The following is a 922,746-nucleotide window of genomic DNA, read 5'->3' as shown; positions in this document are numbered from 1 at the left end:
GTCCATGAAGCTGGCGGCCGACTCGGCGGCAAAGTATCCCTGTTCTGCGAACTGAACATCGACGCTGCAGTGCTCTCACGGCGGGGAGACAGCACATCGGCTGACCTCTACCGAAATGCGTCCACGGCTCTCGAGGGACGCTTGAGGCAACTCCTCACAGAGCACCGCGTGCGACCGGCGGAACTTGTACGTCCATCCGAGCCGCGAAGCCGCGCGGCGTGGCATGTTCTGCATACGTTCAGTGACGCGGTCACCGATGCACGCGCTGGCCTGCCCCCGGTTCCCGACGAGGACGTAGTTCCTGGAGTCCTGGCCGCACAAGTCGGCAAGTGGGTGCGCTTTGTGACTGGCGAAGGCTCCTCGCACTATGACCTTCCCTGGGACATGGTCCGTGCCGCTGGTCTATCGATAGGCGATCCAGCCGTCTTTTGCCGCGAGCTGCTGCCCAACAGCAATGTCATCCTTCGGCTGCGCGCAGGACTGCGGCTGGAGCCAAGCAATCTTCTGGGTGCTTCAGATGAGGGGACCAGCCCACTGGAGCGTCGCGCGCGACAGCCAGTGGATCCTGCAATGCGTGCAGCACTCCTTGAGACGCTTGCCGCTGATGAGCCACTCGTAAAGCGCATCACAGGATGAAGGGCTCCCTCTCCGGCCTTGCGGAGCGACACAGCCGGAGAGGCTGCCCGCTTGCCACTCCACAGAGGGCTCTCCCTCACCACAGTGCTGACCGAGTACCCGCGACAGCACGGCAGGCCACAACTCCCACGGGATCTCCGACCCTATACCCGACCAGCGGAAACGCAGTCCTCAAGTCCGGAAAGACAACAGCTTCTTACCTGACCGCCTGCCGGACAGCCCGCTTCATGAAAGCGCGAGGTTAGGCCAGTGCTGTGCGGACAGCGCGGGCCATGGCTTCCTGGCGCAGGTACCGCCGGGCCGCGTGAGGGTCGTCACCGTTGTCGACCTGAATGTCTTGGACGCCTGTGGCTTTGCCTGACAGCCCCTGTCCAGCGGTGATGGGGTCCTTGGGGTCAAAAATATTCACCCAGGTGATAGAGGCCGGTAGCTGGAACTCACTGGTGACATCGAGGTGTCGCTTGACGGGGGGCCAATTGAGAGGGCTTCCACAGGTGATCAGGGTCCCCACGCCGCCACCGTTGGCGCCGGGCGCGGGGATCTCGCCCCTTTGGGACATGTCGTAGATGATTACGCTGCCCAGGGAGTGAGCGATCACCAGCCGCACGTCCGAGTCGGTGAGGGAGCCCACGATGCGCTGGCGCGCCTGCTCGGCCGCGGTCGGATTGTGGAGGTAGCCGTAAAGCTCGCGGATGCGCGTCACGATGGTCTCGCCCGCACCGCGCCCCCACTTGCCGTCCAGTCCTGCGAGCCATTGTGTAATCCGCGGCCGGACCCTGGGCGGAACGCCCAGGGTGCCGTCGGGCTCGGGCAGGTCCAGGTCGGGAGCGTATTCCTCCAGAGTCTCGACAACGAAGTTGATCTCGTTCGGGTCGGTCAAGTCGTCCAGGCCCGGCTGGCTCAGTTGGAACCGCTTCGTCTTGGGAAAGACGTCGCCGTAATAGGGAGTGAGCAGCCCTGGCACGTGAGCGGCTGCGCCGAAGTAACGGGTGATGCCGTAAGCGAGTGCCGTGCGCCAGTCGGTGCCCAGCTTGAGGGCGTTGGTGTCCCACTGACGAATGCCATGCACACCGACGATCTGAATGCTGCTCACTACTCCCCCATCGTGCACGTGACTGAGCTATCAATGGTATTGATGCGGCGCCCAACGTGTACCTGTTTTGGTTCCCGCCGCCCGTGCGGGACCGAGTGCCAGGGTCGTACAGTACGGAGATTGATCCCTGTGCAGAAGGAATGGGATGAGCGGCACGCCTTGTAATCGTCGGCGTCTGATCGTGATCGCTGTCAGCGACTACGGAGAGAATGACGAGTCATTCAAGAAGGCGATCGAGCAGCAGGTCGCCGTCGTGGCTGGCTGGTGGACCTCGACTGAGCTTGAACCGGACCGCCGTTTCGAGGTGGAGACGCCGCCGCAGAAGCTCTTGTCGCTGCGTCAGGTACGGGCGTTTCTACACGACAGCGATCTTGCCGAAGCCGACGATGACGACGCACTGGTCATCTATATCACCGGTCATGGCGAGCGGGGCGTGTCAGGTCGCCACTACCTTCGCCTCGCGCTGACCGAGGACGAACGGCTCCCCGGTACGGCGTTGACGACAAGCGAAGTAATCAGCGCAGCCCTGAGCAGCCGTTCCAGGCACGCCCTGATCATGGTGGACTCGTGCTTCTCGGGGACCTTGCGCAGTGAACTGAACAACCTTCTGGACGACCTCGGAAAGTCGCGGCGTCGACTCAACTCACTGGCGGTGGTCACGGCAGGGGACTTCGAGGACAGCCCCAACGTCGGCTCCTTCACCGAGCTAATCCAGCGTGCCCTGGCCAAGGTCGCGGACGAGCCGGCGGGCTTCGCTGATCCCTACCTGTCCTTTGATCAGTGGGAGGGCCTGCTTCAGGAGGCTCACGAAGAGCAGACGGGGTCTGCCGAGCCGTTGTGGGTGTGGCCGACCAGGCTCACCCAAGACCCGAGCCCGTGCCTGCCCAACCCACGCTACCGGTCCGACCAGCCCCTGTTCAGCCCAGCCCTGCAGGAGCTGTCAGTCCCGGCCGCTCTCTCCACGACCTACTGGCAGGACCGGGCGTCCGGCCGCGCCAGCAACGAGGACACCGGCTGGTACTTCAGAGGCCGTGCGGAGGCGATGCGGACGCTGTCCGGGTTCCTGCACGAGGGCGTGGGAACGCTGGTGGTCACCGGCGCCGCAGGCTCGGGAAAGTCGGCCCTGCTGGCGCGGCTGGTGACACTGACTGACCGGCTGTTCCTGGAGAACCCCCGGTACGCGGAACTGGCAGGAGAGGTCGCGCCGCAGGACCGCCCGGCGGTCGGCACGATCGACGCAGCCGTGCTCGCGCGCGGGAAGACTTCGCTCGACCTCCTGACCGATCTGCTCCAGACGTCGGGCGCAGCCCCGCCGCTCCCAGGGGAGGCTCCCCTCAAGGTGCTGCTCGACCACATTGAGCAGTTGGCGGACGGGCGTCCGGTGACGGTGGTCATCGACGGCCTGGACGAGGCTCAGGAGCCAGGAGCATGCCTGAGCGATGTTGTACTGCCGCTCGCACGTCTGCGCGACCACCGAGGCGTAGGGCTAACACGTCTCCTCCTGGGGATGCGCAGCTCCCCGACTTTCGGGAGCGCGGCCGAGCGCTTGCAGGACGGGCGCGCCGATGCGCTATTGGACACACTTCAGCGCGCCCTCGCCGATGATCGCGAGCCGGTGCCAACTCTGCTGCTGCGCACCGACGGCCCGGACTGCGAAGAGGACATCGCCGCCTACGCCGAGGCACTGCTGCTGGCCGGCCCCTCCGACGCGTACCGCGACCCGGCCACGGCGCGGGCCACGGCGGCCTCGATCGCTTCCGCGACGGTCCCCTCCTTCTTGGATGCGCGCCTGGCCGCTGACCAGTTACGCAACATCAGCGAAATCCAGAACCTGCAGGCACAGCGCTGGCAGGCCCGGCTGGCTTCCGGCACGGTCGCGCTATTGCGTGAGGATCTGCGTGACGTGGCCCTCAGCGGGGGGGGTGTCGGCGGATGTGCTGCTGGCCGCGCTTCGGGCGACCGCCTTCGCGTTCGGCGCGGGTCTGCCATGGGACAAAGTGTGGCCAGCCGCGGCCCGGGCTCTTCTGCCTGACGGCACGGAAGCGGACAGGGAGACGCTGGACGCGGCGATTCGCCTGATCAGGTCGAGTCGGCTCGACGGATACCTCGCCCGCGGCGAAGAAGACGGCCGCACCGTCTACCGGCCGGTTCACCAGCGCGTCACCGAGGAATTGCAGTCTTCGCCCAGGTCGTTCGCACTCTCGGCGCCGGGCTCAGCTTTGGTGCAGGTCGGCTCCCGCGCGCGCCGCGCGCGCCGGCGTATCGCGGAGGCGAGCCACCAGCGCATCACCCAGGTTCTCGCTCAGCTGGTCAGATCCGGCCGCCAAGAGACAGCGCATCCGTACATCCGGCGATACTTGGTCGCCCATGCCGATGCGGGTCATATGCTGCGGGACGAATGGCTACCCGTGCAACTGCTCAGCCAGGAGACATCGTTGACGTTGCGGTCCCGGCTGGGACTGCCGCTCCCTGCCGACAGTCCTTCACAGTCGTATCTGGCCGCAGCCGCTTTGATCGAGCCCTACATCACTTCATCGGTCGACTCGGGCTCGCGCGCTAGTAGCATCAATTTCCACATGTCGGCCTTTGGGCGGACCCGCCGTCTGGGACCGGGGACCGGGCCTGCAGTGCCCCAGAGCGTTTCGTGGGAGGCCGCGACCAATGTGTTGGCCTCGCCGCCGGGCGCCATCAAGACGCTGACACCCCTCGAACTCAACGACGGCAGAACGCTCCTGGCGGCGGGGACCAAGCACAGTGTGCACATCTGGGATGTTGCCTCGGGTCATCATCTCGTCGACCTTGACACCGGGATGGCGTTGGGGATGCGCCCGATCCGCGGCCGCAGCGGACGAGTGTTCCTCGCCGTCGCAGGCGTGCGGGGCGCTGCTGTGTACGATCCCCTGTCCGGTCTCCAGGTCGCCGGTACAGAGGACCTGCACCCTGTAATGGATCTGCAGGTACTGGCGGACGGGGACCAGCGCTGGCGTCTGCTGCTCCATACTCGCGACCAAGGCCTGCAACTGTGGCTGCCGGATCTCGGCTCACGCTTGCAGGCTCTCCCCAGAAGTGGCTTCCAGAGCGTAGTCATCCGCGATCACGACGGGCGCTGGCTCATCGTCCATAAGACCCGGACAGACTTCCGCGTGAGCGGTCTCGATGAGCCGTACGTCGGACCCAACCCCGGCCTGCCGCCAGACCGCCTGCTGCGGCTTATCCCCCGCGAGGGGGCAGCTGACCTGCTGATGGCTTATGGGGCGGGGCGAGGTGCGCTCCTCTGGGATCCACAGAGCGGCCATGTCAGCCAGATGTCAGGCGTTCCGCGGCACGTTCACTCGGTCCCTGACCGTGATGGGCCAACGTCGCTGGCAGGACTGAACGACGGCGGCTTGGCCGTCATCTGGCAGCAGCAGGGAGCTGACTGGCGTCCAGCCGCAGCAATGCGGGTCGGCCCCGTACACGCCGTGACAGCGCTGCCGAGCCGTCACGGCAGTTGGCGGCTGGCAACCGCCGGCGAGGACGGCATCCGGCTGTGGGAGCAACCAAAGGGCTCACGCCCAGCCAGTGACCAGATCCCAGCGAGGCGGCCCCGAGTCGATCGCGATGTGCGAGCCATCAGCCTCGGTTCGCTTGTCTATGGCGGCGAGCAGGCCTGGGCTCTCGGCACGATCGAGGGCGTGCAGCTCCTACGACGCGCCGACCTGCGGCTCATCCACCAACTAGGCGGCCGTCCCCCGGTCTACGACGTCTTCCCAGCTACCCCCGAACGAAACTCCGACCTTCTGGCGGTACGGACCGAGACCGCGATCGAAGTCTGGGACATTGCCAGCAACGAGATCACCTTGACTGTGCCGGTCGACCAACGGGCCCGGGCGTGTGCCGTCGAGCTCCGGCCCGATCCGCCCCACCACCTGACGGGCGGGCCCGCTTTGTGCGTGTCCACGCCGCAGGAAGGTCTGCGCGTGCACCAACTGCTCCCAGACACGACGCTCCCCGAGTGTTCCTTTGGCCTCTCGTCACGGATCACAAGTCTTGCTCCGGTGCCTTCTGAGGACCGCACACTCGTGGCGATCGGGGCCAGTCGATGGGTCTACGTATGGAACCTCGACCGCGACGCGGCGACGGCCCGGCTCAGCACAGGCACCCCGGCCCCCGTTGAAAGCTTGTGCACGCTCAACAGCCCGGACGGCCTTCTCCTCGCCGCCGCGAGCAGAGACGCGATTCATGTCTGGCACACCTCCGACTGGCGTCCGGTGGCAACCATCACCGCACTCGGCACGAAGAGGCTCAGCTACCTGGTCGGTAAGGACGGTGCCTCGCTGCTAGCGTCAGGCGATGGCCACAGCATCCGCATCTGGGATCCATGGACCGGCGCACCAGTCCATACTCTCCTCACGGCTGCGTCGGTCTACGCCCTCGCGGGCAATGAGAAAGATGGCACCCTGGCCTTCGGCGGCCCGGCCGGCTTTGCCGTCGTGGACTTTAGCGCCCTCGCACCCTAACCTTGATCTTTCTTGACGGTCCGCCGACTCCGTCGGCGGACCGTTTCGCTTTCTGTGGCTGATGGTGGGCAGGCCGACAGCGCGAGTGCCGCGTCGGGTGGGCGCCGGGTTCCACTGCTCCGGTGTGGTGGTGCGGGTCGTCGGGGTGGTCGGTGTGGCTGGTCAGCCGGGGCTCGGCAGGGCCTTGAGCCGGTCGATTGCCCGGGTGATCTCGTCGGTCCATAGCACCAGCCTGCACCTTCGGGCACTGGCGGAAGTGTTCGCCTTTACCCAGGCGGAGGGCGTCGAGCGACGTCTGTAGGTCCCCGAGGTGCAGGTCCGCAGGCTGCCTGCCGGGCCGGAGCGGATGGCCTGCCTTCGAGGCCAGCGAGAAGAGGCTGAACACGATGAAGGCCACTGCTATCGCCGCGACCAGCTGGGTCGCGCGCTATGGGGAGGTATTCTGCGGGCCCGTACGAATGCAGTAGCAGGAACCGTGATCCCGAACCTTTGTCGCGTGCGGCGGCCACAACAACGCATCGCCAGCTAACGTCGCCCGAGTCAGAAGCCAGCCTGCGCCAACGGCCTGTCCCTTTTCCCCGGCCGCAGCTTCGGGCCTACTTGTAACTCCCTCGTGCTACACGCGGGCCACTGGCGCTCAATCGACACTTGCTGCCATGCTTTTCGCCAATGGCGGCTAGCTTTCTCATGCCGACTGCCACTCAGGGGAGGGGGCAAGGTGCGAGGGCGTGTGCTGGGAATGGCCGTACTTGCCGGGACGGGAACAGTGCTTGCTGCGTTCTTGGGACTGGCAGCCAACAAGGCCACATCGGATGAACAATGGCCCGGACCACTCGATCTCTTACGGCAGCATCCATGGCCCTGGGTCGGTGTTTTGATAATCCTGTCGATTGCCGGGATGACGGTGACCGTGCGGATTCAGGAGGAGCCTACGGCAAACTGCGCTGACCCACCTGCACCACCCGTGATTCCGGGCTGGTTCGTGGACCGTTCCGAAGTCCACGAGACAGTGCGGGCGGTGTGTCGGGGCGGACGATCCGTGGCTATCACGACCTCTCTGTGGGGCGCGGGAGGGTTTGGAAAGACGACCCTCGCCACAGCGGTATGTGCGAACACGCGCGTCCAGCGGCACTTTCGCTCTCGCGTCTACATCGTGACGATCGGGCGCGATGTGCGCGGCCGCGCGGCGATTGCATCCAAAGTGGCAGAGGTTACCCGATTTGTCACTGGAGACCAGACCGCCTTCGAAGACCCGGACTTGGCGGGCTCGCACCTCGGTCGCCTACTCGACAGGCAGCCAAGGACTCTTGTGTTCCTGGACGATGTCTGGGAGGAGGCGCAGCTTCGTCCCTTCCTCCTCGGTGGTGAGCGTTGCGTGCGTCTGGTCACCACGCGCAACCCGGAACTGATCTCTCCTGATGCGCCGCGGATCCACGTGGACCAGATGTCGCTTGAACAGGCTTTTGCCGTGCTGACCTGGAACCTACCGCCTCTCCCGGCCGTTCTGGCATCGGATCTATTGCAGGCGACTGGTCGTTGGGCCCTGCTTCTACGCCTGACCAATCGGCTGATCGCCGAACAGGTTGCCACCGCGGTCGGTGTCACACAAGCGGCTACCGAAGTCCTGGAACAGCTGCGGTCCCAGGGGCCGAATGCCTTCGCAGATCCGGACATGCCCTGGGACCTAGATGATCCTCAGATGCGCAGTCGAGCTGTCCGGGCTTCCATCGAGGCTGCCACCACCCGACTCCCTTCCGGAGGGGATCGGCGATTCGCCGAGTTGGGCATATTCGCCGAGGACGAAAGCATCCCTGTCCCCCTCGTCATTCTGCTCTGGAAGACCACTGGTGGACTGACCGAGCAGAAGTCCCGCTCTCTCTGCCGGAAGATGGAACGACTGTCCCTCCTGACTATCACTCCTGTGGACGACGGCCGGATCCGTCTCCACGATGTCATCCGGGACTACCTGCGCAGCGAGCTCGGCGACAGTGCACTGACCGACGTGAACGCACAACTGCTAGACGCGGTCGGTGACACGCTCCCCCAGGCCTCACCGCTCACTCCGGCAACCCTGGCGCCTGAACGGGCCTGGTGGGAAAACAAAGACGGATACCTCCGAGACCATCTCATCTCCCATCTCCTTGCGGCTGGCCGCGATACTCAGGCGCTGTCCGTAGCCGGGGACCTTCGCTGGATCGAATCGCGCCTCGTCTCCCGGGGCGCCAACGCCCCCCAAGGCGACCTCGCACGCATTCCCGTCGCCCGCGCTCAGGCCCTGGCCTACGACCTCACGCTCGTGGCCCACCTTCTGACTCCCACAACGCCCTCTAAGGCTGTCATCGCAGTGCTGCACAGCCGCCTGCCGCCTCACTCCCAGTGGCGCGACCAGATCACAGCCCGCCAACAAGATCCGGCACTGCGCCCACTCTTGGCAAACCGATGGCCGCCCCCGGACTACGCAGGCACCCGGCTCCACCACCCCGACCGCGCCAAGCCCGTCGAGGCGGTGGCCATCTCTGCCGACAACACGTGGCTCGCTACCGGGGGTTTCGACCGATCAGTACGAATCTGGCACCCTTCCACAGGCAACTGCATCGCGCTCGGTGACCACTACGCTGCCATCGATCCAACCCGCCGGAGAGGTCACGCAAGCACCGTTCGCGCTGTAGCAATCGCCCGTAGCGGAACCTGGCTCGCCACGTCGAGCGACGACAACAGTGTGCGTATCTGGGACCCAGGCAGCGGAGACGTCTCTGCGGTTCTGCGTCACACCAGCGCAGTAAGGGCCGTAGCCATTGCGCCGCATAGCGCGTGGCTCGCCACGACAAGCGACGATCAGACGGCTCGGGTCTGGGACCGGAGCACACAAAGCATTCGCAGTGCCTTCAACGGCCATGCTGGCGCGGTGCGTTCAGTTGCGATCTCACCTGACGCTACATGGGTGGCCACCGGAGGCGACGACGCAACCGTACAGATCTGGGACCCGTCCAGCGGAGAGGTATCCCTGGTCCTCGGCGGCCACACGGGCGCCGTACGGTCCGTGGCGATCTCACCCGACGGTGCATGGATGGCATCGGGCAGCGAGGACACGACCGTCAAGATTTGGGACCCGCGCAGTGGACAACTCTCCGCGAACCTGGAGGGCCACTCTGGCGCCGTGCGGTCCGTTGCCATCTCACCCAGTGGCACCTGGATCGCGACCGCAAGCGATGACTGGTCCGTGCGTATCTGGGACGTAGCCTCAGAGTCTCTTATCTCACTACAGCGCGCCAACAGGCCATTCCATAGCTGTGCTTGGGGTTCAGAGGGACTCGTGGTTGCCGGCGGAGCCTTGGGTCTCTACCTCTTTTCTCTCCTCACCTGACGAGCATCAAGGGTGTGACGCCTGCCACGGCTGGCCGCGGCTGCTGCCCTTCGAGCCTGCCGCGGCCCGAGGGCAAGCAGTGCGACGAGTACCCCTTCGCCTCGACCTGGGAGGGGGCCAAGACCAGCGGCAGTTACAGTCGGCGATGATCACGGCACCGCAGAACGAAGGCGGCGGCCGGGCTCTGGGCAGCTTCTACTTGTACAACCGCATCATCGAGAAGGACCGGTTCCTGGTATGTATGGGGGTTTCCCCTGGTCGTGAACACCTTGGACACTGGATCTATGAAGTTCCAGAGATCAGGAGTTCCCGTTGGGGACCTACAAGTACTCGGCTGAGTTCCGGGCCGACGCCGTCGCGCTGTACCGCGCCAGCCCGGGGCGTCCGGTGACGGCCGTAGCCAAGGATCTGGGCGTGAACCACGAGACGCTGCGCCCGTGGATCAAGGCCGCCCGAGGAGTCCGAAACGCCGTCAGTGCGGGCTGAGGCGGACAAGGACGCCGAGATCGCTGCCCTGCGCGGGCAGGTGCGCGAGCTGGAACTGGAGCGCGAGATCCTGCGCCGGGCGGCCAAGTATTTCGCGGGCGAGACCAGCTGGCGAGCCGCTTCCAGTTCGTCGATGACCATCGCGACACCTTCGAGGTGAAGCGGCTGTGCAGGGTCGTGGAAGTCTCGCGCTCCGGCTACTACCGGTGGCGGGCCGCCACCGGCGCCCGCGTCGAGCGGGCTCTCGGCGATGCCGAGCTGACCGGGAAGATCCGCGAGATCCACACCGAATGGGACGGCACCTGCGGCTCCCCGCGCATCACCGCCGAGCTGCGGGCCGAGGGCTGACGGGTCAACCACAAGCGCGTGATGCGCGAGGCCGGCATCGTCGGCGTGCACCTGCGCAAGAAGGTCACCACCACCGTGCCCGCCCCGCACGCGGCCCAGGTCCCCGACCTCCTGCAGCGTGACTTCACCGCGAGCGACCCGAACACCAATTACGTCGGCGATGGCCAATTCCTCTACCTGGCAACGGTGTTGGACCTCCGTTCAAAGCGCCTGGCGGGCTGGGCGATCGCCGATCACACGCGCACCGAGCTGGTCACCGACGCGCCCGAAGCCGCCGCCCGCACCCGCTGCGGCGACCTGGCCGGGGCGGTCTTACGGCGGCAACGGAGCCCAGTACGCCTCGCAGGACTTCGCGAACGCATGCCGCAAATTCCGCGTGATCCGCTCTCGCGGAGCGGTCGGGACAAGTGCGGACAACGCCGCTGCGGAGAGCTTCAACGCGGCCCTGAAGCGGGAGACCCTGCAGGGACGGAAACGCTGGCCAGGAGTACGCAAGGCCCGCCTCGCAGTCTTCCGCTGGATCACCTGCTGCAACACCAGGCGAAGGCATTCAGCGATCGGCCAGGTCAGCCCGATCGCCTTCGAACAACGAACGGTTACGCTGACCTCTGCCGCATAGCAAACGGTGTCCACGGCTCAGGGGAAGCCCCGTATGTGCGGGGTGACGTTCTTGCCGGCCAGGACAGGGCATTGCTCCGCAGCCGCGGGCAGGTACTTGCGGAGGAGGTCGGCAACGGCATTCGGCTCACGGCGAAGGGATGAGCAACTTGGACGCGTGCCGCGCGATGGGCGTCAAGGGCACGACCTGCTACCGATGGAGCTACGAGTGGAAGGGCATCAACGGCACCCGCCGGCTTCCCGCGTGCGAGGTGCATGACACGCCTTTTCTGCCGCAGAACCCTCGAAGCCGTACCTGGCCTGAAGAGATTCGCGATCACGCGCCAAGACGTCTCCGTCGCCTGAGGGCGGGGCTAGTACGCTGACGGTGTACCGGACCGAGAGCTTGTGGAACAACCCTGTTGGGTTGTGGGGCACCTCATGGGGGCCGGCGCCGTATGCGTCGCTCAACCCGTGGTGAACCGCCAGGGTATGACCGAAATTCATCCAGAGGTCGGTGGCGTGACGTGGTGGCGAAGGTGCCCGAGTCACGTCGAGGAAGAAGGTTCCCTCGTCTGGTGGGATTGAAGTCCACTGGCCGTTGCGTGGCACGTCGATGTAGCGGTTCAGTCCCCGGCGGTCGTTCTGGAACTTCGTGAGGCTGGCGAGCATCTGAAGGGTGCCTTGGCCGTCTGCGGCCTTGACCTCGTCGATGGTGATTTTGAGTGTGCGGTACGGCGACTTCACGTGTTCCGGCACCACCATGCGGTGCAGGATCTTGCTGAACGCGATGTGGCCGGCTGCGTTGGGGTGGGCGGTACCCTCAGCGTCGCCCTGCGTCCTCAGCGAGGTTTCCAAGCTGGTGAACCAACTCGGGGTCGCGCAGTAGGCATGCGGAAGGAAGTCGTGCTCCAGACGGTCCACGAAGTTCCACCGGTACCCCATACGGTCGAGCATCGTTGCCATGTTCTCGATGTGGCGGTTGAGTTGGTTGCCATAGACATTCATCTCGCTTTCCTCCACCTCGTCGATCCCTATGCCCGGTTCCCCGAGCAGTCCGCACCCCCCGCCCTCGAAGACTTCGCCCGGGTAGTCGTTGATGTAGACCTCCCTGGCGTCTGGAAGCTCGCGTTTGATGGCAACCGCAAGGTTGAGGTACTTCACGGGGAGGGTATTGATCGCTTCCGCGATCCCGCCTTTCGTCACGCACTTCTCGGAGTCGCGAGAGAGGTTGTTGTTGAACGCGCAGCGCCCGATGATGGAGCTGAAGTCCAGGTCGTTGATCCCGGCTGAGAGCAGCAAGGAATCAATGGGCCGGGGGTCGCCGTCAGAGTTGGGACCGAACAGACTCGCCACCGCGCCCACCTGCCCGAGCACCTTTTCGTCTGGCCGAGGGATGAGGTCGGCTACCGTCGCGCCCGAGCAGGCGACACTGACGAAGGTCACAGATGTCTTGGGATCCGCGTCCTCGAATGCCTTGGCCGCCTGTGACGGTCCGCTCTTGGCCGACCGGTGACAGCGCCGGTCCTTCCACACGGCGGCTCGCTTCGTGACGACATGTGCGGGCGGCCAAGCGAAGTCGGGGTCGAAGGAATACGACCCAGGGACGTCGGGGGTGCCCTCGCCCGATGCTAGCGAGTCCCCCATCGACACGATCAGATAGTCGCGGATGCCCACGTTCATGCTGACGGATGCGCTCACGCCGTCAGCCGCCCCCCAGTCGGTGTGCAAGGTCAGGGTCGCCTTGTACAGGCCCTGGGCCGGTAAGATCTTGGGGATCTGGAGTCGGCACGACGTGCTGTTGAATGTCCGCTGCCAGGGCTTGCCCGTCTGGCGAACTGTGAACGTGTATTTCTGGATCCGACGCACAGCGGTCGACGCGCAGCCGTCGAGGTTCAGGCCCCACGAGTTAGGCTTCACGATTCCCTGATCGTAGGTCGCGCTGGTCTCGTTGTAGGCTGCCCAGCTGTCTTCGAACCGACGCGGAACACTCCAATCGAGGACTGGCTTGGCGGTCGAGTCGAAGATGAGGTCGCCCGGGGGGTCGTCGGGCGTGCACGACGACAAGGCGGGTACAGCGAGGGCGGTGGTTGCGGCGAGAGCGACCCAGCGTGCCCACCTGAGTGGTTGGTCCGTTGGATGGGTTTCTCGCCTCTTGCGGATAGTGGTTTTGAGCACGAGGTCCTCCGTCAGCGGGTGGTGTGCGGTGGCCGTCTCGGCCTGGACCGGTGTGGCGGCGTCAGGCAAGACCTAGGTGGTGAAACCAGGGACGACCGGTGGGATGGTCGCCAGGGTCCGTGGAACGTGCGCCGAGGCCGGGGCCGCACCTGCTGCGGACGATGTCGTCGCTCTCCGCGTCCTTCGTGGCCAAGCTGTCTTCGCTGCCGCTGTGACCGCTGCCGGATGTAACCGGCGGTACGGCGTTGCTCGGATTGCGGCTGCGCAGGCGGCTGTGATGGCGCGGCGTGTTACCAGGCGGATGTGCTTCATGGCCCCCCACGGGGTTTGGACACGGCGTGGATCTGCCGCGCCCACGGTGGTACAGCAGCCACATTGCAGTCCCGGTGTCCTGGGCCGCATGGGGCGAACGTCCCGGACGCTCGGGCACCTTGGCCGGCGCTGGCTCGGTTCAGTCGAATGGGAGGGTGAGACCCGCGTTACGGGCCTGCTGTCCGGCCTGAGCACGGTCGCGGGCAGGGAGCTTGGCCAAGATGGCCGAGACGTGATTGCGCGCCGTCTTGCCACTGATCCCCAACCGCTGAGCAATGGCCTGGTTGGAGCAGTTGGTGGCCAGCAGGGCGAGCACCTGGTGCTCTCGGTCGGTCAGTTGGGGGAACGGTTGGCGCCGTAGGTGGTCTGAGGACAGACGGGCTCGTATCCGGTCGCTCAGCCTCGGGTCGAAGAACATCGCACCGCGGGCAACGGTGCGCACTGCCTCCAAGATGGTGGCCGGCTCGGCGTGCTTGGACAGGTAGCCCAAGGCGCCAGCGTGCATCGCAGCGGTCAGCCGTTGGTCATCCTCATGAGCTGTGAGGATCAGCACCCGGACCGGCGGCTCCAGGCGGTGGAGCTGTCGGGCCGTCTCGATGCCGTCCTGGTCAGGCATCTCGATGTCCAAGACGGCAACGTCGGGACGGTGTTCCAAGGCTGCCTGCGCGGCCTGCAGGCCCGTGCGGACAGTCGCCACCACCCGCATGTCCTCGGTGGCCGAAAGTCGGGCGGCGAGCCCGTCGAGGAACACGGGATGGTCCTCAGCGATCAAGACGGTTATCGGCCTGGTGTTCATGGCGCCTGCCGGGTGAGGGGGTCTGGCGGTGGGCACGGCAGGGCTGCCTGCACGATGGTGCCGCCGCCGCGCCGGCCGTGGATGGTGCATCGCCCGCCTAGTTCCTCGGCGCGTTCGCGCATCGACCGCAGCCCAAATCCCCGGTCGCGGTCGTCGATCGTGTCCGGGAACCCGACACCGTCATCGATCACGTCTAGGTGCAGCCGCGGCGTTTCCTCACCGAGCGCCGACGGACGGGGCAGGTCGGGCGTGGCGGTGACGGTGATGCGCACCAGGCATCTCGATGCGTGCGCGTGGCGGATGCAGTTGGCCATTGCCTCTAGCGCGATGTGATACGCCGCGACTTCGACGGCGGCCGGCAGCCCGACGGCCTGAGCAGGGCCTTCCACCTCTAGGCGCACCGTGTCGGCAGCATCTGCCGACAGGTCGTGCGCCTTGACACGTATTGCCCCCATGAGGCCGAGGGAGTCCAGCGCGGGAGGCCGCAAGCCCTCGACCAGCAGACGCAGGTCGTGTGCGGCGGCACGCATGCCGGCCGCGCTCTCGCACAGCAGACGGTGGGCGCGCTCGAAGCGATCCTGCTCGACGTGGTGCGAGACCAGCATGCTCGCGTCCTCATCAGCTGGCGGCACGGAGGCGGCGTGGCCGCGCCAACTGTCGAGCAAGGCGAGGGCTGCCTCGGTCTTCAAGGACAGCCCGGTCAGCGTAGGGCTGAGCCCGTCGTGGAGATCTCGGCGCAGCCGTCGGCGTTCGTCCTCGCGAGTGGCAACGGCAGCGGTGCGCGAGCGCAACACCTCATCATGCAGAGCCACTGCCTGCACGGCTGGGCCGAGTTGCGCGGCCACTTCGCCTAAGAGAGTGAGATCAGATGCGGACAGCGGCTCGTCGACCTCGCGGGCCGAGACGGCCAGGCGGCCCACGGTGCGGCCGTGGTGATACATCAGCTGGCTGTAGTAGGCGCCAACCGGGGTGCCCAGGTGCTCAGCGGTGCGAAAGCCGCCCGGCGCGGTCGGATCGGCGAACTCGACGGCTGCGTAGGGCAGCTGTAATGCCCGGGTGACGGCAGCCACCACATGAGGCAGCGCCTGTTGGGGAGACGGAATCTGGGCCAACGCTCGGCCCAGCGCACGCAGTGCCTCAGCAGGTTGCTCCCGTCCACCGAACAACCGTTGAGCGGCACCGCGGCGGATCGCTTCGCGTAACGGCAAGGCAAGCAGCGCTACCGACACCGCTGCGGCAGCGGCGACGGTGGTGTCGGACGCCGCCGTAGTTGCTGCCGCTACGGTGACCGACATGTAACAGCCGAACAGCATGGCCGCCAGGACGGTGTAAGCCACGGCTCGGCTGACGAAGCGCTCGATGGCGTACAGGTGATAGCGGAGTATCGCAACGACGATTCCGACTAGGATGGGCAGGCCAGCCAAGCCGACCCACGCGATGGTGGTGGGCCGGTGGCCGACGACGATGTCGGGGACGAGCCACAGCGCGAACAAGCCCAGTCCGGACAGCAGCCCGCCACCGAGCACCCAGCGAAGGGGACGGCGGCGCTCGGGTCCCGCCTGGCGGTAGACGCGCAGCGCGAGGTATCCGGCCACGATCCAGCATGCGACGGTGATGGCTTCCTGCCCAGCGTGGATCAGCCCGATCGCCGGCATCCCCGACGGGCCCAGGACCAGTACACTCCCGGTCCAGCTGGCGAGCAGTAGCAACGGCCCGCCGTAGGCGGCGGCGCGAAGCCAGCGATAGTTGCCCGACCAGTGAGTTCGCAGGGGAACCAGGGCAAGGGCCACCATGGATCCCCAGGCGAGCGACCCGCCGCCGACGGTTGCGATGTGGTACAGCCAAAACAGTGGACTCCCAGTCGCCACATCCAGCGCTGACATCCCGACCGCTGGCCCGGCGATCAACCACGCGAACGTGCCGGCGAATCCGAGAAGCAAGGGGGCTCCCGTGGGGGCTGTCGGCCGACGGGCACGCAACCATAAGGCCAGCACACCCAGAAAGCTCAGATAAATCAGAGGCCCGGAGAAGGTGATCAGCTGCCTACCCAATGGCGGACGAGCTAAGGACAGTTCTACCTCCGTCGGCGCTCCGTCCCGCAACAGCTCATAGTGCAGCACCGTGCCGGAACGCAGTGGCTGATCTGGCACCGAGCCCAAGCCTTCGGCCAGGGAGTATCCCTCGATTGCGATGACCACGTCGTCGTTTCTGATCTGTTCCGCGTGGGAAAACCATTGGCCCACCACAAGCCCTGCAGGCAGCCAATCGGCGCGCGAATACCGCACATCTGTTCCATCGCATGGAGTATCCAAACGGAGGGCGAAGCCCCAGCAGCCCAAGGCGACAAGGGCTCCTGCCAGCACCGTGGCGGATGGAACCCGGGAAGGCAGCGCGAAAAAATTTAGCGCCCGCACGCTCACATGATGAAGCTGTCAGCATGCCGCCGCAACACCCCTACAGACGTGCGTACTTAGGTAGCCACGCCGCGCCGATCAAGTTCAAGGTGAAGAGCCTCCCGTAGAAAGCCGAGCGTAGCTGCAACGACCGATCCGTCAGCCACCGTCAGTGGCCCGGACGAACTCCCCCACCTGCTCCGCGGTCAACTGCCCCGGAGCCAGCCCGTTGCGTTCCAGCCAGCGGCTCAGGTCCGCCAGTACGTAGGCATGATCCTGAGAGGACCGCGGCGTGAACCCGCGCCGCACCAACTCCAACCGGAACGGATGAACCGACAGGGCCAGCGGCCCCGCCACCCGCACCGGATACCGACCATCCGTCGCCACCGAGGAGATCCCCCGCCATCATGTTCACTCCCGAGGAACAAACCGCACTCGCCGCCCACGCTGCCGCTTTGAATCTCTCCGCCACTGAGTACATCCGGCAGACGGTGGCCGACCGAGCTCTGTCCTGGCACCGTGAGCAGGACACCTTCCGTGCGATCGCGCAGCGGCGCGGCTGTACCGTCGAGGAGCTGCTGCAGCGCGGTTCCCTCACCGACGACAGCCTCTGAGCAGTTCCAGCAGCACCCACCACGTCTGGTGCTGGTAGCCCAGCGCGCCGGCCGCAGCACTGTGCGCAGGCTCACCCATACAGCCGCCCCCTCCCCCGGATCCTGCACGGCACCGGATCGCTTGCCGTGTCCGGGAGCCTCCTGCACGACGGCCCGGCCGGAGTGCGGGCACCGCAGCACATTGCCGGAACCGAGCCGAAGAAGGTCTGGTTCTCGGGCATTTCGGTATACCGGCAGGCCACCGAGGAATGGTGCTGCCGTGCGCTGCATCCCGCGAACGGACGGATGACAGCTCTGGGGCCTCCTGCCTCGTGAGAAGGTCAGCGGTTGGATGTTCCTGCACACTCGTGCGTGCGTGCCGGACAGGCGCACGGAACAGGGAAGAAGACGGAGCACGGGTGTACGTCACACGGGTACGGCTCACTGACATCAGGGGCTTCAGCGGCAGCCGGGCCGTAGACCTGAGGCTGCCGGGGCGCGGCGGCTGGATCGTCCTGGCCGGCCGCAACGGCTCCGGCAAGTCGGCCCTGCTGCAGACCGTCGCTCTGGCGCTGTGCGGCCCGCAGACCGCACTGGCCCTGAATGCGGGGGTGGCGGGCATGGTCTCGCGTGAGGCTTCCAGCGGCCAGGCCGTGGTGGATGTCCAGGTCGACGCGGAGGCCGATGAGTTCACTGGTCTGGAGAGGGACGGGGACCTGCCGCGAGAGCTCCGACTGGGCCTGATGTGGAAGGCTCTGCCGGCCAGGCCCCGTGGGCCGGGGCATCGGCCGACGAGCATGCTGACGCCAGGTCTCAGCGATGCCGAGGCCGTCGAGAGCGGTCCGTGGTCGCCTGCCGCCTCAGGATGGTTCTGCGCCGGGTACGGGCCGTTCCGGCGGCTGTCAGGGGGCCTGTCCGGCGGATACGCCCGCGATGATCTAGTGGCCAGCCACCTGGCCACGCTCTTCCACGAGGACGCTGCCCTGGGTGAGAGCGTGGGGTGGGTGATCGATCTCCATCACCGGTCGCTGGAGGAACGGACAGACGACGCCAGCACGGATCCGGGTCCCGCCGCACGGCTGCTGGACATCGTGCTGAACCTGCTCAGTGACGGCCTCATGCCGAACGAGCTGCAGGTCAACGGGGTTTCGGCCGACGGGCTGTGGGTGTCGACCAGCGACGATGATGTCGGCTTCGCACTGCGCGCGATGAGTGACGGCTACCGGACGGTGGCCGCCCTGGTCCTGGACATCGCGCGGCACATTCACGAAGCGTACGGCCAGCTGGATGTGCAGCAGGACGAGGACGGGCGCGTCACCGTCCTGCAGCCGGGCGTGGTGTTGATCGACGAGGTAGAAAATCATCTGCACGTGAGCTGGCAGCAGCGGATCGGGCACTGGCTGCGCGCGCACTTCCCCAACATCCAGTTCATCGTCACCAGTCACAGCCCCTACATCTGCCAGGCCGCCGACGAGGACGCGCTGATCCGTCTGCCCGGCTGGGACGAGAACGAGCCGCCCGCCGTGGTGGATAAGGATCTCTACCGGCGGGTCGTCTTCGGCAGCGCGGACGACGCGGTGCTCTCCGAACTGTTCGGCCTGGACACTCTCTACTCCGGCCGCGCCGAGGAACACCGCCGCCGGCTGGTGGAACTGGAACGCAAGGTGTACGCCGCCACCGCCTCGGAGGCAGAGGTAGCCGAGTACCGGGAACTGAGCCGTCTGCTGACCAGCTCCGTGCAGAGCAGGGTGGCAGAAGTCGCCGCACGGCTGGAGCCGGAGCCGGAACGGTGATTCCGCTCCAGCACGTGCCCGCCTGGTGCATCAACAACCGGGCGATCGGTGTCGTCCCAGCGGTGTCAGTCATAGGGCGGGCGCTCAGGGACGCTTCGTCAGTCATCTGATGGGGAGAGCAACCGGTCGCGCAGTGCCACTGCGGCCTGCTTTACCTCGGCTGGCTGTTGCTCGTTGCAGAGCCGGTCGAGCTGGACGAAGAATGCGCGTGTCTCGTCTTCGGACGAGGCCGTCGGTTCTTCGTGCAGGGGGCCAGACGAGGCGTTACCCGTCTCGAAGTGGGGATCTGCTTCCTGGGGCGGTGCAGGCGGAGCAGTTTGTTGACCTTCCTGCGGCAGTTGACCGTAGATAAGTTCACGGATTGCATCCTCGATGCTGACGTCGGCTGTGCCACCTTCGGCGACGCGTTCTACACAGCCCAGGAGCAGGGCCAGTGCCGCTGTGCCGAAGATGCAGCGTTCCTTTGATGTATCGATGCCGACCAAGGCAGGATTGCCGATTTGGCGCAGCGCGTACCCGGATGCCAAGGCAGCGAGCATTCCAGCGAAATCGTCCAGGGTCACGTCGGGACGCAGTCGTAGTCCGCGAGCGAGGAACATCTCCTGGTACACCTGCTTCCAGGGTTCCATAGCGCCCTGGTGGTTTGCTGCCAGAGCCTCCTGGATCACCTCGTCGCCCTCGGCTGCGGCCGTGGCGACGAGCTCGAGGCGGAACGTCGGCCCGTCGACGACAGTAGTCAGATCGTAGTAGCACAACCGATGAGCTGCCTCGACGAACTCCGGCCCCTCAAGGAGTCGTTCGGTGTCAGGGCCGATCCGCGAGTCGTATAGCGCCGGCTCGTGAAGCGACCACAGTCCAAAGCTGAGCAGGTCGGCGATGTAGTCCGAGTGTGACCTCCAACTGCACCGAAGAGTGGCGGTAGACCCCACGCGAGGGAAGGGCGCCGGATTGTTGGCCAGTTCGGCCACGATCGCTCGCTGGGACAGAAAGCTCAAAAGAGGACGTCCAAGAGAGTTGTCATCTTCTGGATCGTTGAGCACTCTCTGCGCGCCGGGCCCCAGGTGGCGTCGAATCAACTGCATGCCGGCGAGCACGTAGGCGGCGGTCACCGGATCGTTGGCCAGTCTCTTCCTGCTGAAGGGTGTGCGCCGGTTCATCCGGCGCAGCACACCAGAGAGGTCTTGGTTGTAGGGGTAGGACAGGTGGTCCTTGAGAGTTCGTTCCTGTTCCATGCGGCCATCGTCGCGGCAAGCAGCGCTGCGCAATAGCGCGCAGGTGCGCGGTAATCGGCGCGCCCCCGCGCCCGCGCCTGCTCAACAGCGCCGACGCAACGCGCCCGGTGTGCGCAGCAATCGAATCGCCTACAAAAGTTCATACAACCGGGACGATACGAAGCCAGCAGGGGGCTAGCGATGCTTGATCCGACCACCTCAGACTCTCCGCCTCCACACCGAAGGGACATCCTCGCCTGGACAGTGTTCATCACCGCTGTGTCGAACCTGATCAATGCAATCCACGGATGGTGGTAGATGGGTCGTGACCGGCTCGCCGAAGACGCCCTCTTAGGGCGCGGGCGGGAGAGTGTCGGGCTGGCTATCGCGGCCACGATGGCCGGTCTTTCGATGGCTCCAGTAACTGCGCCACCAGTGGAGGCGGTGGACAGACTCCTGCGGAATGAGGGACTGGAGTGCGGACTGGACTAGGACGACGAGCAGGCTTGTGAGGGCGAGGGCGAGAACCATGGGCCAGGGTGCACCGGCGAGACTAACGGTCAGGACTCCGACGCTGGAAAGGCCCGCGCCCGCTAGAGCGGGCACACGGCTGGGGCGTGCCGGGGTAGGGGCCTGCGGAGCATGGGACGGAACGGGCATGGTGGGCTCCTGTAGCCGGTATCGATCGGGGGTAACCCACCGTTCAAGTTGCGATATTGACGCAGAACGAGATCGGGAATAGGTCCCAGGAGAAAGTAGCGGCGCATGCGAAGGCGAGGCCGCCGCGCTTGACGCTTTTCGGGACCGATGCGCCGCTGTGGCGGTACATCAGTGCGGTTGCCGGCGCGACGAGAAGGCCAACCAGAAGCGCGGTCAACATGGGCCCGGCTTCAGGGCCTGTGTTCCCGAGCGTTTCCACCTGGGCGTGAGTGTCTGCTAATCCAATGGTGAGATGCGAACTCATCACGACTCCCTGGCCCTTGGGCCCGTGCGGCGTCATGGAACCGCAAAGGCGTATAGGAGGAGAGGTCAGCACGTCTCCGTCCGCTCTGCACCGGACGTTTGGCCGTTCTGCCGTGAGCTCCCTGGTCAGGCGCTAAGTTCTGTTTCTCCGACTCGGGCGACTCGGCCCGACTCGTGCCGTGCCAGGCAAGGAGTTGCGGGTGGCGCGTTCTCAAGAGCCGACCGGGCAGGGCCCGTTCACGGAGGCTCTCGCCAGGCTGTACGGACTCGCAGGCGAGCCGACGACGAAGGGTCTGGAGGCGGTGACGAGGGTCAGTGCCACCACTATCGAGGGGTGGTTGAAGGAAGGGCGTACGCCGCGAAACAGGACAGTCGCCCTGAACGTCGTCAAAGCGCTCCTCCAACGCGGCGGCCAGCGGGTTCCTTTAGAGATGCGGCTGGACGAGTTCTGGTTGGATCGGCTGCGCGAGCAGAAGAAGAGGGGGGCATCGCCGAGCACTCAGAGGAAGGGCGGCCCGGCTGCGGCCGGGTCAGCGACTGGCGTGACCCAGTCGGCCGTGCCTGCCGACGCGGTCGACGCCGCCGTGTCCGATACGGACCCGGCTGGCCGCCGGCCTCGGTGGTCCCGCCCGAGAGGGATTGTGGTGGGAATAGCACTCGTCGCACTGGTTGCGGGGGGAGCTGTGGGCGCGTACGAGATGTCCCGTGCGTCGGCGGGTGACGGCTGGCAGTCGTCCGCAGACGACTCTCCGAGTGGCAGGCAGTCAACCGCGCCCCTGACCTTCGTGGCTGACTCCCCGAGCTGGCAATGCGGCGACGCAGTTGTGGTTCCTGGGACGATCGGTGCATCACAGATGGTGCCCGGTCCCCGGCCGGCTGACGGCGTCTCGGCCTCGAAGACGGGCCTGGGCTTCACGGTCCAGGGCAAGGAAGGACAGACCGTAACCCTCCTCGGTCTGGCTGTGGAGGTCGTCTCCAAGCACGAGCCGTTACGAGGGAGCCGGGTGCCCGTGGTGTGCCAGGGCGACCCACCGAACCGCAACCTCTCCGTGAACCTCGACCAGGCACGTCCTCAGGTGGTCAAAGCCGCCGCCCGTGCAGGCGACGGGGGCAGTGCGTCCGACACTGGCTGGCCGTACACCGTGAGCGGCAGCGACCCGGAGCACTTCGTCGTGCAACCGTCCACCCACGCGCACGACGTGACCTTCACACTGCGGCTGCAGTGGGCATGGAACGGGAAACGGGGCGAGCTTCGTATCGACGACCAGGGCAAGCCCTTCCGTACGACGGCCGACCGGAACGCGACGTGGCTGTGTCCGGACTCAACCAGCACCCGCCTCGTGCGGCTGACGGATGGGAAGACATGCGCCTCCTGAACCATCGCCTCGCCACGGCACACAGCGCCTTCGCCTGCCTGGCCGCGCTGTGCCTTCTCTCGGCGTGCACCGAGTCCGGTTCCGACAAGCCCCGGCCTCTATCGAAAGCGCCGGTCTGGCTGAACGTCCCCGAGGCCGAACTCCCGGCGGACTTCGTCGACTTCTACCCGTCGTCCATGTCCTCGTCCAGCAAGGCCCTCTTCGCCGCGAGCGGCTATCTGCCCATCACCTCACTCGATGTGCCCCAGAAGGTATTCGCCAGTCGGGACGGCGTCGGATGGCGGGACCGTACGCCGGAGGGGATGAGTACGGCGGCCACCGTCCAGTCCCTCGCAGCCTACGGATCGACCACCTGGCTCCTGGGCGGCAGCGGGTTCTCGACTGCCCGCGCGGCGCTCTGGACCACAGACAACGACGGGTCGTCGTGGAAGAGCCCCATGTTGTTGCCCCGGTCCCCGGACACGGAGATACCCGTGGCGGTGGCGGCCGGAGAGAGGGGGGCCCTGGTGGTCACCAAGGTGACACCCGGCAGAGCCAAGCCCGACGAGCAGCAGGCAAGTCTGCGAGTGCGGCTGGTGGAGAAGACCGGGCACCCCACCACACTGTTCGAGACACCCTGCGGTGGCCACGAGGGCGACGAGGCGAAGGCGGAGGTGCTCGTCGCCGATGACGCCTTCCATCTACTGACGAACTGCACCACCGGTGACTTCCAGCCCGCGGACCAGCTCTTCACGTCCCATGACGGAGGCAGATGGAAGAAGGAGCCCTTGCCGGACAACGGGAACGAGTTCGGCCACCTGGCGCGCAATGGCGACACCATGGTGCTGACTGGTGGCCTGGCCGACGACGACGTCGAGCACACCACCGAGCCTCGCACGTGGTACAGACAGGGCAATGACAGGTGGCATACCGGCGCGCCGCTCGACGTGGGACGTCTGCCGGACGCCGGCGTCGTCCCCCGCAAGGACCAGGAAATGCTCGCCGTCACACCGGCAGGCAGCGGCTTCGTCGCTGTCGGGTCCGCCCGCGCGGCCGACAACTCCGCGGTCGGCGCCCTCTGGTTCTCCGCCGACGGAAAGAAGTGGATCAAACAACCGACCCGGGCCAACGGGTTCGACAACCTGAGATCGCTGGCAACACTCACCGTATGGAAGGAGAACGTCGTGGTTCTCGGTTCCCGCCGGGCCTGGGAGACCTCCGACCCCGCACATGCTCGTATCTGGATCGGTGACCTCGCCCGCAGTTCCCGCAACCCATCCCCGTCGGCCTCGCGTCGACCACTGGCACAGTTCGTCGGGACCTGGACCTGGTCCGGCGCCAGCATCACCATCAGGGCCGACGGCTCATTCTCCTACCGCTATCTGACCATGGTGCAGTGCTCCGAGCACGCCCCTCCCTGTGACAAGGGCACCGAAATGGGAGGCGGGGCCTCCGGGACCCTTCACGAGGGCCGCACCGCCGACAAAGCCTCCGGCACGGTGGTCGACGCACTCCCGAACGACCCGGCGGGCTCCTCCATCACGATCACCCGTGAGCCCTATATGGCCATCGACATCACCATCAACAAGAGGGGATACGGCCTGTTCTGTGAGCCGGGCGTGCACCGCTGCTCCGGCCATGTGGGCTCAGGGTGAAGGCCTTCCTTGGGAAGCCGCGCCCTGTGCACGAGGGCTGAGCACTCAACTCCGCTGCCCGGTCTAGAGTTCACGGCTGTAGCCTGGTCCCGACCGCGCTCTGGACGGGCCCGGGCTACCTGCCGCGCGAGCGGCGCCCGAAGAACGCCCCGCGCAGCAGATCTCGCGTGCATCGATGCCCGCCCGCTAGGCCCAATGCCGTTGCTTTATGGGTCCCGCGTGCTCACCTACCCAGCCTGCGCTCCTCACGCGATGCACCATGAGCGGCCGCCCGGCACAGCGCCGCTTGCCAGCTGCCAGCATGCCGCCCAGCACCATCACATGCTTCAGGCGGCATCCTGCAAAGCGCTAAATGGCTTTCCTCAGCTACCAATGAGCCTTCTCGCATTCCGCCTGCCAATCCCGCTTTTTTCCGCCGGTTCGTCTGTGTCCGTCAGATTCCGCGAACGTCGTCCGCTGGTGCTGGTGGCCGACGCGACGCACCCGACCGCCTGGTTGCTCCCTCCGCGAACAGGCCCGGAAGAGCGCGCAGGGCTCTAGCCGTCACGCCACCGACGATCGGCGGGATCCCAGGTGCCAATGGGCTCGCTCCCCAGCAACGGGGGGAGGAACTCGGCGGCGGCCGTTTCTGCAGCCTCCCAGGTCGCACAGTCCTTGAGGCCGCTCACGTCACGGGCAGCCCGGGGATAGCCAGTCCGCCAGGACGGGTGCGGTGTCTTGAAGGAGTCAGGCAGCTCGAGACGGACTTTGCCCCTGGCGATCCGCCGGGCGGCCTCTGTGCGGAGCGCGTGGCGCGCCTGTACGCCGTCGACCACTTCACGCTGGCTGATCAGCAACAGGTCCGCCAGGTCGCGGAACCGGCTTGAGGGGATGGTGCCGTGCCACTCGTACATGGCGCAGATCTTGTCGGCCAGATGATCGACCACAGGGTACAGACGCACCTCTGGCCAGTCGTCGGGCCAGGGCATCGGTACCGCCGGCTCGATACGGCGCACCTGGGGAATGGCCGTGGGGGTGCGCCCGACTACCAGGTCTACTCGGATGGATTCGGATTTGCGGGGCCCCAATTGAACTATGAAGGCCTGGTTGGCGCCGCCTTCCTCGTCGCCGTGCATGGTCAGCCCGGTGGGAACGAATGTGAGATGGTCCCCCAGGTCCACAGCTGCCGCAGCCTTCAGAGCCTGGACTGCCTCCTCGATGCTCGCCTCGCTGTCCGCACGCAGGATGTCGATGTCCTTGCTCAGGCGGGCGTCAGTGGAGTAGCGCAGCAGCAGCGCCTGCCCACCCTTGATCATCCAGCCGTCCGGGTCGGCGACGAAGACGCGCGCCGCCAGCCGCTGGAAGAAGAACGCACGGCGCAGCGCCCCGACGTCTTTGGCGTTTTTCGCATGCTTCTTGGCGTGGTGCTTGAGCGCGGTATCCAGCGCTCCCGGAGTGGCATAGCCATCGTTCATCGTGCTCCTCGCCGGGCCGTCTTCGGAGGAACCGACCCTACGGGCGCGGGCCCGGCAGGGTCAGTCAGCTTCTTCTTCATCGTGCTTGGCCCTCTCAAGCGCCCGCGGCCGGGGCGTTGTCTGCTCCAGCACAGGCCGCCATACGTCCAGGCCCTTCAGAGGCTGGCCCAGACCGCTCGAAGCTTTCAGGAAACGCAGGGCAGGCGAGTTCTGCAGGATCTTCTCCACCGCGCTCTGCCCCTGCAGTACGGACTGACGGCCAGCCGAGTCCTGCAGGATCTTCTCCAGGGGCGTCGACCCGAGCCTCTGCAGAACCTTCTCCAGCGCAGTCGGCTGAGCAGCCATCGACCGCAGCAGGGACTGACGATCGGCCACGTCTTGCAGAATCTTCTCCAGGGGCGTCGAGCCGAGCCTCTGCAGGATCTTCTCCACCGCGCTCTGCCCCTGCAGTACGGACTGACGGCCAGCCGAGTCCTGCAGGATCTTCTCCAGGGGCGTCGACCCGAGCCTCTGCAGAACCTTCTCCAGCGCAGTCGGCTGAGCAGCCATCGACCGCAGCAGGGACTGACGATCGGCCACAGGCATGTTCTGCAGGACCTTCTCCAGCGCGGCCGAGGCGTCCAGTTCTTCCAGTGCGCTCAGGGCGGAGGCGAAGCCTGCTGCGACGGCCTGTTCGGTTTCGTGGCGGCGCAGGCTGCGGCCTGCCTGCTGGCACAGGGCCTGCAGCAGTTCCTCCCCCGAGGCAGTGGCGGGAAGGCCGTAGCCGCGGACGAAGGGAACCACGCGGTCGGCAAGGTGGTCGACGTCGATCAGGCCTCTGCGGTCGGCATCTGCGATCACTGTGCCGATGTGCGCGCCGTCTGCACGCGAGCGCAGCAGATCGGCAATAGTCCGCTCGGCCGTGGTGACCGGCAGTCCGTCCACCACGGTGACGTCGTCGGCCTCCAGCGCCAGGCGGTGCAGCAGCACACTGTCGTCCCGGGTGGTGCGCCGTATCGGGACAATCAGCTCCACCCTGTCGGCGGGAAGATCGCCCAGTCCGTGGAGCTCGCAGGCGGACGCGTGGGAAACGACGCCCGCCCACTTCTGCGCACTGCTGCGCTGCCAGGCCGGCGTCTTGGGGTCCAGTCGCAGCCAGGCCACCTTGGTCTCCAGATGCTCCGGCGGAGCCCCGGCCGCAATCCGGTAGACCCCGCGCCCGACGCTCTCCAGCAGGCCCGCGCGCTCCAGCCGCAGCAGATGCACCCCCTGGACACCGTCCAGCTTCGCCTGGGCAGCAGTCACCAGCCCCCACTGGTCGGAGGCCCTCTCCCCTAGCTTCCTCAGCACGTCAGCCTGATTCATGCAGCAATTATTACACCTTTCAGCAGCGTTGTTTACATCAATTCTGCAAATTTCGCTGCACTGACACCGGAAGGGTTGTAACTTTCGCTGGCATTGCCGGTCCTCACTGTTCCGCTTCACGTGGCCTACCGGCATGGCCGCTGCCACTTACCCGAATGCCGCATCGCGAAGAAGGCCCCCGCCTCTGACGATCGCGGCCTGCGCTCAGGGCCAGGTCCGGGGCGCAGCCCCAGACCGGGGCGTACGTGGCGTAACTGCGGCCCGGTGGACGGAGATTTGCAGGGCCCAGACGTCGCTGATGTGCTCACCACTGACGACGCGTCCCAGCAGGGCGGCGCGTGCGACGGCGGGAGCGCGTCAGCGATTCCTCGCCAGTAGGCACGGTCTGGTGTTCGGCGCTGGTGGCGGCGGGGTGCGCAGCGGCTTGCTGTGCCGGCGACCGGGCGCTGGCAGCCGTGGAACGGCGCGCAGCAGACGAGACGAGATCAGGCATGCGCCCTCCTCGCGAAGGGCCAGGACCGCGCTCCCGCGGGGGGCAAGGTAGGACAAACTGAGAGGCCGTTTCGTCGTGAGAGCCCGACCGTGAAAAGGCCCAGGGCCGCACATCCCACCAGGGCGAAGGAGAACGAAAGGGATGTGCGGGCTACCAGCAAACCCATCGACAACGGACCGAGGGAGTACGCCACGAAACTGACCGCTCCCACCCAGGCGAGCGCGAATCCCGAACGGCCGGGGAGTAGTCTGCCCGCCGCCGAGTAGCCGAGCGGCGCGACCGGTGACTCGAAGAACCCGTACAGCCCCAGGGCGGCAATGGCAACGAGACCCGAGGGTGTGAAAACGAGTACGGCCACGGAGGAAGCCATGCCGCAGGACGCCGCGACCAGCACCCAGCACCCAGCACCCGTATGTCGGGGCCGCCTGGTTGCTCGACGCGCCCGAGCTCGTCACGCCCGCCGGGGTCGTCGGGACCCGGCCCGACGGGGAGTTCAGCTGGATCGAGGCGCGGGCCGAGTGGGCGGCATCACGGACGTTCCACCAGAAGGCACCGTCGCCGAGGTCGACGATCTTGCCGTCCAGGCCCAGGGAGAGTGGATCTACGCCTGGGCCTAGAAGGACGAGGCCACCGGTGCCGCGGCCCTCCAGCTCACCGCCGCACTGGGACGTGCCCTGAACCTTGTCCAGGGCTCCGGCTCCCAGATCCTCACGGCTCCGCAGCCGGGGGGGATGGGTGGAGATCGGCGGCCGGGTGGCCCTGGAGCGCTGAGGCCCTATGGACGGCTCCGGCGGTTCCCGGCACTGTGGCCGGAGCAGTCGGAGGGGGAGGGTGGAGCGTGGCGTTCTTTCTGCTGAGCTCGGCGGTGGTGCTGCTCGCGCTGGTGTGGTGGTGGGCCGGGCGGTTTCCCTGTTCCTGGGACGTGCTGCGAGCTGCCCGGGGCGCGGAAGGGCGCGAGACCCGGCAGCGTCTGCGCACTGCCTGGGACGAGCTGCGTGAGGGGCGCCGGAAGAGCGCGCAGATCACGGAAGAAGCGCGGGCTCAGGTCGAGAAGGCCAAGGCGGACGCCGACAACGGCCTGCGCCCGTGGGACGAGCGCTTCCAGAACCTGAGCACTGAACGGGAGGCCCGGCTGAAGCAGGCCGGGGAGTGCGGCGACCCGGTGGGTGCACCCCTTGAGAGGTCCGAACAACACCTGGAGCGGCTCCAGTTGCACCAGCACGCCCTGCTGCCCTGGAAGACGGTGACGTCGGAGGAGGGGGAGGTTCGGGAAGAGGACGGCGAACCGCTGGCACTGTACGGCCTGCGCGTCGAGATCGACTCGCTCTCCCACCACCTTGTTCTCCGTGTGACCCTGCCCCGGGACAGGAACCCCGTGCGGGAGTGGCTCTATCCGAATGAGAAGCACTGGGAGGCTGCTCTCCATGCCTTCGTCGTCAAGGTCCGTGACCAGCAGGAGCGGGACGAGGTGTTCCGCGAGGAGCTGCGGTCCCGCGTTGCCGGGATCGACGACGAGATGCGGCAGGTCGAGACTCGGCGAGCCAAAGTCGCCGAGGAGAACGGTCGGATGATCGCCGACGCGGATGCGAACCTGCGTTCGGCCTCCGACCGGGCCGCGGCCGTCCTGGAGAAGGCGTACGACGCCTGGGAGAAAGAGGCCCACCGACGACCCCGGCGGTGACCCGGGCCGGGTTCCGCCAGATTTCCGGTTGCCGCATGTGACGGGTGACGCATCCGACGCTGACATGATGGTGTCTTCGATGATGCGCCACGGCGACTCCGAGACGCCAAGCAGGGTGCCGTGGTTCACACCGGCAGAAGCGCCAACAGCGGAACAAGACGGGGCAGTTGACCGTTCATCTACATGTGGCTGCGGAGGGGACAGTGTCCCCGGGCCTCACCCCTAGCCCATGGGGACGATCATCCGGCTGAAGCCCCATGGAGCACCCCGCCGAGAGGCGACCGCCCTCCGCACGCCACGCCACGGCCCCGGCTGGTCTCCCCCGTCCAGCCGAGGCCCGTTGATCCCGATGAAGTCCAGGATCTCGTCCATCCAGCCAGGCAGGACGTAGCCCATCCCCCGTCAACCCCCCTCAAAACTACGGCCACTTCACGCACACCAACCCAAAGCGCACGCCCCCGTCACCCTAACCGGCGGCTCGCCTGCGGATCACCCCCGGCCACACGGCTGCGACCATGCGCGGGCGTCCTCCATCCCTTGGAGCGCACACTGCGGGCCTTCAATGCCGTCCGGGACTGCTGCATACCGGTGGCAAACGAGCGGCTCGTTGGGTCTTCAAGGATGCGGGCGCGGCTTCAGTCGGTATGGCGTTGGGTGGGGTCGAGGCGGCTGAGGATGGCCCGCACGAAGTCCCGGCTGTAGGGAGGAAGGGGTGTGGCCGTGCCGTGTGGAGTGGGCGGGTGCGGCGGATCTGCGGAACCGGGCCCCTTCGCGTGGGTGCTGCCGTATTCGTCCCAGAGCAGGTAGCTGATTTTGGCCCACTGGCGGAAGTTGCCGTGGCAGGCCACGTCGTCGATCCAGAGCAGTTCGTCTGCGGGTACGTCCGCCCACAGCGGGTGGTACTCGGGGATGACGGTGAGGACTTCGGTGGGTGTGAGGGGCTTGTAGCGTTGCCAGATGAGGATGCGGGAGTCCAGCGCCGGACGGTTCTTGATCTTCTGGTAGCAGGTTTCGGCTCCGACCAGGACGACGGCGAGGCGGGTGTCCTCGTCGTCCCAGAGCTCGCGGATGAATTCGAAGGCCCGGGTGTCGAGCCACTGGGCTTCGTCGACGACCAGGACGCGGGGGGTCTCGGACAGGGTTTCCTTGAGGATGGCTTCGCAGCGGGTGCTGTTGAGGGGGGCTTCGCCGGGCAGGCCGAGCTTTTTGTACAGGGCGGCGCGCAGGGCCTGGATTTTGGCGGAGCCGACTTTGATGCGCAGCGTGGTGTGGGGGGCGAGGTCGTCGAGGTGGCTGTTGACGGCGAAGGTCTTGCCCAGGCCGACGCCGCCGTGGACGCACATGATGGCGCCCTTGCCGGCGTCGGCGTTGAGGGTGGTGACGAGGTTGGCGTAGGTCTCTGCGCTGGCGTTGGTCAGCATGGCGCGGGCGCCGGGCAGGCCCATGTAGTGGTAGCCGGAGCCGGTGGTCGGCTGGCTGTCGGGCGTGGTGGTCATGGAGCGTCCTGGGGCTCGGGGGCGGGCAGGGGCTTGGTCCAGCGGGTGGAGTCGGGCTTGGGCCGGTTGAGGAGGTCGGGTCGGGACTCGGCGTGGAGGTCTGCTTCTGGTGTCTGTAGCTGGCGTAGCTGGGCGGTTGCTTGGCTGGCGGTGAGCCGGTTGAGGGGCTCGGGCGTGGCGGCGACACTGGTGGCGGCGTAGCGGGGTTTGGCGTTCTTGCGGGCCCGGCGGGCTTTGGCGGCGTAGCGGTCGGCTTCGCGGCGGCGGGCGTTGCGCAGGGCGCGGGATTGTCGGGGGCTCATCTCGTCGCTGCGGAAGGCGGCGCCGCGGTAGGTGAGGGTGTCGGCGTCGTAGAGCTCGATGCGGTGGTAGTGGTGTGGTTCGTGGCGCAGGCGGACCATCTCGCCTGCGCTGCCGTGGCCGTGCATCCAGTCGCCGACGTAGTAGGCGCTGTTCCAGCGGACGCCTTTGCTGGTGATCTTCCGGGGTGGGCCGCCGTCTTTGAGGGTGTAGGTGTGCAGGTCTTCGGGGTCGAGGGTGTCGATGGGGGTCAGGTCGGCGTGCCAGGCCTGGGCGGGGGTGCGCCGGTGGAGGCGGGCGATGGTGTGGTCGTTGTTCCACCAGTCCACCCAGTTCAGGACGATGGTGATGAAGGTTTCGTAGTCGAGGAGTTCGTCCAGGGCCCACAGGGGGTGGCCGCGGCGGTCGCGGCGGCTTCGGGGGGTGTGTGCGTAGCCGGGCAGGCCCTTGAACAGCATGTGCTTGGCGGCGCCGTTGACGGCTTCGACGGTGCCTTTGAGGTGGGGGCTGTAGGGCGGCAGGACGATTATTTCGGTGCCGAACTTCTGGAAGGCCTCGGTTACGCATTTGCCCAGGAAGTCACGGCCGCGGTCGACTCTCAGTTTGCGGGGGATGCCGCCGAAGGGCCGGTGGTGATCGGTGTGGAGGATGGCGTCGCGGGCGGCGGCCAGGATGGCGTCCTGGCTGGGCTGGTGGGGGGTGATGGCCACGCCGCAGATGACGGCGGTGGCGTGGTCGATGAACCAGGTGATCCAGGGTTTGGTTCGGCGTCCGTCGACGTTGACGAAGACACTGGCTTCGACGTGGTCGGTCTCCCAGACGTCGTTGCGGTTGCCGCGCGGGCGCAGGGCGTGGACGTCGTGTCGGCGGCGTGCTGCTTCGCCGTTCTTGAGGGCGGCGCGTTGCCCGGCGCTGAGTTCGCGGTTGACGGCGCGGTAGAAGGTGGCCTGGGAGGCCCGGGGCGGGGTGCCGAGGTGACCGTGAGCGACGAGTGCGAGGTAGGCGCTCGCCACGTTGCCGTGCCATTGGACCAGGGCTTCGTGCATGGCCGGGGTGAGGGCGAAGTGGGGGCGGCCTTGGGGGGTGTAGGTGCCGTGGTGGGAGTCGGCGTTGTCGATCCAGCGACGCACGGTGCGCCAGTGGACGGTGAAGGCGGCGGCGACGGTACGCACGTCGTGGTGGGTCAGGCGGTCGGCGACGCGCAGGCGCAGCAGGCGGCGTACGGCGGCGGCGCGCAGGGTGGTGGTGTCGTAGGGGCCATCGGGTGATGGTGTGGCGGGCACGGGGGTTTCCTTGAGGGCGGCGGACGTCGGGGGCTGGTGGGTCAGGCGGGGGCGAGGCTGAGCAGTCCGGCGCCGTACGGTTTGCCGCGGCCGATGCCGGCGAGCAGGGCGTGGCACAACTGGCTGGGGTCGGTGATGGTGGCGACGCCGTCGAAGCGGGTCAGGACGTGACGGAAGACGTGCGGGGCACTGTCGCTGGTCTGTTTTTTCGTGGAGGGGCTGCGGAAGGCGCCGACGGGGGTGAGGTCGGTGCTGGTCGGGGCCAGGCCTGCGTGAGCGGCTTTGCGCTGCCACCAGGCGAGGGCGTCGTCGCCGTACAGGGGGATGTCCTTGTGGCGGGGTCGGGTGTCGAAGAAGGGGTCGCCGTCGAGGACTTTGTGGCGGGTGCTGGCGTTGGCGGTGATGCGGTAGCGCACGCTTGTGCCGGTGGCCAGGGCTTGGAACATGGGGGTGAGGTCGCGGGTTTCGGTGGTGCCGTAGGCGTGGGGCAGGCGGCTGAAGTCGGGCGACAGCTGGGACTGGATGAGCAGAGTGGGCGGGGTGTGGTGGGTGGCCTGTTCCAGACGGAAGAGGAGTCCGGCCTTGTGGCGGGGGCTGTCGCCCAGGCCTTCGGGGGCCAGCAGCATGACGGTCTTGTGGAGGCTGGTGGAGCGGGCCAGGTCGCGGCGTACGTCGCGGCTGTTGCGGTTGAGACGGATGCGGGTCAGCGTCACGGTGGCGGGTGTGGTCGCCAGGGGCGGGGTCATGGGGTGTCCTGCTGGATGTAGGCGGTCAGTGCTTCGATCGGGGGATGGGAAGCGGCCAGGGTGGCGGGGAGCTGTTCGGTGGTGCGCCATACGCGGCGGGTGTGGTGGAAGCGCCGGGTGGGGGTGAAATCGACTGGGACATCGGCGAGTTCCCGGTGGACGTCGGCGGCGGGCACGTGGGCGGGCGGCGCCTCCCACACGAAGTCGACCGGCACGGTGTCCTGCCGGGGCGGGGGGCCGGCTGCGAGGCTGAGCGGCACCCGGTGCAGGAGTTCTGCTACGGGATCAGGGTGCGGTGTGCGCAGGAGGAGGGGCTCGTCGAGGATGCAGGCGCGGCGGCCCAGGTAGAGGGCGAAGGCAGGCTGTTCGAGCCGTTCGGTGATCTCTTCCAGGAGCCGGTCGGGGCCGCGGACGGCGACGGTGAAGACGGCGTCGGCCAGGTAGACGCGATGGCTGATGAAGGTGGATGCCTTCTGGGCGCGGTGCTCTCCACTGCTGGTGTGCAGGCCTTCTTTGTGGGGGCGGCCGCCGCCGGCGGTGTGGTAGTCGGTGTGCCGGTGGCCGGGCCGGTCGATGCGGACGGTGAAGACCAGGTCGGTGTACGGAATGGCGCCGGTGCCCGGATCGGGGGCGAGGGCTTCTTCTCGGGAGCGTCCATCGGCGGCGGCGAACATGCCGATGAGCGCGGAACGGGTGGGGAAACCGACTGTGTCGCGGTAGCGGAAGGCTGCGTGTTCCCCGAACGACATCAGCGGAGCGGCCAGGCGCAGCAGGATGCCGTTCACGCGACGGCCAGGGAGGCGGCGGGCTGGGCGGCGGCCTCGGTCAGCGCGTCGGTGAGTTCCTCGAAGGAGGCGTGGGGGGTGCCGAGGTGGTCGACCGGGGTGTTCTGGTAAGTGGCGTAGCCGTGGGCGATGCGGCGCCGGCTGCCCAGTAGTCGGCCCAGGGCGTCGGCGTGGGTGGACAGTGCCTGGACGGCGGGGAGGGTGTAGCCGCCGCCGGGGGCTGGTTTGACGGGCTGTTCGAAGGCGGCGGCGTAGGAGACCGGGCGGCGCTCACGGACGGCGTAGTGGACCAGGTGCGGCAGGGTGTGGGGGGCGGTGGACGTTTTTTTCGCCTGGGGAATGCTCTCGATGAACATCTCGGTGAACAGGGCCAGCAGCCGCAGCGCCTGGTCGTGGTCGCCGCCCAGGTTGCGGATGAGTTCGGTGAGGTTGACGGTGGCGTAGCGGTAGAGGATGCCGGTGGTGAAGAAGCTGGTCTGCAGGTGTGCGCTGCCCGCTTCACCGGGGGCGGACCAGTCCTCGACGGCGGTGAAGTAGTCGGGCTGCGGGTCGCTTTGGTGCACTGTGAAGGCGTGGGCCATCTGTACGGCGCCGTCGACGTGGGCGTCGGGGAGTTCGGCGAGCATGCGGCCGAACAGGTTGATGGTGGCGGTGCGCCGCCGGATCAGTGCGGCGACCGTGCGGGTGGGCAGGACGGCGGGCACTGCGCTGTCCTTGGCCTTGCGTCTGCCGTTGGGCTTGGGAGCGGCTGCTGCGGCGGCGGCAGCGGCCTGTTGTTGTGCGAGGGTCTCTTCCAGCTGCGGGCGGTGCTCGTGGCACAGCTGCACCATGTCGGAGCGGACATCGCGCGGCAGGTAGAGGAGGGCCGAGGTGATGCCGCCCTGTTGTTCTTCGGTCTTGAGGCCTTCTTTGGTGGCCGAGCGGACGATCTGGGCTCCGGCGAAGGCGGCCAGGTCCTGGGGCCAGCCGGCCTCGCGCAGTGCGTCGGCCACGCGCAGGGGCAGGTTGCGGGTGCGGGCGGCGTGTTCGTCGAGTTCCGCCTCCATCGGGAGGCGGATGGCTCGCTTCCAGGACTGGGAGGAGACCATGGCGCGCATCGCGCCGCCGAACACCAGGGTCTTGGGTTCGTTGTCCTCCCCACGGTTGAGGAGGGAGGCGGGCACGGGTTGCAGGGCGTGCAGGTCGATGTAGCGGGCGGGCGCGTAGGCGGCCATGTCAGTCCTCCTGGGACACGAGACGGTCAAGGGTTTGGAAGTAGGACTCGCGCCAGCGGTCGGCGATGTGCAGCTGGTCGTAGTCCCACCGGGCGAGGTCTTCCAGCAGGACGGCGAAGTCGAGGCGGGCTGCGTCGCGGTTGGCCAGGCGGGAGGTGAGTCTCCACAGCAGGGGGTGCAGCAGCGGGGAGGACAGTCTGGTGAGGATCTTGACCTGGTCGTCCATGCGGTGTTGTTTGAAGCCGTGCCGGGCCACGGCGATGGCGAGGCTGGAGCCGAGATCCGGGCGGGCCCGCCAGTGCCGCACCGCTGTCCTCTCCCCTGCCACCGGGCCGCCTGCAGGGCTGCTGCCCGGGACAGGTGTGTGGGCTGGTTCGTCCAGCGGACTGTCGCTTTCCGCAGCCGGCAGGCGAGCGGCCTCGGTCGTGCTGTCGTCGGGGGCGGGGACGGCGAACTCCGGGGTGTAGAGGCCGTCTTCGTGGACCAGGTGGCGCTGCATGGCGATCAGGCTGGCGACGGTGTAGTGGGCGCGGCGGGCTCCGTAGCGGGAGACGCGGGCCACGAGGTACTGCTGCATGCGTGCCCCGCATTCCTCCAGGGGGCGTCCTCGTCCGGAGGCGAGGTCGGAGCGGATGCTGTTGGTGGCGCACAGGTCGAGGACCGCGGCGACGAAGTCGTCGTAGTGCTCGCGGCGTTGCGCGGTGGTGAGGGTGGGCGGCAACGGGGTCTCCGGCATCAGGGGGCAGGGCGCGGCGGGCGGCGGCCTGGCGGAAGGTGTCAGGTGGCGCGGCGCCGGGCGGCGGCTGGCCGGCGGCGCAGTGTGGCCACTGCTGTGGCGATGGCTGGTGCGGCGCGGAAGTGCTGGGAGATCGCGGGGCGGGCGGCTTCCCGCAGGGCGGCGGCGGCTTCGGCGGCGAACGCCGCCCGCGCATCGCGTTCCGGGGTCTCAATAAGGTTCCAGAAGACGGTCTCGGCGCGTGGCCAGTACGCGGCACGGACCCGCTTCGTCCAGGGGGGAAGCCTCTTGGGCGGACGGGAGCCGCGGGGGGACGCCCCGGGGGGTGTGGTGACGGTCCGCCAGGCGTCTCTGGAGACCTTGTCCAGCAGGACGCCGATGGCCTCGGCTTCCTTGCGGCATTCGGCGACCCGCTCGGCCGCGGCGGCATCGTGCTCCTGCATCCAGGGCCAGATCGGCGGGGTCAGGGCCGTGTACCAGGTGCGATTGGTGGTCCAGCCGTCCTGGTCGAAGCCGTGTACGCGGACGCGGAGTTGGGCGCGCAGATCGGCCGGAAGGTCGTTGAGGGTGGTGAAGGCTTCGGGGCGCTGGACGGCTGAGTCTTCGTCGCCGGCGAGCAGTAGGGCGTCCAGGTCGCGCCACAGGGCCCGGTCGGCGTCCGCGCTGCGGGGCTGGTGCCGCCGGGTGACAGGTTGACCCGGGTTGTCGTGATGGACGAGGAAGGGGTCGGTGGCGAGGAGTTTGGTCTGGGTGGCCCAGGTCAGGTAGGCGTCGGTGACCTGTCGGCCGTCCGCGGAGGGGATGAGGAGGATGGCGTGGCGGGAGCGGCCGGTCAGCAGCCGTCCGGGCCAGGTCACCGGCGGGGGTGCAGCCAGCGGGTCGGGCAGGTCGGGCTCTTCCCACGGGCAGTGGTCCTGGGCGCCGGGCCAGTCCTCGTCCGGTTTGGGCAGGCCGGCGAGGAGGGTTTCGTACAGGGTGCGGCCCAAAGGGTGGAAGGAGAGCGTGGTGCGCAGCGGCCCGGCTTTGGCACTGCCTTGGTCCTGGCCGTCGACGGTGCGGACGGAGCACTGGCCGACGGCGCCGTAGTAGTGGTGGATGAGCATGTGCCACAGGGCCTGCTCGCTGGGCACCGGCTGGGGGTCGGTGTCGGCGTGCGGACTCAGCCAGGCCAGGTTGTTGCCCTCCGGGCGGCCGAAGACCAGTTTGTTGACCCCGGCGCGCTTCTTGCATTGGACGGCCAGCCGCGGGTCCTGCAGGAAGGGGCGCACGGGGTCGAACAGATCCCAGACGTAGGCGGCGAAATAGCGGTGGACCGTGTCGGCGTCGAAGCCGTCGGGTTCCTTCAGCAGCCTGCGGCGGCGGGCCGCCCACTCCCCCGCGCCCATCTCCGGATCGTCCAGCCCGGTGACCCGGGCGGTGATGGCGATGAGGACGCGCAGCACGGCGGACGCCGCCGGTGGCAGGGGAAGGGCCAGGTCCTCGATCTCGTGGGCGCGCAGCAGTACGTCGCGCCAGCCAAGGAATTCCTGGTGCCCGTCGAGGAAGAGGACCGGAATGCAGGGTTCTTTGTCGGTTGCGTAGAGAGGTTCGGGCATAGGGAAGCTCCAAATGCCAGACAGGGAGGAAAGGGGAAGAGAAAGAGGGAAGGAGCGTGAGCGGGCCTCCTGCTGACGGCACGCCAGGACGCGGCGCTGTGCCGGGGCAGCGGCAGGCAAAAGTTACGAGCCCGGCTCAGGAGGCATGCGGCCAGGTCAAGCCATGCCCACAGGGTCGGAGTTGCTTCGCGCCGGGCACCAGGGGGTGCAGTGCTCAACGTCGCAGAAGCACAGGAGGGGGTCACGAAGAAGCGGTCGAACGTATGTCCGTCTTCGTGTTTCTCATAGTAGTCACAGAAGCGGATCTCCTCGAACCACTCTGACCCTTATTCAATTACCGGCCAGTTACTCTTTTTTCGGCTTTCCGAATCGACTGCTTTCGATGGCGGCAGGATTTGTCGTGCACCGGCCAGTAAATGGTCCGCCGATGTCGCGGTAAAGGGCTGGGGGTCATTCGCCGTGCTCGGCCACCAGTCCCAGCACGGGGTCGAGGCGCAGGGTGTTGCGGCCGAAGCGCACGCCCGCGCCGGGGTCCGTGGCGTCGTGCGGCAGCAGGACGAGGTCGGCGAGCAGGGCGTGCTTCTTCCACAGGGCGGGGGCGTGGTGTTCGCGGCGGCGCTCGGCGACCCAGGCGGCGGGGACAGGCAGGGTGTGCTGAAGAATGGTGCGGATCATCGCGGTGGTGGGCTCGCGGTCCAGGGACAGCAACCGGGTGCCGGCCGGATCGAGGGCGAGGCGGCCTTCGGGGGTGCGGTAGAGGGGCAGGAGGCGCCGCGGCATGGCGCCCAGCCGGGTGGCGGCCTCGCGGGCATGCAGGCGTTGGCGGTGCAGGTCGGCGAGCGAGAGCGTGTCCCGCCAGGTGGGGACGAGGTGGAGGGCGCTGAGGTGTTCCTCGCCGCGGCGCCTGCTCTGGTAGGCGGTGTGATGCTGTGTGAGGTCGGGGCTGGTGCGGGCGAGTTCGGCGGCGCCGGCGTGAACGGTTTCGACCAGGTGCTGGACGTCGTCGGGCAGCGTGAGAGTGAGGGTGCGCTGAGGCAGGCCGGAGAGGCGGCCTGCAGCGGCGTGCGTGAAGAGGGCCGGTTCCAGGGTGCGCCAGGCGGCCGGGATCAGGGTGCGGCCCCGGTGGTCGGTGGGCTGCAGGATGCTGAGGCGAGGCACCCCTTGCCGGCGCAGCCAGGCGGGCCTGCGGTCCGCGCCCGCCCCCCACAAGTTCTCGAACCGCCACAGCCGGCCCAGGCGTTGCAGCAGCTTCTCGAGGGAGGCGAGGTCACTGACAAGGACGTCGACGTCGATGTCGAGACTCATGTCGAGGAGGCTGGTGGTGACGATGACCAGGCGGGCGGGGCGCTCGCCGGCGGAGCCGAGCCGGTCGCGGATCAGGCGGGTGAGGGCCTCGCGCTGATGGCCGGGCAGGCGTGCGTGCAACAGCAGCAGTTGGCCCTCCGGCCCGCCGGGCCAGGGCAGGGTGTCGTGGAGGTGCTGGTAGGCGGCCTGGGCGTCGGCCATGGTCGCGCACGCCACCGCCGCGCATCCCCCGCCCTGGACAACGGGGGCGATCTCGGCGCTGATGCGCTCCAGCCGGCTCTCCCGCGCCGGGGCGTCGTCGGGGTCGGTGTACGACGAATGGCGCACCGGGTACAGGCGCAGGGAAGCGGTCCGGCGGTGCCGTTGGGCGTGGGCCTCGCCCGCGTGCGGGTCCATACGGGTCAGGGAGGCGTCGGCGGCCGCGGCGAACAGCCAGCCCGGGTAGGCGGGTGCGCAGTCCAGACCGGCGGTGCTGCTGGGCCGGTGGCCTGCGCCGGCGAGGTAGCTGCGCACCAGGTCGGTGCTGACGCGGGCCGGCATCGTGGCGGAGAGCAGGACGACTGGGCAGCCCAGTGCGCCCAGCCAGTGCAGCAGCCGCCCCAGTAGCTGCTGCATGAACGGGGTCAGGGCGTGGGCCTCGTCGACGATGACGGTCCGCCCGGACAGGGCCAGCATGCGCAGCGCGCTGAAACGGACCGGGAGCGCCGCCATGAGGGCCTGGTCGTGGGTGGCGACGGTGAACTGCGCCAGCAGTGCCCGGTCCCAGCCCCGCAGCCAGCCGTCCGGTACGGTCACCCGCTCCTCAGGGCGCTGTGCCCCGTCCGGGCCTCCCCGGCCGTCGGGCTCCTCGGGCCAGAATTCGTCGGTGGTGGAGGCCTCGTCAGCGGCGATCTGGCGGTCGGAGTAGGCGGAGTTGTTCCAGCTGTGGCTGTACACCAGGGAGACCGGAGCCCGCTCGGGGCGGTGCGCGGCCACGTACCGCTCAAGGATCTCGTAGGAGGCGTCCGCGGTGGCGGTGGTGGGCAGCAGCCACACGATGCCGGCGGTGGCGCCGTCGGCGTTGAAGATGCGTGCGGCTTCCAGGCCGGTCACGGTCTTCCCGCCGCCGGTGGCATCGGTGACCACCACGATGCCCGGCCCCTTCTCCCCCACCACCTTGGTGAGCTGCCTGATCAGGGAGGCCTGCAGGTCGTTCGGCGCGGTCAGACCGCGGTGGGCCTGGGCGAAGGGCGCCGGAGGGAGTGTGACGCGGGCCAGACCGGACCCGTCGAGCAGGGCCGGGGCGTCCTTGACGGCCTGCGCGTAGTGCTCGCCGGCGCTGAAGGCGGGTGCTTGCGCCTTCAGCAGCCAGTAGTGGCGCTGGCTGGCCAGCCGGTCCGCGATCACTCCGACCCCGGTGATCAGTACCGCGGCCGGCACCGACACCCGCGAGGGCACCATGGTGGCGCCGGTCAGATGACGCACCAGGGCGAAGTAGCGGCGGCGCAGATCCTGCCACGCGGGGCCTCCCAGAACGAGGTTGACCCGGGACGCTCTGGCCGCACCGTCAATGTCGAGCTGCAGGAACCGGCCGTGGTGCCCGCCCAGCATCTGCGTCACCAGCACCCCCGCACTGTCCGATGTGTCCGCCTCGTAGCCGGCCTCCGCCAGCAGCTGCAGCACACTGTGCATGGAGGCCCGCTCGTGCGGCATGCTCCGCCAGCCTTGAGTGTCCGCCCGCAGCACCTCACTCACTCGTGCCCAGGGATGCGCCTCCCGCTCCTGGAAAGATGTCAACTTTCCCAGATCATGCAAACCGGCGAAAAACATCACCAGGCACCGGGCCTCCGCCACCGTCACGCTCAGCCCGTCGGCGATCAGCCGCCGCTGACCACGCGTCAGGAACCGGTCCCACACCTCACCGGCGACCGCCGCCACATCCAGCAGATGGAACAGCAGCGGATACACCGCCAGAACCCCCCGGTCGAACTTCCCCCACGGCGTCAAGTCGATCCCGTCGAACCGGGCATCCTCCCGGACTCCCACAACCACTCCCCACACCCAACTACCCCACCGTAAAGGGGTGTTGACACCATCCTGCCGCATCCGATCACCAATTTCCGCAGGCCGCCTCCCGGAACTGCCAAAGCGGGAGGCGGTGCTGCTCTCCCGCGTAGGAAGGCGTACGCCCATGGGCCCACCGTCCGTCGGACAGATACCACGGACGACTGCGGAACACACCGGCAGATATCCCGGCCCGGCCGGACGCCACAAGCTCGCCATATTGCCCAACCGGCCCGGTACCGCAGCGTCTTGTGAAGTGGGGACAGTTGAAAATGGTCTCCCCCATTCCGCGTGGGCCGTGCTCAACTGCCAGCCCGGCAGTTCGGTGCCGCCGTGGAAGCCGCATCCCGGCACGACCACCACACCGGACCCGGTAAAGTGAATAAAAACTGCCCCTCGGGTCAGAGAACCAGCAGGCCAGCAAGGGTCCTCCCCGCACGCGTGGGGGTCTGTCCGAGGTATCGGTCGACCTTGCCGCACTGGCAGAATCCTCCCCACCTGCGTGGGGGTTTGCCCTACAACCGGAAGCTCTACCGCCAAGACTGGATGCATTCCCCACGTGCGGTGGGGGTCCAGGGAGTTGATAGTGCCGAAGGTACGCTCGACACACCCCCATACACATGGGGGTCCGTCCTTCACCCAACAGGGCCGCTCCACCGGCTTCCTGCGCTCCCCACGCATGTGGGGGTCTGCCGTTCCGGGGCTGGGCGCACTTGACCGCCCAAGGGCATTCCTCCCCGCGGACATGAGAGTCAGTCGTTCCCTGGTGCAGCAGGACCGTACTGAAGCACATTTCCCCATATCCGTGGGGGTCTGTCCATGTCTTCCGGTTTTTCTCTAGGTTGGAGGAAGCCTTCCCCACATGCGTGGGGGTCCGTCGTAGCCGCCGGTGCGCCGGTACAGTTCGACGGCACCCTCCCCAAAGATGTGGGGGTCTTCCGCACGCGGCGTTCATCGGGCAGTACCCGGTAGCTCCCTCCCCATAGATGTGGGGGTGTTTCGCGGATACCGCGGTCGGTGACGGCACGCCAACGATGGCCCCACCTCACGTGGGGGTAAGTCCCGGCCAGCCACCGCGCATTCGCCACTACCGTCTTCCCCACACACGTGGGGGTCAGTCCTTCTGCCAGATGAAGATGCGCGATGCCAGCATGTCCTCCCCATGCGGGTGGGGGTCTGCCCAGCTCCTCGCGGCTGCCGAGGAAGTAGTTGCCGTCTTCCCCACGTACGTGGGGGTTCGTCGGTGAATTGCGCACACCCGGTCCAGCCCACCTTGGCTCCCCACATGCGTGGGGGTCAGCCTTCGGTGGTGAGAGTCTTTGCAGTGGCGGCAGGCTTCTCCTCCCGTACGGACCGCCCAGAGGGCGGAATCTTCCCCACATACGTGGGGGTCCGTCCGAGGTCGTCGACCTGGACGACGACGCACTCTCGTCTTCCCCACACGCGTGGGGGTCCGTCCGGCACGAACGCGCACACGCCGACCATGGCGAGGCCTTCCCCACACGCGTGGGGGTCTGTCCTACCGCGCTCTGCGCACAGGCCAGCTCACTGAGCCTTCCCCACACGCGTGGGGGTCGGTCTGGCTGATGGATATGGTCCTGGTGAATCCAAGGCCCCACACACGTGGAGGTCTCTCCGCGACCGAGGCCCGTACGGAGCTCTTCACCCTGCCTTCCCCACACGCGTGGGGGTCTTTCGGTGAACTGGGCCCACCCGATCCAGCCCACCGCGTTCGACGTCACCGTCGCCTTCCCCGCGCACGTGGGGGTCTGTCCGCGAATTGGGTGACGATGGGTTCAGTCTGGAAACGCTCCCCGGCCCCGTGGGGGCTGCCGGCTTGCTACCCGGAGGCCGGTGGGGTCTCTTCGAAGCGATGGCCGGCGGCGTTCCTCCACCGCCGCGAGGAGGCAGGCGACTGGGCATTACGTGAGCCGCTCAGGGTTCGGTAAACGTCAGGGCCTGTGCGTCGAGGTCGAGTTCGAGGTGGCCGCCGCCGTGTTTGCGCAGCTGCCGCCAGGCTGCGTAGCCGGTCATGATGGCTTTTTCCCAGTCGGCGGCGCGCAGGACACTGACTTCGAGGTGGGCAGTCATGTGGTCGATGGTGATCAGTAGTTCGTGGTCGACGTGGCGGAGGTTTTCGAAGTAGTGGTGGCGGCTGGCGTAGGAGAAAACCAAGGCGCTGATGCCTTCTTCGATGGCGATGGCGCGGCCGCCGTCTTCGGCTTCGTCGATGCCGGGGCGGCTGCGGCGCTTGCGGTCGAGCAGGAAGCGGCTGACGGGTGACCAGCCCAGGACGGCTGCGTGGGCGAGGTGGAAGGCGTCATGGAAGCGGTAGTCGTCCTCAATGTGGCTGGCGCTGGTCAGTGGATCGCCGGCGGGGGTTCCGTCTTCGCGGGCGAGGGTGATGACGGTGCGACCGTCGGGCTGGGGAGTGGGGGTGAAGGTGACGGTGGTGCGCCGGGGCAGCTGTTCGTGGGCGGGGTAGTCGGCGTCGAAGTGGGGGCGTTGGTCGTTTGGGGTGGTGCGCCAGCGGTCTTTGGTTTTCTCCAGGCTTGCGGCGGCGATGTCCTCGAGGTCGAGGCCGAGCAGGTGGGCGAGGGTGGCTGTGTACCAGAGGACGTCGCCGAGTTCCTCGCGTAGTTGCTGTTTTGAGGGTCCTGCGTCGGCTCCGTCGCGCAGGCGTTTTTTGTAGGCGGTGATCACTGAGCCTGTTTCGCCGACGAGGCCGAGCAGGGGTATCAGGACGGGGTCGGTGCCGTCGGTGGGGGGTTGCAGGGTTTTGAGGGCTGCTTGCTGATAGCGGGCGAGATGCACACGCACTCCCATGAAGGATCTTCCAACAAGTCTGTCGGATTTCCCGACATCGCTCTACAGTAGGTCACGTCGGGCTGCCTGTCCGGGAGTTGAGTGAAAGGGGGGAATCCAGAGCATGCCGTCGCAGAGCGTCCAGGAGATCGTGGACATCGTGGTCGATTTCCTTGCCGAGTACCAGGACAGGCCGGTCCAGGAGGTGTACGAGGAACTGGCGGCCCGGGGGCAGGACTTGCCGATCGACTCCGTACTGATCATGGAGATACTGGCGCGCGTCGAGGAGCACTTCGGTGTTCGTGTACCTGCCGACGCCAAGGCCGGGCGTTCTTTGCGTTCGGTCTGGGCGTTCGCCGAGACCGTGTACGACACCATGCAGCAGGCCAAGGAGCACCAGCCATGAACGACAACGCCCCCTTCTCCGCCGATGACGCCGGCCAGCGCGCTCGTCTGGGCCAGCGACTCAAAGGCACGCGCGAGTATCTCGGGCTGTCGCAGCAGCAGGTCGCCGAGCGCACCGGCATCGTGCGCTCGGCCGTCAGTGACATCGAGCGCGGACTGCGCAAGGTGGAGGTGATGGAGCTGCAGAAACTCGCCCGTCTCTACCGGCTGCCGGCCTCCTACTTCCTGGACGAGGAGGAGTCGGCCGACGCCGGAGAACACGCGCTGGCCGGACTTCCCCGCACCGCGAAGCCCTTGAGCGAAGGCGACCGCATCGAGGTGGCGAAGTTCGTCCAGTACCTGCAGGCCCGGCGCCAGGCCGAGGAAGACCAGCCGGGCCTGACGCCCCGGGCCCGGGAGGGGGGTGCGTGAGCTGGAACAACGCGCACGGCGCCGCGATGATCGCGGCCGCCCAGGCCCATGAGGCCCTGGGCACGAGCAACGACGGATACATCGACGTCTTCGGCGCGCTGGGCCGCGCCGGGGTGGAGGTGGTGGGACGCAGACTGGGCGGTCTGCTCGGTCTGTACATAGACCGGTACGCCGGCGGGCCGGCGTGCCTGCTCAACACGGGCCTGGAAGAAGTGAGCATGCGGCACACCGCCGCGCACGAGCTGGGCCACCACCGGATGGGGCATGGCAGCAGCATCGACCATGAGGAGCAGTCATCGGGGCGCTGGGGTGAGGGGTGGCCGCAGCATGAGAAGGAAGCCGAGGCCTTCGCCTCCTGGTTCCTGATGCCCCGCCCGGCCGCCCGTGCCGCGCTGGTCCGCTGCGGCCTCACACGCCCCGGCTCCCCGCTGGACGCGTATCGGACGGCCCGCTGGCTAGGCGCGCCGTATGCCACCACAGTGCGCCACCTGGTGCGGCTGAAGATGATCGACCGGCCTACCGAGGCGGTGTGGCTCAAGCCCTCCCCCGCTGCCCTCAAGGCGGACCTCACCGGCGGGCTGCCGGTCGGACCGCGCGCGCACGTCCACGTCCTGGCGCCCGCCGCGCACGACGCCCTGCTGCATGTGGCCGCTGGAGACTGCCTGCTGCTGGACATCTCCTCCGCAGCCTTCGAGCACCTGCCCGCCGGGCTGTCTCTCACCCCGCCGGACACCGGTAGCCAGATGCCCCTGCTGGACCTGTTCCCCGCCCCGCAGCAGCCCAGGGCCGTATGGGTGAGCGAGGACATGACGAGCGACACGGTCGTGACCGCCACGGCCCATGCCGGTGAGCTGTTCCGGGTGACACTGCGGCGCACGCCCGGCCGCGAGGGCTCCGACGCCTTCTGGTCCTGAACGCCGCCTCTTTGCCGATAAAGGAGCGAGCCGATGCACACGATCACCGTCGACGCCACGGACGTCTCCCGTGCCTGGCTGGAAGCCTGCACCCGCCTGTCGGAGATCCCGGGCAACAAGGCCTTCCACACCATGGTCCGGATCGCCCGCCCCCTGCACGAGGACCCCCATCTGCGGGCCGAACTCGACCGGCTGCGCGCCGCCCGCACCACCAAACCCCTGTATCCCATCGACACGGTCGTCAACACGCTCTTCCCCACCGCACTCGCCGCGACCTGCACCACTCACGACGAGCTCACCGCCCGCTACCGGGCCCTGTATCCGCGGCTGCAGGAAATCCACCGCAACGTCCACGGCACCTACTTCGGCCGGCTCGTCTCCTATCCCGGCACCCCCGACAAGCCGCAGCCGGTCGACCAGCTCGCCCGGGTCATCAGGCGCCTGGACAAACTGCGCACCTCGGCGAAGTGGAGCGCGGTCTACGAGGCCGGCACCGCCCATGTCGCAGACGATGACGCGAGCGAGTGGGAGGAGGACGAGCCGGCGCAGAGCGCCGCCGGGTCCGAAGCCGTGATCCGAGCGGCCTCGCTCGACACACAGACACTGGATTTCCCCTGCCTGAGCCACTGTTCCTTCCAGCTCGACAGCGCCACCAACACCGTGCACCTGGCCGCCTACTACCGCAGCCACTACATGTTCGACCGTGCCTACGGAAACTACCTCGCCCTGGGCCACCTCTGCGCCTGGGTCGCCCGGCATGCCAACCTCACACCCGGCACGGTGAGCGTCATGTCCGGCTGCGCCCGGCTGGACTGCACTAAATCAGAACTCGGCGCACTCCAGGATGCCTTGACCACACCACTGTTCGGGCTGGGTGCCTGAGCGGGCACCCGGCACCGGCCCGCAGCGCCCGTCTCTAGGCGTTCAGGCCCCACTTGGGCGGGAACCAGGCCCGTACCGGAGCAGCGTCCTGGCGGTAGACCTGCTTGATACGGCTGCGGCCGCTGATACCGGCGATGTCCGGGTGGGCAACACGCGCGTACTTGTCGACCTCGCAGAACAGGTTCTGGCAGTCGATCAGCTGCAGCGGCCGCCCCCCCAGCCCGGTGAAGGACAGCCCCAGACGGGCGAAATGCTCGTCCTGGGAAGCAGCCATGTAGCGGATGACCTCGGCCTCGATGCCATCGGCTGCCGGACCGAAGCATTTACGGATGCCGTCACGCGCTCCCGGCCCGGGAACCACGAAGTCCATCTCCGAAAACGTCAGCTGCGGAGCGTAGTTGAGGTCGATGGTGAACTGGTAGGCGAGGAACGGGCCGAGTGCCGGGTAGCCGAGCAGTACCTCGTAGGCCTCCCGCATCGTCGATGCCCCCGCAACGCGCTCCGGGGCGCCGGTCGTCATCATCCTCTCCAGCAGCCGCAGATGATTGCGGTGCTTGCGGCTCTCCCCCAGCTGCGGCGGCGGAACGATGTAGGCGGCCGAGTACAGCCGCTCCCCCCGCGCGAAGACCGCTGAGAGCACCCGGTCGTACGCGTCGAAGGCATAGCTGCCCCAGCGCACCTCGCCCAGTTCGCGGTTGAGCAGCCGCCAGGTGGACTCCTTGTTGAAGACCTTGAACAGCAGGGTGCGGAAGAACACGTCCTCCCAGTCCTGCGACCCCTGGTAGATCACGTCCGTGATCAGGACCTGGCTGACGCGGTCGGCAGCCCGGTAGCAGTTGGTGAACCGGTGCCCGGCCAGGATCGGATCGTGGGTCCACGGCCGCGCCCGGCCCTCCAGGCGCGCCTCATAGACCGCCTGCCGGGCGGCGGCGAACCGCCAATAGGTGTCGAACACCGGCGTCGGCCGCAGTTCCCGCCCCGCCACCCGCAGCATCTCCGGCACCGTGTCCCGGCCATCGATCGTCTGACGGTCTTGCAGCAACGTCACCATGTGCGCAATATATATTTGTTATAGGTCAGCTGTCACCGAGGGGGAGCCATGGAGTTGCTGCACCATCAGCAGCAGCGCCGTACGACCTCGGTGCAGTGGCCCGAGGACGTCGACCGTCGTCTGAACATCCTGGTCCGCGCCGCCACGGCGGCCGGCGAACGCACCTCACGCGCCGAGTTGCTGGCCGCCCTGGTGACCACTGCCGAAGCCCAGCCCGAGCAACTGGCCCTCCTGCTGCACCGCTACCGGGGCCTGCCCGAGGACGCTCTGGCCGACGACGCCGGCCGCAACGACCTCCCCCACGTCCGCACCCCCGGCCCGCGACGTACCACACCCACCTGAACGATCGGCTTCACAGAAGGTCACCGAGGAGGATCCCCGTCCGGGAATCGGCAGGGCATCGACGGCAGACAGGGGTGGAGATGAACGGGCAGCCGCAGGGAGCAAACAGCGGACGCCCTGACGGCCGGGAGGCAGATCACACGACTCTGCGTCTACGGGCAGCCACCCGGGCCCTGCGGATGCACCTTGACGACCTGTCAGCGGTATTCCACTTCGACGGGGCGGGCGACCAGTTCCTAGCCGAGTCGGCATTCCCTTTCGCTCGGTGGCGTTACGCGTGCGCGGACTCGCTGCTCGGCTCGGGAACGGGCAGTAACCCGTAACCAGGTCCGGGGGTGATCCAATGTTTGCCACAGGTCCGGCAGGAGTTTGGTCATGGCCTCGTGGGCGGCGTCGGCCGCTTCGTAGGCGGTGGCACCCTGGTGCATCAGGAACACCGTGACCGCGCTCATCTCCCGTGTGTAGAAGGCATTGAAGTCATCGCGCCGGATGAGGGCAGGCTTCGGCGGGGCCTCTGCGGCCGTAGCACGGACAGGCGGGGGCGACTGTTCGATGGTCATGTCGCGCATCACCTCGCGGGCCGGGCGGCAGCCGTGCTGCCGATCAAAATATCGACGTCGTGATGCGCCGTCTTCTCGATGAGGCGGCTGCCCGGCGGCAGCGACCGGGCGCGTTCCGACAGCCCTTGCTGGTGGAGCTCCACACGCCGGATCTGCGCGCGGAGCCTGATCCAACGATGGCCAAGGCGCAGAATGTACACGCTCGCGGCGACTCCCGCCGCGGCCGTTGCCGTCAAGGGATCCATACCCCACCCCCGGTTTCCACGGCGGCGTCCGTCACGCCGCGCTCCCCTCTATAAGCAAGGAGAGCGCCTCGTTGTGACATAGGGCCAAGAGCCTGTGGTCCGCCAAGACCACTCCCCCGGCACGCCGAACAACTGCTCGGTATCTACGCCAACACCCCCTCACCGGCACAGCCAGCCCGTGTAAAGTAAGCAAAAAATAGTCTGTCGATCTTCAAGCCCGCTGGCCAGTAAGAGCCTTCCCCACACATCTGGGGGTCTCTCCTATCCACAGGCCTCCATTCCCAAGATCGGCCCGCCTTCCCCACACACCTGGGGGTCTCTCGCTCTACCAAGGCGGTGACTACATGATCCGGGTGCCTTCCCCACACACGTGGGGGTCTCTCCTTCTGGATCATGATCACGACGACGAGGACGATGTCTTCCCCACCTGGGTGGGGGTCTACTGATGATCTCGGCGTCATGTCGCCGGACGGTCGACGAGATTCCCAGCTCAGAGACTCCGCGTCGCGCGACATCACGCACGGAATCTCAGTAACACTACGGACGAACCGTCGGAGCACCATGCTTACGTGCTCCCACTCGGTCCCAGCCCTCAGCAGGACGGTGATAGCCGATCGGCCAGCCGACGGACACAGCAACCTGCAATGCCCGGTCACAGCGCTCGGGTTCATTCACCCAGCGACGGTCCTTGAGGATCAGACTTCTCGGCCACCACGCACGGCTCTCACCTAGCAAGGTCAAAGCACAAAACGGCAGGTCAGAGAGCCACTCCTATGGCCTTCTCATCTCAGTGCGCTGGGAATTCTCACGCGATGTCACCAAGACTTCTCACTTGATGTCACCAACTCTGCGCTTCGACCAGTAGAGATGCATGACATCCAGCTGAGAACCACCGGTGACACCAAAATGAGAAGTCGCAGCGGGCCGCCGCTCTTCTGATCGGCAGCATCCTGGTCCTGCTGCCCACCAGTTCGGCTCTGGCGTCCGACGCGCAGGCCGCGCCGGACACCACCGCATCCCGCGTCCCCGGCCAAGTGACAAAAGCCCCGCAGGTCACCGAAGCCGAACAAGCCTCGGCGTCCGCCGCGGGTACGTCAGCGTCCCGCACGTCGTACACGGTGCGCGAGACGCGGCCCGCGGAGAGTCTGTGGGGCATCGCCGAGCGGGAGTTGGGGGACGGTGAGCGGTGGCGGGAGATCGCCGGCCTGAACGAGGGCCGGACCATGACGGACGGCCAAGTCTTCCGCGCGAACAGCTTTCTGCAGCCCGGCTGGCAGCTGGAGATGCCCGCTACCTCCGGTGCCGCGGGAGGTGTTCGTCCGCAGTCGGGTGACAGCGCTGCGGCTGCCGGGGAGCACACCGCGCACGTGGTCACGGTCCAGCCGGGCGACTTCCTGTCGAAGATCGCGCAGGAGGAGCTCGGGGACGGTGACGCGTGGCCGCAGCTGTTCGAGGCCAGCCGGGGCACGCGGCAGCCGGGCGGCCTGCCCGCCATCGCCGACCCGGACGTCATCTACGCGGGGCAGCAGGTCACGGTGCCTGGTGTCCAGCCCGACGGGCCGTCCAATGATCGCGACCAGGGCGATGAGCGGGCCCGCCAGGAGACCGCTCCCCCGGCACCCCACAAGCCCGATGCCGGGCAGGAGCCGGGCGGCGGCAACGGGGAAGAGCAGGCGCCCGTACCGAGCCTGACCACCGCGCCCGCACCAGAGTCGTCAGCCCCCAGCACACCAGCGAGCCGTCCGGCCCAGCAGCCCGGACAGGAGCAGGCGTTGCCTTCTACACCGGCTTCCGTGACGCCCCGGCCCGGTGCCAGCGTCTCGTCCTCTACAGCGCCCCCTTCGACGGCGGAATCGTCCGGCTCTGGCGCATCCTCTGCGACCACGGCGTCCGAGCCCCCTGCGACGGCTCCGGCCAGTAGCCCGCTGAACCTGCGCACGGTTTTCGGCGCCGGCGCGCTCTTGGCCGCCGCCATCACCGGCGCCCTCGCCCTGCGTAGGACGCTGCAGCGCCGACGCCGCAAACCCGGCGAGAAGATCGCCATCGCATCGGAAACTTCTCCGGCCGAGGCCCAGTTGGCGGCCACCGCCGAGCCGAGCGGAGCGGCCCGCCTCGACATCGCTCTGCGGACCCTGGCCCACCAGCTGTCCCCACAGCCTGCGGACCCTGTCCTGCCTCCCCCGCCGCTGCGGGCGGCCCGGCCATCGGCAGCACCGAAACGGACAGCCTGCTCCTGCTCAACCTCGCGCACGTGCCCGCGCTGCTCCTGGACGGCAACCCGGTCCACATCACCGAGGTGTGCACGTCACTTGCTCTGGAGATCGGGATGAGCCCGTGGGCGAGCGACGTCGAGGTCGTCACCATCGGGTTCGGCGAGGACCTGCCGCAGCTGCTGCCCACCACACGGATCGCCCACATGCGCAAGGCCACCCACGCGCTGCGTGATCTGAGCGAACGGCTGCTGGAAGCACACCAGCTGCCCGAAACCCGGCATCAGCCGTATCTGCTGTTGTGCGCGTCCCCCCTGGACGCGGACACCGCCTGGCAGTTCGCCGAGGTCATCGACAAGTCCGGCAGCGTCCCCGTCACGCTGATCGCACCCGCCAGTTCAGCAGCCTCCCACTTCCCCGACGCGGAGATCCTCAACGCGTCCCTCAGCCGGCCGCAGAACCTCAACCACGCCGGCACCGCCATCACGGTGCAGCGCCTGGAACACGCCGCGTACGTTCAGATCACCACGGCGCTGAAGGTGTCCGGGCAGCCGCCCCACCCGGCCGAAGGCCCCTGGCAGGAGGTCCCGGACGAGCCCGACGGGATGCGGCAGTGCGAACAGCCCGCGCCGCAGCAGCCCACCCCCGCTGCCGCACGTCCCTCACCGACAGCGGTGACAGACGTACGCGGCGGGGTGTTCCCGGCCCTGCTCGCCGCCACCACAGATCCGTCCGGACTGCGCCTCCTGCCGGCCGCCACGACACCGTCGGAGGCCGGCGCCGCGCCTGGCCGCGACGGCCAAGCAGCACCCCCGGCAGCCGGACAGGCCCCTGCCAGCGAGAAGACCACGGCGGCCGACGACGACAAGGACTCCAGCGAGGACGGCATGAGGCCGGAGGCCGAACAGCGCCAGGCACATGACCTGCACGCGCCGGAGATCCGCGTCCTGGGCCCGGTCGAGGTGACCGGCGTGGACAGCACCGGCCACGGTCCCCGCATGGCCCAGCTCGCCGCCCTGCTGTTCTTCCGGCCCGGGCGCAGCGCGGACGCGCTGTGCTCCGACATGGACCCCGCCAGCCCCTGGTCGTCCAGCACCCTCAACGCCCGGCTGCAAGGCCTGCGCCGCTCCCTGGGCAACGATCCCGCCGGCCACCCCTATGTGCCGCGCCGCCGTTCCGGCGACGACCCCTACCGGCTGGCCCCCGGCGTGCGCTGCGACTGGAACCGCTTCCTGCAGCTCACCGAACGCGCCCTGCCACTGGGGCCGGCGGGACTGACCGACCTGGAGAAAGCACTGACACTGGTACGGGGCCGCCCCTTCGGGGGAAAACCCCTGCCCTGGGCCGAGCCCAACCAACAGGAAATGATCACACGCATCATCGACGTCGCGCACACCGTGGCCACCCACCGCACCCCCGCAGGCCCCCACCACGACCTCAGCACGGCCCGCCAGGCCATCGCGACCGCCCTCGACGTCGACGACACCGCAGAGCTGCTCTACCGGGACTGGCTGCGGATCGAGCACGCGGCCGGCAACCGGCAGGGCCTGCACACCGCCATCACCCGCGTACAGCAGATCAACCGGGCGCTGGACTGTTCAATGGAGGCGGCCACCGAGCATCTCATCAACGAACTCCTCACACCGGCCCGTCCCACCCCCGTCGAGAACGTATGAGCATCGCCCGGCTCCCCCAGGACACCGCGCCGCAGCCCCGCCGGCCCTCCAGGCACAGCGGGCCGGACCCGGATGCCGGACCGCTTCCCGCCGCGCCCGCAGCACAGACCGAGCCGTCACCCGCGCACACCGGGCTCTGATCGGCGTGGCCGTCGCCGGTGCGGTCGTCATCGCCGGGATCGGCTTCGCGGGTTCGTACGCCGCCGTCCGCGAACTGGCCCTCACGAAGGGCTTCGGCACCTTCGCGTACGTCTTCCCGATCGGCATCGACGCGGGCATCTGCGTCCTGCTCGCCCTGGACCTCCTCCTCACCTGGATCCGGATCCCGTTCCCGCTCCTGCGCCAGACGGCATGGCTGCTGACCATGGCGACGATCGCGTTCAACGGCGCGGCGGCCTGGCCCGACCCGCTGGGCGTGGGCATGCACGCCGTCATCCCGGTGCTGTTCGTGGTCTCGGTGGAGGCCGCCCGGCACGCCATCGGCCGCATCGCGGACATCACCGCCGACAAGCACATGGAAGGCGTCCGCCTCACCCGCTGGCTCCTGGCCCCCCTCCCCACGTTCCTCCTCTGGCGCCGCATGAAGCTGTGGGAACTGCGCTCCTACGACCAGGTCATCAAGCTGGAGCAGGAACGTCTCGTCTACCAGGCCCGCCTCCACGCCCGCTTCGGCCGCGGCTGGCGCCGCAAGGCCCCGGTGGCATCCCTGATGCCCCTGCGCCTGGCCCGCTACGGCATCCCCCTCACAGAGAGCGCCCCCTCGGGCCTCGCCGCGGCGGGCATCGGGCCCGTACTGCCGCCCCCCGCCCCGCAGTCGGCAGACGCGCCCGCGAGCAGTCGGACCCCCGAGGCGGCACCGGCCGTACGCAACGAGACGGCACCTGCCGGCGAACAGCGTCCAGACCTGGATGACAACGAACCCCCCGAGCAGCCGGAACATGTTCAACACCCGGGGCCGGACGCAAGCCTGTGGTCCGACGATCTGCTACAAGAGGGCGGCTACGACCCCGGATACGACCTGGAGGAGTACACCCACGGAGACGAGGAATGGGAGTGGGATGAAGAACCGCCTGCCCTGCACACCTCTCCGCATCAAGCGGCTTTCAGCTCCAATTCCCCGGCCCCGGAAGCCGCAGAAGCACTCCGCCCCGGACACTCCGCAGACGCCGTGCCTCCTCCGCGAAATGTGCAGGCCCCGCGTTCCGGCCAGGAAACAGAACCCAACACCGTGATTCCGCCGGGCGAGTTGACGCCTGATAAGAAGACAACACCCCCTCCGCGCAGCCTCACGCCTGTCGACCGCTACTACCTGGCCTGGCAGGACCTCCAGCAACAGCACAAGACAGAGCCAGACGCGACCGAGCTGTCGGCGTATCTCGCCAGCCAGGGGATCCTGGACCGCGAAAACCAGCCCCTCAGAGCAAAGACACTGGCCCGCTACTTCCTTCAGTTCCGGATCTACACCATCTGGGCCCAGCACCGAGCCATCGATGACCATCCAGCCCCCGACCGCGTCGCCAAGGACCTCGCGCAGCACGGCATCACAGCGCAGTACAAACAGCCCATCCACACACACGACCTCGAAAAACACCACAGCAACTTCGAACGCCGCTGGCAAGCCCTCCACCGTCAAGGAACGTTCTGATCCAGGCAAGCGTGGCCTGATCGTTCCGTTTAATGACAGTGAGGTCACCCCCGTGCCAAGGCCGGGTGTGTCACTTTTACACTCCCCCGGTGCCCCGTGCTTCCGCTGCCCGGGGTCTGCCATGCCGTCCTGGCAAAGCCCCGGACGTGAATCGCATACCAACCAACGTCCCCAGTCGCGTACACCGTTGTGCACGAAGTCGTGCACCAACTCTTCGATGGGGACGGCTTGCGGTCAGCGGTTGCCCGTCCAAACGATCCGGTCGGCGAAGCCGCCCCGCTCACTCGCCTTGGTCTCACGGATCTTCTCCATCTGATCCGCGCCGACCCCCAGGTCCGCAGCGAGCGCGCGCACGACCTCCAGCACGTCCGCGAGTTCCTCCGGCGCCGAGTCCTTATCCGCCCCAAGGAACTCGGCGACCTCCTCGCCGAGCTTGTCCCTCAGCCGACTGCGGTGTTCCTCCCGGCCAGCTGTATAGGTGACCGGCTCGGCCCCGGCTTCCCGGATGATCTGCGGAATCCGGTCCCGCACCAACTTGCCGTGCCTGCTGTAAGGCTCCACCCATGCTCTCCCGCGCCGTCTTCGTGAGGCGGTCGCCGGACGCCGCCCCTTCATGCCGCCGCAGCCTAGAGAAGTCGTCTCACAACTCGCCACGCGAACCGCCAATCCCACCCGTTCGGAGTGCCGATCTGCAAACCGCTTGCACAGCCTGAGAGTTGACCACCACGGCGCTCCGCAGGGTGGTGACCTTCCCCTAAACCCCGCGGGGCCCGCAGAAGGAGGACAACAGACATGGCTACCGCCCTGGAGACCCCCGCTCCTGCACCGGCCGCCGGACCGGAGTCGTCCCCGTTCACGGACCCGCACTCGCACATCACCCCGGAGCTGTGGAACAAACAGGTCGCGCTCCTGATGCGCGACTACCCCTACGACGACGTCATGGCCACACGCGTCCTCGGCCAGGCGTACGCGTACATGCTCACCGCCATGGCCAGCCGCGGCAGGGGACAGGCAATAGGCCCCGGTCACATCGTCGACATCGGCGTCCACACGGTCATCCTGGACACCGTGGCGTACGCCGAGCTGTGCGACCGGTACAACGATGGCGTGTTCCTGCACCACGTGCCGCTCGTCGGCATGAAGACCGACAGGTCGGTCGTGCGCACCGCGCACCAGATCGCGGCGCACGGCTTCGAGGTCGACCTCCCGCTGTGGCAGGCGGACGCCGCCAAGTGCAGTCCCTGCCACCCGGGCAGCGACAGCCACTGCCCCACACCCCTGGCGGGCCCGCTCTTGCGGGGGCGGGCCCGACCGTTGCCCGTACAGCGGCCGGGCCCGCCCTGCGGGTGAATCGGGCGGGATAGCCTCGGCGATCACTCAACGCCCGCCAGGATGGGGCCGTGACGCTCTCCCCGTCCTCAACGGCCGCCGCAGACAGCCCGCACGCCATCGTGGACCGCTTCCACTGGGACTGGTACCAGCGCGCGGAACCCGGTCCGGAACTCCTCCGCGACCTCACGGACAAGGCCGTGGTGGAACTCGGCGCCGGCTCCGGGCGACAGGCCGCCTACCTCGCCCACACCCACCAGCCCGCCCGCGTGGTGGCCGTCGACCACGACCCCGCCCAGCACGCTCGCGGCCGTGAACGCTTCGGGAACATCTCCCGCCTCGACCTGGTCCATGCCGACGCAGCCACGTACATGGCCCAGCACCCCGGCGCGTTCGATGTCGCGTACTGCGTCTTCGGCGCCCTGGATTTCACCGACCCCCACACCCTGCTGCCGGCGATCGCCGAAGGACTGCGGCCCGGCGGACTGCTCGTCTTCTCCACCCTCGCGCACCACCGCAACGGCCACCCTCCCGCGACGGAGCCCCGGCCCGCCGAGATCTCCACCCGCCGGCCGGACGGCACACCGGCCACCATGCTGCGCTGGGTCCTCGACACCCCGGTATGGCACAAGCTCTGCGACGAACACGGCTTCGACACCACCCACACCGACGCCATCCACGACCCGGGCAGTGCGAACGAACCACCCATCGCCACAAGCGTGTTCCGTGCCGTACGACGAAGAACAGCCTAAAGTCACGCCCGTCGGACCGAGGGGATATCGACGCCCCTCTACTGGCGCATCGGGTCCCGCACCATCGTCGCGAAGCCCTCGCTTGTACGGCACGGGGCCTCGAAACGCCGCCGTGGGCTGCAAGACCCCGATCGGCAGCGGAACTTCAGCCCAGAGGAACCTTCGCAAAGGATTCCCACTCGTACATCTGATTGTCTCGGTGGATCAGGATGAGCTCTGCGGTGGTGATGCGAGCCTGCGCCGGCGTGAGGTTGAGGTCAGCGAGAATCCGCGCGACCGGCTCAGCGGGCCCGTCTCCGGCGCTGTAGGCCACCGAGACATGTGGTGTGAAGCCCTCAGCCTTCTCGGGGACCTCACCGAGAACGTCCCCGATGGCTTTTCGGATGGCGTTTCTGACAGCTCGGGCAGGGCCGTCGGGGTGGACATGCAGGAGCACTGCCTCGGAGTCCAGTACCGCTGGCCCGATCTGGACGTCGAAAGCCGGAACGGCGGCCAGACGAGTGTGGGCTGCATCCACGATGCTGTGGACATCCTGCTCCTTGGTGTCACCGACGAAGCCGATGCCTTGCATCGTCAGGTGCAGCCATTGGTCGGGGATTGCGGTCAGAGTGTCTCCGAGAGGTGCGAGTGCGGAACGGTACTCGGCGGCGAGCCGGTGCACGTCGTCCTGGCCTTCGAATGTTAGGTGCCAGGTATAGAAACGGCGGCCCACGGTCCAGCCCGGCCGCCACCACCAGTGGTTCCGCATGGTCTCGGGTTGAGTCGTCATGTCTGAAATCAAATCAGGCAGAGCCTTCCCCTGGCGAGAGTGCCAGATGCCGTGGAGCGGAGTCCACGCAGAACTCTTCGAGAGCTTGACGCAGCCCGACAGCAGCGGTGCCGCTGGTGCGGGGGTGCCCGATACTCACGCACAGTTCATTGAGCCGGCGGGTGACGGGCTCCAGGCGGTGGTCCGGCGGAAGTGCGAGGACAGGTACGAGGGCTTCGAGGGCGCCGTCGGCTTCGCCATTCGCGAGGTGGGCCGCGGCTCGGCTGATGTGGATCTGCGCCTCGGTGCCGTACGCCCTAACTGGCTGTACAGCCAAGAGTGCGAGGGCGTTGTCTGCGGATCTCAGGGCATCGGCGGGGCGCCCGATACGCAGCTGGACGGCGGCGGCATAGTTCTCCTGCCGTGCGGGCTGACAGGCGAAGATGCCCCCGATCTCGTCTCCGCCGCTCATAGCGGCGCGCGCCTGTTCGGCATGGAAAAGCGCCGCCAAGGCCTTGTCCTGGGCACCCAGTTCGGACCAGGCATCAGCTTCCTGGCAGGCGAGGAGCACTGCCACCGAGCCAGTTGTGCGGTAGGTGGCGCCGTGACGGGCGAAGTTGATCGCTTCCCGTAGGCGTCCGTCCCAGAAGGCCACCTTCGAGCGCGTCGAAAGCACCCAAGCGCGTAGGTCGTTGTGCCCTCCGAGCTCAGCGCACAGCCACGCCGTGCGGCCTTGAGTATCCGCATCGCGCAACTGTCCCAAGTCGGAGGACATCCATGCCAGGAGCCCGCAGAGGTAACCGGCCGCGACGTACAGGTCAGTCGACTGGCGGGGGTACTGGTGGCCTTCGAGGAGAGCGAAGACGCGATCGCGTAATGCTCGGGTTCGGACGAAGAGCGCGATGGGCTCGGACGTGAGGTAGTCCGAGGCGAGCGCCCGTGCTTCGGCCATCAGTTGCTCAAGGGCGATGTCGCCGACGTTTGTGGCCTCCGCCCATTGCGCCCACGTGGCGGACTCATCGGCGGCGAGACGGACGAGGTCGGTCCCGGTCGGCGCAGGCGGGGGAACGGCAGACGACAGGGCCGGCGTCTCGACGGTTGTTGGACGATGGGCGAGCAGGTGTAAGTCCCCTTTGGGGAGCGCGTGCCGGTCCTCCAGGTCCAACAAGTCCGCCACGCGGCACGAGAAGGCTTCTGCCATGGCGAAGAGGACCGAGAGACTAGGACGGCGTGAGGAAGGGCCTGGCCACTTCTCCCACTTGCCCACAAGGGATGCGTCAGCGGCGACGGATTCACCGGGGCGTCCGATACTCGCCTGAGTGATTCGATCCGCTGCCTCCTGAAGCGTCCAGCCGTGGGAATGCCGCCACGCTTCTCTGGGACGCATCCTGAAGCGGGTGCGCATCTCGATAGCGATATCCGCGAGGGGGCATCCGACGGCAACCATGCCTTGCCGGAGGGCCTCCCGGTCTGCCTTGGAACCGGGCTTCAAAGGGGAGTTCATGGGCGTGCTCCCTGTGCAGTGTGGTGGCCTAACGGTAACTGCGGCATCGCTCGATTTGGTGGGCGTGACCTGGAACATCAGGTAGCGACAGCCCAACTGGTTGTCTAGAAAGTGGGATTGTCCCTGGTCGGCGTAGAGGCGCGTGTCCAGAAAAGTTGGTCACGGGCGCCCGTGACGACAACTGCCTTGATTGGAACGGTAGGGGTACCGCATTCGAGGCGCTCAAGAACACGGATGGCAACACCTCAAGGTGAGGCCTGATGCCTGTTTTCTCGGCCCAAGCGTTGACGGATTCGGAATAGCAGGCCCACACCTACGTCGTGTCCGCCGAACCAAGGAGCTCCCTCCCGTGAAGCCGGAGAAGCAGCGCATCGCAGTCTTCCTCGTCAAGGTACGGGGGATGGAACGGTTGATCCCCGCCGCCGTGGCTTGCCACGTCGAGCGAGTGGTGACGTGTCAGGCGTCCGGAGCCTCCGGATATACGGAGGGTTCGGCATGACACCGACTGCGACCATTGTCCGGACGGAGCCCCGAATCCCTCCTAGCCTCCGCGTGTACACCGGATTTGATATGTCCTTTGCCCGCGGAAGTGGCTCCACGGCCGGCGCCATCGCGATAGCTGACAGAGCTGTGCCATCTCGGGTACGCCTCATCATCCGGGCCGGGCTGAAGTACTGGCGCCTGCCCGACCTCACTGAGTCTGCCGAGCTACTGGCTACCGAACTGGTCACCAACGCGTTCAAGCACGGCTGCGGTGATGTCGGGGTACGCCTGTACCTCACGGCTAGTCACCTCCTGATCGAGGTGAGGGATGGGTCTCACGACCTTCCCGTGCTGGGCAACGCCGCTCTCGACGATGAGGACGGCCGTGGCCTGTTCCTCGTTGCCTCCATCGCCGACGACTGGGGCGTCAGCCTCGACGGTACGACGACCTGGTGCTCCCTCCCCTTCTGAGGAGGAACGAGCCGACCGCTTGTCCCTCTTCTTGCCCTCTTGCTGGAACGGACTGTTGAGGAATCCCATGTCTGACCGCGTGTCTCCCGCTCGGCAGGTCACGCACCGCCGTAGACGGGGCCGCCGCCCCCGTGTGGATCGCTACCTCCTCGATGAGGTCGCCGGTGTGCTGGTCGCGCCGCTGGTGTGCATCGTTGGCGTGTGGAGCGTGTCCGTTCTGGCCGCGTGGGGGTTCCGGTTCACGTTCACCCAGTTTGCGAGCGCTCTGGGTGGCGGCGTGCTCATCGCGGCGCTCGTCGGCGTCATCCGGGTACAGGCGGTGGCGGCCTCTCTCCAGGGCCATCGCGACGCCGAGTTCCAGCGGGTCGCGGAGGCCGCGCATGCCGCTGAGCAGACCATGGTCTGGACGGCACATGAGCTGTGCCGGGGTGCCCGGCCCCCGCTCCCGGAGGATCCGCAGGCGGCGGGCGGCGACATGCTCGACAAGGTCATCGAGCTGATCGGGAACCTGAAGACGCAGGGGGCGGGCTCCCTGATACGGGTGCATGACGAGTCTCAGGCGGCGGTGCTGGTGGAGATGCATCGGACTTTGTCCCGGCGCCAGCACAGTCTGATCGGCGAGATGCTGGAGAATCTGAGCGGCCTGCAGAACGCGACCGAGGACCCGGAACTCCTTGACTGGAGCTTCAAGATCGACCATCTCGCGATGCGGCTGCGCCGCATGGTGGAGAGCGTCTCCGTGGTGCTGGGCAGTCAGTACCTTCGCGAGATGCGCGCTCCCGTCGAGGTCGTCACGGTGCTGCGCGGCACGAAGTCCGAGGTGGTCAGGTATCCGCGCGTCAAGATCGCGGTGGGTGAAGTCGGTGACGCGTTCGCGCTGCCGGCGCATGTGCATCCCGATGTGGCGCATCTGCTCGCCGAGCTGATCGACAACGGTCTGGAGCACTCCGATCCGGCGACCCATGTCGTCGTCCGTGCGCAGCAGGTGGCGCACGGTCTGCTGGTCGAGGTCGAGGACAAGGCGACTTTGCTGATGGAGCCGGAGCAGCGGGAGATGCTGAATCGTCTCCTGGCGCACCCCGGGCAGGCGGATGTCGCGGGCCAGGTCCGGGCGGGGCGCCTGGGTCTGATCACCAGTGCGAAGATTGCCGAGAAGTACGGCCTGTCGGTGTGGCTGACGATGAACCCGATGGGCGGGACCACCGCCCACGTCTTGGTTCCGGCCCGCTACCTCGTCCCGGTCACCCCTGCTGTCGCCGCCGTCACGATCTCTGCGGCGCCGGAGCCGGTTGCCGCTTCGCAGCCCGAGCGGACGGGCGCCGTAGAGCAGTTCGTCCGTCCGGCGCAGGGCAGCCCTCCCGTGAACGCGGGCGGCGCAGGCGATACGGCTCCGTTGCCGAAGCGCAGGCGTGTGCGCAGACCCGTTGCCGGCACCGCTGCGCAGGCTGAAGTGCCGGCCCAGGCCGCGAATCCCCGTGCCGGGGGCGACTGGCGGACGGGCCTGCGCGCCGGGCTGGGCGCCGAGCCCGCCCCTGGCGCGCCCCCGATCAGCCAGCCCTGACCTTGTACTTCCCCGCAACTTCGCATGGAGCGAATCGACGATGACTTACGACATGACCGGTGCAGTGGCCCCCGCGGCTTCCCCCGATGCGGTCAAGGGGCAGATGACGCGCCTGCTCGACGACTTCGTGGCGGGCACGGTCGGTGTCAGCCACGCCTTGCTGGGCTCACGCGACGGCTTGAAGCAGGTGTTCTCCTCTCACATGGACCCCGACTGGGCCGACGAACTGGCCGCCACGTTCTCGGGAATGTCGGGGCTGGCCAAGGGCGTCACCGGGCCCACGGGCAAGCAGGTGCCGGCGCAGCAGATCCTGCTGGAACGGGAAGACGTCATGTTCCTCGTCACCAATGCCGGCGTCGGCAGCACGTTCCACCAGAGCGGGAAGACTGTCGCCACGGTGCTGGTCGTGCTGGTCGCCACGGACGCGAACATCGGCGCCGTCGCGTTCGAGATCGGGCGGCTGGTGTCACGGTTCGCGCCGTTCATGACCACGCTCGTCCGTGACCGGGATGCCGATGGTGAGGCTGCGTCATGACCTCCCGGCCACCACAGGAGCCCTTACCCAGGGCTGGAGACGACACGTCGGGCATCGTCCGGCTCTACACGCTGACCGACGGCCGCACCCGTCCCCGACACCACCTGAACCTCCAGACCGTGCTCGGACCCGGCCGCCGTCAGCCCGCTCCCGGGCTCTCGCCGGAAAGCGCCCAGATCATCGGACTGTGCCGCCAACGGCGGCGTCCCCTCGCGGAAGTGGCCGGCACCACCGGTGTGCACGTCACCGCGGTGAAGATTCTCGTCTCCGACCTGATCGATGCGGGCGCCCTGATGGTGCCCGTCCCGCAGACGCCGGGCGACCGCTCCGACCTTCAGCTCCTGGAATCCCTCAGCGCCTTCCTCAAGACCAAGTTCCCCGACGCGGTAGCGAAGGCCGGGTGACACCTGTGACGCAGTTCCCTCAGCCTGCCGGGCGCACAGCCCTGAAGCTGGTTGTCGCCGGAGGATTCGGCGTCGGCAAGACCACCGCGATCGGCGCCATCAGCGACATCAAGCCGTTGAGAACCGAAGAAGTCCTCACCGCGCACAGCGCGGCCACCGACAGTCTGGACGGTGTCGAGGCCAAGACGACCACGACGGTCGCCTTCGATTTCGGCCGTGTCGGCTGGGACGACCCTGAACACCTGGAGCTGTACCTCTTCGGCACTCCGGGACAGCCGCGGTTCTGGAACCTGTGGCACGACCTCTCCGCGGGGGCCTTCGGCGCCGTGGTCCTGGCCGACACCCGCCGCCTGGAGAGCAGCTACCCGGCAGCCGACTTCTTCGAACAGCTCGGCCTGCCCTTCGTCATCGCCGTCAACCGCTTCCCCGGGGCTGCCCCGCGCACCCTGCCCGAGATCCGCGAAGCCTTCGACGTAGGCGACAACATCCCCGTGATCTTCTGCGATGCCCGCAACCCCCATTCCGTGGCCGGCGTCCTGCTCACCCTGATCAGACACGCACTGGCCCTGGCCACCGACGACTCAGCCCTCTTGGACGCGAGATGACCTCCACCCCCAGCCACCCGAGCCCCGCTCCGCACGTCCCGGCGCTCCACGCCGTGCACCACCGGATCGAGACCTTCACCGACGACCCGCAGACCGAAGCCGCCCAGATGGCCACCCGCCTGACCAGGTTCGAGCAGCTGGGCATCGGGACGGAGGGCGTCGAGGTACTGGACGAGATCGCCCACGACATGGGCGAGCGTGCCGACTTCCTCTACGCCATGGTGAACGCGTTCGGCGCGCAGCAGACCTTTCTCGGCCTGCGCAACCCGCCCCGCGACGCCGGCTATCCCATCGTGGGCCGCACCATGAGCCGCAGTCACGGATGGTGCCCCGAGGTCGTCCGGCGCAAGCTGTCGCTGCCTCTGCCGAATGTGGCCGCCTCCCCGCGGTTCGCCAGCAACCTCGTCGTCGACGCCATCGGCATCCAGAGCTACTTCGGCAGCCCCGTCATCGACGCGCACACCGGCCTCGCCCTGCTCACGGTCTGCATCATCGACCCCGAACCGCGCACCCTCCATGACGCGAGACGGGTCCTGGCCATCGTCAAGGACACCGCGCGCACCGCAGCCGACACGCTCCAGATCGTCACCCCGCCTGCCCCCTGACGTAGCAACTGCCCGCGCACCCCCGCGTGCAGCCGGCCTCAGCCGTCATGTGAGCCCATCAGGGAAAGGGGACGTTCATGTCCGCATCCAGCACACCCCGCGCGCCCCGCGTGCTCGACACGTTCCTCACCCCCCGCCACCAGGCCCTGTGGGAGGACGTCGACGCCTTCGCCGACGAGGAGATCCGCCCCCGGGTGACCCACATGGAAAGCGCCCGCTATGTCGACCGGAAGGTGGCCCGGCTCCTGGCCGCCCGCGGCTGGTTCGGCGTCACCGTGCCCAAGGCGTACGGCGGCATGCAGGCCGGGCATGTGGCCAAGTCCATCCTCATCCACCGCCTTGCCCGGGTATCCGCCGCCGCCGCGGCGATCCTCCAGGCCAGCCTGATCCCCGTCGCCGCCCTGCTCCACTTCGGCACCGAACGACAGCGTGCGGAACTCCTCCCGGGCGTCGCCGACGGCAGCGTGCTGCTGTCGATCGCCGTCACCGAACCCGACCAGGGCGGCCACATCGGCGGCATGACCACCACAGCCGAGTGGGACGGCAAAGCGTGGATCCTCACCGGCACGAAGGCACACATCGGGAACAGCCAGATCGCCGACATCCATGTCGTGGTCGCCCGTACCGCACCGCCCGGCACCCGCACCTCCCAGGCCCTGACCGCCTTCCTCGTCGCCGGCGAGCGCAGAGGCGTCTGCGCCAACCGGTACGTCGGCGCGTTCGGCCTGCGCGGCTTCGGCTTCGGCGGGCTCGGATTCGACCGCGTACGCCTCCCCCCGGAGAACGTTCTCGGCGAGGTCGGAGGGGGCCTGGCCGTCGCCCAGTCCAGCAGCATCCTCTACGGACGGCCCAACCTCACGGCCCTCTCCCTCGGCCTGCACGAAGCGGCCCTCGACCTCACCACCCGGTACACCGCCAGCCGGCCCCGCTACCAGGGAACGCTCTGCGACATCGGCGTCGTACGCGACCGTGTCGGCGCGATGACGGCCCGCCTGCACACCGCCCGGATCCTCACCTACCACGCCGTCGACATGCTCGACCACGGCACGGACTGCGACGACCAGCTCATCACCGCCAAGACCTTCGGCCACGAAGCGGCCCGCGACTCCGGCCGGGACGCGATGGAACTGCACGGCGCGAACAGCCTCGACACCTCCGGCGAGATCTCCCGGGTCTTCCGTGACATGCAGACCACCTACGCACCCGCCGGCACCGGCGAAGTCCAGCGCCTGCGCCTGGCCCAAGCCGCCCTGCGCGAGCACAGACCCAGACCCGCCCCCCAGGACGAGACAGGGCACATTCCGTGGTCGGTGCGCTTCGCCGACCACCTGCGGCACATCGAGCCCGACCCGACAGCCGTCTGACAACCCCCGCGCACGGCACCCCCGTGAAATCCGCATCACCGTGCGCGGGCCCCTTGCCGTCGAGCGGGAATGGGGGTTCCCCGCCCGACGACAGGACACCAGCACCCTTCGCTCCCCCGGGCCCGTGACGGCCGGGGGGGGCGGGCCAAGAGCCAAGCGGCCCGGCCCGGCCCGGCACAACCCATCACTTCTGGACAGGACCCATGGTGCCGACCTGCATGAACGTCTTTGTGCCCGGCCGCCTCCGGCCGACGCCTCCGGTTCCGCGTCCGCCTGATACATCCACTGCGCCCGCCTTCCCGCGCTGCTCCGTCCGAGTCGACGCACAGCAGCCGCCTCCGCTGCCGGGATCGGGCGACGGTTCAGCGACCCACAACTGCCTCACCGTGCGGGACGGCATCCAGACCTCCGGACCTGGCCGGGCAGACCGCGCAGCTTGTTCACCGGGGGGCGCCGACGGTGACGGACGGCATGGCGTTCCTGCACCGCGACGGCAACGCCCCCGTCCTGTACGAACTCCCCGCCGGGGCCCGCCGCTTCGGCGGCTGCGTCCAGCAGCGCGGCGGGACGGCCAAAAATGGGGCTGGTCCACCGGCCGTCCGCCGCCTGTGCGGCAGACACCTCCCGCATGCCGGCCGCCGTGCCCCCCGAGCCGGACCTCCACCGCCTCCCCGGACTCCTGGGCGAGGGGCACCTGGTGACGGCCTGCGTCGCCAAGAAGACCCGCCCGCCCGCACACGATCCGGAGCGGCGCGGCGGCCACCGCGTCCTGGCCATCGGCCACACGGACGGGACAGGTCGTCTTGCGCACCCCGTCCCAGACACCATCCCCCAGACCCTGGCCCCGGTCCTGTCCCTGGACCGCTTCGGGGACTTCTTCGCCGGACGCGGTGTCCGGCCCGACCTGCGCCGCACCGTACGGCTGCCGGCTGCCCGGCCCTCCACGGCCCGCCCGGCAGCGTCCCAACCCACCACCTGAGCAGGGAGAATCGCGTTGCATCCCATGTCCTTGACCAGCATCGCCGCCGTCGTCGGCGGCCGGCTCGCCAATGTCCTCGACCGCAAGGCCCAGGTCACGCAGCCCGCCCGCGTCGACTCCCGCGAGATCGTCCCCGGAGCCTTGTTCGTCGCGCTGAAGGGCCAGTACACCGATGGCCATGACTACGTCGAGGCCGCCATCGCAGGCGGTGCGGTCGCGGCCCTCGTCACCCGGCCCGTGGGCTTCCCCGCGATCGTCGTCGAGGATGTCCTGACCGCGTTCGCACGCCTCGGCCGCGCCCTCCTCCACGACCCCCTGGCCACCGCCACGGTGGTGGCCGTCACCGGCTCGGCCGGCAAGACAAGCACGAAGGACTTCATCGCCCAGGTGCTGCCCGGCACCGTGGTCTGCACCCCGCAGTCCTTCAACAACGAGACCGGCCTGCCGCTGACCATCACCCTGGGCGACAAGACCACCGACTACCTCGTCCTGGAGATGGGAGCCCGCCACATCGGCGACATCCGGGACCTCACCTGGATCGCCCCGCCGGACATCAGCGTCATCACCAACGTCGGCACCGCACACCTCGGCGAGTTCGGCAGCCGGCAGAACATCGCCCAGGCCACGGGCGAGATCGTCGAAGCCCTCCAGCCCGACGGACTCGCCGTCCTGAACGCCGACGACGACTTCACCGCAGCCATCCGCCTGCGCACCCGGGGCAGGGTCGTCACCTACGGGCTGAGCGAACAGGCCACCGTCCGCGCCGTCGACGTCACCACCGACGGTCAGGGCCGGGCCTCCTACACCCTCACCGCCCCCGAGGGCAGCGCCCCCGTCCACCTCCAGTCCGCCGGCGACGTACAGGTTCCCAACAGCCTGGCCGCCGCCGCCGTCGCCCGCGAAGCCGGACTCCGCGTGCAGGAGAGCGCCGCACGCCTGTCCCAGGCCCTCCCGCGCTCCCGGTGGCGGATGGAGACGACCACCCGCGCCGACGGCGTCACGATCGTCAACGACGCCTACAACGCCAACCCCCACTCGATGCGCCACGCCCTGAACGCACTCGCCTCCATGACCGGCGGACGCGACCAGCGCTCCATCGCCGTCCTGGGCCGGATGAACGAACTCGGCGACGACGCGCGCACCTCCCACGAGGAGATCGGCCGCCACGCCGCCGAACGGGACCTGGACCAGATCATCCTGGTGGGAGAGGACGAAGCCGGATGGATGCAGGACGGCGTGCGCAGCAGCGGCGGGACAGCCCTCCACCTGCCCGACCAGGACACCGCCCTGGACCTGTTGCGCAACACCCTGCGCTCCGGCGACGTCGTCCTGATCAAAGCCGGCCGGGACGTCCAGCTGCAGCAGCTCGCCGACGCGCTGCTCCAGCCCAGCCCCCATCCCACCGGCGCCTAGGCCGCGGCGGGGGCCAGCGCGGCCCGCAGCAGCGGCCCCGACTCGACGATGTCACCGGTCCCCATCAGGATCACCACATCACCCGACCGCGCCCCATCGGCAGCGGACACCACGGCCTGCGCCCGGTCGGGCACCACATGCCCCGCGCTGCCGCCCGCACCGGTGATGCGGGCGGCCAGCGCCTCCAGCGCCCCGGCGACGACGCCCTGACCACTGTCCGTCAGCACCACCCGGTCACAGCCGGCCAGCGCCTTCGCGAAGGCATCGCCGAACATGTCCAGCCGGGCCTGGCCAGGCGACTGGAACACCACGATCACCCGGCCGCCGGCCTCCACCAGGCAGCGCGCGGCAGCCAGATCCACGCCCACCTCGTCGGGATGATGGGCGTAGGAGTCGAAGACCAGCACCCCGGCCGCCTCCCCCGACAGCGTCATACGCCGCCGCACACCGTCGAAGCAGCCCAGGGCCTCCACGGCCAGGTCGCCCTCCTGGCCCAGGGTGTGCAGGGTGGCGACGGCCGCGGCGGCGTTCAGGAGCTGGTGGACGCCGGGCACCCGCAGCACGAGATCGAACTCCCTACCCCGCGGACCGTGCAGCACCGCCGTGGTGCTCCCGCCCGTACTGACCGCCTCACTCACCCGCCAGTCCGCGGACGACGAGAGGCCGAACGTCACCCTCCGGGGCCCGTCCCCCCGCGCGGCCAGCCGGGAGGCGAGTTCCCGGCATCCGGGATCGTCGGCGCTCAGCACCAGCGTGCCGTGCACGTCCAGACCGGTACGGACACACCGCTCGTAGGCGCCGACGTGGTCGACCGCCGCGGCATAGTTCTCCACGTGGCCGTGCCCGATGCTCGTGATCACCGCCACGCCCATCCGCACACCGATATGAGTGCGGTCCGACTCGTCGACCTCCGCGACGAAGAAACCACCCCTGCCCGCACATCCGCCACTGCCCGGCACATCAAGGTCGCCACCCAGCACGTACGAGGGCTCCTGCCCCATGCGGGCGAGCGAGAACGCCAGCATCCCCGACGTACTTGTCCTCCCGTGCGTCCCCAGCACCGCCACCACCGCACGGTCGGCCGCCATCAACGCGTTCAGCACCGCCGACCGGTGCACCAGCGGGATACCGCGCCGGCGCGCCTGTGCGATCTCGGGATGGTCCTCACCCACTCCATGCGTGAACACGACCGCGGTCGCGTCCGCCGGGACCTGCCCGGCCGCGTGCCCGGTGTGCACCACCACACCACAGCGGACCAGTTCCTCCAGCCCCTCCGACACCCGGACATCACTGCCCGACACCATGTATCCCCGCTCGGCACACACCCGCGCCACCGGCAGCATGCCCAGGCCGCCGATCCCCACGAAATACGGGCGCCTCACATCCACCGGACCACCGGCCGGCACCGTCGGCGTGATCGTAGGGACTGCGGCTTCCGCCATGACACACCCTCCTCCAAGGCGGCCCCAGCCACCTCACCAAGCACCACACGCCCACCTGGTGGAAGGCACACCACCACCGTCCCGCCCGGCCCCCCACACCGTCTACGACCCGCGGTGCTGCGAACCCCTCCGCAACACGATCACGCCCCCCTGCCAGCCCACACCACCCGGACGGCACACACTGAAAAACCCGAACTACACCCTCGCACTCGCCCTCGCCCAGGCAGGCTGGAACAACAGCGAAACCGCCCGCCGCATCAACCACCGGGCCGAACAAACAGGACAACGCGGCATCGCCGTCGACCGCTCCCGGGTCAGCCGATGGATCCGCCACGGCGAAAAACCCCGCCACCCCGTCCCCGAACTCCTCGCCACCCTCCTGACCGAACACCTCACCCAGCCCTACACACCGCGACTACTCGGCATCGCTGCGGACCACAGCCTCCACATCTCCATAGGAGAAACCCAACACCACACCCTCCAAGCCAAAGCCGCAGCCGCGAACATGCCAGCCGAGGACTACGCCCGCGCACTCCTCCACACCGCACTCTCCGATACCTGAACAGCCACCGAACCCGACCCCCGCGCCCCCCCACAGGATGTTCCCCAGCCTCCGCCTCACGCCCGACAGGACCCCTCCCAACTCCCGCACACACTCACGACTTCGCGGCCCGGCACGCACAGCACAGCCAGCGGTGCCGGCGTACACGTCGACGTGGCTCTGGGAAGTGGCTCTGGCAGAGGTACAAGCGAGCGTGGTCTCGGAGACGCCCGGCACCACCATGGAGACCATCACCGTGTTGTTCTCCGTGGTCGCCTTCGTGTTCTACGGCACCGAGGCGGTCTTCGGGCTCAAGACGGCGCCTCGAGGCTGCAGTCGACCCTCGCTCGCTCTCCACCGGCATCTGTCTGCCTCACGGGCCTCGCCAATCGGATCCCACCCCCCGGTCCGCTGCGGTGCCCGGCGTGTCAGGAATCTGGGCGCAGCGAGAGCAGCGGGAAGCGATCTCGTTGCGGTGCGCTGTTGTTGTGTGGTAGCTGACGTCGCTGACCTGCGAAATGTCACAAGTCCTGGGACTGGACGCTTAAGGGGGTAATACGGCGCCTCGGGAGGCGCCGACGACTTGGGGAGTTCGTATGGAGCCCGTGACGATCACCGCAGGGTTCGCCGCTGCGGCCGGAGCGCTGCGGCTGGTGTACACCTGGATGAGCGCGCGTTCGTGCTGGCGCCGTGTGGAGAGGGAGATCCGCAGGGCTGAGCAGCAGCGGGAGACTCCGATCGACACGATCGGCCATCTGCCGCCCGGCAGCGAGATCACGGAGATTCTGCCCGACGGTCGGCGCGTGACCATCAAACTCCCGCGCGGCGAGGCAGCCTGACATGAGCGAACTACCGGCTCCGGCCGGGCACACCGGGCCGCGCCCTCAGCAGGTGCGGTCCTTCGTGCCGTCCCCCGCCGTGCACCGTGAGGACTTCGACACCTTCTACGTTGCCGAGAAGAAGCTCTTGACCAAGTTTCTGATGTATCAGGGCGCGAGCGAGTTCGAGGCCGACGACGCCGCGCACCAAGCTCTCCTCGCCGTGCTTCCTGATCTCTGGACGAGATTGGAGTATCCCGGGGCCTATCTGCGTACGGCGGCCCTGCGGTTCTACTGGCGGCAAAACGACCGGCGGGAGCAGTCCACCGGCGAGGTACCAGATATGCCTGGCGGCATCTGCCCCGTCGCCAAGCTGGCGCTGTCCGAGGAGAGCCGCACCGTCATTGACGCCATTCGTCAGCTGCCGCCCGCACAGCGAGATGTCCTCGCCTGGTCATTGGACGGTTTCACCGCCGAAGAGATCGCGGCCGCGCTCAGGCGGACTCCCGCTGCCGTACGACAGAACCTGCACCGCGCCCGACGTCAGCTAAAGATCAATCTCGGCCTTGAGGAGGGAGAGACCCGTGAGTGACTTCCCGCATGACCTGGACGACGACCGTACTGCGGCTGACGACCGGCTGGACCAGATCCTGGCGTCCACCGACGCCGAGCTCCTGGAGGCCATCAGCGTCGCTCAGACCGGGCGACACTCCCCTGGCGGCCCCGGCATCGCTCGGGTCTCGCCCCGCCGGCTGATGCCGTCGGATGGGCTGCCGTGGCAGAGGGACGGGGCCGGCCACTGCGACAACAACCCTGTAACGCGAGCCCTGCTTTCCCTGGAGGCCCTTTCTGCGCAATTGGATGCCTTCTCCAGGCACTTCGTAGCTGACGGCATGGCGGCCGCCTCCGGCACGGCATATGCCATGAACGAGGTCGCTCAGTTGTCCAGGCTCCTGAAGCTCAGGGCCTTGACCAGGGAAGAAGCACTGCGCCGACTCGATCTCGTAGGGAAAGTTTTGGATCTTGTCTCCGGGTATGAAAGCGCCCGGACGTTTGCGAGTGTCAATGCAGCATGGGCGCAGGCCCGGGAAGCGGTTTTGGTCCTCTTCCATCACTCCGACGACCATGAGGAATGCCCTGTTTCCTCGCCGCGCTGATCGCCGAGTTGCGCTCGGGGCTACTGGCACAGACGGATCCATCGGCCTGCGTGCAGAGCCCGTGTGGCCTGCGGCGCTCTCCCGGGCGGTCGCGGACGCGGGGGCTGAACCGGAGACAGGGCACGCCGCCGGCCAGGAGGCCCGCGGCGTGTTCTTCTCCGAGACGACCGTGCCGTCCGCGAGTTCACGAACGGCGGGTTCCGGAAGACCATTCGGGCCCACCGGCGGGAGACCCGCCGCCGGCGCCAGCGGCGGGTCTCCCGCCACAGGATGAGCAGGGTCACCGCGCAGGTGCTGGCAGAGCCGCCGGCCGCGCAGGCAGCACCAGAAGTAGGAGCGCACGATGGGCTGGAACCCAAGGAAACGCCGGCACCGCACGGCATTGGCATGATGGCGGTGCCGCCGTGGCGGGAGGACCTGGTTGCTCAGGCGTTGCCGGACGTGTACCGGGACATCGTCGAGATCGTCGCAGACGCTCCCAATCCGCTGCAGGCCAAACAGACCGAGCCGCGGATCGGACCGGAAGCCACCACAGCGAAGACCGACGGGACCCGGGGGAAACTGAAGCGTCTGGTGGAGCGGGGCTGGCTGGACGAGGACCCGCCGCCGGGACGGTTCACCCCCGCCCGCCATGACGGGGACGCCCGCCGCGCCAACTCCCCGTGACCAAAGAGCTCCTCTGCGTAGATCCGGAAGTACCAACCGAACGAACCGCAAGAAGAACCGAAAAAGAGCCCCAGACGAAACCCCACGACACCTTGCCCGGGCCAGATGCGCATGCCGCCACCCGCAATGCCCCCGAACGCCTCGCCACAACGCCGGCCGGCGACCCGGCGCGGGGCACGGCCCATCACGAGCTGGAAGGACTGCCCGAACAGCAAGAACGCGCATTGCTGCGCCAGTTGATGCAGCATCTCACTTCAACGACCCCAACCCACATCCGGCAGTGACGGACAGCCACGGAACAGACCCCTGGTTGAACCGCGTAAGCACTCCCCCGGAACCTCACTTCCCACCCAGAACGAACACACCACCCGAACACCAGCCACCCACCCGGGCCGGACACATCACGAACACCATCCAACATCACCTTCCATCACCACCCGACGTGAGCCAGAACGGTTGAAGTGACCCACCCCGGAGGTGCGGTACATCACCGCACGCTCACGCAACTCCAGCGAGTGCTTTCCGGGAGCGGCCATGGCCGGTGTTCCTCTCGTCAGAACCGTCTGCCCCTCTGTCAGCACACTCCGTATCTCGGGGGGGAACCTGATGCCGGCCGCCCGCGACGAGCAGGGTGCTGGGGAGGCCTGAGAGGGGGCAGCCCCCTCTCAGGCCTCCTGCCGGACTCCGCGTGTCAGGGCTCAGGGGCTACCGCTGGTTGATGGGCAGTGCCAGGTCGGTGACCTGGAACTTCTTCGGGAAGGCGCCGCTGTCGGTGGCCTTGCCGTTCAGCAGGTTGACGCGGTACAGACGGGAGGTCCCCGTGGTCTTGATGACCGCGTAGCCCTGGTTGGTCCCGGTGGCCGGGTCGTAGTAGATGTCGAAGCCGGCGTCGGGGTCCGCGTCGGTTCCGAGGCTGCCGGCGGGCGCGAGGGTGCCGGTGTTGGCCGGGGACTGCACCGAGACCCGGTCGGCCATCGTATCCAGGTCGAACAGGGTCGTCGCGGTCGCCGTGCTGAGGTCGTTGTTGGTGTAGGCGGCGCCGGTCACGCCGATGGCGGTGGACGGCGGGGTGGTGGGGTTGGTGAGGGTGGCGTCGACGGTGGTGGCCAGCGGGGCGGCCGGGTCGTCCATGTTGTGCCGCAGGTTCTGCCCGCTGCCGGAGACGACCCGCAGCCGGTTGGCGGCCGGGTTGAAATCGACCCCGAACGCGGTCCCGGACAGGGCGACCGTCAGCTGCGACACCTTCATCGCTTGCGCGTTGCGGGTACTGAAGGTGTAGATGCCGCCCCGGTCACCGACTCCGTACAGCTTTCCGTTCTGCACCCGGAAATCGATCCCCACCAGCCTGGTGTCCCCGGACAGTCCCCAGACCCTGCCCAGCGACCAGACGCCCGCGGGACGACGGACATCGAACACGACCAGCCGCTGATCACTCGTGAGACCGATCGCCGACAACCCGGCCTGCTTGACTCCAGCCGCGGTGTCGCCGGCCGCGAGCGCCGGCCCGGCACACGAAGCGGCCACCAGCAGACCGGCCACAGCGATGATGCGTTTACGCATGTTCACTCCCAGATTCACACGCCTCGAACAGGACCGCCGAGGTCTCTGAAAGCAATCCGTCACCACCACCACCACGGACAGGCGCCAGCACCGAAAACCACCCGGACAGCCCACCCCACAGCACCCCACCAACCCGACAACCCACCAACCCGACAACCCGACAACCGTGAGGCGTGCCACGCCAACACCCCCGACCCACGTCCGGCGGTGACGGACAGCCATGGGAAGAACGTCTGGCCGAACCGCGTGGGTACTCCCCCAGGACCTCGTTTCCCGCCCGGGGCGAACGCACCGCCCGGGCGCCGGCCTCCCACCCGGGCCGGCCACATCACGAAAAACATCGAACGTCACTTTCTGTTGCCACCGGACGTGGGTCGGGGCCACACAATTTGACACACCCACACACCGACGTGTGTCCGCGTCGTTCCTGCCGGCGCGGACACACGGTCGGGTTCTGGTGGCCTGGAGGGGTCAGGGCTGCAGCGGGAGGTCGCTGCCGTCGCTCGATTCGACGAGGCCGGCCGGGGCGGCGCCGTCCTTGCACAGTGCCGTGTCGCTGCCGTTGTGCTTGCGGGTGTGCGCGGCGATGGCGCCGGCGTCGTTGAAGCGGGGTGCGTCGAGTGAGAGGTTGCGCACGGTGATGTCGTCAGCGCCGATCTTGGCGACCAGGGTGCCGGTGATCTTGGCACGCTTGCTGTCGTGGACGAGCCAGCCGGTCTCGCCGGGCGGGATGACCAGTGTCGTGGTGGACGCGAAGGATCCCGTACTGGTGATCTTGAATTCTTCGCTGAGTGACGCCGACACCTTCATCTTCTCGAAGAGCGCGCCGAGGGTGAAGGTGGCCTCGGTCTTCTCTCCGATCGTCCAGGCGTGGCTGGTCTGCATCTTCCACTCGATCGCCGTCGTGGTGTTGGTGCTGCTGCAGTTGACCCACTTGCTCACGGCCTGCGAGTCGCTGATCAGGTTGAAGTCGTCCGGTGCCGCCTCGGCTGTGACATTGGTCCAGTCGCAGACCGCGCCCGAGGCCGTGGGGTTGTTGCAGTCGTTCATGATCTGTTCCGCGCGGGCCGGGTCCGTCAGGGCGTCCACTTCCAGCGTGGCGGCGGAGGCGGGGTTGCCGGTGGTGGCCAGGAGGCCTGCTCCGACGACCGCGGCGAGTCCCAGCCCGATGGTTCCGGTGAGGGCGCCTCGTTTCCTGCGCCTGTTGTTCGACATGACGGTGCCTTTCGTGTTGCGGTGGGGGGTCGGCCGCCGAGCGGCCGGGGGTCGGTCGTGCGGAGGCCGGGCCCGATCCCGTTGGCCTGTTGGCCTGTTGGCCTGTTGGCCGACGGCGGACCGGGCTTCTCGGCCTTGGGCGCGATCTGTTTACGGGTCAGTAATCCGGTCGCCTGACGGCGACGCCCTGTGTGCGTGAAAATCGGTGTGTGGTCGTCCGGCCGACGCCGTATCGCCTTGGCGCGTTCCGAGCCCGTGGGTCAGGGGGTGTCGGGCAGGTCGCTGCCGTCCGCCGCGATCAGGGCACCCGTCTCTCCCGGCCCCGCGGGTTCGGCGTTGTTGGCGCAGATCTCCTTGTCGGCGGCGGTGTGCTTGCGGGTGTGGGTGACGATGGACCCGCCCGCTTCCTTCGCCGGTGAGTCGATCTCGACGTCCTTGATGAGGAATTGGAGGAAGTCGCCCGGTGTGTTGGCCCTCAGCTGCAGGTCGAGGGTGCCGGTGCCCTTGATCCGCTTTTCGGCGTGGGTGATCCAGCCGGTTTCGCCGGGCGGCACCTCGACCGTGGTGTTGTTGGTGTAGGTCCGCTCGAACGTCCAGGCGGTACTGCCCGTGATGGTGCCGGACGCTTCGAAGGCGGCGATGAGGAAGCTGACCTCGCCCTTGAAGGCGACGCTGGCCGCGATCGTGACGGCGGTCTGGCTGCCGCGGGACCACGACACGGTCTCGCGCAGGGTTCCCGTTCCGCAGTTCACGAACTTCTGCGCGTTGTCGTTGTCGCCGACGATCACGCTCTTGCCGTCCACCGTGGTGACCTTGATGTCGGTCCACTTGCAGTTCGAAACAACATTTGCCCCATTCTGCTTGTCCCTTATCAGCCCATTGCACTCGTCGACGCGGAAGTTGACTTCCTTCGTGTCCGCCGGGTCCACCACCGTACTGCGGACGATTGCCGCAGATGCGGAGTTGTTCAGGACGGCGATTGCGGTGATACCCAGAGCTGTGGCGAGGGCCGCGCCCGCGGTCCCGGTCAGAATTCCGCGCTTTTTGTGGCGGCGTGCTGCAGACATGTTCTACCTTTCCGAGTGAATACATGAGGGTTTTCGTGTTCCGTGGCGCGTCAAGGCGCACGGAATCGATGAACGCTGGTTCCGGGCGGGGCATCCGTTTCAGGCGGCGGCCGGGAAACGCTGTTGCGCGCGTCGACAACCGGCCCCGGCTCCACGGTCTTCCGATCCGGCGGAGAGGGGGACGCACCTCCCGCCCGCTCCACGATCCGTTGCGCAGTGTGATGCCCGGCGCCGCGGCTCGCCGCCCCCGGAAGGCGGACCTGCCGCCCCTTCCACCCCACAGCGCCGGCGGCGTTGGCGGCCAGGAGGCCCGGCGCCGACCACCCCCCGCCGACCGGTCCCGGTGAGGGTGAACGTTGCAAGCAGGCGTGCGAGCGGCGGCGAGGCCGGGGCGACGTCATGGCCCGTGAGCTGCCCGGACCGGACGCATCCGCGGAACTTTGGGTCCGCGGGCGGGGACAGGCATCCCGGCCGGCCGATGCGGCGGCACGCCGGCCGGGCGGCCGGGAACCCGTACAGGGGGCAGGCCCACGCGGAACACTCACCCGTGCTCACGCACACCGTCGAACCGCCAGCGCGGACTCCCTCGGCCTGCGCCACAGCCACCACCTCCCGTCCACAGAATCCCTCTGCCGCTGCTCCGGTCATTTGACGAAGCGTCACCAGACAATCCGCCTGCAGCTGCCCCGCCGCCTATCGCAACGACCAGGCCGCTTTACGATTACTTTACGACTCGAATTTTCGCTTCCGGTAGGGTCAAATATCCCTACCGGTGAGTATCCTTTGAAGTTCAACCTGGCGATTTAAGCCATTATGTCCACCCTTAAGCCAAACGCTTGTTCGGCCTCCCTGTAACCCGCCGGCGGATTTGAGCTGGAATTGAGGATTGCCCGGCTCCACGACACGAAGAGGGCAGTTCCATGGTTGCGCAACCATCCCGGAAGGGCTCGCAACGCGATTCTGACCGGCATTTCCCGAGGTGTTCCCCGCGGCGTTTCCTGCGGACGCAGAGGCGGCCGGACCGGCGACTGCCGCGCATGCGAACATCCGCTCGACGACGAAGCGGAGTCCGCCCGTGCCCTTGACCGCCGCCGAACAGAAAGCCGGAGCAGCGACAAACGACGTCAGGCCCCGGCGAAGGATCTCCGGGGCGACACGAGAAGGAGCCCGGGCCGAGACCCCGTCCTCCCGGGCCGACGCCGGAGTCCTGTCCGCACACGCCGGTCAGCGCGCGGCGGGCCACTGCGCGCGATGCCGGGCACCGGACGACGGGGATCGACGGGGAATCCGGCCTGCCGCCCGCGCGCGGAAAAGGACGGCGGCGAGGCGGACACGCCGCGCACACGCACTCATCCCGAGACCCCGTGCCGGTACGACGGGAGTGCGCCCCGGAGCCCAGGGAACGCAGCGGCCGCTCAGCCGTCCGGTGATCCTGGACCGGTGCCGTCCGCCGCGGGTGCGCGGCGGCACGGAGGCAGGAGCGGCAAGCGAGAGCGGGACGACCGGGCGAAAAGCCCGGTTCGAGGTCCACATCGGGCGGGACAAAGAGCGGCCGGAGTGGTTCACCTACGCCGGACGCTCTCTCCTGTACGAGCGGCCGGGGCCGGGGCCGCGCCCAGCCATCGCAGCACCGCGTCCGTACTCCCCCGGGCGTCCAGCTTGCCGTAGATGTTGCTGAGGTAGTTGCGGACCGTCTTCTCGCTCAGCCGCAGCCGCAGGCCGATCTCCTGGGCGCCCAGACCGGTCGCCAGCAACTCCATGATCTGCCGCTCCCGCGGCGAGAGCCGACTGCGCATCCGCTCGGCCGCCGCCCCGGCCCTGGCAGGGGACGTGTCCCCGAGCCCCTTCCCGGACGCCCCCCGCTCCCCCTCCGCCAGGGCCGCGCACGCGGCCGGCGAGAGATAGCTGTGCCCGATCGCCGCCGCCACGACCGCCGCGACCAGCATGCAGCCGCAGTAGTCCTCAGCGACCAGATAGCCCGCTCCGCTCCGGAACACCTCCACCACGGTCCGCGTGTCCCGCCGGGGACTGACCACAACCACCGGAACACGCACGGCTCCCATGGCGCCCGTCAGTTCCCCAAGCGCCCTCGCCGGATCCTCGCACCGCAGGACGACGACGTCCACCGCGCCCGGCTCCCCCAGCTCACGGTAGGGCGGGACCACCCGCACCACCCGCCCGTCCCGCCCGCCGTCGGGGTCCGGCCGCCCCCACAGCGGCCACTGCCCCTCGGCACCGGCCAGCGCGACAGACAGCCCGGGAAAGACCGAGGGCACCGCCGAGGAACAGACGACGACTGGGGAGACGCACACCGTGTATGTCCTTCCACCGGAACCGTGACACCCCTAGGTACGTGTCTCATTCTGGATCTGTTCAAAAACTCGAAGACATCCAGACTGATGTCAGGCGGATCATCCTCCGACCGCACGCGGCCTCCGCCCAAACCCCCGCAGCCCGCCGCCCGGCCGTTTCCCGGCCGCTCACTCCGCCCTGGCGCCGCCGGACACGGACTGGTCCGACGCGAACACCCAGATCTCCCCCGCCACCCCGGACCTCGTCCTGACCACGACGTCCGCCCCGGCACGGAGCGAGGCAGGCACCACGGCCAGCTCGCCGCCCCCGTGGGGCAGCAGCTCGCCCCGGACGGTGAGGTCGTAGCGGACCCCGTCGGCGTAGGCCCTGACACAGCCGGAGAGAGCGACGTTCCCGTCGTCGGCGCGGGAGTCCAGGCACAGGCTGGGGTCGGCGACGCTGCGCAGCAGCCCGTCGTACTCGTACGACCACCGCTGGGCCCCGGCGGACGAGCACACCGCCAGCCGGGTCCCCGCGCCGGCCACGACCCTCTCTCCCCGGACGTCCAGGCACAGACCCGTGGCGACATGGCGCAGCCGGCCGCGTTCCGCCACCCGGGAACGGCCGGCGGGAGCGGCCGGCGCCGATCCGTCGGCCCGCGGCGGGAAGGCCGGCCCGGGTCCGGCGGAGCCCGGCGAAGCGGGAGCCAGGCCGGCCGAGTAGCCGCTCGCCTCGCCCCACGTGGCCGCCGGCACCGTGTTCCCGTCCGACCAGCCGCGGGCGCCGAGCACGCTCGCGAGCAGCGCGAAGGATATGACGCCGACTCCGACGGCCACGGCCCGTCCCCGTCGCCATGGCCCGGCGGACCGCCCGCCGGGCCATGGCAGACGGGCCCCGACCCGATGACGGCCAACGCCACCGGTCCGCCCGCCGTCCTGGACCGCCTGGTCGCGCAGGAAGCTGCCCCGGCCGCCGCGCCCCGGGCGGGAGTAGAGATAACGCCGGGCTCCCCGGCCCAGGACCGCCTCGGCAAGGACAGTGCCGAGTTCGCTTCTGGAACGGCCGAGCTGGTCCGCGGTGCAACGGCAGTGAGGGCACGTCGACAGATGCTGCCTGACATCGGGCAACAGGGCGCCGCCCCGGCGGATCAGGACGTCGAGGAGACGGCTGTAAGAGCGGCATTCATCGGTCGGCGCAAGTTCGCGATGGGCCTGTACACAGGACGCCCAGAACTGGTCGCGGGCCTGCTCCAGCGCCGCCGAAGCACTGGCGGCGTCCACCCCCACCAGCCTGGCCGGTACGCGCAGAGGCTCGGCCTCGACCTCGGTGTGCCACAGCAGGCACTGGGCCGCTCTCGGCAGAGCGCCAAACGACCGCTCGGCCAGTTGCCGCCTTTCAGATGCCCGCGCCTTCTCCCCACGTGGACCACGCGCACCGACGGGCTCGCGGAGTTCCGGAAAGCGCGCCGATACACCGTCCCCGGCAGACCACTCCCGGACCGTTTCCCCTACCGACACGAGAAGTTGGGGCCGCAACGCCCGATTCGACCCACCGCGTTCGAGTACCCCCAGTACGCGATAGAAGGCCGACGTGGCCACCGTGGCGGCAAGGTCTCTCTCGGCCTCGGCCGCGAGGCAGATGACCGCGTAGTCGTACGCCGCCTGCCAGTGCCGCGCCAGCAGCACCGCGACAGCGTACGCGCTCTCACCCTCCGCCCCTCCACGCAGCCGCGCGGCGAGGTTCATGTCGGAGTCGGACGGGCCCGCGCCAGGACGCGGAGGGCAGGACGGACGCGGGGGGTGGGGGGATCGCACAGAACCCATTCCTTCCAAACGGCAGGACGGCACCAGGAAAATTGCGCGTCCACCGGAAAGCAGGTACATGATTGGCGCATACCTACGACTCGTCAGTTGTGGGGACTTCGGGTCGGCCCGGCATGGAATCCCGCACGGGAGAAAAGGTGGGTCGGACCTTCACCCGGCACGAGTCCGATCACAGTCGCACAGACATCCGACAGCAAACAAGCAGTTCAGATGATCAAAGTTTGACATGGCGTCAATCAATGCGCGTCACCCGACGATATTCGCACCAGCATGCGACATACTGACTTCGGCGTATTAGGGTCCGTCCGGTCTGTCGAGAGCGAGCCCTGTTCCGGTGAGGAATCCGCCGAGGATGCTGTGCCGGTACTGCAGCGCCTTGAGCCGCCTGCGGAGCAGGGTCTCCAGCTCGTTGAGGGTGCGGGCGGCCAGGTTGGCGAGGCTTCGCTTGATGTGCGCCCACAGGCCCTCGACCGGGTTGAGGTGGGGCGCATACCCGGGCAACAGGATCACTGTCAGCCAGCCCCGGCCACGAGCGTCTTCATCGTCTTGGAGGTGTGGGTGCTCAGCCGGTCCCACACCACGATCAGCGGGGCCTTGAGCAGGTGGTGGGCGCCGTCCAGCAGGCGGATGTAGTCGCTCTCGCCGAGCGAGCGGCGCTCGCCCTTGCGCCCGGTATGCCGGCGCAGCCGGTAGCACATTCGGGCGGGCAGGCCGGGCCGGTAGCACAGCAGCCCGGCCACCGAGAGCCGCCCCCGGCTGCGGCCGGACACCTTGACCCTCGGGGTGATGCCGCGTCGGCCCCAGGTACGGCCCTTGGGCGGCCGGCCGGTCACGCCCGCTTCGTCCTCGAAGCAGAGGAACGCGCCGGTCGCCGCCCGGAGGGTTTTACCTCCCGCCAGGTCGCCTCCCGCCATGCGGTGACCGCGTCCTCGTCGCGTTCGGCGGCGGGCCGGGCGGGCATCTGCACGCTGGAGCCCATCCGGTGCAGCAGCCGGGTCACTCCGGAGACGCTGCAGGAGAGGTGGAGCTTCCGCCCGATCAGCGTGCGGACCCTCGCGGCGGTCCACACCTGGTCGTCCGCCCAGCCAGGCGTGGCCGGCCCTTCTTCCAGCCGGACGGCGAGCTTGGCCCGCAGATCGGGGCCGAGCCGGCAGTCGTAGCCCGGGGGCCCCTGGGAACGCAGCGCGTCCCGCCCGCCCCACACCCAGGCGCGGCGCCACTGGCAGACCGACTTCTCACTCACCCGTAACTCCCGGGCGACGCACGGGACTTTCACGTATCCCTCGAAGAGGTCAGCGGCCCGCATGCGTACCTCTTCGCGGCGCTTGCGCTGCTCGGCGGTCAGCCCGCCCCCGTCCGGATACCGCATACTTCCGGGCCACCAGCCAAGACGGGCCCTGCCACCAGACCCGACGAAGACCCAGACGCTAAAACGCCAAGGTCAGTACACACCCCGCCCAGGCTCCGGGCTGCATCCAGGAGCACCCAGGCGGCCGAGAATCCCCCGGCATGCGGAAGGCACCGACCAGCCGGTCAGCCGGTCAGGGCGGGTTGACAGGGATTCACGTTCGTTCGTTCGGCCGCTGCCCGCCCGGCGCAGCACTTCTCCTCGAACTCGACGGGACCGAGGCAGCCCAGCCGTTTCCGGACACGCCGGCTGCCGCAGAAGCCGTCGACACACCCGAAGAACGCGAGGCTCGCCCCACCCCGCGTGATGAAAGAGCGGCCACGGATGCATTCAGCATGGATGAGCATCCACAGGCTCTCCACGAAGGCACTGCCGCACAAGCCCCCCGACAGATCCCATACAAACCTCAACACCCACCCACAGAACTCAAGTTACCCGTCTCACGGACGCGCATGGACACCCGCGGCCGGCATAGCGGACGAGCGTGCCAGGCTCGACCCCGCGGAACACGAGGACGTACTCGAACATGGTCAGCACCAGGCCGGCATCCACCCGGGCAGACGTCTCCCAGGCCACAACCCAGGGTCTTTGAGAAATGATCTTGTGTCCGGGTTCGTCATGCCAGCCCGAGGGCGGTGAGGGGCCGTAGGTGGTCACGGGCGGTGCGGCGGAGGGCGGCTGCGATGTTGGTGTGGCCGTCCTGGCGGTGGATACCTATGGAGAGGTTGCGCAGGCCGGCCATGACGCGGGGGGAGGCGGCGGGTGCGGGTCTTGGAGGCGTCCTCGTGGAAGGTGCGGTCGCGGACGTGGTGCAGCTGGTTCTCGATGCGCCAGTGGCCACGGATCCAGGTGGCGAGTTCGCTGCCCGTGGCCGCACCGGGTGGCAGGCTCGTGACCAGGTAGATCCGCTCGATCGTCAGTTTGCCCGTGCCCAGATCGCGTCTCCAGCGCACGACTTGGAGGGCCTGGCGGGCGTGGGGGTAGTCGAGGTGGGCGAACGTGGCGGTCTTCAGACGGCGGATCTCGTCGCGGTGGTGGGCCCGTCCGCGTTCGTAATGGTCCAGGCGGACGTCGCGCCAGGGCAGGCGCCGGACGCTCTCGTGGAGAGCGGGGTGGTTCCTTTTCACCACGGCGAGGTAGTGGGCTCCGCGTTTGTGCAGGTAGGTGGCGTGGTCGTGCTGGGTGTGCAGGGCGTCGGCGGTGATGACGGCGCTGGTCAGATCGATGCTGTCCAGGAGTGGAGCGAAGGCCGGGATCTCGTTGCTCTTCCCGTCGATCTGTCGTTGGGCGAGGACCTGGCCGCTGTGCATCATCGCTGCGATCAGGGCGACGGCCGGCTGTTTCGTGGTGCGGGAACCGCGGACAGTCCTGCCGTCGATGGCGATGATCTTCCGTCCCGAAGCTGGGGTCTTGCGTTCCTGGAGGAAGTGTCCGATGGCGCGGTCCAGTGCGTCACCGTCCGCGGCGGCCAGGACGAGGCGGATGGTCGTGGCATGGGCGGGCGGATCAGGCCGGTCAGCGGATCGGGCCGGAAGCCGAGCAGGGCCAGGACGCGCTGTGGGCCGTCGGCGACCCACTCGCCGATCGCTGTGATCGAGGCAGCGCCGGCCAGAACGGCGGCGGCCGCAGCGGTGAGCAGGGCTGTCCATGGGTGACGGATACCTCGACGGGCTCGCGGGTCAGGCACCGTGGCTAGATAATTCCGCAGGTCAGCGACTGTTTTCAGTGGGGCAGGGTCGGAGGCGTCCCCCAGTTGCTGGAGACATGACGGCATGCGGGAAGATGGGCGCGCAGTCATGGACTCGCTCGGTGGTCATACGGACTCGACACCCACATGATCACCAGCATCCATGCCTGTCCTGCATCCAGGGTCGCTGCCGACAGAAGCTGACAAGACGTCACATCCGTCGCTCAGCAGGCGAACCACCCACCTCAAGATTTCTCAAGGGCCCTGCCTGCTGCACCAGGCACGCAGCCGGACCTCCGGCACAGGTCCTTTCAATGGCCCGCCAGCGATGCGAGAGAAACGGCCTGAGGTGAGAGCTCCATTCGAAGAGAGCCGGTTACGATCTTCACTTCTGCAGTTTCGATCCCAGGTCGATTTACAGGACTCGTTCCGGCCCGTTCGGATTGATTTCCAGTTGCCTCTGATTTCCTGTTGCGAGGGATTTATCAGGACAACCCTACGGACTCCCTGTCCGGAAATTTCGTGGCCCCTCAACAGGTTCTTCGACGAGCTGATCGGTCTGCGCTCACGTGAGGGTATGGCGGCCGTCGAAGAGGACGCAGAACTTGTTGAGTCCAGTCTTCCAGCGGTTGCTCCAGCGTCGGCGTCGGCGGCCGGTGGAGGGCGACGGCGGCCCGGCAGGGCGACGGTCTCGTTGGGAAAGTGTCCGCACGCCCGGGCCGCGCGCCGGCGATCGAGCTCCTCCCGGCGACGCGGCGGGCCCCCGGCTCGCCGCTGTTGAGCAGCGGATTCCGGTTTCGCGCGTGTCGCGCCGCAGGCACGGTCCAACTGCTGCCTGACCAGGGCCGGCCTCAGCGCGGGGGTCGCCGGCGTTCACATAAAAGAACTTCGGAAGCGATTCTACGTTTGACAGCGTAGCCTATTCGTGCTCAATTAATTTCGATATCTTGCCGCTCGATCACAAATCCGTCGCTCATGTCAAGCGCGAAAACAATCACACGAGGGAGGGCGCCCGTCGCCGAGAACCGAGGTGTTACTGTTCATTCGGTCCCGAAACGGGCTCGTATGCCGCATGCGACTCCATCAACAATCGCGCAACAGAGCTTGACAACAACGCCCGCAGTTATACCCATCCCACTGTCTGGAATCTCCCGGACTTTCAATTTAGGTTCCATTCAGGCGGGTGCCGATGCGACGGGAGCTGTCCAGGCAACTGACACCTCGGCATCGCGGTCATCGTGATCGCCGCGGCCTAACTGATGATGGTCCTCGACAACACCATCACCAACATCGCCCTGTCCTCCGTCCAGAGCGACCTCGGCGTCTCCGACGCGAATCCAGCCTGGATCGTCAGGACGGCCAAAACGAAGTGCGGCGCGAGGCATCGCGTCGTGATGCCAAGCTCCCACGGAGAAGGGACAGCCATCATGAACACCCCGCGCTGCACTGAGCGGGAGCACCGGTCCGGCACACTGCGGCTGCCCGAATCTCTTCTGGCCGCTGATCAGGCCCTCGCCCATCTGGGCAGGCCCTGGAACAGCCTGGTCATCGCGGCCTTGGCCAAAGGGCCAGCCGACTTCGCACAGGTTCGCGATCGAATCCCCGGCATCGGCGACCGCATGCTCGCCGAACGCCTCAGGGAACTGGCCACGGTTGACCTCGTGACCCGAACTGTCGCACCGGACCCGTCCTCGCCAACCCTCTACGCACTCTCAGTGCACGGCAATGCCTTTCTCATTCCCCTCGCTGCCGTGCTCGTGTGGGCGGAGGACCACTTCCCTACAACCGGCACACCAGCGTCGGACTAACCATCGTGCAGATCGTCATATTCCATTACCGCGCAGGGGCAGGCCGCGGCGGTTCCGGGAGCGGCGACAGTGCGACATCCACAGCCGACCGGTGCCAGCGCTCCAGCGCGTTGCACGCGCCAGTGACCTGGCTCTCCGCTCTGTACACAGACGCCTATAGGAAAACCGGCCCCCGGGCGGCTGCAAAATCACCCCCGAAAGGGAAATCCCGCCATGCGTAAAGCGACACTGCTTTCCCGCACCCTCATCGCTCTGGCACTCTCGGTCATGGCCGGATGCGCCGACAACGCGTCGGAAACGGCTCCGGCCCCGAGCACCGGGACGGCGACAAGTAGCCCCGGCGGGGCGCACGCCGATGACGGCACCGGTTCGGCCCCTGCCGGTTCGAAGAGCACCTCGGGCTCAACCGCGACCGCTGTCGGCGGCCGTGACACAGCACTCACCATCGGCAGCAGTTACAGCACGCGGGCCACCGACTGCACAGGCCGCGACATCGTCATCGAAGGCCAGGCGAACTCCATCGGACTCACCGGACGATGCGGAACGGTCACCATCGGCGGCAGGTTCAACATCGTCACCGTCGAGACTGCCGACACTATCAGGATCACGGGCAACTCCAGCACGGTGATCACTGAGACAGTCGGCGCCATCCGTCTGGACGGTGCCACCTTCGTCACCGTGCGCTGGGTCAACGGCACCGACGGCAAGGAGCCCACTGTTTCCGGTAACGGCAGGTCCTGCACCGTGGCCAAGATCAGCGGACAGGAGTACGAGAGCCGGATCAGGCCCTGACATGATCAGGGCACACGACTGTGCAACTCCGCGAGGACCAACGATCCTGCTGAGCTTATCCTACCTTTCAAGCGTGGGTCTGAGCTGGTCCTTCGTAAGAAGCCGTATCTCAACCGATCATGGAACGTGGGGGTCGAACAGGTTTCCCGCCGGGGTGATCTTCCCGTTGTGCGCGCATGAAGACACGGCCTCTCGGTAGCTCGGGGATGCGAATCTGACCGAGCAGTGCCGGGAGGCCCTGGTGTCGTTGTTGTACGCGTCCGAGCCCGTCCAGTTCAACTCGGCTGCACCATCGTGTGACTGCCTCGCGCACGTGTACGGCAACGCGGCAGATCATCCTGATCGGGTGCGCCGGTATCCGTCGGACATGACGGACGAGGAATGGACGGCCGTCCGGCCGTTGCTGCCGCTGCCGGCCTGGCTGAAGGGCAGGGGCGGGCAGCCCGAGGGCTACTGCCACCGCCAGCTGCTGGACGCGATCCGCTACCTCGTCGCGGGCGGGATCTCGTGGCGGGCGATGCCCGCGGACTTCCCCGCATGGGGCCGCGTCTACGCCTTCTTCCGCCGGTGGCGCGAGCACGGGCTGATCGCCGAGTTCCACGATCGGCTGCGCGGACGGGTGCGTGAGCGGGAGGGCCGTGAGGCCGGGCCAACGGCGGGGATCATCGACGCGCAGTCGGTGAAGGCCGCGGCCTCGGTGCCGGCCGCCTCACGCGGCTGGGACGGCGGGAAGAAGGTGGACGGTCGTTATCTTGAGCCCGCACAAGCGTGTCCTTCATGTGCGTGAAGCACTCTGAAAGTCCCCCAACTCCCGTGGTGGATGCGGTTATCTGCCGCCGTCCAACACGGAAGGGGCGGATGCGCGATGCGCGTACAGAGGGTGCTGGCACCCGGGTCGACGACGGAGTCGTGGACGCTGCTGGGGGATGATTTGCGGCCGGTCGATCCGGTGGAGTCGTTCCTGGCCTACCTGACGGCGGTCGAGCGGTCGCCGAACACCGTCAAGGCGTACGCCCATGACCTGAAGGACTGGTGGGTCTACCTCGACGGCCGCGGCCTGGGCTGGAAGTCGGTGGACCTGGAGGCGGTGGCCGCGTTCGTGGCCTGGCTGCGGCTGCCGCCCCTGGCCCGGAGCGGGGGCGGTGGCGGTGCTGCCGACGGTCGAGCATCACTGCACGGCTTCCAGCGTGAACCGCAAGCTCGCCGCGGTCAGCACGTTCTACGAGTTTCACGCCCGCAGCGGCATCGAGGTCGCCGACCTGCTACAAGCCGTTCCTGCAGTACATCGCCTCCGGCAGGCCCGAGCGGACCAGGACCATCAAGCTCAAGTCCGGCCGGAAGCGTCCCCGTGTCCTGACCCCCGTCCAGGCCCAGAAGATCCTGGACGGTTGCGAACACCTGCGGGACCGGCTGCTGTTCGCCCTGCTGCTGGACACCGGGGTCCGCATCGGCGAGGCCCTGGGGTTGCGGCACGACGACATCGAGATCGCCGAGAAGCAGGTGACCGTGGTGCCGCGGGCCAACGACAATCGGGCCCGCGCGAAGGCCGGTCGCACGCGATCCATCCCGGCGAGCGCGGAGTTGATGCGGTTGTACTCCGACTACCTGCACCGCGAGTACGGCGCCCTGGACTCCGACTACGTCTTCGTGAACCTCTTCGCCGAACCCCACGGCCACCCATGGGCCTACCCGGCTGTCTATGACCTGGTCAGAAGGCTGCGGAAGACCACCGGTATCGCGTTCGAGCCCCATCAGTACCGCCACACCTACGCCACCTGGCTTCTGCGTCGCGGCGCCGGCATGGAGAGTGTCAAGGAACTCCTCGGACACGCCTCGATCAGCACCACGATCGACACCTACGGTCACCTGACCGTCGAGGACGCCCGCCGCACCCTGGAGGAAGCTGGCTGGTTCACCGGACGGGAGGTGAGGCTGTGACCCTCAATGCCTTGCCTGCCGGTCACGGCCGGGCCGGACTGCTGGAGAAGCTCCTGGCTGCAGTCCGGGCCGAGTTCCGCACCGAGATCTACCGTCCGGCCCCCGACGACCCGGTGTTTGTCGCTCCGGCCTGCAGTGTTGCCGACTGCGACCGCGTCGTCAGCATGCGCGGGCTCTGCAACGGCCACGTGATCCGCTGGCGCCACCGCGGCAGCCCAGAGATGGATGACTTTCTTGCCGATCCCGGGCTGCCCGTTCGCGGGCGCCAGGCCCTGTCGGTCTGCAAGATCGCCGGTTGCCGCTACGGGAACTTCGGCAAGGGCTTGTGCTGCAAGCACTATGACCGGTGGGTTCGGGCCGGACGGCCCAGTCCGGACGTCTGGGATGCGCCGAATCTGATCGTGCCCGATGCCGGGCCGGCCGAGTGCCGACTGTCGTTCTGCACCCTGTGGGCGGAGGGTCCGCAGAAGATCTTCTGCCGCAGTCATCACGAGCGGTGGACGAACGCCGGCCGCCCGGATCCTGAACGGTTCGTCACGGACTGCGAGTTGACCGGCAGCCCGCACATCGACCTGCGCGACCTGCCCCGCCAGCTGACCTTGGAATTTCAGTACGGGCTGCAGTGCCGGGCCGACGCCCACCGCCGCACGACACCGCCCCGCATCGTGGCACAGGCCGTCCGGCTCGCCCGAGCCGCCGATGTGTCCTCCCTGCTCGACCTCACAGAAGAGCAATGGCGGCACGACGCGGCCTCGGGCCGGGTCCGTGAGCCGGTGCTCTTCCTGATCGAGGTCCGTGACGCCGTCGAGGTCTTGCGCGACGGCACAGGCTGGGAGAGTGAGTTTCCGAAGGATGTATGGCGGCTGGAGCGGCTCCCGGGCATCACCACCCCGGCCACCGCCACCGCCCCCAGACCACGAGTCCGGCTGCACTTCGAGCGCATCGGACAGCTGTGGCTGCGTGACTTGGCCAAACGATGGCTGCGGCTGAGGCTGACCAGCGGGCTGAGCACCACCGCGGCCCACACCGGCCTGGACGCGCTGGTCTGCTTCGGCGACTTCCTCGCACACGTCGGCGTCGGCCGTCTCGCCGACATCAGCCGGCCGCTGCTGGAACGTCATCTCGCTCACGTCGCTTCCCAGCCTGGCGGACACGGTCTGAAGAAGGGCCGGATCAGCAACCTGAACCTGTTCTTCCAGGCCATCCGGCAACACCGCTGGGACGACTCTCTGCCAGGAACCGCCGCGTTCTATCCCGGCGACATCCCGCCGGAGCCGGCCGCCACGGTCTCCCGGCGGCTGGCCGAGCACGTCATGGCCCAGGTCGAATCCGAGGACAACCTGGACCGCTGGGACAACCCGTCCGGCCGCCTGATCACACTCATCCTCATCCGCGGCGGTCTGCGGATCTCCAGCGTCATCTGCCTGGACTTCGACTGCCTCCTCCACGACGGCCAAGACGCCCCCTACCTGCGGTATTTCAACACCAAGATGAAGCGCGAGGCAGCCGTCCCGATCGACGAGGAGCTCGAGCAGGCCATCCGTGACCATCAACAGCGGGTCCTTCAACGCTGGCCCCAGGGCACCGGCGTCCTCTTCCCCCGGCCACACGCAAACGCCTCGGGACGGCTGCGGATGTCCGACGGCAGCTACCGGCAGATGCTCCGCCGCTGGCTGGCGACCTGCGACATTCACAACGAGCATGGCCGCCCCGTCCGCTTGACGCCCCATCAGTGGCGGCACACGTTCGCCTGCCGGCTGATCAATCGGGACGTCCCTCAGGAAGTCGTACGGGTTCTCCTCGATCACGAATCGTCACGGATGACCGCCCATTACGCGCGGATCACCGACCAGACCGTCCGGCGCCGCTGGGAAGCGGCAATGAAGGTCAACATCAAGGGCGAGCACGTCTCCCTCGACGTCAACGGGCCGCTCGGTCAGGCGCAATGGGCCAAGACCCGCTACGGCGTCGCCACCCAGACCCTGCCAAACGGCTACTGCGGGCTGCCTGTCCAGAAGACCTGCCCTCATGCGAACGCCTGCCTGACCTGCCCGGTCTTCCTCACCGGGCCCGAGTTCCTGCCCGAACTCCGCGATCAGCACACCCGCACCCTGACGCTGATCGACAACGCCACCGGCTGCGGGCACACCCGCGTCGCCGAGATGAACCAGCAGGTCGCCGACAACCTCGACCGCATGATCCACGAGCTGGAGGACGGCCAGGACGAAGTCGAGGAGGCCGCGGATGCCGGCCGACAACTCTCAACTGATCGTCGCCGCGGCCCGTCGCCGGTCCGCGGCGACCCGCCGACGGGCAGTCTCCGCCCTGCGGCGGATGGACGCCACCGGCACCACGATCACCTTCGAGACCGTCGCCCGAGAAGCGGGCGTCTCCCGGTCCTGGCTCTACAACCAGCCGGACCTGAGAGCCGAGATCGAACGCCTCCGGGCCCGGCACCGCGTCCCCGCGACGCGGCCCGTTCCCGACCGGCAACGGGCCTCCGACGCCTCTCTACTGCGACGTTTGGAAGCCGCCACCAAGCGCAACCGGCAACTGGAAGCCGAAAACAGGGAGTTGCGCGAGGCACTCGCCCTCGCGCTCGGGGAACGACGCACCGCCGACCTGCCCCGCCACCCCGGCGACACGCCGAAAAAGAAGTCTTCCTCCGTCATCGGACCCTGCTGACAGGAGCGTCGAGGACAACGTCCACCACACATCACCCCAGGTCAGCAGGCCACAGGTCACACCAGCTCAAGATAACGGCCGCAAACGGCACGTCGTGGTCGACACGCTCGGCCTGCTGCTGGGCGTGATGGTCACCGCCGCGGATGTCGGCGACCGCACCGCCGCCCAGGTCCTGCTGCGGCAAGTCACCGACGCGCACCACCGGTTGGAGCTGGTCTGGGCCGACGGCGGCTACACCGGCAGCCTCATCGCCCACTGCCTCACCGCGCTCGCCCTGGTCCTGGCGATCGTCAGACGCAGCGACGACATGCGCGGCTTCGTGGTCCTGCCCAAACGGTGGATCGTCGAGCGCCTCTTCGCCCACCTGATGCGCACCCGCCGCCTGGCACGCGACTACGAACGCCGCACCACCAGCGCCGAGGCGATGATCTACTGGTCGATGACCCTGCTCATGACCCGCCGCCTGGCCCGGCCACACCCCCAGCGAGCGTGAACCGGCCCGGCGCGGGCTCGGCCAGCCAGCCCCGCGCGACCAGGCGTTTCGCCTTCGACCGCAGTGCCTCCACCCGTGCCGGCACCACGTCCATGCCGAACACCGCGGCCATCTCCCGGCAGGTCAGCGGCCCTTGATGGAGCCGGACCCGGTTGTCGGCGTACACACGATCGTCCCCGGTCGCGTACGAGTGAAAAGGGACGCTTGATGGTGCGGTGAATCGTGGTGCCCGGCACTCTTCTGCTCGTCCGGTGAAGGGTGACGGAGGGTGGTGACGCGGTGGTTTTGGACCCGCAGCGCTGGCTGGAACTGCGGCGGTTCCGTGCTCTGGTCGAGTCAGGGGCGGTCAGTCTGACCGAGGTGGCCAAGGAGACTGGGCTGGACCGCAAGACGGTCCGCAAGTATCTATCGAGCACGGCGGCGTCGGTGCCGCCGAGGCGGACGTCGAACGGCCGGCCCCGGAAGAAGGTGGTCGACGAGGTCGCCCCGTTGATCGACGCGATGCTGCGGGCAGAGATCCTCATCAAGGGCGCTGTGGTGCACGAACGCCTGGTGAAGGAGTACGGCTCGACGATCAACTACCAGCGGGTCAAGCTCTATCTGCAGGAGGCCCGGCCGCGGATCGCGGGTGAACTGGGGATCGAGCCACGGGAGTTGGCGGGTATGCACCGTCGCTTCGAGGTGGTTCCCGGGGCCCAGGCTCAGGTCGACTGGGGCGATGAAGGCAAGATCCTCGCCCACCTGGGAATCCCGAAGGTCTACTCGTTCCATATGGTGCTGTCGTACTCGCGCGATCCGTTCTGCTGCTTCACCACGAGCCAGGACCTGCAGACCTTCTTCGACTGCCACCGACGGGCATTTGCGCACTTCGGCGGGGTGCCGATGTCGATCGTCTACGACCGGACCAAGACCGTCGTGCGCCGGCACGTCGCTCCCGGTGAGGCGGTGCCGCTGCATCCGGAAGCGGTCGGTTTCGCCGGCCACTACGACTTCGACATCGACGTGCTGGCCGCCTACCGGCCCACCGGGAAGGGCCGGGTCGAACGCCAGGTGTTGATCGTGCGTGATCACGTGCTGGCCGGGCGGGCGTTCTCCTCACTCGAGGAGCTGGATGCCGCGTTCATGGCGTGGGTGCCGCAGCGACGCGCCCGCACCCACGCCACCCACCACGAGGTCATTGGACACCGTGCCGCCCGGGATCACGCCGCCCTCAAGCCGTTGCCATCCTCGCCCTATCTGGTGGCCGAGCGGCATCTGCGGCCGGTCGGCAAGGACTGTCTGGTCGCGTTCGGCGGAAACCTCTACTCGGTGCCCGCCCGCAAGGTCCGCCCGCGTCAGCTGGTGGAGATCAGAGCGACGAAATCCCAGGTCATGCTGCACACGACCGTCCCCGATGCCAGCGGCGAGACATTGCTGTCCAGCCATCCGCGGGCGGTCGGCCGCGGCGTGGTTGTCAAGCAGGATGAGCACTGGGACGGCCTGCCGACCGGCAAGAACCGCCGCACCACGACGGGCGACGAGCCGCCACCACCGCGGAGCGAGTCCTCCGCGTCCGGTCGCATCGGGCCGTTGCAGGCCCTGTTGAACCGGGCCGCTGCAACCCAGATCGAGGTCGGGAGGCGGCCGCTGTCGGTCTATGACGAACTGACCGGCACCCGGCCCTTCACCACCAACTCCACGACGAAGGAGTCGTCTTGAGTGAGCTGACCGGCAACCGCATCCGCACCACGGCCGGCAAGCTCGGCCTCCCCCACCTGGCAGAGACCATCAACGAATACGCCCGCCGGGCCGACGAGGCGAAGATGGGCTACCTCGACTTCCTCGACCTGGTCCTGTCCGAAGAACTCGCCGTCCGCGACGACCGCCGCTTCCGCCAGGGCCTGCGGCTGTCGAAGCTGCCGCACCACAAGACGCTGGACGAGTACGACTTCTCGTTCCAGCCCGAGCTCGACCCTCGCAAGGTCAAAGACCTCGCCAGCCTCTCCTTCGTCGACGGCAAAGCGAACGCCGCGCTGCTGGGGCCGCCCGGGGTCGGAAAGACACATATCGCCGTCGCTCTCGCGGTCGCGGCCTGCCGGGCCGGCTACTCGATCTACTTCACCAGCCTCGACGACATGGTCCGCAACCTGAAGGCCGCCGAAGCGGCAGGCCGACTGGTCAACAAACTCGGCACCTACCTGCGGCCGAGCGTCCTTGTGATCGATGAGGTGGGCTACCAGCCCCTCGAACGCGCCGAGGCGAACCTGGTCTTCCAGGTCATCTCCAAGCGCTACGAGAAGGGCTCCATCATCCTGACCTCGAACAAGACCTTCAGCGAATGGGGACAGGTCTTCGGCGACGAGGTCCTCGCCACCGCGATCCTCGACCGCCTCCTGCACCACTGCGAAGTGATCGCGATCAACGGCCCGAGCTACCGGCTCAAGAACCGCCTCCAGGCCATCGAGCGGGAGAACGAAGTGGCCTAACAACTGGGGACGTTCAAACGTACAGGCCCGGCCCGAAGGGAGAGTACGCCGACACCGGTCCGCGAGTGCCCTCAGGATGCGCTGGTAGTCGGCCGAGAGCACCGACCAGGAAAGGCCCTCACGCCACACTGGAACCTGCGACTTCGTCTTCGCTGCCTCCGGCAGCTGCGGCGTCTTTCCGGACTGCTCCTCGGCAGCCGGCGCGGTCCCCTCGGCCCGGGCGGGGTCCTGCCCGCTCTCGTCCACGGGGGCCAGCACCTCGCCGACCCGCGAGCGGGCGATGGCCCACTCCTTCCATTCCCGCTCGGCCACGGCCAACTCGGCCTGGACGCGGTCGGCCTCCTCCCGCAGCTCGTCAACACGACGGCGAGCACCCAGCTCACGCTGTTCCAACAGCCCAACCACCGACGGCATCCACAACCTCCCGGGCAACGACAGCACGACAGGCCACAACTCCCACGGAATCGCCGACCCTATGCCCGACCAGCGGAATCGCAGTCCTCAAGTCCGAAAAGACAACAGCTACTTACGCCGCTGACGAGGCAGCGAGCCGGGGCGGCGGACTGTGTGTGGTCAAACTGCACACCGACGGCTCGGTGTCGGTGAAGGATGACGGCCGGGGAACCGACACTCGGGTCGACGAGCACGGCCAGGTGGTGAAGAAGCCGGTCATGGCCACGAAGGATCTGCGGTTCTTCGACCTCCCGGAGGCGGAGCGGCTTCCGGACGGACATCCACGTCGCGGCATGTCCGTCGTCGCAGCGCTCAGCGAGTGGCTGATTCATACCAACCGCCGCCTCAACGGATCCTGGAGCCAGCGCTATGAGCACGGCGTCCCGGTGACCGATCTGCAGCCCGTCGAAGCCGACGAGACCACAGGGACCTGCGTCCGCTTCCTGCCGGACGAAACCCTGCGTTCGCGGTGGTCGTTGACCGCGGGCGATCCGGCTCGGTGGTCCGAACACTGGCCCGACCTGACTGTCCGCCTCGACGATCAGCGCCACGGCGAGGACCAGTCACGTCGGTGACCACGGGACGGCACCACCGCGCTCCGCCGGGGAGAGCGGCCCGGTCGGCTCCCGATCCTGCGGGCCCGATGCTCGACCTCGGTGACCTGGAGGCGGCAGGAGTCCGAGCCAGTCTGATCAGGGTGCACTTGAAGTTGAGCCGCACCCGCGCACGGGATTCGTCCAGATAGGGGTTCACGTGGGTCCAGAACAGTGGGGACAGGGCCCGCCGGTCGGCGTCGGTGAGCCGCTTCTGCCACTTCTCCTCGCTCAGGATGTCCTGGAGGAGCAGGGTGTTGACGTGCACCAGAGCGAACTGGAACAGGTGCGGAGCGAGCATGGACACCCCCTGGGACTCCTTGTCGGAGCCGGTCAGGTCGCCGTCCTTGCCGTAGAACAGGTCGTGGTTGGCGGAGTTCCAGTTCTCCACGACCTGGAGCCCGTCGTTGATCTCGCGCCGCAGGTCGGCGTCGGCGAGGTAGTCGCAGATGAAAGCCGTACGCACTGCCCGCCCGAGTTCCTCAATCGCGCGATAAGTGGGGTGCTTGGGCCCGCCGCGGGGTGAAGCGACGCAGGACCTGCTCAGCCTCGGCAGTGCCCAAGCGCAGGGCAGTGGTGTACTTCACGATCTGCTCGTACTGCTGGCGGATCAGGTCCCAGTCGATCGTCTTGGTCGACAGCACCGGCGCCAGGTGCGGCCACTTCTCGTCCTCTCCGGCCGCCGACCGGTACAGCCGCGCCGAGGCGACGTTCTTCAGCCTGGGGAGCAGGTTGAAGCCGAGCATGTGGGCGAAGGCGAACTCGACGATGGAGGCGCCGTGCGTGTCGGTGTGCTGCCGGTCGATCTCCACGTCCCCGTGATCGATAAGCGGATGACGTCTGAGTTCAACGTTCAGCCTCCCTGGGAACGGTGCGCGGGGACAGACGTGAGGACAACATCACCAGCAGAGTCATGCCGTTGTTTTAGTCTGCAGGCGTACGCTGCTGCGTAGTGCTTCCCGGGGGTGGTGCGGGTGTCTGCGGATGCCGGCGAGTTATCGGGGCTGGGGCTGCTGACGTGGGTGTATCGGCCTGGGCTGGTGGATCGTGTGGTGGCTGCCTGTGGTCGTGCGGAGCATCGCAGACGTCTGCTGCCGGCCCGGCTGGTGGTGTATTTCGTGCTCGCCCTTGCCCTGTTCTCGCCGGCACCGTTGACACCGTATCTGGAGGTGATGCGGCATCTCGTCGAAGGCCTGCGGAGCCAGGGGTTGTTGGGCGAGTGGCGCATCCCTGCGAAGTCGTCGCTGTTTCGGGCTCGGCAGCGGCTGGGATCGGAGCCACTGCAAGTGCTGTTTTAGCGTGCCGGTCGTCCCGGGAGGCTGTGGGCAGCGCGGGTGACTGATCCACGGGCTGGCTGTTCCTCACCATTCCGTCGTGGCAGCCGGCCCCGGCGGCAGAGACCGCCCGGCTCCGCTTCGGGCCCGGACGGCCGGTGTTGGCTCGTGCTCGTCATGTCCGGTCGGCGTCGAGGTGGAGGGCCAGGCGGGGGCAAGCTGCGACGGCCCGGCGGGTGTGGGTGTGCAAGTGGTCGGGGACATCCCTGCCTTTGATGACGGGATAGCCCCATTCGTCGAGGTCGATCAGTTCGGGGAGCAGTTCGCCGCACAGGCCCTGCCCGGTGCAAGCGATGCGGTCGACGCGCAGGGTCTTGGCGGGGGTCATCGCCAGGTCTCCGGGGGTATGGCGGGCGGCACGGGGATGAAAGGTGACCGGTGGCCGACGGCGGCACAGGGGCCGTGGGTGAGGTGGTGGTCGACGTCGTCGGCGAAGGCGCTCAGGGCGGAAGCGGCGAGATGGGCGGCGCCGTCGGGGTGGCGGCAGGCGCCCCGGTCCGCCAGCAGGCCGGTCCTGCGGTGCAGCCGGGGCAGCAGGTCGGCATCGGCGTGTCCGGCGGCCAGCGCGGTGAAGTCGTCGGCGGCGGCGGGCAGTCCGAAGTGGCAGGGGCCGCACTGGCGAGCGCTGTGGGCGGCGAGGTAGGCGAGGATGCGCGCTGTCTCGATCAACCCGCAGGCCGAGTGGGCAAGGGCGACCAGCACGCCCGCCCCGGGTGCGGCGCCCAGGGGGGCCAGGTCGCGCCGGCTGAGGGGGGTGTGAAGGTGTTCCGTGGGGAGCCAGCTGCCGGCGAAGCCGCCGAGCAGGACCGCCCCCAGAGCTTCGGTGGGCCCTCCGGCGCGGCCGAGGATCGTGGCGAGGGGGGTGCCGAGCGCGACTTCCTGGACGCCGGGGGTGGTGACGGCACCGGAGACGGTGACGAGTGTGGTGCCGGGCTCGTCCGGGGTTCCCGTGCGCCGAAACCAGTCGGGGCCATGGCGGGCGACCAGCGCCAGGTGGGCGAGGGTCTCAGCGTTGTGGATGAGGGTGGGGCAGCGGGCGACGCCGCGTTCGTGGGCGCGTGGCGGGCTCCCCTGGGGGCGGGCCGGGCCGCCGTTGAGCCAGCGCACCAGCGAGGTCGACTCGCTGGAGACGTAGGCGTGCGGAAGGGCGTGCAGGCGCAGCCGCACCGGGTCCAGGCGGGCGCGCCGTCGTTCGGCCAGGGCCTCGCTCAACTGCCGGTACTGGGCGGTGCGGGTACGGGGCAGACATATGTGGATGGTGTCGGCTCCGACCGCGGTCGCGGCCAGGACGGCACCGTCGAGGACGAGGTGGGGTGCGACGGCGAGCAGGAACTGGTCCTTGCGGCTGGCCGGTTCGCTCTCCATGGCATTGACGACGACCACGGCCCGGCCACCACGTTCCGCCACAGCTCGCAGCTTGCGCGCGGTGGGGAACCCGGCGCCGCCGCGCCCGGTGAGCCCGGCAGCCTCGACGGCCTCCCCCAGCGGTATCGACATCCGGCTGCCGAGAGCCGTGGCGGCAGGAGGTTGCCCGTGGCGCCGGAGGTGATCGGTGAGGTCGGCCGGTCGCCCGGTGGCGTGCCATCCGGCCAGCAGTCGGGCGGCGGAGTCGCCCGGCCCGGCCGTGTGTTCGAGGGGTGCGGAGGGCGCCGCAGTCCAGGAGTTCATCGTCCGCCCCCGTGCAGGATCACCGTCGTGGCGGCACGCTGGGCCCAGCCCGGCTGCAGCGGCCCTGTGGCAAGGAACATGGCTAGCACCACCGGCACGGTGGTCGCGCCCAGGGCGGCCACCAGGCGTCCGATGACCCGCCCCCGACCGGCCTTCGCCACTCGCCACCACACGGCACCGACCAACGACACCAGGCAGGCGGCATACAGCCACAGCTGGAGGGAAAGCCGGGTGTCGGTACCGGTCCCGGCGCTGTGGAAGACAGCGAGCGGCCAGGCGGCGTAGGCCAGCCAATGCACGGCCTTCCAGCGGCGCACCCCGAGCCGGCGCCGTAGCCCGCTGGTGACCAGCACCGCGAGCAGCAGGTCAAGCGCGACTGTGCCCAGTCCGAGCCAGAGCGGCCGGTAGGACGCCGACAACGGCACCACCGTCACCGCCCAGCTCAGGTGCACGAACGGATCGAGCACCGTGGTCACCACGTGGACCGCGAGGAACACCAGGGTGAGCAGGGACAGGTTGCGGTGCAGCAGCCCGACCTCGAACCTGCCGATCCGCCGCGGCGCGGTGCGTCCGCCGGAGGCGATGCCGAGCACCACGGTGACGGTGAGCAGGATCAGGGCGAGTGTGCCGCCCGTGCGGCTGGCGTACCACAGGGGGCTGCCGGTCAGGGCGAGTGTCGTCATCGCGGGCCTCCGGGGGCCGTACCCCGGGAGCCTGCGGGGGCTGGAGCGTGGCCGTCGGGCGGCCAGCCGCCCACGCGTACGACGGTGCCGTCGAGGCAGGTCAGCCGGGCGGGCAGGGCGGTGCCTCGCAGCCAGTCCAGAGCCCGGTCGCCGAGCACGATCGACGCCGTGCTGACGGCATTGGCGTCCACGCAGGTGGCGGCCGCGACGGTGACCGTGCACCACACGGGTGCGGCGGGTTCGCCGGTGATCGGGTCGACTATGTGGTGCAGGACCCGTCCGCCGCGCCGCCAGGTGCGCACCCGGATGCCCGAGGTCGCCAGCGCCCCGCTGGTCACCGCCACAGCGGGACCGTCTTCCGGGGCGGGCCGTGCGTGGTCGTCGGCGAGGGCGACCCGCCAGCCGCCCTCGGGTGCCGGCCCGGCGGTCGCCAGGTCGCCGCCGAGGCTGACCAGGACTCCGTAGCCGGTCACCGCGGCGACCTGCCGGGCGGCCCGGTCGGCGGCCAGGGCCTTGGCTGTGGCTCCCAGGTCGAGGCGGGTGCCCGGGGGCAGGCGCAGTCGGCGAGTGCGCAGGTCAAAGGCGATCCTCCGCCAGCCGGGCGCCGGTCGGGCCACGGGCACGGGTCGGGCGTCCTCGGGCGAGAGGGAGGTAAAAGTGCGGTCGTAGCCGAGCGCGATCACCGCGCTGCCCACGGTCGGGTCCACGGCGCCGCCGGTGAGACGGGCGGCATGCAAGGCGGCCTGCAGAGCTTCGGCGAAGTACTCGCTGACCGTCGTCCCGGCACCCGCGCGCGCATTCACACGCGTGAGCTCGGAGTCGGGCCGGAATCGGCTGCAGGCGGTGTCGACGGCAGCCAGCTCGGCGCGCAGCACCGCTTCTGCGGCGGGCAGGGCGGCCGGGTCCGTGACCAACAGGGCGGCCGTCGTGCCGAGGGCCGGGAAGACAACCTGAGAGGGAGAGACGGCCGGGGTGTGCGTGGTCATGACGCCCCCGTCGTGGTCTGCGGCTGCTGCTGGGTCGCGGCGGGCGGCTGGGCCGGGGGCTGCGGAGCCGGCTGCGTAACGGCAGCCGCGCCCTGCTCGTCGTCATCCTCCTCGTCGTCATCGTCGTCCTCGTGACCGTGCGGATCCTCGCGTCCCTCGTCGTCCTTCTCCACCGTGGCGGCAGTCGACGCCACGGGCTCGTGGACCGGTGCGTTCACCGGCGCGGGAGGGGCCGAACCGTCCGGCAGCAGATGTGTGTAGACGCCCCCCAGAGCCGCCGTGCCGGCCGCGGCCGTGACCGCGATCCACAGCGTGGTGCGGCGGCTGCGGCGCAGACCGCGGTCACGTGAGTGTGAGGAAAGAGCGGCAGCGGGTATCGGCGGGAAGTCGTCGGGCGAAGGGGCCATGGCAGCGCTCCTGGAGATCGGCGGCCCGGATCGGCTGCGTGCACATCCAGGCTGTACTCACGGCACCCTGGAACTCGCTCACATCTCCTTCAGAACCGGTAAAGATCTCGACGCCTCGCCCCGATCGGGCCCGCCCTCCTGCCACAGGGGCAGATCCAGTACGACGGTCAAGCCGCCACCGGGCGTGTCCTGCAGCCGTGCCGTACCGCCGTTGACGGTGACCAGCCGGTGCACGATGGCCAGCCCAAGGCCCGCACCCCGGGCCTTGGGGTTACCGAACCGGCGGAAGGCGACCGCCTTTGCTTCCTCCGTCATCCCGGGACCGTCGTCCCGCACGAACACCCGGACCGTGTCCCCCACCGTCCCACGGTCAAGACCGATGCTTCCGCCTTCGGGCACAGCATCCACGGCGTTGGCGATCAGGTTGTCGAGGATCTGCTCCAGATGCCCCGCACCCAGCGCCACGGTCGATGCCGACTCTTCGAAAACGGCGGTCAGCCGGATATCGCGTTCCTCGGCGACGGGCGACCAGGCGGCCACCCGCTCGGCCACCACCTCGTCGACCACCACTGGGGTCGGACGCGGTGTCGTCTGCTCGGCACGCGCGACCGCCAGCAGCCCGTCGACCAACCGGGACAACCGTGCGATCTCCTCCTGCGCGGCGCCCAGCTCCGCAGCGGTGTCACCCTCGGCACCGGCGGCCAGGACGTCGAGGCGCAGCCGCAGTGCGGTCAGCGGGGTGCGCAGCTGATGGGACACATCCGCGATCACCGCCCGGTGACCGTGCACCAGGGCTTCCGTGCGGGCCGCCATGGTGTTGAAGGTCGCGGCCAGCCTCCGCACCTCCGGCGGACCTGGCCCGACGTCGGCCCGCTCGTCGAGGACGCCCTCGCCCAGTCGCCGGGCGCTGGCGTCCAGCGTCGACAACGGACGGCTGACCCAGCGGGCCAGGCGCACAGACAGCAGCGCGGACGCGGCCAGCCCGGCGACGCCGATCGCGGCGGACCAGCCCCAGATAGTCGCGAAACGGGCGTCCAGCGGGCGGGCGGAGCGGGCCAGGACGACGGCTCCAGCGGGCCGGCGCACCTCACCGGCCGGTTCCGCGGCCACAAGCCATCCCTCGTTCTCCGGTGGCTCCGGCTCGTGCCCGGCCAGCACGTCCTCCACCAGCTCCTCCGCCTCCTCACCCCGGGCCGCCGTACAGGACGTACTGGCCACCACGCGCCCGGAAGTGTCGTACACAGCGGCGCAGTCCCCCGCCCGCGCCGCGGCATCCAGCTCCTGGCGCATGACGGTCGGCGGCTTGTTGTCGGAGAGGTGTTCCTCGGCCGCCGCGGCGATCACCCGTGTGGCAGCCCGCTGGCTGTCACGGTAGGCGACGCGCTCGCGCGCCGTCAGCGACACCGCCAGCGGTACCACCGCCAGCACCAACAGCACGAACATGAGGACCAGGAGCGTCCAGGTGATCCGGCGCGTCACGGCTGCTCCTGCGACTCCTGGACCGTCCCGAGCCGGAAGCCCTGCCCGTAGACCGTCTCGATCAGCCCCGGCATGCCGAGCTTGCGGCGCAGCGCGGCCACGTGCACGTCCAGCACCTTCGTCGGCCCGTACCAGTGGGCGTCCCACGCCCGTTCCAGGATCTGCTGCCGGGTCACCACCCGGCCCGGGTCCGCGGCCAGGCACTCCAGAATGCCGAATTCCTTCGGCGTCAGCGCCATCGCACGTCCGTCGACCGAGACCTGCCGGGTTCGCAGGTCCAGCGCCAGCGGCCCGTGCCGCAGGATCTCCGGCTCTGCGGGACGCCGGCGGCGCAGTACGGCGCGGATCCGCGCCAGCAGCTCGGCCAGCCCGAAGGGCTTGACCAGGTAGTCGTCGGCGCCCTCGTCCAGGGCCACCACCCGATCGGCCTCCTCCCCCCGAGCGGTCACCGCGATGATCGCGGCGTCCGACCGGGCACGCAGCCGCCGGCACACCTCGACGCCGTCGATGTCCGGCAGCCCCAGATCCAGCAGGACGACATCGGGTGTGGGCGCCGCCAGCGCCGCCCGCCCGGTCCGGACGGCTTCGACTCCGTAACCGGCCTGCCGAAGACCGCGTACCAAGGACTCCGCGATACCACGGTCGTCCTCAACGACCAACACCCGCGTCTCCTCCGCATCACCCCTGGTCTGGGCGTTCATACGGGTCGCCCGCCTCCCGGGTGAGGGGACCTGCTGCGCTCACTCCCCCAGAGTGCGTCAGCGCCCCGTGCTGACGGTAGGGGCCAACCGTCCCCGTCGACGCGAACAGCGCCCACGTCGACCGGACTGCCGCCCCAGTAGTCGGCGTGCGGGAGACTCCGCCCCGTGCACCCCGCCCCGAACGGAGGCGATGGCTTCCCACCGCTGACGCAGCGTGGCGCCGGCGGCCGTAAGCTCCCAGGCTCGCTCGGTCACCAGCGCACCGATCGCGGCACCGAGCCCCATCGGCTCGCGCCCGCCACGCCGCACCGTACGGACCGGCTGGGACTTCCGCTTCTGCTCCTGCTTCGCTTTCTGGCCGCTGCCGTTCCTGCGCGCCGCCTCCATCACGGCCCGTAGCGCGACCCGGGCCAGATCGACCCCGGACAACCCGCCCCCACTCATAACCATCACGGCCACGGGCTGACCCCGGCCGGGAAGAAGGTCTTCGACAAGCAGTTGCCCAACAGCGAGCCGAAACTGCGGGCCGTGTTCGACAAACTGGCCGCGAAGTTCGGCACCGTCCTGGTGATCGTGGACCAGCCCGCATCCATCGGAGCCCTCCCGCTCACGGTCGCCCGGGACGCGGGCTGCAAGGTCGCCTACCTGCCCGGACTTGCGATGCGGCGGATCGCCGACCTGTATCCGGGCGAGGCGAAGACCGATGCGAAGGACGCCGCGGTCATCGCGGATGCGGCCCGCACCATGCCGCACACCCTGCGCTCGCTGGAACTCACCGACGAGATCACCGCCGAACTGACCGTCCTCGTCGGCTTCGACCAGGACCTCGCGGCCGAGGCCACCCGCACGTCCAACCGGATACGCGGCCTGCTCACCCAGTTCCACCCATCGCTGGAGCGCGTTCTGGGCCCCCGCCTCGACCACAAGGCCGTCACCTGGCTCCTGGAGCGCTACGGCTCGCCCGCCGCACTGCGCAAAGCCGGCCGCCGCAGGCTCGTCGAGCTCATCCGGCCCAGGGGGGCTTCCCCCGACCTCCAGGCGGTGGCGGTCACCCGCTACCGCTACAGAGGCAACACGATCCCCAACCCCTGGACACACCTCAACCACGCCTGAACGGCAGAGTCCGTGGAGAGCCCGGTACTCGGAGACGGGTACGCCGGGTTCGGCGAGCGGCACGGAGAAACGGACTGGTGGCAACACCGGCACCGCGCTCCGTGCCGACTCAACAGGCACGATATCCGCGCAGCCACCCACCCCGGCCCCGACGCAGGTCCCGGACCGATCGAACGCACCCACGCCCGCCTCGGCGCCCGCGAGATCACTCATCCTCCCCCGCAGCCGCCGGGCCAGGCTCGTCATGGCAGGTGCGATCGCCCTGGCGGTGGCGGTCACTATCGTCTCCGTGGTCCTCGCCAACACCGGCGGAAGCTCCGACTCGAACGACCTCGATCAGCCGGCTATGGGCGGCGCGATCACGCCCGCCAAGACGCTCAGCGCAGCCGGTACGCAGATCGAGTTCAGCTCCGACGGCAAGACGCTGGCCACGGACGACGGTCAGACCGTACGGCTGTGGAGCGGGGCCATGACGAAGCCCGCCGCCACGCTCAGCAAGCAGAGACTCAGGGGATTCAGCCCGGACGGGAAGATCGTCGCCAGCCAGGTCGGTACAGGGACGTCGGACGGCGTCGAGGTTCGCCTGCGGAACGTGGCCACGGGCAAGACCGTCGGCGTCCACGCCAACGGGGGCAACGTCGTCACGGCGTTCAGCCCAGACGGCAAGACCCTCGCCACGGCAAGCACGATCGTCGCCCAGGAGTCCGGCCGTGACGTGCCGGTGCAGGTCTGGAACGTCGCCGACGGCAAACTCCGCACCACCCTCACCGGCCACACCAACGGCGTCGAGAGCATGGCCTTCGCGCCCGACGGAACTCTGGTCACCGCGAGCACGGACCACACGGTGCGGCTGTGGAACGTGACCACGAAGAAAGCCACCAAGACCCTCGGCGGTGGCGACGACCTCTCCGTCTACGACATGGCCCTGAGCCCCGACGGCAAGGTGATCGCCACATGGGCCGGTGACAAGCAGCCGGTCCGCCTGTGGAACACGGCCACCGGCAAGCTCATCACCACTCGCAGCGCCCTCTAGCCCGGGGGCGTGTTCAGCCCCGACAGCAAGCTCTTCGCCTACGCGGACGCCACCGGCGTACAGCTGTGGGACCTCACTGCGGGAAAAGTTGCCAGGACCCTCGACGGTGTGGGTCCACTCCGGTTCGGCCCAGACAGTAAGACGCTAGCCGCGGGCACATGGCACACCCCCTCGATGGCGGTGCTGAGGAACGTGAGCACAGGTAAGGAATCGGCCGTCCTCCCGGTGCTGGGCGTGACCGACGCCCTGACGGACTTCGTGTGTTCAGTGAAGACGGCGGAACCCTCGCCACGGCCGACGCGAAGGACACGGTACGGCTGTGGAACATCTCCTCCAGCTCATGACCCCGCGAGCCCGATCTCGGCCCACACCATCCATCCGACGTTCCCGCACATGACGGCGCTGGAGAACGTCATGGAGGCCCCGGTCCAGGTCAAGGGCGTGGGCAAGGCACAGGCCCGTGAGCGTGCGGGCCAGCTCCTGGAGCGCGTGGGCCTGGCCGACAAGGCCGGCAACTACCCCTCGCAGCTCTCCGGCGGCCAGCAGCAGCGCGTCGCCATCGCCCGGGCCCTCGCGATGGACCCGAAGCTGATGCTGTTCGACGAGCCGACCTCGGCGCTGGACCCGGAGCTGGTCGGTGACGTCCTCGACGTCATGCGGGACCTGGCCGAGTCCGGTATGACGATGGTCGTCGTCACCCACGAGATGGGCTTCGCCCGCGAGGTGGGCGACAGCCTGGTCTTCATGGACGGCGGCGTGGTCGTCGAGTCCGGCAACCCGCGCGACGTCCTGACGAACCCGCAGCACGAGCGCACGCAGTCGTTCCTGTCGAAGGTGCTCTGACACCGGCAGAGACGGCAGCGGACACGCGCAGGGGGCGGTACGAGATCTTCGTACCGCCCCCTGCGTGCTGTTCCTACGCCTGCGCTACCGCTTGTCCTTCGGCAGCAGCTTCGGGTCGAGGGCCAGTTCGCGCAGCTGTTCCTTGTCCAGTGGCGGGGAGTCGAGGGGTTTGCCCAATGACTCACCGCCCGTGAAACCGAGCGCACTGTCGACCTGAAGGTAGCCGCCGCTCTTCAGGTAGAGCGTGGCGCTGAGGTACTTGCCCCACCGTTGGATCTTGTTCGTGTCGACGAGGACGTTGACCTGGTCCCAGCTCTCCCGGAACTCCAGGACGTTCCCGTTCGGCAGCCGTTCGAAGCTGCAGTTCCTCTCGGCGCCGTACAGCACGACGCGTTCCGCTGTGCTCCAGTTCTTCGCGGCGTCGGGCCGCCAGGTGCAGGGTTTCTTCCAGCCCGTGGACCGAGTCTTGCTGAACGCGCCCTCGACCCTCAGATATCCGACGCCCCCCTCCTTGTTGACCGCGTAGTCGCCCGCGTACGGCCCGCTCGCGCCGGCCTGCACATACTGCGGCGTCCAGAACAGGTCGCCGGGACGCAGCTCCACTTCACGGATCTCGCCCACGCCGTCCGGCAGCAGCTCCGCGAAGCGCGCCGCGTCCCGCGTGGCCTGGCCAACGGGCTGGGCCGTCCCCACGTTCGGCCCAGCCTCGTCGTACGTCAGCCACCCGGGCCCGGCCGCCACCCCCACCGTGACCCCGGCCGCCGCGACCGCCGTCGCCGCGCCCCACCGTCGCCGCCGCACCCGCGCCGCCCTCGCGAACACCGCCTCCGTACCATCCGCCGTCGGCACGGAGACCCCGCCCAGCGCCCGTCCGAGAAGCTCGCGCCCCTCCAGCCAGGTCTCGGCCTCGTCAATGTCGGTGCTCATACGTGCTCCTCCCGCACCGCGGCCCGCATCGCCGCGATTCCCCTGGCCGTGTGGCTCTTCACCGTGCTGACCCGCATGCCGAGCAGGTCCGCGGTGTCGTTGACGCTGAGGTCCTCCCAGTAGCGCAGCACCAGCACGGCCCGCTGCTTGGGCGCGAGCTTCGCCAGCGCCGCGCGTACCATCAGGCCCGTGTCGTTGTCCGCCGGCGCGGCGGCCGTCTCCGGCAGTTCGCCGTACGCGTGTTCGCGCCGCCAGAAGCGCCGGCGCCCCGCGATGAAGGTGTTGATCAGCGTCTGCCGGGCATAGGCCTCGAGGTTGTCCAGCCGCCCGTACCTGCGTCCTCCGAGGACGACCTTCACGAGCGTCGTCTGCACGAGATCCTCCGCCTCGTCACGGTTGCCGCAGAGCAGATAGGCGCTCCGGAACAGCGCCGTGCGTCTGCCCTCGACGAAGGCGTGCAGAGCCGCGTCCGCGCCCCGCATCATCCTTCCCCCCTCTCCCGGTCCCCTGGTCGAAGACCGTCTCACCCTCACCAGTGCGGTGGGAACCCGGGCAGGACGCGGCGCGCACGGAAAAGGCGGTACGGATTTCCCGTACCGCCGAACATTCCGCCCCTGTGGGCTACGTGAGCGCGCGCAGCAGTGAATCCGACGGCGAGCACCACCCCGGCCGTGCCTCCGCGAACCCCTTCTCGCGCAGCACGCGCGCGTGCCACCCGGCGGAGGGCATGTCGCCGTCGGCGTGCTCGCCGTAGATCTCGAAGCGGCGGGCGGTCGGGCCGGCGAGGGCGGAGTCCTGCGCGACGAGCCGCCACCACTCGGGTGAGCAACAGTCCCCGTACGACGACACCTACTTCGACCAGGCCCGCGCCCTCGACATCGGCCACCTGGTCCCGCTGACCGGATCCTGGGACTCCGGAGCCTGCACCCGGACCACCGCCGAGCGCCAGGCCTACGCCAACGACCGCGGAGATACCCGCGCCCTGATCGCGGTCTCCGCCACCAGCCGGTCCAAGTCCGACCAGGACCCCGCCATCTGGCAGCCCCCGGCAGCTGGCTACCGCTGCACCTACGCCACCGGCTGGATCGCCATCCAAACGCGCTGGCGCCTTACCGTCGACCCCGCCGAGCAGACCGCGCTCACCGACATCCTCAACGGATGCCCGAACACGCCCGTTGCGGTCACCCGCGCTCGCTGACGCGGCACGCCCCGGTGTCGAGGCCAAGAGTTCCGTGCCCGCAGAACCCGTACCGGAGAAGGCGAACGGCCCGCCGTCTCGGGGGAAAACGGCGGGCCGCACTGACCGTCAGACTGCCACACCCGTTGGCGCAGCGCACGCCGGAACGGTGAAAGCGAAACCGCCCAAAATACTGACGCCGGGAAACGAACAGGGCCCGTCCGGCGTACGGACGGGCCCCATGCATCGAGCGCCGGGCAGGCCTTGCACCTGCATTTCCCCGCAGGAAGCGGGACGTCTTTCCTTGGACCACCAACGCACAACCAGCCACCCCGAGTTACGGCGACCAGCTCAAGATCAAGTCTAGCGCATGCGGCCGACCCTTTGTGGTCCAACTTCCCTCCGTCCTCGAGAGACCCGCTCGCCACCTGGCCGGTGCTTGCCTGAGGGAAGAGGCGCAGGCCATCACTCATCACGGGCTCGAAGGGGAACGGCGCCCTGCTCGATCTCGAAATCCGTGAAGCCCCTACTCACCTGGTACCCGTAGGTCTTCGCTGGCGCGTGACCGGCAACGGTATCCCCATCAACCTCGGCCGAGCTGATCCGACCGATACCGTGCGTGTCGCGCACCGCGACGTCTGTGCAGCCCGTCCCCGTCACGACGTATCCAGGCTCCTGGCTCACTGGCGTACCACTGCTGGCCTTGCGGCCGCCCAGGCCGAACTGTAGGCCCTGCAGCCAGACGCCTCTCATCTGCGCAGCAGCCCCAGCAGGATGGAGGTGCGCAACGTCGCCTGCCCCCGGTGCGGCGCCGTAGCCGGTAGGCCTTGTCGCGATCCCGCCGGCGCCTCGCGGTAGGTCAATCACCGAGAGCCCGTCGCCGCCTTTCACACCCACCGCTACCGCAGCACGCCCGGCCCGAGGATCGGCGGGCGGAGACGACTGCAGCCGCCCCGCGAACAGAGGTCCGTACCGTTTCCCTTCCCGCGCTGCTCTGCTCCCGCCCAGACACCATGCACCTGCGCCAGGGGCAGGGAACGCACAGTCCACCACTTCGAGCGCGTCACCGTGTTCAACGCTTCAGCAACGCCTGTCAGGGATTCATGGGGTTCAGCGGGCTGACTCCGGTCCCGGCGTACAGCTCGGGGTCCAGGGACAGCAGCGTTGCGTCGACTCCGGTCTGCTCAGCCACGACAACCGAGGAAGCCGAATGGAGGATCCGCCAGTCCGCCTGCCGCCAGGCGACCGCTGTCAGGGCATGGGCGTGTGTGAAGTCGGCAACCGTGGTGAAGCGACGGTTGAGGATATCCCGGCCGGATCCGGGCCTGGCGCGCTCGGCGACCACGGCGGACAGGGCGGGAATCACTATCTCGGCATAGCCGTAACTGGCTTCGACGTACAAGCCGTTGAGGAACTCGTCGCCTTCGGCGAGCGCCTGGATGCAGGTGTGGTCGAGCAGAACGCGGATCACGCGGCGTGGTGCTCCTGTCCGAGGTTCTGCAGGAAGGTGCGAGCCCGAGCCCGGGCGTCTTCGGAGACAGTCACACCGGTGGCCTGCCGGACCTCTTCCAGTGCCTGCTGTGCGCGGTGTTCCTTCTCTTCCTCGGTCAGCTCACGCGTGACCAGCTCCGCCAGGAGCTCGTTCATGGTGGTGCCGCGTTCGCTAGCCAGGGTCTTCAGACGGTCGCGCACGTCCTTGGTGGTCTTGATGCTGGTGTCCTGGTCTCCCATAGAACCTACTCTACCGCCAGTAGAGCGGCTGAGCCCCGGCGGATCCTCACGAGGCACAGGCCGTGCTCGTCAGCCGGTAGGAACGACCGGCTGGCGGGGCGTTCTGCCCCGGCGACCACAGAGACAGGGTCAGCGAATCCCCGCGGGTACACGGCGTCGCGTGTGGGACTTGGGTTGCCCCACCGCCCTGCTGGTGGGCTCGCATTCGTCAATGAGACTCCGCCAATCCTGATTCCGTAGTTCAGTGAGCGATTCTGTCGGGGATCTTGGTTTGCCTTGATCACTGCCCTTGGCGCCACCAGCGGGGGCTGGGCAGCTCGTGGGCGTCGAGGTACTGCTGGAACGCCGTCGGCGGTCGAGGCCGGTAAGCGGAGTCGTCTGGTTCCTGGGTGCTGAGACGCTCGATGTTGACAGCGATCGCGGTCAGCACGTGCTGGAAGTGGATGGCCCTGCGGATCGGCGCGTCTCACTCGTCGCTGGTCCTGCATGCCCGACAACTTTCCTCGTAGAGCCGTCATCGGTCGATGCCTCCGGCGCCCACGTGGACCAGAAGACCGAAGGACACGAGAACGGAAATGTTGTGATCGGCTGCGGTCCGGTCAGGATTTTTGGATCAGTGCCCCGTGGATGACTGGTCCGGGTGGGACGACCCCGCCGAGTTACGGATCCGGCTCGACGTCGCACTCGAGCAGATCGCCGAGCTCACGGAGGAGAACCGGCGGCTCCGGGAACGCCTCGGAATGCCAGCACCCGACACCGTGCCCGAGCGGCCCGAGGCGGTGGAAAGGCAAGCACCGCCCACGTTGCCCAAGATGCCGTCCGGCAGTGGCCTGCCCTACGCGGACGCGGCCTCCGACCCGCAGGCCAAGGTCGCCCTGTTCCGAGCACTGTTCGTCGGCCGCGTGGATGTTTACGCGAACCGGTGGGTGAGCGCGAAGAACGGCCGGACCGGATGGAGCCCGGCCGAAGAGAACCCCTGGGGCAAGGCCAAGTCGGAAGCTGAGCGGGTGTTCTTCCCGCTCACCGACCAGGTGATCTTCCGGCACCTGAGTCCGCCCGAGCCGGGACGACGCGAGCTGCATGTGGGCCTGTACCCGATGTTCCCCGACGACACGACCCAGTTGCTGGCCTGCGGCTTCGACGACAAGGACTGGCAAAGCGACGCCGCCGCCTACGTGGCGGCCGCACAGAAGCCGGAGTCCCCGCCTTGGCGAAGGTCTCCCGCTCCGGGACTGGCGCACACGTGTGGACCTTCTTCACCTCGCCGGTACCGGCCGGCCTGGCCCGCGCACTGGGCATGGCCTTGCTGCGGCGCGCGATCGACGCCCGCGACGGGATGTCCCTGGCCAGTTACGACCGGCTCTTCCCCGCACAGGACTTCCTTCCCACAAGCTCCAAGGGCGGGGCCCGGTTCGGGAATCTGATCGCGCTGCCGCTGCACGGGGTCTCCCGCACCGCGAGCACCACACTCTTCTGCGACCCTGCCACCTGGACATCGTACGAGGACCAGTTCGCCTACCTGTCGCGCACCGAACGCCTCACGCCTGGGCAGGTACAGGAGTTGGTGGAAGCGTTGGGCCCGCTACAGGCCGGCCTCAGTCCGACCACGCCGGTGCTGCCGGCCCGGCCGCGCCGCAGCGCGCTGGGCAAGGCCCCCAAGACGGTCAGGGCCAAGGCAGGAGCGAGGCTCCGCATCTCCACCACCGGACTGCCGCCGCAACTGATCGCGGCGCTCAAGCACGCCGCGTCTTTCCACAACCCCGAGTTCTACCGACGCCAGAACCAGCGGTTCTCCACCTTCAACACCCCACGCCTGGTCTGCTGCTTCGACGCCACCGACCCGAAGTGGATCGCCCCGCCCCGAGGGCTGCGCGACGAAGCCGCCAGCCTGATCACCGCCGCCGACGGCACCTTGAAAGTCACCGGCACCTTCCCCGACCGGGCCCCGATCGGTGCCCGGTTCACCGGCGAACTCACCGCCGTACAGGCACAGGCCGTCGAAGCGATGACCGCCCACCCCACCGGAGTCCTGGTCGCCCACCTGATCGGGCAAAAGCAGCCCGGCCCCTACGACACCGCCGTCACCCTCCTGAAAGACCTCCGCGAGGTCCACAAACGGGCGGGCACCCCCGAGGAGTTCGCCCGGCGCCGCCACGACCTGCGCGAACAGCACCGCGCCAAGTCCTCGCTGATGCGACGCCTCACCAACGCCGGCCTGACCGCCCGCTGAGGCGCACTCAGATCTGGCCGCGTGAACCCTCGGTCAGGAGGCGGAAGGCGGCGAGAGCGGTAGGGCGGCCGGTGGAGCAGCGGTGCATGAGGGCCAGCACCCGGACGTCGCGGCGCGGGTCGAGGCCGAATTTCCGCGGGATCCGCCTGGCCACCTCGTCGGCGTTAAGACCGGCCGCGTTGTCGGTGTCGTCCTCCACGAAGACGAAGAAGTCGGGCAGGCCGTCTGTCAGCGGGGGCAGGCCCTGGCCGGCCTCACCCTGCCCTGCCACAACGGCCGCACCGAAGGCGTCAACACCCGCGCCAAGAGGATCCATGAGACAGATGCATGGACATGCCGGATTCGACCTTCTCCGGCATCGCATCCTCCTGCCCTGACGGACACCCAGCGCTACCACCGACTACGGGCCAGAGCCGCTCGTTTGACAGACTCAGTCTGGCAGTACAAGAGCTTGTGCTGCCGGGAGTTCCTCCGGTTCGGTGCCGGGTGCCTGACCGAGGCTTGTGGTCAGGCACCCGACTGTTCGAACTGACGCTCACTTCTTGACGACGGACTCCACCCAGTTGATGAAGTTCGTCGTCGAGTCACCGGTGCGCTCTGCCTCTGTGTGCCCTTGGCCCCACACGGTGGCGAAGTCGACGTCGCGGACGCCGTAGTTCCGCAGAGCCAGCGCGACGTTGATCTCGGTGGTGCTGGCCGTGTCACCCTGCATGATGCCGGTGCGGATACGCCAATGCCGCGCCACCTGCGACCGTCGGTAGCCGGCGAAGGCGGGTGAGAGGAAGTACAGCGGGTTGTAGGCGTCGCCCCGCCAGGCCATGTCCTTGCCGACGCTGTCCTTCTGAGCGAAGTCGCTGTCATAGGCCGAGGCGCCGTAGGCCGAGTTCCAGTCGGAGTACGTGGCGTACGTCGCCTCGTTCGCCTTGACGACGTCACGCGTCAGCGGTGCGAAGTGCGACGGAGCGTTGAGCCCCATCGCGAAGACGGTGTTCTCGCCCTGCCCGCGCGAGTACCCGTCGAACGCGCCGACCGGCTTGTTCCCAGTCTTCTGGCTGTTGACGAAGCCTTCGAGGCCGGACACCGTAGCGGTGTTGGTCGTGGAGTCGTAAGTGACCCAGGCACTGTCGGTGTTGAGGTAGGCGATGTAGTCGGCGACCGTCTCGTAGGTGGTCGAGGACCCTGTCGAGCCCGATCCGGGCGGGCCGCCCATCGTCGTGACGGTGTACGGGAAGGTGGTGTCGGCCAGGAAGTTGTTGAGCGAGGTGGTGATCACCCCGATCAGGTGGTCGTAGTAGCTGCCGGCCAGGTAGACGCCGCTGCTGGACTCGGCCAGCTTCAAGCGCCTGCCGTGCTCGTCGCGCAGACCCAGGCGGTTGAGGTACTTGGGCCAGGCTTTCGCCAGGTCCGTCGAGTAGGCGCTGGTCCAGGTCCCGGACGCGCGGGTGCCGGTCGAGGCGAACTGGCCCATGTTCCACTCGTAGGAGAGGTTGGCCTCGTGCAGGTTGGTGATCGGGCACCAGGCCATGACGCCGGCGACCGCGTCGCTGAGGGACCGGCCCTTGGCGTCCTCCATTGCCGCGCCGATCGTGCGCAGGTATGGGTAGTAAAGGGGGCTGTCACCGGACGTGCCGGCCACGGTGTCCTGGGCACCGCCGCCGCTCATGCCGAACAGGACGATGTCGTCCGTGCTGCCGGGCAGGACGCTCCGGTTGTACCGGAGGAACCGGACAGCGGCCTTGAGGTCGGTCACGCCCCAGGGGGCGGCGTCGGAGCGGGTGCTGGTCGAGCTGTCTTTGCCGCGCAGGCCCGGCCACACGTAGATGAGGCCGGCCTTGAGGTATTTCGACACGCTGCTGTAGTTGTACGACGTAGCTGGTTTCTGCGCGGCGTAGCCGGGGGTGTTGACCGGGATCACGATCGGCGCCGTGCGTCCCGAGTACGCGCCGACGGTGCCCTTCCGGTTGACCGTCGCGGTGTAGGTGGTCCCGTCGCTGTTCGCGGTGGCCGTCAGATAGGCGCCCGGCACGTAGATCGACAGGTTTTCGTAGTCAGTCGCAGCCGGGTTCGCCACGTACATCTTCCCTGTCTGGTAGTACACGTCATTGGTCGAGTCGTACGACCAGGCGGCGGAATCGAACTCCAGCGAGTACGCCGAGGACGTGCTGGACGAGCTACTCGACGACGAGGTACTGGCGAAGGCCGAGCCCGACGCGCCCTCGGCGACTCCGAACGCCGCCAGGGCCGCGACGCCCGTGGCGCTCCGGATAACTGTTCTGCGGTTGATGTCCATCCGTAGACCTCCTCATAAAGCGGGTTACGTGGTCACACCCCGGCGCTACCCCGGGCAAGCCAGGCTGTGCGGCACACGCGAGTTCCAGACTGTAGGTCGGCACTGTGAAATGAGACCAGAACTGTTAACAATTTTGATGATAGTTACGTTAGAAAGAACAGAGCGCAAGAGACCAGCTCAGTACGTCACATGAAGGCACACCGCCAAGGCGCGCCCGGAATGCCGTCGATGGCATCGAACAACGGGGGGAGTCACTTCGTGACACTCCTACATGATCAACATCACTGCATTGGGAGCCCCCGCATCCGTTGCCGGGCCTGTCCTGGAAGGAAAGATCCACCGGTTTGGGCCGGGAATGGTGCATCCGGTCCGAGCGCGCGTAACAGTCATGGTCGCTGCGGACGTGCATGGTGGTGTCCGTCCTACGATGCGATCAGCTCTCCCGCCCCTGGTCCGGGGGCGGTGTGAGGGCGTATCCCGCAGCAGAGCGAGCCTGCGGCATCACCAGCGCCGGGCTCGTCTTCCACTCCCGCGGAAGCCGCCGCCAGCCCGGACCGTCCCTCGGGGCAACGATGCCGGAGCACGCCTGGCACGGTTGCCAGGAGGGAGTGCTTCAGTGGCCGGACAGGGGACGCCACGCTCACGGGCACGCGGCCGCCGCCTCGGGCGGCGGCCGCCGCCCGTTGCGCATCGCTTCCCGGCAGCGGCTGATCCACGGATCCGGCACAGGGCAATCCGCCCCCAGGTGTTCGGGCTGACAGCCGCCGACCTGGAGACCCTGGCCGAAGGGGATCAGGTCGTGCTGGGCGACGCGGGACAGGAACGGCCGACGTTTCCTTGAGGATGCGGGATTCGTTGCCAGTTCATGGAAGCGAAGGAGAACAAAAGTCGGGCCGTGCTGCCGGAGGCCTACTGGCTGATGGACGATGCACAGCTGCGGTGCCGTCCGGGATGTCCGGGGTGCGCTGCCCGCCCGAACCTGTCTGCTAGAGACCTGTCGGCGGGCCGGGGTATGGCCGTGCGGACCGTGATGGTCGCCCTGTCGGCGCTGGTGGTGCTGGCCGCGCTGGGAGCCTCGCTGTCGGCAACCGGCTGACTGACCCCCGTGGTCGCGTCCTTCCCGCGCCTCACCGCGCGGGCGGGAGGAAGGACATGCTGCGGAGTGTGGTCAGGGGCCCAGGCAGTAGCCGAGGACGATCTCGGCCGTGATCTGGACGACATGGTCAATGGCGACGTCGTCCAGGAAATGAGCAGCTGCTGGTAGCGGGCGACGTCCAGAGGATCGGTGACCATGCGGGCCCGGCTGGTGACCGTCACGCTCCAGCCGGTGCGGGCCTCAAGATCGATCTGGTCGGCTTCGTAGACCACCACCTCGGCCGGCGCCGGATCGCGCAGCAGCGCCGACCCGGTGTGCGTGCGGATGACGATGTGCCCGCCGTCGACGAGGTGGCTGGCCGGACGGATGACGGGCAGCGCCTGGTGGGAGAGACCGACCCGGCCCAGCGGGACACCGGCCAACAGCGCCAGGGAGTCCTCCCGGCCCAGCTCGGTCATCCTGGCCCGGGAGAAGTCCGCGAGAGGACGGGGCATGACAGGCTCCTGAGGACGTGAGGTTCCTGACGACCTGGAGGCCCGCCGCCCACTCGACGCACTTGCCGGCCGGGATGCCGAGCCGCTGGCCGCACGGCTGCGCGGCCACCCCGAGGTGGAGATCATCTGTCGTGACCGGGCCTACGCACGGTGCTCGTTCCGGAGCCCCGCAGGCACAACAGATCGCGGACGGCCGGCATCTCTGGCACAACACGGCGCTTCGCCCGCGCGCAGAGTCTCAACGAACTCCTGGTCAAGGCGGTCAACCGGAACTCGATTCTGGACGCCTGCAAGCCCTGCCTGCACCGACGGTGGAACGAGGGCTGCCGCGACATTCCCCAGCTCCACCGCGAACTACGCCAGCAGGGCTTCGGCAGCGACATCCAGTGCGTTCGCCGTTGCTTCCGCCCCTTCAAGAAGTCCCGTAGCCCCAGGTCGAGGCAGCCGCCAGCACCTCCTCCCGAACCGCGGCCGGCACCGAAGCCCCGCCGAATCGTGCGCTGGATCATGACGACCCCCGGGCACCTCGCCGACGTCGGCGCGGCAGAACTCAAAGAAATCAGGGCCGCCTGCCCACACCTCGACGCCGTCGCGCAGCACGTCCGCGACTTCGACGACATGATGCGTGATCTGCGGGGCGACCTGCTGCCCGCCTGGATGGACCGCGTCCAAGCCGACGACCTGCCCGCGCTGCACTCCCTTGTCGCGGGGCTCCGCCGCGACCAGGACGCCGTCGTCGCCGGCCTGTCCACTGGCTGGAGTTCCGGGCAGGTCGAAGACCAGGTGACAAGAGTCAAGCTGATCAAGCGGAAGGGCTACGGTCGCACCAACCTCGACCTGCTCCGCCGACGCATACTCGTCGCGGGCTGATCCTGCCCGTGCCCGTCTCACAGACCATCGACCAGTAGCCCACCTCGCGAAGTCAGTCCCACCATGAGACGACAGCAAGGCCCCGCTTCGAGGCTCCTGCATAGAACTCACGAAGAGCATCGAAATGGTCCATCAGATACGTTCTGGGCCCGTCGATGAGGCCTTCGGCTCCGTGGCCGATCAGCGCTCCTGCCTCACGGATGTCGAGCGGCACCACAGCCAGAACGGCCTGGAGGTCGATCTCCCCGAGCAGACCGGAGACTTGCCTGACTGCCAACGGTTCAAGGGCAGCCGGTGCAGGCCCGAAGGGCCCGATGGCATGAGGGTGAGCGTTGAGGAAACCGACATCCATCGCCAGGCCGCCGTCGGTGGCCTGCCTGAGCGCGGCGAGGTGCAATTCGCCGACTCCGGCGATCTCGCACGCACGATCCAACATGGCTGGGACCCAGTCGAGGTCAAGGCAGTCAGCTGTCGGCGGGTCCCACTGGTGATCACCATCGAAGGACTCCTCGGCGCGTGTCCGGCAGGCGGCGAGATACTCCGCAGAGACTCGGGCAAGCTGCTGGGTGACGGCCACGACAACCAGTATCCCGGGGGTGTCCACCCCTTTTTCGAGCACCCCGTTCGTCACAAGATCTTCGCCAGAGCCGAATAAGGCGATCGTCCACAGGGGCCTGCGCACCAGCGGTGGGCGGCTCGTCCTCGTCGCGCTCGGCACGTTCCTGTCCGCGCGTGGCGATGTCCTGCGCACCATCGTCACCGGTCTGCTGGAAGGAGTGCGGGACGTGTCTGTCGTAGTGGTGGCGGGCGAACGGACCTCGGCACTGGCCGATCTCGCGGGTGACCGGGTCGTGTTGGCGGGCTCGGTACCGCAGCGTGCGCTGCTCGACCACGTGGACGCCATGGTGCATCACGGCGGCAGCAATTCCTTCACCGAGTGCCTGTGGGCGGGTGTACCCGCGGTGGTACTGCCCTTCTCCAGCGACCAGTTCTCTGTGGCGCGGGACGCGGAGCGCTCGGGCGCCGGTGTGCTGCTCGACCCGAACACCCTGTCGCCGGCCGGTGTCCCCGCCGCTGTGAAAACAGCGTGGACCACCCTGGAACCACACGTCTCCGGCCTGGCCGCGTCGGTTCGACGGCGCGGTCCCCGGCGGGCAGCCGGTGAACTGCTGGCAGCCATGGGCCGTGGGACGTCGCGGAACTGATCCCGATGTCGTCGCACCGCCGCAGGCTCAGTGGCGGGTCAGAAGAGCGCTGAGCCGGAGCCGAGCAGGGGCACGGGGGGTCCGAAGCGCACCGGAACGCCAGGAGCGTACAGCACGCTGACGGGCTCCCCTTGCGGTTTCGACAGGCCCGCAGCCGGGATCAGGCCGTCCTCCCACCCCAGGAGGGCGCACTCGCGGAACGACCAGGAGGGGTGCGCGTTGGGCAGGTAGTAGGTACGGCCGAGGAACTGCTCATGCAACCCCCACCGCTGGGTGAGGAACTCCTCCAGAGGCCCGGCCGCCACGGGCCTGTCCCCCACGTCGATCCACACCCGTGACCCCGAACGGCCGCCACCGCGGCGCCTCGTGTTGTAGAGCAACCGGCTGTCGAACCACTTGCTGCTGATGCGGGACCATTGATAGGGCAGACCGAAAACCCATCGCGCCGTAAGCACCGGCAACAGTCGGTCGCAGTCGAGTGAACGGAACACGACACCGCGCCGCCCTGCGGCATCACGGCTGTACAGACGGACGTTGACCTCGCTGAAGCTCCCCAGGTACGGCAGCGCCGGCGTCCGGCCGAACGCGAGGTCGTCCATGCGGAAGAAAACCAGGCCGACATACGCGCGTCCCTCGTGAAGGTCGGGCACGGTGCCGGCCAGCAGCAGCCGGGCCACCTCGAACGGATCGGCAGCCCAGTGCAGGAACACCAGGTCCCGCCAGCTCTGCCGGAAGAGCACGCGCCGCACCGGACGGGGAGCCAGCCTTGTCAGCGCTTCCACGGGCCTGGGCCGGTGGGCCGACGCGCTGGGGCCGGGTCGTCTTCTCTCCATGCCTGCCCTACCGCCCCACTTCATGCGCCGCACCGGCACCGCGGCAAATCATTCTCGCCTCCGAGGACATCGCCTCCACGGCCTCCTGAACGGGAAGCCCCCTGGGCAGCGGCGACGCTTCGCCCACGACGGAGCGCGCAGCGAAACCGGTGTCTGTGTGAGGCAGGTTGATGTCAAGCACGGCCACACGCATGCGCCTGTGCGAGCGGCGGACCGCCGTCAGCCAGGTGGCCATCGCCGCTTTGTCGACAGCGTAGTCGGCCATCCCCAGGGGTGCCGCCTCGGCCACGGCGTCGTCGACCTCACCGTCCGAACCGAGGGCGGCGACACCTATGTGCACGACGACACCGTCCAGTCCGCCGGCGCCCAGCCGACGGTTTTCCCACAGGCGTCGAGGTCCCAGGCGCCCAAGGTACGGACGGGAGCGTTCGCGCAGGCCACCGAGACACCGGCAAGGACGTCGCTGTCGCGGCCGACGAGTGCAAGTACGGGCGCCCGGGATGTGCAGCCGGACGGCGAGGGCTCGACCGGTCTTGCCGGTGGCGCCGGGGATGAGGATCCGTGCGCCTCGTAGGTCCATGCCTCGCCTCCCGAATCCACTGCCGACCTGGTGCTACGTGTCTGGTTCGGCGGTAGACCGTCCGTCGGATGCAGCGTGTGGGGCCTGAGGGGGTCAGTTCAGTGCGGCGCCCGGAGACGCGGGCCCGCAGCGATGGAGGCGGGGGGGGTAGGAGATCGCCGCCCACGCGTGCCCGGCGAGACCGCGTCCCTCTCCATCCTGTCGGCGAGACCCGACGACCGATCCAGCTCGGGACAACGGATTCTGAACGATCGCGCACCGATGCATCCGCCGGCTGCGGCAGCACGGAAGGAGAAGATGTCGGGACCAGCGCGTGTTCCGGCGGCCGGATGTCGAAAACGGAGGCAGTTGTGATCGAAGTCGAGCGTGTCATGACACTGGACCATCCGTTGCGCAACGTGGTGGGCTTCCTCGCGGACTTCTCGAACGCCGAGCTGTGGGATCCGGGCACCATCACCTGCGACCGGGTCGGCACCGGAGGTCTGTCGGTGGGATCCGAGTGGCACAACGTCTCGGAGTTCCGGGGCCGCCGTACCGAGCTGCTCTACCGGCTGGCCCGCTTCGACACCGATCACCTGACCTTCGTGGGACGCAACAAGACCGCCACCTCGACCGACGACATGCGATTCGAGGAGCACGACGGCCGGACACGGCTGACCTACCGGGCGCACGTCGAATTCAACGGGCTGGCCCGGCTGGCCACTCCCCTGCTCAAGCGGGAGTTCGACCGGCTCGGGGACGAGGTGTCCGAGCGGTTGCCCCAGGCGGTTGACCGTGCCCTGCGCGTTCCGCCCTCAGGCACAGGCCACCCCCAGTGACCGGCGAAATGGACGTGACCGAGCCGGATGCGGTGCTGCCGCCGGAAGCCGGGGTGAGCACCGGTTCCCTCGCGAGACGGGTGGGCGTGTCACCCACCACGCTTCGTTCCTGGGACCGCCGCTATGGCCTCGGCCCCGCGACCAGGGCGGAGGGACGCCACCGCAGGTGGACATCCGACGATGTCGCCATGGTCCTTGAGATGTGCCGTCTGACGGCCGCCGGCATCCCGCCGGGCGAGGCGGCGAAGGTGGCCAAAGACCACAGTGAAGGACGCGAAGCCGGGAACGACGTCGCCTCTTCTGCCAGGCCCTCGGGCGGTGTCATCACTCCGTCGCAGGCCGACTCGACGTCCCCGTACGCTTCGCGGTCCGGCAGCGGCCTGCCGTTGGGAAGCGTGCGGCAGGAGTGCAAGGGCCTCGCCCGCGCGGCCGTACGGCTGGACGGCGCCGCCGTGCAGGATCAGCTCGTCTCGGCGGTGCGCAGCCACGGACTGGTCGTGACGTGGGAGGAGATCCTGGGTCCGGCCCTTCAGGCCGTGGGGCGCAAGTGGCAGTCGGCGGGCGAGCGCTATGTGGAGGTGGAGCACCTGCTGTCCTGGCACATCTCCGCGACCCTCCGTCATCTCTACGTGAGTGCCGTGGCCGCGCAGAAGTCCTCACGCTCAGCGCCCGTGATTCTGGCCTGTCTGCCCGGCGAACAGCACACGCTGCCGCTGGAAGCACTCACCGCCGTTCTCGCGCAGCGGGGTGTCCCCACTCTGATGCTCGGTGGCGATGTCCCCGCGGACGCCCTGGTGGCGGCGGTGCAGCGGGTCGGTCCCAGTGCCGTGGTCCTGTGGTCGCAGTCCACGTCGACGGCGAGCGTCCCGCTGGCGCACCATGTCGCCGCCACCCGCTGGGGCGTCCGCGGGGCGCGCGCGCAGAGCCGGGTGCTGCTCACGGGCCCCGGTTGGCGGCGGGCGCAGCACTCCGGTCTGCTGCGCCCGCAGGGTCTGCACGAAGCCCTGCTCATGCTCGATGGCGAACTCGCGACGTCACCCACCCCCTGAATCGCCTCACCCGGGCCTGCTGCCGGGGGTACGCACTGTCCGCGGCACGATCCGGCTCCACCGGTTCGCCGTCCCCACCCGACGCGGCGCGGCAAGGCGGGGACGGCGAACCAGCAGGGTCTCTCACGCCATCAGTCCTCGCGCTGCGCGTTCGTCGCGGGAAGCGCCCGCCCCGCACTCGCGCCGCCCGCGGGCAGTGACGGTCTCGCCCCGTGGCCCCGGCGGCGGACCGCGAGGGATTCGCGGGCAGCCTCGCGGGCGTGCCGACGACGCCAGTACGGGTTGTCGTGCGGCAGCTTGCTCGATACGCGCCCGTACATGCCGAAGGTCAGAATGACCAACCCCATGATGAAGCTGAACAGGACGTTGGTCATCCCGAAGTCCAGGATGTTGGCCGACCGGTCCAGGATGAAGAGGTGGACGAACCCGCTCAGGAGGAAGAGCGTTCCGACCACCATGTTGAGTGTCGAGGCGAGGTTTCCGCCGACGATGCCGCCGGCGATGAGCACCAGGCCCACGACGACGGAGATCACACTCAGCAGGCCGTTGGTCGACATGCCGGCGATGTGGTGCCCGTGGGTGTTGAACGGGCTCAGCTCATCGACGAATCCGAGGATGCCGAAGACAAGCAGGGTGAGTCCGCACAGTGCGGCGCCGTAACGGTAGACCGTGGCCAGCTGATGGTCCACAGGCAGCTCGTCGCTCAGTCTCATGACGAATCCTTTCCGATGCGCGAACGCTTCGCGGGCTTCCGTGGAGCAGCCTCCGAGCCGACCACTCAAAAGAACATTCACGATAAAAAGGCCATACGGTTGCGCTCCCCCGGAATTTCGACCGGCCGGCGCACCGGCCGCGTCGCACCACGGACCAGAACGCCGTGAGCCGACCTCCGCACGTCACGACCGCCGCAGACACGCCATGCCCGACGCCGTGATCCGGTCGACGGCGGTCACGGCGAAGCGTGCTCCCAGGTGATCCGAGACGACGGCACGGCCGCTCCCCTGGCCGGTACCACCGATCGGATATCCACCCGCAGCCCCGCCACAGCGCGGGACGTCATACCGGAGGACAGGAGGACAGGAGGACAGCCTGCCGCCCTGCCTCCCGTACGGCCAGCACGCTCAGACAGCTCGCTCGGCCCGGCAGAAGGGCGGGATGAGCCGAGTCGCGCGGAACGACCACCAGTCGGCCCCGTGGTCCACGGGCGAGCAGCACATCCGCGTCGGCGACCGCGCCCACGGCAGCCGCACTGGGACGCAGCAGCCCGAACCCCAGCGCTGCGACGAAGGGCTCACCGTAGTCCGGCACAGGCGGCACGCAGATCATCGCGCAGGTCACGAACGCCTGCCCCGCAGGAGGCACTCGGCCGTGATACGGATCGAGGCCAGCGCACGGGCACGCGGTACCAGGTCGCTCAGTGCCACCCGGACACGCACATGGGTGACACTGCCGCTCTCCGAGGACTGGGCGCCCCGATGCAGTCCCAGGCTCACGGACACCGCACCGCACCGCACCGCTGCTCCCCAGCGGTGCGGAGATGCCCGTACTGGACGGCCGCGACGATCTGGCGGGTGGACTCGACGACGATCAGCGGGTGCTGTTCCACGACGTCGGCGCGCCCGTCCAGCGGATGCACCCGCGGACACTGGCACTGTCCCTCAAAGGAGCGGTCTCCCCGTCGACACAGCGAGACGAGCAGTATGAAGGCCACTGTCTCAAGTCCCAGGGTGCGCCAGGTCAGCTCACCGTGCACACCCTCCGGGGTCCCTCACCCACCGGGTCCGGGACGCCCCGGGGCAAGCGGCTCCGAAGACCGGCGCCTGGGGCACTGCGCTGTCAGACATGGACCCTCCTCGCTTCACGGACAGGTCTCCTTCGACCGCACCGCACCGCACTGGGTCTTCGCACCGGGTCGCGCCGGCGGATACCCAGCCGTGCCGCTTCTTTCCATCTCTCGGCCAGATGCGCTCGACCGGGTCAGACGCAGGGGGCCGCCGTTGCGCGTACGTGCGCGGGAGCATCCCGTTGAGCTTGGCGATGGTCTCCGTGAGGTGCTGCACGTGGGCTTCGGGAACGCCACTGGGAGGACAGCCGCGATGCCTTTCCGGCTTCGGCGACAAGCCACCGCCGGAGCCGGGACCCGCGTCGCCGGGTGAGTCACGCCCCAGGACGATGGCGGACCGGGCCCACAGCACCGGCGACACACATGGCGGAGTCGACACGGCACGATCCGTCCGCGCTCCCCCCGACGGAGATCTGGAGTCAAGCGCTCCAGCCCAATGCCCGCGTGGGCCAAACGCCATAGGAGCGACCACGGATCCACCGCTTCCGAGATCGCGCCGACGCTGCATGGCCACGGCCGGCGGTCGGCCCCATCCCGGGCGCTGGTGCATCCGGGGCGCCGCGCGAGGCGGAAGGAGAGGTGACCATGGATGTGATCAGGAGTGCCTGCTCTGTCAGGCGCGCCGGACGGGAGGCGTCGGTTGACGGGTGGGCGGACATCTCAGCGGTGGGACGCGGTCGTGGTGGGCGCCGGCCTGGCCGGGCTGGCCTGTGCGCGCGATCTGAGCGCGCTGGGGCTACGGGTGCGGGTGCTGGAGGCGGGCGACCGGGTCGGTGGCCGGATGCGCACCGACCGGGTGGAGGGCTGTGTGGTGGACCGGGGGTTCCAGGTGTTCAACACCGCCTATCCGCAGGTGCGTGCCCGTCTTGTGCTCCGGGAGTTGCGGCTGCGCGCGTTCACACCCGGGGTGCTGGTGCACGACGGCGGACGGCGGCTGCGGTTCGCCGACCCCACGCGCGCACCGCAGCAGGCGCTGTGTGGCGTGACCGATCGCCTGGCAGGGCCACGTGATCTTGCCGCGCTGGCGGCGCTGACCGGCTTCGACGCGCTGGCACCCGCAGCACTGGTACGGCGACACAGCGACACCTCCACGCGGGAGGCGCTGGCAGCGGCGGGTTTCACCAGGGGTTTCGTGGAACGGTTCTTCCGTCCCTTCCTGTCCGGCGTGTTCCTGGAGGAGGATCTGGCCACCTCCAGCCGGTTCTTCCACCTGGTGTGGCGGAGCATGGCACGCGGCACGCTCTGCCTGCCCGCGACGGGCGTGGGGGCCGTACCCGAACTGCTGGCTTCCACGCTGCCACCGGGGACAATCGCCCTGGAGTCGCCGGTGACAGCTCTCACCGACGAGGGCGCTCTTCTCGGGGACGGGCGAACGGTGCCCGCGCGGACCGTGATCGTGGCGACGGACGCCCTTACGGCGGCCCGGTTGGGACCGGGCCTGGCCGTGCCGTCGTACCGAACGGTCACCACCTACTACCACCTCGCGTCCCGCTCGCCACTGCGCGAGCCGACTCTCGTGACGGATGTCCGAAGGCGCTTCGTCAACAGCGTCGTGCTGAGCGAGGTCCACGCCGGATACGCGCCGCGCGGGTACGCGCTGATCGCCACATCGGTGCTCGGCGACGACCGCGAGGGCCGGGAGCAGGCGACGCGGACTGCGCTCGCGGAGTGCTACGAGACCGACACGGCGGACTGGGACCTGCTCACCGTCCGGACGGTGGCCGACGCGCTGCCGGCCATGGAACCGGGACTCTCCCTCAGCCGCCGTACCCGGGTCGCCGCAGGACGGTACGTCTGCGGCGACCACCGGGCCACCGGCTCGGTGCAGGGTGCGCTCGCCTCAGGGGCGCGCGCCGCCCGGGAAGCGGCCGCCGACCTGAGCTGAACCGGACGGGACGACTCACGCGCCAGGCGGACCTGGTGGATGGGCCACCGCCGGAAAACGGTCGTAGGCGTCAGCAGTGGCCACAGCCCGCTGTCCGGGCTGCTGCACGACCGCGACACGGCCTGCGCAGCGGTCACCAACCGGCGATCCCACTCCCCGTCCTGCACCGCATCCTGGCCACGGCCGCGACAGCCGTGGCAGCCCGGCACTGAACACCGACACCCCGCACGGAGGTTGTGGCCGTCCGACGCCGAACTCCGGCACCCCTTGCCGGCCGCCCCCGCACCAACTCCGCGAGCACCCCCGCCCTACCCGGTCGCACGTGTCCCGTCTCAGCTTCAGAGTCGAACTGAGAGACGCACCCGACCTTTCCGCACATGGGAGGCACTCGTGCATCGGCCCCGGCTTGCCCGGATGTGCTCAGCCGGACGTGATCAGTCGATGTCCGGAATATCGGACTCTTCGAGGAGTCGGGCGGCAAGGTCGTCGGCCCACTCCACCGCCCAGGCGCGAAGAGCCGTAATGGTGGCTTCGTCGAGGCCGTAGGCGGTGAATGCTTCGTCGTCGGTCCACTCCGCGCCTGTGAGATTTGCCCGCAGGTCCTCACGTTCGAAGCGGCCGCGGGCATGACGGCACCCGAACTCCTCAAGCTCGGCGTTGGTCCAGCGTTGGGAAGCGGCGAACACGTCGATCAGATCGCGGGGCGCTCCGCGGTCGGCGAGGGCACGTACCTTGGTCCCGATCACGTCCTCCTCCCCGAGAACGGGCCCGTACGGGCTCTGGGTGACCGGCCGCCAGAAGATCTCCTTGAGGATGTCGACTTCGCAGTCCAGTCCAGTGGCGGGGTCGGACACGGTGAAACGGGCTGACAGCGGGGCGGTCTCCAGCGCCTGTACCTGCCAGCCCCGCGCTTCCAGGCCGCTACGGAGCGTCGCCGCAATGTCCGCCATCGGTGCCGGGTTCTCGGTGGCGACGTCAAGGTCCTGGCTGGGGCGGTTCACGAGGCGGTGCGCCCGCACGGCATATCCGCCGGTGAGGACCAGCGGATACGAGGCACCGAGGGCGATGACATCCGCCAGGAGCCGTGCGTGCAGCTCCGGCATGTCCGTCACGCAGCTGCCCGGGTGCGGGAGGCGAGCTCGGGGAAGGCGTCTTCCCATACCGTGCGCACAGTGCGACCGACGAGGGTCCGTAGCACAGGCCACATCTGGAGCAGCAGGTCCCGGTTGAGGAAGCGGGGCAGGTCGTCGTGCAGGCCCTCGTGCAGGACCGTGCGGTACAGGCCCATGCGCTGGCGCGGATTGCCCATGTCGTACGCGGTCATCCCGGACCAGGCCACGTGCAGCGGCAGCTCCACGACCCCATCGGTCGGGCCGCGCAACTCGTCGAGCGACTCCGGCAGACGCCCCCGGAACTTCTCCCGGTACAACGCGAGATCCTCGGCTTCCGCACCCGCGAGATTCCTCGACGCGGGTGCCGGGTGCTGTGAACTGGAAGACATGTCGTCATTATGACGGTCGGCGAAGTCGCCTGGGGCATGATGCGCGAGCTGGCGTCCGGAATGGCGGTCGTGAACCCATGCAGGGTGAGCCGGTTGCGGCAGCGTGTTCTGCCCAGACCAGGGCGAGACGGTTCTGCGCGTCGGCCACTTGTCGCAACAGGACCCGGACGACGGCGCGATCACCGGTGCCCACGGCGGTGACCCCCACACTCAGCAGCACACCGAACGTGTCCACCACGACGTGCCGCTCGCGACCCCTATCTTGAGCTGTCACGACTCGCGGCCTCTTGACCTGGGGACCAGCCCCATCAACGCCGACACCAGCTGCGGGTCCAGATCCTCGGCCAAGCGTCGGCCCCCGCCAGATCTCCTGACCCGCCCGTCCGGGAGCGGATCTTCGTCGGCCTCCAGCTCGAACACTCTGTTGCGGACAGTGGTCTCGCTGACCAGGGCCGCCCGCGCCACCGCCCGCACCCCGCCGTGCCCCAATAACCGGGCCTCCTGCGCCAGCACCAGCCGCTGCTGCTGTTCGCTCAAGTGCGGGAACAGCACCGTGAACCGCAGCGCGAGCTGCCCAGGGACTTCCCTCGATATGCCCATGCCAGCTCAACGAGTCCCACGAGGAAAGACAACATGTTGAATCTTTACGACCCCACAAAACGGCAAATGTCCTCGACAGCCTGCCGAAGTCGGCGCAGCCCACGGCTGAAGCGGTCAAGGCGTTCGCGAGGCAGTACGGGGCGAAGTTACCCAAAACCGTCAAGAAGATCCTCGACGACGAGGACGAGCTGCTGGCGTTCTACGACTGTCCCGCCGAGCACTGGATCCACCTGCGGACGACGGATGTAATCGAGTCGACCTTCGCGACCGTCCGGCTACGGTTGAAGGTCACCAAAGGCGCAGGCAGCCGAGCAGCGGTACTCACCGTGGTCTTCAAGCTCGTCGAGTCCGCGCAGGACCGCTGGCGAGCGGTCAACGCACCCCACCTCGTCGCCCTCGTCAGAGCCGCAGCTATCTTTCACCACGGCAAGCTTCCCGAACGACCCGAAGACCAGCGTCCGCCCGAAGCGGCCTGAGAAAAATCACGTGGCAGCCAGGACGTTGTAGGTCCCGAAGAAAGGCGAGCAGACGTGCAGATCGTGGTCGATGACCTCTCCGGCCCGCAGATCGTCGAGTTCCTCGACGCGCACGTTCAGGAGATGCGGTCCGTCACACCGCTGGAGAGCAAGCACGCCCTCGATCTCGACAGCCTCCGCAGCCCTGAGGTCACCTTCTGGTCGGTCATGGACGGTGACACCCTGGTGGGCTGCGGCGCGATCAAAAGGATTGACGCCGTCCACGCCGAGTTGAAGTCGATGCGCGCAGCGTCGGCACGGAAACGGAGCGGGATCGCGTCCCGTCTGCTGGACCACATCGTCATCGAGGCTCAGCGCATGGGCTTCACCCGGCTGAGCCTCGAAACCGGCGCGGACGAGTTCTTCCTGCCCGCCAGGAAGCTGTACGAGAAGTTCGGGTTCGAGTACTGCGAACCGTTCGCGGACTACCGACCCGACCCAAACAGCGCGTTCATGACGAGGAAGCTCTAGAAGATCTTGATCCACAGGACTTGTCCATCACTCGTAGATGCGCCGGATGCCGTAGAGGGTCAGCAACTCGCCGAAATTCCCGGCCCTGTAGAGAATTGAAATGCGCCTCCGCCCGGGTGGTCGTCAAGGGGCCGAAGGTGTTGGTGCTTCATCGGCTGGTCCTCACAACCGATGACTGCGCCCGCGAAGCTGGAAGCGTGGCCCAAGGTTTCCGGCTCTCGAGCAGGCACGTCATCACTCATGACAACCACGCTGCCGCCCGACCACCTCGACCAAAGACATAGGGGCCCCGGACGAACCACGGGGTGTTGTCCAGGCGTACGGTCCCATCGCTCAGGTACACGGCCCACAGGCTCTCGACCGGCGCCGGAGGCCAGCCACCCTCGTCCACTTCCATTCGGAAGTGAACCTTCACGTGGGCATCGCTGATGTTGCTCATCTCGGTGGGTCAACTGAGGCCCGCCACCGGGCGTCCGCCGTCTGAGCCCGGGACGGCGACAGGACAGCTCACAACGCCTTGAGGGCCTCACGAAGCTCGGCCTGCCGGTCCTGCGAGGGGACGTCCAGTGCGTGGAGCACCGCGATGGGCACCGCTCTGGGGTCCCGGTCAGCCAGGTCCAGCACCAAGTCCTGGACCTCCTCCCACACCGCACTGTGGGGAAAGCGTGCCAGCCAGGAGACTGCGCAGCGGAGCACGCCGGTACGCGCGTCGTCGGGCAGGTCGCTCCGAGGCAACAGGACGCTCAAGGCGCAGTAGCCGCTGGTGTGGCGGACGGGGCTCAGTCCGGTCAGCCAGTTCGCGAGAAGTGCGACCATCCGTGCGGTCTCGGCAGCGGGCAGGCCCGGACGCCGAAGCAGGGCGCGCGCCACGAACGGGGTGGGGCCGGGACCGTCCCCGTGCTTGCTCAGCCACTCCGCCGCTCCTCCGCGCAGCAGGAGTTCCCTGACCCGGCTCAGGTCGTCGAGCGCGAGCAGCACCTCGATGAGATTGCCCGCCTGCTCCTCCGTCGGGTGATCGCGCAGCCACTCGACAGCCTCGTCCACCAACTGTTCCCGTCGGTCGTCCGGAACCAGGTCGAGCCGGCGGAGAAGCGCGCTGAGCACCAGCCAGCGCTTGGCCGAGTCGGGAACCTCGTCCAGCCACTCCAACGTCCGTCCCAGAGTCGACGTGGCCACATCGGCAGAAAGGTCGGCGCGTACCAACAGCACCCACAACAAGCCGGGTTCCTGTTCGTGCCCCCGGAACTCGGTCAGCACGGTGTGGCCCAGGGCGAGGCACTCCGCGGCCCGGGACCCCAGGTCGGTTCGTTCGAGCAGAGCGTAGACGACGTTGTTGGCATGGCTGCTGGCGCTGTTGGTCCCGAGCCAGGTCACAGCCTGCGCGACGGCCCTGTCGCACAGTTCGGGAGCCAGGTCTCCGCGGTGGGCGAGGACTTCGGAAAGAGCGGCGGCGCCTGCCGAGGACTCCGGGTTGTCCCGCACCCACTCCAACGCACGCTCGGCGAGCACGGCGACATCGGCCAGGTCGAGGTCGGTGCGTTTGAGCAGGGCCTGCAGGTAGTAGGGCGCGCCCTCTTCCTCCAGCCAGTCCTCCGCCATCACGGCCAGTTCCCGGGAGGTCCGTCCGTCGACGTCCTCGGTGACGTTCTGGTGCCGCAGCATATGGCGGCGCAGCAACAGGGTGTTGAAGTTGTAGGGGTGATGGTCGAGCGCGTTGTGTATGTGCTTGGTGAGTGCCTCGCGCTCCTCGTCGGTCAGGGGCAGCGAAAGCATCATCCGGATGAGATAGCCGGCCGAACGCTGCCGGATGTGGCCGATCAGCCAGCCGAGGCTCGCCTCGATCAGCCGGCGCAGCGGTGCGGGGCGGCCACGATCCGGTTCCTTGGCCTGCGCGGGCAGGGTGGTGAGCATGCGTTGACACATCAGTCCGGTGGCCTGGGCACCCGGATGCGCCTCCACCCAGTCCAGTGAGAGCTCCCAGAGGCGAGCTGTTTCCCGCGAGACATCCTCAACAGCCTCGGACCGCTCCAGGAAATGACGCAGTTCCTCGAGTAGCCGATGTGCGTCGTCCTGGCCGAGCAGGCCCGGCAGCAACGCGAAAACACTGTCGCCCAGGTGTCGGCGCAGGGGTGCCCCGAGGAGGCCGGAGCCGCGAACCAGTTTACCCAGCAGGGCGACGGGTTTGCACTGGGGGTTACAGGCGACCCAGTCCAGGGCCAGCAGCACGGTCTCGGCCCGTGGCGCATGACCCCAGGTCTCCGGGGCGTCCGCGGGCCAGCGGTCGAGTGCCTCAGGCAGGTCGCGCAGCAGGAGCCGCGCGTCCCGCTGGTTCAGGTTTCCGTGCACCCAGGCCAGCGCAGCCCGGCAGACGGGCACCAGGATCTCCGGATCGGTCGGCTGGCATCGTTGCAGGGACTGGATGACGGCCGCCGCCGCGTCCACGAGGGGGTACTCGCGCAGCCATTCGAGCGCCTCGCGGACGGTGGTCTCTGTCACTGCGGGGTCGACACGGCGGTTGCCCAGGATGTTCGCCAGGGCGTAACCCGCCGCACTGGGCACCCCGCCACCGCGGCGGGTGTCGTCGAGCCATGCCAGGACCGTTTCCGCCATGCGCGTGGCGGTCTGTTCGTCGATGTCGCTGTAACCCACGGTTCGACTCAGAATCACCGGCGTGAGATCGTGCCCCGGATTCTCCCGGTGCCAGTTCATGACGTGTCCGCACAGCCGGAGGGCCTGCGCCGGCGTGAGGTCGAGCGAGGGTGGGCTCACCAGCGCTTTGAGGACGTAGGGGGCGCTCGGGAGAGGGGTGTGGCGCCCCAGCCACTGCAGACACCGGTCCACCGGGTCGTCGATCCCCGTGAAGACCTGCCGCCCGTCGAGCAGTGCCTGGAAGAGGAAACCCGCCTCCGGCAGGGCCTCGTGACGGAGCAGCCAGCGCCCTACGACTCTTTCCAGACGTCGCATCCGCTCCGTGCGCTGCCCCCCGGCCTCGCGGTGGTGACGCAGCAGGGCGCAGATGATCCGTCCTGCGGCCGGATCGCGTCGCTTCGCGGGCACGGCTTCTAGACGGTCGAGCGTCTTGTCGGTGACTTCGGCCGACTGCTCCGCGGTGAGCCGGTGGCCGAGGAGGGGGACCAGCACGAAGGAGGCTGAGCGGGAAGCGGGGTGGGCGGCAAGCCAGTGAAGGGCGTAGGCAACGGCGTCTTTGGCGTACTGCTCGTCCTTACGGACGACCTTGAGCAGTCGGTGCAGGACGCGGTAGGCGTCGCTGTTGTCCTTGGTCTCGGGTCGAAGGGCACCGCTCGGGCTTCGATCGGCGTTGAGGTCTCCCGCCAGCCAGACCAGAGCGATCCGCACTCTATCTCTCATCCGGTCGTCGTCGTGCCGATCGGTCAGTACTTCGGCCAGCAGTCGGGCCTGCCGACTGGGCGTGCTGGCTCCGAACCAGGGCTGGACGACGGCGTTCCACTCGGCCAGGACAGGTTCCCGCCACGGGGTGTGGTGCAGGAGTGTGTACAACGCCCGGCCGCTGTCGGGGCCGTCCAGCATTGCTCCGAGAGAGGCCGCGTGTTCGTGGACCCACTCGGCGCACACTGCGGCGACGGCCTTCTGGCGTGTGGCGTCGAACTGGTCGTGGGCGGCGGCGACCCGGGCTCCGAGCCAGCCCAGCGCACGGGGGTTCGCCGCGGCGACATCGAACAACAGCTGGGCCGCCCGTCGGTCGATCTCCTGTTGCCCCAGCGGGAAGAACACCTCGTTCAGGAGCACCGCGGGAAGCGTGGCCGTGACCGGCTCCAGCCGCCGCACGGCGACGTCCTGCCTGGCCGGGGCCGCGGAGTCGCGGCCTCTGCGGACGGTCGTCGGCCGCGAGGCGCTGAGGGTGAGGAGTCCGAGGTCGTGGACCAGTTCGTCGACGAACGCCTGGCCCGTCGGCAGTTCCCGGCTGCCGAGGGCCTCGATCGCGCGATCCGCGGTGCGGACGAGGGCTTCCTCGTCGGCGGGTGCGGTCGCGGCGACCGCGGCGAACACCAGCACCCGGGGCGCGGCCTCGGCACGGCTGAGCGGGTCCCGGGGAGGCATGGGGATCAGCCGTTGTCTCTGCAGCACCTGGCGCACATAGCGCCACTGGCGGCTCCCCACGACCACTCCCGGACTCGGCCCGCCGGCCTCGCGTATCGCGGCTTGTTCCTGGAGCGCGGCCGTCAGGGCAAATCCGGGCCGGCCACCGCAACGTTCCCGCATTTCCGTCATGCTGAGCTGGGCAAGGGCGTCCGGGGCCACGAGGCGAATGATGGCGTCGGCGATCCGAGCCCCGTACTCTGCGTCGAGCCGGACTCGCAAGGTCCGTGGCCCGCCGACCGACTGGCCCGGCCCTGTGCCGCCGGGCACCGCAGGGCCACCGCGGACGGTCACGAGCACGGCGAGGCGGGTGCCGGGTACGTCGTCGCCGGACGGGTGGCTGTCCCTTTCGTCCTCCGATCCGTCCTCCACCCGGTCCGTTAGACGGACCAGTTCCTCCTCAGTGAGGGCGATGGTGTCCGGGTTGTCGAGGACCACCAGAGTGCGGGTCCCGGAGGTGACCCGGCTCAGTACCGCCTCCGTCAGCGACCCGTCCCGGCCCGGGAGGGTGGGGTCGCGCCGGTCCAGATCGGCGGTGAGCACCTGCCAGTCGGCGGCCTGTGCGCGCAGTGCTGTTTCGTAGCACAAGCGGCTCATCCCGGATCCGGGCGGCCCGGCGAGCTGGACGACCGTACGCCCCCCGCGCAGCAGGCCGAAGATGCGGTCGGGCGAGGTGTCGTCATCCGGGTCGTGGAAGACGGGGCGCTGGGCCGCGCCGTGGCGGAAGTCGTAGGGTGCGAGGCGCTCGTCCACCGGTTCGTCGGGCAATGGCCGGGGCAGCACGCCGTGATCCCAGCGGGCGGTGCAGATGTCGACACCGAAATGGATCTCCTTCTCGGCCAGGATGCGTCGGCCCAGGTCGACGGCGTGGTCGAAGCTCAGCAGTCCGTCGGTGCGCAATGCGTGGTCGAGGCCCTGCGAGGAACGGGTGACCTCTGCGAACCCCGTGCAGTCGACCGGCAGCAGATGTCCGTCCGCGACCAGGCGACGGATCTGGTCCGGCTCGAGCAGGCCGTCCTGGGCGAGGGCGGCGGCACGTCCTGGGCGGTCGGGCACATCGTGGTCGCGGCTTTCGTGCGTGGTGGAGACCAGGACCAGGGCATGCCCCTGGACGACGGCGAGGTAAGGAATCAGTCCGCGTACCAGGAGCATTCCCGCGTAGAGCAGGGACAGGTCGAGGCAGGTGCCCGACCGTGCGTCGGTGAGCAGCCGTCTCGGGTCGCGCACCACCTGTCGGCCGACGGCCCGGGGGTCGAAAGGCGCGCTGCCGTCGTAGGTGAGCCGCTGGCGGGCCAGGGTGTCGTAGGCGGACGCGGCGATCGTTCGCCGGGCCCGAGGGGCCTGCGGTACCTCGGAGGGGGCGTCGCCGTGCGGGGTGGTGATCCAGCGTCCGGGCGCGTCGACGACGAAGGAGGCCAGAGAGACCCGCTCGGCCCGGACCCACTCCCAGCTCATGGCGCCTCCGATGCCAGGACGCCGTCGGCCGGTCCGCCCGCGGAGAAGGGTCCTGTGACCCGGAAGACCTCGCTCACCGGGTCCGGCCGTGGGCCGACGCCGCACGGGGCGACGGTCATCCGGTAGAGCCCGGGGGCGAGATCCCGAGCCAGGAGGGCCCAGCCGTCACCATCCGGTACGACGTCGGCCTCCCGTGTTGCGAGCCCGCCCTGCCCCTGGGGAACGCCCTCTTCCGCAAGCTGTTCCACCATCGCCCTCACGCCCTCGGGCGCCTCGGCGCCGGCGGGCGTGACGTCGGCCAGCACCGGTTCCCCGTGGGCGTATTCGTAGGCCACCTCCAGCGTCAGTCCACAGGCGGGTACTGCATCCAGCGGGTCCGCCGACTCGTCGGGCTCCCCGCGCAGTTCCTCCAGCCCATGAGCCTGAGTGAAGGTCAGGCGCCCCAGCATCTCGCGCGTGAGGCGCTCGTGGGAGGGCAGCGAGCCGTGGCGCCCGGCGCCGATCGTCCCCTGAAAGTCCAGGGACTGCTCGACAGGGACGGCCGAGGCCAGGGGGACCGTACCGTCACCGTGCAGCGCGGGCTCACCGAGCCAATGTGTGGAGCCGGGGGCCGGGCTGCGCAGCAGCCGCAGAGTCTCCCCGCCCGGATCTGCGGGCACCACCTCCGCCGACTGCCACGTACGCTGAAAGGTTCCGGCCAAGGTCATGTGCTGATACGACGGCGCCCCGTGCTGCCGATCCACGGCGTATGTGATCTCCCGTAGAAAAACCAGCCCGTCGCGCGCTCTCTCGGGATCGATACCGGGCAGCACGGGAGCCTCGGCCGGGCGGTACCACTCTCCTGCATGGCACACCGCCGGGTACATGGGCAGCAACTGGTGGACGGAGGGCAGGGAGCGGATCAGCGGGCGCAGGGATCGGCGTAACGCACCCGGGCCGTCGGCGAGCCAGCCGAGTGTTTTGACCGCCCCGCGGTGCGGTGTGCCGAAGGTGACCAGGATCCGGCATTGATCGCGGCCACCAAGGACCTCCAGCCAGTACCTGGCCACCAGGCCGCCCATGCTGTGAGCCAGCAGAATGACCCTGGCTTCCGCATATCCGGTGGCCGCGCGCCAGTTATGCAGACGCTCCGCCACGAACTCGCCGAGCGCTTCGGCACTGATCCGGTTGTCCAGGCGCCAGTCATAGGGAAATTCAAGCAGGTTGCCGCCCGCCCCGGAGACGACCTGGAAACGCTCGGAAAGCCGCCATCGAAGTGTCCCGTACCCGCCGTGGCGGAGCATTCCCGCGATCACCTGTGCGGACCTGATCATGACCGTCGCGGTGACGGGTCCGTCCTGGGAGTCGTTTCGCGGGTCGAGCGACGAAATAGGGGCAAGACCCGCAGAGGGTGGCCAGATCCGGTGTCCGTCGCGGAAGAGGGCGCTGCCCATCAGCCCAGGAACCACGATCACCAAGTCCCGTAAGGGAAGACGTCTGTCCAAGCCCAACACCCCCGTGTATCGCCTGCAACTCCACCGCTGCAACCCCTCGATACCAGTGAGAGCCTGCGCCCGGTCCCGTCCTGCGCTGCGCATGATACGGAGAAGCGATGATACCCGGATGGATTACACAAAAACCCCGGCCGGAACCGCGCACTCACGGCATCGACGGGACTTGTCCCAAGGCCAGGTAGTTAACGTTTTCGGATGTCCCGCAAGGGGTGGGGTCCATGCGGTGCGGGACGCCGAATTGCACCCTTGCCTAGAGCACACTCCACGCGACTAGCGTGCAGTCCATGAAGTACACGCAACTTGGACGCACGGGCCTCAAGGTCAGCCGGCTCGTCCTCGGCACCATGAACTTCGGTCCGCAGACCGACGAGACCGACAGCCACGCGATCATGGACGCCGCGCTGGAAGCCGGCATCAACTTCTTCGACACCGCGAACATGTACGGCGGGGGCGAGAACAAGGGCCGTACCGAAAGCATCATCGGCAACTGGTTCGCGAAGGGCGGCGAGCGGCGCGACAAGGTCGTCCTCGCCACCAAGGTGTACGCCGACATGCGCCCGGAGGGCGCGGTGTGGCCCAACCACGAGAAGCTGTCGGCGGTGAACATCCGGCGCGCCGTGGACGCGTCCCTCAAGCGGCTCCAGACCGACTACATAGACGTCTACCAGTTCCACCACATCGACCGGGACACCCCGTTCGATGAAATCTGGCAGGCCATCGACGTACTGGTCCAGCAGGGGAAGGTCCTCTACGTCGGGTCCTCCAACTTCCCGGGCTACAAGATCGCCCAGGCCAATGAGACAGCCGCCCGTCGCGGCGGCACCATCGGCCTCGTGAGCGAGCAGTGCCTCTACAACCTGTACGAGCGCCGCGCCGAGATGGAGGTCATACCGGCCGCGCAGGAGTACGGACTTGGCATCATCCCGTGGTCGCCGCTGCACGGCGGTGCGCTCGGCGGTGTGCTGAAGAAGCAGGTCGAGGGGGGTCGGCGCAGCGAAGGGCGAGCCGCCGGCGCCATGTCCGGCCCCGAGGTGCACGCGAAGATCCAGGCGTACGAGGATCTGCTCGACAAGCACGGTCTGGAGCCCGGTGAGGCCGCCCTGGCCTGGCTGCTCACCCGTCCTGGTGTGACCGGCCCGATCGTCGGCCCGCGCACGGCGGAGCAGCTCGAATCCGCTCTGCGGGCAGTCGAGTTGGATCTGAGCGAGGAACTGCTGGCCGGGCTGGACGAGATCTTCCCGGGGCCGGGACCGTCTCCGGAGGCCTTCGCCTGGTAGTGGTCGCCGGCCGCATTCGTTCGCAGTCGCTGCCACCGTCGTCGGGACGGGGGCAGCGCTCGGCGCTCACCACGCCCGGCAGTTGGGTGACCCGGCGGTCTCCACCGTAGCGGACTGAACGCACGTCGGCCCTGGGGACGTCCGCGGCCTTGCGGCTCAGCTCGTCCCCAGGGCGTCGGGCGACTACGCCGTGGCGAGTACCTGGACGGTGTCGCCCACGGTGTCCGCCACTTCCTTCCACTCGGTGAGGGAGATCGTCAAGGGGGGCAGGAGCTTCAGTACATGCCCCGACCCCGAAGCCTCGGCGACGATGCCGGCGCGGAACAACGCCTCCCGTATCCGTTCGGCCGTCCCCGGAGCGGGGAATCTCAGTCCGCTCATCGCTCCCTTGCCGACGACTTCGGCGGCGCCCACCGGGAGTGCGTCGGTGATGCCCGCGAGGCTGGTGCGGATTGCGGCGGCCAGTTCGGCGGCGTGGTCGGTGAAATGCGGGTCGGTCCAGTGGTCCAGTGCCGCGGAGCCCGCCACGAAGGCGAGGTTGTGGCCGCGGAACGTGCCGTTGTGCTCGCCGGGGGCCCAGCAGTCGATCTCGCGCCGGATCAGCAGTGCCGCCATCGGCAGTCCCATTCCGCTGAGGGACTTCGACAGGCAGACCATGTCGGGGCGGAGTTCGGGGGCGTCCTCGAAGCTGAAGAAGGTACCGGTGCGTCCGCAACCCGCCTGGATGTCGTCCACGATGACCAACGTGCCGGAGGCGTCGGCGAGTTCGCGGATCCGGGCCAGCCACGCGCGGGGAGCGGTGTGCAGTCCGCCCTCGCCCTGGACCGTCTCCAGCAGGACCGCGGCGGGCGGAGGCGTCGCCGCGCCCGGGCCGAGTGCGTGTTCCAGGGCGGCGAACGGATCGGGCTCGGCCGCGTCGCCGTACGGGAGGATCGTGACGTCGGTCAGGGGTACGCCCGCCGCGCCGCGCAGCAGCGGGGAGGTCGTGGCGGCGAGGGCGCCGAGGGACGCGCCGTGGAAGCCTCCGGTGAAGGCGATCACCTCGGTACGCCCGGTGACTTTGCGGGCCAGCTTCAGGGCGGCCTCGACGGCGAGCGTTCCGGCCGGTCCGGGGAACTGGACGACGTGGTCGCCGAGGCCGCGTGGCTCAAGGACGAGGCTGGTGAACCGCTCCAGGAAGTCAGCCTTGGCCGTGGTGTGCAGGTCCAGGGACTGCACCGGGCCGCCGGCCGTGAGGTAGGCCGTCACCCGTTCGACGATCTCGGGCGGGTTGTGGCCGTAGTTGAGCGAGCCGGCCCCGCACAGCAGGTCCACATAGCGGCGCCCTGAGGTGTCCCACAGGTGGTGGCCGGCGGCTCGTTCGAAGACCACCGGGAAGTCACGGCAGTAGCTGCGTACGTTCGACTCACGACGTTCGAACACCGCCAGGGGCGTCCGGTCGGTCTCGGCCATGTCAGCACGTACCTTTCAAGTCAGCGGTTCTCGTACCGCGTCGCGGGCCGAAGCCACATGGGGCGTTCACTTGACCAGCACCATTCCGTCACCGGGACGGTGGTCGCGGGAACGGCGCAGGTTGCTGAAGGCGAAGGTCCGCTGGAGCCAGCGGTCGCGGCCGTCGTAACGCGGGGTGAAGGCGGAACGGCCGTGCAGGGTGATCCTGTTGTCGACGACCGCGAGGTCGCCGGGGCGCAGCAGCACCCCGGTGTACGTGCGGTGCGCTACCCCGGCCAGTTTGGCGAGGGCGGCTCGGCCTTCGGGGGTCACCGCCTTGGTGGCCGCCTCGTCGAAGCACCAGTCGGGGTCGTCCGGGTCGCCGGTGAGCACAGCATGCGCGGTGCCTTCACCGGCCGGGCCGAAGGAGGGCGGTGCCTCGGTGATGTACTCGGGCCTGCCGAGCGCCTCGCGGGTGCCGGGTGTCAGCAGCGGCAGGACGCGTCGGGCGCAGCTGGTGCGCAGTTCGGCGACGCTCTCGTGGTCGGGGCGCAGGCACAGCAGCATCACGTGGTCGGGCCGGTGGGGGTGGAAGGCGTTCTCGGTGTGAAAGGTGAGTTCGACCGAGCCGACGTTGCCCTGGACCTTCTCCTGGCCCGGCACCGGCACCACGTCCTGGACGAGGGCACCGGACTTCTCCGCCGCGAACGCGGCCGGGTCGCCGAGCCCGGCCGCGAACAGCAGCAGCATCGCCGCGGGCAGGGACGGGCCGTGCTGGACCGAGTCCTTCACCATGGGGGTGGGCGGCAGGTGCACGGCACCGATGGGGAGCCTCCTGAGGACGAGGGCGCCGTCGGGGCCGGAATGCCTGCGGAACTCCCGGACGGTGCGCCGTATTTCGGCGGGGACGTCCTCCCAGGCGTGCCGGGCGAGGGCCACCCATGCCGGGTCGTCGACCCGGTCGTTCGCCTGGTCCAGCAGTTCCGCCGCCACCTGGCCGAGCCGGGCCAGGGTGGGGGCGTCGTACCGCACCGTGCCGTCGGCGTTCGCCGGGGCGTACGGTGCCTGCGTCGTGTCGACGCTGCTCACGTGTGTGTTCCCTTTCGTCCGCTGCGTCCGCTTCACTCGCCCATGGCCCGGACGAGGCTCTTGGGGCGCAGGTCGGTCCACTCGCGCTCGACGTATTCCAGGCAGGCAGTGCGGCTGTCCGGGCCGAAGACGGTTGTCCAGCCGGAGGGAACGGCGATGAAGTCGGGCCACAGCGAGTGCTGGCCTTCGTCGTTGGTCAGGACCCGGTAGGCGCCGTCGGGGTTCTCGAAGGGGTTGGTCATGTCGGGTCGGTGGTCCTTTCGGGAGCCGGGAGGCGCTTCGCCTGCCGGTGTGGGAGGTCGGGCCACGGTTTTGGCCGGTGGTCCGGGTGGTGTGGCCGCTCATCAGGAACTCGCGCCGGCCGACGGACGGTTCGAGTGGCGGAGGGATGCTCGGAGGAAGCCGGGCCACGGAGGTCGGTTCGTGCGGCTCGCCTCACCGTTCGACGAAGTCCCAGTAGCGGGAGATCGCTGCCTCGTCGATGTCCGGGATCGCGACCGCCAGATCCCGCAGGCGCTGGAGCGTCCTGTCGTTCTCGAACTCCAGGGTCGGCCGCCGTGGGTCCGGCGTGTTCCTCGCGTGCTCTTCGAGGTACGCCCGGTAGGGCAGGATCGGCAGGTTCTGTCCCCGTTCGCCGGCGCGCCGCAGGCGGTGCAGCCACTCGGTGAGCGGGACCGCTTCGGAGACCGTCCCGTGCCTGCGGCCGTAGCCGCTCATGAAGACATCGGCTCCGACCCTTCGCGGGTGGTGGAGGTGGTGCGCACAGCCCGTTCCCGTCCCGGTCAGGATCAGCCCCACGACGGCGCGGGCCAGGACATCGACGGGGAGCAGAGCTTCCTCCAGATCCGGTCCGACCGGATGGCAGCCGAGCGCGGCGCAACTGGTGAGCAGTCGGGAGAACATGTCGTCCGGACTGACCGCGCCGGTCGAGGTGTGCGCCCAGATGCGGCCGAGCCGGTGGACGGAGCCGGCGGCGCCCCGTTCGAAGGCACGCTCCACGAGCCGGTCGGCGACCCATTTGCTCGCCGCGTACCCGTTTCCGAACGGGTGTTTCTCACCGTCGGTCGATGAATCCTCCGTGACCAGCCGGGAGTCCTGGCCGAGGGTGAACACACCCAGGGTGGAGAGGTGGTGAATCGCTTTCGGCCGGCCTTCGGCGGCCAGGCGCAGCAGGGTCCGGGTGCCCTCCACGTTGGCCGGTTTCAGCCGGGTGTACGGCGAGAGGTGATGGACGTGTGCGCCGCTGTGGACGATCGTGTCGACCCGTTCGCGCAGCCTCGCCCAGTCCGCGGGTTCGAGGCCGAGGTCGACTGCCGCCAGGTCCCCCCGGACGACATTCAGCCGCGGATCCGGCGTCGGCCCGAGGTCGATGCCGTAGCGGCGCAGCGCCCCGGTCAGCCGTTCGCCCGCCTCGGCGTCGGTCCGCGCACGGACGAGGCAGTGCACGCGCGCCGATGTGCGGTGCAGCAGCTCGGTCAGGAGGAAGGCGCCGACGAACCCCGTGGCCCCGGTCAGCAGGATCTCTTGAGGAACACCTGCGTGCGGGTCGGCATGCCGCACGTCGGGAGGGCCGAGGGGAGATGTGCCGGACGTGAAGCGCAGGGCGGGACTCAGCTCGGCTTCCGAGTCCGGCACCCACGACGAAGCGTGCGGGCCGCCCTCCGTGAGGTGGCGGGCCAGTCCCGCCGGGGTGGGTGCTTCGAGTAGCGCCGACAGGCTGAAGCGGACCGCCAGCGTCTCACCGATGCGGTCGGCCAGGCGGACGGCGAGCAGGGAGTGGCCTCCCAGCGCGAAGAAGTCGTCGTCGGCGGAGACCTCGGGCACGCCCAGCGCCTCGGCGAACAGCCCGCACAGCAGGGCCTCCCGTTCGGTCCGCGGCGCCCGGCCGGTGCCGGCGGCGGTGTCCGGCGGGGCGGGCAGTGCCCTGCGGTCCAGTTTGCCGTTGGCGTTCAGCGGGATCGCGTCGATGTCGACGAACGCGGACGGTACGAGGTGAGCGGGCAGGACGGTGGCGAGCCGGACCTTCAACTCATCGGCGGCCAGCGGTGTTTCGGTCACGAGGTACGCCACCAGCCGTTGGTCGCCGGGACGGTCCTCGCGCGCGATGACGGCGGCTCGCGCGACCCCGTCGAGCGCGGTCAGCGCGGCCTCGATCTCACCTGGCTCGATCCGGTATCCCCGGATCTTGACCTGGCCGTCCACGCGTCCGGCGTACTCCAGCACCCCTGCGCGGTTCCAGCGGGCCCGGTCGCCCACCCGGTACATCCGGGTGCCGGGCGAGCCGTACGGGTCGGCGACGAAGCGCTCGGCACTCTGGCCGGGCCGTCCGGCGTAGCCGCGGGCGAGTCCGGCGCCGGCGAGGTACAGCTCGCCCCACACACCGTCGGGGACGGGCTGGAGACGCTCGTCGAGGACGTACACGCGGGCGCCTCCGATGGGGCGGCCGATGGGCACCGGCCCCGCCCCCAGCGCGTCGTGCGGTTCGAGCCGGTGCACGACACAGCCGACCGTCGCCTCCGTGGGGCCGTACTCGTTGATCACCACGGCTTCGGGGTGCCGCTCGCGCCACGTCTGGAGGGCGGTGCCGTCGAGTGCCTCGCCGCCGATGACCAGGTTCCGGGCGTCGCTGACGCGGTCGGGCAGCGACGCCAGCAGCCGCAGATGGCTCGGGGTGACCTTGAGCAGGCCGGGGGTCGGCGTGTCCTCGTCCAGTTCGCCGAACCGCACCCGGCCACCCGTGACCAGCGGCGTGAACAGCGTGGTCACCGGCATGTCGAAGGCGAGGGAGGTGTGCACCAGGGACTCGCCGGACGCGGCCGGGTACATCACCGCGGCCTCGTTCAGATAGGCGGCGAGCGACCCGTGTTCGACGACCACTGCCTTCGGGCGGCCGGTCGATCCGGAGGTGTGGATCAGGTAGGCGGCCTGGTGGGGGTGGACCCGGACGCCCGGGGCACCGTCCGCGAGGGTGTCCTCAGCGGTGCTGAGCGTGTCCTCGGTGAGCACGATCGTGGCGCCCGCGTCGGCGATCAGAGCGTCGATCCGCGCCCGCGGGTCGGCGGGGTCGACCGGCAGATAGGCCGCCCCGGTCTTCAGGACCGCGAGCAGCGCCACGACCACGTCCGGGCGGCGCGGCAGCACCACCGCGACGACCGTCTCCGGTCCGGCCCCGAGCCCGGTCAGGTGCCGGGCGAGCCGGTCGGCTCGGCGGTTCAGCTCGTCGTACGTCAGCTCCGTGTCGTCCGCGACGACGGCCACGGCGTGCGGGGTGCGCGCCACCTGTGCCTCGAACATCTCCGGCAGCGACGCCTGCGGCAGCGGCGGGGTGGTTTCGTTGCGCCGGACGACCAGCTCCTCGTGTTCTGCGGGAGTGAGCACGGACAGGGCGTGCAGGGGACGGGCCGGGTCGGTCGTCACCTCGTCCAGGAGACGCAGATAGCGGGTGGCGACGTCCTCGGCGGTGGCGCGGTCGAACAGGTCCGAGGCGTACTCGACCGATCCGGACCAGCCGCCCTCGCCGCTCTCGGTGAGCGTCAGCGACAGGTCGAACTTGGCGAGGTCGCCGTGCAGGTCTTCGACGGTCACCTCAAGTCCGGGCAGCGTGGGTGCGACCGTCTCCTGATTGACCGTCAGCATGACCTGGAACAGGGGGTGCCGGGAGCGGGAGCGCGCCGGGTTGAGGGCCTCGACCAGTTGCTCGAACGGAACGTCGGAGTGGTCGTACGCCGTCACGTCCGTCGCTCGTACCCGGTCGAGGAGTTCCTCGAACGTGGGGTCGCCGGAGGTGTCGGCGCGCAGCACCAGCGTGTTGGCGAACAGCCCGACGAGGTTTTCGAGCGCGGTGTCCGGGCGGCCCTCCACGGGCGTTCCGATCACGATGTCGTCGCCGGCGCCCAGCCGGGTCAGCAGGGTGACGAGTGTGGCGTGCAGCACCATGAAGGCGCTGGCGCCCCGGTCGCGGCCGAGCGCGTCGACCTGGCGGCGCAGTCCGGCAGGCACCGTGAAGGGCACCGCTCCCCCGCGCCGGGACGCGACGGCGGGCCGGGGCCGGTCGGCGGGCAGTTCGAGCTGGTCGGGGATCCCGGCCAGCTCCCTCGTCCAGAAGTCGAGCCGTTCTGCGGGCAGTTCCCGCTCCCACAGCGCGTAGTCGGCGTACTGCACGGGCAGCGGAGCCCAGTCGGGGGCGCGGCCGGCGAGGCGGGCGGCGTAGGCCGTGGAGAGGTCTTCGGCGAGGGGCCGCATGGACCCACCGTCACCCGCGATGTGGTGCAGGAGCAGGAGCAGGACGTGTTCACGTGCCCCGTCGGTGAACAGCGCAGCCCGGATCGGCAGTTGGTGGTCCAGGGAGAACGGCGTCCGGGCGGCCTCCGCCACCCCCGCGTCGAAGTCGGCCGGGTCGAACGAGCGGACCGTGAAGCGCGGCTGCGTGTCGACGACGACCTGGTGCGGCCCCTGGGGTGCCTCGGCGATGACCGTGCGCAGCACTTCGTGGCGACTCACCAGGTCGCCGAAGGCGGCCCGCAGGGCGTCCGGGTCGAGGGTGCCGGCCATCCTGAGGACGACGGGGATGGTGTACGTCTGCGAGGGGCCGTCGAGCCGGTCGAGGAACCACATCCGGCGCTGGGCCGCCGACAGGGGTACCAACTCGGGCCGTTCGCGCCGGACGAGCGGGGGCCGGAAGGGGGTCTGCGTCGGGCGGTCCGACAGCAGTTCCGCGAGGCCGGCGACGGTCGCGTGTTCGAAGACCTCCCGGACGGACAGCTCCACTCCGAGGCCGACCCGGATCCGGTTGACCAGCCGGGCGACGAGCAGGGAGTGGCCGCCGAGGCGGAAGAAGTCGTCGTCTGCGCCGACCTCGGGCACTCCGAGGACGGTGGCGAAGAGGTCTGCCACCCGGCGTTCCGTGCCCTCGGCGGGTGGCCTGCCCGGCCTCTCGGCGGTGCGACCGGGCGCGGGCAGCGCCCTGCGGGCGATCTTGCCGTTGGCGGTCAGGGGCAGGGTCTCCAGCACGACGAACGCGGCCGGGACCATGTAGTCGGGCAGGACCCGCGCCGCTGCGGCGCGCAGAGCGGCCAGGTCCGCCGGGTGGCCCTGTTCCGGTACGACGTAGGCGACGAGGCGCTTGTCGCCGGGGGCGTCCTCGCGGACGACCACGGCGGCGGCGTCGATGCCCGGCCGGGCCGTGAGGACGGCCTCCACCTCGCCGAGTTCGATGCGGAATCCGCGGATCTTCACCTGGTCGTCCACGCGGCTGACGAACTCCAGCCGCCCGGCGGCCGTCCAGCGGGCCAGGTCGCCCGTGCGGTACATCCGGGACCCGGGCGGGCCGAACGGACTGGCGACGAACCGTCCGGCGGTCAGGCCGGGGCGGCCGTGGTAGCCGCGGGTGACCAGGTCGCCCGCGACGTACAGTTCGCCGGCGGTGCCGACGGGTGCCGGGCGCAGCAGCGCGTCCAGCACGTACATCTGCGTGTTCCAGGCAGGGGTGCCGATGGTGATGACGCCGGGCGGGACGGGGTCGCCGGGTTCGATGCGGAACAGGCTGCAGCCGATGGTCGTCTCGGTCGGGCCGTACTCGTTGAGGACGGTCACTCCTGGGTGCCGGGTGCGCCAGGCGTCCAGCACGTCGCCGAGGAGGGACTCGCCGCCCAGGACGAGCTGTCCGCCCGGTGAGTACTCCTCGGGGACCACGCCCAGCAGGTGCAGATGGCTGGGGGTGGCCTTGACGAAGTCGGGCCGGGTGACGCGCGCGTCGGGGTCGGGGCCGCTCGCGTTCCAGCCGACCAGTTCGACGGTGCCGCCGGAGATCAGCGGGCCGAACATGCCGGTCGCGGTGAGGTCGAAGGAGACCGGCGAGTGCACCAGGACGCGTCGGCGCAGGCTCTCGTACTCGTGGGTCGCCCACGCCAGATAGGCGACCAGCGAGCGGTGTTCGACGACGACCGCCTTGGGCCGGCCGGTGGAGCCCGAGGTGAAGATGACGAACGCGGCGTGTTCGGGCCGCCGGACGACAGCGGTGAGCGGGCCGGCCGCCCGCTCCGCGATCGCGGGATCGTCCGTGAGCACGACCGGGGCATCCGTCGACGAGTGGACGGCCGCGGCCAGTTCGGCCGTGGTGACCACGGCGACCGGCGCGATGTCCGCCAGCATGAAGGCGAGCCGGTCGGCCGGGTGGGCCGGGTCGAGCGGCAGATAGCCGGCGCCGGTCTTCAGGGCGGCGAGCAGCGTCACCGGGATGTGTTCGGACACCGGCATCAGCACGGCGACGTAGCGCTCCGGACCGGCCCCCAGGCCGATCAGGTGCCGGGCCAACCGGTCGGCGCGATCGTCGAGTTCGGCGTACGACAGTTCCGTGTCGCCGAAGACGACGGCGGGCTCGTCCGGGGTGCGGGCGGCCTGGGCCTCGACCAGTTCGGTGAGGGTCCGGGACGGCACCGCGTGGTCGGTGGAGTTCCACTCGGTGAGCAGCAGTCGCCGCTCGTCCGCTTCCACGACGTCGAACTCCCCGACGGGGCGGCCGGGTTCGGCGGTGACGGCGGTGAGCAGGCGGGTGAAGCGCTCGGCGATGCGGGCGGCGGAGTCGCGGTCGAACAGGTCGGTGGCGAACTCCAGGAGCCCGTGCACCCCGCCCTCGGGCCGCTCGGTGAGGAAGAACGACAGGTCGAACTTGGCGGCGGGCGAGGCGACCGGCCGCACGCGCGCGGTGAGGCCGGGCAGGTCGACGGCGAGGTCGAGGGCGGCCTGCTGGTCGGCGTTGTTGAAGTTGAGGCCGGTCTGGAACAGCGGGTGCCGGGCGGTGGAGCGCGCCGGGTTGACCACCTCCACGACCCGCTCGAACGGCACGTCCTGGTGCGCGTAGGCGGCCAGGTCGGCGGCCCGCACCCGGCGCAGCACCTCGGTGAAGCCGGGGTCGCCGGTCAGGTCGGTGCGCAGGACGAGGTTGTTGGCGAAGAAGCCGACCAGGGGTGTCAGGGCGTCGTCCGTGCGGCCCGCCACCGGTGAGCCGATCACGATGTCGTCGCCCGCGCCGAGCCGGTGCAACAGGGTGGCCAGAGCCGCGTGTACAACCATGAAGACCGTCGTGTGGTGTTCGCGGGCGAGCCGGACGAGGGCCTCGTGGACCTCGGGCGCGACCGTGAAGGGCACGGTGTCGCCGCGGTGGGTGGGCACAGCGGGCCGGGGCCGGTCGAAGGGCAGCTCCATCTGCTCGGGCAGCCCGGTGAGCGTCGTCCGCCAGTGGTCGAGCTGACGGGACAGGGCGCTGTCCGGGTCGTCTGCCTCACCCAGCGAGCGCCGCTGCCAGAGCGCGAAGTCGGCGTACTGCACGGGCAGTTGCGCCCAGGTGGGCTCCTCTTCCCGGCTCCGGGCCGCGTACGCGGTGGCGAGGTCGCGGGCGAGCGGGGCCATGGAGGCGCCGTCGCCGGCGATGTGGTGCAGGACGAGGAGCAGCACGTGCTCGCCCGCGCCGAGGTCGAACAGGGTGGCGCGCCACGGGGGTTGGACGGAGAGATCGAAGGGAGTGCGGACCGCGTCGGCGACGCGCTCTTCGAGGACGCCCTCGTCGACGCGGACGACGGTCATCGGCGGCACGGAAGGCAGGACCACCTGGTGGGGGCCGTGCTCGTCCTCGGCGAAGACCGTACGCAGTGCCTCGTGCCGCAGGGCCAGGTCGTCCAGGGCGGCGGTGAGCGCGGCCACGTCGAGGTCACCGGTCAGCCGCAGCGCGACGGGCAGGTTGTACGTCGCGGACGGGCCCTCGAAGCGGTGCAGGAACCACAGCCGTTCCTGGGCGTACGACAGCGGCAGGCGCCCCTCACGCGGCTGTGCGGTGACGCCGCCGCGGCGCGGTCCGCTCCCGGCGAGCCGGGACGCGAGCTTCGCCACTGTCGTCGCCTCGAACAGCACCGACAGTTCGAGGTCGACGTCCAGCGCGGCCCGGATACGGCCGGCCAGCCGGGTCACCAGCAGGGAGTGGCCGCCGAGCGCGAAGAAGTCGTCGTCGATGGAGACCTCGCCCACCTGGAGCACCTCGGCGAACAGCCCGCACAGGATCTCCTCCTGCGGGGTGCGCGGCCCGCGCCCGGAGGCGTGGGTCTGCTCCGGGACGGGCAGTGCCCTGCGGTCGAGCTTGCCGTTCGGGGTGAGCGGCATGGTGTCCAGCTCGACGATCTGGGCCGGGACCATGTACTCCGGCAGCCGTGCCGTGAGCCGGTCGCGCAGTTCTTCGGCGTCGACCGGGACACCTTGGGCCGCGGGCACGACGTATCCGACGAGCCACTGCCCGTGCACGGCCGCGGCGGCCTGGGCGACGGCCGGGTGGTCGGCCAGCGCGTCCTCGATCTCGCCGAGTTCGACGCGCAGGCCGCGCAGCTTGACCTGGTTGTCGGCGCGGCCGAAGTACTCCAGTTCGCCGTCCACCGTCCAGCGCACCACGTCCCCGGTGCGGTACATCACCGACCCGGGCGGTCCGTACGGGCTGGCGACGAACCGTTCGGCGGTCAGAGCGGGCCGGTCCAGGTAGCCGCGGGCCAACTGGACGCCCTCGACGTACAGTTCGCCGGGTGCCCCGGGGGCGACCGGCGCCAGTGTCGCGTCGAGCACGTAGGCGCGGGTGTTGGCGACGGGCCCGCCGATCAGCACGGTCTCGGTGCCGGGCGGCGCGACCCAGGCGGTGACGTCGACGGCGGCCTCGGTGGGACCGTAGGCGTTGAGAAGCACGGCGGCCTTGTTCTCCGCGTGCTCGTGGAAGCGGCGGACCAGCTCGGCGGGCAGGGCCTCGTCGCCGGAGACGACCAGACGTACGGAGCCCGGCAGCCGGGTCTCGGCGAGATAGGCGCCGAGCATGGACGCGCTGAGGTGGACGACGGCCACGGAGTCCTCCCGCATCAGCCGCTCCAGCTGGAGCGGGTCGCGGTGGGCCTCGGGGCGGGCCACGACGAGGGTGCCGCCGTACATGAGGGTCCAGAAGACCTCCCACACCGACACGTCGAAGCTGACCGCAGTGGACTGCAGCACCCGTTCCCCGGCGGCGAGCCGGTGGTCGCGCTGCATCCAGTACAGGCGGTTCGCCATGCCCGCGTACGTGTTGACGGTGCCCTTGGGGCGGCCGGTGGAGCCCGAGGTGTAGATGACGTACGCGGAGTTGTCGCCGCGGGCCGTCACCCCCGGGTTCTCCGCGGGCTCTCCGGCGTCGGGGGTGATCCGCTCGAAGCCGTCGACGTCCCGGTCGGAGATCAGCAGCCGGGCGGCGGAGTCGGCGAGGATGTACGCGATCCGGTCGGCCGGGTAGCCGGTGTCGATGGGCACGTACGCGGCGCCCGCCTTGAGCACCGCCCACAGGGCCACCATCAGGTCGACCGAGCGCGGCAGCAGCACGGCGACCCGTGACTCGGGCCCGACACCCCGCTCGCGCAGCGCGTGGGCGAGCCGGTTCACCCGGGTGTTGAACTCGCCGTAGGTGAATCGCTCTTCCTCGAAGCGGACGGCTTCGGCGTCCGGGTGCCGGGCCGCGTGCCTCTCGAACAGTTCCACCACCGGCATCTGGTCGTCGAACCGTACGGCGGTGTCGTTCCAGCCCTCCAGCACCAGGGCGCGTTCGTCGGCGTCGAGCACGTCGACCTGGGACAGCCGCAGCGCCGGGTCGGCGGTGACGGTCTCCAGGACACGGACGAAGCGGGCCGCGAAGCTCTCGGCCGTGCGCCGGTCGTACAGGTCGGTCGTGTACTCCAGGCGGCACAGCAGCCCGTCGCCCTCGACATGGCAGTCGAAGTGCACGTCGAACTTGGAGGTACCGCTGGTCACCGGTCCGGGTTCGGCGCGCACGCCGGGCAGGTCGATCCGGGCCTCGGTGAGGTCCAGCCAGGCCAGCATCACCTGGAAGAAGGCGGCCCGGGACCGGGACCGCTCCGGGTTCAGCTCCTCCACCAGGCGTTCGAACGGCACCCCTTGGTGCGCGTAGGCGGCCAGCCCGGTTTCGCGGACGCGGTCCAGCAGTTCCTCGAAGCGGGGGTCGCCGGAGGTGTCGAAGCGGTAGACGAGGGTGTTGATGAACACGCCGACCACGTCGTCGAGCACCGAGTCGGGCCGGTCGGCGATGATGCCGCCGAGCGGGATGTCCTCGCCCGCGCCGAGCCGGGTCAGCAGCGTCGACACGGCCGCCTGGAGGATCATGTACGGAGTGGAGCGGGTGCGGCCCGCCAGGTCGAGGACCCGCTGATAGAGCTCCGGTGCGACGGAGAACTCCACGTGGTCGCCGCGGTGTGTGGCCACCGCCGGGCGCGGCCGGTCTCCGGGGAAGGTGACCTCGGGCGGCAGCCCGTCCAGGTTCTGCTTCCAGTAGTCGATCTGCCGGGGCAGGTCTCCGGCCAGGGTGTCGCGCTGCCATACGGCGAAGTCCGCGTACTGGACGGACAGTTCGGCGAAGTCGGGTGCGCTGCCGCCGAGCCGGGCGCGGTAGGCGGCGGACAGGTCCTCGGTCAGCGGGCGCAGCGAGGCGCCGTCGGTGGCGATGTGGTGCACCACGAAGAGCAGTACGTGGGTGTCCGGGCCGGTCGGGTGGAGCGTCGCCCGCATCGGCAGGTCACGGGCCAGGTCGAAGGGCCGCCCGGCGGAGGCGGCCAGGTCGGGGGTGGGGCCGGCGTCCCGTACGACCTCCATGGCGAAGGGCGTGTCCGGGGGCAGCACGACCTGGTACGGGCCCTCGTCGTCCTCCCGGTAGAGCGTGCGCAGCGCCTCGTGACGGGCGACCAGGTCGGCGAACGCGGCGCCGAGCGCGTCCGGATCCAGGGGGCCGGTGAGCCGGATCTGGATGGGCACGTTGTAGGAGCCGGAGCCGCTCTGGAGCCGCTGCAGGAACCACATGCGCTCCTGCGCGAACGACAGCGGGACGCGGGCCGGCCGCTCGTCCGCCGTGATGCGCTTGGCCTGCGGGCCGATGTCCGACAGCCGCCCGGCGACCCCGGCGACGGTGGGGGCGGCGAACACGTCCCGCAGGGACAGATCGACGCCGAACTCGTCGCGCACGCGGTGGACCAGCCGGATCATCAGGATCGACGTGCCGCCCAGCGCGAAGAACTCGTCGTCGACACCGACGTCCTCGACGCCGAGGACCTCGGCGACGATGCCGCACAGGATCTCCTCCTGCGGCGTGCGCGGAACCCCGCCCCGCCCCGGCCCGGTGCTCTCCCGGCCGTCGGACAGGTCGATGGCGCGGTCGCCCATGATCAGCAGCCGGTCCTCCTCGGACACGGCGGTCCACTCCCCCACCGGGACGTCGAGTCCGGCCACCGCCTCGCCGAGCAGCCCGGTCAGGCGGTCCGCGAGCCGTGTGAGGGCCTCCGGGCCCAGGACGCTGCTGCGGTAGCCCCACAGCAGCCGCAGCCGCTCGCCGGGGAAGACGTACAGGCTGACGGTGTAATGGGTGCGCTCGGCGAGGTCCGCGTGGGCCAGGCGCAGTCCGCCGGCCTCGATGCCGTCGGTCGCCGGGTAGTTCTCGAAGAAGATGATGGTGTCGAACAGCGACTCGAAGCCGGCCGAGCGGGTGACCTGCGCCAGGGAGGCGTGCTGGTGCGGCCGCAGCGCCTGCTGCTCCCGCTGCAACCGGGCCAGCAGCGCCGCCAGCGGCTCGTCCCGCTCGAACCGGACCCGGGCCGGGAGGGTGTTGATGAACGGCCCGATCGTCGACTCCACGCCGGGCAGCTCGGGCGGGCGGCCGGAGAGGGTCGCGCCGAACACGACGTCGTCCCGTCCGGTCAGCCCGCGCAGCAGCAGTGCCCACAGGCCCTGGAAGACGGTGTTGAGGGTGAGCCCGCGTGCGCGGGCCACGGAGGTCAGCTCTTCGGTCAGCGCCTCGGGCAGGACGACCTCGTGGGAGCCGTATCCCTCGGGGGTGTGTCCGGCGGGGGCGATTAGGGTGGGTGCGGCCAGGCCGGCGAGCCGCTCCCGCACCGCCTCGGCCGAGGCGTCCAGGTCCTGCTCGGCGAGCCAGGCCAGGTAGTCGCGGTAGGCGGGGGCCGGGGGCAGTTCACCGCCGCCGTACAGCGTGAACAGTTCGCGTACCAGCAGCGGCAGCGACCAGCCGTCCACCAGCAGGTGGTGGTGGGTGACGACGAGGCGGTCGCCGAGCGCGGTGAACCGGATCAGCGGCGGCCTCACGACGCTGAAGCCGCGCGCCCGGTCCCGGGCGAGGAACTCCTCCAGGACGGTCCCCTCCCGTTCCTCCTTCCACGCCACCTTCACGTCGGCGGGAACGACCTGGACGGCGGCGCCCGTCGGGCGGGTGCGGAAGCCGGCGCGCAGGTTCGGGTGCCGGTGCAGCAGCGCCGCTGCGGCGGCCTTCATCCGGTCGCGGTCGAAGCCGCCGTCGATGTCGAGGACGAGCTGGCCGACATAGGGGTCGTCGGGCTCATACAGCGCGAGGAAGAGCAGGCCCTCCTGGAGCGGGGAGAGCGGCAGGACGTCCGTGGCACCGCGGAACCTGTCCAGTTCCTCCTGGGTGATCCGGACGAGGGGCACGTCGGAGACGGTGAGTCCGCCTCGCGTGTGCGCGGCCAGTTCGGCGAGGGCTCCCGTCCACGCCTCGGCGAGGGCGCGTACGTCGGTCTCGGTGAGGACACCGGCGGGATAGGTCCACTCGGCGGTCAGCTCGCCGTCGCGGACGTGGGCGTCGATCTGGAGGGTGTGGGTGAGTGCCAGGCCGTCGTCGGCGAGGAGTTCCACGGCCGTGGCGCCGTGGGCGAGCTGCCAGCCGCCGAGGTCGGTCGCGTCCAGGCGGCCCAGGTAGTTGAAGGAGATCTGGGGTGTCGGCAGTCCGCCGAGCCGGTCGCGCAGCAGGTCGTGACCGCGACCGCCGTGCGGGATCGCCCGCAGTTCCTCCTTGGTGCGCTTGATCAGGTCGGCGCCGGTCCCGGTGCCGGGGCCCAGGCGCACCGGGTGGATTCGGGTGAACCAGCCGACGGTGGTGGACAGGTCCATGCCGTCGGGCAGGTGGTCGCGGCCGTGGCCCTCCAGGTCGACCAGGACCGGTCCCTCACCCCGGTGGCGCTGTACGGCCGCCGACAGCGCGGCGAGCAGGATGTCGTCCGGGGTCGCCCGGTAGGCGGCCGGCAGGCTGGTCAGCACAGTGGCGGTGAGGTCGGCCGGGACGGTGACGGTGACCGAGCGGGCCGTGCCGTGGCAGTCCCTGGCCGGGTCGAGGGGGCGGGTGCCGAGGACGGGTTCCGGGGTCGACAACAGGTCGGTCCACAGCGGGAGTTCCTGGTCGGGGGCACGGAGGTGTCCGGCCCAGCGGCGCAGCGAGGTCCCGCGCGGGGACAGCTCCCCGGCGGTGAGCGCCTCGGTGAGGTCGCTCAGCAGGATGCGCCAGGACACGCCGTCGACGACCAGGTGGTGGAGCACGAGCAGCAGCCGGCCGGAGTCGAACCACACCGCCCGCACCATCACACCGTCGTCCGGCGACAGCGCGCGCCGGGCGGCCTCCTTCTGCCCTGCCACGTCCTCGTTCCGGGCGCGGGTCAGGCAGTCCTCGGCCCGTACGGCGCCCACGGGCAGGATGTGCCGGCCGCGCATGCGCAGGGCGTCGTGGCGGTCGAGCACCTGCTGGAGGGCGACGGACAGCCTGTCGTACGTCAGTTCCGGCCCGGCGGCGAGGAGGAGGGACTGGGCGTAGCCGGTGGTGGGGCCGCCGCGTTCGGCCAGGCGCCGGGACATGGGTGTGCCGGGGAGGTCGCCGACCGGGTCGTCCTCGACGGGCGGGGCCGCCGGTGCCGTTGTGGCGGCGAGGGCGAGCCGCGCGACCGTCGGGTGGTCGAAGACGTCCTGGGGGGTGAGGCGCAGGCCCTGTCGGCGGGCACGGCTGACGAGCTGGATGGCGTGGATGCTGTCCGCGCCGAGGGCGAACAGGTCGTCGTCCACGCCCAGTTCGGGACGGTTCAGGAGTGCGGCGGCGATGCCGTGCAGGAGGAGCTCGGTGGTGGTCGCGGGGGTACGGCCGCTCACCTGCCGGGCCGGGGCGGGCAGGTGGGCGCGGTCGGTCTTGCCGTTGGGGGTCACCGGGATCGACGGCAGGAGGAGCACGCTCACCGGCACCATGTGCGCGGGCAGCAGGGCCGCGAGGTGGGCGCGGGGATCGGTCCGAGGGGTGCCGGTCACATAGCCGACGAGTTGCCGGGCGCCCGTCGCGGAGTCGTGGACGACGACCACGGCCTGTTCGACGCCGGGCACCGACGCCAGGACGGCCTCGACCTCCGCGGGTTCGACCCGCTGTCCGTTGATCTTGATCTGGTCGTCGGCGCGTCCGACGAACTCCAGGTCGCCGCCCGCCCGTCGGCGCACCAGGTCCCCGGTGCGGTACATGCGGGTGCCGGCCGGGCCGTGGGGGTCGGCGACGAAGCGCTCGGCGGTCGGGCCGGGCCGGTCGAAGTAGCCGCGGGCCAGCTGGACGCCCGCCAGGTACAGCTCGCCGGTGACGCCGGTCGGCACCGGCCGCAGGGCCGGATCGAGCACGTAGGCACGCGAGTTGTGGGTGGGCGTGCCGATCGTGACGGGGTCGCCGGGTACGCAGGCGTGGGAGGTGGCGGTCACCGAGAACTCGGTGGGCCCGTAGGAGTTGTGCAGTGGGACGCCGCACTCGCGGTGGAAGCGGTCGGCGAGTCCGGCGGGCAGTGCCTCGCCACCGCAGCTGACCATGCGCAGCGCGTCCGTGGGCAGGTACGGGTACTCGTCGAGGAAGGGGCCGAGCATCGCGGGCACGAAATGGATGACGGTGACCCGTTCGTCGCGGACCAGCCGGGCCAGGTAGGCCGGGTCGCGGTGGCCGTCGGGGCGGGCGACGACGAGCGTCGCACCACGGGTGAGGGTCCAGAACACCTCCCACACCGACACGTCGAACCCGACCGGCGTCTTGTGCACGACCCGGTCCGCCGGCGTGAGCCGGTACTCGTCCTGCATCCAGGCGAGCATGTTGGTGATGCCGGCGTGGGTGACGACGGTGCCTTTGGGGCGGCCGGTGGTGCCCGAGGTGTGGATGACGTACGCGGCGTTGTCCCCCCGCGGGACAACGCCGGGGTCGGTGGCGGGTTCGCCGTCGCCGAGGGAGCGCACGTTGTCCGCGTCGATCACGAACGACACGCGCGAGTCGGCGAGGACGTACGCGATCCGGTCGGCCGGGTAGCCGGTCTCGACGGGCACGTACGCCGCACCGGTCTTCAGCACCGCCCACAGCGCGACGATCAGGTCGGGCGAGCGGGGCAGCACCACCGCCACCCGAGCCTCCGGTCCCACGCCCCGCCCGCGCAGGGCGTGCGCGAGCCGGTTGACGCGGGCGCCCAGTTCGCCGTAGGTCAGCCGCTCGCCCTCGAAGACGACGGCCTCGGCGGCCGGGTCCTGGGCCTCGAACAGCTCCACCAGGGAGCGCGGGTCGCTCGCGTGGCCGGTGTCGTTGTGGGCACGGAATCGTTCGTGTTCCGCGTCGTCGAGCAGATCGACGGTGCCGATGGGCTGGTTCGGTCGCTCGGTGACGGCGGTGAGCAGGCGTACATAGCGTTCGCGGTGGGCGGCGGCCGTCTCGGGGGTGAAGCGTCCCGGGTGGGCGTTGACGGTCAGTTCGATGCCGTCGCCCGCCTCGGGGTCGCCGTACGCGTGCAGGGCGAGGTCGCGCACCGGGCCGGAGGCGAGCTGGTGGGCCTCGGCCTCGGTGGTGCCGAACGGCAGGCGGGCGGCGGCGAAGGAGAGGACGTTGACGGACGGCCCGCTCAGGGTCCCCGGATGGGCCGGGGCGGAGAGGTCGCGGCGCAGTTCGTCGTGCGGGTAGCGCTGGTGGCGGCTCGCCTCGGCCAGGCGGGCGGCGACGCGGTCGAGGAGTTCGGCGAAGGTGGTGGAGCCGTCGACGGCTATCCGCAGCGGGACGTCGTTGACGAGCATGGCGGGTGTCGCCAGGGCGTGCGGACTGAGCCGGGCGGCCATGAAGACGCGGACGAGGACGTCGTGGGCGCCGGTGACGCGGTGGGTGTGGGCCGCCATGGCGGCGATCACCGGCAGGGACCAGCGGGCCCCGCCGAGGCCGCGCACCCGCAGCGCGGTGTCCTCGGGCAGACGGCCGGTCGTGGCGGGCAGGCTGGGCGCCAGTCCGGTGGCGCCGGAGCCGAGTTCGGTGGACTGGGGCAGATCGGCGAACTCCCGCTGCCAGTAGGCGCTGTCGCGCTTGCGGCGGGCGGAGCCGAGGTAGGCGCGCTCCTCGGCCAGGACATCGCCGAGGGAGCCGAAGCCGCTCTCGGGCGGCTGCTCGCCCGCGGCGAGTGCCGTGTAGACCTCCAGCAGCCGGCGGCAGTGCAGGACCTGTCCGTAGCCGTCGAGAAGGATGTGGTGGTAGCGGAAGTGGAACCAGTGCCGGTCGGGTCCGAGCCGCAGCAGGGTGTGCCGGAACAACCGGTCGTCCGTGACCGTGACGGGCCGGGCCTGGTCGGCGTCGATCCATGCCCGGGCGGCCCCGGCCGGATCGGCCTCGCCGCTGAGGTCGACGTACTCCAGCTCGCCGGTGGCGGACGGGTCGACCGTCTGACGGACCGTCTCTCCGTCGTCGTGGAAGCGGACCCGCAGGGCCTCGGTCTCCGCCACGGCCCGCTCCACGGCGTGGGCGAGCAGGGCGCGGTCCACGTGTGCGGGGACGTCGTAGTAGATGCCGCAGGTGTACTGCGGGCTGTCGGGGGCGAGTCGCTGGGCGACCCACACGCCGTGCTGGGCCGCCGTGAGCGGCAGGTCCGGGTTGGTCGAGGCGGCGTCGTTCATGGTCAGGCCTGCTTCTCGCTCGCCGGGGCGGCCTCGGGACGTGCGCCGAACAGCTCGGTCAGGGCCGCGCTCAGCGCGTCGACCGTCGGGTGGTCCCAGGTCAGCGCGTCGTCGACGGTCACCTCGAACTCGTCCTCGATGTCGGCGGTGATGGCCAGCGCCGTCAGTGAGTCCAGGCCGTAGTCGGCCAGCGGGACGGACGTGTCGATGTCCTGGGGTGAGCGGCGCAGGTAGGTCGCCACGCGCTCCGTCAGCCAGGTGTGCACGTCGTGGTAGCCAGCGGTCATGAGGGGGGTCACTTTCTTGAGCGGGGGGAAAGGAAGCCGGAGCGCGGATGGCGGCAGGGCCGGATGCGGGATGTCCGACGGCGCGGGGCCTACGGCTGGTGGGTGGCTCTCGGGCGACGCCGACGGCCGGGGCTCAGACGGCGAGCGGTCTCCCGGTCAGGCCGAAGGAACGACCGGTGGCCCGGCGGTCCAGGAGTTCGGCGAAGAGCGCCTCCTCGACCTGGGCAGGCAGGGGGCCCGGCCGATGCGGGCCCGGCGCCGAGCGGCACAGGGCCGCGCGCAGCCAGGCGGGGTCGGCCAGGAAGCTCTCGGACGGAGCGTCCCGCCACACCCGCGCACAGGCGGTGCGGGACAGGAGGCGCACATACCGGGTGACCAGGTCGTAGTGCTCCGGGCGGGCGTCGACGCCGAGGTCCACCGGCGACAACCGCGCGCATACGGCGGACAGTTCGGCCAGTTCGGCGTGGTCGCCCCGGAGCACGGCCCGCAGGTCGTCGTGCTCGGGTGACCAGGGCGCGTCGGCCAGGGCGGGCAGGGAGCCCATGACCGGGTCGCGGCCCGCCGCGTGCAGGGCCAGCCGGTCGTAGGGCAGGGGTGGCAGCGGCAGCGCGAGCGCGAACAGGTCGGCAGGCGCCTCGGCGCCGGGACGGGCCCAGGTGCGGCGGGCCAGCAGGGGCAGCTGGGGCAGCAGACTCATCTGGCAGGCGGCGCGCGCGATGTGCCCGAAGCCGACGGGAGCGAGATCGCGCAGCAGCTTCTGGAACAGCGCGGTCGGTCCCTCGCGCAGATAGAAGTGGGCGCCGAGGAGTTCCGCGAGCCGGTCCATGGCCGACAGCAGCAGCCGGGACACCTCGAACTTGACCGCGGAGGCGTACACGCTCGCCGAGCCGGGCACCACGTGCAGCGCACGGGCGCCCACCGCGCCGAGCGCCTCGGCACGCAGCAGGTCGGCGAAGACGCCGGCCAGCACCGAGCGGACGTGCGGGAGGGCGGTGGCCGGGCCGCCGTACAGCCGACGGCGTGTCAGGTGGTCCACCGTGATGCGCAGTCCGGTGTCGAGGATGCCGCTGGCCATCGCGGGCAGGACCGTGCGGGTGATCTGGAGGGCCTTCAGCGCTGTCTCCAGACCTGAGCCGGCCGGGCCGAGCAGCGCGGAGGCGGGCACCGGCAGTTCGTCGAAGGCCAGGCGGCCGAGTTGCACCCCCCTCATGCCGACGGTGCCGAAGCGCGGCAGGTCGGTCAGGCGGGCGGGGTCGGCGCTCGCGCGGTCGACGAGGACCAGGGAGTGGCCGCGCGGACCGGGCCGGGGGTCGGTGCGGGCGAGGACGACCAGGGCGTCGGCGCGTCCGATGTTGGTGACGACCTCCTTGCGGCCGCTCAGGCGCAGTCCGTCGGGTGCGGCGGTGGCGGTGAGTTCCGTGCCCGCCATGTCGTTGCCGTGGGCCAGTTCGTGGAAGGCGATCGCGATACGCCGGCCGTCCAGGAGCAGGCGGGCGGCATGCTCGGTCTGCTGTTCGTCGCCGGCTGTCCACAGGGTGACTCCCGCGATGAGCGAGCTGGCGCCGTAGCCGAGGCCGAGGGCCGGGTCGCGTCGGTAGAGCGCGCGCATGACCTCGGCGAGGTGGTCCGCCCGCGCGAGCCGGCCGCCCAGCGCGGGGGGTACGAACTCGGCGTTCAGCCCGTAGGAGTGCAGCAGCGACTCTCCGGCGGCGAGCATCTCCGCCTGCTCGTCGGCGGCGAGAATGGCGGCGGTTCCCGTGGGATTGGCAGGATCGGAGAGGCTGCCGAGCAGCTGTTCCAGCTCGTCGGCGCGCTTGGGTGCGAGGCACTCGTCGGATGTCATACGGCCTCTCCCCACAGCGTGAACTCCCGTGCTGGCGTGCCGAGTACGACGTCGGCCAGGTCGCAGAACAGGTCGCTGTCGTCCTCGCCGAGCAGGTCGGTCAGGCAGGCCCGCAGCCACAGGCCGTCGGAACCGAGCCGTCCCGTGCGCAGCGGCGGGTTCTCCAGCCACAGCAGCAGACAGGCTGCGGCCGCGTAGGCGCGTTCGTAGCGTTCGGCCAGGTGGAAGGCGGTGCTGGGCAGTCCGCCCGTCATCGGTACGAAGGTGGCCGACTCCCCCTCCAACAGGGCGAGGTCGCTGAGCAGGCGGGCGATGAGCGGGCCCGCCTCCGGCGGCCCTTCCGCCTCCATGCGCGCCGCCATGTCCGGCAGTGCCTGCACGGCGCTGCATCCCGTGGCGGAGCGCAGCGTCAGCCGCTCGCGGTCGAACCGAGGGAGGGGCGCGGTGAGGTCGGCGGCGGCCCGCAGGCCTTCGGCGTCGAAGCGGCCGCGGCTCAACTGGCGTGCCAGGCGCGGCAGCTGGGCGAGGAGGGCTGTACGGTTGACGACCGTGCTGCCGTCGAAGATCGAACAGATGCGGTGGTCGCGTTCGAGTTTGGCGAAGCCGTCGCCGGGCGGCGAGGTGAGGAAGCCGCGGACGCCCAGCAGTTCGCCGAGCGAGCCGAGCGTCTCCTGGGTCAGCGTGGGGACGTACGCCTTGGTGATGGCCGAGATCACGCTCAGTTCACCGGGCACGGTATGCACCGAGCGGGCGGAGAGCGCGCTCGCCGCTTCGGCGGTCAGCGCGGCGGCGGCTGCCCGGCCGAGGATGCGCCGTATGTGCGGAACGTCGGCGAGGCGGCGGCCGTACAGTTCGCGTCCGGTGACGAAGTCGCGGGCCAGCCGCAGGGCGTGGTCGGCGGCCCCGAGTGAGAGTGCCGTGCAGGCGACGCGGGTGAGCTGGAGCGTTCTGAGCACCACGGCGATCCCGTCGCCCTCTTCGCCGACGAGGGCGTCGGGGGGCACCGGGGCGTCGTGGAGGGCGAAGCCGCTGATGTCGGCGCCGCGGATGCCGTGCGTGCGGACCTTGGGCAGGTTGTGCCAGGCGCCTTCGGGCAGCCGGCGCTTGTCCACGAGGAAGAGGCTGAAGCCGCGTCCGCCGCCGGCCGGGTCGGTGCGGGCCAGGACGCAGGCGAGGGTGGAGCGGGTGGCGTTGTTGATGAGCCACTTCTCGCCGGTGAGCCGCCAGCCCGGACCCACCGCACCGCCATTGGTGCCCGCGTCGGTCTCGGGCACCGCCGCGAACTCGCTCGCGAGCAGGTCGGCGCCGTGGTCACGCTCGGTCAGTCCCCAGCTGACGGCCTCGCCGCCGCGCACCCGCTCGGCGAGCCGGGCGGCCTGGTCGGGGGTGCCGGCCACCCATACCGGGGCCGCCCCCAGGAACGTCTTGCCGTGCGCGATGGCCACGGTCAGATCGCGGCGGGCGACCGTGCGCAGCAGTCGTAGCGTCTCGCTGAAGTCGCCGTCCGGGGACAGGACGTAGTGGGCGGGCATCCCCGCGTCGTCGAGGAGGCGGACAGCGCTGTCGGGAAACTCCTCCAGGGCGTCGAGCGCGTCGAGCGCGTCGGACGAGAAGGCGTCGTTCTCGTGGGCGGCGAGCAGGATCTCCAGTGCGGCCGCGGTGGTCATCGCGCGCTCACCCGCCGGTGTTCGGCCAGGGCCGCGGTGAGCAGCCGGTCCTCGCCGAGGTGCAGGGTGTCCAGTTCTCCGGAGAGGTAGAGGCCGCGCATCGCCGAGCGTTGCACCTTGCCGCTCGTGGTCCGCCGGACGCCGCCGGGCCGCACCAGCGCGACTGCCGCTACGGGGACGCCGAACTCCCGGGCCACGGTCTGCTTCATGCCGACGGCTATCTCGCTCAGCCGCTCGGCGCCCCAGTGGGCGCGGATCTCGTGCACGGCGACGACGGCGGGAGCGGTGTCCGGCCCGTCGTCGTTCCCGACCATGAAGACGGCCCCGTGCAGGCCCTCCAGCTCCTCGTGTCCGGAACGCAGTTCGTACTCGATGTCCGCGGGGTGCAGATTGCGCCCGTGCAGGACGAGGACGTCCTTGCGGCGGCCGGTGATGTAGACGTCACCGTCGAGCAGGCCGCCGAGGTCACCCGTGCGCAGGTACGGACCGCGTCCGTCGCGGGTGCGGGCCCGGAACGTGGTGTCGGTGGCGTCCTCGTTCTCCCAGTAGCCCGCGGTGACGCAGGGGCCGCCGAGCCAGATCTCGCCGATCCTGCCCTCGGGCTGGGCCTCCCCGGTGTCGGGATCGACGACCAGGACGTCGGAGCCGGTCGGCGCCCCGCATCCGACGAGCATGCGGGACGGCTGCGCACCGTCGGCCGGTCGCAGCATGCGGCTCTCCAGCGCCGAGGCGTCGACGGCGGTACGCAGGGGTGCCCGCCCTGTGGTGGCCGAGGCCATCAGGGTCGCCTCGGCGAGGCCGTACACGGGGATGAGCGCGTCGGGCCGCAGCCCTGCGGCGGCGAACCTGTCGGTGAAGGCGGCGACCACGTCGGCGCGGACCGGTTCCGAGCCGTCGGCGGCCTTGACCCGGGACAGGTCGAGCGTGGCGAGCTGCTCGTCGGTGACCCGCCGGACGCAAAGTTCGTAGCCGAAGTCGGGGGCGGCGGTGAATCCGACGTCACAGGCGTCCAGCATCCGCAGCCAGTGGTAGGGGCGGCGCAGGAAGGACATGGGGTCCATCTGGACGTATCCGTCGCCGGACAGGAGGCCGGGCAGCATCAGGCCGATCAGCCCCATGTCGTGGTACAGGGGGATCCAGCCACCGTACGTCGTACCGCTGTCGTTGCCGAACGCGTCCGCCATCCGCTCGACGTTGGCGACCAGGTTGCCGTGGGTGACCATGACGCCCTTGGGGTCGCCGGTCGATCCCGAGGTGTACTGGAGCAGTGCCAGGGTTTCCGGCGACACCTCGGGAGCGGTCCAGGCGTCCGGGTCTCCGTCGCCGGCGTCGACGGCGTGGCAGACCACCCCGACGATGCCCTCCTCGGCGATCCACTTCTCCACGTCCGGCAGATCGCTCTGCTGCGTCAGGACGACATTCACCCTCGCGTCACGGGCGATGGCGGCGAGTCTGCGGCGCTCGTGCCGGTAGCGGCCCGGCAGAGGGGAGGGCACCGCGATGACGCCGGCGTAGACACAGGCGGAGAAGGCGGTGGTGAACTCGATTCCCGGCGAGTGGACGAGCAACGCCCGGTCGCCTGCGGAGAATCGTTCCTGGAGCCAGGAGGCAATGCGCCGGGAATGCAGATCCAGTTCCCCGCGGTCGCGAGCCGCACATCTGAGATCGGTGAATTCGGAGACGAATGTTACCGCAGGCCGCCGCGGATTACGCGCCGCCCGCTCCCTCAGGTTCGTCAATAATTCTCGCACAGCAGGAAACGTACGTGATCACGATTCACAGTCCGGCAGCGAAATCTCCACGCAACAGCAAAGCAATACCATCGAACGTGCAAGTGGTCTTTAACGTTCCATGATCGACTTCGGTCAACGGCGAGCGTAGAACGGACTTGTGCCTACCCCCACCACGTCCGCCGTCGCTCTCTACGGCCTGCACAAGCACTTTCAGGACAGCCCTGCGTTAAGCGGCATCGACCTGGAGGTGAACACAGGTGAGGTCATGGGCCTCCTGGGTCCGAACGGAGCCGGCAAAACCACTCTGGTGAAGATTCTCACGACCCTCCTCAAGCCGGATTCCGGACATGCTTTCGTGAATGGCTGGAATGTGGTGGAAGCACCGGAAAAGGTCCGTGCCACGATCGGAATGGCTGGCCAGTATTCGACGGTCGACAGCTTACTTACGGGCTTCGAAAACCTTTTTCTCCTCGCGAAACTGCGCGGTCTGGGCCGTTCCGCGGCCCGCCGCGCCGCCGACGACCTGCTGTCCCGGTTCCGGCTCACCGACGCCGCGGGGCGCCCCGCCGGCACCTACTCGGGCGGGATGCGGCGACGGCTGGATCTGGCCGCCGCCCTCGTCTGTTCCCCTCCACTGGTCCTCCTCGACGAGCCCACCACCGGCCTCGACCCCGAGAGCAGGTTCGACACCTGGGACGCGGTCGGTGAGCTGGTCGCCGGCGGCACCACGATCCTGCTGACGACCCAGTACCTGGAGGAGGCGGACCGTCTCGCCGACCGGATCACCGTGATCGACCGGGGCCGGGTGGTGGCGGTGGGCACCAGCGACGAACTGAAGGCAGCTGCCGGAGACCGGCTCGTCCTGTGCGTCGCCGAGGACCACCAGCTCGACGTGGCGGCACGCGCCGCCGCACGGGCCACCGGCACGCCCCCGACAGTGGACCGCCGAGCCCGGCGCATCGAAGCGGCCACCACCGACGGCCGAGCCGCACTGGGCCGCGCCCTCACCGCACTGGCGGACGAAGAGGCCGACGTACTGGAGATCGGGCTCAGCCGCTGCACCCTCGACGACGTGTTCCTCGGCCTGACCGGCCGCGCGCGGCACGAGGCGACACGATGACCGCGCCCACCGACGTCCACAAGACCGGCACCCCGCACCGGGGCGCACCCCCCACCGGCCTCGTCCCACCCGCGGCCGTGACCAGGGCCCGGCGCACTCCGGGCCTCCGTGTCGTCACGGAGAGCACGGACCTCGCCCTGCGCAACCTGCTGCACCTGCGGCGCACTCCGGGACTGCTCATCTCCTGCCTGGTCGAGCCGGTCGTGTACGCACTGCTCATCGGGTACATCTTCGGCAACAGCCTGGGCGGCACGGCCTACCGCTCGTACATGTTCGCCGGGCTGATCGCCCAGACCGTCGCCTTCACCACCACCTTCACCACGGTCGGGCTCTCCCGCGACCTGGACCAGGGCATGGTCGACCGCTTCCGCACACTGCCGATCTCCCGCGTGGCCCTGCTGCTCGGCCGGACAACCTCCGACCTCACGACCTGCGTGGCCAGCCTCACCGTCACCACCACCTGCGGACTGCTCATGGGCTGGCGCACACACACCGGCCCCGTCCAGGTGGCCGCCGGCATCCTGCTGGTACTGCTGTTCTCCTTCGCGATGTCGTGGATCGGCGTCTTCGTCGCCCTCGTCTCGCCGAACTCCCAGGTGGCCGGGAGCCTCGGAGTGATCTGGCTGTTCCCGGCCACGTTCATCTCCTCCGGGTTCGTCTCCGGAGCCACCCTCCCCGGCCCACTGTCCACGGTGGCCGCCTGGAACCCCATCACCTCGCTCGCGAACGCCCTGCGCAAGCTCCTCGGCAACCCGCCCCCGCCAGGCTTCTCCGTCCAGCACGGCTGGCCCGCACACCACCCGGAGGCGTACACCGTGGGCTGCTCGGTGCTGATCATCGCCGTCTTCACCTCCCTCTCGACATGGCGTTACCGCACCCGCACCAGCCGCTGACCGCGGCCACGACCGAGCCTGGTGCCCCGACCGTCCCGCGCCCTCAGCAGGAGTACCCATGACCGTTCCCACCCTGCGTCTCGGCCTCAACCTCGGCTACTGGGTCGGCGGCAACGACGCCTCCAACCTCCCGCTCGCCTCCCTGGCCGAGGAGCTCGGCTACTCGGCGGTGTGGGTCTCGGAGGCCTACGGGTCCGACGCCGTGACCGTGCTGTCCTGGATCGCCGCCCGCACCTCCCGCATCGACGTCGGCAGCGCGGTCCTGCAGATCCCCGCCCGCTCACCCGCCATGACCGCGATGACCGCCGCCACCCTCGACACCCTGTCCGGCGGACGGTTCAGGCTCGGCCTCGGCGTATCCGGCCCCCAGGTCTCGGAGGGCTGGCACGGCGTCAGATTCGGCTCACCGCTGGGCCGTACGCGCGAATACGTCGATCTGGTGCGCCGCGCCCTGCGCCGGGAACCCCTGGAGTACGAGGGCAGGCACTTCACCCTTCCGCTGCCGGACGGCCCCGGCAAGGCGCTCACCCTGACCATCCGGCCGCCCCGCGAGCGCCTCCCCGTCTACCTCGCCGCCCTCGGCCCGAAGAACCTGGAACTGGCCGGGGAGATCGCCGACGGCTGGCTGCCGGTGTTCTTCTCCCCCACCCACGCCGCCAAGCAGCTCGACCCCCTGCGGGCCGGCCTCACCAGGTCCGGGCGCACCCTCGACGGGTTCGACATCGCCCCCTGCGTACCCCTGGTGACCGGCGCCGACTGGCAGACCTGTGCCCGCCGGGTACGGGGATACGCCGCGCTGTACCTCGGTGGCATGGGCGGCCGGGAGGACAACCACTACACCCAGCTGGCCGAACGCATGGGCTTCGGTACCCAGGCCCGTACCGTCCAGGACAGGTTCCTGGCCGGTGACTTCCCCGGCGCCATGACCGCCGTACCGCTCGAGTTCCTCGACGCCACCTCTCTTCTCGGGCCGCGGGAACGGATCGCCGAGCGGATGACGGCGTTCGCCGAGGCCGGCGCCACCACGCTCAACCTGATGCCCGTGGGCCCCGGGCTGCCCGGCGTGGACCGCGCCGCCGACGCGATGCGTGTCGCCGCCGAGGCCGCGCAACTCGCGGGCCTGCTCGCCCCCTGACCAACCCCGTAAAGCCCCCGCTCACACGGCTCACACGGCCTGCTCGCCTCCGGCCCCGACCCGCGAACCCTCCCGCGCCCCCAGAGCGCACACGACCAACAAGGAGACACCCACACTCATGACCACCCCTGACACGACCAAGCTGATCTGCCTGCCGTACGCCGGAGCGGGCGCCTCGTTCTACCGCCCCTGGACGGCCCTCGCCGGGGACTCGCTGGAGATCGTGGCGCTGCAACTGCCCGGCCGGGAAAGGCTGATCGACGAGGAGCCCTACCGTGATGTGCAGACGGCCGCGGACGGACTCCTGGCCCAGCTGAAGGAACGGCTCGGCGACGGCGACGGCCATCGAGTCGTCCTGTTCGGGCACAGCCTCGGTGCCGTGCTCGCCTACGAACTCGCCCACCGGCTGGACGCCGAACCCGGCATCGAGCTCGTCCACCTGTTCGTCAGCGGATCCCCGGAACCCTCCAGTGGACGCGAACAGCACGCCACCGGCCTCTCCGACGAGGACTTCCTCTCCCGCGTCGGCGAGTTCGCGGGCTATCACCATCCCGCGCTCGACGACCCGGAGATGCGCGCCATGATCCTGCCCACCCTGCGCGCGGACGTCGAGATGCACGAGGCCTACACGCCCAGCACCGACCTTCCGCTGGAGGCACCGCTCACCGTCATCCGGGGCGAGGACGACGACCTGGTCGACTACGACGACGCCGAGGCCTGGAGCAAGGCCGCCGGCCAGGACTTCGAGCATGTCGAGTTCCCCGGCGGCCACATGTACCTGGCCGACTCCTCCCCCTCGCTGGTCCGCCTGATCGTCTCGTCGGTGCTGTAGCCCCCTCTCCCCTCCTCAACACGACTCTCACGACTCTCACGACTCTCACGACTCTCACGACTCTCACGACTCTCACGACTCTCCCAAGGAGCATCCGATGCGTTTGCACGGCAAGTCGGTCCTGGTCACCGGCGCTGCCCGCGGGCTCGGTCGGGCCGCCGCGGTCGCCTGCGCGGCCGAGGGCGCCGACCTCACACTGCTGGACATCTGCGCCGACCTGCCCGGCGTGCCCTACCCGCTGGGCACCACGAGCCAGTTGGAGCACACCGCCGCACTGTGCCGCGAGGCGGGCGCCGCCGTCCTCACCGTCGAGACCGACATCCGCGACCTGCTCGCCGTACGGGAGGCCGTGGCGCGGGCCGAGGACCGGTTCGGCCGGATCGACGTCGCCGTCAACAACGCGGGCATCGCGGCGCCCTCCGGCAAGCCGGTGCACGAGATCGACGAGGACGAGTGGTCCCTGATGATCGACGTGGACCTCTCCGGGGCCTGGCGGGTGATCCGCGAGGTCGGCAAGGCGATGAGCGCCCGGCGCGGCGGCAGCATCGTCAACGTCGCCTCCACCGCCGGTCTCGTCGGCTACCGCCACTTCGCCGGATACGTCGCCGCCAAGCACGCCGTCGTCGGCCTCACCAAGGCCGCCGCCCTCGACTACGCGCCGACCAAGGTCCGTGTGAACGCCGTCTGCCCGGGATCGGTGCGCGACGACGCCTCGGGCGAGGGCCGGATGCTCGCCGAGATCGCCCGTGCGCTGGAGGTGCCCGTCGACGAGCACGAGAAGACCTTTGTCGAGGCCCAGCCCATGAACGCGCTGATCGAACCCGAGGACGTCGCCGCCGCGATCGTCTTCCTCGCCTCCGACGAGTCCCGGCAGATCACCGGCTCGGTTCTCACCGTGGACGGCGGCTTCAGCATCCGCTGAGCGGTGCGCACGCCGTTCCGGCCTCCTCCGGACAACCTCGACACCCCTGAACAACAAGGAGTACCCCTCGTGCCAGGCTCTCTCCTCCCCGCGGCGCGCTGCCATGCGGTACGCGTGCGTTCGGACCGTTCCCCGGACTCGGCGGCCCCTGCGGGGCTGTGGACGGAGGACGTACCCGTGCCGGCGGCGGACGCGCTCGCCGAGCGGCGCCGCGCCGTCGAACTCGCCCGGCCCGCCTCCGGACCACGCAGGGTCCTGCTGCGTTACGCCGACGGCCCGTGCGACCTGATCGTGGTGGCCCCGCGCGACCGGTGGGACCGCACGGCCCTCGCCCGTCTGGCGGCCGGCGAGGCCGTGGAGTCCGCCGAATCCGGCGGATCCGGCGATGCGCACACCCGCCGCCCGGCCCCCGAGGGACCCGCGCTCGCTCCCGCCCCCGCGTGGGGGCTCGGCCACGACGGCCACACCCTCCCTCACCTGCTCTCCCTGGACGAGGGGGGCGACGAGGCGAGCTGGCTCGCGGCCCTCGCCGTCACTCTGCGCCGCTACGACCCCGAGACCGCGCCGGTCGTCGGCACGGACCACGGCTTTTTCGCCATACGGGAGGCACCCACACTCGGTGAGCTGAAGCCCATCGCCGCCGATGGGCCCGCACTCGTCGGCCTGCTCTTCGACGACGCAGAGCTGCCGGGCGCGTACGTGCCCTGCCTGGCACCTCCGTTCCCGCTCACCCTCTCGGTCTTCCGGGACGCCGGTGGCCTACGGCTGCGCTGCGACCACCTGGGCAGCCACTTCTCCCCGGAGATCGCCGCGCAGTTCGTACGGCACCTCGCCCACGTACACGGGCAGGTCCTGCGCTCCCCGCAGACCCCGCTCGACGACGTCGAGCTCCTCGACGAGGCCGAACGCGCCCGCACTGCGGCGCTCGGCCGGCCGACCCGCACCCTGGCGACCACGGAGGTGAGCATCCCCGAGGCGGTCGCCCGCGCAGCGGCCGCGACACCCGACGACATCGCCGTGACCGAGGGGGCGGCGGGCCTGACCTATCGCGAACTCGAGGAGCGGGCCGACCTGTTGGCCCGCGGCATGCGAGCCCGTGGAGTCGTCGGCGGCGACCGGGTGGGCGTGTGCCTGGAGCGCTCCGCCGAACTCGTCGTCGTCCTGCTCGCCGTGCTGAAGGCTGGCGCGACCTACGTCCCCGTCGACCCCGCCTACCCGAAGGACCGGATCGCCCACACGGCGCAGGACGCCGAGCTGGGGGTGGTGGTCACCCGGCTGCCGGAGTTCCCGGCGGTGCCGGGCTGTGTGGCGCTGACCCCGGACGAGCTGCTGGACGCCGCACCTTCCGGGACGGACGACGCCGCTCTCCCGTTCCCCTCCCCGGACACCGCCGCCTACGTCATCTACACCTCCGGCTCCACCGGCCGTCCCAAGGGTGTCGTCGTGCCGCACAGCAATGTGATCGCCCTGATCGACGCGACCCGCGTCGAGTACGGGTTCGGCGCCTCGGACGTGTGGACCTGGTTCCACTCCAGCGCCTTCGACCTGTCGGTGTGGGAGATCTGGGGCTGCCTCGTGACGGGCGGGCGGCTGGTCATGGTGCCGTACTTCGTCTCCCGCGAACCCGACCGCTTCCGCGACCTGCTCGTCACCGAGAAGGTCACCGTGCTCAGCCAGACCCCGTCGGCCTTCGCCCAGCTCCTGGGCGTCGACCACAGCGACGTGTCCGTCCGGCTCGTCGTCTTCGGCGGTGAGCCCCTGGACGCGCGGATGCTGCTGCCCTGGTTCGACCGGCACCCCGAGTCGGCCTGCCGCATGGTGAACATGTTCGGCATCACGGAAACCACCGTCCACGTCACCGAGCAGACCGTCACCCGGAAACTCGCCCTGGCCGCCACCCGCTCCGTGGGACCCGCCCTGCCCGGCTGGCACCTGTACGTGACGGATCCGGCCGGACGCCTGTTGCCGCCCGGAGTGATCGGCGAGATCTGCGTCGGCGGCGCCGGAGTCGCGCTCGGCTATCTCGGCCGACCGGACCTGACCGCGCAGCGGTTCGTACCGGACCCGTTCACCGGCGGCACCATGTACCGCAGCGGCGATCTGGGACGCCTGCGCCCCGACGGCTGTCTCGAACACCTCGGGCGCATGGACAACCAGGTGAAGATCCGTGGCTTCCGCATCGAGCTGGACGAGATCCGCTCGGTCCTGCTGGAGGACCCGGACGTGCGCACGGCGGCCGTCGTCGTACGCCGCGTCGATCCGTCCGACGCCGCCACAGCCCGGATCGACGCGTACGTCGTCCTGTCGGCCGGGGGCGATCCGGGCGCCGTCCGCAAGCGGGCGGCGGGCATCCTGCCCGACCACATGCTGCCCACCACGGTCACCTCCCTGGACACGCTCCCGTTGACGGCCAACGGCAAGCTCGACACGGCAAAGCTCCCCGCACCCACCGTGCCCCGCACGCCGGCCCAGGACACCGTGCCCGTCACGGGCGACGCCGACCTCAGCGAACGGTTGCGGGAGATCTGGAGCGAGGTGCTCGGCGTACCGGTCGGCCTGGACGACGACTTCTTCGACCTGGGAGGCAACTCCCTGTTCGCCGTCCGCATAGGCGCAGCCCTGCGCGCGCGGGGCCTGCCGTCGCTGCGGCTGAAGGAGTTGTACCGCCGCCCGACCATCCGGGGAACCGTCAGCAGCCTCACGGACCCGGGCGACTGACACCCGCGCCGCAGGAGGCGGAGGCGGTGGCGCGCTCACCGCCTCCGAGCCGGGCCGAGCCGATGACCGCCCGGAGCGGCCCACTTGTCGTGGGGCGGCTGCGCATGACAGTTACGTGGTGTAACACGCATGGCTTGAACGCGTCGCGAGCCGTTCAGGTCGTCTGCCGAGCCACGCGCCCAGGGTCCGCGACGTCTTTGCGCGTCACAGGCAGGTAGACGACCAGGCCGAGGATGACCGCGAGGAACAGCGCGCTGGTGACGACGGTGCCCAGACCGATTCCGCCGTCGCCGGTCTGCTGGGAGAGGTAGTCGCCGATCGAGGCCCCGAGCGGGCGGGTGAGGACGTAGACGATCCAGAAGCTCCAGACGGCGTCCAGGCCCAGGGCGAAGTGCGCGACCGCGACGGCGCCGATGGCCAGGGCGAACAGGACGGCCGCGAGCCAGTAGCCGAGGTCCATGCGCTCGGAGACCAGGTCGCCGGCCGTGGTCCCGAGGGCGAACGTGAACAGTACGGCCAGCCAGTAGAACGATTCACGGCTGCTCGTGTCGATGCTGTGGATGGACAGGGTCCGCTCACGCCGGTACCAGACGACGAAGACGACCACGAGGAGGAGCGCGCGGCACGCCCATGTTGCCGGTGAGGTTGTCACTGATCAGCGTGCCGACCACGCTGATCAGGGCGACGGCGTGCCAGTAGACGCCCGCGCGGTAGGTGGTCGTACGGAACTGCACGACAAGGACGACCGCGAGCAGAGCGTCCGGCCTGATCACGATGGGCCGATGCACACCCGCGCCGCGTTCTGGCTGCGGCACCGGCTCGGCCGTGCCGTGGTTCTCGCCTATCTCCTCGCCCTGTTCCTGCCCGGACCCGGCCTTTGGCTGCGCCGCCCCCACCTCCTGCCGCTGACCCACCTGACGCTGAACACCGCACGTCCGACAGCTCGTCGACCGCGGGACCCCGATCGAGTCCGCCTGCCGGATCGTCATCCTCGAAGACCAGCTCGACGAAGCCCCGCGCATCAACGCCGAATACCGTCGCGTCGCCGCGTCATCCGCTCCGTCGGCGTCAGCCTGAGACAGCGAAGACCTGCAACTGCCCAAGTGGCTTCGCGGCTGGTGCCCGCACATGATGCCCGGGACGCTCCGGCGTCCCGGGGTCTTCTTCACCATGGCTCCGGCCCCACCGCAGCCCCCACTGTCACTGCGGGGCTGCGGCGGCCCCCTCCTGCGGGGCGCTCGGGCCGTGCACCGCCTTCCACCCCGCCCTGGCGCTGGAAGGGCACAGACCGTTTACGCGGAAGGGGTGAGTTCGGCGCGGCCGAACAGCAGCGCGTACCCGGTGGGGAGCTGGTACAGGATGCGCGTGATGAGGTCGGGGTCGGCGTGGGCGGCGACGGCCGCGAAGACGGAGCCGGTGTCCCACCGGGTAGTGGCCAGGGAGGCGCCGGAGCGGGCGGCGAGGTCCTTGACGAAGGCCCATCCGGTCAGCGGCTGTGTGTCGGGGATCTGCGCGGTCAGGACACGTGCGGCCTCCAGGGGCAGGCAGGCGGCCAGATCGACGCGTTCGTCGCCGGTGAGCTGCCGCCCCAGGCCCGAGAGGACCAGGCGGACGGCTTCGTCGGCTCGCTCACGGGTGGGGTAGGCGCCTTCGTAGCGGACCTTCTCCAGCATCTGCTCATATGCCGTCGAGTACGAGAGCTGGTGCTCAAGCGGTGCGCGTACGTCGGTGATCACTGCGGTGCATGCCTTTCATGAGAGCAGGGTGCCGGTGTGCGGCACCGAGGTATGGGTCAGGTGGGCTGGGGGCGGCCGAAGAGGAGGTCGTAGCCGACGGGGAGCTGGAGCAGGATCTCCCCCAGCAGGTCATCGCCGGCCGTGTCGGCGACCGTGGACAGCACGGCGCTGACGTCCCAGGTCGCGGTCTGCTCGGTGGCGCCCTCGACCCAGGCCGCGGTCGCCCGGACGAACCGCTCAGGGGAGAGCGGTTCCGCGCTCTGCAGCGGGTTGAGCAGGATCAGGGCGAAGCCCTCCGGCAGGCGTGAAGCGAGCTGGGCACGGACCTCGCCGATCAGATGCGCGCCGAGCAGGGCGAGCACCACACGGGCCGCGCGCTCGGCTTCCTCCGCAGTGCCGTATTCGCCGCGTTCCTTCACGTGGTCGAGGAACGCTTCACGTCGCAGAGTCATCTCGGCCGCCACCCCTCCTTGTTCTTCGGACCGTCCACGGAGTGCGGAGGGCGGGTGAGGGGGAGATCGGATGCCCGCCCTCCGCACCTGTCCGGCCGGTGTCAGCCGGAGATCTCCTTGTTGCCGGTTGCGACGCCGATGGAGATCTTGCGCGGCTTGGCCCGCTCGGCGATCGGGATCCGCAGGGTCAGCACGCCCGCGTCGTAGTCGGCCTTGATGCGCTCGGTGTCGAGGGCGTCGGCCAGCACGATCTGGCGGGAGAAGACGCCGAGCGGCCGCTCGGACAGCTCCATCTGCACGTCGTCGGCCTTCGCCACCGGCCTGCGCTCGGCCTTGACCGTCAGCATGTTCCGCTCGACGTCGATGTCGATCGCGTCCGCGGTAACGCCGGGAAGGTCGAAGGCCACCACGTACTCGTCGCCCTCGCGGTAGGCGTCCATCGGCATCGCCGACGGCTTCGACCAGGTGCCCGGGCCCATCAGCTGCTGCGCCAGCCGGTCCAGTTCACGGAAGGGGTCAGTGCGCATCAACATCGTGAAAACACCTCCAGCAGGTTCAGGCAGTTACTGCCAATGCGCCTCACTGACACCGTTGTAACATGTCATCCAATGGATGACAAACATGATGTCGTCTACCTGATGACAACCTGAGGGAGGTGTCCGTGACCGCGGCAAACCAGCCGTCCCCGCCCAGTACCGACGCCCACAGCCCGGTGTCGTTCCTTGCCGCCGCGGCGGCCCTTGACGCCATAGACAACGCCCTGCGTGAGGCCCTGCACGAGACCCCAACCTCCCCCGCCCCCGGTCCGGAACAGGCCCTGGCGTCCTTGTCGCTGCTGCGGCAGGTACGCGAGCAGCTCGCCGGATGGGAGACCGGCCTGATCGAAACGGCCCGAGAGGCGGGCGCCAGCTGGGCCGATCTCGCCCACCCCCTCGGCGTCGCCAGCCGCCAGGCCGCCGAACGCCGCTACTTGCGCGGCCGCCCCGGGCCCGCCGGGACCACCGGCGAACAGCGTGTCCAGGCCACTAGACAGGCCCGCGCCGCCGACCGCACCACCGCCGCCTGGGCCCGCAGCAACGCGGCCGACCTGCGCCGCCTCGCCGGCCAGATCACCGCCCTCACCGACCTGCCCCCCGCCGCCCGCCGCCCGCTCACCGAGCTCCACGCGGCCCTCGCCCACGACGACCCCGCCCACCTCATCGCCCCGCTGACCGCTACCCGCCCTCACCTGGCCGCCGTCCGCCCCGACCTCGCCGCCCGGCTCGACACCCTCGCACCCCCCTGACCCCCGACCGGCGCACCGCAACAGCGGCCCGGTCAGCCTCCGCCCCCGGGCGAACGAGCGGAGACCTGGAACCGACGCGGCCGGCCTGCGGGCCATCTGACCCGCTCCCTCACCGAGCAGGGCCTCCGCTGCTCGGCGATCGGGACCGACTGCGCGTACACGGCGATCATCGGTCATTTCCGCAGTTGGGAAGGGTGACGCATGCGGTGAACTCCCTTGCCGCGGAGGTCGGTTCGCCCCCTCCGGGCGTGCAGCTACCTGACTTCGACGCGGTACGCGACGCCGGGGAACTCCCATCCGTCGGTGCCTTCGCCGATGTCCTCGACGATGACGTCATCGACGAAGTGGTCCTCGAACTCGTCGTCGGTGAGCTCGCCCGCGAGCCAGAGCTCCTCGATCTGGTCCCAGTTGCCCCGGCTGCCGTCGATGCGCAGGGGCGCGGCGCCCAGGGTGCCGCGCGTACGTTCGTCGTCCCCGGTTTTGACGACGCCGCTGATCTCGTACTGGCCCCGCCTGATGTGGTCGGGGATCGGGCCGGCGGGGACGATGGCCGTGTTCTCGTACGCGGTGTGGATGACGTCGCGGTAGTTGCGGCGGACGTTGTACTCCGCGTCGGACAGCCAGCTGACCAGAGTCCTGGTCGTCACGTGGAGTCCGGCGTCCTCCAGGGCCTGCAGCCCGCGATGGGTCGCGGTGAGCTGGCTGAGCTGGGCATGCCAGTGCTTGGCGGTGTACGACGACAGCCGGTGGCGGGGGGTGACCTGGGAGCGCAGCAGGTCGCCCAGGGCGGCGCCCAGGCTGCCGCCGCGGCCTGTGGGGCCGGCCATCAGTCGTCGCCTTCGAGGATGATCTCGCCGGACTGGACGAACTTGGCCTTCACTTCGCCGAAGCCGGTCCCGATCCGGTAGGTAGCGGGCGGCGTGCCGGGCGCAGTCCAGAAGACGGCCTGGTCGACGTTGCGCAACGCGATGAGCGTGTGCCCTTCCTGGACGGCCTTGAACGCGACAGTCCAGTGGCGGACGGATGCCTCGGCGACCATGCTCATGCGCCAGTCCGGCCGCCAGAACGGGGACCGCTGTGCGGGGCGCTTGGGCCACAGCAGGCGCAGCGCGATGGACAGCCGGGTCTTGTACGCCTTGTAGGGGTCGCCGCCGATCTGGACGAGCTCGGTCCGTGCCTTACGGGTCGCCTCGTAGAAGGGCTTGAACAGCGACTCGTTGTACTTCCCCGTCCAGGAGTCGTGAATGGCCGGCATGGCGCCGAGATGGCGCTCCCGGACGAGTCTCTCCAGCTGTTTGATGTGGGGGGTGGTGACCCACACCCGGCCGTGCTCGTCGGGCCGGTCGATGATCCGCCCCAGCGGGTGCGGCATGTCGGTGCGGGTCCATTCCGGGATGTCGATGAGATAGATGCCGGCCTGGGTCTTGTCGTACGCGTCGAGCGGGCCGGTGTGCAGGAGCTTGTTCGGGGCGAGGGGAACGGCCGAACACGCGGAGGGGAAGCTGCCGTTGCGGTCGATCAGGCACAGCACGCCCGCGCCGAACGGTCCGGGCACGTCGATCTTGTCGCGGCGGACGCGCTTTCCGTTCGCCCTGACGTGGGGCACGCGGGCGGCAGTGACGTCGGGGTGGACCCAGCGGGGTTCGCCGTCCATGTGCTCGCTGATCAGCGGCCACGGGCCGCTGTCACGTTCCTCGGTGCGGATGACGGAGATCGGGTGCATCTTCGAGCGGCCGACCGCGTCCTTGAGGATCTTCAGGGCAGGGAAGACGTGGCCCTCGGGCTCGTCCTCCTCATCTCCCGGCGCCAGGCCGTCCTCGTCGCCTTCCTCATCCTCCGCCGCCGTGTCGACCCGGGTCTGTCCGCTGCCCGGCGGGGCAGGAACGGGCAGACCGTCAGCGGCAGCCTGACCGGCGCCTGCGGCGGTGTCGGCGGTGTCGGCGGACATGGCCTCGCCGTAGGGGCGCAGCGCGGCGGCGAGGCGGTACCCCTCGTGGGTGTCGGGCATCTCCCCTACCGCCGCGGCGGCCCGCAGCAGCGACGGCAGGATCTCCTTCAGGGCTTCCTGGTCGCCGCCTGCGACCGCGCTCCGCCATGCCGCCAGTTCCCGGGTGAGCGCGGCGGGGATCCCCCGGTGTCCGCCGGACGTGTAGGCAAGAGCGGCTTCGGCCAGTTCCAGCGCCGCCGTCGCCCCGGCCGCCGAGAACCCCGGGACCGCCGGGATCGCCGGGCTCTCGGCACGGCCGAGAGGGGCGGCCCCCGCGTCGAGGAAGCGGGCGTGGATCAGGTCGGGCCGCAGGTACGCCGTGCCGATTGTGCCGACATCACGTTCCGTGACCGTCACCTGAACCTTGTCCGGGTCCGCGGTAGCGGTGAGCGTCACCAGGACATCGGCGTCCAGGAGCCCCAGAAGCGCGGGGTCGTCGCTGTCCACGACCGCGAGCACCGCTACCGGTACGGAACGCGCGAGGCCGGCCAGGACCTGGGAGGCCTCCGGCAGTCGGTCTCCGGACAGCGGCAGACGGGCGTTGTGCGCGGCCTGGAGGCGGTCCACGACCACAAGAGCCAGACCTTCCATGTGCGGCACGGTCTCCGCGATGTCCTCGGCCCTCAGATGGGTGCCGTCATCGATGAGCAGCACGTCACCCGCCTGAACCAAGGCGCGGGCGACCTCCTGCTCATGCGCGGTCAGGCGGCCCTGCTTCAGGCGCGCGTAGTCACCCCCCGTCTCGGCGGAGACGATCCGGCGGAAGATGTCGTCCCTGTTCGGCCCCGACGCCGCATACAGGACCGTCCGCCGCTCGACGAGCGCGCTCTGCCGCGCGGCGGCCAGACCCAGCAGACTCCCGCCGACATTCGGAGCGGCCGCCACCAGCGTCAGCCGGCCCGGCTGCAGACCACCCGTCGCCGCGTCCAGACCCGGCAGCCCGAACAACGGGCCACCGACCGGCACATCGGTGAGCACGGAACCGATCGCGTCGCCCAACGTGGCGAGCCTACGCGGAGCACTCCCGGAGTCCTGGTCACCTTGCCCGTGCACCGCACCTCCTGCGGACGCCGCACCCTGCGCGGCCATATCGGACGAGAGAGCACTTGAAGCGGGGTCGGCGGGGAGCAGCACCGCGACCGGCGTGGTGTTCCTCAGCAGCACCTGCGGTCGGCCCTGAGCCGCCAGCGTGACAAGATCACCGAAGTCGCGCTGCGCCACGCTCAGCACGTGGGCCGGGAAAGCACCGGCCTTACGGGCCGCCGGGAACCGGTCCAGCGGCGCCAGCAGAGCACGCACCCTGTGCTTGGTGACCACCACGGTGCGCCCCTCCTCCTCGGCGGACTTCACCAGCGCATACAGATTGTTCCGCGCCGTCGTCACATTGATCGCACCCTCATCCCGTGGCGACCGATCCACTCACCCTCCCAGAGCATTCAACTAGCCATCACCATAATAGAATTCACCTCTTCAACCCAGGAAGCCACTACGTTTCTGCAAACTCTCACCCACTATCAGCGACTACGCACCGCCGGTCCGGCCCGTGTGGCGAAGATCAGACAGAGCCTCCACCAGGTCCCATCTCACCTGTGCAGTCGGCTGTACACCGAACTCGGGACAGACCATCCCGGCCCCTCACCGAGGCGTCGTGGGAGGCCCTGGTCCCGATCAGCGCGGCTTGGCACGAGAACCCATGGCCGCCGGAAGGAATGAGAGAGCTGCTCCCGGTCAAGCCTCCTCGGTGACGGTCAGTCCGAGCGGTGCTGCAGGAATCGCGGCTTGTCAGCGGTCACGCATTTACGTGACCGTCCACACAGGGCCGCCCAGGCCCGAAGAGTCACCGCGAGGTGATCAGTCCTTGCTCTCCCCGGTAGCGGTTTGTGCGCCGTGCCGTGTCAGGTCAGCTGTCGAGGGATCAAGTCCGTCGGCAGTACGGGCCCTCCGGGTGGGAGAAAACGCCAGCACGAGTGCCTGGACGACTGCTCCGGACAGTCCGATCCACAAGGCGAAGCGATAGCTGACCTGGTCGGCGAGTACGCCGCCCAGTGGTGCACCCACCGCTACCATTCCCCAGTTCATCGAACGGATCGTCGCGTTCATCCGCCCGCGCAGCCGATCGGGTGTCACCGCCTGGCGGTAACTCATCTCCACCGGGCTTTCGGCGCCGATGGCCAGGGACACGAGGAAGAAGCCGAGGGACACGGAGGCAAGCGCCCACGATCCACGTTCGGCCAGGACCAGGGGCAGCCAGCCGATGGCAGCGAGCAGGCGGAAGGCGATCAGGGTGGCGCCGACGTCCAGTCTTCTGGCCACGCGCCCGGAGAGCGCACCGCCGAGTATCACACCGACACTCGCGCAGGCGTAGGTGACCCCCAGACCGAGTGCCCCGATCTTGAGGCTGTGCAGGGCGAAGACCACGAAGACCGTGCTCACCATGCTGTTGAAGAGGAGCATCGCGTGCGAGGTCAGGGCGATGGACGCCAGCGTGCGATGCCGGTAGACCCAGGCCACGCCCTCGCGCAGTTCTCTGCCCAGGCTGCGCCGTGCGCTTCGATCGGGGACGGGGTCGGGTGCCTTCACAGAGGCGAGAAGCAGGCCGGATATCAGATAGGTGAGGGCGTCGACCAGCACGGCAAGCGGCGCTCCCATGATCTTGATCAGTGTCCCGGCGATCAGGGGGCCGGTCGAGCCTGCCACTGCGTCGGCCTGTTGCACACGGGCGTATCCCGCGTTGAGCAGCTCTTTGGGTACCAGTTGTGGCACGTACGACTGGTTGGCCGCCTCGAACAGCAAAGACAGCACCCCGAACACGAAGACGAACATGCACAGTGCGGGGATGGTGAGCCGATCGAGCGCATACAGCACGGGTATCGCACCGAGCAGGACTGCCCTTCCGAGGTCCGTGGCGACCATCATCGGCTTGCGCCGCCAGCGGTCCACCACGACGCCGGCTATGAGTCCGAAGAGCAGATACGGAACCCAGCGGGCGGCGTTGACGATGCCGACCTCCGTAGCGGATGCGCTCAGCGCCACGGCGGTAAGGATCTGCAACGCCAGCCCTGTGACCTGAGAACCGAACGCAGATACGGCCGAGGCGGTCAGGAAACGTACGTACCCAGGGACTTCCACCAGGCGCGGCATGACCGGACCGTATCAGCGAAGATCACCGGCAGACGATGGCGGAACAGGCCACCCGACGACAGCAGACACGCGCCACTGTTGTCGGCTCTCATCGATATTTCCGACCGCTCTGATCGTTGAGTGCTGCCCGAAACCAGCGACAGACGTTGCCCACACCCGCCTACGAAGCCACCCGTTACTGGGGAGCACCGGCAGCACAGCACGTCTGCCCACTCCCCCACCTGGTCGGCGCACGCCGACCGGATTTCCTCCAGCAGCTCTGGGTAGTGCTCGCCGTACGTGCCCACCGCGTGCCACACCGCGTCCAGTGCCGCCTTCAACGAGTCGGGCTCGGCGGCAGCGAGCACAGCGGGAAGAGCGAAGTACAGCTGTGAGATCCGCTCGGGGCCGCGCACAGTGCCGGAGGCGTGCGCCGCCGCCGCGCCGTGCCCCGCACCCCCGGTCGGTGGCTGGTGTGATGCTATTTGACTCCACACGGGGCGGCTCCAAGTGGCCCCGTTTTGGGGACGATTCAGGAAGATCAAGCGTCGTGAAGTGGCCCCGGAGGGCGGCTTGTTCTGGGCCAGGGGCTTCGTGAATGGACGCCGGTAAATGTGTCGCGTGTTACTGAGGGTGTCGGGATACTGCCTCGGTGACTCTTACTGCGCTGCCTCAACTGCTTCGGCCTCGTGCCCTGAGGCCCGGAGATCTCGTCGCTGTCGCAGCGCTGTCCGGGCCGCTCCATGCCGCCAACGAGCCCGACCTCGAGCAGGCGGTGGTCGTGCTCAAGCGGATGGGATTCCGGGTGCGTCGGGCACCGCTCCTTGCAGGGGGGCGGCACCATTGGTGGAGCGCGGCTAGGCCGACGGAGATCGCCGAAGAGCTCAACGCTCTTCTGCGAGATCCCGAGGTACGCGCGGTCATCGCGCATGACGGCGGCCAGACGGCGCTCGGATACCTCGATCTGATCGACTTCGAGGCGATCACTGCCGACCCCAAGCCGATCCTCGGTTTCAGCGACATCTCGCTGCTGCATCTGGTGTTCTACGCGCGCACGGGTCTGGTCGGCTTCCATTCCGACCTGGCCACCCCTGGACTCGGCGGACACTGGCAGCGCGCGACTGCGGCACGCAGGGCGGAACTCGAGGAGCTCTACTCGACGTTGCTGACCGGAACCGAGCCGATCGGCCCGCTGCCCGCCACCCCGACGTGGGAGTGCTGGCGTGCCGGTCGCACCGAAGGCCGGCTGATCGGCGGAGTGATCAACCGCATTGTGCTGAACCAGGCGACGTCCTACGCGCTGCCGCTCGAAGGGTTCGACGGCGCGGTGCTGTTCTGGGAGGAGGCGGGTGGCCTGGCAGCGCATGTGTGGAGCTACCTGCAGGTACTGCGACACGCCGGCATCCTCGATCGGATCTCCGGCATGGTCGTGGGCATCCCGGACGGGATCGACGGCCTCCACTCGCCCGACGCGTCCCCGACCCTGCGCGAGATCGTCCTCGATGTCCTCGGCGACCGTGACATCCCGGTCCTGGGCAACGTCGAGTTCGGACACGCCGGCCCGAATCTGCCGATGCCAGTCGGTATCCGCGTGGCCCTCGACGCGGAGCAGCGGACATTGTCGCTGCTCGAACCGGCAGTACGCCCGCTCACGAGAAGCCTGGCGGGCAGCTGAAACATGCGGATCGCGAACCGACAGCCACGACTGGAGTCACTGCGCTGATTGTGTCGGTGGGAAGCGGCAGCTCGTGCTGGTGAGTGCCGGGAACACTTGATCGCCAAGTGGCTGTTTGGGTCGGATCGGGTGGTGGTTCTCGCTCGCGGATCCTGAGAGATCCGGCAGGGGGAACCGGGGCGCCGGAGCGGAGTACTCAGGAGGGCCACGCCTTGAAAATGCGATGGCTCGCCACCAGGCGCGCTGCCACGATTGCGGGCGTGATCACTCCGGAGACTCCGGACTGCCTGATCGTGACGGGGATACCCGGGGCCGGGAAGTCGACGGTGACCAGACTCGTCGCCGAGCGCCTGCCACGCTCCGCCCGGCTGGACGGCGACTTCATCAACAGGCTGATCGTCAGCGATCACGTCCGGGCTCTTGGTGAACCTGCCGACGAGGCGGCGCGGCAGGTGGAGCTGTGCAACCGCAATCTGTGCACGCTGGCGAACAACTTCTCCGACGCCGGCTTCACGCCCGTGATCGATTGGGTGATCCCCTCACTATCCAGACCCAAGCAGGACTGGGCGCTGACCTACATCCACGACGTCGAAGTCTTCCTCACCGAGTCGCCCAGGGCCCGGAAACGTCAACTGGTCGCGCTCGGGCAGTTGTCGACGTACTCCTGTGACTGCGCCACCGAGTACGGAGATATCTGCACCAGCGTGAGGGCGGGACGGCCTGGATCATCTCGCGGGCATGGCGGGGGTGGGGAGGTGAACCTCCAGCACGACTGCGCCGCCGGCCACGGTCCGGTCTTCGTGCATGTTGATCTGCTGGCCGGTTTTGACGTGCGTCCAGTGAGTGGGAGTGAGGGGAACGAGGCGGACAGTGGCCCGGCCGCCAGGCTCCAGAACGGGCATGTCCTCAACCCAGAGCCCGGCGATACTCACCGAAGCGGCGCCGGTGGGTGAGAGGTTCCCGATGTCCCACATGGGTCGCAGAACACCGTGGCCGGAGATTGGTGTCTTGCGTCGGGCCTCCGTGGGTGGACGAAGCGCCAGATCCGCCCGGATCATTCCGTTTCGGATCTCGGAACGCCGCCAGTGGCACCAAGCCGCGCTCCGCTCAAGGCCGAGTTACTCAGCCGCCTCGGCAAGCTGCTCCCAGAACGTCAAGGGCAGCGGTTTGCCCGTCTCCGAGCTCCTCCAGGACGCTCAGAGCGATCTGCCATTCGTCGTGGGCGAGGTAGTCCCAGACGTCTTGCACCGAGATGTTGTCAATCCCCTCGGACTGTGGAGATCTTCTAAGCGGCCAGCTCCAAGGCGGAGTTGGCCCGGTGGTCGTGTTCGTAGTCGATCGGACTCTGATATCCACACACGCTGTGTAGCCGGTGCGTGTTGTAGAAGCCGGTGATCCAGGTCGCGATCCGCAGCCGGGCCTCGGTGCGGGTTGCGAACAGGTCGCTGTGCAGAGCAATGCCAACGAGGTCGTCCGTGGTACGAACAGCACGCACAGGTACGTAAGGAGCACGATGCGCCGGATGACCGGGGTCAGGTTGTCATAGCGGACCTGCCCGGCCGACACCCCTCAAATATGCAGGTCTCGAAGTCAAGGCCCAGAGCCCTTGCGGAGAGAGCGTCGTTTCACCGGACGTGACGAGCCGCGGCTGCGAGGTAGGCATCGATGGCTGCGCGTGCAGCGTGATCCCGGTCGCGACGGTCGTCGTCGTCCTGAGCCCAGTGGATGGCTCTGGTTGTCCGATATGCGTTCTGAGCGGTCTGTACGAAGTCGGAGTCGTCAACAAGGAGTTGCAGCTCCGCCAGCGCCGCCCATGCAGCCGGGCGGGTGCTTCTCGATAGTTCATCAGCTCGCGTGGCATCAGCCCCCTCGGAGTCCTGCTGTCGACTCAACCATTGATCAAGTTCAGCTCGACGGAGGCTATGGAGGGTCTGTGCCAACGTGCGGAAGGCGGCCAGCCGTAGCTCGCGCATTCGCTCGCTCTCTTGAACACGTCGAATGCGCTCCGCTGAACGGGCCTGCAAGACGTAGGCAACGACGGACCCCAGCAAGGTCCCGACCATAGCAAGGACAGCAGACAGGAACCCCCACATAGGTCAAGGAGAGCACGGCTACTGCCAGGAAGGAATTGTGGCCGCTAGGCGCGTTGTCCTTCGCGTAGAGGCTGCCAGGCACGCGGCACCTCAGCTGGCTTGCACATCGAGGCGTGCAAGGATTCCGTCGAAGATCTGCTCGCGTGCGACCTGCCCCTTGGCGGCCGCGTCGTCTCGCTGGCGTTCAAGGGTGGACCGGAACTCGATCGTGACTCTTCGGACAGGACCAGGTCGCCGAAGTCGAGATTACCCATCTTGGCCTCCTTCGACCGGGCGACGTACTCCCCCCGGGGCCTCGGCGAGGTGCGGCACGCCGAGCTGCCCGGCCGTGGTGCGGATGCGCTTGCTGGTCAGCTCGCTCAACTCAGGTAACCACAGGCGATGTTGCCGCCCAGTCCCGCCGCCGGGAGGGCCCGGGTGATGAGGATCGGCCGCTGATGGCCTTGTTGAACCGCCCTCCGGTGTCGGCTTCACGGTGACGGGGCGGGGGCCGGTCAGTTCGCCAGGGACCGAAAGAGGCCGATGGCCGACCTCGATGCGCACGGCAGCCGCCCCATCCGTCGGTTGTCATCCTTTGGCAGCCCGTCCCAGTGCCCCTCGTTCCTGATGACGGCACCGCGGCCCGCTGCCCGGGCATGGGTGGCAAGAGGCGTCTGCCCATGCCGGCCAGGGGTGGTGGCATGCAGCACGATCTGGGACTTCGTGGCCCTGCTCTCGACTTCACGTCGGCACCCTGGACACTGCGGTCGGCCACGGCAAGCGACACCCAGCCCACAGTCTCGATCCGGTGATCCGTCGCCGTACTCATCAGGTGGCTCCTTCGGGGAAGGTCACACCTGATTCATGGCACCCCCCTCACGGCCGACGGTAGGGCTCGCGGTACAGATCAGCGTGGACCTCCGCACGGACCTCGGTACGGATCTTCCGGAGGGCAGTGCCGCCGACGTACCGCTGGGTGCGGGCGTGGCCGACGGACTCGACGAGGTCCAGGCGGCGCAGGGTACGGAGGTCGGCGAGGGCCTGGTCGCGGGTGAGGGATTCCTCGGCCTGGTAGGTGGTGCGCCGCAGGTGCCCCTCGGCGGCGGCGTACAGGGCCGAGACGGTGCGTTCGCCGAGACGGTGCTGCTCGGCGAGGTGTTCCAGACGGAACCAGAGCCGGGCCGCCGCTTCGAAACGGCGCTGCACCTCCTGGGCCTGGAGGTGGTGGGCGGTCAGGCAGAACCTGATCCAGGAGGCGGCGTCGCGCTCCGGCTGCCAAGAGCCGGCTTGGACATCGCGGAGGGCGCCGTAGTACTCAAGGGTGTTGTACGTGTCCGCGCCGAGCCACTCCTCGATGCTGGAGAACTCGGGGGCGAGGATGTCCTCGCGCCCGAGGACGAGGGTGTGGACGGCACGGGGCATCCGGCCGTTGCCGTCGCGCCAGGGGTGGATGGAGACCAGGTTGAAGTGAGCCATGGAGGCCCGTACGAGGGCCGGGGCGTCAAGGTCCCCTTCGGTGAGCCAGTGGACGAGCTCGTCCATCAACTCGGGCACCTGCCCAGGGTCCGGGGCCGTGTACACCGGCGGACGGTTCGGGCCGCCGGAGACCCCCACGCCGCTGGTGCGGTACTCGCCGGGGCGCACCTCCCGGTCGACACCCCGGGCCATCATGAAGTGCAGGGCCGAGAGCAGGGTGTGGTCCCAGGAGAAGATCTGGAAGTTCGCGGCATGCTGGATGTAGGTGAGGGCGTCGCGGTAGCCCGTGACGGCGTTACGGGTCGCCTCGTCGGTCTCAGGAGAGACGTCCCCGCCGGCGATCAGGGTCTCGGCGTCCTCGGCGCTGATCGTGTAGCCCTCGATGTGGGTCGATCCCCGCACAGCGGCCGCGGTGAGCGACCGGCGGAGTTGCCCCTCCCAGCGCCGAGGCTGGGCGAGCCGACGACGGAACTCGGTACGGAGCGCCTCGATCTCGTCGATGACGCGGAGGTCGTCCGAGGTCAGGGAAGGCGTGGCGAACAGCAGCCCTCGACACTACGACCCACGTAGGGTCGCCGCGTCCGGTCAGTCGGGGTAGTGGGGTCAGGTAAGGGCGAGGTCGGACAGGAGAGCGGGCAGGAGGCGTTCCTCCATGACCGCGCTGCCCGATTCCGCCATGGCCGGCGCCAGTCCGGGATCCCAGGAACTGGCAGCGGGTGGTCCCACGAGAGGTGTGGACTCGCCCTCTCCGAGGGCCGCCGTGTAGTCGGCGGTGGTCATCCGCCAGGGGTGGGCGCCGTGGCGGACCACGGCGTCCGAGGTGATGCGCAGGCCCGCCCAGTCGAAGTCGGCGCGCCAGTACAGCCGTGCTCCGGCGCGTACGGCGTCGCCGAGCAGTTTGTGGCAGGCGGCGGACGGGACTCCCTCGGTGCAGACCAGGGCGGCGCCGGTGTTCCGCAGTTCGCCGGCCGCGGCGCGCAGGACGGCCGGGTTCTCGCAGACGAAGATGGTGTGGGCGGCAGGGACGACGGGGTCGGTGGTGAGCTGGTGGAGGGTGAGCCGGAACGGTATGCCGAAATCGGCGGCGTCACGCAGCCAGTCGCAGACGACGGTGTCTCCCCTGGCTCCGATGTTGAGGACGAGGACCTGGCTGGCGAGGTCGTCCGCGATGGCTCCGACGCTCACCCAGAGGGCGCGCCGCCCGGCCCGGTCGCGCGGTACGGCCGGACCATCGCCGTTGCGCAGGGTGAGGGCGCGCAGGACGAGCTGTTCGAGCGCGGTGCCGGGCACGAGGGCTTTGGTGTCGCCGGTGGCCCACTCGGCGAGGACGGGAAGCGGCAGGACACCGGCCGAGGACCCGGGAACCGATTCCCCGAAGAGTCGCTCCAGGACGTGCACCGCCGCGTCAAGGAGCCGCACGTCCCCCCGGCGTACGAGACGGGTGAGGGTACCGTCGGCGGCGATCCGGTCCAGCCAGGCGGCGAACCATCCTTGTCCGGCGAGCCGGCTGGTGTGGGCGGCCTTCAGGGCCCGGTCTCGGTGGGCCCCCTCGTCGGCGCGTTCTGCCGGCCGGTCGCGCAGCGGGCCGTGCATCTGGCCGAGGGTCTGGAGGAGACCGGTGCCGTAGCGGTCGTAGAGATAGCCGTCCAGGTCGCCCAGGGGTACGGCGAGACGTTTGGCGGTCTCGGGCCGGTAGCGGCCGGTGACGCCGATGACGGTGCGGCGCTCCGCCTCGCTGGGCGTCGTGAGTCCTACGTCGCCGTCGAGGGCACCGCCGGTGCGCTCCAGTCTGCGGCGGGCCGCGGCGAGCAGCCGGGTCCAGCCCTCGCCCCGGAGTTCGTCGTACGCCGACGGATCACGCTCAGTGGACAACCTCCGCCTCCTCGGGCACCGGAACGCGCCGGGTGCCGGGCGAGCCGAGGGCGGCGGTGAGGTCGCCGGTGTCGTCGGCGAGGAGCCGGTCACCGTCCCAGACCAGCAACAGCGCGGAGACGGTGTGGTCGACGGCGGTGTGCGCGAGGTCGTAGTGGGCGGCGGCGGACACGGAGGCGTGGGCGGCCCACAGGTCGTAGCCGGTCATGAACAGGTCGAGGTCGAACTGCGCCGCCAGCGACATGAGTTCGCCGCGCCCCGTGTCGTCCACGCCCGCGAAGGCCTCGTCGAGGGCGAGCAGACGCGGGGCGTGCGGGTCGGCGGAGTTGAGCATGGCGTGGGCGGCGGCGAACAGCGGCAGGTGCAGCGACACGGACTGCTCACCGCCCGACAGCCGGCTGTGCCGGGCGCGGGTGAGCCGCTCCTCGCTCCTGTCGGGGCGGACGAGCTGGAACGCGAACTGCCGCCAGCGCCGGTAGTCGAGGACCTCGGCGAGCAGCTCGCGGTAGGTCTGGTCACGGTGGCGGGCGCGGGCGGTCTTGATCTGCGCCGCGAAGTGCGTGCGCACGCGGGCGAGTCCGTCGGGGCCCAGGCGGGCGGCGTCGGCGTCGAGGAGGCCGCAGACCGTGCGCTGTTCGTCGTCGAGGTGGTCGGCGAGCAGCCAGCTCACCCCGACCGTCGTCCCTGAGGACATCTGCCGCTTGCGCATGTCGCTGTTCATGCGCCGGATCAGGTCGCGGGCGTCGACGGTGCGGTCGTGGATCTGCTGGGCGAGCCGGGTGAGCAGGGCGTCCTCCAGGATGCGCTGCTCGGACTCGGAGAGCAGTTCGGACTGGTCCCGGCGGTGGGAGGAGATCTTCTGTGCGAAGGCGGCGACGGGCAGCGGGCCCTCTTCGTCTGCCACGCGGACGAGAATGACACCGTCGGAGCCGTCCCATTCGGGCCGGTAGTCCTGTCCGGCGGCGGCGAGCTGTGCCTGCAGGTCGTCCAGGGCCTTGGTGAGCCGGGTGACGGACTGCTTGAGGCTGGTCTCGGTGGGGGTGAGGTCGCGGGTCGCGGCGAGGATCGCCTCGTGCACGGCGACCACGGCCGGCGGGAGTGCCTCGCCGGCCCAGTCGGCCTCCTGGGCGGGCCAGGCGAGGCCGGGCGGGCAGCGCAGGATGTCGAGGAGTTCGCGGGCTGCGTACGGACGCAGGGAGCGGGCGGTGTCCTTCTGCTCCGTCGCGGCGACCGCCCCGGCCTCGTCGGCGGCCGTACGGCGGGCTTCGGCCGCCGCGGAGCCCGCGATCGCGGCGTGCTGGGCGGTGCGGGCCGCCTCGGCCTCCCGGGCCAGGGCGTCGATCCCGTCCTCGGCTTCCTTCACCTGGCGCATCACCTCCTGCGCCTCGGCCCCGACAGCGTCCTGGAGGGCCTCAAGTCCCGCGGCCTCCTCGGTGTGCCGGCGCCGCGCGACGCGCTCGGTGTCCAGCGCCGCCTCCTCGTCCTCGGCGGCGGCGGTGAGCCGGTCGGCGCCCGCCTGGGCGGCCTCGGTCTGGCGGGCGTGCTCGCGGCGGCGGGCGGACAGTTCGCGTACCGCCGCCTCGAAGGCGCGGGTGGCGGTCTCCACGGCGTCGACGCGCTCGACCTCGATGCCGTGCTCGGCCGCGGTACGGCGCAGGGCGCGCGCGGCGATCGAGCAGGCGGCCACCGACTCGTCGTACGTGGCCTGGGCTGCGTCGGCGGCGTCGCGGGTGGCACGCAGCCGCTCCGCTGCCCGGTCGAGGTCGCGCAGGGCCTGCGTGATGTCGTTGGTGCGGGGCAGGGCGGCCCGGGCGGCGGAATACACCTCCAGGGCGGCTTCCGTACGGGCCCGGGTGCGCGCCAACTCGTCGAGCTGTGCGGAGAGTTCGGCCAGCAGCGCCTCGCAGGCGGCGATCCGGGCGGCCCGCCTGCGGGCGCGGGCGGTGGCGCCGACGTACTCGGCGTACTCCTTGCTGTGGGCACCGGCCAGGACACCGGCCGCGTACCGGCCGTCGGGGCCGATCCGCGGGGTTGCGGTGTCGAGGTCTCCGGTGACGGCGACGGAGCGCAGTACGGCGGTGATCCGCGCGGCCGGGATCGCGGCGGGGTCCCCCGGGGCGCCGGGGTTGTCGGGCCGCAGCAGATCGGCGAGGCTCGGTCCGCTCACCGGGGCTCCGGCCCGGAGGTAGGCCTCGCTGTGCCCGGCCTCCACCGGGGTGTCCTGCGCTGTGACGAGGGCGTCGAGGAGGCCCGACGCCTCCAGGGCCGCTTCCAGTCCCGCTCGCTGAGTGTCCGTCAGCTTCTCGTCGAAGTCGACGAGTTGCCACAGTGGTGTGCCTTCGTCGAGCCTCCGGGTGGCGGTGCGTGCCCGGGCCGGGGGCGGGGCGTCGTCGTGTTCGGCGGCGATCCGGTCGCGTTCGGCCTCGGTCTCGGCGTGGCGGCGCTCGACGTCGGTGCGCTGTGCGCGCAGGGCGGCAAGGGTGTCGCGCTGTTCCTGCACGGCGGGAGCGGTGGCCTCGGTGAAGGCGTCGGCGAGCGTCACCGCATCCGTCTCGCCGGTGAGTTCGAGGGCTTCGGCGAGCCGGGAAGCCCCCTCCTGCGTCAGCAGCCGGCCGTGCGCCTCCGTCCACCGGCCGAGCGCCGTACGGGCCTGTTCACGGGCGGATTCGAGGGCCGACTCGGCTGCGGTCTCCGCGGTTTCGGCCGCGGTGACGGCCTCTTCGGCACGGTCGAGCGAGACGCGGGCGAGGTCGCGGGTCTGCTCGGCGCCGCGTGCCGCCTGCTGAGCGGCACGCACGGCCCGCACGCCTTCGTACCGGGCCGCGGCCAGCGCGGCGGAGCGTTCGGCGAGGCGGACGGGTTCGGCGTCGGCCGGGGTCCACGGAAGGCCGGAGGTGTGGGCGTGGTCGGCGACGGCGGCGGCGTCCCGGGAGACGGCGGCGTCGAGTTCGGCAGCGATCCCGGCGGCGTGTTCGGCCTCGGCGCGGGCGCGGCCGGTGGCTGCCGTACGGCGTTCGCGTTCGGCGGTGGCCTGCCGGGCGGTCTGCTCGCAGGTGCGTACCAGGCGTTCCAGGTCGGCCAGTTGCTCGACGGCCTGGTAGGCGGCGGAGGAGCGCAGCTGGTCCAGGCGGGCGCGCTGGGCGGCGAGCGAGGCGTCGGCCGACTCGGCGCGGGTCTCGGCGGCGGCCTGCTGCTCGCGGGCCGCCGCCAGCTCCACGGTGGCGGCGCGCAGTGCCGCGGCGCGCTCGGCGGTCTCGGTGCGGCGGGCGGTGAGCCGGTCCGCGGCGGAGCGGGCGTGGACGCGCAGGTAGGTGGAGTAGCTCGCGAGGAAGGCACGGGTGGCGTCGTCGGCGGCCACCAGCCCCTCCAGGGTGCGCTGCACGGACTCCATGTCCTCGAAGGAGCGGGCCGCCTCGGCGATCAGGTCGTCGTCGAGCGGGCGCAGACCGGCGGTGAGGGTGTCGGAGAGCCTGGCCGGGTCGAGGTTCTTGGCGAGCTGCGGGCGGCGCAGCGTGAGGATCAGGGTGAGCAGTTGCTCGTACCGCTCCGGGCCGAGACCGAACAGGCGCCGGTCGACGGCGGCGCGGTAGTCGGCCGTGGAGGCGATCAGCTCGCGTCCGAGTTCGGCGGCGAGCTGCTTCTTCGTCATCGGCCGGTCGTCGTGGGTGAGGAGCGAGAAGTCCTCGCCGACGCGGCCTTCGGCGACGAAGTGCCAGCGGGCGGGCGTGTCGCGGTGCCGCTGGGCGTGCAGCCCGATGCCGCAGGTGACGGTCTCGCCAGTCTCACGGTGGGTGAACTCGATCCAGACGTAGCCGAGCGCGCTGTCCTGCCCGCGGAAGAGCAGGTTCGACTTCATCGTGCGGTCCTCGGCGGCGAACGGGTTGAGCCGCTTGGGGTCGATACGGCCGTCGAGGACGAACGGGAAGAGGACTTCCAGCGCCTTGGTCTTGCCGGACCCGTTGGGACCGCGCAGCACCAGCCAGCCGCCGGCGAAGGAGAACTCCTCGTCCCGGTAGTCCCACAGGTTGATGATCCCGGCGCGGGTAGGGACGTAACGGGCGGCGGGGGTGGGAGCGGGGGTGCTCACGGAGTGGGATCCTTGGCGGTGTCGTCGGCGAACAGGTCTGTCTGGACAGGCAGTTGGGCCACCGTACGAGTTTTCACCCGGGCAGTGACCCCGCGGTAACGGGCGATCAGGGGAAGAGCGAGGGCTCCGCCGTCGACCCGGACGATCAGCGACATGGCCGCGAGCAGGTCGAGAGCCTGACCGAGCAGCCGGTCCGGGTCGCCGCGCAGATCGGCGGCGAAGCCCGCGCCGTACTCGACGGTGATCTCCCTGAGCCTGCCGCGGAGCCAGGAGTCCGTGACGAAGGGGTAGCGGGTCTCCGTGGGCTCCTGCCTCTCGTCACCGGGCGTCCCGACCACCGACTCCTCACCCGGCCCGGCGAGTTCGGCGACCAGCCCGCGCGCGGGCAGGGCACCGTCGATCCGCCGGGCACGGGCAGCGAGGCGTTCGGCGGCGGTGGGCGCGGGCAGCAGTTCGAGGGCGTGCCGTCCGCCGCGCTGCACGGCGGCACTGATCCGGGCGGCGAGCAACAGCGCGGCCTGCGCGACGGTACCGCCGCCGGGGAAGCGCGTGTCGGAGAGCCGGCCGGAGGTGTCGACGAGCGCCACGCCCTCGGCCCGCCGCTCCACCGCCAGCCCGGTCAGCCGCTCCAGGTCCTCGGCGAGGGCGGGGGCCCGCAGCTGGCCCAGGAGTTCGGTGTCGGCGTCGGCGTAGTAGGCGACCGGGTTCTCCAGCACCAGACGTCGGGCGCGGCGGGCCTGGTCGCGGCGCTGGGCGGCACGGCCTGCGGACAGGCCCAGCGCGCCCCCGGAGTCGAGCAGCGCGGTGACGGAGGTCAGGTGCTGGAGGACCCGGGTCGGGTGGTGGACGGCGAGGAGAATCTCGCGGTCGATGTCGTACAGGGCCTCGGCTCGCTCGGGATCGCCGGCCCAGGCGGTGGCGGAACCGTCGGCGAGGGTGAGCGCGCCTCGTTCGGTGAGCCAGGTGACGGCGTCGACGAACGCGTCGCGGTCGGGCTTGCGCGCGGTGTCGAGGCCGAGCCCGTCGATGCGTACGGCGTCGGCGGCGACCGCGTCGGCCAGCTCGCCCAGCGCCACCTGCGCGCCATGGCGGCCCAGGGCCGCGAGAGCGAGCACGAGGTAGGCGTAACGGCGGCGGTCGAAGGGGCGTCCCGCGCGGGTGAGGGCCGGGCGGGTGGCGTCCAGAGCGTCCTGGGCACGCTGGAGCCGGGCGGTGTCCGCGGTGGTGACGAGACGGTAGCCGAGCGTCTCCATCAGGTCGGTGCGCAACTGGTCGGCCCAGCGGCGCACGGTCGCCAGCGCCCCACGGTCCGGGTATCCGGGCGTGACCAGCGGATGACGCAGGACCAGCCGTACCGCCTTCTGGTAGTCGGCGAGTTCGAGAGGGGAGACGCCCTCGGCGACACCGCTCATACGGCGACCCCGCTCACGACGGTCTCACTCACGACGACCCTCATGCTGTGACCTCCAGTCGCAGCCCGTCAAGGTGAAGCAGGCCGCGCACGGTGTCCACGGTGGTGGAGCCCTCGGCGGGGGTGAGAGTGAGCCGTACCCCGTGGGCGGACCCGGAGGCGGCGGTGACCAGACGGCTGGCGGGGACACGGGCGGCGAGGGCCACGTCCAGCAGAGCGAGCAGCGCACGCGTCTCGGGCTCGTCGAGCGTCCGGCCGTACACGCCGTCCGACGCGAGGGCGTTCGCGGCGCCACGGCGCTCGGCCTGGTCCCTCAGCTGCCCGGCGCGCAGCAGGGCCCGCCGGTCCTCGTCGCGTTCGATGCGACCGGGGCCGTGCAGGGCGGGGGTGCGGCCGGACTGGACCAGTGTGCGGGCGAGTTCGACCGGTTCGGCCTCCCACCAGGACGTACGCCCCGGGATCTGCTCGGGGTCGGCGTACGGGACGGCGATGTGGCGGGGCGCCCCGAGCCCGAAGACCGCCTGGAACAGGGCGTGCGCGTCCTCGTCGCTCTCGCAGGAGGTGAACCACCCGGCGAGATGGCGCAGTTGACTCTCCCGGCTCACCCCGCCCCGGCGCGCCTCGGTGACCCGGCGCAGCAGGGCGAGGACGGACCGGATCGCGGTGACGGTGGCGTCCTGCAGCCGCTCGGTCTCACTGTGCTCGCGCTCCGCGAACCAGTGCACGATGCCGTCCCACCGGTGCCGCCAGTCCGCCAGCCGCTCGGCGGGGCTGCGGAAGAGCCGTTCGTCGGCCTCGGCCGCATACTCGATCATCCGGTCCACACCGGTGGCCGCGGCCTTCTCCACGGCCTCGGCGAGCAGCGGGGCGTAGCGGCCGAGTTCGGCGGTGAACTCCCGCATGTGCGCGAGAAGGGTGTCCTTGTGGGCGAGGAACACCTCGGGCCGGGTGTCGTTGGTGCGCGCCAGGTCGCCCAGCATGAGGTAGAAGCGGGCGGCGCGCTGCGCCATCTCGTTCAGCACCGAGTCGAGCCGGCCCAGCTTGCGGTACACCTCCTCGCCGTCGCCCGCGGTACTTGCCTCGGCCAGCGCGCGCAGGTCGCCGAGGATGTCCGGGAAGACGAGACGGGAGAGCTGAGCGTCCTCAAGACTCGCCCCGAGGACGTCCTCCACAGCCCGGTACGCCCGGTATCCGGCCTGGGTGAACTGATACACGTAGTGGCGGTTGCGGTACTCGGCCAGGTTCGCGGCGCGCGTCCCGTCGTACGAGCGGTCCAGGACCTGCCACTCCGCGAGCGCGTCGAGCAACGGCTGAACCCCGGCCGTCCCGCCGACAGCGCCCGCGCCGGGATGGTCGGCGGCGAGCCGCTCCAGCAGCCCGACCGCGTCCGAGGCGTGCAGCAGCACCTGGTAGTTGGCGCGTCCGCGGTCGAAGGCCCGCAGCAGCCACAGGTACTCGTGGCGCTTCTCGGCGGCGGCGAAGTGGAACAGCCGCAGCCGGTCGTCGAGGGAGAACGCGTCGATACCGAACGCGCCCTCGTCGACGGGGACCGGGGCGTCGGGCTCGTCACTCACGGATCCGTGGGCTCCCCTTGCTTCGGCTGATACCCGTCCGGCCGGACATCAGAGGACCCGCACCAGTCTGCCGCACCCCGACCAGTGCGTGTGAACCGCTCCCCCGCCCATGCCACCGGTGATACCGTGCGCTCCCCTCCCCCCGCCGACGGGCCGGCCGCGTCAGCGGGCTACGGGAACGGGGTGGTCTCTTCCCGTCGCCGTGCAGGCTGGTGATCGCACCCTTCCGCAGCCGGACCACCGAGCCCGGTGGGACCGCCACCCGGATCCCGGCCCCCGTCCCCCGACGGTCCACGCGAACGCCAATGACGCGCTCCGTAAGCAGGGCACGGCAGCGGCCCGGGGCCAGGGCACAGTCGCTCGGCGATGTCGTTCCGTTCCAGTCGCGGGCGTCAACGGGACCGCACACGAATCACCGGACCAAACGCTCAGTCAGAAAGGCTCGACCATCCCGCCCTCGAACACGACCCTCAGCAAAGCGCGGGTGCGTCAATTTTGATTTGCACTCCCGCAGCACGCGGGAGTTGGTGTTTCCATCGTGCGGGCGAAAATTCGCTCAGGACGCAGGCACCGCCCAGGTCCTCACCACCTTGAACCGCGACGCCGTCGAAGTCGCCGACGCCACAGATAGGGCACCTCCAGGGGACCTCAATGAATGGGGCACTGATCTCAGCGCGCCTCGGCCTGGTCCACCTCGCCGCCGCTCTCGCCCGCGCCCTCAACACCGACATCACCGTCACCGTCAAACGACAGCGAGTCGCCGTCGGCGACTGAGGCACCCACACCGCCGACGTCGCCACCCGCATCATGAAGGAGCACCCGTGAACCTCCACCACCGAACCCCCGCCCCCACTCCACGCCTCGCCTTCCGGCAGATGACCCCGGACGACCTCGACGATATGGCCGTACTCCTCGGCGACCCGAACGTGATGCGCCACTACCCCCGCCCCAAGACCCGGGAGGAGGCACTGGCCTGGATCGAATGGAACCAGCACCTGTACCAGCGAGAAGGACACGGACTCTGGCTGGTCACCCTGCGGAACACCGGCGAGTTCGTCGGCGACTGCGGCCTGACCCCCCAAGAGATCGAAGGAGTCACCGACCTGGAGGTCGGCTATCGCGTCCGGGCCGACCTCCAGGGGAACGGCTATGCCACCGAGGCCGCGGCCGCCTGCCGTGACCACGCCCGCGACGTCCTCGGCGCACAGCGCCTCATCGCGATCATCCGACCAGACAACCAGCCGTCGCAACGTGTCGCCGAGAAGATCGGCCTTCCCTTCGAACGCGACGCCGTGTCACGGTCGGGCCTGCCTGTCCGCATCCACGCCACGACTCTGTGAGAGCCGCAACCACAAACCCATTCGGGCAGTTGCCTTACCCGGCTTCCCCGTTACGGATCGCCGACCGCACCGTCACCGACGAGTACTTCGCCGTCTCGGAGTAGGTCGAGGCACTCTACGACTCCCCCGTCAGTTGCCGGCCGACGCCGTCGGCACGGAGATGGCCAGGCTTCGCTGGGAGATGCACCGCCGGGTGCTCGGCAACGGCTACTCTGCTCGCCCCTGCGGGGACGCGGGCGCCGGGCTCTCGCCGGGAAAGCGCGGTCGATGGCCGGCATCGTGGCGGGCGATGAGATGCGCAGTGGTCCCGGCTGAGCGTCGGCGTTGTGCCAGTTGTTCGGCGAAGCGGAGAGAAGGCCACATCGCGTCGTCGCCACCGGCAACGAGCAGCAGATCGGCTCGGGCCCTTTCGACCGGGATCTCCGCCTGAGGGAGCAGGTAAACGAAGCTCCGCTCGCTGAGTTCGTACCAGCCGCGGATGGCGGCCGGACCGCTACCCGGGTTGACCGGAGTCCAGGAGTCATCCATCGGAACAAAAGGCAAGGCCCGCCCCTGCCAGGTCCAGGAAGAACGATACGGGCGCTGTTCCCCATCGCGGCCCGGACCCACATTGCACCAGACTCGCGACGTGGGCGACAGCGCGATAACAACGTCCACGCGCAGGTCGCGCACAGCCGTGAGAAGAGCTGCTTCAGCCCCCTTGGAGACACCGAGGATGCCTAACCGAGTCCTACCGCCTCGCTCACACCAAAGAACAGACAGAGCGCGCAGAGGCGAGGTGAAGCAGTTCCGTCGGCGGGAACGGTGCGGGCGGCTCTCCCACCGCTGGCCGAGAGAGAGCCACCAAAGAGCGTATCTGTCCCGTGGCCGGTGCGGCGACGTAGCGGCTGGACGCTGCGGTCAGGGCGCCGCCTGGACCGCAGTGGCTGAAGGGCCCCGCGTGTGTGAGCTTTCAATTTCTTCATTTAACGGTCAACAGCGAACTTAACCGCTGCCTGAGGAGCCGGCGTTTCTAAGGTCGTCCTTCAGACGACCCCGTGCAGGGGCAGAGAGGCGGGGGAATGTTGGAAGACGGTGCGGCGGACGGCGGTGAGCCCGCTCCGGCAGTGGCCAGGAGCGCGGAGCAGGGGTTGGGCAGGCTGAAGCAGGCTCTGGCGGTGGCGGCCGATCTGCCGGCCGTGACCGAGACGCTGGCGCATGCGTGCGTCTGGATGGGTCTGGTGGGCTGGGCGTTGATCCTTTACCAGGAGGACGGCACCCACCTCTTTCCCTGCTCCGTGGCCGGGCTCGGCCGACTGTGGCAGCCACCGCTGCGGCCGCTGGCCACCACCGAGTCGTGGCCGGTCACCCGGGCGGCCCTGGGCCAGGAATGCACCGGCTGCGACCGTACCGGCCCCTACCCGCTGCCGCCCGGTGGCGAAGCGGCTGCCTGGAGTGCGCTGCCACTGTCCGAGGGCCAGGGTGTCCTGGTGGCACTGCGGCCCGGCACGATGCCCTTCAACGAGGCTGAGCAGGAGTTCCTGCGGCACGCGGCACAGCTGACCACCCGGTACGTGCCCCACATGATCTCCACGGCCGCCGCGCCTGCGCCGACCCCGCACCTGCGAGACCTGCACCAGGGCGCCTTCTTCCTCGACCTGGCCACCGACACACTCGACGTCGACGAAATGTTCGCCCGGCTGCACGATCTGCCCGGTCCCGGCCGCTACCCGCTCACCAGGGTCCTGGCCCAACTGCCCCCAGGCGACCTGACGGACATCCAGCAGCTGCTGGGCACCCTGCGCAGCCGCCACGGCACCTATGAAGTGGCCTACCGGCTCGCCACCCCGGCCGACCGACCGCGCCACCTGCAAGCCCGCTGCACCACCACCGGAGACCCCACCGCTCCCCCCGCCCTGCTCTGCGGCCACGTCACCGATACCACCGGAGAAACAATCCGTGCCACGCAACGGGAGGAACACTTGCGTGAACAGCTGCGCCGCGCTGACCGCATGATCACTCTCGCGTCCAGTGCCGCAGGTGCCACCGGCACCTCGGAACTGGCCAAAGCAGCCTGCGAGGCACTGGCCGTCTTCGGCGCCGACGCCCTGGTCCTGGCCGAGGCCCACCAGGGCCGCACCCGCATCCTGACCACAGTCGGCTACGACGACGAACACCGCGCCGCCGTCACCGGCATCGCCCTGGACGCCCGCGCCCCCCTCACCGACGCACTGCGCGAGCAGGAACCGGTCTTCACCCCCTCCCACGAAGACCTCGTGGCCGCCTACCCCCACTACGCCGCCACCCTGCCCCGCCTCAAACGACACGCATGGGCCGCTCTGCCCCTCCCGCTCGCCCATCCCCAGACCACGGCGGCGTGCATGTTCTCCTTCGACCGCCCCCACGCCTTCGGCCCCTCCGACCAGGCCCTCCTCATCGCCGCGGCCGCCCTGCTCGGCCGCGCCCTGGACCGCTGCCGCGACTACGACACCGAACACGACCGCGCGGTCCAACTCCAGCGCGGACTCCTGCCCGCCTTCCTGCCCCAGCACCCCCGCCTGCACCTCGCCGCCTCCTACCATCCTGCCGCCCCCGGCGCCCACGCCGGCGGCGACTGGTACGACGCCTTCCCCCTCCCCGACGGCCGCATCGCCCTGGTCATCGGGGACGCAGAAGGTCACCACACCAAAGCAGCCATCCTCATGGGGCGCCTGCGCATCACCATTCGCGCCTACGCCGCCACCACCTCCGACCCCGCCGCCATCCTGCGCCGGACCAACCGTCTGCTCACCACCGACAACGACACCGACCCCGACCACGCCCTGCTCGCCACCTGCTGCATCATCGCCCTCGATCCGCACACCGGGCAGCTGGAATACGCCACCGCAGCCCACCCCGCCCCCCTCATGCACATCCCCGACGCCGTACTCACACCCGAGACGCTCCCCGGGCTTCCCCTCGGCATCCTGCCCGACACCGCCTACCCGTCCACCCGCCTCACCCTCCCTCCCGGCGGACGCATCCTCCTGCACACGGACGGCCTCACCGACACCCCCGACACCGACCCCGACGACGCCCTCCACCGCCTGCACACCGCCCTGCAGACCACCGCACAGCAGCCACCCGCCCTCGCCCTGCACCACATCACCGCCACCTGCTTGCCCACCCCCACCCCCCACGACGACTCCGCCCTCCTCCTGGCACACCGCACCCACACATGACGCCCCGCCCCGGCTCCAGGACGCGGGCACAACACCCGTCGCTCCCAAGTGACATCAAAAGTCGCCGCTGTTGGCCAAGGAACACAGCTCACAGCGACACTCCAAAACGCATCGAAACGACTCCCAAAGCGAGGTACACAGCCAGGGGCCAGGTCTTCGGCGACGAGGTCCTCGCCACAGCGATCCTCGACCGGCTCCTGCACCACTGCGAAATCGTCCCGGTCAACGGCCCCAGCTACCGGCTGAAGAACCGCCTCCAGGCCATCTCGCGCGAGACGGACGTGCCCTGACAGGTGGGGACGAGGAAAGGTACGCGACTGGATCTGAGTCCGTGCGCCGACACCGAGTTCCAGGCCATGGTCCCTTGCCGTGTCCGTGTGCCGGAAGCAATAACTGACCGTCCGGCGCACGGACCTGACGGCTCGTCACGGCCAGATGGACCTCAGCCGCCACGCCTGCATGCGGTTGAGGGCGGCGGTGCCGTCCTCGGCGAAGGTGTCGACGCCGGTGCTGGAGGGGTCGGGGAAGATCTGGTCGGTCAGGGTGACCTGTTCGCCCCGGGTGTTCTGGGCATAGACCTCGACGGAGGAGGCGTCGACGAGTACGTGCAGAATCAGCCGGCCGCCGTGGAGCGCGAGGGGGGCCCGCTGAACGCCGCCGAAGGTGGGGTCGAAGTCGGTGGCACCGGCGGCGGTGCGGTCGATGTAGACCTCGCCGGTGGTGGTGTCGTAGCCGATGCGGGTGCGCTGCCCGGCGCCGGTACGGACGTCCAGGCCGGAGCGGTCGGCGGTGCCCGGGGTCAGGTCGGCCTGGAGTTCCAGGCCGCTGCCGTGCACCGCGAGCGGGGTGGTGGTGTTCGTGACGCGGGTGCTGGGCACCCGGGTGCCGGCGCCGCGCAGGCCGGTCAGTTCGCGGACCGGCTGCTGGATCAGCTGGACCTTGCCGTTCACGGTCTTCAGGGAGAGCTCGCGGGGGAAGGAGTCGGCGCTGCGCCACGGGGTGGTGGGGATGGCCTGCCCGTAGTTCCAGTTGTTCATCCAGGCGGTCATGACGCGGCGGCCACCGGGGGTGTCGGTCCACGTGTTGGCCGCGTAGAAGTCGGCGCCGTAGTCGAGCCAGCGGGCACGCTGGGTGGTGGACAGGGCAGGCTTGTCGGCCGCGGTGAACTGGTCGGCGAGTACGTGTCCCCAGCCGCTGGAATTGGCGTCCACGATCTGGATCTGGACCTTCTCGCCCTTGTAGGCGCTGGTGTTGAACGAGGCCCAGTCCAGGTTCTCGGAGTCGGCGCCGGTGGCGCTCTGCACGATCTTGCCGTCCACCAGGAGGTTGACGCCGGTCTCGTCGGAACGGGGCTTGGCCTGGGTGTCGGAGAGGACGACGTGGTCGAGGTTGAGGTGGCCCCAGCCACCGGTGTTGTCGTCCTCGACCTTGATCTGGGCCCGCTTGCCCTGCAGATCGGACAGGTCCCAGGACGCCCAGTTCAAGGCCTCGGAGTTGGGACCGGTGGCGGAGCGCACCACCTTGCCGTCCACGATGAGCTCCACTGCGGTGGGCGCTTCGGAGCTCTCTGCGTGGTTGCCGCCGCCGATGAGGAAGTCCAGGTACTTCTTGTCGATGGTGAAGGTCGGCGAGGTGAGCGTGCCGGTGGAGGCGTCGCCGTTCAGGAAGCTGTTGGCGAGGCCGTCTCCGAGGTAGCCCGTGACCTGCCCCTGGCCGGGGAGCGTGCCCTGGGCGGGTCCGGTACCGAAGGCGTCGCCGGTCGTCGTCCAGTCGCCGATGGGGCTGGAGTAGGTGCTGCCCTCGAAGTCGGCGAGGGTTGCGCCTGTGGGTGCCGGGCCGTCGCCCAGGACGGAGCCGGGCCGGTGCGGGTGGTTGCCGCCGCCGACCTTGAAGTTGATGTAGTCGCTGGTCACGGTGAAGGCGGGTGAGGTCAGGGTGCCGGTGGAGGCGTCGCCGCCGTGGAAGCTGTTGGCGAAGTCCTTGCCCTCGAAGCCGGTGACGGTCTGCTGGCCGTCCACCGGTCCGGTCGCCGGTGCGCTGCCGAACGCGCTACCGGTGGCCGTCCAGTCGCCGAACGAGCCGGACTCGAAGTCCTGCACGACGGTGCCGCTCGGCGGGGTGTAGCTGCCGTTGTCGTCGGAGATGAACTCCGTGCCGTCGAAGTCTCCGACGAAGTACTGGGCGCCGGAGCCGCCCGCGATGCCGCCGGGGTTGAGGTTGACGGCCAGGACCCACTTGGTCTTCTTCGGGTTGCCGTCCACGGGCAGCGGGAACAGGTCCGGGCACTCCCACACCCCGCCGGTGGCGCCGGCGGGGCCGAAGTCGCTGAGGTGCGTCCAGTGCTTGAGATCGGGAGCGCTGTAGAAGGCGATCTTGTGCTGGTCGGCGAGGGCGACCGCCATCAGCCAGCTCTTGGTGGGGGCGTACCAGAAGACCTTGGGGTCACGGAAGTTGGTCGAGCCGATGTCGAGGACCGGGTTTCCGGAGTACTTCGTCCAGGTGGTGCCGCCGTCGGTGCTGTAGGCGAGGGCCTGCTCCTGCTTGCCGGTGGCCTTCTGCGCGCTGGTGTAGACGGCGACCAGCGGCGGGTTCTTCTTGGTGCCGAAACCGGTGGTGTTGTTCTTGTCCAGCACCACACTGCCGGAGAAGATCATTTCCTGGTCGTCCTGGGGGATGGCCACCGGGAGTTCCTTCCAGTGGACCAGGTCGGTGCTGACGGCGTGGCCCCATGACATGTTGCCCCAAGTGTTGCCGTCCGGGTTGTACTGGAAGAACAGGTGGTACCGGCCCTTGTAGTAGATCAGTCCGTTGGGGTCGTTCATCCAGTTCTGGGCCGGAGTGAAGTGGAACTGGGGCCGGTACTGCTCGTGGTACAGGGTGTCGGCCATGGCCGGGGAGGCGGCGACCAGGCCGAGCCCGGACAGGACGGCCAGCGCGGCGAGGAGTCTGCGACGCGGACGAGTCGTTCTGGACATGGCGGCTCCTTGCAGGCATGCGGGCTTCGGTCCAGCCGTACGGGGTTCTGGCGCGTGACGAGTGACGCTTGAGGCATCCCGGGTGCAGGTAAAGGCAGCGGCTCCGCCGTGGTCCCGTCCGAGGCCATGGGCGGGCCCGCCTGACCGGGACGGCACGGTGCCGGCGGTTCCGGTCAGCCCTGGAAACGTTTCGCCGAACGTAGGGGCACCATGTCGCCGAAGTCCAGACCCTGCGCAGGAAAACTCCCGAATGCGAGGATGAGGACGGCTTCACCGCGCCATCGACCACAGGGGGAAACGTTGCCCAGCGAGCAGAACGGCACAGGCCGACGAGCGGCGACCATGCGCGACGTCGCGACCGCCGCCGGGGTGGGGCTCGCCACCGTCTCCCGGGTCGTCAACGGCAAGCCCGTCACTCCCGACCTGGCGGAACGAGTGACGCGCGCGGCCGAGTCGCTCGGCTACCGCCTCGATCTGACGGCCAGCAGCCTGCGCCGGGCCGACCGCCGCACCAGCACCCTCGGCCTGGTCCTGGAGGACGCGGCCAACCCCTTCTCCGCCGCGCTGCACCGCGCGGTGGAGGACGCCGCCACCGAGCGCGGCGTGCTGGTCCTGGCCGGGTCCACCGACGAGGACCCGGTCCGCGAACGCGGCCTGCTCAAGACCTTCACCGGCCGCCGGGTCGACGGCCTGATCGTGGTACCCACCGGACAGGCCGACGCCGACCTCGACGCGGCCCGCCGCGTCGGCACACCGGTCGTCTGCGTGGACCGCCCCACCACAGCGCCGCAGGTGGACGCCGTGACGGTGGACAACCGCGCGGGCCTGCGGGCGGCGGTGAAAAGGCTGCACGCGGCAGGCCACCGGCGCATCGCCTTCCTCGGAGACCTCCGCACCATCTGGACGGCCGAGGAGCGTTACGCCGGGTTCGCGGAGGGGCTGACGGAGACGGGATGCGTCCTGCACCGCTCCCTTGTGAGGCGTGGCCTGCACGGTGCGGAGGCCGCCCAGGTAGCGACCCGAGAGCTCCTGACCCTCGCTCATGCGCCCACCGCGCTGATCTCCGGCCAGAATCTCCTGACCGTCGGGGCCCGCATGGCCCTGCAGGAACTCCGCCTGCAGCACCGGGTGGCGCTGATCGGCTTCGACGACCTGCCGTTGGCCGCTCTCCTCGAACCCGGCATCTCGGTGATCGCCCAGGATCCCGCCGCGATCGGCCGGGAAGCCGCCGACCTGCTGTTCGACCGTCTCGACGGCGAGCGCGGCTCCGCCCGCCACCGCGTGCTGACCACCCGCTACCTCGCCCGCGGCTCCGGCGAAATCCCCGCCGCGGAGGACCGCTGACGACCGTCTCCGGCACGGCGTCCCGGGTACTAGCGGGGTGTCCGGGGGCTCGGAAATTCTCTGTAAACGAATTGATTCCGATGTGTTGACGGGCTGAGCCGCTCGGTGCTTCACTGCCGGAACCGGTACCGAAACCGGTTCCGGAACCGCTCCCGGTATCGGTTCCGCGAGTCTCTGTACGATCGGCCCTCGGTGCGGGAGGACATTCCCGCCGCTACATGGAGAGGAGGTGGCATGGGAGTCACCATCGCCGACGTGGCCGCCCGGGCCGGCGTCAGCAAGACGACGGTCTCACGCGTGCTGAACAGCAAGGGCGAGATCAACGAGAACACCGTCCTGAAGGTCCGCAAGGCGATCTCGGAGCTCGGCTATGTGCCGAGCGCCGGTGCGGTCGGCCTCGCCCGCGGCACGACACAGATAATCGGCATGCTGGTCCCTGACCTGGCCTGGGCCTGGGCCGGCATCGTGCAGGCGGTCGTCGAGACGCTGGAGACCGAGGGCTTCGGACTTCGCATGCTGACCTGGAACCACGGTGAGGAGTCACTGCGCCGCCTGGGTCTGCAGGTCGCCGCCAAGTCGTTCGACGGCCTGCTGGTGATTGAACCCGAGGGCGCCATGGGCTACATCACGGAACTCCACGAAGCAGGGCTGCCGGTCGTGCTGATAGACGACCGCTTCCAGCGGCCGGGGTTCCCCTACGTGGCCACCACCAACCGGGAGGGGGGTGCGCAGGCTGCGCGGCACCTCCTGGAAATCGGGCGCCGTCGCCCCCTGGTCGTGACCGGCCCCGATGCGTTCGGCTGCACCCGGGAGCGGCTGGGCGGCTTCGTCGATGTCTATGCGGAAGCCGGGATCGAGATCGACCAACGCAGCATCATCGGCGGCGACTTCCAGTTCGAACGCTGCCGGAGCGCGATCGCGGACGCTCTCGCGGACGGCCTGGAGTTCGACGCGGTCTTCGCGCACAACGACCCCTCGGCGGCCGGCGTGCTCACCGCACTGCACGAGGCCGGTCTGTGGGTTCCGCAGGATGTCGCCGTGGTGGGATTCGACGACGTCGAGATGGCCTCGTACACCTATCCGGCACTGACCACCATCCGCCAGCCCATGCGGGAGATGGGTGCGGCGGCGGCGCGTCTGCTGCTGGATCACGTGCGCGGAGTGCCGAAGGCGGCCCCGTCGTGCGTCATTCCCACCAGTCTCGTGGTCCGGGGCTCGACGTTACGGCCGAGCCCGAACTGACGCCGTGTCATCACGATGCTTACGGCGTCGGCGTCCCATCGAACCGTCCGTCTCCGCCGCTCCTGTCCAGCCCCGCAGGCGGAGACGGACCCCATCCCGACACAAAACCGACCCCACCGGATCTCGCGCAGGCCGGTAGGCCGTCCAGCTCGACCTGAAGCCGGTGCACGTACCGGCACGACCGGCCCCTTCGTCCTTCGGCCGGCCTCACCACCCTGCACGCGCAACCATGTTCACGCGTCACCGCCGAGGTGCCCTTTCCGTCTGCACCTCCCCGACCCGGCACACCGAGCGGCACGTCTGGCCTCTCACGCCCGGCCGCTACCGCTGCGGGACGGACGCTCCGGCCGCGACCCGCGGCTGACCGCCGGTGCCAGGCAACCGCGGACGGTCTCCACGTAACGAGCCGGCCCATCCGGACGCCCGCCCGCTGCCACTTCCTCTCCGCCGCCCCCCGCGCCTGTCTCGCTCAATGGCAAGGAGCCGCAATATGCGTACCCCTACTCGTCACACCGTCAGAACAGTCCAGGTCCTGTGCGTCACCGTCACGGCAGCCCTGGTGGCGACCGGCTGCGGCCGCAGCGCCGACTCCGGGCCCGGCACGGACGCCCCCGCGACGCTGGGCAGCGGCAAGGCAACCGGCAAGGTCATCATGTGGTCCATGGGCGACCCCGACAAGTCCCTCCAGAGTCTGGCCGAGAAGTTCGAGCAGCAGAACCCCGGCGTGAAGGTCCAGATCACCCCGGTGCCCTGGGCCTCCGCCCACGACAAGCTCACCACCGCCATCGCCGGCGGCAACACACCCGACATGTCAGTGATCGGCACCACCTGGATGGCCGAGATGGCCGGCATGAACGGCTTCCAGGCCACCCCGACGTCGATCAAGTCGTCGGACTTCTACCCGGGTCAGTGGGACACCACGAAGTACAAGGACACCTCCTACGGCGTCCCGTTCATCGCCGACACCCAGGCGGTCTACTACCGTAGCGACCTCACGGCGAAGGCCGGTATCAAGGGCGCCCCGGCAAGTGACTGGGCCGGTTACCTGAAGGATCTGAAGGCCATCCAGGCCACCGCGGGCAAGCAGAACCCCAAGCTGCGCCACGCCAGCGGGCTGTCGATCGGCTTCAACTCCTGGATCTTCCTGCTGCCGCTGGTCTGGCAGCAGGGCGGCGACATCTACGACCCGAGCACCAAGAAGTTCACCTTCGACTCGCCGGAGGTCGCCAAGGCACTGGAGTACTACGCGAGCATCCCGACAGAGGGCTTGGCGCCCACGGACAAGACGGACAGCCTGCAGGCTTTCCAGGACGGACAGATCGCCGTCTACAAGGACGGCGCGTGGGTCAGCGGCAGCCTCCGCAAAGACGCCCCGAAGCTGGACAGCAAGTGGAAGACCATGCCGCTGCCGAAGGGCACGCAGGCGGCCGGGTTCGCCGGCGGCAGCGACCTGGCGGTGTTCAAGGACGCCAAGAACTCCGACGCGGCATGGAAGTTCGCCAAGTTCCTCACCGAACCCGCCAACCTCGCCGCCTACGCGAAGGCAACGGGCTCCCTTCCCGCCACACCGGGAGCGTGGGACGAAGCGAAGCTGAGCGACGACGAGGCGATGCAGGCGTTCGCCGAGCAGCTCAAGGTCAGCAAGGCGCCGCCCGCCATCACCACCTGGCAGCAGGTCGCCGACGCCATCGACTCCGAACTGGAGAAGCTGAGCCTCGGCAAGGCCACCGTCGCCCAGGCGCAGAAGGACCTGCAGTCCAAGGCCACCGGCATCGGCACAGGCCGCTGAACGGCCGCCACGTGAGCACCCCTCGTACGGACGGATGACATCCATGTCCACGAAAACACTCCCCGGGCGGGGCGACACCCACGAACCGACCACCGCACGGCCCGTGAGAGGCGCCGGCCGTGGGAGAGTCGCCCTCCGCAGCACCGCGCGCGGCAGGCAGACGCGGGCCGCGTGGATCCTCGCGGCTCCCTTCCTCGTCCTGTTCCTGGCGTTCATGCTGCTGCCGGTCGTCTGGTCGCTGCTGATGAGCCTGACCGACACACAGAGCGTCGACCTGCGGACCCCGTTGAACGTGTCCTTCACCGGCTTCGACAACTACGTACGGCTGTTTGAGGACGAGCAGTTCGTTCATGCTCTGCGCAACACAGCCGTGTTCGTCCTGGTCGGTCTGCCGCTGACGCTGGCCACCGGACTCGCCGCGGCGGTCGCCCTCAACAGCGGAATCGGCCGCTTCCGGGCCGTCTTCCGGGTCGGCTTCTACCTCCCGGTGATCACCAGCGTCGTGGCGGTCGCAGTGGTATGGAAGACGTTGCTGGAGCCGCAGGCGGGGCTGGTGAACACGGTTCTGGGATGGTTCGGGATCGACGGTCCGGCATGGCTGGCGGACACCCGGCTCGCTCTCCCCGTCATGATCGTCATGGCCGTGTGGCGCAACCTCGGCACCGTGATGATCATCATGCTGGCGGGTCTGCAGTCCGTGCCGCAGTCCCTGATGGAGGCGGCCGAACTCGACGGTGCAGGGGCCTGGCAGCGGTTCTGGCGGGTCACCTTCCCGCTCCTGCGCCCGGCCCTGCTGCTGACCGCGGTCACGACCGGTATCGGCTATCTGCAGTTCTTCGACGAGCCCTTCGTGATGACCGACGGCGGACCGCTGGACTCCACTCTCTCCGCCACGATGTACGCCTACAACCAGTTCGGCAACGGCAACTACGACGTTGCGTCGGCCGCCGGTTACGTCGTCTTCGTCCTCATCATCGCGCTGACCGTGCTGCAGTTCCGCGTGCTGCGAGACAAGGACTGATACCCCATGAGCACTCTCTCCGCCCTCCGGACGGCCGGGCCTGGCACAGACCGGACTCTACGACGGCGCCGTATCCGACAGAAATGGGGCCATCCCTGGCTGTATCTGCCGCTGTTCGGCTGCCTGCTGCTGATGGTCACGCCGTTTCTGTGGATGCTCTCCGGCTCCTTCAAGCCCGAGGCGGACATCCGCAAGGTGCCGCCGGTCCTGGTCCCCACCGCGCCCACGCTGGCCAGCTACCGGCAGCTGTTCAGCAGCCTGGACTTCACCACCATGTTCGCCAACTCGGTGATCGTGGCCCTGGCCGTGACGGCGGGCAACCTGCTGTTCTGCTCCATGCTCGGCTACGCCCTGGCCAAGCTGGACTTCCGCGGCCGACGTGCCGTGTTCAGTCTGGTCATCGGCACCCTGATGGTGCCGGGCCTGGTCACCTTCGTACCCCTGTACGTCCTGGTGGCCAACATGAAGCTGACCGGCTCCCTACTCGGGCTGATCCTGCCGTTCCTGGCCGCTCCGTTCGGGGTGTTCCTGATGCGGCAGTTCATCTCCACCCTGCCCGACGAACTCATCGACGCCGCCCGCGTCGACGGCTGCCGTGAACTGGCCATCTACTGGAAGATCATCCTGCCTCTGACCAGGCCGGCCCTGGCCACGCTGGGGATCATCACCTTCCTGGGTTCCTGGAACAACTTCCTGTGGCCCCTGGTCGTGGCCCAGAACGAGGACCAGTACACCCTTCCCGTCGGCCTCGCCCTGGCCAGCAGCGGACAGGACTTCACCCGCTTCGGCGTCCTCCTCGCCGGCGCTGTCGTCGTCCTGCTCCCCGTGATGGTCGTCTTCCTCCTCTTCCAGCGCCACTTCGTCGCCGGCATCGCCACCACCGGCCTGAAGTGACCTCCCTCGCCTGCCCCCGTCACCTCTCTGACCTGTGACGACTCATGACTTGGAGACCATAGTGGGACACCCGGTCCGCTCTGCCGTGTACCTGGATCCGGACGCGTCCGTGGAAACGAGAACCGAGGACCTGCTGTCCCTGATGACCTTGCAGGAGAAGGTCGGACAGTTGCTGATGCTCGACGCCCAGCACGGGGACCTCGACGACATCGTGTCGGCCAAGCTGGCCGGGTCGGTCCTGCATGTGACACCCGCGCGGATGCCGGAGGCCATGGAACGGGCCCGGCGGACACGGCTCGGTATTCCGCTGCTGACCGCCGACGACTGCATCCACGGCCACTCCTTCTGGCCGGGCGCGACCATCTTCCCCACACAGCTCGGCATGGCCTGCACCTGGGATCCCTCTCTCATCCACCGGGTCGCCCGTGCGTCCGCGACCGAGATCTCGACGACCGGGATCCACGGGACCTTCTCCCCGGTGCTGTGCATCACCCGCGACCTGCGCTGGGGCCGGATCAACGAGACGTTCGGCGAGGACCCTTACCTGATAGGCGAGTTGGGGGCAGCCATGGTGCGCGGCTACCAGGGTGAGGGCCTCGGCGACCCGACCGCCGTACTGGCCTACGCCAAGCACTTCGCGGGCTACTCCGAGACCCTGGGCGGACGCGACGCCAGCGAGGCGGATCTCAGCCCGCGCAAGCTGCGCTCGTGGTTCCTGCCCCCGTTCGAGCGGGCGGCCCGGGCCGGCTGTCGCGGCTTCATGCTGGGCTACCAGTCGATCGACGGTGTGCCCATCACCGCCAACGAGTGGCTCATCAACGACGTGCTCAAGGGCGAATGGGGCTTCACCGGCACGCTGGTGACCGACTGGGACAACGTCGGCCGGATGGTCTACGACCAGCGGACCTGCGCCGACTACGCCGAGGCGGCGGCGGTCGCCGTCAACTCCGGAAACGATCTGGTCATGGCCACGCCCGCGTTCTTCGAGGGCGCCCAGGAGGCGGTCGCCCGCGGCCTGGTCGAGGAGAAGCAGATCGACGACGCGGTACGGCGGGTGCTGCGGCTGAAGTTCGAACTCGGGCTCTTCGAGGACCCCCGCGCCCCCGACCCCGAGCGGCAGGCGCAGGTGATCGGCTGCCGCGAGCACGCCGATCTCAACCTCGAGACCGCCCGACGTTCCCTCGTACTGCTGCGCAACGAGGGGATCCTGCCCCTCGAAGGCGGGCTGACCGCTGACGGAACCGGCCGCGCCACGGGCCAGGGCACGCCACGCACGATCGCGGTCATCGGCCCCAACTCCGACAGCCCGGAGGCCATGCTCGGCGACTGGGCGGGGGCCACCGGCCAGGTGCCGTGGATGCCCGACGGACATCCACGCGAGTTGGTGGAGACGGTGCTGGACGGCCTGCGCGCCGTCGTCCCCGCCGACTGGACGATCACGCACGCCCGCGGAGCCGACATCGAAAGCCCAGCCTTCGACCCCGACCAGTGGGTCGCCGGGCCCGACGGCCAGCCGCAGCCGCCCGTGTTCCTCCCCGCCCCGGCCGACGAGGCACAGCTTCGGGAGGCCACCGCCGCTGCCGAGGCCGCGGACTACGCCGTCGTGGTCGTGGGGGACACCAAGGCCCTGACGGGCGAGGTGCGCTCCACAGCCACCCTCGACCTCCAGGGAGGCCAGATCGCGCTGCTGGACGCGGTCGCCGCCACCGGCACGCCCATGATCGTCGTACTCGCCCAGTCCAAGCCGAGCACCCTCCCCGACTCGGCACTGAACGCGGCAGCGCTCGTCGAGGCGTTCAACCCGGGCATGCGCGGCGGCCGTGCCGTCGCCGAACTCCTCCTCGGACTCACCGAACCCAGCGGCCGGCTCCCGGTCTCCTTCGCACGCCACGTCGGGCAGCAGCCGGTCTACTACAACCAGGTGCGGGGCCAGCACGGTCACCGCTACGCGGACCTCACCCAGGACCCCCTGTTCGCGTTCGGCGAGGGCCTGAGCTACACCACCGTCACCTACTCCGGCCTCACCGTGCACGAGGACGAGGTCTCCGCCGACGGCACCGTCCACGCCACGGTGCGGCTCACCAACAGCGGAAGCCGTCCGGCCCTGGAGACTGTCCAGGCGTACGTCAGTGACCTGACCACCAGCGTCACGTGGGCCGAGCAGGAGCTGAAGGCGTTCACCCAGGCCGAAGTCCCGCCCGGCGAAACCCTCGCCGTCGACATCAGCGTCCCTGCCGGACACTGCTCACTCGTCACCGCCGACAACCGTCGCGTGGTCGAACCAGGCGAGTTCATGCTCCGCGTCGGCCCCAGCTCACGACGGGAGCACCAGCTCAGCGTGGGATTCCGCATCCGGGCCTGAACGCCGTTTGCGGGACATGCGAACGCTGCTCGAAGCCCCCGCCCAGCCGATCCCTGACCCGGCTGGGCGGGCACCTCTGAACCACCGAAAGGCACGCGTGTGTCCACCACACCCCTCGATCCGCACCACCCCGTGGCGCACCTGCGCCCGCCCCGCAACTGGATCAACGACCCCAACGGGCTGGTCTTCCACGACGGCCACTACCACCTCTGCTACCAGTACAACCCGTACGGAGCGACCCACGCGAACATGCACTGGGGCCACTTCCGCAGCCCCGACCTGCTGAGCTGGGAGCCGCTGCCGACCGCGCTGTCCCCGACGCCCGGTGGCGTGGACGCCGATGGCTGCTTCTCCGGCAACGCCGTCGACGACGGAGACCGGCTCGTCGCCTTCTACTCCGCACACCGCGAGGACCGCTCGTTCCAGCACCAGCCGGTCACCTCCGCCGTCTCCCACGACGGCGGCCGGACCTTCCGACCGCGGGGCGAACTGCTCATCCCCGAGCTGCCCGAGGGCTGCACCATGTACCGCGACCCGTACGCCTGGCGGGACGGCGACAGCTGGCGGATGCTGGTCGGCGCCGCTCTCGCCGACGGCCGCGCCGCCGCCCTCCTCTACGACTCACCCGACCTGGAGAACTGGACCTACCGAGGCCCCTTCGCCACCCGACACCCGGAGCCCATCGGCGGCACCGAGCAGCTCACCGGCGAGGGCTGGGAGTGCCCCCAATACCTCCCGGCAGCCGGCGGAAGAGGCGCCCTCCTCGTCAGCACCTGGAATCACCACACCGGCCCGCAGCGCGTCGCAGCCCTGATCGGCGAAGAGCACGACGGTCGTTTCAAGGCCGACGCGCCGGTGTGGGCAGACCACGGCCCCGACTTCTACGCACCCGCGCTCCTGCGCGCACCTGGCGGCAGATGGCTGCTGTGGGGCTGGTCATGGGAAGCCCGCGACCAAGCCTGGACCGTTACGGACGGATGGGCCGGCGTCCTCACCCTGCCCCGCGAGATCCACGTCGGCGACGACAACACACTGCGCCAGCAGCCCGCCACCGAACTGCTCGCCCTGCGTGGCGAACACACCGTCCACGCCCGGGGCGAGACACACGGCCCCCAGCCGGTGGACCTCGGCGACGTGGGCCGGGCCTTCGACCTGACGGCCCGCCTGCAACCCACCGCGGACGCCGCTCTGCGACTGCTCACCAACCCGGACGGCTCGGAATACCTCGACATCCGCCTCGATGCCGAGGCCGGCGAACTGGTCGTCGACCGCGAGGACGCCTCGCTGGACACCCGGGCCCACGGCGGCTCGTACCGGATGCCCTGCCCCACCGGTCACCCCGTCGATCTGCGTGTGGTCGCCGACCACTCCATCGCCGAGGTCTTCCTGACCACCACCGGCCAGGTCCTCACCCTGCGCTTCTACCCGACAGGACAGGGACCTTGGCGCCTGCAGGCCCGCACCGCGTCAGGTGCGAGTCTCGGATTCGCGGTCGACGCGTGGCAGCTGCACCCGCTCGTGATCAAGGAGCCGAGCACCGGCGCCGCGTAGTAGGCAGGCACTGACGCCGACGGCGTCGCCCGGGAGCCGACTCGAAACCGCTCCCCCTCCCCCACCTGGCTTCAAGCACCCGACACACAGGTCCGAAGGAGGATCTTCGATGAGCTCGTACGGTCTCGGACGACGCCAGTTTCTCACCACCGCCATCGGCGTCGCCGCCGCCTGGACGCAGGTTTCCGAAAACGCCGTCGCCGCCACGCTGCGGGAGGAAGCCTCACACGGCAACTCCGTGCGTGTCTGGCTGACAGACGTCTCAGCAGAGAAATGGGTCGCTCCTCAAAGCGCCGTGCGTTTCGAAACGAAGCGCACGGCCAACCCGCTCACGATCAAGGTAGACGACAGCGTCAAGTACCAAAGAGTCCAGGGGTTCGGTGCGGCCATGACCGACTCCGCAGCCTGGCTCATCAACAAGCTGCCCAGCGCCGGTCGAACCAAGTTGATGCAAGAACTTTTCGACCCCTCAAGGGGCATCGGCCTCAGCATGGTCCGCTCCCCGATGGGTGCCACGGACTTCAACGCATCCGGAAGCTACTCCTACGACGACATGCCTGCGGGGCAGACGGATCCGGCCCTGTCCCACTTCTCCGTCCAACATGACGCGTCGTACATCATTCCCGCCCTGCGGCAGGCTCTCGCGCTCAACCCGTCCATCAAGATCCTGGCCACCCCCTGGAGCCCGCCGGGCTGGATGAAGACCTCCGATTCCATGGTGGGAGGCACCCTCAAGAGCGAGTGCACCGCCGAACTGGCCGACTACTTCGTCAAGTTCATCCAGGCGTACCGCAAGGCCGGCGTGCCGATCTCCTACATCTCACCGCAGAACGAACCGATGGGCACGCCCACCTGGCCGGGCATGTTCCTGTCCGCCTACCAGGAATCCCAGGTGATCCAGGAGATCGGCGAGGCGTTCGAGGCCAACGGTATATCCACGAAGATTCTGGCGTGGGACCACAACTGGGATGTGCCCTCGTATCCCGAGACGATTTTCAAGGATCCCGCGGCCTCGAGGTACGCCGCCGGAACCGGATGGCACATCTACAGCGGAAACCCGAGTTACCAGACCCTCGTCCACAACGACTATCCGGGCAAGGAGGCCTATCTCACGGAAGCCACCGGAGGTCTTTGGCAGGGCGACAACCAGACGGCGTTCAACGAAGCACTGGGCACGTGGATCATCGACAGCATGCGCAACTGGGCGAACGGCGTGATGCTCTGGAACATCGCACTGGACCCCGGCATGGGCCCGCTCAACAGCGACACCGACGGCATCCCCATGTGCCGGGGACTGGTCACGATTGATCCGGCCGGCGGCAAGGTGTCCTACAACGTGGACTACCACGCCCTCGCTCACGCCAGCAGGTTCGTCAAGCCCGGAGCGCATCGGATCTACTCGAACAGCTTCGGGGAGGGAAGCATAGAGAACGTCGCCTTCCGGAACCCGGACGGTTCCAAGGTTCTGATCGCCTACAACTCGGGGAGTTCGGCGAAAACCTTCAGCGTCGCGGACAGAACACAGTCGTTCGACTACACCCTGAACGCCGGCGACGCCGTCACCTTCACCTACTCGGGGCTCACGCAGAGCGGCAGGATCCCCGCCGCGGCCAAGGTCTCGGACCCGACGCACGACTTCACGTTCAGCTCACCGTCCGGTCCCGTCACCATCACCTACGATCCGGCACTACTGCCCTACCAGAACACCATCCACGCCGGAAACGACCTGATCACGTACTCCCTGCCGATCGGAGCTTCCGTCCGGACGACGGGAGGGGTGCTGAGCCGTGACGAGTGGACCGCCACGGCGTCGGCGAGCGCGGACTGGGGTGTGGCCGCGAGCGCGATCGACGGCGATATCAACACCCGGTGGAATCTCGGGCACGGGATGACGAGCGGCGACTGGTTCCAGATCGATCTGGGCAGCTCCACCAGCTTCAACAAAATCGTCCTCGACACCGGGAAGGACAATTCGTTCGACTACATCACCAGATATCAGGTGTATGTCTCGGACGACGGTGTCGACTGGGGCGCCGCGATCGCCAGCGGCAGCGGCGGCATAGGAACGGTGACCGTCACGATACTGGCCCGGAAGGCGCGGTACATCCGCGTAGCCAGTACCGCGACATCCGGCTTCTGGTGGTCCATCGCCGAAATCGATGTGTACGGTTCTCCGCGTGGAACCGGATCGATGACGGCTCCGGCCGCGGTGTCGAAGGGCCTTGAGCTGAAGACCTGGACCAGCTCGGAAGGGTCGCACGTCACCGTGGTGTTCAACAAAACCGCCAGGAGCCAGAGTTTCCCGGTGTCCGACGACGGCTCCTATGTCTACGAACTCCCCAGTGGGACGTCGGCGATGTTCACGACCAAGAAGTTGTCGAGTCTCCCGGTGCCCGTGTTCAGCGGTGTGACGCCGAGCGAAGGCATGCCGCGCTCCAGGTTCACGATCAGCGGTTCCGGTTTCGGTGACACGCAGGAGCTGGGCACCGTGTATTTCGGATCAGCCTTCGCCGGCATAGACAGCTGGTCGGACACCAGAATCAGCGCTTATGTTCCGGATGGAGTTCCGTCAGGGAAACACACGATCTCCGTGAACGCAGCGGGCGGAGTCGCTGCGGGTGGATCTTCCTTCGACGTCATGGATCTGGCCTCCGCGCTGCCCCGGACGGGATGGGTCGCGACGGCATCGGATGCGAGTTCCGGCGACGCCCCCGGAAAGATGCTGGACGGTGACTCCGGCACTCGGTACAGCTCCGGAACAGGGCAGTACAGCGGCCTCTGGATCCAAGTCGACATGGGCCAGACGCAAACCTTCGACAAGATCGTGCTGGATGTCGGCAGCAGCACTGGCGACTACGCGCGAAGCGCAGACGTATACGCGTCCACGGACGGAACCGACTGGACCAAGGTTTCTTCCGTAACAGACGGCCAACGCGTCCAACTGGTCTCCTTCCCGACGCAGTCGGCTCGCTACATCAAGGTCGTCAACACCGGCGACGTCCCGAGCAACTGGTGGTCAATCGCGGAATTCAACGTATACGGCTGACCTCGGGCGAAGCCCCGTCGTGGTTCGGCGCCAGGACGCTGCCACGTGAGGCAGGACAGGTGATCGAGCTGCGCCTCGTGCCGATGCCCTGCCTCTGAGGCCAATGTGCGATCACTCTCGGCAGGCAGCCCGTGGCGGCCGCCTGCCGAGCTTGGCCTCGGGTCCAGCTGCGGCCGTACATCGTTTACGGCGCAGCATGTGCTGACAGCTCCACAGGTACGTCGGAGCGCAACCCGGTCGCACGCACGCGACGGGCGGCGTTCCCAGCGCGAAGAGCCGACCTTCACTCTCAGCCCGGCACCATCAACAGCGCAGGGCGCGCCCGCGCGTGCTCCCACTGCACACACCGCGTCCACTGCTGCCACCACCCCATGCCGCCCAAGACAGCGAAGACGACCACGCCGAGCAGCAGTCACCAGTGCGCGAGCAGCCAGTTGACCACCATCACCACCAGTCCGACCGCCACGACCACAACCAGGACGGTGATCGGCGCGTCCTGCCGGCTACGCCGACCGCTGGGACGCCGGGTCATCGTCCACCTCCCAGGACAGAGAGGTCGATCGGGTACGACACCGAGGGCATGGGCGGACGGCGGTCCGTTCCGTCCGCAGCCGAGGTGTTGTCGACGCCGAGAACGGCCAGGCCGAAGAGAGCGAAGACGGTCATCTCCCGGCGTGCGCCCGGCGCCCACCAGATGTGCCCGCGCACTGAGCGACTCTGTCGGGAATCTTGAGGACGGCAGTTAACGATCGTGACGTTGCGTCAGGCTCGTTGTAACGTCCCGCCCTCGTTCCCCAGGAGCCCGATGTGTCCCTCCAACCTCACTCCGGAGCCGAGATCCCGCCGCTGACCGCCCGGGTTGCCCGCGCGGCCAACCCCAAGGGCACCACCGCGATGTGGATCCGCGACCGCCTCGATGGCCTCTGGCGTGACGAGGACTTCACCGCCTGGTACCCGCGTGACGGCCGCCCTGTGCTCTCACCCGCCCAGCTCGCCACCGTCTGCGTGCTGCAGTACGCGATGAACCTCTCCGACCGCCAGGCCGCCGAGGCGGTGCGCTGCCGAATCGACTTCAAGTACGCCCTCGGACTGGACCTGGACGATCCCGGCTTCCAGCACAGCGTCCTGTCCGACTTCCGCGACCGGCTCGCCGAAGGCGACCGCGCCGACCGGCTGCTGGGCCTCGCACTCACCCGGATCCGACGGGCCGGCCTGCTCAAGGGGCGCGTCACGCAGCGCACCGTCTCCACCCACGTCCTGTCCGCCGCACGGGAGTTGACCCGCCTGGAGCTGGTGGCCGAGGCGGTCCGCGCCGTGCTGGAAGAGGTGGCCCGCGACGCGCCAGAGGTGCTGGATGAGCTGGTCACCGCCGAATGGGCCCAACGCTACGGCCGGCCGGTGCGCCTGTGCTCCCAGCCCAGCCACCCCGTTGCCCGCCTGGAGCAGGTGGGCAACGACGCCCGCGAGCTGCTGCAACGCCTTGACGCCCGGTTCCCCGGCGGCGCTCCGGCGCAGGCGAAGGTGCTCCGAACGATCCTGGTGCAGCACTTCCTGGTGGATGCCAAGGGGCGGTTCAGGCCGCGCACGAAGCGCGACGGCCGGCCGCCCTCCCGGATTCAGATCGAGTCGCCGTATGAGACCGAGGCGCGCTGGACGCGCCGTGGCGACACCCACTGGACCGGCTACCTCGTGCACGTGACCGAGACCTGCGACGACAAGCGGATCAACGTCATCAACGACGTGGCCACCGCCGTCTCCAGCGCGGACAGCCAGGCGCTGCCCGGCATCCACGCCCGCCTCAGGCGGCTGCGCCTGCTGCCGGACCGGCACCTGGTCGACGGCGGCTACACCTCCGTGGCCGGCATGGACGCCGCCGCCCGCCTGCACCGCGTCACTCTGATCGGGCCGCTTCCGCCCAGCACCACCCCGCAGCACCGGGCCAACGACGGATTCGGCCGGGAGAACTTCATCATCGACTTCGACCAGCGCGAGGTCACCTGCCACAACGGGCAGGTCAGCGGCAACTGGCAGGACCTGCCGGTGGCCGAGCCGACCAAGGTCACAGTCCGGTTCGACGCCCGCCAGTGCGGCCGCTGCCCCGAGCGGGCCAAGTGCACTCCAGGCCCGTTTCGCAGCCTGTACTTTCCCACCCGCCGCCTGCACGAACTCCAAACCAAGAACCGCGCCGACCAGCAGGACGCGGACTGGCGCCAACTCTACGGGCGACGCTCGGGGGCCGAGGGCACCATCGAGGAGTTCGCCAACGGCCACCGCGGACGCCGGTGCCGCTACCGTGGCCTGGCCAGGACGCACGTCCAGCACGTCCTGACCGCACTCGCGATCAACGTCGAGCGGCTGAGCCTTCAAGAACCCGCCGACGACTCGTACCGGCCCCGCCCTCCCACAGCATTCCAGCAGTACCTCGACGCACGCGACTTACCCCGGCCACTGTGGTGGCGCCAAGGGAAGTGACGCCCGTCCTCAAGATTCCCGACAGAGTCGCTCAGTGGTCTGCACCGACGACCGTGTCCATCCACCCCGGCCGGACCAGAGCCAGCGCGACAAGGGCGATATCGATCGTGATACCGAAGACGAGCCGGGCATTCCAGAACAGCAGGAGGAGCATCGCAGAGACCAGGCTGGCCACGATGGTGATCACCGGCCACGAGGAGACCAGGCCCGGCACCCCCCAGACCGACAGGACGAGAGTGGCGAAGCCAGCCACCGCCAGCGCCATCAGGACCACGCCGAAGGGCTGGCGTGCCGATTCAGGTATCAGCCGCGAATGGTCCAGGGAGAACTCGGGCACATCCGGGGCCACATACAGCAGGTGAACAAGGCCGTGCGCCATCAGCAGCAGGCCCAACACGATCCGGACCACGACAATCATCGCGCCCCTCCGGCATGTGATAGGGCAATATGCACAGCGCCTGTGGGCTGCCTTCAGGATCCCGCCCCGGCGCGGCTGGCGGCGAGGGGCCATCCGCCCCATGGTGCGGGGCGAACGGCCCCCGGTCCACACCGCACTCCGCGTCCCGGCCGCGTCATGACTGGAGCGGGCCGCAGGACATCATTCGGGTGCCGGCTCTCCGGTCAGCGTGGCCGGGAGGAACCACCTTCGCCGGCCTTCCCGCCATCTGCATCCCCTGCGGTATTCCCGGCACCCGCTTCACCCGTGGCGGTCTCGGCTTCCTGCTCGTACAGATGCCGCGGCACCCCCTGGTCCCGGGACGAGCGCAGCGGAACCCCGCAACCGGCTCCGCCGAGACGGCAGACGATCTTCACCATGGGCACCCGCCGCCGACCAGGCCGAGCACGGCGACTCACCCGCACACCAGCCCATCGCACCTGCACGTTTCACGATGCGCAGTGCTCACTGACGTTCCGTCGGAGCACACGTACGGCCGGACAAAAGGCATGTGCTCCTTCCCCAAAAGCTCATGAGTTCCCTGCGATCACTGTCATGCTGGTGGGCGCCGCTGACAGTCGATCAACCCAAGTGCCGCAACTCGGCTGCTTTCAGACTGAGTTCAGGACAGGCCGAGCGGACTGCCCTGAAGTCGGGGCCCTTTCTGCCTGAGCGCGGTGGCCGGGTTGCCGAACGGGCTCGGGTCCACGGCGCGGGGTCACGGAAGGCGGCTTCACGGGGAAGCCGAGTCACGCCGACCTTCACTGCACAGGCAGGAACCACGGCTGCATGCCGGTCAGTGTCAAGCAGACGAGCGGCTGCAGACGTCCTGGCTGAGGATGGAGAGCCGCTTGATGATGTACTGCGTCAGTGGGTGCTCCTCGTCGCCCATGACGTCGAGGATTGGTCGTTCACCGACCTCAAGCCTGTGCTGGAGGCCCCAATCAGTTGGAGTGCTGAGCCGACCCTGCGACCTGAGAGGACGTTAAGTCGTAGCTGTTCAGCAGGGGCGACGGCATGTCAGGGCGGCCTGCCCAGCGACGTTCCGTATGCCGAGAATCGGCCTCATTGAGGCCATAAATCCCCCGATGTGGGGATTGCACCGGTTCATCACGTTCTGCCGCACGGATCAGGCGTGCGATCTGCGCGCGTCCGCGCCTGCTGAACAGCTACGTCCGGCGCGCACCACGTACACCACCCTTCAGACGCGCGCAGCACGCCATCCCTTTACCCGATCGTCACCTTCTCATTGCAACCCGTCCCGTCGCCGCCCCGTCTTCCCGGGCAGCACTCGGGGGACAACCGTTTTCTCAGAAGGGAATGACCCAGTGACCTACAAGCAACTCCTTCAGCGAATGGCTTTACCGGCGACGATAGCAACCGCCATGGTGGGCAGCGGTCTAGCTGCCGCGCCTGCCGCGAGTGCCGCCCCCAGTGACTGCCCTGACCACTATGTATGCATTTTCCAGAACGTAGATTACGGGGGGCGCTGGATCGGCAATCTCGAGGGTCATGACCGTCCCAATGTCGGTGACTACATGAACGACCGAGCCAGTTCCATCATCAACAACACTAATTACTCGATCACCTTTTACGAGCACGCGAACTATGGAGGGGCTAGCGTCTCGGTGGGTCCGCGCATTCAGGTTCGTAGCCTGGGAAGCTGGAACGACAGCATCAGCTCATGGCGAAACCTTTGCGGGTGGCACCCCACCCTGTGTGGGTAGCTGTTCAGCAGGGGTAACGGCATGTCAGGGCCGCCTGCCCAGCGACGTTCCGTCTGCCGAGAATCAGCCTCATCGAGGCCGGAAATCCCCCGATGTCAGGATGGCGACGGTTCTTCCCTTTCTGCCGCATGGGTCAGGCGTGCGATCTGCGCGCGTCCGCGCCTGCTGAACAGCTACATTAAAAGAGAGGGAGCCTCGCGGATTCCGGACAGGCTTCTGACCGTCTGTTTCATGCCACGATTCGCAACTTCTCGTACTCGGCGTGGACTTCGCGCGGAGGACGGTAACCCATCACCGAGTAGAGACGTTTGCAGTTGTTCCTGAATTCGATGTAGCGAGCGATGTCCTGCCGGGCGGCCTCGCGAGTCAGGTAAGTCACCCTTGATACGCGCTTGTTCTTCAGGGCGCCGAAGAACGATTCGGCCATGGCGTTGACAGTCGGAACAGACCCCGTGCAACCGGAAGATCTGCGGAGCCCGAACCGGTCGAGCGTCTTCCTGAACTCGACTGATATGTAGTTGACGAATTCAATTGGTCATTGCAACACGGGACTTGTGCAGCGAGCGTACCTGCTCTTCGAAGACCTCGACCGGCGTCCGCCAACCGAGGCTCTTGCGGGGCCGGTTATTGATCGCCCTGGATATCAGTGGGGTTTGATAGTGGTCGTCCATCGCGTAGCCGATGACTTCCTTCGTGCAGCAGCCGATGACCGTCGCGAGGTACAGCCAGCCTTCCCGATCGCGATTCAGGAAATGTCACCGACGAGCCTTTCACCGGGCGCATCCGCAGTGAAGTCGCGACCGGCGAGGTCTGGCACCGGGCCAGCCGCAGCCTGAGTGAGGTTGAACCTCTTCGGCCGCGGCTGGCAGGGAACCAGGCCCAGTTCACGCATGAGGCGGCGGACCGGGCCCAGGCCGGCGGTGACGCCCCAGCGCTCCAGCTGGGCCTGGACGCGCCGGTGCCCGTAGGTGCTGTCGGACATGGCGAAGACCTTCTCGATGAGCAATTACAGTTCTTCGCGCCGCTGGGCTGTCGCGGATTCCGGGCGGGAGCGCCAATCGTAGTAGCCGGATCGGGGTACACCCAGCCGATCGCACATGAAATCGCCGCTGTATGCGTACTCCTCTGTGTCGAGCGCATCGCCCTGGTCCTCGCGGATCCCTTTCGCCAGGCCCTCCAGCGTCGGATGTCCGCAGGTGGCAAGCTTTTCGAGCCAGCAGGGCAGTCCGCTGGCATCGCGCTGGTCCAGCACAGCGGCCCGCGGGGGGCGTGCGAAGCACGAGGCGTCGCCAGAGGGCTTGGACGGCCCTGGTGACGTGCGCCGTTTCCAGGGCGAGTGCGAACTCGTGCCGTGCCATCCGCGACCTCCTTTTCACCTGGTGTTCGCCCCTGAGGAGACTTCCTGTTGAGGGGGGATCGGTCGCGGGGCGCCTGACGGCTTGGCCTGCCGACGGCGCGGTGGTCGTTCGTCAGTCTTCCGTCTTCCCTCTCGGGCTCGTGCCGCCTGCGTTTTCATCGCTGCCAGAACCAATCCCCGGCCCGCGCAGGATCGGATTACGTCCGGAGATGTCCCAACCACGGAGGGCGTTGTGAGAGAAGCCGTACATATCGGCAGGAACCCATCGATGGAGCCGGACCTGGAAGAGCTGGTGGGCCGCGTGGCTCTGGGGGATGAGCCTGCGTTCGCTTCTGTCTACGACGCCGTCGTAAGTCCGGTTCTCGGTGTCGTCCGTGCCGTGCTGCGTGATCAGGCACAGTCCGAGGAAGTGGCCCAGGAGGTTCTGGTAGAAGTGTGGCGCACCGCTCCCCGCTACCGTTCCGACCGCGGCACGGCGATCAACTGGATCCTCACCCTCGCCCATCGCCGGGCCGTGGACCGCGTCCGGCACGTGGAAGCCGTGGCCGCCCGGGACCACAAGGCCGCCCTACTGGAGCGCACCCCCGAGTACGACGAGGTGACCGAACAGGTCGAGGCACGGCTGGAACGGGAACAGGTGCGGCGCTGTCTGCGCACGCTGACCGACATCCAGTGCCAGGCGGTCACCCTGGCCTACTACCGCGGACTGACCTACCGCGAGGTCTCAGAAGCACTCGCCCTCCCACTGGGCACCGTAAAAACCCGCCTGCGCGACGGACTGATCCGGCTGCGCGACTGCCTGGGGGTGACCGCATGACCACCGCCGAACTGCACCTCATGACCGGTGCCTACGCCCTACACGCCCTGTCCGACGAAGAACGCGACGCGTTCGAGCGACACCTCTCCGCCTGCGAACCCTGCACTCAGGAGACCGCCGAGCTCTGTGCCACCACGGCCCGTCTGGGACTCGCCGTCTCTGCGACGCCTCGGCGGGAGATGCGCGAACAGGTGCTGCGCCGCATCACGACCGTCCGTCAGGGCTCCCCCGGCGAGCCGACGCCGATGCGTTCGGGCCGTGCCCGACTGCGGGCACGACAGCTGTCGCGGTGGACGCTGGCCGCCTGCCTCGCGGCTGCTGCCGCGCTCGGCGGCACCACGGTGTGGCAGCACCAGCGGGCCGAGGCCGCGCTCAGCCAGGCGCGCCGGGCCGAGCAGGGAACAGCGCGGATCAGCGCGGTGCTCGCCGCGCCGGACGCCAGGACCCGGGTCGCGAAGCTGGCCGACGGTGCCACCGGCACCGTGGTGGTATCGCACGAGCGGGACCAGGCGGTGTTCCTCGCCGCCGGGATGGCGCGTCCGCCGGCGGGGAAGGTCTACCAGCTGTGGTTCGACGACGGGGGCACCATGCGCTCCGCTGGTCTGATGGACCCCGGCCGCAGCGACCAGGCCGTCCTGCTGCAGGGGGGCGTGGACGGGGCGTCGGGCATGGGCGTCACCGTTGAACCCGCGGGCGGCTCGAAACAGCCCACCACCAGCCCGCTCACCCTGGTGCACTTTCCCGCCTGAGTTGGTGTGGCCCCGCCCTTCGCTTCGCGGCGGGGCCACACCAACTCAGGCGGGGCCGGCGCGGGCCGCGTGCTGAGCGTATCCGGGCCGCTGTGCCATGTGCCGCTTCGGCAGACGCTTCCCGCTGCCCCAGATCAGCGGACGGTTCATGACCAGCGGCTACACGACCGTCACGGCGGTGGCGCAGACGATCAGCAGCGGTCCCCACCAGACGCAGAGGTCGCCGAAGTAGTTGGGATGACGGGTGTTGCGCCACAACCCCTGGTCCATGATCCGGCCTTTGTAGGAGGAATCCGCTTTGAACCGGGAGAGCTGGGTGTCCCCGACCGCGTCGAAGCACATACCGAGTACCACGAGTCCCGGGCCGGCGGCGGCGAGGGCGGTCATGGGACCGGGCACGTACGGCACGGCCTGGACCGGCAGCGACAACAGCCACACCAGAGCGCCCTGGACGGGGTAGACAATGCGCAGGGCGTAGAGGTTGCGGCTGCCAGGGGTCGCCTTGCCAAGCAGTTGGCAGTGGAGCGGGCCCTCGCCGTGCCCGCGGCCGCGCCGGGCGATGTGCCCGGCCCGCCGCAGACCACAAAACGCCGTCAGTATGGTGCCCAAGTAGCGGCGGCCCGGATCGCCCTCACCGGCCGGGGCCGCGCAACTACTCGTGGCGGCAAGCGAGAGCCCGGCGACTCATCCCAGATTCACCGCGAAGGTGCCCCGTTCGAAGCCGCTCACGGCCGGTCCGGTCCCGCGTACCAGTCCCGAGGCGTCGCAGGCATGCCGGCATCCCCGCCGGGTGTCGGCCGCACGCTCAGGATCTGGTCCACTCCCATCCGCCGCTCCTCGAATGCCAGGGCTGCACCGACCAGGTACAGCCGCCACACCCGGGCCGTCTCCTCGCCGACGAGCCGCACGAAGTCCTTCCACCGGTCCTCAAGAGTTCGATGCCAGGCGGCGACGGTACGAACGTAGTGTTCGCGCAGCGATTCGGTCGAGCGGACCTCCAACCCGGCCTCCTCCAGCAGGGCGACCGTCTCCCCGAGCGGGCGCATGTGCATGTCGGGGGCGATGTACGCCTCGATGAAGGTGCCGCCTCCCGGCGCCTTCGTCCCTCGGGACATCTGCTGCACCAGCACGCGTCCCCGCGGCCGGACCAGGCGGTACAGGGCGGCGGCGAACGCCGGGTACTCGGCGTCCCCGACGTGCTCGCCCATCTCGACGGTGGAGACGGCGTCGTAGGCACCGCCCGTGATGTCGCGGTAGTCCTGGCACACCACCTCGACCAGGTGTTCCATGCCGCGCTCGGCGACCTGTTCGCGGACGTGGGCCGCCTGCTCCTTGGCCAGGGTGACGGCGGTGACCTGCGCCTTGTACTGCTGTGCGGCGTACAGGGTGAGCGAACCCCAGCCGCAGCCGATGTCCAGCAGCCGGGCTCCGGGCGTCAGAGCGAGTTTGCGGCAGATCAGCTCCAGCTTGGCAAGCTGGGCCTCGGCGGGGGTGAGGTCCGGCTCGTCGCCGGTCCAGTAGCCGCACGAGTACGCCATGGTCTCATCGAGGAGGAGGCGGTAGAAGTCGTTGGAGAGGTCGTAGTGGTGGCTGATGGCGGCCCGGTCGCGGGCCCTGCTGTGGAGACCACCGCGCAGCCGTGCCTGGGAGGCGGGGGCGGGCGGCCGTGGTCCGGCCGCGCCCAGCAGCGCGGCGGTTCCGGTCGCACGCACCAGGCCGGCGAGGCCGAGCCGTGGCGGGTGCAGGCGGCGTTCCCGTGCGGCTGCCCACATCGCGCGCAGCCCCTGCGCCAGGTCTCCCTCCACGTCGATCTCCCCGGTGACGTACGCCTGCGCCAGGCCCAGCTCTCCGGGCTGCCACAGCAGGCGGCGCAGGGCGCGCCGGGAGCGGACCACGACGACCGGTCCCCCGGTCGGGCCTGCCTCGCTGCCGTCCCAGGCACGCAGCCGCAGCGGGAGAGGCCCGCCCAGCGCTGTCTCGGCGAGTGCGGCGAGCCGCTGGGCGGCGCCGGTCCGTACAGTGGGAATGGTGTTCATCGGGCGGGGTCCTCCTTGGTGAACAGGTACTGCTGGACGTCGAGGTGTCCGGAGCGGAAGCCGGCCTCGGAGTAGGCGAGGTAGAGCGTCCACATGCGGCGGAAGGTGTCGTCGAAGCCGAGCGCGGCCACCTCGTCGGCTCGCTCGGTGAAACGTTCAAGCCACAGCGTCTCGCCGTAGTGCGCTCCGAAACCGTCCCGGCGATCGGTCCGCGACCGGGTGTGGTCGTTCGCGGCGTCGGCCACCGCCTCGACGGAGGGCAGCAGGCCGCTGGGGAAGATGTACTTCTGGATCCAGGTGAAGGTGTCCCGGCTGGCCAACATCCGCTCGTGCGGCATGGTGATGGCCTGCACGACGACGCGCCCTCCGGGCGCCAGCCGGTCGTCGATGGTGCGGAAGTAGTCGGGCCAGAACTCGGCGCCCACGACCTCGATCATCTCCACGCTCACGACCGCGTCGTACGTGCCGCGGACCTCTCGGTAGCCGCACAGGTCGATGCGGGCCAGGTCGCGCTGTCCGCGGGAGAGGGGGAGCGAGTGGTGACCCGGGCACCGCGCGCGGCGGCGCGGATCGCAGGTTCGCCCCAGCCGGTGCCGATCTCCAGCACCCTGCTGCCCGCCCCGACCTCGGCGAGGTCCAGCAGCCGATCGATCTTGCGGTGCTGGGCCACGGCCAACAGCTCCCAGGTGGCGGGCAGGGCCCGGAAGAGGGCCGCGGAGTAGGTGAGGGTGTCGTAGAGGAAGAGGGCGAAGGGGTCGTTCAACAGGTCGTAGTGGCGGCTGATGTTGGCACGCGCACCGGCGGGGGTGTTGCGCCGGGCGTGCGGCCGGCGCAGCGCCCCCAGCCCGCGCAGCCGCTGCAGCGCGGCCGGGATCGGAGTGGCCGTGTGGTGGGCGAGCACCGTGAGGACGGCGACCAGGTCGAGGGCGTCCCACTCGCCGGCCATGTACGACTCGCCGAAGCCGATCAGCCCCTGGCCGCCGACGCGGCCGTGGAACGCCGTCGGGTCGTGGATCTCCAGAAGGGGGCCGCCCTGCCCGGCCATGGTGCCGTCGGCGAACTGCACACGCAGCAGCAGGCGTTCGAAGGTACGGCGTAGCACAGCCGCTGTGACGCCCCTGCGGGCGATGATGGTGGTCGGCGGTGCGGCCACGTCGGGCCAGCGGGCCGGGCCGACGGCGGGGCTTCGGGACGGCGGGGCGTGTCGGCCGTACGGCGGGACGGTGTTCGGCGGTCGTCATGACGGGTTCTCCGGGGCGTGGTGGTGGGGCGGCGCTGGACGGCAGTCGTCGCAGGTACAGGCGGATGGTGTGCAGGCGGACACGGCGAGGGTCGAGACGGATGGCGTGCGGCCAGCCGCAGCAGCGCGAGCGGTGTGACGTCGTGGCGGCTCCCGCGGACGGTCGCGGTGAAAGGCCTGACGCCGGCACGTTCGAGGTGCACGGTCAGGTCGAGTCGCTCGCCGGGCGGGGCAGGCACATACGGTAGTGGCCGTCGACGGGGAAGAGCGGCGAGACGTAGAACTCCTTGTCGGCGCGTGCCGTGTCCTTCCATCGGGAAACAGCAGGTAGCTATGGCGTTCGCCGATGGTGTTGTGGACCTCGGCGACCACGCATCGCGTGATGCCGTCACGGTCGTGACACCAGCAGACGCCACACCACTGCCTACGACAGCGACGCTCCACCACCCGCGACCGCCGTCGGCCGCCTCCCGCTGCTCCCGCGCCCAGTCCCCTGGGACGACTGGCATCGCTTCTCCTCCCGGTCGGCCGCGGACACTGGTTTCGCGCGTAATCCGAAGCCGCGGCGGGAGCGGATTGGCCACATGGCCGATCTTCCGTCGAACCGGTGAGGCGCACCCGACCCGACCTGAGCCTCGTCATGCGTTACGGCATACGGGTGCAATCGGGATGCCCTGTGATCACATGACCTGGTTGCCGGTTGTCATACCGTCGTGACGATCAACCTTCTGCCCCAGCACCCCATGCCGTCCCACCCGCGCCGCAGCGACGGAAAGGCACCTCTGCCCGCGCCCGAGGAGCGCGCCCGCTTGCGCCGGGCGTGGCAGCTCACCGACGAACAGGTCGCCGCGTCATTCGGCGTGACCACGGCGACGGTGCGCTCCTGGGAAAGTGGCCGCACCACCCCGACCGGCCTTCGGCGGGCCGCCTACGCCGCGTTCCTGAGCGGCCTGTCCCAGGGACTGGCACCCGCCGCGGCCGGGACCGCAGCCCCACCAGTAGCGGTACACCCGACCCGCCGGGCCGCGAGGCGCCGCCCACGGCGGCCGGCCGACCGGCCGCAAGCCCGTCCGGCACGCCGCCACGGTCCGCCGACGCTGTCCGCGACGCCCGAGGTCGCACCCGGGAGAGCCCCGGTCTCGGTCGCCCTTCCCGTGGGAGCAGGTCCTGATCCCGTCACACCCGCGCGCCGCCGCAGACTGCGAATCATGGCAGCCGCGGCCTGCGCCTGGACCGTCTTCCTGCACCTCATGATTACCTCTCCGCCGCCGCACCTGTAGGCCGTCGCGCGGACAGGACGCAGGCAGCAGGTCAGACCAGGCCGGTGACGGTGACGCTGACCTGCGCCGGCGTCGTCTCCGCAGGAAACAGCGCGGCCACGCGCTCCTCGCCGGCGTGCCGGGCGGCGCGCGCGACATCCACGCCGCGTATGTGACGGAGCGCGACGAGACTGATCTCGACGCGCCAGCCCTCGGCGAGTTCGCTCCTCCCCCACCGCGCCAGCTGATCACGCACATCTCTGCGTACCTGACCCAGACCGTCCTGCGGCGCGAGCGCGAGCCCTACAGAAGAGCACTTCATGGCAGATCATCCCTTTTTATTCTTATAGGTGATCCGATGCAGACACGATGAAGGGTTGGTCGCAGGCACCAGGATTTCACTTCAGGAAGCGGCACTCGACCATGCCGCGGCAGCAGGGAAACGAGGAGCCTCATCTGCCCGCCCGGCAGGAAAAGGCGGAATACGACGTAACTTACATCCGTAGCCGAGGCAAGCCTGGATTGGTCTGAGAAAAAAATTCATCCGATCGGGCAGACAACCAATCCGCCGGGCTTTCGGAGCCGGATTCCCCACGTGACCGACGACGAGAAGAAAACGTGGCAGCACCTCGGCCGGGCGCTGCCGGCTCTGGGCGCCTTGAGCGGCATTTTGGCCGGCTTCGCCTCGCTCGCTGCCGCTGAGCTGGTGTCGGCTGCGGTGCGTCCGCAGGCCAGTCCGGTCGTGGCGGTCGGCGGCGCGGCGATCGACCGCACCCCGGCCGCTGTGAAGGACTGGGCTATCCGTCATTTCGGCACCAATGACAAGTTGGTTCTCCAGCTCGGAATTCTCACATTGCTGGCGCTTTTCGCACTGGCACTCGGAATTTTCGCACTGCGATTTCGGCGCACCGGAGCCGCCGGTGTCCTGCTTTTCGGAGCGGTCGGTGCAGCCGCAGCCATCACACGGCCGGATTCCACCAGTCTCTCCGATGCGCTGCCTTCCGTGCTGGGCGGAATCGCGGGAGCCGTGGTCCTCTACGTGCTGCTCGGCTACCTCGCACCCCGGATCCCGGGACCGGCCGCCGAACGAGCTGCCAGCGAACCAGAGGGTCCGGTTTCCGGCGCCGGTTGGGACCGCCGCGGCTTCGTGATCGCGGCCACGGCCGCTGCCGCCGCGTCCACCGGGGCCGGGATCCTCGGCCGGACAGTGAACAGCGCGAGCGGCCAGAACGCGGTCGCCTCACGCAACAAGGTCGTCCTGCCCCGCCCCGCCTCCGCAGCCGCCGCCATTCCCAAGGGTGCCCAGCTGCGGATCCCCGGGATCAGCGCGTTCACCACGCCGAACGGTGACTTCTACCGAGTGGACACCGCCCTCGTGGTGCCCAAGGTGAACGCCACGGCCTGGCGGCTGCGCATCCACGGCACGGGTGTACGACGCCCGGTCTCCCTCTCCTTCGACGACCTGCTGCGGCGCGATCTGGTCGAGCGGGACATCACTCTCACCTGTGTGTCGAACGAGGTCGGCGGCCCCTACGTCGGCAACGCCCGCTGGATCGGCGTACGACTGGCGGACCTGCTGGCCGAGTGCGGGGTGAAGCCACCCTCGAAGGGCGGCCCCGCCGACCAGTTGGTGGCCCGTTCCGTGGACGGGATGACGATCGGCAGCCCGGTCGAGGATGTGATGGACGGCCGCGACGCGCTGCTCGCCCTCGGCATGAACGGCGAACCGCTGCCCTTCGAGCACGGCTTCCCGGTCCGCATGGTGGTGCCCGGCCTCTACGGCTTCGTCTCCGCCTGCAAGTGGATCAAGGACATCGAGCTCACCACGTTCGACTCCTACGACCCCTACTGGGTCAAGCGCGGCTGGGCCCGCAGAGCGCCGATCAAGACCGAGTCCCGCATCGACACCCCCAAGCCGTTCGCCCGGCCCAAGACCGGCAGGGTCATGGTCGGCGGAGTCGCCTGGGCTCAGCACCGCGGCATCGACAGGGTCGAGGTCCGGGTCGACGACGGCCCCTGGCAGGAGGCCCGGCTGGCCGCCGAGGACACCCGCGACACCTGGCGTCAGTGGTCCTTCCCCTGGCAGGCCACCAAGGGCGGCCACACCCTCACTGTCCGCGCCACAGACCGCACCGGCCAGGTGCAGACCGAGAAACGCACACAGACCATCCCCGACGGCGCCAGCGGCTGGCACTCCGTGGTCGTCACCGTCGACTGACCCCACAAGGCTTCTTTCCCAACCCCTTTACACACGCGACCCAGGTCGCAGCAACCCCATAGGAGAAACACCATGAGCACCCGTATCAGCCGCATCGCCGTGACCGTAGCCGCCGCGGCCGTGCTCCCACTGGCCCTCAGCGCCTGCGGCAGCAGCGACAGCGACTCGGCGAAATCGGACTCCTCCACCAAGGCGTCGGCCTCCGCGGCCACCTCGGACGACAGCATGACCGGTTCGACCGCCGCCTCGGCGGACCAGCCGTTCGGTACCGCCTGCGCCTCGGTCCCCAAGAGCGGTGCCGGCTCGTTCGACGGCATGGCCCAGGACCCGGTGGCCACCGCCGCGTCCAACAACCCGGCCCTGTCCACACTGGTGGCGGCGGTGACGAAGGCCGGTCTCGTCGACACCCTCAACAACGCCCAGAACATCACCGTGTTCGCGCCGACCAACGACGCCTTCGCCAAGATCCCCAAGGCGACCCTCGACAAGGTCCTGAACGACAAGGCCCAGCTGACGAAGATCCTCACCTACCACGTGGTGGGCCAGAAGCTCACCCCGAAGGACCTGGAGAAGGGCTCCTTCGACACCCTGGAGACGTCGAAGGTGACCACCTCGGGCTCCGGTGAGTCCTACACCGTCAACGACTCCGCCAAGGTCGTCTGCGGCAACGTGAAGACCGCCAACGCCAACGTCTACATCATCGACACCGTCCTCATGCCGACCAGCTGACGGACCGTCACTTGCCGGGCGCCCTGCGGTGAGCGCCCGGCAGCCCGACTCCTGTGACGGGCAGAAAGCCAGGGGGCCGGGGCGCTCGCCCCGGCCCCCTGGCACACCACTACGTATCCCCCTCATCCCCGTCCGGTGAGCCGGCACACGAGCATCACAGCCCGACCCCCGCGGTCGTGTCCCACTCCGCAGCCGCGGTTTCACCACTACAGGTACGGACCTTCCAGCTCGACCGCCCAGGAGTGAACGAGCTCATGAGCCTCCACACCGATCTGCACACTCTTGTCGGCGCCTACTCACTGCACGCTCTGCCCGACGACGAACACGCCCTGTTCGAAGCACATCTACGGGACTGCCGGGCCTGCGCCGAAGAGGCGGAGAACCTCACGGCGACTGCCACCAAGCTCGCCGCCGCCATCACGTCCCCGCCTGCAATGAGCTGAACCGTCACCACACCGGCCAAGCCCTGGTCCTGGCCGATTCCGCCACCGCTGCCTCGACCGTCGGTCTCACCGCCGAACCCTTCGGGGGATCCGCCCACCACACCTCGGGTCTCCTCACGCTGCTCACCCTGGCGACATATCCGAACCTGCTGGCCGGAGACAAGGGATCGTGCCCGTACTCTTCCGTATCCGTGTCCTCGCCGTCTGCGGCACGCGGCTGTGGTGCGCCGGGGCAGGACCCGTAACCGCAGCCACCAGCCGCGCCCTGCACGACGAGCTGACCGAACGGTGCGCCGGGATGGCCGTGGTTGGACTCGACCTGCGCGAACTCCGCCTGCCCACCCAGGCGTTCCTGCCCACAACACCCTGGCCGGACGGGCCCCACACCATCCACCTGCTGGCACCGGACCTGCTGCGCTCCCACACCGCCGACGACCAACGCGTGCAGTGGCACACAGATCTGCCCACCGCCTGGCAGGCATGGTCCGCCACTTCGCCCTGACACCCGGTACCCAACACCGAGGACGGACTCGGCAGACCTGACACTGCCATCCAGGCAGAGTGCGACAGTGGAGCTTTCGGTCCCGGCCTTTCACGGAACGCCGCAGGGAGACACCTGCCTGTCCGAAGTGAGCACGCCCTGACAGCTCCAGGCTCGCCGTGCCTGTTCCAGCACCGCGCAGTCGGCCCTGGCCCGTGTCACACCGGTGGGCACGTGCCCACGGGACGATGAGGCGCCGAGTCCGTCCAACCCGTTCCTCCCTCCCACGGTCGGGACACTTCCACGCGACATCCGGCGTCTCAACCGACAACGGCGCCCCTCCCCGACGGCCGGGATGCCACCGCCCACTTGGTCGCCTTCGCCCGAAGCCACTGCCTGGACGTGGATGTCCTCCGGCCGCCCGGCACTCGACACCACCCGGTGTCGGCGTACGAGTTGACGTGGTCGGGTGGCCCGGGGGAATTGCACCCAATGCCAGCAACTTAGGCGGATCACTGTCCGTGATGGCCTTCGTTCGGCTGGCGCTCCGGGGGTCCGCCGAACACAACGAAGCTACTCGGCTACGACGGCCGCAGCCGTACAGCTTCCCACCTCCCGCCGCGACGCCGTCACCGCCTGCGCCCGCTATCTCACCGGTCACCTCGACCAGCTTCACTACGACACCGCTCTGGCGGCCGGCAGGCCGATCGCCACCGGCGCCGTCGAAGGTGCCTGCCGTCACCTGATCGCCGACCGCCTCGACATCACCGGCGCCCGCTGGAGACTCAACGGCGCCGCAGCCGTCCTCCTACTCCACGCACTGATCACGAACGGCGACTTCGAGGCCTACCGAATCTTCCACGCTGCCCGTGAACATCAACGCCTCTACCCCAGCCCCGACCAGCAGAACTACAGCCTCACTGCTTGACCCCGACCGCCACTTCAGAAGATCCGCACCCTGCTGCCTTTCCCACCCCAACGAAGTGACCGTCGGCCGCCCTACACGACGACGGGGACCGGACTGGCCCACGCCCGGTGAGGCCCCTGCGCCTGCGGCTGCGACATCTGACGAACGGCTGATGCGGCGGTGCGGTGCCACGTGCTGGCCCGCCGCATCATCCACAGACCACCACGCCGGACGACCACCGCCCCGGCCCGGGCGCCTGTCGTGCGCGCACGCTCCACATAATTCGACGCCTGCGCACAGGCAGCCGTGCCGTCGTCCCCCTGGACCAGCAGAATGCTCCGACCTGCCAGGTGCGCGACAGGTTCCCCCACCGGGAGCCATGGTGCCAGCGCCACCACGCCCCGCACCTGGGGATGCACGGCGGCCCGCAACGCGACACGAGCGCCCATCCCATGCCCAAGCAGGACCACCGGGGCGTCCCCGGCCAACCGGCCCAACTCACTGAGGGCCCGCAGCGCATCATTCTCCGCGTCGCCGGCGTTCCACCCGCGGCATCGATAGCGCACCTGCCCCAGCAGCGCCTCGTCCAACGACACGGCCGACGCCGCAGACCGCAGGATGGGCCGCATCCGCAAAGCCGCCAGCTGCCAGGGGCGCGCGGGCCGATGACCGACGGCCGGGCCATCGTGCAGCACCACCACGGCCACGCATGACTGCTGCGGCAGATGGCGCACCCACAATGCCGAGTCCGGCACCGACTCCCACCACACCGACATGACGGCTCTCCCCTCGGCAAACGCAGATTCTCGTTCTCTACGGGGAATCCGTCGCCGCCGCGGTGATTGTTTGCCCGCGCTCCGGACTCAATCGGGTGAACCACCTGGAGCGGGGCGATCCATCAAATCTTCACACAATTAAACATCCCCACGCCTTTGCGTTGAACATGCCAAAACCTGCCGTCGGGATTCTTGCCCCCGCCGACCTTCACTGCACAGGCAGGAACCACGGCTGCATGCCTGTCAGTGATCAAGCAGACGACAGCAGATCAGAACACTTCGGCGCACAACATCCAAGTGGCGAAGAAAGAGGCGCGCCCCAATCAGCTGGAGTGCTGAGCCGACCCTGCGACCTGAAGCTGACCAGGCCAGCCCGACGATCCGCTTCGGGCGCGGCCGGGGGTCCGCCCCGGGGACCCCGCTCGCCTTCCTCCCTCGCCGCGGCCGGTCTCCTTCAGCTGATCGGCTGGCGAAGCTCGGCCCGGATCCGTCGGGTCCGCTCGGCGAGGCCCGCCAAGTCCACGTCCTTGGCGTCCCCGGAGGCGACCGCGGGGTTGATCTCACCGATCAGCGCGCTGGTGTTGCCGTCGTTCCAGGCGCACATCGGCACGATGATCCGCATATTCAGGTCCTCCTTGGCGATCACCTGGCAGGTGACGGTGACGTCCGAGCCGGAGGGACGGAAGTCCTCGGGTGCCCGGGCGACCGACACTCCGTCCGTGTCAGCGGCGTCCTTGAGCATGGTGTCCCGGGCGTCGTCGGCGTCCCTGAACCGGCCGTACACACCGCTGACATTCAGCTGGCCGCCAAGGTTCGCGGGCTTGTAGATCGCGACGGCCGCCCGGACGTCACGGCCGCCCAGGGCGGTCTCGGCATGCTGTATGAAACTGTCCTGCGGAGGGTCGGAGAAGTCCTTCTCCAGTTCGTACTCACCGCTGAGCAGGGTCTTGGTCACGGTCAACCGGTACCGCGCCTCGGGAAAGTCTCCGCCGGTGCCGACCTTGCTGACCATGACCGCAACCACGGCGACGATCAATAGGGCCATGACCCCGCCTGTGACCCCCAGGACGACACCGGCCCGGCTCTTCTTCGGCGGCGGAGGCGGAGGCGGAGGCGGCAGGAGGTACGGCTGCGACACGGGGGGCTGCGGCGGCGGAGGCGTGGACACGTCATGAAGATACTGCACGCACAGCTCGCTCAAAGCGCTGCATCTCCTCGACCGCCACCTCTTCACTCAGCTCCTTGAGGACCACCTCCTCCTGGTCGCTGTCGTCGGCGACAGCTGTGGCGACTGCGGAATCCGGCTCCGGGGCAGGAACGACGACGGCCGGGCGGGGTGCGGGCAGCACGACCGGGCCGACGACGGCAGCAACGACCACGCGGCGCTGGTCGCGGCGGCCTGCCTGCTCCTCCGCACAGCGCGGGCAGTCCTGCCCGGAGCCGAGCAGCAACCGGTCTTCGCACCGCACTTCGCCGCACCGCTGGCACGCTGCGGCAGGGCCAGACCGATCAGTCAGCACACCAGAACCGTGATCGGACGGCCAAACCGCATCTGGTTCTCCAGGTGCCGGGCAAGCCGGTCGTCGTGAACCCCCGGCGCACGGCCGTCTGCCATGTCCTGTGGTTGAGGGGCGGCGTCCCGGGCGGTCATCATGATGGGCCATGAGGGCGGGTGATCGGGAGCGTGAGCGAAATGTTCGACGGGGCCATGGACGTATGCATCCCGGCCGTGGGGCTGGGGCGGGGGTGGCAGCGGTGAACCGGTCCGTTTCCTGGAGTGAGGCGGCGCTCGTAGCCGCGGTCTGCTGGACGGTCAGCGGCCTGGGATACGGTGTGATCGCCGCCCTCGACGAGCCGCAGCTGTCCGTCGCTCCCCTCATCGGGCTGGGGCTCGTCCAGTGGTTCTGGGCGCGCCACCGCTCCTGGTTGGCCGGGGCCACGGCAGGTCTTGCCGGGGCTGTCGTGCTGTTCGGGCTTGTCGACATCCTGCGGCCAGAGTTGGGCCGGTATGCCGCGGACGCCCTGTCCACGGGGGCCGCGGCGACTGCTGTCGTGGCCATGCTCGCGCTGGTGGGGCGTGGAAGGGGCCGCTGTGACGACGCGACAGGCTGATCCGCTCCGGGGCCACCGCCTTGGCCTGCCGTCCGAGCGGGGCGGAGTGCGGCGGCGTACCGTCTGGCAAGGGATGGCGGCTCGTGGCGAATGCTGTGTGCCTGGGGTGAGCGGACAACGATTGCGCCGGGTTCTGTGCCCGCGAAGGAACACGCTCATCTGAGCTTCGAGAACCCACCCGCGTTGCCTCACGAGGTGGTGGTCGAGACGTTGGAGCGGGCGCTTCGCGACCGCTCGCACGAGGGTGAGGCGGCAAGTGTCCTGGGCAGGAGCGCGTTGAACGACGAGGACCGGGAGTTCGTCGAGCACTGGTGCGTGCAGGTCGGGACACGGGCCGCGCCGGGGAACCCGTTGCTCGGCCTGGCGGGTCTGTGCCTTGGACATGCCGCCCGGCGCTTCGGGTATCTCAGTGGCGAGGCCCTTGCGCTAGTGGAGTCGCTCGCGGCGCGTGCCGAGATGGATCCGAAGGATGTGGACGGTCGGGCTCTTGATGGCTTTGACGACGCCCGGAGCTTCCTCCATCTGTGGTGAGGAGATCTGTCCGAGCCGGAGTCAGGCAGCGTTCGCCCTGGTCACGACGTCGTTGAGGCGCCTGTCGGTGGCATGCCTGTTCCGCCAGATCATGCAGCGGCGGATCATGCTGCCCTGGGATGTGTGGTGGTGAGCTGCACCGGACGGCCCTGGGCTCGCCGGCGAGTTCCACCGTGCCCGTCGCGTCGGCGCGACGTACCAGGCGGCGTCGTACGGCAACGGGCTGGCTGCCATCCTCGGCGTACTGCCGATGGCGGCTTACGTCCTCTTTCGTGATCGGCCCGTCCGGGCCCGGTTCCGCGCCGTAGGCTCTCGTCACGGGCCCGGCCCGGCCGACGACGGTGTAGGGGGCGAAGTGCGGTTGTCGCTGGTGGAGTTGATGGACCTTCGGATTCCGCCTCCTGAACTCACCGTCCCGGTGCTCGGGCCCATCCGGGACCGAGCCGCACTGGGCCCGCCGGAGGATCTCGCGCCGCACGACCGCCAGTTGTGGTACGCGATGGCTGGCGCGGTCTGCGAACGGCTGGGCGACCCGGACGGCACCGTGCGCCATTTCGGCGCCGCGCTGGCCGAGCTCGACGACGACAGCGACGACCGGCCCGACGCGCAGTTCCGGCTCGGCGTGGCTCTGCACTCCCGCTTCACCGCAGGCGGGCGGCCCGGCGACGTCGACGAGGCGATCCGCCTCTTCCGCAGCGTGCTGGCCGTGGCCGACCCGGGCAGCTGGCCGCGTCTGATGGCCGCCGCGCACCTGGGACGCTGCCTGGCCGACCGGTTCACGGCCGCCGGGGATCCGACCGACCTGACTGCGGCCACGACCGTACTGGAGGAGGAACTCGACGTGGCGGGCCGGCCGCCACGCGCGGCCGCCGGCCATGACCCCGAGGAGGTCCGTACCTGGATCTCCGCGTTCGACGTGCTGGGCGAATGCCTGCGTGAGCGGGCCGAACTCGGCCACGACGAAGGCCTGCTGGCCATGGCACTGGACCGGGCGGGCGAGGCGCTGGACATCGCCGGCGACGATCCCGGGCTGCGCGCGGCACCGGAGAAGGGACTGGCGCGCACTCTGCTCGTACGGGCGATGTGGACGAAGTCGTGCACGGACCTCGACGAGGTGATCCGGCTGCTCGACCCCTCGGCGCCGCTCGCCCAGGCGGAAAACCCGGCGGCACGGGCAGTGAACCTGGGCATCGCCCATTTCGAGCGCTACCGGATGCTGGGTGATCCCGGCGACCTGGCACAAGCACGTACGGTCCTCGAAGAGGCCCTGGCCGCACTGCCCCTGGGCTCGGTCGCGCGCGCCGGAGCCCAGGTCAACCTCGCGGTCGTGCTGCGGGAGACGGCCGCCGCGGCGGCGGACGCGCCAGCGCTGCTCAACCGTGCCGTGGAGCTGGCCGAGGAGGCCGCCGACGCGGCCCAGCCGCGCTCGCCGCTGTCCGTCGCGGCGACCGCCACCGCGGCCGAGGCACGCATCGCCCGCCAGGCCCAGGGCGCGGGCGGCGGTGCGGCGGAGCTGGAGAAGGCCTGCCGGCGCATGGAGGCGGTGGCACCGTATCTGCCGTCCGGTGGCGGCATGCTCGCCGCCTCCTTCCGCGACGCCTGGGGCAGTGCCCTGGTCAGGGTCGCGGGCCTGACGTCTTCTTCTTCGGCCCTGGACCAAGGGGTGGGGCTGCTGCGCCAGGCGCTGGCCGACCCGGGCGGACTGCCCGACCGGCCGCGTACGGCGGGCAATCTCGCCTCCGGTCTGTACGAGCGTTTCCTCGCCCTCGGCGGAATGGGTGACCTGGACGAGGCGATCGCACTGTGGCAGGAGGCCGTGGACTCTCGCCGGGCCGGCGATCCGCACAGTGTCATGGCCCGCAGTGGACTGGCCGTCGCCCTGCACCAGCGCTACGACCGGCGGGGAACGACCGCCGATCTCGACGAGGCCGTCGAGCGGCTGACGGCAGCCGCCACTCTGCGTGCCGACCCGGCTGAGCGGCGGGCCGTCCTGACCAACCTCGGCCACGCCCACCAGGCTCGCTATGAGATCACCGACGACCCCCGGGAACTGGCCCGGGCCGTGGCCGCGCAGCGCGAGGCCCTCGCACTGCGCGAGCCGCAAGCGGGCTCCCCGGTCAACGCCCGCATCGGGCTGGCCCTCGCGTTGGGCACACAGGCGGAACGCCTAGGTTCGCTCGTCTTGGCGGAGGAGGCAGCGGAGCACGCCGAGGCGGCCCGCGCCGAGGCCGAGGCGGCGTCGCGGGCGTGGGTGTCGGCCGTGTTCGTCCTGGCCGGACTCACTCGCCTGCGCCACGCGCTGACCGCTGCTCCCGAACTGCTCGGCCAAGCCGAGGAGTTGTACGGGCGGGGGTACGAGGCGGCTCGCACGCGGTATCCGGCGGCAGCCGCGGAAGGCGCCGTGGAGTGGGGCCTGTGGCAGGCCCGCCTTGAGCGGTTTGCGCAGGCGGTGGCCGCCTTCGACCTCGCCGAGCAGGCAGTGGGCAGCCTGGTGGCCGGACAGGGACAGCGCGCCGCCAAGGAGACCTGGCTACGGACCTCGCGCGGTCTGCCCGCCGCGGTGGCCGTGGCGGCCTGGCGGGCAGGTGACCTGACCGGCGCGGTCAGCCGCCTGGAACGCACCCGCGCCCTGCTGATGGCCGAACGCCTGCGGCTGGGCGAGACCACCGCCGACGCCACGACCGACAGCCCACTGCCCGTCGGCACGGTCGTCTACCTCGTCCCGGGCGACGAGACGGGTGTGGCCTTCACGGTCACGGACGAGGGCGTGAAGGCCATCGCACTCGACGGCCTCGGGGCCGGCGCACTCACCCGGTGGCAGGACGAGGCCTGGAGCGCCGCCCGTTCGCTGGAGCCGTTCGCCCGCTGGGCGTGGGAGAACGTCCTGGGCGAGGTGGTGCCCGGTCCGGGCACGCCGTTCACCCTGATCCCCGTAGGCGAACTGGTTCACCTGCCCTGGCAGACGGCGTGCCGGATGTCCGGCACGGACCGTCCGCGCCGGTTCCTGCTCGACGACCACGCCGTCGGCTTCGCGCCCTGTCTGCGCGTGCTCCCCCCGGCCAGGAGCGCCTCCGGCATGCCCCGGTACCTCGGAGTGGCCGTGGGACGCGGCACGGGCCTGCGCGAACTCACCTTCGCCGAACAGGAAGTGAGGGCCTGCGCCGACCGATTCCCGCAGTCCTTGCTGCTGGTGGACGAGGAAGCCACGCCCGAGCGGGTCCTGGAGTGGCTCGGACAGGGCGGCGGGGTCGCTCACTTCGCCTGTCACGCCGAGACCGACCCCGCCGATCCCCTCTCCTCCGCGCTCGTCCTCGGCGGCGGCGCCCGTCTCGCCGTACGCGATCTGCTGGAAGTGCGCGGCGGACTCGACCTCGTCCTCCTCTCCGCCTGTGCCACCTCCGTGACCGGCCGCGAACTGCCCGACGAGGTGGTGGGCCTGCCGGGCACCCTCATCGGGGCCGGAGCCCGGGGCGTGGTCTCGGCGGCCTGGCCGGTCAACGACCTCGCCGCCTGTTTGCTGACAACCGACTTCATCGGCAGGTGGGCCTGCGGGACGCCACCGGCCGAGGCGCTGCGCGCCGCCCAGACACAGCTACGGGACCTTCCGCACAGCACACTTGCCAGACGACTGCGGGTCCTGCGCGGCCCGTCCCCCGCCCAGGCGCCCCCGGCCGCGAGCCCACCGGCGCCCGCGCGCCCCTTCGCAGCGCTCGCCGACTGGAGTGCGTTCACCTACACGGGACACGCCGGTTCCGGCGCCCCACAGGCACACCTTCGACGGGACCGCACGGGAGAACACGCATGAGTACGACACCGTCACTGCCCTACCGGTACGGCACGGAGGATCAGTTCGCCCAGCGAGCCGCGGCCACCTTCACCCTGGAAGACTTCGGCTCCGCACTGGTGCTCTCCGGACCCTGCCCGCGCTGCGGTCAGCCGATGGACTTCACCGTCGTCGAAGAACTCTTCCGCGCCGCCCCCGGAGCGGCCCCCGGGCCCGCTGCTCCGGTCGTCATGTACTGCACGGCTGAGACCGTCTACGAGGGTTCCCCCGAAGGCCATACCGGCTGCGGCGCGTACTGGAGCCTGCTGTTGCCCTCCGGAGCCGGCGGATGAGCGGCCCACTGCTGCCCGGCCCCGCGCCGACGGCTGCTCAGGTTCGCCGTGCCCGGTCGCTGCGGCGGGCCCTGGAGCGGGAACTCGGCCGGGTGCGCGAGGTCGCCGTGGCCTGGCGCAACGGCCTCGGCGCGCTCCTCGCCGGGCTCATCGGATTCGGCCTGATCAGGGGCCGTAGCGATGTCGGACAGCTCGCCCCCGGCTGGTCCGTCGCTGCCGGCGTGATGCTGGTGGCCGCCCTGTCCGTGGGCGCGGTCGGAGCCTTCTGCCTGCTGCGCGCGGCACATGGCCGCCCCTACGCCCGTCGACTGTCTGCGACCGGCGACGCAACGGGGCGGCCGGTCGAGGTCGAGGACCACGACGAAGCACTGGCCAGCGCCCGCGTTCTGCGCGCAGGGATCACCCTGACGTGCCTGTGCACGGTCCTGCTCGTCACGGCGGTCGGCGTGACCTGGTACGCCCCTCCCAGGGACCCTCCCGGGCTGATGATCCGGCAGGGCACCACCACGCTGTGCGGGGAGGTCGTCTCGGTACGCCGGGGCAAGGTCGTGGTCAAGATCGACGGTGTCGCCATGACCGTCGACCTGTCCCGGGCCGAGTCCGTCACCCCGGTGGCCTCGTGTCCCGTCGCGTCCTCCGGCGCCGGGTAGACCAGGGCTTGTTCCTCTTCGGGACCACCGTGACGTCACGGCTCAGAAGGTCCTGCTGCGGAAACGGATAGCGGGCCTGGGCTGGTTGACCCCGGACATTCTCGCGTACCTGGACGACATCCCTGACTTCTACCTCGACCAGGTCGCCCAGGTGGTGATGGACCGCTGGTCGAATGGACGGGTGGCGTTGCTCGGGGACGCGGCGTTCAGCTCGTCGCCGATGTCCGGGCAGGGCACCGGGCTGGCACTGGTCGGCGCCTACCTGCTGGCCGGAGAGCTGGCCGCTGCCGGATGGGATCCCGACGCCGGGTTCGGCGGGTACGAGGCGCGGATGCGCTCGTTCGTCGAGGCGAACCAGGAGATCGGCCGGTTGAACGCCCGCAGTCGTGACGTCCCCGGGCAAGACTCCGGGCCGGGTCCCGATTTCGCGAGCGAATGGTTCTCCGAGCTGGTCGAGCGAGCGATCAACGGCGTCGAGCTGCCCGACTACGCGGGGGTGCCGGACTCCGCGACCCCGGCCGGATCGCCGATCACCTCGTCGGCCAAGCCGTAGGTGCCGCCTAACGTGTCGAGAGGGACCACACTTCGGTAGGACACCGCCGGACGGCCTCCGCTCATACCGCCGGGTACGCGTTGGAGCGCCCGTTCAGCGGCTGGGCCACGTTCCGATGAGGCGTTGTTGGCTCGGAACACTGACAGGATCGATGAGAGTCCACCGCGCGGGGTCTCTGTGGTTCTGTCACCTGCCTGGTCGGCGCTCACCGGAGCCGAGAAGACCATTGAGATATCGACATCGACCCCGTGACGTCCAAGTCCTTTGATTCCAGCCGGATCGCTCGCCCGTCCGGATCGCTCGCCCGTGTCGTCTCAAGGCAGTTGTCAGTGCGCGGCTCGCCGCCATGGCTCCCTGACCCGACGGATGAGAACGGACAGCGGCCATCACGTTGATGACGAAGCGACTCACCCGCCGCAGGGCCCTCCCTGCCGAACGCGCGACGCCACCCCGTACTACCTGGCAGCGGCCAACTGAGCGGCGGTCCCCGACCGACTCATCACTCCGGCGGCCAACAGCGCACGGCCGGCGCGAGCCGCCCTCCCAGATGACTCAAGGCCGCCGTTCCGACAGTGACCGGCTCGCCTCAACCTGAACAGCAGGAACGGCAACCTTTCGTGACTGCCCCCTGGTCCCTCGTTCTCAGGGCCATTCACACCGGGGCGGACTCCCGCCCGCCCCGGCCGCCGCGAGGACGATCCCGCGTGAGGTCCTCGCATCAGGCACCAACGCAAGGACTCCACGCCGCCGGCCGCCCCGCTTGTCGCCCGGCAGACGGCGGCCGTCAAAAACAGGGGGGTGCCCGCACAGGTGCGGGCACCCGGCGGCCGAGCTCCCGCCCACGTCCGCCGCGGTCCCAACAGCGCCGACCCTGTCCGGACCGCCCCAGGCGAAGCACCGCGGCCTCCCCGCGCCGAGAAAGCGGGGGCCGTCCGATGCCTCGCCGCCTGCACCCTGTCCGCGAGATCCTCCCGCCCGCGCCCCTCGACCGGCAGGGGCCGGGCGGCCCGGCCCGCCACGGCCACACAGCTCCTCTTCAAGGCCGGTCGGCCTCTACCGGCACAGCACCGCAGACAGCTCGCAGAGCACGACACGGCCACCGCGGTGACGGCCGGCGACGGCGCTGATCCACCACAGACGCCCCATCGACCCTGCTGGCGGGAGAAGACGGAAAGCAGCCGCCTCATGCGGTGAGGCACAGGCCGGTGACCCGCTCGGGACGAATACGCACGACGAGGTCCAGCGGCTTGTCCACCCACGGCCGCAGACGACTGCGGAGGCTGTCCAGTTCGGCCGGGTCCGTGACCAGGCCGGCATAGCCGGTGACGACCACACTCCAGCCGAGATGGCTGACGGAGTCGATGTCGTCGGCTTCGTACGCGAGCACGGTGTCAACACCGGTGCGACGGACGTACGCAGCCAGCGCAGACCCCTGATGAGTGCCCACGATGACATCGCCACCGACCACTATGTGGTTCACCGGGCGGATCACCGGCAGAGCATGCCGGGAGAACACCACCCGCCCCAGCCCCACACCGCCCAGCAGGCGCAACGCCTCGGCCTCATCCAGCTCCACCGCCTGCCGCAGCCGGACGGCAGCACCCGAATCCCGCTGATGGGTCCGCAGGAGATACCGGACGGATTCGTCACTCATCGAGCCCCCAAGGGTCGGGCCTCGTCACTCTGTACGTCAGAAAGACCGAGGCTGTCGGTGATGCCCACCAGTAGACGAGGCCCGCCCCACAACCCGATAGGGCCACCCGGACCATAAACGTCCCCCACACACAGGACGACCGTCATGAGATGGATGCCTCAGGAACAGGCGCTGTACTTGCTCCTTATGGTTCGAGTCGGATTCGCTCAGTGATGCTCTCTGGTCACTTCACGGATTCGCCTATGTCGTGTCAGGTATCGCGCCATCGGCTTTTCAAGCCAAGTGGCCTGCTGGGTCCGGGCGTTGAGGGATTTGGCGAGGGCCGGACATGGCGCCCGTCGGCGGGCCGTGGCATCGGCAGACCGGCCGGCACCTGCCGCAACCGGGGACGTCCACGTTCCCGTGGCTCAGCGCCTCGTACATCGTGCCGTGCCCACGCCGGTGCACGGCCACCGGCGTGCGCAGCAGACGCGCCTTCGCGGCCTTCGTCTCGACCGGTGCACCTTGGCCGGAGCAGATGATCAGACGAAGGCCCCCGGCGCCGCTCGAATGCCCAGCTGGGCTACCCAGTTCGATACGCCGTTCGACGTCAGTCAGGCAGCGCCACGGTGAGATCCACCTCGACGAGCTGTCCCGAAAAGCCCAGCTGGGCGACGCCCAAGAGCGTGCTGGCGGTGGTGAACGCCGGACCCAGCGCAGACTCGGTGAGCCGACGCCATGCGGCTCCGAGAATGTCCCTCTCACCGCTCCGCACATAGATCACCGAACGCACCACATGTTCAGGCTGGGCGCCCACCGCCACCAGGGCAGTGAGCGCGTTCGCGACAACCTGGTCGACCTGCGCCTCAAGAGAACCGGAACCGACGAGACCACCATTCCGATCAAGCGGGCACTGCCCCGCCAGATAGGCGGTACGGCCTGCCTCCACCACGGTGATGTGATGGTAGCCGGGTGTCTCATGCAACTGCTCGGGGTTGATGCGGGTGATCTTCTCAGTCATGTCAGCGAGTCTGACCAGCGGCGTGCACACCCGCACCACATTTTCCCCACCGGCAAGCACTCCGCAGCGACGTGAGTTTGTCCGGCCGGGCTGAACAGGCGGAACCGCAGGCGGCGGGACTTCCAGAGCCGGGCCTGGTCGTTCAGTGCAAGCATCGGCATCCATGCCAACAGGTCGAGTGCGATCAGGACGATCTCCAACCAGAACCCGTTCTGCGCGGCGTCGTGCAGGAGCAGGTTCCGCAGGCCGGTCGCGCGGGCAGCTCGGACGCGGTCCTCGGCCCCTGGCCCGCAGGCAGCGGTGAAGTTCGAGCTTGCCGATGGGGCGGCCGGTGGCGCTGATGACGAAGCACGTGAAGCGCATGCCCTCGGCATCCGTGATCCTCAACTGGACGCCAGGACCCGGCCGTTCCTGCCGGACGATGCGAAGCATGCCCTTCGGCCAACCGTCGAGCATGCCGCCCATGAGTTCGGCGACCCAGGCCCCTTCACAGATCTCTCCGCCCGGCACAAAGCCCCCTGAACTGCACGAGCGTCGGCAGACCGTCGACAGCCTCCTCAACTCACCGCCTCCGCACCCCGGCAACCATGACTGCGTTCCGGCCAGGAAACGTCACGTAAGGACACTTCACTTCAAAACGCCCGCCCGCATGGGAGTCGATGCTGAGATATGCCATGGAATCAGGCGCAGACGCGACGCACCCCCACACGATCCCCGTGGCTGAGGAACCGTTTCGCGCACTGCTGGAGGCGGCTCCCGACGCGATGGTGATCGTGGACGACGGCGGCGTCATCCGCCTGGTCAACGCCCAGACCGAAGCGTTGTTCGGCTATCCCCGCCACGAACTGCTAGGCCGTCCCATCGAGATACTGGTCCCGGAACGTTTCCGCGCTCAGCACCCCGGTCACCGTCTGGGCTATTCCGCCAACCAGCAGGTCCGTCCGATGGGTGCCAGCCTGGACCTGTACGGACTGCGCAGGGACGGGGGCGAGTTCCCGGTCGAAATCAGCATCAGCCCGCTGCAGACCCCTGACGGACTGCTGATCTCCGCCGCCGTGCGCGACGTCAGCGAACGCAAGGCCGCCGAAGCGCGCTTCCGCGCCCTGCTGGAAGCCGCCCCCGACGCCATCGTCATCGTCGACGACACCGGCACCATCCAGCTGGTCAACGCGCAGACCGAGGCCCTGTTCGGCTACCGGCGGGAAGAACTCCTGGGGCAGCAGGTGGAAATTCTGGTACCCCAGCGGTTCCACCCTCACCACCCCGCCCACCGGCACGGCTATGTCGACAACCGGCGGGTGCGTCCAATGGGCGCCGGGCTGGAGCTGTACGGGCTGCGCCGGGACGGGGTCGAGTTCCCGGTCGAGATCAGTCTCAGTCCGCTGGATACCCCGGAGGGCACGCTGGTCTCCGCCGCCATCCGTGACGTCAGCGAACGCAAGAAGGCCGAGGCCCAGCTCGCCGAACTCTACGAACAGCAGCGCCATGTCGCCCTGACCCTGCAACGCAGCCTGATGGGATCACCTGCCCCCCTGGCCGGCATGGACACCTCCAGCCGCTACTTCCCCGCCCGGCAGGGGCCCGGTGTGGGCGGGGACTGGTTCGACCTGATCGCCCTTGGCGGCGGACGCATGGGCGTCCTGATCGGCGACGTCATGGGCCGCGGCCTGGAAGCCGCCGCCGTCATGGGCCAGTTGCGCTCGGCCTCCCACGCCCTGGCCAAGACCGGTATGCCGCCCTGGCAGCTGATGCGAGCCCTGGACGCGGTCGTCAGTGAACTGCCCGACCAGCTCGTCACCTGCTGCTACCTGGTCCTGGACCCCGACGAGAGCGCCCTGACCGTGTGCTCGGCCGGGCACTTGCCGGTGCTGGTGGTGGATACCACCGGACAGGTCCGTCGGCTCCCGGTCGATGTCAGTGTGCCGCTGGGCGTCGGCGACGTGCCCCACCAGGAGACCCGGATCACCGTGCCGCCGGCCTCGGTGCTGGCTCTCTACACCGACGGCCTGGTGGAGACCCCCACCAGCGACATCGAACTTCAGATCGACGCCCTCGCCATAGCCCTGGAAAAAGCCGTTGCCGACACCACCTGTCTGGAGCGGGCCGCCGACTCTGTTCTCACCGCCCTGCTGCCCGACCCCCAGGACTACAGCGACGACGTGACACTGCTCCTGGCCCGCATCCCGCTCTCTCCGGTGACCGCCGTGTCCGCGCCCCTCCCGGCACAGCCCATCAGCGTGCGGGAAGGACGCCGCTTCCTGCGCCACACGCTGCAGGACTGGCACTGCGAGCCCCTCACCGACACGGCCTGTCTGCTGGCCTCCGAGTTGCTGTCCAACTCGGTGCGCCACGCCTGCGACCCTCTGCGGCTGCGACTGCGCCGAACCCGGGACGAACTCCACGTCGAAGTCTGCGACGGCAGCCCGGTCCTGCCCCGCGCCAGGACCGCGGGCCTCGACGAGGAGTCGGGCCGCGGACTGGCCCTGCTCGACCAACTGGCCTCCGCCTGGGGCACCCTGCTCACCGAGGAAGGCAAAGCCGTGTGGTTCTCGCTCCCCCTGCCCGGCACTCCTGACCGCCAGGACGAGAGCACGTCGGAAGACGCGAGCGGCGCTCCGGAGTAAACACTCCTGCCCCAGGCGTCTCCCCCTGTCCTCGCGGAGCCGCCCTGGCGCGTGCCGAATCCGGCGAAGTCGAGGAACGACAGCAGGGCGGCGGACGACGGGGAGACAGCGGACTCGCCTGCGAGGTGGACGGAGACCGCGATCATGCCCCATCCGCGCGGCCGGACGCCTTCATGCCTCCGCAGGGCCGCCGAAACGCGACTGTCGGCCGCATCCGGGCAAGGATTCCTCCTTCACCGTGATTGAAGGAGGAATCCCGTCTGCACATCGACAGGGGTTCCGGATACTGGGAGGCGAGTCCAGCCAGTACCCACCGGTCAGCTCGGCCGATGCCCCCGGCTGCCGGGGCGGACCATCATTGATCTTCACACTTCATCAACGAAAACCACACCATAAGGTCACACGGTGCGGGCGCCTACGAGTCCTTCGGCCTTCAGCCGCACGTGCCCCTCACAACGGGACCCACGACAACGGGTGTCCCCCGCCACAGACGCGGTAGACGTTGAAACTGCCCGGGACGGCCTCGTATCGCGCCAGCGAATACGTACCGGCAGAGGCGAGGAGCACTGCGCGTCGGCTGAGGGATGCGTGGCCGTCCGTTCCATGGCGCGAACCTGCCTCCGGGCGGCAGTCGCGTCGGCCCGGTGTCATTGTTCTCGGCCGTCAACAGCCCGTTAAGACGTGCTCCGGCCCGGGCCATCGATGGTGGAATGGTCGACGGCCGCCGCCGCGCGAAGCCGAACACGGGCGGCGGCCGTATGCGTGAGGACGGCACCAAGGGTCCCCTCCCTCGCCGTCTCACACTGACCCGTCCTCACCACCCCACTCGGGGCATGCGGGAGTACGCCCCGGTCTCGAACAGGGCTGGGAAGGACGATGGGCTGGAGCTGCGTTGTCGGCGATGCGGCTCCAGCCCCCTCACAGTGGTCGGAAAGTCACTGTGGCCCGGGGGCAGGGGGCCGAAAGACGAAAGTTCCGGGTCGGCAACTCTCCACCGGATACAGGTGGTGAGACGTGCGCGAGCCTTGCCGCGGAGCCTATACCGGGCCCGGTGCCGACGACAGTGGGCGACAGGGAGGGCGGCGGGGCGGGACACCATCGCCGAGGGCCTGCGTCACCACGGACGGGACATGACCCGGCCGCTGACAACCCTCGGACTCACACGATCATTTCCCGCCGGATGCCAGACCCTTGTGACAGGCACAGGAAGAGTACGACAGACCTTCGCGACCAGAGCGTTGCCTTTCAACGATCCGTGGTCGGCACAGAGTGAGACGTGAATCCCGACGAACTCCTCGCCGAGGTGCTCGCCGAACGCGACGCGGAGGAATGGCAACAGGGCCTGGAAGCAGTGGCCAGCCTGGACCAACTCGCCCCCTACCTCAGCGAGCTCATACGTCATCACCAGAGGGCGCCCGAGCTGATGCGCCTGTGGATCGAGCTCGCCGCCGCGGCCTCACGTCCGGATCATCCCGCCCACGCCTACTTCGTCGAACACTACGAACGCGGGCGCGCGCAGTTCGCCGAGGGACTCGACAACGAGGCCGCCCGCAGCAGGCTGCGCGAGGGCGTCAGCCCGGAGAGCGCGGCGGCCCTCTTCCATGCCGTGCTCAACGGGCTCCAGTTGCAGTGGGTGCTGGACCAGGACCTCGACATCATCGGGCCCGTCACCGACTTCGTACGCCTACTCTTCGACCACGACCGCGCGGCGGAGTGAAGGTATCGCCGCGCGACTCGACGCCGCGGCACCCGTGGGACTCCGGCCACGGTCGGAGCTGGTCGCCGACCAGCGCGCGCCGCACGCTCTGGAGGTGCCCACGCCTGCCTCGCGGGCCGTCCGAGGATCCCGCCCACGGGCGGCGGCGACGATCTGCTCGCGCCCGTCACAGCAGCATCGGTGCCATTTCCGATGGAACGTGCACCGGTGCGGTCCGCCCTGCTCAGGCTGACGGTGAAGCAGTGATGCGGCGCGAGGCCACGCCCCCCTGTGCCTGGGCACGGCCCAGGCCGTCCCTCACCTGCGTCTGCTGAGCCGACGTCCCGAAGTCGCCCGCGGCGCCCACCACAGGATCGCGGTTCCGGCGGCATCGGCCGCCATGCACGCTCCGGATTCCCCGGTCCCGCAGCACTGCGGGACCACTCGGCGGCAGGGACTACTTCCTGCGGCTGATGATCGCCAGCTTCGGCGGCTCCCTGGCCCTGATGGTCCCCCCTCTCCTACTCGCTCGCGGTGCGGATCGACGACCTGGCACCGGGACACGAGGAGCGCCTCGGGTACGTCACCGGGTCCGCCCAGTTCCTCTACCTGATCCTCAGCCCCCTGATCGGACTCTGGAGCGACCGGACCCGTTCCCGGATCGGCCGCCGGACCCCCTTCATGGTCGGCGGCGGCCTGCTCGGCACCGTCGCGCTCGTCGGGGTCGCCCTCCCACCGTCGGTCCTCCTGCTGGGCCTGGCGTGGGCCGTCGGCATTGATCGGCTGGGCCACGGCCGTACAGAACGTCCAGGCGGACCGGGTGCCCGAGGAGCAGCGCGGCCGGGTCTCCGCCCTGACCAGCGTCATGACCCAGATCGCCCCCGTGATCGGTATCGGCCTCGCGTACGGCGTGGCCTTCAGCACGTTCCTGGTGTTCCTGGTCCCGGTGTTCAACCCGAGGGCGACTCCCGCGCACTCGTGCACACCAGCGGCGTGACCCTGAACAGCATGGTCGCCAGTTACGGCTTCAGCCCGCGCAAGTACCCGGACTTCGGCTGGAACTGGCTCGGCCGCTTCGTGTTCTTCATGGGCCTGTACTTCAACACGACGTTCGGCACCTTCTTCTACGCGCAACGGCTCGACCTGCCGGTCAAGGAGGTCGCCGGGATCGTGGCGGTCATCGGCACCATCGGCGTGGTGGCCGCGGCGGGCGGCGCCATCGGGGGCGGTTTTCTCTCCGACAAGCTCGGCCGGCGCAAGCTGTTCACCCTGATCGGCTCCACGGTGTTCGTCGCCGGGGCCGTCACCGAGGCGTTCGCGCGCTCGCTGCCCCAACTGGTCGTCGGCGCGGTGCTGATGCAGTTCGCCATCGCGGTGTTCAGCGCCGTCGACCAGGCGATCGTGTTCGCCGTCCTGCCCGACCGGGCGGAGGCCGGCCGCTACCTCGCCGTCGTCGCCTTCGCGCAGAAGATCCCCAGCGCCGTCGCCCCGCTCGTCATCACCCTCGGCGTCAGCGACGGCGGCGAGAAGAACTACACCCAGCTCTACCTGCTCGGCGCGGTCCTGGCACTGGTCGGTGGCCTCATCGTCAAGTTCAAGGTCAGGTCCGTCCGGTAACACCGCCTCCCGGTCGGCGTCCCGAGAAGCTTCCCGTTCCAGTGAGTTCCGAGAAGGCACAGCGTGCTCAACGCACTGTACGACCTGGGTATCGACAGCGGCGGGGACGCCTTCTCCGTGTCAGGGCCCATGCCCTGGCGGGCAACAGGTGGGTCGCATGGTGGCCCACTCGGAGATGCGTACGCGGTGGACGCGCCGGGCGCGGGAAGCCACGTGCTCATCGCCTCCGCGGAGGGCTTCCAGTCGCAGTCGCAGTCGTCCGCGGTCGTGGTCGTGGTCGTGGTCGGCGACGAGCCGGTCTCGTACGGCATCCTGCTCCAGTACTGAGCCCGCCGGCTGGTCGTTGAACCGGTCGGACACCCCGGAGCGCAGAGCCGCAAGGCAAGGCCGCCTCTGCGGTCCCGGGACGGCGGCTCGCCGCTCGAACCGGCTGACACTCCTCAGAGCAGCGGCGCGCACGGCGGTGTCCCCGCTGACCCTACGGTCAGCGGGGACACGGCCCCTGCGACTCCTCAGGTAGGCGCACCGTGAGCTGGACACCCACCCCAGGTCGTCCGCGGCCTTCCTGGACGCCTCCGGCGTATGGGCCTCGACGGCGGTGTACACCGCCGTCGAGGCCCATACGCCCTCTGCCGCCCAGCGGTTCGCAGCCCTGGCCGAACAGACCGCAGCCCGCCTTGTCCGCGGACGGGGAGCTGTCGCCGGCGCAGTGCGTGCTGTACGCGGGCGTTGCCGGGCTCTGCCCTAGAAGGTCAGGTTCCAGGCGTCGATCTTGCCTGTGTCAGAGGCGGCATTGTCGTTGACGCTCAGCTTCCAGCTGCCGTTCGCGACCTCCGAAGAGGCGTTCACGGTGTAGGTCTGGGCGATGTTGTCGGCGCTGCCGCCCGTGTGGTTGTGCAGCGTGTAGACGGTCCCGTCCGGCGCCACCAGGTCGACCTTCAGGTCACCGATGTAGGTGTGCTTGATGTCCACACCCACCTTGAGGGTGGCCGGGGCGTTGCCGGTCACGCCGGTGACGGCGATCGGGCTCTCCACGGTCGCGTTGTCGTTGATGGTGAAGTCCGCGAGGTTCTCGAAGTACTTGCCGGGCGGCGGGGTGGTCCCGACGGCCTTGAGGGCGTCGACCTGTCCCTCGCCGAAGAACGAGTTGTTGGCCGTCGTGCCCGTGCAGCGGCTGTCCGAGGGGCAGGCGATGTCGTTGGCCTGGGTGGCCAGCTTGGCGCGGATCTCCGCCGGGGTGATGCCCGGGTTGGCGCTGGCGATGAGTGCCGCCACGCCGACCACGTGCGGGGTGGCCATCGAGGTGCCGCTCTTGCTGCCGTAACCGCCGCCAGGGACGGTGGAGTACACGCTGCTGCCCGGCGCCGCGACGTCGATGACGCCCTGCCCGTAGTTGGAGAACGAGGCCTTGGTGACGCCCGTGCCGTTGGCCGCGACCGTGACCACACCCGGCAGCTCGGTCGGGATGTCGAGGCAGGCGTTGGTGATGGTGCGGGTCACCGGCGTCGAGTCGTTCGGGCTCGCGGAGTCCGTCGTCTTGTGGGCGAGGTCGTAGTTCTCGTTGCCCGCCGCGGCGATCTGGAGGGAACCCTTGCCCTCGGCGTACTCCTGGGCGCGCTTGACGCCCTCGATGATGGCGGCCTGGTCGATGTTGTCCGGGCAGTTGAACTGCCACGGGTCCGTGTAATAGCTGTTGTTGGTGACCTTGAAGCCGTGGTCACCGGCCCAGACGAAGCCGCAGATGGTGTTCTCGGCGAAGAAGAAGGAGTTGCCAGGCTCGGCGACCCGGACCGCGGCGATCTTCACCCCGGGTGCCACGCCGACGACACCCTTGCCGTTCTTGGCCGCGGCGACGGTGCCCGCTACATGAGTGCCGTGCGTGTCGACGTCCCGCCAGGCACCGGCACGGGTGTCGGGCTTGCCGTAGGCGCAGGAGACCGAGTCGGCCGCGTCGAAGTTGGGTGCCAGGTCCTGGTGCTGGTCGTCCACACCGGTGTCCAGGATGCCGACCTTGACCGAGGCGGAGCCCGGGTTCACGGCCCAGGCCTGGTCGGCCTTGATCTGGCTCATGTCGGCCCGGACCGGTTCTCCGGCCGCGGTCGAGGCCTGAGCCGGATTGGCCGGGAGCGCCGGGTTGTAGGCGTCGGCCGGGACGTCCGAGGTGCGCGTGGCGCCGACCTGCTGCACGCCGGCGACACCGCGCATGGTGGCGGCGAATCCGCTGGACGCCGAGTGGGCGACGATCACGCCGATGGCGTCGAAGTTCGAGAAGACGGTGCCGCCGTTGGCCTCGATCGCGGAGCGGACCGCCGAACTGTCACCGGGGGCCGTGATCACGAGGTAGGCGCGCGTACCGGCCACCCAGGTCGCACTCTGGGAAGCCGGCACGGCGGCCGGAGCGTGGGCCTTGGCGGCCGACGCGGTGGAGGGGACGACGGGGAGCGTGCCCGCGAGGGCGCCCGGGGCGCCGAACGCGAGGGCTCCGCCGAGCGTGGCCGCCAGCACCAGCGTGCGTCTGGATCGGCCGGATATGTGGGGTATCAATGCGTCCTCCGAAGACGGCCCGACCGTGCTGGTGGCACCGGCCGGACCGTACGAAACGAGTGGTGGATGCAAGATGTCAGACAGGTCCTCCTGTACGGAAGTACCTTTCCCCGCCGCGACGTTGTAGAGGCATGGCTGAAAAGCCCCGCTGAGCATGCTGGCGCACTACCGGATGGTCACCACCGAGCAGACGCACCTGATGATCGCTCCCTCCGCGTAAATCGAGCGGACCCGGCGGCGGCCGGCCCGGCCGCGCGTTGAGGGCTTGGGGCTTGGGGCTGGTCGACCGCAACACCCTGCCGCAGACCGGACGGACCCGTTCCGGCGCCAGGTGGCCCAAGACCGAACCAACATGCCGGAGGCGGTAGCACCGCTTCAGACGGCTCCCGCAGACGTGGGCTCTTCTCCCGCCGCGCGTCACCGGCGAAGTCCGCCAAGAACAAAGTTGCCGCCTGGAGCCAGAGGACCCTCTGGAGCAGCACTTACGGCGAACGCTTGGCTTGCGGTACTCCAGCCGCAGATCGCGGTGCCGATGGTCCACTTCTGGCCGGTGGCGCCGGCTGGGGTGGATGAGATGGTCGCCCTACCTGAGGGTCTGGTGAGGGTCGCCGTTGCCGCCCGGTCGGGCGGCGCCACCGGAGCCGTGCCGTTGGCCGGGTGTTCGGGCCAGGGGTGATCCTCTGCTTCACGATCATCGGCGCGTGCGGGGTCGTCGGCATCACCGACCACCCGGGCATCCTCATGGTGCTGTCACCGATGTACGCGCTGGGCTTTCTGTTCGGTCACTGGGGTACGGCGTTCTCCGCGCCGGCATCGGTTGTGCTCGCGGTGTGGGGTTGTTTCTCGGCCCCAAGGTGTCTCAGGCGGCGCAGTTCCCATGGATGGGACGTGCCGGGCATCGCTGCCACGTGCCGCGACGGGTCGCTCAGAGGTGGTCGTCCAGGAGTTTCCGTAGCTCGGTGATGGTCGTGGGCCCCGTGCCGTGCGCCACCGCCTCTCCCTTCTTGAGCAGGACGTAGGACGGGGCTCCGGTGATCCCGTATCGCTCGGTCGCAGCCGGACAACGTGTGATGTCGGCGCGGACGGCCGTCAGGCGGCCCGTCCAGTCGTCGGCGATGCCTCCCACTACGAGGTCCATCACCCGGCAGGGCTCGATCGCCTTGGGCCATGTCCCGGTGAAGTATGCGAGGACGGGAACTTCGCTCATCCCGAGGATGAAATCGAACTCCGCGTCCTCACGGGGCTGGTGAACCCGCTTCGCCATGGAAGCTCCTGATCTCACGTTCCGTCATTTCATCCTCATCATCTCTCGCGTGGTCTGCCAGGACGGCCCGGTCGGTCGTCCGGTTGGCCTGTCGAAAGGGAGGCAGGGGGCCGTCGCAGAGCCACGGTGGTCCCTGGCGCGAGCGACCCGGCCCCTCTGCTGCTCATGGTGACCCGCTCTGGCCGCCCCGACGGCTACTCGGCTGCTGCCCGCCGAGCGATGTTGGGTCAGCTCGTGCCAGGACAGTGCCCTCCAAGACGGCATGAAGGCCGTTCTCCAGGGCAGAAAGGCCCAGTTCATCGACCAGTTGGTCGATGAGCACGTCGACGGGCGGGCCGGTGCGCCTCGTCCACCGGATCCGGGCGGGCCGTATCCGCCATCGCGCTTCTCAGGGACAGCGTCCCCCGCAGGCTTCCCGAGGCCTTGTCCGGTCTTCGCGTCAACCCCCGGTCCCAGTCGGCTGACGCCGTTCTCCCCCGGGCCGCACAAGCCGGCTGATGACACCGGGAACGGGGCACGATTCCTGGACCGCTCGCGGACGGTAGTCGTGGATGGCCGGCGTACGCGTCAGCTGACCCCGAGACCGACCGCCAGAGTCAGCTCAAGAACCCGCTGTGGCGATGCGAGATCCGGAAACAGCTCCCGCAGCTGCGACATCCGGTACCGGACCGTCTGGGGATGGACGAACAGCGCCGCCGCCACCTCGTCGCGCCTGCCCTGGTGCAGCAGCCACGCCCGCAACGTCTCCTCCAGCCGCCGGGCGGTCGCGGCAGGCAAGGTCCGCAACGGTGCGAGGGCTCGGGCACGCAAGTCGGCGAACGCGTCCGCGTCGGCGCTCAGCACCAGCTCGGGCAGGTGGTCCTCCGTGTCGCGGATATCGGAGGAGAGGGAGCGCGCGCGTACGGCTCGTGCGTACGAGGCGGACGCACGAGTCCATGGCCGGGCCGGGCCGACCACGGCGGTACGGTCGGTCAGCTGCCGCAGGAGATGTGACCGGTCGGCGTCCGGGACGAGCAGCACACCGGTGGCGTCCGGCAGATCGTCGAGGACGAGGGTGCCCGGGTCGAGTGCGCGGTAGGCGGGCCGGGCCTGGGCGGCGGGCAGCAGGACCGCGGTCAGCGAAACCGGAGGCTGCCATCCGGCCCGTTGAGCAGAGGCCAGCAGCACGTCCGGGTTCGCGCCGGCGAGGAGATCGCGGGCCAGGTGTTCCAGGTGGCGCTCCTGGGCCCTGCCCCGGGCGGCCAGTTCGTCGGCGTGGCCCGCGGCGCTCGCGGCGGAGAGCTCGTCGATGTAGGCGAAGGTCAGCTCGGCGAACTTGGCGACCTCGGCGGCGGGCAGACCTGCGGGTACGGCACCCGCTGCCAGGCCTCGCCAGGCCACGCGGGCGCCGACGCGGTAGGCGCTGAGCAGGGCGTCCATCGAACGGCCGTCACGCACCTCGCCGCGGCCCAGCTCGTAGGCTGCGTCACCGGCGTCGCCACCTGTGGCCTTCCCGCTCGCGAGGTCCAGATAGTGCCCCAGGGCGGTGCGGACGGCTCGGCGGATGGTGGCACCCATCCGGCCCGAAAGGGCGTTGGCGTAGGGAGGGACTTCGTCGATGACCGCCTGGACGACCTCGTCGGCGGTGCTCCTCAGCGCGGCCCGCAGTGCGGTGACCGTCGTCTCATCCAGGGCCAGTTCGCTGGCCCTCTGGATTGCATGGCTCACGTTTCTATTCCCTGCGAACAATTCGGCCGACCAGATTTACGTCCTGTGGTCAGGACTTTACGCCTTGAGGCGCAGCAAGCTGGAGTCATGACGAGTACAGCCCTCCGCACCAGGGCGTGGAAACTGCTGGAGATGGTCACGACGCCGCTGTTGCCGTCGGACTACCTCGACCTGGTCAGCCCGCTTCGTGCGGGCGCCGACCTGCGTGGGCGCATCGAGGCCGTGCACCCCGAGACCGGTGACGCCGCGACCATCGTGATCAGGCCGGGACGGGGCTGGCGCGGCCACACAGCCGGTCAGTACGTGCGGATCGGGGTCGACGTCGACGGGGTGCGCCTGTGGCGTGCCTACTCCCTCACCTCGCCGACGAACCGCCAGGACGGCCGCGTAACGATCACAGTGAAGGCGATCCCGGACGGCAAGGTCAGCAACCACCTGGTCCGCAGGGCGCAACCGGGCACCCTGATCCAGCTCGACCAGGCGACCGGTGACTTCGTGCTGCCGCAGGCCAAGCCCGCCAAGGTGCTCTACCTGACAGCCGGCAGCGGCATCACTCCCGTGATGGGCATGCTGCGCGACACCGAGTTCGACGACGTCGTCATGGTCCACTGCGCGCCACAGCCGCAGGACGTGATCTTCCGCAACGAACTGCACGACCTGGTCGCGGACAAGAAGTTGCAGCTCACCGAGGTGCACACGGAGACGGACGGCATGCTCGACATCGCCCGCCTCCACGAACTGGTGCCCGACTGGGCCGAGCGCGAGACCTGGGCCTGCGGGCCCGGGGGCCTGCTCGACGCCGCCGAAGAGCACTGGACCGAGCACGGCGTACAAGAGCGCCTGCACACCGAACGCTTCCGCCCCAGTGTCGTCGTCACCGGCGACGGCGGCGAGGTCACGTTCAGCGCCACCGGCAAGACCGTCGACGCGGACGGCGCCACGCCGTTGCTGGACATCGGCGAAGAGGCCGGCGTGCTCATGCCCTCCGGGTGCCGCATGGGCATCTGCTTCGGCTGCGTCACGCCACTCAAGGCGGGCGCCGTCCGCGACCTGCGCACCGGCGAGATCACCGAGGCCGAGCCGGGCGTCCTCATCCAGACCTGCGTGTCCGCCGCGGCGGGCCCCTGCGACATCGAACGGTAGGAGCACCTTGACCGCCACCGACCCCACCGCCCACCTGACCACGGAGCAGATCGAGGAGCTCGGCCGCGAGCTGGACGCGATCCGCGACGAGGTGATCGCCGACCGCGGCGAGAAGGACGCCGCCTACATCCGCAAGGTCATCTCGGCGCAGCGCAAGCTCGAACTGGTCAGCAGGGGCGTGCTGCTGTTCTCGATCTTCCCGCCCGCGTGGCTGATCGGCACCGCCGGCCTGTCCGTGGCGAAGATCATGGACAACATGGAGATCGGCCACAACATCCTGCACGGCCAGTGGGACTGGATGCGGGACCCGAAGATCCACTCCACCACCTGGGAGTGGGATCACGTCTCGCCGTCCGAGCAGTGGAAGCACTCGCACAACGAGCTGCACCACACGTACACCAACGTGATCGGCAAGGACAACGACCTCGGCTACGGCATCATGCGCGTCGACGAGGACCAGAGGTGGCACCCGTTCCACCTCGGCCAGCCGCTGTGGAACTTCATCAACGCCTGCTTCTTCGAGTACGGCATCGCAGCGTACGACCTGGAGCTCGGCAAGAACCTGCACAAGCGCCGCCGCAACAACCCGGAGTTCCGCGCGCGGGCCAGGGCCGTGGGCCGCAAGATCCGCAAGCAGGTACTCAAGGACTACGTGATCCACCCGCTGCTGTCGGGCCCGTCGTTCCTCACCACGCTCGCCGCCACGTTCACCGCGAACCTGGTCCGCAACGTCTGGACCCACTCGGTGATCATGTGCGGGCACTTCCCGGAGGGCGTGCAGGTCTTCGAGCGCCGATCGATCAAGGGCGAGACACGCGGCCAGTGGTACCTGCGCCAGATGATGGGCTCGGCCAACATCAGCGGCAGCAAGGCCATGCACTTCATGACCGGCAACCTGTCGCACCAGATCGAGCACCACCTGTTCCCGGACCTGCCGAGCAACCGGTATGCCGAGGTCGCGGTGAAGGTACGCGCACTGTTCGACAAGTACGAGCTGGAGTACGTCACCGGGCCGCTGCCCAAGCAGGTGTTCTCGGCGTGGCACAAGGTCTTCCGGCTCTCGCTGCCGAACAAGAAGCCCAAGGTCAAGACCCCGGACCGCGAGCAGGAGCTCGTCGCGGCCTGACCCCCGGTACTGGTACTGGTTCAGATCTTCCGGCCGTACCGGCGCCACCGCCGGGTTCAGTGAGATCCGTTGCCGACGGCGGACGGCGGGCAGCGGGTGGCGGGTGGTTGCGGCATCGGCCCGTACGACACGGCATCCTGGCAGCTCGGCGTCCGGCTGCGCTGCCTGGACGGGGCGAGGGGACCGGGCAGCGCACCATCGGCCTGGTCATCAGTGCGGGAAGCCACGGGGTGGGCGAGTGACTGTGGACTCGCGGAACTCGACTATCCGCGAATGGACCTGACGCATCAGGTGGGTGTCCTCGATCCGGTCCAGGTAGAGGCAGCGGGCTGCCAGGCCCGGGAGTTCGAAGGCGAAGTACAGGGACATCAGCGGGTTCACGAACAACTCGCTGCCCCGGGTACGGTCAGTGAACCTGACATCGCCGAACGAGCCGCGCACGGCCGCCGCGATGGAACCGTTGACGATGCTGGGGTGCTCCGGGGTGTGGTACTGAGCGTGCGTCACCGCGTCAAGGTAGAGAGCGCCCTCACGAGTGGCCCGCGGTATCGAGAACGCACCGAGGTAGGCGCCGTCGCGCTCCAGCGCAGCGATGTTCTCCAGCACCTGCACGTGGTTCACGCCGTGGTAGGCGTCCACACCGAAGCCGACTGAGACGACGAGGCGGATCGGTATGTCGTCCAACGCGGCCAGCGCCGCCACGCTGGCCAGGTCCTCTTCCGGAGTGCCGAGCCCGGCTTCGTCACCGCGCATCAGAATGTCCGTACCACCGTCGACCAGCACCACGGCGTCGATGCGGTGCAACTCGATCAGCGCTTGGTAGGCGGCGCGCAGCGGGCGTACCCCGGTCTGGGGAAAGGCGTAGACGGTGGATGGGTAGCCGTGCCGTCGCAGCCACTGAGCGAGGGTCCGCTCGGGGAAATAGCTCTGGTGCAAAGCGGAGTCGGGAGTGATCGCCGCCAGATCGGGGGCGACCCAGTCGTCGAGCGGAAGACCCTCAAGGGCACTGAAGGAGAGGTTCGCGAGATGCACCTCCTTGCCCTGGTGCAAGAGGGAAAGGGCCAACGGCAGACCGGAGTAGATGTCGAATCCGCCACCCGCGCCCGCGACGAGGATCCGTTCGGCATCGGCGAGTCGAGTGAACAGCGGGTTGGCCTGGAGAGACGTCATGCCAATCATTGTCCCGGGCCCCCGCATCGGGCGCTCCCGAGTTCTCACCCGACACCGCGGACCAGCCGCAGCGGCGTCGATCTGCTCACCGCGGCCGTCGGGGTTGGGGACCAGCGTGCGCCGACCCGGCCTGCCGGCATCACCGCGAGACATTCGAATACTTCCTGCCGGCCGGCACTTCGCCGACCGCGCTGTCGGCGAGCCGACGTACGTACCGGCTGGCACCCGAGCCGACAGCGTCCCGCACGCCGGGCATGCGGCCCGTTTCACGGCCGTCCGCGCCCGCACGGTCACCCCCAACGCACCGTAATCGCCCGTCGCAGGGCCACCCGACCCGGCGATGATTATCGGACCTCCACGAAGAAGGAACGGGACGCTTCCCTCGCGCACTTTGAGAAGCGCAAGGTCTCCATCGGTACCTGTTGAAGGACTCCGGGTCGGCCTGGCTGGAACCGAAGGCAAGCTCCGCCGGATCGATCGGAGGAACGGGCTGCACACGGCCGTGGACCTTGGCATCCTCACCACGCGGCGCGAGCGATGAACCCGCGGAGGTGGATGGTCCGCATGGTCCTCGGCCAAGAGCTGGCGCGGGTTCAAAGAATAGAAGCGTGTATCAGACGCCCTTCAGAACACGATCAAGTGCCGCCCGGCCTACAGGTCCCCAGTTCGGCTTGCCGCCGGGAAGGCCCCGATCTCCGTTCTGCCCCATGAGTATCAGGAAGAGGCATTTCACAGCGGCCAGCCCGCGGGCGCGCCGGATCGCCGCCTCGTCTGCCTGCGCGTACGTGTCGAAGAACCGCGAGGCCACGCCGGCGGGAAGCAGCAGCCAGGCGGCTGCGAGGTCCCACGCCGGATCGCCGGCGAACATGGAATCGAAATCGATCACGCCCGAGAGTGTCCCGTCCGTGACGACGACATTCGCGGGATGGAGGTCACCGTGCAGCCATACCGGTGGCCCCTCCCACTCGGGGGCCGCGACAGCATCGTCCCAGACGGCCCGGACGGCCGGGGTGTCGGCGGTAAAGCCGCCGGGATCAATGGCTTGCAAGAAATTCTCGAAACCGTCCGTGCACTTCTTGGGGTGACCGCCGCGGTCCAGACTGGCCGGCGCCTCAGCGGGTGCCTCCGCATGGAGCGCCCGGAGGAAGCCCGCCAGAGCGTCGGCCGCATGGTTGCCGCGGCTGATCGTGGTGCAGTCGAGTGGCTCGCCGGGAACCCACGTCATGACGGCCCAGGGCCTCGGGAAGCGCGCGGACGGTTCGCCGATCCGCACAGGAGTCGGAACCGGGAGCGGAAGACGCGGGGCCAGGACAGGCAGCCAACGGCACTCCTTCCGCAGGAGGTCCGGTGCCTCTTCCGTGCGCGGCATGCGTACGGCCAACTCATCCCCGACGCGCCACATCTGGTTGCCCCAACCGCCCGCTACCTCCCGGATGGGCAGCCCCGCGAGGTCCGGATGCTGGTCCTTGAGAAGGTCGCGCACCAGCTCCGCGGTGATCTTCATATCGAAGTCGGTCATGCGGAGCCACAGTACGGGAGACAGGCTGCGTCCGGTCTTCACTCCTCCGGCCCGAGCCGTCCCGGCGAGGCCGTCTGATCGAGATCCGGGACAACCTGCTCGATCGGATCGCCGGACGGTCCAGCAGCCTCTGATCGTCCCTCGCGGAACTCGGCAGACGGACAACCCCGGTGAGCTCCGAAGTCAACGGCACAGACACACCGAGTGCCGTGACTGCCTGGAACGGCGGATTCTGCCCGGCCGGTACCACGTCGGCATCGCCCAGGAACATCTGGAGGCGGCCGATCGACACCGCCCCCGTGGCCGCCGATGCCGGCGCCAGACGCGGGTCAGGCACGTGGAAGTCGCCCACGGCGCGCACCGCTCAACGTGGAAGGCCGGCAGCACAGGGAGAGGCGGACAAGCACGTCACGGCGCCCGAGAACACAGCACGCGTAAGGGACTGCACATGAATTTGCCCACTGGGTGGCGCCGACCTTGGGCGATGGAGCCTTTACCCGTGGTGACGCCGCACCGACCCGACACACTCGGCAGGCCGGGGGTGCGGGGGCCGCCGCCGTCTACGAGGCCGACGTCATCGACCCCGACACGCACACCGGTTGGAGCGTGGTCGGCACCGGCTAGCCGTGGCTGGTCACCGATCCGCGCGAACGCCGTCAGTCGTGCGGCACCACCGCGACCGGTGCCACCGCGTGCTGGAGGACCGTGCTGGCCACCGGACCGATGCGCGAGCCGAGCGCGACCGTGCGGTTGCGGCGCCCGACGACGATCATCGAGGCGTCTTGCGAGACGTCCACCAGGTGCGCACCGGCATCGCCGATGACGGCCTCTTCCGTCACCTCTACGCCAGGAAACTTGTCCCGCCAGGGGTGGAGCACTGCGGCCACCGCTGTCTGCCCGTCCTGGGCCGGACCGGCGTCACCTGCGAGAGCGGAGGGGGAGATCACGCCGCCCCAACCGTGGATCACCCGCAGCCTGGTGGCACGCCTGGACGCGGCGTCGAACGCGAATTCCAGGACGTGGTCGTCGGGAGCGCGCAGGTCCAGTCCCAGCACCACATCACGGTACGGGGTGGCCGCGTCGGCCTCCTCGAACGCTTCCGGTCGACCTTCCGGCCCGATGTCCTCCATGGCACGGACCAGGACGACCGGCCGCTCGGCTCGGGCGACCACGGCCAGCGCCACGGAACCGAGCATGGCTCCCGCCACCTTGCCCAGGCCCCGCGATCCGAGGACGAGGACTTCGGCCTCCCCCGCGGCGGCGATCAACGCGTTCACCGGACGGCCGGCGATCTGCTCGGCAGTCACTTGTACACCGGAGTGGCGGTGGGCCAGCCGGGCCTTCGCCTCGGCCAGCAGGCGGGCGGACCGGTCCGTTCCCGGCAGGGGAATCCGCTCGCCCGCGAACGGCACGTACTCGTGGGGCTGTTGTTCCCCCGCGTGCACGACACGGAGGGGAATCCCGTACATCGCGGCCTCACGCGCGGCCCAATCAGCCGCAGCGAGGCTTTCGTTCGAGCCGTCAAGACCAACGGTGATGGTACGGGACATGAGTGGGTCTCCTTCGAAGATGTGGTCCTCCCACTCTTGTGTCCTTCGCGTCTGCGGCACGAGGGACCGAAGGTCCCAAAGAGCCGGCCAGCGGTCCCTGTGGCGGAAGAGTTCTGCGCCTCGACTCACCTGTAGCCCCGGGTTCGCATGGTTGTCGCTCATGGCCGTCATCGGAGTACCGGACGACCCGCTCGCTCCCCCATCCAGGTCGGGCACGATTTCGTACACCTCCGACGGCCAGGCGTGGCGACACGGCGGCCTGGGAGGGCATCGTGCCGTGGTCGGGCCGGCTGGTGAGCCGGTCATGCCCTGGATCCGCGCGGCCGAGCAGCCGGCCGTCGCCCGAACCCGTACAGAGCGGCCTCCAGCGCTGCCTCACCGGCCGGCCCCAGGGACCGAACAGCCGTATACCTCGCCGAAGGGTTCCAGGAGCCGCTCGGCTTGAGCACCTCCGTCACCGGGGCGCCGGGGCAGGGCGTAGCCGTACGGTACGCGTCCGAGGCGGAGGATCACCCGCGGGAACTCTCCCGCGCGCAGTGTCCGGCGCACGTGCGCCCGTAGCTCCGGACGTTCGAGGGGCTGGGTGTGGAACGCCGCCATCACCCCGTGGGTAGCCGCGTACAGCAGGATCCGCTCCAGAGCCTTGCCTGCTCGGAGCCAGTCCGACCGGCCGTCGCGCTCCGTGCTCAGCACAACGAACAGGCCCGTCCGCGCCGACCAACGCCGTGGTGACGACAGGAACATCCGGGCGAGGTCGGAACAGTCCCGTACGGCGCACGATGTGCTGTCCGAATGCGTGCTGTCGGCGGGAACCGCGTCGGCGCGCTGCTGCACGAGCCGCCCGGTCCAGCGGCCCCGTTCGGCGGCGCACCCCGGATCGGACGGTTGGGCGTCCTCACCGGCCCGGACCAGCTCGCGAGGTGACGTCGGCCCGCGCGATCGTCGACTCAGTGCGGGGCGGCGCCTCAGCTGACAACAATTTCGCGGCCGTGCGGGTCCGTGTGCGTGAGCCGACGGTGACGTCCGCGTGCAGTTCCAGGCCTCTGTCCCCGGCCTCGGCGACGAAGGTCCACGGTTGGGTGTTGTACAGCGAGGGCGCGGTGACGGCGGCGCGGACGAGATGGACGGACGCGTGGCCGAGGGACGTGGACAGGACGGGCATGACGGGTGCCGCCCTTCTCTGGCTTCCTGCTCTCAGGCTCGTTCTCTCGGACGGAACAACGCATGGGCCGCAGGTCCCTCACCAGGGCCGGACGGCCCCCGCCACCCGCAAGGGCTCTCACCAGGGCCGCGAAATGCGCCGTCAGTCGTGGGGCACCAGGACGATCGGGCGGTCGACGTGGTGGATCAAGGCGTTGGCGACGTGGCCGGTGTGCGAGCCGACCGCGGCACGCCGCCTGCGGCGGCCCACCACCAGCAGGCCCGCCCCGTTGGCGGCCCGCACGAGGACATGGGCCGGGCGCCCTTCGTAGAGGGTCTCGCGGACGAGTACGGAAGGGTACTTCTCGCGCCATGGCTGGAGCAGCGCCGCGAGTTCCCGTTCCGCCTCGCCCCGCATTCGGGCGTGTTCCTCGTCCCCCGGGATGCCGTGGCCGAGCGGCACATGCCAGGCGTGGACGGCCCGCAGCGGTGCGTCGCGCAGATCGGCGGCGTGGAACGCGAACTCCAGTACGTCGTCGCGCGATCCGTCGGTGTCGACGGCGACCGCGACGTCACGGTGCGGCTCACGGACGGACGGCTTTCCGGCGGAGTCCGGCAGGTGCTCGTCCGCCGCGGTGAAGCCGGCCCGTACGAGGACGAGGGGTTGCTCGACGTGGGTCATGGTGGCCAGCGCGACGGAACCCAGGAGGAATCCGCCTGCGCCGCTGGGCTCCTGGCTCCCGATGACAAGGAGTTCGGCGTTCTCCGCCTCGGCAAGCAGAGCGGCGCCGGGCTGCCTGGGCACCTGCTCGGCGGCGACGTACAGCCGCGGGTACCGCTCGTGCAGGAGTTCCAGTGTGGTGCGCAGCACCCGGCGTGGGTGGTACTGCGGTGCCCGCGGTTCGGGCAGGGTCGCCTCGGTCCCCTCTTCCGGCAGGCCCTCCCAGGCGTGCACCAGACGGAGCGGGAGCCTTCGGCGCAGGGCTTCCCTGGCCGCCCAGTCGGCCGCGGCGATGCTCTCGCGCGAGCCGTCCAGGCCGGCCACAACCGGCCTCGTCATGACCGTCACCTCATCTCGTTTGCCGTGTGTTGTCGCTGGTCTCGGCGGTGTCCGTGCGGTGGTGCCGCAGGGCTCCGCTGTCATCCGTCGGGTACGCCGGCCACCGGGCGGCCGACGTGGTGGATCACCGCGTGGGTGACAGGTCCGGTACGCGGGCCCACCGGCCGCTCCGTCAGACGGTGCCCGACGACAAGGAGACTCGCCCCGGATGCCGCCCGGAAGTGCGCGTCGGTCGCTCCGCCCTTGACTACCTGCTCCAGAACATCCACGTCGGAGTACTTGTCGCGCCACACCTGAAGCACTGCGGAAGGCGAACTCGATGACCGCGTCGCACGAGTCCGAGACGTCGACGCCGAGCACCACGTCCCGGTGGCCGGTCCGCGTGGACGCGATCCCGTCGGGCGCGGCAAGGTGTTCGCCCGTCGCTCCTTCCCCGGCCCGTACGAGGGCGACGGGACACGTGGCTTCGGCGACTCCGCCCAAGGCGACCGATCCGACGGGGAGGCCGGTGAAACCGCTGAGTTCGCGTGATCCCCGCGCCAGCAGGTCGGCCTCTTCCGCGGCCACCGGCATCGCCGGGGTCGTCGGGTCCTCGGCCTGCTCGTCGCAGAGGCGGACATCGCGAGGCGGACTTCGGGGCACACAGCGCGGCCTCGCGAGCCGCCCTCCCCCACTGCCCGGAAGGCATGGAAAGTACCCCCACGGCGGCGGCCAGGCTCTCCGGCCGATCCGTCGACTCCTAGGAAAACTGACAACAACATCACGCGCGTCTCCTGGGCGCTTCCGCTCCGTAGTACCAACGTCACGCCATGGCACTCGCACGGTGAGGGGCCGCCGGGTCCTCGCCGAGGGCCGTTCGGCCCAAGCCCGGGTGCAGAATGCCGCGCCACAGTGAGGAGGGGAGAGAGCCGCCGGCGCGCGCTCGGGGCCGCCGTGCTCATGAGCCGACCGACGGCCCATGCCCTCTGGAGACGATCCGTCATGGAGCGAGTGGTCGTGGCCGGTGTCGACCGGTCGGCACGCAGTCGCATCGCGGCCGACTGGGCGGCGCACGAGGCGCTGTCGCACGGGCTGCCCCTGCGGGTGGTCCATGTAACACCCTTGCACGGTCTGGACGCGCCGGAGCTGTGGCCGTACCGGCCGGAAGGCGTGGCCACGCGCGTGGCGGCCGAACTCGTGGCCGCTCACCCGGCGTTGCGCGTCGAGAGTGTGCGGCTCGCGGGGGCGGCGGCGCCCGCGCTGCGGTTCCAGAGCCGGGACGCGGAGATGATCGTCCTGGGTGCGCGTGGCGAAGGGGGCCGCGCGGGCCTGTCGCTGGGATCGACGGCACTGTCCGTCGCCGGGGGCGCGGTCTGCCCGGTCGTCCTGGTGCCGAGCGGACTCGCCGGTACGGGCCGGGGACGCCGGCCCGACAAAGTGACGCTCGCCGTCGACGCCCGCGACCCGGCCGACGGCGCCATCGGCTTCGCCTTCGACACGGCACGCACGCGCGGACTGCGACTGCACGTACTGCACGCCGGACCACCCCCCGCCGGAGAGACCGGCCCCACCCCGTGTTCACACTCTGTACCGGCGGTCTTCGCGGCCCGGGCGGACCGGGAGATGACACTGCTGTCCGAGGCGTTGCGGCCCTGGCGCGACAAGTACCCGCACGTGCGTGTCCTGGAGGACGTCGTCCTCTTCGATCCCGCCGAGGCGCTCGTCCGGACCTCGGGGAACGCCGAGCTGCTGGTGGTGGGGCGGGGGACCGGCAGCGGGCTCGGTTCCGTCGCGTACACCGTCGCGCAGCGCAGCAGGTGCACCCTCGCCGTAGTCCCGGCGTGAGGGTCAGTCCGGAAGCACCAGTCGGCATGTCTCTCCGGGCTGGACGGACACCGCGCGGTCCGGCAGCCGGACATCGATCGGGTCCCGGTCGGACGACGGCACCGCGATCTCCAGCCGCTCCCGTTCCAGCCGCAGCCGCACTCCCCAGTGGCCCTGGTAACGGACGGCGAACCCGTACGAGGACAGTTCGGGCAGCGGCACGGGGTCGAGCCACAGGGCCCCGCCGCGGGTCTCCAGGCCGGTCAGTCCGCGTTGGACCAGATCAAGGGTGCCGGCCATGGCGCCCAGATGGATGCCCTCACCCGTGGTGCCGCCCTGCAGGTCGGCGATGTCGCCCCGCAGGGCCTCCTGGCAGAAGACCCAGGCCTCGGCCCGCCGGGCCCGGGCCAGAACCCAGCCGTGGACCAGACCGCTGAGCGTCGAACCGTGGCTGGTCCGGTCCAGGTAGTGGTCGACGGTGCGCCGCCACGTGTCCTCGTCGAGCCGGTACCCCAAGCGGCCGAAAAGCGCCCGCAGTTCGGCCGGCGCGAAGAGGTAGCCGAGCATCAGCACGTCGGCCTGCTTGGACGCCCGGTAGCGGTTGACGGTGTCGCCCTCAGCCTCCAGGATCCGATCCAGGCGCCGGATGTCGTCGTACCGCTTCCGGTACCCCTCCCAGTCCAGTTCGGCCAGGTCGCCATAGCCCTCGAACTGGCTGATCACCCCGTCGTGGAAGGGCACGTGGAGGGTGCGGGAGACGTCCTCCCACTGTTCGAGCTCGCCGCCGTCGAGGCCGGTGCGCTCCAGGAGTTCACGGCGGCGGGGTTCGGGCAGGCCGCGCAGAACCTCCAGTGTGCGGGCGAGCACCCAGGCGGCGGTGACATTGGTGTACGCGTTGTCGTCGAGGCCGGGCTCGTCCGTGTCCGGGTAGGCGTCGTGGTATTCGTCGGGGCCGACCACGCCGCGGATGCGGTGGCGCCCGAGGGACTCGTCGTAGGTGGCCGAGTCCGCCCAGAAGCGGGCGATCTGCAGCATCATCTCGGCGCCCTTGGTGTGTAGGAACTCGGTGTCACCGCTCGCCTCGCAGTACTGCCACACGTTGTAGGCGACCGCCGAACCGACATGGTGCTGGAGCCGCGAGCGGTCCGGCAGCCAGCGCCCCGAGCGCGGGTTGAGATGCAGTTCCTGTGTTTCCTCCCGACCGTCGCTGCCGCTCTGCCACGGATACATGGCCCCCCGCAGGCCGGCCGCCCGCGCCCCGGCAAGGGCCTCGTCCAGACGCCGGTGACGGTAGGTGAGCAACGCGCGGGACACCTCCGGGAAGTGCAGGTTGAGGTAGGGCAGCACGAACAGCTCGTCCCAGAAGACGTGCCCCCGGTACGCCTCACCGTGAAGTCCTCGGGCGGGCACACCCACGTCGAGGTCGGCGGTGTGCGGGGAGAGGGTCTGCAACACGTGGAAGAGGTGCAGCCGCAGGATGCGTCCGGCCTCCCCGGGGACGTCGAGGTCGGCCCGGCGCCACAGCTGGTCCCAGGCTGTGAGATGCCCCTCCAGCAGTTCGTCGAAGCCGGGGGCCGAGGCCACCCGGGAGACAGCCGCCGCCAGCGGGTCGCTGATCGCGGGGTCACGGGAGGTATGCAGGGCGACGGTCTTGTCGACGGCGACCGTGAGGTCCGGGGTCAGGTGCAGGAGTACCCGCTGGACCGCACGGGTCGCGTGGGGCGGGTCCGAGACCGGCCTGCCCGTGGTCAGGCGGGCCGCCATGCCGATCCGGATGTCCGAGGTACGGGTCCGGCAGCGCAGCCACACCGTGTCGGGCCCGGCGCTGCCGGTGTGCACATGGGTCAGATGGCGGCCGTCCAGCCCCCGGTAGCGCGCCACCCCGGCATTGGTGACGCCGCCGTCGAGCGCCGCCTCGACCTCCAGCTCGCCGACGAAGCCCTCGGCCGTGAACTCGGTGCGCAGGACGGCCAGGTGAGGGTCGGCCATGTGCACGAACCGCTGCTGCCGCACCAGCAGTGCCCGCCCCTCACCGAGCGCGTACCGCGTCCGGCGCTCCAGCAGTCCGGAGGCCAGGTGCAGCACCTGTCGGTGGTCGAGCACCGTCGCTGTGTCAGGGGTGAGCCACTCCCCGCCGGACGGGCGGAAGCGCAGCGGCAGCCAGTTCGGCAGGTTGACCATGTCCTCGTTCTCGACCCGCCGTCCCGCGACCTCCGAGGTGAGCCGGTTGTAGCAGCCGGCCGCATAGGTGCCCGGGTAGTGCACGTCGTCGGCCACACATTCGGGCAGCGCCCCGCGGGTCGCGAAGTAGCCGTTGCCCAGCGCGCACAGGGATTCCCTGAGTCGCTCGTCCGCAGGTTCGTAACCGTCGTACTCCCAGCGCCAGCCCGTTGCCGCCGTCTCTTCCGTCACCGCGGTGTCCCTCCCACGAGCAGCTCCCCCAGGTCTCGTACGACGATGTCGGCGCCGTGCCGCCGCAGTCTCTCCCCGGTGTCCGGGCCGGCGGCCCGGTCCACGCCGACGACGACGCCGAACGCACCGCGACGGCCCGCCTCCACACCCGCCAGCGCGTCCTCGACGACGGCGGCGCGGTCGGCGGGGACGCCGAGCCGTCGCACCGCCTCCAGGAAGAGGTCGGGTTCCGGCTTGCCCGCCAGCCCCAGCCGGGCCGCTTCGCCACCGTCGACCAGCCCGTCGAAGAGGTCCATCACTCCGGCCCTGGTGAGGAGTTCACCCGCGTGCCGGGACGCCGAGGCCGCGGCCACGGGTATCCCCGCCCGGCGCAGGGCACGCACCAGCCGTACCGTCCCCGGATAGGCGTCCACGCCGTGCTGTACCAGCCGCTCGGTGAAAAGCAGTTCCTTGTCGGCGGCGACGGCACGCACCGTTTCGGCCGAGGTGTCGAGGCCGCGCGAGGCGAGGAAGGCGGCGGCTCCGTCCAACCGGGACTTGCCGTCCACGTACCGCAGATAGTCCTCGCTCACGTCGAACGGGCGCCGCGCACCGGGGTCTTCGGGCGGATGCTCGCGCAAGAAGGCGTCGAAGGCGGTCCGCCACGCGGCGGCGTGCACCCTGGCCGAGTCGGTGATCACCCCGTCGGTGTCGAGGACGACAGCCCGGACGTCCCGAAGCGCGGGAACGAGTTCGGTACGGGACCGCACGGTCACGAGCACTCCTTTCCCAGGTGAACGGGTAGCGCGAGCCGACCTCACACCTGTTGGGGCACGACCGCCACCGGGCAGTCGGCGTGGTGCAGCAGCGCATGGCCCACCAGGCCGAGCTGGAGGCCGAGGTGTCCCTGCCTGCGCCGCGCCCCGATGATCACGAGATCGGCGGCGGCCGACCGGCTCAGGAGCACCTTGCGGGCCGGTCCCTCGACCGTCGCGCGGCGCACCCGGACACCCGGATGGTCGGCCATCGCGTCGTGGAGCACCGCGTCGAGCAGGGCGGAGGCCCGCTCCTCGTGGTGACGCGCCAGGTCCTCGACCACGGCCTGAGGACTCTCGGAGATCTCGTACGCGGGGCAGCGCCAGGCGCGTACGACGTCGAGGGTGCACGCGCGTGTTTCGGCCTCTCGGAAGGCGAAGCGCACGGCCTCGGCGCTCGTGGCCGGGTCCCCGGCGCCGAGCAGGATCCGCTCGTGGCTCGCGGCCAGGGCGACCTTGTCACCGCGGACCACGATCACCGGGCAGTGCGCGCGGGCCGCCACGGCCAGGCCTACCGATCCCAGGAGCATCCCCTTCAGCTCACCGCGGCCACGCGATCCCGTGACCAGGGCGGAGGCGTTGTTGCCTTCACGCAGAAGGGCGTCGACGGGTTCCTCCGTGAGGATCACGGTGGACACCTTCACCTCCGGGTTGCGCCGTGCGGCACGCTCCGCCGCCGAGGCGACGACGTGTTCCGCCAGCACCCTTTCGGATGGCTGTTCGACACCGTGCCAGGGCGGGGGGCCCTCGTAGCGCTCCCAGAGAGAAGCGTGCACCAGCCGCAGCGGAACACCACGTCGGGCCGCCTCGTCCACCGCCCAGTCGACCGCCGGAAGACTCGCTTCCGATCCGTCGACACCTACGACCAGAGGAAGCTGCATTTCTCCCAACCGCCTTCCGTCAGAGTGCCCAGTGGTGAGGCACGGGGCTCCACCTTCACCGTCTCACCGCCAGCCGGGCTGTACGAGGGGCTGTTCGGTCCCTGTCGGGGACATTCGGCCCATGCCGTTGTGCGTCCACCGGGGCCGAGGGCGATCACACAGCCCGAAGCAGGGGGAGACATCACAGCCATGAAAGAGACGACATTCTCCCGCACCGGATCGTGGTCATCGGGATCGGACCCTGGTTCCGGCGCCGCCACGGCGTGGGCCGGGCCCTGATCGAACGCACCCGGGAATACGCCCCTCACCTCCGACCGGTACCACTCCGGAGACCTGCGACGGCGACCCGGTCGGCTGCTCCCTCCCGGAGGGCGCCGGTCCTGCCGTCCTCGACGCCGGACGCGCCGAGCCACCACAACCCGGCCGGGTCCACCAGCTCGCCCTGGACGGCACGCCGCTCGCACGGACAGGTCGACGGCACCGGCATGAGGACGGGCACCGCCGACTCCGGCGGCGTAGGCCGCGAGGTGTGCCTCACCTGCACGCCCACGGCAGACATGGGCACACGTACGTCATCGTCCATGTCGGCTTCGCCCTCACCGTGGCCGACGAGGCCGAGCCGCGCGCACGCTCGACGTACACAGGCCACGCAAACCGGATGACGGGCATGATCGGCGAGCCCCTGTCCGTGCGGACCGACGCGAGGTGAGGGGCCGTTCGGCCCGATGCCGTACCCGCTCAGCCCATGTGTCCCCGGCCCCCCGCGGCGGACGCTGAAGCTGAGAACCGTAAGGGGGCGTGATGGCAGACACCCATGAAAGACCGGCGCACGCCCTGTCGGCGGACCGCACGACGATCCGCCCGGCGTCATGAGAGCGCACTGGCCGGGGCTCCGGCACAAGGGCCGACAGCACGCCCGCCAACCACGCCAGGCATCCCGGGGCGGCTCGTGCCGTGTCGCCCCGACAACCCGTATCTGCGCCGACCGCGGGTCCCGACCGCACAGGAGGAATCAGTCATGAAGGCCACCAAAGTCGGTGCCGTCATGGTCAGCCACGTCGTCACGGCGGACTACGGCACATCGTTCAAGGAAGTGGTGCGAAGGCTGGACCAACACCGCGTCAGTGGGCTCCCGGTGACCGACGAGGACGACAAGGTCATCGGCGTGATCTCCGAGACCGACCTCATGCTGAAGCAGTCCCGGCCGGACCCGAACGCCCGCCCGGGCACCTGGGCGTGGCTGCGCCGTCTGAGCCCCGGCGTCCGGCGGGCCACGGCCAAGAGCCGTGCGCGCACGGCCGGCGGAGCGATGTCGACGCCCGCCATCACCGTGTACGCCGACGCCACGCTCCCCGAGGCCGCCCGGCTCATGGCCGAGCATCGCATCGAGCGGCTGCCCGTGGTGGACGAGGAGGAGCGGCTGGTCGGCATCGTCACCCGCCGCGACCTGCTCCAGGTCTTCGTGCGAGCCGACGAGGAGATCCGGCGGGACGTGGAACTGGGGATCTTCGTGAAAACGCTGTGGCTGGCCCCGCACACCGTCGAGGCCGACGTGCGGGACGGCATCGTCACCCTCACCGGCCAGCTGGAGCGGCGCAGCGACATACCCGTGGCGCTGGACCTGACGCGACGGACGGACGGCGTCGTGGACGTCGTCGACCACTTGTCGTACCGGTTCGACGACGACAGGCGTCTTCAGCCGGCCGGACAGGCCCCGCACGGCGTGGCCGACGACTGGCTGCGCAGGCTCTGACCGGCTGCGCCCCGCGCCGGAACCGCGGACGGGCGGACGAGAGAAGCCAGCAATGATCCCGCTTCTGCTGATCGGCGCGGCCGTAGTGGGCGCCTGCGTGGTGCTCGACTACAGCTCGTTCGTCGTCGGCCCCGGTGAACAGGAGGCCTTCATCCAGGAACGGCACCACATCGGCAAGCACGACGATCACCGGGAATACCGGCACTGATCGCCTCTCACTCCCGAAGGGATCAGCCCCCATGAGCACGAAAAGCATGTCTCCGGTCCGGCTGACAGCGGATCTCGATCCGCGGTTGTCCCGCTGGCTGTGGCTGGTGAAGTGGCTGCTCGCGATCCCCCACTACGTCATCCTGCTGTTCCTGTGGGTGGCGTTCGTGGGGGTGAGCGTGGCGGCGTTCTTCGCGATTGCCTTCACCGGCCGCTATCCACGCGCCCTCTTCGACTTCAACACCGGTGTACTGCGGTGGAGTTGGCGAGTGGCGTACTACGCGTACGGTGCTCTGGGCACCGACCGCTACCCGCCCTTCACGCTCGCCGACGTACCCGACTACCCGACGCACTTCGACGTGTCGTACCCCAAGGAGCTCTCCCGCGGCCTCGTGTGGGTGAAGTGGTGGCTGCTCGCCCTCCCCCACTACATCGTGCTCGGCTTCCTGCTCGGCGGGGTCCGCCTGCCGTGGGCCGAGGGCGGGTTGATCACCGTACTCACGCTGTTCGCCGGGGTCTCCCTGGCGTTCACCGGACGCTACCCGCGCGGCGTCTTCGATCTGGTGATGGGGCTCAACCGCTGGGTGCTGCGCGTGGCCGCCTACTCGGCCCTGCTCACCGACGTGTATCCGCCCTTCCGGCTCGACCAGGGCGGCCACGAAGGGCCCGTCATGAGCACCGATGCCGGTGGATCACCGTCGTAGCGAACGCTTGGCCCGCATGGCTGTGCTGAACCGCCGTCAGGTAGGCACTGTCGTGACCGAAGTCGCCGCCGGTCCGGAACATCGTGGTGGGCGTCGACGGATCCGAGGCGTCCAGGGACGCACTGCGCCGGGCCACCGGGCCGGCCCATGCCCTGCTTGCCCGCTCTGCTCGCCGAGGTCGTCGCGGTGCACGCCTGGGAACCGGCCGGGCCCGGCCTCACCCCCTCTACCCTCCCGCATCTGCGCGGCCGACGGCCGCCCGAGAGCGGGACGGGGCGGCTGCTCGCCGGGACGCTGCGCGACGTCTTCGACGCACGGATCGACAGCGCCGCACACGCCCTCGTCAAGGAGGGCCCGCCCTCGCGAGTGCTGCTGGGCGGCGGCGCCGAGGCCTCCATGCTCGTACTGGGTCGTACCGCGCACGGACAGGGTGAGCGCCCCGCGATCGGCCCGGTCGGCCGTGAGTGTCCGAGGCACGCGACAGTCCTTGTGGCCGCGGTGCCCGACGTCGATCCGGTAGGGCCTGCACGATCTCCGTCCGGCGGTTCCCCGTCGCCGAATCCCTTCACCTGTGGACGGGGGGCCGGTGCGCGACGGGCTCGGGCAAGTACGGCGTCGACGGCTTGTGCACACGACGGCTCAGTAGGCGGACGGCCAGCGCGTCGAAGGCTACGGTCAGGATGAGAGTCACGCCCATGGCCGCGACGAGCAGGACGGCGAACCGCTCCCAGAACTCCGGTGTCAGACTCGTACCCACTGTTCTCGCTCCCCTTCGGGTCGGAGTCGTACTCCTCAGCGCCAGCCACCTCCGACGTCGGCCGTGGCGCATGAGCCGACCGGGCCGAGCGGGGGTGCTGAACGGCTCTTGAACAAATGGTGCGGAGTGGCACCGGGGCCGTCCGGCCCACAGCTGGGGCCTGTCGCCTCATGGCCGCACCACCGACCACGGAGGAGGCTGTGTGTCCCAGGGAGCCGGCGCGACCGGCAGAACTGCGGAGCACCGTCCAGGAGGCGACGACCATGAAGCGGATACAGGTGACCAGGCGCCCCCGGACACCGCGGGAACCCGCGCCCCCCGACCTCAGGACGCCTTCCGGACGACCCCTCCCCTACTGAGACGCGGCCCCTGTCCCACCCTTGCCAGACGAGCACGTGATCGCCCGAGCGCGGTACGACGGCGGGCGGTGAACGTGAAGGTGCGCGGCCGGCCGGGGTGCACCGGCCGCGCACGGGGTGCGGCAGTTCAGCCGTGCCGCACCGGGATGGTCCTGGTCCCTGCCTTCTCCTCCGGGACCGGGACCGTGATGGTCAGGACGCCGTCCTTGTACTCGGCGGTCGCCTCGTCCCCTTTCGCGCCCGCGGGCAGCCGGACGGAGCGGGCGAAGGTGCCGTAGCGGAATTCCGTACGGTGCTTCTCCTCGGTCTCCTCACCACGCTCGGCGCGCAGCGTCAGCACACCCTCATCGACGGTGATCTCGACGTCCTTGGCGGGGTCGATGCCCGGAAGCTCGGCCCGCAGCACGTAAGTCCCCTCCGCCAGGTGTTCCTCGACGCGTATGCCGTGCAGCCCCGGGACCGTGTGCGCACCCGGGAGCCAGCCCAACAGATCGGGCAACGTCGGCCAGTCCGGCAGCCGTTCGATCACGCCAGTCATGTCGCCCTCCTCCGCTTTGTTGCTTTCTCGCCTCCAGCGTGCCGCGCGGCGGCCGGACAGGCGTGGGCCGACCGGTCCTGCACAGGAGCCGGTCGGCCACTGTCAGCCGAGCATCCGCTTCCTCCACCTGGGACCGACCCGCTCCCACTCCTCGCCCCACTCGACCAGGCGCCGCCGCTCCAGGAACGCGCGCGGAAGGCGGCCCACGACCAGCACTCCGGCTCCCGCGCCGAGCGCCACCAGCATGCCTCCCACGGCCGCCTGGAGCCTCGCCTCGCTCCGGGCGGCCGGCTTGGACACCAGCTCGTTCTCGCGGTTCACCCACACCGTGACCTTGCTGCCCGCCACGGCGTCGGCGTCAACCTTCGTCCGGTCGGTGTGCGCGCCGCCGTTCGCATCGGTCCAGCGCACCTTCACCCACACCGTACCGAGGTCGGTCTCCGTGTCGGACTCCGCCGCGTTGTCCGTGAGCACCGCCGATACGGCACGTGCCTGTGCGCGGTTCTCGGCCATGCCCCGCTCCATCGCGGCGGCTGTCTCGACGCCCGCGAGTACGGCGCCCAGCAGCGCGAGAAGCCAGGTGACGAGCACGATCCAGGCCTCAGCACGATCGCTGGCACGCCGAAGCGGACTTCGGTGCCAGCGCCACAGCCACGCCCTGGTGACTTTCGTACGAGACGTCGTCGCCATCGGTCGACACCTCCTCCTGCCTCAGGACGTGCTTCCGGCTTCGGAAGTCCGTCGGGTCTCGTCGTCGTCCGGGAGATCCGGGTCGAGATCCGGATGCCTGCGCGGTCCCGGCGGCGCGCAGTCGACGTCCACCACGCCCGCGACAGCCCGCACGAGGCGGGCTGCGACGGGCACGAACGTGGTGTCACGGATACGGCCCGTAAGCGTGACGACTCCATCGCGGACTTCCACCCGGATCGGCACGACGGGGGCGGGGAACAGCTGCTCGACGAATGCTCGACGTACTCCGTCGGCGATGTCCTCGTCGTCCCGCGAGAACACATCGAGCAGGTCGGGCCGGCTGACGATGCCCTGGTGCACCTCTTGATCGTCGACGACCGGAAGCCGCTTGACCCAGCTCCTGGCCATGATGCGCGCGGCCTGGGCGAGGGTCGCGTCCGCGTGGACGGTGCCGTGCATGACGTCCTCCATGCCTGCCGGGCCGTCGGGCCCATGACATCAGCGTGGGTCAAGGCGCCGGCGTGCGCATGGGCCGGGTGGCCCTGTCCGAGGTCCCGATGGTCTCCGAGCGGGCATGACCCTGTCGTCCGTCTCCTTCAGCGGGGTGTACGCGATGTGGCCTCGGCCAGAAGCGCGTTCATTGACTGAGTGCGTACGTCGGATGGATCGCCACGTCCTCCGCGGACACCGGCCGCACCTGGGGGACGCCCCGCCCGCACCGACTCGGACGGGGCGCTGTCGCCGGTGCCGAAGCCTCCGACGACGACCTGGGTGATGGTCCGGATGGCGTCGGCCACCCGTTGGCATGAAGGCCGACCGAGGCACGGCACCTTCGGAGCACTGCTGCAGAGACGGCTTGTGCACCGCCATGAACGGCGCGTCGGAACACGGCAGCCGCGGGCCACGGCAGCGCTGCCGGCCTCGGCCGTCCGCCTCCTCGGAGCGCAGGGCCGCCAAGCCGAAGCCGGCGCCTACCGGTCGCGCGATGAAGTGCGGCATCTGCTGCCGGGAGGTGCGCGGCCGGTGCCGGGACGGGCACCAAAGGTCCGGCCCCGGCCGCACCGGCATCGCCGTCCGCGTCACCACCACGCGCTCCACATCCGGCGAGGTGGTTGCCGCCCGGTCATCCGCCGCCGGGCACGACGACCACAGGGCAGTGGGACCGGCGCAACAGGGTGTGCGCGACCGGTCCCAACCCCGCTCCCGGCCCGCCGCGCCCGTGCGCACCGATGACCACGACCGCGGCCTCCTGCGTGGCTTGCAGCAGCGAATGCGCCGCACCGGCGCGGAACGTGCGGGTCTCGACGTCCACGCCAGGGTGCTGTTCCCGCAGCCGGGTCAGAGCGAACCGCGGTACGGCCTCCTCGGCCCGGTCGTTCCGGGCGAGTCGCTCCTGTCCCGGGCTCGTCACGGGCACCAGCGACGGCAGTTCGGGGGGCACCTGCCGGTGGTTCAAGGAGTGCAGGACACGCAGCCGGACACCGCGCCGCTCGGCTTCCTGGAAGGCGTAGACGGCCGCATCCACGTCCGCGTCGCTCTCCAGGCCGAGCAGCACATCCCGGCCCCCGTCGCACGGATGGTCCCCGCGTACGACCAGCAACGGGCCCCGCGCCCGCGCGGCCAGTCGCGGGGTCACCGAGCCGAACAGCAGGCCGGTGAGTCCGCCGAGGCCGCGCGTGCCCACAACGGTCAGGGCCGCATGCCCGCTCTCACGTACCAGCGCCTGTACGGTGCCGTCCTCCGCCACCGCTGTCACGACCGGCAGACCGGGGTGCCGCCCGCTCACCCGTGACGCCGCGGCACTCAGTACGGGTCCGGCCTCGTCCCGGTCCACCACGGCGTACACGACGCGCAGGCCGACTCCACGGCGCACCGCCTCGCCGGCGGCCCAGTCCAACGCCCGAACGGCGAGCAGCGAACCGTCCATTCCTATGACCACGTGTTGGGGAGTCATGGCGCCTGCTTCCCTTCGGGTGTTCGCGGCGGCTTCGCAGTCCACGCTCACCGTCCACGGACGCTCGGGGCAGGGCCCGCCAGGTCCCGTCGCGACGCCGAACGGCCCCTTGCGGCGGACCCGTTCGGCTCCATGCCGGTGACGGCCCGTCAAAGTTCCGGAGTCACGCCGTACAGGGTGCTGCGCCCACCGACCGGCTCCCGGCCGGTCACCAGCCCGGGCTCGATACGGACGAACTCCTCCTCGGGCGATGGCGCCCAGGGGCGCGGGCCGGTCCGTGCCAGGCGCTCCCGCTCGGCGAGGTCGGTCATCACCATCGCCTCGCAGGTGACTACGGCACTCCAGCCGGAGTGGGTGGCAGCATCGGCCTCGTCGGCCTCGAAGGCGACCACCGTTCCGTCGATCGCCGCACCGGCTCCGAGGCCGCCGAGGTGCGCGGCAGCACCGAACCGTCATGGTCCGGAGCGAAGTTGACGGGCGGAACCCCGGACAGGGCCCCACATGTGTGGACGATGCGGCCGACGGGCACCTTCGCCGGCAACCGCAGGCACTCCCGCCGTTCGAGTTCTCCGGATCCGTCGTCGGCGTACAGCGGGCGCGTCCGCCGTCACACCGTGATCCTGCGCCCGGTGAGCGCGAGCGGATCGATGCGCACCCACACGTCGCGCTCGCCGCCGGCCCACGGCAGGCTGTACGCGCGCTCCGTGAGGTGCCGTACATCGTCCGGAGCCGTCACGGTCCGCGCGTGGCCGCGCACCAGAACGCTCCAGCCCTGGCTGAACGCCTCGTCGATGCGGTCGACCTCGAAGGCGACCTGGCAGCCGGCCGCCTGCGCGGGCGTGGTGCCGTCCGCGGTACGGAAGACGATCGCGCCCTCGACCACGCTGTAGTTGACGGGGACGACGACGGGCCCCGACACGGTGGGCACCGCGACCCTGCCCACGCCGTGCGTGGCGAGCAGGGCGCGGCACTCCTGTTTGCTCAGCTCCGTGAACTGGGGGTGCGGGCTCGCCCGCCCGGCGCCCGGCGGAAGATCCAAGGTGCTGCCGGTGAGGTCCCGCACGGTGGTACGCAGGGCCCCGGCCAGCCTGAGGAGGGCGCTCATGCCCGGTGCGGTGGCGGGCTGTTCCTCCAGGTACTGGAGGTAGCCGGGTGCCATGCCCGCCCGTTCGGCCGCCTCCCTTCGGGACAGGCCGAGTTCCTCGCGTCGTCGGGTGAGGCGACGTCCGAGATCACTCGTCGGGGATCCCTTCACCGCGCCCGGTTTCACCTGTTCGTCCATGGCCCGCCACTTCCTCTCGTCAGGTCGCACGGACGGCGACCTCGTGCTGCGGCCCGCCGAGCACCACCTTGAGCGCGCCGGTGTCGGCGGCCCGGGAGAAGACGTCGTAGGCCTCCTCCATGCGGTCGAGCGGGAAGGTGTGGGTGACCATCTCCGCGGTGGGCAGCCGGCCGGCCGCCGTCATCCGCAGCAGGGTGGGCGTCGAGTAGGTGTCGACGAGTCCGGTGGTGATGGTCACGTTCTTGATCCACAGGTCTTCGAGGTGCAGAGTGGCGGGCTTGCCGTGCACGCCCACGTTGGCCACGTGTCCTCCGGGGCGCACCATGCGCGTGCACAGTTCGAAGGTCTCCGGCACGCCCACCGCCTCGATGACGACGTCCGCGCCGAGTCCGTCCGTGAGGTCGGCGATCAGCTGCTCCGGGTGTTCACGGGCATCGGCCACTGCATCGGCGCCGAGCCGCCTGGCCGCCTCCAGCCGGGAGGCGGCCAGGTCGACGGCGACGATCCGCTCGGGCGAGAACAGCCGGGCCGTGGCGATCGCCGCCAGTCCGATGGGACCGGCGCCGACGACGGCGACGGTGTCCCCGGGCCGCACCCGCCCATTGAGCACCCCGACCTCGTAGGAGGTGGGGAAGATGTCGGCCAGCAGGACGGCGTCCTTGCTGTCCACCGCGCTGGGCAGGGCGTACACGGACAGGTCCGCGTAGGGGACACGGACGTACTCGGCCTGGGTGCCGTCGATCAGGTGGCCGAGGATCCAGCCCCCGCCGCCCCGGCACTGCCCGTACACGCTCTCCCGGCAGTAGCGGCACCGCCCGCAGGCGCTGATGCAGGAGACCAGGACGCGGTCCCCGGGCCGCACGGTACGTACGTCGCTGCCCGCCTCGACGATCTCGCCGACCGCCTCGTGCCCGAGCACCGTGCCTGGGCGCACCTCGGGCACATCGCCCTTGAGGATGTGCAGGTCCGTCCCGCAGATGGTGGCAGTGTCCACCCGCACGATCGCGTCGGTGGGCTCCTTGATGCCGGGATCCGGGACCTCCTCCCAGGCAGACTGACCGGGACCGTGGAAGACGAAGCCCTTCATGACGAACCTCTCCCTGGTGTTCTCCTGCGAGTCTCGGGCCCCGGCGGTTCGGCGACAGTCGGTCACGCCGAGCGTCGCGCGACCGACGCCGGGACTTCCGCGCAGTCTCAGCTTGTCCCGCGCCCGTGGGACCCGCTTGGGCCGGTCAGTACCCACCGCCAGGCCATTGGGGGTCGTCGCACGGGCACGAGCGCACCCAGAGACGCCGTTCGGGCCGGGGCGACAGGGGCCGACCGGCCCTTCCGCTCGCATGGCCGAACATGCCTTTCTCTCACCATGTCCAAGACCCACAACAGGTCCGTACCGCGCCGCACGGAACAACCCGTCTGCGGGGCGACCGTCCTGGATCCACGCGGCGAGATCGACTGTGCCGGTCTGTCCGGCGCCTTCGAAGTGCACCCTCGCCTTTTCCAGGGGCCGACGCGTACAAGGACGACGGGCTGACCCGGCCTACCCATTCGGCCGCCCCTCACCGAACACGTGCCCCGGGGTACTCCCAGGGGTGACGGCGCCTTCCGGACCATGTCCCAGACGCATGAGCAGATGCATGCGACCGGTCCGGTCGGGCCCGGGGCTCAGGAACTCGCGCAGGTCGGGCCGCTCCAGCGCCTGATGCAGCGGAGACATCCGCGGACCATGGGCCGTGGCGAGGAGCCAGACGTGCTGGAGCGCCTGCCCGGCGTGCAGCCAGTCGGTACGGCGGCCGTGCCGGGTGGCCGGCACGGCGATGGCCGGGTCCTTCTCGGAGGACTGGGCCACGAGCCGCTCGGGATGGCGCCTTGCGGTGAAATCACGCGCAGGGAGGTGTTCGCGAGCGTCCTGCGGACCGAGCGCCGTCCATGTCACGCCGCCCACATCTCACGCCGGGCCCAGGGCGTGGTGCGCCCACCGCCGGCCCTCCGTCGCGCGGCCGACGTCGAGACGGTCGCGCTGCGCGGCCTCGGCGGTCAGTCGAAGGAGACGGTCCCTCGCGGTGGCCTCGGCGAAGGTGAGCCGTGCGCCCTCCACGCGGGCCGCCGCGCCGAGTTCCGCGCGCAGGTCCGGGAGAATCGACGTGTGACAGAAGGGGAACCGGCCGCTGTGCCTGCGCCAGACGTCCGCGTAGACATCGGCGTTCTGCCGCTCCTGATGTGACTCGCCGGACCCCGTCGGACGGATGGTGGCGAACAGGCCGGGGATCTCCGGGCAGGGCAGCAGCCGCGTCATGGGCGACCAGTCGAAGCGGGCCGACGTACGACGGCCGATGCTGTCCTCTGCCGTCCTCCGAGCGTGGACGTATCCGCCCCCGCGGAGTGTGCGAGCCGATGGTCCTGCCCCTGGGACAGGAAGGCCCGGCCTCCCGATCCGAGCGAGCCCGTGCCGCCCCTTGGCCCGGAGACGCCCGCCCGGCCCTGTCCATCCAGGGCTGAAAGGCCCCTGTTCATTGGCGAGATGCCCCCGAACGGCACGGCGGTGCCACCCGGTGGACCCATGTCGCGTTCCCTCTGCGGCTGTCACCGTCGGAAATGTCAGGAACTTCAGGAGGAGGTGCGGACCGATGCGCGGCAACAGGTGCACAAGGAAGCGGCTCTGGCGGTGGCGGAGCAACCCGTTGCGACGCCACGACGACATCGTCGAGGCCTGGATCGTGTTGGCACTGTGGGCGATCATCACCATAGGAGGCACGGTCGCCGGTCTGGTGACGGCCAACGCCGCCGCCGACATGTTCGCCGGACAGCGCGCCGAGCGCCATGCCGTTCGAGCCGTGCTGCTCACCGACGCCCCACCGGCTGTTTCGACGCTCAGGGGAGCGAGCGGCCGGTCGATGGCGACGGTCCGCTGGACAGCCCCCGACGGTTCCACCCGCACCGCCGATACATTGGTGAACGCGGGACTGACGGCCGGATCCGGCTTCGTCGTCTGGCAGGACGGCCAGGGCGAGCTCACCACCGAGCCGATCGGCCCCACGGACGCAGCCATCGAGGCGGGCTTCCTCGGTGCGGCAGCCGCACTGTCCCTCGCCGGGATCTCCTGCGTCGCCGGAGCCCTCGCACGTTGGCGGCTCGACCAGCGGCGTATCGACCGCTGGGGCCGGGAGTGGGACCAGGTCGGTCCGCGGTGGAGCCACAAGACCGGTTGACACCGGGACCTCCGGTCGAACGCCCGGTGGCTCTCCCGGAAGTCGCTGGACGCCCCGCCCGCGAGGCGGGACTCGGCCGATCCGCGCCGGCCCGAGCCGGCACGGACAACCCGTCCCTCCGCACGCTGGACAACAGCGCGTGTCGTCCACCGGACGGAACCCTCACGGTCACAACGGATGACGGAACCCTCCCGCACTGCCTCCTTCACGGACCGAACGGACCGGGCGGACGAGCCACTTGGCCCTCGTGCCCGCCCCCTCTCCGCGCTGTACTCGACAGAGAACACACAACCGCTGTCCGCCACAGAGCCCAGGAGGGAAAGGGAAGTTCCATGAGTACGACCCGCGCGCTCCGCCCCGTCACACCGAGCGCCACGATTCCGGCTGCCGGACAACCCGTCTCGGCCATACCGCCCGGTACCCCTTCAGCGTCCCCCGTGCCGACCCGTGAGGGCAGCCCCCGGTCCGTCGTCGACCACGTCGCGGACTTCTACGGCGCGTACACCGACGCCCTCCACGACCTCGGTCAAGGACAGTTGGCCCACGCGCTCCGCCACCACTACCTCACCGCCAAGCTGTGCGCCGATCTGATCCGCTGGGAAGCCGCTCACCTAGGGGACGGCGTACTGCGCGCCAAGGGCGTTCCCACCCGGTGGAACGTCGCCTACAACGACAGCGGAATGGGGCACTGCTGGAGCCGTGTCACCCTCGCCTGGGACGAACCCGGGCACGAGACCCACCAAACGCGCCTGTTGGTCCGGTCCGACCTCGACTCACGGCGCATCTCGGGGATCTGGACCGACGAGTGACGACGAGCTGTTCCCGCCGGGCACCGGGCGTGCGGATCGCGCCGAATGCCCGAACACCCCTGCACCGGGGCCGGTCGTCACCCATGACGGCCGGCCCGTCTTCGTCAGCGGGATGTCGCCGGACGATGTGAGGACGAAGACGCGGGCCCGCTTTGAGCCGAGCCGTCCGCGACAACCGCAGGGGGCGGGGTGATGGACAACCAGTCGAAGCAGGGCTGCTTGCCCGCAACGATCACTGGGCACTCGGCACGGCCACTGAGGCCTCGCGGTCACCGGACGAGCGCAGAGGCGTTGCGTCCCTCCGGCGGCGGCACCGCGGTACAGGTCCCTCGGGCAGCATCCCGGTGGTGATCTTCACGTCCGCCTGACGGCGGTGGGCCCGCTTGGCCACGGCCTCGACGATCGTGTCGACCGGTATCTGTTCGGAGGTCCGGCCCAAGTCCTGGACGCGAACGGTGCCCCGAGCAGGGTGGCCTCGTCGGCGACCCAGTCGACGGCCCGCGGACTGGGTTCGGAGCCGTCCACGCCGACGATGACCGCGCCGGGTTCGGCGGCCAGTCGCAGCTTCTCGTCGATGACGTCGACCGCCACGACCGTCGCACCGGCGATCTTCGCGTACTGCACGGCCAGATGACCGAGCCCGCCGACCCCGGAGATCGGCAAGAACTGCGCGGGCCGGACACCGGGACCTTGAGCGCCTTGTACATGGTGACAGCGGCACAGGTCAGCGGGGCGGCCTCCAGAGCACTGATCCCGTCCGGAACGGGGTCAGCCGTGGGCGACGACAGCGACGGGAACGGTGGAGTGGTGCAGGACGGCATGCGTGACATGGCCGATGTGGGCACCGAACGGGTTACGGCGGATACGCCGGCCCACGACAACCAGCGACGCGTCATGGGAGGCGTCGATCAGATGGCCGGCGGCCTGTCCGAAGCGGCACTCCTCCGTGACGATGACGGCGGGGAATTTCTGCCGCCACGGGCGCAGGACCTCGGCCAGGGCATCGGCCCGCTGCCGGCCGAGCTCGATTTGGAATTCGACGTCGGCGGCGAGTCCGTACGCGTAATACGGCGGCGGGTTCCATCCGTGGACGACGTGCAGGGAGGTGTATCGGCGGGCGGCCTCGACAAAGGCGAACTCGATGACGGAGTCGTCGGGACTGCCGGTGTCCAGGCCGAGGACGACGGGCCGGAAGGGAGCAGCGGCGGACGGAATGCCCACCGGGTCCAACTCGTGCTCGTCCGCTGCCTGTTCGCCGGCCCGGACCAGGACCACGGGCTCGGTGGCATGCGCCACGACGCTCATGGCGACGGAACCGACCATGAATCCGCCGATCCCGCTCAGTGGCCGGGAACCCAGGACGAGCAGTTCGGAATCCTCCGCCGCCCGCGAGAGGACCTCGGCGGCCCCGCCAGGGATCTGTTCCGCGAGGATCTCGACCCCGGGGTGGCGCAGACGCAGCCCCTCGGCGGACTCACGAAGGAGACGTTCGCTCCAGTGCTGCCGTGTCTCGGGGCCGAGAAGCGGGGCCTGCGCCATGGCAGCCGGGAATGGCTCCCACACGTGCACAATCTTCAGCGGCAGACCGCGAAGCTTCGCCTCGCGGGCCGCCCATTCCGCGGCTGCCCGGCTCTCCTGCGAGCCGTCGAGACCTACGGTGACGGTACGGGACATGGTCTCCAACTCCTGGACCGGGCGGATCCGCCTGAATCGGGGGAGCCGATTCCAGCGTCGTTTCGAGAAGGTGCGAGGAACAGAGGCCGCAGGTCCCCTGCCAGCACTGTTCGGCCCCAGGGGACTGCGGAGGGACGGGGCGCCCAGCGGCAGGGGGCCGCGGGGCCCTTTCGGGTCCCGCCGCCCCTCCCTCGGTCACTGCAGCCAGCGGTTGCGGCTGACGAACGGGAGCTTGGCCCACTGCTTTCCGAGGCCCCAGGTGGCGCCGGCACCGGCCGCCGCGAGGGCGATGAGGACGACGGCGTAGATGAGGTGGTAGTCGGTGAACGGGTTGGTCGACATGCTCAGCGACCCGTCGGACAGGTGCTTGGCCGGCGGCCATTCGGCGATCCACATCAGCGCCATCATCACGGTGCCGGAGAGGGCGGCGAGCCGCAGCGCGATGCCGCTGACCAGGGCGAGACCGATGCCCAGCAGGCCGAGCATGAACAGCCAGTTCGCCCAGGTGTCCCCGGCCCAGGAGTGGAACGTGGACTCCATCGGCCCGACGGCCACGTTGCCCAGGAAGCCCAGGGTGGGCGAGCCGCCGTCGATCCAGCCCTTGCCGGACGGGGTCGCGTAGCCGAAGCCGAAGGTCTTGTCGAGGAACGCCCACAGGAAGACGAACCCGGTGAGCAGGCGCAGGGAGGCGAGGACGTAGGCCTGCGCGGTGTGCGCGCCGGTGTGTGCCGACACGGCGGACTCGGAGACCGAGGAGGTCCGGTTCCTGCGCAAGGACGGCAGGTGGAAGCCCGGACGGCGGTGAGGGTGCTCGTGCACGGCCATGATGGTGATCCCTTCGGGGACGGTCGGAGCGTTGCCTGACGCCACTCACTCTGGTGGCGCGGAGAGCACGTCGCCGGATGCCGAAGGTCTGCAACTGCGGGGCTGAACGACCCCATCCCGGGGGCCCGTTGGGCTGCGGGGGCGCGCTCCCCGGTGCCCTTGTGGGCACCGGGGCATCCTGTACGGGGTGCTGGTCGGCGTCAGCTCGCCGGTGGCCGCCCACGCTGCCGACCCGGGTCGCGCGCCCGCACGACGCCATCGAGGGTGTGGTTCCGGGGGTGAGGCGCCCCAGCCGGGGAGAACTCGTCCTGTTCCAGATCCACTTGTGCGGCCGTCGTGGTCGGAGTGCTGTCACGGTGTGCGCCCCGTTCCGGGTGCCGAAGGCCGACCGGCCCACCGGCAGGGACGACCGGGACCTGCCCGCGCGGACCGGCCCGTTCGAACCTGGAGTCGTAGCGCACCGACGGGCCGGGACACGCCCCTCGCTCCCTGTCCTCTGCGCCGCCCTACCGCCGAGGGGCATTCGGGGAGGAGGAGATCATGGCGTCGGTCACCTTCGACAAGGCAACCCGGTGCTTCGCGAAGATGGACCACCCGGCCGTCTGCGAACTCGACCTGGAGATCACGGACGGCGAGTTCATGGTCCTGGTCGGCCCGTCCGGCTGCGGCAAGTCGACCAGCCTGAGGATGCTCGCCGGTCTTGAGGACGTCGACTCGGGATCGATCCGGATCGGCGACCGGGACGTGACCCATCTGCCGCCCAAGGACCGCGACATCGCGATGGTGTTCCAGAACTACGCGCTCTACCCGCACATGACGACCGCGGGCAACATGGGCTTCGCCCTCAAGATCGCGAAGCGGCCCAAGGACGAGATCCGGCGCCGCGTCGACGAGGCCTCGGCGGTGCTCGGCCTGGACGACTACCTCGGCCGCAAGCCCAAGTCGCTCTCCGGCGGGCAACGCCAGCGGGTCGCGATGGGCCGGGCCATCGTCCGGGAGCCGCAGGTGTTCCTGATGGACGAGCCGCTGTCCAACCTGGACGCCAAGCTACGGGTCCAGACCCGTACCCAGATCGCCGCGCTGCAGCGGCGCCTCGGCACCACCACGGTGTACGTCACCCACGACCAGGTCGAGGCAATGACCATGGGCGACCGGGTGGCGGTCCTCAAGGACGGCGTGCTGCAACAGGTGGGCACCCCGAAGGAGGTATTCGCGCGTCCCGCCAACGCCTTCGTCGGCGGCTTCATCGGCTCCCCGGCCATGAATCTCTTCCGCCTCGCGCTCACCGCCGACGGAACGGAACTGGGCGGGCTGGTCCTGCCCCTGCCCCGGCCGGCCCTGAACGTCGCACACGCCGAAGGCGCCGCCGAGATCATCCTCGGCGTCCGCCCCGAGCAGTTCACCGTTCTTTCTCCGGAGGACCTGGAGACACCGGGACTGGACGTCGTCATCGACACCGTCGAGGACACCGGCGCCGTGACCTACCTGCACACCACCGCCAAGGTGGGCCAGGAACTCGCGCAGGTCGTCGCCCGGGCCCCGGCACGGGTGGCGTACGCCAAGGGGCAGCACCTGCGCATCGCTCCCCGCGCGGACGCAGCACATCTGTTCTCGGCGCAGACCGGCCTGCGGCTGCCGACGGAGGCGCGGGACTGAACCGGCGCCGCGCCACAGCTGGGGCCGTAGGACTCATCTCCGGGCTGCTCAGCGGTACTGCAGTGCCGGCGGAGACCGGCTCGGCTCCTGGTCCTGCGCCGAACGGGGCCCATCGCTCGGCCGCCCGGGACCTTCGGCCCCTGCCGAGGCAATACCACCGTGCGAAAGCGTCGGAGGAAACCGACACGGGAGGCGCCCATGCCCGCCGTTTCCGCTCACCAGCGCCGCAGCACGCCGGGCGGCGACGGCTCCGCCGCCGTATCCGTCTCAGGGCTGGTGAAGACCTTCGGACGGACCCGCGCGCTGGACGGGCTGGACCTGACCGTGGCCACCGGGGAGGTGCACGGCTTCCTCGGTCCCAACGGCGCGGGCAAGACCACGACCATCCGGGTCCTGCTCGGGCTGCTGCGAGCCGACGCGGGCGAGGTCCGGCTGCTGGGAGGCGATCCATGGCGCCAAGCGGTCGCCCTGCACCGGCGGCTGGCGTACGTGCCGGGCGACGTGAGCCTGTGGCCCAGGCTCACGGGCGGTGAGATCATCGACGTCTTCGGGCGGCTGCGCGGCGACCTCGACCCGGCCCGGCGGGACGAGCTGCTGGAACGGTTCGAGCTGGACCCGACCAAGAAGGCGCGCACCTACTCCAAGGGCAACCGGCAGAAGGTCGGTCTCGTGGCCGCCCTGGCGTCCCGCGCCGAACTGCTGCTCCTGGACGAGCCGACCTCGGGCCTCGATCCGCTGATGGAGAGCGCCTTCCAGGACTGCGTGCGCGAGGTGAAGGCCGAGGGGCGCACGGTTCTGCTGTCCAGCCACATCCTGGCCGAGGTGGAGGCCCTGTGCGACCGGGTGAGCATCATCCGGGCGGGCCGCACCGTGGAGAGCGGCACACTGACCGGGCTGCGGCATCTGACACGCACCTCGATCGACGTAGAGACGGTCCGGACGCCTGCCGGCTTCGACACACTGCACGGCGTGCACGATCTGCGCACCGAGAACCACCGGGCGCGCTTCGACGTGGACACCGACCGCCTGGACGACGCCGTACGCCACCTCACCGGCTTCGGTATCCGCACCCTCACCAGTCGGCCGCCGACGCTGGAGGAGCTGTTCCTGCGCCACTACGGCGAGGAATCGGTCGGCCGGCCCCCCGCCCCGAACCACGGGGAGGAGCGCCGATGACCTCGACAACCGAGTTGACCGGCACCACCGTCCTCACCCGGCTCGTCCTGCGCCGCGAACGAGTGCGCATCCTGATCTGGACAGCGGCCGTCCCGCTGCTGGTGCTGCTGACGGCGGCCAGCGTGAAGGAGCTCTACCCCACCCAGCACGACCTCGACGTGGCGGCCGAGGCCAGTGCGGACAACGCCGCGGCCATCGCCTTCAACGGACCGGCCCAGGGCCTCGACACCCTGGGCGGTGAGGTGGTCTTCCAGGTGGGCTCCTTCGGACTGGTCATGGTGGCCCTGATGAGTACGTTCATGACCGGACGGCAGACCCGCGCCGAGGAGGAGGCCGGCCGCGCCGAGATGATCGGCTCCCTGCCGGTCGGCGGGCACGCGAACGCCACCGCCGCCCTGTTGGTCGTGTCCGGCATGAACGTGATCGTCGGGGCCCTGGTGGCACTCGGCCTCATCGGCATGGGCCTGCCCGTCACAGGTTCGGTCGTCACCGGCCTCTCCTTCTGCGCGCTCGGGCTCGTTTTCGCCGGGATCACCACCGTCGCCGCCCAGATCTCGGAGAACACCCGGGTCGTGCACGGCAGCACCGGTGCCGTGCTGGGCGCGGCGTTCGTACTGCGGGCCATCGGAGACATCGGGGACGGCACGGTGTCGTGGCTGTCGCCCATCGGCTGGGTCCAGAAGACCCGGCCCTTCGCGGGTGAACGCTGGTGGCCCCTGTTCGTACCGGCGGCCTTCGCCGTCGCCGCCGTCCTCGTGGCCCACGCGCTGTCCGACCGGCGAGACCTGGGCGCGGGCCTGGTACCTCCACGGCAGGGCCCACCGCGGGCGGCTCAGGGCCTCGGCCGACCGCTGGGGCTGGCTCTGCGACTGCAGCGGGGCAGCCTGATCGGCTGGAGCTGCGGTGTGTTCCTGACCGGCCTCGCCTACGGCTGGGTCGCCGAGGACGTGGAGGACTTCGTCGCCGACAACGAGGCCATTCAGGACCTGATCGCAGGGTACGGCGGAGCCAGCCTCACCGACTCCTACCTGTCCCAGTCGCTGCTCGTTGTGGCCCTCCTCGGCGCCGGGTACACGGTGCAGTCCGTCTTGCGGCTGCGCGGCGAGGAGAGCGGTCTGCGGGCCGAGCCGGTGCTCGCCGCACCCGTTTCCCGTGGCCGCTGGGTGGCCAGTCATCTGACCGTGGCGCTGGCCGGCAGTGTCGTCATGCTGATCGCCGCCGGGCTCGGAACGGGGCTCGCATACGGCATCACCAGCGGTGACATGGGCCAGGTGCCCCGTCTGATCGGCGCCGCGCTCGCCTACACCCCGGCGCTCTGGCTCCTCGCGGGGCTCGCGACCACGCTGTTCGGAGTCGTGCCGCGCGGCGCGGTCGCCGCCTGGGCCGCGCTCATGGCCTGCTTCGTCATCGGCCTTCTGGGCCAGGCCCTCGACCTGCCGGGCTGGGCCAGGGACATCTCCCCGTTCGAGCACGTCCCGCACCTGCCCGCGGCCGACCTGCGCCTCGCGGCACCGGCCTTCCTCACGGCGCTCGCCGCCGCCCTGACCGCGGTCGGTCTGGCGGGCTTCCGACGACGCGACGTCGGTTAGGTTCCGACGCCACGGCACCGGGTCGTCCAGGGCAGGGCTTTCTGCGCTGCCGGTGATGGCCTTCCACAGCCGCCTTCCGCCGACCGCCGTCGCCACAGTCGGCGTCGGCGGTCATCGAGCCCTGGGAGAGGAACGCGTGGTCGTCGTCGGCAAGTGTTCCTGCGCGTCCGGCTTCCCGCCTTGGTGTTCAAGACGGTCGTGGATCGGCAGTGTGGCGCGGGGCGGGTGACGCCGACGTATCCGGGCCGAGCGTGGGGCGGAAGGTCAACTCCCGGGTGATCGCGCGGGCAGGGACCGGATGTCCCTGCCCGCCCGCGCGCCTGCCGGCGGGCCCGGGAACCGGCCGCCCCGGCGGGTGCCCCTCAGCACTCGGCTCTCTTCCCACGCCTTCAGCAGTTCGTCGGCGACCCGTGTCGCCCACGCCGCGGTCCCGGGAAGGTGGCGGAAGCCCTCGCCCTTGCTGTTGCCCGGGATCATCCGGGCTCCGAAGCCCTTCGCGCCCGCTTCCAGGCAGCCTGCGAAGGCGGCAGGTCCGCGGGCGCCGGGCCGGGCCGGGCCGGGCCACGACCCTGCTCACGCCGGGCACGGGCGGGCTGTCCCGTTCAGGGGCCGGGGCGTCGAACGGGCTGCCGCTGAAGTGCCACGGCGGGCGTTCGACCAGGGCACGGCGGCGCACGAAGCGGCGCGTGTCCCTGTGCCGGCGTCCGGCGTACGTTCCCCGCCGACCATGCCGGCGTCGTCGTACGGGTGCCGCAGGGCTGGAACGGGCCGACGGACAGCCCGTTTGTGGGGCCGGGTGGCCCATGGCCCGTCCCCCGGTACCCGCACACGCTGGAGTTGCCAGGTCCTTACACCCTTCTGGGAGGCACACCATGAACGCTCCCACAACGACGAGCTTGCCGCGGGCGCTGTCCGCCGAGCACCGGCAGCGGCTGATGCGGGCCGCCCGGGAGGTGTCGTACCCCCAGGGCACCCGGCTCTTCGAGGAAGGCGGCCTCGCCGACCGGTTCTGGATCATCCGCACCGGCACGGTCGACCTCGACATGCGGGTGCCCGGCCGTCGGGCGGCCGTGATCGAGTCGCTCGGGCACAACGAACTCCTCGGCTGGTCGTGGCTGTTCACCCCGCACGCCTGGCACCTGGGCGCCGAGGCAGTGACCCCGCTGCGGGCGTACGAGTTCGACGCCACGGCCGTCCGCGCGATGTGCCAGGAGGACCCGGCGTTCGGCCAGGCCGTCGCCCAGTGGGTGGGCGAGGTCGTGGCCCACCGGCTGCGCGCGGCTCGTACCCGGCTGCTGGACCTGTACGGCCCGTACGGCAGCGGAGGGCAGCGGTGAACGTACCCGCGGCACGCGCAGCCCCGAGCGGCCAAGGGCTCGCCCTGCACGGATCCGGGACGCAGAGGGCCGAGCGCAGCGGGGCAAGTGAGGATCGTCCCTGAGAAGGTCGAATGCGCATGGTGCGAGCAGGAGTTCAAGCGGGTCGTCAGGCCGGGACGCCAAGCGCTCCGCTGGATGTGCAGGACCGGGCCGTCAGACGCCAGCGAGCCCTTCGTGGCCGGTCGTGCCCATACGGCGAAGCCGCATCCTGATACAACCCCGTGCCCGTTCAGGGCTGACTGAACCGCAGCGGACTTCACCAGGTCCGCGGCAGTGGTGCCGTCCACCTTTTCCACCTTGGCCTCGGCCGTGCGGGAGGAGGTCCGGGCCGGCGTCGTGACGCTCGGCGGCAGGGTCCGCGACACCTCCCTCGTGCCACCACCGGGACATCGCCCCGGAGCGCCCACGAGGCTGTGTCGATGTGCGGCTCCGCCGCGATGAAGGTCCGCCGCTCGGCGAGCCGAGAGTGGGCGAGCGGCCGGCCACGACGGGACCCACGGACGAGGCACCGTACTTCCGGCGGAGCGGTCAGCGCTCCCCCGGCCGATCGGCCCCGCGGGAGCGCCGCACGAGCAACCGCGCCGCGCGCAGGACGACTTCGACGAGCAGCACCGTGGATGCCGTGGCCAGGCACAGAGCCCACTGCGTCGCGTCGAGTGGAGTGGTGCCGAAGACCGCACGGGCCCAGGGCAGGTGGACGGCGATCACCTGGACGGCCAGGACGCCGGCCAGGCACAGCCACAGGGTCCGGTTGCGCAGCTGGTGGCGGCCCAGCAGCGGCCCGTCGTCCGCGCGGGCGTTGAGGGAGTTGAACAGCTGGAACAGGACGAACGTGGTGAACGCCATGGTCAGCGCGGTTTCCGTGCCGACCTGCGATCGGGCGAGGGCGAGCAGGCCCACGGTGCCCGCAGCCATCACCGCACCGGCCCGGCCGATGGCGGTCAGCCGGCGGACGTCCAGGATCCGCTCCTTCGGATCGCGCGGCGGGTGGCGCATCACGTCGTCGCGGGCGGGGTCGACGGCCAGGGCCATCGCGGGCGGCCCGTCCATGATGATGTTGATCCAGAGCAGTTGGGCCGCCGTCAGTGGCGCGGGCAGCCCGGCCAGGGAGGCGCCGAGCAGGCTCAGGATGGCGCCGATGTTGGTGGCCAGCTGGAAGCGGACGAACTTGACGATGTTGTCGTAGATGGCCCGTCCTTCGCGGACGGCCCGCACGATCGTGGAGAAATCGTCGTCCGTGAGTACCATGTCGGCTGCTTCCTTGGCCACGTCCGTGCCGGTGCGGCCCATCGCCACCCCGATGTGGGAAGCCCGCAGCGCGGCGGCGTCGTTGACGCCGTCGCCGGTCATGGCGACGATGCGGCCGCGGCTCGACAGGGCGTGCACGATGGCCACCTTGTGCTCCGGGGCGACGCGCGCGAACACGCCGATGTCGTCGATGCGCGCCGCGAGTTGATCCTCCGTCATCCGGTCCAGTTCGGCACCGGTGACCACGTCGCCGCGGATGTCGAGTTCGCGCGCGATCGCCGCCGCGGTGTCGGCGTGGTCACCGGTGATCATCTTCACGGCGACGCCCGCGGAGCGGCACAGTGCCATCGCGTCGCGGGCCTGCGGGCGGGGCGGGTCGGCGATCCCCGCGATCGACACCAGCGTCAGTCCAGGCAGTACGGACGGATCCGGACGGCTCTCCACCAGGGCGGTGGCCGCGCCGAGCACCCGCAGTCCCGAGCCGCCCAGTTGGGACGTCACGGCCAGGACCTCGCTCCTGCGACGGTCGTCGAGGTGTTGCACCCCCTTCTCGGTCAGCACGTCGGTGCACAGGCCCAACAGGACGTCCACCGCGCCCTTGACGTGGACGCGCGTGTGTTCGTCGGATTCGGTGTGGAAGGTGGCCATGTACTTGGTGGCGGCGTCGAAGGGCAGCTCGCCGGTGCGGGGCGACTCCGCCCGCAGCAGGTCGGCGTCCACACCGGCCTTCGCCGCGAGCACCACCAGCGCGGCTTCCGTCGGATCGCCGACGAAACCCGCGCCCGTCAGGTGCGCGTCATTGCACGCGGCGAACGGCAGCACCGCCTCGGTCAGGTCGCCGTGGTGCACGGTATCCGCTGTCCCGGCGGCACGGATGGTGCCCGCGGTTCCGTATCCCTCTCCGGTGACGTCGTAGAGCCGGCCAACGGTCCACAGGGCCCGCGCGGTCATCTCGTTCATGGTCAGCGTGCCGGTCTTGTCGCTGCACACGACCGTCGCCGCGCCGAGCGACTCCACCGAGGACAGTCGTTTGACGATGGCGCCACGGCGGGCCATGCGGTACCCGCCGAGCGCGAGGGTCAGGGCCAGGACGGCGGGCAGCCCCTCGGGGATCGCCGCGACGGCCAGAGCCACGGCCCGCAACGCGATGTCCGAGAGCCCCTCGCCGCGTACCAGTGCGGTCAGGGCGTAGGCGACGACCGCGACCCCGCTCAGCACCGCGAGCCGCCGGCCGAGGCTGTCCAGCTGGACCTGCAGCGGGCTCGGGGGTTCGGATCCGGTGCGCAACGCCTCGGCGATCGCCCCGAGTTCGGTGCGCATTCCGGTGGCCGTGACGATCATCTCGGCGCGGCCACGGGTGAGTGCGGTGTTCATGAAGAGCATGCCGATGCGCTCGGCGAGCGGCACGTCGCCGGTCCCCGGGGCGGCTTCCGTGCTCTTGGCGACCGGCTGGGACTCGCCGGTCAGAGCCGCTTCGGCCACCTCCGCCGACTCCGCGACGGTCAGGCGTCCGTCGGCCGGTACCCGGTCACCGGCTTCCAGCAGCACCACGTCCCCGGGCACAAGCGTGTCCGCCTCCACGACCTGCTCGACACCGCCGCGGCGGACCCGGGCGGTGGGCACCAGCATCCGGCGCAGCGCCTCCAGGCTGTGCTCGGCGCGCCGCTCCTGCAGGTAGCCGAGCACGGCGTTGATCTGCAGGACGACAGTGATCACCACCGCGTCCTTGATGTCACCGATGGCACCGGCCACCACTGCGGCGATCAGCAGGATGCCGATGAGCCAGTTGCGGAACTGGTCCAGGAACTTCAGCAACTCGGGGCGCCTGGCCGCCTCGGCGAGCCGGTTCGGCCCGTGGACCGCCGCGCGACGGGCGGCTTCCTGCGCGCTCAGTCCCACGGCCGGATCGACGCCGAGACGGTACGCCACCTGCGCGGGAGCCAGCCTGTGCGCGTCGGTCTCCGCGGCCTGGGCCGCCCGCGCCACCTCTGCCGTGTCCGTCGTTCCTGCCGTCTCCGTCGTTCCTGCCGTCTCTTTCGGCGCCCGCCCGTCCATGGTCACTCCTTGCCCGACCTGACGACGACAACCGGGACGCTCATCGCAGCGCTCCCCTCTCCCCGTACGGTCCGGGAAGCGGATCCCCCCAGGCCGGCGGTGCGGCGCGGGCAGCCCGACGTGGCCGGGCCCCGGGCCCGGCGACATCGGCCGGGCAGCCCGTGCCACGCTCTTGCGATCCCCAGCGTCCGCCTGCCCGGCGTCTCCCGCACAGGGCCGTACGGCCCCGGGCACGAACCGTCCGGCCCTTCCCCCCTGCGGTCACCGGGACCGACTCTGGAATGGGTAGGCATGCGTGGCGGCGGGCCTGCTGCTGCCACGCCGACACCGGAGGTGTGCCATGACCGAAGCTGTCGTCGTCGGACTCGACGGTTCCCGCGCGAGCATGACGGCCGCTTGGTGGGCCGCCCGCGAGGCCGCGGAGCGGCACCTGCCCGTCGTACTGCTCCACTCCTGGACCACCCAGCCGCTCGACGTGCCCATCGCCCAGGAGGCCCACAGCAAGCAGCGGTACGGACGGGAAGTACTACAGCGGGCCGCTGCCGAACTGCTGCACCGTCACAATGATCTGACGCTGACCACGGAGCTGGTGTCCGACCCCGCCTCACAGGTTCTTCTGGACCGCAGTGAGAGCGCGTCGATGCTCGTGCTCGGCTCCCGCGGCCACGGCTCCCTCGCGAACTTCCTGCTCGGCTCCATAAGCCTGCACGTCCTCGGCCTGGCCCAGTGCCCGTGCGTCACCGTCCGGGCCGGCGACCCGGCAGTCGAGGAGGGCTGGGGGCACCCTGCCTCGGCGGACCGTGACGAGGTCGTGGCCGGCATACAGGAACTCGGGCCGGCCGCCGACCCGCTGCTGGAGTTCGCCTTCACCGCCGCCGCCTCGGGCGCGGCACGCTTGCGCGCGGTACGGGCCCTGCCCATCTCCGCGTCCGCGGCTCATCCGCAGGCCGCCCCGTACGTCCAGCGGGCCGACCGGGACCATGAGGCGCAGGAGCGTATGCGGCTGAGCGCGCTCCTGGTGCCGTGGCGCGAGAAGTTCCCCGATGTCCCCGTGGTGGAACACGTCGACAGAGGCCGCGCGTCACAGGTACTGCTGTCCGCCTCCGCGCACAGCCGGCTCACCGTCATCGGGCGACGGCGCCACCCGTCCCACCTCACGTGGAAGCTCGGGCCGGTCGCACACGCGGCCCTGCACCACGTGCCCTGCCCCGTCGCCCTCGTCCCGCACGACTGAACCGGCCGGGGGCCGTACGAGGACTCTCATGAACCGCGCCCTTCCGGACACTGAGCCGCGCCGCGTGGTTCTCTGCGCCGTCCTGCGCATCGCCGCTCGAACCGGCCCTCCTGGCCGTCACGGCCCCCGGCCCTGACGGCCGACGGCGTCTTGCGAATCGCGGGTGCCGTTCCCGCGGCCTGTGCTCGGCCCTGGGAACCGTCTCAGCCGTACCGCCCGCAGCGGGCCGGGTGCCGGCCGCCCTGCGGGAGGGGGACGCCGGGGTGGACCTCATCGCGGTCCTGGCCCTCGGCGGCACCCTGGCCGTGCGGGAGTACCTTGCCGGGGCCATGATCGCGCTGATGCTCGCCACCGACCACGCCCTGGAGGCCGCCGCCCGCCGACGGGCCTCCCACGGCCCGCGCGCCCTGCTGGAACACGCGCCCCGCGCCGCCCGGCGCCGCAGCGTCGACGAGCACCGGACGAGCGCCGCCCGACTCGACGACGGCACCGAACTCCCGGCCCGGGCGCGCAGGGGGCCGAGTGGCCCTTCGGCAGACCCGTGCGACCCCTGTCTCCGGTGGAGCGGCCGTACGAAGCTCGGTACGAATGCCCCCGACGACTGTCGAGGTGATGTCATGAACCAGCCGGTGGGACACCCGCCCGGCCAGGACGCCGACCGGGCGGTACTCGACTGCGCGCATCTGGTCCGGCGGTTCGGCGACCGCACCGCCGTCGACGACGTGAGCCTGAGCATCGCGCGGGGCGAGACATACGGCCTGCTCGGACCGAACGGAGCGGGAAAGACGACGACGATCAGGATGGTCTGCGGCCTGCTGCGCCCCGACGCCGGCACCGTGCACGTGGCGGGCCGGCCGGTGGACACCAAGGCCGGGCCCGCCAAGCAGCTCATCGGCTTCGTCCCACAGGACGTGGCCCTCTACCCGGACCTCAGCGTCCGCGAGAACCTCCGCTTCTTCGGCCGCCTCTACCGACTGCCGCGCCGGCGTCTGGAACACCGCGTGGACGAGGTGCTGGACCTCATCGACCTGGGCTCCCGGGCCGGCGACCGCGTCGACTCGCTGTCCGGTGGCATGCGGCGCCGCCTCAACATCGGGGCCGGGCTGGTGCACGCGCCGACGCTGCTGGTGCTGGACGAGCCGACCGTCGGCGTCGATCCACAGAGCCGGCACGCGATCCTCAACAGCGTCACCCGCTTCGGCGAGGAGGGCATGGCCGTCCTCTACACCACTCACTACATGGAGGAGGCCGAGCGGCTGTGCGACCGCGTCGGCATCATCGACCGGGGTCGGCTCGTCGCCGAGGGCAGCCCGCGCGAACTGGTGGCGCTGGTGGCCGAACGGGACCGGGTACGGCTCACCGCTGTCGGTGACCTGACTCGTTACACGGAGGCGTGCCGCCGGTTCACCCGGGTCGAGGGCGCGGCACGCACCGGGGATCACGGCGACGTGGTCGAGGTGGTCGTCAAGGACGCCCGGAGCCTGCTGACGGACCTGCTCGACCTCGCGCACACACTCGACGTCGACATCCGCAGCGTGGAGATCGACGAGCCCGACCTGGAGGCGGTCTTCCTCCATCTGACCGGCACCGCGCTGAGGGAGTGAGTCGCCGTGCGTGTCGTCCTCGCCATCGCGCTCAAGGACCTGCGCCAGCGCCTGCGCGACCGGTCGGCCTGGGTGATCGTGTTCCTGGCGCCGGTGCTGATCTCCGGTCTCATGGCCATGGCGTTCAGCAACAACTCCGAGTTCCACGCCGACATCGGAGTCGTGGACCTGGACCGGGGTGCGGCGGCCACCGGGCTGATCCAGGTGTTCAAGAGCCCCGAACTCTCCGAGACGGTAAGGGTGTACACATACGACGACGAGGCCGCGGCACGCCGGGCGGTGGACGCCGGCCGGGCACATGCGGCGATCGTCGTCCCCGAGGGGTTCACCAAGGCGGTCGCCGGCGGGGGCGCGTCGCCGGTCACCGTCCTGGACAGCGTCGACTTCGGGATGCAGGCGCAACTGGCCCGCGCGGTGACCGAGTCGTACGTCGCCCAGGTCAACGCCGACCGTCTGTCGGTCGCCACCGCGGTGGCGGCGGGCGCCTCGCACGAGGAGATTCCTCGACTCGCCGCCGAGGCGGCCTTGTTGAGACTGCCGGAGCAGGTGCGGGCGCAGGGGCTCGCCGACGATCCGCTGAAGGTCATCAGCTACTTCGGACCGAGCATGGGCATGTTCTTCGTACTGTTCTGTGTCGGCTTCGGGGCCCGCGGCTACTTCACAGAACAGCAGCGGGGCACCCTCGACCGGATCTCCGCGGCACCGGTCGGGCGAGGTGCGCTGCTACTGGGCAAGTCGCTGTCCACGTTCGTCTACAGCCTGGCTGGGCTCGGGACGGTCACGGTCGTGTCGTGGCTGGCGTTCGGCGCGCGCTGGGCCGATCCGGTCGGCGTCGCGGTGCTGAGCGTGGGCATGGCGGTGGCCGTGGTGTGCCTGACGGCGCTCGTCATCGCGCTGGCGCGGACCGAGCGGCAGGCCGAGGGGCTGGCGTCGATCGTCGTGTTCGCGCTCGTCCTGCTGGGCGGCAACTTCGTTTTCGCGTCCGGCACTTCACTGATGCGCCGGCTCGCCTTGTTCACGCCCAACGGCTGGGCCCTGCGCGGCTTCACAGACCTGGGCACCGGCGTACGCGGGTGGGCCGCCGTCGGCGCTCCGCTGCTCGGCATCTTCGCCTTCTCGGCCGCCGTGGCTGCCCTGACTGCCCTGATCCTTCGGCTGAGGAGGCCGGCATGACCGCTCTCGCCCTGACCCGGGCCACGCTCGCCCGCGTGCTCCGTGACCGTACGGCGCTGTTCTTCATGGTGCTGCTGCCCGTCGCGATCATCGTCGTCATCGGGGTCACGGTCAGCGGCGTCGACCAGTTCCGGGTGGGAGTCGTCGCCGATGCCCAGGCGGGCCCCGTGGCACGGGAGTTGACAGCGGACCTCAAGGACACGTCCGGTCTGCGCACCCGTACGTACGACACCGCGGCGGACGCGCGCACCGCCCTGCGCCGCGCCGAACTGGACGCGGTGGTGATGGTGCCCGCCGATCTCGACAGGGACGTACAGGCCCGGGCCTCCGTCACGATACGCGTGCTGGTGGAGCCCTCCGGCAGCGCCGGACACGCCGCCGTGTCCTCGGTGTCGGCCGTCGTCGCCGAGCATGCGGCACGCCTGCAGGCCGCCCGCTTCGCCGCCGACGAGACGGGCGGCACCCTCGACGATGGCCTGACGGCCGCCCGCGGCGCCGAACGGGCCGCGTCCCCCATCACCGTGGAGTCCGAGACGGTCAACGGCCAGAGCGACTACCTGCCGCTGGGCTACAGCTACAGCACCCCGACCATGCTGGTGCTGTTCGTCTTCATCAACGCCCTGGCGGGCGGCGCGGCCATCGTGCAGACCCGCAGGACGGGGGTCTACGCCCGCGCGCTCGCGGCGCCCGTGCCCGCCCGTACCGTGGTGTTCGGCGAGACGATCGCCTACCTCCTGCTGGCCCTGCTGCAGTCCCTCCTGATCGTGGGCATCGGCGCGCTCGCCTTCGACGTCGCCTGGGGCGATCCGCTCGCCGCGGGTGTCCTCGTCACCGTCTGGGCGCTGGTCGGCACCGGGGCAGGCGTCCTGGCCGGGGCGCTCTTCCGCACCCCGGAGCAGGTCCATGCGGTCGGCCCGGCGCTCGGCATCGGCCTCGGCATGCTGGGCGGCTGCATGTGGCCACTGGCCCTCGTGCCCGACTGGCTGCGCACCGCAGGCCACGCGGTCCCGCAGGCCTGGGCCGTCGACGCGTGGACCACTCTGCTGTCCCGCGAGGGTGACCTGCCCGCGATCCTGCGCGACCTGGCCGTCCTCGCGGCCTTCGCCACCGCTCTCCTCACCCTCGCGTCGCTGGCCCTGCGGCGCCGGCTGACCACCAGCACCGGGACGTGACCGCCGCCGCGCGAAGGACCGCGCCGTGGAGGGTTCCCGAGGTGGTCGCTGTGAACGCGGTTCCCTAGCATCGGTCGTCCCGGCCCCTTGCGGCCGTCCTGCATCTGCCGGGCGCCGAGCGCACCGTGGGTGCGGAGACCGCTCCCCGGCTGCCCAGCCTGACGGTGCAGGTGGTCGAGGACGCGTGTGCAGTGATCGCCCTGCGCGACTCGCAGCGACGCGAACCGCCCCGCCGGCACCCTCGGACACGTCACCGCTGGCATGTCGAGGGCCGGCGGCTGCGCGCCAGAAAGGCACGGGTCAAGGACGTGGCCGTGCGGTGCCTGGACTCCCCCGGCTGACATCCGGGCAGCGGCCCGGACCAGGCGGACACGGCCCGGGGCGGCGCGGATCAGCCGGTCTCCGGCCCCGGTTCCACGGGGCGGTACTCGCCGGCTCGTCGATGCGCCCGCCGGAGTGGTGGCGGAGCCGCCACGGTTGCGCGTCGTGCAGGCACGGCGCGGCCGTGGCGGTGTTCACCAGAACGGCTCCGGTCAGTGTTTCGCGAGGTTGGGGCCGTTCCCGCGCAGCACGGTCAGGCGGCGCCGGTACTCCTCCTCGTCGATCTCCCCTCGGGCGAAGCGTTCGGCGAGCACTTGCTCGGCCGGTGTCGCGGCAGGGGTGTGCGGAGGCTCGGGGGAACGGTTCAGAGTGCGGTAGAGCAACACGGCGACGGTGATGAGCAGGGCCCAGAGCAGGACCGTGCTGATCGACATCGCGAACCAGTTCCATCCGTTCATTTCGTGGCGGTTCCAGTACATCGTGAACCCCCTCCTTTCATTCGTGGGGTACGACTCGTGCGTGGGGCACGACGGCCACGGGGCAGCCGGGATGGATGGCGGCGTGGGTGACGGGCGCGGTTCGCGGGCCCATCGGCCGCTCGGCGATCCCGGTCCGCACCACGAGCAGGCTCGCTCCCGTGGCGGCCCGGACCAGCACCGACCGCTGCCCCGCCCGCCACGACGGTCTCCACGACCTCGGCCTCCGGGTACTTCTCCCGCCGGACGTTCGGTACGGAGGCCAGCAGGCCTTCCCGATACTTGGCACGCCGCGGTCCATACCCCGGGACGCGTGCGGCCGGGCCTCCTTGAAGATCGCCGGACCGGACGGTGCCTTCGCAGCGCTCTCGCAGGGAGGCGTACACCGGCCGCAGCGGCAGCCCGTGCCGGGTTCCCTCGTCCACGGCCCGATAACCCGCCGTAGGACTCGCGTCCGATCCGCCGACGCCCGCGACCAGGGGCAGCTCCATTTTCCCCACCGCCTTTCGTCGGACCGCGCGGACGCGTGGCATGGGAGTCCACTCTCACCCTGACACCTGCGGGCGGGCGGCAGCAGGGGCACTTCGGCCTCGGTCCGGGGCATACGGCCCATGCCACCGCGCGGCGCAGGAGGCACGTGATGCGTCAGGGCCACCGGCGATCCGCGTACCGGGAACCGAGGGCCACTCGTCCCGCCCACCTGCCCGTTCAGTCCCTGGGCCGGAGGGAGTCCAGGCGGAACGCTGAAGGTGGAGCGCGGAGAGAAGGCACGTCTCGACCGACACCCGACAAGCCCCGGTACCTGCACTGTTGACGGACGGCGTCACCGTCCGGATACGGCCGTCCGGTCCCGGCGGCCCTGTCCCGGCCACGCCGACGGCCCGGCCCTCGGCCTCGACGCCCGCGTGCGGCTCGCGCCCCGTCACACCCTCGCCCCGTTCCCTTCCTGGAAGGAAAAGGAAAGGAGGCGACCGAAGCGGCGGTGCCCGACCTGCCCCGCCCATCCACCGACCGATCAAACGGCCCGTTCCGGCCGGGCGCGACCGCATCGGCCACGCCCGGATGGACAACGCGGACGCGTCCGACCTCGATATGGGGCCGGCGGCCTGCCCGGACCGAGGCACCCCGGCCTTCACGAAGGACGGCACGGACTACTCGGCCTCGGCCGACCTCACCGGCCAGGCCAACCACCTCGGCGTCACCATCCAGGCCGACATCGTCAAACAGAAACAGGCGGAGAACACCGACGGCTACCGCACACTCGGCTTCGGCAGGACCGACCCGCTCCTGTACGACCGGCTCACCACCGACCACCCGATCGACCTCACCCGCCGGCAGGTGGCCAACTGCTACATGGGCCGGGCCGGACTGATCAACAGCGGCGGCGCATCAGTCGGCCACGACGACCTCGCACAAGCGGTCCGGACCGCCGTGATCAACAAGCGGGCCGGCGGCACCGGCCTCATCACCGGCCGCAAAGCCTTCCAACGACCCACCCCAGAAGGCATCGAACTCCTCCACGCCGTCCAGGACGTCTACCTCGACGACAGCATCACCATCGCCTGACGGCGACATGACCGGACGCCGTCGAGATCGAGACTCGGCACGCTGGAGGCTCGGCGGACGACCGCCACGGGACACGGCCGCGAGCAGGCCTGCCCGGCCGAAGGCCCACATCGGGACCGGAACCGGGGCGTCACGGAGCAGGTCCTCGGTGACCTCGCCCTCCGGGTACTGCTCACGCAGGCCGCCGAGCTGTTCTTCCGGCTCGTGCGGTGCTTCATGGCCGCTTCACCCCGGCCAGAGCCGATCAGCACGGCGGCTCGGGGGCATTCGCGCCATTCGCCGAGCCTGCGCTGGCCCGGCTGAAGATGTGGCCGTACACGGTTGTGTACGGCGGCCGACCGGTGCTTGGGCAGAGGGGAAAGGGTCGTTCGGCCCGGCGTCGAGGCCGGACAGCCCCTGCCGGAGCCCGGGCTTTCACCGGGACGCTGGTAGTGCAGAGGTCCGCAGAAAGAGGTGTCCGGGCATCGATCCGGGGAGGTGTTGGCCATGCTTCGCCCCATTGTCGTAGGCCTGGACGGTTCACGTGAGAGCCTCGCCGCCGCCGACTGGGCGGCCCGAGAGGCCCTGCGGCGCGGCCTGCCACTGCGCCTGGTGCACGCATGCGAGGCCGGCATGCCAGCCGACGAGTCGGAGCTGCCCGAGCTGAAGGCGCCGCGCTACTGGGCGCGGCGGATCCTGAGCGGTGCCATGGACCGGCTCGACGAACGCTATCCGCAGGTGCACTTGAGCGCCGATCAGATCTCCCGGCCCGCAGCGGACGCCCTGGTCGCGGCAGGCGACGAATCCGAGCTGCTGGTCCTGGGCAGCCGCGCGTTCGGCGGCTTCGAGGGGTTCATGGCAGGTTCGGTGGCGCTGTCGACGGTGGCCCATGTGACGCGGCCCGTCGTCCTCGTCCGGGCCGACCAGACCCTCAAGGACGAGCACGTGCCGGACGCGGCCGGCCGCCCCTCGGCGCACACTCCTTACCGCGACGTCGTGGCCGGCGTGGACCCGGCGCATCCGTGCGAGGAACTGCTCGCGTTCGCCTTCGAGAGCGCGGCGCTGCGTTCCGTGCCGCTGAGGGTGGTGTACGCGTGGCAGCTGCCGTACGTCCAGAGCGCCGCCGAGGCCAAAGCGCGCAAGGCCGTCCACGCACGCGCCGAGAGGGCGCTGGCGGCCGTGCTCGGGCCGTGGCGGGACAAGTACCCCACAGTGGAGGTCGTCGAGCTGGTCGAGGAGGGACGTCCGGCGCAGCAACTGCTGCACGCCGCGCAGGACGCCGGTCTGCTGGCCGTCGGCCGCAGGATCCGTCCCGCCAGGATCGGCATGCACACCGGACCGATCGCGCACGCGGTGATGCACCACGTGCGTTGCCCGGTCGCCGTCGTGCCGCACGAGTGAGTCCCGCGGAAAGAGTCGTCTCTCCCGGCCCGTCCGGCAAGGGCCGGACCGGGAGGGGCTGGACCGGGAGGGGCTGGACCGGGAGGGGCTGGACCGGGAGGGACCGGGTCCCCTCGGTCCTCCACGCGGGACGTTCGGCCCCTGAGGAGTCCGTCTTCCCGCACGGTACGAATGGAACAGGATCCCGTACGGGAGGAGGGTGCCGTGTTCCAGATACGCATCCACGGCCGCGGTGGCCAGGGCGCCGTCACAGCCGCGGAGTTGTTGTCGGTGGCGGCCTTTCTGGAGGGCCGCCACGCACAGGCGTTCCCGAACTTCGGCTCGGAGCGGACCGGAGCACCGGTGATGGCGTTCTGCCGGATCGACGACCTTCCGATCCGGGTGCGCGAGCCGGTCACCCAGCCCGACGCGCTGGTGATCCAGGATCCGACCCTGCTGCACCAGGTGAACGTCTTCGAAGGGCTGCGTCCCGGCGGATCCGTGCTGATCAACTCAGCACGTCCCGCCACCGAACTGGGCCTCGGGGATCTCACCGACCGCGCCCTCACGGTACCGGCCACCGCGCTCGCCCTGCGTCACTTCGGCCGTCCGGTGCCGAACTCCGCTCTGCTGGGCGGTCTCGCCGCGCTGACAGGCTGCGTGGCGATCGAATCGCTCGGCGCCGCCGTCCGGGAACGCTTCCCCGGCGAGCTGGGGGCCGCCAACGCGGCCTCGGCGCAGGAAGCGTACGACCACGTCCGCGCCCAGCGCGCTCAGCGGGAGGAACAGGCCCATGCTCAAGCAGACTGAGGGCTCGCGCGCGGTCGCCGAGACCGTCGCCCACTGCCGTCCCGAAGTGATCGCCGCCTACCCGATCTCGCCGCAGACACACATCGTCGAGGAGCTCAGCCGCCTGGTGAAGTCCGGCGCGCTGAAGCCCTGCGAGTACGTCAACGTCGAGTCGGAGTTCGCCGCGATGTCCATGTGCATCGGGGCTTCGGCGGCGGGCGCCCGCACCTACACGGCGACCGCCAGCCAGGGCCTGCTGTACATGGTAGAGGCCCTCTACAACGCCTCCGGGCTCGGCCTGCCCATCGTGATGACGGTCGCCAACCGTGCCATCGGCGCACCGATCAACATCTGGAACGACCACAGCGACAGCATGTCGCAGCGCGACTCCGGCTGGATCCAGCTGTACGCGCGGGACAACCAGGAGGCCTCCGACCTGCACCCGCAGGCCTTTCGGCTGGCCGAGGAACTGTCGCTGCCGGTGATGGTGTGCATGGACGGCTTCGTCCTCACCCACGCCTGGGAACGCATCGACGTGCCGGAGCAGGCACAGCTCGACGCGTTCCTGCCGCCGTACGAGCCGCGTCAGGTGCTGGACCCGGACGAACCGGTGTCGATCGGCGCGATGGTCGGCCCTGAGGCCTTCACCGAGGTGCGCTATCTGGCGCACGCCAAGCAGATGCAGGCGCTGGAGGCCATCCCGCGGGTCGCCGCGGAGTTCCGGCGGGTCTTCGGCCGCGAGTCCGGCGGGCTGATCCATCCGTACCGCTGCGAGGACGCCGAGACGATCGTCGTGGCGCTCGGCTCGGTGTTCGGCACGGTGTGCGACGTCGTGGACGAGATGCGGGAGCGCGGCGTGCGGATCGGCGCTCTGGCGATCACGTCGTTCCGGCCGTTCCCGCTTCAGGCGGTGCGGGCCGTGCTGGGCGGAGTGCGTCAAGTGGTTGTGCTGGAGCGGGCGTTGGCGGTCGGCATCGGCGGGATCGTCTCGGCGAACGTACGCACCGCGCTGTCCGGCATCCAGCTCGACGGCCACACCGTCATCGCCGGGCTCGGCGGGCGGGCGATCACGAAGGTGTCGCTGCACCGGCTGTTCGACGACGCGATCGCCGGACGGCTGGAACAGCTGACCTTCCTCGACCTCAACACCGCACTGGTGGAGCGGGAGTTGGCGCGGATGGCACGGACCCGCAGGTCCGGACCGTCCGCGGAGAACATCCTGCGCGACGCGGGGAGCAACCGATGAGCGCCGCACCACAGGTCAGGTTCTACCAGGTCGGCAGCTTCGCCGCCGGAAACCGACTGCTGGGGCCAGGCCTCCAGTCCGACCAGGCCGACCCGGCCCGCGCCAACGCGCTGACCTGCGGCCACCGCGCCTGCCAGGGATGCGGCGAGGCACTCGGCGCCCGCTACATCCTGGACGCGGCTCAACGGGCGGCCGGCGGCAAGGTGATCGCGGTCAACGCGACGGGCTGCCTTGAGGTGTTCTCCACGCCGTACCCGGAGACGTCGTGGCAACTGCCTTGGCTGCACTCCCTGTTCGGGAACGCGCCCGCCGTCGCCGCGGGCGTCGCCGCCGCACTGCGCGCCAAGGGCCGCACCGACATCCGGGTGGTCGGGCAGGGCGGCGACGGCGGCACCGTCGACATCGGGCTCGGCTGCCTCTCGGGCATGTTCGAGCGCAACGACGATGTCCTCTACGTCTGTTACGACAACGAGGCCTACATGAACACCGGCGTACAGCGCTCCGGGGCCACGCCCCCGACCGCACGCACGGCCACCACCCAGGCGGTCGGCGAGGAGCCCGGCGCCCCCTTCGGGCAGGGCAAGAACCTGCCGCTGATCGCGATGGCGCACGAGATCCCGTACGTCGCCACCGCCACCGTGGCCGGACTGCGCGACCTGGAGGCGAAGGTGCACCGGGCGATGGGGATGCGCGGCGCCCGCTATCTGCATGTGCTGGTGCCCTGTCCGCTGGGCTGGGGCACGGCGTCCCACGACACGGTGCGGATCGCACGGCTGGCCGAACAGACCGGCCTGTTCCCGGTGTTCGAGGCCAAAGACGGCGAGGTCACCGATGTCACACCGATCCGGCGGCGGCTGCCGGTCGAGGAGTACCTGCGCCCACAGAAACGGTACGCGCACCTCTTCCAGCCGGAGCTCCGCACGGACGTCATCGCCCGCCTGCAACGGACCGCCGACCGCAACATCGCCCGGTTCGGGCTACTGGCCCAGGAGGAGGCCTCGTCGTGAAGGACAAACCGTTCGCGATCACCCTGGACGTCGGCTCCAGCCTGGCCAACCACACCGGCGCCTGGCGGACCGAACGTCCCGAGTACGTCGACAGGATGCCGCCTTGCAACCAGGCGTGTCCGGCCGGCGAGAACATCCAGCGGTGGCTGTTCCACGCGGAGAGCGGCGACTACGAGTCCGCCTGGCGGCAGTTGATGCGGGACAACCCGTTGCCCGCCGTGATGGGCCGGGTCTGCTACCACCCGTGCGAGACGGCCTGCAACCGCGTCCAGGTCGACAACGCCGTGGGGATCAACTCCATCGAGCGGTTCCTCGGAGACGAGGCGATCAAGCGGGGCTGGCGTGTTCCGGGCCCCTCGACGGCGTCGGGCAAGCGCATCCTGGTCGTCGGCTCCGGTCCGGCCGGGCTGTCGGCCGCGTACCATCTGCGGCTGCTCGGCCACGACGTGACGCTGCGTGAGGCACAGGAGCAGCCCGGCGGGATGATGCGGTACGGCATCCCCCGTTACCGGCTGCCCCGCGAGGTGCTGGACGCGGAGATCGACCGCATCGTCGCGCTGGGCGTCGCACTGGAGCTGAACACCCGGGTCGACGACGTGCTCGCCGCGCAGCGGGACGGCGCCTACGACGCCGTGTTCCTGGCCGTGGGCGCGGGCATCGGCCGCCGCGCCTACATTCCGGCGGGTGACAGCGCCCGCATCCTCGACGCCGTGGCACTCCTCGGCAGCATGGAGGGCGAGGACCCGCCCCTGCTGGGCCGGCGGGTCGCGGTCTACGGCGGCGGCAACACCGCCATGGACGCGGCCCGCACCGCCCGAAGGCTGGGCGCGACGGACGCCGTGGTGGTCTACCGGCGCACCCGGGACCGTATGCCCGCACATGACATCGAGGTCGAGGAAGCCCTGGAGGAGGGCGTGCGGATGAAGTGGCTCTCCACCATCAAGCACGCCGACGAAGGCCACCTGACCATCGAGCGGATGGAACTCGACGAGAGCGGATTCCCGCAGACCACCGGCGAGTTCGAGGAGCTGGAGGCCGACACCGTGGTTCTCGCGCTCGGCCAGGAATCCGACCTGTCCCTGCTGAAGGACGTGCCCGATCTGGCGCTGGACCACGGCAGGGTCCAGGTCGCGGACGGGCTGATGACCAGTCATCGGGGCATCTTCGCCGGCGGCGACATGGTGCCCGCCGACCGCACGGTCACCGTGGCCGTCGGGCACGGTAAGAAGGCAGCCCGGCACATCGACGCCTATCTGCGCGGGACTCCGTACGAGCCCGGCGTCAAGCACGCACCGGCGGACTTCGACCGGCTCAACACCTGGTACTACGCGGACGCGCCCGCCTCCGTGCGGCCTCGGCTCGCACTGGCCCGGCGTGTCTCCACCTTCGACGAGGTGGTCCAGGGACTCGACGCGTCCACCACACTGTTCGAGGCCCGCCGCTGCATGTCCTGCGGGAACTGCTTCGAGTGCGACAACTGCTACGGCGTCTGCCCCGACAACGCCATCACCAAGCTGGGCCCCGGCAAGGGATTCGCCATCGACCTGGACTACTGCAAGGGGTGCGGGCTGTGCGCGGCCGAGTGCCCGAGCGGGGCGATCGACATGGTGCCGGAGGAGTAGCGAACCGGGCATGGGACAGGCCCAGGCGTCGTCGTACGCGCGGGCCTGTCCCATGCCGTCCGTCAGGGTCGGTGGTCTCCCTGCCCGCAGCCGGTCCTGGCTGGGCCGCTCCCCACCGAGTCCGGTCGGCAGCCGGGGCTGCGCCGGTTGGGCCCGATCGGCCCCGCCGAATCGGACCGGCAGGGCCGAAAGGCCCTTCTGCGCACCGCGCCGACCGGCTTTGCTCTGACCATGTCCGAAAACCACACGAGGTCCCCGGCGCCCTGTACAGAGCGTGTCGTCGGCGGGACGACCGTCGTGGGACTGCACGGAGAGATCGACCTCTTCGCTGCACCGCCTCTGACGGCCCGCCTGGACGAGCTGACCGCCGGGCCGCGCCCCGACCTGGTGCTCGATCTGCGCGGTGTCTCCTTCATCGACTGCAGCGGTCTGGGCGTGCTGTGCCGGGCGCGCAACCGTGTCCTGGCGCGGGACGGCCGGCTGCGGCTGGTCACACGAAGTGCGGGCTTCTTACGGATCCTGCGCCACACCGGTCTGCGGGACGCCTTCGAGGTGCACTCCCGCCTGTCCGGGGCCCTCGCCAACGTGCCGTGGCCGGGTGCCGTCCCGGTGCCCGCGGCGGGCTGACCGGGCGCGACCAGTGCGCCAAGGGCTCCGCTGGAGGCGCGGTGAAGAGCCTGCGGCCCGTGGGGGCTGCTCGCTCCCCCGCTCGATGCTTCTCGCGGGGCCCACCGTAGCGGGCCGCATATCGGCACGGCCCCGCGCGCCCTGTGAGGCACGACACCGCGCCGGACTCCGCCGAGGCCACTCAACGGCTTGCCGGCCCCGCGTCGGACTGCGTGCCGACGGCACGCCGCGGGGTGGCAAGGCCCTGAGGGCCGTATCCGAGGCGTATCAGCATCTGGGGGTGCCCGGCGTGATCGGGCGTGGGGCTGATGGACCGGCGCAGGTCCGGCCACTCCATCGCCTGGTGCAGCAGGGACGCGCGCACGCCTTGGGCCGTCGCGACCAGCAGGACCCGTTCGAGTGCCTGGCCGGCGCGCAGCCAGTCGACGCGGCGGTCATGGGTGGTGGCCAGCAGGGCGATGACGGGGGCCGTCTCGTAGGTGCGGGCGGGGAGTCGGTCGGGGTGGCGCTGCTCGGTGAAGTCGCGCATCGGAAGCCGCTCCCGGGCGTCCTGCGGGCCGAGCGCCGCCCAGGGCAGGCCCGTGTCGGCCACCTCGTACGGATCGCCTTGCACCCAGCGGCGGCTTTCCGTCGCACGGTCGGCGTCCCGGCGGTTGCGTTGCTCGGCCTCCGCGGTCACGGCGAGCAGGCGCACCGTCTCCGCGGCGCCGGGGAAGTCGAGCCACCCGCCTTCCGCGTCGGCCGCCTGCGCCAGATCGGCGTACAGATGCGGGGGAAGCGGCCGGCTGGAGAACGGGAAGCGGCTGCTGTGCCTGCGCCAGATCGCCCCGTACAGGTCGGCAGAGTGCCCTCCCGGGGGCCTGGCCGCGGGCTCTGTCGGACGTACGGAGGCCAGCAGGTCCGGGTCCGCCGGGCACGGCAGCAGGCGGGTGAGCGCCTCCCAGCCGAAGTGCTCCAGCGCGATCCGGAGGTTGAGGACCGATGCCCCCACGGAGAGATGCAGGGCGCGTCCGGTCGGATCCGTATGCCGGAGACCCTGTGCCGGGGCGGCGCGCACCTGGAGGGCGACTGTTTCGGGGGCCAGACGGAAGCGCCACGGCTGGCTGTTGAAGATCGAGGGCGCGGCGACCGCGGCCGAGACGCAGGTCTCCAGGATCGCGGCGTCAAGGGATGTGATGCGCATGGTGCGCTCCTCTCACGCCTGAGTGCTGATACCTCCGAGAGTGGACGCCGGGGTGTGCCAGAAGGAGAGGCCGATGGTCCCTCGCCGTGGCCCTGGCAGACCGGAATATGGCCCTGCGGACCGGATCCGTCAGGTCCTCGCCCCCTGCACTCCGGCCGGCCGGTCGGGGCTGAACGGCCCGTCCCCGCCGTCGGATCGGTCCCGCTCGGTCCCCGGTTCCGGCCGACCGAACCATGCCGTCGCGGGTTCCGGGGCGTCACCGTCGTAGGGGCGACAGCGACGACGAGGAGGGGCGGGCCGATGGACGACGGCATGCGCCAGGAAGAGGCTGTGGCAGTGGCGCACCGGCCCGTCGCGGCGGTGCGACGACGTCGTCGACGCATGGATCGTGCTGGCCGGGGAGAGCGTCAGCCCTGCGTCGCTGGCACAGATGCAACGCACTGTCCCGGTCGTCTCCCAAGAGGGATGGACGATCGACTGCGGTCGCGGCCCGCACCCGGCAGAGGCTCCCGGCCAGGCAGGCTTCTGGGGCCATGGCGGCACGGTCCGCAGTGGTGGAACGCCGGCCATGACCCGAGCCGACGGCAAGCGGCAGCGGGCGGTCGTGGGTGAACCGCAGGGGTGGAACAGGCTCGACCCCTCCGGCAGGCCCCAGTCCCACCCCATCGACGACGCGTGCGGCGTTCTCCCACGCGGCGATGTACGGCTGACCGGCCGGAGAGAGTCTCTCCGCCTGACCGGCAGGCATCCCGAGCCGGGTATCGCCGGCGCGCGGGCGGCTGACAGAGCGACGGGCGCGGAGCAGGAGGACAGGTCCGCATGGGGCACGACCCGACTCCCCTGCCGGCCGTCCCGCCGAACGGGGCGTCCCGCCCGGCAGCGCCGCCCGACGAGACCTCAGGCGCAGTCCCCGCAGTCCCCGCAGTCCCCGCAGTCCCCGCAGTCCCCGCACGAGCGTGCCGTCGTCTTTCTGCGTCGGTGCGGCAGGGGCCCGACCAGCCCGCGCTGCATCGCGTACGCCGCCGACCACCGTTACGGGGGCGCCGCACCCGACGTCCCGCGAACGGGGTTTCGACGCCCGCGCAGGCGTCCGGTTCCTCGACGGCAGCGCGGTGCGGGCCCGGTACTACTACCGTCCACGATATGGCGTTACTTGAGCGGGATCACTGGCTTGATGGGCTGCGACGCTGCCCACCCGGGCGGGTGGTTCTGGTGTCCGGCGAAGCGGGTATCGGCAAGACCGCTCTTGTCAGGGCGTTCTGCGGCGGCCTGACCCGGCCGGTCCTGTGGGGTTCGTGCGACGCGCTGCGGACGCCGCAGCCCCTGGGTCCGCTCCACGACATCGCACGGCAGGCGACCGGTGAACTGGCCGCCGCGATGGCTGCGGAGAGTCCCCGTCACGCGATGTTCACCGCGTTCCTGGATCAGTTGACGGCGCAGGAAGCCGTCGCCGTGTTCGAGGACGCCCACTGGGCCGACGAAGCGACGCTCGACCTGCTCATGTTCACCGCCCGCCGGATCTCTTCCACCCGTGGCCTGCTCGTCGTCACCTACCGGGACGACGAGGTCGGCCCGGATCACCCGTTGCGCACGGTGCTGGGAGCGCTCGCCACCGACAGGAGTGTGCTGCGCATCCGGCTGTCACCGCTCTCGGCCGCGGCCGTCGCGACGCTGGCCGGGCCGGACGGTCCGGACGCCGCGGAACTCCACACCCGGGCCGGCGGCAACCCCTTCTTCGTGACCGAGGTCCTGGCCGATCCCGACCACAGGGTTCCCGAGACCGTACGCGACGCGGTGCTGGCCCGGGCGGCCGGTCTCGGGCCCGCGGAGCGCGACGCACTCAACTCGGTGGCCGTCTTTCCCGGTTATGCCCCCGCCCCCTTGGTCCAGGCGCCCAGGAAGGCCGTCGACGCCTGCGTGGACGCGGGAATGCTGGTTCGCGACGGCTCACGGATCCTGTTCCGCCACGAGCTGGCCAGACTGGCCATCGAGGAGGGCATCGCGTCGGCGCGCAAGACCGAACTGCATGAGCGTGCGCTGGCGGATCTGACGCAGTGGGGCAGCGATCCGGCCCGGCTCGTCTATCACGCGGAGGAGGCAGGCGACGCTGCGGCCGTACTCGTGCACGCCGACGCAGCGGCGGGGCGGGCAGCAGCCGTCGGAGCCCACCGGCAGGCAGCCGATCACTATGCCCAGGCACTGCGGTTCGCCGACGGAATCAGCCCGCGCCGACACGCGGAACTGCTGGAACGCCACGGCGAGGCGTGTGCGCACGCCGGCCGGAGCGCCGCGGCCGTGCTCTCCTCCCGTCGGGCGATCGAGTGCTGGCGGGCGGAAGGCGACCAGGAACGCGAGGCCGCTCTGATGGCCTACTGCTCCTACTACCTGTGGAACCAGGGCCGGAACACCGAGGCGCACGCGATGGTGCGGCAGGCACTCGCCCTTGCCGAACGGCTGCCGGAGGGCCCCGGGCTGGTCGCCGCGTACACCTGGTCGGCGTACCTTCTGATGCTGGCCCGGGACATCCCCGGGGCGATGCGGACCGGAAGTCGCGCCGCCCTGCTCGCCGAGCGGTTCGGTGAACGGACCCTGCTCGCCCGGGCGCTCAACGCGGTCGGCTCCGCACAGTGGTCCATCGAGCCGGACCTGGCCGTGCGGACCATGCTCCGAAGCCTTCGGGCGGCCCGGGCGGCCGGTGACGACGCGGCCGTCGGAAGCGCGATGGTCAACCTCGGCTCCGCGGCAGGCGAGGTCCGCCGCTACGACCTCGCGGAACACTGGCTGCGCGAGGCCATGACGTGGTGCTCCGACCGCGACCTGGACGACGTACGCAGTTACGCCACAGCGTGGCTGGCCCGTTGCCTGTTCGAGCGCGGGCAGTGGTCAGCGGCAGAAGCGATGGTGGCGCAGGTGGGAGCCACCGAATGCGCGCCGAGCCGGATCGTCGCGCTCACCGTGCTGGGGCGGCTGCGCACCCGGCGGGGAGAACCGGGCGCGGCGGACACCCTCGACGAGGCGTGGTCACTGGCCGAACGGACCGGAGATCTCCAACGCCTGTGGCCGGTCGCCGCAGGACGCGCAGAACTCGCCCGCATGCGCGGACAACAGCCCGACAGCAGCCTCTCCGAGAGCTACGACATGGCGGTACGGCTCGGCATCGGCTGGGCGATCGGTGAACTCGGGCAGTGGCTGCAACCGCGACCGGCGGAAGTCCACCGGGCCGCCGCCCCGCCGTATCGGCTGGACCCCGTCGATGCCGCCCGGACCTGGGACGACCTCGGCTGCCCGTACGAGTCGGCCATGGCGCTCGCGCAGAGCCCGGCTCACCTGCGTGAGGCCCTGCGCGTGCTTGAGGGCCTCGGCGCCCGGCCTGCCGCGGACCAGGTGGCCCGCCGGATGCGCGACCTGGGGATCCGCCCACCACGGCGTTCCACCCTGGCCCATCCCAACGGGCTCACCGCACGCGAAGCCGACGTCCTCGCCCTGCTCAGGGACGGGCTGCGGAACTCCGAGATCGCCGACCGGCTCCACATCGCGGAGAAGACGGCCGGGCATCACGTCTCCTCCATCCTGGCCAAGCTCGGCGTGCGAACCCGCCAGGAGGCCGCCGAACATGGGGAGATCGCCGAGCGAACATAGGGAACGCCTCCCGATGTCCCAGGACCGCTCCCAGCCGGACAGTGGCTGTCGAAAGGAGCGTGCAACATGCCGCGATATCTCGTGCAACGGACCTTCCCCGAAGGTCTGCACATCCCGACGGACGACGAGGGCGCCAAGACCTGCGCCGGCGTCGTCGAGGGCAACGCCGCATCAGCGGTCACCTGGATCCAGTCCTACGTCAGCCGGGACAAGAGCGTGACCTACTGCGTGTACGACGGGCCGTCTCCGGAAGCCGTGCGCCAGGCCGCACAGACCACGGGCCTGCCCGTCGACCGGATCACCGAGGTCAGCGTCCTGGATCCGTACTTCTACCACTGACCAGGAACAGCGACGCCGCGTCTGCGCCGGAGCACGGCCGAGACCAGCCGGCCCGAGCGACTCCAGCCCTCATGCCTGTCCGAAAGGACACATTCCCCTCGCCCTACCCAACTGATGGGCCAGGACAGGCTGTTCAGATTTTCCGACCGAAGGAACCGGAGGTCACAACAATGACATCAATGAAAACGAGAAAGAGCATGACTGCCTCGGCAGGCGCGTTACTGGCGGCCGCCAGCATGGTCACCATGGCGGCCGGAGCCAGTGCCGCAGCCCAGGCCACGGGATCGGTGACGGACACCTCCACCCGCGCCGCGGCCCTCACAACGGCCAGCGCCTTCCACACGCTCAAGAACGTGGCTTTCGGCCAGTGCGTCGACGCGCCCGGCGGGCAGCTCAACGTCCGGCTCCAACTGGCCGACTGCAACGGTTCCAGCACCCAGAACTGGGCGTTCATACCAGTACCCGGCGCAGCGAAAACCTACTCGCTCGTAAATCAGAAAAGCGGGTACTGCGCCGAGGTCAACAACGGCACCAGCACCCCAGGTGAAGCGGTCGACGCATACACCTGCAACACATCAGGGTCGGAATACTGGACCAAGAGCAATGTGGACGTCGGCGAGTTGACCTACCAGAAGCTCGAACACGCGGGCACCGGCCTGTGCCTCGACACAGTCGGCGGCACCGGCAGCCAGCTCATGCAGTGGGACTGCAACAACGCTCATCCCCCGACCGCCCAGATGTGGATCCTGAGCCCCTGAACCCCCGCCGACCCCATTGACCGGCTCGGCCCGGCTTCCCGTTCGAACCAGGGGGAGACATCGGCAAGAAGACACGCACCACCCGGAAGACGGCTGCCGGGCGCACAGCGGTGCTCGCGTCGTCCGTCATCTTGACCGGTGTCGGTCGGACGGGAGGTCGTGTCCGGGTGATCGCGGCGAGTGCCGGGCATGGAGAACAGGGCCTCTTGGTCGCTGGGCGGGCGTCCACGCCGACGAGCAGGCCAGGGGGCCCTGTTGTCGCAGGTGCGCACATCCGATCGGTCACGCGAAGGTCAGCCGGAGGCGTACTGCCACCGGGCGACGTGGGTCATGGTGTGTTGTCCGGTTGGCACGGGAACCCCGTGGCGGGCGAAGCCGTCCGGCTTCCCACCACGGGGCCGGGTCCATGCCTTCTTCCGCCGCTGACGCGACCAGGGCCTGGTCACCGAGTTCCACGACCGGCCGCACGGCAGGGTCCGCGAAAGGCGGACGCACCGTCGTGGTCAGCAGGGCGGCGTCGAGAAACGCGTGGTACCCCCACGCCCAACAGCGCGATGAACCACAACACGCCCGCCGACAGCACGCAGGTGCGGGCTGCGATGACCGAACCGCGTCGGAACGGCGGTCTGCCGCAGGGCCGACAGGCTCGTTCGAAGCCACCCGTGACCCAACCGAGGTCGCTTCGCCGACTCGCGTCGCCCCTGCGTCAGGGGTGGATTCAGCGAGTCGAACGCTGGATCAGCTCGTACTGGGCGGAGGTGGACTCTCCGGTGATCAGCCCGTAGGCGCCGACGGACCAGAACTGTCCGGTGCGACCGACGGGCGCGAGGGCCTCGATGTCGTACGCCTGGGTGTGGCCGCCGGGGACGGCGTCACCGTCTACGGAGGTCCAGACGCCGTCACGCAGGCGCCAGTAGAGGGCGGTGCCCTCGTAGCCGTAGGGGTCGCCCGAGACCCAGATGGTGCCCTTGCCGTCGCCGGTGATGGCAGTGGCCCAGAGCCCGTCGACCGGCCCGGTGACGTCTCGCCAGGTGCGGCCGTTCCAGTGGAGCACCTTGGTCTGCTGCTGTTCGTCTTCGACGTAGGGGGTGAGAGCGGTGACCCAGACGCTGCGGGCGGACTCCTGGTACACGGCCGAGAGCGTGAGGTTGCTGCCGGCCGGCGCGGTCTCGGTCCACGAACGGCCGTCCCAGTGCATGAGCACGGACCGGCTCGGCTGGCCGACGTATCCGAACTGGCCGACCGCCCAGGCATCGTGGGCGGTGCGCGCGTCGATGGCGCTGATGTGGACCCCCTTCGGGAGGGGCGTGCTCTGCCAGACGCCGTGGGCGTAGGAGTTGATCGCGGTGTCACTCACCAGCCAGGCTCTGCCCGGGGCGGCGGCGAGCTTCGCGAAGCCGTAGCCCTTCTCCTCAGGCAGCGGCATCTGCGTCCACTGCTTGCCGTCGTAGTGGCCCAGGGTCTCGCCCTCCTGGCCCCAGCCGTACGCCCAGACGTCGTGCGCGGACACCCCGTCCACGGCGTGCCACACGCCGGTCTCCGGCACGGCGGACGTGGACTCCTGCTGCCACGTGCTGCCGTTCCAGCGCAGGATGACGCCCTGGCCGACGCCATCGATGTACTGGGTACCCACGGCCCAGGCGGCGTTCGGACCGACCGACGCGATGTCGAAGAGACCGGAGTTGTCCGAGAGCGTCCCAGCCAGAGAGGTGTGCCAGGCCGGGGCCGGGGACCGGCCCGGGGCCGACGCGGAGGGAGCCGCACCGTCCGCCGCTGAAACCGCGGCCGGGGCGACGGTCACGGTGGCTGCCGTGAGTGCGGCGACGATCGCGATCTTGAGGTACAAGCCTGTCTTCATGACTGCTCCCCGTTGTCTACGAGGTTGCTGCGTGGAACCCGCACGTTCGCCCCCCGTAATTGCCTGCTCACTCATGAGACCGTTCACCACGCCGAATGGTTGTGCCTGCAGCAGTGCGGAGCAGGAAAATGGCGGGTATCCGCACTCCCGATTCCCGCTGTCAACGGTCCTGGAGATGCCCGGGTGCTCGTGGGCACAGCCTCGTCGTTCCATCAGCCGGCCGGCTTCGTGTCGACCGTGCGTGCGGTTCTCGCCGACCCTGCTCACCGACGCCGTTCACCAGCGGCATCCGGCCTGCCCCGCCGGTTCCGGAAGGGCGGGGTGCAACGACGGTTCCGTGCGGGGCGATCGGCCTCAGGAAGTTCGGCTGGGTGGCGAAGGCAACCGGGCGCCGGTTGCCGCGTGGCCGGGACGCGCACCGGCGTGGGCCGACGGGGTCGTACTCACATGGCGGAGCGGGAGTGCACGCTGACGGCATAGCCGCAGCCTTGGTAGTAGGGATCGCCGCTCCAGGTGGCGTAGCGCTGCCGCAGGGTCAGTCCGGCCTCGGCGGACCAGTGGTCGAACTCCGCGAGGGTCACCGGTGGTTCCGGCAGGGGCAGGTGGGCCGCGTCCAGGCCCATGCCTGTGACCAGCAGGCCACCGGGGCTCAGAGCGGCGGCCAGTTGCCGGACGACGGCCGGTTCGGTGCCAGGGGCCAGCAGCGGGATGACGTTTCCGGCGGCGAGCGCCAGGTCGAAACCCGGATCCAGGCCGAGTGTGTCCAGACGGGCCAGGTCACCGAGGTGCCACGCCTGTGTGGGGGCGTCGCGGCGGGCGACGGCCAGCATCGAGGGGTCGACGTCCACACCGATGCAGTGATGGCCCAGCTCGGCGAGCCGGACCGCGATCCGGCCGGTGCCACAGCCGGCGTCGAGAATCCGGGCGGCGGGCTTCAGGAGCGCGGCGCAGAAGGTTGCCTCGCCGTGAATGTCGTGACCCGACTCGGCGAGCCGCGCGAAACGCCGGGCGTACCTCTCTCCGGCTTGTCCGCCTGTCAGTTCCGCCCAACGGTCGCGTTGCCCGGTCATGTTCCGTGTGCCTTCCGGTCAGCCTCGTCCAGCAGGGGCGAGGACGGTGCCATCGCACGTCCACGCCCGTGGGTGCAGACCTCGCGGCCTGCTACGAAGGTACACAGGGGGTGGCTCGAACAGCGGCCCGGCCGAGCACCTGCCTCAGCGCCGCCGCGGGGACATGCCTGGGCCGACTGCTCCTCCTTGCGGAGCACCTCGGAGACCTTCAGCGACGGCGCGACGCGGTGGGCGACGGTCCGTCGCAGTGCGCCGAGGCCCGTGACGCCTGCGTCTGGTCGACGCTCACGCGTGCACCTCCACGTCGCCGATCGGTACGGCGCAGCACAGCAGTGCCTGGCCGGAGTCGAGCGGTACGGCCGGTTCGCTCAGGTGCGCCACCGTGCCGGTGACACGCTGGCGGCAGGTGCCGCAGGCTCCGGCCCGGCAGGCCGAGGGCAGCCGGAGGCCGGCGGATTCGGCCGCGTCGAGGAGTGTGCCGGTGTCCGGGGTCCATGTGGTGCGGGTGCCGCTCACCGTGTAGTGCACGGTGAAGGGGCCGGCGGCGGGTGGCGGCTGCTCGCCGAGTCGCGCCGGGCGGGGTGAGTGGAAGCGTTCGTCGGTGATGGAGCCGGCGGGGACCCCGGCGGACAGCAGCGCCGTCCGGACGCTGTCGACGAAGCCTTCCGGGCCGCAGACGTACGCCTCGACGGTTCCCTCCGCCGACAGTTCGCCCAGCTCGGCGGCGGTGGGGCGGCCGGCCCGGGCACCGTCCGGCAGTGGCCCGCCGGGGTTCGTGACATGCAACCGCGGTGTGCCGTACGGCAGTTGTGCCAGCAGCTCGACCACCTCGTCCCACAGCGGGGCTTCGACTCCGGTGCGCACCACGTTCAGCACCGTCACCGGTCGCCGGGGCGTGGTGTCGAGCAGGGAGCGGAGAACGGGGAGCACGGGGGTGATGCCGATCCCGGCGACGGCCAGCAGAAGCGGTCGCTGCGGGTCGGGGGCGGTGATTTCCTCGCCGTAGGGGCCGGAGAGGAGCACGCGGGAGCCGGTGGGCAGCGCGTGCAGCCGGGACGACATCCGGCCGTCGGTGATCCGTTTGACGCTGATGCGCAGTTCGGTCGTACCGGTGCAGGTGGTGCTGTCGGTGGTGGTGCCGGTGATGGTGTAGCACCGCCACAACGGGGCGTTGTCGTCGGCGAGATGGAGTCGCAGGTGCTGGCCCGGTCGGCTGCGCGATCCGGCGGGGTCGCGGAAGGCGAGGGTGGTGACGGTGGGGCTCTCCTCGGTCGTCCTGACCAGCTCGGCGTACCGGGGGCGGCCGGGATCGGCGAGTCGTGCGGCGTAGCGTGACGGTGCCGGTTCCGGCGTCGCGTCGGCGGAGGCGGGTCCACGGTCGGCGAACCGGTCGCCCACCGCGATGGGGCCGCCGCGTACGACCTCGGCGTAGACCCCGCAGTAGAGATGGCCGAAGCGGGAGGCGAGCAGTGTCGGGACGTTGAGGTCGCGTGTCGCGGAGCCGGGACGGACCGTGGTGGCACGGCAGCGTTCGGTGGGGAACGTGATCTCCAGTTCCGCGCCGCCGAGTCGGATCCGGTGTCCGGGCAGATCGAGTTCGCGCCAGGCGCCGAGTCCGCTGACGTACAGGTTGGCCCGGAAGCGGCGGGGGTCGACCGGGACGCCGGCCGCCTCCGCCATGGCCCGCAGCGTGTCGAGGTTGATGATCGACAGGGGTGCGTCCGGCCAGTCCCACAGGGCTGCTCCGGGCCGCACGAACCGGACGGGTCCCAGCGGTCCGTCCGGGAACCAGTCCCGTATGCGCTCGTTGGCCGCCGCCAGGTCGCCGTCCCGGGGATGTCCCTCGTCGTCCAGGCCGATCCGCAGCCGCCGTCCGTCGGGTGCGGTGAACCGCAATGCCGCTTCCTCCACGGTGAGTTGATGGCGGGAGAGGTCGGCGTTCCTCCTCAGGCGCAGCAGCGCCGCGCTGGGAATCCACCCGTTCGGGTCCGCCTTCGCCGGTATGACTCCCCCGGCGAGGCCGAGCAGCCGGTCCATGGGCAGTCCCCGGTCGGCGGTGAGAGCCTGTGTCTGATCCCCTGGTATGGATCTTTGGGCAGTTTGGTCCGGTGGCATGTCCGAGATTGCCTACTGTCACCGTCACCGGGGCGGGTATAGGCTCGCTTACGAGGCTCGTGTGCGTTTCACCACCTGTAACTGGTGAGGAGCTGCCAGCCCGTATTTTTCATATTGCGGCCCCGTGCCCCCGGGCCACAGTGACCATGCGACCACTGTGAGCGGGCTGGAGCCGCATCGCCGACAACGCAGCTCCAGCCCTTCGTCCTCCCCAGCCCTCTTCGAGACCGGGGTGTACTCCCGCATGCCCCGGGTGGGGTGATGAGGACGGGTCAGTGCGAGACGGCGAGGGAGGGGACCTCGGTGCCGTCTTCGCACGTACGGCCGCCGCCCGTGTTCGGCTGCATGCGGCGGCGGCCGTGGACCATTCCACCACCGATGTCCCAGGCCGGAACACGCTTTAACGGGCTGTTGGCGGCGAGGAACAACGACACTGGGGCGGCGCGGACGTCGCCCGGAGGCAGGTTCACGTCATGGAACCGACTGCCGATTACCTCTCAGTCGGACCGCAGCGCGCAGCACCGCTGCCGGTGCGGCTTTCGCTGACGCCCCACGGTGCCGTCTCCTGCGGATTCGACGGCGCGTGGTGGCCCTACTCCCGCGATCTCATCACCGAACTCCCCGGCCTGGTCGAGGCGATGGACGGGGTGGGCAGCATCACCAGGGTCACCGTGGGGATCGAACCGTGGCCCGACATCCCGCACCAGGTCGCCGTCGGCGCACACACTGTGACCGCCGGATGGTTCGTGTCCGGTCACGAACAGAACGAGATCGTCCTCTGCTCCTTCCTCAAGGGCTTTCGCACCCTGCTCGTCGTTCCTCCCGCGACCGCGCCCGGCGCTGCCGACTGGCTGATGAGCACACCAGTCCCGGCCGACGGCAGCCGCACGGCCACCGAACTCCTGGCCATCGCAACGGCCCGCGCCGACAAGGCATCCCACGAGGCGTCTCATAGGACAGCGCACGGAGTTGCCTGAGGAGGAAGCTGTCGCCTGCGGTGTCACCTTGCCGCGGCGGTGGGTCGGGGTCTGGCTGAGCGGTCAGGCGGCTTGTGGCATCACGTAGCCGTGGGCGATGCCGCCGTCACCGGGCATCGGCCAGCCCTTGATCTTCTGTGCGGTCAGGGACGGTTGGCGGGTTCAGAGTTCAGGGCGGAGAGGGCGTCCTGAACTGTGGCGAGGGGGAGGAAGAGTTCGCTGAGGCCGGCGGCTTTGAGGATCCGCAGGTGCCAGGGACGGGCACAGACCAGTGCCAGGTGGCCGCCGTGTTCCAGTGCTCTGCGCCGTGCCCGGCAGAGCAGGCCGAGGGCTGTGCAGTCGAGGAATTCCACCGGCCGCAGGTCCACGATCATCCGTGCGCCCTGCCGGGCGGTGGCGGCGTCGGTATGGACCTGGACTTCGCAGACGGTGTTCAGGTCGATGGTGCCGTGGAACTCGACCACGGTGACGCCGTGGTCGAGGTAACTGCGCGCATACCGGCACGGGACCGGCGCCTCTCCCGGCGCGGAGTCGTCGTCACCCTGCCCTGACGCGGCATTCGTGTCCTGGAGGTCCATGCTGGTTCCCGGCGTGAGGCCCCCGTCGTAGGAGGATGCGCGGTCGTCGGACCGTTGCCGGGGACTGGGGCAACACCCCCTCACCGTAGGAGGAACAGCAGACGCAGAAACGTTCACCGGAACGACGGTTCACCTGTGCGGGTGAACGTTCCTGCCGCAGGGTCGACACAGCCGGCTGCGCATGCTGTCCGGCAGCGGTGCTCAGGCGGCCTGCGGCATCACGTAACCGTGGGCGACGTCGCGCCGTTCGGCGGGACGGACCCGGCGTCGGGTCAAACGGCGGGTCATCAGGGTGATGCAGGACCAGGTGATGAGTGCTTCGCTCATCTCGGGGAGCCGTTCGTGGTCCCGGCAGTGCCGACGGGCTCGCATGATCCACGACCAGGACCGTTCCACTGCCCAGCGCCGCGGCAGAACGATGAAGCCCTTGGCATCCGGTGGGCGGCGTACCGTTTTGACGGTGATGTCGAGGTACTTCTTCGCCCACGGGATGAGGCCGTTCTTGGCGTAGGCGGAGTCGGCCCAGACGATGGCGACCTCCGGGTGCATCAGCGCGAGACGGAACAGCAGCTCCCGTGCGACCAGGGAGTCCTGGGCGTCGGCGGGCGTGACCATGACCAGCAGCACGAGGCTGCGATGATCGCAGATGAGATGCCGTTTCCTTCCATTGATCTTTTTCCCGCCGTCCCATCCCCGGGTCGCCTGACTGACGGTTTCGGAAGCCTTGACCGACTGGGAGTCGACGATCACCGACGCCGTTCGGGGTGCTTTCCCCGCCGCGAGGCGGATGCGGCGCCGGAGGTGGTCACGGATGACACCGAGAGCCCCGGCGGCGGCCCATCGCCTGGCGAACCCGTAAATCGTGCGCCAGGGAGGGTAGTCAGCAGGCATCGCCCTCCATTTGATGCCGTTATCAACCAGATAACGTATGCCGTCGACGATCTCGCGGCGAGGCCACTTCTCCGGGGCACCGCCCTTGCGCGTCCGGCACGCGGCGGTCGGAAGCAACGGCTCGATCAAAGCCCATTCCGCATCGCTCATGTCCGAGGGATAGCGGGAAGCACGCACGGCAGAAGGCCAGGAGACCGGCCCGTGGGGAGTGCGGATGGACGAACCGGACCGGTCTCCTGGCCTCCTGCGCATGATGGCGACCCCCTCTCTTGCGGGGCTACTGGTTCTGCGGATGGGCGATCATGTCGAGGGAGCTCTGGATGGCGTTCATCTGGGCGCCGATGTAGGCCACCCAGCGGCTCTTGGGGAAGAGCCGGGCATGCCCGGCCAGGATCCCGTTGATCACGCTGCTGATCTGCGTGGCCTTCACCTCGGCCCAGTGCCTCTCCCACTCCTCCAGCTCGACGGCGTCCTCGCAGAAGTGGTAGCCGTCCTTAAACGACCACAGCAGCGGCGGCCACCGCTTCTCACCGGCGACTTCGTGGTACGCGGCGAGCCCGCGCACGACCTGCGACCGGGAGAGCTCCGTGACCATCATGAGCCGGGGCTTCTTCAGCCCGGCCGGCGCGGTCTCCATCAGTGCCACGCGGATCGCATCCGCGTGGCGTGCGGAGGTGGGAGAACGGCGCCGGTCGCGCTCCCTGCTGGAGCGCGGCATGCCTACTCGCCCCGCAGGAGCCGGGCCAGGGCCTCGTCCACGTCCACGTCGCCGGTTTCGGCGGCGTGCTCGATCCACTCCAGCGCGCCGCGTACCCGGGCGATGTTCTCGCGTAGTACGGACTGTTCGTCGTCGCTGAGGATGCGTCCGCGCAGGCCGGGAACGACCCGGTTCGTCGTGGCCACGAACGCATGGCAGGCCCCGACCAGGTCCAGGAACTCCGCTGTCCGCTCGAAATGCCTGATGGCAGGGGCGAGTTCACTGGTCCGCTCGTACTCCTCGCGGGCCTGACGGCCTCGCTCGACCTGGGCATGATTGACCGACTGCCTCGCGCGGTCGTCCCCCATCGCCTTGAACGCGACATCGGGACGGTGCAGCAACCTGCGTGCGGCCTCCGCTGCCACCTGCTCGTCGTGGGCCAGCCCGCCGATCGCCTCGATGCGGGCCCTGGCCGGCACATTCTCGGCAACCGCCGGGCGCTGCAGCAGATCGGAAGCGACCTGGGCAGCGACCCGGTCGTCGGTCGCCAGGCCGTGGATCGCGGTCACCTTCTCCTGCACCGACTGCGGATTCTGGACCTGCCAGCCCATCTCCCGCTTCGCGGCGTCCTGGGTCCACCGGTGCGTTCCGTAGTGCTCGTTGAAAGGCGGCCTGCGGATCAGCTCGAACCGGTCCGGGCGCCCGCTGAGGATCCGGTGGATGTCCAACGACACCCCCTTGACCCGCTGCTTCGGCGGCCAGTGGGCCGCCGTGCTGCGGTAGCTCATCACACTCGATGTCGACACCCCGACGTCGTCCGCGAACCGGGCCAACGTCTCCTCGACCGTCTGGACATCCACCCCCGCCGCGGGCCGTGCACCCCCTTGCAGCTGAAGGGGCTCGATCTCCAAAGAGTTGTCACCTAACTTGAAATGCGTGTCCCGCTCGGTCTCGACCAGGCTCTTCGACTCCGCCACGAGCTCGTCGTAGCGTTCCTGGGTCACCTTGCCGATCATGGTGGGCATCTGCCCTCACCACCCGCCGCGGGACCCGGGGGCGGCACAGCGCCGGCGACAAGGCCGGACCCGCGATACGACTCACCGTCAACCCATCCGGAGATCGAACACCAGCACTGACCAGAAATGACCGAACGGAACCCGAAACGGTCAACTTGACCGTTCGCTCAAGCCCTTATTCGACGCTTCGGCGAACGCTTTGCTCCGCTGGTACGAGGCCCGGCCACGGCACTTCGCCGAGCAGTACACCGCATTGCTACGATGATCCACCCCGGCCACCCACACCGTCTGGCAGACCGGGCAGACCCGCCGCCCCTCACCGTCACGCTCGGCCGCGACCCTGCGTCGAATCCGCCGTGCACGCCGCCACTGCCTGGCCCGACATGCCGCAGAGCAGTACACCGCCCTCGGCGCGGACCCCACCTCCAGCGGAGAGTCACACACCGGACAGCACAGCCGAAACGACAGCCCGACCAACCCGGACACCTCACCAGGCTAGACCCGACTGAAGATCCATATCAGGGGATCAGACACAGGCTCTGAGCACCGTGTCGGTCAGTGGCTGCCCGGTCATGCCCTTCACCGGATAGCGGCAGATGGCTGTCAGTCGGGGCCGGTGGGGCGTCAGAGGTGCTCCCACGCCGATTCCTCCCCCGCTGTGCACGGTCCGCCCGCGTGGCACCTCAACTGCCTCTCCGCCAGGTCGAGGCTGACGGTGAGGAGGGTCCGCCACTGCTGGTGGAACGGCAGCCCCGGCTGCGGATGACAGCACACGGGGGCGCCGTCGCTCTCGTGGGCGTGGAGCAGTTCGGTCCAGCGGGCCGGATCGGCGGAGGCGAGGAGTTCGCGGCGGGTGGTGAGGTGTTTGAGGCGTGCGTAGGTGCTGCCTGCGGGCGCCGCCAGTTCCCCCGCGGCCAGCCGGTGGTCGAGGAAGTGGTTGGTGTGCAGGAGGTAGCCGTCGGGGTCGGGGGGCAGTACGGCGGTGCCGGCCGGGCTGAGTTCGACGCACGCGGCGTCACTGTGCCGTCCGTCGAAGGTGACGACGGTGAGCACGGTGGATGCCGACACGTCCGCCGAGCGGGCGATGTCGACGGCCTCGGCGAGGGTGGTGGCCTCGTCCAGGATCCGGCGGGCCACCACGTGGACGGGGATGCCGATGCGCTCTCCGTCGGCGGCGTGGCTGAGGATGTTGAAGTGCAGCCCCAGGCCTGCGGAGTTGAGGCCTATCTTGCCGAGGATGCCGGCCTCGGTGAAGATCCGTGCGTCGCCGGTCCGGCCGGCCGGATGCCGGACGAGGGTCTTGGCGTCGGTGAACTCCTCGTGCCAGTCCCAGGTCTGGATGGTGTGCGGGGCGCCCGGTCCGCCGACGTACACGGCGGTCGAGCACTCGCCCTCCGCCGTGGCACCGACGGTGGCGAGGATCTCGGTACGGGCGTTGAGCATGCCGAGCTGCCATACGTCGACCCCCACGGCATGTGCGACGGCGACCAGTTCCCGGTGAAGGGCGGGCGCCCAGCGTCGTATCCCGTCCGCGGCCTCTTCCCCGTACGGCCTCAGCAGGGCGGGATCGACCCGTACGGCCTCGAAGAGCCGCTGGTATGCGGTGATGCTCGTCCGGATGCGGGCCGCGTCGGCGGTGCCGAGGGCGTGGCCGCGTTCCGTCGGGTCGGCGGAGTGGAGGTGGTGGCGGGCGATCACCGGGCGCTGCGCAGGATCGCGTCCCACATGACCTCGGCGGCGATGGAGCCGAGTCCCACGGAGTTCAGCGCGTGGGCGCCGACCCGGGAGGGCGTGGTCGGCAGGTCGACCTCGTCGGTGGTGAGGGTGAACAGGGTGTCGCCGTCGAGGCTGGTGTGGAAGGGCTGGATGCCGCGGTGCATGGATCCGTGGACCTGCCTGCCGAACTGCTCCAGCGCCCGGTCCTCCAGCCGTACGTTGGTGACCAGCACCGAGATGGTGGTGTTGCCGTGCATGGTGGTGGGGCCGTCGCCCGCGAACGCCTCCTCGTAGTCGAGGTGCGGCAGGCGCCTCGTCCCGGTGGCGGGGTCGTGGTTGCCGCGTACGACCGTGCCGTCGCGGTCCACGATGACGCCGACCGCGTTGACCACCGTCGCGGCCAGGATCTTGATGTCCCCGATCTGCCGGAAGGCCGCGCCCTGTCCGGAGAACTCGCAGCGCGACGAGTCGATCTTGCCGACCGAGGCGCTGATCCCGGCGCCGGCCCGGCCGACGGGGAAGCGGCCCGGCTCGGCCGTGCGCAGCGCCGCCCGGCCGAGGGCGGCGTCGGGGACGACCGCGTTGTGGCGCGTGCCGAAGTCGTAGATGATCGCGCCCGACACGCACTTCAGGTCGCTCCAGCCGACCCGGTTGTCCACCCTGGCCCGCAGTTCGTCCGCGACCCCGGCGCAGGCGCCGAGCCCGTACAGGGAGCCGCCCGACAGACAGATGGCATGGGCGAACTGCTTGTCGCCGTACGACAGGCCGATGGCGCCCCCGCGTTCGTCGATGGACATCCGGGCGCCCGCCGGGACGTGGACGACGGTGGTCCCGGTGGGGCCTTCCGCGTACTCGGCCGTGCCGATCTCCACGCCGGGGAAGTCGAACTCCACTGTGCCCTGTCCGGGGCTGGGCTGCGGGGTCAGGTCGAAGTCGTCGTTGGTTCTCGCCGGGCCGAAGGACGGGGTCGGGACGGTCCGTGCGGGGTGTCCCGTGCGGTCGGTCGCGGTCATAGCGTCTCCAGGAGCTGTCGTGAGTACGGGTGCTGCGGGGTGGTGTAGAAGCGGTCGGCGTCGGCGAGTTCGACGATCTCGCCGGCGCGCATCACCGCCACGCGGTGGGCGAGGTAACGCACCGCGGCGAGGTCGTGGGAGATGAACAGGGCGCCGAAGCCCTGCTCGGTCTGCAGGTCGCGGACGAGGTTGAGGATCTGCGCCTGCACGGAGACGTCCAGGGCGCTGACCGCCTCGTCGAGGACGATGAACCTGGGCCGGGTGATCAGGGCGCGGGCGATCGCCACGCGCTGGCGCTGGCCGCCGGAGAGTTCGTGCGGGAGCCGTTCGGCGAAGGTGGCGGCCAGTCCGACCCGGTCGAGGATGCGCAGGACGGCCGGGTGGTGCGTGCGCAGTCGGCCGCCCACGGCGGCCGAGAGTGGTTCGGCCACCGAATCGGCCACGGTGAGGCGGGGGTTGAGGGACCAGTGAGGGTTCTGCAGGACTGCCTGGATCGCTCCGGCGGGGGTCCGTCTGCCCGGCGGGGCTCCGAGAAACCGGACGGAGCCGGTGGTGGGCCTGCGCAGGCCGAGGGCGACAGAGCCGGTGGTGGTCTTGCCCGAGCCGGATTCGCCGACCAGGCCGAGGGTCTCGCCCGCGGCGATTCGGAAGGTGACGCCGTCCATCGCGGTGACGGTGTGGCGTCGGCCGGACCTGAACACGACGCCGACGTCGGCGAGTTCGAGCACGGGCTCGTTCATCGGGCCTCCTCCTGTCCGGTCGGTGGAGATACGGGTACGGGTACGGGTGTCCCGCCCGGGTGATGGCACAGCACCGTCCGTCCCGCGACCGTGCGGAGCGCCGGCCGTGTCGTGGCGCAGTCGTCGTCCGCCGAGGTGCAGCGCGGGGAGAAGACACAGCCCGGCGGGTCCTCGGTGAGGACAGGTGGCGTGCCGCCGATGGTGAGCAGCCGGGTGCCGTCCTTGGCGCGGGCGGGGTCGGCGGCCGACAGGGCTGCGGTGTAGGGGTGTTGGGGGGCGGTGAGGACGTCGGCGGTGGTGCCGTCCTCGACGACCCGGCCGCCGTACATGACCGCGATGCGGTCGCACCAGCGGGCGACACCGCCCAGGTCGTGGCTGAGCCACAGCACGGTGGTGCCGTGTTCGGCGGCGAGGGTGAACAGCAGCCGCAGGACCTCCTCGCGGACCTGGCTGTCGAGCGAGGCGGTGGGTTCGTCGGCGATCAGCAGGGCCGGTCGGCGGGCCATGGCCATCGCCACGACGACGCGCTGGGCCATGCCGCCGGAGATCTGGTGCGGGTAGAGCCGCAGCACGCGTTCGGGGTCGCGGATCAGGACGCGTTCGAGCAGCGCGACCAGGTCGGCCGGCTTGTCGCGCAGGGCCAGCCGGAGCTGTCGGCCGATGCGCAGGGTCGGGTCGAGTGCGCCGACGGGGTCCTGCGGCACGAAGGCCAGACGCTCGCGGCGGAGCCGGGCGATCCGGTCGGGCGGGAGGTCCAGTACGGACTCGCCGTCGATGAGGACCCGGCCGCGAGGACAGGTGGTGGCCCTGGGCAGCAGTCGTCCGGTGAGCAGTCCGAGGGTGGACTTGCCCGAGCCCGACTCGCCGACGATGCCGACCCTCTCGCCGCGTCCGACGGTCAGGGTGGCTCCGTCGAGAGCGCGGACGACGCGGGAACCTGTGCGGTACTCGGCGACGACGTCGTCGATCACGAGCAGTGGTGTGGTCTCGGCGGTCATACCAGGGACCTCGTCTCCCGGGGTTCGAAGCGGTCGCGCAGGCTGTCCCCGATGAGGTTGATCGCCATGATCGCGGCGACCAGGACGACGCCGGGGGCGACGATCAGCCAGGGGGCGCCGACCATGTAGAGGCCGCCCTCCTGGATCAGCAGTCCCAGGGAGGCGTCCGGCAGCTGGACGCCGTAGCCGAGGAAGCTCAGGCCGCCCTCGACGAGGATCCCGACGGACAGGGCGTAGGTGCCCTGGACGGCGACGGTGCCGGCGACGTTGGGCAGGATGTGCCGGAGCATGATCGTCGGGGCGCGGACGCCGCTGATCCTGGCGGCGGTGACGAACTCGCGGCGGGCGACCGCGCGGGCGGCGGTGCCGACCATGCGGGTCATCAGCGGGACGGTCACCAGGACGATCGCGGCCAGTGCCGCCGTTCGGCCGGGGCCGAGGACCGCGGCGACCAGGACGGCCAGCACGATGGCGGGGAAGGAGTAGAGCACGTCACCGACGCGCAGGATCAGTTCGGCGGTACGGCCGCCCCGGTAGCCGGCGATCACGCCCAGCGCGGTGCTGATGAGCGCGGTGCAGGCGACGGCCAGACAGGACAGCAGGAGCGTGGTGCCGATGCCCTGGAGGAGGCGGGGCAGCAGCGAGCGGCCGAGGTTGTCGGTGCCCAGCGGCCATCCGGCTCCCGGGGGCATCAGCCGCGGGCCCACGATGGCGTCGGGCCGCCCCCCGACTCCGGCGAGCCGGCCCGCCAGGGTGACGAGGAGCAGGACGCCGAGCACCCGTACGGCGCCGCGGAACAGGCCGTCGTACGAGCGCATGGCCAGCGCGCGGCGCAGGCGCACCGTTGTGGCCCTCATGACGCGACCCTCTTCCCGGCTGTGCCGATCCGCGGGTCGATCAGCCCGCTGACGAGGTCCACCAGCAGGTTGGTCGTGATGAACACGGTCGCCGCGAGGAGCACTCCGGCCTGGACGACCGCGTAGTCGCGGCGGTCGAGACCGTCCACGAGGTACGAGCCGAGGCCGGGGACGTTGAAGAGCCGCTCGACGATGACCGTGCCGCCCAGGAGGTAGGCGCTGAGGGTGGCCACCAGGGTGAGGACGGGGACCGCGGCGTTGCGCAGGACGTGGTGGCGCACGATGGATCCCTTCGGTTCGCCGCGGGCGACGGCGGCGGCGATGTGCGGTTCGACGAGCACGCCGAGGACCGCGTCACGGGTGGTGCGGGCGGTGGCGGCGACGCAGAACACGGCGAGGACGCAGGCGGGCAGGAACAGGGAGCCGACGGAGCCGAGCACGTCCTGCGACCAGGGCACGTAGGTGCCGACGGTCAGGCCGAGGCTGTAGCGGGTGAACAGGAACACCACCAGGCTGCCGAGCACGAACTCCGGCAGGCTCATGCCGAAGGCGCTGACCAGCCGGCCCGGCACTCCCCCGCGCCCGCCGCTCTCCCGGGTGCCGGTGTACACGCCGAGCGGGATGCCGATGAGCACGGTGAGCGCGAGGGCCAGTGCGGTGAGGGTCACGGTGACCGGCAGTCGGTCGCCGAACTCGGTGGCGACCGGGGTCCGGGCGGCCAGGGAGGTGCCGAAGTCGCCCTGCACGGCGTTGCGCAGCCAGTACAGGTACTGCTCCGCCACCGGCCGGTCGAGTCCGAAGCGGGCTGCTGCGGCGGCCTTCTCCGACCGGGTGGCCAGCGGTCCGAGCACCAGGTCGGTGTAGCTGCCGGGCATCGCGCGCACCGCCGCGAAGATCAGCACCGAGACGCCGAGCAGGGTGAGCAGGGCGGCGGCGGTCCGGCCGAGGAGCCGGCGGATGTGGTCCATGGCAGCGGCTACTTCGCGGCCGGGAGCGTGTACGAGGTGATGTCACGCAGGAAGTTGCCGTAGCCCTCGGCGGCTCGCAGGGTCGGGCTGACCTGGTCGGTGCGGTAGCCGATGACGGACGGGCGGGTCACCAGGGGCAGCATCTGGGCGGCCGTGTCGACCCGGGCGCACAGGCCGGCGAGCGTCTGGGTGCGGGCGGTGCCTTCGGGTTCGCCGGCCGCCTTGTCGATGAGCGCGTCGAGGGTCTTGTCGTCGTTCAGGAAGGTGCCGGAGAAGCCCGCGAGCACCGGGTTCCACCAGCGGGACACCATGGAGGCGTCCACGTATCCGGCGAACCAGCCGATGGCCAGGTCGAAGTCGGGCTTCGCGCCGAACACCCTGGCGCCGTAAGTGGTGTCGTCGTACTTCTGGATCTTCACGGTGACGCCGGACTTGGCGAGCTGCTGCTGGATCACCTGGGCGATCTGGCCGACGGCGGGCTCGGAGGTGTACACGGCGAGGCGGAGCGTCCCCGCCTTCTTCAGTGCGGCAGTGTCGGCGGTCTTGTTGGTCGCGGCGGGAAGCTTCGCGGGGTCGCAGGCGCCGGGCAGGACGCTGGGGGTGACACCGGTGGGCTGCGCCTGTCCGCCGAGGGCGACGGAGGCGATCTCGGTCCGGTTCAGGGCGCTGTTCAGCGCGAATCTGACCTTCTGGTCGGCGAGCGTCGAGTCGGGATTCTTGGAGTTCTGGATCAGGTAGTAGAAGTCGCTGTTCGCCTGGCTGACGACCTTCGCGTTCCGGGTACCGGTCAACTGGTCCATGGAATCGATGTTGTTGAAGTTCACGAAGGACGCGCTGCCGTTGCGCAGGGCGGCGAGGCGGGCCGCTTCCTGCGGCACGATCTCGATCTTCAGATCGTCGACGCGGACCTTCTTAGTCTCGCGGTAGGCGGTATTGCGGGTGAAGTTCCAGTACTGGTCCTGCTTGTGGTTCTTCACCACGAACGGGCCGGTGCCCAGCATTTCCTTCGCCAGGTCCAGCGAGCCGTCGTCGACCTCCTTCATGGGGAGGATCGCGGCCGGGGTGTTGGCCAGCGCCGCGAGGAACGGCGTGTACGCCTTGGCCAGTTCGACGGTGACCTCCTCCGGACCGGTGGCGGTCACGGACTTCACCGGGCCGAGCTGGGCGGCGTAGGCGGCCTTGGACTTCAGCAGGCGCTGGAGGCTGCCGACGACGTCGGCGGTGGTCAGGGTTCGGCCGTTGGAGAACGTCACGCCCTTGCGGAGGGTGAAGACGTAGGTGGTGGCGTCCGGCTGCTTCCAGGAGCTGGCCAGCAGCGGCTCGATCCCGAACTTGGGGTCGACGGTCACCAGGGGTTCGTAGACGAGCGACTCGATCGACCAGGAACGGGCGGTGGCGGCGGTCTGCGGGTCGAGGCCGCCGGCTTCCACGGAGTCGTAGTCGAGTTGGACGGTGAGCGGTCCTGTGCCCTCGAAGGACGCGTCGGACGCGGCGAGATAGCCGGACTTCGAGGCTTTCCGCGTATCGGCCGCGTCGGTTGCCGCAGGTGCGGAACACGATGCCAGGGCGCCCGTCAAAGCGACGGAACACCCGACGATGATCGCTGATCTTCGCATTCTCGGTCCTCCTTTTCGGAGAGTTTGCCGGATCGTTCCGGCATGTGCAGTGAAGTTAGCCTCGACACATATTGGTGTCAATGAATAGAGGAGAAATAAACCTACTGGAAACAAGGGCCCCGAGCTGCGGTTTCAGCAAGGCATGGGGAATTTCCGAACACCCTCAGGGAATCCGGAAAACATAATCCGAATATGTTTATGGGCGGGTGGAAGTCCGCACGTTCATCTCGATGGGAAGAGCGCGCACCGTACCCCGTGGCGTCTCGCCGGACAGGATTTCGCAGAGCAGCCGGGCGCATTCGGCGCCCATGGCCCGCGGGCGGAGGTCGACCGCGGTGATGGGTGGTTCGGCCGTCCGCATGGAGGAGCTGTCCACGCAGGAGGCGAGGAGGAGGTCGCGGCCCACCGTCCGTCCGGCGGCGCGCAGTTCGGGCAGGATCGCGGCGGCGGCGCCGTCCGCGGCGCACACGATCGCGTCGATCTCGGGCGCCTCGGCGAGCATGTCCCGGACCGCGCCCTGCAGCACGTCGGGCGGGGAACCGAACGGCGCCTTGCGGACGAGCTTCGGTGCGCCGCGCGCGGCGCACCAGCGGGCGTGGGTCAGCTGCAGCGTGGTGGCCCAGTCGGAGGTGGTGTCGGAGGCGATGAACGCGGGGCGCCGGGCACCGGCCTCGTACAGGTGGTCCAGGAGTCCCGTCATCGAGGTCTCGTGGTCGGACCAGATCACCCCAGTCGGCTGCCGGTCTCCGACGTACCGCTCGGCCGTGACGACCGGCAGCCCGCTGTTCATCAGCTGCTCGACGACGGGGTCCTCGGCCACCGGGTCGCACAGCACCAGCCCGTCCACCTGTGGGACGGCGCCGCTGTGCGGCAGGTGTCCGGAGGACAGCAGGGTGACGTTCAGACCGGCGCGAGCCACCTGTTCCGCCACGCCGAACACGAACGACATGTAGTACTCGGCGCTGGTCAGGAACTCCGGGATGTGCAGGGCGATGGTGTCGGTCACCGAGGTGCGCAGGCTGCGGGCGCTGCGGTTGGGCGCGTATCCCAGGCGCTCGGCGGCCTCCAGCACCGCCCGGCGCGTCGGGCCCGACACCCGGCCGTGTCCGCGCAGCGCGTCCGACGCCGTGGTCTTGGAGACCGCCGCCTCCCGTGCCACGTCGGCGATGGTCGGCGGGGTGTCGGGTCCGGGCAGCACGGTCGGAATCCTAGACGACATCGCAGGTCACCATCCGTACCTCAGTACGTCGTCGAGGGCCTCGACGAACACGTCCGCGCTGTCGCGGGTCAGGCACAGCGGCGGCTTGATCTTCAGTACGCACTGCCGGTCGGAGGTCGGCTGCATGATCACGCCGAGTTCACGCAGCCGCTCGCAGATCGCCGCCGTCTCCTCGGTCGCGGGCTCCAGCGTCGTACGGTCCCGCACGAACTCCACACCCAGGTAGAGCCCCGAGCCGTGCACCGCCCCGATCAGCGGGTGCCGGTCGGCGAGTTCGACGAGCCGCCCCTTCAAGTAGCCCCCGACGTCACGGGCGTTGGCCTGAAGACCCTCGTCACGCAGGGCGTCGAGGACGGTCAGGCCGACCACGGAACTGACCGGGCTGCCGCCGGAGGAGGAGAAGAAGTAACCCTGGGTGCGGTAGGCGTCGGCGATGTCGCGGCGGGTGATCACCGCGCCCAGCGGATGCCCGTTGCCCATCGCCTTGGCCACGGTCACGATGTCCGGCACCACGCCCTGCTGCTCGAACCCCCAGAAGTGCGTCCCGAGCCGGCCGTAGCCGACCTGCACCTCGTCGGCGATACACAGCCCTCCGACGGCGCGGGTCGCCTCGTAGACGTGTTCCAGGTAGCCGTCCGGGAGTGCCATGCCGCCGGCGTTGCCGTAGTACGGCTCGCACAGGAAGGCTGCGGGCGGAGTCCCGCGCCCGGCGAGTTCCGCGATCCGGGCGGCGGCCTCGGGGCCGTACCGCCACGCCTGCGCACCCCGGTGGCCGCCCCGGTAGGAGTTGGGAGCGGCGACCGTGTGGACCCAGGGCGGCCTGGACGCAAGGGCGTTGGGATTGTCCGCGACGGACGTCGAGACGGCGTCGCTCGCGTAGGTCCAGCCGTGGTACGCCTCCTCGACGGCCACCACGTCCTGCCGTCCGGTGGTCGCCCAGGCCAGTCGCAGCGCGAGGTCGACGGCCTCGGAGCCGCTGTTCACCAGGAAGACGGTGTCCAGGCCGTCGGGCAGCAACTCGGAGATGCGCTCGGACAGTTCCACCACCGAGGCGTAGTGGAAGCGGGAGTTGGTGTTCAGCCGCCGCCACTGCCGGTGCACGGCGTCACTCAGGCCGGGGTGACCGTGACCGAGGATCGTCACGTTGTTGAGCATGTCGAGGTAGCGGCGACCGCGGGTGTCGACCAGGTGGTGCCGCCAGCCGAGTTCGATGCGGGGCGGGGCGTCGAAGTAGTGCTCCTGGACGGTGGCGAAGGAGCGCTCGCGCCGCGCCAGCAACTCCCCGTCGGTTGCCGAATCCTGGGGTTCTCCGGATTCCCGGCCGGTCAGCAGTGCGGTCGGGTCCGGGCACAACTCCAGCCATCCGGCGGCGAGTTCGGACTCGGCGAACCTTGGTGCTCGCCCGTCCGTCACCCGGGACAGCTGGACTCCCAGCGTATGGACGCCGTTTCGGCCGGCCACCGTGCCGAGGCGCTGCCCGACCGCGACCGGACCGGTCGCACCCTCGCGGTCGACGCCGTCCAGGACCAGGTCCGGCCCGGCCCCGCCGAGAGCCTTGAGGGTCAGCCCGTCGCCGGCGTGCCGGGTGACCGTTCCGGACCAGGGCGCCCGCACCTCCAGCGGCCCGGCGACGTACAGCTCCACCCCGAGCGCGCAGGTGCCGCCGTCGGTGTGCGCGCGCGTCATCCGGAACTCCCCGTGCCGGGTCCGTACCGCCGCCCGTCCCGCAGCCAACGCGTCGGCGGCGAGCGCCGGTTCGGCGTCGGGCTCCAGCCAGCGGCCCGAGTGCAGATCGTCGCTGAGCGCCGACAGGTCGAGGACGTGCACGTCGTCCGGCAGCCCGGGCAGCAGCCGGCCTCCGGTCACGGGAGCGGTGCGCGCCGGCGGACGGCCGAGGGCGTGCCGCAGCTGGGCCGCCATGACTTCCGCGGGGACGGACACCGCGGCCTCGAACATGGCCCACTCTCGGTCGAGTGCGGCCGAGGCATAACGGTTCTCCGGGTCCAGGAGCGTGTCGTACTGCCCGCTGACCACCATGACGGCCGACCGCAGCACGACCAGCGGCCACAGCACGGCCGTCTCCTCGTCCGAGAGCGGGCGGACCGCGTGGAACGCCTGTACGGCGGGCAGCACCGACGCCGGTCCCGTGCCGTGGTGGTGCAGCACGGAGGTACAGGTGACCGCGAGTTCCGCCACCGTCCAGCCGGGACCCAGATCCCCGAAGTCGATCACCCCGACCGGGTGGGGGCGCCCGTCGGCGGTCGTCTCGCAGACCACGTTGTTGTCGGTCACGTCGCCGTGGATCACCTGCACCGGCAGCGCGTCGGCGTGCGGCTCGACCAGCGCGTACGCGGTGCGAGCAGCCCGCAGGACCCGCTGGGCGCGCATCTGGTCGGACAGCCGCGGGGCGAGTTCCTCGATCACCGCGGGCGCGTTGCGCAGATCCCACAGGCGGGTCCGGTCGTGCTCCGCCTCGTCGGGTTCCACCGCGTCCCGTTCCACCACACCATGCCCCGCCCCGCCGGGTTCTGCCGCGTCGAGTTCCGCGAGCCCGGCGACGACTCGTCCGGCGAGTTCGCCGAGCCGGGCGACGACCTGGGGGGCGAGATAGCGACTGTCCATGATCGGTTCACCGGGTACGTACTCCAGCAGCCGGCAGGCGAGGGCCGCGCCGTCCACGGTGAGCCACTGGACCGCCGAGCCGTCCACACCGGCGAGGGCCCGGGGCAGCCGCAGCCCGGGCAGGACGGCCGTCAGACGGTCGACCGCCGCTCCCTGCGCGTACAGGAGGGCCGGATCCGAGGCGGGGTTGGCCAGCTTGAGGACGTAGTCGCCCGTCTCCGTGCGGACCCTGTAGTTGCGGTCCTGCTGGCTGCCGAGATCCTTGAGGGTGCCGCGCACGCCGAACCGTTCGGCGAGCAGGGTCGTCAGATCGGCCTCGTCGACCGAGGGGAAGCGCGGGGGATGGCTCATGGAGGGCTCCACCTCTGCTTGCCGGAACGTTCCGGCAACCGTAGGGCCGGCATCTCGGGCACGTCAATGCCCAACGCGCCCGAAATAAGCGACTTCACACCGAAGTATCCGAACCATCTTTCAAAAAAATTGAAAACTTGTCCCAGGTAGGGCCAGCGTCACCTCTGCCCGTCATGTGGCCCTTTCCCTGGGCCTGCTCCCCCAGTCCGCGGAGGCTCCCGAGGCCCCGGAGTCGGCCGCCCCGCTCGTCCTGCCCCTGGGACGGCGCCGCACACCGCGGGGCTAGCTCCCGCCGGCGTCCCGCTCCGCCTTGTGCCTGCGCCATGCGGCGGGCAGTTGCTGCACCTCCAGCAGCCAGTTCAGGTAGTCGCGCATGTTGCGGATGCGCTCGTGGGCGGGACCGCCGGGAGTGGTCCGGGCGAGCGCCCTGGCGGCGAGCTCGCTCTGGCTGCGCAGGTAGGTCTGCTCCTTGTCCAGGAACCCGGCCCAGACGTCCTCGTCCATGACGTAGTAGTGGGCCCGGTCGTCCGGACGCCGCACCAGCCGTACGAAACCCCGCGCGACGAGACTCCGGGTGTAAGTGGACACCGACCCGCGGCTGGCCCCGGCCGCCTCGGCCAGTTCCTCCGCCGACACACCCTCGGTGGCATCACTGACCATCAGGTGGGCGGCGATACGACCCTCGATACGTGAGGACCCCATGCTCTGCCAGTAGTCGGCGAAGCTCTCCACGAACCAGTCGGGGAAAGCCCCCTCGTCGCGCTCGTGCTTCTCGTCCTCGGGCCCGCCACCCTGCGGTTCCACTGCGCTGCCTCCCCGGCACGTGATCTTCAGGGGAGCCTAGGGAACCTGCCCCGGCAGGGCAAACGACAGGACGGGGAATGCATCGGCCGACCCCGGTGGCCCTCGGCACGGTTCCAGGCGAGCCGCACAACTCCCCCGACCCGCAAGGCCGTTCTCATTTCACGGGCCAGTCGCACAGCACTCTTGATCGTCCGCCGAGCGGCGCTAGGCTCTCGTGACCATGGGGATGAGGGAACCGGACCGCAGGCCGCGGGCATGGCACGACGGGCCGGTCAGGCGTCGTGCAGCCGCGTGTCTGCTGACCGGGGCGGGGCTGGCCGTTCTGGGCACGGTGTTCGTCGTACTGCCGGGGGTGGTGGTCGACCACGACCTCGCCGGGGCGAGCGTCGCCGCACAGGATCGGCTGAAGGCGGTCAACGACGTTCGTACGACGCTTCTGCAGGTGGTCGGCGGCCTCGCCGTGCTTTTCGGAGCGTATGCCACCTGGCGGCAACTGCGGGTGAGTCAGGACGGTCTGCGCGCCACCCAGGAGGGGTACGTCACCGACCGATTCAGCCGGGCCGTCGACCAGCTCGGCAGCGACAAGCTGGATGTGCGCATCGGCGGGCTGCACGCGCTGTGGCGGATCGCGGAGCAGTCGGCCCGCGACCGGGCGGCCGTCATCTCCATCCAGGCCGCGTACCTGCGTACGCACCTGCCCTGGCCGCCCGCCGGGCCGCAATCGCCGACGGCGGACACGCCCATCAACGACGTCCCTCCCCTGGAGACTCGCGCCGCCGACGCCCAGGTGGCGCTGACCGCGCTCGGCGTGCTGTGCCAGCACCGGGAGCAGTCCTGGGTCAATCTCAGCATCACCGACCTGCGCCGGGCCGACTGCGACGGCCTGTGGTTCCCCGAGGTCAACTTCGACCGCGCTTGTATGGAGGCGGCAGGCCTCTACCGCGCCAATCTGACCCAGGCGTCGCTGGTCTCGGTCAACCTGCGGCACGCCGACCTCACGACCGCGATTCTGCGCCGGGCTCGCTGCGTCCTGTCCGACCTGCGGGCCGCGAAGCTGGTCGAAACCGACTTGTGTGACGCCGACTTCACCGACACCGACCTGCGCGAGGCAAACCTGCGTAAGGCCGACGCCCGCGGCGCGGTCTTCCACCGCACCGACCTCCGTATGGCCGACCTGCGCGGCACCGACCTGAGCACCGCCGGCCTTGTCGAAGCACGGCTGACCGGCGCTCTGGCCAGTGAGCACACCCGATGGCCCACCGACTTCGACCACACGGCCGCCGGAGTCGTCGACACCGATGACCCCGGACCCGAGCCCTCGCCTCTGCTCCAGCCGCCCGGGGTGACGTGGCACGCACCGGCACTGCGGTCCGCTCCCTGACCGGACCACGCCGGTCAGGACTGCGACGGCCTCGGTCCGCCTGACTGCGTCACGGCTCCCCGGCGGCGACCTGATCCCGCAGAACCCCGGACCGACAGGCCGACAGGCCCCCAAGTCACCAAGTCACCAAGTCACCAAGTCACCAAGCAGATCCGAGAGTTCGCCTTGGCGCTGGTCGATCGATCGTCACTCCGCGTCTGTGCTCCGGGGCATGATGACGGCCGTGGACACCGGGATACTGGGAGACGTCTGGCAGCGGCTTCTCACCGACCCTCGCAAGTCGTGGGTTCTGTTCGAGCATGGCGCTTGCGTCGTGCCGACCGTTCCGGACGGAGAGCTCGCCGAACAAGCCACCACCATCCTGGAACAGTTCGGTCCGGCGCGTGCCGGATCGAGGTCAACCACACCCGCCGCCCCGACCCTGCCTCTGCCGGATCCCGGCTCCTCACCCAGGTGCTCGTGCCGCGAGTTCAGCCGGGCGCCGAACCTGGAATATCGAGGGAATCTCACGGACGGCAAGATTCCTCGTTTGTCCCGTCTGGCGTACAACCTTCCATTGTTGCGGGCCGTCTCACCCGGTGTCGGAGTTATGCGGCCAAGCACGACCAAGGGGGGACATGATGCGAGGTATCAGAGCGGCAATGGCGGCGCTCGCGCTCGCGGGAGCCATGCTCGGGACGGCGGCGAGCACTGCGGGCGCGGCCTCGGCGGAGGGCTCACGTGCGGCGGCGGCCTGCCCGACGGGCTGGGGCAGCGGTGCCAAGGGTGGCGCCGCCACGGGAGCCGATCACCTGGTGGACGTCCGGACCGGACAGCACGAGTGCTACGACCGCATCGTGTTCGACGTACCGGGCGGCGGCCAAGTCGACTACAACGTCCAGTACGTGGACCGGTTCTACGCGGACCCCTCGGGCCAGTACATACCGGTCGCAGGCGGAGCGATCCTCGACATCCGCGTCGGCGCGTGGAGCTTCGACCTGGAGGCCGGCGTACCGACCTACCCGGGCAAGGTGGGCAAGCCCCTGCCCGGCGTGAACATCAGCGGGTACAGCACCCTCCGGGACACGCGGTTCGGCGGCACCTTCGAGGGCCAGACACAGGTCGCTCTCGGTGTGCGTGCCCGACTGCCGTTCCGCGTGCTCCAGTTGGACGACCGGGTCGTGGTCGACGTGGCCCACAGCTGGACGAGCTAGGCCGACCGCCGCGCCGGGATCGATCTGCGGGGCTCGCCCACGGGGCGGTTTCGGACCCGCTGGATCTTCGTCGTGCGTGACGCGAGTGCAACCGCCAGCCCAGGAATGGAAGTTCATCGGGCCGTACCTGCCGATCGGCGAGTACGGCCCGTACCCCGGGCAACTGCGACAACAGACCGGAGGCACGTTCCGGCGGTTCAGGACCGGCGGACGGTGGCGGGAGATGCCGCTCGGGTTCGTCGCCGGCAGAGGTCGCCGGCTTGGGCCGCGGAGAACCGGCACATGGCGAAGCCGTCGGCAAAGAGCACGCCGCGTCGTACCAGTTCACGGATCATCACGCCCGTTGCGGGCCGTGCCGCTCCCGCCTACCGCTTCTTCCTCGCTCGGTAGTTGGCGTTGGGGATGACCACACCGGTGAGCAGACGGTCGGGGCCGACCTGCCAGGCCCTGATGATGGCCTCCGGAGGTGCGTGGTCGCCTTTGACCCGCGCCCCGTCGATCTCGTAGACCCAGTCCTCGCCAGGCTCGCCGTGCAGGGCGGCCTTGACCAAATCGTCAGGCACGTCGATGCCCGCCCGGTCGGCCGCCTCCATCGCGGCGATCCGCCACTGGAGCGCGTCCCGCGTTTCTTCCCAGCCCAGGCCTTCCGCTATCGCGAGCGATCGCCGGTAGCAGTCCGCGGCCTCGGCGAACCGGTCCTGGACGCGCAGGACGAGCGACATGCCGGTCAGGGCGCGCATCTCGCCGGGCAGGTCGTCGAGCCGCCGGTAGGCGTCAAGGGCCTCGGTCAGGCAGGCGGACGCCTCCTGCAGCCGGTCCGCCGACCGGTAGACGTCCCCGGCGCGCACGAGGACGGCGGCATGGTCGGCGAGTTGCGCCGGACCTGCCGCAGCTTGCCGCCCGCTTTCCTCGATCAGTTTCTCGACGTCTCTGACTTCCCTGCGCAACTTTCTGTGCATTCGCCATCCTTGTCGGTCTCCGGCTCTCAGGGTCCTCGGTGCACATACGCCGCCCAGTCCACCGGGTGGGTCCGTTCCCGCACTTCGTCGAGCGCGTCGTGCAATGCGCGCGCCGCACTGTCGGCGTCCAGTTCGCCGCCGCGGGACAGCCGGGAGTAGACCGCCTCGGCAGTCTGTGCGGCGCGCCGGTCCTCGATGTGCCACTGGGTCGCGACCACGTGGCGGTAGCCGACGAGTTGCAGGACCGCCGACAGGTGGAGTGCCTCGTCTGCGAGCCGGCCGCTGCCCAACGTCGTCATGCAGGCTGACAGGTACGCCAACTGCGCCCCCTCCAGGTGCTGGTCGGCGAGGTCGAGGACGGTCAGCGGCCCGTCCGACAGGACGATCCCGGTGTACAGGGGCCGCTCGGGGTCAGGCTGCGTGTGCCCGGCCAGATGCAGCCACGAGTGCTCGGCCAGCGCCCGCAGCACCTCGGTGCGGGTTGCCTGTGGACCGGTCCGGATGGTCAGCCGCTCGGGCGGAACCACGGCGGCGAGCCCCGCGACCTCCTGGCGCACCTCGGGCAGCGTGGGCTGGCGCCCGTCTCCTTCGGCCACTCCGACGGCCAGCACGCGGGCGGGTGCCCTGTCGCGGTCCTGGCGGGCCCGCAGCAGCGCGCCGAGACCGGAGGCGTAGGAGGGCACGACTCGTCCGGGCACGGACCTGGCCGGATCCTCGCCGGAGCCGTAGTGGCCGGCCGCGTGCACCGGCAGGAACGTCAGTGGTCCCGTCGGGCACCACCACAGGCGTGGCAGCGGTTCCCCCGGCGTGCCGGTGAACCCCAGTGCGTCGAGCACGGGCTCGGTGACCGTGTCCCACAGCCAGGCCAGCATGTCCACGAGTTCCTCGCGGAAGCGCTCGCGCACGAGGAAGTCCTCGGGGCCCCTGAACTGGGCGGCGTAGGACAAGGACTCCAGGTAGGTGTTGCACCTCTCCAGTACGGACTCCTGGCTCAGCCCGGACAGGGGCACCACGGTCACCCGCCCGTCCGACACCACCAGCGCGTCGCAGCGGCTCTCGGCGATGTTGAGCCACACGACGGGTCCCTCGTCCGCGGCCGGGTACAGCCGGTCGGCGGGAAGGGGGGCCAGGAAGTCCGTCCATCCCGGGAGTCCGCGCACCTCCCGCAGTGTGGCGTCCCAGAGCCTGCTGAGCCGCGTCCGCTCCCCCTCGTCCACGGTGCCGCCGTCGAGTCCCTGGCGCGCCGTGTGCAGCCGGTCCACCAACTCCGGCTCGGTAACGGCCAGTTCGGACAGGTCGGACCGCAGACGCAGACTCTGGCCCCAGAGCACCGAAGTGCCCTGTTCGAGCATCTCGACCGCGTGCTCCGGCCTGCCCAGGTTCACGGCGACGGCCGCCGCCACGCACGCCACGCCGCGTACGTCGTCCAGCGCCGATTCCCGGCTGGCCCGGTCCAGGCCGTGCCAGACGATGACCGGGAGCAGGTCCACCGCCGTGTGCAACGCGGCCAGGGCCGTGTCGGCATCACCCAGGTGTTCGGCAGCACCCGCCCAGGCGAGCGCCATCGTCAGCCGCAGCTTCGGCGCCACGGTCGTCGAGGACGCGACGGCGCGGAGCACGTCCAATGCCTCGGCCAGGTCGGCGCCGTCGCCGTCACGGTCGTGCCTGCTCCGCAGGACGTTGTTGAGGTTGGCCAGATGCCGTCCCTTCGCCGGGTCGTGCGGCGGGGTGAGGTCGACCGCACGGCGCACCAGGATGATCGCCTCGTCCAGATCCGCGTCGTTCCCGGCACGCAGGAAACGGTCGTGCAGGGCGGACGCCAGGTTGGACAGCAGGATCGCCCGGGCCAACGGATCACCCGGGTTGTGCTCGATGCCCTGCCGGAAGAGCCGGACGGCTCTGTCGAGATCGCCCGGGTCGCCGGATCGTTCGAAACGTGCCTGCAGGAGGATGCCGAGGTTCGACCGGACGTGTGCGTATGCGGAGTGGCCGGCGGCCAGGTGTTCGACGGACATTTCGGCGGTGTGGACGGCCAGGTCGAGGTCGGCGTCCTCGTCGGTCCGGAGGAAGTGCAGACGCAGGGCCATGGCGAGATTCGCCATCCGGGTCGCCCAGTCCGGATCCTGGACGGCGGTCTTGTTGACCGCCTGCCTGCTCGCCTTCAGTGCCTCGTCCAGATCGGTGACCGCACGTGTCCGGTCGTACCTCGCGACCAGTAATCCGCTCAATTCGTCGAGCAGGTTCGCCAGTTCCGCGGCAGCCGGATGCGCGGTGATCAGCAGACGGGTGAGTGCGATCGCCTCGTCCAGGTCCTCGGGCGTGGCGCTCAGCCGGTGGCGGCCCAACAGCCACTGCCGCAGTCTGCCGGTGACTTCGGCCCAGTGCGGATGGCCGGCGGGGAAGCCCTGTTGGGCCCGTCGGCCGGCGGCTACGGCGTCGTCCAGGTCCGCGGACCGCCCGGCGAGTTCGTACCGCGTGACCAGAGCCTCAGCGAGGCGCATCACCTCGGCGGGGTCGGCGACCGGGCCCGCGCTCAGTGCTCGCTGCCGCGCCACGACCTCGTCGAGTCGGGCCGGATCGATGGCCGGACGCGATGCCGGAGACGACGGACGCGCCCCAACTCCCGCGCGCGGCCGTCCAGTCAGTCGTGCCACCCAGTCGCGCACACAGATCATATTGCCATCACCACTCACTACAATGGCGAGGTTCCACGCAAGCGGGGAGGACGAGGGTGATACCGAGCGAGCCGGCCGCTGCCGTGAGAGCCGATGTGCCCTACGAGGCAACCACGGCGTTCCGGTGGACCGAACGCGCCTTCCACCTGATCGAGTCCGGAGGGATACAGACCGGCGTGGTCGTCGGCGAGGGAGTGGTGACGGCGACCGTCGGCGGCCCGTGCCCGCGTTGCGGTCACCAGTTCGTCGACCGGCAGGTCGGCCAGGCGGTCACCGCGGTGAGGGGCGGACACGGCAGGGACCCTCTGCCGCGAACCGTGGTCATCGATGTCAGTTGTGGCTGCGGCGAGCTCCACGCGGGCGCCCCCGGGGAAGTCACCGGCTGCGGCGTCGCCTTCCGGGTCCAGTTGGTGCTCGACGCGGGCAGTGACGCGGCCCGGCCGGACGAAGCATCCCCATGAGCGTGCCACCACGCTACCGGGCCCAGTTGCCCGACCGACCGCCCACACCGTTCGATCTGACCGAACGGGCCGAGTTCGAGCGGCTCATCGACGAATCGCTCCCCCGCGTACAGGACAGCGCGGAGAAGTGGCGCAACGGCCTTGCCGCGTTCATCACCCTGGTGACCACCGGTTTCGTGATCAAGGGACGGGATGTGGTCGGCGACGTGCCCGTCGGCTGGCGGATCGCCATCACGACGCTGGTCGCGCTCGGCCTCGCCTCCAGCGTGATCGGGCTGTGGCAGGCGCTCGCGGCCCAGGCCGGTGGTCGCTCGCTGACGCTGACCCTGGCCGACGTCCACGAACGGTACGGATCGGTCCGCGCTCTCCGGGTCGCCGCCGCCCGCAACGCCGGGGCCAGGCTCGACATCGCCCGGGCCGCCGTGGCCGCGGGCCTGCTGTGCCTGCTGGCAGGGGTCGGCCTGACCTGGTGGGCCCCCGCCCCCGAAGCCGCAGGCCCCCCGACCGCCTACCTGAAGGTCGAGCACGGCTCGACGGCAACCTGCGGCGTCCTGCGATCGGCCGACGGCGGGATGCTCCGGCTCGCCGTGGCGGGAGCGCACAGCACCGCCGTCATCCCGATGGCGCAGGTGAGCAACATGTCCGTGGTCGCCGCCTGCGGCTGAGAGGGCAATTCACCTGACGCAAGATCCGTCACATCCGGGCCCGTCCGGGCTATTGACGTGCCTACGACAACGGTGGCTTGATGAACGATACGCAAGTGTGGGAGCGCTCCCACACCCGCGTCCCGCACCCCCGCTCCCGCCCCACTCCGGGAAGGACACCCCGTGCGCAGCAGACACCACCACCCCCTCCTCGCCGCTTTCCTTGCCGCCCTGTTCACCTTTGCCGCCGGGTTCGGCCTGGTCGGCGCCCCGTCCGCCGCCGCCGCGACTCCGGTACGGATCATGCCGCTCGGCGACTCCATCACGGGCTCCCCGGGCTGCTGGCGCTCCCTCCTCTGGAACCAACTCCAGAACGCCGGTTACACCGACATCGACTTCGTCGGCACCCTGAACGCCCAGAGCTGTGCCCTCACACACGATGCCGACAACGAAGGGCACGGCGGCTTCCAGGCCACCGCCACCGCAGACCAGAACCTGCTGCCCGGCTGGCTGGCGGCGACTCGGCCGGACATCGTTGTCATGCACTTCGGCACCAACGACGTCTGGAGCAGCATCACGCCGGACACCATCCTCACCGCGTACACCAAACTGATCGGCCAGATGCGGGCCAGCAACCCGGCGATGAAGGTGCTGGTAGCCCAGCTCATCCCGATCAACCCGAGCAGTTGCGCCGAGTGCGCCGCTCGTACGGTGGCCTTCAACCAGCGCATTCCGGCCTGGGCACAGGGCATCACCACCGCGCAGTCACCGGTCACCGTCGTCGACCAGTGGACGGGCTTCGACACGGCCACCGACACTTACGACGGCGTCCACCCCAACGCCTCCGGCGACGCCAAGATGGCGGCCCGCTGGTACCCGGCGCTGTCGGCCCTGCTCACCCCGGGCGACCCGGGCGACCCCGGGGACCCCGGGAGCGGTGGCTGCTCGGCGGCCTTCCGGGCGGTGTCAGTGTGGCAGGGCGGCTACCAGGGTGAGGTGACGGTCACCAACACCTCGTCCACGGCGGCGATCTCTTCCTGGACGGTGACCCTCGCGCTGTCGGCGGGCACCCAGCTGACCCAAGTCTGGAACGGCGCGCTGTCCGGGACGACGGTCCGCAACGCCGGGTGGAACGGCACGGTGACGGCGGGGGCGAGCACCACCTTCGGCTTCCTGGCGAGTACGCCGGCCGGGGCAGGCGCGCCGTCGGCGACGACCACCTGTTCGGCGTCCTAGCCTGTCCCTTCAGCTCCGGCTTCGAACGTGCCTCGAACCTGACCCGCGTCTTGGCGGTTCAGTGGACGCGCGAGCGGCCTTCGCCCGATCCTGTGCTCCGTCAAGGGGCCAGAGGAACCAGCGCGAAGGCCGTGATCGTGAGGTGCCGCCGCTTCCTTACGATCGATGGCCGGCTCGAAGGAGCCTTCCCGATCGCGGGGTTGCCGATCCCGACCGGGCGGATGTCCGTCAGCACAGCTCTGGACCGAGTGCTGTTACGGGAGTTGCCGCCGTCCTCGCCCGCCGGATCACGCCTGTCACACCGGAGACGGCCGGTGGTCCCGCCCTCCAGGGCGGACCCCAGCACCGCCTTGGCCAGCCGCTTCAGCAGCTGACCTCGCCGGAAGGGGCGGCTCATTTCCGGGGAGCATGCTCGGTCAGCGCGATGCGGTTGCCCTCAGCCGTACCGTCGGCGAGCAGGACCGCCTTCGACCGTGTGGTGCGGCGCAGCGACCACGACAAGCCCCTCGCGCTGGGCAGGGTGCACGCCACTCCGCGAGATCCGGCATCAACCGGGTGTCCTGCTGACACGGGAAGAGCGCACTGTCCCGGTGGCGCTGACGCAGACGGAGGTCGCACCTGCGGGGGCTACGGGTGGTCGATCAGGCCGCTCTTTTCTCCGGTGGAGGCGAACCGATCTCCTTCGCCACGTCCCACACGCGTACTCCGTCCTCGTACCCCGCGGTGATGATCAACGGTGGGCCCTGCGCCGGCCGGACCTGGCAGGCGGCGCGTACGCAGCCGTGGCCGCTGAGGAGGCCGGCGAGGTCCATGCCCAGGCCGCCGGCGCGCTCGCCGGTGAACGGGTCCCACACAGCGGTGCCCGGTCCGTCCCCGCCGGCGACCAGGAGCGTGCGGCCCCCGGCTGCCGCCTGGCACAGGCCGTACACGGGCCCGACACCGGCGGTGAACGCCCTTACCTCCTGCGGTGCCTCCACGTCCCACAGTCTGACTACCCCGTCCCAGCCCGCGGTGGCGAGCAGGGTGCGGTCGCCGTCGGACACCTCGCACAGGGTCCACACGGAGCCGTTGTGCGCGGTCAGTTCCAGCACCGCGTGCCGGACTCGGCCTCACACAAGTTCACTGTGCCGTTGCCGTGCCCGGACGCGAGCCGTGTCCGCCCGCCCGCACGCACCTGACACAGGGCTAGGGTCCACCCCCTCTGGAGGCCGCCGGAGGCGATCCGCGGCCGCTGGCGACCGCCGAGGAGGCGGTGGCCGCGGCGGGTCTGAGCGTCAACTGGTGGGCGTCCATCGCTTGGTGTGTGCTCGGCTACGCGGCGCTCACCGCCGGTGACCCGGGTCGTGCCCGGGAGGCGGTGCTGCGTGCCGGCGGCCCCGGTCTGCGGAGGATGCAGCCCTCCATGCGTCCGCTGTTCCTGGAGGTCCTGGTGACCGCCGCCGTCACCATGGGTGACCTGGACGCGGCGAAGGGCTGGGCCGGCCGGGCCCACGAGGAGGCCGAGCGGCTCGATCTGCCCGTGCAGCGTGCCTCGGCCATGCGCAGCGCGGCGCAGATACATCTCGGTCTCGGTGACGACAGGGCGGCGGCGGACCTGTTCATGGCGGCGGCCGACGAGAGCGCCCGCAGCGGAGGGGTGTTCTGGGAGGCGTTCTCCCTGCTCTTCGGCGCCTCCCTGCTGGCGGCGGACCCGGGCGGTTCACGGCAGGGGCACACTGCCTGGCACCGGGGGCGGCGGCTCGCCGTGGCCGGGGGCTGCGGCATGCTGACCGGTCCTGCCGAGGCGGTCGGCCCGGCGGTGGCCGCCGCCGACGGGCCCGAGCACCGCCTCGCCGAACTGACCGCCCGCGAAAGGGAGATCGCCGACCTCGTCGCAGACGGTCTCACCAGCCCGGCGATCGCCGAACGACTCTGTCTGAGCCGCCGCACGGTCGAGACCCACATCTCCCGGGTCTACCGCAAGACGGGAGTCTCGTCGCGGGCAGCTCGGGCGGACCTGATGGCGGGGCGCACGCCGAGGCCTTCCCTGAGCGGACGAGCCACGCACACCTTGAGCCCGCGGCTACCGGGAGTCATGTATGTCAGCCACAGGTCGCAAGGCGCGAGACCGTGTGAGTGAGCGGCGGTGTTGGTGTGCCGGGTCAGGGCGGCGTTCAGCGCGCTCCGGCAGCGGTCACGGCGGGGGTGAAGGTCCCGGGCGGTGGGGGTGCCGCCGGTGGCGGTGTACACGTGGGATTGGGAAGCCGTATCGGTGGACGCCGATACGGCTTCCCGGTTGTTCGATGATGGTCGTGACGGTGGTCAGGACCTGGTCGGTGACGGGCTCGCGTCGGGTGAGGGTGAGGGTGAGCTGTTGTACGCGCGCTCGCAGTAGGGCCAGTCGTCGAAGTTCCCCGCCCGTTTCCACAGTCGGTGGGCCGCCTGGATGTTCCACTCGGGGTCCAGTGCCTCGCGTGGAGTTCCCCCGAGTTTGCTCAGGCGGGCGTCGGAGATCTGGAAGACGCCCCAGTTCCTGGTGCCGTTGGTGTTCGGCAGGATATGGAGCGGGTCGAGGAAGGACTGGCAGTCGGCGATCGCGACCGCGTGCTCGGGCTCCTCGGTGAACACCTGGCGCACGCGTTGCCTCACCTTCTCCGGGGACCAGCTCCGTACCCGTACTTTCGGGTCGTAGAGCGCCTTCTTGGTCTCCGTCCCGACCACTCCGTTGGCGTCGAGGCCGCGCAGCACCTGGAACGCGGTGACCCGGCGCAGGGTCTGCGGCCCGAAGGAACTGTCCACGTCGATGTCCGCACCCGCCTCGGAGAGCAGTCGTTGCACCTCCTGGACGCAGGCGTCGTGCTGTCCCATGGCGACCGGCTCCGCGCAGGCGGCGGAGAACAGCATCCGCCCGTCGTCCGTGCTGTCGGCGGACGCCTGTTGTCGCGTCGTCAGAGTCAGCCATGTTCCGCCTGCCACCAGGAGCAGGAAGCACACTCCGAGGACCGGGAGTGCCCGTCGACGCCACACACCGCCAGCCGGCACGTGCCCCGCCGCTTCCGCTGCCGCGGGCACCGCAGCCCCGTCCACCGCCGACACCTCGGCGGGGACAGGTAAAGGGCTGGGCGCCGAGGGTTCCGCCGGGCCGGCCGTGGCTGCCTCGGTGCGCGGTCGCGGGGCAGGGGCGGGATGAGCTTCGAGTGGGGGCCCGGCTTCCGGATCGGCTTCCGTTCCCGCCCCTGTCGCCGTGCCTGTACCCGTCTCCGCTCCGGTACCCGTACCCGTACCCGGTCCCGGAACTGCCTCCGGGCCCGCTTCCGGCTCCGACGCCACCGTGTTCCGGGCGCTCTCGGCCTCGCCGTCGCCGACGGGCATCCGGCCCATGTCGGCGACGGCCCATATCCGGTAGAGATGCCGGAGTTCGTCAGGGGCGGCTCCGCAGACCACGGCGAACCGGTGTACGGGGCCGTAGTCCTGCGGGACGTACGAACCCGAGCAGTAGCGGTGGAGGCTGGACCTGCTGCCGCCGGTGCGCTGAGCGAGGGCCTCGTAGCTGAGGCCCGACCGCTCCTTCAACGACCGCAGAAAGGCCGCGAATCTCTCCGAATCAGCGGTGGCTGTCACAGGTTACCCCTAGTAATCGGTCAGTCTGCGGTCGGGACCCTAGACCATTTCCGCCTCGTGCGCATCCCGTGTGCATGCCGTGCGCGTCCCGTGGGCATCCCAGCCGCGTCCCAGCGTCGCGGGAACCTCCCAGGCAGTCGCGGCGACGGCATCCCAGTCTCCCGTGACCTGCGGTTTTGCTTGCCCGGCCGGACCACGGTTGCCAGTGTCTGCAGCGATCACCGGGCACCGGCCCGGTGGCTCGTAAGAGAGGACTCCCATGAGCTTGCGCATGCGCTTCAAGCTGGCTGCCTGCACCGTCGGCGCCGTGGCCGCGGCGACCCTCGCACTGGGTACCACGCCGGCCGCCGCGAGCGGGACGTACAGCGGGCTCGCCTACATCGCCGGTGCCGGCACCTACACGGACGACTGGGGCAACGAGGGCATCCTGTCGACCAGCACCAACACCAACTCCAATGCCACCTGCCTGTGGCAGAAGATCCTGTGGGCGGACGGCTTCCTGAGCTCCACCTCGGACATCGACGGGCAGTTCGGTTCGGGAACCAAGGCGGCCACCGAGGACCTGCAGGACTACTTCAACCTGGATGTCGACGGGTCGGTCGGCCAGGAGACCTTCGGCCACATGGACCAGTGGCTGTACTTCGTGTCCGGCAGCACCGCCGACGGCTACACCGCGAACCTGCGGTACGACGGGATCGCGCACGACTTCACCCTCAGCCGCAACGCTGACGGCTACTACACCTTCCCCGACGGCGACGGCAGCACCCGGCTCGCCGGCTACAACTACCGGACCTGCAGCTGACACCACCCACCTGGGACCGCCGGTGAGTCACCCGGCCGCCGAACCGCGCATGCCTCTCCAAGGAGGGGCATGCGCGGTGGCCGTTCGCGGGGATTCCACACCACGACACGAGGCTCGACACGTTCGGTCTGCCTCCAGTGCATCGTCGTGCGGCGCCCATCCGTTGCGGTCCGGACACCTGGGCCGGGTTCACCCGCTCCTACGTCCGAACAGCCGACCCGAACGCAATCGGCTCCCCGCACGGACAGCTCTCGGGGCCGGAACGGGCGACGCAGCCAACGGACACCCCACCCCGACCTTCCTCTTCAGGTGATTTGACGACGAGCAGCCTCCCGACACCACCCACACCCCGCCCGAGAAGTCACCACCCCACACACGGGGGTGCCGCGACACGGACCGCCTTGCCAACGCGATCGACACTGAACCCCCGGCTCGCCAACCTGGAACAATCGGTGTCCGCTCCCCCGAGAAAGCAAGGCGATGGACGAAGACGAGAGCCTGCACCGGTACGGCCTGCACCCCTCCGGGGCGAACCTCGATGACGTACGAGGTCTGCTCACCGCACAAACCCGGCTGGAGAAGCGCGCACAGGGAGACGGTGACACGGAGCTGATGAAGCTCTGCTGTGTACAGCTTTTCAACGCCGCAGTCCCCGAAGACGTGCTGCTCATATGGCAGGCCAAGTCCGCCAGCATGGACGCCGACTGCTCGATCGACATCCAGTTGCTGTGCGGAAACGGACTGGCCGGCACCAAGGAGTATCTGTCGAGCCGACACCTGCCCGAAGCCGAAGCGGCACTGCAACGACTGCTCCGCTGTGAAACGGCGGGTGACTTCGAGGACTTCTCCGCCGCAGGGCGCTCAGCCTGGTACGCCGCCTACTACGCGCCTCATACCTGACTCCGGTCGCCGGCAATTGCAAGCCAGCGCTCGTCATGATGCCCCGGCCTCGGGTCGAAAGCCGGGGCATCATGACAACCGGCATTCCACGACACCGAGGAGGTGCGGCGCAGTGGCGGAAGGCTTGAGGTGGATTGGGCAGCACACGTTCGGTAAACCGGGGGCTGACGGGATGCTCGGCGGCATCTCCATGACCGCGATGCGCGGGGTTCCTGTCCGGGATCTGCTGCTCAGGCTGGGCGCGGACGAGGAGGAGATATCGAGCGGTACGCCGTACCGGGACTTCCGCTCGAACCGGGTTGCGCCCTGCATGTACGGCACGTCCGGTGGGTGGGCATACGTTCTCGAGGACCGAGGCTCGTGCACTTGGTGCGAATGGTTCTTCGAGGACGAGCACAAGATGCGTCCCACGACCGGGGACGAATTGATCTGCCTGAACGCGAACGTAGCGGTCAACCCGAGCTATCTCGTCTACGTGCCCGGTGACGGGAACGTGTACCTGAACAACTTCGGCGACGATCTAACAGCCCGCCCGCATGCAGTGGAAGGCAGCAAGCTGGTCGCCCTGAGCGAGGGGCTGAAAGTCGCCGGCGCGACGTGCCCGGAGGGGTACACCGTCCCACAGTGGCATGACCTTCTCGACGCGCAGGAGGGTGGTCTGCGCGGCGTGGTCTGGCAGGCCGTCGGCGAAATCCTGGGTATCCGCATCCCCCGTGCAGATGTGGAACAGGGCCGCTTGCCCGCAGCCACGCTTACCGGCCCCTATACGTAACGCCGCCGGTCGGTGCGGATGGGTTCCGTCCCGCTGACAAACCATCTCCCGACATCGATCACCAGCACGACCAGCGTGAGCACCCCGTCCGGCCCCACACCAGCCCCGTGTCCAGCGTCAGGATGGACTCGACTCATCGGGCTCGGCTCCCACATCGAGGACAGCCTGCTCCAAGGAAGGGACTATGAAGTCGGCTTGATTGGGTCACGCGATCACGCAATGGCCGAGGGCTGACACACTGAGCGGGAGAGGCTCCCGCACACTGCCGGATTCACCTGGCCCAAGTGCCCACGACGGCCCCGCCGGTCAGACACCACACGCACGCGACAGTCCCCGGGCCGCATGTTCATCGGCGCCAGAGCTGCCGCCGGCCTCCGGACGTCGCCGGGACAACTGGCCGCCCCCGGTGGCTTCATACTCGGGATGCGGCCATGGCCGGTCGGCCAAGTGGCTGGGTCTCGGCGTCAGGTTCGCGGCACGGCGCTACGGCCGGGTGGGACACATTCGTCCATCCGCTCTCGTGTCACCAGTTCAGGCGCGGCGGACCCGCCAGAGCCATGCCGCCGTGCCGCTCATCAGGGCGAACATGGCCAGGTTGGCCAGGAGGGCCGGGGTCCCGGCCTCAGGGCCGCCGCTGGACAGGTTCCAGGTCGCGATGATGACGCTCGGCAGGACGGCGGCAAGCAGTACACCGGTGGTCTTCTGGACGGCGGTCCAATGCACCGAGGTGCAGAGGAGTACCGCGCCGGTGATGCGGAAGAGGACGCCGAACAACTGCCCGGGGTGGTCGGGGAAGACCATCATGAAGGGCATGGAGAGGGTGACCATCAGGAGCGGGACCAGGGGGTGCACCTTGCCGTGCCGGGCAGGTGGACCGGCAGCGTTCAGCGCCGGGGCCCATTCAGCCCCGTTCCCCACCTCCGCAATCGCCGTCGCCGCGATCGTGCGGGGGTCCCCCAGCTCTGCCAGGACCTCGCCGATCGCGGCGTCGGGGCGTTCCGCACGCGTCACCTCGATGTGTTCGGCAAGGTCGGCGAGGAGTTCCTGGCGGCGGTCGGCGGGGAGCGCGGAGGCCTCGCGTTCGACGGCGGAGAGGTAGTCGCGTACGGGGGCGGCGGGGGTCTTCATGCGAGGTCTCCGGATGAGGGGTGCGGGGTGGTCAGGAACGCGTCGACGGCGTTGCGGAAGCCGGGCCAGACACGGGTGAACTCGTCGAGTGCGGCCCGGCCGCTGTCGGTGAGGGCGTAGTAGCGACGGGGTGGTCCGGAGGCGGACTCCTGCCAGGTGGTGGTGACCAGGTCGTCGCGGCGGAGCCGGGAGAGCAGCGGGTATACCGTGCCCTGGCTGGTCGCCAGGGCCCCGGACTCCTCCAGGGCGTGAAGGAGTTCCACGCCGTAGCGGGGGCGGTCCCGCATCAGGGCGAGTACGCAGTACTCCAGGACACCCTTGCGCAGTTGGGCGGCTGCCCGGGCCTGCTTGGTCGAATCACCTGGTTCCATGCGATGCAAGATACCTGGTGGCGCATGCCGTCGTGAAGAGGGGACGCGGATCCTCTTGCCCCGTCAGCATGCGGCAGGCCGTCAGTCGATCGTGCCGCCCGCCCACCATCACGACCACCGGAGCCGCGGCCGGGACGACACAGGACAGGTCGGGCCGGGCAGCAGCTGGAGACCGGCCGGGCTAGAGGCCGCTTCCGCCTTCGGACCGTCCCTCGATCTTCCGCAGCAGTCCCAGCAGCGCCTCCCGCTCCGTCTCCGCCAGAGCCTCGAAGCACTCCGCGAGCACCGGGTTCGCCACCTCATGGCCCGCCTTCAGCACCCGCTCCCCTTCGGGAGTGAGGTGATGTTCGAACCGTCGGCCGTGCCCGGGGCGCCGGTCCACCAGCCCCTGCGCCACCAGTCGGCCGGCGAGCGTGCCGAACGCCTGCTCGCTCTGGAATGTCGCGCCTGCGAGCTCCCGCGCGCTGGCGCCTGGCGTGCGCCCGATCGCGCGGAGCGCGTCCCACTGCGCGAGCGTGCTGCCGATCGACGCGAGGCGGCTGTCGAGCGCGCGGTGCTGGCGGTACTGGGCGGCCTTCACGGCCCTGCCGAGGATCTGCAGTTCAACTGGCATGCGCACCAGGCTAACATGACGACTAAGCTTGCTTATATAAACTTCCTTAGTTACAGTCGGGGCCATGACTTCAGAACTGATCCTCGCCGAAACCGGCCCCACCACCGGCCGCCCCGTCCTCGTCCTGCACGGCGGCGGCGGTCCCGCCACCGTCACCCCGATCGCCGAGCACTTCAGCACGACGGCTCACACCCTGCTGCCCACCCACCCGGGCTGGAACAGCACCGTCAGGCCCGACCACTTCACCACCGTGGCCGACCTCGCCGCCGCCTACCTGCGCCTTCTGCGCGACCGTCACCTGTCCGACGTCCTGGTCATCGGCTCCTCGCTCGGCGGCTGGATCGCCGCCGAACTGGCCACGGCCGACACCGAGGGCCTGATCAGCGGAATCATCCTGATGAACTCGGTCGGCATCGAGGTCGACGGCGAACCACTCCGGGACTTCTTCGCGCTCGACGCGCGGGGTGTCGCCGAGTACGCCTTCCACGACGCCGAGCGGTTCTACGCCGACCCCGCGACTCTCCCGGCCGAGCGGCTCGCCGTCGTGCAGACCAACATGGCAGCCCTGCGCGTCTTCTCCGGTGGCCCCGCCATGAAGGACGTCACCCTGCGCCCCCGCCTCGCGGCCGTCACCGTCCCCACCCTCGTCCTGTGGGGAGAGAGCGACCGCATCGCGACCCCGGCCTACGGCAAGGAGTACGCGGCGTCGTTCGCGAACGCCCGCTTCGAAGTCGTGGCGGAAGCAGGCCACTTGCCCCACCTCGAACAGCCGGCACGCACCTTCGCCCTTCTCGACGCCTTCGCCGCCGAGACCGGCCACCGGTGAGGAACACAAGGGACGTGAGGAACGCGAGGAATTTCCTTGAGGCCACAAGCGAGATCGGCGAATGTTTCGAAACATTCGGAAAAATGGGTCTGAAGCATTTACGCAAGCTCTCCGAGATACCTCAATTCCAGTCGCTCCAACTCTGCCCAGTGAAGCAAATCATGCCACTGACCATCAATTACAACCCGCCAGCGGGGCCATCACGACTTTCGAATGTTTCGAAGTGAAAGCCGAAACTATTGACACCTGAGGTGCCCCGGCCAACACTGTCGCGTGTTCAGCAGCCCCCATCGATCCCACGAGGACGAGGAGGAAACACGCACATGAACAAGGCACCCGCACCCACATCCCCCACATCTCGGTTCAGGCTGTTCATCAGCGGCATCTGCACATTGCTGCTGGTCGCCGTGGCCGCACTGACCCTGCCCGGCACCGCACAGGCCGCCACGGTCATCACCACCAACCAGACGGGCACCAACAACGGCTACTACTACTCGTTCTGGACCGACGCACCGGGCACCGTCTCCATGACCCTGAACTCCGGTGGCAACTACAGCACCTCATGGAGCAACACCGGGAACTTCGTGGCCGGCAAGGGGTGGAGCAACGGCTCCCGCAGGACCGTGAGCTACTCGGGCAGCTTCAACCCGTCCGGGAACGCCTACCTGGCGCTGTACGGCTGGACGTCCAACCCGCTGGTCGAGTACTACATCGTCGACAACTGGGGGACCTACCGGCCCACGGGCACGTACAAGGGCACCGTCACCAGCGACGGCGGTACGTACGACATCTACCAGACGACCCGGTACAACGCCCCGTCCGTGGAGGGCACCCGCACCTTCAACCAGTACTGGAGCGTCCGCCAGTCGAAACGGACCGGCGGCACCATCACCACCGGCAACCACTTCGACGCCTGGGCCCGCGCCGGAATGCCCATGGGCAGCTTCAGCTACTACATGATCCTCGCGACCGAGGGTTACCGAAGCAGCGGCAACTCCAACATCACGGTGGGCTAGCCATGAACCTCATGAAAGCAAGGCGTCTCCCCTTACTGGCCGCCGCCGCCCTGGCCGCCGCCACCGCCCTCACCGGCCACGCCGCCGCCCCGGCACAAGCCGCCGTCTGCAACGGGTATGTCGGGCTCACCTTCGACGACGGCCCGTCCGCCAACACGACGGCCCTGCTGAGCGCCCTTACGCGGAACGGGTTGCGCGCCACGATGTTCAACCAGGGGCAGTACGCCGCGGCCAGCCCGTCCCTGGTCCGTGCCCAGGTGAACGCAGGCATGTGGGTCGGCAACCACAGCTACACCCACCCGCACCTGACCCAGCTCGGCCAGGCACAGATCGACTCGGAGATCTCCCGGACCCAACAGGCCGTCGCCAACGCGGGCGGCGGCACCCCGGTACTGTTCCGCCCGCCGTACGGCGAGACCAACGCGACGGTGAAGGCGGTCGCCGCCAAGTACGGTCTGACCCAGATCATCTGGGACGTCGACTCGCAGGACTGGAACGGCGCCAGTACCGACGCGATCGTGCAGGCCGCCGCCCGGCTCACCAACGGGCAGGTCATCCTCATGCACGACTGGTCCGCCAACACGCTCGCCGCGGTGCCACGCATCGCGCAGGGCCTGGCCGGCCGTGGCCTGTGCGCCGGGAAGATCTCCCCGGCGACCGGCCGGGCCGTAGCCCCGTAGTCGGCTCCGCCGAGAACAGCTGTCCCCCGCACACCGGTGGCGCGGCGGCTCCCAGCCGTCGCGCCACCGCTCGTGAGCCTTCGCCCTTCGCCCTGCACTCTGCGCCGGAAGGAGGAGACGCCGGTCGGCGCGACTGGTACCGCGGTACCACCCGGGTGCCGAGGATTCTCCTGTGGTCCCAGTGGTCCGGGCCACGACGCCCGTAACTTCGGAGACAGAGGCCGCGCCGCGTCCGCGGCCGAGTTCGAAGCGAGAAGGGCCCGCCCATGATCGAAGCACGTGAGCTCACCAAGCGGTACGGGGACAAGACGGTCGTCGACCACCTGAGCTTCATCGTCAAACCCGGCGAGGTGACCGGCTTTCTGGGCCCCAATGGCGCGGGCAAGTCCACCACCATGCGCATGATCATCGGGCTGGACGCGCCCACCGCGGGCTCCGTCACGGTCAACGGCAGGTCCTACGCCCGGCACGCCGCTCCGCTCCAGGAGATCGGCACCCTGCTGGAAGCAAAATCCGTCCATCCCGGCCGGACCGCCTTCAACCATCTGATGGCGCTCGCGCACACCCACGGCATTTCCCGCCGCCGGGTCGACGAGGTCATCGAGCTGGCCGGACTGACCAGCGTGGCCGGCAAGCGGGTGGGGGCCTTCTCCCTGGGCATGGGCCAGCGGCTCGGCATCGCCTCGGCCCTGCTCGGCGACCCGGCCATCGTCATGCTCGACGAACCCGTCAACGGCCTCGACCCCGAAGGCGTGCTGTGGGTACGCAACCTGCTGCGCGGCCTGGCCGACGAGGGCCGCGCCGTGATGCTCTCCTCGCACCTCATGAGCGAGACCGCGCTGATCGCCGACCACCTGGTGATCATCGGACGCGGCCGGCTGCTCGCGGACACCACGGTCGACGACTTCACCCGGGAGGCCGGCGGCTCCGGCGTGAAGGTCTCCACCACCGAAGCCGTGAAACTGCGTTCGCTGCTGGCCGGCCCGGAGGTCACGATCAGCTCCTCCTCGGCCGAGGACCTGGTGGTCGTGGGGCGTGACGCCCGGGAGATCGGGGCGATCGCCGCCCGGAACGGGGTGGCGCTGTACGAACTCACCCCGCAGGCAGTCTCCTTGGAGACGGCCTTCATGGAACTCACCCACGACGCCGTGGAGTACCAGAGCGCTCCCGCCGACACCGAGCGAAAGGCCGCCTGATGACCTCCACCACCCTCGCCCCGGAGGTCTCCGGCACGCTGGTCCACAAGGTGACCGGCCGCCGGGTGCTGCGCTCGGAGTGGGCCAAGTTCTGGACGCTGCGATCCAGTTGGATCACACTGGCCGTCGGTGTGTTCCTGCTGGTCCTTTTCGGCGCCATCGCGTCCGCCACCTACAGTCCGGACGTTGTCACGAACCAAGGGCCTCCCGGCCCGGGCTCGGGCGCCACCGACGCGGTGAGTCTCGCCCTGACCGGCGTGACCTTCGCCTCGCTGGCCGTGGGCGTGCTCGGCGTACTGCTGTCCGCGGGCGAGTACAGCACCGGCATGATCCGCTCCACCCTCGCCGCGGTACCACGCCGCCTGCCTGTGCTGTGGGCGAAGAGCGCCGTGATCGGCCCGACAGCGCTGGTCCTGACCACGATCGCCGCGCTGGCGGCGTTCCAGCTGGGCACGCTGGGCCTGGACGGCGAGAAGATCGCACTCTCCCTGACTGACGACGGTGTGCTGCGCAGCCTGGCCGGCGCCGGCGTCTACCTCGGACTGGTGGCCGTATTCGGTGTGGCGCTGGGCATGCTCCTGCGCTCCTCCGCCGGAGCCATCGCCGCCCTCGTCGGTATTCTCCTCATTCTCCCCGGCCTCGCCTCGCTGCTCCCCGACTCGCTGTACGACAGCATCAACCCCTACTTCCCCAGCAACGCGGGCTCGGCCGTCTACGCCCTGCACCAGTCCGCCGACTCCCTCTCGCCCGGGGCGGGAATCGCGGTCTTCGCCGGCTGGGTGGCCCTGGCCCTCGCCGGTGCGGCCTTCCGTCTGGTCCGGACCGACGTCTGAGCTGCGAAAACCAGCGACAATGAGGTCCATGAGTCCACAGCGCGCGGCAGCCGCCGCGTCGACCGCCCGGAGGACGCTCCCCCCGTCCTCCGGGCTCGACGACGCCTGGGCGCATCCACTCCTGGGCCGTCTGCTGCGCGGGCAGAGCCGCCATCGGGAACTGGACGTACGCCATCCGTGGCTGCTCGACACCGCGGTGGTACTGATCGTCGCCCTCATCAGCCTGCCCGACCTGCTCTCCCCCGACAGCAACGGTCCCTTCGGGGAGGCGAACAGCCACACCCAGCTTCCGACCGGCGTGCTGTGGCTCTTCGCCGTCGCCCTCGTCGTGCCCCTGTGGTGGCGCCGCCGGGCACCGGCCGTCGCCTTCTTCGCGATCATGCTGGTGTCCATGGTCCAGTGGTCGCTGGGGGTCTGGCAGCAAGCCGGCATCAGCGCCCTCGTCACCCTGTACACGCTGGCGGTGTGCGGTTCCCTGCGCGTCCTCGGCTGGGCCGTCGCGCTCACTTTCATCGGTCTCACCTCGGCGGTCTGTCTCCTGGCGCAGGTCGAGCACCCGCTGCTCGGACTGTTCTTCATGCTGGGCACGGCGACAGCGGCCGTCGCCGTCGGGCTGACCCTCCGCATCCGCCGGATGTACCTGGCCGCCCTGGAGGACCGCGCCACCCGCCTGGAGATCGAGCGCGACCAACGCGTCCAGCTCACCGCAGCCGCCGAACGCGCCCGGGTCGCCCGGGAGATGCACGACATCGTCGGCCACAACCTCTCCGTCATGGTCAGCGTCGCCGACGGCGCCGCCACCCTCGCCGCCAACCGCAACGAGCGGTCCGCCGAGGCCCTGCGCATCCTCGGCGACACCGGGCGCCAGGCCATGGGCGAACTGCGACGTGTCCTCGGCGTACTGCGCCAGGAGCAGGAGCACGAACGGCTGCTCGGTCCGCAACCGGGCATCCGTGACCTGGACCCCCTTCTGACACGGGTCCGCGCGGCGGGACTGGCGGTGACCTACCGGACCGAGGGTTCACTCGACTCCCTCGGCAACGGCGTGCAGCTCACCGTGTACCGCATCGTCCAGGAGGCGTTGACCAACACGCTCAGACACGCCGGCCCGGGCTCCACCGCCGAGGTCGCCGTGTCCGTCGCGGCCGGCCGACTGCGGATCCGGGTCACCGACACAGGCAATCCCCCGGGGACCCCCGTACGCGACACGCCTGGGCCGAAGACCGCTGTCGACCCCGGACACGGCCTGGTCGGAATCCGGCAGCGGGCAGCCATGTACGGCGGTGACGTCACCGCCGGCCCCCGTGACGCCGGGCCCGGCTGGATGGTGGACGTCGTGCTCGAAGTACCCGCCGCGCCCGCCCTGTCGGCATCGGGAGAGCAGCTGCCGTGACCACTGTGCTGATCGCCGACGACCAACCCCTGCAACGCATGGGGTTCCGCATGCTCCTGGAGGGCACTCCCGGCCTGACCCCGGTCGGCGAGGCCGAGCACGGAACCGAGGCTGTGCGCCTGGCCGCGGAACTCCGCCCCGACGTGGTCCTCATGGACATCCGCATGCCGGGCATGGACGGCTTGGAGGCCACCCGCCGGATCATCGCCGCCGGCGGCCGTACCCGCGTACTCATCGTGACCACTTTCGACCTCGACGAGTACGCCTACGAAGGGCTGCGGTCCGGTGCCAGCGGCTTCCTGCTCAAGGATGCCCGCCCCGAGGAACTCATCGCGGGCATCCACGCGGTGGCGACCGGCGACGCCGTGGTGGCCCCGAGCCTGACCCGGCGTCTCCTGGACGCCTACGCCCACCAGGTGCTCGCCCCGCCCGGTGTCCCCGCGGCCGAGGACCCGCGGCTGCGGACCCTCAGCGACCGCGAACGAGAGGTCCTGGTCGCCATCGGCCAGGGCTGGACGAACACCGAGATCGCCGAACGCCTCGTCCTCACCGAGTCCACGGTGAAGAAGCACGTCGGCCGGGTCCTCGCCAAGATCGGGGCCCGGGACCGCATCCAGGCCGTGATCATGGCGTACGACGCCGGACTCGTCAGGGCCAGACCGTAGTCCGGGGCACGGACACGTGTGCGGGGGTCCGCCGGCCGACCGTCCGGCGCGTACGAGGTGACGGACCGTGGACGACCCGATCGGTGGTCACCCGTGGTCTGCGATGACCTACCCGGCCGCAGAACGGACAAGGCCGAGCCATGCGACGACCTGCAGAAGCCGTCCAGCACACGGTGAATTCGGTTCCTGGAGGACTGGTGCTGGTACTGATGCTGGTACTGGTGGCTACTCGATGTGCCCGGTGTCGGGGTCGACCTGTGAGAGGAAGTCCCGGATGGCCTCCTCGAGTTCGGCCGTGTCGGCCTGGACCGGAGGGTGGGTGGTGAACCCGAAGCCGTACCCGGGGTCGGGGCCGGTGAGCCAGATGAAGTCGTAGGAGCCCGGGGTGTTGTCCGGCTGGCTGACCTCGAACTCCTCACCGTCGACCGACATCCGCCACGACTCGTTCGCCGACATCACCACCTGCTTTCCTCAGCCCCCACCACGCGAGCGCACCCGCCCCACGATCATTTGTACGTCCGGATCACGCAACGTTGAAGTCGGCAGCCCTGGTGACCAGCTTCGTGTCGCCGTCCTTCGCGGTGGCCAGTACGGCGACGTGCCACAGACCCCGCTCGGACGTCTCGGCGTCGGCACGGGTGACGGGAACCGTGTAGGTGCAGCGCACGGTGTCCCCGCCCGACGGCTTGCAGACGGCCGACTCCGCAGAGGCCATGTCCTTGGCGGTCAGCTCCTGCTTGGCGAACGTCGAGTTCGCCGGCCAGGCCAGGACCTTCACATCCTTGACGCCGGAGGACGCCGTGACGTCGGTGGTGAAGGTCAACGAGCCTGCCCGGTCGCCGGCGGGGGCCGCGTAGTGGGCGGTGCTGTGCGCCAAGGCAGGAGGCTGTTCCCCGGCGTAGGCGAGAGCGAAGGCTCCGGCACCCCCGAGGACGACAACACCGGCAGTAACGGCCAGAACGATACGACGCGCCATCAGAAATTCCCCCAACAGACTCAACTGGATCGGACCGGCGCCCTTGGCCGCGCCGTTGCCCCAATCCTGGCCGCGCAGGAGGCACCGGGTATGAGCACGCGTACTCAACTCCAGCCTGAGTAGAGGCTGTTCGGCAGTGAGGACGAAGGCGCGCGGCCGGCAGCCGCCGTGGACCGAGTTCGGCACGCGGTGCGGGGCGGCGCCGGTGGCCGGTGGGACGGTGGCCGGTGGCCGGTGGCCGGTGGCCGGTGGCCGGTGGCCGGTGGCCGGTGGCCGGTGGCCGGTGGGACGGCGGGACGGCGGGACGGTGAAAGGCGTACGCATGCGCGTCAGATCCATTCGCAGGGCACTCTTCCGCCGCATCAGGTCGTCGGCCGTGCCGGAATTTCCGGGCACTGCCGAGAGCGGGGTCCGCCGAGGGCGCTCACGGCATGCTTCTCGACGCCCTCGATCGCCGTCACCGGCTCGGTGCCGATCAACTCGGACCGGTGGATTCCCCATGAACAGGACGTCAGTGGGTAGGCGAAATTATGCGATAGCGGCAACCTGTGATGAAGGAAAATCGATCCACGGGAAGAGTTCTATGGTCATCCCGCGTAAAACCCGGGCATCCGAAGAACGGGAGCCCACCGCCCTGCGGTACAGCGCCGTCTGGGACACGACAGACGCGTCCATCGCGGACGCCCGAGCGGCAGTGCGCACACTGCTGGCCGATGCAGGTCACCAACCTCAACACCGCCCGAGCCAGGACGCCCAGCTCGTCGTCAGTGAGCTGGTCACCAACGCGTTGCGCCACGCACCCGGTCCGGGCGGCCTGGCGCTGGAGGTGACCCCCGACGCCGCGCTGCTGCGCATCACCGTGCGTGACAGCTCCCGTCGGCCGCCCGTCCTGCGGGCCCACGACGTCCGTCGCGTCGGCGGGCACGGCCTGCATCTGGTCACCCGCCTGTGCGACCAGCTGCACACCATCGGCCTGGAGACAGGCAAGCAGATCGTCGCCCACCTGCGCCTGCCCAGACCGACCGGTTAGGGCTATCGGCGGAGGGGTGCCGGGATGTCCCGGGCAAGGGGCTACGGCGAGTTCACCACCGGGCGCGGGGTGGTGACCAGGGACAGGGGATTCCATCCCGCCGCTGTTGTGCGGCGAGGTCCGCGCGGTTCAGGAGTCCATGGGCCGTAGGTGGATCATCCGTTTCCGGCCGGGGTCAGTGGAGGCGTCGGCGTCCAGAAACCGGGTGATCGCCTGTAGCGCCTCGCCGAGGGTCGTACCGAGCGGCGGGTCGGTCCCCTCGTGGGGCTGAAGGGCCCAGTGCTCGACCGCGACACGCAGCGCGGTGTTCATCATCCCCGCTTCCAGGCGTACGGCCAGGTCGTCCTCGGAGCGGCCGGTACCTTCGGCGATCAGGCCGGCGAGCACGATTTCGGCGTCGAAATGGGCCTCCAACCAGACGGCGCGCAGTCCGGGCTCGTCACGGCTCAGGCGGACGAGACCGCGCAGGGTCTCCAGGTGCCGCGCGAAGGGATTGCCGGGAACTTCGATGGCCGAGATCGCCTGGGCGAGCGTCAGGCCGCCCCTCCAGTAGTCCCGCAGTCGCTCGGTCAGCACATCGATGCCCATCGCGAGCAGAGGGCGCGCGCACTCCTCCTTCGAGCGGAAGTAGCGCCACAAGGTGCGCGTGGAGATCCCGGCAGCCGCGGCGATGTCCTCCGCCGTGGTCACTGCCACACCCTGCTCGACGAAGAGCCGGACCGCTTCGTCGGCGATCTCCATGCGCGTCGCTTCACGACGCCTTTGCGTCAATGGCGGTCGCCCCACACCGGCTCGCCCGGCCATCCGCCCCTCCTCGTCTAGACGCAGCGATCATAATTCATGTCACGGTGCGACTGTATGGCGCACCGCGACATGGCCCAGTACGTTGTTGCCGCACCGTCAGCCTCAGATCAAACACCGCAATTGACATGTATGCGCCAATTTTGGTCCGTCCCCACCTCCCGATGGGAGTCCCATGGCCGACACTCTCTCTTCCTCCTCCCCCACACTCACCCGCCGCGGGCTGTTGACCGCGGCTGCCCTCGGCGCGGTCGCCGCGGGCGGGTCCGTGACCGGCGCGGGCCGGGCCCGCGCCGCGACGCCCTTCGCGGCCGCCTCCGTGACGGAGCGGCGCGAACGTGCCGTGGTCGTGGGCACCGGCTTCGGCGGTGGTGTCACCGCGCTGAGGCTGGCCCGGGCCGGGGTGTCCACCCTTGTCCTGGAACGCGGTCGGCGCTGGGTGACCGGCCCTGACTCGAGTACGTTCTGCCGCTTCGCGAACATGGACAACCGTTCCGCCTGGCTGACCGACCACGCCATCGTCGGCGGCGTCGACAAGTCGTGGACGCCTTACACCGGCGTGCTCGAAGCCGTCGAGGGCGACGGTATGACCGCGATGTGCGGAGCCGCGGTCGGCGGCGGATCGATCACGTACCACGGGATGACCCTGAAGCCGACGAAGGCGAACTTCGCCGCCTCCATACCGCAGGCCGCGGACCTCTACGACGACCTGAACCTGTGGGCCTATCCGACGGTCTCCCGGGTGCTGGGCATCTCGACCGTCCCGTACGACGTGCTGGCTTCCGACCCCTACAAGTCCTCTCGTCTCTTCCAGGACGTCGCCGCCCAGTCCGGCCTGACCCCGTTCAAGGTGCCCCTGCCCGTCGACTGGAGCTACGCCCGCGGCGAGCTGACCGGTCAGTACGAGGCGACGTACACAAGCAGCGACATCGCTTTCGGCGTCAACAACGGCGGCAAGCACTCCATCGACGTCACCTATCTCGCCCAGGCGGAGTCCACCGGCCTCGTCGAGGTGGCACCGCTCCACGTCGTCCGCGACCTCGCCCTGGGCCCGGACCGGCGCTGGGTGCTGTCCGTCGACCGCATCGACACGGCCGGCACCGTCCGGGAACAGATCCGGATCACCGCGGACGCGGTCTTCCTCAACGCCGGTTCCCCCGGTACGACCCGGCTCCTGGTCAAGTCCCGCGCCAAGGGCCTCGTCCCGGATCTGCCCGATGCCGTCGGCACGGGGTGGGGCAACAACGGTGACCGGATCTGGGCCTGGATCAACCCGTCCGGGGATGCCGGAACCCGGCAGGGCGGGCCGGCCTGTGTCGGCGGCCAGGACCCGGACAGCCCCGTCCCGCTCACCGTCGTACACGCCGGATCCCCCATCCAGACTCCCGGAGTCACAGCCCTGACCGTCGTCGGATTCGGCGTCGTCGACGGCGCCGGCACCTGGGCCTACGACGCCGACAAGGACGACGCCGTGCTCACGTGGCCCGCCGACGCCGACGCCGCGCTTCAGCAACTGATCGCGGCCCGCATGCGGGGCATCGCCGCGGCGGGTGGCGGCTTCATGATCGACACCAACGCCGCCAAGCCCTCCACCTGGCACCCCCTCGGCGGCGTCCCCATGGGCGAGGCCGTCGACCTCACCGGTCGCGTCCTCGGCCACAAGGGCCTCTACGTCCTCGACGGCTCCCGCATCCCCGGCTCCACCGGTGCCTGCAACCCCTCGATGACCATCGCCGCACTCGCCGAACACAGCATGCAGACCATCGTCCGCCAGGACGTCGGCCGTGTTTTCTGACCCAGGAGATGTCATGACCATGCAATATTGGTGGAAGGGTCGAGTCCGCCCCCAGCTGTTGGCGGCAGCCGCGCTCATTCCCCTCATGCTCGCAACCCCCTCCGCAGTCGCCGCGCAGTCCGGCGGCACGGGCTCGGAGCCGCCCGTCCGGGCAGCCGCGAGCCCGTCGGTCACCGGGCCGGTGACGGGCGGAAACGGCGCCGTGGTCCTCCAGGGAACGGCGTTCGACCTCGCCACGGTGGGATACACACAGTCCGAGTACTTCCTGTCCGGGACCGCCGCGTCCTACGTGCCCGAGCAGCCCCTCGATTCCGACGGACGCTGGCAGGTGACACCCGCGAGCACCGCCCCGTACACCACCCGCATCGTCGTGGACCGGCCGGCCGATCCGGCCCGTTTCAACGGCACCGTCGTCGTCGAATGGCTGAACGTCAGCGGCGGACTGGACGCCGCCCCGGAGTGGATCTACACCCACAACGAGCTGATCCGCGAGGGCTACGCCTGGGTGGGTGTCTCCGCCCAGGCCACCGGAGTGGCCGCCACCAAGACCGCGGACCCAGTCCGCTACGCGGGCCTGTCCCACCCCGGCGACAGCTACTCCTACGACATCTTCAGCCAGGCAGGCCAAGCCGTCCGGGACTCCGCCGTCACTGTCCTCGACGGGCTGCGTCCGCGCACCGTGCAGGCCATCGGAGAGTCGCAGTCCGCCTTCCGCCTCACCACCTACATCAACGCGATCCAGCCCCTGGTGTCCGTGTACGACGGCTTCCTCGTGCACAGCCGCCGGGACATCGGCGCACCGCTGTCGCAGGCTCCCCAGGAGGACGTGCCGACTCCACAGGCCGTCCGCCTCCGCACCGACCTGCACGCACCAGTGCTCGTCGTGCAGGCCGAGACCGACGTCATCGCGCTGGGTTCCCTGTCGGCCCGGCAGGCCGACACCTCCCGCATCCGGCTCTGGGAGATGGCCGGCACCTCCCACGCCGATGCATACATCGGCCTCGGCACGAGCGACGACGGCAGCGGAGCCACGGGCCTTCGAGCGCTGAACGCCATGCTCACTCCCCCGACCCGGACCGGCTGTGCCTCACCGATCAACACCGGCCAGGCACACTACGTCCTGGACACCGCCACGTTCGCGCTGAACCGCTGGGTGACGACCGGCATCCCGCCTGCCAGGGCACCCCGCCTCCAGGTGGACACCTCGGGCTCCGCACCCGCCTTCGTCCTCGACGCTCACGGCAACGTCGCCGGCGGCCTCCGCACACCGGCAGTGGACGCGCCGGTCGCCGCCCTGTCCGGTCTCGGTCAGAGTGGGGCGTCATTCTGCTTCCTGTTCGGCACGACCACCCCCTTCCCCGCCGAGAAGCTGGCGGCCCTGTATCCCCGTCACGCCTCGTTCGTCGCGAAGTGGTCGGCCGCCACCGCACAGGGCGTCGCCGCAGGGTTCATCCGCCCGGCCGACGCGGCTGAACTGGTCCGAGCCGCCACCCAGTCCGGCATCGGCGACTGACGCGAAACGGACGACGCTCTCCGGCGGGCAAGGCGAGGCGCCCGATGCCTCAACTCCCGGGCCGCGAAGCGTCGTCCGTCGGGTCGCGACCGGCTGCGGTGCCGACGCCGACGCCACGTCGAGTTCCGTGACGGCCATGAAACGACGCTGCCATCGGCGATGTCGAAGGCCGCGCACAGGCAGGTGACCGCGGTGCCGGTGGTAGTCGCGGGCAGGCCGCTCGGGCGTGCGCAGCATCTTCGACCGGGACCGGTCCAGCACCTGCATGCGGTGCTCCCCCGCCACGCACAGCACCGTCGCGCCCCGCGGCACGAGCCTTGCCCGCAGCGCCAGGAACCGCGGGTCTCGGCCGCCGAGCCCACCACGGCAGCTCCGCGCACAGGGCCTCTCAGAGCACACCGGCTCCGGGGGCGCCGACCCGGCTTCGGCTCGTCCACCAGGCCCGGCTACCTCCGAGGCTCCGGGGAGCCGCCCGGTCGGTGTCGTCCACCCGGCGCAGCACAAGGCCGAAGGACACCGCGCCTCCCCCGGCCGACCTGGCCCAGGACATCGCCGACATCCGCTATCCGCAGAGCCGCCGAGAGCCGCTGATCCTGCCCACCGGCAACGTCTGCTCGGAGGGCCCGCACGGAACCGCGAGCTGCAACGAGCCCGTGAAGGTGGGCATGTCGGGCGCCGCGCGGCCTCACCACCATGCCTGTGGCGCCGGCGACGCGGAACAGCCTCAGTTCTTCGAGGCCGGCAGTGTCCGTCCCAGGCGGGCGAGCGGGGACGAGGCCATCAGTACGGGGGACAGCATCATCCCTGCGGCTGTCATCAGGAGGCTGGTGCGCAGCCCCCGTTCCTGCGCGAGGAATCCGCCGAGGAGCGAGCCGAACGGAGCCAGCCCCATACCCACAAACGTGATCGTCGCCGCCGCGCGGCCCTGCAACCCGGCCGGTGTGACGGCCTGCCGGACGGCCATGACCGTGACACTCACCAGCTGACTGCCGGTCCCGAACACGAAACCGGCCGCCAGGAGCACGGGAACCGTCTCGGCGGGCGGGCCGTCCAGCGCGGGCACGCACAGGAACGCGCCGTCGCCGACCACCGCCGCGGATACGAGTAGCGCGCCATGGCCGAACCGGCTCGGCAGGCGGGCCGCCAGCACCGAGCCCAGGAGCGCGCCGGGCCCCGTCGCGGCGAGCGCCAGCCCGACGGCGGTGCCCGACAGGTGCAGTTCGCGCGGCAGGAAGAGCAGGTAGACGGTCATCACGGCCGCGAAGGAGAACTGGAAGGCGGCCGAGGCGAGGCACACGGCTCGCAGCGCCGGGTCGATCAGGACGAACCGGAGGCCATCGTGGATCCGCCGCCCCAACCGGGAGGGGCGGTCCGGGTGCGCCGGGATGGACTCGATCCGGCGGATCCGGCGGATCGACAGGAACGACAACGCGAAGAGCAGCGCGCTGGAGGCGGCGGCGGTGGGCGCCGACAGGACGGAGACCAGCGCGCCGCCGAGGGCGGGACCGCCAGTCTGGGCCGCGGACCGGCTGCCTTCGAGCGCGCTGTTGCCCCGCACCAGCTGCTCACGATTCACCAGCCGTACGAGAGACGCCTGGTACGCCACGTCGAAGAACACGGACAGGGCACCAACGGCGAAGGCGACCACGAACAGCGCAGGCAGGCCGAGCCAACCGAGGAGTCCGGCCACGGCGGTGGCGCCCAGGGCGAGGGTCCGGCCGGCGTCCGTCAACACCATGACCGTACGGGTCCGCCACCTGTCCACCCACGCGCCGGCGAAGAGCGACAGCAACAGGACCGGCGCCTGTCCCACGGCACGGAGGACACCCAACTGATCGGCGCCGGAGTCGAGCGTCAGGACGGCGAAGAGCGGGAGAATCACCGTACTTGCGTGCTCGCCGAGTTGGGAGGCCGTCTGGCCCACCCACAGTCTGCGGAAGTCGCCGTCCCGCCACAGGCTCGGCGGCACAGGTCGACCGGAACCGGGTACGGCGGAGGAAGCGGACGGCACGGCGATCCCCTTGGTTGCCTCGAACGACGCCCGCCGCCCGGCGCACGAAAGGCGCACCGGCCACGGGCAGGGAAGGCTCGCTGTGCCGCGACAACAAGGGCAGCACGCGATGACTGGCCGATCAGGGCCTACGACGTCAACGCGCGCTCGGACGACCGGGCATGTCTTGACTCCTCGTGGGTTACTCGCCGCACCCGGACAGTAGCCTTCGGCCGCCCGGTGCGAAAGGCAATTTGACGAGCGTGCACGCCGACGCGGAGCGGTTGCCCGGGCCGGTCGTGATGTGCTGTCTGTCGTTCGCTGCGGACGGCCCCGCCGTTCCGCGACGGCTGTGTGGGGGTGGCGCATCGGACGATGGTCGGTGCAGGCCCGCACGGTTGCCGGCCTGGCAGGATGACGGCATGGAACGTGTGCTTGGAATCGGTGGGTACTTCATGCGGGCAGCCGACCCGGCGGCACTGACCGCGTGGTATCGCGACTGCCTGGGCCTGGACGCCGACGAGAACGGCCTGTGGCATCAGGGAGCGGGTCCGACGGTGTTCGCGGCGTTCGAGTCCGAGACCGACTACTTCGGGTCCCGTGCCCAGCGGACCATGCTCAACTTCCGGGTCCGCGACCTGGACGCGATGCTCGCGCAATTGCGCGCCAAGGGAGCGGACGTCGTCGAGGAAGTACAGGACATGGAGGGCGTCGGCCGCTTCGGGTGGGTCACCGATCCCGAGGGCAATCGAGTCGAACTGTGGCAGCCCGCCTGACCGAGTCTTCACGCGGACGGTGACGGGCTGACCGGACCCCCGGAGCGTCGGGATGTGGAGGAGCAGACGCGACACGCGCAACAGCCCGGCTGCCCCGCTGTCCCGCTGACCTGCTGTTCGTCGACGGCCTGCCGGAGCCGCCACCGCGATCGGCGTCGGTCACTCCCCTTCACCATCGGGGGCCCACCCGCCCACTCCACGTCCGGGTCGGCTCCGCCTGGAACAGGACACCGAGGTTTGAGACACGCTTTACGCGGCATACGCAACTGCGGTCCACCCCGTCGCTGTCTCACAGTGCGTCGGGTCCATAAGGGCCGAGAGGCTAGAGAGCGGGGCAGGTCGTGCGACGGCGCAAGGGCAGCATAGGGATCGCACTCGTCACGGGCGTGATGCTGGTGGGCGCCAGTGCCTGCGGCGGGGGCGGCAGTGACAAGGCGAGCGGCAACGACGCCAAGGCGTCGGGAAACCCCAAGGCAAGCTCGTCGCCATCACCCACGAAGCCCGCGGGCCCACCGATGCTGCTGGAGACGATCACCCCACAGACGGGAACCACGGTAGGCGTGGCCATGCCGATCTCGGTGGTCTTCACGAATCCCGTGGCCGCCTCGGCGCGGGCCACGGTCGAGAAGCACATGAAGGTGAGCGCCTCGCAACCGGTGGCCGGCGCCTGGCACTGGTTCGGCGACCAGCGTGCCGACTGGCGCCCGAAGACGTACTGGCCCTCCGGCACGACAGTGAAGATCGACGCCGACATGAAGGGCGTCAGCAACGGCAACGGACGTTTCGGCGTGCACGGCTACACGCACACCTTCAAGATCGGTGACGACGTGCGCGCGGACGTCTCCGTGACCGGGCACACCATGAAAGTGACCCGGAACGGATCTCCGGTGCGCACTCTGTCGATCAACGCGGGCAGCGCCGAGTACCCGACGTGGAACGGCACGATGGCCGTCATCGACAAGCAGGAGAAGGTCCACATGACCTCCTGCAGCGTCGGAATCAGCTGCGACAAGGGCAGCCCCGACTACTACGACCTGACGCTGCCCTGGGACGTCCACCTGACTCAGTCCGGGACCTACGTGCACTACTCGACCGGCGACCCGAACCCGGGCACTGGCAGCGCCCGCGGCTCACACGGCTGCGTCCACCTGTCCATGTCGGACGCCAAGTGGTTCTACGACCAGGTCAAGCAGGGCGATCCCATCACCGTCACCGGCTCACCCCGCGCCAAGGCCTCGGCGGACAACGGCTACGCGGACTTCAACCTGAGCTGGGACCAGTGGCTCGCGGGCAGCGGCGCCGGGGAGGGCACGACCGCGACGCTGTGACGCGCCGCCGTGGCGAGGAGTGCCTACGGTGATCGCGACGCCGGCAGGGACCGGTTGCAACCCGGGAGGCTAGGTCGGCAGCCGATCGTGGATCCATGGCCACGGAGATCGTCACCCCGGTGATCCGGGTCAGGGGCCGGCCCCTGACCCGGATCACCGGCCCGGTCCACCGGCCATGCCGGGTTCTCAGCCTGCGGCAACCCGCTCCGGATCGTCGGCCGGGGTACCGACGCGCAACCACCGGTAACCGTAGGCGGGCAGTTCGACGAGGAGCCGACCGTCGCCGGACACCGTGAGACCGGCGTGGTCCTCGGCGAGGAGGTCGGTCAGCCTGTCACCGGATTCGGTCTCCGGGAGCCGCAGTCGCACGGTGAGGGGACGGCCCGCGAAGTTGTGCAGGGCCAGGATCCTCCCGTCCGAGGTGCGGCTGACGTGCGCCAGCACAGCGGGTTCCCCCGTCTCCACGAGGTGGTATTCGCCCCAGGCCAACTCGGGAGCCTCCCGGTAGCGCTCGACGAACAGCCGTATGCGGCTCAGCAGTGAACCGGGATCGCGGCTCTGCTCGTACACGTTCACCTTCCGGGGTCCGAACTCGCCGTCCGCCAGCGGGTTGGGGAACGTGTCCGGCCGGGCGGTGGAGTAGCCGGCGCCTTCCTGCGGGGTCCACTGCATGGGGGTGCGTACGGCCTGGCGGCCCTCGGCGGCCAGGTTCTCACCCATGCCGATCTCCTCGCCGTAGAAGAGCACGGGGGTGCCGGGCAGAGTGAACAGCAGACTGTAGGCGAGTTCGATGCGGCGCCGGTCACCGCCGACCATGGGGGGCAGCCTGCGGCGCAGTCCCCGGTCGTACAACTGCATGTCCTTGTCGGGGCCGAAGGCGGCGAAGACCTCGGCGCGTTCGTCGTCGCTGAGTTTGTCGAGGGTGAGTTCGTCGTGGTTGCGTACGAACGTGGCCCAGTGGGCGTCGCGCGGGGCAGCGGGCCGGTCGCGCAGCGAGGCGGCCAGCGGCCCCGCCTCCTCGCGCGCCATGGAGAGGTACATCTGCTGCATGCCGACGAAGTCGAAGCACATGGTGAGTTCGTCTCCGCGGTCCGAATCGGGGTCTCCGAAGAACCGGGCGAGGTCGCCGTAGGGCAGGTTCACCTCGCCGAGCAGTATCGACTCGCCGTTGCGGCGGCCGAGGAAGGCTCGCAGGTCCGCGAGGTAGGCGTGCGGGTCGGGCAGGGCGTCGGCGTCGTCCTGCCCGGCCGTCTCCAGCAGGAAGGGCACGGCGTCGACCCGGAACCCGGACAGTCCGAGCTGCGTCCAGAAGCCCATGACGCGGGCTATCTCGTCCCGCACCTCGGGGTTGGCGACGTTGAGGTCGGGCTGCTGCTTGTAGAAGCGGTGCAGGTAGTACTGGCCGCTGCCCTCGTCGTACTCCCACAGGCTGTCCTCCGCGTCGGGGAAGACCACGCCCTCGGGGCCGTCCTCGGGAGGCTCGTCCTGCCAGACGTACCAGTCGCGGTGGGCGGAGTCCCGGCCGGAGCGGGCGTCCTGGAACCAGGGGTGGTCCTCGGAGGTGTGGTTGACCACGAGGTCGGCGATCACGCGGATGCCGCGGTCCTTGGCCGTGCGGACGAACTCGGTGAAGTCACCGAGGGTGCCCAGGCGGGGATCGACACCGTAGAAGTCGGTGATGTCGTATCCGTCGTCGCGTTCGCGCGTCGGGTAGAAGGGCATCAGCCACACGCATGTCACGCCGAGGCGCACCAGATGGTCGATGCGCTGGGTGAGGCCCGCGAAGTCGCCGATCCCGTCACCGTTGCCGTCCTGGTAGGTCTCGACGTCGAGGCAGTACACCACCGCGTTCTTCCACCACAGGTCGGATGTGCGGGTCAGACGCATCGGTACTCCTTCGCCGTGGCGGGAATCGGGCGGGTGACGTCGAGCTGGGGCAGTACCTCGGCCCCGAACGTGTCGATGAACGAGGCCTGTTCACGGCCGACGTGGTGAAGCATCACCGTGTCGAACCCGAGGTCGGCGTACTCCTGGAGCCAGGCGGTGTGCCGACCGAGGTCGGACGAGACGTTGACCGTGCCCGCCACCTGTTCGGGCGTGATGTGCTCGCTGACGATGTCGAACAGTTCCACGGAGTCGAGGTCCCAGCTGACCGGGGGTGTGTGCACGTTGGTGCGCCACTGGTCGTGGGCCAGCGCCAGGGCCTCGTCCTCGTCGGGCGCCCAGCTCAGGTGCACCTGGAGGTGCAGGGGGCCGCGACCGCCCGCGTCGCGGTAGGCGTCGGTGATCTCGCGGAGCCGTTCCGGCGGGGCGCTGACCGTGATGAGGCCGTCCGCCCACTCGGCGCACCGGGCGGCGGTGGCGGTGCTGCACGCGGCTCCGAGGAGCGGCGGTACGTCGGGCGGCAGGGTCCACAGCCGGGCCCGGTCCACGGTCACCAGTCCGTCGTGGCTGACCTCCTCCCCCGCGAGCAGTGCGCGGATGATGTCGACGCATTCCCTCAGGCGTGCGTCACGCAGGTCCTTGCGCGGCCAGGGGGCGCCTGTGATGTGCTCGTTGGAGGCCTCACCGCTGCCGAGCGCGGCCCAGAACCTGCCCGGGTACATGGACGCGAGGCCGGCGATCGCCTGGGCGATGATCGCGGGGTGGTAGCGCTGCCCCGGCGCGTTCACCACGCCGAACGGCATCCGGTCGGTGGCCTGGAGCGCGGCGCCGAGCCAGGACCAGGCGAATCCCGACTCTCCCTGACGGACGCTCCAGGGCGAGAAGTGGTCCGAGCACATGGCGGCGGTGAATCCCGCGCGTTCCGCGTGCACCACGGCGTCGAGCAGGTCCGCGGGCGGGATCTGTTCGTGCGAGGCGTGTAATCCGTAGACAGTCATGCCGCGTCGGGTACCCACACGATTGATCCTCAGCAATGACACCACAGCGCTGATCCCGGCAGTCCACTCAGGGCGGGCTGCCGGGATCAGTGGGAGTGCGCCTACTTGGGCTTGATCGCGTCCTTGGCCTTCTCCTTGGCGGCACGCAGGTCTCCCTTGGTCTCCTCGGCCTCTCCCTTGGCCTTCAGAGACTCGTTGCCCACGGCACCGCCGACCACCTTCTTGACCTTGCCCTTGGCCTGCTCGCCCTTGGCCTTGCCCTTTTCGTCGGCAGCCACAGTCACTCACTCCTGTCTCGTTCGAAGGAACCTTCCTCCCCCCGTGTCGCCTGAGATTCCTCTCTCAAACGAGTCTTCGGGCTCATAAAATTCGTATAAGCCCGCGGGGCGGAGTCGTGCTGCGTTCCTTCTCCGGGAGTCCGCGCGTGCAGCTCGCCGACAGCGGCATGCAGATGATCGAGGTGATCCCGCCGGGCGTGCGCACCACACTCCTCGGCCAGCAGGGCGACGAGAGGTCCATGCCGCTGGAGGACTGCCTCACCGAGACCGTGGACCTTTTGCGGGAGCAGCCCGACGCCGGGGAGACCGTCGGCGAGCATGCCAGGTGCTTTCGCGACGCGGCGGCGAACGGTACCTGCGGCCAAGTCCTTGCCATGCTCGGCGGCCACCGCTGAGCGGCACCCGGTGCTTGCCCGACGGACTGATGAAGGCGACAGGTTTCCGACGGACGTCCGGGCACAACCCGGGCTCGATGTGAAACGAGTGCAGAGGTCATGATCGAGCCTGCCGTTGGCTCGTCGACCTCGGCGGCCGGTGGATCGGGCCGGTGATCCGGGTCAGGGACCGGCCCGTGCCCTGGTTGGCCTGGGCGATGATCTCCGCGGTGATGGAAACGGCGGTCTCCTCGGGCGTGCGGGCTCCGAGGTCGAGGCCGATCGGGGAACGCAGCCGCACCAACCGGTCTTCCGTGACGCCCTGCTCGCGCAGGAGCCGCAGACGCTCGTCGTGGGTACGCCGGGAGCCCATGGCCCCCACGTAGGCCACGGGCAGGACGAGGGCGAGCTGGAGCAGCGGGATGTCGAATTTGGCGTCGTGGGTGAGGACGCAGACGACGGTGCGGGAGTCCACGGCCGACCGTGACAGGTATCGGTGGGGCCAGTCGACGACGACCTCGTCGGCGTACGGGAAGCGGGCGGGCGTGGCGAAGACGGGACGGACGTCGCAGACGGTGACGTGGTAGCCGAGGAAGCGGCCGGCCTGGCTGAGGGCGGCGGCGAAGTCGACGGCTCCGAAGATCAGCATGCGGGGGCGGGACGCGTGGACGTGGACGAGCACGGTCGTCGGTTCGGGGCAGCCGTCCCCGTTCCCGCCGACCGTGACACGGGTGGTGCGCCCGGCCCGCAGCGAAGCCCGCGCCTCCTCGGCCACAAGCTTCTCCGTCGGCCCGCCGTCCAGGGTGCCGTAGGTGACGCCGTCGGCGGCGCGAACGCTCAGGGTGGAGCCGATGAGCTCGCCGGGGCCGGCCACCACCTGGGCCACGGCAGCGGGTCGGCCCTCCACGACGTCGGCGAGGGCGTCGGTGAGATGCGGTTGGACCGCGGGATCGATCCGTTGGACGAGGACGTCGAGTTCGCCGCCGCAGGTAAGTCCTACGGCGAAGGCGTCGTCGTCGGAGTACCCGAACCAGGCGCGTCGCGGGGCGCCCTGCTCGCTGAGCACCTGTCGGCACAGTTCGTAGACCGCGCCCTCGACGCAGCCGCCGGAGATGCTGCCGACCGCGTTTCCGTCCTCGTCCACGGCCACCGACGTACCGACCGGCAGCGGTGCGCTGCCGGTGACGTCGACGACGGTGGCCAGGGCGAAGGGGCGTGCCTCGCGGCACCAAAGGTGCAGTGTGTCCGCGATGTTCAGCATGAACGGGTCCTTCGGGGCAAGGGAGGAGGGGCCGCCACCGCGCCGCGGGGGAGCGTCGTCACGCGGCGGCGGCCCTGGAAGGTCCGGCGGCCGGACGGGGGAACCGGCTCCCGGACGAGGAGGCAACGCCCGGGCCGCTGCCGCTGGGCAGCTGCGCAGCGGCCCGGGCACTCGGCTCAGAGCAACGCCTCGGTGGTGATGGGCAGTTGGCGGACCCGACGGCCGGTGGCGTTGAACACCGCGTTGCCTATCGCGGCCGCCACACCCACCTGGACGACCTCGCCGAGCCCCTTCACCCCCAGCGCGTTGCCCGCGTTGTCCTCGCCGTCCAGGTAGATCGCCCGGACCTCGGGGACGTCGGCGTTCACGGGCACCAGGTAGTCGGCGAGGTTGGCGTTGACGATCCGCCCGTCGCGGTGGTCGGTGACCGTGTGCTCAAGCAGCGCCGTGCCGATGCCGCCCACGATGCCGCCGAACGCCTGGCTCTCGGCCAGCTTGGGGCTGATGATGCGGCCGGCGTCGTACACACCGAGCATCCGCCGCACCCGTACCAGCCCCAGCGTCGCGTCCACCGCGACCTCGGCGAAGGTCGCGTTGTAGGCGTGGTAGGACTCCCGTTCGGGAGTCGGCGGCCCGGTGTAGTTGCCGTCTGCTTCCAGGTGGGAGCGGTGGTGGCGGGCCAGCAGACTGCGGTACGTCTCACCCCGCGCCGGAGTGTCCCGCGCATGCAGCCGCCCGTTGCGCACGACGACCTCACCGGCCGGTACTCCGTACAGCGGCGACCGCTCGTCCTCGACGGCCAGCTCGATCGCCTGCTGCCGCACCTGGTCGCAGGCGTCGACGACGGCGGAACCGACGCTGGCCATGGTCGCCGAACCGCCGTGCGGACCGGTCGGCGGATACAAGGAGTCGCCGAGCCGGAAGGTCACCGTGCGCATGGTCAGCCCGAGCGCGTCGGCGGCCACCTGGGTCTGGGAGGTGTAGGTGCCCGGCCCCATGTCACTGGTGGCCGCCTCGACCACGGCGGTCCCGTCGGCGTCGAGACGGGCCCGGGCCTGGGCGGGGAAACGCCCGGGATCGTAGACGCCGGCCGCCATTCCCAGGCCGACCAGCCAGTTCCCGTCACGCGTCGCACGGGGCCTGGGGTTACGGCGGTCCCAGCCGAACTCCCGGGCACCGACCGTGTAGCACTCACGCAGTCGCCGGGTGGAGAACGGCAGGTTCCTCGACTCGTCCTTGGACGGCTCGTTGCGTCGGCGCAGCTCGATCGGGTCGATGCCGAGCCGGTGGGCGAGCTCGTCCATCGCCGACTCGATCACGAACGACGCCGATGCGAAGCCGGGGCCGCGCATCCAGATCGGTGTGTTCACATCCAGCGGCACCTGCCGGTACGCCTGCCTGACGTTCGGCGTGCTGTAGAGCATCTGCCCCGCGCCCATGACGGCCTCGGTGAACGTCTCGTACGAGGAGGTCTCGGCGTCGATGTCGTGGATCGCGGCGGTCAGCCGGCCGCGCCGGTCGCTGCCGAGGCGCAGCCGGTACTCGTACGACGGCCGGAAGCCGGTCCCGAAGTACATCTGCCTGCGGCTCAGCACCAGCTTCACCGGACGGCCTGTCTCCCGGGCGGCCAGGGCGGCGACGATCGTGTGCGGCCAGCAGCGCAGCCCGCTGCCGAAGCCGCCGCCGACGAACGGGGAGACGACCCGCACCGCGTCCGCCGACAGGCCGAACACGGCGGCGATCTCGTCACGGGTGCCCATCACCCACTGGGTCTTGTCCCAGACGGTGACCTTGCCGCCGTCCCAACGGGCGATCGTGGCGTGCGGCTCCATCGGGTTGTGATGGTTGCGCGCCAACTGGTACGTCACGTCCAGGCGTTCGGCCGCGCCGCGCAGCCCGGCATCCGCGTCGCCGCGCGCGTAGTCCGTGGGTTCGCCCGGTGCCGCCTCGTCCAGGTCGGTCGAGGACTGTTCGACGTCGTACTCGACCCTGACCAGGCTCGCACCGTGCTGGGCGGCCTCCAGTGTGGTGGCGACGACGACGGCGACCGGCTGGCCGTGGAAGAGCACCCGGTCGTCCTGGAACACCCGCACTCTGCGTCCGGGCGGGTTGTTGGAGCCGGCGTTGTCGCGGTACGGCAGCTTCGGCGCGTTGCGGTGGCTGATCACCCGCAGGACGCCGGGGTGCTTGTCGGCGTCACGGGTGTCGATGGAGGCGACGCGGCCGCGGCCGATGCTCGCGTCGACGATGACGGCGTGCACTGCTCCGTCGATGTCGTGCTCGGCGGCGTACAGCGCCTTGCCGGTGACCTTCAGCCGGCCGTCCACCCGGGACAGCGGCGCACCCACGGCTGACTGCGGCTGGGGGCTCACTTGGTACCTCCTACGATGCGCAGCTGCCGCTCGACGGTCCGCTTGAGCAGCTCGATCTTGAAACGGTTGTGCTGAAGGGGGCGAACGCCGTCCGCGGCGTGTTCCGCGGCCTCGGCCCACAGTGCCTCCGAGGGGCGTTCCCCGAGAAGGCGCTGTTCGACGGCGGGCAGCTTCCACGGCACGGTGCCCACCCCGCCGGCGGCGACCTTCGCCTCCCGGACCACCCCGCCGCGCACCTGCAGTGCCACAGCCGCCGACGTCAGGGCGAACTCGTAGGACTGCCGGTCGCGCACCTTCAGGTAGCCGGATTTCAGCGGGCGCGGCAGCGCGGGAACCTCCACCGCCGTAATCAACTCACCCTGCCGGAGAGCGTGTTCGCGGTTGGGGGTGTCGCCGGGCTTGAGGAGGAAGTCCGCGAAGGGGACACGGCGTTCCCTGTCCGGGCCCAGCAGGTGCACGGTCGCCTCCAGCGCGGCGAAGGCCACGGCGGCGTCGGAGGGATGGGTGGCCACACAGGAGTCGGAGGTACCGAGGACGGCGTGCGTGCGGTTGTGGCCGTGCAGCGCGGCACAACCGGAGCCGGGCTCGCGCTTGTTGCAGTCGGCGGTGACGTCGCGGAAGTAGGTGCAGCGGGTGCGCTGCATGATGTTGCCGCCGATGGTGGCCATGTTTCGCAGCTGGGCGGACGCGCTCAGCTCCAGCGCCTGGGAGATGACGGGGTACAGCGCGCGCACCTTGGGGTGGGCGGCGGCCTCGGCCATGGTCACCAGCGCGCCGATGCGCAAGCCACCGTGCTCGGTGACCCTGACGTCGCGCATCGGCAGGTCACTGATGTCGACCAGGGTCCCGGGACGCTCGACGGTCTCGCGCATCAGGTCGACGAGGGTGGTGCCGCCTGCGATGTATCGGCCGCCGTGGCGGCCCGCGTTGAGGGCCTCACGGGTGTCCGCGGCCTTCGTGAAGGAGAAGGGATGCATGTCAGCGGTTCCTCACTTCCGGCCGGCGGTCTGCTCGACCGCGCGCACGATTTTGACGTAGCAGCCGCAGCGGCAGATGTTGCCGCTCATCCACTCCCGGATCTCCTCCGGCGAACCGGTGTGCCCCTCCTTGAGGCAGCCCACCCCCGACATGATCTGGCCGGGGGTGCAGTAGCCGCACTGGAAGGCGTCCTCGTCGACGAACGCCTGCTGAAGCGGGTGCAGTTGGTCGCCGTCGGCCAGGCCCTCGATCGTGGTGACCTCTGCGCCCTCCAGCCGAACGGCCAGCGTCAGGCAGGAGTTGACGCGTTGCCCGTCGACCAGGACCGTGCACGCCCCGCAGGCCCCGGCGTTACAGCCTTTCTTCGAGCCGGTCAGCCCGAGATGCTCGCGCAGCAGGTCCAGAAGAGATGTGCGGTTGTCGACCGTCACGGTCCGGCGGGTGCCGTTGACCGTCAGCGAGACCCGGCTGGACGGCGGTCCCTCAGCGCCAGTTGCCTCCTCCGGGGCTGCGAGGGAGGACCCTCCGATCACTCCTGCCGCGACGACAGCGCCACCGACTGCGGTACTGGTGGCGATGAAGGTGCGCCGACTGGGCGCCGGGGAGGGTTCGCCGGCTCCGGTGGGAGGTGGAACGGCGGACTCAGAGAGTTCAGTGGACATACGTACGCCTTCGTATCGCGGACGGATCGGCCGTACAGACGGCGGGACGAGAGAGTGGATCGTCGTCACCGCGGGGAACCGGGCAACCACGCGCTTCGGCGGCGGCGGCTGGTCACCTCGGGAGTCTTGCACCACCGGCAACACTCGTGGCAGGGAGACTTTCCTCCCCCTTTACACTCCGTCAGGAGCGGACGTTCTGGCGTCCTGGGTGAGCGCGGGGCGCGGACCGAACGGCCGGGCTACTGGTCGCGGGTGCGGGGGGCGTTGTACTGCTGGTCGGTCACCGGTTCGGCCCAGATGGTCTCGGGGCGCCGTCGCCGCTGCCCTCCCACATGGCGATGCCGGAAACGATGCGCAGGCTCTGGCCCAGGGCGTGGGCGTGGGCGTGGGCGTGGGCGTGCCAGTTGGTGCGAGCGCCCGGTGCGCAGCGGACCAGGTTGACGCGCATCCGGGACGGCTCCTGGCCGGCCACGATGACGTCCCACCACCCGTCGCCGGTGAACCAGTCCGCCTCCTGCTTCTCCTTGGTCCGTGGGCTGTCCCCTGCGGGCGACATGACCGCTGTCGAGGGGGAGGGCGATGCCGACGACACGAGCGCGGGCGAAGGCGGTAGCGCGGCCGGAGCCGGCTCCGGTCACGAAGGCCGCTTTCCCGGTGAAGCCCGTGTTGCTCACAGCCATGTGATGAACGGCGTCCTCTCGCTTGCTGGTACGTCGTCAGGTTCGTATCGGCAATGCGCGGATCCGGGCTTGGGTCAGTACCGCGAGGACACCTGCGCGGGTTCGTCGCCTCCTACGCGCGTGGGAGCGCGGCGCTGGGCCACGATCCGGCCCTTGCGGGAAGGGCCGTGGACGGCGAGGGCGGTCAGTGGGAGGAGGGTGAGGGCGGCGACGACGGTGCCGACCAGGGGCGGGCCGGTCAGGCCGAGGGAGGAGTTGAGTGCCGTGCCGGCGAGCGCCGAACCGGCGGCGACACCGACGTTGAAGGCGGAGGTGGTCAGCGCCGAGGTGAGGGTGGGCGCGTCGCCCGCGAAACGCATGGCGAGGGCGGTGACGACCGGGTTGACGGTGAATCCGGTGAGGCCCATGAGGAAGACCAGGAGGGTTGCCGTCACCGGGTTGCCGGACAGCGGGATCATCAGGAACAGCACCAGTGAGGTGGCCGCGGCTGCCGTGATGGTGGTGACCATCGGTCGGCGGTCGCCCAGGCGGCCTCCGACGGTGGTGCCGCCCAGGGCGCCGACGCCGAACGCGATGAGGACGAGCGGGACGGCACCCGCGGGGATGCCCGCGCGGTCGGTCAGCAGCGGGGTGATGTAGGTGTACGTCGCCAGCACACCGCCCATGATCAGCATCGCGGCGCCGAGCGCGAGCCACAGCCTGCCCTGCCGCAGAGCACGGACCTCGGCCCGGAGGGACACCTCGGCATGCTGCTCCTGGGCCGGGATGAAGCGGCCGATGCCAGCGGCGGCAAGGCCGGAGAGGACGGCCAGGGCCCAGAGGGGGCCGCGCCAGCCGGTGAACTGGCCGGCGAAGGAGCCGATCGGCACGCCGACGACGTTGGCCAGGGTCAGGCCCCCGATCATGACGCCCGTGGCGCGGGTGGCGTTACGTGGCCCGGCAGCGGTGGTGGCGACGACGAAGCCGACGGACCAGAACGCTCCGGTGGCCAGGGCCGTGACGACGCGGGCGATGAGAGCGACGGTGAAGGACGTGCTGAGCGCGGCGACGAGATGTCCGAGGCAGAACACGGTCAGGGCCAGGATCAGCGTCTGGCGCTGCGGAAGGCGCAGGGTCGCCATGGCCATGGCCGGTGCGCCGATGATCATGCCGATGGCGAAGGCGGTGATCAGCAGGCCGGCGTGGGAGACACTGACTCCGAGGTCACCGGCCAGTTCCGGCAGCAGGCCGGCGACGACGAACTCTGTGGTCCCCATCAGGAACGTGCCGGCGGCGAGCACCCAGACGACGAAGGGAAGCTTGCCGGGAGTGGTCCCGGATGCGGAAGGCATACCTGTGCTCTCTCCTTGCGTGGAAATCGGGGGATCAGGAGGGGCGGCCGGGGCCGTCGCGGCGGCCGGCGGACTGCCTGGCGACGCCCTGGACGCTGCCACGAACCGAACCGGACGAAAAGGGGAGGATCGCCTCCCCCCTTCTTGCGGGCACCCGTCAGGTGCGCGCGGTGGGGTGGATCAGGGCGCGGCTTCGATGGTGACGCGGTCGGCGGTGGCGAGCTGCTCGGTGCCGCCGTCGGCCATGTGCCCGAGGAGAACCAGGCCGGCCGCGTAGGGGGCGTCACGGTAGTAGGTGGCGAGCTGGTTCCAGGGCGCGTAGTACGCCAGGTCACCGACTGCGGGGTCGGCGCCTGCCGGGGCGCCGGAGGTGGACAGCTGGCGCGGCAGGTCGGCGATCTTCTCGGCCTCGTTGAGGTCGCGCAGCGACAGGGTCAGCGGGAGCTGGGCGGCGAAGTCGCGGGCGGTGGCGCTGTCGTTAAGGGTGGCGTCGATGTGGTGGCCGTTGAGCGTGAGACGGATGTTCATGGCGGTGGTCCCGCCGGTTGACGCGGTGACGGCCGGAGCTGCCGAAGCCGGCGGTGACGCGGGCGCAGAGGGGGAGGCGGACGAAGCGGACGCGGACGGGGAATCGCTGGTGCAGGCGGTCACGACCAGCAGCAGGGCGGCTGCCGGGACCACCCGGGCGGAAGCGCGAAGGGGTACCGGGTTCACGGGTTGTCCAGCGGCTGGTCGGGCAGGGGCTCGGCGTAGTGACGGAAGCCGTCGCGCTGCTGGTGGATGTCGTACAGCCGCTGCGCCAGCACCTCGGGACTGCTGTGTACGGCGTCGGGCCGGATGGCGCCCGGGACGATCAGCTGGGCGGCGTGGACGTTCTCTCCCGCGAGCGTGTCGTGCAGCATGCGGGCGTACGCGCTCTCGGCGGCGAACGCGATCGAAGTCCCGGCCACCTTCGGATTGGGGCGTACGGCGCTGGAGCCGTTGACGAACAGCAGGGTGCCGCGGCCGAGTTCGCGCATCCCGGGCAGGACGGCGTTCACGGCGGTGACGGCCCCTTTGACGGAGAAGGCGAGCGGGGCGTCGAGGTCGCCGGCGCCGGTGTCGAGGACCGGCTTCATGAAGTCGGCGCGCGGCACCGGGCTGTACTGGAGGATCTCGATGGGTCCGAGGGTTGCCGCGGCCGTGTACAGGGCAGCGGTCAGCGACTCGATGTCGAGGACGTCGGCGGTGAAGCCGCGGGCCCGGATGTTGTCGCGGGCCAGTTCGGCGGTCATCTCCTCCAGGCGCTCGGCGTTGCGGGCGATGAGGGCGACGGTGTGGCCGGCGGCTCCGAACCGGCGGGCGGTGGCGAGTCCGAGGCCGGGTCCCGCGCCGACGAGGGCGAAGGTCGTCATGGTGAATCCTTGGGTGAGTGAGCGGGCTTCCGGTCCGGGGGCGGGGCCGCCCCGCCCCCGGGCGCGGTCTCCGGGTATGGACGTCCTTGCTTTCAGGGCTTGAGGAGGGCCTTGATGGCACGGCGCTCGTCCATCGCCCTGTAGCCCTCGGCGACCTGGTCCAGCGGCAGGGTGAGGTCGAATACCCTGCCCGGGTTGATGCGGCCGGTCAGGACGCGGTCGATGAGGTCGGGCAGGTAGCGGCGTACGGGTGCGGGGCCGCCGCGCAGGCCGACGTGGGAGAAGAACAGCTCCTGGCCGTCGATCGCCACGTCATGCGGGACGCCGACGAAACCGACGTTGCCACCGGGCCGAGTGGAGTGGAGGGCCTGCCGCATGGACTCGGCGGTGCCGACGCACTCCAGGACGGAGTCGGCACCGATGCCGTCGGTGAGGTCCTTGACGCGGGCGATGCCTTCCTCGCCGCGCTCGGCGATGATGTCGGTGGCGCCGAACTCCAGGGCGAGCTTCTGCCGGGAGTCGTGGCGGCTCATGGCGATGATGCGTTCGGCCCCCAGCTCCTTGGCGGCGATGACACCGCACAGGCCGACCGCGCCGTCACCGACGACCACGGCCGTCGAGCCGGGCTTCACCTCGGCGGCGAGTGCGGCGTACCAGCCGGTGCCCATCACGTCGGAGACAGCGAGCAGGCCGGGAACGAACTCGGCGCCCGGGTGTTCGTGGGTGGCGACGAGCGTGCCGTGGGCGTTGGGGATACGGACGTAGTCGGCCTGGCAGGTGGACATGAACTCGCGGTGCAGACAGTTGGACTGCCAGCCGCGCAGGCAGTTGGCGCAGGTGTTGTCCGAGGTGGCGAAGGAGCCGACCACGAACTGGCCCGGCCTGACGTTGGTGACCTCGCTGCCGGTCTCCTCGACGATGCCGACGTACTCGTGCCCCATCGGGTGCGGATCACCGATGGGTTCCGCGCCGCGGTAGGGCCACAGGTCGGAGCCGCACACGCAGGTGGCGACCGTGCGGATCACCGCGTCCGTCGGCCGGAGGATCTTCGGCTCGTCGAGGTTCTCGAAGCGCACGTCGCCAGGGCCGTGGATGACTGCTCCGCGCATGGGGATACTTCCTTCGGTGCGAGAGTCGGTGAACCGCAGCCGGTGATCGCAATCGGCTGGTCGTTGTCGAGCCTCACACGCGAGGGCAGGCGCGAAAAGCGGAGAGGTTCATCCTGGGAGGGGAACATCCAGGGAGTAAATTCTCCCCCCTTCCCCTGGTGCGACCGGTGTCATGCTGGGAAGCATGACCGCCAACGTTCCCCTCAATGAGCTGGGAGAATTCCTCAAGAAGCGCCGCTCCGACTTGAGCCCACGCACAGTCGGACTGCCCGAGACCGGCACGCCTCGCCGGGTGGCCGGGCTGCGCCGCGAGGAGGTCGCCCAGCTCGCGAGCATCAGCACCGACTACTACACCCGGCTCGAACAGGGCCGCATGCAGGCATCGGCGCCCGTCCTGGACGTTCTCGCCCAGGTACTCCATCTGGACGACGACGAACGGGGCTACCTCTTCCAGCTCGCGGGCAAGACCACCACCCGCACCCGGCCGCGCAGCAGGCAGAAGGTCCAGCCGCAGCTGCAGCGCGTCCTGGACGACCTCACCGCCACCCCGGCCATCGTGCAGGGCCGCCGCGGCGACATCCTCGCCTGGAACGCGCTGGCCGCCGCACTGGTTACCGACTTCTCCCGGATCACGGAGAAGCACCGCAACTACCCGCGGATCGTCTTCACGGATCCGGCCATGCGCACCCTGTACGCGGACTGGAACACCTCCGCCCACATCGCCGTGGCACAGTTGCGGATGGAGGCCGCGAAGTATCCCGAGGATCCACGCCTGATCGAGCTCGTCGGTGAACTGTCCATGCGGGACGAGCAGTTCGCCCGGTGGTGGGGCGATCACCGAGTCGCCGCGCGCACGGTGGGCACGAAGACCCTCAACCATCCGGTCGTCGGCGAACTCGTCCTGGACTGGGACACGCTCACCGCCAACACCGATCCCGACCAGCACCTGACCGTCTGGACCGCCGTACCAGGCTCCCCCACCCATGAACGACTACGGATCCTCGCCTCCTGGGCCGCCGACCAGGACCTGCCGGCCTCCTCCGCCCTCAGCTGACCGCGACGGGCCGCATTGCGGGAGTGCCCGGTGGTCCGTGCAGGTGGCCTGTGACAGCGGCGGACCCGTGACCTGGTCGGTGTGGGCGGTGATGTCCGCGGGGTTGGACTTTTCCGACTCCTCGGGTGCGCGCGGAGCGGGCGCAAGGCCGACCGGCGAGCGCCGCCACCGTCCAACGGCAGGCGGACGAGGTCCCCCCGACACTCGGGGAGAGCTCCTCCGCGACGTCTTCAGGAAATGGGCCGATGACTGGCCTCGACGGACTGATCCGCGTCTGTTCCTGTCCTGGGAAGCGGTGCGCCGGAACGGGTGGCGTGCATCAGCGCGAGTGCCGTCAGCGGAACGAGAGTGAGCGCGGCGGCAACCGTACCGACCAGCGGTGGCCCTGCCTGCCGCAGTGATGAGGTCAGGGCGACGCCCGCCACTCCGGAGCCGATGGCGATCCCCACGTTGGACGCCGAACTACCCAGCGCGGAGGCCAGCGTGGGCGCGGAACCGGCGAAGCGCATGATCAGCGCACCGAGCACCGGGGCCGCGGCGAAACCCGTCACACCCATGGCCGTCACCAGCACTACGGTCGCCACCGGGCTCGTGGAGAGAAACACCAGCAGGAACAGGACCAGCGTGCTCGCGGCGGCGGCCGTGATGAGCGTGGCGAGCGGCCGACGGTCACCCAGGCGTCCACCGACCGTGGTGCCCAGCAGGGCGCCCAGGCCGTAACCGGTCAGGACCAGGGGCACCGCCCATGCAGGAATCCCGGCACGCTCGGTGAGCAGGGGCGAGATGTAGGTGTACGTCGCCAGAACACCTCCCAGGAGCAGGGCGGTCGCGGTCAGCGCCAGCCAGACCCGGCCCTGACGCAGCACGGCGAGCTCGGCCCGGACAGACCGCGTCTCGCGCCGCTCCTCGTCAGGAATGAACCGGCCGATGACCGCCGCGGCACCGGCCGACAGGGCGGCCAGCACCCAGAACGGCCCTCGCCAGTCCGACACCTGGCCCAACCATGAGCCCAGCGGAACGCCGGCGACATTGGCCAGGGTCATTCCCCCCAGCAGCAGGCCCAGGGCCCGCGAAGTCGACGCGTGCCCCGCCGCGGTCGTCGCCACAACGGCCCCGACGCACCAGAAGGCACCAGTGGCCAGTGCGGTCACCGACCGGGCGGCGAGCACGACCGCGAAAGACGAACTGAGCGCGGCGGCCACATGGCCGACGGCGAAGACGACGAGCGCGAGAACCAGCGTGGACCGCCGCGGCAGACGCAACGTCGCGATCGCCATCACAGGCGCCCCGACGATCATGCCCACCGCGAACACCGTGATCAGCAGGCCCGCATGAGCCACGCTGACGCCCAGATCGTCGCCGATCCCGGGCAGCAGGCCCGCGATGACGAATTCGGTGGTGCCCATCAGAAAGGTCCCGGCGGCCAGCACCAGAACGACAAAGGGAAGCTTGCTGGACCGATCGCGGGTCGACAGTGGCATATGGCGGAGTTCTCTTCCAGAGCGGAGTGCGAAGACCCGCGAGCAGTACGGACGCCGCACAGCCTCGCACCGGATTTCCGTCCTGTGAGGGGGAGGAATCTCTCCCTTGCCGCACCTGGGAAACTGACATATCCGCAGCACCGGCCTCTCCCCATCGCGCAGCGATCGACACCGCGGGGGTCAGTGGGGGTCAGTATCGATCCGGCGACGGTGAGACTCGGGCGTGGTGTGCGGCCACACCGCCCCACTGCTCCGGCTCTCCGGTCCTCACGTGCGCCGGGCGATCCCGCCCGCGACCTCCACGGCGATCTCGATCGCTCGTGCCGCGAGTGGGGAGTGGGTTCGGTGCGCCTGCCACAGCAGGAAGATCTCGCGAGGCGGGAGTTCTGGCCTGAGTTCGTGGACGCACAGTGCCGCGTCGGAGCCGATGTCGACGCTGTGGAGGGCAAGTTGCGGCAGGATCGCCGAACCCATGCCGGCCCGCACCATCGACAGCACGGTTTCGTTGCCCGCGGTGCGGCACACGATGTGCGGCCTAACACCGCGCCGGGCGAGCGCCTGCTCCATCCGGGCCTGGTCGCAGATCGGCGGGTGCGCCACCATCGGTACGCCGTCGAGTCGGTCCGGGCTCACCGGACCGTCGGGGAAGGCCCCGCGGCGGGCCACCAACACGTAGGGATCGTCGAGCAGTTTGCGGTGTTCGACGTCGCCGGCGACGCGGCCGTCGAAGAACATCAGATCCAGCTCCTGGACTTGCGGCTGGTCGGTCTCCTCCTCGAACAGCCTGATGTCGCAGCCTGGGTGCTCGTCCCGAAGCCCGCGTACGACCAGCGGCAGGATCACGTTGGACACACTCTGGAAGGTGCCGATGTCGACCCGGCCGTCTCCGGCCTTGAACCGGTCGACTGCCGCCGCCATGGCCTGCGCCTTCGCGAGCAACTCGCGTCCGTGTGCCAGCACGACCGTGCCGAGTGGGGTGATCCGCACCGGCTTCGGTCCGCCGGGCCGGTCGAACACGGCACCGCCGACGGCTCTCTCCAAAGCCGCGATCTGCTGGCTCACCGTCGACTGGGTGTACCCGAGCCGCGCCGCCGCCCGCCCGAACGAGCCCTCATCGGCCACGGCGGCCATCGTGGCGAGATGTCGCAGTTCAACGTCGGACATGCGCCCACCATAGTCATCCATTGTCATCGCTGAACACGATTGACTTGATCGAAAACTATCGCTTTTCGCGATGAATGGTCAGGTCTAGCGTGACGTTCATGACCGATCACCTTTCGCACGGAGAACAGCCCGTCCAGATCAACGATGTCGAACTGTGCATCGAGACCTTCGGAAACCCGGCGCACCCGGCGATCCTGCTCATCGACGGTGCGAGCGCCTCGATGCTGTGGTGGGAAGCCGAGCTGTGCGAACGGATCGCGCGCGGCGACCGGTACGTGATCCGCTACGACAACCGGGACACCGGCCGGTCCACCAGCTACCCGCCGGGGCGGCCCGGCTACACGTTCACCGACCTGGCCGGGGACGCGCTCGGCATCCTGGACGCCCTGCACGTCGAGCGCGCACACATCGTCTGCCGGTCCATGGCCGGCGGAGTCGGGCTCATCGTCGGGGTGGACCACCCCGAGCGGGTGGAGTCACTGACGTTCGTCTCCACCTCCACGGGCGAGGACGGCCTCCCCCCGTCGTCGGACGAGCTCGCCGACGGCATCCCCGCCGCCCCGGACCCCGCCGATTCCGGCGCGGTGGTGGACTTCGTCGTCGCGTCGGCGAAGGCGTGCTCGGGCGGCTCGCCCCACTTCGACGAGACCGCCGTGCGCGCGCTGGTCGAACGGGACGTGGCCCGCGCCCGCGACATCGCGTCCACCCTCGTCAACCACTACGCGATGGCCTTCGACGGGTCGTCCCGCGACTTCGCCTCCCTCAAGGCACCGACGCTGGTGGTGCACGGCGACCACGACCCGGTTCTCCCGCTCCCCCACGCACACGCGCTGCGCGACGCGATTCCTGGCGCGACGCTGCTGATCCTGGAAGGGGCCGGGCACGACCTGCCGAAGCCGCTGTGGGACTCGTTCGTCCCGGCCCTGCTCCAGCACACCCGAGGCGGCCGGCCATGACCCGGCTGCGGTCGGCACTCTGGTTGCCGCTCTTCGACGAGCTCGCCGACCCCACGGTGGTCGCACGTCTGGGCGCCGAGGCGGAGGAGGCCGGCTGGCACGGCGTGTTCGTATGGGACCACCTGCGCTGGCGGGAGCCGGTCCGGCAGGTGGCCGACCCGTGGATCACGCTGGCCGCGATCGCCACCGCCACCGACCGCGTCCGGTTGGGCCCCATGGTCACACCTCTTTCCCGCCGCCGACCGGCCAAGGTCGCCAGGGAGACCGCCACGCTGGACCGGCTCAGCAGGGGCCGCCTCACACTCGGCGTCGGTCTCGGCAGTGATCGCTTCGCCGGCGAGCTGGCCGCGACCGGCGAGGAAGTCGATGACCGCCAGCGGGGCCGTCTGCTCGACGAGTCACTGGAGATTCTCGCCGCCGCGTGGTCCGGCAGACCGGTGCACCATAGGAGCCGGAACTTCACGGTCGACGGCATCACCTTCCTTCCCCGACCGGTTCAGCGCCCCGGCGTGCCGGTGTGGGCCGCGGGACTTCCCGGTAACGTCAAGCCCCTGCGCCGCGCCGCACAGCACGACGGTTTCGTGCCGGTCGATCTCGACCACCCGGATCAGCTCGCCGACATCGTCGCCAGCATCACGGGTCTCCGCCGGAAGACGACGGCCCCGTACGACATCGCCGTCCCCCTCCCGCCCGGTACCGATCCGGCGCCCTACGCCAGGGCGGGCGCCACGTGGTGGCTGGCGGAGTTCGCATCGGAAACAGTGTCGATGGACCAGGTGCGAGGCGTACTCCGCGACGGCCCGGCCGACCTCGGAATCGGCATCGAAGGTGACACTGACATTGGCATCGAGAGGATCCGGTGACGGTGATGTCCGACCTTTTTGACTACGACGCGGAATTGCGCCTGCACAACGAACTCTTCCGCGCCGCTGCCCGCGTCGGACCTCGTGACCGTGTGCTCGACATCGGCTGCGGCAGCGGACAGTCCACCCGCGAGGCCGCCCGCGCCGCCATCGCCGGGAGCGCGCTGGGCGTCGACGTCTCCGCGCCGATGCTCGAACGGGCCCGCCTGCTCAGTGACGACCAGGGACTGGCAAACGTCACCTACCAGCAGGCGGACGCCCAGGTTCACCGCTTTCCAGAGGCGCGTTTCGACCTCTGTATCAGCAGGTTCGGAACGATGTTCTTCGCCGACCCGGTCGCCGCGTTCGCCAACATCGGGCGCGCTCTCCGCCCGGGGGCGCGCCTGGTGCTGCTGGTCTGGCAGGAGCGCGAGCGCAATGAGTGGGCCACCGCGATCCGCCGGACCCTCACCTCCGCCGCCTCAGCATCGGCTGCACCCCGCGGCCCTGACCCGTTCTCGCTCGCCGACCCCACCGTCACGGAGGGGATCCTGACGGCGGCCGGCTTCACGGACGTCGGTTTCGCCGACGTGCACGAGCCCGTCTACTACGGCCCGGACAGCGCCAGCGCCTTCGACGCCGTGCTCCGCCTGTGGGAATTCAAAGACCTGCTTGCCACCTTCGACGCCACGGCCGCCGAGCAGGCACGCACACGACTACGCGCCACCCTCGACGCCCACAACACCGACGGCGGCGTCTACTTCGACTCGCGTGCCTGGATCGTCACAGCCCGCCGTCCTGATTGACCACTGCCCGGCAGCAACTGGTCGGAGCATCCTCGGCTCGGCGGCAAGCAGAGCTCCCTGCGGTGGCCGGTCAGGGCTCGCGCCGGCCGGCGGTCAAGCACCGCCGAACCGCGCAAGCAGCTGCCGTAGCCAGGGAGGCGCACACCAAGGGCCGCACCCACATCTCGGCACGTCCGGGAACGACGTCCCCGAAGGACACCCGCGCCTGCTTTCTGCTTCCTGGACGAGTGGATCCGAAGTCGGGGATGATCAGGGGTATGCGGACGGTCCTGCACGGAGCACGGGTGACGCTTCGGCCGGCGACGGTGGACGACATCCCGGCTCTGGCCGCGATCCGGAGCACACCTGAGGTGTACGCGCGTTGGCCGGGTGGCGACGACCTGACGGCCGCCGTGACCGAGGAGCTCGAAGATCCCGGGGCCCGGACCTACGCGGTAGAGCACGACGGCCGGGTGGTCGGCGCTGTCCAGTGGGGAGCCGAGGACGAGCCGGACTACCGGCATGCCAACATCGACATCTATCTCGACCCGGCGGTGCACGGGCGCGGTCTCGGCACTGACACGGTCCGCACCCTGGCACGTCACCTGATCGATGATCACGGATACCGCCGACTGGTCATCGATCCGGCAGCGGACAATGCCGCCGCCATCCGGTGCTACCGCAAGGTCGGTTTCCGCCCGGTGGGCGTCATGCGGCAGTACGAGCGCGGCGCGGACGGCAGCTGGCACGACGGGCTGCTGATGGACCTGCTGGCGGACGAACTGGAGTAGGCCTCGCGCTCGGCTCCGCGACGCGGGCGACAACCCGTACCGCGTGACTGAACCGACGTGCGCGGAGGCGACAGGCATCCGGTCCGTGATCAGGGTTTCCACGTGCGCACCAGGGCGGCACGGGCGTAGGGACCGTCGTAGACAGGCGTGTCGAGGAGTTCGCCACGGTGGCGGTCGACTGCGGCGATGGGGACGCCGTAGTCGACCGCGGCCGGATCGCCGTCACCGGCCCGTTGCGCCACGTCGACGATCCAGGATTCGTCGACGTGCAGGATCACGCAGCGGCGCCCGGCCGCGGCTCGTCGTACGGGGTGTCGAGCTGCCGCTCCAGACCGTCGAGGAACCTGCCGTGCTCGTCGATGAGCCGCTGGGCCGCGTCCGTACCGGCTGCACGGGCGCCGGTGGTGTCCTCAGTGATTCCGGACGGCGGGCGCGCTGGTCCCGGCAGGCGTTCGCACGCGGGCCACCGGCGACCTCACCGATACCGGCGGCCTGCACGTGGGATGGACGCGTCCGCATGCCTGTCGGCTCGCGGGAGCAGCCCGGCACAGGACACGGCAGGCGGCCCGGGGGCCGGGGGCCGGGGGCCGGGCCTCAAGCCGGTGGAAGTCCGCGCGGAACGCCTGTCGCGGCAGCAGGCGCAAGCCTGCTCAGGCACATTCGCTGCCTTGCCGGTTCTCGCCCCGCATGTGCCCGGAGTCATCGCCCAGGAGTGGTCCGTCCCGTTCTTGACGCTCGTGAGGCGTCGGTGAGGTCGGCTCCGGTGGCGGCGTCACGATGGGACTGGCCGGTGCCGTGCCAGTCCAGGCACATGACGGTCGCGTCGTCCTGCAGGTGACCGTCGTTGGCGTCGATGATCGCCGCGATGAGGGTGCGGGAAGCCTCGCGTGGATGCAGGGCGCGGGTGCGCACGATCAGGTCGGACAGATCGAGGCGGCCCGCGTTGCGCTCCAGCATGCCGTCGGTCAGCATCACCAGCCGGTCGCCCGGCCGCAGGTCCAGCGACTGGACCTGGTAGGTGTGCGGGATGGGGAAACCGAACGGCGTGTCGATCTTCGGGGTGATCTCCTGCACCTGTCCGTCTCTCATCCGCAGCGGCCAGGGGTGTCCGGCGTTGATGAACTCGGTCTCGCCGTCGATCAGGCTGATGCGCAGGAGTTGGCCGGTGACGTATCCCTGGCGGCCGTGTTCGCGCATGGCCTGGTCGGCCTGGTGGGCCTGTTCGGCGAGGTCGGCACCGGCTCGCCGTGCCCGGCGCAGGGCGCTCACCAGGAGGGTGGCCAGCAGCGCGGCGTCGACGTCGTGCCCCATGGCGTCGGTGACGGAGAGCTGGACGCTGTCCCGGTCGACGACGTAGTCGAAGGTGTCACCCCCGACGTGGTCGGCCGGCTCCAGCGCCCCGGCGACCGCGAACTGCGCGGCCTCGCACGCCAGCGAGGCCGGGAGGAGCCTGTGCTGGATCTCCGCGGCCAGGCTCAGTGGGGTGGTGCGGCGGCCCCACTGGTACACGTCCGTGTAGGACCGGTTCGCGATGACGATGTACGCCAGCGCGTGCGCGGTCTCGCCGATCTCCCGCATCACCTCCTCGTCCGGCGCCGTGGGCAGGAACAGTTCGAGGAGCCCGATGGTGTCCCCGCGGTTGGTCACCGGGGCGACGACACGCACCAGCGCGTCCTCGCCCCTGTCCTCCAGGCTCGGCCTTTGGGTGCGGATCACGTCGTCGTACAGGGTGCCCTTCAGCGTGATCCGCCGGGCGGGTTCATCGGTGTCGACACTGCCCGCCACCCCCAGCCGTACGACCGAGCTGCCGGTGAAGTCCATGATGAGGAACGACACCGACACGGCTCCGAGTTGCTCCCTGAGCAGGCGCGCGACCACGTCGAGCGACTCCACCGGCGCCGCGGCCTCCGCCGCCTCCAGCATCCCCACGAGAGTCATCTCCCCGCCGGGGCGACTCTCGCCCCCGGGAAGGCGAGAGGCCTGCCCGCCGTCCGGCCCTCTTGCGGTCACAGCGACTCCTTGATTGCTCCATGACGCTCGGGGCGCCGCCCCGTATGCGCGAAAGACCTGTGCCAAGTCCGGTGCCGGACAGGTCACATTGCATCACGGGACGCGGGGCCGGCTCCGCCCGCCGGCCGCTGCCCGGCCATGTGCGGCCAGGGCCCTGCCGGGCCCGGGTCCTCTGCGCTTCGGCACGCAACGGACACCGTCAGGTGACCGCGAGGAGGATGGCGGTGTAGTGCGCGGTGAAGGCGGCGATGGTCAGGGCGTGGAAGACCTCGTGGAAGCCGAACCAGGCAGGTGAGGGGTCGGGGCGCTTGAGTCCGTAGACGACCGCGCCCGCGGTGTAGAGCAGTCCGCCGGCGATGACGAGCAGGACCACCGTGATGCCGCCGGTGCGCGCGAAGTCGGGCAGGTTGAAGACGGCCACCCAGCCCAGGGCGATGTAGCACGGGGTGTACAGCCAGCGGGGAGCCCCGATCCACAGGACGCGGAAGGCGATGCCGGCCAGGGCCCCCGCCCACACCACGGTGAGCAGCACCACCTGTCGTCGCTCGGGCAGCAGCAGTACCGCCAGCGGGGTATAGGTACCGGCGATGATCAGGAAGATGTTCGCGTGGTCCAGGCGCCGCAGTACCGCTTCCCCTCGCGGGCCCCACGTTCCGCGGTGGTAGACCGCACTGGTGCCGAACAGCAGGCTGGCCGACACCGCGTACACCGAGCAGGCCGCCACTGACGCCGCCGAGCGTGAAACGGCGATCAGGACGATGCCGCCGACCAGCGCGAGCGGGAACACTCCGGCGTGCAGCCAGCCTCGCATCCTCGGCTTCAGCGCAGCAGCCGCGCGCTCCACCCCGGCTTCCAGGCTCGCGGCTGCCTGCCCGCCGGTCAGCCTGCCGATTGCGCCGGCAGGCGTGTCGACCGCCGGAGTGCGCTCGGAGTCGGGAGTGGGGCCGTGACCGGGCCGGGACTCTCGTCCCTGGGCCGGCGGCTCGGTGTCTTCGGCGATCATGCGCTCATATTCTGGCGTTGTCGGATGGGTCGGCCCGGGGCGTCTCCGCGGGGCGGGTGTCAGGCACGGGCAGTGTGCCGGGATGCGGCGCGGCGGTATTCGGCGTTGATGCGCTGGGCTTCCTCAAGCTGGTCTTCGAGGATGATGATGCGGCAGGCGGCCTCGATGGGGGTCCCCTGGTCGACGAGTTCCCGGGCTCGGGCAGCGATCCGCAGCTGGTAGCGGGAGTAGCGCCGGTGTCCGCCCTCGGAGCGCAGCGGAGTGATGAGTCGGGCCTCGCCGATGGCGCGGAGGAAGCCCTGTGTGGTGCCGAGCATCTCGGCGGCTCGGCCCATGGTGTAGGCGGGGTAGTCATCGTCGTCGATACGGCCGTAGGAATCCCCTGCTGTCACGTACACCTCTCGGTCGATTACGTCGAACGCGTGGAGGGGCCCTGGCGCCGTGCGGCGCCAGGGCCCGAAGGAACTGCTACACCATCTGCCGGCCCTCGTCCTGCACCGGCCTTCTGTCTCCGCGGACCCGACCGTGATTCTGCCGGGGAGCCGGGTAAGGGGATCGCGTTTGCTCGACCGGAGACCACCTCACTGTCGATGTCCTGCGGTACCCGGGTTCATGGCTTCGGCCCGGGCGATCCTGATGGGGCGCTCGGCTCCTTCGTTCCTCCCTTGGTGATCAGCTGCCTGCCGAACGGGAACTGCGTACCGCTGAGGGGGATGCGAACGGCAACTGCACTGCTCCTGCCCGCCAGTTCGTGTCTGCCGGGCCCTGCTGTCTCTCTGGGTTACGAGAGAAACCATAGCTACAGCACTGATCTATGTCTACTCTCGCCAACATAGATTTTCGTGTACGGGTGCCGAAGTATGGGCCCGCGGAAACGCGCCCTGCCGCGTCAGGCCGGAGGAGGTCGTGACTGTTCTCCCGGCTCGGACAGGGCGATGCGGGCCGTGATGCGTTTGCCGGCCGCCTCCTGCTCGATGAACAGGTCCTCGGAGACGGCCTTGACGATCTCCAGTCCGTGCTGGCCGATCCTGCCGGGATCGGCACCCCGGGCCGCGGGCACGGTGGGTTCGCTGTCCCACACGACGACGTCCACGGCGTGGGTGTTGACGCGCAGTTCCAGCAGAACGGGGCCGGGAGCGAATTTGCGGGCGTTGGTGACCAGCTCGCTGACCACCAGCTGGACGAAATCCCTCACGTGTGCGGCTACGGGCAGGTGGTGGTCGGCGCAGGCTCGGTCGAGAAAGGCGACGGCGTGGTGGCGGGCATCGGCGATGCAGCCGCCTTCCCCGCCCAGGGCGTAGCCGACGCGCATCAGGTACGCGTTCGGCGCCGTACAGGCGTCACTGCCGGAATGACATCCCACGTGTTCGCCCTCACTCCCCCGTTCACACATGCCAGTACCCGCGACGGCGTCATGCATGCCACCAGGGCTGTCGTCCGGGGTCGCGCACCAGGCGAAGCGGCGCCCGGTGCCGGACATCCACCGCACTCCGGCCTGCCGGGGCGCGAGGCCGCCCGGGCGGTGTCCCGCCGAGGACACCGTCAATCGCCCGCTCGGCCGTATGCAGCAGCGACACGGGCGACCGGGCGCCACGCAGCCGATGCTGGGCGTGCCTCTCCCCCAGCCCGTCCGAGGAGTTCCCATGCCGTTGCCCCGTCCCACCCACCTGCGTCTGCCGGTCGGCGCCGTGCTGGCCGGCGCCTGTGTCGCAGCCCTGGTGTCCGCCCCCGCCGGAGCCGAATCGCCCAGCTCCACCACGGACCGCGCGCTGCGGAGCCAGCTCGAACAACTGGTCCGCGCTCCGGGCGGCCCACCCGGCGTCATCGCCGTGCTCCAGCGAGGAGAGTCACGCCGGATCCTGCGGGCCGGAGTCGCCGACCTCGAAACAGGCAGGCCGGTCGAGGCGACCGACCACATGCGTATCGCCAGTACGGCGAAGGCGTTCAGCGGCGCCGTGGCACTGCGCCTCGTGGACCGGGGCCCGCTCGGCCTCGATGACACCATCGGCCGACGGCTGCCCGCGCTCCCCCGGGCCTGGCACGCGGTGACCCTGCGCGAGCTCCTGACCCACACCAGCGGCCTGCCGGACTTCAGCCGCAGTCCTGACTTCATCAGGGTCCTCACGGCCGATCTGCACCATCGCTTCGACTCCCGGCGGCTGCTCGACTTCGTGGCCGGAGAGCCACTGCTGTTCCGCCCCGGTTCGCGGTACCAGTACTCCAACTCGGACAACATCGCCGTCGCCCTGATGGCCGAGGCGGTGACCGGGAAGCGCTACGAGGAGCTGCTGCGGCAGTTGGTGTACCGTCCGCTCGGCCTGCGCGGCACGAGCCTCCCCCAGGGCTTCGAGCTGCCGGAACCGTACATGCGCGGCTACGACGTCCCCGTCCGGCCGCCGGCCGCGCCGGAGGACGTCAGCGAGCTGATCGGCGCGTCGGGGGTGTGGGCGTCGGGCGGAATCGTCTCCACTCCGAGGGACATGACCAGGTTCGTCCGCGGTTACGCGGGCGGCGCGCTGATCTCCCGGGCGACACTGCGTGAGCAGCGGCGTTGGGTCGACGGCGCCTCGGAACCGGCGGGCCCCGGCAGGAACGAGGCGGGGGCGGCGATCTTCCGTTACACCACGAGATGCGGAGTGGTGCTCGGCCACACGGGAAACACGCCGGGCTACACCCAGCTGATCGCCGCGACACCGGACGGAGAGCGGTCGCTGACGTTCTCGCTCACCACGCAGGTGAACGAGGCGACGAAGCCGCAGCTCCTGGAGAAGCTGCGCGAGGTGGAGGAGAACTTCGTTTGCGCGCTGCTCCGGAAGTGACCGCGTCCGACCACTGCCTGAAGTCCTCGCACCCGCCCCTTCAACTGCTCCGAGGTCCGGGATTCCACTGGCCGGTGGCCAGGGTTCAGGCGTAGCGGCCGAAGAGGGATTCGATGTATCCCTCCAGCCGTCGGGTCAGGACACCGGCGGTCAGATCGGTGCGGCCCAGTTCACGCCAGGGGACCGCGACCTTCTCCGCGTCCGGGGCGAATCCCAGCGCGTCCAGCAGCCGCCAGTAAAGATGGGCGCTGTCGTCTTCGGCCAGGGTTCCTCCCGCGACGACGTAGCGATCGGCGAAAGCCATGCCTGCGGGAACACCGTGCAGCAGCGCGAGAGCCGTCGAGCAATGTGCCACGTCCAGGTCGGCCGGCCCCCACGAGGTCTCCACCCAGTCGACGACACCGCTGATGCGGAGGTCGTCGCCGGTGCCTGTGAAGAGGACGTTGCCGGGATGGAAGTCCCGGTGCAGGAAGCAACCACGCCAGGCCGGGGGCTCCCGGCGGATGACGTCGACAGCGCGCTGCCAGAGCCCGGGCCGCTCGGTGGCTGCGGGCGGAACCACTCGTTCGGGAGAGGTCCAGGCCTGATAGGCACGGGGCCGTTGCTCCTCGGTCACCCGCAGTCGATGGATACGCACCAACTGCCGGGCCAGCAGTTCGGCGCGGTCATCGGCGCCCTGTTCGTCCAGTCGGACGGTCCCCGGCAGCAGGGACATCAGCAAAGAGGGATGATCGCAGTACTGCGCGGTCGCATCCACCGCCACAGGCGTGGCCGCAGGCACGTCGGTGTCACCGAGCAGGCGCAGGACGGCCGCCTCCCGGGTCAGCAGGCCCTCCGCGTGCTGAACGAAGAAGGGCTTGACGAAGGACCGCAGGACGAGTGAGCGCCGGCCATCGGGGCCACCGAGGTCCAGGCGGCGCATCTCCGACGTCCAGCCACCGCGCAGCCGCTCCACTTCTTCGATGCGCTCGGCCTCCGGCAGCCCCTTCTCCACCCAGGAGCGCGTGGCACCCCAGCCCCGGCTGTCAGGATCCCCGTCGATGTCCCTGTTTCCCTCGCCCGAGCCCATGGGGGAAGGTTATCCGTCTGCCGGTGAGGGCGGCACAGATCGGCCGGTCGGCCGCGGATCACCAGGAGCGTGGCCTTCGCCCGCACCGACACGTTCGGGTGTTCCGGCCCGGCCGCAGGAACCGTCCGCGGCCACCTGAACGTATGGATGAGTGTCGGCACGGATACGTTACGTGACGGCCACCGTACCGAGGGGGATCAGTGACCGCTCCTGGATGGATCGACGAGGAGACTCGGACCGATGTGCTGGAAGTCCTCGGCGACCTCCTGGCATGGGAACTCACACCGCAGCGCTGGGAGCGGGTGGAGCCGATCGTCGTGTCCCTCGCCGAGGCGCTCGCGGCCGGGGACGGCGCCGCCGCCCGTGACGCCACGGCCGATCTGGAGCTGGCCGGCCCGGTAAGGGCCACCCGGCTCGGTGCCGTTCCGGTGATTCCGGTGCCGGAGCACATCCGGGACCAGGCCGACCACCTGGTGCACTCGCTCGACGCCGCCCCGCAAGGGCCCACGGGGCATGACAGCGGCTCCACGGGCCGCCCGGGAGGTGGGGATGGCGGCGCAACCCCGCAGGAACTCGTCGTCCATCTCTACGCGTCGCTCGACGGACCGTTCGCGACGGCGGGGTACCAGCAGATCCGCGGTGTGTGGGAGCGCTGCAGGGACGGGCTCGGCATGGTCGGACCGATCGCCGGCACCGGGCTCCCGGACACACTGCCGTCCGACGCCGCCACCCTGGTCCCGGGGCGGGCCGCGGCGGCCCAGGAGGATCCGGCGGCCGACTTCCAGGCTGTGGTCCGGCGCGAGCACGACGTCGTCAACCTGTCGATCGTGTTCGCGGCTCCCCTCGACACTCCGGCCAGGCGCAGACGCATCGGCTCGGCGTCGCCGCCCGGCTGGGCCGAATTCGACCGTTGGTGGACCGGTCTGGCCTCCGACGGCACCGACGCGCTCCTCGGCAGCGTACGTGTGTACCAGGCGAGGTTCCCCGGGTCGGCCACCCCACCGCTCCACCTCGCCGCCGACGAGGTCGAGCGCGCTCTCTCCCATGCCGGTCACGTCCCCGGCTGGGGGCAGCGGGGGTGGACCACCGAGCGGGGATTCGCCGTGTGGGAGTTGTCGCGGGACGACGTCGGTCCCGCGCGGAGCCTCGTCGTTCTTGCTCCGGAGGACCAGCAGGCCCGGCTCAGCGCCTGGACATGGAGTCAGGGACAGCCCGCCATGCCCCTGTTGGCCCGCTATCTGATGCACGCGGCGAAACTCCGCTACCAGGCGCGGGTCCGGGGCGACGGGCAGGAGATCAGCCGTTTGCGCGAGCAGGTGCACGACCGCACCGGGCGGTTGCCGGGACTGTCGCGGCAGCGCTCCGCGGACCTTGTCGCCGAACTGGCCGAGCTGCGCGGTGAGGAGGCCCGGCTGACCCTGGTCGAGGCGAACGTGCGGGACATGCTGCACACCGTACGGATTTCCGTCGACAACATGACCGGCGCGGAGCAAGGGTGCTTCGCGGCCGACCGGCGGCTCGCCGAGTGGCTGCCCCGCCAGCTCGGCCACGACGCCGAGTACCTGGCGAGCACGCGGTCACGCGCCCGGGATCTCCGGTGTCTCCTCGACCCCGAGTCGGTGACCGACGGCGCGATGCCGGTCCGTGCTCCGGCGTCAGGTCCACCGGTGCGCGGGCCGGTGGCCGATCCGTCGGTGCCGCCCTTCGTGCCGTCGCAGTCGGCCGCGCCCCCTGCTGTTCCGCGACCCGTCACCCCGCGCTTGGGGTTCGCCGTCGACGCGGAGGGATACAGCGGACGCACCTCACCCCAGCAGGACGACGTGCAGGACCGGCTCGCGCGACTCGTCCGGGAGGTCCTCGCCGGGGTGGGCCTCGCCCTGGAGGACACCGACCACCAGGGAACCGGAGACGGAATGAACGTCTTCCTGCCGCCCGGGGTGGAACTGCACCGGGCCCTGCCTCCGATCATCCGCTCCTGGAAGGACCATCTCGCCGCGGACAACGGGCGGTTCCGGGACCGCCTGAGGTTGCGGCTAGCCACGGTCGTGGGCCCGGCCGGCGTGGCCGCACTCGGGTATTCGGGGGCGACCATCGTCGAGGTCAGCCGAATGCTCAACAGCGATGTGCTCCGCGGCGCTCTTCGCGAGAACCCCCGGGCCGACTACACGGCCCTGGTCTCCGACCAGCTCTATCAGTACGTCGTCGGCGAGGGTCATCCGGGCCTGGACGCGAAGCAGTTCCAGCGCGTGCTGGTCGAGACCAAGGAGTACAGCAAGCACGCCTGGCTGTGGATCCCCGGATGACGCTCGGCACCCGGAACGGCGCAGAAGCGCGGCATACGGCATCACGACCGGTCCCACACGCGGCATCAGGAGCAGGGGGAAGGAACAGGATGAGGCCATGGGCACGACGACCGCAGGCCGCGGAGCTCCCGCCGCCCGGCGCGGACAACGCGTGGCAGGCGCTTCAGCTCGTCACCGCGTGGATCGAACACGCCGAGGCCAAGGCGGCGGTGATGCTCGCCGCGACCGGAATCGTCGGCGGCACTCTGTACAGCCTGGTCGACAGCACGCCCCGTCCGCCGGTCCCGTTCCTCATCGCCGCCGCCCTGTGCGCCCTGTTCACCCTGTGCTCGGCGATCGGCACGGGCATGGTCCTGCGCCCCCGCCGGCGCGGGACCGGCCTGCCGACGAGCCTCCTGTACTACGAGCACGTGGCCCGCGCCTACCGTTCACGTGAGGACGGCTACCCCGAGGCGCTGGCGGCGCTCCTGCGCGACGACGCCATGCTGGTCGCCGCCGTCGCCGAGCAGATATGGGCCAACGCGCACATCGCCCGCCGCAAGTACTTCTGGAGCGACGTCAGCATCATCGCGCTGTTGTCGGCCTTCGCGGCCCTGGCTCTGACCGCTGCCTTCGGCGTGCTCGACGGAGTCGCGTGAGGGGCCGGGGGCACCGGACCGGTCGCGGACCCCAGCGGGCGACGGACGTGACACGGACGGCGCGTTCAGCGTGACTTCGGGGCGCGCGACGGCGCGTGCGCGCCCCGCACAGTACTTCGCACTACCGCTCCCCCACCCTCTTCATACTAAAATCCTCCATTCCGCCCACACGTCGATACACTCGGCCCCACGACGATCACGGCAAGTGACATTCGGGGGCCAGGGTGGCGGATCTCGTCAAACCCGTCGGGCGGGGTGCGACCGACGGGCCGCCCGTCGGCGGGCAACAGCCCGCGTGGCTGCGGGAGTTGGAAACCGCCCTGCTGACCCACGCACAGGTCATGTTCTACGGCAACGTCCGGGACACCTACCTGGTGCCGGGTCCGTCGGGCTGGCGGCTCCCCGGCATCCGCGGCGGTGTGTGGTCCTGCCTGGAGCAGGCCGGCTACCGCTTCCTTGTGGTGGCCGATCCCGTGGACGGGCTCCAGGTGCTGCCCAACACACCGGAGGCCGTCGCCGCCGCACAGGATCTGGTGGGGACCCGCGTCGAGAGCGGCCAACGGACCAGCCCCGAGCGGCTGTTGCAGGCGATCCGGCGAGTGGCGGGGGCCGACGTCCGGGCGGCCGTGATGATCGACTACGCCGCCAGGCTCGTCCGGAACGTCCAGCAACTCGAACCCGACGAACACCACTTCTTCGCCGCCTGCGAGAAACTCGCCCACACCACCCGACCCTTGCGCCTGGAGGGCGAGCCCGGACAGCGCTACAACCCTGTCCTGTGGGTCGTCAACGGCGAACGGGACCTGCCCGCCTGGTTCACCGCCGACAACCCGGCGCTGCGCCGCGTCGCCCTGCCGATGCCCGATCTGGGTGACCGCCGGACCACCGCCGAAATCCTCGCCCCCACGCTCCTTCCCGCCGACCTGCCCGGGCAGCAACGCGCGGAGTACGTCCACCGGTTCGCCGCGCAGACCCAGTCGCTGACGCTGCGCAGCATGGTGGAGATCGCCAGGCTCGCGGCGGCGGGCAAGGAGGACGGGGACGGGCAGACGTCCGAGGTGATCGAGGCCGCGGCCCGGTCCTACCGGGTCGGCATCGTGGAGAACCCGTGGAGCAGACCGGTGTTGCGCGGCCAGCTCATCGACGCGCACGAGGGACTGGGCCGGCGGGTCCTGGGCCAGCCCGAGGCCGTCGCGCGTGCGCTGGACATCGTGACCCGGTCGGTGATGGGGCTGTCCGGGGCGCAGGCCTCGGCCACCGCGTCGCGGCCCCGCGGTGTGCTGTTCTTCGCCGGTCCGACCGGCGTGGGCAAGACCGAGCTGGCCAAGGCCCTGACAGAGCTGGTGTTCGGCGACGAGCGCGCCTACATCCGGTTCGACATGAGCGAGTTCGCCGCCGAACACGCCGCGGACCGCCTGATCGGCGCCCCTCCGGGCTACGTGGGGCACGACGCGGGCGGCGAGTTGACCAACTCCATCCGGCAACGCCCCTTCAGCCTGGTGCTGTTCGACGAGATCGAGAAGGCGCACCCGCGGATCCTCGACAAGTTCCTGCAGATCCTCGACGAGGGCCGGCTGACCGACGGCATGGGGTCCACGGTCTACTTCTCCGAGGCCCTCCTGGTGTTCACGTCCAACCTGGGCATGACGGCCCGCGACGCGAACGGCGTCCCACTGCTGACCCCCGACACACCGCGCGACCGGCTCGTCGCCCAGGTGACCGCCGAGATCGGGCGCCACATGTCGGAGCGGCTGAACCGGCCCGAACTGCTCAACCGGATCGGCGACAACATCGTCGTGTTCAACTTCATCGCCAAGGAGGCGGCCACCGACATCTTCGACCTGCTGGTCGACCGCATCCTGGGGCTCACACACAGGGAGTGCGGCACCGAGGTGCGGCTCGCCGCCGACGTACGCGCCCTGCTGCTGGAGCTGGCCACCGCCGACACCTCGCTCGGCGGCCGGGGCATCGGGTCGGTACTGGAGACCGCCCTGGTCAACCCGCTCGCCCGGGCCCTGTTCGCCCAGGGCGACGCGGCCCCGGCCCAGCAGACCGTCGTAGGACTGCTGCCCGCCCCCGCGGGCTGGGAGGTGGTGCTGGCATGAGCGACCGTCCCGAACCGGAGCCCCGGCGACTCCCGAGCCACGAACAGGCGCCCGCACCCACGCGGTACGACCGGGCCGACCCGCGCCGCGCCGGCCTGCCCGCTCCCTCGACGCGCGTCGAGCCCGGCCGTACCCACCGGCCCGGCGACCCGGCCCCGCTGCACCTGCTGCCGACCGCGCTGCGCGACCGGTACGAGGTGGTGGGCCACGAGGACGGGGGTGCCGAGGCCGACATCCTCATCGCCGTCGACCGCGGCGATCCCGACGGCCCGAGGGTCGTCGTCAAGACGTACCGGCGACAGCTGCCGCACGCCGACGAGATCTGGGGACACCTGCGCGGAATCCGCCACCGGCACCTGGCCCGGCTGCTGGAGGCCGGCCACTCCGACGGCAAACAGTACGAGGTCATGGAATGGGTCCCCGGCCGGCCACTGTCCGAGCTCATCCCCGGGCAGGTGCCCGCGCGGCCCTTCCCGCTCGCCCGTGTCACGGAGGCGGTCGGACAGCTCGCCGAGGCGCTGGCGATATTGCACAGCAGAGGGATCGTGCACCGCGACCTCAAGGCGGAAAACGTCATCCTGCGCGACGGGGATCCCGACGGGCCCCTCGACCTGGTGCTCATCGACTTCGGACTGAGCCGCCTGGACCACGACTACGCCTTCACCACCTTCGCCGCCGGCACCGAGCACTACCTCGCCCCGGAGCTCCTGCTGCGCGGCGGCGGGACCAGTTCCCCGGCCCGCGACTGGTGGGCACTGGGGATGATCGTCCGTGAACTCCTCACCGGTGTCCGCAACTTCACGGGCTACAGCGTCCACGCCGTGTACGAGGCCGTGGTGCTGCGCCCCGTCCAGCTCGACGCCGTCACCGACGCCCGCGCCCGGCTGCTGTGCCGGGGCCTGCTGACCGTCGACCCGGCGGACCGCTGGGGCGCCGAGCAGATCCAGGCATGGCTGCACGGCGGCAACCCGGACGTCGTGCCCGCCACCGCCCGCCAGCCGGAGCTGCCTCCGCTGGAGCTGTTCGGCCGCACCTTCCGCGACGGCACGGCACTGGCTCTGGCGCTGCGCGAGCCCGGCTTCTGGGAGTCCGTGGCCTGGTCGCTGTCCACACCACCCGACAACAGGGACAGCCTGCCGCTGTTCCACTGGCTCCGCGGCCTCGCCCTGACGCGGCAGTCGGCACCCGGAGAACTGGACCGGCTGGGCGACACGCTGGTGGACCCGGCCCTCGGCAACGACCTGAAGGTACTGCGGCTGCTGCACTGGCTGGATCCTTCGGGACAGCCAGTGTGGCGCGGCAGACCGGTGGGCCGGGAGTCCCTGGCCGCCGTCGCGGAACGGGCGGCGGCCGGTGTCACCGAGGACGTACGGGTGGTGGACGAGGCCTGGCGGTGGCGGCTGCTGCCGGAGTTCGCCCGCTTCGCGGGCAACGACAGCCTGCGCGGTGCCGACAGCACCTGGCAGGCCCACGCGGCCGCGCACCCGGCCGCCGTCGCGCGGGTGCTGGCCCGGATCCCCGCCGCCCACTACGGGCCGCCCCACGGCAACCCCCCGCCCACGGGCCGGTCCACCGCCCGGGTACTGGCACCGCTGCTGCGCCTGGCCCTCAACCCCGCGCTGGCCGACAGCCTGCGTGAGGAGTTGCGCCGGGTCTTCCGCACCGAGGTGTCACCACCACCCGTGCCCCTGCCCGGCACCCGCCCGGAGGAGTGGCAACTGCACCACTTCGCACCGGAGTGGTACACCACCGTGCGCCACGGCGAGGACACCGACCCGGTGGGGCTCGGGGTGCTCCGCGACTACGTCCCGTACGCGGTGGCCGACGCCGAACAGGAACGCGCCCGCAGGCACGCCGCGCTGGCCGAGTCCCAGCGGCGGCAACTGCACTGGGCCCAGCAGGAACAGCGCCGCATGGGCGGCAAGGCCGAGGCCCAGTGGAGCGCCGCCATGCCCGTCCTCGGCTATCTCACGCTGTTCCTGGTGGTGGGCATCCTGTGGCACGAGGCCGCGGGATCGGGGCCGCTGTTGACGTTCCTCGTCGTGGCCGGCCTGGTCACCGCCCTCGTGCAGGTGGCCCTGGAGGTGGGGCTCGCGGGCGACATCGCCGGCGAGTTCGGCCCCGAGTACCGGCTGTTCGGACAGGTCGGACACCACCTCCAGCGGGCGGCGCGGGCCAGCCGGGGGCTGCCGAACGGCTTCTTCGCACTGGCGGGCATCTCCCTCGCCGTCGCCCTCCTGCCCGTGCTGTGGCCGGTCATCGCCTGGACGCACTTCCAGACCATCAGCAGACGCCGTACGAAATGGGATCAGATGTACGCAGTGGAGCGCGCCCGGGTGCTGGGGGCGCCATGAGCGCCGAAGTGATCCTGATCGTTCCGGCCACCGTCCAGGCCGGCGCGGGCGCGGGCGCCGCCGCGGGTGGCGCGGGGGCGAGTGCGGGGGCCGCGGGAGGCGGGGTCGCGCTGCTGCCGGTGGCGGCGGTCGCGCTGCTCGGCGTTGCCGCGACCGTCGCGCTGTCCCTCGCGGTGAGTCCGGCGCTGCGTGCGGCCGGAAACCGGCTGGAGCGTGACCGGCTGGCCTGGGAACACCGCAAGGAGACCGAGGCCTGCCTGGACGCCCAGGTGGTCCGCGTCCTGGGCCGCAACGCCACTCTGCACGGCCTGCGCACGATGCCCGGCGCGGCCGGGACGGGGCTGCCGGAGCCGCTGGTACTGGCCGGGCAGTCGGCCCAGGAGCTGCGGGCGTGGTGCGACGCGGCGGACGAGGCCATCGAGCAGGCCCGGCAAATCCTGCACGCCCGTACGGTACGGGTGGTGCGCGAGGCGCTGCGGCCGATGCCCCTGCCCGCGACCGAGGTACTGGCCACGGGCAGCGGCGGGGCCACCGGCCCCGACCAGGTGGCGCTGCGGGAGCGGGCGGACCGCGAACGCCTGGTGGCCGACACCGAGCGTGCGCTGCGCCGGATGCCCGCCGAGGCGCGCGCACAGGACTGGCGCCATGTGGAGGAGGCGGCCCGCGCCGTACCTGACGCGCCCTCGGTGGCGGAGGGCCGCAACCTGCTCACCGAGCTGCGGCTGCGGATCGTGGACGCCCAGGACACGGTGCGGTCGGGCCGGGCCGACCGGCTCGATGCCGCCGTCCTCGTCCAGCCCCTCCTCGCGGACGGCCGGGCCGAGGACGAACCGTTGCGGCGCGCCCTGGAGGACGTGCTCGCCGGGGACCGTCCCCTCGATCCGAGCCTGCGTGCCGAGGCCGTCCGGGCCTGCGAGCGGGTCCGGGCCGCCGCCGAGGCCGCCTACCACGGATGGCTGGAGCGCACGCTCACCGAGGCACTGGCCGACTCCGGGTACGCCGTGGAGGACCTCGGCACGACCCGGCCCGCGGACGGCACGCTCACGGTGCGGCGCGGCGACTGGGACGGGGTCTCCGCGTATCTGCGGGTCGGGCGGCAGGGGGCGGGCGCGGCGCTGGTGGGCCGGCTGGAGGCGGAGGGAGCGGGGCCCGAGCACTACGAGGAGTGCCGGGCCGAGTGGTGCACGGACGTGGCGGCCCTGACGGACACCTTCGCGGCCAGGGGGATTCCGCTCCAGGTCACCGCCCAGGACCCGGAGCGGGCACCTCGCCGAACCAGCGCTCCGCGTTCGGCCCCGCAGGAACGGAGGCACGACGGATGACGGGCATTGCCGGCAAGCTCATGGTCAACCGCACCCACTACCCCGTCACCGTGCTCGGGTACGGAGTCCGGGCGGGCATCTGGGTGCAGGGCTGCACACTGGCGTGCCACGGCTGTCTGGCCCAAGACACCTGGCCGTCGGGCGGGCCGGAGCACGCGGTCGAGCCGTCCGAACCGGCCCGCTGGGTCCGGTCGCTGCCTGATCCGGTGGACGGGGTGACCGTCTCCGGTGGTGAGCCGTTCCAGCAGCCGGGGGCGCTGGCCGAACTGCTGGCCGAACTGCGGACCGCCCGCCCGTCCGGGCCCGGCGGGGCCGTGGACATCCTCGTCTACTCCGGCTACCCCTGGTCGCGGCTGTCCCGCGCCGCCTGGGCGCGGGACGCGCTGGCGCTGTGCGACGCGGTAGTCGCCGGGCCGTACACACGGCGCCGGGACACCGGGGCCGCGCTGCGCGGATCGGACAACCAGCGGCTCGTGCCGCTCACCGGGCTCGGCGAGGCACGGTACGGGGAGGGTGCTCGCGGGCGCTGGGAGGGCGAGCGGCCGGGGCTGCAAGTGGGCGTGGAGCACGGCCGGGTGTGGACGATCGGCATTCCCCGGCCCGGCGAACGGGACCGGTTGCGGGACTCGCTGACCGCGCGTGGCCTCTCCCCTGCCGACCCGGAGGAGGGCACATGGTGCGGATGAACTGTCCGGAGTGCCGGGCCGAGGTCGTGGAGGGCGATCTGATCTGCGGCTCCTGCTACGTCCCGTTCGTCGGCTCCCGACGACCGGTCCCGGCGCCGCAGGACGAGCCGCCCGCACCGCCGGCGGAGCCCGCGCCGCAGCAGGAGCCCGAGCCGGAGCCGTTCCCCCGCCCCACCCCGCCGCTCAGTGTCCCGCGGCCCACCACGATCGACCGGGCAGGCGTCCTCGAACTGCGCTTTCCCAACGGCAGCGTCGTCGTACGGGCGGGCCGCGAGGTGACGCTGGGCCGGGACCCGCTGCTGTGCCCCGACACGGCCGGCCGGCTCACCCGGTACGACAACGTCTCCCGCCTGCACGCCACGGTGGGGCTCGACCCGGACGGCGCGTGCTGGATCCGCGACGAGGGCTCGACCAACGGGACCTTCGTGGACGGCGAGGAGATCGGCCCCGGCGAACGCGGCCCGCTGCGCGAGGGCGCGGAACTGCGGCTCGCCTCGGACGTCACCGCCGAGGTCCACCGGCTGCCCGACAGCCCGGCGGAGGGCCGCTGACGTGGACGACCGGGAACGGTTCGGGGCCTTCCTGAAGCTCCGCGGGCAGTGGTCGAGGCCGCGGACCTCGGTGGCGGAGTGCCGGGAGGCGGCGGACCGTCCGGCCACAGAACAGAACGGGGAATCCCCACAGTCACCCATGCGGTAAGAATTCCCAATAGTTCATATGAATCAAGTGTTTATCAACCGGGACCTGGACAGAATCGGGAGCCGGAAGCGGGTCGGGGAGGGACAGGAAACGTGGCGGGACAAGCGGTACTCGTTCAGGCGGGCACGACGGAGCTGTACATGGAGGTGGCAAGGGGCGGCGGACCGCAGACGGTCGGCGTGAGCCAGGCCATGGCGTTCGACGGGGTCCGGGAGTGCGTCGAAGCCGTGGCCGCGCAGCTGGCCCAGGCCTGGGACCATGTGAAACCGACCGAGGCGACCGTGGAGTTCGGGCTCTCGGTGACGGTCAAGAGCGGGAAGCTCACCGGGCTGATCGTGGAGGGCGGCGGTGCGGCCAGCCTGAACATCACTCTGACGTGGAGGCCCTCGGAGCCCGGCCATGGGTGAGCTCGACTGGCGCTCCTCGCGCCGTTTCATCGTGCGGCTGCACACCCCCGACGGACGGCACACCCTCGGCACCGGGTTCTTCGTCGCGTACGGCAAGGTGCTGACCTGCGCACACGTGGTGCACGACGCCTCGGAGGGCGGCCCGCTGGACAAGGTGCTCGTGTTTCCCGACCCGTCGCTGCGCTCCGAACCGGTACTCGCACGGGTGACGGCCAGTACGGAACCGCCGAGTGACGCCGTGCTGTGGCCCATGCCCGACCTGGCACTTCTGGAGCTGGAGGGCGACCTCCACCACGAGGTGCTGCCCCTGCGCCCGCAGCGGCGGCTCAGGCCCGACGCCCGATACCAGACGTGGGGGTACGCGCCCCGGGCCGACGGCGAGACCCCGGACGGGACGTCGGTCTCCTTCCGCTTCGAGGGCTATGACGGCGACGGATACCTGCGGCTGGCGGCGGGGCAGGCAGCCGCGGGCCTGTCAGGATCGCCGCTGGTCGACGCCACCCGGCCGGACGAGGTGATCGGCGTCATCGCCGCCTCCCGCGATGTCCGCACCGACCTGGGCGGCTGGGCCACTCCCGTCTCCGCCCTGGAGGACCTCGACGCGACGGCACCGGAGGCGAAGCCGCTCCTCAAGCCGTTGCAGGACGTCCTGTGGGAGAACTCCCAGTGGGAGCAGGACCCGCCCCTGCCCGCACCGGACAGCGCCCCGCTTCCACGGGCCGTGGTGCTGCGCCGCTCGTACCGGCTCGGCTCGGCTCTCGCCAGGCTGGGCCGCGCCGAGACGCTCGCACACCGGTACGGGGACGGGGACAGTGACGGTTCCGGTGAGGACACCGGCGAGTTGGCCGAGCGGCAGCGGTACATCACGAAGAACCACGAGATCGCCGTGGACGCCTGCCGGTTCCTGTCCGCCGTCGCGCCGCCGAGAGCGCTCCCGGACCAGGAACGGAGCGAGGCCACCGTCGTACGGATCGGGCACGCCGAGCGGATCGCCGGGCAGCTCCAGCGGGAGCACGGCGAACGCGAGTCGGCGGACTTCGGCGCGATGGTCTCGGGTGCCCTCCGACTGGGCCTCCGGGCCGGGATCGCTCCGGCGATGCTCCCCCACCTGCCACCGGAGCAGCGGGACCAGAGCACCCGAAGCCTGCTGGCGCTCGCCGCCGGGCTGGGTCTCCCCCAGGAGCTGCGGGACGACGTCCGGGCGATGGCCGACGCGGCCGACAGCGAGGCGATGCAGAGCGGTGTCTTCGCCCTCGACGACAGGATCTCGCTCTGGTTCGACCATCAGGCCCGCGGCGATCTGTGGGTGCGTCTGTCACTGTGCACCCTCTGGCGGCTGGCGTGGCGGGCCTGTCTCGCCGCGCTCGCGCGGTCGGAGCACATGGAGGCAGGACTGGTCGGCGGCATGATGGGGCGGGCTCGCGGCTACGGGACATGGCTCGGCCTGCCCGTGACCAAACTGCGGGAGGCCACCGGGAACCGCCCCGAGGACGGCGCCCATGCGATGCACTATCTGCTCCACGAGCTGCCGGACCCGTTGTTGACCGTCCTGAAGGAGCGCTACGGCGAGGACGCCCACCGTCTGCTGTGGCTCTGCACCCGGCTGGTGGGCTGGCTGATCTTTCCCGAGGACGAGCTGCGCACGAGCATCGCGTCGAACACCGAGAGCAAGTGCGTGTCGCTCGGCTTCCCGGACGACCTCGGCGGGGAAGTCGTCTCGGCGCTGCGCTCCGGCGAGGGGTTCGACGTCGTCAAGAGCGCGGTCTGGGAGTTCAACCAGCGGGTCAACAAGTTCTATTTCCCGCAGGCCGCTCACGGACTCTGATCCCCGGTCGGCCCCACAGGAACGTGCACGTGAAAGGGAGTTGGATGCGCATCCCGGCTTCGGACGAGGGGGAAGCGGCGACGCTGCGGGCACGGGCCACGCGTCTCGCTGCGGAGGCGGTCACGCTGATCGCCGTTCCCCGGGTACCCCTGGAGACCTTGCCTGACTCCACGGCACTCGACCGGACGATCGAGCAACTGACCGGTGTCGAGGCCGAGTTGTCCGCCGCCTTCGGTGCCGGTGGGGAGACCGAGCCGCTGACCGCCACCGTACGACGCCGACTCGGTGGCCTCTACGCCACGCGGTATCTGGCCGGACGCTCGCTCACCGACCGGGCCGAAGCCACCCGTCTGTTACGGGCCGTACACGCCGACGGGCGGACCGGGCCGGAGGAACAGCGAAGCACCGAGGTGTGGCTGGCTCTGCTGCTCGTGCCGCCCGAGGGACTGACCGGGTGGGACAGCACGGCCGACGGGGCCATGGCGGCCTGGAACATGGGCTTCAGGGCGATGACCGGTCAGGACGGGACCGTCGGCGATCTGGCCGAGCTGAGCGAGCTGCTCGAAGGAATGGCCGGACGGCTGCCGCCCGAGGACGCGGCAGCGGCACGGCACCATGCCGGGACGATGGACCTGGCGCGGCGCCTGCTGAGCGGGCAGGACGACGTCGATCCGACTCGACTGGCCGAGATCGCGAAGGAGATGGCCGACCAGCAGCCAGGTCCCATGGGCGACATCCTGCGGGCCCTGCTGAGCGCGTACACCGACTTCCTCCAGGACCCGGGTGCGGCAACGGGAGCGGATACGGCCACTGTCCCTGTCTCTTTGACGCAACCGGGCACCGTCACCGCTCCGGACACCGCTCCGGAGACCGTCGGCGCTCCGGGCGCGGGCCCGGACGCCGCATCAGGAACACCCTTGGTCGGGCTGCCGGACGAGGCAGCCGCGCAGCAGTTGTTCCGGCAGATCACCCTGCTGACCGGCCTGACCGTGCCGGGATCTTTCGCACCCGGTGAGCTGGCGAAGGTGATCGAGGCGATCGACCCCGGGGCGAGCCCGGGCAGGGACGGCGCCACCACGGGTGACCCGGTCGACGGGCCAGTGACGGCCACTCTCGGGCTGATCGCCGAGGCCTTGCGCACCGGACACCCGCAACTGCTGGACGATGCCACCGAGCGCCTCCGGCGTGCGATCGACGGAGGCGGGACACAGTTCCCGGACGACCGGGCCGTCTGGATCACTCAACTGCTCTTCCCCACCCTGCTCTCCACGCTGACCATGACGTCCGGCAACCGCCAGGACCTGGCGAGGGCGCGCGGATGGCTGGACTCCCTGAGCGCAGCCGCCACAGCCGTCGAGTCCTCGCCGCACGCCACCGGTCCGGGCTCCGCCGGACTGCTGCTCAGCTTCCGGATCCTGCGGATCCAGCTCAGGCTCGGCGAGATCCAGGAACAGTACGACGCCGACGCCCCCGAGAAGCGGGAGCCGCTGGAAGCACTGCTCGCCGAACTCCGGGCGCTGGACACCACCGCCGACCACGACGGTGAGTGGTATTTCCTGATCCCCTTCCTCCTCGGCACGGTCAGGCTGCACCTCGCCCTGCTTCTCCGCGACCTCGCCGAACTGCACCGCGCCCAGGCCCACTTCGCGACAGTCCTGGAGGACACGCACAGCCTGCCCGTGGTGCGCCCGATGTTGGAGTCGGTGCGGGTCCAGACCCTCACACTCACCGCACTGCTGGAGGAGGATCCGGAACGTGTCGCCGAGGCGGTACGGCAGGCCCGTCCGCATCTGACCGGCACTCCGGCGGCGGTCGACCAGCACGTCCTCGGCCGCCAGGCCATCGCGCTGGCACTGCGCGCCGCCTACGAGATGACCGGTGACACCGATCGACTGGACGAGCTGGTAAAGGAGTTGGAGGAGGCACGGCGCGGCCTCACCGAGCACAGCTCCGCGGCGACGGCCGGCTCGGTGCTGTGGGATCTCGCACGGGCGTACCAGGAACAGGGCACGCCCGCCCTCGCCGTGCCCACGGCGTTGGAGTCGCTGCGGCTCGTCGCGGAGGACGTCCTGCTGCAGTTCGGTGCCGAGGACGGGCTCCAGGCCGCCCGGGCAGGCGCCCGCCGCGGCCTGCTGGCGGCGGGCTGGGCGGCGCGGGCCGGCCGGATCGAGGAGACCGTCGAGTGCCTGGAGACGGGCCGGGCCCTGGTGCTCCGGGCCGCGGCGACAGCTCGGACCGTCCCGGAGCAGCTGGAGGCCCGCGGTGAGCCGGAGCTGGCGGCAAAGTGGCGGCAGGCGGTACGGGACCTCGCGGAAGGCGGTGCTCCGGCCCCGTACGACACCGGGACACCGGCCGGATCCCTGGTCACCGACCCGCGCGCCACCCTGGTGGTCCCGAGCGCCCTGCGGCGCCGGGCGCTGGACGCCCTGCGGCGACCGGACGGCGACCGGCCGGATCCGCGCGGTCTGCTGACCGTCCCCGGCCTCGACCAACTGCTGGAGGGCGTGCGGACATCCGCCGTCGACGCCCTCGTCCATCTGGTACCCGGCGAGGAAGGCGGCGACGGCGCGGCCGTCCTGCTGCCCCGCCGTGGCGCCCCCCGTGTCCTGCCGCTCCCCGGGCTGGCCGCCGACGGGCGGGCGCCGCTGGAGGCGTATCTGGACGCGGCGGCCACGCGTTCCGCCGCCGCACCCGGGGGCGGGCCGGACCCGGTGCACGAGCGGGCGTGGCGGGACTCGCTGAACGAGCTGGTCGCGTGGGCCGGACCGGCCGTCGTGGAACCCGTGCTCGACGCGCTGCGACCGGTCGACGGCACCGTCCCCCGGCTCGTCCTGGTGGCGTGCGGAAACCTCGGTGCCGTCCCCTGGCACGCCGCCGTCCTCACCTCGGATGCGCATGGCCGTTCCGGACGGCGGTACGCCTGCGAGGAAGCCGTGATCAGCTACGCGGCCTCCGGCGCCGAGTTCCTGTCCGCCGCCGCCAGGACCCGGGCGGTGACCGGGGAACGCGCGGTGCTGGTGGCCGATCCCTGGGCGAGCCTGGGCTGGGCGCCGACCGAAGTGGAGGCGCTGCACGCAGCCGCCTACCCCGAGGCCCGGCTGATGGGGCACCTGCCCGGCGGGCAGGACGCGTCCGGTACCCCGGGAGACATCCTCGCGGTACTGCCCGGCGGGGATGCGGCACTGGCCGCCACCGTGCTGCACATCGCCTCACACGCACGGGCGGGTGACCGGCCCACCGCTTCGGCCCTCGAACTGGCCTCCCCGCAGGGGGACCCGGAGGGCGGTCTGCTGACGGTCACGCACATCCTGGACCACATGGGCGGCCACCGGGGAGCGAACGGACCGCTGGTCGTCCTGAGCGCCTGCGAGACCGACCTCAGCCACCGCGACCACGACGAGGCACTGACGCCCACCACGGCTTTCGTGGCGGGTGGCGCATCCGACGCGGTCGGTTCCCGCTGGCAGATCAGCGACTCCTCGTCGGCGGTCATGATGGTGGTCTTCCACCATTTCCTCACCTCGGAGGGGCTGGCGCCGCCGGACGCGCTGCGCGCCGCACAGTTGTGGATGCTGGACACCGACCGCGAGCCGGTGCCGGGGCTGCGCGGCAGACTGCGGGGCCAGGCCTCCCGTTCGGGGCTGGCACGGCTGCCCGCGTGGGCCGCGTTCATCCACCAGGGCAACCCGGCTCCCGCGGGGCGGGAGAACACCGTATGACCGCGGGCAAGGCCTGCGAACCCAACAGCCACTCCATCCGCGCGCCTCAACTCATCCTGACACCAGTCGAGTTGATGAGCGCGCAAGGTGCCGGCTCGCCGGAGTGGCGGTCGGCCCGAAGTTCACGGACGCGTACCCGCTCCCGGTCCGCCGCTACTCACCCTGCTCGTAGCGCCGCCACTCGCGTCCGCCGTCGCGGGAAGTCCACAGCCCTTCGCCCTTCACCAGGTCGTACGTCGATGTCGTCGCGTCCGCGATGCCGTAGAGGATCGTGCCTTCGACCGTGAACGACGTGAACCTCGCCGGTGTCCTCAGTTCACGGAAGGCGCTGTTGGTGCGGTCGGCGGCGAGCCAATAACGGCCGCCTTCCTCGCCGACGAGCAGCCGGCCGTCCGTGAGGAGTTCCAGGACCAGCGCCTCCGGGTCATGCCCGAGCTCCTTCCAGGCGATCCCGCCGGCGAGGACCGTCCGCCAGTGCGCGCCGTCGTCCGTGGTCATCAACAGGCCCCGCACACCCCCGCCCCGGACGAGGGACAGTGCCGCGGCGCCGCCCCGCGCGGCCAGGACACCTCCCGTGTACGGCCCGGGAACGGCCACCGAACCGAGGGTGCGTACGTCGCGCTGCCAGACGACGCGTTGGGGGTCCTCCGTCAGGGGCTGGTCCAGGCTCCAGACCGTGCCCCGCTCGTCGACGGCGAGGCGAACGGCGTCGTCCGGCACCCCGGCCGGGGGAGCCACGGTGCGTGTGGCGGGGCGGTAGACGAGGGACGGCTCCGATTCGTTGAGCAGGACGTCGCCGGGGCGAGCGTGCAACGGCGTCTCGGTGAGGACCGCCCGGTGCCGCCTGCCCTGTACGTCGAGGGTCCACGCTCCCTCCGCCGCCTCCTGAGGCACCCGTACGAAGCCCCCTCGCATCCCCTTGAACGCGGGCGGCACATCCTCCGCATTCGCGTGCTCCGCGTGTTCGGCAACCGTACGGCCGTCGGAGCCGACGATGCGCCAGGCGGTGGCGGCGGGCCCCTCGTCGTCCTCGACGTTGTCGGCCTCGTACGTGAGAAGCAGCGAGTCGTCGTCCGCGCGGGCCACACCGTCGGGTGCGCCGGCCATTTCGATGACGTCGGCGGGGCGCGGGTGGGGGTCTTCGATGACGCGCCTGTACTGCGCCTCGCGGCTCTCGGGCTCCCTGTCGCCGGAGCCGCCCGGGGTGCAGGCCGTCAGCACCAGCGCCATGCCCGCCAGGAGCCCGACCGCCCGCTCCCCGCAATCCCTCAGCCACACCATTCCCGCATCCTCACATGAGGCGGCGGTCCCGTTGCTGTGGTCTCCGCACCATGGGGCCGCCGCGCGGGATACGAGTCCATCTCCTTGGGACGGAGAAGTCCCACGGGTGCCGCGGAACTCGGGGGTTGCACCGCGGTATTGGTTCGCCGACACGCAGGGCAGGTCTATCTCTCGGTGCCCATTCCGTGGGCGGCCTCGCGGGCACCCTCGTCCGGCAGGGACTGCTCGGCCCAGATCGTCTTGCCGGTGGCCGTCTGGCGGCTGCCCCAACGCTCGGCCACCTGAGCGACGAGCAGCAGTCCGCGTCCGCCCTCGTCGAAGGTGCGGGCCCGCCGCAGGTGCGGGGCAGTGCCGCTGCAGTCCGAGACTTCGCAGATGAGCGCATCGGCGCGGATGAGCCGCAGTTGGATGGGCCCGTCGCCGTAGCGGATGGCGTTGGTGACCAGCTCGCTGACGATCAGCTCGGTGGCGAACCCGAGCTCGGTCAGCCCCCAGTCGGCCAGCTGCCCGCCCGCCATGCGCCGGGCCCCGGCGACGGCCGCGGGGTCCATGGGCAGCTGCCAGGTGTGCACCTGGTCCGCGCCGAGCGCCGAGGTGCGAGCCAGGAGAAGGACGATGTCGTCGGCAGGGGGATCGGGCCGTACCTTGCGCAGCACCTCGTCGCAGGCTTCCTCCAGGTTGGCGGCGGGACGGCGCAGCGTTTCACCCAGCAGGTCCAGCCCGACGTCGATGTCGCGGCCCGGAGCCTCGATCAGGCCGTCGGTGTAGAGAGCGAGCAGAGTGCCCTCGCCCATGTCGATCCGGACGGCCTCGAAGGGCAGTCCGCCCAGGCCGAGTGGTGGCCCGGCCGGCAGGTCCACCACTTGGGCCCGGCCGTCGGGGGTCACCAGGACGGGCGGCGGGTGTCCGGCCCGGGCCAGGTCGCAGCAGCCGGCGACCGGGTCGTAGACCGCATAGAGGCAGGTGGCCCCGACCTCTCCCGAGGCCCGCTCCGCCTGCCGTCGCGCGTCCGGGCCCTCCTCCCGGTCGAGGCGGATCACCAGGTCGTCCAGCCGGGTGAGCAGTTCGTCGGGTGCGAAGTCCGCGTCGGCGAGGGTCCGCACCGCGGAACGCAGCCGGCCCATGGTGGCCGAGGCGTGCACGCCGTGACCCACCACGTCGCCCACCACCAGCGCGACCCGTCCCCCGGACAGTAAGATCACGTCGAACCAGTCCCCGCCGATCTCGTCCCCCGGGCCTGCGGGAAGGTACCGGTAGGCGAGGTCGACCGCCTCCACCTCCGGAAGCCGCTCGGGCAGCAGACTGCGCTGAAGCGCGAGCGCGGTCCGGCGCTCACGGGTGTAGCGGCGGGCGTTGTCGATGCTCACCGCCGCTCTGGCGGCGATCTCCTCGGCGAGCAACAGATCGTCCGGACCGAAGACGTCCGCGGTCCGATGCCGCATGAGGTGCATGACACCGAGGGTGATCCCCCGCGCACGCAGTGGCACCATCATCACCGAGTGAATCCTGAAACGCCTCATGCTCTCGGCACGCGCCGCCGACGCCGTCGACCACGCGCGCAGCAGCGGGTCCCCGGCACGGTAGTAGGCGCCACGGCCCGTGATGAGGGCCTCGGCCGGTGGTGAGCCGGGAGGATAGACGTCGGTGCTGCCCGCGGGAACCACTGATTCCGGGCATCCGGTCAGCACCGACCGCTGCGCGGTACGGCGGCAGACGACAGGCGTGCCGGGCGGTACCGGCTGCGGCTCGTGTCCCTGGACGACCGATTCCAGCAGGTCGACGGTGGCAAAGTCGGCGAATCCCGTCACGGCCACCTCCGCCAGCTCCTCGGCTGTCCAGGTCACGTCGAGCGTGGTGCCGATGCGCACACTGGCGTCGTTGAGCACCGCCAGGCGGCGCCGGGCCAGGTACTGCTCGGTGATGTCGATCACCAGCGCCGACACCCCCAGCACCGTCCCCGCCGCGTCCTTCAGCGGGGAGAGGAACAGCGACCACGCGTGATCGCGGACCTCACCGGAGGCTCGAAAGGGCTGCTCCTCGCGGAAGATCGTCTCGCCGGTGCGCACGACCTGGTGCTGGAGACGGTCGATCTCGTCCAGGGGCGGGGCGGGATAGATCTCCCACAGTGTCCGGCCTCGCATCTCCTCCGGGCTCAGTCCCATGGCATGGCTCATCACCTGGTTGCAGGTGACGAACCGCGCCTCGCTGTCGTAGATGGCGACGGGCAGCGGGAGCTGCGCCAGTGTGAGGTCCCACAACTCCGCCGCCCCCGCGTCCGTCGGTCCGGCGGGGTAGGTCACCGCCGCGGGGGTGACGACCCAGTGCGTCCTGCCTCGCGCATCCGTCAGTGGCGTGCCCCGGAGGTCCACGGTGACCCGGTCCCCGTGCCGGTTTCGCAGCGCCAGCCTGCACGTCCACAGCTGCCCGGCGGCCAGGCGCCGCCGCATCGCCGAGGGCAGCTTCGCGGCGAGCAGGCCGACGGCCGGCCGGCCCACCAGGTCCCCGGGCTCGTACCCGAGCAGTCGCCCGGCTCCGGCACTGCACGCCATGACGGTTCCGCGGGCGTCGATGACGGCCGCGAGGTCCTCGGACGCTCCCGCGCCCCCTGCTTCTGTTGTCGTGTCGGGCTCGTTGTCCATGGATGCATCCCGACCTCGTACCTGTCGCGAACCGGCACCGCGCCGCGCCGCCCGTCAGGGGCTCTGCCCCCAGCATCCCGCCGCGGCACACAGCGCTCAACCCGGCCCCGGAAGGCCCCTGCGCCGACGGGCCCCGGAGACAGGCCGCACTGGAGGGGGCATCGACGCCGACAGCACGAAGAGTGGCCCCCTGTGCCGGCCCGATCAGCTCGGGGCCGAGAGCCACTGCCTTCTCCCGGGAAGTCCGCGGCTGATCGCGGTCAGGGAGAAGGGGGCGTTGCAGCGGGCTTCAGGAGGCAGGGCGCCGTTCGGCGTGTGCTCCGGGTGGTGGCGGCTGCTCCGTGCGGCGGCTCAGCCGTTGGTCAGAGAGGGGAGGCGCCGTGTCAGGACGACCGGAGGACGCAGAACTCGTTGCCCTCCGGGTCGGCCAGGATCTTCCACGAGAAGTCGCCCCTGCCCGCGTCGGCGGGCGTCGCACCGAGGGCCTCAAGCCGGGTCACCTCCGCCGCTTGGCCGTCACCCGGGGAGGGCACCAGGTCGAGATGGACACGCTTCCGGGTGTCCATCAGGTGGGGCGTGCGGAGGAACTCCAGATACGGTCCGACGCCCTTGGCGGACCGCAGCAGCGCACGATCGTCGGTCACCTCGTGCAGGGTCCAGTCCATCGCCGCGTCCCAGAACCGGGCCATGGCCCGTGGGTCCGCGCAGTCGACGACCACGGCGGCGATCGGCCCGGTGTCCCGGTAGTCCTCCCGGGGCGACAGGACGCAGAACACGTTGCCCTCCGGGTCGGCCAGAGCTGTCCGCTGGAGGTCGCCCCGGCCAATGTCGGCGGGTGTCGCGCCGAGATCCTTCAGGTGCGCGACCAACTCCGTGTGGTGGGACGCGGAGCTGGTGGCGAGTTCGATGTGCACACGGTCCCTCACCGTTTCGGGGTCCGGGACGGCGATGACGTCGACGCAGATGCCGGCGGGGTCCGACCAGGTGAAACCCACGGGTTTGACACTGGTCGCACCGGGCTCCGGGCTGGACACATCCCAGCCGAGCGCCGCTCCCCAGAAACGGCCGAGCACCGAGTCGTTCCGGGCTTTGAAGTTCACCTGAACAAGTTGCAGCGCCATGCCGCCAACCCTATGTCCGGCCTGGGTCCGAACGATCAACCGACAGTCGGGGCAGTCGAGTTCGGGCGGCCAGGCGGAGCCGGACCACGACCTCCCACCGGGCCGGAACGGAGCCCTACGCACAGGGGCCCGGTCCCACCGTCCGCCGGTGGTCCCAGACCGGAACCACCTCGGCCCGGAACCACCCCGCCAGGCGCCGCGCCCGGCCCGCCGCACCACTGCCCAGGTCTCCGCCGGGACCACGCCGTGCTATGGCGTCACCCGCCGGCGGTCCGGTTCCCACCGTCCTTGTCCGGCAGCGTGCCGGTGCGGGCCACGTCGGCGTACCAGCGTGCGCTGGCCTTGGGGATGCGCTCGCCGGTCGGGTAGTCGACGTAGACGGCGCCGAAGCGCTTGCTGTAGCCGTAGCCCCACTCGAAGTTGTCCAGCAGGGACCACAGGAAGTAGCCCCGGACGTCGACGCCGTCCATGATTGCCCGCCGCAGGGCCGACAGGTGACCGTGCAGGTAGGCGATGCGTTCCGGGTCGGCCACCTCGCCCGCCGGGTTGACGTAGTCGTCGAACGCGGCCCCGTTCTCGGTGATCATCAGCGGCATCGCGGGGAAGTCCGCCTTGAGGCGCATGAGCAGGTCGTACAGGCCGCTGGGGTCGACCGCCCAGCCCATCGCCGTGGTACTGCCCGGGGGCCGGTGGAAGGCGACCCGGTCGGCGCCCGGCCAGGGCGTGTGCTCGCTCATCCCGTGGCCGTCGGAGCCGTGACCGGCGTCGCCGGTGGCTGCGGAAACGAGGGTGGGGGCGTAGTAGTTGACGCCCAGGAAGTCCAGCCGCTGGTGGATCGTGGCGGTGTCGCCGTCGCGTACGAAGGACCAGTCCGTCAGGCCGGCCGTGTCCTGGAGGAGGTCCTGCGGGTACTCGCCCTCCAGCATGGGGCCGGTGAAGACACGGTTGGCCAGCGTGTCGATCCGGCGGACCGCGTCGAGGTCGGCGGCGGACTCGGTCAGCGCGCGTACGTGGTGGATGTTGAGCGTGACGGACGCCCGCGCGTGGGCGGGCAGTTCGGCGCGCAGTGCCTGAACCGCCTTGCCGTGGGCGAGATTGAGGTGGTGCGCCGCGCGCAGGGCCGCGACCGGGTCGGTGCGGCCGGGCGCGTGGACGCCCGAGGCGTATCCGAGGAAGGCGCTGCACCAGGGTTCGTTGAGGGTGGTCCAGGTCTTCACCCGGTCTCCCAGCGCGCGGGCCGCCAGGGCCGCGTAGTCGGCGAACCGGTCGGCGGTGACGCGCTCCGGCCAGCCGCCCGCGTCCTCCAGCTCCTGCGGCAGGTCCCAGTGGTAGAGCGTGACGACCGGCTCGATGCCCTTCTCCAGCAGCGCGTCGGTCAGGGCACGGTAGAAGTCGAGCCCCTTCTCGACGGCCGGGCCCCTGCCGGTCGGCTGCACCCGTGGCCACGACAAGGAGAACCGGTAGGCGCTCACGCCGAGGTCGGCCATGATCTCGACGTCCTCGCGCCAACGGTGGTAGTGGTCGGTGGCCACGTCACCGGTGTCGCCGTTGCGCACCATGCCGGGCGTGTGCGAGTAGGTGTCCCAGATCGAGGGGGTGCGTCCGTCCACTGCGGCGGCGCCCTCGATCTGGTAGGCGGCGGTCGCCGTACCCCAGGTGAATCCCGGCGGGAACGTGGTGGCGGCGGTGGTCTCCGGGGCGGGCGCGACACGTCGGGCGATGGTGGTCACGAGGATCCTTCCAGCTGTACTGCGGGGTGGGAGCGGAGATTTGGGGCTGCGGGCCCGGGAGGGGTCCCGGCCGCGGGGTGACGGTGGGGCACTCATCCCTTGACCGCTCCCTGCATGATTCCGCCGACGATCTGGCGGCCGAAGACGATGAACATGGCGAGCAGGGGCAGGGTGCCGAGCAGAGCGCCCGCCATGATCAGCGACTGGTCGCGCACGTATCCCGCGCTCAGCTGGGTGAGTGCGACGGGGACCGTCGGATTGGACATGTCGAGCACGATGAACGGCCAGAAGAAGTCGTTCCAGGCGTGCACGAACGTGATCATGAACAGTACGGCCATGGGAGGCCGGGCGATCGGCAGCACGATGCTCCAGAAGATGCGCAGGGAGTGCGCCCCGTCCACCCGTCCGGCCTCGACGAGTTCGTCGGGCAGTGCCTCGCTCAGGTACTGCCGCATGAAGAACACACCGACGGCGCTGACGAGCGTGGGGAAGATGACGGCGGGCAGCTTCTGGCCCAGGCCCAGTTCGGTCATCATCATGAACAGCGGTACGACGCCGAGTTGGGGCGGCACCAGCATCGTGCCGATGACGAGCATCAGCAGGACGTTGCGGCCCTTGAAGCGGAGTTTGGCGAACGCGAAGCCGGCGAGGGTGGCGAACAGCACCGTGGACAGGGCGATCACCCCGGCCACGATCATGCTGTTGAGCATGGCCTTGCCCAGTGCGGCGTCCTGCCAGGCCTTGCCGAGGTTCTCCAGCAGGTGGGGCCCGGGCAGGAACGGCGGAGGCGTCTGGGTGACGCGCGTGTTGTCGGTCGACGCCGCCACCATCGTCCAGTAGAGCGGGAAGAGGGAGAACAGCGCCGCGATTCCCAGCAGGATGTAGGCGAGGGGACCCGCGTGGTGCTGTCGTCCGGCGCGCGGGTGCGCGAACAGTCGCCGGCGCCGTCCCCCGGACGGGGTGGCCGCGCGGTTCTTCCGCACGGTTTCGGGGGGTGCGTCCGCCGCCCGGGCCGGGATGCTGTCTGTAGTCATGGAGATCTCCCGGTCAGGCCTTGCGCGCTGCGACGCGCTGGACCACTCGTTGGACGACGAACACGACGATGAGCAGCAGGAACATCGCCCAGGCGACCGTGGCGGCCCGGCCCATCTGGTAGTTCTTCCAGCCCTCCTCGTACAGCAGCAGTCCCAGCGTCTGGTACTGGTTGTCCGCTCCCCCGGTGATGCCGTTGGGGCCCTGGCCGAAGATCAGGGGCTCACCGAAGAGCTGGGTGGCGCCGATCGTGGACAGGACGATGGTGAACACGATGGTGGAACGGATGCCGGGGACGGTGACCATCAGGAACTGCTGCCACCGCGAGGCGCCGTCGATGGCCGCGGCCTCGTACCGGTCGCGCGGGATCGCCTGCATCGCGGCGAGGTAGAGCAGCGCGTTGTAGCCGGTCCAGCGCCAGATGACGATCGACGAAATGGCCGTCTGCGCGGCCCACTTGTTGTTCTCCCAGTCGATGTTGTCGACACCGAACAGGCTCAGCATCCAGTTGATCATGCCGAAGTCGCGCTCGAAGAGCATCGTGAACACGAGGGCCGCGGCACCCACCGAGGTGGCGTACGGCGTCAGGGCGGCGACGCGGAAGAACGTCGAGCCGCGCAGCCGGTAGTTGAGCAGATGCGCCAGGCCCAGCGCCATCAGCAGCTGCGGCACGGTCGACAGGACGCCGATGGTGATGGTGTTGAGCAGCGCGTTCCAGAAACGGTCGTCGTCCCACAGGGCCGTGTAGTTGTCGAAGCCGACCCACTCCATGAGGTTCAGGGTGGACAGTTCGACGCGGTGCAGGGAGATCCACGAGGTGTAGATCAGGGGGTAGAAGCTGAAGGCGGCGAAGACGACGAAGAACGGGGCGACGAAGGCGTACGGGGCGCCCCGTACGTCGAGGCGGTGCAGCAGCGTGCTTCGCCGCTGACGGTCCCCGCCGGTGCCTGCGCCGGTCCCGGGCGGAGGGGCGGCGCCGGGCGGGCCGGCCGAGGGTGTCGAGGTGGAGATGGCCACCGGAAGGCGTCCTTCCTGGAAGGTGAGAGAGGCGGGCAGGGGCCCGGCGGCCCACACGGGCCGTGCGTGGGACGCCGGGCGGCTGCGGAGACGAGCGACGCGCGGACGTGGCGAGGGGCGAAGGGGCGAAGGGACCCGAGGTCAGCCGACGGCCTTCCCGATGCGCTTGTCAGTGGTCTTCCACGCCTGTTCCGGGCTCTTGTTCTGCGCCTCGATCAGGGTCAGCCCCTGGGAGAAGATGTCCTTGATGGTGCCGTCCTTGCGGCCGAGTACCTGCTCGTCGGGGATCTCCTGGGCAGCGGCGCCGAAGATCTTTCCGATGGGCGCGCCGCTGAAGTACTCCGACTTGGCGTCGACCACTTCGGGCAGCGCCAGCGCGGTCTGCGACGAGGGGAAGTTGCCGATCTCCTTGAAGAGGTAGGCCTGTTGTTCGGGGGCGGTGAGCCAGGCGACGAGCTCCTGTGCCTCCTTCTTGACGGGGCTCTTCTCCATCACCCCGAGGAACGATCCGCCCCAGTTGGCACCCTTGGGTGCCTTGGCGACGTCCCACTTGCCCTTGTTGGCCGGGCCCGCCTTCTCGCTGATGTGCGCGAGCATCCACGCCGGGCAGACGGCGGTGGCGAAGGTGCCGTTGGCCAGACCGGGGTCCCAACCGGGCTGGAACTGGCGGAGCTTGGCGGTCAGACCGGAGGTGGCCGCCTCGGAGGCCAGCTTCCACGCGTCCTTCACGACGGGGTTGGTGGCGTATATCAGCTCACCCTCCTTGTCGTAGAACTGCTGGGAGTTGCCGTAGATCATGGCGTTGAACAGTCCGCTGGAGGTGTCCATGAAGGCGACCTTGTCGGCCTTCGAGTTCTGCTTGAACCGCTTGCCCGCGTCGACGTACTTCGACCAGTCGCCCTCCCACAGCTTGGCGACCTCCTCACGGTCGGTGGGCAGGCCGGCCTGCTCGAAGAGGTCCTTGCGGTAGCAGACGGCCATCGGGCCGATGTCGGTGCCGAGGCCGATGACCTTCTTGTCCGCGGTGGTGACCTGGCTCTGCTTCCACGGCAGGAAGTGGTCGGTGCCGGACACACCGGCCAGATCGACGAACTTGTCCTGCTGGGTGTCGGACAGTTCCTTGGCCCTACCAATCTCTATGCCCTGGACGTCCTTGAGTCCGCTGCCGGCGGCCAAGTGGGTCTGAAGGGCTGTGTAGTAGGTCTGCTCGTCACCCGCGACGTCCGCCTTGATGACGACGTTCGGGTGCTCCTTCATATAGGTGTCGAGCAGTCCGGTCTCCTTGAAGCCCATGACGCCGAACAGGCCCATGGTGATGGTGACCTTGCCGTCCTTCGTTCCCCCGCCGGTCCCTCCGCTGTCGCTGCCACCACAGCTCACGATCAGTCCGAGTGCCGACACGGCCGAGACCGCGGCGACCGCTCTCGTGTGTGACTTCCTTCGGAACTTGTCCATCTGGTCCTCCTGGCGACGGCGCTGACGCACCGGAGTTCGAGTCCCACGGTCCGCCCCGTAGGCATGATTTGTCCGGTGGGCACGTTCCCAGTTTGCGGTGGGAACGTGCCCATTTGGAAGCCCGAAGCCTCGCCGCCCCGAAAGGCGTCTGTCAAGAAGTTGAACTCACTTCGTTGCCGGAGGATGTCGTGCCGCTTCGTCCGGGGCCCGCTGACGCTCTCCAGAGGTCTGGCACAATGCGCAGGTGAAGGCCGTCGGACAGCGCGCGAGCGAGGGAGTCGTCATGGAGGGCAGGCAACGCCCGACCATCAAGACCGTGGCCGCGCGCGCCGGCGTCGGACGCACCACGGTTTCACGAGTCATCAACGGCTCGGAACTCGTCAGCGAAAAGGCGAGGGCCGCCGTGCTCGCCGCCATCGACGAACTGAACTACGTACCGAACTCGGTCGCCCGGGGGCTCGTGACGAGCAGGACGAACTCCGTTGCCCTGGTGATCCCCGAATCGGCGAGCAGACTGGGCTCCGAGCCCTACTTCGCCGCGGTCATCCGCGGTGTCAGCACCGCCCTCGCGGAAACCCGGACACAGCTCCAACTGGTGCTCGTACGCGACCAGGCCGAGCGGGACCAGCTCACCGAGTCGGTGGCGGAGCGGCGCGTCGACGGGGTGCTCCTGGTCTCGGTGCACGAGCACGACCCACTGCCGGGGCTGCTGGAGGACATGGGCCTGCCCACGGTGCTCGCCGGACGCCGCTCCCCCGCCGAGTCGCTCAGCCACGTGCACTCCGACAACGCGGGCGGAGCCGCGGCGGCCGTCAGGCACCTGCTCGCGCGAGGCAGACGGACCGTCACCACGATCAGCGGTCCCCTCGACATGGACGTGGCGCGCAGTCGGCTCCAGGGCTGGCGGGAGGCCCTTGAGAAAGCGGGTCACGAGGTCACCGATCAGCTGGCGGCCTCGGCGGACTTCACCGAAGAGGGCGGCGCGGCCGCCATGCGTTCACTCCTTGGACAAGTCCCCGAACTCGACGCCGTGTTCATCGCCTCTGACGTCATGGCGGCGGGGGCACTGACGGAGTTGCGCAGGCAGAAGCGCCGCGTCCCCGACGACGTGGCGGTGGTCGGCTTCGACGACTCCATCATCGCCCGGCACAGCAATCCGCCCCTCACCAGTGTGCGTCAGCCCATCGAGGAGATCGGCAGCATGATCGCCCGCATCCTCCTCAGGGAGATCGGCGACCCTGAGGAGCCGCGTCAGCATGTCGTTCTTCCCACCGAGCTCGTGATCCGCGAATCCTCCTAGGTTCGCCAGGAGCACTCGAAGTCGCTGCCGCCAGGGTTCCGGGTGCCGGACGGCCGTGTGCGGCCCGGCGCCGTGACACCGCCATCCTCCGTTCTCGTCCTCCAGGTCACCTCGGCGTGCTCCCTTCAACGGCACAGGCCGTGCCGTTGAAGCGAGCACCAGTCCGGCGAGGCGGTGTCACCGGTGCGGGCGGCCTGGAAGCCGATGCCTGCCGACGCGCCGGGCACGATGGTCCCGTTGCGGGTGACGCTCTTTGCCCTCATCCAGCCGGAGGCGGGCGCACAGGCGGTGTTCCAACCGAACGGGACGACCTGGCCGCCGGGCAGGGTGAAGGCCAGGAACCCGCCGTTGATCGCGGTGATGCCCGTGTTGGTGAGGGTGAGGTTCGCGGTCGGACCGGAGTTCCACGAGCTGACGGTGCCGGTGACCCGGCAGGTCAGGGTGCCGGGCGCCGGGGTGGAGGTCTGGAGCCGCGTGAAGAACCTCCTTCGCCTCCCCCCTCCACGTCCACCGGCAGCCAGGGCCTGGCCCGGTGTCACCGCCGGCCCCGTCCCGCGGAGCGGCGATGTGCCCTTCGTCGAACGCGGCACGCGCCACGACCCCGAGCAAGTCGCAACACATTCCTTGACACGAATATTCTTCATGGAGAATACTTCTGGTCATGGACGCACTCCTCACCGCACTGGCCGACCCGGCCCGCTGGCGTCTCCTGAGCCTGCTGGCCGAGCGACCCCGCTCGGTCGGCGTTCTCGCCCAGCTCACCGACGCGCGGCAGCCCCAGACGACCAAGCACCTGCAAACCCTTGAGCGCGCCGGCGTTGTCACGTCCCAACGCACAGGTCAGCGACGCATCTACACACTCCGGCCCGGACCCCTGCGGGACCTGGCAGCCGCACTCAGCCAACTCGCCGACACCGCGGACGAGGCCGACGGCCCGGGTGAGACCTACGACCGCTACGGGTTGAGCGTCGACGCGGAGCGGCTCGCCGCACAGGAGTCGGGGTGGGCCGACGGCCGCTCGTTCACCTTCCACCGGTCGTTGACAGGGCGCCCCGAAATCGTCTGGCGCCACCTCACCGACACCGCCCTGCTCACGCGCTGGTGGACCCCCGAGGACCTCCGCGTCTCCGAACTCGTCTTCGAGGCGCGCCCCGGAGGGCGGATCGTCCAGGAGTACCGCGACGCGGAGGACATCGCCGGCTCCCACCCGGTCGTCGGGCGCGCGGAGGGGGTCGTCGACGACGTACGACCCGGTGAACACCTCGCCTACCGGCTCTCCCCGCGGCTTCCTGACGGCCGTCTCGCCTTCACCGCCCACGTCGTCATGAACCTCGGTCCCACCAGCACCGGCACAGACCTCGACGTCCGCTGGCGAATCACCGACAGCACCGTCGACTCCGCGGACTTCGTCGCCGGGATCGAGATCGGCTTCGGCCAGAGCCTCGACAAACTCGCGGCGACCCTCAGCGCGTACCCACACGACACCGACACCACCGACAACACCGCCACCAGGAGCGCGAGATGACACAGCAGACCGCCGACCGACGAGTAGTCACCAACATGGCCCTCTCCCTCGACGGCCACTACGCCGCACCAGACAACCCTCTGGACATGCGCTGGGTGATGCCGTACGCCGTGACCGACGTCGCCCGCGACCATCTGACCAGCCTCTGGGAGCCGGCGACGACGGCCCTGCTCGGGCGGGTCAACGCCGAGGGGTTCCTCGGTTTCTGGCCCACCGTCATCGGCATGGAGGGTGCCGACCCACGCGACGAGGCCTTCGCGAAGTGGCTCGTCGACACAGACAAGGTGGTCCTCTCCTCGACCCTCGACAAGACGCCGTGGGAGCGTACGACGATCGTCGACAAGCCGACCGTCGAGGTGGTCACGGACCTCAAGGCGACCGAAGGCGGCGACATCCTCGTGCTCTCCAGCGCGAGCGTCGTCAAGGCACTCCTGACGGCCGGCAAGGTGGACCGGCTGGCGCTGACGATCTTTCCGGTCTTCCTCGGCGGCGGGCCCCGCCTCTTCGACGACGGCCTGCCCGCGCACCAGTGGACACTCGTCAGCCAGACCGCGGGCGAGCACGGCACGTTGGCCCTCGTCTACGACCGGGTCCGCTGAGTCGCCCGACCGGCCCGGTCGTCCGAAGGGGACCGAGGTACTCCGAGATGCAGTCAGGCCGTGGACGTCTCCATCGCCGAGGTGACGGCCTGACCGAACCACGGCGTCCAGTGACGTGTCACCCGGATGATCGCCGCACCGAGGGAGACGGCCGGCCTGACGCACTGGATCCGCCGGGATCCGTCCTCGGCCAGGGGCGAGGGACGGATCCCGGCGGTCACCTACCGCCTCAGCAGGTCACGACAGCGGCGGGTAGGCGTTCCGGACCAGCTGCTGGAACTGGGCCGAGAACCACCGTCCGGCCAGCGGCGAGTTCGGCAGTGCGCCCGTGAGGTTGTTGCCGTTGCGGGCGTTGCCGCCGTACGTCGGGTCGCACATCCGGTCGAAGCCCTTGCCCTCGTCGTTGGGGATGGCGGTGCTGTTGCCGTCCGACTCCCCCGGCGGCTTGACCCACACGTAGGCGTCGATGCCGGTGGCCGGAGCCGCGGTCGGCCGTTCACCGATGCCCGCGCCGCTCTGGTTGCACCAGTTGCCGGCGTGGATCCGCCGGTCGATGCGGCTGGCGTCGACATAGCCGTCCACGGTGGTCTGCGTCCCGGGGCCGGTGGGCCGGGCGGAGCCGCCCCAGCCGTTGCGCGAGGTGTCGATCAGCATGCCGAGTCCGGAGTTGAATCCGGCCGCGACGAGCTTGTCGCGGAACGCCTGGGCGAAGGACTGCTCGTCCACGTACTGGTTCCAGTCGACCCACTTCGACTGGCGCACGGTCTGGCCTCCCACCATGTCGGTGACCTTGAGGTACGGCTCCTTGGTGGGGCTGTAGTTCGCGGTGTTGACGATGAAGCCGGCCACGTCGTTCACGCTCGCGCCGTTCGACGTCGCGACCTTCTGGAACTGCTGCACGGCCGGAGCGAGGTTGCTGTCCCAGCCGAGCCAGCCGTGGTGGGCGGCGTCGATGTAGTTGTAGACGCCGGGGATGTCGCCCAGCTTGTCCAGGGCGTAGCCGACGCCCTTCTCGTAGTTGCCGTTGGCCTTCATGGTCACGCAGGCGTCGGTGGTGGTGGGGGTGCCGCCGGCGTTGGTGACCAGGTTGGGCAGCGAGTCGGGCTCGATGACGGTGGCGATCCGCAGGCCGGCGTACTTGGCTTCGGACAGGATCGACACAATGGGGTCGATGTACTGGGACTTGTACTTGTCGAGGTCGTTGGGCCCCAGTTCGCCGTTGGAGGCGAGGGCGGCGCAGTCGCGGCCGGGCAGGTCGTAGATCACGATCTGGACGACGAGTTCACCTGAGCCCTTCTGCTTCAGGGCCTCGTCGAGGTGGGCGCGCAGACCCATGCCGCCGTTGACGCCGTTGATGGCGGCGATGCGGTCGAGCCAGACGGCGGTGGGCTGGTTGGCGATACTGCTGCCGCCCGGTTCGGCGGCGGCCTTGGCGGACCACTCGGGGTTCACGTACACCTTGGCGCCGGTGTAGGGGTTGTCCACCCGGCTACCGGTTCCGCCGCCGTCCCCACCGCCGGTGCCGCCGCCGGTTCCACCGCCTGTGCCGCCACCCGTGCCGCCGCCGGTACCGCCACCTGTGCCACCGCCGTTGTCGACGTTGCAGGCGACACCGTCGAGGGTGAATGTGGCGGGCACGCTGTTGGTGCCGCTGTAGGAGCCGTTGAAGCCGAAGCTGACCGAACCACCGCTCGCCAGCGTGCCGTTGTAGTTCTCGTTGGTGGCGGTGACGTCGCCACCACTCTGGCTGATCTTCGCGTTCCAGCCGTTCGTGACCCTCTGGTTGCCGGCGTACGACCACTTCACCGACCAGCCCGACTTGGCGGCCGCGTTGTTGGTGATGGTCACGGCGGCGGTGAAACCGGTGTCCCACTGGCTCTGCAACTTGTAGTCGACGGTGCAGGGGACGGCCGCGGTGGCAGCGCCGGCCTGGCCGACGATGAGCGCCGTTCCCGACGTCCCGGCGACCAGCGCCAGGGCGGCGAGCAGAGATGTCCTGGTGTGACTCATGAGTGCGGGCTTCCTCTTCTTGATGTGGACGTGCGGGTTCTTGATGTGGACGTGCGGGATGGAGGCCGCGCGAACGGTCGCGCGAGCCGACGCCCTACAGGGGCAGTGACTTCGTGGGCGGAGATCAGGGACGGATCGGCGAAGGAGTCCTGCACGTTCCGGGTCCGGCCGGACAGGACGGGCACACGGGTCGTCGCACCACGTCACAGCCCGGTCGTCGGGCGACCGCAGGGTGGTGTGACCACCGAGCTCGGACCTCATCGGTGCGGGATTGTTCGTCGGCGTCACGGCCGCTGATCGGCCCAGTGCCCAGGAGGGGCCCGTCGCACTGGCTGGTGACGGCGTGTCCCACTGCGTGCGCGGCCGTGGCTCCCCGGGCCGAGAACACAGGTGGACCAGCGCTCAGGAGAGCGTCGCTGACTAAAAGTACTGAATGCGGGGGGTGTCGCATGAGCGAGTCCTTACAGCTTGGCGCGCCGCTTCGGACGCGTCGAGTGATGGAACCGCTCCCACTGGTGAGGAGGAAGTTAGCGCCAACTGGCGGGGTTTCATAGGGTCCTTGCGAAACTTTCGCTCCCGTCGGGTCAGTTCGAACTTTGAAGTCGTCGGCATCTTGACCGATCCCACCTTCGTCTCCACGATGGGAGCGCTCCCACTGGATTCCCCCCTCGACATCTCTCCGTGAGTCGCGTGACGCAAGGAGGAACAGCACATGGATCCCGGACGCAAACGCAGAACCGTACGGCGGTTCTGGACCGCAGCCGCCGCCGTGTTCGCTCTGCCCCTGTCGATGCTCGCCAGCGGGACGACCACCGCGAACGCGGCGTCCGTGCAGTGCAGCGTCGACTACAGGACCAACGACTGGGGATCCGGCTTCACCGCCGACCTCACCCTCACCAACCGCGGTACCGCCGCGATCGACGGCTGGACCCTGGCCTACGGCTACTCGGGCAACCAGAAGCTCGCGAACGGGTGGAACGGAACCTGGTCCCAGTCCGGTCAGGCCATCACCGTCAAGAACGCCTCGTACAACGGCACCATCGCCCCGGGCGCTGCCGTCTCCGCGGGCGCACAGTTCAGCTACAGCGGCAGCAACGCGGCGCCGACCGGCTTCGCGGTCAACGGCACCAGTTGCGTCGGCGCCCACCAGCCGCCGATCACCGTACTGACCAGCCCGGCCGCCGGCGCGGTCTACTCGCTGGGTGACGCCGTACCGCTCGCGGCGACCACAGCCGCCGCGGACGGCGCGACGATCAGCAAGGTGGAGTTCTACGACGACACCACGCTGCTGGGCACGGACACGAGCGCGCCCTACACCCTCTCCGCCTCCGGTCTGGCTGTGGGCAGTCATTCCCTGCTGGCGAAGGCGTACGACAGTCTGGGCGCGTCGGCGGAGTCCACGCCGGTCGGCATCACGGTCGCCACGGGTCCCGCCGTGGTGGCCTCGACCGGTCAACTCGCCGTCCAGCAGGGCAAGTCGGCGACGTACGACGTGAAGCTGTCGAGCCGGCCGTCGGCCGGTGTGACCGTGACGACGGCCCGGACCGGCGGCAACTCGGGGCTGTCGGTGACCGGTGGGGCGTCACTCACGTTCACCTCGTCGAACTGGAACACCGCGCAGAAGGTGACCGTCACGGCGGACTCCTCCGGCACGGGAGCGGCGACCTTCGAGTCGACGGCCGCCGGGCACGGCAAGGCGTCGGTCACGGTCACCCAGATCGCGGCGTCCAAGACCTACGACGCCCGGTTCCTGGAGCTCTACGGCAAGATCACCAACCCGGCGAGCGGCTACTTCTCTCCCGAGGGCATCCCCTACCACTCGGTGGAGACACTGATCGTCGAGGCCCCGGACCACGGCCACGAGACCACGTCGGAGGCCTACAGCTACCTCCTGTGGCTCCAGGCCATGTACGGCAAGGTCACCGGAGACTGGACCAAGTTCAACGGCGCCTGGGACATCATGGAGAGGTACATGATCCCCACCCACGCCGACCAGCCGACCAACTCCTTCTACAGCGCCTCCAAACCGGCGACCTACGGGCCCGAGGAGGACACGCCGGACCAGTATCCGACCGCGCTCGACCCTTCCGTACCCGTCGGTTCGGACCCGATCGCCGGTGAGCTGAAGTCGGCCTACAGCACGGACGACGTCTACGGCATGCACTGGATCCAGGACGTCGACAACACCTACGGCTTCGGCAACACGCCGGGCGGCAAGTGCGAGGCCGGGCCGACGGAGACCGGACCGTCGTACATGAACACCTTCCAGCGCGGCCCGCAGGAATCGGTGTGGGAGACGGTGCCGCAGCCGACCTGCGACGCCTTCAAGTACGGTGGCAAGAACGGCTATCTGGACCTGTTCACCGGGGACAAGTCGTACGCCAAGCAGTGGAAGTACACCACCGCGCCGGACGCCGACGCGCGTGCTGTGCAGGCCGCCTACTGGGCGGATCTGTGGGCGAAGCAGCAGGGCAAGGGCTCGGCCGTGTCGGGCACGATCGCCAAGGCCGCCAAGATGGGCGACTACCTGCGGTACGCCATGTACGACAAGTACTTCAAGAAGATCGGCAACTGCGTGGGGCCCTCGTCCTGCCCGGCCGGTACCGGCAAGGACGCCTCGCACTACCTGATGTCCTGGTACTACGCCTGGGGCGGGTCCACCGACACCAGCGCGGGCTGGTCCTGGCGGATCGGCTCCAGCTTCGCCCACAGCGGCTACCAGAACCCGCTGGCCGCCTACGCGCTCAGCTCGTACGCCGACCTGAAGCCCAAGTCGTCGACCGGCGCGGCCGACTGGAGCAAGTCGCTCCAGCGTCAGATGGAGTTCTACCGCTGGCTCCAGGCGGACGAGGGCGCGATCGCCGGCGGCTCGACCAACAGCTGGGCGGGCCGTTACGCGACCCCGCCGGCCGGGAAGTCGACGTTCTACGGCATGTACTACGACCAGCAGCCGGTCTACCACGACCCGCCGTCCAACCAGTGGTTCGGCTTCCAGGCATGGTCCATGGAACGGGTCGCCGAGTACTACCAGCAGACGGGCAACGCCGCCGCGAAGGCGGTCCTCGACAAGTGGGTCAAGTGGGCGCTGTCCAAGACCACGATCAACCCGGACGGCAGCTACCAGATCCCCTCCACCCTCCAGTGGTCGGGCCAGCCCGACACCTGGAACCCGTCAAGTCCCGGCGCCAACAGCGGACTTCATGTCACCGTCGCCGACTACACCAACGACGTCGGAGTGGCGGCGGCCTACGCCAAGACCCTCGCGTACTACGGTGCCAAGTCCGGTGACGCGGCGTCGAAGTCGACGGCGAAGGCACTGCTGGACGGCATGTGGAGCAACTACCAGGACAGTCTCGGCATCGCTGTTCCCGAGACCCGCACCGACTACAGCCGGTTCGACGACAGCCTCTACGTGCCGAGCGGCTGGACCGGCAGGATGCCGAACGGCGAGAGCATCGACTCGTCCTCGACGTTCTCCTCGATCCGGTCCTTCTACAAGAACGACCCGGCCTGGTCGAAGATCGAGGCCTACCTCAAGGGTGGCGCCGCGCCCGTCTTCACCTACCACCGGTTCTGGGCCCAGGCGGACATAGCCCTGGCCATGGGCTCGTACGCGGAACTCCTCGAGTAGCCCCCGCCGGCGCTCCGCGTACGCGACCCCGTCGCCTGGTGACGGGGTCACCCGGCCGGGCAGCCCCTACCCCTCGCGGGGGCTGCCCGGTCCTCTCACGGCTCCAGCGGGACCAGGCCCGCACTCGCCCTCCCGAGCAGCCCCCGGAACGGCGCACTGTTCCCCCGAGCAAACAACGGGCACCTCAATCCCGGGAACCTGTCTCCGCCGTCAACCACCAGCGATAACGCCCATACCCCCCTCCACACACCGGGAGCGCTCCCAATTCGCGGGTGCACGGCACCCGCTCCGCTCCTGAAGTCGTGTGCCCGGTTGCCTCCGGCCGGTAAGATCGGTGATCTCTTGGGGAGGCGGTCATGGGCAGACGACGCCCGGACACACCGACGCTGGAGGAGGTGGCCGTCCACGCGCGGGTGGGACGGGGCACGGTCTCCCGCGTCATCAACAACGCGGCGGGCGTGAAGGAGTCGACACGTCGGGCCGTCCAGCGAGCCATCGAGGAACTGGGCTACGTGCCCAATCTCGCCGCCCGTTCCCTGGCCGGGCGGCGGGCCGACGCGGTCGCGCTGGTCATGACGGAGCCGGACTGGCGGCAGTTCGCCGAGCCCTTCTTCTCCGAGATCGTCCGCTCGCTCGGAGACGCGCTGACGGACACCGGGATCCAGCTCCTGCTGACCCTGGTCCGCTCGGACACCGAGCGGCAGCGCTTCCTCGAGTACGCGCGCGGCGGCCGTGTCGACGGTGTCCTGCTGATGTCGGTGCACGCCGGTGACCCACTGCCGGACATGCTCGCCGAAGCCCGGTTGCCGACCGTGCTGCTGGGGCGCCGCTCGGGCGAGGAATACGTCAGCTACGTCGACGCGGACAACATCGGCGGAGCCCGTACCGCCGTCTCCCACCTGCTGCGACAGGGCCGCAGAGTGATAGCGACCATCACCGGGCCGCTCGACCTGTACGCCGCCCAGTGCCGCCTGCGCGGCTACGAGGAGGCCCTGGCGATGGCGGGCCTGGAGGGCGAGCCGGCACGTGTCGCCGAGAGCGACTTCACGGCGGAGAGCGGCCGGCGCGCCATGGCCGAGCTCATCGAACGGTATCCGGACATCGACGGCGTCCTCGCCGCTTCGGACACCACGGCCGCGGGGGCCCTGGAGGCCCTGCGCGCGGCCGGCCGACGGGTGCCCGAGGACGTCGCCGTGATCGGTTTCGACGACTTCTCGCTGGCCCAGCGGACCGAACCACCGCTGACCACGGTGCGCCAGCCGATCGAGGAGATCGGGCGGGCCATGATCCGGCTGCTCCTGGAGGAGATGGAGGAGGGCGCCGTGGCCTGGCGTCACGTCATCCTCCGTACGGAGCTGGTGGTACGCGAGTCGACCTGACGACTCGTCATCCAACCTGTCCGGGGAGCCCTCCCGGAACCGCGTGCTGCATCCCGATGCCCATCTCTGACCTGCGTCTCCGAAATCGGTTGGGCAGGTTCATGCCGACAGTCTTGTCAGGGACCTGAACCATGCCTACAGTCCCAGCCGAAGCCCGGATTGGGAGCGCTCCCATTCACAGAGTTGCGGGAGCCCTTCCGCACCCCCCATCCCCCTGAAGAGGATCCGCATGCGTCCTTCCCCGCACCATGCCCGCAGTGCGCGTGGCCTGTTCGGCGCGCTGCTCACCTCGCTCGTCTCACTCGCCGCGCTCTTGACCACAGCGTCAGTGGCACAGGCCGACACCACGATCTGCCAGGCCTTCGGCACAACGACCATCCAGGGCCGCTACGTGGTTCAGAACAACCGCTGGGGCACCAGCGCCACCCAGTGCATCGCCGTCACCGACTCGGGGTTCAGGATCACCCAGGCCGACGGATCCGTCCCCACGAACGGCGCTCCGAAGTCCTACCCGTCCGTCTACAACGGCTGCCACTACACCAACTGCTCGCCCGGAACCAACCTGCCCGCTCAGCTCAGCACCATCGCCAACGCGCCTTCGAGCATCTCCTACAGCTATGTGAACGACGCGGCGTACAACGCCTCGTACGACATCTGGCTCGACCCCACGCCCCGTACCGACGGCGTGAACCGGACCGAGATCATGCTCTGGTTCAACAAGGTCGGATCCGTCCAGCCCATCGGCTCCCCGGTGGGCACCGCCACCGTGGCCGGGCGGCAGTGGCAGGTGTGGTCCGGCAGCAACGGGTCGAACGACGTGCTGTCCTTCGTCGCGCCGTCGGCGATCAGCAGCTGGAACTTCGATGTCATGGACTTCGCCCGGCAGGCGGTCTCGCGGGGGCTCGCGCAGAACAGTTGGTACCTGACGAGTGTTCAGGCGGGGTTCGAGCCCTGGCAGAACGGCGCGGGTCTGGCCGTCACCTCGTTCTCCTCGACCGTCAACAAGGGGTCCACCACCGACCCGGGCAGCCCCACCGACCCGGGCACCCCCGGAGGATCCACGGCCTGCAAGGTGGCGTACGGAACGAACGTCTGGCAGGGCGGCTTCACCGCCGACGTCACCATCACCAACACCGGCTCCTCCCCTGTCAGCGGCTGGAAGCTCGCGTTCACCCTCCCCTCCGGGCAGCAGATCACCAACGCCTGGAACGCGAACCTGTCCGGGTCGTCAGGCGCTGTCACCGCGAGCAACGTGTCCCACAACGGCGAGGTGGCGGCAGGCGGCCAGGCGACCTTCGGCTTCCAGGGCTCCTCCAGCGGCACTTTCACCCAGCCCACCGCCTTCAGTCTCAACGGCACTGCCTGCGCCACCGGGTGACATGCGTTCGCCTTCCGGGGCCCGCCAGATCCCGCCACGCGGACCGGCGGACCCCGGAGGCCTCGGAACGCCCCCGGCTCCGCGGAGTCCGGGCCCCCTCCGGCAGACCGACGCCCGTGCCCGGGTCGGCCCGCACGGCCGCGCCGTAACCGGTCCACGGCCGGTCCGGAGGGGGCCCGTTGCTGTCGGCGGGGTCAGTGCCGTGCGAACTGGACCCCTGTCGGCTGCACGACATCCGGGCGCACAGCGATCCCGTTGACGGTCAGCCGTTCTCCGTAGATGTCGGTGAGCCTGATCGCTCCGCCGCACCCGCTGCCGTCAGGGGAGAGGAAGTAGTTGTAGTCGGTGCGGGTCAGTTGACGCCATCCGCCGCTGGTGCGGACCTCCAGCCTGGCGAGCGGGTTGCGATGGCCGATTGCCTGGATGCCGCACCAGTAGGCGCTGGACCCGATCTTGTAGCGGATCGAGATCGTGCCCGCCGTGTCGGAGCTCAGCAGACTCCAGGTGATCGCGATCCGGCCGGTCGAGACAGGGACCAGTTTGGCGAAGGCCTGTTCGCTCAGGTCGAGTTGCCCGGGAGCGCAGGGCAGGGGGCACTCGTTGGTGATCTTGACCGTGACGGAGGCGCCGTTCGCCGCGCGGACGAGCACGTACGCCCCGCAGGCTGCCGACGTCTCGTAGTCGGTGGTATTCATCGCGGCGATCATCATGTCGTCGCTCGGGCCGTACGAGCAGGCGCCGTCCCCCACCCCGGCCTGGTAGACAGTGGCGACTCCCTGGTAGGTGCTCTTGGGCCGGATCCGTCCGGCCAGGGATGAAGTGGCGGTGGCCGTCCTCGGCGAGGCGGACGTCGGTACCGCCGACGGGGTCGCGGAAGCCTTCGGGGTCGTGGCGCTCGCCGTGGGGGACGCGGTACCGGCCGACGGAGTCGCGGAAGCGGCCGACGGGGAGGCCGTGGCGGGCTTCTTTTCCGGCGACGTCGGCGCGGGAGTCTCCTGGGAGTCGGCCACGGCGGTGGCCGGGGCGGGCCCGGCATTCCTGCTGCCGTCGGGTTGCATCGTGATGACCAGGCAGACGAGCAGTCCTGTGACGGCCAGCCCCGCGGCGCTGCCGACCATCAGCCCGCGTCTGCGCCTGCGCTGCCGTGCGGCCCGGCGTGTTTCTTGCATGTCCATCCGTTCGGAAGAGCCTGTTGCTGTTGCACTGTTCAGTGGCCACAGCCGGCGAAAAGGTTGCCGCCGATCTTCGGCCGGGCCGGAACGGGTTGCCCTGCGATGGTCACGTCGGTGGCGTGTACCCCCGGGGTGGCGGGCCTGGGCGCGCCACCCCGGGGCCGCTCAGCCGAGCTTGGTCATGTTCCACTGCTGCGGGGCGCCGCCGTTGGGTGTCCACTGGATGACCTGGGTCCCGTCCGCACCGTTGTTGGCGTTGTCCAGCGCCTTGCCGCTGTGCCGGTTGACGAGCCCGAACGCGGCGCCGCCCAGCGCGGTGACAGCCCACTGCTGCTGATGGCCGCCGTCGCCGGTCCGCTGCACCATCCCTCCGCTGTCGGACGTGCTGTTGTTGTCGTCCAGGACCTTGCCGCTGCGGACGCAGACAAGCCTGTAGCAGCCGTGGCCCTGATCGGTGACCGTCCACTGCTGCGACGTACCGCCGTTGACGGTCCACTGGATGATCGGGCTGCCGTCGCCGCCGGTGTTGCCGTTGTCGAGAGCCTTGCCGCTCTGGGCGCAGACAAGCCGGTAGACACCGTCTGCGAGGACGGCCGGCATCCCGTTGACCTCGACGCAGACGACGGAGTCGTTCGTGTTGGGCACGGTGCCCGGCACACTGACGTTGATCTGCCCGCCGCCGACCCAGTAGTTGAGCGGGGCGGAGAGGTTGTTAGGTCGGGTCGAGGTCCGTGTACAGCAGATGGTGGTCCGAGTAGTCGGTGGGCTGCACCCGGCGCAGGAGCGGAGCGATGCCTCGCAGGAAGACGTAGTCGAACTTGCTGTTCCAGTCGGTGGTCGGCTCACACGTGCCGATGGACGAGGCCTGACATCGGGTGTCCGTGTCCGAGGCCTGTGCCCACATCGGGGCGAGTTCGGGAGCGTCCGGCACCGCGTTGAAATCGCCGAGAACGATCGCGCGCTCATGCCGGGCGACAGCTGCGGCGAGCACCTGGACCTGCTTCGCTCGCACTGCTTCCTGACGTCTTTGGGCGAGGTGCGTGTTGAAGACCCGGACAGGGCGGCCCCCGACCATCGTGGTGACTGCCACGTACCCGCGGTCCTCGGACCCGCCGTCGGGGTATTCCACTTTGACGCGGTCCGTCATCGGTGCCGCGGAGAGGATCGCCTGGCCGAAGGCTCCCGGGCTCCACGGCACTCCCCCGCAGCGTCCCCAACTCTGAAGAACCGTCCCGTACTCGACGTGGTAGACCAGCCCGTGAAGGTTCTCCAGATCGTCCCGGATCGCCTCGACGTCACGCACGCACGCTTCTTGCAGGCCGATGACCTGGGGCGCGTACTCGGCGATCTGCGCTGCCCGGTCGACGTTGCTCGCCTCGCAGGGGTTGCAGATGTTCCACGTCATGACCCGGTTCGGTACGATATCCCTCACGGCGTCGACAGGCAGTGCCCTCCCGAACAGGGCGTCGCCCGGTGCGCTGGGGCCGACAAGCACGACGCAGGCCAGTGTCAGCGCACCCGCGAGAAACTGTGTACCCCTGCCGAGCATCGTCGCCTCCTCACTGCGCTCCACACCGCATCCGATGTGTCCCTGCACGAGGTTAGAGGACGACCTTGTGAGCAACCCACGCTCGCGGCCCTCCGCCCGTCTGCGCCAAGGAGCACGATGCGGAAGTTCGGCCCCTCCGCGCCGGGTCCGACCGTTCCCGACATCGACGCGTGACGCGGCGACAGCTTCCCGCGGATCGAAGCCGCCCCGAGAGCAACCGGACCCTCCGCGCCGGAGCCGTCGAGGCGAGCGCCCAACTCCCCGCCGCCTCCCGCACCGAGGGGAGGACGGCCGGCGCCGAACCGCGCGCCGCCGGACAACTCGGCGAGGTCACCTACGAGGATGCGCAGGGCACGATCGGCCTCGACGGGACCGTCGGCGCCCGCCTCACCCCGGCGACGACGGCAGTCGTGCCCGCCCCTGTGATGATCGCCGCCGGCCCGACGGGCTGGTGGCCGGGCGGACAGGCGACCAGTGACGAGTTGCGAATCACGAATTACGAGTGATGACTGACAGGGCGTGCAGGTACCCGGTGTTCGGCTGTCCCGGCCGCCCCGCGCACCGAAGCCGAGGCCCCCGGCCGCGTCTCCGCCGCACGGGGTGTCCTCGGGTTCGATGTCAGTGATCCACTTCCGGCGCGGGGGCGGATCGTCGTCCTGGGCCGGGGCTGACCGGCGTGGACGACGACCCGTCCCGTCGTACGGTCAGCCGAGCGGGGAGCCGGCGCCGGCCTTCTCCGCGGAGGGTTCCGGGCTGCGGTCGTGCCGCCGGGCCGTGTCCACGGCCTCCGCCGCACCCACGCGGGTCTGCCTGGGACGCCGCAGGAGGGTGACCGCGCACACGGCCGCTATCAGCACCAGTACCGCCGCCACGACGAAGCAGAGCCGGAGGCCGTCCAGGAGGGAGTCACCCAGGGCGCCGTAGACCTGACCGGCCGTCGATCCCAGGTTCATCCCGGCGACCGCGCCCAGACCACCCGTCTTCGCGGTGGCCACCACAGTATGGGCCTGGGTGCCGGTCACCCCGGCGTCGGCGAGGTGCCCGGGCAGGGAGTGGACGGCTCGGGTGGAGAGCAGGGCGCCGAGGACGGCCGGGCCGAGTGCGCCGCCGACCTGGCGGAAGGCGTTGTTGGCGGCCGAGGCCATGCCCGCCAGGTGATGCGGTACGGCGGCGACCGCCGTGGCCGTCATCGGGGTGGTGACAAGGCCGAGGCCCAGGCCGAGCACGATCAGCCGCCAGGCGATCGATCCGTAGGAGGTGTCGGCGTCGATGTTCGTCAGGGCCAGGAGGGAACCGGCGACCAGCAACAGCCCGGCGGTGATCATGACGCGGGCGGAGACGCGGTGCATCATTCGTCCGGCCGGTGCCCCGGACACGATCGCGGCGGCCGGGACGAGCAACAGGCGGGCGCCGGCCTCCAGGGTGCCGAGTTGCTGCACCATGCCGAAGTACAGGCTGAGGACGAAGAAGAAGCCGATCAGTCCGAGGAAGGTGATCAGGGCGATGAGGGCGGTGGCGGTGAAGGCCGCGCTGCGGAAGACCGCCAGATCCAGCATGGGGCTGGTGCTGCGCTTCTCCGCCACGACGAACGCGACCAGCGCGGCCACACCCAGGGTGAGGGCGGCGATCACCTTCGGTGTGGTGAAGGACTCGGCGCCGCCCTCGATCACGCCGTAGACCAGGGCGGTGACGGCGACGGCCGCGGTGATCTGGCCGGGCCAGTCGAGCTTGCGTCCGTGCGGGGCACGGGAGTCGGTCAGCAGCGGGGCGGCGACGGCCATCGCGACCAGCGGGAGCGGGATGGACAGCAGGTAGATCCAGCGCCACGAGTAGTGGTCGAGGATGACGCCTGCGACGACCGGGCCGACTGCGAGGGCGGCGAGCAGGGCCATGGCCCACATGCCGATGAACTTGCCGCGCTCACGGAAGTCGGGCACCGCGTGGCTGATCAGCGCCAGTGTCGTGGGCAGCAGTGCGGCCGAGCCCAGACCGGCCAGTGCCTGCCCCGCCCACAGCGTCTGGACGTTGTGGGCGCACAGGGCGACCGTCGCACCGGCCGCGCAGAAGAACAGGCCTGCCTGGAACACCTTCTTGCGGCCGTGGACGTCGCCGAAGAGACCGGCGGTGAGGATGAAGGCGGCCATGGGCAGGACGAACGCGTCCTGGACCCAGGACAGTTGCGCGGTCGAGGTGTGCAGTGCCCGCTGGATGGCGGGCAGGCTGACGGCGACCGTGGTGATCGGCAGGTAGGCGACGAACACGCCGAGGCAGGCCATGACGATGGTGGCCGCCCGCCTGTCCGTCTGCCCGCTCGCCGCTGTGGTGACGTTCACGGAAACTCTCCGTTTTCTGCCGTACGGCTGATTGCGCCGCAATCGGTTGAGGTATGGGGCTCGGGGCCCCGTCTGCGGAACGCGGCCGAGTGCGTCCCGCAGGTGTCGGTGGGTGGACAGTCCGTCGTGGCCTGCGCGGCCGGTGTCCGCCCGGTCCGGTTGGCGTCCGGGGTGTTCCTCGCCGGTCAGTGGGCGGTGACGGTGCCCTGGCCGGCGGCTGGACCGCAGACTCCGGGGAACACCGCCGAGGTCCCCGGGGCCACGTCACCGATCACCCGCTGGAGGCGGGAGAGACCGGTGCGGGAGGCCGCCGCCAGGTGGGACGGCGGCACGCCCGCCGTCGTGAGGTGCATCAGCAGGACGAACGTGCCGATGCAGGCCGCCGTCGGCGCCAGCCACGTGCTCATGGGAGTCACGCCCTTTCTTTAAGGACATGACCAGCATCCGTCTCGCAGCCCACAAAAATGAACTTCACAGCCCGAAACGAACAGAAACACCTACCCCACGACTGCCTCATGACAGAATCCACTCATGATTGACGAGGTGGACAGAAAAATCCTCCACACTCTCCAGTGCGCTCCCCGTCTTCCGTTCCGGCGCATCGGAGAGGTGACGGGCGTGTCGGAGCAGACGGCCGCCCGCCGCTACCACGCCCTGCGCCGCAGCGGGGTGATGCGAGTGGTGGGCCTGGTCAACCCGGCGGTGCACGGGAATGCCCATTGGGTGGCCCGCATCCGCTCCCGCCCCGACCGGGTCGGCCCCCTGGCGGACTCCCTGGCCAAGCGGCCGGACATCGCCTACGCCAACCTCGCATCCGGCGGCTCGGAGATCATCTGCACGGTCCGCTCCCCCGTCGAGGCACCCCGCGACGACATCCTCCTGCGCCAACTGCCCCGCTCCGCCTCCGTCCTCGACGTCAGCATCGACCTCATGCTGCACGCCTTCGGCGATACCGGCACCAGCGAATGGACCGGCTACGGCACCGGCCTCACCCCCGACCAGGTACGGCAGCTCACCGCCGACCGGGCCCCTGCCCCCGCCGCACCACCACGGCCGCCCACCGACGAGGACGCCCCGCTGCTCGACGCCCTCGCCGAGGACGGCCGCACCACCCAGACCCGCCTCGCCGAACTCACCGGCTGGTCGAACGCCCGCGTCGCCCGCCGCCTGGAGGCACTGGAAACTTCGGGCACCCTCTTCTACGACGTAGAACTGCTCCCAGAGCGCCTGGGACACACCCTCAACGCCACCCTCTGGCTGCGCGTCGCCCCCGCCCGGCTCCAGCAGGCCGGGGAGCAACTCGCCCGGCACGCCGAGGTCGCCTTCGCCGGAGCCATCAGCGGTCACCACAACCTGATGGCCAGTGTCATCTGCCGCGACGCCGAGGACTTCTACCGCTACCTCACGACTCGCGTCGCCGCCATCGACGGTATCGACGCCTACGAGGTCAGCATCCGGGTCCGCCGCCTCAAACAGGCCGCCTCGCTGATCTTCCAGGGCCGTCTCGTCCACCCGACGCCCGCATAGACAGAAGGAGCCCGGACGGAAGGAGAAGGAGAGGCCGACACCCGGCGGACCTGGTTGGTACGGAACCGAGGCACGCTCGCCTCGACAGGACGCCGACGTCGCGCCGACGTGTGTGCGCGTGACGGATCGGCGCGGACCGCGTGCCGCAGAGCCTGACAGCGGCCACGACGGCCCACTCGTCCTCGCGGCGCCCGAGCGAGGAATTGTCCGTCCGCGTCATTCGCCGGACCGCACCACATGTTCACCGGCGGTGCTGCTCAGCGCGGGTGGTGCAGGCCCCGGCGGAGGGCCGCGATCACGTCCGTGTTCATCCGGACGGCCACGGCGGCCCGGCTGCCCTGGTTGGCGCCGTGGAACGTACCCGGGTACAAACGCAGTTCGGTGAGTACGGCGGCCTGCGCGAGCCGCTGGGCGTAGGCGATGGCCTCGTCGCGCAGCGGGTCGAACTGGGCGGCGCCGACGAACGCGGGCGGCAGTCCGGACAGGTTCCCGGCGCGCGCGGGCGCCGCGTAGGAAGGCACGTCGTCCCCTCCCCGTACGCCTTCTCCGAGAAAGTGGTCCCAGCTGAGTTCGGCGTCGGGCCGGCTCCAGCCCGGGGTGTCGGTGTAGGCGCGCATCGACTCGGTGAGCAGGCGATCGTCGAGCACGGGGGTGAGCAGGCACTGGAAACAGAGGTCAGGGCCGCCCCGGTCCCGGGTGAGGAGGGTCAGCGCGGCGGCCAGGGCGCCGCCCGCGCTCTCTCCGAAGACCCCGATCCGGTTCGCGTCGATGCCCAGACCCGCCGCGTTCTTGGCGACCCACTCCAGGGCGGCGAGGCAGTCGTCGAGCGCGGCGGGGTAGGGGTGTTCGGGCGCGAGACGGTAGTCCACCAGCACGACGGCCGCTCCGGTCTCCGCTGCCATACGGCGGGCGTCGGCGTCCGAGGTGGCGATGGAGCCGAGGACGAATCCGCCGCCGTGGAGGTACAGCAGTCCCGGGACCTCGTCCTGGCCCGCGGGACGGTGGACACGCACCGCGACGGGCGGCGCGTCCGGAGGTCCGGGTACCAGCTCGTCCTGGACGGTCAGCGGCACGGGGGGCTCGTACGGCGGCTGGAAGGCCAGTCCCCGGATCATGCCGGCGCGTGCGGCCTCGTGGTCGGCGAAGTCGAACAGCGCGACGAACTCCAGTCGGGGCGCGAGTTCGGGGTCGATGGGGTAGGACGGGTCGGTCATCGGAGGTCCTCTGCGGTGGTGGGCCAGGGGGTGCGGAAGGAGTGCCGGCCAGGACCTGTCTCGGCCGGCGCGCTGCCGGGCAGTTCCACGGTGGCTGTGGCGCCGTCCGGTACGAGGACGTCCAGCCGCAGTTCACCGTTCTCGATCCGCCACGAGGACTCCGCGCGGCCGTACGGCGTCTCGTGTGCCGCGTCGGCCCAGGTGATGCCGCCCCCGGGGAGCGGGCGGACCCGGATCCGGCGGTAGCCGGGCTCGGCGGGCGCCAGTCCCGCGACGGTGCGGTGAAGCCAGTCGGCGACCGCCCCGTAGGAGTAGTGGTTGAGGGAGTTCAGGGGTGAGGGGTTGAGGCTGCCGTCGGGCAGTACGGCGTCCCAGCGTTCCCAGATCGTGGTGGCGCCGCTGTACACCTGGTACAGCCAGGAGGGGCACTCGCGTTGGGTCAGTAGCCGGTAGGCGGTGTCGGCGTGGCCGGTGTCGGTGAGCGCGTCGCAGATCAGCGGGGTCCCGAGGAAGCCGGTGCCGATGCGGTGTCCGCGTCCGGCGACGAGGGCGGCCAACTGCTCACCGGCTCGCTCGCGTTCGACGTCGTCGTCGATCAGCCGGAAGCACAGCGCCAGCGCGTACGCGGTCTGGGTCTCCTCGTGGAGGAGGCCGCCGCCGCGATGGAAGCGGTCCCGGAACGCCTCGCGCACCGAGTCGGCCAGCGCGTGATAGCGGGCGGCGTCCTCCTTCTCCTCCAGCGCCTCCGCGGTACGGGCCAGCAGCCGGGCCGAGTGCGCGAAGTAGGCGGTGGCGACCAGCGGTCCGGAGGTGCTCGACTTCGGTGGCATCGACGGTGGCGCGGTCGGGTCGAGCCAGTCGCCGAACTGGAAGCCCTCGCCCCACACATGACCCGGTCCGGCGACCGCGTCCACGGTGTCGACCCAGCCGCGCATGGACGGGTACTGGGCACGCAGGATCTCGGCGTCGCCGTACCGCTCGTACAGGGTCCATGGGACGACGACGGTCGCGTCGCCCCAGCCGGCCATGGGCCGGTTGCGGCTGGGCGCCGGGGAGCTCTGGAAGCGCAGCGGAACGGCGGGGCTCATCACGGGCGGTACACCGCCCTCGTCCGCGGCCTGTTCGGCGGCCAGGTCCCGCAGCCAGGAGGCGAGGAAGTCCCGGACGTCGTACAGGAAGGCGGCGGTGGGGGCGAAGACCTGGGCGTCGCCGGTCCAGCCCAGCCGCTCGTCGCGCTGCGGGCAGTCGGTGGGCACGTCGAGGAAGTTGCCGCGCATGCTCCACACGACGTTCTCGTGCAGCCGTTCCAGGGCAGGGTCGGAGCAGGCGAACCAGCCGGTGCGGCGCAGGTCGCTGTGCAGGACCACGGCGGTGATGTCCCCGGGGCCCAACTCACCAGGCCAGCCTTCGAGTTCGGCGTAGCGGAAGCCGTGGAAGGTGAAGCGGGGCTCCCACTCCTCCGGCTGCGCGTCGCCCCGCAGGACATAGCGGTCGGTGGCCTCGGCGCCTCCCAGTGAGCGGGCGGAGGGCGTCCCGCTCTCCAGGACCTCCGTGTGGCGCAGGGTGACGGTGTGGCCGGCCTTGCCGCGGACCCGGATGCGCAGCCGTCCGACCAGGTTCTGCCCGAAGTCGACCACGGTGCGTCCCTGGCCGTTCCTGCTCACGCCGACCGGTACGACCTCCTCGACCCGGCGGACCGGCGGGCTGTCGGCGGGGAAGAGGGCGGACGCGTCGAAGCCGTCGATGACGCGCACCGGCAGCCAGGCGGAGTCGTCGAATCCCGGCGCGCTCCAACCGGGCTGTTCGAGGCGGGCGTCGTACGTCTCCCCCTCGTACAGCCCGGTCGCGACGACCGGTCCGCTGCCGGAGCGCCAGCCGGGGCCGGTGGTGACGGTCTGGGTGGTCCCGTCGGCGTAGGTGATGTGGAGTTCCGCGAGCAGGCCGGTGTGCGAGCCGTACAGCTTCCGGGTGCCGCCGTTGAAGCCGAGCAGCCCGCGGTACCAGCCGTCGGCCACGTGGGCGCCCCAGGCGTTGGGGCCCGGCCGCAGCAGACCGGTGACGTCGAACGTGTGGTAGCGGTGCCGATGGTGATAGCTGGTCCAGCCGGGGGCCAGCACGACGTCGCCGACGACCGTGCCGTTCAGCTCCGTCTCGTACACGCCCAGGGCCGTGATCAGCATGCGGGCGGCGCGTATTGGCCCGCGCACGGTGAAACCGGTGCGCAGCAGTGTGCCGGGTCCTGGTGCGTCGGAGGTGCCGGCGGCCGGGGAAGCCGACGGGGCGGCGATGACCTGTGCGGTCCACTGGTGCTGGGGCATGTCGTCCTTCTGGCGGAGCGGGGCAGGGCGAGACGGGTGCAGGAGCGGGGCGCGACCGTCCGGTGCGCGCCTCGCAGGTGCTGCCCGTGCGCCGCTGTGGGCGGAACGTGCTGCCCGACGGGCGGAGGAGGGCTCAGTGCGCGGCGACCGCGACCGTCGCCTCCGGCACTTCCTCCGGCTGCGAAGGACGGCGTGACAAACGGAACGGCCCGTCGGTCCGGTGACCGGCCGGGTTCAGAGTAGGTCGTAAAAACCATCGAAGCAATGGTTTTTACGGCTGGGTACGATGCCGCCATGCCGAGGCAGAGAAGAACCGGAAGCTACGCGGTGGGCCGTGCCCGGCAGGACGCCATCCTGGACACCGCCACCGAGCGTTTCGCCGAGACCGGCTATCACCGCACGTCGATGGCCCGGATCGCGGCGGACGTCGGCCTCAGCGAGCCCGGGCTGCGGCATCACTTCCCCACCAAGAAGCACCTGCTCGTCGCGGTCGCCGGCCGCCGCTTCGACCTGCTCGCCACCTGGGCGGGGGAAGCGCCCCGGCCCGATGACGGCACCCGCCCCTTCCGTGTGATGCTGAGCATCACGGAGCGAATGGTCACCCAACCGGGGCTCATCGAGCTGTTCGTCCTGATGTCTGCGGAGGCCGCCGCCCCGGCCAGCCCCGCTCACGACCTGTACGCCACCCACTACGGCCAAGTGGTGCGGGCGGTCGCCGGAGAACTCCGCAGCACCGCCGAACAGGGCTTCCTCAGGGCCGACATCGACTATGAGGCCGTCGCCCGGCGCTATATCGCCATGAGCGACGGACTGCAGCTGCAGTGGGTACTGAGCGGAGGCACGCTCGACCTCGTCGGACTCATGCGCGGCTATCTCGAACAGCTCGCCCTGACCCTGCAGACCTCGCCGGTCCCTCTCGACCTGACTCCTGTTGTCTGAAGCCGCCCTGGCGGGCTCGACTCTCCGGGGTGGCGGAGTGGCCGAGCGGAGATCCGAGGTCGCCGATCCGGCCCATGGCGCGTACCGGTGATCGGGTACGGACGCGGCCTGCGCGACCACGGCGACGAGTGCACTGCCTGGGTGACCTCGCCGGGTCAGCGGCGCCCGTGACGGGAAGTCCGGTCGGTGCATGGGCCGTTGGCACGGGCCGCGCTCTCCCGGAACTCTCCCGAACCCTCTTGAGGAGCGCCGCGCTCAAGGGGCGGGCCGACCGTCCCACCGGGTTCGGCGAGCGTGGTCACCACCGTCGAGGGCGTGCGCGGAGCCGACGACGTGGTCACCCGCGCGAGGCGGATCGCGGTCCCGGCGATGTCCGCCGGCTCGCCTGTCCGGCCCGACGGGACGACAGCGGCGCGGCCACACCGACAGGATCACCCTCGCCCAGGGGCTGAACGAGGAGAGCATCGACACCGTCCTCGTGAAGTACCCGCGGGCGCCGATGCGAAGGCACCGTGTGAACGCGACACACCGCGCACACCGCGCGCCCCTGGCCGGCCTTCGCCTTCGCCTTCGCGTCCCAAGGCCCGGCGCCCGCGTTCCGCAGCCGCGCCCGTGGCGATCACGCCGACTCGCGGGCCACGATCGTGCCCGGCGGGGGCGTCAGTTCGCCCGGGTCGATGCCGAGGGCGTTGCGGGCCGCGATCCGTCCGAGGATTTCGGCGTCGATGTGGACCGTGGTGAGCGCGGGGGTCGACAGGGAGCCGTACTCCGTCTCGTCGAAGCCGATCACCGCCATGTCCTCGGGCACCCGCAGCCCGAGGTCGCTCAGGGCCGTCATGGCGCGCAGCGCGATGTCGTCGTCGAAGGCGGCCAGGGCGGTCACGTCCGTGTGGGCGGCGAGGAACGTCCCGACCGCGGCGGCGCCGGCCTGACGGGGCCGCGGCACGACGAAACGCTCCAGGGGCGGAAGTCCCAGCCGCCGGGCGGCCTCCTGGGCGAATCCGAGCCGGGCCTCGGTCAGCGGGTACTCGCGGTCGGTCATGCCCATCGCGAGCCGGGTGTGCCCGCGTTCGGCGAGGTATCCGATCTGCAGCGCGGCGTTGGCGGCGAACCCGCTCTCCCAGTCCTCCTCGGTCGGCTCCTGTCCCCGCAGGTAGGCCTCGCCGAGCCGCAGCACCGCCCTCGGGGCGATGGTGTCCAGCACCTGCTGCGTGGCCTCCGGGATCGAGTGGCCGTGCCGGACCAGGAGGATGTGGCCGTGCTCGGCCAGTTCCTCGTCCAGGCCCCGGACGTAGCTCCGGGAGAAGTTGCCCTCCATGCCCCAGTCGACGTTGAGCACCACGATGCGCGACGAGCCCTCGCGCAGCGCGCGGGCGATGCCGTGCGCGACGTAACCCAGGTCCCGGGCGGCCTCCATGACGCGCTCGCGGGTGGCCGCCGAGATCGTCTGCCGTGGGTCGTCGTTCAGCACGAAACTCACCGTGGCCCTCGACACGCCGGACGCCTTCGCCACGTCGGTCAACGTCACTCGGCCGGAACGGCCCATGGCGGCACACTCCTCTCCGTCGGACCGGGCGCACCCGCCCGCATGTGGTGTCGCCGAACCAGTGGCGAACCATCTCTAGAACGATTAAGCGTCGGAGCTCAGCCTACGTGGCTAGATCGTTTCAGTTCTTCATTCCGTGAGCCAGACCTGATTTCTTCGGTACTCGACGCTATGGAAAGCAGCCTTCGCGCCTTCAGCTCGGTTTCCCGCCACTCCCGCTCGGGCTCCGAACCCCAGGTGATTCCCGCCCCCGTGCCGAATCTGAGGAGCCCCGCCGACCTGTCGATCCAGAAGGTGCGGATACCGACGGCCAGTTCCCCGCGGCCTCGGTCGGCGTCGACCCAGCCGATCCCGCCGCAGTAGGGGCCGCGCGCCGACGTCTCCAGTGCGGCGATGATCCGCAGGGCGCTCTCCTTGGGAGCCCCCGTGACCGATCCGGGCGGGAACGTCGCCGCCAGCAGCTCGGGCCAGCCCGCACCGTCGCGCAGTCGCCCGTGCACGGTGGACACGAGGTGGACGAGCCCTGGATGCCTCTCCACGGCGCACAGCTCGGGGACGGCCACGGAACCGGGAACACAGACGCGGCCGAGGTCGTTGCGGACCAGGTCGACGATCATCACGTTCTCCGCGTAGTCCTTCTCCAACAGGTCCGCCTCGGTCCGGCCGGTTCCCTTGATGGGGCCCGACGCGATGCTCCTGCCGGCGCGCCGCACGAAGAGTTCCGGGGAGGCGGTGGCCACCTCGATGCCGTGCCCGGGGATGCGAATGACACCGGCGTACGGTGCCGGGTTGTGCCGCGCCAGCAGTCCGGCCAGCGCCGCGACATCGGCGTCCCCCGCGACCGGCGCGGACAGGACCCGGCAGAGGTTCGCCTGGTAGACCTCACCCGCGGCGATGTGCTCGCGGATACGCGTCACCCCGTTCGTGTAAGCGACACGGTCGAGCGAGGTGGACCACGTCCCGGCACCCGGCCCGCGCCACGGCGCAGCCGGCAGGACGTGGCCCTCGGCCTGTCGTACGTCGCTGAACCTGGCGCACGTCAGGTGACCCTCGAAATCGGCCACGACAGTCCAGAAGCCCTCGGAGTCCAGCGCCGAGGGATCGCTGGTGACGTCCATGAGGCCCGTCGCGAGATGCCCGCCGAGAAGCGCCATGGGCGCGAGCCGCTCCATTCCCCACCTCCTGTGGTGTGCCGTGATGTGGCCTGCCGTGGCGCGCATCGAGCCGTCAGGGCTCCGTCAGAACTCGTCAGGGCTTCCCCGCCTTCGGAGTGCTCAGGCCACGACGGCCTCGCGTTCGGCGCCCCATTGAGCCGCGCGCAGGGTGTTGACCATGAGCATGGCTATGGTCATGGGACCCACACCGCCGGGGACCGGAGTGATGCGACCGGCGATGCCGTCGAGCTCGGCGGACCGGACGTCGCCGCTCAGGCCGGCGGGGGTGCGGTGGATGCCCACGTCGATGACGACCGCGCCGGGTCCGACGTGTTCGGGGCCGATGAGGCCGCGGACGCCGGTGGCGACCACGACGATGTCGGCGGGCCGGGTGACGGCCGCGAGGTCGGTGGTGAACTCGTGAGCGACGGTCACGGTCGCTCCGCGCCGCAGCAGCAGGTGGGTCAGGGGCTTGCCGACGAGTTCGCCCCAGCCGACCACGGCGACGCGGGCGCCCTTGATGGGAACGTCCTCGGCGTCGAGGAGTTCGATGACGCCGCTGGGTGTGCAGGGGCGCAGGCCGCGCTCGCCCCGGGCCAGCAGGCCCGCGCTGGCGGTGGTGAGGCCGTCGACGTCCTTGGTGACGGGTATGCGGTCGATCAGCGTGGCCGCGTCGAGCTGCCGGGGCAGCGGGAGCTGGAGCAGGATGCCGGAGACCCGCGGGTCGGCGGCCAGTTCGTCGATCACCCGGGCCACGTCGTCCTGGGTGGCGTGCTGGGGCAGGAAACGGTGGAAATCGCGCATGCCGGCTTCCTTGATGGCGCGCCGTTTGGCGGCGACGTACACGGCGCTGGCCGGATCGTCGCCGACCAGGATGGTGGCCAGGCCGGGAACCCTCCCCGAACCCGCGGCGGTGGCGACCTCCTCGGCGACCTGTGTGCGGATCCGCTGGGCGATGGTGGTGCCGTTGATGGTGGTGGTCATGGTGGCGAACCGCTTTCTTGCGATGAGGAACGATTCGCCCGGGTGAAAGGGGTGTGCCGGGCGCGGTCACCGTGACCGCGCGTGTACGGCGCCGTGGCCGGGCCGGCCGTCGCGGCGGCCGGCCAGCCGCATGGGGTGTGGCGCACGACAGGACTGTCCATTCCCTGCACCGGGCGGTTTCCCTGTCCGTGGGATCTCCCGCGTCCCTCGGTCAGGCGAAGACGATGGTGTGGTTGCCGTCGCGGATGACGCGGTCCTCGGCGTGCCACAGCACGGCGCGGGAGAGCACCGCTCGTTCCACGTCGGCGCCGCGACGGGTGAGGTCGGTGGCGGTGTGGGCGTGGGTGACGCGGACGACGTCCTGCTCGATGATCGGCCCCTCGTCGAGGTCCTGGGTGACGTAGTGGGCGGTGGCGCCCACGAGTTTCACTCCCCGCTGCTTGGCCTTGGCGTAGGGGCCGGCGCCGATGAAGGCGGGCAGGAAGGAATGGTGGATGTTGATGATCGGGACGCCGACGTTGTCGATGAAGTCGCTGGAGAGGATCTGCATGTAGCGGGCGAGGACGACGAAGTCGACGTTGCCCCGGAGCAGCCGCAGGTGCTCGGCCTCGGCGGCGGACTTGTCGGCGCCCTGGCAGGGGACGTGGAAGAAGGGGATGCCGAAACCGCGTACTTCGTCGGCCACATCGGGGTGGTTGGAGACCACCATGGCGACGGTGACGGGGAGTTGGCCCTGCCGGTGGCGCCAGAGCAGGTCGAGCAGGCAGTGGTCGGACTTCGAGGCGAAGATCGCGACCCGCTTGGGCACCGACAGGTCGCGCAGTGTGTAGCTCAGCCCGAACGTGTTCACGAGGTGCTGGTCGAGGTCCGCCCGCAGTGCGGGCAGCGCGACCCGGAGGTTGTCCAGGCCGAAGACGGTGCGCTGGAAGAAGGCGCCGCCCTGCGGGTCGTCGGAGTACTGGTCGAGGGAGACGATGTTGGCGCCGTGACCGCCGAGGACGGTTGTCACCGCGGCGACGATGCCCGTGGCGTCGGCGCCCTGCACGATGAGCGAGGCCTGCTGGACGGGCGGCTTGCCCGTTGCGGTGCGGGCCGGGGCGTCTTGCGTGAGGGTCATGCCAGGCTTTCCTTCCGGAAGCGGGCGGCCCAGTCCGAGGTGGCCTTGAGCCCGCCGAACGTATAGAAGTGGATCTTCAGTTCGCCGTGGCGGCCCGGATCGTGGGCCTCGGCGAGGTCGTGCAGGAATCGGTCAGGGCCCGCGGTGCCCATGAGGTTGGTCAGGGAGAAGCCGTACTTCCTGACGACCGACGCGCTGGTGCCGACGCCGAACCGCGCCGCGTACCCCATGAGCCGGCGCACTCCGGCGGGACCGGGCACACCGATCCTGACCGGGAGCCCGATACCGCGGTTCCGGACCTCTTCCACCCAGGCGAGCACCGGGTCGACGTCGAACCCGAACTGCGTGATGATGCCGCCCTCCAGGGGCTGCTCGGCGAGTGCCACGTGCTTGTCGCACAGCGCGGACCAGAGCGTGGCGCCGTCGATCGCGGGGTGCCCTTCGGGATATCCGCTGACGCCGACGTGGCGCACTCCGTACTGCTCCAGCAGCCCGGTCTCGATCAGCGACAGGGAGTCGGCGTAGGGGCCCTCCGGGTGTGCCGGGTCGCCCCCGACGACGAACACGTTTTCGGAGGTGCCGTCGGCGTGCAGCCCGGCCAGGAAGCGCTCGAAGTCGTCGCGCGACCCGAGGCGGCGGGCGGATATGTGCGGTACGGGCACGAACCCGAGCCGCTTGACCGCCCGGGCGGCGTCCAGGCGCATCTGCAGGTCCTCGTTGCCGAGGAAGGCGACGTTGATCCGGGTGCCCTGGGGAATGGAGTCGCTGGCTTCCTCCAGTTTGGGGATGTCCTTCCCCGTCATCTCCAGGGAGAAGTCCTCAAGCAGTGACGTGCTGACCGTTGTTCGTGTCGTGGTGGCGGGAGTCATCGTCTTTCGTCTCGCTTTCTCGTCCGGGGGGCGTCCGCTGGGCACCCGGGGCACCGCCGAGGCGGAGGATCGGGCCCTGCGCCGCCCCCGCGCGCCGTCACGAGGGCTCGGTGGCAGGGGGCTCGGTGGCGCGGGGGCCGACGTGCTGCGCGTGCGGCCGGCTGTCGTCAGCGGTCGCGGCGGTAGAGGGTGCGCGCGTGCTGGTTGAACGGGGAGGGCTGCACGGTGGCACGGATGCGGGGGAATCCGAGGTCGGCCTCGGGGTCGGTGCCGGCACCGGGGTGCTCGCCCCAGACCACGGTCACCTCGGTGCCCGGTGCCGCGTGCTCGGAGTCGATCAGGGTCTGCGCGAGGACCGTGCCCACCGGGTCGATCGACGCGGTCTGCATCGTCGTACCGACGAGACCCGCGGCGGTCTCCACCCGGTGGCGGGCGTAGGTGAGCACGAATCCGGGGTCCTCGCCGTCGCCGAGGACACGGCGTACGTCGTCGGGGTCGAGAACGAGGGTGACCTTGGTGCGGCGCACCTCGTCCCTGGCCTTCTCCAGGGCGTCCCGCCCGATGAAGTCGTGGTTGAAGGAGATCATCTTCCCGTAGCCCAGCTCGTACGGGGAGACGTAGTAGTCCTCGATGTCCTCGCTGAAGTGGCTGCCGTTCAGCGGACGTTTGCCCTCGATGCCGAACAGGGGCAACTGCCTGCGGTAGTCCAGCAGTTCGGGGTCGGTGTAGATGCCGGGCACCGGAGAGGGGATCCAGCCGCTCTCCACGCTCGGCGTGGTGTACGCCAGGGCGCCCACCTGGACCAGGCCGAGCGGCTCGCCGGTCTTCAGGAACTTCTCGTGGACGTACGCGGCGTGCTCCCAGAGGCCGCTGAACTCGAAACCGGCCTGGCCTGCCATGCCGTGGCGCAGGGCGCGAAGGGGACGTCCGTCGAGGGTGACCGCGGTGGAGTGGAAGAACTTCGTCTCCGGCAGCGGTCCGCCGAAGGCGCGCTCGACCAGTTCCGCGGCCAGCGGGCCCTGGATCTGGTAGCGGAACAGTTTCGGGTCGCCGCCGCCCTGGCGGAAGGCGGAGGACGGGTCGGTGACGAATCCGACGTCGTAGCCGCCCTTCTCCGCGTGGTACTGCACCCAGTGCTGCGCGGCCGGGATGCCGGTGAGCAGGTACTTGTTCTCGCCCTCGCGGGCGAGGATCCCGTCGGTGACGATGTGGCCGCTCCGGGTGACCGGCACGTACTGCTTGGCCTGGCCGATGGCGAACTTCTCGAAGTTGTTGGCACCGTGGTCGGCCAGCGCCCGCGTGGCGTCCGGGCCCTCGATCCACATGTCGTACATGTGGTGCGAGAGGTTGAGCAGGGCCACGCCGTCGTGCCACGCGGTCTGCTCCTGGCGCCAGCCGGAGTACTCGCGCTCGACCACCTCGGGGGTCCACGGCTCGGCGCCCGGCTTCCACAGCAGATTGATCGCCGATCCGGCCTTGTCGATGCCGTCCTGGAGGGAGGGGATTGTCATCTGCGGGTCCTTCTCGTCGTTCGCCGGAATGTGTTCCAGCGTGAACTAGATCGATCTAGTGCTATATCGATCCAGCACGTTAGCGCAGCAACCTCGTTCAGGTGACTACGGCGTTACGAATGCATTGCGTGCGCCACTTGCATCCTGCGGACACTCACCGGCGCTCACGGAGACGCGCGGGAGCCCATGGGCCTCCCTGGGCATCCACGGGCTCCCAGGGCCGGGCCCGTCACGATCGGGGCGCCGCGTACGCGGCGGCCATGCGCACCGCGTCGAGGCTCGCGCGGACGTCGTGCACGCGGACGCAGAACGCTCCCGCCGCGGCGGCGAGCGCGGAGACGGCGGCCGTCGCCTGGTCCCGCCCTCCGGGCGGCACGTCGCCGGCCCCTCCGTTCGCGAGGGCCGCGCCGATGAAGCGTTTTCTCGACGCGCCGACGAGCAGGGGGAACCCCAGTTGCCGCAGAGTCCCCAGGCCGGCCAGGAGCGTCCAGTCGTGCTCGGTCCGTTTGGAGAAGCCGAGTCCGGGGTCGAGGACGAGGCGGGCCGGGTCGATCCCCTGGGCCGTCAACTGCCTCACCCGCGCGTCGAGTTCGGCCGCGACCTCGGCGACGACGTCACGGTACTCGGCGTGGCGGTCCATCTCCCGGCTGGGCGCACGCCAGTGCGTGGCGACGTACGGGACGCCGGCCGCGGCGATCGCCGGCGCCATGTCCGGGTCGGCCAGACCGCCGCTGACGTCGTTGACCAGACACGCTCCCGCTTCGACGGCGGCCCGGGCCACGGGGGCGTGCATCGTGTCGATGCTCACGCGCACCCCGGCGCGGGCGAGTTCACTCACCACCGGGACGGTCCGGGCCAGTTCCTCGGCCACGGCCACGGGCCGAGCTCCCGGCCGGGTCGACTCGCCGCCCACGTCGACGATGTCCGCGCCCTGGGCGGCAAGCTCCAGCCCTCGGTCGATCGCCTGCCGGGTCCGCGCGTACAGGCCGCCGTCGGAGAAGGAGTCGGGTGTCACGTTGAGGATGCCCATCACCAGACACCGGTCCGGCCGGGGCAGTCCCTCCGGCCGTGGACATGTCCCCGGCCGCCGGGCGGCCGGGCTTTCCGTGGTTGACATCGGCGGCAACCTCCTTGGTCCCGCTCCTGCGGGGACGAGATGCTGAATCGGTTGTGTAGGACGACGCAAGAGTTTCGCTAAATCGTTCTAGTACGCTGCGCGGGCAGATGCCGACATCGGGTCCGGGCCGACAGCGCACCGCGGCTGAACCCGCCGTCGGGGCTCTGGCGGTAGACGCCTTCCGGGTGCGGCACGACGCCCGCCACGGGTTCTCCCAGGAGGCGGGCGACCACGTAGGCGGTCGCCATGCCGGTGACGTCCCTGATGGTTCCCATGGGCAGCAGGGAGCGGGTCTCGGCGATGGCTTCGTGTTCGCCGGCCCGAATGAGAACCCTGGTGTGGGGCGCGACCCCGTGCGCGGCGATGGCCACGGCGATGTTGTCGAGGTCGTCGGAGCCGACCGCGGCGAGGGCGCGGGCGTGCCGCAGGCGCAGCCGCTCCAGCAGGTGGCGGTCACCGCCGTCTCCGGTCATGACGGGTACCCCGAGGCTGCGGGCCAGCCGCGCGGCGGAGGCCTGCGGATCCCGTTCGACGCCGACGACGGCGACTCCCAGGTTCCTCAGCTCGACGCACAGGCGCATGCCCACCTGCCCCATCCCGACCACGATGACGTGCCCCGAGCGCGGCAGGGTCCGTGGTCCGACGAGGCCGACCAGCTTGGGGCCGAGCATGCGCTCCACCACCCCGGCGGTGAACAGCGCGGTGAAGGCGACGGTGGACAGCATCGCCAGGGCCGCCGCCACCTGGTATCCGTGAGCCGTCGCCGGGGCCGCCGCGGGACCGACGCCCGAGACCACCCGGGCCGCCTCGAAGAACGCCTCTGCCGCGGGGCGGCCGTGGCAGACCAGCCAGGTCCAGTCGGCCGCGAGGACGGCGAGGACCGCGAGCAGGCCCACCATCAGGACCCGGGTGCCCGCGTCGTGGGGGCGCAGCTGGCGCAGGGCCCAGCCCGCGCGGGTGCGCCACCGCTTCTGGCTCTGGGGACGCCAGTCCTCGGTGCACAGGGTGTCCTGGTCCTGGCGGACCGCTCGGATCCGGTCACCGTGCCGTTGCACGGCGACCAGTGCGGGATCCAGACACGGGCCGGCGAGCGCGGGCGCGACAAGGTCGGCGGGAGAGGTGACGTCGCACTGCGGGAGCAGCCGGCCGAGTTCCTCGGCCACCGTGTGGTCGAAGACGGTGACGATCAAGGGGGTCGTGGGCGAGAGGTGGGCGACAGCGAGGGCATAGCGGAGCGCGGCCACGTCGTCGTGCAGGAGGACGGCCACCGCGTCCGGCCCCGCGCTCGTCGCGTCGCGGAGTTCCTCGTCGCCGGGCCGTACGAGGTGCCGGGTCGGGTGGTGGTCCGCGTGCAGCGTGGCGCACACACGGCCGGCCAGGTGTGTCTCGCCGATCACGACGTACTGGTGGGTGTTTCGGGGGCGTGCCGAGTGCGTGGTCACAGTGCTGGACGTCCTGCTGTGGGAGGGCGTGGGACGGGGTCCCCCGCGCCGGAGTCAGTCACAGGCCGCATCGGTGTGCCGACCGTACCGGGCTGCTGTTGAAGGGCGGGGTCGTTCGATGGCTCCTGCGGTGGGAGCGATCGTAGGGGCCGTCACACCCCCACCGGGCGAAAGCTGATGTTGCGCCCCGAACGGGCACGGGCCGGGCGTCCGCGCCAGGACTGCGGTGACCGCGCATACGGGTGGCCGGCCGGCCGAGGCAGTGCGGGAAGCGCAATCTTTGGTTGTCTTCCACGCCCTTCCGCGTGCCTGCCCATGTCCCGAGACTTCCCGCAATCGATCGCTCATCGGCCCGCCGACCGGGCCTGCGCGGCACGGCGGGAGTGAGCGATGCACACCGTGACCCATGGCCACCGGACAGCACGCACGCGGGCCCGACGCGGCCCGGACTCCCCTTCCCCCTCGGACTCGTCCCCACCACGGCAAACGCCCTGAGCGGCACCCGGCGGTGGCACGTGCCCGCCCGGGACAGCGCGAACTCTCGACCATGGAGGTATAAGCAATGGCGCTTACCAGAAGAGGGTGGCCGGCCCTGGCCACGGCCCTGCTCCTCGTGTCGGCGGTGCTGGCAGGATGCGGCTCCGGCGGCGGCACCGCCTCGTCGGGCAGCACCGTCTCCGCCTCGGGCCTCAGCACGGCCGAGAAGAAGGTGGCGGCTCTCCAGGCCGGGGTCACTGACTACCCCGTCCCCACCAGCGACGTACGGGGCGTCGCCGGGTTCAAGGGCCGCAAGGTCTACTACATCCCGTTCCTCCAGCAGATCCCCGCCTTCGCGGACGCGGCACGGTCGATGCGCGAGGCGCTCGCCAGGGCCGGGCTCTCCCAGCAGGTGTGTGACGGCAAGGCCCAGCCCAGCGCGATCGCCGCCTGTGTCCAGCAGGCCATCGCGGCGGACACGGCCGGAATCATCCTGGAAGCCATCCCCTACGGCATGGCCCAGAACGCCCTCGACACGGCCAAGGCCAAGGGCATCCCGATCATCGTCGCGGACCAGGACCGCCCGTCCGGTTTCACCGACAGCAACCAGGTGGCCTACATACCGGGGGCGACCACTCAGGCGAGCGCCATCGCCTGGTGGGTCATCGCCGACTCCAAGGGCAAGGCCGATCTGATCATCACGGAGTCGGCCGACAACCCGTCGGCGACGAAGTACGTGACCGACTCGCTGCCCATCTACAAGAAGTACTGCCCCGGCTGCACTGTCGAGGTCAAGGTGATCACCGCCTCGACGCCGGCACTGCTGGCCTCGAACGCGAGTTCCAACATCCTGGCCAACCCGAAGGCCACCTACTACTTCACCCAGTTCGAGGACAGCCTCCAGCCCACCATCCAGGGCATCCAGCAGTCGGGGCGCGCTTCCGGCATCTCCCTGTCCGTGACAGCGGGTTCGGTGAACGGCCTGGGCCTGCTCAAGGGCGACTCGGCGGTCAAGGCGGTCGTGGCCGTGGACATGGCCTATGCCGGATATGCGATGACCGACCAGATCCTGCGCATGATGACGCGGTCCGGGCCCGTCGAGGAGACGTTCCCGATGCGGCTGTTCACCGAGCAGAACATCGCCGGCATCAAGGTGACGGCCGCCGCCCAGACCTCCGGTGAGTGGTTCGGTGACGCGTCGTTCCACGAGGACTTCGCCAGGCTCTGGGGTGTCTCGTGACGAAGGGGTACACACCATGAACACTGTTTCGCGGGCCCACCCACCGGACGCGGAACGGCCCCAGCGCCTCGAAGTGGCCGGGCTGTCCAAGACGTTCGGCTCGACACGGGCGCTCAGCGACGTCCGGCTGCGGGTCGCCCACGGAGAACTGCACGGGCTCGTGGGCCAGAACGGATGCGGGAAGTCCACCCTCGTCAAGATCCTCACGGGTGTGCACTCTCCCGATCCGGGCGCGTCCGTGACTGTGGACGGGCTGCGTCTGGACCTGCCGATCCGCCCCCTGCGGCAACGGGCCGCGGGAGTCTCGGTCGTCCATCAGAATCTCGGCCTGGTCGACGACCTGACGGTCTGGGAGAACGTGCGGCTGGGCCACTACCGCGCGGGCCGTCTCTCCCGGCGGATCGACCGCCGGGAGGAACAACGAGCTGCCCAGCAGGTCCTCGCCGGGCTGGGCCGCCCGCTCGATGCCGGCCGGAAGGCCGGTTCGCTCTCGGCCCAGGATCGCGCCGTGGTCGCCATCGCCCGGGCGGTGCAGGACCATCCGCCCGGCAGCGGACTGATCATCTTCGACGAGTCGACGCGGGCCCTGGGCGGATCGGCGCGGACCCGTTTCTTCGAGATGGTCCGGTCCCTCGTCGCGGAGGGCACCTCGGTGCTCCTGATCTCCCACCAGTTGGAGGAGATCGTCGAGGTGACCGACCGGGTCCCCGTCCTGCGTGACGGCGCGGTGATCGAGGGGGGCCTGCCCACCCGCGAGGTGGACGAGGCCTCGCTCACGCGCATGATGCTCGGACGCCACCTCGTCAGCCACGGCCCGCGGGCGAGCCACGCCCAGGGCCGGCCCGCGGTCTCCGTGCGGGGCCTCGCGGTCGGTGCGGTGAACGGCCTCGACCTCGCCGTCCGGCGCGGCGAGATCGTCGGACTGACGGGTCTGGTCGGATCGGGGTTCGTGGAGGTGGCCGAGGCACTGGCGGGCGCACGCACAGCCCGCGCCGGCACCCTGTCCGTACGCGGGCACGACCTGGCCCTGGACCGTGGGCGGGGCAGCTCCGGGCAGTTCGTGCGCGCGGGGGTGGCGTTCGTGCCCGAACGCCGTCTGGAGGCGGGGCTGGCCGGTGAGCTCTCGGTGGCCGAGAACCTGACCCTGCCCCGGGTGGGCCGCCGAGGCGGCCGGCTGCGGATCGGTGCGGCGTGGCAGGCCGAGGAGGTCACCGCGATGATCGCGAAACTCGACATCCGGCCGCCCGACCCGCACGCGCCGGTCCACACACTCAGTGGCGGCAACCAGCAGAAGGTCCTGCTGGCCAAGTGGCTGGCCGACGCGCCCGGTCTGCTCGTGCTGCACGAACCGACGCAGGCGGTGGACGTCGGCGCCCGCCACGACATCATCGAGGCGGTCCGGGCCGCCGCGCGCGACGGCTGCGCGGTCGTCATCGCCTCGATCGACCCGACCGACCTCGCGGTGCTGTGCGACAGGGTGCTGGTCTTCCGGGACGGCCAGGTCACCAGGGAACTCACCGGCGATCTGGAACAGGACACCGTCGTGCGCGCCGTCTTCGACGACGACGCAGTGCCTCAGGGAAGGGAACAGGCCGACTGATGGACGTCGCCCGCCGGAAAGATCTCGTTTCTCCCCCAGCCGCGCCGCAGGCGGCGCACGACGCCAAGCCCGTACCGGTCTCCGCCCGGGCCCGGCACGTCGCGTCGCGTTACGCGGTGATCGGTGTCTGGGCAGTCATGATCGCGGTGTACACGGTCGCGGAGCCGGGGCTGTTCCTGACCGAGGGGACCTTCCAGACCATCTTCGGCTCCCAGCAGGCCCTGGTGTTTCTGACCATGGCGCTGCTGTGCACCATCTGTGTCGGGGAGTTCGTGGACCTGTCCGTTCCGGCGGTCTTCGGGTTCTCCGCCACCGTCCTGCCCGTTCTGGTCGTCGACCACGGGTGGGGAGTGTGGCCGGCGGCGGCCGTCGCCCTCCTGGGCGCGATCGCCATCGGCGTGGTCAACGGGCTGCTCGTCGTCGTGGTCGGGGTCAACACCATCGTGGCGACGCTGGGAATGGGCACCTTGCTGGGAGGCATCAGCCTCTGGATGTCCCACCTCAACACGGTCAGCGGCCTGCCGACCGGGTTCGGCAGGTTCGCGCTGTACCCCGTGGCCGGCCTGCCGGTCTCGTTCTTCTACGGTGTGGTGCTGGTGGCCGGGTTCGCCTACGTCCTCGCCTTCACCCCGCTGGGCCGCCACATCCGCTTCGTCGGAGCCAACCGGGAGGTCAGCCGGCTCTCGGGCATCCACGTGAACCGGATCCGCCTCGGTTCCTTCATCGCCTCCGGCGCCATGTGCGGCGTCGGTGCGGTCATCGCCGTCGCGGCCCTGGGCGGCTACAACCCGACCACGTCCGACACCCTGCTCCTTCCGACGTTCGCGTCCGTCTTCCTCGGCACCGCGGTACTCCAGCCGGGGCGCTTCAACCCGGTCGGCACGTTCGTCGGCATCTACTTCCTGGCGACCGGGATCCTCGGCCTCCAACTGCTGGGCCTGGAGGCCTGGGTCTCGTCCGTCTTCTACGGGGGTGTCCTCATAGCAGCGGTCACCATCGCGACCGTGCTGCGCCGCCGAACCACGTGATCGACGCGCGCTGCGGGCCGACCGGCACCGTCGTCGTCGACGACGACGGGCCGGGCAGCGGTTCTGCGGGTCCTGTGCGCCCGTGTGCCGCCCGGGCCCGTTTCGCCGCACGCGACGGCCACGCAGGTCTTCGGCGTTGCCTGCGACGGCGCGTTCGTCAGGGTGTGGTGCCGGCCAGGGGCCACATCGCGGCGCCGGCCGGGTCCTCACCGTCCAGCGCGACGGTCAGCTCCCGTAGCCGTCCGAGAACCTCGTCCTTGTCGTCGCCCAGCATCGCGGTCAGGACGCCGTCGATCCGGGCCATGCGCGCACGACCGTCCCCGACACCGGCGAGACCGGTCTCGGTGAGCTCGTGGAGGATGACGCGCTTGTGGACGGGGTGCGGCAGCCGCCGGACCCACCCGATGCGCTCCAGCTGGGCGAGGGCCGTGGTCACGCTCTGCGGCGTGATGTGGAAGCGGCGCGCGAGGTCCGACGCGGAGAGCAGGCCGAGTTCGTCGAGGTGGACGGCGAGTCCGAGCTGCGTCACCGTGACCCCGAGCCCGTCGAGTGCGGTGTCGACGCGGCGGTGCACCGCCTGCTGGGCCCGCCAGAGCACATGGGGCAGCCCGTGCTCCCACGCGAATCCCGCTTCGCCCGTTGCCAACGACATGGTCGCCCTCCGTTCCGAGTGAAGCCATTATCGGTGCGGAATATTGTTTCAGACATCTTAAAACTTTTCAGATGACTGATATAGCCTGACGGTCACGCGGCCAACGAGGCCGTGGGAGTCGCAGTGCGGAAGGAATGCCATGCCAAGTCTCGAAGAAGAGATCAACAAGGCGGGAGGGCCGCTCGCCCTCCTCCGACAGGGGCGCTCCGGGGCGTACCCGTTCCCCATCAAGGCGGAGTTCAGCAACTGGCGCGACGAGCAGGAGGCGTGGCGCGGCACCGCGGCGCTGATGGACCTGTCGCACCACATGACGGACCTCGTCGTAGAGGGTCCCGACACCTACCGGCTGCTCGAACACCTCGGGGCGAACAGCTTCCAGGGCTTCGGCCCCGGCAGCGCCAAGCAGCTCATCACGGTCCGGCCCGACGGCTACATGATCGGCGACTGCATCCTGTTCTGCGTCGGCGACCGCCACGTCCGCGTCGTCGGCCGGCCGCCGGCCCTCAACTGGGTCCAGTTCAACGCGGCCACCGGCGGCTGGGACGTCGCCGTCCGCCGCGACGAGCGCACCGTGAACAACCCCAAGGGCCGGGAGCTGTTCCGGCTCCAGTTGCAGGGTCCGCACGCCGAGGCGATCTTCGAGAAGGTCAACGGCGGACCGATGCCGGACATCCCGTTCTTCACCATGGGACGCTTCAACGTCGGCCCGCACCGGGTCACCGCCCTCAACCACCGGATGTCCGGCTTCCCGGGCTACGAGTTCACCGGACCGTACGCGGACATCGAGGCGGTGAGCGGCATCATCCTGGAGGCCGGTGCGGAGTACGGCGTGCGCCAGGTCGGCGCCCGCGCGTACGCCTCGGTCGCCACCGAGTCCGGCTGGATCGCCAACACCCTGCCGGCGACCTACTCCGGCGAGGACATGAAGGCGTTCCGCGAGTGGCATTCCGCGCGCTCGTTCGAGGGCAACCTCGCGCTCGGCGGCAGCCTGGTCTCCGACCGGATCGAGGACTACTACACCACCCCGTGGGATCTCGGATACGGCCACATCCTCAAGTTCGACCACGACTTCGTGGGGCGCGAGGGACTTGAGGCGATCAAGGACCGGCCGCACCGCCGCAAGGCCTGGGTGCTCTGGGACCGTGACGACGTCGCGAAGATCGTCGCGAGCATGTACGAGAAGGAGGACCGGCGCTTCAAGTACATCGAGATGCCCGCCGCGTTCTACACGGCCTGCCAGTTCGACCGGGTGGAGAAGGACGGCGAACTCGTCGGAGCGGCGATGCTCACCTCGTACTCCGCGAACGTGCGCGGCTGGATCTCGCTCGGCACCATCGATCCGGCCGCCGCGGCCGGCGACCGGGTGGAGATCGTGTGGGGCGAACCGAACGGCGGCTCGCCGAACCCGGCTGTCGAACGCCACTCCCAGACCCGGGTGCGCGGAACGGTCATGGCGCGCCCGTTCCCGGCGAAGAAGCACTGACCCAGCCGTGACCGGCGGTCCGCCCTGCGCGGAGGACGGCGCCTGCCGGAAGAGGTACGGGCGGGAGACCGGCGCGGACGACCGGACCCGTGGTGCGGCGGACCGCACCACGGGTTGCGCGACGGCTCCCCCGACAACGCGACCCAAGGCCCGCCCCACTCGAAAATCAGCGCACTCCCGCCTCTCGCAGGAAGCCGAGGCCTCTGCTAGCCTCAACTAGATCGTTTTAGCTAGACCCTGTACATCTCATGTCGGACGCGGCCTGAGGGAGACCCGAGCCGTGGCCCGCTGGAGGATTCCCATGGACCGCATGCTCCTGATGCGCAGCTTCGTCACCGTCGCACAGCTCGGCAGTTTCAACGGGGCCGCCCGAACACTGAACTCGTCCGGCTCGCTCGTCTCACGGCACGTCGCGGAACTGGAGCGGCAGATCGGTGTCCGGCTCGTCAACCGCACCGCCCGTTCCATCAGCCTGACCGAACAGGGCCTGCGCTACTGCGAGTTCGCCGCCCGGATCCTTACCGAGATCGAGGCGGAGGAGGCCCGCATCGGGCAGCAGCACGACCGGGCGGAAGGCCAGCTGAGTGTCGTCTGCCCCAAGTGGATAGGGAGTCTGGACGTCGGCGACGCGATCGCCGCGTTTGCCGCCGAGCATCCCAAGATCTCCGTCCGGTTCGAGCTGGGAGGCCTCTCGGAGCGCACCTACGACTTCCTGGACAGCGGTTTCGACGTCGCCCTGCACACCCGGGACCTGCGGGACTCCCGGGTGCACCTCAAGAAGATCGCGTCTCTCCCCTTCACCCTGTGCGCCTCCGAGGAGTACGTGAAGCGCCACAGTTCCCTCGCCCACCCCAACGACCTGGCCGCGCACGACTGCCTCGTGCATGTCAATGAACCGGTCTGGCGTCTCGGGCAGGGGCCCACCTCCAGCCTGCACAAGATCCGCAACGTGGCCTTCTCCTCCAACTCGTACATCGCGCTGCAGAAGGCCGCCGTCCAGGGGCGCGGAATCGCCCTGCTCCCGCAGCGGTCGGCCTACGACGACCTGGTCTCCGGAGCCCTTCTGGCCCAGCTCCCCTCGGTCCCCGTCCCCGACCGTCCGCTGTTCGCGGTCTACGGCCCCGGCCGGACGGTGCCGCGGAAGACCGTCGCCCTGCTGGAGTTCCTCAGCCGGTGGTTCAGGGAGAACCCGATACCCGTGCTGGCGCTCTGACCGCACGGGTTCGCCCGGGGTTGGAGCAGCGCGCTTCCCTCCCGCGTCGAGCGGGCGCCCAGATGCTCAGGAACGCCCACGGGAGGAACCTTCACGGGAGCGCAGAGGAGTCACCTGCGGTCGGACGACCCTTGTCGTCGAAGGAAGAGAGTGGTCCGGCCCGCGTCGCTCCGGGGCGATCCCAGTGACGACGACCATGCCCTCCCCGCCGGCCCGCAAGCAGCCGCGCACTCGGCGGGGAGGGAAGCGCCACCGGTCCGCGCACACGGACAGGCTCGGCCATCGCGCCTTGAGCGGCCGGATCGGATGGGCCCCCGTACCCATACGGACGGTTGGGCTCCGGCGGCGCCGAGTCGTGGCACCGCGGCCCGGACCGACCGGTGCGTGCGCACGCGGGCGCGGCGCGCCGTGTGAGGGGCCACGGCGACGCGCTTCCCTACGGGTGCGGGGGTACCTGGGCTACAGCGCGACGACGTCCGTTCGCCGCCTGTCGGGCTTGAAGGGGAGTGCGGCCACCGTCGCCCGGATCTCGCGCTGCGCGGATCCCGGCTTCCCCCACACCACAATTACCTCGGTCCCGGGCTCCGCGTGGGCCGGGTCGATCACACAGAGGGAGATGGTCGACCGCAGGTTCACGCTGACCGTCCGGCCGGTGGAGGCGCCGACAAGCCGTCCGCCGACGAGAACCTGGTCGAAGACCGGGCCGCGCCCCCGGGGCAGTTCCATGGCGTCGGGCAGGTCGCCTCCGCCCATCGTCGCGGCAAGGACGGCGATGACGTCGGAGGTGTTCCAGCGCAGGCCGACGAGCGTCCTGTACGGCTCCCCCGCGGCGGCGTCGGCGACCAGCGCGTCGCGGCCCATGAAGTCGCGGTCGGGGACGCCCTTGCGGAAGCCCCAGCCCAGCTCGGCCGGCTTGCGGAAGTAGTCGGTGACGCCGTTCTCCGGTACGAAGCTGCCGCCGGGGAAGGCCATCCTGAACTGCCTGGGCACGGCGGGGGTGACGACGGACGAGGAGATGTAGTCGAGGCCGTTCGTGGCGATGCCCGCCTCGATGTGCTGGACGGGCTGGGACCGGAAGCCGAGCTGACGGATCCCGAACTGACCGCCGCTCTCGACCGCGGCCGACCAGACCTCGTTGGCATGCCCGACCGGACCGTGCAGTTCGTAGCCGAGTTCGCCGGAGATGCCCGTACGCAGGACACGCACGGGGACTCCGGCGACGTCGGCCGTCCGGCTGCGGCAGAAGGCGATGTCCCGCAGGCTCTCCCCGGTCAGCTTCTCCATGGTGTCCAGGGCCGCCGGACCCTGGATGCCGAAGATGAACAGCTCGGGGCTGACGTCCTCGATCTCCACGTCCCAGCTCCCCTGGCTCAACTGCCACAGCAGCCAGTCCCCGCTGCCGGCCGTGTAGAGGAACTCCTCCTCGCCCAGGTGGCACAGGACCCCTTCGGACGCCACCCAGCCGTTCTCGTCGAGCTGGACGTGATGCTTGATCTGTCCGGCCTCGAAGCGTGCCAGGTCCCTCATGCCGTGCCAGGCCAGGAAGGCCCGCGCCTGGCTTCCCCGGACGACGAGCTTGTGCAGCGGCGACCAGTCGCCTATGTAGCAGGAAGCGACGTGCGCACCGCACTCGTCGATCCAGCCGGTGTACTCCAGAGGCAGCAGGGTCTGGGCGAAGTGACCGTAGGCCTGAAGGTTGTTGCTCACGGCCTGGGCCGCCGCGGCAGGGCTGAAGTACGCCGGCCGCTGGGTGACGAAGGGGGCGTCCTTCAGCCGCAGGACTGCTTCGTAGGTGGCGCGCTGGACTTCGGTGGTGTCCACGGGTGATCCTCCCGTTCGTGGGGCTTGGGCTGTCGGGCTGTGCGGCCATGGGCCCGCAGGGTCCAGACCATCTGAGATGTGCGAGTACGCCGGCCGGTCACATGTCCGGCGCGGGCTCCGGTGGGGTGACTCCGAACTTGGCTGCGCTCTCCGTCAGTTCGCGCCAGACCTTCGGCGCCACCGGTACTCCCTGTGCGGCCCGTAGCGCGGCCAGGCCTGCGCTGCGCTCCCCGGGGTAGTACACGCCGTCCGCCCCGTCCGCGACCGGGAGCCCCTTGAGGGTGCCGAGGGTGGCGTCGGCGTCCGCGGTGAAGGTGCCGGGGTCGCCGAAGGCCGCTGGGGCGAGGGCGATGAGCAGGGCGTTCTGGCGGTGCTTGCGGCCCTTCGGGTCGTCCGAGTGGAACGCGGCGAGGATCGGCGCGCCGACCAGCACGCTGGTGAGCAGTTCGAAGGCGAGGGACATGCCGGAACCCTTGGCACCACCCAGGGGAAGGGGCATGACCGCCTTCTCCGGGTCGGTGGTGGGCGTGCCGTCCTCCGTCGCGGCGGCGCCCTCGGGCAGCGGGGTGCCGCTCGCCCTGGCCTGGCGGATCCTGCCGAGCGCGATGGTGGCGGTGGCCATGTCGAGCAGCAGCGGTGCGTGGTCCCGGGCGGGTACGGCGACGGCGAGCGGGCTGGTGGCCACGGCGGCGCCCTTGACGCCGGTGTAGCCCATGTTGGGCATGCCGGCGACGAAGCCGAGGCCGACCAGGCCCTGTTCGGCGATCTTCGAGACGTAGTAGCCGATGGCGCCGGTGTGCACGGTCTGCCGTACTCCCACGGAGGCGATCCCGGTCTCCCGGGCCCGCCGCACCGCTTCCTCGGCGGCCATGGTGAGGGCCACCGGACCGGGGGCGCGGTCGGCGTCGAGGACGGCGGTGGCGGGCGTGCTGGACTCGACCTGGATGCGCGGCCGGGCGTTGGCCACGCCCTTGGCGAGCAGTTCCAGGTAGGCGGTGACGCGCCCGACGCCGTGGGAGTCCACGCCGCGCAGCGAGGCCCAGACGAACACGTCGGCGGTGGTGCGGGCGTGCTCGGGGCTCAGCCCGCCCTTTTCGAGCAGCTCGGCGGAGAAGGCGCGCAGGTCCTCGGCGGGGACCCGGACCTTGTCCGGCTTGGGGGGTGTGTCGGTCATGACGGTGGAAGCCTCCTGTGTCAGAGGTCGGCGGTCAGCGGGTGACGAGGACGTCGACGACGGCGGTGGTGCCGTCCGCCACGGCCTTGAGCGCGCGCTCCAGGGCGGGACCGAGGGAGTCGGGGGCGTCGACGGTCTCGGTGTGCATGCCGAACGGCTCGGCGAAAGCCGCCAGGCGCGGCAGCCGGTGCAGGTCGGTGCCCAGCCACTCGCCGGTCTCGGCCGCCGCGCCCTCGGGGTAGAACCTGCGGTGGTTGAGGTTCATCGACTTGTAGACGCGGTTGTTGAACACGACGATCAGCAGCGGGAGTTGATACGTCCTGGACGCGTCGTACGACGGGATCACCGGGTTGTAGGCGAAGGCGCCGTCGCCGATGGTGAGCACCACGGGGCGCTCCCGGGCGGCGAGTTTGACGCCGAGTGCGACCGCGATGCCCTGTCCGAGGCCGCCCTGCACGTAGAAGTACGAGTCGGGGGCGTCGGTGCGGAGATGGCGCTTGACCACGCGGCTGTGGGTGATGGTCTCGTCGACGACGATGCCGTCCTGCCCGTCGAGGAGCGTGCGCAGGGTCGCGGCGACGAGCACCGGGTCGATGCCCTCGGCCCGCGCCGCTCCCGCCTCGGCGGCGGCGATCGCGGCCTGCTCGTCGGCGTGCCGTTCCTCCTGCGCCGAGCGCCGGGCGGTGACGGCCGCCACGTCGAGGCCTGTGGCCCGCTTGGCGAGCTGGCGCAGCGTGTTGGCGACGTTGCCCTCCAGGTACCGGTCGGCGAACAGCACCTGGTAGACGACGTGCGGACGCTGCGGGACCTCGTCGATGACGACGACCTGTGCCTTCGCGGGGCGCCTGCTGGGCGGGTAGAACGGGGCCCGGCAGTTGACCAGGAGGATCAGGTCCGCCTCGTCCAGCCAGGGTCCGATGTCGCTGCCCGCGTGCAGCGGATGGGCGCGCGGGAAGTTCCCGCAGACCGCCGAGTCGGGCTCGACGACCGGGATGTTCCAGGCCTCGGCGAAGGCGAGAAGTGCCTCGAAGCCGCCGTCCTCGCGGCCCGCGGTCTCCGTGACGACGACGGGGTTGGCGGCCTCGCGGATCATCTGGGCGACGGCGTCGACCTCGTCGGGAGAGCTGTGCGTGGAGCCCGGCGCGACGACGGGCTTCGCCTGGCGGCCGTCCCACTCCTCGAGAAGGGTCTCCAGCGGGATGTTCAGGTACACCGGTCCCGCCGGGGCCCGCCAGGCCAGCTCCGCAGCCCGGGTGATCATCGTGGGCAGGGTGTCGACGCTGGCGGCCTCGTTCGACCACTTGGTGAACGGCTGGGCCACGCCCTGCGGGCCGCCCACGATGGACAGGTTGCGGTACCACTGTCCGCCCGGGTCCGGCCCGGGGCCGTCGCCGTACGTGGTCGACTCCGAGGAGGCGACCACCATCGGTACGCCGGTCAGGAGCGCGCCGTGCACGGCCATGGAGCCCTGGAGCAGGCCGGGGGCCGCGTGCAGCAGAACCCCCTGCGGGCGGCGCCTGAGGAGTCCGTAGCCGGTGGCCATGCCGACGGCCACCGTCTCGTGGGTGAGGTCCAGGTACCGCGGGGCGCTCCCGCCGTCGCGGTGACGGCGGGCAAGCGACTCCCAGACGGGGGCCCACTCGGACCCCGACGCGCAGAAGAGGTGGTCGGCGCCGACGGCGTCGAAGGCGGATACGAAGGCATCACCGCCGTCAATGCCCGGTGTGTTGCCGGTGTCTGTCATGGCGTGTGGTTCCTCAGCCCTCGACCGGCCAGTTCAGGACCTCGGAGATGCCGCGGCCCATGATCCATTCGAGCTCCTCGGGCGTGAAGTCCCAGTGCTTGGTGAACTGCTCGATCGTGTCGGTGTAGGTGATGCCGTGTCCGAGCAGCCGGGTGATGTCGGTGCCGTAGAAGCAGCGCTGCGGGCCCATCTTGTCGACCATCTCGCGCACGTACTTCTGGATGTTGTTGTTCGGGAAGGGCTGGGTGGAGTAGCCCGGCAGGGCCGAGACCTTGACGTAGATGTTCGGGTGGACGGCCAGGTCGGCGGTCTCCTGGACCCAGTAGCCGATCGCGTCGTCGACGCAGCGGGCCATGATGCCCATGTGGTCGATGATGATCTTCAGCTCGGGGTGCTTGGCGGCGATCTCGCCGAGCTCGCGCTTCCAGATCGGGGCGTGGACCATCGTCGGGATGCGCAGTTCCTCGGCGATCGGCCAGTACCACTCGTTGGTGCCGTCGATCATCCAGTTGCGGTCGATCGGCCGGTGGAAGGTCAGCCGCGTGCCCTTGACGTGCGGGTTCTGCGCGAAGTCCGCGAGCATGGCCTTGCCCTCTTCGGGCTTGTTCTGCGGGATGCGCGCCATGATGCCGAAGCGGTCGGGGTGCGCCTCGCACGCCTTCAGGGCGTAGTCGATGCGGTCGCCCTCCCAGGACGGCGGCAGGATCAGCGCGCGGTTGACGCCGGCCTCGTCCATGAGCTCAAGGGCCTCCTCGTACGAGAAGGGGTCCTCACGGTGGCCGTTCAGCCGGATCCGCTCACGCGCGCCCGGGACCCAGGGGCGGTCCGGGGTCTCCTCCAGCCAAATGTGGATCTGGGTGTCGACGACGAACATGTCCCGAACCTCTTTCTCTACACGGGAGTGGGATGGGGGTGGGGATGGAGGGTGGGGGGTACGAAGGAACGCTAGGCGGGCAGCGCGTCCTTGCGGAGTCCCCAAAGGCGCAAGCTGTTCTTGCGGGAAAGTGCGCTGTGAGCAGGGCGTTCCCCGAATTCACGGGTGCCGGGTCGCGGGCGCGTCCTCGAAGGCGGCGTGCACGATGTGCTCGGCGATCGCCATGGCGGCCGTGGCCGCCGGCGAGGGGGCGTTGCGTACGGCGGTGACACGGCCCGCCCGGTGGATACGGAAGTCGTCCACGAGGGTGCCGTCGCGGTCCAGTGCCTGGGCGCGGACGCCCGCTCCGCCGCGCACGACGTCCTGGACGCCGACGCCGGGGACGTACAGCCTGGCGTCCTTCATGAAGGCCGTCCGGGAGAACGAGCCGCGGTACTCCCGGACACCGGTACGCCAGTGCCGGGCGGCCATCCGCCAGGTGCCGGGGTAGGCGGCGAGACCGAGGAGGTCCCTCGGCGAGACACGGGTGCGGGTGTAGCCCTCCCGGGCCAGGGCGAGGACCGCGTTGGGGCCGACCTCCACCGAGCCGTCGACGCGGGGCGTGAAGTGCACGCCGAGGAAGGGATAGCGCGGATCCGGCACCGGGTAGACCAGACCGCGGACCAGGTCGGTCCTCCCGGGCCTGAGCAGCAGGTACTCGCCCCGGAACGGGACGATCCGCGGCTCCCGTCCGTCCTGCGCCAGCCTCGCCACCACGTCCGACTGCAGGCCCGCGCACAGGATCAGCCGGTCCACCCGGACGCGTTCCCGCGCGGAGGCCACCTCGATGCCGCCGGGCACGTCGGTGATGCCGGTGACCGGGAAGCCGAGCCTCACCTCGCCGCCGGAGCCGGTCACGTCCTGGGCGAAGGCGCGGGCGATCGCCGGGTAGTCGGTGATCGCGGTGCGCGGGGAGTGCAGGGCGGCGACTCCGCCGACGTTCGGCTCCAGCTCGCGGATCTCCTCCTGGGAGATCTTCCTCAGATCGGGTACGTGGTTGTTCCTGGCCCGCTCGTAGAGGCTGTTCATACGGCCGAGTTCGTCGTCGCGGACGGCGACGACCAGCTTGCCGATCTCCTGGTACGGCAACCGGCGGTCCTGGCAGTACTCACGCAGCAGGGACACACCGCGGACCGTCAGGCCGGCCTTCAGGCTGCCGGGGGCGTAGTAGATGCCGGCGTGGACGACGCCCGAGTTGTGGCCGGTCTGGTGGAGCGAGACCTCACGCTCCTTCTCGAAGACCACGACCCGGGTGCCGGGCCGCCTCAGGGTGATCTCGCGGGCCGTGGCCAGTCCCACGATGCCCGCCCCGACGACGCCCACGGTCTCGTCAGGCACCGGTCTGCTCCGGAGCGCCGAAGTGGACCGCCACCGTCTTGACGCGGGTGGAGAACCGCAGGACCTCGTCGCCCTGCTCCTTGTACGCCGTGCCGGAGTCGCGGAACCCGCCGAAGGGCAGGTGCACGTCCCAGCCGGTGGTGGTCGTGTTGACGGCGACCTGCCCGCACTCGGCCTCGTCCGCGAAGCGGTACGCGCGGGCGAGGTCGCGGGTGAAGACGGCGGCGGCCAGCCCGAAGCCGGAGTCGTTGACGGCCTCGACGGCGGAGGTGAAGTCGTCGACCTCGCGGACGGCGAGGACCGGGCCGAAGACCTCCTCGCGCCAGACGGCCGTGTCGGGGGTGACACCGGCTAGCACGGTCGGCCGCACGTAGCAGCCGTGCACGCGCTCGCCCTCGGTGTCCGCACGGCCGCCGGTGAGGACGGTGGCGCCCTGCTCGACCGCGCGGCCGATGTCGGCGAGGACGGAGTCCCGTTGCCTGGGGCTGGACAGCGGGCACAGGGTGGTCGACGGATCGCTGCCCGGCCCGACCTTCAGCGTCTCGACCTCGGCGACCAGCAGCCGGGTGAACTCCGCGTACACGGGCCGCTCGACGATCACCCTGCTGGTGGCGGTGCACCGTTGTCCGGCCTGGCCGAAGGCCGCTGCCACGACGGCCTTCGCGGCGGCCGGCAGGTCGGCGTCGGCCAGGACAACGGAGGCGTTCTTGCCGCCGAGTTCGCCCTGGAAGCGGACGTTGCGGTCGGCGAGGCGCCGCCGGATGCGGTTTCCGACCGAGTTGGAGCCGGTGAAGGTGACTCCGGCGATCCGCGAGTCGTCCAGGAGCGCCTCCTCGATCTCGGCAGTACGGCCCGTCACGACGTTCAGCACACCGGCGGGCAGTCCGGCGTCGTGCAGGGCGCGCGCGAAGTGCAGTCCGGAGACCGGGGTCTCGGTGGCGGGCTTGAACACGGCCGTGTTGCCGGCGGCCAGGAGCGGGGCGAGCTTGCGGGCCGGGGTGATCAGCGGGTCGTTCCACGGGCTGATCACCAGGATCACGCCGATCGGCTCGCGCTGGGTGTGCGTACGGTGGTTCGGGCGCACGTCGTGCAGGAGGGTGCCGTAGCCCTGGCGCGCCAGCCCTGCGTAGTACTCCAGGAAGTCGGCGGCCTTCAGAGTCTCACCCCGGGCCTCGGCCAAGGTCTTGCCGTTCTCGGCGGTGACGTCGGCCGCGACGGCGTCGGCCCGCTCGCGGATCAGCCGGGCCGCGTCGGTCATGATCCGGGACCGCTCGAAGGGGCTGGTGCGCTTCCAGACGGCGAAACCGCGCGCCGCGTGGTCGTAGGCCCGGGTGACGTCCTTGGCGGCGAGGGCGGGGACGCGGACGATCGGGGTGCGGACGTCGGCCGGGTCGTGGACGTCGATCCACTCCCCGGTCGTGACCCACTCCCCGCCGGAGAGGATTTCCACCGTGCGCATGAAAGTTCACTTCCTTCGTCCGCCGCGCTGACGCGGGCTGTACTTCACAACGGCCATGCGGGCCGGATGCGACAAAACACCATGTGGGAGCGGGCCACCAGCCCCTCTGGGGCACTCAATGCTTGCGCCGTGCGCGGGGTCGGCGGGCACCTGATCCGTGCTGGAATCTGCGGGCCGGACGGCATGTGCGACGCCGCCGGGACCCCTGACACAGCCGAGGAGACACAGACATGGCCTGCACAGTCATCGCCCACTACCGCTGCGCGCCCACCGACGAGGCCACGGTCCGGGCCGCGCTGCTGAAGGCTCAGGAGGCGACCCGTACCGAGCCGGCCAACCTGATGTACGAGGTACACACCGTGACCGGTGAGCCCGGCGGTTTCCTCCTCTACGAGCGATACACCGATCAGGCCGGATTCGAGGCCCACAAGGCGGCCGAGCACTTCCAGGAGCTGATCGTGAAGACGACGTGGCCGCTGCTGACGGATCGGTCGGTGACGTTCGCCGAGTCGATCTGAACCGGTCGGGGGCCGGGATTCCCGGCCCCTTCGCCGTCAGAACTCGTTGCCCCAGACATACCGGGCGACCGTCTCCACCAGCACGAGTTTCCCGCGCTGCGCCTCCGCGCTCAGCAGCGGCCGGCCCGCCACGTCGGCGAAGCCCCGGGACGGGGACACGGCCGCGTCCTCCAGGTCCTTGAACTCGCCGACCGCGTCGATCCTGGCCATCACCGTGTCGAGATCCTCCAGCTGCGGCACGGTCGCGTCCACGACGCCCAGGCACACGTCCCGGTCCTCGGGCAGCGCCCTGACGAGGTCGAGTTCGGCCTCCGTCCCCTGGTCGAACGGCAGGACCCAGCGGTCGGCGGCGATCGCGCCGTACAGCTTTTCGGCGCGGGCCATGTCCACCGCCACCGGCGCCGCCCAGCCTGGTGCCACACCGATCCGTACACCCTCCTGGCGCTCGCCCGGCCGTACCGCCAGCGCGTCGACGGCCAGCGCGTCCTCGAAGGACAGCGCGCCCGGGTCGGCCGGGTCGGTGGCCAACTGGGCCAGCAGGAGAGGGTTGTTGAGCTGGATCAGACGGACTCCCCTGGAGACCAGCAGCTCGATCTCCGCGTGGATGATCTCCGCGAGTGCCTCGCCCAGCTCACGGGCGGAGGCCGGGCCGAGGCCGGGCCGGAACGTGGTGGCGGCGAGGTACGCGGGAGAGGGCAGCGACGCCTTCGGCGCGATCACCGTCAGCTCGGCGAGGCGCGCCGCCCAGTCCGCGAGCAGCGGGCCGTTGGCCTTGGGCAGCGACTCCGCCACCCAGCGGGTGAGTCCGTCGGCACCCGTCTCGTCCGTACGGCGGAAGCCGGAGACGGCGTCGAGGACGGCGCTGCGGAAGTCCTCGCGCGGGAAGTCGCCGTCGGTGACGACGGTGGAACGCAGCTTGCGCTGGTACGCCACGGCCTCCTGGACGGCGCGGAGCTCTGCGTCCAGCAGGGCCTGCGGGTCACCGCCCGAGGCGCGGGCCGCGGCCAGCTCGGCGGGGCGGACCAGGCTGCCGTGGTGGTCGATGCGGTAGTTGAACGTGTCCGCCATGGCTCAGACGTCCTTTCCGGGCGTGGCCGGTGTGCCCGCGACGCCCCAGGCGGCGAACTCCAGCTCGTAGCCGAGGGATTCGAGGACCTCGTCGGCGATCTGCTGGTCCTCGTCGGCGGTGCCGCCGGCGATGCCGAGGCCGCCGATGATCTCGCCGTCCTTCTTGATGGTGACGCTGCCCTCGGTGGCCATGATCGGCAGGGCCGCGCCGGGGAGCTGGGAGAGCTGGGAGAAGAAGACAGGCTGGGTCTCCTGCCACTTCTTCAGCATCCTGCCGGGCCGTTGCATCACGGCGGCGGTGTAGGCCTTGGCGCGCGCGATGTCGGGGGTGAGCGGACGAGCCCCGTCCGCGCGGCGGACGCTGATGACGAAGCCGCCCGTGTCCACGACGGCGACGCTCACCGCCTTTCCGCCGGACAGGGCGTGCTTCAGGGCCGCGTCGATGATCGCGTCCGCGGCGTCGAGGGTGAGGCTGGTCATGCTGCTTCCTTAGGTGCGGTGAGGGTGCGGCGCAGGTGGGCGACGGCCGCGTTGTACCGGTCGGGGACCTCCCAGTACATGGAGTGCGGGGCGCCGGTGACGATCTCCAGGCGCGAGCCGGGCAGCAGTTCGTGGGCGCGGGTCACGGTCTTCACACTGAGCACCGCGTCCTTCTCGCCGGCCAGAAAGGCGACCGTGACGCCCGCGTCCTGGATGTCCTCCAGGGTCGGGCCGCCGGTGTCGAGGTTGCGCAGGTCGGCCATCTTCGCGACGTTGAAGGTGCCCATCTGCTGGAAGAGGAAGGTGAGATCGGCCCGCTCCCGCTGGAACCGCCGGGTGAGCAGGCGGTCGATGACGGGGAGTTTGACGGCCTCGGCCCGGTCTGCGGCGGCGAGCTCCTTGAGTTCGGGGTGGCTGATGCCGCCCAGGGAGTGTCCGAGGACGACCGAGCCGACCCGTTCGGGGCGCAGCAGGGCGGCGCGGAGCGCGGCGACGGAGCCGATGGACTGGCCGACGAGCATCACATCGGTCAGGTCCTCCTGGTCGAGGACGGCGACGATGTCCCAGGGGAAGTCCTGGCCGTCGAACTCGGGCGTCGACGAGTCCGGAGGGGTGGGTGCATCTGAGTTGCCGAAGCCGCGCAGGTCCACGGTGACGACCGTGAACTCGTCCCGCAGGGCGGCCACTTGCTGCCACCAGGCGGCATGATGCCCGCCGCTGCCGTGCACGAACAGGATCGCCGGACCGCTGCCGTGGCGCTCGTAGTAGAGGGAGGTGCCGTCGGAGTCGGCAATAGGCATGGGAGTGAACTCCTGTACAGGCGATGTCAGTTGGGGCGCTTGCCGTGCCAGACCAGTTCGATCATGGTGTGGTCGGGGTCGTGGATGTAGCAGAACTTGGACTGGTTCTCCGGGCGTTGGATGGGACGGGTGTGCCGGATGCCCAGCTCCTGGAGATGGGCGAGGAAGTCGTCCCAGTCGTCGACCTCCACGGCGAAGTGGTAGGGCGCCATACGCTCCATCTCCTCGACCGGGGTGAAGTGCAGGTCGAAGTTGCCCCGGGTCATCAGCACCACACGGGTGTTGGACTTGGGCATGATCCGCTTCATCCCGAAGACCTGGGTGTACCAGGCGGCGGTCCGGTCGGGATCGGTGGTGGGAAAGTTGACGTGATGGATGTAGCGGGGCTCACTGCTCATGACTGACTTCCTTCGAGTAGTACGGGGTTGGACAGCACACCGATGCCGCTGATCTCGACGTCGACGGTGTCCCCGGGGGCGATCTGGCACGTGGACTCGGCGCCCATCCACAGCACGTCGCCCGGATGCACGGTGATGTGCCGGGTGATCTCGACGAGGTGGTCGAAGGGGTCGAACACCATGTCCCCGGTGGGGAATTCGGCGCGGACCTCGCCGTTGAGGCGAAGCGTGGTGGTCTGCGCGAGAGCGTCGACGTCGGTCTCGATCCAGGGCCCCATGGGCTTGAACGTGTCGCTGTTCTTGCTGCGCCAGAACGAACGGTCCTGGTGCTGCCAGGTGCGGGCGCTGACGTCGTTGCCGATGGTCCAGCCGAAGATCGACGCGCGCGCTTCCTCGTACGTCGCGTGCCGCAGCGTCCGGCCGATGACGGCGACGAGTTCGGGTTCGGCCTCGAACCGCCCTTCCACATCAGCGGGCTTGACGATGGGCGAACGGTGGCCGGTGAGCGCGTTGTTGGCCCGGTACCCGACCTCGGGGCGGTCCGGGACCGCGGCACCGGCGTGCTTGATGTGCCGCGGGTAGTTCATGCCGACGGCGTAGAACACGGGCGGGACGACGGGCGGCAGCCAGACGGCCGAGTCGCGCTGGACGGTGCCGAGGACATCCGGGTCACCGTCGATCGGCGAGCCGGACAGCAGCTCGACGTCCGTCTCCCGCACCCGGCCCCACACCGATCGCCCGCCCACCGAGACTCGCGCGTACCTCATGGGGCCAGCAGGTGGGATATCCGCTTGGTGACCAGGTAGGCGTCCAGCGCCTCCGGGCCGCCCTCACGGCCGTAGCCACTGTCCTTGACACCTCCGGAGGGTGCCTCGTGGACGGAGCCACCGCAGTGGTTGATCGACAGGATCCCGGCCTCCAGCTCGGCCGACAGCCTCTCGGCGGTCGCCGCGGAGTCGGTGAACCCGTAAGCGGCCAGGCCGTACGGCAGCGCGTTCGCCGTCCGCAGTGCCTCGTCGAGGCCGGTGAACGGCATGATGGGCGCGACCGGGCCGAACGGCTCCTCGTGGAGGAGTTCCGCGTCTTCGGGCACCTCGGTCAGGACGGTCGGCGCGAAGAAGTACCCGGGGCGGTCAAGGCGCTCGCCGCCGGTGAGGATCTTGGCGCCGCGGGCGACGGCGTCGGCGGTGAGCCGTTCCAGGGACTTCAGCCGGCGCTCGTTGGCCAGCGGCCCCATGGTGGTGCCCTCCGTCAGTCCGTCTCCGACGACGAGGGATTCGGCGGCCTTCACGAACTCGGCGGTGAACTCCTCGGTGAGGCTGTCGTGGACGAGGAAACGGCTCGGTGAGGTGCAGACCTGGCCGGCGTTGACGAACTTCGCCCGGGCGGCCCTGCGCGCGGCCTTCACGGGGTCGGCGTCCGCGCAGACGATCACCGGGGCGTGGCCGCCCAGCTCCATCAGGGAGGGCTTCATCACCTTGCCGGCCGCGGCGGCGAGGAGCTTGCCGACAGGCACGGAGCCGGTGAAGGCGACCAGGCGGGTGACCGGCGAGGCGATCAGGTGCGCGGAGACCTCGGCCGGCTCGCCGAACACGAGGTTCAGCGCCCCGGCCGGGACCCCGGCGTCCGCGAAGCAGCGCACCAGCTCCATCGCGGTGGCCGGGGTCTCCTCCGAGGCCTTGATGACGATCGAACATCCGGCGGACAGGGCCGAGGAGATCTTCCGCATCGGCCCGCCCGCCGGGAAGTTCCACGGCACGAAGGCGGCGACGGGTCCGACCGGTTCGCGGCGCACGGTGAGCAAGGTGCCGGGTTCGGCGGGAATGACGCGGCCGTAGGCGCGCCGGGCGTCGTCGGCGTGCCAGCGCAGCGTGTCCGCGACCCGCCGGGCCTCGCCGGTCGCCTCGGCCAGCGGCTTGCCCTGCTCCAGGGTCATGGTCCGGCCGATCTCGGCGGCGCGCTCGGTGAGCAGGTCGGCGGCGGCGTGCAGGATCGCGGTGCGCCGGGCGACGGGGGTGCCGCGCCACACTCTGAAGCCCTCGGCTGCGGCATCGAGGGCACGGTCGAGGTCGGCGGTGGTGGCGAGCGGTACCTCGCCGATCGTCTCCCCGGTGGCCGGGTTCACGATCGGGGCGGTACGTCCGGCTCCGCCCTGGCACCACTCGCCCGCTATGTACATGCGGACGGCGGGGTAGCCGTGGTCGGTGGTCATGGCTGGATGCCCTCTCAGGCTTGGGGGATTCAGGAGGCGGGGGCGTCCTGCTGGTCGCGGTTGGTGCGCAGCGCCCAGATGTGGTGGGGCGGGGTGGTCTCGTGCACGCGGGTTCCGTACGCGTCGTCGACGCGGTCCATGTCGGCGGCGTACTCGACCCGGCCGCCGCAGGGGGCATGCAGGAAGCGGAAGACGTTGGAGCCGACGGTGTGTCGGCCGAGCCGGCGTGCTTCCCGCCAGCCTTTGTCGATCATGTGGTTGCCGCCCTCGACGACGTCGTCGAAGCCCGGCACCTCGTAGGCGATGTGGTTGATGCCCGCCCGGTCGGGGCGGTGGCACAGCAGCATGGTGTGCTGGTCCTCGTCGCCCGGGGCCTGCATGAACACGCCCATGGGCTCGACCACGTCGGTGGGCCGGAAGCCGAGGCGCTCGATGTAGAACGCGAACGCCTCCTCCCTGCCCTCCTTCGGGATGTTCAGCGCCACATGGCACATGCGCAGCGGGCGCACCCGGGTGATCGGCTCCAGGGCGGTGTTCCAGCGGTCGATGTTGCCCAGCGTGTTGGCGGACCGCGGTGTGACGGATGCCGGCTTCGGCCGGGCCAGGGTCAGACCCACCCCGAAGCCGGTCCCGTCGACGGTGTGGTGGACGCCGTCGGCGCTCGCTCGGACCGTGCGGTCGCGCCCTGCCGCGGCGACCAGCCGCTGGAGTTCCTGCCCGGTGTCGACGCCCCACACCACCTCGCGCAGAGTGGGGCCTTCCTCCAGCGGGGGCGGCAGCGACGGGCCGGGGCGGGTGTCCAGGTGCAGGCTCTGCCCGGTGAGTGTCTCGAACACCGCGTGCTCGTCGGTCCTCTCGACGAGGAACAGGCCGAAGTCGTCGAAGAACCGGACGCAGGTGCCGAGGTCGTCCACGCTGTAGGTGACCGATTCGATTCTCTGGATTCCCATGGATTCCTCGCTTCGTCGCAGCTCACGCCGCGGGTCTCATTCGGTCACCGGCCCTCGGCTGCCGGTGTCGGTGATCGTAAAATCGCGGCTCGGGCGACCTCAATAGATGCGCGACGCAGGCATCGCAAACGTTTCTTGCACAATCTGTCGGCCGGCCGGAGCCATGGCCTGGCCCGGTCTGCTCACCTGCTGATGGCCGGTATCGGATTTCCGGAGAACCACTCGGTCAGGAAGTCGAGGAAAACGGTGACTTTCCGCGGACTGGCCTGACCTGGTCCGTGGATCGCGTACAGCGGGCGGTCGGGTACGGAGAGCCCGGGGAGCAGGACCTCCAGCGCACCGGACATGAGGTCGTCGTAGACGGGCCGCTGCGGGAGCAGGGCGATGCCGCGTCCGTGCACTGCCGCCTTCTGCAGGGCCAGGTAGGAGTTCGACGAGAACGCGGCGTTGTGGATCTTGTGCAGGGTGGAGGCGGGGCCGTGTCCGATGCGCCAGACGGGGTCGTTGACGTGCACGAGGCAGTCATGGCCGGTGAGGCCGTGGGGCTCGGTGAGCGGCCCCTTGCGGTCCAGGTATTCCTTCGACGCGCACAGCACGAAGGGCAGCGAGGCGATTTTCTTCAGTCGGACGCTGGAATCACGCAGATCCCGGGTGTGGAAGGCGATGTCGAATCCGCTGTCCAGGAAGTCATAGGTCCTGTCGGACATTCCGCCGAGTTCGAAGCGGACGTGAATCCTGGGATGAGCCACGGAAAAGGCGGCGATGGCATCCCCGAGATCCAGGCTTCCGATCCATTTGGGGCAGATGATGCTCAACGCCCCTTCGGCGCGATCGTGAAGCTGGGCGATCCCGGCGTCCTCGGCGTCGATCTCCTCCAGGATGCGTGCGGCGAATTCGGCGTACCGGTGGCCCGGTTCGGTCAGGCTGACCGACCGGGCCGTGCGGTTGACCAGGCGGACACCCACATGTCTTTCCAGTTCGGCGACATGCCGGGACACCAGCGAGCCGGAGGAGCCCAGCCTCTTGGCGGCTCCGCTGAAGCTGCCGACCTGCGCGACGGTGACGAAGCTGTGCATGAGAAGCAAGCGATCCATGTTTCCTCCCGGGGTACTTCCTCCCGCTCACGCGGTGCCGGAGTGAAGGCTGCTCGGCGCACCGTCGGCGCGGAGCCGGACTGCCCCCGTCCCGACGGCGTCCGAGGTCGGGCCGGCGGACACCGCCACGGGCCGAGATCCACGCCCTTGGGCGCGACCTCCCCGCCGGATCTCCCGGAGAGACGCCCGGAGAGGTCTCGTACCCGAACCATCGGGGACACGGCCGGTGTCCTGTTGCGGCGCGGCAGCGAGTTCCCGCGCTCTCGGGCCCGGTTCGGTGCGGGGTGGCATCCTTACGGCCGGTCCCCGTCGGGGACCACGCGTCCGAAGCCGCGGATGTCCGGGAAGGGAGGCTCGCGGTCGGGCTGGAGATCCACCTGGAAGGTGTTCAGGCACATGCCGAGCATGGTGAAGTTGCCGAGCGCCCCGATGGTGTCGACCAGCCCCTTGGACCCGAAGTGCTCCAGGGCGGCGGCGAAGGTCGCGTCGGAGACGAAGTGCTGGTCGAGGACTTCGTGACAGAAGCGGTAGAAGGCCTGGTCGGCCTCATTGCCGAAGACGGCTTCGCGCCCCTCGGCAATGGCCTTGACCGCCCCCTCCGGAATGCCGGCCGCGATCGCCTGGTGCGCGTGGGCGTTCCAGGAGTACTGCGCGTCCCAGTTCCGCGCGGCCATCAGGAGCGCGAGTTCGCGCAGATGCCCGGGCAGGCTGCAGTCGAAGCGGGCGAAGGCGCCGAGGGACTCGGCGCGTTCGCACATCTCCGGGCTGTGCAGCCAGACCCGGAACGGACCGCGGACGGCACCACGCCGGCCTGCGATCCGGGCGGCCAGCTCCCGCTGCCGCTCGGTCATTTCCTCTTCGGTGAGAACGGGGAGCCTCATGAGGCGATACCTGCCTTTTCTTCCCGGCACGTTGCGGGCGCCCACAGGTGCGGAACGCGACGCCGTGGGGTGCCAGGTGACCGTACAGCCGGGTCCGGGGTTGCCGACCCCTCCAGGAGCGCAAGGTAAAGCTGCACGCCAGAGGGCATCCAAGAGCCGGGGCGCGCCCTAGTGTCGACCGACGCACGACCGTGGACTGGAGAGGAACCAGGGATGACCACCATCATCAAGGCCGCGTCCGTACCCCGGCTGGACCGCGGCGGCGCCGTCCTGACGACACCGCTCATCACCACGTCCTCGGCGGGCGGGGAGAACCTCATCACCAGCGGGATGAGCGTCTACCCCGTCGGTTCCGGAGCGCCGCTGCACTCGCACAACTGCGACGAGCACGTCACGATCCTGGAGGGCGAGGCGGAGGTGGTGGTGAACGGTGAAGTGACCAGGCTGGAGCGGTTCGACACCACCTACGTCCCCTCCCCCCTCCCCCACCTGTTCCGGAACATCGGCGACTGCCCGCTGCGCATCCTGTGGGTGTACTCGTCCGGGCACGTGACGCGGACGTTCACCGAAACCGGCAGGACGGTGGAACACCTTTCGGCCGAGGACCAGATGGGCTGAGTGACCGGCGATCGCCGCGGCCCTCCTCGCACCGACGGGCGCGAATCCGGGCAAACTCAATCCAGACCTTTTCCGGTGAGCAGATTTCACGCTTTCTGTCAATTCCGGAATTGCCTGACCAGGTTTCCCGGGCCGCGTCAAGACTTTCGAATGGGGCAAGTGTCACTCGCCCTATGGTCGCCACAAGGGCCCGCGCACGCGCTAAACTCGATCGCTGCGATCAACTGTCGGTCCCAGCCGTCATGCCGAATCATCCCCATAGGGGATATTCATCGATTTCCATTCAAAAGACAGATCAAAAGACAGGGAGAGGTGCGTATGAGTACTGCGCAGGGAACGACTGTGGACATCACGACACGGGACGGCACTGCCGACGCCTACCTGGTGCACCCGGAGGGGGCAGGCCCGTTTCCCGCCGTTCTGCTCTACATGGACGCCTTCGGACTGCGCCCGCATCTGAAGAAGATGGCCGACCGTCTGGCTTCGGCCGGGTACGTGGTCCTGGTGCCCAACGTCTTCTACCGTCACGGACGGGCACCGGTGATCGACCTGCCGGACTTCGTGAACCCGGCCGAGCGCCCGGAACTCTTCCAGCAGCTCGGGCCGATCATCCAGTCCCTGACACCGGAGTCGACGATGCGGGACGCCGACACCTATCTGCGCTGGCTGGCCGAATGGCCGATGGCCAGGAGCGGGCCGGTCGGTGTCACCGGCTACTGCATGGGTGCCGGTCTGGCGCTGCGCACGGCGGGCACCTATCCGGACCGAGTGGCCGCCGCGGCCGGCTTCCACGGCGCGAACCTCGCCTCCACCGCGCCGGACAGCCCGCACCTGCTCGCCGACCGCATCAAGGCCGAGCTGTACTTCGGCCACGCCGACCAGGACCGGGCACTGCCGCCCGAACAGGTCGAGCGTCTGACCGAGGCCCTCGACGCGGCGGGCGTACACCACCACTGCGAGGTGTACGCCGGCGCACACCACGGCTTCACCCAGGCGGACACCGCCGCCTACGATCCCGAAGCCGCGGAACGCCACTGGGCGGCGCTACTGGACCTCTTCGGGCGCGCGCTCTGACGCGCTGAAGAAAAGCCGCGGGCCGAAACCCGGCCCGCTCCCACCGGTGAAATTCCGGTGAACAACTCCATTGCACACAAAATTGCGTCCCGGTCGGTAGTCCGGGGCACAGCCTTTCACTTTCACGTCCGGCTGTGTCAATATTCCTCTCCTCCGGAGAGGCCCAGTGTGCTCCCTCGTACGAATCCAATTGCACTGGGAGTACTTTTGTCTGGGACACGTTTTGTCATCGCCGGCGGCGGTCTTGCCGGGATGGCCCTGGCCCACTATCTGCACCGGCACGGTCTGGACGTCGCCGTCTACGAGCGTGACACCGGCATCGCCGCCCGCGAGGCGGGATACCGCATCCACATCAACTCCACCGGCACCTCCGCCCTGCACGCGGCCCTGGAACCGCGGCTGTGGGAGCTGTTCCTCGCGACCTCCGGCATGCCGAACGACGACATGCTGCTGTTCGACGAGCAGCTCAACCTCCGCCCGGGCCGCGACAAGTCCGCAACCGAAGGCACCGGGGTACCCACCGACATCCCCGAGCACCTGGTGGTGTGCCGCTCGACACTGCGACGGATCCTCTACCTCGGCCTGGAGAAGGTCGTCCACTTCGGGGCCAAGGTCACGGGATACCGCTCCAACCCCGACGGGACCGTCACCGTGCTCCTGGACGACGGGGAGAGCGTCGAGGCCGACGTGCTCATCGCCGCGGACGGCATCAACTCCGGCGTACGGGCCCAGAGGCTGCCTCAGGTGAAGGTCGCCGACCTGGCCGCCCGCCACATCGCCGCGAAGGTCCCCATCACCGAGGAGACCAAGGCCAAGCTGCCGCAGGAGCTGTTCAACGCGTTCTCCCTGGCCTACGACGCCCAGTGGACCGGACTCACACTCGGCCCCCTGGAGCGCAGCAACCCCGGCTCTCCGCTGATCAAGGAACAGGACCCGGACTTCCAGGACGAAGCCACCAGGAACTACGCGCTGAGCATCTTCAACTCGGTGGAGAGCCTGATGATGCCCGACGCCGAACTGTTCACCGCCACTCCCGAGCAGCTGAAGGCATACGCGCTGGAACGCGTGGCCTCCTGGCATCCGGCCCTGGTGGAGACGGTCCGGCTGTGGGACACCGCCACGGTGCAGGCGCTGACGTTGCGCAGCTGTGTGCCCGTCGACGCCTGGGAGCCCTCGAACGTGACCGTGGTGGGCGACGCGATCCATGCCATGAGCCCGTCCTGTGGCATCGGTGCCAACACCGCGCTGCGTGACGCACACGTTCTCGGCGGGGAACTGATCGCCGCCGCGCGGGGTGAGAAGAACGTCGTGGACGGCATAGGCGCCTACGAAGAGGCCATGCGGGACTACGGGTACAAGGCCCTGCGGATGTCCGCAGCGGTGGGCGAGAAGGTGATCGGCCACCTGCCGCTGCCCGAGTAGACAGCTCCCGCGCGGCCACGCCCCGCCCGCGGAAACGGCCTGCGCCTGCAGTGCGCGCGCACCGGCGCAGGCCCTTCCCGGCAGGTGGGTTGGTGATAGGCCGGTTGGTGGCAGGCGGGTTGGTGACGCGGGTGCCGGTTCTCCGGCATCGGTGCTCCCGACGACCTGTTCGGACGGCTGCGGATGGTCCAGGGCAACGTCCTCGTCTTCGCCCGCGCCTCCCTGTCGGGCGAACTTGCCCCGAACGAAGGGCTGTTGCTCGGCATCCGTGCCTTCTACGGGGTGTCGGCGGCACGGTCAGGCCCGGCGTTGCCGCACGCTGTCGGTCCCGTCCCCGGCAGCGTGCCGGGCGTGCCGGGCGTGCCGGGACGGTCACCTCGATGCCTTCTCCGCCGGAAGGGTCGCGGTGACCTCCCAGCCCCCGCGCCCGGAGCGGGGGCCCGTGCGCAGTTCGCCGCCGAGCGCGGTGACGCGTTCGGTCAGCCCGACCAGACCGAAGCCGCCGCCGCGCGCGGCCTGCGGCAGCCGGGTACCGCCGCTGCCGTCGTCGCGCACCGTCACCTCCAGCGCGCAGCCGTCGTGGGCCAGGCCGACGCTCACCTCGGTGGCGTCGGCGGCGTGCCTCCGCACGTTGGTGAGTGCCTCCTGTACGACCCGATAGGCAGCCGCCTGCACCTCATGGGGCAGACCGTCGGGCACCGAGGGATCGCGGTGCAGCACGACCTTCGGACCGGCAGGTCCGCCGAATCCCTCCACCAGTTCGGGAAGCGCGGCCAGATCGCCCGCCGGGTGCCGGCCGGTGGTCCCGTCCTCCGGGACCTCGCGCATCAGGCCGACAGTGCGGCGCATGGAGGCCAGTGCCTCGGTGGCGGAGCGCTCCACGTCCTTCAGGATCGCGTTCAGTCGTTCGGGGTCCGACGTGGCCAGGAGCTGGGCCACCTGCGTCTGCACGAGGATCCCGGTGACATGGTGGGCCACGAAGTCGTGCAGGTCGGCCGCCATGGCGAGGCGTTCGGCCCGCTGGGTCTCGGTGACCGCCACGCGGCGGCGGTGGTCCAGCACGCGCAGGTACCCGGCGAGTCCCGCCACCGCGCAGACCGGCAGGAGCATTTGGAACGGGTTGACCGACGATGCGCCGAAAGCCTGTCTGTAGGGCAGCGCAAGGACCGCCGCGGCGTCCAGCACGCCGCACACCACCGCCCACCGCACAGGACTGTCACGCACGGTGAGGAGGAGCAGGCACAGCAGGATCGCGACTTCTCCGGGTCCGGACAGCGCCTCCCGACCGGACAGGAACACAGTCGCCGTCACCGCGCCGGAGAGGACCGCGGGCACGGCGGCGCGCACCGCCACGGTGAGCCATGCCGGCCGCCGGGCGGCGGGCCAGAGGAGCATCGCCAGACTTATCGGCAGTACCACCAGCTGAGGCCATCGCGAACGGCCGTCGACGCCGGCGATGAGCAGGTCCACGGCTGCCGCCAGCAACAGGAGGACTATGCCGAACGCAGTCAGCAGGCTCCGCCGACGGTCACCGGGTCCGGTACGCGCGCCGAGGGCGCGCACGCTGCTCAGGAGATCCACGGCGCGACACTAACCTTCCACCGGCGCGACGGGATCAGCCGAAAGGCCACTTGTGGCAACACGGTCAGCCGCACACACCGGCCGAACGGCCGAGTCCCCGCACGAGCCGATGCCTCTCCCGGTCCTTCAGTGCCCGCGAGGGTCGGTTGCCCGGTTGACCGGTGACCGGCTGCCGTTGGCCTGCGGACCCGTCCCCACCGCGTACGCAGCTGCCACTCACGGTCGTGTCCCGCTTCGTGGTGTAATCGACCTTGCTCGACGGGTTCCGGTAAGCCGTGCGTCGGCCACCCCATGGGACACGGCTCCCGGGTCGCGCAGCGGCTGACCTGTCGTCACCGCCATACGCGGTCCCGAACCGCGCCGATCAGGCGATGACCTGCGGATTCCGGCGCCTTGATCCGCTACACCACATAGCGGCACGCCACCCCACTCACGGTCTCCCAGCCGTTCGCGAGCGCCCGGCGCAAAGGGTTCCTTGCCTCGGATGTCGACACCGGTTCCCCTCCCGACCCCGGCGCGGAACCGTGCCGTCCGTCATCCCCGGGGAGCCGGCACGGGTGCGTGCCGCGTGTTCGAACTGCCGGGCCAGGAAGGGCCGTACGCCCGCCGGTCTCCCATGAGACCGCCGGGCAGGGCCAGTTGCACACCGAGCAAGTATTCCCTGCCGTGAACGGCACCCGGCAGGGAACCAAACCCCCTCCGTACACAGGCGGCGACTCCTGTGAATCCATGCCCAACCCCTCGACAAACCTGGGGTGACCGGCGGTAACTTTCGCCACGTCCCTACAGCAACCGCTTTCCCTCCACAGGAGACACTCCCCCATGCGCAGACTCTTCGCCGGCCTTGCGGTCGGCGCCGCCGTTCTCGGCGGGCTCACCGTGGCCGCTCCGCCCGCCTCGGCCGCGGACTCGGGCACCTTCAGCGTCCTGAGCTACAACGTGGCAGGCCTGCCCGAGGCCATCTCCAGCGCGCCCACGCCCCGCGAGTCGAGCACCACGACGATCGGCCAGCGCATAGCGCCGTACGACATCGTCAATGTCCAGGAGGACTTCAACTACCACTCCTACCTCTACGCGGCCGACACCGCGCACGCCTACCGCACCGCGACCAGCGGCGGCGCCGGAATCGGCAGCGGCCTCAACACACTGTCGAAGATCGCCTACGACGAGGACGACTTCGAGCGGGTTGGCTGGAACTCCTGCACCTACGGCTCCGGTGACTGCCTCACCCCCAAGGGCTTCACCTTCATGCGTGAGCGCCTCGCCGAGGGCGTCTACGTCGACTTCTACAACCTGCACACCAACGCGGGCACCAACGACGACGACCTCGTGGCCCGCGCCGACAACCTCAGCCAGCTCAGCGACTTCATCGCCAGTCACTCGGCCGGCAATGCCGTCGTGGTCATGGGTGACACCAACACCCGCTACACCCGCTCCGGCGACACCATCGCCGAGTTCGCCGCCGCCAACGGCCTCACCGACGCCTGGGTCCAGCTGATCCGCGGGGGCGTCGCACCCGTCAAGGGCAGCGACGCGCTGGTCTGCGACCAGACCGGGACGACCGTCCCCAACACCTGCGAGGTCGTCGACAAGATCCTCTACCGCGGCAGCAAGCTCGTCTCGCTCAACGCCACGTCCTACAACAACGAGCACTCCAAGTTCCTCACGGACGCCGGGCTCATGCTCTCCGACCACGACCCGCTGACCGCCGGCTTCACCTGGTCGCGCAACGCCGCCTTCCAGCTCAGCGACCAGTTCGGCGGCCCGCACGGCGACTACTACAACGACATCGACAGTGTCTCCGCGGGCGCCCGCGCCACCACCCTCGCGCTGCGCGCCGGCTCCCGGGTCGACCAGCTGAGCGTGACCCTGGCGAACGGCACCACGCTCGCCCACGGCGGAACGGGCGGCACCGCGTCCTCGCTGACGCTGGGCAGCACCGAGTACGTGACGACGGCGTACCTGTGCCAGGGAGTCAAGGACGACCGCACGAGGATCTTCTACGCCAAGTTCACGACCAACCTCGGCCGGACCCTGGCCGGCGGCACCACCACCTCCGACTGTGTGACCCGCACCGCGCCGACGGGCTGGCAGATCGCCGGGTTCCACGGGCGCTCCGGCGACGAGGTCGACAAGATCGGCTTCATCTACACCCAGCGCTGAGCGACCGGCTGGCGTGGCCTGTGCGCACAGACTTCACCAATGATGGACGAGGTCATTGACGCGTGCATGGCCACGCCCTACCTTCTGACCGAATCACCGAACCGCGTTCGGTATGTCGACCAGCGCTTGCCGTCGCGGGCAGCGCCGTCCATGTGGTCGGGGCGTGCCGGCGGACCGCTTCCGCGGCTGCCCCACCACCACAGACCGGCAGTACGCGACTTCCCGCATCGCGTACTGATCAGGAAAGGCTCTCCATGTCGTACCCCCTCGCCGCGCGCGGCTGGGCCAGACGCGTCACCGTGCGTGTCCTCGCCCTCGCTCTCGCTCTGGCCGGCCTGACGGCCGTGGCCGACCGCGATCCATCCGTGTCGCCGGCCACCGAGCCCGCCGCCGTCAGTACCACCCAGGCCGCGGTCACCCCGCCGTCGATGGGCTGGGCGTCCTGGAACAGCTTCGCCAGCAGCATCGACTTCGACGTCATCAAGCAGCAGACCGATGCTCTGGTCTCCTCCGGCATGGCGGCGGCCGGCTACCAGTACGTCAACCTCGACGACGGCTGGTGGCAGGGCGACCGCGCCTCCGACGGCACCATCACCGTGGACTCGGGCCTGTGGCCGTCCGGCATGAAGGCCGTCGCCGACTACATCCACAGCAAGGGCCTCAAGGCCGGGATCTACACCGACGCCGGCAAGAACGGCTGCGGCTACTACTACCCCACCACCCGCGCCGCGGCCCCCAACACCGGTATGGAGGGCCACTACCAGCAGGATCTGGAGACCTTCCAGCGCTGGGGCTTCGACTACGTCAAGATCGACTGGTGCGGCGGCAAGGTGGAGGGCCTCGACCCGGAGACGACATACAAGGCGATCGCCGCCGCCAATGAGGCCGCCACCGCCGTGACCGGCCACAAGCTCGTGCTGTCCTTCTGCGAGTGGGGCACCGGACTGCCGTGGAACTGGGCTTCCGGCTACGGCGACCTGTGGCGCACCAGCACCGACGTCATCCTGTGGGGCCAGACCGCGACCACCGGCATGATGCTCACCAACTTCGACCGGGGCCTGCACCCGGCCGCCCAGCACACCGGCTACTACAACGACCCCGACATGCTGATGGTCGGCATGAGCGGTCTGAGCGCCGCGCAGAACCGCCTGCACATGGGCCTGTGGGCGATCTCCGGTGCCCCGCTGCTGGCCGGCAACAACCTCGCCACGATGAGCACCACCACCCGTGACATCCTCACCAACCGCGAGGTCGTCGCCATCGACCAGGACCCGCGCGGGCTGCAGGGTGTCAAGGTCGCCGAGGACACCCGCAACCTCCAGGTGTACGGCAAGGTCCTGGCCGGCACGGGCAAGCGCGCGGTGCTGCTGCTCAACCGCACATCCTCCTCGGCGTCCATGACCGTACGCTGGGCCGACCTCGGCCTGACCAGCGCCTCCGCGTCGGTGCGCAACGCCTGGACCGCCACCGACGCCGGTTCCTACGCCACGAGCTACTCCACCACCGTGCCGGCGAACGACGCCGTCCTGCTCACCGTCTCCGGCACCGAAGCGGCCGGCTCGACCTACGAGGACACGACCACCGCCACCACGCCCACCTTCAGCTCCGTCACGACCGGCGCGGCCGGCACCAAGTTGGTGGACATCACCTACGCCAACGGCGGCAGCACAGCCCGCAAGGCCACCATCCAGGTCAACGGGCAGTACAGCCAGGTCGTCGCCTTCCCGCCGACCGGCTCGGCCACGACCTATCGCACGGTGTCCGTCCTGGCGCACCTGGGCAAGGGCACCAACACCGTGCGCTTCGCGGCGGTCTCCGGCAGCACCACGCCCGACATCGACGCGATCCGCGTCCAGGCCATCCCTGGCACCAACGGCGTCACCCTGGTCGGCGCCGCCTCCAGCCGCTGCGTCGGCCTGGAGAAGAACACCATCACCGACGCCTCCCAGGCCATTCTGTGGGACTGCTTCGGCGGGCAGAACGAGACCTTCACCCAGACCTCACGCGGTGAGCTCGTCGTCTACGGCAACAAGTGCCTGGACGCCGACGGCGCCGGCACCACCAACGGCACCAAGGTCATCATCTGGGACTGCACCGGCGGCACCAACCAGAAGTGGACCGTCAACTCTGGCGGCACCATCACCAACGACCTGTCGGGCCTGTGCCTCGACGCCGAGCTGGCGGCGACCACCAACGGCACCAAGCTGCTCCTGTGGACGTGCAACGGCCAGACCAACCAGCAGTGGACCCTCAACTGACCTGCGCCACCGCACCGCCACACACCGCCCGTCGCCGAACCGGTCCATGACCGGTCCCGGCGACGGGCGGTGTGCCGTCTGCCGTCTGCCGTCTGCCGTCTGCCGTCTGCCGTCTGCCGTCTGCCGTCTGCCGTCTGCCGTCTGCCGTCTGCCAGGACGGTGAGCGGGTGGCGCGGTCGCACCTCGAAATCAGCCGGGGGAAGGACCGGGCCAGATGGCCGAGGCGTCGTCGCGGTCGGGGTCGGGCAGGCGGACCGGGCGTACGGGAACGGTGCGGCTACGGCCCTTCGACGTTGCGGTCCACGGGGCTGCGTGGCCGGAGTAGCACAGGGTCGTGAGGACGAAGACGCCGTCGGCGTAGACCTCGACGTACTCGCCGATGGTGAGGATGCGCAGGGTCGCGGCGGGTCGGGTCAGTACCGTTTCGCCCAGCCGGTCCCCGTGCGGGCCGGTGATCCAGAGGTTCTCGCCGTCGCAGCCGACGAGAAGGGCGGGCCGGTCGCCGTCCGGGGTGTCGGTGCGCAGCGTGATCTCGACCCGGCCGGTGAGGGCGAGGTCGCCCACCGCGTGCAGTGCGGCCCGTTCGGTCTCCTCGCCGAGCCAGGCGTTCAGGCCGGGCCACCATTCCAGGCGGGGCGCCTCGTCCGGTGAGGCGACCAGGAGTTTGGGCTGGGCGAGCATGCCGCGGCAGCGTTCGCCGGAGTCGGTGAGGTTCACCCGTCGGGGCGTGGTGTGCAGCACGACGCGGGAACCGTCGGGGGCGTGGACGACGCGGGGGGCGTAGGAGCCGCTCGGGCCGAGGGGACCGCGGCGGGTCCACGGGCCCCGCAGACGGGGCGCGGTCCACGCCTCGAAGCCACGCGTGGCGCCGATGGCGCCCAGCAGGAGCCAGCTGCCGTCGTCGAGGCGCTCCAGGACGGGACACTCCAACTCGTCGACGTCGCCCGGGGATATGAGCGGCGGCTGGACGGTCCAGTGCTCCAGGTCGTCGGAGGTGGCCCAGGCGACACACCCGCCGGCCTCGACGGGCAGTGCGGCGTCGGCGGCGCAGACCACCATGACCCAGCCCTCGGACTCGTCGTCGCGCACGACGAACGGGTCGCGCCAGCCCATGCGTTCACCGGTGCGGTACCAGCGCGCGTCCGCCTCGACGACGGGCCCGGTGCCGTGGCGGCGCCAGCCGGTGCCGTCGGTGCGGTCGGAGTACGCGAGACCGACCGACTGCAACGGCCAGCCGCCGGGGGTGAGGCCGAGGACGCCGGTGTAGAACATGGCCATTCCGTCACCGTGCCGCACGGGGTGCATGGTCCACACGGCCTGCTGGTCGAAGCGGCCGGGCAGGCCGTTGCCGAACGCGGTGCCCCGGGGCTGCCAGGAGACCAGGTCGGTGGAGGTGGCCCGGCCGTAGGAGGTCTCCATCCGCAGGTGGTCGAACTCGGCGGTCCAAGGGCCCTGGAGGTGCAGTACGGCATAGGTGCCGTCGTCGTCGCGCAGCAGGGCGAAGTCGTTCACGCAGAGGCCGGGCGGGGCGTATCGCATGCACAGTTCCTGTCGGCTCGCAGCGCTCAAACGCATGCGCTGAGCATTGACCTCGAAGGTCTCGCTTGAGAATCGGCCCCAGTAAAACTGAACGCAAACGCTTGCGCAACAACCAGGTCGGGTTTACGGTCTCGTCACCCACAGATCACACCGGTGTGAAACCGACGGGAGGAAGAAGCCGTGACGGTCAGCATTACCGACGTCGCCCGCGTCGCCGGGGTCTCCGCATCCACCGTGTCCCGCGCGCTGCGCGGCCGGCCGGGTGTCTCCGACGAGGTACGGGCGCAGATCGCGGCCGTCGCCGCCCAGCTCGGCTACACCGCCTCGCGGTCGGCCTCCAGCCTGGCCAGCGGGCGCACCTTCACCATCGGGGTCGTCGCCCCGCACATCGGCCGCTGGTTCTTCGGCACGGTCCTGGACGCGGCCGAGACGGTGTTCAGCGCGGCCGGTTACGACGTACTGCTGTACAACCTGGGTTCGCCGGACGCACGCAAACGCTTCTTCACCAGGCTGCCGGTGCGCAAGCGGGTGGACGCCGTCCTCTCGCTGCTCATCCCCGACCTGGAGGAGGAAGAGGCACTGCGTTCCCTCGGAGTGCCGCTGGCCACCACCGTCGGCGGGGCCCGGGACGGCTTCACCGTGGTCGGCATCGACGACCACGCCGGTGCCACCAGCGCCGTACGACACCTGGTCAACCTCGGTCACCGGCGCATCGGCATGATCTCCGGGGAGAGCGAGCCGCTGCACTGGACCACCCCGATCGCCCGCCGTCAGGGATACCTGGACGTGCTGACCGAGGCAGGCATCGCGCACGACCCGGCGCTGGAGGCGGACGGTGGCTACACCGTCGAGGGCGGCGAGCGGGCGATGACCGAGCTGCTCGCCGTCTCCCGTCCGCCGACCGCGGTGTTCGCCCAGTCCGACGAGATGGCGATGGGCGCGCTGCGTGCCCTGCGCCGGCATCGGCTGAGGGCGCCCGACGACGTGTCCGTGATCGGCTTCGACGACCACGAACTCGCCGAGGTCATCGGCCTGACCACCATCGCCCAGCCGGTGCCGGCGCAGGGCTCGGAGGCCGCCCGGCTGCTGCTGCGGCAGCTCGACGGGCCGGATGCCGAACCGGCGCCGACGGGCCAGGTGCGGATGCCCATCAACCTGGTGCTGCGGGAGACCACCGCCCCGCCGAGCCCCCGAAGTCCCCTGTGAACCCCGGCCGTCCGTCAGGCACCCCCACGGGTCCCTTCGAACCCCACACCCCACCACACCCACACTCCACGCCCGCGCACCCCGAAGCGCCGAGTACCCGAACCTCACCCAGCACGGAGGCACCGTCCATGAACGCCGGAAGCAGAAGGTTCCGTCGCACGGTCTGTACGAGTCTGGCCCTCGCCCTGCCCCTGGTCGGGCTGGCCGCCTGCGGCGGAGGCGGCGGCAGTGACGCCTCCGCCGAGGAGGGCAGCGGCAAGGGGACGATCAGCGTCTGGGCCCACCAGGGTCAGGCGAGCGAGGCCACCGCGCTGCAGAACGCGGTGAAGTCCTTCAACTCGTCGCAGAGCGACATCAAGGCCGAGCTGAAGCTGATCCCCGAGAACGACTACACCAAGACCATCACCGCCACCGGCTCCTCCGAGCTGCCGGACGTGATGGAGTTCGACGGCCCGACCATGGCCAGCTTCGTCTACAACAGCAAACTCGCCCCGCTCGACGACTACGTCTCCGCCAAGACCCTCGACAACGCCACCGACGCCGTCAAGGCGCAGGGCGAGATCGACGGCAAGCACTACGGCCTGGGCATGTTCGACTCCGGCCTCGGCGTGTGGGGCAACAAGAAGCTGCTGGACGCGGCCGGTGTGAAGTACCCGACGGGCCTGTCCGACGACTGGACCGCCGCCGAGTTCACGGCCGCGCTCCGGGCGCTGAAGGCCAAGGACACCGACGGCAAGGTTCTCGATGTCTCCGAGCAGTACGGTCTGGCCTCGGAGTGGGGCACCTACGGCTTCTCCCCGATCGTCTGGTCGGCCGGGGGTGCCCTGCTGAAGGACGGCAAGGCCGAGGGCGCCCTCGACAGCCCGGCGGTGGTCTCGGCGATGAAGACCTTCCAGTCCTGGAAGGCGTACGTCGACGCCAACACCGACGGCAACGCCTTCGCCAAGGGCAGGGTGGCGCTGAGCTGGGTCGGCAACTGGACGTACCCCGCCTACAGCGAGGCCCTCGGCGACGACCTCGTCGTCCTGCCGCTGCCCGACTTCGGCAACGGTCCCAAGACCGGACAGGGCTCCTGGGCCTGGGGCATCGGCGCCGGCACCAAGAACGCCAAGGCCTCGGGCGCCTTCCTGGACTACCTCCTCAACGACACCAACGTCGGCGCGATGACGAAGGCCAACGGCTCCGTCCCGGGCACCAAGTCCACGCTCGCCAAGAGTGAGCTGTACAAGGAGGGCGGTCCGCTCCAGCTCTTCGCCGACCAGCTCGCCAAGCCGTGCGGCGACCGCGACATCAGCGAGTCCTGCGTCGCCGTCACCCGTCCGGTGACCGCCGGATATCCCACGGTCACCGCGAAGTTCTCCCAGGCCCTGAACTCGATCTACAGCGGTACGGATCCGAAGTCGGCCCTGGAGAAGGCCGCCCGCGCCATCGACCAGGACTACTCCGACAACGCCGGCTACAAGATCCCGTAGGAACCGACGGCCGGGGCGGGCACGCGACACGCTGTGCCCGCCCCGTCAGGAAAAGGACCCACACCCGTGAAAACCGTGGAACCCGCGCACCCCGCGGCACCGGGCGCGGCACAGGCCTCCTCCGGGCGGCCGTCCGCAGAGCCCCCGAGGGCGGGGCGCAAGAACCGGGACTGGCTGCACGGACTGCTCATGGCCACCCCGGCCGTCGGCGGGCTGATCGCGTTCGTCGGCATCCCCTTCGGCTACGCCGTCGTACTCTCCTTCTACAACGTGCGGCTCGGCTCCCCGCTGGAGCCCTCGTTCTTCGGCCTGGAGCACTACCGGCGCCTGTTCACCGACCCCGACCAGTCCGGCCCGTTCCTGCGCGCGCTGCTGAACAACCTGACCTTCGCCGCGGTGGTCGTACCGCTGCAGACAGGTCTCGCCCTCGGCCTCGCGATCCTCCTCAACCGTAAGCTCAAGGCCATCGGTCTGTTCCGGTCCCTGTTCTTCATGCCGGTGGTCTTCCCGATGGCACTGGTCGCCGTGGTGTGGCGGCTGATCCTCGCCCGCAGTGAGCAGGGCATGCTCAACTCCCTGCTGGACACGGTGAGTTTCGGCAACTGGGGCGCGTTCGACTGGCTCGGCGACAGTGCCACCGCGATGGCCTCGATCATCGTGCTGTCGGTGTGGCAGGGCGTCGGCTTCCAGATGGTCATCCTGCTGGCCGGCCTTCAGCAGATCCCGGGCGAGCTGTACGAGGCAGCCGAACTGGACCGTGCGGGTCGCCTGCAGCAGTTCCGGCATGTCACCCTGCCCGGCATCCGCGGCACGCTCGTCTTCGTCGCACTGCTGACCTCGGTGATGTCCTTCCGGATCTTCGACCAGGTGTACATCCTCATCCGCGGTGGCGGACTCGCCGAGGACGCCGCCCGCACGGTGATGTACCAGGCCGTCACCACCGCCTTCGACCAGAACAACGTCGGCCAGGCGTCCGCGATCACCGTCGTGTTCTTCCTGATCGTCCTCGTCCTGACGATCGTCCAGCGCCGACTCGTCCGGCCCGACAACGAGGACTGACCGATGGCCATGACCCGCACCCCTGTCCGCCGCGTCCTCGACTACACCGTCCTCGGCGTTCTGGCGTTCGTCTTCGCACTGCCCGCCCTCTACCTGTTCCTGGGCAGCCTCAAGCCGTCCGACGAGGTCCTGAACGGGCTGGCCGGCTTCCTGCCCACCCACCTGTCCTTCGACAACTACTCCGCCGTCCTCGACAGCCTCAACTCCGACAGCACCGGCTACTTCTGGCAGTTCATGGGTGTCTCGGTGCTGCTGGCCTTCGTGGTGGTGACCGGCGGCCTGTTCGTCAACTCGATGGCGGCGTACGGCCTTTCACTGCTGACGGGGCGCGGCAGGCGGGCCCTGTTCACCCTCGTCCTGCTGCTGATGCTCGTCCCGTTCGAGTCGGTGGCCGTCCCGCTCTTCTACATGTTCAACGGCCAGCGCAACACGACCTACATCCAGGCGGTGCCGTTCATCGCCAACGCCTTCTCCGTCTACCAGTTCCACACGTTCTTCCGGCAGATCCCGACGAGCATCGAGGAAGCCGCCCGGCTGGACGGCGCGGGCCCCTGGCGCACCTTCTTCGCGATCATCGTCCCGATGTCGAAGCCGGTGTTCGCCTCGGTCGCGATCCTCACCTTCCTCATCCAGTGGGGCTCCTTCCTGTGGCCGGTCCTGATGGTCTCCGACCCCTCGGTGCGCCCGCTCCCCCTGGAGATCAGTGTCTTCCAGGGCCAACAGCCCCCGGACTGGGGCCAGATCCTCGCCTTCGGCGTCCTGCTCGTCCTGCCCGTGCTGGTGGTCTTCGTCTTCTTCCAGCGCTGGTTCGTCCAAGGCGTGGCCAGCTCCGCGGTCAAGGGCTGAGGTATCGCCGGCGTCTCCCGTCACCGAGCAAACCGGACGCCCGAACGACCGGACCGACCGGACGGGTACGGAACAGCCGGCGCCATGGTGGCCGAGGCCGCCTGCCGGAGGGATGGATCGCCCCTTTCAGCAGGGCGATCCGTCCCCGGTCGACCCCGTCAGGCGTAGGGGTCGAACGTGATGTCGCTCGGCTTGGCCTTGTTGAGGTGGTCGGCGAACTTGGAGTCCTGGAGGGGGAAGTTCGCGTCGCCCCAGTCTGAGGCGTTCAGGGTGTTCCGCAGGCTGGAGGCCAGGTTTTCCCAGGTCAACAGGTTCTCCTGGTGCCAGGCGCCGGTGTCGTTCTCCGGGGTCTCGCCCCACTTGGCGAAGCGGAAGGCGTGGGTGCTCACACCGTCCTTGTGGTAGACGGCTTCAACGCGCTGGCCGCTCATCGGGACATCGGCGATCGGGTGAGTGCTGAAGCCGCCGTGGGCGGAGGCCGACAGGTACGACGGGGTGTCCGCGCCGTCCTTGACCCAGACAACCATGCATTCCCAGTCGTGGCGATGGCCGATGCCCGGGGACGCCTCGTCCTTCTCGAAGTAGCTGGCGTAGATGATCCCGCACCAGCCGTTGTTGCACTTGGCCCGCGAGTACGTGTTGGCAAGGCCGAGGTGACCGTCGCGGCACTCGCCGGTGACCGGGCCGGTCGGCTTGAGGCCTCCGTTGAGGTTGCCCGCGGCGTCGATGGCGGCGGCCGGGTAGCAGCTGTCCGTGTCGTAGTCGTACACGGGCTCGAAGTACTTCTGGAAGGCGGTCGCGTTCTCGGGGAGATTCTGCAGGACGCCTGCGGAGGCGCTGAAAGGCAGGGCGACGGTCAGGACGACGGCGCTGCCGGCGACGGCGGCGGCTCTGGCGAGACGGAAGGTCCGTCCGCTGCTGACGGCTCGGGGCAAGGGGTGCTCCAGTCTTCGATCCGTTCATCCCGGACATGACATCCGGGTCGGGATGGAGACTGACAGGCGAAGCGATCTTTGGAAGGGCTTTCTACCAAACTCACAGCGGCTCTTCACCCAACTGCTCGCGGCGGGATACAGCACGTCTGGTGCTGCGACCTCATAGGTTCGCCGGGTCGGCGGTCGTGGCGGTTGCGTGTGCGGTGACATCCGATCCGACCGCTGGAGGCGCGGTGGCCGAGCCCGTCCGTGTGCGCAGGTTGACCGATCAGGAAGGGCAGAGGCTGCAGCAGACCGTGCGCCGGGGCAGTACGAGCTCGGTGCCCTACCGGCGGGTGATGATGCTGCTGGCCTCGGCCGGCGGGAACCGGGTCCCGGTGATCGCCCAGCTGGTGCAGGCCGACAAGGACACCGTCCGGGATGTGATCCACGCGTTCAACGAGAAGGGCCTGGCCTGCCTGTCTCGGTGGGCGGGAGGCCGTCCCCGCCAACTCAAGTCTGCCGAAGTGGACTTCGTCGTCCAGACGGCCACCACCCGCCCGACCAAGCTCGGCCAGCCCTTCACCCGCTGGTCACTGCGCAAGGTCTTCGCCATGGAACACCCAGGCCGCCCATGTCCGGAACCTGCGCACGTACTTCGACTTCCTGTGGTTCGCGCGAGGCAGGCACGACTGGCGTGATGCGCCCACGGACGACCGGGCGTCGTCGTTCGAGTGGTGGGGCGGTCACCTACGACTGCCATGTCTGCCGGCAGCCCTACGAGCGCCCCGACCTGGCCGCCTGCGCCACGCACGACGCGCCAGTACGGCATCATCGCGTCGAAGGCGCCCTTGAACTGCTGAAGCGACCCACAACTCTCACCGCACCACACGGGCCTCGACCCGGAACCCTGCGGACAGGGACTGTGCGACGGGACTCGACGCCACGTAAGTGGGCAATTTCCGGAATCCCAGCGGCACGCGGTGGCGGTAACCCTCCGGTCGGCTGCCCCAGCCGTCCAGTCATGCCAGCATGGGCAGCTTCGGCCGGCTGACCTGCTGTTTGGGGATTCGGGCCGTCCCGCAGCCGGGGACTACCCGGATGGCCGCGTGGGCCTGAGGCCGGCCGCGCTTCAGTCAGGCAGCAGGACGTCGACCTGCCTGCGGATGTCACGCACGATCTCTTCGACGCTCAAGGCCATGTTCACGCTCACCGCCATGCTGAGGAACGTCACGGCGGACACGATGTGCGCCAGCGTCACGGCGTCGCCCTCCGTGACCCGTTCGTCCCGGCGCAGCGCGGCGGCCATGGCCTCCTCGGTCTGCGCGACGACGGCGAGTGCCGCGCCGTGCCGGGGCTCCTCGGGGTCACCGAAGACCATCTCTCGCAGGTAGGTGCGTCCGTTGTCGATCTGGACGCGGTTGCACTCCACGATCGGCCGGACGATCGCCATCACCGCGTCCAGCACTCCCGGGACGCTCTCGGCGTCCGCCCGGCCCCGCTCAAGCGCTTCGACGTACTTGGCGTTCTGCACAAGCAGGAGGAGTTCGCCCTTGGTCTTGGCGTAGAGGAACAGGGTCCCGGTGCCACATACCGGCCGCGAGCACCTGCCGGCAGCAGCGGGCCCCGGCCACCACCGAAGACACCCCTCCGGCGTGAGCCGCAGCCCTGCCTCCGCCCCCGCGCGAGCCGCCGCCCCAGCCGTCACCGAAGCACCCCCGCGAGCCGCAGCCCCGACCCCTCCGAAGCCCCGAGCCGCAGTTCCGTCCTGTCCGGCCGTGCCCGCAGGTCCGCCCCGTCCCGTTCGGCCGCGCCCGGAGCCCCGGGACCGGTCGGTCCCGGGGCTCCAGTCCACTCCACCTGCCCGCAGCCGACCCGGCCCGGCAGGGGCGTCCGGCGTCAGGCGACGCTCAGGACGATCTTCCCGGTGGTGCGGCCCTGCTCGCCGAGCTCGTGCGCCTTCGCGGCTTCGGCCAGCGGGACGACGGTCTCGACCACGGGCGTGAGCGCGCCCCGCTCAGCCAGGGCGGCGATCTCGCGCAGACCCAGGTGATCGGGCTCGACCAGGATCCACACCGCCCGTACGTGGTCGGGGACGTCGGCGGGGACGTCGTCGGGGCCGGGCAGGGTGATGAGCCGGCCGCCCGGGCGCAGCACCGTCAGGGACCGCTCGGCGTTCTGGCCGCCGAGGCCGTCCAGCACCACGTCCACGTCCCCGACGGCGTCCTCGAAGCGGACCGTGCGGTAGTCGATCACCTCGTCCGCGCCCAGCTGCCGCAGCAGGTCGTGCTTGCCGGCGCTGGCCGTGCCGATGACGTACGCGCCGCGGGCCTTGGCGATCTGCACGGCCAGGTGGCCGACCCCGCCGGCCGCCGCGTGCACCAGCACCCGCTCACCGGCGCGCACCCCGGCGGTGTCCACCAGCGCCTGCCAGGCGGTCAGCGCGGCCAGCGGCAGCGCCGCCGCCTGCACGTGGGTGAGGTTCGCCGGCTTGGGCGCGAGGTGGCGGGCCGGGGCGACGACGTACTCGGCGTAGGCGCCGGCCTGCCGCGGGAACAGCGGCATGCCGTACACCTCGTCCCCGGGGCGGAACATCCCCACGCCCGGCCCGACGGCCTCCACGGTGCCGGAGACGTCCCAGCCGACCGCCGGGACCTCACCCCACTCGATCAGGGCCCCGCTGGCCCGGGTCTTGAAGTCCACCGGGTTCACACCGGCCGCGTGGACCCGCACCAGGACCTCGTTCAGTCCCGGCTCGGGCCGGGCGACCTCACGCTCCACGAGCACTTCCGGTCCGCCCCACTGCTCCACGACCACCGCACGCATGCTGTCCGCCTCACTCTTTTCCGTCTTGATCGGATACCGGCCGCCCGGGCCCTTCCCGGCGCGACGCAGTCCACGATCCGGCACCCGCCCCCACCATGATGTTGGCCGTCTGGCCACTATGTGACAGGATCTGGCCATGAGCGAGACGCAGTGGCCGTGCACCGACCCGAGCGCCGACGCGGCCCGGCGGCACCGCATCGCCGTCCTCGCTCTGCCCGGCGTCCCGCCCTTCGAACTCGGCATCCCCTCCCGCGTCTTCGGCAGCGTCCTGGACGCCGACTCACGCCCGCTGTACGAGGTCACCGTCTGCACCGCCGACGGCGCCCCGGTCCTCAGCGACGCCGGGTTCACCGTGCAGCCCGCGGCCGGTCCCGAGGCCCTGGCCGCCGCGGACACCGTGATCGTCCCGCCCACGCACGCCATGCCCGAGCTGGGCCGCGGCGGCCCGCTGCCGCCCGAGGTCACCGCGGCCATCGCCGGCATCCGGCCCGGCACCCGCATGGTGTCCATCTGCACCGGCTCCTACGTGCTGGCCGCCGCGGGCATCCTCGACGGCCGGCCCGCCACCACGCACTGGAACCTCGCCCCCGAGTTCCGCCGCGCCTACCCCCGCGTCAAGGTCGACGAGGATGTCCTCTTCGTCGACGACGACGACGTCCTGACCTCCGCGGGCGTCGCCGCCGGCGTCGACCTGTGCCTGCACATGATCCGCCGCGACCACGGCGCCGCCGCCGCCAACCGTGCCGCCCGCATGTGCGTCGTCCCACCCTGGCGGGACGGCGGCCAGGCCCAGTACATCGACCGCCCGGTACCCCAACCCACCGTCGCCACCACCACCGCCACCCGCGCCTGGGCCCTGGAACACCTCGGCGAACCCCTCTCCCTGAGCCGCCTGGCCGAGCACGCCCGGATGAGCCTGCGCTCCTTCACCCGCCGCTTCCGCGACGAGGTCGGCATGACCCCCGTGCAGTGGCTCACCGCGCAACGCCTGGAACTGGCCAAGCAGTTGCTGGAGACCACCGACCTGTCCATCGACCTGGTCGCCCACCGCTGCGGCTTCGGCTCCGCCAACTCCCTGCGCGCCCACATGCGCACCGCCTTCGGTGTCTCACCCGCCTCCTACCGCCGCACCTTCCATACCGACGACCTGGTGGAAGCGGGCGTCTGAGGACACATCAGCGCCGCACATACCCGCTCCGCGGGCCGGCCGGGATCCGCCTGATCATCCGCTGCCGGTGCCCCCTCCGGCGGAGGCCAGCGGCATCATCGCCCGCCGGTAGCGCACCGAACTCGTGCTGCCCCGGCGCACGATCTGCTGCGGCTTCTGACCCTCGTGGTCGGTCGGTCCGCGCACACGGACGGGCTCGGCCACCGCGCCTCCAGCGGTCGGATCGGACGTCACCGCACATCCAACCGCCACGACCGCCGACCCGGCGAACCTGAGCGGTCACAGCACTGGGCGCACCGGCGGGACAGGAGGTGTCTCACCGGAGGTGTGCCGGACGGCCGGTCAGTGGGTCAGCCGCTGCCCCGCTTGATCGCCGGGTCACGATGCCTGTCGTCACCCGGTTCCGGCGCGGCGCGGTCCGCGACGGTGGACACCGCCGCGGACCGAACCCAGGGGGTTGGTGGGTCACTCGCCCTGGGCGACCGTGAGGGTGAGGGCCCCGGAGTAGGTGGTGCCCGGGGTGAGGGCCGTGGGGGTGCCGTTCACCGTGAGGGCGAGGGTCTTGCCGGGAGGGGCCTGAACCGTCGCCGTCGCGTCCAGGACCAGGCGTGTCAGGTACGACGTGCCGGTGACCGTCCACCGCGACCCGGCGGCCAGTTTGACGATCACGCCGTTGTTGATCGCGGGCTGCGGGGTGTTGGTGACGTGGTTGATGTGCCGCCACTCGGCCGAGGTGATGGTGGGCACGGCGTGCCGGGACACGGAGGCGGAGACAACTCCCTCGACGCTGCTGCGCCGGAAGGAGAGAATCAGGTTCTTGCCGGTACGCATCGCGTTGTAGAAGTCTCCTGTCAGAGAGATGTCGACGAAGGAGGCACGGGCGTCCGCGGTGTGTTCGGCGGCGGTGTCGAAGCGCGCGTCCATGGCCGGGGCGCCGGCCGGTTCGGTGTACACGCCGGTCATGGAGCCGGGGTCGTCGGTTTCCATGATCTGTACCAGGATGCCGTTGCCGGCGCTCAGTTCGGCGCCCTGGGAGCCGTCCACGACGATCGTGACCCGCTTGCCCTTGTCGAGGAACATCGTCTCGGCGGTGGTGAAGCGGGTGCCACCACCGATCTCCAGCCGGCCGCCGTCGCCGCTGTGCCACATCACGCCGAAGCCGCGGGAGTCGACGACCGACGGCCTGGGTTCGATCGCGTCCAGTTCCTGCTCGGTCAGTCCCAGGAGCAGGTAGCTGTTCATCGTGGCCACGCCCTCGCGGGTACTGTCCGTGAAGCTGATCGCGCCCCCGGTGGAAATGGCGGCGAAGGTGGCCACGTCGAAGTGGGTGCCGAGGAAGATGCCCTGCTGGCCGCTGCCGTCCGCGTAGGTCCCGTAGCCGGAGTCGCCGGTGACGGTGACGGTGGAATTGATCGCGGCCAGCAGCGAGTTGCGTACCGAGTCGGTGGACAGCACACCCCAGGACTCCGAGGAGACGGAGGAGTTGAGGTAGGTGGCCGTGGTGTTCTCGCCGAGGACGTTGGTGGCGCGGACGTTGCCGGACAGTCCGAGCATCCACGGGACCGACATCATGTTCGCGCCGAAGCCCGGCTCGTAGTCGTCGGGCAGCACGCCCTCACGGGTGTGGATGCGGGAGTTCTTGACGATCACGTTGGCGCCGTCACGGGCGATGACGCCGGTGCGCACCACACCCCGGGTCTCGATGTCCGCGCCGTCCACGACCAGCCGGGTGCCCGCACCCGCACCGGTGACGGCGGCACCGTAACTCGCGAAGTCCAGGCGGCCGTTGCCGTCGAATGCGATCCGGGAGTCCGCCAGGGTGTACTGGGCTCCGTCAGCGACGAAGAAGCCGTTGAAGGCCTCGCCCGTGGAGGTCAGGGACACGCTCCTCGCGTGGGCGTCGGTGAGGCTCCCGCCCCGTACGCTCGACAGCACCGAGCTCTCGGTGACGACACCGCCGGCGCCGACGTACACGCCCTGCCGCAGGTGGAAGGTGGCGCCCGCGAAGGACTCCAGGTGCTCGACGGCCGGGGTGAGGACGATGTCGCCGCTGTAGGTGCCGGCGGCGATCACGGTCGTCCAGCCGTAGGTGCCGTCCAGGACGGATCCGGTCTCCACGCCGTCCACGGTCAGGGTCAGGGTGTGCCCCTCCGGGGCGGTGAGCACGGCGCCGTCCTGCACGACGAGTTCGTCGAGCCGGGTGATCTCGGCGACCTCCCAGATCTCGCCGGGGGCGACGGTCCTACGGCCGGCCGCATCGGCCGGTGTCGCCGCGTGGGCGGCGGTCGGCGCGAGCAGCCCGGGTGCCGCGACGACGCCCGCGACGACGAGCAGCGCCCGCACCCGCGACCGCATCGGCACTCCACGCTCCGCGCGGACCGGTTCCATGGTGTGGGGGGTGACTTCAGACATGCGGAACTCCCTTGCGCCCCACAGCGGTTCATGGGGCGATCGGATCGAAGGTTGCTGTGGCGGGGAGTGAATCAGCGACCGTGGAGCCGCAGAAGTGCGTGGCTCCTGTGAATCGGTCTGCCGGCCATGGCCATCCGGCATAGGAGGCATGCCGCATCCCGGCGCGCGGCGAGCACCGTGGCCCGCCGCTCGGAGGGAAGGCGGGGAGGAGCCGGTCCCGGCCCCTCGGTGGCAGTAACACATGGCCTCCTGACCGGAAGGCGGCACGGCCGCCTGTGCGGGCACGACGACGGATGCGAACCGGTCACGCCGATGGCGATTCAAGAGATCATCGAATTCGTCAAAGATTCCGCAAACAACGGAGTCGGGGTGATTCATGCGAGATTCACAGCTGACCCGCGGCAGATGCGATGGATGTCGGCAAGTTCCGCTGCGCGCGCGGAAGTTGGGGTGAGGAGCACGGCGAGACGTACCGAAGGGACGGCCAAGGTCAGCCGGCAGCCTGCGCCGCGTTTCCCGAGCGCCCGAGCGGGGTGGCGGTCGGCTCCCTGGCCGGAAGCACCAGGCGGAACGTGCACCCGGGACCCGTTCCGGCATCGAGTTCGAGGCGGCCACCGTGGCCCCGGGCGATCGCCGTGGCGATGGCGAGGCCGAGGCCGCTGCCGCCGTGGTCACGGGAGCGGGACGGGTCGACGCGGTAGAAGCGCTCGAAGACCCGCTCGGTCTCTTCCGGCGAGAGTCCCGGCCCCTGGTCCACGACCTCGATCACGCAGATCGGTGTGCCCGCGGTCAGCGGCGGTGAGCCGCTGGCCCGGCCGGGGCGGTCGGTGCCCCCTGTACTCGCCTCCGCGCGGGCCGTACCGACGCGTACGTCGACCGGAGTGCCCGGTGGCGTGTGGACGAGCGCGTTGGACAGCAGGTTGTTCACCACTTGGAGCAGACGGTCCGGATCCCCCACCGTCTCCACGACCTCGAGTGCGCGCTCCCCGGCGTCTCCGTTGTCTCCCGCCTGCGGGTCGAGCGGGCTGAGGGTCACCCGGTGCTCACCCCCGCTCCGTACGGCCGCCGCGCTCACCGCGTCGGCCGCGATGGACAGCAGGTCGACGGGGACGGTGCGGTAGGCCGGCTCCTGGTCGAGTCTGGCCAGCAGGAGCAGGTCGTCGACAAGACGGTTCATGCGTTCCGCGTTCCTGGCGACCTGCTCGTCGGCCTCCCGGCGCTGTGCGGCGGGGCGGTCCGGGTGCCGCAGGGCCAGCTGGGCGAAGCCCTGGATGGAGGTGAGGGGCGTACGCAGTTCGTGCCCGGCGTCGGCAACGAAGCGACGCAGCCGGGCCTCCGAGAACTCGCTTTCGCGCAGGGCCTGTTGGAGGCGGTCGAGCATGTCGTTCAGTACGGTTCCGAGGCGGCCGGTCTCCGTGCGCGGGTCGGTGTCGGACAGCCGCACGCTCAGATCCCCCGCGGTGATGTCCTGAGCCGTGTGTTCCATCCTGGTCAGCGGAAGGAGGCCGAGGCGGACAACCCACCGGCCGACGGCGATCAGCCCGACCACGGCCACCGCGAAGACGGCCACATTGAGGGCGAGCAGTTTCGACATGGCCCCCTCCACGGTGTCGAGAGGCAGCGCGACCACGAAGGTGGTGCGGCCGACACCGCCGTCCTTCCACAGCACCCGCCAGTTGCCGTCCCCCGACTCGTCCGGGACGGTGGCCTGCCGCCCCTTTTCCAGGTGGAGTCGGCCGGTGTGCGCCGGGAGCGCCGGGCCGGGCTCCTCCCCGCCGCCGAGGGTTCCCCGCTCCCCGCCCGCGGCGTCGTAGAAGGTGATCCGGAAGTCCGAGGGCAGAGTGACGGTGTCCGGGGCCGGACCGGTGGGCAGTCCGGCCCCGCCGGCGAAGGCTCGGTCCGGGAGGACGAACCCCTGAAGCTGCTGGTCGACCCGGTTGAGCAGCCAGGAGTGCAACACCAGGAACCCGATGGTCTGCGCGGTGAGGACAGCTGTCGCCGCCAGCAGGGTGACGCCCCACACGAGCCGGCCGCTCAGCGATCGGGGGCGACCGCGGATCACTGGTCCGCCCCGGCGCGAGGCAGACGCAGGCAATAGCCCACGCCGCGCACGGTGTGCAGCAGGGGCGGGTCGAAGCGGTCGATCTTGCGGCGCAGGTACTTGACGTACGTCTCCACGATCCGTCCGTCGCCCGCGAAGTCGTACCCCCACACGTGATTGAGGATCTTGGTCTTGCTCACCACCCGGTTGGTGTTCTCCATCAGGTACGTGAGCAGGTTGAACTCGGTCGGAGACAGCGGGATGTACTCGCCGGCCCGGTGCACTTCGTGGGCGTTCTCGTCCAGCTCCAGATCGGCGAAGCGCAGGATGCCGCTGTCGGCGCTCCCGGCGTCCGGCGGACGGTCAGGGTCCGTCCGGCGCAGGATGGCACGGATGCGCAGCAGCACCTCCTCGATGCTGAACGGCTTGGTCACGTAGTCGTCGCCGCCCGCTGTCAGGCCCGCGATGCGGTCGGTGACCTCACCGCGGGCCGTGAGGAACAGCACCGGTGTCCGCACGCCCGCCGCCCGCAGGGTGCGGGTGACCGCGAGGCCGTCCAGGTCGGGCAGCATCACGTCCAGCAGGATGAGGTCCGGGCGGAGGCCCTCGATGTCCCGCAGGGCCTCCTGCCCGGTGGCGGCACCGGCGACCTCGTAGCCCGACAGTCGCAGCGCCGACTCCAGCAGCATGCGGATACCGGGGTCGTCCTCGACCACCAGGAGCCGGTGCGGGGCCGGGGCGGCGGGCGGTTCGGGCATGGTGAGGTGTCGTCCGTTCTGCCGCTGCTGCTACTTGGCGGCGCAGTCGTACAAGGTCGTTCCGGTACGGCCCATGATGCCGCCCGCGGCGGAGTCGCCGTCGTCGGAGCCGCTGGTGCCGCCGTACGCCTCCGCGGGCACCTCGGTGCAGTGCCCGCTGATCCAGGTCGACCGCTGGGAGGCCGCGCCGTCCTCGCCGCCCATCATGGCGCCCGGGCCGCCGGAGGAGCCGGAGCCGAGCACGTAGCGCAGTTCGCCGTCCTTGGTCCACTTCTGCAGCTGCCGCACGGAGGGTGCGTTGTCGGAGCCGCTGAAGCCGCCCATGCCGATGACCGTGGCGTCACTGTCCAGGATGAACGTGGCCGCACCCTGAGCTCCCCCTTCGACCGCGAGGGTGATGCGGTGTCCGTCCGAGTGCTCGGTGGCGAAGTCGAGGATCTTGCGCTGGTCGGCGGTGAGCGTCGTGGCCCCGCCCGGCCCGCCGAAGCCACCTCGGCCGCCCGAGCCGCCACCGGCTCCCGGGAGGGAGGGCATCGAGCCCCCGGCGGATCCCGTGCCGCCACCGCTCCCGCCACTCCCGCCGGGCATCCCGGGCATGTCGGTGGGCATCCCCGAGGGCATGCCTTCGGGGAGTTCACCCGACGCCCCGCCGGGCGTTCCCGACCCGGCTCCGCCGAACCCCTCGGGCAACTCCAGCCCCTCGGGCAGCCTGCCGCCGTTCCCTCCGCCGAACATCGTCGTCGCGGGCCCGGCCATCGGGTTCGCCCCGCCCATCGACGACCCGGACCCGGTCGCGGTCACCGCCCACGCCCCCGGCGCGAGCAGGACCGCCAGCAGCGCACCGCCCAGGGCGACCGGGACCAGCCGCACCGCCCGCCCCGCGGCGATCAGCAGTCCGACGGCGATCAGCCCCACCAGGAGTACGACCCAGGCCAGCCACCCGTGCCAGGACGGCACCCTGCGGATCACGACAACAGCCCAGCTGACGGTGACCAGCACGGTCCCGGCACCGGCGGGCAGCGCCCAGCGCGCCCCGGCACGGTGGGCGCGCACCAGCGCCGTCGCCAGTCCCGCGGTCAACGCCGCGACAGCAGGGGCGAGTTGAGTGGTGTAGTACGGGTGGAAGATTCCCTCCTGGGTGGAGAACACGAGCCCGCACACCAGCAGCCAGGTCCCCCACAGCACCCATCCCGAACCCGCCAGGGCCTCACCCGCCGAGCCGCTGCCGCGCCGACGCAGCACCGCACCGGTCACCGCGACGGCCATCGCCACGAGGCTCACCGGCAGCAGCCAGCTGATCTGGCCCGCCACCTGGTCGTTGAACAGCCGCAGCAGCCCGGCCTCGCCACCGAAGCCGCCGGCGAAGTTGCCCATGCCGCCACCGCCACCGCCCGCGCTCTCGCCGAAGACCCGGCCGAGCCCGTTGTAGCCGGTCACCAGGTCCCAGGCGCCGCCGTCGGTGCTGCCGCCGATGTACGGCTTCTCACCGGGCCACCAGGCGACCATCAGCACCCACCACAGCGAGGACACCGCGCACACCGCACCGGCGGTCAGCAACTGCCCGGCCCGCGTGAGCCAGGTCCCCCGCGCGCCCACCAGCCAGGCCGCCGCGAGAGCCGGCAGCACCATCCAGGCCGCCATCATCTTGGTGAGGAATCCGCAGCCGACCAGGAACCCGCTCGCGCACAGCCACCAGGTGGTGCGCCGGCCCGAGTCGGTCTGCAGGGCGCGGGTCAGCGCATAGGCGGCGGCGACCAGGAACAGCACCAGCAGCGTGTCGGGGTTGTTGTCGCGGTTGATGGCGACGGTGATCGGCGTCAGTGTCATCACCAGGGCGGCGAGCAGTGCCGCGCCCTCGCCCGCCCACCGCCGGACCGTGCGGTGCAGCACGAACACGCCGGCGACACCCTCCACGACCTGGGGCAGGATCAGCGCCCACCCGTGCATCCCGAAGATCTTGCTGCTGAGGACCTGCGGCCAGAGCGCGGCCGGTGGCTTGTCGACCGTGACGACCCCGGCCGGGTCGAAGGAGCCGAACAGGAAGTTGGTCCAGTCACGGCCCATCGACTTCACGGCGGCCGAGTAGTAGCTGTTGCCCCAGCCGAGCGAGCCGAGGGCCCAGCCGTACAGCAGCGCGGACAGGAGCAGGATCGCGCCCAGGGCGACCGGGGCCGCCCAGGGTGGCAGGGCACGGCTAGTGACGGGGAGACGCAGGACGGGGGCCGCGTGCGTCTCGGTGGTGGGGGTCATGGTGGGGTTCGCTCTCGGGGAGTAGGGGTCAGGACGAGCGACGGCGGAAAACGGCCAGTCGCAGCACCAGGAAGCGGAGGGTTGTCACCAGGACCGAGGAGGCGGCGAGGACGAGTGTCTCGGCAGCCGCCGAGGCGTCCGGCACGGCGTCGCGGAACATCAGGACCGCTGCCGAGGTGGTGAGATAGCCGATGACGAACAGGGCACCGGCGCCCAGGTGCGCCCGTCCCGCCCCGACACCGTCCGCGGAGTAGCGGAAGGTGAGGCGACGGTTGGCCTCGGTGTTCAGCAGGGTGAGCACGAGGAGCGAGACGAAGTTGGCCGCGACGGGCTGCCACCAGCCGCGCAGCAGCCAGTACAGAAGAGCCTGTCCGGCGGTCGAAGCGATGCCGATGAGGACGAAGCAGCCGATCTGCCAGGCGAGTTGGGAGCGCGCGGCATCCGGGGCGAGGACGGCGTCCGGGTGCTCGGCGGCGGGTTGGGGGCGGCGCGGCACCGGGACACGGGCGGCGCCCGACGCCTTGAGCCTGGCCATGCGCCACAGTCCCTTGAGGTCGTCGGTAGCCGTGCCGACCACGTCCACCCGGGTGTCGACGTCCTCCACCCAGTCGACGGCGACCTCATGGATGCGCAGGCCGTTGTGCTCGGCGAGCAGCAGCAGTTCGGTGTCGAAGAACCAGGCGTCGTCCTCGGTCCTGGCCAGCAGCGGGCGCAGCACGTCGGTGCGGGCGGCCTTGAACCCGCATTGGGCGTCACTGAACCGGGCGCCGTGGGTGAGCCGGATCAACGCGTTGTAGCAGCGGGAGATCAGCTCGCGGCGCGGGCCGCGCACGGTGCGGGCGCCCGGGGCGAGGCGGCTGCCGATGGCGAGATCGGAGTGCCCGCTGGCCAGCGGGGCGATCAGCGGGAGCAGTCCGTCCAGACCGGTGGACAGGTCGACGTCCATGTAGACGACGATGTCCGCGTCGCTCATGGCCCAGACGGTGCGCAGCGCGAGGCCCCGGCCTTTGCGGTCGAGATGGAAGACGCCGACACCGGGCAGTTCCTCGGACAGCTCGCGGGCCACGTCGAGGGTGCTGTCGACACTGGCGTTGTCCGCCACGGTGATCCGCCAGGGGTACGGCAACTGGTCACGCAGTCGGGCATGGAGGGTGCGGATGCAGCCGGGCAGCGCCCGTTCCTCGTTGTAGACGGGTATGACGATCTCGACGGTCGGCGTGTGCGTGGTGGTCGAGCCAGGGACATCGGCCCGCGACGCCGACTGGAAACGCCGGGCCATGGGCGGAGTGCTGCTGGTGTGCGTCATGGATTCCTCGAGCGGTGGGGGTCGGTGGGGCGGCTCCCGGTCGCGCCCACGCCCTCCGGGTGCGCCGGGATCGACTCTGACCGGCGTGCCAGGGGAATCGCGGGGAGAAAGCTGGGAGTTGACGGGGAGTCCGCTGTCAATCCGCCCGCCGGCAGGCGGCGGAAGACATCGCCGATCCTTGCCGTGCGACCTGGGAAGCCGAGGTCAGCAACCCGGGAACCCGCCGAGAGGATGCTGTGGAACCACCGCCGGACGACAACCGGCACCGCCGCCGATGCCCCGCGGGCCCTCGCCGTTTCCCGGCACTCGGCCGGCCGGGGGCATTGTCAGTGGTGGCAGGCAGGATGACGGGTATGACAACACCAGCTGCAGTGATCGTGGACGCCGCCGCCTACGCGCAGGCGGTCGAGGACGCGACAAAGGCGTCGGCCGCCTACTACACGGGCGGCACCTCCGTGCTGGACGACGACGCCTACGACCGGCTGGTGCGCGGTATCGCGGCGTGGGAGGCCGGTCATCCCGAGGAGGTGCTGCCCGAGTCGCCGACCGGGAAGGTCGCCGGCGGCGCCGTCGACGGGGATGTCCCGCACACGACCGCGATGCTGAGCCTGGACAACGTGTTCTCCCCCGAGGAGTTCACCGCCTGGACGACGTCGCTGGCCCGGCGTATCGACCGCGACGTCACGCGCTTCAGTGTCGAACCGAAGCTCGACGGTCTCGCGATCGCCGCCCGTTACACCCGGGGCCGCCTCACCCAGCTGGTCACGCGCGGCGACGGAACGGCCGGGGAGGACGTCTCGCACGCCATCGGCACCGTCGAAGGCCTGCCGACCGAGCTCGCCGAACCGTTGACGGTGGAAGTGCGCGGCGAAGTCCTCATGACCAACGCCCAGTTCGAGTACGCGAACACCGCGCGGACGGCGCACGGCGGACCGCCGTTCGCGAACCCGCGCGGCGCCTCGGCAGGCACCCTGCGCGCCAAGGACCGCCCGTACACCGTGCCGATGACGTTCTTCGGGTACGGACTGCTCGCCACGCCCGGCACCGGGTCGGCGCTGACCGTGCGCCTGGGCGAGCTCGCGCACAGCGACCTGATGACGCTGGCCGGCGACCTCGGGGTGAACACCACAGCGACCACCGCCGTGCCCGGCGTCACCGTCGGCACCGTCGAGGAGGTGCTGACCCGCGTGAAGGAAATCGCCGCGCTGCGGGCGGAGTTGCCGTTCGGGATCGACGGGATCGTCATCAAGGCCGACCTCGCCGCCGATCAGCGGACCGCCGGATCGGGGTCGAGGGCCCCTCGCTGGGCGATCGCCTACAAACTCCCCGCCGTGGAGAAGATCACCCGGCTGCTGGCGGTGGAGTGGAACGTGGGCCGCACCGGGATCATCGCGCCGCGCGGCGTGCTGGAACCGGTCGAGATCGACGGCGCCACCATCACCTACGCGACGCTCCACAATCCCGGCGACATCACCCGCCGTGACCTGCGTCTGGGCGATCACGTCATGGTTCATCGCGCCGGCGACGTCATCCCCCGCGTCGAAGCCCCTGTCGCCCACCTGCGCACCGGGGACGAGCAGCCCATCGTCTTCCCCGAGGTGTGTCCCCGCTGCGGAGCCGGCATCGACACGAGCGAGCAGCGCTGGCGGTGCGAGAACGGCCGTAACTGCCATCTGGTGGCCGCGCTCTCCTACGCCGCCGGGCGCGACCAGCTCGACATCGAAGGCCTCGGCCACACCCGCGTCGTCCAGCTCGTCGACGCCGGCCTGGTGAAGGATCTCGCCGGCCTGTTCGCCCTCACACGGGAGCAGTTGCTGGGCCTGGAACGGATGGGTGAGACGAGTACGGACAATCTCCTCGCGGCGATCGTCGCGGCGAAGCGGCAGCCGCTGTCGCGGGTGCTGTGCGCGCTCGGGGTACGCGGCACCGGACGTTCGATGTCCCGCCGTATCGCCCGGCACTTCGCCACCATGGACAACATCCGCGCCGCCGACGCCGACGCGATGCGGCAGGTGGAGGGCATCGGTACCGAGAAGGCCCCTTCCATCGTCGCCGAACTGGCCGAACTCGCCCCCCTCATCGACGAACTCGCCGCGACCGGGGTGAACATGGCCGAGCCCGGCGCCACCCCGCCCGCTCCCGGGGCCGACGGTGCCGGTGGCAGTGCCGAGGACGCCGAGCCGACGGGTGGGCCGCTGACCGGGATGTCGGTCGTGGTGACCGGAGCGTTCCCTGTCAAGTCCTTCTGTTCAGTCAGAGCGGCTGCGTGACGGGAGCATAGTTGTCAGGGCACGGCTCAATACTGTTCCGGACGCCTACGTGCTCGCCACGCGCGCGTTGACCGATGGCCGGGCGGGAAGGTCGTAGAAATGCGGCATGTGCGCTAAAAGGTCGCCACCCGTCGGGCCGCCTCCTCGGCCACATGGCGTCTGGCGCGGGCAACGACGCTGTGCGTGTACGCGGAAGCCCTGGGCGCAAGGAGATGCGAAGGGGTGTCTATCCGTCAATTAGCGGCCACTCTAGCCGGGTTGGGGGCGATCGGCGCATCCGCGACCGTTAGCGGCTAGAGTGCGTTGATCGGTGTGTCGACGTGCGGCCCGGTGCCGTGCGACGCCAGGGGGAGGCACATGTCTGGCTTGCCGGGAAGTAGCGGCGGCGAGTCGCTCGGGGTGTTGACGCATTGTGGTGTTAAGCCGATTCCAGAGCAGTCGCCAGCCGTTCTAGCTCTAGCCGGGGCCGGCCTGCGCAGCCCATCCATCGACATACGGCGTGCCCTCGCGGTAGGACTAATGCACCGCTCCTACCTCTACGAACATCAGGCAGAGTACAAGGACCTGACGGTCGGCGTCCTGAGTTCACTTGAAGTCGTGGGTACTACCTTTGTGTCGCGGGAGATGGCGTCGATCGCTTACCCGTCCTTCGCCTCAGATTCGGCAGGGAAGCTTAGCCACCGCGTAGCGGGAGCGCGCGCAAAACTGGCTGACTGGGCGGGCAGGCAGACGTGGCTAAGGCAGTCGTGCTTGCTCAGCGTGGGGCTCGTAGATGAGACCATTCTGCCTCCGAAGGTGTCCGCCGCCCTACTCACTCAGACAGTTGGCGTGCTGCACTTGGCAGGCCAGTCTGACGTTGCTCGATCGTTGCTGCACGAGTTGACACGCAGTGTCCTGGCAGCCTCCGGAGCTGATCCCAATTGGAATGAAATCCTCAGCAAAGAGCTACAAGGGCACGTGCTCAGCCGCAGGGAGACGGCAGCGGGCCCGGTCCACGCACTGACGCACAAGGTTTCCCTTGAGGATTCAAGGGGACGCTGCGCAGAAGGCTGCGGAAGAAGCAAGCGGGCCGCGTCTTCCCTTGCCGCTTACAACTTCCTTGTCCAGCACCATCCGGCGAGTGTTCAGCGTGCACAGATCTCCAGTCCTGCAAACGCCGTTCAGCCCACGAGTGACCTACCTGAGAAGAGTGAACACCGCCAAATTGTGGCTCGCGTACAGAAACTTTTCGGACTTTCAGGCTCGGCTCGACCGCTTTTGTCCCAGGCTCTCATGCACTCCTCCTGGTGCTACGAGAAGGGCTACTGGATAACTCGGGCGAGACAGCGAGACAACACGACTTTGGCATTCTTGGGTTCGCAGGTGCTGAACTTCGAGAGTGCGCGTACGCAAGCCCTCCGTGCACTCTCAACCCCTCCGAGTGATCTGGCTGTCAAGACGGTGCCCAACGATTGGGTCGCTGAGGCGTTCGAGCGGAGCGGCATAAGCTCTGGCTTGCTGTTAGGTACAGGCCAAGAGCAAGTCGGAGTCAGCACAGACATCGCCGCCACCGCTTTCCAGGCTGTCATCGGCGCTGTCTACGCCTCAAAGGAATACCCGGACACGATTGGACCTATTTGGCCTGCCGAGTGGGAGGGGGCATGGCACACGTTGGTGGCTGATACGTCGGCCTTGGATCCCTCCTCGGCACTCGAGCGCTGGTGCTCCGCAGCTTTCCTCACTCTGAGCTTTGATGACGTCGTCATCGGACCCGACCATGACCGACGCTTCTGGTCAACCGTTACCATCACAAGCGCGCCTTTGGGTGCCGAGCTGCGTCTGCAAGGACATTACTCGGGCACATCAAGGAAGAAGGGGCGGCAGCAAGCTGCTGCCCGTGTTTTGCGTGTCTTCGAGGCGCTGGCGCAACCTCGGCCAGCCCAGGAACTGCCCGAGGCGTCACAACAAGATCGAGAGCTGGCTCGCCTGGTACTCCAGCATTTGACCCACCTCGCTCAGACCGGCGACAGCTTCCCCGTTAAGTGGCGTACTCATCGATTCTTCGGTCTGCACTTGGCCGGCACCCCCGAGGTGCTGGCGAAATGGGCAGCCGATGCCGATGAAATTCTGGGAAGCAATTTCAGTAGAAGTATCGATGCCGGCGAACTAACGAAGACATTTCGACGTGCTTACGAAGCCTCAGAAGCTCCAGCTGCGCGCACCCCAGACGACGAGCTCGCCGACGTCCTGAATCTTATCGATCAAGTGGAGGACCCCGCAGCGATCGACGCAGCACTTCTTAGGCACCTCACTCTTCTGTGTGCCCTCTATCGAGTCTACGGTAGCGACCCAGAACCGGTTCGATTGAGGGAGTTGGTATCTGACTGGGAACTTCTCCATCGTGGCCATCTCGAGGTTACTGAGAAGCACCTGCAGGGTGATGCGGTGATAGCCAGCCGTGAACGGGCCGTCTTGGACGCCGCGATCGAAGCGGTTCTTCACGACGGGGCCCGGGTCACCGTAACCCCATTGGACACACACCCGTTTAAGGTGGGGATTAGTGGCGGCATCGAGCATACTAATAGCCGATATGGGGCGCTAGAGCGTTTCTGCACCCTCTGGTCGCAGGTCACCCCCACGACGCGCCTGACTGCCACCCAGTTCGGACTGGAGGTCGTCATCAACTATCCCGACCTGCCAGCCAAGTTCGGGCCGCTAACCTCCGCGGCCTTCCTCTTGCTCCGTCCGCCCGCCGACCCTCTGGCCCAGTCCATCGCCGATCTACTCCATGACATCAAGAATCAGGTGAGCGCGGCGCGGGTCGCCGAGGGAATGCCGGCCACGACGCGGACGGGCAAGCTACGAAATCAGGTCACGGCTAGCGAGCACCTCGACCAAGCCCAAGCCCAAGCCAAGCAGCTACGAGTGGCTGCATCGCTGTGGGACGACCAAACCTCCCATGCCTTGGAGCTGGGATCCTTCTTGCACGCGTTCACCGGGGCCGTCCTCGCCGACACCCCGAAGACGGTGTCGATAAACAGCCCGCAAGCTTCTAGGGAAGCACACGTTGACATCAGCGAAGCCGCTCTGCGCTCTGTTCTCAACAACCTCATTAAGAACGCGCTCGAGGCGATGAACAACGTCGGCTACCTCACGATCGCGTGGTCCGCCACAGCGGAAGAAGCCGTCATTTTGGTTTCCGACGACGGGCCGGGGCTAGCCCCAAGCGTCGCCATTGCCCTCACGAGTAGATCGCGAATTCATAGCACTAAACAAGGGGGTAACGGGCTGGGCCTCCTCGGCGCTCAGACCCTGCTGCATCGTCGGGGCGGCCAACTGATTCCTACCCCATCCGATGTCGGCACAACCTGGACAATCAAGCTTCCACTGACCACACCCGAACTAACGGAGACTTCGTGATCACCACGCTGTCTGGCACCCGAATCCTCGTCGCCGATGACCAGCCCGACGTCGCACGCACATTCTGTAGCTCTCTCCGGGCGGCTGGAGCCAAGATCCAGCATGTGGCCGATGGCCAAGCAGCATGGGATGCGATTTGTTCTCAACCCTTCGACCTGATGCTAGTCGACATGAAGATGCCCCCGGAAGAATGGGGCGGCCTGTGGCTCCTTGAGCAACTAGCTAATGCTCAAAACCACATTCCGGTGCTCGTCCTGTCTGGAGAAGGCGGTAAACCGCAGGTTATTAAAGCTATGCGTCTTGGCGCCGCTGACTGGGTTGACAAGGACAGCGCCGCAGAACAGCTCCATCCCGCATGTACCAAGCTCCTCACTGAAGCTAACGCCGCAGCCCTCCAGAATGCGGCAGAACAACTTCCGACTCCCCTTGCGTACCGCTTTGCACGCTACCTGCGAGCCACGACCACTGACACTCAGGTCAGCGAAGGTCTCCATACGATCGAGGCGATTCTGCGGTTCGCCTCATGTATCGGCATGGCCGCTTCTCGACCTCACCCCATCCCCGGCCTTGCTATGAGTAAGCTGCACAGGCCCAGCATGGGAACGTGGCGTGATATCGCCTTTTCCCTGGGCCGACAGGCCGAAACCAACGCAACAGCCAAGCGGACCGTCCAAGCCCTCGCACCGGACACTCCTTCTCGCACCACCGTGGACGCCCTGGTGAAGCTCCGCAACGACATCTTCCACGGCCGCGCAACACCCAAGAACTCGGACCGGGACACGATCGACTGGTTGCTGCGCTGCTTCGCTCACCGTGCGACCACTACCCTCAGACTGGGCCTCACGGTAGCGACGAGTATGCGCTTCGACGGCGCCGCCTACACAGTCGATACTCTTCTCGTGCGCGGCACAGCCACTCCGCAACCCGCCACCCATCACGTCGACCGCCCCATCGTCGATGGGACCATCCTGCTCGTAGATGAAACTGACTCCTTCCCGGACTTGACTCCCTTGTTCGCGTCGGTGACGTCGCCTGCGGGGGAGGTGCGCTGTGTGCAGTTCGACGGCATCCTCGACCGTACCGATTCAGACGGGCATCCCGTCGTCAAGTACGCCTCCGGCGATGGCAGGGATGGTGAGCTTCTGAACCTTCCCGCCGCAATAACTTGGCCAGCCGCTCATCAGTGGACGACATCTCCCTAAGATCGCATTCGTGGCGTCCGTCCAGCTTGGCGGTAATGTCTGTGTAGTCTGATGGCATCGAGCTGTGTCCGCTGAGGAGCGCCGTACCATCTGCGGGCGGACCATCGACCGACTTTCTCCAACACTTCCCCCGGATCGATGCCGGATCTCGTTGCCACCGAGCCCAGGACACCTGTCACGAAGCCTTCCGATTTACAAATCTCGGCTCGGCATTGGGGTGACGTTATTGGGCAGCGCTGCTGGTCGGCCGTATCTGCTCTCTTGGTAGGTCAGGACGGCGGTGGCGAGGACCAGTTGTTCGGCGCGACGCCAGGCCTCGGCTTCTGAGTCGCGGGCAGCTTTCAGACTCGCCTTGAGTCTTCCGACGTCCTGGCGCAAACGCTTCTCGACTTCTGGGGGCTGGTGCGTCTCAGTGCGCACACGGGCGTAGAACTCTTCCTTGAGGTCGACGTGGCGCTTCTGAAGGGCCATGCGGTGTACGTCGGCCTCAATTGCCAGGGCGACAGCGGTGAGGCTGCCGTCGGAGCGGGTGGGCTTGCCGGCCAGGAGCCGGTCGATGGCGTCGCGGATGCGGGCGCGTTCATCCTGGTGCTGATCGTTCATGTGAGGACTTCCTCGGCGGGCTTGGCGGTGGCGTCGTGGGCGTCGGCGATGCCTCGGAGTCGGTTCGCGTTGCTTCGGAGCCGGTCGCCGATGGGTTTGGGCGTGTGAGCGGCCTGGCGGTCGAGGTAGTCGGCGCGGTCCCGCAAGGCGTGGGCGTGGGCATCGGTGCGGACTGCGTTGCCGCAGCCGAGCTGGCAGGCGAACTGGATGGGGGCGGTCGCCCCCGGTTCCGGGTCACACAGGGCCGTATCTCGCTTGAAAGCGCAGATCAGGAACGAGTCGGGGTTGTCGAACAGGACGATCCCGTCACGCGCGAGGAACTTCGCGGCCTTCGTGGCGGCCTGTCGGGTGGTCAGAGTCCCTTCGAAGCGCGGGGCTTTGAGGGCTCCAGTGAGAGCGCGTCGGGCCGCCTGGCCGGAGATCTTCTCCCCGGCTGCGGTCCGGCCCAGCAGGCTCGCGGCGGTGTCGGCGGCCGCACGCACCGTCTCGATATCGAGGACACCGTGGACACCGGGACGGCCGCGGTCGCCGTAGCCGGTGGAGGTCCGGGCGTCGAGGACCGCGCGCATGTGACCGTATTGGACGGCGAGCGCGACCAGCCCGCCGGGTCGACGGGCGATGTGCCAGGCCAGGGTGCGACGGAAGCGTGCCAGCCCGATCGCCCCGAGCGGGTCCGGCGGGATCACCCTCTGCGGCAGGCCGTGCCCGTCTGCCTCCCGGTTCGCCCAGGCCACGAAGTCCTCGACCCGCCTGGCCAGGCTCTCGGCCCTCAGAGCGCCTCGGAAGGGGCGCCGGCTGGCGAAGTCCTGGTGGGCGGAGCTCAGGAGGAGCTCACCGACCGGGACCATGCGCTCAAGGACACGGATGGCGCGTACCACGGGCTCGATGGCCACCCAGGGGACTTCGCGCTCCTCGCCGGCCGAGACGTGGTTGCCGTCGTCGTCGGTGACGTTCTTGTAGTGGTGGCTGTAGATCAGGTGCCGTGGTGTGGTGCCGTCCGGGTTCTGTTCCGGGTTGGGGCAGCAGCCGGACCGCAGCCCCTGGACCTCCTGCGGACGCATCCCGGTCAGATACAAGATCACGATGGTGGCGGCGGCGGCGAGACAGCGCATCAGCACGGGGGCCTCGTCGAAGTCGATGTAATCCTTCCAGGGCCGGCCCTCGATCCGGCCTGTGATAGGGACCTCGAGCGGGCAGGGCCCCGGTCTCTGGGCGGCCAGCCGGGTCAGGCCGTGCTTGACGGCGAACCTGTCCACCTGCTTCAAGCTGGCTCCGGTGGTCGCGGCGATGAACGTGCGAGCCAGCGTGACCCTGCCGCGGTCGCCGACGGTGGCGGGCAGGAGGTCGTCGTCGCGGGCGCCGAGCGGCAGCAGGTAGGCCTCGAGGGCCGCGCGGCTGGCAGGGGTGCCTTTAGTGGCCTCCGCGCGGGCAGTCAGGCGGCGCCGCTCGGCCCAGGCAGCCAAGATGTCGTCGGCCAGGTCCTCGACCATGAAGATCGCCCAGGTCAGCAGCGGGCCGATAACTGTCTCGTTCAGTGGCTCGGTCTGGTTCTCCCCTCCGCCGGTGCTGGCCTCCTCGGGCAGGTAGTCGTCGACGCCCTCGACGTCCCAGGGCGGCCGACCGATACCCGACGGGCGCGCACTGAGCTGGTCGAATGCCCACAAGTCCGACAGCTGGCCGAGGATCCTCCTGGCGTGGTCGCGGCTGCAGCCGCTGAAGGTTCGCTCGGTGGCGTATGCCCGCCAGTGCTCGGGGGTGCAATCGCCCAGACGGGTGATGTCCCGCTTGTGGAGCCAGCGAGCCAGCCTCAGCCACTCCAGAAAGCTGTGCCGCATCACTGGCGCGCTGTCCCGCGTGCGCGTGGCCCGGCTGCGCGACTGCACGTAGGTGGGCCGCAGTTCCCCGTTGAGCATGGTCCAGGTGACGAGCTTCAGTTCGTCCCGCAGGCCACCCGGGCAGTTCTTCCAGTAGAGACAGTGGATCTTACTTCCGGGAGTGTCGATGAGTGGCCCCATCGGCCAAATATCATCCTGGTAGTGGGAGTTGGGGTGCTTGTTGCCGGAGCTAATCCAACACGACAGGATGCCTGGGCTGTCCGGGACGGGCATCGGAAGCACGTATGGGTCGGCCTCGGCGGCAAGGAGCGTGGTCACGGGGCGAGCTGTCCCTTCAACAGGAGATCGACGATGGTGCGGTCCGCGCCCGTGACACGGGCCAGGGCGGCGTCCCAGACGAGGGAGCTGACCTTGTCGCGCAGGTCCTCCAGCCGCTGCAGGTGGTTGTCCCAGCGCCCGCGCCACATCTCCTCAGGCCATGCGGAGTGCAGTGCCGTCAACTGCTGGTGCAGGTGGGCGAGGCGTGGGTGGTGGCCGGTGTGAACCCGCGAGTTCGGGCAGGCCAGACAGAGCAGGAAGTCCGCCCCGCAGCCCCCAGCCGGAGCGGGCCATGGGCTGGTCTCCTCGTCCGCGCAGTCCGTGGTAGCGGTCTCCTGGTGGCCGGGGTCGGCAGCGTTGGTCAGCCGACCCTTGAAAGTGGTGTCGCGGGCCCGCTGCAGGGCCTCCTCGGCACCGGCTGCGATCACGCTCCGGGCTGCCTTCTGGACGTTCTTGTCGGGCAGCACGTAGACGCTCTCGTGCGTGCCTCGGCTGTGCTGGAGCGGTCGGCCTTCCTGGGTCACAGTGGTGCGGCGGCTGCGTTGGAAGGGGGACCCGCCCAGCCCGTGGGACCGCCCCCACCGCTTCCCGTCGTCGTAGGAGACTCCGAAGGCCAGGGGGCCGACCCGGGGTGGCCGGTCCAGGTCGTTGACCGCCATGCTGGGTTGCTGGCTGCGGGCGACCATGAGTAGATCGATGCCCGGTGCCAGGCGGGCGGCCAGCGCGCGGCCGTGTGCGGTGGCCTCCAGGGCCTTGGTGACCAGTCGGCCCGGTGAGTCCGCGCCGGAGTCGGTGATGTTCTCCATGGAGAACCACCGCCCGCCCCCGGCTCGCCGCTTCTCGACCTGCACCTGGTAGGTGATGGTCCTCGCCTCTCCGGCGGACGGCGTCCTGACCGGAACGGGAACGCGGTCGAACATCGAGAGGTTCCAGGCGAAACGGTCGGTCAACATCACTGCCAGCGCGGTCAGTTCCTGCCGCGTCAGAAAGAGCCGGCCCCACGTCACCAATGCTCCTGCCCCGCCCAGCAAAGCAGTGTTCGTCACCGATGACTGGCCGCTGGCGTGCACCGTGCGCGGGACGTCACCGGTCTTCGCCAGGTGATCCAGGATCGCTCCGATCCTTCCCTCGCGGCTTCGCTCCGTGAACTCTGCTGCCTGCCATTGCTCCAGTAGGAACGTGTTCTCCCGGATCCGCAGCAGCGCAGCCCGGAACTGCCGCTCCGCCGCCAACACCATCCGCTCCCGCTCCGGCCCCTCATACGACTGTTTGCTCGGCCCTCGGCTCGGAACACGCCGGGCAAGTTCCTCCGCGGCCAGGCCGACCGCCAGCCGCCGGTCCCGCTTCAGAAGTGTCCGCATCTGTGTCATGGAGTTGCGGCCACCGGCGGTCTCCTTGTGGTTGTTTCGCCATAGCCGCAGCGTGGCCGAGGTCAACTCGTCCAAGTCCTGAGCCGGGTGACCCTGCGCATCGAGAAACCGGTCGAATGCAAGAACCGAGTTCCAGTACGAATTCGCGCTAGCGTGGCCGGTCCAGGTCCGGGACTGGGCGGCGAAGGTCCTCGCCAGCGAGTGCTGCATGGGCACCGGCACCTTCAGTTCACCGAAGTCGAAAACCCGCGCATGTCCGCCTTTGTTGATCACCGTCACCTCGAGCCCGTCCGGGGCCAGCCGTGGAGTGGCCTGGAACTCCGCCGGCGGCATGACCGCCCGGTGCCCGCTTCCCCGCCCGCGCCCGCTCACAGCGCTTCCTGTGTGACCGGCCGTGCATCGACCAGCACGTCGATGTCCTGGATCCCCGCCGATGCCTTCGCCAGCTGCGCAAACAGGCTGACCATGTCCCTCGCGTCCTCGTCGTCCCTGCGCCCGCCCACGTCGCGATCCGCATCGAGCGCCAGGATCGATTCCAACTGTAGGTGCGTCACCGGCGTCAGGTAGTGCTCCCGCGTCGTCTCCACGTCCCGGTGCCCCAACAGTGTCTTCACCAGCCACCACGGGTCCCCGTACAACTGGGCGAAATCCCGCCGCTCGGCCGGCGTCAGACCGTACTTCCGGTCCATCAGCTCGTTCAGCGTGATCAGCATGTAGAGCGCGAACGAATGCCGAGTGGAGTGAGGCGTCGCGTACGGCACCTTCCCGCGGACCTCCGGCAGCCTCAGACAGCGCTTCGCCTCCCGTTCCTGCTGCGTCAGCAGCGTGCGCTCGCACTGCTTGTTCGCCAGCCTGAACACGGCGTTCCAGCGGTCCGGAAGCATCGGCAGGCCCTGCTCGGTCAACCACAACCACGCCGGCTCCGGACCCTCCGGCCCCTCGGTGAACAGCCATTGCCGCTCACGCCAGTCCAGCAGGGCCAACTCACGCTGCCCCTCCACCCCGTCGCGGTCCACCCAGTGCACCACCGGAGACAGCTCCCGCGTCACCCCGGTCACCAGCCGCAGCTGCGACAGTTTCTCGTAACGGCCCTGTTCCCTGGCCCGCTGCACTGCCCAAGCCCGCTCCGACTCCATGTAGGAGCTGACCTGCCGCACCGAATCCACCGACGCGTAGAAGGTACGAACCCTCTTCGACCGCGACAGCGCCTTCGCGACCCGGCCGTGGCAGTACCGCCCGTGACGCAGCACCTGCGACGGCACCTCGAATGTCAGCAGCCCCCCGCACTCCTGCCGGCGAAGCCCCGAGCTCAGCATGAACTGCACGAACGAGGTGTTCCGCAGCTCCGTCCGCGCGTCCCACCCTGGCAGCGGTGACCCGTCCCGGGCCAGGCCCCGAAGCCCCAGGTCCTGCCATAAGCCCCACGTCCGCGGTGTCAGCCACGACACCCGTGAACTGCGAGCGTCCGCCGCCCGGTCTTCCGCCCGGCTCGCGTCCACCGGCAGCGGCGACACTTTCCCCCACTTGTAGAGCTTGGTCAGCGCTGCCGCCTCGCGGTTCCACTTCGTGCCGCCCACCCGGACCGGATTGAGCGGTGACCTGCACCGGAACTCCTGGTAGGCCTGCAGATCCCCCTCGGTCGCCTGCCGCCACGGGAGACCCCGGCGCCACAGCCAGTTCAGCAGCAGCCGGATGTCCGTCGCGTAGTTCCGCCGGCTCTCGCGCTCCAGCTTCCGGAATGCGGGCGACAGGACGAACGTCAGCAGATCCGCGTCCACTGTGTAATCCGGCCGGACAAAAATCGGGTCGCCAGGCCGCAACCCGATGTCCGCCACCGCCGCAGGCAGATCCTGAATCCCCAGCACCCCCTCCTCCGGCAGCGAACCCCACCTCTCCTCATCCGGCACGAACACCACCCACCACTCGTCCATACCCTGCCTCCTGTAGCCCTTGAACTCACAGAATTATCAGGGAAGGAGCGATGACCGGTGCGCTGGAGAAGCTCAGCCGCAACCAGATGAACGAACTCGTCGAACGGGCCGGGGGCCGCTCCTCCTCCAGCGTCTCGAAGAAGACCAGCCTGGTCGTCGCCGGCGACGGCGCCGGGTCCAAACGCGCCAAGGCGGAAACCCTGGGCATCCGGCTGGCCACCCCGGACGAATTCGCCGCCCTCATCGCCGACTACGTCGACTGACCGCGCTCGCCGCGCTCACGATGTCGTGGGCTGCGCCGGCTCGCACGGGGCGCCGAGTGCCAACGGCGGTTCATCCAGGGGTGGTTGGCCGTTCACCTGCACGTGGCTGTGGAGGGGACAGTGTGTACCTCCGCCCCTTACGGCTTCCGCGCCGGCACCCGCCACAGCAGGGTGGAGCCGCCGCTCTCGGGCTTCCCGATCTCCAGCCGTCCACCCAGTTGCTCGGCGCGCTCCGCCATGTTGCGCAGTCCGCTGCGGCGGCCGTCGGCCGGGATGCCCACCCCGTTGTCGGTGACCGAGAGCCGTACCTCGCGCCCGTCCGTGGCCACGAGTACGTCGGCGCGGCTCGCCCGGGCGTGGCGGGCGATGTTGGTCAGTGCCTCGGAGAGCACCGCCACCAGATGGTCGGCGATGTCCTTCGGTACGTCGGTGTCCAGCAGGCCTTCCATCCGGACACTGGGAGCGAAGCCGAGGACCGGCGCCGCCTCCCCGACCACCCGCACGGCACGGGCCCGCAGGCCGGCCTCGCCCGCACCCTCACGGGTACGCAGGCCGAAGATCGTCGATCTGATGATCTTGATGGTCTCGTCGAGGTTGTCGACCGCGCGCACCACGCGCTCGGCGGCCTCCTCGTGCTCGATGAAGCGGCCGGCGCTCTGCAACGTCATGCCGGTGGCGAACAAGCGCTGGATGGCCAGATCGTGCAGGTCGCGTGCGATCCGGTCCCGGTCCATGAGGACCGCGACGGCCTCGGCGTCCTTGCGGCGTTCGGCCAGCTCCATCGCGACGGCGGCCTGTCCGGCGAAGGACTGCAAGGTCTCGGTCTCGGTCACCGAGAAGACCGCCTGACCGACCTTTCTCGCCAGCAGGACCACGCCCCGCGGGCCCGCGTCGCCCGTGCCGATGGGCACGGCCACGGCGGGGCCGAGCCCGCCGAACCGCGGCGGCTCCAGGGAGATGCGTTCGTCCTGGCCGACATCCACGCTGGTGACGGGGGCGGCACCGGAGAACGCCAGCCCCATCAGACTCTTGTCCATGGCCAGCACGAGGCCCCGGTGCGCCTCGGCGTCCATCCCGACAGCGATCTCCACGGCGAGTGACCCGGTGTCCTCCATGGGCAGCGCGACCGCCGCCAGGGCGGAGCCGGTGATCTCGCCGGCCCGCTCGGCGATCAGCGCGAGGACCTCGGTGCGCTCAGCGCCGGACATCAGGCTGTGGGTGACCTCCGCGTTCGCCCGCAGCCAGCGTTCGCGCAGCCGGGACTCCTCGTACAGCCGGGCGTTGTCGATCGCGACGCCGGCCGCCACGGCGAGCGTCAGCGTGACCGACACGTCCTCCTCGTCGAACTGGGCGCCACCCCGCTTCTCGGTCAGGTACAGGTTGCCGAAGACCTGGTCGCGCACCCGGATCGGGACACCGAGGAAGGTGTTCATCGGCGGATGGTGCGCCGGGAAGCCGTACGAGGCCTCATGCTCGGAGATCTTCGCCAGGCGCAGCGGCTCAGGGTGGCGGATCAGCTCTCCCAGGATGCCGTGCCCCTCGGGATAGGGGCCGATCCGCGCGATCTGCTCCTCCCCGACCCCCACCGTGTGGAACGCGGACAGACGCTTGCCGTCCGGGCCGATCACGCCGAGCGCCGCGTACTCCGCGTCGACCAGTACCGCGGCGGCCTCCACGATGCGTCGCAGGGCCTGCTCCAGATCCAGCTCCCGGCCGACCGACAGCACCGCCTCCAGCAGACTGTGCACCCGGTCCCGGGTGCCACGGGCCGCGTCCAGCCGCGCCTGCAGTTCCTCCAGCAGCTCGTCCAGCCGCAACTGAGGCAGCCGCACGCGAGCCTCCTCCGGGGTTTCCACCCTGCGTTCCTCCAGGTCCCCTCAACACACGGACGCCCAGCGGTCCGGTCACGTGCCACGGTAGTGGTCGGCCGGAGAATACGGCGACGAATCGAGCCGAGTATCCGGGACCCACCCCGGTGCCTCCGCACCGTGGCCGGCCTGGACCGCTCCCCCATACGTGCCGCGCCCCTCGGTCGAACGCCTCGGACCGACCTGGGCCGGTCGGTCCCAGGAAGGGACCAACAGGACCTGGGACGGAACACCACTCACAAGAGACGCTGCTGGAAGCGGTCACCGCCCCCGTTTCTCTACTTGCTGCTTTCCCACTGCCCACTGCCCAGTTTCCTTCTCCCTCGCCTTGCCTTGCGTTGCCCAGGAGGTTTCATGCTGTCCGCGGAATCCGCCGCCCTTGTACGGGCCACCCTGCCCGCCGTGGCCGGAGCGCTCGACGAGATCACCACCCGTTTCTACGCCACGATGTTCAAGGACCGGCCGGAACTGCTCGACGGGATGTTCAACCGCGGCAACCAGGCCAGCGGCGTCCAGCGACGCGCACTGGCCGGCTCGATCGCCGGATTCGCCGGAGCCCTGCTGGAGAACCCCGACGCCCGGCCGGACGCCCTTTTGTCCCGGATCGCCCACAAGCACGCCGCAGTGGGCGTCACGGACGACCAGTACACGATCGTGCACAAGTACCTGTTCGGCGCGATGGCCGAGGTTCTCGGCGAGGCGGTCACCCCGGAGGTGGCGGCCGCCTGGGACGAGGTCTACTGGCTGATGGCCGGAGCCCTGATCAGCCGGGAGTCCCTCCTCTACCGGGACGCGGGCATACAGCCCGGCGGGATCTGGCGCCCCTGGACGGTCGTCGAGCGTCGTACCGAGACCCCCGACGTCGTGTCCTTCCTGCTCCGTCCGGCAGACGGCGAACACGCGCCCCGGGCCCGCGCGGGCCAGTACGTGAGCGTCCGGGTCCGCATGGGCGACGGCGTGCACCAGTTGCGCCAGTACAGCCTGTCCTCGGACCCGGGCGGCGAACTGCGGCGGATCACCGTCAAGCGGGTCGAGGGTGACGCCGGTGCCCCGGACGGCGAGGTCTCCACCCTGTTGCACGACCGCGTCCAAGAGGGGGACGAACTGCTGCTGTCCGCGCCGTTCGGCGATGTCTTCCTCGACGACCCCATGGATTCCACCACACCCGTCGTGCTGGTCTCGGCCGGCATCGGCTGCACCCCCATGACCGGCATCCTGGCCCGTCTCGCCGCCCTCCGCTCGATCCGCCCGGTCCTGGTCCTGCACGCCGACCGCTCGCCCGAAGACCACGCCCTGCGGGCCGAGACACACGACCTCGTCGGGAAACTGCGGGGCGCCCGGGCGGTCTTCTGGTACGAGCGCCCCGGGCCGGAGGAACCCGACGCGCGGACCGGCCTGATGGACCTGAGCGGAACGGAACTCCCCGACGGCGCCACGGTTTTCCTGTGCGGCCCGCTGCCGTTCATGCGCGAGGTACGCGGACAGCTCCTCGCCGCCGGGGTTCCGGCACGACGCATCCGCTACGAGGTCTTCGGACCCGACCTGTGGCTGCCCGGCACCACGGGCTGAAGCGCACCGCGCCAACCCCGGCATGCACCCGGGCGAGACGGGGCGTCGTCGCGCCCGGGGACAACCCACCCTGGGCCAGGCCCGGTTCAGACCACGATGCGGCGTCCCGTGACCGCGTACGGTTCGATGCGCACCCACACGTCGCGCCGACCCCCGGCCCAAGGCTCGCTGTACGCCAGCTCCGCGAGCCGACGCTGTTCACCGATGTCCGTCACGGTGTGCGCGTACCCGCGCGCCAGCACACTCCAGCCCTGGCTGAAGGCGTCGTCGATCCGGTCGACCTCGAAGGCGACCAGGCAGCCGGACGCCAGCGACGGCGTCGCGTCGTGGGCGGTTCTGAAGACGATCGTGTCCTCGACGACGCTGTAGTTGACAGGGACGATCACCGGCCCGAGCGCCGTGCTCACCGCGAGCCTTCCGACACCGTGCGTCGACATCAACTCCGTGCACTCCGCCTTGCTCAGCTCGGTGAACCGGGGAGCGTACCCGGCACGTCCGGGACCGGGTGGCAGATCGACATCACCGCCGGTGAGTGCCGAGACCGTGGTCCGCAGAGCCGTCGCCAGCGCGATCAAGGCCCCTCGGCCGGGCGCGGCGTCGGGGTGCTGCTCCAGGTGCGTCACATAGCTGGTGGCCATGCCCGCCCGGGCGGCCGTCTCCTCACGTGTCAGCCCGAGCTGAACACGGCGTGCGGCCAGCCGACGGCCCAGGTCGCCGGCGGGCGGGCCCTGCGTCCCGCCCGCCTGTGTCTGTTCGGTCATGGCCCCTCGGGTCCTCTCGTCAGGGGTGTGGGTGACCAGCTGTGCGATGACGTTCCTCCCTGTCCTTTGGAGTGCGGGCTGAGCAGTGGGGCGAAGTCCGCTGCGGTACGGCCGCGCCCCGAAGGGGCGCGGGGAAGTGCGCGACCAGCCACGACGGCGCCGCAGACGACCGACGGCCCATCGCCGCACTTCCAGCGGAGCGCTTTGCACCGCGCTTTCAGTTTGTCCGGTAATCATCCGCCCTGCCTGGGCCGTCCGGCCCCTTCTCCTGCCCTTCCCGACCGTGGATCCGGTCCGACTGGACCCGCGTCGGCGCCCGGTCGGCCCATGCCGCGGCACGGCCTCGGCTGTCATCTTCGGAAGTGTCAGGACGACGAGGACGACAAGGACGAGGAGGAGGGCGATGTCCGGACCGATGCCCCGTGGCGGCAAGTACACGAAGCGACGGATGTGGCGGTGGCGCAGCAATCCGCTGCGTCGACGCGAGGACATCGTCGAGGCCTGGGTCGTGCTGGCCGTGTGGACGGTCTTCACCGTGGGCGGCGGCATCGCCGGGCTGGTGACGTTCCATGCCGCGGACGAGGTGTTCGCGCTGCAACGCGCCGATCGGCAGTCCGTACGAGCCGTACTCGTCGAAGACGTCCCCCTCAGCGCCACCGCCGTCGGCGGAACCTCCGATCGCCGGATGGCATCCGTGCGCTGGACGACGCCCGACGGTTCGATCCGTACCGGCCGAACCCTGGCGGACAGCGGTCTCAAGGCCGGAGCCGGTGTCATGGTGTGGCAGGACAGCCAGGGCCGTCTCACCGCCGCGCCACCGAGTTCCACCGAGGCAGCCGTCGAGTCGGGCTTCCTGGGCGCCGCGGCCGTGGCCGGCCTGGGCGGCCTGGTGTTCGGTGGCGGAGCTGTCGCCCGGTGGCATCTCGACCGGCGCCGCATGGACGAATGGGGCAGGGAATGGGATCAGGTAGGACCACGGTGGGGGCACAAGACGAGCTGAACGTACGACGGAGCCAGGTGATTCTTGCCTGTACCGACCCGTCGGCACCGAGCCGCGCCGCGGTCGACTGGGCCGAGCGGGAGGCGCGGCTGCGCGGTCTGCCGATGCGAACGGTCCAGGGCACACCGCCGGAACCGGGGCAGGCGAAGATGATCGTGTACGGCGTCCCCCGCGGCAGCGACGCGGCTGGTGGGCCTCTCGGCCTCCGGCTCGCCGACACCGTACGGGCGGCCGGCCGGCCCCTGGTCCTCGTTCCGGACCGGACCGCACCCGCACACGGTTCCGGGACGGTCCTTCTCGCAACGGACGCCCGGGATCCTTCCGCCGACACGATCGACTTCGCCTGCGACAGCGCCCGGGTACGGCACGCCCTCCTGCACGTCGTGCACGCCTGGTCGCTTCCGCCCTGTGCCGCCGAGTGGCCCTTCGGCGTGCCGGAGAGGGACCGCGCGACCTGGGAGGACCACGAGGTGCAGCTCCTGGCCGACGTGCTGCGTCCCTGGCGCGAGAGGTATCCGCACGTTCCGATGTTCGAAGACGTCGTTCTCTTCACACCGGCCCAGGCCCTGCTGCACCACGCCGGGAGCGCCGCACTGGTCGTGGTGGGGCGACGGCCCGGTACACGATGGGACGAGGCTGTACGCGCTCTCCTGCACCGGGCCGCCTGCCCCGTTGCCGTGGTCCCGGGCTGAACAACCCCACAGGTCGGCCCCGGTGTCCGGTTCGCTCCGGGTACCGGAGCCGCGACCTCGACGGGCCGGGCTTCCTCCTCCCACGCGGACGTCGGCGAAGCGGCGCTGCCCTCCGCCCACCACTGATCTCGCCTGCGTCCCGGAGTGGGGGTGTTCGGCGGCGAACGTCGCGTCGGGGCTCAGCTCCGGATCGGTGTCGCAGACGCCGAGGAAGTTGAGCCGTCGAGCCTCATGCCGTGGGTGCGGCAGGCGGTCGGCAGGGTCTGTGCCCGGTTGCGGCCGAGGGCTCGCACCCTACGGCAGCATCGGCAGGAGGCCTGCCCGGCCACGTCGGCGGAGCGCCCCCGGGCCTCGACGGCCGACGGGCAGGTGTCGCCCTGGTCCAGGTGAACCGTGCAGCGCACCTCCCGCCCCTCGGAAGGGCGGGAGGTGCGCGGGCCGGGTCGGGACTGTCAGGCGTTCCACGTCCAGTCGGCGACCTCGGGCAGGTCGGTGCCGTGCTCGCGGATCCAGGCATGGTGCCGCGTGCGGGCGTCCGCCATCGTCTGGCGTACGGCGGCGGCGCGCACGGCGAGGCCGGGGACGCGGTCGATGACGTCCATGACCAGCCGGTAGCGGTCGAGGTCGTTGCGGACGACCATGTCGAAGGGCGTGGTCGTGGTGCCCGACTCCTTGTAGCCGCGTACGTGCAGGTTGTTGTGGCCGGTACGGCGGTAGGCGAGTCGGTGGATCAGCCAGGGGTAGCCGTGGTAGGCGAAGATCACCGGCTTGTCCGTGGTGAACAGGCCGTCGTACTCGAAGTCGCTCATCCCGTGCGGGTGTTCCTCGCGGGGCAGCAGACGGGCCAGGTCGACCACGTTGACCAGGCGGACGGCGAGATCCGGGAGGTGACGGCGCAGCAACTGCGCGGCGGCCAGCACCTCCAGGGTCGGTACGTCGCCGGCGCAGGCCAGCACCACGTCCGGCTCGCCGCCGTTCTCCGTGCCGGCCCACTCCCAGATGCCGGCGCCGCGGGCGCAGTGGGCGCGGGCCTGGTCGATGGACAGCCAGTCGAAGCAGGGCTGCTTGCCCGCCACGATCACGTTCACGTAGTCGCGGCTGCGCAGTGCGTGGTCCGCCACCGACAGCAGGGTGTTGGCGTCCGGCGGCAGATACACCCGTACGACCTCGGGACTCTTGTTGAGGACGTGGTCGACGAAGCCGGGGTCCTGGTGCGAGAAGCCGTTGTGGTCCTGCCGCCAGACATGCGACGTCAGAAGGTAGTTGAGGGAGGCGATCGGGGAACGCCACGCCAACTCCCGTGATGTCTTAAGCCACTTGATGTGCTGGTTGACCATCGAGTCGACGATGTGCACGAACGCCTCGTAGCAGGAGAACAGTCCGTGGCGTCCGGTGAGCAGATAGCCCTCCAGCCAGCCCTGGCAGGTGTGTTCGGAGAGGATCTCCATCACCCGCCCGTGATGGTCGAGGTGCTCGTCGACCGGCAGGTGTTCGGCCTGCCATGCCTTTCCGCTGACGTCGAAGACTGCCTGCAGCCGGTTCGACGCGGTCTCGTCCGGTCCGACGAGGCGGAAGTCCCGGCGTCCGCCGGTGTCCTTCATCACCCGCGCCAGGAGATCGCCCAGCACCCGTGTCGGCTCGTGCAGGGTGGTGCCCGGCTTGTCGACGGGTACGGCGAACTCGTCCAGCGGCGCGACGGGCAGGTCGCGCAGGAGCAGACCGCCGTTGGCGTGCGGAGTGGCACCGAGCCGCTTGGTGCCGTCGGGTACGCAGGCAAGGACGTCGGCGGAGGGGCGGCCGTCCGGGCCGAAGAGCTCCTCGGGCCGGTAGGAGCGCAGCCAGGCCTCCAGCTGGCGAAGGTGCTCGGGGTTCTCGCGGACGCCGGCCAGCGGCACCTGGTGGGCACGCCAGGTGCCCTCGACGGGCTCGCCGTCCACCTCGGCGGGACCGGTCCAGCCCTTCGGCGTGCGCAGCACGATCACGGGCCAGTGCACGCGCTCGGCCACACCGTCCTCGCGGGCGCTCCGCTGCATCGCGGCTATGCGGTCCAGGGCGTCGTCCATCGCCGCCGCCATGGCCCGGTGCACCTGGGCCGGGTCGTCGCCCGTGACATGGATCGGCACGTGGCCGTATCCCCGCAGCAGCTGGTCGAGTTCGGACTCCGGGAGCCGGGAGAGCACGGTCGGGTTGGCGATCTTGTAGCCGTTGAGGTGCAGGATCGGCAGGACCGCGCCGTCGTGGAGGGGGTCGAGGAACTTGTTGGAGTGCCAGGAAGCGGCCAGCGGCCCGGTCTCCGCCTCGCCGTCGCCGATCACGCAGGCGACCAGCAGGTCCGGGTTGTCGAGCGCGGCGCCGTACGCGTGGGAGAGCGAGTAGCCGAGCTCTCCGCCCTCGTGGATCGAGCCCGGCGTCTCGGGGGCGACATGGCTGGGCACGCCGCCGGGGAAGGAGAACTGGCGGAACAGCCGCGCCATCCCCTCCGCGTCCCGCGACACGTCCGGGTAGGTCTCGCTGTAGCTGCCCTCCAGCCAGGAGTTGGCCAGGATCGACGGCCCCCCGTGGCCCGGCCCCCACACGCACAGCGCGTCGAGCCCCCGTGCCTTGATCACCCGGTTGAGGTGCGTGTACACGAGGTTGAGGCCGGGTGAGGTGCCCCAGTGGCCGAGGAGGCGCGGTTTGATGTGTTCCGGCGTCAGGGGTTCGGTCAGCAGCGGATTGGACATCAGGTAGATCTGACAGGCGGTCAGATAGTTGGCGGCCCGCCAGTGCGCCTCCAACGTGCGCAGCTCTGAGTCGGAAAGTACGGTCGCGTCCTGGTGTTCGACCTTGGACATGAGTGAGACTCCGGAAGTCGTCGGCTGGGGATCATCGGGCGGCGGAGCGGGTGCGGGTGACGGGTACCCGGCTGGCCGGGCGCAAGCACACGCGGCGGGCACTGGTACTGCACCGGGATCTCCCCGGCGCGCCGGTACGTCGTCGAAGGCGACGACAGGCGCCGGACGCGGTGGACGGAGTGCGCGCCCGGCCAGCGTCCGCGCCCCGCTGTCGTCCGTGCCCTTCCACGAAGGTCACGCCCGCTCGGGTACGACCGCGACGGCGCAGGCGGACCGGTGCAGTACCGCGTGGGCGACGCGCCCCAGCTGGAGGCCGAGGTGTCCCGGGTTGCGCCGGGCCCCGACCACCAGCAGGTCGGCCCCGTGGGAGGCGTCCGTAAGAACCCGGCGGGCGGGACCCTCGACCGTGCGCCGGCTGAGATCCACCCCTTCGGGTGCGTCCTTCAGTGCCTGCTCCAGGACCTCGGCGGCCTGCTGCTCGTGCAGACGGGCGGGCTCGCCGGCAAGCAGGGGGTGGTCGGTGCTCTCGTGCACCGGGCGCCGCCAGGCCCGTACGGCTTCCAGGGTCGCGTGGCGCAGCTCCGCCTCCTGGACGGCGAAGCGCAGGGCGGCGGAGTCCGTCGCCCGCTCGCCGACGCCCACGACGATTCGGCCTCGCGCTCCTGCCCTGACCTGGTTGTCGTGGCTGCCGCGCAGCACGATCACCGGGCAGGTCGCGTGCGCGGCGACGGCCAGGCTGACCGATCCGAGCAGCATCTCGACGACGCCGCTGCGACCGCGGGTGCCGAGGACCAGCGCGGCGGCCCCGTGTCCCTCGCGGACCAGCGCGTACTCGGGCTCCTCCGGCAGTACGTCGGTGGAGATCCTGAGGTCGGAATGGCGCAGCCGGGCACGCTGTGCGGCGGTCCGCACGATGTCCTCGGCCATCACCTGCTCGGAAGGCTTGCCGAAGTCCTGGGCGAGAGCGGCGCCCTCGTAGCGTTCCCAGAGGGAGGCGTACACCAGCCGGAGCGGTGCCCCGCGCAGTGCGGCCTCGTCGGCCGCCCAGTCGACAGCCCGCAGACTGGGTTCGGAGCCGTCCACGCCGACGACGATCGGAAGGTCCATCCCTCTCACCGTCCCATGCCGAGGTCGAAGACGATGCGGGCCTTCACCTCGCCACGCAGCACCTCGTCGATGGAGTCGTTGACGGACGCGAGGGGGCGGGCCTCGTAGATGACCTTGGTCCGGCCGGCCGCGTGCAGTTGGAAGACCTCGGCGAGGTCCTGCCGGGTCCCGACGATCGAGCCGATCACCGAGGTTCCGTTCAGGACGGTGTCGAAGATGGGCACCCGGACCGTGCCGTGCGCCGGCAGTGCCACCATGACCAGCTTCCCGCCGCGTCGCAGGCCGGAGTTGACGGCCTCGAAGGCAGCGTCGTTCACCGCGAGCGCGATGGCGGCGTGGGCCCCGCCGTGCTCCTTGAGGACCTTGCCGACGTCCTCCTTGCGGGCGTCGATGACGATGTCCGCGCCGAGTTCTGCGGCCAGTCGCAGCTTCTCGTCGGTGACGTCGATCGCGGCGACGGTGGCCCCGGCGATCTTCGCGTACTGCACGGCCAGGTGACCGAGCCCGCCGACCCCGGAGATCGCCACGAGCTGCGCGGGCCGGACACCGGCGACCTTGAGCGCCTTGTACGTGGTGACGCCGGCGCAGGTCAGCGGGGCGGCCTCCAGCGCGCTGATCCCGTCGGGCACCGGCTGGGCGAAGTCGGCCCACGCGAGCATCTTCTCGGCGTACCCGCCGTCGCACCCGTACCCGGTGTTGATCTGCTGCTCGCACAGCGTCTCCCAGCCGGACAGACAGTGTTCGCACCGTCCGCACGCCCTGCCCAGCCAGGGCACGGCGACCCGCTGCCCGACGGACAAATGGGTGACACCCGCGCCGAGCGCCTCCACCAGGCCCACGCCCTCGTGCCCGGGCACGAACGGCGGGCTGGGCCTGACCGGCCAGTCACCGTGAGCGGCGTGGATGTCGGTGTGGCACAGCCCGGAGGCCTCCACCCGGACCCGGACCTGGCCAGGACCCGGCTCGGGGTCCGGGCGCTCCTCGATGACCAGGGGTTCACCGAACGCTCGTACGACAGCTGCCTTCATGGGTCTCTTCTCCTCGGGAGGGACGGGATCAGCCGTGCGCGACGACGGCGACGGGAGCGGTGGAGTGGTGCAGGACGGCATGGGTGACATGACCGATGTGGGTACCGAAGGGGTTACGGCGGATACGCCGGCCCACGACAACCAGCGACGCGTCGTGGGAGGCTTCCACGACATGGACGGCCCCGCTGCCGTAGCGGGACGTCTCGACGACCTCGACGTCCGGGAACTTCTTCCGCCAGGGGCCCAGCACCTCGGTCACGGCCTCGGACGCGCTCAGGGAGAGTGCTTCGTGCAGCGCCGGGTTGGCGGCCGTGCCGTAGGCGAAGTAGGGCGGCGGGTTCCATCCGTGGACGACGTGCAGGGAGGTGGCGCGTCGCTGGGCGGCCTCAAAGGCGAACTCGATCAGGGTGTCGTCCGGGTGGTCGACGTCGAGTCCGAGGACCACGGGCCGGAACGGGGTCGCGGCGGACGGGATGCCCGCCGGGTCCGTCTCGTGCTCGTCGGCGGCCACCTCCAGCGCACGGACCAGCACGACGGGGCGTTCCGCGTGCGCCACGGCGGACAGTCCGACCGAGCCGACCATGAACCCGCTGATCCCGCCGAAGCCACGCGAGCCGAGGACGAGGAGTTCGGCGCTCTTCGCCGCCTCGGCCAGTGCGTCACCAGGGTTACCGGAGACCTGCTCCGTGCGCACCTCGACGCCGGGGTGGCGCCGGGCTATTCCCTCGGCGGCCTCCCGGGGAACCCGCTCGGTCCAGTGCTGCTGGGTCTCGGCCCCCAGGAGCGGAGCTTGCGCCATGGGCTCCGGCACCGGCTCCCACACGTGCACGATCTTCAGCGGCAGACCGCGGAGCTTCGCCTCGCGGGCCGCCCATTCCGCGGCTGCCCGGCTCTCCTGCGAGCCGTCGAGACCTACGGTGATGGTGCGGAGCATGATCTCCACCTCCTGGGGTGATGAATCCGATTCCAGCGTCGTCTTGTGGCGGTTCGGCGTGTAGGGGCCACTGGTCCCGATTCGAGGCCGACCGACCCCCCGCACGGCCCGGGACGGCGGGCCGGGTGACGGGCCCGCCGGGCCGTCGTTACTCAGTGCAGCCTTCTGTGGTCGCGGCGAAGGGCAGCCCGGCCCAGTCCCTGCCGATGCCTGTCCGGCGGCCACTCGGCAATCCGCGGCAGCGCCATCACCACGGACCCGGCGACAGCGGCAAGCCCCGACCCGGCGCAAGCGGTCCGGTTGCCGCGCGACGACGGCAGGCGGAAACCCGGGCGCCGGTGCGGGCGCTCGCGCACGGCCATGACGGTGATCCCTTCGGGGACGGTCGGAGCATTGCCTGACACCGACCACTCTCGCGGCACCGGACGTGCACCACCGGATGCCGAAGGTCCGCGATCATGGGGCCGAACGGCCCCGTCCACAGGGGTCGTCGGGGCGGATGCGACTTGCCCGGCAGGCGGTTCCCGTGGTCGTTCCCGGGCTGGTGGACCAAGCGGGCAGAGGCCGGATGTCGCTTCCCACAAGCCCCGTCAGGAGGCGGGCACGCCCTGTTCCCTGAAGCGCCTTCGGACGCTCTCGATCAGGTCCGGGCCGGGAGCCGGGGTGTCCCGCAGTGGAAAGGGAATGCCGAGGGCCTCGTACTTGGAGGCTCCGAGTTTGTGGAAGGGCAGTACGTCGACCCGCTTCACCGTGCCGAGTTCCGCGACGAAACGGGCCAGGGCGTCCACGGACCGCGGATCGTCGGTCCAGCCGGGGACCAGCACATAGCGGATCCACATCGGCACCCCGAGGCGGTCGAGGCGGGTCGCGAAACTGAGCGTGGGGGCGAGGCGCCCGCCGGTCAGTTTCCGGTAGGTGGCGATGTCGAACGCCTTGATGTCCAGCAGGACCAGATCGGTGTCGGCGAGGAGTTCGTCGGTGGCACGCGCGCCGAGGAAGCCGGACGTGTCCAGGGCGGTGTGCAGTCCGGCTTCCTTGCAGCGGCGCAGCAGCGCGGCGGTGAAGGCGGGTTGCAGCAGTGCTTCCCCGCCGGTGAGGGTGACTCCTCCCCCTGCGGTGGTGACGAAGGCGCGGTATTTCTCGATCTCCGTCATCACCTCGTCGACCGTCGTCTCCCGCCCGTCACGCATGTGCCAGGTGTCAGGGTTGGCGCAGTACAGGCAGCGCAACGGGCAGCCACTGAGGAAGAGGACGAACCGGGTCCCGGGACCGTCCACGCCGGTGGACAGGTCCCAGGAGTGGATCCGCCCGGTGGGCGCCTTCACCGTCGCCCCTTTCACCGTCGCGCCATTCGCCTTGGCCCCTTCCACCTTCGTCACCTTCACATCGACCCGTGGAAGGTGCGGCTGATCACGTCGAGCTGCTGCTCGCGGGTCAGGCGGACGAAGTTGACGGCGTATCCGGAGACCCGGATCGTCAACTCGGGGTACTTCTCAGGGTGTTCCATGGCGTCCCGCAGGGTCGCCCGGTCCAGCACGTTGACGTTCATGTGGAAGCCGCCGGCAGCCGTGTAGGCGTCGAGGATGCCCACCAGGTGCCCCGCACGCTCCTCGGGGACGTGCCCCAGCCCTTCGGGGGTGATGGTGGTCGTCAGTGAGATGCCGTCGCGGGCCTGCTCGTAGGGGAGTTTGGCGACCGAGAGCGCGGAGGCGGCGACCCCGTGCCGGTCCCGGCCGTTCATCGGGTTGGCGCCGGGCGCGAAGGGCTCTCCGGCACGTCGGCCGTCGGGGGTGTTGCCGGTGTGCTTGCCGTAGACGACGTTCGAGGTGATGGTCAGCACCGACTGGGTGTGTTCGGCGTCCCGGTAGGTGGGGTGCCGGCGGACCTTCGCCATGAACGACTCCACCAGCCCGACGGCGATGGCGTCGGCACGGTCGTCGTTGTTGCCGTACGCCGGGAACTCGCCCTCGGTCAGGAAGTCGACGGCCAGCCCGGTGGCGTCCCGGATCACCTTGACCCGGGCGTACTTCACGGCGGACAGGCTGTCCGCGGCGACGGAGAGTCCGGCGACGCCGCAGGCCATGAAGCGGTGCACGGGGTGGTCGTGCAGGGCCATCTCGATGCGCTCGTAGGCGTACTTGTCATGCATGAAGTGGATGACGTTGAGGGTGTTGACGTACGTCTCCGCCAGCCAGTCCAGGACGCGGTCGTACGCGGCCGACAACTGCTCGTACTCCAGGTACTCCCCCGTCAGAGGTGCCGCCTCGGGGGTGACCTGGTCGCCGGTCATCTCGTCGCGGCCACCGTTGACGGCGTACAGCAGTGCCTTGGCCAGGTTGACGCGCGCCCCGAAGAACTGCATCTCCTTGCCCACCGCCATGGCGGAGACACAGCAGGCGATCGCGGTGTCGTCACCGCTGTGGGAGCGGATCAGCTCGTCGGACTCGTACTGCACCGCGCTGGTGTCGATGGACACCTGGGCGCAGAACTCCTTGAAGCCGGCGGGCAGTCGGGGCGACCACAGAACGGTGAGGTTGGGTTCGGGGGCGGGGCCGAGGTTGTGGAGGGTCTGGAGGAAACGGAAGGACGTGCGGGTGACCAGCGTGCGGCCGTCCGTGCCGATGCCGCCGATGGACTCCGTCACCCAGGTCGGGTCGCCGGAGAACAGGGCGTCGTACTCGGGGGTGCGCAGGAACCGCACGATCCGCAGCTTGATCACGAAGTCGTCGATCAGCTCCTGGGCGCGCGACTCGTCGATGAGCCCGTCGACCAGGTCCCGTTCCAGATACACGTCCAGGAAGGTGGAGGTGCGGCCCAGCGACATCGCGGCGCCGTTCTGCTCCTTCACCGCGGCGAGATAGCCGAGATAGAGCCACTGCACGGCCTCGTGCGCGGTGGCGGCCGGCCGGGAGACGTCACAGCCGTACGTCGCCGCCATCCGGGTCAGTTCACCCAACGCCTTTATCTGCTCGGCGAGTTCCTCTCGGTCCCGGATGACGTGCTCGGTCGACGGGCTGCCGTTCAGCAGGGCCTTCTCGGCGCGCTTGGCCTCGATCAGCCGGTCGGTGCCGTACAGGGCGACACGCCGGTAGTCGCCGATGATCCGGCCACGGCCGTAGGCGTCGGGCAGCCCGGTGATGATGCCGACCTTGCGAGCGGTCCGCATCTCGGGCGTGTACGCGTCGAAGACACCGTCGTTGTGGGTCTTGCGGTAGGTCCCGAAGACCTTTGCCACGAACGGGTCGGCCTCGTACCCGTACGCCTTCAGGCCGTTCTCCACCATCCGCAGGCCGCCGTTGGGCATGATCGCCCGCTTCAGCGGGGCGTCCGTCTGGAGACCGACGATCAGTTCACGGTCGCGGTCGATCCAGCCGGGCGCGTGCGAGGTGATCGTCGAGGGCGTCGTGACGTCCACGTCGAGGATGCCCCGGGCCCGCTCCTCGGGAAACAGGGAGCTGACCTTCTCCCAGACCGCCCGGGTGCGGTCCGTGGAACCTGTCAGGAAGGACGCGTCACCCTCGTACGGGGTGTAGTTGGCCTGGATGAAGTCGCGCACGTCGATCAGGTCGCGCCAGCGGGTCCCGGCGAAGCCCAGCCAGGCCTCGCCGACCCGGTCGCCGACTGTCACGGTTGCGGTCATCGCCGTTCCTCTCCTCGGTTCTTGTTCTCCGCTTCGATGCTCGTCGTTCGTGATCACCATGGGGGAGTGCCGGACAGCGCCCACAGGCAGGGCCGTACGGCCCGGGTCCGGCGGGCCGTACGGCCGCGGCCGGGACACCGGTGGGCGGGCCTCGACCTCCGGCCCCGCGAAGTCTCCGGGAAAGCCTTGCGGCACGTCCTGATCCGCGCGTCCGCGCGGACCGGCGTCATCGTGCCGGGCCTGTCAGGGCGGACAGCTCCGGGCGAGTGGGGCCGGTCGGCCCTAGTGCATCCGGTCCGGGCGCGTGATGATCGGCAGCACGGACGGCCGTCAGCCTGTCCTCAGACGGGGAACGAGGTGTCACACCGTGCCAGAGCCACGCGCCTTCAGCGAGCAGAACCCGATCCGGGTGTTCCTGCTGGACGACCACGAGGTCGTCCGTCGCGGTCTGGCCGACCTGCTCGACTCCGAGCCCGACATCTCCGTGGTCGGCGACGCCGGCACCGTCGATCACGCGCTCGCCCGGGGCCCCGCGCTGCGCCCCGACGTCGCCGTCCTCGACGTGCGCCTGCCGGACGGCGACGGCATCTCCGTCTGCCGGGAGCTGCGCAGCCAGATGCCCGAGCTGGCCTGCTTGATGCTGACCTCGTTCGACGACGAGGAGGCCCTGCTCGACGCGATCATGGCGGGCGCCTCCGGCTACGTCCTCAAGCAGATAAAGGGCTCCGACCTCGTCTCGGCGGTACGTACGGTGGCCTCGGGCCAGTCGATGCTGGACCCCGAGACCACGGCCCGTCTGATGCGCTCGCTGCGGGCCGACCCTGTTCAGACCCCTGCCGTACCGTCCGAGCTGGCGAGTCTCTCGCCCCGTGAGAGGGACATCCTGGCGTTGATCGGCGACGGCCTGACAAACCGCGAGATCGGCAAGAGGCTCTATCTGTCGGAGAAGACGGTCAAGAACCACATCTCCCGCCTGCTGGCCAAGCTGGGCGTGCAGCGCCGCGTCCAGGCCGCCGTCCTCGCCTCCCACCTGGGACAGCCTGAGGCGGGCGGTCAGCGGAGCAAGTGAGGGCGGACGGGCCCGGGTCCGCGCGACGGGTGGGCCGGCTTCCGTCCCGGCGGACACCCCGGCTTCGGCGGAGTCGACCACGACGGGTCCGTCCCGGGCTTCGACCTGTTCCACGCCGACCTGCGCCCGGGACCGAGGCGCTGCTCACCTCTTGAGCCGCCCCCGGACGGCCGCGGTGACGGGTGCGGGAACCCGAGGGGTCTCCCGGCCATTGCAGGCTTATGGAAAATGGCCCATGCTTCTGACGCTGCGTCAGATACACCCTCCTCCCTGGCACCCTGGCGCAAGAGAAGAGAGGCCCCGCATGGCTGCGACTCAGCGCAGGAGCCGGAAGATCATGATGACGCCGGCGGAACTGGACGAGTTCCTCGCCACCGAGCGCATGTGCCGAGTCGCCACCACCTCCCGCGACGGCGCTCCGCACGTCAGCGCCCTCTGGTTCGCATGGGACGGCACCTCGTTGTGGCTGTACTCCATCGTGCGCAGCAAGCGATGGGCCGACCTTCGACACGACCCGCGCGTCGCTGTCGTCGTCGACTCCGGTGAGGGGTACGGCGAGCTGCGCGGGGTCGAACTGTCAGGCACCGTGGAGTTCGTGGGCGAGATCCCCCGCAGCGGAGAACCGTGCACCGAACTCGACGCGCTGGAGCCGTTGTTCGCCCGCAAGAACTTCGGCCTGGAGGCCATGCCGCACGACGGTCGGCACGCGTGGATCCGCCTGACACCCACGAAGACCGTCTCCTGGGACTTCCGCAAGCTGTAAAAGACCATGCGCTCCCATATACCGACCAGGTGACGCCTGGCACCCGGCCAGTCGCCACGAACCGGTCGGTTGCCCGATCGGAGGCGATCCGTGTCACCTCAGCGTCCACGGCCCAAGCAACTGGACTCCCCGCTCCTGCCGAAACTCTTCAAGTACATGGCCAGGATCCAGGTGTGGTGCTACCGCCGCACCAGTGGCCGGCTCGGCGGCACGTGGCGCGTCGCCGCCGGCTTCCGCAAGCCCGTTCCCGTGCTGCTCCTCGACCATCGCGGCCGAAAGTCCGACAGGCTCCACACCACGCCGCTGCTCTACATGACCGATGGGCCCGACACCATTGTCGTGGCCTCCCAGGGTGGGCTCCCCAAGGACCCCCAGTGGTATCTCAATCTGCGCTCCCACCCCGACACCCAGGTGCAGATCCGCGCCGAGCGGAGACCCGTTCGGGCCCGGACCGCGGATCCACGGGAACGCGCTCGCCTCTGGCCGCTGCTGTTGGAGGTCTACGCCGACTTCGAGATGTACCAGGCATGGACCGAGCGCGAGATCCCAGTGGTGGTCCTCCGGCCTCGCACCGACGAGTGAGAGCGACCGGGCGCACCGGTTCGGCAGGCCCGGAGGGAAAACGAGTCCCGGGGCGAACCGATCATGTGTCACCGTCGCGCCGGCCGGGTCGATCAGCGACTCGGAGAGCGTCGTCCAGCAGGGAGCGACAGGCCGGCCGACGGCTGGAGTACCTCGGCGCTCACCGGGAACGCGGTTGTTCGGGCTCGCTCAACGGCCCATGACGTTCGGCATCCATGGTCCAGTGGGAGATTCGGCGTGACACTCGGCGACATACCTGCACCCCCTGCCCGCGACACCGCGCCTGACACGGAGGAGCGCAAGCGGCGCCTGCGCCGTCGCCTGGAGCGGCTGATCGGCGTGGCCGCCACCGAAGGCAACGTCCTGGTGCCCCTGCGCAACGGTGACGAGATCTTCCCCGCGATGCTCGGGGCGATCCGCTCCGCTCGGCACACCATCGACATGATGACCTTCGTGTACTGGCGGGGTCAGATCGCCCACGACTTCGCCGCCGCTCTGGCCGACCGTGCCCGCGAGGGGGTGCGTGTCCGGCTCCTGCTCGACGGCTTCGGCGCCAAGAAGATCGAGCGGCGTTTCCTGGACCTCATGACCACCGCCGGAGTGGAAGTGGCCTGGTTCCGCAAGCCCGCGTGGCTGTCACCGTTCAAGCAGAACCACCGCTGCCACCGCAAGGCCCTCGTCGTCGACGAGCACACCGCCTTCACCGGCGGCGTCGGCATCGCGGAGGAATGGTGCGGCGATGCGCGCAACCCCGCCGAGTGGCGGGACACCCACGTCCAGGTACGCGGTCCTGCCGTCGACGGCATCGCGGCCGCGTTCGCACAGAACTGGGCCGAGTGCCACGACGAACTCTTCGACGACCGTGACCGCTTCACGGATCACCCGCAGGCCGGCTCGTCGGTGGTACAGGTCGTTCGCGGCTCCGCGAGCATCGGCTGGCAGGACATGCAGACCCTCATCCGGGTCATGCTCTGCTCCGCCGAGGAGAGCTTCCGGCTGGCCACCGCCTACTTCGCTCCGGACCCCTACTTCATCGACCTGCTGTGCGAAACCGCTGGTCGCGGCGTTCGCGTCGAGATCCTGCTGCCCGGGCCCCACACTGACCAGCGCGCCTGTCAGCTGGCCGGTCAACACCACTACACGCGTCTGTTGCAAGCAGGTGTGCACATCCGCCAGTACCAGCCGACCATGATGCATGCCAAGATCATCACTGTGGACTCGGTTGCCTCCCTCATCGGATCCACCAACTTCAACCGCCGGTCCATGGACCACGACGAAGAGGTGATGCTCGCCGTACTGGACGAGGAGTTCACCGCATCGCTCGAACGGGACTACGAGGCGGACCTCAAGAACAGTGTGGACATCGACGTCACCCGATGGAGACGGCGAACCATGCTGCAACGCGTCAAGGAAGCCGCGGTGACCCCGATCAGGCGCTTCCTCTGAACTCTGCTCAGCTCAGCTCGGCTCGCTCGGCTCAGCTGCGGGACCGTCCCGCGTGCGGCGCACGGACGTGGCGATGGGGCCGGGGACGGATACACGGCAGGAGGTCGCACGGGTTCCATCGCGCGTGCCCGTCCCGCCCCCGACTGCAGCACGACTACCCCTGCCGCCGTCGGTGACTCCTGCGCATGCCGACGTACGACGGGGCCCGGCCGAAATGTCGGCCGGGCCCACGAAAGCGCGCGTCCGGACTCCAACGGCCCGATGGCCGGTGACCGGTGGCCGTCCGGTACGACGGCATAACGCCCCTGGGCCGGAACACCGGGTGGTCCCGATCACCGGGGCCGGATCCCGCCGGATCACCCCCGTCAGCGCGTCAGTGGGTGCTGAGCATGCCTTCGCGCAGTCGGGCCAGGAGGCGCGTGATGAGCCGCGACACATGCATCTGGGAGACGCCGAGGCGTTCACCGATCTGGGCCTGGGTGAGCTCGTCGACGAAGCGCCAGTGGATGATCTGCCGGTCACGTTCGCTCAGTCCGGCGATCATCGGTGCGAGAGCGTGGAAGTCCTCGACCAGTCCGAGGGCCGCGTCCTCGTCGCCGATGAAGTCGGACAGGGCGGCTTCGCCGTCCTCGCTGCCGCTGATCGCCGCGTCCAGGGAGGCCGAACGGTACCCGTTGGAGGCCAGTTGGGCCTCGACGACCTCCTCCTCGGGGAGGCTCATCAGTTCGGACAGTTCGCTGATCGTCGGTGTCCGGCCGAGCCGGGTGTGCAGTTCCTCGTTGGCGCGCGCCAGCTGGACGCGGGCTTCCTGCAGACGCCGGGGCACATGCACAGCCCAGGAGGTGTCGCGGAAGAACCGCTTGATCTCACCGACGATGTAAGGGACGGCGAAGGACGCGAACTCCACCTCACGGGACAGTTCGAAGCGGTCGATCGCCTTGATCAGGCCGATCATGCCGACCTGGACGATGTCCTCCATCTCCTCCGGACCGCGGCTGCGGAACCGGCCGGCCGCGTAGCGGACGAGGGACATGTTCATCTCGATCAGCGTGTTGCGCGCGTACTGGTAATCGGGCGTGCCCTCCTCCAGCACCGTCAGCTGGTCGAAGAACACCTTCGACAACTCCCGTGCGTCCTTCGGCGCGACCTTGGAAGGGTCCGCGATCCGGGGAACGTCCACCTTCGGCTCGGCGGTCTGCACGGTGGTCGTCGTCATGATGCGCCCTTCCCGGTCGATCGGTCTCGTCCTGGCCGGTCCTACGACCGACACGCTCGCGCATACCCCGGTCTCCGAGCAGCATTCCTCGAATTTTCGAGTTTTCGCTGTCCGCTCGGCTCTCCCTGGCCCCGGACGTCGAGGAGGACCAGTCCTGCGGTACGGAACGTCCGGCGCACGGCCCGGCTCACATCAGCCGGAAGCGGAGCCGGCAGATCACCGCGTCCGTCTCCCGCCGCACGGCGTGCGCGACGACTCCGCCCCGCTGGTTCTGCAGCAGCCGCTGCCACAGCCGCTCCGGTTCCGTCTCCGGGATCAGGACGGTGACGCGGGTGCCCGGCTCGGCGGCGGCCACCTCACGGACGTAGGCGGCTATCGGGCGGCCCAGACTGCGCCGCTCGCTGGTCACCCGGACGAGGGGCACACCCGGGTCCCACTGGGCCCAGGACCGTTCCAGGGCGTGCAGGGCTGCCCGGTCCTCGGGATCCGGACAGCACACGGTGACCGCGCGGACCTCGTCGCCGAGGGAGGAGGCGGCCGTGAGCGCCTCCGACGTCAGCCTGGACAGGGACGAGACGGGCACGATCACCAGCGAGCGCTCACGGTGCGGGGCCTCGGGTATACGGCCCAGGCCGAGCCGTTCGCCGATCCGGCCATAGGCGCGGTGCACGGTCTCGAAGGCGGCCACCAGCAGCGGCAGGGCGATCACGATCAGCCACGCGCCCTCGGTGAACTTCTCCACCGTGACGACGACGGTCGCGACGCCGGTGAGCAGCGCGCCGAAGCCGTTGAGCGCCGTCCTTGCCTGCCATCCCCTCCCCCGCTCCCGGCGCCAGTGGAGGACCATGCCCACCTGGGCGACCGTGAACCCGACGAACACGCCGATCGCGAAGAGCGGGACCAGGGTGTTGGTGTCGCCGCCGGAGAACACCAGCAGCGCGGCCGAGACGGAGGCCAGCGCCAGGACGCCGTGCCGGTGGACCTGGCGGTCGGCCTTGAGGGCGAAGACGTGCGGCGCGTAGTTGTCCCGGGCGAGCAGTTTCAGCAGCACCGGAAGCCCGCCGAAGGACGTGTTCGCCGACAGGGCCAGCAGGATCATCGTCGCGAACTGGATGACGTAGAAGGCCCCGTTGTGGCCGAGGGAGGCGTCCGCGAGCTGGGCGAGGACGGTGACTCCCTCGACCGGCTGGAGGTGGAAGCGGCCGATGAGCACCGACAACCCGATGAGCATCAGGCCGAGGACGGCGCCGAGGGCGACCTCCGCCCGCTGGGCCCGCTTGACGCGCGGGACGCGGAAGGAAGGCACGGCGTTGGCGAGTGCCTCCACACCCGTCAGCGCGGCACAACCGGAGGCGAAGGCCTTCAGCAGGAGCAGCGCCCCCACGGCCGAGGCGTTGGCGGCGACCACCGAGGCATGACCGGCCGCGGTCACCGTACTGACCGGCTCGGACCGGAACAGCCCGACGGCGATGACGACGAGGATCGAGCCGACGAAGACGACCGTCGGCACGATGAACACCCTTGCCGACTCCACGATCCCGCGCAGATTGACCGCCGTGATCAGGGCGAGAACGGCCAGGCACAGCCACAGCCGGTCGTCGTAGAGGGCCGGGAACGCCGACGTCAGGGCCGCCACACCGGCGGTGACGGCCACCGCGACGTTCAGGACGTAGTCCAGCACCAGCGAGGCCGCCGCCACCAGGCTCGTACGCGCCCCCAGGTGGGTCCTGGCCACCGCGTAGGAACCGCCGCCGTCCGGGAAGGCCGCGATCACCTGGCGGTAGGAGGCGACCAGCACCCCCAGCAGACCGGCGATCGCCAGCGTCACCGGCAGCGTGAAACCGAGCCCGTGCGCACCGGCGGCGGCCAGGACGAGGACGATCGCCTCGGGACCGTACGCCACCGACGCCATCGCGTCCAGCGACAGAGCGGCGAGACCGGTGACGGCCGTCAGCCGATGGCGCTCACCGGTATCAGGCGGCTCCTCGCCGCCCGGGACGGCATCCGGCTCGGTGGTCAGAACGGACATGGACACGGACTCCTTCTTCAGGGCCGCGCACGAGGGGCCGAAGAGTGCGCGGTGCACTCCAGGTTGTGTCCCGTTCCCGTCGCCTCCGACTGCTCCTAGCGGCATCTTCGCGCCCAGGCCGCCTACTTTGACGGGATCTTGACGGCTGTCTGATCCCGGTAACGGCTGTCAGTCGCGGTCAGGACATCGAGGACCGCTAGAGATACGTCAGGACCGCATCAAACTGACTGTCACCAGCCCTCCCCCTCCCTATCGTCGCCGTCATGGCACGCCACGGCGAGGCGCGGGGAGAGACTCCCACCGAGGCCACAAACGACCCGCAGTGGTCACGGGAGTTGCTGAGCTCGGTCCGCTGCGCGGCCGGGCTGCTCGCCCTGCTGCTCGTCATCGACTGGGACACCGGCCGGCTCGCCTTCTGGCGTACCGCCCTCTGGCTCGCCCTGGCAGGGCTGCTCTTCGCGGTGCTCTGCCCCGCCCGCGTGTCCGTCGGCGAGGGCTGGCTGGCCTCACGCCGACTGCTGCGTGAGCGCCGGGTTCGTACCGACCTGCTGGTGTCCGTCCGCTGCCTGGACGGCATCTCCCAGCGGCTTCTGCTGCGGGACGCGCTCGGCGGACGGGTCGAGATCGATCCCGAGGTGCTGGTGACCAGTCCCCAGGTCTGGTACCGCTTGGACGAGGGCGCCCGGAAGTCGGCGTCGGACGGCACTCTGCTGTGCGGTGCGACCGCGTTGAGCCTCGTCTCCCGGCGCGTCGACCGCGAGACCGCCCGCGCTGTGTTCAAGGTCTCCGGCCTGGAGTGAGCTCCGGACGGCTCAGCTGGCCGGCCCCGACGTGTCCAGGGCGGCCCCTGTCTGATCGGCGAGGGTCGCCGCGACCAGCCGGGCCCGGAGCGGGGGTACGCGACCAGGCCCCGGGGTGAGCATGAAGCGGCCCAGGTAGCGGCCGTTGCCATGGACGCGCAGTTCGATGCCGCCCTCGGGCCAGCCCGCCGCGTCCACATCCCAGGAGCGCCTGCCCACCGTCACGCTTCCGTCGTTCCGCAACCGAGGTGGCTGTCCCAGCAGGGTGCCGTACTCGAAACGGCAGGCGTCCAGGCCGAGCAGTTCGGTGAGTTCGCGGCGGACCTCGTCGACGACGGTGTCCGCGTCGAGGGCCGCGACGCGGTGGATGCGCGAGAGGTGAGCGGCGTCCGTGACCGTGATGACCTCCAAGCGGCGGGACCTGGCCGACAGTTGGGACACGATCAGGCCGACCGCCAGCAGCAGGACCGCCGTCTCGGCGTCCGCCGACGCGGTGATGTCGAACGTCTTGTACGGCCTCGTGAGGAAGAAGTCGAACCATGCCGCCGCCGACAGCGCCGCGAGCACCCCCGCCGTACGGCTGCCCAGTGCGGAGACCGCGACAACCACCACGACCAGGATGAGGGCGGCGTTGGTGTGGGAGAGATCCGTGCGCAACGGAACGAGCGCCAGGGCCACCAGGAACGGAGTGACCAGGCCCGCAGTCAGGGCGAGCCGGTCCCGCGGTTGCCAGGCAGCCGCCAATGTGAGGCGGGGCCCCTTGGGACGGCCCGACCTTCGCCATCTCCCTGTCTCAGCGTTCATCAGGTACCTCCTGTGCTCCGCGCACCACGAGGGTGCGAGTGGTACTCCGCCGCTTCGGTCCGGTCCGCGAACGGCAGCGACACGACCATGGTCAGACCGCCGCCGGGGGTGTCCTCGGGGGTGAGCGTCCCGTTCATCGCTTCGGTCAGGCCGCGGGCGAGGGCCAGCCCGAGGCCGAGGCCGGTGGTGTTGTCGGTGTCGCCGAGCCGCTGGAACGGCTCGAAGAGCCTCTCTCGTCCGTCGGCGGGAAGACCGGCCCCGCGGTCCACGACCCGCAGCTCCACCCGGCCTGCCAAGGCACTGGCGGTCACCAGCACCTTCTCCCCCTCTGGCGTGTGACGGGCGGCGTTGCCGACCAGGTTGGCGATCGCCCGCTCCAGCAGCGGCGGGTCGGCCCGCACCGCCGGAATCTCCTGCATGTCCGTCACCTCGACGCCTGGGGTGTCAGCGAGCGCCATGGGGAGCACCTCCTCCAGCGTGGCCGCGCGCAGGTTCAGGGTGAGGGCTCCGGCCTCCAGCCGGCTGAGGTCGAGGAGGTTCTCCACCAGTCGGCTGAGCCTGGCCATGGACTCGTCGGCGGTGGCGAGGAGTTCGTCACGGTCCTCCGGCGAGAACTCGACGTCCCGGCTGCGCAGCGAGGTGACCGCTGCCCAGCCCGCGGCGAGCGGGGTGCGCAGGTCGTGGCCGACGGCCCGCAGCAGCGCCGTACGCATCCGGTCGGCGGCCCTGACCGGCTCGATCTCGGCGGCGGCCTCGGCGAGCCGGGCCCGTTCCACCGCGGATCCGACGTGCGCGGCGAAGGCGGCCAGCACCCGCCGCTCGGAGGACGAGAGGGTACGGCCTCCCAGGACGAGATACTCGCCGGGACCGGCCGGAACGGCGGTGACGCCGTCGGCGTCGGGCGGCTCGTCCACCAGCTCCGCCGACTCCATGCCGAAGGTCTCCCGCGTGCGCTCCAGCAGCGCCGGAATGGTCGCGCCGCCGCGTACGATGCTGCCGGCCAGGGACGACATGGTCTCGGCCTCGGCGGTGGCCCGGGCCGAGCGGCGCGACAGGCGCAGGGAGCGGTCGACGACAGCGGCGACGGCGGCCGCCACGACCGCGAACACGCCCAGGGCCAGCAACGCGTTGGGGTCTTCCAGCGTGAACTGCCCGACGGGCGGAATGAACCAGTAGTTGAGCAGCAGCGACGCCGTCACCGACGCGATCACTGCGGAGGCGACCCCGCCTATGCAGGCGACCCCCACCACGGCCAGCAGGAACAGCAGCGCCTCGCTGGTCAGGTTCACCGTCCCCCGTACCTGCGCCAGGACGACCGTGAGCAGCACCGGCAGCGCCAGCCCGGCCACCGGACCCGCGATCAGCCGGCCCGTCGACAGGGTGCGGCGCCGGTGCGGGAGCAGGGTCCCGCGCCCGGCCCGCTCGTGCGTGACCCGGTGGACGTCGATGTCGCCGGACAGCTCCGTCACGGTCTCGCCCGTGCCCCGCCCGGTCAGGAACCGCTCCAGGCGACCCCGGCGGCTGGTGCCGAGGACGAGCTGGGTGGCGCTCTCGGCACGGGCGAACTCCACCAGCGCGGTGGCCACGTCGTCGCCGACGACCGAGTGGTAGCTGCCGCCGAGGTCCTCCACCAGCCGCCGCTGCCGGGCCAGCGAGGCGTGCGACACCCCGGCCGCGAGACCGTCGCTGCGCGCCACGTGCACAGCGAGGAGGTCGCCCCCGGCCGCCCGGTCTGCGATGCGGGCGGCCCGCCGGATCAGTGTGTCGCCCTCCGGGCCGCCAGTCAGGGCCACCACGACCCGCTCGCGGGTCTCCCACACCCCGCCGATACCGTGCTGGGAGCGGTACTCCTGGAGCGCCTCGTCGACCCGGTCGGCAACCCACAGCAGGGCCAGCTGCCGCAACGCGGTGAGGTTGCCGGGCCGGAAGTAGTTCGCGAGCGCCGCGTCGACCTTCTCTGGGGCGTAGACGTTGCCGTGGGCCATGCGGCGCCGCAGGCCCTCCGGGGGCATGTCCACCAGCTCGACCTGGTCGGCCCGGCGTACGATCTCGTCGGGGACCGTCTCGTGCTGCGGCACCCCGGTGATCTTCTCGACCACGTCGTTGAGGGAGGTCAAGTGCTGGATGTTCAGCGCGGTGACGACGTCGATGCCCGCGTCGAGCAGTGCCTGGATGTCCTGCCAGCGCTTGGGGTTGCGGCCCTCGCCGGGGACGTTGCTGTGGGCGAACTCGTCGACGATCGCGACCTGCGGGCGGCGGGCGAGGACCTCTCCCAGATCCATCTCCTGGAACTGCCCGCCACGGTAGGAGCAGCGGGCACGGGGGACGACCTCCAGGCCGTCGAGCATCGCCTCCGTGCGGGGTCGGCCGTGGCACTCGGCGAAGCCCACCACCACGTCCGCCCCGCGGGCGGCGCGGCGCCGCCCCTCGTCGAGCATGCGGTAGGTCTTGCCGACTCCGGGAGCTGCCCCGAGGTAGACCTTCAGTCGTCCTGGCCGCACGTCACTCATCGCCGCCGACGCACTCCGCTCACTGGTCCAACTCCCTTGCGCAGAAGGGATCCTCCCCTTACACAAGCCCCTTCGCGGGCCGGAAGGGGGCGTCGTTAGCGCTTCCTTGTCGCTGGTCACGAGGACCTTGACACTGTCTTGACGTGCGGTGGCCCGATAGGGTGAAGGCGGTGTGCCGGGAAGTCTGGTCGGCGGGGAGTCAGGGTGTCTCCCGTTCGGGGTCCAGGGAGAAGGCATGCGCAGTGTGGGGACGGTTCTCGCCCTCGTGGTCCTCGCGACGGTGGTCTCCACCTTCGCGCGCCGGTGGCGCATCCCCGCGCCCTCCCTGCTCGTGGTCGCCGGCCTTGGCGTTGCCCTGCTGCCGGGTACCCCTCAGATCGAGATCAGCCCCGATATCATCGGCCTCGTCGTGCTCCCGCCACTGCTTTACGCCTCGGCCGAGGAGATGCCCTGGCGGGAGCTGCGCGCGGTGTGGAAGCCGGTCGGGATCCTCGCCATCGGCCTGGTCCTGGCGTCCGCCGCGGCGGTCGGCGCGGTGGCGGCGCTGGTGACGCCACTGTCGTGGCAGATGGCGTTCGTGCTGGGCGCGATCCTGGCCAGCACGGACCCGGTCGCCGTCACCGCGCTGGGCAGACGACTCGCCCTGCCGCCCAAGGTCCAGGTACTCGTGCAGGCGGAGAGCCTCTTCAACGACGCGACCTCCTTGGTGCTGGTCCGGGTGGCCGCGGGCATCGCCGTGGCGTCCGCGGCATCCGGCTGGGGCGCGGCGGGTGGCGAGTTCCTGCTGCTGGCCGGCGGCGGCACTCTGATCGGCGCGGCTGTCGCGGGCGTGATCGCCCTGATCCGCCGGCGCACCGAGGAACCGGTACTGGAGACGGTGATCGCCCTGGTAACCCCGTACGCGGCCTACCTGCTGGCAGAGGCGGCGCACACCTCGGGGGTGACGTCGTGCGTGGTGGCCGGTGTGGTCCTGGGCGGCCGGGGCGACCGTCTCACCAACGCACGCATCCGGCTCCAGCTGCACGCGGTGTACGGCACGGTGGTGTTCCTGCTGGAAAGCGTGGTCTTCAGCCTCATCGGGCTGGCCCTGCCCGCGCAGGTGCGGGCACTGGACGACGGCGACCATGCCTGGCCGCTGTACGCCCTGGCCGTCGCCGCCACACTCGTCGCCGTACGCATGCTGTGGCTGGCCCCGCTGTCGGCGGTCGTGCAGCGCAAGGGCGGCATCACCCGCATGAACTGGCGGATCCCCGTGGTCCTGACCTGGGCAGGCACCCGAGGCGTGATGCCGCTGGCCGCCGCCCTGTCCATCCCCGAGGTCGCGGACAACGGCACCGCACTCGCGGACCGGCCGCTCGTCCTCGTCCTGACCACCTCCGTCGTGGTCGTCACCCTCGTCGTGCAGGGCTTCACCCTCGCCCCGGTCGTCCAACGCTCCGGCATCGCCCTGGAGCCCGCCCACACCGCACGCGAGGAAGCGGAGGCCCGCTCCCACCTCGCACACGCCGGCCTGGCCCGACTGGAGGAACTCGCGGAACTGGAGGTCGTACCGGACGTCGTCCTCGACCGCCTCCGCCGTAGCCTGTCGGCCCGCCTCGACGACGCCCGCGACCGCCTCGCGCCGCAGGACAGTGACGGAGACGCGACCGAGTCCGCCGACCTGGTCTACCGCCAGCTGCGCCGCGACCTCATCGCCGTCGAGACGGGCGAACTGCAGCGCCTGTACGACGACCACGCCATCAGCGACACCACCCGCCGTCGGCTGCAGCGTTCCCTGGACCTGGAGGAGACGCGGCTGGCGGACGCGTAGCGCTCCGCGGGGCAGGCTGTGCGGGGAGAGCTGCGATGTGCCGCCGTAGCATTCCGCTGCGGCGCCGTCGTGGCCGGTCACGCCCACGCGATGGAGCCGCGTGTCGTAACGACCCCGCGCTGCTTCGGGCCGCTGCCGAGCCCGCACGCCCCCTAACGGAACTCGGCCAGCCGGGGCCGCAGTCCGAAGACGGTGAGCGCGGCGGTGGCGAGCAGCAGCCCGCCCGCCCAGGAGAGCAGGCCGGTGACCGCCGAGCGGCCCGTGTCGACCGAGGCCGTGAAGTGGGCACGGTTGATGTCGGTCACCCTGTCCAACCCGGCCATCCACTGCCCGAAGTGCGCGTTGGACGTTCCCGCTTCCCAGCCCATGCAGAACTCGACCGCCTGTTTCTCCTTGCCCGCGGCCAGCAGCGCGCGGATCCTCCGGTCGTCGCGCTGGTAGACGGAGTAGGTCTGCACGGTCTTCTCGGCAGCAGCCCGCTCTCCGGGAAAGGAGATGTTGTCGAGCTCGCGCCGGAACTCTCCGGTGAAGCGCAGATCGTGGTGATCGGACCCGTACTCCCGCCACGTGGTGGCGAGTTCGGAGTCGTACGTGGACAGCGTGGCGCCCTTCAGGCCGTACAGCTGCTGCGACTTGGCGAGAAAGGAGACCGCGTACCTGCCGCGGCGCTCCGGGTCTAGGAGGTACCGGCTCTCGTCGGCATTGGCGTCGTAGGCGACGGCGCGGGCGCGGGACAGGGCGACGACCGAGTCGAAGGCGTCGCCCCGGGCGCCCCGTAGCTGGTCGGCCGTGGAGGTCAGCAGCTGGGCGCCGAGGAGCACGGTGAGGAGGGTGCAGACGGTGGCGGCGAGCACTCCGAGGTTGAGGACGCGCCGGAAGCTGCGGGCCAGGTACCACTACAGGGCACCGAGGACGGCCAGCAGCAGCACGCTGAGGACGACTACGGCCGTGAGCCGGGCGGAAAGAGCGTTTCGGGCCGCGCTGTACCGCGCGTCGAACGCCTCGTCATTGGAGGAGACCAACGCCAGAGCCGCCGGGAGCAGTTGCTGCCGCAGAAGGTCGGTGGCCCTGCGGTAGTCGACGAGAGCGGCGTCCTTGCCGCCGTGGTGCCCGTCGTTCTCCAGGGCCCGGCCGATCAGTTCCTGGTACTCGGCGAAGCCGTCGGTGAGCGACTCCACGGTCGTCTCGTCGCGCCTGTCGCCCTGTGCCGCGACGGCGAGAGTACGCAGGTCGTGCCCTATCTCGCGGCGGGCGTCATCGTAGAAGGCGACAGCCTTCCCGTACGGCGTCCGCAGGCGCCCTTTGCCCGCGTCACCGTCGGCCAGCAGGATGTTGGCGGCCTGTGCGTCGGATGATCGCCCTGAACATCCTGCTGGCGTCGCTCACGATCATCTTCCTGCTCGTCGTGGTCGCCCTCCAACCGATGGCCGAGTACGCGGACGCCGCCCAGTCGACGACCGTCCTGGTCGCTCTCCTCGTCACCCTCATCCCCACGACGATCGGCACCCTGCTCTCCGCGATCGGCATCGCCGGCATGGACCGGCTGGAGCAGCGCAACGTGCTGGCCGTGTCCGGCCGGGCGGTCGAGGCGGCCGGGGACGTGAACACCCTGCTGCTCGACAAGACCGGCACCATCACCCTCGGCAACCGCGAGGCCGCCGCGTTCGTCCCGCTGCCCGGCATCGACGAGGGCCGGCTCGCGGACGCCGCTCAGCTCTCCTCGCTGGCCGACGAGACACCCGAGGGCCGCTCGGTCGTGGTCCTCGCCAAGAACCGCTACGGCCTGCGGGCCCCCACCGAGGGCGAGTTGGCGAACGCTCGCTGGGTCGCCTTCAGCGCCCGCACCAGGATGAGCGGCGTCGACCTGCGCTGGGACAACGGAGCCATGTGCGCCATCCCCAAGGGAGCCGCCCAGGAGGAAATCGATTGGGTGCGGATGACGGCGGCGAAGTCCCGCCCGAGGCACAGCACTTCGCCGATTCGGTGGCCGCGTCCGGCGGCACTCCGCTGCTGGTGGCCTGCACGACTGGGACGGACCGCGTGTCCTCGGCCTGATCCACCTCAAGGACGTGGTCAAGGACCACATCCGCGAACGCTTCGCCGAACTGCGCCGCATGGGCATCCGCACGGTCATGGTCACCGGCGACAACCCGCTCACGGCCCGCGCCATCGCCGAGGAAGCGGCGTGGACGCCTACCTGTCCGAAGCCACCCCCGAGGACAAACTCGCCCTCATCAAGCGCGAGCAGGCCGGCGGCAAACTGGTCGCGATGACCGGCGACGGGATGAACTACGCGCCGGCCTTGGCTCAGGCGGACGTCGGCGTGACGATGAACACGGGTACGTCGGCGGCGAAGGAGGCCGGCAACATGGTCGACCTCGACTCGAACCCGACCAAGCTGATCAAGATCGTCGAGATCGGCAAGCAACTCCTCATCACCCGGGACGCGTTGACCACGTTCTCCATCACCAACGACGTCGCCAAGTACTTCGCGATCATCCCGGCGCTGTTCGCCGGCGCCTACCCGGGGGCTGGAACACCTGAACGTGATGAGCCTGCACAGCCCGACGTCCGCGATCACCTCGGCGATCATCTTCAACGCCCTGATCATCGTGGCGCTGATCCCGCTCGCACTGCGCGGCGTGCGCTACACGCCCGCGTCGGCGCACGACCTGCTGCGTCGCAACCTACTGCTGTACGGCCCGGGCGGGCTGACGGTGCCCTTCCTCGGCATCAAGCTGGTCGACCTGCTGATCTCGGGGGTGCCGGGCCTCGACTGAACTCGCCTTGTGCTGTTCGGGCAGCGCCGTCGTCAAGGACACGTATGCCGACGTCAGAGGGGCGTCAGGGACCAGGCGCCGAACTTGCCACCGCTCTGCGGTACGGCTTCCATGACTGACGTGAACAGCGCCTGGCTCCTCTTCGACCGGCCGCCGAGTCCCGCTCGGCCGTCCAGTCGTGCGCCACGCTGTTCAGGAATGCCCGCGTCCGTCTCCCACTGACGCGTTGCGCATCCTCCGGGGCGCCGTGACTCCCGTCCGGCGCCCCGCCTCACTCCTCCACCCGCACGCCCGCCGCCCCTCGCCGGGGCCTCGTCCGCGTGCCGTCGACCCCGGATCGGATCATGTCCTACTCCACTCTTTCCTCCCGTACCGTGCTCGTCACAGGCGCTACCTCCGGCATCGGCCAGGAGACCGCGCGACAGCTCGCCGAGCGCGGCGCAACCGTACTGCTGCACGGCCGTACCGCCGAGGAGGCCCGCGCCGCCGCCGACCGGCTCATCGCCACCACGGACGTCGAGCCCCGCCAACTGCACACGTACTCCGCCGACTTCGCCCACCTCGACAAGGTCGAGACCCTCGCCCGCCAGGTCGCCGCCGAGCACCCGCACCTCGACGTACTCGTCAACAACGCCGGCATCGCCGCGCCCGAGCGGCACACCGTGACCGCCGACGGCAACGAAGTCGCCTTCCAGGTCAACTTCCTCGCCCACTACCTGCTCACCTGCCTCCTCGAACCGGCACTCACCAGCGATCCGGGCGGTCGTGTGGTCAACGTGTCGTCGGCCCTGCACCGTACGGGGTCAATCCAGTGGTCCGACCCCAACCGCACCCGCCGATACACCCGCGTCGCTGCCTATGCCCAGTCCCAGCTCGCCCTCACCGTGTTCGCGGCCGACCAGCGCGTCACCGCCGTCTCCGTGCACCCCGGCGTCTGCGACACGGCGTTGCTGCCGCTGTACGCCCACAAAGGCATATCGCCTGCCGAGGGCGCCGCGAACGTGGTACGGCTGTGCGACCCGGCCGTGGAGATCGTCAACGGCGCCTACTACGACCGTGCCACGCGCGTCGAACCGGCCCAGGCCGCGACCGAGGACCGTACCGTCAAGCGCCTGAACAAGCTGGCTGACCTGTTGGTCAGCCGCAGCGCTGCCTGAGACACCGGTATCCGAAGCAGAGTCGACACCGGTGTTCAGGCGTGCGGGCATGGCAACTCCAGTCCGGCAGGCCCGTCGTTCGCGACATGAGCCGTGAGTGACAGGCGTGTCAACACCTCGATCTGAGAGCCCCTGGTGACCGTACGGTCGCGGGGCAGGCCGAAGTGCTCGGCGGCGTCAGCCGCGATGTGGAAGGTGGCGATCAACAGTCTCTTGCGCCAGAGCGCCATCGTCGATGCCTTGCCGCGCCGGAGCTCGATCTTCGACAGGAAATAGGACGCCTGGCGGATGGCGATCAGGGCGGCGGCGCTGATGCGGCGCATGTCATGGTTCTGCCGGAGGCCGGTCTGGGCGAGGGCCATGGTCAGGGTGTTGTCGACGAGTTCGGTCAGAGCGGTGAGGCGTTCTGCGGCTTGGGTGAGGTGGTCGGCGACGTCGCGGAAGTAGGCGGTGAGTTCCCGGTCCACGCCGGGGACGCGGCGTACGGCGAGGCCGCGCACGGGCCGGGCCAGTGGCACGACGGTTCGCTTGAGTTCGACGAGTTCGCGCTTGAGCTGGTAGATGCGGCCGATATCGTGGCCGGTGTCCGGGGAGTAGGCATCGTTCTCGATCTCGTCGGCGTCGGTCTCCAGGGCGGTGACGACGTCGAGGTACTGGTCCACGACGGAGTCGGCGATGGCGTGCAGGACGGCGGCAGGGCCGTGGGCGAGGCGCTCGGGGTCGGCCTCCAGGCGGCTGCGGGCGCCGGTGAGCGGCTCTGAGAGGTCGTGGCGGACTACGACGATGAAGTCGCGGCCCGCGAAGGCCATGATCTCACCGGTGCCGACGAGGTCGGCGGTGGGCGTCAGCCGGCCGTGTTCGACGTAGGCAGCAGTGCGCAGGCCGAGGAAGAGGGTGTCGTCGTACCGTTCCGGCTTGGGCCGCTGGTGGGCTTCCAGGGCGTGCTCGACCGCCAGCGGGTGGAGGGCGAACACCCCGGCGACGGCCTGGAGTTGGTCGGCGGTGGAGGCGTGCAGACCGATCCAGGCGAAGGCACTGGGGGTGGTGCGGGCGGCATCCATGGCCTCTTCCGGCGACAGCTGCCCCGGCCGACGGCGCCCGTACTCGTACAGGGCACAGTCGACTACGGGGACCCACGGCCGGGGCGTGTTGTGGGCTGTCATGGCTCACCTCCTTGCGGGGCACGGACGTGGTCCGGGCCACCGGTTAGCATATTTGCATGGAAGCGCAAGTAGCGTCATGGGACGAGGAGCGGGCCGAGCGGTCGGTGGCGGTGCTCAAGGCGGTCGCCGATCCGTCGCGCTACCGGTTGCTGTGGGCGCTGAGCGAGCGGGAGTTGCCGGTCAGCCGACTGGCGGAGCTGATCGGCGCGCATGTCGCGGCCACCTCCCAGCACCTGGCGAAGCTGCGCGCGGCCGGGCTGGTCGCCTCCCGCCGCGAGGGCACTCGGATCTACTACCGGGCCGCCGGGCGTCAGGCGCGGGCGCTGCTGGAGAGCGCGGTACTGGCAGGCGACGCCGCCGAGGCCCCGGAGGATGCAGCGGAGGCGTGCGAGGTCCCCGCGACGGTCGCGAAGGAGCGCCCGGTTGCGGCTCGGGCGCGGCACCTCCCGGTTGCGGAGACCTGAGTTTCCGCTCGTCATGCGGCCGTCCGCCGCCAGGCGGCGGAGACGACGGCCGGTTCCATGCTAATGCGGGCGACCGCGATCTCCACCGGTGCGCTGTCGGCGCCGTCGGAGGCGATCTCCGCGCATATCCGCACCTGCCCGTCCTCGCCGTCGGCAGTGGCGGCGACCGCGTGCAGACGCCTGTCGGATCCGGCGAGCGACTGTACGAGCAGGGCGCGAATGTGGGCTTCGTCGCGGGCGGCGACCACGGCCTCCACGCGGTACGGGGTCGGGACCTCGTCGCCCGAGCCGGGCTGGCGGTCCAGTCGCTGGGCGAGTCCACGTACGGCGGTATTGACGGCGACGACCGCCGCCGCACCGGCGAGGGCGTACCCGGGCAGTCCGGCTCCGGCGAGGGAACCCACTCCGGCCGAACACCACAGAGTGGCTGCCGTGTTCATACCGGAGATGTTCAGACCGTCGCGCATGATGACACCGGCGCCGAGGAAGCCGATGCCGGAGACCACCTGGGCGGCGACCCGGCTGGGATCGCCCGTGCCGAAGGAGCTGGACAGCAGCACGAACAGAGCGGAACCCGTGGCCACCAGTGTGTTCGTCCGCAGCCCGGCCATCCGCTGGCGCCACTGCCTCTCGATGCCGATCAGCGACCCGCGGCCAGCCCCGAGCCGAGGCCGGTGGCGAAGTGCAGCGTGTTCATCGGACCTGTCCCTCCCATACGGCGTCGGTGTCGCCTTCGTCCAGTCGGTACTCCTGCGGCTCGGCGTCGTAGGAGTACAGCTCGCCGTAGCGGCCCCAGTCGGTGGCCGTCTCCAGCTGGCGGGTGACCTGCTCGCTGGTGAAGTGGTGGGCCAGAACGTCGCGGAAGAACCCGGCGCGCAGGGTGCCGTCGGGGTTCTGGCGGAGGCTGCTGCTGATCAGCCTGACCAACGGGGCGCCCGATGTCGCCTCGGCGAAGATGGTCTTGGACTTCTGTACGTCGGCGCCCGCGAAGGCCGTTCCGGTGTCGGTGAGCAGCAGGTCGTCGCCGTGGACGACGGCGAAGCCGAGCAGGTCGAGGGCGTCGACGAGGGGCAGTACGTCGTCGACCTCCAGGCCGAGGTCGTCGACGAGGTCGGCGAGGTCGGCGCGTCCGCCGCGGTGGGCGATCATCTCCGCCAGGCCGGACAGGCCGTCCACGCTCGCGGTGGGCAGCGGGGTGTTGGCCGGGGTGCGCTTCTCCAGCTCGATGGCGTCCACCGGCTCCGCACGGCCGGGGGTGCGGCCTTCCTTCTGCCGCCCGGTCATCGTCCGGTACACGCGATCGATGAGGTCTTCGAAGGTGGCCGAGTTCCGGTCGCGGGGGCGGTCCAGGCCGACCTCGAAGACCTCGCGGACGGTGCCGTAGGGGCGGGAGCCGAGGACGACGATCCGGTCGGCCATCAGCACGGCTTCCTCGATGTTGTGCGTGACCAGCACGATCGCCCGGGTCGGGAACTGCCCGGACTCCCACAGCTCCATCAGTTCGCCGCGCAGGTTCTCGGCCGTGAGCACGTCGAGGGCGGAGAACGGCTCGTCCATCATCAGCACGTCCGGCTCGACGACCAACGCCCTCGCGAAGCCGACGCGTTGGCGCATGCCGCCGGAGAGCTCCTTGGGGTAGGCGGACTCGAAGCCGTCCAGACCGATCAGGTCGATGGCCCGCCGAGCCGCGTGCGCCCGCTCGACGGCACCGACTCCCTTGGCCTCCAGGCCGAGTTCGACGTTCTGCTGCACGGTCAGCCACGGCAGCAGCGCGAAGGTCTGGAACACCATGGCCGTACCCGGGTTGGCGCCGGTCAGCGGGGCGCCCTTGTAGGCGACGGTGCCGGAGCTGGCGGGCACGAGTCCGGCCAGGCAGCGCAGCAGCGTCGACTTGCCCGAGCCCGACTTGCCCAGGAGGGCGACGACTTCACCGGCGCGGACCTGGAGGTCGATGCCGGACAGAACGGGCAGCTCGCCGTCGGCGCCCGCGTAGGACTTGGTGAGGCCGACAGTCTCCAGCAGGACGTCGCCGTCCGCGGAACGGATCCTGTCGAAGGTCGGGGTGTCGCGGTCGACGCGCAGGCCCAGGAGGCCACGCAGGGAGTTCAGCACCATGACGTGCTCCAAGTCGCTTGAAAGAAAGGAACGTTCAGAGGGAGTAGCGGGCCTCGGCGAGCCGGTACAGGCGCCGCCACAGCAGCCGGTTGAGCCCGACGACGTAGACGCTCATCACCGCGACGCCCGCGATCAGGTGCGGGTAGTCGCCGTGTTCGGTGGCCTTGGCGATGTACGCGCCCAGGCCAGTCGCGGTGAGCGTCGTACCGCCGAAGGTGACGACCTCAGAAACGATCGAGGCGTTCCAGGCACCCCCCGAGGCCGTGATGCCGCCGGTGACGTACGAAGGGAAGATCCCCGGAATGATCAGCCGCCGCCACCGCTGCCAACCGGTGACCCCCAGGTCGTCCATGGCCTCGCGCAGATCGGTCGGGATGGCCATGGCACCGGCGATGGTGTTGAAGAGGATGTACCACTGGGCGCCCAGCGCCATCAGCAGCGTGCCGCCGATGTTGATCGACAGGCCGGTCCTGAGGAAGAACCACACCGCCAGCGGGAAGAGAAAGTTGGCGGGGAAGGAGGCAAGGACCTGGACGACGGGCTGGGCGATACGCGTCAACCTCGGCGAGAAGCCGATCCTCACCCCGACCGGCACCCAGATCACCGTCGCGAGCGCGACCAGGACCAGGACCCGGACGAGCGTGGCCAGGCCCAGCAGCAACGGCTCACCGAAGACACCGAGGCCGGTGCGGTCGTCGAGGAAACGGCCGAGGTCGAAAAGACCCCAGAGGATCAGCCCGCCCGCGACGACGGTGAAGACGACGTCACCGGTGCGCCGCCGTGCGGGATCCACCACCAGCGGCCGGTCGTCCCGGCCCAGGACGCGCCCCGCCCGGTTCAGCCCTCGCCCGACCGGGCGCAGCAGCCGGCCGAGCAGCCGCGGCCAGTGCGAACGCCGCAGGAAGTCCAGGACGTACGACCGCTGGACCTCGCTGGCCTCGGACTGCTCGTTCTTGAACTTCTCCGCCCAGGCAGTCAGGGGCCGCCAGAACAGGAAGTTCACGCCGATCACCATCACGGCCATGGTCAGGATGGCCCAGCCGACCTCGCCGAGGTCGCCGTCGCTGATGGCGGCGCCGGCGTAGGAGCCGACGCCTGGCAGCGCGTACTGCTGGTTGTTGACACTGATGGCCTCGGAGGCGACCAGGAAGAACCAGCCGCCGCCGAAGCTCATCATCCCGTTCCAGACCAGGCCGATCGTCCCGGCCGGGACCTCCACCCTCCAGAACCGCATCCACCGGGTGAACCCGAACGACCGTGACAGCTCGTCCAGTTCTCGCGGCAGGGAAGTGAGGGAGTAGTAGAAGCCGAACGTCATGTTCCACGCCTGCGAGGTGAAGATCGCGAAGATCGCCGCACACTCCAGGCCCAGCATCGAGCCGGGGAACAGGGCGATGAACCCCGTCACCGCCACGGTCAGGAAGCCCAGCACCGGCACCGACTGCAGGATGTCCAGCGCGGGGATCAGGATCCGCTCCAACCGACGGCTCTTGGCAGCCGCATAGGCATAGCAGAACGTGAACGCGACCGACAGGGCCAGCGCCATGAACATCCGCAGCAGTGACCGAGCAGCGTCGTACGGCAACTGGGACGGATCGGTGTCGACGTGCACGTTCTGGTGAGTACTGAAGGCGACGGTGGTGCCCTGACCCACCCGCAGCACCACGTACAGCAGGACGAGCACGGCAGCGGCGACCGCCGCATCCACCCAGGAGAACTGCGACAGACGCCCCGGCAGTCGCGCGACCATGGGCGTGCGCGCCGCCGACTCGGCAGGCTTGGTGTCCGTACGGAACGACATCACGGAAGACCTCCGCCCACACTCTGGGCACGCCGGCATCGCCCCGCCGGGGCAGACGCGCCGACGGCAGGGCAGGGCTCACCCACACAGCATGGGAAAGACAGGTAGGAGAAGAAGGAGGGGGTGCGCCCGGGAAACACCGCCGCCTCATCGGGAGCGGGCCGCGTCCGGCGCGGGGAAATCAGGGCCGAGGCCCGAAGGTACGAGGGTCAGCGCGTGCCCGGAAGGCAGCGCGGACTGGGAGGTTCGGCACCCATGGCTGCCTCCGATCCGTGAGGTGACTGTGCCCCGGCACGCGCCCTTGGCGCACGCGGAACCCGACCCCCACGAGTGTGCCCCTTGTTGCGTCATTACGCAAATAAGAGAGTCACCCAACGGCTCATGCCTGCGCCGGGCGGCCAACACCTCCACAGTGGCTGCTTGCGCGAGGGGCCCCACCTCACTTGAGAACCTTCACGGATCTGCACGCTCGACACAATTCAGGGCCAGCGCGATCCTTCCCGGAAACGCCGGAAAATTCACTGACAGCCGGTCAGCGCATCACGTAAGCACAGGTCAGGGGGTAGCAGCCGTGGCCTGGCCGAGCGCTTCGAAGCGCTCGGCCGCAGGTTCGAGTCGTGCCGGCCGCGCTTTTCTCCGCCTTCCTTCGGGAAATCTCTTGCTGGTCAGAGCAGATCCAGCCACACACAGAGGTCGAGCGGACCTTCCGCCCGTTTCAGGCAGACGCCCTGCTGCACCGTCCCGCAGGTGCGAGACCTGCAGGCGGCGTGCCAGCCCCTGCCCGACGCCTCCATACACGCTGAGGCAGAGCTCATGTTGCACGACGAACCGGTCGATGCCGTTCGACTTCGGCACCGCGAACAGTTCGCCTCAAGCGTCTCGACACCAGGGCTTCTGAGTGGACACCGACTGACCGAGTGCGGTCACTTGTAGCGGTAGAGCTGGTGGAGGTGGAGGTGGAGGACGTCTGTCTGCCGCTGCGAACGAGCGGCCTGGGTCTCGCCGAACACGTCCCGGCCCAGCTGGTTCGCCACCCCTTCCACGGTCTTCAACTCAACTGCGGTGTCAGCCACTTGACGTCTCTCTCATGATCGTCGGATCCGCCGTCAGGTCTACACTCCGTCCGGCCGCCGGACGTCAGGTGGTACATGGGGAACAGTGACTGCGGTCATGAGAAAGCCGTGTTCTGCCAGCCAACCCCCGTGGAAGTGGGTGACCCGGTTGCCTGCGACGAACGGCCCCGGCACCAGAAGACGCGCGGTGAACGTGCCTGCCGCGGGATGCACCTCGATGGTCGCTTCGTGGAAGTCCAGCCAGCGGCCGGCGAGCGGGTACCACGCTTTGTAAACGCTCTCCTTGGCACTGAAGAGGAGCCGGTCCCAGCACACCTCGGGCCGGCTGGCGGCCAGTCGGCGCAGCCGTACCCGTTCTTCTGGAAGACTGACAAGCTTCAACACCGAGTGGCTCGCCAACGGAGCGTTGGGCTCGGCATCCACGCCGAGCGACACCATGTCGACCGCCCGTGCCACGGCTGCCGCACGGTAACCCCGGCAGTGCGTCATGCTGCCGACGACCGCGGTGGGCCACACCGGTGCCCCACGCGGACCCGACAGGATCGGAACGGGTGGCACGCCGAGACCGGCCAGGGCACGCCGGGCGCATGCGCGTGCGGTACTGAACTCCCGGCGGCGCTCAGCCACGGCTTTGGCCATCAGCTGCTCCTCCTCGGGAAACAGCGGCGGCGGGGGATCTGGATCCCCGAACGACTGGGCCGTCACGATCGGTGCGGCCAGCAGGTTCTCGATCATAGGTACCCGATTCGGCTAACGAGCGGTGGACGGGAAGCGCCCCTGCTGGGCGGGCGCACGTCTGCGAGGACCTTCATCGGGCGTTCGCGGATCCCCTCCACATGGGCGCAGTGCAACGCACAGTCCACGGGCCGCCTATGGCGGTTGCCGTCGGCCCTCAGCTGCACGGGCAGCTCGTCCATTGCCTCCGGGTCGCAGCTGACCTCCACGGAGGAGGACCCGTTCACGACGGCAAGCGACAGCCTGCCCGTCCGCGGCGAAAATCGTTGCAGTGCCTGGCCCACCAGGAGCGAGACGGCCATCATGCCGGCGTGTACGGCCAGTTCGTCGGCGTTGGCCTGGCTGCGCAGCCCCTCCACCTTCGCCCCGTCCTCCAGGGCCAGCGCGCCCGCGGCACACGCGGCGGCGATCTCGCCCCGTGAGTGCCCGACCATGGCGGTGGATTCCAGGCCGTGCGAGCGCCACAGCTCGGCCAAGGACACCATGACGGCCCACAGAGCCGGTTGGACGACATCGGTCCGCTCGCGCCCCGGCGCGCCCGCCTCGTTGCGTATGACAGCCGACAGTTCCCAGTCCGTGAAGGGCACGAGTGCCTCGGCGGTCTCGCGGGCGGTGCCGCCGTGGGCCGGCGCTCGAAGTCCCACCAGTCGCCCGTCCGTCTCCTCGCCGATCGCCACCCCCCGGCTCTCCATGATCGCCGGGGAGGTGGACAGTCGGTATCCGACGTCCAGTGGTTCGAGACCAGGACGGGCGCAGATGTGGGAGACGAGGGAAGCGGCCTGCGCCCGCAGAGCTTCCCGGGTCCTGTCCGACACCAGCCGAGGGACAGCGCTCCCCCTGCGCTGCGGTGCGGTCGCGTTGACCGGTTCACCGGTCGCAGGTGCCTCCTCCAGGACTACGTACGCGTTGGTGCCGCTCATACCGAAGCAAGACGTCCCTGCCCGCCGGGCGCTTCCGGTGACAGGCCACGGCACGGCCTCGGTGGTCGGCCACACGCCGCTGACGGACCAATCGGCATGGGGGGTGGGCTCGTCGATGTGCAGCGTCCTGGGAATGGTGCCGCGCTGTATCGCCGACACCGACTTGATGACGTCGGCCACGTCGACGGGCGCCTGGGTGAGCCCGACATTCGACTTCAGCGAGCCGAGGAGCAGAGGTCTCTCGGCAGGACGGCCACGCCCATACGCGGCGCGAAGCGCCTGCGCCTCGATCGGGTCGCCCAGTGGCGTACCGGTCCCCTGTACCCCCACCATGTCGGCCTGGCCGGCCGTCAGCCCCGCGTTCCGCAGCGCCTCGCCGATGACGCGCTGCTGGGCCATTCCGTTGGGTGCCGTCATGCCGTTAACAGCGCACTCCTGATTGACAGCGGAGCCCCGCACCAGCGCCAACACCGGGTGCCCGTGCCGCAGGGCGTCAGACACACGCTCCGCTACCACCACAGCCGCGCCCTCGGAGAACCCGGTGCCGTCGGCGGTGGCGGCGAACGCTTTGCAACGACTGTCAGCCGACATCCCCCGCTGGGTGCTGAACTGGACGAGGCTCTCGGTCGTCTGCATCACCGTCGCGCCCCCGGCCAGCGCCCTGGAGGACTCACCCCGGCGCAGTGACAGAACGGCCCGGTGCAGGGCCACCAGCGAGGAGGAGCACGCCGTGATCGCGGGGCCTTGCAGACCGAGGAGGTACGACAGATGGCCCGAGACGCCACTGTTGGCGGTGCGGCTGCTGAGGTAGCACACCACCTCATCGGGGGCACCGCCCAGCCGCGAGCTGTAGTCGCACACGATCCCGAGGAAGTCTCCGGTAGTGCTGCCCCGGAGCGAGGTGGGAACGATGCCGGCGCGTTCGAACGCCTCACAAAAGGTCAACAGCAGCGGTCGCTGCCGTGTGTCCATCGTGAGGGCTTCGCGCGAGCCGATCCCGGGGACCGTTGGATCGAAGCCCGACACATCGTGGAGGAACCCGCCCCTGTGCGTGCAACTCGCCCATGGCTCGCCAGGCTCCGGATCGCAGAGATCGACGGGCCACTGCCTGTCCACGGCGAAGTCCATGGTCTCGTTACCACCGACCTCCAGCACCCGCCACAGGTCCTCGGGGCTCGCGATACCGCCTGAGAACCGGCAGCCCATTCCGACGATCACGATCGGCTCGGACTCCAGCTTCTCGGCTTCGGTCAGCCGCCGTCGGACCTCACACGTTTCCACCGTGGTCCTCTTGAGACAGGCGCACGGTCTCTCCTCGTTGTCCACGGAGGTCACCTCGGTGAATTTGTCGGGCAAGTCCAGGGCGGAATGCGCTGCGGACGGTTGAGCCCGGCTACCGGTGCGAAGCGCGCCCCAGACGCCGCTACAAGTTCCGCTGTGCAGGCGTGGGGCACGCAGCAGCACCCAGCACAGGAAGCGGAAGTGCGCCATGGAGAAGAAGTACGGCCAGGGGCTAGCCGCACCCAGGATCAGGAAGCCGGCGGGCTTGTGCGGCAGCAATCCCGCCGATGGAGTTGCCCGCGACGACCTGCGGAACGCAGCCTGTCGACCGGTAGCAGCCGGAACAGCGCCGTCTCCACGGTGAACAGAGCCGCCTGGACATGGAGAGTCCGGTCCAGCAGGGCCGCGTCGGGGGGAGTCCGCGTCGACGAGGAGCACCTCCTAGAGGAACCCGCCCTTCTGGACATAGCGCTTTCCCGGCTTGCTGCGGTCCGAGTCGTAGAGACCGTCGAGGTCCCACCCACGGTCCGACGGGAAGTCGACGAGCGCCTCCCTGCCATCGAACACCAACTGCCAAAGAGGGTTCGGGGATTCGGCGGAGCCTGCATACCGGCAGCCGGCACCGACGATGGCGACGGATTCGCCATGGGGCACCGTGACAGGCGTCGGTCCTTCCTCTGCCACCGTCGACAGTCCAAGCACCCTCTGCAGATACAGCGCCAGCGCGGCAGGAGTCGGATGGTTGAACGCCATGGCGAGGGGCAGCTCCAGGCCGATGGCGGCGGTGAGCCTGGCGTGCAGGTCGATCGCCGCCAGAGACCCGAATCCGAGGTCCTTGAAGGTCTGCCCATCTGCCAACGCTTCAGGGGCCCCCGAGTCGATGCTCCGCGCAACCTCGATGGTCTCCGTACGGACCAGGGCGAGCAGGGAACGGTACTGCTCCGAGGACTGCATTCCCTCCAGCCGACGCACCAGCGACGACCGGACCGCGCCGGACTCGTCCAGCGTGGCCATGGAGCCGGGAGGGAAGTCGTTGAAATCGCTCATCTGTGAACTCCATAGGTTCTGGTAGACATCCGGTTGGCGTCAGCGGATGTTGTCGAGAAACGATGTCAGCTGTTCCGGGAGTGGCTCTCCGGATACCGCCCAGGTCCTCGGCATCCCGGATTTTTCCGATGAAGCGCATTCCGTCCTGGTAGCCGTGTCCGTTAGCTGCAGAAGCGGCATCGTCCAGAGCTGAATGAACAAACCCGCTCCCCAATGCACTTCTCCCTCTTCTCGGGGAACTCTTCTATCCGAAGACTACGAAATGCCGGTCGTCCGAAAAACCCTGGAGCTACCCCAGTACCCCCTGCTTCAAGGCCCCGATCAGCTCCTTCGCCCGGGGCTTCAGAACCGTCCTGTCGATCACATCCTCCGCCGGTCCGGTACCAGCGACGGCAGTTTCGCTCCAGGAACCGGCCATCGTCGTCCCCGGGGCGAGATACTCCCGAGTTGCCTGAAGCCCCGCCACGCACAGTTCACCCTCGGTCTGCGACTTCTCCGCGTCGTCCCCCAGGAGCAGGTGACGGTGTCCGCCGTGGACCGCCCCGATCGGTACAACCCCGGTGACCGCCAGCGCGGGCGTACGCTCTGCGGACCACCGGTGGACAGAGACGATGATGGCCAGTTCGGTGGGACCGTAGAGGTTATCCACTACGGAACCCGGCGCCGCCCGCTGCCAGACGTCGGCGTCCTCCCACCGCAGCACCTCACCCGCGAAGAAGCTCAAGCGCAGGGTCGACAGTGCGCCAGGGCCCAGTCCACCCCGCTGGCGGATGGGGGAAATTCCACTGGCGGTGAAGTACCGCACCAACACCCCGTTGACAGCAGCGAATTCGGGCAGGTCACGATCGGCCTGGAGGGGTAAGAGAGCGCGGTGGCACCCGCCCGCCAGGCGCAGAACAGGTCCAACATCGCGCAGTCGAAGTTGAGGTCGAGTGTGTCGGAGAGCACGTCCTGCGCGGAGAAATCGTGCCGGGTGTCCAGGAGCTCGAAGTAGTGGTTGGTGCTGCTACGGGAGATCGGGACGCCTTTCCGGGCGACCGGTGGCCCCCTACGCGATGAGCACACAGGCCATATCGGACGGCGACACGGAAGCGGCTCGTCGAAGGCTCGCACGCCGTCGAGCGGCACGGTGGGAATCGGTTCGGCGTCAGCTGCGCGCCGGCATCAGTACCGTCAGCCGGAGTGGTGCGCGACCAGTTCCGGCAGCAGGCGACGGCTCTGGGCATTGCAAGGATGGCTCACCGCACTCCCGGAGTCCCTGCGGAAGTCGCTGATCTGGGATCGCGGCAAGGAACGCGCCCAGCATGGGCAGTTGACCGAGGAAACCGGGCTGCGGATCTACTTCGCTGACCCGCACGGTCCCTGGCAGCGCGGCACCAACGAAAACACCAACGGCCTGCTGAAGCAGCGTTTCCCCAAAGGCACCGACCTGGCACGCCAAGGCAAGTAGGACCTCCAGGCGGTCGCAGCGACGCTCAACAACCGGCCATACAGGACGCCCGGCTGGCAAACACCCGCCGAAGTCCTCGGTGAACAACTACCGTTGGCTCAACGAGCTGGCGTTGCGACGACCGGTTGAGTGCAGGCAAAGAATCGACGTCCACCAGGCTCACAACTCTCCTGTTGCAGGCGGGAGTTGCAGCATGCATGGGCTCGGTCGGGGATTGCCCGAAGCCACCCTCGCCGAGAATCTCTGGATGTTCATCAAGACCGAGGGCCTCCCCGGCCGCACCCTCATCACCCGGGCCGAGGTGAACCTCGGGCTCTTCGAGTACATCAACGGCTTCTACGACTCCCGCCCCATGCAGGAGCGGCTCGGCTTCCTCAGCCTGGTCGAGTTCGGAAAAGAAGCACTACGACGAGCAGGCGACAGCCGAAGCAAGGAACCTGATAACCAGTCAACTTCTCCTGGCTAGCTTCTCAGTGACTCCCCATCAGCGAAGAAACTTGCACAGGAAATACGTGAAAACGTGGGGGGAATAGGGGTCGGGCTGGGGTAGTTTCCCCAACGTCCCAGAGCCGAGCATGGGCACAGGGAAACCTTGCTCGGATCGCGAAGACTGGTGCCCTGACCAGGATCACCACACATTGAGGGCTGGAACACATGCGCTTGGGAGGATCGTCCCCGCCGTTCACGGGAGCTCGCAGGCTTGGTCTGGGCGGCATGGCACTCGGTGGGGCCTACGGCCCGATCGACCAAACGGAAGCCGTCCATCTGGTCCGTCAGGCCCTCGACGCGGGTGTGGTCCTGGTCGACACCGCAGACGCCTCTCCTGGAGGGAGAGTGCGGCGGATAGTCGGACAGGCTGTTGCCTCCCGGCGTGACGAGGCGCTGATCGCGGTCCACAGCCGACCGTTCGACGCGGGAGCTGTGACACGGGTTGACTCCCGAGGGCTGGTGGACGACTGCGAAGAGGCCCTCCGGCAACTCGGTGTCGAACACATCGATCTGTATGTCGTGTATCCAGATGGTCTGCGAGTGCCCATCGAGGAGCAGATGGGCGAGCTGAGCGGCCTTCTGGAAGCAGGAAAGATCCGTCGCATAGGAGTCGGTGGTGTGTCCGGGGACCAACTGGTCCGCGCCCATGCCATCCACCCCGTCGACGTCGTCGCCGCCGAGTATTCCCTGTGGGAGCGTCAAGCAGAGCGCGATCTCCTCCCGCTGGCCCGCCGCCGGGGTATCGGTCTGATGGCTTGCCAACCTCTCGGCCGAGGCTTGCTCACCGGCCGAATCACCGACCCGACGCAGCTCAGCGCAGAGGATTCACGGCACGCCGATCCCCGCTTCTCAGAGAAAAGACTTTCGGCTGTCAGAAGTTCACTGCGTGCTCTGGAGGAGGTCGCGGCCGACATAAGCATCGGAGCAGGCCGCCTAGCCCTGGCCTGGTTACTCTCCTGCGGAGAGGACATCGTTCCGGTGCCGAGCACGCGAGACCGCGTCCATCTGGAGATGAACCTGTCAGCTCATGGCCTTCGGCTCGATCGGGAGACCCAGCACAGGTTGAGCACGATCTTCTCCGCTTCCTTCAAAGCACGGGAGGAGGAACATATGGAGTTCACGTCGCGCCCCGGTCTCGACTGACTCAGCCGTGGCGGTCACGGCGGCTCGGCCGGTCGTGCTGCGATGAGATGAGGGACGCGTTGACGGCCTTGTTGACGGCGTCGATTCTCGAGTTGGCGTCCAGCTTGACGAATATGTTGCGCAGATGGCGCTTGACTGTCGCCTCGGAGATGAGGAGCCGATGAGCGATCTGGCTATTGCTCAGCGCTTGGGCCACCAGCTCAAGGATCTCCAGTTCCCTGGGTGAGAGCGCCACATCTTCAGCCCCCTGTATGTAAGCGAGGGATTCCCGGGAGACCGCGAGCACCATGCGGTCGTGGCCATGATGAACGCTATGGATCGCCGACACCAGTTCGCGCCGGTCCACGCTCTTGAGCAGATAGCCACGGATCCCGGCAGCGATCAGCCGGCGCAGCAGCTGAGGGCCGTCGTACATACTCACGATCACGATCTGCGACTTCGGCGAGAGGGCCCGCATCTGGGTCACGGTGTCGGTGGGTTCGCCCCCAGGTATCTCGATGTCGAGCAGGACCACGTCCGGACGGAGGCGCGCCACTTTGGCGACCGCCTCCTCGCTGTGGCCTGCCTCGCCCACAACGGTCATGTCGTCGTGGGAGGCGATGATCTCTCTCAGCCCTTCGCGGACGAGAGCGTGATCATCAACCAGGACGATGGTGATCCTCGCCTCGTCCTCCACCGTGCCGGCGTCGCTGTCTTCGTAGCGGTTCATGAAGCGGGCGCCGCCTTCTCGAGGGGTATCAGAAACTCCACCTGAGTTCCCAGACCCAGCCGGCTGTTGACCAGCATCCGTCCTTTGAGCAGCCTGGCGCGCTCGCGCATGGAGAACAGACCGACGCCGCCGGATACAGAGCACTGCCGCGGGTCGAATCCGCAGCCGTCGTCCTCGACCGAAGCACGGAGCTCAAGGGGAGTGATGGTCACGTTGATGAGTAACACGGACGCGCCCGCATGACGGAGCGCATTGTGCGAGGCTTCCCTGATCATGAGGAAAACCTCGTCCAGCACCTCCGGCTGGGCCCACCGTTCGTCCCCACTCGACTGCAGGCGGACGTCGACACCCTCACAGTCTGCTGATTCCAGATAGTGAAGAAGGGCCTTCTCCAGGTTCTTCAGCATCTCCTTGGAGTGGAGGTCCGAGGTCACCGCCCGCAGGTTCTGCATGGTCTCCCGAATGGCATTCTCCGCGCACTCCACTCTGGCAGCTGCTTTCACGGGGTCACTTTCCTGATAGAGCCCGAAAAGCTCCATATTGCGGTAGGCGACGCTGATTCCGTGTCCGATGCGGTCATGGAGGTCGCGGGCTATTCGGCGCCGTTCCTCAAGTTGCACGTCCTGCATTTTGTCGAGCAGGAACGCGGTATAGCTGCCCATCGCCTCACGAACCCGCATGGAGATGCTTCGCTCCAGCGTCAGCGCGATCGCGGAAAAAACGCCCAGCGGATCGGTGAAGGCAGTAAGCAGCCGCGACACCGTGGAGAGGATTGCGCCATAGAGAAAAGAGGCGGCCATGAGAGATTCACGGGGATGGATGCCACTGGCCGCCCTGCTGGCCCCGATGGTGCGAGCCAGGACTCCGTGACACCCGTCCACCTGAACCTGACCTGCTCGAAGGCTGGTGACGATGTCTGCAAGCACCTGCTCGGCATGCGCCAAGGCTTGACGTATCGTGACCGGGTCGCTGGCGATGACGTGGCGAGCTGCGCGGAGTTCCTCTTCATACAGTGCCAGAATCTCATGAGAATGCGCCTCGACCAGCCCGGCCGCTCGATGCATCTCCGCAGGGAACGAGTCACCACGCTCCATCATCTTTGCGCCTCTCTCTGCGTTGACAGCGCAAAGGATACTCGAATGCCGACCTTCTCCCTATCGACAAAGACAACCAGCACTGCTAAGGAAGCATCAAGATCCAAAACGGTCGTGATGCCCAGTTCTGCTGCCCTTCTTCACGTGTTCCGCTGCCCTTCTTCATGATGGTCTGTCGAGTTCACCTGCGGAATGTCCTGATTTCTGCTTCACAGCGACGCGGCCAGGACAAGGTGGGCAGCAAGTTGGGTAGCCATAAAGGCGCGATAGGGCCTTCTGCGTGACGATCGGTCCTCGCCCGGAGTCGCCCGCAGCCCGGCAACGGTGACGCCGAGGGCTCCGAGAAGTACGGTGACGGCGCACCAGATCAGCTGCGCCGAGTACAGCAGTGCCGCAACCGTGAGGCCTGTCGCTATTCCACCGGCGACCACAGCCAGCAGCCACCGGGCCCCGGTGTTCCCGAGCACCATCGGCCAGGTACGCCGGCCCGCCGCCCGGTCGCCTTCGACGTCGGAGAACTCCTTGGCGATGCCTCCGACACAGCCCATCCAGAGGGTCATCGTCCCGGCGAAAATGACCAGGCTGACATCCGGCCGGCGGCCTCCGGCGAGGAACCCGGCCGCATAAGTGGCCAGACCGAGTCCGATTCCGGCCCCGGTACAGGTGTAATAGGTCCGCTTGAGCGGGAACGGCGGCCCGGAATAGGCGTATCCAACCAGCAGATATCCCACGGCCAGCAGGCCAGAGCCGATCCCGACCGAGAACGCGCACAGCAAGCCGGTGACGGTGAGAGCACCCACCGCGGTCACGGCTGACCGGACGGGCAATCGCCCCGAGGCGATGGGCCGGGTCGAAGCGTTCGCGATGTCCTCCTCTCGGTCCGCGACGCCGTTGAAGAGATAGATGGCCATCGTGCAACACGTCCAGCCGGCGGCTACGACCGCTACGTTGCCGGGCCGGGCCGGGCCCGCGGCCACACCGAGCAGCGTGCCGGCCAGGAAGCGCAGAAGAAAGACCAGTTGGACACTGGGCCGGCTCTCGACAAAGCAGGCACCCGCCTGCCGCGCAAGGGATCGCATGGAACCTCCTCGGGGGTCTGCCTGGACGCGCCCCGGTTGTCGTGGTCTTCCCTGCTGCCGTGCTCTTTTCCAGACCTGAGCATGGCAAGGCGATCTCAGGATCCACGAGTAGTTGTTCGCGATAGTGGCTGGAGGTGGAAGGGAGCCCTACTCCTTTCGATACCGGTCGTGAGCCTGTCGGTCATCCCTGCTGACACAACCGCACAGTTCGCCTTGTCCGCCGTTCAGGACACTCGTTAGCGTGAGTGTCGGAAAATCAAACAGAATTCCCTCCCGGATTTCTCCCGAAGATCACTTCTCCGTCACCCAAACATGCTATGGACCAGTACGTCTCCGACTTTCCGCATGTGTTCCACGACGCGAAAACGAAAGGTCTACGCCATACAGCACGAAGGCAACCATCAGCGTGTCGTAGCCCGCAATCGGAAGGAGAACAGCACGGCCGACCGATGGACGAAGCTGACGCCGGCCGAGACCACGGTGGCTCTGCCCACCAGTCGAGGCTTCACCCATCGCGAGATCAGCGGGTCGCTCCAGGTCTGGGCCTGAGCTTCGTCCGCAGACCGCGCACGGCGGCACCTCCTCGAACGACTGGGGACGACGATCCGTCAAGGGCACCGTGCCGCGGCGACTGAGATCATTTCGCGACCGCAGTGTCCGGCTGCGTGTTTGAGGGGCGCATCGATCAGCGACTCCGCCTCACTTCGCCAGTTCCTCGTCCAAGAGATCGAACAGTTCGTCGGCACTGCTCTGTTCGAGGTCGACGGGATCGGAGAAGGACTGCGACCTGCGTACGGCAAGAGCTGCGGCCAGGGAACGCAGGCGGCTGACGATACGGCCTCGGTCCGCATCGTTGGGGTGTGCGGAGACAAGTGCCGACTCCAGTACGGTGAGCTGCTCGTCCACCGACCGCGGCGCAGTCTCCGCCAGGACCTCGGCACGGAGAAAGCCGGTCAGCGCGGTGGCGGAGGGGTAGTCGAAGATAAGGGTTGCGGGCAGGGGGCGGCCGGTCACCGCCGCGAGGCGGTTTCGGAACTCGATCGCGGTGAGCGAGTCGAAGCCGATGTCCAGGAAGCCGTGGTCGGGGTCGATTGCCTCGCCGCGGTCATGACCGAGTACGAACGCGGCGGTGGAACGGACGAGTTCGAGGATCGCAGCGTCGAGTTCTTTTCCGGTCTGTCGGGTCAGCCGATCCCAAGCCGTGTCCGGGGCGCTGATGTCGGCACCCTGTTGCGGCCGGTCGCGGACCAGGCCTCGTAGGATCGCCGGGACGCCCTCCGGCCCCGGTTGGATGGCGTCGGCGTCCATGTGCATCGGCACAAGCACCGGCCGACCGGCGGCCAGGGCACGGTCGAACAGGGCGAGGCCCTCCTCGATCGACAAGCCGCGCACACCGGAGCGCGCCATCCGGATGACGTCCTTCGCCGCAAGTCGGCCCGCCAGCCCTCCGGAGGCCCACATGCCCCAGGCCAGTGTGGTGGCCGGGAGGCCGCTCGCAACGCGGTGCTGCGCCAAGGCATCGACGAACACGCTGGCTGCCGCCCAGTTGGCCTGGCCCGGGGCGCCGAACGTGCCGCCGCCGGAGCCGAAGAGGACGAACGCCGACAAGTCGAGGTCAGCGGTGAGTTCGTGGAGGTGCCATGCCGCGTCGGCCTTGGGGCGAAGGACGGCGTCGAGGCGTGCGGGAGTGAGTGCCGTCAGGATGCCGTCGTCGACCACTCCGGCGGCGTGGATCACCGCGCGCAGCGGCGCTGTCGCTGGAATGTCGGCGAGCACTTGTCGTAGCGCTTCGCGGTCGGACACGTCACACGTGGCAACGGTGACCTGCGCGCCCAACTCGGTCAGGTCGGCTCGCAGTTCGGTGGCGCCGGGGGTGGCGATGCCTCGGCGGCCGACGAGGAGCAGGTGCCGCACTCCGTGCTTGGTCACCAGGTGCCGCGCGATGTGTCCGCCGAGTTCGCCGGTGCCTCCGGTGATCAGGACGGTGCCCGTTGCGTCGAATGTCGCTGTTGGCACGGCATCGGCGGTATGAGATGACAGGGACTTCGCCAGCCGGGGGACGAAGCTCCGGCCGTCGCGCACCGCGATGGTCGGTTCTCCGGCATTCAGCGCGGCGAGAATCGTGGAGGCAGGGATGTCGGCGATGTCCGGAACATCGATGTCCACGAGTGCGAAGCGGCCTGGGTACTCCAGCAGCGCGGTGCGGATGAGCCCCCAGACCGGTGACTGCGCGAGGTCCGCGACCCCCTCGGTCGGGGACGTGGCGATCGCTCTCCTGGTCACGAACACGAGGCGAGAGGAGGCCAGTCGTTCATCGGTGGCCCAGGACTGAGCGAGCGCGAGGGCACGTTTGGCGGCGGCGCGGGCGGCGGCGGGGATGTCCGCGGTTCGGTCGGTCTGGGTGGTGAACGGAGCGAGTACGAGTTCTGGCACAGCGCCGGAGGTGGCACGCCCGATGGCTTCGAGATCATCGGCGGCGAGGACGACGTGGTCGGGCGCCGGCGGCAGAGCACCGTCCGTGGTCCAGGGGTGCCAATCGACGTGGAGGAGGTGGTCCTGGGCCGCGGGCCGCGTCGCCGGGGCTGCGGACGCGGCGTCGGTCCAGTACCGCTGCCGCTGGAATGCGTAGGTGGGAAGGTCGATACGCCGTGCGCCGCTGCCGTCGAAGAACGCCGGCCAACTCACCTCGGCGCCGTGCGCATGGGCACCGCAGACGGCGGCGGTCACCTGCCGCGCCTCCTGGCGGTCTCGGTGGAGTACCGGGATGAAGGCGGAGGGGCGGTCCCCGAGCAGGCACTCCTGGCCGAGCGAGGAGAGTGAACCGTCCGGGCCGAGTTCGACGAATCGGGATACGCCGTGGGCTTCGAGAGCACGCACGCCCTCGCAGAACCGGACGGTCTCGCGTACATGCCGGACCCAGTACTCGGGTGTGCACAGTTGATCGGCGCCGGCGAGCCTTCCGGTCACGTTCGAGACGATCGCTTTGTCGGGCGGCGAGTAGGTCAGCTTCTCGGCGACGCCGCGGAACTCGGCGAGCATCGAATCCATCAGCGGCGAGTGGAAGGCGTGCGACACGCGAAGGCGCTTGGTCCGGTGGCCGCCACGGCGTGCGAGTCGATCCGCGATGGCCAGTACCGCGTCCTGCTCACCCGAGATGACGACGGAGCGGGGGCCGTTGATCGCCGCTATGGCGACGTCGGACGACAGTTCGGGAATGACTTCGTCCTCCGAGGCGGCGATCGCGAGCATCGCGCCGCCGGCCGGAAGAGCCTGCATCAAGCGGCCTCGTGCGGCGACGAGTGAGCAGGCGTCCGACAGTGACCACACCCCCGCGACGTATGCGGCGGCGAGTTCGCCGATCGAGTGGCCGATGAGGACGTCCGCCTTCAGGCCCCAGGATTCGAACAGCCGGAAGAGCGCGACGTGGATCGCGAAGAGCGCGGGCTGGGTGTACTCGGTCTGGTTGAGCGCCTCCGGATCGGTGTCGATGACCTCGCGCAGTGGACGTTCGAGATGCCGGTCCAGCTCCGTGCACAGCGTGTCGTATGCCTGGGCGAACACCGGGAACGACATGGCGAGCTGTCGGCCCATGCCGGGACGCTGCGATCCCTGCCCGGAGAACAGGAACGCGGTGAGCCCGTCCGGTCTGGCCGCCCCACGCACCAAGGACGGGTGATCGGCCCCCGCGCTCGCAGCGTGCAGCCCGGCTCGCCACTCGTTCTCGTCCGCACCGAGGATCACCGCGCGGTGTTGAAACGCCGAGCGCGTGGTCGCGAGAGAGAAGCCGATGTCCAGCGGTGAGGACGAGGCGCCGTCGTAGAACGACGCGAGCCGGGCCGCCTGTGCCTGGAGTGCTTCGGAGCTGTGCCCCGAGAGCACCCACGGTACGGTCCGGCCGCCGGTAGGCCCCGTGGCCGTTGCCTCGTGCCCCGCGTCAGGGGCCGGCGCCGCTTCGAGGATGATGTGCGCGTTGGTGCCGCTGATCCCGAAGGACGAGACGCCGGCTCGGCGCGGCCGACCGGTGTCCGGCCAGGCGACCGGCTCGGTGAGCAGCCGCACCGTGCCGTCCGACCAGTCGACCTGTGGCGAGGGCTCGTCTACGTGCAACGTTTTGGGGAGCACGCCGTGCCGCAGCGCGAGAACCGTCTTGATCACGCCGCCGACGCCCGCCGCCGCCTGGGTGTGCCCGATGTTCGACTTCACCGATCCGAGCCAGAGGGGGCGTTCGGGAGTGTGCTCGCGGCCGTAGACGGCGAGCAGTGCCTGAGCCTCGATCGGGTCACCGAGCTTCGTGCCGGTCCCGTGGGCCTCGATCACGTCCACATCGCCAGCCGTGAGACCCGCCGAGGCGAGCGCGTCCCGGATCACGCGCTGCTGGGCAGGCCCGTTGGGCACCGTGAGGCCGCTGCTCGCGCCGTCCTGGTTCACCGCCGAACCGCGAACGACCGCGAGTACGTCGTGGCCGTTGCGGCGCGCGTCCGAGAGTCGTTCCAGCAGCAGGATTCCGGCACCCTCGGAGCAGCCCACGCCGTCCGCGGCCCCGGCGAAGGCCTTGCAGCGGCCGTCCGGGGCCAGGCCGCGCTGCTCGCTGAAGTACACGAACATGTCCGGCGCGGCCATCACCGTCACACCGCCCGCCAGCGCCAGCGAGCACTCGCCTCGACGTAGCGACTCCATGGCCAGATGGAGTGCGACGAGGGACGACGAGCACGCGGTGTCGATACTCACCGCAGGGCCCTCAAGGCCCAGCGTGTACGCGATCCGCCCGGACACGAGGCTTCCGTCGCTGGTACCGGCCCCGTAGTCGTGGTACATGACCCCCGTGAACACCCCGGTCCGGCTGCCGCGCAGCAGGCCCGGAACAATGCCCGCGCGTTCCACGGCCTCCCAGGCGGTTTCCAGCAGCAGTCGCTGCTGCGGATCCATGGCCAGGGCCTCGCGCGGGGATATGCCGAAGAACACGGGGTCGAAGTCGGCCATACCGTCAAGGAAGCCGCCACGGGCGGAGTAGGTCTTGCCGGCAGCCGAAGAGTGCGGGTTCGGCTCGTAGAGTCCGGCGACGTCCCAGCCGCGGTCCTCCGGGAACTCCGTGATCGCGTCCGCGCCATCGGACACCAGCCGCCACAAGTCCTCCGGCGAGGCCACTCCGCCCGGATAACGGCATGCCATGGCCACGATGGCGATGGGCTCGTCGAACCGGTCGGTCCTCCCGCGCAGCAGCGCGTTCTCCTCGCGAAGCCGCTCAGCGTCCAGCATGCTCCGGCGCAGCGCCTCGACGATCTTGTCCAGGTCAGGGGTGGTATCGCTCGTGGGCATGTCCGTCATTCCTTTCCGCCACTGGCGAGGGCCGCTCGCACCAGGGCATCGATGTCCATGTCTTCGATCGCGGACCGCTCCGGTTCCACGGCAGTCTCGGGCTCCTCGGGGAACAACTCGGCCAGGAGCTGCTCGGCCAGGCTCACCGGGGTCGGGTAGTCGAAGATCAGCGTGGCGGGCAGGCGCACACCGACGATCGGGGCAAGGCTGTTGCGCAGTTGCAGTGCCGACAGTGAATCGAGCCCGAGATCGGTGAATCCCGTGGAGCTCCGTACCTGCGTGCCATCCTCGTAGCCGAGTACGGCGGCCGTGTGGGCACGGACGAGGTCCAACAGGGCCTGCTGTTGCTCCTTGCGGGAGAGTGCGGCGATCCGCTGCGCGAGGGTTTCCGGTTCTGGTTCGGTCGCCTTCGCCGCATGCGCCGCCGCCTGGGTACGCGGTCCGGCGTAGGCGCGCAGCAGTGCGGGCAGCTCGGTCCGTTCCCGCAGCTGCTGCTCGTCGAGCCGCGCCGGTACGAGAACCGCGGTATCCGTCCCGAGTGCCGCGTCGAACAGTTCCATCCCCTCCTCGGGAGCAAGGGCGCCCATGCCTTCGCGTGCGAGCCGGTCGAGGTCGACCGCGTCCTCGCTGCCCTGCCACGGTCCCCAGGCCAGAGATGTGGCGGGGAGGCCGCGAGCGTGCCGGTGTTCGGCCAGTGCGTCGAGGAACTGGTTCGCGGCCGCGTAGTTCGCCTGACCGGCCGTCAGCACCAGGCCACCGACCGAGGAGTAGAGCACGAACGCGGTCAGGCGCAGGTCGGCGGTGAGCTCGTGCAGGTGCCACGCCGCGTCCGCTTTGGCCTTCAGCACACGTTCGATCTGATCCGGAGTCAGTGCCTGCAGCACCGCGCTGTCCATGATCCCGGCGGCGTGTACCACCGCGGTGAGGGGATGCCGCTCCGGGATCTGCCGGAGCACGTGGCGGAGCGCTTCCCGGTCGGACGCGTCGCAGGCCGCGAACGTGACGGTCGCGCCGAGTTCGCCCAGTTCGGCGGCCAGTTCCTCGGCGCCTGGGGCGCTGGTGCCCCGGCGGCTGACGAGGAGCAGGTGACGCGTTCCATGGACGGCCACCAGGTGCCGGGCCAACACCGAGCCGAGCAGTCCCGTCCCACCGGTGATCAGCACGGTGCCGTCCGGTTCCCAGCTCCGCGACGCGCCACCGGGCGTGCTGCGCCGCAGCCTCGGCGCACTCACCTGTCCGCCGCGGATCGCGGCCTCGGGCTCGCCGGTGGCCACGGCAGCGGCCAGTGCGCTGCGGGATGCCTCGGTTTCGTCGAGGTCGATGAGCTGGATCCGGTCCGGGTGCTCGGCCTGGGCGGCGCGGATCAGACCCCACAGCGGCGCGTGCGTCAGATCGGGGCTCTGACCGGTCTCCGTGACGACGGCGTTACGGGTCAGGGCGACGAGGCGCTCGCCGGCCTGCCGCGGTTCCGCCAGCCAGGACCGCAGCGAGTCCAGGGTGTCCAGCAGAGCGCGGTGTACGGCACCGGGAACGTCGTCGGACGTTGCCTGCGCGCATTCGAGCAGGGTGACGCCATCGGGGAGCGCGGTCAGGGACCCGGCCTCGATCGGCAGCGGATTCCACGTGATCCGATACAGGTGCCTCGTCCCGGCCCCGCTGTGCGCCGGAACGGGCCGGGTCACCAGCGCCCCGACGTGCGCCACAGCCGTGCCCGAGGAGTCCGCGACCCACAACTCGGCGCTGTTCGCGTCCTGCGCCGCCTTTCGTACCCGCACGCGCAGCGCCGCGGCGCCCTTGCGGTACAGGGTGACGTTGTTCCAGGCGAACGGGATCGTGGTCTCGGTCAGTGCGGCGGGCCCTCCCCCGAGGAAGTCCATCGCGCCCAGCGCCGAGTCCAGCATGGCCGGGTGCACGCCGTACGAGGCGGCGTCGCGGATCGCCCCCGAGGGTGGCGAGATCTCCGCGAACACCTCGTCCCCGCGCCGCCACACCGACCGCAGGCCCTGGAAGGAAGGGCCGTAGTCGAAGCCGAGCGCGGCCAGGTCCGTATACACCCCGGACAGATCGCACGGTTCGGCGTCCGACGGGGGCCAGGCGGCCAGGTCGAAGGGGACAGGGGCCGCGCCGGCGTGCACGGTACCGCTCGCGTGCAGGGTCCACGGCGCGGTGCGTGGTGCGTCGTCCGGGCGTGCGTACACCGACAGCGCACGCCGTCCGTCGCGGTCCGGGCTCGCGAGGACGACGCGTACGTTCGTCGCGCCTCGCTCGGGCAGGGGCATCGGCGTGTGCTGCGTCAGTTCCTCCAGCACATCGCAGCCGACCTCCGCGCCGGCCCGGAGCGCGAGTTCGACGAACGCGGTTCCGGGCAGCAGGGTGCGGCCGAGCAGCACGTGATCGCCGAGCCATGGCTGCCGATCGGCCGAGATGTTCGCCGTGAAGACGACGTCGTCGCTGCCCGGCACGTCGATGACCGCGCCCAGCAGAGGGTGCTCGGCGGAGGTGAGTCCCGCCGCTACGACGTCGCCCTGCGCGGGAGTCGCGTCCAGCCAGTACTCCCGGTTCTGGAAGGCGTACGTAGGCAGGTCGGCCGGGATTCCGCCGGCGCAGAACGGAGTCCAGTCGACGGCGACGCCGTGCACGTGGATTGTTGCGGCGGCCTCGGCGAGCGGCAGGGCACCGGTGACGACGGCCTGGTGTTCGAGCTCGTCGAGCGTTCGTCGGATCCTCGTCGTCAGCACTGCCCGCGGGCCGAGTTCGACGAACACGCCGTATCCGGACTCCGCGAGCCCGCGCACGGACTCCTCGAAGGGAACCGAACCGTGCGGCCGGTCGGGTGAGGTGATGATCCGCGCTCCGTCCGCCAGCGAGAGCGTTCCGTCGACGCACCCGGCGGCTACCTCTCCCTCCTCGTGGCCCAGGACCGCGTCGGGGCGTACGCCGCGTTCCTCCCACAGAGCTGCCAGCGAGACCATGACCGCCCACCGCACCGCCGCCTGGTCGATCAGCGCGGCATCGCCACCGCGCAGCAGGTCGGCGACCGACCGGTCCATGAACGGGGCGAGCGCGGCGTCGCACTGGGCGAGCCGGGCCGCGAACGCTCCTGAGGATTCCAGGAGTTCGGCCGCCACGCCGCTCCAGTCGCCGCCTCGGCCGGGGAAGACGAACACCGTGCCGCCCAAGGCCTCCGCCGTCCCTGTCGTGCACCGACCGCCGGGGCCGCCTTCGGCCAGGGCACGGAGGCCCTCGACGAGTTCGGCCCGGTCGGTCCCCAGGATCACCGCGCGGTTCTCGAAGTGAGTGCGGCCCGCGGCGAGGGTGAGCGCGATGTCGAGATCGCGTACGGCGGCGTGCACGTCCAGATGGTCGAGGAGACGGCCGGCCTGGTCGCGCAGAGCCTCCTCCGAGCGCGCCGACACCAGCCAGGGGACGGTCGCGGGCCGTTGATCACCGCGGTCGGGCACCGGAACGGCGGGCGCCTGTTCCAGGACGACGTGCGCGTTGGTGCCGCTGATCCCGAAGGACGAGACGCCGGCTCGGCGCGGACGTCCGGTGGCGGGCCACGGCTGACGCTCGGTCAGCAGCGAGACCGCGCCCACCGACCAGTCCACGTGCGGCGACGGCTCCTCGGCGTGCAGGCTGCGCGGCAGTACGCCGTGCTCCATCGCCTGGACCATCTTGATGACGCCGGCGACACCGCCCGCCGCCTGCGCGTGGCCGATGTTGGACTTGACCGAGCCGAGCCGGAGCGGGCGCCCGGGTTCGCGTCCCTGTCCGTAGGTGGCCAGCAGCGCCTGTGCCTCGATCGGGTCGCCGAGGCGGGTGCCGGAGCCGTGCGCCTCGACCGCGTCCACTTCCCAGGTCTCCAGGCCGGCGGCGGCGAGCGCGGCGTGGATCACGCGTTCCTGCGAGGGGCCGTTGGGGGCGGTGAGTCCGTTGGAGGCGCCGTCCTGGTTCACCGCGCTGCCCCGTACGACCGCCAGCACCGGGTGCCCGTTGCGGCGCGCGTCCGAGAGCCGTTCGAGCAGTAGCACGCCCGCGCCCTCGGCCCAGCCCACGCCGTCGGCGACGGAGGAGAACGACTTCGAGCGGCCGTTGGGTGAGAGCACGCCCTGCCTGCTGGAGTCGACGAACAGGTCAGGGGTGGACAGCACGGTGACACCGCCGGCCAGCGCGAGTGTGCACTCCCCCGCGCGCAGCGCCTGAGCGGCCAGGTGGATCGTCACCAGGGACGAGGAGCATGCGGTGTCCACGGTGATCGACGGGCCTTCGAGGCCGAGCAGATAGGAGACGCGGCCGGAGACGACGGATCCGGAGGAGCCGTTGGCCAGGTACGGCAGCACGTCCGGTGAAGGCTGCTTCACCCGGCTGCCGTAGTCGTCGTACATGCAGCCCGCGAAGACGCCGGTGAGTGTGGAGCGCAGCGAGCGCGGGTTGATGCGCGCCCGCTCGATCGCCTCCCACGCGACCTCAAGGAGCAGCCGCTGCTGGGGGTCCATCGCGAGGGCCTCGCGCGGACCGATGCCGAAGAACGCCGGGTCGAAGTCGGCGGCGCGGTGCAGGAATCCGCCCTCGCACGCGTAGGTCTTGCCGAGGTGGCCGGGTTCGGGATCGTAGATGCCGGCGATGTCCCAGCCGCGGTTGGCCGGGAAGCCGCTGACGGCGTCGGCTTCGTCGAGCAGCAGTTGCCAGAGTGCTTCCGGAGTGTCGACGTCGCCGGGATAGCGGCAGGCCATGCCGATGACGGCGATCGGCTCGTCGCGGGCGGTCGCCGTCGCGGCGGTCACGCGTGCCGGGGTCGCCGCGGCAGCGCCGAGCAGTCCTGCCTTGATGAACTCGGCGACAGCGCTCGCGGTCGGGTGGTCGAACACGAGGGTGGCCGGGAGGGTGAGCCCCGTCGCCGCGCTGAGCGCGTTGCGCAGCTCGACGGCGGTCAGTGAGTCGAAACCGAGTTCGCGGAACGCCCGTTCCGTGTCTATCGCGCCGGCGCTGTGGCCGAGGGTGGCGGCGACGTGCGTGCGGACCAGGTCGAGCAGCAGGCGGTCGCGGTCGGACTCACCGAGCCCCGCCAGGCGGCTCGTCAGATCGGTGGCGGACGCGGCTGACGCCACTGCGCGGCGTGTCGGTGTGGCGAGGAATCCTCGCAGCAGTGCGGGGACCTGGTCGGTGCGTGCGCGCAGTGCGGCTGTGTCGATCGGCAGCGGCGCGAGCACGGGTGCGGTGTCGGTCGCGAGCGCCGCGTCCAGTGCCCTCAGGCCCTGGTGGACGGTGATCGCGGGAAGGCCGAGGCGGGCCATGCGGTACAGGTCGTCCTCGCCCAGTCTGCCGCCGAGGCCCGTGTCATACGCCCACAGGCCCCAGGCGAGCGCGGTCGCGGGCAGGCCGAGACGGTGACGGTGGACAGCCAAGCCGTCGAGGTATGCGTTGGCGGCAGCGTAGTCGCCCTGGCCAGCGGCGAGGACCATGCCGCCGGCGGAGGAGAAGAGGACGAAGGCTGCCAGGTCCAGTTCGGCTGTGAGTTCGTGCAGGTGCCGTGCCGCGTCGGCCTTCGCGCGCAGCACCTCGTCGAGCCGGTCGGCCTCAAGCGAGCCGATCAGCCCGCCTCCGGCCAGGCCTGCGGCGTGCAGGACGGCGGTCAGCGGGTTTTCGGCGGGGATGCCCGCCAGCAGACGGGCGAGCGCGGTGCGGTCGGAGACGTCGCATGCGGCGATCGTCACCTGAGCGCCGAGGGCCTTGAGGTCGCTGCGCAGTTCATCGGCAGCGGGCGCGTCCGGGCCGCGCCTGCTCGCGAGCAGCAGGTGCCGGACGCCGTGCTCGGTCACCAGGTGACGGGCCGCCAGTGCGCCGAGTCCGCTGGTACCGCCAGTGATCAGCACTGTTCCCGAGGGGTTCCAGGGCCGCGGCGCGTCCTGCTCGGGCCGCGTCGGGGCGAGCCGGGGCACGCGCACCGTGCCGTCGTGGAGGGCGACCTCGGGCTCGCCGGACGCGAGGACGGCGGGCAGCAGTCCGCGCCACGCTTCGTCGTCGCCGCGGTCCACGAGCACGAACCTGCCCGGGTTCTCCGCCTCGGCGGCACGAACCAGACCCCACACCGCGGCCTGCGCGGGACTCACGTCCTCGGCGAGGGCGGTGCCGTTCCGGGTGACCACGACCAGGCGTTCGTCGGCCGGCCGCCCCTGTAGCGCGGTGAGAACGGCGCCGACCACGGCGTGCACGTCGTCGCCCTCGGGGCAGACCAGCACCTCGGGCCCGCCTTCGTCGGTGACCTGAGGAAGAAAGACGTCCTGCCAGGCCACGCCCAGCAGCGGGACGTCGCGCTCGGCCACCGAGCTGAGGCTGGTCCCGGTGACGGGGCGTGAGACGAGTGAGTCCACGGACGCCACGGGGCTTCCCGTGGCATCGGCGACCTGGATGAGGCTCTGCTCGTCGCCGGAGACCCGGAGAATCCTGACCCGCAGCTCTCGGGCGCCGGTCGCGTAGAGGGTCACGCCGGACCACACGAAGGGCAGCAGTGTCGGTGCGTCGGGGCCGGAGAGCAGCAGGTCGGCGTGCATGGCGGCGTCGAGCAGCGCGGGGTGCAGGCCGAACGCGGCCGTGCCCGCCACCTCGGGCAGCACGACCTCGGCGAACACCTCGTCGCCGCGACGCCATGCCGCGCGAAGGCCCTGGAAGGCGGCTCCGTAGTCGTAGCCGCGCGCCGCCAGTTGTGCGTACGCGTCGGTGGCGGCGAAGGGTTCGGCACCGGCCGGCGGCCACTGGGCGAGGTCGAAGTCCGCGGGCCGACCTGTCGTGCTCAGGACGGCCGTGGCGTGGCGGGTCCACTCCTCGGTGTCGTCGGCCCGGGTGTGGATCGTCACGCGGCGACGGCCGCCTTCCGGCGGGCCCACGACGAGTTGCAGGGCGACGCCGCCGCGTTCCGGCAGAATCAGCGGGCTCTGAAGGGTGAGTTCTTCGACGCCCGCGCAGCCCGCCCGGTCGGCGGCCCACAGCACGAGATCGAGGAATCCGGTGCCCGGCAGCAGGATCGCGCCGCGTACGACGTGGTCGGCGAGCCACGGCTGGGTCCCGGCCGAGAGCCGGCCGGTGCAGACGAGCTCTCCGGTTCCGGCCAGGGTGATCACGGCGCCGAGCATGGGGTGCCCGGCCGCCTGCTGGCCGACTTCGGCGGCGTCAAGCGCGGGCGCGGCGTCGACCCAGTAGCGAGTGTGTTCGAACGCGTACGTCGGCAGGTCGAGCGGTGTTGCGGTGCCCAGCGAAGCGGACCAGTCGACGGCGACTCCGTGGACGTGCAGCTGCGCGAGCGCACCGAGCGCCTCGGCGACCTCCTCGCGGTTGCGGCGCATCAGCGACGCGAACACGGCGTTCCCCGTGACCGTGTCCGGAAGCCCGCGCTCGGCCATGTTGGCCAGCACCCGGTCCGGGCCGATCTCGACGAACGTGTCGACACCGTGCTGCGTCAACACGGTGAGCGCGTCGGCGAAGCGGACCGCCCGGCGGGCATGTCCGACCCAGTACGCGGGGTCGGTGATCTCCGCCGGGGTCGCGAGGCGGCCGGTGACCGCCGAGACGAACGGTATGCGCGGTGGGCGGAACTCCAGGCCCGCGCAGACCCGAGCGAACTCGGCCAGCATCGGTTCCATCAGCGGCGAGTGGAAGGCGTGGCTCACCGGCAGGCGGTGCGTGACGGCGCCCCGCTCGTCGATGACGTTCGCGATCTCCAGTACAGCGGTCTCGACGCCGGAGACGACCACCGCTGTCGGCCCGTTGACCGCGGCGATGTCGACCTCGTGCTCACGCCCGGCGATCAGCTCCCTGACGTCGTGCTCGGTGACGCCGAGAGCGACCATGGCGCCGCCGTCGGGCAGCGCGTCCATCAGTGCGCCGCGCGCGGCGATCAGCCTGGCCGCGTCGTCGAGCGAGAGGACGCCCGCGACGTGCGCCGCCGCGATCTCACCGATCGAGTGGCCCGCCAGCAGATCGGGCCGCAGGCCCCAGGACTCGGTGAGGCGGAAGAGTGCGACCTCGACGGCGAACAGCGCGGGCTGGGTCAGCCGGGTGCGGTTGAGGCGCGCCGGGTCCTCGTCCTCGAACACGGCCTGGTGCAGCGACTCGCCGAGCAGCGGATCGAGGGCCCGCGCGACCTCGTCGAAGGCCTGTGCGAAGGTGGGGAACGCCGCGTGGAGGGCACGGCCCATCGCGACGCGCTGGGCGCCCTGGCCGGAGAAGAGGAAAGCGGTCTTGCCGCCGCGGGTGCGGGCAGTTCCCCGCCGCACGTTCGGCATCGCTTCGCCCGATACGAGGGCGTCCAGGCCGAGCAGGAGCTCCTCGCGGTCGCCCGTGACGATCGCGGCCCGGTGCTCGAACGCGGAGCGCTCGGTCGCGAGGGAGCAGGCCAGCGCGTCCAGCGGCTGGTCCGTGACGTAGGCACGCAGCCGTGCCGCCTGCGCGGCGAGCGCGGTCGGGGTGCGTGCCGAGAGCAGGAACGGCAGCGGCGTGAGCCGGGGTGTGGTCACCGGCTGAGGCTCGGGCGCGGCCACCGGGTGGGGCTCGGGGGCGCTGGGCGCCTCCGAGATGATCACGTGTGCGTTGGTGCCGCTGATGCCGAACGAGGACACCCCGGCCCGGCGGGTGCGCTCACCGCGCGACCACGGCCGCGACTCGGTCAGCAGCTCGACCGCTCCGGCCGACCAGTCGGCCTGCGGCGTTGGTGCGTCCACGTGCAGGGTCGCGGGCAGTCGCTCGGCACGGAGAGCGAGGACCGTCTTGATGACCCCGGCTACGCCCGCGGCGGCCTGCGGGTGGCCGAGGTTGGACTTGATCGAGCCGAGCCACAGGGGTGCGCCCGCGGCCTCGCGCTCCGGGCCGTAGACCGCTTGCAGGGCGCCGATCTCGATCGGGTCGCCGAGCGTGGTGCCGGTGCCGTGGCCTTCGACGGCGTCGATGTCGGCCGGGTGCAGTCCGGCGCCGGCCAGCGCCTGGCGGATCACCCGCTGCTGGGCGAGCCCGTTGGGCGCGGTCAGCCCGTTGCTCGCGCCGTCGTGATTGACCGCGGACCCGGAGACGACGGCCAGGACCCGGTGTCCATGGCGACGTGCCTCGGACAGCGTCTCGACCGCGAGTACGCCGACGCCCTCACCCCAGCCGGTGCCGTCCGCTGCGGCGGCGAAGGACTTGCAGCGCCCGTCGGCGGCGAGACCTCGCTGTCGGCTGAAGTCGACGAACGTGTCGGGGGTCGCCATCACGGTGACGCCGCCGACCAGTGCAAGGGTGCACTCTCCGGCCTGCAGGGCCTGGATCGCCCAGTGCAGCGCGACGAGCGAGGAGGAGCAGGCCGTGTCGACGGTGACCGTCGGGCCCTCAAGGCCGAGCGCGTAGGCGACGCGGCCGGAGACGACGCTGGCAAGGCTGCCGTTGCCCAGGTGCCCGGCGAGCTCCTCGGGCACCTTCGGGCCCAGCCGCGTGGCCCAGTCGTGGTACATCACGCCGGCGAACACGCCGGTCCGGCTGCCGCGCAGCGTGTGCGGATCGATTCCGGCGCGTTCCAAGGCCTCCCAGGAGGTTTCGAGCAGCAGGCGTTGCTGCGGGTCCATGGCCCGAGCCTCGCGAGGGCTGATGTCGAAGAATCCCGCGTCGAACTCGGCGGCGGTGTGCAGGAAGCCGCCTTCGGACGCGTAACTGGTGCCCGGGCGCACACGGTCCGGGTCGTAGAGGGAGGCGAGGTCCCAGCCGCGGTCGGTCGGAAACGCACCGACCGCGTCCACCCCGTCGGACAGCAGGGTCCAGAGGTCCTCGGGCGAGGCGACGCCGCCGGGGAAGCGGCAGGCCATCCCGACGATCGCGATCGGTTCGTCGGTACGGGCGACCGCCATGGTGGCGGCCTTGGCCGTGGCGGGAGCGGTGGAGAACCGTGTCGCCAGGTACTCGGCGAGGGCGCGCGGGTTCGGGTAGTCGAACACGAGCGTGGCCGGGAGAGTGAGCCCGAGCCGCTTCTGCAGGCTGTTGCGCAGGTCGACGGCGGCGAGCGAGTCGAAGCCGAGGTCGGTGAAGGACCGGGTCGCGCCGACCGTCGCAGCGTCCTCGTGTCCGAGCACGGCCGCGACGAGCGAGCGGGTGAGGTCGAGCAGGGCACTGGTGCGGTCGGTCTCGGACAGGTCGGCCAGGTGCTGCGCTTCGGTGCCGCGGATCACGGACGGGGCCGGGGCCTGCGGTGTCGGTACGAGTTCGCGGAGCAGGGCCGGTACGCCGTCCGGTCGGGCCCTCAGCGCGGCTCGGTCGATCGCGAGCGGCGCGAGTGAGCTCGTACCCGTGGCGAGCGCGGCGTCGAGAGCGGCGAGGCTCGCTTCCGGGGTGAGCGGTGCGATGCCCTGGCGGGTGATGCGATGGCGGGTGACGGCGTCGAGCCGGGCGCCCATGCCCTGCTCGCCGGACCACAGTCCCCACGAGAGGGAGGTGGCGCGCAGCCCTGCGGCGACGCGCCCGGCGGCGAGGGCGTCCAGGTAGGCGTTGGCGGCGGCGTAGTTGCCCTGGCCCGCGCCGTCCACGAGGGCGGCGGCGGAGGAGAAGAGCACGAAGGCGCTCAGGTCGAGGCCGAGGGTCAGCTCGTGCAGATTGCGCGCGCCGACGGCCTTGGGGCGGCAGACCGCGTCGAACCGCTCGCGGGTCAGGTCGCCGGTCAGCGCGTCGTCGACGGTTCCGGCCGCGTGGACGACCGCGGTCAGCGGCTGATCGGCCGGGATCCCGTCCAGTACGGTGGCGAGCGCGGCGCGGTCGGAGACGTCGCAGGCCGCGATCGTCACGTGTGCGCCGAGTTCGCGAACCTCGTCGACCAGCGCTTCGACGCCGGGGGCCGCCGAGCCGCTGCGGCTCACGAGCAGCAGGTGACGCGCGCCGTGGACCGCGGCCAGGTGACGGGCGGTCAGGAGGCCGAGGCCTCCGGTGCCGCCGGTGATCAGGACTGTGCCGTTCGCGAGCCGGTTCGCGTCCGCCCGCGCCTCCTCCCGCGACTCCGCACGCGAGCGCACCAGGCGCGGCACGAACCACTCACCACCGCGTACCCGCAGTTCCGGCTCCTCGCAGGAAGCTGCCCGCCGGGCGGTCTCCAGGGCCGGCGCGTCCGTGTCGAGGAAGTCGAGGAGCACGAACCTTCCGGGGCTCTCCGCCTGGGCCGACCGGACCAGGCCGCGGGCCGCGGCCGCTATCGGGTCGTCGCCGGGGATAACGAGGACGAGGGTCGTCCCGGCGTCGTGGCGTCGCAGCAGGTCGGCCGTGTGGCAGAGCGCGTCGGTGAGGTCGTCGGGCAGTTCGACGTTCAGGAGCGACGCGTCTGCCGTGGCGGCGGGTGTGGTGACGGGGCGCCAGACGATCTCGTAGAGCGGCTCGGTGCGCGCTGAGGAGAGTGAACCGGGCGGGACGAGCCGCGTCCGGTAGTCGTCCGCCGACGCCACGGGAGCACCGGACCCGTCGGCCAGGTCCAGGCGTACGCCGCCCTGCGGATGGGAGGTGATCCGCACATGCACCGCGGTGGCACCCGGAACGTTCACCCGCACGCCCCGCCATGCGAAGGGGAGGCGGATCTCGCCGGACTCGCGGGCCTCGCCCTCGGCGAAGTCGGTTGCGTGCAGCACGGCGTCCAGCAGCGCGGGATGCAGCAGATGCGTTCCCGGATCGGTGCCTTCGGGCAGCACGACTTCGGCGAAGACCTCGCCGCCGCGCTTCCAGACGCCGCGCAGGCTCTGGAACGTCGGACCGTAGTGGTAACCCTCGTCGGCGAGGTTCTCGTAGAGGTCGGCGATGTCGACCGGCTCCGCGTGAGCGGGAGGCCACTCGGCGAGACCGATGTGCGTCGGCATGCTGCTCTCGCTCGGCGTGAGGACGGCGCCGGCGTGGCGCGTCCAGGAAGTGTCGTCGTCGGCGCGGGCGTGGAAGTCGACCGTCGCGCGGCCGTCGTCCCCGGGCGTCACGACGACCTGCAGAGCGAGTCCGCCCACCGGCGGAAGCACCAGCGGCGCGTGCAAGGTGAGTTCCTCGACCGCGGCGCAGCCCGTGAGCCGGCCCGCGTGCAGCGCCATGTCCAGGAACGCCGTACCCGGCAGAACGCGCTCCCCCGCGATGACATGCTCGGCGAGCCAGGGCACCGTGTCGACCGCGAGCCGTCCCGTCAGCACCGTCGCGCCGCCGTCCGCGAGTCCGATGGCCGCGGTCAGCAGCGGGTGCCGGGACTCGGTCTGTCCGAAGCTCGGGGCGTCCACGCGGCCGTGGGCCGTGGGCGCGAGCCAGTACCGCCGCCGCTGGAAGGGATATGTCGGCAGGTCCACCCGGCGGACGCCGGACCCCGCGAACCACGTGCTCCAGTCGACCGCACCCCCGCGCACGTACGCGGTGGCCACGGCCGTGCGAACGGTCTCCGGCTCCGGCCGATCGCGCCGGACCAGCGGGACGAACGCGATCTCCCGGCCGTCGGCCGACTCCTGGGCCATCGCCGACAGGACCGGGTCGGGACCGAGTTCGAGAACCGTGCGGACCCCGGCCGCGGACAACGACCGTACTCCATCGCCGAATCGGACGGTTTCGCGGACATGCCGCACCCAGTATTCGGGGGTGCGCAGGTCGTCGCCGGTCGCCGGGGCACCGGTCAGGTTGGAGACGACCGGGATGCGCGGCGGGTGGTACTCGACGATGCTCAGCACGCGGCGGAACTCGTCGAGCATCGGCTCCATCAGCGCGGAGTGGAAGGCGTGAGACACGCGCAGCCAGGTGGTCTTGCGCCCGTCGGCTTCCAGTCGACGGAGAATCGCGTCGAGTTCGGCCTCGGGACCGGAGAGCACGACCGACTCCGGGCCGTTGACCGCGGCGATGTCCACCGGGCCGGTCAGCAGGGGCCTCACCGTACCCTCGGGGGCCGCGACGGCGGCCATCGCGCCGCCCGTCGGCAGCGCCTGCATCAGCCGCGCGCGGGCACCCACCACCGCGCAGGCGTCCTCGACCGACCACACACCCGCCACGTGCGCGGCGGCGAGCTCGCCGATCGAGTGGCCGAGCAGGACGTCCGGGCGCACGCCCCAGGACTCGACCAGCCGGTAGAGAGCGACCTCAAGGGCGAACAGGGCACACTGCGCGTAGCCCGTCTGCCGCAGCAGCTCGGCGTCGTCGCCGTACAGCACTTCGCGCAGCGGCCGCTCCAGTTGGAGGTCGAGGTGGCCGACGATCTCGTCGTACGCGTCGGCGAACACGGGGAACGCCTCGTACAGCGCGCCGCCCATGCCGAGGCGCTGCGCTCCCTGCCCGGTGAAGAGCAGGCCGAGGCCACCGTGTTCCGCGGGGCTTTCGACGACTTCGGGCGCGGTACCGCCCGCCGCCAGGGTTTCGAGTCCGCGCTGCGCCTGCGCCCGATCCCGGGCAAGCACGACGGCCCGGTGCGGGAGTGAGGCGCGCGTGGTCGCCAAGGAGAACGCGACATCTGCCGGCGCGGCCGCCTCATCGGCCACGACGGCCGCCAGAGCGCGGGCCTGAGCCCGCAGGGCGGCGTCGCTGCGCGCGGAAAGGACCAACGGAACGGCGGGCAGCGGCGTCTGCGACCGGGTATCGTCCCGCGCGTTCTCGGGCGCCTGCTCGATGATGACGTGCGCGTTGGTGCCGCTGATCCCGAAGGAGGAGACGGCGGCACGGCGTGGCCGGTCGACGCCCGGCCACGACTGCGGCTCGGTCAGCAGCCTTACTCCCCCGGCCGACCAGTCCACATGCGAGGTCGGCTCGTCGACGTGCAGGGTCGCGGGAAGCTCCCCGTGCCGGAGAGCCATGATCATCTTGGTCAGACCCGCAGCGCCGGCGGCGGCCTGGGCGTGGCCTATGTTCGATTTGATCGACCCGAGCCAGAGCGGATTCTCGGCGTCGCGGTCCCGGCCGTACGTCGCCAGCAGAGCCTGCGCCTCGATCGGGTCGCCGAGCCGCGTCCCGGTGCCGTGCGCCTCGACCGCGTCCACCTCATGCGCCTGGAGCCCGGCGTCCGCCAGCGCGGCCCGGATGACCTTCTGCTGTGCCAGGCCGTTCGGCGCCGTCAGCCCGTTCGACGCACCGTCCTGGTTCACCGCGCTGCCGCGGAGTACGGCGAGCACCGGATGCCCGGCCCGGCGGGCGTCGGAGAGCCGTTCGAGGACGAAGACGCCCACGCCCTCGGCGAAGCCGGTGCCGTCGGCGGCGGTGGCGAACGCCTTGCACCGGCCGTCCGGCGCGAGCCCGCGCTGCCGGGAGAACGCGGTGAAGGTGCCGGGCCCGCCCATCACCGCGACCCCGCCGGCCAGGGCCAGTGCGCACTCGCCCCGGCGCAGTGACTGGGCCGCGAGATGTACGGCGACCAGCGATCCGGAGCACGCCGTGTCCACGGTCAGTGCGGGGCCTTCGAGTCCGAAGGTGTAGGCGACCCGGCCCGAGACGACGCTCGGTGCCGCGCCCGCCAGCAGATAGCCGTCCAGGCCGTCCGGAGCCTCGTGGAGCCGGGGCCCGTATTCCTGCGGTTCGGCACCGATGAACACGCCCGTGGCCGATCCGCGCAACGTGCCCGGATCGATGCCCGCGCGCTCCAGCGCCTCCCAGGACGTCTCCAGGACGAGCCGCTGCTGCGGGTCCATGGCGACGGCCTCGCGCGGTGAGATGCCGAAGAAGTCGGCGTCGAACTCGGCCGCGTCCGCCAGGAAGCCGCCGGTGCGTACGTAGGTGCTGCCCGGGGTCTCCGGGTCCGGGTCGTAGAGCGCGTCGAGATCCCAGCCGCGATCCGCGGGGAAGTCGGCGCTGATGTGCCGCCCGCCCGCGACCAGCTGCCACAGCGCGTCCGGCGAGGTCGCGCCGCCCGGGAAGCGGCAGCCGATGCCGACGACGGCGAGTGGTTCGTCCAGCGCCGACGAGGGCGACGGGGGCGCTCCGGCGCTCTCGGCCTTCTCACCGGACAGCAGCGCCAGAAGGTGCCGGGCCAGGTCTCGTGGCGTCGGATGGTCGAAGACGACGGTGACGGGGAGTGCCAGGCCGGTCTCGGCGCCGAGCCTGCCGTGCAGCGCGACGGTGCCCAGCGAGTCGAGCCCGAGGCTGCGGAACGCGGCGTCGGCCTCGATCCGCACGGTGGCGCCGGGCCGGATCTCGTTCAGCACAGCGGCGACGTGATCGCACACCAGGCCGACCAGGTACCGCTCCCGCTCGGCGGTGGGCAGCGCGGTCAGTGACTCTGCCAGGGGACTGTGGATGGGGTCAGGTGTATTCATCGCCGTACTCCGCTGTTCGCTTCGATGGAACGGGGACCGGTGGCCAGGGCCGACGTGTCATGGGTGTGTTGGACGTGGGAGAGGGACGCCAGGAAGTCGGACGCGGTCAACGCCGCCCCGGCCGACGTATTGACGAGACCCTTGAGCGGCATGGCACCCGTCGCGGCCCAGCCGAGCCGGCTGTCCGAGCCGATCCGGCCACGCGTCCGGCCCGCGTTGTCGGGGTGCAGGCAGAACGGGACGTCGAGCAGTCCGCGGGCGAAGGCACGCAGCAGCGCGTCACCCAGATCGGCGCACTGGTCGAGGACCGCCTCGACCAGTACGCGCGCCTCGCGGTAGACCTGGCCGCCGTCCCGCTCGTGCTCCGGCGGCTCGGCCGCGCCCGTCTGCCGTGCGACCGTGTCCGCGTATTCGAGGGCCGATACGTTCTCCGCGACGGTGGGAATCCGTACCGCCTCGGCGACCGTCTTGACGATCAACCGCTGCGCGCCCCCGCGCACAGCGAGTTCGGCGGAGGCACCCAGCAGGCTCAGGGCGCCTTCCCGCGTACGCGGAAACAGGCCCATGTAGGTGTAGATGACGATGTGCCAGGTCCCCGACAGCAGCTCGCCGCACAGCCGCCGCAGGGCGGTCACGGCCTCGAGGTCCTGCCCGGGATCGGTCTGCTGCGCATAGCTGACCGAGACGTCGTCGATCCCGTTCTGCTGGAAGAACATCGCCTCCAGCACGCTGATCGCGACCAACAGGCTCGGTGGGCACAGCTGCCCGAGCATGCAGCCGCCGAAGCTCTCCAGGTGTGGGCGTGCGTCGGCGTCGGCCAGCAGGTCGCAGGCCTCACGCCAGTTGCGCACGGATTCGGCGAGCGGGGTACGGCCGTAGGGCAGGCAGTAGGAGACCGGTCCGCCCTCGGTGGCGTGCAGCCCGGCCTCCGTCAGTGCCCTCATGATCCGCTGAGGCCGGGCGGAGCCGTGCCGTACCTGCACCGGGAACTGCTCGTCCCACGGGCCGTCGAGCAGGGCGCGGGTCGTCTCGGCCGGATGGCTCGCGATCGGATATCCGTTGAGCGCCTTCCCGTCGCGCAGAGCCTCGGCAATCGCCTCAAGGTCGTCCTGTCGCGTGTAGCTGTCCACGGTGATCGTGCCGACGGTGCAGGCGGCGGCCTTACGGGTCGCCAGGAGGCCGGCGCGCATGGCCTCGGGATCGCTCATGCCCATGCGAGGCTGTACGACCAGCATTCCGTCCGCGTGCCGTCGACGCACGAGATCACCGAAGTTCACGGAGTTCTCCCACGTCGAGACCGCGCACGAAGCGCCGGAGCAGCACGGGGCCGTCCGCGTTGTCGTCGAAGACCGCGTCGAACCCGGCGGCGGCCAGCTCCGCGATGATCTGCGGGTCGGTTCCGCCGATGCCGAGTTTGCCGCCGATCACGATCGGCAGGTCGCCCAGTTCGCCGACCGTACGCAGCCTGCGGATCAGCCGGAGACCGTCCTGGCCGCCGTGCCCGTTGACGCTGCTGAGTACGACGAAGGTCGGCCGGAGCCGGGAACATGCCTCGATCAGCTCCTCCTCGGGCACACACGGCCCGAGGTTGACGACCTGGTATCCGAGCTCCTCGATGAGCAGTTGCAGATAGACGAGGTTCCAGCTGTGCGCGTCGGACACAGTGCTGCTGACGATCACGGGGCGGGTGTCCGGCGCCGGCAGCCGTTCCTCCTCGACAACGATGCTCATCACCGACCGTCCCCGACCGGTGTGCGGCGCGGCTCAAGACGTGTGGCCGAGACGACCTCGCCACCGCGCAGCGTGACCTCGGCCGGAGCGGGACGGCTCAGGAAGTGCACCAGGCTCGCGGTCAGGCCGTATGCCCCGACGTTCGGGATCGTCACCAGGTCGCCCGGTGCCAGGGCCGGCAGCTGGACGTTCCGGCCGAGGCTGTCCCCCGGCGTGCACAGCGGACCGACCAGGGTGCCGCGCCCGGCCGGCCGCAGGCCGGGGTCGAGCTGGACGGCGGCCGGAAGCAGACGCCCGATCCCGGAGAGTCCCCCGAGCACATTGATGCCCCCGTCGAGCACGACGAACGGCCCGCCGCTGCCCTCCTTGACGTTCACCACGCGGCTGACCAGGCTCCCGCACTCGGCCGCGAGGTAGCGCCCCGACTCGCAGGCGATCCGCGGCTGCCCGGCACGCCACTGCGGCAGATGCAGGTCGAGCAGGTCGGCGAGACCGGCGCGCAGCTTCGGGTAGGGCGTACGGTTTCCCGGCACCGCGTACGGCGCGGCGAATCCGCCGCCGATGTCCAGGAGCTCCAGCGGCAGGCCGAGGTCGCTGCCGAGACCGGCCGCGGTCTCGATGACGTGCTCGTACTCGCCGAGCAGGCTCTCCTCGTCGCCGGCGTTGCTCATCGTGAAGAAGTGCGCGCCGATGACGGTGGTGCCGGGCACGGACAGCAACTGCGGCAGCGTCTCGGCGAGGGTGTCGCCGTCGATCCCGAACTGGGAGGGCCGTCCCATCATCCTGATTCCGGTCGCCGCGCCCGCCGACGCGATGTTCAGCCGCAGGATGCAGCGGGCGACCACCCCGTGGCGCGATGCGACGTTCCCTATGTGCCGCAGGTCGGAGGGGGACTCGGCGGAGAACTCCCGCACGCCGAGGCCGATCGCCCGGTCGATCTCGGTGTCGGTCTTGCCCGGCCCGGTGTACAGGCAGTTCCCGGCCGGGTGTCCGGCGGCCAGTGCCGCGTCCAGTTCGCCGAGCGAACTCACTTCGGGCCGGCACACCTCCTCGGCTCCCTCACGGACGGCCCGCACCACCTCGGGGTGCGGATTGGCCTTCAGTGCGTAGTAGAGGTCGAATCCCTCGGGCAGGGTGGCGAGCAGGTCGTCGCGGGCCGCGGTGACCCGGTCGAGGTCGTAGACGTACAGCGGTGTGCCGTAGCGTTCGGCCAACTCGGCGGTGGTCAGGCTCATGTGCGGGCTCCGTCCACCAGGCGCGCCAGTTCGGCCGTCGCGTTCTTGCCGTGCGCGGTCAGCGGGAACTCGTCCATGACATGGCAGATCGCGGGCACCTTGGCAGGTTCGAGGCGACGGGCGAGCTCACGCAGCACGGTGTGCGAGGGCAGGTCGGTCTCCACGCACAGCGCGAGGTCGCGCTCGCCGTCCGGTGGGATGGCTCCCGCCGCGCTGATGCCGGGGATGTCCATCGCCGCGGCCTCGATCTCCAGGGTGCTCATACGGATCCCCTTGCGCTTGAACATGTCGTCGCGTCGGCCCTCGAAGTACAGGTAGCCGTCGTCGTCGAGGCGGCCGTAGTCACCGGTGTGCAGACGTGCCTCGCCGGTCTCCGGATCGCGGCGGAAGGCGCGCGCGGTCAGCTCCGGGGACCGCCAGTAGCCGGGCATCACATGCGGTCCGGCCGCGACGATCTCGCCGGTCTCACCGGGCGGCAGTGGGTTCCCCCCGTCGTCGAGGATCAGGACCCTGGTGCCGGGCAGCGGCAGGCCCACCGCGCCGGGACGCCCTCCGTCCTCGTCGGGAGGCATGATCGTGATGCGTTTGCACTCCGTCTGCCCGAACTGCCGCACCACGCGCGTGCCGGGGAACGCCTCGCGCAGCGCCTGCGTCGTGGAATCCGGCAACGCGGCACCGGTGTTGGTGAACAGCCGCACCGGGGCACGGCCGGCCGACGCGTCCTCGCGTGCGGCGAGCGTGGTGAGCATCGCGGCGAGCGAGGGCACGATCGGCACGACCGTCGCGCCCACCTCGCGCATCCGGCGCAGCAGCGCGAGGTCGGACTCCTCTCCGGCCAGGACCATCTCGCTCCGGCCCAGACAGGCCAGCAGCACCTTGTACAGGCCGTAGTCCCAGGAGAGCGGAAACCGGCAGAAGACCACGTCGTCGCCCCGGTACCCGAGCACCGCCTGAATGGCGCGGGCCGCGAAGGTGATCTGGGCGTGCGGTTCGATCACGCCCTTCGGCTCGGCGGTGCTGCCGGAGGTGTAGACGAGCACGGCCACGTCCTGTGGGCTCACCACGGCGGGCTCGGCCCGCGCGCCCCGCTCGCGCAGCTTCTCGACCTGCTGCCACACGTCCTCGAAGCCGTATACGGGTATCCCGGTGAGCTCACGCAGCGGTTCGGCCTCGGCGGCGATGATCAGCCGCGGTTCCGCGCTGTTGATGACCGACCTGAGGTGGAAGGGCTTCATCGTCGGGTTGACCGGAACGAACACCGCGCCGTGCCGCGAGGTGCCGTAGAACATGGCGGTCTGCGGGCGTCGGGTGGGCAGCTGGACCACGATCCGTTCACCGGCCCCGACCCCGCGCTCGGCCAGCCACGCGGCGAACGCGTGGCTGTAGTCGCCGACCTCGCGATAGGTCCACACGCCAACCGCGTCACGTACCGCCGAGGCCTCGGGAACCTCGGCCACCGCCTCGTCGAGCAGCCCGTGCACCAGCGCCGACGGGGTGTGCAGGGCACGCGCGCGTTCTGCGAGCGACGCGCGATCGATCTTCCGGTTGGTGTTCAGCGGGAACTCCTCGACATGGTGGAAGTGACGCGGAACCACCGTCTCGGGCAGCGTCTCGCGCAGGCGTGCGGCGAGTTCGACCGGACGTATCGCTCGCTCCGCGGTGTAGAAGACGACGAGCTCCGTGGTGCCGTCCTTGGGGATGCCGACCGTGACCGCGTCGTGCACGGAGGTGTCCGTCCGCAGCGCGTGCTCGATCTCGGCGAGTTCGATCCGCCAGCCGTGCACCTGGACCTGTGCGTCGGCGCGGCCGAGGTAGGCGAGTTCGCCGCCGTCGATCCGGCGGACGCGGTCGCCGGTGCGGTACCAGCGGCGTCCCTCGCGGCGTACGAAGCGTCCGGATTCGTCGGCCGGGTCGAGATAGCCGGGGCTCAGCTGCGGACCACTGACACAGAGCTCCCCCTCGTCCTCGACGGTCTGGCCGTCCTCATCGAGCAGGACGTGTTCGTGCCCGGCGTGCACGGCCCCGATCGGCACGACGCCATTGACCGCCAGCGCCGGCGAACGCGGCTGCGACCAGCGGTGCGCCGCGACGGTGACGGTCAGTTCGGTCGGCCCGTACAGGTTCTCCAGGGTCGAGTTCGGGGCGGCGCTCTGCCAGTCGGCGGCATCGCGGCACTGCAGTGCCTCTCCCGCGAACAGGCTCCAGCGCAGGCCCGGCATCGCGTGGGGCGCGAGAGCGGTGGTGCGCCGCGTCAGCGCGATCGCGCCGGGGGTGGAGAACCAGACGCTCACGCCCCGTTCGTTCAGGAAGGCGGGCAGGTCGCGGTAGGCGTACGGCGGAACGGTCTGGAGCGTCGCGCCGGCGCCCCAGGCGTTGAAGAGGTCGAAGAAGGCGCAGTCGAAGTTGAGGTCGAAGGTCTGTGAGAAGACGTCGGCGGCGGTGAAGTCGTAGCGCGCGTCGAGCAGCCCGAAGTAGTGGGCGGTGGCGCCGTGCGTGACGGTCACGCCCTTGGGCCGGCCGGTGGAACCGGAGGTGAACAGGACGCAGGCCGGGTCGCCGGGTGCCACGGTCACGGGCTCGTCAAGCACGGCCGAGGGCTGTGCGAATCCCGGCCCGAACACGGCGACCTCGGCCGGCCCGGGAGCCAGACCGGCCCCTTTCTCATCGACGATCAACGCCGTGACGCCGGCGGCTTCGATCATCCGCCGTGTGCGCGCGGCCGGGAAATCGGGGCGCAGCGGGACCACCGCGGCCCCCGCGTAGAGCGCCGCCACGACACCGACGTACGCGGCGGGCCCCTTCTCCGCGAGCACCGCCACGCGCCGGGCGCCGGACTCGACGAGTGCTCCGGCCTGGCGCAGCGCCAGCTCGTGCAACTCCTCGTACGTGATGGCCGCGTCCGCGCAGCGCACCGCGACCCCGCGCGGCGCCCGTGCGAGCCCGCGCTGAAAACGCCCGTGCAGAGCGATGTCCGTCGTGCCTTCCATCATTCTCACCACACTCGCAATTCAGAATTCTGTCGAGACTCCATTGAATAGCCCAGAATTTTCGCTATGCTCCACACCATGACCATCTGGGACTCGAAATTCGAGCAAATCATCCGCAGTTACCTGCCATTCCTTCCGCCCGAAGAGCCACTGGACGAGGAAACTCCACTCCGTGAATACGGTCTCGATTCACTGGGCATAGTGGAACTCCTCTCCACGCTCGAATCCGAATACAACCTCCGTTTCTCGGAGGAGGATCTGATGTTGGAGACCTTCGCCAATCCGGGTGTTCTGTGGCGGTCGCTGACCAGGTTGCGATCAGCGGCCGGCTGAGGACGTCCGGCGCCGCGGCTGCATGGCGAGCCACGGGGTGGCCGAGACCACCTCGAAAGCGCTCGTCGTGCAGCCGACCCGGCCGAACAGGCTGTCCGGCCCTGCCACACAGACCCGCTCGACCCCGAGCTCTCGCAGCCCGCCGACAACCGCGGGCCAGCGCAGCGGACGCACGAAGCTGTCGAGCAGCATCGAGCGCACCCCGGCGCCGTCCTCGACCACCGAGCCGTCCTGGTCGGCGAGCAGCGGCAGCAGCGGCGCGGCGAACTCCAGCTCCCCGATGACCTCCTCGGCGGCCTTGCGGCGCAGCCCGTCGAACACGGACGCGTGCATCGGCGGGCGCATCGTGTACAGCGAGAGCCCACCGAGCGAGCGCACCGAGCGCTGCAACCAGTCCAGCTCCGACTCCCGCAGTGAGACCATGAACAGGTCACGGTCGATGAAGCAGGAGATCTCCGACCAGCCGCCGCGTCCGGCGAGTTCGTCCACCAGCTCCCTGACCCGCGTCTCGGGAACCCGGGCGAAGGAGTGGGTCACCACGTCGCGGTGCTCGACCGCGAAGTACTCCTCCAGGCAGCGGGCCAGCCGGGCCGTCAGCCACACCCCGTCCTCGAAGGAGAGCGATCCGGCACGCACGGCCGCGGGCTTCTCCCCGAAACTCGGCCCGGCACAGGCGGCCGGCTCGACGCCGTGTTCCGCCTCGGCCCACTCGGCAAGGGCGAGGCAGGCCACGAAGAAGGCCACCTGCGCGTACTCGGAGTAGTCGCCCTCGGCCTCGGCGAAACGGTCGGCCAGCGGGTACCCCAGGCGTGTGTCGGCGGCGGCGACCAGACGGCGGGCGTGCGGATTCAGCAGCAGGAACCGGCCGAGGTCGGCGAACTTCGTCGGCCCCATCCCGGGAAAGACCAAGGCGTCCATCGGATCACTTCTCCAGACCGGTGAGGAAGTCGGAGACGACCGCGTGGAAGCGCGTCGGCTCCTCAAGGTGGGGCACATGGCTGGAGTTCTCGAAGATCTCCCAGCGCGCGTCCGGAATCAGGTCCCGGAACGGACGGACCGTCACCGGCGTGGCCTCGTCGTGGCGGCCGGAGAGGACCAGCGTCGGCACGGAGATGTCGGGCAGCCGGTCCTCGACCGACCAGTCCTTCAGCGTGCCGATGACATGGAACTCGCTCGGGCCGTTCATCGCCTCGTAGACCGTCGGGTTGTCGGCGGTCTCCATGAAGGAGGCGAGGTAGTCGCGGGGCCACGGGTCGAGTCGGCAGACGTGCCGGCCGTAGAAGACGCGCATCGCCTCGAAGTACTCGGCGGAGTCGGTGGTGCCGGCCGCCTCGTGCGCGCGCAGCACCGCGTCCACACCCGGGGGCAGGGCGGCCCTGAGCACCTCCATCTCGCTGCGCCAAAGCCGGTATGAAGCGGGGGCGTTCGCGATGATCAGCCCTCGCAGTCCCGCTGGCCTGTCCACGGCGTGACGCGCGACGAGCATGCCGCCCCAGGACTGGCCGAACAGCACGTACCGCTCGGTGATGCCGAGGCCTTCCAGCAGGTTGGCCAGCTCGTCGAGGAACAGCTCGGGCGTCCAGAAGTCGGCGCCGCGCTCCGGCAGCCGGGTGGAGCCGCCGTTGCCGAGCTGGTCGTAGTGCACGACCGCGCGTCCGTCCTCGGCGAGCGAGGTCATGGTGAGCAGGTAGTCGTGAGTACTTCCCGGGCCTCCGTGTACGACCACCAGCGGCACCCGATCGCCGTCCAGCTTTCCGGTGACCCGGTACCACGTACGGAATTCCCCGAATTGCAACCAGCCTGTGGAGTCCGCAGGCGCCGCCATGTGTGTCCTCCCAATGCGTAGGGGGTGATCTCGTCGATCCCGATGAGGTCCTTGAAAGAAATCACAGCCGGTCGGCGACGTGGCGTATTACTTCCGTCGCCCGATCCGCGAGGAAGAAATGGCCGCCGGGGAATACCGTCAGGCCGAATTCGCCCGACGTGTGCTCGCGCCACGCACGCGTTTCCGGCAGCGGTGTTCTCGGGTCGGCGTCCCCGATCAGGACTTCGATCGGACAGCCGAGCCGGTGCGTGCGCGCGGGCCGATAGGTCTCGGCGGCTTTGAGGTCGGCCCGCAGCACGGGCAGGATGAGCGCGCGCATCTCCGGGTCGTCAAGGATCCGTGCGTCGGTGCCGCCGAGGCGCTGCATCTCGTCGATGATCTGCTCGTCGCCGCGCAGGTGCACGCCCTCGTCGTCCGCGCACGAGGGGGCGCGCCGGCCGGAGGCGAACAGCACGGTCGGCTTGACGTTCGCCTCCCGCTCCATCAGCCCGGCCAGCTCGAAGCCCACCAGGGCACCCATGCTGTGCCCGAACAGGGCCAACGGCCGGTCCAGCCACCCGGCGAGCGCTTCCAGCAGCCGGTCCGCGAGCTCAGGAACGTTGTCGACGCAGTCCTCGCCGCGTCGGTCCTGCCTGCCCGGGTACTGCACGGCCAGTACTTCGACGTCCGGCGCCAGTGCGTGGGCGACGGGCAGGAAGAACGATGCCGAGCCCCCGGCATGCGGCAGGCACAGCAGCCGGGCCCGGGCGTCCGGCGAGGGTTGGAACCGGCGGATCCACAAGCCGCAGTCGGTGTCGGCTGTGGTCGGGACTGTCGCCATGCACGTCTCCAGTCGATAGCGATAGGACGGGTTGTTCGGCGGCTTCGGCCGCTGCTACGGCACCAGGTGGACGGGTACGTCCAGCAGCACGCAGTGCTTGTTGTTCGGCCCCCAGGTCACCGGTCCCGCGGGGCGGATCACCTCGACCCGGTCGAGGAGCGTCTCCAGGACCAGGCGGGTCTGCATCCGGCCGATCTCGGCACCCGCGCAGAAGTGGGGGCCGTCACCGAACGAGAGATGGGGGTTCGGATCCCTCCGGATGTCGAATCGCATGGGGTCCTCGAAGACCGACTCGTCACGATTGGCCGACGCCCACCACAGCGTCACCTTGTCCCCTCGCCGGATCAGCTGCCCGGAGATCTCCAGATCGCGGGTCGCGGTGCGGCGGTTGTAGGGGTTGGCCGGCGTCCATCGCAGCACCTCCTCGACCGCGCCGGGCAACAGGGACCGGTCGGAGCGCAGCGCTTGCCACTGGTCCGGATGCTGCGCGAAGGCGGCAATACCGCCCGCGATGATGTTGCGCGGCTGTTCCAGGCCGGTGATCTGCAGGAGGGTGAGATTTTCGGCGCGTTCGATGTCGGAGAGCGGCTCCTGCCCCTGGTCGGTGGGGATGTCGCCGCCGATCAGCAGATCGCCGAGGTTGGATGCGGGACAGCCCTTCCGCGCGGCCACCGCCTCGTAGCAGTATCCGCTCAGGGCCAGCATGTTCGCCCAGGAGGCCTCGTCCATCACGCCGGTGCGGCGATCCACCATCCCCAGCGTCTCGCGCCCCCAACGGGCCAGCAGTTCCCGGTCACGCTCGGGTATCCCGAGAAGAAGCGCCATGGCGTACAGCGCCAGCTTCTCGGTGACGTCCGACACGAAGTCGCAGCGTTCTCTGCCGAGCGCGTCGTCGACAAGACCTTCGGCGTACGGCCGCAGTTGCTCCTCGAGTCCCGCCACCGCGGCTCCGGTCATCGCAGGAGCCAGAGTCCGCTTGATCAGCTCGTGCCGCGGATCGTCCATCATGGCCAGCACGACGCCGGCGGCGTCCTCGAACGGCATGTCGTCCAAATGGGTGCCGCCCCCCTTGCGGTCGCCGCCCGTCTCTGAGGAGAGCGCCGGGTTCGCCGCCGCCGCCGCGATGTCCGCGTAGCGACTCAGCACCCAGAAGTCCTCTCCGTCAGCCGTGCGTCCCGGAGGGTGGAGAAGGACCGGAGCCTCACGACGCAGCCGAGCGAAAAGCTCGTACGGGAAGCCCGCGAACCTCGACTGATCCGTCAGGTCAACCCCGCCGAGAACCTCCGGCAGTGCGCGCTCAGACCGCATGGCTCTCACCGCCTCCGGGAATCAGTCGTGCTTCCAGCACCCGCTCCAGACGGTCGAGTTCGGCTGTGGTCCTGCCAGTTGCGGCGACGTAGCCGTCCGGGCGCAACAACATGAATCCGGTCCTTCCGCTTGGCCGATGCTCGTGGGTGAGCACGGACGGTCTCCGACGTGCCGTTTCCCGCGCCCTGGCGGCCAGCGGTGTCGTCGGTGCTCCGGTGGTCAACAACTGGAGTCCGCCGGTGACCGCAGACCGCTGCGCGGGGACGTCGTGCGGTATCCGCGAACCCGGCTGAGGCATCCGGCGGCGCGAAACACGGCGTCGCGGACCACGGGCGCCGATCGGGTCCGGACCCAGCAGCACGTTCGGGTAACTGGTACGCCAGCCCGCGAGCCGAGGGATGAGCCGACGCCTCAGGGTGCCTGTGGCCTGCAGCGCGTCGCACACCACATTGCGTACGCGGGCGGCAAGCGGGCCGACGGTGAGGATCGCGGCCCCCTGATGGATCATGCGAACGATCTGCCCGGCAGCTTGGCGGCGTTCGGCGTCGTAGGTGTCAAGGACGCGTGGGTCGAGCCGTCCGTCGATGACGCCGGCGAGCTTCCACGCGAGGTTGTGCACATCCTGGAGGCCGAGGCTGAGTCCTTGACTGCCCAACGGCACATGGGTGTGGGCCGCGTCGCCGACGAGAAAGCAGCGGCCCTCCCTGAAGGTCGCCGCGATGCGCTCCGAGCTGCCGAAGGTGGTGACCAGGTCCAGCTCTTCCACGCGCAGCGCACCCGGCCCGCGCTCGTCGAGGATTTCCTGGACGGTCTTGCTGGTCAGCGAGACGTCTGGAGGAATGGCGCCGGCGATGCGGACCGTGTCGCCGGGCATCGGCACGAACACCGCCGAGCCGGTCCGGCCGAGGAAGAAATGGGCACTCGCACGGTCGTACCGCCCGGCCACCCGGCCTTCGGCGACCATGAGGGTCATCGGCACGCGCTCGCCGGCGAATTCGATGCCCAACTGTTCGCGCACCACGCTGTGTACGCCGTCGGCACCAATCAGCCAATCCGCCTCGATCAGCTCCACTCCGTCGGGTCCATGCGCCTTGACGGAGACGGAGCCGGGGCCGGATTCGACAGCGACGACTCTCATGGAGCGCTCGACGCGGCCGCCCAGCCGCTCCAATGCCTCTTCCAACAGCTGGGTGGTCTGCTCCTGCGGCAGAATGAGCGGCTCGTTCTCGTCACCGAGCATGATGCGCAGCCGACGGCCTCCGGCGAGGTGGTACTCGTTGGCCTTGATGCGCACGCCCCTTCGACGTGCATCGGCAAGCACGCCGACCCGGTCGAGGACCTCCAGGGCCGGGGGCCACAGCTGGATCGCGCGCGTTCCGGCGCCAGGCTCGGACTCCTTCTCCAGCACCCGCACGGGGACGCCCAGTTGAAGCAGTTCGCAGGCGGCCGCCAGGCCGCACGGCCCGGCTCCGACGATCACCACGGGTTTCTTCTCGTTCGATGTCACAGGGTCCATAGACGTGTCCTTGGGAGTGTCGTGCGGCTCGGGGGCGTTCGCGTGGAAAAGGTGTTCGTGCAGATGGGCGGCTGAAGCGGCGGGCAGCTGTGGCCCGCTGACCACCTGCAGTCGTCCGCGGACATGGAGGCGGCGCCGAAGGTGAGGCCGAGGTCGGCCGGCGAGCCGACGGCATCGACAGCCGCAGGTCCGTCATGGCCGAGAACGTGGGTGAGTTGAGTACGCGCCAGGTCGGTCAGCCAGACCGCACACGCGGCCGGGGAAAGCCGAGCCGCCAGGTCGTGTTCATTCAGGTCCGGGCGATGAGGGGCACCCGCGGTGGGCGGGCAGGGGGCCGGGAGGATGTCGCACCGGGAGCCGGGAGGGCTTCGGTGGAGAGGGGTCGGTGAGCGAAGGAGCCGATAGTGATCACCGTCTGTCCGAACTCGTCCGTCGCGGCGAGAGCAAAGCCACCACGGTCGTCGGGCGTGAGGCGAACCCGCAGTGTCCTCGCCCCGGTGGCGTGAAGGGTGATTCGCGACCACTCGGTCACCAGTGGAGGGTGGGCGAGCCCTGCCGACGGGCCAGTCGCAAGGCGTGCGGTATTGAGCGCCGCGTCCAGCAGGGCCGGATGCAGGCCGAAGGGGGAATGCTCGTCAGCGGTGTCGCGCAGGGCGACTTCGGCATACACGTCCTGCCCGCGGCGCCACGCCGTGCGCAACATCGCGTATCCGCCGACAGGACCCGCGAGGATCGGCCGGAGCTCCTGTGCGGTCACCGGTGTCGCTGCCGGCGGCGGCCAGTCGGCCGGTTCGTGTTCGAGCCGGTCGGCGGATCCGTCCGATCGCCCGTGCTGTCGCGTCCCAAGGACTCCGGTGGCGTGGCACGTCCAGGTCGCGGTTCCGTCAGGCCGGGAATGTATCGCCAACCGCCGCCCTGTCTCCCCGATCGGCCCGATGGAGATCTGCAGGGCTGCCGTGCCGCGGTAGGGAACAGCGAGCGGTGCGTGCAGCGTGAGTTCCTCCACACTGGCGCAGCCGACTCCGTCGCCCGCCTGCACCGCCATTTCCGCCAACACCCCGGCCGGAACAGTGTGCGTCCCCGCGACACGCGGACCGAGCAGCCACGGATGGACGGCGGGCGCGAGCAGGCCAGCCTGCAGCATGCCACCGGTCTCCCCCAAGGACACGGTGGCACCCAGCAGCGGATGTCCCACCGGGTCGAGGCCCGTCGACGTGATCGTGCTGTCGCCCGCCGATGCTCGAAGCCAGTAGCGGCGACGCTGAAACGCGTAGGTCGGCAGGTCGACGCGGCGGGCGCCGCGATCCTCGAACTCGGTCTTCCAGTCGATGGGGGCGCCGTAGCCGAACGCACCGGCCATCGCGAGGCCGAACCTCCGCATGCCGCCGTCGTCCTTGCGGAGGGAAGCCACGGCCGCCACACGAATGCCGGCTGTCCCGCCCGTCTCCTCGACAGCTGTGGTCAGGACGGGGTGCGGGCTGCATTCGACGAAGAGCCGTTGCCCCTGCCGCAGCAGTTCGCCGGTTCCCTGTTCGAACAGGACGGTCTGCCGAAGGCTGGTGTACCAGTACTCCGCGTCCAGGGCGCGGGTGTCCAGCGGCTGCCCCGTCACCGTCGATATGAAAGGGATCTTCGCGGTGCGGGGGCGGATGTCCGCGAGGTCCTTGAGAAGACGTTCCCTGAGCTTCTCGACATGGGCTGAATGGGAGGCGTAGTCGACAGGGATCCGCCTGTACCGGATCCTCTCCGCCCTCAGCTCTCCGCCGAGTCGGTCCAACGCGTCCGCGTCGCCGGAGAGCACCACCGACGAGGTGCCGTTCACAGCGGCCAGCGACAGTCTGCCTTCCCACGGTACGAGCAGTTCTGCCGCCTTCTCCGGCGACAGCGAGACGGCCAGCATGCCGCCCCCGCCGACCAGTTCGTCCGCGATGGCCCGGCTGCGCAGCGCCACGACTCGTGCGGCGTCCTCCAGCGACAGCGCGTCGGCGACGCATGCCGCGGCGATCTCCCCCTGCGAATGGCCGATCACCGCCGAGGGTTCCAGGCCGTAGTGGCGCCACAGGTCCGCCAGGGAGACCATGACGGCCCACAACACGGGCTGGACGACGTCGACCCGATCCAGCGACGGGGCACCGGGCTCTCCCCTGGCGGCCTCCAGCAGGTCCCAGTCCGTGAAAGGTGCCAGCGCCCCCGCGCACTCCTCCATACGGCGGGCGAACGCGGGCGACGACTCGAGCAGGCCGCGCGCCATACCGGGCCACTGCGAACCCTGCCCCGGGAAGACGAACACCGCTCCGGAGGCACGCGATGCTGCGCTCTCGACCAGGTGCTCCGCCGTGCCGCCTGCTGCGAGCGTCCTCAGTCCGGTGAGGAGCTCGGTCCGGGTCTCGCCCACCACGACTGCGCGGTTCTCCATGAGCGCACGGGAGGAGGCGAGCGAGTAACCGATGTCCAACGGTTCGAGCTCCGGTATGGCGGCCACGTGCGATACGAGCACCGCGGCTTGGGCGCGGAGCGCTTCCCGGGTCTTGGCCGAGAGCAGCCAGGGAACGGCGGTGTTGCCGGCTCGGCGTGTGTCCTGCTCGTTCTCCGGCTCCTCGGCCACGGGTGCCTCCTCGATGATGACGTGCGCGTTGGTGCCGCTCATACCGAAGGCGGACACTCCCGCGCGGCGTGGCCGGTCTCCGGCGGGCCAGGCGACCGGCTCCGTGACCAGCTCCAGCGCACCCGTCGACCAGTCGACGTGCGGTGTCGGCTCGTCGACGTGCAAGGTGGCGGGCACGGTGTCGTGGCTCAGCGCGAGCACCATTTTGATCATTCCCGCGGCGCCCGCCGCGGCCTGGGTGTGACCGATGTTCGACTTCAGCGAGCCGAGCCGCAGGGGGCGGTCGGCGGATCGGCCGCGGCCGTAGGCGGCGATCAGTGCCTGCGCCTCGATGGGGTCACCGAGGGGTGTGCCGGTTCCGTGGGCCTCCACCACGTCCACCTGATCTGCCGTCAGCCGCGCGTTCTCCAGCGCGTCGGCGATGACCCGCTGCTGGGCGAGCCCGTTGGGCGCCGTCATACGGCCGCTCGCACCGTCCTGGTTGACGGCTGTGCCACGCACCACGGCCAGCACGGGGTGGCCGAGGCGCCGGGCGTCCGACAACCGCTCCAGCGCCAGCACCGCGACGCCCTCGGCGAACCCGGTGCCGTCGGCCGCGGCCGAGAACGCTCTGCACCGGCCGTCCGGCGACAGGGCCCGCTGGGTGCTGAATTCCAGGAAGGCCTCGGGCGAGTGCATCACGGTCGCGCCACCCGCCAGGGCCATCGAACACTCCCCACGGCGCAGTGACTGGACAGCCAGGTGCACCGTCACCAGCGAGGAGGAGCAGGCAGTGTCGACAGTGAGCGCGGGCCCCTGCAGACCGAGAATGTAGGAGATACGGCCGGAGGCGATGCAGTTCGAGGTGCCGATACTGAGGTAGCCGGCCACCTCCTCGGGGATGCCGTTGAGGCGGCTGCTGTAGTCGTTGTACACGATCCCGAGGAAGACACCGGTCTTGCTTCCCCGCAATGAAGTGGGGTCGATACCCGCGCGCTCTAGTGCCTCCCACGAGGTCTCCAGCGCCAGCCGGTGTTGCGTGTCCATCGCGAGAGCCTCGCGCGGGCTGATCCCGAACACGGAGGCGTCGAAGTCCGCCGCATCGTGCAGGAACCCGCCCTTGTGCGTGCAGCTCTTCCCCGGCTTGCCCGGCTCCGGATCGTAGAGGTCGACGGGCCAGTCGCGGTCTGTGGGAAAATCAGAGATCTCGTCCCCGCCCGCCTCGATCACCCGCCACAGATCCTCAGGACTCGCGACACCTCCGGGAAGCCTGCAGCCCATACCGACGATCGCGATCGGCTCAGCCTCCCGCTGCTCGACCTCGGCCAGTTGCTGCCGGGCCTCACGGAGTCCCTCCGTGGCCTTCCTGAGGTAGGTCAGCAACTTCTCTTCGTTGTCCATCGGGTGTCACCTCGACGAGTTCCTGGATGCTTCAGGCGGGCAGTAGGTCGCAGACGTCGGAAGACGTACGTCGGCGTCGAGCCGCAGATGCGATCGTCGGCGACAGGATCCATTCACTGCCTCGCCCTGATCACACCAAGGATTTTTTGCGAACCGCACCCACGCGACAACCCCTCATCGAGATCGCGAGACCCCTAGAAATCAGGGGTTGCCGATGGGTGGAACCGGCACCCACTGTTGCCCACCATGAGCCAGGGACACAGCACCGGAGTTTTCTGGAGATGGTGGGCCGCCAGCGCGGTAAGCGCGACCGGCTCCGCCGTCAGGGCCGCCGGCAACTCCTGCCCCGCACCCGCCACGAAATCGGTGCCCCCGGCCTATGTCACGTTTCGCGACAACACCGCCGCCGTGCACAACAACAGAATCGTCGGTACCCAGTGATGAATCCCCCGCCGGACCGCGGATCCGCAATCTCGGCGAGACACTCCGACAACCCACCGCCGGCAGTCGACAACGCCGCCGCCCGGCCGATCAGGACCACCCGCAGCGTCAGACCGTTCCCGAGAAAGCCACGTCACCAACAAGCGACATGGAACAGTCGAGACGCAACGGGGATCCGCTCCGAACAGGACATTCTCCGTCGAAAATGTTCTGTCTCAACCCCATTACCCTACCCAACAAGCCACGCGGACCCGCCGCCACGACGGCCGAACCGTCTTTCTGCTTTGCGGTCCTCGACCTCCGCAGTCATCACCCACAATCACACCCGGTGAGTCGGTGATACGCCATGAACAGACTCCCCCAACCCCCGAAACGATCACTACCCGTCACGGGGGACGCGTCACGGTCGCCACGGAATCCGACGAACTGCGAACGCCGATCCGCCCACCCCGCGCCCACCCTGAATAACAGGCAAAACGACTTTGTGCGCCGCCCGGACGGTTGGCGCGCAATCGTTGAACGGTGCCAGCGTATTTTGGCGCACTGGACATGGGCGTCCCCCGTCCCGAGTCGGGCGGCGCCCTCGCATGACGGAATTACGGCGATCACAGCGAGCCAAGAATGCTCGACAATCCATTTTCCCTGGCGGCGTGCCTGAATGCGGCGAGCAATTCTGTTGAGTCGATGCCACGCTGTCGAAACGATATTTTGCGCTGCCAAAATGGGCTGCGCCATCCTGTGGAAATTCCCGGGAGCGGGTCGGCCCATGTCGTATTACCTCAACGCCGGGCGGCAGCTGAACCAGGACCTCGATGCTGCCAGGTACAGACGCGAGTTCCTCGTCGAGATCGGGTGCGTGGGGGGCATGCCTCCCACCGCTCACAGCAACCGCGACGGCGCCCGCAGACATCGGCGTGTGGTGCAGCGACACGGCGATGTCGAGCCCCCGAACCCGTGGCAACAGCCTCGGCGAGGTCCTGACCGACACACCCGCCCGACCCGACCCGAAGGAGCACCGTGGCTGACCAGATCGACATCACCCCCCGCCTCGCCGAGTACGTCCGCGAGGTGTCCCTGCGCGAGGACGACATCCTGCGCGAACTCCGCGAGGAGACCGCCGGCCTGCCCGCCGGCGTGGCCATGCAAGTACTTGCCGAGGAGGGCCAGTTCCTCGCGCTGCTCGCCGGTCTCGTCAACGCCCGCTCGGTTCTGGAGATCGGCACGTTCACCGGCTACAGCACCCTGTGCCTGGCCCGGGCGCTGCCCACTGGCGGGCGTGTGGTCACTTGCGACATCACCGACCGGTGGCCGTCGATCGGTGCCGACTACTGGGAGCGGGCCGGCGTGGCGGACCGCATCGACCTGCGAGTCGGCGACGCCCGGGAGACACTGGCGAAGCTGCTGGCCGAGGAGGGCCCGGACGGCTTCGATCTCGTCTTCATCGACGCAGACAAGGTCGGCTACCCCTGGTACTACGAGCTGAGTCTCCCGCTGGTGCGGCCGGGCGGGCTGATCGTCGTGGACAACACCCTCTTCTTCGGCCGGGTGGCCGACCCGGCGGCCCAGGACCCCGACACCAAAGCGATCCGGGAACTCAACACCCGGTTGCACACCGACGAGCGGGTGGATGTCAGCATGCTTGCCGCGGCCGACGGCATCACGCTGCTGCGCCGTAGGCCCTGATTCCGGCAGCAGCCGCGCCGCGGCCGAATGCATGCCGGTCAGGACGTCCGGTTGGCGACCGTCAGGGGCCGTCGGCTGCTTGCTACCGTTCCGCGAGCGGCCGACGCACTCCGGCTCGGTCATGGTGAGGCGGTTCCGGGCGAGCCGCCCGATCGCCGCGATGCAGTAGCCCGATATTTGATCACGGTACGTCCGCTCGCAGCCGTACCGCCAGGTCGGCCGCGGCATCCGGTGACAACCGACGTGTTCGGCACTACTGAAAAGGTGCGCATCCGCGAGATCGTCAAGCAGTTACTCCGCGCGTTCCGGTGGGATCTCCAGCAGCGCGCCGACCGTCTGCGGCCGGATGCAGCGATCGGTGATCATGCCAAGGCGGCGCAGAACGGTGCGCAGCTCGGTGCTGTCTCGGCCGCGGCCGACCAGGTCGTCGTGCTCACGGCCAAGCCACCGAACTGCGGCTCATCGAGGACTCACTGGGGATCCGCCAGTCGGCGTGCGAAAGCGTCGAGCCGGTGGTTCGGCCGGTGCGCCAATCGTAATTCCCCCACGCGCAGCGCCAGCAGCGGCCTGGCGCACACGTGCACGCATGCACGCGCGAGCAGTTCAAGCGACGCCACGTCGTCGTGGGTGTCGAGCTGGATCGTGCGCGACCGTTCCAGGTCGACGAGCCGGTATCGGCTGCTGACCAGTACCCGATTCTCGCCACTGCCGGGCGTCAGCGGGGCGACCTGCGACCCTCATGTGACGTCGTAGAGGACGACGAGACGCGGCACTGGGCGATGACGGAGCGGCACTTGGCGAACCGATCCGCGCTGCCGCACGGGATGCCATGCTCCGGTACGCCGAGCCCGGCGAGGAACCGGCCGGCGGCATCGGTGTGCCCGATACTGTCGTAGTGTCGGCCGTCCGGGAAGTCGGGGCGCACGGCATGGGCGACGCGCAGCAGCAGGCTCGTCCTGCCGGCTCCCGGCCCACCGGTGATGACGGCGGCGGGTACGGTGTGCGCTCCGGCCGCGCGGGGCGAGGTGAGCAGCGACACGAGCTCCCGGGTTTCCGCATCGTGGGCCGCAAAGTCGTGCACCGTGGGCGGCAACTGCGCCAGCAGCGGCACCTGCGTGTCCCCCTCCTCGGACGGGCCGCGCCCAGCAACGTCAACACCGTCCGACTGACGCTCAAGAGGCTGGCCGACCGCGGGATCCTGATCGACTTACTGCCTTCTCAGGCCCCGGGTTTCCCGTGCTCGCTTTCCGGCTCGATCCATCCGGCGCTGGTGGCGCGCTGCCTGAACAACGTGTCGGCAGCCGGTGCAGATCCTTCAGCGGATCCGGTCGGACGAGGTCTGATCCCGGTGCCGGCTGTTATCGCCGGTCACGCCGGAACGTTGATGTCGGGCTGTGTATCGGACGCCCGCCCCGGATGGTCGGTCAGGTCACGCAGGCTTCTGATGGGTGAGAAGACCAGGATGAGCGCGGCCGCCATGACGGCGACGACCGAGGTCAGCAAGGCGACCTCGCTGCCGTAGAAGCCTGCGAGTGCGCCGAAGACCAGGCCACCCACCGTCACAGCGCCCCAGGTCACGAACCGGACCGTCGCCATCACCCGGGACAGCAGCTCGGGCGGGCTGGCAACCTGACGGTAGGTGCGGGTGACGATGCTCAGTAGAACCAGACCCCCGTTGAAGAGCGCGCTGCCGACGGCGAATGACAGGTAACCCATCACACCGCTGCCCAGCGGCACCAGGACGGCGCCGACGATGCACACGACGCCGGAAAGCAGCAGCACCCGCGCCGAACCGAACCGGCCGGTGAGTCTCGGCGTCATTGCCGCGCCGACCAGCGAGCCGATGCCCTCGGCGGCGAGCAGGACGCCCACCAGTCCCAGCGGAGCGTGCAGGGTGCGCACCAGGTGCAGCGGAACGAGCGCAATCTGGGCGCCGCAAGCCACGCAGAGTGCCGTCGCCGACCATGTGCATGGCGCCATGACCGGGTGCCGGGACACGAAGCGCCAGCCCTCGCGGATCATGGCACGGACCGGCGGCCAACTTGCAGGTTTGCCGGTGGCGACGGCTGGGAGAGACCTCACCAGCAGGGCCGATCCCAGATAACTCAAGGCGTCGACCAGGAGCGTCGGCACCGCACCGAGAAGCTGGACGGCCACGCCACCCAGCGACGGGCCGCTGACCTGTGTGACGGCCAAGGTGGCGGAGTGGAGGCTGTTGCGCGACTCCAATTGGTCGCGCTCGACCACGTTCGGCAAGAAGGTCTCGCTCGCGACGTCGAAGAGCACTGTGCCGAAGCTGATCACCAGGGCAACGACAACCAGATGAACGAGGGTCAGATGACCCCACCACCAGGTGACTGGAACGGAGACCAGAGCGACGGCACGGGCCAGATCGGTGGTCACCTGAATCTCGCGCAGTGGCAGGCGCTGCACGATGACACCGGCCGGCAACCCGATAACGAGCCAGGCGACGCTGCCGGCGGCCGAGATCACTCCCATCTCGAACGCGTTGGCGTTCAGCGCGATCAGTGCGGTCAGCGGAAGCGCGATCGCGGTGACGGCGGAGCCGGTCGCGCTTACCGCGCTGGCGGCCCACCATCTCCAGAAAACTCCGGTGCTGTGTCCCTGGCTCATGGTGGGCAACAGTGGGTGCCGGTTCCACCCATCGGCAACCCCTGATTTCTAGGGGTCTCGCGATCTCGATGAGGGGTTGTCGCGTGGGTGCGGTTCGCAAAAAATCCTTGGTGTGATCAGGGCGAGGCAGTGAATGGATCCTGTCGCCGACGATCGCATCTGCGGCTCGACGCCGACGTACGTCTTCCGACGTCTGCGACCTACTGCCCGCCTGAAGCATCCAGGAACTCGTCGAGGTGACACCCGATGGACAACGAAGAGAAGTTGCGTCGCACCACTGGGACTTGGCCGCCGTGGCGGGCACTGCCGCCCGCCACGGCGCGTTCCTCGACGACCCGGCGGCGTTCGACGCTGACTTCTTCAGTGTCTCACCGCGCGAGGCGGCTGCGATGGATCCGCGGCAACGCAGCCGAACCATGCCGCCGCGAACGTGTTCCTGGACGCGTTGGCCGCCCGCAGGCAGCCCCAGGGCCTGCCCGGCCGGTCCCTCGCGTGGGGAACTGTCGGAACAGCGCAGCGAGATGACCGGCAGCCTCGCCGACCCGACCCGGCACCGGCTGACCCGCGGCGGGCCGGCGGCGTTCTCCGACACCGAAGGGCTCGCGCTCTTCGACGGGGCGCCGCGGGCGGGGGCGGACGCGGTGCTCGTACGGGTGCGGCTGGATCCGAACCGGCGGCACACGCCGATGACCGCGACCGCGGTGCCCTCTGCTGCGCGGTGCGGTCCGCAGAGTGGCCCGGCGCGCGGCCGGCTTCGGCACCGCCGAGGCCGGCGGGCTGCGGCGACGGCTGTCCACGCTGTCGGCCGCCGAGCGTACGGTCCTGGTCGAGGACCTGGTCCGAGACAAGATGGTGCGGGTGCCGCGCTGTGTCGGAGTCGCCGCAGCCGAAACCGCGCTCGTGTTCAGGGACCTCGGACTCGACTCGCCGACCGCGGTCGAGCTGCGCAACCAGCTCAATGCCGCCAACGGGCTGCGCCTGCCCGCGACGCTCGCGTTCGACCGCCCGACCCCCGAGGGCGCGGCCGCGTTCATCGCCGGGAAGTCGGCACCACCGGCGTCCGCCCCGCCGACACCGGACCCGGCCACCGACGACGAGACCGTCCGACGGCGGCCGACCACCGGATCCCCGCAGCGGCTGCGGGCCGCGGGCCTGCTCGAAGGGCTGCTTCGGCTGTAGGAACCGGAGCCTGCGACCGTTCCCGTCGCCGCGGCCGCGACGGCGCCCATCAACACCATGAACGTGGACGGCCTGGTCCGCATGGCATTCGGTGACGGCCGTGACTGACCAGTCCGACGAGGAGAGGACCGCCATGGCGGCAGATGACGTTGTCGAGGCACCACGCGCCGCACTTCAGGACAACCAGCGGTTGCAGCAGGACATCGGAGCGCTCGCTGACCGGCACCGGGAGCCGGTGGCGATCATCGGCATGGCCTGCCGGTTCCCCGGTGGTGTCAGCACCCCGGAGGAGATGTGGGACCTGCTGATCGCCGAGCGCGACGGCGTCACCGAGGCCCCCACCGACCGCGGCTGGAACCTGCCCGCTCCCGCCTCGGCCGATATCCCCGCCCTGCGGGGCGGCTTCCTGCGGGACGCGTTGAACTTCGACGCCGAGTTCTTCGGCATCCCGGCGCGTGAGGCGCTCGCCATGGACCCGCAGCAGCGGCTGCTGCTGGAGGTCTGCTGGGAGGCCGTCGAATGCGCCGGCATCGACCCGCACCGCCTGCGCGGCGGCGACACCGGGGTCTACGCCGGCGTCGTCAACAGCGACTACGGCACCCGGCTCGGCCGGATCCCGGAGAAGCCGGCCGGGTCTCTCGGCACCGGCACCATCCCCAGCGTCGTCTCCGGGCGTGTGTCGTACCTGCTCGGGCTGGAGGGCCCCGCGGTCAGCCTGGACACCGCCTGCTCGTCTTCGCTGGTCGCCATCCACCTCGCCTGCCAGGCACTGGGCTCCGGCGACACGTCGCTCGCGCTCGCCGGCGGCGTGACCGTGATGAACACGCCCGGCATGCTCAGCGGCGCGCGTCGGCAGGGCGGTCTCGCCGGCGACGGCCGCTGCAAGTCGTTCGCGTCCAGCGCGGACGGCGCCGCGTTCGGCGAGGGCGTCGGCGTCGTCGTGCTCGAACGGCTCACCGACGCACGCCGCAACGGCCACCCGGTACTGGCCGTCATCCGCGGCTCCGCCGTCGGCCAGGACGGCGCGTCGAACGGGCTCACCACCCCGAACGGCCCCGCGCAACGCCGCGTCATCCGCAAGGCGCTCGACAACGCGGGGCTGGCCCCGGCCGACGTCGACGCGATCGAAGGGCACGGCACCGGCACCGTGCTCGGCGACGCGATCGAGGCGCAGGCCGTGCTCGACGTCTACGGCCGTGACCGGCCCGCCGGACGGTCGCTGCTGATGGGATCACTCAAGTCGAACCTCACCCACGCCCAGGCCGCGGCCGGCGTCGGCGGCGTCATCAAGATGGTGCTGGCGTTGCGCCACGGCGTCCTGCCCCGATCGCTGCACATCGACGAGCCCAGCGACCAGGTCGATTGGACCGAGGGTGACGTCACGCTACTGCGTGCCGCGACACCCTGGCCGGACCGTGGCATCCCGCGTCGGGCCGGCGTCTCGTCGTTCGGTGCCAGCGGCACGAACGCCCACCTCATCCTCGAATCTGCTCCCGCTGAGCCCGTCACCGATCCGGTGCGCACCGACGGCCCGGTCGCGTGGGTGCTGTCCGCGCGCACCCGTGCCGCGCTCCGCGAACAGGCCGCCCGGCTGCACGCCCACGTGAGCGCCGATCCCGGCCTGCACCCGTCCGACATCGGGCTGTCCCTCGTGCAGGGCCGCTCCCGCTTCGCCGAGCGGGCGGTCGTCGTCGGCGCCGACCGCGACGACCTGCTCGCCACGCTCGCCGCAGTGTCTCGCGACGAGGCCATGCCTCCCGACAGAGCGGGCACCGCGACCGTGCTCGGCACCGCCCCGGCGAAGCCCGGCAAGGCCGTGTTCGTCTTCCCCGGCCTGGGCGCCGAATGGCCCGGCATGGCCCGTGAACTACTGGACAGCTCACCGGCGTTCGCCGCGCGGATGGCCGACTGTGAGCGTGTCCTCGCCCCGCACCTCGACTGGTCCCCGGTCTCCGTGGTGCGGCAGGACCCCGGCGCGCCTTCGATCGAGGACGTGCGGGTCCTGCAGCCGGTTCTCTTCTCCGTTCTGGTGTCCCTGGCCGCGGTGTGGCAGGCCCACGGGATCGAGCCGGCCGCCGTCGTCGGGCACAGCCAGGGCGAGGTCGCGGCCGCCTGTGTCGCCGGCATCCTGTCGCTGGAGGACGCCGCCACAGTCGTCGTATGCCGCAGTCGCGCCCTCGCCACTCTGACCGGGAACAGCGGCATGGCCACCGTGATGCTCTCCGTCGACGAGGCCGAGGAGATGATCGCCAAATACGACGGCCGGCTCTCCGTCGCCGCCGTCAACGGACCCCGTACCGTGGTCCTCGCCGGTCAGGCCCCGGCGCTCGACGACTTTCTCGCCGAGGCGGGCGTGCTGGCCTTCCGGACCTCGGTCGACTACGCCCCGCACAGCGCCGACATCGACGCGGTCCGCGAGTCCCTGCCGGCCGGGCTCGCCGGCGTACGGCCCCGCCAGGGCACCGTCCCGATGGTGTCCACCGTGGACGGCGAATGGGTGGAGCCGGCCGCGCTCGACGCCGCGTACTGGTTCCGCAACCTGCGGCAGACCGTGCTGTTCCACGACGCCGCGCGGCTGCTGTTCGGCGCCGGATACCGTACGTTCGTCGAGGTCAGCCCGCACCCCACGCTCACCTTCAATTTGCAGGACGCGGCCGCCGACGCCGGTTTCGTCGACCTCGCGCTCATCGAGACGTTGCGCCGCGACGACGGTGGCAGTGTCCGGTTGCTCGCCTCACTCGGGCAGGCGTACGTGGCCGGGCTGAGCGTCGACTGGCGCCCGGCGTACGAGGGCACCGGCGCCCGCCGTGTCGACCTGCCCACGTACGCGTTCCAGCGACAGCGCTACTGGCTCGACGCGACCCGGGCCGGTGGCGACCCCGCGTCCATGGGCCAGCGTGACGCTGGCCACCCACTGCTGAGCGCCGCTGTCGAGCTGCCGGGCACCGGCGGCACCGTGTTCACCGGTCGGCTGTCGGTCTCCGGACAGCCGTGGCTCGCCGACCATGCGATCCATGGCGCCGTCCGGTTGCCCGGTGTCGCCTTCGTCGAGATGGCCTCGCACGTCGGCGCGCAGCTCGGCTGCGCCCTCGTCGAAGAGCTGACCCTCGCCGCCCCGTTGCTGCTGCCCGGCGGTGACGACGGTGTGCAGCTGCGCCTGACGGCGGGCGTCCCGGACCACGCGGGACGCCGTACCGTCGAGATCCATTCCCGGACCGAACAGGGCGGCCCCGACGCCGAGTGGACCAGTCACGGCCTCGGCATGCTCGCTCCGTCCGCCGCACAGCCGCCCGCCCGGAAAGCCACGACGTGGCCGCCGGACGACGCGCGCGAGATGCGCATCGGCGAGCTGTACCGCCTGCTGCGGGAGCGCGGGGTGGAGTACGGCCCCATGTTCCGCGGCCTGCGTACGGCCTGGTCGCGCGGCGACGAGATCTTCGCCGAGGTGATGCTGCCGGAGATCGCCGAAGACGGCTTCGCGATGCATCCGGCGCTGATCGACGCGTTCCTGCAGACCGCCACGCTGTGTAACGCCGCCGAGTGGGGTGCCACCGGGCAGCAGACCGTCGCAACCGGGATGCCGCTGCCGTTCGCCTGGCAGCAGGTACGTCTCTGGACCGGCGCCCGGGCCGGCCAGGTCCTGCGCGTCATGCTGCGCTCGACCGGCCCGGACGCGTTCTCGCTGCGTGTCACCGACGGGGACGGCCGCGCGGTGGTCACCGTCGGCACGCTCACCATGCGCACCGCGTCGTTCGACTCGCTGCGCCCCGCCACCGACTCGCTGTACCGGATCGAATGGAACGCGCTCGACGGTACCGCAGGGATCCCCGGGTACGGGTTGTGGGACCGGCTCGGCTCGGACGACCCCCGCCTGATCCCGGCCGATACCCCACAAGCCGTCGGTGAAGTCGCCGGCCTGGACGCGGTGCTGCTGGCCTGCCCGCCGGCCGCCGACACCACCGCCGCGTCTGTGCACGAGACGACCACCGACGTCCTGCGACACCTGCAGGCATGGCTCGAGCGCCCGGCCGACTCCACCCCGCCTCTCGTCGTGCTCACCCGCGGCGCGACCGGGCTCGGCGACGAGCCCCTCGACGTGGCCGGTGCGGCCGTACACGGCCTGGTCCGCTCCGTGCAGCAGGAGTATCCGGGGCGCATCGTGCTGGTCGACTCCGACGACCCTGCCGCCACCGCGGATCTGCTGCCCACCCTGCTCGCCGACGACGAACCCGAGGCGGCACTGCGGGCAGGCAGAATCCTCGTGCCCCGGCTGTGCCAGGCACCGCCCGCCACCGACGGCGACCGGGACCCCGCGTTCGACGGAACCGGCACCGTGCTGATCACCGGCGGCGTACTCGGCGGCATCCTCGCCCGGCACCTGGTGAACGAGCACGGCGTCCGTCACCTGCTGCTGCTCAGCCGCCGCGGACCGGCCGCGCCCGGGGTCGGTGAGCTGATCGCCGAACTCACCGACGCCGGGGCGCAGGTCACCGCCGTGCCGTGCGACGTGACCGACCGGGCCGCGCTCGACGCGGTTCTGGCCGGCGTCCCCGCCGAGCACCCGGTGACCGCGGTCGTGCACGCCGCCGGTGTGATCGACGACGCGCTGTTCGCCGACGTCACCCCGCAGCGACTCAGCGGCGTGCTGGCGCCCCAGGTGGACGGCACGTGGAATCTGCACGAAGCGACCCAGGGCCTGCCGCTGCGTGCCTTCGTCGTCTGCACGTCGGTGGCCGGCCTGTTCGGCGGGCTCGGCCAGGCGGCGTACGGGGCCGCGAACGGCGCCGTCGAGGCGCTGATGAGCGTCCGGCAACGCGCGGGGTTGCCCGGCACGTCGCTCGCCTGGGGACCGTGGGAGCAGCGCAGCGACGTGACTGAGGCGCTGTCCGACGCCGGCCGGATGACCCGCGGTGGTGTCCTGCCGCTGACCACCGCGACCGGTACCGCGCTGTTCGACGCGGCGATGACCCGCACCGACCCGGTCCTCGCCCCGGTCACGCTGGACCTGGGCGCGTTCCGCGACGCGCTGGTGCCGCATCTGCTGCGTGCACTGGTGCGCACCGCCGACACCGCCGACGCCGTCACCACCGCCGTGGACCCGCAGCTGCGCGAGCGGCTCGCCACCGCGAACTCCGATGAGCAGCTCGACCTCCTCCTCGAAGCCGTCCGCGCGCACTCCGCCCACGTGCTCGGGCACGTCGACGCCACCGTGGTCGGTGCCGAGGACGCGTTCCTGTCGGTCGGCTTCGACTCGCTCACCGCGCTCGAACTACGCAACCGCCTCGCCGCGGTCACCGGGCTGAACCTGCTCCCGACCGTCGTATTCTCCAGTGGCACACCCGCAAAGCTCGCCGAACTGGTCCGTACGGAATGGGCGATGACCGCCGCCGCCGAACGGCCCGCCGCCACACAGCCCGGCATCCAGCCGGCGGCTCCAGCTCCGACCGCTTCCGACGGCGACCCGGTCAGCACGCTGTTCCGGCAGCTCGCCCTGCACGGCAAGCCGGACGAGGCGATCGACCTGCTCAAGAACGCCTCCGCTCTGCGTACCGAATTCCGCAACGCTGCCGAGCTGCGAGACTCGGCGCAGCCGCCGGAGCTGCTGCGCGTCGCCGTGCACGACGACGCCCCGGAACTGGTCTGCTTCGGCTCGTTGGTCGCGCTCGGCGGCGGCCACCAGTACGCCCGGTTCCTCGCGCGGTTCCGCGGCACCTACGGCGCCAGCGCGGTCTTCGCCCCCGGCTTCTCCCCCGGCCAGCATGTGCCGGCGAGCATGGCGGCGATGCTCGAGTACCAGACCGAGGAGATCGTCGCGCGGCTCGGCACGGACCGGCGGCTGGTGCTGCTCGGCTCGTCCTCCGGTGGCATCGCCGCCCACGGCGTCGCCTCGGAACTGGAGAAGCGCGGCATACAGCCGGCTGGCGTGGTGCTGCTCGACACGTACCTGGCCACCGACAAGGCGATGAACCAGTTCAACAGCGTCCTGCTGGGCGGCATGTTCGACCGTGAGGAACAGGCCGTGCCGATGGACAGCACCCGGCTCACCGCGATGGGCAAGTACTTCCGCATCCTCGACGACTACCGGCCGCCCACCGTCGCGGCACCCACCCTGCTGGTCCGCGCGTCGAGCCCGCCCGGAGAGGCCGAGCCGTCGTTCGGCGAGTGGCAGTCGCGCTGGCCCGGCGCGACCACGGTCGTCGACGTGCCCGGCGACCACTTCTCGATGCTCGAGAAACACGCCGACACGACCAGCGGCGCCGTCTCCGCGTGGCTCGACCAGATCCTGTCCTGACCATCACTGAGAGGCTGACGTGACATGAACATAGAACCCGGTGAGCGCATCACCGTGGTCGGCGCGGGCGTCATGGGGGTCGGCATCGCCACCCTCGCGCTCTCCCGTGGCCTGCCCGTGCTGCTGATCGACGTGGACCCCGTTCGGCTAACGGATGCCCGCACCCGCATCGAGGACGAACTGCGGATAGCTCAGCTCTTGGGCGGACTGCGCGAGGACGCGGTGACCGGCCCGCTGGAGACGGCCACCACGACCGTCGGCGCCGGCGACGCCACCGTTGTCATCGAGGCCACCACCGAGGACCTCGAGATCAAGGCGAAGGTGCTGGCTGAGCTCTCCGCGACCGTACGCCCGGGCACACCGCTGGTCTCCAACACGTCGTCGATCCCGATCGACGAGCTGGCCGGGTACGCGCAGCGCCCGCACGAGGTCGTCGGCACCCACTTCATGAACCCGCCGTACCTGATCCGCACGGTCGAGGTCATCCGCGGGGCCCGCACCGGCGAGGACACCATGCTTTCGCTGAACCGATGCCTGGCCGCGCTGGGCAGGGAGCCGATCGTCGTCGCGGACGCCCCCGGGTTCGTCACCAGTCGCCTCCTGCACCCGATGATCAACGACGCGGCCCGCATCGTGCAGGAGGGCACCGCAAGCGCCGAGGCCGTCGACACCCTGATGGAGAACTGCCTCGGTCACCGCACCGGGCCGCTGCGCACCGCCGATCTCATCGGCATCGACAACCTCGTCGACTCGCTGAAGGTGCTGCACGAGCGCACCGGCGACGACGGCTGCCGCCCCTGCGACCTGCTGCTGGAGAAGGTCCGGCTGGGCCACCACGGCCGCAAGTCCGGACGCGGCTTCTACGAGTACGCCAACTGACCGGCCCACGACATAAGACGGAGAATTGTGATGGAAGCTATGGACAGCAAAGCAGTGCAGCACGACCTGGCCGACAGTGGTCAGGTGGAGAAGGACGTTCTGGCGTTCCTCAAGGCACAGACCAAGCGCTCCTGGGATCCACAGGTCGACCTGTTCGCCTCTGGTGGTCTGTCATCGCTGTTCGCCATGCAGATCGTTGTACACCTGGAGCAGACGTACCGGATCTCCATCCGGGGCGCCGACCTCCGCCTCGACAACTTCCGGACGGTCGCCAGCATGGTGGCGTTGGTACAGCGCCTGCAGGGTGCGCAGTGACCGACGCGCTGACCGCGGCCCGGACGATGGTCACCGGACTGGTGGGCGAGCAGGCGGAGGACTGGGACCGTAGCGGCGTGCTGCCCCGGGACCTGCTGACCAAGCTCGGCAGCGCCGGATACCTGTGCCCGCAGGTTCCGGCCGCACACGGGGGCCTGGACTGGGACAGCGCCCGCAACGGGCAGTTCACCGCACACGTCGGCAGCCTCTGCTCCTCGCTGCGCAGCGTCATGACCTCGCACGGCATGGCCGCCTGGACTGTCGACCGGCTCGGCACCGTCGGCCAGCGGGCCGCCCTGCTCGACCGGCTCACCGGCGGCGACCTCGCCGCGGTGGCGTTCAGCGAGCCCCGAGCCGGCAGCGACCTGTCGGCGATCACGACGCGCATCGTCCGCGACGGCGATTCCGTCGTCGTCACCGGAACCAAGACCTGGTCGACGGCCGCCGCGTACGCCGACCTCATCGTGGTCTTCGGCATTCTCGACGACGGCGGCGCGGGAGCGGTCGTAGTGCCCACCACCGCTCCCGGCGTACGGGTGGAACGGATTGGCGATCCGCTCGGCTGCCGCGCCGCTGGCCATGCCGACGTGCACCTGAGCGATGTGCGGGTCCCGGCGGAACACCTGCTGGGCGGCGGTGGGCAGTTCATGCCGCTGCTGATCACCACCGCCCTCGCGTACGGCCGGATGTCGGTGGCGTGGGGCTGTGTCGGCATCCTGCGTGCCTGCCTCACCGCCGCAGGAACGCATGCGCGCACCCGCGAACAGTTCGGCAAGCCGCTCGGTGGCCACCAGCTCGTCGCGGGACACCTGGCCGCTCTGCTCGTGGCCGAGCAGAACGCCACCCGCGCGTGTGAGCACGCCAGCCGCTGCTGGGACGAGGGTTCCCCGGACCAGGTGCTGGCCACGGTGCTGGCGAAACACGTCGGCGCCACCGAGGCGGCGCGCGGCGCCGCGATCGCCGTGCAGGTGCTGGCGTCCGCCGGCACCCGCGACGGGACTGCCGTGGCGCGCGCGTTCCGCGACGCGAAGTGCATGGAGATCATCGAGGGCAGCAACGAGATGTGTCAGCTCCTGCTGGCCGATCACGTGCTGGCCGACACGTGAGAGAAGGGCGGACATGAGCAGCACGGTGAAGTGCCTGGTCTGGGACCTCGACAACACCCTGTGGCAGGGCACGTTGCTGGAGGACGGCGTGGTGGTGGTCGATGACTCGATCCGCAAGATGGTCATCGATCTCGACTCCCGTGGCATCCTGCAGTCGGTGTGCAGCCGCAACGATCATGATCTCGCGTGGGCCAGACTCGAGGAGCTCGGCTTGGCGGAGTACTTCGTCCTGCCACAGATCGGCTGGGGACCCAAGTCCGAGGCGGTCCGTCGCATCGCCGACACGCTGAACTTCGCGCTGGGCACGATCGCGTTCATCGACGACCAGCCGGCTGAGCGCGCCGAGGTGGCATACCACCTGCCCGAAGTGGCCTGCTATCCGGCCGAAGCGGCCCTGACCCTGGCTGACCTGCCGGAGTTCACCCCCGCAACGAGCACGGTCGACTCCCGCCAGCGTCGACAGATGTACCAGGCCGGATTCCGGCGCGACACCGAGCGTGCCGGATACAGCGGCACGGACGAGGACTTCCTGCGCTCGCTCGGCCTGGTGTTGCGCATCGATCAGGCGACCGGCGAGCAGTTGAGCAGGGTCGAGGAACTCACGCTGCGCACCAGCCAGATGAACGCCACGGGCGTGCACTACTCGGACGAGACGCTGCGCGGACTGATGGACGATCGGTACCACGAGGTTCTCGTGGCGTCGCTGACCGACAAGTTCGGCCCGCACGGTGCCGTCGGGGTGATTCTCATCGAGAAGTACCCCGACGTTTGGCACCTACGACTGCTGGCCACCTCCTGCCGAGTCGTCTCGTTCGGCGCCGGTGCGGTGCTGCTCGCGTGGCTGGCGGACCAGGCGGCCCGCTCAGGAGTGCACTTCCTCGCCGATTTCCGCCCCACCGACCGCAACCGCATGATGGAGGTCGCCTACCGGTTCGCCGGTTTCGACGACGAGCCGTGCCACTGTCGGAGCATCCTGGCCGATCCCGATTCCCCGGACATCCAGCGGCTGCACGTGACACCGCAGACGTGGGACGGACCGACCACCATGCGCCTGGACGCCGCCGACCTGGCGCCTGCCGCTCGCTGAACCCGACCGTCCCTTCCGGTGCGACGGTCGTGCGCGGCCGCCGCCGGAAAGGGCGCGTCATCAGGCTCGGCGGCGTCTCCAGCAGTCCTTCGACTTTCACCGTGCGTGACTGATCAGGACGTCGACTGAGCGCTGGGTAGCCACCGAACTCATCGACTGCCACGTCCGGTTCAGGGTTGTCGCAGCCGGAGATCTTGGTGCCGGACGCGCGCACCGCACTGGCGGCGTCGGGTGTGCGCCCCATATCCGGACACTTTCATGATCGTCTGGTGCGGATTCACGCGGTCGTGCGTCACTCGACCGAGGCGATCGGTGCCGGCCTGCTGCGGTCGATCATTGCAGGATGTTCAGCTTGGCGGCGACGAGTTCGGAGCGGGTCAACTCCAGCAGTCGGCCCATCCAGTTCCGCCCTTCGAGCCCGCGTTGCCCCCAAAAGGTCGATCCGGGCTCGGTGTAGATCAATCGGGTGGCGCCTGTGGCCATCAGCGTCTCGGCGAACTCGGGGTGTTGCTGGAACTTCGCGCGCAGCAAGCGCGTCATGACGGCGACCCGAACCCGGGGCCAGTCCTCGCGCAGGGGAGAATCCTCGGCGAGCTTCTGTGCGTCATACGGCCGTTCTGCGCCGAGGATCTCGGCTTGTCGGTGTTCGTCGGCGACCGCCAGCGCCCAGTAGGCGTGCGCAATCGTGGGGTAGGTCCGGTTTCCCATGACGATCGGCGCGGGGAACTCGTTGCGCAGCACGAGGGTGCCGGGGTTCTCGGGCCAGCCGCGTGGGAAGACCGCCTGGTTGAGATGGACGCTGCTCTCGACCGGTTCAGTCGGGCCGTCGGCGGGTGTCTTCGTCTCGTACTGCTTCCGCAACTGCTCGCGCTCCGCGAAGTACTCCAAGGCGGAGGCGTACATCTCCTCGGTGACATCGACGGTGTTTCCGCCCCACAGCTCGATCTGCTTCTCCGGGCCGGTCACGATCACCATGAGGGGGAAGTCTTTGCGGTCCATGTCGCCCAGGGCGTATCTCCGCAGGTGTTCCGGGATGGCTTCGTAGGTTTTACGAACGGCGGTTCGGTTGGCCTCGGTCGGCTGCTCTCGGAAGACGTCGACAGCGGTGAGGCAGCGGCTGGTGGAGTCCGGACGGCCGTTGAGGTTGTCGATGTCGTCGCGGACCTCGCCGAGCAGCATCTCGGGGGTCAGCCAGGTCTTCGGCTCGGCGAACTTCCACGAGGCGAGGTGGTGGGCCGATGCCTGGGCGCCTTCGGGCAGATCGGTGGCGACCCATCCGGAGGCGAGCTTGCCGGCGAAACCCTCCAGGGTCTCCAGACCCCAGCAGTCGACCATTCCGTCGGCGTAGATCAGCAGGTCGGTGAGGAAGTAGTTCCCGGCGTTGCAGATGAAGGCGTGCCGCCAGGTGCCCTCAATACGCTCGCCGTCCACGTTCCGCCACGTCCGCTGTCGTATCGCCATGCGCGACAGGGTAGTTGTTCGCACTCCCACAAGATCGGAACTTTTCTGCTCGGGTCGTCCAGGCAGCTCAGCGTGGGGTTCGCCGAGTTCGTCCAGCAGGTTGCCTATGCGCTCGGCGAGGCGTTGGTGTCGTTCGACCTCACGGCCCCAGCCTCGCTCTTCGGCGTCGAGAGCCAGCTGTTCTTCGACACACAGCCGTTCGCGAAGCCGTGGCGCTTACTGCGGTGTGGTGACGAACTTGACGGCGAGACGATCGAGGTGTGGAGGGCCGAGCTGTGGCCGCAGGGAAAAGGACTGCGGCGGACCTGGCCGCCGGGGCGAGCCGAAGGCGTTCTCCTGGCGCCAGTACCGCGATCTGATCGTCATGACCCACATCCAGCTCGGCACCCCTGTGGTGTGGTGCTGGGACATCCTGAACGTGCGCCTGGTCAGGGAACCGGCCGACTTCGCCGCCACCGACCTCACGCACCTCACCCACATGATCAAGCGGAAGCTGAAGAAGATCCAGTACCGGCCCCACCTGGTCGATGGCTGTCTGCCGCCGGCCGGACTTCGCGAGTTCAACCTGAGCACCCGCGATAGAGCTGGAGGTGGAAGGGGCTACTACTCCTTTCGATACCGGTCGTGAGCCCTTTTGTAATCTTCGGTGGTACCACCGCATAGTTCGCCTTGTTCGCTGTTCAGGACCCTCGTTAGCGTGAGTGCCGGAAAGCCAAGCGGAATTCCCTCCCGGAGATCATTTCTCCGTCACCTACCGCATGCCACGCACCGGCATAGCCCTGGCTTTTCCACATATGTTCCGCGACGCGAAGACGAAAGGTCTATGCCATGCAGCATGTAGGCAACCACCGGCGTTATGGCGCGTTCACTCCGATCGTTCTCCGCGACCGTACCTGGCCGGACAAGGTCATCAGCGCGGCCCCGCGCTGGCTTTCAACGGATCTGCGCGACGGAAACCAGGCTTTGGCCAATCCCATGAGCCCGGCCCGGAAGCTGGCGATGTTCGACCTCTTGGTCGACATGGGCTACAAGGAGATCGAAGTCGGCTTTCCGGTGGCGAGCCAGGACGACCACGACTTCGTACGGGCGCTGATCGAGCAGGACCGAATCCCCGACAACGTCCGGATATCAGTGCTGGTACAGGCCCGTGAAGAGCTGATCCGCCGCACGGTGGAGAGTCTGCGGGGGGCGCGAAAGGCAACGGTCCACGTCTACAACGCGACAGCACCGCTGTTCCGCGAGGTGGTGTTCGGGATGAGCCGCGGAGAGGTCATGGACCTGGCCGTCCAAGGCACCTCGTGGACGATGAAGTACGCCGAGAGGACACTCGCCGACTGCGACCTGGGATTCCAGTACTCCCCCGAGCTCTTCAACGAGACCGAACCCGAGTTCGCGGTCGAGGTCTGCGAGGCGGTCATGGACGTCTGGCAGCCCGAGGAGGGACGGGAGATCGTCCTCAACTTCCCCTCCACCGTCGAGCGTTCGCTGCCGCATGTGTTCGCCGACCAGATCGAGTGGCTGGACCGCAATCTGTCCCGCCGGGAACACCGCTGCCTGTCCGTCCACCCGCACAACGACCGGGGCACCGGGGTGGCCGCGACAGAGATGGCCCTGCTGGCCGGCGCCCAGAGGGTGGAGGGCTGCCTGTTCGGCAGCGGAGAGCGGGCCGGCAACGTCTGCCTGGTCACCTTGGGCATGAACATGTTCACCCACGGAGTCGACCCGCACATCGACTTCTCCGACATCGACCACGTGCGGCGCACCGTCGAGTACTGCAACGAGATGCCCGTCTCGCCACGGCACCCATACGGCGGCGAACTGGTGTACACCGCCTTCTCCGGCTCTCACCAGGACGCCATCAAGAAGGGCTTCGACGCGCTGGAGCGCAAGGCCGCCGTCGCGGGTTCCCCCATCGACGGCCTCCCCTGGGAGATGCCCTACCTGCCCCTCGACCCCAAGGACGTGGGCCGCAGCTACGAGGCCGTGGTGCGCATCAACAGCCAGTCGGGGAAGGGCGGAATCGCTTACGTCATGAGCGCCTGGCACGGTATGAACCTTCCCCGAGAGCTGCGGGTCGAGTTTTCGCGGACGATCCAGTCGGTCAGTGACCGCACCGGCATGGAGGTCACTCCCGACCGTCTCAGGGAGCTCTTCGAGCAGGAGTACCTGACGGCCACCGACCAGACGCAGCCCCTCCGCCTGCGCCATGAGCCGCTGGTCACCACACTCTTCATCGACGGGGCCGAAAGCTGGAAGGTGCCCGCGGATCCGGGGACGCACACCGACACCTACGGGGATCTCACGGCGACGCTGGCGCCGTGGGGCATTGAGGTGAGCGCGGTGCACCGTACCAGCACGACCGATACCCGGACGGTGTGTGGGGACAGCGTCACGGTGTACGCACGGTGCAGCGTCGACGGCCGCGCCTTCTGGGGCTGCGGCATCAACAGTGACCCGCACGCTGCCGCCTTCTCCGCAGTCAGGGTCGCGGCCACCAGGGCGGGACAGATCCAGGCACCCAACACTCCTGCCCCCTCGGGTCTCCTGGCCGAGCGCCTGTAGTAACGCCGCTCCACTGCTCCCGGGCACGTCCCGAGAGGAAGGACGAACGAACATGTCGCTGGTCGAACGCGATGAGTTGCTGGATCTCCTGTCCGGGCTGATGGGCGACGCGATGCGGGGCCGGGGCCGGACCGCTCTGGTCGGCGGCGCGGTGGCCGTCGGCAAGAGCGCGCTCCTGGAGGCCTTCGCCGACGAAGCGGTAAAGGCCGAAGCCCTCACGCTGGTGGCGGCGGGGTCCGAGTCGGAGTCGGACATACACCTGGGCGTCATGGGACAACTGCTGCAGGACGCACCCCTGACAGCTGAGGAGCGACTGAAGACCGACGGGCTGTTCTTGGCCGAAGCGGGCGGCCGACCCGTGGCCCACGAGTCCTTGGTGGACCCGCGCACCGCTCAATCCCTGTGCGCGGCACTGCTCGCTCTGTCCGCGAGGCAGCCCCTCGCCATCGTCGTCGACGACGCACACCACGCCGACCAGGCGTCCCAGGCATGTCTGTCCTACCTCGTACGGCGCATACGCACCGCCCGCATCATGGTGTGCTTCGGCCACTCGGAACAGGCGCCGTACCGGCACACCGGATTTCGGCTGGAGTTGCTGCGCCGGCCCGGCAACCACAACATCCGGGTGCCCCTGCTCACGGGCGATGGTGTCGCGGCCATGGCCGCGTCCCGGCTGGGCAGTGCAGCCGCCGACCGGATCGCCGCCGACTCCTATGCCGTCAGCGGAGGCAATCCGTCACTCCTTGATGCCCTGCTCGCCGACCACCGGACCGCCACGTACACCGTCGCCGCCTCGGGAACGGCGCCCAGGGCTCATTCAGCCGACCTCGTGGTGGCCGACGGATACGGGCATGCCGTGGTCTCCTGTCTGCGCCGGGGCGGCCCTCGGACACTGGCAGTGGCTCGGGGCCTCGCCGTACTCGGTTCGTCCGACACGATCGAGCGACTGCTGGGTGTCGATGCCGAAAGCGTCGCCGAGACCTTGGGCGAGCTGACCACGGCCGGACTGCTCACCGCCGGGAACTTCCGTCATCCGGTGGCCAGGTCCGCCGTTCTCAGGGACATGGATTCTCACCAGCGGGCCGAACTGCATCAGGCAGCCGCAGCGCTGACCTATGGAGACGGAGCGCCCGCCACCGTCGTGGCCGAGCACCTGGTCGCCGCACCTCTCACTGCGGCGCCCTGGACCCTTCCGGTACTGGAGCAGGCCGCGGAACTGGCTCTGTCGGAGGGCCTGGTCGAGCGCGCCGTGGAATACCTCAAGCTCGCCTGCAGTGCCTGCTCGGACGAACGCCGGCTCGCCAGGCTCAGAACCGCACTGGTCAGAGCGGAATGGCGGGTGAATCCCGGCACGCCCGCTCCTCACCTCGCCGACCTCGTCGACTCGCAGCGCCAAGGTCACCTGCGCGGCGATGACGCCCTGATCCTGGCCAGGGCTCTGCTGTGGCACGGGCGGTTCGAAGACGCGCGGGACGTCCTCATCAGACTCGGCCAGGCCGATGCGGCGCGGGATCCTGAAACCGCGAGCGAACTGCGGACCACTCGCCCATGGCTGCACTCCTCGTACGCGCCATTCCTGGAGTACATGCCGGAAGCCGCCCCGGAACAGCACAGTCGGGATCTTCCGTCGTTCACGGCCGACCACCGGCTGGAGGCCGCCAACACCCTGGACTCGGTGCTCAGCACGGCGCCGTCCGAGCAGGTGCTGGCCCGCGCCGAGCGCGTACTGCGCAGAGCGCGGCTGGACGAGGCGGGCATGGACACCGTGGAATCCGCACTACTGGCGCTGACCTACGGAGAGCGCTCCAGCCGTGCGGCACCCTGGTGCGACGGACTCATCGAGGAAGCGGTCGCGCGCCAATCCCCAGGTCGTCAGGCCAGGTTGCTGAGCATCAGGGCCGAAATCAGCCTTCGTCAGGGGGACCTCGCCGGAGCAGAGCGGCATGCGCGGCAGGCGCTGCGGATCATCCCCGTGAGCAGCTGGGGGGTGCCCGTGGGATCAGCACTGGCCAGCCTTCTGCTGGCGCTGACAGCCATGGGCAAGTACGAGGAGGCGGCCGATCAGCTCGCCCGGCCCGCACCGGACACCATGCTGCAGAGCCGTTACGGCCTGCACTACCTCCATGCCAGAGGCCGCTACCAGCTCGACACAGGGAACCTGGACGCCGCGCTCAGCGACTTCCGGACCTGTGGTGACCTCATGGTCCGGTGGGGCCTGGACGCACCCGGATTCATTGCTTGGCGCAACGAGTCGGCGGAGGTCCTCGTACAGCACGGCAGTTCGGACGAGGCACGGCGGCTCCTTGAGGACCAGCTCGCCCTCTGTGGGACCACCACAGCACGCGCACGGGGAGCGGCACAGCGGATACTCGCGTCGACAGCCCCCCTGCGGCAGCGTCCCCCCCTGCTCAGGCAGGCCGTGGACCTGCTTCAGAACACCGGTGACCGCTACGAGCTGGCACGGGCACTGACGGACCTCACCCGGGTCTACTTCCACCTGGGGGAACTACGCCTCGCTCGCCTGGTCGGCCGACGCACGTGGGATCTTGTCCAGCAGTGCCAAGCGCACCCACTGGCCCTCACCTTGGAAACCTCCCTCGGCAAGGACATCTCCGTGGCCGAGGAGGAGCCGGTGGTCGCCGGAGCCGAGTCGGCGCTCAGTCAGGCTGAGCGGCGGGTCGTCGAGATGGCCGCCCGCGGTTGCACCAACCGGGAGATAGCCAAACGGCTGTACATCACCGTGAGCACCGTGGAGCAGCATCTGACCCGCGTCTACCGCAAGCTCAATGTCACCCGGGCCGAACTGTCCTCCGTACTACAGTTGAACCTTCCCTTTGATCGACACCTGGAGACTGGGACCTGAGGTTCCAGCGGAAGTAGCACCAGGTGGGAACCAAGTACACGAAGCGGTACACCGAAGAGTTCAAGCGGGACGCGATCACGCTCGTCGATCCCTAGGACAAAACGGTCACGGCGGTCGCCGGGAAACTCGGCATCAGCTCCGAGTCCCCGCGCGGCTGGTACCGCAGGGCGAAGGCGAACCGGGGCGAAGGCGCCCCCGGCGAAGTGAGCAGTGCCGAACACAAGGAGCTCAAGCGGCTGCGGTGGGAGAACCCCCGAGCAGCAGCAGACGATCGAGATCACCGCCGCCTTCTTCGCGAAGGAGAACGACCGGTGAGCGAGTTGCACCGGATCATCCATCCGGAGAAGGCGAACCACCCGATCGTTCTGCTGTGCCGGGGCACTGGACGTCGCCCGCTCCTCCTCCTACACGTGGCACGAGGGTGAGGCCGCCCGCCACGCCAGGCGGGCCGCCGACGACATGTCGCGCACGAGATCACGGTGCTGTACGTCGCCTCCCGCCGCATCTACGGTGTCCCGCGCATCCACGCCGAACTGCGGCATCCGGGGCAGCGGGTGAACCGCAAGCGCATCGGCCGCGACTTCCACGCCGAACTGGGCGTGGACGCCCCCGACATGACCTATGGCCGAAGGAATCTGGAGCCCGGCTGGGCGATACAGGCGACCGGGACGCCGAGTCCGAAGCAGCGGTCGCGCAGTCCCGCTGGGTTGCGGACCAGTTCCTGGCGCACGCCGTCGGGGAAGGGCTTGAGGAGGTATCGCTGCATGTCGTGGATCAAAAGGACGGACCGGTCGGGTTCGGCGTTCCAGGACACGACAGCCGGGAGGAAGTCCCATCGATGGGAACGAGCAGGAGGACATGGAGGGTATGCCATTCACGCGTCTGGTCCTGGCTTGATGCGCGTGTGCCTCGTGCACAGGGGAGCAGGGAGAAAGAGGCAGAGGAGCCGTCGGTTCAGGCGGTGCCGGCGGTCCAGGACGAGACCACGGCGAGAGCCTGTGACGGGTTGAGGCGGGGATCACAGAAGGATGTGTAGCGGTCCCCTACTGAGTCGAGATCGGCCTCGGTGAAGGCGCACTCGGTGACGTCGTCCGGCGTCGTCTCCAGGTGCAGTCCGCCGGCGACGCCGCCGCCGGCGCCCACGGCCTGGACGAAGCGGGAGACCTCCAGCGAGACGGTCTCCACGAGCCGTGTCTTGTAACCGCCGGGCGCGGTAACGGTGTTGCCGTGCACGGGGTCGCTGAGCCAGACGACGGGGTGACCTGCGCCGTGTACGGCTTCCACGAGGCGGGGCAGCCGGTCGCTGACGGCGTTGGCTCCCATTCGTGCGATGAGGGTGAGCCTCCCGGGGTCGCGCCACGGGTCGAGCTTCTCGCACAGGGCGAGCAGTTCGTCGGGCTCCATGGTGGGGCCGACCTTGCACGCCACGGGGTTGCTCACCTCGGCGAGCAGGGCAACGTGGGCGCCGTCGACCTGGCGGGTGCGCTCGCCGATCCACGGCCAGTGGGTCGAACCCAGGAACATCCGGCCCTTGTCGTCCATGCGCAGCATGGGTATCTCGTAGTCGAGCAGCAGCGCCTCGTGGCTGGTCCATACCAGCGGCTCCACCACCTCGCGCCCTGCGGCGCGGTCGCCCCAGCCCAGGTGCTCGACGATGTCACAGGCGGCCATGTAGCCGGTGAGGATGCGCAGTGGATCGGGCCGGCGCCTTTCGGCGTCGGGCTCTGGGCCGTTGACCATGTGTCCCCGGAAGACGGGGATTTCGGCGCCGTCGATCACTTCGGTGGGCCTGGAACGGGGCTTGGCGAACTGCCCCGCAATACGCCCTGCCCGCAGGACGGTCTTACCGGTGATCAGGCCGAGCGACCCGGCGAGCAGGTCGAGCAGCGCGATCTTCCGTGCGACATGGTGGCGTGTGCATTCCCGTGGGTCCTCGGCGCAGTCACCGGACTGCAGCACCATGGCTTCGCCGAGTGCCACCCTGCCCAGCAGAGTCCGCAGCGTGGCCAGGTCGTCGGCCTGTATGAGAGTGGGGCGTGTGGCGAGTGCCTCGCCTACCCGGCCGGCCTGTGAAAGGTCGCTCCATTCGGGTTGCTGCAATGCCCCGCGTATACGAATCTCCCGCTTCACGTCTTCCAAGACGTACTCCGATCCAGCGGTTTTGTTGTACCTGTCAGGCCGGTATTCCGGTGCGCTTGATTTCTGGAACCGGAATACCTAGAGCCCGCAACTGCTGGAACGGGTTCATGAACTCCCGCTCCCGCTTGATCTTGCCGTTCTCCAGCTCGAACGAGTGCAGGAAGTGATTCTCGTAGTACCCCTCCGGGTAGTCACCGAAGAGAATCTTTCCGCGTCCGTCGCACTCCACCCAGAAATGGTTGGGGTCCTGGGTCTCGAAGATCTGGACGTTGTACCACTCCCAGTCCGGGAAACACTTCAGCGACCAGACGGCGTGTTCGGCCAGCCGGTCCCTGCCCTGGGTGGCGACGGGTTCACCGGTGTCAGTGGTCCACAGACCGCCGATGCCGTCCTCAGTGAACAGCTCGTACCGACACAGCCGGTCCTGACCCTTGGTATTCATGTAGCGCTCGACGGTGGCGCGGTTGACGCGACGCAGCTCGACCTCGTCGCTGAATCCCTGAGAATTGACGGATTCAGACACAACATTCTCCCTTCATATGATTTGCATGACTGATTGAATCGATAGCATCAAGTAATCACCGAAAACCCCCGCCGCGCGAGGCATACTTTCACGACGGTGACCCTTGAATCGCATGTGAAATGTCGGCGACAATATCTCGCTGCGATCTGCTCTAATCTTTGTCGCAGACCGGGAAATAGGTTGATCGTGAGGACTTTCAGTGCGTTCCCTGATCGGGTGATGCAGCGATCCGCTCCCTCAATCCATAGTGCGGGCGTGGACATTGACGCGGTTCATGCGGCCGACCGCCCGCCGCTGCCTGTGACCGTGTCCGTTCGCAGGCAGCGGCGGTGCTGTCTCGGAGCCGTCCGCAATCGACCGGAACTCGGTGTCAGAGGCGGAGTTCGGGGCGGTAGATGTCCAGCCAGGTGCTCAGGTCGAGCACGCGCTCCATGCCGTTGCGGACGTGGACCGGCATGGAGGCCGGGTCCTGCTGTGTGATGTCCTGCAGCCAGCCGCGATCGACCAGGCCGAAGACCGGGTCGTCGGTCGTGAGCAGTTCCTTGGACTGCTGCAGCAGCGCGCTGTTGTAGTGCGGGTCCAGGGTGGCGGGGTAGGAACTCTTCACCCGGTTCAGCACCGATTCGGGCAGCAGGTCGGCCGTCGCGGCGCGGAGCAGGCTCTTCTCCCGGCCGTCGAAGGTCTTGAACGACCACGGGGTGTTGTAGACGTACTCCACGAGGCGGTGGTCGCAGAAGGGGACCCGGACCTCAAGACCGACGGCCATGCTGATCCTGTCCTTGCGCTCCAGGAGCATCCGGACGAACCGCGTCAGGTGCAGGTGGCACATCACCCGCATCCGCATCTCGTGGTCGCTCTCGCCCTCGGCCCTCTCGACCTCGCCGACCGCGTCGGAGTAGCGGTCGCGGATGTAGGCGGGCAGGTCGAGGGCGGCGGTGACGTCGGCGTTGAACCGGTCCGACGACTGGGCCTGCGGGCCGGTGACGAAGACGTCCATCCAGGGGAAGGTCTGCGCGGCCTGGACCTCCGGCTGATGGAACCACTGGTAACCGCCGAAGACCTCGTCGGCGGACTCGCCGGACAGGGCGACCGTGGACTGCTGCCGGACGGCCTGGAACAGCTGGTAGAGCGAGGTGTCCACGTTCCCGAAGCTGAACGGACTGTCCCGTGCGGTGATGACGGCGCGGCGCACGTCCGGGTCGGCGATCGAGGCGTGGTCGAGCGCGATGGTCTCGTGCTGCGAGCCGACGTGCGCGGCCACCTCGAGCGCGTACGGGGCGTCCATCGTGCCACGCGATACCTCGGCGACGAAGTGGTCCTTCCGCCCGACGAAGTCCACCGAGAAGCTGCGCACCTTCTCACCGGGCTCGCCGTGCTCCCCCGGCCGGCCCAGCTTGGCGGCGGCCAGCGCGGTGATCGCGCTGGAGTCCAGACCGCCGGAGAGCAGGGTGCAGCGCGGGACGTCGGAGACCAGCTGGCGGCTGACGATGTCCTCGAGCAGTTCGCGCACGGTGGCGACGGTGGTCTTCAGGTCGTCGGTGTGCGGACGGGTGGGCAGCGTCCAGTAGCGGTGCTCTCGCAGGCCGGAGCGGTCGACGGTGACCAGGCCGCCCGGGAGCACCTCGCGCATTCCGCACCACAACGCGCTGCCCGGCGTCTGGGTGAGGCTGATCAGCTCCCGCAGCCCGGCCAGGTCGACCGCGCGGTCCGCCAGCGGGTTGGCGAGGATCGTCTTCGGCTCGGAGCCGAACATCACCCCGTCACCGGTGCTGGAGTAGTAGAGCGGCTTGACGCCCATCCGGTCGCGGATCATCACGAGCTTCTCGACCCGGGAGTCCCAGACGGCGAACGCGAACATGCCGTTGAGGCGTTCAGCGACAGCCTCGCCCCACTCCAGGTAGCCGTAGAGCACGACCTCGGTGTCGCTGCGGGTCTCGAACCGGTGCCCCCGGCGGATCAACTCGTTCCTGAGTTCCGTGTAGTTGTAGACCTCACCGCTGTAGGTGAGCGCCACCGGGCCGTCGTCGGTGGGCACCACCATGGGCTGGATGCCGCCTTCGAGGTCGATGACCGCCAGCCTCCGATGACCGAGCGCCGCGTGCCGGTCGAGCCAGGCACCTCCGGCGTCCGGGCCCCGACAGGCCATGGTCCCCGTCATCGCGTCAAGCTGCGTGCGCTGCTGAGTCAGATCCCGGTCGAACGAGACCCAGCCCGTAATTCCACACATCGACTTACCTTTCTTCCTCTTGAGTACATGATCCAGAGCACGGTCAGGGTTTGAGCTGGTCCGCATGCCAGCCGGAACCGTCACGCTCGTAACGCAGTCTCTGGTGCGACCGGTCTTCCGCTTGGCCTGCCAGAAATCGACAGACGCCGACTCCAGCAGACAGCCCAGCCGATGGGCCGGGCGGCCCACAGGGCGTCGGAATCCTTGTCGATCAGCGACCAGGTCGGGCAGCTCACCCTCTCTTGGCGGTCGACCTCACGCCGGTAGAAGACGCGCGGGGCCCAGCCCGTTTCGGCCGGCTCCCGGCCCTTGTGGCTGTCGGCGTGGCTGGCGGACACCGGAGCCGCGCGGCGCACCGCAAGCATGTGCGCGATTCGGTTGAGGGCGTGGCCGCGGGTGTCGACGGAGGCCGGCGCCAGCGCGCCCGGCTCGCGCCCGGCCTTCGAGACGGAGAGTCCGGCACAGCCGGCACCTTTGTCGCGTTGTCCATCACGGGCTACTCCTTTTGTGTGGGGAACGGTGGTGTGCCGAGGGGGGCGGCTGGTGCCGGGCGGACTGGCAGGACCTGGCCGCTGGCCTACGCGCGTGGGTGGGGCCACGCCGTACGCCGGGCCGGGAGGTTCACTACGGCGACGCGGCACCATTGGCGGCTTTGGCATCCGGCCCCGTGGCCGTCGCGCCTGGCGGACTCCGGGGCCGCCGACAGCTCGGGCCTTGTCGTCGAACTCCCTAAGGCTGCAGCCTGTTTGTGCGCCAGCCGTCGCCGTGACGGTCGTAGCGCAGCCTGCGGTGCAGCCTGTCCGGCTCCGCGCTCCAGAATTCGACGGCTGCCGGGCACAGCCGGTATCCGGCGAACCGAGCCGGGCGAGGCAACGCCGTACCCGTGGCCGACAGCCGCTCGGCCTCGGCGCGCAGGGCCGCGGCGTCCTCGAGCAGCTCGCTCTGCCGGGACGCCGCCGACATGGCGTGAAGGGGGACCGGGCGACCGAACCACAGGGCATTCGACTCGGCATCGGACATCTGCGCCACGGGGCCGGAGAGGATCAGCTGCTGGCCCGTCTCGCGCCAGTAGAGCACGCCGGACGCCCAGCCCGTGGCGGACAGCTCGCGGCCCTTCCGGCTGGTGCTGTGGCTGGTGAACACCAGGCCCTGCTCGGTCGTTTCGAGGACGGCGACGATCCGGTTGGAGGAGCGGCCCTCGGCGTCCGCAGTGGCCAGCGCCAGCGCGCGCGGTTCCCGGACACCGTGCGCGACGGCCTGCTCGATCCATTGCCTCACGAGTGCCATCGGTTCCGGTGGTGGTGCCTCGTATTCGGGGAAGTCGAGACCGGTCTCACCGGTCAGGCTCTCCAGCCTGCTGGTACCCATCACAACCTCTCTCTCGCGCCATTCACACGTAGATGACGCCGCGTGCGACGACAACGCCGTTGCCGCCCACCCGGACGTCGTCGACGCGGTCTCCCGAACCATGGGCGGTGGCGAACATGTAGGAAGGGCGGCCCATGTCGGCCCCCTGGAGGATTTCGATCTCCTGCCCGTACTCGGCGAGCCCGTGCCGGGCGAGGTGGATGGCGAGCGGTCCCGCCGCGGAGCCCGTGGCCGCGTCCTCGACCACGCCGTAGGCCGGCGAGAACATCCGCGTACGCCAGTGAGTGCCGCTGCCGGCGAAGCAGTTGGCGGCCATGTCGGGGAACTGGGCCAGGGCGCGGTGGTCGGGGTCGAGAGCGGACAGCGCGGCCACGGTCGGCAGTCCCACGAAGATGTGGCGGGGTCCGTTGTGGTAGATCTCCACCGGTACGGTCGACGACTCGACCCCCAACGCCTGAATGAGCTCCTTGACCCGCTCGTACGGCTTCCATGTCGGCACCGGCTGCCGCATCCGGACGGCTACTCCCCCGTCGTCGCAGAACTCGAACGGGATGATGCCCATGGCTGTCTCCAGACGCAGGGTGTCCGTTTTCTTGACCTCGCCGAGAGCCACGGCCGTTCCGAGCAACGGATGACCGGCAAACGGCAGTTCGTTGACCGGTGTGAAGATCCGGATCCGGGCGTCTGCGCCCTGTTGGGCGGAGAGCACGAAGGTGACCTCCGACAGGTTCATCTCCTTGGCCATGCGCTGCATCTGGTCGCTGGTGAGGTCGTCGGCGTCGAAGAAGACGGCCACGGGGTTGCCTTCCAGCGGAGTGCGGGAGAAGGCGTCCACGACCACGTACTCGTGCATGAGGGTCTCCGTAGTGTGTGAGTTGGCCCTACGCCGTGAACACCGGGCCGGTCCCGTGGAGGGCGGCCACCGCGTGCGCGCCCTCCACGACGGCTTCGGCGGTGAAGACCGAACGGTGGGTCGGCGGATAGCCGATCAGTTCGGACGCCCGGTTCGGCGGAAGGACTTGGGGCCGGTCGCCCTCCCACACCATCACCGCGCCCCACCGGTTGCGGTCACGGTCCGCCATCCAGAACTTCAGCCGCAACCCGCGGACACCGGCCCACTGTTCGACCGCGTCCTGGCGCAGGTGCTCCCGGAGCGAGCCGATGGTCGCGGAGGACTGGCCCAGGTCCCACCACACGATGTCAAGCCTCATGACCCAGCGCCCTCCGGATCGAGTCGGCCACGATGCGGGGCCCATCTACGGTGAGCACCGACTCGGCGTGGAACTGCATCGAGGTAAAACGGGGGCCGCACAGGGCGTGCACCTCACAGGTCAGTGGGTCACGGCTGATCTCCACCGGTCCGACGCCGTCGATGTGGCGCCGGTCCTCGGTGCTGCGGGCCGCGAACGTGTTGTAGAACCCCACCTGCTCCCGCGCGCCGAACAGGTCGATCTCCCGCTGCACGCCCTGGTTGGGTGCGTTACGTCGTACCAGGTCCAGTCCCAGCCTCCTGCTGAGCACCTGGTGGCTCAGACAGACGGCGACGAAGGGCCGCCGTTCGGCCAGGAGTTCGTCGACCAACGACCGCAGGCGAAGGATCTTCGGATCGTCGTCCGCGCGGGGATCGCCGGGGCCCGGGCCCACGACCACGAGGTCGTACCCGTCGAGCGTGGCGTCGTCGAAGCGCTGGATCGCCACTTGCAGTCCCAGCGCGTCCAGTTGCAGGCCCAGCATCGCGGTGAAGGAGTCCTCCGCATCGATCACCAGCGTCTTCAGCCCCGTCAGCCCCGCAGGCCTTACCGACTCGGCCACCGCCGCCCGGTGTGAGGCGTGGTCCTTCAGCCAGAAGCCCGCGATGTCCGCGTTGCGGCGCCGCAACGCGGACACCACCTCCGGGTGTTGTCCGAAGCGGGAGGCGCCGCCGGACTGCAGGGCGGAAACGAGCCCGGAGACCTTGGCGTGGGTCTCGGCCACTTCCGAGAACGGATCGGAATGGCGCACGACTGTGGCACCGACCCCGATCCGCACCTGGCCGCCCGCATCGATGTCGGCGGTGCGGATGAGGATGGCGGAGTCGAGGGTGCGTTCACCGTCCGCGTCCGTACCGATCAGGGCGGCGATCCCGCTGTAGTAGCCCCGCCCCTGCGGCTCGTACCGGCTGATCACACGCGCGGCGCTCTCCAGCGGGCTGCCGGTGACCGTGGGGGCGAACATCGACTCGCGGAGGATGTCGCGTACGTCGAGGTCGGTTCTGCCGTCGATGAAGTACTCGGTGTGGGCCAGCCGCCCCATCTCCTTCAAGTGGGGCCCGGTCACCCGGCCCCCGCGCTCGCAGATCCGCGCCATCATCTTGAGTTCCTCGTCGAGCACCATGTAGAGCTCCTCGGTCTCCTTGCGGTCGGCGAGGAACTCGGCGACGCCCTGCAGGGTGGGCCCGGCGGGCGGGTAGCGGTAGGTGCCGCTGATGGGGTTCATCACGGCCGTTCCGCCGCTCAGCGAGACGTGGCGCTCCGGGGTGGCGCCCACGAAGGTGCGTTCCCCGGTGTGGATGACGAAGGTCCAGTACGTGCCCGGCTCCCGGGCCAGCAGGGCGCAGAAGGCGGACAGCGCATGGCGCGGCGAGTAGTCACTGAGGCAGGCCAGGAAGGACCGCCTGATGACGAAGTTGGCGCCCTCTCCAGCGCCTATCTCGTCCGTGACGATCCGGCGTACGGTCTCGGCGTACTCGTCGTCCGACGTGTCGAAGTGCTGGTCGACCAAGGTGAGCGGTGTCTGTGGGATGCGGGCCAGAAGCTCGGGCACCGTGGCCGTCTGCTGTGCGGTGACGGTCATGGCGAGCAGCGGTTCCCCGTCGTCGGGGGCGGCGAACCCGCGCTCGGTGAGCTGCCGGTAGGGCACCAGCACCAGGACTTCCTGCCGTGGAACCGAAACGTTCGCACCGCTGTCGTGGAGCGGGATGTCGGCCAACGACGGGAGCTGGGACATGTCCCCCACCAGGACGTCGACGGTGGCTGGCGCGGCATGCGCCCCGGGCCGGTGGAGCAGGGCGAACGCGGTCGGCTCCAGGGAGAGAACGCGGTCGAGCGGGGTGCGGTCGGGGTTCTCGGTCGGCGCGCTCATGCCTGGAACACCTCGTCGGTCAGGACGACCGTCCCGCAGCGCCGAGCCGTGTAGTCCAGGGCCAGTCGGTGGTCGTCCTCGCAGAAGTCACCGGTGGCGTCCGCGACCAGGAACGGCTGGATGTCGTTGGTGAACGCCTCCAGTGCGGTGGCCAGCACACCGACATGCGCGTATACACCGCAGAGCACGAGCTGGTCGCGGCCGGCTGCCCGCATGCGCTCCAGTAGATCCGAGCGGAAGAAGGCGCTGTAGCGCCATTTGGTCAGGCGCCAGTCGTCGGCGGCAGGCGCGAGCTCGGGCACGACCGCCCGGTCTTCCGGATCCGTGCGCATACCCTGTCCCCAGAAGTCCTTGAGCAGGCCGCGCTCCTGCTCGGTCATCCCGCCGGACTGCGCCGTGTAGACCACCGGCACCCCCTCGGCCACACAGCGCTTACGCAGGGTGGCGGCATTGTCGATGATCTCGGCGCGCAGCGGGTCGGGGAAGTTCCTGAGGAAGTAGCGCTGCATGTCGTGGATGAGAAGGACCGCCCGTCGGGGGTCAGCAGTCCACTGGGTGACGTTCTCGGGAACGCTCGCTCTGGTGGGCAGGGGGTACGAACGGATGGGGGGTATGCCCTTCATAGTCGGCTTCTTCCGAGAGAGGGAGGATCATCCGGGCGTGGCGGGGTGCAACTCCGGGACACGAGGAGGGGATACGTCGGGGACGCCCCCGTGTCGCCGAGCCGCCACGGCAGCGGGCACGTCGTGCTCGGGTGCGTGGGCGGGCTGGTTCGCCAGAAGTGGGGGCCCAAAAATGGAGGAGAGGTAGGCGGTGGACGAGCATGCCGACGCATGCACAATGTGTGTGGCCGTGTTGTCGGGCGCGATCCGTGGCAGCAGCGGACCGCGCCGTCGGCCCTGCGGATGTGGTGCGGGAACGCAGGGACCGGTGGGTGGCGCGGTGCTGCCAGGGACCGCGGCGGGGAGTCAGGCGCGCGGTGCGGCGATGAGCGCGGTGGTCTCCATCGGAAGCCCGGCGATCCGTTCGATGTCCAGGCCCGCCCGGTCCAGCAGGGACCGGAACCGATCGACGGAACGGTGTCCGCCACCGGTCGTCATCAGCAGGTGCAGGTCCCACAGCGCGGGCAGCACGGTGGAGCCGTTGTCCACCACCATGCGGTCCATGACCAGTAGCCTGGAGGAGGGGCTGGTCATTGCGCGGCGGCAGTGCTCGAAGGCCGCGACGGCATCTTCGTCGGACCAGCCGGCCAGCACCCGGCAGAAGATGTAGACGTCGCCACCCTCCGGCACTGACGTGAACATGTCTCCGCCGAAGAGCTCGACCCGGTCCAGGCCGACCGTTCCCGCCAGGTACTCGCGGGCGATCGGGACGACGTGATCGCGGTCGATCAGTTTCCCGCGGGCGTCCGGGGCCGCTTCAAGGATCACCGAGAGCAGGTGCCCGTTGCCACCACCGCAGTCCACCACCGTCTTGCCGGAAAAGTCGAAGATCTCCGGTACGTGGTCGAAGAAGAGGTTGCCCGCCTTCATGGTCCGCTGGAACCGGTCGGCCAGGTCCGGGTGGCTGTCGAGGTGGCGATAGAGCGGCTCACCGTAGGCCAGCTCGAACCCTGCTGTCGATGTGCGGAAGCACTCTGCGGCCTGCCCCCAGGCGGTGTAGAACTCCTCGCCGTACAGCAGACACATGTCGCGCATCGTCCCGGGCCGATCGAGCAGTGCGGTGCTCACCGGGGTGTTGCGGTAACCCGTCTCCGGGCTCCACTCGAACACCCCCATCGCCACCAGCAGCCGCATCAGACGGTTGATGCCCCGCTCCTCCACCCCCGCCGCCTCGGCGAGTTCGCCATCGCGAGACAGGCCGACTTCGATGTGATCGGGCAGTCTGAACTTCGCTGCCGCGTAGACGGCCTGTGCGCGCCACCCACCGGTTACGAGTTCGACCACTTCCTGCACGGCCTTCAGATCCTGTTTCATTTGTGAACTCTCCAGGCTGTCGGAACCCTGTGACTGGCCCTATCCATCGCCTTGCATGAATTTCACCGCTCACTGCCTTGTGATGAATTCACCGGCGTGGAGCACGCCTCCAAATCATGTGAGCACCGCACCCACGCGACAACCCCAGAAAATCTCGCAAGAAATGAGGGGTTGCGGAGGTGGCCCGGCTACCCGGCGAGGGCAAGCTGTACCTCACATCCGTCCACGATGCCTTCTCCCGCCGCGCTCTGGGCTGCAGATGGCGATCAACGACCGGCCCCAGCAAGACCCTCGGTTTGCGAACGCCGGGCGAGGTCTTCGAAGAGCAGCTACGCTCGCGGCAACAGCCCGGTGTTGCAACGACCAATTGAACTCGCCGAATACACCTCTGAGGCGTTCCAGCAGGTGTGTAGCCGCTGGGGCGTGGTGCATTCGATGCGGAGCGTCGAGTCGGCGCTGGACAACGCCGATGTTCAACCGTGTCGCCGACAGCCGCCATGGTCGTGTGACCTCCCCCTGAGTGGTGGACACGCCGATACTGGATCTGCTTGATCCGGAGGAAGCGATGAGACCGCCGATGGCGATGAAGGCACCCTCAGGATCACCAGCCTCAACACGGCCTCGAAGCCTATCGATCAAGGGCACGTCACATCACAGCAGGGCGAACGTTGCCTGATACGGCACGAGACATCGTCCTGCTGCGCGCGCTGCTGCTGGAATCGGTCACGAGGGCCTGACCGCCGTTACGGCGGTGACGCTCACGGTGTCGTCGCACTCGGCGAACTGCCCGTCGTCCAGGGCCACCTGGTGCGCCCCGGAACCCGGCAGCCGGACGACCATCGTGGGATACACCACGGGCGCCGAACCGGACACGCAGTATCCGTCGGCTTCTCCCTGCACCTGCACGAACGTCAGCTTTACCCACGCCCTGCCACCGGGGGCCACCTTCACGGGCGCCGCGGCTCCGGTCGGATTGACAGTGAGCGGCACGTTCATCTCGGGAGAGCCGTTCCCGGCGCCGGCCACCGTGGGGTGCCCCTTGAGGAGGCACGTCCGTCCGGACACGTTGGTGAACTCGACGACGGCCGCCCCGGTCCCCGTACCGGCCGGCCGCACGGCGGCCTGACGGGCGGTCGCCTCCAGACTGCTCGCCGAACAGGTCGCCGCCGAACCACCCGGAGCTGATGCGGACGACTCGGGCGCGGAGGACGTGGGCCGGGAGACGGAGGGCGCCGAGGAGGAGACCGCTGAGCTGACGGCCCCGGACGGCGTGACGCTGCCGACTCCGGTGTCCGCACCGACCCCACCGGGCTGACATCCCGCCGCCGCCAGCGCTGCCGCGCCTACGACGACCGCCACCGCCGAACCGCGCATTCCGTTCACGTACCGCATGCTGTCCCCCGAGTCCCAGATATCCGGAGCACGGCTCCTCGCCGCCCCCGTCGAACCAGACAGGACCGTGGAGCCAGCAGTTCTCCCTCACTCCGACCTGTGACCCACCAGTGACGAAATATGGTCACAACCACCCTGGAAGCGCTGCAGACAGAGCTCCTGCCCCTCGGCTTTCAGACCGAGGGCGCCGTTCTTGCGCGCTGGACGCATCGGTTCGGTCTCGTTGCCCTTCGGCCTGGCTCCTGCCGCTGTCGGTGGGGATGGCCACGGTCGCCTGACTGCTGAGCGGATCCTCCGTCCGCACGGTCGCCGTCCTCGTCGTGGCGCCCCCCCTGCCCACTGTTGCTCGCCGCACCGGTCGCCGTCACTTCCGGACTGTCGCGGTGTCATCGTCCGGGACGGCGGAGCGCTGGAACTCCTGGGCCCCGCGCACCCTGGTGATCGACAAGACCGGCATCGCGGTGATCCTCCTCGCCGCGTCCGTGCACGACAATGCCGTCGGCATCGCGCTGTTGGACAAGGTCGCCGCCGACACGGATGCCGTTCGGACGGCCCTGACCGGCCCAGGCTGCCGCTGCGCACGCTGGAGGGCGTAGTCGTTCCGTAAAGAAGCTCTGGCGCTGGGTCCTGCGCGCACCCGTGGCCGCGTCATTTCTCCGTAACGCGGCGATCGTCCGGCCGAAACTAATTTCCACATAATCACCATGTACGGAATGGCAGAAATGTTGTGGCTACTTTCCCATGCACCGCTTCACCGGTTTGGGGTGTCAATGGCTGACAGTACGCTCATAAGCCCGCAAAATCCGACAGCAATCGTCGGCCCGGTCACCGCGAAGCCCTACGCGTGGCCGTACGACACATCTGTGCCTGCCGACCGCGTCGCCGTGCTCTGCATCGACTGGCAGACGGACTTCTGTGGACCCGGCGGTTACGTGGACACGATGGGATACGACATCTCGCTGACCCGGGCCGGGCTCCCGGCGACGCAGAAGCTGCTCGCGCACGCCCGCAGCACGGGCATGCTCGTGGTCCACACCCGCGAGGGACACGCCCCCGATCTGGCGGACCTGCCGGCGAACAAGCGCTGGCGGTCCGCGCAGATCGGCGCCGAGATCGGCGCCGCCGGACCGTGCGGCCGCATTCTGGTCCGGGGGGAACCCGGCTGGGAGATCGTGCCCGAAGTGGCCCCGCTTCCCGGCGAGGTGATCGTGGACAAGCCGGGCAAGGGGGCGTTCTACGCCACCAACCTCGACCTCGTACTGCGCACCCGGGGCATCACACATCTGGTCCTCACCGGCATCACCACGGATGTGTGCGTCCACACCACCATGCGCGAGGCCAACGACCGCGGGTACGAATGCCTGATCCTCTCCGACTGCACCGGCGCGACGGACCCTTCGAACCATGAAGCCGCGCTGCACATGGTGACCATGCAGGGCGGCGTCTTCGGATGCGTCTCCACCGCCGACGACCTGATCGCCGCCACGACTGAGCCCACCTCCTGAGCCGACCCACCGGACGGGCCCCTGCACCGCTCGAACAGTCCTGCACATCCGGGTGCATGCTCCGAATCCGTCCGAGCCGACCGCGTCGAATCCCATTCCCCTCGACGAAAGCAGGCACTCCATGGCAGTCCCAGAATCGCTCAGTGTCGAGGCCGCCCCCTACCCGTTCCCCTTCGACCCCGCCGAGACGGCGCTCGTTCTCATCGACATGCAGCGGGACTTCCTCGAACCCGGCGGATTCGGCGAGAGCCTGGGCAACGACGTGAAACAACTACGGAGAACCATCGCTCCACTGCGGGCCGTACTCGACGCCTGCCGCGCCGCGGGCATGACGGTCATACACACCCGCGAAGGGCACCTGCCGGACTTGTCCGACTGTCCCCCCAGCAAGCTCCTGCGCGGAAACCCCAGCATGCGCATCGGCGACCCGGGCCCAAAGGGCCGGATACTGGTCCGCGGCGAGGAGGGACACGACATCATCGAGGAGCTCTACCCGGTGGCGGGCGAACCGGTGATCGACAAGCCGGGCAAAGGCGCCTTCTATGCCACCGGCTTCGGCGACCTGCTCACCGCCCGCGGCATCCGCTGGCTCGTCGTCACCGGCGTCACCACCGAAGTGTGTGTGCACACGACGGTCCGCGAAGCCAACGACCGTGGCTACGAGTGCCTGGTGCTGTCGGACTGCGTCGGCTCGTACTTCCCTCAATTCCAGCAGGCGGGCCTGGAGATGGTGGCCGCGCAGGGCGGCATCTTCGGCTGGACAGCGGAGTCGGCCGCGTTCCTGGCGGCACTGGCCACCGCATCGCCCACTGGTCCCGACACTCCGGAAACCGTCCGCGAACCGGCGCGCCAGCCGCTCTGACATGGCCGCGGACCAACGTCGCGGCCACACGCGCGCCACGCCCCCGACCGAACCGACCGCACCGCCACCTCAGCGGTGCCTCGGTCCGTCAACACCCCGCTACCCGGCGCACCCCGCGCCATGACCACCGCTCCACCCGACGAAGGGTGATCCCAGCATGCTGTCGCTCCGCCGCACCGCCCTCACCGAGAAAAGACCCATGCCCCTCCCCCTGTGGGTACGGGGCGACACCAACGCGTTCTTCGGACTGGCCGTCAACGTCCTGGTCAATGTGCTCACTTTGACCGGTCTATGCCTGGGAGTCCTCAAGATTCCCGACGACGACGTCTTCCACACCATCCTGCCGGCGCTGGGCATCGCCCTGATCGCGGGCAACATCTACTACGCCTACCTCGGACGCAGACTCGCGCTGCGGGAGGGCCGGCAGGACGTCACCGCGATGCCCTACGGGCCGAGCGTGCCGCACATGTTCATCGTCGTGTTCGTCATCATGCTGCCGATCTACCTCAAGACCAAGGATCCGCTGCTGGCCTGGAAGGCCGGTATCGCCTGGGCCTTCATCATCGGCGTGATCGTCATCATCGGGGCCTTCATCGGCCCCTACATACGCCGCTACGCGCCCCGGGCAGCTCTGCTCGGCACCCTCGCCGGTATCTCTGTCTCCTTCATCTCCATGCGGCCAGCCGGCCAGATGTGGGACAACCTGTGGATCGCCCTGCCGGTCTTCCTGCTGCTCCTGATCGGTCTCATGACCGATCTGAAACTGCCCGGCAACATCCCCATCGGGCTCGCCGCGCTGCTGGTGGGCACCGCCATCGGCTGGGCCGGCGGGGCAATGGACGGCTCTGCGGTCTCAGCGGCGGCCGACGACATCACCCTCGCTCTCCCGGGCCTCCACTTCGGCACGCTGTTCTCCGGCCTCTCGGACGTCGCACCGCTGCTCGCCACCGCCATCCCGCTGGGTGTCTACAACTTCACCGAGGGCATGAGCAACGTCGAGAGCGCCGCCGCCGCCGGTGACAACTACAACCTGCGTTCGGTACTGCTGGCCGACGGCGCGGGCGCCGTCATCGGCTCCGCGCTGGGCTCTCCCTTCCCGCCCGCTGTGTATGTCGGTCACCCCGGGTGGAAGAAGGCCGGCGGGCGCACCGGCTACTCGCTGGCCACCGGCGCGGTCATCGCCCTGATGTGCTTCCTGGGCATGTTCGGTCTGTTGGGCGCGATCTTCCCGGTCGCCGCGATTGTGCCCATCCTGCTCTACATCGGCCTGCTCATCGGCGCCCAGGCCTTCCAGCTTTCACCCAAGGCACACGCCGCGGCCGTGGTCGCGGCACTTGTGCCGAACCTGGCCTCCTGGGCCGTCGGCCAGATCGACAACGCCCTCGCGGCCGCCGGCACCAGCGCGACCAAGGTCGGCGAGGCCGGTCTGGAGTCGTCCGGTGTCGTGTACCACGGGCTGATGGTCCTCGGGCAGGGCGCGATCCTGGCGGGCCTGATCCTGGGCGCGCTCGTCGCGTTCGTCATCGACAAACGGTTCGTCCCGGCGGCAGGGGTGGCCCTGGCCGGAGCGGCGCTCTCCTTCATCGGGCTCATCCACGCCCCGAAGATCGACTGGAACGCCAGCGGGAGCGTCAGCCTCGGTTACCTCTTCGCCGCCGTACTGTGCGGAACCTTCGCTCTGACCCGGCCGGCACCCCGCGAGCCGGACGCCGAGGAGCTGGCACTCGAGCGGCTGCACGGCGGCGGCTCCTCCACGGCTGCGGCGCCAGAGCCGGCGAACAAGCAAGGACCTGACCCGGTCCCGGAAACTGTGCCGGCCGGCGCTGACGCCGCCGTCCTGCCGGACGAGGCCACCATGGCCGCCGAGCCGGACAAATCGGCGGCCACCGACTGACGATGGCTCACCACAGCTGAGGACGGCTGAAGGCGACTTCCGTGCGGCCGGGTGACCACCTGGCTGCACGGGCGCGCGAGGACAGATCGAACCCATGACGAACGGAGAGCGGATGGATGTGGACCTGCCACAGACGGTCGCCGAAGTGACGGCGGCCTTCGTCGGCTACGAGGAAGCCCTGGTCACCGACGACCACGAAGGCATCACCGGGTACTTCTGGACCTCACCCGACACGGTCCGGTTCGGCATCGCCGATCGGCAGGCCGGGATCGAGGAAATCCGGGACTGGCGACGGCAACAACCGCCGTTTCCCCCGGGCAGAAAACTCTTCGACACCAGAATCAGCACGTTCGGGACCGACTACGCGGTGGTCACCACGCTGTTCGCCTATCCCGGGGGTGACGCCGTCGGCCGCCAGACGCAGTCGTGGACCCGTTTCCCCGTCGGCTGGCGCATCGTCAGCGCCCATGTGTCGGAGGTGCCGGACGAGAACTCCCGGCCGAGCGCGTGAAAGGCCTCGGCTGCCATGCCGCCGAGACGGGCCGCCTGACACCTCGCCGGGCACGGTGACCGGATCGCCTCACTCCCAGTGCGACGGCGGATGTTCGCCACACGTGTTCCACTCGTGGGTACAGTCGGTGCTGATCGCGGCCAGCACAGCCACTTCCTCCCGGCGCAGACCGGGGACCCGACGCGGCGCTCCCTAGTCCTTGAGCCACTGAGCAATCTCTGACATCGCGCCCCCCATGTGAGCTTGAACGGCCCCCGAACTTGATCGCAAGCCCGACAATCTCCGGACGCAGGAACGGCCTTCGTCTGATCATGTGCTCCGACCAAGGCACACGTGACCAGGAGGAAGGCCGTAGGGGTGAGTCGATGAGTTCGGGAGGGAGTGTAAATCTAACGGCCATGTCCACACCTCGGGGAAGGTCCCATCACCAACCCCGCCGTCATCGACGTCCCCCGGGTGGGCTCGTGCTGGTCGAGACCGCACCCGGTGTCACTGAAGACAAGGTCCGGACCGCCACCGACACACCTTTGGCTAACCATGCCTTCGTGACCAGGCTCGCACATGGCGCCGTACGGCCTTGAGGGGACAGCTCAGAGCCATACGGCGCCCTTTGCTTGTCGGCGGCTCAGCGGCCGTCGGCGGTGATGGAGACCTTCTCCCAGTCGGACCAGGTTTGCAGCCGCTGGGCGTACAGCCTCTTGACGAGCTGTGTCGGCATGGCCCCGAACAGGACGCGCAGTGGCGGCACTTCCGCGTCGACGATCTCCAGGAGGGCGGAGGCCGCGGCCTCGGGGTCTCCGGAACCGGAACCGGACGCCTGCGCTGCCATGGCCTCACGGATGGGCTGATAGGTGTCGATCGGGGCGGCGAAGGTGGCGGAGGATCCGGCCCAGTCGGTGCCGAAGGCGCCGGGCTCGACGAGGGAGACCTTGATGCCGAGATGTGCGACCTCCTGGGCGAGGGATTCGGTCAGGCCCTCCAGGGCCCACTTGGAGGCGTGGTAGGCGCCCAGGTAGGGGAAGGCAGCGATGCCGCCGATGGAGGAGATCTGCACAATGTGGCCGCTGCCCTGGGCGCGCAGGATGGGCAGGACGGCTTGTGTGACGGACAGCGCGCCGAAGAAGTTGGTCTCGAACTGGTCGCGTACCTGCTGTTCGGTGACCTCCTCGACCGTGCCGAACAAACCGTATCCGGCGTTGTTGACCACCACATCCAGTCGGCCGAAGTACGCGTGGGCGGTGGCGACGGCCGCGTAGACGGCGTCACCGTCGGTGACGTCTAGCTTCAGCAGCAGGAGCGCGTCACCGTACGCGGCGGACAGATCAGAGAGGGTGTCGGTGTCCCGCGCGGTCGCGGCGACCCGGTCCCCGCGGGAAAGCGCCGCCTCGACGAAGGCACGCCCGAAGCCACGCGACGTACCAGTGACGAACCAGACCTTGCTCATGGTGAAGAACCCTCCAGTGGGGATGGACTGCTTGTACAGAAGATGGTGTGAACAGGGCTGAAGTCACCCGGCGGTGGACCACGTTGGTGTCGAAGAACCTGCCGCTTCGAACGGCCGCTCCCAGAACAGCGGGGTGCCCTCGATCGAGAGGGGGAACGGGAGTCGCTTGACCGGGCCGTTGCCGCTGGCGAAGACGCGCTCTCCGAAGGTCCCGTCGAGGGGCAGACGGATCTCCGGTTCGTCGCCGCCTCGGCCCACGCGGATGAGCATTTCCGCGGTCCGGGCGAGTGAGAGGCGGGAAACGGAACCTTCGCCCGTGGTGATCCTGCGCGTCAGGCCACGTACTGCGGCTGCCGCGATCAGGTATCCGGTGGCGAAGTCGAGCGCTTCGACAGGAAGGTGCCGGGGCCGGTCGGCGCTGACGAGCCGCCCCAGCGAGTTGATCGGCGTACGGTTCTCGGGGTCGGCGAGGGCCCAGGCGGTCGTGGCGTCGGCGAGGCCGCTACTGTACTGAACGAGGGTGTCGAAGCCCCGGCGGTCTTTCCACGGGCCGGTCCAGCCGTACGCGTTGAGAGCGACTTCGACCAGACCGGGACGCACGGACGCGCGCAACTCCGGGGCGACGAGGCCGTCGAGGCCGCCGGGTCGGTAGCCGTGGACGAGGACGTCTGTTTCGGACAGCAGCTTGAGGAACTGCTCGCGTCCGGCGGCCGTACTCAGGTCCAAGAACGCCCAGCGTTTGCCCAGCATGATGTCGCTGCCCCGACCGAAGATGCCGCTGCTCTCGTCCGAGCCGGGGCGGTCCAGGCGCAGGACCTCGGCGCCGCACGCCGCCAGGAACCGGGTCCCCATCGGGCCTGAGATGACCCGCGTCAGATCGAGCACGCGAATGCCGGCCAGCGGACGGCCGGGGGTGGGCTTCCAGGGATTGCCGCTTTCGCCCGCGGACTCGATGGCGACGAGGGGCTCCAGGGCGACAGCCCGGCCCTGCGGGTGCCGGCGCCATGCCCCCACCGTGCGGCTGACCGCAACCGCTGCGCCCGCGTCCACCAGGTGCTGCTCGATCTTCTCGGCGGGATGCTTGCGGATCTCGGCTTCGAACGCCTCCGGATCCTCTTTCGTCCCGAGAGCCTGCGCGATCCGGGAACGCAGCGTCGGAAAGGTGGCCTGCATGCGCAGCCATCGGTCATCGGCCGTCTGGAACTCACACATCCAGGTGTGCACTACCTTGTGCCTCTTGGCGGGGTCGAGAGGCTGTGAGGGGCCGACGGGCAGATCGAACCAGCCGGTGGCGAGCACGCGGTCGGCTCGAACCTGCGGCGCGTCGACGCCGACGGTGGTGAGGAGCTCGCTGACGGCGAGCCCCGCGGCGCCGAAGGACGCGGCCGCGAGGTCGGTGACCGCGAAGGGGGACCGCAGGGCCCCGTGCCCCTCGAACCGCACTCGGTCGACAGCCTCCTTCTCCCCTCCGAGGGAATCCCAGACCTCGGAGAGAAGCTTTCGTGCGACCGGGAAATCAGGATCGTTCATGTCGTGCCTCTCCATGTACCCAGTCCGTGCGACCGATTGGGACGGGAATCAGTTCGTTGCGGACGCCGGGAGTTGCAGTGCCTTCGGCTGGAGGAATTCCTCGAGGCCGTGGGTGCCCAGTTCGCGGCCGTTGCCGGACTGCTTGTAGCCGCCGAAGGGGGCGAGGAGGTTCAGCGGTCCGCCGTTGACGTGGACCATGCCGGTCTCCAGACGTCGGGCGAAGGCGACGGCACGTTCCTCGCTCGCCGAGGTGACAGCTCCGGACAGGCCGTAGACGGAGCTGTTCGCGATCCGCAGAGCGTGCTCTTCGTCGTCGTACCGCATGAGGACGATCACCGGGCCGAAGACCTCTTCCTGGGCGATGGTCATGTCCTGGGTTACGTGGGCGAAGACGGTGGGGCGCACGTAGTAGCCGGTGGGCAGGCCGACCGGTGGTTCGACGCCGCCGGTCACCAGCCGGGCGCCCTGTGCGACGGCCTCGGTGATGTAGCGGCGCACGGTGTCCCGCTGGGTGGCCGAGGCGACCGGGCCGACCTGAGTCCGCTCGTCGGTGGGGTCGCCGACGACCGTGCTCTCGGCTGTCTCACGGGCCACCTCGATCGCCCGCTCGTAGGAATCCCGGTGGATGAGCATCCGGGACAGGGCCGTGCAGGTCTGCCCCGAGTTCCGCATGACGCCGGCCACGCCCTCGCGGACTGCGGACTCCAGGTCGGCGTCCGGGAGGATGACGTTGGCGGACTTGCCACCGAGTTCCAGGGCGACCTTTTTGATGGTGGCCGCAGCGAGTTCACCGATCCGCTTTCCGGCGCGGGTGGAGCCGGTGAAGGAGACCATGTCGACGCCCGGGTGGGTCACCAGCGACTCACCTGTCACCGCCCCGGTGCCGGGCACGAGGTTGAACACTCCGGCGGGCAGACCGATGGAGTCGATGGTCTCGGTGAGAAGGTAGGCGTTGAGCGGGGTGACCTCCGACGGCTTGAGCACGACGGCGCACCCGGCGGCCAGCGCGGCGGCCACCTTCGCGACGACCTGGTGCAGCGGGTAGTTCCACGGCGTGATGGCGGCGACGACACCCAGCGGTTCCTTGACGACGAGGGAGTTGCCGATGCGCTCCTCGAACTCGTACGTCTCCAGCAACTGCGCGTACGACGCGCTGACCGCGATCGGCAGGCCCGCCTGGATACGTGTCGAGATGGAACGAGGCGCTCCCATCTCGGCGGTGACGATATCGGCGATTTCACCTGCGCGCCGGGTCAGGCCCTGGTGCAGCCGCTCCAGGAAGACCCGTCGTTCGGCGGGGGAGGTACGGGACCATGCGGGCACGGCTGCACGGGCGGCGGCGACGGCCGCGTCGACGTCCTGTGCCGTGGCGGCCGGAACCGTGGCGATGACCTGCTCGGACGCCGGGTTGACGACCTCCGTCACGTCGTCGCGCGAGCACGGCCGCCAGCAGCCGTCGATGTAGATGTTCTTGTGCTGGAGCATGTTGATCAGTCCTTCGCTCTGCGTCGACATGGGTCAGTGCCGGCCGAACATCTGCGGGTTGCCTTCGTCGATCCAGACCGACTTGGTCTCGGTGTAGTCGTCGAGCGCGTCGGGGCCGAGTTCGCGGCCGATGCCGCTCTGCTTGAACCCTCCGAAGGGCACGCCGTAGTGGACGACGCGGTAGGCGTTGACCCAGACCGTGCCCGAGCGCAGTCGTCGGACCATGCGGTGGGCTCGGCCGATGTCCCGGGTCCACACGGCGGCGGCCAGGCCGAAGTCGACGTCGTTGGCGAGCCGGGCGGCGTCGTCCTCGTCGGTGAACCGCACGACACTGGCCACGGGACCGAAGATCTCCTCCTGGGCGAGCCGCGAGGAGTTGTCGACGTGGGAGAAGACGGTGGGCCGGACGAACAGGCCGCGCTCCAGCTGCGCGGTCGACGAGTCTCGTATCCCTCCGGCGGACAGCTTGGCCCCCTCGGACTGCCCGATGTCGATGTACTGCAGGACCTTGTCGAACTGGTTGCGGCAGGCGAGCGGGCCGACATCGGTGCCGGGGTCCAGGGGGTCGCCGAGCACCAGCGTGTCCGCGGCGGCCGACAGAGCGGTGACGAACTCGTCGTACACGCTGTCCTGGACCAGGACGCGCGAGCCGGCCATGCAGGTCTGTCCGGTGGCGGCGAAGATGCCGCCCATCACGCCGTGCACAGCGTTGTCGAGGTCGGCGTCGGCGAAGACGATGTTGGGGGACTTCCCGCCCAGTTCCAGGGTGACCCGTCCGATCCGGGGAGCGGCCGCGCTCAGCATGGCCTTGCCCGCCCCGGTGGATCCGGTGAACGCGATCTTGTCGATGCCTGAGTGGCCCGTGAGGGCGGCTCCGGTCGGCTGGCCGAAGCCGGTGACGACGTTGACGACGCCCTTGGGGAAGCCTGCCTCCTGGCAGAGTTCGGCGAGGCGGAGCGTGGAGGTGGGCGTGACCTCGGAGGGCTTGATGACGAGTGTGCAGCCGGCCGCGAGCGCGGGGAACAGCTTCCACGACAGCAGCGTCAGCGGGGAGTTCCACGGGGTGATCGCCGCGACGACGCCGACCGGCTCGGGGACGGTGTATGCGGTGAAGCCGGGCTGGACGGGCAGGGTGGAGCCGTGGTGGTTCTCCGCCAGTCCTGCCACGTAGCGGGCGTGGGCGGCCATCGCCCGCGCTGCGGGCAGCATCTCGCTGAGGAGTTTGCCGTTCTCGTGGATCTGGATGAAGGCCAGTTCCTCGGCGTGCTCCTCTATGAGGTCGGCGAGCTTGCGCAGCAGGCGGGCGCGCAGCGAGGCGGGGGCGCGGGACCAGCCGTCCTCGTCGAAGGCCCGCCGGGCCGCACGTACGGCCCGGTCGACGTCCTGCGCGGTGGCGGCGGGAACGCGGCCCCAGGGACGGTTCTCGTACGGGTCGACGCAGGAGAAGGTCTCGCCGCTGGAGGCGGCGACCCGTTCGCCGTCGATGAGCATCAGGTAGTCGCAGTCCATCCCGGCCGGAAAGCGCTCTGAGCGCGAGGAGGCCGCCGTGGCCGCCGTGTGGTCCGTCATTTCTCGGGTTCCCCTCTGGATGGTTCAGATCAGTTGCTTGAGCGGGACCGACAGGTCCCGGAGCGCTTCGGGGGCGACCCGGGCACGTGCCGCGACCAGCTTTCTGGCGGCGGTGAAGTCCCGGGGGCTGCCGACCACGTCCGCCGCGCGGACCTCGCCGTCCTTGAGGTAGATGGCTGCGAAGGACCGTCCGGTCTCGGTGGTGCCACGGATGACGACATCGTCGTAACCGGTGGACAGCCCTGTGGTCTGGAGCTTGACGTCGTACTGGTCGGACCAGAACCACGGGATGGCGGTGTACGGCTGAAGGCTCCCGGTCACGGTGGCCGCAGCGACCCGCGCCTGTTCGGAGGCGTTGGGCACCGACTCCAACCTGCGGCGTCCGCCGTACTCACCGCAGGGGTGGCTGGAGCAGTCGCCGATCGCGAGGACGGCAGGGTCCTCGGTTCGGCAGTACTCGTCCACGACGATGCCGTTGTCGACGGCGAGACCGGCCTGCTCGGCGAGTTCAGTGCTGGGGACCAGTCCGATGCCGACAAGGACGATGTCCGTGTCGATCCGCTCCCCGCTCTTGAGCTCCACAGTGGCCACCGAGCCGTCGGGGGCGAAGGCGAAGCCGGTCACCGCGGTGTCGACGCGAATGTCCACGCCCTCCTCGGTGTGCACCCGCTGATAGAACGCGGAGACCTGCGGCGCGGTCACCCGGGCCAGGACACGGGGCAGCGCCTCGAGGACCGTCACGTCCAGAGAGAGTCGGCGGGCGACCGCGGCCACCTCCAGCCCGACGTAGCCGCCGCCGACGACGACCATTCGGGCGCCGGGGACGAACCGGTGCCGCATGGCGGTCACGTCGGCGAGAGTTCTGAGGTTATGGACGTTGGGCGCGTCGTCGAGGCCGGGGGCGGGCAGTCTGCGCGCCCGCCCGCCGGTGGCGAGCACCAGGTGCGCGTACGGCAGCCGCTCACCGTCCGCGAGCACTACGTGGCGGGCGGTCCGGTCGAGCTCGGTGACCCGGGTGCCGGTACGCAGGTCGATGCCCTGCTGCTCATACATCGCGGGCGGCCGGATGTACAGGTCCTCGGCCGTTGCCTTGCCGGACAGGTACGCCTTGGACAGCGGAGGGCGCGCGTAGGGGTAGCCGGGCTCCTCGCCCACGAGGGTCACGGGGCCCTGGTGGCCTGCCATGCGCAGGGCGGCGACGAAGTCCGCGCCGGCCTGGCCTGCGCCGACCACGACGACGCGGTCGCTCGCAGTGGGTTCGATGTGCATGGTGTGCTCCCGCCCGGTTCTACTTCTGCGTGTTCGGGATGTGCACGACGATGCCGTCCAGCGAGGCATCGAGCGTGATCTGGCAGCACAGCCGACTGGCCTCGGTGGGTTCCTCGGAGGTCGCCTCCAGCATCTCCTCCTCGTCCTGCGACGGCGACGGCAGCGCGCCGAGCCACTGCCCGTCCACGAAGACGTGGCAGGTGGCGCAGGACAGCTCGCCACCGCACTCGGCGATAATTCCCGGTATCAGGTTGGCGGTGGCGGCCTGCATGACGGTGACTCCGTCGGCGGCGTCGGTTTCGTGCTTGGTCCCGTCCGGCCGGACGAATACGACACGGGGCATGGTGATTCTCCTGATCGGGGATATTCGAGTGCGGGTGCGCGCGGTCAGCGGGGGGACTGCGGGCGGAGGACTTCGCCGACGAGTTCGTCGAGGGCGTCGTTGTCCAGGTGCTCGGCGTTTTCGCCGAGGGCGGGTGCGGGAGCGGGGTCGGGCGGGGTGTGGCCGTGGAGGATCATGGGGAATCCCTTCAGCCAGTCCGGGACGTGCAGTGCCGCGCGACGTTCGCGGTAGCGGGGGTCGTGTGCGCGGTCAGCGGCGGTGTTCACGCGTACGGCCGGAACACCCGTGCGGCGCAGTTCCGCCACCGCCTGGTCACGGGGGCGGCAAGCCGTCCACTGAGAGATGGCCTCGTCGACGGCGTCCTGGTGCTGCAGCCACCATTCCTCCGGCTCGTCGTCGGGCAGTGCTGTGATCACCTCGGCCAGCGCCCGGCGGTGTGCGGCGCTGCTGCAGGCGATCGCCAGCCAGAGGTGGGGCTCGACGGTGGGGTAGGTGTCGTGGGGAGTCGCGCCGGGGCGGCGGTTGCCGTCCGGTGCGGGCATGCGCCCCGTCCAGACGTACTCGCCGAGCTGATCGGCCAGGGTCCAGGCGACGGCCTCCCGCTGCGAGACGTCGAGGTGGATGCCGCGTCGGCCGCTGGTGACGGCGTCCGCGACCAGCGCGGCACCGACGAAGGACACCATCTGGTCCGGGTAGTTGAGGTCGCCGCCCGACCACATGGGCCGCTCCCCCGGGTAGCCGGTGACGGCCGCGAGTCCGGAGAGCAGGTCCAGGGTCGAACCGAATGAGCCGTACCGGGCCTCGGGCCCGAAAACACCCTGACTCGACAGAGAGAGGTAGACCAGGTCGGGGTTGAGCCGGTGGGCGGTAGCGTAGTCGATGCCCATGCGGGCGGTGACGCCCACGCGGAAGTTTTCGACCAGGACGTCCGCGCGGCGGATGAGCCGGTGGACGACGGCGCGGCCGTGTTCGGTCTTCAGATCAAGGCTCAGGCCGCGCTTGCCCACGTTGTTGGAGGCGAACATCGGGGAGGCCGATGCCTGTGCCCCGGAAGCCTTGTCCGCGCTTCCTGGCATCGCCCACGCCCGGAAGGGGTCGGGGCGACCCTGCGACTCGATCTTGATCACGGTCGCCCCGTAGTCGGCGAGCAGCCGGCTGGTGGCCGCCCCGGCGGTGATGGTGCCGAAGTCGAGGACGACCAGACCGGCCAGGGGGGCGGTGTCGCTGTGCCGAGCGGCCACGCTTGAGGGCGATGTACGGACTGCCGTCGGCCGCGGCTTGGTCGTGAGACTGCCGGTGTCGTCGCCCAACCGGGGTGCCTCGACCGCGGAAATGGGCGCATCGGACACGGTCCATGGAGGGCCGACCACGGGGGCGTTCCTGCGACGCATGCCAGGTGGAAGGACGAAGCGTCTGGCGCGGAGCTGCTCGTCGGCCAGCAGCCTCTCGACGTCGGCGGCATGACCGAAGGGCAGTCCGAGGCGCTGCGCCTCGGTGTACAGTTCCACGGCCTCACGGCTTGCCGCCGCCTCCGCGATCACGGCCCACCACTCCTGCGAGCCCAGGGCGCGTTGCTGGGGGTCGTCGAGGCCGGGTGCGCTCAGGCGCGGGTCGCCGAAGAGCTCGACGACGGCGGGCCACTGGTGAGCGGAGAAGATCACGCCGACCCATCCGTCCTTGGCCCGCACCACGCGCCAGCCGCCCTGCGAGGAGCCGGCACGCTTCGGGACCCCGCCGCCCAGGTCGTGGAGGACGTCGCTCTTCCAGTCCATATAGGCGGCGACATCACTCAGGGCGACCTCGACGAGGTCGCCTCGTCCCGTGCGGTCACGGCCTTGCAGGGCGAGCATGGCGCCGTACAGGCCGACGAAGGCAGCTGAGTGGGCGCTCTGTTCGCCGCCCAGACTCAGCGGGCGGCGGTCCGGCTCACCGACCATGGTGGCCAGTCCGCCGTACGCCTCCGCCAGGAGGCTGTCGCCGACGCTGTCGGCGTACTCCCCGCTCATCCCGAACGCGGTGATCGAGACGATGACCAGCCGGGGGAACCGTTGCCTGAGCTGGTCGAGGTCCAGGCCCTCGGCGGCAGCCGCAGCCGGCGTGAGGTCGGTGATCAGGACATCGGCGGTGGCCAGCGCGCTGGTCTCGCCGGCTGCCAGTTGCCCGGTTGTGAGTACGGCGCTGCGCTTGCCGGCGCCCAGGGCCGCGAAGGTGAACTCCCTGGCCCGCAGCGGCGTGCCGGTGGGCGGCTCACACAGCAGCACGTCGTGGCCGAGGGCGGCGAACAGGCGTCCGCACGCCGCTCCCGCGACTGACTCGGTGACCTCGACCACCTGGAAGGTGCGCTCCCCGGACATCAGCCCTGGCCCGGGTTGCGCTCGCCCGACCGGAACCGGCCGAGGCCCTCGGACAGAGCGGAACTACGGGATCGGAGTTCGCCGGCGATCTCATGGCCGTAGGCGATGGCGTGGGTCCACTCCGAGATCTCGCCGGGGATCTTCCACAGTGCCTTCTTCGACCATTCCAGCGCGGTGGCGTCGAAGGAGGCGACGCGTTCGGCGAGGGCAGTGGCCACGGCGTCGAGTTCCTCCCGGGGAACAGCGCGGTTGACCAGCCCCCACTCGGCGGCGGTGATGCCGTCGATCCGCTCGGCGGTGAGCACCAGCCAGGCCGCGTGCTTCGGCTTGATGCGCAGTTGAGCGGCGGGTCCGGCGAGGGTCGGATAGAGGCCGAAGCCGATCTCCGGCATGCCTATCCGGGCCTCGTTGGCCGCTATGGCCAGGTCAGCGACGTTGATCAAGGTGGAGCCCCCGCCCAGGGCGGTGCCGTTGACGGCGACGATGACGACAGCGGGGTGGCTGCGGATCTCCTCCTGGACGGCCGTCCACTCGCTGCGCCGGTCGAGTTCGGCGTCCCCGGTACTGACGTCGCCCTCCTTGAGGTCGACGCCGGCGCAGAAGGCGGGGCCATTGCCGGTCATGACGATCACCTTGGACCGGCCCCGGCACTCGTCGAGGGCGCGCACGATGCCTACGCGGGCCGCACGGTTCATGGCGTTGCGCTTGTGGGGGCGGTTGAAGGTGATGCGTGAGATGCCGCCTGTCAGGTGTTCGACGAGGACGACCTGTTCCGTCTGCGCCGGGGAGGCAGCCGTCGCGCTCATGCCGACACCACCTTGAACTTCGGAATGGCCCGGTCCTGAGAGATCTGCTCGAAGACGACCTCCAGCGGCATGCCGCACTCCAGATGCTCCGGCGGATCCACGAGGGTGGTCATCATGTACGGTCCCTCCTCCAGTTGGACGAAGGCCACCAGGTAGGGCACCTCGTCGGCGAAGGCGGGGAAGTACTGCTGGTGCATGACGATCCAGGACCACAACGTGGCCCTGCCGCTGGCGGCGCGCCATGCGAATTCCGGGTCGAGGGTCACCGGGTCGACCGGCGACTCGGGGTAGCGGGGTGCTCCGGAATCGCCGCACTGGAGGCGGAGTTCACCGGCGAGGGTGCCCTCCCAGTAGCCGCGGTTGGCGTCCGTGACCGGCGGGAGCATCACGATGAGTTTCTGGTTGTCCATGGAAATGCTCACTCTCCGACCAGGACGTGCGACGTGGTGATGGGTGAGGCGCAGATGTACTGGGCGACGTTGCAGTCCGCCACCTGGCGGGGGCCGGCCTCGCCGCGGATCTGGCGCACGGCCTCCACGTGGTGTCCCCAGCCCTGCATGTAGCTCTCGCCGGTGTGCCCGCCGGCAGTGTTCACCGGCATCTCGCCGTCACGCGCGATGCGGTCGCCGGTCACCCACTTCCAGGCCTCGCCGCGTGGCGCGTGGTCGAAGCCCTCCAGGCTGAACAGGACGGTGGGGGTGAAGTTGTCATAGATCTGCAGGCAGTCCATGTCCTGCGGGCCGTAGCCCGAGGCCGCGTAGACCCGCCGGGCGACGTCCTGGGACGCGGAGTGGAAGAAGTCCGTGCTGGTGTAGTAGTTGCTGACGCCGGCGCGCGCGGCGGTGGCCGCCACCCGTACCGGCCGCTTGGCCAGGTGGCGGGCCTTCTCCACGGTGGTGAGGATCAGCGCGACGCCGCCGTCGTTGATGATGCAGTAGTCGTACAGGCGCAGCGGGTCGGCGATGTAGCGGGAGGCGAGGTACTGCTCCTCGGTGATCTCCTCGCGCATCACGGCGACCGGGTTGAGAGCGGCGTTGCGGCGGTTGTTGATCGCGATCGGGGCAAGGGCGCCGTCGGGCACACCGTAGTCGTGCGCGTACCGGCGGTACATCATGCCGACGTACGCGCCCGGGGAGGTCATGCCGTACATCGCGTCGTAGCGGGTGGTGGGGCTGCCGGCATAGCCATCGCCGCCGTAGGTCATCTTCACCGAACGGCCGTTGTTGCCGTACACGCAGGCTATGACGTCGGCCTGACCTGTCTCGATCAGGGAGACGGCGTGCTGGACGGCGACGCCGCTCATACGGCCGGAGCCCTCCAGGGTGTTGATGACACGGGGGCTGGGGATACCCAGCACGTGGGCGCCGTGCTCATAGTGGATACGGGCGGTGAGGAGCCCGTCGACCTCGTCCTTGCGCAGGCCGGCGTCATCGAGCGCGAGGCGCAGAGCCTCTGCTCCGAGTGCGTAGGCGTCGCGGTGCGCGTCCTTGTTGGCGTAGAGGGCACCGAAGTCGGTCTGGCCGACACCGACGATCGCCACTTGCCTTCGTCCGGGCATGGTTCAGTCCTGAGTTCTGGTCATTTCGGGAATGACGGTGTGACGCGATGGGCCGTCACGGCGGGGATTCCGCTGCGCGGCCGTCGATCGCGGGAATGAAGGAAGAGCGAGAAAAAAGGGGGATGAGCAGAGAGGAGTCGAGCCCCAGGTTGCCGACCGGCGCGCGTTCAATGACGCGGGGCGGTGGTCCTCAGAGCTGCGCGGATGGGCAGCGCCGAGCGTTGCGGGGCTGGGTGGTGCTCAGCCCTGCGCGAAGGGGCACTGAGACACGTCGCCCGGGCCGTCGGGAGCGTGGCCGTCCGGGCTGTCCAGGAGAGGAAGAGCCTGGATGTCGGCCATGAGGTCGCGCGCGTGCTCCATGGCGAAGGCGCGGCTGTGCGGGTTGGTGGCGATGACCCTCGTGCCCTTGAGCAAGCCGTCGAAGGCCGCCTCGGCCACCTCGGACGGTTTCTGGGCGAACGGTTCGATGGCGGCGGCAGCACGCGAATCGGCGGCGACGAGCGCTTTGATCCGCTCGGTGCGGACCCAGCCGGGGACCAGAAGGGAGACGCCGATTCCGAGATCCTTCAGGTCGCGGCGTGCCGTGTCGGTGAGGCCGAGAGCGGCGTACTTCGACGTGGTGTAGGTGCTCATGGGCATCACGTGGGGCGGGACCCCCAGGGAGTGCTCGGAACCGGTGTTGAGCAGGTATGCCGGTTCACTTCGGGCGGCGGCGTCCTTCAGCAGGGGTGCGAACGCGTGGACGATGTGGAACATGCCCAGCACGTTGACGTCGAAGAGACGCTTCGCCTCGCCCGGGTCAACGTTCTGGAGTGCGCCGGCCACACCGATGCCGGCATTGTTGCAGACCACGTTGACCGCACCGAACCGTTCGACGGTAGCCTCAGTCAACTTTTTTACCTGGGCGTAGTCCGAGGTGTCGGTCCGCAGCCAGTCCGCTGCCGCACCGTCGGCCCGCAGGCTCGCGACCGCCGCGCCCGCATCCTCCGTGTCGGCGATCATCACCCGGGCGCCGCGGACAGCCGCTTCGCGGGCGAGGGCCAGTCCGACACCGGTTGCTCCTCCGGTCACGACGACGACGGCATCCGTCAGAGTGGTCATGGGCGGGCCTCCTGGCGGTCGGCCATGGTGACGGTGACGGGCATGGACAGGAGCTTGTTGATGAAGGTGCTCCAGCCACGCCGGGGCTCGCCGTTCAAGGCGACGAGAACACCGCGACGGTGCATCTCCTCGAAGAGGATCCGGAGTTCGAGTCTGGCGAGATTCTTACCGATGCAGTGGTGCGGCCCGTTGCCGAAGGACATGTGCTCGTTCCCCGTCCGGAACGGGTCGAAGCGATGCGGGTCGGCGAAGACGACGGGGTCACGGTTGGCTGCGGTGAAGAACATCTGCACCAGGTCGCCCTCGCGCATCTGCGTGCCGTGGAAGTCCACGTCACGGGTCACTGTGCGGGCCATGTTCATGGCCGGCGTGACATACCGCAGGAACTCATCAACCAGCCCGTCCAGGCTGCCGCCGTCGATCGCCCGACCGGTGACATCGGCGACCTGCGAGTCCTCCAGGATCAGCCGCATAGCCTGGGCGATGACCGTGTGCGTGGTCTCGAATCCCGCGATGAGGAGCAGGATGAGGTAGGCCAGGAACTCCGGCTGGCTGATCTCACCCCGCTCGACGCACCGGGCCAGCACGGTGGCGAAGTCGTCCTGGGGGTCTCGGAGCTTGTCCGTGCGCAGCTGTTCAAGGTAGGAGTGAATCTCCGGAAGCAGCATCAGCATGGACTCGCCACCGTTGGGCTTCTCAGCGGCATCGAAGATCGCGAGGGTCCAGTCCACGATGCGCTGACGGTCGTGGTGTGGCACGCCGATCACCCGTGCGATGACGCGGGACGGGATGATGGCTGCAACGTCGTCGATCCAGTTGACCTCGCCGCGGTCGGTGATGTCCTCCAGCACCTCCACGACGATCTCGCGCACCCAGGTGTCGAAGTTCGCGATGACCCGCGGTCCGAAAGAACGGGCTGCGGCCCGACGCAGCCGGCTGTGGTCGGGCGGGTCATTGTACATGATGTTGCGGCTGAACTCGTTGTGCGGCGCGGGGAGGGTCGGGAAGAACGGCCCCCACCGGGAACTGAAGACCTCGGGGTTCCGCTCGATCTCGGCGATGTCGGCGTGCCGGGTGATACACCAGAATCCGCCGTTGAGCGTGCCCGCCTTCGCCGGCTGCCAGTACAGGCCAGGCATCTGCCTGATCGCGTCGAAGGCCTCATGGGGTACCTCGGAGGCGAAGCCCGCCGGGTCCGACAGGTCCGGTATCGACGGGACGATGGTGTCCGTACTCATTTCCGCACTTCCTTGTGCTCGTGGTGATCTTGGTGACGTCGTCCGCCCTCAGTCGGCTTCCTGCATCAGCACACTCATCGCGACCTTCGCGGACGCTCTGGCCGCACAGACGTGCCGACGGGCCACCTCCGCAGCGTCCGCGGCAGAACGGCGCCGGACGGCTTCGACGAGATCGTCGTACTCCTGCTTGGTGACGGTCATGCGGCCAGGGGTGGCGGCCGATATACGGCGCAGGGCGTGGATCCTGCCGTACAGACCGCCGAGCAGCTCCGCCAGCATGGGGTTGCGGCAGCCGGCGAGCAAGATCCCGTCGAAGCGGTCCAGCACGTCCTTGTTTGCGTCGCCCCCAGGATTCAACTCCTGCGTGACGCAGGCGAGTTCGTCGACCTCCGCCTCAGTGGCGCGCTCGACGAACAAGCGCACCGCGAGCGGTTCGAGCTCGGCACGGATCTCATAGATCTGGTCGATCTCCTCCGCGGTCGGAGTGGTCACCCGAAGTCCTCGGCTGGGCGACTCCTCGACCAGCCCTTCGGCCTGGAGACGCCTCAGCGCCTCCCGCACGGACGTACGACTCACTCCCGTGAGCTCGGTCAACTCGCGCTCGGTAAGCCTGCGACCAGGCTGCAGAGCGCCGTCCAGGATGGCCTGACGCAACGCGTCGACCACCTTGTCCCGCACGAGCTTGTCCTGCGTCACCCGAAGATCGAGCCCAGACCCGGCCACGTCACACCCCGCTTCCCAGAGGACTTTGTATGACGGAATACAGAGTGCCGCCTACCGGGTACCGTCGTCAACAGGTCACGGAGAACCTGTCGCAGGCCACAGGAACGTGGGAACCGACCACGGGCCGCACTATCGATGACACCGACCGCCTACGGCACTGCCCGACGGACCGTGCCTTCGGCGGGGTGCACGCCCCGTCCGCCCTGGGCACCTTCACCCACGGCCACAACCGCCAACTGCATCGCGTTCACCACGACTATGGGGCGCCAGGCCTGCCGACCCGTCGGTCGATCCGGCGGTCCGCCTCGTCCGGCGACCGTCGGGGCTTGCTCTCGGGCGGGGTAGGAAGCGTGGCGAACCGTTCCCCGGCGTCGCAGACAGGCGCAATGATCTTGTGGACGGTGAAGAGGGCGGGGTTCGCCCCGTGGCCCCGGTGAGCGAAAGGCAGTGTCAGCCGCCCCCGACAGGTGGCAGGATCCTGCGCAGATCGGCACGGCTCGACACTCCGAGTTTGCGATAGACGCGTGTCAGATGCTGCTCCACCGTGCTGAGGGTCACATAGAGTTCACCGGCTATCTGGCGGTTGGACCTCCCCGCCGAAGCGAGGCAGGCAACCCGCCACTCCGCCTTGGAGAGCCGGTCCTGCGGCGGCGCGTCGACCAGGGAAGGTCGGTCGCCCTTGGGCGGGAGGGTGTACGGAGGCTCCTCGATCCCGCACTGTGCGGCCAGCCTCAGCGCCTGGCGCCAACGGAAGTCGGCCCACCGAACATGACCCGTGGCGCGGTGAACCTGACTCATGTCCGCCAGACACCGGGACAGTTCGTAGCGGCTGTCACACGCACGCAGCAGCTTTGCCGCCCGCGTCAGCAGTGACAGCCGTTCGGTCCTGGGGGACGCTGCCGCGAGGATGCGCAGGGCGACGCCCTGCGCATGGCTGTCCCGGTCACCGAGGCGATCAAGTTCCTGTTCGGCCAGTCGCCTTGCGTACTGCGGTTGCTCGAGCTGGAGCCGGGCCTCGGCGGCAACTGTTCGCCACGGCATCGGGTGAGGCGGGGCATCAGGCCACAGGGCCGCCAGCCGACCGCACAGGAGTGAGTCGCCCAGCGCGGCCGGAGGCGAGCGCCGACGGAGCATTCAGGCCCGCAGAGGCTGGACCGACGAGGAATGGGCCGCGGCCGAACGACGACTTGCCGAAAGGGGACTGCTGGAACCGGACGGCACCCTCACAGCGGCCGGCCGTGCCGCCCGCCAGAACGTGGAGGACTCACCGACCGGCTCACGCTTCCCGTGTGGCAGCGGCTCGGCGGGGAAGGGACCCGCAGTCTGACTCGGCTCGTCCAGCCGGCGGTCGAACGGATCGTCACAGGGCTCGGGCTCCGGGTACAGCTGCCGACGACCACGGGCATCGGGTCATGAACCGACCGGCCACCGGCCGACCGCACGGCGGGGTTCTGTCCCAGGCGGAACCAGGTTCCTCCTCGCGGGAAGCCACTCGGCTCCCGGACGAACCGACCGCCCTCACAGCTGAGTCGACCCAAGTTCCGACCGAACCACGCGGCCCCGCACAGGAAGCGACCCGCCCCCCCCACGGCTTCCGGTACACAGCGAACCGTCTCCGCCACTACGACCGCTGCGGCGTCCCGGACGGCTTCGTGGCCGTCACGGACGCAGCGTGCGCCGTCAACCCCGTGTACGGACACGGCATGTCGGTCGCCGCCCTGGGCGCCCTCGCGCTGTGCCAGACACTCGCCCGGCACGGAGGACCCGGTCCCGGCTTCGCGACGGCCGCACAACGTGCCGTCGGCCGGGCCGCCGACACGCCATGGTGGATCGCCCTCGCCTCGGACCGCCCCACCACCACGGTTCCGCATCACTCGTCGACCGCCTGCGCAACCGGTATCTGTCCCGTCTGGTGGCCCGCTCCGCCATCGACCCCGTGGTGGGCGCCGCGTTCCGCGACGTCTCGGCCGTCACCGCTCCGATCAGCCTGCCGGCCAACCCTGCGGTGGTCCTGCCAACGGCTCTGCTTCCCCGCCGCCCGGGTCTTCCGCATCCCCCGCCGGACATCGAGGACGCCCCAGGCGCCTCCAAGTCCGGGTAGACGTAAGCAACCTGACAGGAAGGACCTTGCGACCGGGGCCCCGCATCCCGACACGTGCCACATACACCGACGTGCCCGATGCGAAGCGGACCAGCGCCGAGAACCTAGCCGACTTTCTGCGCGACCACAGGATCGTGCCCGGTTCCCGCAAGGGACGACGTACGCTGAGCTGTTTCAAGCAGGCCGTACTCGTGCTGCGCCGGTTCCTCGACGGCACTCGACTGGCTCCACTCACCCGTGACAACGGACTGTTGGCCTCCACCGCGCTGGAGCGTACGAAGGCAGCCGGGCTGACGCATGTGAACCCTGACGGCGCAGCAATCCGCACCGACCACGTACGGACACGACACACAGTGGGTGATCACAGCTCCCAGGCAGCGAGGCGGCGTTCGCCTGCTACTGCTACCGGCATGCTGCGACCCTGACCCGTCACCAACAAATCAGCGCTGATCTCCTCGATCCGGTTCGACAGGAAACAGCCACCGGCGGGCTACCCATGAGATCTCATCCCGCCCGACACCGAAGCGCCGCGTACGGGCATTCGCGCCGAGCAGCAGCGCACAACCACTTGCGAAACGGCCTCCGTACACCTGCCGGACAGGGCGAGGCCCTGCTCGACCGGACCCAACGTGGTCTTCCAGCCGGAGTACCAGGCGTACATGCCGCAGGTACTCGACCCTGCCGACCTCGTCGAGGGCGACTGAGCAAGTCGATCGCGATGACGGTGGGCAGGGCGGCCGGCGGTGGCCCCGTGAGCCTGACCGGCGCCGCCAGGCCACCTACTCCGCGGACATGACCGGCGGACCGTACGAGGTCTGGTCCTACGGACACCAGGCCCACCCGATCCTGACCGCACACCTGCGGCTGCGCGAGCGGCTTCACCCCTGTCTGCTGGAACTGTCCGAACAGGCACACCGCACCGGGGCGCCGGTGATGTGTCCCCTGTTCTTCGACTAGCCCGAGTACGCGCACGCCTGGGACCGTCGACGACCAGTTCCTCCTCGGACCCGACATCCTCGTCGCGCCGATCGCCGCGGCCGGAGTCCGCAGCCCCACCGTCTACCTCCCGGCCTGCGCGCGCTGGACCGACACCGTCACCGGCGAACTCCACGAGGGCGACACCACGCTCGCCGCTCCCGCGCCACTGGAACACATCCCAGTCTTCGTCCACGAAGGCACCGCCGTCACGTACGCGTTCACGGAAATCACCGCCTGATGGCCGGTGCGCCCGCCCTCGCGCCTGATGAACCCACCTGATGGCAAAGGCGGGTTGCGCGAAGCCCAAGGAACTGCCCAGGGCACGACAAACGTGTACATGCAGCTAGACGGCGACACCTCCACCAAGATCGAATTCCAGTACACGGACGCTGTCGTCCAGAACGTCACACTGTTCGAGGCCGACAAGGCCAACCTCTCCGACATCACACCGCCACCTACTCTCAGGCACAGCCGGCGCCGGTACCGTGAACCTGAGGAGCGGCAAGTCCGGGACGTTCGGGTTCCGTTCCGCCCGGAACGGACAGTGGACCTGACGGCCCACTTCAGCGCCACCGGCCTCACCGTCAACGGCAAGGCCACCGCTCCAGGTAGGGAAGGCGGTCCGCGAGGTCGGCTTCGAAGAGGCTGATGCCGTCTCGTGGATCCAGACCAGGCGCCGAGGTCGGCAACTCTTGAAGGTCCGACTTGCGACGCGGTCGGCCATCCTTGTTGGTGCTTCGCCGCGTTCGGTGCGGACCATTCCGCCCGCACTCCGTCGCGCGCCAGGCCTTGCGATGACGAGCGGCAGTCGTTAATTTGCCGACCTACCAAGGATGCGAAATCTTGCATGCCGCTCGCAATACCGAACGACAGGGGCGGCTCCCCAAGCCGCCAAGGGCAGTTTGAGGCAACGCCCCACAGCACCTCCCCTCCGAACGAGACCCTCCGAACAAGACCAGCGCGTAGCCCTTCTCGCGAGTGGGAGCGCTCCCACTCGCCTCGTTGAGGGTAGATCAGCACCGTCGACCAAGAGGAGGAGACATGACGCAGGATCGGAACGAACCCGTGAGCAGCGAGTGGAGATCGCCGAGCCGGAGAACCGTCCTGGCAACCTTAGGCACCCTGCCGGTCCTCACGGCCACGACACCGACCGCCAGGGCTTCGGAAGCCGCAGCCACGACGGCTGCCGCCTCGGCGGTCATCGACCCGTCGGCGCGGCGGCAGACGATTCGGGGCTTCGGCGGGATGACCCACACGGCCTGGATAGGCGACCTGACAGCCGCCCAGCGGGACACGGCGTTCGGCACCGGTGAGGGCCGCCTGGGACTCTCCGTGCTGAGGATCCCCGTTCCCGAGAACCAGGCGGACTGGAGCCGTGACCTGGCGACGGCAAAGCGCGCGACCGAGCTCGGGGCGACCGTCTTCGCCTCGCCGTGGAATCCGCCCGCTTCCATGGTCGAGACCTTCGTCCGCGGCACTGAGACGGACGCGAAACGCCTCAGGTACACCATGTACGGCGCCTATGCCCAACACCTCAACGACTTCAACACGTTCATGCGGAACAACGGGGTGAACCTGTACGGCATATCCGTGCAGAACGAGCCCGACTACGCTCAGGACTGGACGTGGTGGACTCCCGCCGAAATGCTCCGTTTCCTGCGGGAGAATGCCGGCTCGATCGGCACCAGGGTCATCGCGCCCGAGTCCTTCCAGTACCGGAAGAACATTTCGGACCCGATCCTCAACGACTCCACGGCGCTCGCCAACGTGGACATCATCGGGACCCACCTCTACGGCACGGCGCTCGCGGACTTCCCCTATCCCCTCTTCAAGACAAAGGGCGTGGGCAAAGAACTCTGGATGACCGAGGTCTACTACCCCAACAGCAGCGATTCGGCGGACCTCTGGCCACAAGCGCTCGACGTGGGGGAGCACGTCCACCACGCCATGGTGGACGCCGAGTTCCAGGCGTACATCTGGTGGTACATCCGGCGCAGCTACGGCCCTCTGCGGGAGGACGGGCAGCTCAGCAAGCGCGGCGCCAGCATGGCGCACTTCGCCAGGTTCGTCCGCCCCGGATACGCGCGGATCGAGGCGACGGCCAACCCCGCGTCGAACCTCTACGTCTCGGCATATCTGGGCGGTACGTCCACGGTCGTCGTCGTTGCCCTCAACAAGGGGACCACTTCGGTGAGCCAGCAGTTCACCCTGGCGAACGGCACAGTGTCCAGCGTCTCGTCCTGGCTGACCGACGCGAGCCGGAACGTCGCGCCCCAGGGCACGACCGGCGTGTCTAACGGGTCCTTCACCTCCACGCTTCCCGCTCGAAGCGTGACGACCTTCGTGACCGGCGTGACCGTGATCTAGGGTCACGGCAGGGTCCAGCGGGGGGTGAGGTGCTCGTGAACCATTGGTGGCGACCGCCTGACCGGCCGGCCCAAGGAATACATACGGCTGATCGTCAGCAAAGAGCGCGCTTACCCAGGGCGTCCCGTTACGGTTCACCGGCGCCGACGGGGTGCGGCTGCTTCGCCACCAACGCCAAGAACACCCCGGTCGCCGCACTACAACCGCGACACCTCCGTCGGGCCCGCGCCGAATGCCGCCTCCGTGCAGCGTGGGCCCCCGGCCCGAGACTCCCCCTTCGCGACGTGGCGCTGGGCCAGGGCTGACCGGAGATCGTCCCGGCTCGTACGGGACCTGTCGGCCCGGATCTCGATGCTCGCTCGCGCCGACAGGGTCCGACTTCGGGAACCCCGGCCGACGCCTGCGACCACGAATGCTCTCCGCAGCCGCCCAACTCGTCACCACCGGCCGACACCGCACTCTCCGCCTCGGGCCCCGCTGACCCTGGACCAACGTGATCCCGACCGCGCTCATCCCACTCGATGCCCTCCCCACCCCAGGCCGGTAGCCAGAATCCCGGTCTGGGAACAGCGCGCTCCCGGAGCCGTGGAACCACGCATCCACTCGGCACGGCGGACGGGCCATCAGCGCGCTCGCGCGCTGGCATCACCGTTTTGGACGGGCAGGCCGGCCTGTTGGGTCTCGGCTGGTTACGGCGCCACCGCCTTCACGCTCGACACCGGTGCGGGCAGCACCCCAGCATGGCTTCGCGAGCATCCGGGCGTCGAGGTCGTGTGCCGGGCGGCTCGGCCACGTATGCCAAGACCGTGGTCTCGTCGGAATTGCTCAGGTTGACGGGGCCTGGCTGGCTGTCCGCGGCGACAGCGAGGATGCCCTGGACTGCCCCCGCACTCGTATCCGGTCCGAAACGACGGAAGACCTGCATCGCCTGCCGCTGTTTTCCGTTGCGCCGACGCGTCGAGCATGTGCCGGGGGTGCGATTTCACCGATCCACGGCAACGAGAGCGCAGACCTGCCAGGCTGCGGCGATGCGCGCGAGAAGGCGGGTGGTCTTCAGCGTGCGGGCGCCTCCAGCAGTGCGACGATCACGTCGATCAGGTCGTCCGCTGTGTCGTTCCAGTTGAGGCGGGCCAGGCTGGAGCCCTCCGCAAGGGCCCGTTCCGTCTCGACGCACATCTGCACCAGCAGATGCCGCGTCATGAGCACGCGTACGGCGATGACCTCAGGCGCCACATCGGGGAGGAGCCGGTCGAGGGCATTCTTCAGCTCCTGCGTCATCGAAAGCAGCAGGGAGTCCTGGGTCACGATCTCGAACAGGCCGGGATCGGCCGACACCTGGGCATTGAACCGGGCGAACCACGTGGGTACCCCCAGGCTGGCCAGGTGCTCGGTGATCGGTCGCACCATGTTCGCCGCCCAGTGCCGAGTGCTGGTGAGGTCGCCGGTCTCGACCGTCATGCGGTCGCGGATCTCCTCGATGGCGGCCATGTGCCGGTGGGCGATGGCGCGGACCAGGTCGGCTTTCGTGCCGAAGTGGTAGCCGACGGCACCGGTATTGCCCTGCTCCGCGGCGATGGCGATCTGACGGTTGGAGACCGTGTGCACGCCGAGCTCGGCGAACAACCGCTCCGCCGCGTCCAGGATGGCCCCCCGGGTCGCCTCGATCTGCTCCGCACGCACCCTCCTGCCGGACACGTTCACCACCTCATCGGGACCATGGAGCACCCTGCGACGACCGGTCCCTCAAAGCCCACGCAAGCCCCTCACGGAGCGAGGGCAGACCGGAAGTCTAATGACCGGCGGATCGACGACCGGTCCGCCGAGGGGACCCGCCACGCGCAGGGCGACCGTTGCCGGTCCGTGCTCCGGTCCGAGGACACGACCCTCCCGGTGGAGCCCTGCTACAGTCCATTTAACTCACTCGATTGAGTTAATACATTCTGCTCGCCGCAGACTCCACCCGGAGGCCGTCCGTCATGCCCGATCTCCTCGCCCAGCCCGCCAACAGCGGGAAGTCGCTTCCGCCGAACCCCAACGTCATTACGGCGGTGCTGGCCTTCGCCGGGATCGTGATCGCAGCGACGCAGACCCTGGTGATCCCGATCGTCCCCAAGCTGCCGACACTGCTGCACGCCTCAGCCTCGGACGCCACCTGGGCGGTCACCGCCACTCTGCTGGCCGCCTCGGTCGCCACCCCGATTGCGGGCCGCCTCGGCGACATGTACGGCAAACGCCGCATGCTGGTGCTCAGCACCGCCCTGCTGCTGGCCGGCTCCGTACTGTGCGCGGTCTCCGACTCCCTGCCCCCCATGGTCGTCGGGCGCGCGCTGCAGGGCCTGTCGGCCGGCGTCGTGCCGCTGGGCCTCAGCCTCATGCGCGACGAACTGCCGGCGGAGAAGCTCACCACCGCCACCGCCGTCATGAGCGCCTCGATCGGCGTCGGCGCCGCGCTCGGACTGCCGCTCGCCGCCGTCATCGCCGACAACTTCGACTGGCACGCTCTGTTCTGGACCTCGTTCAGCCTGGGAGCCATCGGGCTCGCCCTCGTCCTGCTGGTCGTCCCGGAGTCAGAGGTCCGCACCGGCGGACGGTTCGACCTGGTGGGTGGCGCCGGCCTCGCGGCCGGACTCGTCTGTCTGATGCTGGCGATCTCCAAGGGAGGTGACTGGGAGTGGAGCAGCAGCACCACGCTCGGCCTGTTCACCACCGCCGTGGTCGTCCTGGCCCTGTGGGGCTTGTTCGAACTGCGCGTCAGTCAGCCGCTGGTCGACCTGCGTACCACCGCCCGCCGCCAGGTCCTGCTGACCAACATCGCCTCGATCACCTTCGGCTTCTCGATGTTCGCCACTTCCCTGGTCATGCCTCAGCTGCTACAGATGCCGACCCAGACGGGGTACGGCCTGGGCCGGTCCATGCTGACCGCGGGCCTGGTCCTGGCTCCCCAGGGTCTGATGCTGATCCTCATCGCATCGGCGTCCGCGGCCATCACCAAGACCCGGGGCCCGAAGACCACGCTGATGATCGGTGCCGTGATCGTCGCCTGCGGCTACGGCCTGAGTCTCGTCATGATGTCCGAGGTCTGGCAGCTCATCGTCATCTCCTGCATCATCGGCGCTGGCATCGGCTTCGCCTACGGAGCGATGCCCGCGCTCATCATGGACGCCGTCGACACGTCCGACACGGCCGCCGCCAACAGCCTCAACACCTTGATGCGGGCCATCGGTTCGTCTGTCGCCAGCGCCGTCGCCGGCGTCGTCCTCACCGGCATGACGACCGACTTCGTCGGCCAGGCACTGCCCTCCGAGAACGGCTTCAAGCTGGTCATGGCCATCGGCGGCGCAGCCGCCCTGGTCTCCCTGGCCGTCGCCGCCTTCATCCCGCGTCGCTCGCAACCCATCACCGTGGAGCCGACCCGGCACAGCATCACAGGCTCGGCCGTTCCGATGAACGGTACCGTTCCCAAGACGTGAGGGCACCTGAAACACCCACCACATGGGACGAACAGCCCGTCAGCCCGGCCCCTGCCCAGGTGCATCACCTCGACACCCCCACACGCCGACAGCACACGGACTCGACGCCCCCACCTCACCTCGCCACCGCCCTGGCCTTCCCGACGGAGGGGCGAGGGTCTTCGCCGCCATCCTCGACGCCGAGGATGCGACCTCAGCCGTCAAGGAGATCGAGCAGACCCGCACCGCGGTCGGCGCCACCGCTGACCGACGACATCTGGTCGACACTCCAACGGCACGGGGCCCAACACGACCGACGAGAAAAACGCCCCCTCTTATTTAAATCACATGAGTGATTTAATATTGTGTCCGTGCGGCCTTCAGGACACCATCCCCCGATGGGCCGCGGCCGCTCACCCGAACCCACGTGCCGCACTCCCTTCCGTCCCCGTCGACGGTGACCACCCGTCCGCACCCCCACCGGCAAACAGACGGAAAGACAAGGCGATGACCACGTACGTCCTCGTCCACGGCGGCTTATGCCACCAGGACGTCACACCTCTCCTACAGACGGCCGGACGCACGGCCCGCACCTCGACCGGCCTCGCCGAGCAGTCCCATCTGCTCAGCCCCGACATCGACCTCGACTTCGACCTCCGCGTCAACGGCATCATCCAGGTCCTGCACGACGTGGTCCTGGGGGGCCACCGCTACGGCGGCATGGTCATCACCTCCATCGCCGCCCGCGCCGCCGACCGCATCAAGCACCTCGCCCATCTCGACGCAGCGGCACCCTGGAACGGCATGAGCCTCGCCGACGCCGCCGCTCAGTCGATGGTGACCAGCCGGGCCGAGGCCCAGGTGGTCGACGGCGTCGGGCTCGTCCGCCACCTCGACGACGAACGGACCCCTCACCACGGCGTCATCGAGCCCGACGACGTCGCCTGGATGACACCGAAGCTCACCCCCGCCCTTTCCTGTGCTTCGACCAGAAGCTGCGCCCTGAGCACGAGGCAGCGCTCCGGGCGATACCGCGAGGCCACAACCCCGCACTGTCCGGCTGGACCGCCGACTGAACGACCCCGGCGCCGCCGAAATCCGTGAGGCCGTCCGCTTCCGGGACATCGGCACCGGCCATGACCAGATGATCAGCGAGCCCAAGGCAGTGGCCGACAAGCTCCTGCGCGTACCGGGCATCTGACGGGCTCCGCCCCGTCACAAACCGTTCCTCCGGGGCTGGGCCCCGCCATCCCCAGGCTCCCTGAGAGGCGTGCCCGACCGCAACCGCCGTCGGTTCCCGACTCTCGCTCCCAGGCCCGCGGCACTCTCCGCAACAGTCAACGAAGCGGCCGACGTCCGCCCGGCCCCCACACGAACTGGACGACAGACATGTATCCGCCAAACCACGTGCTGGTCGTCGGCGCCTGCGCCGCCGGACTCGCCACCGCGGAGGCGCTGCGGCGCCACGGCTACCGGGGCAGACTCACCGTGCTCGGAGAAGAACCGCACCTGCCGTACGACCGGCCCCCGCTGTCCAAGCAGGTCCTCTCCGGCTCCTGGTTCCCGGACCGGATCCAGCTGCGCCCCGAGTCCGCGCTCAAGGCGCTGGAAGCGGAGTTCATACTCGGAGATCCGGCCACGGCCCTGGAGCCGGACACACGCACCGTCCATACCGCGTCCGGACGTCTCCTGCGGGCCGATGCCGTGGTGGTCGCCACGGGAGCACTGCCCAGGAGATTGCCGGGACAGGACGGGCTGACCGGTGTTCACGTGCTGCGCACCCTGAACGACGCCCTGGCGCTGCGGGCGAGCCTGCGGGCGTCCTCTCGCCTGGTCGTGGTGGGAGAGGGAGTACTCGGCTGCGAGATCGCCGCCACCGCACGGACGCTGGGCGTCGCCGTCACCCTCGTAGGCCCCCTGTCCGCCCCGATGGCAGGGCAGGTCGGTCCCGTGGTCGCAGGTCTGCTCGCCGACCTGCACACCGAACACGGGGTGCACCTGCGGCTCGGCTCGGGCGTCGCGGAGCTCACCTCCCGAGACGGGCGGGTGACCGGCATACGGCTGGTGACCGGCGACGTACTGCCGGCCGACACGGTCGTGGTCGCCATCGGAGCCGCCCCGGCGACCAACTGGCTGGATGGCAGCGGACTGACACTGAACGACGGCCTCGTCTGCGACTCCCACTGCCGCGCCGCGGACGGCGTCTACGCCGTCGGGGACGTCGCCCGCTGGCACCACGACCGCCTCGGCACCACGATGCGCCTGGAGAACCGCACCAACGCCACCGAACAGGCCGGAGTCGTCGCGCAGAACATCCTCGGCGCGGACGTGCCCTACCGGCCCGTGCCGTACTTCTGGACAGACCAGTACGACGCCAGGCTCCAAGTGCACGGAGTCCCGTCGGCCGACGCGGAGGTAGACGTCGTCGAGGGCGACTTCGGACATCGCCGCTTTGTCGCCCACTACCTCCGGGGCGGAACGGTCACCGGCCTGCTCGGCTGGAACATGCCCAAGCAGACCCGCCTGCGACGACTGGACGTCACCCACGCCCTCATCGAAGCCATCTCGCCCGGTCGTAGCGACGACGTGGCACTCACGCACACCGATACCACCGCCCCCACCCGCGCCTCTCGGCGGCTCCCCGCTCACCTCCAGGATCGCCTCCCGGGTGCGCCGAGTGTCCCGGCTCCCGGCCTACCGTAACGAAATTTCGCCAATACGGACGACTTATCCATTTACTGAAGAGACTCTAGCTCTACCTGTTAGCCAATTCGCCAATTAAATGGACAGCTTGTCCAGATCGCCGATATCATCGAAGTGCCGAACAAGCAGTCCGGTTCGGTCCGGGCGTCGAACCAACCAATCCGATGACCATCGGCGTGGAAAGCGGCCATGACTGCGACCGGCCCGGCGGACTCGGAGATTCCGCCGACGGGGTCGGACGAGGTGGATGCGACGGTCCGGGGCGCGTACGAGTCATTCGCGACCTGTCGCGCGACGCGCCCGGCGCGCAGACGCGCTCTGCCGCACCGGCCCGCTGACCAAGCCGAGCAGCACGCCGACGCGCTCGACCTCCTCGCCCGTGGCCGAGAAGCCCACGGGCGAGGCACCCCCCACCCCACCACCATGTCCACCGACCGGGCTCGCGCGGCGCCCGTCGCCACTGTGGTGAACCGAACCGCCCGACACCGCCCGAAGTCCGTCCGCAGACAGCACACGAGATCGGAACACCACATGACCACTCCCACCGAAATCCCCGTCACCAGGACGTGCCCCTACGCGCCGCCGGAGGAGCATCTCCGGCTGCGTGAGCAGGCGCCCGTCTCGAAGGTGCGGCTGCCCAACGGCCACGAGGTCTGGGTACTCACGCGTCACGAGGACATCCGCGCCATGCTGGCCGACACACGGTTCAGCTCGGACCGAACCCACCCCACCTTCCCCACCACGAACGCGCAGGGGCACCGGCACGGAAACGTCAAGACCTCCATCCTGAGCCTGGACCCGCCCGAGCACGGTCCCGCTCGCCGGGCGGTGGTCGGCGAGTTCACTGTCAAGCGGATGAACGCACTCCGCCCACGCGTCCAGCAGATCGTGGACGAGCACATCGACGCCATGCTCGCCGGCCCGCGCCCGGCCGACCTCGTACAGGCGCTGTCCTTGCCCGTGCCGTCACTGGTGATCTGCGAGCTACTCGGAGTCCCCTACGGCGACCACGACTTCTTCCAGACCCGGGCGACCGAGATGCAACGGCGCACCGCTCCGATGGAGAAGCGCTTCGCCTGCATCACGGAACTCCGCTCCTACCTGGTCGAACTGATTGCCCGTAAGGAGAAGGAACCGGGCGACGACCTGCTCAGCCGCCAACTCGAGAAGACCAGCAACCGTGACGACCTGGTGAGCCTGGCGTTCGTGCTGCTCATCGCGGGACACGAGACGACCGCGAATATGATCTCGCTGAGCACGCTCTCCTTCATCGAGCAACCCGAGTTCCTCGCCGCCATCCGCGAGGACCCCGCGAAGACGCCGAACGCGGTCGAGGAACTGCTGCGATACTTCACCATTGCCGAGTTCGCCAACCCGCGCGTCGCCGCCGAGGACATCGAGTTCGGCGGAGTGATCATCCGCGCGGGCGACGGCGTGATCGGGCTGAGCAATACGGGCAATCGGGACCCGGAGGTGTTCGACAATCCCGACGAGCTGGACGTCGAACGCGGCGCACGGCACCATCTCGCGTTCGGGTACGGCCCGCACCAGTGCCTCGGCCAGAGTCTGGCCCGGCTGGAACTGGAGATCGTCTTCGACACCCTGTTCCGGCGCGTACCCGGGCTGCGCCTCGCCGTGCCTGCGGACGAACTCCAGTTCAAGGACGACGCGACCATCTATGGGCTGTACGAACTACCCGTGACCTGGTGAGAGAAGAGCCCGTGCGGTGACCTAGAACAGCGAGGCCGACAACGCCTCGGGCAGTGGCCCCCACACACACCTCGCGGGCGATGAGCCAGACGAGGACAGCCAACCACCTCGATTTCTTGGGAGATGATCTGATGAAGGTGACTGTCGAGGCCGACAAGTGCGTCGCCGCAGGACAATGCGTGTTGCTCGCGCCCGAGATCTTCGACCAACGCGACGACGACGGCGTCGTGGTTCTGCTGGACGAGACGCCGACACCAGAACAGCACTACGCGGTCCGCGAGTCGGCCCTGGTCTGCCCGGCCGCAGCGATCCACGTGAACGACGAGTGAAGCGGCAGGGTCGCTGTGCTCGCGACCGCGGCCGGCACCGAAGACCCCGCGCGCCTGACGTGCCCTCACCGCGGCCACTGGCCGGGAGTCAAGCGGCACACGCCGACACAGCCGCCGCTTGACTTCCCCAAGGTTCCCACATGAGACCCGAAACGAATGCCCACCACTGGGGAGACGCCATGCAGACCTCCGGTTCAACGGCCAAGTCGCCATCGTCACCGCACGGGGGCGGGCTCGGCCGCCACCACGCGTTGCTGCTGGCCTCCCGCAGCGCGCCTGGGGGTCGACGACCTCGACGGCTCCGTCACGGGCGGGGACGCCGACGCCGACCCGGCCAAGGCCGTCGCCTGCGAGATCCGCGACCAGGGTGGCGAGGCAGTGGCCGACACACACAGCGTCGCCACCCCTGAGGGCGGCGAGGGGATCGTGCATACCACGGTCGACACTTACGGCCGCGTCGACATCCTCGTCAACAACGCGGAGATCCTGCACGACAGGCCGTTCTCCGACGTGGCCCCAGACCTGCTCGACCCGATCGTCGACGTGCGTCTCAAGAGAGCGTTCCACGTGACCAGGCACGCCTGGACCGCCATGTGGGAGCAGGGCTACGGCCGTGTGGTCCACACCACCTCGATCGTCGGCACACTGGGTTCGACGAGCAAGAGCAACTACAGCACGGCCAAGGCCGGCCTGATCGGCCTCACCCGGGTCCTCGCACCGGAGGGCGCCCCGTACGACATCAAGATCGACGCCATCGCCCCGCTCGCGGTGACCCGCATACTCCCCCACGCCGCAGAACGAACCCCGTTGAGGGTTCAGGAGCGCTTGGCTCGTCTCCCCGCACCCGGCCGCTCGAAGGGCGGACGTGTCGGCGCCGCCCCCTCCAATGCCAGGGTGAGTGCGCGGGTAGCCGCAGTGGCGCGAACAACCGGGTCTTCCACCCCGTCCAGCGCGCCCTTGATCATGGAGGCGAGCAGGAACACGTCGTCGACCGTCAGGTCGCGCCGCAGCAGACCAGCCGCCTTCGCCTCGCGCAGCGGACCTTTGACGATCTCGGCGAAGCGCTCTTTGGCCGCCGCCGCCGCTGGACCGACAACTGGATCCCGCCGCGCGAGATCACGCAGGGCGTGGGAGCGGACCATGCGCTCGACAAGATCGCGCAGGACGACGAAGAACGCGCTCTGGTCCTCAGCATGCTCGGCGGCCAAACGCTCGACCCGCTCGACCTCCTCGGCCATCACCGCGGCAGCAAGGTCGGCACGGTCGGGGAAGTTGCGGTACAGCGTTCCCTGCCCCACACCGGCGCGCCGCGCCACTTCGGACAGCGGGAAGTCTGCGGACTCGGCGAACAACTCCCTGGCCGCATCCAAGATGGCCTCCCGGTTACGCCGTGCGTCCCGGCGCCTCGGCTCCTGGCCTGTCGTAAACATTTGCTCATCATACCGGACGGCATGTCCGAAATTCGCAGAGCTTTCACATAAACAACTTCGACACAGCACCAGCAAAGTGGACACTCTGTCCGTATCATCTGTGCCATCGCCGTACCGAACAAGCACTCTGGTGACGTTCGGCAAGAAGCACAGCCATGACTGCCACCACCCCGTCCGCCCACCTCCGCATCGGCCGCGAGAAGCGGGCCACCGGCTCCGAAGGTGTCAAGGCGAAGCGCATCCGTCACAACGGCAGCGTCACCGTGACGTCCCACGCCTTCTGCGGCCCACCGGCCGGAAAGACGGTCCGAGCCAGGGCGCTGTCCGGGAGCCGCATGGACACCGACCGCCTCGGAAGACCCTCGACCGCAAGCACCAGCCGTCCGGCCGGCTCGTCCTGTGTGGCAGCGGACTCCGCCAGGCTCCGACGCCACGGTCGCCGTCGTCATCCAGACGGCGACGCCGGGACAGCCCACCAGCCCACGCGCAGCCGCGTCCCCGCAACCTCGGCCGGCACCTGTACCGGCCGCCTTGTCCGGCGGCCGCTGTTCCCCCGCAAGCAGCACCTCCCCACACCAGGAGAGCCAAGTGTCCCAGAACGATCAGGTACTCCGTCTGCCCATCCGCGACGACCACCCGCTGGAGCCGACGGCCGAATGGCTGCGTCTGCGCAAGGAGTGCCCGGTGGCCACCGTCGAGCTCCCCAGCGGGGACACGGCCGTCTACCTGACGCGCTATGACGACGTGAAGAGCCTGCTGAGCGACCCCCGTTTCGTCCGCCCGACCCCCCAAGACAACGCCGCCAGGCTCGCGCCGGCCGAAACGAGCGGCTCCGCCGTCGACGGTGGCCACGAGATGGCCATTCCCACCAAAGGTGAGCCGCACCTCCGGTGGCGACGGCAGGTCGGCAGGTACTTCACCGCCAAACGCATGACGGCATTGCGCCCCGGGATGGCACTGATAGCGGAAACCCTCATCGACGACATGGTCGAGCACGGACAGCCCGGCGACCTCAAGGCCGCGCTCGGCTTCCCCCTGCCGGTCTACGTGATCTGCGACCTCCTCGGCGTCCCCGTCGGCGATCGGTACCGCTTCTCCCACTGGTCCGACGCGTTCCTGAACGTCACCCGCTTCTCCCGGGAGGAGACCCAGAAGGCGCAGACGGAATTCGTCCGTTACCTGTCCGAGCACATCGAGACCCATCGCGCGGCACCGAGCGACGACCTGATCAGCATACTGATCAAGGAGAGCGAAGCGGAAGGCGAAGGGCTGTCCGACGTCGAGCTGCTGAGCACGGCGATGTCGCTGCTGGTCGCCGGGCACGAGACCACCACGAACATGATCGGCAAGATGATGGCGATGCTGCTGGCCGACCGCACCCGCTGGGAGGAGCTGCTGAACGAGCCATCCCTGGTGCGCACCGCGGTCGAGGAGGCCCTGCGGTTCGACGCCAACGTCAGCTTCGGTCTGCGGCGTTACCTCACCGAGGACATCGACGTCAACGGCGAGCAGGTGCCGAGCGGCAGCACCATCGTCTGCCCACTGCCCGCCGCCAACCGCGACGAGCGGGTCTTCGACCGCCCCGACGAGATGGACCTGACGCGCAGCCCCAATCCCCACCTCGCCTTCGGCGCCGGGCCGCACTCCTGCCTCGGCCAGGCCCTGGCCCGCACCGAGCTGCAGGTCGTCCTGGAGGTCCTGCTGCGCAAGCTGCCGACCCTCCACCTGGCCGTACCGGCCGAGGAACTCCAGCGCATCGAGGGACTCGTGGTCGGCGGCCTACGTAGCGTCCCCGTGCGGTGGTGACCCGCAGTCGTACATCTGTGCCGGTGACACCGTTCGGCGACATCGAGAAGCCTGGTCTGAGCCACGAGCTCGGCCAGGAAGGCCCGCAGAGCTACCTCGGGTCCCGCACGATCGGTGTTCCCCTGGCACACCTGTGACCCGCAGGTGTGCCGCGCGGCACACCGCACACGACTCGACCTGAACCACCCCCTACCAGCATCCACCCCCTACTGGAAGTCGTCGAAGCGGACCGCTCGCTGCCGAATCTGCCGCACGTCGTCCAGCAACAGCCAGCCCTCCCGTTCCAACTGGTCGGCCTGGCGGACAACCTTCTTCACGTGCGCGCCCTTGTGCCGTAGAGCGATTCCGACTCGTCCGCAGAGAGGTTCTTCTGACCGTCGGCGGCGGTCCAGGAGGTTGGACGCCAACCGGACAGCTCGTCTCGTGAAAGCGCAAGGTCACTGGGACAGCTTCAGGTCGGCCCACTGCAGGTTCATGGCCTGCCAGGTCGACGCGTTCGCCGGCTTGATCACCACTGTTCGGCTGCCCGCGCCGGAGACCGTGACTGTGCCCTGGACGGTGGTGTAGTCACCCCAGCCGGAGGTTCGTGGCACCGGCACCGTGGTGCTGCCCGCGCCGGTGTCGAGGGTGAAGGCGGTGGCTCCGGAACCGGCCGAGACCCGTGCTCGTACGGCATAGGTGCCCGCGACCGGGAACGTCACGGTCCAGGAGGCCATGGCGCTCGGGCTGGTCCAGTAGCCGATGTCGGGCGGATCGTTCTCCAGCTTGATCGCGCTGCCGGTGAGAGTGGCGGTGGCGGCTGTGAGGGAGAGCGCGCCGTCGGCGCCCGGGGTGAGAGTGATGCCGCGGACGTTGACCGACTGCCAGGTGACGGACTTGTCGGGGCGCAGGCTGACGATGCGGTAGCCGGATTCGGGGACGGTGATCGTGGTGGTGACCGTGGTGTAGGTAGACCAGGAACCAGTGCTGGGCACAACGATCGCGGCGGAGCCGATGCCCGCGTCCAGGACGAGCCGGGAGGCGGCGGTCGCGGCCACGCCGACGGTCACCGTGGAGGTACCGGGGGCATCGAAACGGACCCGCCAGGTGGCGTTGTCGCTTGAGCTGGCCCAGTAGCCGATGTTCGCTGGGCTGTTCTCCAGCTTCATGCCGCCGTTGTCGAGGGCAGCCAGTTCCGGGGTCAGGGAAAGGGAGTTGCCACTGCCCGGCAGGACCGGGGTCTGGACCCGCGTGGTGAGGGAGGAGGTCGGCTTCGCCGCGATGCCGCCGCAGTTGACCTCGCTGGCCACGGCGATGCCGCCACCGACCGTGTTCACGGCCACCAGACGTACATACCGGGCGCTTCTTGCACCGAACCGGGCCTGCTTGACGGTCTTGTCACCTGCCCAGGTGCCGGACGTGGCCCGGGTGAAGGTGCTGCCGTCGGTGCTGGTGTGGATCTCGTACGAGGTGATGTCGCCGGTGGTGACATACGCCCCGGCGCTGTCCTTGTCCTCCCGGGGCAGGTATTCAAGGGTGTCGAGGTGTGTGAAAGTGGCGCCCAGGTCAAGGGTGACGGACTGGGGCAGCGAGCCCGAACTCTGCCACAGGGACTGGAACTTGGTGCCCTTGGGGTGGTCGATCAGACCGTCCACGGCGTTGGCGGCGGTGCCGCTGGTGGCAGTGACAGCCGACGGCGTGACCGCGTGCAGCAGAACGTCCTTCTGCACGGGCAGCGCCGGCCGGGAGGTGTTCGGGGCCCACGCCGCACCCACCTCGGCAAGGCGGTTCACGATGTTGGCGTCCATCAAACCGTCCGGATTCGGAGGGCAGTTGAGGATGAAGGTGCAGTTGATGGGCTCCAGCACCTTCAGATGTCTGTCGACGATGCTGCTCACCGACAGCGGTGTCGCGGTCGGCGTCGAGGGATGCCAGAACCAGCCGCCGGTGATGGTCTGTCCCTGGCAGCTGGCGTAGGTGTTGTTGGCCGGCGCGGTGACGCCCAGGGGCTCCTCGTAGAAGAGGATGTCCTGCTCCCAGGGCTCGCTGTGGCCGTTGATGTCGACGATGAGGATGTCCGGCTGCATCGCCTTGATGTGCTCGCGGATCTCCCCGTACGGGATCTGCCGATGCCCCGCCTGCCAGGCCCAGCCGTCGAAGACGATGACCGGGATCGTGCCGTAGGTGCCGTCGAGCAGCTCGGTGAGCTGCGCCTTGATGAAGTCGATGTCGGCCCGGGAGACGGAACCGGAGGCGATGCCCTGGTTGCGGTCCCAGATGGAGAAGTACATCCACGGCTCCACACCCGCGGCCCGGAAGGCGTCGACGTACTTGCGCACCACGTCCTTCTTGTACGAGCTGTTCATGACGTTGTAGCTCGTCTGTTTCGTGGGCCACAGGCAGAAGCCGTCGTGGTGCTTGGTGGTGAGGATCGCGTAGGTCATCTTCGCCGACTTCGCCGCCTCGGCCCACTGACCACAGTCGAGCTTGGTCGGATTGAAGGACAGGGGGTCCCGGCCGGGCGACACCCACTCGGCATCATGGTAGGTACCCATGTTGTAGTGGATGAACATTCCGAACCGCATGTCCACGAACTTCTGCTGCAGCGCCTGAAGGTTCCCCGCCGTCGCCGCCGAGGCGGTCCCCGCGGTCACGAGCGAACCCCCGAGACCGCCTGCCGCAGCCATCCCGCCGACCGCTGCCATGCTTTTCAGTAAGTCCCTGCGCCGAAGGTGCTCCGCGCCTCGCTCGTCCATGGCTCCTGCCTTCCTGCGTGCCCGACAGGCCGCCTCACGGAGCGAGTAAGCAAGTCAATGCACACCACATTGATCGGATGAATATGACGCCCCAAGCAGGCTCCATGCAGCTAACTTGCCTTACTTTGGGGACATGCCACTCACCTGATCGATGGCGGCTCGACGAAAGATAGGATGTTAACCATGAGGCGTCAACAGGCCGGGACGTAATAGTCACCGCAGCACCTGGTTGACGGCGGCTACACCTCCGTCATCAGCGTGGACGCCGCCTGCCGCCTGCACCACCTGCGCTTGGCAGATGTCCACGACCCACCTGAGAGTCGGTGCGACAAATCCGCGTTGCCCGTCACAGCGGCGCACGACCTCGATCCGGAGTCCGTGACGGACGAACACCTGCGCCGGACCCTGGTAGGCACTGTCGACCCCTACCAGCCTCAGCAGCCCGCCCGGCTGATCCATGAACCTCTCCAGCAACGCGGGCGGCCTTGGAGTCGTGCACATCGGCATTGGTCTCCGGAGCAGGAGGCCTACGTATCGACCAAGGCCGCACAACACGACCCCGACGTCGCCCAGCTGGCCCTGCCATGGGTGATCGGCCAGGACGTCGTACCCATCCCCGGCACCAAACGTCGCCGCGATCTGGAGCAGAACACGGCTGCGGCGACGATCGAACCGACGTCGGAGGTGATCGCCGCGATCGACGCGGTCTCCCCGCACGGCGTAGCCGCCGACGAGCGCAACAACCCCCGAAGCACTCGGCTCAAGCGCGACCGTATCTGACCGGCGCCCACAGAGCAGTGCTCCAAGACGGGGCCGGTCAGGCAGATCCCAGGATTTGAGGACGGAGCGCGACTCACGTGGCGGACCAAAACCTCAAAGCGCGGACACCCGGTCGGAACGGTTCAACGTAAAGGCTCGTCCGCCGTGGGGATGTCTGCGCCCTCCGGGCGAGGGGTGCCCGAGGGCGCCGGCATCCCGTTCAGGTCAGCTCGTCACTTGGAAGGTGGCGTCGCTGCGGCCCAATGCGGTGGTGATGGGGTCGAGCTTCAGGAGGAAGGCGGAGTGGCGGATGTACCGGTCGGGGTGGTTGTACGACTGGAACGACGACCATGTGGCGTCGGCGAGCCCGGCGACCTGCCGGAACGTGGCGTCCTCGGCGAACACGGCGGTACCGTCATAGTACGCGAGCTGGAAGTCGTACGCGGAGTGCCGCAGGAAGTAGCCGGGGTAGTTCACCGACTCGAAGGAGACGGTGCCGGAGCCTGCCAGGCCTGTCCTCAGACGGAACTGGGCGTCCTCGGCGGGGCTGACGCTCGGGTCGATACGTACGTCGAAGCTTGCATGCCGCACATAGCGGCTCTGGTAGTTGTACGACTGGAGCCGGTTGATCGCGGTGTCGGGCCAGCGGGCGAGCAGGCGGGTCTCCTCGGGTGCCGTCAGGGTGAGGATCGAGCCATGGCGCTTTGTGGTCCCGTCCATGCTGTAGCTTCCCGACGCCGGGAGCTGGTAGGTGCCCACGGCGGACGGGTCGGTGGTCGTGACCGGCATGTACCCGTTGCCCGAGGCGTACTGGTCGAGATACAAGGCCCACTCGTCACGGTCGCGGAACTTCATCCACATCGGGCCCTCGACCTGGGATCCCGTCAGGCCGATGCCCGAGAGGTTGCCGAGGGTGGTCCATGTGCCGAGGATCGAGTTGCTGCCTTCGAACGTGATCTGGCCGTCGCCGGAGGCCCGTACGTAACGGTAGTCACCGACGCCTGACGACACCTCGAAGATCTGGGTGTCGATGATCTCCTGGGTGCCGGGGCGTTCGATATAGACCTGCGGAGTGGTGATGCTGCGGAAGTCCGTGGTGCGGGCGTAGTGGATGCGGTGTTTCGTCACGCCATTGAGGGGCGTGTTCGTCGCCCAGTACAGGGCGTAATCGTTCGTCTCCGGGTTCCAGATCGCTTCCGGCGCCCAGGCGTTGCGTCCGTCGGGGATCTCGCCGGCGACGTCGAGCAGCCACGGCGCAGACCAGGTGACCAGGTCTGTCGACTCCCACACCACGAGGCTGCGGCTGCCGTTGGAGATGGCGTCACCCCATGTCTGGCCGCAGCCGATACACAGATCGGTCGCGATGATCCAGTACTTGCCCCCGTCCGGGGAGCGGACCAGTGAGGGGTCGCGCACCCCCTTCGTGCCGACCGTGGAGCGCAGGGTCATCCCCCCGCCGTTGAGGTCGGTCCAGTTCAGGCCGTCGGCACTGTGCGAGAAGTAGATCTGCTGGCCGGTGGCTCCCTCCCCGATGAAGTGCGTCATCAGATAGCCCGGATCGGCGGCGGCCGCCCGCTGCGGTGTCACCAGGGTCTGGGATGTGAGGAGAAGGCCGACGGCGACCAATATCGCCGCCACCCGGGAGAGAAGCACGGACATGTAGGTTTGCTGCCTTTCTGCGGTTACCACGTTCGGGAGAAGCTGGGGGAAGAACTCGGCCGCCGCACCGAGGAACCACGGGCGGCGCGGGCTCTGAAGCACTGCCTGCCGACTCGCCGCCCCGTTGTCAGCGGACCCAACACCAGCGGACGGCCGGTGCGTGGCTCTCACGTACGTGTCCACTGGAAGCCGGCGGTCGCGGCGCAGGTCCGCTGTTCGAGAAGGGCCAGGTTTACGGTCGAGGCGCCGACGACGTTGACGCACTTGCCGCTGTGACGTGCCCTGAGCTGGTGGTATCCGTCGCCCGTGTCGGCCCACTGGAACTGCTGGTTGCCGGCGGAGCGGCATGGGTACTGGATGATGCCCGCGCCCTCGGCGGTGGACGCGCCGCTCACGTCCAGGCACTTGCCGCTGTTGAGGCTCTCGATCTGGAAGTAGCCGTCGCCCACGTCGACGAAGCGCCACTGCTGCCAGGCGTTGCCGTACCAGGCGTACTGGCCGATCTTCACTCCGTCGTCGGTGTTGGGCGCCTGGACGTCCATGACCTTGCCGCTGTTGCGGTTGGTCAACCGGTAGTACGCCACCACGGGTTCGCCGGACGGAACGGGCAGCGCGCTGCCCGCGGCCACCGGAACGCCGAGGTCCGGCGATCCGTCCTCGTTCCAGGTGATCTTCTGGATCCGGGTGGTGCGGGTGGTGCCGCAGCCCTGGGAGGACGAGGAGTTGGCGTGGTAGACGATCCAGTCCTCGGTACCGTCGGGGGACTTGAAGAAGCCGTTGTGACCCGGGCCGTACACACTGTTCGCGTCGTTGCGCTCGAAGACCGGCTCCGCGCTCTTCACCCAGGAACCCGCGTCCAGCGGGTCACCGCCGGAGAAGGTGAGCAGGCCCAGCTTGTAGTCCGGACCCTGGCACGCACTCGCCGAATAGGTGAGGAACGTCTTCCCGTCGTGCTGCAACGCGACTGGAGCCTCGTTCATCGGGGTGCCCTGCGTCTCCCAGGAGTAGATCGGGGCGGAGATCCGCGTACGGGACCCGGTCACGGTCCAGGGGTCACTCAACTCGGCGATGTAGATGCTCGGGTCGGACCCGGCCCATTGTGTTGTTGGCACCCCCGACCAGGTGAAGAACAGCCGGCCGTCGATGGTGACGACGCTGCCGTCGATGCCCCACCAGTCGTTGGCACCGAAGATCATGCCCTTGTAGGTGTACGGGCCGAGCGGGTCGGTACCGGAGCTCTCCAGCACGTGCACGCGCTGGGCCTCGATGTCACCCGTACCGGCGGAGTAGTAGACGTACCAGCGCTTGCCGTTGGGGCCGTCGAGCAGGTGCATCTCCGGCGCCCAGATGTAGGCGTCACGGCCGGTGGCGTGGGCGCTGAACACCGGCACAGGCGAGGCTGCCTTCAGCGCCTCGACGGTGGGCGCCTTGCGCATCGTCAGGGGCCCACTGTACGGCGTCGTCATCTCGTAGTAGTTACCGTCGTAGTACGTCATGTAAGGGTCGGCGCCGGAACTGTTGAGAGGATTGGTGAACGTCGCCGTGGCCGCCCGTGCACTGGGCGCGACCGCCACGGTCCCGACCGTCACACCACCGACGACGAAGGCGAACGCCGCCGCCGTGGCACACAGCCGACGGACGAAGGCAGATCTGCTGCTTGTTATAGGCATGACAGGTTGCGACTCCTCGCTGTGGAGGGTCGGTCGTCACGGTGCAACTTGCCTGTGGGGTCGCGACGCCCGACGGGAAGGAATGCGGCAAATACAGGGCGCGCGACTCTCGTCGCGGGATATTCACTCGAAAATGCATGCGGGAAATAACGGATATCTTCGTTCGGCATTTAGAACATCGTTCGGCGATTCGGCCAGACGCTAGAGGGGGACACCGGGGCATGTCAAGAGGGTGGACAAAGAGAGCCGAGCCCGACGGAGCCGACGGGCGCCAGGCGGTCCGCCGAAGTCGCCGGACCTTCGGGCGTCGAATTTCCGTTACACCTCCCGAACGCCCCCACTCGAATGACTCGAGGGCCCCGATTACTCGAAAGCCCGAAGGAAAATCCGCGTCACCGCACACCGGCCAACTCCTCGTGTGGTGACTGATCTGCATTCGGAAGGCCAACACTCAGACCGCTCGACACGCCCACGAGGGTGGGTATGTGTAATTTTCAGCCGAGGCCTTCGATGAAATCGAAGAAATCCCCACTTCACTCTATCAAGAAATTAACATAGCCACACAATTTTCCCTAAGGAACTTCACAAGGTACTCACTGGAAAGTGAACTGGGCCATGCCGGAAGCGAAACTCAGGTAGGTGATAAATCAGAAAAAGACGCCCCACCGGCACAGTGGAGGCGGAGCGGAGACAGACAGCAGAATTGCCATCGCGGCGTCAGATATCCGGAGTGGCGAAGCTCCTGTGCGAATTCGGACGGGCGCGCACCCGACGGTCGGCGGAGGCACTGGGCAGAGGGGGTAACTACACCGCACCGTCGATCAAGTGCTCCGACCGGCTGAGGCGAACGTGGGCTCGGCGGGCCAGGCCCCCAGTCCGTCGGAGAACTACTGGCAGGCATGAAAGAGCCGTCGGCACGACCCGCTCGCCCAGACCGCCGCCGGATCGAACTGGCCACCGACCCGATCCTCGACGTCCTGCTCGACACTGCCACCGGCACGGGCACGGGGCACCGTCACCGTGCCCCCTCCACGACACCGGAGGCACCCTCGCTCCGGACGTCACCGACGGGGAACCGTCCGGCTCCCCGCGAAGACCCCCTCCGAGCGGGGTTCCACCAACGGCGCCACCCAGGACCTCGGCCAATCGTTCGCCGCGGACCTCGCCGGGACCGACTCTGCTGCGCAATTCGTTCAGGCGGAGAGTTGGTAGCTGAGTCGTTCGAGCCTGCTGGTGCGGGGGGCGGTCGAGGGGTCCTGTGGTCCAGTGGGCGTCGAGCCTGATCACGTTGAGTGCGGTGGCGGAGAAGGCGTGTTGGAGGCGGACTTTCGGCAGGCCCCGGTAGCGGGCCCGGCGGATGCCGGTGATGTCGAGGGCCTGGTTGATGGTGCCCTCGACGCCGGCGCGCAGGGCGTACTTGTTCTTCCAGGTGTCGGGCTTCTGCTCGGCGCGGGCCCGGGCGAGGTTCTCGTGGAGTTCCTCGGGCCGCGGGGTGAGCATGCGGCGCCCGGTCTCCGAGGTGGTGCACTGCTGCTGGAAAGGGCAGTTGCGGCGGCTCAGGACGCTGAAGGTGATGACGATCGCGTCTTTGCCGTACTGCTTCCTCGGGTTCCGGTGGGAGCTGGTCCTGCCGGCGGGGCAGCGGACCTGGCGGGTCTTCCAGTTGATGGTGAAGGCGTTCTTGTCGAAGCCTTCGGCGGCCCTGGCCTGGGCAGAGTGGTCCAGCAGGACCGGGGTGACCATGCGGATGCCCTGTTTCAGGGCCTTGGTGATCAGGTCGGCCGACGGGTAGCCGGAGTCGAGGTAGTGCTCGCCGGGCTTTACTCCGTGCTCGGCGAGCTTGCGCTGGATCGGGGCGGTCGCCTTCACATCCGGCACGGTCGCGTCGGTGGTGTGCACGTCGGTGATCAGATTCGGCATCACCCGTGTCCCCGCGTCGGCGTAGGCGTAGGCGTCGGGGAGGATGGTGCAGGTTTCCGTGAGATGGATCTTGTAGCCCATCCAGAACAGGTCGTCGCCCTTGGCCGCCCAGCGTGCGTCAGAGTCGTAGGGGGAGGCCAGGCGGAGTTGACCGGGCGGGACGCCGTCGTCGGCGTCCCGCTTCTTGATCACCTGCCGTCCCCGGGCATCGATCCGGACGATGTAGGTCTGCACGAGGACGTGCCGCAATAAGCCCACGGCCTCGATCTCACGAATCCAGGCCGGAGCGTCATCTGCCCAGGCCGCCCGGCACAAGGCGAAGGCATCCTGCCCGAAGACCTGGGCGAGACGGTCACGTTTCGTCTGCGAGGGCGGCATGCGCCAGCCGTCGACCCGCGGCCCGTACCGCTCGGCGAACTCCGTCACGTTGATGTGTCCGGCCAGCCAGGACGGTGCCGCGACCGCGAGGGCCTCCAGGGCCGCCCGCACACTCTCCCCGGCCAGCTCCAGACGGTTCAAGTCCCGCACCCCACTGATCACATGGGTGGAATCCGTGCGCTGCTTGCCCCCGGCCGCCACCAGGCCGGCCTCCTTGCAGTGCTCAAGGAGCCGGTCGAAGACCACCCGCTCCATACCGTGGTCCGCGAGCCGGGCCCGGAACCTGCACAGCACCTGGCATCGAAACCGGTATCCGTCAGCTCCGCACCGAGCGCGTATTTCCAGTCGATCGCTCGCACCGCCATCGCCGCGGCCTGCCGGTCCGTCAGATCCTCAGCGAACTGCAACACCGTGACCAGCGACAACACCCCAGGTAACAGGCCCGGAGCACCCCACACCCCGGACGCCTCCGTGAACGGCTCATCGACGAAGACCTCCGCGAGGCGATCCCGCACCCGTATCGGCAGACTCCCCTTCGCAAACGCCGCCCGGGCCACCACCACCGTCTGTTTCGGGATCTCCGGCAACCCCACCGGCCGCATCGACATCCGTACCGCCTCCAGGGCCGCACGACAGGAAGGCGACCCCGCCAACGATCATCGCCGACCCGGCCTTACCCCCGCAGCGAATTGCGCAGAGAGTCACCTCACGCCGGAACCCGAACCGCTCCCCCGGCACGACCTCGGCGGTACTGACCACATCCATGCCTCATAGTGACGTCGGCCCGGGCGGGACGCCACCACCGGCCCCAGACAATGCGGCGAGCACCGCATGCAGACCCCCGCCAACGCGCGGAACGTCCTGCCGGAGACCGCCGACCGATCGCTTCACCCAGCCGCATTCCCCGCCGTCCCGCCCCTCCCCCGACGCCCCCGACTCCCCTGTCTTCCCTTCCTCCCCATCCTGACCGATTCTCGTCCTCAAGCCTGCCCGCCCCCTGTGCAAACCTGGTCGCCGACCGCAGCTGAACGGCACAGCACAACGGGGAAAGAGGTGCACCACCGTGACGCTCTACACCCGCAACGAGAACGAACTCTTCGGCGAGCAGCCGGGATACGCCTACGCAGGGAACCTGGTCCACACCGCGACCGGCAACTTCGTCAGGCGGGAGACCGACCTCCCGACGGCCGACCCACTGGTGTCCTGGCAGCGCACGTACAACGCGCGCAAGACCGACGACAGCGGGCTCGGCCCCGGATGGACCCACTCGCACGGCGCCCGGCTGGAGTTCCCGGACCGGGACCGGATCCTGCTGCACGGCACGTGCGGGCGGGTCCTCACCTTCCGAAGGCGCGAGGACGACACCTTCGAGCGGCCCCAGGACCTCGCCGCCGATCTGTACACCGCGCCCGAGGACCGGTACGAACTGCGCTTCTTCCACGGGGAGACATGGACCTTCGACGCCTCCGGCGACTGGCTGGAGATCGCCGCCGACGGCCGTGGCGCCACCCTGTGCCACGAGGACGGCCGGCTGACCCGCGTCGAGCACTCCGCGGGCCGCTCGCTCTCCCTCGACTACGACGCCCACGGCCACATCGTCTCCGTACACACCGACGACGGCCGAACGGTCTGCTACGCCTACGACGGCGACACCCTGAGCCGGGCCACCCTCCCGGGCGGGGCAGCCACCGGCTACGACACTGACTCCGCGTCCCGGATCGTCCGCGTGACCGACGCCGACGACGTCGTGGAGGTCGTCAACGAGTACGACGACGAGGGCCGGGTGACCCGCCAGGAGTACCCCGGCGCGGGCGCACTCCGCTTCGACCACGACGCCGACCACGGCCGCACCACCGTCACCCACGAGCCCTCCGACGCCCAGTCGGTGTACACCCACAACGAGGACGCCCGCCCGGTCCGGGTGACGGACGCGCTGGGCCACTCCAGCACCGTCGAGTACGGCCCCGGCGGCCTGCTCAGCGCCGCCGAACTGCCCGGCGGAACCGTCCTGGAGCGCGTATACGACGAGGACGGGAACCTCGTCGAGTCCACCGACAGTGGCGCCACCGTCCGCTACACCTACGACGTCGGGCGTCGCGTTCGCGAAGTCACCGCCCCGACAGGGGAGTCGACGTCGTACGACTACGACGGCGACGACCGTGTCCCCTCCCGCATCACCGGCCCCGACGGCTCCGTCACCCGACTCGGCGTCCGGGACGGCCTCGTGGTCTCCCGTACCGGCCCCGACGGCGCCACCGCCATCTACCACTACGACGAGCGCCGCAACCTGGTCGAGGCCGTCGACGCCACCGGACAGCGCACCCGCTACACCTATGACGACGCAGGCCGCAGCACCTCCGTCACGGGCCCCACGGGCGAGACGAACACGATCGCCTACGACGAGGCGGGCCGCCCGGTCGAGCTGACCGACCCCCAGGGCATGACGGTGACCCGTACGTATTCGGCCACCGGCAGGCTCCTGGAGTACACGGACTCCGAGGGGGCCACGACCGTCTTCGGGTACGGCGCCGGCGGGCGCCTGGAGAGCCGTAGTGACCGGCAGGGCCTGGTCACCCGGTACGAGTACGACGACTCCGGCCGTCCGGCCGTGCTGATCCGGCCCGACGGCACCCGGACCGAGACCCGGTTCGACGCCGTGGGCCGCCTGGAGCGGGTGGCGGAACCGGACGCTGGCGTCACCACCTACGAGTACGACCCGGCGGGCAACCAGACCGCGATCCACGCGCCCGCGGGCACCACGGCGACGACCTTCGACGCCCGGGGAAACCAGACCTCCGTCACCCTTCCCGGCGGCGCCACCAACCACTTCTCCTACGACGAGGCGGACCGGCTGATCGAGCGGGTCGACGCCGCCGGAGCCCACTGGGCCACCGCTTTCGACCCCACCACGCGCACGATCACCCGCACCGCCCCCGACGGCGCCCGCCGCACCACGGTCCTGGACGCGCAGGGCCGTACGACGGCCTCCGTCGACCCGCTGGGGCGACGCACCTCCTACCGCTACGACGGCAACGGCCGGCTGGCCACGGTCATCGACCCCGAGGGCGGGCGCACCCACCTGGCCCGCGACGGCATGGGCCGGGTCGTCGCCCGCACCACCCCGGCCGGACTCACCACGCGGTACACCTACCGCGACGGCCGCGTGGACACCGTCACCGACCCGCGCGGCTGGATCACCCGGTTCGGTTACGACCGCAACGGGCGCCGCACGCGAATCACCACGCCCTCCGGGGCCACGACGTCGTACGCCTACGACAAGCGCGGCGCCCTCACCAAGGTCACCGACCCGCGCGGCGGAATGACGGCCTACACCTACGACAAGGCGGGCCGCCTCACCAAGGTCACCGACGTCAAGGGCGTGTCCACCGTCTACGGCCACGACAAAGCCGGCCGCCGCACCACCATCACCGACCCCCTGGGCCGCACGACCCGCCGCCGCTACGACGACCAGGGCCGTGTCGAATCGATCCGCAACCCGGCGGGGGACGTGATCCACTTCGCCTACGACGACGCCGGACGGCTCACCAGGCGCTGGACGGACGACGGCGACGAGGTGACGTACGCCTACGACGGCGCCGGCCGCCGCACCGCCATGACGGACCCCACCGGCACCACCCACTACGCGTACGACGACAACGGCCGTCTGACCAGCGTCACCTGGCCGGGCGACCACACCTACACCTGGGAGTACGACGCGGCGGGCCAGCTGCGGAAGCTGACCTACCCCGACGACGAGTGCGTCACCTACCGGTACGACCTCAACGGCCGTCTGATCTCCCTGAAGGACTCCCGGGCCGGGGAGGCGGTCTACGCGGTCGACCCCGACGGCCGGCTCGTCACCGAACAGCTCCCGGGCGGCTGGGCCCGCCGCTACGGCTACGACGGCGGCCTCCTCACCGACTTCACCGAGTTGCGGGAGAACGTCGTCGCCACCTGTGTCACCCTCGCCCGCGACAGCGAGGGCCGCATCACCCGGCACGGCGACGGCGCAACCGTTCGTGACTACACCTACGACCCCGCCGGACAACTCGTCGCCGCGCACCTCACTCGCGCGGGCACCACGATCGCCACCGACATCGGCTACGACCTCGCCGGCAACCGCACCATGACCGTCACCGGCGGCAAGGCCACGCGCTACCTCTACGACGCCGCCGACCAGTTGGTCGCCGTCGAGAACACCGGACGGCGGATCCGCTACGCCTACGACGGAGCCGGGCGCCTGACCGGCGCGGACGACGGAGACGTCAGGCAGCGGATCGCCTACGACGGCTTCAACCACCCGACCCGGACCACGACCAGCCGCGCCTGGGCGGTCGAGCGTACCGACATGACGTACAACGGCGACGGCTACCTGGTCCGCTGGAAGGGCCGCACCGGCGACGACGACGCGCCCCACACCGAGGTCTGCTACCAGTGGACGGTCGGCGACACCCTCCCGCAGATCCTCCACCAGCACGTCGACACGAAGGTGCCGCAGAGCTCCAACACCGCGCCCCTCGGCCGTGACCTGGCCACCGCCCGCTTCACCTACGGCTACGCCCGCACCTTCGCCACCACCTGCCACGACTCGGTCACCTTCGCCCGCGACGCGTTCGGCTCGACCGTCGCCACGCACGCGACCGAGCCATGGGCGCAGAGCGAGGCGTACGACGCTTTCGGCGCCGCTCCCGGTGCGCCGATCCTGCCCGAGCCGCACCCGGCGGCGCGCATCCCGCGCTTCGGCTACCGGGGCGAGCTCGCACACGGCCCGTCGCTGAACCTGCGGGCCCGCCACTACGACACCACGCTGGGCCGCTTCACCACCCGCGACCCGCTCTCCGTCCTGGGCAAGAGCAGCCTGGCCAACCACCCCTACGCCTACGCCCACAGCGACCCGCTGAACCGGGTCGACCCGCAGGGAACCTGGCCCTCCGTCCTCCAGGACGTCGCCGCGCTGATCGCCGGTGTGCTCCGGGCACCCCTTCCCGCCTACGGCTGCGACGGCTGCCAGAACCCCGGCAACGGCATCGAGTCCCACCGCAAGTGCTTCCAGGGCCGGACCTGCCTGGCCACCCGGGGCTACTTCTCGGCGGACGCGCTCGACGCCGATCCCGACGCGCTCAAGGAGCTGTGGCACAGCGGACGGGGCGAGCGCATGGGTCACGCGCTGACGCTGTACGAACTCAACGGCCGCCGCCAGGGCTTCTGGGACGAGACCTGGGAGGACCTCGGCTGGGCCCGGGCCATCAGCCCGAACGTCGACTGGGAGGTCGGCACCCGCTCCCCGTCCGACCCGCCGCCGCACTTCCGCATCGACATCCTCACCGAGGAGGAGCAGATGTTCGAGGTCAAGATGTGGGACAACGGCGGCGCCTACTGGCCGGTCGAGCAGCAACTGGACAGGTACCTGGCCTTCGGCGCCTACCGCAACCTGCTGCTCTTCAAGAGCAAGGAGCTCCAGGACTGGGCCGACTCGGTCGACGTCATCACCGGGCTGCGCTGGCCGTGGAGCGAGGACATCGTGTACGTCTGGGGGCTGGGCAACTCGGAGGGGCACATCTACGTCGCCCATGAGGACGAGGACCGGCTGAACGACGACATGAAGAACAAGGCCGAGGGAAACCGCGAACAGCGGGAGTGGGAGCAGCAGGGTGTGCCGTTCCTGCTTCCCATTCCCGTGCCGGTCCCCGTACCCGTCTGATCGGAGTACATCCATGCCACAGCCGCAGGACGTCGAGATCACCCCACGGCTCGGCACGGCCCTTCGCGACTCCGCGGACGTCACCCTCAGCATCATCGTCTCCGCCGACGCCCCGCTCGATCGCGTCCGGTCCGCGCTGCGCCAGGTCCGGGACGCCCTATGGCAAGTGGGCAGCACCACACCGCTGCCCACCGGCGACCTCCCCACACCGTCGTACGTCTCCCAGCCGGCCGGCCAGGGTCACGGCCCCTGGACCATCACCGTGGACTTCGACTTCGCACCGAGGGAGGAACGCTCACGCGTGCCGGATCTCATCGCCGGCATCCTGCGGGATTTCCAGGTCACGCCCGCGCACTTGGACGTCTTCGTGGACGACTCGTAGTCTCATGCGCTCGTCGGCGGTCTTGGTCCGGCGGCCGCCAGAACCGCCTTGTCGATCGCGGCCAGGATCTTCTTGAACTCGATGGCCCGATGTCGGCGGTGCAGCTCCGATCTGACGCTGCCGTCGGCGATGTCGAAGGCGGTGAACAGACTGGTGATGCCGTGCCGGTACTAGTCGTGGGTGCGCTGCTCGGGCATGCCCGGCAGCATCGGCAATTCGGGCTGTACGGGCCCCTGGCCGACGAGGCCTCCCGATAGAGCCTCCGTCTCGGCGATGGGTTTTACGGGGCATGCGGACGCCGGGCAGATGCCTGGGAATCGCCCTGGCCGTGAGGCCTCCCGGGAGAGCGGCGCGGTTCCGGCCAGGGGCAGAGTCGCCAACCGCGTGAGCCAGGGGCGAACTCGGAGGCCCCCTCGCCCCATGCAGCTGCCCACCATGAGCACCCCGTCCGTCCGACCGGCCCGGGACGGACGGATACAGTGCGCGCGACGGTAGCCTGGTTGATTTAGGAGGGGAAGCGTGACCGACACCAGCGAGGTCCGATCCGCGGACGGCGCGGCGCACGCGACTCAACAGAGCCGACTGCACCGCCTGATGCGCTACATCCCGTTGATCGCCCCTGTCCTGCTGTGGACCGTGCCCTGCTGGGTGCTCCTGCACGCCGGCCAGCACTGGCCACTCCTCGTGGCGCTGGGCGGCACCGTCCTGTTCGCCCTCGGTCTGATCGGTATGCCGCTCGCGATGGCGCGCGGCCACGGCCGACGGCAGCAGGACCGGGCGGCGATCATCGGGGACACCCTGCTGGGCGCCAGCTGGGTCCTGTTCACCTGGTCCGTCCTGCTCGGCGTCCTGCTGCGACTCACCCTGGCCGTGGCCGGCGTAGGCGACGGCCAGGACCGGGCCCGGATCGTCACCTGGGCGGTCCTCGGCGCAGCCACCGTGCTGCTCGCCTGGGGGTACGCCGAGGCCCGCCGGGTGCCACGGGTGCGCCGGCTCGACGTGCAACTTCCGCGCCTGGGAGCCGGATTGGACGGCACGCGCGTCGTCCTCATCACCGACACCCACTACGGCCCGCTCGACCGCGCCCGCTGGTCTGCACGGGTCTGCGCGAAGGTCAACACTCTGGAGGCCGACCTGGTCTGTCACACCGGCGACATCGCGGACGGCACGGCCGAACGCCGCCGCGCCCAGGCCGCTCCGCTCGGCACCGTGCAGGCCCGCCGGGCCCGGGTCTACGTCACCGGCAACCACGAGTACTACAGCGAGGCCCAGGGCTGGGTCGACCTGATGGACGAGCTGGGCTGGGAGCCGCTGCGCAACCGCCATCTGCTGCTCGAACGCGGAGGCGACACCCTCGTGGTCGCCGGCGTGGACGACGTCACCGCCGAAGCCTCCGGCCTGGCCGGCCACGGCGCCCACCTCGCCGGAGCCCTCAACGGCGCCGACCCCGACCTGCCCGTCCTGCTCCTGGCCCACCAGCCCAAGTTCGTCGACCGGGCGGCAGCCGCCGGCATCGACCTCCAGCTCTCCGGCCACACCCACGGCGGCCAGATCTGGCCCTTCCACCACCTCGTCCGCATCGACCAGCCCGCTCTCGCCGGCCTCAGCCGCCACGGCACCCGCACCCTCCTCTACACCAGCCGTGGCACCGGCTTCTGGGGCCCGCCGTTCCGCGTCTTCGCCCCCAGCGAGATCACCCTGCTCGTCCTCCGCTCCCCACAGCGGCCCCCCACGCCGTAGCACTGGGCGGGCCGACTGATCCTGGCCGCTATGCCCGGGTGCGCGGCAAGGCTGGCACCGACCCGCCCGGCCAGTGCCGGCCCGACCTCGCTCCTCGTGGACCAACGAGTAATCAGCCCAAACGACTTGGGCCAGCCCCCGGAGCAGTGCGCACACACTGGGTGCGTGACGGCTCCCGGCCGACCCGACTTGCGACGGTTACTGCGCAGGAGAACTACGCGCATGCTGTTCGGTGCCGTTCTCTGATCCCGTCGGGTGGTTCGGGACGGGGGCCGGGGAGGTGGACGGGTGCCAGGTGAGAATCCAGCCGGCGGTAAGCACGGCCGCGCTGCCTGCCGCGGCTATTGCGCCGCCTGTTCCCATGCCTGCGGCCACCAAGCCCAGGCAAACCGGCCCGACGCCCTGCAGCGTCATGCTGCCGGAGCCGAGCAAGCCGAAGGCCTGACCTTGGCCATCCTGCGGCAGGGCGTCCAGAAACGGGCGTTGCAGGCCGAGACCGTAGGCGTATCCGAGGCCGCTGACCAGCAGTAGACAGGACGAGACGCCCACTCCGGGCTCGGCAGCAAAGCCGATCAGCGGCAGCCCCGCCAGCGCAACCAACGGGACTACCAGTCGCTCCCGGGCGCGTGGCCGTAGCAGTCGACCCACCAGCAGGTCACCGACAAGCATGCCGACCGGCAGACAGCCCATCAGCACCGCGTACCAGCCGGGCGCGAAGTGGCGTTCTCCCGCGTAGGCGACGATGAGGCCTTCCGCGCCCGCTACGAACGCGAGCGGGAGCCACTGGGCCAGCATCAGTCGTCGCACTGTGCGTCCGCGCAGCAGCAGGCCTGCACCATGCAGGCTCGCACGGACGGCCCCGCTACCGCCCCCAGCGCTGCCGGGTGTGCCGGCGGACTCTCCCGGCTGCAGCCGGGGTAACCGGATGCGGATAGCAAGCGCGCAGCCGAGGTAAAGGACAGCGCTGACCGCGAGCGCCCGGCGCGGGCCAACTGCCGCGACGGCCGCACCTCCCAGCGCCAGGCCGAACAATTGCGCGCCTGCGCCGGCGATGTTGTTCAGCGACCGGCCCAGTACATAGGCGTCGCCCTTCAGCGACTGCGCGACCAGCCGACTCGACACGCCGTGAAACACCGGTGTGGCGAGGGAGACCAGCGCCACGACACCGAGGCTTGCCGCGACCGGCATTCGCACCAGGGCGAGCAGCAGGGCGGTGGCGCCCGTCAAGGCGTAGCCGCCGGTGATGAGCGCGCGGGGCGGCAGCCGGTCGGCCAGTGAGCCCAGCAGCAGCGAGCCGAACAGCTGGGGGATGAAGCCGATGCCGAAGGCCACTGCGCTCAGCAAGGCGGAGCCGGTGGCCGCGAAGACCAGCACCGAGAACGTGGTGATCCGCAGCGCGTCCGCAGTGATCGAGACGGCACGTGTGGAGAAGAGTAGCCGGAATCGCGGCTCGGCCAGCACCTCCCGGTAGGTGGCACGGTGGTTGCCCTGCGCGGGTTCGGCGGTTGGGGTCATGACGCGCAGCCTCGCCGTGCGCCCACGCCACTCACCAATGATTCGTCGCTGGACGAATCAAAGCACTGTCCCGCGGTAGCCTGGCAGGGTGCTGCGCTTCGAAGTCTCCGTCGAGGACCTGCTGCGCAGCCGCTTCGCACTGTCGCCCGCGCTGGACCTCTGCCTGCTGCTGCGTTCGCTCATCGGCCAGGGCCAGCCGCTGCCGCGAGCCTGGGCCACCCGGCTCATGCCGGCCTTTGAACGGCTTCGCCGCGACACCGAACTGGACGCCGCCCTCGCTCTGCAGGCCCCGCACGGCGGACCGAACTTCGTCGCCCCGCCCCCGCGCGGTCTCAACCAGAAGTGGGCGGACGACCTGGCCATGATCAGGGCCACGCCGCTGGAAGCGGCCCGCCGCGAATTCGCCACCACCGCGACCGGCCCGTCCGCCCGCGATCCCCGCGTACGCGCCGTGCTGGACTCGACGGACGCCGTCTCCAGGATCGCCGAGGCGATGGACCAGGCATGGCAAGAGCTGCTCGCCGCGGACTGGCCGCAACTACGCGCGATCTGTGAGCGCGATGTCGTGCACCGGGTGGGGGTGATCGGCGAACACGGATGGGCCACGGCCATCGAGGGCCTGCACCCGGGCATCGCCTGGCGCACCGGTGGTATCGAGGTCGACTTCTTCCGAGGCGGAACAGTCCGCCTCACCGGCGACGGGCTCCTGCTGACCCCTTCGGTCTTCGTCGGGCATATCGCCGCCCACCTGGACGACCCCTGGCCCAGGACCTTGGTCTATCGCGCCCGCGGCACCGCCGCCCTGTGGGGCGAACAGGAGACCATCCCCCGACCGGACGCACTGACCGCTCTGGTCGGCCGGGCCCGAGCCCGGCTGCTGTTGGCGCTGGACGCCCCGGCCAGTACCAGCCACCTCGCCCGAAGCCTCGCCATGGCACCCGGCGCGGTAGGAGACCACCTCTCCATCCTGCGAGGCGCGGGGCTGCTCGTCCGCGCCCGGTCCGGACGGTCGGTGCTCTACCGGCGCACCCCGCTCGGCGAGGCACTGGTCGCCGGTTCGGGCTGAGGGCTCGGAGCAGCACAGCAGCTCTACGACCAGCTCGTCCGACTCCCAGGCGTCATGCCGCATGTGTCTCTGCACTGCTCATACCTATGACCTGCAAGGGAGATCCCGCCGCTCCCGGCGACAACGAGTTCAAACGGTACCCGGGCTCTTCGCCATGACCCGTTCTCTGCGCACGCCATCGGGCAGGAGATCGCCCAGCTCACCAGTGTCTGCGAAGCCGTGGCGTTCGTAGAGAGCGATCGCCCTGGCGTTGTCCGGCATCACCGACAGACACAACGTCTTGGCGTGCCGTTCCACAGCCCACCTCTCCACCGCCCCGATCAAGAGGTCCCCCACTCCCTGGCCACGTGCCACGGGGCTGACCCACATCGAGATCAGCTCAACACTGGCGTCTTCCTCGGCCGGGACTCCGCTGGCCATCCCAACCGGATGACCGTTGAGGACGGCTACGACATCGCGCGCACCAGGAATCTCCAGGCGAGCACGCCAGCGTTCCTCTCGATCGCCGGCTCCCTTCCACTCCGCCAACGTCGATCCGAACGCGTAAGGCGCCTCCGCAAGTGCCGCCAGTCGCAGCTCCCGCCAGATCGGCCAGTCGTCTGACTCCAAAGTGCGCAGTTGAAGCATGATCCAGACCCTGCCCTGCCCGGGACACCAGCGGCAAGGCAATTATGGACACCACGAACAACGCGACCTGTCACAGGTGTGACCGGCTGGCAAACGTGACCGGCACTGCAAGTCTTCCCATCGACTGCGCTCACGCGGGCCGACCGATCCGGCGAACCGTCCCGACCAAAGCACTACAGCCGCCCGCCCGCCCCACGGAGCACGTCGCCGACGGTCTGGCAGGCGTCGACTCTGTGCCGTGCGCGGCGGGCGCGTTCATCCGGGTCTCGCACGAAGAGAGCCTGCCGTCCCGGGTGGTAGGTGCTGACCACCTTCAGACTCCGTTCACGGACGACTCCGGGGTGCGTCTTGAGCAGGCGGCGCCACACGTCCTGGGCTTCGCTGCCCTGGAGAAGCACGACCTCGGCCTTCGGCATCAACCCCAGCAGCTGCTTCAGGACCTCGACGCCGGCGTGAAGCTCGGCCGCCTTCGGCGGACGGTTGATGTACCAGGGGTAGGCGTTCCAGGGAGTGACGTCTCCCGGCGCGATCCCCGCCCCCTCGAAGAGCTGGACCTGAAGCTCCGCTGTCGGATCGTCGTTCTCCACGCACAGAAATCCGGAGCCGACACCCTGCTGCGTCTTGGGGCCCGGGTCCCGCAGGATCGACAGGGCGCGCGCCTCCACGCCCCCGTGCCAGGGGGCGACGTGCGGCATCCAGCCACGCCCGTCCCGGTCGCGCAAGGCGTCGACCATCTCGTTGATCGGACGTACGTGGGGGTCGTAGCGCCCCTGCTCCTGTTCCCTCCGGAACACCTCGTCATGCATTCGTCGCGTCATGTTTCCTCCACCACCGGCTCACCCCGTCGCGGGGACCCTACCGGGAGCGTCCGACACTGCAGACGGCTCGATCGACCCTGCCCACAGATGTCGGAGGACGAGCGGCGTAGGACGCGACGGAGGCTGCGGGCAGCTTCTGCTGACGATGGGAAGCCGTGAGCATCACAGATGAGCTGCATGCCGCCTGGCCGTGGCTCTTACGAGAACTGGGCCGAGGACTGTCAGATGCGCCTGGCACGATGCCTGGCATGAGCCCGACAGCAGAGCTGACACAGAGGACCCTGACCGCACGCGGCTTCCGCGGCTTCGTGCCGTTTCGTGAACTGCCCGACAGCAACGTCCCCACCGGGCACGGTATCTACGTGGTGATCCGCACGGGCACCTCGCACCCCTCGTTTCTCCCCTCCAGCCCTGCCGGACGCCTCAAGGGCCGCGACCCGTCCGTGACCGCCGACAAGCTCGGCGATGCCTGGGTCGACGGGGCAACGGTCGTGTACATCGGCAAGGCCGCCGGCCAGGCCGGACTGCATCAGCGGCTTGCCGACTACCGCCGCCACGGCACCGGTCTGCTGGCCGGCCATTGGGGCGGTCGCTACATCTGGCAGCTGGACGACGCGGACGCGCTGCTCGTCGCCTGGCAGCAGACGGCCGAGGAGGACGCGGGCGAGGCAGAGCAGAATCTGATCGACGAGTTCAAAAAACTCCACGGAGGAGCCCTGCCCTTCGCCAACCTCAGGAACAACGCCCGAAAGGCTCCGAGGGCGGACACCGACACCGACCAAGTCGGGTAGCCGGGTCACGGTGCCGTGACCCGGCTACCCGACTAATGCCACCAGAACGCCCACTCACAGTCAGTACAGGCCGGTGTAGCCCTGCCAGCCGGTGGCGATACGGACCTTCGTGCCGAAGGTGCCGGCCGATGTTCCGTTCCAGCGCCACAGGGCACCCCCACCGTCCCGGCCGACGAGGTCGGGGCGGCCGTCGCCGCTCAGATCACCGGCCACGGCCAGGGCGTCGACCCTGCCGCCGCCCGCGATCCGGACCCTCGCACCGAAGGCGCCCTTGCCGTTGCCGAGCCACCGCCACAGCACACCCGCGCGGTCCAGGCCGACCATGTCGCCGATCCCGTCGGCGTTCAGGTCACCGGCACCGACCAGCCGGGTGTAGCCACCCTGACGACGCAACGTGCCCTGACCATGCCCCTGAACGCTCGGTTGGCCAACTGAAGTGCCCCTCACCTTGTTGGCGGGTCGATTCCGGTCCTTCGTACGATCGGGAGGCCCAGGGACCGGGTGTGGCTGAAGCGCTCATGCCGTACGTGTGGCTTTGGCTGACAGACCGCTCAGTGCCCCGCGACGACGCGGCCACTCATTGGGAGCTTCCCGACCCGGTCGCGGCCGTCCGCCACGCCGTCGCCCACCCCGTCATCGCGCGGGCGGAATCGCCACCGCCGCCGACGTGACGGCCTGCTGCGCGCCGACGCGGTGGCCGCCGTGCATGGTCGGCACCGTTCTGCTGCGCAGCAGGAGAGCGGACCCGACCGGGGCTCAGACGAACAGACAGAGCGCTACGGCTGGAGCGTGCGTCCCCCTTTCGGTAGTCGGCTCGCGGCTGCCCCTTGCGTGATCAGCGACGAGCCTCCATTATCAGGAATCCTGATAATTTAAGTTTGCAGCGATGAGGTCCGAACATGTCATTCAGCCCCAGAATCCAGGCCAGAGCGGTTCAACTGTTGCTCGGCCGGATGATGAGCCGCGTACACAAGGATCTGCGCTTCACCGACATCCCGAAGCGCACGGAATCCATCCAGGTGGAGACCGGCGCCGGACTGGTGACGTGCACCGTCTACCGTCCGTCGGCCGCCACCGCAGCCCCTGCCCCCGTGTACGTCAACTTCCACGGCGGCGGGTTCGTGATCACCCGCCCCCAGCAGGACGACCACATCTGCCGCTACATAGCCGCCACGGCCGGATGCGTGGTGATCAACGTGGACTACGCCGTCGCCCCGCAGCGCCCGTACCCCGTACCCGTCATCCAGGCGTACGACGTCACCGCCTGGGTGACCGAGAACGGTACCGCCAACAACTGGGACGGTTCACGACTCGCGGTGGGCGGACACAGCGCCGGGGCCAACCTGACCGCCGCGGTCTGCCGCACCGCTCGGGACCGCGGCACCTTCACGCCCCGCCTCCAGATCATCGACTCGGCACCGCTCGACCAACTCGCCGACCCGGCCACCAAGCAGTCACCCATCGTCAAGCCCTTGCTCACCCCTCAGCTCATGCGGGTCTTCACCGCCGCCTACGTCCCGGACCCCGCCGACCTGACCCATCCGCTGGTGTCACCCGGACTCGCCGACGACCTCGCCGGGCTGCCGCCCGCCCTGGTCATCACCGCAGAGAACGACCGCCTGCGCGACGAGGGCGATACGTACGCCAAGGCCCTGGAAGCTGCCGGCGTTCCGGTCACCCACCGCTGCTTCGAGGGCGTCGACCACTACTTCACCCACACCGGCCCGGTACCGGCCGGGAAGGAAGCCATCGATCTGATGGCCACCACCCTGCGCACGGCTCTCACCGCCTGACCGCTGACAGGGGCCGACACTCCTTGTATGGGGAAGAGGGGCTGGATGAGCGTGGTGTGGGTGGCGACGTCGCCGGAATCGGGGCTGTTCCATCCGGTTGAGAGACGTTCAGGATTGAAGGATCAATCTGTCAGACCGCTTCAACGACCTGCGTTCCCGTGGTCAGGGGTACGTCGAGGTTCGATCGCCGGACAGGGAGTTCCCGGTGCTGATCCTGGCCTTCCGGGATGATCACGCGGTCGCCCATGGGCCCCAAGGTCGCCGTAAACAATGGTCTCGGGGATCGGGGGGCGGTCCCAGAGCGCGAGGATCTCGTTCGCCAGGGCGACGATCGCGCGCGTGTCCCGGTCCCCGTACGCCTTGATAGCGGCGGCCGACAGGCCGCGCGGGACAGCACCGGCGTCGAGCAGGACGCGCCAGTCCTCCGGCGTGAGTTCGAGGAACTCCAGCCCTGTCAGCCCGGCGATCTCCAGTGGATCGGCAAGCGTCCCGGCGTAGCAGGAGAGGGTACGCAGGCGTGGCAGCCCGACAACGGGTGCCAGGCTGAACGGTTCACCGTCCCAGACGCCGAGGCTCAGCGCCTCCAGTTCGGGGCGGGCTGCGGCCTCAATGCTCCTGACACTCCGGCGGTTGACCCGTGCCACGTAGGGGAGTTCGGCCCGACGGCGGCCGGAGTACCAGTCCCGCTCCGGATCCTGGACCAGGGCGGTGAGGGATTCGGCGAACAGATGGGCCCCGACGCTCTGCTCGTGGTCGAGCACGATGATCTGCCCGGTGTGGCCGCCCGGGCCTGGCGTCAGGTCGACGGCGACCTGATCCCCACCGCCGGTGTCGCCGATGACGATCCATCCGGGTGAGCCGACCAGATCCTGCACGGCGGCGTCAGGCCCGGTGACAGCCGCCTCCTTCGCCGCATGCTCCCAACGGAACGGGCGGCACGGTTTGTCAGCGATGGAGAGGTGGTCCAGGGAGCCCAGCTCGAAGCCAACCGCGCCGAAGACGCGCTCCGCCGCCTCGTAGTCGTCGCCCCAGTCCGCCCACCGCGCGCGAGTCACCCGGTAGAGCACCTTGATCTCCTCGGGCAGTGCCACTCCCAGGCGGGCATCCGCCGCGGCGATCTCCGCCTCGGTGGCGCCGATCGCCTCGGGTATCCGCTCCCGCAGGGTCCGTTCCAGCAGCGCCAGATCCACGGACGGAGCTGGCCCCGCCCCTGGCACGGCCTCGGGCAGGCGGCGCCACGGCTCGGGCACCGCCCCCTCGACCAGGAGCAGCGCCCCTGGGTGAGCGTTACCGAGGCCGGGATCCGCAGCGGGACTGGGATCGAACAGATGAAGCACAGCCTTCCCGCTCGGCTCGATCTCCACGGTGAACGTGATGTGGGCAGCTTCCGCCTCGGTGAGCGCGTTCCGCACCCGCTCGATCGCGTCGAACTCCTCCTGCATGTCCGACACCAGCAGGGCACGCCCGGGCTGCGGGCGCCGCTGCTGTACGGGCACGCTCCACGAGCCCCGACCGATACTCCCCGCCACGTTGCCGCCCGGCGCGGCGAGGGTCTCCGTGTGGGCTCCCCGCAGGAGCCGCAGCAGGGGCTCCCAGGTGGCGAAATCATGCAGCGAGGACAACGGAGGCCTCCGGCCGGTTCGGTGATCGACGGTGGTGATTATGTCTTGCGTCGCCGACAGCCTCGTCGGCTGGTGTTGTCCGCCAGCGACAGAGGAGTGCCCCTGGGCGGGGCGGGTTCGTCGCTGCCCTGCCGGGGGACGTCAACGCGCCTGGGAATACGGCTGACAGAGCAGGCCCAGAGAGCGCAAGGCGGCAGACCAACAAGCCGCCAGTCTTTCGCCATGCCATGAGCTTGCTGTGTCCTGTACACGAAGTGGCAGGTGCTGGTCAAAGGATGTCCAAGTGCGGGCCGCCCCTTCCTCCGCACGTGATCGGGTCCCTGCGACGGCTGTTACGGCTGTCTCAACGCCCGTTCTGGGAGGACCCGGTGTCAGCACCAATCCGTAGAAGACGATGGCTCACGATCTGCGCCATCACCGCCTCCGCCGCTCTCGTCGCGATACCCGCCGACGCCGCGCCCGGTGGGGGCGGCAGCCCTTTCGGGCCCCGCGTCCTCGGGCAACTCGCCGCGGATCGCGAGCAGTCGGTGGGTGCACTCACCCCCAGCCTGAAGGGCGATGACGGCGACGGCGACGACGGCAACGAGTCGGACGAGATAGCCGAGGGGGCGGACCAGTACGCCGAGGCCCGCACCTCGCCCGGCGTCGTCGCACCAGGCGCGTACGGCGCCGCCTGGCAGAGCCTCAGCAATCTCCCGTCCACCGGCAGCAGTTGGCGAAACGTCACCAACCTTCCCTACAACTCCGACGATCCGCGCTACCGGGACGTCGACTCCAACTCCAGTGGCGGCTCGGGCAACGTAACCGGCCGGATGGCCGCGATGGCCGCCGACGACGACGGGTACGTGTACGCCGGCAGCGCGGGCGGCGGGGTGTGGCGGTCCAGGTCGGGCGGAGGGCACTGGCACGCCATCAGCGATCGGCTGCCCGCTCAGTCGACCGGCGCGCTCGCCCTCGACTCGGCTGGGCGGCTGTGGCTGGGCACCGGCGAGGCGACGACCAACGCGGACGCCTACCTCGGCAGCGGCGTCTACGTCCTGGCCGACCCGCATCATGGCACATTCTCCTCCCGCGCCCGCGTCGGCGGCGACGAACTGGAGAGCACCACCGTCCACCAACTCCGCTTCGGCGGCGGCAAGGTGTGGGCGGCGACCAGCAAGGGCGTCTGGAGTCACTCCACAAAGACGCTGAAGGGTGCCTGGAAACTGGAGTTCGCTCCCAACCCCGAGTTCCTGCCGGGTGGTTCGGAGGCGGCCGACCCCGACGCCCCGTACAAGAACATCGCCAACGACATCGCCATCGACCCGAAGAATCCCAACGAGGTGGTCCTCGCGGTCGGCTGGCGCAGCGGTGACGACTACAACGGCTTCTACACCAAAGGCGCGGGCGGCACCTGGACCCGGATCACCAGCGGTCTGGGCGACCTCCCCGCCGATCCGGACGGCGTCGGCAACGTCACCTTCGCCCGCTCCGCCGACGGATCCCGCTACTACGCCATCGACCAGTCACCGGAGCAGCTGAACACCAACCCGGACAGCGGCCTGGAGGGCTTCTATGTCTCCAAGTCCGGCTCTCCGACCGGCCCTTGGACGAAGATCGCTGACTACCAGGGCCTGGCCGCCTCCGGTTCGGCGCTGACGTCCAGCGGCTACATGCCCGGTGTCCAGGCCTGGTACAACCAGTTCCTGACCGTGGATCCGAGTGACCCTCAGCATGTGTACGCGGGACTTGAGGAGGTCTACGAGTCCAAGGACGGCGGCGGCACCTGGTCGACCGTCGGCCCGTACTGGAACTTCGGCTTCTCCTGCTGGAGCATCGATCCGGCCAAGCAGTCCGGCGACTGCAACCAGACGACCCACTCCGACCAGCACGGCGTCGCCATCGGCCGCTATCACGGCAAGAGCTTCGTGTACGTCGGCAACGACGGCGGCGTCTACAAGCGCCCGCTCAACGGTCGGCAGGACACCTCCGGACACGCCACCGACTGGACCTCCCTCAACGACGGGACCATCGACACCCTTCAGTACTACTCGGTCGGCATCGGCAGGGACCTCGACCACGGCGGCGTCTCCGTCACCGGTGGCCTCCAGGACAACGGCCAGTCCGTCCTGCGCAGCAACGACCGGGTGATGGGCTCCAACTTCGGCGGAGACGGCGGCGACACCCTCACCGACCCAGCGAACGGCTGCAACATCGCCGAGGAGTACGTCTACCTCTCCATCCAGGTGACCCAGAACTGCGCCGTGAACGACGGCAGTTGGATCGACGACGCCTCCAAGGTCACGTCCTACAACGTCGCCCCGGCCGACAACGCCACCGGCGAGGCCCGCTTCATCGCCCCGCTCGCGGCCGACGCGAAGAGCCCCTCGACGTGGATCGCGGGCGGCCGTCACGTGTGGGTGCAGACCCACGGGTACGCCATCCGCAGCGGCGACGAATGGACCAGCGTGTACGACCTCGGAGCCGGCCACACCGCGACGGCCGTCGCGGCCTCCGGCGGCAAGGTCTACGCGGCCTGGTGCGGCCCCTGCAACAACCAGGGCTTCGCGCGCGGCATCGCCGTCGGCAACGCGGACGGCACCGGCTGGCACGACATCACGCTCCCCGTCGACGGGACCGTGCCCAACCGCTACCTCAGCGGCTTCGCCGTCGACCCGAAGAACGCCGACCACGTGTTCCTCACGGTCAACGGCTTCTCCCGGCAGTGGACCGAGGGTCCGGGTGCGGGCGTCGGCCATGTCTTCGAGTCCAAGGACGGCGGCACCACCTGGAAGGACATCTCGAAGAACTTCCCAGACGTGCCGGCCGACTCCGCCGTTGTCACGCCGAACGGCGGCCTCGCCGTCGGCACCGACCTCGGTGTCGTCTACCGCACCCCGGGCCGGACCAGCTGGCAGCGCGTCGGCGACCTCCCAGCTGTCGCCGTGCTCCAGCTGAAGCTCGGCCCCGACGGCAGCACCCTGTACGCGGCCACACACGGCCGCGGCATCTACTCGATCAAGGTGCGCGCCTTCGGCTGACGGTGACGACGAGGAGGGGTGGCCGGGCCGATCGCCGGGCCACCCCTCCTTCGCATACGGCACGTCACTCACGTCACCAAGGGCACGCTGACCCGTTCACCGCACGCTGCCAGGACGACCACTCCGGCGGCCATCGACACCCATTTGCACACAGGGGTGCCAACAGACGCGCGGTGTACGACGGCCGCAGGCTGATGGTGCGGAGCGGCCCGTAGACGTCGCCCCGGCCCGCCCCCGGACGCAGTTGCCGACGGGCTCGTAGGCGTACGCGATCAGGTTGTGGACAGAGTTTGCTGCTGCGTTGTCCAATGCCGAATGCCCGTCGAGAGCCCTCCGTCGTAGATCCTCAGCCGAGCCGAGCCGAGCCGAGTTCAGGTCAGGTCAGGTCAGGTCAGGTCAGGTCAGGTCAGGTCAGGTCAGGGTCTCAGCTGCGTAGAGGGCGCCGAGGGCTGCGGCAAGAATGCCGAGTGTGAGGCGCAGGGTCCGTTCGGGCAGGTGGGGTTGGAAGCGTGCTCCGAGGTAGCCGCCGAACAGTCCGCCGGTGCCGCAGGCGAGTCCGAGCCACCAGTGGGGGGCGACGTCACCGGAGCTCACCAGGGCCAGCAGTGCGTAGGCGGCGGCGCCGACGAGGGAGGTCGCGAATGTGGCGGCGAGCGCGGCCGGGGCGACGCGTGTGACGGGCAGACCTCGTCCGGCGAGGATCGGGCCGAGGAGGGAGCCGCCGCCGATGCCGTAGATGCCGCCGACCACTCCGACCGCCAGGGCGAGACCGGTGAGTGTGCGTGGTGGCAACTCGCCTGTGGACGGTTCCTGATGGTGTGCGCGGGTGAGGGTGCGTAGGCACAGCCACAGGCCGAGCGGGAGCAGCAGGGCGGCGATCAAGAGCCGGAAGACGCCTGGACCGGGGAGGGCGAAGACGCGGATGGCGGCGCCGAGCACGACGCCGGGCAGCGTGCCCAGCACCAGGCGTCGGGCCAGCTCCCCGTGCAGGGCGCCGTCGCGGCGGTAGCGCCACAGGGCGCCGGGTCCGGCGACGACGTTGAACAGCAGGTTGGTCGGGGTGACCGCAGGGCTGGGCACACCGAAGACGCTCAACTGGACGGGGAGGAGGAAGACGGCTCCGGACACGCCGACCGGTGCGGTCACGATCAGCAGGCCGACGGCCAGTCCTCCCACCAACGTCCAGTCCACCGGTGCCCCCGTTTCGCCCGCCCGGTCAGTATCAGCACCTCGGCTGCCGTGCGGGTGGCCTGCAACAAGATGTTCATGACGGCGGGAGCAGATGGACGCGTCCACGTCTTCGTTCGAGGGGATAGTGCTCGGGGCGCAGGAGTTGTCTCTGGCTCGGCAGGTGATCCGCTGGTCCTGGGGTTATCGCCCATGACGCGGTCCATGCCGGTCAAGTCGTGTGTCATCCCGTCACTTCCGCGGCGACGCCCGGCTGCGGCCGGGTCCGCATGCCCCAGCGGGCAAGAGACGGACCGGCAGCGCCCAGCGCTGCGAAGAACAACGCCAGCAGCAGCCAGCCCGCCGTGCCGAGCCCCAGCACCACCGTGGTGAGGATCGCGGGGGCAAGAGCCTGGCCCGCTCTGAAGCCGAGACCGAGGACACCTTGGTACTGGCCCTGGGCGTGGTCGGGGGCAAGCCCGAAGCCCAGGGCGAAGCCCGCCGAGGATTCCCAGACCTCTGCCAGGCTATGGACGAAGATCGCTGCCAGGACCAGTCCCGCTGCCGCCCAGACCGGGGTGTACGCCGCCAGCGCCATCATCGGGCAGCTGACGAGGAAGAGCAGCCCCGCGTTACGGAACGCCCTGCCGCCGTCGTGCGGGGTTTCGACACGGGAGCCGATCCTGGTCTGCATCAGTACGCAGAAGGCGGCATTGACGGCGAACAGCACGGCCACCGTCCAGCGCGGCGCTTCGGTGTGTTCGGAGATCCAGATCGGCAGGAGCAGGGAGACCACCGGGTACTGCAGTCCCATGGCCCCGTAGAGGGCGGTGAACGTCAGGAACGGGCGGTCCCTGAAAGCGAGCCAGCGACGCTGCTGGGGCGGTGCTGCCAGCACCGGGTAGCGGGGCAGCAGGAGCAGAAGCACCGCGCACAGGGCGAAGCTCGCCGCGTTGCCGAGGATCAGCGTGACGTAGGCGCCGCGGGTGTCCCCGGCCAGCGCCAGCCCCGCACCCACCGTTCCGAGGATGACGCCCAGGTTGACGAAGGTGCGCAACTTCGCCCGGAACAGCGCAGGGCGATCACCCCCGACCCGAACCACCAGTGCGCCCCAGGCCGCCCCACCAGCCGCCGCGGCGATCTGGTCGACCGTCGCGATGATCGTGAGCGCGGCCCAGCTCTCGACGAGGACAAGGGCCGCCATCGACATCGCCTGGACCGCGAGGGCCAGCATCATGATCGTGCGCGCTCCGCGCCGGTCGGCCAGATGCCCTCCGGGTATCCCAGCGCACAAGCCGATCACTCCGGCGATGGTGAGCGCGGCGCCGACCTGAACCGCGGGCAGGCCCACGACCAGGGTGAAATAGAGCGCCGACGCCGCATTGAACAGACCGTTGCCGACCCGGTTGACGAAACTGGCGGCGATCAGCACACGCTCCGGCCTGCTGTCCCCCACCATGCGGCCTATTCGGCCCACCAGGCTGCCCTTGATCATGGATGGCAGGCTAACAGCGGGCTCAGAATCCGCCGCAGTCGTACCAAGACGCGCGTGACCTGCTTGCGGAGCCGGACCCGACGACGAGTGCCTCACTCCCCGAAGGGCTTGTCGGCAAACGATCATCCGCTGGGCGCTGATCGGCAGCATGGTTCGTCGTCTCACCCGGGGCCGACCAGCACAACGGCCAGGTCCTCGCTCCCTGTCGTATAGCCCCAATCCATGACGGGACCGTACGAGTGGAATGGTTGGATAAGAGTATGGACAACGGCGGCCACCTGGAATCAGGCCTTTCCAAGAGCGTCTGGAGCGACGCCGACTTCTCGGAGATGGGCTGGCACGACGCCACCATCCACGGACTGTCCGTGCAGCCGACCGACGACATCCTGCCGCGCCTTCTCCTCGATCTCGACTACATCGTCCGCTGGGTCCACCCGGTCCCACCGGCGACACATTTCTCCTTCTGGACTGCCCCGGCGACGCTCGTCTTCGAAGACGTTTGGGACCTTGAGGGAGACCTCGACTTCAAGGGCACGAGCCCGGACCTGGAGATCGATGGCGTGCACCGACTGGTGCCGGACGACGGACGGCAAGACCTTCCGCTCTGGCACATCGAAGGCCATGCGTTCGACTTGAAGTTCCGCGCATCCGGCTACCGCCAGTACTTCCGGAAAGCTCCGACGCTCATATCTCGACAGGCACTGCCCCACGGGGAGCGGGGTGGGTGCGCTTTCACCGAGGTCGGCTTCTGCTGACGCACCGGCTCCGCTCGCACGGCCTGCCCCTCGGCCTCGATCTGTCCGTCGCCCGGTTCCTGGATCTGCGCCGCGCGGAAGACACCCCGCAGGCCGCGGACCTCGACCACGACTTCCCCGCCCCCATCTCCCGCACCCGAGGGATGCCTGTACAGGGCTGTTGCAGAGTCTGACGATCTTGAATCGTTGCTGGTCAGGTCTGCCCGAGGAGGTAGAACGGGCGGCGGAAGAGCGCGTAGGACATCTCGCGGATCCCGGCGGCGATGTCGGTGTGGACTGCCGCTCGCAGGACGTTGATCGCGAAGCTGCGGAGCGGGGCCATGTTCTGCGGCACGTATCCGGTGCGGATCTTCGAGGCGCCTCCGGCGAAGGTGGTGTCGCCGACGAAGTGGAGCCACGCTGGTCCCGGTCAGGCTGCCGGGGCGGTCAGGGCGGTCTTGGCAGCCAGTCGGAAATTCCTGATCATCGGATTCGGGTCGCCCTTGCGGCTGACCAGGACGACCTGGCTGGGGGGAGCATCCTCGATCGGGACGGTGACGAGGTCGGGTCGCAGTGAGCTACGCCGATCGCCGACCGGCAGCACGGCGATCGCCCTGCCGCTCGCGACGAGTTCGAGCTTGTCCTCGTAGCTCTCGACCGGCGGCACGCCGGCCCCGAGGATCCGGTAGGAAGTCCAGTCGGGGGTCTCGAACGCGCACGGCGCCTCCTCCTCGCCGGCCAGTTCCTCCGCAGTCACCGACGCGCGGTCGGCCAAGGGATGGCCGTGCGGGACCGCGAGCATCCGGGGCTCCTCGTACAGCGGGGTGGTGAACACGTCGGCGGCGGCGAACGGCAGCGGGGCCCGTGCGATCAGGGCGTCGACGCGCTTGTCGGACAGCGCCCCGACGTCGCGGCAGCTCAGGTACCGGGTGGCGACCTCTGCGGCCGGATGCCGACGGCGCAGTTCCCGTACGGCGGCAGTGATCACCAGGTCTTCGACGTAGCCGATGGCGATGCGTTCGGTCTCGGCTTGTTCACGCACGGCCAGCTCGGCCTGGCGGGCGGCCCTCAGCAGGGCCTGGGCCCGGGGGAGGAAGCTCTGGCCGGCCGGCGTGAGCCGGGCGCCCTGGGGTGTGCGGTCCAGCAGCCGTGCGCCGAGATGCCTCTCGAGCCGTTGGATCTGGCGGCTCAGCGCCGGCTGGGCCACGTGCAGGTCGGCGGCGGCCCGGCCGAAGTGCTGGTGCGCCGCCACCACGGTGAAGTAGCGCACCAGCCGCAGTTCCAGGTCCTGTCCGAGATCGTTCACCCGTCCAGCGTACGTGTCATGCCGTTTCGGAATGATCGGGTTGCCGAACCGGTCTTGGACGGCCGTGCCGTCCTGGGCCTTGACTGAAGGAGCAACGATTCCCCAGGAAAGCGACAGGCGCGATGAAGGCGATCCAGTTCCATGAAGCGGGCGGGCCGGAAGTTCTGCGGTACGACGAGGTGCCGGTTCCCGAGATCGGCCCGGGCGAGGTGCTTGTCCGGGTGCACGCTGTGGGCATCAACCCGCCGGACTGGTACCTGCGGGAGGGGATGAAGGTCATGCCGACCGAGATGAGGCCGACGCTGGAGTTCCCCCTGATCCCCGGAACGGACATGTCGGGCGTGGTTCAGGCGGTCGCTCCGGACGTGCTGGGGTTCGCCGTCGGTGACGAGGTCTTCGGCATGCTGCGGTTCCCCGGATTCGACGGCCGGACGTACGCCGAGTACGTGGCCGCGCCGGCTTCGGACCTGGCTCACAAGCCGACCGGCATCGACCATGTGCAGGCGGCCGGGGCACCGATGGCCGTGCTGACGGCCTGGCAGTACCTGGTTAATCTCGGCCATGACGTGCCGTCTCCTTTCACCGGCCAGGTGCACCAGCCGGTGCCGATCACGCCAGGGATGACCGTGCTGGTCAACGGGGCCGCCGGTGGAGTGGGCCACTTCGCCGTGCAGCTGGCGAAATGGAAGGGGGCACACGTGATCGCGGTGGCCTCGGGCCGGCACGAGCAGTTCCTGCGCAAGCTCGGCGCCGACGAGTTCATCGACTACACCACGACGCGGGCCGCGGACGAGGTCAGTGGTGTGGACCTGGTGATCGACACCGTCGGGGGCCCGGACAGCTCACGCTTTCTGACCGTGCTCAAGCACGGCGGCACCATGCTTCCGGTGTTCTTCGCCGAGTACGACCCGGAAGAGACGGCGAGTCTGGGCATCACGGTCTCGAACATTCAGGTGCGTTCCAACGGTCCCCAGCTCGCCGAGATCGGGCGCCTGTTCGGCGAGGGCAGGCTCCAGGTCGGGGTGGACAGCACTTACCCGCTGCCCGAAGCGGGCAACGCACACAGGCGAGCCGCGCAGGGCCACATCCAGGGCAAGATCGTGCTGACGGTGGTCTCGTGATCGCCGAACTCCAGCAGGCGGTGGCGAAGTACGCCCACGCCCTGGACGAGCTGAATGTGCCCGGGCTGGAAGCGGTCCTGACCGAAGACACCACCTGGACCTTCACGATGCCGGAAAGGGAGTGCTCGGCCCGGTCGCCGGACGCGCGGCGGTGCTCGACTTCGTCCGTGACGGGCACACGGTCCAGACCGGAAGGGTGCGGCGCCACCTGTCCAATGCCGTGGTCACGACGACGGACGCCACCACCGCTGAGGTGCGGGCCTGTCTGGTGCAGACGAGGAACACCGGCGAGAGCAGCCAGATGATCTCGACCGGGGTCTACACGTTCGGCCTGCGCCGGTCCGACGGTGGGTGGCGGATCGCCGAACTCACCCTGACGCTGGACAACGCCTTCTAGTAGGACTCCGTTAGGTTGCTCTGGCTCTTGGGTTTGGGCTGGTGGCGGAGGTTCTGGGCAGGGGGCGGTGGCAGGTGGTGCAGGTGCCGGTCCAGCAGTTCAGCAGGTCCTGGATGGTGTCGAGGATCTGGTAGAGGGTGAGTCCGCTGTATCGGCTTTTGGGGCCAGGCGCTGTTCGGTGAGGAAGGCGTGGGCGGCGGTGACCAGGGTGACGTGGTGGTGCCACCCTGCCCAGGAACGTCCTTCGAAGTGGTCCAGGCCGAGGCCGTGCTTGAGTTCCCGGTAGTCGTGCTCGATGCGCCAGCGGATCTTGGCGAGGCGGACCAGTTCGGCCACCGGGGTGCCGGCGGGCAGGTTCGACAGCCAGTAGTCGGTGGGTGCTTCGGCGCCTTCGGGCCATTCGGCCAGCAGCGTGACCTCGGGCAGGACACCGTCCCACGAGCCCTCCTGCGCGCTCGCGGCGGCCTGGGCCAGACGGCGGGCCCTGACTCCGGCCGGCCGCACCCGCAGTGCCAGGAAGCGTGAGCGCATCGGTCCGCGGGAGCCTTCCCGCCAGGTCACCTCGGTGAACGCCTCGCGCCCGTGACCAGCGGCCAGAACGGACACGGAGGACGGCTTGTCCCGGTAGCGGGGCTGCGGCTTGCGGCCGTTGCCCGACCACGGCGGCGTGACCGGCTCGGCGTCGCAGCAGTGGACGGTGACATCCGAACGGACTGCCACGACATATCCGATGCCCCGGCTGTCCAGGCCGTCGCGGAAGTCGGCGTTCTGCCCGTAGCCGGCGTCGGCCACCACCACCGGCGGCACCAGACCCCACCCGGCCAGCTCATCGAGGGTGTCCAGGGCCAGGCGCCACTTCTCCCGGTGCCCGACCTCATCGGGCACCTGGCAGCGACGCCGGCGTTCGGTATCGCTGTCCCACTCCTTCGGCAGGAACAGCCGCCACTGAAGCGGGACGGAGGCGGTATCGGTGACCGCGTGCACGCTGACCGCCACCTGACAGTTCGCCTGTTTGCCCAGGGCCCCGCAGTACTGATGGGCCACGGCGACCGACATCTTCCCGTCCTTGGGAAACGACACGTCGTCGATGGCCCAGGCATCCGGGCCGATCAGCGGCACTATCCGCTGCGCGATCCGCCGCCGCACCGGCACCGGATCCCAGGTCGACTGGTTCACGAACTGCTGCAGGTTCTGCTCGTTGCCGTCCGGCAGCCGCGCAGCCATGGCCTGGATGGACTTGCGGCGGCCGTCCACCATCAGTCCCCGCAGATAACAGTCACCCTTGGCCCGCTGGTCCTTCCGCGGCACCGAAGAGAACACATCAGCCACGAACAACGCCAACTTCGCCCGAGCACGGTTCACTTCATGTGCGTCCACACACCCACCATGCCGCTGAACACCACCGACAGAAAGACCTAACGGAGTCCTACTAGGGCGGGGCCGGGCAGTGTGTCCGGCGAATCATCGGTGCCCGTCGGCGGCACTCGGTCTCCGAATCTGCGGACGACCACCAGCGCGGCCTTCCGCGGGGACCCGGTCAGCCGCTGGCGCCACCCATGCGCCCGGAGCGCGTCAGAAGCGATCTGGCTCCCGGTGTTGTGCCGCTGTTGGGGCAGGAGCCCTGACCTCGCGCGGTTCCCTGCCGGAGGCTGCCACTCCTCAGCGCGCGACGGGGGCGTCCTGCGCGGGCCGGGGGCAGGGACCGTCGTCGGCCGAGGACGGGACGACGGCCCTCTCCCCTGCCGGTACGTGCGGGAGGACAACCCGCTACATTCGGCCGGACACACCAGCCGAACACACCGGGGGGTTCCATGATTCGATCGCTCCTACGACGTCGACAGGCGCTCTCGGGCCTCCCCGTCCCGGACGCGTGCACGCCCGGCCGGCACGCCCTGGCCACCCGGCACCTGCTGCTCTACACCCCGGTGACCCGGCTGGACGCGTTGGCGGCGATCGCTGCGGGCGCGGACCCCGAGGCCCAGCGCTGGCAGGGGAACCAGGCCGACCAGATCGTACCGGACCCCGACATCAGACGGGCCCTGCTGCGCCTGGGCCCCGCCGGCGCCACCCCCCGTTGGTTCTTCAAGTCCAACCCCGAGCTGGCCGAGCCCTTCGAACCCACCCCCGAGACGCCCGAGTTCATGGTCTGCATACGCCGCGACACCGGGCTCTACGCCGGGTGCCTCGACATCGACCGCGACGGGGGTGAGATCGGCGGCAATCTCGCCCCCGACCATCGAGGCCAGGGCCTCGGCGCTGAACTGTTCCTGGCGGGTGTGGAGTTCGCCCATAGCCACGCCGGTCTGCCGACGGTACGGGCGGGCACGGCGACGGCGAACCTCGCGTGCCGAGGCGCCCTGGAACGCGCCGGCTTCGTCCCGGCCCCCGGCCCGGCCCGCCACACCCTGCAGGACGGCCGGGAGCTGGACACCGTCTGGTACCAGCACGAGGGCGCCGCATCGACATGTGCGAGGCCTTGAGACAGGAGTGGAGGGGGGAAGGAGTGAGTCCGCCGTCGGAACTCGGCCGTGTCCAGCCCGAACCCGACAGAAGCGGGCAGGGACACGGTCAGCCAAGGCCCGCGGAAGGTTCTGCCGCTCGTCGAGGGCGGCCGGACACTCCCGAGCATCCCGGTTGCGTCTCCCCCGCCGACGGCGTCATCAGCCGTTGCCGGCAGCCGTGCTCGGTTGCCTGTAGGGCCGCACGGCGCGGCGCGCTATGGCGAAACGGTGTGTCTCCGACGGGCCGTCGTAGATCCGGAACGGCCGCACCTCCCGGTACAGGCGGGCCAGCGGAGCGTCGGCGGCCGAGATACCGAGGGCTCCGCAGATCTGCACCGCCCGGTCGACCACGCGGTTGACCGCCTCGGCCACGAAGGTCTTGGACACCGAGGTGAGCTGTGAGGCGGTGGCGGAACCGGTGTCCAACGCCCAGGCGGTACGCAGGATCAGGGCGCGGCTCGCCTCGATGTCGATCTCGGAGTCGGCCAGCATCTGCTGGACCATGCCGAGGTCGCCCAGCGCGGAGCCGAACGCCATCCGGGTCCCCGCCCGCTCCAGCGCGACGTCCTGGGCGCGGCGGGCCGCCCCCAGCCAGCGCATGCAGTGGGTCGTCCGGGCGGGACCGAGCCTGACCTGGGCGCCCTCGAAACCGTGGTCCACCTCGCCGAGCACCTGCTCCTCCCCCACCACGCACTCCTCGAAGACGATCTCGCTGTGCCCGGCGAAGAGCGACTCGTCGAGGGTTTCGATGTTCCGCACGAGGCGCATGCCGGGAGTGCCGGCGTCGACCAGGAACATGGTGGCGCCACCCGGGTCGCCGGGGCCGCCGGAGGTCCGGGCCATGACGATGGCGAAGCCGGCTCCGTGTGCGCCGGTGATGAACCACTTGTGCCCGTCGAGGCGCCAGCCGCCGGGAACCCGGGTCGCGGTGGTCCGCAGGGAGCGGGGATCGGCGCCCGCTCCCGGAGCCGGTTCGGTCATGGCGAAGCAGGACCGTGTCTCGCCCGCGGCGAGCGGGCGCAGGTACTTCTGCTTCTGTTCCTCGGTGGCCACCTTCTCCAGCAGATGCGTGTTGCCCTCGTCCGGGGCAGCGCAGTTCAGTGCCAGCGGCCCGAGCAGCGAGTAGCCCGCCGCTTCGAACACGACCGCCTGCCCGCGCAGGTCCAGTCCGTGTCCGCCCCAGCGCGTCGGTACGTGCGGGGCGAAGACGCCTGCCTCGCGGGCGGCTTTCTGCAGGGTCTCCCGGAGTGCCTCGGGGGCGTCGTGCACCGACCCGCCGCACTCGCGCTCGGCCGGGATGACCACCTCGCGCACGAACTCGGCCGTCGACGCGGCGAGTTGGGCGACTGCCGGATCGACATCGAACTGGATGGGCACGGGGCCTCCCGCCGACGGGCGTACGGGCATCGGGTCCCGTCGCGTTCTAGAAACTGTATAGCGTCTTTAGTATCTTGCCGGGAAGCCTCCGGCGACGGGAAGCACCCTGAGACCGGACGTCGACAGGAGAAGCACCCATGAGCGCGCCCGTCAGCACTGACCCGGTCCGGATCGTCCACCATCCCGACGGGGTCGTCGAGCTGAGGCTGGACGACCCCGGGCGGGGAAACGCCCTGGACCTCAGGACCGCCGAGGCACTGCGGGACGCGGCCCGCGCGGTGGCCGCGGACCCGCGAGGCGCGGTCCTGCTGCGGGCGGCGGGCGGGAACTTCTGCGTGGGCGGTGACCTGCGCGCCTTCGCCGGTCGCGGCACGGAGACCGGCACCTACGTGCACGCCGTGGCGAGCGCCGCGCACGCCGCGATACAGGCCCTGTACGAGCTGCCGGTGCCGTTGGTGACCGCCGTGCGCGGCGCGGCGGCCGGTGGCGGAGTCGGTCTCGCCCTGGTGGGCGACATCGTCCTGGCGGCCCGGTCCGCGCGGTTCCGGCTGGCATACACGGCGATCGGGCTCACGCCGGACTGCGGCGCGTCATGGTTCCTGCCACGACTGGTGGGCCCTCGCCGGGCGGCGGACCTGATCCTGACCAACCGGGTCCTGACCGGCGACGACGCCGAACGGTGGGGCCTGGTCTCCCGGTGCGTGGACGACGAGGAACTGGACGGGGCGGCACACCGGAGTGCGGCCGATCTGGCCGCCGGCGCCACCGGCGCGCTGCGCGCCGCGAAGCACCTGCTGCGCACGGACGCCGGTGACGGACTGCGCAGCCATCTCGCCGAGGAGGCGCGGTCGATCGCCGCCCTGACGGACGGCCGGGAGGCACAGGACCGCATGGCGTCGTTCCTCGCCGCGCGGGGCCGCCCCACGGCGGGCGACGGCCGGGCGGGAGCGAGGGAACCGGAAAGTGTTTCTTGAGTCCCTCTTCACTAACAGGCCTGTCTGGGCGTAACCTCCGGGCAACACAGATCCGAGGAACCGGTCACCACAGAACCGGGGAAAAGGTGTGGCGATGCAATCTGCTGCCGTGGACCTTCCGGACGCACCCGACGAGCCCCTCACCGAGGCCGTCGTCGACCTCGTTCTGCGTGGCATGTGGCGCGGCCGGCCGGAGGCCGAGCACCGTCCGCTGGTCGACGCCGGGCTGGCGATGGTGAAGGGGCCGGTGGTGCTGCCGACCGAGCGGGCCAAGGCCGCCGCCGCGCAGCTCCTGCGGGTTCCCGCCGGCTCCGAGCGGGAGGAGCGCATCACCGCGGCGTACGAGGCGTTCCTGCCGGTCAACCGGAAGATCCGCGACGTCTGCACGGCATGGCAGTGCCGTCCCGACGGCAGCGCGAACGACCACTCCGACGACGTCTACGACGCCGGGGTGCGCGAGTCGCTGGAAGACGTGCACGAGGCCATTCAGCCCGTGCTGCGCCGGCTGGACCCGGTGCTCGCGGGCAGCGGGCGGTACCTGACGGCCCTGGAGGAGGCACTGGACCGCTTCGACGACGGCGCGCCGGCCTGGCTGGCCTCGCCGCTGTGCGACTCGTACCACACCGTGTGGATGCGGCTCCATCAGGAACTGCTGCTCGTCCTGGGCATCAGCCGGGCCGAGGACGAGGCCCGCGAAGAGGAACTGGTCACAGGGAGCCGGGGTTGAGCGTCACCGACCGCGAGGCCGGCCCGCTCGCACCGGCCGAGGCACCCTCCGGAGCCCCCGGCCGGGTTCTGGTGCCCTTCGGGCAGGGGCGGAGCCGGGGCCTCGACGCCGACGAGCTGGGCGCGCACGGCGCGGCGATGGACCGGCTGGTGGCCCTGGGGCTGCCGGTCGTGCCGGGGCTCACCGTGCCCGCCGGCGCGGCCGCGTCACTGTGCGGGACCGACACCGCCGAAGCCGCCGTGGCCCTGGTCGAACAGCTCGCGGGGCGGCGCATCGGCGACACGGCCCGACCGCTGCTGCTGCGCCTGTCGGCGAGCGCGCCGACCGAGATCGCCGGACTGCCGCCCGACCTGGCCTGTCTCGGCGCCGCACCCGCCCTCGCCGACGACCTGTGCGCCGTCATCGGAAGCGAGGACGCGCTGTACGAGGTGTGGGCCGGCACCATGCGCATGATCGCCGAGTACGCCCTCGGCGTGCCCGGCGCGCTGCTTGACGACGCCCTCCTGGACGCGCCCGGGCCGCGCGTGCGGACGGAGGTGCTGCTGTCCCTGGTGGCGAAGCACGGCTCCCGACCCTTCCCCGACGACCCGGCGCAGCAGCTCGCGCTGGCCGCCCGCGCCCTCCTGGGCCGGTGGGACTCGCCGCGTGCGAGACGGTCCCGCCGGTCCCAGCGGCTGCCCGCCGAGCTGGCCGTCGCCCTGCATGTGCAGGCCCTGCGCATCGGCCCGGCGGACCGCTCGGGCTACGGCACGGCCGTCAGCCGCGATCCCGAGACCGGCCGTCCCACTCCCCGGGGCTCCTTCTTCCGGGGCGTGCGCCGCAGCGCCCCACCACCGCACACCGGTGAACCGCTGGACCGGCTCACGGGCGGCACCGCGCTGCTGGAGCACTCCCTGCTCACCCTGGAGCGCCATCTGCGCGCGCCGGTGTCGGTCGACTTCGAGGTGCGCGACGACGAGATCTCCCTGCTCGCCGCCTCGGCGCAGCCCCGCCCGCCGCTCCGCGCCTCGGTCTGTCTGGCCGCGGACCTGGCCCGGGACGGGGCGATCGCCCACGAGGAGGCCGTACGGCGGATCACTCCCGCACAGGTGCAGGAACTGCTGCACCCCCGGCTCCGGCTGACCGGCGGGGAGGAACTCCTGGTGCAGGCCCTGCCCGCCTCGCCCGGGGCGGCGACCGGAGCGGTCGCGCTGTCCAGTGAGCGTGCCCTCGAACTGGCCGCGAACGGCACGCGGGTCGTGCTCGTGGCCGCCGAGACGAGCCCGGCGGACGTCCCCGGGATGCTGGCCTCCGTCGCCGTGCTGACCGGCAGCGGCGGCATCGCCTCGCACGCCGCCGTGGTGGCGCGGGGCGCGGGCAAGCCCGCGGTGTGCGGCGCCGAGGGGCTGCGCGTGGACCCGGCCGCCGGGACGGTCCGCTTCGGGGAACGGGTGGTCCGCGAGGGCGACCCGGTCTCGCTGGACGGCCGTACCGGCGCCGTCTACGCGGGGACGCTGAGCGTCAGCGTCGCCGGACCGCCGCCCGAACTGTCCACCCTTCTGGAGTGGGCGGACGACACACGCCGGCTGGGCGTGCGGGCCAACGCCGACACGGCCGCCGAGGTGGAGACGGCTCTCGCCCTGGGCGCGGAGGGTGTCGGGCTGTGCCGTACGGAACACCAGTTCCTCGGCGAGCGGCTGCCGCTGATCCGCCGGGTGCTTCTGGCCGCCGACCCGGCCGCCCGCGACGAGGCGCTGCGCGCGCTGGAGCACGCCCAGCACGAGGACTTCACGGCGCTGCTGACCGCCGTGGGAGACCGTCCGGTGACCGTGCGTCTGCTGGACGCCCCGTTGCACGAGTTCCTGCCCGCCCCCGGGCAGGCCCTGGACGCGGCCGAGGAGCAGCGTGCCGACGCCCTGCGCGAGGCGAACCCGATGCTCGGGCTGCGCGGAGTGCGGCTGGCGCTGCTGCACGAACGGCTCTACCCGGCGCAGGCCGAGGCGCTGTTCACCGCCTGGGCCGAGGTCGCCGCCACCGGGATCCGGCCCGAGTTGGAGGTGATGATCCCGCTCGTCAGCCTGCCGGAGGAACTGGCCGCCGCGTCCGCGTACGTACGTGATGCCGCCGACACGGTCGCTTCCCGCACCGGGGTCGAGGTCCCGTACCGGCTCGGCACGATGATCGAGACCCCTCGGGCCGCGCTGCTGGCGGGCGAACTCGCCGAGCACGCCGAGTTCTTCTCCTTCGGCACCAACGACCTCACCCAGCTCACCTACGGGTTCTCCCGGGACGACGTCGAGCGCCAGGTCCTCGCCGACTACCAGGAGCGCGGGTTCCTGACCGCCAGTCCGTTCGCCCGGCTCGATCCGCACGGAGTGGGTGCACTGATCTCCCTGGCGGTCGATCGGGCACGGGAGGTGCGGCCCGGCATCAAGCTGGGCGTGTGCGGTGAGCACGGCGGGGACCCCGAGTCGATCGCCTTCTGCGACGGCCTCGGTCTCGACTACGTCTCCTGTTCCGCGCACCGGGTGCCGGTGGCCCGGATGGCGGCCGCGCACAGTGCCCTGCGGGAGCGGGACGACGACAGCGGGAGCGCACGATGACAAGCACCGTGACCGACGGCACCGCCCTGTCGGACACCGAACTGGAGGATCTGCGCCAGACCGTCCGGTCGGTGTGCGCGGACGCCGGCGGCACCACCGCGGTACGCCGGCTGCCCGAGGAGGCCTCAGGCATCGACGCCGACCTGTGGGAGGCCCTCGGCCGGCAGGTCGGCCTTGCGGGACTCGGTCTGCCCGAGTCCGCGGGCGGCATCGGCGGCCTCGCCGAGATCGCCGTCGTCTGCGAGGAGCTGGGCAGGACGCTGGCACCGGTACCGCTGCTGTCCTCCACCGTGCTGGCCGGGCAGGTGCTGGCCGGCTGCGGCACGGCCGACAAGGCACTGGCCGGGCTGGCCGGCGGGACCGTGCACGCCCTGGCGGTGGCCGCGCCCGACGGGACCTGGCGGGCCGACGCCGTGCCGGTGGCCGTCTCCTGGCAGGGCGGCGTCCCGCTGCTTGACGGCACCGCGCCGTTCGTCCTCGACGGCGCCGACGCCGAGGCGCTCGTGGTGGCCGCAGCCGGAACCGACGGCGTCGACCTCTTCCTGGTCGACCCGCGCGAGCCGGGGGTCACCGTGCGCCGGGTACCCACCCTGGACCTCAGCCGGGGCCAGGCGGTGGTCGCCCTCTCCGGTGCCCGGGCCCGGACACTGACCGCCGGCGGTGAGGGGGCGGATGTCGTCTCCCGCGCCCTGGACGTGGCGCTGGTGGCGCTGGCCGCCGAGCAACTGGGCGGAGCTCAGGCCGCGTTGGACATGACGGTGGCCCATGTGCGCGACCGTACCCAGTTCGGCAGGGCGATCGGCGGCTTCCAGGCGGTCAAGCACGCCTGCGCCGACATGCTGCTCCAGGTGGAGGCCGCACGGTCGGCCGTGGTGCGCGCGGTCCGGACGGACGGCTCGCCGGACGCGCTGGCCGAGGCGGCTGCGGTCGCCCAGGTGTGGTGCGGGGAGGCGTTCGTCTCCGTCGCCGCCGAGTGCGTGCAGTTCCACGGCGGGATGGGCTTCACCTGGGAACACGACGCGCACCTGTACTTCCGGCGCGCCCAGTCCGACGCGGTCCTGCTGGGCGGCGCGGCACACCACCGGGAACGGCTGGCCGGCCTGCTGGGCTGGTGACGTGGCAGGAAGGAGGGACGGAACATGACCACCAGGCTCATCGACGAGTCGCTGTTCGAGGACGGGAACCGGGAGAACCTGGAGCGCTCGGAGTTCGACGGCGCAGACCCACCGCGTCTCGCGGGCGCCCGCTGCACCGCATGCGGCACCGTCGTCTTCCCCCGGCAGGACTCGTGTCCCCGGTGCTCGGGCGGAGCGATGTCCGCGCGGGCACTGCCGGTGAGCGGGCACGTGTGGTCGTGGACGCTCCAGGTGTTCCCGCCGAAACCGCCGTACCGGACTCCGCCCGACGGCCACCGGCCGTACCACGTGGGCTATGTGGACCTCGGCGAGGTCCTGGTCGAGTCGCTGCTGGCTGTGCCCCGCGCCGAGATCCGGATCGGTCTGCCGGTCCGGCTGACCACGGTGCCCGCCTACCGGGACGAGGACGGGACCGACGTGGTGACCTTCGCGTTCCGGCCCGAGGAGTTCCGGCCGGAGCGGGAGGGGGAGCGATGAGCCGGCGCGACGAGGTGTACGTGGTCGGATGCGGCATGCACCCCTTCGGCCGCGACGAGAGCGTCACCGGAATGGACATGGCCGAGCGTGCGGTGCGCGAGGCGCTCGCCGACGCCGGTGTCGGCTGGGAGCACATCGGCTACGCGGCCGGCGGCTCCGACGTGTCCGGCAAGCCCGACACGCTGGTGGGCCGGCTGGGTCTGACCGGTGTGCCGTTCGTCAACGTGCAGAACGGCTGCGCGACCGGTGCCTCCACCGTGCTCTCGGTGGCCAACGCACTGCGCGCGGGCGAGGCCTCGCTGGGTGTTGCGGTGGGCTTCGACAAGCACGAGCGGGGCGCGTTCCACGTCTCCGCGGCCCGCTACGGCCTGGGCGACTGGTACGCCGAGACCGGCATGATGCTCACGACCCAGTTCTTCGCGCTGAAGACGCAGCGGTACCTGTACGAACACGGGATCTCGCACCGCGCACTGGCGATGGTGGCGGCACGGGCCTTCCGCAACGGCTCGCACCACCCCCTGGCCTGGCGGCGCAAGCCGCTGACGGAGCAGGAGATCCTGGACTCCGCCGAGGTCAGTCCCCCGCTCACCCAGTACATGTTCTGTTCGCCCGGGCAGGGCGCTGCGGCCCTGGTCCTCGCACGCGGCGACCGCGCGTTCGACCTGTGCGAACGGCCGGTCAGGCTGGCGTCGTCGGTCTTCCGGACCCGGCGGTTCGGTTCGTTCGAGGTGTTCTCGCCCTGGCTGCCGCCGGGACCGCACCACAGCCCCAGCGTCGACGCCGCCGAGGCGGCCTTCCGCACGGCGGGGGTGGAGCCCGCCGACGTCCAGGTCGCCCAGTTGCAGGACACCGACAGCGGCTCGGAGCTGATCCACCTGGCGGAGACCGGGCTGTGCGGCCACGGCGAGCAGGAGGAGCTGCTGGCTGCCGGGGCCACCGATCCCACGGGCCGGATACCGGTCAACACCGACGGCGGCTGTCTGGCCGGCGGGGAGCCCGTCGGCGCCTCCGGGCTGCGCCAGTTCCACGAGGTCGTACGGCAGTTGCAGGGAAGGGCGCCGGGTGTGCAGGTGCCGGGCACGCCCCGGGTGGGTTTCACCCATGTGTACGGGGCGCCCGGGATCAGCGCCTGCTCGGTCCTGACAGTGTGAGAGGCGGCGGGCAGGTCATGCGGCAAGGCAGCAGAACGGCACTGGTGACCGGCGGGGCACGCGGCATCGGCCTGGAGATCGGCCGACAGCTCTCGGACCGGGGACTGCGGGTCCTGGTCGGGGCGCGACAACGGAAGGCGGCCGAGGAAGCGTGCCGTGCCATCGGCCCGGCGGCACTGCCACTGGCCCTGGACGTGACCTCCGCGACGAGCGTCGGGGAAGCGGTCCGGGAGGCACGGGAGCTGACCGGCGGGATCGATGTCCTCGTGAACAACGCGGGAGTGTCCCTGGACGGGGAACTGCGGCCCCCGTACGTCGACGAGGACATCCTGCGCGCGACCCTGGACACGAACCTCACCGGTGCCTGGCGTGTGGCGGAGGCCGTCGTCCCGGGCATGGCGGAAGCCGGTTACGGCCGGGTCGTGAACGTCACCAGCTCGTACGGTTCGCTGTCGCTGATGGACTCCGGCCGGCACCCCGCCTACCGGATCTCCAAGACGGCGCTCAACGCGCTGACCCGGATGCTCGCGGCCGAGCTGGCCGGGACAGGGGTCCTGGTCAACGCCGCCGACCCCGGCTGGACCCGCAGCGGAATGGGCGGCCCGTCCGCCCCGCGCGGGCCGGAGGAGGGTGCGGACACCCCGGTCTGGCTGGCGACCCTTCCCGAGGGCGACGCGACGACGGGCGGGCTGTTCGCCGACCGCCGACCGCTGCCCTGGTGACCCCCTCAGGCCCGTGACGTGGCCGGCTTCATCGACGGCGTCGGCCGAGTCGGCGGCTGCTCGGCGGCGACGATGCGCAGCGCCAGTTCCCTGACCGCCTCCAGCACGGACCGGGAGGGCAGCTCGGACAGCGGTCCCCCCTCCGCGCGCAGCGCGGTGACCAGCATGGTCGTACTGATCAGTGTGCGGACCGCGAGCGCCTGTGCCGCGTGCCGGGCCTTCGCCGCCCGGGGGCTGCGTGTGGTGCCCTCGGGCAGATAGTCGTAGCCACGCTGGATGTGCCGCTGCTCGAACTCGTCCCGCAGCACCTTGACGCTGCCGTTGGCGGAGGCCATCTGGACCTGGTAGAGCCGGGCCTCGTCCGGGTTCTGCTCGACCCACTCCCACACGGCGTCGATGACGCGGACCAGGCCCTCGGCGTCACCCGGCTCGGACTCCGGCCGGGCCACCTCCACGACCGCGTTGAGCTGGTCGAAGACCCGGCGCATGGCGAGTTCGAGCAGTTCCTCCTTGCCGTCGAAGTGGTAGTAGACGGCCGTGGGGACCACCTGGGCCTCGTCGGCGATGTCCTGGATGCTGGTCTCCGCGAAACCGTTGCGGCCGAACACGCGCACGGCGGCGGTGATGATGTGCTGCCGCCGAGAGGGCCGGTGGGCGGGCTGCTTGCCGTTCTTCGTGGTGGCCATCATGCTCCTGCCGACTGGCGTGAACCCCGTGTCCGTGGGCCCTGCGTACTGATCAGTGTATCCAGTAACTCCGACCGTCCGTCCGCGTAATTCCTGCTGCATGTTGGACTCTGGGGCACCGGGACCCCGGCATACTTGACAGTATGACGACATCCGGAACCCGCGCCGCTCATCGCCCCTCGCGCAAGCAGTGGGTGATCGAGGCGGCCACGGAGTTGTTCGCCACGCAGTCGCCGGACGAGGTGACGGTGGCCGACATCGCCGCCCGTGCCGAGATGACCTCCGCGGCGGTGTACTACCACTTCTCCTCCAAGGACCAGGTCCTGGCGGAGGCCATGCGGGCGTTCACCGGCGCGCTGCGCGAGCAGTTGCAGGCGATCACGCGAGCCCACGAGCCCGGCTCGGCCATCGGAGCGTCCATCACCACGCTGCTGGCCTGGATGGGCGAACACCGGTCCGCCGCCACCGTGTTCTTCGTGGCGTCGGCCGGTATGAGCCAGGACGCGGAGGCACTGCGCCAGCAGAGCCGTACGGAGTTGCTGGAGGAGCTGGTGCGGCTGATCCGGAAAGCCCGCGCGTCCGTCTCCGACGCCGAGGCGGCGGTGATCGGCCTGGGCCTGCTGGCCCTGCTGGAGACCGCGGCGATCTCGCAGGTCCGGGGCGACGACGTCTACCGGTCGCTGGGGCACCGCTCCTTCGTCCGCGAGGTCGGCGAGCTCGCGGAGCGCATCGCCGACCCGGACACCCAGTCCTCGTAGCTCGCCGGATCTCGGTTCACACCAGCAGACGCAGGGGCTTGCTCAGCAACTCACCTACGGTGCGCAGGTATTCGGCGGCCGGCGCCCCGTCGACGGCACGGTGGTCGAAAGTGAGGCTCAGGGTGAGCACCCGCGTCCGCAGCGGTCGGTCGTCCATCCATTCGACGCCGTCCCTGAGCCTGCCCACCCCGAGGATCGCGACATTGCCGGGGTTGATCACCGGAGTGAAGAAGTCGACGCCGTATCCGCCGAGCGAGGTCACGGTGAAGGTGGCCCCTTCCAGCTGGGCCGGGGAGATCCGCCCCTCGCGCGCGGCCTCGGCCAGGGCCTTGGACCGGCGGGCGATGTCGGGCAGCGGCAGCGCCACCGCGTCCTCGATCACGGGGACCATGAGGCCGCCGGGAACGGCCACCGCGAAGCCGAGGTGGATGCCGTCGAGCAGGTGGACGCCGTCCTCCCGCACCGTCGCGTTGAGCAGCGGATGCTCGCGCAGGGCCAGGGCAGCGGCCTTCAGCAGGAAGTCGTTGAGGCCGGGCACCGGCAGTTCGCTGTCGGCCCACTCGTCCTTGAGCCGGTCCCGCAGGGACACCACGGCGTCCATCCGCACCTCGTAGCCGTGCGTCAGCTGGGCCATCTCCTGGAGGCTGGCGTGCATCCGGCGGGCGATGGTGCCGCGCATCCCGGTGAGCGGGAGGACGTCGCCGGCGCGCGGAGCCGCCGTGTTCCGGCGGGCGGGCGCCGATATGACGGCGTCGAGGTCGGACCGGCGGATCCGGCCGCCCGGCCCGGTGCCGTTCACCTCGGAGAGGTCGATGTCCCGTTCCTTCGCCAGCTTGCGGACCAGCGGAGAGGTGGGAGTGCCGCCCTGTGGGACCGGGGCGGCCTTGCCGTCGGGGACGGCCGCGAGGAACTCCTCCACGTCCTCGGAGACGATCCGGCCGCCCGGCCCCGTGCCCCGTACGGCGGTGAGGTCGACGTCGGCGGCCAGGGCGACCCGCCGGGCGTTCGGTGAGGACAGCAGCCGGCCACCGGTGCCGTGGGCCGAGGGCGCCACGGGGGCACCGTCGCCGTTGAGGTCGGGTGTGGCGCCCGTACCCGCAGCGCCGCCGTCCAGGGCAGGCCCGGCGGCCGTGCCCGCGCCGGCTCCGGACCCGGTGGGCGTCGGCGCACCCGCCGTCTCCGGCGGCTGCTCGCCCTCGGCCAGCAGCCAGCCGATGAGCGCCCCGGCCGGCAGGGTGGCCCCCGCCGGGGCCACCGGGTGGAACAGTCCCCCGGCCTCCGCCTCGACGTCCACGTCGACCTTGTCGGTGGCCAGCCGCAGCAGTGCGTCGCCCTCGGCCACGGCCGCGCCGGTGGGCACCAGCCATTCGTCGATCGTGCCTTCCTGCATGGTCAGGCCGATCTTCGGCAGCAGAACCTCGACCGCCACGTCGTCACGACCTTTCGAGCAGACGCCGGCAGCCCTGGGCGATGCGGGCGCGATCGGGCACGTACGCCTTCTCCAGGACCGGGGAGAAGGGAACCGGGGAGAAGGGGGCGCCGATGCGCAGGACCGGCGCGTCCAGGTAGTCGAAGACGGCGTCCTGGATCTGGGCGGCGATCTCCGCTCCGAGCCCGCCGAAGGTGACGGCCTCGTGCACCACGAGAACGCGGTTGGTGCGGCGGACGGAGGCGAACATCGTCTCGGTGTCCAGGGGTTGCACGGTGCGGGGGTCGATCACCTCGATCTCGACACCCTCGGCGGCGAGTTCCTGGGCCGCCGCGAGGGCCTCCCCCACCATGCGGCCCAGCGCGATCACGGTGACGTCGGAGCCCTGCCGCGCGGTGTGCGCCCGGCCCAGCGGGATGCCGTAGATCTCCTCGGGCACCTCGCCGCTGCTGCCCAGCAGGACCTTGTTGAGCATGACGACGACCGGGTTGTCGTCCCGGATCGCCGACACGGTCAGGCCCTTGGCGGTGTACGCGTCGCTCGGCATCACCACCTTGAGGCCGGGCACGTGGGCCAGCCAGGCCTCCAGGCTCTGGCTGTGCTGGGCGGCGGCGCCCAGGCCCGCGCCGGAGGCGGTCGTGATGGTGAGCGGCACGGACAGTCCGCCGCCGAACATGTACTTCATCTTCGCCGCCTGGTTGACGATCTGGTCGAGGCAGACGCCGATGAAGTCCATGAACATCAGGTCGACGACAGGTCGCAGGCCCCGGGCGGCGGCTCCGACGCCGAGGCCGACCAGGGCGGCCTCGGAGATCGGGGTGTCGATCATGCGGCGGGGACCGAACTCGTCGAGCAGGTTGTCGAACATGCGGAACACGCCGCCGTATCCGGCCACGTCCTCGCCGGCGACGAAGACGTTCTCGTCCTCGCGCATGGCCTGGGCGAGTCCCTCGTTGAAGGCCTTGACGTAGGTGAGTTTGCGCGTGGCGACGGCCTGCGCTTCGGTGGTCGTGGTCATGGCGGTCATCCCGAGTAGACGTTGAGCAGCAGGTCGGCGGGGTCGGGCGGCGGGCTCGCCTCGGCGTACGCGATGGCGTCGGCGATCTCGTCGCGCGTGCGCTGCCATACGTCGTCCAGTTCCGCCCGGGTCGCGGTGCCGTCGGCGAGCGCGCGGGTCTCGATCAGGTCGATGGGGTCGCGGGTCTTCCACTCGGCGACCTCCTCGTCCGAGCGGTAGGGGTGCCGCAGGCCCTTGACGCCCTGGTGGTCGAAGAAGCGGTAGGTCTTGGCCTCGATCATCATCGGGCCCTCGCCGCGCCGGGCCCGTTCGACGGCTTCGGTGGCGGCCTGGTGGACGGCGACCGCGTCCATGCCGTCGACGACGACGCTGGGCATGCCGTAGGCGGCGGCCCGGTCGGCGACGTCGGTGAGCAGCATGTGTCCGGACTGCGGGGTGAACTCGGCGTAGCCGTTGTTCTCGCAGACGAAGACGACGGGCAGGCCCAGGATCGCCGCCATGTTGGCGCCTTCGTGCCAGGCGCCGATGTTGGTGGCGCCGTCGCCGAAGAAGGTCACGGCGACGCTGTCCTCGCCCTTGTAGCGGGCGGCGAAGGCAGCGCCCACGGCGATGGGGACGCCCGCCCCGACGATGCCGTTGGCGCCGAGCATGCCGCGCTTGAGGTCGTTGATGTGCATGCTGCCGCCGCGGCCGAGGCAGGCGCCGGTGACCCGGCCGTACAGCTCGGCGTACATCTCGCGGAAACCGACGCCCTTGGCGACGGCGTGTCCGTGGCCGCGGTGGGTGGAGGTGATCTGGTCGTCGTCGCGCAGGGCCGCCATGACGCCGGCGGCCACGGCTTCCTGGCCGACATACAGGTGCAGGAAGCCGGGGAGTTTTCCGGCCTCCATGAGCTTTCCCGCCTCGGTCTCGAACAGCCGGATGCGCACCATGCGCTCGTGCAGGTCCTTGACGGCTTTCGGGCCGACCGGGCCGAGTGGTGGGCTGACCTGCGGGGATTTCTTCGACGTCGTTGACGCTCGTGGAGCCATCGTCCGCCCCTTCGTCCGAGGGAGGTTGCCAAGCAATCGGACTTACTTGTGCTGGTCTACAGTAACCAGCTTAGGGCACCTTACTGAACAGCGTCTCTAATTACTATGCCCCGGGTCCGGGTTGCCGCCCCGGCCGTCCACCAACTCCACGGCATTGCCCTCCGGATCCGCCCAGAAGCTGATCCGCCGGCCGCGCGCCAGGACGACGACCGGGTCCGACAGGGGCCGGGCGCCCGCGGCCGACAGCGCCGCCAACACCGGGTCCATGTCGTCGAGATGGAACGTCAGATACGACAGCCCCGGACGCCCGGCCGACCAGGGCGCCACATCCACCGAAACCGGCGCCGACCGGGGACGGATCAACTTGACGCACCCCCCTGAGGGCACCCGCAGCCAGGCCACGGTCAGCTCGCCGCCGAGTCCGGCGGGGCCGCCGACGGAGTCCGGCACGCGTGTGCGGCGCTCGGCGCGACAGCCGATGACCTCGCAGTAGAAACGTTCCATCCGCTCCAGGTCCCGCACCACCACACCCGCCTCGAACGCCCGGGTCATGCCCATCGCACCCACCCCCATACGACATCGAGCGCCAACTTCGACACTTTCTATTGACAGAGCACACTAAGTCCTGTTGTCGTTTCGGACACAACCCAGCTGTCGCATTCAGAAGCCGGTCACCGGCTCGCGGCTGGGAGGATTGTGAGGACATCGTGGTCCAGACCAGTTCGCCGGGGATTCGGGAAACAGGCACCGAGCGCAGGTCGCCGGTCCCGGCACCCGCCGCCCCCGCCACCCCCGAGTACGCGTCGTGGATCAGCCGGGACCGGTCCACCGACGCGGCGTCCGAGACGATGCGGCGGGAGGCGGCCCAGCTCGTCGAGCGGGTGATGGCGCGCTACCGCGACAACACCACGCACGAGGCGGACGGCCAGTGGACGGAACCCGTCGCCAACTACCTCGACGCCGACCGCTGGCAGCGTGAGACGGACGCCGTCCACCGGAGCGTCCCGCTGCCGCTCGCCATGTCCTGCGAGCTGCCCGGCCCGAACACCTACAAGGCGATCGACGTGCTCGGCATCCCCGTGCTGATCACCCGTGACCGACAGGGCACCGTGCACGCGATGATCAACGCCTGCCGGCACCGGGGAGCCAAGCTCCTCGAACCCGGCTGCGGGGTGTCGAAGCGGATCACCTGCCCGTACCACTCCTGGTCCTACGACCTGGCCGGAGAGCTTCGGGGCGTGTACGCCGAGAAGACCTTCGGCGATGTTCCGCGCGAGGGCCGCAGCCTCGTCCGGCTCCCGGCCGGGGAGCGCGCGGGGATCGTCTTCGTCTCGCTGGACCCGGCGGCCGAGCCCGACCTGGACGGCTGGCTGGGCGATCTTCAGCCCCTGCTGGAGGGCATGCGGCTCGCCGAGTGCCACCACTACTCCACCAGCGCGCTGACCAGTCCCAACTGGAAGGTCACCCTCGACGGGTACCTGGAGACGTACCACTTCGCCTCGCTGCACCCGAAGACGGTGTTCGAGACGAACCTCTCCAACATGATGGCCCACGACACCTGGGGCCCCCACCAGCGCATCGCACCGGCCCTGCGCCCCATCGCGCAGGCGGTCGACCTGCCGCCGGACCAGCGGGACCCCGGGGAATGTGTCGGCCCCATCTACTGGCTCTTCCCCGGCCTCGCGATCGCCGGCGGCTGGCGCCAGAAGATCGCGGTCTCCCTGGTTCTCCCCCGCACGGCGACCGAGTCGGTGACCCAGCAGATCATCCTGCTGCGGGACCCGGCGGTCACCGACGAGGAACGCCAGGCCGCCGACCGGTTCGGCGAGTGGTTCCACGAGGTGGTGCGCGACGAGGACTACGCGACCACCTACGGAGTCCAGCAGGGCCTCAAGGCCCTCGACGGGACCGAGTTCGTCTTCGGACGCAACGAGCCCGGACTCCAGCACCTGCACCGCACCATTCATCAGCACCTGGAAACAGCAGCCCCCAGAGCCGCCAGGTGAGCAACCAACAAGACTCGCGGGAGAACACCATGGTGGCTACGGGCAGCCTCGACGGACGTGTCGCGGTGATCACGGGCAGCACGCGCAGCATCGGCCGCGCCATCGCCGAGGCCTTCCTGGCCGACGGCGCGACGGTCGTCGTCAGCGGCCGATCCGAGATCAAGGGCAAGCAGGCCCTGGAGGAGATGGGCGCCGGGGACCGGGCCGTCTTCCACCCCTGCGACGCGAACAGCCAGGAGGACATCGAGGGCCTCGCCGACTTCGCCGCCGAGCGCTTCGGCAGGCTGGACATCTGGGTCAACAACGTGGGCGGCAGCTCCGGCTTCGCCCCGATCCACCAGCTCAGCGACGAGGCGTGGCACGACGCCCTCAACCTGAACATCAACGGCTACTTCTACGGCACCCGCCGGGCGCTGCCGAAGATGCTGGACGGCGGCTGGGGCCGCATCATCAACATCTCGTCGGTGGAGGGCAAGCAGGCCAACAAGCCCGCGATCAGCCACTACATCACCAACAAGCACGCCATCCACGGCCTGACCAAGGCGACCGCCTTCGAGTACGGCACCCAGGGCATCACCTGCAACGCCATCTGCCCCGGCGCCGTCGACACCGACCTCATGCGGGCCGCGGGTCCCGCCGCCGCGGAGGCCGAGGGCATCTCGTACGAGGAGTGGCTGGGCCGGTTCGCCGAGCACGCCGCCACCAAGCAGATCACCACCGTGGAGCAGGTCGCGGCGGTCGCCTCGCTGCTCGCCAGCGAGGCGGGCGCGGGCATCACCGGTGCGCTGATCAGCGTCGACGGCGGCACGGCGCAGTGGTAGGCGGCGGACAGGCAGGGGCGGGCACGGACGGCGGGAGACCTCGGTCATGAAGAGCTGGATCACGGACTGGCAGCGCAGTGAGCGGCTGCCGCACTACACCCGCGCCAACGCGGGCGAGACCCTGCCGGAGCCGGCCAGCCCGCTGGGCTGGACCCTGGTGTGGGGGCGCGGGCTGCAGGGCTGGCGCAACGGCTTCGTCGGATTCGGCATCTACCGCGAGGAGGAGGTGGCCGGTCCCCGGCCGCCGTTCGTCGGGATGTTCGGCGGCTACTTCTACCTGAACCTGTCGCACATGCGGCTGTTCGGGATCCGTATGGGCCAGACGGCGGACCAGATCGACACGGCCTTCGTCGGACAGCGCTCCGACACGCCGGTCTACGTGGCGCACCCGGACGACCAGGACGAAGAGCTGACCGCCAAGGCGGGTGGGACGCTTGGGCGGATGCTCGGCCAGGCCGGCTTCCCGGAAGCCGACGCAGACCGGGAACGGCTGCGCGCCCTGCGCCGCTCGCGTCCCGGCCTGGCGCGGCTGTCCGGCGCCGAACTGGTCGCGTACGCGAGGTCGTTGCTGGACGAGGTGGAGACGACCTTCCAGCGGCACGTCGAGTCGTCGCTGCCCGCGTCCGTCGGACCGGCGATCCTCGGCCCGCTGTGCGCGAGCGTGGACCGCCCCGGCGCCGTGCTCGACCTGATCGGCGGTCTCGGCGACGTCGACTCCGCCTCCCCCTCGACCGGACTGTGGACGCTGTCCCGGCAGGTGGCGGCCTCCGCCGAACTGAGTGCGCTGTTCGACCGGGGCCCGGCCGCGGTGGAGCAGGCCCTCGCCACCGCGACCGGCGATGTGAAGGCGTTCCGGGACTCCTTCGAGGAGTTCCTGGCGGAGTCCGGCGACCGCGGCCCCAACGAGTGGGACATCCACGCCCTGTCCTGGGAGACGGCGCCCGTCCAGGCGCTGGCCCTGGTCGACCGGATCCGGCACAGTCCCGACGACGACTCCCCCGCCGCCCGCCGGACGCGGCTGACCGAGGGGCGCGAGCGGACGGCGCGGGAGATCCGGGCCGCGCTGCCCGAGGAGACGCGGCCGATGTTCGACGCCGGCATGCACGCCTCCCAGCTGTGGATCCCGGCCCGCGAGCGCACCAAGGCGAACTGCGTCACCGTCGTCAACGAGATCCGTATGGCCGTACGGGAACTCGGTCGCCGCGGTGTCGAGGCGGGGCTCTTCGCCCGGCCCGAGGACGTGATGATGCTGCTGGACACCGAACTCGACGACTACGTCGCAGCCCCGGAGTCCTTCGGCCCCGTCATCGCGCGGCGGCTGGAGGAGTACGCGGGCCTGCACGAGCTGGAGCCGCCGTTCTTCGTCGCCGACGACGCGCGGACCGAGATCGACTCCTGGCCGCGACGAGCCGAGGAGCAGACTCAGGCGGCCGTCGAGGGCGAGGTGCTCGGGGGTGTGGGCGGCAGCCACGGCACGTACACCGGCAGAGTGCGGGTGGTCACCGACCCCGCCTCGTGCGAGGCGCTGGAGCCCGGCGAGGTGCTGGTCGCGCCGATCACGGACGCGGCCTGGACACCGCTGTTCCTGGTCGCCGGTGCGGCCGTCGTGGACGTGGGCGCCCTCAACAGCCACGCCGTGGTGGTCTGCCGTGAGCTGGGCATCCCGGCCGTGATCTCCGTCGAGAGCGGCACGCGACGGCTGCGGGACGGCATGGTGATCACCGTCGACGGCGAACGGGGCACGGTCACCGTGGACAGTGTCCCGGCGCCGCTCGGCAGTTGAAACGCCGCGGGCCCATCGCTGTCTCCCCATCAGCGGCGGGCCCGCGGTCACGACCGCGAAAGGAAACCCGTGACTCCCGTGGCTGAGGAAATCATCGTCGCCGGCTGGATGGACTACGGGCCCGGCGACCGCGACGCGATGCTGGGCCATCTCGTCGCACTGGGGCACCGGACCCGCGAGCGGGAGCCCGGCTGTCTCGACTACGCCATGACGGCGGACCCCGGCGACGAGCGGCGCATCCGGGTGTACGAGCGGTGGGTCTCTCAACAGGCCCTCGACGAGCACTTCGGCACCCCGCACATCAAGGAGTTCAGGGCGGCGTCGGCCGGGCTGACCCGGGTGGGCGTCTCGCTGGAGGTCCATACGGTCGCCGAGTCCCGGCCCATGCGCTGAAACGGCTGATGCGGCGCACCCGATGGGGTGCGCCGCATCAGCCGTTTCAGTCACCCAACCGCACCAGCATCTTGCCGACGTTGCCACCGCCGAGCAGGGACAGCAGTGCCCCCGGGGCGTTCTCCAGGCCGTCCACGACCGTCTCGCGCGCGGTGATCCGGCCCTCGGTGAGCCAGCCCGAGACCCGCTGCTCGAACTCCGGTCGCAGGTCGTCGTGGTCGCGGACGATGAAGCCGCGCAGCGTCAGCCGTTTGAGGACCGCCTGGATCAACTGGTTGATGTCGGCGGACCGTCGGTCGCCGCCGAACTGCGACATCATGCCGCACAGCGCGACCCGGCCACCGGTGCGCAGCGCGTGCAGCGCTGCGGCGAGCTGTTCGCCGCCGACGTTGTCGAAGTACACGTCGATGCCGTCGGGTGCCAGCCGGGCCAGCGCGTCACGCACCGGCCCGGCACGGTAGTCGGCGGCGTCGTCGTAGCCGAACTCCCGCACCAGCAGGGCGCACTTGTCCGGCCCTCCGGCGGTCCCGACGACGCGGTCCGCGCCCAGCAGACGCGCGAACTGTCCGGCGGCGGTGCCGACCGCGCCTGCCGCCGCCGAGACGAGGACGGTGTCGCCCGCGCGCAGCCGCGCGATGCGGGTCAGGCCCACGTACGCGGTGAACCCGGTCTGGCCGAGCAGGCCCAACCAGGTGGACAGCGGGGCGAGTTCGGGGTCGATGCGACCGGCGCCGTCGGTGTGCGCGGCGTCCAGCACGGCCCGCTCCCGCCAGCCCAGCTGATGGCGAAGGTATGTACCCGGCGGTACCGAGGCACAGCGGCTCTCCTCCACGACACCGAGGGCACGGCCGTCGAGCGGCGAGCCGGGGGTGAAGTTGTGCGTGTAGTGCTTCTCGGTGCTCTCCAGGCGTCCGCGCATGGACGGGTCGACGCTCATGTAGAGGTTGCGCACAAGGAGTTGCCCCTCCTCCAGGGGCGGCAGCGGGCGTTCCTCGACGGCGAAGTCCGTGGGGAGCGGTTCCCCCTCGGGCCGGCGCACGAGACAGACCACCGGGGTCGTACGAGGTGGTGTCACGGGATCACTGCTCCGGCTGCGGAGGCGTACGCCGCTGGGCGAGACGCCCGACCCAGCCGGCCATCTGGAGGTCGGCGTGGCGCAGTTCGCCCGACTGCCAGCGGGCCTGGAAGTCGAAGACGCCCTGCGCCCCTGTCCCGGGATCGGTCACCTCGACCAGTCCGTCCTCGGTGAGCCGGTACACCTGGCCGGTCAGCGGGTGGATCACTTGCTTGGACATGGGGGCCTCACTCCTGCACTCGGCGGCGCACGCCGCGCTTGGTCACGGTCACCGGGCCCTCGACCCTGAGCCGGCAGGCGAGCCGGGTCAGGCCGTCCAGCGGTCTGCGCAGGGCCTCGATGCCCTCGCGTTCCAGCGGGCCCACCGGGGAACAGTTCTCCGCGCCCTCCTCGACCTGGACGAAGCACGTACGGCAGGTGCCCTGGCCGCCGCAGACGGTGGGCCAGCGGTAGCCGAGCCGCTGGGCGGCGGTGAACAGGTCCTCGCCGTCGCGGACTTCGAGCTCGACGCCCAGGGGACCGACGGCCACCCGGTGGGTCACTTGTCCATCCACCGGTCGAGCGTCCGGTTGAAGTGGCGGATGCGGCTCTCCTGGTAGTTGGCCAGGGTGATGCCCGGCTTGCGCATCGCCTTCAGGCCCTGCTGGACGTACGGCAGGTTCTCGCAGTCCTGGTCGAAGACGGGCCCGAGCACACCGAGTTCGGGGATGTCCGCGAAGAGCATGTCCTCCGGCACCCAGCGGATCTTCGCCGGGGGCGGGAACTCGCCGGGCTGCTTCGGGGACGACATGAAGATGATCTCGGCGGTGCAGGAGTCGGGGTCGAGGCCGTTGGGCCGGAACCGGTAGATGATGTTCGACTTGGCGCCGCCCCAGGGGTTGAAGTTGGGGAACAGCAAGTAGTTGATGGCGTCCAGCAGTTCGGTGTCCGGGGTCTTCGAGAAGTCCTGCGTCGAGGTGGCCGCCAGTTGCACGCGCATCCGCTCGGCGAGGACCTGACGGGCGGTGCCCCCGGGCGGGACCGCGGGCAGTTCCTCGCCCTCCCGCATCACCAGGTCACGGCCCTGGGCGGCGGCGTAGAACGCGCGTGAGTCGTAGAAGGTCTCCAGGACGTCCTGCTCCGTGACGGAGTCCGCCACGTGCGGGCTGGGCGCGCCCTGGATGTTGATCATCCGGTTCCAGTTCGGCTGGTCCGCCATGACGTCGTACTGCGAGTTGGCGTCGGCGAGCCACGGCAGCATCTGCGGGTGGGTGGCGATCACATGGAAGGACTCGATGAACGCGTCCTGCGCGACCTTCCAGTTGCAGGGCAGCACCTTGCCGATGTGCAGCGACTTGTAGCGGTTCTCCAGCGGCCAGATGTAGTAGTCGTCGAAGGTGCCGCGGTAGCTGTCGAAGGACTCGGCGTACGGGTCCATGTTGATGAAGACGAAACCGCGCCAGGTGGCCACCTGCGCCTCGGGGAGGGAGAACTTCTCCGGGGCGACGTGCGGGAAGTCCCAGGCGCAGGGCGGGGTCTGCATGGTGCCGTCGAGGTTCCAGGCGAAGCCGTGGAAGGAGCAGCGGAACTCGCCGACGTTGCCGCCGCTCGTGCGCAGTTTGCGTCCACGGTGCAGGCAGACGTTGACGTAGGCGCGGATCTCGTCGGGGGCAGTGCGGACGACGATGAGGGAGTCGTCGCCGATCTCGTAGACCTCGTGGTCGCCGACCTCGGGGATCTCGCTCTCCAGGCAGGCGAACTGCCAGACGCGCCGCCAGACCTGCCGCATCTCGCGCTCGGCCCACTCGCGGGACGTGAAGCGGGCGTGGTCGATGTCCTCGCTGCCCAGGTGGTCGTTGCGCTCGTACCGCAGAGCGGGGGGAACGGGGCGGCTGTCCTGGTCGAGGTAGTCCTGGACGCTGGGCCCGGGGCACCGCGCAGTGGGCGGCTCCGACGTTTCGTCCATCATCTCTCCTCTGACAGAAACTTTAGAGTGAGTGTAGTTACCAGTCGCGGCCCGGAGCAACAGTCGGGTCGATGAGGGATCCCACTCCTTCCGAGGTCACCATGCAGTTCGACCGTAAAACCGGAATTTTTCGTGGAGACCCTCTCCCCAAGCCCGCTGGGGCATGTCACACTCCGACCCACTTGAGGCTGTAGTGCCTCATAAGTTTCTCGTCCCGGGACGATCTCTGCCCGTCCCGGCCCAGCCCTGCGGCGTCCCCGCCCGGGGCACCACAGAACCGGTCCGCCTGACCGAGCCGACCGTCTCGGCGGCGCAGGCGACACACCTCGGGAGTACTCAAAGATGAGTTCCAGACCCCGTCGCGCGGTCCGCCGCGCCCTCACCGCGATCGTCCCCGCCGCCTCCCTGCTCGCCCTGGCGGCGTGCGGCGGCGGCACCACTCCCGCCGCCGACTCGGCGCAGGCGGCGGCGTCCGGCTCCCCCGGTCTGTCGGCGGCCCGCGCGGTCCTGGCGAAGTCCTCCGAGCGGCCGGCCACGATCTCCGTCACCCAGCCCGTCGGCAAGGCGATCCCCACGGGCAAGAAGATCGACTTCATCCTCTGCGGCGTCCAGTCCTGCAAGGACCTCGCCGACTTCTTCACCGAGGCCGCCGGGGAACTCGGCTGGCAGGTCAAGCAGGTCGCCACCCAGGGCACCCCGGAGTCCGTCCAGGCCGCCTACGAGCAGGCCCTGCGCGACAAGCCCGACGCCGTCATCGCCTCCGGCTTTCCCCGCGCCGTCTACGCCAAGCAGTTGGCCCAGCTGAAGGCGGCCGGCATCCCCGTCCTCCAGTCCAACGCCGACGACGTGCCGGGCGACGGCATCTCCCTGCTGAAGAACGGGCCGGACGACGTCGGCGCCCAGGGCGAGATGCTCGCCTCATGGGTGGTGGCGAACAGCGGCGCCAAGGCGAACACCGTCTACTTCGACCTTCCGGCCTACACGATCCTCAAGCCCGTCAAGGACGCCTTCGCCGCCAAGTACAAGGAGTGGTGCGACGGTTGCGCGCTGGACAACGTCGACGTGCCGATCACCTCGGTGGGCAAGGACATGCCGGACCGCGTGGTGTCGTACCTCCGGTCGCACCCGAAGGTCACCCATGTCGTGTTCTCCCTCGGTCTGCTCAACGTGGGTGTACCGGCCGCGCTGAAGACCGCCGGCGTCACCGGCAAGCACATCCTCGTCAACGTCGGTGACGCGCAGAACTACCAGTACATCCAGAGCGGTCTCACCGACGGCGCGATGGCACTGAACTCGCACGAGACGGCCTGGCTCCAGGCCGACGCGCTGGCCCGGCACTTCACCGGCCAGTCCATGGAGGTGGACCAGGCGGCGGCGCTGCCCAACATGCTCGTCACCAAGGACAACCTGCCCTCGGCCGACGGCGACTTCCCGATCGTCGAGGACTACCAGGCGCAGTTCAAGGCGCTGTGGGGACTGAGTTGACCGGCCCGGTGCTGCGGGTGGCCGCCCTGTCGAAGAGATTCGGCGGCACCCAGGCCCTGGACGACGTCGACATCGAGGTGGCGCCCGGTGAGATCCACGCCCTGACCGGACCCAACGGCTCGGGCAAGTCCACCCTCATCAAGATCCTCGCCGGGTACCACCACGCGGAGCCGGGTGCGGTGGCCGAACTCGACGGCGAGTCCTTCGACCTCGGCCAGGTCTCCGCATCCCGGCACGACCGGCTCCGCTTCGTCCACCAGGAGCTGGGTCTGGTGGGCGAGTTGAGCGCCATCGACAACCTCGCGCTCAGCCACGGCTTCGCCCGCACGGCCCTCGGCAACATCCGCTGGCCGGAGATGGAACGACGCACGACCGCCCTCGTGGAACGGTTCGGCCTCGGCATCGACGTACGCCGGCCCCTGTCGACCGCGACCCCCGTCCAGCGCACGGTGGTGGCCATCGCCGCCGCGCTCCAGGGCTGGGAGGGCCGCCGCGGGGTCCTGGTACTCGACGAACCCACCGCCGTGCTGCCGCCCGGCGAGGTGACCCGCCTCTTCGACATCGTGCGGGAGGTCCGCGACGCCGGCGCAGCCGTCCTGTACGTCTCGCACCGGATGGACGAGATCTTCGCGCTCGCCGACCGGGTCACCGTGATCCGCGGCGGACGCCGGATCACCACCCGCCCGGTCGCCGAGCTCACTCCGCGCTCGCTGGCGGAGCTGATGGCGGGCGAGGAGACGAGGACCGACCACCGTCCCGCGCCCCCCTCCGGCCACGCCGAGCCCGTGCTGGAGGTGCGCGACCTGTGGGCCGGGCCACTGCGGGGAATCGGCTTCGACCTCGCCAGGGGCGAGCGGTTGGGCATCATCGGCCTGGCCGGCTCCGGCCACGAGATCGTGCCGTACGCGGTGTGCGGGGCCCACACCGGACGGGTGAGCGGCAGGCTGCGCCTGCCGGAACGCTCCGCGCGCTGGACCGACGCGCGGGACGCCGCCGGCCTGGGCCTTCCGCTGGTCCCGGCGGACCGGGCGGGCGAGGGAGTGATCGGCGACTTCTCGGTCGGCGAGAATCTCACCCTGCCGCTCCTGGACCGGCTGCGCGCCCGTTCCGGGCGGCTGCGCCGGCACCGCGAGTCCGCCCTGGCGGAGGACTGGATCCAGCGGGTCGGCGTGCGTACGGCCGGGCGCGGGGCGCGGATCACCACGCTCAGCGGCGGCAACCAGCAGAAGGTGGTCATCGCCCGCTGTCTCGCCCAGCGCCCGCCGGTACTGACGCTGTGCGAACCCACGGCGGGCGTGGACATCGCCACCCGCCTCCAGCTGTACGACCTGATAGAGCGCCAGGCGGACGAGGGCATGGGCGTCATCGTGTCCTCCTCCGACACCCAGGACCTGCTCGCACTGTGCACCCGCGTCCTGGTGGTGCGCGACGGCCGGACCGCACGGGAGATCAGCGGTCGGGACATCACCGAGTCCGCGCTCGTGCACGCCATGGAAGGGACCGAGTGACATGACGTCCATCCCGACCCGGGCGGCGGCGGAGCTTCCGTCGTCCGCACCGGACAGACCCGCGGTGTCCGTACCAAGAGCACTGCGCCGACGGGCGGCAGCCGCCCTGTCGTTCCGGAACATCGGTGCCGTGTACGTGTGGCTGGTCATCGTCGCGCTCTTCTCCGTGTGGGCACCGGACACGTTCCCCACCGCCGTCACGGTCAAGCAGGTACTGAACGGCAACGCCGTGGCAGGCCTGGTGGCACTCAGCGTCGTACCGCCGCTCGCCGCACGCGTCTTCGATCTCTCGATCGCCTTCACCATGTCTCTCACCAGCGTCCTGACGGCCCACTTCATGGTCTCCACCGGGCTCGGGCCCGGCGCGGCCATCGCCCTGGCGATGACCGCCGCACTGCTGATCGGAGTCGTCAACGGCATCGTGGTGGTGGTCCTGCGCGTCGACTCGTTCATCGCCACCCTGGCCACGGGCGCGCTGATCCAGTCCCTGATCACCATGGTCACCAACGACAGCTCGATCACCGGTGTGCAGCTGCTCGCCGAGCCGTTCGCGAGCATCGCCCAGCTCGACGTGGGCGGCATCACCCTGCCGGTGCTCTATCTGCTGCTCGCCGCCCTCACCATCTGGTTCCTGCTGGAACACACGGCCACCGGGCGCCGGTTGTACGCGACCGGTTTCAACGCCGACGCGGCCCGGCTCCAAGGGGTGCGCACCGACCGGCTGCGCTTTCTGACCCTGGTGGCCTCCGCACTGCTCTCCGGTTTCGCCGGCGTCGTCTTCGCCGCCTCGGTCGGATCCGGATCGCCGACCGCCGGCACCCCGTATCTGCTGTCGGCCTACGCCGCCGCGTTCGTCGGAGCGACCCAACTGCGCTCGGGCCGCTTCAACGCCTGGGGCACGGTCCTCGCGGTCCTCCTGCTCGGCACGGGCATCACCGGACTCGGGCTCGCCACCAGCGCGCAGTGGGCCACGAGCCTGTTCACCGGCTCGGTCCTCATCGTGGCGCTGGTCCTCACGGGTGGCCGGATCGCGCTGCCCGCCGTGCTGCGCCGCCGACCGGTGCCCCGGCCGGATATCACTACGAGCAAGGAGGTCTGACGATGAAGGCTGTTCAGTACCGGAGGGTTGGGCACGCCCCCGAGGTCGTGGACGTACCGGTGCCCGAACCCGGCCCGGGCCAGGTGCTGCTGAAGGTGACGGCGGCGGGCCTGTGCCACTCCGATCTCGCGGTGATGGGCTGGCCCGAGGACCAGTTCCCCTACGCCCTGCCGATGACACTCGGTCACGAGGGTGTCGGGACCGTGGCGGCGGTGGGCGCCGGTGTCGGCGGCCTGGCGGAGGGCACGGCGGTGGCGGTGTACGGCCCGTGGGGCTGCGGGCGCTGCCACAAGTGCGCCGAGGGCAAGGAGAACTGCTGTCCGCACGCCGCCGGGCTCGGCATCCTGCCGCCGGGGCTAGGTCGGCCCGGCGCCCTGGCGGAGTACATGCTGGTGGACTCGCCCCGCCATCTGGTGCCGCTGCGCGGAGTAGACCCCGTGCAGGCGGCGCCCCTCACCGACGCCGGCCTGACCCCGTACCACGCGATCCGCAGGTCGCTGCCGAAACTGCTGCCGGGCAGCACGGCGGTGGTGATCGGCGTGGGCGGCCTGGGTCATCTCGCCGTGCAGCTGCTCCGCGCGCTGACCCCGGCCCGGGTCGTCGCCCTCGACGTGAGCAAGGAGAAGCTGGAACTGGCAGCCAGGGTCGGCGCCCACGAGACCCTGCTCTCCGACAATGCGGCGGCGGCACGGATCCGGGAGTTCACCGGCGGCACGGGAGCGGAGGTCGTCCTGGACTTCGTCGGAGCCGAGGCGACCCTGGCCGTGGCCGCCGCGTCGGTGGCGGTGGAGGGCGATGTCACCGTCGTCGGCCTCGGCGGAGGCACCGTGGCCGTCGGCTTCGGCGGCGGGCTGCCGTTCGAGGTGTCGGCCTCCTTCCCCTACTGGGGCAGCCGGACGGAGCTCATGGAGGTCCTGGAGCTCGCGCGGCAGGGACTCGTGTCCTCCCACGTCGAGACCTTCACCCTGGAACAGGCACCCGAGGCGTACGAGCGCCTGCACGCCGGGGACATCAACGGCCGCGCGGTGGTGCTGCCGCACGGTTGAGCGCGGCACGCGGACCCAGCGACCATCTCGCCCCCGAACCCCCGCTCCTCAAACGCCGGAGAGGCTGGATATCCAGCCCGTCCGGGAGTCCCCCTCTGGGGGAGTTTGAGGACGAGGCCCCTTCAGGGCCGAAGCGGGGGTCTGGGGGCGGCAGCCCCCAGTGGGGGTCCCCCCTCTGGGGGAGGAACGGGTAGGGGCGGCGGGGGCGAGAACCCGCCTGCCGCCACCGTCCGCTCCACGCACCGCCGCAGCACCGTCAGGAACTCCGGCGTCCGCCACGGCCCCACGTCCACGCGCCCGGTGTCGCCGACGCCGAGGTCCTGCATGTCGTAACGGCCCCGGCAGTGGCCGAGGGTGAAGTAGCAGACCTCACCGAGTCCGTGCCGCTTGAGGTACAGCACCGGTCGGGGCGCGCTGTCGAGAGCCGCCGTGTCGCCCTCGGCGAAGCCTCGGCACGGCCCCGTGTACTCGGCGTGCAGCAGTACTTCCAGCTCGCCGTGCAGCTCGCACACGTACAGCTCGTCGGTGACCGTGAACGGTTCGATCCCGGCGACCAGCGGGTGGTCGGGCCGGGTCACCAGCACCTCGTACGGCTCGATCGGCGGGTGGGCGACGAACTGGCTGCCCAGCACCTGAGCCAGCTCCCCGAGGAGCCGTGGAGTCGTGAACATCCGCGGCCCGTCACTGGCCGACGGCTCGATCACGGAGTTGCTGCCGTGCAGGGCGAGCCAGCGTCCGCCCCGCTCGACGAACCGGGCCAGGGCGGCCCGCTGCGCCGGGCGGGGCCGGACGTCGCAGGTGTAGGTGACCAACAGGTCGGCCCGGTCGAGGGCGGCCAGGCAGTCGTAGTCCTGGTACACCGTGGTACGCACCCGTGGATGCTCGCCGAGCAGCTCCAGCAGGCGCAGCCGCGCGTGGTCGAAGTCGTGCCAGCGTCCGCCGCAGACGAGCACGGCGTCCGTGCGGCCGGCCGGGCCCGCCACGGCTCAGTACTGGACGCGGGTGAGCAGCCCGCCGTCCACCACGAGGTTGACCCCCACGACGAAGGAGCCGGTCCGCCCGAGCAGGAACGCCACCGCCGAGGCGACGTCCTCCGCGGTGCCGTAGCGGCCGATCGGCAGCTTGGCGAGGACCTCCTCGTACACCTCCGGGCGGCTGGTGCGGATGGTCTCCCAGGCGCCGCCGGGGAAGTCGATCGGGCCGGGCGAGACGGTGTTGACGCGGATGCCCTTGGGCGCGAGGGAGTGCGCAAGGGCCGAGGCGTGCTGGACGACGGCCGCCTTGAGCGCGGAGTACGAGTTCGCGCCGGCCGGGCGCGCGGTGTCGGAGGCGTTGGTGGTGCCGATGGCCACGACGGCGGCCCGGTCGGAGGCCTCCAGGTGGGGAAGGGCCGCCTCGACGAGTCCGGCGAACGGGATCAGGTCGCCGCGCAGGCTGGCTTCCCACGACTCGGGGCCCTTCACGTTGCCCGCCGACACGTTGGACACCAGCAGGTCGAGCCCGCCGAGTTCACCGGCCGCCCGCTCCACGAAGCCCGCCAGCGCGGCCGGGGCGGTGACGTCGACCGCTTCCGCGAAGACGGTGGCTCCCTCGCCGCGCAGTTCGGCGGCAGCCTTCGCCAGCCCTTCCTCGCCCCGGGCGCACAGGGCCAGTGCGCAGCCCTCGGCCGCCAGTGTTCCGGCGATCGCCCGGCCGATGCCCCGGCTCGCACCGGTCACCAGCGCCTTCGCGCCTGTCAGTCCCAGATCCATCGATGTCACTCCTTTGTGAGCAGAGTCTTCTAGCTGCCGGGAAGCTGTGAGAAGGGCGCCCGGTCCACCCGCGGTTCCGGCGGCAGTTTCAGCACGCGTTCGCCGATCAGGTTGCGCTGGATCTGGTCGGTGCCGCCGGCCAGCCGGTAGCCGGGGGCGCCCAGCAGATGCCGGGTCCAGGCGAAGGTGCCGGGTTCCCCGGTGTCGGCGCTGATCCGCGCCCCCATCAGCTCGGCGGCGGCCTGTCCCGTGCGGGTGAGCAGGTCGGAGGCCATGAGTTTGGTCAACGACGCCTCAGGACCCGGCCGGCCGCCGGCGGCGCTCGTCCTGGCGACGCGGTCGACGGTGGCCGCGCGCAGGGCGGCGCGTACGTACAGGTCGGCGAGGCGCTGGCGGACCAGCGGGTCTCCGGTGCGGCCGAGGGAGCGGGCGAGTGCCAGCACGTCCGTGAAGGTGCCGCCCTTGCGGCGGTTGCCGCTTCCGGACGCGGTGCGTTCGAAGGCGAGGGTGGTGGTGGCGACCTCCCAGCCCTGGCCCGGGCGCCCGATCCGAAGGCGGTCCGGGACGCGTACACCGCTGAGGAACACCTCGTTGAAGGAGGCGCCGCCGCTCATCTGGCGGATGGGGCGCACCTCCACTCCGGGGGCGTCCATCGGGACCAGGAAGGCGGTGATTCCGGCCTGTTTGACGACGTCCGGGTCGGTACGGGCGAGGAGCAGGCCGTAGTCGGCGAACTGGGCGCCCGAGGTCCACACCTTCTGGCCGTCGATCACCCACTCCTCACCCTCCCGCCGGGCTCGGGTGCGCACGGCCGCGAGGTCGGATCCGGCACCGGGCTCGCTGAAGAGCTGGCAGGCCAGCCGGTCGGTGCGCAGGAACGCACGGGCGTGCTCGTGGAGCTGCTCGTCCGTCCCGAACAGGGAGACGGCCATCCCGACCAGCCGCACGGTGACGCTGATCAGCTCGGTGGACGGCGGCACCTCGAAGGCGGACTCCTCCTGCGCGAAGACGGCCGCGTGGGCGGCGGTCAGGCCCGCGCCGCCCTTGTCCGCGGGGAGGGTCAGCGCCTGGTAGCCGGCGTCGAAGCGGGCCCGGTGGTAGGCGCGGCAGCGCTCCAGCAGCCGGCGTTCCTCGTCCTCGGGAAGGTTGTGGAACACGGCGAGGTCGGCGGCCTCTCCCGCGGACTCCGGCGCCCGCGCCGGTTCGAGCACGGTGGCCAGCCACTGCCGGACCTGTGTGCGCCATGCTTCCGGATCGGGCTGGGACATGGCTCCTCCTCAGCTACTTACCAGATGCCAGATTCAGTAACGGGGAGCGGAAATGCGCGCTCGCCCCGCTGAAACATGCGGGAATGCCTCCGCCTGAGACCAGAGTGTTCCGTACTTTCTTGATAAACGCTACAGTCTCAGCATCTCCTCTCCCCTCGAATCGGGAGAGGCCTCAGGAGCCGCCGGAGGAGCCATGTCGCTGCTGCCACTCGACCGTCGCGCCCAGGAGACACCCGACGAGCCCGCCCTGGCGGACGACCGGGGTGTGCTGTCCTGGTCCGCCCTCGCCGACCAGGTGGCACGGGCGGCGGTCCGGCTGCTGGAGTTCGCGCCCGGTCCCGACGACCGGGTCGCCGTCCTGGGCGACAACGCGATCCCGACGCTGGTGGCCCATCTGGCGGGCCTGCGCGCCGGAGTGGGGACCGTGGCCACGTCCCGGAACCTCACGTCGGGCGAGCTGGTCGACCAGATCATCGACGCGGGCGTGACCGGGATCATCGCCGGACCCGTCGGCGCGGGCACCGCCCTCGACGCGGCCCGGGAACTGGGCCTGCCGGTCGTGACGCACGGGGCCCCGGAGGCCGGGCACGCCTTCGCCTGGGACCTGTGGCTGGCCTCCGCGCCCGCCGGGCGCACCCTTCCGGCGGACCGGCCCGCCCGGCCCCCGCTCGTCTACACCTCGGGAACCACCGGACGGGCCCGCGGCACCGAGGTGCGCTGGGTCGGCGGCCCGGTCACCGACAGTGCGGCCTACCTCGCCGCGATGTCCGCCCGGCCCGGGTTCCCGCCGGGACCGCACCTGGTGTGCGGCCCCCTGCAGCACAACGCGCCGCTGACCTCGCTGCGGCATCTGGCGGCCGGTCAGCCGGTGGTCGTGCTCGGCAGCTACGACGCGGAGACGTTCCTCAGCCGGGTGCAGAGCTGGCAGGTCTCCTCCACGGTGATGGTGCCCACCCACTTCCAACGGCTGCTCGCCCTCCCGGACGAGGTCCGCGCCAGGTACGACGTCTCCAGCCTGCGGCAGGTCTCCCACACCGGCTCCGCGTGTCCGCCGGACGTGAAGCGAGCCATGATCGACTGGTTCGGTCCGGTACTGACCGAGTCGTACGGCGCCAGCGAGGCGGGCACCGTGGCCCGCATCGACAGCGACGAGTGGCTGGCGCACCCCGGCTCGGTGGGTCGCGTCCGGCCCCCGTTCGAGGTCCTGGTCACCGACGACGACGGCCGTGGACTGCCGCCCGGTGAAAGCGGGTTGCTGGCTTTCCGGGCACCCGACGACCACGGCGTCCGTTACCACGCGGACCCGGACAAGACCAAGGCCGCCTACCTCTCCCCCGGCGTCTTCACGCTCGGCGACATCGGCCATGTCGACGCCGACGGCTATATCTTCATCACCGACCGGGCCGCGGACGTCGTCGTCTCCGGCGGAGTGAACCTGTACCCGGCCGAGAGCGAGGCGGTGCTGCGGCAGCACCCGGCGGTCGTCGAGATCGCGGTGATCGGCGTGCCCGACCCGGACTTCGGCGAGGCGCTGCGGGCACTGGTCGTGGTATCGGGGGACGAGCCACCGTCCGAGGAGCTGGACCGGTTCTGCCGAGAGCGCCTCACCGCCTACAAGTGCCCGAAGTCGTACGAGTTCGTTCCCGAGCTCCTGCGCAACGCGATGGGAAAGCTCGACAAGCGCGCGATGCGCCGCCCCTACTGGAGCTCGGAACGGACCATCGCCGGCTGAGCCGCCCCTCCCGCCCTCTCCCCTGTGCACGAAGGATCGTCCATGACCGAACTCCTCCTCATCCGGCACGGCCTCCCCATGGCAGGCGTGTTCGACCCGGGACTGTCGCCGGAAGGCACCGCTCAGGCCGAACGTCTCGCCGCCTGGCTCGTGCACGAGGGCATCGACGCCCTCTACTCCAGTCCGTTCCGACGTGCCCGCGAGACGGCGGCGCCCCTGGAGCGCCTCACCGGCATGACCGCCACCGTCCTCGACGACCTGCGCGAGTGGGACACGGACGTGTCCCAGCCCTACACACCACCGGAGCAGATCGGCGGGGCCGACCCGCGGGCGGCGGCACTCGCCGAGGGACGCTACGAGGACTTCGTGCCCGACCTCGACTGGGACGCCTTTCGCGCACGTGCCGTGCGGGCCATGGACACCATCCTCGACGCCTGTCCCGGAGGGCGGGTCGCGGTCGTGTGCCACGGCGGCATCACCAACACCTATCTGGCGACAGTGCTCGGCCTGCCCACGATGTTCTGGTTCCACCCCGGTTACACGTCCGTCAGCCGGGTCCGGCGCATGCCCGGCGGCCGGATCGTTCTCCACTCGGTGAACGAGACGGCCCACATGATCGCCGAACGCGCCGTCGCGCCGGTCGCCTGAATTCCGGTCCACACCCACCCAGGAGGTCCCGGCCATGCCCGGATCCGTCATCGTCGCCGGAAGCCGGACGCCCATCGGCAAACTGATGGGCGCCCTGAGCACCCTGTCCGCGGTCGACCTCGGCGCCCATGCCATCGGTGCGGCCCTGGCCGCCGCCCACCTGGACCCGACGGCCGTGGAAGCCGTCGTCATGGGGCATGTCGTGCAGGCCGGGACCGGCCCCAACTCGGCACGCCAGGCCGCGATCCGGGCCGGCATTCCGTTCTCCGTCCCCGCGAGCACCGTCAACAAGCTCTGTCTTTCCGGGCTGCACGCCATCGCCCTGGCCGACCTCATGATCACCTCCGGGCGCCACGAGGTGGTCGTCGCGGGCGGCATGGAGTCCATGTCGGGCGCCCCGCACCTGCTGCGCGGATCACGCACCGGGTGGAAGTACGGCGCGGCCGCGGTGGAGGACGCCCTCGACCGCGACGCCCTCGTCTGCGCCTTCGACGGGGTCCCCATGGGCGCGGCCACCGAGCGCTACCAGCAGCCGTTCGCCCTGACCCGGGAGGAACAGGACGAGTACAGCGCGCTGTCCCACCAACGGGCCGCCCACGCCCAGCAGTCGGGCGCGCTGTCGGAGGAGATCGCCTCCGTCACCGTGGCCGGCCGCCGGGGCGGGACGGTGGTCGACACCGACGAGGGCGTACGGCCGGGGAGCACCGCCGAGAGCCTGGGGCGTCTGAAACCGGCCTTCTCCGGCGCGGGCACCATCACCGCCGGCAACTCGTCACAGCTCTCCGACGGCGCCGCGGCCGTCGTCGTGATGAGCGCGGAGCGCGCCCGGCGCGAGGGCCTGACCCCGCTCGCCGAGATCGGCGCTTACGGCACGGTCGCCGGCCCCGACCCCTCGCTGCTCGTCCAGCCGGCCGGCGCGGTCCGCGACGCGCTGTCCCGGGACGGTCGGTTCAAGGCCGCCGACCTGGACCTGTTCGAGATCAACGAGGCGTTCGCCGGAGTGGCCCTGACTTCCGTGCGGGAACTGGACGTCCCCCTGGACAGGGTGAACGTCAACGGCGGAGCGATCGCGCTCGGGCACCCGGTCGGCATGACCGGAGCCCGGCTGGTGCTGACTCTCGCGGCCGAACTGCGGCGGCGCGGAGGCGGCACCGGCGCTGCGGCCCTGTGCGGGGGCGGCGGTCAGGGCGACGCGCTGTTGCTGCACGTACCGACGCAGGCCTGAATCCCGGAGCTGAACCACCATGAACGACCAGTTGTCCCCGGCCCCGACGGCCCTCACGGTGACCGCCCGCACCCTCGCCGCGGACGGCGTCGTCTCCCTCACCCTGCGCCGCCCCGACGGCGGAGCGCTCCCCACCTGGACTCCGGGCGCCCACATCGACGTACTCATGGAGGGCGGAGACAGCGATCTGATCCGTCAGTACTCCCTCTGCGGAGACCCCGCCGAGCGCGAGACCTGGCAGATCGCCGTACTGCGCGAGCCGCGGAGCCGCGGGGGCTCGGCGTACGTCCACGACCTGCTGTGCGAGGGCGCCACCGTGCGGGTCCGCGGACCACGGAACAACTTCCCGCTGCGGCCCGCCGCACGCCATCTGTTCATCGCCGGGGGCGTCGGGATCACGCCCATTCTTCCCATGGTCGAGGCCGCCGAGGCAGCCGGGGCGGACTGGCGTCTGCTGTACGGCGGTCGCACCCGGACCTCGATGGCGTTCCTGGACCGCCTCGCCCGGTACGGCGACCGTGTCCTGGTCCGGCCGCAGGACGAGTACGGCCTCCTCGACCTCACCGCCCACCTCGGTGTGCCCGAGGAGGACACCCTGGTGCACGCCTGCGGTCCCGAACCCCTGCTACAGGCGGTGCAGGAGCGGTGCGCGGCCTGGCCCCCGGGCACGCTGGGCGTGGAGCGGTTCACCCCGGCCCCGGCCGCCGGGTCCGACGCCCCGGCCGAGGCGTTCGAGGTGGAGCTCGCCCGTTCCGGGCTCACCCTCACCGTGCCGGCGGACCGCTCGGTTCTCGAAACCCTGGAGGAGGCCGGAATCCCGGTCGACTTCTCCTGCCGGGAGGGCACGTGCGGCACCTGCGAGACCGACGTACTCGACGGCAGGCCCGACCACCGCGACTCACTGCTGACCGAGGACGAGCGGGCCGCCGGCGACACCATGCTCATCTGCGTCTCCCGCTCGTGCGGACCTCGCCTGGTCCTCGACCTGTGACGGCGATCGCCTCCGGCCTCTTTCCCTCACCGGCCGCAGCGGTCCCTGCCCGGCGGGCACGGGAGATCCGGCTCGCCAGGACGGTCTCGTCGACCGGAGGGACACGTCGGTCACCCCCGGTGCGGGCTGCGGGGATCGCCGACGAGCGCGTCGATCTCGGCGCACCAGTGCGCGCACATCCGCGCCGTCGCCGCCGGGGAAGCACGCATGTGTCAGCGAACGCTTCGCGGCGGCGCCCAGCTGTTCGGTCGGCCACCGTAGGGCATTGGCCATGAGCGCGTACTCCTGGGCAAGGTCGGTTTGGCACATCTCCGGTCGTCGGCGCCGATCACGAGCGATACGCCGCTTTCGTACAGGATGCGCCAGGCGTCGACGTACCCGGTCCGGAAGACCAGTCCGCCGAGTGCGTACGCGGTGGGCGCGAAGGGCATCGGTGTACAGCCGGCCCGGAGACGGCGCAGAACGTCCGGGTCGTCAACGCCCATCCAACCGTGGTCGATGCAGACGAGACCCAGGGCGAGCGCGACCGTGACGTCCTCGATCACATCGGCGTGGCCGGTGAACCGGTAGCCCTCGGCCCGGGCCCGCTAGGAGGCCTGCGCCAGGGCCTCGAACGGGACGGTGCGGTAGTCGCCGTCATTGCCGCACCCGAAGCCGTAGCCGAGGATCGGCACGCCTTTCTCTCGCAGGGCGGCGGTCCGTGGAGGTTCTTTCGGCCCGCCCGGGAACCCTTCAGCTTCGCGAGGATGTGGTCCTTGACCGTGGTCGGTTCGTAGAACTGCTTCTCTCCCTCGGCGACGAAGGTCGGAAGCAGCGCGACGCCGACGTCCGCGTCCCCGTCGTGGAAGAACGCGGACGGCGCGCGATGTTTGATGGTTCCGTGCACCACAGCCGACTTGACCCGGTGCAGCGTGGACTGAATCGTTCCGGCTCACCGAAGCCACCACCGGGAAGGGCGTGATGCCTCTGAGGTGAACGAGTCCTCAGAACGGCGGGGAGATATCTGGCCGCCACCGGGGATTACAAATGGCCGTTGACACCCACCGGAGTGTGCTCTTTCACGGAATCGCGAGCAGAGCCATTTTCAGAGAGCCCCATTGGCTGTGTCACTTCTCCCGTTTCGACCTGAGTTCGGGAGTCATCTGGCGCGCGCTTTCATGATCATTGTCGATGGGAATCGATGTCACTGTGCCGCTGCGTCAGCGCTCGTCAGCGGGCCCGGATTCTCCAAGCCGCGTCAGCCAGTTGCCCTTTATGCCCGAAATGTTCTGTCAGGCGCTGTTTCGGTCGCCTTGATCACTCTTTTACGCTCGGGGCTGGGCAGTCGGCGGGCCCTGGTTACCGATCTTCGATAGGGAACGCGCCAGTGCGGGGAAGGTCTTGTTCGGCCCAGGCGCCCATGGTGGCCAGCACGACCTCGAGTCGTGCGCCTGCCGGGGTGAGTTCGTACTCCACGCGGGGCGGGATCTCCGGATAGGCCGTGCGGGTGACCAGCCCTAGGAGTACGAATCGTCGCAGCCGTGAGGACAGGGTCTTGGGGCTGATGCCCGGAAGTCCGGCGCGCAGCTCGGTGAAGCGTTTCGGGCCGGTCAGCAACTCCCTCACGATCAGCGTCGCCCAGGGGCCGTCCAGCACGGTCAGGAACCGGGCGATCGGACATTCCGGCAAAGGGTGATCCAGCTCACTCATGCTCTCCCCATTAGTTCATTTGAGGGAACTGATTCCCTCAGGGAACCATAGCCGGAGCAGCCCGCACCCCCACTCCTTGGAGAACCTCATGACCGCGATCACTACGGCCAACACCGCGAGCGAGATGGTGCGCTCGGCCACGACCACCGCGTTGCGGGTCGCCGCGCGCAACCTTGAGCTCTACGACACCGGCAACGTCGCAGGCGCGGACGAGGTGTTCGCCCCCGACGTGATCGACCACAACCCCGCTGACGGCGCCGCCTCGGGCATCGACGGCATGCGAGTGCTGATCGCCGCGGTCCGCGACGGATTCACCGGCACGCAGCACCGGATCCTGTTCCAGCAGGAGCTTCCCGCCGGCTGGGTGGTCCTCCACTGGCGGATGACCGGGACCCACACCGGAGACGCCTTCGGCTTCGCCGCCAGCGGCAACCCGGTCGACATCACCGGCACCGACATCGTCCACGTTGTCGACGGCAAGATCACCGAGATCTACCACGTCGAAGAACTGCTCAAGCTCACCCAACAGATCAGCACCGGCACGCAGCCGGCCTGAAGATCGAGACCTTCTCGGACCACGCCTGCCCCCGAGCCCTGATTCGGCACCCGCCGCCTCGACGCGGCGCACTCGCTCCAGGGGCCAGTCCGGGAAAGGCACGCCGGCGGCCATGAGTGGGTGGGGCGGCGGGCCATCGGCACCGCCGGAGCCGCCGCCCCTGACCGGGGGACGGGCTCAGCCGGCCGCGGCGCGTTCGGCCTGCGCCTTGGTGTGGGCGAGGCGGTAGGACTCCGCCCCGGTCTGGACGATCGCACCGTGAAGGTCCGCCGGTCGACGATGCCCGTGCTGCGTCGCCTCGCCGCACCTCGTGGACCGCAGTGCCGGACGCTCGCCGGCTCGGTCCCGCCGCCACGGCCGTCACCGCTGCCCAGCTCCGGCAGGCCGCTTCACGAATGCCATCCGCGACACCGGGATCGGCGAGTACGGGGCTTTCCCGAACCTGACCCCAGCACCGTCACCACGTACGCGCACGACCTGCGCTGACACGGCCGTCGCTGTCGGACGAACCGCCGCGGAGCCGTACGCTCCCCGGCAGCAACTCCCGGCGAAGATCACGAACATTCAACTCATCGCTCAGCATCTACCGAGCCGCCATACCGCTCACCCGTTTACAACTTGCCCGTCCTCATATCGGCACTGCTCTTGAGGATCGCAGAGTCGAGGCTCCAGTTCTCCGGTTGGACCCTCTCCCAGAGACTGCCTTTACCGAGTTCCCTTCCCACCTGGTCCTCCCGGCGGAACCACTCCTCAGCACTCCTGATCCTGTTGGGGTGGATTTCGTCGAGCAGAGCGTAATCCCGGGTGATGATTCCGTGCTTCCACGTATTCCAGAAGCCCGTGAAATTGTCCCGGAAGCTCATGGTGCTTTTGTCGTTGGGATCGGCGTTGTAACCAGCAGGCTGATCAGCAATTCCCTTCACGTCCGGCGCGTTCCAATAAGTGTCCAGATCAGTGTCGATGTACTGCGCCGGATGCCCGGTGACCTTCTCGAACGCCGCAGCCATGTCGGCATATGCCATGTGCTCGATGGCGACTTCAAGGTCCATGCCATTCGCGCGCTCCGGATGATCGAAGAGCCAGCGCACGTAAAAGCCGCAGTCTTCCAGTGCCACGTGAGGAACGGCTCCCTCGCCGAGAGGGACTCGCCACGTGACGACACCGTTTTCAACGCTGGGCGTCATGGGCGTGAGCGGTGAGATCACCATCTCAATGTAGGGACCTGACGTGAAGACCGCTGCCCCCATCCGATCCCTGTTCTTTTCATTTTGAAACAGCACCCATTCGGCCATGCGGCCTTTACCGTCATAATGCCCGGTGCGGAACCTCGAGTCGTAGCCGGACTTCTTGAGGGTGTAGTCGAGATTTCCGTAGACGAAGAACTTGATTCCTTCTTCAATCGCTATCTCGTAACTGCGGATCGCCCAGTAGGTCTCCGTTTTCTCACCGGTGTTGAATCCGTCGATGTTGATGAATACGCCGTCACAGCCTCGAAACCCTTCCCGCAGCACGTCCTCGTCGGCGAACGACCCCTCGAGGAGGGAGACGTTGCCGAGCGCGAGGAGCGCCTGGGCTCGAGGGGAGCTGGAATCGCGCGTGAGAACCCGGACGGAGTATTTCTTGTCGGCGACAAGAGAGCGGACGATGGGCATTCCTTGAGCCCCCGTACCGCCGATCACGAAGATATTGGAGGTGGTGTGAGAAGACATGGCGTTCGACTCCCGAGGTTGAGTACGCACGTGATCAGTACGCGAAGGACGCGGTGCGTTCGAGACTGCTCTGCATCAGCCCGGCGATCGAGAACCCCTCTGGAAAACCGATCGGTTTCCAACACGTTACACCGATCGGTTTCCGTACGGCAAGGTCTCAGGCAGTGGCACCTCGACGACCTCACGATCCCGGGCACGGAAGGCGCCCATCACGGTCGGCCAGGACAGATGCAGGTGCCAGGCAGCCTGGATGACCGGAGACCCGGCAACCCTGCACCGGCGCCCGGCCGTCGTCCGCAACCCCGGAAGACACGCGTCGGCCGGCACCGGACTCTTCGCAACGGGTTGAACCTGTGCGGCCGGAGCCCTGCGCCTTCCTCCCGTTGAGCCGGGAGGGAGGTTTGTCGACGCTCCATCGCAACGCGCATCCGTCTGCCCGGGGAGCTCCAAAGGCGATGCGTCAGCGCATGCCTGCCGCATCGAGCAGGAAGGCCGCCATGGGCGCGACGAGCCCCGTCAGCTTGTCGGCGCCGATCCCCGCACGGGCGCTGGCGCCATCGAAGACCACCATCAGCTGCCGGGCCAGACGTCCCGGATCGCTCACCCCGCCCTGTTCGGCCTCGGCACGGAAAAAGGCCATCAGGTTCCCCTTGACCCGGTGGGCCACCCGGCTGGCGGGGTGGCGCTGATCCCTCAGGCCGATCTGCACAGCCAGGTACCCACAGCCCCGGAATTCCGGCGCCCCCGCCTGCGACTCCAACTGCTCGAAGACATGCAGGATCCGCCCCCGGGCGGAAAGCCCGTCTCCTGCCTCAGGCAGGAGACGGGCGGCGTAGGAAGCGGCTCGCCGCTCCAGGCCCGCCGCCAGCAGGTCGCCCTTGCTCTCGAACAGCTGGTACACCGAGCGCTTGGACACCCCCGCCGCCTTGCACAACGCCTCGACGCTGATAGTGACGCCGTCGCGGTAGGCGAGCGTGGCCGCTGCCTCCAGCAGCCGCTCTCGGGACGTCGGATTCGCCTGTTCAGTCATGATGTGAGGCTTACTCGGCTTTCCGTAATCTGGCGGTCCATGGCTTCGGCCGGGCGCTGGTTGAACAGACTGCGCGGGGCCATGACGCGCCAGCCGACGATTCGTCGGCTGGCTCATCCGGCTTCGGCTCCGTGGGGATGCGGGCTTTTAGGGTTTGAGTACCGCCAGTACATCGTCGAGTGAGACATTGGCGGGGTCGCTCATATCGACACCATCGAACGTCTGCCAGACATAGGACGCCGCCCCGCTCTCCCGCAGCGGATGCAAGTCGGCCAGGGCTGGATCGTCCCGGAAGCTGATGAACGCCTCTTCGGACTCCCATTCAACGAGAAACAGGACCTGCCGCGGCGCGATGTCACCGGCTACGCTGTCTCGGAAACGACCGAACGCCACCATTCGACCACCATACTGCGGAGCCGCCTCGGGCAAACGACTGAAATACGCGAGGTACTTCTCCAAGTCGACCACGTCAAACATGTTCAGGGCGTAAAACTTCTTCTTCTGCGAATTCGCACTCATTGTTAATTCTCCCTCCGGTTTCATGAATTTGTGTTCGCTTCTCTAGGCGAGCGGGTCACTGGCAGCAGGACGCCGGCATTGTTGATGATGGCGCTGACGAAGGCCGCGATTTATGACATCTGAGAGACTGGCTGGCAGAATGAACATCCAGTGCCCGAGTGAAGACTGAGGTCGGGGGAATCTGAGTAGTGTTTCTTTTGTTCGGGTAATCTGCCCGATGGACGCTCGTGGACCTCACGCCACCGAGTTCAACAGTTCGGCCAGGACATCGGGCCTTTCCAGCGCGATGAAGTGCCCCGCTCCCGGCACCTGTGTGAAGTCGGCGGCCGGCAGCAGGTTCTTGTTCGCCTGCCGGTCCGAGGGTCGGGACCAGTCCTTCTCCCCGTAGACGAGGTGAACGGGCGCCTTGACCTCGGGGTAGCGCGAGCGGGCGGCGATGAGGCTGGGCAGGGCCTGGTACACGGCCCGGGCGACAGTCGGGTAGCCGGGGCGGCCGCCCACCTGGAGGAGTTCGTCGAGGTAGTCCTCCCGCAGCGCGGTCCTGTCGACCACCCCGCCCTGCAGGATCTTGCTGAGGGCGGGCTTGGGCTCCACCCCGGCGATCACCGGACCTACCCCTGGGGCGAGGACACCGGTGACGACCACGCGGGCGAGGAGGCTCGACCGGGCGATTCCGCCGGGGAAGTCGTAGGTGTTCACCGCGACGACGCGTCGTACCCGCTGCGGCAGATCGGCCGCTGTGGTCAGGGCGAGCACCGCGCCCATGGACTCCCCGACCAGGGTGACGTCGTGGAGGTCGAGTTCGGTCAGGAGCCTTTTGACGCCTGCGCGCATGGCCGGCTCGTCGTACGAGGCCCCGGGCACGATCTCGGACTAGCCCATCCCCGGCAGGTCGAGGGCGTACACGGTGTAGTGGTCCGCGATCGGCGGGATGAGGTGGCGGAAGTGCTCGGCCTGGGTGCGCACGGTGTGCAGCAGGACCAGGGAGGCGCCGGTGCCCGCCTTGAGGTAGCGCAGCGTTCCCTCGCGGCCGACGGATCCCGCACGCGGGGCGATGGTGTGGCTGGTGGTCCCCGGAATGTGGATCGTGGGACGTGACTCGTGGCTGGGCATCTCGCCGGCTCCTTGTGTGTACGGGGGTTAGTTCGCCAGCTGGGGGTAAAGCCCCGCCAGGTCGCCGGCCAGGCCCGCCTTGACCTGCCGTGAGATGTCATCGGCGAGCACCTCGTACGCGCCCGTCTCGACGCCGTCGAGGGCGAGGGCGGCGACGTCACGGGGGTCGGACTTGGGCGCCTCGACGCCGGCCGCCAGGTCCGTGTCGACGTAGCCGACGTGCAGTCCGGTGACGGCGATGCCGCGCGGCTGCAACTCCAGGCGCAGGGAGTTGGTCTGCGACCACAGAGCGGCCTTGGAGGCGCTGTAGGAGCCGCCGAGCGCGATCCAGGAGAGCGCGGAGTGCACGTTGAGGAGGTGGCCGCCGCCGTTGCGCTCGATGAGGGGCACGAAGGCGCGGGTGAGAAGCAGCGGACCGTAGAAGTTGGTCTCGAACTCCCGGCGTACGTCGTCGACCGGGGAGTCGAGGAACGAGGCGCCGACCGAGGCACCGGCGTTGTTGATCAGCACGGTCACGTCCTGCGCCTGCGCGGCGGCTGCCGCCACGGAGGCCGGGTCGGTGACCTCCAGCGCGACCGGTACCGCGTCGGGGTGCGTCACCGTACGCGGGTCGCGGGCGGTGGCGTAGACCTTGCCGGCACCGCGCGCGTACAGCTCTTCCACCAGGGCCTTGCCGATGCCTCGGCTGCCGCCGGTGACAAAGACGTTGGCGCCCTTGAGTGCGGTCATGACTGCCTCCACAGAATGAGAAACCGATCGGTTTCCATCACGGTAAACCGATCGGTTCCCAGACGCAAGCCCAACCGGCCCCCGGACTCACCGAGGCGTTCCGCACCCGTGGATCCCCGGAATGACAAGCTCTCCACCCGTCTGACCGGCCTGGTCGATGTCGGCGTCGTCCAAGCCGAGTCGGAGCTTTGGGCCGAGTTTCCCGAGCGTGTCGTAGAGCCACTCCGGGACGGTGTCGGGCGTGAGGCGGAGGACTGGGGGCAGGGGGATGCCTTCGACGCCGGAGAGGGTGCCCGTCAGGCTCTCGACGCACATGGTGATGCGGTCGCCTCGCAGCGTGGACGTCGAGCCGGGCGCTCCGTCGATGTGCTGGATCCGCCCGCCGACGGGTACGGCCATCTACAGGTCGCGGATCGTGGCGGCCGCCGCGGAGAACTTGAGCACCCACTTGGGGGCGGCGGCCGTGTCCACGGTCACCACGCCACCGACGGCGAGGTCGTGCAGTTCGAGGCGGCTTCCCTTCATGGTCCAGGACTCGGCGGCGAACCGACCGGCGCTCTTGTCCTCGGGGACCTTGGGATCGCTGATGTCGCAGATGCGGGAGGCTCCAGTGGTGGGCTCCCGCCGGGGCGACGTCTCGGTGGTCCGGCGGCCTGGCGTCCTGTGGTCTTGGCGGTGCCGCGCAAGGCGTCCGACGCCGATATGAGCGCTCCGCCTGTAGGGCAGCCGGGCCGCGACGCCGATCAGCCAGTCGCCTGGCGGGGCAGCGTCGTCGGCATACGCGGACTTCAACCCTGTCGGGCCAGTCCCGGGCCAGAAGCGACCCGTTCACTTGCGCCTGGGAAACCGATCTGTTTTCCTAGGTGGAAACAGATCGGTTTCCGGCTGCCGGTCGACCCATGACCAGCGACTTAAGGGGAAATGTGAGTACCACCTTCGACCGCGGGGCGCCCGCCTCCGGGAAGACAGACTCGGGCCGCCGCGGCTCCCACGCCGTGCGCTGGTGGGTGCTCGTCGTGCTGGGCGTGGCGCAGCTCATGGTCACGCTCGATGCGACCGTCGTGAACATCGCGTTGCCCGAAGCCCAACATGACCTCGGCTTCAGTGACGGCAGCCGGCAGTGGGTCATCACGGGGTACGCCCTGGCGTTCGGCAGCCTGCTGCTGCTCGGGGGCCGACTGGGCGACCTGTTCGGCCGCCGTACGACCTTCGTGACCGGCCTGATCGGTTTCGCGGCCGCATCCGTCGTCGGCGGCGCGGCCGGCAGCTTCGAAATACTCGTCGCGGCCCGTGTGGCCCAGGGCCTGTTCGCCGCGCTGCTCGCGCCCGCGGCGCTCTCACTGCTCAGCGTGACCTTCACCGACCCGGCCGAACGGCCGAAGGCGTTCGGCATCTTCAGTGCGCTGTCCGGTGCGGGCGCCGCGGTCGGACTCCTGCTCGGCGGCATGCTCACCGAATGGGCGTCGTGGCGCTGGGTGATGTACGTGAACGTCATTTTCGCGGGCGTCGCGCTGGTCGGCGCGTTGCTGTTGCTGGCCAGGCCCGTGGTCACCGAGCGACCCAAGATCGACATTCCCGGCACCGTCGTGGTGAGCGCCGCGCTGTTCGGCATCGTCTACGGGTTCGCGCACGTCGAATCCACGAGTTGGACCGACCCGGTCGCCCTCGGCTCCATGATCAGCGGCGTGGTGCTGCTCGCGGTATTCGCCTGGCTGGAGCTCAGGGTCGCGCATCCGCTGCTGCCGCTGCGAGTCGTGCTGGACCGGACCCGAGGCGGTTCGTTCCTGGCCGTGTTCGTTCTGGGCATGGGGATGTTCTCGATCTTCCTGTTCCTGACCTACTACCTGGAGGCCAGCATCGGCTACTCGCCGATCGAGGCCGGTCTGTCCTTCCTGCCGATGGTCGGCGGCATCGTCGCCTCGTCGACCACCGCGCCTTCGCTGCTGCTGCCCAAGGTCGGCCCGAAGATCGTGGTCAGCGTCAGCTTCCTGGTCTCCGCATCCGGTATGGCCCTGCTGACCCGGCTCACGTTGAACAGCGACTATGTCGCCGACATCATGCCGGGCATGATCCTGCTGGGACTCGGTATCGGTGGGGTGATGACCACCGCGTTCCAGGGTGCGACGGCAGGCGTGCACCACGAGGACGCGGGCGTCGCCTCGGCGCTGATCAACACCAGCCAGCAGGTGGGCGGCTCGATCAGCACGGCGCTGCTGACCACCGTTGCATCGTCGGCCGCGACCGACTACCTGTCCTCGCACAAGCCCGGCGCGCTGACCGTGGCCCAGGCCGGGGTCGAGAGCTACACGGCCACCCTGACGTGGGGCGCCGGGATCTTCGTGGTCGGCGCGGCGCTCACGGCGTTCCTGATGCCGAACACGGCTCTGGCGCCGTCGGAGGGCGAGCCTGTGATCGCCCACTGAGCCCGAAGCCACCATGGTGAGAAATGTCCTGCGCTGATGGGTGCCTCCACGCACCCATCAGCGCAGGACAGGGGCATCTCCGAGACAGTCCCGTACGTTCCCTCCTCAGCAAACCCGTCATCGCCGGTCGAGGGCACGCACGATGGGGGCCGAGCTTCCGAGGCCGGCGAGACACACCGCCCATTCTGGAGACCGCGGCGGCGACGCCGAACCGACTCGGCCATGGGCGGCGCCGTAGCACACTCCGGCCACCATCGTAAACCGATCGGTTTTCAATGGGCCGGAATCGAGTTAACCTCACAATATGACCACCGAAGCAATGTCAAGCTCCCGAGAGCGACTGCTGGAGGCAGCGGCCACGCTCACCTACCGAGACGGCGTCAACATCGGCGTCGACACGCTGTGCAAGGCGGCGGGGGTGTCCAAGCGCTCCATGTACAAGCTGTTCGAGAGCAAAGACGAACTGCTGGCGGCGAGCCTGGAGGAACGCGCCTCCGCCTATATGGCGGCACTCCTTCCCGCGACGGACGACAACCGTCCACCCCGCGATCGGATCCTGCATGTCTTCGAACAGGCGGAGAAGCAGGCGGGCGCACCCGACTTCCAGGGCTGCCGGTACCTCGTCGTACAGATCGAGCTCAAGGACCCGAACCACACCGCGAGCCGGGTGGCCGGTCGGGTCAAGGAGAACTTGACCGGCTTCTTCCGCGCCGAGGCAGAACAGGGCGGGGCGAGCGACGCGGATCTGCTGGCCCGTCAGCTGGTCCTGGTCTTCGACGGCGCCAGCGCCCGTGCTGGAATCAAAGCCGACGCACAGGCCGGGCTCATCACCCCCACCGTGGCCGCCCTGCTCGATGCGGCGGACATGCGCTGACGCATCCCGTGACGAGCAGCCTCGGCGAACCATGCGCTCGGTGAGCCGCAGCCGAGCACCGGCGACCGAGCAACTCCCATGGGTCCACGCCCGTTTAAACTGATCGGTTTCTCGCCCGTGGTGGCAAGCCACGTACCCACACCCCCCAGGAGCACGAATGACTGCCGCGCGCGACACCGAAGGGCAACCCGCTCATCCCCCGCTTCCGGCGAAGCTGGCGGCCCACCCGTCGGTACAGGCCGTGCTCGCCCGACGCAGGGCCGGTGACGTGGGCCCCCCGCCCACGGTGATCGACGCGGAATGGCTGCGCGAACTGTGCCTGGCGGCCGGCGCGGACGACGCCGCCGCGGTCAACCTGGACCACCCCGACCTGGCGGGCTCTCTGGGTGTTGCACGCGGTCATGATCCCCGCCCGCTCGCGGTGGAACAAGGCTTTCGGGCCGGTCCCAACCGGTCCTCACCCGCGTACACCTCATTGTCTGCGACGTCCTTCGGCAGGCTCTGGCACAGGTCCCCGGGAGCCGTCGCGGCGGGGGCACTGACGCAGCATCTGCCACGCCCTGGACGACGCGCTCGGCCTGGTTCTGTCCTGTAGGCGGTCCGGCAGGAGACGGTGAGGGGCGCCCTGGGGCACGTTAGGCTGCGGTTCTTCGGCGGACGGGGGCATCGCATGTGGCGGGGGATACGGGTTGTCGTGCTCGGCGCGGTCCTGGCACTCCTCGTCGGCTGCGGTTCCGAGACCGCAGAGACCGCCGAGACGGATGAGGAGGCGACAGGTGCGGCCACGGCCGCCGCCTGGACGCTCGCCGCTCCGATTCGCATCGACGGCGTCCATACCGCCGACGGCGGCCGGTCCCTGGTGGTCGATGCCAAAGTGCCCGACGGTGCACGCGACTGCGTGCGCGGCCTGCGCGGTGAGCTCGACACCGTCGAGCACGGCACGGTGTACGCGAAGGTCACGTACGAGACCCGTTCCCTGGACCAGGACTCCGGCTGCACCGGCACGCGTCGGGTCAAAGCGACGGTGAAGCTGGGCGAGCCCCTGGGCTCCCGCAGGGTCATGGTGAACAGCATGGACGTGTACACCCCTGTCGGTGCCACGCCACCCGCTCTGCGGCAGTGCGGTGAGAACGGTTGCGACCCCACGCCACCACGTTGCACCTCGTCCTCGTACCAGCAGGCCGTCAACGACACGGACATCCCAAAGCACACGAGCTGGGAGGAACGCGGCTGCGACGACACGTGGCTGGTGCTGGATCTGTCGACCCGGATGGGGCCGGCGTGCGGTGACGCCGGGGACGGATGCTCCTCCTCCGGTGTCTCCCAGCGCTGGTTCTACCGGGCCGAGTCCTCGGGCTGGCGGCCGGTCGCCACGAACAGCGATGCGGGCTGCGCCGGGATCCACAAAATCCTGCCGGAATTGCCCGAGCGCCTCTGTGCGTCGCTGCTGCGGCTCGACCGTGGCTGATTCCCCGAGCCCGCGGCTGCTCGGCCACGGGAGCAGGATCATGTTGCGGACCCAGCCCTGCGACCACGGCTTCCAGATCATGGATCAACCCGCGGGCGAAGCGCTCCAACTCCGCCCGCTCCTCAGCGGACAGCAGCAACGGCACCGACTTGGGGCTCCGCCGAGGAACTGATGCCCCAGGAGCAGAAGTCACACACCAACTGACGATCAACTACTGACCGGCGCAGGACACTGGCGAAGGACCGGCAGCACGAAGCTCGCGCCCGCTCCCCCGCAGGCATGAATCAGGAAAGCCGCATGGGGTGTGCCGGAGAACTCCGGGTTCTCGCGGACCGCCGTCCTCCTGCCGTTCCGGTCCTGGCACTCGACGCCCCGGGCCCGGTAGTGGCTCGCGCCCGGGGCCACTCAGCGGGGGGGGGGCGGCGCGGTTCATCTCGACGGCGCGGTGGCCGGTGAGGTCGTAGCTGCGGACCGTGGCGAGGTGGAGCATCCGCTCGTGGCCTGGGACCCGGGTGCCGATGATGACCTCGCGAGGGCAGCGCGGCCACTTCTCGGAGCAACCGTGGCAGGCGGAGGGTTCGTCTTGACGTCAGACGCTCCGGTCAGGAGGGGCCGCGGCGCACCACGGCTGAGAGAGGTTCCATGCTCCGTATCCACTTCACCGACCAGGACCTCCAGAACATTCGGATCGCCCCGCGACCCGACCCACTCTGGGAACTGGTCTGCAGTGTCTGCCGGTTACAGACGCGCCAGGGGCCGCTCGACTTCGGCCCCTGGCGCCATCGCGCATACACCCAACTTCGCAGCGACCCCGCCCTGCGTGGCGTCGTGTCTCAGTTGCGGACGGTGATCCCCGACGTCGGCTACATCCCGGACTTCCTCACACCGCCGGTCATCGGCGGCAGCCTGGGTGATGGTCTCGATCAGATACTCCGCACGCCCCGCGGCCAGTTGGTCCGTGAGCTGACACGTCTGGCAGAGTCCCGCCCGGGTTCCTCCCGGACCGAGTCGCTGGCGGAACCGGGGGCCGACGGGCTCAAGTCCCTGACGGGCGCACTGCACACTTACCACCGCGCGTTGCTGGGGCCGTACTGGGCCGACATCCGCACCCAGGTCGGCTCCGACGTCGCCCTGCGGGCTCGTTCCCTGCTGGATGGCGGCACGCAGTCGCTGCTGAACGGCCTGCGTCCGCTGGCGCAGTGGAACCCGCCGGTACTGGAAGTGGACTACCCGGTCGACAGAGATCTCCACCTGGGCGGGCGCGGCCTGCTTCTCCTCCCCTCGTACTTCTGCTGGCGTCGGCCGACCGCTCTTGCGGACCCGTCGCTGGCACCTGTGCTGGTCTATCCGGTCAAGAAGACCCTGCTCAGTGATGCTTACGGCACGCGCCAGAAACTGGTGCACCTGCTCGGCCGTACCCGCGCGGCGCTACTGGCCGAAGCGGCCGGCCAAATTTCCCGGACCACTTCGGAACTCGCCGACGCCGTGCGGGTGTCCCTGCCCAGCGTGAGTGCGCAGCTCAGCATCCTGCGTGACACAGGCCTCGTGGTGAGCCGCCGTGAAGGCAAGTACGTCCTGCACTCAGTGACTCCGTTGGGCCTGCAACTCCTCGGCGCGCAGTCTCCGGGTCCGGGTCCGGCCGAGGGAAGCCGGGGCTGACCCCCGAGTCACTTCGGCTGGGGCCGAAAGCATGTGCGGCAGCGGGAGCCGGGAGCACAGACTCAGGGATACCGAACGTCAACCCGTCCGGGAGGGTGTGGGAGATGCCGAGTGAATCGCCGGCCATCACAGCGAGGGGTTGGGCCGTGGCGATGCTGGCCGCCGTCGCCGCGGCCGTCATGGCGACCGGCTGCTCCGGCACTGCGGCGTCGCAGGACGCGAAGACCGTCCCGGCCGGCGCGCTTCGGCCACTGACCGATACCGAACAGCTGCGGATCGCGGATGCCGAGCAGCGGCTCATCAAGCAGTGTATGAACCGGCAGGGTTTCACCTACTGGGAGGCGGAGCGGCCAAGCCTGGAGGAAAGCCGGACGCTCGGCTATGTGGCGGACGACGTCGCCTGGGCCCGCAAGCACGGGTACGGCAGCCGTATCGCGGCCAAGGAGGACCGCGCACGGCTCACCAACCCCAACCTCGTCTACCGCAAGGGCCTTTCGGAGGAGCGGCGGAAGGCGTACGACGATGCTCTTGACGGGGGGATCGACGCGCCGGAGATCATGGCGGAACTCCCGAACGGCGCCACCATCCGCAGACAGATGGGCGGATGCGTGGCCGAGGCCGAGAAACGGCTGTACGGGGATCCGGAGGCGTGGTTCCGGGCCAACAAGATCGCCTCGAATCTTCAGCCGCTCTACGTCCCCCAGGTGATGCGGGACAAACAGTTCGTCGCGGCGCTGAGCGTCTGGTCGACGTGCATGGAACACGCGGGCCACCCCGAGAAGGACCCGGGAGCGGCACGTCAGGCAGCGAAGGAACGGGCGTTGCGCAGCACGTCCGACGAGACGTTCGCGGCCGAGCGGCGGCTCGCCGTCGCCGATGCCACCTGCGCCCGCACCGCATCGCTGGCAGCCATCGGCAAGGAACGCGAGACGCACTACGTGAACGCCTTGCGCGGCCGGTACGGCCAGGCGCTGGACACGAGCCGCCGTATCGAGCACGAGGCATACGTCCGCGCCGCGGACATCGTCGGTCCCCGGACCTGACCCCACAGATTTCCACGCTGGTCCGGCAGAGGATCAGCACGCCTCGAACGAGGCAGACAAGAGGGAGAATCATGCGCAAATTCGGCACATTCGCCGCGGTGATCGGCCTGGCGGCGCTCGGCCTCGCGGTACCGGCCACCTCCGCTCAGGCCTCGACCCAGGTAACCGGTTGCAACGCGAAGTGGCCGGGCAGGGACGGGTACGTCCGGGCCTGGGCCGACCCCGACTGCCAGGGCACACTGCTCGGTGCAACCCAGGGCAACGACTCCAACTGGTCTGACAGCGTGGCCCCGTTCACCAGCGGTGACGAGAACCAGGCCTCGTCCGTCATGAACAGCGGAACGATCGGCGGCAAGGACGTCGTCGCCTTCTACTACCTTCCGGGGCAGAGCGACGTGACCGGGTACACCTGCCTCGCACCGGGTGAGAAGTACGCGGACAACCTGACGGACAACGTATTCCAGAGGCGCGATGGCAGCACCGTCGGGCCAGTGGACGACAACATCATGTCCCACGTGTGGGTCACCGCCTCGGCCTGCGCCTCCAACTCCTGGCTCACCTGACCTGGCATGTCGCTCACGCCCGGGGGCCCCACCGCCCCCGGGCGGAGAACGCTCGGCGGACCACGCCTTGCAGGCCGGCGAGCACCTCCTCCGGCTTCGGCTTCCCCCGTCACCACGCCCCTCACCGGCGAGATAGATCTGGAGGTCAGGCAGCCCCGGGAGCGTCCGTGTCCCTCGTCAGGGCGGTGCAGCCAGCCCTGACCAGCAGGACTACAGCCACGCGGCTAGATCACGGCCGTCATGTCAGAGGATCCGCGCCCGAGGACGACTACGGCTCGTCCAAGGCCCCAACGGGCGCGGGTTATGTCGGCGGACGCCTATGAGGTGGCGGCAGCTGCCTGCTACCCGCCCACCGGCCTGATCACGGGTCACTGCATGATCAGATCACCGGACACCGCGAGTTCAACCTGACTACCCGCTCCAACGCCGTAGGTATTCTTCCCTGCGCGCTCTTTCCTCCAAAGCCCCCCAATACGCCTGCCATTCGGCAAGGCGCTCCACGAGGTCCTCACTGAAGCACGCGAGAGCCCGATCGCCGAAGAGGGCAACGGCAAAGGCCACTTCGTCTGGTTCGTAGCGCTGCGACTCGTCCCGGACCGCCGGGTCGAGGTGTGCGAACTGCACCGAGGCCTGTTTGACCACTTGTTCCCCGCGTTCACTCAGGCGGGGCAGGCGAAGCGCGGTCGGCTGTTCCTCGTTGATGTTGATGAACATCGACAGCGACAGAAGAATGAGAGCGCCGGCTGTCAAAATCGAGCCTTTGCTGAGGTAGATGCCGTCGGGGAACAGATGAGCCACAGGCCAGGTGAGCGCGAGTCCCAGCACACCCGCAATCTTCGCCCACACGGGAACGGGCGGGCGGAAAGGGACGTGCAGCGTCTCGCCCTCGCGCAGCACGCCTTCCGAGACCAGACGTTGCACCACGGGGTGGACAACCCTGTTCGGGTGCAACTCGGCCAGGTCACAGTGCTGGTCCCACACGGCCTTCTCCACCCCTCCCTCAGGAGGCCCCTTCTCCCATTCCCACACCAGGGTCGGCCTTCCACGGTGGTTGTCTGCCGGTCTGACGCTTCCTTTGGCCAACAGCCCGGCGACCACCGCCTCATAGGCACGCCAGGCACTCCAGCGTCCCTCGACAATCAGAACGCCAAGGGCCGCGGGCCCCATCCTCACAACGGCGTCCGGGGCCAGGTCGGCGGGCTCCGGCACTGTGGCCATATGGCGGTCCCAGGCCGCGGAGATCGCCTTCCGGTACACCCGTCCGTCGAGCCACCAGGCGATGCACAGGAGTCCGACGTACACCAGCACACAACCGATCAGCACGACGACCTTTATCAAGAGCCCTCCCCTTGCCCTCCTTCGGAAGGCTCTTACGTCCTTGCAGGGTTGATGAACGTCGGCGGAAACCAGCGTCCTGCCAGGCTGTCAGGGAAGAGTCCGCGAAGGGCCCGCGAAGGGTTCGTTCATCCAGCTCTGGAAAGGCACAGAGTTGCTCGGGACGACTCTGGGGTTGGTCCTGTCGCCGGTGAGCACCGCTTCCATCGTCTCGGTGAAGTCGACGAGCTTGTCCGCGTCGTACCCGGTGATCAACTTCAGGGATGGGGCGGTGGCGCTCACCCAGGACCTGTAGTCGCCGAGGAACTTGCGGAACAGCCCAATACGATCGTCATCGGTCAGATACTTCTGAGGATCTAGATCGCTGCAGCCGTTCCCCTGGTTTCCCGCTGCCTCGACCCAGAAAGCCTGCCAGTCCCGCAGCCACGCGACCTCCCGGTAGACCGGACTGGCCTCGACGTACATCGCGGCGAGCGCCATGAAGGTGTCCTGCTGCGTGTCGTGGGCGTACGCCGCGTTGGCGCGGAAGATGAACATTGAGTAACTCATAGTCCCTCCAGGGGAGTTACTATCCCACGAGCCCCGCCCGGATTGACCGGGGCGATGGCAGGTCCCAGTGTTGTGCGGCTGGTTGGGGAGGGGTACGGCTCTTCCGCGGTGAGGTCGTCGGTCAGGTCCGGAGATCGTCGTTGTGTCTATCGGGCGGGGAATGGAGGCGTTCGCGTTCCCTCTGGGTGTGGAAGGTCCAGTAGGCCGGGAAGTCGCCGTTGCCGATGACGGCTCGGAGGATGAGGACGACTTCGGCTCCGCAGACGCTCCATCGGCTGCCAGTGATGTCGAAGCGGCCGGAGATCAGGTGGCGGGCCGCTCCTTCGACGATGCCGCCACCGATCGGCCGGCCGGAGTCGAGGACCTGGCCGTAGTGGACGAACGCGGCATTGTTCTCCAGGCAGCGGCAGGCCCTGACCGGCGCGGCCCACTGTGCTGGGGACAGGCCCGTGCGGTCGGCCCCGGTGCGAGTGACGGCGACAGCTGAGGGGCGTCACCGGACAACATCCGGGAGGCTTTGGTGCTCCCCCGGTCTTCGGCGCCGGGGTCAGTGGTGGTGTCGCCTCGCCCACCTCGCCGGGGTATATCACAGTCCCTCTGCCGTCGGCACTCACGAGGAGCAGCGGCTTCTTCCCAGCCAGGACGGGGGTGCGCCACCGCCGTGCAGGGGCGGAAGCACTGGGGGGGAGAGAGCGCGGGCCGTCTCCTTCGTCCCGCCGTCAGTCGGCGGGCGGTCCGACTCATGGGAAGGGAAGCGCCGCAGGACACCGTGCTTGGCCGGTCGTGGTGCCGGATGAGAGACTGGCGCGCTGCAAGATCGGCGGAGCATACGGGGGCGCGATGAGCCAGGCGGTGACCGCAGCCATGCTGCAGGTGGCGGATGTGCACAAGTCGTACGGTCGAGGCGTCAGTGCCGTTCGTGCTCTGCGCGGCGTTTCCTTCGAGGTCCGCCGGGGAGAACTCGTCGCTCTCAAAGGACGTTCGGGCTCGGGCAAGACCACCCTGCTCAACATCGTCGGTGGTCTGGACGAGCCGGACAGCGGACGCGTCACCGTCGACGGGCTGGACCTGCGGGACCAGGGTGAGGACGCCCTCCTCGCGCTGCGCCGGGAACGCATCGGCTTCGTCTTCCAGTCGTTCGGGCTCATTCCCATCCTCACGGCCGCAGAAAATGTGGGCATGCCGCTGCGGTTGAGAAGGGCGGACCCGCGCGAGCGACGGGAGCGCGTCGAACTGCTTCTGTCTCTCGTGGGGCTCGCGGACCATGCCGCGCAGCGTCCGAGCGAGTTGTCGGGCGGGCAGCGCCAGCGCGTCGCCATCGCCCGCGCCTTGGCCAACAGCCCTTCGGTCCTCATCGCCGACGAGCCGACCGGCCAGCTGGACGCGGAGACCGGGCACTCCGTGATGGAACTGCTGCGCGCTGTCGTCCGCAGCGAACAGATCACGGCTCTCGTGGCCACCCATGACAGAACACTTCTTGACCTTGCGGATCGTGTGCTTGAGCTGAGGGACGGAGAGATCACCGATTCTCAGGACCACGTGTCCTGAGCGATGCCGGTGGGTCAGATCCACTGCGGGCCCGGCTGGTTCGGAAGCCCCGGCCGTTCCGTGACTCAGCCCTGGCCGTTCCGGTCGCCGCGTGTGTTGTCGTCCGGGCGAACGGCGATGTGGTCGGGTTCCAGTTCCAGGGCGACACGGTCGCGCATCCCCAGGGCCCGGGTGTACTCGGCGGGGAGCTGGAGACGGCCGGCCCGGTCGAGCATGGCGTATTCGCGGGCGACCAGGTTCTCCTGACCGGTGGCGGAGTCGACCTCGCTGTGGCGCAGGACTTCCGTCGACGTCCGGCCGTCCCGGATGGCGACCGTACGGCGGACCTCCCCGGCGACGGACTGATCGTGGGTGACGATCACGATGGTGGTCCCCAGCTCCTCGTTGGCGGTGCGGAATGCGGCGAAAACCTGTTCGGCGGTGTGGGAGTCGAGTTCACCGGTGGGCTCGTCGGCCAGCAGGACCGCGGGATCGTTGGCGAGGGCGACCGCGAGGGCGACGCGCTGCTGCTGGCCGCCGGACATCTGGTGCGGCCGACGGTCGCGGCATTCGGCGACGTCCAGCAGTTCGAGGAGTTCCATGGCGCGATCGGCCCTGGTCCGGCGCCGGCCTCGCACGCGGGCCAACTGCAGGGGCAGGGCGACGTTCTGCGCGGCGGTGAGATAGGGCAGGAGATTGCGGGCGGTCTGCTGCCAGACGAAACCGACGGTCCTGCGACGGTAGGAGAGACGTTCCTTGGCGGACATCGTGACCAGGTCGTGGCCGGCGACGCGGGCCACACCGGCGCTGGGTCTGTCCAGTCCGGCCAGGATGTTCATCAGGGTGGACTTGCCGCTGCCGGAGGCACCGACCAGGGCCATCAACTCCCCCTTGCGCACAAGGAGGTCGAGGCCTTGCAGCGCCTGGACCTCCACGCCGTCGGCGGAGAAGATCCGTACCAGCCGGTCGCAGGTGATCAGGGCGTCGTGACCGTAGACGGCGGCGTTGCGCGCGGCGAGGGCACGGTCGGTGAGCTCGTGGAAGGTCGGGCTGCTGGTCATCGGCTGCTCCTGGGCGGACAGAGGGACACGGGCCGGCGCCGGAGGGCGCTTGGTCTCGGGATTCCGCTCACTGACTAGTCGTCACCCATCCTCAGCTCGCGCACCGAACCGCGTCGGCCGGTCCACCAGGCCTGGCCGGCGGGCACACCGACGGCCAGCAGCAGCACGGTGAGCGCCGGAACCGCCAGCGAGAGCGGATCGGTGCGCAGCGCGGCCCCCTCCAGGGCGGACGGGGAGGCCAGGGCGATGGTCGTGAGGTCGATGCCGGGCGACAGCAGGTGAATGCCGGCCCAGCCGGTCAGCAGACCGCCCGCCGCGGCCAGCAACGCCTGCGGGAGGGCCGTGAGGATCAGCAGCCGGCGGCCCTGGGACCGGCTCATGCCCATCGTGCGCAACCGGGCTAGCAGGGCGCTGCGTTCGGGCGCGGTGCGCAGCACGGTCAGCAGGAGGGCGAGGACCGCGTACCCGGCGCCCGCGGCGACCGCGACACCGAACAGGCGTTCCGCGCCCGACTGGAGCGGTGAGTCGACGTGCCGGGCGCGTTCGTCGACGCGCAGCCGGACGGATGCCCCTGTGCCTTCTGCCGCCGAGCGCAGCGCCCGGCTGTTGAGGGCGTCACCGGTCAGCAGCAGGGTCGTCGTACGCGCCACGCCGCGGGGAAGACCGGCACGGTCCACGACCAGGAAGTCGTCACCGATCACGGCCGGAGTGCGCTCCTGGACCATGACGATCCGGACGGTGACGGAGCTGCCGTCCGGGAGGAGGACGGAGTAGGGGCCGGGGCCGTACTCCTCTGCCACGCGAGGTGAGGCCAGCGCGGGCAGGGGCCGGTCGCCGCCGGCCGTCGTACCGGCGTCCCGCTGCCGGAGTCTCGCCGCGTCGAACGGCCCCAGTCCCGTGCGGTGCGCCAGGTGTGAGTAGGCGTCGGGGTCCACACCGGCCAGCGGTACCGGCTGGCTGCCCTGTTGGGGCTTCGCCTCGCTGGTGACGCTCGCTTCCGCCATCCCCCGTACGCCGGGCAGACTGCGGACGCGGTCGGGCAGGGCTTGCGGGAGTGTGCCGGTGGTCGTCTCGATGCGGCCGTCGGCGCCAACGGCGAGGATCGCGGCCCGGTCACGGGCCGCTGTGACCCCTGCCAGGACCGAGCCGCCGAACGCGGCCGTGGTCAGAGCGGTCAGCAGGGCGAGCAGCGGCAGCACCGCGAAGCCCGGGGCGCGGGCCACCTGGGCCAGCGACAGCGGAACCACCAGGCCGCGCATCCGCGTGGCCGCCTTGCTCAGCGCACGCAGCGGCAGGGGGTGGAGGCGTGCCAGCAGCAGAGCCGCGACCACGCCCGTCAGCAGCGGGGCGGCGGCCACCAGACCGGTGCTGCCGGATCCCTGCCGGCGCAGTGCGACGACCGCCCCCGACGCGATGACCAGCACGGTCAGTTCGGCCACCGTACGACGCCGCGACGGGCGGGCGGAGGCGAGGTCTTCCCTGCCGTCGTGCATCCGCACCGTGCGGTGCGCCATCACGCCGCGCAGTGGGAGCGCGACACAGGCGAGCAGGGTGACGGCGAGCGCGGCGGCGACGGCGGGCGCGCTGCGGGCACCGGGCAGCACGAGCAGGGCGACCGTCAGTCCGAGGGCGCCGGCCGGCACGGCCACCACCGCCGTCTCCGCCAGCAGCCGAACGGCCAGGCCGGGCAGCGAGGCGCCACGGGCACGCAGCAGGGCCAGCTCCGCGCGTCGGCGATCGGCTGCCACGCCGCCGGCCATGGCCAGGACGATCACGGCGAGGCTGCCGGTCCCGACGGCGGCCAGGAGAAGCAGCGGGTCGATCCCCGACCGTAGTCCGGCATGGTCTGCGAGGACCCCGTCGAGATTCGTCTGGGCCTCCAGGCGCGGGTCGACGACCGCCCTCAGGTGCTGCACTCCCGGGCCCGACTCAAGGGCGGCGACGGCGGACGCCAGCCGATCGAGATCGTCACCGCGCAGGGTGGCGACGTCGGGCGCCACCTGCCAGTACCGGCGGGGGCTGCCGGGGGTGCCCAGGAGGACCGGGCCGGCGTCGGGGGCGAGGAGCAGAGCGCCGAGCCAGTAGACGTCCGTCGGCGCACTGCCGGGCAGGCGGCTCAGCGCGGGGGTGCGCAGCACCGGCAGTGCCGACCAGTAGGCGCCCTCGGGGGTGCGCGGGACGACGATCCCGGTGACCCGGACGGCGAGCGGGGCACGTATCGAGCCCGGCAGGTGAATCACCGAGCCCACCCGGATGTGGAGCGCACGGGCGGTGTCCACGGTGACGGCGGCCTCGACCTGCGCGGTCGCCGCGGTCACCGGTTCGCCCGTGGTGCGTGGCAACCGGCCCGCACTGAGCCGGGCATGGGAGGCCAGGTCCTGCTGAGCGGCGAGCATCATTTGGGCGGGCATGTCCGCGGGCCGGGGAAGCCACGGATCGGACGCCTCCAGCCCGACGGTCGTGCGCACGCCGTACGACGACTGCGCGCGGTCGGGCACCAGCGGCGCCCTCGTGGTGGCGAGAACCTCGGCCCGCGCCGCGGCCAGCGGACCGGTGCGCAGGGCAGCCTCCGTCTCCTTGATCGTGTCCGTCCAGGGTGGCGGGGCGTCCACCTGCACGGTCGTCCGGTCGGGCAAGGCCTGCTCGACCGCCCGGCGCAGCCCCGCGTCCCCGTACCGGTCGACGGCACGCGGGTACGCGGCAGCCAGCGCGGCGGTCACGGTCACCAGCAGCGCGAGGGCCACGGACGTACCGGCGAAGGCCCTCAGCCGGGCCCGCACCCCGGCCCGCACGTGCGGCGGCACCGCCCTTGTCCCCCCGCTCCGCGGAGGCACCGGCTGCGCGGTCACTGCGCCACCTCGTCCCTGAGAGTCATCACGGGCTTCGCCCGCCGAAGTGCGAGGCCCACGGTCACGAGGGCGGGGCCCGCCGCTAGGGCCGCCAGCAGGGCGGCCAGGCGCACGAGCGGGAGTTCGACCAGCACCGGCGGGAGCGGCCGGGTGGCCTGCCCCGTCAGGACCACGAGGGGAACCAGCGCGTACGTCAGCACCGCGCCCAGGGCCGTGCCGACCAGCAGCGCCAGGGCCACCAGCACGCCGTGCTCCACAGCCACCAGCCGGGCAAGCCGACGGCGGGATGTCCCCAGGGCGCGCAGCACGGCGAACTCACCGTCCCGGACCCGCATCGTCCCCGCCGCGCTCACCGCGAAGCCGAGCGAGGCGAAAAGCACCGTCACCGCCGCCGCCGCGACCAGCGCCGCTTCCGGGGCCGCGCCGAACGGGTCGTCGCGCAACTGGGCCGCTATCTCGTCGCGCACCACCACCTGCTCCGGATCGACGTCGGGCAGGGTCCGCACGGCGGCTGCCGCGTCCGCGGGCGCGGCCGTGCGCAACCACCACTCGGTGGGCGTGAGGCTGGTTCCGTAGCGGGCCTGAAGCACCCGGTTGACGGCCCGGAGATCGACCAGCAGGGCCCCGCCGTCCTGCGCGGTGGTCTCCGTCGTGGGCAGGGCGCTCGCGGTGCGGACGATGTGTACGGGCACGGAACGGCCGCCGAACGTCACCTCCACACGCTGCCCCCGCCGCGCACCGGAAGCGGTGAGGAACTGGTGGGTGGCGACCGCCACGACCTCGGGCGCCGCGGGCTGGACGACCTTCAGCCGCACCTCCAGCGGCACGGCGGCAGGCGAAACATCCGGCGGCAGGAATCCGGTGCTGTACGTCATGGTCAGGGGTGCCGTCGATGTGATCCGGGGGCGGGTCGGCCGGGCACTGTCGCCGGGGGCGACGGTGACAGAGCCGGCCTCGACCGCGGTCGCCCACCTCGTCGGCAACGTCAGCCGCCGGACACCACCGTCGCCCCCTGTCGCCGTGAGCGCGCCGAGGACCAGGCGGTGCCGGTCGGCACGGCCGGTCGGCTGCGACATGCTCAGTGCGAGCCCGGTCAGCGCCAACGGGCCCTGGGCGCCGTTCAGATCCGGGGTCAGCTGGTGCGGGCGGCCGTCGGCCGGGAGGCGGCCGGACGGTATCGCGTAGGAGGTGCCGTAACGGTCCCGCACCGTGAGCGTGACGTCCGCGCCCGGGCCCGGCGTGGTGCTGTGCAGGGCAGCGGTCAGCGTGAGCCCGGCCGTGCCCTCCGGTACCTCGATGCCCGCGGGCGCTCCTGGCGGCGCGAGCCCGGCGAGCAGCGGACCGTCCGTCAGGTCGGGCCGTGCCAGCACCGCCCCGGCCGCCTCCGCCGTGTCCAGAGCCAGGACGGTCGCGGTGCGGCTGCCGGAGAGCGGCACGGTGCCACGCACCGCGGGGGCGATCCCATCCACGTGCGGGAGGTCCGCGTAGACGTCCGTACGGCCCACACCACCGCTCCCGGAGGTCAGGACGCGCACCTCGGCACCCGCGCGGAAGTCGGCCTGGTCGGCCTGGGAACGGTGCCAGGACGCACCCTGCCCGATCGCGATCACACCCAGCGCCACCGAGATGACCAGGAGCAGCACCGGACCCGCCCCCCGCATCGGCCGCCGGCTGAACTGCCAGCCGACCATGGCCGCCGTCAGCCCGCCCCCACGGGCCAGAAGCCGCTCGCCGACACGCGCCAGCAAGGGCAGCAGCCGCAGCACCAGAACCGTTCCGGCGAGCAGCACCAGAGCGGGCGCCGCCACCAGCAGCGGGTCGACACCGAGGACCCCATCGCGATCGGTGGTGACAGCACCGGAACGACGGCTCCCTAGCAGCCAGAGAGCAACACCGGCCACGGCGACCAACCCGAGATCCGCCCCGGCGCGCAGCGGTGCGGCCAGCGCCCCTGCGCGCACCGTGCCGACGCCCGTGAAGGACGCCCGCCACGCCGGAACAGCCACCGCCAGCGCGCACAGCGCGGCCACGCCCACGGCGACCGACCACACCTCGGGTCGGCCCCCGAACGGCACCTCGACACGCACCCCGGTCCGGCCCAGCGCACCCTGCCCGACCAACAGCCGCGTCAACGGCCCCGACAACAGCGGCGCCACCACTATCGCCGGCACGGAGATCAGCAAGGCCTCCAGCCCCGCCAGGCCCGCCACCCAGGCCCGGGTCGCACCACGCGCACGGAGCAACCCGGTCTCGGCCACGCGCTCGGAGCTGAGCGACCGCGCGACGAGCAACAGGGCACAGACCGCGAGCAGTCCGAGCTGACCGGCGACGATCAGCATGCTGGACCGCGTGACGAGCAGGGAGCGTTCGATGCGGTCCAGTACCTCGGGCAACCCGGTGGCCGCCACGGTCGCACCACTGAGCGCGGGCCGCTCGCGCAGCTCCGCGCTCCCCGAGCGCACGGCATCGCGCAGCGCGCCGATCCGCTCCGTCGTCAGCGACGAGTAGTCGGCCGACGCCAGCCAGCCCGACGCCCCGACGCTCACCCGCCCCGACGTGGGCACGCCAGCAGCCGTGAGCAGCGGCCCGTATGTCGTGAAACTCGACGCCTGTACGCCACGGCCCCCCAGGTCGTCCAACTGCCAGTAGGGTGCCCGGACGTCCACCGGCCGGTACACGCCGGTGATCAGCACCCGCACCGCCGGGCCGTGCAGCCGGTCGGTGAGGGTCAGCCGGGCACCGGGTGCCACCCCGAGCTGCCGGGCGGCGCTCTGCGGCAGTGCGACCTCGATGGACCCGGCGGCATCCACCTCACGGGGCAGCCGCCCCGCCACGATCCGCACCTGCGTGCGATCCAGGTCCGCGAAGATCGTGAGATCCGGGTTCCCGTCCTGCCCGGAGGCCGGCCGCAGCGCGGGCGGCAGAGCGTAGGGTCCGGAACGCAGCAGGGTACGCACCCGCACGGGCAGCCCGGCGAAGACGGCCCGGGCCCCCGCCCGCACGGCGTCGTCGGCCGCCCGCCGCTCGTCGGCCGGCACGTCGCCCTTGACCACCAGAGCGGCCTCCGCAGTGGCGCGTTGCTCCGCGAGCGACCGCCGCAGCGCCGCATCGCCTATCGCGCCCGAGTAGGCGGCGAGCGCAGCCAGTACGGTCGTGGTCAACAGCACGGTCAGCAGGGCGGCACTGAGCAACGCGCGATACACCCACGCCCGCAGCGCGATGAACCGCAACACGCCCGCAGGCACCCCTCGTTCCCCCACCGAACCCCCCGAATCCAGCGTGCAGGCACAAGAGGGCATTGTAGGACCGACTTTGGTCTTCTCGTGATCAGAATCCGACGGGTTCTGATTGGCCGTCGCCGTCAGAACAGGCCCGGTACGGCCAACACCCCGGTGGAACCGCGGCTCATGATCCGGCGGTCCCCCAACAGGCCGGCCGGACAAGGGTGCCCTCGTAGCCGTAGGCGTCGCCCGAGGCGAGGCTTCCACAGCTCGCGATCGTGCGGGCGGTCCGTGACCGTCAGGGTGAGCGATGTCTGTGGCGTCACCGGTGCGCCGGCTCGGGCGCCCGGGCGTCAGCGAGGGGCTGGGCGGCGTAGGTGATGCGGACGACGCCGTCCGCGTGACGTTCCGTGTCGCCCCGGACACCGAAGACATCGCAGAGCAGGTCCGGAGTCAGGACCTCCAGCACCGGTCCGGCCGCGACCACCTCACCCTCGTGGAGCACGACGAGGTGGTCGCAGAGGCGGGCGGCGAGGTCGAGGTCGTGCAGTACGGCCAGGGTGGTGATCCCGGTGCTGCGGATGAGGTCGAGGAGCTCGAACCGGGCGCGGATGTCGAGGTGGTTGGTGAGTTCGTCCAGGACCAGGAGCTGGGGGCGCTGGGCGAGGGCACGGGCCAGCAGCACGCGTTGGCGTTCACCGCCGGAGAGGGTGGCGTAGTCCCGGTCCGCGAAGGGCGCAACTCCGCATCGGGCGACCGCTTCGGCGACCGCCTCGCGGTCCTCGGCGCCGTCCCGGCCCATCAGCCCGTGGTGGGGGGTTCGGCCGAGGGCGACGATCTCGGTCACCGTCAGGCCGGTGGTGGTGCCGGCGTCCTGGAGGACCGCCGCCGTACGCCGGGCAGCCGTGCGGGAGGAGAGTTCCCACACGTCGTCGCCGCCCACCCTGACCACGCCGTCGGCGGGGCGCAGTGAGCGGTAGACCGTGCGGAGCAGGGTGGACTTGCCGCTGCCGTTCGGCCCGACGAGGCCGACGATGTCTCCCTTGGCGGCTTCCAGGTGCACCGCGCGGAGGATCGGCCTGCGGTCCAGGGTGATGTGGAGCTGGTCGACGGTCAGTTTCATATGGCGTCCAGGCCCTTGTTGCGGCGCAGCAGCCACAGGAAGAAGGGGGCCCCGAGCAGGGCGGTGAGGATGCCCAGCGGGAGTTCGTTGGGGCGGGTGAGGGTGCGGGAGAGCAGGTCGACGAGGACCAGGTAGACGGCGCCCAGGAGCGCGGTCAGGGGGATGAGTCTGCGGTGGTCGGCGCCGGTGGTGAGGCGGACCAGGTGAGGGATCATCAGGCCGACGAAGCCGACCCCGCCCGCGACGGCGATGACGGTGCCGGTGAGCAGTGCGCTGACGACCAGCAGGCCGGCGCGCAGCCGGTGGACGTCCACACCGAGCGCGGTCGCCGACTCGTCGCCGGCGAGCAGTGCGTTGAGCCGTCGGCCCAGCAGGGTCAGCACGACCGTGCTCGTCAGGACGACGACCGTGACGGTGGGCAGCTGGCTCCATTGGGCGCCGGCGACACTGCCCAGCATCCAGAACATCACCGTACGCAGTTCGGTGGGCGTCGCCAGGAGCTGGACGAAGCTGGTCATCGACAGCAGGACGTAGCCGACCGCGACCCCCGCCAGCACCACCCGGGTGGGGGCGAGCCGGCCCTGCCGCTGCCCCAGGACGAAGACCAGGGCACCGGCCGCCAGGGCGCCGACGAACGCCGCGCCGGACACACCTAGCGCGCCGAGACCGCCGAGCGCGACGCCGCCGAGGGTGATGACGAGGACCGCGCCGAACGAGGCGCCGTAGGAGAAGCCGAGGACGACAGGGTCGGCGAGCGGGTTGGTGACCAGGGTCTGCAGCACCGCCCCCGCCACTGCCAGGCCCGCGCCCACCAGGGCGGCCAGGGCGACCCGGGGTGCCCGGAAGGTCCACACGATCTGATCCAGGGCGGGGTCCGCGGTGGTGCCCTGGCCGGTGATGCGGTGCAGGAGGATCCGCCACACGTCGCCGACGGGGATGTTGACCGCGCCGATGCTCACCGCCACCACCATGACCGCGACGAGCGCGGCAAGGAGGACGCCGACGGCGAGGGACAGCCGCAGGCCGTTCAGACCTTGTCGGGGTGCAGGGCCTTGGCGATCTTCTCTACGGCCAGGTCGTTGCTGGGGCCGAGGTACATCGAGTCCGACAGTGCCACGTACGTGTTGTTCTTCGCGGCCGGCCACTGGGGGAACTCCTTCAGCAGTTTCCTGGCGTAGGCCGCCGGGTTCGGGTCGTTGTAGCCGATGACGACGAGGGCGTCGATGTCGGTGGCGGCCACCTTCTCCTTGCTCAGGTCGGCGAAGGAGGACTTGGAGGCGTTCTCGAAGGCGTTGGAGCCGCCGGCCTTGGCGAGGATGTCGTTGTAGACGCCCTTGGCGACGACGGAGCTGAAGTCGTTGCCGCCCATGGCCATGTTGGAGAACAGGACCATGACCTTGGGCTGTTTCTCGCCCTTCACCTTGGCGGCCACCTCGGCGATGTGCTTTTCCGACGCGGCGATGATCTTCTCGGCCTCGTCGCTCCTGTCGAAGACCTTGCCCATGTCGCGCAGCAGGGTGTAGCTGTCGGCGATCGTCATCCTGGAGGTGTCCTGGTCGCAGCCCTGTGGGGACACGTAGGTGTTCGCCCCGACCTGCTTCAGCTGCTCGCGGGTGGCGAAGCCGTTCCTCTCGTCGAAGCCGTACGAGGTGGTGGACAGCACCAGGTCGGGGCGCAGGCCGATCATCGCCTCGCGGGGGATGTCGTAGGCGTCGTTGAGTTTGACGTCTCCGGTGGGCAGCGCCTTGATGGCGGCGGCACGTCCCGTGACCTCGGACATGCCGTAGGTCTGCTGGTTGGCGACGATCTTGTCCTGTACGCCGAGGGCGAGGAGCGTGGAGACCTCGGCGACCGAGGCACCGTTCATGACGACGACCCGGCTCGGTTCCTTGGTGATCTTTTCCGACACTCCGCAGTTCTCCAGGGTCACCGGGTAGCCGGACGTCGCGGCGGCCGCCGCGGCCTTGCCGTCGGCGGTGGTGTCCGTGTCGGTCGAGGAGTCGGCGCAGGCCGCGGTGACCAGACACAGGGCGCCGGCCAGGGCGATGGCGACGGGCCGTTTCTTCGACATGCGTGGCTCCCTTGCAGCGGGGTGCCCGTGGGGCGACGGGCTGTGTTGCAGTAGTCGGGAGGCGGAGCCGGTGAGTTCCCGGCGGGTGCCCACTACTTTGTGGAAGGACAGACGGCTCCCGGGGACCGCGACCGGATCTGGCGAAGGAGCATGAGCCCGACGGCGACAGCAGGACTCGGCGGACCTGCCACGACACCAAGGACACATGTCCTGTGACAACCTGCGGGCGCAGGATCGCCGTGCGGTGCCTGCGGCTCGCTCCCGCACATCAGCCCATCACCCGCGTCACGCAGTAGATGGGCCAGGACCAGGGCGGCGGGCCGGGAGTGTGGGCGGCCCTCACCGCCGACGCGGCCCGCGACCCGACTCGCCTGCTCCTCCCGCACGCCGGCCTGGCCGAGCGCGGTCCGGATTGTCGTTCTGGCCGTACATGCGGCGCAGCCGGTTTGCCGTCAGCGTGCCTCCGGTGCCGCCTCCGAGTATCGCGATGTGTGTGCCCATGCCCCCACTGTCATCCGGAAGGTGAGAGCGGGGCATGGGCCACAGGTCTCCACCTGGTACCCACCCGGGTATGTCTCGCCCCACCCCGACAGGCCCGGCGCGCCGACGGCCCGCCATGAACCTCCTGAAAAAATACCCACCAGGGTATTTTCCTACGGCTGTCGGCGCCAGGGCCGAACGGCCCCTGGCGCACCCCGTCGGCCTCTCGATCAGCAGCGGGGTTCGCGGTCGACTGGAACTGGCAGCAGTCGACGCCGACGAGAGAGGCCCTGCCATGACCGGCACCGCACCGCAGACCCTCCCCACGAACCAGGCACAGGACGCGGACGTGCACCGCTTCGAGGTGACCCACGCCGAACGCGACATCTACACCGTGGACATCCGCGGCCACCGTTTGCATGTCGACCAGCCCGTCGAGGCGGGCGGCACCGACATCGCGCCCACCCCCACCGAGCTGTTCGCCGCCTCCCTGGCCACCTGCGTCGCCTTCTACGCGGGCCGCTTCCTGCACCGGCACGGCCTGGACCAGGCCGGACTGCGCGTCCGTGCAGAATTCACCATGGCCACCGACCGGCCCGCCCGCGTGGCCTCCGTGCACGTCACGATCGTCCCGCCCCCCGGACTGCCCGAGCAGCGCCGCGCGGCCCTGCTCGCCGTCGCCTCGCGCTGCACTGTCCACAACACACTGCAGCAGCCACCCGAGATCGGCATCGGACTGGCACCATGAGCACGCACCTGGCACCGCCCGCCGTCCCCCTTCTGGACCGCATCCGCCGCGGCCTCATCGGCGACGGCGAGGTGCTGGAGGGCCCCTACGGCCCCCGACGCCTCGTCTACGCCGACTACACCGCCTCCGGCCGCTCCCTGGACTTCGTCGAGGACTTCGTGCGCGAACAGGTACTGCCCCTGTACGGCAACACCCACACGGAAAGTTCCAGCACCGGCCTGCAGACGACCCGGCTGCGCGAGGATGCCCGCCGGATCATCCGCGACGCGGTCGGCGGCACCGAGGACGACCTGGTCATCTTCTGCGGCTCGGGAGCGACCGCGGCGGTCAACAAACTGGTGGGCATCCTGGAGCTGCGCCGCCCCGACCCGCTGCCGCGGGCCGTACGCCCGGTCGTGTTCGTCGGCCCGTACGAGCACCACTCGAACGAACTGCCCTGGCGGGAGTCGGTCGCCGACGTCGTGGTCATCGGCGAGGACGCGGACGGTCACATCGATCCCGCCGAGCTGGAAGCGCAGTTGGTCCGGTACTCCGGCCGGCCGCTGCGTATCGGCAGCTTCTCCGCCGCCTCCAACGTCACCGGCATCCTCACCGACACCGACCGTATCGCCCAACTGCTGCACGCGCACGGCGCGCTGTCCTTCTGGGACTACGCGGCCGCCGCCCCGTACGTACCCCTCCGGGTCGCCGAGAGCACCCCCGGCGCCGACGACCACAAGGACGCGGTCTTCCTGTCCCCGCACAAGTTCGTCGGCGGCCCGCAGACCCCGGGCGTGCTCGTCGTACGCCGCGAACTGGTTCGCAACCAGGTGCCCACCGTGCCGGGCGGCGGCACGGTCGCCTTCGTCGACCCGATCGGCCACCGGTATCTGGACGACCCGGTCGCCAGGGAGGAGGGCGGCACCCCGGCGATCGTGGAGTCGATCCGCGCCGGTCTGGTCCTCGCCCTCAAACAGGCCGTCGGCACCGACACCATCCAGGCCGCCGAGGAACGGCACTGGAAACGTGCGCTCGCCCGGTGGGACCGCAACCCCGGTATCGAGATCCTCGGCAACCACCACGCCCGCCGCCTGTCCATCATCTCGTTCCGCATCCGGCACGGCGACCACGCCTACCTCCATCACAACTACGTCGTCGCCCTGCTCAACGACCTCTTCGGCATCCAAGCCCGCGGCGGCTGCTCCTGCGCCGGGCCCTACGGGCACCGCCTGCTCGCCATCGACACGGCCACTTCCCATGCCCTGCTCGACGAGGTCGTCCACGGCTGCGACGGCATCAAACCCGGCTGGATCCGCGTCAACTTCAACTACTTCATCAGCGACACCGTCCGCGACTACCTCATCGACGCGGTCGAGCTGATCGCCGCGTACGGCCACCGGCTCCTTCCCGACTACCGCTTCGACCCGCACACCGGCCTGTGGCGCCATCGCACCGGCCCGGCCTCTCCCCCGCTGCGGCTGACCGACGTGCGCTTCGCCGCCGACGGACGGATCACCGGGTCGACGGTTCACCACCACCGGCTGGGCGAAGAAGCGCTGTCGGGCCAACTCGACCGTGCGCGCGAGGTGCTCACCCGCCGTGCGGATTCCCTCGACGACGGCCCCACCGGGCTGCCGGCCGACTTCGAGCGGATGCGCTGGTTCCCGCTGCCGCCCGTCTGCCTGGAACAAACCCGGGCCGGCACCGGTTGAACCGAAGGGATCGAGATACCCCTCCGGGTATATGAGAGGAGACCGGAAAGCATGCCCACCGTAGAACTGACCAAGGACAACTTCGAGGAGACCGTCACCGGTTCGGAGATCGTGCTGATCGACTTCTGGGCCGCCTGGTGCGGACCGTGCCGCCGTTTCGCCCCCGTCTACGACAAGGCGGCCGAGCGGCATCCGGACATCGTCTTCGGCAAGGTCGACACCGAGGCACAGCCCGAACTCGCCGCGGGTTTCCGCATCTCCTCCATCCCCACCCTGATGGCCGTCCGCGACCGGACGGTCCTGTACGCCGAGCCGGGTGCCCTGCCGCCGCAGGCACTGGAGGAGCTCATCGGAAAGATCAGGGCCGTCGACATGGACGACGTGCGCCGGAAGGCCGCCGCGGGCTCGGCCGGAGCGAACTGACGTCCAGGGCTCCATGGAGTCCCCCCAGGCGCCCTGGAGCGCGGGTTCAGCGGCTGCGCAGAGCGGCCAACACGGCGTCGAGATCGGCCGCGCGCGGGCGGTTGTACGGCAGCTTGCCGAGCACGGCCGCCATGCCACAGGTGTTGGTGAGGGCGGAGAAGACCAGGCCACCCGCGATACCGGCCGAGATCAGCAGGAGAGCCGGGTGCACGAGCAGGCCGAGGAGGAGCCCCAGGAGCACCACCGTGCCGGCGGTGAAGCGCACCTGTCGCTCCATGCTCCAGCCGGCCCGCGTGTCGCAGGCCGCCGGGGTGTGCAGGTCGTGCCCCTCGGCGGCCCAGGCGCCGGTGCCACCGGAGAGGGTGGCGGTCGGTACACCCTGCTCGGCCAGGAGCTTGCAGGCGTTCTCGGAGCGGGCGCCCGAGGCGCACACGACGAGGATGTCACCCCGATCGGAAGCGTGGCGTATCTCCGGCAGCGCGTGCCTGACGTGGTCCAGGGGGATGTTCAGGGCGCCGGGCAGATGACCGGAGGCGTACTCGGCCGGCGTGCGCACATCGATGACGGTGAGCTCGTGCAGCCGGATGCGGGCCTGCTCGGTGGCGAGGGTGACGGGGGCGGGAGAGCTGGTCATGACAGGTGTGATCCTTAATGGTCGACATGGTCCCGAACCGGGACGCACAGTACCCCTAGGGGTATTTTCTGAGGAGTGATCGTGGAGCTGGAGCTTGAGAGTGCGGACCTGAAGGCCGTGCTGAACCGCCTGCGCCGCGCGCAGGGGCAGATCTCCGGCGTGATCCGGATGATCGAGGAGGGCCGCGACTGCGAGGACGTCGTCACGCAGCTGGCCGCCGCTTCGCGCGCTCTCGACCGTGCCGGTTTCGCGATCATCGCGACCGGCATGCAGCAGTGCATGACCGACATCGAGTCCGGCCGCAGGAACGGCGAGGACGCCCAGGAGATGCGCGCCCGCCTGGAGAAGCTGTTCCTGTCCCTGGCGTGAGGGCTCTCGCCGCGGCGGCCGTCACAGCAGCGCATCGATCAGCATGAAGGCCGCCACCGCCAGCAGCGCCAGCGCGAAGATCCGCTGAAGCGTGTGTCCCGAGACCTTCACGGACAGCCGCTTGCCGTCCCATGCCCCAAGAATCGCAGCCGCGACGAACGGTCCGACGACCGCCCAGTCCAGACCCTCGACCGTCCCGGCCCGGGTCGTCAGCGCGGCCAGCGAGTTGACGGTGATGACCAGCAGGCTGGTGCCCACCGCGTTCCGCATCCGCAGGCCCAGCACACTCACCAGCGCGGGTACGGCGAGGAAGCCGCCGCCGACGCCGAGGACACCGGTGACCGCGCCGAGCCCGCCACCGGCTGCCGCCACCCGCCCCGGCCGCACCGTCACGGTGCCCTCCGCGGCTGGCCGGGACCGCAGCATGCGTAGGGCGGCCGCGCCCGCGACCACGGCGAACGCCGCTGTCAGCACGGCGGCCGGGATACGTCCGGCGAGCGCGCCGCCCAGCATCGCCGGGCCGATCCCGCCCGCCGCGAACAGCAGCCCCGTACGCCAGCGGACGTTCCCGTCGCGGGCGTGCGCGACCAGCGCGGTGACCGAGGTGAGCGTGACGATGACCAGACTCGCGGTCGTCGCCCCGACCGGACTGAAACCGAGCAGATAGATCAGGGCGGGCACAGCAAGCACACTGCCGCCGCCCCCGAGCGCACCGAGCGCGAGACCGATGACCGCCCCGGCGGCCAGGGCGAGTATGAGAGTGCTCACGCGACGATGCCGATCCCGCCCTGCGGATCCAGCACCGGCAGCCCCGCCTCCGCCCAGTCACGCATACCGCCGATCACGTCCACGGCCTCCGCGCCGCGAGTGGCCAACAGTTCCGCGGCTTGCCGGGAGCGGTTGCCGGAGCGGCAGATCACGACCAGGGGCCGCGCCTGCGCGTGCGCCGGCAGCCCCGCCCCGGCGGCCAGCGCCGACAGCGGCAGATGCACGGCTCGGGGGGCGTGGCCCGCCTGCCACTCGTACGGCTCGCGCACATCCAGCAGCACGGCGTCACCGCCGCTACCGGCGGCGTCGCCGTGCCCGGTGCGCAGGGCCGCCTCCTGCACGCTCACGCGGCCCGCGCCGCCCCGTTCTCGTCGGAAGATGCTCATGTCGATTTCTCGCTCCTGTTTCCATGTCGGCAGTGAAGATCGGCGGGACGCCTACCGCGCCCGATGCCGTCAGGGCGTCCGTACGGTGAGTCCCGCCTTCTCCGCCGCGTCGAAGGCGTCGTCCACGGCAACGACCTCGCGACCGGCCGCGTCCAGCAGCGAGGCGGCGATCGCGGCACGCATCCCGCCCGCGCAGTGCACCCACACCTCACCGGCGGGAACCTCCCCGAGGCGGCGGTGCAGAGCGTGGACCGGGATGTGGACCGAGCCCTCGATGTACCCGGCCGCCCGCTCCGAGCCGCGTCGCACATCGAGAACGACGACGCCCTCCACAGGACGCCGAACCGCGAGGTCGGCGAACGTCGCACGCCGGAAGGAGGCTGATGCCACACCCTCGGGCACCCACTCGGCCGGTGCGCCGGTGGCCGCGGCGGCGGGGCGGTCGATACCGACCCGGACCAGTTCGCGCTGGGCGGCGGCGAGCTGCTCGCGTGACTCGGCCAGCAGCGTCACGGGCTTGCCCCACGGGATCAGCCAGGCCAGATACGTGGCGAGCTGTCCCTCGGCCTCGAAGTTGAACGAGCCGGACACGTGCCCTTCGGCGAAGGCGACACGGTTGCGCAGGTCCACCACCCACTCCCCCGCTGCCAGCCGGGCGGCTATCTCCTCGGCATCCGCGACGGCGGGCGGGGTCAGGTCGACGGGCGCGGGTCCAGCGGCGTTGGCCGGACCCATGTGCGTGTAATAGGCGGGGATGTCGTCCAGCCCGGCCAGGAGGCCGGCGACGAAGGTGTCCACGTCCCGGGTGAAGGCCTCATTGGACGCCTTCTCCTTGCCGATGGTCGTGTCACCGCCCTCAGCCTGCGAGGACGAGCAGAAGCTGCCGAAGCCGTGCGTGGGCAACACCTCGGTCTCGTCGGGCAGTTCGGCGGCGAGACGGTGTGCGGAGGCGTGCTGGGCGCGGGCGAGCTGTTCGGTCAGCCGAGGCTCCACGAGATCCGGGCGGCCCACCGTGCCGATCAGCAGCGAGCCCCCGGTGAACACCGCGACCGCCGTGCCGTTCCCCTCCAGCGCATAGGAGGTGTGGTGCGGGGTGTGGCCGGGCGTCGCCACGGCGCGCAGGGTCAGCCCGGCATCGGCGTCGATCTCCGCGCGGTCGCCGTCCTGTACCGGTATACGTGCGAAGGAGACCCTGGCCCCGGCAGGGACGAGGTAGGCGGCGCCCGTGATCCGGGCCAGTTCCAGACCGCCGGTGACGTAGTCGTTGTGGACATGGGTCTCGACGACGTGCGAGATCCGCACGCCCCGCCGCGCCGCTGCCGCGATCACCTGGTCGACGTCGCGGGGCGGGTCGACCGCCACCGCCGTCCGCTCACCGCCCGCGAGATAGCTGCGGTTGCCGAGCCCTGACACCTCGATCGTGTCGACGAAGAACACGCGGTACTCCCTTCCAACGATGAATTACCCCGGGGGGTATGCTTACGACCGTAACACTAGTACCCCCGGGGGTATTTCCACGGGCAGGGAAACTCCGGGAAACGCTTCACGAGTGACTCGCACACGGCCGGGCAGCCGTCCCATGCCACGCGAACCGACGAGAAAGGTCATCGCCATGCGTTACGACCGCACAGTGCACCTCGACAGCGACTTCGCCACCACCGTCAGCCGCGTCCGCGAAGCCCTCGCCGCGCAGGGTTTCGGCATCCTCACCGAGATCGACGTCACCGCCACGCTCAAGGCGAAGCTCGACCACGACATGGAGGACTACGTCATCCTCGGCGCCTGCAACCCGCCCCTTGCCCACCGCGCCCTGGAGACCGACCGCACCATCGGCCTGCTGCTGCCCTGCAACGTCGTCGTCCGCCGCGACGGAGACCTCACCGCCGTACAGGCACTCGACCCGAACACCATGGTCGCCCTCACCGGACTCGACGCCCTGCGCCCCGTCGCCGAGGAAGCCACCCACCGCCTCGACGCCGCACTCGCCACCCTCACCGCAGCCGACGCGGACAGCTGACGTACCGTCGAGCGAGCGCCTGCATCCGCTGCCGGCAGCGTGCCCCGCCGCGGGGTGCACGGGCGGCCGAGCCGTCCTCGCCCGGATAGCCCGCGAGTTGGTGGGCGAACGGCCGTAAGCGCGCCCCTGGGCGATGCCGTGAATCTTGTGGACACATGCGGCACGGCTGCTCACCGGGGGGGCTCGGGGGTGTGCGGTCCGCGCCGTTTCCACGGCCGCACACAGTGGTTCCGCCCAGGACCGGGCGAGCGTGCGGGCGGGTTCCGGTCCTGACAGCCCCGATACGCAGCCGACGAGGTTGACCGAGCGGTACCGGCCGAGGGGTGCCAACTCGGTGACGTACACGGGACGGCGTCGCCCGGCGATCGTGAGTTCGTCGGGGAAGGTGTCGTCAGGCGGGAAGATCAGCCCGTTCAGCGTCCACGGCGTCACCACCACGAGCGTGGGCGTGTCGGCGGCGAGTGGGCGCCGAGCGCCTCGACCACCAGCCGCGGATTGGCCGCGGGGCCGCCCATGTGCTCGATCGTCAGATCGGTTGCCGGGATGCTGCGGTGGACGAAGCCGGGAGGGAACCCGTTGAAGGACAACTGATTCTGTTCGAGGCGGAGCCGGTCCTGGTTCACCGATCGCCAACTCTCAGCACGGGACTACCCGGCCTTCCAGAGATACTGCCGTTTGCCGGGCAGACGCATCGACCCGGAATCGACCCCACGCCTTCATAGACCCCTGACACACCCATCTGGCGCGCGAATTGGGACGCGAGGCGGTCAAGGACAATCAGAGGCAGTACTCGTGGTTGTTGCCGGACGGCTCTTCAGCCCGGCCGGGGCGGGCAGGGTGCCGGTGGTGACGCAGTGGTCGAGGTAGCGGAAGACGAGGTCCCGGTCGGCGGGCGGGCACGTGATGTCCCTGCCGTGCAGGCCGTTCACGACGTTGTCGGCGCGCACCCGTCCCAGGCGCAGGTCCGGGCCGGCGGAGTCCTCCGGGGCCGTGTCCCAGGAGTCGAAGAAGGCGAGTGTGGTCGCCGCCTCACCGGAGGATGCCGGGAGTTCGGTTCTCCACCGGGCCAGCGGCATGCGCCGTAGCGCGTAGCCGTAGTCCTCCAGCCAGTCGTAGACGTCGCCCAGGCGCACCGGGGCGGTGGTGGCGTGGTTGAAGACGGTCGCCCCGCTGGTCGGTCCGAGGCAGAGGTGGACGAGGGCTCGGGCGACGTGGTCGACGGGTGTCCAGGTCTCCTCCTCGAACAGTTCGGGGACGATTCCTGCGGGGATCCCGGCGCGCAGCACGCTCCACAGGAAGTCCCGCTCGTTCACGTAGCCGGTCGTGGCCGGGCCGACGATCCGGCCGAGCCGGTGGACGGTGACCGGCAGGCCCCGCTCGGCGGCCTGTTCCAGCAGGCGTTCGGCCGCCCACTTCGACTGCTGGTAGCCGTAGCGCAGTCCGGGGTGCGGCGGGAAGAACGTCTCCGGCACTTCGGGGCTCAGGGCGAGCGGTGGGGCGACGGAGAGGGTCGACACGAAGTGGAGGGGCACCGAGCGTACGGCGGCCATGCGCAGCAGTTGCCTGGTCGGTTCGGTGTTGGCGGCGCGCAGGGTGGCGTAGTCGCGCATGATGCTCACGGTCGCCGCATTGTGGAGGATCGCACCGCAGGTCGCCGCCAGTTCGGTGAACGTCTCGCCGGTCAGACCGAGTCGGGGGCGGGCGAGGTCTGCGGGAAGTGCCGTGACGCGTTTCTGTGCGGTGTCCGAGAGGTGGATCCGGTGGGCTTTCAGAGCCTGGTGGATGCGGGCGGTGGCTTCGGCGGGACCCGGGGCCCGGACGGTGCAGACGATCTCCGCCTCCGTGTCCGCCAGGAGCTGTGCCAGCAGGTGTACGCCGACGAATCCGGTGGCGCCGGTCAGCAGGATCCGCTCCGGTGTTCCGCCGGCTCGGGGTCCGTCGCCGGGACGGATGTCCGGGTCGAGGACGGTGTCGGCGAGCAGGGTGTGCGGCAGGCCGGGAGTTGTCGGTCCTGTCCGCTCCCGCAGGAAGCGCGCGAGGTCGGCGATGCGGGGGTGCTGGAAGAGCGGGGCGACCTTCACTTCGCGGCCCAGTTCGACGCCGAGGCGGTTGGCGGCCTGGATGACCTGGAGCGACTGGGCGCCGAGGTCGAACACGTCGTCGTCCGGGGTGACGGAGGCCAGGCCCAGGACCTGCTGCCAGACGGAGGCGACGGTGCGCTCCAGTGTGCTGTCGGGTGAGGTCGTCCGCGCGCCCGGGTCGGGTGCGGGTTCGGGTGTGGCGAGCGACTTCCTGTCGATCTTTCCTGAGCCGGTCCGGGGCAGGGCGGCCAGGAATTCGATCGCCGAGGGGATCATCGCCGGGGGCAGGGCCGTACGGAGGCGGTCCCTGATCCCGGCCGCGGACGGGTCCGGCCCGTCGGGGACGACGTACGCGACGAGCCGACGCGTCCCGTCCTTCAGCACCTGTCCCACGGCGGCGGCGTCCCGGACCCCTGCGCAGGCCAGGAGCGCGCTCTCGACCTCGGCGGGATGCACGCGATGCCCGCTGATCTTGAACTCGGTGTCTGTTCTGCCCAGGTAGCGCAGTTGGCCGTCGTCGCCGATCCGTACCCGGTCGCCGGTGCGGTAGGCGCGTGGTGCTCCGGGGAGCACGTCCAGGGGCGCGAAGCGGGCCGTGTCCGGAAACGGGCCTCCCCGGTAGCCGACGGCCAGGTTGTCGCCGAGGAGGTGGAGTTCGCCACCGACGACCGCGGCCCGGGTGCCCGGCAGCGGAAGCCCGATGGGCGCGTCTCCCGGTGCGAGGTCCGGGTCGTGGAGGTCGGCGACGGTGGCGACCACGGTGGCCTCGGTCGGCCCGTAGGTGTTCAGCAGCCGTACGGATGTGCCGACGGTCCTGCGCCAGCGGTCGACGCGCTCGGGCAGGGCCGCCTCGCCGCCGATGACGACGGTGCGCACCCCGGCGGGCAGGGCCGCGGCACCCGTGGAGACGGCGTAGGCCACCTCGTGCCAGTAGGCGGTGGGCAGGTCGAGGAAGCTGATCCGCAGTCGTGCGCAGCTGTCCAGGAATGCGGGGACCGAGTCGGTCATGTCGTCGGTGCGGACGACGAGGGTGGCGCCCGCGCACAGGGTGAGGAAGATTTCCTCGACGCTGGTGTCGAAGTGCAGCGGGGCGAACTGCAGGACCCGGTCGTGGCGTTGGATGCCGTATCGGTGGGTGGCGCCGGCGACGAAGTGGGCGAGGGCCCGGTGGCCGGTCTCGACGCCCTTGGGTCGGCCGGTGGAGCCGGAGGTGTGCAGGACGTAGGCCAGGTCGTCCGGCGTCGGAGCGGTCGGCCGGTCCGTGCCGGGCGCCGGTGGGACATCCGTCATGACGTCGGTGCAGGAGCTGGTCGTCAGGGTCAGTGCGGGCGGGGCGTCCGCCAGCAGGTCGGCGCTGCGTGTTGGAGGTGCCGTCGGGTCGAGCGGGCAGTAGGCGGCACCGGCGAGCAGGACACCGAGGACGGCGGTGATCGCGTCGATGCCGCGCGGCAGGGCCACGGCCACCAGGTCCCCGGGGCCCACCCCACGGGCGGCCAGCCGGCAGGCGAGGTCACGTGCCGCACCGAAGAGTTCGGCGTACGTGATGCTGCGCCCGTCGTGCTCGACGGCGACGGAACCGCCGCGCCGGGCGGCTCGGTCGGCGATCAGCCCGAGCACCGGGCGTGCCGGGCCGGGCAGCGGGCCGCCGTCCAGGACGGGGACGGGCTCCCGCGTCCGCAGCTCGGTGAGGGGCCGACCGGGGGCGGCGAGGGCATCGTCCAGCAGGGCGAGCAGCCCCTGGTGGAGTGCGGCGACGGCTGCCTCGTCGTAGAGGTCGGGGTTGGCGTCCACGGCGATGCGCAGGCCCGCGCCCTCGGCGCGGTCGTAGACGTTGACGGACAGGTCGTCGACGGGTCCGGCGGAGATGTTGTGGACCGTGCTGCGGTGTCCGGCGAAGCGCAGGTCGTACGCGAAGGGCATGATGTTGACGCCGGGGCCGGACAACCGGCGCTGTCCGCCGACCAGTTTGAGGTCTCGGCGCAGTTGTTCGTAGCGGTAGCGCTGGTGCGGAAGGCCGGCGCGGAGTTCACGGGAGATCCGGGCGGTGAGGTCGCGCAGGGTGTCCGCCCGGGTGACGGTGACGCGCAGCGGCAGGATGTTGCGGACCATGCACGGCACGCGCAGGGAGACCGATCCGAGGCGGACCATCGTGGGGAGGCTGAGGACGATCTCCGGTGCGCCGGTCGCGTGGTGCAGTTGGGCCGCCGTGACCGCCAGCAGGACCTCGGACCAGGTGACCCTGAGGTCGCGGGCAACGGCACGCAGGGTGTTGGTCCGTGCCGGATCGAGGTCGACGACGCGGCGGTGGAAGGTGTGCGCGGGCATGGCCGAGCGGCCGGCCGGGGTCGCCACCGGCGGCCGGTCGGCGTACCGGTCCGTCCAGTGGGCGCGATCCGTGGCGAAGCGGGGCGACTCCCGGTACGCGCGTTCCTCGTCCCGTACCGAGGCCAGGGTGCCGAAGCCGCTCTCCCCCACCGGTTCGCCCGCCGCCAGGGCGGTGTAGACCTCGGCGACCCGGCGGGCGACCAGTGCCAGGCCGAAGCCGTCGAGGGCGATGTGGTGGACGCGGTGGTACCAGAGGTACTCGTCCGGTGCGACCCGCAGCAGGGCATGGCCGAAGACCCGGTCGCGCGCGAGGTCGACGGGGCGGGCCATGTCCTCGCCCATCCAGGCCAGGGCCGCGGCGTGCGGGTCGGGCTCGGTGGTGAGGTCGGCCGTGTGGGGGCGCCATGTGCCGGCCGGTGCGGATGTCTCCCAGGGCCGCCCCTGGTCGTCGACCACGTAGGCGACGTTCAGGGCCTCCGTCTCCGCGACCACCCGGTGCAGGGCCGCCGTGAAGACGGCCGGGTCCACGGGACCGTGGATGTGCACGTACTCGGCCGTGTTGTAGGCGGGGCTGTCCAGGTCGAGCCGCTGCCCCGTCCAGACGCCTTCCTGAGCGGCCAGCAGGGGATGACGGGCCGTCACCTCGGGGCCTCCTGACGTGTGGAGAGCAGTTGCCACCACTGGGCGAACGAGGTGCGCTCGGCGAGTTCGACGAAGGTCACGTCCACACCGGTCGCACGCCACCGTTCGATGAGGGTGACGATGCGCAGGGAGTCCAGCCCCGCGTAGAGCGGGTTCTCGTCGAGGTCGACTTCGTCGGGCCGCAGGTAGAGGTACTCCGCCAGGTCCGCGCGGAAGGCCTCCGGTGTGAGGGGAGCAGGCATGTCGTTCTCTCCAGGGGAAGCGGTCAGTTGACCTTGCGGGCGGATTCGCCCCAGAAGCGGTCGCGGAGTTCCCGGCGCAGGATCTTGCCGCTGGGGTTGCGCGGGACGCTGTCGATGAACTCGTAGCGGGCGGGCAGCTTGAAGCTCGCGAGCTGTGGGACGAGGTGGGTGTGCAGGTCCCGGGGAGTGGGCTGCCGTTCGGGGTCCGGGACGATGAAGGCGTGCACGTACTCGCCCCAGCGTTCGTCGGGCACGCCCACGACCACGGCCTCGGCCACACCGGGGTGGCCTTCGAGTACGTTCTCGATCTCGGCCGGGTAGACGTTCTCCCCGGCGACGAGGATGGCGTCCTTGATGCGGTCGCGGATGAAGACGTACCCGTCCTCGTCGACGTAGCCGGCGTCTCCGGTGTGGATCCAGCCGTCGACGAGGGTCTCGGCGGTCTTCTCCGGCAGGCCCCAGTACTCGACCATGTGCGCGGGAGTGGCCAGACAGATCTCGCCGACCGCGCCCGGCGGGAGTTCGCGCCCCTCCCCGTCGATCACCTTGCTGCGCACGCCCGGATAGGGGTGCCCCGCCGCCTGCATGAGGGGACCGCCGGGAACGTGGGCGGCCGGTGGCAGGCAGACAGCGGTGTTGCCGGTCTCGGTGAGCCCGTAGATCTGGGCGAACTCGCACTCCAGGACCCTCAGGCTCTCCTCCAGCAGGGCCTCAGAGATCGGCGAGCCACCGTAGACCGTCTTGCGCAGGGTGGTGAAGTCCTGGACGTCTACGCCCGGTTCGGTCAGCATCATGCGGAGCATGGCCGGGACGACGCAGGCGGTCGTGACGCCGAGGTCGCGGATGAGGTCGACGGCCTGGCGTGCGGCGAAGGCGCGCATGGCGACGACCGTCGTACCCGCGTTGAAGTTCTGCGTGGCCCACCACAGGCCGCCGATGTGGAAGCCGGGGATGCCGATCAGCGCGACGTCGCCGCTGCGCCAGTCGATCCAGTCGAGCCCTTCGCTCGCCAGGGCGTCCCGGATCGCGAAGAAACTGCGGTGGGCGAGCACGACGCCCTTGGGCAGTCCGGTGGTGCCGCTGGTGTAGAGCTGGGCTACGGGGGTGTCCGGGGTGGCGCTGTCCGGGAGGTCGGTGTCGGGGTGGGGTGCCGTCCAGGCGGTGAGGTCCGCGCCGAGGGCGACGACCGTCTCCGGGGGCGCGCTCGGCATCCTGTCCACGACCGCCGTGAACTCGTCCTCCAGGAACAGCAGGCGGGTGCCGGAGTCCTGGAGGATGTGGCTGACCTCGGGCGCGGTGAGCCGCCAGTTGACGGGGACCAGGACGGTGCCGCTCTTGGCGCAGGCGAACAGGATCTCGTAGTAGTGCTCGGACTCCTTGCCGAGGTAGGCGACCCGGTCGCCGGCCGTGAGCCCGGCGGCCTGGAGGGCGTGGGCGATCCGGTTGCTCTCGCGGTGCAGTTGCCCGTACGTCAGGGTGCGGCCCTCGCAGAGGACCGCGGGGGTGGCGGGCTGGTGCCCGGCGTGGAAGCTCGTGGTCCGGACGAGCGTCTGGAGCTGCGGGTGGTGGAGCCGGTCCATGGTCATGGCTGTCTCTCGCCTCGTGTCAGGGACGTTCGTGTCAGCGACGTGTGTGCCAGGGGACGTGGGTGTCAGGGGACGTTGACGAACGCCAGGGTCGCTTCGCCGTCGCAGCGGCCGGACTCGGCGTCCCAGTAGCGGAAGGCCGTGTCGGCGTGCAGGAACGGGCTGCCGCCGGCCGGGGCGCGTCGGGTGACCGACCGGAACTCCATCTCCCCGGAGAATTCACGGGGGTTGACGGGTCGCCGGAAACTGGCGGCGAACCGGGCGATGAGGATGTCCGGGAGCTGGTGCTTCCGGAAGTCGTCCAGCGTCCAGGATTCGAACCCCGTGCCCAGTCCTTCCTGCACGGACTTGGCGACGAGGTAGTACATCATCTGGTTGTAGCAGATGTTCACCTCGACGGAATTCAGATGGCCGGTGTCGTCGATGTAGCACGATTCGGCGATCGCGAATTCGCAGCGGGCGGATGCCCGGCCGGCCGTTTCTGTCACGACCGCCGAACGCAGGTATCTGCAGTGGTCCTTGTAGGGCGTCAGCACGTGTGCCAACAGGGCGTCGTGCGTCATACCGCCCTGATCCCGTCGTGCAGCCCGCGCTCGTCGTGCACGGTCACGCGGTAGGAGACGGTCGGCTCGGGCGTCGTCGTGTGCCGGGCGCGGTGGATGAGGCTGCGGTTGTCCCAGACCAGGAGGTCGCCCTTCTCGAAGCTCTGCAGGTGGATGTTCTCGTGCTCGAAGCTCTCGTCGAGCTGGCCGGTGGCGTCGAACAGCCGCTTGAGCAGCTCCTCGTCGAGCGGGTTGCCGTCCTGTTCCTCGATGCCGACGGTGAATCCCTCACTGATGTAGAGGACGGTCTCGCCGGTCATGGGGTGGGTGAAGGTGGTCGGCTGGACGACGGCCGGGGTCTTCCGCTCGACCTCCTCGATGATCTCGGAGAGGGGGCGGTAGACGTCGTGGGGCCGGATCTTGAAGTACTTGCGCACCGAGTGCCGGCAGTACGTGCCGCCGGTCTCCTGCTTGAGGTCCTCGGGCAGCTTCTCGTACGCCCGGCCCATGTCGATGAAGTACGTGCCGCGGTTCTTCTCGGGAATGACCTGGGGGTAGATGAGGGTGATGCCGAAGGGGTCCGGCATGAACTGGTAGTCGGCGTGCCAGAACTTGCCCGTCTTCGGTACGCCGATCTGCTTGCCGTCCTTCGGCACGTTGGAGGAGACGAATATCTCCGGTATCTCGGGGTGCTTGTACATCGGCTCGTAATAGGTCTCGGGGCGGCCCAGGAGTTTGCCGAGTTCGAGGAATTCCTGCGGGGAGAGGTCCTGGCCCTTCAGGACGGCGATCTTCTTCGTGTACACGGTGTTCTTGAGCGCGGCGATGTCGGCGTCGGAGGCGGTGGTGTGGTCGAAGTCCTCGACCGTCGCGCCGAGAGCGCTGCCGGGCTGGTCCTTGATCTGCATGGCTGCTTCTACCTTCGGTGGGGGCGGACGGATGCTTGCCTGGTGTCGAGGAGACGGGCGATCTCGCCGAGGGTGAGGTCGGGTTCGAGTTCGTCGTCGCCGACGGTCACTCCGAGGTCGCGCTCGATGCGGATGCTGATCTCGACCGTCGTCAGCGAGTCGACGTCCAGTTCGCCGAGGGTCGCGCCGGGGCGAATCCGGTCGGCCGGGGCGTCGTGCAGTCTCGTGAGGATGTCGACGAGTTGCTCGTAGGTGGTGCTCATGACGTCGTCCTACCTTTCAAGGGTGGTTGCTCTGGTCATTCGTAAGATCGGAGGGCCCAGGGGTCCTTTCCTGTTGTGGGAGTGAGGGCCAGGTGAGGAGGCAGGAGCCCCAGGTGAGGCCGCCTCCGAAGGCGGTGAGCAGCAGCCGGTCGCCCGACGTGACCGTCTGCCGGGCAGCCGCGTCGGCGAGGGCGAGCGGTATGGACGCGGCACCCGTGTTGCCGACGGACTCGACATGGGTCGCACAGCGTTCACGCGGGAGACCGAGGTCGTCGGCCACCGAGTGCAGGATCCGCAGATTGGCCTGGTGGGGTACGAAGTGGTCGACGTCGTCGGGCTTCCAGCCGGCCCGGGACAGGGTGGCGCGCGCGGACTCGGCCATGCGCGTGACGGCGTGGCGGTAGACCTCCTTGCCGCGCATCGCGAAGTGCCGTTCCTCGCGGCTCGGTTCGCCCGGCCAGGAGCGTTGTCGGGAGCCACCGGCCGCGACCGTGATCAGGCCGTGCCGGGCGCCGTCGCTGCCGAGGTCGAAGTGGCCGACCGCGCCGGGCTCGTCGGGGTGTCCGGCGCGCAGGACGACGGCTCCGGCGCCGTCGCCGAAGATGATCGCGTTGGCCCGGTCCAGCGGATCGACGATCGTGGAGTAGGTGTCCGCGCCGATGAGCAGGACCCGTTCGGCGACACCGGCCGCGATGAGCCCGGCGGCCGAGGCAAGTCCGTAGACGAACCCGGTGCACACCGCGGCGATGTCGAAGGCGGCCACACCGGTCAGCCCGAGCCGAGCGGCGACCGCCGGCGCGGTGGCCGGGCAGGTGTGGTCCGGGGTGGTCGTGGCGACGACGACCGCGTCGGCCGTGTCCGTTCGCGCCGAGGCAAGGGCGAGACGGCCGGCTTCGACGGCCAGGTCGGAGGTCGCCTGGCCGCCGTCGACGACGTGCCGTTGCCGGATTCCGGTCCGGGTGCGGATCCATGCGTCGTCGGTGTCGAGCCGTCGCGCGAGGTCCTCGTTGGTCACCACACGGGACGGCACCCATCCGGCCAGCCCGCACAGAACGGCGGCCCGAGGACCTGAGGAACCGGTGACAGCGGGAAACATGGATGCACTCCAGGCATGACGGAGGACGGACCGGACGCGAGAGGAGGTGAAAGGAGGTGACCCAAGGGAGAAAGGCGGGCCTATGTGCTGGTGACCCGGCGGCGCACGAGGAGCGCCAGCGCGCCCACGCCGATGCCGAGCGCTATGGCGAACACGGCCGTACGGAGTCCGTCGAGCAGGCCGGGGCCGGAGGTGCTCCGCCCCACTCCCCCGGCGAGCGCGACCAACAGGGCGAGGCCTACCGCGCCGCCCACCTGAAGGGTCGTCGACGCAAGTCCCGAGGCGATGCCCTGGTCACCGGGGGCGACCCCGGCGGACGCGGCGATCCACATTCCCGTCCAGGCCGCGCCCTGGCCGAGGCCCAACAGGACGATGCCCGGCAGGAGTTTCGGATACGCGCCGTCCGAGGTGAGCGCCAGGCCGAGGGCCGCCGCTCCGGCTGCACCCAGGACCATGCCGCCCACCAGCATCCGGCGCATTCCGAAGACGGACACGACCCGTCCCCCGGCCTGCGTGCCCGCGGCCACCACCACGGCCGGCACGAGGAACGCGAGCCCGGTCGCGGCCGGGCTGTAACCGTGGACGGTCTGGAAGTACAGGGTGAGGAAGTACGGCACCGAACTGAACGTGGCACTGAACAGCGCGGTCACCCCCATCGCCACCAGCAGTCCCCGGTGCGCGAACATCCGTGCCGGTACGAGCGGTTCAGGGGACCGCCGCTCCACGACGGCGAACAGCGCCAGCAGGCCGGCCGAGAGCGCCGCACCGACCAGGACCGCGGGCGTGGTCCAGCCCTCCGCCGGTGCCTGCACCAGCACGAACACCAGGAGGGTGATCCCGCCTGTGGCGGTGAGCGCGCCCGCCACGTCGAAGCGCCGGGCGCGGTCCCACGGACCGTCCGCCGGGAAGACCAGCCGGCCGGCCACCGCGAGGACTCCCGCGACCGGCACGTTGACGAAGAACACCGACGGCCAGCCGAACGCCTCCACCAGCACCCCGCCCAGCAGGGAACCCAGGCAGAGCCCTCCGGCTCCGGCCGCGCCCCACACCGCCAACGCGCGGTTCCGGGCGGGCCCCTCCTCGTACAGAGTGGTGATCAGCGACAGCGTCGCCGGGAACAGCAGCGATCCGCCGATGCCCTGGATGCCCCTGACGGCGACCAGCACACCGGGCGACTCCGACAGACCGCCCACGAGCGACGACCCCGCATACAGCAGGGCCGCCAAGACGAACATCCGGCGCCGGCCCAGCAGGTCGGCCGCCCGGCCGCCCAGCAGCAGGAAGCCTCCCGTGGCCACGACGTAGGCACTGACCACCCACTGCAGGTCGTGGTCGGAGAAGCCGAGCCCGGCGCCTATGTCGGGCAGCGCGACATACACGATGTTGTAGTCGAGCGAGATGACGAGCTGCCCCAACGCCAGAACCAAAAGAGACATAATCGGGTCACCTCCTCGTCATCACATTCATCGGAATCCCACTTGTAATGGAATTCCAAGAGTCCGTTGGTTTTGCGTCACCGTAGCAGCAGGATTCCAACTTGGGAATGCCGTTTTCTTCCGGCCCTAATTCACACGCCGATGTAATATCTGAGCAGCCCTTCAGGCCCGGCAGCTACAGACCGCCAGGAATGACACACCGGCAACACCGGACAAATTAGAACCGCTCCAGGAATTCATCCGGCACCATCACCTGCACGAAACCTCCTTCGAATCAGCCCTCTCCCATGAGTCGGCGGATCTCCGCGACCAGGGCGACCAGCGCCCGGCGTTCCGGAACGGTCGTCTCCGGATGCCAGAGGTCGATGAGCAGGCAGGTCCGCGGACCAGTGCCCTCGTTACGTGCCTCATGTTCGAAGGAATAGTCGAAGAGCAGGCATCTTCCTTCCTCCCAGGAGCGGGTCTCCCCGGCGACCGTGATGCTGCACCCGTCAGGAATGTCCACAGCGAGATGAAGGTTGATGCTGAAATTCCACAGGTCGCAGTGCGGGTCGATGGCGGCGCCCGGCAGCAGCGTGGAGAAATGGCATTCCAGGAGCGGACAGATCCTCTCCGTGTCGACGGCAACCTCTTTCAACAACCGGTATGCCGTCGGAACCGATGCGGCCGACTCTGCGACCAGACCTCCCTTACGGAAGAGGTGGAGGGCCTGCCAGTTCTCCTGTCGCGTCAGATAGTGCTCATAGTCCGAGAACGCTTCGCGGCGGTCCGCCCAGGCGATGTTCAGTTCTTCCTTGATCGCCTGATGGCCGGCCTCCAGCGCATGGACGACCGGGGCGATCTCGTCGTAGGCGTAGGGATCGTGCCAGGGAGTCGGGGAGAGCCCCGGCATGATCCACTTTGCCGCTTTCTGCAGCGGATGCCGTTCGCCCCCGCCGCCCGGCTCCAGCATCCGCTCGACCCGAGTGATCGAGCCAGCTCCGAACTCGGCCCGGATCGCGGCGAAGGCGTTCTCGATCTCCGGTGTCACGCGGTTCCCGACTCCGGGCAGCCGGCAGCCCCGCTCCCCCGCGCGTGTTCCAGGAGCCACAGGGTGCTGATCGCCGCCTCGGAGGACTGCAACAGACTTCTGCGTTTCACGTGCGCCGAACCACCTTCGCCCGAAGTTCCCCGCTCGTCCCCGTTCCGCTGCCTCGTTGTGAGGGCCGACCGGGGACGAGCCGTGCTGTCGGACCAGTAGTCGGCCGGGGGTGGCGTCCAGTTCCCGGCTACCTCAAATCAATTTCCTTTGGTGTGGCAGCAGTTGCGGACGGCCGGCCGGAACGGCACCCGGACGCACTGAGCCTGTGCGGGCCGCGGACGTTCCAGCGGGCGAGGACGAGTCCGCGAGGTGAGCCCGGGTGACCCCGATGACATGGACTCAAGGGAGGGCGCCGGTGCCCGCCGGCTCCGGCGCTCGCCGGCGCCCCTCTCGTCACGCGGCGACGGCAGTCGGAGCCCCGGCTTCCTCTGCTTCGTCCAGAAGCTCGACGAGAGTCGCGCGGGCCCGTGCCACCCGGGAGCGGATCGTCCCGACGGGGCAGCCTCCGACCGCTGCGGCCTCCTCGTAGGGCAGCCCCGCCAACTGGGTGAGGACGAACGCCTCGCGGCGCTCGACGGGCAGCGCGTCCAGCAGGCCGAGAAGGGCCACGCCGTCGTCGAATCCGGGCAGGCCGCCGGGCTGCGCACGCTCGGCCCAAATCGTCCAGTCGTCCACGTGGGCCGACCGCGGCCGGGCGGCGGTGTACCGCAGGCTGTCGACGACCGTACGGCGGGCGATGGACAACAGCCAGGTACGCGCCGACGAGCGCCCCTCGAACCGGTGCAGGCTGCCCAGCGCCCGCAGGAACGTGTCCTGGGCGAGGTCGTCGGCCAGTTGGCGGTCGGCGGAGAGGTACGTGACGTAGCGAACGACGTCCGGATGCAGGGCCCGCACGAAACGGTCGACGGCGTCGGGATCTCCGGCGCGGGCGGCAAGCGCCCAGACCGTGGCCGGGTCCTCGGGCGTCGTCGTGGTGACGGGCCGATCCGCTATGGGCGCCGCGTCGCGCTTCGTCGACGGCAGGGGGAGGACAGGAGTGATCACCTGATGTCCTTCGGGTGGTACGGGACCGATCCGGCACGACGGCACGCGCGTGCGAGTACGCGTGTCGGGAACACCAGTCGTGAAGTCCGCTGCCGCGTGCTGCGTGCTGCGTGCTGCGTGCTGGGGAAGGTCCCGGGACGGGAGTGGGATGGGGGCGTGCGACGTGCACGCCCCGTGCCCGAGGCATCGGAAGCGACAGATGCGGCGCCAACAGGACGGCCTCGGGAAGCCAGCTGTCTCAGATGACAGCGGTCCCGGCTGGAGGCCCCCGAGAGATGATCGTGTGAGTGAGCGTCAGCCGCCGGATCCGCTCAGTACGTTCGCGCGTCGGCCGCAGGCTGGGCCGACGCGGCGGAACGGGCAAGGCGGCGAGGGACAGCCGGAGCGGAGCAGCCAGCCGACCGGCGACGGCCCGCAGGAGTCGGAACGCGGCCCGCTCGCCGTACGCCAGCCACAGACCGGTCAGCACTGCGGCCAGTGTGTGGGCGGCGAGCATGCCCAGCGCCGACATGCCGCCGGTGCCGTGGGTCATGTGTCCGAGGTCCTCGGCATGCGCCGCGTGGCCCATCGGCATCGACCCCATGGAACCCAGGTCCATCGTGTCCTTGGACATCGAGCCCATGGGCATGCCGCTCATGTCCTGAGCCACAGGACTCGTGCCGGATCCCGGCATCGCCGACTGGCCCCAGGAGAAGGCCGAGTGAAGCGCCCCCTGTGCGACGACCACGACGGACACCACCAGCGGGAACCCGCGCTCACGGCCCGCCAGACTCCAGCCGACGCCGCTCGTTGCGGCGAAGCCGGCGGACATCGTCCACCAGGGCACGGTGGAGCCGGACATCAGGACGTGACCCAGGGCAGCGAGCAGCACACAGACGGCCGCGAACACCGCGGCCCGTATCGTGCGCAAACCCCACCCAGCAGTCATGACGGCCTCATACTCGCATCCGGGCTCCGCTCGTCGCAGGTGGGTACGCACAGGACCCGGGCCCGTCACTCACTCCGGAGGGAGTGAGACAGGTCACAGTGCGTCGCCGGAACTCCACGGGGAGTCCGGCCGACCCATGTGGATGAGGTCTCAGGTGCTGTCCTGGCCCGGACTCACCACCACAGCCAGGGTCTTCACAGCTCCGCTGTGCTCGAAGTGCAGGGTGAACGAGACGAGGTCGCCGGGCTGCCGACCCTTCTTGACCGGCAATATCACGTCGAGGCTGTCCGGAGACATGTCGAGGCTGCCTCCGGCCGGGACGGCGACCGAGGCCACCGTCGCGTCGGTGGCCGTGTTGGAACTCGTCATGACATGCCGGCTGAGGGTGAGCGCGCCCGCGCCGGCCTCGGTGGTCGTCACCTTCAGCAGCCGGTCCGCCGCGCCCCCGCTGTTGGTGATGGTGAAGAAGGCCGCCGTGACGGGAGTGGCTCCGGAGGGCACGAACACCTTTCCGTCGGTGACCTTGATCCGGGCCGGGCTGCCGGCGTTGCCGTAGGCGGTCCAGGTGCTCAGCCCACCGAGCGCGAGACCGCATACGGCGACGGGTGCGAGTGCGGCGAGCAAGGCGTCGGTGAGCCGGCGGCGGGTCGGGCGCCAGGGGCGTTGGTCGGTCATCGGGTACGTCTCCGGGAGGCGGCGGGCGAGGTCGAGGGGGCGGGCTGCCAGGCGCGCAGGCGCAGGCTGTTGGCGACGACCAGCACCGAGCTGGCCGACATGGCCGCCGCGGCGACCATCGGGTTGAGCAGGCCCACCATGGCCAACGGGACGGTCACGACGTTGTAGCCGAAGGCCCACCCGAGGTTCACGCGGATGGTGCCCAGCGTGCGCCGGGCCAGCAGGACGGCGTCCGCGAGGTCCTCGATGTCACCGCGGACGAGGGTCACGTCGGCGGCACCGATGGCCACGTCCGTGCCACTGCCCATGGCGATCCCGAGGTCGGCACCGGCCAGTGCGGCGGCGTCGTTCACACCGTCACCGACGACCGCGACCCGGTACCCCTGCTCCTTCAACTCCCGTACGAGTGCGGCCTTGCCCTCGGGTGTGCAGCGGGCGTGCACCTCCTCGATGCCGAGCGCCTCCGCGACGGCACGGGCGGGCGCCTCCCGATCGCCGGTGGCCAGCACGGGCCGTACGCCGAGCCGCCGCAGCCGGTCCACCGCGCGGTAGCTTCCGGACCGTACGACGTCCCCGATCTCGATCAATGCTTCGGCCGTGCCGTCCACCCGGACCAGTACCGGCGTACGGGCGGCGGACTCGGCTCCCACCAGAGCCTCTCCGAGCACCGCGGGCAGGTCGTCGTCTGGCGCGAGGACCTCGACCAGGCGCCCGTCGACGACTCCCTGTACGCCGCGCCCCGGCAGGGCACTGAACTCGCTGACAGCCGGCAGCCGTTGCTCGCCGGACTCCCGGCGCGCGCAGGTGGAGACGGCCCGGCCGAGCGGATGCTCCGAGCCCTGCTCGACGGCCCCCGCCAACCGCAGCACCTCGTCACGTCCGAGCCCGTCCGGTACGGCCGTGACCTTGGCGACCGTCATGCGGCCGGTGGTGAGCGTGCCGGTCTTGTCGAGGACCACGGCGTCGAGATGCCGAAGTCCCTCCAGCGCCTGCGGACCGCTGACCAGGACACCCAACTGGGCACCCCGCCCGGTGGCGGCCATCAGCGCGGTCGGGGTTGCCAGGCCCAGGGCACACGGGCACGCCACAACGATTACCGCGACACACGCGGTGAGCGCTGCCTGCGGATCGGCCCCGGCACCCAGCCAGAACCCCAGCGCGGTCACAGCCAAGGCCAGCACCACCGGCACGAACACCCCGGCCACCGAGTCGGCCAGCCGCTGCGCCCGCGCCTTCCCGGCCTGCGCCTCGGTCACCAGCCGGGCGATCCGGGCCAGCTGCGTATCGGCACCAACGGCGGTGGCCCGGACGAGCAGCAGCCCACCGGCGTTGACGGCCCCGCCGACCACGGCCGAACCCGGCCCGACCTCGACAGGCCCGCTCTCGCCGGTGACCAGCGACAGGTCCACGGCCGAACTGCCGTCCGTCACCTGCCCGTCGGTGGCCACCTTCTCCCCCGGCCGCACGACGAAGACCTGCCCGACGCCCAACTCCTCGATGGGCACGAGCCGTTCGGACCCGTCAGCCGCCCGGACGGAAACCTCCTTGGCCGCGAGCCGGGCCAGCGAACGAAGCGCCTCCCCCGTGCCGTGCCGCGCCCGCGCCTCCAGGAACCGCCCGGCCAGCACGAACAGCGGTACGCCCACGGCTGCTTCGAGGTAGATGTGCGCGACACCGTCCGAGGCCGTGGGCACAAGGGTGAACGGCATCCGCATGCCGGGGTCGCCGGCACCGCCGAGGAAGAGCGCGAACGCCGACCAGGCGAAAGACGCCGCCACACCCAGCGACACCAGCGTGTCCATGGTGGCCGCCGAGTGCCGCAGCCCGCGGACCGCCCGTACGTGGAAGGGCCAGGCACTCCACACGGCGACGGGCGCGGTCAGCGCGAAGCACAGCCACTGCCAGTTGCGGAACTGTAGTGCGGGCGCCATCGACAGGACCAGCACGGGGAGGGCGAGCACAGCGGTGACGACCAGGTGCTGCCGTTCCTGCCGGATGTCTTCGGACTCGTCGCCGTCGTCGGCGGCGGGCTCTTCCTTCCTGTCCTTCCTGGGCGGTTCGGGCAGGGCTGCCGTGTATCCGGCTTTCTCGACGGTGGCGACGAGTTCGGCCGGGCCGATGTCCGCCGGATGACTCACGCGCGCCATTCCGGTGGCGAGATTGACGGTCGCGGTGACCCCGTCCAGCTTGCCGAGCTTCTTCTCGACCCGGGTCACGCAGGCCGCGCAGGTCATGCCACCGACGGTCAGGTCGGTCGTCATCAGGACGGCCCCCGGTTCGGTGTCCATCAGCCGTGTCCCCCCTGCATGTCCATGTCTCCCATGTCTCCCATGTCGCCCGAACCTCCGCTCACGCCACCGACGTCGCCGGCGCCGCCACCGGTGCCACTGGAGCCGCCGGTGCCGTCGACTCCGCTGGTGCCGCCGGTGCCGTGCATGCCGGGCGCGACAGGGCCGGCGCCGACGCCCACGGCGTAGGACACCGAGAAGATCAGGACCAGCAGCAGAAGGAAGCCGCAGAGCGCGGGCGGGGGTGCCGCCTTCCGCAGGGCTGCGCCCACGCCGAGTGAGGAAAGCTGCCGGGACTCGTCCATCAAGCGCGTCTCCAGGTCACGTCGTACGACGTCGTTCTGATCGCGCCGTACCAGTGCACTAGTCGGACGAACCATCAGACGGGTTCCGGAGCAGGGACGTGGCGCACGTCACACGAAGAACGTTCGACCCCCTGGCCCGGCGCGTGACCTGCGGGGAGCTGACGTCGGGGACGCTGCCGGCGCGGCTGGAGGAGCGGACATGTCGTTCTGCCGGCCTGCCGAGAAAACCCGTTGCGAGTGGCCCGCATCGGCTGTCTGATTGATCGCCCACCGATCAGGAGAGAGAACGTGAGGACGTCGCTGCCCACTCCCTCGTTGCATACTGCTCGCCTTCGGCTGCGTGCCTTCGAAGACGCTGATGCGAATGACCTCTTCGCGCTGCACAGCAACGCCTACGTGCTGCGCTACTGGGACGCGCCACCGTGGAGCGACCGCGTACGCGCCGCGAGGTTCATCACGGCGTGCCGGGAGATGGCGCACGAGGGCACCGGGGCGCGGCTGGCCGTGGATCATGTCTCCGACGGGACGTTCATCGGCTGGTGCAGCCTGAACAGATGGAATCCGGACCACCGCAGCGCGTCGCTCGGCTACTGCTTCGCCGATGCAGCGTGGGGCCACGGCTACGCGACCGAGGCCGCGCGCGCTCTGCTGCGGTGGGCATTCGACACGCTGGACCTCAATCGCGTCCAAGCTGAGACCGATACGCGCAACGTGGCTTCTGCCCGCGTGCTGGAGAAGCTCGGCTTCGTGCGTGAAGGGACGTTGCGGGAGGACTGCGTCGTCGACGGCGAGGTCTCCGACTCGTGGGTGTACGGGCTGATCAGGCGGGAGTGGCAGCCGTTGCCCGAGCCGGTTCCCGCCCGCTGAGTTCCGTCGCTCGGCACCCGGTATCGGCGCGGCCGGCGCCGTGAACCTGAGCACCGGCGTCGGCTTCTCCGGCTCGTCCCCGCCGGACGACGCCTCCTCGATCCGCCGGACGACGTGCCGTCCGAGCACCGGTTGGCCGGTCGGCAGGAGAACCGTCGGCGTGTGGCAGGCCCTCCCGGAAGCTCCACCTGAGCAAGAGCCGCGACGAGCCCCGGGAAGCGCAACGCCCGCACGTGATCGCCCACGTGGTCATGGGCGACACCACGAGGGACACCGCGTTCGACGACGCGATGGCCGCCTATGAACCCCACGAGCCGGACGTCCATGCTGCTGGAAGGGCTGAGTCGTCCCGCAGGGGGTAGCCGAGCCGAGGAAGACACTCGCCGACATCAAGGGATGGAGCCGCATGTCACGCATGCTGGAACGTATCAAGGAGTTCGCAAGGAGCCCTCAAGGGCGTCGTACGGCCGAGCAGGCGCGGCGGGCCGCAGCCGACCCCCGTCGCCGGACCCAGGCCAAGAACCTGCTGGGCAAGTTCCGTGGCCGTCGCTGACCTCGTCCGTCCCCGCGCAACGCGTGTTGCAGAAGGCCGCGAACAGGCAACCTGAGCTGCCCTGGTGGGATGTCTGACCACGCGGCGGGACAACCGCCGCCACCCGGTCCTCCGGCGACAGCCCCAAGGGCCTGTTCCTGCGGACCGGGTCCACCGCGTCGTGGCGCAACGCAGTGAGTGGTCCGGGCGGTGGCCGGGGTCAGCATCCTGACCGGGCGCGCCCCCTCGCTGTCCATCGCAGCCGGGACGCGCGGCTGGGCTCCCGCACGCCCAGACGTGGATGGGAACGCACCTGATGAACACCCACCACGTCGCTCCTGCCCGGCCCACGACACACACCTGGACGACACACACCTGACGCCCGGCGCGACCACCGCCCTGCGGAGTGCGGGCCGGAGCTGCCCGCCGAGCACGAGGCCCCCTGCGCCGCCACCCCCACCTGTCTGACCGACCGGGTGACACTCCACACCGCCGACCGCACCGGGCCCTCGAACCTCGAACAGGGCGGCATCGTCGCCGTGCCCGGCCAACGGCACAGCCTGACCGCCGAGACCGACGCAACGGAGCTCCCCACCGTCCGACTGTCCTGAACACCGGCGGACCGGCCACCGCGCCACGACCCCCGGCACGGTCAGGCGATCCCGGTACCGCGCACCAGCAGCAACGTCACGTCCACCACCGCCACGGCGACCGCCGCCGCGAACGCCAGCCGCTCCCAGCGGCGTCCCAGTACCGTCCCCGCCACCGATACCAGCACGGTCACGACGAGCGCGGCCACTCCCCACCTGCCGGGTGGTCCGGCGGGCCCCAGCACCAGAACCGCGGACGCGGCCACCAGCGGCACCGGCAACAGCAGCAGTGCGCGGTCCGGGCCCAGTCGGTGCGGCCACCCCCGTACGCCCGTCGCCAGATCCCCACGAATGTCCGGCAGTACGTCACCCAGATGGGCGCCGACCCCCAGCAGCGCCCCGGCGGCGACAACCCACCAGGCCGGCCATGGCTGCCCCGGCAAGCCCAGCGCGACGAACGCCGGGAGGCCGGCGAAGCCCACCGCGTAGGGCGCCCAGGACCACGCTGTCGCCTTGAGCCGCAGGTCGTACGCCCACGCCGCCGCCACTCCGGCCAAGTGAACGGTGCCCGCCCACAGACCACAGGCGAACGACAACGGCACACACAGCGCCAGCGCCGCATACGCGGCCACCCACACCTCCGTCACGCCGACCGTGCCGTCGACGACGGGTTTGCCCCGGCGGCCGGCCGCGATGTCCCGGCGCGCGTCGAACGCGTCGTTGCACCAGCCGACGGACAACTGCCCGGTCAGCACGGCGGCGGCGGTCAGGACACAGCGCGCGGCGCTCTGGCCGGCGGTGACGGCGAGCGCGGCCATCAAGGCTGTCACCGCCACGACCGGCCCGGGATGGCACGCCCCCGCAAGACCGGTCACCCGGCCGGCCCAACTCGCCTCGGGGCCGCCGGTCGTCGACTGCTCGGGAGTGCCCACCCTGCCGATCGTAGGCGCCCGGCCCCGTCCGGTCGGCACGCCTGCCGCCGCAACGGACAGAACGAACAGCCGGACGGGCGATCCCTGGTGTCGAAGCCCCGGTCCTGGGAACACGTGAGGAGCAACTCCCCCAGTCGGTAACCGGACGGGAACCCCATGACGCGGATCACCGCAGTTCACGGTGCCCTGGCACCGCACCGTCGCACCCAGTCCGAGATCACCGACATGGTGGCCCGGACCTGCCTGCCCGAGGGAACCGACCGCGCCGTCCTGGACCGGCTGCACCGCAGCGCGAAGGTCGGCTCACGTCACATGACGCTGCCGCTCGAACGGTACGCGGAACTGGACGGGTTCGGTGCCTCCAACGACGTCTTCATCACCGCCGCCACCGACCTGGGCGCCGAAGCCGTCCAAGGTGCCCTGCACAAGGCCGGCCTGAGCGCCTCCGACGTGGACCTGCTCATCTTCACCTCCGTCACCGGCATCGCCACTCCCTCGGTCGACGCACGGCTGGTCGGCCGCCTAGGCCTGCGGCCGGACGTCAAACGGCTGCCCCTGTTCGGCCTGGGGTGCGCCGGTGGCGCCGCCGGCCTGGCCCGTATGCACGACTATCTGCTGGGCCGGCCCGAGCACGTGGCGGTGCTGCTCGCGGTGGAACTGTGCTCACTCACTTTTCAGCGCAACGACGCCTCCATGGCCAACCTGGTCGCCTCCGGGCTGTTCGGCGACGGCGCCGCCGCGGTCGCCGCCTGCGGCGCGAACCGTGCGGTCCGCCCGGAGCAGAGCGCCGGCCCGACGATCGTGGACACCCGCAGCCACCTGTATCCGGACACCGGACGCGTCATGGGCTGGGACATCAAGGACACCGGATTCCAGGTCGTCCTCGACCCGAAGGTCCCCGATGTGGTGCGCCGTTACCTCGCCGACGACGTCGAGGGGTTCCTCGGCGACCACGGGATCAAGCCGAAGGACGTGACCGCCTGGGTGTGCCACCCCGGCGGACCCAAGGTCCTGGAAGCCGTCACCGAAGCCCTCGACCTCCCCGACGGCGCCCTCGATGTGACCTGGCGTCACCTGGCCGACGTCGGCAACCTGTCCTCTGCATCGGTGCTCCACGTACTGCGCGACACCCTCTCCCAACGCCGCCCGCCGCCGGGCACCCCGGGTGTACTGCTGGCCATGGGACCCGGCTTCGCCTGCGAACTGGTGCTGCTGCGCTGGTAGTTCGGACAGCCGAAGAACACGCACTACACGAATGACATAGAAAGTACAAAGAAGACAGAAAAGAAGAAGAACATAAAGGACATGAAGCACACATGATCTGGTACGGACTGCTGGTGGCCGCCGTCGCCGCCGAGCGTGTCGCCGAACTCGTCGTCGCCCGCCGCAACGAACGGTGGAGCACCGCCCGCGGCGCGACCGAGACCGGCCAAGGTCACTACCCGGCCATGGTCGCCCTCCACACCGGCCTGCTGATCGCCTGCCCGGCCGAGGTATGGCTGGCGGACAGCCCCTTCGTACCCGCTCTGGCCTGGCCGATGCTGACCATGCTCACGGGCGCCCAGGCACTGCGGTGGTGGTGCATCCACACCCTGGGACCCCGCTGGAACACCCGGGTGATCGTCGTACCCGGAATGGCGCTGGTGACGGGCGGCCCCTACCGGTGGCGGTGGCTTCGGCATCCGAACTACGTGGCCGTCGTCGCCGAAGGCGTCGCCCTTCCCATGGTGCACACCGCCTGGATCACCGCGACCGTGTTCACGGTACTCAACGCCGCCCTGCTCGCCGTACGCATCCGTTGCGAGAACCGGGCGCTCACCACCGCGGCCACACCGACCACAACCGCGTCGGCGTGATCGACGTACTCGTGGCCGGCGGCGGACCCGCCGGTCTGGCCGCCGCCATCCACGCGGCGCTCGCCGGCCTGCAAGCCGTCGTCGTCGAACCCCGGACCACGCCCGTGGACAAGGCCTGCGGCGAAGGCGTCATGCCCAGTGGCGTCGCCGCGCTGCGAGCACTGGGCGTCGAGGTCACCGGCCGCGAACTGCGCGGCATCCGCTACGTCGACGGCGCCACCCGCGCCGAAGCGTCCTTCCGCGACCACAACGGGCTGGGAATCCGCCGTACGGTGCTGCACTCCGCACTGCACCAGCGCGCTCTCGACCTCGGCGTGCGCATGCTGCCGGGCAAGGTCGGCGAGGTGCGCCAGAACGCGGACACGGTCACCGCCGCCGGAACCACGGCCCGCTGGCTGATCGCCGCCGACGGCCTGCACTCCCCGGTGCGCCGCAGCCTGGGACTGGAACTGCCGGGCCGCCCCCACGGCCGCTACGGACTACGTCGGCACTATCGCATCGAACCGTGGACGGACTTCGTGGAGGTCCACTGGTCCCGGCACGGCGAGGCCTATGTGACACCCGTCGGCGACGACCTGGTGGGCGTCGCGATCCTCAGCCGCAGCCGTCGCGGGTACGACGAACACCTGACCGCTTTCCCGACGCTCACCCCGTCGCTGCGCGGACCGGCGGCGACCGAGGTACGCGGCGCCGGACCGCTGCGGCAGCGCGTGCGGCGCAGAACCGCCGGCCGTGTCCTGCTCGTGGGCGACGCCGCCGGCTACCTGGACGCCCTCACCGGCGAGGGCATCGCCCTCGCGCTGGCGACGGCCGGGGCCGCCGTCCGCTGCCTGGCCGCCGGACAACCCGACAAGTACGAGCGCATCTGGGCCCGGCTGACCCGGCGTCACCGCCTGCTGACCGGAGCCCTGCTGGCCGCCGGCCACCGTCCCGCCACCGCCCGCCTCATCGTCCCCGCGGCATCCCGGATGCCCCCGGTGTTCTCAGCCACCGTCCACGCACTGCAGTAGGGGCGCGGAGATCACGGCGTGCACGACGTTGAGGCGGCATACGGGTGTGGGCGAGTCCTCCCCCGGCCGAAGACGCCCCCTACGGCCCCCGGCCCCCGCTGCCCGGGTCCCGGGTCCCGGGCAGTGCGTGCGCGTCCGCCGACATGCCCGGGACCACGAACGGCTCGCTCAGCACTCCGAGCGGCTGCTCACCAGCAATCACGCTCCTTACGAGACGTCTGGCCTGACGGTGCAGGGGATCGGTAAGTATCTATCGGCGGCGACAACGGAACTCCGCGTGAGTGGGGCGGGGAGAAGTACTGGAGACGATGTCGAACCCAGCTCGCTGCAGCATTCCCTCGATGATCCAGGAGTAGGTGGAGAACTCGTCGCGGACATGGGCTTCGAAGTCGGCCCGGGTGAAGCCCTCCCCCTCGGGGCGGCCCTCGGTATCGATCCACTGCTGAAGGTGCTCCTCCGCGCTGGTCGGCCCGAAGGCGAAGATCACGTCCCATAGATAGAAGGTGCCACCGGGACGGAGCATCCCGGCGGCTTTGAGCAGTGCCTGCTGCTTCCAGAAATCCGGGAGCTGGTGCAGGGCCGACTTCGTGGTGACCACATCAACCAGTGGGCCGCTGTGGCTGTAGTCCAGGAATCCGGCATGGTGCCAGTGCGGAGCGACCCCGAACCGCTCGGACCGCGCCTGAGCGGAGGCGAGCATTTCCTCGGAGACGTCCACACCGTGGGCGACGGCACCGCGTCGCGCGGCCTGGACGGCCAATGAGCCGGTGCCGCACGCCAGGTCGACCAGGTGACTGCCCTCGGCAACCTCCAAGCGGTCCAGCAACGCGTCATCGGCATCGGGGTCGGTGCCCTGATTACGGTCGTAGGCAGCAACCGCGGACGTGGATCCCAAGTCGATGCCGACAGGTGTGTACTCGGGGAAGTACCAGGCGGGACGGTGAGGTGCGGGGTCGCTTCGTGGCATGCACCGTTTGTAGGCTCCCCACCTGACATGCGGCAACAGCAACTTACGCACCGCGGTGTTGCGGAAGGTGAAAGATGCAGGACCACGACCAGTACCGGCTCTTTCTGCACCTCGCAGAGACGCTCAGCTTCACCCGTACCGCTGCGGACTGCCACGTCAGCCCCGCCACTCTGTCCCGGGCCGTGCAGCGGCTGGAAGGCGCCACCGGACACCGGCTCCTCGAACGCGGCCCGCACGGAGTGTCCTTGACCCGGCACGGCCGCGCCTTCCGCCGCTACGCAGCCGAAGCACTGGACCTGTGGGCCTGCTACCGCAGCGAAGACACGGTCGACGACCTCAGCGGGCACCTGCGGGTGTTCGCCTCCGTCACCGCATGCGAGAGCTTGTTGCCCGACCTGCTCAGCCCGCTCCGCAACGCCCACCCTCGCGTGCACATCTCCTTACGCACCGGTGACGCCTCGTCCGCCTTCACTCTCCTCGACCGAGGCGAGGCCGACCTCGCCGTCGCAGCCCTCCCCGACCGCACCCCCGCCACTCTGCTCACTCGGCAGATCGCACACACCCCGCTCGTCCTCGTCCAGGCCGCCGACGCGCCGGCCGCCGAGCAGGTGCCTGCCGTCAGTCAGCCCTTCGTCCTGCCCCGTCAAGGACTCGTCCGTACCGCCGCTGACCATTGGTTCCGAAGCCTGGGCATCCATCCGCACATCGCCGCCGAGGCCGACGGCCACGAAGCCCTGCTGGCCTTGGTCGCCCTCGGCTACGGCACCGGAATCATCCCCGGCCTCGTGCTGCGGCACAGCGGCGTCCGAAACAGACTTCGACAGCTGCCCACATCTTCACATCCCGGCCGGCTCGCCATTGGTGTCTGCATCCGGCGGGCCGACTTGCATCGGCCTCTCATCGCCGCAGCCTGGGCGGTCACCCGGCCTGGTCGAGGCAGCGGATCACAGCACGCGGCGCCGTCGTAAGTACGCGAACAGCCTCTGCCCTGTGTTCTGAACTCTTCCGCGGTCAGTCCTCAGCCCGCCGAGGCTCTTCGTGCGACACCCCGAGGTCGTGACGCATAGCGGTTCTCATTGTTCGGAGCACATCCCAAACCTCGTACTGGGCCCGGGCCGCGGTCTCCGTCGTCTCGCCTGGCCCGGGGGCACCGCGTTCGAGCCGCTTGATCTGACCGTAGACCTTGTTCAGGGCTTGATTGACGACACTCGCTCGCATGAGTATTTCTTCGGGGGCGATCATCTGTAACTCGGAGTATCGGTCGCGGTGCGCGTTCTTCGCTTCTTCGAGTGCGTCGCTGTCGGTGTCCCCCGCGCTGCGATTCCGCATGAGGTGCAGGTGGCGGTTGAGTGCGGTGTTGAACTGCCGTGCAGCGCGGTTGAGTTCCGCATAGCAGGTACGTCGGAGTGAACGGTTCTCGCGGATCTCTTCGTGGTCACGGGCGAGCTCCATCTCCCTAAGCTTCGCCCGTTCGGAGCCACGCTGGGAGAGCAACGATCCTCCGAAGGTTCCTGCGACGCCTGCCGGCGCGATGATCACTGAGCCGAGATCCACCGACACGCTCCGTAAACTCTTCGGCCTTGTACCCGCTGCACGTGGCCCAGGTCGTCAAGTTTGCAGCCGGTCTCCATGCGCGCACACGATTGGAGGACGGTGTCCGGGGCGAAGGGCTCGCAGCCGACGCCACCTGGTGTCCGGCACCGTTTCACAAGCCGCGTCGGTCGGGCGGCGTAAAGCCGTTACGGCCGAGGGATTCCTCCGCCACTTGCTCGACGGAGCGTGTCGTAGCCGACGAACTCGAACAGGCGGGTGCTACGGCGCAAGGGTTGAGATGCGCCGAGGAACTGGTGCACACCGACGCCGAAGCCCGCTTCCGGTGCCGACAGCCAGCGGAGTTCGAAGCCTTGCGCTTCGAACCATTCGCAGATCAGTGGTACCCGGTCAGGCTTGGCGCGATGCCGGGTCCAGATGACGGTACCGCCGGTCTTGCACAGTTGATCGCAGGTGGCGATGGTGTGCTCGATATCGGCGTCGGTGATGTTCCCGAACACGCCACAGACCAGAACAAGGTCCGCAGGGGCCATGTCCTCGTAGTGGGCCATGAGGGAGGCATCGCCGGTCATGACCTCAACCCGGTGCAGACCAGCCCGACGAGCCCTTTCATGAGCGACCGCAGTGTTACGCGGGTCCAACTCGACAAGCCTCGCCCGCACATCGTCGCGGCGGGGATGCTCGGCCAGAACACCCAGAAGATCGCGGCCTTCCCCAGCGCAGAGGCTGATCACCTTCAACCCACCGGTCGGGGCATCAGACAAGACAGCGCCAACCTGCTGTTGAACTGTCCGCAGCCGTCGTGCCATCCACGACTCGGCCGTGTCGTACTCGTCGTGCCAAGCGCTCCAGTCCATAGGCGGACGCTACGGTCACCCACCACCCACCGGCGACAGAATTTGCATCACTGATTCCTCGTGATCTCTGACAAGCTGCGAGAGCGGTGGGCGGCACGGGAAGTGGTGTGCAAGCGGACGCGCTGGGATTCGACGGCAACCGTGCGGGTGCGTTACGGCCGTTGACCTCAGCCAGGCGGTGCTGACCGCCCCTCCGTCGGTCAGCACCCACCCCACCCCCTTCACCCACAACGGCACGGCCATGAGTGAGGACCTGCCGGCCGACTCAAGCCCGCAACCGGGCGTCTCGGAGAGAGTGCGGGGCGTCTCGGTGCAGGGCGTGGATGCTGCGCACCTGGTACTGACTGACACCAACCTGACCGACTGCCTGTTCTCTGGGGCCTTCTCCCTCGACCCGATCCGTCTGGAAGGCCGTACCACCTTTGCCGGGGCCCCCACTGGCTGGCACCGCCGCGGTGTGCGGGCCGTACGTTTCAGCTGTCGGCGGGTTCTCGCCGCCGAACACCACTGGCGTGCGCGCGAGCGCGAAGACTCGGTTGGCGTTGTGCATGGTGGTCCCCCGTTGTGGTGTTGCCTGTTGTTCGTGGTGGTTGTCGCCTGCTACCGCACTGTCCGCAGGAAGATGTCCGTCACCCCGTTCGTGTCCCCTTCCACCAGATCGGGTGAGGCCGACTCGAACGCGACGACCGTGCCGTCGGCGTTGATCGAAGGGTGCCCGGCCGGGAGGTCGTTGCGGCCGCCCCAGCGATCGACGCTGACCAACTGCCTCTTCCCCGTGGCGATTTCGAGCAGGTACACGGAACGGCCCGAGGTGTACGCGAACTCTGTGCCGTGCCTGGAGAGCGAGGGCTGGGCGCCCCTGACCCGGGCCGTGGTGGTGCCGGTGTCGAGGTCCCGGACATAGACGTACCGGCCCTGCTGGAAGGCGATCGTCCGGCCGCTGAGGGAGGGGGCCGAGGCGGCGTCCGCGACCTTCGACAGGTCGCCGGTGTCCAGGTCACGGACGTAGACGTCGCCGCCCTGCTCGAAGGCGATGTACCGGCCGTCGTAGTCGATGGACGGGTTGCCCGCCGGACCGCCCGAGGGCGCGCTGACCACGTCCGTGGTGCCGCCGTCCAACTTGAAGCGGTAGACGCGGGGTTGCGGGTCCGGGTCGGCGTCGGTGGCGGGCAGGGTCGCCGCGTAGGTGACCCCCTGGCAGGTGGGGCTGATCCGGGGTCGCCCCATCCAGGCGAAGCGGACGCCCTGGTACGAGTCCAGGACGGTGACGTTGCCGGTGGCGCGGTAGCGGACGTGGATCTCCGGGGCGCCGTCGGCGGCGGACGGGACCAGGTAGCCCACCATGCGTCCGTTGGAGCAGGGGGTGCTCTGCGACGACGGCTTCTCCGTGTCGGAGTTGACCTGGACGACGCGGAGGGGCGCGTTGATGAAGACGTCTTCCTCCGAGGTGAAGGTGACGAGCTTGCTCTCATCCATCTCCGGGTCGTGGGACGCCCCGGCGGGTCCGCCGAGCCGTTCGGTGACGGACGGCATCGGGGCCGGGTTCTTCCCGAGGCCGCCCGAGAAGGCGAACACGTCCAACTGCCGGTTGGTGTCGCCCGGCACCAGGTGGGACGCCGTCGAACTGAACGCCACCACACGCCCCTTGGCGGCCAGTGAGTCACCCATCACCTGGGCGGTCAACGGGAGTTCGGCCCCTCGTAGCCCCGTCCGCAGGTCACGCACCCGCATACCGTCCGCGCCCGTGACGACGGCGTACCGGCCGTCCGCCGTGGCCGAGGAGGCGGTTCCGTCGGCCACCCGTCGCGATGTGCCCGTGCCCAGGTCGTGGACGTACACCCCGTAGTTGGCGTTGAGGAGAACCCGGCGGCCGTCCGCCGTGATCCGGATCAGATGGGCGGCCCCGAGGTCCGCGTCGACGTGGATGCGCGCGCCCGTCGCCCGGTCCTTGACGAAGACGTCGTTCGGGTCGTCGCCCTCGGCGTCCCCCCGGACCGAGTAGGCGACCCGATTGCCGTCACCGCTCACCGAGGCGCCGCTCTTGTCGCCCTCCTCGGCGGTCGAGATCAGCTCCTCGGAGCCGGTCTCCGTGTCCCGGACGTACAGCAGCCGCGCGGTCTGCCCTCCGTTGCGGCCGCCGACGGTGTACGCGACGTGCGTGCCGTCGGGGCTGATCGACTGGGCGCGGCCCAACTCGGCCGAGCCGGGCGGGTCTTCGGGCCACAGCCGCTCCGAACGACCGGTGGCGCTGTCGTACAGGTAAGGAGCCTGGAAGCGGGTGCCGGCGGAGAAGGCGACACGGCTCCCGTCGGCGCTGGACAGCGGCGCGTCGTAGGTGTGGCCGCTGCCGAGGTCGATCCTGGTCAGGCCGCCGTCGGTCAGGTCCTTCAGGAACAGGCACGGCGAGAGGCGCTCGCAGCCGAGGCTCGGCGCGGTGGACGTGAACGCGACCTGGCGGCCGTCGGCGCTGATCGAGGCCCCGCTCGACGGTCCGTCGGCCTGACCGTCGTCGGCGGCCGTGCTCACCCGTACGGTACGGGGCTCGTCGGGCCCCTGGTGACCCCTGTCCTGTGCGGCGGCCGCCGGCGTCCAGGCGAGCGCGATCGCGACTGCCGTGCCGAGCACGGCTCTTGAGGCGCGGAACATCAGCGTGACCTCCACTGGAAGACGTCGTACAGGCCGTTGGTGTCATCGGGGACGACGTCCGCGTCCTCCGTGGAGTGGACGGCGGAGCGGCCGTGGGCGGAGACCGAGCCCGCGGTGGCGCTGCCGTGTCCGACGGGGAGCTCGCGTGCGCCGCGCAGGCCGCGCAGGGTCAGTCTCGCGTCCGCGTCCCGCGTCAACAGCCGCTGCCCGTCCGGGCTGACGGCCAGGACGCGGACGCCGGGGAAGTGCCGGACGCGGCCCGCGCGCAGGTCCCGTACAGAGGAGCCGTCGGCCGAATCCAGCGCCAGGACATGGCCGTTGGCGCTCAGCTGGACCACGGTCGAGGGCGTGCTGTCGTCGGCCTCGGTCTGCGCGCCGGTGACGCGGTCGGCGACCCACACGTCACCGGTGCCGTTGTCCTGGTAGCCGACCCGGCGGCCGTCGCCGCTGATCGACGGTCTGTCCGTGTCCCGGTTGGAGTCCTGCGGGCCCGCGCTGACGGTCTCACGGGTGCCGGTCAGACGGTCGTAGAGGTCGATGCGGGTCGGGAACTCAGGGTGCCCGAGCCACCGGTAGGCGATGTAGCGACCGTCCTCGCTGACGGTCGGCGAGGACGCGGTGTCCCGGCCGTCGAGGGCCCCGACCCGGATTCTGGTGCCCGTGCTCAGGTCGGACAGAAAGGCGTTGATCTTGCGGCAGCCCCGGTCGGTGTACGCGGCCCAGCGTCCGTCGGCGCTGAGCCGGGGCGTGCTCAGCGCCTGCTCGATCTTGGTGACCTCGCCGGTTGTCAGTTCACGGATGTAGGAGTAGGTGCCCGGGCAGGTGACCTCCTCGGGCACCAGGTTGGTGGCCGGCGAACGGAACGCGCTGTAGCGGCCGTTCGGCGTGGTGACGGCCGCACTGGAGGCGCCGTCGCCCTGGGTGCCGTCGGCGGCGGTGCTGAGCCGCTCCGTCCGGGGCGCGTGCTGCGCGGCACCGGCGGTCGTTCCGGTGAACGCGAGCAGCGGCGCCGTCGATAAGGAAATGCCGGACACGGTCACAGCTCTGCCGGACATGGCTGAAGCCTTGGACATGTTCCCCCTTGTCTTCCCCGTTGACGCATGACCCCCGGCCCCGCGCCGAGGACTCCCTTCGAGGCAAACGCACCAACTACCACAGGGTCAATCGGCCTTGTTGCGTACAACCCGGACGGAAGGTCACGCGTCCGCGAGGAGAGGCTCGCCCGGGAACACCCGTACGTGGCCGAGAATCGTCCGCAACCCGTCCCACCCGGGATACGCGGACATCGCGTCGAGCCGCCGGACCGGCTCGGCCAGTCGGCTTCCGGGCTGTCGTCGGCGGGGACCGGGACCCAGCAGGCCTCGGTGGTGTCGTAGCGCAGGGATACCCTGCCGAATCCGGTCAGATCCAGCCCTGGCAGGGCGTCGAACGCGGAGTCGTCCAGTTCCCGGTCGAGGAGGATCCGTACGGCAGCCCGGCCGGTTCGGGCGGCCGCATGGACGGGAGGGAATACGCAGAGCGGGCACGCCCGGAACTCGTCCGGACGGGCCCTGGAAGAGCTGCGGGCCGAGTCGCCCTCGGGGCTCAGCCCAGTCGGGGCATCCAGCCGTGCTTGTCGTCCCGGACGCCCCGCTGGATGCCGAACAGGGCATCACGGAGGTTCAGGGTGACCTCGCCGGGGGTGCCGTCGCCGTGGATCCAGGCGTCCGTCCTGGTCTTGACGTGGCCGATCGGGGTGCCCCGCGGCGGTGCCGCAGGCGAAGACCTCGCTGAGGGCGCCGGAGGCGGCGTCCTCGCGCCACTGCGGGAGCCTTCGGTGGCGTCGCATCTGCTCCCCGCGACTCCGGCAAGATCAGCGGCACTCTTCGCCGGCCGCGGCACTACAACCCCCGACTCCAACGGGTCTTCTACATCTCCGCCTTGTTCAGCATCCGACACTGCGATCAGTCCCGCCGGTTTCACGACCGCAAGCGAGCCGAAGGCAAGCGTCACATCCAGGCCGTCCTCGCCCCGGCCCGCCGCCGCGTCAACGTCCTCTGGGTCCTCCTCCGCGATGGACGGACATACGAACTCGTGCCACCCACCGCGCATGCGGCTTGACAGGCCGCATGAGAAATCACTGGCCCCGGCAAGCCATCCGTTCACCTGCCCCCGTCGAGGCGACCGTCTCTCCCGTGAACCGAAGGCGACGATCGGGTCGGCGGCCATCCGGCGGCGAAGGCCCTCTTCCTCACACGCCACGCCTCTGCCTAGCGTGTCCTTATGGATCATCGGCAGCAAACGTCCGCACGCTCGTCCGACCGCTTCGACCACTGCCCCTGGCTGTTCGAGAAGGAGGCCACGGAGGAGCAACGAGCCACGCAGCGGGAGCGGCAACAGACCCTCGGCGGGGACAGCGAGATGGGCGAGCGTTGCTACGTGGCCGAGTCGGCGGCGGTCTTCCCCGACCTCCTGCGACTGGGCGACGACTCGTACATCGCCGCTCACGCCTACGTCACCGGCACCCTGACCACGGGCACGGACTGCACGCTGAACCCGTTCACCGTGGCCCGAGGCACCGTCTCCCTGGGCACCGGCGTACGTATCGGCGCCCACACGTCGCTCCTGGGCTTCAACCACTCGATGGCCCCCGACCAGCCGGTCTTCCGGCAACCCCAGACCAGCCGGGGAATCACCGTCGGCGACGACGTCTGGATCGGCTCCCATGTGGTTGTCGTGGACGGCGTGACCATCGGCGACCACTGCGTGATCGGCGCCGGGGCCGTGGTGACGAAGGACCTGCCGGCGTGGACAGTTGCGGCGGGAAATCCGGCGCGGCGGATCCGGGACCGGCGTGAGACGGGGAACCGCCGCCGGACTGGCACCCCCGGCGTCGATGGGGGTGACGGCGATGCCCTCGCCCGGTTCGCCGACACTGCCCGTACCCAGGCCGCCGGCATCCTGGCCCGCTGCTGGGACGGCGACCAGTACACCGACCGCCCCGGCGCCGCACCCACCGTGCGGGCACACTGCGACGCCGTGGAGATTGCCTACCTGCTGCTTTCATCCCCTCCCGAGCAGTTGGACAGGACGGAACACATCAAGCGTCTGGCGTCCCTCCAGGACCGGTCGACCGGCCTGATACCCGAACTCGGCGAGCAGCCACCCGCCATGGACGCCGACGGCTTCATCGGCGAGGGCCCGGCCCTTTACCACATCCTGTCGGTGGGCTACGCGCTGGACCTCTTGGGCACTTCCCTCCCTCAACCGATCCCAGGGGTAAGCGACATGACGGCCAGTCAACTCATATCCCGCCTGGAGGAGTTGCCCTGGCGGGACAATGCATGGGGCGCGGGTGCCTGGATCGACTCCTGGGCCACAGCGGCCCATTGGAACCTACGGCACCCCGCCACCGCCCATCTTGCTCCGGGCACACTCGAAGCCCTGTTCGGCTGGCTCCTCACCCGGGCCGACCCCTGGACCGGCATGTGGGGCAGCCCTTCGGCCAGCGCCGGCCGCCTGCAGGTGGTGAACGGCTACTACCGGCTCACACGAGGTTCCTTCGCACAGTTCGGGATACCCGTCCCGCATCCGGAGCGGGTCGTCGACGCGGTACTGGACCACAGCCGCGACACCCGCTACTTCGGCGCGGGCCGCGAGAACGCCTGCAACGTACTGGACGTCGCGCACCCGTTGTGGCTGTGCACCAGGCAGTTGGGCGGCAGCGGCGGAGGCGGCGACACCTATCGGGCGGACGAGATCCGGGCCTGGGCCGAACGCCGGCTCACCGCCGCCCTGGCGACCTGGCAGAACGACAAGGGCTTCGGATTCGGACCGGGTACGGCGGGACCGGGCCCGGAACCGGGCCTGCAGGGAACGGAGATGTGGCTGGCCATCGTCTGGCTGCTGGCAGATCTGGTGGGAAGGTCGGACCGCCTCGGGTATCGGCCACGCGGGGTGCATCGCCCTGAGCCGGGCGAAGGGCTACGACTTACGCCTTGAGGGAGGGGCAGGCGTGCGGAAGGTACGCGGCGAGGCCACTGATGTGGTCGATCAGCATGCGGATGGTGACCGCGTCACCGCACTGACCGACGGACGGGGCCGGGTTGTCTGGACCTCCGCGGCTCGCCCCGGCCGCACTCACGACATCACCGCCACCCGCCGTGACCGCGTCCTGTCCCACCTTCGCGCCACAGGCTCGGCACCCTGACGGATCTCGGCTTCCTCGGCCTGGGCGACGACCGGATGACCCCGTCACCCACTTTTGGGCCACCCGCGCCCGCAAGCTCACCGCCAGCGACAGGGACAGGGACAGGGACAGGGACAGGGAAGCGAACCGGGCACTCACCGCCGCACGCGCAAGGGTCGAGCACGAGTTCGCCCATCTCAAGGACTGGCGGATCCTCACCAAGTTCCGCACCGATCCCGCCCGCGCGACCGGCCTGCTGCGCCCCCTGTCCCCTGACGAACCTCCAAGGAGCCACCGGCCATCGGCAGGTCATTGTCAGCGCGGTACGGCTCCGTCCTGCCAGCGGTAGAGGTCGCGCAGCAGGGAAATCTCGGCGCCGTGATGGATCAGCTCCCTGTTGACGTGCAGGATCCTGTTCTCCACGGGAAACCGCTCGGGACCCGCCGTGGGCGGATTCTCCAGGTCAGCGTCCGAGAGCTCGCGGACCCCCTCGTTCCATCTCCCATACATTTCATCGAGCTGTCTCAGCGACTCGTCAGCGGTCCCCGCGTAGGCGAATGTCTGGGAGTCGACGTCCTGGCCGCCGAAGTACCATCCGACCCGATAGCCCAGGCAGGAGACGATGACATGCGCCAGCCGCCAGGCAATCGTGGTCACCGGCGCCGGCACCGGGTCAGAGGACGCGGAGTCCAGCGTCCACTCCCCCGAACCTGCTGACATCGGTGCGGCCGATGTGCCACGTGGGCGGATGCTCCAGCAGCCACGTACAGGCTCCCAGAAGTACTCCTCATCGGTAAGCCCGTCCAGACGCGGCCGAAGGTTCTTGTACCAGTACCAGTCCAACTGGTCAGCGATTCGCTCGCTTCTTGTCATTTCCGCACACTACCTACAACGGAATCCTGGCTGCCTGCGGCTCTCGCGGACGCTGTCGCCGGCTGTAGTACGCGAGAGCGTTCCGCACCGGGAACTGCCGCTGGGGCTGATGTGCCCTTCGGACCGCGCCGCCGCGAGCGGGTGTTTGACATTGACAACCCGGCTGGCCGAGTTGGGGTCCATTGCCCACATGCGACAACCTCGACCGCAGACATGACGGATGATCAAGACCGCAGGCTCCCGCCCGAGATCAGCATGAGCATCCCGAGCGAGCGCCACGCCAGAGCCTCCGACCCACATGTTCGAAGATGGCGAAGACTCACTGCACGTCGCGCACCGCGAGCAGTTCGACCACTGCTCCAGACGACTCCAGCAGGGGTGCAGCGGCAGAACGCCGGGGATCCGCCCGGAACGCGGCGAGACCCTCACTGTCGGGAAAGGTCACAAGGTGGGCCTCGACCCGATCGTCCAGCGTACGCAGCCGCCGCTGAAGACGCCCTCCGTGCTCGGCAAGGAGTGGCAGGACGGCACTTTCATAGGCTTCGAAGTCACCCAAGCCACCGTCAGGAAGCCGCGCGAGCATCAAGTAGGTGACGGCCATGGCACCTCTCAGCGGTCTGAAAGCCGTGCTCTTCCGAGCCTAACGGGAGCGCGCTCTCAACGCCGCCGCTCAGGCGGCCGCTGATCCTGCCAGTCTCTCAGTTGGGGTTGCCGAGGCTCTGGTCGACGGGATGTACTGGAACGACGAAGGACGTTGAGCATTCTGGCCATGGTTGCCTCGCACAACACTTTTGGCATCTGGCATCAGAGGCGTCTCCGGCACTTCTGCCGTTCGAGAATCCGCCTGCGTCCCCCGTCTTCATCCTCATCTCCCTGGCTCCGCTGGCTCGTCGCCTCCGCCGGAGGCTCGGACTGTGGCCGATGGGCCTGTCTCAACCTGCAGGAAGGTTTCTCGGAACATGCAGCGCTACGTTCTCACCGGCACTCCGGGCTCGGGCAAGACATCAATCCTGCGATGCCTGGGCGACCTTGGCTACGGCGTTGTCGAGGAGGCGGCGACGGCCGTCATCGCACAAGCGCAGGCCCTGGGCGAGGACGAGCCATGGTCAAGGGCGTCCTTCATCGACGAGATCGTCGCGCTGCAGCGACAGCGGCAGTTGGAAGCCACCGGCTCCGTTCGGGTGTTCGACCGGTCACCCGTCTGCACCCACGCCCTCGCCACCCACTTGGGCTGGCCGGTGTCGCGGGCGCTCGAAGCGGAGCTCGACCGGATCGCCTGGGAAGGGGTGTACGAGCGGCAAGTGCTCTTCGTCCGCAATCTAGGGTTCTGTGAGCCGACCACGGCCCGGCGGATCAGTTTCCAGGAATCACTGGCTTTCGAAAGGATCCACGAAGAGAGCTACCGCGCGTTCGGCTACGAGATCGTCGACATCCCTGCCGACGACCTGGCTCACCGCGTCGCCATGGTGAGCTCCAGGATCGCGCATGCCCCGCATCAGGCACCAGCAGCGGCGATGCGGCCGGGGAAGCCCCACCCGTAGCAGGGGCGCGTGGAGTTGTCCTGGCCGCGTCGGCGACCGGAAGTGGTAACCGTACCGCCGTGGCGAGCGGTCGGAATCGGTAGCTCGACGAGCAAGTAATCGGTTGTGGGCAGGTGATTGCAGCGGATGCAATGTCCGGCATGGCTATTCAGGTCCGCCCGCCACGGCGCGATGAGATGAACGCGTACTACCTGGCTCTGCCTTACGCGAACGGGTTGCCGAGCTGGGAGCCGGCCGAAGCCGCGTGGCACGGCGGTCCGGAACCGTGGCCGCCGCAGCGCACTCCGGCAACCGCCGAGCAACTTGAGAAGTGGGCAGAAGCCGACGCCGAGGACGAGTCCTTCCATCCGATTGCGACATTCGCCGACGGTGCGTGCGTCGGTGCGTCCGCCACGATCTCCTTCGATGTGACCGTCCCCGGCGGGGGTACGGTCAGAATGGCCGGCGTGACCGCAACCGCGGTGATCGCTACACACCGCCGACGCGGTTACCTGCGGCGGATGATGAAGGCCATGTTCGAAGCGGCCTTGGACCGGGGTGAGCCGTTGGCGATGCTCAGCGCGAGCGAGGGCAGCATCTACGGCCGTTTCGGTTTCTCACCGGCGACCTACCGTGTGCGGTGGGAACTGGACCGCCACGAGGCGGCCCTCCTTCCGGCGGTGCCCGATCCGGGTTCGCTGGAGCTGGTCGACGCCACGCACGCGAAGAAGTTCTGGCCCATGGTGCACGCGGAGGTGCGTGCGTCCCGTGTCGGTGAGCTGGCCCCCTTGCCCGGGCGCTGGGACGGGTTGTCCGACGGCACGAACGGCACGAAGGGACCCCTGCGGTATCTCGTCCACCGTGACCAGCACGGCGGTGTGGACGGCATAGCCAACTTTCGGCTGCCGTGGTCCACGACGGCCGCAACCGCGGGAACGCTCGTAGTTGAGGCACTGGAGGCGACGAACCCGGTGGCCTATCGCGCCCTGTGGAGCTTGCTGGTCGACTTCGACCTCACCAAGACCATCGTGGCGCCCGGCCGCCCGCGCGACGAACCACTGCGGTGGATGCTCGCGAGCCCACGGGCCATGCGCATCACCCGCCAGTCCGACAACCTGTGGGCACGCCTTCTCGACGTCCCCCTCGCCCTGACGCAACGTTCGTACGACACGGCCGGCGAGTTGGCCTTCAGTATCGATGGCGACCTCATGTGCCCGGCGAACAACGGGACATGGCTTCTCCGCTCGGACGGCGCCACGGCGACATGTGTCGCCACGGACCGGGCCGCGGACCTGACCATCACGGTACCGGCGCTCAGTTCGCTCTATCTCGGAGGCATGTCGGCGCACGACCTGGCGTACTCGGGCCACATCATCCCGCGTTCCGACGGCGCGATCGGGCAGCTGGCCCGGATGTTCCGCACCGACCCCGAACCTCACAACTCCTTCGGCTTCTAGAGCAGGTGCCCCGTCACTTCGAGGTGCTTCCCACGGCCTCACGTGGGCTGGTTCGATTCGGCTTTCGTGCCGACGATCTGATCCGCCGCGAGCGGTAGGAAGAGGTGACGGAATCGGATCCCATGAGGGGCAGACTGGTCCCATGACATCGGACGCCAAGGCTGACCTTCACTTCTACCTGCAGTCCGCCCGCGATGCTCTGCTGTGGAAGCTCGAAGGGCTCTCGGAGTACGACATCCGCCGCCCGCTGACACCGACCGGCACCAACCTCCTGGGCCTGGTGAAGCATGTCGCGAGCATGGAATTCGGCTACCTCGGCGATACCTTCGGACGGCCGTCCGGCGAGCCGTTGCCCTGGCTCGAGGACGATGCCGAGAACAACGCGGACATGTGGGCCACCGCTGAGGAGTCACGCGAGTACATCGTGGGCCTCTACCGTCGAGCGTGGGCACACGCGGATGCGTCGATCGACGCGCTGGCGCTGGATTCAACAGGCAAGGTGCCGTGGTGGCCGAGTGATGCGAACGAGGTGACGTTGCATCATGCCGTGGTGCGCATGATTGCCGAGACGCACCAGCACGCCGGGCACGCCGATATCGTCCGGGAGCTCATAGACGGTGCCGTGGGGCTGAACAAGGACAACGCGAACATGGCGCCAGGCGACCCGGAGTGGTGGGAGCGCTATCGAAGCCGGCTGGAGCGCGCGGCCCAGGAAGCCGCCAGAGACTCGTGACTTCGCACCGTACCGGGTCGGCCGTACGGCGGAGAGGAGACCCCCTCACGTCGTACGGCGACGTGCGTTCTCCCGATCCGAAGACCGGCAATGCTTCGTGCACCCGTCGAAGCGAGTGCGCGCCTCGTCCCCCCGGGAGATCCCGTGAGCAGCAGCAGACCATCGTGGTCCGAGCAGCGCGAGATGCCGGTGTTCTTCAAGCGGTGGCGAAAAGGCTGGAGTGCGGAAGGGCTCGGCCCGGACAGCTTCCTTGGCTTCGAGGGCGGCCTGCGTTTCGTAGCGGCCCACCGGTAGTTCGCCGTGCTGCTCTACGCCGAGGAATTTTTTACATCAGTAGAAATACGCAACTTGAATACGTAGACCCGTGGGGTACGACGCCATCAAGTGACACCTGGCCGGCCGTAGTCAACAGTGACTGCGGGGTAAGGTGTTCCGGATCAGGACCGTTGGCATCTACAAGAGTGGAGATCACATGCAAAGCCACAGCCAGGCAGGATCCATCGGAGTGCGTCTCATTATGGAGGCAGAAGGAAAGAAGTGGGCGCGATACTTCGACTTGGCTTTTGCACCGTTCCCTGGCATGGGCGTACGCGTCGACACCTACGAGGTGCTGAACGTGGACAAGGTGCTGGTTGACGACCTCGATGGCGGCGTGACATGTTTTGCGGCCGACGATGACGGACGCGAGTTCACCGCGAAAAAGTGCGTTTCACTCGGGTTCGCGGAATATGATTCAGCAGATGCACGAGCAGTGCAGGCAGCCTTTCCTGTTCGGGTCAGCGTTATCACCTCTGTAAACGGTGGGATGTTGAGCAAGACGTTCACCCTGCCATTTCCGCCTTTCAATGGCCTGCATGTCCAGGTGAATGATGGCAAGCTGCTCAAAATATTCACCGTCGTGGTGGGAGACGATCACCGAAGTGAAGTCGAATGCTATGCCAGCTTCGTAGGCGAAGGTGCTGAAAACCTTACAGAGGAGGAATGTGAGGCCCTTGGATTCGAGGAGGATTGCAGGTAGAAACCGGCCCTGAGGGCTGTGTCGTTCAGGTAGCGCGTCCGGTTTGTCGGGTTTCAGGCCGGCCTTCTTCACATCCAGGTGGGCCATGTGTCCGGGTCGGCGGGCGGTGATCTTCCCCGGCTTCCGGTTGTTCGCACCGCCCGGGTCGATGAAGCGGCGTTCGTCGAGGCGGAGCCGGGGCAGGTGTCGGCTGGCGGTTGGCCAAGGTGGAGCACTCGACGTCCTGGCGAAGTCAGACCGCGGCAGGCGCGACACCTATCGTGCGCGCCTGCCGCATTTCGGCCTTTCAGCCCCGCGGTGCGACGCGGATACGGTTCCCGTCAGGATCGGCTGCGAGGAAGGTCAGCCCGAACCCCGCATCATGAGGCTCGCGCAGGATCGCGACCCCCTTGGAATTCCACTGCTCAAAGGTCGCGTTGACCTCGTCGGGTCCACCGTCGACGGCCAGGCACACCTCACCGGTGCGCCGGACGTCCGGTGACAGGTCCTCGAACTGGCCAGACCAAAGACCGAGGTCAGCGCCTGGCCCGAGGTCGAAGGTGATGTATCCCGACGTCTCGAACGAGGGGCTCATCCCGAGGAGGTCGCCGTAGAAACGAGCTGCGGCGGGAGCGTCGTTCACGTAGATGATGGACACGACGGATGTGGTCATGTGGGAAGTTCCTTCTCGCAGGTGGTAGGTACGCATCCACCAGCCTCACCAGGATATGCGCCGCATCGTGTCGCAATTCCTGAAAAAATTGGTGGGTGACTCCAGATCGCTTCTTCGCCCTGATGCTGCTCCTCGAGTCGAGGGATGCCGTGACCACCCAGGAACTTGCCTCAGCGCTCGGGGTGTCCCTTCGAACCATCACCAGAGACCTGAACTGGCTCCGCGACGCCGGCCTGCCGGTGACCGCACACCGGGGCCGCCTCGGAGGCGTGACCATGCTGCCCGGGTCCGGGCTCGACCTCACGCGACTCACACCGAGCGAGCGTGATCACCTGTCACTCACCGGGCTGGACGAGAAACAACGTGCGGAGCTCGACGGATCGGCCGACGGCCGGCGCGCGCTCTCCAAGATCGCCGCTGCACAGCCGCGTCGAGTTCATGAGCTCCTGCCGCTCACCGACGTAGTGCACGTGGACAGCCGTCCCTGGCGTCAGGCACGAGCTTCCGGCACGACTCCGGCTTCGCTGATCGGCCCAGTGCGGCGAGGCCGTCGGCTACGGATCGAGTACGACAGCCCACGCGAGTCATCCCCAGGCGACCTGGTCGTGGATCCCTATGGGCTGTTGGCCAAGGCCGGCATCTGGTATCTCGTCGCCGACCGTGCCCGAGTACCGCGGATGTACCGACTCGAACGGATCACGACGTGGAAGGAAGTCGACCAGCCACGACGGATCCGCGAGAGCCAGACCCTGGCCACCGTCGCTGCAGCGCTCATTGAGCAGTGGGAGCACAACCATGCGATAGAGGTCAGCGCCACCATCGACCAGACCCAGATCGAGCGAGCGCAACGCATCTTCGGCCTACGACTCGTCCTGGACGACCATGAGGAATCCGCTACCGGCCGCAGGGTGACGATCCGCTTTCTGCATCTGGAGGACGTGCGAGCACTGCTGCCGTTCGGGAGCGCCATCACTGTGCACGGCCCCACCGAGGCCAGGGCTCACCTCCGCGACCTCGCCACCGATCTCGCCCACCACTATGCGCCGTCACCGACGTCCTGACCCGCAACAGTTTTTCTGGGACGTGGTCTCGGAGGCGGCATGGTGTCGTGGTTGGAGGTAATCGATCGGCGGGTGATCTTCACTGGGCAGTGGGAAACAATCTGGCGATCGCCTCCGTGCGACTGGAGACCCCCAGTTTGCGGAAGGTGTTTTCCAGATGTTTGCGGACTGTGTGCGATGTGACCACGAGTTGGCGAGCGATCGCGTCGGTACTCAAGCCGTTGGCAATGGCACGCATCACTTCCAGTTCGCGAGGTGTCAGGCGTACGGGCTGGCGTTGTCGACGTGCTGCTTCCAGATAGACGGCGTAGAGGTGGGGACGCAGGAGTTCCAGGGTCAGCCGCTCCAACTCACTGAACGGGCGGGCTTGTTCGCGCAGGAACATGAAGACTCGAGTGCGTCCCGGCGCGGTCGGCAGTGCTGCGATCATCTCCGTTTTGATCGGGCAGAAGTACTCGCTGTAGATGCCCAGGTTGCGCAGCTCACGGAAGCTCATGAAATCCGTGAGCTGGACCACGGAGGTGTCTCCGTGATGCCGCTCCACCTGAAGGCACGTCGGGTACTGGTGACGCCACTGCCAATACGCCTCAGGTCCGTGGTCGTAGTTGCTGTAGGGCGTGCCCGATTCCTGGGACGCCAGATGCCGTCGGGTGGGCAGATCGAGTTCGGAGAAAACGGCCACATCGCAGGGGACCAGCTGATGCAGTCCGCGCAGGAGAGCCTGCGGGGGGACGTCGTCGGAGTCCTCGCGTCGCGCCTCGTCGATCACATCGAGCATCGCCCGCATACGGAGCTCGGTAAGCACATGTCGGCTCATCACTCACCTTCTCGTCGAGCCGGTGGCCTGTGACGGTGAACGATCTCCTCTGCAGGATTCGCCAAAACGCGAATAGCCCGGGTGGGCTGGTTCGGAAACGGTGGGGATGAGCACTTGCTCGCAGGACCGAATGTGACCACGCGTACAGCCGCGTTCCGTCACAGATTAGCGAAGGGGGCGTCAGCGAGAATGTTATTTCTGCACTGTATGAGTTGGGTGAGGCGTCGTCGTGCGCAGGCGGCAGTGGTTGTGTTCCTGTGCGTACTCGGTGCAGCACAGGTTGACCTTGCTGCGCCAGCCGATGCGCTGCCCGGGCTACGGCTGGTGACGAAAACAACCGTGAGTTCACCAGGTCAGATCAAGTACGAACGCGCCGAGTGCACCAGGGGCGAGCAGGTCGTCGGCGGAGGGGGGTTCGCCGACGACGGCCCGGCGAACGCAGTCATGTTGCGTCGATTGCAGCCGATCGATCTCGCCCGAGACAGGTTCTCGGTCGCGGCCACTGCACCCAGGGCGTTTACAGGGAAGTGGAGTCTCACGGCCTACGCACTGTGCGCGGCCAAGAGGTACGGCCAAGGTTGGCAGATCGTTGCCGGCGCGCCGAGCAGCCAGAGCCCCGCCACGTTCAAAAGTGTTGTGGCCGTCTGCCCCAGCGGTAAGCGTGTGGTGGGCACCGGTGCCGCCATCGGTCTGCCCTCGGTGGATGGGTACGGCCGAGTGGGCTTGCAACTGTCTCGCGCATCTGGACCCCGGGATATCTCCCGGGCCACTGCGCGGGTAAACGGGTACCACAAGAGCTGGGGGCTGAGGGCGTTCGCGATCTGCGCCAGCAGCAGTCTCCATTTCACCGCTGAGGGCAAGGTCGTAGGCGCATCCGGCGCAACCTACTCCTGCTCGAAACCCTCCCACAGGTTGCACTCGGTGGGAGGCGGTGGCTCTCTCACGGATTCCGGCCCGGTGTTCTTGCAGGCCTTGCGTCCGTGGGTCGGGCTTCACACGGCCCAGGTCGTGATGACCGGGCGTCCCAGGGGCGGCATCACGGTGCAAGCTGTCTGTGGCGCTTGAGCCGAGAGGGCCAGGTGGCCCGGGGACGAGATTCGCCCCCGGGCCACACCCGTCGGATACGCACGGGTGCGGCTCTTCCGGATTGAGTTCGTCGGTCAGGCCAGGAGTTGGTAGTTGTGCTGATCGGGCCGGGGCAGCGGCGTTCGCGTTCTCCGTGGGTGTGGAAGGTCCGGTACTGCGCGAAGTCGCTGTTGCTGATGAGGGCCCGGAGGATCAGGACGACTTCGGCTCCGGGGACGCTCCACCGACTGCCGGTGATATCGAGACGGTCGGCCACCAGATGACGTGCTGCTGCTCCTTCGACGATGCCGTCGGCGTGGCAGCCCCAGCACCTGGTCGCCCGGATAGCAGTTCGGCAGGCCCGGGGCGCGCACCGGGTAACGGTCACCGGCCCGACCGCGGTCGCCAGTTGACGCCGGTGGCCCTGCTCCAGCCGGATGTGACCCGCGGTGAGCCGTGCCCGCGTCACCGTCATCGCTGATCTCCGCGCTGTCATGTCCACCGGCGGATGTCACAGCGCCCCGGCGCCGGCGGACTGCCCACGGCGCCGGCACATCTCCACCGGACCACAAGTCATGGCCGCCCTACGCAACACCGCCATCGGCGCACTCCGCAGCACCGGAGTCACCAACGTCGCCGCCGCCAACCTCCGCCACGCCCGCGACAGCACCCGACCACGGGCACCACTCGGCATCACCTAACGACTCTGCCGAGACTCTGGGTGTTCATCGCACTTTTCAAGGTAGTGGCTGTGGTCTCCCGGGGATACGGGCGGCGGCTGCGGCAACGGTTGCCAGGTCTTCGCCCGAGAAGCCGGCGCGGCTCAGCACCGCCAGGGACTTGTTCGTCGCCAGGGTGCACAACGCCAGCTCTGCCGCCTCCTGCTCACCGGCCCCCGCCGCCAGCAACGCCTGCTCCAGCATCGCCCGCAAACCGTCGATCATGGCGCGGACCATCGTCCGGCCCTCCGCGTCGAGGGACGGGAACTGCGTTGCCGACACCGTGAGCAGGCAGCCGTCCGGGACCGTCGGGTCGGCGATGCGGTTCAGGGCGACCTGCAGGTAGGCGGCCACAACGGCGCTCGGGCTCGGGTGGGGGCCGGACAGTGCCCGCTCGTACTGCGGGTGGTAGGTCTGCGCGTACCGTTGGAGGCTTTTCCGGAAGAGAGTGCTCTTGTCGCCGAAGGTGCCGTAGAGCGAGCCCCGGCCCAGGCCCGTGCCCTCGGTCAGGCGATCGATCGAGGCCTCCGAATAGCCCCAGCGCCAGAAGACGTGCATCGCACGTCGCAGCGCCTCGTCCACGTCGAACTGCTTGCGGCCTGCCATGTCCGTCAGCCTACACATCTTGTACCGATCATTCAAAGATGGGTATGGTCGCCAGCATGACGACCTTGAGTTCGCTGCAACTGCCTGACGGATTCCTCGACTTGTTCACCAGCCGGCTCGTGGAGGTGAACGGGCTGCGGCTGCACGCGGTCACCGGCGGGGACGGCCCGCCACTGCTGCTGATCAGCGGGTGGCCCCAGACCTGGTACGCCTGGCGGGAAGTGATGCCCGCGCTCGCCCGCCAGCACACCGTCGTCGCCGTCGACTCGCGCGGCGCCGGGCTCTCCGACAAGCCCGACGACGGGTACGACGCCGGCACGCTGGCCGCCGACCTGGTCGCGTTGATGGCCGCGCTCGGGCACGACCGCTTCGACGTGGTCGGCCACGACATCGGTACGTGGACCGGATACGCCCTCGCCGCCGATCACCCCGAGCGGGTGGGCCGGCTCGCCATCCTCGAAGCAGTGATCCCCGGTCTCACGCCATCCCCGCCGTTCTTCGGCCCGGCCGCGGTCAACCTGAAACTCTGGCAGTTCGGCTTCAACAGGCTCACCGACCTGAACGAAGAACTGGTCCGGGGACGGGAACGGCTCTTCTTCGGCTACCAGTTCGCCAAGAAGGCAGCCACCCCGGACGCGATCCCCGCGTACGCCGTCGACGTCTACGTCGACGCGATCGCCGCGGATCCTCGCGCGCTGCGGGCGAGCTTCGCGTACTACCGGGCGCTGGACGAGACGATCGCGCAGAACGAGCAGCGCGGCAAGACCCGGCTGACGATGCCGGTGCTCGCCGTCGGCGGCGCGCTGTGGAGCGGTGCGACTACCACCCAGACGATGCGGCTGGCGGCCGACGACGTCACGGGGGTCGTCCTCGACGACTGCGGCCACTACCCAGCCGAGGAACAGCCGGCGCGGTTCACCGAGATCCTGGAGGACTTCCTCGCGGCCAACCAATAGCAGGCACGCGACACGGCTGACACATTCGTGGCGGAGCTTCGCCATGTCTGTCTTGCGCTACCGCGCCTGGGCGCTGCAGGGCCTGGGCCGCGACACCGAAGCCCTCTCCTACCTCGCCCGCGCGATCTCCCTCGACGACGCCTACGAGTTCGCCTTGGCGATGCGCGGACGGCTGCGGGGGGAGGCGGGACGGCACGCAGAAGCGCAACAGGACTTCGATCAGGCGCTGTCCGAGCACCCGTCAACCGCGGTGGTGCCTGGCGGGCCGCAGCATCGTCCTCCTTGTACGCACAGCGGTTCGAAGTCGCTGTCGACGACCTCACCCGGACTTTCAATATCCAGTTCGGTATCGCCGAGGCAGGAGGCAAGATCGCCCGGCCCCTCGCTGAACTGCTTCGGGAGAATCTTCCGACGAACCGCGCCCCCCCTCACGCCCACGGTCAGACTCGCAGCGCTCCTCACCCACCAGGTCCAGTGGCCAGGTCTCATCCACCGAGCGGGCTCCGTCCCCGGCCCGCGCCCCAGCCCCGGGATGCTGACCGGCGGCTTGCGACTGACTGCCGCGCCGCGACACCACCGCCCTCTACGCCCCATCCACGTCCGAAGGCGCGGACACTCAGTCGAAGGCCTCACCCACTGACCACCACTGGAGGGAGCCAGGGCTGGGCTGAGCTGTCCAGCAGAGCGTGCCGCCGACATAGGTCTTGGTCCTCGCCAAGACCTGCTCCGGTTGTCCCCAGTTGGCCCCTATCCAGGGACGAGGGTCCCGATGGTGTCGTGGCCGACCTGTGGAAATGTTACTGAGTTTGGCTCTGAGGCTCAGGCAGTCGCCTCTCCGGTGCGGCGTTGTCGACAGACGACGATTTGCCCGGCAACCGCCGAGCGATGCCGGTCGCGATGAGCGCTGCGCCGGCGAGGACGACGGCTACGAGGCGCGGTCCGGTGAGAGCGAGCAGCTGGCCGGCGAGTGCGGAGCCCGCGGCGGATCCCAGGTTGTAGCCCGAGCCGAGCCAGGCGTTGGCTTCTGCATGTCGTGAGGGGTCGATCCGCTCGTCGACGAGGAGGTAGGCGATCACGAAGATCGGGGTCATGGGCAGACCGATGCAGAAGACGGCCACGATGGTCAGCGGTGATTGTGAGAGTGCGGACAGCAGAAGTGCACCCGCCACGAGTGCGCCTGTGGCGGCGGTGTAGCGGGCTCGCAGGGATGCGTGCCATGTCCTGCGGCCGTAGGCCAGTCCGCCGACCAGGCCTCCGAGTGAGAACGCGGCGAATGAGTATCCGGATGAGATGACGTTGCCGTATCCGGCGGAGGCGATCGGGATGATGACGGTCAATCCACCACCGCAGAGTCCGAGGACGATGACGGGAATCGTGATGCCCTGGCCGTCACGGGTCCGCATGATCGACCGGCGCCGCGTTCCCCTCTCGGTCTGAGAAGCCGCTGTCACCTCGGCGTCAGGCAAGTCACGCAGCACGCCGGTGAGACCCAGGGCTGCGGGCAGGAGGAGGAACGCGCTGGACGCGAGCACCCAACGTGCGTCGGTCAGTGCCATGGCGGCAGTTCCCAGCAACGGGGCGACGATGAACGTCAGTTCCTCAACGGTCGAGTCCAGGGCGTGGATGCTCTGAAGGTGCTGCTTGTCGGGCATCAACCGCGCCCAGGCGGCCCGCAGGCTGGGAGTGAGCGGCGGGAACGACGCGCCTGCCGCCGCGGTGAGCGCGAGTGGTATCTGCCAACGGCTCAGGCTGATCGCTGCCGCCGTGGCGGCGAACATCAGCATGCTGGACAGCGCCATGAGCAGAACCATGACGGGGCCACGGCTGGAGCACCATCGTGCACGGGCTGGGCCGGGGATGGCGATCGCCAGCATCAGGGCGGCAGCAGCCAGCCCGGCGATCCCGATGCCGTACTGCTGAGTGAAGGAGATCAGCACGGAGAACGGGATCAGTCCGGAGGGCAGCCGGCTCAGAACGCCGAGAGCAAGGACCTGTTTGGCCTTGGAGACCGCGAGACTGTCTCGGTACGCAGGGGCGGTTGGACTGCTCACGCGGTATCTCCAACATGCGGCGGGACGGATGGAGGGTGGAGTGTTGTGTGCGTCCACCCACTTGCAGGCGACGGCGAGAGCCTGGTTCAGGTCAGCCGGGGCTCGGCCCTCGATGAGCTGGTCCGGTGTCCTTCGACCACGACGGTGCATCGCTGCCGCGGACCGCGATGCGCCCGAACACGCGGCCGTAACCGCGGACACCTCGCCTCACGAGGGCAGGTGCCCCAGGTCACATGATGCCTGCAATCAACTCTGGAACAAGCAGAGCCAGTTGGCTGTTCATTTGGATGTGGCTGCGGAGGGGACAGTGTCCCCGGGCCTCACCCATAGCCCATGGGGAAGATCGTTCGGCTGAAGCCCCATGGAGCCCTCCGCCGAGAGGCGACCGCCCTCCGCACGCCACCCCCTACCAACCTGGCTGTCCGGACAGCGCACGAGCCGGCCGGAGATCGGCCCCCTGCACGCTCCTTCGATCGTGCCGGTCGCGATGGGCCTGACGGGTCCGAATCTTCCGGTACTTGGTTCACCAGCTGATTCCGGCCGCCACCGGCAAGTGGTCACTGCCGGTGGCCGGCAGCGACCACGAACTCTCCGGCTTGACGCCGCGGACCAGGATCTGGTCGATCCGCACCACCGGGAACCCTGCCGGCCAGCTGAAACCGAAGCCGTTGCCGGCCGCTTCCTGGGTCGATCGCAGCTGCGAGGTGATGTCGGCGAACGCGCGGTCGTCCATGGTGCCGTTCAGGTCGCCGAGCAGGACCACCCGATCGTTCTGCTCGGCGGCGATGGCCTCGGCGAGCGCCTGCGCGCCTCTGTCCCGCGAGTCTGTCCAAAAGCCTGCCCTGGGATTCACCCGTGCGGACCCCAGGTGGGCCACATACACCGCCAGCGGACCCTGGTCCGTGGCTACCGTGGTGCGCAGCGCCCGTGTGTAGGCCATCCTCACCGCGACCGGCTTGGTGTCAGCGAGCGGCCCGACGTCCATCTTGGTGTCGACCGGCCAGGTGTCAGACAACGGTAGTTTGCTCCACAGCCCGACCGTGCCCTGCACCGTGTGGTACGGGTACGCCTTGGCCAGTTCCTTCTCGTACAGCGGCTTCGCCTCCGAGGTGATCTCCTCCAGGGCCAGCACGTCCACGCCGGAGGCGGCCAGGGCGCGGGCGGTGCCGACCGGGTCGGGGTTTTCGGCGCCGACGTTGTGGCTGGCCACGGTGAGGTCGCTGCCCGGGTGGGACTTGTCGCTGAGCAGCCCGCCGAAGAGGTTGAACCACACCAAGGCCGGCAGCAGCAGCGCGACCGTCGCGGAGGCGGATCGCCGCCACAGTGCCCCGGCCAGCAGAACCGGGATGAGCAGGCCGAACCACGGCAGGAGGGTCTCAGCAAGGCTGCCGAGGTTCCCGATCCGGTTCGGGATCTTCGCGTGCAGCAGCATGAGCAGGCCCAGCAGCAGCGCCATCGCCGCGAGCACCAGGCCACGTTTCCAGGGCTCCGGGCGGAAGGCGATGAGGACCGCCCGGCGAAAGCCCGCACGCCGGGCATCTGGGCCGCCGCCCCGGTGGGCGTCGACGACGCCCTGCCCGGGCTCCGCCGTGTCCACCTGCGCCATCGTCCGTGCTCCCTCACTGCCGGTCACTGCCGCGTCCTCGGGTCCTGGGTGGGGTCGGCATGCACGCGCGGACAACCGCGATCGGTCTCATGGGCGTGCAGTTCGTGGTGCCAGGGTTGGTTTCTCCAGATCTGGCACGGCCTGTACGGGGCACCGTGCTCGGCGCCTTGCTCAGTCGGCCACGTCGTCACATCGAAGTAGTGGAACTCGGCTCCGCCCTCCGCGACATCAGTTGATGCCTGGTGGAGGGCCCTGATCGGATCTCGATCGCGATGGGCCACGACCGGAATCCGGCCGTCGGAGCAAGTCACGCCGTCGGCTGGGGCATTGGCCGCCTCGCCAGGCAGACCGGGCACGCCAGGGTGCTCACCGCGATGAGCATTCGGTAAGGGGGACGAGGGCTTCGAGGGTGGTGCGGCCGAGGAGTTCTGTGACCGGTAACCGGAGGCCCCGGTGATCGCTGTGCTGACGACCACCGGGCCGCGGGCAAGGGGCCGGTGAATCCGTCGGGTTGTTGTCCGTACCGAGGATTGGGCTTGGGCCATGCCCTCAGTCAAGGAAGTACGGTGTTGCCAGGTCGTATGTGGTTTTCGATACGCCGACGATATGCGTCGGCTCGTAGCATCGACGGCATGCGTGTGTTGATCGTGGAGGACGAGCCCTATCTGGCAGAGGCCATCCGCGATGGCCTACGCCTGGAGGCGATCGCGGCCGACATCGCGGGTGACGGCGACATGGCTCTGGAACTGCTGAGCGTCAACGCCTACGACATCGCCGTCCTCGACCGGGACATACCTGGACCGTCCGGTGACGAGATCGCCGAACGCATCGTCGCCTCGGGCAGCGGCATGCCGATCCTCATGCTCACCGCGGCCGACCGTCTCGACGACAAAGCCTCGGGGTTCGGGCTCGGCGCCGACGACTACCTCACGAAACCCTTCGAGCTACGGGAACTCGCGCTCAGGCTCAGAGCGCTCGACCGCCGACGTGCCCACAACAGACCGCCCGTACGGGAGATCGCGGGACTTCGGCTGGACCCGTTCCGCAGAGAGATCTACCGGGACGGTCGCTACGTGGCGCTCACCAGGAAGCAGTTCGCCGTACTCGAAGTCCTGGTCGCCACCGAAGGCGGTGTCGTGAGCGCCGAAGAACTCCTGGAACGCGCATGGGACGAGAACGCCGACCCCTTCACCAACGCCGTGCGCATCACAGTCTCGGCACTGCGCAAGCGGCTCGGCGAACCCTGGATCATCGCCACCGTGCCGGGTGTCGGCTACCGCATCGACACGCGACCGGCGGCCGGACAGGAGGGCGGCGAGCGTGGATAGGGCACCTGGGCTGAGCGTTCGCCTCAAACTCACCCTCAGCTACGCCGCGTTCCTCATGGTCGCCGGCATCCTGCTGCTCGCGGCGGTGTGGGTGTTCCTCTTGCGTTACGTCCCCGACCGCGCGCTCATCGTCCCCGGCTCCACGGACTCCCTGGCCGGTGGTGTTTTCCCCATCCGGTCCAATCTCCTGCGCGTTTTCGCACCGAGAGCCGCCGCGGTGCTGGCATTCCTGCTGGTGCTCGGCCTCGTGGGGGGCTGGATTCTCGCCGGCCGGATGCTCGCCCCGTTGACCCGCATCACGGGTGCCACGCGCCTCGCCACGAACGGAACACTCTCCCACCGGATCCGGCTGCCAGGCCGCAAGGACGAGTTCCGTGAACTCGCCGACGCCTTCGACGCGATGCTCGCACGGCTCGAAGCACACGTCGCCGGACAGCAGAGATTCGCAGCCAACGCCTCGCACGAGTTGCGCACCCCGCTGGCGATCTCGAAGGCGCTTCTCGACGTGGCCCGCACCGATCCGAAGTACGACACCGGCGAGGTCATCGATCGTCTCCACGCCGTCAACACCCGAGCGATCAACCTCACCGAGGCACTGCTCCTGCTCAGCCACGCCAACCAGAAGTCCTTCCACCGAGAACCTGTCGACCTGTCCCTGTTCGTGGAGGAGGCCACCGAATCGCTCCTCCCCCTCGCGGAAAAGCAGGGCGTCACCATCGAGATCTCCGGCGACATCACCCCCACGATCGGATCGCAGGCGCTCCTGCTGCAACTGACCACGAATCTCGTGCACAACGCGATCGTCCACAACCTGCCCGGACAGGGCACTGTGTGGGTCAACAGCAGAGTCCGCGCCAGGACTGTGGTGCTCACTGTCGAGAACACCGGCGAGAAGCTCACTCCAGAGTTGGCCTCGACTTTCACCGAACCATTCCAGCGCGGTACCGAGCGCATACACGCCGACCACGCCGGTGTCGGACTCGGCCTGGCAATCGTCAAAACCATCACCCACGCGCACGACGGAACACTCACCCTCACCCCGCGCTCAACCGGCGGGATCCGTATCACTGTTGAACTGCCTGCGACAGCCCCCACGCCGACAGCCAATGACTCAGAGAATTGATGCGCCGCCGCTATTGTGAGCACGCGGTCCACGCGGTCACTGAGATTTCCTGGACGAAATGCTCTCGTGAGGTGACCCGGCCCAGAAAGTTTCTCGAACCGCGATGAGTCCTGCGAGGTCCGGCAGTCGTACTGTCGAACCCGATACCGAGGAGGATTTCGCATGCGCAGCGTGACCTATTCGATGGGCATCTCACTTGACGGCTACATCGTCGGGCCGGATGGCGACTTCAACTGGACGGCGCCCGACGAGGAGGTATTTCGCTTCTGGATCGACGAGATTCGAGAGGTCGGCGTCCACCTCTTGGGGCGACGGCTGTACGAGACGATGCTGTATTGGGAGACCGCCGAGCAGAATTCCCCGCTCGACGACTCCGAGCGTGAATGGGTCGCGCTCTGGAATCCGCTCCCGAAGGTGGTGTTCTCCCACACGCTGTCATCGGTGCAGGGCACCGCCCGCCTGGCCTCCGGCAGCCTGGCAGAGGAGATCGAGCGGTTGCGGGCCGAGCCGGGGGAAGGCGACATCGCGATCGGCGGCGCGACTCTCGCCGCCGAGGCGTCCGCGTCGGGTCTGATCGACGAGTACCGGGTCGTGGTCCACCCGGTACTCGTCGGCGGCGGCATTCCGTTCTTTCCCCGAAACGAGCGCCGGGCGGATCTCGAACTCGTGGAGACCCGTACCTTCAGCTCGAAATTCGTCTACCTCCGCTACCGCGTGGCGCGTTAGCCGACTCGTCCGCCGAGCGTCGGGAGGAAGGGGCCGGTCAGCAACGTCTTCTCAGTGAAGACCACTTCCGGTGGCTGCTGAGGACGAGGGCGGTACGGGGGTGTCGGCGTACAGCGCCTGCTCGGACTGGCCCCTGGTCGGCCCGAGGCCTCCGGCGCCCCCGAGCAGCTGCGCGAGTTCCTCCCGCACCGCCACCGCCGCCTCAGCCCCCTTCACAGCCGGCGCCAGCGGGCCGAGGCGAAGGAGAAGACGCCGAAGAGGATCAGCCCGACCGCGACGCCGACGAGGAGCCACGGTCCCGCCGGTGTCTGCGCGAAACTCCGGAGCGTCGCGTCCATGCCCTTGGCCTCGTCGGGGTCGAAGCGCACTGCTGCGACCAGGACGAAGACACCAGCCGCGGCGAACACCACGCCACGCGCCACGCCTCCACCCACACCCAGAGCGGTGACGACCTGCTTCGTACGACCGCTCATGGAGGCGGTGTCCATCTGGCGCAGGAAGCTACGCATGGCCGCCCGGACGGCGAGCACCACGCCGACGCCGATCAGGAGACAGCCCGCGGCCCCCACCAGCACCTGGCCGTACGACAGTTCCAGCGCCGATGCCGTCCAGTCCTGCGACTGCTCGTTGCTGCTGGAGCCCTGGCCGCCGCCGGCCGCGTACACCGCCGTGGCCCAGCAGACGGAGGCGTAGAAGACCGCCCGGCCACCGTCGAGGAGTCGCGCACCCGCCTTCCGCCGGGGTCCCCGGGTGAGCACGGCTCGGGATGCCCGCCAGAGCGCCATGGCCGCGAAGCCCACCACCAGGGCCCACAGCATCGTTTTCCCGAAGGGCTGCGTCGCGATCTCGTGCAGCGCGCCCTGCCGGTCCGCCTGGCCGCCGCCGCTCCCGACAGCGATCCGGATGGAGAGCAGCCCGATCAGTACGTACACGATGCCACGCGCGACGAAACCCGCCCGGCCTGCGGCGGTCAGCGTCTCGCGCTCAGTGGAACGCGCCGCGGACTTCACGGCCTGGCCGCGCCCCCGCGTATTGGACGACGTCACGATGTCCTCCCCATGCTGTGGGCTCTCGATGTGCGCCCACAGCCCCGAGTGCCCCGGGCCGGGGTCTTGATGCGTGGCCTCGGCGAGCGACGGCCGAGACGTACCGGCTGGGACAAGCGGTTTTCCTCGTGCGGCAGACGGCCTGCCGGCGCGCCGCCGAAGACTGCGCCACGCTCACCGCCCAGCCGGGACAGGGCGTGGCTCGACGCGGGCAAGGGCTTGCGGTGGACCTTGCCCGCGGCCCCCTGCTGCGGGCTCAGGCACTGTTGACCTAGCTGTTTGCCGTGCCACCGTCCGCTGCGCGGCGTAACAGCGTTTCGTCGGTGAGGTGGTCGAAGAGCAGGGCCACAGGGGCGGCGGCCCGCCTCGGCATCGGAGACAACACCTTCAGCCGGTCGACAGCGCCCCCGTCACCTGCGACACCTTGGGCGCAGGACTTGTGGACTGCCCCTCACCTGGCCCGCAGGGGCCGACGGCCGTTCTCCGAGAGCCTTCAGAAACATTTCCTACATCCAGGAAGTATGGCGGGGTAACGACCGACTCCTAACGTCCCCTGTCATGGACACGAGAGTCTCGACGTGCCCGGCCGCCCGCCGGATCCACCGCAAGGCCCGCACGGCGCGCGGGTCCACGCGATCTCGCCTGAGACCTTTCTGAGGCGACCCGAAGCGAGCGGATCGCCCGCCCCACAGGCTCCGCACGGCGGTCCCGCCTCCGCTTCGCGCTCCGCGCCTCCACCTCCGACGTGAGGCAACCCCACAGCAGTCCCCGACCCGCAGCAAGGAGGCGCGGTATGAGCACCGAACCACGACTGGCAGAAGCAACCGAGCCGGGACCGGAGCAGAGGGCGGCGCCGAGTCCCGACCAGGCTGCCAAGGAGACGCTGGAGGACTACACCCTCCGTTTCGCGCCCCGCAGCTACCGCCGCTGGACACCGATGGTGGTGGCGACGACCGCACTCGGCGGCATCGCCTACATGGCCGACTTCTCCATCGGCGCCGGCATCGGTCTGGCCCACGGCACCGGCAACGCGCTCGTGGCGATCGCCGTCGCGGCGGTGGTCATCTTCCTCACCGGTTTCCCGCTCGCCTACTACGGTGCCCGCTACAACATCGACCTGGACCTGATCACCCGCGGCTCCGGCTTCGGCTACTACGGCTCGGTCCTCACCAGCGTCATCTTCGCCAGCTTCACCTTCATCTTCTTCGCCCTCGAAGGCTCCATCATGGCCCAGGGCCTGAAACTGGGCCTCGGACTGCCGCTCTGGCTGGGCTACGCCCTCTCCACCCTGATGGTCATCCCCCTGGTCATCTACGGCATGAAGGCACTCAGCAAGCTCCAGGTGTGGACCACCCCGGTGTGGCTGGTACTGATGATCGCCCCGCTCGTCTACCTCATCACCACCGACCCCGGGACCATCGACCGGTTCCTGTCCTACGCCGGCACCGACGGCGAGGGCGGGATCAACACCGCGTCCGTGCTGCTGGGCGCGGGGGTGTGTCTTTCGCTGATCGCGCAGATCGGTGAGCAGATCGACTACCTGCGCTTCATGCCGCCCAAGACCGAGGCGAACAAGCGCACGTGGTGGACGGCCGTGGTCATGGCCGGCCCCGGATGGGTGGTACTCGGCGCGCTCAAGCAGGCCATCGGTGTCTTTCTCGCCGTCTACATCCTCGCCAAGGTCGGTGCCGACGCCGCCCCCGAGCCGATCCAGCAGTTCAAGGGCGCCTTCGACGCGATGATGCCGTCCTGGCTCGTGCTCCCACTGGCCGTGGCCCTCGTCGTCATCAGCCAGATCAAGATCAACGTCACCAACGCCTACTCCGGCTCACTGGCGTGGACCAACTCCTTCACCCGCGTCACCAAGCACTACCCCGGCCGCATGATCTTCGTCCTGGTCAACCTGGGCTTCGCACTCACCCTGATGGAAGCCGACATGTTCAGCTTCCTCAACGACATCCTCGGCTTCTACTCGAACTGCGCCATCGCCTGGGTCGTGACCGTCGCCACCGACATCGGCATCAACAAGTACCTGCTGAAACTGTCGCCGCTCCAGCCCGAGTTCCGCCGGGGCATGCTCTACGCGGTCAACCCGGTGGGCGTGGTGGCCTTCGTCGCCGCGTCCGGGCTGTCCATCGCCATGTACTTCCACGCCCTGGGCGACACCCTCCAGCCGTACTCCCCCGTCGCTGCGGCCGTCATCGCGTTCGTCCTCACCCCGCTCATGGCGATCGTCACCAAGGGCAAGTACTACCTTCGCCGCACCGACGACGGCATCAACGAGCCGCTCCTGGACGGGGACGGGAACCCCAGCGCCGTGACGTACGAGTGCCATGTGTGCCGACAGGAGTTCGAGCGCCCCGACGTGGCCGCCTGCCGGACACACGACGCCGTCGTCTGCTCCCTCTGCCTGAGCACCGACAAGGCCGCCGATCACGTGCTGTCGGCGGCACCCGCTTCCTGACGCCCCCTGCACCCAGGCGAACACGAAGGGCTCCCGCACGTAACGTCCGTGCGGGGGCCCTTCGTTGTGCCGCGCCTCCGGGTGGTCGGGGTCGGGCGTCGAGCAGGACTCTGCGGGAGCACAGCGCAGCGACGCACCGTGCCGTGCCGTCCAGGCCGGGTGTATCGTCGGAGCACTCGAAGTAAAAACGTGTGTTCACTGCTGGACATCGACGCCGGTTGACGGAGCAGGGGCCACACGCGCACACGCGGCATCGGACGATCCGCCACTTCTTCACGTCGAAGGAGTGCGCAGTGAATGTCCGCCGTAATGGAGCTGTCGGGAATGTCGGCGCCCCGACCGAAACCTCCGGCTCGCCGCACTCCCTCCGCGAAGCGGGGGTAGCCCTGGCAGGACTGTCAGCGGTGTTTCTGTTCGAAATGCTCGACAACTCGATCCTCAACGTCGCGCTGCCGACGATCGGCCGCGAGCTGTCGGCATCGACGGCTGTGCTGCAGTGGGTCACCGGCGTGTACGCCGTCGTGTTCGGCGGGCTGATGCTGGCCCTCGGCGCGCTGGCCGACCGGGTCGGCCGACGCAAGGTCATGCTGATCGGGCTGGTGCTGCTGGGGGCGGCGAGTCTGGCAACCGCGTTCGTCACCACGGCGGAGCAACTCATTGTGATCCGCGCGGCGATGGGCGTCGCGGCCGCGATGACGACGCCGGGCTCCCTCGCCTTGGCGTTCCGCCTGTTCGACGAAGACGCCCTCCGCGTCCGTGCGACGACGTTGATCTCTACCGTGGGTCTGGTCGGACTCGGGTTCGGGCCGACGGCAGGTGGTTTCGTGCTCGCGTTCGCGCCGTGGCAGGTGCTGCTGCTGGTGAACGTGCCGATCGCCGCCTTCGCCTTCCTCGGCATTCGACGCGGCATCCCCGCTGACGAGGCGGACGACCTGCACCGCGACCCGCTCGACGGCGCGGGTGCGCTGCTCGGCACGGTCACGATCGTGCTCGCGCTGGTCGCACCGACACTGTTCGTCGACGCTGGCGCCGCGTCACCTCTCCCGTGGCTGGCCACGGTCACGGCCATCGTGACGGCGGTGCTGTTCGTCGTACGCGAGCGTACGGCCCGCTATCCGCTGCTCGACCTCGAACTCGTAGCTCGCCCACTCGTGTCGAGCGGTCTGGCGTTCAAGGCCGCCGCAGGCCTCGCGACCGCCGGCCTCGGCTATCTCGTGACGCTGCAGCTCCAACTCGACCGGGGCTGGACACCCGCCCGGGCGGCTGTGGGAATGCTGCCCCAGGTCGTCGTGCTCATCGGCGGCGGCGCTCTCATCGGTCCGCTGGTGAAGCGCGTCGGTCTCGACAAGGCCGCCTGGCTCAGCGCCGGTGCCGTCGTGTGCGGGCTCGCCGTCTACGGGCTGCTGGGCCGCTTCGGGTACGTGTGGATCGCCCTCGCGCTCGTGCTCGTCGCCGCCGGAATGCGCGTCGTTGGTGTCGTCGCCGGGACCAACGTGATGCGCGGCCTCCCGGCCGATCGCACCACCATCGGAGCTGCGCTGGTGGACACAGCGAGCGAAGTGACCACCGGGGTCGGCATCGCCGTCAGCGGGACCGTCCTCGCGGCGCTCTTCACCGGCGATGTCGCCACATCGAACTGGAGCACCCACCAGACCGCGGAGTTCCGCGAGGCGGTCACCTGGGCCGGCCTCTCCCTCACGGTCCTGGCCGCGGCGCTGGTGGGATGGGGCATCACCCGTGCCCGCCGCGTCCCGCACAGCACGACGCCGCCTCCCACGGCCGGTGGGGACGGCGCGGACCGCCCGTAGGCGCAAGGAACGATCAGTGAGTGGACCGGCGCGCTACATCCAGAAGGTGACTTCACGAACATGGGTCACCGCTCAGCCGACGCCCGGCCGGTGGGTGCCCGCCGGGCGGAAGCACGCCCACACTGTCTTGCCGTGCCGCTGACACTTCACCTGCATCTCGTCAGCGAGCATCCGCACGATCTCCACTCCTCGACCGGAGGTCTCGCCCGCCTGCGGCGTACGTCGGCGCGGCAGCGTCGGGTCGTCGTCATGGACACTCACATGGAGGCAGTAGCCGTCCCAGGTGAGGATCAGCTGCGCGTCGCTGTGCGCGTGGACATGTGCGTTGGTGAGCAGTTCGGACACTGTCAGGACGACAGCGTCCACCGTCTCGGGCTCGGCGGCGGTCCAGGGGAGGGACTCCAACTGCCTTCGCGTCCACCGCCGTCCGGCGCGCACGCCTCCCGACACGGGAAACGGGTGCGCCCAGCCCATCGCCTTGACCGCCACGGCTTCCCCTTCGTGTCGTCCGAACCCGCCTCGTACACATCGTGTGCCCACCAGCCGCGGTCGCAGACGTGCCGGAGACCGGTTCCTTGCCCGTCAGGGCCGGCTGGAGGCCGCCGATCGACGTGCCTGCGCGCGAGTCCGCCTGCGCGATCGCTCCTAGATGACCTGGACACCCACGATGCAGGTGTCGTCGTCCGTGTCGGACTTGCTGTAGGTGAGCAGGCGGTCCAACTGCTGGTCGAGGGTGGGCGGTACCGTGCGCGCGGCCAGCAGCAGCTGGGCCAGCGATTCCTCGACGGACCGGTCACGGCGTTCGATCAGGCCGTCCGTGTACATCAGCAAGGTGTCGTCGACGGCCAGTTGGACCTCGTGTTCCTCGTACGTCGCCTCGGGCAGCGCGCCGAGCAGCAGGCCTGCGACCAAGGGCAGCGGTGTCGCTTCGTTGCCGCGCACCAGGACGGGCGGCAGGTGGCCCGCCCTGGCCCAGCGCAGGGTGTGGCGGTCGGGGTCGTACAGACCGCAGACCGCCGTGGCGGTGACGACGCCGGTCAGATGGTGCGTGACCATGTTGAGCCAGGACAGCAACTGGCCCGGTCCGGCGCCCGTAACGGCGAGTCCGCGCAGCGCGTTGCGCAGAACGACCATGCTGGTGGCCGCCTCTATGCCGTGTCCGGCGACGTCTCCCACACACAGCAGCACCAGCCCGGACGGCAGCACGACCGCGTCGTACCAGTCGCCGCCCACCAGGTGCTGGGTCTCCGCGGGCCGATAGCGAACGGCCACGCGCAGTCCGGGGGCCTCCAACGGGGCCTGCGAGGGGGGCATGATCGCGTGCTGGAGCTGGAGGGTGAGCCGGTTGCGTTCGCTCGACTGCTGCTCGGAGTGGGCGAGTTGGTCGCGGGTCGCGGCGAGGGCGACCTCCGTCCAGTGGTGCGCGGAGATGTCCTGGTAGGCGCCCCGGACGACGAAAAGCCGGCCGTCGGAGTCGAGGACCGGCTCGGCCACGACACGGATGTGCCGGGTCACGCCGTCGGGCCGCTGGAGCCGGAAGGCCGCGGACGCGGGGCGACGGTGGTGCAGCAGGGTGCGCAGGAACCTGCCGATGGCGACGGCGTCGTCGGGGTGGGCGTGGGCGGGCAGCTCCTCCAGCGGGACCGGGCCGCTGACGGAGGGCTTGCCGTAGAGGCTGAAGAGCTGGCCGTTCCAGGTGATCTCGCCGGTGAGGAGGTTCTCCTCGAAACCGCCGATGCGGCCGAGGCGCTGGGCGTGCTGCAACAGGCTCGCCAGCCGTGCGGTCTCGTCCTCGGTGCGCCAGACGAGGAGGACGCTGCCACCGTGCCGGCTGACGCTGATGTCGGCGACCGTGGCCAGCGGGACGTCGTCCAGCAGAGCTGTGAGCCGCACGCGGCGGGCACGGAACGGCTCGCCCGTGGCATACACCCGCTCGATCTGCTCGAACAGTTCGCTCTCGCCCGCGGCCATCGGATACGTCTCCAGGAGCAGGGCTCCGTTGACGGCGCCTCGCGGTCTGCCGGCCGGGTCGAGGAAGCAGGCGTTGACGTGGTGGATGCGGAAGTCGACCAGTTCCCCGGTGTCGTCCAGGTGCGGAACGAGCACCAGCGCGGGGTCGTGGAGGCCGTCGGCCAGGTCCATCAGTTCGGCCACGTCCGGCAGGACCCCGGGGCGCGGATCGTTGTCGGTGTGGTGCGGGGCGCAGGTCTCCAGCGTGTGCGCGCACAGCTCCGCGAGGGCCTCGACCTGGCGGACGATCTGCGGGGGCTGGGGTCCCAGCGGTGTGGGCCAGACGATTTCCAGCACTCCGTGGATCCGGCCACCGGTGCCCGCGGGCAGGGCGACCCGGCCGCCGTCGGGGTGGTGGGACCGGCCGATGGAGGGCAGGCCGGTCTCCGACAGGGAGCCGATCCACTGGCCGGTCCGCTCACCGAGTCCGCGACGGGCCACCGTCACGACGCCGGGCGGCACGTACCGCCAGCGTGCTGCCTCCGTGGCCGGGAAGCCGGCGCTGCCCGCCAGGGTGAGGGAGCCGTCGGCGCCCAGCGCCCAGATGGCCACGGCTTCCGCGCCGAGCGGCGTCAGGGCGTGTTCCAGCAGGGAGTCGGCCACGGCCTGGCTGTCGTGGGCGGCCAGGGCGCCGCTCTCGGCGGTCCGCAGCCGTACGGCGAACGAGCCCTCCTTCGGTCGGCCGGTGGCGTCGCTGTGGTCCGTCGTCGTCTCGAGGAAGGTGGTCGTCACGTCGGAGAGCCGGTCACGCGCGGCCTGGTTGATGACCTCGACGGCGAATTCGAGCGGTGTGACGCCTGCCTGCTCGGTCAGCTCCGCGAGTTGCCGTGCCGCCTGTGACGGCCCGCACCCGAGCCGCTCGACGAGGATGCCCTTGGCCAACTCGATCAGGGCACGTCCGTCCGCTTCAGCCTGGGCCGTCTGCACCTCACGGCGCAGACGTTCCACTGTCGCCGCGAGCCTGCCGACGGGCGAAGACAGCCCCTCCGGGCCTTCCCCGTCCTCCCCGGTTTCCCTGGCTTCCCCGTCTTCTCCGGCTTCGTCCTTCGTACCGGTCGTGGCCTGCCCGTCGCCGCTGGCGGCGCGCATCAAGTGCGGTGGGTTGTCGCCGAGCGGATCGATGTCCGCCGTCGGATCCCCGGCGGGCGGCTCGCTCGTCGAAGCCCCGGTGTCCTGCGGCTCGGCCGGCGGCTGGGCGTTGCTCACGGTTGACCTGTTCCTCGGCTCGGGTGTCCGGGGACACCACGCGGTCTGCTGGTACGCACGGCGGTGTGGCTCCCCGTCATACGGACAGCCAGCGTCGGACGCGGCCGATGAGGTCGTTGGTGTCGACCGGCTTGGTGACGTAGTCGTTCGCGCCCGACGCGAGGCTCTTCTCCTGGTCGCCGGGCATGGCCTTCGCGGTGACGGCGATGATGGGCAGATCGGCGTACTGGGGCATCGACCGGATCTCCGCGGTGGCGCTGTAACCGTCCATCTCCGGCATCATCACATCCATCAGGACCACCGAGATGTCCGGATGGGCGAGCAGCATCTCGATGCCCTTGCGGCCGTTGTCGGCGTGCAGAACGTGGAAACCGTGGAGCTCCAGCATGCCGCTCAGCGCGAAGAGGTTGCGCGCGTCGTCGTCGACCACGAGCACCGTACGGCCGAGGAACGCGCCGTCGACGACCTGTGCGGCCGGGCGCTGGGACTCCTCGCCGCGGACCAGGGACAGCACGTCCCCCGGCTCCTCTGCGGACAGGTGCAGGGTGATCCGTTCGCGCAGCTCGTCCAGGCTGGAGAGAAAGTCCAGCGGGCGGCCGTCCGCACGGGAACGCAACGTCTGCTCGTGCGCCAGGTCCACACGATGACCGGTGTGCACCAGAATGGGCACGCTGGCCAGCGCCGAGTCACCCTCCATGGCCTCCAGCAGACGCGCGCCCTCGTCGTCGGGCATGCCCAGTTCCAGGACCACGCAGTGGCAGGGCTCGGCGGCCAGTATGCTCGCCGCCTCCTGCGCCCCGATCGCCGTGATGATGTCGATCGCCCCGAGCTGGTCGTCGTCGGGCGCGAGGTCCGCGACCGCCCGTTCGGCGACGAGGGTCAGCAGTCCGCGCGGACGGTCCTCCACGACGAGCAGACGGCGTCGGCGCTGTTCGGGTGCGGCGGGGGGAGCCGCGTCCGGGCGGGACGTAGGCGGGAGCTCCCGGCCGGTGGCCCGCGGGTGCTCCGTCGGCTGGCCGCCGCCGTCGAGCACCTCCTCGAAGTCGGCTCGTGCCACGGGGAGGTAGAGGGTGAAGGTACTGCCCTGACCGGGCGTGCTGTCCACCGTGACGGCGCCGCCCAGCAGATGGGCGATCTCCCGGGTGATCGACAGGCCGAGACCGGTGCCGCCGTACTTGCGGCTGGTGGTGCCGTCCGCCTGCTGGAAGGCCCCGAAGATCGTCTCCAGCTGCTGCTGGGGGATGCCGATACCGGTGTCCTTCACCCGGAAGGCCACGACGGGACCACCGCGGAGAACGCCCGTGGGCACCTCCCGGTCCCCGGCGGGTTCGATACGCAGGGCGACGCCGCCCTCTTCGGTGAACTTCACCGCGTTCGACAGGAGGTTGCGCAGGATCTGGCGCAGCCGGGAGTCGTCGGTGAGCAGGTCCGCGGGTGTGCCCGGGGCGGTGGCCACCGTGAAGTCCAGACTCTTCTGCGTCGTCATCGGCCGGAACGTCGCCTCGACGTACTCCAGCAGCTTGCGCAGAGGTACACGCTCGGGAGAAACGTCCATCTTGCCCGCCTCGACCTTGGACAGGTCGAGGATGTCGTTGATCAGCTGCAGCAGGTCCGAACCCGCCGAATGGATGATGCCCGCGTACTCGACCTGCTTGGGCGTGAGGTTGCGCGAGGGGTTCTGCGCCAGCAACTGGGCCAGGATCAGCAGGCTGTTGAGCGGGGTACGCAGTTCGTGGCTCATGTTCGCCAGGAACTCCGACTTGTACTTCGACGCCAGGGCCAGTTGCTGCGCGCGCGTCTCAAGCTCCTGCCGCGCCTGCTCGATCTCCAGGTTCTTGGCCTCGATGTCGCTGTTCTGCGAGGCCAGCAGGGATGCCTTCTCCTCCAGTTCGGCATTGGAGCGCTGGAGTTCGTCCTGCTGCACCTGCAACTCCTCCGACCGTGCCTGGAGTTGACCGGTGAGTCGCTGGGACTCCCCCAGCAGTTCGTCGGTACGGGCGTTGGCCACGATGGTGTTGAGGTTGACACCGATGGTCGGCATCAGCTGGGCGAGGAAATCCTGGTGGATCTGGGTGAAGGCGGTGACGGAGCCCAGCTCGATGACACCGAGGACCTGGTCCTCGACCACGATGGGCAGCACCACGAGGGCGCTCGGCACGGCCTGCCCGAGACCCGAGGAGATCGTGACGTAGCCCGGTGGCAGCTCCTCCACGCTGATGGGGCGGCGGTTGCGCGCGGCCTGCCCCACCAGCGAGCGCCCGACGGGGATGCGCTCGGGACGGTCGGTGTCGTCGGGATAGCCGTACGAGCCCACCAGCCGCAGCTCGGGTCCACGTGCGGTGTCCTCGGCGAGGTAGAAGGCGCCGTACTGCGCGGAGACCAGCGGCGCGAGCTCGTCCATGATGAGCTCGGCGACGACGGGCAGGTCGCGGTGGCCCTGCATCAGGCCGGAGATCCGGGCGAGGTTGGTCTTCAGCCAGTCCTGCTCCTGGTTGGCCCGCGTGGTCTCCCGCAGGGACTCCACCATGGAGTTGATGTTGTCCTTCAGGTCGGCGACCTCGCCCGACGCCTCCACGGTGATCGAGCGGGTCAGGTCGCCCTCGGCGACGGCACTGGTCACTTCGGCGATCGCCCGGACCTGTCGGGTGAGGTTCCCGGCCAGCTCGTTGACGTTCTCCGTCAGCCGCTTCCAGGTGCCCTCGACACCCTCGACCTCCGCCTGGCCGCCGAGCCTGCCTTCGCTGCCGACCTCGCGGGCGACACGGGTGACCTCGGCGGCGAACGACGACAGCTGGTCGACCATCGTGTTGATGGTGGTCTTCAGCTCAAGGATCTCGCCACGGGCGTCGACGTCGATCTTCTTCGACAGGTCGCCGTTGGCCACGGCCGTCGTCACCAGGGCGATGTTGCGGACCTGGCCGGTGAGGTTGTTGGCCATCGAGTTGACGTTGTCGGTGAGGTCCTTCCACGTGCCCGCGACGTTCGGCACGTGAGCCTGGCCGCCGAGGCGTCCCTCGGTACCGACCTCGCGGGCGACACGGGTGACCTCGGCGGCGAACGCGGAGAGCGTGTCGACCATCGTGTTGATGACGTCCGCCAGGGCCGCGACCTCGCCCTTGGCCTCGACCGTGATCTTCTGCGACAGGTCGCCGCGCGCAACGGCCGTGGCGACCTGGGCGATCGAGCGGACCTGGCCGGTCAGGTTCGACGCCATCACGTTGACGTTGTCCGTCAGGTCCTTCCAGGTCCCCGACGCGCCGCGGACGATGGCCTGTCCACCGAGATTGCCCTCGGTGCCGACCTCGCGCGCGACGCGCGTGACCTCGTCCGCGAAACCGGACAACTGATCCACCATCGTGTTGATGGTGTTCTTCAACTCCAGAATCTCACCACGCGCATCCACAGTGATCTTCTGCGAGAGATCCCCCTGAGCGACCGCCGTGGCCACCTGGGCGACATTGCGGACCTGCGCGGTGAGATTGCCACCCATGAAGTTCACGGAGTCCGTGAGGTCGCGCCAGGTGCCCTTCACACCCTTGACGTCGGCCTGGCCGCCGAGCCGTCCCTCGGTGCCGACCTCGCGCGCGACACGGGTGACCTCGTCCGCGAAACCGGACAACTGATCCACCATCGTGTTGATGGTGTTCTTCAACTCCAGAATCTCACCACGCGCATCCACAGTGATCTTCTGCGAGAGATCCCCCTGAGCGACCGCCGTGGTCACCTGGGCGACATTGCGGACCTGGGAAGTGAGGTTGCCCGCCATGAAGTTGACCGAGTCGGTCAGATCGCGCCAGACACCGCCGACGCCGGGCACCTGGGCCTGGCCGCCGAGCCGGCCTTCGCTGCCGACCTCGCGGGCCACGCGGGTGACCTCGTCGGCGAACGCGGAGAGCTGGTCGACCATCGTGTTGACGGTCTCCTTCAGCTGCAGGATCTCGCCACGCGCGGGAACGTCGATCTTCTGCGACAGGTCGCCCCTGGCGACCGCGGTGGCCACCTGCGCGATGTCGCGCACCTGAGTGGTCAGATTGCCCGCCATGGCGTTGACCGAGTCGGTGAGATCGGCCCAGGTGCCCGACACTCCCGGCACCTCGGCCTGGCCGCCGAGCGTGCCCTCGGTGCCCACCTCGCGTGCCACCCGCGTCACTTCAGAGGTGAACACGGACAGCTGGTCCACCATGCCGTTGAAAACCGTGGCGATGTCGCCGAGGAGGCCTTCCCCGTCGGACGGCAGCCGGGTGCCGAAGTCACCGTCCCGTACCGCCGTCAGTCCGGCCAGGAGCTGACGCAGTTCCTGCTCGCCCGGGGCCCGGTCGACGGCCTCGATCATCTTGCTGCTCATGCGCACCCTCGTTCCGCTCCCCAAGAGCCCTCACGCCGAGGACTCGGAACCCGCGCCCGGGCCTGTGAAAGGCCCTCTCACCGACCGCGAAACCACCGTTCAATGAACGGCCGGATGAGAAAATCCGGTGAAGATTAACTCAGTTCCGTCGGACAACCAAAGCCTGGCACGGGGATCTCGGCCGCCCCGAAAAGACCCGTCCCGAGCGGAATACATGGACGAACACGGGGCACGCGAGGGGGTTTGGCACAGCTCACTCGCGTCCCGTCGGACAGCCCCCGGACAGGTGCCGCTCCTACCGGCCCGGGCCCGCCGGGAATGCGCCGTCGTCCGGCCCGGGCGAGCCTCCGCGGCACCGAACGGCACACGGAACCGGTCGCACCGGATACTCACTCTGCTGTAGCCCGACGGGTCCGGTCATCGTGCGCCGTATCGAGTTCAGCGCGCGGTGGCCGCCACCTGTTGAGCGGTGGCGGACGTGCCTGCCTCCGAAGACGTCCAGAGGCGCGCTGCCACAGGACGGCGCGGGCCGGTCGAGGACGCGGGGCGCGCATGTGGACCGGATCCGCCGCGCCGTGGGGCCCGTCAGACCGGAACAGGGGCGGGCCGGCAGCGCGTGCACTCGCAGGTGCGGCGGAACATGCACGCGGAGAGGGTGCTGGGGCTGCCGCGCGGGCCGCGAGCCTGATCACCGGCCGCCGGGCTCGCCGGCCGCCGTCAGCGCAGGGCCCCCTTGGTGGCGTCGGCGATGAAACCGCGGGCGAAGAAGGTGAACACCAGCACCAGCGGGATGACCGACAGCAGCACTCCGGCCATCACCATGCTGTAGTCGGTGGAGTGGCCGGCGTACAACTGGGCCAGCGCCACCTGGAGGGTGAGCCTGTCCGGGTTGACCAGCATCACCAACGGCAGGATGTAGTCGTTCCAGGCGGCGATGAAGGTGTAGATGCCGAGGAACGCCAGGGCCGGGCGGACGCACGGCAGCACCACGTGCCAGTACAGGCGGAAGAACCCGGCGCCCTCGATGCGGGCGGCGTCGAGCAATTCGTCGGGGACGCTGGTGGTGGTGTACTGGCGCATCCAGAAGATGCCGAAGGCGTTGGCGGCGGCCGGCACGACGAGCGCCTTGAGGGTGCCCAGCCAGCCCAGCTGCACCATGATCTCGTACTGCGGGATGATCGCCAGCTGGGTCGGCAGGAGGTACATCGACAGCAGCACACCGAAGAAGAACTTCTTGCCGGGGAAGTCGTACTTGGCGAAGGCGAACGCGGCCAGCGAGTCGAAGAACAGCACCAGCGCCGTCGTACAGACCGCGACGATCACCGTGTTGAACAGCGACCCGAAGAAATCCATCCTGTCGAACAGGTGCTGGATGTTGGTCAGCAGGTTGCCGCCGAACCACAGCTTCGGCGGGTAGCTGTAGATGTCCTGCGAGGTGTTCGTCGCCATGACGACGATCCAGTAGAACGGGAACACCGAGATGACCACACCGAGCATCAGGACCACATGGACGCTCAGTCCACGGACGCGCTTGCGGTTCATGCCGTTCACGGCCGTCGCTCCTTACGCTGCACCAGACGCCAGTTGACGAGGACGATGAGCAGGATCAGCAGGAAGAAGGCCCAGACGATGGCGGCGCCGTAGCCGAAGTCGTTGTTGTCGAAGGCCTGGTGGTAGAAGTACAGCAAGGTGGTCAGACCGGCCTGGCCCGGGCCACCGGAGTTGGGGTTGGTGGCCGCCTCGCTGCCGAACAGCACCTGGGGTTCGGTGAAGCTCTGCAGACCGGTGACGGTGGACACCACCACGGTGAACAGGATGATGGGCCGCAGCAGCGGGATCGTGATGGAGAAGAAGATCCGGGCCGGGCCCGCGCCGTCCATCCGGGCGGCCTCGTAGACCTCCGAGGGGATCGCCTGGAGGCCGGCCAGATAGATGATCGCGTTGTAACCGGTCCACTGCCAGGTCATCAGCGCCGCGATGACCAGCTTGATCGTCCACTCGTTGCTCATCCAGGGCACGGCCGACACGTGCAGCGACCTCAGGATGGCGTTGATCAGGCCGAAGTTGTTGCTGAAGATCGCGCCGAAGAAGATCGCGATGGCCACCAGCGACGTGATGCTGGGGATGAACAGGGCGACCCGGTAGAAGGCCGTGAAGCGCTTCGTGGAGTTCACCAGCACCGCGAGGACCAGCGCGAGGCAGAGCATGGGCACGGTGGACAGCACCCAGATGACCAGGGTGTTGCGCACGGACAGCCAGAAGATCGGGTCGTCCCACAGGAAGCGGAACTGCTGGAACCCGACGAAGTGCATGTCCCCTATGCCGTCCCACTTCTGGAACGCCAGGTACACGGTGTAGAGCACCGGGAAGAGCATGAAGACCGAGAAGATCAGGTAGTACGGCGAGATGGCCAGGTACTGCGGCCAGTGCCTGGCGACCCGTCGCCGCGGCCCGGGCCGGGTCCCGGCCGACACCGGGCGGATCCTTCGGCCGGGCCGGCCCGGACCGCCGCGCGGGCGGTCCGGAGCCGGTCGGCCGGCGAGGCCGGTGTCGGATCCGGAGGTCGGTCCGGTGGGCGCCGGGCCGGCTACCGGGGTTGACGACATGTCACTTCACTCCCTGACGCTCGGCGATCTGCTTGGCCTGGCTCACCGCGTCCTTCCAGGCCTCGACGGGGTCCTTGCCCTTGGCCTCGATGCTGGTCAGCTCGCTGAAGAAGGGGGCGGAGACCGCCGCGTCGGCCGGCGCCTCGTAGGCCGTGGGGATCTTCTCGGCCGCCGGGCCGAAGATCTCGATGGTCTTCTGGCCGCCGAAGAAGGCGTCGCCTCCGGTCAGCGCAGGCAGCTTGTAGGCGGCAGGGGCGGTCGGGAACAGGGCCGCGTCGGTGAAGCCGCGGGCCTGGTTCTCCGGGCTGAGGATCCAGCTGATGATCTTGAAGGCCTCTTCGGGGTTCCCGCTGGTCGCGGGAATCGCCAGGAAGGACCCGCCGAGGTTGGACGGCCCTCCCGGCAGGCTCGCCACCCGCCAGTTGCCCTTGGTGCCCGGGGCCGCGTTGCTGATGTCCAGCGCGTGCCAGGCGGCTCCTATCTCGGTGCCCAGGGCGCCGTTGCTGATCGCCGCGTTCCAGGTGTTGTCGTTGATCTTGGCGTCGATACCGAGGGTGTAGGGCTTCACGGCGGTGGTCCAGGCGGTGCGGATGTGGTCCTGGTCGCCGATGAACTTGTTGTCCTCGTCGATGAACCGCCGGGTTCCCTGGCCGACCATCATCGAGAACACCGAGCCGATGTTGTTGATCAGGTACGTCTTCGGGATCGCCTTGTGGAGTTCGACGCCGGCCTTGAAGTAGTCGTCCCAGGTGGACAGTTCGGCGGAGACCTTGGCCGGGTCGGTGGGCAGCCCCGCCTTCGCGAAGAGGTCCTCGCGGTAGAAGGTGGCACACGGGCCGATGTCGATCGGGAAGCCGATGAGCTTGCCGTCCTGCGTGGTGGCCTGCTTCAGCTTCCACGACAGGTACTGCGGAACCAGCTTGTCGGCGCCGACGGTCCGCAGGTCGATGAATCGGTCGGCGTTCGGCAGGAAGGACGCGATGTCCTCGCCCTTGACGCCGGTGATGTCCGGGGCGGACTGGGCGGCCCTCAGGCCGGTGAGCAGCTTGGTCTTGAAGTCTCCGCCGACCACTGAGGTCTTGAGGCTGATGTCGGAGAAGTGCGTCTTGGCATCCGCGACGACCTTGTCGCTCAGGCCGCCCGACCAGTACCAGAGGGCCAGGTTCTTGCTGTCCTTGCTGCCGCTCGATCCGGAACCGCCGCCGCACGCCGCGGTGGCACCGGCAGCGGCGGCCGTCAGTGCGGCGGCCTGGAGGAATCGTCTGCGGGAAAGGTCCACGTTCTTCTCCTGGATTTGAGTGGGTTCGGCGTGTCCGGCATGTCCGACAGGACCTGTGAGGCGTGGGCCGCGGAGGGGCGCGGCAGGAGGCCGGGTGGCTGAAGAGCATCGGCGTAGGTGGGAACCCGTCAGCCACCCGGGGTTGTGCGACCCGGTCCTCTCAGACGGTGCCGACGCGTCCGCGACGGCGGAGTACGCCGCTCGTCCGCCTCGGTCGACCGGAGTGGGGTCCGGACCTGGGCTCTGAATTACGCAAGAGAGTGCACCCGGTGCGCGAGTTTGACAAGGGTCAAGCGAGTATCGAGACATTCATGCTCGACTTTGCTTGAGTTTGGAGAGTTCGCGAGTATGGTCTGCCGCATGCTCCCTGACCGAAGACATCAGCTGATCCTGCGCGTCCTGCGCACGGACGGGCCCACGTCGGTGGTCGCCCTGGCCGAGAAGGTCGGGGCGAGTGAGGCCACCATCAGGCGCGACCTGGCGCAACTTGAGGACGAGGGACTGCTCAAGAGGGTCTACGGAGGCGCCGCCCCCGTCGTGGGCGAGGACGATCCGTTCGCCGACGTGGCAGGCGAACGGGTCGAGGCGAAGGACGCGCTGGCCGCCTGGTGCGCAAACCTCGTCAGGGACGGCGAGTCCGTGCTGCTCGACATTGGCACCACCGCTCATCGCGTGGCCCGCCACCTGCACGGCCGATCCCTGACCGTGATCACCAGCAACCTGGCCGTATACGAGGAGCTTCAGGACGACAAGGACGTCCAGTTGATCCTGCTGGGCGGCGTGGTGCGGCGCGACTACCGTTCGCTGGTCGGATTCCTCACCGAGGACAACCTGCGGCAGGTCCACGCCGACCGACTGTTCCTCGGCACCAGCGGAATTCGCCCCGACGGTCAGGTGCTGGACACCACCGCCGTCGAGGTGCCCGTCAAGCGGGCGATGATCGCGGCCAGCGCCCAGGTGGTACTGGTCGCGGACGCGGGCAAGTTCCCCGGCACCGGAATGGCCCGGGTGTGCGGTCCGGAGGAGCTCGACATCGTGGTGACCAACGCCCCCGGGGAGGAGAAGACCTGCGATCGACTGCGCGAGGCGGGAGTCGAGGTGGTCGAAGTGTGAGACTCACGCTCCCGGGCGGCGGAGACTTCCGGGGTCCCCCGGTCTGCCGCGCACTGCTGGGCGACCACGACGAAGACCTCACCACCGGCGCGCCCCTGTGCGACCTGGACGAGGCCCCTGGCTGCCGACATCCGCAGCTCCCTGACCGACGGCCGACCAACTGAGCTGGCGGCCAGGCGTCCCGCCCCGCATACCGTCACCGCCGACCAGCACCGCCGTCCGTCAGCGCCGCCGCCAGCGATCGCGCGCGCCACCAGGGCCCTGGCCGTCCCCCGAACGACTCGTATGCCGTCGTGAGTACGCCTGCCGCACGCCTACCAGGGACACTCCCCCGGGCTCGCCCGCGAGGGGCCGCTGTGAAGGGCGGGCTCTCGGCGTCCGGAAAGCTTCGCATGTCCGCGAAGGCGGACGCGCACCACGCGCACCATCCGTTGGACACCTGCTTCCGACTGCTTGGCCCAGGGTCGCTCGTCGCGCAGCTCCGCCTCGACCGAGAGCTCCTCGGCGCCTTCCTCGGCGTAGGCGGTGACGGCGACGGTACGGCGGTGCAGCGGGAGTTCGGCGCGGGTGATGACGGGGCATCCGCCGATTCCGGCACGTTCTCGCCCAGCCCCGCGAACTCCGGCTGCCGGCGCCCGATGAAGTCAGTACGCCTTCGCGGTAGTCGTGGGCGCGCTTCGACGTGGCCAGTTGTGCCGCTCCGGCCGGTTCAGGGTGATCAGTATGACTCGGTCGTCGGTGAGCTCGGTGAGGATCACCGGGGCCGGATTCTCGTTCATCTAGGTCGCTCCAACGGGCCCGTTGACCTTGCAGGCAAGTCTTATGGCCAGATGAATCATCCATACACCAAAGGGCGACCCGGGCACCGGACCAGCAGCCGCGAAGCAGAGATCAACCAACCCCTCACCTGGTAATCTCCCTACACTAAGACGATTCATTTAGCTATATCTCGGAGAAGGAGTTCCGCCGTGGCCGAGGCAGCCCGTGCAGCAGAAGCGGCGACCACGCCCGTCCCGTCCCCCCGCCGCGTCGGACGCCAGGTGCGGGTACCGAAGACCGCCGAACTGGTCGCCACGCATCTGCGCCGCCAGATCGTCCGGGGCGAGATCAACCCCGGCGACGCGCTGCCGCCGGAGTCGGGCCTGATGGAGCAGTTCGGCATCTCGCGGCCGACCCTGCGCGAGGCGTTCCGCGTGCTGGAGTCGGAGTCCCTGATCACGGTGCGCCGCGGCGCCCACGGCGGCGCCCGGGTGAGCGCACCGGACTCGGACGTGGCCGCCCGCTACGCCGGCCTGATCCTCGAATACCGCGGCGCCACACACGGGGACATCCACCGCGCCGCCGCCCTCATCGAGCCGCCCTGTGCCCGGCAGCTCGCCATCAGGCACACCTCGGAGGACATCACCCGGCTGCGTGACGCCGTGGCGGCCGAGAAGGCCACCCTGGACGATCCGCTCGGCCTGGTCGACGCGCAGGACGCCTTCCACGCCCTCCTGATCGAGCTCACCGGCAACCAGACCCTGATCCTGCTGTGCAGCATGCTCCGCAACATCATCGGCCGGGCGAACGCCGCGTACGCCGTGGGCGCCACCGATGCCAAGGCGCAGAAGGCCCAGGCGCTCAAGGGACATCGCGCGCACGTGCGACTGGTCGGCCTGATCGAGGCCGGGAAAGCGGACGAGGCCGAGAGGCTCTGGCAGCGGCACATCTCCAGCGCCGACGACGTCGTCAACGCCGGCGGGCCCAAGACGGTCCTCGAACTCACCGACTGACCCGCGGTCCTCCATCATTCCGGGCCAACCCCTCGCCTCCTGAAAACAGTTGGATAATTCCAGAAGGCCTACTGAATAGCAGCCCCGTGAGGTCCGCAGGCCACGGCCATGGCCGAACAGCGCAAACGCATCTTCGACTGCGACCAGCGCATGTACGAGGAGTGCGGGACCAGTTCGGGCGGCCCATCGGCTCGTGCCAGGCCGTGAAGCACCTCCTGGCCGATGTCCTGCTGGAGGTGGAGCCGTGGCGTACCGCTCGACGCCTGTGCGGGCGGCCGAGCAGGACATCCAGGTCCACGGCGGTATCGACTTCACCTGGGAGCACCCTGCCCACCTGTATCTGAAGCGGTCTGGGGCACCGCTGAGGTGTGGGAGCCGATCCTGCGGCAGCAGCGCGACACCTGAACCCCCGTTCAGCCGCATGTCGCCTCAACGGCCTTGGTAATTGGCTGCGTTCATCGGCGATCTCCGTCGTACGCTGACGCCCGTTGGCTGCCGAGGGAGGACACATGGGGATCCGAAGCCTGACCCGTTCCGAAGCCGAGCGCCGGGCCGGGCTGCTGGCGGTCGAGCGGTACGACGTGGACATCGACCTCACCGGCCTGCCCGAAGGGCCGGAGGTCCGGTGCGTGTCCACCGTGACGTTCACCTGTCGTGAGCCGGGCGCGGAGACCTTCGTGGACTGCGCGGCACAGGTGCTGAGCGCCACGCTGAACGGTGTCGCACTCACCCCCACCGGTGACGGCGGCCGTATCCCCCTTCCCGGCCTGGCCGGGCACAACGTGTTGCGTGTGGAGTGCGTCCAGGCCGACACGAGCACGGGCGAGGGCGTGCACAAGGCGGTCGACCCCGCGGACGGCGAGGTCTACGTGTGGATGAGTTTCGAACCGGACGAGGCCCGCTTCGTGTGGGCGTGCTTCGACCAGCCCGACCTGAAGGCCCCGCACGCCTTCACCGTCACGGCCCCGACCCCCTGGACCGTCACCAGCAACTCCGGCGACGCGCGCACCGAGGAGCTGGACTCGGCCCGCCGCTGGACCTTCCCGGACACCCCGCCCCTGTCCGTGTACAACACCGTCGTCAACGCGGGCCCCTTCCACGAGATCCGCCGCGAGACCGACGGGCACGACCTCGGCCTGTACGCCCGCCGTTCGCTGGCCGAGGTCCTCGACCGCGACGCCGACGAGATCTTCACCCTCACCCGTCAGGGCCTCGCCTTCTACGGCGAGGTCTTCGCGATGCCGTTCCCGCAGCGCCGGTACGACCAGGTGTTCATGCCCGAGTTCGGCGGGGCGATGGAGAACTACGGCTGCGTGACCTGGTCGGACGCGTTCCTTCGGCGGGCCGTGCCGACGCCCGCCGAGCGCGAGCTGTTCGCCAAGGTGCTGCTGCACGAGATGGCGCACATGTGGTTCGGCAACATCGTCACCATGCGCTGGTGGGACGACCTCTGGCTCAACGAGGCGTTCGCGGAGTTCGCCTGCCACTGGGCGGCCGAGCGCGCCACCCGGTACACCGACGCCTGGGCGGGTCATCTGGTGGGCGACAAGCTCACGGCGTACCTGGCCGACCAGGGCCCCGTGTCCCACCCGATCCACCAGCCCATCCACGATGTCGCCCAGGCCGCGTCGATCTTCGACAACATCACCTATCCCAAGGGTGCCTCGGTTCTCCAGCAGCTGATGACGTACGTCGGCGAGGAGCGTTTCAGGGTCGGCATGGCCGCCTACTTCGCCCGCCACGCATGGGGCAACACCACGCTCCAGGACCTGATCGTCGCTCTCTCCGAGGCAAGTGGGCGCGACCTGGACACCTGGCGGACGGCCTGGCTGGAGACGGCGGGCACCGACCGCTTCCTGCTGGAGCGTGACGGCGAGTCGGTCACCCTGGTGGCGGTCGGCACGCCGCGTCCGCAGGTGCTGGCGGTGGGGGCGTACGACAGGAACGGCGAGGCGCTGCAACGCGGCGCCCTGGTGCGGGTCGAGGTGACGCAGGCCCGCACCCCGGTCGTCGGCCTCCCGCCGACGGCGGACGTTCTGCTGGTCAATGACGACGACCTGACCTTCGCCACGACCCGGCCCGACCCCACGACCAGGGACGCGCTGCTGCGTGCGGCCGCCGAACTCCCCACGGCCATCTCGCGGGGCGTGGCCGCGGCCACCGTGTGGGACATGCTCACGACCGGCGAGGCCACGGCGGCCGAAGCCGGGCGGTGCATGACCTCGGTCCTGGCCGCCGAGACGTCCGACGCCGTCATCGAGCCGTATCTGAACCTCGCCGCGAACATCGCCGAACTGTGGGCGCCGCCCGCCGAACGCGCCGGTCTGACGGCCGCGGTGGCGACGGCCTGCCGATGTCTCGCCGCGGACCCGGGCCGCCGTCAGGTCGCCCTGCGCGGTCTGGCCCGTACCGCGGTGGACGCGGACGACCTGGCCTGGCTCCGCGAACAGTCGGGCGACGACGTGGATCTGCGCTGGCGTGCGCTGGTGCGCGAGGCGGAACTGGGCGGGGACGTCTCGTCCGATACCGCCCGCCTGCTCGAACTCGACCCGGATCCGGACGCCTGGGTCCGCGCCCTGACCGTACGGGCAGCCCTGCCCGACCCCGCGGCGAAAGCGGAGGTCTGGCAGCGACTGGCCGTGGACCGGGCCGTCCCCGTCAGCCTGGTCCGCCATGTGGCAACGGCCTTCTGGCGTCCCGGCCAGGACAGCCTGCTGGCACCCTACGCACAGGAATACCTGGACTCCATCGCCCGGCTCCACCGGGGTGGACTGATCCCCGCGATGACCTTCACCAGTCACCTCTTTCCTCCGCACGCCATCGACCACACGTACGTCGACAGGGCCCAGAAGGCGTCCGAGGAGGCCGCTCCCGTCGTCCGCGCCACGCTTCTGGAACGCTCGGACACGGTCAGCCGCATGCTTTACGCCCGCACCCTCGGCTCCTGACAGGCAACCGCGGGCCGGGGCCGGTTCAGCCGAGCAGGTCCAGGACGGTGGTCATGGACCTGCTCCGCAACAGGCAGTCCTCCGCCACGGCGGCGTGCGGCCACTCCAGGCCCCTCGTCGGTGCGACGCTCGGCCGGCAGGCCGGCGCACGGAGCCTCGATCACCGTACGGGCGTCGTACACGTCCTTCAGGGGCGTGCCCCGGGATTCGAGGACCATCCCGGCACAGCGGGCCGCGACCATGCCTTCCACCGGCGTCCGCCGTGAGCACTACCGCCAAGGCCGCTCGCACCGCGGACGCCCGGGGAGTGGGCCTAGGCTGTTGTCAGGGCCCGAGAAATAGGGGAAACAAGGGATCATGGCGACTGGGGACAAGCACATGCCCGGACGGCCCCGGCCGTCGATGGCGGATGTCGCCCGGCACGCCGGTGTCGCGCCGCAGACGGTTTCGCGCGTGTCCAACGGTCACACCAACGTCGACCCGGCGACCAGGCAGCGGGTCGTCGAGTCGATGCAGGCACTGGGCTACCGGCCGAACGGAGCCGCACGCGCGCTCAAGAGCGGGCGGTTCAACACGATCGGTGTCATCACCTTCACGCTCAGGACGTTCGGAAACACGCGTACCCTCGACGCCATCACCGGGGAGGCCGCACGCGCCAAGTACGCCGTCACCCTCATCCCCGTGCCGGACCCGACCATGGGGAGAGTCTCCGGCGCCTACGACCGGCTCAGCGAGGCGAACGTCGACGGAGTGATCCTCGTCTTCGAGGCCCATCTCCTGGACAACGCGGAGTTCAGCCTCCCGCCAGGGGTCCCGATGGTGGTTGTCGACTCCGACACCGGCCCCGGGTACACCGTGGTGGACACCGATCAGGCACAGGGCGCCCGTCAGGCGACGGAGCACCTGCTGGACCTCGGCCACCGGCAGGTGTGGCACATCGCCGGCCCCCCGACCTCGTACTCCGCAGCCCATCGGGTCGAGTCCTGGCGGCACACCCTGAAGCAGGCCGGCATCGTCCCGCCCCCGGTGCTGTACGGCGACTGGACCACCCGATCCGGATACCAGCACGGGCTGGCGCTCGGCCGAAGACCGGAGGTCACGGCGATCTTCGCCGCGAACGACCATATGGCGCTCGGTGTCCTGCGTGCCCTGCACGAGCTCGGCCGGCGGATTCCCGACGACGTCAGCGTGGTGGGCTTCGACGACATGGAGGAGACCCATGCCTTCTGGCCACCGCTGACCACCGTCCGACAGGACTTCGCCGCGGTCGGCCGGCTCAGCTTTCAGAAGCTGCTGAGCAAGATCGGCCGTACCGGGCCCGACACGATCGACAAGACCTTGGTCCCGACCCGGCTGGTGGTCCGAGCGAGCACCGGAGCGCCACCGCCCTGACCGGCAGGCGAAACGCGGCGGCGCCAAGCCGTACGGGCCCGCCGAGGGTACTCGGCGGGCCCGTACGGCTTGGATCAGTGGTCGCGGGGAACAGGTGCGGGCATCAGCTCCTGGCCCACTGCTGGTTGCTGCTTCCGTTGCAGTACCAGACATCGACCGACGTGCCGTTGCCGGTACCCGCTCCGGCTGCGTCCAGGCAGAGCGCCGGGTTCGCGACGCTGGTCACGCTGAGGTCCGCGTTGAGGTTCCACTGCTGCGCCGCGGCGCCGGTGCAGTCGGTGATCACCACGGGGTCACCCGCTGTGGCTCCGGTGCCCCCCACCGTCATGCACTTGTTGCCGTAGACGGTGAGCTGCTTGTCCGCGTCCCAGTTCCAGGACTGGTTGCCGCCGTCGTTGCAGTCCCAGAGGTCGAGCTGGGTGCCGTTGGTCGTGCTGAAGCCGGGCACGTCGACGCAGCGGCCGGAGCCCACTCCGCGCAGGACCTCGCCGGGCGGGGCGGGCGGCAGGTCGTTGACGGGCGGGGTCTTGCCGAAGCCGTAGCCCCAGCGCAGCTGCGCGACTCCGCTTGCGTTGTTGTCCACCAGGTTGCCGTCGGAGTCCAGCGACTCGATCGAGTAGGCGTCGCCGAACCTCAGCCCCGGCCAGTACACCAGGCCCATGCCCTTGCTGCGGGCGGTGTTGGTGACGGCCGCGAGATACGACGTGTAGATGTTGCCGTCCCACGCGCCGTAGTTCAGACCGGTGGTCATCGGGGAGCCGGCCTCGTCGATGATGGTCCGGCCGGCGTACTTCCCGATCCGGGCTTCGAGGTCGGCGACCCAGTCCGCCTGCTGGGTGTGGCTGGCCCAGAACCCGTAGAAGTGCAGCGACAGCAGGGTTCCCCGCAGCTCACGCGCCGCGCCGACACCGGTGACGTTGTCGTTGTAGCCGGTACCGCTGATCACGACACGGCCGCGCGGGACGTCCTTGTGCTGGGCCAGCCAGCCGCTGGTGACGCCCACCCACTGGTCCAGGGTGTAGCCGTGCGGCTCGTTCATCGGCTCGAAGTAGACCCGCGGGTTGTGCTTGTACTCCCGCACCACGGTGTTCCACATCTTTTTCCAGGCGGCCGTGTCGTCGACCAGGCCGTCCTTGCTGGTGTTGGCCTCCCAGTAACTGACGATGACCTTGTCGCCGTAGGCCGTGGCCGCGTCGATCGTCGCGCGGTACGACTTCCACCAAGTGGTGCCCACGGTCGCCGGGTTGATCGGCAGGCGCAGCGTGTTGGCGCCCAGGTTCTTCTTGAAGCCGCGCACCATGTGCCCCGTGGTGCGGTACACGGTGCGGTAGTCGTCGGTCACCGACAGCCCGCTCGGCACCACGGCGTCACTGGCGTAGTTGTCCCTCGGGTCCGCCCAGTTCACCCCACGGAAGTCACTGGTGGCGCCCTTCGACGCGGGCTTCGCCGACGCGTGCGAGGCGGCTGACGCCTCGACGGGCGACAGGGCGAGGGCGGGGGCCGGGGCGGTCAGGAAGATGAGTGTCGCGCCGAAGCCGGCCATGAGCACACTGGCCAGTCTTCTAGACCTCGTCGGGGTCTTGGTCATGTCGTCTCCAGTGACGGGAATCGCGTAGGGCGGAGTGCGGGTTCGTCACCTGATCCGAAGCAGTGATGAACCAGGGTCCGAAGACAAGCCCGGACCCGTGTAAACCGGCCATGGTTACGTAACCATGGCCGGACACTGACACGACGCTCGCACCGGTGACAAGACCCGTGACAGTTCCGAAATACGCCGGACCCTTTCACCGGCTCCGGAGCGGCTCATCGGCCGCCGGAGTCGAGGGCAGCTGTTCGACATACCGTCCGGCGGGCAGCAAGGCGACATGCCTCGCGCCGCCGCCTCCGGTCGCCGGCTTCCCCGCACCGCAGCACGCGGCTGTGCGGCAGAACCCGTCGCACAGAGGCCGGGGCGGGGCGAGGCAGCCCTCTCGCAGAATCTTGCCAGGATGGAAACCTTGCCAAAGCGGAAAACACCTTGGATGGTTGCCGGCATGACGCTCAGGATGGGCCTGCGGGAACGCAAGAAACTGGCGACACGTGCCGCTCTGAGCCATGCGGCGTGGTCCTTGATGGTCGAGCGGGGTCTGGATGCGGCGACCCCGGACGCGATCGCCGAGGCGGCGGATGTCTCGCCTCGAACGTTTCGCAACTACTTCGCCGGCCGCGAGGAGGCGATCCTCGACGGACTGGTGTCGTGTGGTGCTTCCGTCGTCGCCGCCCTGCGGGCAAGGCCTGCGGGAGAGCCGTTGTGGGATTCCCTGACGCAGGTGCTCCCGTCCTTCGTGACAGCGTTCATCGGCCGGCGCGACGACATCGTGGCCTTGATGCGCGCGGTCGAGGACGCCCCGGCGATGCGCGCGCAACACCTCGTCACCTTCGAGCACGTCCATCTGCAGCTCACGGAATTCGTCGCCGAGCGCACCGGCACCGACGCGGACCACGACATGGCTCCGCGTCTGATGGCAGCTGTGGTGTCCACCGCGCTGCGGACGGCCGTCGAGACATGGGCAACCGGTGACGGCGATGTCGCGCTGCCCGATCTGATCCGCGAGAGCCTCACCCAGGTGCGCGCCGGCCTGCCCATCGGCGCCGTCGCACCGGCCTGGTAGCCGTCACCACCCTCGACACCGGCCACCCGCCTGTTGGCTGGTCGATCCCGTATATCCGCGACCACCCACGATCACCCTCGACGAGGGGAAGGAACGAGGACCCGATGAGTGCCTTCCACCCCGACCTCAGACGAGGTCGCTTCATCCCCAACGTGTCCTTCGGACGTCTGTCCTCGCGCATCCTGCGGAACGTGCGGATGCGCTCGACCGATCCAGGGCCGGACGTCACGGTCCAGGAGATCGTCGTGCCCGGGCCGAAGGGCGCACCGTCGGTCTCGCTGCGTGTCTTCCAGCCGACCGGCCTGAAGACAGCGGCTCCGGCGCTGCTCTGGATCCACGGAGGCGGGCTGATCTTCGGCGCGCCCGAGCAGGACGACAGGACGAACATCGCCTTCGTCCGCGAGCTCGGCATCACCGTCGCCGCGGTCCGCTACCGACTGGGCCCTGACCATCCCGCGCCCGCCGCGGTCGAGGACGCCTACGCCGGGCTGCGCGGCCTGGCCGAGCGCGCGGGCGACCTGCACATCGACGTCGACCGCATCGCCATCGGCGGTGCCAGCGCCGGCGGCGGCATCGCCGCGGCCCTCGCGCTGCTCGCCCACGACCGGGCCGAGATCCGCCCGGTGTTCCAGCTGCTGGTCTACCCCATGCTGGACGACCGCACGACGACGAGAACCGACCTGGACAGACTCAAGGTGCGCGTCTGGACGCCCAAGAGCAACCGGTACGGCTGGTCGTCCTACCTCGGCGACACCGTCGCGGGCCCCGACGTCTCCCCGTACGCCGCCGCGGCCCGCCGCGAGGACCTCACCGGCCTGCCACCGGCCTGGATCGGCGTCGGCACCCTCGACCTCTTTCACGACGAAGACGTCACATACGCGCGCCGACTGAACGACAGCGGCGTCCACTGCGAACTCCACACCGTCCCCGGCGCCTTCCACGGCTTCGACGGGGTGTTCGCCAAGACCGAGGTCTCCCAGGACTTCTGGCGCCGACAGGCACGAGCCCTCAAGGCCGCACTGTGAGACCGATCCGCCTCCACGACCGACACTGAAGGCGGACCGGCCTGCGGATCGCGGAGAAGGTTTCGCCACACCGGGAGGCGGCAGCAGGACCGGGCGGGAAGTGGTACTCGGACTCACGGCCCGCGGCGCGCGCGTGGCCGCCGTCGACCTCAGCGGGAGCAGCCCGGCCGTGACCGCGACGGCGTCTCCCGCGCCGGAGAGCAGGGAGACGGTGGTGGCGATCGCCTCCTGGTCGTCGAGCAACAGAGGCGGAGGGTTCTGCCCCGGACCGAGTCGGCAGCCACCGCCGACACCTTGGCCGGCATGCACCGGACAGCCGAGGTCCGCAGTTGTTCGGCATCACGCCGTACCGTGCGCGGACTGACCCCGAGCCGGTCGGCGAGTTCGGGGCCCGTCCGGACCTGGCGCTGCTGCAGCAGCCCGAGCAGGGTGGGCGCCCGCTCGGTCGTGCCCCGCTCATCACTCTTCGCCAACGCCATGTCACCCACCCTGCCAAAGACGGCGGACCGATCCTGTCCGCCATGGGTGTCAGGCTGCTTTCATGGACGCAAGCGAACTCCGTCTGAACCGGAGGCTGCGAGAGCAGTGGTATTCCCGCGGGAACCACCGGCTCCGAACCCGACTGGAAGGTCAGACCGCCGACGAGTACTGCTGGTCGCCGGTGCCGGACGCCTGGAGCTGCGGCCACTCATCAGCTCGACGTCCGGCCGGGGTGCGCTGTCTCGGCTACGCCGGGCTCCGGGTCCTGGACAGACCGAAGGAGCCCTTCCCCGAGATAGTCATGGCAGATCTCGTACTGCACATCCACCGCGAGCCGATGGACCACCGGTCGGGGGTCTGCCTGCTGCGCGCCCTCTCCCCGCACGCGAAACCCGCTACGAACGGAGCAACCCGATGAGCCGTCACATCCAGGTCACCTTCGACGCCCACGACCCGCGGGCATTGTCGTCCTTCTGGCGCGACGTACTGGGCTACGTCCACCCCGGCCCGCCCGGGGTCGATCTGCCCGAGAACGCCGACCCGCTGGCCGCTTGGGACGACTTCCTCGCGCGGATCGGCGTACCGGAGGAGCAGCGCAACACTAGATCGGCCATCGAGGACCCGGACGGACACGGCCCACGGCTGTTCTTCCAGCAGGTGCCGGAGGACAAGGTCGCCAAGAACCGCGTCCATCTCGACGTCCGTGCGGCTCCTGGACTGGAGGGAGAGGAGCGGATGGCGGCACTGGAGGCCGAATGCGAGCGGCTCGTCGCGCTGGGAGCGACGCGGGTACGTCGCCACGAGCCCGCTCCCCCGATGAGCGCCGGCTTCGTCGTGATGACCGACCCGGAGGGCAACGAGTTCTGCTTGGACTGACCCAGCTCAGTTGCGGTCGCTCCCACCCGGTCGATGGCTTCCAGCGACCGGCCTGCCTACTGACCGCCTTTGACCGGGTGCTGAGGACCGCCCTCGTCCCCCGAAGCACTGCGCGCGGCCCGCATCGACTACGCGCCGCACGGGTGCAACGGCCCCGGGGGGCGGGCTTTCACTGAGACCGGTGCGAGATCGCCGGAAAGCCGGGCTCTTCGGCCGACGCGCTGCGCGGGGTGCGCCGGGGCCAACAAGCCGACACCCACCAGAATTTGCCCGGTTTTCAGGGCTGACGGCGGCGCCGGGCCCGCCGCGCGCTGCGCCGATGTCGATCATCAGTGCATGGCCGTGGCTGGGCAGTTCCTTGTTCTCGGTGCCGACGGCCTCGTTGTGCGCCTGCTCCTTGTACGAGGGCGATCGCCACGGACCCTGTCGAGAGGCCCCGGCCCGCGATCAACTGTCAGTGCCTCATGAGACAGTCTGACCCGAGCCGGGCACTGTGGAAGGGGATGTATGAAGGCGATGCCTGAAATTGTCGGGCGGGGTGAATTCGACGCTCTGGTCGTCAGGACCGACTACGGCGACGAAGCCGCGTGGCAGGCGGTGGCGGCGGAACTGGCACAACCATGGGGAGACGACGGTGAGTTCGAAGCCTCCGTGCACCTCATCGACGATCCGGCCTGGGCCGATCTCGGGCCCGATGAGGTCCTCAACGCGGCGCGGCGGGACGAGAACCTGAGCGTGGTGTTTCTCGCGGACCGGGTGACGATGCAGTCGGTCCATCATGCGTTGTTGGCCCTCGACATCGCCGAGGAGGAAGACGAAGACCTGGACCCGAAGTACTACCAGGCGATCATCGACTCTCCGCAACCTCGCGAATTCCGGACCGTTCCCGCAGGCGTCCACGACGTGCACGCGAATCTGTCGATCGCCAACATGGACTTCGCGGAGTTCGCAGAGGCAGCGTCCGCCGATCCCGACCGGACCTATCGGTCCTTCTGAGCGTGCGGTCTGGGTAGGACGCCAGGCCCTCGGTTCGTTCGTGGTCGCGGGGCTGGCGAGTCTACGTCAGCTACGGTCGAGCGCGGGGATCCACGCGTGCCGCAGGTGCCGCACCCGAGGCACCTGCGGGGGCAGACGAACGGGCTCGGTGCCCCGGGTGTCACCAGCGCACGTGCCCGGGGACCCGGGTCACTCCGGCGGCCGGCAGCCGCTGGAGCACGGGGGTGAACGGCTGCTCGTATCCGTATGTCTGAGCCAGTTCCGGTTCTCGCAGCCGGAGTACGTCCAGCAGGAGCGTCCGGTCCCCCACCCGGTCGCAGCCCAAGAGGCTGAGCCGTTCCAGATCCGGGAAGGCGCCGATCCCGCTGATGTCGGTCAGGCCGCTGTGCCGCAGGTCCAACGTGGTCAGGGCGGTGAGCCGCTCCAGCAGGGGAAACTCATGCAGTTCCGCAGCCGCGGTTCGGTGCGCCCCTCACGGGTGAAAGCGGATGCGAGGAGGAGTTCACAGAAGTGGTCCGGGTCGGCGGCGCGGGGCAGTTCGCGCAGGAGGAGGTCGCTGGAGCAGGCGGCGGGCGCGAGACGGGCGGCGAGGTCGAGGGTGGCCCCGTCGTCGTCAACGGTGGGTAGTTCGCGTGTCGCCTCGCGCGCGCGTGCGGGGGTTGCGACGGCGAACAAGCCGCCCAGTTGTGCCCACAAGGCGGGATTGTTGCTGAAGGCGCGACGGCGGGGTCCTGGTTCAGGACGGTGGTGATGGCACGCGTCGCCAACATCCTGGCGCCCCGTGCAAAGGACGGTCGGCCCCGGCACCCCCAGGCTTGTACCCGAGGGGGAGGCGGGGCCGGTGTGATGTGACCGGCCCCGGCCGCTCCGCGCCGTTCTCACCGACAGGAAACGGGGTAACAATGCGTCCCAGATCCACTTCCGGCACAACACCTTCCGGACGAGTGGGCCGAGGCCTGGCGTTGGCCGGGCTGACCGCCGCGCTCGCCGTCACGCTCACCGGTGTCGCACCGGTGGCCCAGGCCGCCACCTACAGTTGCGGCGGCCAGTACTACCTCTACAACCAGTACAACGCCTACTACGGCGTGACCGTCGCGAAGTACGCCGAGTACGGCTACTCCACAACCGTCACGTACGTCCCGACGTACAACGCCTTCAGCACACAGACGGTCGAGGCCCAGTGCCTCCTCAAGGACGTCGGCTACGGCCTCACGGCCGACGGCGTCTACGGATCGATCACCAAGTCCGCGGTCGCGGACTTCCAGCAGGACATGGATCTCCCTGTCGACGGGGTCATGGGCCCTCAGACATGGCCGATCCTCCGGATAGCCGCTTCCGACTGACGGCAAGAGCCGCACGGAGTCCACCCGCTGTCGTCAGCCGGACCGGACACCGGTTCTGCGCGCTCGCCTCCGTCTCGGTGACGAAGGTCGGGCCGGATAGCGCCGACTCCGTCATCGGCGGAGTACCGAGAATGCTGAGCGCCGTTTGGTGGCACCCGCCGCCTACGGCGCTCAGCCCGTGCAGACGCCGTCACGCGCGCAGAAGTGGCCCAGTGCGCCTGCTGGTCGACGCCGTCTCGAACCGAAAGCCTGGCCGGCCGCGGTGACGACGGCCGTGACCACCGGTCGGATGAGGGTCGCCGTTCGAGAGCTTTCCCGGCACTCGCTGAGGGACATTCCGTAGGCGGCGCGGAAGGCGCGGCTGAAGTGCGCGGGGTCGCCGGATCCACGCGGCCACCGTCGCGCCCTGCTGCTGGAGGATCCGGTAGAGCCGGCGAGGCAGGTACCCCGATACGCGCCCTCTGCCAGGCCCGGCGGACTCTGTGAGATGTCATGCGTCGTCATGGCCGGTCCGACGAACCGGGTTGTCGGACAGGGCGATACGGGCGGTGATGCGTTTGCCGACCGGTTGCCGCTCGGTGTAGAGGTCCACGGTGACGGCTTCGACGATCTCCAGTCCGTGCTGGCCGATCCTGCCGGGATCGGCACCCCGGGCCGCGGGCACGGTGGGTTCGCTGTCCCACACGACGACGTCCACGGCGTGGGCGTCGATGCGCAGTTCCATCAGTACGGGGCCGGGAGCGTACTTGAGCGCGTTGGTGACCAGTTCGCTGACCACCAGCCGGGTGAGGTCCTTCACGCGATCGGATACCGGCAGGTGATGGACGGCGTGGGCCCGGTCGAGGAAGGCGATGGCGTGGTGACGGGCGTCGGCGATGCAGCCGCCGCTTCCGTCCAGGGCGTAGCCGGCGCGCATCAGCTGATCATTCTTCGGCCCGGTACAGCCGTCACCGTCGGCTTGGGATCCCACGTGTCGCCCTCACTCCCCCCTTCACGAACGCCAGTACCCGCGACGGCATCGTGCATGCCACCGGGGGTTTCGTTCGGCGCCGCCCACCAGTGTGCATCCGAACGTCACAGTGGGGCAGAATCGTTCGCGTACACCCTGCACGGGCCGGCCCAAGCGCAGTTGAGGAGACGGTGGCTGACAACCAGAAGCCCCACCAACCCGGTCGGCTCTCCGTCGAGTGCGAAGTGGTCGACGGCATCCGTGTCGTGACCGTGCGCGGCGAGATCGACCACGACGTCAAGGACGTCCTCAGCGAGGCCCTGCTGTCCGAGGGAGGCACGGTGGCGCCGCGGCGGATCGTGGTGGACCTCAGCGCTGTGACCTTCATGGACTCCAGTGGCATCAACGTCTTCGTCGCCGCCTACCAGCAGATGAGTGATGCGCGGGGGTGGCTGCGGATCGCCGGCGCCCAGGAATCCGTCCTGCGTGTCCTGACCCTGGTCGGCGTCGACGCGTTTGTTCCGTGCCACCCCACACTTGAGCAGGCCCTGCGAACCTGACCGTGCCACTCGGGCTGGTCGGAGCCTCCGCCCGACACGAGCGGCCCTGCACCGCAGCGTCCAGACCGCCGGGGCCGGCGTGGGACAGGTGGCGCCCGTGGGCCCGGGGTGACCGAATGCCCCCTTGCCCGGACCCGTGGGGCTGCGTCACTGTCGTGGGGCACGGCCGCCCCACCCGATGACCGACCACCATCGGAGACTTCCCATGCTGCGGGTGCACTTCACGCCCGAAGACCTCGCACGCGTCCGCGTCGCCGCCGCCCCCGACCCGCTGTGGGAACTCACCAACAGCGTCCAGGTTCTGGCCACCGACGAGAGTGCCCTCGCGTACGGGGAGTGGCGACGCCTCGTCCGGCCGGGGCGGGGCCCGGCCGACGTGCTCCTGGCCGGGCTGATGCCGTCACGTGGTTACGCACCCGACTTCTTCACCCCCGCCCTGAGTGGCTCCCCCGACCTGGACAGCGCGATCGACACGGTCCTGAGCACGCCCCGGGCGGTCCTGCGTGAGGATCTGGCCAGCCTGGCCTCCTCCACCGAGCGATCGCACCCATTGCCTGCCGTGACCCGCGCCCTGGCCGACGGCGACGCGAACGCCCTGCGTCACCTCGGCACCGCGCTGCACACGTACCACCGGCGGGCACTCGCCCCGCACTGGCCGCACATCCGGGCGCAGGTGAACGCCGATGTGGCCGTACGCAGCCGGGCGGTTCTCGACGGCGGCGCGGACGGGCTTCTCACGAGCTTCGCTCCCCTGCTGCGCTGGCGGCCTCCCGTGCTGGAGGCCGCCTACCCGGTCGACCGCGACGTGCGGCTCGGCGGGCGTGGACTGCTGCTCCAGCCGTCCTTCTTCTGCCACCAACGGCCCGTCATGCTCGCCGAACTGCACGCCGACCTGACCCCGGTCCTGGTCCATCCGATCCAGCACACCCCCGACTGGGCGGGGGCCCGCGGTGCCTGCGGACAGGGTGCCGAACTGGCCGCCCTGCTCGGGCGGACCAGGGCGGCGATCCTGGAGGACGTCGTGACCGGCCGTACGACGGGTGAACTCGCGCGGCGGTTCGGGATCTCCGCGGCGGCGGCCAGTCAGCACACCGCGGTACTGCGCCGGGCGGGTCTGCTGCTGAGCATGCGCCGGAACAAGTACGTGGTGCACACGATCACGCCCACCGGCCTGGCCCTGCTCGCAGGTGTCCCGGCATCCCGCCCGACCACCGACCGCTGACACGCGCCTCTCGTTTAAGGCACGCCTTCAAGGTGTGGTGACAGTGTGGCGGCGGCCGACAGCCTGGTCTCGCGGGGCCGCACCAGGCCCCCGAGGCCCACCCGTGTGCCGCATCCTGAGAGGAACCACACCATGCCCAGCAACCGCTCCGTGCTCGCCACGATCGGCGCCCTGGTCTGCCTGCTGGCGGCCGTGTTCGCCGCGGCTCCGGCCCAAGCCGCCGTGTCCGTGGGCGACGGCCCCGGCGGGCGGGTGGTGATCCTGCCGTCGGCGCCTTCCGGCGCTTCGGCGGTGCCCGCCAGGTCCGCCGCCGTCAGCACGCCCACGTCCTCTCCGGCCGTCCGTACGTCGCACATTCAGCCGGGTGCCTCCTACACCTGCGCCAGCGGCAACCTCTGTGCCGTCGTCTGGGACGCGACCACGTCCGACTACAAGGTCTTCTTCTTCTACTCCTGCAACAGGTACTCCCTGTCCGGCTGGGACGGCACCGGCACCTACTACGACGCCCAGACCGGTGGCGTGACCTCGTACTTCTACGGCCAGAGCGGCAACGTCCTGAAGTCGTTCACCCCGGACTCCACCAACCACACCTACAACTGGACTCCCGTCTGGTCCATCCGCAACTGCTGACCGCACGATGACGAAGGCCCCGGTACCACCGTGAGGGAGCGGTGCCGGGGCTTTCGTGCTGCGGCATCGTCAGCCTGGGGACCGTACGCCGCGGGTGGGTCCTACCGGTGGCCACGCAGGCGTGCACGCAGGAGATTGGGGTCGGTGGCCGTGGTGTAGGCGGCGCTGAGTACGTACACGTCGTTGCCGCGCAGCGCCACGGAGGTGGGGTTCTGAAGTCCGTCGGTGGCGTTCAGAACGGTCGTGACCGTGCCGTCGGGCCGGATGCGTACGACGGTGTTGGGGGCATTGAGGGTGGCGAGGATCTCGTCTCCGCGGCCGGTGAAGGCGAAGTCGTCGATTCCGGCCAGGCCCGATGCCTTGACCTGCGGTGTTCCCGCGCGGTTTCCGGGGCGGAGCGGTATGCGCAGGACGGTGCCCTGGTCCAGGTTGGTCACCCACAGCGCCCCGCGGTGCACTTTGGCGCCGTTGGCTCCGAGGAAGCCCGCCGAGGCGAGTTCGGGGGCGGTGGACCATGCGCGGGGTGTGCCGCCGGTGACGGGGACGGTCCATACCGTGCCGAGTACCGAGTCGGTGATGTAGAGCTGTTCGCTGTGCTCGTCCAGTGCCAGCCCGTTGGGCAGACCGGTGGCGGGCAGTGCGGCGATGCGCTGCGGCGCCTGTCCGGAGCGCAGCCTCCACAGCCCCGTCAGGTCGGCCGTGCCGGTCGCGTACAGCACGTACACCGTGCCGTCCGAGGTGTGGACGATGCCGGTGACCAGGGGGAAGCCTAGGACCGGTGTGCCGACTCCGCCGTCGGCGGGTGCGGGCAGCGTCGCCAGGACCCGGACGGCGCCTCGGGGAGTGACCTGGGCGACCTGGCGGCTGGCGGCGAAGGTGACGGCGGCCGTGCCGTCGGACAGCAGGGTGATGTTCTCCGGCATCTGTCCGGCGGACAGGTCGAAGTGGGTGGCGACCCGTACGTCCGTCAGCGGTGCTCCGGCGGAAGTCGCGTTGGCGGGCGCAGCCGCTGTGAGGGTGGCCGCGGCCACCACGACTGCGGACATGATCAGTTCGATGCTTCGCTTGGACATGGTTCCTTCGTTGTTTTCGGGCAGGCGGCAGCCGCGGTTTCCCCGGCCGGGTGTTCCGGCGACAGGGGCGGCCCGGCGGTAGGACGCTCCGGTGGTTACGTACGGTGCGGGCGCCCCGGGTGATGAAGGGTTCGGCTCAGGGGGTGCGGGTCCCGGCGCCGGGGCGCGGCCGGCTCGGTTCCTTCGGGGCGGTGGTGTGGGCGAGCAGGGTCAGAGCTGTCGCGGACGGGGAGCCGGGGGCGGCCGTAGCCACCACCAGGGACGGTCCGGATCCTTGCGGGCTCTGCAGTGTCTGCTGAGTGACCACGAGTGTCCCGACCAGCGGGTGGCGCATTTCGTAGTCGGCGACATCGCAGGCCAGGATCCGGTGATCGGCCCACATCGCGGCGAACTCCGGGCTGCGCATGGTCAGTTCCCCGATCAGTCCGGCAAGCAGTGGATCGTCCGGGAAGCGGCCGGCCGTCAGGCGCAGACTGCCCACCACGGCCCGGGCCTTGGCGGGCCAGTCCGTGTAGAGGTCGCGGGTGTGCGCGTCGAGAAACACCAGCCTGGCCATGTTCGGCCGGCGGCCCGGTTCGTCGGGACTGTCCGGGTGGAGATGACCGGCGAACAGCCCGTGGCCCGGCCGGTTCCAGGCCAGGACATCGCTGCGACGGCCGACAACGACAGCGGGTGTGCCCTCGATGGCGGCCAGCAAGGCGCTCGTTGCCGGGGTGACGCGTTCGGCGGGTGGTCGGCCGACAGTCCTGGACCTCCTTGGTGCACGGGCCAGAGTGTGCAGATGGGCGCGCTCGGACTCGTCCAGTCGCAGGGCGCTCGCCACGGCGTCGAGCACCTCGCGCGAGGCGTTGCGTGACTGGCCCTGCTCCAGGCGGGTGTAGTAGGGCGCGCTGATGCCCGCGAGCATCGCGAGCTCCTCCCGCCGCAGCCCGGGCACCCGCCGCCGTTCACCGTAGGTCTCCAACCCGACGTCCTGGGGACGCAGTTGGCTACGGCGTGCCTGGAGGAAGTCGGCGAGGTGCCCCTGCTTGTTCATGGAACCGAGTATGCGGACCGGCGCCGACCCGCGCCTCACCCTGCTGGGGTAGGGATCGGACGGGTCCGGCTCGGACGAGTCCCGGACTTCGGAGAAGGCCGTGTTCCTCCTCACCGCCTCCGGCGAGCATCCACAGCACCGCCGTCTCCGGCTTCCCACACGCACCGGCCCGGCTCGGCGTGACTCCCTGGCCTCGACGAGATCCCGCTGAGCGGGGACACCCCGCAAGCGGCGCGCGGGGCGGCTTCAGTCCTCGCGCCCGACACCGCGATCGGGTGCGCTCATGTCCCCCGTCCCGGGCGTGCCGTCGGCGAGCCCGTAGCGCAGGTACACGATGCCCTTCGGCCCGGCGGCCGGCGGTTCCAGGAGGGTGATGTTCGTGGGCACGGCGCCACCGTCGAACACCTTCTTCCCGACGCCGAGCACGATCGGATGCACCCAGAGGTCGAGACGGTCGAAGAGCTTCTCCCGCAGGAGGGTCTGCACCAGGTCCAGGCTCCCGACGACCTTGATGTGCTCGTGCCGGTCGCGGATCTCGCGCACCGCGCCGACCAGATCGGGGCCGAGCTGCGTGGACCCGGCCCACGTGAGGTCGGCCCTGCCGCGGGAGGCGACGTACTTCGGGACGCTGTTGAAGAGCGTGGCGATCTCGTTGTCCTCGCCGCCCTTCTGGTGCGGCCAGTAGGCGGCGAAGATGTCATACGTCCGCCTGCCGAGCAGAAGGGCGTCCGTGCCCTCGTACGCGGCAGCGACCTGCGCCCCGGATACCTCGTCCAGCAGGGGTGCCTGCCAGCCGCCGAACGGAAACCCCGTCGGGTCCTCCTCGGGACCGCCGGGCGCCTGCCCGACGAGGTCGAGGGTTGCGAACAGCTCGATGTGGATGAGGCCCATCACGTACTCCCGATGAGTTGGTTGTCGCGGTCGGGAGGTAGACCTGTGGACCCCGCCGGACTCATCGCCGCGACGGCACCTGCTTCGAAATCGTCGACCGCCTCGCCCGGTGCATCGGTCACCACCCTGTCCTGCCGTGAGCGTCCTCGCGACTGCGGGGAGACGGATGCCCTGTGGTGTCTCCCTCCCTGGAGGGCGGTACCGGCCATTCCGATCTGCGGCGCCGGACCCCGTACAAGCGCTGCTGGGTCACCTTCGCGGGTGCGAGGGTGACCCGTTCGCCGGGGCAAGCGACCGGAGGGCTACTTGCGGGGAAGCGAGGTGTTGGTGATGGGGAGCCGCTTGGACGCGCCCGCCACGTAGAGGTCCGTCGGAGCAGTGCGCAGCATGAACGTGTCGTCGTAGCCACGGACACGCACCGACATCACGAAGAAGCCGTCTTCCTCGGCGGTCGTCTGCACGCGGTACTCGTTCTCCCAGTAGGTCTGAAGGAAGACCTCGGTGCCCTCGCGCTGGACGCCCTTGGGGAGAGTGACCTTGCCCTGAACGGTGAGGATGGTGCCCTTCTTCACCTTCTTCTTGTTGACCGTGTAGCTGAACGAGCTGGTCCTGGCCTTGGTGACCACGCTGGTGGCCGTGTAGTAGCCGTCCTGCGGGGTGTTGGGGTTGCCGTCCTCGTCGTAGGAGGCAGTGATCTGCACCTTGCGCTGGACGTTGAGCAGGCTGCTGCCGCTCACGTGGTCGATGTCGACGTCGGGGATGGTGAACTTCCCCTTGGCGTCGGTGACCGGCTTGCCCAGGTCCCGCGGATCGTAGTACGCGGGGTCGATCGGGTCGCCCCACGGGTTCCAGGTGGTGAAGCGGACGACCTCCTGGACGGTCACGGGGATATTGGGCACCGGGGTGCCGTCGGCCTTGGTGACGGTGCCGGTGACGTCGACGTGGCGGTGGTTGTAGTCGGTGCTGGTCGGGTTGGTCGTCACTGTCAGCACGTAGGCGCGGACGGGCGCGGCGTCCGAAGGTCTCGCCGAGGCGGCGGGTACGGACAGGGCGCCCACGGTGAGCAGGAGCGCGGCGGTGGTGGCGAGCCGCTTCGGCAGGGTCTTCCTGGGCACGGTTCAACTCCGAGTTCGGTCGGGACGAGAGGAGTCGCGCCGGGCGGCACCGGTTCCACCGAGGCGCAGATGTGCGACACATCAGGTTCGACCGGCGAGGTGAGGTGAGAGTTGTACCTGTGCGTTCACTGTTACACGGCTGTGGCAGGAAGCTGCTCGGCGGGGTTGCGGATGCAGGTTGACCATCGGCTGCGCGCCGCCCTGACGCACCAGCGCTCATGGTTCGCTCGCCCGCCGGGACGCCCTCACCTCACCGGGAGGCGGGAGCGGGCAACTTCGACCGGTCTGCCGCGATGCCGTGCCAGTCCAGGATCAGGACCGTGGCGTCGTCCTTGAGGCTTCCGTGGCAGGCGTCGAGGACCGCGGCGGTCAGGCTCCGGACGGCTTCGCGCGGGTGCATCTCGCGCGTGTCACGCACGACCGCGGCCAGGTCGACAGCCGCGGCACCGCGCTCCTGCATTCCGTCGGTGAGCAGGACGAGACGGTCTCCCGGACACAGTTGCAGCTCCTGCAGGCGGTAGGAGCTGGGGGCGACCACGCCGAAGGGCAGGTTGACGGCGAGTTCCAGCTCTTCCACGGCACCGCCGCGCAGCCGCAGCGGCCGGGGATGACCGGCGTTGACCAGTCCGCACAGGCCTGTGCGGAGGTCGACGCACAGCAACTGTCCGGTGGCCAGGCCACGGCTGTGGCTCAGCAGGGCCTCGTGGGCGTGCCGGGCCTGCTCGACGGCGTCGCAGCCGCTGCGGCGGGACCGCCGCAGCGCACCGACCAGCAAGGTGGCCAACAGGGCGGAGTCCGTGTCGTGGCCCATGGCATCGGTGATCGACAGGTGCAGGGTGTCGCGGTCGAGCGTGTAGTCGTAGGTGTCGCCACCGATGTCGTCGGCCGGGACCAGACCGGCGGCCAGGGTGAACTGTTCCGCCTCGCAGCAGGGGGCCGAGGGAAGGAGCTGGTGCTGGATCTCCGCGGCCAGGCTGAGCTTGGTGGTGCGCCTGCCCAGGTGGTACAGGTCGGTGAAGCGACGGTCGGTGACGATGATGTAGGCCAACGCGTGTGCGGCGTCACGGACCTGGTTCAGCACGGTGTCGTCCGCCGACTGGAGACTCAGTTCCAGAACACCGATGCAGTCGCCGCGGTTGGTGACCGGCGTGATGACGTTCAGTCCGCCCTGGGCGTCCGTTTCCACATGCTGGCGTTGGCTCCGCAGCACTCCGTCGTAGACGCTGCCCTGCAGATCGATCGGCCCGGTGTCGTCGGCACCCTCGTCGCCGGCCGCGGCGAGCCGAATCAGCCGCTGGCCGATCAGGTCGACGAACAGGAAAGACACCCGCTCGGCACCGAACCGCTTCTGCAGGTCGTGTGCCACCACGTCGACCGACTCACCGGGCGGGGCCGCTTCCGCAGCGGCCAGCAACTCGCCCAGTTCCAGATCTTCACCCTTCACGACAACCTCCTGTCTGCTGCCGCAACTTCTTCCCCGAGTCTGCGCAACATCACCTGCGTCATTGATTTTGCCTGGTCAGAGCGGTGGCCGGATCGATACGAGCAGCACCCGGACGCCCGTCAGGCGGCGTCCGTGGGCAGTCGCGTGGAGTGCCCGCCCACTCGCGCTCGCGACGGTGTCCGCCGACCCGACGCCAGCCGTACCCCCAACCCCACGCACCGGGAGGAGATCGTCGCGGTCCCCCTGCGCCGGTCCACCGAGTGGGCGGTGGCGCCGCCGGTCGGCCGCCCCAACCCTCCTACGCCATCTGCGACTCCGGCCCTACCGGCACGGGCTCGGTCCCGACGACCGGGTGGTCCGGTAGACGCGGTTCCTCCTCGCGTGCGTGCCACGCCCGGAGCCGGCGCGACCCTCGCCCGCTCCCCGCCGCATGGGCGCCGTATGGCCGCCGTCACGGTGTCCGACCCGGCTGGCACCGGTCTGCGGCCGGCCTCGGCCCCGCGCGGCCGCAATCCGCGCCCTGCGCTCTGAGTACCGAGAGCGGTGTACGTCCTGGTCCCGTGCTTCCCTGGGCAGAGCGCACGCCTGAGCGCACTGGTCCGCCGGTTGTGGTGGCTCATCGCGCTTTTCGGGGCGGGGTGAAGACGTAGAGGTCGAGGATGTCGGGACGGGGCGCGATGCCGGGGCCGCCGGCCTGTACCCAGTCGACGATGTCCTCGGTGGCGTCGGGGTCGTTGACGAGGCCGAGCCAGACCGGGCGGGCTCCGGCGGCTCGTGCGGCGGCGGAGGGCTGGACGACGATCACGTTGGCCTGGTCGCACACATCGAGGCAGGCCGCGATGCGCACGGGGGCGTTCTCGGCCAGGCGCGCGGTCTGCTGGGCATGATCGACTCCGGTCACTTTCGGGCTTCCGCAACAGCAGTCCCGGCAGACCACGATGCGGCACGGCGCCGCTTGGGCAGGGATCCGCTCCGTACGGCCTTCCTCAGGTCGCTGCCGAGACGTCATTCGTCGTACTCCTCTCGCGGGGAGATCCGTTACGGGTGGCCGGCCGCAGGAAACGGATCACGGGGTGGCCGGGGTCGTAAGTGACTTCGGCGCGGACGCCGTAGACCTGCTCGATGAGTGCGGGGGTGAGCACCTCGGCCGGGGTGCCTTCGGCGACGGCGCGGCCGTCACGCAGGACGAGCAGGCGGTCGCAGTACATCGCGGCGAGGTTGAGGTCGTGCAGGGCGACCACCGTGGTGACGGGCAGGCTCACGACGAGGTCCAGCAGGTCGAGCTGGTGCTGAATGTCCAGGTGGTTGGTGGGTTCGTCGAGGAGGAGTTCCCGGGGTTGCTGGGCGAGAGCGCGGGCGATCTGGGCGCGTTGGCGTTCGCCGCCGGACAGGGTGTGCCAGGACCGGCCGGCGAGTTCGGCCAGTCCGGTGCGTGCCAGGGCTTCGGCGACGGCCCCGGTGTCTGCGGCGGTGGCCGGTGTCCAGGCGCGGCGGTGCGGTATGCGGCCCAGAGCGACGACGTCCCGGACGGTCAGTTCGGTCTGGGTGTGGGCGTGCTGCTCGACGGTGGCGATACGGCGGGCCGTGGCCCGGCGGCCGGCCTCCGGGAGTGGGCGCCCGTCCAGGGTGACGACCCCGGCAGTGGGTGCGAGGGTCCCGGCGAGGAGCCTCAACAGGGTTGACTTCCCTGAGCCGTTGGGGCCGAGGAGGCCGACGGTCTCACCGGGTCCCAGAGTGAGGGTGATGCCGTCGACGACCGCCTTGTCGGCGATGCGCCGCACGACGCGGTCGGCGTGGAGGCCGGTCATCCCTTCCTCCGTCCGCGGTAGAGCACGGCCACGAAAGCCGGCACGCCGATCAGAGACGTCACCACACCCACCGGGATCTCCTGGGGGTCGAGGACGGTACGGGCGACGGTGTCCACCCACACCAGGAAGACCGCTCCGGTCAGCGCCGTGACGGGCAGGAGACGGGCGTGCCCGGAACCGGTGAGCGACCGTGTCACGTGGGGCAGGACCAGGCCGACGAAGCCGATGGCGCCGGCGCAGCTGACCAGGGCCGCGGTGAGCAGCGCGGTCACGCACAGCAGGATCAGCCGGGTGCGGGCGACCCTGACCCCGAGCGAGGCGGCGGCCTCCTCGCCGAAGGCGAACGCGTCCAGGGTGCGGGCGTGGCCGAGGCAGACCAGGAGGACGACAGCCAGGACGGCCGTGCAGAGCAGCACCTGGCTCCAGTCGGCGCCCGTGAGGGAGCCCAGCAGCCAGAAGAGCACGCCCCGGGTGGTCTCGGCGTCGGCGGAGGTCAGCACGATGAACGAGGTCAGCGCGGAGAACAGCTGCATGGCCGCGACCCCGGACAGCACGACCCGGTCGACGCTGTCGCCGAGGGTGTGGCTGAGCAGCAGCACCAGCGCGAAGGAGAGCAGCGCGCCCAGGAAGGCACCCGCCGACATGGACACGACTCCCCCGCCCACCCCCAGCACGACGACGGCGACCGCTCCCGTGGACGCGCCCGAGGAGACGCCGAGCACGAACGGATCGGCCAGCGGGTTGCGCAGCAGCGACTGCATGACGGCCCCGCACACGGCGAGCCCGGCCCCGCACACGGCGGCGAGCAGGGTCCGGGGCATGCGCAGGTTCCACACGATGCCGTCGCGCAGCGGCGCCAACGTGCTCTCGCCGAAGCCCAGATGGGCCGCGACGGACGCCCACACGTCGCCCGTGGAGATGTCGGCGGGCCCGATCGTCACGGCGACGGCGACCGACGCGAGCAGCGCGACCAGCCCGCCGCCGGTCAACAGCAGGAGACGGGTGCTCACTTGGCGAGCCCGAAGTCGCGCAGTCCGGCGGCGACCTGCTCGATCCCTTCGACCGTGCGGATGGACGGGTTCATCGCCTGCCCGCTGAGCAGGACGTACCGCTTCTTCTTCACGGCGGTCAGGTTGCGGGTGGCGGGGTTCGTCTCCAGGAATCGGATCTTGGCCTCGGCGGTCTCCGCGGTCTGCTGTTTGCGGGTCAGGTCGCCGATCACGATGACGTCGGGGTCACGGTCGGCGACGGTCTCCCAGCTGATCTGGGGCCACTCGTCGTGGGTGTCGGCGAAGGCGTTCCTGGCGCCGACCGCACGGGTGACGGCGCCCGGCGCGCCGCAGCAGCCGGCCAGGTACGGCGACTGGGAGTTGGCGAACCAGTACATGAGGGAGACGTCGGAGGCGTGCAGCCCGGCGGTCGCCCTGCGCACTCGTTCCTCCAGCTCGGCGACGAGTGCCCCTCCGCGCTTCTCGACGCCGAACGCCCGTGCCAGGTCGCGTATTTCGCCGTACACGGCGTCGAGCGTGAGCGGTGTGGCGCGCGATCCGTCGCCACCGCTGTCGTTGTCCTTGCCCGTCGAGCAGTCGGAGGGCGAGACGTACGTGGGCACGCCCAGCTTCTCGAACTGCGCGCGGGTGGCGACGCCGCCCTTGCCGAGGGTCGAGACGAACGACGCGGTGACGAAGTCGGGTTCGGCGTCCAGGACCCGCTCGAAGGAGGGCGCGTTGTCCGCGAGCCGGGGCACGGACGCGTTGGCCTTCTCCAGTCCCTTCATCACCGGGTCCGTCCAGGTCGCCGTCCCGGCCATGCGGTCGGCGAGACCGAGGGAGAGCAGGATCTCCGTGGTGCCCTGGTTCAGGGAGACGGCCCGCTTCGGGGCCGACGTCAGGGTGATCTTGTGGCCGCAGTTGTCGATGGTCACCGGGTAGCCCGCGTCGGCGGACCTCCCGGGGCTCTCGGTGCCGCTCCTCGACCCGCCACAGGCGGTGAGCAGCAGAGCGGACGTGAGCAGAAGCGCGGGGGTACGGAGCACGGGCATGCCTCAGGGGTCGGGGCTCGTACGCGGAGCCTGGCCTACGGACGTCCCTCCGCACGGAGTGCGGAGGTGCCAGCAGGTCTTCGGACTCGGGTTCGTCCGGACGAGGCGCCTTCCCGGTCTCCCAGTGGCGTTCTGTGCCCCGCCCGTCCCCCTCACCGCTGCGCGTCAGTTCCGGATTCGCACCGGATTCCCTGGCCTCGGATGTGGCTCGACTGGCCCGCTGAGGCTATCAAGCCCGCCGCACCGTCAGTTAGCGCGATCGCTCACCGGTTGCGGGTCACGGGCTACGGGCTACGGGCTACGGGCTACGGGCTACGGGCTACGGGCTACGGGGCCAACATGCGCGTCCCAGGCCGTCGGCTCGCCTTCGCGCGGCAGAAGACCACCGAGACCGTCACCCTGGCCAAGACTCTGCCCCCGGGCACCGGTGCGACCACCGAGGAGACCGCCCAACTACTGCGTGCCGGTCTCAAGGCCCATCCCCGCCGAGCGTCTCCGGGTCAACGCGACTGGGGTCGGTCGAAGGGATCGTCAAATGTCACTGCAGATACACGTGAAGGCATAGGGGTGGGGTGAGGCGTCGTCATGGCCTCACCCCACCCCGGGTCTTACCTGTGTCAGCGCCTGCGCCCAGACCAGCCGCTCCCGACTCCCGCGACCTGCAGGGCCAGGAGCATCAGGCCGAGAAGCATGACGTTCGTGGAAGAGAAGACATCGTTCGTCGAGATCTCGGCAGCGTTGATCAGGAACGATATGAAGAACAGTACTGCCGCGGCTATACCAAGCATGGAGCGGTTCCTCTCGAAGGGTGAGATCCGTGTGCCCCGGTATCCCCTTCGTAGGCCTCAGGCGATGGTGGAAAAGGCCGCCCCTCAACTCATCCTGCTGAAAGGACAGTTCAACGGATCAGTGAACGATGACCCTGGCCCGGTCCGACCTGACGCAACCGCTTGAGTCACTACGGGCGGAAAACATCGAGCCGGCCGTCTCCGCGAGCCACAGAGGGCCGTTGGCCGCGACCACCCGCAGCGCGTCTCCGCACAGTCCCCCCGCGAGTCCTCCTGCGGAAGAAGACGCGGCCCCAGTCATTTGAAGGGCATGAGCGGTCACGGATATGGCATCATCCGACTTTTCGGAAGCTCCCTCGGCCAGTACAGGAACAACAAGGTTTCCGGCCGCCGACTCTACGTATGGTCCGGGCATCAACGAGGCACACGACACCTGAGCCTCGCAGTGACCAGGAGGAGATGCCGGTATCAGCAATGTGGAGATTTGCCTCAAGGAGATCATGGCCTCGATCGAGGGCTCGTTAGGGACTGCCCTGGTCGACTACACCAGCGGTATGGCGCTGGGCACTCTCGGGGGGAGCAAGGACCTCGACCTGACGGTTGCGGCGGCAGGCAACACTGACGTGATCCGGGCCAAGACCCGCACCATGGAACACCTCGGCCTCAAGGGCGAGATCGAGGACATCCTGATCACACTCGGCAGCCAGTACCACATCCTCCGGCCGCTCAAGGGTCGTGGCGGCAACGGGTTGTTCCTCTACCTCGTGCTCGACAAGAGGAAGTCGAACCTCGCGATGGCCCGCCATCAGCTCAAGAGCGTCGAGGCGCAACTGGACGTCTAGAAAACCGTGTTCTTCATGGCCTCGCACGTCCATGACTTGAAGATTTCTTCAACTGGGCACATGGGGATCAGCGCACATAGGGATCAGCTCAATCCCATGGGCGTGCGAGGCCGGATGCACGAGGATCGGTCCGCAAGAACGAACGCCTGCGGTGGCACGTAACAGGGCCACCGAGCCCGGATGCAGCCCGTCGAACGCGGCAGGGAGCGAGCGATTCACCATGCAGGTCCCCCTCTACCAGGCCAAGGCCGAGTTCTTCCGGATGCTCGGCCACCCGGTACGCATCCGGGTCCTGGAACTCCTACAGAACGGCCCCGTCCCCGTACGCGACCTGCTCAGCGAGATCGAGATCGAACCCTCCAATCTCTCCCAGCAACTGGCCGTACTGCGCCGCTCGGGGATCGTGGTGTCCATCCGGGAGGGCTCCACGGTCAGCTACGCCCTGGCCGGCGGCGACGTGGCCGAGCTTCTGCGCGCCGCCCGCCGGATCCTGACCGAACTGATCACCGGCCAGGGCGAGTTGCTCGCCGAACTCCGGCAGGCGGATCCCTTTCCGGCTCTCACTCCGGGCGGATCCGACCAACGCTCCTGATCCCCCGCTGGGCCCTGCCACGGCAGGCTCCGACGCTGCCGGCCAGCGGGCCGGACGCTCCGGCGCCGGTGTCGGCCAACTTCCCCAGGCCTGGCACAGCACGGTCGGCGGCAAAGCCCGAGGCGCCGGTCATGGAAGACCGGCGCCTCGGGGTCGGGGTGGGAAGGGAAGGTCAGCTCACGGAGCCGATGCGTTCGACGCGCTCGTCGACGCCGTTCCGGAGTTCACTGAGCGTCGTGCCGGGCGGGGCCGTCTTCGGCGTGGAGGAAGGCGGCTGTGTCTCGTCGGCGCAGGTCGTGCCCGAGGCCGGGACCTTGAGGTCCACCAGGTAGCCGATGACCGCGTCCGTCGCACAGGCACTGCGGCCGAACGCCGTGTGCCCCTCGGCCCGGAAGGTGAGCAGCGAGGCGTTGTCGAGCTGCCGGGACAGCGCCACGGCGTCCTGGTACGGGGTGTCCGGGTCACCGGTGGTACCGAGGACCAGGATCGGCGCCGAGCCCTTCGCCCGGTAGGAGCCGTCGTAGCGGCTGACGCGCTCGCCGGGCCACTGGACGCAGGCGGTGGCGTGCTGGTGGTCGTACGTGGGAGGGCCGTAGGCCATCGCCGGGCCGAGCAGCGGAGCCTCCTTCGCGAAGGCGGTGACGTTGCGCTTCAGCAGGCGCAGGCTGCGCGGGTAGTCCCGGTCGACGCACTCGACGGCCACGTTCGGGCCGAGGAAGTCGAAGCTGGCCGGGGACGGCGGACGCAGCAGGAAGGACGTGTTGTCCCGCAGTTGGGCCTTGCGCAGTGCGGCGCCGAACTCGGGCCAGATGACCTTGCCCTCGTTGATGTTGAACATCAGCCGGTAGACCAGTGTGTAGCCGTTGGCCTGGCCGCCGTTCGCGGTCGTCACGGGGTTGGCGTCCAGGTCGGCCTTCAGCTTCCCGAACGCCGCGCGCGGGTCTCCGTCGCCGAACCCGCAGGTGGCCTGATCGGCGGCGCACCAGTCGAGGAAGCGGCCCATCGCACCGTCCAGTGCCAGGTACTGCGGCCGGTCGTAGGCGTACGGGCGGTTGGCGTAGTGCACCGGGTCGTACGCGCCGTCGAGGGTCAGGGCGCGCACCCGCTTCGGGAACATGGCGGCGTAGACGGTTCCGATGTACGACCCGAACGACCGGCCGTAGTAGGTGAGTTGCTTCTCCCCGAGCGCCTCCCGCAGCAGGTCGATGTCCCGGGCGACGTATTCGGTGCCGATGTAGGGCAACAGCTCGCCCGTGTTGTCCACGCAGGCCTGGTCGAATTCGGCGGCCTGGCGCAGCGCCGGCTCGAAGGCGTCCGGGCCCGGCACGCCCTTCGCCTCCGTGACGGCCCGCGTGTACCTCGCGTCGTCGAAGCAGGTCAGTGCGGAACTGCGGCCAACGCCGCGGACGTCGTAGCCGAAGACGTCGAAGGAGTCGCGCAGTGCGGCCGGCAGATCCGCGTAGTTGTTCCGCACGAAGTCCACACCGGAGTTGCCGGGCCCTCCCGGCTGCATGAACAGAGTGCCCTTGCGCTTCGTCTGGTCCGCGGCCTTCTTCCGGACCACCGCAAGGGTGATGGTCTTGCCGCGCGGCTTGCGGTAGTCGAGCGGGACATCGGCGTTCGCACACTCGAAGCCGCCCTGGCAGTCGGTCCAGGCGAGCGACGGCACGGGCGGCTTCTGAGGAGTCTTCGACGAAGCCGCCACTTGGGTCGCCGTCCCTGTCGCGGCGGCCATGAGCGCTGCCAGTGCGGCTCCGACGGCCGTGAGGCGTCCGAAGCGTCTCGGTTTGCGACGTGGAGTGGTCATGTCTTCCTTCCCCCTGGGTCAATGTTCAGCCAAGCGCTCACTGAGCACGGTGAGTTCGGCTATATGAACAGACGGGTAAGAAGTGAGAACGGTGCCACGCCGACCAGCTTTTTCTTCATTCGTCCACGGTCCCCCGGTCGTTCCCGCCTCAGGGGGACTCGGGGTGGCTGCCGGGCCCGCTGGTACGGGCTGCCAACGGGGTGGGCGAAAGGGTGGTGCCCTCCTCACCGGGTTCCAGCAGGGTGTTGGCGGCGCCGACGACGAGCGGGTCGGGGGTACCGACGGCCTCGGGATCCTTGCTGGTGTAGTCGATGCGCCACAACAGGCTGCGCATGGCCTCCAGCCGGGCGCGGCGTTTGTCGTTGCTCTTGACGACGGTCCAGGCGGCCCGTTCGGTGTCAGTGGCGCGGAACATGTCGACCTTGGCCTCGGTGTAGTCGTCCCACTGGTCCAGCGAGGCCAGGTCGGTGGGTGACAGTTTCCACTGGCGCACCGGGTCGACCTGCCGGATGGCGAAGCGGGTGCGCTGCTCGGCGCGGGACACGGAGAACCAGAACTTGACCAGCAGGATGCCGTCGTCGACGAGCATCCGCTCGAAGGCCGGGCACTGTTCCAGGAACAGCTCGTGCTGGTCCTTCGAGCAGTAGCCCATCACGCGCTCCACACCGGCCCGGTTGTACCAGGAGCGGTCGAAGAAGACGATCTCTCCCGCTGTCGGCAGGTGTTGGACGTACCGCTGGAAGTACCACTGACCCGCCTCCTGCTCGGTGGGCCTGTCCAGGGCCACCACTCGTGCGCCGCGGGGGTTGAGCCGCTCGGTGAGGCGCTGGATGGTGCCGCCCTTGCCCGCCGCGTCGCGCCCTTCGCATACGACGACCACGCGTGCGCCGGTGTCCTTGACCCACCGCTGGAGTTTGAGCAGCTCGATCTGCAGCACACGCTTGAGCCGCTCGTACTCGTCGCGGCCGACCTTGTGGTCGTAGGGGTGGTTCTCGCGCCAGGTCTTGAGGGGGCGGCCTGTCCCGTCCAGCACGATCGGTCGCTCTTGTCGGCTGGTGTCCACGGTCAGACCGTCCAGCAGCCTGTCGTCCTGTTCACCGTTCATGACACCACTCCCCCATGATCCTGTGTACCGCGTACTGATGTGCGTGCCCTTCAACTGTCCGGGCAGGTTCCGGTGCCGAGCATGGCGCCGTCACCTGCCCCGGACAGCATGCCGATCGGCATGGCCCCGGTGGGGTCAGAAGGGCATGCGGCGGCGGGTGCGGCGGCCTGCCGAGCCACTGCGGCCCACGGCGCGGGAACTCGTGTGGAACGGCTTGCTGAACAGCCGGCCCAGGATGCCGGGCGCCTTGCCGCCGGCCCGCGCGCCGGCGCCGAGCGTGCGCTGCGTGCCGCGTTCGGGGTGGCGGGAGAGGCGCGGGACGAAGAAGGCCAGCACGGCCAGGACCACACACACTCCAACGACTGCGGCAATGATCATGAGTCGGCTCCTCTGTTCGGTCGGGAGAATCACGGGTGCCCCGTCACGATCCCTCTATGTATCCAGCCCCTTTCCTCGGCTCCTTCCGGTAGGTCGGCGACGGCCCGATCCACAAAGCCCGGGCGACAGAACCGGGCACCGGTTCACCGTCTGCGTACGGGGCCGCCGCTGGACTTCCATCCTCGGCGACCCGCCAGTAGGGAGACGTGGGTCACACACGTCCATGTCACAGGGCGTCGGGCTACCTCGTCTCAGGGGGTGTAGCCACTGACCACGACGCACGACGGAGGAGTACACGATGGACGCGCGACTCAACTACTTCACCAACCCGAACGCCGGCAAGGCCCTCAAGCACTTCATGTCGGCGGGCAGGGCGCTCAAGGAGTCCCCGCTGCCGGCCACGACGCAGGAGTTGGTGGCGCTGCGGGTGAGCCAGATCAACGGCTGCGCGGTCTGCATCGACATGCACACCAAGGACGCCGCCGCTGCCGGGGAGGCCCCGGTGCGGCTGAACCTGGTGGCGGCGTGGCGGGAGGCCACGGTCTTCACCGAGGCCGAACGCGTCGCGCTGGAGCTGGCGGAGCAGGGAACCCGTGTCGCGGACGCGGCCGACGGGGTCAGCGACGAGGTCTGGGCCCGTGCCGCCGCGCACTACGACGAGGAGCAGCTCATCGCCCTGGTGTTCCTCGTGTCCTTCATGAACACGGCGAACCGGTTGAACATCATCACCCGGCAGCCGGCCGGCGACTACGAGGTCGGACAGTTCCACTGAACAGCCATCGGCAACCGGCCCCGGAGGCGGCGTTCCGCGCCGCCGGCGGACCGGACGATCATCGGAAGATGCCCGCGCGAACCACTACGGCCGCGCGGGAGAACCGCGAGGGGGAGTCGGCGTGAGCAAGGTCGAGGAGTTCGAGGAGCTGCGGGCGCTGCTGTTCTCGATCGCCTACCGGATTCTGGGCAGCGTGGGTGAGGCCGAGGACGCGGTGCAGGAGACCTGGTTGCGCTTCGACGGCTCGACGACCCGGCCCACCTCGACGAGGGCCTTCCTGTCCGCCACGGTGACGCGTGTCTCGATCGATGTGCTGCGCTCCGCACGGGTGAGGCGGGAGGAGTACGTCGGGCCGTGGTTCCCCGAGCCGCTGCTCACCGATCCCTACCAGGATCCGGCACGCTCGGCGGAGCTGGCCGACTCGGTGTCGATGGCGGCGCTGCTGCTCCTGGAGCGGCTCAGTCCGCTGGAGCGGTCGGTGTTCGTGCTGCGGGAGGTGTTCGGCTTCGGCTTCGACGAGGTCGCCGCGGCGGTGGGGCGGTCGGAGCCGGCATGCCGGCAGCTGCTGGTACGGGCGCGGCGGCACATGCGGGCCGGACGGCCACGGTTCGCAGCGGACCGTCAGGAGCGGCAGGAACTGGCGACGCGGTTCTTCAACGCCCTCCGGGAGGGCGATCTGGCCGGCCTGCGGGATGTGCTGGCCGCCGACGTGTCGATGGTCGGGGACGGTGGCGGCAAGGCCCCGCAGCTGGCCAGGGCCGTCGTCGGTGCCGAGAACGTGGCCCGGCTGCTCGTCTCGGTCTTTCCCTGGATGGCCCGGATCGACGTGACCTTCGACCCGCACGAGGTCAACGGCCAGCCCGGAGCGGTCGTCCGTGACCGGGACGGCAAGGTGCTCCACATCCTGGCCCTCGATGTGCTCGACGGGCAGATCCAGACCATCCGCTCGGTGATCAACCCCGACAAGCTCGGCCATCTCGGGCCGGTCGCCGACGCCTGGGCTGTCGACCGCGAGGTGAGGCAGGCCCGTCGGCAGACGAAACGGCCTCGGGCCTGACGAGGGTCGGCCCGGGAGTCAACGGCGGAACCCCAGGTGAACGGCGGGCGCGCGGACTCCGGTGCGAGTTGGCCGGTGCCCGGGGTGGCCGCCGACGTCCGCGCGCCGGGCACAGGCCCCGGTTGGCAGGGGGGCCGGCTCCACGCCCCGGCACGTCGTCGGCCCTGAGCACCTCCCCCTGTCCTCTCCGGTCACGACACCGCCGCAGAACGTTCGGCGTGTGTCGTCTCACGGGGAACCAGGCAACTCTCCAGAAAGGCCAGGGCGCGCAAGTGGTACGAACGGGCGGCCCAGCCGAGGCTGATGTTGTGACCGGCGTCCGGCTGGCGGTCGACGGTGACGCGAGGGGCGGCGACGAACTGTGCGGCCAGGTCGGCCAGCGTGTCGGCGTCCTGCCGCCACCACGCATCGTGTTCGGCGAACGTCAGCCGTACGGGGACCCGTACGCGCGGCGCGACGGAGCGGAACAGCCCGGGCCTGCTCGCGAGTTCGGCGCGTTCCCGGGCGGGCATGTCCTCGGCCCGGGAACGTGCGCCCCGGAACGTGCCGGGCGGATAGAGGTTCAGCGGGCCCCAGTTCTTCGCGGACCGGCCCCGGTCGAGCAGGACCGACACCTCGTGCGGGTCGACGGCGTATTCGTGGCCGCAGCCGGAGATGTCGAGACCGAGCAGAAGGGGTGGGGTGTGGTCGGCGGCTGTCGCCAACGCCACGTTGCCGCCGTAGGAGTGCCCGAGCAGGAAGCAGCCGGATCCCGTGGCGAACCGGGAGGACAGGTCGTCCAGGGCGGCGCGCAGCGCGGCGGCCTGGTCCATCAGGCCCAGCCCGTGGGGCAGTTGGGCGGCGGAGAGCCGGTAGCCCGGGCGGTCCACGGCGACGACGGTGTAGCCGAGGGCGGCCCCCAGCGTCATGAGGGACAGCTGGGGGTGGGCCCGGCCGTCGAAGTAGTCGGCGTTCGTACCGCTGTTGTGGACGGCGACCACGACGGCCCGGGCGGGTGTACCGACGGGTTCGCTGATCAGTGCGGACAGGGGGACGCCCGCGCCGTCCAGGGTGATCCGGCGTACGCCCCACGATGACGACGTCCCGGACTGCAGGAACGCCTCCGTCGGCTTCGGCTTCGCCCTCCACTGCACCGGCGGACGAGAACGACGGAGGTGGCCACCCGCGGAGATGCGCACCACGGACGGCCACTCACCTCCCTGGCTGTGCCGCGTGTCCCCGCCGGACCCTCGCTCCGCGCCCTGCTGGCCGGGGTGCCCCTCCCCGCCCTCTCCGCCGTCGGCGTCGTCGCCCGAGACACATCGGCGGATCTCCTCGGAGGTGGCCACGGCCGACAGAGCCGGCGCGGAGTTCAGGATGGCGGACTGCAGGTCCCTCAGGTGCGTGGAGGGTTCTATCCCCACCTGCTCCATCACTTCGGAGTAGAAGGTCCGGTAGCTGCTGAGCGCCTCGGCGACCTGACCTGCCCGGTACAGCGCGATCATCCGCTGGTACTGCAGTGTCTCGTTCAGGGGATGCAGGGCGGCCAGCGCGTTCAGTTCGGGGATGAGATGCAGATCGGCGCCCTGTCCGAGGCAGGCGTCCAGGCGCAGGATCTGCGCGGAGAGGCGCACCTCCTCCAGCTTGACCGCGTAGGCGTCCAGGACCGATCCGCGCCGGACGTCGACGAGTACGTTGCCGCGCCACAGTGCGAGTGCCTCGCCCAGCAGTTCGGCCGCCTCCGCGTTCTTTCCGTTTCGCATGTACTGGTGCCCGGTCTCGACAGAACCGGTGAATTCCTCGAAGTCCTTCCGCATGGACTGCGGTGCGCTGAAAAGATATCCACCGTCGTAGGTCACGATGAAACCTTCGACACCGTTGGATTCACGCCCCGCGCCGACGGCCTCCGACCGCGCCTCCCTCAGTATCTTGCGCAGCTGCAGAATATAGGTCTGCAGGGTGGTGGACAGACTCTTCGGGGGCACACCCGTCCAGACTTCCTCGACGATCTCGGAGACCGTCACAACGGTGTTCGCCCGAATGGCCAGCAGCGTGAATATCTGTCGAAGTTTCGGTGCGGAGGGAACCACGGATTTCCCACCCACACGCATTTCGAGCGCCCCGAGAACATTCAGCTCCACCAGCATCCCCCATCCTCCCCAGGATCGCCGCCTCTCCCCAAGGCGACGGGATTACTATACCGAGCCGCACAACCCGGAAAGAGTAGGGAATACAGGGGGTACGCGAGGGGTACCCCCTCCCACAGAACTATCGAGAACCGGACAAATTGGGGATTACATTCCGTCTGAATTTTACTCCGACTTGACCTGCCAATCCGGGCGCGAACGCTGCCATTGCAAAGAGGGTCGAATACACGCCAGACAATGACCGAAAGGAAGGGAACCTTACAGTCCCCGGGTGTCAGTACGTCGTCGCGGACTGCTGCAGCTGAGCCGCCAGCGACACCAGCAGTGCCTCGTCCGCGTACCGCGCGCCCAGCATCACACCGATCGGCAGACGCCCGGCGTTCCGGCTGAGCGGGACGGTGATCGACGGCATGCCGGTGAGGTTGTAGACCCCGGTGTACGGCATGAACGCGGTCATCCTGGCGAACTCGGCCGCCGGATCGGCGTCGTCGCGCAACTCCCCGATCCGCACCGGCGGTTCGGCCAGCGCCGGGGAGAGGAGCACGTCGTAGGTGGCGAAGAGCAGGTCCGTGAGCATCTGCCCCAGGCCCCGGAAGGTGGCGAGCGCCGTGTGGTACTCCCGGGCGGACACCCCGGCGGCGACCTCCCTGAGCCAGGCCGTGAACGGCATCAGCTCACCCTCACGGCCCGGTTCCACGTCGTACGACGCCGCCTCCACCGACCAGACCCGGGTGAACGCCTCCACGACACCCCCGTCGGGGGGCATCTCCAGCTCCTCCACCTCGTGGCCCAGCGCGGACAGGGCGGCGGCGGTGTTGTCGACGGCCTCCTCGCAGTCGGGGTGCAGTACCGCGCCGGGCACCATGGGCTGCTTCAGCACCGCGACCCGCACGACACGGGGATCCCGGCGTGCGTGCTCCAGCAGGGACACGCCCCCGGGGTGCGCCGGCGCGGTGTACACATCGCCCGGCATCGGTCCCGCCATCACGTCGACGAGCGCCGCCGCGTCGGCCACCGTACGGGCCAGTGCGCCGTGCACCGACAGTCCCGTGACGTCGGGGCGCCAGGGTCCGTTGCTGATACGGCCCCGGCTCGGCTTCAGTCCGACCAGGCCGCAGACGGACGCCGGGATGCGTACCGAGCCGCCGGCGTCGGTGCCGTGCGCGAGCGGGGCGAGGCCCGCCGCGACGGCCGCCGCCGCGCCGCCGCTGGAACCGCCGGGCGACCGCCCGGGGTTCAGCGGATGGCGGGTCGGCGGCCCCAGCCTGTTCTCGGTGTAGCAGGGCAGCCCGAACTCGGCGGTGTTGGTCTTGCCCAGCATGACCGTGCCGGCCTCCCGCAGCCGGGCGGCCACATGGTCGTCGGTGTCGCTGACGTGGTCGGCGAAGACCGCCGAACCCCAGGTGCACCGCACCCCCTCGACCTGGACGAGGTCCTTGATCGGCACGGGCACCCCGTGCAGCGCTCCCAGCCGCGTACCGTCCCGGCGTGCCGTCACCGCCTCCCGCTCGGCACGCTCGGCCTGGGACCGGGCGAGTTCGGCGGTGACCGTGAGGTACGCGCCCAGTTCCTTGTCCGCTTCCTCGATCCGGCCGAGGTAGTGGTCGGCCAGTTCGACCGGGGACAGTTCGCCCCCGGCGACGGCGGCGGCCTGTTCGAGCGCCGTCATCTCATGGAGGTCGGACATCGCGTCAGCTCTCCCTACGGCCGCGGGCCAGCCTGAGCAGTCCCGGCGCCAGGGCGGCGAGTGCCGCGGCCCGGTGCAGCCGGGTGGCCATCCGGCGCCGCGTCGAGCGGGCCTGCTGGTGCACGTCGATGTACACCTCCGGGCGCACGGTCTCCCCCGCGAGCAGCTTCACCACCATGTGCGAGGTGAGGGCGCCGAACATCATGGCGACATAGGTGACCTGGGGGAAGCTGTAGTCGGGCCGCCCCAGGTTCGCCCTCACCTCGACGAGCATCTCCACCGGCACGTACCGCAGCGGCACGGCCCGCAGCAGCAGCTGCCAGGAGGTCAGCCGGTCCAGATCCGCCTCGGCGATGGCACCGTCGAACGGCTCCTTGATGTACCGGTAGTCGTAGCAGCGCACGTACTGGGCGCCGGCGATGTCCCACCCGGTGACCAGCGGCAGCCGTCGCTCCACGGCGAGGCGGTGGAGCAGGTGCTTGGCCCGCCAGCCGTCCATGGTGGTCACGTCCACGCCGTCCACGATGACGTCGCAGTCGCCGACCAGCTCCTTCACCGTCTCCTCGGTGACCCCCTCCGGGAAGACCCTGACGTGGGCGTGCGGATTGATGGCCGCCACCCGTTCACCGGCCACGGTGGCCTTGTTGCGGTCGACGTCGGTGGCCGCCGCGCTCTGCCGGTTGAGGTTGTTCACCTCGTACGTGCCCGGGTCGGCCAGTACGAAGGAGCGCACCCCCAGCCGGGCGAGCGGCTCGACGGCGGCCCCGCCGATGGACCCGCACCCGGCCACGAGCACGGTCGCGCCCCGCAGGACCGCCTGCTCTCCCGTGCTGACCACGCCCTTGTTACGGGTGGTCAGTTCCCCGTAGAAGACCTTCTCCTGTGCCTCGGCAGCACTGCTCACCTACGACGCCTCCTTCATTCGGTACGCGCCCGACCTGCGGGCGCTCATGGCGGCGACCAGTTCCATGAGCGTCATCGCGTCCGGGCCGCCGCCGAGGTAGTCCTCGATGAGGTCCATGTAGTCGCCGAGGTCGGCGTGGACCGGCGCCACGAAGGGAACGGCGATGACGTCCTGGTCGTAGATGGGGGCCATGAGGTCTGTCTCCGGCAGCCGGGGCGAGGTGCCCCGGTCGATCTGGAGGTCGAAGCCGGTGAGCCGGAAGTGCCGTATCGCCACCTTCTCCTTGGCGTCGCCCAGCATGAAGCGCATCCGTTCCCCGGAGGCCGAGATGACCCTGCCGAGGCCCAGCAGCAGATGCCAGGGGACGCGTTCGGTACTGGGGCCGGGCGGCAGTTCGAGGTCGCGTACGAACCGCTTGATCTCGAAGGCCTGGTGCGTGCCCGCGCCGTCGGCCGCGAACCGGCCCAGCAGGTCGATGTCGTGCGCCGCCTCGGTGGAGAACCGGCCTCGGTCGGGATGGTCGAGCGGCATGGAGACGGGGTCCTGGGAGCAGCCGAGGCTGATGTAGCCGCGGATACGGCCGGTTCGGGTGCACAGGCTGACGGTGTGGACGTTCTGCACGCCCTCCGGGTGGCGGACCGTCTCCCGGAAGACCGCCCGCTCGTAGACGAGTTGGGGAGACATCCAGCCCAGCCGCAGATACTGGACCAGCCTGAACCCCATGATCCCGTTGAGATAGCGCAGCGGGAGCTGGTCGTCCTCGACCGTGAGGGTGATCAGCTCGTCCCTCGGGTCGTACACGGAGTAGAGCGGGTCACCGAGGACGTGGTCGGGCAGCGACCGGAAGTCGAGGGTGGAGTGGAGCCGGATGATGTCGGAGACATACCGCTCCCGCTCCCCCTCGGGTAACTGTTCCGCGGTTTCCACCGCGTTGTCCGTGCCGGTCATATCGGTTCTCCGTCGGCGTAGAGGCTCTCGGTGATGGCGAGGGCGAGCACCTCGGGCGTGCCCTCGTAGATGCGCGCGCCGTAGGCGTCGCGCAGCCGCTTCTCCATGCCGAAGGACTTCACGTAGCCGCGGGCTCCCGTGAGGGACATGGCCATGTCGGCGACGTCGATGGCGACGCGGTCCGCGAAGAGCTTCGCCGCCGCCGGTTCGTACTGCGGGGCGGGCAGTTCGTTGTCGACCTTGTGGGCCGCCTTCATGTACAGCAGTCGTGCCGCGTCGACCTTCGCGGACATCTCGGCGAGCTTGGCCGCGGTGAACTGGTGCTCGCGCAGCGGGCGTCCGCCCTGGACACGGGTGTCGCACCACTCCAGGGCCAGTTCGAGGGCGCCCCGGGCCACGCCGACGGAGATCCCGGCGACGGAGGCGCGGGCCATGTTGCTCTGCGCGATGTTGATGGCCATGCCGTCACCCTCGTCGCCGATCATGTTCTCGGCGGGGATGCGGACGTCGTGGAACTCCAGTTCGCTGCCGAGGCAGAGCCGGTAACCCATCTTGTCGGCCACCGGCCCGCGGACCACGCCGGGCAGGTCGAGCGGCACCATGAACGAGGTGAGGCCGGTGGCGCCGGGCGCGCCCTCCATGTTGGCGAACACCGAGGCGAACGCGGCGACCTGGGCGTTGGTGATGAACCTCTTCTTGCCGTTCAGGACGTAGTGGTCGCCGTCGCGGCGGGCGGTCATCACATCGCGGGCGTGGACCGCGTTCGCCGGGATGATCAGGTCGCAGCCCGCCTCCTCCTCGGTGACCGCGTTGCAGGCCAGGACCGGGGCGTCGCCCGAGAACATGGGCAGGAAGCGGGCCTGGAGCCGCGGGTCGCCAGAGAGCAGCACCGGGGTCTGGCCGAGCATGGCGGCACCGAAGATGAGAGCGGTGCCGGCGCAGACGGACGCCACCTCCTCCAGCGCGACCGCGCAGCCGATCATGCCGAGGCCGAGGCCGCCGTACTCCTTGGGCACGGCCACACGCGTGAGGCCCAGGGCGTGCCCCTGGGCGACCATGTCCCAGTCGAAGTCGTCGGCGGGCGCCGTGTCGAGGTCCGTCACGCGGGGCGCCACGACCTCCCGGGCGAATTCCCGTACCTGACGGCGGAGTTTCTCCACCTCGCCGGGAAGGACGTCGAAATTGAGCTCAAGGTCGTCGGTGTTCATCATGTCTGTCTCGAAACTCCGTAACTCGGATCCGAATGCCTGGGGATGTGCCGAAGTACCGCGCCCAACGGTCGGCCGGTGCGCCGAAGGGCGCCGATTTCTCAGACGGGAAGCCCTTCCTTCGCCGCCAGTTCGGGATAGCGGTCGAAGGCGGGCCGCAGGATGGGGACGAGTTCCAGCACCCGGGCCACCTTGCCGCGGATACGCACTTTCCCGGTGGCGATGGCGGTCGGCATCATGAGCTTCCCGAGCCAGAGCTGGTGCGCGGTGTCGCACGACATCTTGATCCTGATCGTCGCGTCTTCGGGAGCATCGGCCCCCACCGTCAGCGCGTCCGCGGTCACATGCACAACGCAGTCCGGGTTGGTGTGGGTCAGCCGGATGGACAGGTTGCTCGCGCGCAGCTGCGAAGTGAACTGTTCGTCCTTCAACAGGATCTCGAAGAGGTTGCCGAACACCCGCTCCGCTACCGCGGTCGACTCGAAAACAGCCATGGTTGCTACTCCCGTCAAATATTCCCGACAGCGAATCTCCGCATCGGCGTTCACCGCATCATAGGAATCGGCCGGGGAGCGGACGGGCGTATCGACAGAGCGGGAAAAGGAAGAGGAAGGAGTATTGAAAGAGAACGCGCACCCGTTATCACCCATGCGGATACGAGGCGAAGCGGCGCGACGACGGGACGGGCCGTTTCCCGTGACACCGGCTCCCCGCGAAGGCACGGCACGACCCGGAACAACCCCGTCCGGTCCTGGTGGTCCTGGCGGTACTGGGCGTTCGGGTGCCGAGCACCGTAGATTGAAGGGGTGACAGCCGACCGATCCCGCGCCTCCCAGGAATGCCTCGTCTTCGGCCCGCTGGAGAACGAGATCATGGAGGTTCTGTGGCAGGCCCCCGACCCGATGACCGTCCGGGAGGTTCTCGGCGCGCTCAACTCCGGCCGTGAGACCCCGCTGGCCTACACCACCGTCATGACCGTGCTGAGCCGCCTGGCCGAGAAGGGCGCGGCCAACCGCACCAAGGCGGGCCGGGGTTACGCGTACGCCCCCTGTGTCACGGACGAGGCGGCGATGGCCGTGCGCGAGGTCATCCGGGACTTCGGGGTGAGCGCGGTCGGTCACTTCCTCGACGAGATCCGCAACGTCCCCGACCTCCGCGAACGCTTCGAGAAGCTGCTGCACGAGGGCCCCGGTCACTGAGCCCGTCGGGAGACCTCAGTGGCGCCCCTCCTGGCGCGGCAGGAGGGGACCGAGCGGACCGAGGTCCAGGTTCAGGTCTTCGGGGCTCAGGTCGTAGCGCTCGCGCAGTTCGGTCATGCGGTCGTCGAGGATCATGAGCGTCATGCCGATGCGTTCCTCCTGCTCCTCGGTCAGGTTGTTCCTCTCGACCCGGCGGATGGCCTGCCGTTCCATGAGCTGGCGCAGCAACTCCACGACGGTGAGCACCAGTCGGACCAGGTCCCGTTCGACCGTGTCCTTGTCCAGGTCGAGGCGCCGGGCCGGGGACTGTCCGGAGTCCGGTACCGACGCGGCTCCGGCTCCGGGCCGACCCTGTGCCGTCACGTCAGGACTCCTTCCGTGGCTGCCTCGACCGAGGTGAGCAGGGCGCGCAGGGAGATGCGGACCAGTTCGACGTCGGCGATGCAGAGGCTGAGGTCGCCCGTGATGACGACACCGCCGGCCAGGAGCCGGTCGAGAAGATCGACCAGGGCGACTTCCGCGTGGGGCGGGCCACCGGCCGTCACGGCGTTGTCCGCGGGATCGCGGGGTCGGCCGTTGCGGTCTGTTCCGGCGGGGGCGAGGCGAAGGAGTAGGGGGCCCAGGGTCCGGTGATCTCCAGCCGGACACCGTCGGTCCCGGCGGCGAGCAGTTCCACGCGGTCCCGGAAGCTCCGCGCGTGCTGTCGCGGGACGAGGTAGGCCGCGTTGACGACGTTCTCTCCCGGTTTCGCGGACAGGGTGGCCGGCTGGGGACGATGGTGCCGTACGTCGGTGGCCAGGTTCGCTTCCATGAGCGTACGGTCCACGCGTGACCCGAGATCGGCGGCGGCCCGAAGGACCAGGTCGTGGCCGTCCCGGCTTGTACGGCGCGCGCGCAGATAGTCACGCCCGGAGCGCGGCCGGTCCTCCGGGGGCGGGGCGGTGGACGGCGGTTGGGCGTAGATCTTGACACCCCATTCGTCGTGGCCCTCCAACTGGCCCAAGGTGGCGCGGAAGTGGCGGGCATCGGTGTGCAGACGTCGCAGCAGGCTGTCGTCGTCGAGGTACACCGTGGCCAGCCGGAGGGGAAGTACCGCCGTCAGCGTGGCCAGCTCGGCGATCACCTGGTGATGGTCGCGAGCCAGCCGCTCCAGACCGGTGATGTCGTCGAGCCGCTGGGCGATGGCCTCTTCGGTGAAGGACTCGGCGGGTACGTCACTGACGACTGCGGCTGTGCCCGCGCCGCACAGGATCCGCACCGGGAGCCCGTCGACGCCGCGCAGTTCCCGGGCGGCCCGCTCAGCCGCCTCGTTCCGCAGCAGTACCGCGTACGCGTAGACCGCGTCGGTGAGGTCTTCCGGGGGCGCGGTGTCGTGCTCAGAGATCATCGGGTCCTACCTTCAACCGGGCGTTCAGCGACTGGAGTTCGGCGCGAAGGCGTGCGTTCTCGGCGGCGAGTTCCGCCGTGCGGACAGGGTCGGGAGCCGGGGCCGGGCGTACGGCGCGAGAGGACAGGGTCGGGTCGTGCTCCCACCAGTCGATGCCCATCTCACGCGCGGTGTCGACCGAGACGACGAGCAGCCGCAGCTTGATGGTGAGGAGTTCGATGTCGAGCAGGTTGATCTTGATGTCTCCTGCGATCACGACCCCCTTGTCGAGGACGCGTTCCAGAATGTCGGCCAGATTGCCCGCGCCGCCCGGTTGGGGCGACAGAGCACCTGACCGCCGCGCGAGGGCGTCCGTCATCGAGGGCCTTCCTGTGGTTCCGGACCGTCGGAGCCGGCTGGATCCTCACCGCCGCCGGGCGTGATCTGTTCCAGGCGATCCAGGAGTTCGTCCTCCCGGAGGCTGAACTCCTCCTCGGTGATGCGCCCGGCCAGCAGATCGGTCTCCAGTTCGGCGAGCTCACGGTGGACGGGGGCCGGGTCGGCGTACTGCCGCTCCGCTTCCCTCACCACCTGTTCCAGCACCCAGCCGACCCCGCGCAGCGGAGCCAGTGGCAGGCCGAGCAGGCCACTCAGCAGTCCCATGTGTCGCTCTCCTTCCGGTAGGGAGTGACAGTGGCGGGGCGGCGAGGTGCGGTCGCCCGGTCACCGTCAGACAAAGCTGTAGGGCGGAAGGGGTCCGGTCACCCGGAGTTCGAGCCCGTGACCGACGCTCTCGGCGACCCTGCCCACGGCCGCGGCGAACGCGTCGGCCTGCCCCCGTTCGATCAGGAGGCTCAGGTTCAGGAAGGCCTCGCCCGCCGGATCGCCCAAGGCGGTGCGGTGAGCCAGCGGCTCCAGTCGGCGGGCGATGTCCTGGGCGTGCTGCGCCTGCAGTGCCTCGACCCCGGCGGCGACCACCGTGCCGAGGGCCACCTGGTCGTCGTGCGTGCCTGCGCCGTCCCGCGTGAGAGCGCTGAGACGCCGGGCTTCGGCACTGTTCCGCAGGACGTCGCGCAGGGCGGTGTCCTCGTCCTGCAGTGCTTTGACATTGAACTCGACGCGGTCCTCGACGTCCCGGAGCCGCTCGGTGAACAACGCCTCCTGGTCCGCCAGCGCGCGGCGCACCGCGCCGTCGTCGGGGGCGAGCGTGCCGAAGCGCAGGGGTAGGACGGCACCCGCGGCGCCGAGCATCAGCAGTACGTTCTGATGGGCGATCAGATCTCTTCGCTTGGCGCGCAGTTGTGTCGGCGCCTCGCTGACGACGGCGGCCACCCGCGCAGCGCGCACCGCCCTCAAGGGCGCGGGCGAGGCCCCGATTCCGGTGGAGCCTTCCACGGGCAGCGGATGGTCCGCGTCCGTGACGGCATAGAGGTAGAGCGGCATCCGTCAGGCCTCCCCGCCCTGCTGCCCCTTGCCGCCCCGGGTCCTGCCGCGTGCGACGGTGGGAGCCTGCTCCTGGCCGGCCGTGGTCGAACCCGAGGCGTCGGCCACTTCCTGCGTGCCGGGCACCGTCGGCTCCGCGGCGGGCACCGTCGTCTGCGCCACGGCACCTATCCCGTCGGCTCCCTGTACGGCGAGATCCGTCACCGGGGCTCCGGTGACGGTCACCGGGGCGACGCCGCTCACCCCGGTCGCTGCCACCGGGGCGACAGCGGTGACCACCGTGCCGGCCGTCCGGCCCACCGTGCCGACCACTTCGCCGACGGTCGGCGCCACGCCACCGACGAGTCCCCCGACAGTCGGCGAAACACCACCGACCACTCCCCCAACCGTCGGGACCACACTGCCGACCAGCCCCCCGACCGTCGGAGTGACGGCACCGACGACGCCACCGACCGTCTGTCCGACCGTCCCGAGTGCCTGTCCCACCGCCTGTCCCAGGTTCCCGGCGACCGGGACCGCAGCGCCGGTGCCGGGCGGCCAGGCGGTGACGGGCTGCCCCTGCACGACGGCACCGCCGGCAGCGGGAGCCGCCACGACGCTCGGCGAGACAACCGTCTGCCCGCCGGACGCCACGGCGGTGGGCAGGCCCGGCGCGAACACCGCGGGCGCCGCTGCCACCACGGGAGTACCGCGGTTCTCCAGGTCTAGGCGGTTGGTGGCCGCCGCGAAGCGCAGGTAGGTGTCGACGCTGGCGATGACAATGCGGATGTCCACACGCAGGACCTCGATGCCGATCACCGACACCCGGATGAAGACATCGATCACGAGTCCGCGGTCGAGGATCAGGTCGAGGATGTCGTAGAGGCCCCCGTCGGTCTTCTGGGCGCGGGGGGCGGCGGTCTGGGCGAGCACGGTCATGGGTGAAGTTCCCTCTCAGAGATGGGGGGCGAGGGTGTACGGGGCGTGCGCCGGGCGGTCGTGCGGTCTCGGTGTCGGCGACGGGACCGCGAACCGGGACCGGCGCGATCCGGCCGGAGGGCGAGGGCCTCGCGGAGACGGACGCTGCGCCAGCAGGCGGGCCGGTCGTGAACAGGGGCCGCGTCACGTGGCGGGAAGCGGGCGGACCTGTGTCCCGGTCGCCGTGCGCGGCCGTCTCGCACGGCATCACTGCCGGTCGACCTGGCCTCGGGTGTAGCGGCGGCTGCGGGAGTAGCCGAGAAGGAGGCCGTCGGCGTCCAGTCTCACCCGGTAGACGGCAAGGACGCTGGTGGAGTCCGGGATGCGCTCCAACTCCACAACCTCGACGTCGACCTGCCAGCCCGTCCCGTCCCGGTTGATGGCCGAGACCGACTCCGGTGTACGGCCCAGGAGTTCGGCAAGCTGGGCGCGCGCGTTGCGCATCGCGCCCACGGCGTCCCCGACCACCGGGGTTCCGGCGGCGGGTGGCGCCGAGGGCGACGAGGGGTCGGGTAAGTCGCTCGTGCTCATAGTTCGTCCGGTCCGTCCAACTGGAAAGTGGGTCCGACAGGTGACGACGCGTCGGCAGGCCTTTCGCGCGTCCCCCGAGCGCCACGTCCGGCATGCTCCGACTCACCAAGCATTGCGTCCACGATCTGAACACATCTTGCCCACGCGGTACCCGCAAGTTCGCCACATTAAGCACACAAACTTTCGCGGCCCCGCCCCGCCACACGCGACAACTGCACCCACGGCGGCCACCGAGGGGCAAACCGGCAAGCCCTCACGCGCCGACGGGCACCAACTCGCCGAACGAGCCGCCACCTTTCTGGATTACTTCACCGGCACCGCACACCCCCGCACCCACGACCTACTATGCTCACGTAGTAGATGCGTGGGGCGCGGCATCCTGTGCGGGACGCCCCTCTGACCGGAGGTGCGAAGTGAACGGGGCTTTATCAGCGGGCGCGCCCGTGCGCGGACGGGGACTGATCATGACGGTCCTCGGCTGCTGTTTCCTGATGGTGATGATGGACAACACCATCCTCAACGTCGCTCTGCAGACGATCCAGGAGGACGTCGGCGCGACCAACGCGGAACTCCAGTGGGCCCTGGACTCCTACATCCTTTTCTACGCGGCCCTGATGTTCTCCTCCGGCATCCTCGCCGACGCCTTCGGCCGCCGCCGGGTGCTGGTGATCGGACTGGTCGTCTTCGGCGTGGCCTCCACCTTCGCCGGCTTCGCCGACACCCCCCAGGAACTCATCATCTGGCGCGGTGTCATGGGCGTGGCCGGATCGGTCGTACCGCCCGCCACCCTCGCGGTGATCAATGACATCTACGCCCCGCAGGAACGCGGCAAGGCGATCGGCATCTGGTCGGCGCTGGGCGGTCTGTCCATCGCCCTCGGCCCGATCGCCGGCGGCTTCCTGCTCGAACACTTCTGGTGGGGCTCGGTCTTCCTCATCAACGTCCCCATCGCCGCCATCTGCGCGGTCCTCCTCCTGGTGGTCCTCGCCGAGTCCCGCTCGGCGACCAGGCCACGTATCGACGTCACCGGCGTCCTGCTGTCCATCACGGGCATCGGCTCGCTGGTCTACGGGGTGATCCGCGGCGGCGAGACCAACGACTGGACGAGTGTCGAGGTCCTGGGCACGATGGTCGCCGGAGTGCTCCTGCTGACCGCCCTCGTCCTGTTCGAGAGCCGCACGGCGCAGCCGGCGCTGGACGTGAAGATGTTCCGCAACAAGTCCTTCGCAGCAGGCACCGCGAGCCTCTCCCTCTCCTTCTTCGCGCTGACCGGCGGCACCTTCCTGATGGTCTTCTACGTCCAGGCCATCCGCGGTCACACCCCCCTCGAACTGGGCCTCATCCTGCTCCCGGTGGCGGTGGGCGCCGTCGCCTCGGCCATCCTCAGCAACCCGCTGGCCATGCGTTTCGGCCCCAAGGCCGTCGTCACCACCGGACTGCTGCTGCTCGCCCTGTCGTTCACGGGCCAGGCCGGCATCGGCGCCGACACGGCACTGTGGTGGTACGAGATCCTGCTGGGCGTCTCCGGCTTCGGCCTCGGCCTGGTCATGGGCACCACCACGACGACCACCATGGCCGTGGTGGCGCCGGAGCAGGCCGCCATCGGCGCGGGCGTCAACAACACGCTGCGGCAGATCGGTGCCGCGCTCGGCGTCGCCGTCCTCGGCTCGATCCTGTCCGTCTGGTACCGGGACGAGCTGGGCGACGCGGTCAACGTCCTCCCGGAGGGTGTACGGGAGACGGCCTCGGAGTCCCTGGGCGGCACGCTGGTCGCGGTACGCGAGCTCCAGGAGGCGGGCACCCTCCCGGCCGGGGCACGCGAACAGGTCCCCGGTCTGCTGGCCGCGGCCCAGGACGCGTATCTGTCCGCCATGCACGTGAGCTTCGGCGTGGCGGCCGGGGCCCTCGCGCTGGCCGCCGTGGTGGCCGTGATCTGGCTGCCCGGCCGGATCGACGCTCCCGCGGGCACCGACGCCGCCGCGCGGCCGAGCCCCGCCGAAACGCCCGACTCCGCCGCCCAGCCGGCGCGATAGCCGGGCCATGGCGCTCCCGTGTGGCCCGGTACCACCGGGTGCCCGGCCACACGGAGCGCCACCTCGTCCCGGTGCGTGCCGAGCACCCGGCCGGGGTGGGGACGGCCGGCCGCACACTGGCGGACTTCCACCACCCACCCGGACCGTGCTCACCCGTGCCGTTCCCAGCTGCCCCGGTTCTCGGCCGCCCCCGCTGCTCGGCCGATCCCGGCTTGGCACCCGTCCCGGATCCCATCGGGCGGTGTCCTCAACCGCTCAGGTCCTCAACGGTCCCCGTCTTCAGGAGGAACCCACGTCCCCGCACGGTCTCTATGGCCAGCCCGACCGACACGACCTTCCGACGCAGCCTCATCATGTGCAGGTCGAGGGCGTTCTGGCTGGCGGAGCGGTTGGCCGACAGGAGCCGCTGCGCCAGCTCGGCCCGGCTGGCCATCCCCGGGCGCCGCTGCACGAGCCCGCGCAACACGGCCGCCTCGGAGACCGTGAGCGGCAGGACAGCACCGCCGTAGCGGAGTAACCCGTCCTCGTCGACCATGGGAGGCGCACTCTGGGACGTGGCCTTGAGATGCAGTGACGCGATCCTGGTCTTCAACTCCCAGGCCTCCACCGGCTGTCGTACCCAGTCCTCGTGCGCCCCCGCCAGCTCGGGCACCCGTGCCCCCCTGGCCACCACGATGAGGCAGGGCAACCCCCGCATACGGAAACCCTCCAACTTTCCCGACTCCGCCGGCCAGCGGATGATCTTCACATCCGGCGTCATGATGTTCTCCACGTATGCCTTCCTCCCGTTTTGTGGCACATGATGACGCCGCGTCTGCGACGCGGACGTCTGTGGAACCCCGGCGAGCCTGGCGGAGTGGCCTCCCGCAGACAAAGGGGCACGCGGCACGCAACCCTGGCGATACATTGACGGACAACTATGAATGGATGCTTTTCAGCCCAATGGAGAAGACGGAGAGTCGCGGTCCCGTGGATGTGCTTTGTCGCTGTCATGCCCGCACCTTCTGCCAAACAGAGTTGGCGTAGCACATACTTCTGGACCACCACTCGGGAACCGCTTGAGAGCAGCCCGGCGAGCTCCCGCGGCTTGGTCGCCGTCGGCCATGGCCGTGCCCGCCCGGCCGGTTCGGCGCGGATCCGGGGAAACGGCTCCGCCATGGCGTCTACGCAGGTCCAACCGCCGCCGGGGCGGCCGTTGGACGGGGTCAGTCGGCGCCCGGCCCCGATCGCAGGAGGGCGGCTCCCAGCGGAGTCAGGGTGTGCAGGACCGTGTTGGCGTGACGGAGGCTGGTGATCAGGCCGGCGTCGCGCAGTACGGCGGTGTGATGGCTCGCCGTCGTGGGTGTCACGCCGGCCCGGTGGGCGGCCTCGGTGGTGGTGGAGCCGGTCGTGCAGGCCCTCAGGATGGCGGCGCGGGTGGGGCCGAGCAGCACGTTCAGCGGTGGGGAGTCGGCGTGCGGGGTCGTCGTCGGCAGGTGGTGGAGGGGGTAGAGCAGAACGGGCGGCAGTCCGGGGTCGGCCAGGGCGATGGGCGCGTGCCAGCAGAAGTGGGAGGGGATCAGGAGCAGCCCCCGCCCGCGGAGGTGGACGTCGCGGTGTTCCGGATACGGATCGATCTCCAGGACCGGTGACCGCCAGTGGATCGTGGGGCCCAGTCCGGCGAGCATGCCCTCGGTCCCGGCATGGAACAGGGTGTGGGCGTGCCGGACCCGCTCGGCGTGCAGACGCTCCTGGATGCACTCCTCGTGCGGTGCGATCACGGCACAGTAGTAGGCGCGCAGGGCGCACACGAGTTGTTCGCGCATGTCCCGCTCGGCGAGCCGGCGTACCCAGGCCGGGGCACCGACGGCCCGGTTGAGGGCGTCGGCCTCCTTGACGACCCGCTCGTCCGGCGTCACCAGTACGGCCTCCAGCCCGGCGTCCAGGCCTTGGGCGCCCTCCGGTGGCGTCAGGAAGTCGGGGAAGTAGCTGGCGCGCGGGAAGAGCGGCAACAGGAAGGTCTTCACCGTCGGTTCGAGCCCGGCCCGGCGCAGCGCGGCACGGGCGGTGCGGAACCAGGGGGCGTAGGCCCAGCGCCCTTCGCGGGTCTGGAGCCGGTGCAGACTGGCCGCGATCTCCCAGAGCGCGTGTGGCTCGGTCGCGACTCTGACCTTGGTGAGGTCCTCGGGTGTGAAGTGAAAGCGGAGCATCCGTTTCCCCGTGGGCGACCGCTGCCGACCTGCGAAGTGTCACTGCACTCGCATGAGCATGACACCGACGTGGCGGGCCGGGAACATGAATTCCCGCCAGCCGCAGGCCCGTTGGCACCCTCCACGAGAAAGGCACGACATGTCCTCGTACGAGCGGGAGCAGGAACACCATCCGAAGTCCGGCCGCACATCCCGTCGGGGCCGCAGGGCCCTCGTCGCCGCGTCGCTCACCTTCGCCACGGCCGCCCTGGGCCTGGTCGCACCCGGTTCCGCGAGCGCCACGGCGCAGGCGTGGGAGTGCAGCAGCGGCAGCGTGTGCATCTACACCGGCGCCTACGGCACGGGCAGCCGGTGTTCATGGAGCAACGCCGACGCGGACTGGTACAGCGGTGACGTCCAGTGTTCGTGGTCCGACACGCAGAACGTCGGGTCGGTCTACAACCGGGGCACGTCGTCCTCGTACAACTGGGTCATTCTCTACACCGGCGCCAACTACGGCGGTACCGGCTACTGCGTCGCTCAGGACGGTGGCTCCTGGTCGAACCTGAACGTCAGGCTCCGCTCCCACCGCTGGAGGGCTTCCTGCTCATGACCGGATGAGCACATGAACGCCTGACCGGCCACGGGTCGGCGGGTTCCGGAGCGCCGGGACCCGCCGACCCGCGTGCCGCTCATCAGGCGTGCTCTGTCCGGTGCTTCACCCAGTCGTGCGGGGTTCGCGCGGTTGTCTCTCCGTGTCGCTAGATCATGGAGTGGTGGTCGCCGTGGACGTCCAGCACGTCCAGCGGTAGCGGCCACACGGTCTGCCAGTCGTCGGGGACCTTGTGCCGAGGGATCCGGTCGCGCCGGTGACCAGGACGGTGCCGTGCGCGTCGAACCGCGTCGGCTGCCCACCCGGGGGACGGCCGGATCCGGGGGCGTCGTGGGGAGTCGGGTCAGCCGAGCCACATGGGCGGTGCCGGCGCGCGGGCGCACAGCGGTGTCAGCATGCCGGAGACATGAGCGACGGCTGGTTCGCCGATCGAGTGGCCCGCGAGGTGGCGGGGCCGCACTCCCCCGCTCTCGACCAGCCGGAACAGCGCGACCTCCATCGCGCCGGTCGCCGCCCGAGTGCAGCGGCGCGATACCACGGAAGTCGCGGGAACCGTACGGCTGTCATCATGATCTGTACAGCAGTTCGCCCCCGCAACGGACACGGGTCGTGGGCGGCGAACCATACGTTCTGGGACCACAAGGTTCACGTTCGTCGGCCTTCGACCGCTCCCACGATCTCCCGGACTCCCGTCGGCGAGCAAGCGTCAGGACCTGTGGCCGGGTGCCGCGCCGACCCAGCGGTGGTAGGCGTCCAGATCGACGTTGCTGCCGCACACGATGGTGACCACATGCCGGCCGGCGAAGCGGTCACGGTCTTCGAGGATCGCCGCGATACCGAGCGCGGCCGAGGGTTCGACGACGAGGCCGGCGTGGTGGAGGAGCATCCGCATACCGGCGATGATCGACGCCTCCTGGACCAGGACCGCATCGTCGGCGACCAGGAGGAGGTCCTCCAGGACGGCCGGGACGGGACGCCGGCCGGCGACGCCGTCAGCGATGGTGTCGGTCGAGTCGGTGGTGAGGACACGCCGCGCGCGCCACGAGTGCGTCATCGCCGGAGCCCCCAGGGGCTGCACGCAGATCACCTCGACTCCGGGCGCCGATTCCTTCAGCACATGGCCCACACCCGTGGCCAGCGCCCCGCCGCCGAGAGCGATCAGGACGGCGTCGAACGACGGCGCCGTGTCCGCCTGTTCCACCAGTTCCACCAGTTCCAGGCCGATGGTCGCCGCGCCCTCGCAGGTCTCGATGTCCAGACTGTCCTCGACCAGCCGGATGCCGTCGTACCGCGCGATGGCCGACGCACGCTCGCGAGCCAGCTCGTGGTCGCCGTCCACCAGCTCCAACCCGGCGCCCAACGCGCGAATGCGATCGAGCTTGGCCACCGTCGCGAAGCGGGATGCCACGACGGTCACGTCGAGGCCCCGGCCACGCCCGGACCAGGCGAGGGCCTGGCCAAGATTGCCCGCGCTGGCACACACCGCGGCTCGCGGGCCATTGTCGGCGAGCAGACTCGCGACCACCTCGGTGCCGCGGCCCTTGAAGCTGCGGACCGGATTCGCCGTCTCGAGCTTGATGCTCACCGTGCACCCGAGTTCGGGTTCCAACGCCTCACAGCGGTACAGCGGGGTACCGAGAAAGACCGGGTCGATCACCCGGCGGGCCGCCCTGATCCGAGCAGTGTCGAGGCGCGTCTCCTGCATGACACCGCAGCGTAGCCGGGCCCGCGTCGTTCCCTGAGGCATGCGTTCCGGCTCTGGGAAACCTCGGTGTCCGAGACCGAGGGAAGGGCCACGGGGATCGGACTGGAGCTGCACGCGGGGCGGCCCGCACGCAAGGGAAGGTCCCGCGAGACATTGCCGCGGGGGTCCTACGAGCACGGTGAGGCGTTGGCGAGGGCGCTGGGAGCGCTCGACCCGCACGGTTCGGGCAGGCTGGGCCGGGTGGACCCGTAGGCGACACCCTGCTCGACGAGCAGGAAGCCCAGGTCGCCCGTCAGGAAGCCGAGACTCTGAAACAGCGGCGCGCCGACGAGGAGGAGAAGGCGGCCCTGCTCGACCTCGCCGAAATGCTGCAGGCGTGTGCGGCGGCACCGGGCAGCTACTTGTGGTTCACGGGGGACCAGGTCTCATGCCGCGGCTCCCGGGACTGGGATCCCGCCACCGGATTCACCCGACGGCGGTGAGCGAGGCGATCAGGGCCTCGGGCCGGGTCATCCCATGTCTGACCAGGCACGACGACAGTGTGCGGCAGCACGACCCGGGCGGTGTCCGCGAGGTCCTGCGGGCCAGGCGGTCCGTCCGCCGGCGTTCCGGCCGTGGCCGTCGGTTCGCCGTCCGCGAGCCACAGCGAGGCTGAATTCGCCGGCACCGGGGCAGTCGGAGAGGCAGACATCGTCAAGCGGGCGTCCCGCAAGTCAGCTAGGGAGATCAGAGCATGGCAGGACCAGAACATACGGAGAACCACGGGAAACGGTCCCTGGCGACGCGTGTCGCCGGGCTCACCGAGACGCTGGAGGCCATCGGGACCGGGGCTTACCTGGTGGACGAGCAGGGCCGCATTCTCGCGGTCAACTCCCGCACCGAGCGGTTTCTGGGCCGGCCGACCGAAGATCTCTTCGGCCATGACGCGCACGACCTACTGCACCGGGACGCCCACGGCCACCCCTTGCCCCGGACCCAGTGCCGCATGCGGCAGGCGTTCCACGCCGGACGCACAGCTCAGGCGGACGAGGACTACTTCGTACGCGGGGACGGCTCCTTGATGCCCATTTCGTGGCTGATAACTCCCTTCGACCTTGGTGACCACGAACACAGCACGCTCGTCCTCTTCCAACCCCGGCATCTGCGGGAACCCCACTCACCACCGCAGTCGGCCACCGCACTGCTGCCTGAACTCGAACGCCTCGCCCTGCTGGCCGCGACCACCACACAACTGGCCTCCACCCTCGATGTCGAGGAGGCGCTGCGACGCCTGGTGACCCTGGTGGTGCCCCGGCTGGCGGACTGGGCCATCATCGATCTGATCACGGAACGCGACGAGGTGTGGCGCACTGTCGTCACCGAGGCGGACGGTGAAGGCCTGGTGCGCCACGAGGAGCTGGAGGGACCGATGCCGCCGGTCCCCGAGGAGTCCCCGATGCCCTTGTCACGGGCCCTGCGCGGGGTCGCCTCGACGCTGGCCGGCCCGCAGACCTACCAGGGGCCACCGGATTCCGGCATCGCGGTCGAACAGCGCCGTCTGTTCGACGCCACCGGTATCCACTCCGCGGCCATCGCTCCCATCCGCAGCACCCGCGCCGTGCTGGGCGCGCTGATCCTGGGCCGCGCCAAACAAGCGGGCGACTTCGGCGCCTCCGATCTTCCCCTCATCGAGGACATCGCCCGGCGCGCCGGACTCGCGCTGGACAACGCGCGCCTCTACCAGCGCCAGCGCAAGGTCGCCGAGACCATGCAGAACCATCTGCTGCCCCAGATGCCACGCGTGCCCGGGTTGCAGATGACGGTCCGCTACCTGCCCGCACCCGACGCCTCACAGGTCGGGGGCGACTGGTACGACGCCTTCTCCCTGTCCGACGGTGCCACCGCGCTGGCCATCGGCGATGTCGTCGGTCACGACCTGGAGGCCGCGGCCGGCATGGCCCAGGTACGCAACATGCTCCGCGCCTACGCCTGGGCCATGCAGGAGCCCCCGAGCCAGATCGTCGAACGCCTCGACGAGGCGGTCCTGCACATCACCGACGTCGCGATGGCCACCATGGTCCTCGCCCGGATCGAAGAGACCCACGACGGCCAGTGGAAACTGTCCTGGACCAACGCCGGCCACCCGCCGCCGCTGTTGATCAGCCACGACGGCCTGGCCGACTACCTCACCGACGCCCACGGCATTCTTCTGGGCACCGGATCCCAAAAGCCCCGCACCGACGCCACCGTCCTCCTGCCAGCGGGCTCCACCCTCCTGCTGTACACCGACGGGCTGATCGAAGAACCCGGGCACTCCCTCGACGAGGGCCTGCATCGACTGCGCCGGCACGCCGCCGCTCTCGCCCACCGCCCTCTGACCTCCTTCACCGACCAACTGCTGGACCGGGTCCGGCCTCTCGCCAACGACGACGATGTCGCCCTGCTCGCCCTGCGGGTCCCCGCCCGGACCTGACGCCCCGCACCCCGGACGGCAGACACCGGGACAGCTCGAAGCCCCTGCCCTTCGCACTCCGGCGGCGCTGTCGCCGGTCCTGGTGGCAGACCGCCTGCGACGGATGTCCGCCTGAACCCAGGAGTTCTGGCCGCCTCACAGTCAGGGGTCTGCTTGCCGACCGCGCCCGAGCCCGACGATCCGGCTGGCGCCGACCGGCCTCGCCAGGGTGCGGACGTTACCCGCCCCAGTGGATGCGCGACTTCCGGCGGTACGCCGCCGATGCCTGAGCGGATGCCTGAGCGAGGGTTCGGCCGTTGATTCGCGACAGGTTCCGCGTCGGCTTCCGGGGTGAGTTCCACGCCGGTTCGGCTTCACGTTCCCCGGACGCAACCAGAACTCCGCCGAACAACCAACTCCGCCCGCCCGTAGTATCTCTACACCGGGGACAGCCTGCAGCCAGGTGCGACCCACACAAGACTCCTTCAAGCCCTGCTGAACAACCGCCCAGCCCTGCGCCTGATCTGCAAGCTACTTCACAGCCCGCAGACTCGCCCCGAGGAAAGGCCAGCATCATGCCTGACAGCAAGACACCCACACCCACCACCGAACTGACATCGCAATACATTGCCCAGGTGGGCAACGACCTTGAGCGCAATGTCAAGGAGCAGGACCGTATCGGCGCGGAGATCGACGCGCTGCAGGAACAACTGCGCGCCCTGCGACACGACCACACCGTGCTGACGAACATGCGCAACGCACTCGGCGCCACCGACACCGCCGCCCAGCCCGTCCCCGAAGCGGACGCGGCGCCCTCAGTGCCTCGCCAGAAGGCCCCTTCTCAGCCCGGTGCGGGCAAGCGGGTGCGGGCCAAGAAGGCTGCCGTCGCGCAGGGCGGCGAGGCGGTCAAGAAGCCTGCCGCCAAGAAGCCCGAGTCAGCAGCCAAGGCGACGGCCTCGAAGACGGCGCAGCCCACCCTCGTGGAGCTGATCCGCCGCCACCTCACCGACCAGAAGGAACCCCGCTCCGCGGCCGAGATCGCCACCGCACTCGGCCAGGCCCACCCCGACCGCAATATCAAGCCCACCGTCGTACGCACCACGGTCGAAGGCCTCGTCGCCAAGAGCCTTGCCCAGCGCACCAAGCAGGGCAACTCCGTCTACTACACCACCACCGACACCCAGGCCCCGACACCGTCGCCAGCGGTTCCCGCCGACGACCAGGCCGACGTGAACTGATCGCCGAGACACCGTCCCTGGGCACGCCGTGCCCCTGCTGCCGGTCAACGGCGTATCCAGTCCGGCGAGTTGTGGCAAGCCCGCGCGCGTGGTGCCTTACGTCGTGCGTCGGTGGCGCGGATGGGGACTGTCCGGTGCTGAGGGTGCCGGGACCGCGCCGTGAACGAAGGCCGCGTCATCAGAGGTGAGTTGGGCGACGGGCGAGGTGGGGCGACGCGTTCGGCGAACTCGCGCGGCAGGCCGAGACGACGGGCGGGAAGGTCGGCCACGGCGACAGGCAGCCCGGGCGCCGACGGCCCAGCGGCGGAGACGCCGCCGCGGCCCGTGGGTTCAGCAAGCTCGGCGGGCGGTCACCTCAGCGTCCCGCGAAGCGTTGTTCGACGCGGGCGCGAACCTCTGTCGAGGGTCCCGGCGCGATGTGTGCCGGTCGGGTCGGAACGCTGTTCCGGTGACCGTCGAGGGGTTCACACAAAACCTGGGAGGCGCCACGTGGGCGCCTCCCGGACGAGTTCGAGGGCGAGGAAAGCGAAAGGACTTGGGTTCATGGAAAGTGAATGAGAAGGAAGCCCCTTCATGGCCTCGCCAAGGGCAACGCTAACACTCAGGCCGGGATCAAGTCGCGCAGATTTTCGAGGGTGACTATCCGGGAGTCCGGGTGCAGTCCTTCGGGGCGTTCGAGACCGATGTACGTCACGGGCTCGTCCGGAACATTCTCGCCGTCCCACAGGTGCACGTCCCCCGCCGTGGCAGCGCAGGACATCAGGTCGATCAGGTACCCCACCGTCAGCTGCTCGCGTTCGACGAGGGCGCGCACCACCTTGGACACCGACACCTGGTTCTCCTCGACCTGGTTGGCGGACGAGATGCCCTTCAGATACAGGTGCAGCCACTTCGCGCGCCACCGGCCGTCGTCCTCCCGCCGGAAGACCAGCGGCAGCGCGACTCGGCCCACACCGCGCAGCTCCGACTTCATCCGCACCGTGCGCGGTTCGAACGGCCGTCCCTTCTGCGCACCCTCGCGCAGCATGAAACCGAAGAACGACTCCTCGACCTCCTCGAAGCCCTCCCCCGCGTAAATGTTGACCTGCGGAACGATGAACGTACTGCGGACCCGGTCCAGGGACAGGTCGATGAACTCCGAGGCCCCGTCGGGTGCCTCGGTGACATCGCCCGAGTGCCTGCCCCCGACAGCCCTGAGCGACGTGTAGGACAGCCAGGAGTCGGTGCTGTAGTCGGCGTGGAGAAGCAGCGCCGAGAGGTCGTAGTCCGTCCGCGCCGCGGTCTCCTTCCAGTAGACGAAGAAGCGCAGCCGTTCGCCGTCGACCGGCGAGACCGAGCCTCGTGGCAGTACGCCGAGGCCGGACGCGGTCGCCCGGCCGCTGAGCGGGAGTGCCACGTCGAGGACGTCGGGGTCGATCAGCAGTCGGCCCGGTGTCGGGAGCCGGCGGCGCGTCTCGGTGTCGAGGGCGGCCATCAGACGGTCGCGGTCCGGGGCCGGCACGGGCGGCCGGTGGTCGGCACGGACCCAGGCGCGCCCTCGCCGGTTGACGAAGATGCGGGGCTGGTCGGTCTCCCGGCCGCGGTTGAGCAAGTGCTCACGGACCGAGAGGACGACCCGGCCGGAGACCTCGGGAGCGACCTGTACCGCGGCGGCCACCACCGCGTCCCGTTCCTCCTGGTCGGCGGCGACGCGCAGCAGGAGGTCCAGGGCACGGAACAGCTTGCCGGGAGCGGCCTTGAGGAGTTGCAGGGCACCGAGTGCGTCGGACTCGTCGAGCAGTTTCTCGACGCGGCTGTCGAAGGACAGCGCCTCCTTCTCGCCCCGCGCTACGGCGAACACGTCCGCGGCGTGCGGCCAGCGCGGGTACTCGTGCGGATGGAGCCGCTCGCCGAGCCGCTTGAAGGGCTCCCGGTGCGCGTGTACGTCGGCCAGCTTCGCGGGGTTCGCCGCGACCACGGCGTCGAGACCCGCGAGCAGCGCACGGCGGACCGGCCGCGAGAGCGCCCGGAACCGGGTCGGCTCCTGCAATGTCACGTCGCCGCCCGACAGTGCGCAGGCAAGCCTCAGCACATCGGTGACGGTGTCCAGCAGGAGGTCCGCCCCGACCGCGAGACGGGCCTCGTTGACGACCGCCCGGTTCTCCCGGACCGGGATCGACTGCGGCTGGGGGCCGAGCGCGCACTGCTCGGCGAGGGTTCTGAGGTCGCGCAGATGGTCGTCGCCCAGCGGTGTCCTGCTGCCCGCCAGGGCCAGGTACAGGTCCGTGAGTTCGTCGTCCAGGTCCCGCCCGAGGTGCAGGACGGTCACCCGGTCGCCCGCCGACGCGATCAGCTCGTCCTGCGCCGCGAGCAGCTCCTCGTAGGTGTGCCGGTAGCGGCCGTACGTCGGGAGGCTGAGCAGGTCCAGCACCCCGTGGGCCAGCTGCGTCAGCACGTTCTCGCGCGACTTGTCGTCGGCGAGTGCCTTCGCCACACACCGCGTCCAGAACTCTTCGGTGCCCGGCACGTTCGCCGGGAAGTCGATGAAGTACGAGTTGTGGCGGACGTGGTCCCCCACCATCTCGCTCACGGTGCGCAGCGTCCGCTTGGCGGTGTGCACGACCGCGGCCTCGGAAAGCCCGGACAGCCGGTCGAGCAGTTCCGCGGAGAGTTTGAAGCCCACGGACGTCAGGGCGGCGTCGAACTGCCGCGCGGCGGTGGCTCCTTCACCCGTGGAGCCCTTGGGAGAGGAGAGGCGGTGGGTGTGCCGGATGACCAGCGATTCGAGACTGTGCGCCATTTCGGGATGATCGCAGAGGTGTGCGAACCGGCGCACAGGAGTTTTTGCGGGCTCCACCCCCTAAGGGATGACCGCAGGACGAAATGGGGGACATCCCGATGGTGGGCACGGCTGGTGGCTCGCAGCGTTGACTGGCCTGACGGGTACGGCTTCGCCTGGCATCCCGCACGCGCCCGCGTGGGGTGCCCGTGCCTTCCGCTGACCGGTCGTGCCGAGAACTCCCACCCGGTTAAATCGTTTCAATTCACAGCGAAACCAAAGGGGCTGAAGGGATTGACTGGACGAACACGGAACCTTAACCTCCGGGCAATCACATTGAAACCTTTCACCAGCCGAGGGTGCACCGATGTCCTGGGACCTGTCGCGTAGAAGACTTCTCCAACTCGGTGGCACCACGGCCGCCTCGGTCGTGCTGACCGGGCCCCCGGCACTCGCCGCCGACGGGCCTGGCACCGCCAGGACCCCCGGCCGCCCGCCCCTGCCGACCGGGACGATGGCCGATCTGCTCCCCCAGGCACTCGGCACGAGCGCAGGACAGAACCCCCGGTTCAGCTGGCAGGTGCCCGACTTCTGCGCCGGCACCGTCCAGCGCGCCTACCAGCTGCAACTGGCCGTCGCACCGGACGGTTTCGCCGACGAGCGCCTCGTCTGGGACTCGGGCAGGCTCAAGTCCGCAGACTCGACCGCCGTCCCCTACGGCGGGCCGCCGCTACAGCCCCGAACCGCCTACTGGTGGCGGGTCGCCAGCTGGGGCGAAGGGCGTTCCGCGTGGTCGGAGCCCGCTCTGCTCGCCACCTCGGTCGACGAGGAGTGGGAGGCCGAGCCGATCTGGGCACCGGCCGGGCCGGTCATGACCGACGGCACCTTCACCGCCCGTCTGAAGATCACCGCTGTGGCTGCCGGGGTGTGGTTCCGCGCCGCGAACACCTCCAACAACTACATGTGGCAGTTGCGCGCCGGCAGCACCGGCGTCCTGCGCAAGCACGTCTGCGTGAACGGCACGTACACCGTCCTCGGCGAGGTCCGGCTGCCGTTCGCCGTCACCGCCGGGGAGTGGACCGACCTCGCTGTCACCATGACGGGCTCCGCCTTCACCACCACGGTGAACGGCAGCGTCGTCGACACCACCACCGACACCCGCTACACCTCCGGCAACATCGGCCTGCGCAACGGCCTCACCGAGTCCCAGGTCTACGACCGGATCACCTTCACCGCCGCCGACGGAACCGTTCTCCTCGACGACGACTTCGCCTCCGACAAGGGCACCTTCTCCGCCGGCACCGTCTCCGGCGGCACGCTGACCTTTCCCACCGGCGCCACCTCGCTCTCCTCCTACGGGGCCGACGACACCTGGGCGCTGCTGCGCCACGAGTACGCCACCGCCGCGAGCAGGACGGTGGCCGCCGCCGTCCTCTACGTCGCGGCCACCTCCCCCGACTCCGCCCGGCAGTACGTGGCCAAGGTGTGGAGCAACGGCACGGTCGTCGGGCACGCCTCCGTGCGCTCCGGCACCGGTACCGCGTACCAGGCGTTCGACATCACCTCGACCCTGCGGAGCGACGGCACACCGAACGCGCTGGCCGCCCTCTGCTGGACGACCTCGCAGCAGAAGTTCCTGGCCCAGCTGGAGATCACGTACACCGACGGCAGCCGGACGACCGTCGCCTCGGGCAGCCACTGGAAGGCGCGCCGCCAGGCCGGGTTGCTGCCGGCGAAGGGCAGTGCGGGCAGCAGCTACTTCACCGTCCCCCAGGAGTACTGGGACCTGCGGCGGGAACCCGTCGGCTGGACCGGGCCCGGCTTCGACGACAGCGGGTGGGACGCTCCCGTCGTCCGCACCGCGATCAGCGGCCTCGTCCCGGCACCCATCGAGCCGCCGCGACTGCACGATGTCACCCCCGTCTCCGTCACCAAGGTCGCCGACGGCCGCTGGCTGGTGGATCTCGGCCGGGAGATCGTCGGCGGGCTGGCCCTGGAGGTCACCGGGAGCGCGGGCGACACCGTCGAGGTGCGCCTCGGTGAGGAGCTGAACGCGGACGGCACCGTCAAGTACCAGCTGCGCGCCACCAACACGTACCGCGAGGTGTGGACCCTGCGCGACGGCGGCCAGCGTTTCGAGCACTGGGGTTACCGCGGTTTCCGCTGGGCCGAACTGCGCACGGCGCTCGATCTGTCCGGGGCCGTCGTCACCGGGCGGGCCTGGCGCCTCGACTGGGACGACAGCGAGTCCTCCTTCAGCAGCTCCGACCCCGACCTCGACCGGGTCTGGGAGCTGTGCCGCTACTCGATCGAGGCCACCCGCGGCGATCTCTACACGGACACCCCGACCCGGGAACGCGGCCCCTACGAGGGCGACGCGCTGATCAACCAGCTCTCCGAGTACGGCGTCCAGCGCTCCTACGCCCTGGCCCGCTGGTCGAACGACTACCTGGTCCGCAAGGGCACCTGGCCCACCGAGTACCGGCTGATGTGCGCGCTGTCCGCCTGGGAGGACTACCTCGCCACCGGCGACGACCGGCAGCTCGCCAAGGACTACGACCTGCTCGCCGCGAAGAACCTCACCGCCTACCTGGACTCCCAGGGCCTGGTCCGCAAGGCGCCCGGCAGCAGCAGCCAGGACCTGGGCGACCTCGTCGACTGGCCGACCGCCAGCCGTGACGGGTATGTCTTCACGAACGTCAACACCGTCGTCAACGCCTTCCAGTACGCGGCCTTCGACGCTCTGTCCAAGTGCGCCGCGGTACTGGGCAAGGACGACGACGCGACGGCCCTGCGCACACGTGCCGACACCCTCGCCGGCGCCATGCGCGCCACCCTGCTCGACAGCACGGCCGGCCGGTTCCTCGACGGCGAGGGCACCACGCACAGCGCCCAGCACGCCACCGCCTTCCCGGTCGCCCTCGGCGTCGCGGACACCCTCGACGACGAGGTGCGCGGCCGGCTCGGCGACACGCTCGCGGCGGGCGGGATGCGGGTGAGCGTGTACGGCGCGCAGTTCCTCCTCGACGCCCTCTTCCGGCTCGGCCGCGCCGACGCCGCACTCGCGCTGCTCACCTCCACGGCGACCAATTCGTGGCTGCACATGCTCGACGAGCTGAAGGCCACCATCGTCACGGAAGCCTGGGATCCCGCGCTGAAGTCCAACATGACGTTCTCCCACGCCTGGGCCTCGGCTCCGGCGAACACGATCCCCCGGCACGTGCTCGGTGTCCGCGTCACCGCTCCCGGAGCGTCGGAGTTCCTCATCCGTCCCAGGACCGGCGCCCTGACCGAGGCGACGGGAACGGTGCCGTCCGTGCGCGGCCCGGTCAGGGTCGCCGTGCACCGGTCGGCCGACGCCCATACGACCCGGGTGACGGTGCCGCCCAACTCCAGCGCGGTGCTTGAGGTGGAGATCGGTGATGCCCACCCGGCGCAGTACCGGGTGACGGCAACGGCACCCGGCGGACGAGGACGGGTGCCCGTCAGGTACATCACCGACCTCACCGGTACGGTGCTGCGGATCGGGCCCGTCGGCTCCGGCACGACGAAGGTCGAGCGCAGGGATTCCTGACGGTGGGGCCCGGGTTCCGCCCCTGGGCCCCACCCATCCGGCCAACGCACCCAACGCGCCCAACTCACCTGTGCGCCAGGGCAGTCGATGCCGTGGCATGCGCTCTGCCCCTGCTCCGACCCTGGCAGGGGACTGCGGGGACAGGGGCCGGGAAGCGATCGCTTCCCGGCCCCGCGACCGGGGTCACTCCGTCACCGGATCGTCCGTGTCCGGTTGGGCTGCTCAGCGCCCTCCACCGGTCGATGGCGGCGCAGTTGGCCGTCGAGTCACTGCTCCGACTTCACCCGGCCCGACGGCCTGCGGCAAGACGGTGGCCTCGCCGAGCCAGGACACACCGTGCGGCAGCGCGATCCGCTCGTCGAGCGTGAGCCGCCCGGGCAGGCCGTCGACACGCCTGTCGACCGGCGGCGCCGGGTCACGGGACGGCGGACCCACGAGGCAGACCCCCAAGCAGGCTGGGTGCGGATTTGTTGAAGCGCTTCGACGCTGCCACCGGCTCCGCAGGCTGTCAACATCTCTGGGAAGAGAAAGTTTCCTGGCTTTCAGCCCCTTGTTTCGCGAGAAACATGTCACTAACGTTTCGCCGCCATGTGAAGCGCTTCGACGCCCAGCAGGAGAGGGGTGGCGGTCGACCACTTGATGAGCCGGATCGACGCCGAGCGGCGTCGGGAGAGCGGCCGAGGACGAACGGGTGCTGCAGCGAAAACTCCTGACAGTGCGTCAGAGCAGTGCGTCGGCCAAGTCCCCCTACTCCAAGGACCCGTCATGACCTCACACAGCCCGACCGACCAGCCGGCAGGACTCGCCTTCGGTGCCGACTGCGGCCCCGACCGGACGGCACCCGGCCCGTCCACGGCAGCCGTGACACGTACTGCCTCACCGTGCCCGCGTACCGCGACGCGGCCCGCCGGATCGCCGGGGTGCTCGCCGCCTGCACCACGGGGTGCCCGCAGGCGGCCCGGCGCCGACCCGGGACCGCTGCGGCGCCTCGACGGCTCGGCGGCACGGGTCGAGGTGCTCTACCCGGCCGGGAAGCAGGCCGGTCTCTCCCGGAACCCCGACACCGCAGACCTCGCGCCTGCGCTGCCCACGCCTCCGTCCGCCGTACCGATCCGCCTCACCCACGCGGTGCCCGAGGCGTCCTGAGAACCTGCCGCCGGACCACGACAACCGCACCACCGAAAGGACCTGACCCAGTGTCGGACAAGCAGCAGGCGGACGCCGCCTTCGCCAATCCCGTCATCCCCGGCTTCCATCCCGACCCGAGCATCTGCCGTGTGGGCGACGACTACTACATCGTCTGCTCCAGCTTCGAGTACTTCCCCGGCATCCCCGTCTTCCACAGCCGTGACCTGCTGCACTGGACGCAGATCGGCAACGCCCTCGACCGGCCGAGCCAGCTCCCTCTGACGGGGACACCGTCGTCCGGCGGCATCTACGCCCCCACCCTGCGCCATCACGACGGCCGCTTCTGGCTGATCGTCACCAATGTGACCGAGGGCGCCGGCAACATGCTGTTCACCGCCACCGACCCCGCCGGGCCGTGGTCCGATCCCGTCCGTCTGCCCGACGTCCCCGGCATCGACCCCGACCTCGCGTGGGACGAGGACGGCACATGCTGGTGCACGATCGCCGGGGTCTCGCAGGTCCGCATCGACCCGTACACCGGGCAGACGTTCGGACCGCGGCGCCAGCTGTGGTCCGGCGCGCCCGGCGCCAAGGCTCCGGAAGCACCGCACCTGTACCGGATCGGTGACTACTGGTACCTGCTCATCGCCGAGGGCGGCACCGAGCGCTGCCACGGCGTCTCGATCGCCCGTGGACGCACACCCACGGGCCCGTTCGAGCCGTGCCCGGACAACCCGGTCCTCACCCACCGCGGCACCGACCACCCCATCCAGAACACCGGCCACGCCGACCTGGTCCAGCGGCCCGACGGCACATGGTGGATGGTGTTCCTGGGTGTCCGGCCGCGCGGTGGAAGTCCGGGCTGGCACGTGCTGGGCCGCGAGACCTTCCTGGCACCGGTCGAGTGGGTGGACGGCTGGCCCGTCGTGGGCGAGGTGACACCCGAACTGCCCGCACCGTCCTGGCCTCTCGTCCCCGGCCCCGTCGAGGCGGTCCGGGACGACTTCGACCTCAGCGAGCTGCGGCCGCAGTGGATCTCCGTGCGCGAGCGTCCGGCGGAACACTGCACCACCAAGGAACGGTCCGGCTGGCTGACGCTGCGCGCCCGCGGTACCTCCCTGGACGAGCCGGACGTGATGTTCGTCGGTCGCCGCCAGCAGCACCTGGCATGCGAGGTGCGCACTCGGATCGACCCGGCGGAAGGGAGCGGTGGCCTCGCTGTGCGCCTGGACGAGGAGCACCACTACGAGATCGAGGCGTCCGAAGGAGAGGTGCGCGTCCTCAGCCGTGTCGGACCGCTGCGCAGCGTCGTGGGGTCCCGATCCGTGCCGGCCGGGCCCGTGGTCCTCGGTGTCCGCGTCCGCGCCACCCCTCCCCGGGACGCCCGCACGGGGCCCGACACCCTCACGCTCGGCGTCGAGGAGCCGGACGGCACGTTCACCGCGCTCGGCACCCTCGACGGCCGCTATCTGTCGACCGAGGTGGCCGGCGGCTTCACCGGCCGGGTCATCGGCATGTACGCCGCGGCCGGCACGGTCCGCTTCGACTGGTTCGACTACGAGCCGCCCGCCCTCTGAGCCTTCGCCGCACGCCACGGCACCACGCCGCCGACCGGAGACGTCGGGCTCCCTCCTTCGGCCATCTGTCGCTCCATCCCCCCACGGGCGGAACCCCCGCTCGGCCAACAGAGAAGGATCAAGGATGAAGGGAACGCCACACCCCACCCGGCGCCGCAGTCGCGGCCCCGGCCGTCTGTTCGGCCTCCTCCTGGCGCTGGTCGCCGCGATCGGGCTGACCGGCACCACCGCGTTCGCCGCACCGAGCCACAAGGACACGTCCCTGACCGGGCTCCCGCTGCCCAGGTCGGCCGCCGCCCCCATGGACACGGTGGCCGCGATGCAGCCCAGCTGGAACCTGGGCAACACCCTCGACGCCATCCCCGACGAGACCTCGTGGGGCAACCCACTGACCACCAAGGCCCTGTTCGACACCATCAAGGCCCAGGGCTTCCGGAGTGTCCGGATCCCCGTGACCTGGAGCGGTCACCAGTCCTCCACCACCCCCTACACGATCGACGCGGCATGGATGAACCGCGTCAAGCAGGTGGTCGACTGGGCGCTGGCCGACGGTCTCCATGTCGTGCTCAACGTCCATCACGACTCGTGGCAGTGGATCGCCACCATGCCCACCGACCACGACAACGTCCTGGCCCGCTTCAAGGCCACCTGGACCCAGATCGCGGCCACGTTCCGTGACTCACCGCAGGCGTTGCTCTTCGAGAGCAACAACGAGCCGCAGTTCAACAACACCACCGACGCCCAGGGCAACCAGTACAACAACGAACTCAACACGGCCTTCCACACCCTGGTACGCCAGTCCGGCGGCAACAACGCGACCCGGCTGCTGGTGCTGCCCACCCTCCACACCAATGCGAGCCAGGACTTCCTGGACGTCCTGGCCACCGGGATGAAGTCGCTGAACGACCCCAACCTCGTGGCCACGGTGCACTTCTACGGCTGGTACCCGTTCAGCGTGAACGTCGCCGGAGGCACGCGGTTCGACGCCACCGCGCAGAAGGACATGACCGACACCTTCGCCCGGATCCGCAACACCCTCACCTCCAAGGGCATCCCCGTCTACCTGGGCGAGTACGGCCTGCTGTCGTACCCCGACCACAACCACCCGGCCCGCGTCGAACCCGGCGAGGCGCTCAAGTACTTCGAGCAGTTCGGCTACGAGGCGCGCGCGGCCGGAGTCACCACGGCCCTGTGGGACGCCTTCAACTTCCTGAACCGCACCACGTTCCAGTGGCGCGACCCCGCCATCATCAACCAGATCAAGTCGAGCTGGACCACCCGCTCCGGCACCGCCTCCTCGGACCGGGTCTTCCTGGCGAAGTCGAGCGCGATCACCGCCAGGACGCTCACCCTGAACCCGAACGGGGGTGGCTTCCAAGGGCTTTGGCAGGCCAACACGATGCTCACCCCGGGCCGGGACTACACCGTCTCCGGGAACGAGCTCACACTCACGGCCACCGCGCTCACCCGGCTGGCCGGCAACCGCGCCTACGGGGTCAACGCGACCGTCGAGGCCCGGTTCAGCCGGGGCCTCCCCTGGAAGATCCACGTCACCACGTACGACAGGCCGGTCCTCTCGAACGCGACCGGCAACACCAACGGTGTCACCGTCCCCACCCAGTTCCGCGGTGACCTGCTGGCGACCATGGAGGCCACGTACGCCGACGGCGGCAACGCCGGCCCGACGAACTGGACTCCCTACCAGGAGTTCAACGAGGCGTTCTCCCCCGACTACCCGGGCAACGCCCTCCTCCTCACCTCGAAGTTCGTCAACTCACTGCGGGACAACACGCAGGCGACGCTCACCTTCCACTTCTGGAGCGGCGCCACCGTGACATACCGCGTGACGAAGTCCGGAGGTTCGGTGACCGGCACCGTCGGCTGACCGACGGTCGGCCACCCCGGGTGCCCGTACCGGCACCCGGGGTTCTCCCCCGGTCCGTTCAGCTCTTCGGCGGTGCCGTGCTCTCGCGGACGGTGAGGGTGGTGGCGATCTCCAGGCCCACCTGGGGCACGTCCTCGCCGCGCCCCAGTGCCAGCGCCATCTCGGTGGCGGCCACCGCCATCTCCGCCAGGGGCTGGTGGACCGTGGTCAGGGGTGGATCCACCCAGGCCACGGCCGGTACGTCGTCGAAGCCCACCACACTCAGGTCCTGCGGGATCCTCAGCCCGAGCTCGCGCGCGGCCTGGTAGACACCCATGGCCTGCATGTCGTTGGCGGTGAAGACGGCGGTGGGAGGCTCGGGCCGGGAGAGCAGGCCGCGTGCCGCCGCGTAGCCGTCCTCGCGGGTGAGGAGAGTTTTGACGACCAGATCCGGATCCATGGCCAGGCCGGCTTCCGTGAGTGCGGAGGTGTAGCCGGCCAGCCGCGCGAGGCAGAAGGGATGATCGGGGCCGCTGATCATGGCGATGCGCCGGTGTCCCAGGCCGACCAGGTGCCGGGTCGCGGCCTGGCCGCCCCGCCAGTTGGTGGCACCCACGAACGGCACGTCGTCGGGGAGCTCCCCGTTCGGGTCGAAGACGACGAACGGGATGCCCTTCGCCTTCAGCTGAGCCCGCTCCTCCTCCGACAGCTGCGCCACCGACAGGACGCACTGCGGGCGCCGTTCCAGGGTGTCGTCGATGCTCCTGCCCGGAGCGCCCTGGAGACCGAACTCCGACACCAGGAGACCGATTTTGTTCTTCCGGGCGACTCGTTCCACGCCGCGGATGATCTCCACGGCCCACATGCTCTCCAGCTCGCGGAAGACCAGCTCCACGAGATTGCTGCGGTTCTTCGGCGGCTTGCGGTAGCCGTACCGGTGGATCAGCTCCTCGACGCGGGCCCGTGTCTCGTCCGACACCCCGGACCGGCCGTTGAGCACCTTCGACACGGTGGGCACCGAGACACCGGCGGACTCGGCGATGTAGGCGATGGTGACCACCGCCGGTCCTCCACCGCTCGCGTTCCGCACTTCCGCCTCGTCCGTGGAAGGTGTGTCTGATCTGCTGTCCGGCACGGTGTTCGGTCCCCATCCCCTGGCCCGGTGAGGCGGTCAGTCTGGCATCCCTCGCTGTCGAGGCCGCGGGCTTCGCCGCCGCCAGGAGCCACGAAAGCGCACAACTCGCTTTCGCAGCCCCGGGGAAGCGTCGAAGCCCGCCCCGGAAAGCCATCTTGATCAGGCACTGACGGAATCGTCCACCGTCATGAGGGACACATTCCTCAGTTCGAACGAGGGCGATACTTTCGTGCCGCAGGGGAGGCGCACGGCCACCGCTCCCGCAACCGTCCGGACACCTCCCGATGGCACACCGGCCACCGGCACCACCCTCGGAGGGCCCTGGCCTAGACCACTCGGTCAAGTTTCGATCTCTCCCGCCCGAGCCCGCGACAGAAATGCATTACCGGCGGTAAGTTCCCGCTGCCACTCTCCACTTCACAGGAGCTCCGCTTCATGCGCCGTATTCTCACCTGCCTCACGGCCGCGGCCGTCACCTGCGGCGGGTTCGTCGCAACCGCGTCCCCAGCAGCGGCAGCGGACCCGGCCTCCGGGTCCTTCAGCACCCTCACCTACAACGTCGCGGGACTGCCCTCGATACTCTCCAGCGCGTCCACACCGCGCGACACCAGCACCACTGCCATCGGCCAGCGCATCGCGCCGTACGACATCGTGCACGTCGAGGAGGACTTCAACTACCACGCCTACCTCTACGCCGCGGACACGGCGCACGCGTACCGCACACCCACCAGCGGCGGTGCCGGCATCGGCAGCGGACTCAACACCCTGTCCAAACTCCCCTACGACGAGGACGACTTCGAGCGGGTGCGCTGGAACTCCTGCCAGTGGGACTCCGGCGACTGCCTGACGCCCAAGGGGTTCACGTTCATGCGTGAGCGCCTCGCCGAGGGCGTGTACGTCGACTTCTACAACCTGCACACCAACGCAGGAACGAACGAGGGCGACCTCGCCTCACGCGCCGACAACCTCAACCAGCTGACGGCCTTCATCAAGACCCACTCCGCCGGCAACGCGGTCGTGGTCATGGGTGACACCAACACCCGCTACACCCGCTCCGCGGACACCATCGCCGAGTTCGGCGCCGCCAACGGGCTGACCGACGCCTGGGTGCAGCTGATCCGCGGCGGCACTCCGCCCACCAAGGGCAGCGACGCCCTGGTATGCGACCAGACCGGGACCACCGTGCCGAACACCTGCGAGGTCGTCGACAAGGTTCTCTACCGTGGCAGCAAGCTCGTCTCGCTCAACGCCACGTCCTACAACAACGAGCACTCCAAGTTCCTCACGGACGCCGGGCTCATGCTCTCCGACCACGACCCGGTCTCGGTCGGCTTCTCCTGGTCACGCAACGCCGCCTTCCAGCTCAGCGACCAGTTCGGCGGCCCGCACGGCGACTACTACAACGACATCGACGCCGTACCGGCGGGCGCCCGCCCTGTCAGCCTCACGCTGCGCAGCGGCTCCCGCGTCGACAGCGTCGCCCTGACCCTCGACAACGGCAAGACCCTCACCCACGGCGGCACCGGTGGCACGGCCTCGTCCCTGACCCTGGGCAGCGGCGAATACGTCACCTCGGCCCAGCTGTGCCAGGCGGCGAAGGACGGCCACACCCGGATCTTCTACGCCAAGTTCGCCACGAACCTCGGCCGCACCCTGGCCGGCGGCAGCACCACGTCCGACTGCGTGACGCGCACCGCGCCGACCGGCTGGCAGATCGCCGGATTCCACGGACGCTCCGGCGACGAGGTGGACAAGCTCGGCTTCATCTACACGAAGCGCTGACCTGCTCCACCTCACCGAACACGCGGCGGCGGCCTCCGGGCCGTCGCCGCTTTCGCAACCGTTCCCACGGGGCGGGTCGCCGGTGTCGGTGTGATCACCGTCGATCAGCCGGGGGCCGACCTCCCGGCGGGTCACCGGAGGGCGGCCTCTTCAC

At 69.8% G+C, this 922,746-nt stretch carries 740 protein-coding genes, 48 pseudogenes and 1 riboswitch (1 of these 789 cut by a window edge); of the genes and pseudogenes, 352 read left to right on the top strand and 436 right to left on the bottom strand.

Annotation, left to right across the window (positions count from 1 at the left end):
- Positions 1-636 carry the 3' portion of a hypothetical protein gene (locus OG595_RS44910; RefSeq protein ID WP_329266614.1) on the top strand. The gene continues 147 nt to the left of window position 1, outside the view, so 636 of the gene's 783 nt are visible here — the last part of the coding sequence; its start codon lies beyond the left edge, outside the window; the stop codon is at positions 634-636.
- Positions 637-877: 241 nt separating this feature from the next.
- On the opposite strand, the gene OG595_RS44905 is transcribed toward OG595_RS44910, so the two are convergent.
- Positions 878-1,729, bottom strand: coding sequence for a hypothetical protein (locus tag OG595_RS44905; protein ID WP_329266616.1), 852 nt, complete (start codon positions 1,727-1,729; stop codon positions 878-880).
- Positions 1,730-1,874: 145 nt separating this feature from the next.
- Here OG595_RS44905 and OG595_RS44900 point away from each other — a divergent pair, with 145 nt between their 5' ends.
- The 5 genes and pseudogenes from OG595_RS44900 to OG595_RS44885 all read left to right on the top strand — a co-directional run bounded on the left by OG595_RS44900 (position 1,875) and on the right by OG595_RS44885 (position 11,045).
- Entirely contained in the window at positions 1,875-3,761 is a 1,887-nt protein-coding gene (locus OG595_RS44900) for an ATP-binding protein (protein ID WP_329266618.1), read from the top strand.
- The gene (locus OG595_RS44895) at positions 3,664-6,228 is read left to right on the top strand and encodes a WD40 repeat domain-containing protein (RefSeq protein ID WP_329266620.1); all 2,565 of its coding nucleotides are present in this window, start codon (positions 3,664-3,666) and stop codon (positions 6,226-6,228) included. Before OG595_RS44900 ends, OG595_RS44895 begins: the two co-directional genes overlap by 98 nt.
- A 964-nt stretch (positions 6,229-7,192) precedes the next feature.
- A complete protein-coding gene (locus OG595_RS44890) occupies positions 7,193-9,592 on the top strand; it encodes an NB-ARC domain-containing protein (protein WP_443073395.1) in 2,400 nt (799 codons plus the stop codon).
- Between the two features lie 14 nt (positions 9,593-9,606).
- Entirely contained in the window at positions 9,607-9,741 is a 135-nt protein-coding gene (locus OG595_RS45590) for a NucA/NucB deoxyribonuclease domain-containing protein (RefSeq protein ID WP_443072931.1), read from the top strand.
- A gap of 163 nt (positions 9,742-9,904) precedes the next feature.
- A pseudogene (locus OG595_RS44885) lies at positions 9,905-11,045 on the top strand (IS3 family transposase).
- Between the two features lie 218 nt (positions 11,046-11,263).
- On the opposite strand, the gene OG595_RS44880 reads toward OG595_RS44885, so the two are convergent.
- From OG595_RS44880 to OG595_RS44865, 4 genes are all read right to left on the bottom strand, one after another.
- A complete protein-coding gene (locus OG595_RS44880; protein WP_329266622.1) occupies positions 11,264-13,270 on the bottom strand; it encodes a hypothetical protein in 2,007 nt (668 codons plus the stop codon).
- Positions 13,271-13,652: 382 nt separating this feature from the next.
- Positions 13,653-14,309, bottom strand: a complete 657-nt coding sequence (locus OG595_RS44875) for a response regulator transcription factor (RefSeq protein WP_329282533.1) — start codon at positions 14,307-14,309, stop codon at positions 13,653-13,655.
- Positions 14,306-16,594: a sensor histidine kinase gene (locus OG595_RS44870; protein ID WP_329266626.1), complete on the bottom strand. Its 2,289-nt coding sequence runs from the start codon at positions 16,592-16,594 to the stop codon at positions 14,306-14,308. Before OG595_RS44870 ends, OG595_RS44875 begins: the two co-directional genes overlap by 4 nt.
- 267 nt (positions 16,595-16,861) lie before the next feature.
- Positions 16,862-17,089, bottom strand: a complete 228-nt coding sequence (locus OG595_RS44865; RefSeq protein WP_329266628.1) for a hypothetical protein — start codon at positions 17,087-17,089, stop codon at positions 16,862-16,864.
- A 20-nt stretch (positions 17,090-17,109) separates the two neighbouring features.
- On the opposite strand from OG595_RS44865, the gene OG595_RS44860 reads away from it, so the two are divergent.
- Positions 17,110-17,316: a hypothetical protein gene (locus OG595_RS44860; protein ID WP_329266629.1), complete on the top strand. Its 207-nt coding sequence runs from the start codon at positions 17,110-17,112 to the stop codon at positions 17,314-17,316.
- A 398-nt stretch (positions 17,317-17,714) separates the two neighbouring features.
- Positions 17,715-19,088 (top strand): AAA family ATPase, encoded by a 1,374-nt coding sequence (locus tag OG595_RS44855; protein ID WP_329266630.1) that lies wholly within the window; start codon positions 17,715-17,717, stop codon positions 19,086-19,088.
- A 98-nt stretch (positions 19,089-19,186) separates the two neighbouring features.
- Here the strand turns inward: OG595_RS44855 and OG595_RS44850 are convergent, their stop codons facing one another.
- Positions 19,187-20,320: a hypothetical protein gene (locus tag OG595_RS44850; RefSeq protein ID WP_329266632.1), complete on the bottom strand. Its 1,134-nt coding sequence runs from the start codon at positions 20,318-20,320 to the stop codon at positions 19,187-19,189.
- A gap of 682 nt (positions 20,321-21,002) precedes the next feature.
- Positions 21,003-21,263 carry a hypothetical protein gene (locus OG595_RS44845; RefSeq protein WP_329266634.1) on the bottom strand — a complete coding sequence of 87 codons (261 nt, stop codon included), beginning with the start codon at positions 21,261-21,263 and terminating at the stop codon, positions 21,003-21,005.
- A gap of 199 nt (positions 21,264-21,462) precedes the next feature.
- Here OG595_RS44845 and OG595_RS44840 point away from each other — a divergent pair, with 199 nt between their 5' ends.
- Together OG595_RS44840 and OG595_RS44835 are read left to right on the top strand one after the other, a co-directional pair.
- Complete coding sequence (locus OG595_RS44840) at positions 21,463-22,638, top strand: hypothetical protein (protein WP_329266635.1); 1,176 nt, start codon at positions 21,463-21,465, stop codon at positions 22,636-22,638.
- Positions 22,626-24,272 carry a hypothetical protein gene (locus OG595_RS44835; RefSeq protein WP_329266637.1) on the top strand — a complete coding sequence of 549 codons (1,647 nt, stop codon included), beginning with the start codon at positions 22,626-22,628 and terminating at the stop codon, positions 24,270-24,272. The genes OG595_RS44840 and OG595_RS44835 overlap by 13 nt, the downstream gene beginning before the upstream one ends.
- A 536-nt stretch (positions 24,273-24,808) precedes the next feature.
- On the opposite strand, the gene OG595_RS44830 is transcribed toward OG595_RS44835, so the two are convergent.
- Together OG595_RS44830 and OG595_RS44825 are read right to left on the bottom strand one after the other, a co-directional pair.
- On the bottom strand, positions 24,809-25,726 hold the full coding sequence (locus OG595_RS44830) for a nucleotidyl transferase AbiEii/AbiGii toxin family protein (protein ID WP_329266638.1): 918 nt from the start codon (positions 25,724-25,726) through the stop codon (positions 24,809-24,811).
- 60 nt (positions 25,727-25,786) lie between these two features.
- Positions 25,787-27,070, bottom strand: coding sequence for a type IV toxin-antitoxin system AbiEi family antitoxin domain-containing protein (locus tag OG595_RS44825; RefSeq protein ID WP_329266640.1), 1,284 nt, complete (start codon positions 27,068-27,070; stop codon positions 25,787-25,789).
- 886 nt (positions 27,071-27,956) lie between these two features.
- On the opposite strand from OG595_RS44825, the pseudogene OG595_RS44820 reads away from it, so the two are divergent.
- Positions 27,957-28,334 (top strand): annotated as a pseudogene (locus tag OG595_RS44820) (PhzF family phenazine biosynthesis protein); the annotation flags it as partial.
- Between the two features lie 67 nt (positions 28,335-28,401).
- A complete protein-coding gene (locus OG595_RS44815) occupies positions 28,402-29,244 on the top strand; it encodes a hypothetical protein (protein WP_329266642.1) in 843 nt (280 codons plus the stop codon).
- Positions 29,245-29,879: 635 nt separating this feature from the next.
- On the opposite strand, the gene OG595_RS44810 is transcribed toward OG595_RS44815, so the two are convergent.
- The 9 genes from OG595_RS44810 to OG595_RS44770 all read right to left on the bottom strand — a co-directional run bounded on the left by OG595_RS44810 (position 29,880) and on the right by OG595_RS44770 (position 43,561).
- A complete protein-coding gene (locus OG595_RS44810) occupies positions 29,880-30,740 on the bottom strand; it encodes an ATP-binding protein (protein WP_329266643.1) in 861 nt (286 codons plus the stop codon).
- On the bottom strand, positions 30,737-32,323 hold the full coding sequence (locus OG595_RS44805; RefSeq protein WP_329282530.1) for a Mu transposase C-terminal domain-containing protein: 1,587 nt from the start codon (positions 32,321-32,323) through the stop codon (positions 30,737-30,739). Before OG595_RS44805 ends, OG595_RS44810 begins: the two co-directional genes overlap by 4 nt.
- Positions 32,324-32,364: 41 nt before the next feature.
- Entirely contained in the window at positions 32,365-33,069 is a 705-nt protein-coding gene (gene cas6e / locus OG595_RS44800; protein ID WP_329266647.1) for a type I-E CRISPR-associated protein Cas6/Cse3/CasE, read from the bottom strand.
- The gene (gene cas5e / locus OG595_RS44795; protein WP_329266648.1) at positions 33,066-33,854 is read right to left on the bottom strand and encodes a type I-E CRISPR-associated protein Cas5/CasD; all 789 of its coding nucleotides are present in this window, start codon (positions 33,852-33,854) and stop codon (positions 33,066-33,068) included. Before cas5e ends, cas6e begins: the two co-directional genes overlap by 4 nt.
- Entirely contained in the window at positions 33,851-35,068 is a 1,218-nt protein-coding gene (gene cas7e / locus OG595_RS44790; RefSeq protein WP_329266650.1) for a type I-E CRISPR-associated protein Cas7/Cse4/CasC, read from the bottom strand. Before cas7e ends, cas5e begins: the two co-directional genes overlap by 4 nt.
- A gap of 1 nt (position 35,069) precedes the next feature.
- Positions 35,070-35,804: a CRISPR-associated protein Cse2 gene (locus tag OG595_RS44785; protein WP_329266651.1), complete on the bottom strand. Its 735-nt coding sequence runs from the start codon at positions 35,802-35,804 to the stop codon at positions 35,070-35,072.
- A gap of 41 nt (positions 35,805-35,845) precedes the next feature.
- Positions 35,846-37,399, bottom strand: a complete 1,554-nt coding sequence (gene casA / locus OG595_RS44780) for a type I-E CRISPR-associated protein Cse1/CasA (protein ID WP_329266653.1) — start codon at positions 37,397-37,399, stop codon at positions 35,846-35,848.
- 450 nt (positions 37,400-37,849) lie between these two features.
- Positions 37,850-40,729, bottom strand: coding sequence for a CRISPR-associated helicase Cas3' (gene cas3, locus OG595_RS44775; protein ID WP_329266655.1), 2,880 nt, complete (start codon positions 40,727-40,729; stop codon positions 37,850-37,852).
- A 1,953-nt stretch (positions 40,730-42,682) separates the two neighbouring features.
- Positions 42,683-43,561: a nucleoside triphosphate pyrophosphohydrolase family protein gene (locus tag OG595_RS44770; protein ID WP_329266656.1), complete on the bottom strand. Its 879-nt coding sequence runs from the start codon at positions 43,559-43,561 to the stop codon at positions 42,683-42,685.
- A gap of 115 nt (positions 43,562-43,676) precedes the next feature.
- On the opposite strand from OG595_RS44770, the gene OG595_RS44765 reads away from it, so the two are divergent.
- The 4 genes from OG595_RS44765 to OG595_RS44750 are packed head-to-tail and all read left to right on the top strand — an operon-like array spanning position 43,677 to position 46,164.
- On the top strand, positions 43,677-43,958 hold the full coding sequence (locus tag OG595_RS44765; protein WP_329266657.1) for an acyl carrier protein: 282 nt from the start codon (positions 43,677-43,679) through the stop codon (positions 43,956-43,958).
- A complete protein-coding gene (locus OG595_RS44760; RefSeq protein ID WP_329266659.1) occupies positions 43,955-44,368 on the top strand; it encodes a helix-turn-helix domain-containing protein in 414 nt (137 codons plus the stop codon). Before OG595_RS44765 ends, OG595_RS44760 begins: the two co-directional genes overlap by 4 nt.
- A complete protein-coding gene (locus tag OG595_RS44755; RefSeq protein ID WP_329266660.1) occupies positions 44,365-45,282 on the top strand; it encodes an ImmA/IrrE family metallo-endopeptidase in 918 nt (305 codons plus the stop codon). Before OG595_RS44760 ends, OG595_RS44755 begins: the two co-directional genes overlap by 4 nt.
- A gap of 33 nt (positions 45,283-45,315) precedes the next feature.
- Positions 45,316-46,164: a hypothetical protein gene (locus tag OG595_RS44750; RefSeq protein WP_329266662.1), complete on the top strand. Its 849-nt coding sequence runs from the start codon at positions 45,316-45,318 to the stop codon at positions 46,162-46,164.
- A gap of 34 nt (positions 46,165-46,198) precedes the next feature.
- On the opposite strand, the gene OG595_RS44745 is transcribed toward OG595_RS44750, so the two are convergent.
- Entirely contained in the window at positions 46,199-47,215 is a 1,017-nt protein-coding gene (locus tag OG595_RS44745) for a nucleotide kinase domain-containing protein (protein ID WP_329266664.1), read from the bottom strand.
- Positions 47,216-47,263: 48 nt separating this feature from the next.
- Between OG595_RS44745 and OG595_RS44740 the strand changes: the two genes are divergently transcribed.
- Positions 47,264-47,557, top strand: a complete 294-nt coding sequence (locus OG595_RS44740) for a hypothetical protein (RefSeq protein ID WP_329266666.1) — start codon at positions 47,264-47,266, stop codon at positions 47,555-47,557.
- A 236-nt stretch (positions 47,558-47,793) separates the two neighbouring features.
- Here OG595_RS44740 and OG595_RS44735 read toward each other — a convergent pair whose 3' ends face one another.
- Both OG595_RS44735 and OG595_RS44730 read right to left on the bottom strand, forming a co-directional pair.
- Positions 47,794-48,117, bottom strand: a complete 324-nt coding sequence (locus OG595_RS44735) for a hypothetical protein (protein WP_329266667.1) — start codon at positions 48,115-48,117, stop codon at positions 47,794-47,796.
- Between the two features lie 8 nt (positions 48,118-48,125).
- A complete protein-coding gene (locus OG595_RS44730; protein ID WP_329266668.1) occupies positions 48,126-48,362 on the bottom strand; it encodes a hypothetical protein in 237 nt (78 codons plus the stop codon).
- A 1,034-nt stretch (positions 48,363-49,396) separates the two neighbouring features.
- Here OG595_RS44730 and OG595_RS44725 point away from each other — a divergent pair.
- The 3 genes from OG595_RS44725 to OG595_RS44715 all read left to right on the top strand — a co-directional run bounded on the left by OG595_RS44725 (position 49,397) and on the right by OG595_RS44715 (position 53,893).
- On the top strand, positions 49,397-50,692 hold the full coding sequence (locus OG595_RS44725) for a LysM peptidoglycan-binding domain-containing protein (protein WP_329266669.1): 1,296 nt from the start codon (positions 49,397-49,399) through the stop codon (positions 50,690-50,692).
- Entirely contained in the window at positions 50,614-52,248 is a 1,635-nt protein-coding gene (locus OG595_RS44720; RefSeq protein WP_329266670.1) for an AfsR/SARP family transcriptional regulator, read from the top strand. Before OG595_RS44725 ends, OG595_RS44720 begins: the two co-directional genes overlap by 79 nt.
- A gap of 145 nt (positions 52,249-52,393) precedes the next feature.
- The gene (locus OG595_RS44715) at positions 52,394-53,893 is read left to right on the top strand and encodes a DUF2637 domain-containing protein (RefSeq protein ID WP_329266672.1); all 1,500 of its coding nucleotides are present in this window, start codon (positions 52,394-52,396) and stop codon (positions 53,891-53,893) included.
- 234 nt (positions 53,894-54,127) lie between these two features.
- Here OG595_RS44715 and OG595_RS44710 read toward each other — a convergent pair whose 3' ends face one another.
- A complete protein-coding gene (locus tag OG595_RS44710) occupies positions 54,128-54,454 on the bottom strand; it encodes a nucleoside triphosphate pyrophosphohydrolase (RefSeq protein WP_329266674.1) in 327 nt (108 codons plus the stop codon).
- A 231-nt stretch (positions 54,455-54,685) separates the two neighbouring features.
- Here OG595_RS44710 and OG595_RS44705 point away from each other — a divergent pair, with 231 nt between their 5' ends.
- Both OG595_RS44705 and OG595_RS44700 read left to right on the top strand, forming a co-directional pair.
- Positions 54,686-55,243, top strand: a complete 558-nt coding sequence (locus OG595_RS44705) for a glycine-rich domain-containing protein (RefSeq protein ID WP_329266676.1) — start codon at positions 54,686-54,688, stop codon at positions 55,241-55,243.
- A gap of 50 nt (positions 55,244-55,293) precedes the next feature.
- Positions 55,294-55,974 (top strand): class I SAM-dependent methyltransferase, encoded by a 681-nt coding sequence (locus OG595_RS44700; protein WP_329266677.1) that lies wholly within the window; start codon positions 55,294-55,296, stop codon positions 55,972-55,974.
- A 145-nt stretch (positions 55,975-56,119) separates the two neighbouring features.
- Here OG595_RS44700 and OG595_RS44695 read toward each other — a convergent pair whose 3' ends face one another.
- Complete coding sequence (locus OG595_RS44695) at positions 56,120-56,743, bottom strand: 2'-5' RNA ligase family protein (RefSeq protein WP_329266678.1); 624 nt, start codon at positions 56,741-56,743, stop codon at positions 56,120-56,122.
- A gap of 13 nt (positions 56,744-56,756) precedes the next feature.
- Positions 56,757-57,923, bottom strand: a complete 1,167-nt coding sequence (locus OG595_RS44690; RefSeq protein ID WP_329266679.1) for an XRE family transcriptional regulator — start codon at positions 57,921-57,923, stop codon at positions 56,757-56,759.
- Between the two features lie 933 nt (positions 57,924-58,856).
- On the opposite strand from OG595_RS44690, the gene OG595_RS44685 reads away from it, so the two are divergent.
- The 7 genes from OG595_RS44685 to OG595_RS44655 all read left to right on the top strand — a co-directional run bounded on the left by OG595_RS44685 (position 58,857) and on the right by OG595_RS44655 (position 64,254).
- Entirely contained in the window at positions 58,857-59,180 is a 324-nt protein-coding gene (locus tag OG595_RS44685) for an ATP-binding protein (RefSeq protein ID WP_329266681.1), read from the top strand.
- A gap of 133 nt (positions 59,181-59,313) precedes the next feature.
- On the top strand, positions 59,314-60,741 hold the full coding sequence (locus tag OG595_RS44680; RefSeq protein WP_329266683.1) for a sensor histidine kinase: 1,428 nt from the start codon (positions 59,314-59,316) through the stop codon (positions 60,739-60,741).
- Positions 60,742-60,781: 40 nt separating this feature from the next.
- On the top strand, positions 60,782-61,276 hold the full coding sequence (locus tag OG595_RS44675) for a roadblock/LC7 domain-containing protein (RefSeq protein WP_329266684.1): 495 nt from the start codon (positions 60,782-60,784) through the stop codon (positions 61,274-61,276).
- A complete protein-coding gene (locus OG595_RS44670) occupies positions 61,273-61,680 on the top strand; it encodes a DUF742 domain-containing protein (RefSeq protein ID WP_329266686.1) in 408 nt (135 codons plus the stop codon). Before OG595_RS44675 ends, OG595_RS44670 begins: the two co-directional genes overlap by 4 nt.
- A 5-nt stretch (positions 61,681-61,685) precedes the next feature.
- Complete coding sequence (locus OG595_RS44665; protein ID WP_329266688.1) at positions 61,686-62,285, top strand: GTP-binding protein; 600 nt, start codon at positions 61,686-61,688, stop codon at positions 62,283-62,285.
- Positions 62,282-62,890, top strand: a complete 609-nt coding sequence (locus OG595_RS44660; protein ID WP_329266690.1) for a GAF domain-containing protein — start codon at positions 62,282-62,284, stop codon at positions 62,888-62,890. The genes OG595_RS44665 and OG595_RS44660 overlap by 4 nt, the downstream gene beginning before the upstream one ends.
- Before the next feature lie 77 nt (positions 62,891-62,967).
- Complete coding sequence (locus OG595_RS44655; RefSeq protein WP_329266692.1) at positions 62,968-64,254, top strand: acyl-CoA dehydrogenase family protein; 1,287 nt, start codon at positions 62,968-62,970, stop codon at positions 64,252-64,254.
- A gap of 381 nt (positions 64,255-64,635) precedes the next feature.
- On the opposite strand, the gene OG595_RS44650 is transcribed toward OG595_RS44655, so the two are convergent.
- The gene (locus OG595_RS44650) at positions 64,636-64,884 is read right to left on the bottom strand and encodes a hypothetical protein (RefSeq protein WP_329266693.1); all 249 of its coding nucleotides are present in this window, start codon (positions 64,882-64,884) and stop codon (positions 64,636-64,638) included.
- Between OG595_RS44650 and OG595_RS44645 the strand changes: the two genes are divergently transcribed.
- Positions 64,883-65,233 (top strand): hypothetical protein, encoded by a 351-nt coding sequence (locus OG595_RS44645; RefSeq protein ID WP_329266694.1) that lies wholly within the window; start codon positions 64,883-64,885, stop codon positions 65,231-65,233. The genes OG595_RS44650 and OG595_RS44645 overlap by 2 nt on opposite strands.
- Positions 65,234-65,257: 24 nt before the next feature.
- Positions 65,258-66,646, top strand: coding sequence for a UDP-N-acetylmuramoyl-tripeptide--D-alanyl-D-alanine ligase (locus tag OG595_RS44640; RefSeq protein WP_329266695.1), 1,389 nt, complete (start codon positions 65,258-65,260; stop codon positions 66,644-66,646).
- Here OG595_RS44640 and OG595_RS44635 read toward each other — a convergent pair.
- Complete coding sequence (locus OG595_RS44635) at positions 66,643-68,088, bottom strand: UDP-N-acetylmuramate--L-alanine ligase (protein ID WP_329266697.1); 1,446 nt, start codon at positions 68,086-68,088, stop codon at positions 66,643-66,645. The two genes, OG595_RS44640 and OG595_RS44635, sit on opposite strands and share 4 nt — an antisense overlap.
- A gap of 58 nt (positions 68,089-68,146) precedes the next feature.
- Between OG595_RS44635 and OG595_RS44630 the strand changes: the two genes are divergently transcribed.
- From OG595_RS44630 to OG595_RS44605, 6 genes are all read left to right on the top strand, one after another.
- Entirely contained in the window at positions 68,147-68,650 is a 504-nt protein-coding gene (locus tag OG595_RS44630) for a hypothetical protein (RefSeq protein WP_329266699.1), read from the top strand.
- Positions 68,651-69,234: 584 nt separating this feature from the next.
- Entirely contained in the window at positions 69,235-69,468 is a 234-nt protein-coding gene (locus OG595_RS44625) for a hypothetical protein (RefSeq protein WP_329266701.1), read from the top strand.
- Between the two features lies 1 nt (position 69,469).
- The gene (locus OG595_RS44620) at positions 69,470-70,039 is read left to right on the top strand and encodes an RNA polymerase sigma factor (RefSeq protein ID WP_329266703.1); all 570 of its coding nucleotides are present in this window, start codon (positions 69,470-69,472) and stop codon (positions 70,037-70,039) included.
- Positions 70,032-70,604 (top strand): hypothetical protein, encoded by a 573-nt coding sequence (locus OG595_RS44615; protein WP_329266705.1) that lies wholly within the window; start codon positions 70,032-70,034, stop codon positions 70,602-70,604. Before OG595_RS44620 ends, OG595_RS44615 begins: the two co-directional genes overlap by 8 nt.
- A 270-nt stretch (positions 70,605-70,874) precedes the next feature.
- A complete protein-coding gene (locus OG595_RS44610; RefSeq protein WP_329266708.1) occupies positions 70,875-71,270 on the top strand; it encodes a hypothetical protein in 396 nt (131 codons plus the stop codon).
- Positions 71,267-71,554, top strand: a complete 288-nt coding sequence (locus OG595_RS44605) for a hypothetical protein (RefSeq protein WP_329266709.1) — start codon at positions 71,267-71,269, stop codon at positions 71,552-71,554. The genes OG595_RS44610 and OG595_RS44605 overlap by 4 nt, the downstream gene beginning before the upstream one ends.
- Before the next feature lie 421 nt (positions 71,555-71,975).
- On the opposite strand, the gene OG595_RS44600 is transcribed toward OG595_RS44605, so the two are convergent.
- The 8 genes and pseudogenes from OG595_RS44600 to OG595_RS44555 form a co-directional block, all read right to left on the bottom strand.
- A complete protein-coding gene (locus OG595_RS44600) occupies positions 71,976-72,830 on the bottom strand; it encodes a DUF4394 domain-containing protein (RefSeq protein WP_329266711.1) in 855 nt (284 codons plus the stop codon).
- 471 nt (positions 72,831-73,301) lie between these two features.
- Positions 73,302-74,045: a hypothetical protein gene (locus OG595_RS44595; protein ID WP_329282526.1), complete on the bottom strand. Its 744-nt coding sequence runs from the start codon at positions 74,043-74,045 to the stop codon at positions 73,302-73,304.
- A gap of 260 nt (positions 74,046-74,305) precedes the next feature.
- A complete protein-coding gene (locus OG595_RS44590) occupies positions 74,306-75,112 on the bottom strand; it encodes a hypothetical protein (protein WP_329282524.1) in 807 nt (268 codons plus the stop codon).
- Between the two features lie 1,562 nt (positions 75,113-76,674).
- Positions 76,675-77,424: a helix-turn-helix transcriptional regulator gene (locus OG595_RS44585; RefSeq protein WP_329282521.1), complete on the bottom strand. Its 750-nt coding sequence runs from the start codon at positions 77,422-77,424 to the stop codon at positions 76,675-76,677.
- 168 nt (positions 77,425-77,592) lie between these two features.
- The gene (locus OG595_RS44580; RefSeq protein WP_329282519.1) at positions 77,593-79,149 is read right to left on the bottom strand and encodes an RICIN domain-containing protein; all 1,557 of its coding nucleotides are present in this window, start codon (positions 79,147-79,149) and stop codon (positions 77,593-77,595) included.
- Between the two features lie 372 nt (positions 79,150-79,521).
- Positions 79,522-80,596, bottom strand: a pseudogene (locus OG595_RS45585) (IS630 family transposase).
- A gap of 692 nt (positions 80,597-81,288) precedes the next feature.
- Positions 81,289-82,212: an ISAs1 family transposase gene (locus OG595_RS44560; RefSeq protein ID WP_329282511.1), complete on the bottom strand. Its 924-nt coding sequence runs from the start codon at positions 82,210-82,212 to the stop codon at positions 81,289-81,291.
- Between the two features lie 11 nt (positions 82,213-82,223).
- Positions 82,224-82,409, bottom strand: a pseudogene (locus OG595_RS44555) (transposase family protein); the annotation flags it as partial.
- A 1,172-nt stretch (positions 82,410-83,581) separates the two neighbouring features.
- Here OG595_RS44555 and OG595_RS44550 point away from each other — a divergent pair.
- From OG595_RS44550 to OG595_RS44520, 8 genes and pseudogenes are all read left to right on the top strand, one after another.
- Positions 83,582-84,130, top strand: coding sequence for a winged helix-turn-helix transcriptional regulator (locus OG595_RS44550; RefSeq protein ID WP_329282509.1), 549 nt, complete (start codon positions 83,582-83,584; stop codon positions 84,128-84,130).
- Between the two features lie 213 nt (positions 84,131-84,343).
- Entirely contained in the window at positions 84,344-84,922 is a 579-nt protein-coding gene (locus OG595_RS44545; RefSeq protein WP_329282508.1) for a DUF3060 domain-containing protein, read from the top strand.
- A gap of 367 nt (positions 84,923-85,289) precedes the next feature.
- Complete coding sequence (locus tag OG595_RS44540; protein WP_329282506.1) at positions 85,290-85,709, top strand: transposase; 420 nt, start codon at positions 85,290-85,292, stop codon at positions 85,707-85,709.
- Positions 85,710-85,742: 33 nt separating this feature from the next.
- Positions 85,743-86,279, top strand: coding sequence for a site-specific integrase (locus OG595_RS44535; RefSeq protein WP_329282504.1), 537 nt, complete (start codon positions 85,743-85,745; stop codon positions 86,277-86,279).
- Complete coding sequence (locus tag OG595_RS44530; RefSeq protein ID WP_329283634.1) at positions 86,198-86,860, top strand: tyrosine-type recombinase/integrase; 663 nt, start codon at positions 86,198-86,200, stop codon at positions 86,858-86,860. The genes OG595_RS44535 and OG595_RS44530 overlap by 82 nt, the downstream gene beginning before the upstream one ends.
- Positions 86,861-87,024: 164 nt before the next feature.
- Positions 87,025-88,701 (top strand): annotated as a pseudogene (locus OG595_RS45580) (tyrosine-type recombinase/integrase); the annotation flags it as partial.
- Between the two features lie 403 nt (positions 88,702-89,104).
- On the top strand, positions 89,105-89,545 hold the full coding sequence (locus OG595_RS45575; RefSeq protein ID WP_443073394.1) for a DUF6262 family protein: 441 nt from the start codon (positions 89,105-89,107) through the stop codon (positions 89,543-89,545).
- 94 nt (positions 89,546-89,639) lie between these two features.
- Positions 89,640-90,038, top strand: a complete 399-nt coding sequence (locus tag OG595_RS44520) for a transposase (RefSeq protein ID WP_329282500.1) — start codon at positions 89,640-89,642, stop codon at positions 90,036-90,038.
- Here OG595_RS44520 and OG595_RS44515 read toward each other — a convergent pair.
- Positions 89,995-90,192, bottom strand: a pseudogene (locus OG595_RS44515) (hypothetical protein); the annotation flags it as partial. The gene OG595_RS44520 and the pseudogene OG595_RS44515 overlap by 44 nt on opposite strands.
- A gap of 125 nt (positions 90,193-90,317) precedes the next feature.
- Between OG595_RS44515 and istA the strand changes: the two are divergent.
- Both istA and istB read left to right on the top strand, forming a co-directional pair.
- Positions 90,318-91,736 carry an IS21 family transposase gene (gene istA / locus OG595_RS44510; protein ID WP_329282498.1) on the top strand — a complete coding sequence of 473 codons (1,419 nt, stop codon included), beginning with the start codon at positions 90,318-90,320 and terminating at the stop codon, positions 91,734-91,736.
- Entirely contained in the window at positions 91,733-92,503 is a 771-nt protein-coding gene (gene istB, locus OG595_RS44505; RefSeq protein ID WP_329282496.1) for an IS21-like element helper ATPase IstB, read from the top strand. The genes istA and istB overlap by 4 nt, the downstream gene beginning before the upstream one ends.
- Here istB and OG595_RS44500 read toward each other — a convergent pair.
- Positions 92,420-92,917 (bottom strand): annotated as a pseudogene (locus OG595_RS44500) (hypothetical protein); the annotation flags it as partial. The gene istB and the pseudogene OG595_RS44500 overlap by 84 nt on opposite strands.
- Before the next feature lie 242 nt (positions 92,918-93,159).
- On the opposite strand from OG595_RS44500, the gene OG595_RS44495 reads away from it, so the two are divergent.
- Positions 93,160-93,531: a hypothetical protein gene (locus OG595_RS44495; RefSeq protein WP_329283671.1), complete on the top strand. Its 372-nt coding sequence runs from the start codon at positions 93,160-93,162 to the stop codon at positions 93,529-93,531.
- Positions 93,532-93,757: 226 nt separating this feature from the next.
- On the opposite strand, the pseudogene OG595_RS44490 reads toward OG595_RS44495, so the two are convergent.
- Positions 93,758-94,015, bottom strand: a pseudogene (locus OG595_RS44490) (Tn3 family transposase); the annotation flags it as partial.
- A 16-nt stretch (positions 94,016-94,031) separates the two neighbouring features.
- Complete coding sequence (locus OG595_RS44485; protein ID WP_329282494.1) at positions 94,032-94,361, bottom strand: Tn3 family transposase; 330 nt, start codon at positions 94,359-94,361, stop codon at positions 94,032-94,034.
- 162 nt (positions 94,362-94,523) lie between these two features.
- On the opposite strand from OG595_RS44485, the gene OG595_RS44480 reads away from it, so the two are divergent.
- Positions 94,524-94,847: a transposase domain-containing protein gene (locus OG595_RS44480; protein WP_329282491.1), complete on the top strand. Its 324-nt coding sequence runs from the start codon at positions 94,524-94,526 to the stop codon at positions 94,845-94,847.
- Positions 94,848-94,998: 151 nt separating this feature from the next.
- Here the strand turns inward: OG595_RS44480 and OG595_RS44475 are convergent, their stop codons facing one another.
- The 7 genes from OG595_RS44475 to OG595_RS44445 all read right to left on the bottom strand — a co-directional run bounded on the left by OG595_RS44475 (position 94,999) and on the right by OG595_RS44445 (position 100,807).
- Entirely contained in the window at positions 94,999-95,211 is a 213-nt protein-coding gene (locus OG595_RS44475; protein WP_329282489.1) for a ferredoxin, read from the bottom strand.
- On the bottom strand, positions 95,208-96,551 hold the full coding sequence (locus OG595_RS44470; RefSeq protein ID WP_329282486.1) for an NADH-ubiquinone oxidoreductase-F iron-sulfur binding region domain-containing protein: 1,344 nt from the start codon (positions 96,549-96,551) through the stop codon (positions 95,208-95,210). Before OG595_RS44470 ends, OG595_RS44475 begins: the two co-directional genes overlap by 4 nt.
- Complete coding sequence (locus OG595_RS44465; RefSeq protein WP_329282484.1) at positions 96,548-97,234, bottom strand: ferric reductase-like transmembrane domain-containing protein; 687 nt, start codon at positions 97,232-97,234, stop codon at positions 96,548-96,550. Before OG595_RS44465 ends, OG595_RS44470 begins: the two co-directional genes overlap by 4 nt.
- On the bottom strand, positions 97,231-98,220 hold the full coding sequence (locus OG595_RS44460; protein WP_329282482.1) for an FAD:protein FMN transferase: 990 nt from the start codon (positions 98,218-98,220) through the stop codon (positions 97,231-97,233). The genes OG595_RS44465 and OG595_RS44460 overlap by 4 nt, the downstream gene beginning before the upstream one ends.
- A complete protein-coding gene (locus tag OG595_RS44455; RefSeq protein ID WP_329282480.1) occupies positions 98,217-98,627 on the bottom strand; it encodes a hypothetical protein in 411 nt (136 codons plus the stop codon). The genes OG595_RS44460 and OG595_RS44455 overlap by 4 nt, the downstream gene beginning before the upstream one ends.
- A 78-nt stretch (positions 98,628-98,705) precedes the next feature.
- Entirely contained in the window at positions 98,706-100,106 is a 1,401-nt protein-coding gene (locus OG595_RS44450; protein WP_329282478.1) for a sensor histidine kinase, read from the bottom strand.
- Entirely contained in the window at positions 100,103-100,807 is a 705-nt protein-coding gene (locus OG595_RS44445) for a response regulator transcription factor (protein ID WP_443073313.1), read from the bottom strand. Before OG595_RS44445 ends, OG595_RS44450 begins: the two co-directional genes overlap by 4 nt.
- Before the next feature lie 414 nt (positions 100,808-101,221).
- On the opposite strand from OG595_RS44445, the pseudogene OG595_RS44440 reads away from it, so the two are divergent.
- The 3 genes and pseudogenes from OG595_RS44440 to OG595_RS44430 form a co-directional block, all read left to right on the top strand.
- Positions 101,222-101,824 (top strand): annotated as a pseudogene (locus tag OG595_RS44440) (IS110 family transposase); the annotation flags it as partial.
- Between the two features lie 340 nt (positions 101,825-102,164).
- The gene (locus tag OG595_RS44435; protein ID WP_329282474.1) at positions 102,165-102,953 is read left to right on the top strand and encodes a WD40 repeat domain-containing protein; all 789 of its coding nucleotides are present in this window, start codon (positions 102,165-102,167) and stop codon (positions 102,951-102,953) included.
- Positions 102,954-103,337: 384 nt separating this feature from the next.
- A pseudogene (locus OG595_RS44430) lies at positions 103,338-103,796 on the top strand (amino acid ABC transporter ATP-binding protein); the annotation flags it as partial.
- Positions 103,797-103,880: 84 nt separating this feature from the next.
- Here the strand turns inward: OG595_RS44430 and OG595_RS44425 are convergent.
- The 3 genes and pseudogenes from OG595_RS44425 to OG595_RS44415 form a co-directional block, all read right to left on the bottom strand.
- Positions 103,881-104,723, bottom strand: coding sequence for a hypothetical protein (locus tag OG595_RS44425; protein ID WP_329282472.1), 843 nt, complete (start codon positions 104,721-104,723; stop codon positions 103,881-103,883).
- A complete protein-coding gene (locus tag OG595_RS44420) occupies positions 104,720-105,208 on the bottom strand; it encodes a SigE family RNA polymerase sigma factor (protein ID WP_329282470.1) in 489 nt (162 codons plus the stop codon). Before OG595_RS44420 ends, OG595_RS44425 begins: the two co-directional genes overlap by 4 nt.
- A 136-nt stretch (positions 105,209-105,344) precedes the next feature.
- Positions 105,345-105,542 (bottom strand): annotated as a pseudogene (locus OG595_RS44415) (SAM-dependent methyltransferase); the annotation flags it as partial.
- Between OG595_RS44415 and OG595_RS44410 the strand changes: the two are divergent.
- The 3 genes from OG595_RS44410 to OG595_RS45565 all read left to right on the top strand — a co-directional run bounded on the left by OG595_RS44410 (position 105,478) and on the right by OG595_RS45565 (position 106,758).
- Entirely contained in the window at positions 105,478-105,921 is a 444-nt protein-coding gene (locus tag OG595_RS44410; RefSeq protein ID WP_329283632.1) for a GmrSD restriction endonuclease domain-containing protein, read from the top strand. The pseudogene OG595_RS44415 and the gene OG595_RS44410 sit on opposite strands and share 65 nt — an antisense overlap.
- 450 nt (positions 105,922-106,371) lie before the next feature.
- Positions 106,372-106,629, top strand: coding sequence for a DUF6083 domain-containing protein (locus OG595_RS45570; protein WP_443073393.1), 258 nt, complete (start codon positions 106,372-106,374; stop codon positions 106,627-106,629).
- A 3-nt stretch (positions 106,630-106,632) separates the two neighbouring features.
- Positions 106,633-106,758, top strand: a complete 126-nt coding sequence (locus tag OG595_RS45565) for a zinc finger domain-containing protein (RefSeq protein WP_443073392.1) — start codon at positions 106,633-106,635, stop codon at positions 106,756-106,758.
- A 235-nt stretch (positions 106,759-106,993) separates the two neighbouring features.
- On the opposite strand, the gene OG595_RS44405 is transcribed toward OG595_RS45565, so the two are convergent.
- The 3 genes from OG595_RS44405 to OG595_RS44395 all read right to left on the bottom strand — a co-directional run bounded on the left by OG595_RS44405 (position 106,994) and on the right by OG595_RS44395 (position 108,061).
- Entirely contained in the window at positions 106,994-107,371 is a 378-nt protein-coding gene (locus OG595_RS44405; RefSeq protein WP_329282467.1) for a PIN domain-containing protein, read from the bottom strand.
- Complete coding sequence (locus tag OG595_RS44400) at positions 107,368-107,631, bottom strand: hypothetical protein (protein WP_329282465.1); 264 nt, start codon at positions 107,629-107,631, stop codon at positions 107,368-107,370. The genes OG595_RS44405 and OG595_RS44400 overlap by 4 nt, the downstream gene beginning before the upstream one ends.
- A 280-nt stretch (positions 107,632-107,911) precedes the next feature.
- Positions 107,912-108,061: a hypothetical protein gene (locus OG595_RS44395; RefSeq protein ID WP_329282464.1), complete on the bottom strand. Its 150-nt coding sequence runs from the start codon at positions 108,059-108,061 to the stop codon at positions 107,912-107,914.
- Positions 108,062-108,371: 310 nt separating this feature from the next.
- Between OG595_RS44395 and OG595_RS44390 the strand changes: the two are divergent.
- Positions 108,372-109,861, top strand: a pseudogene (locus tag OG595_RS44390) (TOTE conflict system archaeo-eukaryotic primase domain-containing protein).
- A gap of 7 nt (positions 109,862-109,868) precedes the next feature.
- Here the strand turns inward: OG595_RS44390 and OG595_RS44385 are convergent.
- The 3 genes from OG595_RS44385 to OG595_RS44375 form a co-directional block, all read right to left on the bottom strand.
- Positions 109,869-110,177 carry a hypothetical protein gene (locus OG595_RS44385; RefSeq protein WP_329283669.1) on the bottom strand — a complete coding sequence of 103 codons (309 nt, stop codon included), beginning with the start codon at positions 110,175-110,177 and terminating at the stop codon, positions 109,869-109,871.
- A 219-nt stretch (positions 110,178-110,396) separates the two neighbouring features.
- Positions 110,397-112,151: an esterase gene (locus OG595_RS44380; protein ID WP_329282459.1), complete on the bottom strand. Its 1,755-nt coding sequence runs from the start codon at positions 112,149-112,151 to the stop codon at positions 110,397-110,399.
- A 909-nt stretch (positions 112,152-113,060) separates the two neighbouring features.
- Positions 113,061-113,741 carry a pyridoxamine 5'-phosphate oxidase family protein gene (locus OG595_RS44375; RefSeq protein WP_329282457.1) on the bottom strand — a complete coding sequence of 227 codons (681 nt, stop codon included), beginning with the start codon at positions 113,739-113,741 and terminating at the stop codon, positions 113,061-113,063.
- Positions 113,742-114,248: 507 nt separating this feature from the next.
- Here OG595_RS44375 and OG595_RS44370 point away from each other — a divergent pair.
- Positions 114,249-114,611 (top strand): transposase, encoded by a 363-nt coding sequence (locus OG595_RS44370; RefSeq protein ID WP_329282455.1) that lies wholly within the window; start codon positions 114,249-114,251, stop codon positions 114,609-114,611.
- A gap of 52 nt (positions 114,612-114,663) precedes the next feature.
- Here OG595_RS44370 and OG595_RS44365 read toward each other — a convergent pair whose 3' ends face one another.
- Positions 114,664-115,188 carry a DUF1877 domain-containing protein gene (locus tag OG595_RS44365; protein WP_329282454.1) on the bottom strand — a complete coding sequence of 175 codons (525 nt, stop codon included), beginning with the start codon at positions 115,186-115,188 and terminating at the stop codon, positions 114,664-114,666.
- A gap of 19 nt (positions 115,189-115,207) precedes the next feature.
- Between OG595_RS44365 and OG595_RS44360 the strand changes: the two genes are divergently transcribed.
- On the top strand, positions 115,208-115,816 hold the full coding sequence (locus OG595_RS44360; protein ID WP_329282453.1) for a glycosyltransferase: 609 nt from the start codon (positions 115,208-115,210) through the stop codon (positions 115,814-115,816).
- Between the two features lie 38 nt (positions 115,817-115,854).
- Here OG595_RS44360 and OG595_RS44355 read toward each other — a convergent pair whose 3' ends face one another.
- Both OG595_RS44355 and OG595_RS44350 read right to left on the bottom strand, forming a co-directional pair.
- On the bottom strand, positions 115,855-116,556 hold the full coding sequence (locus OG595_RS44355; protein ID WP_329282451.1) for a DUF2071 domain-containing protein: 702 nt from the start codon (positions 116,554-116,556) through the stop codon (positions 115,855-115,857).
- 100 nt (positions 116,557-116,656) lie between these two features.
- A complete protein-coding gene (locus OG595_RS44350) occupies positions 116,657-116,989 on the bottom strand; it encodes a hypothetical protein (protein ID WP_329282449.1) in 333 nt (110 codons plus the stop codon).
- Positions 116,990-117,579: 590 nt separating this feature from the next.
- Here OG595_RS44350 and OG595_RS44345 point away from each other — a divergent pair.
- Both OG595_RS44345 and OG595_RS44340 read left to right on the top strand, forming a co-directional pair.
- A complete protein-coding gene (locus tag OG595_RS44345; protein WP_329282447.1) occupies positions 117,580-118,047 on the top strand; it encodes an SRPBCC family protein in 468 nt (155 codons plus the stop codon).
- 8 nt (positions 118,048-118,055) lie between these two features.
- Positions 118,056-119,096 (top strand): MerR family transcriptional regulator, encoded by a 1,041-nt coding sequence (locus tag OG595_RS44340; protein ID WP_443073391.1) that lies wholly within the window; start codon positions 118,056-118,058, stop codon positions 119,094-119,096.
- Between the two features lie 131 nt (positions 119,097-119,227).
- Here OG595_RS44340 and OG595_RS44335 read toward each other — a convergent pair whose 3' ends face one another.
- The 4 genes from OG595_RS44335 to OG595_RS44320 form a co-directional block, all read right to left on the bottom strand.
- A complete protein-coding gene (locus OG595_RS44335; RefSeq protein ID WP_329282443.1) occupies positions 119,228-119,809 on the bottom strand; it encodes a DUF4383 domain-containing protein in 582 nt (193 codons plus the stop codon).
- Positions 119,810-120,152: 343 nt separating this feature from the next.
- Entirely contained in the window at positions 120,153-120,413 is a 261-nt protein-coding gene (locus tag OG595_RS44330) for a hypothetical protein (protein ID WP_329282441.1), read from the bottom strand.
- Positions 120,414-120,430: 17 nt separating this feature from the next.
- Positions 120,431-120,589, bottom strand: coding sequence for a hypothetical protein (locus OG595_RS44325; RefSeq protein WP_329282439.1), 159 nt, complete (start codon positions 120,587-120,589; stop codon positions 120,431-120,433).
- Entirely contained in the window at positions 120,586-120,732 is a 147-nt protein-coding gene (locus tag OG595_RS44320) for a hypothetical protein (RefSeq protein WP_329282437.1), read from the bottom strand. Before OG595_RS44320 ends, OG595_RS44325 begins: the two co-directional genes overlap by 4 nt.
- An 847-nt stretch (positions 120,733-121,579) precedes the next feature.
- Here OG595_RS44320 and OG595_RS44315 point away from each other — a divergent pair.
- Positions 121,580-122,824 carry an NAD(P)/FAD-dependent oxidoreductase gene (locus OG595_RS44315; RefSeq protein WP_329282435.1) on the top strand — a complete coding sequence of 415 codons (1,245 nt, stop codon included), beginning with the start codon at positions 121,580-121,582 and terminating at the stop codon, positions 122,822-122,824.
- Between the two features lie 434 nt (positions 122,825-123,258).
- Here the strand turns inward: OG595_RS44315 and OG595_RS44310 are convergent, their stop codons facing one another.
- From OG595_RS44310 to OG595_RS44300, 3 genes and pseudogenes are all read right to left on the bottom strand, one after another.
- On the bottom strand, positions 123,259-123,927 hold the full coding sequence (locus OG595_RS44310; protein ID WP_329282433.1) for a nucleotidyl transferase AbiEii/AbiGii toxin family protein: 669 nt from the start codon (positions 123,925-123,927) through the stop codon (positions 123,259-123,261).
- A gap of 5 nt (positions 123,928-123,932) precedes the next feature.
- The gene (locus OG595_RS44305; protein ID WP_329282431.1) at positions 123,933-124,325 is read right to left on the bottom strand and encodes a hypothetical protein; all 393 of its coding nucleotides are present in this window, start codon (positions 124,323-124,325) and stop codon (positions 123,933-123,935) included.
- A gap of 282 nt (positions 124,326-124,607) precedes the next feature.
- Positions 124,608-124,925 (bottom strand): annotated as a pseudogene (locus OG595_RS44300) (ISAzo13 family transposase); the annotation flags it as partial.
- Positions 124,926-124,978: 53 nt separating this feature from the next.
- Here OG595_RS44300 and OG595_RS44295 point away from each other — a divergent pair.
- Both OG595_RS44295 and OG595_RS44290 read left to right on the top strand, forming a co-directional pair.
- Positions 124,979-125,401 (top strand): annotated as a pseudogene (locus OG595_RS44295) (transposase); the annotation flags it as partial.
- Positions 125,402-125,455: 54 nt separating this feature from the next.
- Entirely contained in the window at positions 125,456-125,911 is a 456-nt protein-coding gene (locus OG595_RS44290; RefSeq protein WP_329282429.1) for a GNAT family N-acetyltransferase, read from the top strand.
- A gap of 286 nt (positions 125,912-126,197) precedes the next feature.
- Here the strand turns inward: OG595_RS44290 and OG595_RS45560 are convergent.
- The 3 genes and pseudogenes from OG595_RS45560 to OG595_RS44280 form a co-directional block, all read right to left on the bottom strand.
- A pseudogene (locus tag OG595_RS45560) lies at positions 126,198-126,350 on the bottom strand (DUF4265 domain-containing protein); the annotation flags it as partial.
- A gap of 68 nt (positions 126,351-126,418) precedes the next feature.
- Positions 126,419-131,485, bottom strand: a complete 5,067-nt coding sequence (locus tag OG595_RS44285; RefSeq protein WP_329282427.1) for a hypothetical protein — start codon at positions 131,483-131,485, stop codon at positions 126,419-126,421.
- Positions 131,482-132,798: an esterase/lipase family protein gene (locus OG595_RS44280; protein WP_329282425.1), complete on the bottom strand. Its 1,317-nt coding sequence runs from the start codon at positions 132,796-132,798 to the stop codon at positions 131,482-131,484. Before OG595_RS44280 ends, OG595_RS44285 begins: the two co-directional genes overlap by 4 nt.
- 464 nt (positions 132,799-133,262) lie before the next feature.
- Here OG595_RS44280 and OG595_RS44275 point away from each other — a divergent pair, with 464 nt between their 5' ends.
- Positions 133,263-134,255, top strand: coding sequence for an aldo/keto reductase (locus OG595_RS44275; RefSeq protein WP_329282423.1), 993 nt, complete (start codon positions 133,263-133,265; stop codon positions 134,253-134,255).
- 183 nt (positions 134,256-134,438) lie between these two features.
- On the opposite strand, the gene OG595_RS44270 is transcribed toward OG595_RS44275, so the two are convergent.
- The 8 genes from OG595_RS44270 to OG595_RS44235 all read right to left on the bottom strand — a co-directional run bounded on the left by OG595_RS44270 (position 134,439) and on the right by OG595_RS44235 (position 159,105).
- Positions 134,439-135,707 (bottom strand): diaminobutyrate--2-oxoglutarate transaminase, encoded by a 1,269-nt coding sequence (locus tag OG595_RS44270; RefSeq protein WP_329282420.1) that lies wholly within the window; start codon positions 135,705-135,707, stop codon positions 134,439-134,441.
- Positions 135,708-135,773: 66 nt separating this feature from the next.
- Positions 135,774-136,775, bottom strand: a complete 1,002-nt coding sequence (locus OG595_RS44265) for a TauD/TfdA family dioxygenase (RefSeq protein WP_329282418.1) — start codon at positions 136,773-136,775, stop codon at positions 135,774-135,776.
- A gap of 32 nt (positions 136,776-136,807) precedes the next feature.
- Positions 136,808-137,017, bottom strand: coding sequence for an MbtH family protein (locus tag OG595_RS44260; protein ID WP_329282416.1), 210 nt, complete (start codon positions 137,015-137,017; stop codon positions 136,808-136,810).
- A gap of 193 nt (positions 137,018-137,210) precedes the next feature.
- Positions 137,211-153,557, bottom strand: coding sequence for a non-ribosomal peptide synthetase (locus tag OG595_RS44255; RefSeq protein WP_329282414.1), 16,347 nt, complete (start codon positions 153,555-153,557; stop codon positions 137,211-137,213).
- A 2-nt stretch (positions 153,558-153,559) separates the two neighbouring features.
- Positions 153,560-153,844 (bottom strand): acyl carrier protein, encoded by a 285-nt coding sequence (locus tag OG595_RS44250; protein WP_329282411.1) that lies wholly within the window; start codon positions 153,842-153,844, stop codon positions 153,560-153,562.
- A 133-nt stretch (positions 153,845-153,977) separates the two neighbouring features.
- Positions 153,978-155,687, bottom strand: a complete 1,710-nt coding sequence (locus OG595_RS44245) for an acyl-CoA dehydrogenase (RefSeq protein ID WP_329282409.1) — start codon at positions 155,685-155,687, stop codon at positions 153,978-153,980.
- The gene (locus OG595_RS44240; protein ID WP_329282407.1) at positions 155,684-157,354 is read right to left on the bottom strand and encodes an acyl-CoA dehydrogenase family protein; all 1,671 of its coding nucleotides are present in this window, start codon (positions 157,352-157,354) and stop codon (positions 155,684-155,686) included. Before OG595_RS44240 ends, OG595_RS44245 begins: the two co-directional genes overlap by 4 nt.
- On the bottom strand, positions 157,351-159,105 hold the full coding sequence (locus OG595_RS44235; RefSeq protein WP_329282405.1) for a fatty acyl-AMP ligase: 1,755 nt from the start codon (positions 159,103-159,105) through the stop codon (positions 157,351-157,353). The genes OG595_RS44240 and OG595_RS44235 overlap by 4 nt, the downstream gene beginning before the upstream one ends.
- Positions 159,106-159,244: 139 nt before the next feature.
- Here OG595_RS44235 and OG595_RS44230 point away from each other — a divergent pair, with 139 nt between their 5' ends.
- The 6 genes from OG595_RS44230 to OG595_RS44205 all read left to right on the top strand — a co-directional run bounded on the left by OG595_RS44230 (position 159,245) and on the right by OG595_RS44205 (position 166,707).
- Positions 159,245-160,207: an ATP-binding cassette domain-containing protein gene (locus tag OG595_RS44230; protein ID WP_329282402.1), complete on the top strand. Its 963-nt coding sequence runs from the start codon at positions 159,245-159,247 to the stop codon at positions 160,205-160,207.
- Entirely contained in the window at positions 160,204-161,100 is an 897-nt protein-coding gene (locus tag OG595_RS44225; protein ID WP_329282400.1) for an ABC transporter permease, read from the top strand. Before OG595_RS44230 ends, OG595_RS44225 begins: the two co-directional genes overlap by 4 nt.
- 58 nt (positions 161,101-161,158) lie before the next feature.
- The gene (locus tag OG595_RS44220) at positions 161,159-162,235 is read left to right on the top strand and encodes an LLM class F420-dependent oxidoreductase (RefSeq protein ID WP_329282397.1); all 1,077 of its coding nucleotides are present in this window, start codon (positions 161,159-161,161) and stop codon (positions 162,233-162,235) included.
- Between the two features lie 118 nt (positions 162,236-162,353).
- Positions 162,354-163,067: a thioesterase II family protein gene (locus tag OG595_RS44215; protein ID WP_329282395.1), complete on the top strand. Its 714-nt coding sequence runs from the start codon at positions 162,354-162,356 to the stop codon at positions 163,065-163,067.
- Positions 163,068-163,164: 97 nt separating this feature from the next.
- The gene (locus tag OG595_RS44210) at positions 163,165-163,989 is read left to right on the top strand and encodes an SDR family oxidoreductase (protein ID WP_329282393.1); all 825 of its coding nucleotides are present in this window, start codon (positions 163,165-163,167) and stop codon (positions 163,987-163,989) included.
- A 69-nt stretch (positions 163,990-164,058) separates the two neighbouring features.
- Positions 164,059-166,707 (top strand): non-ribosomal peptide synthetase, encoded by a 2,649-nt coding sequence (locus OG595_RS44205; RefSeq protein WP_329282391.1) that lies wholly within the window; start codon positions 164,059-164,061, stop codon positions 166,705-166,707.
- A 154-nt stretch (positions 166,708-166,861) separates the two neighbouring features.
- Here the strand turns inward: OG595_RS44205 and OG595_RS44200 are convergent.
- Positions 166,862-167,465: pseudogene (locus tag OG595_RS44200) on the bottom strand (COG4705 family protein); the annotation flags it as partial.
- 178 nt (positions 167,466-167,643) lie between these two features.
- On the opposite strand from OG595_RS44200, the pseudogene OG595_RS44195 reads away from it, so the two are divergent.
- Positions 167,644-167,784 (top strand): annotated as a pseudogene (locus OG595_RS44195) (MerR family transcriptional regulator); the annotation flags it as partial.
- A 215-nt stretch (positions 167,785-167,999) separates the two neighbouring features.
- Here the strand turns inward: OG595_RS44195 and OG595_RS44190 are convergent.
- The 3 genes from OG595_RS44190 to OG595_RS44180 form a co-directional block, all read right to left on the bottom strand.
- Complete coding sequence (locus tag OG595_RS44190; protein WP_329282389.1) at positions 168,000-168,443, bottom strand: DUF2267 domain-containing protein; 444 nt, start codon at positions 168,441-168,443, stop codon at positions 168,000-168,002.
- 56 nt (positions 168,444-168,499) lie between these two features.
- A complete protein-coding gene (locus OG595_RS44185; RefSeq protein ID WP_329282387.1) occupies positions 168,500-168,895 on the bottom strand; it encodes a DUF2267 domain-containing protein in 396 nt (131 codons plus the stop codon).
- 101 nt (positions 168,896-168,996) lie between these two features.
- Complete coding sequence (locus tag OG595_RS44180) at positions 168,997-169,428, bottom strand: Hsp20/alpha crystallin family protein (RefSeq protein WP_329282385.1); 432 nt, start codon at positions 169,426-169,428, stop codon at positions 168,997-168,999.
- A 128-nt stretch (positions 169,429-169,556) separates the two neighbouring features.
- On the opposite strand from OG595_RS44180, the gene OG595_RS44175 reads away from it, so the two are divergent.
- Entirely contained in the window at positions 169,557-170,180 is a 624-nt protein-coding gene (locus OG595_RS44175; protein ID WP_329282383.1) for a type III effector protein, read from the top strand.
- Between the two features lie 254 nt (positions 170,181-170,434).
- Here OG595_RS44175 and OG595_RS44170 read toward each other — a convergent pair whose 3' ends face one another.
- The 3 genes from OG595_RS44170 to OG595_RS44160 all read right to left on the bottom strand — a co-directional run bounded on the left by OG595_RS44170 (position 170,435) and on the right by OG595_RS44160 (position 175,308).
- Complete coding sequence (locus OG595_RS44170) at positions 170,435-171,007, bottom strand: hypothetical protein (RefSeq protein ID WP_329282381.1); 573 nt, start codon at positions 171,005-171,007, stop codon at positions 170,435-170,437.
- Positions 171,007-173,550 (bottom strand): DnaB-like helicase C-terminal domain-containing protein, encoded by a 2,544-nt coding sequence (locus OG595_RS44165; protein WP_329282379.1) that lies wholly within the window; start codon positions 173,548-173,550, stop codon positions 171,007-171,009. The genes OG595_RS44170 and OG595_RS44165 overlap by 1 nt, the downstream gene beginning before the upstream one ends.
- Before the next feature lie 468 nt (positions 173,551-174,018).
- Positions 174,019-175,308, bottom strand: a complete 1,290-nt coding sequence (locus OG595_RS44160) for an MFS transporter (RefSeq protein WP_329282376.1) — start codon at positions 175,306-175,308, stop codon at positions 174,019-174,021.
- A 631-nt stretch (positions 175,309-175,939) separates the two neighbouring features.
- Here OG595_RS44160 and OG595_RS44155 point away from each other — a divergent pair.
- On the top strand, positions 175,940-176,962 hold the full coding sequence (locus tag OG595_RS44155) for a S66 peptidase family protein (protein WP_329282374.1): 1,023 nt from the start codon (positions 175,940-175,942) through the stop codon (positions 176,960-176,962).
- 326 nt (positions 176,963-177,288) lie between these two features.
- Entirely contained in the window at positions 177,289-177,915 is a 627-nt protein-coding gene (locus OG595_RS45555) for a hypothetical protein (RefSeq protein WP_443073312.1), read from the top strand.
- A gap of 332 nt (positions 177,916-178,247) precedes the next feature.
- On the opposite strand, the gene OG595_RS44145 is transcribed toward OG595_RS45555, so the two are convergent.
- From OG595_RS44145 to OG595_RS44115, 6 genes are all read right to left on the bottom strand, one after another.
- On the bottom strand, positions 178,248-178,457 hold the full coding sequence (locus OG595_RS44145; RefSeq protein ID WP_329283666.1) for a hypothetical protein: 210 nt from the start codon (positions 178,455-178,457) through the stop codon (positions 178,248-178,250).
- A gap of 1,453 nt (positions 178,458-179,910) precedes the next feature.
- Positions 179,911-180,912, bottom strand: a complete 1,002-nt coding sequence (locus OG595_RS44135) for a Fic family protein (RefSeq protein WP_329282372.1) — start codon at positions 180,910-180,912, stop codon at positions 179,911-179,913.
- A gap of 201 nt (positions 180,913-181,113) precedes the next feature.
- Positions 181,114-182,382 carry a TIGR02679 family protein gene (locus tag OG595_RS44130; protein ID WP_329282370.1) on the bottom strand — a complete coding sequence of 423 codons (1,269 nt, stop codon included), beginning with the start codon at positions 182,380-182,382 and terminating at the stop codon, positions 181,114-181,116.
- Positions 182,372-186,469 carry a TIGR02680 family protein gene (locus OG595_RS44125; RefSeq protein WP_329282367.1) on the bottom strand — a complete coding sequence of 1,366 codons (4,098 nt, stop codon included), beginning with the start codon at positions 186,467-186,469 and terminating at the stop codon, positions 182,372-182,374. The genes OG595_RS44130 and OG595_RS44125 overlap by 11 nt, the downstream gene beginning before the upstream one ends.
- Positions 186,466-187,881, bottom strand: a complete 1,416-nt coding sequence (locus OG595_RS44120; protein ID WP_329282366.1) for a TIGR02678 family protein — start codon at positions 187,879-187,881, stop codon at positions 186,466-186,468. The genes OG595_RS44125 and OG595_RS44120 overlap by 4 nt, the downstream gene beginning before the upstream one ends.
- A 40-nt stretch (positions 187,882-187,921) precedes the next feature.
- A complete protein-coding gene (locus OG595_RS44115) occupies positions 187,922-189,454 on the bottom strand; it encodes a TIGR02677 family protein (protein ID WP_329282363.1) in 1,533 nt (510 codons plus the stop codon).
- 651 nt (positions 189,455-190,105) lie between these two features.
- On the opposite strand from OG595_RS44115, the gene OG595_RS44110 reads away from it, so the two are divergent.
- Together OG595_RS44110 and OG595_RS44105 are read left to right on the top strand one after the other, a co-directional pair.
- Positions 190,106-190,228: a hypothetical protein gene (locus tag OG595_RS44110; RefSeq protein WP_329282360.1), complete on the top strand. Its 123-nt coding sequence runs from the start codon at positions 190,106-190,108 to the stop codon at positions 190,226-190,228.
- A gap of 47 nt (positions 190,229-190,275) precedes the next feature.
- On the top strand, positions 190,276-190,794 hold the full coding sequence (locus tag OG595_RS44105; protein WP_329282358.1) for a GNAT family N-acetyltransferase: 519 nt from the start codon (positions 190,276-190,278) through the stop codon (positions 190,792-190,794).
- Positions 190,795-191,001: 207 nt separating this feature from the next.
- Here the strand turns inward: OG595_RS44105 and OG595_RS44100 are convergent, their stop codons facing one another.
- A complete protein-coding gene (locus tag OG595_RS44100; RefSeq protein WP_329283630.1) occupies positions 191,002-191,511 on the bottom strand; it encodes an acyl-CoA thioester hydrolase/BAAT C-terminal domain-containing protein in 510 nt (169 codons plus the stop codon).
- A 344-nt stretch (positions 191,512-191,855) separates the two neighbouring features.
- On the opposite strand from OG595_RS44100, the gene OG595_RS44095 reads away from it, so the two are divergent.
- Together OG595_RS44095 and OG595_RS44090 are read left to right on the top strand one after the other, a co-directional pair.
- Entirely contained in the window at positions 191,856-193,994 is a 2,139-nt protein-coding gene (locus OG595_RS44095; protein WP_329282355.1) for a PP2C family protein-serine/threonine phosphatase, read from the top strand.
- Between the two features lie 146 nt (positions 193,995-194,140).
- Positions 194,141-194,284 (top strand): annotated as a pseudogene (locus OG595_RS44090) (ATP-binding protein); the annotation flags it as partial.
- Between the two features lie 135 nt (positions 194,285-194,419).
- On the opposite strand, the gene OG595_RS44085 reads toward OG595_RS44090, so the two are convergent.
- Entirely contained in the window at positions 194,420-196,969 is a 2,550-nt protein-coding gene (locus OG595_RS44085; protein ID WP_329282353.1) for a GH32 C-terminal domain-containing protein, read from the bottom strand.
- Positions 196,970-197,311: 342 nt separating this feature from the next.
- Between OG595_RS44085 and OG595_RS44080 the strand changes: the two genes are divergently transcribed.
- The 8 genes from OG595_RS44080 (at position 197,312) to OG595_RS44045 (ending at position 210,218) form a co-directional block, all read left to right on the top strand.
- Positions 197,312-198,313, top strand: a complete 1,002-nt coding sequence (locus OG595_RS44080) for a LacI family DNA-binding transcriptional regulator (RefSeq protein ID WP_329282350.1) — start codon at positions 197,312-197,314, stop codon at positions 198,311-198,313.
- 234 nt (positions 198,314-198,547) lie between these two features.
- Positions 198,548-199,555, top strand: a complete 1,008-nt coding sequence (locus OG595_RS44075) for a LacI family DNA-binding transcriptional regulator (protein ID WP_329282349.1) — start codon at positions 198,548-198,550, stop codon at positions 199,553-199,555.
- A 490-nt stretch (positions 199,556-200,045) separates the two neighbouring features.
- Positions 200,046-201,344, top strand: a complete 1,299-nt coding sequence (locus OG595_RS44070) for an extracellular solute-binding protein (RefSeq protein ID WP_329282348.1) — start codon at positions 200,046-200,048, stop codon at positions 201,342-201,344.
- 34 nt (positions 201,345-201,378) lie between these two features.
- The gene (locus OG595_RS44065; RefSeq protein ID WP_443073311.1) at positions 201,379-202,365 is read left to right on the top strand and encodes a carbohydrate ABC transporter permease; all 987 of its coding nucleotides are present in this window, start codon (positions 201,379-201,381) and stop codon (positions 202,363-202,365) included.
- Between the two features lie 6 nt (positions 202,366-202,371).
- Positions 202,372-203,259 (top strand): carbohydrate ABC transporter permease, encoded by an 888-nt coding sequence (locus OG595_RS44060; RefSeq protein ID WP_329282343.1) that lies wholly within the window; start codon positions 202,372-202,374, stop codon positions 203,257-203,259.
- A gap of 61 nt (positions 203,260-203,320) precedes the next feature.
- The gene (locus OG595_RS44055; RefSeq protein WP_443073390.1) at positions 203,321-205,621 is read left to right on the top strand and encodes a glycoside hydrolase family 3 N-terminal domain-containing protein; all 2,301 of its coding nucleotides are present in this window, start codon (positions 203,321-203,323) and stop codon (positions 205,619-205,621) included.
- 99 nt (positions 205,622-205,720) lie between these two features.
- Positions 205,721-207,172, top strand: a complete 1,452-nt coding sequence (locus OG595_RS44050) for a glycoside hydrolase family 32 protein (RefSeq protein WP_329282341.1) — start codon at positions 205,721-205,723, stop codon at positions 207,170-207,172.
- A 109-nt stretch (positions 207,173-207,281) separates the two neighbouring features.
- Complete coding sequence (locus tag OG595_RS44045; protein WP_329282339.1) at positions 207,282-210,218, top strand: discoidin domain-containing protein; 2,937 nt, start codon at positions 207,282-207,284, stop codon at positions 210,216-210,218.
- Between the two features lie 528 nt (positions 210,219-210,746).
- On the opposite strand, the gene OG595_RS44040 is transcribed toward OG595_RS44045, so the two are convergent.
- Positions 210,747-210,926, bottom strand: a complete 180-nt coding sequence (locus tag OG595_RS44040) for a hypothetical protein (protein ID WP_329282337.1) — start codon at positions 210,924-210,926, stop codon at positions 210,747-210,749.
- 99 nt (positions 210,927-211,025) lie between these two features.
- On the opposite strand from OG595_RS44040, the gene OG595_RS44035 reads away from it, so the two are divergent.
- Positions 211,026-212,690 (top strand): transposase, encoded by a 1,665-nt coding sequence (locus tag OG595_RS44035; protein ID WP_329282335.1) that lies wholly within the window; start codon positions 211,026-211,028, stop codon positions 212,688-212,690.
- A gap of 31 nt (positions 212,691-212,721) precedes the next feature.
- Here OG595_RS44035 and OG595_RS44030 read toward each other — a convergent pair whose 3' ends face one another.
- Positions 212,722-213,108, bottom strand: a complete 387-nt coding sequence (locus OG595_RS44030; RefSeq protein ID WP_329282334.1) for a hypothetical protein — start codon at positions 213,106-213,108, stop codon at positions 212,722-212,724.
- A 1,067-nt stretch (positions 213,109-214,175) separates the two neighbouring features.
- Between OG595_RS44030 and OG595_RS45550 the strand changes: the two genes are divergently transcribed.
- On the top strand, positions 214,176-214,853 hold the full coding sequence (locus OG595_RS45550) for a peptidase inhibitor family I36 protein (RefSeq protein WP_443073310.1): 678 nt from the start codon (positions 214,176-214,178) through the stop codon (positions 214,851-214,853).
- A 229-nt stretch (positions 214,854-215,082) separates the two neighbouring features.
- Here the strand turns inward: OG595_RS45550 and OG595_RS44025 are convergent, their stop codons facing one another.
- The 4 genes and pseudogenes from OG595_RS44025 to OG595_RS44010 form a co-directional block, all read right to left on the bottom strand.
- Entirely contained in the window at positions 215,083-215,280 is a 198-nt protein-coding gene (locus OG595_RS44025) for an IS3 family transposase (protein WP_329282332.1), read from the bottom strand.
- A gap of 100 nt (positions 215,281-215,380) precedes the next feature.
- Positions 215,381-215,497 (bottom strand): annotated as a pseudogene (locus tag OG595_RS44020) (IS30 family transposase); the annotation flags it as partial.
- Positions 215,498-215,598: 101 nt separating this feature from the next.
- A complete protein-coding gene (locus tag OG595_RS44015) occupies positions 215,599-215,859 on the bottom strand; it encodes an IS3 family transposase (RefSeq protein ID WP_329282330.1) in 261 nt (86 codons plus the stop codon).
- Positions 215,860-216,105: a hypothetical protein gene (locus OG595_RS44010; protein WP_329282328.1), complete on the bottom strand. Its 246-nt coding sequence runs from the start codon at positions 216,103-216,105 to the stop codon at positions 215,860-215,862.
- 337 nt (positions 216,106-216,442) lie between these two features.
- Here OG595_RS44010 and OG595_RS44005 point away from each other — a divergent pair, with 337 nt between their 5' ends.
- Together OG595_RS44005 and OG595_RS44000 are read left to right on the top strand one after the other, a co-directional pair.
- Positions 216,443-217,027: a sigma-70 family RNA polymerase sigma factor gene (locus OG595_RS44005; RefSeq protein ID WP_329282326.1), complete on the top strand. Its 585-nt coding sequence runs from the start codon at positions 216,443-216,445 to the stop codon at positions 217,025-217,027.
- Positions 217,024-217,776 carry an anti-sigma factor gene (locus OG595_RS44000; RefSeq protein ID WP_329282324.1) on the top strand — a complete coding sequence of 251 codons (753 nt, stop codon included), beginning with the start codon at positions 217,024-217,026 and terminating at the stop codon, positions 217,774-217,776. The genes OG595_RS44005 and OG595_RS44000 overlap by 4 nt, the downstream gene beginning before the upstream one ends.
- A gap of 45 nt (positions 217,777-217,821) precedes the next feature.
- Here the strand turns inward: OG595_RS44000 and OG595_RS43995 are convergent.
- From OG595_RS43995 to OG595_RS43980, 4 genes and pseudogenes are all read right to left on the bottom strand, one after another.
- Positions 217,822-218,439: pseudogene (locus OG595_RS43995) on the bottom strand (DUF1295 domain-containing protein); the annotation flags it as partial.
- 62 nt (positions 218,440-218,501) lie between these two features.
- Entirely contained in the window at positions 218,502-219,812 is a 1,311-nt protein-coding gene (locus tag OG595_RS43990) for a cyclopropane-fatty-acyl-phospholipid synthase family protein (RefSeq protein WP_329282323.1), read from the bottom strand.
- Positions 219,809-220,965, bottom strand: a pseudogene (locus tag OG595_RS43985) (class I SAM-dependent methyltransferase). The gene OG595_RS43990 and the pseudogene OG595_RS43985 overlap by 4 nt, the downstream one beginning before the upstream one ends.
- 94 nt (positions 220,966-221,059) lie before the next feature.
- Positions 221,060-221,463, bottom strand: a pseudogene (locus tag OG595_RS43980) (DUF1365 family protein); the annotation flags it as partial.
- A 302-nt stretch (positions 221,464-221,765) separates the two neighbouring features.
- Between OG595_RS43980 and OG595_RS43975 the strand changes: the two are divergent.
- Complete coding sequence (locus OG595_RS43975) at positions 221,766-222,332, top strand: helix-turn-helix domain-containing protein (protein ID WP_329282321.1); 567 nt, start codon at positions 221,766-221,768, stop codon at positions 222,330-222,332.
- Positions 222,333-222,363: 31 nt separating this feature from the next.
- On the opposite strand, the gene OG595_RS43970 is transcribed toward OG595_RS43975, so the two are convergent.
- Complete coding sequence (locus tag OG595_RS43970; RefSeq protein WP_329282319.1) at positions 222,364-222,633, bottom strand: hypothetical protein; 270 nt, start codon at positions 222,631-222,633, stop codon at positions 222,364-222,366.
- Positions 222,634-222,906: 273 nt separating this feature from the next.
- On the opposite strand from OG595_RS43970, the gene OG595_RS43965 reads away from it, so the two are divergent.
- The 5 genes and pseudogenes from OG595_RS43965 to OG595_RS43945 all read left to right on the top strand — a co-directional run.
- Entirely contained in the window at positions 222,907-224,529 is a 1,623-nt protein-coding gene (locus OG595_RS43965) for a sulfite oxidase (protein ID WP_329282318.1), read from the top strand.
- Positions 224,530-224,601: 72 nt separating this feature from the next.
- The gene (locus tag OG595_RS43960) at positions 224,602-225,258 is read left to right on the top strand and encodes a fasciclin domain-containing protein (RefSeq protein WP_329282315.1); all 657 of its coding nucleotides are present in this window, start codon (positions 224,602-224,604) and stop codon (positions 225,256-225,258) included.
- Between the two features lie 254 nt (positions 225,259-225,512).
- On the top strand, positions 225,513-225,701 hold the full coding sequence (locus OG595_RS43955; RefSeq protein ID WP_329282313.1) for a zf-HC2 domain-containing protein: 189 nt from the start codon (positions 225,513-225,515) through the stop codon (positions 225,699-225,701).
- Positions 225,702-225,870: 169 nt separating this feature from the next.
- The gene (locus OG595_RS43950) at positions 225,871-226,203 is read left to right on the top strand and encodes a hypothetical protein (protein WP_329282311.1); all 333 of its coding nucleotides are present in this window, start codon (positions 225,871-225,873) and stop codon (positions 226,201-226,203) included.
- Between the two features lie 559 nt (positions 226,204-226,762).
- Positions 226,763-227,110 (top strand): annotated as a pseudogene (locus OG595_RS43945) (ISKra4 family transposase); the annotation flags it as partial.
- Positions 227,111-227,181: 71 nt separating this feature from the next.
- On the opposite strand, the gene OG595_RS43940 reads toward OG595_RS43945, so the two are convergent.
- The 3 genes from OG595_RS43940 to OG595_RS43930 all read right to left on the bottom strand — a co-directional run bounded on the left by OG595_RS43940 (position 227,182) and on the right by OG595_RS43930 (position 229,316).
- Positions 227,182-227,865, bottom strand: a complete 684-nt coding sequence (locus OG595_RS43940; RefSeq protein WP_329282309.1) for an alpha/beta fold hydrolase — start codon at positions 227,863-227,865, stop codon at positions 227,182-227,184.
- Positions 227,866-228,319: 454 nt separating this feature from the next.
- Positions 228,320-229,033 (bottom strand): hypothetical protein, encoded by a 714-nt coding sequence (locus OG595_RS43935; RefSeq protein WP_329282307.1) that lies wholly within the window; start codon positions 229,031-229,033, stop codon positions 228,320-228,322.
- A gap of 1 nt (position 229,034) precedes the next feature.
- Complete coding sequence (locus tag OG595_RS43930) at positions 229,035-229,316, bottom strand: hypothetical protein (protein ID WP_329282306.1); 282 nt, start codon at positions 229,314-229,316, stop codon at positions 229,035-229,037.
- A 304-nt stretch (positions 229,317-229,620) separates the two neighbouring features.
- Here OG595_RS43930 and OG595_RS43925 point away from each other — a divergent pair, with 304 nt between their 5' ends.
- Positions 229,621-229,977: a hypothetical protein gene (locus tag OG595_RS43925; RefSeq protein WP_329282304.1), complete on the top strand. Its 357-nt coding sequence runs from the start codon at positions 229,621-229,623 to the stop codon at positions 229,975-229,977.
- Positions 229,978-230,112: 135 nt separating this feature from the next.
- Positions 230,113-230,508 carry a hypothetical protein gene (locus tag OG595_RS43920; RefSeq protein ID WP_329282302.1) on the top strand — a complete coding sequence of 132 codons (396 nt, stop codon included), beginning with the start codon at positions 230,113-230,115 and terminating at the stop codon, positions 230,506-230,508.
- 21 nt (positions 230,509-230,529) lie between these two features.
- On the opposite strand, the pseudogene OG595_RS43915 reads toward OG595_RS43920, so the two are convergent.
- Positions 230,530-230,634, bottom strand: a pseudogene (locus OG595_RS43915) (transposase); the annotation flags it as partial.
- 253 nt (positions 230,635-230,887) lie between these two features.
- Between OG595_RS43915 and OG595_RS43910 the strand changes: the two are divergent.
- The 4 genes from OG595_RS43910 (at position 230,888) to OG595_RS43895 (ending at position 235,827) form a co-directional block, all read left to right on the top strand.
- The gene (locus OG595_RS43910; protein ID WP_329282300.1) at positions 230,888-234,313 is read left to right on the top strand and encodes a CHAT domain-containing protein; all 3,426 of its coding nucleotides are present in this window, start codon (positions 230,888-230,890) and stop codon (positions 234,311-234,313) included.
- Positions 234,310-234,624: a hypothetical protein gene (locus tag OG595_RS43905; RefSeq protein WP_329282298.1), complete on the top strand. Its 315-nt coding sequence runs from the start codon at positions 234,310-234,312 to the stop codon at positions 234,622-234,624. Before OG595_RS43910 ends, OG595_RS43905 begins: the two co-directional genes overlap by 4 nt.
- The gene (locus OG595_RS43900) at positions 234,621-235,274 is read left to right on the top strand and encodes a hypothetical protein (protein WP_329282296.1); all 654 of its coding nucleotides are present in this window, start codon (positions 234,621-234,623) and stop codon (positions 235,272-235,274) included. The genes OG595_RS43905 and OG595_RS43900 overlap by 4 nt, the downstream gene beginning before the upstream one ends.
- 85 nt (positions 235,275-235,359) lie before the next feature.
- On the top strand, positions 235,360-235,827 hold the full coding sequence (locus OG595_RS43895; protein ID WP_329282294.1) for an FAD-dependent monooxygenase: 468 nt from the start codon (positions 235,360-235,362) through the stop codon (positions 235,825-235,827).
- Positions 235,828-237,010: 1,183 nt separating this feature from the next.
- Here the strand turns inward: OG595_RS43895 and OG595_RS43890 are convergent.
- The 3 genes and pseudogenes from OG595_RS43890 to OG595_RS43880 all read right to left on the bottom strand — a co-directional run.
- Entirely contained in the window at positions 237,011-237,481 is a 471-nt protein-coding gene (locus tag OG595_RS43890) for a pyridoxamine 5'-phosphate oxidase family protein (protein WP_329282292.1), read from the bottom strand.
- A gap of 589 nt (positions 237,482-238,070) precedes the next feature.
- Positions 238,071-238,481: a RidA family protein gene (locus tag OG595_RS43885; RefSeq protein WP_329282290.1), complete on the bottom strand. Its 411-nt coding sequence runs from the start codon at positions 238,479-238,481 to the stop codon at positions 238,071-238,073.
- A gap of 77 nt (positions 238,482-238,558) precedes the next feature.
- A pseudogene (locus OG595_RS43880) lies at positions 238,559-238,982 on the bottom strand (transposase); the annotation flags it as partial.
- A gap of 215 nt (positions 238,983-239,197) precedes the next feature.
- On the opposite strand from OG595_RS43880, the gene OG595_RS43875 reads away from it, so the two are divergent.
- From OG595_RS43875 to OG595_RS43855, 5 genes are all read left to right on the top strand, one after another.
- Positions 239,198-241,105 carry a PAS domain S-box protein gene (locus OG595_RS43875; RefSeq protein ID WP_329282288.1) on the top strand — a complete coding sequence of 636 codons (1,908 nt, stop codon included), beginning with the start codon at positions 239,198-239,200 and terminating at the stop codon, positions 241,103-241,105.
- Between the two features lie 1,276 nt (positions 241,106-242,381).
- On the top strand, positions 242,382-242,822 hold the full coding sequence (locus OG595_RS43870; protein WP_329282287.1) for a TetR family transcriptional regulator C-terminal domain-containing protein: 441 nt from the start codon (positions 242,382-242,384) through the stop codon (positions 242,820-242,822).
- A gap of 754 nt (positions 242,823-243,576) precedes the next feature.
- Complete coding sequence (locus OG595_RS43865; protein ID WP_329282285.1) at positions 243,577-243,798, top strand: hypothetical protein; 222 nt, start codon at positions 243,577-243,579, stop codon at positions 243,796-243,798.
- A complete protein-coding gene (locus OG595_RS43860) occupies positions 243,795-244,418 on the top strand; it encodes an MFS transporter (RefSeq protein ID WP_329282282.1) in 624 nt (207 codons plus the stop codon). Before OG595_RS43865 ends, OG595_RS43860 begins: the two co-directional genes overlap by 4 nt.
- A 63-nt stretch (positions 244,419-244,481) precedes the next feature.
- Positions 244,482-244,745, top strand: coding sequence for a hypothetical protein (locus OG595_RS43855; RefSeq protein ID WP_329283664.1), 264 nt, complete (start codon positions 244,482-244,484; stop codon positions 244,743-244,745).
- Between the two features lie 417 nt (positions 244,746-245,162).
- Here the strand turns inward: OG595_RS43855 and OG595_RS43850 are convergent, their stop codons facing one another.
- Entirely contained in the window at positions 245,163-246,923 is a 1,761-nt protein-coding gene (locus OG595_RS43850; protein ID WP_329282281.1) for a S8 family peptidase, read from the bottom strand.
- 684 nt (positions 246,924-247,607) lie between these two features.
- On the opposite strand from OG595_RS43850, the pseudogene OG595_RS43845 reads away from it, so the two are divergent.
- A pseudogene (locus OG595_RS43845) lies at positions 247,608-247,925 on the top strand (KUP/HAK/KT family potassium transporter); the annotation flags it as partial.
- On the opposite strand, the gene OG595_RS43840 reads toward OG595_RS43845, so the two are convergent.
- Entirely contained in the window at positions 247,888-248,226 is a 339-nt protein-coding gene (locus tag OG595_RS43840) for a thioredoxin family protein (RefSeq protein WP_329282279.1), read from the bottom strand. The pseudogene OG595_RS43845 and the gene OG595_RS43840 sit on opposite strands and share 38 nt — an antisense overlap.
- Before the next feature lie 567 nt (positions 248,227-248,793).
- Complete coding sequence (locus OG595_RS43835; protein WP_329282277.1) at positions 248,794-249,933, bottom strand: PucR family transcriptional regulator; 1,140 nt, start codon at positions 249,931-249,933, stop codon at positions 248,794-248,796.
- 87 nt (positions 249,934-250,020) lie between these two features.
- Between OG595_RS43835 and OG595_RS43830 the strand changes: the two genes are divergently transcribed.
- Positions 250,021-251,076 carry a ferredoxin reductase gene (locus OG595_RS43830; protein WP_329282275.1) on the top strand — a complete coding sequence of 352 codons (1,056 nt, stop codon included), beginning with the start codon at positions 250,021-250,023 and terminating at the stop codon, positions 251,074-251,076.
- A gap of 7 nt (positions 251,077-251,083) precedes the next feature.
- The gene (locus OG595_RS43825) at positions 251,084-252,202 is read left to right on the top strand and encodes a fatty acid desaturase family protein (protein ID WP_329282273.1); all 1,119 of its coding nucleotides are present in this window, start codon (positions 251,084-251,086) and stop codon (positions 252,200-252,202) included.
- A gap of 210 nt (positions 252,203-252,412) precedes the next feature.
- On the opposite strand, the gene OG595_RS43820 is transcribed toward OG595_RS43825, so the two are convergent.
- From OG595_RS43820 to OG595_RS43790, 7 genes are all read right to left on the bottom strand, one after another.
- Positions 252,413-253,372 carry a DUF1152 domain-containing protein gene (locus tag OG595_RS43820; RefSeq protein ID WP_329282271.1) on the bottom strand — a complete coding sequence of 320 codons (960 nt, stop codon included), beginning with the start codon at positions 253,370-253,372 and terminating at the stop codon, positions 252,413-252,415.
- Positions 253,373-253,985: 613 nt separating this feature from the next.
- Positions 253,986-254,891 (bottom strand): aminoglycoside phosphotransferase family protein, encoded by a 906-nt coding sequence (locus tag OG595_RS43815; RefSeq protein ID WP_329283627.1) that lies wholly within the window; start codon positions 254,889-254,891, stop codon positions 253,986-253,988.
- 656 nt (positions 254,892-255,547) lie between these two features.
- Complete coding sequence (locus tag OG595_RS43810) at positions 255,548-256,441, bottom strand: universal stress protein (protein WP_329282269.1); 894 nt, start codon at positions 256,439-256,441, stop codon at positions 255,548-255,550.
- A gap of 375 nt (positions 256,442-256,816) precedes the next feature.
- A complete protein-coding gene (locus OG595_RS43805) occupies positions 256,817-257,275 on the bottom strand; it encodes a hypothetical protein (protein ID WP_329282267.1) in 459 nt (152 codons plus the stop codon).
- 61 nt (positions 257,276-257,336) lie between these two features.
- Complete coding sequence (locus tag OG595_RS43800) at positions 257,337-257,603, bottom strand: hypothetical protein (RefSeq protein ID WP_329282265.1); 267 nt, start codon at positions 257,601-257,603, stop codon at positions 257,337-257,339.
- 141 nt (positions 257,604-257,744) lie between these two features.
- Complete coding sequence (locus OG595_RS43795) at positions 257,745-258,641, bottom strand: universal stress protein (RefSeq protein WP_329282264.1); 897 nt, start codon at positions 258,639-258,641, stop codon at positions 257,745-257,747.
- 80 nt (positions 258,642-258,721) lie between these two features.
- Positions 258,722-258,943, bottom strand: a complete 222-nt coding sequence (locus tag OG595_RS43790) for a hypothetical protein (protein WP_329282262.1) — start codon at positions 258,941-258,943, stop codon at positions 258,722-258,724.
- Between the two features lie 679 nt (positions 258,944-259,622).
- Here OG595_RS43790 and OG595_RS43785 point away from each other — a divergent pair.
- Positions 259,623-260,465 carry a universal stress protein gene (locus OG595_RS43785; protein WP_329282259.1) on the top strand — a complete coding sequence of 281 codons (843 nt, stop codon included), beginning with the start codon at positions 259,623-259,625 and terminating at the stop codon, positions 260,463-260,465.
- A gap of 3 nt (positions 260,466-260,468) precedes the next feature.
- Here the strand turns inward: OG595_RS43785 and OG595_RS43780 are convergent, their stop codons facing one another.
- From OG595_RS43780 to OG595_RS43765, 4 genes are all read right to left on the bottom strand, one after another.
- Entirely contained in the window at positions 260,469-262,856 is a 2,388-nt protein-coding gene (locus tag OG595_RS43780) for a glycoside hydrolase family 65 protein (RefSeq protein ID WP_329282257.1), read from the bottom strand.
- Positions 262,853-263,611: an HAD family hydrolase gene (locus tag OG595_RS43775; protein WP_329282255.1), complete on the bottom strand. Its 759-nt coding sequence runs from the start codon at positions 263,609-263,611 to the stop codon at positions 262,853-262,855. Before OG595_RS43775 ends, OG595_RS43780 begins: the two co-directional genes overlap by 4 nt.
- Before the next feature lie 41 nt (positions 263,612-263,652).
- The gene (locus tag OG595_RS43770; protein ID WP_329282253.1) at positions 263,653-264,531 is read right to left on the bottom strand and encodes a universal stress protein; all 879 of its coding nucleotides are present in this window, start codon (positions 264,529-264,531) and stop codon (positions 263,653-263,655) included.
- 304 nt (positions 264,532-264,835) lie between these two features.
- Positions 264,836-265,030: a hypothetical protein gene (locus OG595_RS43765; RefSeq protein WP_329282251.1), complete on the bottom strand. Its 195-nt coding sequence runs from the start codon at positions 265,028-265,030 to the stop codon at positions 264,836-264,838.
- 30 nt (positions 265,031-265,060) lie between these two features.
- Between OG595_RS43765 and OG595_RS43760 the strand changes: the two genes are divergently transcribed.
- From OG595_RS43760 to OG595_RS43745, 4 genes are all read left to right on the top strand, one after another.
- Entirely contained in the window at positions 265,061-265,240 is a 180-nt protein-coding gene (locus tag OG595_RS43760; protein WP_329282249.1) for a hypothetical protein, read from the top strand.
- Positions 265,241-265,549: 309 nt separating this feature from the next.
- Positions 265,550-266,284 carry a CBS domain-containing protein gene (locus OG595_RS43755; protein WP_329282247.1) on the top strand — a complete coding sequence of 245 codons (735 nt, stop codon included), beginning with the start codon at positions 265,550-265,552 and terminating at the stop codon, positions 266,282-266,284.
- A gap of 52 nt (positions 266,285-266,336) precedes the next feature.
- Complete coding sequence (locus tag OG595_RS43750; RefSeq protein WP_329282245.1) at positions 266,337-266,492, top strand: hypothetical protein; 156 nt, start codon at positions 266,337-266,339, stop codon at positions 266,490-266,492.
- A 31-nt stretch (positions 266,493-266,523) separates the two neighbouring features.
- Positions 266,524-267,195, top strand: a complete 672-nt coding sequence (locus OG595_RS43745; protein WP_329282243.1) for a DUF4389 domain-containing protein — start codon at positions 266,524-266,526, stop codon at positions 267,193-267,195.
- A 565-nt stretch (positions 267,196-267,760) separates the two neighbouring features.
- On the opposite strand, the gene OG595_RS43740 is transcribed toward OG595_RS43745, so the two are convergent.
- The 10 genes and pseudogenes from OG595_RS43740 to OG595_RS43695 all read right to left on the bottom strand — a co-directional run bounded on the left by OG595_RS43740 (position 267,761) and on the right by OG595_RS43695 (position 275,068).
- Complete coding sequence (locus OG595_RS43740) at positions 267,761-267,952, bottom strand: hypothetical protein (RefSeq protein ID WP_329282242.1); 192 nt, start codon at positions 267,950-267,952, stop codon at positions 267,761-267,763.
- A gap of 486 nt (positions 267,953-268,438) precedes the next feature.
- The gene (locus tag OG595_RS43735; RefSeq protein ID WP_329282240.1) at positions 268,439-268,849 is read right to left on the bottom strand and encodes an Hsp20/alpha crystallin family protein; all 411 of its coding nucleotides are present in this window, start codon (positions 268,847-268,849) and stop codon (positions 268,439-268,441) included.
- A 102-nt stretch (positions 268,850-268,951) separates the two neighbouring features.
- Positions 268,952-269,539, bottom strand: a complete 588-nt coding sequence (locus tag OG595_RS43730; RefSeq protein ID WP_329282238.1) for an Rv1733c family protein — start codon at positions 269,537-269,539, stop codon at positions 268,952-268,954.
- A 21-nt stretch (positions 269,540-269,560) separates the two neighbouring features.
- Positions 269,561-269,998 carry a BON domain-containing protein gene (locus OG595_RS43725; protein ID WP_443073309.1) on the bottom strand — a complete coding sequence of 146 codons (438 nt, stop codon included), beginning with the start codon at positions 269,996-269,998 and terminating at the stop codon, positions 269,561-269,563.
- Positions 269,999-270,662: 664 nt separating this feature from the next.
- Positions 270,663-271,493, bottom strand: a complete 831-nt coding sequence (locus OG595_RS43720) for a universal stress protein (RefSeq protein ID WP_329282236.1) — start codon at positions 271,491-271,493, stop codon at positions 270,663-270,665.
- A gap of 149 nt (positions 271,494-271,642) precedes the next feature.
- A pseudogene (locus OG595_RS43715) lies at positions 271,643-272,085 on the bottom strand (pyridoxamine 5'-phosphate oxidase family protein).
- A gap of 15 nt (positions 272,086-272,100) precedes the next feature.
- The gene (locus OG595_RS43710; protein ID WP_329282234.1) at positions 272,101-272,775 is read right to left on the bottom strand and encodes a pyridoxamine 5'-phosphate oxidase family protein; all 675 of its coding nucleotides are present in this window, start codon (positions 272,773-272,775) and stop codon (positions 272,101-272,103) included.
- Positions 272,776-272,794: 19 nt separating this feature from the next.
- Complete coding sequence (locus OG595_RS43705; RefSeq protein ID WP_329282232.1) at positions 272,795-273,862, bottom strand: zinc-dependent alcohol dehydrogenase family protein; 1,068 nt, start codon at positions 273,860-273,862, stop codon at positions 272,795-272,797.
- Between the two features lie 450 nt (positions 273,863-274,312).
- Positions 274,313-274,621, bottom strand: a complete 309-nt coding sequence (locus tag OG595_RS43700) for a hypothetical protein (RefSeq protein ID WP_329282230.1) — start codon at positions 274,619-274,621, stop codon at positions 274,313-274,315.
- Positions 274,622-274,720: 99 nt separating this feature from the next.
- Entirely contained in the window at positions 274,721-275,068 is a 348-nt protein-coding gene (locus OG595_RS43695) for a hypothetical protein (protein ID WP_329282229.1), read from the bottom strand.
- A gap of 331 nt (positions 275,069-275,399) precedes the next feature.
- Between OG595_RS43695 and OG595_RS43690 the strand changes: the two genes are divergently transcribed.
- Positions 275,400-275,981 carry an Rv1733c family protein gene (locus OG595_RS43690; RefSeq protein ID WP_329282227.1) on the top strand — a complete coding sequence of 194 codons (582 nt, stop codon included), beginning with the start codon at positions 275,400-275,402 and terminating at the stop codon, positions 275,979-275,981.
- Between the two features lie 332 nt (positions 275,982-276,313).
- On the top strand, positions 276,314-276,790 hold the full coding sequence (locus OG595_RS43685; RefSeq protein ID WP_329282225.1) for a hypothetical protein: 477 nt from the start codon (positions 276,314-276,316) through the stop codon (positions 276,788-276,790).
- A 528-nt stretch (positions 276,791-277,318) separates the two neighbouring features.
- Here the strand turns inward: OG595_RS43685 and OG595_RS43680 are convergent.
- From OG595_RS43680 to OG595_RS43670, 3 genes and pseudogenes are all read right to left on the bottom strand, one after another.
- Positions 277,319-277,563, bottom strand: a pseudogene (locus OG595_RS43680) (zinc-binding dehydrogenase); the annotation flags it as partial.
- Complete coding sequence (locus OG595_RS43675) at positions 277,559-278,464, bottom strand: universal stress protein (protein WP_329282223.1); 906 nt, start codon at positions 278,462-278,464, stop codon at positions 277,559-277,561. The pseudogene OG595_RS43680 and the gene OG595_RS43675, both read right to left, overlap by 5 nt.
- 195 nt (positions 278,465-278,659) lie before the next feature.
- Positions 278,660-279,289, bottom strand: a complete 630-nt coding sequence (locus OG595_RS43670; protein WP_329282222.1) for a hypothetical protein — start codon at positions 279,287-279,289, stop codon at positions 278,660-278,662.
- Positions 279,290-279,829: 540 nt separating this feature from the next.
- Between OG595_RS43670 and OG595_RS43665 the strand changes: the two genes are divergently transcribed.
- The 4 genes from OG595_RS43665 (at position 279,830) to OG595_RS43650 (ending at position 285,047) form a co-directional block, all read left to right on the top strand.
- Positions 279,830-280,945 (top strand): ABC transporter ATP-binding protein, encoded by a 1,116-nt coding sequence (locus OG595_RS43665; RefSeq protein ID WP_329282219.1) that lies wholly within the window; start codon positions 279,830-279,832, stop codon positions 280,943-280,945.
- A 198-nt stretch (positions 280,946-281,143) separates the two neighbouring features.
- Positions 281,144-282,121 carry an ABC transporter ATP-binding protein gene (locus OG595_RS43660; protein WP_329282217.1) on the top strand — a complete coding sequence of 326 codons (978 nt, stop codon included), beginning with the start codon at positions 281,144-281,146 and terminating at the stop codon, positions 282,119-282,121.
- Positions 282,118-283,710 (top strand): ABC transporter permease, encoded by a 1,593-nt coding sequence (locus OG595_RS43655; protein ID WP_329282215.1) that lies wholly within the window; start codon positions 282,118-282,120, stop codon positions 283,708-283,710. The genes OG595_RS43660 and OG595_RS43655 overlap by 4 nt, the downstream gene beginning before the upstream one ends.
- A gap of 872 nt (positions 283,711-284,582) precedes the next feature.
- Entirely contained in the window at positions 284,583-285,047 is a 465-nt protein-coding gene (locus OG595_RS43650; protein WP_329282213.1) for a cyclic nucleotide-binding domain-containing protein, read from the top strand.
- 570 nt (positions 285,048-285,617) lie between these two features.
- Here OG595_RS43650 and OG595_RS43645 read toward each other — a convergent pair.
- Positions 285,618-288,392, bottom strand: coding sequence for a cation-translocating P-type ATPase (locus OG595_RS43645; protein WP_329282211.1), 2,775 nt, complete (start codon positions 288,390-288,392; stop codon positions 285,618-285,620).
- 340 nt (positions 288,393-288,732) lie between these two features.
- Between OG595_RS43645 and OG595_RS43640 the strand changes: the two genes are divergently transcribed.
- The 5 genes from OG595_RS43640 to OG595_RS43620 all read left to right on the top strand — a co-directional run bounded on the left by OG595_RS43640 (position 288,733) and on the right by OG595_RS43620 (position 293,916).
- Positions 288,733-289,626: a universal stress protein gene (locus tag OG595_RS43640; RefSeq protein WP_329282209.1), complete on the top strand. Its 894-nt coding sequence runs from the start codon at positions 288,733-288,735 to the stop codon at positions 289,624-289,626.
- 263 nt (positions 289,627-289,889) lie between these two features.
- Positions 289,890-291,230 carry an ABC transporter ATP-binding protein gene (locus OG595_RS43635; RefSeq protein ID WP_329282207.1) on the top strand — a complete coding sequence of 447 codons (1,341 nt, stop codon included), beginning with the start codon at positions 289,890-289,892 and terminating at the stop codon, positions 291,228-291,230.
- A 6-nt stretch (positions 291,231-291,236) separates the two neighbouring features.
- On the top strand, positions 291,237-292,403 hold the full coding sequence (locus tag OG595_RS43630; protein WP_329282206.1) for an ABC transporter permease: 1,167 nt from the start codon (positions 291,237-291,239) through the stop codon (positions 292,401-292,403).
- A complete protein-coding gene (locus tag OG595_RS43625) occupies positions 292,400-293,575 on the top strand; it encodes an ABC transporter permease (protein WP_329282204.1) in 1,176 nt (391 codons plus the stop codon). Before OG595_RS43630 ends, OG595_RS43625 begins: the two co-directional genes overlap by 4 nt.
- Positions 293,576-293,700: 125 nt before the next feature.
- On the top strand, positions 293,701-293,916 hold the full coding sequence (locus OG595_RS43620; protein ID WP_329282203.1) for a hypothetical protein: 216 nt from the start codon (positions 293,701-293,703) through the stop codon (positions 293,914-293,916).
- 192 nt (positions 293,917-294,108) lie between these two features.
- Here the strand turns inward: OG595_RS43620 and OG595_RS43615 are convergent, their stop codons facing one another.
- A complete protein-coding gene (locus OG595_RS43615) occupies positions 294,109-294,375 on the bottom strand; it encodes an SHOCT domain-containing protein (protein ID WP_329282202.1) in 267 nt (88 codons plus the stop codon).
- A gap of 1,059 nt (positions 294,376-295,434) precedes the next feature.
- Between OG595_RS43615 and OG595_RS43605 the strand changes: the two genes are divergently transcribed.
- The 7 genes from OG595_RS43605 to OG595_RS43575 all read left to right on the top strand — a co-directional run bounded on the left by OG595_RS43605 (position 295,435) and on the right by OG595_RS43575 (position 302,588).
- A complete protein-coding gene (locus OG595_RS43605) occupies positions 295,435-295,938 on the top strand; it encodes a hypothetical protein (protein WP_329282201.1) in 504 nt (167 codons plus the stop codon).
- Between the two features lie 486 nt (positions 295,939-296,424).
- On the top strand, positions 296,425-297,318 hold the full coding sequence (locus OG595_RS43600; RefSeq protein WP_329282199.1) for a universal stress protein: 894 nt from the start codon (positions 296,425-296,427) through the stop codon (positions 297,316-297,318).
- Between the two features lie 204 nt (positions 297,319-297,522).
- A complete protein-coding gene (locus OG595_RS43595) occupies positions 297,523-298,107 on the top strand; it encodes a 2-oxoacid:acceptor oxidoreductase family protein (protein WP_329282198.1) in 585 nt (194 codons plus the stop codon).
- A complete protein-coding gene (gene porA, locus OG595_RS43590) occupies positions 298,091-299,332 on the top strand; it encodes a pyruvate ferredoxin oxidoreductase (protein ID WP_329282196.1) in 1,242 nt (413 codons plus the stop codon). The genes OG595_RS43595 and porA overlap by 17 nt, the downstream gene beginning before the upstream one ends.
- Positions 299,329-300,339: a thiamine pyrophosphate-dependent enzyme gene (locus OG595_RS43585; RefSeq protein WP_329282193.1), complete on the top strand. Its 1,011-nt coding sequence runs from the start codon at positions 299,329-299,331 to the stop codon at positions 300,337-300,339. The genes porA and OG595_RS43585 overlap by 4 nt, the downstream gene beginning before the upstream one ends.
- Positions 300,336-301,961 carry an NAD(P)-binding protein gene (locus OG595_RS43580; RefSeq protein WP_329282192.1) on the top strand — a complete coding sequence of 542 codons (1,626 nt, stop codon included), beginning with the start codon at positions 300,336-300,338 and terminating at the stop codon, positions 301,959-301,961. Before OG595_RS43585 ends, OG595_RS43580 begins: the two co-directional genes overlap by 4 nt.
- 231 nt (positions 301,962-302,192) lie before the next feature.
- Complete coding sequence (locus OG595_RS43575; RefSeq protein ID WP_329282190.1) at positions 302,193-302,588, top strand: STAS domain-containing protein; 396 nt, start codon at positions 302,193-302,195, stop codon at positions 302,586-302,588.
- Positions 302,589-302,769: 181 nt separating this feature from the next.
- Here OG595_RS43575 and OG595_RS43570 read toward each other — a convergent pair whose 3' ends face one another.
- Positions 302,770-303,771: an Acg family FMN-binding oxidoreductase gene (locus OG595_RS43570; RefSeq protein ID WP_329282188.1), complete on the bottom strand. Its 1,002-nt coding sequence runs from the start codon at positions 303,769-303,771 to the stop codon at positions 302,770-302,772.
- Positions 303,772-304,590: 819 nt separating this feature from the next.
- On the opposite strand from OG595_RS43570, the gene OG595_RS43560 reads away from it, so the two are divergent.
- From OG595_RS43560 to OG595_RS43550, 3 genes are all read left to right on the top strand, one after another.
- Positions 304,591-307,410: an ATP-binding protein gene (locus OG595_RS43560; RefSeq protein WP_329282186.1), complete on the top strand. Its 2,820-nt coding sequence runs from the start codon at positions 304,591-304,593 to the stop codon at positions 307,408-307,410.
- 66 nt (positions 307,411-307,476) lie between these two features.
- Positions 307,477-307,749 (top strand): DUF4242 domain-containing protein, encoded by a 273-nt coding sequence (locus OG595_RS43555; protein ID WP_329282184.1) that lies wholly within the window; start codon positions 307,477-307,479, stop codon positions 307,747-307,749.
- A gap of 179 nt (positions 307,750-307,928) precedes the next feature.
- Positions 307,929-308,507 carry an RICIN domain-containing protein gene (locus OG595_RS43550; RefSeq protein WP_329282182.1) on the top strand — a complete coding sequence of 193 codons (579 nt, stop codon included), beginning with the start codon at positions 307,929-307,931 and terminating at the stop codon, positions 308,505-308,507.
- Positions 308,508-309,225: 718 nt separating this feature from the next.
- On the opposite strand, the gene OG595_RS43545 is transcribed toward OG595_RS43550, so the two are convergent.
- From OG595_RS43545 to OG595_RS43535, 3 genes are all read right to left on the bottom strand, one after another.
- The gene (locus OG595_RS43545) at positions 309,226-310,365 is read right to left on the bottom strand and encodes a hypothetical protein (RefSeq protein ID WP_329282180.1); all 1,140 of its coding nucleotides are present in this window, start codon (positions 310,363-310,365) and stop codon (positions 309,226-309,228) included.
- Between the two features lie 443 nt (positions 310,366-310,808).
- Positions 310,809-311,435 (bottom strand): class I SAM-dependent methyltransferase, encoded by a 627-nt coding sequence (locus OG595_RS43540; RefSeq protein WP_329282178.1) that lies wholly within the window; start codon positions 311,433-311,435, stop codon positions 310,809-310,811.
- Positions 311,436-311,720: 285 nt separating this feature from the next.
- A complete protein-coding gene (locus OG595_RS43535) occupies positions 311,721-313,472 on the bottom strand; it encodes an MOSC domain-containing protein (RefSeq protein ID WP_329282176.1) in 1,752 nt (583 codons plus the stop codon).
- A gap of 551 nt (positions 313,473-314,023) precedes the next feature.
- Between OG595_RS43535 and OG595_RS43530 the strand changes: the two genes are divergently transcribed.
- The gene (locus OG595_RS43530; protein WP_329282173.1) at positions 314,024-314,527 is read left to right on the top strand and encodes a DUF5994 family protein; all 504 of its coding nucleotides are present in this window, start codon (positions 314,024-314,026) and stop codon (positions 314,525-314,527) included.
- Between the two features lie 143 nt (positions 314,528-314,670).
- Here the strand turns inward: OG595_RS43530 and OG595_RS43525 are convergent, their stop codons facing one another.
- The 14 genes and pseudogenes from OG595_RS43525 to OG595_RS43460 form a co-directional block, all read right to left on the bottom strand.
- Positions 314,671-315,105 (bottom strand): STAS domain-containing protein, encoded by a 435-nt coding sequence (locus OG595_RS43525; protein WP_329282171.1) that lies wholly within the window; start codon positions 315,103-315,105, stop codon positions 314,671-314,673.
- Between the two features lie 124 nt (positions 315,106-315,229).
- Positions 315,230-316,173: pseudogene (locus OG595_RS43520) on the bottom strand (IS5 family transposase); the annotation flags it as partial.
- Between the two features lie 100 nt (positions 316,174-316,273).
- On the bottom strand, positions 316,274-316,714 hold the full coding sequence (locus OG595_RS43515) for a RacP protein (protein WP_329282169.1): 441 nt from the start codon (positions 316,712-316,714) through the stop codon (positions 316,274-316,276).
- A 2-nt stretch (positions 316,715-316,716) separates the two neighbouring features.
- Complete coding sequence (locus OG595_RS43510; protein ID WP_329282168.1) at positions 316,717-317,718, bottom strand: DUF6192 family protein; 1,002 nt, start codon at positions 317,716-317,718, stop codon at positions 316,717-316,719.
- 615 nt (positions 317,719-318,333) lie between these two features.
- A complete protein-coding gene (locus OG595_RS43505; RefSeq protein WP_329282166.1) occupies positions 318,334-319,434 on the bottom strand; it encodes a C45 family peptidase in 1,101 nt (366 codons plus the stop codon).
- On the bottom strand, positions 319,404-320,438 hold the full coding sequence (locus tag OG595_RS43500) for a P1 family peptidase (RefSeq protein ID WP_329282164.1): 1,035 nt from the start codon (positions 320,436-320,438) through the stop codon (positions 319,404-319,406). Before OG595_RS43500 ends, OG595_RS43505 begins: the two co-directional genes overlap by 31 nt.
- Complete coding sequence (locus tag OG595_RS43495) at positions 320,435-321,178, bottom strand: ATP-binding cassette domain-containing protein (RefSeq protein ID WP_329282162.1); 744 nt, start codon at positions 321,176-321,178, stop codon at positions 320,435-320,437. Before OG595_RS43495 ends, OG595_RS43500 begins: the two co-directional genes overlap by 4 nt.
- The gene (locus OG595_RS43490) at positions 321,175-322,176 is read right to left on the bottom strand and encodes an ABC transporter ATP-binding protein (protein WP_329282160.1); all 1,002 of its coding nucleotides are present in this window, start codon (positions 322,174-322,176) and stop codon (positions 321,175-321,177) included. The genes OG595_RS43495 and OG595_RS43490 overlap by 4 nt, the downstream gene beginning before the upstream one ends.
- On the bottom strand, positions 322,173-323,033 hold the full coding sequence (locus OG595_RS43485) for an ABC transporter permease (protein ID WP_329282158.1): 861 nt from the start codon (positions 323,031-323,033) through the stop codon (positions 322,173-322,175). Before OG595_RS43485 ends, OG595_RS43490 begins: the two co-directional genes overlap by 4 nt.
- Positions 323,030-324,001 (bottom strand): ABC transporter permease, encoded by a 972-nt coding sequence (locus OG595_RS43480; RefSeq protein WP_329282156.1) that lies wholly within the window; start codon positions 323,999-324,001, stop codon positions 323,030-323,032. Before OG595_RS43480 ends, OG595_RS43485 begins: the two co-directional genes overlap by 4 nt.
- Positions 324,002-324,009: 8 nt before the next feature.
- Complete coding sequence (locus tag OG595_RS43475) at positions 324,010-325,617, bottom strand: ABC transporter substrate-binding protein (RefSeq protein WP_329282153.1); 1,608 nt, start codon at positions 325,615-325,617, stop codon at positions 324,010-324,012.
- 196 nt (positions 325,618-325,813) lie between these two features.
- Positions 325,814-326,815, bottom strand: a complete 1,002-nt coding sequence (locus OG595_RS43470; RefSeq protein ID WP_329282151.1) for a LacI family DNA-binding transcriptional regulator — start codon at positions 326,813-326,815, stop codon at positions 325,814-325,816.
- Positions 326,816-326,842: 27 nt separating this feature from the next.
- Positions 326,843-329,809, bottom strand: coding sequence for an aminotransferase (locus tag OG595_RS43465; RefSeq protein ID WP_329282149.1), 2,967 nt, complete (start codon positions 329,807-329,809; stop codon positions 326,843-326,845).
- 282 nt (positions 329,810-330,091) lie between these two features.
- Positions 330,092-330,613 carry a GbsR/MarR family transcriptional regulator gene (locus tag OG595_RS43460; RefSeq protein ID WP_329282147.1) on the bottom strand — a complete coding sequence of 174 codons (522 nt, stop codon included), beginning with the start codon at positions 330,611-330,613 and terminating at the stop codon, positions 330,092-330,094.
- A gap of 226 nt (positions 330,614-330,839) precedes the next feature.
- Here OG595_RS43460 and OG595_RS43455 point away from each other — a divergent pair, with 226 nt between their 5' ends.
- A complete protein-coding gene (locus OG595_RS43455) occupies positions 330,840-331,994 on the top strand; it encodes a pentapeptide repeat-containing protein (protein WP_443073308.1) in 1,155 nt (384 codons plus the stop codon).
- 620 nt (positions 331,995-332,614) lie between these two features.
- Positions 332,615-333,187 (top strand): AMIN-like domain-containing (lipo)protein, encoded by a 573-nt coding sequence (locus OG595_RS43450; protein ID WP_329283623.1) that lies wholly within the window; start codon positions 332,615-332,617, stop codon positions 333,185-333,187.
- Between the two features lie 365 nt (positions 333,188-333,552).
- Here the strand turns inward: OG595_RS43450 and OG595_RS43445 are convergent, their stop codons facing one another.
- Positions 333,553-334,146 (bottom strand): tetratricopeptide repeat protein, encoded by a 594-nt coding sequence (locus OG595_RS43445; protein WP_329282145.1) that lies wholly within the window; start codon positions 334,144-334,146, stop codon positions 333,553-333,555.
- A gap of 26 nt (positions 334,147-334,172) precedes the next feature.
- Positions 334,173-336,701 carry a CHAT domain-containing protein gene (locus OG595_RS43440; protein WP_329282143.1) on the bottom strand — a complete coding sequence of 843 codons (2,529 nt, stop codon included), beginning with the start codon at positions 336,699-336,701 and terminating at the stop codon, positions 334,173-334,175.
- Positions 336,702-336,916: 215 nt separating this feature from the next.
- On the opposite strand from OG595_RS43440, the gene OG595_RS43435 reads away from it, so the two are divergent.
- From OG595_RS43435 to OG595_RS43425, 3 genes are all read left to right on the top strand, one after another.
- Complete coding sequence (locus tag OG595_RS43435; RefSeq protein WP_329282142.1) at positions 336,917-337,282, top strand: hypothetical protein; 366 nt, start codon at positions 336,917-336,919, stop codon at positions 337,280-337,282.
- Positions 337,279-337,947 (top strand): hypothetical protein, encoded by a 669-nt coding sequence (locus OG595_RS43430; RefSeq protein ID WP_329282140.1) that lies wholly within the window; start codon positions 337,279-337,281, stop codon positions 337,945-337,947. The genes OG595_RS43435 and OG595_RS43430 overlap by 4 nt, the downstream gene beginning before the upstream one ends.
- 162 nt (positions 337,948-338,109) lie before the next feature.
- Positions 338,110-339,162 (top strand): GDSL-type esterase/lipase family protein, encoded by a 1,053-nt coding sequence (locus tag OG595_RS43425; protein ID WP_443073307.1) that lies wholly within the window; start codon positions 338,110-338,112, stop codon positions 339,160-339,162.
- A 641-nt stretch (positions 339,163-339,803) separates the two neighbouring features.
- On the opposite strand, the gene OG595_RS43420 is transcribed toward OG595_RS43425, so the two are convergent.
- Positions 339,804-340,253: a hypothetical protein gene (locus OG595_RS43420; protein WP_329282138.1), complete on the bottom strand. Its 450-nt coding sequence runs from the start codon at positions 340,251-340,253 to the stop codon at positions 339,804-339,806.
- 161 nt (positions 340,254-340,414) lie between these two features.
- Between OG595_RS43420 and OG595_RS43415 the strand changes: the two genes are divergently transcribed.
- The gene (locus OG595_RS43415) at positions 340,415-341,281 is read left to right on the top strand and encodes a helix-turn-helix transcriptional regulator (RefSeq protein ID WP_443073306.1); all 867 of its coding nucleotides are present in this window, start codon (positions 340,415-340,417) and stop codon (positions 341,279-341,281) included.
- A 182-nt stretch (positions 341,282-341,463) separates the two neighbouring features.
- On the opposite strand, the gene OG595_RS43410 is transcribed toward OG595_RS43415, so the two are convergent.
- Positions 341,464-342,762, bottom strand: coding sequence for a helix-turn-helix domain-containing protein (locus tag OG595_RS43410; RefSeq protein WP_329282137.1), 1,299 nt, complete (start codon positions 342,760-342,762; stop codon positions 341,464-341,466).
- Between the two features lie 259 nt (positions 342,763-343,021).
- On the opposite strand from OG595_RS43410, the gene OG595_RS43405 reads away from it, so the two are divergent.
- The 3 genes from OG595_RS43405 (at position 343,022) to OG595_RS43395 (ending at position 345,236) form a co-directional block, all read left to right on the top strand.
- Positions 343,022-343,564 (top strand): peptidoglycan-binding domain-containing protein, encoded by a 543-nt coding sequence (locus tag OG595_RS43405; RefSeq protein ID WP_329282135.1) that lies wholly within the window; start codon positions 343,022-343,024, stop codon positions 343,562-343,564.
- A gap of 480 nt (positions 343,565-344,044) precedes the next feature.
- Complete coding sequence (locus OG595_RS43400) at positions 344,045-344,464, top strand: hypothetical protein (RefSeq protein ID WP_329282133.1); 420 nt, start codon at positions 344,045-344,047, stop codon at positions 344,462-344,464.
- 112 nt (positions 344,465-344,576) lie between these two features.
- Positions 344,577-345,236: a hypothetical protein gene (locus tag OG595_RS43395; RefSeq protein ID WP_329282131.1), complete on the top strand. Its 660-nt coding sequence runs from the start codon at positions 344,577-344,579 to the stop codon at positions 345,234-345,236.
- 531 nt (positions 345,237-345,767) lie between these two features.
- Here the strand turns inward: OG595_RS43395 and OG595_RS43390 are convergent.
- From OG595_RS43390 to OG595_RS43380, 3 genes are all read right to left on the bottom strand, one after another.
- Positions 345,768-346,364 (bottom strand): HAAS signaling domain-containing protein, encoded by a 597-nt coding sequence (locus OG595_RS43390; RefSeq protein ID WP_329282129.1) that lies wholly within the window; start codon positions 346,362-346,364, stop codon positions 345,768-345,770.
- Complete coding sequence (locus tag OG595_RS43385) at positions 346,361-346,735, bottom strand: PadR family transcriptional regulator (RefSeq protein ID WP_329282127.1); 375 nt, start codon at positions 346,733-346,735, stop codon at positions 346,361-346,363. Before OG595_RS43385 ends, OG595_RS43390 begins: the two co-directional genes overlap by 4 nt.
- Before the next feature lie 181 nt (positions 346,736-346,916).
- A complete protein-coding gene (locus tag OG595_RS43380; protein ID WP_329282125.1) occupies positions 346,917-347,348 on the bottom strand; it encodes a MarR family winged helix-turn-helix transcriptional regulator in 432 nt (143 codons plus the stop codon).
- A gap of 64 nt (positions 347,349-347,412) precedes the next feature.
- On the opposite strand from OG595_RS43380, the gene OG595_RS43375 reads away from it, so the two are divergent.
- The 7 genes from OG595_RS43375 to OG595_RS43345 all read left to right on the top strand — a co-directional run bounded on the left by OG595_RS43375 (position 347,413) and on the right by OG595_RS43345 (position 353,957).
- Entirely contained in the window at positions 347,413-348,174 is a 762-nt protein-coding gene (locus tag OG595_RS43375) for an alpha/beta fold hydrolase (protein ID WP_329282123.1), read from the top strand.
- Positions 348,175-348,497: 323 nt separating this feature from the next.
- Positions 348,498-349,190 carry a glycoside hydrolase family 11 protein gene (locus tag OG595_RS43370; protein WP_329282121.1) on the top strand — a complete coding sequence of 231 codons (693 nt, stop codon included), beginning with the start codon at positions 348,498-348,500 and terminating at the stop codon, positions 349,188-349,190.
- 2 nt (positions 349,191-349,192) lie between these two features.
- Complete coding sequence (locus OG595_RS43365; RefSeq protein ID WP_329282120.1) at positions 349,193-349,870, top strand: polysaccharide deacetylase family protein; 678 nt, start codon at positions 349,193-349,195, stop codon at positions 349,868-349,870.
- 266 nt (positions 349,871-350,136) lie between these two features.
- Positions 350,137-351,066, top strand: a complete 930-nt coding sequence (locus tag OG595_RS43360; protein ID WP_329282118.1) for an ABC transporter ATP-binding protein — start codon at positions 350,137-350,139, stop codon at positions 351,064-351,066.
- Positions 351,066-351,899 carry an ABC transporter permease gene (locus OG595_RS43355; RefSeq protein WP_329282116.1) on the top strand — a complete coding sequence of 278 codons (834 nt, stop codon included), beginning with the start codon at positions 351,066-351,068 and terminating at the stop codon, positions 351,897-351,899. Before OG595_RS43360 ends, OG595_RS43355 begins: the two co-directional genes overlap by 1 nt.
- 28 nt (positions 351,900-351,927) lie before the next feature.
- Entirely contained in the window at positions 351,928-353,292 is a 1,365-nt protein-coding gene (locus OG595_RS43350; RefSeq protein WP_329282114.1) for a sensor histidine kinase, read from the top strand.
- A complete protein-coding gene (locus OG595_RS43345; protein WP_329282112.1) occupies positions 353,289-353,957 on the top strand; it encodes a response regulator transcription factor in 669 nt (222 codons plus the stop codon). Before OG595_RS43350 ends, OG595_RS43345 begins: the two co-directional genes overlap by 4 nt.
- Before the next feature lie 225 nt (positions 353,958-354,182).
- Here the strand turns inward: OG595_RS43345 and OG595_RS43340 are convergent, their stop codons facing one another.
- Positions 354,183-354,413 (bottom strand): hypothetical protein, encoded by a 231-nt coding sequence (locus OG595_RS43340; protein ID WP_329282110.1) that lies wholly within the window; start codon positions 354,411-354,413, stop codon positions 354,183-354,185.
- 67 nt (positions 354,414-354,480) lie between these two features.
- The gene (locus OG595_RS43335) at positions 354,481-354,933 is read right to left on the bottom strand and encodes a DUF5707 domain-containing protein (protein WP_329283619.1); all 453 of its coding nucleotides are present in this window, start codon (positions 354,931-354,933) and stop codon (positions 354,481-354,483) included.
- A gap of 583 nt (positions 354,934-355,516) precedes the next feature.
- On the opposite strand from OG595_RS43335, the gene OG595_RS43330 reads away from it, so the two are divergent.
- A complete protein-coding gene (locus tag OG595_RS43330) occupies positions 355,517-355,963 on the top strand; it encodes an ATP-binding protein (protein WP_329282108.1) in 447 nt (148 codons plus the stop codon).
- Between the two features lie 129 nt (positions 355,964-356,092).
- Here the strand turns inward: OG595_RS43330 and OG595_RS43325 are convergent, their stop codons facing one another.
- Positions 356,093-356,704, bottom strand: coding sequence for a TetR/AcrR family transcriptional regulator (locus OG595_RS43325; RefSeq protein WP_329282106.1), 612 nt, complete (start codon positions 356,702-356,704; stop codon positions 356,093-356,095).
- 235 nt (positions 356,705-356,939) lie between these two features.
- On the opposite strand from OG595_RS43325, the gene OG595_RS43320 reads away from it, so the two are divergent.
- Both OG595_RS43320 and OG595_RS43315 read left to right on the top strand, forming a co-directional pair.
- The gene (locus OG595_RS43320; protein ID WP_329282104.1) at positions 356,940-358,559 is read left to right on the top strand and encodes a GMC oxidoreductase; all 1,620 of its coding nucleotides are present in this window, start codon (positions 356,940-356,942) and stop codon (positions 358,557-358,559) included.
- A gap of 13 nt (positions 358,560-358,572) precedes the next feature.
- Positions 358,573-360,072, top strand: a complete 1,500-nt coding sequence (locus OG595_RS43315; RefSeq protein ID WP_329282102.1) for an alpha/beta hydrolase domain-containing protein — start codon at positions 358,573-358,575, stop codon at positions 360,070-360,072.
- 724 nt (positions 360,073-360,796) lie between these two features.
- Here the strand turns inward: OG595_RS43315 and OG595_RS43310 are convergent.
- The gene (locus tag OG595_RS43310) at positions 360,797-362,083 is read right to left on the bottom strand and encodes an MFS transporter (protein ID WP_329282100.1); all 1,287 of its coding nucleotides are present in this window, start codon (positions 362,081-362,083) and stop codon (positions 360,797-360,799) included.
- A gap of 401 nt (positions 362,084-362,484) precedes the next feature.
- Here OG595_RS43310 and OG595_RS43305 point away from each other — a divergent pair, with 401 nt between their 5' ends.
- Together OG595_RS43305 and OG595_RS43300 are read left to right on the top strand one after the other, a co-directional pair.
- Complete coding sequence (locus tag OG595_RS43305; protein WP_329282098.1) at positions 362,485-362,838, top strand: VOC family protein; 354 nt, start codon at positions 362,485-362,487, stop codon at positions 362,836-362,838.
- 389 nt (positions 362,839-363,227) lie between these two features.
- A complete protein-coding gene (locus OG595_RS43300; RefSeq protein WP_329283617.1) occupies positions 363,228-364,166 on the top strand; it encodes a L,D-transpeptidase in 939 nt (312 codons plus the stop codon).
- A gap of 186 nt (positions 364,167-364,352) precedes the next feature.
- On the opposite strand, the gene OG595_RS43295 is transcribed toward OG595_RS43300, so the two are convergent.
- The 3 genes from OG595_RS43295 to OG595_RS43285 form a co-directional block, all read right to left on the bottom strand.
- The gene (locus tag OG595_RS43295; protein ID WP_329282094.1) at positions 364,353-366,053 is read right to left on the bottom strand and encodes an alpha-amylase family protein; all 1,701 of its coding nucleotides are present in this window, start codon (positions 366,051-366,053) and stop codon (positions 364,353-364,355) included.
- Positions 366,044-367,048: a TIGR03885 family FMN-dependent LLM class oxidoreductase gene (locus tag OG595_RS43290; RefSeq protein ID WP_329282092.1), complete on the bottom strand. Its 1,005-nt coding sequence runs from the start codon at positions 367,046-367,048 to the stop codon at positions 366,044-366,046. The genes OG595_RS43295 and OG595_RS43290 overlap by 10 nt, the downstream gene beginning before the upstream one ends.
- A 101-nt stretch (positions 367,049-367,149) precedes the next feature.
- Positions 367,150-367,326, bottom strand: a complete 177-nt coding sequence (locus OG595_RS43285) for a CsbD family protein (RefSeq protein ID WP_164316594.1) — start codon at positions 367,324-367,326, stop codon at positions 367,150-367,152.
- Positions 367,327-367,472: 146 nt separating this feature from the next.
- On the opposite strand from OG595_RS43285, the gene OG595_RS43280 reads away from it, so the two are divergent.
- Positions 367,473-367,721, top strand: a complete 249-nt coding sequence (locus tag OG595_RS43280; protein WP_329282088.1) for a hypothetical protein — start codon at positions 367,473-367,475, stop codon at positions 367,719-367,721.
- 97 nt (positions 367,722-367,818) lie between these two features.
- On the opposite strand, the gene OG595_RS43275 is transcribed toward OG595_RS43280, so the two are convergent.
- From OG595_RS43275 to OG595_RS43235, 9 genes are all read right to left on the bottom strand, one after another.
- The gene (locus OG595_RS43275) at positions 367,819-368,961 is read right to left on the bottom strand and encodes an XdhC/CoxI family protein (protein WP_329282086.1); all 1,143 of its coding nucleotides are present in this window, start codon (positions 368,959-368,961) and stop codon (positions 367,819-367,821) included.
- Positions 368,962-369,137: 176 nt separating this feature from the next.
- Positions 369,138-371,333 (bottom strand): xanthine dehydrogenase family protein molybdopterin-binding subunit, encoded by a 2,196-nt coding sequence (locus OG595_RS43270; RefSeq protein WP_329282084.1) that lies wholly within the window; start codon positions 371,331-371,333, stop codon positions 369,138-369,140.
- The gene (locus OG595_RS43265; RefSeq protein WP_329282082.1) at positions 371,330-372,310 is read right to left on the bottom strand and encodes an FAD binding domain-containing protein; all 981 of its coding nucleotides are present in this window, start codon (positions 372,308-372,310) and stop codon (positions 371,330-371,332) included. Before OG595_RS43265 ends, OG595_RS43270 begins: the two co-directional genes overlap by 4 nt.
- A gap of 12 nt (positions 372,311-372,322) precedes the next feature.
- Positions 372,323-372,973 (bottom strand): (2Fe-2S)-binding protein, encoded by a 651-nt coding sequence (locus tag OG595_RS43260; protein ID WP_329282080.1) that lies wholly within the window; start codon positions 372,971-372,973, stop codon positions 372,323-372,325.
- A 280-nt stretch (positions 372,974-373,253) separates the two neighbouring features.
- Entirely contained in the window at positions 373,254-373,529 is a 276-nt protein-coding gene (locus OG595_RS43255) for a hypothetical protein (RefSeq protein ID WP_329282078.1), read from the bottom strand.
- A 198-nt stretch (positions 373,530-373,727) separates the two neighbouring features.
- Positions 373,728-374,984: an MFS transporter gene (locus tag OG595_RS43250; protein WP_329282076.1), complete on the bottom strand. Its 1,257-nt coding sequence runs from the start codon at positions 374,982-374,984 to the stop codon at positions 373,728-373,730.
- 180 nt (positions 374,985-375,164) lie between these two features.
- A complete protein-coding gene (locus OG595_RS43245; protein WP_329282073.1) occupies positions 375,165-375,512 on the bottom strand; it encodes a cyclophilin-like fold protein in 348 nt (115 codons plus the stop codon).
- 182 nt (positions 375,513-375,694) lie between these two features.
- On the bottom strand, positions 375,695-376,378 hold the full coding sequence (locus OG595_RS43240; RefSeq protein ID WP_329282071.1) for an SDR family NAD(P)-dependent oxidoreductase: 684 nt from the start codon (positions 376,376-376,378) through the stop codon (positions 375,695-375,697).
- 92 nt (positions 376,379-376,470) lie between these two features.
- A complete protein-coding gene (locus tag OG595_RS43235) occupies positions 376,471-377,487 on the bottom strand; it encodes a zinc-dependent alcohol dehydrogenase family protein (RefSeq protein WP_329282070.1) in 1,017 nt (338 codons plus the stop codon).
- 172 nt (positions 377,488-377,659) lie between these two features.
- On the opposite strand from OG595_RS43235, the gene OG595_RS43230 reads away from it, so the two are divergent.
- Positions 377,660-378,541, top strand: a complete 882-nt coding sequence (locus OG595_RS43230; RefSeq protein ID WP_329282068.1) for a helix-turn-helix domain-containing protein — start codon at positions 377,660-377,662, stop codon at positions 378,539-378,541.
- Positions 378,542-378,771: 230 nt separating this feature from the next.
- Here the strand turns inward: OG595_RS43230 and OG595_RS43225 are convergent, their stop codons facing one another.
- Both OG595_RS43225 and OG595_RS43220 read right to left on the bottom strand, forming a co-directional pair.
- Positions 378,772-380,022 carry an MFS transporter gene (locus tag OG595_RS43225; RefSeq protein ID WP_329282067.1) on the bottom strand — a complete coding sequence of 417 codons (1,251 nt, stop codon included), beginning with the start codon at positions 380,020-380,022 and terminating at the stop codon, positions 378,772-378,774.
- Between the two features lie 267 nt (positions 380,023-380,289).
- Positions 380,290-381,186 carry a LysR family transcriptional regulator gene (locus tag OG595_RS43220; protein ID WP_329282065.1) on the bottom strand — a complete coding sequence of 299 codons (897 nt, stop codon included), beginning with the start codon at positions 381,184-381,186 and terminating at the stop codon, positions 380,290-380,292.
- A gap of 98 nt (positions 381,187-381,284) precedes the next feature.
- Between OG595_RS43220 and OG595_RS43215 the strand changes: the two genes are divergently transcribed.
- From OG595_RS43215 to OG595_RS43200, 4 genes are all read left to right on the top strand, one after another.
- The gene (locus tag OG595_RS43215; RefSeq protein WP_329282063.1) at positions 381,285-382,142 is read left to right on the top strand and encodes an alpha/beta fold hydrolase; all 858 of its coding nucleotides are present in this window, start codon (positions 381,285-381,287) and stop codon (positions 382,140-382,142) included.
- Positions 382,139-383,005: an LLM class flavin-dependent oxidoreductase gene (locus OG595_RS43210; RefSeq protein WP_329282061.1), complete on the top strand. Its 867-nt coding sequence runs from the start codon at positions 382,139-382,141 to the stop codon at positions 383,003-383,005. Before OG595_RS43215 ends, OG595_RS43210 begins: the two co-directional genes overlap by 4 nt.
- A 5-nt stretch (positions 383,006-383,010) precedes the next feature.
- Entirely contained in the window at positions 383,011-383,790 is a 780-nt protein-coding gene (locus tag OG595_RS43205) for a class I SAM-dependent methyltransferase (protein ID WP_329282059.1), read from the top strand.
- 257 nt (positions 383,791-384,047) lie between these two features.
- Positions 384,048-384,560, top strand: a complete 513-nt coding sequence (locus OG595_RS43200) for a GNAT family N-acetyltransferase (protein ID WP_329282057.1) — start codon at positions 384,048-384,050, stop codon at positions 384,558-384,560.
- Between the two features lie 101 nt (positions 384,561-384,661).
- Here OG595_RS43200 and OG595_RS43195 read toward each other — a convergent pair.
- From OG595_RS43195 to OG595_RS43175, 5 genes and pseudogenes are all read right to left on the bottom strand, one after another.
- A pseudogene (locus tag OG595_RS43195) lies at positions 384,662-384,838 on the bottom strand (fic family toxin-antitoxin system, toxin component); the annotation flags it as partial.
- Positions 384,839-385,259: 421 nt separating this feature from the next.
- Positions 385,260-386,498 carry a PP2C family protein-serine/threonine phosphatase gene (locus OG595_RS43190; RefSeq protein WP_329282055.1) on the bottom strand — a complete coding sequence of 413 codons (1,239 nt, stop codon included), beginning with the start codon at positions 386,496-386,498 and terminating at the stop codon, positions 385,260-385,262.
- Positions 386,499-386,769: 271 nt separating this feature from the next.
- Positions 386,770-387,573 carry a PAQR family membrane homeostasis protein TrhA gene (gene trhA, locus OG595_RS43185; RefSeq protein ID WP_329282053.1) on the bottom strand — a complete coding sequence of 268 codons (804 nt, stop codon included), beginning with the start codon at positions 387,571-387,573 and terminating at the stop codon, positions 386,770-386,772.
- Between the two features lie 59 nt (positions 387,574-387,632).
- Positions 387,633-387,965: a MerR family transcriptional regulator gene (locus tag OG595_RS43180; RefSeq protein ID WP_329282051.1), complete on the bottom strand. Its 333-nt coding sequence runs from the start codon at positions 387,963-387,965 to the stop codon at positions 387,633-387,635.
- Between the two features lie 497 nt (positions 387,966-388,462).
- Positions 388,463-388,885 carry an ATP-binding protein gene (locus OG595_RS43175; RefSeq protein ID WP_443073389.1) on the bottom strand — a complete coding sequence of 141 codons (423 nt, stop codon included), beginning with the start codon at positions 388,883-388,885 and terminating at the stop codon, positions 388,463-388,465.
- A 331-nt stretch (positions 388,886-389,216) separates the two neighbouring features.
- On the opposite strand from OG595_RS43175, the gene OG595_RS43170 reads away from it, so the two are divergent.
- A complete protein-coding gene (locus OG595_RS43170; RefSeq protein WP_329282047.1) occupies positions 389,217-390,392 on the top strand; it encodes a serine hydrolase domain-containing protein in 1,176 nt (391 codons plus the stop codon).
- Between the two features lie 85 nt (positions 390,393-390,477).
- Here OG595_RS43170 and OG595_RS43165 read toward each other — a convergent pair whose 3' ends face one another.
- The gene (locus OG595_RS43165; protein WP_329282045.1) at positions 390,478-391,461 is read right to left on the bottom strand and encodes a phosphotransferase family protein; all 984 of its coding nucleotides are present in this window, start codon (positions 391,459-391,461) and stop codon (positions 390,478-390,480) included.
- A 200-nt stretch (positions 391,462-391,661) separates the two neighbouring features.
- Between OG595_RS43165 and OG595_RS43160 the strand changes: the two genes are divergently transcribed.
- The 10 genes from OG595_RS43160 (at position 391,662) to OG595_RS43115 (ending at position 407,519) form a co-directional block, all read left to right on the top strand.
- Positions 391,662-393,764: a CATRA conflict system CASPASE/TPR repeat-associated protein gene (locus tag OG595_RS43160; RefSeq protein WP_329282043.1), complete on the top strand. Its 2,103-nt coding sequence runs from the start codon at positions 391,662-391,664 to the stop codon at positions 393,762-393,764.
- An 89-nt stretch (positions 393,765-393,853) separates the two neighbouring features.
- Complete coding sequence (locus OG595_RS43155) at positions 393,854-394,402, top strand: Pycsar system effector family protein (protein ID WP_329282042.1); 549 nt, start codon at positions 393,854-393,856, stop codon at positions 394,400-394,402.
- Between the two features lie 224 nt (positions 394,403-394,626).
- Positions 394,627-396,507, top strand: coding sequence for an AAA family ATPase (locus OG595_RS43150; protein ID WP_329282041.1), 1,881 nt, complete (start codon positions 394,627-394,629; stop codon positions 396,505-396,507).
- On the top strand, positions 396,504-398,861 hold the full coding sequence (locus OG595_RS43145; protein WP_329282039.1) for a serine/threonine-protein kinase: 2,358 nt from the start codon (positions 396,504-396,506) through the stop codon (positions 398,859-398,861). The genes OG595_RS43150 and OG595_RS43145 overlap by 4 nt, the downstream gene beginning before the upstream one ends.
- Positions 398,858-400,183 (top strand): hypothetical protein, encoded by a 1,326-nt coding sequence (locus OG595_RS43140; RefSeq protein ID WP_329282037.1) that lies wholly within the window; start codon positions 398,858-398,860, stop codon positions 400,181-400,183. The genes OG595_RS43145 and OG595_RS43140 overlap by 4 nt, the downstream gene beginning before the upstream one ends.
- Positions 400,180-400,869 carry a 4Fe-4S cluster-binding domain-containing protein gene (locus OG595_RS43135; protein ID WP_329282035.1) on the top strand — a complete coding sequence of 230 codons (690 nt, stop codon included), beginning with the start codon at positions 400,180-400,182 and terminating at the stop codon, positions 400,867-400,869. Before OG595_RS43140 ends, OG595_RS43135 begins: the two co-directional genes overlap by 4 nt.
- On the top strand, positions 400,857-401,420 hold the full coding sequence (locus OG595_RS43130; RefSeq protein ID WP_329282033.1) for an FHA domain-containing protein: 564 nt from the start codon (positions 400,857-400,859) through the stop codon (positions 401,418-401,420). The genes OG595_RS43135 and OG595_RS43130 overlap by 13 nt, the downstream gene beginning before the upstream one ends.
- 240 nt (positions 401,421-401,660) lie before the next feature.
- Entirely contained in the window at positions 401,661-401,975 is a 315-nt protein-coding gene (locus tag OG595_RS43125; RefSeq protein WP_329282031.1) for a CU044_2847 family protein, read from the top strand.
- On the top strand, positions 401,968-403,800 hold the full coding sequence (locus OG595_RS43120; protein WP_329282030.1) for a S1 family peptidase: 1,833 nt from the start codon (positions 401,968-401,970) through the stop codon (positions 403,798-403,800). Before OG595_RS43125 ends, OG595_RS43120 begins: the two co-directional genes overlap by 8 nt.
- 44 nt (positions 403,801-403,844) lie before the next feature.
- The gene (locus tag OG595_RS43115; protein WP_329282028.1) at positions 403,845-407,519 is read left to right on the top strand and encodes a CHAT domain-containing protein; all 3,675 of its coding nucleotides are present in this window, start codon (positions 403,845-403,847) and stop codon (positions 407,517-407,519) included.
- Positions 407,520-407,672: 153 nt separating this feature from the next.
- On the opposite strand, the gene OG595_RS43110 is transcribed toward OG595_RS43115, so the two are convergent.
- The 7 genes from OG595_RS43110 to OG595_RS43080 all read right to left on the bottom strand — a co-directional run bounded on the left by OG595_RS43110 (position 407,673) and on the right by OG595_RS43080 (position 417,794).
- The gene (locus OG595_RS43110; RefSeq protein ID WP_329282026.1) at positions 407,673-408,800 is read right to left on the bottom strand and encodes a hypothetical protein; all 1,128 of its coding nucleotides are present in this window, start codon (positions 408,798-408,800) and stop codon (positions 407,673-407,675) included.
- Between the two features lie 164 nt (positions 408,801-408,964).
- A complete protein-coding gene (locus OG595_RS43105; protein WP_329282024.1) occupies positions 408,965-411,439 on the bottom strand; it encodes a SpoIIE family protein phosphatase in 2,475 nt (824 codons plus the stop codon).
- Between the two features lie 383 nt (positions 411,440-411,822).
- A complete protein-coding gene (locus tag OG595_RS43100; RefSeq protein ID WP_329282022.1) occupies positions 411,823-412,560 on the bottom strand; it encodes a VOC family protein in 738 nt (245 codons plus the stop codon).
- Between the two features lie 257 nt (positions 412,561-412,817).
- Positions 412,818-414,290: a GH1 family beta-glucosidase gene (locus OG595_RS43095; protein ID WP_329282020.1), complete on the bottom strand. Its 1,473-nt coding sequence runs from the start codon at positions 414,288-414,290 to the stop codon at positions 412,818-412,820.
- Between the two features lie 92 nt (positions 414,291-414,382).
- Positions 414,383-415,324 (bottom strand): carbohydrate ABC transporter permease, encoded by a 942-nt coding sequence (locus tag OG595_RS43090; protein WP_329282018.1) that lies wholly within the window; start codon positions 415,322-415,324, stop codon positions 414,383-414,385.
- A 13-nt stretch (positions 415,325-415,337) separates the two neighbouring features.
- Positions 415,338-416,339, bottom strand: coding sequence for a carbohydrate ABC transporter permease (locus OG595_RS43085; protein ID WP_329282016.1), 1,002 nt, complete (start codon positions 416,337-416,339; stop codon positions 415,338-415,340).
- Between the two features lie 141 nt (positions 416,340-416,480).
- A complete protein-coding gene (locus OG595_RS43080) occupies positions 416,481-417,794 on the bottom strand; it encodes an extracellular solute-binding protein (RefSeq protein WP_329282014.1) in 1,314 nt (437 codons plus the stop codon).
- Between the two features lie 283 nt (positions 417,795-418,077).
- On the opposite strand from OG595_RS43080, the gene OG595_RS43075 reads away from it, so the two are divergent.
- Positions 418,078-419,094, top strand: coding sequence for a LacI family DNA-binding transcriptional regulator (locus OG595_RS43075; protein WP_329283615.1), 1,017 nt, complete (start codon positions 418,078-418,080; stop codon positions 419,092-419,094).
- Positions 419,095-419,219: 125 nt separating this feature from the next.
- On the opposite strand, the gene OG595_RS43070 is transcribed toward OG595_RS43075, so the two are convergent.
- Positions 419,220-419,633, bottom strand: a complete 414-nt coding sequence (locus tag OG595_RS43070; RefSeq protein WP_329282013.1) for a cellulose binding domain-containing protein — start codon at positions 419,631-419,633, stop codon at positions 419,220-419,222.
- 122 nt (positions 419,634-419,755) lie between these two features.
- Here OG595_RS43070 and OG595_RS43065 point away from each other — a divergent pair, with 122 nt between their 5' ends.
- Positions 419,756-420,619: a metalloregulator ArsR/SmtB family transcription factor gene (locus OG595_RS43065; protein WP_329282011.1), complete on the top strand. Its 864-nt coding sequence runs from the start codon at positions 419,756-419,758 to the stop codon at positions 420,617-420,619.
- Entirely contained in the window at positions 420,616-421,218 is a 603-nt protein-coding gene (locus OG595_RS43060; RefSeq protein ID WP_329282010.1) for a dihydrofolate reductase family protein, read from the top strand. Before OG595_RS43065 ends, OG595_RS43060 begins: the two co-directional genes overlap by 4 nt.
- Before the next feature lie 53 nt (positions 421,219-421,271).
- Here OG595_RS43060 and OG595_RS43055 read toward each other — a convergent pair whose 3' ends face one another.
- A complete protein-coding gene (locus tag OG595_RS43055; protein WP_329282009.1) occupies positions 421,272-421,439 on the bottom strand; it encodes a hypothetical protein in 168 nt (55 codons plus the stop codon).
- Between the two features lie 16 nt (positions 421,440-421,455).
- Entirely contained in the window at positions 421,456-423,228 is a 1,773-nt protein-coding gene (locus tag OG595_RS43050; RefSeq protein ID WP_329282008.1) for a glycoside hydrolase family 6 protein, read from the bottom strand.
- Positions 423,229-423,940: 712 nt separating this feature from the next.
- Between OG595_RS43050 and OG595_RS43045 the strand changes: the two genes are divergently transcribed.
- The 3 genes from OG595_RS43045 to OG595_RS43035 all read left to right on the top strand — a co-directional run bounded on the left by OG595_RS43045 (position 423,941) and on the right by OG595_RS43035 (position 429,616).
- On the top strand, positions 423,941-426,859 hold the full coding sequence (locus OG595_RS43045; RefSeq protein WP_329282006.1) for a glycoside hydrolase family 48 protein: 2,919 nt from the start codon (positions 423,941-423,943) through the stop codon (positions 426,857-426,859).
- Between the two features lie 356 nt (positions 426,860-427,215).
- A complete protein-coding gene (locus tag OG595_RS43040; protein WP_329282003.1) occupies positions 427,216-428,238 on the top strand; it encodes a LacI family DNA-binding transcriptional regulator in 1,023 nt (340 codons plus the stop codon).
- A 229-nt stretch (positions 428,239-428,467) separates the two neighbouring features.
- Positions 428,468-429,616, top strand: a complete 1,149-nt coding sequence (locus tag OG595_RS43035) for a GH12 family glycosyl hydrolase domain-containing protein (RefSeq protein WP_329282000.1) — start codon at positions 428,468-428,470, stop codon at positions 429,614-429,616.
- 194 nt (positions 429,617-429,810) lie between these two features.
- Here OG595_RS43035 and OG595_RS43030 read toward each other — a convergent pair whose 3' ends face one another.
- The 3 genes from OG595_RS43030 to OG595_RS43020 all read right to left on the bottom strand — a co-directional run bounded on the left by OG595_RS43030 (position 429,811) and on the right by OG595_RS43020 (position 432,337).
- Entirely contained in the window at positions 429,811-430,785 is a 975-nt protein-coding gene (locus tag OG595_RS43030) for an expansin EXLX1 family cellulose-binding protein (RefSeq protein WP_443073305.1), read from the bottom strand.
- Between the two features lie 168 nt (positions 430,786-430,953).
- The gene (locus OG595_RS43025) at positions 430,954-431,433 is read right to left on the bottom strand and encodes an RICIN domain-containing protein (protein WP_329281995.1); all 480 of its coding nucleotides are present in this window, start codon (positions 431,431-431,433) and stop codon (positions 430,954-430,956) included.
- 67 nt (positions 431,434-431,500) lie between these two features.
- Positions 431,501-432,337: an endonuclease/exonuclease/phosphatase family protein gene (locus tag OG595_RS43020; protein WP_329281993.1), complete on the bottom strand. Its 837-nt coding sequence runs from the start codon at positions 432,335-432,337 to the stop codon at positions 431,501-431,503.
- A gap of 170 nt (positions 432,338-432,507) precedes the next feature.
- Here OG595_RS43020 and OG595_RS43015 point away from each other — a divergent pair, with 170 nt between their 5' ends.
- Entirely contained in the window at positions 432,508-432,843 is a 336-nt protein-coding gene (locus OG595_RS43015) for a hypothetical protein (protein ID WP_329281992.1), read from the top strand.
- Positions 432,844-433,041: 198 nt separating this feature from the next.
- On the opposite strand, the gene OG595_RS43010 is transcribed toward OG595_RS43015, so the two are convergent.
- The gene (locus OG595_RS43010) at positions 433,042-434,670 is read right to left on the bottom strand and encodes an MFS transporter (RefSeq protein WP_443073304.1); all 1,629 of its coding nucleotides are present in this window, start codon (positions 434,668-434,670) and stop codon (positions 433,042-433,044) included.
- Between the two features lie 185 nt (positions 434,671-434,855).
- Entirely contained in the window at positions 434,856-435,077 is a 222-nt protein-coding gene (locus tag OG595_RS43005; protein ID WP_329281990.1) for a hypothetical protein, read from the bottom strand.
- Between the two features lie 124 nt (positions 435,078-435,201).
- Here OG595_RS43005 and OG595_RS43000 point away from each other — a divergent pair, with 124 nt between their 5' ends.
- A complete protein-coding gene (locus tag OG595_RS43000; RefSeq protein ID WP_329281988.1) occupies positions 435,202-436,197 on the top strand; it encodes an Lrp/AsnC family transcriptional regulator in 996 nt (331 codons plus the stop codon).
- Positions 436,198-436,454: 257 nt separating this feature from the next.
- Here OG595_RS43000 and OG595_RS42995 read toward each other — a convergent pair whose 3' ends face one another.
- On the bottom strand, positions 436,455-437,411 hold the full coding sequence (locus OG595_RS42995) for an alpha/beta hydrolase (RefSeq protein WP_329281986.1): 957 nt from the start codon (positions 437,409-437,411) through the stop codon (positions 436,455-436,457).
- Positions 437,408-439,729: a glycoside hydrolase family 78 protein gene (locus OG595_RS42990; protein WP_329281985.1), complete on the bottom strand. Its 2,322-nt coding sequence runs from the start codon at positions 439,727-439,729 to the stop codon at positions 437,408-437,410. The genes OG595_RS42995 and OG595_RS42990 overlap by 4 nt, the downstream gene beginning before the upstream one ends.
- 294 nt (positions 439,730-440,023) lie before the next feature.
- Between OG595_RS42990 and OG595_RS42985 the strand changes: the two genes are divergently transcribed.
- The gene (locus OG595_RS42985) at positions 440,024-440,668 is read left to right on the top strand and encodes a TetR/AcrR family transcriptional regulator (RefSeq protein ID WP_329281983.1); all 645 of its coding nucleotides are present in this window, start codon (positions 440,024-440,026) and stop codon (positions 440,666-440,668) included.
- A gap of 619 nt (positions 440,669-441,287) precedes the next feature.
- Here the strand turns inward: OG595_RS42985 and OG595_RS42980 are convergent.
- The 8 genes from OG595_RS42980 to OG595_RS42945 form a co-directional block, all read right to left on the bottom strand.
- Positions 441,288-442,214 carry a LacI family DNA-binding transcriptional regulator gene (locus OG595_RS42980; protein ID WP_329281981.1) on the bottom strand — a complete coding sequence of 309 codons (927 nt, stop codon included), beginning with the start codon at positions 442,212-442,214 and terminating at the stop codon, positions 441,288-441,290.
- Between the two features lie 98 nt (positions 442,215-442,312).
- Positions 442,313-443,386 carry a chorismate-binding protein gene (locus OG595_RS42975; RefSeq protein ID WP_329281979.1) on the bottom strand — a complete coding sequence of 358 codons (1,074 nt, stop codon included), beginning with the start codon at positions 443,384-443,386 and terminating at the stop codon, positions 442,313-442,315.
- A gap of 102 nt (positions 443,387-443,488) precedes the next feature.
- A complete protein-coding gene (locus OG595_RS42970) occupies positions 443,489-444,352 on the bottom strand; it encodes a bifunctional 5,10-methylenetetrahydrofolate dehydrogenase/5,10-methenyltetrahydrofolate cyclohydrolase (protein WP_329281978.1) in 864 nt (287 codons plus the stop codon).
- Between the two features lie 211 nt (positions 444,353-444,563).
- A complete protein-coding gene (gene purU / locus OG595_RS42965) occupies positions 444,564-445,469 on the bottom strand; it encodes a formyltetrahydrofolate deformylase (protein WP_329281977.1) in 906 nt (301 codons plus the stop codon).
- Positions 445,466-446,338 (bottom strand): methylenetetrahydrofolate reductase, encoded by an 873-nt coding sequence (locus OG595_RS42960; protein ID WP_329281975.1) that lies wholly within the window; start codon positions 446,336-446,338, stop codon positions 445,466-445,468. Before OG595_RS42960 ends, purU begins: the two co-directional genes overlap by 4 nt.
- A gap of 167 nt (positions 446,339-446,505) precedes the next feature.
- On the bottom strand, positions 446,506-447,849 hold the full coding sequence (locus tag OG595_RS42955) for an aminomethyl transferase family protein (protein ID WP_329281973.1): 1,344 nt from the start codon (positions 447,847-447,849) through the stop codon (positions 446,506-446,508).
- 229 nt (positions 447,850-448,078) lie between these two features.
- Complete coding sequence (gene folP, locus OG595_RS42950) at positions 448,079-448,966, bottom strand: dihydropteroate synthase (protein WP_329281972.1); 888 nt, start codon at positions 448,964-448,966, stop codon at positions 448,079-448,081.
- Between the two features lie 77 nt (positions 448,967-449,043).
- Positions 449,044-450,408 (bottom strand): NAD-binding protein, encoded by a 1,365-nt coding sequence (locus OG595_RS42945; protein ID WP_329281971.1) that lies wholly within the window; start codon positions 450,406-450,408, stop codon positions 449,044-449,046.
- A 562-nt stretch (positions 450,409-450,970) separates the two neighbouring features.
- On the opposite strand from OG595_RS42945, the gene OG595_RS42940 reads away from it, so the two are divergent.
- The 3 genes from OG595_RS42940 to OG595_RS42930 are packed head-to-tail and all read left to right on the top strand — an operon-like array spanning position 450,971 to position 454,753.
- Positions 450,971-452,125: a sugar ABC transporter substrate-binding protein gene (locus OG595_RS42940; protein ID WP_329281970.1), complete on the top strand. Its 1,155-nt coding sequence runs from the start codon at positions 450,971-450,973 to the stop codon at positions 452,123-452,125.
- Positions 452,126-452,141: 16 nt separating this feature from the next.
- Entirely contained in the window at positions 452,142-453,725 is a 1,584-nt protein-coding gene (locus OG595_RS42935; protein ID WP_329281969.1) for a sugar ABC transporter ATP-binding protein, read from the top strand.
- Positions 453,725-454,753 carry an ABC transporter permease gene (locus tag OG595_RS42930; protein WP_329281968.1) on the top strand — a complete coding sequence of 343 codons (1,029 nt, stop codon included), beginning with the start codon at positions 453,725-453,727 and terminating at the stop codon, positions 454,751-454,753. The genes OG595_RS42935 and OG595_RS42930 overlap by 1 nt, the downstream gene beginning before the upstream one ends.
- A gap of 157 nt (positions 454,754-454,910) precedes the next feature.
- Here OG595_RS42930 and OG595_RS42925 read toward each other — a convergent pair whose 3' ends face one another.
- A complete protein-coding gene (locus OG595_RS42925; RefSeq protein ID WP_329281967.1) occupies positions 454,911-455,405 on the bottom strand; it encodes a MarR family winged helix-turn-helix transcriptional regulator in 495 nt (164 codons plus the stop codon).
- Positions 455,406-455,544: 139 nt separating this feature from the next.
- On the opposite strand from OG595_RS42925, the gene OG595_RS42920 reads away from it, so the two are divergent.
- Both OG595_RS42920 and OG595_RS42915 read left to right on the top strand, forming a co-directional pair.
- Positions 455,545-456,888, top strand: coding sequence for an aminomethyl transferase family protein (locus OG595_RS42920; RefSeq protein ID WP_329281966.1), 1,344 nt, complete (start codon positions 455,545-455,547; stop codon positions 456,886-456,888).
- 301 nt (positions 456,889-457,189) lie between these two features.
- Positions 457,190-458,101, top strand: a complete 912-nt coding sequence (locus tag OG595_RS42915) for a LysR family transcriptional regulator (protein ID WP_329281965.1) — start codon at positions 457,190-457,192, stop codon at positions 458,099-458,101.
- 459 nt (positions 458,102-458,560) lie between these two features.
- On the opposite strand, the gene OG595_RS42910 is transcribed toward OG595_RS42915, so the two are convergent.
- The 6 genes from OG595_RS42910 to OG595_RS42885 all read right to left on the bottom strand — a co-directional run bounded on the left by OG595_RS42910 (position 458,561) and on the right by OG595_RS42885 (position 466,550).
- Entirely contained in the window at positions 458,561-459,922 is a 1,362-nt protein-coding gene (locus OG595_RS42910) for an aminomethyl transferase family protein (RefSeq protein ID WP_329281963.1), read from the bottom strand.
- A gap of 97 nt (positions 459,923-460,019) precedes the next feature.
- Positions 460,020-461,096, bottom strand: coding sequence for an Ldh family oxidoreductase (locus OG595_RS42905; RefSeq protein ID WP_329281961.1), 1,077 nt, complete (start codon positions 461,094-461,096; stop codon positions 460,020-460,022).
- Positions 461,097-461,130: 34 nt separating this feature from the next.
- Positions 461,131-462,840, bottom strand: coding sequence for a thiamine pyrophosphate-dependent enzyme (locus OG595_RS42900; RefSeq protein ID WP_329281958.1), 1,710 nt, complete (start codon positions 462,838-462,840; stop codon positions 461,131-461,133).
- 13 nt (positions 462,841-462,853) lie between these two features.
- Positions 462,854-463,714 carry an amidohydrolase family protein gene (locus OG595_RS42895; protein WP_329281956.1) on the bottom strand — a complete coding sequence of 287 codons (861 nt, stop codon included), beginning with the start codon at positions 463,712-463,714 and terminating at the stop codon, positions 462,854-462,856.
- A gap of 159 nt (positions 463,715-463,873) precedes the next feature.
- The gene (gene lhgO / locus OG595_RS42890; RefSeq protein ID WP_329281954.1) at positions 463,874-465,091 is read right to left on the bottom strand and encodes an L-2-hydroxyglutarate oxidase; all 1,218 of its coding nucleotides are present in this window, start codon (positions 465,089-465,091) and stop codon (positions 463,874-463,876) included.
- A complete protein-coding gene (locus OG595_RS42885; protein WP_329281953.1) occupies positions 465,084-466,550 on the bottom strand; it encodes an aldehyde dehydrogenase family protein in 1,467 nt (488 codons plus the stop codon). The genes lhgO and OG595_RS42885 overlap by 8 nt, the downstream gene beginning before the upstream one ends.
- A gap of 230 nt (positions 466,551-466,780) precedes the next feature.
- On the opposite strand from OG595_RS42885, the gene OG595_RS42880 reads away from it, so the two are divergent.
- A complete protein-coding gene (locus tag OG595_RS42880) occupies positions 466,781-467,068 on the top strand; it encodes a putative quinol monooxygenase (RefSeq protein WP_327692551.1) in 288 nt (95 codons plus the stop codon).
- 36 nt (positions 467,069-467,104) lie between these two features.
- On the opposite strand, the gene OG595_RS42875 is transcribed toward OG595_RS42880, so the two are convergent.
- The 9 genes from OG595_RS42875 to OG595_RS42835 form a co-directional block, all read right to left on the bottom strand.
- The gene (locus OG595_RS42875; RefSeq protein WP_329281950.1) at positions 467,105-468,136 is read right to left on the bottom strand and encodes a methionine synthase II (cobalamin-independent)-like protein; all 1,032 of its coding nucleotides are present in this window, start codon (positions 468,134-468,136) and stop codon (positions 467,105-467,107) included.
- Between the two features lie 3 nt (positions 468,137-468,139).
- Positions 468,140-468,616, bottom strand: coding sequence for a GlcG/HbpS family heme-binding protein (locus tag OG595_RS42870; RefSeq protein ID WP_329281948.1), 477 nt, complete (start codon positions 468,614-468,616; stop codon positions 468,140-468,142).
- Positions 468,613-469,416: an alpha/beta fold hydrolase gene (locus OG595_RS42865; RefSeq protein WP_329281946.1), complete on the bottom strand. Its 804-nt coding sequence runs from the start codon at positions 469,414-469,416 to the stop codon at positions 468,613-468,615. The genes OG595_RS42870 and OG595_RS42865 overlap by 4 nt, the downstream gene beginning before the upstream one ends.
- Before the next feature lie 26 nt (positions 469,417-469,442).
- A complete protein-coding gene (locus tag OG595_RS42860; protein WP_327692556.1) occupies positions 469,443-469,814 on the bottom strand; it encodes a VOC family protein in 372 nt (123 codons plus the stop codon).
- Positions 469,811-470,581 carry a fumarylacetoacetate hydrolase family protein gene (locus tag OG595_RS42855; protein ID WP_329281941.1) on the bottom strand — a complete coding sequence of 257 codons (771 nt, stop codon included), beginning with the start codon at positions 470,579-470,581 and terminating at the stop codon, positions 469,811-469,813. The genes OG595_RS42860 and OG595_RS42855 overlap by 4 nt, the downstream gene beginning before the upstream one ends.
- The gene (locus OG595_RS42850; RefSeq protein WP_329281939.1) at positions 470,578-472,026 is read right to left on the bottom strand and encodes an NAD-dependent succinate-semialdehyde dehydrogenase; all 1,449 of its coding nucleotides are present in this window, start codon (positions 472,024-472,026) and stop codon (positions 470,578-470,580) included. The genes OG595_RS42855 and OG595_RS42850 overlap by 4 nt, the downstream gene beginning before the upstream one ends.
- 29 nt (positions 472,027-472,055) lie before the next feature.
- Positions 472,056-472,976 carry a VOC family protein gene (locus OG595_RS42845; protein ID WP_329281937.1) on the bottom strand — a complete coding sequence of 307 codons (921 nt, stop codon included), beginning with the start codon at positions 472,974-472,976 and terminating at the stop codon, positions 472,056-472,058.
- 182 nt (positions 472,977-473,158) lie between these two features.
- Positions 473,159-474,070: a LysR family transcriptional regulator gene (locus tag OG595_RS42840; protein ID WP_329281933.1), complete on the bottom strand. Its 912-nt coding sequence runs from the start codon at positions 474,068-474,070 to the stop codon at positions 473,159-473,161.
- A gap of 293 nt (positions 474,071-474,363) precedes the next feature.
- On the bottom strand, positions 474,364-474,921 hold the full coding sequence (locus tag OG595_RS42835; RefSeq protein ID WP_329283610.1) for a carboxymuconolactone decarboxylase family protein: 558 nt from the start codon (positions 474,919-474,921) through the stop codon (positions 474,364-474,366).
- 243 nt (positions 474,922-475,164) lie between these two features.
- Here OG595_RS42835 and OG595_RS42830 point away from each other — a divergent pair, with 243 nt between their 5' ends.
- The 3 genes from OG595_RS42830 to OG595_RS42820 all read left to right on the top strand — a co-directional run bounded on the left by OG595_RS42830 (position 475,165) and on the right by OG595_RS42820 (position 478,065).
- Positions 475,165-475,569, top strand: coding sequence for a cupin domain-containing protein (locus tag OG595_RS42830; RefSeq protein ID WP_329281931.1), 405 nt, complete (start codon positions 475,165-475,167; stop codon positions 475,567-475,569).
- A gap of 318 nt (positions 475,570-475,887) precedes the next feature.
- Entirely contained in the window at positions 475,888-476,643 is a 756-nt protein-coding gene (locus OG595_RS42825) for a dienelactone hydrolase family protein (RefSeq protein ID WP_329281929.1), read from the top strand.
- Positions 476,644-476,850: 207 nt separating this feature from the next.
- On the top strand, positions 476,851-478,065 hold the full coding sequence (locus tag OG595_RS42820; protein WP_329281927.1) for an FAD-dependent oxidoreductase: 1,215 nt from the start codon (positions 476,851-476,853) through the stop codon (positions 478,063-478,065).
- 372 nt (positions 478,066-478,437) lie between these two features.
- Here the strand turns inward: OG595_RS42820 and OG595_RS42815 are convergent, their stop codons facing one another.
- Positions 478,438-479,646, bottom strand: a complete 1,209-nt coding sequence (locus OG595_RS42815; RefSeq protein ID WP_329281925.1) for a sensor histidine kinase — start codon at positions 479,644-479,646, stop codon at positions 478,438-478,440.
- A gap of 822 nt (positions 479,647-480,468) precedes the next feature.
- Between OG595_RS42815 and OG595_RS42810 the strand changes: the two genes are divergently transcribed.
- Both OG595_RS42810 and OG595_RS42805 read left to right on the top strand, forming a co-directional pair.
- Entirely contained in the window at positions 480,469-481,809 is a 1,341-nt protein-coding gene (locus OG595_RS42810; RefSeq protein ID WP_329281922.1) for a jacalin-like lectin, read from the top strand.
- Between the two features lie 254 nt (positions 481,810-482,063).
- Positions 482,064-484,067 (top strand): ricin-type beta-trefoil lectin domain protein, encoded by a 2,004-nt coding sequence (locus OG595_RS42805; protein ID WP_329281919.1) that lies wholly within the window; start codon positions 482,064-482,066, stop codon positions 484,065-484,067.
- A 189-nt stretch (positions 484,068-484,256) separates the two neighbouring features.
- On the opposite strand, the gene OG595_RS42800 is transcribed toward OG595_RS42805, so the two are convergent.
- Positions 484,257-485,606: a mucin-1 gene (locus OG595_RS42800; protein WP_329281916.1), complete on the bottom strand. Its 1,350-nt coding sequence runs from the start codon at positions 485,604-485,606 to the stop codon at positions 484,257-484,259.
- 180 nt (positions 485,607-485,786) lie between these two features.
- Here OG595_RS42800 and OG595_RS42795 point away from each other — a divergent pair, with 180 nt between their 5' ends.
- The 4 genes from OG595_RS42795 (at position 485,787) to OG595_RS42780 (ending at position 490,189) form a co-directional block, all read left to right on the top strand.
- Complete coding sequence (locus OG595_RS42795; protein WP_329281913.1) at positions 485,787-486,812, top strand: LacI family DNA-binding transcriptional regulator; 1,026 nt, start codon at positions 485,787-485,789, stop codon at positions 486,810-486,812.
- A 128-nt stretch (positions 486,813-486,940) separates the two neighbouring features.
- Positions 486,941-488,284, top strand: coding sequence for an ABC transporter substrate-binding protein (locus OG595_RS42790; protein WP_329281911.1), 1,344 nt, complete (start codon positions 486,941-486,943; stop codon positions 488,282-488,284).
- A gap of 66 nt (positions 488,285-488,350) precedes the next feature.
- Complete coding sequence (locus OG595_RS42785) at positions 488,351-489,343, top strand: carbohydrate ABC transporter permease (protein ID WP_329281909.1); 993 nt, start codon at positions 488,351-488,353, stop codon at positions 489,341-489,343.
- A gap of 3 nt (positions 489,344-489,346) precedes the next feature.
- Positions 489,347-490,189 (top strand): carbohydrate ABC transporter permease, encoded by an 843-nt coding sequence (locus OG595_RS42780; RefSeq protein WP_329281908.1) that lies wholly within the window; start codon positions 489,347-489,349, stop codon positions 490,187-490,189.
- 158 nt (positions 490,190-490,347) lie between these two features.
- On the opposite strand, the gene OG595_RS42775 is transcribed toward OG595_RS42780, so the two are convergent.
- Positions 490,348-491,124, bottom strand: coding sequence for an NPP1 family protein (locus OG595_RS42775; RefSeq protein ID WP_329281904.1), 777 nt, complete (start codon positions 491,122-491,124; stop codon positions 490,348-490,350).
- A gap of 233 nt (positions 491,125-491,357) precedes the next feature.
- Here OG595_RS42775 and OG595_RS42770 point away from each other — a divergent pair.
- Positions 491,358-491,717: pseudogene (locus tag OG595_RS42770) on the top strand (helix-turn-helix domain-containing protein); the annotation flags it as partial.
- Positions 491,718-492,235: 518 nt separating this feature from the next.
- On the opposite strand, the gene OG595_RS42765 reads toward OG595_RS42770, so the two are convergent.
- Both OG595_RS42765 and OG595_RS42760 read right to left on the bottom strand, forming a co-directional pair.
- Positions 492,236-492,811, bottom strand: a complete 576-nt coding sequence (locus OG595_RS42765) for a TetR/AcrR family transcriptional regulator (protein ID WP_329281902.1) — start codon at positions 492,809-492,811, stop codon at positions 492,236-492,238.
- Positions 492,812-493,002: 191 nt separating this feature from the next.
- Positions 493,003-493,929, bottom strand: coding sequence for an NADP-dependent oxidoreductase (locus tag OG595_RS42760; RefSeq protein ID WP_329281900.1), 927 nt, complete (start codon positions 493,927-493,929; stop codon positions 493,003-493,005).
- Positions 493,930-494,065: 136 nt separating this feature from the next.
- Between OG595_RS42760 and OG595_RS42755 the strand changes: the two genes are divergently transcribed.
- Complete coding sequence (locus OG595_RS42755) at positions 494,066-495,097, top strand: GlxA family transcriptional regulator (RefSeq protein ID WP_329281898.1); 1,032 nt, start codon at positions 494,066-494,068, stop codon at positions 495,095-495,097.
- Between the two features lie 72 nt (positions 495,098-495,169).
- Here the strand turns inward: OG595_RS42755 and OG595_RS42750 are convergent.
- From OG595_RS42750 to OG595_RS42725, 6 genes and pseudogenes are all read right to left on the bottom strand, one after another.
- Positions 495,170-495,301, bottom strand: a pseudogene (locus OG595_RS42750) (IS630 family transposase); the annotation flags it as partial.
- 261 nt (positions 495,302-495,562) lie between these two features.
- Positions 495,563-497,509 (bottom strand): hypothetical protein, encoded by a 1,947-nt coding sequence (locus OG595_RS42745; protein WP_329281896.1) that lies wholly within the window; start codon positions 497,507-497,509, stop codon positions 495,563-495,565.
- 490 nt (positions 497,510-497,999) lie between these two features.
- Complete coding sequence (locus OG595_RS42740) at positions 498,000-499,571, bottom strand: sensor histidine kinase (protein ID WP_329281894.1); 1,572 nt, start codon at positions 499,569-499,571, stop codon at positions 498,000-498,002.
- On the bottom strand, positions 499,568-500,308 hold the full coding sequence (locus OG595_RS42735) for a response regulator transcription factor (RefSeq protein ID WP_329281891.1): 741 nt from the start codon (positions 500,306-500,308) through the stop codon (positions 499,568-499,570). The genes OG595_RS42740 and OG595_RS42735 overlap by 4 nt, the downstream gene beginning before the upstream one ends.
- Positions 500,309-500,338: 30 nt before the next feature.
- Positions 500,339-502,558 carry an ArnT family glycosyltransferase gene (locus OG595_RS42730; protein WP_329281889.1) on the bottom strand — a complete coding sequence of 740 codons (2,220 nt, stop codon included), beginning with the start codon at positions 502,556-502,558 and terminating at the stop codon, positions 500,339-500,341.
- A 28-nt stretch (positions 502,559-502,586) separates the two neighbouring features.
- Positions 502,587-503,837 (bottom strand): glycosyltransferase, encoded by a 1,251-nt coding sequence (locus tag OG595_RS42725; protein WP_443073388.1) that lies wholly within the window; start codon positions 503,835-503,837, stop codon positions 502,587-502,589.
- Between the two features lie 371 nt (positions 503,838-504,208).
- Here OG595_RS42725 and ligA point away from each other — a divergent pair, with 371 nt between their 5' ends.
- From ligA to OG595_RS42710, 3 genes are all read left to right on the top strand, one after another.
- Positions 504,209-506,134 carry an NAD-dependent DNA ligase LigA gene (gene ligA / locus OG595_RS42720; protein ID WP_329281885.1) on the top strand — a complete coding sequence of 642 codons (1,926 nt, stop codon included), beginning with the start codon at positions 504,209-504,211 and terminating at the stop codon, positions 506,132-506,134.
- Positions 506,135-506,491: 357 nt separating this feature from the next.
- Positions 506,492-509,533 carry an ATP-binding protein gene (locus OG595_RS42715; protein WP_329281882.1) on the top strand — a complete coding sequence of 1,014 codons (3,042 nt, stop codon included), beginning with the start codon at positions 506,492-506,494 and terminating at the stop codon, positions 509,531-509,533.
- Positions 509,530-510,735, top strand: a complete 1,206-nt coding sequence (locus OG595_RS42710; RefSeq protein ID WP_329281880.1) for a response regulator — start codon at positions 509,530-509,532, stop codon at positions 510,733-510,735. The genes OG595_RS42715 and OG595_RS42710 overlap by 4 nt, the downstream gene beginning before the upstream one ends.
- Positions 510,736-510,927: 192 nt before the next feature.
- Here the strand turns inward: OG595_RS42710 and OG595_RS42705 are convergent, their stop codons facing one another.
- The 4 genes from OG595_RS42705 to OG595_RS42690 form a co-directional block, all read right to left on the bottom strand.
- A complete protein-coding gene (locus OG595_RS42705; RefSeq protein WP_329281877.1) occupies positions 510,928-511,338 on the bottom strand; it encodes a hypothetical protein in 411 nt (136 codons plus the stop codon).
- A complete protein-coding gene (locus OG595_RS42700) occupies positions 511,335-513,353 on the bottom strand; it encodes an integrase (protein ID WP_329281875.1) in 2,019 nt (672 codons plus the stop codon). Before OG595_RS42700 ends, OG595_RS42705 begins: the two co-directional genes overlap by 4 nt.
- 134 nt (positions 513,354-513,487) lie before the next feature.
- The gene (locus OG595_RS42695; RefSeq protein WP_329281873.1) at positions 513,488-515,233 is read right to left on the bottom strand and encodes a hypothetical protein; all 1,746 of its coding nucleotides are present in this window, start codon (positions 515,231-515,233) and stop codon (positions 513,488-513,490) included.
- The gene (locus OG595_RS42690; RefSeq protein ID WP_329281870.1) at positions 515,230-516,792 is read right to left on the bottom strand and encodes a site-specific integrase; all 1,563 of its coding nucleotides are present in this window, start codon (positions 516,790-516,792) and stop codon (positions 515,230-515,232) included. Before OG595_RS42690 ends, OG595_RS42695 begins: the two co-directional genes overlap by 4 nt.
- A 32-nt stretch (positions 516,793-516,824) precedes the next feature.
- Between OG595_RS42690 and OG595_RS42685 the strand changes: the two are divergent.
- Positions 516,825-517,055 (top strand): annotated as a pseudogene (locus OG595_RS42685) (BRCT domain-containing protein); the annotation flags it as partial.
- Between the two features lie 137 nt (positions 517,056-517,192).
- On the opposite strand, the gene OG595_RS42680 reads toward OG595_RS42685, so the two are convergent.
- Positions 517,193-518,911 carry a sensor histidine kinase gene (locus OG595_RS42680; protein ID WP_329281868.1) on the bottom strand — a complete coding sequence of 573 codons (1,719 nt, stop codon included), beginning with the start codon at positions 518,909-518,911 and terminating at the stop codon, positions 517,193-517,195.
- 366 nt (positions 518,912-519,277) lie between these two features.
- On the opposite strand from OG595_RS42680, the gene OG595_RS42675 reads away from it, so the two are divergent.
- Positions 519,278-520,492, top strand: coding sequence for a globin domain-containing protein (locus OG595_RS42675; protein ID WP_329281866.1), 1,215 nt, complete (start codon positions 519,278-519,280; stop codon positions 520,490-520,492).
- Positions 520,493-520,578: 86 nt separating this feature from the next.
- Here the strand turns inward: OG595_RS42675 and OG595_RS42670 are convergent, their stop codons facing one another.
- Positions 520,579-521,253 (bottom strand): helix-turn-helix domain-containing protein, encoded by a 675-nt coding sequence (locus OG595_RS42670; RefSeq protein ID WP_329281864.1) that lies wholly within the window; start codon positions 521,251-521,253, stop codon positions 520,579-520,581.
- 403 nt (positions 521,254-521,656) lie between these two features.
- Here OG595_RS42670 and OG595_RS42665 point away from each other — a divergent pair, with 403 nt between their 5' ends.
- Positions 521,657-522,253 carry an Rv1733c family protein gene (locus OG595_RS42665; RefSeq protein WP_329281862.1) on the top strand — a complete coding sequence of 199 codons (597 nt, stop codon included), beginning with the start codon at positions 521,657-521,659 and terminating at the stop codon, positions 522,251-522,253.
- Between the two features lie 17 nt (positions 522,254-522,270).
- A complete protein-coding gene (locus OG595_RS42660) occupies positions 522,271-522,945 on the top strand; it encodes a universal stress protein (protein ID WP_329281860.1) in 675 nt (224 codons plus the stop codon).
- Positions 522,946-523,397: 452 nt separating this feature from the next.
- On the opposite strand, the gene OG595_RS42655 is transcribed toward OG595_RS42660, so the two are convergent.
- From OG595_RS42655 to pflB, 6 genes are all read right to left on the bottom strand, one after another.
- Positions 523,398-525,779: a phosphoketolase family protein gene (locus OG595_RS42655; protein WP_329281859.1), complete on the bottom strand. Its 2,382-nt coding sequence runs from the start codon at positions 525,777-525,779 to the stop codon at positions 523,398-523,400.
- Between the two features lie 234 nt (positions 525,780-526,013).
- Entirely contained in the window at positions 526,014-526,886 is an 873-nt protein-coding gene (locus OG595_RS42650; RefSeq protein ID WP_329281858.1) for a universal stress protein, read from the bottom strand.
- Between the two features lie 5 nt (positions 526,887-526,891).
- Positions 526,892-527,914 carry a zinc-dependent alcohol dehydrogenase gene (locus OG595_RS42645; RefSeq protein WP_329281856.1) on the bottom strand — a complete coding sequence of 341 codons (1,023 nt, stop codon included), beginning with the start codon at positions 527,912-527,914 and terminating at the stop codon, positions 526,892-526,894.
- A 28-nt stretch (positions 527,915-527,942) separates the two neighbouring features.
- A complete protein-coding gene (locus OG595_RS42640; protein ID WP_329281854.1) occupies positions 527,943-528,848 on the bottom strand; it encodes a universal stress protein in 906 nt (301 codons plus the stop codon).
- A 590-nt stretch (positions 528,849-529,438) separates the two neighbouring features.
- Complete coding sequence (gene pflA, locus OG595_RS42635) at positions 529,439-530,173, bottom strand: pyruvate formate-lyase-activating protein (protein WP_329281852.1); 735 nt, start codon at positions 530,171-530,173, stop codon at positions 529,439-529,441.
- Between the two features lie 56 nt (positions 530,174-530,229).
- Positions 530,230-532,488, bottom strand: a complete 2,259-nt coding sequence (pflB, locus tag OG595_RS42630; protein WP_329281850.1) for a formate C-acetyltransferase — start codon at positions 532,486-532,488, stop codon at positions 530,230-530,232.
- A gap of 367 nt (positions 532,489-532,855) precedes the next feature.
- Between pflB and OG595_RS42625 the strand changes: the two genes are divergently transcribed.
- The 4 genes from OG595_RS42625 to OG595_RS42610 all read left to right on the top strand — a co-directional run bounded on the left by OG595_RS42625 (position 532,856) and on the right by OG595_RS42610 (position 536,348).
- Positions 532,856-533,557: a response regulator transcription factor gene (locus OG595_RS42625; protein WP_329281848.1), complete on the top strand. Its 702-nt coding sequence runs from the start codon at positions 532,856-532,858 to the stop codon at positions 533,555-533,557.
- Between the two features lie 304 nt (positions 533,558-533,861).
- Positions 533,862-534,320: a pyridoxamine 5'-phosphate oxidase family protein gene (locus OG595_RS42620; protein WP_329281845.1), complete on the top strand. Its 459-nt coding sequence runs from the start codon at positions 533,862-533,864 to the stop codon at positions 534,318-534,320.
- 90 nt (positions 534,321-534,410) lie between these two features.
- Positions 534,411-534,902 carry a nitroreductase family deazaflavin-dependent oxidoreductase gene (locus tag OG595_RS42615; protein ID WP_329281843.1) on the top strand — a complete coding sequence of 164 codons (492 nt, stop codon included), beginning with the start codon at positions 534,411-534,413 and terminating at the stop codon, positions 534,900-534,902.
- A gap of 237 nt (positions 534,903-535,139) precedes the next feature.
- Positions 535,140-536,348, top strand: a complete 1,209-nt coding sequence (locus tag OG595_RS42610; protein ID WP_443073303.1) for a phospholipase D-like domain-containing protein — start codon at positions 535,140-535,142, stop codon at positions 536,346-536,348.
- A 373-nt stretch (positions 536,349-536,721) separates the two neighbouring features.
- On the opposite strand, the gene OG595_RS42605 is transcribed toward OG595_RS42610, so the two are convergent.
- Together OG595_RS42605 and OG595_RS42600 are read right to left on the bottom strand one after the other, a co-directional pair.
- Positions 536,722-537,564 (bottom strand): RNA polymerase sigma factor SigF, encoded by an 843-nt coding sequence (locus OG595_RS42605; RefSeq protein WP_329281841.1) that lies wholly within the window; start codon positions 537,562-537,564, stop codon positions 536,722-536,724.
- Between the two features lie 187 nt (positions 537,565-537,751).
- Entirely contained in the window at positions 537,752-539,593 is a 1,842-nt protein-coding gene (locus tag OG595_RS42600; protein WP_329281839.1) for an APC family permease, read from the bottom strand.
- Positions 539,594-539,856: 263 nt separating this feature from the next.
- Between OG595_RS42600 and OG595_RS42595 the strand changes: the two genes are divergently transcribed.
- Positions 539,857-540,393, top strand: a complete 537-nt coding sequence (locus OG595_RS42595) for a hypothetical protein (protein WP_329281838.1) — start codon at positions 539,857-539,859, stop codon at positions 540,391-540,393.
- 12 nt (positions 540,394-540,405) lie between these two features.
- Here the strand turns inward: OG595_RS42595 and OG595_RS42590 are convergent, their stop codons facing one another.
- A complete protein-coding gene (locus tag OG595_RS42590; RefSeq protein WP_329281836.1) occupies positions 540,406-541,197 on the bottom strand; it encodes a DUF4118 domain-containing protein in 792 nt (263 codons plus the stop codon).
- Positions 541,197-543,707: a sensor histidine kinase gene (locus OG595_RS42585; protein WP_329281834.1), complete on the bottom strand. Its 2,511-nt coding sequence runs from the start codon at positions 543,705-543,707 to the stop codon at positions 541,197-541,199. Before OG595_RS42585 ends, OG595_RS42590 begins: the two co-directional genes overlap by 1 nt.
- Positions 543,708-543,942: 235 nt before the next feature.
- Here OG595_RS42585 and OG595_RS42580 point away from each other — a divergent pair, with 235 nt between their 5' ends.
- Positions 543,943-545,517: a Na+/H+ antiporter gene (locus OG595_RS42580; RefSeq protein WP_329281832.1), complete on the top strand. Its 1,575-nt coding sequence runs from the start codon at positions 543,943-543,945 to the stop codon at positions 545,515-545,517.
- Between the two features lie 152 nt (positions 545,518-545,669).
- Here the strand turns inward: OG595_RS42580 and OG595_RS42575 are convergent, their stop codons facing one another.
- Together OG595_RS42575 and OG595_RS42570 are read right to left on the bottom strand one after the other, a co-directional pair.
- Positions 545,670-546,371, bottom strand: a complete 702-nt coding sequence (locus OG595_RS42575; protein ID WP_329281830.1) for a hypothetical protein — start codon at positions 546,369-546,371, stop codon at positions 545,670-545,672.
- Between the two features lie 42 nt (positions 546,372-546,413).
- On the bottom strand, positions 546,414-546,695 hold the full coding sequence (locus OG595_RS42570; protein WP_329281828.1) for a hypothetical protein: 282 nt from the start codon (positions 546,693-546,695) through the stop codon (positions 546,414-546,416).
- Positions 546,696-546,871: 176 nt separating this feature from the next.
- Here OG595_RS42570 and kdpB point away from each other — a divergent pair.
- A pseudogene (kdpB, locus tag OG595_RS42565) lies at positions 546,872-548,297 on the top strand (potassium-transporting ATPase subunit KdpB); the annotation flags it as partial.
- A gap of 344 nt (positions 548,298-548,641) precedes the next feature.
- Positions 548,642-549,454, top strand: coding sequence for an SDR family NAD(P)-dependent oxidoreductase (locus OG595_RS42560; RefSeq protein WP_329281826.1), 813 nt, complete (start codon positions 548,642-548,644; stop codon positions 549,452-549,454).
- Positions 549,455-549,489: 35 nt separating this feature from the next.
- On the opposite strand, the gene OG595_RS42555 is transcribed toward OG595_RS42560, so the two are convergent.
- Positions 549,490-550,617: a magnesium and cobalt transport protein CorA gene (locus OG595_RS42555; protein WP_329281823.1), complete on the bottom strand. Its 1,128-nt coding sequence runs from the start codon at positions 550,615-550,617 to the stop codon at positions 549,490-549,492.
- 56 nt (positions 550,618-550,673) lie between these two features.
- Here OG595_RS42555 and OG595_RS42550 point away from each other — a divergent pair, with 56 nt between their 5' ends.
- Positions 550,674-551,081, top strand: a complete 408-nt coding sequence (locus OG595_RS42550) for an ArsR/SmtB family transcription factor (protein WP_329281821.1) — start codon at positions 550,674-550,676, stop codon at positions 551,079-551,081.
- An 11-nt stretch (positions 551,082-551,092) separates the two neighbouring features.
- Here the strand turns inward: OG595_RS42550 and OG595_RS42545 are convergent, their stop codons facing one another.
- From OG595_RS42545 to OG595_RS42510, 8 genes are all read right to left on the bottom strand, one after another.
- Positions 551,093-551,722: an MgtC/SapB family protein gene (locus OG595_RS42545; protein WP_329283606.1), complete on the bottom strand. Its 630-nt coding sequence runs from the start codon at positions 551,720-551,722 to the stop codon at positions 551,093-551,095.
- A 52-nt stretch (positions 551,723-551,774) separates the two neighbouring features.
- The gene (locus tag OG595_RS42540; protein ID WP_329281819.1) at positions 551,775-553,196 is read right to left on the bottom strand and encodes an ABC transporter ATP-binding protein; all 1,422 of its coding nucleotides are present in this window, start codon (positions 553,194-553,196) and stop codon (positions 551,775-551,777) included.
- 34 nt (positions 553,197-553,230) lie between these two features.
- Complete coding sequence (locus OG595_RS42535) at positions 553,231-554,997, bottom strand: ABC transporter permease (RefSeq protein ID WP_329281817.1); 1,767 nt, start codon at positions 554,995-554,997, stop codon at positions 553,231-553,233.
- Positions 554,998-555,920: 923 nt separating this feature from the next.
- Positions 555,921-556,070, bottom strand: coding sequence for a hypothetical protein (locus tag OG595_RS42530; RefSeq protein ID WP_329281815.1), 150 nt, complete (start codon positions 556,068-556,070; stop codon positions 555,921-555,923).
- A gap of 39 nt (positions 556,071-556,109) precedes the next feature.
- The gene (locus OG595_RS42525) at positions 556,110-556,805 is read right to left on the bottom strand and encodes a 4'-phosphopantetheinyl transferase family protein (RefSeq protein ID WP_329281813.1); all 696 of its coding nucleotides are present in this window, start codon (positions 556,803-556,805) and stop codon (positions 556,110-556,112) included.
- Complete coding sequence (locus OG595_RS42520) at positions 556,802-559,051, bottom strand: type I polyketide synthase (protein ID WP_329281811.1); 2,250 nt, start codon at positions 559,049-559,051, stop codon at positions 556,802-556,804. The genes OG595_RS42525 and OG595_RS42520 overlap by 4 nt, the downstream gene beginning before the upstream one ends.
- A 396-nt stretch (positions 559,052-559,447) precedes the next feature.
- The gene (locus OG595_RS42515) at positions 559,448-560,053 is read right to left on the bottom strand and encodes an acyl carrier protein (protein WP_329281809.1); all 606 of its coding nucleotides are present in this window, start codon (positions 560,051-560,053) and stop codon (positions 559,448-559,450) included.
- Positions 560,054-560,342: 289 nt separating this feature from the next.
- Complete coding sequence (locus tag OG595_RS42510; protein ID WP_329281807.1) at positions 560,343-560,858, bottom strand: AMP-binding protein; 516 nt, start codon at positions 560,856-560,858, stop codon at positions 560,343-560,345.
- 417 nt (positions 560,859-561,275) lie between these two features.
- On the opposite strand from OG595_RS42510, the pseudogene OG595_RS42505 reads away from it, so the two are divergent.
- From OG595_RS42505 to OG595_RS42495, 3 genes and pseudogenes are all read left to right on the top strand, one after another.
- Positions 561,276-561,632: pseudogene (locus tag OG595_RS42505) on the top strand (IS30 family transposase); the annotation flags it as partial.
- A 118-nt stretch (positions 561,633-561,750) separates the two neighbouring features.
- Positions 561,751-561,969, top strand: a complete 219-nt coding sequence (locus tag OG595_RS42500; protein WP_329281805.1) for a hypothetical protein — start codon at positions 561,751-561,753, stop codon at positions 561,967-561,969.
- Positions 561,970-562,157: 188 nt separating this feature from the next.
- Positions 562,158-563,135 (top strand): aldo/keto reductase, encoded by a 978-nt coding sequence (locus tag OG595_RS42495; RefSeq protein ID WP_329281803.1) that lies wholly within the window; start codon positions 562,158-562,160, stop codon positions 563,133-563,135.
- Position 563,136: 1 nt separating this feature from the next.
- On the opposite strand, the gene OG595_RS42490 is transcribed toward OG595_RS42495, so the two are convergent.
- The 9 genes from OG595_RS42490 to OG595_RS42450 all read right to left on the bottom strand — a co-directional run bounded on the left by OG595_RS42490 (position 563,137) and on the right by OG595_RS42450 (position 592,531).
- Positions 563,137-563,844 carry a response regulator transcription factor gene (locus OG595_RS42490; protein ID WP_329281801.1) on the bottom strand — a complete coding sequence of 236 codons (708 nt, stop codon included), beginning with the start codon at positions 563,842-563,844 and terminating at the stop codon, positions 563,137-563,139.
- Positions 563,841-564,941, bottom strand: a complete 1,101-nt coding sequence (locus OG595_RS42485) for a sensor histidine kinase (RefSeq protein WP_329281799.1) — start codon at positions 564,939-564,941, stop codon at positions 563,841-563,843. The genes OG595_RS42490 and OG595_RS42485 overlap by 4 nt, the downstream gene beginning before the upstream one ends.
- Before the next feature lie 206 nt (positions 564,942-565,147).
- Complete coding sequence (locus OG595_RS42480) at positions 565,148-566,017, bottom strand: UbiA family prenyltransferase (RefSeq protein ID WP_329281797.1); 870 nt, start codon at positions 566,015-566,017, stop codon at positions 565,148-565,150.
- A 699-nt stretch (positions 566,018-566,716) separates the two neighbouring features.
- Positions 566,717-571,285, bottom strand: coding sequence for a type I polyketide synthase (locus OG595_RS42475; RefSeq protein WP_443073387.1), 4,569 nt, complete (start codon positions 571,283-571,285; stop codon positions 566,717-566,719).
- 53 nt (positions 571,286-571,338) lie between these two features.
- A complete protein-coding gene (locus OG595_RS42470) occupies positions 571,339-586,578 on the bottom strand; it encodes a type I polyketide synthase (RefSeq protein WP_329281793.1) in 15,240 nt (5,079 codons plus the stop codon).
- Positions 586,575-587,813: a methylaspartate mutase gene (locus tag OG595_RS42465; protein ID WP_329283605.1), complete on the bottom strand. Its 1,239-nt coding sequence runs from the start codon at positions 587,811-587,813 to the stop codon at positions 586,575-586,577. The genes OG595_RS42470 and OG595_RS42465 overlap by 4 nt, the downstream gene beginning before the upstream one ends.
- Positions 587,814-587,841: 28 nt before the next feature.
- Positions 587,842-588,309, bottom strand: a complete 468-nt coding sequence (locus OG595_RS42460; protein WP_329281791.1) for a cobalamin B12-binding domain-containing protein — start codon at positions 588,307-588,309, stop codon at positions 587,842-587,844.
- Positions 588,309-589,544 carry a type III PLP-dependent enzyme gene (locus tag OG595_RS42455; protein WP_329281789.1) on the bottom strand — a complete coding sequence of 412 codons (1,236 nt, stop codon included), beginning with the start codon at positions 589,542-589,544 and terminating at the stop codon, positions 588,309-588,311. Before OG595_RS42455 ends, OG595_RS42460 begins: the two co-directional genes overlap by 1 nt.
- Positions 589,541-592,531, bottom strand: coding sequence for an AMP-binding protein (locus tag OG595_RS42450; protein ID WP_329283603.1), 2,991 nt, complete (start codon positions 592,529-592,531; stop codon positions 589,541-589,543). Before OG595_RS42450 ends, OG595_RS42455 begins: the two co-directional genes overlap by 4 nt.
- Before the next feature lie 78 nt (positions 592,532-592,609).
- Between OG595_RS42450 and OG595_RS42445 the strand changes: the two genes are divergently transcribed.
- Positions 592,610-592,864, top strand: coding sequence for an acyl carrier protein (locus tag OG595_RS42445; protein ID WP_329281787.1), 255 nt, complete (start codon positions 592,610-592,612; stop codon positions 592,862-592,864).
- Here the strand turns inward: OG595_RS42445 and OG595_RS42440 are convergent.
- The 6 genes from OG595_RS42440 to OG595_RS42415 form a co-directional block, all read right to left on the bottom strand.
- Positions 592,850-593,782 (bottom strand): ACP S-malonyltransferase, encoded by a 933-nt coding sequence (locus tag OG595_RS42440; RefSeq protein ID WP_329281784.1) that lies wholly within the window; start codon positions 593,780-593,782, stop codon positions 592,850-592,852. The genes OG595_RS42445 and OG595_RS42440 overlap by 15 nt on opposite strands.
- A 4-nt stretch (positions 593,783-593,786) precedes the next feature.
- Entirely contained in the window at positions 593,787-594,689 is a 903-nt protein-coding gene (locus tag OG595_RS42435; protein WP_329281781.1) for a proline iminopeptidase-family hydrolase, read from the bottom strand.
- 61 nt (positions 594,690-594,750) lie between these two features.
- Positions 594,751-595,509 carry a thioesterase II family protein gene (locus OG595_RS42430; protein ID WP_329281778.1) on the bottom strand — a complete coding sequence of 253 codons (759 nt, stop codon included), beginning with the start codon at positions 595,507-595,509 and terminating at the stop codon, positions 594,751-594,753.
- 54 nt (positions 595,510-595,563) lie between these two features.
- Positions 595,564-596,655 (bottom strand): cytochrome P450, encoded by a 1,092-nt coding sequence (locus OG595_RS42425; RefSeq protein WP_329281776.1) that lies wholly within the window; start codon positions 596,653-596,655, stop codon positions 595,564-595,566.
- A gap of 151 nt (positions 596,656-596,806) precedes the next feature.
- Positions 596,807-598,333 carry an FAD-dependent oxidoreductase gene (locus tag OG595_RS42420; RefSeq protein ID WP_329281774.1) on the bottom strand — a complete coding sequence of 509 codons (1,527 nt, stop codon included), beginning with the start codon at positions 598,331-598,333 and terminating at the stop codon, positions 596,807-596,809.
- 289 nt (positions 598,334-598,622) lie between these two features.
- A complete protein-coding gene (locus tag OG595_RS42415) occupies positions 598,623-602,318 on the bottom strand; it encodes a type I polyketide synthase (RefSeq protein ID WP_329281773.1) in 3,696 nt (1,231 codons plus the stop codon).
- Positions 602,319-603,776: 1,458 nt separating this feature from the next.
- Between OG595_RS42415 and OG595_RS42410 the strand changes: the two genes are divergently transcribed.
- Complete coding sequence (locus tag OG595_RS42410; protein WP_329281771.1) at positions 603,777-604,442, top strand: O-methyltransferase; 666 nt, start codon at positions 603,777-603,779, stop codon at positions 604,440-604,442.
- A gap of 231 nt (positions 604,443-604,673) precedes the next feature.
- On the top strand, positions 604,674-605,195 hold the full coding sequence (locus OG595_RS42405; RefSeq protein WP_329281768.1) for a hypothetical protein: 522 nt from the start codon (positions 604,674-604,676) through the stop codon (positions 605,193-605,195).
- On the opposite strand, the gene OG595_RS42400 is transcribed toward OG595_RS42405, so the two are convergent.
- Together OG595_RS42400 and OG595_RS42395 are read right to left on the bottom strand one after the other, a co-directional pair.
- Complete coding sequence (locus OG595_RS42400; RefSeq protein ID WP_329281766.1) at positions 605,158-605,553, bottom strand: hypothetical protein; 396 nt, start codon at positions 605,551-605,553, stop codon at positions 605,158-605,160. The two genes, OG595_RS42405 and OG595_RS42400, sit on opposite strands and share 38 nt — an antisense overlap.
- Positions 605,554-605,810: 257 nt before the next feature.
- Positions 605,811-607,076 carry an MFS transporter gene (locus OG595_RS42395; protein ID WP_329281763.1) on the bottom strand — a complete coding sequence of 422 codons (1,266 nt, stop codon included), beginning with the start codon at positions 607,074-607,076 and terminating at the stop codon, positions 605,811-605,813.
- A gap of 236 nt (positions 607,077-607,312) precedes the next feature.
- Here OG595_RS42395 and OG595_RS45545 point away from each other — a divergent pair.
- The 7 genes and pseudogenes from OG595_RS45545 to OG595_RS42365 form a co-directional block, all read left to right on the top strand.
- Positions 607,313-607,423 (top strand): annotated as a pseudogene (locus OG595_RS45545) (hypothetical protein); the annotation flags it as partial.
- A gap of 385 nt (positions 607,424-607,808) precedes the next feature.
- The gene (locus OG595_RS42390; RefSeq protein ID WP_329281761.1) at positions 607,809-608,255 is read left to right on the top strand and encodes an acyl carrier protein; all 447 of its coding nucleotides are present in this window, start codon (positions 607,809-607,811) and stop codon (positions 608,253-608,255) included.
- 133 nt (positions 608,256-608,388) lie between these two features.
- The gene (locus tag OG595_RS42385; RefSeq protein ID WP_329281759.1) at positions 608,389-614,547 is read left to right on the top strand and encodes a type I polyketide synthase; all 6,159 of its coding nucleotides are present in this window, start codon (positions 608,389-608,391) and stop codon (positions 614,545-614,547) included.
- A gap of 24 nt (positions 614,548-614,571) precedes the next feature.
- Positions 614,572-615,426 carry a 3-hydroxyacyl-CoA dehydrogenase family protein gene (locus OG595_RS42380; protein WP_329281757.1) on the top strand — a complete coding sequence of 285 codons (855 nt, stop codon included), beginning with the start codon at positions 614,572-614,574 and terminating at the stop codon, positions 615,424-615,426.
- 39 nt (positions 615,427-615,465) lie between these two features.
- A complete protein-coding gene (locus tag OG595_RS42375) occupies positions 615,466-615,741 on the top strand; it encodes an acyl carrier protein (protein WP_329281755.1) in 276 nt (91 codons plus the stop codon).
- Positions 615,738-616,847 carry an acyl-CoA dehydrogenase family protein gene (locus OG595_RS42370; protein ID WP_329281754.1) on the top strand — a complete coding sequence of 370 codons (1,110 nt, stop codon included), beginning with the start codon at positions 615,738-615,740 and terminating at the stop codon, positions 616,845-616,847. The genes OG595_RS42375 and OG595_RS42370 overlap by 4 nt, the downstream gene beginning before the upstream one ends.
- A gap of 13 nt (positions 616,848-616,860) precedes the next feature.
- On the top strand, positions 616,861-617,934 hold the full coding sequence (locus tag OG595_RS42365) for an HAD-IIIC family phosphatase (RefSeq protein WP_329281753.1): 1,074 nt from the start codon (positions 616,861-616,863) through the stop codon (positions 617,932-617,934).
- Positions 617,935-618,267: 333 nt separating this feature from the next.
- On the opposite strand, the gene OG595_RS42360 is transcribed toward OG595_RS42365, so the two are convergent.
- Entirely contained in the window at positions 618,268-619,395 is a 1,128-nt protein-coding gene (locus OG595_RS42360; RefSeq protein ID WP_329281751.1) for an NADAR family protein, read from the bottom strand.
- A gap of 364 nt (positions 619,396-619,759) precedes the next feature.
- On the opposite strand from OG595_RS42360, the gene OG595_RS42355 reads away from it, so the two are divergent.
- The 4 genes and pseudogenes from OG595_RS42355 to OG595_RS45540 form a co-directional block, all read left to right on the top strand.
- The gene (locus tag OG595_RS42355) at positions 619,760-620,023 is read left to right on the top strand and encodes a hypothetical protein (protein ID WP_329281750.1); all 264 of its coding nucleotides are present in this window, start codon (positions 619,760-619,762) and stop codon (positions 620,021-620,023) included.
- Between the two features lie 200 nt (positions 620,024-620,223).
- Entirely contained in the window at positions 620,224-621,957 is a 1,734-nt protein-coding gene (locus OG595_RS42350) for a 2-isopropylmalate synthase (RefSeq protein ID WP_329281748.1), read from the top strand.
- Between the two features lie 52 nt (positions 621,958-622,009).
- On the top strand, positions 622,010-624,820 hold the full coding sequence (locus OG595_RS42345; RefSeq protein ID WP_329281746.1) for a helix-turn-helix transcriptional regulator: 2,811 nt from the start codon (positions 622,010-622,012) through the stop codon (positions 624,818-624,820).
- Between the two features lie 470 nt (positions 624,821-625,290).
- Positions 625,291-625,386, top strand: a pseudogene (locus OG595_RS45540) (IS3 family transposase); the annotation flags it as partial.
- A 53-nt stretch (positions 625,387-625,439) separates the two neighbouring features.
- Here the strand turns inward: OG595_RS45540 and OG595_RS42340 are convergent.
- From OG595_RS42340 to OG595_RS42290, 11 genes are all read right to left on the bottom strand, one after another.
- Complete coding sequence (locus OG595_RS42340; RefSeq protein WP_329281744.1) at positions 625,440-625,586, bottom strand: hypothetical protein; 147 nt, start codon at positions 625,584-625,586, stop codon at positions 625,440-625,442.
- 188 nt (positions 625,587-625,774) lie between these two features.
- A complete protein-coding gene (locus tag OG595_RS42335; protein WP_329281742.1) occupies positions 625,775-626,959 on the bottom strand; it encodes a 3-deoxy-7-phosphoheptulonate synthase in 1,185 nt (394 codons plus the stop codon).
- 34 nt (positions 626,960-626,993) lie between these two features.
- Complete coding sequence (locus OG595_RS42330) at positions 626,994-627,482, bottom strand: PhzA/PhzB family protein (protein WP_329281741.1); 489 nt, start codon at positions 627,480-627,482, stop codon at positions 626,994-626,996.
- Between the two features lie 370 nt (positions 627,483-627,852).
- Entirely contained in the window at positions 627,853-629,709 is a 1,857-nt protein-coding gene (gene asnB / locus OG595_RS42325; RefSeq protein WP_329281739.1) for an asparagine synthase (glutamine-hydrolyzing), read from the bottom strand.
- Between the two features lie 729 nt (positions 629,710-630,438).
- A complete protein-coding gene (phzG, locus tag OG595_RS42320) occupies positions 630,439-631,077 on the bottom strand; it encodes a phenazine biosynthesis FMN-dependent oxidase PhzG (protein WP_329281737.1) in 639 nt (212 codons plus the stop codon).
- Positions 631,078-631,099: 22 nt separating this feature from the next.
- Positions 631,100-631,930 carry a PhzF family phenazine biosynthesis protein gene (locus OG595_RS42315; protein ID WP_329281735.1) on the bottom strand — a complete coding sequence of 277 codons (831 nt, stop codon included), beginning with the start codon at positions 631,928-631,930 and terminating at the stop codon, positions 631,100-631,102.
- 28 nt (positions 631,931-631,958) lie between these two features.
- Complete coding sequence (locus OG595_RS42310; RefSeq protein ID WP_329281733.1) at positions 631,959-632,288, bottom strand: hypothetical protein; 330 nt, start codon at positions 632,286-632,288, stop codon at positions 631,959-631,961.
- Positions 632,278-634,197 (bottom strand): anthranilate synthase family protein, encoded by a 1,920-nt coding sequence (locus OG595_RS42305; protein WP_329281731.1) that lies wholly within the window; start codon positions 634,195-634,197, stop codon positions 632,278-632,280. The genes OG595_RS42310 and OG595_RS42305 overlap by 11 nt, the downstream gene beginning before the upstream one ends.
- Complete coding sequence (locus OG595_RS42300) at positions 634,194-634,820, bottom strand: isochorismatase family protein (RefSeq protein WP_329281728.1); 627 nt, start codon at positions 634,818-634,820, stop codon at positions 634,194-634,196. The genes OG595_RS42305 and OG595_RS42300 overlap by 4 nt, the downstream gene beginning before the upstream one ends.
- Before the next feature lie 345 nt (positions 634,821-635,165).
- Positions 635,166-636,173 (bottom strand): methyltransferase, encoded by a 1,008-nt coding sequence (locus OG595_RS42295; RefSeq protein WP_329281725.1) that lies wholly within the window; start codon positions 636,171-636,173, stop codon positions 635,166-635,168.
- Between the two features lie 723 nt (positions 636,174-636,896).
- Positions 636,897-637,565: a DUF4232 domain-containing protein gene (locus OG595_RS42290; protein ID WP_329281723.1), complete on the bottom strand. Its 669-nt coding sequence runs from the start codon at positions 637,563-637,565 to the stop codon at positions 636,897-636,899.
- A 140-nt stretch (positions 637,566-637,705) separates the two neighbouring features.
- On the opposite strand from OG595_RS42290, the pseudogene OG595_RS42285 reads away from it, so the two are divergent.
- The 5 genes and pseudogenes from OG595_RS42285 to OG595_RS42265 form a co-directional block, all read left to right on the top strand.
- Positions 637,706-638,020, top strand: a pseudogene (locus OG595_RS42285) (hypothetical protein); the annotation flags it as partial.
- Positions 638,021-638,428: 408 nt separating this feature from the next.
- Entirely contained in the window at positions 638,429-639,070 is a 642-nt protein-coding gene (biuH, locus tag OG595_RS42280) for a biuret amidohydrolase (RefSeq protein WP_329281721.1), read from the top strand.
- A 121-nt stretch (positions 639,071-639,191) separates the two neighbouring features.
- The gene (locus OG595_RS42275) at positions 639,192-639,932 is read left to right on the top strand and encodes a cysteine hydrolase family protein (RefSeq protein ID WP_329281719.1); all 741 of its coding nucleotides are present in this window, start codon (positions 639,192-639,194) and stop codon (positions 639,930-639,932) included.
- Between the two features lie 157 nt (positions 639,933-640,089).
- Complete coding sequence (locus tag OG595_RS42270; RefSeq protein ID WP_329281717.1) at positions 640,090-641,826, top strand: regulator; 1,737 nt, start codon at positions 640,090-640,092, stop codon at positions 641,824-641,826.
- Positions 641,827-641,920: 94 nt separating this feature from the next.
- Complete coding sequence (locus tag OG595_RS42265; RefSeq protein WP_329281715.1) at positions 641,921-642,337, top strand: AtzH-like domain-containing protein; 417 nt, start codon at positions 641,921-641,923, stop codon at positions 642,335-642,337.
- 625 nt (positions 642,338-642,962) lie between these two features.
- Here OG595_RS42265 and OG595_RS42260 read toward each other — a convergent pair.
- From OG595_RS42260 to OG595_RS42195, 15 genes are all read right to left on the bottom strand, one after another.
- A complete protein-coding gene (locus tag OG595_RS42260; protein WP_329281713.1) occupies positions 642,963-643,781 on the bottom strand; it encodes an SDR family oxidoreductase in 819 nt (272 codons plus the stop codon).
- Positions 643,782-643,844: 63 nt separating this feature from the next.
- Entirely contained in the window at positions 643,845-645,311 is a 1,467-nt protein-coding gene (locus OG595_RS42255; protein WP_329281711.1) for a CoA transferase, read from the bottom strand.
- Positions 645,312-645,359: 48 nt separating this feature from the next.
- Entirely contained in the window at positions 645,360-646,796 is a 1,437-nt protein-coding gene (locus OG595_RS42250; protein ID WP_329281708.1) for an aldehyde dehydrogenase family protein, read from the bottom strand.
- Positions 646,797-646,829: 33 nt separating this feature from the next.
- On the bottom strand, positions 646,830-648,365 hold the full coding sequence (locus tag OG595_RS42245; protein WP_329281704.1) for an aldehyde dehydrogenase: 1,536 nt from the start codon (positions 648,363-648,365) through the stop codon (positions 646,830-646,832).
- Between the two features lie 24 nt (positions 648,366-648,389).
- On the bottom strand, positions 648,390-649,634 hold the full coding sequence (locus tag OG595_RS42240; protein ID WP_329281702.1) for an NAD(P)/FAD-dependent oxidoreductase: 1,245 nt from the start codon (positions 649,632-649,634) through the stop codon (positions 648,390-648,392).
- Positions 649,635-649,653: 19 nt separating this feature from the next.
- Complete coding sequence (locus tag OG595_RS42235; protein ID WP_329281700.1) at positions 649,654-649,977, bottom strand: 2Fe-2S iron-sulfur cluster-binding protein; 324 nt, start codon at positions 649,975-649,977, stop codon at positions 649,654-649,656.
- Positions 649,978-650,021: 44 nt separating this feature from the next.
- Entirely contained in the window at positions 650,022-652,331 is a 2,310-nt protein-coding gene (locus tag OG595_RS42230; protein WP_329281697.1) for a CaiB/BaiF CoA-transferase family protein, read from the bottom strand.
- Entirely contained in the window at positions 652,331-653,137 is an 807-nt protein-coding gene (locus OG595_RS42225; RefSeq protein WP_329281695.1) for an enoyl-CoA hydratase/isomerase family protein, read from the bottom strand. Before OG595_RS42225 ends, OG595_RS42230 begins: the two co-directional genes overlap by 1 nt.
- Complete coding sequence (locus tag OG595_RS42220) at positions 653,134-653,547, bottom strand: Zn-ribbon domain-containing OB-fold protein (RefSeq protein ID WP_329281693.1); 414 nt, start codon at positions 653,545-653,547, stop codon at positions 653,134-653,136. Before OG595_RS42220 ends, OG595_RS42225 begins: the two co-directional genes overlap by 4 nt.
- An 8-nt stretch (positions 653,548-653,555) precedes the next feature.
- Entirely contained in the window at positions 653,556-654,695 is a 1,140-nt protein-coding gene (locus OG595_RS42215; protein ID WP_329281692.1) for a thiolase family protein, read from the bottom strand.
- Between the two features lie 240 nt (positions 654,696-654,935).
- The gene (locus OG595_RS42210; protein WP_329281690.1) at positions 654,936-655,796 is read right to left on the bottom strand and encodes an SDR family NAD(P)-dependent oxidoreductase; all 861 of its coding nucleotides are present in this window, start codon (positions 655,794-655,796) and stop codon (positions 654,936-654,938) included.
- A complete protein-coding gene (locus OG595_RS42205; protein ID WP_329281687.1) occupies positions 655,793-657,034 on the bottom strand; it encodes a cytochrome P450 in 1,242 nt (413 codons plus the stop codon). The genes OG595_RS42210 and OG595_RS42205 overlap by 4 nt, the downstream gene beginning before the upstream one ends.
- A gap of 48 nt (positions 657,035-657,082) precedes the next feature.
- Positions 657,083-657,730, bottom strand: a complete 648-nt coding sequence (locus tag OG595_RS42200) for a GntR family transcriptional regulator (RefSeq protein ID WP_329281685.1) — start codon at positions 657,728-657,730, stop codon at positions 657,083-657,085.
- Between the two features lie 283 nt (positions 657,731-658,013).
- Complete coding sequence (locus tag OG595_RS45535) at positions 658,014-658,205, bottom strand: DUF6192 family protein (protein ID WP_443073386.1); 192 nt, start codon at positions 658,203-658,205, stop codon at positions 658,014-658,016.
- A 2-nt stretch (positions 658,206-658,207) separates the two neighbouring features.
- On the bottom strand, positions 658,208-658,798 hold the full coding sequence (locus OG595_RS42195; RefSeq protein WP_329281683.1) for a helix-turn-helix transcriptional regulator: 591 nt from the start codon (positions 658,796-658,798) through the stop codon (positions 658,208-658,210).
- 79 nt (positions 658,799-658,877) lie between these two features.
- Between OG595_RS42195 and OG595_RS45530 the strand changes: the two are divergent.
- The 6 genes and pseudogenes from OG595_RS45530 to OG595_RS42170 all read left to right on the top strand — a co-directional run.
- Positions 658,878-659,084, top strand: a pseudogene (locus tag OG595_RS45530) (helix-turn-helix domain-containing protein); the annotation flags it as partial.
- A 495-nt stretch (positions 659,085-659,579) separates the two neighbouring features.
- Entirely contained in the window at positions 659,580-659,858 is a 279-nt protein-coding gene (locus OG595_RS42190) for a hypothetical protein (protein ID WP_329281681.1), read from the top strand.
- A gap of 44 nt (positions 659,859-659,902) precedes the next feature.
- Positions 659,903-660,196: pseudogene (locus OG595_RS42185) on the top strand (IS5/IS1182 family transposase); the annotation flags it as partial.
- Between the two features lie 454 nt (positions 660,197-660,650).
- Positions 660,651-660,815, top strand: coding sequence for a hypothetical protein (locus OG595_RS42180; RefSeq protein ID WP_329281678.1), 165 nt, complete (start codon positions 660,651-660,653; stop codon positions 660,813-660,815).
- 55 nt (positions 660,816-660,870) lie between these two features.
- Positions 660,871-661,074 carry a hypothetical protein gene (locus tag OG595_RS42175; RefSeq protein WP_329283601.1) on the top strand — a complete coding sequence of 68 codons (204 nt, stop codon included), beginning with the start codon at positions 660,871-660,873 and terminating at the stop codon, positions 661,072-661,074.
- 803 nt (positions 661,075-661,877) lie between these two features.
- Complete coding sequence (locus OG595_RS42170) at positions 661,878-663,203, top strand: glycoside hydrolase family 30 beta sandwich domain-containing protein (RefSeq protein WP_329281676.1); 1,326 nt, start codon at positions 661,878-661,880, stop codon at positions 663,201-663,203.
- A gap of 1,053 nt (positions 663,204-664,256) precedes the next feature.
- On the opposite strand, the gene OG595_RS42160 is transcribed toward OG595_RS42170, so the two are convergent.
- Entirely contained in the window at positions 664,257-664,898 is a 642-nt protein-coding gene (locus OG595_RS42160; RefSeq protein WP_329281675.1) for a TetR/AcrR family transcriptional regulator, read from the bottom strand.
- Between the two features lie 281 nt (positions 664,899-665,179).
- Here OG595_RS42160 and OG595_RS42155 point away from each other — a divergent pair, with 281 nt between their 5' ends.
- From OG595_RS42155 to OG595_RS45525, 6 genes and pseudogenes are all read left to right on the top strand, one after another.
- Entirely contained in the window at positions 665,180-666,673 is a 1,494-nt protein-coding gene (locus OG595_RS42155) for an MFS transporter (RefSeq protein WP_329281674.1), read from the top strand.
- A 486-nt stretch (positions 666,674-667,159) separates the two neighbouring features.
- Positions 667,160-667,756, top strand: coding sequence for an alpha/beta hydrolase (locus OG595_RS42150; RefSeq protein ID WP_329281672.1), 597 nt, complete (start codon positions 667,160-667,162; stop codon positions 667,754-667,756).
- A 285-nt stretch (positions 667,757-668,041) separates the two neighbouring features.
- Positions 668,042-669,355 (top strand): NAD(P)/FAD-dependent oxidoreductase, encoded by a 1,314-nt coding sequence (locus tag OG595_RS42145; RefSeq protein ID WP_329281671.1) that lies wholly within the window; start codon positions 668,042-668,044, stop codon positions 669,353-669,355.
- 531 nt (positions 669,356-669,886) lie between these two features.
- Positions 669,887-671,065, top strand: a complete 1,179-nt coding sequence (locus OG595_RS42140) for a cytochrome P450 (protein ID WP_329281669.1) — start codon at positions 669,887-669,889, stop codon at positions 671,063-671,065.
- Between the two features lie 131 nt (positions 671,066-671,196).
- Complete coding sequence (locus OG595_RS42135; protein ID WP_329281668.1) at positions 671,197-671,394, top strand: ferredoxin; 198 nt, start codon at positions 671,197-671,199, stop codon at positions 671,392-671,394.
- Positions 671,395-671,550: 156 nt separating this feature from the next.
- Positions 671,551-672,156: pseudogene (locus OG595_RS45525) on the top strand (SDR family NAD(P)-dependent oxidoreductase); the annotation flags it as partial.
- Between the two features lie 53 nt (positions 672,157-672,209).
- Here OG595_RS45525 and OG595_RS42130 read toward each other — a convergent pair.
- The gene (locus OG595_RS42130) at positions 672,210-672,764 is read right to left on the bottom strand and encodes a helix-turn-helix domain-containing protein (protein WP_329281666.1); all 555 of its coding nucleotides are present in this window, start codon (positions 672,762-672,764) and stop codon (positions 672,210-672,212) included.
- A gap of 648 nt (positions 672,765-673,412) precedes the next feature.
- Between OG595_RS42130 and OG595_RS42125 the strand changes: the two genes are divergently transcribed.
- On the top strand, positions 673,413-674,630 hold the full coding sequence (locus tag OG595_RS42125) for a cytochrome P450 (RefSeq protein WP_329281664.1): 1,218 nt from the start codon (positions 673,413-673,415) through the stop codon (positions 674,628-674,630).
- Positions 674,631-675,067: 437 nt separating this feature from the next.
- Here the strand turns inward: OG595_RS42125 and OG595_RS42120 are convergent, their stop codons facing one another.
- Entirely contained in the window at positions 675,068-677,314 is a 2,247-nt protein-coding gene (locus OG595_RS42120; protein WP_329281662.1) for an alpha-L-fucosidase, read from the bottom strand.
- Between the two features lie 390 nt (positions 677,315-677,704).
- Between OG595_RS42120 and OG595_RS42115 the strand changes: the two genes are divergently transcribed.
- Entirely contained in the window at positions 677,705-678,145 is a 441-nt protein-coding gene (locus OG595_RS42115; protein ID WP_329281660.1) for an aldo/keto reductase, read from the top strand.
- Between the two features lie 204 nt (positions 678,146-678,349).
- Here OG595_RS42115 and OG595_RS42110 read toward each other — a convergent pair whose 3' ends face one another.
- The 4 genes from OG595_RS42110 to OG595_RS42095 form a co-directional block, all read right to left on the bottom strand.
- Positions 678,350-679,783 carry a glycoside hydrolase family 43 protein gene (locus OG595_RS42110; RefSeq protein ID WP_329281658.1) on the bottom strand — a complete coding sequence of 478 codons (1,434 nt, stop codon included), beginning with the start codon at positions 679,781-679,783 and terminating at the stop codon, positions 678,350-678,352.
- A gap of 167 nt (positions 679,784-679,950) precedes the next feature.
- A complete protein-coding gene (locus tag OG595_RS42105; protein WP_329281656.1) occupies positions 679,951-681,453 on the bottom strand; it encodes a family 43 glycosylhydrolase in 1,503 nt (500 codons plus the stop codon).
- Positions 681,454-682,257: 804 nt separating this feature from the next.
- Positions 682,258-684,006, bottom strand: a complete 1,749-nt coding sequence (locus OG595_RS42100; RefSeq protein ID WP_329281654.1) for a transposase — start codon at positions 684,004-684,006, stop codon at positions 682,258-682,260.
- Positions 683,910-684,353: a transposase gene (locus tag OG595_RS42095; protein ID WP_329283599.1), complete on the bottom strand. Its 444-nt coding sequence runs from the start codon at positions 684,351-684,353 to the stop codon at positions 683,910-683,912. Before OG595_RS42095 ends, OG595_RS42100 begins: the two co-directional genes overlap by 97 nt.
- 461 nt (positions 684,354-684,814) lie before the next feature.
- Here OG595_RS42095 and OG595_RS42090 point away from each other — a divergent pair, with 461 nt between their 5' ends.
- From OG595_RS42090 to OG595_RS42080, 3 genes are all read left to right on the top strand, one after another.
- Entirely contained in the window at positions 684,815-689,452 is a 4,638-nt protein-coding gene (locus OG595_RS42090) for a DUF6531 domain-containing protein (RefSeq protein ID WP_329281652.1), read from the top strand.
- 13 nt (positions 689,453-689,465) lie between these two features.
- Positions 689,466-689,834, top strand: a complete 369-nt coding sequence (locus OG595_RS42085; protein WP_329281649.1) for a hypothetical protein — start codon at positions 689,466-689,468, stop codon at positions 689,832-689,834.
- A gap of 519 nt (positions 689,835-690,353) precedes the next feature.
- Positions 690,354-691,574 (top strand): metallophosphoesterase, encoded by a 1,221-nt coding sequence (locus tag OG595_RS42080; protein WP_329281647.1) that lies wholly within the window; start codon positions 690,354-690,356, stop codon positions 691,572-691,574.
- A 198-nt stretch (positions 691,575-691,772) separates the two neighbouring features.
- Here OG595_RS42080 and OG595_RS42075 read toward each other — a convergent pair whose 3' ends face one another.
- A complete protein-coding gene (locus OG595_RS42075) occupies positions 691,773-693,089 on the bottom strand; it encodes an MFS transporter (RefSeq protein WP_329281645.1) in 1,317 nt (438 codons plus the stop codon).
- A gap of 88 nt (positions 693,090-693,177) precedes the next feature.
- Here OG595_RS42075 and OG595_RS42070 point away from each other — a divergent pair, with 88 nt between their 5' ends.
- The gene (locus OG595_RS42070) at positions 693,178-694,155 is read left to right on the top strand and encodes a winged helix-turn-helix domain-containing protein (protein WP_329281642.1); all 978 of its coding nucleotides are present in this window, start codon (positions 693,178-693,180) and stop codon (positions 694,153-694,155) included.
- A 129-nt stretch (positions 694,156-694,284) separates the two neighbouring features.
- Here the strand turns inward: OG595_RS42070 and OG595_RS42065 are convergent, their stop codons facing one another.
- Complete coding sequence (locus OG595_RS42065; protein ID WP_329281640.1) at positions 694,285-694,782, bottom strand: GNAT family N-acetyltransferase; 498 nt, start codon at positions 694,780-694,782, stop codon at positions 694,285-694,287.
- Between the two features lie 173 nt (positions 694,783-694,955).
- Positions 694,956-695,600: a uracil-DNA glycosylase gene (locus OG595_RS42060; protein ID WP_329281638.1), complete on the bottom strand. Its 645-nt coding sequence runs from the start codon at positions 695,598-695,600 to the stop codon at positions 694,956-694,958.
- A 248-nt stretch (positions 695,601-695,848) separates the two neighbouring features.
- Here OG595_RS42060 and OG595_RS42055 point away from each other — a divergent pair, with 248 nt between their 5' ends.
- Positions 695,849-696,391: a hypothetical protein gene (locus OG595_RS42055; RefSeq protein WP_329281637.1), complete on the top strand. Its 543-nt coding sequence runs from the start codon at positions 695,849-695,851 to the stop codon at positions 696,389-696,391.
- Between the two features lie 60 nt (positions 696,392-696,451).
- Here the strand turns inward: OG595_RS42055 and OG595_RS42050 are convergent, their stop codons facing one another.
- Entirely contained in the window at positions 696,452-696,784 is a 333-nt protein-coding gene (locus tag OG595_RS42050; protein WP_329281635.1) for an FG-GAP repeat domain-containing protein, read from the bottom strand.
- 110 nt (positions 696,785-696,894) lie between these two features.
- On the opposite strand from OG595_RS42050, the gene OG595_RS42045 reads away from it, so the two are divergent.
- Together OG595_RS42045 and OG595_RS42040 are read left to right on the top strand one after the other, a co-directional pair.
- Positions 696,895-697,062 (top strand): hypothetical protein, encoded by a 168-nt coding sequence (locus OG595_RS42045; protein WP_329281634.1) that lies wholly within the window; start codon positions 696,895-696,897, stop codon positions 697,060-697,062.
- A gap of 228 nt (positions 697,063-697,290) precedes the next feature.
- The gene (locus tag OG595_RS42040) at positions 697,291-698,184 is read left to right on the top strand and encodes an alpha/beta hydrolase (RefSeq protein ID WP_329281632.1); all 894 of its coding nucleotides are present in this window, start codon (positions 697,291-697,293) and stop codon (positions 698,182-698,184) included.
- Positions 698,185-698,324: 140 nt separating this feature from the next.
- Here the strand turns inward: OG595_RS42040 and OG595_RS42035 are convergent, their stop codons facing one another.
- Positions 698,325-699,806: an SMI1/KNR4 family protein gene (locus OG595_RS42035; protein WP_329281630.1), complete on the bottom strand. Its 1,482-nt coding sequence runs from the start codon at positions 699,804-699,806 to the stop codon at positions 698,325-698,327.
- Between the two features lie 368 nt (positions 699,807-700,174).
- On the opposite strand from OG595_RS42035, the gene OG595_RS42030 reads away from it, so the two are divergent.
- On the top strand, positions 700,175-702,826 hold the full coding sequence (locus tag OG595_RS42030) for a WD40/YVTN/BNR-like repeat-containing protein (RefSeq protein WP_329281628.1): 2,652 nt from the start codon (positions 700,175-700,177) through the stop codon (positions 702,824-702,826).
- 411 nt (positions 702,827-703,237) lie between these two features.
- Here the strand turns inward: OG595_RS42030 and OG595_RS42025 are convergent, their stop codons facing one another.
- Both OG595_RS42025 and OG595_RS42020 read right to left on the bottom strand, forming a co-directional pair.
- The gene (locus tag OG595_RS42025; RefSeq protein ID WP_329281626.1) at positions 703,238-704,017 is read right to left on the bottom strand and encodes a sulfite exporter TauE/SafE family protein; all 780 of its coding nucleotides are present in this window, start codon (positions 704,015-704,017) and stop codon (positions 703,238-703,240) included.
- A gap of 220 nt (positions 704,018-704,237) precedes the next feature.
- Positions 704,238-705,488 (bottom strand): MFS transporter, encoded by a 1,251-nt coding sequence (locus OG595_RS42020; protein ID WP_329281624.1) that lies wholly within the window; start codon positions 705,486-705,488, stop codon positions 704,238-704,240.
- 260 nt (positions 705,489-705,748) lie between these two features.
- Between OG595_RS42020 and OG595_RS42015 the strand changes: the two genes are divergently transcribed.
- The gene (locus tag OG595_RS42015) at positions 705,749-706,243 is read left to right on the top strand and encodes a hypothetical protein (protein ID WP_329281621.1); all 495 of its coding nucleotides are present in this window, start codon (positions 705,749-705,751) and stop codon (positions 706,241-706,243) included.
- 193 nt (positions 706,244-706,436) lie between these two features.
- On the opposite strand, the gene OG595_RS42010 is transcribed toward OG595_RS42015, so the two are convergent.
- Both OG595_RS42010 and OG595_RS42005 read right to left on the bottom strand, forming a co-directional pair.
- Complete coding sequence (locus tag OG595_RS42010) at positions 706,437-706,577, bottom strand: hypothetical protein (RefSeq protein ID WP_329281619.1); 141 nt, start codon at positions 706,575-706,577, stop codon at positions 706,437-706,439.
- 75 nt (positions 706,578-706,652) lie between these two features.
- Positions 706,653-707,528: a LysR family transcriptional regulator gene (locus OG595_RS42005; RefSeq protein ID WP_329281617.1), complete on the bottom strand. Its 876-nt coding sequence runs from the start codon at positions 707,526-707,528 to the stop codon at positions 706,653-706,655.
- A gap of 122 nt (positions 707,529-707,650) precedes the next feature.
- Between OG595_RS42005 and OG595_RS42000 the strand changes: the two genes are divergently transcribed.
- Both OG595_RS42000 and OG595_RS41995 read left to right on the top strand, forming a co-directional pair.
- A complete protein-coding gene (locus OG595_RS42000; RefSeq protein WP_329281615.1) occupies positions 707,651-708,649 on the top strand; it encodes an NADP-dependent oxidoreductase in 999 nt (332 codons plus the stop codon).
- 121 nt (positions 708,650-708,770) lie between these two features.
- Entirely contained in the window at positions 708,771-709,046 is a 276-nt protein-coding gene (locus OG595_RS41995; RefSeq protein WP_329281613.1) for a nuclear transport factor 2 family protein, read from the top strand.
- Positions 709,047-709,145: 99 nt separating this feature from the next.
- Here the strand turns inward: OG595_RS41995 and OG595_RS41990 are convergent, their stop codons facing one another.
- A complete protein-coding gene (locus tag OG595_RS41990) occupies positions 709,146-710,423 on the bottom strand; it encodes an IS701 family transposase (protein ID WP_329266523.1) in 1,278 nt (425 codons plus the stop codon).
- Between the two features lie 434 nt (positions 710,424-710,857).
- Here OG595_RS41990 and OG595_RS41985 point away from each other — a divergent pair, with 434 nt between their 5' ends.
- Entirely contained in the window at positions 710,858-711,526 is a 669-nt protein-coding gene (locus OG595_RS41985) for a GNAT family N-acetyltransferase (protein WP_329281611.1), read from the top strand.
- A gap of 180 nt (positions 711,527-711,706) precedes the next feature.
- Here the strand turns inward: OG595_RS41985 and OG595_RS41980 are convergent, their stop codons facing one another.
- Positions 711,707-712,924 (bottom strand): acyl-CoA dehydrogenase family protein, encoded by a 1,218-nt coding sequence (locus OG595_RS41980; protein ID WP_329281609.1) that lies wholly within the window; start codon positions 712,922-712,924, stop codon positions 711,707-711,709.
- A 137-nt stretch (positions 712,925-713,061) separates the two neighbouring features.
- Between OG595_RS41980 and OG595_RS41975 the strand changes: the two genes are divergently transcribed.
- The 7 genes from OG595_RS41975 to OG595_RS41945 all read left to right on the top strand — a co-directional run bounded on the left by OG595_RS41975 (position 713,062) and on the right by OG595_RS41945 (position 720,693).
- Positions 713,062-713,898 carry an enoyl-CoA hydratase/isomerase family protein gene (locus OG595_RS41975; protein ID WP_329281607.1) on the top strand — a complete coding sequence of 279 codons (837 nt, stop codon included), beginning with the start codon at positions 713,062-713,064 and terminating at the stop codon, positions 713,896-713,898.
- Positions 713,899-714,007: 109 nt separating this feature from the next.
- The gene (locus OG595_RS41970; protein ID WP_329281605.1) at positions 714,008-714,625 is read left to right on the top strand and encodes a hypothetical protein; all 618 of its coding nucleotides are present in this window, start codon (positions 714,008-714,010) and stop codon (positions 714,623-714,625) included.
- Positions 714,622-717,207, top strand: a complete 2,586-nt coding sequence (locus tag OG595_RS41965) for a putative PEP-binding protein (protein ID WP_329281603.1) — start codon at positions 714,622-714,624, stop codon at positions 717,205-717,207. Before OG595_RS41970 ends, OG595_RS41965 begins: the two co-directional genes overlap by 4 nt.
- On the top strand, positions 717,204-718,322 hold the full coding sequence (locus tag OG595_RS41960; RefSeq protein ID WP_329281601.1) for an acyl-CoA dehydrogenase family protein: 1,119 nt from the start codon (positions 717,204-717,206) through the stop codon (positions 718,320-718,322). Before OG595_RS41965 ends, OG595_RS41960 begins: the two co-directional genes overlap by 4 nt.
- A gap of 24 nt (positions 718,323-718,346) precedes the next feature.
- Complete coding sequence (locus tag OG595_RS41955; protein WP_329281599.1) at positions 718,347-718,820, top strand: Zn-ribbon domain-containing OB-fold protein; 474 nt, start codon at positions 718,347-718,349, stop codon at positions 718,818-718,820.
- A complete protein-coding gene (locus OG595_RS41950) occupies positions 718,817-719,971 on the top strand; it encodes a thiolase family protein (RefSeq protein ID WP_329281597.1) in 1,155 nt (384 codons plus the stop codon). Before OG595_RS41955 ends, OG595_RS41950 begins: the two co-directional genes overlap by 4 nt.
- Positions 719,972-719,988: 17 nt before the next feature.
- On the top strand, positions 719,989-720,693 hold the full coding sequence (locus tag OG595_RS41945; protein WP_329281595.1) for an SDR family NAD(P)-dependent oxidoreductase: 705 nt from the start codon (positions 719,989-719,991) through the stop codon (positions 720,691-720,693).
- 5 nt (positions 720,694-720,698) lie between these two features.
- On the opposite strand, the gene OG595_RS41940 is transcribed toward OG595_RS41945, so the two are convergent.
- Positions 720,699-721,379, bottom strand: coding sequence for a TetR/AcrR family transcriptional regulator (locus OG595_RS41940; protein WP_329281593.1), 681 nt, complete (start codon positions 721,377-721,379; stop codon positions 720,699-720,701).
- 143 nt (positions 721,380-721,522) lie between these two features.
- Here OG595_RS41940 and OG595_RS41935 point away from each other — a divergent pair, with 143 nt between their 5' ends.
- Positions 721,523-722,137: a TetR/AcrR family transcriptional regulator gene (locus OG595_RS41935; RefSeq protein WP_329281591.1), complete on the top strand. Its 615-nt coding sequence runs from the start codon at positions 721,523-721,525 to the stop codon at positions 722,135-722,137.
- A 16-nt stretch (positions 722,138-722,153) separates the two neighbouring features.
- On the opposite strand, the gene OG595_RS41930 is transcribed toward OG595_RS41935, so the two are convergent.
- The 4 genes from OG595_RS41930 to OG595_RS41915 form a co-directional block, all read right to left on the bottom strand.
- A complete protein-coding gene (locus OG595_RS41930) occupies positions 722,154-723,566 on the bottom strand; it encodes a 2-oxo acid dehydrogenase subunit E2 (protein WP_329281590.1) in 1,413 nt (470 codons plus the stop codon).
- Positions 723,567-723,570: 4 nt separating this feature from the next.
- Positions 723,571-724,584 carry an alpha-ketoacid dehydrogenase subunit beta gene (locus tag OG595_RS41925; RefSeq protein ID WP_329281588.1) on the bottom strand — a complete coding sequence of 338 codons (1,014 nt, stop codon included), beginning with the start codon at positions 724,582-724,584 and terminating at the stop codon, positions 723,571-723,573.
- Between the two features lie 5 nt (positions 724,585-724,589).
- Positions 724,590-725,615 carry a thiamine pyrophosphate-dependent dehydrogenase E1 component subunit alpha gene (locus tag OG595_RS41920; protein WP_329281586.1) on the bottom strand — a complete coding sequence of 342 codons (1,026 nt, stop codon included), beginning with the start codon at positions 725,613-725,615 and terminating at the stop codon, positions 724,590-724,592.
- A gap of 96 nt (positions 725,616-725,711) precedes the next feature.
- Positions 725,712-726,173 carry a VOC family protein gene (locus OG595_RS41915; RefSeq protein ID WP_329281584.1) on the bottom strand — a complete coding sequence of 154 codons (462 nt, stop codon included), beginning with the start codon at positions 726,171-726,173 and terminating at the stop codon, positions 725,712-725,714.
- A gap of 149 nt (positions 726,174-726,322) precedes the next feature.
- Between OG595_RS41915 and OG595_RS41910 the strand changes: the two genes are divergently transcribed.
- From OG595_RS41910 to OG595_RS41895, 4 genes are all read left to right on the top strand, one after another.
- Positions 726,323-727,621: an aromatic ring-hydroxylating oxygenase subunit alpha gene (locus tag OG595_RS41910; RefSeq protein ID WP_329281582.1), complete on the top strand. Its 1,299-nt coding sequence runs from the start codon at positions 726,323-726,325 to the stop codon at positions 727,619-727,621.
- A complete protein-coding gene (locus OG595_RS41905) occupies positions 727,618-728,442 on the top strand; it encodes an SDR family NAD(P)-dependent oxidoreductase (protein WP_329281580.1) in 825 nt (274 codons plus the stop codon). The genes OG595_RS41910 and OG595_RS41905 overlap by 4 nt, the downstream gene beginning before the upstream one ends.
- A gap of 46 nt (positions 728,443-728,488) precedes the next feature.
- Positions 728,489-730,225: a PEP-utilizing enzyme gene (locus tag OG595_RS41900; RefSeq protein WP_329281578.1), complete on the top strand. Its 1,737-nt coding sequence runs from the start codon at positions 728,489-728,491 to the stop codon at positions 730,223-730,225.
- A gap of 78 nt (positions 730,226-730,303) precedes the next feature.
- Complete coding sequence (locus OG595_RS41895) at positions 730,304-730,618, top strand: putative quinol monooxygenase (RefSeq protein WP_329281576.1); 315 nt, start codon at positions 730,304-730,306, stop codon at positions 730,616-730,618.
- 46 nt (positions 730,619-730,664) lie between these two features.
- On the opposite strand, the gene OG595_RS41890 is transcribed toward OG595_RS41895, so the two are convergent.
- Genes OG595_RS41890 through OG595_RS41875 form a run of 4 tightly spaced genes read right to left on the bottom strand, consistent with a single transcriptional unit; the run spans position 730,665 to position 733,638 of the window.
- Complete coding sequence (locus tag OG595_RS41890; RefSeq protein ID WP_329281573.1) at positions 730,665-731,693, bottom strand: NADP-dependent oxidoreductase; 1,029 nt, start codon at positions 731,691-731,693, stop codon at positions 730,665-730,667.
- Between the two features lie 4 nt (positions 731,694-731,697).
- Positions 731,698-731,913, bottom strand: a complete 216-nt coding sequence (locus OG595_RS41885) for a transposase (RefSeq protein WP_329281571.1) — start codon at positions 731,911-731,913, stop codon at positions 731,698-731,700.
- A gap of 7 nt (positions 731,914-731,920) precedes the next feature.
- On the bottom strand, positions 731,921-732,247 hold the full coding sequence (locus OG595_RS41880) for a 2Fe-2S iron-sulfur cluster-binding protein (RefSeq protein ID WP_329281570.1): 327 nt from the start codon (positions 732,245-732,247) through the stop codon (positions 731,921-731,923).
- A complete protein-coding gene (locus tag OG595_RS41875; RefSeq protein WP_329281568.1) occupies positions 732,232-733,638 on the bottom strand; it encodes an aromatic ring-hydroxylating oxygenase subunit alpha in 1,407 nt (468 codons plus the stop codon). The genes OG595_RS41880 and OG595_RS41875 overlap by 16 nt, the downstream gene beginning before the upstream one ends.
- A gap of 342 nt (positions 733,639-733,980) precedes the next feature.
- On the opposite strand from OG595_RS41875, the gene OG595_RS41870 reads away from it, so the two are divergent.
- The 4 genes from OG595_RS41870 to OG595_RS41855 are packed head-to-tail and all read left to right on the top strand — an operon-like array spanning position 733,981 to position 738,776.
- Positions 733,981-735,123: a substrate-binding domain-containing protein gene (locus OG595_RS41870; RefSeq protein WP_329281567.1), complete on the top strand. Its 1,143-nt coding sequence runs from the start codon at positions 733,981-733,983 to the stop codon at positions 735,121-735,123.
- Positions 735,108-736,631: a sugar ABC transporter ATP-binding protein gene (locus tag OG595_RS41865; protein ID WP_329281566.1), complete on the top strand. Its 1,524-nt coding sequence runs from the start codon at positions 735,108-735,110 to the stop codon at positions 736,629-736,631. Before OG595_RS41870 ends, OG595_RS41865 begins: the two co-directional genes overlap by 16 nt.
- Before the next feature lies 1 nt (position 736,632).
- Positions 736,633-737,730 carry an ABC transporter permease gene (locus OG595_RS41860; protein ID WP_329281564.1) on the top strand — a complete coding sequence of 366 codons (1,098 nt, stop codon included), beginning with the start codon at positions 736,633-736,635 and terminating at the stop codon, positions 737,728-737,730.
- Positions 737,731-737,732: 2 nt separating this feature from the next.
- Positions 737,733-738,776: an NAD(P)-dependent alcohol dehydrogenase gene (locus tag OG595_RS41855; RefSeq protein ID WP_329281562.1), complete on the top strand. Its 1,044-nt coding sequence runs from the start codon at positions 737,733-737,735 to the stop codon at positions 738,774-738,776.
- A 122-nt stretch (positions 738,777-738,898) separates the two neighbouring features.
- Here the strand turns inward: OG595_RS41855 and OG595_RS41850 are convergent, their stop codons facing one another.
- Genes OG595_RS41850 through OG595_RS41840 form a run of 3 tightly spaced genes read right to left on the bottom strand, consistent with a single transcriptional unit; the run spans position 738,899 to position 741,795 of the window.
- Positions 738,899-739,759: a ThuA domain-containing protein gene (locus tag OG595_RS41850; RefSeq protein ID WP_329281560.1), complete on the bottom strand. Its 861-nt coding sequence runs from the start codon at positions 739,757-739,759 to the stop codon at positions 738,899-738,901.
- A 3-nt stretch (positions 739,760-739,762) separates the two neighbouring features.
- Complete coding sequence (locus OG595_RS41845) at positions 739,763-740,527, bottom strand: SDR family NAD(P)-dependent oxidoreductase (RefSeq protein ID WP_329281558.1); 765 nt, start codon at positions 740,525-740,527, stop codon at positions 739,763-739,765.
- A 29-nt stretch (positions 740,528-740,556) separates the two neighbouring features.
- On the bottom strand, positions 740,557-741,795 hold the full coding sequence (locus tag OG595_RS41840; RefSeq protein WP_329281556.1) for an acyl-CoA dehydrogenase family protein: 1,239 nt from the start codon (positions 741,793-741,795) through the stop codon (positions 740,557-740,559).
- A 193-nt stretch (positions 741,796-741,988) separates the two neighbouring features.
- On the opposite strand from OG595_RS41840, the gene OG595_RS41835 reads away from it, so the two are divergent.
- The 4 genes from OG595_RS41835 to OG595_RS41820 are packed head-to-tail and all read left to right on the top strand — an operon-like array spanning position 741,989 to position 746,391.
- On the top strand, positions 741,989-743,527 hold the full coding sequence (locus tag OG595_RS41835; RefSeq protein ID WP_329281555.1) for an AMP-binding protein: 1,539 nt from the start codon (positions 741,989-741,991) through the stop codon (positions 743,525-743,527).
- 42 nt (positions 743,528-743,569) lie between these two features.
- The gene (locus OG595_RS41830; RefSeq protein WP_329281553.1) at positions 743,570-744,175 is read left to right on the top strand and encodes a histidine phosphatase family protein; all 606 of its coding nucleotides are present in this window, start codon (positions 743,570-743,572) and stop codon (positions 744,173-744,175) included.
- Between the two features lie 34 nt (positions 744,176-744,209).
- Entirely contained in the window at positions 744,210-745,400 is a 1,191-nt protein-coding gene (locus tag OG595_RS41825; RefSeq protein WP_329281551.1) for an acetyl-CoA C-acyltransferase, read from the top strand.
- 19 nt (positions 745,401-745,419) lie between these two features.
- Positions 745,420-746,391 carry a PDR/VanB family oxidoreductase gene (locus OG595_RS41820; protein ID WP_329281548.1) on the top strand — a complete coding sequence of 324 codons (972 nt, stop codon included), beginning with the start codon at positions 745,420-745,422 and terminating at the stop codon, positions 746,389-746,391.
- A gap of 212 nt (positions 746,392-746,603) precedes the next feature.
- Here the strand turns inward: OG595_RS41820 and OG595_RS41815 are convergent, their stop codons facing one another.
- Complete coding sequence (locus OG595_RS41815; RefSeq protein ID WP_329281546.1) at positions 746,604-746,936, bottom strand: hypothetical protein; 333 nt, start codon at positions 746,934-746,936, stop codon at positions 746,604-746,606.
- Positions 746,937-747,729: 793 nt separating this feature from the next.
- Positions 747,730-748,080, bottom strand: coding sequence for a winged helix-turn-helix transcriptional regulator (locus OG595_RS41810; RefSeq protein ID WP_311715582.1), 351 nt, complete (start codon positions 748,078-748,080; stop codon positions 747,730-747,732).
- 88 nt (positions 748,081-748,168) lie between these two features.
- Between OG595_RS41810 and OG595_RS41805 the strand changes: the two genes are divergently transcribed.
- Positions 748,169-748,636 (top strand): ester cyclase, encoded by a 468-nt coding sequence (locus OG595_RS41805; RefSeq protein ID WP_329281544.1) that lies wholly within the window; start codon positions 748,169-748,171, stop codon positions 748,634-748,636.
- A 611-nt stretch (positions 748,637-749,247) separates the two neighbouring features.
- Here the strand turns inward: OG595_RS41805 and OG595_RS41800 are convergent.
- From OG595_RS41800 to OG595_RS41770, 7 genes and pseudogenes are all read right to left on the bottom strand, one after another.
- Positions 749,248-750,345 carry an NmrA family NAD(P)-binding protein gene (locus tag OG595_RS41800; protein WP_329281542.1) on the bottom strand — a complete coding sequence of 366 codons (1,098 nt, stop codon included), beginning with the start codon at positions 750,343-750,345 and terminating at the stop codon, positions 749,248-749,250.
- 460 nt (positions 750,346-750,805) lie between these two features.
- Positions 750,806-751,375, bottom strand: a complete 570-nt coding sequence (locus OG595_RS41795) for a TetR/AcrR family transcriptional regulator (protein ID WP_329281540.1) — start codon at positions 751,373-751,375, stop codon at positions 750,806-750,808.
- Between the two features lie 147 nt (positions 751,376-751,522).
- A complete protein-coding gene (locus OG595_RS41790; protein ID WP_171394760.1) occupies positions 751,523-751,894 on the bottom strand; it encodes a DUF1330 domain-containing protein in 372 nt (123 codons plus the stop codon).
- Positions 751,895-752,128: 234 nt separating this feature from the next.
- Positions 752,129-753,007, bottom strand: a pseudogene (locus OG595_RS41785) (alpha/beta fold hydrolase).
- 27 nt (positions 753,008-753,034) lie between these two features.
- Entirely contained in the window at positions 753,035-753,736 is a 702-nt protein-coding gene (locus OG595_RS41780) for an SDR family oxidoreductase (protein WP_329281536.1), read from the bottom strand.
- Positions 753,737-753,823: 87 nt separating this feature from the next.
- A complete protein-coding gene (locus tag OG595_RS41775) occupies positions 753,824-754,135 on the bottom strand; it encodes a hypothetical protein (protein WP_329281534.1) in 312 nt (103 codons plus the stop codon).
- Entirely contained in the window at positions 754,136-754,528 is a 393-nt protein-coding gene (locus tag OG595_RS41770; protein WP_329281532.1) for a hypothetical protein, read from the bottom strand.
- A gap of 131 nt (positions 754,529-754,659) precedes the next feature.
- On the opposite strand from OG595_RS41770, the gene OG595_RS41765 reads away from it, so the two are divergent.
- From OG595_RS41765 to OG595_RS41740, 6 genes are all read left to right on the top strand, one after another.
- Positions 754,660-756,159, top strand: a complete 1,500-nt coding sequence (locus tag OG595_RS41765) for an MFS transporter (protein WP_329281530.1) — start codon at positions 754,660-754,662, stop codon at positions 756,157-756,159.
- 304 nt (positions 756,160-756,463) lie between these two features.
- Positions 756,464-757,033: a TetR/AcrR family transcriptional regulator gene (locus OG595_RS41760; protein ID WP_329281528.1), complete on the top strand. Its 570-nt coding sequence runs from the start codon at positions 756,464-756,466 to the stop codon at positions 757,031-757,033.
- 694 nt (positions 757,034-757,727) lie between these two features.
- Positions 757,728-758,501 (top strand): hypothetical protein, encoded by a 774-nt coding sequence (locus OG595_RS41755; RefSeq protein ID WP_329281526.1) that lies wholly within the window; start codon positions 757,728-757,730, stop codon positions 758,499-758,501.
- A 642-nt stretch (positions 758,502-759,143) separates the two neighbouring features.
- Positions 759,144-760,160: an ArsR/SmtB family transcription factor gene (locus OG595_RS41750; protein ID WP_329281524.1), complete on the top strand. Its 1,017-nt coding sequence runs from the start codon at positions 759,144-759,146 to the stop codon at positions 760,158-760,160.
- A gap of 152 nt (positions 760,161-760,312) precedes the next feature.
- Positions 760,313-761,203, top strand: a complete 891-nt coding sequence (locus OG595_RS41745) for a hypothetical protein (protein ID WP_329283597.1) — start codon at positions 760,313-760,315, stop codon at positions 761,201-761,203.
- A 71-nt stretch (positions 761,204-761,274) separates the two neighbouring features.
- Positions 761,275-761,766 carry a hypothetical protein gene (locus tag OG595_RS41740; protein ID WP_329281522.1) on the top strand — a complete coding sequence of 164 codons (492 nt, stop codon included), beginning with the start codon at positions 761,275-761,277 and terminating at the stop codon, positions 761,764-761,766.
- A 411-nt stretch (positions 761,767-762,177) separates the two neighbouring features.
- Here OG595_RS41740 and OG595_RS41735 read toward each other — a convergent pair whose 3' ends face one another.
- Together OG595_RS41735 and OG595_RS41730 are read right to left on the bottom strand one after the other, a co-directional pair.
- Positions 762,178-763,104, bottom strand: a complete 927-nt coding sequence (locus OG595_RS41735) for a hypothetical protein (protein ID WP_329281520.1) — start codon at positions 763,102-763,104, stop codon at positions 762,178-762,180.
- Between the two features lie 87 nt (positions 763,105-763,191).
- On the bottom strand, positions 763,192-763,650 hold the full coding sequence (locus OG595_RS41730) for a hypothetical protein (RefSeq protein WP_329281518.1): 459 nt from the start codon (positions 763,648-763,650) through the stop codon (positions 763,192-763,194).
- Between the two features lie 160 nt (positions 763,651-763,810).
- Here OG595_RS41730 and OG595_RS41725 point away from each other — a divergent pair, with 160 nt between their 5' ends.
- Both OG595_RS41725 and OG595_RS41720 read left to right on the top strand, forming a co-directional pair.
- A complete protein-coding gene (locus OG595_RS41725) occupies positions 763,811-764,137 on the top strand; it encodes a hypothetical protein (protein WP_329281516.1) in 327 nt (108 codons plus the stop codon).
- 353 nt (positions 764,138-764,490) lie between these two features.
- Positions 764,491-765,198: an ABC transporter ATP-binding protein gene (locus OG595_RS41720; RefSeq protein ID WP_329283595.1), complete on the top strand. Its 708-nt coding sequence runs from the start codon at positions 764,491-764,493 to the stop codon at positions 765,196-765,198.
- 65 nt (positions 765,199-765,263) lie between these two features.
- Here OG595_RS41720 and OG595_RS41715 read toward each other — a convergent pair whose 3' ends face one another.
- The 6 genes from OG595_RS41715 to OG595_RS41690 form a co-directional block, all read right to left on the bottom strand.
- Complete coding sequence (locus OG595_RS41715; protein WP_329281514.1) at positions 765,264-766,238, bottom strand: ABC transporter ATP-binding protein; 975 nt, start codon at positions 766,236-766,238, stop codon at positions 765,264-765,266.
- A 74-nt stretch (positions 766,239-766,312) separates the two neighbouring features.
- Positions 766,313-769,042 (bottom strand): FtsX-like permease family protein, encoded by a 2,730-nt coding sequence (locus OG595_RS41710; RefSeq protein ID WP_329281512.1) that lies wholly within the window; start codon positions 769,040-769,042, stop codon positions 766,313-766,315.
- Between the two features lie 41 nt (positions 769,043-769,083).
- On the bottom strand, positions 769,084-772,320 hold the full coding sequence (locus OG595_RS41705) for an ABC transporter permease (RefSeq protein ID WP_329281510.1): 3,237 nt from the start codon (positions 772,318-772,320) through the stop codon (positions 769,084-769,086).
- 310 nt (positions 772,321-772,630) lie between these two features.
- Positions 772,631-773,431: an ABC transporter ATP-binding protein gene (locus tag OG595_RS41700; RefSeq protein WP_329281508.1), complete on the bottom strand. Its 801-nt coding sequence runs from the start codon at positions 773,429-773,431 to the stop codon at positions 772,631-772,633.
- Positions 773,428-774,402 (bottom strand): FecCD family ABC transporter permease, encoded by a 975-nt coding sequence (locus OG595_RS41695; protein ID WP_329281506.1) that lies wholly within the window; start codon positions 774,400-774,402, stop codon positions 773,428-773,430. Before OG595_RS41695 ends, OG595_RS41700 begins: the two co-directional genes overlap by 4 nt.
- Before the next feature lie 56 nt (positions 774,403-774,458).
- Positions 774,459-775,502: an ABC transporter substrate-binding protein gene (locus OG595_RS41690; RefSeq protein WP_329281504.1), complete on the bottom strand. Its 1,044-nt coding sequence runs from the start codon at positions 775,500-775,502 to the stop codon at positions 774,459-774,461.
- Positions 775,503-776,277: 775 nt separating this feature from the next.
- Between OG595_RS41690 and OG595_RS41685 the strand changes: the two genes are divergently transcribed.
- The 3 genes from OG595_RS41685 to OG595_RS41675 are packed head-to-tail and all read left to right on the top strand — an operon-like array spanning position 776,278 to position 778,844.
- Positions 776,278-776,730 (top strand): OsmC family protein, encoded by a 453-nt coding sequence (locus OG595_RS41685; RefSeq protein ID WP_329281502.1) that lies wholly within the window; start codon positions 776,278-776,280, stop codon positions 776,728-776,730.
- Positions 776,727-778,421 (top strand): aminotransferase class V-fold PLP-dependent enzyme, encoded by a 1,695-nt coding sequence (locus OG595_RS41680; protein ID WP_329281501.1) that lies wholly within the window; start codon positions 776,727-776,729, stop codon positions 778,419-778,421. The genes OG595_RS41685 and OG595_RS41680 overlap by 4 nt, the downstream gene beginning before the upstream one ends.
- Before the next feature lie 51 nt (positions 778,422-778,472).
- Positions 778,473-778,844: a thioredoxin family protein gene (locus tag OG595_RS41675; RefSeq protein ID WP_329281498.1), complete on the top strand. Its 372-nt coding sequence runs from the start codon at positions 778,473-778,475 to the stop codon at positions 778,842-778,844.
- Positions 778,845-778,890: 46 nt separating this feature from the next.
- Here the strand turns inward: OG595_RS41675 and OG595_RS41670 are convergent, their stop codons facing one another.
- Positions 778,891-779,478: a rhodanese-like domain-containing protein gene (locus OG595_RS41670; protein WP_329281497.1), complete on the bottom strand. Its 588-nt coding sequence runs from the start codon at positions 779,476-779,478 to the stop codon at positions 778,891-778,893.
- 81 nt (positions 779,479-779,559) lie between these two features.
- On the opposite strand from OG595_RS41670, the gene OG595_RS41665 reads away from it, so the two are divergent.
- Complete coding sequence (locus OG595_RS41665) at positions 779,560-779,847, top strand: metal-sensitive transcriptional regulator (RefSeq protein WP_329281495.1); 288 nt, start codon at positions 779,560-779,562, stop codon at positions 779,845-779,847.
- Between the two features lie 21 nt (positions 779,848-779,868).
- On the opposite strand, the gene OG595_RS41660 is transcribed toward OG595_RS41665, so the two are convergent.
- The 3 genes from OG595_RS41660 to OG595_RS41650 all read right to left on the bottom strand — a co-directional run bounded on the left by OG595_RS41660 (position 779,869) and on the right by OG595_RS41650 (position 782,438).
- Entirely contained in the window at positions 779,869-780,615 is a 747-nt protein-coding gene (locus tag OG595_RS41660; protein WP_329281494.1) for a sulfite exporter TauE/SafE family protein, read from the bottom strand.
- Positions 780,612-781,001: a rhodanese-like domain-containing protein gene (locus OG595_RS41655; protein ID WP_329281492.1), complete on the bottom strand. Its 390-nt coding sequence runs from the start codon at positions 780,999-781,001 to the stop codon at positions 780,612-780,614. The genes OG595_RS41660 and OG595_RS41655 overlap by 4 nt, the downstream gene beginning before the upstream one ends.
- Before the next feature lie 69 nt (positions 781,002-781,070).
- The gene (locus OG595_RS41650; RefSeq protein ID WP_329281490.1) at positions 781,071-782,438 is read right to left on the bottom strand and encodes an MBL fold metallo-hydrolase; all 1,368 of its coding nucleotides are present in this window, start codon (positions 782,436-782,438) and stop codon (positions 781,071-781,073) included.
- Positions 782,439-782,613: 175 nt separating this feature from the next.
- Between OG595_RS41650 and OG595_RS41645 the strand changes: the two genes are divergently transcribed.
- Entirely contained in the window at positions 782,614-783,018 is a 405-nt protein-coding gene (locus tag OG595_RS41645) for a DUF302 domain-containing protein (protein WP_329281488.1), read from the top strand.
- A 428-nt stretch (positions 783,019-783,446) separates the two neighbouring features.
- On the opposite strand, the gene OG595_RS41640 is transcribed toward OG595_RS41645, so the two are convergent.
- The 15 genes from OG595_RS41640 to OG595_RS41570 form a co-directional block, all read right to left on the bottom strand.
- Positions 783,447-783,641, bottom strand: coding sequence for a hypothetical protein (locus tag OG595_RS41640; protein ID WP_329281486.1), 195 nt, complete (start codon positions 783,639-783,641; stop codon positions 783,447-783,449).
- A 144-nt stretch (positions 783,642-783,785) separates the two neighbouring features.
- Positions 783,786-788,066: an amino acid adenylation domain-containing protein gene (locus tag OG595_RS41635; RefSeq protein WP_329281484.1), complete on the bottom strand. Its 4,281-nt coding sequence runs from the start codon at positions 788,064-788,066 to the stop codon at positions 783,786-783,788.
- Entirely contained in the window at positions 788,063-788,308 is a 246-nt protein-coding gene (locus OG595_RS41630) for a phosphopantetheine-binding protein (protein WP_329281482.1), read from the bottom strand. The genes OG595_RS41635 and OG595_RS41630 overlap by 4 nt, the downstream gene beginning before the upstream one ends.
- 23 nt (positions 788,309-788,331) lie before the next feature.
- Positions 788,332-789,894, bottom strand: a complete 1,563-nt coding sequence (locus OG595_RS41625) for a long-chain-fatty-acid--CoA ligase (RefSeq protein WP_329281480.1) — start codon at positions 789,892-789,894, stop codon at positions 788,332-788,334.
- Between the two features lie 65 nt (positions 789,895-789,959).
- Positions 789,960-790,457 carry a (2E)-enoyl-ACP glycyltransferase gene (gene scoD, locus OG595_RS41620; protein ID WP_329281478.1) on the bottom strand — a complete coding sequence of 166 codons (498 nt, stop codon included), beginning with the start codon at positions 790,455-790,457 and terminating at the stop codon, positions 789,960-789,962.
- Positions 790,454-791,344, bottom strand: coding sequence for a (3R)-3-[(carboxymethyl)amino]fatty acid oxygenase/decarboxylase (gene scoE, locus OG595_RS41615; RefSeq protein WP_329281477.1), 891 nt, complete (start codon positions 791,342-791,344; stop codon positions 790,454-790,456). The genes scoD and scoE overlap by 4 nt, the downstream gene beginning before the upstream one ends.
- A gap of 8 nt (positions 791,345-791,352) precedes the next feature.
- The gene (locus OG595_RS41610) at positions 791,353-791,607 is read right to left on the bottom strand and encodes an acyl carrier protein (protein WP_329281475.1); all 255 of its coding nucleotides are present in this window, start codon (positions 791,605-791,607) and stop codon (positions 791,353-791,355) included.
- A 16-nt stretch (positions 791,608-791,623) separates the two neighbouring features.
- A complete protein-coding gene (locus OG595_RS41605; protein ID WP_329281473.1) occupies positions 791,624-792,703 on the bottom strand; it encodes a beta-ketoacyl-ACP synthase III in 1,080 nt (359 codons plus the stop codon).
- A gap of 80 nt (positions 792,704-792,783) precedes the next feature.
- Positions 792,784-794,139, bottom strand: coding sequence for an MFS transporter (locus OG595_RS41600; RefSeq protein WP_329281471.1), 1,356 nt, complete (start codon positions 794,137-794,139; stop codon positions 792,784-792,786).
- Positions 794,140-794,413: 274 nt separating this feature from the next.
- Positions 794,414-795,169 carry an aspartyl/asparaginyl beta-hydroxylase domain-containing protein gene (locus OG595_RS41595; RefSeq protein ID WP_329281469.1) on the bottom strand — a complete coding sequence of 252 codons (756 nt, stop codon included), beginning with the start codon at positions 795,167-795,169 and terminating at the stop codon, positions 794,414-794,416.
- 444 nt (positions 795,170-795,613) lie between these two features.
- Complete coding sequence (locus OG595_RS41590) at positions 795,614-796,264, bottom strand: sigma-70 family RNA polymerase sigma factor (RefSeq protein ID WP_443073302.1); 651 nt, start codon at positions 796,262-796,264, stop codon at positions 795,614-795,616.
- Positions 796,265-796,502: 238 nt separating this feature from the next.
- Positions 796,503-797,192 carry a hypothetical protein gene (locus OG595_RS41585; RefSeq protein WP_329281467.1) on the bottom strand — a complete coding sequence of 230 codons (690 nt, stop codon included), beginning with the start codon at positions 797,190-797,192 and terminating at the stop codon, positions 796,503-796,505.
- A 150-nt stretch (positions 797,193-797,342) separates the two neighbouring features.
- Positions 797,343-797,867, bottom strand: a complete 525-nt coding sequence (locus OG595_RS41580) for a copper chaperone PCu(A)C (RefSeq protein WP_329281465.1) — start codon at positions 797,865-797,867, stop codon at positions 797,343-797,345.
- Positions 797,864-800,155, bottom strand: a complete 2,292-nt coding sequence (locus OG595_RS41575) for a heavy metal translocating P-type ATPase (protein WP_329281463.1) — start codon at positions 800,153-800,155, stop codon at positions 797,864-797,866. The genes OG595_RS41580 and OG595_RS41575 overlap by 4 nt, the downstream gene beginning before the upstream one ends.
- Positions 800,155-800,535 (bottom strand): hypothetical protein, encoded by a 381-nt coding sequence (locus tag OG595_RS41570; RefSeq protein ID WP_443073301.1) that lies wholly within the window; start codon positions 800,533-800,535, stop codon positions 800,155-800,157. Before OG595_RS41570 ends, OG595_RS41575 begins: the two co-directional genes overlap by 1 nt.
- Positions 800,536-800,697: 162 nt before the next feature.
- Here OG595_RS41570 and OG595_RS41565 point away from each other — a divergent pair, with 162 nt between their 5' ends.
- The 3 genes from OG595_RS41565 (at position 800,698) to OG595_RS41555 (ending at position 802,470) form a co-directional block, all read left to right on the top strand.
- Positions 800,698-801,327, top strand: a complete 630-nt coding sequence (locus OG595_RS41565) for a GNAT family N-acetyltransferase (RefSeq protein ID WP_329281461.1) — start codon at positions 800,698-800,700, stop codon at positions 801,325-801,327.
- Between the two features lie 415 nt (positions 801,328-801,742).
- Positions 801,743-801,880 carry a hypothetical protein gene (locus tag OG595_RS41560; protein ID WP_329283662.1) on the top strand — a complete coding sequence of 46 codons (138 nt, stop codon included), beginning with the start codon at positions 801,743-801,745 and terminating at the stop codon, positions 801,878-801,880.
- Between the two features lie 455 nt (positions 801,881-802,335).
- On the top strand, positions 802,336-802,470 hold the full coding sequence (locus OG595_RS41555; protein ID WP_329281458.1) for a hypothetical protein: 135 nt from the start codon (positions 802,336-802,338) through the stop codon (positions 802,468-802,470).
- 41 nt (positions 802,471-802,511) lie between these two features.
- Here OG595_RS41555 and OG595_RS41550 read toward each other — a convergent pair whose 3' ends face one another.
- Positions 802,512-803,381: a UbiA family prenyltransferase gene (locus OG595_RS41550; protein WP_329281456.1), complete on the bottom strand. Its 870-nt coding sequence runs from the start codon at positions 803,379-803,381 to the stop codon at positions 802,512-802,514.
- Between the two features lie 156 nt (positions 803,382-803,537).
- Here OG595_RS41550 and OG595_RS41545 point away from each other — a divergent pair, with 156 nt between their 5' ends.
- From OG595_RS41545 to OG595_RS41535, 3 genes are all read left to right on the top strand, one after another.
- The gene (locus OG595_RS41545) at positions 803,538-804,605 is read left to right on the top strand and encodes a type III polyketide synthase (RefSeq protein ID WP_329281454.1); all 1,068 of its coding nucleotides are present in this window, start codon (positions 803,538-803,540) and stop codon (positions 804,603-804,605) included.
- A 92-nt stretch (positions 804,606-804,697) separates the two neighbouring features.
- Positions 804,698-805,237 (top strand): isoprenylcysteine carboxyl methyltransferase family protein, encoded by a 540-nt coding sequence (locus OG595_RS41540; protein WP_329281452.1) that lies wholly within the window; start codon positions 804,698-804,700, stop codon positions 805,235-805,237.
- Complete coding sequence (locus OG595_RS41535; RefSeq protein ID WP_329281451.1) at positions 805,234-806,247, top strand: NAD(P)/FAD-dependent oxidoreductase; 1,014 nt, start codon at positions 805,234-805,236, stop codon at positions 806,245-806,247. The genes OG595_RS41540 and OG595_RS41535 overlap by 4 nt, the downstream gene beginning before the upstream one ends.
- A gap of 79 nt (positions 806,248-806,326) precedes the next feature.
- Here the strand turns inward: OG595_RS41535 and OG595_RS41530 are convergent, their stop codons facing one another.
- Positions 806,327-806,449 (bottom strand): hypothetical protein, encoded by a 123-nt coding sequence (locus OG595_RS41530; protein ID WP_329281449.1) that lies wholly within the window; start codon positions 806,447-806,449, stop codon positions 806,327-806,329.
- A gap of 48 nt (positions 806,450-806,497) precedes the next feature.
- Positions 806,498-807,214 carry a class I SAM-dependent methyltransferase gene (locus OG595_RS41525; RefSeq protein ID WP_329281447.1) on the bottom strand — a complete coding sequence of 239 codons (717 nt, stop codon included), beginning with the start codon at positions 807,212-807,214 and terminating at the stop codon, positions 806,498-806,500.
- Positions 807,215-807,288: 74 nt separating this feature from the next.
- On the opposite strand from OG595_RS41525, the gene ilvY reads away from it, so the two are divergent.
- Entirely contained in the window at positions 807,289-808,182 is an 894-nt protein-coding gene (gene ilvY, locus OG595_RS41520) for an HTH-type transcriptional activator IlvY (protein WP_329281445.1), read from the top strand.
- A 43-nt stretch (positions 808,183-808,225) separates the two neighbouring features.
- Here the strand turns inward: ilvY and OG595_RS41515 are convergent, their stop codons facing one another.
- The 5 genes and pseudogenes from OG595_RS41515 to OG595_RS41495 form a co-directional block, all read right to left on the bottom strand.
- Entirely contained in the window at positions 808,226-808,768 is a 543-nt protein-coding gene (locus OG595_RS41515; RefSeq protein WP_329281443.1) for a hypothetical protein, read from the bottom strand.
- 185 nt (positions 808,769-808,953) lie between these two features.
- Positions 808,954-809,622 (bottom strand): class I SAM-dependent methyltransferase, encoded by a 669-nt coding sequence (locus OG595_RS41510; protein ID WP_329281440.1) that lies wholly within the window; start codon positions 809,620-809,622, stop codon positions 808,954-808,956.
- Positions 809,623-810,222: 600 nt separating this feature from the next.
- Positions 810,223-812,283 carry a TolB family protein gene (locus OG595_RS41505; RefSeq protein ID WP_329281438.1) on the bottom strand — a complete coding sequence of 687 codons (2,061 nt, stop codon included), beginning with the start codon at positions 812,281-812,283 and terminating at the stop codon, positions 810,223-810,225.
- Positions 812,268-813,323 carry a protein TolB gene (locus OG595_RS41500; RefSeq protein ID WP_329281436.1) on the bottom strand — a complete coding sequence of 352 codons (1,056 nt, stop codon included), beginning with the start codon at positions 813,321-813,323 and terminating at the stop codon, positions 812,268-812,270. The genes OG595_RS41505 and OG595_RS41500 overlap by 16 nt, the downstream gene beginning before the upstream one ends.
- A gap of 529 nt (positions 813,324-813,852) precedes the next feature.
- Positions 813,853-814,078, bottom strand: a pseudogene (locus OG595_RS41495) (branched chain amino acid aminotransferase); the annotation flags it as partial.
- On the opposite strand from OG595_RS41495, the pseudogene OG595_RS41490 reads away from it, so the two are divergent.
- Together OG595_RS41490 and OG595_RS41485 are read left to right on the top strand one after the other, a co-directional pair.
- A pseudogene (locus OG595_RS41490) lies at positions 814,078-814,368 on the top strand (transposase); the annotation flags it as partial. The pseudogenes OG595_RS41495 and OG595_RS41490 overlap by 1 nt on opposite strands.
- A gap of 162 nt (positions 814,369-814,530) precedes the next feature.
- Positions 814,531-816,249: an acyltransferase gene (locus OG595_RS41485; RefSeq protein ID WP_329281434.1), complete on the top strand. Its 1,719-nt coding sequence runs from the start codon at positions 814,531-814,533 to the stop codon at positions 816,247-816,249.
- Between the two features lie 502 nt (positions 816,250-816,751).
- Here the strand turns inward: OG595_RS41485 and OG595_RS41480 are convergent.
- Together OG595_RS41480 and OG595_RS41475 are read right to left on the bottom strand one after the other, a co-directional pair.
- A complete protein-coding gene (locus OG595_RS41480; protein ID WP_329281432.1) occupies positions 816,752-817,309 on the bottom strand; it encodes a DinB family protein in 558 nt (185 codons plus the stop codon).
- 319 nt (positions 817,310-817,628) lie between these two features.
- On the bottom strand, positions 817,629-817,910 hold the full coding sequence (locus OG595_RS41475) for a hypothetical protein (protein WP_329281430.1): 282 nt from the start codon (positions 817,908-817,910) through the stop codon (positions 817,629-817,631).
- A 358-nt stretch (positions 817,911-818,268) separates the two neighbouring features.
- On the opposite strand from OG595_RS41475, the gene OG595_RS41470 reads away from it, so the two are divergent.
- The 5 genes from OG595_RS41470 to OG595_RS41450 all read left to right on the top strand — a co-directional run bounded on the left by OG595_RS41470 (position 818,269) and on the right by OG595_RS41450 (position 822,037).
- A complete protein-coding gene (locus tag OG595_RS41470; RefSeq protein ID WP_329281428.1) occupies positions 818,269-818,850 on the top strand; it encodes an AAA family ATPase in 582 nt (193 codons plus the stop codon).
- 140 nt (positions 818,851-818,990) lie between these two features.
- Positions 818,991-820,286 (top strand): GNAT family N-acetyltransferase, encoded by a 1,296-nt coding sequence (locus OG595_RS41465; protein WP_329281425.1) that lies wholly within the window; start codon positions 818,991-818,993, stop codon positions 820,284-820,286.
- A gap of 142 nt (positions 820,287-820,428) precedes the next feature.
- Entirely contained in the window at positions 820,429-821,019 is a 591-nt protein-coding gene (locus OG595_RS41460) for a DinB family protein (protein ID WP_329281423.1), read from the top strand.
- Between the two features lie 144 nt (positions 821,020-821,163).
- Positions 821,164-821,313, top strand: a complete 150-nt coding sequence (locus OG595_RS41455) for a hypothetical protein (RefSeq protein ID WP_329281421.1) — start codon at positions 821,164-821,166, stop codon at positions 821,311-821,313.
- Between the two features lie 178 nt (positions 821,314-821,491).
- Positions 821,492-822,037 carry a hypothetical protein gene (locus tag OG595_RS41450; protein ID WP_329283660.1) on the top strand — a complete coding sequence of 182 codons (546 nt, stop codon included), beginning with the start codon at positions 821,492-821,494 and terminating at the stop codon, positions 822,035-822,037.
- A 286-nt stretch (positions 822,038-822,323) separates the two neighbouring features.
- On the opposite strand, the gene OG595_RS41440 is transcribed toward OG595_RS41450, so the two are convergent.
- Positions 822,324-822,689, bottom strand: coding sequence for a VOC family protein (locus OG595_RS41440; RefSeq protein ID WP_329281419.1), 366 nt, complete (start codon positions 822,687-822,689; stop codon positions 822,324-822,326).
- 95 nt (positions 822,690-822,784) lie between these two features.
- Here OG595_RS41440 and OG595_RS41435 point away from each other — a divergent pair, with 95 nt between their 5' ends.
- Entirely contained in the window at positions 822,785-823,750 is a 966-nt protein-coding gene (locus OG595_RS41435; protein ID WP_329281417.1) for a helix-turn-helix transcriptional regulator, read from the top strand.
- Between the two features lie 79 nt (positions 823,751-823,829).
- Here OG595_RS41435 and OG595_RS41430 read toward each other — a convergent pair whose 3' ends face one another.
- Positions 823,830-824,537 (bottom strand): helix-turn-helix domain-containing protein, encoded by a 708-nt coding sequence (locus OG595_RS41430; RefSeq protein WP_329281415.1) that lies wholly within the window; start codon positions 824,535-824,537, stop codon positions 823,830-823,832.
- Between the two features lie 1,670 nt (positions 824,538-826,207).
- Between OG595_RS41430 and OG595_RS41425 the strand changes: the two genes are divergently transcribed.
- Complete coding sequence (locus OG595_RS41425) at positions 826,208-826,333, top strand: hypothetical protein (RefSeq protein WP_329281413.1); 126 nt, start codon at positions 826,208-826,210, stop codon at positions 826,331-826,333.
- Positions 826,334-826,369: 36 nt separating this feature from the next.
- Here the strand turns inward: OG595_RS41425 and OG595_RS41420 are convergent, their stop codons facing one another.
- Complete coding sequence (locus OG595_RS41420; protein ID WP_329281410.1) at positions 826,370-826,957, bottom strand: TetR/AcrR family transcriptional regulator; 588 nt, start codon at positions 826,955-826,957, stop codon at positions 826,370-826,372.
- 56 nt (positions 826,958-827,013) lie between these two features.
- Here OG595_RS41420 and OG595_RS41415 point away from each other — a divergent pair, with 56 nt between their 5' ends.
- On the top strand, positions 827,014-827,913 hold the full coding sequence (locus OG595_RS41415; RefSeq protein ID WP_329281408.1) for an alpha/beta fold hydrolase: 900 nt from the start codon (positions 827,014-827,016) through the stop codon (positions 827,911-827,913).
- Positions 827,914-828,710: 797 nt separating this feature from the next.
- On the opposite strand, the gene OG595_RS41410 is transcribed toward OG595_RS41415, so the two are convergent.
- Both OG595_RS41410 and OG595_RS41405 read right to left on the bottom strand, forming a co-directional pair.
- On the bottom strand, positions 828,711-829,964 hold the full coding sequence (locus tag OG595_RS41410; protein WP_329281406.1) for an MFS transporter: 1,254 nt from the start codon (positions 829,962-829,964) through the stop codon (positions 828,711-828,713).
- A gap of 523 nt (positions 829,965-830,487) precedes the next feature.
- Entirely contained in the window at positions 830,488-831,420 is a 933-nt protein-coding gene (locus OG595_RS41405; protein ID WP_329283589.1) for an endonuclease/exonuclease/phosphatase family protein, read from the bottom strand.
- Positions 831,421-832,202: 782 nt separating this feature from the next.
- Here OG595_RS41405 and OG595_RS41400 point away from each other — a divergent pair.
- From OG595_RS41400 to OG595_RS41390, 3 genes are all read left to right on the top strand, one after another.
- Entirely contained in the window at positions 832,203-832,898 is a 696-nt protein-coding gene (locus tag OG595_RS41400; RefSeq protein ID WP_329281404.1) for a response regulator transcription factor, read from the top strand.
- A complete protein-coding gene (locus OG595_RS41395) occupies positions 832,891-834,021 on the top strand; it encodes a sensor histidine kinase (RefSeq protein ID WP_329281403.1) in 1,131 nt (376 codons plus the stop codon). The genes OG595_RS41400 and OG595_RS41395 overlap by 8 nt, the downstream gene beginning before the upstream one ends.
- 162 nt (positions 834,022-834,183) lie before the next feature.
- Positions 834,184-834,747: a dihydrofolate reductase family protein gene (locus tag OG595_RS41390; RefSeq protein WP_329281402.1), complete on the top strand. Its 564-nt coding sequence runs from the start codon at positions 834,184-834,186 to the stop codon at positions 834,745-834,747.
- 51 nt (positions 834,748-834,798) lie between these two features.
- Here the strand turns inward: OG595_RS41390 and OG595_RS41385 are convergent, their stop codons facing one another.
- Positions 834,799-834,963 (bottom strand): hypothetical protein, encoded by a 165-nt coding sequence (locus tag OG595_RS41385; RefSeq protein ID WP_329281401.1) that lies wholly within the window; start codon positions 834,961-834,963, stop codon positions 834,799-834,801.
- A complete protein-coding gene (locus OG595_RS41380) occupies positions 834,960-835,793 on the bottom strand; it encodes a DUF1206 domain-containing protein (RefSeq protein WP_329281400.1) in 834 nt (277 codons plus the stop codon). The genes OG595_RS41385 and OG595_RS41380 overlap by 4 nt, the downstream gene beginning before the upstream one ends.
- A 793-nt stretch (positions 835,794-836,586) precedes the next feature.
- On the opposite strand from OG595_RS41380, the gene OG595_RS41375 reads away from it, so the two are divergent.
- Both OG595_RS41375 and OG595_RS41370 read left to right on the top strand, forming a co-directional pair.
- The gene (locus tag OG595_RS41375; RefSeq protein ID WP_329281398.1) at positions 836,587-838,257 is read left to right on the top strand and encodes a purine-cytosine permease family protein; all 1,671 of its coding nucleotides are present in this window, start codon (positions 836,587-836,589) and stop codon (positions 838,255-838,257) included.
- A 404-nt stretch (positions 838,258-838,661) separates the two neighbouring features.
- Positions 838,662-840,065, top strand: coding sequence for an MFS transporter (locus OG595_RS41370; protein ID WP_329281396.1), 1,404 nt, complete (start codon positions 838,662-838,664; stop codon positions 840,063-840,065).
- 72 nt (positions 840,066-840,137) lie between these two features.
- Here the strand turns inward: OG595_RS41370 and OG595_RS41365 are convergent, their stop codons facing one another.
- From OG595_RS41365 to OG595_RS41340, 6 genes are all read right to left on the bottom strand, one after another.
- On the bottom strand, positions 840,138-840,554 hold the full coding sequence (locus OG595_RS41365; protein WP_329281394.1) for an ATP-binding protein: 417 nt from the start codon (positions 840,552-840,554) through the stop codon (positions 840,138-840,140).
- Positions 840,555-840,710: 156 nt separating this feature from the next.
- Positions 840,711-843,164 carry a SpoIIE family protein phosphatase gene (locus OG595_RS41360; protein WP_443073385.1) on the bottom strand — a complete coding sequence of 818 codons (2,454 nt, stop codon included), beginning with the start codon at positions 843,162-843,164 and terminating at the stop codon, positions 840,711-840,713.
- Between the two features lie 193 nt (positions 843,165-843,357).
- Positions 843,358-847,626, bottom strand: a complete 4,269-nt coding sequence (locus OG595_RS41355) for a HAMP domain-containing protein (RefSeq protein ID WP_329281390.1) — start codon at positions 847,624-847,626, stop codon at positions 843,358-843,360.
- A gap of 717 nt (positions 847,627-848,343) precedes the next feature.
- Positions 848,344-849,168, bottom strand: coding sequence for a carbohydrate ABC transporter permease (locus tag OG595_RS41350; RefSeq protein WP_329283587.1), 825 nt, complete (start codon positions 849,166-849,168; stop codon positions 848,344-848,346).
- A 5-nt stretch (positions 849,169-849,173) separates the two neighbouring features.
- Positions 849,174-850,100 carry a carbohydrate ABC transporter permease gene (locus OG595_RS41345; protein WP_329281388.1) on the bottom strand — a complete coding sequence of 309 codons (927 nt, stop codon included), beginning with the start codon at positions 850,098-850,100 and terminating at the stop codon, positions 849,174-849,176.
- Between the two features lie 133 nt (positions 850,101-850,233).
- Positions 850,234-851,511 (bottom strand): extracellular solute-binding protein, encoded by a 1,278-nt coding sequence (locus tag OG595_RS41340; protein ID WP_329281386.1) that lies wholly within the window; start codon positions 851,509-851,511, stop codon positions 850,234-850,236.
- Positions 851,512-851,832: 321 nt separating this feature from the next.
- On the opposite strand from OG595_RS41340, the gene OG595_RS41335 reads away from it, so the two are divergent.
- Both OG595_RS41335 and OG595_RS41330 read left to right on the top strand, forming a co-directional pair.
- Positions 851,833-852,624 (top strand): DeoR/GlpR family DNA-binding transcription regulator, encoded by a 792-nt coding sequence (locus tag OG595_RS41335; RefSeq protein ID WP_443073300.1) that lies wholly within the window; start codon positions 851,833-851,835, stop codon positions 852,622-852,624.
- Positions 852,621-852,788, top strand: a complete 168-nt coding sequence (locus OG595_RS41330; protein WP_329281383.1) for a hypothetical protein — start codon at positions 852,621-852,623, stop codon at positions 852,786-852,788. The genes OG595_RS41335 and OG595_RS41330 overlap by 4 nt, the downstream gene beginning before the upstream one ends.
- 480 nt (positions 852,789-853,268) lie before the next feature.
- Here the strand turns inward: OG595_RS41330 and OG595_RS41325 are convergent, their stop codons facing one another.
- Positions 853,269-853,403 (bottom strand): hypothetical protein, encoded by a 135-nt coding sequence (locus OG595_RS41325; RefSeq protein ID WP_329281381.1) that lies wholly within the window; start codon positions 853,401-853,403, stop codon positions 853,269-853,271.
- A gap of 189 nt (positions 853,404-853,592) precedes the next feature.
- Here OG595_RS41325 and OG595_RS41320 point away from each other — a divergent pair, with 189 nt between their 5' ends.
- From OG595_RS41320 to OG595_RS41300, 5 genes and pseudogenes are all read left to right on the top strand, one after another.
- The gene (locus OG595_RS41320) at positions 853,593-854,396 is read left to right on the top strand and encodes a FadR/GntR family transcriptional regulator (RefSeq protein ID WP_329281379.1); all 804 of its coding nucleotides are present in this window, start codon (positions 853,593-853,595) and stop codon (positions 854,394-854,396) included.
- Positions 854,397-854,560: 164 nt separating this feature from the next.
- Positions 854,561-854,841: pseudogene (locus OG595_RS41315) on the top strand (hypothetical protein); the annotation flags it as partial.
- A gap of 64 nt (positions 854,842-854,905) precedes the next feature.
- Positions 854,906-857,344, top strand: coding sequence for an aminopeptidase N (gene pepN, locus OG595_RS41310; protein WP_329281377.1), 2,439 nt, complete (start codon positions 854,906-854,908; stop codon positions 857,342-857,344).
- 53 nt (positions 857,345-857,397) lie between these two features.
- On the top strand, positions 857,398-857,610 hold the full coding sequence (locus OG595_RS41305; RefSeq protein WP_329281375.1) for a hypothetical protein: 213 nt from the start codon (positions 857,398-857,400) through the stop codon (positions 857,608-857,610).
- A 91-nt stretch (positions 857,611-857,701) separates the two neighbouring features.
- Positions 857,702-858,736, top strand: coding sequence for a LacI family DNA-binding transcriptional regulator (locus OG595_RS41300; RefSeq protein ID WP_329281373.1), 1,035 nt, complete (start codon positions 857,702-857,704; stop codon positions 858,734-858,736).
- 103 nt (positions 858,737-858,839) lie between these two features.
- On the opposite strand, the gene OG595_RS41295 is transcribed toward OG595_RS41300, so the two are convergent.
- The gene (locus OG595_RS41295; RefSeq protein ID WP_329281371.1) at positions 858,840-860,324 is read right to left on the bottom strand and encodes a ricin-type beta-trefoil lectin domain protein; all 1,485 of its coding nucleotides are present in this window, start codon (positions 860,322-860,324) and stop codon (positions 858,840-858,842) included.
- 400 nt (positions 860,325-860,724) lie between these two features.
- Here OG595_RS41295 and OG595_RS41290 point away from each other — a divergent pair, with 400 nt between their 5' ends.
- On the top strand, positions 860,725-861,387 hold the full coding sequence (locus tag OG595_RS41290; RefSeq protein ID WP_329281369.1) for a TetR/AcrR family transcriptional regulator: 663 nt from the start codon (positions 860,725-860,727) through the stop codon (positions 861,385-861,387).
- A 104-nt stretch (positions 861,388-861,491) separates the two neighbouring features.
- Entirely contained in the window at positions 861,492-862,412 is a 921-nt protein-coding gene (locus OG595_RS41285) for an alpha/beta hydrolase (RefSeq protein ID WP_329281367.1), read from the top strand.
- Between the two features lie 144 nt (positions 862,413-862,556).
- On the opposite strand, the pseudogene OG595_RS41280 reads toward OG595_RS41285, so the two are convergent.
- A pseudogene (locus OG595_RS41280) lies at positions 862,557-862,891 on the bottom strand (helix-turn-helix transcriptional regulator); the annotation flags it as partial.
- 415 nt (positions 862,892-863,306) lie between these two features.
- On the opposite strand from OG595_RS41280, the gene OG595_RS41275 reads away from it, so the two are divergent.
- Positions 863,307-863,768, top strand: a complete 462-nt coding sequence (locus OG595_RS41275) for a VOC family protein (protein WP_329281365.1) — start codon at positions 863,307-863,309, stop codon at positions 863,766-863,768.
- A gap of 507 nt (positions 863,769-864,275) precedes the next feature.
- Positions 864,276-864,764 (top strand): DUF6924 domain-containing protein, encoded by a 489-nt coding sequence (locus OG595_RS41270; RefSeq protein WP_329281363.1) that lies wholly within the window; start codon positions 864,276-864,278, stop codon positions 864,762-864,764.
- Positions 864,765-864,924: 160 nt separating this feature from the next.
- Here OG595_RS41270 and OG595_RS41265 read toward each other — a convergent pair whose 3' ends face one another.
- Positions 864,925-865,164, bottom strand: a complete 240-nt coding sequence (locus OG595_RS41265; RefSeq protein WP_329281361.1) for a leucine-rich repeat domain-containing protein — start codon at positions 865,162-865,164, stop codon at positions 864,925-864,927.
- 5 nt (positions 865,165-865,169) lie between these two features.
- The gene (locus OG595_RS41260; protein ID WP_329281359.1) at positions 865,170-865,460 is read right to left on the bottom strand and encodes a hypothetical protein; all 291 of its coding nucleotides are present in this window, start codon (positions 865,458-865,460) and stop codon (positions 865,170-865,172) included.
- A 248-nt stretch (positions 865,461-865,708) separates the two neighbouring features.
- On the opposite strand from OG595_RS41260, the gene OG595_RS41255 reads away from it, so the two are divergent.
- Positions 865,709-866,107, top strand: a complete 399-nt coding sequence (locus OG595_RS41255) for a peptidoglycan-binding domain-containing protein (RefSeq protein ID WP_329281357.1) — start codon at positions 865,709-865,711, stop codon at positions 866,105-866,107.
- A 490-nt stretch (positions 866,108-866,597) separates the two neighbouring features.
- Here OG595_RS41255 and OG595_RS41250 read toward each other — a convergent pair whose 3' ends face one another.
- Positions 866,598-867,023 (bottom strand): ATP-binding protein, encoded by a 426-nt coding sequence (locus tag OG595_RS41250; RefSeq protein ID WP_329281356.1) that lies wholly within the window; start codon positions 867,021-867,023, stop codon positions 866,598-866,600.
- Between the two features lie 224 nt (positions 867,024-867,247).
- On the opposite strand from OG595_RS41250, the gene OG595_RS41245 reads away from it, so the two are divergent.
- From OG595_RS41245 to OG595_RS41235, 3 genes are all read left to right on the top strand, one after another.
- Positions 867,248-867,616: an STAS domain-containing protein gene (locus tag OG595_RS41245; RefSeq protein WP_329281354.1), complete on the top strand. Its 369-nt coding sequence runs from the start codon at positions 867,248-867,250 to the stop codon at positions 867,614-867,616.
- 205 nt (positions 867,617-867,821) lie between these two features.
- Positions 867,822-868,838 carry an ArsR/SmtB family transcription factor gene (locus OG595_RS41240; protein WP_329281353.1) on the top strand — a complete coding sequence of 339 codons (1,017 nt, stop codon included), beginning with the start codon at positions 867,822-867,824 and terminating at the stop codon, positions 868,836-868,838.
- A gap of 132 nt (positions 868,839-868,970) precedes the next feature.
- Entirely contained in the window at positions 868,971-869,468 is a 498-nt protein-coding gene (locus tag OG595_RS41235; RefSeq protein ID WP_329281351.1) for a hypothetical protein, read from the top strand.
- A gap of 101 nt (positions 869,469-869,569) precedes the next feature.
- On the opposite strand, the gene OG595_RS41230 is transcribed toward OG595_RS41235, so the two are convergent.
- The 9 genes from OG595_RS41230 to OG595_RS41190 all read right to left on the bottom strand — a co-directional run bounded on the left by OG595_RS41230 (position 869,570) and on the right by OG595_RS41190 (position 878,876).
- Positions 869,570-870,541 (bottom strand): hypothetical protein, encoded by a 972-nt coding sequence (locus OG595_RS41230; RefSeq protein ID WP_329281349.1) that lies wholly within the window; start codon positions 870,539-870,541, stop codon positions 869,570-869,572.
- A 136-nt stretch (positions 870,542-870,677) separates the two neighbouring features.
- Positions 870,678-871,577 carry a helix-turn-helix domain-containing protein gene (locus OG595_RS41225; RefSeq protein WP_329281347.1) on the bottom strand — a complete coding sequence of 300 codons (900 nt, stop codon included), beginning with the start codon at positions 871,575-871,577 and terminating at the stop codon, positions 870,678-870,680.
- Between the two features lie 246 nt (positions 871,578-871,823).
- Complete coding sequence (locus tag OG595_RS41220) at positions 871,824-872,468, bottom strand: dihydrofolate reductase family protein (protein WP_329281344.1); 645 nt, start codon at positions 872,466-872,468, stop codon at positions 871,824-871,826.
- Between the two features lie 302 nt (positions 872,469-872,770).
- Positions 872,771-873,583, bottom strand: a complete 813-nt coding sequence (locus OG595_RS41215) for an acyl carrier protein (RefSeq protein ID WP_329281341.1) — start codon at positions 873,581-873,583, stop codon at positions 872,771-872,773.
- 250 nt (positions 873,584-873,833) lie between these two features.
- On the bottom strand, positions 873,834-875,027 hold the full coding sequence (locus OG595_RS41210; protein WP_329281339.1) for a PP2C family protein-serine/threonine phosphatase: 1,194 nt from the start codon (positions 875,025-875,027) through the stop codon (positions 873,834-873,836).
- A 616-nt stretch (positions 875,028-875,643) separates the two neighbouring features.
- Positions 875,644-876,036: a (2Fe-2S) ferredoxin domain-containing protein gene (locus OG595_RS41205; RefSeq protein ID WP_329281337.1), complete on the bottom strand. Its 393-nt coding sequence runs from the start codon at positions 876,034-876,036 to the stop codon at positions 875,644-875,646.
- Complete coding sequence (locus OG595_RS41200; protein ID WP_329281335.1) at positions 876,014-876,835, bottom strand: ABC transporter ATP-binding protein; 822 nt, start codon at positions 876,833-876,835, stop codon at positions 876,014-876,016. The genes OG595_RS41205 and OG595_RS41200 overlap by 23 nt, the downstream gene beginning before the upstream one ends.
- Positions 876,832-877,845 (bottom strand): FecCD family ABC transporter permease, encoded by a 1,014-nt coding sequence (locus OG595_RS41195; RefSeq protein ID WP_329281333.1) that lies wholly within the window; start codon positions 877,843-877,845, stop codon positions 876,832-876,834. The genes OG595_RS41200 and OG595_RS41195 overlap by 4 nt, the downstream gene beginning before the upstream one ends.
- Positions 877,842-878,876: an ABC transporter substrate-binding protein gene (locus OG595_RS41190; protein ID WP_329281331.1), complete on the bottom strand. Its 1,035-nt coding sequence runs from the start codon at positions 878,874-878,876 to the stop codon at positions 877,842-877,844. The genes OG595_RS41195 and OG595_RS41190 overlap by 4 nt, the downstream gene beginning before the upstream one ends.
- 54 nt (positions 878,877-878,930) lie before the next feature.
- A riboswitch (cobalamin riboswitch) is annotated at positions 878,931-879,108 on the bottom strand.
- Positions 879,109-879,566: 458 nt separating this feature from the next.
- Here OG595_RS41190 and OG595_RS41185 point away from each other — a divergent pair.
- From OG595_RS41185 to OG595_RS41175, 3 genes are all read left to right on the top strand, one after another.
- On the top strand, positions 879,567-879,830 hold the full coding sequence (locus OG595_RS41185; protein WP_329283658.1) for a hypothetical protein: 264 nt from the start codon (positions 879,567-879,569) through the stop codon (positions 879,828-879,830).
- A 301-nt stretch (positions 879,831-880,131) separates the two neighbouring features.
- Entirely contained in the window at positions 880,132-880,506 is a 375-nt protein-coding gene (locus OG595_RS41180; RefSeq protein WP_329283584.1) for a hypothetical protein, read from the top strand.
- Between the two features lie 220 nt (positions 880,507-880,726).
- Positions 880,727-881,098: an ArsR/SmtB family transcription factor gene (locus OG595_RS41175; RefSeq protein WP_329281329.1), complete on the top strand. Its 372-nt coding sequence runs from the start codon at positions 880,727-880,729 to the stop codon at positions 881,096-881,098.
- Between the two features lie 172 nt (positions 881,099-881,270).
- Here the strand turns inward: OG595_RS41175 and OG595_RS41170 are convergent, their stop codons facing one another.
- From OG595_RS41170 to OG595_RS41160, 3 genes are all read right to left on the bottom strand, one after another.
- The gene (locus OG595_RS41170) at positions 881,271-882,905 is read right to left on the bottom strand and encodes an alpha/beta hydrolase (protein WP_329281327.1); all 1,635 of its coding nucleotides are present in this window, start codon (positions 882,903-882,905) and stop codon (positions 881,271-881,273) included.
- 148 nt (positions 882,906-883,053) lie between these two features.
- The gene (gene ppk2 / locus OG595_RS41165; protein ID WP_329281325.1) at positions 883,054-884,010 is read right to left on the bottom strand and encodes a polyphosphate kinase 2; all 957 of its coding nucleotides are present in this window, start codon (positions 884,008-884,010) and stop codon (positions 883,054-883,056) included.
- A gap of 135 nt (positions 884,011-884,145) precedes the next feature.
- Positions 884,146-884,388, bottom strand: a complete 243-nt coding sequence (locus tag OG595_RS41160) for a DUF6411 family protein (protein ID WP_329281322.1) — start codon at positions 884,386-884,388, stop codon at positions 884,146-884,148.
- 298 nt (positions 884,389-884,686) lie between these two features.
- Here OG595_RS41160 and OG595_RS41155 point away from each other — a divergent pair, with 298 nt between their 5' ends.
- Together OG595_RS41155 and OG595_RS41150 are read left to right on the top strand one after the other, a co-directional pair.
- Complete coding sequence (locus OG595_RS41155) at positions 884,687-885,160, top strand: carboxymuconolactone decarboxylase family protein (RefSeq protein WP_329281320.1); 474 nt, start codon at positions 884,687-884,689, stop codon at positions 885,158-885,160.
- Between the two features lie 121 nt (positions 885,161-885,281).
- A complete protein-coding gene (locus OG595_RS41150) occupies positions 885,282-886,217 on the top strand; it encodes an RNA polymerase sigma-70 factor (protein WP_329281318.1) in 936 nt (311 codons plus the stop codon).
- 191 nt (positions 886,218-886,408) lie between these two features.
- On the opposite strand, the gene OG595_RS41145 is transcribed toward OG595_RS41150, so the two are convergent.
- From OG595_RS41145 to OG595_RS41120, 6 genes are all read right to left on the bottom strand, one after another.
- Positions 886,409-888,307, bottom strand: a complete 1,899-nt coding sequence (locus OG595_RS41145; RefSeq protein WP_329283582.1) for an alpha/beta fold hydrolase — start codon at positions 888,305-888,307, stop codon at positions 886,409-886,411.
- Positions 888,308-888,617: 310 nt separating this feature from the next.
- Entirely contained in the window at positions 888,618-890,030 is a 1,413-nt protein-coding gene (locus tag OG595_RS41140; RefSeq protein WP_329281316.1) for an amidase, read from the bottom strand.
- 4 nt (positions 890,031-890,034) lie between these two features.
- Positions 890,035-890,934: a HesA/MoeB/ThiF family protein gene (locus tag OG595_RS41135; RefSeq protein ID WP_329281313.1), complete on the bottom strand. Its 900-nt coding sequence runs from the start codon at positions 890,932-890,934 to the stop codon at positions 890,035-890,037.
- Complete coding sequence (locus OG595_RS41130) at positions 890,935-891,882, bottom strand: hypothetical protein (RefSeq protein ID WP_329281310.1); 948 nt, start codon at positions 891,880-891,882, stop codon at positions 890,935-890,937. It abuts the gene before it with no gap.
- Positions 891,879-893,093, bottom strand: a complete 1,215-nt coding sequence (locus OG595_RS41125; RefSeq protein WP_329281308.1) for an acyl-CoA dehydrogenase family protein — start codon at positions 893,091-893,093, stop codon at positions 891,879-891,881. The genes OG595_RS41130 and OG595_RS41125 overlap by 4 nt, the downstream gene beginning before the upstream one ends.
- A gap of 98 nt (positions 893,094-893,191) precedes the next feature.
- Positions 893,192-893,638: an SCP2 sterol-binding domain-containing protein gene (locus tag OG595_RS41120; RefSeq protein ID WP_329281306.1), complete on the bottom strand. Its 447-nt coding sequence runs from the start codon at positions 893,636-893,638 to the stop codon at positions 893,192-893,194.
- 258 nt (positions 893,639-893,896) lie between these two features.
- Between OG595_RS41120 and OG595_RS41115 the strand changes: the two genes are divergently transcribed.
- The gene (locus OG595_RS41115; protein ID WP_329281304.1) at positions 893,897-894,289 is read left to right on the top strand and encodes a BlaI/MecI/CopY family transcriptional regulator; all 393 of its coding nucleotides are present in this window, start codon (positions 893,897-893,899) and stop codon (positions 894,287-894,289) included.
- 15 nt (positions 894,290-894,304) lie between these two features.
- Here the strand turns inward: OG595_RS41115 and OG595_RS41110 are convergent, their stop codons facing one another.
- The 8 genes and pseudogenes from OG595_RS41110 to OG595_RS41075 form a co-directional block, all read right to left on the bottom strand.
- A complete protein-coding gene (locus OG595_RS41110; protein WP_329283580.1) occupies positions 894,305-894,574 on the bottom strand; it encodes a gas vesicle protein K in 270 nt (89 codons plus the stop codon).
- Between the two features lie 74 nt (positions 894,575-894,648).
- Positions 894,649-894,834 carry a gas vesicle protein gene (locus tag OG595_RS41105; RefSeq protein WP_329281302.1) on the bottom strand — a complete coding sequence of 62 codons (186 nt, stop codon included), beginning with the start codon at positions 894,832-894,834 and terminating at the stop codon, positions 894,649-894,651.
- A complete protein-coding gene (locus OG595_RS41100; RefSeq protein ID WP_329281300.1) occupies positions 894,831-895,676 on the bottom strand; it encodes a GvpL/GvpF family gas vesicle protein in 846 nt (281 codons plus the stop codon). The genes OG595_RS41105 and OG595_RS41100 overlap by 4 nt, the downstream gene beginning before the upstream one ends.
- Positions 895,666-896,034 carry a gas vesicle protein gene (locus tag OG595_RS41095; protein ID WP_329281299.1) on the bottom strand — a complete coding sequence of 123 codons (369 nt, stop codon included), beginning with the start codon at positions 896,032-896,034 and terminating at the stop codon, positions 895,666-895,668. Before OG595_RS41095 ends, OG595_RS41100 begins: the two co-directional genes overlap by 11 nt.
- Complete coding sequence (locus tag OG595_RS41090; protein WP_329281298.1) at positions 896,031-896,318, bottom strand: gas vesicle protein GvpG; 288 nt, start codon at positions 896,316-896,318, stop codon at positions 896,031-896,033. The genes OG595_RS41095 and OG595_RS41090 overlap by 4 nt, the downstream gene beginning before the upstream one ends.
- A gap of 66 nt (positions 896,319-896,384) precedes the next feature.
- On the bottom strand, positions 896,385-897,098 hold the full coding sequence (locus OG595_RS41085) for a GvpL/GvpF family gas vesicle protein (RefSeq protein ID WP_329281297.1): 714 nt from the start codon (positions 897,096-897,098) through the stop codon (positions 896,385-896,387).
- 696 nt (positions 897,099-897,794) lie between these two features.
- A pseudogene (gene gvpJ / locus OG595_RS41080) lies at positions 897,795-898,016 on the bottom strand (gas vesicle protein GvpJ); the annotation flags it as partial.
- A gap of 246 nt (positions 898,017-898,262) precedes the next feature.
- The gene (locus OG595_RS41075; RefSeq protein ID WP_329281295.1) at positions 898,263-898,586 is read right to left on the bottom strand and encodes a gas vesicle protein GvpO; all 324 of its coding nucleotides are present in this window, start codon (positions 898,584-898,586) and stop codon (positions 898,263-898,265) included.
- A gap of 464 nt (positions 898,587-899,050) precedes the next feature.
- On the opposite strand from OG595_RS41075, the gene OG595_RS41070 reads away from it, so the two are divergent.
- The gene (locus OG595_RS41070; RefSeq protein WP_329281294.1) at positions 899,051-900,619 is read left to right on the top strand and encodes an MFS transporter; all 1,569 of its coding nucleotides are present in this window, start codon (positions 899,051-899,053) and stop codon (positions 900,617-900,619) included.
- 247 nt (positions 900,620-900,866) lie between these two features.
- Here OG595_RS41070 and OG595_RS41065 read toward each other — a convergent pair whose 3' ends face one another.
- Both OG595_RS41065 and OG595_RS41060 read right to left on the bottom strand, forming a co-directional pair.
- Positions 900,867-901,391 carry a winged helix-turn-helix domain-containing protein gene (locus OG595_RS41065; RefSeq protein WP_329281292.1) on the bottom strand — a complete coding sequence of 175 codons (525 nt, stop codon included), beginning with the start codon at positions 901,389-901,391 and terminating at the stop codon, positions 900,867-900,869.
- Positions 901,392-901,824: 433 nt separating this feature from the next.
- A complete protein-coding gene (locus OG595_RS41060) occupies positions 901,825-902,808 on the bottom strand; it encodes an ArsR/SmtB family transcription factor (protein ID WP_329281290.1) in 984 nt (327 codons plus the stop codon).
- Between the two features lie 139 nt (positions 902,809-902,947).
- On the opposite strand from OG595_RS41060, the gene OG595_RS41055 reads away from it, so the two are divergent.
- Positions 902,948-903,400 (top strand): peptidase inhibitor family I36 protein, encoded by a 453-nt coding sequence (locus OG595_RS41055; RefSeq protein WP_329281288.1) that lies wholly within the window; start codon positions 902,948-902,950, stop codon positions 903,398-903,400.
- Between the two features lie 388 nt (positions 903,401-903,788).
- Here the strand turns inward: OG595_RS41055 and OG595_RS45520 are convergent.
- Together OG595_RS45520 and OG595_RS41045 are read right to left on the bottom strand one after the other, a co-directional pair.
- A pseudogene (locus OG595_RS45520) lies at positions 903,789-903,905 on the bottom strand (acyltransferase domain-containing protein); the annotation flags it as partial.
- A gap of 201 nt (positions 903,906-904,106) precedes the next feature.
- A complete protein-coding gene (locus OG595_RS41045; RefSeq protein WP_329281284.1) occupies positions 904,107-905,105 on the bottom strand; it encodes a threonine ammonia-lyase in 999 nt (332 codons plus the stop codon).
- Positions 905,106-905,171: 66 nt separating this feature from the next.
- Here OG595_RS41045 and OG595_RS41040 point away from each other — a divergent pair, with 66 nt between their 5' ends.
- The 3 genes from OG595_RS41040 (at position 905,172) to OG595_RS41030 (ending at position 908,774) form a co-directional block, all read left to right on the top strand.
- On the top strand, positions 905,172-905,357 hold the full coding sequence (locus OG595_RS41040; RefSeq protein WP_329281283.1) for a hypothetical protein: 186 nt from the start codon (positions 905,172-905,174) through the stop codon (positions 905,355-905,357).
- Between the two features lie 481 nt (positions 905,358-905,838).
- Positions 905,839-907,557 (top strand): SpoIIE family protein phosphatase, encoded by a 1,719-nt coding sequence (locus OG595_RS41035; protein ID WP_329281281.1) that lies wholly within the window; start codon positions 905,839-905,841, stop codon positions 907,555-907,557.
- 554 nt (positions 907,558-908,111) lie between these two features.
- On the top strand, positions 908,112-908,774 hold the full coding sequence (locus tag OG595_RS41030; protein WP_329281279.1) for a hypothetical protein: 663 nt from the start codon (positions 908,112-908,114) through the stop codon (positions 908,772-908,774).
- Between the two features lie 601 nt (positions 908,775-909,375).
- On the opposite strand, the gene OG595_RS41025 is transcribed toward OG595_RS41030, so the two are convergent.
- Positions 909,376-911,553 carry a TerD family protein gene (locus OG595_RS41025; RefSeq protein ID WP_329281277.1) on the bottom strand — a complete coding sequence of 726 codons (2,178 nt, stop codon included), beginning with the start codon at positions 911,551-911,553 and terminating at the stop codon, positions 909,376-909,378.
- Between the two features lie 346 nt (positions 911,554-911,899).
- On the opposite strand from OG595_RS41025, the gene OG595_RS41020 reads away from it, so the two are divergent.
- The 4 genes from OG595_RS41020 (at position 911,900) to OG595_RS41005 (ending at position 919,696) form a co-directional block, all read left to right on the top strand.
- On the top strand, positions 911,900-915,106 hold the full coding sequence (locus OG595_RS41020) for a family 78 glycoside hydrolase catalytic domain (RefSeq protein WP_329281275.1): 3,207 nt from the start codon (positions 911,900-911,902) through the stop codon (positions 915,104-915,106).
- Between the two features lie 765 nt (positions 915,107-915,871).
- Complete coding sequence (locus OG595_RS41015; RefSeq protein WP_329281273.1) at positions 915,872-916,252, top strand: hypothetical protein; 381 nt, start codon at positions 915,872-915,874, stop codon at positions 916,250-916,252.
- A gap of 50 nt (positions 916,253-916,302) precedes the next feature.
- Positions 916,303-917,811, top strand: coding sequence for a glycoside hydrolase family 43 protein (locus OG595_RS41010; protein WP_329281271.1), 1,509 nt, complete (start codon positions 916,303-916,305; stop codon positions 917,809-917,811).
- 124 nt (positions 917,812-917,935) lie between these two features.
- Positions 917,936-919,696, top strand: a complete 1,761-nt coding sequence (locus tag OG595_RS41005) for a cellulase family glycosylhydrolase (protein WP_329281268.1) — start codon at positions 917,936-917,938, stop codon at positions 919,694-919,696.
- 58 nt (positions 919,697-919,754) lie between these two features.
- Here OG595_RS41005 and OG595_RS41000 read toward each other — a convergent pair whose 3' ends face one another.
- On the bottom strand, positions 919,755-920,735 hold the full coding sequence (locus OG595_RS41000) for a LacI family DNA-binding transcriptional regulator (RefSeq protein ID WP_329281266.1): 981 nt from the start codon (positions 920,733-920,735) through the stop codon (positions 919,755-919,757).
- Between the two features lie 510 nt (positions 920,736-921,245).
- On the opposite strand from OG595_RS41000, the gene OG595_RS40995 reads away from it, so the two are divergent.
- On the top strand, positions 921,246-922,592 hold the full coding sequence (locus OG595_RS40995) for a jacalin-like lectin (protein WP_329281264.1): 1,347 nt from the start codon (positions 921,246-921,248) through the stop codon (positions 922,590-922,592).
- Positions 922,593-922,746: the final 154 nt, after the last annotated feature.

It is taken from the genome of Streptomyces sp. NBC_01451 (genome assembly GCF_036227485.1).
Lineage (GTDB): Bacteria > Actinomycetota > Actinomycetes > Streptomycetales > Streptomycetaceae > Streptomyces.
Note: the sequence above shows the minus strand (reverse complement) of the source record. Positions and strands in the feature narration are given on the sequence as shown.

What these genes read in the sequence shown, in the direction of transcription:
- OG595_RS44745 (WP_329266664.1), bottom strand. Translation starts at nt 47,215, where the DNA reads ATGGTGACGTTGCTGCAAGACCGTCAGACGATCGATGGCCGGGACACG.
- OG595_RS44600 (WP_329266711.1), bottom strand. Translation starts at nt 72,830, where the DNA reads ATGCGTAAACGCATCATCGCTGTGGCCGGTCTGCTGGTGGCCGCTTCG.
- OG595_RS44550 (WP_329282509.1), top strand. Translation starts at nt 83,582, where the DNA reads ATGATGGTCCTCGACAACACCATCACCAACATCGCCCTGTCCTCCGTC.
- OG595_RS41695 (WP_329281506.1), bottom strand. Translation starts at nt 774,402, where the DNA reads ATGGTGGTGGCGGTGAGCATCGGCGCGGTCAACATCCCCGTCGGCGAC.
- OG595_RS43535 (WP_329282176.1), bottom strand. Translation starts at nt 313,472, where the DNA reads ATGGACCGGCTGCTCGGCCTCGCCGGGGGAGTCATACCGGCGAAGGCG.
- OG595_RS42140 (WP_329281669.1), top strand. Translation starts at nt 669,887, where the DNA reads ATGACCACTCCCACCGAAATCCCCGTCACCAGGACGTGCCCCTACGCG.
- OG595_RS44875 (WP_329282533.1), bottom strand. Translation starts at nt 14,309, where the DNA reads ATGAACACCAGGCCGATAACCGTCTTGATCGCTGAGGACCATCCCGTG.
- scoE (WP_329281477.1), bottom strand. Translation starts at nt 791,344, where the DNA reads ATGCAGATCAAGGACCAGCCCGGCAGCGCTCTCGGCGCGACGGTCGAG.
- OG595_RS44370 (WP_329282455.1), top strand. Translation starts at nt 114,249, where the DNA reads ATGACGACCCCCGGGCACCTCGCCGACGTCGGCGCGGCAGAACTCAAA.
- OG595_RS42540 (WP_329281819.1), bottom strand. Translation starts at nt 553,196, where the DNA reads ATGGTGCTGAACTCCCTGCGTGGCCTCCTGGGCCTGCGCGTCGACCGC.
- OG595_RS43670 (WP_329282222.1), bottom strand. Translation starts at nt 279,289, where the DNA reads ATGGCCGTGCACGAGCACCCTCACCGCCGTCCGGGCTTCCACCTGCCG.
- OG595_RS44730 (WP_329266668.1), bottom strand. Translation starts at nt 48,362, where the DNA reads ATGGATCCCTTGACGGCAACGGCCGCGGCGGGAGTCGCCGCGAGCGTG.
- OG595_RS41240 (WP_329281353.1), top strand. Translation starts at nt 867,822, where the DNA reads ATGCTGCGGGTGCACTTCACGCCCGAAGACCTCGCACGCGTCCGCGTC.
- OG595_RS41975 (WP_329281607.1), top strand. Translation starts at nt 713,062, where the DNA reads ATGAGCGCGCCCGTCAGCACTGACCCGGTCCGGATCGTCCACCATCCC.
- OG595_RS42220 (WP_329281693.1), bottom strand. Translation starts at nt 653,547, where the DNA reads ATGGACAACCAGAAACTCATCGTGATGCTCCCGCCGGTCACGGACGCC.
- OG595_RS42365 (WP_329281753.1), top strand. Translation starts at nt 616,861, where the DNA reads ATGAGCAGCACGGTGAAGTGCCTGGTCTGGGACCTCGACAACACCCTG.
- OG595_RS42435 (WP_329281781.1), bottom strand. Translation starts at nt 594,689, where the DNA reads ATGGCGGCGCCTGCGGACTCCACAGGCTGGTTGCAATTCGGGGAATTC.
- OG595_RS44470 (WP_329282486.1), bottom strand. Translation starts at nt 96,551, where the DNA reads ATGAACTCCTGGACTGCGGCGCCCTCCGCACCCCTCGAACACACGGCC.
- OG595_RS43960 (WP_329282315.1), top strand. Translation starts at nt 224,602, where the DNA reads ATGAGCACCCGTATCAGCCGCATCGCCGTGACCGTAGCCGCCGCGGCC.
- OG595_RS42500 (WP_329281805.1), top strand. Translation starts at nt 561,751, where the DNA reads ATGTTCATCAAGACCGAGGGCCTCCCCGGCCGCACCCTCATCACCCGG.
- OG595_RS44225 (WP_329282400.1), top strand. Translation starts at nt 160,204, where the DNA reads ATGACCGCGCCCACCGACGTCCACAAGACCGGCACCCCGCACCGGGGC.
- OG595_RS41790 (WP_171394760.1), bottom strand. Translation starts at nt 751,894, where the DNA reads ATGAGTGCGAATTCGCAGAAGAAGAAGTTTTACGCCCTGAACATGTTT.
- OG595_RS42655 (WP_329281859.1), bottom strand. Translation starts at nt 525,779, where the DNA reads ATGTCCAAGGTCGAACACCAGGACGCGACCGTACTTTCCGACTCAGAG.
- OG595_RS43315 (WP_329282102.1), top strand. Translation starts at nt 358,573, where the DNA reads ATGACCATGCAATATTGGTGGAAGGGTCGAGTCCGCCCCCAGCTGTTG.
- OG595_RS43210 (WP_329282061.1), top strand. Translation starts at nt 382,139, where the DNA reads ATGACCCGGCTGCGGTCGGCACTCTGGTTGCCGCTCTTCGACGAGCTC.
- OG595_RS42805 (WP_329281919.1), top strand. Translation starts at nt 482,064, where the DNA reads ATGTCGTACCCCCTCGCCGCGCGCGGCTGGGCCAGACGCGTCACCGTG.
- OG595_RS43990 (WP_329282323.1), bottom strand. Translation starts at nt 219,812, where the DNA reads ATGAACACCATTCCCACTGTACGGACCGGCGCCGCCCAGCGGCTCGCC.
- OG595_RS43755 (WP_329282247.1), top strand. Translation starts at nt 265,550, where the DNA reads ATGAAGGCCACCAAAGTCGGTGCCGTCATGGTCAGCCACGTCGTCACG.
- OG595_RS41630 (WP_329281482.1), bottom strand. Translation starts at nt 788,308, where the DNA reads ATGCCTGCTCCCCTCACACCGGAGGCCTTCCGCGCGGACCTGGCGGAG.
- OG595_RS42445 (WP_329281787.1), top strand. Translation starts at nt 592,610, where the DNA reads ATGACCATCTGGGACTCGAAATTCGAGCAAATCATCCGCAGTTACCTG.
- OG595_RS42155 (WP_329281674.1), top strand. Translation starts at nt 665,180, where the DNA reads ATGCCCGATCTCCTCGCCCAGCCCGCCAACAGCGGGAAGTCGCTTCCG.
- OG595_RS41095 (WP_329281299.1), bottom strand. Translation starts at nt 896,034, where the DNA reads ATGACGGACGCCCTCGCGCGGCGGTCAGGTGCTCTGTCGCCCCAACCG.
- OG595_RS41575 (WP_329281463.1), bottom strand. Translation starts at nt 800,155, where the DNA reads ATGGACACCGAACCGGGGGCCGTCCTGATGACGACCGACCTGACCGTC.
- OG595_RS41015 (WP_329281273.1), top strand. Translation starts at nt 915,872, where the DNA reads ATGACCTCACACAGCCCGACCGACCAGCCGGCAGGACTCGCCTTCGGT.
- OG595_RS43080 (WP_329282014.1), bottom strand. Translation starts at nt 417,794, where the DNA reads ATGGACAAGTTCCGAAGGAAGTCACACACGAGAGCGGTCGCCGCGGTC.
- OG595_RS43250 (WP_329282076.1), bottom strand. Translation starts at nt 374,984, where the DNA reads ATGCCTTCCGCATCCGGGACCACTCCCGGCAAGCTTCCCTTCGTCGTC.
- OG595_RS42270 (WP_329281717.1), top strand. Translation starts at nt 640,090, where the DNA reads ATGCTGTCGCTCCGCCGCACCGCCCTCACCGAGAAAAGACCCATGCCC.
- OG595_RS41920 (WP_329281586.1), bottom strand. Translation starts at nt 725,615, where the DNA reads ATGGCTCCACGAGCGTCAACGACGTCGAAGAAATCCCCGCAGGTCAGC.
- OG595_RS43030 (WP_443073305.1), bottom strand. Translation starts at nt 430,785, where the DNA reads ATGCAAGAAACACGCCGGGCCGCACGGCAGCGCAGGCGCAGACGCGGG.
- OG595_RS42525 (WP_329281813.1), bottom strand. Translation starts at nt 556,805, where the DNA reads ATGATCGAGAACCTGCTGGCCGCACCGATCGTGACGGCCCAGTCGTTC.
- OG595_RS42085 (WP_329281649.1), top strand. Translation starts at nt 689,466, where the DNA reads ATGCCACAGCCGCAGGACGTCGAGATCACCCCACGGCTCGGCACGGCC.
- OG595_RS44170 (WP_329282381.1), bottom strand. Translation starts at nt 171,007, where the DNA reads ATGGCCGGCCCCACAGGCCGCGGCGGCAGCCTGGGCGCCGCCCTGGGC.
- OG595_RS42290 (WP_329281723.1), bottom strand. Translation starts at nt 637,565, where the DNA reads ATGCGGTACGTGAACGGAATGCGCGGTTCGGCGGTGGCGGTCGTCGTA.
- OG595_RS41030 (WP_329281279.1), top strand. Translation starts at nt 908,112, where the DNA reads ATGCCTGACAGCAAGACACCCACACCCACCACCGAACTGACATCGCAA.
- OG595_RS43165 (WP_329282045.1), bottom strand. Translation starts at nt 391,461, where the DNA reads ATGGGCTCGGGCGAGGGAAACAGGGACATCGACGGGGATCCTGACAGC.
- OG595_RS42955 (WP_329281973.1), bottom strand. Translation starts at nt 447,849, where the DNA reads ATGACAATCCCCTCCCTCCAGGACGGCATCGACAAGGCCGGATCGGCG.
- OG595_RS44645 (WP_329266694.1), top strand. Translation starts at nt 64,883, where the DNA reads ATGCCGGCCGCCGTGCCCCCCGAGCCGGACCTCCACCGCCTCCCCGGA.
- OG595_RS41725 (WP_329281516.1), top strand. Translation starts at nt 763,811, where the DNA reads ATGGAGGCGTTCGCGTTCCCTCTGGGTGTGGAAGGTCCAGTAGGCCGG.
- OG595_RS42300 (WP_329281728.1), bottom strand. Translation starts at nt 634,820, where the DNA reads ATGAAGGGCATACCCCCCATCCGTTCGTACCCCCTGCCCACCAGAGCG.
- OG595_RS44380 (WP_329282459.1), bottom strand. Translation starts at nt 112,151, where the DNA reads ATGGACATCAACCGCAGAACAGTTATCCGGAGCGCCACGGGCGTCGCG.
- OG595_RS42430 (WP_329281778.1), bottom strand. Translation starts at nt 595,509, where the DNA reads ATGGCGACAGTCCCGACCACAGCCGACACCGACTGCGGCTTGTGGATC.
- OG595_RS43115 (WP_329282028.1), top strand. Translation starts at nt 403,845, where the DNA reads ATGCGCATCCCGGCTTCGGACGAGGGGGAAGCGGCGACGCTGCGGGCA.
- OG595_RS42985 (WP_329281983.1), top strand. Translation starts at nt 440,024, where the DNA reads ATGCCGAGGCAGAGAAGAACCGGAAGCTACGCGGTGGGCCGTGCCCGG.
- OG595_RS43815 (WP_329283627.1), bottom strand. Translation starts at nt 254,891, where the DNA reads ATGACCGACTTCGATATGAAGATCACCGCGGAGCTGGTGCGCGACCTT.
- OG595_RS44075 (WP_329282349.1), top strand. Translation starts at nt 198,548, where the DNA reads ATGGGAGTCACCATCGCCGACGTGGCCGCCCGGGCCGGCGTCAGCAAG.
- OG595_RS42885 (WP_329281953.1), bottom strand. Translation starts at nt 466,550, where the DNA reads ATGCGCACGGTGGAAATCCTCTCCGGCGGGGAGTGGGTCACGACCGGG.
- OG595_RS43215 (WP_329282063.1), top strand. Translation starts at nt 381,285, where the DNA reads ATGACCGATCACCTTTCGCACGGAGAACAGCCCGTCCAGATCAACGAT.
- OG595_RS42555 (WP_329281823.1), bottom strand. Translation starts at nt 550,617, where the DNA reads ATGACAGCCCACAACACGCCCCGGCCGTGGGTCCCCGTAGTCGACTGT.
- OG595_RS43320 (WP_329282104.1), top strand. Translation starts at nt 356,940, where the DNA reads ATGGCCGACACTCTCTCTTCCTCCTCCCCCACACTCACCCGCCGCGGG.
- OG595_RS43110 (WP_329282026.1), bottom strand. Translation starts at nt 408,800, where the DNA reads ATGGTGTGGCTGAGGGATTGCGGGGAGCGGGCGGTCGGGCTCCTGGCG.
- OG595_RS42455 (WP_329281789.1), bottom strand. Translation starts at nt 589,544, where the DNA reads ATGAGCCTGACCACCGCCGAGTTGGCCGAACGCTACGGCACACCGCTG.
- OG595_RS43005 (WP_329281990.1), bottom strand. Translation starts at nt 435,077, where the DNA reads ATGAGCACGTGGCTGGCGCCGACGGCGGCCTGCATCGGCACGTTCGTC.
- OG595_RS41600 (WP_329281471.1), bottom strand. Translation starts at nt 794,139, where the DNA reads ATGTCTCTTTTGGTTCTGGCGTTGGGGCAGCTCGTCATCTCGCTCGAC.
- OG595_RS42395 (WP_329281763.1), bottom strand. Translation starts at nt 607,076, where the DNA reads ATGAGCCAGGGACACAGCACCGGAGTTTTCTGGAGATGGTGGGCCGCC.
- OG595_RS42920 (WP_329281966.1), top strand. Translation starts at nt 455,545, where the DNA reads ATGCCAAGTCTCGAAGAAGAGATCAACAAGGCGGGAGGGCCGCTCGCC.
- OG595_RS43405 (WP_329282135.1), top strand. Translation starts at nt 343,022, where the DNA reads ATGAGCTTGCGCATGCGCTTCAAGCTGGCTGCCTGCACCGTCGGCGCC.
- OG595_RS42020 (WP_329281624.1), bottom strand. Translation starts at nt 705,488, where the DNA reads ATGATCAAGGGCAGCCTGGTGGGCCGAATAGGCCGCATGGTGGGGGAC.
- phzG (WP_329281737.1), bottom strand. Translation starts at nt 631,077, where the DNA reads ATGGGTACCAGCAGGCTGGAGAGCCTGACCGGTGAGACCGGTCTCGAC.
- OG595_RS42870 (WP_329281948.1), bottom strand. Translation starts at nt 468,616, where the DNA reads ATGACCAGCCTCACCCTCGACGCCGCGGACGCGATCATCGACGCGGCC.
- OG595_RS45575 (WP_443073394.1), top strand. Translation starts at nt 89,105, where the DNA reads ATGCCGGCCGACAACTCTCAACTGATCGTCGCCGCGGCCCGTCGCCGG.
- trhA (WP_329282053.1), bottom strand. Translation starts at nt 387,573, where the DNA reads ATGATCGCCGAAGACACCGAGCCGCCGGCCCAGGGACGAGAGTCCCGG.
- OG595_RS42535 (WP_329281817.1), bottom strand. Translation starts at nt 554,997, where the DNA reads ATGTCGTTCCGTACGGACACCAAGCCTGCCGAGTCGGCGGCGCGCACG.
- casA (WP_329266653.1), bottom strand. Translation starts at nt 37,399, where the DNA reads ATGCCCGAACCTCTCTACGCAACCGACAAAGAACCCTGCATTCCGGTC.
- OG595_RS42170 (WP_329281676.1), top strand. Translation starts at nt 661,878, where the DNA reads ATGACGCAGGATCGGAACGAACCCGTGAGCAGCGAGTGGAGATCGCCG.
- OG595_RS43325 (WP_329282106.1), bottom strand. Translation starts at nt 356,704, where the DNA reads ATGGAGATCGCCGACGAAGCGGTCCGGCTCTTCGTCGAGCAGGGTGTG.
- OG595_RS41405 (WP_329283589.1), bottom strand. Translation starts at nt 831,420, where the DNA reads ATGGCGCTGCTGCTGGGCCTGCTCATGCTGCTGCACGCGAAGATCCCG.
- OG595_RS41170 (WP_329281327.1), bottom strand. Translation starts at nt 882,905, where the DNA reads ATGACCACTCCACGTCGCAAACCGAGACGCTTCGGACGCCTCACGGCC.
- OG595_RS43645 (WP_329282211.1), bottom strand. Translation starts at nt 288,392, where the DNA reads ATGGACGGGCGGGCGCCGAAAGAGACGGCAGGAACGACGGAGACGGCA.
- OG595_RS43840 (WP_329282279.1), bottom strand. Translation starts at nt 248,226, where the DNA reads ATGGCGAAGCGGGTTCACCAGCCCCGTGAGGACGCGGAGTTCGATTTC.
- OG595_RS42440 (WP_329281784.1), bottom strand. Translation starts at nt 593,782, where the DNA reads ATGGACGCCTTGGTCTTTCCCGGGATGGGGCCGACGAAGTTCGCCGAC.
- OG595_RS41945 (WP_329281595.1), top strand. Translation starts at nt 719,989, where the DNA reads ATGCGGCAAGGCAGCAGAACGGCACTGGTGACCGGCGGGGCACGCGGC.
- OG595_RS41390 (WP_329281402.1), top strand. Translation starts at nt 834,184, where the DNA reads ATGCGCAGCGTGACCTATTCGATGGGCATCTCACTTGACGGCTACATC.
- OG595_RS42000 (WP_329281615.1), top strand. Translation starts at nt 707,651, where the DNA reads ATGAAGGCGATCCAGTTCCATGAAGCGGGCGGGCCGGAAGTTCTGCGG.
- OG595_RS41235 (WP_329281351.1), top strand. Translation starts at nt 868,971, where the DNA reads ATGCCCAGCAACCGCTCCGTGCTCGCCACGATCGGCGCCCTGGTCTGC.
- OG595_RS44280 (WP_329282425.1), bottom strand. Translation starts at nt 132,798, where the DNA reads ATGATCAGGTCCGCACAGGTGATCGCGGGAATGCTCCGCCACGGCGGG.
- OG595_RS43695 (WP_329282229.1), bottom strand. Translation starts at nt 275,068, where the DNA reads ATGACGCGGCTGCTGCCCTGCCCGGAGATCCCCGGCCTGTTCGCCACC.
- OG595_RS43330 (WP_329282108.1), top strand. Translation starts at nt 355,517, where the DNA reads ATGGTCATCCCGCGTAAAACCCGGGCATCCGAAGAACGGGAGCCCACC.
- OG595_RS41375 (WP_329281398.1), top strand. Translation starts at nt 836,587, where the DNA reads ATGAGCACCGAACCACGACTGGCAGAAGCAACCGAGCCGGGACCGGAG.
- OG595_RS43685 (WP_329282225.1), top strand. Translation starts at nt 276,314, where the DNA reads ATGAGTACGACCCGCGCGCTCCGCCCCGTCACACCGAGCGCCACGATT.
- OG595_RS43350 (WP_329282114.1), top strand. Translation starts at nt 351,928, where the DNA reads ATGAGTCCACAGCGCGCGGCAGCCGCCGCGTCGACCGCCCGGAGGACG.
- OG595_RS43475 (WP_329282153.1), bottom strand. Translation starts at nt 325,617, where the DNA reads ATGCGAAGATCAGCGATCATCGTCGGGTGTTCCGTCGCTTTGACGGGC.
- OG595_RS44595 (WP_329282526.1), bottom strand. Translation starts at nt 74,045, where the DNA reads ATGTCGAACAACAGGCGCAGGAAACGAGGCGCCCTCACCGGAACCATC.
- OG595_RS41795 (WP_329281540.1), bottom strand. Translation starts at nt 751,375, where the DNA reads ATGACTGAACAGGCGAATCCGACGTCCCGAGAGCGGCTGCTGGAGGCA.
- OG595_RS44475 (WP_329282489.1), bottom strand. Translation starts at nt 95,211, where the DNA reads ATGACCCCCGCCAAGACCCTGCGCGTCGACCGCATCGCTTGCACCGGG.
- OG595_RS41270 (WP_329281363.1), top strand. Translation starts at nt 864,276, where the DNA reads ATGAAGGCGATGCCTGAAATTGTCGGGCGGGGTGAATTCGACGCTCTG.
- OG595_RS44620 (WP_329266703.1), top strand. Translation starts at nt 69,470, where the DNA reads ATGAGCGAACTACCGGCTCCGGCCGGGCACACCGGGCCGCGCCCTCAG.
- OG595_RS42245 (WP_329281704.1), bottom strand. Translation starts at nt 648,365, where the DNA reads ATGACGGACCACACGGCGGCCACGGCGGCCTCCTCGCGCTCAGAGCGC.
- OG595_RS42065 (WP_329281640.1), bottom strand. Translation starts at nt 694,782, where the DNA reads ATGCTTCAACTGCGCACTTTGGAGTCAGACGACTGGCCGATCTGGCGG.
- OG595_RS43205 (WP_329282059.1), top strand. Translation starts at nt 383,011, where the DNA reads ATGTCCGACCTTTTTGACTACGACGCGGAATTGCGCCTGCACAACGAA.
- OG595_RS44705 (WP_329266676.1), top strand. Translation starts at nt 54,686, where the DNA reads ATGGCTACCGCCCTGGAGACCCCCGCTCCTGCACCGGCCGCCGGACCG.
- OG595_RS43040 (WP_329282003.1), top strand. Translation starts at nt 427,216, where the DNA reads ATGGGCAGACGACGCCCGGACACACCGACGCTGGAGGAGGTGGCCGTC.
- OG595_RS42460 (WP_329281791.1), bottom strand. Translation starts at nt 588,309, where the DNA reads ATGAGCATCGTTGTCGAGGAGGAACGGCTGCCGGCGCCGGACACCCGC.
- OG595_RS45550 (WP_443073310.1), top strand. Translation starts at nt 214,176, where the DNA reads ATGCCGAGAATCGGCCTCATTGAGGCCATAAATCCCCCGATGTGGGGA.
- OG595_RS41840 (WP_329281556.1), bottom strand. Translation starts at nt 741,795, where the DNA reads ATGTCCCAGCCCGATCCGGAAGCATGGCGCACACAGGTCCGGCAGTGG.
- OG595_RS42235 (WP_329281700.1), bottom strand. Translation starts at nt 649,977, where the DNA reads ATGCCCCGTGTCGTATTCGTCCGGCCGGACGGGACCAAGCACGAAACC.
- OG595_RS43770 (WP_329282253.1), bottom strand. Translation starts at nt 264,531, where the DNA reads ATGCAGCTTCCTCTGGTCGTAGGTGTCGACGGATCGGAAGCGAGTCTT.
- OG595_RS43175 (WP_443073389.1), bottom strand. Translation starts at nt 388,885, where the DNA reads ATGCGCGTCGGCTACGCCCTGGGCGGGGAAGGCGGCTGCATCGCCGAT.
- OG595_RS43120 (WP_329282030.1), top strand. Translation starts at nt 401,968, where the DNA reads ATGGGTGAGCTCGACTGGCGCTCCTCGCGCCGTTTCATCGTGCGGCTG.
- OG595_RS42225 (WP_329281695.1), bottom strand. Translation starts at nt 653,137, where the DNA reads ATGAGCGCGACGGCTGCCTCCCCGGCGCAGACGGAACAGGTCGTCCTC.
- OG595_RS43530 (WP_329282173.1), top strand. Translation starts at nt 314,024, where the DNA reads ATGGAACCGACTGCCGATTACCTCTCAGTCGGACCGCAGCGCGCAGCA.
- OG595_RS42295 (WP_329281725.1), bottom strand. Translation starts at nt 636,173, where the DNA reads ATGAAACAGGATCTGAAGGCCGTGCAGGAAGTGGTCGAACTCGTAACC.
- OG595_RS42995 (WP_329281986.1), bottom strand. Translation starts at nt 437,411, where the DNA reads ATGACCGACCCGTCCTACCCCATCGACCCCGAACTCGCGCCCCGACTG.
- OG595_RS41035 (WP_329281281.1), top strand. Translation starts at nt 905,839, where the DNA reads ATGGCAGGACCAGAACATACGGAGAACCACGGGAAACGGTCCCTGGCG.
- OG595_RS41955 (WP_329281599.1), top strand. Translation starts at nt 718,347, where the DNA reads ATGACCACCAGGCTCATCGACGAGTCGCTGTTCGAGGACGGGAACCGG.
- OG595_RS43370 (WP_329282121.1), top strand. Translation starts at nt 348,498, where the DNA reads ATGAACAAGGCACCCGCACCCACATCCCCCACATCTCGGTTCAGGCTG.
- OG595_RS44420 (WP_329282470.1), bottom strand. Translation starts at nt 105,208, where the DNA reads ATGATGCGGGGCGCGGACGCGGCTCTGCACGCCTTCGTCGAGGGCAGA.
- OG595_RS43445 (WP_329282145.1), bottom strand. Translation starts at nt 334,146, where the DNA reads ATGCACAGAAAGTTGCGCAGGGAAGTCAGAGACGTCGAGAAACTGATC.
- OG595_RS43050 (WP_329282008.1), bottom strand. Translation starts at nt 423,228, where the DNA reads ATGAGTCACACCAGGACATCTCTGCTCGCCGCCCTGGCGCTGGTCGCC.
- OG595_RS42150 (WP_329281672.1), top strand. Translation starts at nt 667,160, where the DNA reads ATGACCACGTACGTCCTCGTCCACGGCGGCTTATGCCACCAGGACGTC.
- OG595_RS43570 (WP_329282188.1), bottom strand. Translation starts at nt 303,771, where the DNA reads ATGCGCATCACATCCCTTGACGCCGCGATCCTGGAGACCTGCGTCTCG.
- OG595_RS41525 (WP_329281447.1), bottom strand. Translation starts at nt 807,214, where the DNA reads ATGCCACGAAGCGACCCCGCACCTCACCGTCCCGCCTGGTACTTCCCC.
- OG595_RS43365 (WP_329282120.1), top strand. Translation starts at nt 349,193, where the DNA reads ATGAACCTCATGAAAGCAAGGCGTCTCCCCTTACTGGCCGCCGCCGCC.
- OG595_RS44635 (WP_329266697.1), bottom strand. Translation starts at nt 68,088, where the DNA reads ATGGCGGAAGCCGCAGTCCCTACGATCACGCCGACGGTGCCGGCCGGT.
- OG595_RS42380 (WP_329281757.1), top strand. Translation starts at nt 614,572, where the DNA reads ATGAACATAGAACCCGGTGAGCGCATCACCGTGGTCGGCGCGGGCGTC.
- OG595_RS41020 (WP_329281275.1), top strand. Translation starts at nt 911,900, where the DNA reads ATGTCCTGGGACCTGTCGCGTAGAAGACTTCTCCAACTCGGTGGCACC.
- OG595_RS42830 (WP_329281931.1), top strand. Translation starts at nt 475,165, where the DNA reads ATGACCACCATCATCAAGGCCGCGTCCGTACCCCGGCTGGACCGCGGC.
- OG595_RS43045 (WP_329282006.1), top strand. Translation starts at nt 423,941, where the DNA reads ATGGATCCCGGACGCAAACGCAGAACCGTACGGCGGTTCTGGACCGCA.
- OG595_RS42855 (WP_329281941.1), bottom strand. Translation starts at nt 470,581, where the DNA reads ATGAGGTACGCGCGAGTCTCGGTGGGCGGGCGATCGGTGTGGGGCCGG.
- OG595_RS43135 (WP_329282035.1), top strand. Translation starts at nt 400,180, where the DNA reads ATGACGGGCATTGCCGGCAAGCTCATGGTCAACCGCACCCACTACCCC.
- OG595_RS43515 (WP_329282169.1), bottom strand. Translation starts at nt 316,714, where the DNA reads ATGCCGCGCTCCAGCAGGGAGCGCGACCGGCGCCGTTCTCCCACCTCC.
- OG595_RS42485 (WP_329281799.1), bottom strand. Translation starts at nt 564,941, where the DNA reads ATGATGGAGCGTGGTGACTCGTTCCCTGCGGAGATGCATCGAGCGGCC.
- purU (WP_329281977.1), bottom strand. Translation starts at nt 445,469, where the DNA reads ATGACCCTCACGCAAGACGCCCCGGCCCGCACCGCAACGGGCAAGCCG.
- OG595_RS44695 (WP_329266678.1), bottom strand. Translation starts at nt 56,743, where the DNA reads ATGACGACTCAACCCGAGACCATGCGGAACCACTGGTGGTGGCGGCCG.
- OG595_RS42470 (WP_329281793.1), bottom strand. Translation starts at nt 586,578, where the DNA reads ATGAATACACCTGACCCCATCCACAGTCCCCTGGCAGAGTCACTGACC.
- OG595_RS43335 (WP_329283619.1), bottom strand. Translation starts at nt 354,933, where the DNA reads ATGGCGCGTCGTATCGTTCTGGCCGTTACTGCCGGTGTTGTCGTCCTC.
- OG595_RS41475 (WP_329281430.1), bottom strand. Translation starts at nt 817,910, where the DNA reads ATGGCCGTCACCTACTTGATGCTCGCGCGGCTTCCTGACGGTGGCTTG.
- OG595_RS43560 (WP_329282186.1), top strand. Translation starts at nt 304,591, where the DNA reads ATGGGGCACGACCCGACTCCCCTGCCGGCCGTCCCGCCGAACGGGGCG.
- OG595_RS42935 (WP_329281969.1), top strand. Translation starts at nt 452,142, where the DNA reads ATGAACACTGTTTCGCGGGCCCACCCACCGGACGCGGAACGGCCCCAG.
- OG595_RS42075 (WP_329281645.1), bottom strand. Translation starts at nt 693,089, where the DNA reads ATGACCCCAACCGCCGAACCCGCGCAGGGCAACCACCGTGCCACCTAC.
- OG595_RS44310 (WP_329282433.1), bottom strand. Translation starts at nt 123,927, where the DNA reads ATGCCGGAGCTGCACGCACGGCTCCTGGCGGATGTCATCGCCCTCGGT.
- OG595_RS44760 (WP_329266659.1), top strand. Translation starts at nt 43,955, where the DNA reads ATGAACGACAACGCCCCCTTCTCCGCCGATGACGCCGGCCAGCGCGCT.
- OG595_RS44065 (WP_443073311.1), top strand. Translation starts at nt 201,379, where the DNA reads ATGACATCCATGTCCACGAAAACACTCCCCGGGCGGGGCGACACCCAC.
- OG595_RS42970 (WP_329281978.1), bottom strand. Translation starts at nt 444,352, where the DNA reads ATGACCACCACCATCAACGGCACCACCATCGCCCAGCGGATCCGCACA.
- OG595_RS44220 (WP_329282397.1), top strand. Translation starts at nt 161,159, where the DNA reads ATGACCGTTCCCACCCTGCGTCTCGGCCTCAACCTCGGCTACTGGGTC.
- OG595_RS44185 (WP_329282387.1), bottom strand. Translation starts at nt 168,895, where the DNA reads ATGACTCTGCGACGTGAAGCGTTCCTCGACCACGTGAAGGAACGCGGC.
- OG595_RS44340 (WP_443073391.1), top strand. Translation starts at nt 118,056, where the DNA reads ATGGACGTGACCGAGCCGGATGCGGTGCTGCCGCCGGAAGCCGGGGTG.
- OG595_RS44250 (WP_329282411.1), bottom strand. Translation starts at nt 153,844, where the DNA reads ATGACCGCTGGCTACCACGACGTGCACACCTGGCTGACGGAGCGCGTG.
- OG595_RS43970 (WP_329282319.1), bottom strand. Translation starts at nt 222,633, where the DNA reads ATGAAGTGCTCTTCTGTAGGGCTCGCGCTCGCGCCGCAGGACGGTCTG.
- OG595_RS42550 (WP_329281821.1), top strand. Translation starts at nt 550,674, where the DNA reads ATGGAAGCGCAAGTAGCGTCATGGGACGAGGAGCGGGCCGAGCGGTCG.
- OG595_RS41545 (WP_329281454.1), top strand. Translation starts at nt 803,538, where the DNA reads ATGACGCGGATCACCGCAGTTCACGGTGCCCTGGCACCGCACCGTCGC.
- OG595_RS42595 (WP_329281838.1), top strand. Translation starts at nt 539,857, where the DNA reads ATGGCACGCCACGGCGAGGCGCGGGGAGAGACTCCCACCGAGGCCACA.
- OG595_RS42375 (WP_329281755.1), top strand. Translation starts at nt 615,466, where the DNA reads ATGGACAGCAAAGCAGTGCAGCACGACCTGGCCGACAGTGGTCAGGTG.
- OG595_RS43375 (WP_329282123.1), top strand. Translation starts at nt 347,413, where the DNA reads ATGACTTCAGAACTGATCCTCGCCGAAACCGGCCCCACCACCGGCCGC.
- OG595_RS43810 (WP_329282269.1), bottom strand. Translation starts at nt 256,441, where the DNA reads ATGTCCCGTACCATCACCGTTGGTCTTGACGGCTCGAACGAAAGCCTC.
- OG595_RS41450 (WP_329283660.1), top strand. Translation starts at nt 821,492, where the DNA reads ATGCAAAGCCACAGCCAGGCAGGATCCATCGGAGTGCGTCTCATTATG.
- OG595_RS43000 (WP_329281988.1), top strand. Translation starts at nt 435,202, where the DNA reads ATGATTGACGAGGTGGACAGAAAAATCCTCCACACTCTCCAGTGCGCT.
- OG595_RS41540 (WP_329281452.1), top strand. Translation starts at nt 804,698, where the DNA reads ATGATCTGGTACGGACTGCTGGTGGCCGCCGTCGCCGCCGAGCGTGTC.
- OG595_RS41220 (WP_329281344.1), bottom strand. Translation starts at nt 872,468, where the DNA reads ATGGGCCTCATCCACATCGAGCTGTTCGCAACCCTCGACCTCGTCGGG.
- OG595_RS42960 (WP_329281975.1), bottom strand. Translation starts at nt 446,338, where the DNA reads ATGACTCCCGCCACCACGACACGAACAACGGTCAGCACGTCACTGCTT.
- OG595_RS41125 (WP_329281308.1), bottom strand. Translation starts at nt 893,093, where the DNA reads ATGATGAACACCGACGACCTTGAGCTCAATTTCGACGTCCTTCCCGGC.
- OG595_RS44030 (WP_329282334.1), bottom strand. Translation starts at nt 213,108, where the DNA reads ATGATTGTCGTGGTCCGGATCGTGTTGGGCCTGCTGCTGATGGCGCAC.
- OG595_RS44765 (WP_329266657.1), top strand. Translation starts at nt 43,677, where the DNA reads ATGCCGTCGCAGAGCGTCCAGGAGATCGTGGACATCGTGGTCGATTTC.
- porA (WP_329282196.1), top strand. Translation starts at nt 298,091, where the DNA reads ATGCTCAAGCAGACTGAGGGCTCGCGCGCGGTCGCCGAGACCGTCGCC.
- OG595_RS44045 (WP_329282339.1), top strand. Translation starts at nt 207,282, where the DNA reads ATGAGCTCGTACGGTCTCGGACGACGCCAGTTTCTCACCACCGCCATC.
- OG595_RS41925 (WP_329281588.1), bottom strand. Translation starts at nt 724,584, where the DNA reads ATGACCACGACCACCGAAGCGCAGGCCGTCGCCACGCGCAAACTCACC.
- OG595_RS43730 (WP_329282238.1), bottom strand. Translation starts at nt 269,539, where the DNA reads ATGGCGACGACGTCTCGTACGAAAGTCACCAGGGCGTGGCTGTGGCGC.
- OG595_RS41580 (WP_329281465.1), bottom strand. Translation starts at nt 797,867, where the DNA reads ATGACCGACCAACGCCCCTGGCGCCCGACCCGCCGCCGGCTCACCGAC.
- OG595_RS41830 (WP_329281553.1), top strand. Translation starts at nt 743,570, where the DNA reads ATGACCGAACTCCTCCTCATCCGGCACGGCCTCCCCATGGCAGGCGTG.
- OG595_RS41190 (WP_329281331.1), bottom strand. Translation starts at nt 878,876, where the DNA reads ATGCCCGTGCTCCGTACCCCCGCGCTTCTGCTCACGTCCGCTCTGCTG.
- OG595_RS41075 (WP_329281295.1), bottom strand. Translation starts at nt 898,586, where the DNA reads ATGAGCACGAGCGACTTACCCGACCCCTCGTCGCCCTCGGCGCCACCC.
- OG595_RS41300 (WP_329281373.1), top strand. Translation starts at nt 857,702, where the DNA reads ATGGCGACTGGGGACAAGCACATGCCCGGACGGCCCCGGCCGTCGATG.
- OG595_RS41470 (WP_329281428.1), top strand. Translation starts at nt 818,269, where the DNA reads ATGCAGCGCTACGTTCTCACCGGCACTCCGGGCTCGGGCAAGACATCA.
- OG595_RS43240 (WP_329282071.1), bottom strand. Translation starts at nt 376,378, where the DNA reads ATGACGACCTTCGCCCTCGTCGGCGCGGGACCCGGCCTCGGACTCGCC.
- OG595_RS43235 (WP_329282070.1), bottom strand. Translation starts at nt 377,487, where the DNA reads ATGCGCGGAGCAGTCATCCACGGCCCTGGCGACGTGCGCTTCGAGAAC.
- OG595_RS44850 (WP_329266632.1), bottom strand. Translation starts at nt 20,320, where the DNA reads ATGGAACAGGAACGAACTCTCAAGGACCACCTGTCCTACCCCTACAAC.
- OG595_RS44545 (WP_329282508.1), top strand. Translation starts at nt 84,344, where the DNA reads ATGCGTAAAGCGACACTGCTTTCCCGCACCCTCATCGCTCTGGCACTC.
- OG595_RS44540 (WP_329282506.1), top strand. Translation starts at nt 85,290, where the DNA reads ATGACGGACGAGGAATGGACGGCCGTCCGGCCGTTGCTGCCGCTGCCG.
- OG595_RS42490 (WP_329281801.1), bottom strand. Translation starts at nt 563,844, where the DNA reads ATGAACCGCTACGAAGACAGCGACGCCGGCACGGTGGAGGACGAGGCG.
- OG595_RS41485 (WP_329281434.1), top strand. Translation starts at nt 814,531, where the DNA reads ATGGATCATCGGCAGCAAACGTCCGCACGCTCGTCCGACCGCTTCGAC.
- OG595_RS43660 (WP_329282217.1), top strand. Translation starts at nt 281,144, where the DNA reads ATGCCCGCCGTTTCCGCTCACCAGCGCCGCAGCACGCCGGGCGGCGAC.
- OG595_RS44285 (WP_329282427.1), bottom strand. Translation starts at nt 131,485, where the DNA reads ATGAGCTGGGAGTGGGTCCGGGCCGAGCGGGTCTCTCTGGCCTCCTTC.
- OG595_RS41155 (WP_329281320.1), top strand. Translation starts at nt 884,687, where the DNA reads ATGGACGCGCGACTCAACTACTTCACCAACCCGAACGCCGGCAAGGCC.
- OG595_RS42180 (WP_329281678.1), top strand. Translation starts at nt 660,651, where the DNA reads ATGACCGGCGGACCGTACGAGGTCTGGTCCTACGGACACCAGGCCCAC.
- OG595_RS42845 (WP_329281937.1), bottom strand. Translation starts at nt 472,976, where the DNA reads ATGGGAATCCAGAGAATCGAATCGGTCACCTACAGCGTGGACGACCTC.
- OG595_RS42990 (WP_329281985.1), bottom strand. Translation starts at nt 439,729, where the DNA reads ATGCCCCAGCACCAGTGGACCGCACAGGTCATCGCCGCCCCGTCGGCT.
- OG595_RS44650 (WP_329266693.1), bottom strand. Translation starts at nt 64,884, where the DNA reads ATGCGGGAGGTGTCTGCCGCACAGGCGGCGGACGGCCGGTGGACCAGC.
- OG595_RS42145 (WP_329281671.1), top strand. Translation starts at nt 668,042, where the DNA reads ATGTATCCGCCAAACCACGTGCTGGTCGTCGGCGCCTGCGCCGCCGGA.
- OG595_RS42340 (WP_329281744.1), bottom strand. Translation starts at nt 625,586, where the DNA reads ATGCAGCGATACCTCCTCAAGCCCTTCCCCGACGGCGTGCGCCAGGAA.
- OG595_RS41985 (WP_329281611.1), top strand. Translation starts at nt 710,858, where the DNA reads ATGATTCGATCGCTCCTACGACGTCGACAGGCGCTCTCGGGCCTCCCC.
- OG595_RS41290 (WP_329281369.1), top strand. Translation starts at nt 860,725, where the DNA reads ATGGAAACCTTGCCAAAGCGGAAAACACCTTGGATGGTTGCCGGCATG.
- OG595_RS43170 (WP_329282047.1), top strand. Translation starts at nt 389,217, where the DNA reads ATGCCGTTGCCCCGTCCCACCCACCTGCGTCTGCCGGTCGGCGCCGTG.
- OG595_RS42215 (WP_329281692.1), bottom strand. Translation starts at nt 654,695, where the DNA reads ATGCCCGGACGAAGGCAAGTGGCGATCGTCGGTGTCGGCCAGACCGAC.
- OG595_RS41805 (WP_329281544.1), top strand. Translation starts at nt 748,169, where the DNA reads ATGACCGCGATCACTACGGCCAACACCGCGAGCGAGATGGTGCGCTCG.
- OG595_RS44455 (WP_329282480.1), bottom strand. Translation starts at nt 98,627, where the DNA reads ATGGCCCCTTCGCCCGACGACTTCCCGCCGATACCCGCTGCCGCTCTT.
- OG595_RS42860 (WP_327692556.1), bottom strand. Translation starts at nt 469,814, where the DNA reads ATGAGCAGTGAGCCCCGCTACATCCATCACGTCAACTTTCCCACCACC.
- OG595_RS43800 (WP_329282265.1), bottom strand. Translation starts at nt 257,603, where the DNA reads ATGCCCGTCCTGTCCACGTCCCTCGGCCACGCGTCCGTCCATCTCGTC.
- OG595_RS43480 (WP_329282156.1), bottom strand. Translation starts at nt 324,001, where the DNA reads ATGGACCACATCCGCCGGCTCCTCGGCCGGACCGCCGCCGCCCTGCTC.
- OG595_RS41585 (WP_329281467.1), bottom strand. Translation starts at nt 797,192, where the DNA reads ATGACTGCTGGGTGGGGTTTGCGCACGATACGGGCCGCGGTGTTCGCG.
- cas7e (WP_329266650.1), bottom strand. Translation starts at nt 35,068, where the DNA reads ATGGCCGCCTACGCGCCCGCCCGCTACATCGACCTGCACGCCCTGCAA.
- OG595_RS44110 (WP_329282360.1), top strand. Translation starts at nt 190,106, where the DNA reads ATGAATGGGGCACTGATCTCAGCGCGCCTCGGCCTGGTCCACCTCGCC.
- OG595_RS44245 (WP_329282409.1), bottom strand. Translation starts at nt 155,687, where the DNA reads ATGACATCCGACGAGTGCCTCGCACCCAAGCGCGCCGACGAGCTGGAA.
- OG595_RS41625 (WP_329281480.1), bottom strand. Translation starts at nt 789,894, where the DNA reads ATGACCATGGACCGGCTCCACCACCCGCAGCTCCAGACGCTCGTCCGG.
- OG595_RS44610 (WP_329266708.1), top strand. Translation starts at nt 70,875, where the DNA reads ATGAGCAGGGTCACCGCGCAGGTGCTGGCAGAGCCGCCGGCCGCGCAG.
- OG595_RS43690 (WP_329282227.1), top strand. Translation starts at nt 275,400, where the DNA reads ATGCGCGGCAACAGGTGCACAAGGAAGCGGCTCTGGCGGTGGCGGAGC.
- OG595_RS42875 (WP_329281950.1), bottom strand. Translation starts at nt 468,136, where the DNA reads ATGGCGGACACGTTCAACTACCGCATCGACCACCACGGCAGCCTGGTC.
- OG595_RS41285 (WP_329281367.1), top strand. Translation starts at nt 861,492, where the DNA reads ATGAGTGCCTTCCACCCCGACCTCAGACGAGGTCGCTTCATCCCCAAC.
- OG595_RS41655 (WP_329281492.1), bottom strand. Translation starts at nt 781,001, where the DNA reads ATGAGCATCTTCCGACGAGAACGGGGCGGCGCGGGCCGCGTGAGCGTG.
- OG595_RS43745 (WP_329282243.1), top strand. Translation starts at nt 266,524, where the DNA reads ATGAGCACGAAAAGCATGTCTCCGGTCCGGCTGACAGCGGATCTCGAT.
- OG595_RS41800 (WP_329281542.1), bottom strand. Translation starts at nt 750,345, where the DNA reads ATGTCTTCTCACACCACCTCCAATATCTTCGTGATCGGCGGTACGGGG.
- OG595_RS43140 (WP_329282037.1), top strand. Translation starts at nt 398,858, where the DNA reads ATGAGCGCCGAAGTGATCCTGATCGTTCCGGCCACCGTCCAGGCCGGC.
- OG595_RS44400 (WP_329282465.1), bottom strand. Translation starts at nt 107,631, where the DNA reads ATGGGAGACCAGGACACCAGCATCAAGACCACCAAGGACGTGCGCGAC.
- OG595_RS42700 (WP_329281875.1), bottom strand. Translation starts at nt 513,353, where the DNA reads ATGGGGCCACTCATCGACACTCCCGGAAGTAAGATCCACTGTCTCTAC.
- OG595_RS44860 (WP_329266629.1), top strand. Translation starts at nt 17,110, where the DNA reads ATGTTCACTCCCGAGGAACAAACCGCACTCGCCGCCCACGCTGCCGCT.
- OG595_RS43225 (WP_329282067.1), bottom strand. Translation starts at nt 380,022, where the DNA reads ATGCCACTGTCGACCCGCGATCGGTCCAGCAAGCTTCCCTTTGTCGTT.
- OG595_RS42190 (WP_329281681.1), top strand. Translation starts at nt 659,580, where the DNA reads ATGGTGGATCGCCCTCGCCTCGGACCGCCCCACCACCACGGTTCCGCA.
- OG595_RS41935 (WP_329281591.1), top strand. Translation starts at nt 721,523, where the DNA reads ATGACGACATCCGGAACCCGCGCCGCTCATCGCCCCTCGCGCAAGCAG.
- OG595_RS44215 (WP_329282395.1), top strand. Translation starts at nt 162,354, where the DNA reads ATGACCACCCCTGACACGACCAAGCTGATCTGCCTGCCGTACGCCGGA.
- OG595_RS41855 (WP_329281562.1), top strand. Translation starts at nt 737,733, where the DNA reads ATGAAGGCTGTTCAGTACCGGAGGGTTGGGCACGCCCCCGAGGTCGTG.
- ligA (WP_329281885.1), top strand. Translation starts at nt 504,209, where the DNA reads ATGACGGGTATGACAACACCAGCTGCAGTGATCGTGGACGCCGCCGCC.
- OG595_RS44120 (WP_329282366.1), bottom strand. Translation starts at nt 187,881, where the DNA reads ATGAGCGGTGTCGCCGAGGGCGTCTCCCCTCTCGAACTCGCCGACTAC.
- OG595_RS43430 (WP_329282140.1), top strand. Translation starts at nt 337,279, where the DNA reads ATGAGCGTGCCACCACGCTACCGGGCCCAGTTGCCCGACCGACCGCCC.
- OG595_RS44830 (WP_329266638.1), bottom strand. Translation starts at nt 25,726, where the DNA reads ATGAACGATGGCTATGCCACTCCGGGAGCGCTGGATACCGCGCTCAAG.
- OG595_RS41560 (WP_329283662.1), top strand. Translation starts at nt 801,743, where the DNA reads ATGCTGGAACGTATCAAGGAGTTCGCAAGGAGCCCTCAAGGGCGTCGT.
- OG595_RS43545 (WP_329282180.1), bottom strand. Translation starts at nt 310,365, where the DNA reads ATGAAGACAGGCTTGTACCTCAAGATCGCGATCGTCGCCGCACTCACG.
- OG595_RS41775 (WP_329281534.1), bottom strand. Translation starts at nt 754,135, where the DNA reads ATGGCCGTACCCGTCGGCGGGCGGATCCAGCACATCGACGGAGCGCCC.
- OG595_RS42650 (WP_329281858.1), bottom strand. Translation starts at nt 526,886, where the DNA reads ATGGACCTTCCGATCGTCGTCGGCGTGGACGGCTCCGAACCCAGTCTG.
- OG595_RS41325 (WP_329281381.1), bottom strand. Translation starts at nt 853,403, where the DNA reads ATGAACGAGAATCCGGCCCCGGTGATCCTCACCGAGCTCACCGACGAC.
- OG595_RS41610 (WP_329281475.1), bottom strand. Translation starts at nt 791,607, where the DNA reads ATGAGCACCACCTACGAGCAACTCGTCGACATCCTCACGAGACTGCAC.
- OG595_RS42495 (WP_329281803.1), top strand. Translation starts at nt 562,158, where the DNA reads ATGCGCTTGGGAGGATCGTCCCCGCCGTTCACGGGAGCTCGCAGGCTT.
- OG595_RS43785 (WP_329282259.1), top strand. Translation starts at nt 259,623, where the DNA reads ATGGAGCGAGTGGTCGTGGCCGGTGTCGACCGGTCGGCACGCAGTCGC.
- OG595_RS43245 (WP_329282073.1), bottom strand. Translation starts at nt 375,512, where the DNA reads ATGAACATCCGTCTCACGCTCAACGGCCACCACATCGACGCCACCCTT.
- OG595_RS41460 (WP_329281423.1), top strand. Translation starts at nt 820,429, where the DNA reads ATGACATCGGACGCCAAGGCTGACCTTCACTTCTACCTGCAGTCCGCC.
- OG595_RS42265 (WP_329281715.1), top strand. Translation starts at nt 641,921, where the DNA reads ATGACGAACGGAGAGCGGATGGATGTGGACCTGCCACAGACGGTCGCC.
- OG595_RS44085 (WP_329282353.1), bottom strand. Translation starts at nt 196,969, where the DNA reads ATGTCCAGAACGACTCGTCCGCGTCGCAGACTCCTCGCCGCGCTGGCC.
- OG595_RS43905 (WP_329282298.1), top strand. Translation starts at nt 234,310, where the DNA reads ATGAGTACGACACCGTCACTGCCCTACCGGTACGGCACGGAGGATCAG.
- OG595_RS42305 (WP_329281731.1), bottom strand. Translation starts at nt 634,197, where the DNA reads ATGAGCGCGCCGACCGAGAACCCCGACCGCACCCCGCTCGACCGCGTT.
- OG595_RS42310 (WP_329281733.1), bottom strand. Translation starts at nt 632,288, where the DNA reads ATGAGGCTTGACATCGTGTGGTGGGACCTGGGCCAGTCCTCCGCGACC.
- OG595_RS43305 (WP_329282098.1), top strand. Translation starts at nt 362,485, where the DNA reads ATGGAACGTGTGCTTGGAATCGGTGGGTACTTCATGCGGGCAGCCGAC.
- OG595_RS42825 (WP_329281929.1), top strand. Translation starts at nt 475,888, where the DNA reads ATGAGTACTGCGCAGGGAACGACTGTGGACATCACGACACGGGACGGC.
- OG595_RS42880 (WP_327692551.1), top strand. Translation starts at nt 466,781, where the DNA reads ATGGCCTGCACAGTCATCGCCCACTACCGCTGCGCGCCCACCGACGAG.
- OG595_RS43400 (WP_329282133.1), top strand. Translation starts at nt 344,045, where the DNA reads ATGGACGAAGACGAGAGCCTGCACCGGTACGGCCTGCACCCCTCCGGG.
- OG595_RS44160 (WP_329282376.1), bottom strand. Translation starts at nt 175,308, where the DNA reads ATGCCGCGCCTGGTGGAAGTCCCTGGGTACGTACGTTTCCTGACCGCC.
- OG595_RS42900 (WP_329281958.1), bottom strand. Translation starts at nt 462,840, where the DNA reads ATGACAGACACCGGCAACACACCGGGCATTGACGGCGGTGATGCCTTC.
- OG595_RS42940 (WP_329281970.1), top strand. Translation starts at nt 450,971, where the DNA reads ATGGCGCTTACCAGAAGAGGGTGGCCGGCCCTGGCCACGGCCCTGCTC.
- OG595_RS41275 (WP_329281365.1), top strand. Translation starts at nt 863,307, where the DNA reads ATGAGCCGTCACATCCAGGTCACCTTCGACGCCCACGACCCGCGGGCA.
- OG595_RS43390 (WP_329282129.1), bottom strand. Translation starts at nt 346,364, where the DNA reads ATGAAGACCCCCGCCGCCCCCGTACGCGACTACCTCTCCGCCGTCGAA.
- OG595_RS42980 (WP_329281981.1), bottom strand. Translation starts at nt 442,214, where the DNA reads ATGGGCCGTTCCGGCCGAGTGACGTTGACCGACGTGGCGAAGGCGTCC.
- OG595_RS41350 (WP_329283587.1), bottom strand. Translation starts at nt 849,168, where the DNA reads ATGAACCGCAAGCGCGTCCGTGGACTGAGCGTCCATGTGGTCCTGATG.
- OG595_RS43600 (WP_329282199.1), top strand. Translation starts at nt 296,425, where the DNA reads ATGCTTCGCCCCATTGTCGTAGGCCTGGACGGTTCACGTGAGAGCCTC.
- OG595_RS43065 (WP_329282011.1), top strand. Translation starts at nt 419,756, where the DNA reads ATGGACGCACTCCTCACCGCACTGGCCGACCCGGCCCGCTGGCGTCTC.
- OG595_RS41720 (WP_329283595.1), top strand. Translation starts at nt 764,491, where the DNA reads ATGAGCCAGGCGGTGACCGCAGCCATGCTGCAGGTGGCGGATGTGCAC.
- OG595_RS41740 (WP_329281522.1), top strand. Translation starts at nt 761,275, where the DNA reads ATGCGCAAATTCGGCACATTCGCCGCGGTGATCGGCCTGGCGGCGCTC.
- OG595_RS42975 (WP_329281979.1), bottom strand. Translation starts at nt 443,386, where the DNA reads ATGGAGCGGCTCGCGCCCATGGCGCTTCTCGGCGGGCATCTCGCGACG.
- OG595_RS43090 (WP_329282018.1), bottom strand. Translation starts at nt 415,324, where the DNA reads ATGACTACAGACAGCATCCCGGCCCGGGCGGCGGACGCACCCCCCGAA.
- OG595_RS41835 (WP_329281555.1), top strand. Translation starts at nt 741,989, where the DNA reads ATGTCGCTGCTGCCACTCGACCGTCGCGCCCAGGAGACACCCGACGAG.
- OG595_RS43145 (WP_329282039.1), top strand. Translation starts at nt 396,504, where the DNA reads ATGAGCGACCGTCCCGAACCGGAGCCCCGGCGACTCCCGAGCCACGAA.
- OG595_RS44590 (WP_329282524.1), bottom strand. Translation starts at nt 75,112, where the DNA reads ATGTCTGCAGCACGCCGCCACAAAAAGCGCGGAATTCTGACCGGGACC.
- OG595_RS43450 (WP_329283623.1), top strand. Translation starts at nt 332,615, where the DNA reads ATGCGAGGTATCAGAGCGGCAATGGCGGCGCTCGCGCTCGCGGGAGCC.
- OG595_RS43100 (WP_329282022.1), bottom strand. Translation starts at nt 412,560, where the DNA reads ATGGCGCTGCAACTTGTTCAGGTGAACTTCAAAGCCCGGAACGACTCG.
- OG595_RS42260 (WP_329281713.1), bottom strand. Translation starts at nt 643,781, where the DNA reads ATGAGCAAGGTCTGGTTCGTCACTGGTACGTCGCGTGGCTTCGGGCGT.
- OG595_RS42895 (WP_329281956.1), bottom strand. Translation starts at nt 463,714, where the DNA reads ATGTTCGTCGTCGACACCCAGATCCACATTTGGCTGGAGGAGACCCCG.
- pepN (WP_329281377.1), top strand. Translation starts at nt 854,906, where the DNA reads ATGGGGATCCGAAGCCTGACCCGTTCCGAAGCCGAGCGCCGGGCCGGG.
- OG595_RS43900 (WP_329282296.1), top strand. Translation starts at nt 234,621, where the DNA reads ATGAGCGGCCCACTGCTGCCCGGCCCCGCGCCGACGGCTGCTCAGGTT.
- OG595_RS41750 (WP_329281524.1), top strand. Translation starts at nt 759,144, where the DNA reads ATGCTCCGTATCCACTTCACCGACCAGGACCTCCAGAACATTCGGATC.
- OG595_RS43605 (WP_329282201.1), top strand. Translation starts at nt 295,435, where the DNA reads ATGGACAACGCGGACGCGTCCGACCTCGATATGGGGCCGGCGGCCTGC.
- OG595_RS41060 (WP_329281290.1), bottom strand. Translation starts at nt 902,808, where the DNA reads ATGCTCCGCTTTCACTTCACACCCGAGGACCTCACCAAGGTCAGAGTC.
- OG595_RS43735 (WP_329282240.1), bottom strand. Translation starts at nt 268,849, where the DNA reads ATGACTGGCGTGATCGAACGGCTGCCGGACTGGCCGACGTTGCCCGAT.
- OG595_RS43540 (WP_329282178.1), bottom strand. Translation starts at nt 311,435, where the DNA reads ATGACCGGGCAACGCGACCGTTGGGCGGAACTGACAGGCGGACAAGCC.
- OG595_RS44835 (WP_329266637.1), top strand. Translation starts at nt 22,626, where the DNA reads ATGCGCCTCCTGAACCATCGCCTCGCCACGGCACACAGCGCCTTCGCC.
- OG595_RS44460 (WP_329282482.1), bottom strand. Translation starts at nt 98,220, where the DNA reads ATGACCACGCACACCCCGGCCGTCTCTCCCTCTCAGGTTGTCTTCCCG.
- OG595_RS42055 (WP_329281637.1), top strand. Translation starts at nt 695,849, where the DNA reads ATGAGCCCGACAGCAGAGCTGACACAGAGGACCCTGACCGCACGCGGC.
- OG595_RS41430 (WP_329281415.1), bottom strand. Translation starts at nt 824,537, where the DNA reads ATGCGGGCGATGCTCGATGTGATCGACGAGGCGCGACGCGAGGACTCC.
- OG595_RS41225 (WP_329281347.1), bottom strand. Translation starts at nt 871,577, where the DNA reads ATGAACAAGCAGGGGCACCTCGCCGACTTCCTCCAGGCACGCCGTAGC.
- OG595_RS41160 (WP_329281322.1), bottom strand. Translation starts at nt 884,388, where the DNA reads ATGATCATTGCCGCAGTCGTTGGAGTGTGTGTGGTCCTGGCCGTGCTG.
- OG595_RS41820 (WP_329281548.1), top strand. Translation starts at nt 745,420, where the DNA reads ATGAACGACCAGTTGTCCCCGGCCCCGACGGCCCTCACGGTGACCGCC.
- OG595_RS42640 (WP_329281854.1), bottom strand. Translation starts at nt 528,848, where the DNA reads ATGCTCCGCACCATCACCGTAGGTCTCGACGGCTCGCAGGAGAGCCGG.
- OG595_RS44445 (WP_443073313.1), bottom strand. Translation starts at nt 100,807, where the DNA reads ATGAACGCCCAGACCAGGGGTGATGCGGAGGAGACGCGGGTGTTGGTC.
- OG595_RS42580 (WP_329281832.1), top strand. Translation starts at nt 543,943, where the DNA reads ATGCGCAGTGTGGGGACGGTTCTCGCCCTCGTGGTCCTCGCGACGGTG.
- OG595_RS43720 (WP_329282236.1), bottom strand. Translation starts at nt 271,493, where the DNA reads ATGACTCCCCAACACGTGGTCATAGGAATGGACGGTTCGCTGCTCGCC.
- OG595_RS41685 (WP_329281502.1), top strand. Translation starts at nt 776,278, where the DNA reads ATGACCGGCACCGCACCGCAGACCCTCCCCACGAACCAGGCACAGGAC.
- OG595_RS41355 (WP_329281390.1), bottom strand. Translation starts at nt 847,626, where the DNA reads ATGAGCAGCAAGATGATCGAGGCCGTCGACCGGGCCCCGGGCGAGCAG.
- OG595_RS44260 (WP_329282416.1), bottom strand. Translation starts at nt 137,017, where the DNA reads ATGACCAACCCCTTCGAGAACCCCGACGGCGCCTACCGGGTCCTGACC.
- OG595_RS42840 (WP_329281933.1), bottom strand. Translation starts at nt 474,070, where the DNA reads ATGGATCGCTTGCTTCTCATGCACAGCTTCGTCACCGTCGCGCAGGTC.
- OG595_RS41480 (WP_329281432.1), bottom strand. Translation starts at nt 817,309, where the DNA reads ATGACAAGAAGCGAGCGAATCGCTGACCAGTTGGACTGGTACTGGTAC.
- ppk2 (WP_329281325.1), bottom strand. Translation starts at nt 884,010, where the DNA reads ATGAACGGTGAACAGGACGACAGGCTGCTGGACGGTCTGACCGTGGAC.
- OG595_RS41100 (WP_329281300.1), bottom strand. Translation starts at nt 895,676, where the DNA reads ATGATCTCTGAGCACGACACCGCGCCCCCGGAAGACCTCACCGACGCG.
- OG595_RS41860 (WP_329281564.1), top strand. Translation starts at nt 736,633, where the DNA reads ATGACGTCCATCCCGACCCGGGCGGCGGCGGAGCTTCCGTCGTCCGCA.
- OG595_RS42515 (WP_329281809.1), bottom strand. Translation starts at nt 560,053, where the DNA reads ATGAGCGATTTCAACGACTTCCCTCCCGGCTCCATGGCCACGCTGGAC.
- OG595_RS42600 (WP_329281839.1), bottom strand. Translation starts at nt 539,593, where the DNA reads ATGTCCGTTCTGACCACCGAGCCGGATGCCGTCCCGGGCGGCGAGGAG.
- OG595_RS41360 (WP_443073385.1), bottom strand. Translation starts at nt 843,164, where the DNA reads ATGCGCGCCGCCAGCGGCGACGGGCAGGCCACGACCGGTACGAAGGAC.
- OG595_RS41875 (WP_329281568.1), bottom strand. Translation starts at nt 733,638, where the DNA reads ATGGACGAAACGTCGGAGCCGCCCACTGCGCGGTGCCCCGGGCCCAGC.
- OG595_RS41510 (WP_329281440.1), bottom strand. Translation starts at nt 809,622, where the DNA reads ATGGACTGGAGCGCTTGGCACGACGAGTACGACACGGCCGAGTCGTGG.
- OG595_RS42135 (WP_329281668.1), top strand. Translation starts at nt 671,197, where the DNA reads ATGAAGGTGACTGTCGAGGCCGACAAGTGCGTCGCCGCAGGACAATGC.
- OG595_RS43260 (WP_329282080.1), bottom strand. Translation starts at nt 372,973, where the DNA reads ATGTCCACTGAACTCTCTGAGTCCGCCGTTCCACCTCCCACCGGAGCC.
- asnB (WP_329281739.1), bottom strand. Translation starts at nt 629,709, where the DNA reads ATGTGTGGAATTACGGGCTGGGTCTCGTTCGACCGGGATCTGACTCAG.
- OG595_RS42350 (WP_329281748.1), top strand. Translation starts at nt 620,224, where the DNA reads ATGCAGCATGTAGGCAACCACCGGCGTTATGGCGCGTTCACTCCGATC.
- OG595_RS42745 (WP_329281896.1), bottom strand. Translation starts at nt 497,509, where the DNA reads ATGTCTGAAGTCACCCCCCACACCATGGAACCGGTCCGCGCGGAGCGT.
- OG595_RS42835 (WP_329283610.1), bottom strand. Translation starts at nt 474,921, where the DNA reads ATGACCGAGCGGCAGCGGGAGCTGGCCGCCCGGATCGCAGGCCGGCGT.
- OG595_RS42590 (WP_329281836.1), bottom strand. Translation starts at nt 541,197, where the DNA reads ATGAACGCTGAGACAGGGAGATGGCGAAGGTCGGGCCGTCCCAAGGGG.
- OG595_RS42645 (WP_329281856.1), bottom strand. Translation starts at nt 527,914, where the DNA reads ATGAAGGCAGCTGTCGTACGAGCGTTCGGTGAACCCCTGGTCATCGAG.
- OG595_RS43455 (WP_443073308.1), top strand. Translation starts at nt 330,840, where the DNA reads ATGAGGGAACCGGACCGCAGGCCGCGGGCATGGCACGACGGGCCGGTC.
- OG595_RS43155 (WP_329282042.1), top strand. Translation starts at nt 393,854, where the DNA reads ATGAGGCCATGGGCACGACGACCGCAGGCCGCGGAGCTCCCGCCGCCC.
- OG595_RS43340 (WP_329282110.1), bottom strand. Translation starts at nt 354,413, where the DNA reads ATGTCGGCGAACGAGTCGTGGCGGATGTCGGTCGACGGTGAGGAGTTC.
- OG595_RS42850 (WP_329281939.1), bottom strand. Translation starts at nt 472,026, where the DNA reads ATGACCACCGACCACGGCTACCCCGCCGTCCGCATGTACATAGCGGGC.
- OG595_RS42605 (WP_329281841.1), bottom strand. Translation starts at nt 537,564, where the DNA reads ATGACGACGACCACCGTGCAGACCGCCGAGCCGAAGGTGGACGTTCCC.
- OG595_RS42915 (WP_329281965.1), top strand. Translation starts at nt 457,190, where the DNA reads ATGGACCGCATGCTCCTGATGCGCAGCTTCGTCACCGTCGCACAGCTC.
- OG595_RS44305 (WP_329282431.1), bottom strand. Translation starts at nt 124,325, where the DNA reads ATGTCTTCCAGTTCACAGCACCCGGCACCCGCGTCGAGGAATCTCGCG.
- OG595_RS41400 (WP_329281404.1), top strand. Translation starts at nt 832,203, where the DNA reads ATGCGTGTGTTGATCGTGGAGGACGAGCCCTATCTGGCAGAGGCCATC.
- OG595_RS43190 (WP_329282055.1), bottom strand. Translation starts at nt 386,498, where the DNA reads ATGACTCTCGTGGGGATGCTGGAGGCGGCGGAGGCCGCGGCGCCGGTG.
- OG595_RS41025 (WP_329281277.1), bottom strand. Translation starts at nt 911,553, where the DNA reads ATGGCGCACAGTCTCGAATCGCTGGTCATCCGGCACACCCACCGCCTC.
- OG595_RS42665 (WP_329281862.1), top strand. Translation starts at nt 521,657, where the DNA reads ATGTCCGGACCGATGCCCCGTGGCGGCAAGTACACGAAGCGACGGATG.
- OG595_RS41420 (WP_329281410.1), bottom strand. Translation starts at nt 826,957, where the DNA reads ATGGCAGGCCGCAAGCAGTTCGACGTGGACGAGGCGCTGCGACGTGCG.
- OG595_RS42465 (WP_329283605.1), bottom strand. Translation starts at nt 587,813, where the DNA reads ATGCTGGTCGTACAGCCTCGCATGGGCATGAGCGATCCCGAGGCCATG.
- OG595_RS41690 (WP_329281504.1), bottom strand. Translation starts at nt 775,502, where the DNA reads ATGTCGAAGAAACGGCCCGTCGCCATCGCCCTGGCCGGCGCCCTGTGT.
- OG595_RS43675 (WP_329282223.1), bottom strand. Translation starts at nt 278,464, where the DNA reads ATGTCCCGTACCGTCACCGTAGGTCTCGACGGCTCGCAGGAGAGCCGG.
- OG595_RS42450 (WP_329283603.1), bottom strand. Translation starts at nt 592,531, where the DNA reads ATGGAAGGCACGACGGACATCGCTCTGCACGGGCGTTTTCAGCGCGGG.
- OG595_RS42715 (WP_329281882.1), top strand. Translation starts at nt 506,492, where the DNA reads ATGTCTGGCTTGCCGGGAAGTAGCGGCGGCGAGTCGCTCGGGGTGTTG.
- OG595_RS42345 (WP_329281746.1), top strand. Translation starts at nt 622,010, where the DNA reads ATGTCGCTGGTCGAACGCGATGAGTTGCTGGATCTCCTGTCCGGGCTG.
- OG595_RS41675 (WP_329281498.1), top strand. Translation starts at nt 778,473, where the DNA reads ATGCCCACCGTAGAACTGACCAAGGACAACTTCGAGGAGACCGTCACC.
- OG595_RS42205 (WP_329281687.1), bottom strand. Translation starts at nt 657,034, where the DNA reads ATGAGTACGGACACCATCGTCCCGTCGATACCGGACCTGTCGGACCCG.
- OG595_RS43385 (WP_329282127.1), bottom strand. Translation starts at nt 346,735, where the DNA reads ATGGAACCAGGTGATTCGACCAAGCAGGCCCGGGCAGCCGCCCAACTG.
- OG595_RS41885 (WP_329281571.1), bottom strand. Translation starts at nt 731,913, where the DNA reads ATGTCCAAGCAAGTGATCCACCCGCTGACCGGCCAGGTGTACCGGCTC.
- OG595_RS44060 (WP_329282343.1), top strand. Translation starts at nt 202,372, where the DNA reads ATGAGCACTCTCTCCGCCCTCCGGACGGCCGGGCCTGGCACAGACCGG.
- OG595_RS42360 (WP_329281751.1), bottom strand. Translation starts at nt 619,395, where the DNA reads ATGGCGATACGACAGCGGACGTGGCGGAACGTGGACGGCGAGCGTATT.
- OG595_RS44580 (WP_329282519.1), bottom strand. Translation starts at nt 79,149, where the DNA reads ATGAACCTCGCCGCGCGGCTGCGTGGAGGGGCGGAGGGTGAGAGCGCG.
- OG595_RS42015 (WP_329281621.1), top strand. Translation starts at nt 705,749, where the DNA reads ATGGACAACGGCGGCCACCTGGAATCAGGCCTTTCCAAGAGCGTCTGG.
- OG595_RS41175 (WP_329281329.1), top strand. Translation starts at nt 880,727, where the DNA reads ATGCAGGTCCCCCTCTACCAGGCCAAGGCCGAGTTCTTCCGGATGCTC.
- OG595_RS42040 (WP_329281632.1), top strand. Translation starts at nt 697,291, where the DNA reads ATGTCATTCAGCCCCAGAATCCAGGCCAGAGCGGTTCAACTGTTGCTC.
- OG595_RS41250 (WP_329281356.1), bottom strand. Translation starts at nt 867,023, where the DNA reads ATGCGCGCCGGCTACGCCCTGGACGGAAGCGGCGGCTGCATCGCCGAC.
- OG595_RS44750 (WP_329266662.1), top strand. Translation starts at nt 45,316, where the DNA reads ATGCACACGATCACCGTCGACGCCACGGACGTCTCCCGTGCCTGGCTG.
- OG595_RS43830 (WP_329282275.1), top strand. Translation starts at nt 250,021, where the DNA reads ATGACGAGTACAGCCCTCCGCACCAGGGCGTGGAAACTGCTGGAGATG.
- OG595_RS41085 (WP_329281297.1), bottom strand. Translation starts at nt 897,098, where the DNA reads ATGCCGCTCTACCTCTATGCCGTCACGGACGCGGACCATCCGCTGCCC.
- OG595_RS42255 (WP_329281711.1), bottom strand. Translation starts at nt 645,311, where the DNA reads ATGAACGATCCTGATTTCCCGGTCGCACGAAAGCTTCTCTCCGAGGTC.
- OG595_RS41305 (WP_329281375.1), top strand. Translation starts at nt 857,398, where the DNA reads ATGGACCTGCTCCGCAACAGGCAGTCCTCCGCCACGGCGGCGTGCGGC.
- OG595_RS43655 (WP_329282215.1), top strand. Translation starts at nt 282,118, where the DNA reads ATGACCTCGACAACCGAGTTGACCGGCACCACCGTCCTCACCCGGCTC.
- OG595_RS42690 (WP_329281870.1), bottom strand. Translation starts at nt 516,792, where the DNA reads ATGGACGAGTGGTGGGTGGTGTTCGTGCCGGATGAGGAGAGGTGGGGT.
- OG595_RS42195 (WP_329281683.1), bottom strand. Translation starts at nt 658,798, where the DNA reads ATGCCGTGGCGAACAGTTGCCGCCGAGGCCCGGCTCCAGCTCGAGCAA.
- OG595_RS41145 (WP_329283582.1), bottom strand. Translation starts at nt 888,307, where the DNA reads ATGCGTGTGGGTGGGAAATCCGTGGTTCCCTCCGCACCGAAACTTCGA.
- OG595_RS43710 (WP_329282234.1), bottom strand. Translation starts at nt 272,775, where the DNA reads ATGGACGAACAGGTGAAACCGGGCGCGGTGAAGGGATCCCCGACGAGT.
- OG595_RS44025 (WP_329282332.1), bottom strand. Translation starts at nt 215,280, where the DNA reads ATGGCCGAATCGTTCTTCGGCGCCCTGAAGAACAAGCGCGTATCAAGG.
- OG595_RS44655 (WP_329266692.1), top strand. Translation starts at nt 62,968, where the DNA reads ATGTCCGCATCCAGCACACCCCGCGCGCCCCGCGTGCTCGACACGTTC.
- OG595_RS44080 (WP_329282350.1), top strand. Translation starts at nt 197,312, where the DNA reads ATGCGCGACGTCGCGACCGCCGCCGGGGTGGGGCTCGCCACCGTCTCC.
- OG595_RS44740 (WP_329266666.1), top strand. Translation starts at nt 47,264, where the DNA reads ATGGAGTTGCTGCACCATCAGCAGCAGCGCCGTACGACCTCGGTGCAG.
- OG595_RS44425 (WP_329282472.1), bottom strand. Translation starts at nt 104,723, where the DNA reads ATGAGCACCGACATTGACGAGGCCGAGACCTGGCTGGAGGGGCGCGAG.
- OG595_RS41070 (WP_329281294.1), top strand. Translation starts at nt 899,051, where the DNA reads ATGACGGTCCTCGGCTGCTGTTTCCTGATGGTGATGATGGACAACACC.
- OG595_RS42110 (WP_329281658.1), bottom strand. Translation starts at nt 679,783, where the DNA reads ATGTCCGTGCTTCTCTCCCGGGTGGCGGCGATATTGGTCGCCGTCGGC.
- OG595_RS41670 (WP_329281497.1), bottom strand. Translation starts at nt 779,478, where the DNA reads ATGACCAGCTCTCCCGCCCCCGTCACCCTCGCCACCGAGCAGGCCCGC.
- folP (WP_329281972.1), bottom strand. Translation starts at nt 448,966, where the DNA reads ATGTCAACCACGGAAAGCCCGGCCGCCCGGCGGCCGGGGACATGTCCA.
- OG595_RS42725 (WP_443073388.1), bottom strand. Translation starts at nt 503,837, where the DNA reads ATGGCCCGGCGTTTCCAGTCGGCGTCGCGGGCCGATGTCCCTGGCTCG.
- OG595_RS43380 (WP_329282125.1), bottom strand. Translation starts at nt 347,348, where the DNA reads ATGCCAGTTGAACTGCAGATCCTCGGCAGGGCCGTGAAGGCCGCCCAG.
- OG595_RS41465 (WP_329281425.1), top strand. Translation starts at nt 818,991, where the DNA reads ATGGCTATTCAGGTCCGCCCGCCACGGCGCGATGAGATGAACGCGTAC.
- OG595_RS44785 (WP_329266651.1), bottom strand. Translation starts at nt 35,804, where the DNA reads ATGCCGGAGACCCCGTTGCCGCCCACCCTCACCACCGCGCAACGCCGC.
- OG595_RS43495 (WP_329282162.1), bottom strand. Translation starts at nt 321,178, where the DNA reads ATGAACGAGCCCGTGCTCGAACTCGCCGACGTCGGCGTCGTGTTCAGG.
- OG595_RS41810 (WP_311715582.1), bottom strand. Translation starts at nt 748,080, where the DNA reads ATGAGTGAGCTGGATCACCCTTTGCCGGAATGTCCGATCGCCCGGTTC.
- OG595_RS43640 (WP_329282209.1), top strand. Translation starts at nt 288,733, where the DNA reads ATGACCGAAGCTGTCGTCGTCGGACTCGACGGTTCCCGCGCGAGCATG.
- ilvY (WP_329281445.1), top strand. Translation starts at nt 807,289, where the DNA reads ATGCAGGACCACGACCAGTACCGGCTCTTTCTGCACCTCGCAGAGACG.
- OG595_RS43910 (WP_329282300.1), top strand. Translation starts at nt 230,888, where the DNA reads ATGGACCTTCGGATTCCGCCTCCTGAACTCACCGTCCCGGTGCTCGGG.
- OG595_RS44825 (WP_329266640.1), bottom strand. Translation starts at nt 27,070, where the DNA reads ATGAATCAGGCTGACGTGCTGAGGAAGCTAGGGGAGAGGGCCTCCGAC.
- scoD (WP_329281478.1), bottom strand. Translation starts at nt 790,457, where the DNA reads ATGACGCACGACGCCCTGTTGGCACACGTGCTGACGCCCTACAAGGAC.
- OG595_RS43490 (WP_329282160.1), bottom strand. Translation starts at nt 322,176, where the DNA reads ATGACCGCCGAGACCACACCACTGCTCGTGATCGACGACGTCGTCGCC.
- OG595_RS41205 (WP_329281337.1), bottom strand. Translation starts at nt 876,036, where the DNA reads ATGACGTCTCGGCAGCGACCTGAGGAAGGCCGTACGGAGCGGATCCCT.
- OG595_RS42275 (WP_329281719.1), top strand. Translation starts at nt 639,192, where the DNA reads ATGGCAGTCCCAGAATCGCTCAGTGTCGAGGCCGCCCCCTACCCGTTC.
- OG595_RS43230 (WP_329282068.1), top strand. Translation starts at nt 377,660, where the DNA reads ATGCTGGGAAGCATGACCGCCAACGTTCCCCTCAATGAGCTGGGAGAA.
- OG595_RS44660 (WP_329266690.1), top strand. Translation starts at nt 62,282, where the DNA reads ATGACCTCCACCCCCAGCCACCCGAGCCCCGCTCCGCACGTCCCGGCG.
- OG595_RS42415 (WP_329281773.1), bottom strand. Translation starts at nt 602,318, where the DNA reads ATGGACAACGAAGAGAAGTTGCTGACCTACCTCAGGAAGGCCACGGAG.
- OG595_RS41570 (WP_443073301.1), bottom strand. Translation starts at nt 800,535, where the DNA reads ATGGTTCGTCCGACTAGTGCACTGGTACGGCGCGATCAGAACGACGTC.
- OG595_RS43940 (WP_329282309.1), bottom strand. Translation starts at nt 227,865, where the DNA reads ATGTCGGTGTGGTGGGAGTCGGTGCCGGACTCGGCATTGTGGGTGCGC.
- OG595_RS43615 (WP_329282202.1), bottom strand. Translation starts at nt 294,375, where the DNA reads ATGTACTGGAACCGCCACGAAATGAACGGATGGAACTGGTTCGCGATG.
- OG595_RS42865 (WP_329281946.1), bottom strand. Translation starts at nt 469,416, where the DNA reads ATGCCTATTGCCGACTCCGACGGCACCTCCCTCTACTACGAGCGCCAC.
- OG595_RS41090 (WP_329281298.1), bottom strand. Translation starts at nt 896,318, where the DNA reads ATGGGACTGCTGAGTGGCCTGCTCGGCCTGCCACTGGCTCCGCTGCGC.
- OG595_RS42755 (WP_329281898.1), top strand. Translation starts at nt 494,066, where the DNA reads ATGAGCGAGACGCAGTGGCCGTGCACCGACCCGAGCGCCGACGCGGCC.
- OG595_RS43255 (WP_329282078.1), bottom strand. Translation starts at nt 373,529, where the DNA reads ATGTCGCCCGCAGGGGACAGCCCACGGACCAAGGAGAAGCAGGAGGCG.
- OG595_RS43650 (WP_329282213.1), top strand. Translation starts at nt 284,583, where the DNA reads ATGAACGCTCCCACAACGACGAGCTTGCCGCGGGCGCTGTCCGCCGAG.
- OG595_RS42790 (WP_329281911.1), top strand. Translation starts at nt 486,941, where the DNA reads ATGAACGCCGGAAGCAGAAGGTTCCGTCGCACGGTCTGTACGAGTCTG.
- OG595_RS41045 (WP_329281284.1), bottom strand. Translation starts at nt 905,105, where the DNA reads ATGCAGGAGACGCGCCTCGACACTGCTCGGATCAGGGCGGCCCGCCGG.
- OG595_RS43360 (WP_329282118.1), top strand. Translation starts at nt 350,137, where the DNA reads ATGATCGAAGCACGTGAGCTCACCAAGCGGTACGGGGACAAGACGGTC.
- OG595_RS42780 (WP_329281908.1), top strand. Translation starts at nt 489,347, where the DNA reads ATGGCCATGACCCGCACCCCTGTCCGCCGCGTCCTCGACTACACCGTC.
- OG595_RS42800 (WP_329281916.1), bottom strand. Translation starts at nt 485,606, where the DNA reads ATGCGATACGCCCCGCCCGGCCTCTGCGTGAACGACTTCGCCCTGCTG.
- OG595_RS41950 (WP_329281597.1), top strand. Translation starts at nt 718,817, where the DNA reads ATGAGCCGGCGCGACGAGGTGTACGTGGTCGGATGCGGCATGCACCCC.
- cas6e (WP_329266647.1), bottom strand. Translation starts at nt 33,069, where the DNA reads ATGACCCCGCCCCTGGCGACCACACCCGCCACCGTGACGCTGACCCGC.
- OG595_RS44270 (WP_329282420.1), bottom strand. Translation starts at nt 135,707, where the DNA reads ATGGCCGAGACCGACCGGACGCCCCTGGCGGTGTTCGAACGTCGTGAG.
- OG595_RS41700 (WP_329281508.1), bottom strand. Translation starts at nt 773,431, where the DNA reads ATGAAACTGACCGTCGACCAGCTCCACATCACCCTGGACCGCAGGCCG.
- OG595_RS41780 (WP_329281536.1), bottom strand. Translation starts at nt 753,736, where the DNA reads ATGACCGCACTCAAGGGCGCCAACGTCTTTGTCACCGGCGGCAGCCGA.
- OG595_RS42480 (WP_329281797.1), bottom strand. Translation starts at nt 566,017, where the DNA reads ATGCGATCCCTTGCGCGGCAGGCGGGTGCCTGCTTTGTCGAGAGCCGG.
- OG595_RS41605 (WP_329281473.1), bottom strand. Translation starts at nt 792,703, where the DNA reads ATGTTTCCCGCTGTCACCGGTTCCTCAGGTCCTCGGGCCGCCGTTCTG.
- OG595_RS44335 (WP_329282443.1), bottom strand. Translation starts at nt 119,809, where the DNA reads ATGAGACTGAGCGACGAGCTGCCTGTGGACCATCAGCTGGCCACGGTC.
- OG595_RS43265 (WP_329282082.1), bottom strand. Translation starts at nt 372,310, where the DNA reads ATGCATCCCTTCTCCTTCACGAAGGCCGCGGACACCCGTGAGGCCCTC.
- pflB (WP_329281850.1), bottom strand. Translation starts at nt 532,488, where the DNA reads ATGACCGCAACCGTGACAGTCGGCGACCGGGTCGGCGAGGCCTGGCTG.
- OG595_RS41230 (WP_329281349.1), bottom strand. Translation starts at nt 870,541, where the DNA reads ATGTCCAAGCGAAGCATCGAACTGATCATGTCCGCAGTCGTGGTGGCC.
- OG595_RS44640 (WP_329266695.1), top strand. Translation starts at nt 65,258, where the DNA reads ATGTCCTTGACCAGCATCGCCGCCGTCGTCGGCGGCCGGCTCGCCAAT.
- OG595_RS41500 (WP_329281436.1), bottom strand. Translation starts at nt 813,323, where the DNA reads ATGTCCGGCAGAGCTGTGACCGTGTCCGGCATTTCCTTATCGACGGCG.
- OG595_RS42730 (WP_329281889.1), bottom strand. Translation starts at nt 502,558, where the DNA reads ATGACCCCCACCACCGAGACGCACGCGGCCCCCGTCCTGCGTCTCCCC.
- OG595_RS41870 (WP_329281567.1), top strand. Translation starts at nt 733,981, where the DNA reads ATGAGTTCCAGACCCCGTCGCGCGGTCCGCCGCGCCCTCACCGCGATC.
- OG595_RS44375 (WP_329282457.1), bottom strand. Translation starts at nt 113,741, where the DNA reads ATGCCCCGTCCTCTCGCGGACTTCTCCCGGGCCAGGATGACCGAGCTG.
- OG595_RS44210 (WP_329282393.1), top strand. Translation starts at nt 163,165, where the DNA reads ATGCGTTTGCACGGCAAGTCGGTCCTGGTCACCGGCGCTGCCCGCGGG.
- OG595_RS42315 (WP_329281735.1), bottom strand. Translation starts at nt 631,930, where the DNA reads ATGCACGAGTACGTGGTCGTGGACGCCTTCTCCCGCACTCCGCTGGAA.
- OG595_RS43575 (WP_329282190.1), top strand. Translation starts at nt 302,193, where the DNA reads ATGTCCGAAAACCACACGAGGTCCCCGGCGCCCTGTACAGAGCGTGTC.
- OG595_RS41940 (WP_329281593.1), bottom strand. Translation starts at nt 721,379, where the DNA reads ATGGCCACCACGAAGAACGGCAAGCAGCCCGCCCACCGGCCCTCTCGG.
- OG595_RS44675 (WP_329266684.1), top strand. Translation starts at nt 60,782, where the DNA reads ATGACTTACGACATGACCGGTGCAGTGGCCCCCGCGGCTTCCCCCGAT.
- OG595_RS44465 (WP_329282484.1), bottom strand. Translation starts at nt 97,234, where the DNA reads ATGACGACACTCGCCCTGACCGGCAGCCCCCTGTGGTACGCCAGCCGC.
- OG595_RS42905 (WP_329281961.1), bottom strand. Translation starts at nt 461,096, where the DNA reads ATGACCGACACACCCCCCAAGCCGGACAAGGTCCGGGTCCCCGCCGAG.
- OG595_RS43795 (WP_329282264.1), bottom strand. Translation starts at nt 258,641, where the DNA reads ATGACGAGGCCGGTTGTGGCCGGCCTGGACGGCTCGCGCGAGAGCATC.
- OG595_RS43525 (WP_329282171.1), bottom strand. Translation starts at nt 315,105, where the DNA reads ATGGACCTCCAGGACACGAATGCCGCGTCAGGGCAGGGTGACGACGAC.
- OG595_RS41055 (WP_329281288.1), top strand. Translation starts at nt 902,948, where the DNA reads ATGTCCTCGTACGAGCGGGAGCAGGAACACCATCCGAAGTCCGGCCGC.
- OG595_RS42105 (WP_329281656.1), bottom strand. Translation starts at nt 681,453, where the DNA reads ATGCCTATAACAAGCAGCAGATCTGCCTTCGTCCGTCGGCTGTGTGCC.
- OG595_RS43485 (WP_329282158.1), bottom strand. Translation starts at nt 323,033, where the DNA reads ATGAGGGCCACAACGGTGCGCCTGCGCCGCGCGCTGGCCATGCGCTCG.
- OG595_RS41200 (WP_329281335.1), bottom strand. Translation starts at nt 876,835, where the DNA reads ATGACCGGCCTCCACGCCGACCGCGTCGTGCGGCGCATCGCCGACAAG.
- OG595_RS41900 (WP_329281578.1), top strand. Translation starts at nt 728,489, where the DNA reads ATGAAGAGCTGGATCACGGACTGGCAGCGCAGTGAGCGGCTGCCGCAC.
- OG595_RS43510 (WP_329282168.1), bottom strand. Translation starts at nt 317,718, where the DNA reads ATGCCCACCATGATCGGCAAGGTGACCCAGGAACGCTACGACGAGCTC.
- OG595_RS43500 (WP_329282164.1), bottom strand. Translation starts at nt 320,438, where the DNA reads ATGACCGCGACCGACCGCACGGGACACCCCGCACGGACCGTCCCGACC.
- OG595_RS41295 (WP_329281371.1), bottom strand. Translation starts at nt 860,324, where the DNA reads ATGACCAAGACCCCGACGAGGTCTAGAAGACTGGCCAGTGTGCTCATG.
- OG595_RS41745 (WP_329283597.1), top strand. Translation starts at nt 760,313, where the DNA reads ATGCTGGCCGCCGTCGCCGCGGCCGTCATGGCGACCGGCTGCTCCGGC.
- OG595_RS43130 (WP_329282033.1), top strand. Translation starts at nt 400,857, where the DNA reads ATGGTGCGGATGAACTGTCCGGAGTGCCGGGCCGAGGTCGTGGAGGGC.
- OG595_RS44670 (WP_329266686.1), top strand. Translation starts at nt 61,273, where the DNA reads ATGACCTCCCGGCCACCACAGGAGCCCTTACCCAGGGCTGGAGACGAC.
- OG595_RS42760 (WP_329281900.1), bottom strand. Translation starts at nt 493,929, where the DNA reads ATGCGTGCGGTGGTCGTGGAGCAGTGGGGCGGACCGGAAGTGCTCGTG.
- OG595_RS43555 (WP_329282184.1), top strand. Translation starts at nt 307,477, where the DNA reads ATGCCGCGATATCTCGTGCAACGGACCTTCCCCGAAGGTCTGCACATC.
- OG595_RS42560 (WP_329281826.1), top strand. Translation starts at nt 548,642, where the DNA reads ATGTCCTACTCCACTCTTTCCTCCCGTACCGTGCTCGTCACAGGCGCT.
- OG595_RS43550 (WP_329282182.1), top strand. Translation starts at nt 307,929, where the DNA reads ATGAAAACGAGAAAGAGCATGACTGCCTCGGCAGGCGCGTTACTGGCG.
- OG595_RS44240 (WP_329282407.1), bottom strand. Translation starts at nt 157,354, where the DNA reads ATGACCACCGCGGCCGCACTGGAGATCCTGCTCGCCGCCCACGAGAAC.
- OG595_RS42230 (WP_329281697.1), bottom strand. Translation starts at nt 652,331, where the DNA reads ATGTCCGGGGAGCGCACCTTCCAGGTGGTCGAGGTCACCGAGTCAGTC.
- OG595_RS42355 (WP_329281750.1), top strand. Translation starts at nt 619,760, where the DNA reads ATGACCCACATCCAGCTCGGCACCCCTGTGGTGTGGTGCTGGGACATC.
- OG595_RS42675 (WP_329281866.1), top strand. Translation starts at nt 519,278, where the DNA reads ATGCTGTCCGCGGAATCCGCCGCCCTTGTACGGGCCACCCTGCCCGCC.
- OG595_RS41415 (WP_329281408.1), top strand. Translation starts at nt 827,014, where the DNA reads ATGACGACCTTGAGTTCGCTGCAACTGCCTGACGGATTCCTCGACTTG.
- OG595_RS43075 (WP_329283615.1), top strand. Translation starts at nt 418,078, where the DNA reads ATGGAGGGCAGGCAACGCCCGACCATCAAGACCGTGGCCGCGCGCGCC.
- OG595_RS42120 (WP_329281662.1), bottom strand. Translation starts at nt 677,314, where the DNA reads ATGGCAGCGGTCGGCGGGATGGCTGCGGCAGGCGGTCTCGGGGGTTCG.
- OG595_RS42095 (WP_329283599.1), bottom strand. Translation starts at nt 684,353, where the DNA reads ATGCGGCCGGTGGGGTTGCCGGAGATCCCGAAACAGACGGTGGTGGTG.
- OG595_RS44535 (WP_329282504.1), top strand. Translation starts at nt 85,743, where the DNA reads ATGCGGTTATCTGCCGCCGTCCAACACGGAAGGGGCGGATGCGCGATG.
- OG595_RS41440 (WP_329281419.1), bottom strand. Translation starts at nt 822,689, where the DNA reads ATGACCACATCCGTCGTGTCCATCATCTACGTGAACGACGCTCCCGCC.
- OG595_RS42100 (WP_329281654.1), bottom strand. Translation starts at nt 684,006, where the DNA reads ATGGAGCGGGTGGTCTTCGACCGGCTCCTTGAGCACTGCAAGGAGGCC.
- OG595_RS44275 (WP_329282423.1), top strand. Translation starts at nt 133,263, where the DNA reads ATGAAGTACACGCAACTTGGACGCACGGGCCTCAAGGTCAGCCGGCTC.
- OG595_RS41825 (WP_329281551.1), top strand. Translation starts at nt 744,210, where the DNA reads ATGCCCGGATCCGTCATCGTCGCCGGAAGCCGGACGCCCATCGGCAAA.
- OG595_RS41645 (WP_329281488.1), top strand. Translation starts at nt 782,614, where the DNA reads ATGCGTTACGACCGCACAGTGCACCTCGACAGCGACTTCGCCACCACC.
- OG595_RS43885 (WP_329282290.1), bottom strand. Translation starts at nt 238,481, where the DNA reads ATGACTGAGAAGATCACCCGCATCAACCCCGAGCAGTTGCATGAGACA.
- OG595_RS41845 (WP_329281558.1), bottom strand. Translation starts at nt 740,527, where the DNA reads ATGGATCTGGGACTGACAGGCGCGAAGGCGCTGGTGACCGGTGCGAGC.
- OG595_RS43725 (WP_443073309.1), bottom strand. Translation starts at nt 269,998, where the DNA reads ATGCACGGCACCGTCCACGCGGACGCGACCCTCGCCCAGGCCGCGCGC.
- OG595_RS43890 (WP_329282292.1), bottom strand. Translation starts at nt 237,481, where the DNA reads ATGAGTGACGAATCCGTCCGGTATCTCCTGCGGACCCATCAGCGGGAT.
- OG595_RS44735 (WP_329266667.1), bottom strand. Translation starts at nt 48,117, where the DNA reads ATGACCATCGAACAGTCGCCCCCGCCTGTCCGTGCTACGGCCGCAGAG.
- OG595_RS43585 (WP_329282193.1), top strand. Translation starts at nt 299,329, where the DNA reads ATGAGCGCCGCACCACAGGTCAGGTTCTACCAGGTCGGCAGCTTCGCC.
- OG595_RS42250 (WP_329281708.1), bottom strand. Translation starts at nt 646,796, where the DNA reads ATGCTCCAGCACAAGAACATCTACATCGACGGCTGCTGGCGGCCGTGC.
- OG595_RS43300 (WP_329283617.1), top strand. Translation starts at nt 363,228, where the DNA reads ATGCTGGTGGGCGCCAGTGCCTGCGGCGGGGGCGGCAGTGACAAGGCG.
- OG595_RS44810 (WP_329266643.1), bottom strand. Translation starts at nt 30,740, where the DNA reads ATGACCACCACGCCCGACAGCCAGCCGACCACCGGCTCCGGCTACCAC.
- OG595_RS41005 (WP_329281268.1), top strand. Translation starts at nt 917,936, where the DNA reads ATGAAGGGAACGCCACACCCCACCCGGCGCCGCAGTCGCGGCCCCGGC.
- OG595_RS43465 (WP_329282149.1), bottom strand. Translation starts at nt 329,809, where the DNA reads ATGAGCCATCCCCCGCGCTTCCCCTCGGTCGACGAGGCCGATCTGACG.
- OG595_RS43625 (WP_329282204.1), top strand. Translation starts at nt 292,400, where the DNA reads ATGACCGCTCTCGCCCTGACCCGGGCCACGCTCGCCCGCGTGCTCCGT.
- OG595_RS41680 (WP_329281501.1), top strand. Translation starts at nt 776,727, where the DNA reads ATGAGCACGCACCTGGCACCGCCCGCCGTCCCCCTTCTGGACCGCATC.
- OG595_RS42810 (WP_329281922.1), top strand. Translation starts at nt 480,469, where the DNA reads ATGCGCAGACTCTTCGCCGGCCTTGCGGTCGGCGCCGCCGTTCTCGGC.
- OG595_RS44435 (WP_329282474.1), top strand. Translation starts at nt 102,165, where the DNA reads ATGGCAGGTGCGATCGCCCTGGCGGTGGCGGTCACTATCGTCTCCGTG.
- OG595_RS43955 (WP_329282313.1), top strand. Translation starts at nt 225,513, where the DNA reads ATGAGCCTCCACACCGATCTGCACACTCTTGTCGGCGCCTACTCACTG.
- OG595_RS43355 (WP_329282116.1), top strand. Translation starts at nt 351,066, where the DNA reads ATGACCTCCACCACCCTCGCCCCGGAGGTCTCCGGCACGCTGGTCCAC.
- OG595_RS44900 (WP_329266618.1), top strand. Translation starts at nt 1,875, where the DNA reads ATGAGCGGCACGCCTTGTAATCGTCGGCGTCTGATCGTGATCGCTGTC.
- OG595_RS42585 (WP_329281834.1), bottom strand. Translation starts at nt 543,707, where the DNA reads ATGAGTGACGTGCGGCCAGGACGACTGAAGGTCTACCTCGGGGCAGCT.
- OG595_RS44690 (WP_329266679.1), bottom strand. Translation starts at nt 57,923, where the DNA reads ATGGCAGAAGCCTTCTCGTGCCGCGTGGCGGACTTGTTGGACCTGGAG.
- OG595_RS42620 (WP_329281845.1), top strand. Translation starts at nt 533,862, where the DNA reads ATGGCTGCGACTCAGCGCAGGAGCCGGAAGATCATGATGACGCCGGCG.
- OG595_RS42240 (WP_329281702.1), bottom strand. Translation starts at nt 649,634, where the DNA reads ATGCACATCGAACCCACTGCGAGCGACCGCGTCGTCGTGGTCGGCGCA.
- OG595_RS43220 (WP_329282065.1), bottom strand. Translation starts at nt 381,186, where the DNA reads ATGTCCGACGTTGAACTGCGACATCTCGCCACGATGGCCGCCGTGGCC.
- OG595_RS44845 (WP_329266634.1), bottom strand. Translation starts at nt 21,263, where the DNA reads ATGAGTTCGCATCTCACCATTGGATTAGCAGACACTCACGCCCAGGTG.
- OG595_RS44180 (WP_329282385.1), bottom strand. Translation starts at nt 169,428, where the DNA reads ATGTTGATGCGCACTGACCCCTTCCGTGAACTGGACCGGCTGGCGCAG.
- OG595_RS43665 (WP_329282219.1), top strand. Translation starts at nt 279,830, where the DNA reads ATGGCGTCGGTCACCTTCGACAAGGCAACCCGGTGCTTCGCGAAGATG.
- OG595_RS42385 (WP_329281759.1), top strand. Translation starts at nt 608,389, where the DNA reads ATGGCGGCAGATGACGTTGTCGAGGCACCACGCGCCGCACTTCAGGAC.
- OG595_RS43820 (WP_329282271.1), bottom strand. Translation starts at nt 253,372, where the DNA reads ATGACGTCTCTCCAGGCCAACCCGCTGTTCACTCGACTCGCCGATGCC.
- OG595_RS44070 (WP_329282348.1), top strand. Translation starts at nt 200,046, where the DNA reads ATGCGTACCCCTACTCGTCACACCGTCAGAACAGTCCAGGTCCTGTGC.
- OG595_RS41760 (WP_329281528.1), top strand. Translation starts at nt 756,464, where the DNA reads ATGACCACCGAAGCAATGTCAAGCTCCCGAGAGCGACTGCTGGAGGCA.
- OG595_RS42735 (WP_329281891.1), bottom strand. Translation starts at nt 500,308, where the DNA reads ATGCCCGAACCGCCCGCCGCCCCGGCCCCGCACCGGCTCCTGGTGGTC.
- OG595_RS42420 (WP_329281774.1), bottom strand. Translation starts at nt 598,333, where the DNA reads ATGGACCCTGTGACATCGAACGAGAAGAAACCCGTGGTGATCGTCGGA.
- OG595_RS44095 (WP_329282355.1), top strand. Translation starts at nt 191,856, where the DNA reads ATGTTGGAAGACGGTGCGGCGGACGGCGGTGAGCCCGCTCCGGCAGTG.
- OG595_RS43035 (WP_329282000.1), top strand. Translation starts at nt 428,468, where the DNA reads ATGCGTCCTTCCCCGCACCATGCCCGCAGTGCGCGTGGCCTGTTCGGC.
- OG595_RS43295 (WP_329282094.1), bottom strand. Translation starts at nt 366,053, where the DNA reads ATGCGTCTGACCCGCACATCCGACCTGTGGTGGAAGAACGCGGTGGTG.
- OG595_RS41130 (WP_329281310.1), bottom strand. Translation starts at nt 891,882, where the DNA reads ATGACCGGCACGGACAACGCGGTGGAAACCGCGGAACAGTTACCCGAG.
- OG595_RS44000 (WP_329282324.1), top strand. Translation starts at nt 217,024, where the DNA reads ATGACCACCGCCGAACTGCACCTCATGACCGGTGCCTACGCCCTACAC.
- OG595_RS43290 (WP_329282092.1), bottom strand. Translation starts at nt 367,048, where the DNA reads ATGACTGTCTACGGATTACACGCCTCGCACGAACAGATCCCGCCCGCG.
- OG595_RS42925 (WP_329281967.1), bottom strand. Translation starts at nt 455,405, where the DNA reads ATGTCGTTGGCAACGGGCGAAGCGGGATTCGCGTGGGAGCACGGGCTG.
- OG595_RS43705 (WP_329282232.1), bottom strand. Translation starts at nt 273,862, where the DNA reads ATGAAGGGCTTCGTCTTCCACGGTCCCGGTCAGTCTGCCTGGGAGGAG.
- OG595_RS43020 (WP_329281993.1), bottom strand. Translation starts at nt 432,337, where the DNA reads ATGCTCGGCAGGGGTACACAGTTTCTCGCGGGTGCGCTGACACTGGCC.
- OG595_RS41915 (WP_329281584.1), bottom strand. Translation starts at nt 726,173, where the DNA reads ATGGGCATGACCCGGGCGTTCGAGGCGGGTGTGGTGGTGCGGGACCTG.
- OG595_RS43200 (WP_329282057.1), top strand. Translation starts at nt 384,048, where the DNA reads ATGCGGACGGTCCTGCACGGAGCACGGGTGACGCTTCGGCCGGCGACG.
- OG595_RS43060 (WP_329282010.1), top strand. Translation starts at nt 420,616, where the DNA reads ATGACACAGCAGACCGCCGACCGACGAGTAGTCACCAACATGGCCCTC.
- OG595_RS44255 (WP_329282414.1), bottom strand. Translation starts at nt 153,557, where the DNA reads ATGAACGACGCCGCCTCGACCAACCCGGACCTGCCGCTCACGGCGGCC.
- OG595_RS40995 (WP_329281264.1), top strand. Translation starts at nt 921,246, where the DNA reads ATGCGCCGTATTCTCACCTGCCTCACGGCCGCGGCCGTCACCTGCGGC.
- OG595_RS41185 (WP_329283658.1), top strand. Translation starts at nt 879,567, where the DNA reads ATGACGTTCGTGGAAGAGAAGACATCGTTCGTCGAGATCTCGGCAGCG.
- OG595_RS41140 (WP_329281316.1), bottom strand. Translation starts at nt 890,030, where the DNA reads ATGTCCGACCTCCATGAGATGACGGCGCTCGAACAGGCCGCCGCCGTC.
- OG595_RS44385 (WP_329283669.1), bottom strand. Translation starts at nt 110,177, where the DNA reads ATGGATCCTCTTGGCGCGGGTGTTGACGCCTTCGGTGCGGCCGTTGTG.
- OG595_RS41730 (WP_329281518.1), bottom strand. Translation starts at nt 763,650, where the DNA reads ATGAGTTACTCAATGTTCATCTTCCGCGCCAACGCGGCGTACGCCCAC.
- OG595_RS41425 (WP_329281413.1), top strand. Translation starts at nt 826,208, where the DNA reads ATGGCCGCCCTACGCAACACCGCCATCGGCGCACTCCGCAGCACCGGA.
- OG595_RS43105 (WP_329282024.1), bottom strand. Translation starts at nt 411,439, where the DNA reads ATGGACAACGAGCCCGACACGACAACAGAAGCAGGGGGCGCGGGAGCG.
- OG595_RS43750 (WP_329282245.1), top strand. Translation starts at nt 266,337, where the DNA reads ATGATCCCGCTTCTGCTGATCGGCGCGGCCGTAGTGGGCGCCTGCGTG.
- OG595_RS42210 (WP_329281690.1), bottom strand. Translation starts at nt 655,796, where the DNA reads ATGACCACTCTGACGGATGCCGTCGTCGTCGTGACCGGAGGAGCAACC.
- OG595_RS42060 (WP_329281638.1), bottom strand. Translation starts at nt 695,600, where the DNA reads ATGACGCGACGAATGCATGACGAGGTGTTCCGGAGGGAACAGGAGCAG.
- OG595_RS43275 (WP_329282086.1), bottom strand. Translation starts at nt 368,961, where the DNA reads ATGCTGAACATCGCGGACACACTGCACCTTTGGTGCCGCGAGGCACGC.
- OG595_RS41960 (WP_329281601.1), top strand. Translation starts at nt 717,204, where the DNA reads ATGACAAGCACCGTGACCGACGGCACCGCCCTGTCGGACACCGAACTG.
- OG595_RS42670 (WP_329281864.1), bottom strand. Translation starts at nt 521,253, where the DNA reads ATGACCGAACAGACACAGGCGGGCGGGACGCAGGGCCCGCCCGCCGGC.
- OG595_RS41715 (WP_329281514.1), bottom strand. Translation starts at nt 766,238, where the DNA reads ATGACCAGCAGCCCGACCTTCCACGAGCTCACCGACCGTGCCCTCGCC.
- OG595_RS42930 (WP_329281968.1), top strand. Translation starts at nt 453,725, where the DNA reads ATGGACGTCGCCCGCCGGAAAGATCTCGTTTCTCCCCCAGCCGCGCCG.
- OG595_RS42705 (WP_329281877.1), bottom strand. Translation starts at nt 511,338, where the DNA reads ATGAACGATCAGCACCAGGATGAACGCGCCCGCATCCGCGACGCCATC.